Source organism: Arthrobacter sp. TmtSoilC48 (assembly GCF_059739425.1).
In genome coordinates this window covers 1,989,598-2,909,365 of the sequence record NZ_AP046049.1, presented here as the reverse complement: position 1 = coordinate 2,909,365, position 919,768 = coordinate 1,989,598, and the positions used below count along the sequence as shown (strand labels likewise).

Annotated in this window: 819 protein-coding genes, 16 tRNA genes, 2 other RNA genes, 5 pseudogenes and 4 riboswitches (2 of these 846 running past the window's edge); of the genes and pseudogenes, 339 read left to right on the top strand and 503 right to left on the bottom strand. The window is 61.8% G+C overall.

The window, feature by feature from the left end:
* From AC6I97_RS13640 to AC6I97_RS13605, 8 genes are all read right to left on the bottom strand, one after another.
* Window positions 1-1,742: the 5' portion of an HAD-IC family P-type ATPase gene (locus tag AC6I97_RS13640; protein WP_497945152.1), read on the bottom strand. It extends 970 nt beyond the left edge of the window; the window shows 1,742 of its 2,712 coding nt (coding positions 1-1,742); the start codon lies at window positions 1,740-1,742; its stop codon lies off the left edge, out of view.
* Between the two features lie 17 nt (window positions 1,743-1,759).
* Window positions 1,760-2,734: a polysaccharide deacetylase family protein gene (locus AC6I97_RS13635; RefSeq protein WP_497945151.1), complete on the bottom strand. Its 975-nt coding sequence runs from the start codon at window positions 2,732-2,734 to the stop codon at window positions 1,760-1,762.
* Window positions 2,731-4,182, bottom strand: a complete 1,452-nt coding sequence (locus AC6I97_RS13630; RefSeq protein WP_497945150.1) for a DUF4389 domain-containing protein — start codon at window positions 4,180-4,182, stop codon at window positions 2,731-2,733. Before AC6I97_RS13630 ends, AC6I97_RS13635 begins: the two co-directional genes overlap by 4 nt.
* 2 nt (window positions 4,183-4,184) lie before the next feature.
* Window positions 4,185-4,949, bottom strand: coding sequence for a DUF2705 family protein (locus AC6I97_RS13625; RefSeq protein WP_497945149.1), 765 nt, complete (start codon window positions 4,947-4,949; stop codon window positions 4,185-4,187).
* Entirely contained in the window at window positions 4,946-5,848 is a 903-nt protein-coding gene (locus AC6I97_RS13620; protein WP_497945148.1) for an ABC transporter ATP-binding protein, read from the bottom strand. The genes AC6I97_RS13625 and AC6I97_RS13620 overlap by 4 nt, the downstream gene beginning before the upstream one ends.
* 91 nt (window positions 5,849-5,939) lie before the next feature.
* Window positions 5,940-6,386 (bottom strand): universal stress protein, encoded by a 447-nt coding sequence (locus AC6I97_RS13615; protein ID WP_223932671.1) that lies wholly within the window; start codon window positions 6,384-6,386, stop codon window positions 5,940-5,942.
* Window positions 6,386-6,853 (bottom strand): flavodoxin family protein, encoded by a 468-nt coding sequence (locus AC6I97_RS13610; RefSeq protein WP_223932672.1) that lies wholly within the window; start codon window positions 6,851-6,853, stop codon window positions 6,386-6,388. Before AC6I97_RS13610 ends, AC6I97_RS13615 begins: the two co-directional genes overlap by 1 nt.
* Window positions 6,850-7,182, bottom strand: a complete 333-nt coding sequence (locus tag AC6I97_RS13605) for a DUF3040 domain-containing protein (protein WP_497945147.1) — start codon at window positions 7,180-7,182, stop codon at window positions 6,850-6,852. Before AC6I97_RS13605 ends, AC6I97_RS13610 begins: the two co-directional genes overlap by 4 nt.
* A gap of 127 nt (window positions 7,183-7,309) precedes the next feature.
* Here AC6I97_RS13605 and ppsA point away from each other — a divergent pair, with 127 nt between their 5' ends.
* The 3 genes from ppsA to AC6I97_RS13590 are packed head-to-tail and all read left to right on the top strand — an operon-like array spanning window position 7,310 to window position 13,925.
* Window positions 7,310-9,733 (top strand): phosphoenolpyruvate synthase, encoded by a 2,424-nt coding sequence (gene ppsA, locus AC6I97_RS13600; RefSeq protein WP_497945146.1) that lies wholly within the window; start codon window positions 7,310-7,312, stop codon window positions 9,731-9,733.
* The gene (locus AC6I97_RS13595; RefSeq protein WP_497945145.1) at window positions 9,730-12,903 is read left to right on the top strand and encodes an HAD-IA family hydrolase; all 3,174 of its coding nucleotides are present in this window, start codon (window positions 9,730-9,732) and stop codon (window positions 12,901-12,903) included. Before ppsA ends, AC6I97_RS13595 begins: the two co-directional genes overlap by 4 nt.
* On the top strand, window positions 12,900-13,925 hold the full coding sequence (locus AC6I97_RS13590; protein WP_497945144.1) for a 6-phosphofructokinase: 1,026 nt from the start codon (window positions 12,900-12,902) through the stop codon (window positions 13,923-13,925). The genes AC6I97_RS13595 and AC6I97_RS13590 overlap by 4 nt, the downstream gene beginning before the upstream one ends.
* A 75-nt stretch (window positions 13,926-14,000) precedes the next feature.
* Here the strand turns inward: AC6I97_RS13590 and AC6I97_RS13585 are convergent, their stop codons facing one another.
* From AC6I97_RS13585 to AC6I97_RS13575, 3 genes are all read right to left on the bottom strand, one after another.
* Window positions 14,001-14,423 carry an Hsp20/alpha crystallin family protein gene (locus AC6I97_RS13585; RefSeq protein ID WP_497945143.1) on the bottom strand — a complete coding sequence of 141 codons (423 nt, stop codon included), beginning with the start codon at window positions 14,421-14,423 and terminating at the stop codon, window positions 14,001-14,003.
* A gap of 158 nt (window positions 14,424-14,581) precedes the next feature.
* The gene (locus tag AC6I97_RS13580) at window positions 14,582-15,583 is read right to left on the bottom strand and encodes a zinc-dependent alcohol dehydrogenase family protein (RefSeq protein WP_497945142.1); all 1,002 of its coding nucleotides are present in this window, start codon (window positions 15,581-15,583) and stop codon (window positions 14,582-14,584) included.
* A 69-nt stretch (window positions 15,584-15,652) separates the two neighbouring features.
* Complete coding sequence (locus tag AC6I97_RS13575) at window positions 15,653-18,055, bottom strand: HAD-IC family P-type ATPase (RefSeq protein WP_497945141.1); 2,403 nt, start codon at window positions 18,053-18,055, stop codon at window positions 15,653-15,655.
* A gap of 318 nt (window positions 18,056-18,373) precedes the next feature.
* Here AC6I97_RS13575 and AC6I97_RS13570 point away from each other — a divergent pair, with 318 nt between their 5' ends.
* The 5 genes from AC6I97_RS13570 to AC6I97_RS13550 all read left to right on the top strand — a co-directional run bounded on the left by AC6I97_RS13570 (window position 18,374) and on the right by AC6I97_RS13550 (window position 22,152).
* Complete coding sequence (locus AC6I97_RS13570) at window positions 18,374-19,645, top strand: GAF domain-containing protein (RefSeq protein WP_497945140.1); 1,272 nt, start codon at window positions 18,374-18,376, stop codon at window positions 19,643-19,645.
* Window positions 19,646-19,732: 87 nt separating this feature from the next.
* The gene (locus AC6I97_RS13565) at window positions 19,733-20,203 is read left to right on the top strand and encodes a universal stress protein (RefSeq protein ID WP_497945139.1); all 471 of its coding nucleotides are present in this window, start codon (window positions 19,733-19,735) and stop codon (window positions 20,201-20,203) included.
* Window positions 20,203-20,733, top strand: a complete 531-nt coding sequence (locus AC6I97_RS13560; protein ID WP_497945138.1) for a flavodoxin family protein — start codon at window positions 20,203-20,205, stop codon at window positions 20,731-20,733. The genes AC6I97_RS13565 and AC6I97_RS13560 overlap by 1 nt, the downstream gene beginning before the upstream one ends.
* 94 nt (window positions 20,734-20,827) lie before the next feature.
* Complete coding sequence (locus AC6I97_RS13555) at window positions 20,828-21,271, top strand: pyridoxamine 5'-phosphate oxidase family protein (protein WP_497945137.1); 444 nt, start codon at window positions 20,828-20,830, stop codon at window positions 21,269-21,271.
* A gap of 41 nt (window positions 21,272-21,312) precedes the next feature.
* Window positions 21,313-22,152: a universal stress protein gene (locus tag AC6I97_RS13550; protein ID WP_497945136.1), complete on the top strand. Its 840-nt coding sequence runs from the start codon at window positions 21,313-21,315 to the stop codon at window positions 22,150-22,152.
* 145 nt (window positions 22,153-22,297) lie between these two features.
* Here the strand turns inward: AC6I97_RS13550 and AC6I97_RS13545 are convergent, their stop codons facing one another.
* The 3 genes from AC6I97_RS13545 to AC6I97_RS13535 all read right to left on the bottom strand — a co-directional run bounded on the left by AC6I97_RS13545 (window position 22,298) and on the right by AC6I97_RS13535 (window position 25,148).
* Complete coding sequence (locus tag AC6I97_RS13545) at window positions 22,298-23,161, bottom strand: universal stress protein (protein ID WP_497945135.1); 864 nt, start codon at window positions 23,159-23,161, stop codon at window positions 22,298-22,300.
* A 148-nt stretch (window positions 23,162-23,309) separates the two neighbouring features.
* Complete coding sequence (locus tag AC6I97_RS13540; protein WP_497945134.1) at window positions 23,310-24,695, bottom strand: MBL fold metallo-hydrolase RNA specificity domain-containing protein; 1,386 nt, start codon at window positions 24,693-24,695, stop codon at window positions 23,310-23,312.
* A gap of 90 nt (window positions 24,696-24,785) precedes the next feature.
* Complete coding sequence (locus AC6I97_RS13535) at window positions 24,786-25,148, bottom strand: SPW repeat protein (RefSeq protein WP_497945133.1); 363 nt, start codon at window positions 25,146-25,148, stop codon at window positions 24,786-24,788.
* A gap of 228 nt (window positions 25,149-25,376) precedes the next feature.
* Between AC6I97_RS13535 and AC6I97_RS13530 the strand changes: the two genes are divergently transcribed.
* The gene (locus tag AC6I97_RS13530; protein ID WP_497945132.1) at window positions 25,377-26,066 is read left to right on the top strand and encodes a response regulator; all 690 of its coding nucleotides are present in this window, start codon (window positions 25,377-25,379) and stop codon (window positions 26,064-26,066) included.
* A 17-nt stretch (window positions 26,067-26,083) separates the two neighbouring features.
* Here the strand turns inward: AC6I97_RS13530 and AC6I97_RS13525 are convergent, their stop codons facing one another.
* Window positions 26,084-27,793, bottom strand: coding sequence for a GAF domain-containing sensor histidine kinase (locus AC6I97_RS13525; protein ID WP_497945131.1), 1,710 nt, complete (start codon window positions 27,791-27,793; stop codon window positions 26,084-26,086).
* A 152-nt stretch (window positions 27,794-27,945) separates the two neighbouring features.
* Here AC6I97_RS13525 and AC6I97_RS13520 point away from each other — a divergent pair, with 152 nt between their 5' ends.
* The 4 genes from AC6I97_RS13520 to AC6I97_RS13505 all read left to right on the top strand — a co-directional run bounded on the left by AC6I97_RS13520 (window position 27,946) and on the right by AC6I97_RS13505 (window position 32,064).
* A complete protein-coding gene (locus AC6I97_RS13520) occupies window positions 27,946-28,416 on the top strand; it encodes a pyridoxamine 5'-phosphate oxidase family protein (RefSeq protein WP_497945130.1) in 471 nt (156 codons plus the stop codon).
* Between the two features lie 102 nt (window positions 28,417-28,518).
* A complete protein-coding gene (locus AC6I97_RS13515; protein WP_497945129.1) occupies window positions 28,519-28,983 on the top strand; it encodes a pyridoxamine 5'-phosphate oxidase family protein in 465 nt (154 codons plus the stop codon).
* Between the two features lie 72 nt (window positions 28,984-29,055).
* Window positions 29,056-30,123, top strand: coding sequence for a zinc-dependent alcohol dehydrogenase family protein (locus tag AC6I97_RS13510; RefSeq protein WP_497945128.1), 1,068 nt, complete (start codon window positions 29,056-29,058; stop codon window positions 30,121-30,123).
* Between the two features lie 72 nt (window positions 30,124-30,195).
* Window positions 30,196-32,064: a heavy metal translocating P-type ATPase gene (locus AC6I97_RS13505; protein ID WP_497947110.1), complete on the top strand. Its 1,869-nt coding sequence runs from the start codon at window positions 30,196-30,198 to the stop codon at window positions 32,062-32,064.
* Here AC6I97_RS13505 and AC6I97_RS13500 read toward each other — a convergent pair.
* The gene (locus AC6I97_RS13500; protein WP_224090113.1) at window positions 32,003-32,425 is read right to left on the bottom strand and encodes a pyridoxamine 5'-phosphate oxidase family protein; all 423 of its coding nucleotides are present in this window, start codon (window positions 32,423-32,425) and stop codon (window positions 32,003-32,005) included. The genes AC6I97_RS13505 and AC6I97_RS13500 overlap by 62 nt on opposite strands.
* Before the next feature lie 206 nt (window positions 32,426-32,631).
* On the opposite strand from AC6I97_RS13500, the gene pta reads away from it, so the two are divergent.
* Window positions 32,632-34,707, top strand: coding sequence for a phosphate acetyltransferase (gene pta / locus AC6I97_RS13495; protein ID WP_497945127.1), 2,076 nt, complete (start codon window positions 32,632-32,634; stop codon window positions 34,705-34,707).
* Here the strand turns inward: pta and AC6I97_RS13490 are convergent.
* Entirely contained in the window at window positions 34,704-35,162 is a 459-nt protein-coding gene (locus AC6I97_RS13490; protein ID WP_497945126.1) for a universal stress protein, read from the bottom strand. The genes pta and AC6I97_RS13490 overlap by 4 nt on opposite strands.
* Before the next feature lie 53 nt (window positions 35,163-35,215).
* A complete protein-coding gene (locus AC6I97_RS13485; protein ID WP_497945125.1) occupies window positions 35,216-37,825 on the bottom strand; it encodes a cation-translocating P-type ATPase in 2,610 nt (869 codons plus the stop codon).
* A gap of 134 nt (window positions 37,826-37,959) precedes the next feature.
* Between AC6I97_RS13485 and AC6I97_RS13480 the strand changes: the two genes are divergently transcribed.
* Window positions 37,960-38,457, top strand: a complete 498-nt coding sequence (locus AC6I97_RS13480) for a pyridoxamine 5'-phosphate oxidase family protein (protein ID WP_224090115.1) — start codon at window positions 37,960-37,962, stop codon at window positions 38,455-38,457.
* Between the two features lie 67 nt (window positions 38,458-38,524).
* On the opposite strand, the gene AC6I97_RS13475 is transcribed toward AC6I97_RS13480, so the two are convergent.
* Window positions 38,525-39,331 (bottom strand): universal stress protein, encoded by an 807-nt coding sequence (locus AC6I97_RS13475; protein ID WP_497945124.1) that lies wholly within the window; start codon window positions 39,329-39,331, stop codon window positions 38,525-38,527.
* A 167-nt stretch (window positions 39,332-39,498) separates the two neighbouring features.
* Here AC6I97_RS13475 and AC6I97_RS13470 point away from each other — a divergent pair, with 167 nt between their 5' ends.
* Complete coding sequence (locus tag AC6I97_RS13470) at window positions 39,499-40,647, top strand: acetate/propionate family kinase (protein WP_497945123.1); 1,149 nt, start codon at window positions 39,499-39,501, stop codon at window positions 40,645-40,647.
* A gap of 13 nt (window positions 40,648-40,660) precedes the next feature.
* On the top strand, window positions 40,661-43,087 hold the full coding sequence (locus AC6I97_RS13465) for a phosphoketolase family protein (protein ID WP_497945122.1): 2,427 nt from the start codon (window positions 40,661-40,663) through the stop codon (window positions 43,085-43,087).
* On the opposite strand, the gene AC6I97_RS13460 is transcribed toward AC6I97_RS13465, so the two are convergent.
* A complete protein-coding gene (locus tag AC6I97_RS13460; RefSeq protein ID WP_497945121.1) occupies window positions 43,084-44,541 on the bottom strand; it encodes a multicopper oxidase family protein in 1,458 nt (485 codons plus the stop codon). The genes AC6I97_RS13465 and AC6I97_RS13460 overlap by 4 nt on opposite strands.
* Window positions 44,542-44,880: 339 nt before the next feature.
* Window positions 44,881-45,651, bottom strand: coding sequence for an SDR family NAD(P)-dependent oxidoreductase (locus tag AC6I97_RS13455; RefSeq protein WP_497945120.1), 771 nt, complete (start codon window positions 45,649-45,651; stop codon window positions 44,881-44,883).
* Between the two features lie 226 nt (window positions 45,652-45,877).
* Between AC6I97_RS13455 and AC6I97_RS13450 the strand changes: the two genes are divergently transcribed.
* On the top strand, window positions 45,878-46,351 hold the full coding sequence (locus AC6I97_RS13450; RefSeq protein ID WP_497945119.1) for a DUF1003 domain-containing protein: 474 nt from the start codon (window positions 45,878-45,880) through the stop codon (window positions 46,349-46,351).
* A 79-nt stretch (window positions 46,352-46,430) separates the two neighbouring features.
* Window positions 46,431-46,949: a hemerythrin domain-containing protein gene (locus AC6I97_RS13445; protein WP_497945118.1), complete on the top strand. Its 519-nt coding sequence runs from the start codon at window positions 46,431-46,433 to the stop codon at window positions 46,947-46,949.
* An 82-nt stretch (window positions 46,950-47,031) separates the two neighbouring features.
* Here the strand turns inward: AC6I97_RS13445 and AC6I97_RS13440 are convergent, their stop codons facing one another.
* The 6 genes from AC6I97_RS13440 to AC6I97_RS13415 all read right to left on the bottom strand — a co-directional run bounded on the left by AC6I97_RS13440 (window position 47,032) and on the right by AC6I97_RS13415 (window position 52,852).
* Window positions 47,032-47,223, bottom strand: coding sequence for a hypothetical protein (locus AC6I97_RS13440; RefSeq protein WP_224090122.1), 192 nt, complete (start codon window positions 47,221-47,223; stop codon window positions 47,032-47,034).
* A gap of 150 nt (window positions 47,224-47,373) precedes the next feature.
* Window positions 47,374-48,348 carry a LysR substrate-binding domain-containing protein gene (locus AC6I97_RS13435; RefSeq protein ID WP_497945117.1) on the bottom strand — a complete coding sequence of 325 codons (975 nt, stop codon included), beginning with the start codon at window positions 48,346-48,348 and terminating at the stop codon, window positions 47,374-47,376.
* Window positions 48,349-48,407: 59 nt separating this feature from the next.
* Entirely contained in the window at window positions 48,408-50,024 is a 1,617-nt protein-coding gene (locus AC6I97_RS13430) for an ATP-dependent acyl-CoA ligase (RefSeq protein WP_497945116.1), read from the bottom strand.
* Window positions 50,021-50,338 carry a zinc ribbon domain-containing protein gene (locus AC6I97_RS13425; RefSeq protein ID WP_497945115.1) on the bottom strand — a complete coding sequence of 106 codons (318 nt, stop codon included), beginning with the start codon at window positions 50,336-50,338 and terminating at the stop codon, window positions 50,021-50,023. The genes AC6I97_RS13430 and AC6I97_RS13425 overlap by 4 nt, the downstream gene beginning before the upstream one ends.
* Window positions 50,335-51,474, bottom strand: a complete 1,140-nt coding sequence (locus tag AC6I97_RS13420; protein WP_497945114.1) for a thiolase family protein — start codon at window positions 51,472-51,474, stop codon at window positions 50,335-50,337. Before AC6I97_RS13420 ends, AC6I97_RS13425 begins: the two co-directional genes overlap by 4 nt.
* A gap of 49 nt (window positions 51,475-51,523) precedes the next feature.
* Window positions 51,524-52,852, bottom strand: a complete 1,329-nt coding sequence (locus AC6I97_RS13415; protein WP_497945113.1) for an MFS transporter — start codon at window positions 52,850-52,852, stop codon at window positions 51,524-51,526.
* A gap of 340 nt (window positions 52,853-53,192) precedes the next feature.
* Between AC6I97_RS13415 and AC6I97_RS13410 the strand changes: the two genes are divergently transcribed.
* Both AC6I97_RS13410 and AC6I97_RS13405 read left to right on the top strand, forming a co-directional pair.
* Window positions 53,193-54,005: a cyclase family protein gene (locus AC6I97_RS13410; RefSeq protein WP_309926325.1), complete on the top strand. Its 813-nt coding sequence runs from the start codon at window positions 53,193-53,195 to the stop codon at window positions 54,003-54,005.
* Window positions 54,002-55,717, top strand: coding sequence for a thiamine pyrophosphate-binding protein (locus AC6I97_RS13405; RefSeq protein WP_497945112.1), 1,716 nt, complete (start codon window positions 54,002-54,004; stop codon window positions 55,715-55,717). Before AC6I97_RS13410 ends, AC6I97_RS13405 begins: the two co-directional genes overlap by 4 nt.
* A 21-nt stretch (window positions 55,718-55,738) precedes the next feature.
* Here AC6I97_RS13405 and ligD (AC6I97_RS13400) read toward each other — a convergent pair whose 3' ends face one another.
* The gene (gene ligD, locus AC6I97_RS13400; protein WP_497945111.1) at window positions 55,739-56,983 is read right to left on the bottom strand and encodes a non-homologous end-joining DNA ligase; all 1,245 of its coding nucleotides are present in this window, start codon (window positions 56,981-56,983) and stop codon (window positions 55,739-55,741) included.
* A gap of 106 nt (window positions 56,984-57,089) precedes the next feature.
* On the opposite strand from ligD (AC6I97_RS13400), the gene AC6I97_RS13395 reads away from it, so the two are divergent.
* Complete coding sequence (locus AC6I97_RS13395; protein WP_497945110.1) at window positions 57,090-58,838, top strand: pyruvate dehydrogenase; 1,749 nt, start codon at window positions 57,090-57,092, stop codon at window positions 58,836-58,838.
* Window positions 58,839-58,889: 51 nt separating this feature from the next.
* On the opposite strand, the gene pdxR is transcribed toward AC6I97_RS13395, so the two are convergent.
* Window positions 58,890-60,287 (bottom strand): MocR-like pyridoxine biosynthesis transcription factor PdxR, encoded by a 1,398-nt coding sequence (gene pdxR / locus AC6I97_RS13390; protein ID WP_497945109.1) that lies wholly within the window; start codon window positions 60,285-60,287, stop codon window positions 58,890-58,892.
* Window positions 60,288-60,411: 124 nt separating this feature from the next.
* Between pdxR and AC6I97_RS13385 the strand changes: the two genes are divergently transcribed.
* From AC6I97_RS13385 to AC6I97_RS13375, 3 genes are all read left to right on the top strand, one after another.
* Complete coding sequence (locus AC6I97_RS13385; protein ID WP_497945108.1) at window positions 60,412-61,299, top strand: dihydrodipicolinate synthase family protein; 888 nt, start codon at window positions 60,412-60,414, stop codon at window positions 61,297-61,299.
* Window positions 61,300-61,375: 76 nt separating this feature from the next.
* Window positions 61,376-62,629: an MFS transporter gene (locus tag AC6I97_RS13380; protein WP_497945107.1), complete on the top strand. Its 1,254-nt coding sequence runs from the start codon at window positions 61,376-61,378 to the stop codon at window positions 62,627-62,629.
* A 292-nt stretch (window positions 62,630-62,921) separates the two neighbouring features.
* A complete protein-coding gene (locus AC6I97_RS13375) occupies window positions 62,922-63,377 on the top strand; it encodes an Lrp/AsnC family transcriptional regulator (protein ID WP_224090134.1) in 456 nt (151 codons plus the stop codon).
* 112 nt (window positions 63,378-63,489) lie between these two features.
* On the opposite strand, the gene AC6I97_RS13370 is transcribed toward AC6I97_RS13375, so the two are convergent.
* The 5 genes from AC6I97_RS13370 to AC6I97_RS13350 form a co-directional block, all read right to left on the bottom strand.
* Window positions 63,490-64,905, bottom strand: a complete 1,416-nt coding sequence (locus AC6I97_RS13370; RefSeq protein WP_497945106.1) for an aldehyde dehydrogenase family protein — start codon at window positions 64,903-64,905, stop codon at window positions 63,490-63,492.
* A complete protein-coding gene (locus tag AC6I97_RS13365) occupies window positions 64,898-65,944 on the bottom strand; it encodes a homoserine dehydrogenase (RefSeq protein ID WP_497945105.1) in 1,047 nt (348 codons plus the stop codon). The genes AC6I97_RS13370 and AC6I97_RS13365 overlap by 8 nt, the downstream gene beginning before the upstream one ends.
* Before the next feature lie 187 nt (window positions 65,945-66,131).
* Window positions 66,132-66,533 carry a RidA family protein gene (locus AC6I97_RS13360; protein ID WP_224090137.1) on the bottom strand — a complete coding sequence of 134 codons (402 nt, stop codon included), beginning with the start codon at window positions 66,531-66,533 and terminating at the stop codon, window positions 66,132-66,134.
* A gap of 116 nt (window positions 66,534-66,649) precedes the next feature.
* On the bottom strand, window positions 66,650-67,069 hold the full coding sequence (gene arfB / locus AC6I97_RS13355) for an alternative ribosome rescue aminoacyl-tRNA hydrolase ArfB (protein ID WP_497945104.1): 420 nt from the start codon (window positions 67,067-67,069) through the stop codon (window positions 66,650-66,652).
* 96 nt (window positions 67,070-67,165) lie between these two features.
* On the bottom strand, window positions 67,166-67,828 hold the full coding sequence (locus tag AC6I97_RS13350; RefSeq protein ID WP_497945103.1) for a TetR/AcrR family transcriptional regulator: 663 nt from the start codon (window positions 67,826-67,828) through the stop codon (window positions 67,166-67,168).
* 66 nt (window positions 67,829-67,894) lie between these two features.
* Between AC6I97_RS13350 and AC6I97_RS13345 the strand changes: the two genes are divergently transcribed.
* The 3 genes from AC6I97_RS13345 to AC6I97_RS13335 all read left to right on the top strand — a co-directional run bounded on the left by AC6I97_RS13345 (window position 67,895) and on the right by AC6I97_RS13335 (window position 69,947).
* Window positions 67,895-68,368 (top strand): nuclear transport factor 2 family protein, encoded by a 474-nt coding sequence (locus AC6I97_RS13345; RefSeq protein ID WP_497945102.1) that lies wholly within the window; start codon window positions 67,895-67,897, stop codon window positions 68,366-68,368.
* A complete protein-coding gene (locus AC6I97_RS13340; protein WP_497945101.1) occupies window positions 68,365-69,246 on the top strand; it encodes an NAD(P)H-binding protein in 882 nt (293 codons plus the stop codon). Before AC6I97_RS13345 ends, AC6I97_RS13340 begins: the two co-directional genes overlap by 4 nt.
* Window positions 69,247-69,353: 107 nt before the next feature.
* The gene (locus AC6I97_RS13335) at window positions 69,354-69,947 is read left to right on the top strand and encodes a dihydrofolate reductase family protein (RefSeq protein WP_224091001.1); all 594 of its coding nucleotides are present in this window, start codon (window positions 69,354-69,356) and stop codon (window positions 69,945-69,947) included.
* On the opposite strand, the gene AC6I97_RS13330 is transcribed toward AC6I97_RS13335, so the two are convergent.
* Together AC6I97_RS13330 and AC6I97_RS13325 are read right to left on the bottom strand one after the other, a co-directional pair.
* Entirely contained in the window at window positions 69,919-70,308 is a 390-nt protein-coding gene (locus AC6I97_RS13330; protein ID WP_497945100.1) for a hypothetical protein, read from the bottom strand. The genes AC6I97_RS13335 and AC6I97_RS13330 overlap by 29 nt on opposite strands.
* Before the next feature lie 126 nt (window positions 70,309-70,434).
* Window positions 70,435-70,854 carry a DUF1801 domain-containing protein gene (locus tag AC6I97_RS13325; RefSeq protein ID WP_497945099.1) on the bottom strand — a complete coding sequence of 140 codons (420 nt, stop codon included), beginning with the start codon at window positions 70,852-70,854 and terminating at the stop codon, window positions 70,435-70,437.
* Between the two features lie 86 nt (window positions 70,855-70,940).
* On the opposite strand from AC6I97_RS13325, the gene AC6I97_RS13320 reads away from it, so the two are divergent.
* Window positions 70,941-71,294, top strand: coding sequence for a TraR/DksA family transcriptional regulator (locus AC6I97_RS13320; protein WP_497945098.1), 354 nt, complete (start codon window positions 70,941-70,943; stop codon window positions 71,292-71,294).
* Window positions 71,295-71,361: 67 nt separating this feature from the next.
* Here AC6I97_RS13320 and AC6I97_RS13315 read toward each other — a convergent pair whose 3' ends face one another.
* From AC6I97_RS13315 to AC6I97_RS13305, 3 genes are all read right to left on the bottom strand, one after another.
* Window positions 71,362-71,580 carry a hypothetical protein gene (locus tag AC6I97_RS13315; RefSeq protein WP_497945097.1) on the bottom strand — a complete coding sequence of 73 codons (219 nt, stop codon included), beginning with the start codon at window positions 71,578-71,580 and terminating at the stop codon, window positions 71,362-71,364.
* 189 nt (window positions 71,581-71,769) lie between these two features.
* Window positions 71,770-73,026, bottom strand: coding sequence for an MFS transporter (locus AC6I97_RS13310; protein WP_497947104.1), 1,257 nt, complete (start codon window positions 73,024-73,026; stop codon window positions 71,770-71,772).
* Window positions 73,027-73,155: 129 nt separating this feature from the next.
* Window positions 73,156-75,090: an FAD-binding monooxygenase gene (locus AC6I97_RS13305; protein ID WP_497945096.1), complete on the bottom strand. Its 1,935-nt coding sequence runs from the start codon at window positions 75,088-75,090 to the stop codon at window positions 73,156-73,158.
* A 194-nt stretch (window positions 75,091-75,284) separates the two neighbouring features.
* On the opposite strand from AC6I97_RS13305, the gene AC6I97_RS13300 reads away from it, so the two are divergent.
* The 4 genes from AC6I97_RS13300 (at window position 75,285) to AC6I97_RS13285 (ending at window position 78,912) form a co-directional block, all read left to right on the top strand.
* Window positions 75,285-76,220 (top strand): 5'-3' exonuclease, encoded by a 936-nt coding sequence (locus tag AC6I97_RS13300; RefSeq protein WP_497947102.1) that lies wholly within the window; start codon window positions 75,285-75,287, stop codon window positions 76,218-76,220.
* A gap of 139 nt (window positions 76,221-76,359) precedes the next feature.
* Window positions 76,360-76,917, top strand: a complete 558-nt coding sequence (locus tag AC6I97_RS13295; protein ID WP_497945095.1) for a hypothetical protein — start codon at window positions 76,360-76,362, stop codon at window positions 76,915-76,917.
* Between the two features lie 215 nt (window positions 76,918-77,132).
* Window positions 77,133-77,552, top strand: coding sequence for a YciI family protein (locus AC6I97_RS13290; RefSeq protein WP_224090154.1), 420 nt, complete (start codon window positions 77,133-77,135; stop codon window positions 77,550-77,552).
* A 97-nt stretch (window positions 77,553-77,649) separates the two neighbouring features.
* On the top strand, window positions 77,650-78,912 hold the full coding sequence (locus tag AC6I97_RS13285; RefSeq protein ID WP_497945094.1) for an RNA polymerase sigma factor: 1,263 nt from the start codon (window positions 77,650-77,652) through the stop codon (window positions 78,910-78,912).
* Window positions 78,913-78,994: 82 nt separating this feature from the next.
* Here the strand turns inward: AC6I97_RS13285 and AC6I97_RS13280 are convergent, their stop codons facing one another.
* Genes AC6I97_RS13280 through AC6I97_RS13270 form a run of 3 tightly spaced genes read right to left on the bottom strand, consistent with a single transcriptional unit; the run spans window position 78,995 to window position 82,623 of the window.
* The gene (locus AC6I97_RS13280; RefSeq protein ID WP_497945093.1) at window positions 78,995-81,223 is read right to left on the bottom strand and encodes an HNH endonuclease signature motif containing protein; all 2,229 of its coding nucleotides are present in this window, start codon (window positions 81,221-81,223) and stop codon (window positions 78,995-78,997) included.
* Between the two features lie 53 nt (window positions 81,224-81,276).
* Window positions 81,277-81,681 (bottom strand): (R)-mandelonitrile lyase, encoded by a 405-nt coding sequence (locus tag AC6I97_RS13275; RefSeq protein ID WP_497945092.1) that lies wholly within the window; start codon window positions 81,679-81,681, stop codon window positions 81,277-81,279.
* Window positions 81,682-81,702: 21 nt separating this feature from the next.
* Window positions 81,703-82,623, bottom strand: coding sequence for a helix-turn-helix transcriptional regulator (locus AC6I97_RS13270; RefSeq protein ID WP_497945091.1), 921 nt, complete (start codon window positions 82,621-82,623; stop codon window positions 81,703-81,705).
* Window positions 82,624-82,753: 130 nt separating this feature from the next.
* Between AC6I97_RS13270 and AC6I97_RS13265 the strand changes: the two genes are divergently transcribed.
* Both AC6I97_RS13265 and hrpB read left to right on the top strand, forming a co-directional pair.
* Window positions 82,754-83,797 (top strand): NAD(P)-dependent alcohol dehydrogenase, encoded by a 1,044-nt coding sequence (locus AC6I97_RS13265; RefSeq protein ID WP_224164324.1) that lies wholly within the window; start codon window positions 82,754-82,756, stop codon window positions 83,795-83,797.
* A gap of 82 nt (window positions 83,798-83,879) precedes the next feature.
* Window positions 83,880-86,568: pseudogene (gene hrpB / locus AC6I97_RS13260) on the top strand (ATP-dependent helicase HrpB).
* A 20-nt stretch (window positions 86,569-86,588) separates the two neighbouring features.
* Here hrpB and AC6I97_RS13255 read toward each other — a convergent pair.
* Window positions 86,589-88,286, bottom strand: coding sequence for an amidohydrolase (locus tag AC6I97_RS13255; RefSeq protein WP_497945090.1), 1,698 nt, complete (start codon window positions 88,284-88,286; stop codon window positions 86,589-86,591).
* Window positions 88,276-89,733, bottom strand: coding sequence for an APC family permease (locus tag AC6I97_RS13250; protein ID WP_497945089.1), 1,458 nt, complete (start codon window positions 89,731-89,733; stop codon window positions 88,276-88,278). Before AC6I97_RS13250 ends, AC6I97_RS13255 begins: the two co-directional genes overlap by 11 nt.
* Before the next feature lie 155 nt (window positions 89,734-89,888).
* On the opposite strand from AC6I97_RS13250, the gene AC6I97_RS13245 reads away from it, so the two are divergent.
* From AC6I97_RS13245 to AC6I97_RS13235, 3 genes are all read left to right on the top strand, one after another.
* Entirely contained in the window at window positions 89,889-90,506 is a 618-nt protein-coding gene (locus AC6I97_RS13245) for a TetR/AcrR family transcriptional regulator C-terminal domain-containing protein (RefSeq protein ID WP_497945088.1), read from the top strand.
* Window positions 90,503-91,273 (top strand): M50 family metallopeptidase, encoded by a 771-nt coding sequence (locus AC6I97_RS13240; RefSeq protein ID WP_497945087.1) that lies wholly within the window; start codon window positions 90,503-90,505, stop codon window positions 91,271-91,273. The genes AC6I97_RS13245 and AC6I97_RS13240 overlap by 4 nt, the downstream gene beginning before the upstream one ends.
* 144 nt (window positions 91,274-91,417) lie before the next feature.
* Window positions 91,418-93,502 carry an elongation factor G-like protein EF-G2 gene (locus AC6I97_RS13235; RefSeq protein WP_497945086.1) on the top strand — a complete coding sequence of 695 codons (2,085 nt, stop codon included), beginning with the start codon at window positions 91,418-91,420 and terminating at the stop codon, window positions 93,500-93,502.
* Between the two features lie 4 nt (window positions 93,503-93,506).
* Here the strand turns inward: AC6I97_RS13235 and AC6I97_RS13230 are convergent, their stop codons facing one another.
* Window positions 93,507-94,172 carry an alpha/beta hydrolase family protein gene (locus AC6I97_RS13230; protein ID WP_497945085.1) on the bottom strand — a complete coding sequence of 222 codons (666 nt, stop codon included), beginning with the start codon at window positions 94,170-94,172 and terminating at the stop codon, window positions 93,507-93,509.
* Between the two features lie 112 nt (window positions 94,173-94,284).
* Between AC6I97_RS13230 and ligD (AC6I97_RS13225) the strand changes: the two genes are divergently transcribed.
* Window positions 94,285-95,310 (top strand): non-homologous end-joining DNA ligase, encoded by a 1,026-nt coding sequence (gene ligD, locus AC6I97_RS13225; protein ID WP_224164331.1) that lies wholly within the window; start codon window positions 94,285-94,287, stop codon window positions 95,308-95,310.
* 122 nt (window positions 95,311-95,432) lie between these two features.
* Entirely contained in the window at window positions 95,433-96,449 is a 1,017-nt protein-coding gene (locus AC6I97_RS13220) for a serine hydrolase domain-containing protein (RefSeq protein WP_497947100.1), read from the top strand.
* Window positions 96,450-96,475: 26 nt separating this feature from the next.
* Here the strand turns inward: AC6I97_RS13220 and AC6I97_RS13215 are convergent, their stop codons facing one another.
* The 7 genes from AC6I97_RS13215 to AC6I97_RS13185 all read right to left on the bottom strand — a co-directional run bounded on the left by AC6I97_RS13215 (window position 96,476) and on the right by AC6I97_RS13185 (window position 103,781).
* Window positions 96,476-97,096, bottom strand: coding sequence for an L-threonylcarbamoyladenylate synthase (locus AC6I97_RS13215; protein WP_216925826.1), 621 nt, complete (start codon window positions 97,094-97,096; stop codon window positions 96,476-96,478).
* A gap of 20 nt (window positions 97,097-97,116) precedes the next feature.
* Window positions 97,117-97,932 (bottom strand): ABC transporter permease, encoded by an 816-nt coding sequence (locus AC6I97_RS13210; RefSeq protein WP_497947096.1) that lies wholly within the window; start codon window positions 97,930-97,932, stop codon window positions 97,117-97,119.
* Between the two features lie 76 nt (window positions 97,933-98,008).
* Window positions 98,009-98,944 (bottom strand): ABC transporter ATP-binding protein, encoded by a 936-nt coding sequence (locus AC6I97_RS13205; protein WP_497947092.1) that lies wholly within the window; start codon window positions 98,942-98,944, stop codon window positions 98,009-98,011.
* A gap of 105 nt (window positions 98,945-99,049) precedes the next feature.
* Window positions 99,050-100,186, bottom strand: coding sequence for a LolA family protein (locus AC6I97_RS13200; RefSeq protein WP_497945084.1), 1,137 nt, complete (start codon window positions 100,184-100,186; stop codon window positions 99,050-99,052).
* A gap of 127 nt (window positions 100,187-100,313) precedes the next feature.
* The gene (locus AC6I97_RS13195) at window positions 100,314-101,393 is read right to left on the bottom strand and encodes an SIS domain-containing protein (protein WP_497945083.1); all 1,080 of its coding nucleotides are present in this window, start codon (window positions 101,391-101,393) and stop codon (window positions 100,314-100,316) included.
* 40 nt (window positions 101,394-101,433) lie between these two features.
* Window positions 101,434-102,339, bottom strand: coding sequence for an N-acetylglucosamine kinase (locus tag AC6I97_RS13190; RefSeq protein ID WP_497947089.1), 906 nt, complete (start codon window positions 102,337-102,339; stop codon window positions 101,434-101,436).
* An 8-nt stretch (window positions 102,340-102,347) separates the two neighbouring features.
* Window positions 102,348-103,781: a sugar porter family MFS transporter gene (locus tag AC6I97_RS13185; protein WP_497945082.1), complete on the bottom strand. Its 1,434-nt coding sequence runs from the start codon at window positions 103,779-103,781 to the stop codon at window positions 102,348-102,350.
* Between the two features lie 112 nt (window positions 103,782-103,893).
* Here AC6I97_RS13185 and AC6I97_RS13180 point away from each other — a divergent pair, with 112 nt between their 5' ends.
* The 6 genes from AC6I97_RS13180 to AC6I97_RS13155 all read left to right on the top strand — a co-directional run bounded on the left by AC6I97_RS13180 (window position 103,894) and on the right by AC6I97_RS13155 (window position 109,789).
* Window positions 103,894-104,625 carry a GntR family transcriptional regulator gene (locus tag AC6I97_RS13180; RefSeq protein WP_497947085.1) on the top strand — a complete coding sequence of 244 codons (732 nt, stop codon included), beginning with the start codon at window positions 103,894-103,896 and terminating at the stop codon, window positions 104,623-104,625.
* Between the two features lies 1 nt (window position 104,626).
* On the top strand, window positions 104,627-105,421 hold the full coding sequence (locus AC6I97_RS13175; RefSeq protein ID WP_497945081.1) for an IclR family transcriptional regulator: 795 nt from the start codon (window positions 104,627-104,629) through the stop codon (window positions 105,419-105,421).
* Between the two features lie 221 nt (window positions 105,422-105,642).
* Complete coding sequence (locus AC6I97_RS13170) at window positions 105,643-106,428, top strand: SDR family NAD(P)-dependent oxidoreductase (RefSeq protein ID WP_497945080.1); 786 nt, start codon at window positions 105,643-105,645, stop codon at window positions 106,426-106,428.
* A gap of 35 nt (window positions 106,429-106,463) precedes the next feature.
* A complete protein-coding gene (gene chcC1, locus AC6I97_RS13165; RefSeq protein WP_497945079.1) occupies window positions 106,464-108,122 on the top strand; it encodes a 4-oxocyclohexanecarboxylate 2-dehydrogenase in 1,659 nt (552 codons plus the stop codon).
* Complete coding sequence (locus AC6I97_RS13160; protein ID WP_497945078.1) at window positions 108,119-108,409, top strand: Dabb family protein; 291 nt, start codon at window positions 108,119-108,121, stop codon at window positions 108,407-108,409. The genes chcC1 and AC6I97_RS13160 overlap by 4 nt, the downstream gene beginning before the upstream one ends.
* Before the next feature lie 39 nt (window positions 108,410-108,448).
* Window positions 108,449-109,789, top strand: a complete 1,341-nt coding sequence (locus AC6I97_RS13155) for an MFS transporter (protein ID WP_497945077.1) — start codon at window positions 108,449-108,451, stop codon at window positions 109,787-109,789.
* On the opposite strand, the gene AC6I97_RS13150 is transcribed toward AC6I97_RS13155, so the two are convergent.
* Genes AC6I97_RS13150 through kynA form a run of 3 tightly spaced genes read right to left on the bottom strand, consistent with a single transcriptional unit; the run spans window position 109,776 to window position 112,774 of the window.
* Window positions 109,776-110,633, bottom strand: coding sequence for a PaaX family transcriptional regulator (locus AC6I97_RS13150; RefSeq protein WP_497945076.1), 858 nt, complete (start codon window positions 110,631-110,633; stop codon window positions 109,776-109,778). The two genes, AC6I97_RS13155 and AC6I97_RS13150, sit on opposite strands and share 14 nt — an antisense overlap.
* Entirely contained in the window at window positions 110,630-111,868 is a 1,239-nt protein-coding gene (gene kynU, locus AC6I97_RS13145) for a kynureninase (RefSeq protein WP_497945075.1), read from the bottom strand. The genes AC6I97_RS13150 and kynU overlap by 4 nt, the downstream gene beginning before the upstream one ends.
* A gap of 36 nt (window positions 111,869-111,904) precedes the next feature.
* Entirely contained in the window at window positions 111,905-112,774 is an 870-nt protein-coding gene (gene kynA, locus AC6I97_RS13140; RefSeq protein WP_497945074.1) for a tryptophan 2,3-dioxygenase, read from the bottom strand.
* A 132-nt stretch (window positions 112,775-112,906) separates the two neighbouring features.
* On the opposite strand from kynA, the gene AC6I97_RS13135 reads away from it, so the two are divergent.
* The 6 genes from AC6I97_RS13135 to AC6I97_RS13110 all read left to right on the top strand — a co-directional run bounded on the left by AC6I97_RS13135 (window position 112,907) and on the right by AC6I97_RS13110 (window position 117,592).
* Window positions 112,907-113,413, top strand: coding sequence for an HAD domain-containing protein (locus AC6I97_RS13135; RefSeq protein ID WP_224090180.1), 507 nt, complete (start codon window positions 112,907-112,909; stop codon window positions 113,411-113,413).
* A 179-nt stretch (window positions 113,414-113,592) separates the two neighbouring features.
* Window positions 113,593-114,798, top strand: a complete 1,206-nt coding sequence (locus AC6I97_RS13130) for an inorganic phosphate transporter (protein ID WP_224090181.1) — start codon at window positions 113,593-113,595, stop codon at window positions 114,796-114,798.
* Window positions 114,795-115,016, top strand: coding sequence for a hypothetical protein (locus AC6I97_RS13125; protein ID WP_216925815.1), 222 nt, complete (start codon window positions 114,795-114,797; stop codon window positions 115,014-115,016). Before AC6I97_RS13130 ends, AC6I97_RS13125 begins: the two co-directional genes overlap by 4 nt.
* A 92-nt stretch (window positions 115,017-115,108) precedes the next feature.
* Entirely contained in the window at window positions 115,109-116,107 is a 999-nt protein-coding gene (locus tag AC6I97_RS13120) for a hypothetical protein (RefSeq protein WP_224090182.1), read from the top strand.
* Window positions 116,104-117,033 carry a hypothetical protein gene (locus AC6I97_RS13115; protein ID WP_224090183.1) on the top strand — a complete coding sequence of 310 codons (930 nt, stop codon included), beginning with the start codon at window positions 116,104-116,106 and terminating at the stop codon, window positions 117,031-117,033. The genes AC6I97_RS13120 and AC6I97_RS13115 overlap by 4 nt, the downstream gene beginning before the upstream one ends.
* 13 nt (window positions 117,034-117,046) lie before the next feature.
* Window positions 117,047-117,592 carry a dihydrofolate reductase family protein gene (locus tag AC6I97_RS13110; RefSeq protein ID WP_224164342.1) on the top strand — a complete coding sequence of 182 codons (546 nt, stop codon included), beginning with the start codon at window positions 117,047-117,049 and terminating at the stop codon, window positions 117,590-117,592.
* A 22-nt stretch (window positions 117,593-117,614) separates the two neighbouring features.
* Here AC6I97_RS13110 and AC6I97_RS13105 read toward each other — a convergent pair whose 3' ends face one another.
* The gene (locus tag AC6I97_RS13105) at window positions 117,615-118,079 is read right to left on the bottom strand and encodes a hotdog fold thioesterase (RefSeq protein ID WP_223932901.1); all 465 of its coding nucleotides are present in this window, start codon (window positions 118,077-118,079) and stop codon (window positions 117,615-117,617) included.
* A 160-nt stretch (window positions 118,080-118,239) separates the two neighbouring features.
* Between AC6I97_RS13105 and polA the strand changes: the two genes are divergently transcribed.
* The 4 genes from polA to rpsA all read left to right on the top strand — a co-directional run bounded on the left by polA (window position 118,240) and on the right by rpsA (window position 125,067).
* Window positions 118,240-120,882, top strand: coding sequence for a DNA polymerase I (polA, locus tag AC6I97_RS13100; protein WP_497947083.1), 2,643 nt, complete (start codon window positions 118,240-118,242; stop codon window positions 120,880-120,882).
* 81 nt (window positions 120,883-120,963) lie between these two features.
* Window positions 120,964-122,304: a GNAT family N-acetyltransferase gene (locus AC6I97_RS13095; RefSeq protein WP_224090185.1), complete on the top strand. Its 1,341-nt coding sequence runs from the start codon at window positions 120,964-120,966 to the stop codon at window positions 122,302-122,304.
* A 48-nt stretch (window positions 122,305-122,352) separates the two neighbouring features.
* On the top strand, window positions 122,353-123,387 hold the full coding sequence (locus AC6I97_RS13090; RefSeq protein ID WP_497945073.1) for a polysaccharide deacetylase family protein: 1,035 nt from the start codon (window positions 122,353-122,355) through the stop codon (window positions 123,385-123,387).
* A gap of 204 nt (window positions 123,388-123,591) precedes the next feature.
* Window positions 123,592-125,067: a 30S ribosomal protein S1 gene (gene rpsA, locus AC6I97_RS13085; RefSeq protein WP_216925808.1), complete on the top strand. Its 1,476-nt coding sequence runs from the start codon at window positions 123,592-123,594 to the stop codon at window positions 125,065-125,067.
* A gap of 112 nt (window positions 125,068-125,179) precedes the next feature.
* On the opposite strand, the gene AC6I97_RS13080 is transcribed toward rpsA, so the two are convergent.
* Both AC6I97_RS13080 and AC6I97_RS13075 read right to left on the bottom strand, forming a co-directional pair.
* On the bottom strand, window positions 125,180-125,686 hold the full coding sequence (locus AC6I97_RS13080; protein ID WP_224090188.1) for a GNAT family N-acetyltransferase: 507 nt from the start codon (window positions 125,684-125,686) through the stop codon (window positions 125,180-125,182).
* A complete protein-coding gene (locus tag AC6I97_RS13075) occupies window positions 125,676-126,362 on the bottom strand; it encodes an IMPACT family protein (protein ID WP_224090190.1) in 687 nt (228 codons plus the stop codon). The genes AC6I97_RS13080 and AC6I97_RS13075 overlap by 11 nt, the downstream gene beginning before the upstream one ends.
* 22 nt (window positions 126,363-126,384) lie before the next feature.
* Between AC6I97_RS13075 and coaE the strand changes: the two genes are divergently transcribed.
* From coaE to AC6I97_RS13055, 4 genes are all read left to right on the top strand, one after another.
* Window positions 126,385-127,626: a dephospho-CoA kinase gene (gene coaE / locus AC6I97_RS13070; RefSeq protein WP_224090207.1), complete on the top strand. Its 1,242-nt coding sequence runs from the start codon at window positions 126,385-126,387 to the stop codon at window positions 127,624-127,626.
* Window positions 127,627-127,655: 29 nt separating this feature from the next.
* On the top strand, window positions 127,656-129,752 hold the full coding sequence (gene uvrB, locus AC6I97_RS13065; RefSeq protein ID WP_224090213.1) for an excinuclease ABC subunit UvrB: 2,097 nt from the start codon (window positions 127,656-127,658) through the stop codon (window positions 129,750-129,752).
* A 166-nt stretch (window positions 129,753-129,918) separates the two neighbouring features.
* Complete coding sequence (locus AC6I97_RS13060) at window positions 129,919-130,947, top strand: TerC family protein (RefSeq protein WP_224090214.1); 1,029 nt, start codon at window positions 129,919-129,921, stop codon at window positions 130,945-130,947.
* A gap of 29 nt (window positions 130,948-130,976) precedes the next feature.
* Window positions 130,977-132,293 (top strand): MFS transporter, encoded by a 1,317-nt coding sequence (locus AC6I97_RS13055; protein ID WP_497945072.1) that lies wholly within the window; start codon window positions 130,977-130,979, stop codon window positions 132,291-132,293.
* A gap of 46 nt (window positions 132,294-132,339) precedes the next feature.
* Here the strand turns inward: AC6I97_RS13055 and AC6I97_RS13050 are convergent, their stop codons facing one another.
* From AC6I97_RS13050 to AC6I97_RS13035, 4 genes are read right to left on the bottom strand one after another with little or no spacing between them, the layout of a single operon-like run.
* The gene (locus AC6I97_RS13050; RefSeq protein WP_497945071.1) at window positions 132,340-133,689 is read right to left on the bottom strand and encodes an alpha/beta fold hydrolase; all 1,350 of its coding nucleotides are present in this window, start codon (window positions 133,687-133,689) and stop codon (window positions 132,340-132,342) included.
* Entirely contained in the window at window positions 133,682-134,194 is a 513-nt protein-coding gene (locus tag AC6I97_RS13045) for a GNAT family N-acetyltransferase (protein ID WP_224090217.1), read from the bottom strand. The genes AC6I97_RS13050 and AC6I97_RS13045 overlap by 8 nt, the downstream gene beginning before the upstream one ends.
* A 29-nt stretch (window positions 134,195-134,223) precedes the next feature.
* Window positions 134,224-135,606, bottom strand: coding sequence for a CoA transferase (locus AC6I97_RS13040; protein WP_497945070.1), 1,383 nt, complete (start codon window positions 135,604-135,606; stop codon window positions 134,224-134,226).
* A 45-nt stretch (window positions 135,607-135,651) separates the two neighbouring features.
* Window positions 135,652-138,186, bottom strand: a complete 2,535-nt coding sequence (locus tag AC6I97_RS13035; RefSeq protein ID WP_497945069.1) for a DEAD/DEAH box helicase — start codon at window positions 138,184-138,186, stop codon at window positions 135,652-135,654.
* A 70-nt stretch (window positions 138,187-138,256) separates the two neighbouring features.
* Here AC6I97_RS13035 and AC6I97_RS13030 point away from each other — a divergent pair, with 70 nt between their 5' ends.
* From AC6I97_RS13030 to AC6I97_RS12960, 15 genes are all read left to right on the top strand, one after another.
* The gene (locus tag AC6I97_RS13030) at window positions 138,257-139,036 is read left to right on the top strand and encodes a trans-aconitate 2-methyltransferase (RefSeq protein ID WP_497945068.1); all 780 of its coding nucleotides are present in this window, start codon (window positions 138,257-138,259) and stop codon (window positions 139,034-139,036) included.
* A 157-nt stretch (window positions 139,037-139,193) separates the two neighbouring features.
* Window positions 139,194-139,574, top strand: coding sequence for a GntR family transcriptional regulator (locus AC6I97_RS13025; RefSeq protein WP_216925843.1), 381 nt, complete (start codon window positions 139,194-139,196; stop codon window positions 139,572-139,574).
* 65 nt (window positions 139,575-139,639) lie between these two features.
* Complete coding sequence (gene uvrA, locus AC6I97_RS13020; protein ID WP_224090221.1) at window positions 139,640-142,567, top strand: excinuclease ABC subunit UvrA; 2,928 nt, start codon at window positions 139,640-139,642, stop codon at window positions 142,565-142,567.
* A gap of 111 nt (window positions 142,568-142,678) precedes the next feature.
* Window positions 142,679-143,395 (top strand): HAD hydrolase-like protein, encoded by a 717-nt coding sequence (locus AC6I97_RS13015; protein WP_497945067.1) that lies wholly within the window; start codon window positions 142,679-142,681, stop codon window positions 143,393-143,395.
* Window positions 143,382-144,050 carry a lysophospholipid acyltransferase family protein gene (locus AC6I97_RS13010; RefSeq protein ID WP_224164356.1) on the top strand — a complete coding sequence of 223 codons (669 nt, stop codon included), beginning with the start codon at window positions 143,382-143,384 and terminating at the stop codon, window positions 144,048-144,050. Before AC6I97_RS13015 ends, AC6I97_RS13010 begins: the two co-directional genes overlap by 14 nt.
* A gap of 44 nt (window positions 144,051-144,094) precedes the next feature.
* Window positions 144,095-146,116 carry an excinuclease ABC subunit UvrC gene (gene uvrC / locus AC6I97_RS13005; RefSeq protein ID WP_497945066.1) on the top strand — a complete coding sequence of 674 codons (2,022 nt, stop codon included), beginning with the start codon at window positions 144,095-144,097 and terminating at the stop codon, window positions 146,114-146,116.
* A gap of 87 nt (window positions 146,117-146,203) precedes the next feature.
* Window positions 146,204-147,127, top strand: a complete 924-nt coding sequence (rapZ, locus tag AC6I97_RS13000) for an RNase adapter RapZ (RefSeq protein ID WP_224164358.1) — start codon at window positions 146,204-146,206, stop codon at window positions 147,125-147,127.
* Window positions 147,127-148,143: a gluconeogenesis factor YvcK family protein gene (locus AC6I97_RS12995; RefSeq protein WP_224090225.1), complete on the top strand. Its 1,017-nt coding sequence runs from the start codon at window positions 147,127-147,129 to the stop codon at window positions 148,141-148,143. The genes rapZ and AC6I97_RS12995 overlap by 1 nt, the downstream gene beginning before the upstream one ends.
* Before the next feature lie 13 nt (window positions 148,144-148,156).
* Entirely contained in the window at window positions 148,157-149,137 is a 981-nt protein-coding gene (gene whiA, locus AC6I97_RS12990) for a DNA-binding protein WhiA (protein ID WP_018777554.1), read from the top strand.
* A 175-nt stretch (window positions 149,138-149,312) separates the two neighbouring features.
* Window positions 149,313-149,936: a superoxide dismutase gene (locus AC6I97_RS12985; protein ID WP_216925790.1), complete on the top strand. Its 624-nt coding sequence runs from the start codon at window positions 149,313-149,315 to the stop codon at window positions 149,934-149,936.
* A 270-nt stretch (window positions 149,937-150,206) separates the two neighbouring features.
* Window positions 150,207-151,217, top strand: coding sequence for a type I glyceraldehyde-3-phosphate dehydrogenase (gene gap, locus AC6I97_RS12980; protein ID WP_224090226.1), 1,011 nt, complete (start codon window positions 150,207-150,209; stop codon window positions 151,215-151,217).
* 9 nt (window positions 151,218-151,226) lie between these two features.
* Window positions 151,227-152,453: a phosphoglycerate kinase gene (locus AC6I97_RS12975; RefSeq protein WP_497945065.1), complete on the top strand. Its 1,227-nt coding sequence runs from the start codon at window positions 151,227-151,229 to the stop codon at window positions 152,451-152,453.
* A 75-nt stretch (window positions 152,454-152,528) separates the two neighbouring features.
* Complete coding sequence (gene tpiA, locus AC6I97_RS12970) at window positions 152,529-153,344, top strand: triose-phosphate isomerase (RefSeq protein WP_497945064.1); 816 nt, start codon at window positions 152,529-152,531, stop codon at window positions 153,342-153,344.
* Window positions 153,345-153,380: 36 nt separating this feature from the next.
* The gene (secG, locus tag AC6I97_RS12965; protein WP_216925786.1) at window positions 153,381-153,638 is read left to right on the top strand and encodes a preprotein translocase subunit SecG; all 258 of its coding nucleotides are present in this window, start codon (window positions 153,381-153,383) and stop codon (window positions 153,636-153,638) included.
* Between the two features lie 165 nt (window positions 153,639-153,803).
* Window positions 153,804-154,199 (top strand): RNA polymerase-binding protein RbpA, encoded by a 396-nt coding sequence (locus AC6I97_RS12960; RefSeq protein WP_497945063.1) that lies wholly within the window; start codon window positions 153,804-153,806, stop codon window positions 154,197-154,199.
* Here AC6I97_RS12960 and pgl read toward each other — a convergent pair.
* From pgl to tkt, 6 genes are read right to left on the bottom strand one after another with little or no spacing between them, the layout of a single operon-like run.
* On the bottom strand, window positions 154,152-154,970 hold the full coding sequence (gene pgl, locus AC6I97_RS12955) for a 6-phosphogluconolactonase (protein WP_224090229.1): 819 nt from the start codon (window positions 154,968-154,970) through the stop codon (window positions 154,152-154,154). The genes AC6I97_RS12960 and pgl overlap by 48 nt on opposite strands.
* On the bottom strand, window positions 154,960-155,901 hold the full coding sequence (locus tag AC6I97_RS12950; protein ID WP_497945062.1) for a glucose-6-phosphate dehydrogenase assembly protein OpcA: 942 nt from the start codon (window positions 155,899-155,901) through the stop codon (window positions 154,960-154,962). The genes pgl and AC6I97_RS12950 overlap by 11 nt, the downstream gene beginning before the upstream one ends.
* Window positions 155,898-157,454 carry a glucose-6-phosphate dehydrogenase gene (zwf, locus tag AC6I97_RS12945; RefSeq protein WP_224090233.1) on the bottom strand — a complete coding sequence of 519 codons (1,557 nt, stop codon included), beginning with the start codon at window positions 157,452-157,454 and terminating at the stop codon, window positions 155,898-155,900. The genes AC6I97_RS12950 and zwf overlap by 4 nt, the downstream gene beginning before the upstream one ends.
* A 15-nt stretch (window positions 157,455-157,469) precedes the next feature.
* Window positions 157,470-159,101, bottom strand: coding sequence for a phosphoglucose isomerase-related protein (locus AC6I97_RS12940; RefSeq protein ID WP_497945061.1), 1,632 nt, complete (start codon window positions 159,099-159,101; stop codon window positions 157,470-157,472).
* Window positions 159,102-159,107: 6 nt separating this feature from the next.
* The gene (gene tal / locus AC6I97_RS12935) at window positions 159,108-160,226 is read right to left on the bottom strand and encodes a transaldolase (RefSeq protein ID WP_224164362.1); all 1,119 of its coding nucleotides are present in this window, start codon (window positions 160,224-160,226) and stop codon (window positions 159,108-159,110) included.
* A gap of 22 nt (window positions 160,227-160,248) precedes the next feature.
* Window positions 160,249-162,375: a transketolase gene (gene tkt / locus AC6I97_RS12930; RefSeq protein WP_497945060.1), complete on the bottom strand. Its 2,127-nt coding sequence runs from the start codon at window positions 162,373-162,375 to the stop codon at window positions 160,249-160,251.
* A 430-nt stretch (window positions 162,376-162,805) separates the two neighbouring features.
* Here tkt and AC6I97_RS12925 point away from each other — a divergent pair, with 430 nt between their 5' ends.
* Both AC6I97_RS12925 and AC6I97_RS12920 read left to right on the top strand, forming a co-directional pair.
* The gene (locus AC6I97_RS12925) at window positions 162,806-163,768 is read left to right on the top strand and encodes a heme o synthase (protein ID WP_224090238.1); all 963 of its coding nucleotides are present in this window, start codon (window positions 162,806-162,808) and stop codon (window positions 163,766-163,768) included.
* 332 nt (window positions 163,769-164,100) lie between these two features.
* Complete coding sequence (locus AC6I97_RS12920) at window positions 164,101-165,363, top strand: IS110 family RNA-guided transposase (RefSeq protein ID WP_497944496.1); 1,263 nt, start codon at window positions 164,101-164,103, stop codon at window positions 165,361-165,363.
* 472 nt (window positions 165,364-165,835) lie between these two features.
* On the opposite strand, the gene AC6I97_RS12915 is transcribed toward AC6I97_RS12920, so the two are convergent.
* The 3 genes from AC6I97_RS12915 to AC6I97_RS12905 are packed head-to-tail and all read right to left on the bottom strand — an operon-like array spanning window position 165,836 to window position 168,538.
* Complete coding sequence (locus tag AC6I97_RS12915) at window positions 165,836-166,780, bottom strand: COX15/CtaA family protein (RefSeq protein ID WP_497945059.1); 945 nt, start codon at window positions 166,778-166,780, stop codon at window positions 165,836-165,838.
* Between the two features lie 31 nt (window positions 166,781-166,811).
* Window positions 166,812-167,576, bottom strand: a complete 765-nt coding sequence (locus tag AC6I97_RS12910; RefSeq protein WP_309926173.1) for an ABC transporter permease — start codon at window positions 167,574-167,576, stop codon at window positions 166,812-166,814.
* Window positions 167,573-168,538: an ABC transporter ATP-binding protein gene (locus AC6I97_RS12905; protein WP_497945058.1), complete on the bottom strand. Its 966-nt coding sequence runs from the start codon at window positions 168,536-168,538 to the stop codon at window positions 167,573-167,575. The genes AC6I97_RS12910 and AC6I97_RS12905 overlap by 4 nt, the downstream gene beginning before the upstream one ends.
* 109 nt (window positions 168,539-168,647) lie before the next feature.
* Between AC6I97_RS12905 and AC6I97_RS12900 the strand changes: the two genes are divergently transcribed.
* From AC6I97_RS12900 to AC6I97_RS12875, 6 genes are read left to right on the top strand one after another with little or no spacing between them, the layout of a single operon-like run.
* Window positions 168,648-169,469, top strand: coding sequence for a helix-turn-helix transcriptional regulator (locus tag AC6I97_RS12900; protein ID WP_396133434.1), 822 nt, complete (start codon window positions 168,648-168,650; stop codon window positions 169,467-169,469).
* Entirely contained in the window at window positions 169,469-170,932 is a 1,464-nt protein-coding gene (gene sufB, locus AC6I97_RS12895; RefSeq protein ID WP_223932865.1) for a Fe-S cluster assembly protein SufB, read from the top strand. The genes AC6I97_RS12900 and sufB overlap by 1 nt, the downstream gene beginning before the upstream one ends.
* 2 nt (window positions 170,933-170,934) lie before the next feature.
* Entirely contained in the window at window positions 170,935-172,248 is a 1,314-nt protein-coding gene (gene sufD / locus AC6I97_RS12890) for a Fe-S cluster assembly protein SufD (protein WP_309926168.1), read from the top strand.
* A gap of 18 nt (window positions 172,249-172,266) precedes the next feature.
* On the top strand, window positions 172,267-172,623 hold the full coding sequence (locus tag AC6I97_RS12885; protein WP_497945057.1) for a non-heme iron oxygenase ferredoxin subunit: 357 nt from the start codon (window positions 172,267-172,269) through the stop codon (window positions 172,621-172,623).
* A gap of 44 nt (window positions 172,624-172,667) precedes the next feature.
* Entirely contained in the window at window positions 172,668-173,453 is a 786-nt protein-coding gene (sufC, locus tag AC6I97_RS12880; RefSeq protein ID WP_224090246.1) for a Fe-S cluster assembly ATPase SufC, read from the top strand.
* Between the two features lie 13 nt (window positions 173,454-173,466).
* Window positions 173,467-173,799 carry a metal-sulfur cluster assembly factor gene (locus tag AC6I97_RS12875; protein ID WP_021470428.1) on the top strand — a complete coding sequence of 111 codons (333 nt, stop codon included), beginning with the start codon at window positions 173,467-173,469 and terminating at the stop codon, window positions 173,797-173,799.
* 90 nt (window positions 173,800-173,889) lie between these two features.
* Here AC6I97_RS12875 and ypfJ read toward each other — a convergent pair whose 3' ends face one another.
* Window positions 173,890-174,789, bottom strand: a complete 900-nt coding sequence (gene ypfJ / locus AC6I97_RS12870; RefSeq protein ID WP_497945056.1) for a KPN_02809 family neutral zinc metallopeptidase — start codon at window positions 174,787-174,789, stop codon at window positions 173,890-173,892.
* Between the two features lie 61 nt (window positions 174,790-174,850).
* Here ypfJ and AC6I97_RS12865 point away from each other — a divergent pair, with 61 nt between their 5' ends.
* Together AC6I97_RS12865 and AC6I97_RS12860 are read left to right on the top strand one after the other, a co-directional pair.
* Window positions 174,851-176,242: a class I adenylate-forming enzyme family protein gene (locus AC6I97_RS12865; RefSeq protein ID WP_497945055.1), complete on the top strand. Its 1,392-nt coding sequence runs from the start codon at window positions 174,851-174,853 to the stop codon at window positions 176,240-176,242.
* Window positions 176,214-177,452 carry a thiolase family protein gene (locus AC6I97_RS12860; RefSeq protein ID WP_497945054.1) on the top strand — a complete coding sequence of 413 codons (1,239 nt, stop codon included), beginning with the start codon at window positions 176,214-176,216 and terminating at the stop codon, window positions 177,450-177,452. The genes AC6I97_RS12865 and AC6I97_RS12860 overlap by 29 nt, the downstream gene beginning before the upstream one ends.
* Window positions 177,453-177,509: 57 nt before the next feature.
* Here AC6I97_RS12860 and AC6I97_RS12855 read toward each other — a convergent pair whose 3' ends face one another.
* Genes AC6I97_RS12855 through AC6I97_RS12845 form a run of 3 tightly spaced genes read right to left on the bottom strand, consistent with a single transcriptional unit; the run spans window position 177,510 to window position 179,550 of the window.
* Entirely contained in the window at window positions 177,510-178,139 is a 630-nt protein-coding gene (locus AC6I97_RS12855) for an energy-coupling factor transporter transmembrane component T family protein (RefSeq protein WP_497945053.1), read from the bottom strand.
* 10 nt (window positions 178,140-178,149) lie between these two features.
* Window positions 178,150-178,902, bottom strand: coding sequence for an energy-coupling factor ABC transporter ATP-binding protein (locus AC6I97_RS12850; protein WP_497945052.1), 753 nt, complete (start codon window positions 178,900-178,902; stop codon window positions 178,150-178,152).
* Between the two features lie 33 nt (window positions 178,903-178,935).
* Entirely contained in the window at window positions 178,936-179,550 is a 615-nt protein-coding gene (locus tag AC6I97_RS12845; protein ID WP_223946046.1) for a biotin transporter BioY, read from the bottom strand.
* Window positions 179,551-179,827: 277 nt separating this feature from the next.
* Between AC6I97_RS12845 and AC6I97_RS12840 the strand changes: the two genes are divergently transcribed.
* A complete protein-coding gene (locus tag AC6I97_RS12840; RefSeq protein WP_224090256.1) occupies window positions 179,828-181,426 on the top strand; it encodes an ABC-F family ATP-binding cassette domain-containing protein in 1,599 nt (532 codons plus the stop codon).
* Between the two features lie 34 nt (window positions 181,427-181,460).
* Here the strand turns inward: AC6I97_RS12840 and AC6I97_RS12835 are convergent, their stop codons facing one another.
* From AC6I97_RS12835 to AC6I97_RS12820, 4 genes are read right to left on the bottom strand one after another with little or no spacing between them, the layout of a single operon-like run.
* The gene (locus AC6I97_RS12835) at window positions 181,461-181,946 is read right to left on the bottom strand and encodes a YbaK/EbsC family protein (protein WP_224090258.1); all 486 of its coding nucleotides are present in this window, start codon (window positions 181,944-181,946) and stop codon (window positions 181,461-181,463) included.
* Window positions 181,930-182,802, bottom strand: coding sequence for an SURF1 family cytochrome oxidase biogenesis protein (locus AC6I97_RS12830; protein WP_224090260.1), 873 nt, complete (start codon window positions 182,800-182,802; stop codon window positions 181,930-181,932). The genes AC6I97_RS12835 and AC6I97_RS12830 overlap by 17 nt, the downstream gene beginning before the upstream one ends.
* A complete protein-coding gene (locus AC6I97_RS12825; protein WP_224090264.1) occupies window positions 182,803-183,078 on the bottom strand; it encodes a hypothetical protein in 276 nt (91 codons plus the stop codon).
* A complete protein-coding gene (locus tag AC6I97_RS12820; RefSeq protein ID WP_497945051.1) occupies window positions 183,075-183,575 on the bottom strand; it encodes a DUF3099 domain-containing protein in 501 nt (166 codons plus the stop codon). The genes AC6I97_RS12825 and AC6I97_RS12820 overlap by 4 nt, the downstream gene beginning before the upstream one ends.
* A 153-nt stretch (window positions 183,576-183,728) precedes the next feature.
* Here AC6I97_RS12820 and AC6I97_RS12815 point away from each other — a divergent pair, with 153 nt between their 5' ends.
* The 3 genes from AC6I97_RS12815 to AC6I97_RS12805 all read left to right on the top strand — a co-directional run bounded on the left by AC6I97_RS12815 (window position 183,729) and on the right by AC6I97_RS12805 (window position 187,123).
* The gene (locus AC6I97_RS12815; protein WP_309926143.1) at window positions 183,729-184,454 is read left to right on the top strand and encodes a beta-ketoacyl-ACP reductase; all 726 of its coding nucleotides are present in this window, start codon (window positions 183,729-183,731) and stop codon (window positions 184,452-184,454) included.
* A gap of 125 nt (window positions 184,455-184,579) precedes the next feature.
* Window positions 184,580-185,332, top strand: a complete 753-nt coding sequence (locus AC6I97_RS12810) for an SDR family oxidoreductase (RefSeq protein WP_224164377.1) — start codon at window positions 184,580-184,582, stop codon at window positions 185,330-185,332.
* 288 nt (window positions 185,333-185,620) lie between these two features.
* Window positions 185,621-187,123, top strand: coding sequence for a sugar ABC transporter ATP-binding protein (locus tag AC6I97_RS12805; protein WP_497945050.1), 1,503 nt, complete (start codon window positions 185,621-185,623; stop codon window positions 187,121-187,123).
* A 77-nt stretch (window positions 187,124-187,200) separates the two neighbouring features.
* Here the strand turns inward: AC6I97_RS12805 and AC6I97_RS12800 are convergent, their stop codons facing one another.
* Window positions 187,201-187,569, bottom strand: coding sequence for a hypothetical protein (locus AC6I97_RS12800; RefSeq protein ID WP_497945049.1), 369 nt, complete (start codon window positions 187,567-187,569; stop codon window positions 187,201-187,203).
* A gap of 328 nt (window positions 187,570-187,897) precedes the next feature.
* Window positions 187,898-188,347, bottom strand: a complete 450-nt coding sequence (locus AC6I97_RS12795) for a hypothetical protein (protein ID WP_497945048.1) — start codon at window positions 188,345-188,347, stop codon at window positions 187,898-187,900.
* Window positions 188,348-188,538: 191 nt separating this feature from the next.
* Here AC6I97_RS12795 and AC6I97_RS12790 point away from each other — a divergent pair, with 191 nt between their 5' ends.
* Complete coding sequence (locus tag AC6I97_RS12790; protein WP_497945047.1) at window positions 188,539-190,077, top strand: SpaH/EbpB family LPXTG-anchored major pilin; 1,539 nt, start codon at window positions 188,539-188,541, stop codon at window positions 190,075-190,077.
* A gap of 5 nt (window positions 190,078-190,082) precedes the next feature.
* Here the strand turns inward: AC6I97_RS12790 and serB are convergent, their stop codons facing one another.
* Entirely contained in the window at window positions 190,083-190,976 is an 894-nt protein-coding gene (gene serB / locus AC6I97_RS12785; RefSeq protein ID WP_224164381.1) for a phosphoserine phosphatase SerB, read from the bottom strand.
* A 111-nt stretch (window positions 190,977-191,087) separates the two neighbouring features.
* Between serB and AC6I97_RS12780 the strand changes: the two genes are divergently transcribed.
* From AC6I97_RS12780 to AC6I97_RS12770, 3 genes are read left to right on the top strand one after another with little or no spacing between them, the layout of a single operon-like run.
* Complete coding sequence (locus tag AC6I97_RS12780) at window positions 191,088-191,885, top strand: ABC transporter ATP-binding protein (RefSeq protein WP_497945046.1); 798 nt, start codon at window positions 191,088-191,090, stop codon at window positions 191,883-191,885.
* A gap of 6 nt (window positions 191,886-191,891) precedes the next feature.
* The gene (locus tag AC6I97_RS12775) at window positions 191,892-192,677 is read left to right on the top strand and encodes a sulfite exporter TauE/SafE family protein (protein WP_224090293.1); all 786 of its coding nucleotides are present in this window, start codon (window positions 191,892-191,894) and stop codon (window positions 192,675-192,677) included.
* Between the two features lie 7 nt (window positions 192,678-192,684).
* Window positions 192,685-193,578 (top strand): TrmH family RNA methyltransferase, encoded by an 894-nt coding sequence (locus AC6I97_RS12770; protein ID WP_224090295.1) that lies wholly within the window; start codon window positions 192,685-192,687, stop codon window positions 193,576-193,578.
* 36 nt (window positions 193,579-193,614) lie between these two features.
* Here the strand turns inward: AC6I97_RS12770 and AC6I97_RS12765 are convergent, their stop codons facing one another.
* Window positions 193,615-195,000 carry an NAD(P)-binding protein gene (locus AC6I97_RS12765; RefSeq protein WP_497945045.1) on the bottom strand — a complete coding sequence of 462 codons (1,386 nt, stop codon included), beginning with the start codon at window positions 194,998-195,000 and terminating at the stop codon, window positions 193,615-193,617.
* A gap of 280 nt (window positions 195,001-195,280) precedes the next feature.
* On the opposite strand from AC6I97_RS12765, the gene AC6I97_RS12760 reads away from it, so the two are divergent.
* Window positions 195,281-195,538 carry a type B 50S ribosomal protein L31 gene (locus AC6I97_RS12760; protein ID WP_223932840.1) on the top strand — a complete coding sequence of 86 codons (258 nt, stop codon included), beginning with the start codon at window positions 195,281-195,283 and terminating at the stop codon, window positions 195,536-195,538.
* Window positions 195,539-195,625: 87 nt separating this feature from the next.
* Complete coding sequence (lplAB, locus tag AC6I97_RS12755; RefSeq protein WP_497945044.1) at window positions 195,626-196,744, top strand: lipoate-protein ligase LplAB; 1,119 nt, start codon at window positions 195,626-195,628, stop codon at window positions 196,742-196,744.
* Between the two features lie 24 nt (window positions 196,745-196,768).
* Here lplAB and pepN (AC6I97_RS12750) read toward each other — a convergent pair whose 3' ends face one another.
* Complete coding sequence (gene pepN, locus AC6I97_RS12750) at window positions 196,769-199,372, bottom strand: aminopeptidase N (RefSeq protein WP_497945043.1); 2,604 nt, start codon at window positions 199,370-199,372, stop codon at window positions 196,769-196,771.
* Window positions 199,373-199,376: 4 nt separating this feature from the next.
* On the bottom strand, window positions 199,377-200,441 hold the full coding sequence (locus AC6I97_RS12745) for a YeiH family protein (RefSeq protein ID WP_497945042.1): 1,065 nt from the start codon (window positions 200,439-200,441) through the stop codon (window positions 199,377-199,379).
* A gap of 110 nt (window positions 200,442-200,551) precedes the next feature.
* Here AC6I97_RS12745 and AC6I97_RS12740 point away from each other — a divergent pair, with 110 nt between their 5' ends.
* The 3 genes from AC6I97_RS12740 (at window position 200,552) to AC6I97_RS12730 (ending at window position 203,953) form a co-directional block, all read left to right on the top strand.
* The gene (locus AC6I97_RS12740; RefSeq protein ID WP_223946004.1) at window positions 200,552-202,108 is read left to right on the top strand and encodes a circularly permuted type 2 ATP-grasp protein; all 1,557 of its coding nucleotides are present in this window, start codon (window positions 200,552-200,554) and stop codon (window positions 202,106-202,108) included.
* A gap of 70 nt (window positions 202,109-202,178) precedes the next feature.
* Window positions 202,179-203,105, top strand: coding sequence for an alpha-E domain-containing protein (locus tag AC6I97_RS12735; protein ID WP_216925742.1), 927 nt, complete (start codon window positions 202,179-202,181; stop codon window positions 203,103-203,105).
* On the top strand, window positions 203,102-203,953 hold the full coding sequence (locus tag AC6I97_RS12730; protein WP_224164385.1) for a transglutaminase family protein: 852 nt from the start codon (window positions 203,102-203,104) through the stop codon (window positions 203,951-203,953). The genes AC6I97_RS12735 and AC6I97_RS12730 overlap by 4 nt, the downstream gene beginning before the upstream one ends.
* A gap of 75 nt (window positions 203,954-204,028) precedes the next feature.
* Here AC6I97_RS12730 and AC6I97_RS12725 read toward each other — a convergent pair whose 3' ends face one another.
* Together AC6I97_RS12725 and glgC are read right to left on the bottom strand one after the other, a co-directional pair.
* Window positions 204,029-205,480: an SDR family NAD(P)-dependent oxidoreductase gene (locus AC6I97_RS12725; RefSeq protein WP_224090299.1), complete on the bottom strand. Its 1,452-nt coding sequence runs from the start codon at window positions 205,478-205,480 to the stop codon at window positions 204,029-204,031.
* Between the two features lie 75 nt (window positions 205,481-205,555).
* Window positions 205,556-206,968, bottom strand: a complete 1,413-nt coding sequence (gene glgC, locus AC6I97_RS12720) for a glucose-1-phosphate adenylyltransferase (protein ID WP_224090301.1) — start codon at window positions 206,966-206,968, stop codon at window positions 205,556-205,558.
* Between the two features lie 93 nt (window positions 206,969-207,061).
* Between glgC and glgA the strand changes: the two genes are divergently transcribed.
* On the top strand, window positions 207,062-208,258 hold the full coding sequence (gene glgA, locus AC6I97_RS12715; RefSeq protein ID WP_224164388.1) for a glycogen synthase: 1,197 nt from the start codon (window positions 207,062-207,064) through the stop codon (window positions 208,256-208,258).
* 121 nt (window positions 208,259-208,379) lie between these two features.
* Here glgA and AC6I97_RS12710 read toward each other — a convergent pair whose 3' ends face one another.
* Together AC6I97_RS12710 and AC6I97_RS12705 are read right to left on the bottom strand one after the other, a co-directional pair.
* Complete coding sequence (locus AC6I97_RS12710) at window positions 208,380-210,503, bottom strand: acyl-CoA dehydrogenase family protein (RefSeq protein WP_497945041.1); 2,124 nt, start codon at window positions 210,501-210,503, stop codon at window positions 208,380-208,382.
* Between the two features lie 46 nt (window positions 210,504-210,549).
* A complete protein-coding gene (locus AC6I97_RS12705; protein WP_497945040.1) occupies window positions 210,550-211,341 on the bottom strand; it encodes a TetR family transcriptional regulator in 792 nt (263 codons plus the stop codon).
* Here AC6I97_RS12705 and AC6I97_RS12700 point away from each other — a divergent pair.
* From AC6I97_RS12700 to AC6I97_RS12675, 6 genes are all read left to right on the top strand, one after another.
* Entirely contained in the window at window positions 211,340-212,746 is a 1,407-nt protein-coding gene (locus AC6I97_RS12700) for an acetyl-CoA C-acetyltransferase (RefSeq protein ID WP_497945039.1), read from the top strand. The two genes, AC6I97_RS12705 and AC6I97_RS12700, sit on opposite strands and share 2 nt — an antisense overlap.
* A 9-nt stretch (window positions 212,747-212,755) precedes the next feature.
* Window positions 212,756-214,096: a 3-oxoacyl-ACP reductase gene (locus AC6I97_RS12695; protein WP_497945038.1), complete on the top strand. Its 1,341-nt coding sequence runs from the start codon at window positions 212,756-212,758 to the stop codon at window positions 214,094-214,096.
* Window positions 214,093-215,019, top strand: coding sequence for a MaoC/PaaZ C-terminal domain-containing protein (locus AC6I97_RS12690; RefSeq protein WP_497945037.1), 927 nt, complete (start codon window positions 214,093-214,095; stop codon window positions 215,017-215,019). Before AC6I97_RS12695 ends, AC6I97_RS12690 begins: the two co-directional genes overlap by 4 nt.
* A gap of 71 nt (window positions 215,020-215,090) precedes the next feature.
* A complete protein-coding gene (locus AC6I97_RS12685) occupies window positions 215,091-216,032 on the top strand; it encodes a glycosyltransferase family 2 protein (RefSeq protein ID WP_497945036.1) in 942 nt (313 codons plus the stop codon).
* Window positions 216,033-216,066: 34 nt separating this feature from the next.
* Complete coding sequence (locus AC6I97_RS12680) at window positions 216,067-216,519, top strand: SRPBCC family protein (protein WP_497945035.1); 453 nt, start codon at window positions 216,067-216,069, stop codon at window positions 216,517-216,519.
* A gap of 56 nt (window positions 216,520-216,575) precedes the next feature.
* Window positions 216,576-216,860 (top strand): hypothetical protein, encoded by a 285-nt coding sequence (locus AC6I97_RS12675; RefSeq protein WP_224090321.1) that lies wholly within the window; start codon window positions 216,576-216,578, stop codon window positions 216,858-216,860.
* A gap of 78 nt (window positions 216,861-216,938) precedes the next feature.
* On the opposite strand, the gene AC6I97_RS12670 is transcribed toward AC6I97_RS12675, so the two are convergent.
* Window positions 216,939-217,021 (bottom strand) — tRNA-Leu (locus AC6I97_RS12670).
* A gap of 268 nt (window positions 217,022-217,289) precedes the next feature.
* On the opposite strand from AC6I97_RS12670, the gene AC6I97_RS12665 reads away from it, so the two are divergent.
* Together AC6I97_RS12665 and AC6I97_RS12660 are read left to right on the top strand one after the other, a co-directional pair.
* Complete coding sequence (locus AC6I97_RS12665) at window positions 217,290-218,594, top strand: M20/M25/M40 family metallo-hydrolase (RefSeq protein WP_497945034.1); 1,305 nt, start codon at window positions 217,290-217,292, stop codon at window positions 218,592-218,594.
* Between the two features lie 28 nt (window positions 218,595-218,622).
* Window positions 218,623-219,783 carry an acyl-CoA dehydrogenase family protein gene (locus tag AC6I97_RS12660; protein WP_497945033.1) on the top strand — a complete coding sequence of 387 codons (1,161 nt, stop codon included), beginning with the start codon at window positions 218,623-218,625 and terminating at the stop codon, window positions 219,781-219,783.
* Window positions 219,784-219,832: 49 nt separating this feature from the next.
* Here the strand turns inward: AC6I97_RS12660 and AC6I97_RS12655 are convergent, their stop codons facing one another.
* On the bottom strand, window positions 219,833-220,066 hold the full coding sequence (locus tag AC6I97_RS12655; RefSeq protein WP_216925728.1) for a DUF5703 family protein: 234 nt from the start codon (window positions 220,064-220,066) through the stop codon (window positions 219,833-219,835).
* A 39-nt stretch (window positions 220,067-220,105) separates the two neighbouring features.
* On the opposite strand from AC6I97_RS12655, the gene AC6I97_RS12650 reads away from it, so the two are divergent.
* The 13 genes from AC6I97_RS12650 (at window position 220,106) to AC6I97_RS12590 (ending at window position 235,118) form a co-directional block, all read left to right on the top strand.
* Window positions 220,106-220,363, top strand: coding sequence for a hypothetical protein (locus AC6I97_RS12650; RefSeq protein WP_223932823.1), 258 nt, complete (start codon window positions 220,106-220,108; stop codon window positions 220,361-220,363).
* A gap of 275 nt (window positions 220,364-220,638) precedes the next feature.
* Window positions 220,639-222,318, top strand: a complete 1,680-nt coding sequence (locus AC6I97_RS12645) for a sugar transferase (protein ID WP_497945032.1) — start codon at window positions 220,639-220,641, stop codon at window positions 222,316-222,318.
* Between the two features lie 103 nt (window positions 222,319-222,421).
* Complete coding sequence (locus AC6I97_RS12640) at window positions 222,422-223,531, top strand: Gfo/Idh/MocA family protein (RefSeq protein ID WP_224164398.1); 1,110 nt, start codon at window positions 222,422-222,424, stop codon at window positions 223,529-223,531.
* Window positions 223,528-224,547 carry an NAD-dependent epimerase/dehydratase family protein gene (locus AC6I97_RS12635; RefSeq protein ID WP_497945031.1) on the top strand — a complete coding sequence of 340 codons (1,020 nt, stop codon included), beginning with the start codon at window positions 223,528-223,530 and terminating at the stop codon, window positions 224,545-224,547. The genes AC6I97_RS12640 and AC6I97_RS12635 overlap by 4 nt, the downstream gene beginning before the upstream one ends.
* Complete coding sequence (locus AC6I97_RS12630) at window positions 224,544-225,710, top strand: DegT/DnrJ/EryC1/StrS family aminotransferase (protein WP_497945030.1); 1,167 nt, start codon at window positions 224,544-224,546, stop codon at window positions 225,708-225,710. The genes AC6I97_RS12635 and AC6I97_RS12630 overlap by 4 nt, the downstream gene beginning before the upstream one ends.
* Window positions 225,707-226,369: an acetyltransferase gene (locus tag AC6I97_RS12625; RefSeq protein ID WP_224090344.1), complete on the top strand. Its 663-nt coding sequence runs from the start codon at window positions 225,707-225,709 to the stop codon at window positions 226,367-226,369. Before AC6I97_RS12630 ends, AC6I97_RS12625 begins: the two co-directional genes overlap by 4 nt.
* Entirely contained in the window at window positions 226,366-227,829 is a 1,464-nt protein-coding gene (locus AC6I97_RS12620) for an oligosaccharide flippase family protein (RefSeq protein ID WP_497945029.1), read from the top strand. The genes AC6I97_RS12625 and AC6I97_RS12620 overlap by 4 nt, the downstream gene beginning before the upstream one ends.
* Window positions 227,826-229,091 carry a glycosyltransferase family 4 protein gene (locus tag AC6I97_RS12615; RefSeq protein WP_497945028.1) on the top strand — a complete coding sequence of 422 codons (1,266 nt, stop codon included), beginning with the start codon at window positions 227,826-227,828 and terminating at the stop codon, window positions 229,089-229,091. Before AC6I97_RS12620 ends, AC6I97_RS12615 begins: the two co-directional genes overlap by 4 nt.
* Window positions 229,091-231,154 (top strand): glycosyltransferase, encoded by a 2,064-nt coding sequence (locus tag AC6I97_RS12610; protein WP_497945027.1) that lies wholly within the window; start codon window positions 229,091-229,093, stop codon window positions 231,152-231,154. Before AC6I97_RS12615 ends, AC6I97_RS12610 begins: the two co-directional genes overlap by 1 nt.
* Before the next feature lie 137 nt (window positions 231,155-231,291).
* Complete coding sequence (locus tag AC6I97_RS12605; protein ID WP_224090361.1) at window positions 231,292-231,882, top strand: hypothetical protein; 591 nt, start codon at window positions 231,292-231,294, stop codon at window positions 231,880-231,882.
* Between the two features lie 2 nt (window positions 231,883-231,884).
* Window positions 231,885-232,550, top strand: coding sequence for a YveK family protein (locus AC6I97_RS12600; protein ID WP_224090362.1), 666 nt, complete (start codon window positions 231,885-231,887; stop codon window positions 232,548-232,550).
* A gap of 2 nt (window positions 232,551-232,552) precedes the next feature.
* Window positions 232,553-233,977 carry an O-antigen ligase family protein gene (locus AC6I97_RS12595; protein WP_497945026.1) on the top strand — a complete coding sequence of 475 codons (1,425 nt, stop codon included), beginning with the start codon at window positions 232,553-232,555 and terminating at the stop codon, window positions 233,975-233,977.
* The gene (locus AC6I97_RS12590; RefSeq protein WP_497945025.1) at window positions 233,958-235,118 is read left to right on the top strand and encodes a glycosyltransferase family 4 protein; all 1,161 of its coding nucleotides are present in this window, start codon (window positions 233,958-233,960) and stop codon (window positions 235,116-235,118) included. Before AC6I97_RS12595 ends, AC6I97_RS12590 begins: the two co-directional genes overlap by 20 nt.
* 49 nt (window positions 235,119-235,167) lie before the next feature.
* On the opposite strand, the gene AC6I97_RS12585 is transcribed toward AC6I97_RS12590, so the two are convergent.
* Window positions 235,168-237,792: a WecB/TagA/CpsF family glycosyltransferase gene (locus tag AC6I97_RS12585; protein WP_497945024.1), complete on the bottom strand. Its 2,625-nt coding sequence runs from the start codon at window positions 237,790-237,792 to the stop codon at window positions 235,168-235,170.
* Between the two features lie 431 nt (window positions 237,793-238,223).
* Here AC6I97_RS12585 and AC6I97_RS12580 point away from each other — a divergent pair, with 431 nt between their 5' ends.
* Complete coding sequence (locus tag AC6I97_RS12580) at window positions 238,224-239,084, top strand: glycosyltransferase (RefSeq protein WP_497945023.1); 861 nt, start codon at window positions 238,224-238,226, stop codon at window positions 239,082-239,084.
* Here the strand turns inward: AC6I97_RS12580 and AC6I97_RS12575 are convergent.
* Together AC6I97_RS12575 and rfbB are read right to left on the bottom strand one after the other, a co-directional pair.
* Window positions 239,076-240,485, bottom strand: coding sequence for a sugar nucleotide-binding protein (locus AC6I97_RS12575; RefSeq protein WP_497945022.1), 1,410 nt, complete (start codon window positions 240,483-240,485; stop codon window positions 239,076-239,078). The genes AC6I97_RS12580 and AC6I97_RS12575 overlap by 9 nt on opposite strands.
* 2 nt (window positions 240,486-240,487) lie before the next feature.
* Window positions 240,488-241,486: a dTDP-glucose 4,6-dehydratase gene (gene rfbB, locus AC6I97_RS12570; protein WP_309926064.1), complete on the bottom strand. Its 999-nt coding sequence runs from the start codon at window positions 241,484-241,486 to the stop codon at window positions 240,488-240,490.
* Window positions 241,487-241,540: 54 nt separating this feature from the next.
* Between rfbB and rfbA the strand changes: the two genes are divergently transcribed.
* The gene (gene rfbA, locus AC6I97_RS12565) at window positions 241,541-242,407 is read left to right on the top strand and encodes a glucose-1-phosphate thymidylyltransferase RfbA (RefSeq protein ID WP_224164413.1); all 867 of its coding nucleotides are present in this window, start codon (window positions 241,541-241,543) and stop codon (window positions 242,405-242,407) included.
* Window positions 242,408-242,419: 12 nt separating this feature from the next.
* Here the strand turns inward: rfbA and AC6I97_RS12560 are convergent, their stop codons facing one another.
* Window positions 242,420-243,352, bottom strand: coding sequence for an aldo/keto reductase (locus tag AC6I97_RS12560; protein ID WP_309926061.1), 933 nt, complete (start codon window positions 243,350-243,352; stop codon window positions 242,420-242,422).
* Window positions 243,353-243,403: 51 nt separating this feature from the next.
* On the opposite strand from AC6I97_RS12560, the gene AC6I97_RS12555 reads away from it, so the two are divergent.
* Both AC6I97_RS12555 and mshC read left to right on the top strand, forming a co-directional pair.
* Window positions 243,404-244,237 (top strand): undecaprenyl-diphosphate phosphatase, encoded by an 834-nt coding sequence (locus AC6I97_RS12555; protein ID WP_224090379.1) that lies wholly within the window; start codon window positions 243,404-243,406, stop codon window positions 244,235-244,237.
* Between the two features lie 15 nt (window positions 244,238-244,252).
* On the top strand, window positions 244,253-245,530 hold the full coding sequence (gene mshC, locus AC6I97_RS12550) for a cysteine--1-D-myo-inosityl 2-amino-2-deoxy-alpha-D-glucopyranoside ligase (protein WP_497945021.1): 1,278 nt from the start codon (window positions 244,253-244,255) through the stop codon (window positions 245,528-245,530).
* A 30-nt stretch (window positions 245,531-245,560) separates the two neighbouring features.
* Here mshC and AC6I97_RS12545 read toward each other — a convergent pair whose 3' ends face one another.
* Window positions 245,561-246,466: a PAC2 family protein gene (locus AC6I97_RS12545; RefSeq protein ID WP_497945020.1), complete on the bottom strand. Its 906-nt coding sequence runs from the start codon at window positions 246,464-246,466 to the stop codon at window positions 245,561-245,563.
* A 122-nt stretch (window positions 246,467-246,588) separates the two neighbouring features.
* Between AC6I97_RS12545 and AC6I97_RS12540 the strand changes: the two genes are divergently transcribed.
* The 18 genes from AC6I97_RS12540 (at window position 246,589) to AC6I97_RS12455 (ending at window position 267,594) form a co-directional block, all read left to right on the top strand.
* Window positions 246,589-247,308 (top strand): HAD family hydrolase, encoded by a 720-nt coding sequence (locus AC6I97_RS12540; protein ID WP_497945019.1) that lies wholly within the window; start codon window positions 246,589-246,591, stop codon window positions 247,306-247,308.
* Entirely contained in the window at window positions 247,309-248,472 is a 1,164-nt protein-coding gene (locus AC6I97_RS12535; RefSeq protein ID WP_224090382.1) for a site-2 protease family protein, read from the top strand. It begins immediately after the preceding gene.
* 119 nt (window positions 248,473-248,591) lie between these two features.
* Complete coding sequence (locus tag AC6I97_RS12530; RefSeq protein ID WP_497945018.1) at window positions 248,592-249,680, top strand: tRNA (adenine-N1)-methyltransferase; 1,089 nt, start codon at window positions 248,592-248,594, stop codon at window positions 249,678-249,680.
* A gap of 96 nt (window positions 249,681-249,776) precedes the next feature.
* Window positions 249,777-251,588, top strand: a complete 1,812-nt coding sequence (gene arc, locus AC6I97_RS12525; RefSeq protein WP_497945017.1) for a proteasome ATPase — start codon at window positions 249,777-249,779, stop codon at window positions 251,586-251,588.
* A 50-nt stretch (window positions 251,589-251,638) separates the two neighbouring features.
* Window positions 251,639-253,258, top strand: coding sequence for a depupylase/deamidase Dop (gene dop / locus AC6I97_RS12520; RefSeq protein WP_497947081.1), 1,620 nt, complete (start codon window positions 251,639-251,641; stop codon window positions 253,256-253,258).
* Between the two features lie 117 nt (window positions 253,259-253,375).
* Window positions 253,376-253,579, top strand: coding sequence for a ubiquitin-like protein Pup (locus AC6I97_RS12515; protein WP_216925702.1), 204 nt, complete (start codon window positions 253,376-253,378; stop codon window positions 253,577-253,579).
* Between the two features lie 80 nt (window positions 253,580-253,659).
* On the top strand, window positions 253,660-254,469 hold the full coding sequence (gene prcB / locus AC6I97_RS12510; protein WP_224090384.1) for a proteasome subunit beta: 810 nt from the start codon (window positions 253,660-253,662) through the stop codon (window positions 254,467-254,469).
* A gap of 1 nt (window position 254,470) precedes the next feature.
* On the top strand, window positions 254,471-255,178 hold the full coding sequence (prcA, locus tag AC6I97_RS12505) for a proteasome subunit alpha (RefSeq protein WP_224164419.1): 708 nt from the start codon (window positions 254,471-254,473) through the stop codon (window positions 255,176-255,178).
* Window position 255,179: 1 nt separating this feature from the next.
* On the top strand, window positions 255,180-256,544 hold the full coding sequence (gene pafA / locus AC6I97_RS12500; RefSeq protein WP_224164420.1) for a Pup--protein ligase: 1,365 nt from the start codon (window positions 255,180-255,182) through the stop codon (window positions 256,542-256,544).
* Between the two features lie 129 nt (window positions 256,545-256,673).
* Window positions 256,674-257,603 (top strand): FKBP-type peptidyl-prolyl cis-trans isomerase, encoded by a 930-nt coding sequence (locus AC6I97_RS12495; protein WP_497945016.1) that lies wholly within the window; start codon window positions 256,674-256,676, stop codon window positions 257,601-257,603.
* Window positions 257,604-257,673: 70 nt separating this feature from the next.
* Window positions 257,674-258,069, top strand: a complete 396-nt coding sequence (locus AC6I97_RS12490) for an FKBP-type peptidyl-prolyl cis-trans isomerase (protein ID WP_216925697.1) — start codon at window positions 257,674-257,676, stop codon at window positions 258,067-258,069.
* A 97-nt stretch (window positions 258,070-258,166) separates the two neighbouring features.
* Window positions 258,167-260,206, top strand: a complete 2,040-nt coding sequence (locus tag AC6I97_RS12485) for a helix-turn-helix transcriptional regulator (RefSeq protein ID WP_497945015.1) — start codon at window positions 258,167-258,169, stop codon at window positions 260,204-260,206.
* A 9-nt stretch (window positions 260,207-260,215) separates the two neighbouring features.
* Window positions 260,216-260,566, top strand: coding sequence for a hypothetical protein (locus tag AC6I97_RS12480; RefSeq protein ID WP_497945014.1), 351 nt, complete (start codon window positions 260,216-260,218; stop codon window positions 260,564-260,566).
* 36 nt (window positions 260,567-260,602) lie between these two features.
* Window positions 260,603-260,872: a Sec-independent protein translocase subunit TatA gene (tatA, locus tag AC6I97_RS12475; protein ID WP_224090393.1), complete on the top strand. Its 270-nt coding sequence runs from the start codon at window positions 260,603-260,605 to the stop codon at window positions 260,870-260,872.
* 6 nt (window positions 260,873-260,878) lie between these two features.
* Window positions 260,879-261,715 (top strand): twin-arginine translocase subunit TatC, encoded by an 837-nt coding sequence (gene tatC / locus AC6I97_RS12470; RefSeq protein ID WP_497945013.1) that lies wholly within the window; start codon window positions 260,879-260,881, stop codon window positions 261,713-261,715.
* Between the two features lie 24 nt (window positions 261,716-261,739).
* Entirely contained in the window at window positions 261,740-264,709 is a 2,970-nt protein-coding gene (locus AC6I97_RS12465) for a DEAD/DEAH box helicase (protein ID WP_497945012.1), read from the top strand.
* A gap of 55 nt (window positions 264,710-264,764) precedes the next feature.
* Complete coding sequence (locus tag AC6I97_RS12460) at window positions 264,765-266,426, top strand: amidohydrolase (protein WP_497945011.1); 1,662 nt, start codon at window positions 264,765-264,767, stop codon at window positions 266,424-266,426.
* Between the two features lie 418 nt (window positions 266,427-266,844).
* Window positions 266,845-267,594, top strand: a complete 750-nt coding sequence (locus AC6I97_RS12455; protein ID WP_224164425.1) for a polyprenol monophosphomannose synthase — start codon at window positions 266,845-266,847, stop codon at window positions 267,592-267,594.
* Window positions 267,595-267,663: 69 nt separating this feature from the next.
* Here AC6I97_RS12455 and AC6I97_RS12450 read toward each other — a convergent pair whose 3' ends face one another.
* From AC6I97_RS12450 to AC6I97_RS12435, 4 genes are all read right to left on the bottom strand, one after another.
* Entirely contained in the window at window positions 267,664-268,011 is a 348-nt protein-coding gene (locus tag AC6I97_RS12450; RefSeq protein ID WP_021470504.1) for an RNA polymerase-binding protein RbpA, read from the bottom strand.
* A 255-nt stretch (window positions 268,012-268,266) separates the two neighbouring features.
* Window positions 268,267-269,262: an SPFH domain-containing protein gene (locus tag AC6I97_RS12445; RefSeq protein ID WP_309926023.1), complete on the bottom strand. Its 996-nt coding sequence runs from the start codon at window positions 269,260-269,262 to the stop codon at window positions 268,267-268,269.
* 93 nt (window positions 269,263-269,355) lie between these two features.
* Window positions 269,356-269,817 (bottom strand): NfeD family protein, encoded by a 462-nt coding sequence (locus AC6I97_RS12440; protein ID WP_497947079.1) that lies wholly within the window; start codon window positions 269,815-269,817, stop codon window positions 269,356-269,358.
* Between the two features lie 83 nt (window positions 269,818-269,900).
* Window positions 269,901-270,755, bottom strand: a complete 855-nt coding sequence (locus AC6I97_RS12435; RefSeq protein WP_497945010.1) for a methyltransferase domain-containing protein — start codon at window positions 270,753-270,755, stop codon at window positions 269,901-269,903.
* A gap of 69 nt (window positions 270,756-270,824) precedes the next feature.
* Here AC6I97_RS12435 and AC6I97_RS12430 point away from each other — a divergent pair, with 69 nt between their 5' ends.
* The gene (locus AC6I97_RS12430) at window positions 270,825-272,840 is read left to right on the top strand and encodes a S9 family peptidase (RefSeq protein ID WP_497945009.1); all 2,016 of its coding nucleotides are present in this window, start codon (window positions 270,825-270,827) and stop codon (window positions 272,838-272,840) included.
* Between the two features lie 17 nt (window positions 272,841-272,857).
* On the opposite strand, the gene AC6I97_RS12425 is transcribed toward AC6I97_RS12430, so the two are convergent.
* Entirely contained in the window at window positions 272,858-273,535 is a 678-nt protein-coding gene (locus tag AC6I97_RS12425) for a peptide deformylase (protein ID WP_497945008.1), read from the bottom strand.
* Between the two features lie 100 nt (window positions 273,536-273,635).
* On the opposite strand from AC6I97_RS12425, the gene AC6I97_RS12420 reads away from it, so the two are divergent.
* Window positions 273,636-274,055: a nuclear transport factor 2 family protein gene (locus AC6I97_RS12420; protein ID WP_497945006.1), complete on the top strand. Its 420-nt coding sequence runs from the start codon at window positions 273,636-273,638 to the stop codon at window positions 274,053-274,055.
* A gap of 15 nt (window positions 274,056-274,070) precedes the next feature.
* On the opposite strand, the gene AC6I97_RS12415 is transcribed toward AC6I97_RS12420, so the two are convergent.
* From AC6I97_RS12415 to AC6I97_RS12405, 3 genes are read right to left on the bottom strand one after another with little or no spacing between them, the layout of a single operon-like run.
* The gene (locus AC6I97_RS12415; protein ID WP_497945005.1) at window positions 274,071-275,201 is read right to left on the bottom strand and encodes an FAD-dependent oxidoreductase; all 1,131 of its coding nucleotides are present in this window, start codon (window positions 275,199-275,201) and stop codon (window positions 274,071-274,073) included.
* Window positions 275,194-275,895 (bottom strand): class I SAM-dependent methyltransferase, encoded by a 702-nt coding sequence (locus tag AC6I97_RS12410; protein ID WP_497945004.1) that lies wholly within the window; start codon window positions 275,893-275,895, stop codon window positions 275,194-275,196. Before AC6I97_RS12410 ends, AC6I97_RS12415 begins: the two co-directional genes overlap by 8 nt.
* The gene (locus AC6I97_RS12405; RefSeq protein WP_224090415.1) at window positions 275,892-277,028 is read right to left on the bottom strand and encodes a type III polyketide synthase; all 1,137 of its coding nucleotides are present in this window, start codon (window positions 277,026-277,028) and stop codon (window positions 275,892-275,894) included. Before AC6I97_RS12405 ends, AC6I97_RS12410 begins: the two co-directional genes overlap by 4 nt.
* 224 nt (window positions 277,029-277,252) lie before the next feature.
* On the opposite strand from AC6I97_RS12405, the gene AC6I97_RS12400 reads away from it, so the two are divergent.
* The 3 genes from AC6I97_RS12400 to AC6I97_RS12390 all read left to right on the top strand — a co-directional run bounded on the left by AC6I97_RS12400 (window position 277,253) and on the right by AC6I97_RS12390 (window position 281,808).
* Entirely contained in the window at window positions 277,253-279,646 is a 2,394-nt protein-coding gene (locus tag AC6I97_RS12400; RefSeq protein WP_224164430.1) for an ATP-binding cassette domain-containing protein, read from the top strand.
* A gap of 173 nt (window positions 279,647-279,819) precedes the next feature.
* Window positions 279,820-281,157: an HAD family hydrolase gene (locus AC6I97_RS12395; protein ID WP_497945003.1), complete on the top strand. Its 1,338-nt coding sequence runs from the start codon at window positions 279,820-279,822 to the stop codon at window positions 281,155-281,157.
* A gap of 96 nt (window positions 281,158-281,253) precedes the next feature.
* Window positions 281,254-281,808, top strand: a complete 555-nt coding sequence (locus AC6I97_RS12390; protein WP_497945002.1) for a hypothetical protein — start codon at window positions 281,254-281,256, stop codon at window positions 281,806-281,808.
* 28 nt (window positions 281,809-281,836) lie between these two features.
* On the opposite strand, the gene AC6I97_RS12385 is transcribed toward AC6I97_RS12390, so the two are convergent.
* Window positions 281,837-282,913 carry a site-specific integrase gene (locus AC6I97_RS12385; protein ID WP_497945001.1) on the bottom strand — a complete coding sequence of 359 codons (1,077 nt, stop codon included), beginning with the start codon at window positions 282,911-282,913 and terminating at the stop codon, window positions 281,837-281,839.
* Window positions 282,914-283,027: 114 nt separating this feature from the next.
* Here AC6I97_RS12385 and AC6I97_RS12380 point away from each other — a divergent pair, with 114 nt between their 5' ends.
* Window positions 283,028-283,237: a hypothetical protein gene (locus tag AC6I97_RS12380; protein WP_497945000.1), complete on the top strand. Its 210-nt coding sequence runs from the start codon at window positions 283,028-283,030 to the stop codon at window positions 283,235-283,237.
* 52 nt (window positions 283,238-283,289) lie between these two features.
* Here AC6I97_RS12380 and AC6I97_RS12375 read toward each other — a convergent pair whose 3' ends face one another.
* Both AC6I97_RS12375 and AC6I97_RS12370 read right to left on the bottom strand, forming a co-directional pair.
* Window positions 283,290-283,643, bottom strand: a complete 354-nt coding sequence (locus AC6I97_RS12375; protein ID WP_497944999.1) for a helix-turn-helix domain-containing protein — start codon at window positions 283,641-283,643, stop codon at window positions 283,290-283,292.
* Entirely contained in the window at window positions 283,636-284,769 is a 1,134-nt protein-coding gene (locus tag AC6I97_RS12370; protein WP_497944998.1) for a tyrosine-type recombinase/integrase, read from the bottom strand. Before AC6I97_RS12370 ends, AC6I97_RS12375 begins: the two co-directional genes overlap by 8 nt.
* A 443-nt stretch (window positions 284,770-285,212) precedes the next feature.
* Between AC6I97_RS12370 and AC6I97_RS12365 the strand changes: the two genes are divergently transcribed.
* Together AC6I97_RS12365 and AC6I97_RS12360 are read left to right on the top strand one after the other, a co-directional pair.
* Window positions 285,213-285,335: a hypothetical protein gene (locus tag AC6I97_RS12365; RefSeq protein WP_497944997.1), complete on the top strand. Its 123-nt coding sequence runs from the start codon at window positions 285,213-285,215 to the stop codon at window positions 285,333-285,335.
* A 40-nt stretch (window positions 285,336-285,375) separates the two neighbouring features.
* Window positions 285,376-285,609 carry a hypothetical protein gene (locus AC6I97_RS12360; protein ID WP_309930233.1) on the top strand — a complete coding sequence of 78 codons (234 nt, stop codon included), beginning with the start codon at window positions 285,376-285,378 and terminating at the stop codon, window positions 285,607-285,609.
* Between the two features lie 137 nt (window positions 285,610-285,746).
* Here the strand turns inward: AC6I97_RS12360 and AC6I97_RS12355 are convergent, their stop codons facing one another.
* On the bottom strand, window positions 285,747-286,529 hold the full coding sequence (locus AC6I97_RS12355) for an RNA polymerase sigma factor (RefSeq protein WP_497944996.1): 783 nt from the start codon (window positions 286,527-286,529) through the stop codon (window positions 285,747-285,749).
* 163 nt (window positions 286,530-286,692) lie between these two features.
* Here AC6I97_RS12355 and AC6I97_RS12350 point away from each other — a divergent pair, with 163 nt between their 5' ends.
* The gene (locus tag AC6I97_RS12350; RefSeq protein ID WP_497944995.1) at window positions 286,693-287,676 is read left to right on the top strand and encodes an Lrp/AsnC ligand binding domain-containing protein; all 984 of its coding nucleotides are present in this window, start codon (window positions 286,693-286,695) and stop codon (window positions 287,674-287,676) included.
* Window positions 287,677-287,751: 75 nt separating this feature from the next.
* Here the strand turns inward: AC6I97_RS12350 and AC6I97_RS12345 are convergent, their stop codons facing one another.
* The 3 genes from AC6I97_RS12345 to AC6I97_RS12335 all read right to left on the bottom strand — a co-directional run bounded on the left by AC6I97_RS12345 (window position 287,752) and on the right by AC6I97_RS12335 (window position 289,247).
* Entirely contained in the window at window positions 287,752-288,180 is a 429-nt protein-coding gene (locus AC6I97_RS12345) for a VOC family protein (protein WP_224090433.1), read from the bottom strand.
* 87 nt (window positions 288,181-288,267) lie between these two features.
* A complete protein-coding gene (locus AC6I97_RS12340; protein ID WP_497944994.1) occupies window positions 288,268-288,726 on the bottom strand; it encodes a VOC family protein in 459 nt (152 codons plus the stop codon).
* Between the two features lie 143 nt (window positions 288,727-288,869).
* Window positions 288,870-289,247, bottom strand: a complete 378-nt coding sequence (locus AC6I97_RS12335; RefSeq protein WP_497947074.1) for a VOC family protein — start codon at window positions 289,245-289,247, stop codon at window positions 288,870-288,872.
* Between the two features lie 131 nt (window positions 289,248-289,378).
* On the opposite strand from AC6I97_RS12335, the gene AC6I97_RS12330 reads away from it, so the two are divergent.
* Together AC6I97_RS12330 and AC6I97_RS12325 are read left to right on the top strand one after the other, a co-directional pair.
* The gene (locus tag AC6I97_RS12330; protein ID WP_497944993.1) at window positions 289,379-289,768 is read left to right on the top strand and encodes a DUF3054 domain-containing protein; all 390 of its coding nucleotides are present in this window, start codon (window positions 289,379-289,381) and stop codon (window positions 289,766-289,768) included.
* Window positions 289,769-289,841: 73 nt separating this feature from the next.
* Window positions 289,842-290,120, top strand: coding sequence for an Lrp/AsnC family transcriptional regulator (locus AC6I97_RS12325; RefSeq protein WP_223932953.1), 279 nt, complete (start codon window positions 289,842-289,844; stop codon window positions 290,118-290,120).
* A gap of 17 nt (window positions 290,121-290,137) precedes the next feature.
* Here AC6I97_RS12325 and trpD read toward each other — a convergent pair whose 3' ends face one another.
* Window positions 290,138-291,205 (bottom strand): anthranilate phosphoribosyltransferase, encoded by a 1,068-nt coding sequence (trpD, locus tag AC6I97_RS12320; protein ID WP_224164437.1) that lies wholly within the window; start codon window positions 291,203-291,205, stop codon window positions 290,138-290,140.
* 148 nt (window positions 291,206-291,353) lie between these two features.
* Here trpD and ctaE point away from each other — a divergent pair, with 148 nt between their 5' ends.
* The 4 genes from ctaE to qcrB all read left to right on the top strand — a co-directional run bounded on the left by ctaE (window position 291,354) and on the right by qcrB (window position 295,689).
* Window positions 291,354-291,992: an aa3-type cytochrome oxidase subunit III gene (ctaE, locus tag AC6I97_RS12315; protein WP_309929666.1), complete on the top strand. Its 639-nt coding sequence runs from the start codon at window positions 291,354-291,356 to the stop codon at window positions 291,990-291,992.
* 87 nt (window positions 291,993-292,079) lie between these two features.
* Complete coding sequence (qcrC, locus tag AC6I97_RS12310; RefSeq protein ID WP_224090444.1) at window positions 292,080-292,868, top strand: cytochrome bc1 complex diheme cytochrome c subunit; 789 nt, start codon at window positions 292,080-292,082, stop codon at window positions 292,866-292,868.
* Window positions 292,869-292,967: 99 nt separating this feature from the next.
* On the top strand, window positions 292,968-294,038 hold the full coding sequence (gene qcrA, locus AC6I97_RS12305) for a cytochrome bc1 complex Rieske iron-sulfur subunit (RefSeq protein ID WP_224090445.1): 1,071 nt from the start codon (window positions 292,968-292,970) through the stop codon (window positions 294,036-294,038).
* On the top strand, window positions 294,016-295,689 hold the full coding sequence (gene qcrB / locus AC6I97_RS12300; RefSeq protein WP_224164438.1) for a cytochrome bc1 complex cytochrome b subunit: 1,674 nt from the start codon (window positions 294,016-294,018) through the stop codon (window positions 295,687-295,689). Before qcrA ends, qcrB begins: the two co-directional genes overlap by 23 nt.
* A gap of 100 nt (window positions 295,690-295,789) precedes the next feature.
* Here qcrB and AC6I97_RS12295 read toward each other — a convergent pair whose 3' ends face one another.
* The gene (locus tag AC6I97_RS12295) at window positions 295,790-296,578 is read right to left on the bottom strand and encodes a GntR family transcriptional regulator (RefSeq protein WP_497944992.1); all 789 of its coding nucleotides are present in this window, start codon (window positions 296,576-296,578) and stop codon (window positions 295,790-295,792) included.
* A 164-nt stretch (window positions 296,579-296,742) separates the two neighbouring features.
* Between AC6I97_RS12295 and AC6I97_RS12290 the strand changes: the two genes are divergently transcribed.
* Window positions 296,743-297,036 (top strand): HPr family phosphocarrier protein, encoded by a 294-nt coding sequence (locus AC6I97_RS12290; protein ID WP_497944991.1) that lies wholly within the window; start codon window positions 296,743-296,745, stop codon window positions 297,034-297,036.
* Window positions 297,037-297,101: 65 nt separating this feature from the next.
* Here AC6I97_RS12290 and AC6I97_RS12285 read toward each other — a convergent pair whose 3' ends face one another.
* The 5 genes from AC6I97_RS12285 to AC6I97_RS12265 all read right to left on the bottom strand — a co-directional run bounded on the left by AC6I97_RS12285 (window position 297,102) and on the right by AC6I97_RS12265 (window position 302,348).
* Window positions 297,102-297,503 (bottom strand): cytochrome c oxidase subunit 4, encoded by a 402-nt coding sequence (locus AC6I97_RS12285; protein ID WP_497944990.1) that lies wholly within the window; start codon window positions 297,501-297,503, stop codon window positions 297,102-297,104.
* A complete protein-coding gene (gene ctaD / locus AC6I97_RS12280) occupies window positions 297,500-299,221 on the bottom strand; it encodes an aa3-type cytochrome oxidase subunit I (RefSeq protein ID WP_497944989.1) in 1,722 nt (573 codons plus the stop codon). Before ctaD ends, AC6I97_RS12285 begins: the two co-directional genes overlap by 4 nt.
* Before the next feature lie 10 nt (window positions 299,222-299,231).
* A complete protein-coding gene (gene ctaC, locus AC6I97_RS12275) occupies window positions 299,232-300,104 on the bottom strand; it encodes an aa3-type cytochrome oxidase subunit II (RefSeq protein ID WP_497944988.1) in 873 nt (290 codons plus the stop codon).
* A 183-nt stretch (window positions 300,105-300,287) separates the two neighbouring features.
* Entirely contained in the window at window positions 300,288-300,677 is a 390-nt protein-coding gene (locus AC6I97_RS12270; RefSeq protein ID WP_216925609.1) for a HesB/IscA family protein, read from the bottom strand.
* 198 nt (window positions 300,678-300,875) lie between these two features.
* Window positions 300,876-302,348, bottom strand: coding sequence for a dipeptidase (locus AC6I97_RS12265; RefSeq protein ID WP_497944987.1), 1,473 nt, complete (start codon window positions 302,346-302,348; stop codon window positions 300,876-300,878).
* Between the two features lie 118 nt (window positions 302,349-302,466).
* Here AC6I97_RS12265 and AC6I97_RS12260 point away from each other — a divergent pair, with 118 nt between their 5' ends.
* On the top strand, window positions 302,467-303,060 hold the full coding sequence (locus AC6I97_RS12260; protein WP_224090454.1) for a DUF3043 domain-containing protein: 594 nt from the start codon (window positions 302,467-302,469) through the stop codon (window positions 303,058-303,060).
* A 149-nt stretch (window positions 303,061-303,209) separates the two neighbouring features.
* Here AC6I97_RS12260 and AC6I97_RS12255 read toward each other — a convergent pair whose 3' ends face one another.
* Window positions 303,210-304,340 carry an IS1249 family transposase gene (locus AC6I97_RS12255; RefSeq protein WP_497944986.1) on the bottom strand — a complete coding sequence of 377 codons (1,131 nt, stop codon included), beginning with the start codon at window positions 304,338-304,340 and terminating at the stop codon, window positions 303,210-303,212.
* 131 nt (window positions 304,341-304,471) lie between these two features.
* On the bottom strand, window positions 304,472-305,551 hold the full coding sequence (locus AC6I97_RS12250) for a quinone-dependent dihydroorotate dehydrogenase (RefSeq protein WP_497944985.1): 1,080 nt from the start codon (window positions 305,549-305,551) through the stop codon (window positions 304,472-304,474).
* A gap of 68 nt (window positions 305,552-305,619) precedes the next feature.
* Between AC6I97_RS12250 and AC6I97_RS12245 the strand changes: the two genes are divergently transcribed.
* The 3 genes from AC6I97_RS12245 to AC6I97_RS12235 are packed head-to-tail and all read left to right on the top strand — an operon-like array spanning window position 305,620 to window position 309,386.
* Window positions 305,620-307,299: an FAD-binding dehydrogenase gene (locus AC6I97_RS12245; protein ID WP_497944984.1), complete on the top strand. Its 1,680-nt coding sequence runs from the start codon at window positions 305,620-305,622 to the stop codon at window positions 307,297-307,299.
* Window positions 307,300-307,308: 9 nt separating this feature from the next.
* The gene (locus tag AC6I97_RS12240) at window positions 307,309-308,316 is read left to right on the top strand and encodes an alpha/beta hydrolase (protein ID WP_497944983.1); all 1,008 of its coding nucleotides are present in this window, start codon (window positions 307,309-307,311) and stop codon (window positions 308,314-308,316) included.
* On the top strand, window positions 308,313-309,386 hold the full coding sequence (locus tag AC6I97_RS12235; protein WP_497944982.1) for an alpha/beta hydrolase: 1,074 nt from the start codon (window positions 308,313-308,315) through the stop codon (window positions 309,384-309,386). The genes AC6I97_RS12240 and AC6I97_RS12235 overlap by 4 nt, the downstream gene beginning before the upstream one ends.
* Window positions 309,387-309,420: 34 nt before the next feature.
* Here the strand turns inward: AC6I97_RS12235 and AC6I97_RS12230 are convergent, their stop codons facing one another.
* The 3 genes from AC6I97_RS12230 to leuA all read right to left on the bottom strand — a co-directional run bounded on the left by AC6I97_RS12230 (window position 309,421) and on the right by leuA (window position 312,829).
* Window positions 309,421-310,245 (bottom strand): isoprenyl transferase, encoded by an 825-nt coding sequence (locus tag AC6I97_RS12230; protein ID WP_224164445.1) that lies wholly within the window; start codon window positions 310,243-310,245, stop codon window positions 309,421-309,423.
* 2 nt (window positions 310,246-310,247) lie between these two features.
* Complete coding sequence (gene recO / locus AC6I97_RS12225; protein WP_224090460.1) at window positions 310,248-311,003, bottom strand: DNA repair protein RecO; 756 nt, start codon at window positions 311,001-311,003, stop codon at window positions 310,248-310,250.
* Window positions 311,004-311,089: 86 nt separating this feature from the next.
* Window positions 311,090-312,829 carry a 2-isopropylmalate synthase gene (gene leuA, locus AC6I97_RS12220; RefSeq protein WP_223932971.1) on the bottom strand — a complete coding sequence of 580 codons (1,740 nt, stop codon included), beginning with the start codon at window positions 312,827-312,829 and terminating at the stop codon, window positions 311,090-311,092.
* Between the two features lie 251 nt (window positions 312,830-313,080).
* Here leuA and AC6I97_RS12215 point away from each other — a divergent pair, with 251 nt between their 5' ends.
* Window positions 313,081-315,033, top strand: coding sequence for a M13 family metallopeptidase (locus tag AC6I97_RS12215; RefSeq protein WP_497944981.1), 1,953 nt, complete (start codon window positions 313,081-313,083; stop codon window positions 315,031-315,033).
* A 125-nt stretch (window positions 315,034-315,158) separates the two neighbouring features.
* On the opposite strand, the gene AC6I97_RS12210 is transcribed toward AC6I97_RS12215, so the two are convergent.
* The 5 genes from AC6I97_RS12210 to AC6I97_RS12190 all read right to left on the bottom strand — a co-directional run bounded on the left by AC6I97_RS12210 (window position 315,159) and on the right by AC6I97_RS12190 (window position 320,664).
* Complete coding sequence (locus AC6I97_RS12210; protein WP_497944980.1) at window positions 315,159-316,730, bottom strand: LCP family protein; 1,572 nt, start codon at window positions 316,728-316,730, stop codon at window positions 315,159-315,161.
* Between the two features lie 104 nt (window positions 316,731-316,834).
* Window positions 316,835-317,830 (bottom strand): GTPase Era, encoded by a 996-nt coding sequence (gene era / locus AC6I97_RS12205; protein WP_497944979.1) that lies wholly within the window; start codon window positions 317,828-317,830, stop codon window positions 316,835-316,837.
* Window positions 317,781-319,112: a hemolysin family protein gene (locus AC6I97_RS12200; RefSeq protein ID WP_224090471.1), complete on the bottom strand. Its 1,332-nt coding sequence runs from the start codon at window positions 319,110-319,112 to the stop codon at window positions 317,781-317,783. Before AC6I97_RS12200 ends, era begins: the two co-directional genes overlap by 50 nt.
* Window positions 319,109-319,582 (bottom strand): rRNA maturation RNase YbeY, encoded by a 474-nt coding sequence (ybeY, locus tag AC6I97_RS12195; RefSeq protein WP_224090475.1) that lies wholly within the window; start codon window positions 319,580-319,582, stop codon window positions 319,109-319,111. Before ybeY ends, AC6I97_RS12200 begins: the two co-directional genes overlap by 4 nt.
* Window positions 319,579-320,664, bottom strand: coding sequence for a PhoH family protein (locus AC6I97_RS12190; protein ID WP_224090480.1), 1,086 nt, complete (start codon window positions 320,662-320,664; stop codon window positions 319,579-319,581). Before AC6I97_RS12190 ends, ybeY begins: the two co-directional genes overlap by 4 nt.
* Window positions 320,665-321,086: 422 nt before the next feature.
* Between AC6I97_RS12190 and AC6I97_RS12185 the strand changes: the two genes are divergently transcribed.
* On the top strand, window positions 321,087-321,959 hold the full coding sequence (locus tag AC6I97_RS12185) for a GerMN domain-containing protein (RefSeq protein ID WP_224167532.1): 873 nt from the start codon (window positions 321,087-321,089) through the stop codon (window positions 321,957-321,959).
* Window positions 321,960-322,002: 43 nt separating this feature from the next.
* Here AC6I97_RS12185 and AC6I97_RS12180 read toward each other — a convergent pair whose 3' ends face one another.
* From AC6I97_RS12180 to hrcA, 3 genes are read right to left on the bottom strand one after another with little or no spacing between them, the layout of a single operon-like run.
* A complete protein-coding gene (locus AC6I97_RS12180) occupies window positions 322,003-322,776 on the bottom strand; it encodes a 16S rRNA (uracil(1498)-N(3))-methyltransferase (protein ID WP_497944978.1) in 774 nt (257 codons plus the stop codon).
* 2 nt (window positions 322,777-322,778) lie between these two features.
* Complete coding sequence (gene dnaJ / locus AC6I97_RS12175) at window positions 322,779-323,906, bottom strand: molecular chaperone DnaJ (protein WP_216925593.1); 1,128 nt, start codon at window positions 323,904-323,906, stop codon at window positions 322,779-322,781.
* A 50-nt stretch (window positions 323,907-323,956) separates the two neighbouring features.
* Window positions 323,957-324,964, bottom strand: coding sequence for a heat-inducible transcriptional repressor HrcA (hrcA, locus tag AC6I97_RS12170; protein ID WP_224164450.1), 1,008 nt, complete (start codon window positions 324,962-324,964; stop codon window positions 323,957-323,959).
* A 178-nt stretch (window positions 324,965-325,142) separates the two neighbouring features.
* Here hrcA and AC6I97_RS12165 point away from each other — a divergent pair, with 178 nt between their 5' ends.
* Together AC6I97_RS12165 and AC6I97_RS12160 are read left to right on the top strand one after the other, a co-directional pair.
* Entirely contained in the window at window positions 325,143-326,006 is an 864-nt protein-coding gene (locus tag AC6I97_RS12165) for a DUF3097 domain-containing protein (RefSeq protein WP_497947072.1), read from the top strand.
* Window positions 326,007-326,142: 136 nt separating this feature from the next.
* Window positions 326,143-326,556: a DUF4870 domain-containing protein gene (locus AC6I97_RS12160; RefSeq protein WP_497944977.1), complete on the top strand. Its 414-nt coding sequence runs from the start codon at window positions 326,143-326,145 to the stop codon at window positions 326,554-326,556.
* Window positions 326,557-326,586: 30 nt separating this feature from the next.
* Here AC6I97_RS12160 and hemW read toward each other — a convergent pair whose 3' ends face one another.
* Together hemW and lepA are read right to left on the bottom strand one after the other, a co-directional pair.
* The gene (gene hemW, locus AC6I97_RS12155) at window positions 326,587-327,816 is read right to left on the bottom strand and encodes a radical SAM family heme chaperone HemW (protein ID WP_497944976.1); all 1,230 of its coding nucleotides are present in this window, start codon (window positions 327,814-327,816) and stop codon (window positions 326,587-326,589) included.
* On the bottom strand, window positions 327,817-329,670 hold the full coding sequence (lepA, locus tag AC6I97_RS12150; RefSeq protein WP_224164452.1) for a translation elongation factor 4: 1,854 nt from the start codon (window positions 329,668-329,670) through the stop codon (window positions 327,817-327,819). It lies immediately after the preceding gene.
* Between the two features lie 183 nt (window positions 329,671-329,853).
* Here lepA and AC6I97_RS12145 point away from each other — a divergent pair, with 183 nt between their 5' ends.
* Window positions 329,854-330,408 (top strand): type II toxin-antitoxin system PemK/MazF family toxin, encoded by a 555-nt coding sequence (locus AC6I97_RS12145; RefSeq protein WP_497944975.1) that lies wholly within the window; start codon window positions 329,854-329,856, stop codon window positions 330,406-330,408.
* A gap of 168 nt (window positions 330,409-330,576) precedes the next feature.
* The gene (rpsT, locus tag AC6I97_RS12140) at window positions 330,577-330,837 is read left to right on the top strand and encodes a 30S ribosomal protein S20 (protein ID WP_223932984.1); all 261 of its coding nucleotides are present in this window, start codon (window positions 330,577-330,579) and stop codon (window positions 330,835-330,837) included.
* A gap of 94 nt (window positions 330,838-330,931) precedes the next feature.
* On the opposite strand, the gene holA is transcribed toward rpsT, so the two are convergent.
* From holA to AC6I97_RS12100, 8 genes are all read right to left on the bottom strand, one after another.
* Window positions 330,932-331,825 (bottom strand): DNA polymerase III subunit delta, encoded by an 894-nt coding sequence (holA, locus tag AC6I97_RS12135; RefSeq protein WP_497944974.1) that lies wholly within the window; start codon window positions 331,823-331,825, stop codon window positions 330,932-330,934.
* Complete coding sequence (locus AC6I97_RS12130) at window positions 331,785-333,665, bottom strand: ComEC/Rec2 family competence protein (protein ID WP_497944973.1); 1,881 nt, start codon at window positions 333,663-333,665, stop codon at window positions 331,785-331,787. The genes holA and AC6I97_RS12130 overlap by 41 nt, the downstream gene beginning before the upstream one ends.
* Window positions 333,658-334,521 (bottom strand): helix-hairpin-helix domain-containing protein, encoded by an 864-nt coding sequence (locus AC6I97_RS12125; RefSeq protein ID WP_309929712.1) that lies wholly within the window; start codon window positions 334,519-334,521, stop codon window positions 333,658-333,660. The genes AC6I97_RS12130 and AC6I97_RS12125 overlap by 8 nt, the downstream gene beginning before the upstream one ends.
* Before the next feature lie 62 nt (window positions 334,522-334,583).
* On the bottom strand, window positions 334,584-335,564 hold the full coding sequence (locus AC6I97_RS12120) for a DegV family protein (protein ID WP_224090513.1): 981 nt from the start codon (window positions 335,562-335,564) through the stop codon (window positions 334,584-334,586).
* A gap of 67 nt (window positions 335,565-335,631) precedes the next feature.
* On the bottom strand, window positions 335,632-338,160 hold the full coding sequence (leuS, locus tag AC6I97_RS12115; protein WP_309929715.1) for a leucine--tRNA ligase: 2,529 nt from the start codon (window positions 338,158-338,160) through the stop codon (window positions 335,632-335,634).
* Window positions 338,161-338,471: 311 nt separating this feature from the next.
* On the bottom strand, window positions 338,472-339,986 hold the full coding sequence (gene glpK, locus AC6I97_RS12110; RefSeq protein ID WP_497944972.1) for a glycerol kinase GlpK: 1,515 nt from the start codon (window positions 339,984-339,986) through the stop codon (window positions 338,472-338,474).
* Between the two features lie 70 nt (window positions 339,987-340,056).
* Window positions 340,057-340,809, bottom strand: coding sequence for an MIP/aquaporin family protein (locus AC6I97_RS12105; protein WP_224090521.1), 753 nt, complete (start codon window positions 340,807-340,809; stop codon window positions 340,057-340,059).
* Window positions 340,810-340,994: 185 nt separating this feature from the next.
* Complete coding sequence (locus AC6I97_RS12100; RefSeq protein ID WP_497944971.1) at window positions 340,995-342,776, bottom strand: glycerol-3-phosphate dehydrogenase/oxidase; 1,782 nt, start codon at window positions 342,774-342,776, stop codon at window positions 340,995-340,997.
* A gap of 121 nt (window positions 342,777-342,897) precedes the next feature.
* Between AC6I97_RS12100 and AC6I97_RS12095 the strand changes: the two genes are divergently transcribed.
* Genes AC6I97_RS12095 through AC6I97_RS12080 form a run of 4 tightly spaced genes read left to right on the top strand, consistent with a single transcriptional unit; the run spans window position 342,898 to window position 346,804 of the window.
* Window positions 342,898-343,860 (top strand): sugar-binding transcriptional regulator, encoded by a 963-nt coding sequence (locus AC6I97_RS12095; RefSeq protein WP_224090525.1) that lies wholly within the window; start codon window positions 342,898-342,900, stop codon window positions 343,858-343,860.
* 34 nt (window positions 343,861-343,894) lie between these two features.
* A complete protein-coding gene (locus tag AC6I97_RS12090) occupies window positions 343,895-344,776 on the top strand; it encodes an aldo/keto reductase (protein WP_497944970.1) in 882 nt (293 codons plus the stop codon).
* A 10-nt stretch (window positions 344,777-344,786) separates the two neighbouring features.
* Window positions 344,787-345,731 (top strand): alpha/beta fold hydrolase, encoded by a 945-nt coding sequence (locus AC6I97_RS12085; RefSeq protein WP_224164461.1) that lies wholly within the window; start codon window positions 344,787-344,789, stop codon window positions 345,729-345,731.
* The gene (locus tag AC6I97_RS12080) at window positions 345,728-346,804 is read left to right on the top strand and encodes a glycosyltransferase family 4 protein (protein WP_497944969.1); all 1,077 of its coding nucleotides are present in this window, start codon (window positions 345,728-345,730) and stop codon (window positions 346,802-346,804) included. The genes AC6I97_RS12085 and AC6I97_RS12080 overlap by 4 nt, the downstream gene beginning before the upstream one ends.
* 28 nt (window positions 346,805-346,832) lie before the next feature.
* Here AC6I97_RS12080 and AC6I97_RS12075 read toward each other — a convergent pair whose 3' ends face one another.
* From AC6I97_RS12075 to pyrR, 13 genes are all read right to left on the bottom strand, one after another.
* Window positions 346,833-348,890, bottom strand: a complete 2,058-nt coding sequence (locus AC6I97_RS12075; RefSeq protein ID WP_497944968.1) for a primosomal protein N' — start codon at window positions 348,888-348,890, stop codon at window positions 346,833-346,835.
* Between the two features lie 164 nt (window positions 348,891-349,054).
* Window positions 349,055-350,284, bottom strand: a complete 1,230-nt coding sequence (gene metK / locus AC6I97_RS12070) for a methionine adenosyltransferase (RefSeq protein ID WP_224090531.1) — start codon at window positions 350,282-350,284, stop codon at window positions 349,055-349,057.
* Between the two features lie 89 nt (window positions 350,285-350,373).
* On the bottom strand, window positions 350,374-351,633 hold the full coding sequence (coaBC, locus tag AC6I97_RS12065; protein ID WP_497944967.1) for a bifunctional phosphopantothenoylcysteine decarboxylase/phosphopantothenate--cysteine ligase CoaBC: 1,260 nt from the start codon (window positions 351,631-351,633) through the stop codon (window positions 350,374-350,376).
* Between the two features lie 27 nt (window positions 351,634-351,660).
* The gene (rpoZ, locus tag AC6I97_RS12060; RefSeq protein WP_017197559.1) at window positions 351,661-351,921 is read right to left on the bottom strand and encodes a DNA-directed RNA polymerase subunit omega; all 261 of its coding nucleotides are present in this window, start codon (window positions 351,919-351,921) and stop codon (window positions 351,661-351,663) included.
* Window positions 351,922-351,960: 39 nt separating this feature from the next.
* Window positions 351,961-352,533: a guanylate kinase gene (gene gmk, locus AC6I97_RS12055; protein WP_224090532.1), complete on the bottom strand. Its 573-nt coding sequence runs from the start codon at window positions 352,531-352,533 to the stop codon at window positions 351,961-351,963.
* A 21-nt stretch (window positions 352,534-352,554) separates the two neighbouring features.
* Complete coding sequence (gene mihF / locus AC6I97_RS12050; RefSeq protein ID WP_224164465.1) at window positions 352,555-352,881, bottom strand: integration host factor, actinobacterial type; 327 nt, start codon at window positions 352,879-352,881, stop codon at window positions 352,555-352,557.
* Window positions 352,882-352,980: 99 nt separating this feature from the next.
* A complete protein-coding gene (gene pyrF, locus AC6I97_RS12045) occupies window positions 352,981-353,865 on the bottom strand; it encodes an orotidine-5'-phosphate decarboxylase (protein WP_497944966.1) in 885 nt (294 codons plus the stop codon).
* Window positions 353,858-357,166, bottom strand: a complete 3,309-nt coding sequence (gene carB / locus AC6I97_RS12040) for a carbamoyl-phosphate synthase large subunit (RefSeq protein WP_224164467.1) — start codon at window positions 357,164-357,166, stop codon at window positions 353,858-353,860. The genes pyrF and carB overlap by 8 nt, the downstream gene beginning before the upstream one ends.
* The gene (carA, locus tag AC6I97_RS12035) at window positions 357,166-358,413 is read right to left on the bottom strand and encodes a glutamine-hydrolyzing carbamoyl-phosphate synthase small subunit (RefSeq protein ID WP_497944965.1); all 1,248 of its coding nucleotides are present in this window, start codon (window positions 358,411-358,413) and stop codon (window positions 357,166-357,168) included. Before carA ends, carB begins: the two co-directional genes overlap by 1 nt.
* Window positions 358,394-358,915: a PH-like domain-containing protein gene (locus tag AC6I97_RS12030; protein WP_497944964.1), complete on the bottom strand. Its 522-nt coding sequence runs from the start codon at window positions 358,913-358,915 to the stop codon at window positions 358,394-358,396. Before AC6I97_RS12030 ends, carA begins: the two co-directional genes overlap by 20 nt.
* Window positions 358,915-360,270 (bottom strand): dihydroorotase, encoded by a 1,356-nt coding sequence (locus tag AC6I97_RS12025; protein ID WP_497944963.1) that lies wholly within the window; start codon window positions 360,268-360,270, stop codon window positions 358,915-358,917. The genes AC6I97_RS12030 and AC6I97_RS12025 overlap by 1 nt, the downstream gene beginning before the upstream one ends.
* Entirely contained in the window at window positions 360,270-361,298 is a 1,029-nt protein-coding gene (locus tag AC6I97_RS12020; protein WP_497944962.1) for an aspartate carbamoyltransferase catalytic subunit, read from the bottom strand. Before AC6I97_RS12020 ends, AC6I97_RS12025 begins: the two co-directional genes overlap by 1 nt.
* A complete protein-coding gene (pyrR, locus tag AC6I97_RS12015; protein ID WP_224164472.1) occupies window positions 361,295-361,879 on the bottom strand; it encodes a bifunctional pyr operon transcriptional regulator/uracil phosphoribosyltransferase PyrR in 585 nt (194 codons plus the stop codon). The genes AC6I97_RS12020 and pyrR overlap by 4 nt, the downstream gene beginning before the upstream one ends.
* Window positions 361,880-362,034: 155 nt before the next feature.
* Here pyrR and AC6I97_RS12010 point away from each other — a divergent pair, with 155 nt between their 5' ends.
* A complete protein-coding gene (locus AC6I97_RS12010; RefSeq protein ID WP_497944961.1) occupies window positions 362,035-363,288 on the top strand; it encodes a PrsW family intramembrane metalloprotease in 1,254 nt (417 codons plus the stop codon).
* A gap of 110 nt (window positions 363,289-363,398) precedes the next feature.
* Here the strand turns inward: AC6I97_RS12010 and nusB are convergent, their stop codons facing one another.
* From nusB to AC6I97_RS11940, 14 genes are all read right to left on the bottom strand, one after another.
* The gene (nusB, locus tag AC6I97_RS12005; protein WP_216925562.1) at window positions 363,399-363,809 is read right to left on the bottom strand and encodes a transcription antitermination factor NusB; all 411 of its coding nucleotides are present in this window, start codon (window positions 363,807-363,809) and stop codon (window positions 363,399-363,401) included.
* Window positions 363,809-364,372 carry an elongation factor P gene (gene efp / locus AC6I97_RS12000; RefSeq protein ID WP_011774957.1) on the bottom strand — a complete coding sequence of 188 codons (564 nt, stop codon included), beginning with the start codon at window positions 364,370-364,372 and terminating at the stop codon, window positions 363,809-363,811. Before efp ends, nusB begins: the two co-directional genes overlap by 1 nt.
* 167 nt (window positions 364,373-364,539) lie before the next feature.
* Window positions 364,540-365,061, bottom strand: coding sequence for a tetratricopeptide repeat protein (locus AC6I97_RS11995; RefSeq protein WP_224090545.1), 522 nt, complete (start codon window positions 365,059-365,061; stop codon window positions 364,540-364,542).
* Window positions 365,058-366,149: a 3-dehydroquinate synthase gene (aroB, locus tag AC6I97_RS11990; protein ID WP_497944960.1), complete on the bottom strand. Its 1,092-nt coding sequence runs from the start codon at window positions 366,147-366,149 to the stop codon at window positions 365,058-365,060. The genes AC6I97_RS11995 and aroB overlap by 4 nt, the downstream gene beginning before the upstream one ends.
* Entirely contained in the window at window positions 366,146-366,712 is a 567-nt protein-coding gene (locus tag AC6I97_RS11985; RefSeq protein ID WP_224090547.1) for a shikimate kinase, read from the bottom strand. The genes aroB and AC6I97_RS11985 overlap by 4 nt, the downstream gene beginning before the upstream one ends.
* The gene (gene aroC, locus AC6I97_RS11980; RefSeq protein ID WP_224090548.1) at window positions 366,712-367,911 is read right to left on the bottom strand and encodes a chorismate synthase; all 1,200 of its coding nucleotides are present in this window, start codon (window positions 367,909-367,911) and stop codon (window positions 366,712-366,714) included. The genes AC6I97_RS11985 and aroC overlap by 1 nt, the downstream gene beginning before the upstream one ends.
* A 26-nt stretch (window positions 367,912-367,937) precedes the next feature.
* Window positions 367,938-368,792 carry a shikimate dehydrogenase family protein gene (locus AC6I97_RS11975; protein ID WP_497947070.1) on the bottom strand — a complete coding sequence of 285 codons (855 nt, stop codon included), beginning with the start codon at window positions 368,790-368,792 and terminating at the stop codon, window positions 367,938-367,940.
* Window positions 368,789-370,495, bottom strand: a complete 1,707-nt coding sequence (mltG, locus tag AC6I97_RS11970) for an endolytic transglycosylase MltG (RefSeq protein ID WP_497944959.1) — start codon at window positions 370,493-370,495, stop codon at window positions 368,789-368,791. The genes AC6I97_RS11975 and mltG overlap by 4 nt, the downstream gene beginning before the upstream one ends.
* The gene (ruvX, locus tag AC6I97_RS11965) at window positions 370,492-371,082 is read right to left on the bottom strand and encodes a Holliday junction resolvase RuvX (protein WP_224090564.1); all 591 of its coding nucleotides are present in this window, start codon (window positions 371,080-371,082) and stop codon (window positions 370,492-370,494) included. The genes mltG and ruvX overlap by 4 nt, the downstream gene beginning before the upstream one ends.
* A gap of 2 nt (window positions 371,083-371,084) precedes the next feature.
* Window positions 371,085-373,763, bottom strand: a complete 2,679-nt coding sequence (gene alaS / locus AC6I97_RS11960; protein WP_497944958.1) for an alanine--tRNA ligase — start codon at window positions 373,761-373,763, stop codon at window positions 371,085-371,087.
* 115 nt (window positions 373,764-373,878) lie between these two features.
* Complete coding sequence (locus AC6I97_RS11955) at window positions 373,879-374,121, bottom strand: DUF6167 family protein (protein ID WP_224090568.1); 243 nt, start codon at window positions 374,119-374,121, stop codon at window positions 373,879-373,881.
* A 22-nt stretch (window positions 374,122-374,143) separates the two neighbouring features.
* Window positions 374,144-374,518, bottom strand: coding sequence for a DUF948 domain-containing protein (locus AC6I97_RS11950; RefSeq protein ID WP_216925653.1), 375 nt, complete (start codon window positions 374,516-374,518; stop codon window positions 374,144-374,146).
* Window positions 374,519-374,675: 157 nt separating this feature from the next.
* Complete coding sequence (gene rpsD / locus AC6I97_RS11945) at window positions 374,676-375,296, bottom strand: 30S ribosomal protein S4 (RefSeq protein WP_216925553.1); 621 nt, start codon at window positions 375,294-375,296, stop codon at window positions 374,676-374,678.
* A gap of 167 nt (window positions 375,297-375,463) precedes the next feature.
* On the bottom strand, window positions 375,464-376,978 hold the full coding sequence (locus AC6I97_RS11940) for a replication-associated recombination protein A (RefSeq protein ID WP_497944957.1): 1,515 nt from the start codon (window positions 376,976-376,978) through the stop codon (window positions 375,464-375,466).
* A 41-nt stretch (window positions 376,979-377,019) separates the two neighbouring features.
* Between AC6I97_RS11940 and AC6I97_RS11935 the strand changes: the two genes are divergently transcribed.
* On the top strand, window positions 377,020-377,700 hold the full coding sequence (locus AC6I97_RS11935) for an acVLRF1 family peptidyl-tRNA hydrolase (RefSeq protein ID WP_309929758.1): 681 nt from the start codon (window positions 377,020-377,022) through the stop codon (window positions 377,698-377,700).
* A 7-nt stretch (window positions 377,701-377,707) separates the two neighbouring features.
* On the opposite strand, the gene AC6I97_RS11930 is transcribed toward AC6I97_RS11935, so the two are convergent.
* The 3 genes from AC6I97_RS11930 to hisS form a co-directional block, all read right to left on the bottom strand.
* On the bottom strand, window positions 377,708-378,508 hold the full coding sequence (locus AC6I97_RS11930; protein ID WP_497944956.1) for a GNAT family N-acetyltransferase: 801 nt from the start codon (window positions 378,506-378,508) through the stop codon (window positions 377,708-377,710).
* Between the two features lie 68 nt (window positions 378,509-378,576).
* Window positions 378,577-380,370 carry an aspartate--tRNA ligase gene (gene aspS / locus AC6I97_RS11925; protein ID WP_224090574.1) on the bottom strand — a complete coding sequence of 598 codons (1,794 nt, stop codon included), beginning with the start codon at window positions 380,368-380,370 and terminating at the stop codon, window positions 378,577-378,579.
* A 96-nt stretch (window positions 380,371-380,466) separates the two neighbouring features.
* Window positions 380,467-381,828, bottom strand: a complete 1,362-nt coding sequence (hisS, locus tag AC6I97_RS11920) for a histidine--tRNA ligase (protein ID WP_497944955.1) — start codon at window positions 381,826-381,828, stop codon at window positions 380,467-380,469.
* A gap of 207 nt (window positions 381,829-382,035) precedes the next feature.
* Between hisS and AC6I97_RS11915 the strand changes: the two genes are divergently transcribed.
* From AC6I97_RS11915 to AC6I97_RS11905, 3 genes are all read left to right on the top strand, one after another.
* Window positions 382,036-382,830 carry a peptidylprolyl isomerase gene (locus tag AC6I97_RS11915; protein ID WP_497944954.1) on the top strand — a complete coding sequence of 265 codons (795 nt, stop codon included), beginning with the start codon at window positions 382,036-382,038 and terminating at the stop codon, window positions 382,828-382,830.
* Window positions 382,831-382,896: 66 nt separating this feature from the next.
* A complete protein-coding gene (locus AC6I97_RS11910; protein WP_497944953.1) occupies window positions 382,897-384,516 on the top strand; it encodes a DUF349 domain-containing protein in 1,620 nt (539 codons plus the stop codon).
* Window positions 384,517-384,629: 113 nt separating this feature from the next.
* Window positions 384,630-385,232, top strand: a complete 603-nt coding sequence (locus tag AC6I97_RS11905; protein ID WP_224164484.1) for a hypothetical protein — start codon at window positions 384,630-384,632, stop codon at window positions 385,230-385,232.
* On the opposite strand, the gene AC6I97_RS11900 is transcribed toward AC6I97_RS11905, so the two are convergent.
* The 9 genes from AC6I97_RS11900 to pdxT form a co-directional block, all read right to left on the bottom strand.
* Window positions 385,229-387,622, bottom strand: coding sequence for a RelA/SpoT family protein (locus AC6I97_RS11900; protein ID WP_216925652.1), 2,394 nt, complete (start codon window positions 387,620-387,622; stop codon window positions 385,229-385,231). The genes AC6I97_RS11905 and AC6I97_RS11900 overlap by 4 nt on opposite strands.
* 162 nt (window positions 387,623-387,784) lie before the next feature.
* Window positions 387,785-388,774: a protein translocase subunit SecF gene (gene secF, locus AC6I97_RS11895; protein ID WP_224090588.1), complete on the bottom strand. Its 990-nt coding sequence runs from the start codon at window positions 388,772-388,774 to the stop codon at window positions 387,785-387,787.
* The gene (gene secD / locus AC6I97_RS11890) at window positions 388,774-390,525 is read right to left on the bottom strand and encodes a protein translocase subunit SecD (protein ID WP_497944952.1); all 1,752 of its coding nucleotides are present in this window, start codon (window positions 390,523-390,525) and stop codon (window positions 388,774-388,776) included. The genes secF and secD overlap by 1 nt, the downstream gene beginning before the upstream one ends.
* A gap of 114 nt (window positions 390,526-390,639) precedes the next feature.
* Window positions 390,640-391,020, bottom strand: a complete 381-nt coding sequence (yajC, locus tag AC6I97_RS11885) for a preprotein translocase subunit YajC (RefSeq protein WP_216925542.1) — start codon at window positions 391,018-391,020, stop codon at window positions 390,640-390,642.
* 186 nt (window positions 391,021-391,206) lie between these two features.
* Window positions 391,207-392,283, bottom strand: a complete 1,077-nt coding sequence (gene ruvB / locus AC6I97_RS11880; protein WP_223946210.1) for a Holliday junction branch migration DNA helicase RuvB — start codon at window positions 392,281-392,283, stop codon at window positions 391,207-391,209.
* The gene (gene ruvA, locus AC6I97_RS11875; protein ID WP_224164486.1) at window positions 392,276-392,920 is read right to left on the bottom strand and encodes a Holliday junction branch migration protein RuvA; all 645 of its coding nucleotides are present in this window, start codon (window positions 392,918-392,920) and stop codon (window positions 392,276-392,278) included. The genes ruvB and ruvA overlap by 8 nt, the downstream gene beginning before the upstream one ends.
* Before the next feature lie 69 nt (window positions 392,921-392,989).
* Window positions 392,990-393,565 (bottom strand): crossover junction endodeoxyribonuclease RuvC, encoded by a 576-nt coding sequence (ruvC, locus tag AC6I97_RS11870; protein ID WP_497944951.1) that lies wholly within the window; start codon window positions 393,563-393,565, stop codon window positions 392,990-392,992.
* Between the two features lie 44 nt (window positions 393,566-393,609).
* Window positions 393,610-394,365: a YebC/PmpR family DNA-binding transcriptional regulator gene (locus AC6I97_RS11865; protein WP_224090590.1), complete on the bottom strand. Its 756-nt coding sequence runs from the start codon at window positions 394,363-394,365 to the stop codon at window positions 393,610-393,612.
* 3 nt (window positions 394,366-394,368) lie between these two features.
* Window positions 394,369-395,070 carry a pyridoxal 5'-phosphate synthase glutaminase subunit PdxT gene (pdxT, locus tag AC6I97_RS11860; protein WP_216925537.1) on the bottom strand — a complete coding sequence of 234 codons (702 nt, stop codon included), beginning with the start codon at window positions 395,068-395,070 and terminating at the stop codon, window positions 394,369-394,371.
* A 114-nt stretch (window positions 395,071-395,184) separates the two neighbouring features.
* Between pdxT and AC6I97_RS11855 the strand changes: the two genes are divergently transcribed.
* Window positions 395,185-396,516 (top strand): Mur ligase family protein, encoded by a 1,332-nt coding sequence (locus tag AC6I97_RS11855; RefSeq protein ID WP_497944950.1) that lies wholly within the window; start codon window positions 395,185-395,187, stop codon window positions 396,514-396,516.
* On the top strand, window positions 396,513-397,253 hold the full coding sequence (locus tag AC6I97_RS11850) for a type 1 glutamine amidotransferase (RefSeq protein WP_497944949.1): 741 nt from the start codon (window positions 396,513-396,515) through the stop codon (window positions 397,251-397,253). Before AC6I97_RS11855 ends, AC6I97_RS11850 begins: the two co-directional genes overlap by 4 nt.
* Window positions 397,254-397,256: 3 nt before the next feature.
* Here AC6I97_RS11850 and AC6I97_RS11845 read toward each other — a convergent pair whose 3' ends face one another.
* Window positions 397,257-398,255: a CapA family protein gene (locus AC6I97_RS11845; protein ID WP_497944948.1), complete on the bottom strand. Its 999-nt coding sequence runs from the start codon at window positions 398,253-398,255 to the stop codon at window positions 397,257-397,259.
* Between AC6I97_RS11845 and AC6I97_RS11840 the strand changes: the two genes are divergently transcribed.
* Both AC6I97_RS11840 and AC6I97_RS11835 read left to right on the top strand, forming a co-directional pair.
* Window positions 398,254-398,481 (top strand): hypothetical protein, encoded by a 228-nt coding sequence (locus AC6I97_RS11840; protein WP_497944947.1) that lies wholly within the window; start codon window positions 398,254-398,256, stop codon window positions 398,479-398,481. The genes AC6I97_RS11845 and AC6I97_RS11840 overlap by 2 nt on opposite strands.
* 127 nt (window positions 398,482-398,608) lie before the next feature.
* The gene (locus AC6I97_RS11835) at window positions 398,609-400,621 is read left to right on the top strand and encodes a M3 family metallopeptidase (protein ID WP_497944946.1); all 2,013 of its coding nucleotides are present in this window, start codon (window positions 398,609-398,611) and stop codon (window positions 400,619-400,621) included.
* Between the two features lie 63 nt (window positions 400,622-400,684).
* Here AC6I97_RS11835 and pdxS read toward each other — a convergent pair whose 3' ends face one another.
* The 7 genes from pdxS to AC6I97_RS11800 form a co-directional block, all read right to left on the bottom strand.
* Entirely contained in the window at window positions 400,685-401,611 is a 927-nt protein-coding gene (gene pdxS, locus AC6I97_RS11830; protein WP_020608520.1) for a pyridoxal 5'-phosphate synthase lyase subunit PdxS, read from the bottom strand.
* A 230-nt stretch (window positions 401,612-401,841) separates the two neighbouring features.
* On the bottom strand, window positions 401,842-402,453 hold the full coding sequence (gene pgsA / locus AC6I97_RS11825; protein WP_497944945.1) for a phosphatidylinositol phosphate synthase: 612 nt from the start codon (window positions 402,451-402,453) through the stop codon (window positions 401,842-401,844).
* Entirely contained in the window at window positions 402,443-403,036 is a 594-nt protein-coding gene (locus AC6I97_RS11820) for an HIT family protein (protein WP_224090593.1), read from the bottom strand. Before AC6I97_RS11820 ends, pgsA begins: the two co-directional genes overlap by 11 nt.
* 17 nt (window positions 403,037-403,053) lie before the next feature.
* Window positions 403,054-405,063 (bottom strand): threonine--tRNA ligase, encoded by a 2,010-nt coding sequence (gene thrS / locus AC6I97_RS11815; RefSeq protein WP_224090594.1) that lies wholly within the window; start codon window positions 405,061-405,063, stop codon window positions 403,054-403,056.
* Between the two features lie 120 nt (window positions 405,064-405,183).
* Window positions 405,184-408,717 carry a DNA polymerase III subunit alpha gene (locus AC6I97_RS11810; RefSeq protein WP_497944944.1) on the bottom strand — a complete coding sequence of 1,178 codons (3,534 nt, stop codon included), beginning with the start codon at window positions 408,715-408,717 and terminating at the stop codon, window positions 405,184-405,186.
* 3 nt (window positions 408,718-408,720) lie between these two features.
* Entirely contained in the window at window positions 408,721-409,065 is a 345-nt protein-coding gene (locus tag AC6I97_RS11805; RefSeq protein WP_309929793.1) for a DUF6504 family protein, read from the bottom strand.
* An 82-nt stretch (window positions 409,066-409,147) separates the two neighbouring features.
* Complete coding sequence (locus AC6I97_RS11800; RefSeq protein WP_224164493.1) at window positions 409,148-410,203, bottom strand: FAD-dependent monooxygenase; 1,056 nt, start codon at window positions 410,201-410,203, stop codon at window positions 409,148-409,150.
* A 58-nt stretch (window positions 410,204-410,261) separates the two neighbouring features.
* On the opposite strand from AC6I97_RS11800, the gene AC6I97_RS11795 reads away from it, so the two are divergent.
* A complete protein-coding gene (locus tag AC6I97_RS11795; protein WP_224164494.1) occupies window positions 410,262-410,801 on the top strand; it encodes a TetR/AcrR family transcriptional regulator in 540 nt (179 codons plus the stop codon).
* A 45-nt stretch (window positions 410,802-410,846) separates the two neighbouring features.
* The gene (locus AC6I97_RS11790) at window positions 410,847-411,236 is read left to right on the top strand and encodes a hypothetical protein (protein WP_216925525.1); all 390 of its coding nucleotides are present in this window, start codon (window positions 410,847-410,849) and stop codon (window positions 411,234-411,236) included.
* A 35-nt stretch (window positions 411,237-411,271) separates the two neighbouring features.
* Here the strand turns inward: AC6I97_RS11790 and AC6I97_RS11785 are convergent, their stop codons facing one another.
* A complete protein-coding gene (locus tag AC6I97_RS11785) occupies window positions 411,272-412,018 on the bottom strand; it encodes an SOS response-associated peptidase (protein WP_263422249.1) in 747 nt (248 codons plus the stop codon).
* 166 nt (window positions 412,019-412,184) lie between these two features.
* Here AC6I97_RS11785 and AC6I97_RS11780 point away from each other — a divergent pair, with 166 nt between their 5' ends.
* Window positions 412,185-412,442, top strand: coding sequence for a mycoredoxin (locus AC6I97_RS11780; RefSeq protein WP_017197512.1), 258 nt, complete (start codon window positions 412,185-412,187; stop codon window positions 412,440-412,442).
* A gap of 5 nt (window positions 412,443-412,447) precedes the next feature.
* Here AC6I97_RS11780 and AC6I97_RS11775 read toward each other — a convergent pair whose 3' ends face one another.
* From AC6I97_RS11775 to AC6I97_RS11760, 4 genes are all read right to left on the bottom strand, one after another.
* Window positions 412,448-414,775 (bottom strand): FdhF/YdeP family oxidoreductase, encoded by a 2,328-nt coding sequence (locus AC6I97_RS11775; protein ID WP_224167536.1) that lies wholly within the window; start codon window positions 414,773-414,775, stop codon window positions 412,448-412,450.
* An 86-nt stretch (window positions 414,776-414,861) separates the two neighbouring features.
* On the bottom strand, window positions 414,862-415,632 hold the full coding sequence (locus AC6I97_RS11770) for a lipoate--protein ligase family protein (RefSeq protein ID WP_224164496.1): 771 nt from the start codon (window positions 415,630-415,632) through the stop codon (window positions 414,862-414,864).
* Window positions 415,632-416,435 carry a thioesterase family protein gene (locus AC6I97_RS11765; protein WP_224090622.1) on the bottom strand — a complete coding sequence of 268 codons (804 nt, stop codon included), beginning with the start codon at window positions 416,433-416,435 and terminating at the stop codon, window positions 415,632-415,634. Before AC6I97_RS11765 ends, AC6I97_RS11770 begins: the two co-directional genes overlap by 1 nt.
* 31 nt (window positions 416,436-416,466) lie before the next feature.
* The gene (locus AC6I97_RS11760) at window positions 416,467-416,970 is read right to left on the bottom strand and encodes a DedA family protein (protein ID WP_346347088.1); all 504 of its coding nucleotides are present in this window, start codon (window positions 416,968-416,970) and stop codon (window positions 416,467-416,469) included.
* Between the two features lie 105 nt (window positions 416,971-417,075).
* Here AC6I97_RS11760 and AC6I97_RS11755 point away from each other — a divergent pair, with 105 nt between their 5' ends.
* Complete coding sequence (locus AC6I97_RS11755; protein ID WP_224164498.1) at window positions 417,076-418,038, top strand: hypothetical protein; 963 nt, start codon at window positions 417,076-417,078, stop codon at window positions 418,036-418,038.
* Here the strand turns inward: AC6I97_RS11755 and AC6I97_RS11750 are convergent, their stop codons facing one another.
* Together AC6I97_RS11750 and AC6I97_RS11745 are read right to left on the bottom strand one after the other, a co-directional pair.
* Window positions 418,039-419,547: an FAD-dependent oxidoreductase gene (locus tag AC6I97_RS11750; protein ID WP_497944943.1), complete on the bottom strand. Its 1,509-nt coding sequence runs from the start codon at window positions 419,545-419,547 to the stop codon at window positions 418,039-418,041.
* Between the two features lie 79 nt (window positions 419,548-419,626).
* Complete coding sequence (locus tag AC6I97_RS11745) at window positions 419,627-420,115, bottom strand: DNA alkylation repair protein (RefSeq protein WP_224164500.1); 489 nt, start codon at window positions 420,113-420,115, stop codon at window positions 419,627-419,629.
* Between the two features lie 61 nt (window positions 420,116-420,176).
* On the opposite strand from AC6I97_RS11745, the gene AC6I97_RS11740 reads away from it, so the two are divergent.
* Window positions 420,177-421,271, top strand: coding sequence for a PDDEXK nuclease domain-containing protein (locus AC6I97_RS11740; protein WP_224090632.1), 1,095 nt, complete (start codon window positions 420,177-420,179; stop codon window positions 421,269-421,271).
* A 2-nt stretch (window positions 421,272-421,273) separates the two neighbouring features.
* On the opposite strand, the gene AC6I97_RS11735 is transcribed toward AC6I97_RS11740, so the two are convergent.
* Entirely contained in the window at window positions 421,274-422,236 is a 963-nt protein-coding gene (locus AC6I97_RS11735) for a dienelactone hydrolase family protein (protein ID WP_224164501.1), read from the bottom strand.
* Window positions 422,237-422,375: 139 nt separating this feature from the next.
* On the opposite strand from AC6I97_RS11735, the gene AC6I97_RS11730 reads away from it, so the two are divergent.
* The gene (locus AC6I97_RS11730; protein ID WP_224164502.1) at window positions 422,376-423,653 is read left to right on the top strand and encodes an HNH endonuclease; all 1,278 of its coding nucleotides are present in this window, start codon (window positions 422,376-422,378) and stop codon (window positions 423,651-423,653) included.
* 1,556 nt (window positions 423,654-425,209) lie between these two features.
* Here the strand turns inward: AC6I97_RS11730 and AC6I97_RS11725 are convergent.
* Window positions 425,210-426,436: a PD-(D/E)XK nuclease domain-containing protein gene (locus AC6I97_RS11725; RefSeq protein ID WP_224164503.1), complete on the bottom strand. Its 1,227-nt coding sequence runs from the start codon at window positions 426,434-426,436 to the stop codon at window positions 425,210-425,212.
* Window positions 426,423-426,923, bottom strand: coding sequence for a hypothetical protein (locus AC6I97_RS11720; RefSeq protein ID WP_224164504.1), 501 nt, complete (start codon window positions 426,921-426,923; stop codon window positions 426,423-426,425). Before AC6I97_RS11720 ends, AC6I97_RS11725 begins: the two co-directional genes overlap by 14 nt.
* A 12-nt stretch (window positions 426,924-426,935) precedes the next feature.
* Here AC6I97_RS11720 and AC6I97_RS11715 point away from each other — a divergent pair, with 12 nt between their 5' ends.
* The 5 genes and pseudogenes from AC6I97_RS11715 to AC6I97_RS11695 all read left to right on the top strand — a co-directional run bounded on the left by AC6I97_RS11715 (window position 426,936) and on the right by AC6I97_RS11695 (window position 430,449).
* Window positions 426,936-427,112 carry a hypothetical protein gene (locus AC6I97_RS11715; protein WP_224164505.1) on the top strand — a complete coding sequence of 59 codons (177 nt, stop codon included), beginning with the start codon at window positions 426,936-426,938 and terminating at the stop codon, window positions 427,110-427,112.
* A gap of 166 nt (window positions 427,113-427,278) precedes the next feature.
* Window positions 427,279-427,662: pseudogene (locus AC6I97_RS11710) on the top strand (aldehyde dehydrogenase family protein); the annotation flags it as partial.
* 10 nt (window positions 427,663-427,672) lie between these two features.
* Window positions 427,673-427,939: an aldehyde dehydrogenase family protein gene (locus AC6I97_RS11705; RefSeq protein ID WP_497947067.1), complete on the top strand. Its 267-nt coding sequence runs from the start codon at window positions 427,673-427,675 to the stop codon at window positions 427,937-427,939.
* Window positions 427,923-428,752, top strand: a pseudogene (locus AC6I97_RS11700) (aldehyde dehydrogenase family protein). The gene AC6I97_RS11705 and the pseudogene AC6I97_RS11700 overlap by 17 nt, the downstream one beginning before the upstream one ends.
* An 803-nt stretch (window positions 428,753-429,555) precedes the next feature.
* Window positions 429,556-430,449 (top strand): DNA-processing protein DprA, encoded by an 894-nt coding sequence (locus tag AC6I97_RS11695; RefSeq protein WP_224164506.1) that lies wholly within the window; start codon window positions 429,556-429,558, stop codon window positions 430,447-430,449.
* Window positions 430,450-432,221: 1,772 nt separating this feature from the next.
* Here the strand turns inward: AC6I97_RS11695 and AC6I97_RS11690 are convergent.
* From AC6I97_RS11690 to nrdH, 8 genes are all read right to left on the bottom strand, one after another.
* Window positions 432,222-432,692: a Pycsar system effector family protein gene (locus AC6I97_RS11690; protein WP_497944942.1), complete on the bottom strand. Its 471-nt coding sequence runs from the start codon at window positions 432,690-432,692 to the stop codon at window positions 432,222-432,224.
* Window positions 432,693-432,786: 94 nt separating this feature from the next.
* Window positions 432,787-433,407, bottom strand: coding sequence for a type II CBASS E2 protein (locus AC6I97_RS11685; RefSeq protein WP_224164509.1), 621 nt, complete (start codon window positions 433,405-433,407; stop codon window positions 432,787-432,789).
* A gap of 9 nt (window positions 433,408-433,416) precedes the next feature.
* The gene (locus tag AC6I97_RS11680) at window positions 433,417-434,154 is read right to left on the bottom strand and encodes an adenylate/guanylate cyclase domain-containing protein (protein WP_224164510.1); all 738 of its coding nucleotides are present in this window, start codon (window positions 434,152-434,154) and stop codon (window positions 433,417-433,419) included.
* A 240-nt stretch (window positions 434,155-434,394) separates the two neighbouring features.
* Window positions 434,395-435,369 carry a class 1b ribonucleoside-diphosphate reductase subunit beta gene (nrdF, locus tag AC6I97_RS11675; RefSeq protein ID WP_224164511.1) on the bottom strand — a complete coding sequence of 325 codons (975 nt, stop codon included), beginning with the start codon at window positions 435,367-435,369 and terminating at the stop codon, window positions 434,395-434,397.
* Window positions 435,362-436,159, bottom strand: coding sequence for an NUMOD3 domain-containing DNA-binding protein (locus tag AC6I97_RS11670; RefSeq protein WP_224164512.1), 798 nt, complete (start codon window positions 436,157-436,159; stop codon window positions 435,362-435,364). The genes nrdF and AC6I97_RS11670 overlap by 8 nt, the downstream gene beginning before the upstream one ends.
* 15 nt (window positions 436,160-436,174) lie before the next feature.
* Entirely contained in the window at window positions 436,175-438,316 is a 2,142-nt protein-coding gene (gene nrdE, locus AC6I97_RS11665) for a class 1b ribonucleoside-diphosphate reductase subunit alpha (protein WP_309929919.1), read from the bottom strand.
* An 11-nt stretch (window positions 438,317-438,327) separates the two neighbouring features.
* Window positions 438,328-438,798: a class Ib ribonucleoside-diphosphate reductase assembly flavoprotein NrdI gene (gene nrdI, locus AC6I97_RS11660; protein WP_224164513.1), complete on the bottom strand. Its 471-nt coding sequence runs from the start codon at window positions 438,796-438,798 to the stop codon at window positions 438,328-438,330.
* A gap of 62 nt (window positions 438,799-438,860) precedes the next feature.
* Window positions 438,861-439,103, bottom strand: coding sequence for a glutaredoxin-like protein NrdH (gene nrdH, locus AC6I97_RS11655; RefSeq protein WP_011775022.1), 243 nt, complete (start codon window positions 439,101-439,103; stop codon window positions 438,861-438,863).
* Between the two features lie 493 nt (window positions 439,104-439,596).
* Here nrdH and AC6I97_RS11650 point away from each other — a divergent pair, with 493 nt between their 5' ends.
* Both AC6I97_RS11650 and AC6I97_RS11645 read left to right on the top strand, forming a co-directional pair.
* Entirely contained in the window at window positions 439,597-440,562 is a 966-nt protein-coding gene (locus AC6I97_RS11650; RefSeq protein ID WP_224164514.1) for a LysR family transcriptional regulator, read from the top strand.
* 50 nt (window positions 440,563-440,612) lie between these two features.
* Window positions 440,613-441,119, top strand: a complete 507-nt coding sequence (locus tag AC6I97_RS11645) for a DUF2004 domain-containing protein (protein ID WP_223933081.1) — start codon at window positions 440,613-440,615, stop codon at window positions 441,117-441,119.
* A gap of 153 nt (window positions 441,120-441,272) precedes the next feature.
* Here the strand turns inward: AC6I97_RS11645 and AC6I97_RS11640 are convergent, their stop codons facing one another.
* From AC6I97_RS11640 to AC6I97_RS11610, 7 genes are all read right to left on the bottom strand, one after another.
* On the bottom strand, window positions 441,273-442,238 hold the full coding sequence (locus AC6I97_RS11640; RefSeq protein ID WP_497944941.1) for a methylenetetrahydrofolate reductase: 966 nt from the start codon (window positions 442,236-442,238) through the stop codon (window positions 441,273-441,275).
* Between the two features lie 356 nt (window positions 442,239-442,594).
* Window positions 442,595-443,305, bottom strand: a complete 711-nt coding sequence (locus AC6I97_RS11635; RefSeq protein ID WP_497944940.1) for a hypothetical protein — start codon at window positions 443,303-443,305, stop codon at window positions 442,595-442,597.
* Window positions 443,302-444,333, bottom strand: a complete 1,032-nt coding sequence (locus AC6I97_RS11630) for a vWA domain-containing protein (protein ID WP_497944939.1) — start codon at window positions 444,331-444,333, stop codon at window positions 443,302-443,304. Before AC6I97_RS11630 ends, AC6I97_RS11635 begins: the two co-directional genes overlap by 4 nt.
* Window positions 444,330-445,367 (bottom strand): vWA domain-containing protein, encoded by a 1,038-nt coding sequence (locus AC6I97_RS11625; protein ID WP_497944938.1) that lies wholly within the window; start codon window positions 445,365-445,367, stop codon window positions 444,330-444,332. The genes AC6I97_RS11630 and AC6I97_RS11625 overlap by 4 nt, the downstream gene beginning before the upstream one ends.
* Window positions 445,358-445,828 carry a hypothetical protein gene (locus AC6I97_RS11620; protein ID WP_497944937.1) on the bottom strand — a complete coding sequence of 157 codons (471 nt, stop codon included), beginning with the start codon at window positions 445,826-445,828 and terminating at the stop codon, window positions 445,358-445,360. The genes AC6I97_RS11625 and AC6I97_RS11620 overlap by 10 nt, the downstream gene beginning before the upstream one ends.
* Window positions 445,818-446,744 (bottom strand): DUF58 domain-containing protein, encoded by a 927-nt coding sequence (locus AC6I97_RS11615; RefSeq protein ID WP_497944936.1) that lies wholly within the window; start codon window positions 446,742-446,744, stop codon window positions 445,818-445,820. The genes AC6I97_RS11620 and AC6I97_RS11615 overlap by 11 nt, the downstream gene beginning before the upstream one ends.
* Window positions 446,745-446,754: 10 nt before the next feature.
* Window positions 446,755-447,780, bottom strand: coding sequence for an AAA family ATPase (locus AC6I97_RS11610; RefSeq protein ID WP_497944935.1), 1,026 nt, complete (start codon window positions 447,778-447,780; stop codon window positions 446,755-446,757).
* 106 nt (window positions 447,781-447,886) lie between these two features.
* On the opposite strand from AC6I97_RS11610, the gene AC6I97_RS11605 reads away from it, so the two are divergent.
* Window positions 447,887-448,090: a hypothetical protein gene (locus tag AC6I97_RS11605; protein ID WP_224164522.1), complete on the top strand. Its 204-nt coding sequence runs from the start codon at window positions 447,887-447,889 to the stop codon at window positions 448,088-448,090.
* On the opposite strand, the gene AC6I97_RS11600 is transcribed toward AC6I97_RS11605, so the two are convergent.
* From AC6I97_RS11600 to AC6I97_RS11580, 5 genes are all read right to left on the bottom strand, one after another.
* Window positions 448,087-448,902: a carbohydrate ABC transporter permease gene (locus AC6I97_RS11600; protein ID WP_497947065.1), complete on the bottom strand. Its 816-nt coding sequence runs from the start codon at window positions 448,900-448,902 to the stop codon at window positions 448,087-448,089. The two genes, AC6I97_RS11605 and AC6I97_RS11600, sit on opposite strands and share 4 nt — an antisense overlap.
* Window positions 448,902-449,771 (bottom strand): carbohydrate ABC transporter permease, encoded by an 870-nt coding sequence (locus AC6I97_RS11595; RefSeq protein WP_224090647.1) that lies wholly within the window; start codon window positions 449,769-449,771, stop codon window positions 448,902-448,904. Before AC6I97_RS11595 ends, AC6I97_RS11600 begins: the two co-directional genes overlap by 1 nt.
* Window positions 449,772-449,795: 24 nt before the next feature.
* Window positions 449,796-451,151, bottom strand: a complete 1,356-nt coding sequence (locus AC6I97_RS11590) for an extracellular solute-binding protein (protein ID WP_497944934.1) — start codon at window positions 451,149-451,151, stop codon at window positions 449,796-449,798.
* Window positions 451,152-451,183: 32 nt separating this feature from the next.
* Window positions 451,184-452,383 carry an ROK family transcriptional regulator gene (locus AC6I97_RS11585; protein WP_224164524.1) on the bottom strand — a complete coding sequence of 400 codons (1,200 nt, stop codon included), beginning with the start codon at window positions 452,381-452,383 and terminating at the stop codon, window positions 451,184-451,186.
* Window positions 452,384-452,590: 207 nt separating this feature from the next.
* Complete coding sequence (locus AC6I97_RS11580; protein WP_497947063.1) at window positions 452,591-453,721, bottom strand: class I SAM-dependent methyltransferase; 1,131 nt, start codon at window positions 453,719-453,721, stop codon at window positions 452,591-452,593.
* Window positions 453,722-453,933: 212 nt separating this feature from the next.
* Between AC6I97_RS11580 and AC6I97_RS11575 the strand changes: the two genes are divergently transcribed.
* Complete coding sequence (locus AC6I97_RS11575; protein WP_224090654.1) at window positions 453,934-454,311, top strand: cupin domain-containing protein; 378 nt, start codon at window positions 453,934-453,936, stop codon at window positions 454,309-454,311.
* Window positions 454,312-454,397: 86 nt separating this feature from the next.
* Here AC6I97_RS11575 and AC6I97_RS11570 read toward each other — a convergent pair.
* Window positions 454,398-454,470: transfer RNA gene (locus AC6I97_RS11570), tRNA-Ala, on the bottom strand.
* Window positions 454,471-454,852: 382 nt separating this feature from the next.
* Between AC6I97_RS11570 and AC6I97_RS11565 the strand changes: the two genes are divergently transcribed.
* Complete coding sequence (locus AC6I97_RS11565; protein WP_497944933.1) at window positions 454,853-455,359, top strand: ScbR family autoregulator-binding transcription factor; 507 nt, start codon at window positions 454,853-454,855, stop codon at window positions 455,357-455,359.
* A gap of 145 nt (window positions 455,360-455,504) precedes the next feature.
* On the opposite strand, the gene AC6I97_RS11560 is transcribed toward AC6I97_RS11565, so the two are convergent.
* The 12 genes from AC6I97_RS11560 to AC6I97_RS11505 form a co-directional block, all read right to left on the bottom strand.
* Window positions 455,505-455,577 (bottom strand) — tRNA-Ala (locus tag AC6I97_RS11560).
* A 116-nt stretch (window positions 455,578-455,693) separates the two neighbouring features.
* The gene (gene rsfS / locus AC6I97_RS11555) at window positions 455,694-456,098 is read right to left on the bottom strand and encodes a ribosome silencing factor (protein ID WP_497944932.1); all 405 of its coding nucleotides are present in this window, start codon (window positions 456,096-456,098) and stop codon (window positions 455,694-455,696) included.
* 58 nt (window positions 456,099-456,156) lie between these two features.
* A complete protein-coding gene (locus AC6I97_RS11550; protein WP_497944931.1) occupies window positions 456,157-457,320 on the bottom strand; it encodes a hypothetical protein in 1,164 nt (387 codons plus the stop codon).
* 7 nt (window positions 457,321-457,327) lie between these two features.
* Window positions 457,328-458,014 (bottom strand): nicotinate-nucleotide adenylyltransferase, encoded by a 687-nt coding sequence (gene nadD, locus AC6I97_RS11545; RefSeq protein WP_224091037.1) that lies wholly within the window; start codon window positions 458,012-458,014, stop codon window positions 457,328-457,330.
* Window positions 458,015-458,018: 4 nt separating this feature from the next.
* The gene (locus tag AC6I97_RS11540) at window positions 458,019-458,258 is read right to left on the bottom strand and encodes a hypothetical protein (protein ID WP_224090660.1); all 240 of its coding nucleotides are present in this window, start codon (window positions 458,256-458,258) and stop codon (window positions 458,019-458,021) included.
* Between the two features lie 82 nt (window positions 458,259-458,340).
* Window positions 458,341-459,705 (bottom strand): glutamate-5-semialdehyde dehydrogenase, encoded by a 1,365-nt coding sequence (locus tag AC6I97_RS11535; protein WP_497944930.1) that lies wholly within the window; start codon window positions 459,703-459,705, stop codon window positions 458,341-458,343.
* Between the two features lie 26 nt (window positions 459,706-459,731).
* Window positions 459,732-460,880 carry a glutamate 5-kinase gene (gene proB, locus AC6I97_RS11530; protein ID WP_497944929.1) on the bottom strand — a complete coding sequence of 383 codons (1,149 nt, stop codon included), beginning with the start codon at window positions 460,878-460,880 and terminating at the stop codon, window positions 459,732-459,734.
* A complete protein-coding gene (gene obgE, locus AC6I97_RS11525) occupies window positions 460,870-462,456 on the bottom strand; it encodes a GTPase ObgE (protein ID WP_497944928.1) in 1,587 nt (528 codons plus the stop codon). The genes proB and obgE overlap by 11 nt, the downstream gene beginning before the upstream one ends.
* Window positions 462,457-462,589: 133 nt before the next feature.
* Window positions 462,590-462,853, bottom strand: a complete 264-nt coding sequence (gene rpmA, locus AC6I97_RS11520) for a 50S ribosomal protein L27 (RefSeq protein WP_021470683.1) — start codon at window positions 462,851-462,853, stop codon at window positions 462,590-462,592.
* Between the two features lie 59 nt (window positions 462,854-462,912).
* Window positions 462,913-463,221, bottom strand: coding sequence for a 50S ribosomal protein L21 (gene rplU, locus AC6I97_RS11515; protein ID WP_207616561.1), 309 nt, complete (start codon window positions 463,219-463,221; stop codon window positions 462,913-462,915).
* A 376-nt stretch (window positions 463,222-463,597) separates the two neighbouring features.
* Window positions 463,598-465,154 carry a bifunctional hydroxymethylpyrimidine kinase/phosphomethylpyrimidine kinase gene (locus AC6I97_RS11510; protein WP_497944927.1) on the bottom strand — a complete coding sequence of 519 codons (1,557 nt, stop codon included), beginning with the start codon at window positions 465,152-465,154 and terminating at the stop codon, window positions 463,598-463,600.
* Window positions 465,146-465,244: riboswitch (TPP riboswitch) on the bottom strand. It overlaps the preceding gene by 9 nt.
* Before the next feature lie 144 nt (window positions 465,245-465,388).
* Window positions 465,389-468,631, bottom strand: coding sequence for an Rne/Rng family ribonuclease (locus tag AC6I97_RS11505; RefSeq protein ID WP_497944926.1), 3,243 nt, complete (start codon window positions 468,629-468,631; stop codon window positions 465,389-465,391).
* 528 nt (window positions 468,632-469,159) lie between these two features.
* Between AC6I97_RS11505 and AC6I97_RS11500 the strand changes: the two genes are divergently transcribed.
* Window positions 469,160-469,783: a vitamin K epoxide reductase family protein gene (locus tag AC6I97_RS11500; protein ID WP_497947057.1), complete on the top strand. Its 624-nt coding sequence runs from the start codon at window positions 469,160-469,162 to the stop codon at window positions 469,781-469,783.
* 76 nt (window positions 469,784-469,859) lie between these two features.
* Here the strand turns inward: AC6I97_RS11500 and ndk are convergent, their stop codons facing one another.
* Genes ndk through ileS form a run of 4 tightly spaced genes read right to left on the bottom strand, consistent with a single transcriptional unit; the run spans window position 469,860 to window position 475,429 of the window.
* A complete protein-coding gene (gene ndk, locus AC6I97_RS11495; RefSeq protein ID WP_224164534.1) occupies window positions 469,860-470,279 on the bottom strand; it encodes a nucleoside-diphosphate kinase in 420 nt (139 codons plus the stop codon).
* 51 nt (window positions 470,280-470,330) lie between these two features.
* Window positions 470,331-470,774 (bottom strand): DUF4233 domain-containing protein, encoded by a 444-nt coding sequence (locus tag AC6I97_RS11490; protein ID WP_497944925.1) that lies wholly within the window; start codon window positions 470,772-470,774, stop codon window positions 470,331-470,333.
* Between the two features lie 2 nt (window positions 470,775-470,776).
* Window positions 470,777-472,138, bottom strand: a complete 1,362-nt coding sequence (locus AC6I97_RS11485; RefSeq protein WP_224090686.1) for a bifunctional folylpolyglutamate synthase/dihydrofolate synthase — start codon at window positions 472,136-472,138, stop codon at window positions 470,777-470,779.
* A gap of 3 nt (window positions 472,139-472,141) precedes the next feature.
* A complete protein-coding gene (gene ileS, locus AC6I97_RS11480; RefSeq protein ID WP_497944924.1) occupies window positions 472,142-475,429 on the bottom strand; it encodes an isoleucine--tRNA ligase in 3,288 nt (1,095 codons plus the stop codon).
* A 354-nt stretch (window positions 475,430-475,783) separates the two neighbouring features.
* On the opposite strand from ileS, the gene AC6I97_RS11475 reads away from it, so the two are divergent.
* Window positions 475,784-476,842, top strand: a complete 1,059-nt coding sequence (locus tag AC6I97_RS11475; RefSeq protein WP_497944923.1) for an endonuclease/exonuclease/phosphatase family protein — start codon at window positions 475,784-475,786, stop codon at window positions 476,840-476,842.
* A gap of 23 nt (window positions 476,843-476,865) precedes the next feature.
* Here AC6I97_RS11475 and AC6I97_RS11470 read toward each other — a convergent pair whose 3' ends face one another.
* Both AC6I97_RS11470 and AC6I97_RS11465 read right to left on the bottom strand, forming a co-directional pair.
* Window positions 476,866-477,645, bottom strand: a complete 780-nt coding sequence (locus AC6I97_RS11470) for an SDR family oxidoreductase (RefSeq protein ID WP_497944922.1) — start codon at window positions 477,643-477,645, stop codon at window positions 476,866-476,868.
* Between the two features lie 22 nt (window positions 477,646-477,667).
* Window positions 477,668-478,039 (bottom strand): DUF488 domain-containing protein, encoded by a 372-nt coding sequence (locus AC6I97_RS11465; RefSeq protein WP_497944921.1) that lies wholly within the window; start codon window positions 478,037-478,039, stop codon window positions 477,668-477,670.
* Window positions 478,040-478,089: 50 nt separating this feature from the next.
* On the opposite strand from AC6I97_RS11465, the gene valS reads away from it, so the two are divergent.
* Window positions 478,090-480,711, top strand: a complete 2,622-nt coding sequence (valS, locus tag AC6I97_RS11460; protein WP_224164539.1) for a valine--tRNA ligase — start codon at window positions 478,090-478,092, stop codon at window positions 480,709-480,711.
* A gap of 366 nt (window positions 480,712-481,077) precedes the next feature.
* The gene (locus AC6I97_RS11455; RefSeq protein ID WP_224164540.1) at window positions 481,078-481,953 is read left to right on the top strand and encodes an Fpg/Nei family DNA glycosylase; all 876 of its coding nucleotides are present in this window, start codon (window positions 481,078-481,080) and stop codon (window positions 481,951-481,953) included.
* A 53-nt stretch (window positions 481,954-482,006) separates the two neighbouring features.
* Here the strand turns inward: AC6I97_RS11455 and AC6I97_RS11450 are convergent, their stop codons facing one another.
* The 6 genes from AC6I97_RS11450 to AC6I97_RS11425 all read right to left on the bottom strand — a co-directional run bounded on the left by AC6I97_RS11450 (window position 482,007) and on the right by AC6I97_RS11425 (window position 487,340).
* Window positions 482,007-482,651, bottom strand: a complete 645-nt coding sequence (locus AC6I97_RS11450; RefSeq protein WP_275965568.1) for a mycothiol-dependent nitroreductase Rv2466c family protein — start codon at window positions 482,649-482,651, stop codon at window positions 482,007-482,009.
* A gap of 113 nt (window positions 482,652-482,764) precedes the next feature.
* On the bottom strand, window positions 482,765-484,054 hold the full coding sequence (gene clpX, locus AC6I97_RS11445) for an ATP-dependent Clp protease ATP-binding subunit ClpX (RefSeq protein WP_223933150.1): 1,290 nt from the start codon (window positions 484,052-484,054) through the stop codon (window positions 482,765-482,767).
* 182 nt (window positions 484,055-484,236) lie between these two features.
* Window positions 484,237-484,896, bottom strand: a complete 660-nt coding sequence (locus tag AC6I97_RS11440) for an ATP-dependent Clp protease proteolytic subunit (protein WP_216925476.1) — start codon at window positions 484,894-484,896, stop codon at window positions 484,237-484,239.
* A 38-nt stretch (window positions 484,897-484,934) separates the two neighbouring features.
* On the bottom strand, window positions 484,935-485,558 hold the full coding sequence (locus tag AC6I97_RS11435) for an ATP-dependent Clp protease proteolytic subunit (RefSeq protein WP_275964122.1): 624 nt from the start codon (window positions 485,556-485,558) through the stop codon (window positions 484,935-484,937).
* 254 nt (window positions 485,559-485,812) lie between these two features.
* Window positions 485,813-487,195, bottom strand: coding sequence for a trigger factor (tig, locus tag AC6I97_RS11430; protein ID WP_224090703.1), 1,383 nt, complete (start codon window positions 487,193-487,195; stop codon window positions 485,813-485,815).
* 70 nt (window positions 487,196-487,265) lie between these two features.
* Window positions 487,266-487,340: transfer RNA gene (locus AC6I97_RS11425), tRNA-Pro, on the bottom strand.
* 150 nt (window positions 487,341-487,490) lie between these two features.
* On the opposite strand from AC6I97_RS11425, the gene AC6I97_RS11420 reads away from it, so the two are divergent.
* Window positions 487,491-487,564, top strand: a tRNA-Gly gene (locus AC6I97_RS11420).
* Between the two features lie 98 nt (window positions 487,565-487,662).
* On the opposite strand, the gene AC6I97_RS11415 is transcribed toward AC6I97_RS11420, so the two are convergent.
* The 3 genes from AC6I97_RS11415 to AC6I97_RS11405 all read right to left on the bottom strand — a co-directional run bounded on the left by AC6I97_RS11415 (window position 487,663) and on the right by AC6I97_RS11405 (window position 490,133).
* Window positions 487,663-488,568: an Fpg/Nei family DNA glycosylase gene (locus tag AC6I97_RS11415; RefSeq protein WP_497944920.1), complete on the bottom strand. Its 906-nt coding sequence runs from the start codon at window positions 488,566-488,568 to the stop codon at window positions 487,663-487,665.
* A complete protein-coding gene (locus tag AC6I97_RS11410) occupies window positions 488,568-489,050 on the bottom strand; it encodes a ribose-5-phosphate isomerase (protein ID WP_224164542.1) in 483 nt (160 codons plus the stop codon). The genes AC6I97_RS11415 and AC6I97_RS11410 overlap by 1 nt, the downstream gene beginning before the upstream one ends.
* A 72-nt stretch (window positions 489,051-489,122) precedes the next feature.
* Window positions 489,123-490,133: a hypothetical protein gene (locus AC6I97_RS11405; protein ID WP_224164543.1), complete on the bottom strand. Its 1,011-nt coding sequence runs from the start codon at window positions 490,131-490,133 to the stop codon at window positions 489,123-489,125.
* Between the two features lie 132 nt (window positions 490,134-490,265).
* Between AC6I97_RS11405 and pepN (AC6I97_RS11400) the strand changes: the two genes are divergently transcribed.
* On the top strand, window positions 490,266-492,845 hold the full coding sequence (gene pepN, locus AC6I97_RS11400) for an aminopeptidase N (protein ID WP_497944919.1): 2,580 nt from the start codon (window positions 490,266-490,268) through the stop codon (window positions 492,843-492,845).
* Window positions 492,846-492,899: 54 nt separating this feature from the next.
* Entirely contained in the window at window positions 492,900-493,379 is a 480-nt protein-coding gene (locus AC6I97_RS11395) for an OsmC family protein (protein ID WP_497944918.1), read from the top strand.
* A 14-nt stretch (window positions 493,380-493,393) separates the two neighbouring features.
* Here AC6I97_RS11395 and AC6I97_RS11390 read toward each other — a convergent pair whose 3' ends face one another.
* Window positions 493,394-494,425: an NAD-dependent epimerase/dehydratase family protein gene (locus AC6I97_RS11390; RefSeq protein WP_497944917.1), complete on the bottom strand. Its 1,032-nt coding sequence runs from the start codon at window positions 494,423-494,425 to the stop codon at window positions 493,394-493,396.
* Between the two features lie 87 nt (window positions 494,426-494,512).
* On the opposite strand from AC6I97_RS11390, the gene AC6I97_RS11385 reads away from it, so the two are divergent.
* Both AC6I97_RS11385 and AC6I97_RS11380 read left to right on the top strand, forming a co-directional pair.
* Complete coding sequence (locus tag AC6I97_RS11385) at window positions 494,513-495,175, top strand: mechanosensitive ion channel family protein (protein ID WP_224090714.1); 663 nt, start codon at window positions 494,513-494,515, stop codon at window positions 495,173-495,175.
* A 34-nt stretch (window positions 495,176-495,209) separates the two neighbouring features.
* On the top strand, window positions 495,210-495,623 hold the full coding sequence (locus AC6I97_RS11380; RefSeq protein ID WP_497947053.1) for a globin: 414 nt from the start codon (window positions 495,210-495,212) through the stop codon (window positions 495,621-495,623).
* A gap of 12 nt (window positions 495,624-495,635) precedes the next feature.
* Here the strand turns inward: AC6I97_RS11380 and AC6I97_RS11375 are convergent, their stop codons facing one another.
* Complete coding sequence (locus AC6I97_RS11375) at window positions 495,636-496,307, bottom strand: DUF8185 domain-containing protein (protein ID WP_497944916.1); 672 nt, start codon at window positions 496,305-496,307, stop codon at window positions 495,636-495,638.
* A gap of 63 nt (window positions 496,308-496,370) precedes the next feature.
* Between AC6I97_RS11375 and AC6I97_RS11370 the strand changes: the two genes are divergently transcribed.
* On the top strand, window positions 496,371-497,276 hold the full coding sequence (locus AC6I97_RS11370) for an acyl-CoA thioesterase (RefSeq protein WP_309929869.1): 906 nt from the start codon (window positions 496,371-496,373) through the stop codon (window positions 497,274-497,276).
* A 54-nt stretch (window positions 497,277-497,330) separates the two neighbouring features.
* On the opposite strand, the gene ettA is transcribed toward AC6I97_RS11370, so the two are convergent.
* A complete protein-coding gene (gene ettA / locus AC6I97_RS11365; protein WP_497944915.1) occupies window positions 497,331-499,013 on the bottom strand; it encodes an energy-dependent translational throttle protein EttA in 1,683 nt (560 codons plus the stop codon).
* Window positions 499,014-499,092: 79 nt separating this feature from the next.
* Window positions 499,093-499,590, bottom strand: a complete 498-nt coding sequence (locus AC6I97_RS11360) for a DUF6993 domain-containing protein (protein ID WP_497944914.1) — start codon at window positions 499,588-499,590, stop codon at window positions 499,093-499,095.
* Window positions 499,591-499,687: 97 nt separating this feature from the next.
* Here AC6I97_RS11360 and AC6I97_RS11355 point away from each other — a divergent pair, with 97 nt between their 5' ends.
* Window positions 499,688-500,140 carry an SRPBCC family protein gene (locus tag AC6I97_RS11355; protein ID WP_497944913.1) on the top strand — a complete coding sequence of 151 codons (453 nt, stop codon included), beginning with the start codon at window positions 499,688-499,690 and terminating at the stop codon, window positions 500,138-500,140.
* 44 nt (window positions 500,141-500,184) lie between these two features.
* Here AC6I97_RS11355 and AC6I97_RS11350 read toward each other — a convergent pair.
* Window positions 500,185-500,257 (bottom strand) — tRNA-Arg (locus tag AC6I97_RS11350).
* A 220-nt stretch (window positions 500,258-500,477) separates the two neighbouring features.
* On the opposite strand from AC6I97_RS11350, the gene AC6I97_RS11345 reads away from it, so the two are divergent.
* Window positions 500,478-501,035 carry a single-stranded DNA-binding protein gene (locus AC6I97_RS11345; RefSeq protein ID WP_497944912.1) on the top strand — a complete coding sequence of 186 codons (558 nt, stop codon included), beginning with the start codon at window positions 500,478-500,480 and terminating at the stop codon, window positions 501,033-501,035.
* A gap of 66 nt (window positions 501,036-501,101) precedes the next feature.
* Entirely contained in the window at window positions 501,102-501,701 is a 600-nt protein-coding gene (locus tag AC6I97_RS11340) for a GNAT family N-acetyltransferase (RefSeq protein ID WP_497944911.1), read from the top strand.
* 19 nt (window positions 501,702-501,720) lie between these two features.
* Here AC6I97_RS11340 and map read toward each other — a convergent pair whose 3' ends face one another.
* Window positions 501,721-502,488: a type I methionyl aminopeptidase gene (gene map, locus AC6I97_RS11335; protein ID WP_497944910.1), complete on the bottom strand. Its 768-nt coding sequence runs from the start codon at window positions 502,486-502,488 to the stop codon at window positions 501,721-501,723.
* 170 nt (window positions 502,489-502,658) lie between these two features.
* Between map and AC6I97_RS11330 the strand changes: the two genes are divergently transcribed.
* Window positions 502,659-503,345: a DNA alkylation repair protein gene (locus tag AC6I97_RS11330; RefSeq protein WP_224164555.1), complete on the top strand. Its 687-nt coding sequence runs from the start codon at window positions 502,659-502,661 to the stop codon at window positions 503,343-503,345.
* Window positions 503,346-503,358: 13 nt separating this feature from the next.
* On the opposite strand, the gene mptB is transcribed toward AC6I97_RS11330, so the two are convergent.
* Window positions 503,359-504,915: a polyprenol phosphomannose-dependent alpha 1,6 mannosyltransferase MptB gene (gene mptB / locus AC6I97_RS11325; RefSeq protein ID WP_497944909.1), complete on the bottom strand. Its 1,557-nt coding sequence runs from the start codon at window positions 504,913-504,915 to the stop codon at window positions 503,359-503,361.
* Window positions 504,916-505,064: 149 nt separating this feature from the next.
* On the opposite strand from mptB, the gene orn reads away from it, so the two are divergent.
* From orn to AC6I97_RS11305, 4 genes are all read left to right on the top strand, one after another.
* Complete coding sequence (orn, locus tag AC6I97_RS11320) at window positions 505,065-505,700, top strand: oligoribonuclease (protein WP_224090726.1); 636 nt, start codon at window positions 505,065-505,067, stop codon at window positions 505,698-505,700.
* Between the two features lie 132 nt (window positions 505,701-505,832).
* Window positions 505,833-505,905: transfer RNA gene (locus tag AC6I97_RS11315), tRNA-His, on the top strand.
* 137 nt (window positions 505,906-506,042) lie between these two features.
* Window positions 506,043-506,615 carry a peptide deformylase gene (gene def / locus AC6I97_RS11310; protein WP_309929882.1) on the top strand — a complete coding sequence of 191 codons (573 nt, stop codon included), beginning with the start codon at window positions 506,043-506,045 and terminating at the stop codon, window positions 506,613-506,615.
* A gap of 4 nt (window positions 506,616-506,619) precedes the next feature.
* Window positions 506,620-507,474 (top strand): acyltransferase domain-containing protein, encoded by an 855-nt coding sequence (locus tag AC6I97_RS11305; protein WP_497944908.1) that lies wholly within the window; start codon window positions 506,620-506,622, stop codon window positions 507,472-507,474.
* Here the strand turns inward: AC6I97_RS11305 and AC6I97_RS11300 are convergent.
* From AC6I97_RS11300 to rnpB, 4 genes are all read right to left on the bottom strand, one after another.
* The gene (locus AC6I97_RS11300) at window positions 507,459-508,259 is read right to left on the bottom strand and encodes an HNH endonuclease family protein (RefSeq protein ID WP_497944907.1); all 801 of its coding nucleotides are present in this window, start codon (window positions 508,257-508,259) and stop codon (window positions 507,459-507,461) included. The two genes, AC6I97_RS11305 and AC6I97_RS11300, sit on opposite strands and share 16 nt — an antisense overlap.
* A gap of 122 nt (window positions 508,260-508,381) precedes the next feature.
* Complete coding sequence (locus AC6I97_RS11295; protein ID WP_224090731.1) at window positions 508,382-508,591, bottom strand: hypothetical protein; 210 nt, start codon at window positions 508,589-508,591, stop codon at window positions 508,382-508,384.
* A gap of 71 nt (window positions 508,592-508,662) precedes the next feature.
* Window positions 508,663-510,150 carry a glyceraldehyde-3-phosphate dehydrogenase gene (locus AC6I97_RS11290; RefSeq protein WP_224090732.1) on the bottom strand — a complete coding sequence of 496 codons (1,488 nt, stop codon included), beginning with the start codon at window positions 510,148-510,150 and terminating at the stop codon, window positions 508,663-508,665.
* 286 nt (window positions 510,151-510,436) lie between these two features.
* Window positions 510,437-510,828, bottom strand: an RNA gene (rnpB, locus tag AC6I97_RS11285) — RNase P RNA component class A.
* Between the two features lie 57 nt (window positions 510,829-510,885).
* On the opposite strand from rnpB, the gene AC6I97_RS11280 reads away from it, so the two are divergent.
* A complete protein-coding gene (locus tag AC6I97_RS11280) occupies window positions 510,886-511,650 on the top strand; it encodes a YaaA family protein (RefSeq protein WP_224164560.1) in 765 nt (254 codons plus the stop codon).
* A gap of 20 nt (window positions 511,651-511,670) precedes the next feature.
* Here AC6I97_RS11280 and AC6I97_RS11275 read toward each other — a convergent pair whose 3' ends face one another.
* Window positions 511,671-512,408, bottom strand: coding sequence for a zinc ribbon domain-containing protein (locus tag AC6I97_RS11275; protein WP_224090736.1), 738 nt, complete (start codon window positions 512,406-512,408; stop codon window positions 511,671-511,673).
* An 89-nt stretch (window positions 512,409-512,497) separates the two neighbouring features.
* Window positions 512,498-513,409: a Nif3-like dinuclear metal center hexameric protein gene (locus AC6I97_RS11270; RefSeq protein WP_497944906.1), complete on the bottom strand. Its 912-nt coding sequence runs from the start codon at window positions 513,407-513,409 to the stop codon at window positions 512,498-512,500.
* 148 nt (window positions 513,410-513,557) lie between these two features.
* Here AC6I97_RS11270 and msrA point away from each other — a divergent pair, with 148 nt between their 5' ends.
* The 3 genes from msrA (at window position 513,558) to epsC (ending at window position 515,710) form a co-directional block, all read left to right on the top strand.
* Window positions 513,558-514,082 (top strand): peptide-methionine (S)-S-oxide reductase MsrA, encoded by a 525-nt coding sequence (gene msrA / locus AC6I97_RS11265; protein ID WP_224090740.1) that lies wholly within the window; start codon window positions 513,558-513,560, stop codon window positions 514,080-514,082.
* 66 nt (window positions 514,083-514,148) lie between these two features.
* Entirely contained in the window at window positions 514,149-515,084 is a 936-nt protein-coding gene (cysK, locus tag AC6I97_RS11260) for a cysteine synthase A (RefSeq protein ID WP_224090742.1), read from the top strand.
* Between the two features lie 41 nt (window positions 515,085-515,125).
* Window positions 515,126-515,710, top strand: coding sequence for a serine O-acetyltransferase EpsC (gene epsC / locus AC6I97_RS11255; protein WP_223933212.1), 585 nt, complete (start codon window positions 515,126-515,128; stop codon window positions 515,708-515,710).
* A 6-nt stretch (window positions 515,711-515,716) separates the two neighbouring features.
* Here the strand turns inward: epsC and AC6I97_RS11250 are convergent, their stop codons facing one another.
* On the bottom strand, window positions 515,717-516,550 hold the full coding sequence (locus AC6I97_RS11250; RefSeq protein ID WP_224090744.1) for an oxidoreductase: 834 nt from the start codon (window positions 516,548-516,550) through the stop codon (window positions 515,717-515,719).
* Window positions 516,551-516,664: 114 nt separating this feature from the next.
* A complete protein-coding gene (gnd, locus tag AC6I97_RS11245; RefSeq protein ID WP_224090745.1) occupies window positions 516,665-518,101 on the bottom strand; it encodes an NADP-dependent phosphogluconate dehydrogenase in 1,437 nt (478 codons plus the stop codon).
* 229 nt (window positions 518,102-518,330) lie between these two features.
* Here gnd and AC6I97_RS11240 point away from each other — a divergent pair, with 229 nt between their 5' ends.
* A complete protein-coding gene (locus AC6I97_RS11240) occupies window positions 518,331-519,059 on the top strand; it encodes a FadR/GntR family transcriptional regulator (RefSeq protein ID WP_224090746.1) in 729 nt (242 codons plus the stop codon).
* On the opposite strand, the gene AC6I97_RS11235 is transcribed toward AC6I97_RS11240, so the two are convergent.
* From AC6I97_RS11235 to AC6I97_RS11225, 3 genes are read right to left on the bottom strand one after another with little or no spacing between them, the layout of a single operon-like run.
* Window positions 519,056-520,105 (bottom strand): L-idonate 5-dehydrogenase, encoded by a 1,050-nt coding sequence (locus AC6I97_RS11235; protein WP_497944905.1) that lies wholly within the window; start codon window positions 520,103-520,105, stop codon window positions 519,056-519,058. The two genes, AC6I97_RS11240 and AC6I97_RS11235, sit on opposite strands and share 4 nt — an antisense overlap.
* A complete protein-coding gene (locus AC6I97_RS11230) occupies window positions 520,105-520,875 on the bottom strand; it encodes an SDR family oxidoreductase (RefSeq protein WP_224090748.1) in 771 nt (256 codons plus the stop codon). The genes AC6I97_RS11235 and AC6I97_RS11230 overlap by 1 nt, the downstream gene beginning before the upstream one ends.
* A gap of 53 nt (window positions 520,876-520,928) precedes the next feature.
* Entirely contained in the window at window positions 520,929-521,828 is a 900-nt protein-coding gene (locus tag AC6I97_RS11225; protein WP_497944904.1) for an NAD(P)-dependent oxidoreductase, read from the bottom strand.
* Window positions 521,829-521,898: 70 nt separating this feature from the next.
* Between AC6I97_RS11225 and AC6I97_RS11220 the strand changes: the two genes are divergently transcribed.
* A complete protein-coding gene (locus AC6I97_RS11220; protein ID WP_497944903.1) occupies window positions 521,899-522,966 on the top strand; it encodes a D-2-hydroxyacid dehydrogenase in 1,068 nt (355 codons plus the stop codon).
* An 83-nt stretch (window positions 522,967-523,049) separates the two neighbouring features.
* On the opposite strand, the gene AC6I97_RS11215 is transcribed toward AC6I97_RS11220, so the two are convergent.
* The 7 genes from AC6I97_RS11215 to AC6I97_RS11185 form a co-directional block, all read right to left on the bottom strand.
* The gene (locus AC6I97_RS11215; RefSeq protein ID WP_224090751.1) at window positions 523,050-524,408 is read right to left on the bottom strand and encodes an MFS transporter; all 1,359 of its coding nucleotides are present in this window, start codon (window positions 524,406-524,408) and stop codon (window positions 523,050-523,052) included.
* Window positions 524,409-524,566: 158 nt separating this feature from the next.
* Complete coding sequence (locus tag AC6I97_RS11210) at window positions 524,567-525,361, bottom strand: IclR family transcriptional regulator (protein ID WP_224164567.1); 795 nt, start codon at window positions 525,359-525,361, stop codon at window positions 524,567-524,569.
* Window positions 525,362-525,609: 248 nt separating this feature from the next.
* Window positions 525,610-525,900 carry a hypothetical protein gene (locus AC6I97_RS11205; protein WP_224090754.1) on the bottom strand — a complete coding sequence of 97 codons (291 nt, stop codon included), beginning with the start codon at window positions 525,898-525,900 and terminating at the stop codon, window positions 525,610-525,612.
* A gap of 104 nt (window positions 525,901-526,004) precedes the next feature.
* A tRNA-Val gene (locus tag AC6I97_RS11200) sits at window positions 526,005-526,080 on the bottom strand.
* 55 nt (window positions 526,081-526,135) lie between these two features.
* Window positions 526,136-527,065 (bottom strand): NAD-dependent protein deacetylase, encoded by a 930-nt coding sequence (locus AC6I97_RS11195; RefSeq protein WP_396133550.1) that lies wholly within the window; start codon window positions 527,063-527,065, stop codon window positions 526,136-526,138.
* Between the two features lie 23 nt (window positions 527,066-527,088).
* Entirely contained in the window at window positions 527,089-527,592 is a 504-nt protein-coding gene (locus AC6I97_RS11190) for a peroxiredoxin (protein WP_224090755.1), read from the bottom strand.
* Window positions 527,589-528,008, bottom strand: coding sequence for a DUF3052 domain-containing protein (locus AC6I97_RS11185; RefSeq protein WP_216925434.1), 420 nt, complete (start codon window positions 528,006-528,008; stop codon window positions 527,589-527,591). Before AC6I97_RS11185 ends, AC6I97_RS11190 begins: the two co-directional genes overlap by 4 nt.
* Before the next feature lie 381 nt (window positions 528,009-528,389).
* Here AC6I97_RS11185 and aceE point away from each other — a divergent pair, with 381 nt between their 5' ends.
* The 6 genes from aceE (at window position 528,390) to AC6I97_RS11155 (ending at window position 536,461) form a co-directional block, all read left to right on the top strand.
* Complete coding sequence (aceE, locus tag AC6I97_RS11180; RefSeq protein WP_497947049.1) at window positions 528,390-531,206, top strand: pyruvate dehydrogenase (acetyl-transferring), homodimeric type; 2,817 nt, start codon at window positions 528,390-528,392, stop codon at window positions 531,204-531,206.
* A gap of 205 nt (window positions 531,207-531,411) precedes the next feature.
* Window positions 531,412-532,656, top strand: a complete 1,245-nt coding sequence (locus AC6I97_RS11175) for a PucR family transcriptional regulator (protein WP_224090756.1) — start codon at window positions 531,412-531,414, stop codon at window positions 532,654-532,656.
* An 88-nt stretch (window positions 532,657-532,744) separates the two neighbouring features.
* The gene (locus tag AC6I97_RS11170) at window positions 532,745-533,674 is read left to right on the top strand and encodes an ACP S-malonyltransferase (protein WP_497944902.1); all 930 of its coding nucleotides are present in this window, start codon (window positions 532,745-532,747) and stop codon (window positions 533,672-533,674) included.
* Complete coding sequence (locus AC6I97_RS11165) at window positions 533,671-534,732, top strand: beta-ketoacyl-ACP synthase III (protein ID WP_497944901.1); 1,062 nt, start codon at window positions 533,671-533,673, stop codon at window positions 534,730-534,732. Before AC6I97_RS11170 ends, AC6I97_RS11165 begins: the two co-directional genes overlap by 4 nt.
* Before the next feature lie 114 nt (window positions 534,733-534,846).
* Window positions 534,847-535,092: an acyl carrier protein gene (locus AC6I97_RS11160; RefSeq protein WP_011692310.1), complete on the top strand. Its 246-nt coding sequence runs from the start codon at window positions 534,847-534,849 to the stop codon at window positions 535,090-535,092.
* 133 nt (window positions 535,093-535,225) lie between these two features.
* A complete protein-coding gene (locus AC6I97_RS11155; protein WP_224164572.1) occupies window positions 535,226-536,461 on the top strand; it encodes a beta-ketoacyl-[acyl-carrier-protein] synthase family protein in 1,236 nt (411 codons plus the stop codon).
* A 106-nt stretch (window positions 536,462-536,567) separates the two neighbouring features.
* Here AC6I97_RS11155 and AC6I97_RS11150 read toward each other — a convergent pair whose 3' ends face one another.
* From AC6I97_RS11150 to AC6I97_RS11070, 17 genes are all read right to left on the bottom strand, one after another.
* On the bottom strand, window positions 536,568-537,071 hold the full coding sequence (locus tag AC6I97_RS11150) for a DUF3145 domain-containing protein (protein ID WP_309931327.1): 504 nt from the start codon (window positions 537,069-537,071) through the stop codon (window positions 536,568-536,570).
* Between the two features lie 233 nt (window positions 537,072-537,304).
* Entirely contained in the window at window positions 537,305-538,231 is a 927-nt protein-coding gene (locus tag AC6I97_RS11145) for a tyrosine recombinase XerC (protein ID WP_497944900.1), read from the bottom strand.
* Window positions 538,232-538,296: 65 nt separating this feature from the next.
* A complete protein-coding gene (gene dprA / locus AC6I97_RS11140; protein WP_396133572.1) occupies window positions 538,297-539,544 on the bottom strand; it encodes a DNA-processing protein DprA in 1,248 nt (415 codons plus the stop codon).
* Window positions 539,541-541,082: a YifB family Mg chelatase-like AAA ATPase gene (locus tag AC6I97_RS11135; protein ID WP_224164576.1), complete on the bottom strand. Its 1,542-nt coding sequence runs from the start codon at window positions 541,080-541,082 to the stop codon at window positions 539,541-539,543. Before AC6I97_RS11135 ends, dprA begins: the two co-directional genes overlap by 4 nt.
* Complete coding sequence (locus tag AC6I97_RS11130) at window positions 541,082-541,447, bottom strand: YraN family protein (protein ID WP_224090765.1); 366 nt, start codon at window positions 541,445-541,447, stop codon at window positions 541,082-541,084. The genes AC6I97_RS11135 and AC6I97_RS11130 overlap by 1 nt, the downstream gene beginning before the upstream one ends.
* 113 nt (window positions 541,448-541,560) lie before the next feature.
* A complete protein-coding gene (locus AC6I97_RS11125) occupies window positions 541,561-541,905 on the bottom strand; it encodes a DUF2469 domain-containing protein (RefSeq protein ID WP_216923842.1) in 345 nt (114 codons plus the stop codon).
* 68 nt (window positions 541,906-541,973) lie between these two features.
* Window positions 541,974-542,684 (bottom strand): ribonuclease HII, encoded by a 711-nt coding sequence (rnhB, locus tag AC6I97_RS11120; protein WP_497944899.1) that lies wholly within the window; start codon window positions 542,682-542,684, stop codon window positions 541,974-541,976.
* Window positions 542,685-542,689: 5 nt separating this feature from the next.
* The gene (gene lepB / locus AC6I97_RS11115) at window positions 542,690-543,523 is read right to left on the bottom strand and encodes a signal peptidase I (protein ID WP_497944898.1); all 834 of its coding nucleotides are present in this window, start codon (window positions 543,521-543,523) and stop codon (window positions 542,690-542,692) included.
* On the bottom strand, window positions 543,524-544,198 hold the full coding sequence (gene lepB / locus AC6I97_RS11110) for a signal peptidase I (RefSeq protein ID WP_224090770.1): 675 nt from the start codon (window positions 544,196-544,198) through the stop codon (window positions 543,524-543,526).
* Between the two features lie 80 nt (window positions 544,199-544,278).
* Entirely contained in the window at window positions 544,279-544,632 is a 354-nt protein-coding gene (gene rplS / locus AC6I97_RS11105) for a 50S ribosomal protein L19 (protein WP_014922079.1), read from the bottom strand.
* 265 nt (window positions 544,633-544,897) lie between these two features.
* Window positions 544,898-545,695 (bottom strand): tRNA (guanosine(37)-N1)-methyltransferase TrmD, encoded by a 798-nt coding sequence (gene trmD / locus AC6I97_RS11100; protein WP_224090779.1) that lies wholly within the window; start codon window positions 545,693-545,695, stop codon window positions 544,898-544,900.
* Complete coding sequence (rimM, locus tag AC6I97_RS11095) at window positions 545,696-546,247, bottom strand: ribosome maturation factor RimM (protein ID WP_224090781.1); 552 nt, start codon at window positions 546,245-546,247, stop codon at window positions 545,696-545,698. It lies immediately after the preceding gene.
* 131 nt (window positions 546,248-546,378) lie between these two features.
* Window positions 546,379-546,621: an RNA-binding protein gene (locus AC6I97_RS11090; RefSeq protein WP_144659985.1), complete on the bottom strand. Its 243-nt coding sequence runs from the start codon at window positions 546,619-546,621 to the stop codon at window positions 546,379-546,381.
* Between the two features lies 1 nt (window position 546,622).
* A complete protein-coding gene (rpsP, locus tag AC6I97_RS11085; RefSeq protein ID WP_497944897.1) occupies window positions 546,623-547,042 on the bottom strand; it encodes a 30S ribosomal protein S16 in 420 nt (139 codons plus the stop codon).
* 188 nt (window positions 547,043-547,230) lie between these two features.
* On the bottom strand, window positions 547,231-547,683 hold the full coding sequence (locus tag AC6I97_RS11080; protein ID WP_309931313.1) for a hypothetical protein: 453 nt from the start codon (window positions 547,681-547,683) through the stop codon (window positions 547,231-547,233).
* A 106-nt stretch (window positions 547,684-547,789) separates the two neighbouring features.
* The gene (locus AC6I97_RS11075) at window positions 547,790-548,662 is read right to left on the bottom strand and encodes a VOC family protein (protein WP_497944896.1); all 873 of its coding nucleotides are present in this window, start codon (window positions 548,660-548,662) and stop codon (window positions 547,790-547,792) included.
* A 77-nt stretch (window positions 548,663-548,739) separates the two neighbouring features.
* Window positions 548,740-549,822: an amidohydrolase family protein gene (locus AC6I97_RS11070; protein WP_497944895.1), complete on the bottom strand. Its 1,083-nt coding sequence runs from the start codon at window positions 549,820-549,822 to the stop codon at window positions 548,740-548,742.
* A 96-nt stretch (window positions 549,823-549,918) separates the two neighbouring features.
* Window positions 549,919-550,026: riboswitch (TPP riboswitch) on the top strand.
* Between AC6I97_RS11070 and thiC the strand changes: the two genes are divergently transcribed.
* A complete protein-coding gene (thiC, locus tag AC6I97_RS11065) occupies window positions 550,022-551,869 on the top strand; it encodes a phosphomethylpyrimidine synthase ThiC (RefSeq protein ID WP_276573606.1) in 1,848 nt (615 codons plus the stop codon). (Overlaps the previous riboswitch by 5 nt.)
* Here thiC and AC6I97_RS11060 read toward each other — a convergent pair.
* Together AC6I97_RS11060 and ffh are read right to left on the bottom strand one after the other, a co-directional pair.
* Entirely contained in the window at window positions 551,852-552,574 is a 723-nt protein-coding gene (locus tag AC6I97_RS11060) for an alpha/beta fold hydrolase (RefSeq protein ID WP_497944894.1), read from the bottom strand. The two genes, thiC and AC6I97_RS11060, sit on opposite strands and share 18 nt — an antisense overlap.
* A 109-nt stretch (window positions 552,575-552,683) precedes the next feature.
* Window positions 552,684-554,261, bottom strand: a complete 1,578-nt coding sequence (gene ffh / locus AC6I97_RS11055; protein ID WP_224164583.1) for a signal recognition particle protein — start codon at window positions 554,259-554,261, stop codon at window positions 552,684-552,686.
* Between the two features lie 171 nt (window positions 554,262-554,432).
* Between ffh and AC6I97_RS11050 the strand changes: the two genes are divergently transcribed.
* Window positions 554,433-555,833, top strand: a complete 1,401-nt coding sequence (locus AC6I97_RS11050) for a glucose-6-phosphate dehydrogenase (RefSeq protein ID WP_497944893.1) — start codon at window positions 554,433-554,435, stop codon at window positions 555,831-555,833.
* Between the two features lie 150 nt (window positions 555,834-555,983).
* On the opposite strand, the gene AC6I97_RS11045 is transcribed toward AC6I97_RS11050, so the two are convergent.
* Together AC6I97_RS11045 and AC6I97_RS11040 are read right to left on the bottom strand one after the other, a co-directional pair.
* Window positions 555,984-556,322: a P-II family nitrogen regulator gene (locus AC6I97_RS11045; RefSeq protein ID WP_223933265.1), complete on the bottom strand. Its 339-nt coding sequence runs from the start codon at window positions 556,320-556,322 to the stop codon at window positions 555,984-555,986.
* A complete protein-coding gene (locus tag AC6I97_RS11040; protein WP_224164585.1) occupies window positions 556,319-557,638 on the bottom strand; it encodes an ammonium transporter in 1,320 nt (439 codons plus the stop codon). The genes AC6I97_RS11045 and AC6I97_RS11040 overlap by 4 nt, the downstream gene beginning before the upstream one ends.
* Before the next feature lie 227 nt (window positions 557,639-557,865).
* Here AC6I97_RS11040 and AC6I97_RS11035 point away from each other — a divergent pair, with 227 nt between their 5' ends.
* Window positions 557,866-559,086 carry an MFS transporter gene (locus AC6I97_RS11035; RefSeq protein ID WP_497944892.1) on the top strand — a complete coding sequence of 407 codons (1,221 nt, stop codon included), beginning with the start codon at window positions 557,866-557,868 and terminating at the stop codon, window positions 559,084-559,086.
* A gap of 76 nt (window positions 559,087-559,162) precedes the next feature.
* Here AC6I97_RS11035 and ftsY read toward each other — a convergent pair whose 3' ends face one another.
* Window positions 559,163-560,371 (bottom strand): signal recognition particle-docking protein FtsY, encoded by a 1,209-nt coding sequence (gene ftsY / locus AC6I97_RS11030; protein ID WP_224090795.1) that lies wholly within the window; start codon window positions 560,369-560,371, stop codon window positions 559,163-559,165.
* Window positions 560,372-560,391: 20 nt separating this feature from the next.
* A complete protein-coding gene (smc, locus tag AC6I97_RS11025; protein ID WP_497944891.1) occupies window positions 560,392-563,976 on the bottom strand; it encodes a chromosome segregation protein SMC in 3,585 nt (1,194 codons plus the stop codon).
* Window positions 563,977-564,343: 367 nt separating this feature from the next.
* On the opposite strand from smc, the gene AC6I97_RS11020 reads away from it, so the two are divergent.
* Entirely contained in the window at window positions 564,344-569,230 is a 4,887-nt protein-coding gene (locus AC6I97_RS11020) for a DUF4082 domain-containing protein (RefSeq protein ID WP_497944890.1), read from the top strand.
* Between the two features lie 158 nt (window positions 569,231-569,388).
* Here the strand turns inward: AC6I97_RS11020 and AC6I97_RS11015 are convergent, their stop codons facing one another.
* From AC6I97_RS11015 to coaD, 9 genes are all read right to left on the bottom strand, one after another.
* Window positions 569,389-570,426 (bottom strand): hypothetical protein, encoded by a 1,038-nt coding sequence (locus AC6I97_RS11015; protein ID WP_497944889.1) that lies wholly within the window; start codon window positions 570,424-570,426, stop codon window positions 569,389-569,391.
* On the bottom strand, window positions 570,423-571,742 hold the full coding sequence (locus AC6I97_RS11010; protein ID WP_497944888.1) for an MFS transporter: 1,320 nt from the start codon (window positions 571,740-571,742) through the stop codon (window positions 570,423-570,425). Before AC6I97_RS11010 ends, AC6I97_RS11015 begins: the two co-directional genes overlap by 4 nt.
* 8 nt (window positions 571,743-571,750) lie before the next feature.
* Entirely contained in the window at window positions 571,751-572,443 is a 693-nt protein-coding gene (locus AC6I97_RS11005) for a hypothetical protein (RefSeq protein WP_497944887.1), read from the bottom strand.
* Complete coding sequence (locus AC6I97_RS11000; protein ID WP_497944886.1) at window positions 572,440-572,874, bottom strand: hypothetical protein; 435 nt, start codon at window positions 572,872-572,874, stop codon at window positions 572,440-572,442. Before AC6I97_RS11000 ends, AC6I97_RS11005 begins: the two co-directional genes overlap by 4 nt.
* A gap of 46 nt (window positions 572,875-572,920) precedes the next feature.
* On the bottom strand, window positions 572,921-573,877 hold the full coding sequence (gene mutM, locus AC6I97_RS10995; RefSeq protein WP_497944885.1) for a bifunctional DNA-formamidopyrimidine glycosylase/DNA-(apurinic or apyrimidinic site) lyase: 957 nt from the start codon (window positions 573,875-573,877) through the stop codon (window positions 572,921-572,923).
* A gap of 19 nt (window positions 573,878-573,896) precedes the next feature.
* Entirely contained in the window at window positions 573,897-574,607 is a 711-nt protein-coding gene (rnc, locus tag AC6I97_RS10990) for a ribonuclease III (protein ID WP_216923862.1), read from the bottom strand.
* 23 nt (window positions 574,608-574,630) lie between these two features.
* Complete coding sequence (rpmF, locus tag AC6I97_RS10985) at window positions 574,631-574,834, bottom strand: 50S ribosomal protein L32 (RefSeq protein WP_011775139.1); 204 nt, start codon at window positions 574,832-574,834, stop codon at window positions 574,631-574,633.
* Window positions 574,835-574,867: 33 nt separating this feature from the next.
* On the bottom strand, window positions 574,868-575,395 hold the full coding sequence (locus tag AC6I97_RS10980; RefSeq protein WP_224090813.1) for a YceD family protein: 528 nt from the start codon (window positions 575,393-575,395) through the stop codon (window positions 574,868-574,870).
* Between the two features lie 183 nt (window positions 575,396-575,578).
* Complete coding sequence (gene coaD, locus AC6I97_RS10975) at window positions 575,579-576,061, bottom strand: pantetheine-phosphate adenylyltransferase (RefSeq protein WP_223933289.1); 483 nt, start codon at window positions 576,059-576,061, stop codon at window positions 575,579-575,581.
* A 35-nt stretch (window positions 576,062-576,096) separates the two neighbouring features.
* On the opposite strand from coaD, the gene AC6I97_RS10970 reads away from it, so the two are divergent.
* Both AC6I97_RS10970 and AC6I97_RS10965 read left to right on the top strand, forming a co-directional pair.
* Window positions 576,097-577,347 (top strand): aminotransferase class I/II-fold pyridoxal phosphate-dependent enzyme, encoded by a 1,251-nt coding sequence (locus AC6I97_RS10970; protein WP_497944884.1) that lies wholly within the window; start codon window positions 576,097-576,099, stop codon window positions 577,345-577,347.
* On the top strand, window positions 577,344-578,138 hold the full coding sequence (locus AC6I97_RS10965; RefSeq protein ID WP_497947046.1) for a spermidine synthase: 795 nt from the start codon (window positions 577,344-577,346) through the stop codon (window positions 578,136-578,138). The genes AC6I97_RS10970 and AC6I97_RS10965 overlap by 4 nt, the downstream gene beginning before the upstream one ends.
* Here AC6I97_RS10965 and rsmD read toward each other — a convergent pair.
* Genes rsmD through thiL form a run of 4 tightly spaced genes read right to left on the bottom strand, consistent with a single transcriptional unit; the run spans window position 578,135 to window position 583,140 of the window.
* Entirely contained in the window at window positions 578,135-578,701 is a 567-nt protein-coding gene (gene rsmD / locus AC6I97_RS10960; protein ID WP_224164595.1) for a 16S rRNA (guanine(966)-N(2))-methyltransferase RsmD, read from the bottom strand. The genes AC6I97_RS10965 and rsmD overlap by 4 nt on opposite strands.
* A 57-nt stretch (window positions 578,702-578,758) precedes the next feature.
* The gene (locus AC6I97_RS10955) at window positions 578,759-581,026 is read right to left on the bottom strand and encodes an ATP-dependent DNA helicase RecG (RefSeq protein WP_497944883.1); all 2,268 of its coding nucleotides are present in this window, start codon (window positions 581,024-581,026) and stop codon (window positions 578,759-578,761) included.
* On the bottom strand, window positions 581,016-582,074 hold the full coding sequence (locus AC6I97_RS10950) for a DAK2 domain-containing protein (protein ID WP_497944882.1): 1,059 nt from the start codon (window positions 582,072-582,074) through the stop codon (window positions 581,016-581,018). Before AC6I97_RS10950 ends, AC6I97_RS10955 begins: the two co-directional genes overlap by 11 nt.
* Window positions 582,075-582,096: 22 nt before the next feature.
* Window positions 582,097-583,140, bottom strand: coding sequence for a thiamine-phosphate kinase (gene thiL, locus AC6I97_RS10945; RefSeq protein ID WP_497944881.1), 1,044 nt, complete (start codon window positions 583,138-583,140; stop codon window positions 582,097-582,099).
* Window positions 583,141-583,274: 134 nt separating this feature from the next.
* On the opposite strand from thiL, the gene AC6I97_RS10940 reads away from it, so the two are divergent.
* Window positions 583,275-583,784: a DUF3515 domain-containing protein gene (locus AC6I97_RS10940; RefSeq protein WP_216923870.1), complete on the top strand. Its 510-nt coding sequence runs from the start codon at window positions 583,275-583,277 to the stop codon at window positions 583,782-583,784.
* Between the two features lie 71 nt (window positions 583,785-583,855).
* On the opposite strand, the gene AC6I97_RS10935 is transcribed toward AC6I97_RS10940, so the two are convergent.
* The 6 genes from AC6I97_RS10935 to leuC all read right to left on the bottom strand — a co-directional run bounded on the left by AC6I97_RS10935 (window position 583,856) and on the right by leuC (window position 590,481).
* Complete coding sequence (locus tag AC6I97_RS10935; RefSeq protein ID WP_224091052.1) at window positions 583,856-584,995, bottom strand: D-alanine--D-alanine ligase family protein; 1,140 nt, start codon at window positions 584,993-584,995, stop codon at window positions 583,856-583,858.
* Window positions 584,995-586,047 (bottom strand): NAD(P)H-dependent glycerol-3-phosphate dehydrogenase, encoded by a 1,053-nt coding sequence (locus tag AC6I97_RS10930; RefSeq protein ID WP_224164599.1) that lies wholly within the window; start codon window positions 586,045-586,047, stop codon window positions 584,995-584,997. Before AC6I97_RS10930 ends, AC6I97_RS10935 begins: the two co-directional genes overlap by 1 nt.
* On the bottom strand, window positions 586,044-586,877 hold the full coding sequence (locus AC6I97_RS10925; protein WP_497944880.1) for a lysophospholipid acyltransferase family protein: 834 nt from the start codon (window positions 586,875-586,877) through the stop codon (window positions 586,044-586,046). The genes AC6I97_RS10930 and AC6I97_RS10925 overlap by 4 nt, the downstream gene beginning before the upstream one ends.
* Before the next feature lie 11 nt (window positions 586,878-586,888).
* Window positions 586,889-588,214 carry a UDP-N-acetylglucosamine 1-carboxyvinyltransferase gene (gene murA, locus AC6I97_RS10920; protein WP_224090824.1) on the bottom strand — a complete coding sequence of 442 codons (1,326 nt, stop codon included), beginning with the start codon at window positions 588,212-588,214 and terminating at the stop codon, window positions 586,889-586,891.
* Between the two features lie 206 nt (window positions 588,215-588,420).
* A complete protein-coding gene (leuD, locus tag AC6I97_RS10915; protein ID WP_224164601.1) occupies window positions 588,421-589,020 on the bottom strand; it encodes a 3-isopropylmalate dehydratase small subunit in 600 nt (199 codons plus the stop codon).
* Between the two features lie 9 nt (window positions 589,021-589,029).
* Window positions 589,030-590,481 (bottom strand): 3-isopropylmalate dehydratase large subunit, encoded by a 1,452-nt coding sequence (gene leuC, locus AC6I97_RS10910; protein WP_309931265.1) that lies wholly within the window; start codon window positions 590,479-590,481, stop codon window positions 589,030-589,032.
* 151 nt (window positions 590,482-590,632) lie between these two features.
* On the opposite strand from leuC, the gene AC6I97_RS10905 reads away from it, so the two are divergent.
* A complete protein-coding gene (locus AC6I97_RS10905) occupies window positions 590,633-591,352 on the top strand; it encodes an IclR family transcriptional regulator (protein ID WP_497944879.1) in 720 nt (239 codons plus the stop codon).
* Between the two features lie 27 nt (window positions 591,353-591,379).
* Window positions 591,380-591,916 (top strand): DUF1697 domain-containing protein, encoded by a 537-nt coding sequence (locus AC6I97_RS10900; protein ID WP_497944878.1) that lies wholly within the window; start codon window positions 591,380-591,382, stop codon window positions 591,914-591,916.
* 8 nt (window positions 591,917-591,924) lie between these two features.
* On the opposite strand, the gene AC6I97_RS10895 is transcribed toward AC6I97_RS10900, so the two are convergent.
* From AC6I97_RS10895 to AC6I97_RS10850, 10 genes are all read right to left on the bottom strand, one after another.
* Complete coding sequence (locus AC6I97_RS10895) at window positions 591,925-593,544, bottom strand: GTPase (RefSeq protein ID WP_224164603.1); 1,620 nt, start codon at window positions 593,542-593,544, stop codon at window positions 591,925-591,927.
* Window positions 593,541-595,379 (bottom strand): dynamin family protein, encoded by a 1,839-nt coding sequence (locus AC6I97_RS10890; protein WP_497944877.1) that lies wholly within the window; start codon window positions 595,377-595,379, stop codon window positions 593,541-593,543. Before AC6I97_RS10890 ends, AC6I97_RS10895 begins: the two co-directional genes overlap by 4 nt.
* Window positions 595,380-595,486: 107 nt before the next feature.
* Window positions 595,487-595,559, bottom strand: a tRNA-Glu gene (locus AC6I97_RS10885).
* Between the two features lie 127 nt (window positions 595,560-595,686).
* Window positions 595,687-595,758, bottom strand: a tRNA-Gln gene (locus AC6I97_RS10880).
* A 137-nt stretch (window positions 595,759-595,895) separates the two neighbouring features.
* Complete coding sequence (locus tag AC6I97_RS10875; protein WP_224164605.1) at window positions 595,896-596,624, bottom strand: HAD family hydrolase; 729 nt, start codon at window positions 596,622-596,624, stop codon at window positions 595,896-595,898.
* Between the two features lie 12 nt (window positions 596,625-596,636).
* The gene (gltX, locus tag AC6I97_RS10870) at window positions 596,637-598,157 is read right to left on the bottom strand and encodes a glutamate--tRNA ligase (protein ID WP_224090829.1); all 1,521 of its coding nucleotides are present in this window, start codon (window positions 598,155-598,157) and stop codon (window positions 596,637-596,639) included.
* 121 nt (window positions 598,158-598,278) lie between these two features.
* On the bottom strand, window positions 598,279-599,055 hold the full coding sequence (locus AC6I97_RS10865; RefSeq protein WP_224090832.1) for a fumarylacetoacetate hydrolase family protein: 777 nt from the start codon (window positions 599,053-599,055) through the stop codon (window positions 598,279-598,281).
* Between the two features lie 39 nt (window positions 599,056-599,094).
* Complete coding sequence (locus tag AC6I97_RS10860) at window positions 599,095-599,913, bottom strand: MBL fold metallo-hydrolase (RefSeq protein ID WP_497947042.1); 819 nt, start codon at window positions 599,911-599,913, stop codon at window positions 599,095-599,097.
* 448 nt (window positions 599,914-600,361) lie between these two features.
* Window positions 600,362-601,474, bottom strand: coding sequence for a branched-chain amino acid aminotransferase (locus AC6I97_RS10855; RefSeq protein ID WP_224164606.1), 1,113 nt, complete (start codon window positions 601,472-601,474; stop codon window positions 600,362-600,364).
* 117 nt (window positions 601,475-601,591) lie between these two features.
* Complete coding sequence (locus AC6I97_RS10850) at window positions 601,592-602,644, bottom strand: 3-isopropylmalate dehydrogenase (RefSeq protein ID WP_224090841.1); 1,053 nt, start codon at window positions 602,642-602,644, stop codon at window positions 601,592-601,594.
* Between the two features lie 123 nt (window positions 602,645-602,767).
* Between AC6I97_RS10850 and AC6I97_RS10845 the strand changes: the two genes are divergently transcribed.
* From AC6I97_RS10845 to AC6I97_RS10830, 4 genes and pseudogenes are all read left to right on the top strand, one after another.
* Window positions 602,768-603,952, top strand: coding sequence for a sensor histidine kinase (locus tag AC6I97_RS10845; RefSeq protein ID WP_497944876.1), 1,185 nt, complete (start codon window positions 602,768-602,770; stop codon window positions 603,950-603,952).
* A 3-nt stretch (window positions 603,953-603,955) separates the two neighbouring features.
* A complete protein-coding gene (locus tag AC6I97_RS10840; RefSeq protein WP_224090843.1) occupies window positions 603,956-604,669 on the top strand; it encodes a response regulator in 714 nt (237 codons plus the stop codon).
* A 111-nt stretch (window positions 604,670-604,780) separates the two neighbouring features.
* A pseudogene (locus AC6I97_RS10835) lies at window positions 604,781-605,575 on the top strand (ABC transporter ATP-binding protein).
* A 3-nt stretch (window positions 605,576-605,578) separates the two neighbouring features.
* Entirely contained in the window at window positions 605,579-608,044 is a 2,466-nt protein-coding gene (locus AC6I97_RS10830) for an ABC transporter permease (RefSeq protein WP_497944875.1), read from the top strand.
* Between the two features lie 110 nt (window positions 608,045-608,154).
* On the opposite strand, the gene metG is transcribed toward AC6I97_RS10830, so the two are convergent.
* The 8 genes from metG to ilvD all read right to left on the bottom strand — a co-directional run bounded on the left by metG (window position 608,155) and on the right by ilvD (window position 621,014).
* The gene (gene metG / locus AC6I97_RS10825; RefSeq protein WP_497944874.1) at window positions 608,155-609,714 is read right to left on the bottom strand and encodes a methionine--tRNA ligase; all 1,560 of its coding nucleotides are present in this window, start codon (window positions 609,712-609,714) and stop codon (window positions 608,155-608,157) included.
* 103 nt (window positions 609,715-609,817) lie between these two features.
* Entirely contained in the window at window positions 609,818-610,573 is a 756-nt protein-coding gene (locus AC6I97_RS10820; protein ID WP_224090846.1) for an ABC transporter ATP-binding protein, read from the bottom strand.
* Window positions 610,570-613,380: an FtsX-like permease family protein gene (locus AC6I97_RS10815; RefSeq protein ID WP_224090847.1), complete on the bottom strand. Its 2,811-nt coding sequence runs from the start codon at window positions 613,378-613,380 to the stop codon at window positions 610,570-610,572. Before AC6I97_RS10815 ends, AC6I97_RS10820 begins: the two co-directional genes overlap by 4 nt.
* A 210-nt stretch (window positions 613,381-613,590) precedes the next feature.
* Complete coding sequence (gene serA, locus AC6I97_RS10810; RefSeq protein ID WP_216923891.1) at window positions 613,591-615,186, bottom strand: phosphoglycerate dehydrogenase; 1,596 nt, start codon at window positions 615,184-615,186, stop codon at window positions 613,591-613,593.
* A 270-nt stretch (window positions 615,187-615,456) separates the two neighbouring features.
* Window positions 615,457-616,482: a ketol-acid reductoisomerase gene (gene ilvC / locus AC6I97_RS10805; RefSeq protein WP_263422329.1), complete on the bottom strand. Its 1,026-nt coding sequence runs from the start codon at window positions 616,480-616,482 to the stop codon at window positions 615,457-615,459.
* 100 nt (window positions 616,483-616,582) lie between these two features.
* Window positions 616,583-617,095, bottom strand: a complete 513-nt coding sequence (ilvN, locus tag AC6I97_RS10800) for an acetolactate synthase small subunit (RefSeq protein ID WP_216923893.1) — start codon at window positions 617,093-617,095, stop codon at window positions 616,583-616,585.
* 2 nt (window positions 617,096-617,097) lie between these two features.
* Window positions 617,098-619,002 (bottom strand): acetolactate synthase large subunit, encoded by a 1,905-nt coding sequence (locus AC6I97_RS10795; RefSeq protein WP_224090848.1) that lies wholly within the window; start codon window positions 619,000-619,002, stop codon window positions 617,098-617,100.
* Window positions 619,003-619,292: 290 nt separating this feature from the next.
* Window positions 619,293-621,014, bottom strand: a complete 1,722-nt coding sequence (gene ilvD / locus AC6I97_RS10790; RefSeq protein ID WP_224090849.1) for a dihydroxy-acid dehydratase — start codon at window positions 621,012-621,014, stop codon at window positions 619,293-619,295.
* 229 nt (window positions 621,015-621,243) lie between these two features.
* Here ilvD and AC6I97_RS10785 point away from each other — a divergent pair, with 229 nt between their 5' ends.
* The 4 genes from AC6I97_RS10785 (at window position 621,244) to AC6I97_RS10770 (ending at window position 624,049) form a co-directional block, all read left to right on the top strand.
* On the top strand, window positions 621,244-622,317 hold the full coding sequence (locus AC6I97_RS10785; protein WP_497944873.1) for a sunset domain-containing protein: 1,074 nt from the start codon (window positions 621,244-621,246) through the stop codon (window positions 622,315-622,317).
* A 69-nt stretch (window positions 622,318-622,386) separates the two neighbouring features.
* Entirely contained in the window at window positions 622,387-623,589 is a 1,203-nt protein-coding gene (locus AC6I97_RS10780; protein WP_497944872.1) for a PQQ-dependent sugar dehydrogenase, read from the top strand.
* A 118-nt stretch (window positions 623,590-623,707) separates the two neighbouring features.
* Window positions 623,708-623,783 (top strand) — tRNA-Lys (locus tag AC6I97_RS10775).
* A 193-nt stretch (window positions 623,784-623,976) separates the two neighbouring features.
* Window positions 623,977-624,049 (top strand) — tRNA-Lys (locus AC6I97_RS10770).
* A 147-nt stretch (window positions 624,050-624,196) separates the two neighbouring features.
* Here AC6I97_RS10770 and AC6I97_RS10765 read toward each other — a convergent pair.
* Window positions 624,197-624,655, bottom strand: a complete 459-nt coding sequence (locus tag AC6I97_RS10765) for a MarR family winged helix-turn-helix transcriptional regulator (protein ID WP_224164613.1) — start codon at window positions 624,653-624,655, stop codon at window positions 624,197-624,199.
* A gap of 85 nt (window positions 624,656-624,740) precedes the next feature.
* Here AC6I97_RS10765 and bcp point away from each other — a divergent pair, with 85 nt between their 5' ends.
* The 7 genes from bcp to AC6I97_RS10730 all read left to right on the top strand — a co-directional run bounded on the left by bcp (window position 624,741) and on the right by AC6I97_RS10730 (window position 633,874).
* Window positions 624,741-625,214, top strand: coding sequence for a thioredoxin-dependent thiol peroxidase (gene bcp, locus AC6I97_RS10760; RefSeq protein ID WP_224164614.1), 474 nt, complete (start codon window positions 624,741-624,743; stop codon window positions 625,212-625,214).
* Window positions 625,215-625,277: 63 nt separating this feature from the next.
* Window positions 625,278-625,359 (top strand) — tRNA-Leu (locus AC6I97_RS10755).
* A 243-nt stretch (window positions 625,360-625,602) separates the two neighbouring features.
* On the top strand, window positions 625,603-627,270 hold the full coding sequence (locus tag AC6I97_RS10750; protein ID WP_497944871.1) for an ABC transporter substrate-binding protein: 1,668 nt from the start codon (window positions 625,603-625,605) through the stop codon (window positions 627,268-627,270).
* Window positions 627,271-627,349: 79 nt separating this feature from the next.
* Window positions 627,350-628,855, top strand: coding sequence for a malate:quinone oxidoreductase (locus tag AC6I97_RS10745; protein WP_309931227.1), 1,506 nt, complete (start codon window positions 627,350-627,352; stop codon window positions 628,853-628,855).
* Window positions 628,856-628,921: 66 nt separating this feature from the next.
* Window positions 628,922-632,137, top strand: coding sequence for an efflux RND transporter permease subunit (locus tag AC6I97_RS10740; RefSeq protein WP_497944870.1), 3,216 nt, complete (start codon window positions 628,922-628,924; stop codon window positions 632,135-632,137).
* A gap of 136 nt (window positions 632,138-632,273) precedes the next feature.
* The gene (locus tag AC6I97_RS10735) at window positions 632,274-633,398 is read left to right on the top strand and encodes an LLM class flavin-dependent oxidoreductase (protein WP_309931222.1); all 1,125 of its coding nucleotides are present in this window, start codon (window positions 632,274-632,276) and stop codon (window positions 633,396-633,398) included.
* Window positions 633,398-633,874 (top strand): MarR family winged helix-turn-helix transcriptional regulator, encoded by a 477-nt coding sequence (locus tag AC6I97_RS10730; RefSeq protein ID WP_309931219.1) that lies wholly within the window; start codon window positions 633,398-633,400, stop codon window positions 633,872-633,874. Before AC6I97_RS10735 ends, AC6I97_RS10730 begins: the two co-directional genes overlap by 1 nt.
* Window positions 633,875-633,914: 40 nt before the next feature.
* Here AC6I97_RS10730 and AC6I97_RS10725 read toward each other — a convergent pair whose 3' ends face one another.
* A complete protein-coding gene (locus AC6I97_RS10725; protein WP_224164620.1) occupies window positions 633,915-634,721 on the bottom strand; it encodes a transglutaminase-like domain-containing protein in 807 nt (268 codons plus the stop codon).
* A 70-nt stretch (window positions 634,722-634,791) separates the two neighbouring features.
* Window positions 634,792-635,658 (bottom strand): hypothetical protein, encoded by an 867-nt coding sequence (locus AC6I97_RS10720; RefSeq protein WP_497944869.1) that lies wholly within the window; start codon window positions 635,656-635,658, stop codon window positions 634,792-634,794.
* Between the two features lie 62 nt (window positions 635,659-635,720).
* On the opposite strand from AC6I97_RS10720, the gene AC6I97_RS10715 reads away from it, so the two are divergent.
* From AC6I97_RS10715 to AC6I97_RS10700, 4 genes are all read left to right on the top strand, one after another.
* A complete protein-coding gene (locus AC6I97_RS10715) occupies window positions 635,721-636,395 on the top strand; it encodes a DUF1684 domain-containing protein (protein ID WP_497944868.1) in 675 nt (224 codons plus the stop codon).
* A gap of 123 nt (window positions 636,396-636,518) precedes the next feature.
* Entirely contained in the window at window positions 636,519-637,136 is a 618-nt protein-coding gene (locus AC6I97_RS10710; protein ID WP_497944867.1) for a DM13 domain-containing protein, read from the top strand.
* 88 nt (window positions 637,137-637,224) lie between these two features.
* Complete coding sequence (locus tag AC6I97_RS10705; protein ID WP_497944866.1) at window positions 637,225-638,073, top strand: fumarylacetoacetate hydrolase family protein; 849 nt, start codon at window positions 637,225-637,227, stop codon at window positions 638,071-638,073.
* Between the two features lie 18 nt (window positions 638,074-638,091).
* On the top strand, window positions 638,092-638,577 hold the full coding sequence (locus AC6I97_RS10700; protein WP_497944865.1) for a GtrA family protein: 486 nt from the start codon (window positions 638,092-638,094) through the stop codon (window positions 638,575-638,577).
* On the opposite strand, the gene AC6I97_RS10695 is transcribed toward AC6I97_RS10700, so the two are convergent.
* The 6 genes from AC6I97_RS10695 to AC6I97_RS10670 form a co-directional block, all read right to left on the bottom strand.
* Window positions 638,578-639,744, bottom strand: a complete 1,167-nt coding sequence (locus AC6I97_RS10695) for a cysteine desulfurase family protein (RefSeq protein ID WP_497944864.1) — start codon at window positions 639,742-639,744, stop codon at window positions 638,578-638,580.
* Window positions 639,745-639,749: 5 nt separating this feature from the next.
* A complete protein-coding gene (gene nadC / locus AC6I97_RS10690; protein ID WP_497947038.1) occupies window positions 639,750-640,640 on the bottom strand; it encodes a carboxylating nicotinate-nucleotide diphosphorylase in 891 nt (296 codons plus the stop codon).
* A gap of 10 nt (window positions 640,641-640,650) precedes the next feature.
* A complete protein-coding gene (locus tag AC6I97_RS10685; protein WP_497944863.1) occupies window positions 640,651-642,420 on the bottom strand; it encodes an L-aspartate oxidase in 1,770 nt (589 codons plus the stop codon).
* A gap of 46 nt (window positions 642,421-642,466) precedes the next feature.
* Window positions 642,467-643,774: a quinolinate synthase NadA gene (gene nadA / locus AC6I97_RS10680; RefSeq protein ID WP_497944862.1), complete on the bottom strand. Its 1,308-nt coding sequence runs from the start codon at window positions 643,772-643,774 to the stop codon at window positions 642,467-642,469.
* Window positions 643,771-644,490, bottom strand: a complete 720-nt coding sequence (locus AC6I97_RS10675) for an NUDIX hydrolase (RefSeq protein WP_497944861.1) — start codon at window positions 644,488-644,490, stop codon at window positions 643,771-643,773. Before AC6I97_RS10675 ends, nadA begins: the two co-directional genes overlap by 4 nt.
* Before the next feature lie 112 nt (window positions 644,491-644,602).
* Window positions 644,603-645,076, bottom strand: a complete 474-nt coding sequence (locus tag AC6I97_RS10670; RefSeq protein ID WP_216923913.1) for an Lrp/AsnC family transcriptional regulator — start codon at window positions 645,074-645,076, stop codon at window positions 644,603-644,605.
* 176 nt (window positions 645,077-645,252) lie between these two features.
* On the opposite strand from AC6I97_RS10670, the gene AC6I97_RS10665 reads away from it, so the two are divergent.
* From AC6I97_RS10665 to AC6I97_RS10645, 5 genes are all read left to right on the top strand, one after another.
* Window positions 645,253-646,638, top strand: coding sequence for an amino acid permease (locus tag AC6I97_RS10665; RefSeq protein WP_497944860.1), 1,386 nt, complete (start codon window positions 645,253-645,255; stop codon window positions 646,636-646,638).
* A gap of 138 nt (window positions 646,639-646,776) precedes the next feature.
* Window positions 646,777-647,829, top strand: coding sequence for a thiamine pyrophosphate-dependent enzyme (locus AC6I97_RS10660; protein ID WP_309929097.1), 1,053 nt, complete (start codon window positions 646,777-646,779; stop codon window positions 647,827-647,829).
* Entirely contained in the window at window positions 647,822-648,883 is a 1,062-nt protein-coding gene (locus AC6I97_RS10655) for an alpha-ketoacid dehydrogenase subunit beta (RefSeq protein WP_497944859.1), read from the top strand. The genes AC6I97_RS10660 and AC6I97_RS10655 overlap by 8 nt, the downstream gene beginning before the upstream one ends.
* A complete protein-coding gene (locus tag AC6I97_RS10650; protein WP_224090878.1) occupies window positions 648,876-649,205 on the top strand; it encodes a biotin/lipoyl-containing protein in 330 nt (109 codons plus the stop codon). The genes AC6I97_RS10655 and AC6I97_RS10650 overlap by 8 nt, the downstream gene beginning before the upstream one ends.
* Before the next feature lies 1 nt (window position 649,206).
* Window positions 649,207-650,037 carry an alpha/beta fold hydrolase gene (locus AC6I97_RS10645; RefSeq protein ID WP_497944858.1) on the top strand — a complete coding sequence of 277 codons (831 nt, stop codon included), beginning with the start codon at window positions 649,207-649,209 and terminating at the stop codon, window positions 650,035-650,037.
* 18 nt (window positions 650,038-650,055) lie between these two features.
* On the opposite strand, the gene AC6I97_RS10640 is transcribed toward AC6I97_RS10645, so the two are convergent.
* Entirely contained in the window at window positions 650,056-650,469 is a 414-nt protein-coding gene (locus AC6I97_RS10640; RefSeq protein ID WP_497944857.1) for a winged helix DNA-binding protein, read from the bottom strand.
* A gap of 69 nt (window positions 650,470-650,538) precedes the next feature.
* Here AC6I97_RS10640 and AC6I97_RS10635 point away from each other — a divergent pair, with 69 nt between their 5' ends.
* A complete protein-coding gene (locus AC6I97_RS10635; protein ID WP_497944856.1) occupies window positions 650,539-651,222 on the top strand; it encodes a phosphoribosyltransferase in 684 nt (227 codons plus the stop codon).
* 86 nt (window positions 651,223-651,308) lie between these two features.
* On the opposite strand, the gene AC6I97_RS10630 is transcribed toward AC6I97_RS10635, so the two are convergent.
* A complete protein-coding gene (locus tag AC6I97_RS10630; protein WP_497944855.1) occupies window positions 651,309-652,643 on the bottom strand; it encodes an MFS transporter in 1,335 nt (444 codons plus the stop codon).
* Between the two features lie 248 nt (window positions 652,644-652,891).
* Here AC6I97_RS10630 and AC6I97_RS10625 point away from each other — a divergent pair, with 248 nt between their 5' ends.
* Both AC6I97_RS10625 and AC6I97_RS10620 read left to right on the top strand, forming a co-directional pair.
* Window positions 652,892-653,638, top strand: a complete 747-nt coding sequence (locus AC6I97_RS10625; RefSeq protein WP_224164634.1) for an IclR family transcriptional regulator — start codon at window positions 652,892-652,894, stop codon at window positions 653,636-653,638.
* Window positions 653,639-653,781: 143 nt separating this feature from the next.
* Window positions 653,782-654,576, top strand: a complete 795-nt coding sequence (locus tag AC6I97_RS10620) for a MoaF C-terminal domain-containing protein (RefSeq protein ID WP_224090889.1) — start codon at window positions 653,782-653,784, stop codon at window positions 654,574-654,576.
* Between the two features lie 135 nt (window positions 654,577-654,711).
* Here AC6I97_RS10620 and AC6I97_RS10615 read toward each other — a convergent pair whose 3' ends face one another.
* Entirely contained in the window at window positions 654,712-656,187 is a 1,476-nt protein-coding gene (locus AC6I97_RS10615; RefSeq protein ID WP_497944854.1) for an APC family permease, read from the bottom strand.
* Window positions 656,188-656,424: 237 nt separating this feature from the next.
* Between AC6I97_RS10615 and AC6I97_RS10610 the strand changes: the two genes are divergently transcribed.
* Complete coding sequence (locus AC6I97_RS10610) at window positions 656,425-657,393, top strand: AraC-like ligand-binding domain-containing protein (RefSeq protein ID WP_224090890.1); 969 nt, start codon at window positions 656,425-656,427, stop codon at window positions 657,391-657,393.
* Window positions 657,394-657,415: 22 nt separating this feature from the next.
* Here AC6I97_RS10610 and AC6I97_RS10605 read toward each other — a convergent pair whose 3' ends face one another.
* Genes AC6I97_RS10605 through AC6I97_RS10580 form a run of 6 tightly spaced genes read right to left on the bottom strand, consistent with a single transcriptional unit; the run spans window position 657,416 to window position 664,197 of the window.
* Entirely contained in the window at window positions 657,416-659,026 is a 1,611-nt protein-coding gene (locus tag AC6I97_RS10605; protein ID WP_224090892.1) for a sulfatase-like hydrolase/transferase, read from the bottom strand.
* Window positions 659,023-659,877: an ABC transporter ATP-binding protein gene (locus AC6I97_RS10600; RefSeq protein WP_224090894.1), complete on the bottom strand. Its 855-nt coding sequence runs from the start codon at window positions 659,875-659,877 to the stop codon at window positions 659,023-659,025. The genes AC6I97_RS10605 and AC6I97_RS10600 overlap by 4 nt, the downstream gene beginning before the upstream one ends.
* A complete protein-coding gene (locus tag AC6I97_RS10595) occupies window positions 659,874-660,653 on the bottom strand; it encodes an ABC transporter permease (protein WP_497944853.1) in 780 nt (259 codons plus the stop codon). The genes AC6I97_RS10600 and AC6I97_RS10595 overlap by 4 nt, the downstream gene beginning before the upstream one ends.
* Complete coding sequence (locus tag AC6I97_RS10590) at window positions 660,653-661,426, bottom strand: ABC transporter permease (RefSeq protein ID WP_497944852.1); 774 nt, start codon at window positions 661,424-661,426, stop codon at window positions 660,653-660,655. Before AC6I97_RS10590 ends, AC6I97_RS10595 begins: the two co-directional genes overlap by 1 nt.
* Before the next feature lie 27 nt (window positions 661,427-661,453).
* Window positions 661,454-662,446 (bottom strand): ABC transporter substrate-binding protein, encoded by a 993-nt coding sequence (locus tag AC6I97_RS10585; protein ID WP_224090899.1) that lies wholly within the window; start codon window positions 662,444-662,446, stop codon window positions 661,454-661,456.
* Between the two features lie 47 nt (window positions 662,447-662,493).
* Window positions 662,494-664,197 (bottom strand): amidohydrolase, encoded by a 1,704-nt coding sequence (locus tag AC6I97_RS10580; RefSeq protein WP_497944851.1) that lies wholly within the window; start codon window positions 664,195-664,197, stop codon window positions 662,494-662,496.
* A gap of 236 nt (window positions 664,198-664,433) precedes the next feature.
* Here AC6I97_RS10580 and AC6I97_RS10575 point away from each other — a divergent pair, with 236 nt between their 5' ends.
* Complete coding sequence (locus AC6I97_RS10575; RefSeq protein WP_224164643.1) at window positions 664,434-665,045, top strand: TetR/AcrR family transcriptional regulator; 612 nt, start codon at window positions 664,434-664,436, stop codon at window positions 665,043-665,045.
* On the opposite strand, the gene AC6I97_RS10570 is transcribed toward AC6I97_RS10575, so the two are convergent.
* The 6 genes from AC6I97_RS10570 to AC6I97_RS10545 all read right to left on the bottom strand — a co-directional run bounded on the left by AC6I97_RS10570 (window position 665,036) and on the right by AC6I97_RS10545 (window position 672,571).
* Window positions 665,036-666,451: an MFS transporter gene (locus tag AC6I97_RS10570; protein ID WP_497944850.1), complete on the bottom strand. Its 1,416-nt coding sequence runs from the start codon at window positions 666,449-666,451 to the stop codon at window positions 665,036-665,038. The two genes, AC6I97_RS10575 and AC6I97_RS10570, sit on opposite strands and share 10 nt — an antisense overlap.
* An 87-nt stretch (window positions 666,452-666,538) precedes the next feature.
* Window positions 666,539-669,547, bottom strand: coding sequence for an AAA family ATPase (locus AC6I97_RS10565; protein ID WP_497944849.1), 3,009 nt, complete (start codon window positions 669,545-669,547; stop codon window positions 666,539-666,541).
* Window positions 669,544-670,719 carry an exonuclease SbcCD subunit D gene (locus tag AC6I97_RS10560; RefSeq protein WP_497944848.1) on the bottom strand — a complete coding sequence of 392 codons (1,176 nt, stop codon included), beginning with the start codon at window positions 670,717-670,719 and terminating at the stop codon, window positions 669,544-669,546. Before AC6I97_RS10560 ends, AC6I97_RS10565 begins: the two co-directional genes overlap by 4 nt.
* A gap of 71 nt (window positions 670,720-670,790) precedes the next feature.
* Complete coding sequence (locus AC6I97_RS10555) at window positions 670,791-671,708, bottom strand: MIP/aquaporin family protein (RefSeq protein WP_497944847.1); 918 nt, start codon at window positions 671,706-671,708, stop codon at window positions 670,791-670,793.
* 108 nt (window positions 671,709-671,816) lie between these two features.
* Window positions 671,817-672,161 (bottom strand): DUF202 domain-containing protein, encoded by a 345-nt coding sequence (locus AC6I97_RS10550; RefSeq protein ID WP_224091073.1) that lies wholly within the window; start codon window positions 672,159-672,161, stop codon window positions 671,817-671,819.
* A 53-nt stretch (window positions 672,162-672,214) separates the two neighbouring features.
* Window positions 672,215-672,571 carry a YidH family protein gene (locus AC6I97_RS10545; protein ID WP_309929050.1) on the bottom strand — a complete coding sequence of 119 codons (357 nt, stop codon included), beginning with the start codon at window positions 672,569-672,571 and terminating at the stop codon, window positions 672,215-672,217.
* Window positions 672,572-672,681: 110 nt separating this feature from the next.
* Between AC6I97_RS10545 and AC6I97_RS10540 the strand changes: the two genes are divergently transcribed.
* Window positions 672,682-673,752 (top strand): ADP-ribosylglycohydrolase family protein, encoded by a 1,071-nt coding sequence (locus AC6I97_RS10540; RefSeq protein ID WP_497944846.1) that lies wholly within the window; start codon window positions 672,682-672,684, stop codon window positions 673,750-673,752.
* 24 nt (window positions 673,753-673,776) lie between these two features.
* Here AC6I97_RS10540 and AC6I97_RS10535 read toward each other — a convergent pair whose 3' ends face one another.
* Window positions 673,777-674,793, bottom strand: a complete 1,017-nt coding sequence (locus AC6I97_RS10535) for a 3'-5' exonuclease (protein ID WP_497944845.1) — start codon at window positions 674,791-674,793, stop codon at window positions 673,777-673,779.
* 130 nt (window positions 674,794-674,923) lie between these two features.
* Between AC6I97_RS10535 and AC6I97_RS10530 the strand changes: the two genes are divergently transcribed.
* Window positions 674,924-675,688: a DedA family protein gene (locus tag AC6I97_RS10530; RefSeq protein ID WP_224090919.1), complete on the top strand. Its 765-nt coding sequence runs from the start codon at window positions 674,924-674,926 to the stop codon at window positions 675,686-675,688.
* 118 nt (window positions 675,689-675,806) lie between these two features.
* Here the strand turns inward: AC6I97_RS10530 and rdgB are convergent, their stop codons facing one another.
* From rdgB to clpS, 6 genes are all read right to left on the bottom strand, one after another.
* The gene (rdgB, locus tag AC6I97_RS10525; RefSeq protein ID WP_309929040.1) at window positions 675,807-676,469 is read right to left on the bottom strand and encodes an RdgB/HAM1 family non-canonical purine NTP pyrophosphatase; all 663 of its coding nucleotides are present in this window, start codon (window positions 676,467-676,469) and stop codon (window positions 675,807-675,809) included.
* Complete coding sequence (rph, locus tag AC6I97_RS10520) at window positions 676,466-677,224, bottom strand: ribonuclease PH (protein ID WP_254186194.1); 759 nt, start codon at window positions 677,222-677,224, stop codon at window positions 676,466-676,468. Before rph ends, rdgB begins: the two co-directional genes overlap by 4 nt.
* Window positions 677,225-677,302: 78 nt before the next feature.
* Window positions 677,303-678,100 (bottom strand): MBL fold metallo-hydrolase, encoded by a 798-nt coding sequence (locus AC6I97_RS10515; protein WP_224164650.1) that lies wholly within the window; start codon window positions 678,098-678,100, stop codon window positions 677,303-677,305.
* The gene (gene murI, locus AC6I97_RS10510) at window positions 678,097-679,245 is read right to left on the bottom strand and encodes a glutamate racemase (RefSeq protein WP_309929032.1); all 1,149 of its coding nucleotides are present in this window, start codon (window positions 679,243-679,245) and stop codon (window positions 678,097-678,099) included. The genes AC6I97_RS10515 and murI overlap by 4 nt, the downstream gene beginning before the upstream one ends.
* Window positions 679,246-679,309: 64 nt before the next feature.
* Window positions 679,310-679,876 (bottom strand): DUF2017 domain-containing protein, encoded by a 567-nt coding sequence (locus tag AC6I97_RS10505; RefSeq protein ID WP_224090922.1) that lies wholly within the window; start codon window positions 679,874-679,876, stop codon window positions 679,310-679,312.
* On the bottom strand, window positions 679,869-680,231 hold the full coding sequence (gene clpS, locus AC6I97_RS10500; protein ID WP_216923934.1) for an ATP-dependent Clp protease adapter ClpS: 363 nt from the start codon (window positions 680,229-680,231) through the stop codon (window positions 679,869-679,871). Before clpS ends, AC6I97_RS10505 begins: the two co-directional genes overlap by 8 nt.
* Before the next feature lie 37 nt (window positions 680,232-680,268).
* On the opposite strand from clpS, the gene AC6I97_RS10495 reads away from it, so the two are divergent.
* Together AC6I97_RS10495 and AC6I97_RS10490 are read left to right on the top strand one after the other, a co-directional pair.
* The gene (locus tag AC6I97_RS10495; RefSeq protein WP_224090926.1) at window positions 680,269-681,597 is read left to right on the top strand and encodes a nicotinate phosphoribosyltransferase; all 1,329 of its coding nucleotides are present in this window, start codon (window positions 680,269-680,271) and stop codon (window positions 681,595-681,597) included.
* Complete coding sequence (locus tag AC6I97_RS10490; RefSeq protein WP_497944844.1) at window positions 681,597-682,229, top strand: isochorismatase family protein; 633 nt, start codon at window positions 681,597-681,599, stop codon at window positions 682,227-682,229. The genes AC6I97_RS10495 and AC6I97_RS10490 overlap by 1 nt, the downstream gene beginning before the upstream one ends.
* Before the next feature lie 30 nt (window positions 682,230-682,259).
* On the opposite strand, the gene AC6I97_RS10485 is transcribed toward AC6I97_RS10490, so the two are convergent.
* The 8 genes from AC6I97_RS10485 to AC6I97_RS10450 form a co-directional block, all read right to left on the bottom strand.
* On the bottom strand, window positions 682,260-684,035 hold the full coding sequence (locus AC6I97_RS10485; protein WP_224090930.1) for a DEAD/DEAH box helicase: 1,776 nt from the start codon (window positions 684,033-684,035) through the stop codon (window positions 682,260-682,262).
* Window positions 684,036-684,147: 112 nt separating this feature from the next.
* A complete protein-coding gene (locus tag AC6I97_RS10480; protein WP_216923938.1) occupies window positions 684,148-684,483 on the bottom strand; it encodes a DUF3039 domain-containing protein in 336 nt (111 codons plus the stop codon).
* A gap of 8 nt (window positions 684,484-684,491) precedes the next feature.
* Entirely contained in the window at window positions 684,492-685,274 is a 783-nt protein-coding gene (gene nagB, locus AC6I97_RS10475) for a glucosamine-6-phosphate deaminase (RefSeq protein WP_216923939.1), read from the bottom strand.
* A gap of 86 nt (window positions 685,275-685,360) precedes the next feature.
* Window positions 685,361-686,932: a transporter gene (locus AC6I97_RS10470; protein ID WP_497944843.1), complete on the bottom strand. Its 1,572-nt coding sequence runs from the start codon at window positions 686,930-686,932 to the stop codon at window positions 685,361-685,363.
* On the bottom strand, window positions 686,914-687,783 hold the full coding sequence (locus tag AC6I97_RS10465; protein ID WP_497944842.1) for an ABC transporter ATP-binding protein: 870 nt from the start codon (window positions 687,781-687,783) through the stop codon (window positions 686,914-686,916). Before AC6I97_RS10465 ends, AC6I97_RS10470 begins: the two co-directional genes overlap by 19 nt.
* A gap of 41 nt (window positions 687,784-687,824) precedes the next feature.
* Window positions 687,825-688,925: an NADH:flavin oxidoreductase/NADH oxidase gene (locus AC6I97_RS10460; RefSeq protein WP_497944841.1), complete on the bottom strand. Its 1,101-nt coding sequence runs from the start codon at window positions 688,923-688,925 to the stop codon at window positions 687,825-687,827.
* The gene (locus tag AC6I97_RS10455) at window positions 688,925-689,926 is read right to left on the bottom strand and encodes a tetratricopeptide repeat protein (RefSeq protein WP_309929018.1); all 1,002 of its coding nucleotides are present in this window, start codon (window positions 689,924-689,926) and stop codon (window positions 688,925-688,927) included. The genes AC6I97_RS10460 and AC6I97_RS10455 overlap by 1 nt, the downstream gene beginning before the upstream one ends.
* 38 nt (window positions 689,927-689,964) lie before the next feature.
* On the bottom strand, window positions 689,965-691,731 hold the full coding sequence (locus AC6I97_RS10450; protein ID WP_497944840.1) for a DUF8094 domain-containing protein: 1,767 nt from the start codon (window positions 691,729-691,731) through the stop codon (window positions 689,965-689,967).
* 240 nt (window positions 691,732-691,971) lie between these two features.
* Between AC6I97_RS10450 and AC6I97_RS10445 the strand changes: the two genes are divergently transcribed.
* Window positions 691,972-693,264 carry an AI-2E family transporter gene (locus tag AC6I97_RS10445; protein ID WP_309929014.1) on the top strand — a complete coding sequence of 431 codons (1,293 nt, stop codon included), beginning with the start codon at window positions 691,972-691,974 and terminating at the stop codon, window positions 693,262-693,264.
* 33 nt (window positions 693,265-693,297) lie between these two features.
* Here AC6I97_RS10445 and AC6I97_RS10440 read toward each other — a convergent pair whose 3' ends face one another.
* Together AC6I97_RS10440 and AC6I97_RS10435 are read right to left on the bottom strand one after the other, a co-directional pair.
* Window positions 693,298-694,095 (bottom strand): alpha/beta hydrolase, encoded by a 798-nt coding sequence (locus AC6I97_RS10440; RefSeq protein WP_497944839.1) that lies wholly within the window; start codon window positions 694,093-694,095, stop codon window positions 693,298-693,300.
* 33 nt (window positions 694,096-694,128) lie between these two features.
* Window positions 694,129-694,473 carry an Rv1322 family protein gene (locus AC6I97_RS10435; RefSeq protein ID WP_224090942.1) on the bottom strand — a complete coding sequence of 115 codons (345 nt, stop codon included), beginning with the start codon at window positions 694,471-694,473 and terminating at the stop codon, window positions 694,129-694,131.
* A 49-nt stretch (window positions 694,474-694,522) separates the two neighbouring features.
* Here AC6I97_RS10435 and nucS point away from each other — a divergent pair, with 49 nt between their 5' ends.
* From nucS to AC6I97_RS10420, 3 genes are all read left to right on the top strand, one after another.
* A complete protein-coding gene (nucS, locus tag AC6I97_RS10430; RefSeq protein WP_216923947.1) occupies window positions 694,523-695,218 on the top strand; it encodes an endonuclease NucS in 696 nt (231 codons plus the stop codon).
* Window positions 695,219-695,250: 32 nt separating this feature from the next.
* The gene (locus AC6I97_RS10425) at window positions 695,251-696,498 is read left to right on the top strand and encodes an N-acetylglucosamine-6-phosphate deacetylase (protein ID WP_497944838.1); all 1,248 of its coding nucleotides are present in this window, start codon (window positions 695,251-695,253) and stop codon (window positions 696,496-696,498) included.
* A 279-nt stretch (window positions 696,499-696,777) separates the two neighbouring features.
* Window positions 696,778-696,981: a cold-shock protein gene (locus tag AC6I97_RS10420; RefSeq protein ID WP_018776337.1), complete on the top strand. Its 204-nt coding sequence runs from the start codon at window positions 696,778-696,780 to the stop codon at window positions 696,979-696,981.
* A 176-nt stretch (window positions 696,982-697,157) separates the two neighbouring features.
* On the opposite strand, the gene AC6I97_RS10415 is transcribed toward AC6I97_RS10420, so the two are convergent.
* The 25 genes from AC6I97_RS10415 to argS all read right to left on the bottom strand — a co-directional run bounded on the left by AC6I97_RS10415 (window position 697,158) and on the right by argS (window position 724,722).
* Window positions 697,158-699,671, bottom strand: a complete 2,514-nt coding sequence (locus AC6I97_RS10415; RefSeq protein ID WP_497944837.1) for a phosphatidylglycerol lysyltransferase domain-containing protein — start codon at window positions 699,669-699,671, stop codon at window positions 697,158-697,160.
* A complete protein-coding gene (locus tag AC6I97_RS10410) occupies window positions 699,653-700,951 on the bottom strand; it encodes an alpha/beta hydrolase (RefSeq protein ID WP_497944836.1) in 1,299 nt (432 codons plus the stop codon). The genes AC6I97_RS10415 and AC6I97_RS10410 overlap by 19 nt, the downstream gene beginning before the upstream one ends.
* Before the next feature lie 5 nt (window positions 700,952-700,956).
* Window positions 700,957-701,388 carry a DUF2550 domain-containing protein gene (locus AC6I97_RS10405; protein ID WP_224091077.1) on the bottom strand — a complete coding sequence of 144 codons (432 nt, stop codon included), beginning with the start codon at window positions 701,386-701,388 and terminating at the stop codon, window positions 700,957-700,959.
* Between the two features lie 10 nt (window positions 701,389-701,398).
* A complete protein-coding gene (locus AC6I97_RS10400) occupies window positions 701,399-701,683 on the bottom strand; it encodes a F0F1 ATP synthase subunit epsilon (RefSeq protein WP_216923952.1) in 285 nt (94 codons plus the stop codon).
* A gap of 1 nt (window position 701,684) precedes the next feature.
* Window positions 701,685-703,136, bottom strand: a complete 1,452-nt coding sequence (atpD, locus tag AC6I97_RS10395) for a F0F1 ATP synthase subunit beta (RefSeq protein WP_144649785.1) — start codon at window positions 703,134-703,136, stop codon at window positions 701,685-701,687.
* An 84-nt stretch (window positions 703,137-703,220) separates the two neighbouring features.
* Complete coding sequence (locus AC6I97_RS10390) at window positions 703,221-704,111, bottom strand: F0F1 ATP synthase subunit gamma (protein WP_224087984.1); 891 nt, start codon at window positions 704,109-704,111, stop codon at window positions 703,221-703,223.
* 76 nt (window positions 704,112-704,187) lie between these two features.
* Window positions 704,188-705,825, bottom strand: a complete 1,638-nt coding sequence (atpA, locus tag AC6I97_RS10385) for a F0F1 ATP synthase subunit alpha (protein ID WP_216924164.1) — start codon at window positions 705,823-705,825, stop codon at window positions 704,188-704,190.
* Between the two features lie 85 nt (window positions 705,826-705,910).
* Window positions 705,911-706,738 carry a F0F1 ATP synthase subunit delta gene (locus AC6I97_RS10380; RefSeq protein ID WP_224087985.1) on the bottom strand — a complete coding sequence of 276 codons (828 nt, stop codon included), beginning with the start codon at window positions 706,736-706,738 and terminating at the stop codon, window positions 705,911-705,913.
* Window positions 706,738-707,295 (bottom strand): F0F1 ATP synthase subunit B, encoded by a 558-nt coding sequence (locus tag AC6I97_RS10375; protein ID WP_224087986.1) that lies wholly within the window; start codon window positions 707,293-707,295, stop codon window positions 706,738-706,740. The genes AC6I97_RS10380 and AC6I97_RS10375 overlap by 1 nt, the downstream gene beginning before the upstream one ends.
* 56 nt (window positions 707,296-707,351) lie before the next feature.
* A complete protein-coding gene (gene atpE / locus AC6I97_RS10370) occupies window positions 707,352-707,555 on the bottom strand; it encodes an ATP synthase F0 subunit C (protein WP_009356484.1) in 204 nt (67 codons plus the stop codon).
* Window positions 707,556-707,631: 76 nt separating this feature from the next.
* Window positions 707,632-708,432, bottom strand: coding sequence for a F0F1 ATP synthase subunit A (atpB, locus tag AC6I97_RS10365; RefSeq protein ID WP_224164674.1), 801 nt, complete (start codon window positions 708,430-708,432; stop codon window positions 707,632-707,634).
* A gap of 81 nt (window positions 708,433-708,513) precedes the next feature.
* The gene (locus AC6I97_RS10360) at window positions 708,514-708,846 is read right to left on the bottom strand and encodes a hypothetical protein (protein ID WP_224087987.1); all 333 of its coding nucleotides are present in this window, start codon (window positions 708,844-708,846) and stop codon (window positions 708,514-708,516) included.
* Window positions 708,833-709,324, bottom strand: a complete 492-nt coding sequence (locus AC6I97_RS10355) for a Cg1360 family ATP-synthase-associated protein (protein ID WP_224087988.1) — start codon at window positions 709,322-709,324, stop codon at window positions 708,833-708,835. Before AC6I97_RS10355 ends, AC6I97_RS10360 begins: the two co-directional genes overlap by 14 nt.
* 113 nt (window positions 709,325-709,437) lie before the next feature.
* Window positions 709,438-710,556: an MraY family glycosyltransferase gene (locus AC6I97_RS10350; RefSeq protein ID WP_224087989.1), complete on the bottom strand. Its 1,119-nt coding sequence runs from the start codon at window positions 710,554-710,556 to the stop codon at window positions 709,438-709,440.
* Between the two features lie 282 nt (window positions 710,557-710,838).
* Window positions 710,839-711,795: a glycosyltransferase gene (locus AC6I97_RS10345; RefSeq protein ID WP_497944835.1), complete on the bottom strand. Its 957-nt coding sequence runs from the start codon at window positions 711,793-711,795 to the stop codon at window positions 710,839-710,841.
* Window positions 711,796-712,581, bottom strand: a complete 786-nt coding sequence (locus AC6I97_RS10340) for a WecB/TagA/CpsF family glycosyltransferase (protein WP_224087993.1) — start codon at window positions 712,579-712,581, stop codon at window positions 711,796-711,798. It abuts the gene before it with no gap.
* The gene (locus AC6I97_RS10335; protein WP_309928975.1) at window positions 712,578-713,420 is read right to left on the bottom strand and encodes an L-threonylcarbamoyladenylate synthase; all 843 of its coding nucleotides are present in this window, start codon (window positions 713,418-713,420) and stop codon (window positions 712,578-712,580) included. Before AC6I97_RS10335 ends, AC6I97_RS10340 begins: the two co-directional genes overlap by 4 nt.
* A gap of 12 nt (window positions 713,421-713,432) precedes the next feature.
* Window positions 713,433-714,305, bottom strand: coding sequence for a peptide chain release factor N(5)-glutamine methyltransferase (prmC, locus tag AC6I97_RS10330; protein ID WP_224087994.1), 873 nt, complete (start codon window positions 714,303-714,305; stop codon window positions 713,433-713,435).
* Window positions 714,306-714,349: 44 nt separating this feature from the next.
* The gene (gene prfA / locus AC6I97_RS10325; RefSeq protein WP_224164684.1) at window positions 714,350-715,423 is read right to left on the bottom strand and encodes a peptide chain release factor 1; all 1,074 of its coding nucleotides are present in this window, start codon (window positions 715,421-715,423) and stop codon (window positions 714,350-714,352) included.
* Between the two features lie 303 nt (window positions 715,424-715,726).
* Window positions 715,727-717,886: a transcription termination factor Rho gene (rho, locus tag AC6I97_RS10320; RefSeq protein ID WP_497944834.1), complete on the bottom strand. Its 2,160-nt coding sequence runs from the start codon at window positions 717,884-717,886 to the stop codon at window positions 715,727-715,729.
* Window positions 717,887-718,193: 307 nt separating this feature from the next.
* Window positions 718,194-719,168 carry a homoserine kinase gene (thrB, locus tag AC6I97_RS10315; RefSeq protein WP_224164686.1) on the bottom strand — a complete coding sequence of 325 codons (975 nt, stop codon included), beginning with the start codon at window positions 719,166-719,168 and terminating at the stop codon, window positions 718,194-718,196.
* 2 nt (window positions 719,169-719,170) lie between these two features.
* Window positions 719,171-720,274: a threonine synthase gene (gene thrC / locus AC6I97_RS10310; protein ID WP_309928965.1), complete on the bottom strand. Its 1,104-nt coding sequence runs from the start codon at window positions 720,272-720,274 to the stop codon at window positions 719,171-719,173.
* Window positions 720,275-721,591, bottom strand: coding sequence for a homoserine dehydrogenase (locus AC6I97_RS10305; protein WP_224164690.1), 1,317 nt, complete (start codon window positions 721,589-721,591; stop codon window positions 720,275-720,277).
* Window positions 721,584-723,068 (bottom strand): diaminopimelate decarboxylase, encoded by a 1,485-nt coding sequence (gene lysA, locus AC6I97_RS10300; RefSeq protein WP_497944833.1) that lies wholly within the window; start codon window positions 723,066-723,068, stop codon window positions 721,584-721,586. The genes AC6I97_RS10305 and lysA overlap by 8 nt, the downstream gene beginning before the upstream one ends.
* A gap of 4 nt (window positions 723,069-723,072) precedes the next feature.
* Window positions 723,073-724,722, bottom strand: a complete 1,650-nt coding sequence (gene argS / locus AC6I97_RS10295; protein WP_224087998.1) for an arginine--tRNA ligase — start codon at window positions 724,720-724,722, stop codon at window positions 723,073-723,075.
* 245 nt (window positions 724,723-724,967) lie between these two features.
* On the opposite strand from argS, the gene AC6I97_RS10290 reads away from it, so the two are divergent.
* From AC6I97_RS10290 to AC6I97_RS10265, 6 genes are all read left to right on the top strand, one after another.
* Window positions 724,968-725,444: an FMN-binding protein gene (locus tag AC6I97_RS10290; protein WP_224087999.1), complete on the top strand. Its 477-nt coding sequence runs from the start codon at window positions 724,968-724,970 to the stop codon at window positions 725,442-725,444.
* A 5-nt stretch (window positions 725,445-725,449) separates the two neighbouring features.
* A complete protein-coding gene (locus AC6I97_RS10285; protein ID WP_497944832.1) occupies window positions 725,450-726,322 on the top strand; it encodes an FAD:protein FMN transferase in 873 nt (290 codons plus the stop codon).
* Entirely contained in the window at window positions 726,319-727,821 is a 1,503-nt protein-coding gene (locus AC6I97_RS10280) for an FAD-dependent oxidoreductase (RefSeq protein WP_497944831.1), read from the top strand. Before AC6I97_RS10285 ends, AC6I97_RS10280 begins: the two co-directional genes overlap by 4 nt.
* Window positions 727,822-727,942: 121 nt before the next feature.
* Window positions 727,943-728,015, top strand: a tRNA-Arg gene (locus AC6I97_RS10275).
* A 225-nt stretch (window positions 728,016-728,240) separates the two neighbouring features.
* On the top strand, window positions 728,241-729,257 hold the full coding sequence (locus AC6I97_RS10270) for a M4 family metallopeptidase (protein WP_224091084.1): 1,017 nt from the start codon (window positions 728,241-728,243) through the stop codon (window positions 729,255-729,257).
* An 84-nt stretch (window positions 729,258-729,341) separates the two neighbouring features.
* Entirely contained in the window at window positions 729,342-729,653 is a 312-nt protein-coding gene (locus AC6I97_RS10265) for a protealysin inhibitor emfourin (protein ID WP_224088002.1), read from the top strand.
* On the opposite strand, the gene AC6I97_RS10260 is transcribed toward AC6I97_RS10265, so the two are convergent.
* Complete coding sequence (locus tag AC6I97_RS10260) at window positions 729,650-730,618, bottom strand: GlxA family transcriptional regulator (RefSeq protein ID WP_309928946.1); 969 nt, start codon at window positions 730,616-730,618, stop codon at window positions 729,650-729,652. The genes AC6I97_RS10265 and AC6I97_RS10260 overlap by 4 nt on opposite strands.
* A gap of 81 nt (window positions 730,619-730,699) precedes the next feature.
* Between AC6I97_RS10260 and AC6I97_RS10255 the strand changes: the two genes are divergently transcribed.
* Window positions 730,700-730,870 carry a hypothetical protein gene (locus tag AC6I97_RS10255; protein WP_223946385.1) on the top strand — a complete coding sequence of 57 codons (171 nt, stop codon included), beginning with the start codon at window positions 730,700-730,702 and terminating at the stop codon, window positions 730,868-730,870.
* Window positions 730,871-731,082: 212 nt separating this feature from the next.
* Window positions 731,083-735,090 (top strand): ATP-dependent RNA helicase HrpA, encoded by a 4,008-nt coding sequence (gene hrpA, locus AC6I97_RS10250; protein WP_497944830.1) that lies wholly within the window; start codon window positions 731,083-731,085, stop codon window positions 735,088-735,090.
* A 63-nt stretch (window positions 735,091-735,153) separates the two neighbouring features.
* On the opposite strand, the gene AC6I97_RS10245 is transcribed toward hrpA, so the two are convergent.
* The 3 genes from AC6I97_RS10245 to AC6I97_RS10235 are packed head-to-tail and all read right to left on the bottom strand — an operon-like array spanning window position 735,154 to window position 737,725.
* Window positions 735,154-735,582, bottom strand: coding sequence for an HIT family protein (locus tag AC6I97_RS10245; RefSeq protein WP_224088005.1), 429 nt, complete (start codon window positions 735,580-735,582; stop codon window positions 735,154-735,156).
* Window positions 735,579-736,799, bottom strand: coding sequence for an NAD(P)-dependent alcohol dehydrogenase (locus AC6I97_RS10240; protein ID WP_497944829.1), 1,221 nt, complete (start codon window positions 736,797-736,799; stop codon window positions 735,579-735,581). Before AC6I97_RS10240 ends, AC6I97_RS10245 begins: the two co-directional genes overlap by 4 nt.
* Window positions 736,796-737,725, bottom strand: a complete 930-nt coding sequence (locus AC6I97_RS10235; protein WP_497944828.1) for a sulfurtransferase — start codon at window positions 737,723-737,725, stop codon at window positions 736,796-736,798. The genes AC6I97_RS10240 and AC6I97_RS10235 overlap by 4 nt, the downstream gene beginning before the upstream one ends.
* Before the next feature lie 97 nt (window positions 737,726-737,822).
* Here AC6I97_RS10235 and AC6I97_RS10230 point away from each other — a divergent pair, with 97 nt between their 5' ends.
* Window positions 737,823-738,905 carry a PLP-dependent cysteine synthase family protein gene (locus AC6I97_RS10230; RefSeq protein WP_497944827.1) on the top strand — a complete coding sequence of 361 codons (1,083 nt, stop codon included), beginning with the start codon at window positions 737,823-737,825 and terminating at the stop codon, window positions 738,903-738,905.
* On the opposite strand, the gene AC6I97_RS10225 is transcribed toward AC6I97_RS10230, so the two are convergent.
* Window positions 738,902-739,591, bottom strand: coding sequence for an MBL fold metallo-hydrolase (locus AC6I97_RS10225; RefSeq protein ID WP_497944826.1), 690 nt, complete (start codon window positions 739,589-739,591; stop codon window positions 738,902-738,904). The genes AC6I97_RS10230 and AC6I97_RS10225 overlap by 4 nt on opposite strands.
* 94 nt (window positions 739,592-739,685) lie before the next feature.
* On the opposite strand from AC6I97_RS10225, the gene AC6I97_RS10220 reads away from it, so the two are divergent.
* A complete protein-coding gene (locus AC6I97_RS10220) occupies window positions 739,686-740,153 on the top strand; it encodes a Fur family transcriptional regulator (protein WP_224164705.1) in 468 nt (155 codons plus the stop codon).
* On the opposite strand, the gene AC6I97_RS10215 is transcribed toward AC6I97_RS10220, so the two are convergent.
* From AC6I97_RS10215 to AC6I97_RS10195, 5 genes are all read right to left on the bottom strand, one after another.
* Window positions 740,150-741,040, bottom strand: a complete 891-nt coding sequence (locus AC6I97_RS10215; protein ID WP_497944825.1) for a metal ABC transporter permease — start codon at window positions 741,038-741,040, stop codon at window positions 740,150-740,152. The two genes, AC6I97_RS10220 and AC6I97_RS10215, sit on opposite strands and share 4 nt — an antisense overlap.
* Entirely contained in the window at window positions 741,041-741,874 is an 834-nt protein-coding gene (locus AC6I97_RS10210; RefSeq protein ID WP_497944824.1) for a metal ABC transporter ATP-binding protein, read from the bottom strand.
* Window positions 741,875-742,027: 153 nt separating this feature from the next.
* On the bottom strand, window positions 742,028-742,978 hold the full coding sequence (locus AC6I97_RS10205; RefSeq protein WP_497944823.1) for a metal ABC transporter solute-binding protein, Zn/Mn family: 951 nt from the start codon (window positions 742,976-742,978) through the stop codon (window positions 742,028-742,030).
* 155 nt (window positions 742,979-743,133) lie between these two features.
* Window positions 743,134-744,207, bottom strand: coding sequence for a hemolysin family protein (locus AC6I97_RS10200; protein WP_497944822.1), 1,074 nt, complete (start codon window positions 744,205-744,207; stop codon window positions 743,134-743,136).
* The gene (locus AC6I97_RS10195) at window positions 744,204-745,556 is read right to left on the bottom strand and encodes a hemolysin family protein (protein ID WP_224164710.1); all 1,353 of its coding nucleotides are present in this window, start codon (window positions 745,554-745,556) and stop codon (window positions 744,204-744,206) included. The genes AC6I97_RS10200 and AC6I97_RS10195 overlap by 4 nt, the downstream gene beginning before the upstream one ends.
* 487 nt (window positions 745,557-746,043) lie before the next feature.
* Between AC6I97_RS10195 and AC6I97_RS10190 the strand changes: the two genes are divergently transcribed.
* The 5 genes from AC6I97_RS10190 to AC6I97_RS10170 all read left to right on the top strand — a co-directional run bounded on the left by AC6I97_RS10190 (window position 746,044) and on the right by AC6I97_RS10170 (window position 752,314).
* The gene (locus AC6I97_RS10190; protein WP_309928917.1) at window positions 746,044-749,862 is read left to right on the top strand and encodes a multifunctional oxoglutarate decarboxylase/oxoglutarate dehydrogenase thiamine pyrophosphate-binding subunit/dihydrolipoyllysine-residue succinyltransferase subunit; all 3,819 of its coding nucleotides are present in this window, start codon (window positions 746,044-746,046) and stop codon (window positions 749,860-749,862) included.
* A gap of 141 nt (window positions 749,863-750,003) precedes the next feature.
* Window positions 750,004-750,603 (top strand): GDSL-type esterase/lipase family protein, encoded by a 600-nt coding sequence (locus AC6I97_RS10185; RefSeq protein ID WP_216923989.1) that lies wholly within the window; start codon window positions 750,004-750,006, stop codon window positions 750,601-750,603.
* Window positions 750,604-750,686: 83 nt separating this feature from the next.
* Window positions 750,687-751,535 (top strand): DUF4097 family beta strand repeat-containing protein, encoded by an 849-nt coding sequence (locus AC6I97_RS10180; protein ID WP_497944821.1) that lies wholly within the window; start codon window positions 750,687-750,689, stop codon window positions 751,533-751,535.
* A complete protein-coding gene (locus AC6I97_RS10175; protein ID WP_497944820.1) occupies window positions 751,535-752,149 on the top strand; it encodes a PadR family transcriptional regulator in 615 nt (204 codons plus the stop codon). The genes AC6I97_RS10180 and AC6I97_RS10175 overlap by 1 nt, the downstream gene beginning before the upstream one ends.
* Before the next feature lie 90 nt (window positions 752,150-752,239).
* Window positions 752,240-752,314, top strand: a complete 75-nt coding sequence (locus AC6I97_RS10170; RefSeq protein WP_369299106.1) for a 50S ribosomal protein bL37 — start codon at window positions 752,240-752,242, stop codon at window positions 752,312-752,314.
* A gap of 128 nt (window positions 752,315-752,442) precedes the next feature.
* Here AC6I97_RS10170 and rsrA read toward each other — a convergent pair whose 3' ends face one another.
* Window positions 752,443-752,703 carry a mycothiol system anti-sigma-R factor gene (gene rsrA / locus AC6I97_RS10165; protein ID WP_224088022.1) on the bottom strand — a complete coding sequence of 87 codons (261 nt, stop codon included), beginning with the start codon at window positions 752,701-752,703 and terminating at the stop codon, window positions 752,443-752,445.
* Window positions 752,700-753,512, bottom strand: a complete 813-nt coding sequence (locus AC6I97_RS10160; RefSeq protein ID WP_275964554.1) for a sigma-70 family RNA polymerase sigma factor — start codon at window positions 753,510-753,512, stop codon at window positions 752,700-752,702. Before AC6I97_RS10160 ends, rsrA begins: the two co-directional genes overlap by 4 nt.
* A 193-nt stretch (window positions 753,513-753,705) precedes the next feature.
* On the opposite strand from AC6I97_RS10160, the gene AC6I97_RS10155 reads away from it, so the two are divergent.
* The 7 genes from AC6I97_RS10155 (at window position 753,706) to AC6I97_RS10125 (ending at window position 760,982) form a co-directional block, all read left to right on the top strand.
* The gene (locus AC6I97_RS10155) at window positions 753,706-754,221 is read left to right on the top strand and encodes a DoxX family membrane protein (protein WP_224088024.1); all 516 of its coding nucleotides are present in this window, start codon (window positions 753,706-753,708) and stop codon (window positions 754,219-754,221) included.
* 6 nt (window positions 754,222-754,227) lie between these two features.
* The gene (gene aroA, locus AC6I97_RS10150) at window positions 754,228-755,613 is read left to right on the top strand and encodes a 3-phosphoshikimate 1-carboxyvinyltransferase (RefSeq protein WP_497944819.1); all 1,386 of its coding nucleotides are present in this window, start codon (window positions 754,228-754,230) and stop codon (window positions 755,611-755,613) included.
* Window positions 755,614-755,615: 2 nt separating this feature from the next.
* The gene (rsgA, locus tag AC6I97_RS10145; RefSeq protein WP_497944818.1) at window positions 755,616-756,731 is read left to right on the top strand and encodes a ribosome small subunit-dependent GTPase A; all 1,116 of its coding nucleotides are present in this window, start codon (window positions 755,616-755,618) and stop codon (window positions 756,729-756,731) included.
* Window positions 756,732-756,785: 54 nt separating this feature from the next.
* Window positions 756,786-757,598 carry a histidinol-phosphatase gene (gene hisN, locus AC6I97_RS10140; RefSeq protein ID WP_224088029.1) on the top strand — a complete coding sequence of 271 codons (813 nt, stop codon included), beginning with the start codon at window positions 756,786-756,788 and terminating at the stop codon, window positions 757,596-757,598.
* Window positions 757,599-757,779: 181 nt separating this feature from the next.
* A riboswitch (SAM riboswitch) is annotated at window positions 757,780-757,893 on the top strand.
* A 31-nt stretch (window positions 757,894-757,924) separates the two neighbouring features.
* Complete coding sequence (locus AC6I97_RS10135) at window positions 757,925-759,334, top strand: aminotransferase class V-fold PLP-dependent enzyme (protein ID WP_497944817.1); 1,410 nt, start codon at window positions 757,925-757,927, stop codon at window positions 759,332-759,334.
* Window positions 759,335-759,437: 103 nt separating this feature from the next.
* Entirely contained in the window at window positions 759,438-760,259 is an 822-nt protein-coding gene (locus AC6I97_RS10130) for a class I SAM-dependent methyltransferase (RefSeq protein ID WP_497947029.1), read from the top strand.
* Between the two features lie 9 nt (window positions 760,260-760,268).
* Window positions 760,269-760,982: a metal-dependent transcriptional regulator gene (locus tag AC6I97_RS10125; RefSeq protein ID WP_224088030.1), complete on the top strand. Its 714-nt coding sequence runs from the start codon at window positions 760,269-760,271 to the stop codon at window positions 760,980-760,982.
* 18 nt (window positions 760,983-761,000) lie between these two features.
* Here the strand turns inward: AC6I97_RS10125 and AC6I97_RS10120 are convergent, their stop codons facing one another.
* On the bottom strand, window positions 761,001-762,455 hold the full coding sequence (locus AC6I97_RS10120) for an MFS transporter (RefSeq protein WP_497944816.1): 1,455 nt from the start codon (window positions 762,453-762,455) through the stop codon (window positions 761,001-761,003).
* 88 nt (window positions 762,456-762,543) lie between these two features.
* Here AC6I97_RS10120 and AC6I97_RS10115 point away from each other — a divergent pair, with 88 nt between their 5' ends.
* Window positions 762,544-762,873, top strand: coding sequence for a hypothetical protein (locus AC6I97_RS10115; protein WP_309929137.1), 330 nt, complete (start codon window positions 762,544-762,546; stop codon window positions 762,871-762,873).
* 24 nt (window positions 762,874-762,897) lie between these two features.
* On the opposite strand, the gene AC6I97_RS10110 is transcribed toward AC6I97_RS10115, so the two are convergent.
* The 14 genes from AC6I97_RS10110 to AC6I97_RS10045 all read right to left on the bottom strand — a co-directional run bounded on the left by AC6I97_RS10110 (window position 762,898) and on the right by AC6I97_RS10045 (window position 774,439).
* A complete protein-coding gene (locus tag AC6I97_RS10110) occupies window positions 762,898-763,911 on the bottom strand; it encodes a S1C family serine protease (RefSeq protein WP_497944815.1) in 1,014 nt (337 codons plus the stop codon).
* Between the two features lie 146 nt (window positions 763,912-764,057).
* Window positions 764,058-764,426: a transfer-messenger RNA gene (ssrA, locus tag AC6I97_RS10105) on the bottom strand.
* 130 nt (window positions 764,427-764,556) lie between these two features.
* Window positions 764,557-765,027, bottom strand: coding sequence for an SsrA-binding protein SmpB (smpB, locus tag AC6I97_RS10100; RefSeq protein WP_026540087.1), 471 nt, complete (start codon window positions 765,025-765,027; stop codon window positions 764,557-764,559).
* 83 nt (window positions 765,028-765,110) lie between these two features.
* A complete protein-coding gene (locus tag AC6I97_RS10095; protein WP_497947024.1) occupies window positions 765,111-766,523 on the bottom strand; it encodes a peptidoglycan DD-metalloendopeptidase family protein in 1,413 nt (470 codons plus the stop codon).
* 55 nt (window positions 766,524-766,578) lie between these two features.
* Window positions 766,579-767,493 carry a permease-like cell division protein FtsX gene (ftsX, locus tag AC6I97_RS10090; RefSeq protein ID WP_224164730.1) on the bottom strand — a complete coding sequence of 305 codons (915 nt, stop codon included), beginning with the start codon at window positions 767,491-767,493 and terminating at the stop codon, window positions 766,579-766,581.
* Window positions 767,490-768,254: a cell division ATP-binding protein FtsE gene (ftsE, locus tag AC6I97_RS10085; RefSeq protein ID WP_216924001.1), complete on the bottom strand. Its 765-nt coding sequence runs from the start codon at window positions 768,252-768,254 to the stop codon at window positions 767,490-767,492. Before ftsE ends, ftsX begins: the two co-directional genes overlap by 4 nt.
* A gap of 179 nt (window positions 768,255-768,433) precedes the next feature.
* The gene (gene prfB, locus AC6I97_RS10080) at window positions 768,434-769,549 is read right to left on the bottom strand and encodes a peptide chain release factor 2 (RefSeq protein WP_224088033.1); all 1,116 of its coding nucleotides are present in this window, start codon (window positions 769,547-769,549) and stop codon (window positions 768,434-768,436) included.
* Window positions 769,550-769,627: 78 nt separating this feature from the next.
* Entirely contained in the window at window positions 769,628-770,038 is a 411-nt protein-coding gene (locus AC6I97_RS10075; RefSeq protein ID WP_497944814.1) for a pilus assembly protein TadG-related protein, read from the bottom strand.
* A 70-nt stretch (window positions 770,039-770,108) separates the two neighbouring features.
* Window positions 770,109-770,570 carry a hypothetical protein gene (locus AC6I97_RS10070; protein WP_497944813.1) on the bottom strand — a complete coding sequence of 154 codons (462 nt, stop codon included), beginning with the start codon at window positions 770,568-770,570 and terminating at the stop codon, window positions 770,109-770,111.
* Between the two features lie 73 nt (window positions 770,571-770,643).
* On the bottom strand, window positions 770,644-771,057 hold the full coding sequence (locus tag AC6I97_RS10065) for a TadE family protein (RefSeq protein ID WP_497944812.1): 414 nt from the start codon (window positions 771,055-771,057) through the stop codon (window positions 770,644-770,646).
* Window positions 771,058-771,093: 36 nt separating this feature from the next.
* Entirely contained in the window at window positions 771,094-771,336 is a 243-nt protein-coding gene (locus AC6I97_RS10060) for a hypothetical protein (protein ID WP_497947278.1), read from the bottom strand.
* An 84-nt stretch (window positions 771,337-771,420) separates the two neighbouring features.
* On the bottom strand, window positions 771,421-772,362 hold the full coding sequence (locus AC6I97_RS10055) for a type II secretion system F family protein (RefSeq protein ID WP_497944811.1): 942 nt from the start codon (window positions 772,360-772,362) through the stop codon (window positions 771,421-771,423).
* Window positions 772,359-773,216, bottom strand: coding sequence for a type II secretion system F family protein (locus AC6I97_RS10050; protein WP_497944810.1), 858 nt, complete (start codon window positions 773,214-773,216; stop codon window positions 772,359-772,361). Before AC6I97_RS10050 ends, AC6I97_RS10055 begins: the two co-directional genes overlap by 4 nt.
* Window positions 773,216-774,439 carry a TadA family conjugal transfer-associated ATPase gene (locus AC6I97_RS10045; protein ID WP_497944809.1) on the bottom strand — a complete coding sequence of 408 codons (1,224 nt, stop codon included), beginning with the start codon at window positions 774,437-774,439 and terminating at the stop codon, window positions 773,216-773,218. The genes AC6I97_RS10050 and AC6I97_RS10045 overlap by 1 nt, the downstream gene beginning before the upstream one ends.
* Before the next feature lie 285 nt (window positions 774,440-774,724).
* Between AC6I97_RS10045 and AC6I97_RS10040 the strand changes: the two genes are divergently transcribed.
* Window positions 774,725-777,454 (top strand): GH25 family lysozyme, encoded by a 2,730-nt coding sequence (locus AC6I97_RS10040; RefSeq protein ID WP_497944808.1) that lies wholly within the window; start codon window positions 774,725-774,727, stop codon window positions 777,452-777,454.
* Between the two features lie 246 nt (window positions 777,455-777,700).
* The gene (locus tag AC6I97_RS10035; RefSeq protein WP_497944807.1) at window positions 777,701-779,047 is read left to right on the top strand and encodes a hypothetical protein; all 1,347 of its coding nucleotides are present in this window, start codon (window positions 777,701-777,703) and stop codon (window positions 779,045-779,047) included.
* Between the two features lie 84 nt (window positions 779,048-779,131).
* On the opposite strand, the gene AC6I97_RS10030 is transcribed toward AC6I97_RS10035, so the two are convergent.
* Both AC6I97_RS10030 and AC6I97_RS10025 read right to left on the bottom strand, forming a co-directional pair.
* Window positions 779,132-779,668, bottom strand: coding sequence for a hypothetical protein (locus tag AC6I97_RS10030; RefSeq protein WP_497944806.1), 537 nt, complete (start codon window positions 779,666-779,668; stop codon window positions 779,132-779,134).
* An 86-nt stretch (window positions 779,669-779,754) separates the two neighbouring features.
* The gene (locus AC6I97_RS10025; RefSeq protein WP_497944805.1) at window positions 779,755-780,474 is read right to left on the bottom strand and encodes an Rv1352/Rv1906c domain-containing protein; all 720 of its coding nucleotides are present in this window, start codon (window positions 780,472-780,474) and stop codon (window positions 779,755-779,757) included.
* Window positions 780,475-780,791: 317 nt separating this feature from the next.
* On the opposite strand from AC6I97_RS10025, the gene AC6I97_RS10020 reads away from it, so the two are divergent.
* Window positions 780,792-784,238 carry a chitobiase/beta-hexosaminidase C-terminal domain-containing protein gene (locus AC6I97_RS10020; RefSeq protein ID WP_497944804.1) on the top strand — a complete coding sequence of 1,149 codons (3,447 nt, stop codon included), beginning with the start codon at window positions 780,792-780,794 and terminating at the stop codon, window positions 784,236-784,238.
* A gap of 87 nt (window positions 784,239-784,325) precedes the next feature.
* On the opposite strand, the gene AC6I97_RS10015 is transcribed toward AC6I97_RS10020, so the two are convergent.
* From AC6I97_RS10015 to AC6I97_RS09970, 10 genes are all read right to left on the bottom strand, one after another.
* Window positions 784,326-785,282: a glycosyltransferase family 2 protein gene (locus AC6I97_RS10015; RefSeq protein WP_216924011.1), complete on the bottom strand. Its 957-nt coding sequence runs from the start codon at window positions 785,280-785,282 to the stop codon at window positions 784,326-784,328.
* A 3-nt stretch (window positions 785,283-785,285) separates the two neighbouring features.
* Complete coding sequence (locus tag AC6I97_RS10010) at window positions 785,286-785,771, bottom strand: GtrA family protein (RefSeq protein ID WP_224088056.1); 486 nt, start codon at window positions 785,769-785,771, stop codon at window positions 785,286-785,288.
* Window positions 785,772-785,774: 3 nt separating this feature from the next.
* On the bottom strand, window positions 785,775-787,889 hold the full coding sequence (locus AC6I97_RS10005) for a DUF6541 family protein (protein WP_497944803.1): 2,115 nt from the start codon (window positions 787,887-787,889) through the stop codon (window positions 785,775-785,777).
* Window positions 787,890-787,963: 74 nt separating this feature from the next.
* Window positions 787,964-788,695 carry an ABC transporter ATP-binding protein gene (locus tag AC6I97_RS10000; protein ID WP_224164744.1) on the bottom strand — a complete coding sequence of 244 codons (732 nt, stop codon included), beginning with the start codon at window positions 788,693-788,695 and terminating at the stop codon, window positions 787,964-787,966.
* On the bottom strand, window positions 788,696-789,553 hold the full coding sequence (locus AC6I97_RS09995) for an ABC transporter permease (RefSeq protein ID WP_224088060.1): 858 nt from the start codon (window positions 789,551-789,553) through the stop codon (window positions 788,696-788,698). It abuts the gene before it with no gap.
* Between the two features lie 2 nt (window positions 789,554-789,555).
* A complete protein-coding gene (locus tag AC6I97_RS09990; RefSeq protein WP_497944802.1) occupies window positions 789,556-791,568 on the bottom strand; it encodes a glycosyltransferase in 2,013 nt (670 codons plus the stop codon).
* Window positions 791,565-792,749, bottom strand: coding sequence for a UDP-galactopyranose mutase (gene glf, locus AC6I97_RS09985; RefSeq protein WP_224088062.1), 1,185 nt, complete (start codon window positions 792,747-792,749; stop codon window positions 791,565-791,567). The genes AC6I97_RS09990 and glf overlap by 4 nt, the downstream gene beginning before the upstream one ends.
* Before the next feature lie 186 nt (window positions 792,750-792,935).
* Window positions 792,936-793,922 carry a Gfo/Idh/MocA family protein gene (locus tag AC6I97_RS09980; RefSeq protein ID WP_224088064.1) on the bottom strand — a complete coding sequence of 329 codons (987 nt, stop codon included), beginning with the start codon at window positions 793,920-793,922 and terminating at the stop codon, window positions 792,936-792,938.
* Window positions 793,922-795,013: a DegT/DnrJ/EryC1/StrS family aminotransferase gene (locus tag AC6I97_RS09975; RefSeq protein ID WP_224088066.1), complete on the bottom strand. Its 1,092-nt coding sequence runs from the start codon at window positions 795,011-795,013 to the stop codon at window positions 793,922-793,924. Before AC6I97_RS09975 ends, AC6I97_RS09980 begins: the two co-directional genes overlap by 1 nt.
* The gene (locus AC6I97_RS09970; protein ID WP_224088068.1) at window positions 795,010-795,627 is read right to left on the bottom strand and encodes an acyltransferase; all 618 of its coding nucleotides are present in this window, start codon (window positions 795,625-795,627) and stop codon (window positions 795,010-795,012) included. The genes AC6I97_RS09975 and AC6I97_RS09970 overlap by 4 nt, the downstream gene beginning before the upstream one ends.
* A gap of 174 nt (window positions 795,628-795,801) precedes the next feature.
* Here AC6I97_RS09970 and AC6I97_RS09965 point away from each other — a divergent pair, with 174 nt between their 5' ends.
* Window positions 795,802-799,989, top strand: a complete 4,188-nt coding sequence (locus AC6I97_RS09965) for a type VII secretion EssC family protein (RefSeq protein WP_497944801.1) — start codon at window positions 795,802-795,804, stop codon at window positions 799,987-799,989.
* Here AC6I97_RS09965 and AC6I97_RS09960 read toward each other — a convergent pair.
* Complete coding sequence (locus tag AC6I97_RS09960) at window positions 799,986-800,396, bottom strand: hypothetical protein (RefSeq protein WP_497947021.1); 411 nt, start codon at window positions 800,394-800,396, stop codon at window positions 799,986-799,988. The two genes, AC6I97_RS09965 and AC6I97_RS09960, sit on opposite strands and share 4 nt — an antisense overlap.
* 338 nt (window positions 800,397-800,734) lie before the next feature.
* On the opposite strand from AC6I97_RS09960, the gene AC6I97_RS09955 reads away from it, so the two are divergent.
* Window positions 800,735-800,983, top strand: a complete 249-nt coding sequence (locus tag AC6I97_RS09955; protein ID WP_003804966.1) for a WhiB family transcriptional regulator — start codon at window positions 800,735-800,737, stop codon at window positions 800,981-800,983.
* A gap of 117 nt (window positions 800,984-801,100) precedes the next feature.
* On the opposite strand, the gene AC6I97_RS09950 is transcribed toward AC6I97_RS09955, so the two are convergent.
* Genes AC6I97_RS09950 through AC6I97_RS09935 form a run of 4 tightly spaced genes read right to left on the bottom strand, consistent with a single transcriptional unit; the run spans window position 801,101 to window position 809,462 of the window.
* Window positions 801,101-802,570, bottom strand: a complete 1,470-nt coding sequence (locus tag AC6I97_RS09950; protein WP_224164751.1) for a sensor histidine kinase — start codon at window positions 802,568-802,570, stop codon at window positions 801,101-801,103.
* 32 nt (window positions 802,571-802,602) lie between these two features.
* Window positions 802,603-807,459, bottom strand: coding sequence for an NAD-glutamate dehydrogenase (locus AC6I97_RS09945; RefSeq protein WP_497944800.1), 4,857 nt, complete (start codon window positions 807,457-807,459; stop codon window positions 802,603-802,605).
* A gap of 57 nt (window positions 807,460-807,516) precedes the next feature.
* Window positions 807,517-808,821: a CpaE/TadZ family protein gene (locus AC6I97_RS09940; RefSeq protein WP_497944799.1), complete on the bottom strand. Its 1,305-nt coding sequence runs from the start codon at window positions 808,819-808,821 to the stop codon at window positions 807,517-807,519.
* On the bottom strand, window positions 808,818-809,462 hold the full coding sequence (locus AC6I97_RS09935) for an SAF domain-containing protein (RefSeq protein ID WP_224088074.1): 645 nt from the start codon (window positions 809,460-809,462) through the stop codon (window positions 808,818-808,820). The genes AC6I97_RS09940 and AC6I97_RS09935 overlap by 4 nt, the downstream gene beginning before the upstream one ends.
* A gap of 156 nt (window positions 809,463-809,618) precedes the next feature.
* On the opposite strand from AC6I97_RS09935, the gene AC6I97_RS09930 reads away from it, so the two are divergent.
* Window positions 809,619-809,834, top strand: coding sequence for a helix-turn-helix domain-containing protein (locus tag AC6I97_RS09930; RefSeq protein ID WP_216924027.1), 216 nt, complete (start codon window positions 809,619-809,621; stop codon window positions 809,832-809,834).
* A gap of 30 nt (window positions 809,835-809,864) precedes the next feature.
* Here AC6I97_RS09930 and AC6I97_RS09925 read toward each other — a convergent pair whose 3' ends face one another.
* The gene (locus AC6I97_RS09925; protein WP_497944798.1) at window positions 809,865-810,434 is read right to left on the bottom strand and encodes a hypothetical protein; all 570 of its coding nucleotides are present in this window, start codon (window positions 810,432-810,434) and stop codon (window positions 809,865-809,867) included.
* Between the two features lie 145 nt (window positions 810,435-810,579).
* Between AC6I97_RS09925 and AC6I97_RS09920 the strand changes: the two genes are divergently transcribed.
* On the top strand, window positions 810,580-811,368 hold the full coding sequence (locus AC6I97_RS09920; RefSeq protein WP_497944797.1) for a LysM peptidoglycan-binding domain-containing protein: 789 nt from the start codon (window positions 810,580-810,582) through the stop codon (window positions 811,366-811,368).
* Between the two features lie 162 nt (window positions 811,369-811,530).
* A complete protein-coding gene (locus tag AC6I97_RS09915) occupies window positions 811,531-811,953 on the top strand; it encodes an Rv3235 family protein (RefSeq protein ID WP_224088081.1) in 423 nt (140 codons plus the stop codon).
* 196 nt (window positions 811,954-812,149) lie between these two features.
* Here AC6I97_RS09915 and secA read toward each other — a convergent pair whose 3' ends face one another.
* The 7 genes from secA to mtrA form a co-directional block, all read right to left on the bottom strand.
* A complete protein-coding gene (secA, locus tag AC6I97_RS09910) occupies window positions 812,150-814,891 on the bottom strand; it encodes a preprotein translocase subunit SecA (RefSeq protein ID WP_497944796.1) in 2,742 nt (913 codons plus the stop codon).
* Between the two features lie 42 nt (window positions 814,892-814,933).
* Window positions 814,934-816,211, bottom strand: coding sequence for a winged helix-turn-helix domain-containing protein (locus AC6I97_RS09905; protein ID WP_224164758.1), 1,278 nt, complete (start codon window positions 816,209-816,211; stop codon window positions 814,934-814,936).
* 27 nt (window positions 816,212-816,238) lie between these two features.
* Window positions 816,239-816,967: a ribosome hibernation-promoting factor, HPF/YfiA family gene (gene hpf, locus AC6I97_RS09900; protein WP_224088085.1), complete on the bottom strand. Its 729-nt coding sequence runs from the start codon at window positions 816,965-816,967 to the stop codon at window positions 816,239-816,241.
* 143 nt (window positions 816,968-817,110) lie between these two features.
* Window positions 817,111-817,359, bottom strand: a complete 249-nt coding sequence (locus AC6I97_RS09895) for a phosphoribosyltransferase (RefSeq protein ID WP_224164759.1) — start codon at window positions 817,357-817,359, stop codon at window positions 817,111-817,113.
* Window positions 817,360-818,242: 883 nt separating this feature from the next.
* A complete protein-coding gene (locus AC6I97_RS09890; protein ID WP_224088087.1) occupies window positions 818,243-819,961 on the bottom strand; it encodes an LpqB family beta-propeller domain-containing protein in 1,719 nt (572 codons plus the stop codon).
* A complete protein-coding gene (gene mtrB, locus AC6I97_RS09885) occupies window positions 819,958-821,736 on the bottom strand; it encodes an MtrAB system histidine kinase MtrB (RefSeq protein ID WP_497947016.1) in 1,779 nt (592 codons plus the stop codon). Before mtrB ends, AC6I97_RS09890 begins: the two co-directional genes overlap by 4 nt.
* 199 nt (window positions 821,737-821,935) lie before the next feature.
* Complete coding sequence (gene mtrA / locus AC6I97_RS09880) at window positions 821,936-822,610, bottom strand: MtrAB system response regulator MtrA (RefSeq protein ID WP_144649950.1); 675 nt, start codon at window positions 822,608-822,610, stop codon at window positions 821,936-821,938.
* A gap of 446 nt (window positions 822,611-823,056) precedes the next feature.
* Here mtrA and AC6I97_RS09875 point away from each other — a divergent pair, with 446 nt between their 5' ends.
* The 6 genes from AC6I97_RS09875 to AC6I97_RS09850 are packed head-to-tail and all read left to right on the top strand — an operon-like array spanning window position 823,057 to window position 829,176.
* Window positions 823,057-824,127 (top strand): DUF7847 domain-containing protein, encoded by a 1,071-nt coding sequence (locus tag AC6I97_RS09875; RefSeq protein ID WP_497944795.1) that lies wholly within the window; start codon window positions 823,057-823,059, stop codon window positions 824,125-824,127.
* On the top strand, window positions 824,124-824,816 hold the full coding sequence (locus AC6I97_RS09870; protein ID WP_497944794.1) for a DUF4129 domain-containing protein: 693 nt from the start codon (window positions 824,124-824,126) through the stop codon (window positions 824,814-824,816). Before AC6I97_RS09875 ends, AC6I97_RS09870 begins: the two co-directional genes overlap by 4 nt.
* Window positions 824,813-826,006 (top strand): DUF4350 domain-containing protein, encoded by a 1,194-nt coding sequence (locus AC6I97_RS09865; RefSeq protein ID WP_497944793.1) that lies wholly within the window; start codon window positions 824,813-824,815, stop codon window positions 826,004-826,006. Before AC6I97_RS09870 ends, AC6I97_RS09865 begins: the two co-directional genes overlap by 4 nt.
* Complete coding sequence (locus tag AC6I97_RS09860) at window positions 826,003-827,103, top strand: AAA family ATPase (protein ID WP_497944792.1); 1,101 nt, start codon at window positions 826,003-826,005, stop codon at window positions 827,101-827,103. The genes AC6I97_RS09865 and AC6I97_RS09860 overlap by 4 nt, the downstream gene beginning before the upstream one ends.
* Window positions 827,104-827,146: 43 nt before the next feature.
* The gene (locus tag AC6I97_RS09855; protein ID WP_497947014.1) at window positions 827,147-828,439 is read left to right on the top strand and encodes a DUF58 domain-containing protein; all 1,293 of its coding nucleotides are present in this window, start codon (window positions 827,147-827,149) and stop codon (window positions 828,437-828,439) included.
* 11 nt (window positions 828,440-828,450) lie between these two features.
* Window positions 828,451-829,176 carry a DUF4166 domain-containing protein gene (locus tag AC6I97_RS09850; RefSeq protein WP_497944791.1) on the top strand — a complete coding sequence of 242 codons (726 nt, stop codon included), beginning with the start codon at window positions 828,451-828,453 and terminating at the stop codon, window positions 829,174-829,176.
* A gap of 30 nt (window positions 829,177-829,206) precedes the next feature.
* Here the strand turns inward: AC6I97_RS09850 and AC6I97_RS09845 are convergent, their stop codons facing one another.
* Complete coding sequence (locus AC6I97_RS09845) at window positions 829,207-830,238, bottom strand: uroporphyrinogen decarboxylase/cobalamine-independent methonine synthase family protein (RefSeq protein ID WP_497944790.1); 1,032 nt, start codon at window positions 830,236-830,238, stop codon at window positions 829,207-829,209.
* A 4-nt stretch (window positions 830,239-830,242) separates the two neighbouring features.
* Entirely contained in the window at window positions 830,243-830,632 is a 390-nt protein-coding gene (locus tag AC6I97_RS09840; RefSeq protein WP_224088095.1) for a chorismate mutase, read from the bottom strand.
* A gap of 128 nt (window positions 830,633-830,760) precedes the next feature.
* On the opposite strand from AC6I97_RS09840, the gene AC6I97_RS09835 reads away from it, so the two are divergent.
* Window positions 830,761-831,417, top strand: coding sequence for an NADPH-dependent F420 reductase (locus AC6I97_RS09835; RefSeq protein WP_497944789.1), 657 nt, complete (start codon window positions 830,761-830,763; stop codon window positions 831,415-831,417).
* An 86-nt stretch (window positions 831,418-831,503) separates the two neighbouring features.
* On the opposite strand, the gene AC6I97_RS09830 is transcribed toward AC6I97_RS09835, so the two are convergent.
* The 4 genes from AC6I97_RS09830 to AC6I97_RS09815 form a co-directional block, all read right to left on the bottom strand.
* Window positions 831,504-833,210 carry an ABC transporter ATP-binding protein gene (locus AC6I97_RS09830; RefSeq protein WP_497944788.1) on the bottom strand — a complete coding sequence of 569 codons (1,707 nt, stop codon included), beginning with the start codon at window positions 833,208-833,210 and terminating at the stop codon, window positions 831,504-831,506.
* Window positions 833,207-834,199 (bottom strand): ABC transporter permease, encoded by a 993-nt coding sequence (locus AC6I97_RS09825; protein ID WP_224088100.1) that lies wholly within the window; start codon window positions 834,197-834,199, stop codon window positions 833,207-833,209. Before AC6I97_RS09825 ends, AC6I97_RS09830 begins: the two co-directional genes overlap by 4 nt.
* A 2-nt stretch (window positions 834,200-834,201) precedes the next feature.
* Window positions 834,202-835,293, bottom strand: a complete 1,092-nt coding sequence (locus AC6I97_RS09820) for an ABC transporter permease (protein WP_497944787.1) — start codon at window positions 835,291-835,293, stop codon at window positions 834,202-834,204.
* A 127-nt stretch (window positions 835,294-835,420) separates the two neighbouring features.
* Window positions 835,421-837,049: an ABC transporter substrate-binding protein gene (locus AC6I97_RS09815; protein WP_224088104.1), complete on the bottom strand. Its 1,629-nt coding sequence runs from the start codon at window positions 837,047-837,049 to the stop codon at window positions 835,421-835,423.
* A 319-nt stretch (window positions 837,050-837,368) separates the two neighbouring features.
* Here AC6I97_RS09815 and AC6I97_RS09810 point away from each other — a divergent pair, with 319 nt between their 5' ends.
* Window positions 837,369-838,196: a caspase family protein gene (locus AC6I97_RS09810; protein WP_309928791.1), complete on the top strand. Its 828-nt coding sequence runs from the start codon at window positions 837,369-837,371 to the stop codon at window positions 838,194-838,196.
* A gap of 29 nt (window positions 838,197-838,225) precedes the next feature.
* Here AC6I97_RS09810 and AC6I97_RS09805 read toward each other — a convergent pair whose 3' ends face one another.
* Complete coding sequence (locus tag AC6I97_RS09805) at window positions 838,226-839,851, bottom strand: gluzincin family metallopeptidase (RefSeq protein ID WP_497944786.1); 1,626 nt, start codon at window positions 839,849-839,851, stop codon at window positions 838,226-838,228.
* Between the two features lie 103 nt (window positions 839,852-839,954).
* On the bottom strand, window positions 839,955-841,076 hold the full coding sequence (gene mnmA, locus AC6I97_RS09800) for a tRNA 2-thiouridine(34) synthase MnmA (RefSeq protein WP_263422309.1): 1,122 nt from the start codon (window positions 841,074-841,076) through the stop codon (window positions 839,955-839,957).
* Between the two features lie 195 nt (window positions 841,077-841,271).
* Here mnmA and AC6I97_RS09795 point away from each other — a divergent pair, with 195 nt between their 5' ends.
* A complete protein-coding gene (locus tag AC6I97_RS09795) occupies window positions 841,272-842,525 on the top strand; it encodes an NAD(P)/FAD-dependent oxidoreductase (RefSeq protein WP_497944785.1) in 1,254 nt (417 codons plus the stop codon).
* 40 nt (window positions 842,526-842,565) lie between these two features.
* Here AC6I97_RS09795 and AC6I97_RS09790 read toward each other — a convergent pair whose 3' ends face one another.
* Window positions 842,566-843,795 (bottom strand): cysteine desulfurase family protein, encoded by a 1,230-nt coding sequence (locus AC6I97_RS09790; protein ID WP_497944784.1) that lies wholly within the window; start codon window positions 843,793-843,795, stop codon window positions 842,566-842,568.
* Window positions 843,796-843,852: 57 nt separating this feature from the next.
* Window positions 843,853-844,536: a helix-turn-helix transcriptional regulator gene (locus AC6I97_RS09785; protein ID WP_497944783.1), complete on the bottom strand. Its 684-nt coding sequence runs from the start codon at window positions 844,534-844,536 to the stop codon at window positions 843,853-843,855.
* Window positions 844,537-844,627: 91 nt separating this feature from the next.
* Between AC6I97_RS09785 and AC6I97_RS09780 the strand changes: the two genes are divergently transcribed.
* Window positions 844,628-845,047 carry a hypothetical protein gene (locus tag AC6I97_RS09780; protein ID WP_497944782.1) on the top strand — a complete coding sequence of 140 codons (420 nt, stop codon included), beginning with the start codon at window positions 844,628-844,630 and terminating at the stop codon, window positions 845,045-845,047.
* A gap of 3 nt (window positions 845,048-845,050) precedes the next feature.
* Here the strand turns inward: AC6I97_RS09780 and AC6I97_RS09775 are convergent, their stop codons facing one another.
* A complete protein-coding gene (locus AC6I97_RS09775) occupies window positions 845,051-845,767 on the bottom strand; it encodes a hypothetical protein (protein WP_497944781.1) in 717 nt (238 codons plus the stop codon).
* Between the two features lie 129 nt (window positions 845,768-845,896).
* Window positions 845,897-846,823: a diacylglycerol/lipid kinase family protein gene (locus tag AC6I97_RS09770; RefSeq protein WP_497944780.1), complete on the bottom strand. Its 927-nt coding sequence runs from the start codon at window positions 846,821-846,823 to the stop codon at window positions 845,897-845,899.
* Between the two features lie 122 nt (window positions 846,824-846,945).
* Here AC6I97_RS09770 and AC6I97_RS09765 point away from each other — a divergent pair.
* The 4 genes and pseudogenes from AC6I97_RS09765 (at window position 846,946) to AC6I97_RS09750 (ending at window position 850,066) form a co-directional block, all read left to right on the top strand.
* Window positions 846,946-847,886 (top strand): annotated as a pseudogene (locus AC6I97_RS09765) (J domain-containing protein).
* Window positions 847,887-847,971: 85 nt separating this feature from the next.
* Complete coding sequence (locus AC6I97_RS09760; RefSeq protein ID WP_224088121.1) at window positions 847,972-848,439, top strand: tRNA (cytidine(34)-2'-O)-methyltransferase; 468 nt, start codon at window positions 847,972-847,974, stop codon at window positions 848,437-848,439.
* Between the two features lie 186 nt (window positions 848,440-848,625).
* Window positions 848,626-849,231, top strand: a complete 606-nt coding sequence (gene sigK, locus AC6I97_RS09755; RefSeq protein ID WP_497947011.1) for an ECF RNA polymerase sigma factor SigK — start codon at window positions 848,626-848,628, stop codon at window positions 849,229-849,231.
* A gap of 1 nt (window position 849,232) precedes the next feature.
* Window positions 849,233-850,066, top strand: coding sequence for an anti-sigma factor (locus AC6I97_RS09750; protein ID WP_497944779.1), 834 nt, complete (start codon window positions 849,233-849,235; stop codon window positions 850,064-850,066).
* Between the two features lie 97 nt (window positions 850,067-850,163).
* Here AC6I97_RS09750 and AC6I97_RS09745 read toward each other — a convergent pair whose 3' ends face one another.
* The 6 genes from AC6I97_RS09745 to AC6I97_RS09720 form a co-directional block, all read right to left on the bottom strand.
* Complete coding sequence (locus AC6I97_RS09745) at window positions 850,164-851,567, bottom strand: GntT/GntP/DsdX family permease (protein WP_497944778.1); 1,404 nt, start codon at window positions 851,565-851,567, stop codon at window positions 850,164-850,166.
* Window positions 851,564-852,109, bottom strand: a complete 546-nt coding sequence (locus AC6I97_RS09740; RefSeq protein WP_497944777.1) for a gluconokinase — start codon at window positions 852,107-852,109, stop codon at window positions 851,564-851,566. The genes AC6I97_RS09745 and AC6I97_RS09740 overlap by 4 nt, the downstream gene beginning before the upstream one ends.
* Window positions 852,110-852,183: 74 nt before the next feature.
* The gene (locus tag AC6I97_RS09735) at window positions 852,184-852,963 is read right to left on the bottom strand and encodes a PIG-L deacetylase family protein (RefSeq protein ID WP_224164788.1); all 780 of its coding nucleotides are present in this window, start codon (window positions 852,961-852,963) and stop codon (window positions 852,184-852,186) included.
* Between the two features lie 5 nt (window positions 852,964-852,968).
* Window positions 852,969-853,922, bottom strand: coding sequence for an electron transfer flavoprotein subunit alpha/FixB family protein (locus AC6I97_RS09730; RefSeq protein WP_224088130.1), 954 nt, complete (start codon window positions 853,920-853,922; stop codon window positions 852,969-852,971).
* A 12-nt stretch (window positions 853,923-853,934) separates the two neighbouring features.
* Complete coding sequence (locus AC6I97_RS09725) at window positions 853,935-854,738, bottom strand: electron transfer flavoprotein subunit beta/FixA family protein (RefSeq protein WP_216924063.1); 804 nt, start codon at window positions 854,736-854,738, stop codon at window positions 853,935-853,937.
* Between the two features lie 254 nt (window positions 854,739-854,992).
* Complete coding sequence (locus AC6I97_RS09720) at window positions 854,993-856,684, bottom strand: S1C family serine protease (protein WP_497944776.1); 1,692 nt, start codon at window positions 856,682-856,684, stop codon at window positions 854,993-854,995.
* 346 nt (window positions 856,685-857,030) lie between these two features.
* Here AC6I97_RS09720 and AC6I97_RS09715 point away from each other — a divergent pair, with 346 nt between their 5' ends.
* Together AC6I97_RS09715 and AC6I97_RS09710 are read left to right on the top strand one after the other, a co-directional pair.
* Entirely contained in the window at window positions 857,031-859,079 is a 2,049-nt protein-coding gene (locus tag AC6I97_RS09715) for a TPM domain-containing protein (protein WP_497944775.1), read from the top strand.
* 99 nt (window positions 859,080-859,178) lie between these two features.
* Window positions 859,179-859,967, top strand: a complete 789-nt coding sequence (locus AC6I97_RS09710; protein ID WP_216924066.1) for a PspA/IM30 family protein — start codon at window positions 859,179-859,181, stop codon at window positions 859,965-859,967.
* Window positions 859,968-860,066: 99 nt separating this feature from the next.
* Here AC6I97_RS09710 and AC6I97_RS09705 read toward each other — a convergent pair whose 3' ends face one another.
* The 5 genes from AC6I97_RS09705 to AC6I97_RS09685 all read right to left on the bottom strand — a co-directional run bounded on the left by AC6I97_RS09705 (window position 860,067) and on the right by AC6I97_RS09685 (window position 866,050).
* Window positions 860,067-860,864, bottom strand: coding sequence for a GntR family transcriptional regulator (locus AC6I97_RS09705; RefSeq protein WP_224088135.1), 798 nt, complete (start codon window positions 860,862-860,864; stop codon window positions 860,067-860,069).
* A gap of 150 nt (window positions 860,865-861,014) precedes the next feature.
* Window positions 861,015-861,088: transfer RNA gene (locus AC6I97_RS09700), tRNA-Met, on the bottom strand.
* A gap of 421 nt (window positions 861,089-861,509) precedes the next feature.
* Window positions 861,510-861,583, bottom strand: a tRNA-Met gene (locus AC6I97_RS09695).
* A gap of 203 nt (window positions 861,584-861,786) precedes the next feature.
* Window positions 861,787-864,783, bottom strand: coding sequence for a UPF0182 family membrane protein (locus AC6I97_RS09690; RefSeq protein WP_497944774.1), 2,997 nt, complete (start codon window positions 864,781-864,783; stop codon window positions 861,787-861,789).
* A gap of 130 nt (window positions 864,784-864,913) precedes the next feature.
* Window positions 864,914-866,050 (bottom strand): YlbL family protein, encoded by a 1,137-nt coding sequence (locus AC6I97_RS09685; RefSeq protein ID WP_224164800.1) that lies wholly within the window; start codon window positions 866,048-866,050, stop codon window positions 864,914-864,916.
* A 211-nt stretch (window positions 866,051-866,261) separates the two neighbouring features.
* Here AC6I97_RS09685 and AC6I97_RS09680 point away from each other — a divergent pair, with 211 nt between their 5' ends.
* Window positions 866,262-867,698 carry a zinc-dependent metalloprotease gene (locus AC6I97_RS09680; protein WP_497944773.1) on the top strand — a complete coding sequence of 479 codons (1,437 nt, stop codon included), beginning with the start codon at window positions 866,262-866,264 and terminating at the stop codon, window positions 867,696-867,698.
* 45 nt (window positions 867,699-867,743) lie between these two features.
* On the opposite strand, the gene AC6I97_RS09675 is transcribed toward AC6I97_RS09680, so the two are convergent.
* Genes AC6I97_RS09675 through nudC form a run of 3 tightly spaced genes read right to left on the bottom strand, consistent with a single transcriptional unit; the run spans window position 867,744 to window position 871,485 of the window.
* Window positions 867,744-868,367 carry a M48 metallopeptidase family protein gene (locus AC6I97_RS09675; RefSeq protein WP_497944772.1) on the bottom strand — a complete coding sequence of 208 codons (624 nt, stop codon included), beginning with the start codon at window positions 868,365-868,367 and terminating at the stop codon, window positions 867,744-867,746.
* Window positions 868,367-870,499: an ATP-dependent DNA helicase UvrD2 gene (locus tag AC6I97_RS09670; RefSeq protein ID WP_224164807.1), complete on the bottom strand. Its 2,133-nt coding sequence runs from the start codon at window positions 870,497-870,499 to the stop codon at window positions 868,367-868,369. Before AC6I97_RS09670 ends, AC6I97_RS09675 begins: the two co-directional genes overlap by 1 nt.
* Window positions 870,496-871,485 carry an NAD(+) diphosphatase gene (gene nudC / locus AC6I97_RS09665; RefSeq protein ID WP_224164809.1) on the bottom strand — a complete coding sequence of 330 codons (990 nt, stop codon included), beginning with the start codon at window positions 871,483-871,485 and terminating at the stop codon, window positions 870,496-870,498. The genes AC6I97_RS09670 and nudC overlap by 4 nt, the downstream gene beginning before the upstream one ends.
* 179 nt (window positions 871,486-871,664) lie before the next feature.
* Between nudC and AC6I97_RS09660 the strand changes: the two genes are divergently transcribed.
* Window positions 871,665-872,960, top strand: coding sequence for a macrolide 2'-phosphotransferase (locus AC6I97_RS09660; RefSeq protein WP_497944771.1), 1,296 nt, complete (start codon window positions 871,665-871,667; stop codon window positions 872,958-872,960).
* 24 nt (window positions 872,961-872,984) lie between these two features.
* On the opposite strand, the gene AC6I97_RS09655 is transcribed toward AC6I97_RS09660, so the two are convergent.
* From AC6I97_RS09655 to AC6I97_RS09645, 3 genes are read right to left on the bottom strand one after another with little or no spacing between them, the layout of a single operon-like run.
* Window positions 872,985-876,515, bottom strand: coding sequence for an ATP-dependent helicase (locus AC6I97_RS09655; protein WP_497944770.1), 3,531 nt, complete (start codon window positions 876,513-876,515; stop codon window positions 872,985-872,987).
* Complete coding sequence (locus tag AC6I97_RS09650; protein WP_497944769.1) at window positions 876,512-879,829, bottom strand: ATP-dependent helicase; 3,318 nt, start codon at window positions 879,827-879,829, stop codon at window positions 876,512-876,514. The genes AC6I97_RS09655 and AC6I97_RS09650 overlap by 4 nt, the downstream gene beginning before the upstream one ends.
* Window positions 879,826-880,242, bottom strand: a complete 417-nt coding sequence (locus tag AC6I97_RS09645) for an MGMT family protein (protein ID WP_497944768.1) — start codon at window positions 880,240-880,242, stop codon at window positions 879,826-879,828. Before AC6I97_RS09645 ends, AC6I97_RS09650 begins: the two co-directional genes overlap by 4 nt.
* Window positions 880,243-880,308: 66 nt before the next feature.
* On the opposite strand from AC6I97_RS09645, the gene AC6I97_RS09640 reads away from it, so the two are divergent.
* The 4 genes from AC6I97_RS09640 to AC6I97_RS09625 all read left to right on the top strand — a co-directional run bounded on the left by AC6I97_RS09640 (window position 880,309) and on the right by AC6I97_RS09625 (window position 883,804).
* Window positions 880,309-881,019, top strand: coding sequence for a 3'-5' exonuclease (locus AC6I97_RS09640; RefSeq protein ID WP_224164819.1), 711 nt, complete (start codon window positions 880,309-880,311; stop codon window positions 881,017-881,019).
* A 323-nt stretch (window positions 881,020-881,342) separates the two neighbouring features.
* Window positions 881,343-882,293, top strand: coding sequence for an ABC transporter substrate-binding protein (locus AC6I97_RS09635; protein ID WP_224088146.1), 951 nt, complete (start codon window positions 881,343-881,345; stop codon window positions 882,291-882,293).
* 12 nt (window positions 882,294-882,305) lie between these two features.
* Complete coding sequence (locus AC6I97_RS09630; RefSeq protein ID WP_224164821.1) at window positions 882,306-883,070, top strand: amino acid ABC transporter permease; 765 nt, start codon at window positions 882,306-882,308, stop codon at window positions 883,068-883,070.
* A complete protein-coding gene (locus AC6I97_RS09625) occupies window positions 883,067-883,804 on the top strand; it encodes an amino acid ABC transporter ATP-binding protein (RefSeq protein WP_224088148.1) in 738 nt (245 codons plus the stop codon). The genes AC6I97_RS09630 and AC6I97_RS09625 overlap by 4 nt, the downstream gene beginning before the upstream one ends.
* A gap of 134 nt (window positions 883,805-883,938) precedes the next feature.
* Here the strand turns inward: AC6I97_RS09625 and AC6I97_RS09620 are convergent, their stop codons facing one another.
* The 10 genes from AC6I97_RS09620 to hemE all read right to left on the bottom strand — a co-directional run bounded on the left by AC6I97_RS09620 (window position 883,939) and on the right by hemE (window position 895,325).
* Window positions 883,939-885,219, bottom strand: a complete 1,281-nt coding sequence (locus AC6I97_RS09620; RefSeq protein ID WP_497944767.1) for a glycoside hydrolase family 3 N-terminal domain-containing protein — start codon at window positions 885,217-885,219, stop codon at window positions 883,939-883,941.
* Window positions 885,220-885,345: 126 nt separating this feature from the next.
* Entirely contained in the window at window positions 885,346-886,665 is a 1,320-nt protein-coding gene (gene hemL, locus AC6I97_RS09615; RefSeq protein ID WP_497944766.1) for a glutamate-1-semialdehyde 2,1-aminomutase, read from the bottom strand.
* A gap of 54 nt (window positions 886,666-886,719) precedes the next feature.
* Window positions 886,720-887,835 (bottom strand): LLM class flavin-dependent oxidoreductase, encoded by a 1,116-nt coding sequence (locus tag AC6I97_RS09610; protein ID WP_497944765.1) that lies wholly within the window; start codon window positions 887,833-887,835, stop codon window positions 886,720-886,722.
* Window positions 887,835-888,815, bottom strand: a complete 981-nt coding sequence (hemB, locus tag AC6I97_RS09605) for a porphobilinogen synthase (protein WP_224088163.1) — start codon at window positions 888,813-888,815, stop codon at window positions 887,835-887,837. The genes AC6I97_RS09610 and hemB overlap by 1 nt, the downstream gene beginning before the upstream one ends.
* Window positions 888,812-889,720, bottom strand: a complete 909-nt coding sequence (locus AC6I97_RS09600; protein ID WP_497944764.1) for a uroporphyrinogen-III synthase — start codon at window positions 889,718-889,720, stop codon at window positions 888,812-888,814. The genes hemB and AC6I97_RS09600 overlap by 4 nt, the downstream gene beginning before the upstream one ends.
* A 1-nt stretch (window position 889,721) precedes the next feature.
* Window positions 889,722-890,708: a hydroxymethylbilane synthase gene (gene hemC / locus AC6I97_RS09595; protein WP_224164829.1), complete on the bottom strand. Its 987-nt coding sequence runs from the start codon at window positions 890,706-890,708 to the stop codon at window positions 889,722-889,724.
* On the bottom strand, window positions 890,705-891,928 hold the full coding sequence (locus AC6I97_RS09590; protein WP_224088166.1) for a ferrochelatase: 1,224 nt from the start codon (window positions 891,926-891,928) through the stop codon (window positions 890,705-890,707). The genes hemC and AC6I97_RS09590 overlap by 4 nt, the downstream gene beginning before the upstream one ends.
* Window positions 891,925-892,626, bottom strand: coding sequence for a hydrogen peroxide-dependent heme synthase (gene hemQ / locus AC6I97_RS09585; protein WP_216924089.1), 702 nt, complete (start codon window positions 892,624-892,626; stop codon window positions 891,925-891,927). The genes AC6I97_RS09590 and hemQ overlap by 4 nt, the downstream gene beginning before the upstream one ends.
* 72 nt (window positions 892,627-892,698) lie before the next feature.
* Window positions 892,699-894,192 carry a protoporphyrinogen oxidase gene (gene hemG / locus AC6I97_RS09580; RefSeq protein ID WP_224164833.1) on the bottom strand — a complete coding sequence of 498 codons (1,494 nt, stop codon included), beginning with the start codon at window positions 894,190-894,192 and terminating at the stop codon, window positions 892,699-892,701.
* 5 nt (window positions 894,193-894,197) lie between these two features.
* Window positions 894,198-895,325 (bottom strand): uroporphyrinogen decarboxylase, encoded by a 1,128-nt coding sequence (hemE, locus tag AC6I97_RS09575; RefSeq protein ID WP_224164835.1) that lies wholly within the window; start codon window positions 895,323-895,325, stop codon window positions 894,198-894,200.
* 159 nt (window positions 895,326-895,484) lie between these two features.
* Here hemE and AC6I97_RS09570 point away from each other — a divergent pair, with 159 nt between their 5' ends.
* Complete coding sequence (locus AC6I97_RS09570; protein WP_224164837.1) at window positions 895,485-896,804, top strand: glutamyl-tRNA reductase; 1,320 nt, start codon at window positions 895,485-895,487, stop codon at window positions 896,802-896,804.
* Between the two features lie 10 nt (window positions 896,805-896,814).
* Here the strand turns inward: AC6I97_RS09570 and AC6I97_RS09565 are convergent, their stop codons facing one another.
* Both AC6I97_RS09565 and moeB read right to left on the bottom strand, forming a co-directional pair.
* Window positions 896,815-897,804: an SDR family NAD(P)-dependent oxidoreductase gene (locus AC6I97_RS09565; RefSeq protein ID WP_224164839.1), complete on the bottom strand. Its 990-nt coding sequence runs from the start codon at window positions 897,802-897,804 to the stop codon at window positions 896,815-896,817.
* Between the two features lie 40 nt (window positions 897,805-897,844).
* Window positions 897,845-899,044 (bottom strand): molybdopterin-synthase adenylyltransferase MoeB, encoded by a 1,200-nt coding sequence (gene moeB, locus AC6I97_RS09560; protein WP_224088174.1) that lies wholly within the window; start codon window positions 899,042-899,044, stop codon window positions 897,845-897,847.
* Between the two features lie 6 nt (window positions 899,045-899,050).
* On the opposite strand from moeB, the gene AC6I97_RS09555 reads away from it, so the two are divergent.
* From AC6I97_RS09555 to AC6I97_RS09545, 3 genes are read left to right on the top strand one after another with little or no spacing between them, the layout of a single operon-like run.
* Entirely contained in the window at window positions 899,051-899,785 is a 735-nt protein-coding gene (locus AC6I97_RS09555; protein WP_223946458.1) for a TetR/AcrR family transcriptional regulator, read from the top strand.
* Between the two features lie 50 nt (window positions 899,786-899,835).
* Entirely contained in the window at window positions 899,836-900,060 is a 225-nt protein-coding gene (locus tag AC6I97_RS09550) for a DUF3107 domain-containing protein (RefSeq protein WP_224088175.1), read from the top strand.
* A gap of 35 nt (window positions 900,061-900,095) precedes the next feature.
* The gene (locus AC6I97_RS09545) at window positions 900,096-900,398 is read left to right on the top strand and encodes a hypothetical protein (RefSeq protein WP_224088176.1); all 303 of its coding nucleotides are present in this window, start codon (window positions 900,096-900,098) and stop codon (window positions 900,396-900,398) included.
* Between the two features lie 65 nt (window positions 900,399-900,463).
* Here the strand turns inward: AC6I97_RS09545 and AC6I97_RS09540 are convergent, their stop codons facing one another.
* The 4 genes from AC6I97_RS09540 to thiO all read right to left on the bottom strand — a co-directional run bounded on the left by AC6I97_RS09540 (window position 900,464) and on the right by thiO (window position 903,152).
* On the bottom strand, window positions 900,464-900,847 hold the full coding sequence (locus AC6I97_RS09540) for a 4a-hydroxytetrahydrobiopterin dehydratase (protein WP_224164841.1): 384 nt from the start codon (window positions 900,845-900,847) through the stop codon (window positions 900,464-900,466).
* A 14-nt stretch (window positions 900,848-900,861) separates the two neighbouring features.
* The gene (locus AC6I97_RS09535; RefSeq protein ID WP_224164843.1) at window positions 900,862-901,659 is read right to left on the bottom strand and encodes a thiazole synthase; all 798 of its coding nucleotides are present in this window, start codon (window positions 901,657-901,659) and stop codon (window positions 900,862-900,864) included.
* A 3-nt stretch (window positions 901,660-901,662) separates the two neighbouring features.
* Window positions 901,663-901,899 (bottom strand): sulfur carrier protein ThiS, encoded by a 237-nt coding sequence (gene thiS / locus AC6I97_RS09530; RefSeq protein ID WP_224088178.1) that lies wholly within the window; start codon window positions 901,897-901,899, stop codon window positions 901,663-901,665.
* Window positions 901,896-903,152, bottom strand: a complete 1,257-nt coding sequence (thiO, locus tag AC6I97_RS09525; protein WP_224164845.1) for a glycine oxidase ThiO — start codon at window positions 903,150-903,152, stop codon at window positions 901,896-901,898. Before thiO ends, thiS begins: the two co-directional genes overlap by 4 nt.
* Window positions 903,145-903,262: riboswitch (TPP riboswitch) on the bottom strand. It overlaps the preceding gene by 8 nt.
* Before the next feature lie 27 nt (window positions 903,263-903,289).
* On the opposite strand from thiO, the gene thiE reads away from it, so the two are divergent.
* Complete coding sequence (gene thiE, locus AC6I97_RS09520) at window positions 903,290-903,973, top strand: thiamine phosphate synthase (protein WP_224088180.1); 684 nt, start codon at window positions 903,290-903,292, stop codon at window positions 903,971-903,973.
* Window positions 903,974-904,017: 44 nt separating this feature from the next.
* On the opposite strand, the gene AC6I97_RS09515 is transcribed toward thiE, so the two are convergent.
* Window positions 904,018-904,686, bottom strand: coding sequence for a ferritin-like fold-containing protein (locus AC6I97_RS09515; protein WP_224164847.1), 669 nt, complete (start codon window positions 904,684-904,686; stop codon window positions 904,018-904,020).
* 41 nt (window positions 904,687-904,727) lie between these two features.
* Between AC6I97_RS09515 and AC6I97_RS09510 the strand changes: the two genes are divergently transcribed.
* From AC6I97_RS09510 to AC6I97_RS09500, 3 genes are all read left to right on the top strand, one after another.
* Window positions 904,728-906,212: an RNB domain-containing ribonuclease gene (locus AC6I97_RS09510; RefSeq protein WP_497944763.1), complete on the top strand. Its 1,485-nt coding sequence runs from the start codon at window positions 904,728-904,730 to the stop codon at window positions 906,210-906,212.
* A gap of 286 nt (window positions 906,213-906,498) precedes the next feature.
* Window positions 906,499-908,208 (top strand): DEAD/DEAH box helicase, encoded by a 1,710-nt coding sequence (locus AC6I97_RS09505; protein WP_224088184.1) that lies wholly within the window; start codon window positions 906,499-906,501, stop codon window positions 908,206-908,208.
* Between the two features lie 8 nt (window positions 908,209-908,216).
* Window positions 908,217-909,080, top strand: coding sequence for a DNA-methyltransferase (locus AC6I97_RS09500; RefSeq protein ID WP_224088186.1), 864 nt, complete (start codon window positions 908,217-908,219; stop codon window positions 909,078-909,080).
* Window positions 909,081-909,093: 13 nt separating this feature from the next.
* Here the strand turns inward: AC6I97_RS09500 and AC6I97_RS09495 are convergent, their stop codons facing one another.
* Window positions 909,094-909,456 carry a hypothetical protein gene (locus tag AC6I97_RS09495; RefSeq protein WP_224088188.1) on the bottom strand — a complete coding sequence of 121 codons (363 nt, stop codon included), beginning with the start codon at window positions 909,454-909,456 and terminating at the stop codon, window positions 909,094-909,096.
* A gap of 153 nt (window positions 909,457-909,609) precedes the next feature.
* Window positions 909,610-910,458: a PHP domain-containing protein gene (locus AC6I97_RS09490; RefSeq protein WP_224088190.1), complete on the bottom strand. Its 849-nt coding sequence runs from the start codon at window positions 910,456-910,458 to the stop codon at window positions 909,610-909,612.
* Between the two features lie 81 nt (window positions 910,459-910,539).
* Here AC6I97_RS09490 and AC6I97_RS09485 point away from each other — a divergent pair, with 81 nt between their 5' ends.
* Complete coding sequence (locus tag AC6I97_RS09485; RefSeq protein WP_497944762.1) at window positions 910,540-912,123, top strand: aminopeptidase P family protein; 1,584 nt, start codon at window positions 910,540-910,542, stop codon at window positions 912,121-912,123.
* A gap of 112 nt (window positions 912,124-912,235) precedes the next feature.
* Here the strand turns inward: AC6I97_RS09485 and AC6I97_RS09480 are convergent, their stop codons facing one another.
* Entirely contained in the window at window positions 912,236-913,072 is an 837-nt protein-coding gene (locus AC6I97_RS09480) for a YflT domain-containing protein (RefSeq protein WP_497944761.1), read from the bottom strand.
* A 76-nt stretch (window positions 913,073-913,148) separates the two neighbouring features.
* On the opposite strand from AC6I97_RS09480, the gene AC6I97_RS09475 reads away from it, so the two are divergent.
* From AC6I97_RS09475 to AC6I97_RS09465, 3 genes are read left to right on the top strand one after another with little or no spacing between them, the layout of a single operon-like run.
* Complete coding sequence (locus AC6I97_RS09475) at window positions 913,149-914,429, top strand: magnesium transporter MgtE N-terminal domain-containing protein (protein ID WP_224164857.1); 1,281 nt, start codon at window positions 913,149-913,151, stop codon at window positions 914,427-914,429.
* Entirely contained in the window at window positions 914,422-915,147 is a 726-nt protein-coding gene (locus AC6I97_RS09470; protein WP_224088193.1) for a DUF1003 domain-containing protein, read from the top strand. Before AC6I97_RS09475 ends, AC6I97_RS09470 begins: the two co-directional genes overlap by 8 nt.
* A gap of 3 nt (window positions 915,148-915,150) precedes the next feature.
* Entirely contained in the window at window positions 915,151-916,278 is a 1,128-nt protein-coding gene (locus AC6I97_RS09465; protein ID WP_497944760.1) for an Mrp/NBP35 family ATP-binding protein, read from the top strand.
* A 32-nt stretch (window positions 916,279-916,310) separates the two neighbouring features.
* Here AC6I97_RS09465 and AC6I97_RS09460 read toward each other — a convergent pair whose 3' ends face one another.
* The 3 genes from AC6I97_RS09460 to sigE are packed head-to-tail and all read right to left on the bottom strand — an operon-like array spanning window position 916,311 to window position 918,328.
* Window positions 916,311-916,709 carry a twin-arginine translocase TatA/TatE family subunit gene (locus AC6I97_RS09460; RefSeq protein ID WP_224088194.1) on the bottom strand — a complete coding sequence of 133 codons (399 nt, stop codon included), beginning with the start codon at window positions 916,707-916,709 and terminating at the stop codon, window positions 916,311-916,313.
* 31 nt (window positions 916,710-916,740) lie between these two features.
* The gene (locus AC6I97_RS09455; RefSeq protein ID WP_497944759.1) at window positions 916,741-917,697 is read right to left on the bottom strand and encodes a hypothetical protein; all 957 of its coding nucleotides are present in this window, start codon (window positions 917,695-917,697) and stop codon (window positions 916,741-916,743) included.
* Between the two features lie 7 nt (window positions 917,698-917,704).
* Window positions 917,705-918,328 carry an RNA polymerase sigma factor SigE gene (sigE, locus tag AC6I97_RS09450; protein ID WP_497944758.1) on the bottom strand — a complete coding sequence of 208 codons (624 nt, stop codon included), beginning with the start codon at window positions 918,326-918,328 and terminating at the stop codon, window positions 917,705-917,707.
* A 236-nt stretch (window positions 918,329-918,564) separates the two neighbouring features.
* Here sigE and AC6I97_RS09445 point away from each other — a divergent pair, with 236 nt between their 5' ends.
* Complete coding sequence (locus AC6I97_RS09445) at window positions 918,565-919,197, top strand: O-methyltransferase (protein WP_224088197.1); 633 nt, start codon at window positions 918,565-918,567, stop codon at window positions 919,195-919,197.
* Between the two features lie 123 nt (window positions 919,198-919,320).
* On the opposite strand, the gene AC6I97_RS09440 is transcribed toward AC6I97_RS09445, so the two are convergent.
* Together AC6I97_RS09440 and AC6I97_RS09435 are read right to left on the bottom strand one after the other, a co-directional pair.
* Window positions 919,321-919,488, bottom strand: coding sequence for a DUF3117 domain-containing protein (locus tag AC6I97_RS09440; RefSeq protein WP_064721643.1), 168 nt, complete (start codon window positions 919,486-919,488; stop codon window positions 919,321-919,323).
* A 229-nt stretch (window positions 919,489-919,717) separates the two neighbouring features.
* Window positions 919,718-919,768: the 3' portion of a putative hexosyltransferase gene (locus tag AC6I97_RS09435; protein ID WP_497947008.1), read on the bottom strand. The gene runs 1,140 nt beyond the window's last position; 51 of the gene's 1,191 nt are visible here — the last part of the coding sequence; the start codon falls outside the window, past its right edge; it ends in the stop codon at window positions 919,718-919,720.

Genomic DNA, 919,768 nt, shown 5'->3' with positions numbered 1-919,768 from the left:
GCTGCGGCGATCGCGGTGGCCGTTCCGAGGTGGTCCCCGGTGATCATTTTGACGGCGATGCCTGCGTCCAGGCAGGACCGTACAGCGCCTGCAACTGCCGCCCGCGGAGGATCGTACATCGCCTGAAAGCCAGTAAACACGAGTCCTTTAAGCGGCGGTGCAGCGTCGATTGCCGCGTTTTCGGGCAGGCGTTTCATGGCTGTTGCGAGTATTCGCAGGCCGCGCCCGGCAAGTTCCTCAGCAGCCTGGCCGATGGTCCGGACGTCGAGCGGCTGGGAGCAGCCGTCAGCGCCCATTTGGCTGGAGGAGAGTTCCAAAACACGTTCGAGGCTTCCTTTGACAAGGAGCAGGCCATGCGATTCCCCGCCAGCGTCCTTGTGGAAGCTTGCCATGTATTGGCGTTCGTGGGTGAACGGGATGATGCCCTGCCGGGGATTCCGGGAAACGAAGCGCGGGATGTCCACGCCGTCCTTGCCCGAAACCACGATCATGGCGGCTTCTGTAGGGTCACCCCGTACATGCCACTGGCCATCTTCCTGGAAGACGGTGGAATCGTTGCAGACGGCACCGGCTACAAGGCACCACTGCAGCGCAACGTCACCCGCGGTGGCAGTACCCGCGGTGTGCCCAGGGGAAACAGGCCCAATGGCACCTTCGGGACCGTATCCGGTTCCTGTGACCTCGTAGCAGCAGGCGGGGGTCCTGATCGCGGTCACAGTCATCTGGTTTTCAGTGAAGGTGCCCGTCTTGTCCGAGCAGATCACCGTGGTGCTCCCCAGGGTCTCCACGACAGGAAGCCGCCGGACCACGGCGCGTCTGCGTGCCATCCTCCTCACTCCAATGGCCAGCGTCACGGAAACGGCAGCCGGCAGGCCTTCAGGTATGGCACCGACCGCCAGGGCAACCGCGGCCGTAAACATTCCGGCCGGATGCTGGCCCCGGCCCACCCCAATGATGAAAGCAACTGCGGCCAACGCGAGGATTGCCACAGTGAGTGTCATGCTGAACGAGGCCAGTTTGTTGGTAAGGGGAGTGGAAGCCGGAGTGACTGCCCCCATGAGCCGCTGGATCTCCCCGAGTTCCGTCTCTGCGGCAATGGCGACGACGATTCCAGCGCCGGCGCCTACGGTGACCAGGGTGCCTCCGTAGAGCATGTTGCGGCGGTCGGCCACGGGAGTGGTGAGCGGCAGGACGATTTCATCCTTGCTCACAGCTTCGGATTCCCCTGTCAGGGCGGACTCGTCAACCCGTAGCCCGGAAGTACGTACAAGCCGGATGTCCGCGGGGACCTTGTCGCCTGCTTCCACCAATACGAGGTCTCCCGGTACCAGATATTCGGAGGGGACCTCTATCCGGTTACCCCCTCTGACTACGACGCTGCTAGTCGGAACAAGTGAGCGCAACGCCTCCAACGCGGCCTCTGCACGGACTTCCTGGATGAGTCCGATCACGACATTGACGATCACAACACCAACAATGACTCCGGTGTCCACATACTCACCGAGCACCATGGTCACGATGGCCGCAGCAATCAGTACATAGACCAGGGGATTGTTGAACTGGTGGCCCGCGGAACGCAGAAGCCCGCTCCGGGCAGCGCGCGGGAGCACGTTCAACCCATATGCCTGCCTCCGACCCGCAATTTCCTCCACCCTGAGGCCGTGAAACGCGTCGGCTTCCAGGAGCAGCACTACTTCATGGGCGGGCAGGCTATGGTGGGCCGTCTCGGTGCCGTTCTTCATCGGGAGGCATCCTTGGTCTAGCCGGCCATGAGCGCATCGAGAGTGACGAAACCGAATCCGGCGGACCTTGTCCCTTCAATAATGAGCGGCAAAGCATCTGCATCCAACGTGCTGCCATCGTCAGGATTCGAACCGACATGCATGAGGATGATGCCTCCTGGCTGAAGGCCTCCCAAGACGCGTTGGACTACGGATTCACGGGCCATGCCTCCGCTGGTTCCCTTCCATCCGAGAGTGTCGACGCTCCAGCGCACAGGCACATAGCCGAGGCCGTTGACGGTGTTGATGGTCCGGGAGTCGCGGTCTCCGAAAGGGAACCTGAAGAAGGGCCGGGGCGCACCGCCTGCCGCGACAATCGCTGATTCGGCGCGTCCGATTTCGTCAGCGATCATCGGGTCCGTCAGCTGGGTGAAGGCAGGGTGGGTCATCGAATGGTTGCCCAGCCGGTGCCCGGCCGCCACTATCCGGGCCACGCCGTCCGGATTCGCCGCTGCCCAGGTTCCTGTGAGGAAGAACGTCGCCCGGACATGTTCCCGGTCCAGCGTGGACAGAATGATTTGAAGTCCGGCCGCGTTGGCGCCGCCGTCGAAGGTCAAGGCAATCTGGTTTCCTGCTCCTGGAATCGACGTCAGGTCCTGTCCGCGAAGCCACTCTGGAAAAGGGAGGGCAGGCGGCGTGGCCGTGGTGGAGCCGGGCACGGTGGGCGCAGGTTCCGGTGGGGGAACTTCCGGTGGGGGAACCAGGGATGGTTCCGTGGTTGGTGTCGTGTTTGTGGCAGGAGGCGTGGGACTGGCGGGGGAACTTGCCGCACGTGTCTCCGGCGATGCACCCTGCGTCGCGGGGCCAGGTGATCCATTTGGCCACAAACTGATCATCAGCGTCAGGCCCGCCGCAAGCACCGCCAAGGCGGCCACAACCACGACGGCGACCATCCGCCGTCGTGCCTTGCTCCTGGACGGCAGGTCTTGTGACGGCAGGTCGTTCCCGGTCACGGGTAGCCGTCCTGTTGGTTTTGACCCGGAGGCCGCACCACGTACGGCTCATCAGGGCCTTGGTCAAGCCGGAACGGAGGGTATTCGTCACGCATGAGCGCGCCATACGCCAGGACCCGGTACACCCACCTGTTCAAGCCCATGATGAAAGCAAATAGTGCCTCGGGATACCTGCCGGTGAACAGCAGGATCACCAGGGCGATAAGCACCAGCAGGGCAAGCAAAGACAGTCCTCCGCCGCGGTCACCCACCACACCGGCGGCTCCGTCCTGGGTACGCCACGCCCACGTCGCTGTGCCGGTGATCGCCCCGACGATGAGCAAATGCGGGATAAGCAGGAACCAGGACTTAACAAGCACCAGGCCACGGGAAAGACGAGCCGGATAGTCGATGTCCAGGTCGGCAGGGTAGTTGGCGTGTGCAAGTGTGAAGGGCGGGTACTGATCCGTGCCGCCGGCGGCGTAGACGTAGAAAGCCACACGCCACGTCCACCGGAGGACGCCCACGTTGAACTGGAAGAGCGACTGCGGATATCGGGCGGTGAAGAGAATGGCAAACCACGCGATAAAGGTGGTCACCACGAATGCAAACCAGATGAAGAACAAGACGAAGAAATGTGGAATGGCAAGGAACCACTTGACCAGCCACATCCAACGTGTGAGGGCCGGATCCACAGACCCCCACAAGCGCACCGGATAGCCGATGGTTCCTGCGGCTGCCGGCTGTTGCCCGGCCACGAAGGGGGCTTGCTGGACCGACGGCACAGAGGCGGCGCCGTGCCTGCCCAGTCCTACGGCTCCAGCCACCAGCAGCGGCACTCCGAGGACCAGGGCAAGTGTGCCGGCGAGCAGCAGGCCCGTTGCCGCAGGCTTAATCAGCTCTGATCGGAATCCTGCCTGGAGGTCGGCGGAAACGCCCTCGCTTGCGTCGGCATTCATGACAACCACGGTCCAACTGCCCGCGGAAATGTTCCATGTGAGTTCCTGTCGTCCCGGTCCGGAAGCGGAGGCTGCCCACAAGGGTTGGCTGGTGGGTGGGGCCGGTGTGGAGGACCCGGGGATGTCCCGGTAAACGGGCCGGAAGGGCTGGAACTTAACTTCCTGCAGCTCCGTACGGTGGACGCCCTTCAGATAGGCATCAACTTCGGCTTGGGGCGCAATGCCGATGAAAATCCGGCCATCAGGTTTGTCCGGCGTTGCCCTGAGCCTCAGCGTGCCAACGTCAAAGGGGAGTCTTTCAGGAGTTCCCTCGCCGATGGCATCCAGCTGTGGAGAGACCAACGCATACGATGCCACGGTGTAGCGTTCCGTGCGCGAGCTGAAGTAGCCTTCGTCGCCCTGGCCCGAGGCCAGTAGAGCAGCCGCTGCCCCTCCCGTGGTGAGCGCGAATCCAAAGATTGACAGAATGATCCCGACGACGAGCATCGCTATCGAGGCTGGTTTTGGCATGTCTACAGTTCTTTCCTCGTGAATGCCCACGTGGCCAATAGGACAGCGGCCACCGCGGCAGCAAGCCCCGTGATCACAGGCCAGACCGGCGAAGGATGTGCTTGATTCGCTGTTATGGCGGCAGCCAGGCCGGGGACACCCGCGGGAGAATAGCTCGCCAACGGATCCCATGCTGCGCCCACTGCCAACAGCGCATACAAGCCAAGTCCGGCCCCGGCGGCGCCTGCCGGTGCTGGAATCAGGACCGAAAAGAGTTCCATGAAGGCGAGGATCAGGAGGGCGAAGAGGAGGAGCAAAAGCGCCGGACCCCAAAGCCGGCCGGCGGGTGCCTCGCCAAAGACGAACAGCGTGGCAAGCCACGTAGCCAGGGTGCCAAAACCAATGGCGATGGTGACGAAGAGCCCATGGACGGCTGCTTTGGCGGTGATGAACGTGCGTCTCCGCAAAGGCTTGGAGAGTACGAATGCCGCAGTGCCTTCGCGGACCTCGGTGGAGACCATTCCGCCGTACATGATGATGATGGCGAACAGGATGATCTGGGACAGATTCTTGACCCATTGCCCGTACGCGTCGGCAAACGTTGCCGGGGGCAGGCTGATCGACCCCGGCGACCCGGCGGTGAGTGATCCCAGGAGCTCAGGAGTTATCCGGGCAAGCGGCGGGCCGGTGACGGCAAAGAAGACGACCATCGCAGGAAGCACCCATATGCGCCACGTATGGACTATCTCCTGGGCTTCCTTGCGGGCGAGGACTGAAAAGCTGTTCACGGCACCGGGTCTCCAACGAGTTCGAGGAAGATGTCTTCCAGACTGATCTCGGTGCTTTCCAAACGCACCAGGCCCGTGCCCTGGTCACTGACCATGGTGGGAATCTCGTGCTGGGCAGCAGCCACATCCGATACCCGCGCAAGAATTTCGCCCCGGGGGCCGGGGTGCACCGATATGCTCCAGTTCCTTCCGGCGATTGCTTGGGCGAGCCTCTCGGCGCCCGTACTGACTTCCACTGCGATTGTCTGTTGTCCGTGCCTTGACCGGAGTTCTTCCATGGAGGACTGGGAGAGGACCCTGCCCTTGTCAAGGATGGCCACTGAGTCGCAAACACGCTCCACATCGCTGAGGATATGCGTTGAGAAGAACACGGTAGTCTGCCCTCGCAGTCCACCGATGAAATCCAGGAGTTCCCTCCGGCCGCCGGGATCCAGTGCGCTGGTGGGTTCGTCCAGCAAAAGTAGTTTGGGCGAATTGATGAGGGCCTGTGCCACGCCCAGGCGTTGACGCATTCCCCGGGAGTACTTCCCGATTGCCTGGTTGTTTCCGTCCAATCTCATGAAGCCCAACAACTCCTGGACCCGGTCGGCCAGCAGTCCGCCCTTGAGACCACATAGCCGGCCAGCGAGCTGAAGGGTTTGGGAAGCCGTCATCCAGCCGTAGAAGGCCGGAACATCAGGGAGATAGCCGACCTCGCGACGGACTTGGGGGGCTTCCGCGCCGACATCCATGCCCAGTACGCGGAGGCCGCCGAACGTAGCGTGGGACAGTCCCGTCATAATGCGGAGCAGAGTGGTCTTTCCTGCACCGTTGGGGCCCAGGAAGCCAAAGATCGACCCTTCGAGCACGCTCAGGTTTACCGCATCGAGGGCGATGTTGCGTCCGAACGCTTTAGTCAAGCCCGTGCATTCGATCACAGCACGTGGGCTTGCTGACTCCGGGAGAGGAGCTTTTTTGGCTGGAAGCCGCGTCTTCTGGTCCGGTTCCATCTCAGGTAGCGTTTTCGGGAGAATGCACGACGACGACGGGGCAGTGGGCGTGCGCGACGACTGCGGAACTCACTGACCCAAGAAGGAGGCCACCAAAGCCGCCGTGTCCGCGGCGGCCGACGACGACGAGTGCTGCATGCTTGCTGCCCTCCACCAAGGCGGCCCGGGCCGAGCCTTGGACAAGCCGCCGGCTGACGTTCTTTGGCAGGTCGGCCCCGAAAGCTTCGACGAGGGCGTCTTCCAAATGCTTCTCGGCTTCATGGGCGAACCCGTCGATGCCCATCGCCAGGTAGGCCTCGTATCCGAGGGGAAGTTCCCAACAGGCCCACGCTTCCATAGGCGCGTTGAGGGCCGTTGCCAAATGTTGGCCTTGGCGCAACGCTTCCACTGACGCTTGGGAGCCGTCGACGCCCACGATGATCTTGCTGGGATCCAAACGTCCAGCCATCAGGCACTCCTCTTGGTTGCTTTGGTCTTCATTAGCGTTAGGAGCTCCCCGCCCCAAGTACGCGCCCGCTCGGTCTCACCGGCCAGGAGTGGACCTTCCGTGCCCCCCACGTAGAAGGGCATGGGCTTGCTCACGAGAGTTGCACCTGCCTTTTTCAGTTGGTGGGAGATCTTCTTGGCCGCATCGCCGTGGATGAATAACTTGACCCGGGTGTCAAAGGCAGCGGCAAGGATTCCGGAAAGTCCCTGAGTCCCAACATCGGTTAAGGCTTGCATGGTCTTGGGTGTAGGCCGCCAGCCGTTGATGGGGCTACCCACTACCAACAAGTCGCCGGCCGACACATCCCCACGCCGGAACTGTGCTGCCGGCACTGTCCTGGCATTCGCTGATCCCAGTCCAGAGGCCACAGCCTCCGCGATTGCCTTGGTGTTTCCGTAAGCGGAGTCGTAAACAATAACTGCCTTCATGCTGCTTCCTCGTCTTTTCCATGGTGTTGGAGCCTGGTGGCCTCGGCCTTCCTGCGGGCGGGACGGGCATCCATGAACAGAGTTGCCCAGTATGTGCCGCCGCCCATCACCATGAAGCCCGTTATTCCGAGCACTGGTTCACCCAGCGCGACGCCAGCCAGCAGCAACCCCAGTCCTGACAGGCCAACCAGGATTCCCCTGACGGCATGCTTCCAGCGGATTCGTCCCAGGTCTTCCATGCTCATGAGGGCGGCCAGCCTTGGGTCCTCTTCTTCGAGGGCCCGTGCGATCTTGTCCAATTCCAGCCTCTCGAAGTTGGATAGTTCCATGGTTTTACCTCCTGCTCTCTTGTCCAGCATGGGCGGATGTCAGGTGGCGAAACAGGGCCAAAAGTCACCGCGGGCCAGAGGACCAAAGACCCTCCCCATGCTGCAGGCCTGCGTCCAGAATCAAGGCATGGATTCAGTACGTGAAGCTTCGTTGAACAGCGCCCATGTCTTGTGGTTTGAAGATTCAGGCATCCAGGACATCCCGTCCGTCGGGGGCAAGAATGCCTCACTGGGTGAGTTGACCAGGTCCCTCCGGTCCGCCGGAGTGAAGGTACCTGACGGATTTGCCACCACTGCTGATGCCTACCGTCATTTCCTTTTCGCGAACGGCCTGGAATCGGTGATCAGTGACGCTTTGGATGGTTACCGGTCCGGGCGTTCATCCTTGCGACAGGCGGGAAGCGCCATCAGGGAAGCATTCCTGTCAGCCGAATTCCCGCCGGACTTCGCCCGAAGCGTTGAGCAGAGTTACAGCATCCTGTGCCAGCGCGCAGGGCAGGAAAATCTCGCCGTGGCCGTTCGGAGCAGCGCGACGGCGGAGGACTTGCCCGACGCGAGCTTTGCCGGCCAGCAGGAAACCTATCTCAACATTTCCGGGGAGCGTGGCGTCCTTCAGGCATGCAGGCAGTGCTACGCCTCCCTGTTCACCGATCGGGCCATCAGCTACAGGGAGATCAAGGGCTTTGGGCACCTCGACGTAGCGCTTTCCGTAGGCGTGCAGCGAATGGTCCGCTCCGATGTCGGGGCGTCCGGAGTCATGTTCTCCATTGACACGGAGTCCGGTTTTCCACGGAGCGTCCTTATCAGCGCAGCCTGGGGTCTGGGGGAGACGGTTGTTCAAGGAACCATCAACCCTGATAAGTACCAAGTGTTTAAGCCGCTACTGGGCGACCCGGCGTTGACACCGGTGATCCAAAGGGACATCGGAGCCAAGGAACGGAAGATGGTCTACAGCCAGGGTGGTACCGCCCGGACCCGGCTCGTGGACACGAGCAAGCGGGAACAGCGCTCGTTGGTCCTGACGGATCCGGAAGTACTGCAGCTTGCGCGATGGGCTGTTGCCGTGGAAGAGCACTACGGCCGTCCCATGGATATGGAATGGGCCAAGGACGGCGTCACCGGCGAACTGTTCATGGTCCAGGCACGTCCGGAAACTGTGCAGGCCCAACGATCTGCCTCCAGTTTCCGAATGCACCACCTGCGGCGCCCTGGCAGGATACTGGCAACCGGTGCCGCGGTAGGCGAGTCGATTACCCGGGGCCCGGTCTGTGTCATCCGGGATGCGGGGGATATCGAATCGTTCGTGGACGGCTCCATTCTGGTCACACAGATGACGGATCCCGACTGGGTCCCTGTCATGAAGCGTGCTGCTGGCATTGTCACGGATCACGGTGGTCCCACAAGCCACGCTGCCATCGTCAGCAGGGAACTCGGAGTCCCGGCAATCGTTGGAACCGGTGACGCCACGGGAGTCCTCAAACCTGGCTCACAAGTGACGGTGTCGTGCGCTGAAGGTGAGCAAGGCCGGGTTTATGAGGGCTTGCTGGAGTTTGACGTCGAAGAAGTGGATGTGGGAACGCTTCCCGAGACCCGGACAGAAGTGATGATCAATGTCGCCAGCCCGTCTGCAGCGTTTCGGTGGTGGCGCCTGCCGGCGGCCGGCGTGGGCCTGGCCAGGATGGAATTCATCATTAACAATTTGATCCGGGTTCATCCGATGGCCTTGGTGCATCCGGAGCGGGTCATCGACGCCGCCGAGGCCGCGTCGATCCGTGACCTGACTGTCGATTATGAAAGTCCTGAGGAATATTTCGTTTCGGTGTTGGCCACTGGGATTGCGAAGATTGCGGCTCCGTTCCACCCCAAGCCAGTGGTAGTCCGCCTTAGCGATTTCAAGAGCAACGAGTATGCCCACCTCATGGGAGGCCAATACTTCGAGCGTCCCGAAGAGAACCCCATGTTGGGCTTCCGTGGCGCCTCAAGGTACTACAGCAACGAGTACAAAGAAGGTTTCGAGCTGGAGTGCAGGGCCTTGAAGCGCGTCCGTGACGATATTGGTTTTACCAATGTCATCGTCATGGTACCTTTCTGCCGCACAATCCACGAAGCGGAGACGGTCATCGCTGTCATGGCTGACAACGGACTGGTGCGGGGGAGAAACGGGCTCAGGATCTACATGATGTGCGAGGTGCCTTCGAACGTCGTCCTGGCAGAAAGGTTCGCGCAAAGGTTTGATGGCTTGTCAGTGGGTTCGAATGACCTTACCCAGTTGGTTCTGGGTGTGGACCGCGATTCGGAACAGTTGGCTGGCCTTTTCGATGAACGGGATCCCGCCGTCACCACGATGATTTCCCAAGTCATCAGGGCAGCGCACGATGCGGGCATCAAGATCGGCCTGTGCGGCCAGGGGCCGAGTAACCACCCGGACTTCGCAGGGTTCCTGGTCCAGGAGGGCATTGACTCAATCTCATTGAACCCGGATACCTTCCTACGCACTTTGCCGGTGATAGCGGCCGCCGAACAGCGCCCGGAGCAGGACAGGGCCACATGAAGGGATCACCCACCGCTGCTGCGGCCAGGCCTCCCTATGACGCCGTCATTCTTGATTTGGATGGAGTAGTGACCAGCACGGCAACTATCCATCAAGGGGCTTGGAAAGACGCCTACGATGCGATCATCCATGATGCCCGCTTTCCGTCGGACGCCGACCGCCGGGCCTTCACGCCGAACGACTACTTCACACTTGTGGACGGAAAGCCGCGGGAACGAGGCTTGATGGATCTCCTGGCATCCCGGGGTGTTCGCATCCCGCAGGGACTACCGAGCGACCCCACAGGTGAGTGGAGCGCCTTCGGGTTGGGTGCACTGAAAAACAAGGCCTATCTGGCGCGCCTAAGGAACGACGGCGTCCAAACCTATCCGGGAACAGTCCAGTTCCTGATGGGCTTGAGGGCAGCCGGGGTTCCAGCGGCGGTAGTGACCTCAAGCCGAAATGCCACTCCGGTACTCGCGGGGGCCGGCATGGAAGACACCTTCGCCGTAGTCCTTGACGGGACGGCGGCCGCCGCGATTGGCCTCCCCGGCAAGCCTGCGCCCGATGTGTTCCTGGAGGCAGCCCGGCGGTTGAACGTCCCGCCAAAGCGCGCGGTAGTCATAGAAGACTCTGTTGCAGGAGTGCAATCTGCCCATCGAGGCGGGTTCGGCCTGGTCGTGGGGATCGATCGCAGGGGAATCCGCAACCAGCTTGAGGCCGCCGGAGCAAGTGTAGTGCTCAATGACGTCAGCGAACTTGACCTGGGGTTGGTCATGGGTGATCCCTGGCAGCTGATTTTCGAAGGAACCGATCCGGACCACGAAGGCCATCGTGAGGCACTCACAACACTTGGCAATGGATATATGGGCGTCCGCGGCGCCGTGGCCGAATCCAACCGGAGCACGCGCTATGCCGGGATGTATCTTTCAGGGGTATTCAATCGTGTCTCCGCCGGACTGGGCCAGGAGACAGTCCTCGAAGAACACATGGTCAACGGTCCTGATTGCCTCCCGATGGACTTGCGGCTGGAAGGCAGTCCGTGGTGGTCCAGTGACGGGCTGCGGGTTGTCCACGAGCGGAGAACACTTCAAATGGACAAGGCAGTCCTCACGCGCCGACTCGTCCTGGAGGCACCCGACGGGCGGCGTTTGGAAGTCACTGAGACGAGACTCGTCTCCATGGCCGATCCTCACGTGCTCGCCATCAAGACCCGTATCGCTCCGGTGGGATGGAGTGGTTTGATCAGTATCCGTGTGGGTGTCAATGCCGGCGTACGCAACGCAAACCTTCCCGAACCACCACTGACGGGTCTCAAACACCTGATCGACCGGACAACCTTCGACGGCGCAGGCGGCGGTCAAGGAAACACCCTGTTGGTTGAAGCGGAAACCAGCCAAAGCCAGGTTCGGATTGGCGTCGGTCTTCGTGTGGAAGTCGCCGGTATCAAGGGAACTTCCGGGAGCAAAGGGGCGTTCCACTTCCGGACTTTCGAAGCCCATTGTCCTGACCGGGCAGCAGTGACGGTGACGAGGATCGTGGTCGTTGCGACGTCCCGGGACCGGGCCATTTCGTCGACTGGCACAGCGGCGGCCGCATGCTTGGCAAGGGCCGGCACCGATTTTGACGAACTCCTGCGGGCCCATGAGTCCGCATGGCAGCGGACCGTCCGTCCTTTCAAGGTGGAATTGGACGCCCCGGCGCAGGTACAGCTTGTCTTGAACCTGCACCTGTTCCACTTGCTGCAAACGCTGACGCAGCATACGGCTGAACTCGACGTTGGCGTACCCGCACGGGGATTGCACGGGGAAGGGTACCGTGGCCACGTTTTCTGGGATGAGCTGTTCGTACTTCCCGTTCTCACCTCAAGGACACCTGACGTGGCGCGGGCGTTGTTGGACTATCGTTGGCGTCGACTCCCTGCGGCACGGCAGGCCGCGGCCTGTGGCGGTCTTCCCGGTGCCAGGTTTCCGTGGCAGAGCGGGAGCGACGGAACTGAAGAAACTCCGCGGTGGCTATACAACGCGAGGTCGGGACGTTGGGTGCAGGACCACTCCCACCTGCAAAGGCATGTGGGGCTTGCTGTTGCCTTTAATGCATGGCAGTACTTTGAAGCCACCAACGACCTGCCATGGCTTTCGCAGAAGGGGGCGCAGTTGGTGGTGGAAGTAGCGCGCTATTTTGCCGCTGTCGCCGAATACGATCCCGGTGACCAGCGTTACCACATCCGCGGCGTAATGGGACCGGATGAGTATCACACGCAGTTGCCTGGGAACGGGAACCCCGGCCTCGATGACAACGCGTACACGAATGTGATGGCTGCCTGGGTCTGTGCCTGTGCTGCCATGATTCCCGAAACCTTCTCCGGTCACGAACTGGCCGACCTTTTGGAACGCCTGTGCATCACTGAACAGGAAGTTGACCGGTGGAGCCACCTGTCCAGCGCCATATTTGTGCCTTTCACAAACGACGGAATCATTAGCCAATTTGCCGGCTACGACCAATTGGAGGAACTGGACTGGGACAAGTACCGCCAGCGGTACGACAACATTGAGCGGCTGGACCTCATCCTCGAAGCAGAGGGCGATGACGTCAACAGATACAAGCTGGCCAAACAGGCAGACGTCCTCATGCTTCCTTATCTCTTGGGACGCCAAGGGCTTATTTCGTTTCTGAAGCGCCTTGGCTACGCTTTGCAGCAGGAACAATTGGATCGAACGATTGAGTACTATCTGGCCCGGACGGCCCATGGTTCCACCTTGAGCAGGGTCGCGCATGCTTCAGTATTGGCTGCGTTGGATCCGGAACGGGCATGGGACAGTTTCAGGGAAGCCCTTGATGCTGACCTTGATGACACCCAGCACGGCACCACAAAGGCGGGCATACATTTGGGAGCGATGGCGGGAACCATCGATGTTGTCCAAAGAAGCTTCGCTGGCCTGCGGCTGGACAGGAGCGGGTTGTCGTTTACGCCGAACATGCCCCACGGCCTTCGGTCGGTCTCCTTCCATGTGACCTACCGGGGACACTTGATGGACATCCAATTGAAAGATGGACGCATCCGAATATCCTCTGCCGCCGGCGGCGCCCCACCGGTCAGGGTCAAGGTCCACGGCCAAACCGTGATGCTGGCATGTGGAGACACACGAAGCTTCCGCATGCAACCAGCGCGCCAAAGCGAACATCGATGAAGCGACTGGGAATCCTGACAAGCGGTGGCGACTGCCCGGGCTTGAACGCTGTCATCCGAGGGGCAGTGCTGGGCGGAGCCCTGACCCACGGGTACGAATTCATTGGATTCCGCGACGGCTGGCGAGGCGTCCTGGACGATGACATCCTCCCTCTGCCCCGTCGTGCCGTTCGCGGAATCTCCCGGCTCGGTGGAACAATCCTGGGCACGTCACGGACTAATCCTTTGAAGGAGGACGGTCCCGTACCTGTATCCGACTCGTTGCGCCGGCACGGTCTGGATGGCTTGATTGCCATAGGGGGAGAGGGTACGCTCGCTGCCGCCAGGATCCTGTCGGATACTGGAATCAAGGTCATTGGGGTGCCGAAAACCATTGACAATGACTTGGGCGCCACCGACTTCACTTTTGGTTTCGATACCGCAGTACAGACGGCCACGGAAGCGATCGACCGGTTGCGGACCACGGGTGAGTCGCATCATCGGTGCATGATTGCTGAGGTGATGGGACGTAACGCCGGTTGGATCGCGCTGCATGCGGGAATGGCCACAGGCGCACACGCCATATTGATTCCCGAGCATCGAGCGGCTTTGAACCAAGTTGCGGCATGGGTCAATTCGGCCCATGACCGCGGCCGTGCGCCCTTGGTGGTTGTCGCGGAGGCGTTTGTGCTTGTCGGCCAGGAGGCTCCGTACTCGCCGCGTGGACTGGACACATTCGGCCGGCCGCGTCTCGGAGGTATCGCGATGCTCTTGGAACAGCAACTGCAGGATCTTACGGGAATCGAGACCAGGGCAACCGTTCTGGGCCATATTCAACGCGGAGGAGAGCCCACTGCTTTTGATCGGGTGCTGGCAACACGGTTGGGGATGGCTGCAGTCCGGGCAGCCGCAGCAGGCGAATGGGGGACCATGGTATCCCTGCGCGGAACGGACATTATTACCGTGGGCCTGGAAACCGCCTTGGGGACGATCAAAACTGTGCCGGTCTCCCGGTATTTGGAAGCCGAGGAGCTGTTCGGCTAGGACCCGGATGTCGCGACCGCCCGGGAGCGAGGTTCCCGGACAAAGGGTTTGACCCGGCGAGGCCGGGCCAAACGACTATTCTCTGGTGATGGGGATTCTTGAAGTGGAAGCCACCGACGCCTGCTCCGGGATGGGCGCCCTTACCTCGAGGACCCCGTCTTTGTACGACGCTTTCACGTCACTTTCCTGCACGCCATCCGGCAGGGGGACGCGCCGGAAGAAGGAGCCGTAGCGGAACTCAGAACGATAACTGTCCTTGTCCTTTTGCTCTTTCTTCTCCTGCCTCTCTGCCTTGATCGTCAATGCGCCATCTGAGACGGTGATTTCAGCATCCTTTTCGGGATCGATTCCGGGGAGCTCTGCCCGGACGACCAAGGTGTTGCCGTCAACGACTTCCTCCACCCTGATCGCGCCCGTGCCGGCATCTCCATCGAAGAGCCTCTCGATCAGCTCAATAGGCGAGCGACGTGAGTCAAACCATTTCATCAAGTCAGTCATGTTTTCCTCCTGGTCCAAACAATCCGGTCCAATCAACCTGATCCAATCAATGCAGGGAGTGGTTCCCCGCACCTATAGCCTTGTTCAGCCGGAAACAGGCATCCAGAGTCGAAAGTCCTCCGCAGGAACCCGCCATTGAAGCATGCCGGCCCAGGTGGTCAATGGACGCGGAGTACGGCTGCTCCGGTGATACGGTCGTTCGCCAGATCGTCCAGGGCCTGGTCTGCCCGCCCGAAGTCGTATGAGGTTGTGGTCGGTGTCAATGCCATGTCTGCAGCCAGGGCCAGGAGTTCCTCCCCGTCCGTGCGTGTGTTGGCAGTTACGCTCCGGACCTGACGTTCGTAGAACAGGTCGTCGGCGTACTTGAGTGAAGGGATGTCTGTGAGGTGTATGCCGGCAATTGCCAGCGTTCCGCCGCGGTCCAGCGACCTCAATGCGTAGGGCACCAGCTCTCCTGCCGGTGCGAAAAGAATCGCTGAATCGAGTTTGACCGGAGGAACATCCTTGGCACCGCCCACGTACTCGGCGCCCAGGGAGCGGGCAAGGGCCCGGGCTTCCGTTGAACGCGTCATGACGTAGACCGAGGCACCCTGATGCATCGCAATCTGCGCGGTGAGGTGGGCGGAACCCCCGAAACCGTAGATGCCCAGGCGCCCTCCTGGTGGTAGGGAGGACCTCTTCAGTGCGCGATAGCCGATGATTCCCGAGCAAAGGAGCGGGGCGGCCTGTTCGTCTGTGAAGCGGGCTGGGACAGCGTAGGCAAAATCCTCCTGGGCCGTCATTAGTTCCGCGAATCCGCCGTCGCGGTCCCATCCAGTGAAAGTTGGCGTCAAGCACAGGTTTTCCTTGCCCCGTCGGCAGAAGGTGCACGTTCCGCAGGTGCCACCGAGCCATGCCACGCCCACGCGGTCGCCCGCCGCGAATCTGCTGTCGTTCGAGCCGGTTTCGAGCACAGTTCCAACGGCTTCGTGGCCCGGAACCACATTAGCGCTGCGTGGCTGCAGATCACCTTCAGCCAAGTGCAGGTCTGTCCGGCATACACCGCAAACACTCACCCGGATCAACAATTCCCCGGCTTTCGGCCGGGGATCTTTCCGCTTCCCTTGCACCAAGGGCCGGGTCGGCATCGGTCCGGGATTTGCTACCCACCATGCATGCATTGCCAAATCCTTCCGCGATTCAATGCCACGAGGTTTGCAGGCTGCAGGGATATAAACCAGAGCCAAAGGTCACGGGGTCCGGCTATTGGCGCGGGACACCCTCCTGCGGAATCGCCCCGCGATCTCGACGGCGGCGCTGGACGCCACCGCGACTCCGATCGTCACCGGCAAGAGATCCCCCGGGGGCCAGTCGAGCCGGAAGAAGTCACTCAGCAGCGGGAAGGTGAAAACGGTGGCTGTGCCGAAATACATCGCGGCTATGACAGCCGTCTTCCGTGCATCGAGCGGACGCGCGATGACCGCCAGGATCCACGAGCCAATGAGTGCCAGCGCCATGGTTGACGCTGAGCGGGCTTGGTCGACGCTGAAGCTGCCCGTCGCCTGGATGTAGTAATTGAGCGCGGTTATCCCGACGGCGGTGGCCAACCCGGCGGGTATGGCGAAGGACAGCGAGCGGCGCAGGAATCCGCGGGCATAGCCTCTCGAATTGGGCAGTAGGGCCAGAAAGAACGCGGGCAACCCGATGGTCAGCCCATCCACCGCCGATAGTTGGCGTGGAAGGAAGGGAAAGGGTAGAAGCAGCGTCCCGCAGAACACGGAGATAACAACCGCATACGCCGTCTTGCTGAGAAACAGCATGGAAACCCGCTCCATATTGTTAATTACCCTCCGTCCCTCCGCCACCACGGCAGGAAGCCTGCTGAATTTGCCATCGAGCAGGACGATGCGCGCTACAGCCTTGGTGGCCGGAGCTGCGGAGTCCATGGCGATGCCCAGGTCTGCCACTTTGAGTGCCAAGGTGTCATTGACCCCGTCACCGGTCATCGCAATTGTGTGGCCCCGGCGCTGCAGTGCGAGCACCAGCTCCTTCTTTTGTTTGGGGGAGACGCGTCCGAACACTGAGTGGTCTTCCATCAGCCTTTCCAATGCGACGGGATCTTCAGGCAATGTGCCGGCATCGATTGCATTCGTATCTTCCAAGCCCAGCTTGCCGGCCAGCAGACCAACCGTGCGGGGATCATCGCCGGAAAGAATCTTTATGTCCACCCCCTCCTCACGGAAGTAGGCCAACGTGCGGGGCGCATCGAGCCTGATACTTTCACGGAATGTCAGCAGCAGTACCGGTTCACAATCCGGGGGCAAAGGATCTTCGGTCCCAACAATGGCCAGATTGGAGCGGGACAACGCCATGGTCCGGAAACCTGACTCAATCAACCGTTCCGCCCGCTCCCGTGCAGATTTGCATCCCGAAGAGCCACCCGCCAGGACCACTTCCGGGGCGCCGAGTACCCAAGTGCAGGAGCCGCCCCGGAGATTGCCAAGGGTCACAGAGCTCCACTTGCGCGCTGAATCGAATGGCACTGAAGCCAACGCGTGCAGCTCCTGTTTCTGGGGAAAGGCGTCCCCGACAGACCGCGAGGTGGCGTTGGCCGGTTGGTTGGCCCCGAACCATTCCAGTGCTGCGCTCCAGCCATCCTGGATGTCGTCCCGGAGGTGGTGAACGGCGTCGAAAGCCATCTGTCCGTCCGTGAGCGTTCCTGTCTTGTCCAAGCAGAGCACATCCACACGGGCGAGGACTTCGACAGCTGCCAGCTCCTGGACGAGGACTTTCTGCCGTGCCAGGCGAACGGCTCCGACGGCGAAAGCTACGCTGGTCAGGAGCACCAGGCCGAGGGGAATCATGGCTATCGTGCTAGCCACGGTGGAAACGGCGTTCTGTCTCCAAGCCCCGGAAGCCAGTGCTCCCGCCCAGCCGTCCTGCCGGACAAACTGCGAATTCAGCACCAGCAACGTCACGGGCAGGACAATCCAGGCCAGGACGCCCAGCACCTTGTCTATTCCCCTGCGTATCTCAGAGGTCACAAGGGAAAAACGCTTGGCATCCGCGGTCAGTCGGTTGGCAAATGTCTCCTGGCCAACCCTGATGACCTGGGCGGAGCCGGAACCGGCAAAAATCAAGGACCCAGCCAACAGCACGTCCCCGCGGTGCTTCGGCACAGGCGCCGACTCACCCGTCAGTAATGACTCGTCCACGTCAACGGAACCCTCCCCGGTGACAACCGCGTCCGCTGGCACTTGATCGCCGGCACCAAGCAGCAGCAAGTCATCCATCACCAGTCCCGTTGCGGGAATTTCGTGGTGATGTCCATCGCGGACCACGCGTGCCGTGGCCGCGTGGATGATGGTCAGGCGATCGAGGGATCGTTTGGCGCGGTATTCCTGGATGACGCCAATAAGGGCGTTCCCGATGGCCGCCAACCCGAACAGCGCGTCCTGCCACTGCCCGAGAAAGAGCAACAGCGAAAAGCCCGACAAGACGATGCCGTTGAAAAGCGTAAAGACGTTGGCACGGACGATAGCCAGCAAGCTGCGGCTGGTTGGTATGGGCGCGACGTTGACCAGCCCGTCGCGGATCCGCTGCGAGACGTCGTCAGCAGAGAGGCCCGCCAGCGGACCGTACTGCTTGGTCACTGGCGGCAAACCTCAGTTAAGAAGTTGGCATACCTCGCACGATTCAAGGTTCCTCCACGCTGTCCAGTGAAGTACAAGGGTTCCGGACGCGGGATGGCCGGTCTAGGGCCGAAAGTCACAAGACAGTTTTGGAACGAAAGCTTGCAACGTCGGGGGAAGAATGCCTTGTTGAACGGCTCACCCCGGAAGCTGCAGGGACGTGTGTCTGTATTCCACGATTTCCCCTAGACTCAAGCAAAAGACACTCCTGGACCGACGTAAGGAAGTTCGGTACCCATGGGCGAAGAACATACTTGGAGCTCCCCGGTGAAAGGGCGTGTGGATACGCTTCTGCGCGAATTCGTGGAGCGTGCAGACGAATTGTTGCATGCCCAGGAACAGATGAACGGCCTGCTCGCGGCAGTTGTCTCAATTGCCGAAGATCTCAGCCTGGAAGCCGTTCTTGATCGCGTCGTCAAATCGGCCTGCGCCCTCGTGGATGCAAAATATGGAGCGCTGGGGGTGATCGGGGAAGACCAGCGTCTGAGCCACTTCATCACAGTAGGTATCGACGATGACGGCATCAGGTCCATCGGCGATCTCCCGACCGGGCATGGGGTCCTGGGACATCTGATCCGGGAGCCGAAGCCTCTACGGCTCCATGACCTGCGCCATCATCCGATGGCCGTGGGTTTCCCCGAAAACCATCCGCCCATGAAGACTTTCCTTGGCGTTCCGATCAGGGTCAGAGACATCGTTTTCGGCAATTTATATCTCACGGAAAAGAGCAATGGCCAGGACTTCAACGCAGCCGACCAGGAATTTGCCATCGCTCTCGCAGCGGCGGCTGGTGTTGCCATCCAGAATGCCCGCCTTTTCGAGGAGAGTCGCCGGCGGCAGCGGTGGTTGGAAGCCGGAATGGAGCTGGGCGGACACCTGATTGCCAATCAGTCCGAGAGTGGCTCAGGCAACCTTGACCATGTTGCCGAAACTGCTTTGCGGGCCTCGGACTCTATTCTGGGCGTCGTAGCCGTCCCGACTCCTGCAGGAGTTCTACGCTGCCGCTCGGCCGTCGGTGTACAGGGGTTGTACGCGGGTCAGGAACTTCCAAGCGCTGACGTTGTCGCGTCGGTACTGGAAACGGGAGAATCCGAGTTGGTGCGCGACGCGGCGACGGTGTTCGGGGCTGGCATGTCGGAAAAGCTGGGTAGCGTACTGGTCTCCGCTCTGGGACACCGCGGGACCGGGAACGGCGTCCTGCTGCTGGCGCGAGCTGCAGGTGGCCCCCTTTACACGCGCTCCGACGTCGAATCGAGCGCCTTGTTTGGAAGCAGGGTGGGTCTGGCCTTGGACCTCGCGCGAGTCAGTGCGCTTCGCGAGCAAGCACTCCTGCTGACGGACCGCGAACGAATCGCCCGGGATCTGCACGACCTCGTGATCCAGCGCCTCTTTGCCGCTGGCCTGGGGATTCAGAACCTTCGGCGCTTCATGGAGGATCCTGCAGCCCTGGAACGTATGGGGGACGTAACATCGGATCTCGACCAAACCATCCGAACGCTCCGGGAGACCATCGAGCAACTCCGCTCCGACGAATCCAGGGACGTCCCATGAGTGGCGTTGTGACCTAAGACTCTGGTCGACGTCGGTCTTTCACGAGAATCTGGCAGCACAAATGCTTTGCTCGGTGGGAGGACGGTTATGAACAGTTCAGGTTCCGCAGGCACTATCATCGTAGGAGTCGACGGCTCGGAGGCATCAATTGCTGCCCTGCGGGAAGCCCAACGCCTGGCAGTGCCCTTGGGCGCTGAGGTGGTTGCCACGGCGTTCTGGGAGTATCCCCGTGTTTATGAGGGGTACGTAGCCATGGGAATCACCGGCTTCGAGGAAGCTGCGGGGGAGATTCTCAAGAAGTCCGTGGAAAAAGCATTCGGACCTGCCCTTCCGGACAACGTCGTTTCCCGCTTGGTCCGTAATCATCCTCGGCAAGGGCTGATCGAGGCAAGCCGCGACGCGGATCTGATTGTCGTTGGACGGCGCGGACATGGTGGGTTTGGTGGGCTGCTGGTGGGATCGGTCAGCTCCGCGTGTGTCGCACATGCCCACTGTCCGGTTCTCGTTGTGCATGAGCCTGAGGTGGATGCGACGTCGGACAACGGCAGGATCCAGTAATGCGTGTTCTTATTGTCTACGAAACCGTGTACGGGAATACCCGCAGCGTAGCTGAGGCAATTGCTGCGGGGTTCAGTGGCATGGGAGAAGCCCGGTTTGTCTCTGTCGCCGAACTCACTGGGGAAGAACCGGGTGCCTGCGATTTGCTGATCGTCGGAGGTCCGACCCATGTGCACGGCATGAGTCGATGGTCAACGAGACGGTCCGCCATCAACGTGGCGGCTGCAAGTGGTTCCGAGGTGCCGGATGGCAATCTGACAGTTGGCGTCCGGGAGTGGCTGTCGCAGCTCCGTCCGGCTTTCCAGGGCCAAAAGGCGGCATCCTTCGATACCCGCAACCACGGACCTGCATTCCTCACCGGAAGGGCATCCAAAGGCATCGCAACCGAACTACGCAAAGCTGGGTTCACGCTGATTGCTGAGCCCCGGAGTTTCGAGGTAGATGCCAGGCCCTCCGTCGGCCCGGACGAGCTCGAACACGCGACCCGTTGGGGCGGAAGCCTGGCTGCACTTCTTGCCACCGAAACGTAGGCGGGGTCTTTTGGCCCTACGTCCGGAAGCCTGGGCCTTCCTAGGCTCACAGTAGACGGCGGGTGAACGCACCCGCCCAATGGAGGAGATGAAGATGACACTGCCAAACACGGAGCCTGGCCGGATCGATGGAGCAAGGCATGTCAGCGAAGACCTCAGCAAAGACCAGTGTTGGGAATTGCTCCGTTCGCAGACTACCGGCAGGGTTGGATTCGTGCACCACGGAAGGGTGATGATCCTTCCCGTTAACCACGTGATCCACAGGAACAACCTCTACTTTCGCACAGCTCCTCAAGGGCTTATCGGTGAGCCATTTGCACGGATGCAGGTATCGTTCCAGGTTGACGACGTCCGGGTGGACAGGAGTGAGGGATGGTCCGTTCTAGCCAGTGGTCCGTCTTCCCATGTGGTAGAGCCTGGGCTGTTGACCGAGCTCTGGGGCAAGGCCATGGCCGAGCCTTGGGCAGGCGGTGGACGTGACCTCTTCGTCCGTATTCAGGTCGCCGAGATGACAGGCCGCCACGTCTATTTGGCCTGACAGGAGCCAAGGGCCATGCGTGGCGGAATGAGGCTTTGACCATGAATGACAAAGAGCCGATTGTCGTTGGCTACGACGGTTCGCACGAGGCAGACACGGCCGTGCAGTGGGCCGCCAGGCTGGCCAACAGGAGAAAATGCCCGCTGCAAATTGTGCATTGCTCGCTCTGGCCGGTCATAACCCACAACATGGAACCTGTGCCTGGAATCGCCGAAAGCGGCTTGCGCCACGCGGCCGAGTCGGTCGTTTCCGAAGGAGTAGCGCGCGCTCGCGAGGTGTCGGCTGACGTCGAGGTCACAACGAGCCTGGTGTACGGATGGCCGGCCGAGAACCTGCGCAAATTGGCTTCACATGCTTCCCTCCTGGTTGTCGGCACCCGCGGCATTGGCGGGTTCCTGGGCCTGCTGGTCGGATCGGTCAGCCTCGAACTGGCCGCCACGGCGGCCTGTCCCGTGGCCGTCATCGGGCCCGTGCAGCGTCCCGGCGGACCCGTCGTTGTCGGAATCGATGGGGAAGGCTGGGAAGCGACGCTCCGGTATGCAGCGACCTTCGCATCCCAAACCCAAGCGAGCCTAAGGATTGTGCACGTTCGCAGAAAGCACGACGGTCATGACACGGCTGAGGGCCCTGGCGCCCGGGAAATGCTTGACTCCGCAATACGTTCTGTACGCAACACGACGCCGGGGCTGGAGGTGGCGGATGTCCTGCTGAGTGGAACATCGGTCGCAGGAACACTCTTGAGCGCCACAAGCGATGCGCAGGTTGTCGTCGTGGGGAGCTCCGGCCTCGGCCTCGTTAAAGGCAGCATTGGTTCGACTGCCCATGCCGTGCTCCACCACGCCGGCTGCCCGGTGATTGTCGTCAGGCACCCCAGGCCGTAGTCAGGTACACGAAGCGCTCAGGTACACGAAGCCGTAAGAGAATGCCGGTCGTTGCAGCGAAGGACCGACGAACCTGAAGGGCCCTGGAACGTGTGGATCCAGGGCCCTTCAAACTACAGCGCTCAGGCAAACTGCAGCACTCAGGCTATTCGGAGTGCTTCACGGTATGGAGGCGGGTAATGATGGTCGGGCACGGCAGCTTGCTAAGTACTGAGTGTGCCGTTGATCCCAACAGAAGACGCTTGAAACCGCCACGCCCCTTGCTGCCGACAACCAGCAAGCGTGCAGTAGCGGCGGCTGCGATAAGTGCCTCTGCGGGTCCTGTGTGCGTCTCCAGAACCTGATGCACAATCAGGTCAGGGTAGGTGTCTGCCAACCCTGCAACCGTTTCGGCCAACACCACGCGTTCTTCCTCGGCAACGATTTCTGAGAAGTTTCCTGGCGGCATGCCGCGGGCCACCACCGGCTCGGGCAGCCGGAAGGCGTGGAGCACGGTAAGCTCCTGTCCTTCCCGATCCGCCTCGGCTGCGGCAAACGCCACGGCTTGCGTGGATTCTTCCGAACCGTCCACGCCCACCAGGACGCCGTGCCGGTTCGCCAGATCATGCTCCCCTATGACTGCCACGGGGCAGTGTGCCACGGCGGCAACCTGCAGTGCACGGTCAGTCAGGGAGCCCCCAACCCAGCTGTGCCCGGATCCTATAACAACCATTGAGGCCCTTTTTGACTTCTTGCGAAGCGCGTATCCGGCTCCTCCCGAGACCAGGTCTGTGGTGATTTCGACAGTCGGCTCAAGCTTGCTGGCACGGTCCTTGGCTGTGACCAGGAATTTGTCTCCGGATTCCCGGATCCATTCGTTATACCCAACGGCGTCATATGCCCAGCGGTCATCCACTGCGTGAACAAGCTGCACCGGCAATTTCAGGGCGGCCGCCCTCTGCATGGCCCACCGTGTTGCAGCGTCGCTACCGGGGGAATCGCTGACGCCAACGACAATTGCTTCCTTCATGGCTGGTCCCATTCTTCTTGGATGTTCCCCGGAAGGGTGAGGCCGGGGCTTTGTCAGTCCAGTTTCTGCCTTCCGTTTCCTTGGAGTTAGGGCCGGAAGTCCTACTAAGCGGATGCTGGGTCCGCTACTGTCCAGGGTTGGGGCCTGGCTACTCCGGCGCCTCGACTGAGACGGTCTCCAGATACTCCGGAACCCGTGCTTTCCACCCCAATTCACGCTTGATTCGGAGACGCAACGCATCTGAGGCTTCCGGTTCACCATGCGTGACATAGGTCATCCTTGGCGCCCGGGGAGCCGAACCCATCCACCGGATGATCGCGTCGGCGTCGGCATGTGCACTGAAACCCTCGAGTTGGATCACTTCGGCGCGTATGGGAACATCCTGTCCATAAATCCTGAGCTCGCGGACACCGGCCGCAAGCGCCGCACCACGGGTTCCGGCGGCCTGGTAGCCGCTCAGTACCAGGGCGTTCTTCGGATCGGACCCATACGCCTGTATATGGTGCAGGATCCTGCCGCCAGTCAACATTCCGCTGGCTGAAATGATGATCATCGGACCGCCACGCAGGTTGAGGAGCTTTGAGTCATCCGCACTTCTGGTCATGGTGGCGATCTGATACATGTTCTTGAATTCCCCAGGACGCAGGCGATGCTCTTCCGGATGCTGCTGGTACATGTATGAGGCATCGATGGCCATGGGACTGTTCAGGTAGACCGGTACGTCCGGAATGCGTCCATTGCGGCGAAGACGGGCCAATTGCAGCATCAAGGTTTCGGCGCGTCCCACCGCGAACGCCGCGATGAGGATTACCCCTCCCCGTTTGATGACACGGTTGACTACTTCTCCGAGTTCATTTTCAGAGCTGCCCAAGGGATGTGTCCGGTTGCCGTATGTGGACTCCGTGACCAGGATGTCGGCTTCGCCAAGTTCGCGTGGCGGGTACATGAAGGGATCGTCCGCCCTGCCCAGATCACCAGTGAAATGGACGGAGTGCCCGCCTATCCGGACATGGATTTGGGCCGCCCCCAGGATGTGGCCCGCCGGGACAAAAGTGGCCTCAACCCCGTGGCCGACTTCGATGGTGGCATCGAAATCCACGGGCCTGAAGCTGTTAAGTGATGTGACGGCGTCTGCGGCGGTGTAGAGCGGAAGGGCAGGTACGTGGACTGAGGAGCCCGTTTGGCCTGCATAGCGGGCTTCTTCTTCCTGCAGATGGCCGCTGTCGGGCAGCAGCAGTTTGCAAAGCTGGCTGGTTCCATGTGTTGCATACACGGGTCCGCGAAAACCATCCCGGACCAATGCAGGGACGTAACCGGTGTGGTCCAAATGGGCATGGGTCAGAAGTATGGCGTCGACGGAGGAAGGCGCAACCGGGAAGGGCCTGCGGTTGCGTTCCCGAAGCCGTTTATAGCCTTGGAAGAGGCCGCAGTCCACGAGTACCCGCGAGCCTTGGTACTCAAGGAGGTACCGCGAACCTGTGACCGTATCGGTTGCGCCGAGAAAGCGGAGTCTGGGGACGTGCTTGTTATGCATGGGGACCTATCCACCCTGGCGGCTGAAGCAGCGGGATTCGGGGAAGCATCTGGCGCCGGGCGATGCTCCGGCGCCAGGTATTTGTCCTCGCTAGGACGACGGTACGGCGTGGTGATGCCGGTATTCCTCAGTACTGGGCTTTATTGCCAACGCGGTTACTACCAACGCTATGGCGCCGGTAATCCACGCGCTCCAGGCTGCGCCTGTGGCAGAAGTGAAGCCGGCTACCCACGGCGCCAGCAGCAGGGCCACCGCAATGATGGCTTGTGCCCATTCCGCGGCAGGCATCCCTGGCGCGGCAAGGTTAACCACCCCGCCGATGACAAGGAGTATGCCCAGGGTGACCATTACGGCCGTCGAGGATCCCATTTGACTGGTCCACAACACTGATAGGGCCGCATAGGCGCCGGCTGCGACAACGGTCCAGTCCTGCCATCGCGTCCATTTCTTCATGGTTTTCTTGCTCCTTCATTGTCTGGAAACACCGCCTGCCTCTGCAGGGCGGCTTCCGGTCTCCCGTATTCCCAGATTCAGTTCAAACCTCGAAGCGCAACAGGGCCGAAAGTCACGAGCCTTCGGCAGGGTCCTTGGGCCCTTGTAACCCGGGGAGGACGTCGGCAACAATTTGGAGGTGCTGAAAGATCGGCATGTGCGCTGCGGCCCCCGCCGGAGAGGATAATCATGAATCGCGTAGAAGAATCCGCCCCGGATATCACGGTGCAGCCCATCCGTGTGTTCATACTCGACGACCACGAATTGGTACGCCGGGGTTTGCAGGAGCTTCTGGAAAGCGAGGGGTTCGAGGTGGTTGGGATGTCGGGGTCTGCAGAGGAGGCGACTCGGCGGATACCAGCCTTGCACCCCGACGTCGCGGTCTTGGATGCGCGGCTTCCGGACGGAACAGGAATCGAAGTCTGCCGGGATGTGCGTTCCGTTGACCCTCGCCTCAACTGTTTGATTTTGACCAGCTACGACGACGAGCAGGCATTGCGTGGCGCGGTGCTTGCCGGTGCGGCCGGTTACATTCTCAAGGAAATTGGCGGCACGGATCTCCTGGGGGCCCTGCGACGCGCAGCCCGCGGCGAATCATTGTTCGATGAGACTGTCAAGGCCCGGATTATCAAGGGACTGACGGAGCCCAAGAGGCTGGATCCGCGCGTAGCGTCCCTGACGCCGCAGGAGCGGCGTGTCCTGGAGTACGTCGGCCAAGGCATGACCAACCGCCAGATTGGCGAAGAGATGCTACTGGCAGAGAAGACTGTCAAGAACTATGTTTCGTCATTGTTGGCGAAACTGGGTTTTGAACGCCGGACCCAGGCGGCGGTCTTCATGGCCCACGCGCCGGGGGAGGACTCAGGACGAGGTCACTGACAGACAGGTTGGCCGGCTTACAGTACCGGAACTGTCCATGTCAGCAAGGTACCCTTGCCCGGGGCACTGGTGATAGTGCATGAACCATTGAGTAAAGCGGCCCTGCGGATCATGTTGCCGAGCCCATTGCCGGCACCGGGCTCCTTGAATCCGCAGCCATCATCGGCCAGCTCCATGATCAGGGCGCCGTCTTCCACGGCCACGGCCACTGTGATCATTTCTGCCCCCGAATGGCGTACTGCGTTGCTCAGGCTTTCCGTAATGACTGCCAACAGGTGCTCTACGACAACCTCGTCTTCCAAGGCATCCACGGCCCCTGTCAGTGTCAGGTGTGGTGCATGTGGCAGAGTCTTTGCCCCTGCCTGTATGGTCCGCAGGATTCGGCTGCTCAAGAGTTCAGGTTCACTGGTAGTGGCCCGCAGGGAGTAGATGGTATTCCGAAGATCCCGGATGCTGGTGTCGAGCTCGTCCGTTATGGCATCGATCCGCCCTGCAGCTGATCCTGTGGAGGTGAAGCGACGCAGGCTTTGGATGCTCAGTCCTGCGGCGAAGAGCCGTTGGATCACCAGATCATGAAGATCGCGCGCGATCCTGTCCCGGTCAGTGAAGACGACCAACTGTTCACGTAAGCGATGAATACGGTCAAGGGCCAAAGCCAGGGCCACGTGCGAGCCATAGACGGATGCCATATCAATATCGGTGGCGGAGAAGGCCCCGGTGCCGGGCGAACGGCCCAGTAGGAGGTATCCCTGATGGGCGCCTTGGGCGCTGAGGTCCACCATGAGCAGCTTGCCGGGCTGCCCATGGCCTGTCTCGTCAACTAGTCTCCAAGGATCGTCGAGGGCGGTCGCAGCTCCCTCGAAGGTATCGGCGCCGGTATCCGTGGAATCCACGGATAGCACCCGGCCCCTGAGTGCAACACTGTCTATTCCGGCGGAACCCTCCACGGTGTAGACCCCGGGCCGCTCGGCGGCAGGCAACAGGACCAAGGCCAGCTTCGCCCCGGATTCCAGTAAAGCCCTGCTTGCGATCAGGTCCAGGGATGCATTCTCGGGCTGGCCGTCCTCCAGCATCCTGCCGGTGACGTCCATGCAGGCTTCGAGCCACGATGTGCGGCGACGGGCGTCCTCGTAGAGGCGGGCGTTCTCAATGGCCACGCCGGCCGCGGCCGCCAAAGCAATTGCCAGGTCCTCGTCTTCCGGCGTGAAGTCCTCGCCGCCGGCCTTTTCGGTCAAGTAGAGGTTCCCAAAGACCGTATCCCGGACCCGCACCGGGACGCCCAGAAACGACTTCATGGGAGGATGATTCCGGGGGAAGCCATGGGCTTTGGGATGCTGGCTGAGATCATGGAGCCGCAGCGGTGCGGGCTCAGTGATCAGAAGACCGAGGACCCCGTGGCCGGTGGGAAGCGGGCCGATCCGGCTGGCCAGGTGGTCATCGATGCCGACGGTGATGAAGTGACTTAATACGTCGTCTTCGCCGATGACGCCCAGAGCGCCGTAGCGTGCTTGGAGGAGATCGCAGGCGGATCTGACAACCCGCTCCAGCACGGATTCGAGGCTCAGGTCCTCGGCTACGGCCACCACCGCTTCGAGCAGCCCCCGCGTTCTCTCCTGGGCCTGGAGCAGTTCTCCGGCCCGGGCCATGAATTCTTTCAGGAGGTCTTCCAACTGGACTCCCGGCGCGCCCGGCGCCTCGTTGCGTGCTTCCTCCGGAGAGTCGTTCATTGTCGCCTTTCGACCAGGACCGGCAACACCACGGGAGGTGCCTCACCCATCTTTGGTGCCAGCCTACTCCGGGGCCCCTCCGCCCGAAACCGTTGCCGGGTAGGGGGCTTTGGGCCCTGTCGCATTCCCGTGGGCCGCCTTAGTGTCATCGCATGACGAACAAACCAGCAATCCCCGAGGCAGAGAACCTGGACATCAAACAATGCTGGGAACTGCTCCGCAGTGTGTCGGTGGGGCGCTTGGCAGTCTGGGCAGGCGACCACCCCGACATCTTCCCCATCAATTACAAAGTTGATCACGGAACCCTGGTCTTCCGCACTGGCGAAGGCACAAAGCTCCATGCGGCACTGGGGGCAACGCCTGTAGCGCTGGAGGCGGACGGTGTGGACTCCGGATCCGGTATTGCCTGGAGCGTAGTAATCAAGGGGACCACGGAAAGCATCAAGTTGACACAGGATGTACTGGACACTGTTGGCCTTTTGCTCTTTCCCTGGCAGGCCGGCCGGAAGGACCATTTTGTCCGGATTGTCCCAACCTCCATGACCGGGCGGCGCTTCAAAGTGACGCCGCCCCTGACGTGGTGGAGCCCCTTGGACGATGCCACCCGCGCAGGTTTGGAATAGCGGGACGGTCCCACTGCGGCCGATCCCACGGCATCCAGGCCCGCGCTGCCCCGGGTCCAACGGCCCTAACGACGGCGACCTGCCGCCGCTAGCGTCGAGGGCATGAAGACAAAGCCTGATGCAGTCGTAGAACGGTTGGCCCCTGACGAATGTTGGGACTTGCTGGGTGAGAGCAACGTTGGCCGGCTGGCCGTCCTGGTTGAAGGGCACCCTGATGTCTTTCCGGTGAATTACGTCCTGGAAGGAGACAGCATCGTCTTCCGTACAGGTGCCGGTACGAAATTCTGGAGCACCATGACCACGTCCTGTGCCTTGGAAATCGACGGTTACCGGGCACTCAGCGGAAAGGCCTGGAGCGTGGTCGTTCGCGGCCGGACAGCCCTGATCCTGGACCGGCAGGAAAGGGCCAAGGTTGACGCGCTGGGGCTCGATCCCTGGCAACCTGGCAGCAAGAACTACTACCTGCGCCTCGTTCCGGACGCCGTCACCGGCCGCCGCTTCAAGACCAAGCGACCGGACCTCTGGGGAACCCCGTTGAACGACGCGCGTACCGAAACCTTCCACTAACCCACTCTCAAAGTGCCTTGCATGCCTGCTAAACGGTAGCCTGCAACGCCACGCACAGGACGGATCAGCACCATGAAAGCCCTTGTTTACGGTGGTCCAGCCACCAAGTCGTGGAAGGATGTTCCGGATCCGGGCATCACTGAGCCCACGGATGCAATTGTGCGCATCGACACGACCACCATTTGCGGCACCGATCTGCATATCCTCAAGGGCGACGTACCTGCGGTGGAACCTGGACGGATCCTCGGCCATGAAGGGGTGGGTACCGTCGTGGAGGTTGGTGGTTCAGTTGGCAACGTCAGGCCAGGAGACCGTGTGATCATCTCTTGCATCAAGTCCTGCGGACACTGCACCAATTGCCGAAAAGGGCTGTTTTCGCATTGCCTTGGAGACGAAGGGCAAGTGGGTACGGGCTGGATTTTCGGTCATCTCATTGACGGGACCCAGGCGGAGTTCGTTCGTGTTCCCTACGCGGACAACTCACTTCACAAGCTTCCGCACGGTGTCAACGATGATGAGGCCGTCATGTTGTCCGACATCCTTCCCACAGCCTTTGAGATCGGCGTGCTGGATGGCCGCGTTGCTCCCGGCGACATTATCGCCGTAGTGGGGGCCGGGCCCATTGGCTTGGCGGCCATGGCGACGGCGGGACTCTGCGGAGCGTCAACGATCATCGCCATCGACCCCAACGTAAGCCGCCTTTCAAGGGCCGCCGATTTCGGTGCAACGCACACCGTCAACCCTGAAAGCCAGGATTGGATCAGCGACGTCCTGGCCCTCACGGATGGTGCCGGCGTTGACGTTGCCATGGAAGCGGTGGGGATTCCGGAGACTTTCGAGATGGCCCTGCGGCTGGTACGTCCAGGAGGCAATGTGGCCAATATCGGCGTTCACGGAAAGCCTGTTCAACTGCCCTTGCAGGACTTGTGGATCCGCAATATCAATATCAGCATGGGGTTGGTCAACACGAACACCACTCCGATGCTCCTGCGCTTGGTTGCCCAGCACAAGCTGCCCGCAGAGAAGTTCGCCACCCATCACTTTTCCCTCGACCGGATCATGGACGCCTATGACACATTTTCCAGGGCCGCCGAAACGGAGGCGTTGAAAGTGGTGCTCAGCAGGACGCCCCGTGACTGAACATTCATCGTGAGACATCGTTTGGTGACGCTGGTAGCGCGCTTTCCGTTGGTGGCCGGCACTGTGCTGGCCATGCTCGTCGTTGCGGCACTGATTATCAGCGGGCACGATGCTGCAGCCCAGGGGACGGCAACCATTTACTCGCTCTCGGTAGCGGTCTACCGCGCAGGGAGCATGATCAAGGGCCTTTTTCAAGGACGGTGGGGCATTGACCTCCTGGCCGTTACGGCCATTTGTTCAACCGCAATTGTCGGGGAGTACATTGCGTCCTTGGTCATTGTTCTCATGCTGACCGGTGGCGAAGCGTTGGAGGACTTTGCCCACGGCCGCGCCACCAAGGAGCTCCGCGCACTATTGGAACGTACCCCGCGTATTGCCCACCGTGAGGAAAGCGGTGGATTAGTGGAAGACGTCGGCGTCGAGTCCGTTGCTCGTGGTGACATTCTGCTGGTGAAGCCGGCTGAAACTGTTCCCGTGGACGGCAGGCTGCTGTCCGACGTCGGGACCTTTGACGAGTCTGCGCTGACAGGCGAAAGCCTTCCGGCGGAGCGACTGGCGGGAGACTTGCTGCTCAGTGGCTCCGTGAACGGGGCCGACGCGATCCGGATGGTGGCCACGGCTTCCGCGGGCGATTCGCAGTACAGCCAGATTGTTGCGTTGGTGAGGGAAGCCGCGGCGAGTCGTGCACCTACGGTTCGCCTGGCTGACAGATATGCCGTGCCGTTCACCCTGGTAGCCTTTGTCCTTGCCGGGGCGGCCTGGTGGCTCAGCCACGATCCAGTCCGGTTTGTGGAGGTGCTCGTTGTTGCGACTCCGTGTCCCTTGCTGATTGCCGCGCCCGTCGCCTTCCTTGCCGGTACCAGCCGGGCCGCCAAAGCCGGCATCATCATCAAGAATGCAGGTACGTTGGAGCAGCTCAGCCGCGTGAAGACTGCTGTGTTCGACAAGACCGGTACTCTCACCCAAGGCAGGCCTGTCCTGACCGGGATTCGCCTTTCTGCCGCGGCAGGCCTGTCAAAAAACGAACTGTTGCAGCTGGCGGCATCGGCTGAGCAGTACTCGTCGCACATCTTTGCAGCCTCCGTCATCGCGGCGGCGCGCGAGCGGAGCTTACCGTTGCTGCCGGCGACGAACGCCAGCGAACACGCCACCAATGGCGTGGCTGCCGATGTCGGAACCCGGAGGGTGGTGGTGGGAAAGCCGGCGTTCGTCGAGGAAAATACGGCAGGCTTTGAAAGCGCGCCCCTGGAAGGAGGGCAACTCGCGGTCTACGTAGGTGTGGAGGGAAAGTTTGCCGGGACACTCATCATGAGTGATCCCTTGCGGGCAAATGCTGTGGAAACACTCACGGAGCTCCGCAGGCTCGGTGTCGCACAAACCATGCTGCTGACTGGCGATGCTTCGTCGACCGCCCATCACATCGCTGAAACCGCTGGGATCGGGAATGTCCAGGCGGAGTGTCTGCCTTCGGACAAGGTCGCCACCGTTGCAGCCCTCACTGTGCGGCCGGTCATGATGGTTGGTGACGGTGTCAACGACGCCCCTGTCCTGGCGGCGGCCGACGTCGGCATCGCCATGGGCGCCAAAGGTGCCACTGCGGCAAGCGAATCGGCGGACGTGGTCATTATGCTCGACGACCTCTCAAGAGCCGCCTTCGCGGTGGACATCGGCCAGCACACCATGCGGATCGCCCGTACGAGCATCTGGACAGGCATCCTCCTAAGCTTGGGCCTGATGGCGGTGGCAACGTTGGGTGTGATCCCCGCCGTGGCCGGAGCGCTGCTTCAGGAATTCGTGGATTTGGCGACTATCCTGAATGCGCTCAGGGCGCTTGGTCCACGGCTGGCCAGCGCACGTTCAAGGGCCGTTGGCCCCGCGTTCAGTAGCGCTCGGGCTCATCCCCAAGTTCAAAGTAGCGGCCCTGGACACGCGTCGGAGTGATCTCCACGTAGGTGTATTTGCGGGTCGGGATCCACGGTTTGAGGGGCAACTTGTCGGCCTCGTCGATTTCCGACTGCGACTCGATGACGCGCGCCGTCCCTTTGAGGACCACACTCCAGGCTTCGGCGTCAACGATCTCTTCCACTTCGAAGGCAACCTTCTCATTGACAGTCAACTCAGCTAGCTTTGTTCCCGGATTGGTCCTGAGGAGCAAACGCTTCCCGTGTGCGATGAAGTTCAAGGGGTAGATGTCCGGCTCGCCCAGGACGCTGACGGCCAAACGACCATGCTGGTTCCGTTCGAGGACCTTCCATGAGTCGGCTTCGGACAGGACAGTGCCTGGTCGCTCGTCATTTTCCACGGTCTTTCTCCTGCACCTGACGTAGGGGCTGCCCGGCTGGATGGCCTGCCGCAGCTGATGTCCGTGATCCTACGGCGGGCCACGTTGACCGCAACAGGGTCCAAGGTCCTGCGGGAAGGTGCGGCACCATGACCTTCGGCTCTGGCCTCCCGGGCCTGTCCGCGAGAAGCTGTGAAGCGGGCCCGTTCAGGTGTGGAGGGAGACATATGGTCCAGGGCGTTTACGTTGCTTCCGTTGCTCCGGGTTCCGGAAAGTCGCTGGTTGCTTTGGGTCTGGCCGATGCCCTGCATCGCAGGACGGGACGTCCGGGCTTCTTCCGGCCGCTGGTCGATAGTGCCCAGGCCCAGGAGGACCCCGTAATCGTCATGCTTCGCCGACTCTACGAACTGGGACAGTCCCGCTGCCGGAGCGGCATGTCCCTGGACTCAGCGAGGGCGGACGTCGCGGCGGGCCGTCAGGACGAAGTGTTCTCCTGGATCCTGGCGGAATACAGGGAGATTGCCCAAGAGTGCGATGTGGTGGTGGTGGACGGCTCGGACCTTCGCGGAAACGACGCAGGAAGGGAGTTGGACCTCAACACCAGGTTGGCGAACAACCTGGGGCTGCCGGTGCTGGCCGTCGTTGGCGCAAGAGGACTCTCGGTGGCACAGACAGCAGGCGCCGTGGACGCAGCCGTCAGGCAGTTCAAGGCGGGGCGCTGCCCACTCCTGGCATTGGTGGTGAATCGCGCCGATCCCAAGGCACTGGGGGACGTCCATCGGGCTGTAAAGGCATCTGCGGGGGAGGTCCCTTCATACGTCATACCCGAAGTGCCGCAGATTTCCACCCCAACTGTTGCAGACGTCGCCTCTTCCTTGGGCCTTACCCTTATGTCGGGCAGCACAGAGCTGGACCGTGATGTGCGCAGTATCAAGGTGGCGGGAATGAACGTGGACAACTTCCTTGAGACTCTCCATGCCGGAGATCTGGTCATCGTTGCCGGTGACCGCTCCGACGTCATGATGGCCTGCGTGGCCTCGGCCCTGTCGCCCGAACTTCCGACGCCTGCGGGCATTATCCTGTCGGATGGGCTGCTTCCCGGTGCACACGTGCTGCCGTTGTTGGAGCGTGCGCCCTTCCCTGTCTTCACGCACCCGACAGATACGTATGTCACGGCACAAAAGGTCGCGGGTGTGCGCAGTGAGATCCACACGGGGGAGAACCGTAAGCTGGCTGCGGCGCTGGGGGTTTGGTCCCGCTTCGTCAACGAAACCGAAATGCTCGATCGTTTGGCCCTTCCACATCCGGCCACTGTGACGCCCCTGCGCTTCCTCAACGAGCTGATCGAAAGGGCCCGGAATCAGGAACGAAGAATTGTTCTGGCCGAGGGCGAAGAATTGCGCGTCCTGCGGGCGGCCGAGATCCTTCGACGCCGGGATGTTTGCAGGATAACGGTCCTTGGCAACGTAGCTGCGATCCGGGAGCTCGCTGAAGCCCATGGCATCGATGTGAGCGGGCTCCAGATACTTGATCCTGCCAGTTCACCGCTCAGGGAGCGCTTTGCTGCCGAGTATTGCCGCTTGAGGGCCCGGAAAGGCATGATCATGGAACGCGCCCGGGAAATCATGCTTGATGGCGCGTACTTCGGCACCATGATGGTCCAGCTCGGTGAAGCAGACGGCATGGTTTCCGGCGCGGCCCACACTACGGCCAATACCATACGGCCGGCGTTGGAGTTCGTGAAGGGCCGGGAGGGGGAAGGCCTGGTCTCCTCTGTCTTCTTCATGTTGTTTCCGGACCGGGTGTTCGTTTATGGAGACTGCGCGGTGGTTCCCGAGCCGAACGCAGAACAACTCGCGGAAATCGCCATCGCTTCCGCTGACACTGCTTCCCGTTTCGGTGTAGAGCCGAGGGTGGCCATGCTTTCCTATTCGACGGGAGGCTCCGGATCCGGAACTGCCGTAGACAAGGTGCGCCGCGCCACGGAACTGGTCAGGGATGCACGTCCTGATCTTCCGGTGGATGGGCCAATTCAGTACGACGCCGCAGTGGATGCGACCATCGCGAGCTCCAAGTTGCCTTCATCGACCGTCGCAGGGAAGGCGACTGTCTTCATCTTTCCCGACCTCAACACTGGCAACAACACCTACAAGGCGGTGGAGCAGTCCTCGGGTGCTATCGCCGTCGGGCCTATCCTGCAGGGTCTGCGCAAGCCCATCAACGATCTATCCAGGGGTTCAACCGTGGATGACATCATCAACACGGTAGCCATCACCGCCGTCCAGGCCCAGCAAGCAGGCTAGGCGTCTTCCTCCGTAGCCACCAGAAGAACCGGGCAGTGGGCATGGGCTGCGCAGGCTTTGCTGACCGAACCAATGGGCTGATTCAGGAAGCCGCCGGCGCCGTGCCTGCCTACGACGAGCAACTGGGATCCACGGCTTTCCTCGACCAATACCTTCGCTGGATCGCCGAATTTGACAGTGACCGTCAGGTCCTCGGGGCGGGATTCTCCGAAAGCGCGCTCAAGTGCCTCCTCCACCAGGCGCCTCGCGGTGTCCTCAAGCTGTGAACTAAAACGGGTCAGCTCAGGTTCGAAGCGCGATGCCATGTAGAAATCGGACATGCCGATGCAGGTGACCACGTCCATGGGCCCGCCAAGGGTGGACGCCATCCGCCCTGCCATTTCGAGGGTCTTCGAGGAGTATTCCGAGCCATCGACGCCGACGACAATTCGATTCGGCCGTGATTGTGGGTTCATGGGACCAGCTTGCCCCTGCGCGCGGTGCCAGGATAGGGCCAAAGGACACGTTTTCAGGCCCGCGAAGGGGTTCCGCTTTGCCGGTGACGCAGCCGTTTGTAGAGCCAATCGACGCCAAGGACGCCGGGAATGGCAAGGACGGCTACGAGCCACCCCAAGGCAGTGGGCGGCGCCTGTCCAAGGATTCCGGCCAGGGGCGGAACGAACAGGAACAGGGCCAGTGCCGCCAATTCCGCGGATACAGCCCACAGCAGGAGCCGGTTGGTGAACCATCCCTGCTTCCAGGGGGGAGCCGTTGCGCTCCGGCATGCGAAAGCGGTGGCCAGTTGGCCCAGCACCACGGCGGCAAACGCAGCCCCGGACGCTGACATCAGTACACCCGGATCCCACATTTGGCCACGAACCCAGCCGCTGCCGAACAGCACTGTGGAGAATGCTGCCATGGCTATCAAAGCCTCGGTTGGTCCCATTACAGCGAACACCCTCAGCATGAGTTGACGGTCCAGGAGATGCCGCTTTTCGGGTGGTCTCTTCAGTACGCGCTGACCCGGCGGCTCGGCGCCGAGAGCCAGGGCAGGCAGCAGATCCGTTCCGATGTCGAGCGCCAGGATCTGGAGGACACCAAGCGCAAGCGGGAATTGGCCGCCTGACAACGCCCAGATGACGAAAGGTGCCAGCTCCGCCACGTTGTCCGTGAGGTGGTAAGTAAGGAAGCGGTGAATGTTCGAGTAGGTAGCGCGCCCCTGTTCGATTGCGGCCACGATCGTAGCGAAATGGTCGTCCAGGAGAACCAAATCCGCAGCTTCGCGGGCCACGTCCGTGCCGCTGAGTCCCATGGCTACCCCAATGTCGGCCTGGCGAAGCGCGGGACCGTCATTGACGCCGTCTCCCGTCATCGCCACCACATGGCCGCGGGCCTGCAATGCCTTCGCCACGCGTAGCTTTTGCTCCGGCGACACCCTGCTGACCACAACGCCGTCGCGGTCCAGGAGGGCCCCGAGGATCTGCTCATCCTCCGGGAGGTCGACGCCTTGGACGACGAGGTTGTCCGGCCCCATCAGCCCAATCTCCCTGGCGATTGCACCGGCCGTTGATGGGTGGTCGCCAGTGATCATTGCGATCCTGATCCCAGCCCCTCTGGCTGCCTTGATCACCTCACCGACATCCGGCCTGGGCGGGTCATGGAGCCCGATGAGGCCCAAGGGCACAAGGTTGCGTTCGGCCTCTACGGCCGATCGGTCCAGCCAGTCCTCTGCCCTTCCGGGCAACTCCCGGCTTGCCACTGCTATCACCCGCAATCCGCGCGAAGCCATTGATTCTACGGCGTCGGCCAAGATGCCGGAGGTGTCCCCGCACAAGGGCAAAACCGATTCAGGGGCCCCCTTGACGAAAAGCGTTGCGCCGACAATGACGGACTCCCGGCGTCTGGTGGCGTCAAAGGCAAAGCGCCGCATGGTGGTGACCGTGTCAGGCTCGCGCCCCAGCAGCCGCCGTGCCAGGGAATCAATGGCCGCTTCCATGGGGTCGCCACTGGCCGTCCATTCACCTGTGTGTTGCACCGCCCGTCCTTGCGACGCTGCCCGTGCACCCAAAGCGGCCAGCAGCGACGCGCTGCGTGCCTGTCCTTCGATCCGTGCAACGGGGCCGTAGCCCTCGCCCACGATCTTCACTGCACCGTCGGAAGTGATGACTTCGACGGCGTTCATCCGGTTTTGCGTCAAGGTTCCGGTTTTGTCCGTGCAGATGAAGGTGGTGGAACCGAGCGTCTCCACTGCCTCCAGGTTGCGGACGAGTGCTTGCCGTTCAGCCATACGCTGCGCCCCCATAGCCAATGACAGAGTGACGGTGGGCAGGAGGCCTTCCGGAATCAGCGCGACGGCAACACCGATCGCAAACAGAAACGAGTCGCGCCAGACTATCCCTACCAAGAGCGAAACGACGAAGAACGAGCCTGCAACGGTCAAAGCAACAATGGCTATGAGCCGGACTATCCTCCGGAGTTCCAGGGTCAGGGGAGTTGGTGGTGACTTGGTGCCACTCGTGAGGGCGGCAATTGCGGCCAGTTTGGTGTTCCCGCCCGTGGCGGTGACAAGGCCTTCTGCTTCTCCGTTGACCAGGAACGTTCCACCCCAGACAGGTTCATTGCTGCCTTTGGGCACTGCTGCACTTTCGCCGGTCAGCATGGATTCATCCACCGTGCAGCTTGAGGCCGCAACGAGCAGGATGTCCGCGGGAAGCCTGTCGCCGGCTGCCAGAATGACGACGTCCCGCGGGACGAGGTCGCTGGCATGCACGCTTTGGATCCTCCCGTCCCGCCGTACATTCACTTCGGCCGGGAGGAGGCCCTGCAGTCGTTCAGCTGCGTGCTGGGCACGTTCTTGTTGGATGTGGGCGAAGACCCCGTTGACGATGACAACAACGATGATTGCCACACACAGCTGCGGCATGCCACCGATGTAGGCCAACGCGGCGGCAACCCACAACATCAATGCGAAGAAGTGTGTCAACTCGCCCAACAGCTTTCGCCACTGCGGCAACTTTCTGGCTTGCGGCAGAACGTTTGGGCCCGTTTCTGCCAATAACTCCGCGGCCTCGCGGGAACTCAGGCCGTCGGTTCGGGTCGCTGCAGGCAGCGGCGCAGGGGGTTTGTTCCCAGAGGACATGGTTTCTCCAAAACGGGATGCCTGTTCCTGAAAGGCTCCATCAGCAGCCCTGACGTGTCTAGGGCCAAAGGGCACGGTTGGGAAAGGACCTTCTGCCCTACACGTGCCGCGTCTGAGGCGTTAGGCTCGGCGCCATGGAGAACACATCACCGGACCAGGAAACGAAAGAACTCAGCGTCCACGACTGCTGGAAGTATTTGCAGTCCACGTCTACGTGCAGGGTGGCACTCATCAATGGGGACGTTCCGGAGATCTTCCCGGTTAACTACATCCCTAATTTCGGGACGCTGCTGTTCAGGACCGGGCAGGGGACCAAACACAACGCCCTCCGCGAAGGGTCCGTGCTTGCTATGGAAGCTGACGGGTTCAACCGTTACGGGACCATTGCCTGGAGCGTCATCATTAAGGGACGCCCCGAGTTCGTGACCCATCCCGAAGAAATTCAGGAAGCGGTGGATGCAGGCTTGTCCCCGTGGCAGCCCGGTCCGAAGGACATTTTGGTGCGGGTGACGCCAACGGAAATCAGTGGACGGCGGTTTGTCATCACCCCACCCTCCAAGTGGTGGCCGCCGCTGGATCCTGCCGCATCTGACGACGGGGCCGCGGAAGGGAACGACGCCGGACACCAGTAGCGGGCGCGACGGCCCGGGTTGGCGGTCTGGTTTCAGGACGGCCTTGTCAGGTTTCAGGACGGCCTCGTCAGGATGACGGCCTCGTCAGGATTGTGGGGCACTGGACATTGAGGAGAACGTGCTGTGCCACGGATCCCAGCAGCACCCGTAGGCCACCCCGCCCGCGGCAGCCCATGACCAGCAGCCGGGCCTCCCTGGCAGCATCCACCAGCGCGTCCCCAGGTCCGAGGCTGTCCTCCAGCTTTTCCTGCACGGATACCCCGGGGTAGTTTTCGTTGACCCAGCGGACGGCCTCGGCCATGATGCCACCGTTCCGGGGAGATCGGGGATCCGGACCCGTCGCATGAACGATGATCAGTTCTTCATCCATACGCTGTGCCTCACTCGCCGCCAGATCCAGGGCAGTGAGCGAATCGGCGGAGCCGTCGACTCCGACCACCACGCCCGTGCGGACACCGGATGCCATGTCCGGAACCACCGCGACAGGGCAGTTGCTTGTGACTGCGATCTGGAAACTGACGGATCCGTATCCCTGCCCTTCCGTCCCTGGCCCGCGGTCGGTTCCTGCAACCAGCATGTTTGCTTCCGGGGACAGGCCGGCGAGGGTTTCTGCAGGTTCTCCGGTCAACTGTGTGGATGAGACCTCCAACGAAGGGTACGCCTGGGCGAGCCGCCCGGTTTCGCTGCCTAACAGGTCGCCAGCCCGTTCCAGGGCCAACTTTCGTTCATCCGCCCCGGGAAACGCCCAGTCCGGCGGAACGACATGAACGAGGTTGAGCCCCAGACCAAGGGCATCTGCATGTGCCGCCGCCCAGTCTGCGACGTTCCGGCCGGCCCTGGAACCATCAAGGGCTGCCACGATCTGGTTCTTCACGTAACGGCGTCCCCTCGCGTGTCCCAACAGTGATCGTTTCCACTATCTGCGGGTGAAGTCGCCGTCGCAAGGGCCAGAAGACCTTTCCGCCGCCTGCAGAAGTGCGTTAGGGTCCTCAGCAGAGGGCTGGAGGCTCCCACTGGACATCGGGCGGGAAGGATCACAATGTGCAAGTTCTTGTGCTGAACCCCGGTTCCTCATCGCTGAAATACCATTTGAGGGACACTTTGCACCCCGCTGGGAACAACAGCGTCCTGACTTCGGGACAGGTCAATTTGCCACCGGATGGCCGCCATGATCCATCTCTCCTGCTGGAGACTTTTGAAGAAATCGGTGCCGCAGTGGCCAAGAACGCGGGAACAGGATTTCCGGAGGCAATCGGACATCGCGTCGTTCACGGCGGTGACCGGTTCAGTACTCCGGTACGCGTTACGTCGGACGTTGTGGCGGCCATTGAACGGCTGAGTCCCTTGGCGCCGCTGCATAACCCCGCGAGCGCCGCCTGTATGAAGACTGCCGGAGAACGCTGGCCGGGGGTCCCCCAAGTGGCTGTGTTCGACACAGGGTTTCACCGTTCCATCCCCGAGTTCGCAGCCCGCTATGCGATTCCGGAAGACAGCTATACAGCGCACCCTGTCAGGCGCTATGGATTCCACGGCATTTCCGTTGAGATGGCATGCCGTGATGCGGCTGCGTTTCTTGATGTGGCCTGTCCTTCCCTTAACGCAATAGTGGCGCACGTGGGTAATGGCGCATCGGTGACGGCAGTCAGGGACGGCCGGAGCGTGGACACCTCCATGGGTATGACACCGCTGGAAGGGCTGGTCATGGGTACCCGATCGGGGGACCTGGACCCTTCCATCATCGTCTTGATGCAACGTGCGGGAGCCACTGCAGACGAAGTCGATGCTGTCCTCAATCATCGATCGGGCCTCCTGGCATTGGCAGGAACGGCGGACATGCGCCAAATTGGCGCTGCGGTAGAGAGGGCAGAGCCCAGGGCAGTTCTGGCCCTCGAGACTGCTGCCTACCGTCTGGCCAAGTACATCGCGGCATACTCGATGGTGGTTCATCGGCCCGACGTTTTAGTGTTCACGGGGGGCGTGGGCGAGAATTCCCATGTGTTCAGGGCCAAGGTCCTTTCCTGGCTTGGCCCTTTGGGACTACGCGTCGCCGCGGACGGGAACTCAGCTGATGTGAAAGGCATCCGCGGCGTCAGCACGGAGGATTCCACATTTCCTGTGCTTGTGGTGCCCAGCGACGAGGAGCGCGCAATCGCAGAAGCCACTGCTTCACTCCTCGCTGAACGTGAATAGGAAGGATTGCAAGATGAGGCCAAGCACGCCGGACACCCGCCAAGTCAATGGGCCGGAGTCCGAGGACTTTCAATTGCTCAACCGTTACTGGGCTGCCGCGAACTACCTCACCGTGGCTCAGATCTACCTTCAGGAAAATCCTCTTCTGCGCGAACCATTGCAAGCACGGCACATCAAACCCCGGCTTCTGGGCCATTGGGGAACCAGCCCCGGGTTGTCTCTCATTTATGCCCACCTGAACCGGCTTATCTGTCGCACGAAGGCGGAAGTCCTCTTGGTGACTGGCCCTGGCCATGGAGGCCCCGCCGTCGTTGCCAATACGTATCTTGAGGGCAGCTATTCAGAGGTCTATCCGGCTGTTGGCAGGGATCTTGAAGGGCTGAGGCGCCTTGTCAGGCAATTTTCGACGCCCGGCGGGATCGCCAGCCATGTCGGACCGGCCACGCCCGGTTCCATCCACGAAGGCGGTGAACTGGGCTACTCGCTGATGCATGCCACTGGAGCCGCCATGGACAATCCGGACCTCATTGTGGCCTGTGTGGTTGGGGATGGAGAGGCAGAAACAGGGCCTTTGGAGGGTTCATGGAAGGCGCCGGCATTTATCAACCCGCTCCGCGACGGCGCGGTCCTTCCTGTTCTCCACCTCAATGGATACAAGATCTCTGGTCCCACGGTCTTGGGCCGTCGCACGGACATGGACGTCGCGGCGTTGCTGGCGGCGCATGGCTGGGACCCTGTCACTGTTGCCGGAGACGATCCGGACCTTGTACACCCAGCCTTGGCCTCCGCGATGGATTCGGCGTACGCCTCCATCCGGGCCATACAATCGCATGCCCGCCAAGAAGGCGTTACGGGTCCGGCCCGATGGCCTGCCATTATCCTTCGCACTCCCAAAGGTTGGACGGGGCCGGTCGCAGTGGACGGAGTGCCGGTTGAAGGAACCAGCCGTTCACATCAGGTGCCGTTGGCTGGAGTAAGGGAAAAGCCCGGGCATCTGGCGCAACTGGAGACCTGGATGCGCTCCTACCGTCCGGAGGACCTCTTCGATGACCAAGGGCGCCTTATCCCTGAACTGGCGGCCTTGGCTCCCGACGGCGACCTTCGCATGGGAGCGCTGCCGGCGAGCCGCGGGGTGGGCGGTGGAGAACTCGTGATCCCCGACCTTGGCCGGTACGCCGTCGGGGCTGTTCCTCGCGGAGCGTTGATGCACGAGAGCACCAGACCACTCGGGGAGATGCTCAGGGACATCTATGTCGATACCGCCGATGATCCCAAATTCCGCCTTTTCTGCCCGGACGAAACCAATAGCAACCGGCTTGGTGCAGTCTTTGAAGCCACGGACAGGTGCCTGCTGGAGTCGCCCACTAACAGCGCCGCAGCCCTGGCTGAGGACCATGTATCGGCCAGCGGCCGGGTCATGGAGGTCCTCTCCGAACACCTGTGCCAAGGCTGGCTCGAAGGATACGTGCTAACAGGACGGCACGGCCTCTTCGCAAGCTACGAGGCATTTGCGATGGTGAGCGCCTCCATGACAGTCCAGCACGCCAAATGGTTGCAGCATTCCAGGGAGCTGGAATGGCGCCAGCCCGTCCCGAGCCTGAATATCCTGCTGACCTCCACCTGTTGGCGAAACGATCACAACGGATTCAGCCATCAGGGACCGGGGCTCATCGACACGGTCCTATCCCTGTCCGGAAGTGTCATCAGGGTCTACCTCCCGCCGGATGCCAATACCCTGTTAGTGGCGGCGGAGCACATGCTGGGGAGCAAGGACTACGTAAACCTCGTTGTCATCGACAAGCAGGACCACCCCCAGTATCTGACGCTTGCCGAGGCCAGGGAGCACGCTGCCGTTGGTGCGTCCATATGGGGGTGGGCCGGGAATGAACAGCGCGGCAGTTCACCCGTCGCTGCAGAACCTGACATCATCCTTGCCTGTGCCGGGGATGTTCCCACCCAGGAGACCTTGGCCGCTGCCTGGCTTCTCCAGCGTCACGTCCCCAGGCTGACCGTGCGGGTGGTCAACGTCATGGATGCTATGGTGCTCCCGCCTGCGGATGCGCATCCCCACGGGCTCTCAACTGAGAAGTTTGAGGAGATCTTTACTACTGATGTGGACGTGGTGATGGCGTGGCATGGATACGCGCGGGCTCTCCATCAACTCCTGCATGGCCGCCCACTTCCCGAGAGATTCCACGTCCGCGGTTACAACGAACAGGGGACCACCACCACACCCTTTGACATGGTGGTGCTGAACAGGGTCAGCCGCTACCACCTGGTCATGGAGGCGCTACGCCGGGCCCGTGGGCGCTTCGCAGGTTCGGAAGAACTTGTGAAGCACTGTCTGAGCCAGCTTGACGCCCACGCAACCTACATACGGGAGCATTTCGAAGACCTTCCGGAGATCAGGGACTGGACATGGTCGGAGCCGGATTCCTAACGAACTTCGATGACGCCCATCATTCCCAGGTCTTCGTGGTCAAGAATGTGGCAGTGGTAGACGGAGCGTCCGACGAAATCACTAAATGCCACGCGGACCGTGACCCTGCCATTCGCAGGAACGTTCACCACGTCTTGACGTCGAACGACATCCGATGCCTTGCCGTTTTCTTCGATGACCTGCATGGGCCACACGTGAAGATGGAAGGGATGGTCCATGGGGCTGCCGTTGATCAAGGTCCATTCCTCGACGCTCCCGACCGAAGCTGTAGTGTCCGTCCTGGTGGCGTCGAACTGCTTGCCATTGATTGTGAATCCCATCATCCCCATACCCATCCCGGCGCCGAATGTCAGGCGACGGTGGACCGCTACCGGGGACGACCTGAGGTCGAGGCCTTGGTTTCCCCCGGGCACCTCAGGCCACGGCCCTGCCTGTTTTCCCGCAACACGTAACGTGGCCAAAGGTGTGCTGTCGTTGTCCTCCGTACCTGACACCTTCGATCCTCCAGTGCCCGGGATTACCGGCAGGACGCCACGATTGTGTTGTGTGGCTCGCAGGACGGAATCGCCAGTGACTGTTGTGACCAACAGGTCGGCGCGGTTGCCCGGAGCGAGCAGCAGGTCCTCTGTGGCAAGTGGCCGTGGCAGTCGACCGGAGTCCACCGCCAGCAGCTGAAGGTGCTGGCCGTCAATGCTCAAACGGAGATAACGGGCAGCACAGGCATTGATGATCCGCCACCTTTCGCGTTCGCCGGGGCGGGCCTCCAACCGCGGATTGAGTTGCCCATTGACCAAGAGAAGCGTGCCCTCGCGGCCGGCTATCCTCTCCATTTGAGACGCCTGCTGGACGTTCCCGAAAGGGTCCAACGTGGTGTCGGAAACCACCAGGATCCGTTCGCGAACCGTGTTGATGGTCTCAGGGTCCTCAACGATGATCGCTCCGAAGAGGCCTCCAAAGATCTGGTCGGCAACATTGCCGTGATGATGGGGGTGGTACCAGTACACGCCCGGAGGATGGTCCTCACGTAGACGGTATTCGTAGTCGAAGGTCCTGCCGGGGCCAACAACGATAAAAGCATTGTCGCCGTCGCCTTGGGGTGAGACATGCAGTCCGTGCACATGAAGGTTCGTGGGTTCACGCAGGTTATTGGCGAGGTGGATTCTTACGACATCACCGGGTTGGATCCGAAGCGTTGGACCAGGTACTTCATTGTTGTAGGCAACGGCGGAGGCCTGCCGTCCCGCGAGCTCCACACGGCTGTGTCCGGCTTCAAGCTGGACGTTCAGTCTGCCTGCCGAACTCTTCACAACCGGCGGATAGGTCAAATCGGTTCCAACGCTGGCACCGGTGGGATGGGACGCCAGCGTCGTAACAAGGCCTGTCCCGCCCACGACAGTGCTCGCCAAACCCAGGCTTCCCAGGAGCAACGCCGAACGCCTGCTGAGGGGCTCCATCAGGGTCCTTCACCGAGAACCTTGATCCTGTCACGGTATTCGTCTGCGGTGAGTTCCCCCCTCGCAAATCGTTCATCGAGTATTTGCCGGGCCGGGCTTCGTCCGGGGGGCTGTAGGTCGGGGGTGTGGCGTGATCCGGTACCGTACCCCCCGCCGAACATCCGGACTGCAAGAAGCACAAGGATCGCAAGGCCGATGAGCGTGAGAAGCCCCCAGATCCACATCCAAACGTTGCCCATCCCATAGCCCCACATCATGACAAGAACCTTTCACCTGACGCACCACCGTTGTGTACCCGATCTGCGGACAGGTTCGCCCGCCTCTTTCGACTGGCCCCTCTCAGATAGCGGCCCATCCATTGTCGGAGGGGAGCACACTCCCGTTGATATTCGATCCGTCCCGGCTCAGCAGGAACGTTATACCGGCCGCTAGTTCCTCGGCTTCTGCGATAGGCGGCACATTGACCTGCATGAGTGGGCCGAGAACTTCAGCCGCGAGCTGGGACTGGAACTCGGCATGGATATTGGTCCTTGTTCCGCCGGGGCAAACCGCATTCACGCGAATGCCCTTGCGCCCGTACATGACCGCCGAATTGCGCGTGAGGCCGATGACTGCGTGCTTCGAAACGGTGTACGCTGCTCCTGCCGCCGAGCCTCGGAGTCCGGCTTCCGATGACACATTCACGATTGAGCCGTATCCGGCGTCGAGCATCAACGGCACCACGGCGCGCATGAGGCGCATCATCGATGTGAGGTTCACGTCGAGCACTCGCTCCCACGTCGTGTCGTCCACCTCATGGACGGGCTGAAAACTGTCCATGATGCCCGCGACATTCGCCAGGGCGTCAATCCTTCCGTTGGCTGCAGCGACGACACGCTGCACGGCGTCCTCAGCGCTGATATCACCTGCCGCGGGCACGAGGTCCAAGTCTGAATGATCGGCAACAAGCCGGTCCACGCCATCCTGGCTCACATCATTGGCGATGACATGCCCGCCTTCCCGGGCAACGCGCAGCGCGGTCGCACGACCGATGCCAGAAGCTGCCCCGGTGACGATGACGGTCTGACCGTCAAACCGGCCAGGTGTGACGACTTCGCGCCATGCGGGCATGGGAGGCTCCTTCTACGTTCAGGGACCGGTACGCCGAGCCGGCATTTTGAGGAATCGGGCTGCTGTGTTTGGTTGGCACTCTGCCAGCTGGGAGCCGGTGAAACGGGTAGTGTATTTTGTTCTTAATTCGTGTGGTCGTCCTTAAGCTCTAGCGTGCGGCGGAAACAAAGCCGCCAACAAGTGCTGAAAGTCCCTATGCTTCCGGGCAGGCCTTTACGCTGTGCTCATGAGTGAAACAGAGACAACGTGGCATGGGCAGCATAAGGCGGGTCTGAGCCGAGGTGAGCGCGCGGCAGACATACTTCGGAATGGCATGGGAAGCTGGACTTTCGTTGGGCTGTTCGTGGTATTCATGTCAGCCTGGGCCGTGGTGAATACGTATATTTTGGCCAATCAGGCATGGGACCCCTATCCGTTTATTCTCCTGAACCTCTTTTTGTCCATGCTGGCCGGTCTCCAAGGTGCCATATTGCTCATTGCTGCAAAGCGGCAGGACGCGATAGCCGCCGCCATGGCTCTGCACGACTATGAAACGGACATGCAGGCGAAGACAGAGATCGATCGACTGATGGCCATCAACAGCCAGCAGCTGGAACTTCTTGAGGAGCTTAGGGTCCTGCTGCGGGAGCCGCGAATGTCGGGGACCGACGGCGGAACACCCCCCGCGGACCCCGACGCTTGGAACCCGCGCTCGGTTTGAGGTTGCTGGAACGGTTCAGCGACGTAGAGTGGAAATGCTTGGTTTTGGCAACCCGCTCGCTCAAGTTGCAGGAGACGGTATGCATCACGACACGCACAAAGATCCGGCAGCAGAGCGGCGCGCGCTCCAGGCCGTCGAGCATCATCACGCAGAAATGCTTGGGAAGCTGCGCGAGCTCGTGTCCGCGCTCGTCCGGGCAGTTGAGGAGAGAGACTCCAACACCGGACATCACGCCCAGGAGGAGTTGCTTGCCTGGTGCGAGCATGAGCTGATTCCCCACGCTTTGGCAGAGGAGGAGCCTCTCTATGGAGGCGCCAGGAAAGCTTTGGAGGGCAGGCTTCTGGTTGAAGGCATGTTGGCCGAGCACAAAGCAATTGTCGGTCTCGTGGAGCAACTTCGTGTTTCCCGCGGTGTGAAGGCTGCGGTGACCGGCGGAGTCATAGAAGAACTCTTCGCCTTGCACTTGGACAAGGAGAACCAGCTCCTCATGCCGTTTATCGCTGATTCCGCTGAGCTTTCTCTGGCGTCCGCCGTCGAAGGGCTGCACGAATTGGTTGGTGAAGCTCATTCTCACACTCACCACCACAAACAAAGCTGAGAGGCCTGAGTCTGTGCACGGATTGTGATGCGCGTGGTCCGGTAAAAAAGCAGAGGGTTCCAGGTCTGTGGCTACAATTCCGTCACCCAAACGCGCCCAGCTGGATGTTGACGGCAAGCACCACGGACGCCAGCGCGAGGATTCCCGCGCCGAGCTGCAAGAGGAGGCCGTCCTTGGAGAGCCGCGATCCTCCTGGCGCGGAGCGCGGAATGAGGGACACCGCACTGAAACTGGTCACCAAAGCCGCGGCGATGATGAGGCTCAAGCTAAGCATGGCGCCAGAACCTTCGCCGGCTTGCAAAACTTCCAGGGCGATAGACGACGACGTTGTCGCATGGGGGGCTGCCTTTCGCAGACGGATGCAACAACAGTATCGTCAATTGTTGACGATTGACAAGAATTTCGACCTGCAGTCTGCCTTCGTTCAGCCCTCTCCGGGAACCTCGGACGAAGGCAGCGCCCGTAGAGCAAGTTCGCTTGCCATCTCGTCCCCGACTTCGCGGAGTTTTTCTGCCAGCAGTGCTGCGCTTGGGGCCAGGGGCCTATCGGGATGGAGCAGCAGCCCTACTTGTTGAGCCAGTCCGTTCAGATGAAGGTCGACGATCTTAACATCCGGTTCAGCCAAGGCCATGGACTCAGGCATGAGAGCCAGGAACCCCGCCTCCACCACGAGCGTACGCACGGTGGCCGGAGCGCCGGATTCGACCTGTTGTGCAGGTGGGGCAAGCCCGGCATTCCTGAAATTCTGTTCGAGCTCATCGCGAAGCGGAGTGTTGGCAAGTGGTACCACCCAGCGCTGATCTGCCAGGTCCTGCAGGGTTACGTTGGGCATGGCGTGGGCGGGGTGCCACGGAGCGGCGACGATGCGAAAGTCTTCACGGTACAGGGGGACGAGCCGCAGCCGTGCTGTACTGGGATGCTCAGTCACACGCCCTACAAGCAGGTCCAGGTCACCATTGCCCAGTTCCTGGATCAGTGTCTCAGGCGGCGCTTCGCGGAGACGGACTTCCACGCGGGGCTTTTCGGCGGTGAGGCGGGCGACAGCGCGCGGCAACAGGAGATTGGCGCCGGTGACATGGGCGCCCACCTTAATCAGGCCCGACGCAGGGTCGGCCAGTTCCTCTACCCGGCGCCGCAGGGTGCTGAGATGACCGACGATGGCCTTTGCATGCTCAAGGCATGCCTCCCCGGCCGGCGTAGGGACCATCCCACGCGCCGTTCGCTCGAAAAGGGGTGCTCCGATGGCGTGTTCGGCTTCCCGTAAAGCGCGGCTCAACGCCGGTTGGGTTAGATAGAGTTCTTCGGCCGCCCGGACCAAGCTGCCTTGCTCCGCCACAGTGAGCGCAATGACAAGGTGGCGGAGCTTTACGTGGGTGGTCAGCAGCGCCCGCAGGTCCATGCCTTCATCCTACGGGTCGATATCCTGCGGGCTGCTGCCAACCCCAGCGGGAGTGGCAATCAGCGGGTGCCTACAGCCGCGGCCCGGCGCGGCGAGGCAACGTCCCTGTCCCACTGTGCTGCCTCCCGGCCAGCGGCTTTGAGCACCTGTTTGCGCACTTTGCCGTTCTCGGTCTGGGGCAGTTCATCCACGACCCGCAGGAAGCGGGGGATGGCGAAGGAAGCGAGCCGGGGAACACAGAACTCGCACAACCCCTCAAAATCCACAGGTTCACGCAGGACAAGTGCGGCCATGACTTCATCTTCACCGAGTTCGGAATCCACCGCGTACACAGCAGCCTCCTGGACGGCGGGATGCTGCCGCAGAACCTGCTCAACCTCCACTGAAGAGATGTTTTCCCCGCGGCGCCGGATGACATCCTTGATCCGGTCGACAAACCGGACCCACCCGTCCTCTTCCAGAACCACCCTGTCCCCGGAATGGAACCAGAGATCCTGCCACGCCTTCGTTGTCGCCTCGGGCATGGCATGGTATCCGGTGGCCAGTGCATGGGGCTGCTCGCTGCGGATGAGCAGCTCACCCGGCTGCCCGTTGGGAACGGGCACTCCGTGCGCGTCCACAACGCGGATGGAGAACCCGGGCCGCACCTGGCCCATGTACCCTGGACGCCACTGATGGGGCGTGGAACCGATCACGGAGTTGGTCTCGGTGGATCCGTAGCCATCCAGGAGGAGCACCCCGAACCGTTCCTGGAAGGGCTCCACCAGGCGGGCAGGCGTCGCCGGGGAAAGGGCGAGGCGAATGGTGTGGTTCCGATCGCCGGGTGCAGGCTCCTTGCCGGCGAGTATTCCGACCATCGCGCCGAGAAGGTAGGTCACGGTTGCTCCCGCGGAGGACGCATCTGCCCAGAACCGCGAGGCCGAAAACCGTGGGCCGAGTACGTACTCACCGCCGCAAGCGACGGCCTGCATGAAGGCATTGAGGGCGTTCGTGTGGAACAGCGGCAAACAGGTGTAGAGCACGTCATCAGGCTTGAGACCCAGCTGGTCTGACATATTTTCGGCCCACCAATAGAACTGCCCTTGAGGGCACAGCACACCTTTGGATACCCCGGTGGTGCCGGAGGTGTAAAGGATCGCAGCCGTGTCTGCCGGTCCCGCTTCCACTGGTTCCACTCCGGAAACGGCCTCGGGAACAGGCATAACCTCAAATGCGGGGGTGGCCTCGAAAGCGGTGGTAACGTCCGTCATCGAACCATCAAGTACCCACACCTTCTGCAGGTCCGGTATTGGACCAACCGCGGAGATATGGCGCAGCAGTTCAGCTTCAGCAACCATCAGCGCCGGTCGGGAGTTGATCAGGACGTGCCGCAACTGCTCGCCCCTGCTTGCAGTGTTTACGGGGACAGCGACAGCGCCGATCCATGCGCAGCCCAGGATGAAGTCCAGCAGCTCTGTCCTGTTGGAGGACATCAGGGCTACTGTTTGGCCAGCCTCGATCCCGGCACTGCGCAGCAGCCCACCAGTGCGGGCAACTGCGTCTGCCATCGTCTGGCTGTCCCGACGAATTTCACCGCAGCGGAACAGAGGCGCCGTGGGTGCTTTCCGGGCTCGTTCAAGGAGCATTTCCGGGATGGTCAGGGGACGGCGGTTTGGGTCTGTTACCTGAGGGTTCATGGCTGATTCTCATTTACGTTTGAGTGGACAGGGATGAAGGCGTGGACGCCGGGGCCGGCGTTTGGGTTGTTGGTGAGCGGCAGGCTTTGACCGGGCTTTGTCGTGCCGCCGGTCACCCTGGCAATGACATGAGGCCCGTTCGGGATACTCAGAGTGGCCAGAAGCGTGCCGTCAGCCAGTTGCGTTGTCTGCTGGACGTCTGCTTGCCCGGCCTGGACCGTCGAAAAGTCATCCTGTCCGCAGCGGGGACAAATGAGACGTGCCGGAAAGAAGAGGCTCCCGCATCCAACGCAGGCTTGGATGGCGGCGCTCATTCGGCTGCCTCCAGCACCGACATCGTGGCGCAGGCCCCGTAACGGTAAAGGACCATCCCATAACCGCTGACGACTGCGTGGCGTGCCGTGACCTGACGGGCCCCGGCCCGTCCCATCAGCTGTGTGGCCGCTTCAACCAGTCCGTGCATTCCACCCGCTGCACCAGCTTGCCCGGCCGAAAGCTGGCCTCCGGAGCTGTTGACCGGCAACTGGCGCGTGGCAATTCGGTGTTCGATGAAGTAGGCCGGGTCGTCCTGCTCTGAAAGAATGCCCAGGTCCGCCAATTGCGCGACCACCATGGCCGGGTAGTCGTCATAGACGCAGGCGAGACCTACGTCGCTGGGACCGATCCCCGCCTGCTCCCAGCCGCTGGTTGCGCAGGCTTGCAGGCCCGTAGCGAGGCCGTCGCCGGACTGTTGGTCAGAGTTGTACGAGGCCCTTGCAGAAAGCACTTTGACGCGGGGAGTTCCCTTGCTCCGATCTGCCACCAGGACAACGGCGTCCGCCCCGGTGACGGGAGGTACGCAGTCGTACCGGCCCAAGGGGGTGGCAACCATTGGAGCGTTAAGGTATTCGTCCATGCTCAGGGATGTCCGGTAGACAGCAGCTGGGTTATCCATGGCCCATTGGCGCTGCGCCACGGCGATGCGGCCGTAATCTTCCCGGCAGAGTCCCAGGTGCTCCATCTGGCGGGAAGTAAGCATTGCAAAGAGCGCATTCGGTCCGTTCATCGGCAGGGGCGTCAGATGGTCTTCCGTCGCCTTGTTGTAACTGGCAACAAGGCGGGAGAACGCGGCCTGGTCCATGAGGTCGCCGGCGGCCAGGACGATAACGTTTGCGTCGCCTGCTTCAATGGCACGGATGGCATGCTGGAGCATTCCGCCTGCGCTGGCGCCGCCGTTGGTGTCCTGCATCAGCCAGGAGAGTCGAAGGCCCATGCGCCATGCCAGATCGATGGCGTGATCGGGTGCGAGCGTGAAGCTGGATACCGCAAACCCATCCACGTCACTGGTTTGGAGGCCGGCATCATGCAATGCCTTGCTCACGGCCCCGGCAATAAGCCGGGACGTGGTGGTACCTGGTGAAGGGTGCCTGGTGTAGGGGGACTGTCCCGTCCCGATGATGGAGACCGTCATGGCCATCCTTTCCAAAGAATGAAAGCAGTAGCAGAAGGACTTTGGGTGTCTACAAGAGAACCTGTGCCTGGTGGCCAGCCTTTTCCTTCTGTGCGGCTTTGATGCCATGGCGCGAGAAGACCAGTGCTACGAGCGTGACCAGGACCAGGCCAATCACATAAAGGGACACCGGTATGGAGGAACCGTATTGCAGCAGCAAGGCTGTGGCGATCAAAGGGGCGAATCCGCCGGCGAAGACCGCTGCCAGCTCGTGGGCGATCGCCATCGCGGAATAGCGGACCTCGGCGGAGAAGAGTTCGTGGAAGAATGCCGGCTGCGTTCCGATCATTGCTCCGTGGCAGAGGCCATTGCCCAGGAGGAAGGCCAGTATGACGATGGCGGGAGTGTTGGAATCAATCATGGAAAAGAACGGGAAAGCCATGGCGCCCATGCCAACTGCCCCGAGGGCGTAGACAGGACGCCGTCCAATCCTGTCCGAGAGATGGCCGAAGAAGATGTACGTGCCAAATGAGACAAGCATGGATACTGCCACTGCCATCAACAGCAGGCCCTTGTCCACGCCCACGTGAACTCCATAGGCAATGGAGAAGGAGAGGAAGATGTACGAGCCGCCGTTCTCTGCCACACGAAGTCCCATGGCGACGAGGATTTCGCGGGGGTGGGTCTTGATGGCCGCAAGCACGGGGAGTCGGTGTTGTTTGCTGTGGCTGACGGCGGTGAACTCCTTGCTTTCCGGTAGCCGGAAGCGAATGTACGCGCCCACTGCCAGCAGCACAACGCTCAGGAGGAACGGAACGCGCCAGCCCCACTCCAGGAACTGGGCGTCCGGCATCAACTGGACCAGGAAGAAGACCATGGACGACAGCACGAAACCGAGCGAAATTCCTCCCTGGCTGAAGGCAGAGAGCATGCCCCGGCGGGCATTGGAGGAGTTCTCGCTGATCAGCAGGACGCCTCCGCCCCACTCACCACCGGCCGCGATGCCCTGAATGACCCTGAGCAGGATCAACAAGGCAGGGGCCCACAGCCCTACTTGCGCATATGTCGGTAGCAAGCCCATGAGGGCTGTGCTGATTCCCATGATGGATAGCGTCATGACCAGGGCGCGCTTGCGGCCCAGCCTGTCGCCGATGTGTCCGAAAATGATTCCGCCCAGAGGACGGGCTGCAAACCCGACGGCGAAGCCGGCGAAGGCGGCCATGGTACCAACCAGGGGGTCGACGTCGGAGGGGAAAAACAACCGACCAAAGACGACTGCCGATGCAGTGGCGTAGAGGAAGAAGTCATACCACTCCAGCGCATTGCCCACGAGGGAGGCAACAACGTACCGACGGACTCCGGGACGTTGTCCGGGCAAGGTGTGCTGTGGATGGGACATTGTTGCTCCTTAGGGCGAAAGCTCCGGCAATCGTGCGGCCAATTGGACGTACCGTCCTGGCTGCAACTCTGCGGATCAGGTTGTCCGCTTCATGATCGAAACGGTCAATTGTGATGGGCGTTACAGCTGCTGATTTCAGTTTCCACCGAGCGCAGGGGAACGTCGAATGCCGGTTTTGCCAGGGGCTATGCCTTTCCGGGTAACCCTTGCAATTGGGATGAAAACGCTGTTCCGGTGCGTATGAATGTGCTGCTAATGTCGCAGCCACAAGTCCTGTTGCGCACCGCCACGGGACCCTCAACGCCCTCATCGACGGCGGACCCATCCCCAAGGAACTCTCATGGATACCAGCAGCAATATTGACGTGCGCCAAGGCAGCGTAGCCCAGGTGCTTGCCGGCCTCGCCGCGGGCCGGATCGATGTCATTGACCTGACCACCAGGCTCTCGAACAACACTCCAACCCTCGAACTACCCGAGCCCTTCGCAAACCTCATCGACTTCAGCCTCGAAGAGGTCTCCGCCTATAACAGCCCCGGGCCCTTCTGGAAGCATCACAATATCCACACCGGCGAACACATAGGCACCCATCTGGACGCGCCCGTGCACTGGATCACCGGGCGCAACGGCAAAGACGTCGCCCGGATAGAACCAAACCGGCTCGTGGGCCCGGCCATCGTCCTTGACGCGACCGGGGAAGCTACTGCGGACCCGGACTTCCTCCTGGACCTCCACCACATCCGCCGATGGGAGGAAACCTACGGACCACTGCCCGACGGCGGCTGGCTCCTCATTCGAACGGGATGGGACAAGCGCTCCCATGACCGACAGCTCTTCCTGAACAAGGACGAGTTTGGGCCACATTCTCCTGGGCTCACGGTCGAATGCGCCCGATGGATTGCCGAGGAGTCTGCGCTGTCCGGCATTGGCGTGGAAACCGTTGGTATCGATGCCGGGGCCGCCGGTGGACAGGAACCTCCCTTTCCGGCCCATCACTTCCTGCTGGGTAACGACAAGTACGGAATCACCTCACTGCAAAACCTCGACCAACTGCCCCCAATCGGAGCCGCGCTCATCGTTGCGCCCTTGCCAATCGTTGGCGGAACCGGAAGCCCGGCCCGCGTGTTCGCGCTCAAAGAAGGAGAAACACGATGACCGTCAGCACCAGCACCCCGGTTCTCAAAAAGGACTCCACCGCGCTGGCACCCGCATCCCGCTCCGTCAATGTTGCCGAACTCGTGGGGAACACCCTCGCCCGGCTTGGTATCGGCCACGTCTTCGGAGTAGTGGGCAGCGGAAACTTCGTCGTGACAAACGCACTGCGCAGGGCAGGAGTTCCCTATACCGCAGCAAGGCACGAAGGCGGCGCCGCCACCATGGCCGATGCCTACGGGAGGATGTCGGGCAAGGTCGGGGTCGTCACTACGCATCAGGGTTGCGGGCTGACCAATGCTGTAACTGGAATCGGGGAGGCAGCGAAGAGCCGAACTCCAATGATCGTCCTAACCGCGGACACGGCGGCATCCGCCGTCAGGTCCAACTTCACTATCGATCAGGATGCCCTTGCCCGAAGCGTCGGGGCAGTGGCTGAGCGGGTCCACTCGCCGCAAAGTGCAGTAGCAGACACCCTCCGCGCCTACCGGACGGCCGTAAATGAACGCCGCACGGTGGTCCTTTCACTGCCGACAGACATCCAAAGCGCAGAGGCGCCGGCAGGAACCGGCCACGTGGATCCTTTGGAACCCCGGCAGCGGATCAGGCCATCACGGGCGGCTGCCAGCAAACTGGCAGAACTCATCCAAGCTGCGAAGAAGCCCGTCTTTGTGGCTGGCCGTGGAGGCCGCGATGCAGGGCCGGACATCGCAGCGCTCGCCGAAACCGCGGGCGCGCTGCTGGCGACGTCCGCAGTCGCTCACGGACTCTTCAACGGCGATGCGTTCAATCTGGGAATTTCCGGTGGATTTTCCTCGCCATTCACTGCGGACACCGTGCGGGACGCAGACTTGATCGTCGGTTGGGGTTGTGCGCTGAACATGTGGACGATGCGCCATGGTTCGCTCATTGGCCCTGGAACAAAAGTAGTGCAAGTGGATCTTGATGACTCGGCCCTGGGGGCGAACCGGCACATTGATCTGGGGGTTCTGGGGGATTGCGGCGAGACGGCCGTTGCTGTGCTCCATGAACTGCGCTCTGCCGGACACCAGGCGGTTGGCCTGCGTACCAACCAGATGGCTGACCGGATAGCCGTGCATGCGCGCTGGAACTCGGTGGCCACGGAAGACCTGTCCACTGCGGGGACCATCGATCCCCGGGTGCTCAGCCGCGAGCTGGACCGGATCCTGCCCCACAATCGAATCGTTTCCGTTGATTCCGGCAATTTCATGGGGTACCCGAGCGCCTACCTGTCCGTTCCCGATGAGTATGGCTTTTGCTTCACCCAGGCTTTTCAGTCGATTGGGCTGGGGTTGTCCACTGCGATCGGCGCGGCGGTCGCCCAACCCCTGCGCGTACCTGTCCTGGGCACCGGCGACGGTGGCTTCCTCATGGCCATTTCCGAATTGGAGACGCTGGTCCGTGAGCGGATTCCGATGGTGGTGATTGTTTACAACGATTCCGCGTACGGCGCCGAGGTCCATCACTTTGATGCAGATGATGAAGACCTGGAAGTGGTTCGATTCCCCACGACAGATATCGCCTCCATCACCGCGGGCTACGGTGTTGCCACCGTGACGGTCCGAAGCGTCGCGGATTTGGCTCCAGTGGAGGAATGGGTTGCGGGTCCCCGGGATATGCCGCTCGTCATTGACGCCCGCATCGCTTCCGACGGTGGCGCGTGGTGGCTCGCCGAGGCCTTCAAAGGCCATTGAAGCCGACCGTCGCGCAGGGCATCACGATCCTGGACGCCCTGGCCATTCCTTGCCGGCCCAGGGATCGTAGTCCGCGATGAGCTCCTCCTGGGCCGGTCGCTTTGCTTCGGGGATGTGCTGCAGGTTCACCCGGACCCGGTACCAGAGCGAACTCGAACCGCGCATCCCGTCGATGAGTACATCGGCGGGGTGCAGGTCCGGGACAAGGTCCGCATGCCGGGCCTTCCATTCATCGAGGGCGGCCTGCGCTTCGGGCTTGGTCTTCGTTCGCGCCACCTCAATGAGTGGCATTGTTGAGACACGGCGGCCCGATCCATCGCCGGCGCGCGGTGCCTTCTCGGCGGGACCAAGTTCCTTGGCCAAGGCCAGCAGGCCCTCAAGGGAGCCAACAGCACCATCGATTCCAGCGTGGGGATCGCCCAGCTCCGCGAAGCGTTCTGGCACTGAGCGGACGGTGAATTGTTCGGGCCTGGTGGTAGTGACCTCGGCCCATGTCAGGGGAGTGGAAACGCGGGCATCGGGCCGGGGCCGGACAGAGTAGGCGGAGGCGACAGTCCGATCCTTCGCATTCTGGTTGAAGTCGACGAAGACGCTTTCGCCGCGTTCCTCCTTCCACCACCGCGCCGTGGCGAGCCCGGGGGCCCGGTTCTCGACCTCCCGGGCAAGGGTCTCCGCGGCGAGCCGCAGCTCGCTATAGGACCACTCCGGGGCGATTCGCACCAGAATGTGCAGTCCCCGGGACCCGCTTGTCTTGGGCCAACCAACCAGCCCGACGTCGTCAAGCACCTCGCGCGCCACATAGGCGACGTCGACGATCTGGGACCAATCCACACCGGGCATGGGATCAAGATCGATCCGGAGCTCATCGGGATGATCCAGATCCTCGGCACGTACGGGGTGGGGGTTGAGGTCCAGGCAGCCAAGATTCACCACCCACGCCAAACCAGCGGCGTCCCGGATTACAGTTTCTTCTGCTGAAGTCCCCGATGAGTAGTGCAACGTTGCCGTATCAATGTACTCCGGATGGTTTTCGGGAACGCGTTTCTGAAAGAACGGTTCGGCGTCGATGCCCTTGGGGAAGCGCTTGAGCACCATGGGGCGGCCGCCCGCGCCCCGCAGCGCACCCTCCGCAACTGAAAGGTAGTAGCGGACCAAATCCAGCTTCGTTAGCCCGGGTTCGGGGAAAACGACCTTGTCCGGATTCGAGACGCGAACCTCGGCGTCGCCAATGTCCAGAATCTCTGCCGGAGTCTTCGACGGGTTCATGCCGCCACGCTAGCAACGATCGGCGGTCCCAGCCAGACCAGGGGCGAGGGCGGCGACTATATTGACCATGTCAGTCCACCACCACAATCGCGGGAGTCTGCACACTATGGCCAAGGAACTTGCTACCCAGCTCATCGAACAACTCCAGGCTGCCGGTGTGCAGCGCATTTATGGAATCGTCGGTGACAGCCTCAATCCAATAGTGGATGCCGTACGTCAAACGGGAGGGTCGGCCAAAGGCGGTATCGATTGGATCCATGTCCGGCACGAAGAAGCGGCCGCTTTTGCTGCGGCCGCCGAGGCGCAACTGACTGGCAAGCTTGCAGTCTGTGCCGGCTCCTGTGGACCGGGCAACCTCCATCTGATCAACGGACTCTACGACGCCAACCGCACTGGCGCGCCCGTACTTGCCATCGCTTCGCACATCCCCAGCAAGCAGATCGGCAGCGGGTTCTTCCAGGAAACCCATCCTGACCGGCTCTTCACCGAATGCTCAGTGTATTCGGAACTGGTCAGCACGGCCGAGCAGGCTCCCCGCGTGATGCACAGCGCCATCCAGAACGCTGTAGCCCTTGGAGGAGTCGCCGTCGTGACTCTTCCCGGCGATATCGCCGGACTTGAGGCCACCGCGCCGACCCCGTTACCCGCTACGTTTCGGCCCGCCAGCCTGATCCCGGACCAGTCGAGCGTCCAGGAACTGGCTGACGCCATCAACGACGCCGGAAAAGTCGCCATTTTCGCGGGGGCGGGCGTCCAGGGAGCCCACGACAAACTCATTGCTTTGGCGGAACTGGTCAACGCCCCGATTGGCCACTCGCTGCGAGGCAAGGACTTCGTCCAGTACGACAACCCGTTCGACATCGGCATGACCGGGCTCCTGGGCTATGGTGCTGCTGCGGAGGGCATCGAGGACGCTGATCTGCTGATCCTTCTTGGTACCGATTTTCCCTACGACCAGTTCCTGCCGGACACCCGGACGGCACAGGTTGACCGGGCCGCACAGCGGCTGGGGAGGAGGACCGACGTCGACATTGCCGTCCATGGCGACGTCCTGCCTACCTTGGCCGCTCTTCTGCCCTTGGTCAATCCAAAGAAGAACCGCCGCTTCCTTGACCAGACGCTAAAGAAGCACGACCGCCTGATGAACAAGTCCGTGGGCGCGTACACGCGGAAGGTCGAAAAGAAGCAGCCCATTCATCCTGAGTATGCTGCTTCCCTGCTGGACCAGATAGCGGCGGATGACGCCATCTTCACCGCGGATACCGGAATGTGCAACGTCTGGACGGCTCGCTATATCAACCCCCTGGGCACGCGCCGGCTGATCGGTTCCTTCCTTCACGGGTCAATGGCCAACGCCCTTCCACACGCCATCGGTGCACAGATGGCCTATCCCGGGCGCCAGGTGGTTTCTGTCTCTGGCGATGGGGGCTTGTCCATGATGCTTGGTGAGCTCATTACCGTGGCTGCACATCAACTGCCGGTTAATGTAGTGGTCTTCAACAACTCAACACTGGGCATGGTCAAGCTCGAAATGTTGGTGGACGGGCTACCCGATTTCGGCGTCGACGTACCTGACGCAAACTATGCCGCCGTCGCGAAGGCCTTGGGCTTCCATGCTGTCCGGGTGACGGATCCTGCGGACATCGAGGAAGCGTACCGGGAGGCGTTCGCCCACCCGGGTCCTTCTCTGGTGGAGCTCATCACTGATCCGAATGCGCTGTCCATCCCGCCGAAGATTTCGGGGCAACAAGTCATCGGGTTCGCGACGGCCATGTCCAAAGTGGTCTTGAACCGCGGCGCCGGCGAAGCTGTGAGCATGGCCCGCAGCAATCTGCGCAACATTCCCCGGCGGTGACGGGAGTCTGTGCCGGCAGCAGTTTCAAACGGAACGCAGGAATTCCCTGGCTTACGGATGCTCGTCGAGAAGGGTGCCCAGGATAGCGAGGGCTTTTGACAGTTGGAGGTCGGACACTGCGCCATACCCGACGACCAAGCCGTTCACCGGTAGGCGCTCAGCGTAATATCCGGCCAGGGGGATGACCCGTACACCCCGTTCCAGCGCCTTCCCAGCCAGATCCGCCGCGTCAGGGTGTTCGAAGCGGATCACGGCATGCAACCCGCCGTCGAGTCCTGCAAGCTCCACATCGGTCCGCGGGCCCAAGCGCTCAATGAGCAAGGACCGGCGGTGCGAATATTCCCTCCGGGCCCGGGCAATGTGTCGGGAGAGTCCGCCGCCCTGAAGGTAATGGGCGAGGGCCGACTGCAGGACCCCGGCCACCGGAGTGTCCAAGGCTTCACGTACGGCCCTGAGGCGCTGGCCGGCATCGCCCCGGACCACCAGATATCCGCAGCGCAGCCAAGGACTAAGGTTCTTTGAGAACGTTCCAAGAAGTACGACGTCGGCAGCTGCTGGCAGGGAGGCGACGGCAGGCAGGGGCATTCTGCTGTGACGAAATTCGCTATCGTAGTCGTCCTCCAACACGAGCACGCCATGGCGGTCCGCCCACTTCAGCAGGCCGAGCCGTTCCTGGACTGCCATCCTGCCACCGAGAGGGTACTGGTGGCTGGGGGTGATGAGGACGGCGTCGGGAATGACGTTGAGTCCGGCGAGTTGGGAGCTCTTCAGGCCGTCCTCGTCCACGGGAAGCAGCTGAAGATGGGCACCGGCCGCGCTCATCACCCGCCGCGCCGTGGGGTAGCCCGGGTCTTCAACCAGGATGCGCGGATTGTTCCTCCTGCCGCGAAGCATGGACACCACCAGATGCAGTGCATCACTGGTGCCGGCAGTAATGATGACGTCCTCCGGGTCGACGGCCAAACCCCTGGACACCGCCAGATGACCGGCCACGGCTTCCCGAAGCTCCAGCGTTCCAAGGGGTGGTGGCAGATGCGTGTTTCCTTGCTCCGCCAAGGCCCTCTTCCACGCGTTGCGCCACTCCCTGTCTTGGAACGGCGATCCCGAGGGGCGGCCGGGGGTCAGGTCAATCACCTCGGCGTTGGCAGGGCTGCTGCGCTGCGCTTTCACTTCGTCCGGGCGCTTTTGAATGTCCGGCCGGACAGCCACTCTGGTCCCACCAGTACCGTTGCTTTCCAGGAAACCTTCCCCGGAGAGCTGCTCGAAGGCCCGCACCACCACGCCACGGGATATCCCCAAGTCCTTGGCCAGGCGTCGGGTTGCGGGGAGCGTGTGCTCAGGCTGGAGGAGTCCGCTGAGGATGGCGCTACGGAGCTGGCTTGCAACTTGGGCGGACAGGGAGGCCGGACTCTGCCTATCCAGCTCGATGGGTATTTCCGATTCGCTCATTGGACCTCCGGAGTTGTTCATTCTTGGATCTAGTGTAGGACCAAGCCCTTTGGCAGCATGAGACGCGTACTCACCCATTTGCTGTGCTCGCACCCGGCCACAGCCACAAGAAAGCAGGACTGTAGTGTTCAACGGCCTCAGCGCATTCCCCCTGACACCCATGAACGGTGAAAGTGTCGATCTGGACGCCGTTGCCCGGCTGGCGGCCCGCGCGGCACAGTCAGGGGCGGATTCACTCGGTGTCCTTGGCTCGACGGGGAACTACGCCTACCTCTCCCGTGAAGAACGACGCATGGTCCTTGAAGCGTCCGTTCAGGCTGCGGGGGGCGTGCCGGTTTTGGCCGGTGTGGGGGCAGTGCGTACCCGCGACGTCCTCACGCTTGCCGGCGATGCCCATGCCGCTGGCGCCTCGGCACTGCTCTTGGCCCCGGTGTCCTATCAACGCCTGTCGGAAGGGGAGGTTTTCGGGTTGTTTGAGGACCTTGCGTCGGAGTCAGACCTTCCGGTCGTCGTCTATGACAATCCCGGCACCACGGGCTTCACCTTCACGGACGAACTGCATGCCCGGATCGCACGTATCCCGGGAATAGCTTCCATCAAGATTCCGCCGCCGGCTGCCACTGACATTGAGAGCAAACTCGGCAAGCTCCGCGCAGCTTTGCCCGGGCAAACATTTGTGGGTATCAGCGGAGATTGGATTGCCGCCGAAGCACTGCTTGCTGGTTGCGATCTCTGGTACTCGGTGATTGGCGGGATCCTTCCCCGCCAGGCCCGGGAAATCGTTGATCACGCTTTGGCTGGCCGGCGCGATGATGCGATGGCAGCTTCCGCCGCGTTGGAACCCGTCTGGTCCCTGTTCCGAACCTATGGGAGCCTTCGGGTCACCGTCGCACTGGCTGAAGACCTGGGGCTCATTCCGTCGTCAGCCTTGCCGTTGCCGCTGCACGGCTTGGATACCGAAGGACGCACCAGAGTTACCGAAGCCATCCGCCAGTGTGGATTGGAGGCCTAGGTGGTTTGGAGGGCTGGCCACCTGGCTGGAAACAACGCAAATGAATGGGGTCGGGCCAAGAACGGGGGAGAGGGACATGAGCCTCATCGACGGGCGCACAACCAACCGTGCTGCCAGGGGTAAGGAGACGTCTCCGGGCGGATTGGCCCGCTATGTCGCTGCTGCCACGCTGGCCCGCAGCGCCGATGGGGGTGCGGTTGTCGCCATTGTCCTGCTGGTGACAACCAGTGGGGCGCCGGGTTGGCTGGCCGGAATCCTGGGTGCCTGCATCACGGCACCGCACCTTTTCGGTCCGTTCGTTGCCAGGACACTGGACACTGCCCGGGACGGCAGAACGGTGATCGCCTGGGCGTGCCTGATGCACGGCGTTACCCTGGCCGCTGCTGTCCTGCTGTACCCGCTGACTCCTCCAATCGTGCCGGGTCTTCTGCTCATTGCGTCCGGACTGGTCGGTCCATTATTGACGGGCGGCATTAGCAGCCGGCTCTCAGCGATCGCTGGGGGCAGCAGAATCAGTCAGCGACGCGCACATGGATGGGATGTAGCAACATATGGCATCAGCGGAACCATTGGTCCCTCTTTGGTCGCAGCTGTTTCGGGCTGGGCGAATCCGGCATTGGCGGCATTGATCCTAGCCGGACTAACGTTTGTCGCCGCTGCCCTGGTCAGGCTTTTGCCCTCTTCTCCTCAAACTTCAGTTCCCTCGGAGGTACCGCGCCCGGGTCCGACCTTGCTAATGATGCTGTCCAGCGGTCCTTTGCGTCGCACGCTCTACCTGACGGTCGTCGTCGCCTTGTCGGTCGCTTCGCTGCCTGTCACCGCAGTGGCTTCGACGACACAACTGGGGGTCGGGCCAGCCGCGGCAGGGGTCCTGACTGCCGCATATGGTCTTGGCGGGCTTCTAGGATCCGCTGGTGTCATGATCCGGCCGTTGCGAAGCGATGCGGACCACCTCATGACCTGGCTGGGAGCTGCTGTTGGCGTTGCGCTGTGTGGGGCGGTCTTCGCCGGGATCTTCCCCGTGGCAGCGGTGGTCTATTCCCTGGCCGGAGTGCTCAACTCCTGCTTTTTCGCCGCAACATTGGCCGCGCGCAGCGAATATGCACCAGCCGGGGCACGAGGTCAGGTCTTCGTGTGGATCGGAGCCTTAAAGATCACAGCGGGTTCTGCCGGCACAGCGTTGGCAGGGGCCATGGTTGTACCCATGACACACCTGCCCTTGCTTTTGGCGTCCGCCCTTATTGCGGTGGCCGTGAGCGCTTCCCTGTTTGACCGCCGTCGCGAACGGTCCCAAACAGCGGGATCGGCCCTGAGGCAGGCCAGGCCGTAAGACATAGCAGGGTTTTACTGGAGCAGAAAGCCGCTTGCCGCACTTTCCACAGCAGGGCACCTTCATCTTTTCGTGTCACCTTGACGCTCTTGGGTTCGGGGGACTGGACCAGGTCCGGCAGGTCCACACGAGCACCGAACAAGGTCCTGCCAACTATGCCCGAAGAAGCAATAGATCAATGGGATATGTTTGAACCGGCCAACTCGCCGGACACGGTAGCCGCAGCGGCATTCCTGCTTCGAAGGGCGTTGTCCCCAAACACATGTTCACAACCCCTCAGACAGGAGCGTCCGTGCCGAAGAGTCCACGTGATGAGATAGATGCGCAGATTCTGGCCGAGCTGCGGCGCAATGCCCGTATCAGCCTTGCCCAGTTGGGCGAGAAGGTGCTGCTCTCCCGAAACGCAGTGAGGCAACGGATTGAGCGACTTGAACGGGACGGGTATATCCACGGGTACACCATCAAGGAATCAGCCGGAGAAGGCTCGGCCACGGTCAATGCGGTGCTCCTGATCCAACGGCATGACAGGATGCGGGGCGGAGACGTGATTGCCGGACTCAAGGCCATTCCTGAGATCGCCACTTGTGATGTCGTCAGCGGCGAACTGGATATCGTGGTCAGGGTGGAGGCCCCCGACGCTGCACGGATCCAGGAGATCTGGAGGCAGGTCTCAGAGTTTCCTGGAGTCCGCGACATCACCACTGCCTTGTCCCTCTCCACGGTCATCGACAGGCAGTCACCCCGCTAAGGCGGCGCGAACCATACCGGGCTTAAATGGTTCCGGCGCTGCGGAACCGAGGAGGTTACGCAGCGCCGGAACAGGCACGGCCTGATTTATTGACGGTAACGCCAGGCGATCATCATGACGTGATCGCGATGACCTTGGGCTGCGTCATTTCTTCGTAGGCGAAGCGGACGCCTTCCCGGCCCATGCTGCCGTATTTCGAGCCGCCAAAAGGCATCGCATCGAGGCGGTAGTCCGAAGAATCGTTGATCATCACTCCGCCTGCGTCGATTGCCTTAGCGGTGGCCAGCGCCCGGGCCAGGTCCTTGGTGAATACCCCCGCCTGCAACGCGTATTCGCTGTCGTTGGCCAGTTCGATGGCTTCCTCGGCGGAGTCGAACGGTTCCACCAGGACCACGGGTGCGAACAGTTCCTCGCTCCATGCCTCGCAACTGCGCGGTACTTCGGTAAGGACAGCAGGTGTCAGGAGCGCGCCGTCCAACGTGCCGCCAGTGAGCAGTCGCGCACCGGCCGACACCGCTTCGTCGATCTTGCGCTTCGCTTCTGCGGCAGACGCGGCGCTGATCATGGGTCCGACGTCGGTCTGCTCCCTTCGGGGATCGCCTGTCGTGAGGGCGGCCGTTCGGGCGACAAAAGCGTGAAGGAAGGTGTCGAAGACCGGCCGCTGGACGAGGATCCGCTGGGCGCCGATGCAGTTCTGTCCAGCGGCCCAGAAGGAACCGGAAACACTGGCCTCGACGGCGGCAGGAATGTCCGCGTCGTCGAAGACGATGACGGGTGCGTTGCCGCCGAGTTCCATGGACAGGCGTTTTATACCGGCGTTGGCGGCGATGGCCCGGCCGGTGGAAAAGCCGCCCGTGAAGGAGACCATCCGAACCAGTTTGGACGAGATGATGGTTTGCGCGATGGTGCGATCGCCCAGGACAACGGTGACGAACTCCGTCGGCAGGCCTGCCTCGCGCAACAGGTCCACGAGGAGGATGGCCGTCAAAGGTGTCAGCTGGGACGGCTTGAGGATGACGGTGTTCCCTCCGGCAATCGCCGGCCCCAACTTGTGCGCCACCAGGTTCAGGGCATCGTTGTACGGGGTAATGGCAGCGATAAGACCCAACGGTTCACGGGTGAACCAGCCCTGGCGGTTTTCGGAGCCGGAGAAGGAGTCGAAGGGAACTACTTCGCCAACGTTACGGCGGGTTTCCGCTGCCGAGAGCTTCAGCGTATTCACTGCACGGGAGACCTCTTTGAGCGCCTGTGTGATGGTCTTCCCGGCCTCGGCGACGATTAGCCCGGCCACTTTCTGCGTCCGTTGCTGGAGAAGGTCTGCAGCCGTATCCAAAATCCGTCCACGTTCATGACGCGGCATAGCCGCCGCTGCCGGAGCGGAGGCTGCTGCACGGATGATCTCCACGCGCACATCTGCCTCGGTGCACTGTGGAAGGGTCGCCAGGATGGAACCGTCAAACTTGTCGTAGACCGCCAGGTCGGTGGTAGGGGCTGCGGTTGTGGCGTCGGCGATGGCTGACTCAGGCACGGACCGCTCCTTTGGCGAATTCGTTGACGGCGATGATGTCCGAGATGAGGGCGTAGGCAGTTTCCACGCGGCCGGCCCCAGGACCCGATACTGTGACGGCTCCCAGCAAATCCGTGCTGAAGGACACGGCATTGGTGGCGCCGGAAATACCAGCCAGCGGGTGTTCACCCGGAAGGGCGATGGGCTGGACGGTAGCTACGATGCCGCCGTCGTCTTGCCGCCGGGCTTCGCCAATCAGCTTCCAGCGGTAGCCGCTTGCCAGGGCCTGTGCCACGTCTTCGCTCTTGATGTCCTGAATACCGGTGGTTTCCACGTCATTGGGTTGAATGTTGGCGCCGAGCAGCTCGTTGGCCAGGATGGCGACCTTCAACCGGACGTCCGAGCCGCCGATGTCAGCAGTGGGGTCCGCTTCGGCGTATCCGCGGTCCTGGGCTTCGGCAATCGCTTCCTTCAGGCCCAGCCCGGCCTCCATCCGGCCCAGGACGTAGTTGCTGGTTCCGTTCAGAATGCCTTGAACGGAGTTCAATTCGAGGCCGCCCAGCATTTTGTGTGCTAGTCGAATGACGGGCGTGCCACTCATGACTGAACCCTCGTACTCGAAACGGACACCATTGTTTGCCGCAAGCCGGCCCAGTTCCATGCCATGCAAGGCCACCGGGCCCTTGTTGGTGGTCACCACATGCTTGCCGGACTCGATGGCCCACTTGACGTGCGAAACTGCGGGTTCGCCGTCGATCGGACTGGTGAATGTAGCCTCAACGACGATGTCGGCCGGACTGTTCTTGATGACGTCTTCATTGCGGGGATCCGGGCTGCCACCTGGCAGTCCCTCGAACGAGGACCCACGGGGCATCGCCAACACGGCGGCCAGATCGATGCCGTCTACCTGTACGAGTGAGCCGAAGGCAAGATCGGTGATGGCCACGACGCGAAGCTCGAATCCGAGTGAGGCAAATCGCCGGGGTTCATCACGGATGAGTTCGGCCAAAGCGCGATTGACGCCTCCGAAACCGATGAGGGCCAGGTTGTAGGTAGTCACGTGATCTCCTTGGTAGGGCGGTGGTGCTGTCCTATAAGCCTCGGTTCCAGCCGTGTCAGTTCCCTAGATGCGAATCGCCCGCCAAGGATGACGAAACGCCCAAAAAAGCCGCCAACCATGCCTAAACGCCCGCGGTGCTGCCCCCAGTTGGGATTGGATGGAGAATCTTCCAGAGCAATGGCCTTCTTTACCGCTCGACGGCGGCTACCGCACTGATCTCCACCAGCGCCCCGGGAACGCCCAAACGGGAGACAAACGCGGCTGTCACGAGCGGCGGCTCGTCGGCGGCGAGGTCCGATGCAATGGCGCCGTACCCTGCGGCGAGGTCGGCGCCGTCCACGAAGAGGACCGTCCACTGCACGACGTCGCGAAGGGTTGCCCCGGCAGCCGCGAGCGCGGTCTTTGCGTTCGCCAGGGCGCGGGCAGATTGCACTCCAACATCACCCTCGCCGACGAGCGAACCGCCGCTGTCGACGGAGTTCTGGCCGCCGACGTAGATGGTGGTGGCGTTTGGAGGGACGACGGCTACATGGCTGAATGCCGGGCTGGAGACAAGTCCCTCGGGCCGGATGCGCTGGATAGGTGACATGACTGTATGCTGCCATCCCCGGCCAATTGCCAAAAGGGGGTGCACCCCAATGCTCCGGTTGGCCCCGCCTCGTCAGTCGCGTATTCGCACTCAGGTGCTTGTGACTCAGGTGTTCGTCACTCAGGCGAGGGCCGCCGTCGTTGTTGTTTCGTTGCTGCCCTCTGTACTTTTGCGGCGCGGTGCCGCTGGGCGGAACCGCGTGTGGGTTTAGTTGCCCTGCGGAGAGTCCGTGGGGCAAGGCCCGCCACCACAATGCCAGCGAGCTTGGCCAGGGCGCTCTCGCGGTTGCGTAACTGCGAGCGCTGTTCGGAGGCTGTAACTGTGATGACTCCGTCGACGAGTCGCTTCTCCAGGCGACGCAGCAAGATCTCCCGCTGGCCTTCTGTTAATGCCTCAGACGTAGCTACGTTCCAGGAAAGCTCAGCCTTGCTGTCGGTCGTGTTGACGTGTTGACCGCCCGGTCCCGATGAACGCGAGAACCGCCAACCGAGTTCCGAGGCCGGAATCGTGAGGGAGGGCGAGATTTCCAGGTCCATTGAACAAGCGTTGCACGTCGGGGCGGGTCTTCCCAGCCGGGCGGTGCTTCGGCATGCGTGTCAGGGTAGGTCCGCGTGTCAGAGTAGGTCTGCGTGTCAGAGCAGGTTTGCGGCGAGAGCGGAGGCGACGAACCGGCCGTACCGCCCTGCGCTCCACCCTCGTTTCAGGACGAGGCTTTCGAACAGTTCGGGCGTGGTGCACGCGAACATGATGTCGGCGGCCTCTTCAGCGCCCAAGCCCGGACGGAGCAGGCCGCGGGCAATCAGTTGACGCGCGTTGTGCAGCATCCGGCGATGCCGGGCGTCGTCAATGTCCTTCAGGAGGCCGGCCATGTCGGCATCCCCTGTTGCGGCGGCGTCACGGATGAGCAGGCTGATCGGCGCCGCAAGGGGGCTGACTTCTGCAGTGAACCGGCCGAACTGTTCCATCAGTTCCCGTGGGTCGTCCGCCGCTACTTGTGCGAGGTCTGAGCGCTGCTCGGCTGGCGGCCCGCCCTTGCCGAGGAGGCTCTGCTCGTGGAGAGCCCGGACGAGGCCGGCCTTGCCGCCAAATTTCTTGTAGATGGACTCCGTCGATACTGCGGACGCAGCGGCAATATCGGAGATGGTGGTCGCGCCGAAGCCCTGCAGGAGGAATAGTTCGCGGGCGCGCGCGAGGATGGTGCGCCGCGACGCCTCGGCGGCTTGGCGGCGACGGCTGGCATCGTAGCTGCGTTGACCCCCGGATGTTTCACCGGGACTCTTGATTCCGGTTGCCATGACTCCTAGACTCCAATCAATACAGATAACTGTATTGAATTCAAGATACCGCACCAAGGAGTCACCATGGAAACCGTGGAGGGCCTGGAGCGCCTTCCGGAAGGGCCCGTTCGCCGGATGTTCGCTGCGTCCGGCCGCCACGACCTTGACGCCTTGGTCGCCGAATTCGCCGACGACTACGTCAACATCACCCCGATTCATCCCGAACGTAATTTCACGGGCCGCGCCCAGGTCCGTGCCAACTGGACCAGCCTATTTGCTGGTATTCCTGACCTCACACCAGCAATCGCCGACGCCGCTGAAGGCCGGGACGGAACCGTTTGGGTTGAATGGGGCGCCCGGGGCACAAGACGCGATGGGACGCCGGTGGAACTTGCCGGAGTGGCGATTTTTACTGTGCGCCAGGAGCGTATTGCCTCCGTCCATTTCTATCTCGAACCTGTGGAACATTCTTCGGGTGACATCAACGACGCCGTCCGCGCCACTGCGGGCACGGGCCTTCAGGATGGGGCCGTACTTCCGACATCGCAGGGGTCATGATCCTCGTAGTGGGCGGCACGGGCCGCCTGGGTTCGCGGCTTACGGGGGAACTGGTTCGGCGCGGTGCTTCCGTACGGGTCATGGCCAGGGGTGAATCCCAGCCCTTCCCCAGGAAGAACGTCGACGGCGTCGAGCTTGTCCGCGGGACGCTCGCCTCGGGCAAGGACTGCGGGCGGGCCGTTGCCGGATGCAGCCACGTGGTGTTCGCGGCGTCGGGCTTTGGGCTGAAAAGGGGCGGCAACCCACGCACTGTGGACCGCGACGGCGCACTTCGGGTCATCGATGCCGCGTCTCGGGCGGGCGTGGAACATGTAGTGATGATGTCGATGCATGGGGCGGCTCCCGATGCCCCTCTGGATTTCCTGCGCATGAAGTACACAGCGGAGGAGGCATTGAAGGCCTCGGGCATGGCATGGACAGTAATCCGGATGGGAGCGAACCTTGAGCAGTTCCTCGACTCAATGAGCCAGCCCCTCCACACGAAGGGCAGGGTGCTTGTCTTCGGTTCGGGACGGGCACCTGTGACATTTACGTCGACGCCGGACGCTGCTGCCGCTGTTCGGTTGGCTCTGTCCGGAGCTTCCTTGCGTGGAAGGACCGTTGAGTGGGGGTCCGAAACGCACCCCTTCAACACGCTCGCGGAAGCCATCCTCGCAGACGCTGGAATGGGCTCGATCCAGCGTATACCAGTAGCGGCGTTACGGGTGATGGCCGCAGTTGCAGGTCCGATTTCGCCGTTCATGGCCCGGATGGCCAGGGCTGCGCTGTGGATGGAATCAGGCGCTGCGGCCTTCGATCCGGCTGTGGAACGTGCCGCGTTCCCTGAAATTCCCGTGATCGGACTGCGTGAGAGTTTGGACCGGATCAGGAGCACATGAGTCGTGGTGCAAACCGGCCTTCGGGAGGACAATGCTAGGCACAACCTGAAATCCCGTGAGGAGCAGCCGTGGGCGAGCCAACTACAGAAGCGACATCAGCGCAGTTGATGGTGGATTTGATCATTTCCCTTGATGGGTATGCCTCAGCGGAGGGATGGCCCGGTTGGTGGGGACTTGAATCCCCGGAATACCTTGCCTGGCTTGAGGAAGAAGGGAAGAAGGATTTCACCACGCTGATGGGGGCCAACACCTATCGGGTGATGTCGAGCATGTCGGAACAGGCCGCGGGCGAAGACTCCGGGTTCTCCAAGGAAGAGGGAGAGGCCTTGACAGGGCTGGCGGCCCTGCCGAAGGTCGTCTTCTCGTCCACACTCCAGGAACCCCTGGCATGGCCGAATTCCGAGCTGGTAAGCGGGGATGCTGTGGAAGCTGTCAAAGAGCTGAAGCGGACCCGGACCGGCACCCTGACCACACTGGGAAGCCTCAGCCTTTGCCGCTCTTTGTTGAGTGCCGGACTTGTGGACCGATACAGGATCGTCGTTTTTCCGGTGATCACTGGCCGCACTGGCAGGGAACGGATCTATGACGGCTATCCTGATGTTTCGCTTCAAATGGTGAACAGCAGGACCTTCGATGGTCAGCTGCAGTTGCTGGAGTACATACCCACGCTGATCAGCGGTCCGCCTGTCCGGCAGCCGTGAAAAGAGGCTCCAGCGAATCCGAATAGCTGGACATTATTTCGGCAAACGTGAGCAGCTGGAATCCTTCAGCGGGGCAGAGGAGTGGTTCGCTGGTGGTTCCATTGGCGGTGAGCGTCGCGATTCCCCATGGATGCGATGGTTCGCCGACCGAGATGCCGGCTGCGTCGAAGGTGTCCCGGAGCACGTAACGCGTGACGGTCCGCCACGACTGCAGGAAGGGTGGCCGCAACTGCTCAACGAGTTCTTCATCGTTGGCCTGGTAGGCCGTCCACAGATTCACGGACAGTTCGTCCCACTCCTTGGCGTCACGGACCATGAGGTGGGCCGCCCGGAGCCGGGCAATCGTTTCGTTCAACGTCATGGTCAGTCCCCAAACTTCCTGTCGTTATGTGTACGGCGGAAACGGCCGTTGTAGAGATGGCCGTTGTAGACATAACGGGCCGTTGTTCCGCATGATTCCCGGCCGCCGCGCGATGAAGGCCGGCGCTCACGCTGGGCCGGAAGTCTCTTGCAAACCTGCTTTGATTTTCCGCCACCCGCCTGCGCGATTGTTGGCGGCGATCTGTCGCAGCATAGCGATGAGGGGTGCGGTAGGTACATCGTCGTTGATGTAAAAGCTGATCATTCGGCCGGTCTTGTTATCGTGCCCTGCTGTGATGATCCCGGCAGGGTCAGGAACGATAGCGCCATCATAGAGAAAGAGGTTCACGTGGTTCCTGGCCGCGAGCAATGCACAGACGTTTCCATCCAGGACAAAGTAGGGCTGAACCCGTCTTTTGATTGTCTCCACGATGTCCGGTTCGGCCTCGTGGATCACGTCACGCAGTTCCTCACAAAGTGTTTGTTGCCAGTCCGGGAGGGCGTCTATGTAACTATCGACTCCGGGATGGTGCGAGTAGTTCCCCATCACGTTATTAGGGCACTACGCCCCACAGCTTGTCCAGACTGGGTCTTGTCCAGACCGCGGGCGGGGCGATGGGTAGGCTTGCTCACATGGTCGACGTCGAGCGGTTCCGGGTTCTGCTGGAGGAGGAGCGGGGCCGGAAGCTTGCCCTGCTGAAGGCGCTGCGCAGTGACATCACATCGGTCAGCCTCGCCCGCCAGGACTCGAACGTCGACGACGAGCATGATCCTGAAGGCACCACCATCGCCTTCGAGCTCTCACAGGCCTCCGCGCTGCTTGACCAGAGCCGTGTGGGCCTTGAGCAGATTGAGGCCGCTTTGCAGCGGATTTCCGATGGAACTTACGGCATATGTACGGTTTGTGGTGTCGCCATTCCGGAGGGCCGGCTCGAAGCGAGGCCGTGGACGCCCTATTGCGTCAATCACGCCTCAGGCAAACATTAGAACCCGGACAAACAGGAAACCCAGGCAAACAGGAAAACCCGACGGGTAGAGACCAGCCAGGCACGCTTCACGCCATGTCAGGGCTGATGGGCACGAACTCGATGCCCTGCTGGACCTTCTTTTTTGGTCCGCGGTCGAAGCCCTTGGCGTCCAGGTTGTTTCCCGCCCGGAACGCGGCCAGGGCATCGTCGAAGATCTCGTTGAGCCGCTTGCCCGGGAAAACCTTCCGGGTGCCGTCGGCAAACGTGACGGACACAGAGGCGCTGGCGGGAAAATGCCTGCTCATCCGGATGAAGCCTTGGGAGTCCTGCCTTAGGGAAATCATTGCTTGTCCACGCTTTCAGTATCTGGTTTCACCACATTTTGCGTTTAAACACGTTCATGGAGTGAGTCCCACTGTGTCATGCCGACGGACTTGCCGCCTCATTCACCTTCCCCTGACCGGAAGATTGCCCATAAAGCCCTCGCTGCCGGCTCAAGGTGACTGAACGGCTTCGGTGTTGGCACGGTCTGCGGATGCCCCCTGCCTGCGGCTCGCCAGCAGGAACGGCACCGAAATGAGCTCAATAATGCCCGCGATGGCCAGCGACGCCGGGTAGCCGTAAAGGTCAGCGCCACGGCCAAGGAGTGGCTGTATCACCACACCGCCGCTGGATCCCATGAGCGAATCGAAGCTCAGCACTGTGGCGCGCTGCTTCGAGGGGATCATGTCATTGACGTACGCCTGCCGGACCGGAGTTGCCGCAGAGCCGACCACAGCCCACAGTGCCAGCAGCACCAGTGCCACCCAAAAGACACGGGTGAAACCGAGGACCAGCAAGATCACGAATCCCACCAGACCGGCCAGGATCATCACCGAGGTCCGTTTATGGAACAAGCGCCGGGCATGCGGCGCAAGCCAACCGCCCAGGATTTGCGAGCCAGCCACAATTGCAGCGGCGAGGCCCGCAATGGAATAGGCATGGGGGTCGCCAAACAGGTCCAGGAGGTATGGCTGCAGGGCGTAGAAAACATAGATCCCGACGCCGGCACTAAAGGGAGCGGCCAGCATGACGTACCGGACCGGCGGGTTTTTCAGACCGTTCTCGATCGAGGCCGAGAGCACTGCGCGGGTGGCGCGAAGTGGGTGGGTGGACCGCTCAGGTGAGAACCCGACGTCGTGCATTAGCCCAAACGCCACGGCGAACATGGCAACCAGAACGAAAACCCGTAAGAGGAACGGCACACCAAGGTTGGTGGCTTGAGCGATCACCCCACCTGCCACCGAACCCAGCAGCATAGCCACACCCTGCACCATCTGGCCGCGGCCCAGAACGGTTTCAAGACCGCCTTCGTAGCCTGAGAAGCGCAAGGCGTCCACAAGCCAGGCCTCCACAGCTCCGGAGAAGAACGTGAACCCGAGGCCAAGGAGCACCGAGACAACGGCCCACATCCAAAACGGTGCGGAGATCTGCCACAGCACAAAGTACAAGTATGTAGAGGCCGCCAACGTGATCGTGCCAAGCAGGAAAGAAGTACGGCGACCCCAGCCGTCCGCGATGACGCCGGTAGGTACCTCGAAAAGGACCATCCCCGCTGTGAAGAAAGCGTTGGCAGCGAAGGCCTCGAGGTTGCTCAAGCCTGCATCAAGCAGGAAAAGCGTGTTGATACCCCAGATGAAGGAAGCTGCCACCGTGTTGCCCAGCGTCAGCGTGAGATAGACACGTTGAATCTTTCTGGCGGCGTCGTTCAGGGTGTCGCCGCCAGCGCTGGCAGGTGTGACCACACGCTCATTCTCGTCCGCTTGCCCGGCCTCCGCCAGATCCCGGGGAAGGTTTCGCTGCCGGGAGCCTGGGCCGGCCCCCGGCAGCTGCATCCATCCCTACGCCTGGTGGCTGACCAGATCGGCGTCCGTTGTGTTCGACTTTTCCCGCTCCCCGGAATGCACGGTGGCAAAGAACACACCGAGTTCCTCCGTCGCGGTCAGGGGGAGTACGTTGGCGACGTATTGGTCCGGGCGGACGACTACCACCACGCCGTCGCGGCTGAGCCCGCGCAGCTCAAAGATGTCTGCTGCCGGGTCCGTGCCGAAGACCTTCTCGAGGTAGGTGAGCTTGAATGGTCCAACGGTGGGTTTGAACGCTGCGGGGACGGCGTTGATGTCTACGTTGGTGTGGTCCTGCTGGTAGATCACCTTCACATCGAACCAGGCGTCGCGGTCAGCGTCCGACGGCGTGGCCGCCAGCGGCGAGTCCGGCGAGTTCGCGATCCACTCGGCGAAGTCCGCGACAGGGCCCGGGGCGCCGGCCTGCGCGGCATCGGCGAAGATGTAGATGCGCCAGCGGCCGTCTGCCTTGGCGTGGTGGCCCAGGTGCATCGGGTTCGTGTCGCAGACCCGCAGGACCGGGGCCGACTTGAAGCGCTTGCCGATGGGGAAGCCCGTGGCGAGTTCCTGGTGCGTGGGCTCGGCAACAAGCATGGACGGAGCGTACTGGGTCATGAAACCGGCAGGGAACTCGGCCGTGCTTGTGTAGAAGTTTTCAAGCTCCGTGGGGTCTTCGAACTCTTCGGGTTTCTTGGCCATCAAGGTGGACCACTGCTTGTCGAAGTCGATCAGGTTCTTGGCCACCACCTGACGCTCAGCGGAGTACGTGTCCAGGAGGCTCTCAGGGCTTCGGCCTTCCAGGACATGCCCGAGTTTCCAGCCGATGTTGAAGCCGTCCTGCATGGAAACGTTCATTCCCTGGCCGGCCTTTGCGCTGTGCGTGTGGCAGGCATCGCCGGTGATGAACACCCTCGGCGTCCGCGTCCCGCGTTCCTCCGGCAGGACGTCGTCGAACCTATCCGTGAGCCGGTGCCCCACCTCATAAACACTGTGCCAGGCGACGTTGCGGACATCCAGCGTGTAGGGGTGCAGGATGTCGTTGGCCTTCTGGATGATCTGCTCGATGGTCGTCTTCCGCACAGCGCCGTGATCCTCAGGCTTAACCTCGCCAAGGTCCACATACATGCGGAACAAGTGCCCGCCCTCGCGGGGGATCAGCAGGATGCTGCCGCCCGCGCCGGACTGGATAGCGCATTTGGTGCGGATATCCGGGAAGTCGGTGACGGCCAGAACGTCCATGACACCCCAGGCATGGTTGGCCTGGTCACCTGCGAGATGGCACCCGATGGACTCGCGGACCTTGCTGCGGGCACCATCGGCACCAACGACGTACTTGGCCCGGATAGTGCGCTCCTGGCCTTCGTCCGGCCCCGCGGTGTGCCCAAGGGTGACGGTGACCGGGTAGTCACCGACACCAGTGACCTGGAGACTGCGGAACTCGTAGCCGTAGTCAGGCTTCATGCGGGTGGGGGAGTTGGCCATGAACTCCGCGAAGTAGTCCAGCACGCGGGCCTGGTTCACGATCAGGTGCGGGAATTCGCTGATGCCGGTGGGGTCATCCACTGTGCGGGCCGCGCGGACGATGCGCGAGTGGTCGGCGGGGTCCGGCTTCCAGAACGCCATTTCGGTGATGCGGTAGGCCTCAGCCGTGATGCGTTCGGCGAACCCGAACGCTTGGAAGGTCTCCACGCTGCGGGCCTGGATGCCGTCGGCTTGGCCGATGGCCAGACGACCGGGGCGCCGCTCGATGATACGCGTCGTGATATCCGGGAACTGAGCCAGTTGCGCGGCCGCCAGCATCCCTGCAGGGCCTGTACCGACGATGAGAACGTCGACTTCATCGGGAAGCTCGGCCGGGCGGTTGATTCCGACGCCGGCGGCTGGCTCGACCCGAGGGTCACCGGATACGTAACCGTGGTGGTGGAACTGCACGGGCTTTCCTCACTTCTTTGTGGGTTGAATTCTTATGGTGTTCTATAGTTGAACACCTTGTTCTATTATCGCTCACCCAATCGTAATGCGGCTCACAGTGAGGATCAAGTCTTTATGTAGCCGGCCGACGAGGCTTAGCGCAGGTTCACGGTGAATCCGGCCAGGACGTGTCAGGATCAGATATGCCTCGACTCATGCTCCTGGACACTGCTTCCTTGTACTTCCGCGCCTTTTACGGTGTTCCGGACTCCATCCGCCGTTCCGACGGCACACCCGTCAACGCCGTCCGCGGCCTGATGGACATGATTGCCCGCCTCACCACGGACTATGAAGCGACCCACGTGGTCGCCTGCTGGGACAATGACTGGCGCCCGAAATGGCGTGTTGAGCTCATCCCCAGCTACAAGGCCCACAGGGTGGCCGAAATCGTGCCGGTGGGCCCCGACGTCGAAATCGTCCCCGATCCTCTCGAAGCGCAGATCCCGCTGATCCGCCACGTGCTGGACCTTGCGGGTATTGCTGTGGTGGGCATCGATGACCATGAAGCCGACGATGTCGTAGGAACATACGCCAGCCAGGCGCAGCTGCCCACCGATGTGGTCACGGGTGATCGGGACCTTTTCCAACTCGTCGACGATGATCGGGACGTCCGCGTCATTTACACCGCTCGTGGCATGAAGAACCTGGAAGTGGTCACCGACGTCGTCGTCGTTGGCAAGTACCGCGTGCTGCCGCAACAATACGCGGACTACGCCACACTGCGCGGCGATTCATCCGATGGCCTGCCGGGCGTTGCCGGTATCGGCGAGAAAACGGCCGCGTCCCTGCTCGCGGAATACGGCTCCCTTGAGGGCCTCCTGGAGGCAGCAGAGGATCCCGACGGCGGACTCTCGAGTTCCGTACGCGCCAAGCTTTCCGCAGCGGCCGGATACCTTGAAGTAGCTCCCGCCGTCGTCAATGTGGTTCGCGACCTGAAGGTGCCCTCACTTGAGGAGGCAGGCGCCCAACTGCGTCCCGTGACCGGCGAGGCACGCGCTGAGCTTGAGCGCTTGGCCAACGAGTGGAACCTGGGTGGTTCAGTCAAACGATTGCTTGCGGCCTTGGACACCCAACCACACCTTCACAGCTGATTGACAGCTTCAGAACAGCGTGGGCTTGGGTGATCGCCTCACTGTAGTAACAGGACGATGTTTACAGATCGTCTGGAAGTTACCAGCCGTTCGGACGGCTCAGCACCGTTAAATTGACGGCGGATTGAGGAGAGGCACCATGTCAAAGACCAAGAGAATCACGCTGGGCATCACAGCCGGAGCGTTGGCGCTGGGCGCAGGGCTGGGTGTCACCAGTGTTGCTTCAGCCACCACGACGCCGACGCCTACACCGAGCGCAACGTCGTCAGCCGATGCCACAACGCCCGGGCAGGGCCACGGAAGGCCCGGAGGCCACGGTCGTGACCGCGGCCAGCTCGCAGCGGACCTTGCCGCCAAGTTGGGAGTGGACGAAGCCAAGGTCACCGACGCACTAAAGGCCTTCAGAGAAGCGAATAAGCCCACCACGCCACCAACCCAAGGCACCGAAGGAACGAAGCCGGACCGGGCGGCGCAGGAAGCAGCCTTGGCCAAGTCCCTGGCCGCAGCCCTGGGCATTGACGAATCCAAGGTCACTACCGCCTTGGAAGAAATTCGTGCTGCCGCCCAGCAGGAGCGAGCCGCTGCCCTCAAGACCCGGTTGGACAAGGCCGTGGCGGACGGCAAGCTCACACAGGCTGAAGCGGATGCCGTGACCAAAGCTGTTGAAGCTGGAGTCATCGGAGGCGGCGGCCACTAAGGCGCTGCCCCCGGGCAGGAGTAACCACCCCGCGATGCTCGGAAGCAATAAGGATCCCCTGGACAGCTCCAGGGGATCCTTATCGTTGAGGCCACACAGCTTCTGGAAGAACCGGGAAAATTCTTTTGAGAGGTTGTCGATTTTGCCTCGCACTGTTCGACCCATGGATGAGAAGGTCGAAGGGCGACCTTCCACAACACAGGAGATTGAGTGCAATGGCCAAGTACATGCTGATCATGCGGGCAACCGACGAATCGTTCGCCAAGTTCGAGAACATTGACTTCAACGAAATCCTCGAAGCCATGGGCAAGTTCAATGATGAACTGATTCGCGCCGGGGTGCTCCTGGCTGCAGAAGGACTGGACGATGCAAAGGAAAGCGTCGTGGTCGACTTCACCGGCGACACTCCGGTGGTCACTGATGGTCCGTACGGTGAAACCAAGGAACTGTTTGCCGGTTACTACATCCTCGATGTTGCGTCCAAGCAGGAAGCCGTCGAGTGGGCCAAGCGTGCGCCGATGACCGCGGGCACCAAGACGGAGATCCGACGGGTAACCAGCATCGACGAATTCCCCCAGGACAACGAATGGATCCAAAAGGAGCGGGCTTGGCGCGAACAGACCGGACAGCTCTAGACCGGACGGGCACTCCTTTGGGCAGTACTGGACATGAGCAGTAACTGACGTGAGAACCACCTGACGTGAGCAGTAACTGGCATGAGCAGTAGCTGGCATGAGCACTAACGAGGCAAGGGCCGCCGTCGAAGCGGTGTGGCGCAGCGAATCCGCCCGTATTGTCGGCGCCCTTGCCCGTTATACCGGAGACTTTCCACTGGCAGAGGACCTCGCACAGGAAGCACTCGCAGAGGCCCTCGTGTCATGGTCTGTCAACGGCGCACCTGCCAATCCCGTGGGATGGCTCCTCACAGCGGGTCGTCGTCGTGCCATCGATACTTTCCGGCGGCGGGCCGCTCTGGACGACAAATATGCGCTGCTGGCGCGCGACCTCACAGAGGAAGAAGCGGGCGTGGATGCGCTGTTCAACCCCCAAGCCATAGACGACGACGTCCTGGCCCTGATGTTCATTTCCTGCCACCCCGTGGTGTCCAGGGAAGCCCGGATAGCCATGACTCTTCGCGTTGTGGGCGGCATGACCACGGAAGAGATCGCCAAGGCATTCCTGGTCCCGGTGCCAACCATCCAGGCACGCATCACCCGGGCCAAGAAGACGCTCGCCGCTGCGCGCGTCCCCTTCGCAGTGCCCGAAGCCGAACAGGTCCCTGAGCGGCTTGGTTCGGTGCTGAATGTCGTCTATCTGATCTTCAACGAAGGAGCCTACGCTTCCGGAGGAGAAAACTGGATGCGGACCGAGCTGGCCAGTGAAGCACGTCGACTTGCCCGAGTGCTGGTCCGCGTGGCACCGGAGCCCGAAGCATTCGGGTTGCTTGCACTCATGGAACTCACAGCGGCGCGGTTCCCGGCAAGGCTCAACGCGGATGGCCAGCCGATCCTGCTGGAAAACCAGGATCGACGTCGATGGGATCAGTCAGCAATCCGTCGCGGACGCGCAGCACTTTCGACGGCGGCTGGTTCCGGCCGTGGGCTCGGCGCCTACGGGCTGCAGGCTTCCATCGCCGAATGCCACGCTGTGGCGCACTCAGTGGAGGAGACGGACTGGGATCGAATCGTGGTTCTGTACGAGGCGCTCGGGCGACTCACGCCGTCGCCCATCATCGATTTGAACCGTGCCGTCGCGGTGTCCATGGCTTCTGGCCCTGCCGCCGCACTGGACCTCGTTGACAAATTGGATCGCACGGGTGAACTTAAGGGCTCGCATCTCTTGCCGGCGGTAAGAGGCGAGCTGCTGTGGCGGCTTGGACGCGATGAAGAAGCGAGGGAAGCATTTCACCAAGCTCTTGAACTGTGCTCCAGCGGCGCCGAACGCTTGGTCCTTGAGCGAAAAATCAAGGACTTGCAACCCGGAGAACGCCAGTAAGCGCTCAAACGGGTGCACGCTAGCCCCTCGATGTGCGCCGGGCACTTTTATGGCCGGGCACTCTTCATGTTCGGAGGCTCTCTTATGTTCTGAGGGGTGTGTGGTGGTGGTTGCGTCGTGGTGTTTGGTGGGGGTCGATGTGTGGGGGTGGGGTGAACCAGGGTACGCCGGTGGTGGTGGTGATGGTCCATTGTTCTTTGTGGATGAGGTGGTGGTGGTGGCTGCAGAGCAGGGTGCCGTTGTCGGTTAACGTGGTGCCGCCGTGTGACCAGTAGGTGATGTGGTGGGCTTCGCACCAGGGGGAGGGCATGGTGCAGTCGGGGAACGCGCAGCCTTGGTCCCGGGCGGTGATGGCTTTGCGGATGTGGGGCGGGAAGATCCGGGTGGTGCGGCCGATGTCCAGAATGCGGGAGTCGGTTCCGAGCAGGACGGGGAGGATGTCGGCGTCGCAGGCTATTTTGCGGATGGTGTCGGGGTGGATCGGGCCGGCAAAGGTGGCGGAGCCGGAGCTGAGCCGGGGGTGTTGCGGGTCAGGTCCGGTCCCTGTGCCTGTGGTCCGGGTGGGGGCCGTGCGCGTGAGTCGTTGGAAGAGGTCGCGTTCGTCGATGGTGACGGCGAGCTGGGGTCGGAGCCCGCCGTTGGAGGGCAGTATCCCTGTGGTCATGGCGACGGCGCAGGCTCCGACGAGGCCGTCGAGGAGTTTCTGGGCCCGGGAACGCCGGTCCAGGTCCGGACCCGCTGGTTCGTTCCCGCCGTCTCCGTTCCCGCCCCCGTTCCCGTTAACGCTGTCGTTGCTTTCGCCGGTGGCGTTGCTTTCGTCGGTGGTGTTGCTGGTTTCGGGCTCATTAGTGTGTGCGGAGGTGAGTCGGGGGTTGGTGGCGGTGTTCATGGCGGTGGTGAGTGTTTCGTATTGTTCGGTAGTGGCGAAGATTTCCAGATGATGCAGTCCGTGGCGGGGCTTGCGGATGAAGGTGCCTTGGAGCTGGCGGAGGATTTCTTCGCTGGGTTCCGGGCCGTCCTGGTCGATCAGGTCGTTCCAGCGTTTGGTCATTTTCAGGACGAAGTCGGGGTCGGACCCGGCGGCGGTGCGGGTGAGGGCGTGTTCCATCCGGGTGAGGGTCTCCTCGTCGGTGAGGAGCCGTACTTTGTCCAGGGCGGCGCTGATGATGCTCGCGGACCGGGTGGGTATTTGCGTGGATTCGAGGGCTTGGGCCAGGATTTCGCGGCGGGCCGGGATGTGTTGCCCGGCGATCCCGGTCCCGGGGAGGACCTGGGAGGCCAGGGCGAGCCGGCGCCGGGCTTCGCTGATGCCGATCCGCAAACGGGCCCGCAGGAATTCCGCGGCGTTGCGGTAGCCATCATCGGCCACCGCAGCAGCGTCCGCCACCGCAGCAGCACCGAACCCAGCAGAAGTATCGAACCCGGTAGTAGCGGACCCAGTAGCAGTATTGAAGCCAGCAGCGGTGGCGGATCCAGCAGCAGTATTGAAGCCAGCAGCGGTGGCGGATCCGCCGGCAGTGGAGAAGCCAGCAGCAGCAGCAGTGTCGGATCCTGCAGCGGTGTCTGTGGCTGTGGCGGTGGCGGGGTTTGGTCCTGTGGGTGCGGGGTTGGTCCAGCCTGTCTGCCATCCCGTGCCCGCCGCGGAGGAGGGCCGTGCCTGCTGGGCCTGGGTGCGGGTCCGTTCCACGGCGTGCGCCGCGATGACCTGCAGATACTCCACGGTGCGGGCGATCTCCTCCACCCGCCCGGCGAACCCTGCGGCTTCGGCAAACCCGAACCCCGGGGCACCGGCCACGGTGACGGAACGCAGACTTTCCAAGGCCCCAACGCTATCAGCCAGCGCATCCCCAAGTCCGAGTGCATCCCCAAGCCCCGGCGCATCCCCAAGTCCGAGCGTATCCTCAAGCCCCGGCGCGCCTTGATGTCTTAGCGGACTCCCAAGTCCCAAGGAACCGCCCAGTCCCCGGGAAACAGAGCTGACTTCAGGATCGACCCTAATTCCTGAATCGACTTCAACTTCAGGATGGACCCCAAGGCCGGCGAAGGGCAGTGGTTCCAGGCCGTGAACAGGCTCGACTTCACGGTCCATTTCACTAAGGGTGGCGAAGGATTTCGGTTCAATGCCGCGAAGCAGCGCCATGGCCCTGAGCTTCTCCGAATCGCCGCCTGCCGCAGCCGACGCCGTCGGGCTTTCACAGCCGGCCTGGCCGCTGGCAGGACCGGTGTGGCCTCCTCGGGGAAGGCCCCGGGGGCGCACCGCCACGCCAGGCATCGCTGCCCGTCGCGCCATGATTTCCCCAATGCTTCCCATGAATAAACCCTCTCACCAGGGTCTGACATTTTTAGGAAGCACTTCCAAGGGCTTCAGCCGGGATAGCCGTACTCCTCGTCAGATACCAACTCGCCCCAGGTTGTTTCGGAACCGTCTGAGGCTCCGGTGGTTTCCCACATGGCAAGGTGGCTCATGAAATGGTCCGGAGCAGCACCGTGCCAGTGCCACTCGCCCGGCGGTGTGTAGATGGTGTCACCTTGACGGGCCACCTTGACCTCGCCTCCGCGCGCCTGCACCAGGCACACACCGTCGGTCACGTAGAGCGTCTGTCCAGCCGCGTGGGTGTGCCACGCCGTTCTCGCACACGGTGCGAAGCGGACGATGTTCACCCGCAGTCGGGAGGGCTCGTCTCCCTTGGCGATGACGTCGAAGTAGACGTCGCCGGTGAAGAGCCCTGATGGTCCCTTGGTGCTGGTGGTTTTGGGGGTAATCTCCATCGTTCCTTTTTCGTTGCGGAATTAGTTGCGGTTCGTCTTGCGTTTCGTCGCGGGGAGGTCGTGGCCGGGTTCGGGCGTGCCAGGTTCAGAGGCAAGCGTGGTGGCAGCCCAACTCGCAAGCAGTTGCAGGGCATCCTCAGTCCCGGTGCCGGGCTCCGGGTTGTAGATGGTCATGGTCAGGCCGTCGTCAGCGGACAACTCAAACGCCTCGTAGAGCATGTGCAGGTCCCCGACGATCGGATGACGGAATTGTTTCTTGCCGGTGTAATGCTGCCGGACGTTGTGCGAAGCCCAGCGCACACGGAATTCTTCGCTGCGGGTGGACAGCTCGCCTACGAGGTCTGTGAGTCCACGGTCGTATGGGTCCCGCCCGGCCTCGGTCCGCATAATGGCCACCGTGTCGTTGGCGGCCCGTTCCCAATCGGTGTAGAAGTCATGGCTGCGGGGATCGAGGAAGAGGAAGCGGGCAAGGTTGGGTGGTCCGGAAGGGTTGTCGTAGCTTTCCGAGTACAGTGCCCTGCCCAAGGCGTTGGTAGCGAGGATATCGAGCCGGCCATTGCGCACGAATGCCGGCGAATGGGTGATTGCGTCCAATGTGAGTTGGACGCCCTGCCGGATGGATTGTTTCCGTACCGGCCGACGCCGCAACCAGCCGCCGTCGTTGGCCGCACGGGCGAGGTCCAAGAGATGCGCCCGTTCGGCGTCGTCCAGTTGCAGGGCATTGGCGAGCGATTCGAGGACGCTATCCGAGACGCCTGAGAGGTTCCCCCGCTCCAAGCGGGTGTAGTACTCAACACTGACGCCGGCAAGCATGGCAACTTCGCCTCGGCGGAGCCCCAGGACGCGCCGGTTGCCGCCATAGGCGGCAAGCCCAGCTTGTTCGGGGGTGATCTTCGCTCTTCGTGTCGAGAGGAAATCGCGCGTCTCGGTACGGTTGTCCATGTTTCCAACGGTAGGGGTTTTGGTCTCCCAAGGGAGTCCCTGTCAGTACCCCTAACAGCAGTAACTCCTTGCATTGTGGAAAAGAGGGTTAGATGGAAACATCCACTGATCTTCATCACGCAGGAGAAACATGCCTTCCGCTAACGCTTATGCTTCACCCTCGGCCACGGGCGACCTCACCCTGACCACCATCGAACGTCGCGGGGTTGGACCTCACGATGTCCACATTGACATCAAATTCGCTGGCATCTGTCACTCGGACATCCACACTGTGCGCGGCGATTGGGGTCCCCAGCAGTACCCGCTGGTCCCTGGCCACGAGATTGCCGGCATCGTTACCGAAGTTGGCCCGAACGTCACCAAGCACAAAGTCGGCGACCGGGTTGGTGTTGGCTGCATGGTCAACTCGTGCAAGGAGTGCCGGAACTGCTTGGCGGGCGAGGAACAGTACTGCCTCAACGGCAACGTGGGCACTTACGGAGCAATTGACCGTGACGGTACCGTCACCCAGGGCGGTTACTCGAGCAGCGTGGTGGTGAACGAGGACTTTGTCGTCACCATCCCTGAAGCGCTGGATCTCGACGTTGCTGCACCGCTGCTGTGCGCAGGCATCACGACTTTCTCCCCGCTGCACCACTGGGAAGCCGGCCCTGGCAAGAAGGTCGCGATCGTGGGCCTTGGCGGCCTGGGCCACATGGGGGTCAAGATTGCCCACGCCATGGGTGCCGAGGTGACGGTTTTGTCTCAGTCCCTGAAGAAGATGGAAGATGGCCTCAATCTTGGCGCTGACCACTATTACGCCACCAGTGATCCTGCCACGTTCGAGCAACTGGCAGGTACCTTTGACCTCATCATCAACACGGTCAGTGCTTCCATCGATATCAGCGCCTACCTGCAACTGCTGAGCCTTGACGGCACGCTGGTGAACGTTGGCGCGCCGGCCGAGCCGCTGCCCGTGAATGCTTTCGCCCTCATCGGTGGACGCCGCAGGTTCGCCGGCTCCATGATTGGCGGAATCCGCGAAACCCAGGAAATGCTGGACTTCTGCGCCGAGCACGGGCTCGGTGCCGAGATCGAGGTCATCCCCGCCAGCAAGATCAACGATGCCTATGAGCGCGTACTCGCCTCCGATGTGCGTTATCGCTTCGTCATCGACGCGTCCACCATTGGCTAGCACGCCGACCCAACAGCAAGACCACTGAAGGGGCCACGCCTCCTCGCAGCCGTCAGGTTGATCGAGGGGCGTGGCCTTTTTAGTGCAGGCAAGCAGGGACAATGGTGTGGTGACTTTTAGACTGGAGACCATTGGCGCAGGGCTGGTCTTCGCTGATTCCCTGGGAAAGCTCACCGCTGCGCTCAAAAGCCAGGGCGTCGGCGGAACGGTGGTCGTCCAGGCCCCACCCGGGACGGGAAAGACAACATTGGTTCCTCCGCTGCTGGCCAACCTCGTGGAGGAGGGGCGCCCGGGCCCGCCCCGCGTCGTCGTCACCCAACCGCGCAGGGTGGCCGCGCGTTCAGCCGCCCGCCGCCTTGCCTCTCTCGACGGCAGCCGTCTGGGCAGCCGTAGGTTATACAGTCCGCGGCGAGAGCAAATCGGGCCCGGACACTGTGGTGGAATTCGTCACTCCCGGCATTCTCTTGCGGCGCCTCCTGGCTGATCCGGGACTTGAGGGCACGCAAGCGGTGATCCTGGATGAGGTCCACGAGCGGGGCCTCGAAACCGACCTGCTGGTGGGCATGCTCGCGGAAGTCCAGGAACTCCGGGGCGACCTCACGCTGGTGGCCATGTCGGCAACCGTTGACGCGAAGCGTTTCGCCAGCCTGCTGGGGCAAAACGGGCTGGAGCGAGGCGGCTTGGGGGAGGCCGACGGCGGCGTGCCGGCTCCCGTCGTCGACTGTCCTTCCGTGCTGCACGCCCTGGAGGTCCAGTGGGTTCCGGCCCCGGGCCAGCGCTTGGACGATCGCGGCGTGGCATACAGCTTCCTTAACCATGTTGCCGAGACAACGGTGGCCGCCCATGAGGAAGCGCTCATGGAAAACCCCGACGTTGACGCTTTGGTCTTCCTCCCAGGCGTCCGTGAAGTGTCCGACGTCGCCAGCCGCCTCCGCGGGCGGGTCCAGGGCGGTGTTGAGGTACTTGAGCTGCACGGCCAGATCGGTCCGGATGCCCAGGACCGGGCGGTTTCGGGCCGGGAACCCGGCGGCCCTCCTCGAATTATTGTGTCAACGGCGTTGGCCGAGTCGTCACTCACGGTGCCGGGCGTCCGGCTCGTTATTGATTCCGGCCTGTCACGTGAACCGCGTCGTGACGCGGGCAGAGGCATGTCCGGACTGGTGACGGTGTCCTGCTCGAAGGCTTCTGCGGAGCAGCGGGCCGGCCGCGCAGCGCGCCAAGGACCAGGCAGGGTTGTCCGGTGCTACGACCAACAGGCCTTCGCTGCTGCGCCAGCACATCAAACCCCGGAGATTTCGGTGGCCGACCTCACCAGCGCCGCTCTGGTTCTCGCTTGCTGGGGAGCACCCGGGGGTCGGGGGCTTGCACTGCCCGACGCACCACCGCGTGCCGCTATGGATGACGCCGTCGAGGTCCTTCGGGAACTCGGTGCAGTGACATTGGAAGGAACGGTCACGGACCTGGGCAGGACACTCGCGAAGATCCCGGCAGACCCGCGGCTGGCCCGCGCGTTGCTGGACGGTTCCGCGCTGGTTGGCCGCCGCCTTGCCGCTGAAACCGTGGCACTGGTGGCCGGTGATCAACGCGCACCTGGTGCCGATCTCACAAAACTCCTGGCGGCAGTCCGTTCCGGATCAGACCCGGCAGCCCGACGATTCGCCGAGGACGTCAAACGGATGGAATCGTTCGCGCGTCAGGAGACCTCCGACGCCGTGAAAGCGCCCCTGGACGTTTCAGCGAGGGAAGCTCCGGGGTTCGTGGTCGCGTTGGCCTTCCCGGACCGTATTGCCAGGCGGGTTCCCGGCCAAGGGGCACCCACGTATCTGCTGACATCGGGCACCAGGGCTGGTCTGCCCGCAGGTAGCTCCCTGGCCGGTCATGACTGGTTGGCCGTGGCGGAGGTTTCCCGCGCCCAAGGCAGGGATGCCGCGGGCACGGGAGCCGTGATCCGATCGGCGGCGCCCCTGTCCGCCGAACTGGCGGTGGCTGCGGCGCCGGAGCTGTCGGTGGAGGAAGTAACGGCACGTTTCGCCCAAGGCCGGGTGACCGCCAGGCTTGAGCGGAGGCTGGGAGCCCTTGTGCTGTCCTCGACGCCCGTGCGCCCCAGCGTCGAGCAGGGCCGTCATGCTGTTGCGATTGCGCTGGAAAAGGCAGGACTCTCGATGATCGGGTGGTCCGCTGCGGCAGATGCGCTGCGCCGGCGTCTGGCCTTGTTGCACCGGGAGCTGGGCGATCCGTGGCCGGATGTCAGCGAATCCGCCCTGTTGGCCAGGTTGGATGACTGGCTTGCCCCGGAGCTCGAATCCATGGCCACCGGTACCCCGGCCGCCACGATTGACCTCACCGATCCACTCCGGCGCCTGCTCCCGTGGCCCGAGGCTTCCACCTTGGACAGCCTGGTGCCCGAGCGCCTTCAGGTGCCCAGCGGCTCGCGGGTGAGGATCGACTACCCCGAGGTCGCTGACGGCTCCGGGGGCCCGGAGCGAAAGAATGCGGAGCACGACGGCGGTAGCCCGGTTGTAGCGGTCAAGCTGCAGGAATGCTTCGGCTGGGACCGCACGCCCCGCCTTATTGGCGGAAGGGTACCGGTGCTTTTCCACCTTTTGTCTCCCGCAGGCAGGCCGTTGGCAGTAACAGCCGATCTCGCTTCGTTCTGGTCCGGGCCCTACTCCCGGGTTCGGGCAGAGATGCGTGGGCGCTACCCCAGGCATCCCTGGCCCGAAGATCCGTGGACGGCACTGGCTACGGCCAAAACCAAGAACCGCATGTAGCCCAGCCGATGAAAGAACTGCTAGGCAAGCCTTTCCAACATGAACTGGATCTCGCCGTCCACGAACGTGCCTACTACGCTGCTTGCGGCGAACTCATCCGGCGCCGTGGTCAGTGGGTCCCGCTCAAACGCGGTGAAGTCGGCGCGTTTGCCCACCGTGATCGAGCCCGAAACGTCCCACAGTCCTGCAGCCCGCGCCGCGTGCGAGGTGTAGCCCTCAAGCGCTTGGAGTGCGGTGAGCGCCTGGGCTGGTGCGATGGGCTCCTGCTCCGGATGTCCGGAACGGCGCCGCAACTGGGCGTCTGCAATGATCGGCAAGGGTGCGTACGGAGCGATCGGCCAGTCGGAGCCGATGCCCACGGTGACTCCGGCCTCGCGGAGGTCCCTGCAACGCCATGCGCGGTCGGCACGGACCTTGCCTAGCCGGGTGGACCAATTGTCACTGTGGTCAGCCGCGGAATAATGTGTGCAGTGCGTCGGCTGCATACTCGCCACGACTCCGGCGTGCTGGAAGCGTTCCACCAGCTGGTCGGGCACCGTTTCGATATGTTCAATCCTGTGAACTGTCTGGCGGAGCACGTCCGAGGGCACAACACCGCGGAGCGACTCCAAGGCGTCCAGGACATGTTCCACGCCGGCATCGCCAATGGCGTGTGTCGCCGTCGGGATTCCCCGGGAGGCAAAGTAGCGTACCGCAGCTGTGTATTCTTCCGGCCGTGGCCAGAATGGCGCAGTGGATTGGCCGTACAGGTCCGGCTCGTAAAGCCACGCCGTCCCATTGTCCACGGTTCCATCAACGAACAGTTTGATGGCCTCGACCGACCAGCGGCGTCCGCCGGTGCCTACAGTGCGGGCAAGCTGCTTCCATTCGGCCACGCCAGTGCCCGGCATGCACCACGGCGCACTCCGCAACCGCAGCGGCAGCTCACCGTCGGCTTCCAAAGCCTGAAGTAGAGCCGTCGACTCCTCGTCATGGTCCATGACGTGCCCGCCGGTCAGGCCGGACCGGGCGAAGTCCCGGAGCAAGACACCCAGGCGGGTCTTGCGGTCCTCAAAGGATTCCTTGGGAATGTGACGCTGCACCAGGTCAATGGCCGCCGCTTCCAGGAGCATCCCTGTGGGGACGCCGTCGGCGTCGCAGACCACCTCGGCGGACTGGTCGAATTCAACGCGGCCACTGATCCCGGCCAATTCCAGTGCCCGGCTGTTTGCCAACGCCGAATGCCCGTCGAACAAACGGATCATCGCCGGCCGGTCTCCGGAGACTTCGTCGAGCACACTCCGGTGCAGGGGTACTGGGCCAAACGCGTTCGGATTCAGACCCCAGGCACGCAACCAGCCGCCGTCGTCCGATGGCACTGGGCCCGTCATTGATTCTGGGCCGGTCGTTGATTCTGCGCCGTTCATTGATTCTGACTGCAGCAGCGCGCGTACTTCAGCCAAAGTCGACGCGCCGGACAGATCACAGCCGATGGTCAGGTCCAGGCCAAACACCGGGTGGATGTGGCAATCCACCAGGCCTGGCGTAAGTGTCGCACCGCCAAGGTCCACTACCCGGGTACCGGGCCCACGCCACTGCCGGGCATCCTCCCGGGTTCCGACGGCGGCTACCAACCCGTCGCGGACGGCAACGGCCTGAATGGCCGGTCGGGAACCGTTATCCGGGTGGTCGTCGAGCGTGTGGATGGTGTCGGCAAGGACAATGAGGTCAGGAGTCATGGGTTTCGAAGCTTCCAATCCGGGCGAAGATGTGAGGGCGGGCACTGCGCAATCTGCGGGCTGTCAGCAGGCCTGCCACGAAAACAAGGGGGGTCACCAACAGGAGGATGGTGTTGGTAAGGGCATCGGCGAAAGTCAACAGTTCGATGTTGATGGCGATCAGGGCAACCACACCGAAGAGCAGGATGGCTGAAGCGATGCTCAAAGGAATGAGCAGCCGGTTGGTCACGGCTTCCGGGTTGCGCCGAAGGTAGATGAAAGCTGCCACGGACACCAGTCCCTGCAACGCGACAATGCCGAAGATGCCGGGGGTGTTGACCCAGATCAGCAGCTCCTTGTAAGGATCGGCGCCGGCGATGGCGCAAATAATGATGACGACGGCTGCGAGGGCTGTCTGGATCTGTCCGGCGCGGTGCGGGGACTTGTACTTCGGATGGGTCCTCCCGAGGAAAGCGGGAAGGACGCCGTCCTTTGCCAGCATGTAAACGTAGCGGTTGATGGCATTGTGGAAGGCAAGCTGGGAGGCATAGACACTGGTCACGATCAGCACGTACATGACAACCTCGGCCCACGGACCCACGTAGTGATTGATCGTGGCGAAGAACATGCCGTCGGCCAACTCACCTGCAGCTGCCATCACGTCACCATCGCCGTAGGCCTGGATGACCGTCCACACGATGAACGCATAGAACACGGACATGAAGCCGACCGCGATGTAGGTTGCCCGCGGGATGGACTTGTCTGGGTTTCGGGCCTCACGGCGGTACAGCACGGTGGATTCAAAGCCCATGAAAGCGGCGAAGCAGATGGCAAGGATGGCCAGGACGCCAGGGGTGAACGCATGCTCGGGGGAGAAGGAGGCAAGGCTGATGCCTTGGGCGCCCCCGTTCGCCAGGATGCCGGCGCCCATGACGGCAAGGATGGCGGTCTCGGCAATGAGCAGGACACCCAGGACCTTTGCCCCGACGTCGATGCCCCGATAGCCAAGGAACCAGACGGCGGCGACGGCCATCAAGGCGACTGCCGGCCATGGTACGTCCAGGCCGAAGAGTGTTCGGAGCATGGCCTGGGTCTGGACTGCGAAGAGCCCGTAGACGCCGATCTGCAGGCAGTTATAGGAGACGATGGCGAGGATGGCGGAGGCCAGACCTACCGTTTTTCCCATGGCAAGAGTGATGTAGGTGTAGAAGCCGCCGGCTGCTTTGACGTGCTTGGTCATGGCCATGAAAGCCACAGCGAAGATCAAGAGAACGGCGCCGGCGATGACGTAGCCCATGGGGGCGCCAATGCCCCCGATGCCAATGGCCACAGGTGCCACGCCGGCCATCACGGTCAAGGGAGCTGCTGCGGAGATGACCAGGAATGCAATGCCGCCTGTGCCGATGGCATTTTTCTTGAGCCCGTTTCCAGCATCCGCTGCAGGAGGGCGGGTTTCGATTTCAGACATGGTGTCCTCGGAGATCTAATGCGGGGAGATTTGGGGGGGAGTCGATCGATAAGCGAAAGGCTTTCGTTTATCGTAGGGCCTTGTGATTGGGCGCACAATACCTTTGCCCAAACTTCTGGCTAGAGTCGTAACAACACATTGATTGGAGAACCCGAATGCCACGCCCGCTGGTTCCGCTGATATCCATCGACGCACTCGTCACGGCCGCCTTGGAACTGGTGGACGAGGCCGGGGACTTCAGCCTGCCCAAACTGGCCAAGAGGATCGGCGTCAGTCAATCGTCCATTTACAACCATGTCAGCGGCCGCGAACAAATACTGGAGCTGATGCGGGGACGGATCATCGCCGAGAGCCCTTACACGCTCCATGAAGGGCAGGACTGGGAGGACGCCCTCAGGGTCATCGTCCGCGCCTACCGGGACGCCTTCGCCCGGCACCCCCGCCTGGCGCCCCTGCTGGTCTTGCAAACTGTGCAGGACGATCAGGTGCTGGCTCTCTATGAGAGTCTGGCGGTCGCCTTGGAAAATGCCGGTTTCCAGGGACAGGATGTGGTTTCGGCCATCTCCACGATCGACAGTTTTGCCTTGGGATTTGCGTTGGACCTGGCCGCTCCCGACGTCGTGTGGGCCCCTCCCGTTGACGGCTACCCGGCCCTTACCCAGGCGTTAACGCACGCGGGTCCGCCGGACAAGCGGGGTGAAGCAGCCTTCGATTTCGGTTTGGAGATCCTGGTAGCCGGGCTCCGTTCACGCCTCAACTCCCCGGTGCCGTGAACGTTGCTGTGAACGGCGCTGTGAATCCCGCTGTGAATCCTTTACAAACCTGGTGGGCGGCTGTGGTCCGTGGCTTCACCGACGTCCACACGACGGCCGTGCCCCTATCTGCGTTGGTGGCGATTCTTGCCGCAGCAACCATTTTGAGCATCCCTCGAGCCACGTGGCGATGGTTCGGTCTCTACGTCACCTTCGTCCATGAGCTGGGCCACGCCTATGCCGCCCTCATGACGGGGCGATTCGTCCACAGCCTCCGCATCGGACTGGATCATTCGGGCCGCCTCGTCAGCAGCGGCCGGAGCCCCTTTGGTGCGGCCTGGTCAGGGTTCTGGGGATATCCTGCGCCCGCGGTAGTGGGACTTGCCTTGATTGCTGCGTTCGCCGCCGGCCGATCAGGGGCCGCAATGTCCGTAGGCGCCCTCATCCTGCTGGTCTCCCTGATTTTCCTGCGCAACCTCACAGGGATCCTCGTGGCGGTGGTCAGCGCAGCTATCGCCCAGCTTTTGGTCTTCTTCGGATCTCCCACCATCGTTGACTACGCTGTGCTGGCCTTGGGGATCGCCCTGTCAGTGGGTGCCGTGCGCGACCTTTTCAAGCTTGCCGGTGTCCATACACGGCGCCGGAACCGGCTCGCAGCGTCGGACGCCTACATCCTGAGCCAAACCACGGGTGTCCCATCATTCCTGTGGCTGACAGGATTCTCCGTAGTCATCACAGGAAGCACTGTAACCTCAGCATGGTTGTTGTGGGGCATGGTGCCGGCCTAGTACACGTTGGCCGCTTGGCCGGCGGCTCTTCGTCCGCAACTGGGTCTTGCCCTGTGGTCGCCTCAGGGTGTCCAATCCTCTTACACGTTCGAACCTTTCGACGCGTTCGAACTCCGAGCTTGGATACGACACCAGGAGGTGCTCATGTCCGCGAAGGGCACACGGGAGACGGCCAAAGCGGCCGGACCCGGTACACCCGAGTCCCGGCGAAGCGAGAACGGTACGGCTCTGGCGGCAAGCGATCCTGCCAAGATACGCAACGTGGCACTCGTGGGGCATTCAGGTGCAGGGAAGTCGATGCTGGTGGAGGCCCTGTTGGCGGCGACCGGGGCCATCACCAGGATGGGCTCGATCACCGAGGGGACTACCGTCAGTGATTCAGACCCTTCAGCCATCCACCAGCAGAGGTCCGTCACCTTGTCTGTGGCCCCGATACTGGTGGGCGAGGTCAAGGTGAACCTGATCGACACTCCGGGGTACACGGATTTCACAGGGGAATTACGAGCAGGGTTGAGGGCCGCCGATGCGGCCCTCTTTGTCGTGTCCGCCGTGGACGGCATCGACGGCGCCACCATCGCCTTGTGGGGTGAATGCGAGAAGATCCGCATGCCGAGGGCTGTCGTAGTCAGCCGCCTGGACCACCCCCGCGCAGACTTCAGCGCCGCCGTCGTGCGTTGCCAGGAAGCCTTCGGCGAGTCCGTTCTCCCGCTGTACCTGCCTTCCGGGGGAGAACTGGCAGGCGTGCTCCACGGAAGCAGCAATGATCCTGCCGTGGAGGAAGCACGCGGTCCGTTGATTGAAGGGATCATTGCCGAGAGCGAAGACGAGACGTTGATGGACCGCTACCTGGGCGGTGAAGAGTTGCCGCTGGAGGACCTCATCAAGGACCTGGAGACCGCTGTGAGCAGAGGCTCCTTCTTCCCGGTGATGGCTACCTCGGCGGAAACGGGTTTGGGGCTTCCCGAGCTCATGGCGCTGATGATCGATGCGCTGCCGTCGCCGCTGGAACGAACCGCACCCCCGGTGATGAAGCTCGACGGTTCGTCCCTGAAACCGCTGGACTGCGACCCCGCAGGACGCCTGGCTGCCGAGGTGGTACGGACGACTGTGGACCCGTTCCTGGGTCGCGTGTGCCTGGTCCGTGTTTTTTCCGGAACCCTCCGTGAAGATACAGCCATCCACATCGGCGGCAGGGGATTGGCTGACAGGGGACACGAGGACCACGACAGCGATGAACGCGTCACGCATCTGTACTCACCCGTCGGATCAAGCCTGAAAGCTGTCTCCCAGTGCATCGCAGGTGACATTTGTGCCCTCAGCAAGCTGGCAAACGCGGAAACCGGGGACACGGTCTCTGACAAGGACGCCCCCCTGCTGATCGAAACCTGGAACATGCCTGAACCGCTGATGCCCATAGCGATCGAAGGAATGTCCCGTAGCGACGAGGACGCGTTGGCCAAGAGCATAGGAAAGGTAGTCGCGGCAGATCCGACGCTTCGGGTGGAACGCAACCAGGACACGCACCAGCTGATCCTGTGGTGCATGGGTGAAGCGCATGCCGAGGTGATCCTGGACAGGCTGCGCAACCAGGGCGTCAAACTTCAAACCGTGGAGGTCATCACACCGTTGCGGGAGACCTTCGCCAGCAAGGCAGCCGGGCACGGCCGGCACGTCAAGCAATCCGGCGGACATGGGCAGTTCGCTATCTGCGACATCGAGGTCGAGCCCCTGGCGCGCGGGGAGGGGTTTGAATTCGCTGACAAGACGGTGGGCGGTGTCATTCCCGGTACGTTCGTCACTTCCGTGGAAAAGGGCGTCCGCTCCCAGATGCTGAAGGGCGTTTCGGCCGGGTTCCCCGTGGTGGATATCAAAGTCACCTTGGTGGGCGGAAAAACCCACAGTGTGGATTCCTCGGACGCAGCCTTCCAGGCCGCCGGCGCCTTGGCCCTCCGCGAAGCCGCGGCAACGGCCAAAATCCAGTTGCTTGAGCCCGTGTCAGCCGTTGTGGTCAGTGTCCCGGACGAGCATGTCGGGGCAGTGATGAGTGATTTGTCCGGCCGAAGGGGACGGGTGACAGGCACGACGGCAGCCAACGGCGAAGGCACTGAGATCACCGCCGAGGTCCCTGACCAGGAACTTCGGCGCTACGCCGTGGAACTTCGCGCCCTGACAGCGGGCACCGGCCGCTTCCGGAGATCCTACCTGCGCCACGAGCCGGTGCCGAAGTAGTTCCTCAACTGTTTTCCCTCATGAATCCTGCCACCGCGGGTGCAAGCGAGGCACCTATCTCGGCGGCACTGCGCTTGAGGCCCTTGACCACGAACGAGTGGTCTGCATTTTCGCTCCACTGGAGAGTCGCCGTCGTGCCTATCCTGGCCACCACAGACTCCAGTAGTTCCGGTGTCGCGAAGGTATCGCGGGTGCCCTGAAGAAACAGCATGGGCACTGTTATCCCGTAGAGGTGTTCATCGCGGAGCTTCTCCGGTTTGCCCGGCGCGTGGAGTGGATAACCGAGATACACCAGGCCACTCGCGGGCATTCCCTCAGCCACGGCCATGGAGGCCATCCGTCCGCCAAAGGATTTTCCCCCCGCCCACAACGGTTCATTGCCTGCGAGTTCCGCGGCCTTTTCCATGACAGCGCGCCACGTGGCTATGGCTGCCGGCGGGCGGTCAGGGAATCGTCGCCCGGCTTCCCGGTACGGAAAATTGAAGCGCAGCGTACTGACGCCTTCCTCCGCCATCGCTTCGGCAAATCCCTGCAGGAAGGGGTGTTCCTTTCCTGCTCCGGCGCCGTGGGCAACTACGAGGGTGGCGAACGACTTCTCCGGACAGACGTGGATTCCCGATACCTTGGTGTCTCCCATGGCAACAGTCAGGGCGGTTTCAGTGTTTGGCATGTATCCATCATGAAGCAGTTTGGCCTTGGAGCTGTCAGGCATACTCCCCGCCGCCCGAAAAAAGGAACGCGGGATGCTGACGTGAACGCCCTTGACGGGGTAGCTTGTGGCCATGGCGAGCGAATCAGCAACAGTCTCCGTGCCCGGTCCCGAGGGCCCCCGAGAAGTTCGGATTTCAAGTCCAGGCCGCATCATGTGGCCTGAGGCCGGGCTGACGAAACTGGACCTGGCAAACTACCTGGTGGACGTGGGGGACGCTTTTGTGGCTGCCAACGGCAACCGGCCCGTCAGTCTCCAGCGGTACTCGGGCAACATCGAGGGCGAAATGTTCTTCTCCAAGAACCCTCCCAAGGGTGCGCCGGACTACGTCCGCTCGGTCATGGTGACTTATCCGAGCGCGCGGACCCATCCGCAGTTGGTGATCGATGAACCCGCGGCCGCGGTGTGGGCAGCGCAAATGAACACGGTCGTTTTCCACCCGTGGGCTTCCCGTGCCAACGATCCCGATAACCCCGACCAGCTGCGAATCGACCTCGATCCCCAGCCTGGAACCGACTTTGATGACGCCATACCGGCTGCGCAGGAACTCCGTGCGTTGTTGGACGAAGCGGGGCTGACGGCCTTCATCAAGACCTCGGGCAACAGGGGACTGCATGTGTATGCGCCCATCCACCCCAAGCATGAATTCCTGGAAGTGCGCCACGCGGTGATCGCTGCCGGCCGGGAGTTGGAGCGACGGATGCCCGAGAAGGTCACTACAGCATGGTGGAAAGAAGAACGCGGCACCAGGATCTTCGTGGACTTCAACCAGGCCAACCGCGACCGGACGATCGCCGGCGCATACAGCCCGCGTGCCGTGCCAAATGCACAGGTATCGTGCCCGTTGGCGTGGGAAGAGCTGGAGAATTCCGATCCGGCCAAATACACCATCACCACTGTCCCGGACCGGCTGAAGACAACAGGTGACCCGTGGGCAACGATGCATGACAAGCCCGGAGACATCGACGTCCTGCTGCAATGGTGGGAGCGTGACGTCAAGAACGGCCAAGGCGAAATGCCGTTCCCACCGGAATTTCCCAAGATGCCGGGGGAGCCAATGCGGGTGCAGCCCAGCCGGGCGCGCAAGCAGGAGGAGTAAACGCAGGAGCGGGTGTGCATCCAGGTTCACGCGGGGGCATTGTGACCGCAACGCTTGTATGCGGCCTGTTCCTCGCTGGCTGCACGGGCGAACCGCGGCCCAACCCGCTGCCGTCGACGCCAGTGACAAGCTCGACGGCGGCCCCTCCCACGGTCCCTGCGCCGCCGCCGACATCAACATCACAGTCACCACCGGTAACACCTGCCTTTCGCGAGCTGCAGGCAACTTTGGAACTCTTTAGTCGGGAGATGCTCCAGAACGGTGCGCCGGCGGTGCTGATGGAGGCCAGAGCCGGGCAACAAGTGTGGAGGCACGCGGCAGGTGTTAGGAGCCTTGACGGAGGTGCTCCCGTGCAGGCGGATGATCCGATCCGGGTGGGCGGGCTGACGCGGACCATGGTGGCAGTTTCCGTGTTGAAGCTGGTGGAAGAAGGCCGGCTGGTACTTGAGGATCCGATCGCCAAATACCTGCCGGGGATCGACGTCCTCCTGCAGCCGGGGCAAGAGCCAGTGACCGTCCGGCAATTGTTGGACCACACCTCCGGGACTCCCTATGCCAGCGGACTTTCGGATTATGCGGTCCTTGGCTTTTTGGTGGAGCGGCTGCGGGGGGCTCCACTGGGAACCGTGCTGCGAACGGACATCCTGGATCCCTTGAATTTGCATTCAACCAAGGTGTTGGACGAGGGCCCCCTTCCGGCCGCGTTGGTCCATGGTTATGCAGTGCTGCGGGGTAAAACCGTGGACGTCACGCATTCCGCGCAGGCTGGCGGCCCGGCTTCAGAGGGCGTGATCGCCAGCGTGGCAGACATCAATGCCTTCTACGCAGCGTTGCTCAAAGGGCGGCTGCTCTTACCGCAGAGCCTCGTGGAGATGAAGGGCCCGGTTTTCGCCGATTACGGACTGGGGCTGGACCACTGGCACGACACGTGTACCAACGGCCTCTATTACGGCCATTCAGGTGACATACCCGGCTATGGCACCATCTCGATCAGCAGTGCTGATGGCAACCGTCAGCTCACCATTTCCTTGGCGTACCCGCCGCTGCCCCTGTCCACGCAACCCTCGGCCATCGCCTTGGAACTGACAGGGCTGGCCCAGGTCGCTTTGAACGCGAGCTGCCGTTTCCAGTTCCGCTGACCCCGCTCCTGCGGAGGGCTGGGACCCTATTCGAACCGTGAAGGATCGCCCGTTCCGCGCCGCACTACCTCTGCCGTGCCGCTGGAGAAGTCGATCACTGTTGTGGGCTCTGAACCGGTATCGCCGGAATCGATCACTGCGTCCACTTCGTTGTCCAGCCGCTCCTTGATCTCCCAGCCCTGGGTCAGTGGCTCCTCCTGGTCAGGCAGCAGAAGCGTGCTGGACAGCAAGGGTTCACCGAGTTCCGCAAGGAGTGCCTGGACCACCTTGTGGTCCGGGATGCGTACGCCCACTGTCTTCTTTTTCGGGTGGAGCAGGCGCTTGGGAACCTCGCGGGTGGCCGGAAGGATGAAGGTGTAGCTGCCGGGCGTGACGGCCTTGATGCTGCGGAAAACATCGTTATCGATCATCACGAACTGCCCCATTTGGGCAAAGTCCTTGCAGACCAGGGTGAAGTGGTGTTTGTCGTCCAGTTGCCGGATGGTCCGGATGCGATCCAGGGCTTCCCTGTTGCCGATCTGGGCACCCAGGGCGTAGCAGGAGTCGGTTGGGTAGGCGATCAGCCCGCCGCTTTGCAGCATATTAACCACTTGGCCGATGGCGCGTGGTTGGGGATCTTCAGGGTGGACGTCAAAGAATCTGGCCATGGAGAGAGCCTACGTCAAAGCTAGGACAGGATGTCTTTGGTAGTGAACTTCCCGTAGGCCAGCGCGCCGCAGACGGCAATATAACCCGCTTGGAGAAGCGCGTTTTCGCCAAACGATGTCCAGACAACCGGCTGCCGCAGGAGGTCGGCGAAGCCCAGCCAGTGGTGGCTGAACAGGAAAGGATGCAGCCATTCCAGTTGTGGCAGGTTGTCCAGTACCTGCGATACCACCGAGAGGACGATCGTGGCGGCCATGGCGCCCACGGGTACGTCCGTGAAGGTCGAGATGAGCAGCCCGATCGCGGACAGGCCCAGCAGCGAGACCGTGATGTAGGCAGCGATCAGCAAGGAGCGCAGGACTGACTCGCCAACCCCGATCATGTCGCCGGAGAGCAGCGTGACAGGACCGATGGGGAAGAACACGACGCCGGCCAAGGTCCCAGCCGCTGCCACGGTAGCCGTCGCAGCACAGCAGAAAGCAGCGGCCCCGGTGTACTTGACCAGGAGCAGACGGATGCGCCCCGCCGGTGCCAGGAGCAGATACCGCAAAGTTCCCAGGTTGGCCTCTCCGGCGATGGTGTCTCCGGCCACCACGCCGACAGTGAGGGGGAGGAACAGCGGGACACACACCACGAGGGCTGTCACAGCAACAAAGAGGCCGTTCTGGGTGATGCGATCCAGGAACAGTGGCCCGCGGCCAGGTGTCGCCGGCCGGGACGAGAGCTTGACGGCAAGGGCAATCAGGATGGGAACGGCAGCGAGGGCCACCAGCATGGCCCAGGTGCGGAGGCGACGAAACAGCACGGATAACTCCGAGCCAAGCAACGCCCACCCCATCCCGGTATGGAGAGCCTTGTCATTGGAAGCCCTGGTTGTTCCAGCCCTTCCGACCCTCTCAAAGGTGTCACCAGTTTCAGCCGACAACGTCGAACCCCTCTCCGGTCAAGGACACGAACCGCTCTTCCAGGCTTGCGTTCTCCACAGAGAAGCCCCGGACCCGTACGCCGTCGGCTACCAAGGCTGCAACGATCTCTTCGGGCTCAACGCCGTCCAGCCCGTTTCCCTGGATCACCCCGCGGCCAGGTGCTTCGCCGGGCACCAGCCCCAGCCGGGCCAGGACACCGGCAGCACGTTCGACGTCGGGCGTTCGTACCAGAACGTGCGCTTGCCCGGCAGACCGCAGTTCATCCAGCGGTCCTTGGGCCACCAGCCGTCCGGCACTCATCACCCCCACATGGGTACACATTTGTTCCACCTCGGCCAGGAGGTGGCTGGAAACGAAGACGGTGGTCCCGCCGGCGGCAAGGGAGCGCACCAGGCTGCGAACCTCCCGGGTGCCTTGGGGGTCCAGCCCGTTCGTTGGTTCATCGAGCACCAGCAGTTCGCGCGGCCGGAGCATGGCGTTGGCCAGCCCGAGGCGCTGTTTCATGCCCAGTGAGTAGGCACGTACTTTCTTTCCGGCGGCGTGACCCAGCCCAACGCGGTCCAATGCTTCGTTGACGCGGTTGCGCCGGGTGGAAGACGATGCATGGCGGTCCGCTGAATCCAGCCGCAGCAGATTGGCCGCTCCGGAAAGAAACGGATAGAACCCCGGCCCCTCCACCAGCGCGCCTACATCGGGCAACACCGAGGCCCACTGCCGGGGCATGTCCTTGCCCAGAACCCGTATCTCGCCGCTGTTCGCTGAAGCCAGTCCAAGTAAAACGCGGATCGTGGTGGTCTTTCCCGACCCATTGGGCCCCAGGAAGCCGTAGACCGCGCCGCGGGGGACCGCAAGGTCAATGCCATCCACTGCGGAACGGTGCCCGAAGCGCTTCACGAGGCCATGGGTTTCTATCGCAAGGTCCATCGGTTGGGAGCCGGGAGCAGCTTCGCGGATCTCCGTCACAGGATGCCGATCATGGGGCGCTGTTCACAGGTTGCCCTAGGTTGTGCACCGATCATTGTGCACCGGTCATTGGGCATTCGCGGCTGATTCGAGCCGGTCCAAAGGCACCAAGCCGGCATACACGCGGCCGTCGTCGAGAATGAGGACGCTCACCAGGGCCGTGGTCAACGCCCGTCCGCCATTCACGGGTTGCAGGGCCTGGGCGAGTTGCGGGTTCGATGTGAGATCAGCGGGCGCCGTTCCAGCGGGCAACCCGATCACGGTGTCCCACCCTTCGCCGGTCACTGAAGGGCCGGGATTGGGGAGCACGGGAATGGATGATCCCCCCGGTGCCGGAACAGGCTCATCCGGTGCCGGGACGGCAGGATCTTCCATCTCCGGCGGCATTGGCTTCATGGGGACCGGCTTCTCCGTGACAGTTGCACCGGCCGGAGGAGTGAAGTTAAACAAGGCCGCGTCAGGTGTGGAGAAGTTCACCTCGGTATAGGCAAGTGAATAAGCAGGCTCCGGCTGGCCCTTCGCGCGAACCTCGACGCGCAGCGGCAATCCGGTTTCGGAGTCGACGTTGATCGACAAAGAATCAACCAGTGTCCCGTCACTGCGCGGCACCAGGCTCAACCGGTAAGCGCTTCGACCCGCAACGGTGGAAGCTTCGCCCACCGTTACCTCTGTGCTGGAATCGATGGCTGACAGGAAGTGACGTGCCATTGCCTCCGGAGTGGGAATGTCAGGACGCGTTGATTCAGTCGGAAGGGACTTTCCCCGGTCTGCCAATGAGGGCACAGGGACGCTCAAATGCGTAGCGCTGTTGTCAGCGGAATTGTAGAACCAGGCATCGCCGCCGTTGACCACAAAGTCACGCTCGGCCATCCTGTCCAGGATCTGCAGCTTGGCTTTGGAGGGTCCGTCCAGATAAACGCGGGCGGTGTGCGAACCTGTGAGCAGTTCAAGTGCCGAGGTGGCCCCAGGTACGATTCCCGGGCCGGCAGTGGGAACCTCAGGCAGACCCAACTCAGCGGTTTGCACCACAGTGCCGGATAAAGCGCGCACCTCGGTACGGGCGATCATGGCCAGGATCTCGTCCGCTGTTTTGGGCGGCAGGGAAACACTCGCGCCAGCCTGGACGGAGCCGATGAGCGCCGCCAACGCCAGTGCAAGGGGAACCAGGAGAGCTGGCAGCCACCGCTGCCTGGCCCGCGCCATGACTACCGACCACCACACGTGAGAGGCATGAATCCAGACTACTCCGGTTACCTGTGCGGATCATCGGTGCGCGGCTGGATGCGCGGCTGGATGCGGTGTGCACATCCAGCCGCGCACGCAACGGCCTCTACCAGGTCTCAGTCACCTTCATCAGGCCACGCGGAGCATCCGGATCGTTGCCGCGTTCCACCGACAACTGCAAGGCCAGCCGCTGGAGCGGCAGGATCTGCAGGATAGGAGAAAGCTCCTCCGGAACGCCCGCAGGCAAAGGAACAACCAAACTACCCGGAAGGGCGGCAGAGAGGTCACCCACCACGCACACGTGGGCACCCCGTTCTACGAGCCTCTCCAGGACCGGGCGCATGGCCGTTCCCCCGATTCCCTCCGGTACAACGGCAATCACAGGATGCTGGGAGTCGATCATCGCAAACGGTCCATGCAGGAGGTCCGCGCCAGAGAATGCCTGCGCGGGAAGGTAGGAAGTTTCCATGAGCTTCAAGGCACCCTCCCTCGCAGTGGGATAGGAATAGCCGCGACCCGTAGTGATGATGCGCTCGGCAAAGCGGTAACTGCCGGCCACGTCCAACACGGCATCGTCAGCCAGCACCGAAGCGGCCCAGTCAGGAATGCCCGCCGCGTTGGCGGACGTTCCACCACGCCACGCATCCACCAACAACCACAGAGCCAGAAGCTGTGCCGTGTAGCTCTTGGTAGCCGCCACCGCAGTTTCGCTCCCGGCCAGGATATCCACGTGATGTTCCGCAGCCCCGGCCAACGGGGACCCCGGAGAGTTGGTCACCGCCACGGTGAGGGCGCCAAGACGGCGGGCTGCCGCCGTCGACTCCACCAGGTCCGGTGAACCGCCGGACTGGCTTACCGCCAACCACAGCACACCTTCCAGTTGGGGCTTGGCTCCATACGCAGTAAGGGTCGACGGCGAGGCAAGGCCAACCGGCAACCCCAGACTGATTTCAATGAGGTACTTCGCATACAACGCCGCGTGGTCACTCGTGCCGCGGGCGGCAAGCAGGACAAACCGCGGGGACGTCCTCTTGATGATGTCCGCCATGGCAACGAACTGCTGGCGGCCCGAATCCAGGAGTCCGGCGAGTACCTGGGGCTGCTCGCTGATCTCATGGGCCATCTTGGCACCTGGAGTGGCCGGAACAGAGTGCGGGACGCCTGGGGAGGTAGGAGTGATGGTCATGGTTCCTGTCTGTTTTTCGAAGGGACAAAATCTCTGGGAGTCAGGGAGCGATCAATTGCCGGGCCAGCTTTACCGCGCCGTGCACCGGGGCTTGGCCCAGGATCCTGATCAGTGAGGGATCCTCCAAGGCAACCTTGCGGGCAACAGCGCCTGCCAGTTGTTCTTGATTGACCAGGAGACCACCAGCCATCACCAAAGGCAGGTCCAATCCAAGCTCGCCCAGTACTTGCCTGGCCAACGTGGCCAGGGAATGCGCGGCTTCGGCTTGAATCCTTAACGCAGCGGGATCACCCTCAACCGCAAGATCCAGGACCAACGGTGCAAGGCCAGCCCAATGGTCCGGCTCTGGCTTGGCATAGAAAAGATCCATGAGCTGCAGCGCGTCCGCGCTCGCCGTCGCAGCCAAAAGGGCGCTGACCATCGTGCCGGGTTCCAGCCCCGCGTAGTACTCACGCAGGGCCTCCCGGACCGCGTCACGAACCACGGAGTATCCTCCGCCTTCATCGCCGAGCAAATAGCCGTAGCCTCCGCTGCGCGCCTCCTGTCCCTCCCGGTTCCGGCCCCAGGCTACCGAGCCGGTGCCTGCGACCAGGACCGCTCCGGCGTCGAGGTCTGCTGCGGCGAGGACGATGCGGGTGTCATGGACCACCTCGACCCTGGCACCCGGAAAGCGCTCGGTCAGCAAAGCACTCAGGACTGCCCTGCTGGCAGGCGTATCAGCCCCCGCGGCACCGGCGCAAACCGCCTGGACACCGTCACCGACAGCCGCCGCGATCCGCCGCAGCACGGCGTCTGCTCCCTGGTGACCCACTGAGGACAGGTTGGCGCTCGCCTCGGTGATCTCAAGAGGTGCCTCATTGCTTGGTTCCGTGCCCTGGCCTGGGCCCGAATCCAGCTCCGAACGGACAGCATGTGTCTTGGAACCTCCAATATGAAGGCCCAACACCGCCGGCGTCACCGGACAACCGCCGGTTCGGTGTCTTCCTGTGCGGGGATGTGTCCGGCCGCTTCGGCCTCCGGCCACTTCCCACCGTTTTCCCAGTACTGCTGTATTTCCTCCAAGGGGCGGCCCTTCGTCTCGGGAGCGAACTTGCGGACAAACATAAAGCCGAGGATAGCCAGAACACCGAACACTGCGAAGGTGCCTGCACCACCCAACCGCTGGAGCATGGTCAGGAAGAACGCTGCCACCAGGACATTTGCCACCAGATCGGAGGTCAGCATCGCGCTTGCACCAAGCGAGCGGAGCCGGGAAGGGAAGCTCTCGCCGGCGTATACCCACACCAGTGCACCGAACCCGAACGTGAAGCCGACCGTGAAAAGAAGAACGCCAAGGAAGCCAAGGACGGTGAGCAGGCCGCCGAAGTCCTGGCCGGCCATGAAGACACCTACCAACAGGACATTGGCCACCACCATCATGCCTATGCCCGTCAACAACACCGGGCGGCGGCCCAGACGGTCCACCAATGACAGGGAAACAAAGACAGCGACGAGCGAGGCCACCTGCACTGCCGCGGGAAGCAACAGGAGCGCTGCATTGCCGCTGAAACCCATGGCTTCAAAGATCCTGGGGCTGTAGTAGACCACGGCATTGATGCCGGTGATTTGGATGAAGAAGCCCAGGCCAACCACGAACACCGTTGCGCGGAGGTAGGGAACGCGCAGCATTTCGCGCAGGCCGCCGCCGCGTTCTTCGCTGATAGCCCGCTGCATCTCTGCCAATTCGGCGTCGACGTCTGTCCCGGGCTCAATAGCGGACAGGGTCCGCCTGGCTTCCACCGTCCTGCCCCGCATCATGTACCACCGGGCAGTGTCCGGCAGCTTGACCACCATGGCGAGCACAATGATTGCCGGGATCGCTGCAAGGCCAAGCATCCACCGCCATGAGCCAGTGCCTGCCAGGGCGTAGGCCGCCAGGTAGCCAACGATGATGCCGAAAACGGTTGCCACCTGGTACGCAACCAGCAGGGCGCCGCGGACCTTCGCCGGCGCCGACTCCGCGACGAACACGGGAACCACCACCACGGAGATGCCGATGGTGAGGCCCAGCAGTAGTCGGGCAATGAGCAGTGTCGGCACATCGTTGGACATGGCGCTGAGCACTGCGAAGAGCGCGTATCCGATCGCCAGGCCCACCATGCACGCCTTGCGGCCCACGCGGTTGGATAGCCAGCCACCCACCAGGGCTCCCAGCACCTCTCCGGCAACCACTGCGGTGGTCACAAGTTCCTGCTGGGATGTTGTGAGGCTGAACTGCTTGGTGATGAACAGCAGGGCGCCGGCGATGTTGGACATGTCGTAGCCGTAAATCACGCCGATGGTGGCGGCGGCGCCGCCCACCAGGAGCCCGAGCTTGGGTGTTTGCCGTAGGTCTTGCAGGATCGACATCTTTGTCCCTTGGATCTGTGGAAAAGTAGGGGTTCAGCGGAGATTCTCCGAAATTGGTTTAGACCAACCTGCACTAGATTGGCATAGACCAATCACCTTGTCTACAAGTAGGATGTCCAATATGTCCACAGATGTCGCGGCGGCAATGCCCAAGTACTACGTCCTCAAGACCGAGCTGCTTGCCTCGATCGCCGGACTCCAGCCGGGCACCCTCATCCCCACGGAACGGGCTCTGGCGGAGAAGTACAAGACGTCCCGCACCACCGTTCGGCAAGCCATCAGCGAGCTCGTCGCGGAGGGGAAACTGGGCCGCATCCAGGGCCATGGCACCTTTGTGGCGCCGCCAAAGATGACCCACGTGCGGCAGCTCACGTCCTTCTCCGACGACGCAAGGAACCAAGGCCTGCGGCCTGACTCCAACCTCCTGTCCCTGGCTGCGGCCAAGGCGGACGTCGACGTCGCAGCGCATTTGGGAATCGATCCTGGCGATGGCGTCACACGCCTTGAGCGAATTCGCTTGATCGACGGCGAACCCCTGGCCCACGAGGTCGCTTACCTACCGGGCAAGCTGCCACGCTTCAAGGCAAACCTGGAAAAGGCCGGTTCTCTCTATGCAGCCCTGGCCGACATTTACGGCATCCATATCTCCGACGTCGAGGACACCGTGGAGACAGCACTGGCTGGACCGGAGGACGTCCGGCTGCTCGGGATCGAAATGGGGGCGCCGTTGCTGGTGGTCCACCGCCTGGCGCGGGATGCTGCAGGGGTCCCTGTCGAATGGACGCGCAGCACGTTCCGCGGCGACCGGTTCCGCTTCGTTTCCCGGGTGAAGTCGGGCGCCTGAGATGGCCAATTCGCCGTCGGGGGAGTCCGTTATCCGTCGGGTAGTCCGCTTGGTGGAAGCCTTCGACGACGGACACCGCACCATGAGCGTGGCCACCCTTGCCCGCCGTTCAAAGCTCCCCGTCACCACGACGTACCGCTTGGTCGATGAGCTGCTCGCGGAGGGGCTGCTGGAACGCGAAGCCAACAGCGAGGTTCGCATCGGCACCCGGTTATGGGAACTCGTCTCCAGGAGTTCCCGGATGGTGGGGCTGCGTGAAGCCGCCCTGCCGTTCATGGAGGACGTCCAGTCCGTGGTTCAGCATTCAACAACGCTGGGGATCCTGGATTCGGATGAAGTGCTCTACATCGAGCGGATCGGTTCCAGGGATTCCATGGTGGACATCACCAAGGTCGCTGGGCGCCTCCCCGTGCACGGGACTTCGTCCGGATTGGTGCTGCTTGCCCACTCTCCGGCTGCCTACCAGGACCTCTTCCTGTCCAGGCCCCTGGAAAAGTTCACGGACTCGACACTTACCGATCCGTCTGTACTGCGCCGCCATCTGGCGGGCATCCGCCAGCGTGGTTTCGCTTCCATGCCCGGAATCATCGTTCCCGAGTCGAGCGGCATCGCAGTTCCTGTCTTTGACCGCGCCAATAAGGTGGTGGCCGCGCTGAGTGTCGTCGTCCCGCGGAATGAAGAAAATGCCGCCACCCGGGTACCCGTTTTGATGACGGCGGCCCGCGGCATCTCGCGTGCTTTGGGGTGGCGCGGCGAACTCAAAGGCGCCTTGCGGCAGAGCAACGGCAACATCTGATTCCCGTTCATCGGTAACGCTGTGGTTCCTCTCACAGGCGCGCTGGCACAGTGGAACCCAAGCAGGGCAACTCGCCCGGTAACCACAAAACGAAGCCGCAACGGGCAATTCCGTGCTGCCCTGCGTCGAAACGGTATTGAGTCGAAACGATGTTGAGTCGAGACGATTTTGAGTCGAGACGATTTTGAGCAGCCGCAATGCTGCGGCAGGAGGAGCTGGTCATGGAGACAGCAACGCAGCCACTTCAAGGATTGACGGCACAACGCGTAGCCGGCAAGGTGGCCGTGGTCACGGGAGGCAGGGGAGACCTGGGCGGTGCAACGGCCCGCCTGTTGGCGGATCATGGAGCAGTGGTCGCCAGCCTTGACCGGGCAGGCACTGCCGGCGGGGCCAGCCACCCGGGCGTCAGGGAGTACGACGTCGATGTCACCGACGAATCGAGTGTCGCCGAGGTTGTCCGGCAACTCACCGCGGATCTCGGCACTGCGGACATTCTGGTCAACGCCGCAGGCATCATCGGACCAGCGGGAGCGAGCCACACCGCAAGCCTTGACGACTTCAACGTGATCTTTGACGTCAACGTCAAGGGCGTGTGGTTGATGACCAAGTACATCGTCCCGGGGATGATCGACAAGCAGTCGGGGAGCATCATCAACTTCTCATCCATCCACGGACTCACCGGTGGGCGTAATGTTCCGCTCTACCATGCGACCAAGGGTGCCGTCCGGCTCCTGAGCAAGTCCGATGCCGCAGCCTATGGCGTCCATGGCGTGCGGGTGAACTCTGTCCACCCGGGTTCCATGAACACCAGGATGAGCCGACGCTCGGCTGAGCAATCAGACATCGGACCGGAGGCCTACTACAAGCAGCTCGTGGGCGGCAACCCGCTCCCGCGCCAGGGTGAACCGGACGAAATTGCGTACGGAGTCCTCTACCTGGCTTCCGATGAATCCCGATTCACCACGGGCTCCGAGCTCGTCATCGATGGCGGTTACACAGCTGTCTGACCATCACCACCACAATTTTCCAGAAAGGCACCATCATGAAATTCCTGAACGGCACACGTTCCGATACCTACGACGTAGTAGTGGTTGGTTCCGGCGCGGGCGCTTTGACGGCAGCGGCGACTGCCGCGCGCGCCGGCAAGTCCGTCGTCGTGCTTGAAAAAACCCAGCTGCTGGGCGGTACGTCCGCCGTCTCGGGCGGCATGCTCTGGGTGGCCGACAATCACCATGCACGTGCGGCCGGACTGAACGATTCCAAGAGTGCGGCCGCCCGTTACGTCCGGGCTGTGGCCCGCGGCCGCGGCCGGGATGAACTGCTGGATGCAGCTTTGAATTACGGCGACACCATGCTCCGTTTCACAGAGGACGAGTGCGGCGTCAGGTTCATCTTCCTGGACAACTTTCCGGACTACCGCCAGGATCTCGCTGGCTCGGTGGAGGGCGGCAGGACGGTGGAGCCGGAGCTGTTCAACATCCGGGAGGCGCTCGGCGAACTCGCAGCCCACGTCCGTTCTGATGGCCGGGCACCGTTCACCATGCAGGAGTACGAGACGTGGGGCGCCTTCACCAAGTTCCCCTGGAAAGAACTCAACCAGCGGCAAGAGCGGGGCCTCGTGGCCAAGGGTCAGGCCTTGGTGGCGATGTTGCTGGCCAGCCTGGTCCGCGATGACGCTGCGCTCGTAGTCGGCGCACGCGGCCACCGGCTCCAGTACGACGGCGGCAGGGTAGCGGGCGTCGAACTCGAGTCGGGTGAAGTTTTCCACGCCAACGACGGCGTAGTCCTCGCCACCGGAGGTTTCGAATGGGACAAGGCTTTGGCGGACTCGCTCCTGGCTTCACGCTTGTACATCATGTGCTCGCCGCCCTCCAACACTGGAGACGGCCTAAAAATGGCACAACGGATCGGTGCCCAGACCAGGGCAACCCGTGAAGCGTGGTGGGCGCCCATGTCCATTACGGGCGACACCCGCGACGGAGCACCCATTGGCACATTGCTCCGGTTTGAACGTCAGGGACCGGGCTCGCTCATGGTCAATCGCCACGGCCGCCGCTTTGCCAACGAATCCCAGAACTACAACGATCTCGCCCGCTGCCTGCAGTCGTGGGATTCGCCGAACAACCAGACCCTGAATACTCCGGCCCACGTGGTCTTCGACTACAGCTACCTGGAACGATATGGGGTCCTCGCGCACAGGGCGGGCCAGCCCACGCCGAATTACCTGATCGAGGCGCCCACCCTGGAAGAACTGGCATTGAAGATCGGCGTCCCCGCAGGGAACCTGAAGGCGACGGTCGAACGCTTCAATGAGTTCGCAGTCAAGGGAGAGGACCCCGACTTTGGCCGGGGCGAAAGTGCCTACGACAAATACTGGGGAGACGACGATTGCCCCTGGCCAAACCCCTCGCTCGGTCCGCTGCAAACCGGCCCGTTCTACGCGATGGAGGTGGTCAATGGTGCGTTTGGCAGCAATGGTGGCGTGGCGACGGATGGCCTCGCGCGTGTACTGGACGTGGACGGACAACCAATTCCTGGATTGTTCGCCGCAGGAAACACTGCGGAAAATGCCTACGCTGCGGGCTATCCCGGAGCTGGCGCGACCCTGGGACCCATCATGACCATGGGGTACCTGGCAGGCCGGACCCTGGCAGGCCAATCCGCGGAGTATGAGGCTGTCCCGGCGGGGGTGGGCGCATGATCCGCCACACGGTCTTGTTCAAGTTCAAACCGGATTTCCCGCCGATGGACAAAGCAGCCTGGATCGAGGGCCTTGACCGGATGGAGGGCAACATTCCGGGGCTGCTGAAGCTCACCCACGGCCCGGACATCCTCCAGCAAGGGCGCTCTTTCGACTACGCCATTGTGGCCGATTTCAATGCGGTGGAAGACATCGAGGCCTACAACACCCATCCCCTGCATGAGCCCCTCAAGAAGTATTCGTTCCCCAACAGCGAACAGATCATCGCCGTCGACTTTCCGCTGTAGCCCTGGCCGCAGCACGTTGCCATTCAAAGGAGAATTGCCATGTTAAGCACCACCCGCCAGCCGCAAAAACTGCAAAAAACACCACGGAAAGCCGCACTTGCCTCGTTTCTGGGCAGCACCCTGGAGTACTACGATTTCTTCATTTACGGTTCCGCTGCCGCGCTGGTCTTCGGTCCGTTGTTCTTTCCGTCCGAGGACCCTGCGGTGGGACTCATAGGCGCGTTCGCCACCTTTGGAGTCGCTTATGTTGCCCGCCCGGTAGGCGGCCTGGTCATGGGCCACTTCGGCGACAAACTGGGCAGGAAGAAGATCCTCCTCATCACGCTGGGCGTCATGGGCACGGCGTCCCTTGGCATCGGGTTCCTGCCCAGTTACAGCCAGATTGGAGTTTGGGCTCCCATCCTGCTGGTGGTCGGCCGCCTGGCGCAAGGCTTCTCGGCGGGTGCAGAGTCCGCGGGCGCATCTACCCTCACCCTGGAGCACTCCCCGGAAGGCCGCCGTGGCTTCTTCACGAGCTTCGTCATGACCGGCTACGCCTCGGGGATGGTCCTCGCAACGCTTGTGTTCATCCCCGTAGCTGCGCTGCCTACCGAAGCACTCATGAGCTGGGGCTGGCGCGTCCCGTTCTGGCTGTCCATCGTGGTGCTGGCCATCGCCTACTGGGTCCGCACGCATTTGGACGAGACGCCGGAATTCGAGGAATCAAAGGCCAGTCAAGTGGTTGCGCCCATGCCACTCCGGGAGGTCCTGCGCTTCCAGTCAGCAGACGTGATCCGGGTGGTGGGCATGTCCATCATGTCCGTCATGCAGACTATTTTCACGGTCTTCGGCCTGTCCTACGCCACAGGAACTGCCGGTTTCGACAAAGCATCGATCCTCACGGTCAACGCCCTTGCGATTGGTTTGTCCATGTTCGTGATGCCCTTGACTGCAAAGCTCTCCGACAAGGTGGGGCGCAGGCCGCTTCTCCTCACGGCTGCCCTCGGCTGCTCGGTCACGATTTTCGCCTACTTCGGTGCGTTGTCCACGGGCAACATCCTGCTGGTCTTTGCTGCGGCCTTGGCGAACATGACGTTGTTGTATTCCTGCTTCAACGGCATCTGGCCAGCCTACTTTGCCGAGCTGTTTGCGGCTCCGGTCCGCTATTCCGGAATGGCTTTGGGCAACCAGCTGGGCCTGGTGGTGGCTGGATTTGGCCCACTGATCGCAGGCATTCTTTTGGGAAAGGGACACGATGGCTGGCTACCTGTAGCGGGCTTCGCGGTCCTCTGCATGGCGATCGCCGGCGTGGCCGCCTTCTACTCCCGCGAGACGGCACGAACGCCCATCAAGGAGCTCGGCGAGCCATACTGGCGCGGAGTGGCCGCTAGGAAACAGTAACCGCGGTACTTCCCTGCAAGGTGCGGCGCACGAAGTCCGCACTTGGCTGGGCGTAGGCGTCCATTATCTGCTTGAACAACGCAGTTCCTTGGGCCCCGGGCCAGTCTTCGGGCAGGAATGTCCCGGGCAGCCCGGGGTCGAGGTAGGGGATGATCCGCCAGCGGTCGATGCATTGGACATACCTGGCAAAGGCGCCGGCATCGATGCCGTCGCCGTCCTGGGCGGGCACGGCAGACCCGTGCTCGCGGATGAAATCCTTGTAGAGTTCCGCTACCGCGTCCAGATCCCACCACTTCGAGGCGGCATCCTCCAGGCTGCCGCCCACCAGCGGGGTTTGAGTCACGAAGAGGGTGGCCATTCCCCGGAGTTCGAGGTCGGCGAGGATTTCCTCCACCTCGCCGCGAAGGGTATCCGGGCAGATCCACAGGCCGGCGGCCACCGTCCCGCAGCCAATCCAGTGGAGCCTGCGCCGCAACTGGTGACGCTTCTCCCGCTCCGTCTCCGGAATCGAAAAGGAGACGAGGCACCACGGATCGGACGGTGACATGCTGGTGGGGTTGTAAATCCTGCGGTCGCCGCGGGCCAGCATGGATGCCGCTCCTTCGGTCAGCGTGAAACCAGGGATCCCGTCGCGCGTCTCCTGAAGGACAACGTCCTTCTTCCGCAGGCGGCCCAGGGCAGTCCGGGTCACTGTACCGGACGTGCCAAGGGCCTCCATGAGGACGACGATGTCCTTGGCCGACATCCAGCCGCCCGCTTCCCGCAGGTACAAGCCGATGACGGTTCGCAGCAACGACGTGGTACTCCCGGGACGGGAGTCCATATCGTCAAGAACGGCACTCACAGCAGTTCGGCGAGGGCGTCGCGGATAGCTGTCACTCCCAGCTCAACCTCGGCGTAGCTCGTGCTCAAGGGAGACAACCCGATGCGCAGGCCATGCGGGGGACGGAAATCTGGAATGACGCCCCGCTCCCACAGTTTCGCCGTCACATCGGCAAACAGTGGGTGGTCCACCGTGACATGCGAGCCACGCTCGGCAGCGTCGCGGGGGCTCACGATTTCTACTCCAAGTGGAACCAGGAGCTCGTCCGCGAGGGCGATCGCGTACTCCGTGAGTTTGACCGACTTCTCCCGGACCGAATCCATGCCCACAGAGGCGATCAGCTCCACCATGTCCTTGATCGGCTGCATGGCAAGAACAGGAGGAGTACCCGTGATGAACCGCCGGATTCCCGCGGCGGGACGGTATGAATCCGTCATGCCGAATGGATTGTCGGCACCCATCCACCCCCAGATGGGCTGCTGGAGAAGGTTCTGCCGCGAGGCGTTGACATACGCGAATGCGGGGGAGCCCGGACCACCGTTGAGGTACTTGTAGGTGCAGCCAACGGCCAGGTCGACGTCCCAGGCATCAAGGTCCAACGGCACGGAACCTACGGAATGGCACAGGTCCCAGAGCATGAGGGCACCTGCGGCATGCACCTTGCCGGTGATTGCCTTCGCGTCTGCAAGGAACCCGGAGCGGTAGGCCACATGGCTAAGAACCACGACGGCGGTCCGCTCGCCAAGGAGCCCGTCAAGGTCCGCCGCACGAACGCCGCTTGCGGGGTTGGTGGCGATCCATTTGATGCTTGCCCCGCGTTCCTTGGCGATCCCTTCGATGATGAAGCGGTCCGTGGGAAAGTTGTCCCTGTCAATGATGATCTCGTCACGGCCAGGCTGGGCATCTACCGCTGCCCGGATCAGCTTGTACAGCATGACCGAGGTGGAGTCGCCCACGGTGACCTGCCCGGGAGCGGCACCAAGAGTCACTTCGCCGATGCGGTCGCCCACGCGTGTAGGCTCATCCATCCACTGTTCGTCCCAGCCGCGGATCAGCCGGCTGCCCCAGGCATCATGGACGAAGGATTGGAGGTTCGCTGCGGTTGCCTTCAGCGGACGTCCGAGCGAGTTGCCGTCGAGATAAGCGGTGAGCTGGCCGGCGTCGGGCGTGTAGAAGGCCTCACGCTGGGCGGCGAGAGGATCTGCGGCGTCCAGCTCGGCCGACGTTGGCCGTTGGGTCTGCTGGGCAGTAGTCATGGTTCCCTCCTTGGGAAAGGCTTGGCGGGTGTTTGCTTAGTTGCCGATCTCAGTACGGACGGCGTACAGCTCGGGGAAGAAGGTGAGGTCAAGGGCGCGTTTGAGGAAGTCGACACCTGAGGAGCCGCCGGTGCCCACCTTGAACCCGATGGTCCGCTGGACGGTGCGCAGATGCCGGAACCGCCAGGCCTGGAAGTTGTCTTCGATGTCCACGAGGTCTTCGCAGGCCTCGTATAGGCCCCATTGGGTATCATCCGATTCGTAGATCTTCTGGAAGACCGGAACCAGATCCTTTCGGAACGTCCAAGGCTCGCTGGTGTCCCGCTCCAAAATGTCGGCCGGGATGTCGTATCCGGCCCGGGCGAGCACCGCCAGGAAGGCGTCGTACAGGGTGGGTTCATCCAGGAGCCGGCTGAGCAGCGCATGTGCTTCGGGGTCGCTTTCGAAAACGCGCAGCATGCCCCTGTTTTTGTTGCCCAGCAGGAATTCAACCCCGCGGTATTGATACGACTGGAAACCTGAGGAACTACCCAGGAATCCGCGGAACTGTGCATACTCGCGGGGCGTGAGCGTGCCCAGGACCGACCACTGTTCTGTCATGGTGCGCTGGATGGCCTTGACGCGGGCGATGCATTTGAGCGCCTTGCCAAGGTTGTCCTGGTCAAAAAGCCTGCGGGCTTCCAGGAGCTCATGCAGGACGAGTTTGAGCCACAGCTCACTGGTTTGGTGCTGGATGATGAACAGCAGTTCGTCGTGGTGCTCGGGCTGGCTGAGCGGATGCTGCGAGTTGAGCAGGTGGTCCAGGTCCAGATAACCGCCATAGGACATTGCATGCCGGAAATCGGTGCGCACTGAGTCTTCTATGTGGCGGACACTTTGGGAGGAATGGACTGGGGGCTTTTCCATACCTTCGAGATTATCACTTCCATGACGAACGTCAAGCGAATGATTTCGCCCCGCACGTTCTTTCCCCTGACGTTCGCCGCAGTGCCGTACGCTGGGCTTGGTAGACCGGAACGCGGGGAAGGGAGGACGACCATGGCCTCCAACATGCCGGTGTCCATATATTTGGACGTCGACGGCGTGGTGAACCCGTTCGGCCCCCAGGGCGTCACTGATTGGGGTGGTGAATGGAAAATCGCCGACGCCGGCATCCTTGACGTCGCGTTCGCGCCCGAGGCAGTGGCCGAACTCAACGAGCTGGCAGAGCATCCCTTCGCCCGCTTTGTATGGCTCACCACCTGGGAACGCCTTGCCCCGGAGTTTCTCTGTCCTGCCATTGGACTGAAGGGCGAGGATTGGCCTGTCCTTACCAGCCAGGGGTGGGACCAAAGCGCGGAATGGTGGAAACTCGGGGCGCTCCAGAAGGACCTGGCCGCGATGGGAGCCGAGCGCTTCGTGTGGCTTGACGACCAACTTGGCCAGGAGTCAGACGCCCGTTCCTGGGCTGAATACCACCAGGACCGTGTGCTTTGCATCTCACCGGATCCACGCAAGGGACTCTCCCGCCGCGATCTTGCCGCGGTCCGTACCTTCCTCGGTTGACCGAAGCGACGGTACCTGTTTGGCCGCTCGGTGGTTGGCACGTAGGATTCTTAAGGTTTCAAGCCCGCCGGATAGAGTGCGGCAAGTCCAGTCAGGTGAACAATGGCTGAACTATGCTGTGCATGGCAGGTATGGGGAAGTGGAACTGCTGAACGTCGACTCTGCAGATTGGGCAACAGGTGGAAATCACCTTCATGGTCGCGCTTGTCATAGCGTTGGCCCTATTCTTTGACTTCACCAACGGCTTTCACGACACAGCCAATGCGATGGCTACGCCTATCGCTACGGGGGCGATCAAGCCCAAGACGGCGGTTGCCCTGGCAGCCGTGCTCAACCTTGTTGGGGCGTTCCTTTCAACCGAAGTGGCAAAAACCATTTCCGGGGGACTCATCCGGGAAGGCTCGGACGGAATCCACATCACACCGGACATCATCTTCGCCGGTCTGATGGGTGCAATCCTCTGGAACATGGTCACGTGGCTCAAAGGCCTGCCCTCCAGTTCCTCGCACGCATTGTTCGGTGGCCTTATCGGCGCCGCGGTGGTGGGTATCGGACTGCACTCCATCAACTTTGAAACAGTGCTGCAGAAGGTGATCCTGCCAGCTGTCTTTGCACCCCTCATCGCCGGGGCCGTAGCGTACCTTTGCACCCGCCTGGCCTACGCGCTGACCTCCCGGCACGACCCCGAAACGGGTGACAAGCTCACGCAGAAGCGCGGTGGTTTCCGGACCGGCCAGATCTTCACGTCCAGCCTCGTAGCCCTCGCACACGGCACCAACGATGCCCAGAAGACCATGGGCATCATCACCCTGGTCCTCATTGCAGGAGGCACGCAGGCTCCGGGATCCGGTCCGCAGTTCTGGGTCGTGGCTGCTTGTGCTTTGGCCATCGCCATCGGCACTTATGCTGGCGGCTGGCGCATCATCCGCACCATGGGTTCAGGCCTGACCGAAGTAAAGCCGGCGCAAGGCTTCTCGGCCGAAACCAGCACGGCCTCAGCCATCCTGGCTTCTTCCCACCTGGGTTTCGCGCTCTCCACCACGCAGGTCGCCTCCGGTTCCGTCATTGGCTCAGGTCTGGGCCGAAAGGGCACCTCCGTTCGCTGGGGCACTGCCGGCAAGATCGCTTTGGGTTGGCTGTTCACCCTGCCGGCGTCGGCCATCGTGGGTGGGCTTACCGCGCTCCTGGTGAACATCGGCGTCGTGGGTGTCGTCATTGCCGCGGTCGTCGGTAGCGCCGCCGTCGTCTTCATGTTTGTTGCGTCGCGTAAATCGCATGTTGGCCACCACAACGCAGTGGAAGTTGAAGAGGCCGGCCACGCCGTGAAGTTCAGCAAGAAAAAGAAATCCCGAAAGTCCGTCAACAACAAGGATGTGCAGCGATGAAGTGGCTGGAATTGCTTCAGGTTGCCGGCGTCACGCTCGTTGCTGCTGTGACCCTGGTGGTTCTCTACTCCCTGGGAGTACGCCTCACCGCAATTGCCGGTGACGCCCAGCAGAAGTCGCCCGGACTCGTTCGCTCCCTGGCGGCCGTATGCTTTGGCATCTGCGGACTCGCCGTGCTGTTCGGCATCTACTTGATCGTGCCCTACTTCGGAAAGTAACCGCCTCTCTGGCAGCAAAGTCCATTCGGGAGAATAATCAGCAGTGAAGTTACATCACTGCGTGATCGTGATCCGGCAGATGTGGGGCTGTCATGAAGTGCCATTCCCGAAGACATCGCATCGGACTGGCGCTCGTTCCGGTCCTGATGCTGGCACTTTCTGCGTGCGTTCCCAACAACACCCCACAGGGCAGTCCATCTCCCAATCCGGCTCCGCCCGCCACCAACGCAACATCACCAGCGGTCCCCACCGCCCTCGCTCCCACCGCCGGGCAGCCCGCAGGTCCGGCCGGACCGGGAGCACCCCAGGCAGAAGCGCCGGTGGTGCGCTGGGTACCCATTGGGCCGGTAGGCCCCAACGATCCCACAGCCGGTCAACGCTATCTCCTGCTGCAGCAATTCCAATGCGATGCGCTGGCCAAGAGCCTGGAAGGCGCCGAAGATGTTGCCGTGTGGCAAGCCGCCGCCGCTGTCTGCAAGGCACTGCAAAGTGGTGTGCAGCAGGACTGGCAGCGCGCTTCGAATGCCGTTGCAGCTACACCGCGCATACCGCAGACCCAGTGTCTTGAGTTCACCGTCGCCGCAACGTCAGCTTCTGCGGTCGCCCAACACCGCAGCAACCCGGGAGTCCAACTAAAGCCTGAAACCGCCCCGGGTGAAGCTTGCCCGCGGCACCTGAGCGGCCTCACGGTAGTAGACAACGACCTGAAGCCAGTGGCAGGCACAGCGCGTGCCTCCGGCCCCCGGTCAGGCGGCACTGTGGTCAGGCTGGATGGCTATTACGTCAGGGTCGGGGACATCCTGTTCGACGGCGTCCCCGCAGCTCCCGAAATAGTTGCCGGAGGAGGGGACTACGAAACGCTGTATCTGAGGATGCCGCCGTCCGATGGCCGCGCCGCCGTCCGCATTTCCATTACGGACACCGTGGACATCAGCGGAACAGTGACGTTTTTCTATGATGATTCCGCACCCACCGGCACGGGCCCGGGTGGAACGCCCGAAACCAATGGAACCCAGCCAAGCGCTGAGCCCACGCGGAGCGCCCCGCCGGCCATCCCTTCTGTCGGTGCGTCCCCCACGGCAACTCCATGAGCGCCGCCCAGGAGCCCGCTGCCTCACAAGAATCCGCTGCCTCTCAAGAATCCGCTGAGCGGAGCCTGGTCAACAACCGCTGGCAGCGGACCCTGGACGTCCTCTCCGTCATAGGTCCGCCCCTGACCGTGGCCACGGCGTTGTTGGTCTACTTCGGCTGGGCGCGTACGGATGCCCAGGCGAAGGCCATGGGCCTGGACGTCAGCCTGTTTGGTTATACCGTGCAGGACTTTATTCTGCGGAGTATCCAGTCGCTCTTCCAGCCGCTGGCCTGGCTCGTGGTGATCGGGTTGTTGTGGCTCATGGTGGACCGGCTCGTTTCCCGGCTCCTGGGCGCCGCACGCCACCGGACGCTTCTGCGAAGGGCCGCCCTGGTGGTGTTGGTTGTTGGTTTCGCCTACGCGGCGGTGATGTGGGTGGCGATCGTGACCCAGCCGGGACGGATCCTGCTCTACGCACCCTTCCTCATCGCCGCCGGCTTGCTCGTGGGGGCATGGGGGCTGAGCGTGCGTCGGCGGGCCGCTGATCCTGCCCAGAGGATCCTCCGCGCCACCACTCCGAGATCGCTCGAAAGGTCCCTTGTGTTCGTCCTGGTCACCCTGCTCCTTTTCTGGGGTACCTCCGATTACGCGCAGGCCCTTGGGCGGGGCGCGGCCATCGATTACCAGGAAAGATCCAGCCTGCTGCCAACGGCCGTGGTCTACAGCAAGGAGCGGTTGGCCGTGACAGCGCCCAACGTCCATGAGGACTCGGCTGGTACGGACGCTGAGCCGTTGTACCGGTACACGGGTTTGCGGCTGCTGGTGGTCAGTGGAGGAAGGATCTTCCTGCTGAACGATGGATGGACGCTTGCCCAGGGCCGGGTGGTGGTACTGCGTGATGATGGCAGTGTGCGTGTGGAGTATGGGAACGCCAGCGCCAACTGACTAGTGTGGGGCCATGTCGATCTTCCAGTATTACGTGGCGTCCACCGTGGACGGTTTCATTGCTTCCGAGGATGACGATCTCGGCTGGCTCCTGCAATTCGACCAGGTTGAAGGCGTGAGCGGCAGCTATGAGTCCTTCTTCGCAGGTGTGGGTTGTGTCGCCATGGGCGGCGGGACCTACCGTTGGCTCATGGAGCACGAGCCCGGCAAGTGGCCGTACCCGGACATCCCCTGTTGGGTGTTCACGCATCATGAGTACTCAGCTCCGGCCGGTTCCAATGTCACGTTCGTCCGTGGGGACGTGCGCGAGTTCGCACCGGATCTCCTCGCCGACGCCGGAGACAAGAACGTCTGGCTGGTGGGCGGCGGCGACCTCGTGGCCCAGTTCGCCAACGCCGGCTTGCTCCACGAGATGATCGTCACCATCATCCCGGTTGTCCTTGGCGCCGGTAAGCGGCTGCTGCCGCTGAAGGGCCCGACGGCGCCACTTGAGTTGCTCTCCTCGCGCATCCTTGGCGGGGCCGCGGCTGAACTGCACTACCGTATGCCGCCACGGTAGCTGTTAGGCAGCAACTCCCGGATCAGTGGCGGTTGTTCCGGATCATGTTGGTAATCCGGGCGGTTGAAAGCCTGCGACCTTTTTCATCGGTGATAACGATCTCGTGGGTGGCCAACGTCCCGCCCAGGTGGATCGCCGTACATGTGCCGGTTACCGTGCCGCTTGCAATGGAGCGGTGGTGCGTTGCGCCAACTTCGATTCCTACGGCGTGCCGTCCCCTGCCGGCGTGAAGCGAGGCAGCAAATGAACCCAGGGTTTCGGCGAGGACCACGTGGGCTCCGCCGTGAAGGATGCCGGCTACCTGTGTGTTCCCTTCCACTGGCATGGTTGCCACAGTCCGCTCGGCACTGAGCTCGGTAAACCGGATCCCCATTTTCACCACAAGGGAGCCGACGCCGTGCCCCGAAAGCCAATCATGGAACTCTTCGGGCACACCTGCCTCGTTCAGTTCGTCGACAAACCGGTTCGGCGTGAAATTGTCCATCATGCCAACTAGGCTGGCACCTGTGAGTGAAACAACCAAACCGGACCAGGTTCCAACGGCCCAAGCTGCTGCCATTGCAACAGCACCCACCCCCTCTTCCACCGCTTCATCCAGCACCACGGGGGAGGGCCGGCCCAGGTTGCTGGTCCTGGATGGCCATTCCATGGCATTCCGGGCCTTCTACGCCCTTCCTGCTGAAAACTTCTCTACCGCCAGAGGCCAGCACACCAACGCCGTGCATGGATTCACCTCCATGCTCATCAACCTGATCAAGGACCAGAAGCCAACGCACGTCGCCGTGGCGTTCGACGTCTCTGACGACACCACCTTCCGCAAGGCCGAGTACAGCGAGTACAAGGGTGGCCGCAACGCGACGCCTGCGGAGTTCCAAGGCCAGATCGCCCTCATCGCCAGGGTCATGGAGGCCTGGGGTATCAAGACCATCGCACTGCCCGGCTACGAGGCTGATGACATCCTGGCCACTCTAGCTGCCCAGGCGGATGCCGCCGGCTTTGAGGTCCTCCTGGTCTCGGGGGACAGGGACTCCTTCCAGCTCATCAATGACAACGTGTTTGTGCTCTACCCCAAACAGGGCGTGAGCAACATCCCCAAGCTGGATGCCGCGGCCATTGAGGAGAAGTACTTCGTCAAGCCTGCCCTGTATTCGGACCTCGCCGCACTGGTGGGCGAATCCGCGGACAACCTTCCGGGCGTACCGGGCGTGGGGCCAAAGACCGCCGCCAAATGGATCAACCTCTACGGTGGCCTGGAGGGCATCCTGGAGAACCTGGACGCCATCGGCGGCAAGGTGGGCGGGGCACTCAAGGAGAACCTGGAGAACGTCAAACGTAACCGCAGGCTGAACCAGCTGCTGACGGACCTCGAACTGCCCGTCGGGCTGGAGGACCTCCACGAGCCGCGCCCCGACCGGCAGGCCATCGAGGAACTGTTCGAGGAACTGGAATTCCGCACCCTGCGCGCCCGGTTGTTCGATCTGTACGGTGACGACACCACCGGTGCCGCCCCGGACACCATCGAAGCCCCTGAGTTTGCCACGCTCAAGGACGCCGCTGAGTTGGAGGCCTTCTTCAGCGCCGGCTCCGGCACACGTTCCGCGATTGCCATCCAGCCCGTCCAAGGCCGCATAGGCGAGGATGCCAACGCGTTGGCAGTGGTCCGGAACAATGGCGCTGCCTATATCGACCTCACGGAGTTGGATTCAGCAGCCGAGCCGGTGCTGGCCAACTGGCTCCGGGATCCTGAAGAAGCCAAGGTGGTGCACGAGTTCAAGGCCGCCCTCAAGGCCCTGCACAACCGTGGCCTGGGACTGGAAGGCGTGGTTGATGACACCTCGGTTTCCGGATACCTGATCCAGCCTGACCGCCGCAGCTACGACCTCCCTGAACTCGCCCAGGTCCACCTCAAGATCTCCCTGGGCGTTGTAACCGCGTCGGCCGGGCAGTTGGAGCTGGACCTCATGGGAGGCAGCGACCAAGCCGCAGCCGCAGCGCTCGTCCAGCAGGCCGCCGTCGTGCATGCCCTCAGCAAGCACTTCGAGAAGGAACTCGCCGACCGCAAGGCCGACGCCCTGCTGACCACGCTGGAGCTCCCTGTGTCCCGCGTCCTGGCACAGATGGAACTGACTGGTATCTACGTCTCCATGGACCGCATGAACGAGCAGCTTGCGGACCTCACCAAGGTGATCGAGAACGCCCAGGAGCAGGCCTTCGCCGCGATCGGGCACGAGGTAAATCTGGGTTCGCCCAAGCAGCTGCAGACCGTCCTTTTCGAGGAACTCGGCCTCCCGAAGACCAAGAAAATCAAGTCCGGCTACACCACGGATGCGGCATCGTTGAAGGCCCTGCTGGAGAAGACCGGCCACGAGTTCCTGGTGCAGCTCATGGCGCACCGGGAATCGTCCAAGCTCGCCCAGATGGTGGAAACCCTTAAGAAGTCCGTGGCGGACGATGGGCGCATCCACACCACCTATGCGCAGAACATTGCTGCCACGGGCAGGATCTCCTCGAACAACCCCAACCTGCAAAATATCCCGGTCCGCAGCGAAGAAGGTCGCCGTGTCCGCGGGATCTTCGTGGTCAGCGAAGGGTATGAATGCCTTCTGTCCGCTGACTACTCACAGATCGAAATGCGCATCATGGCCCACCTATCCGGTGACGAAGCACTGATCCAGGCATACAGGGACGGGGAGGACCTGCACCGCTTCGTGGGCTCGCGGATCTTCAACGTCGCTCCTGCCGAGGTCACCAGCGCGATGCGATCCAAAGTGAAGGCCATGTCCTATGGACTGGCTTACGGGCTGACCTCATTCGGCCTCTCAAAGCAGCTGGAAATTTCCGTGGACGAGGCCCGGACGCTGATGAAGGACTACTTCGATCGCTTCGGCGGCGTGCGCGACTATCTCAGGGGCGTTGTGGACCAGGCGAGGGTGGACGGTTACACAGCCACCATTGAGGGTCGTCGCCGTTACCTCCCGGACCTCACCAGCACCAATCGCCAGGCCCGGGAAGCAGCCGAGCGAATTGCCCTTAATTCGCCCATCCAGGGTTCCGCCGCCGATATCATCAAGCGGGCAATGTTGGGTGTTTCGGCCGAACTTGCGGGCCAGGGCTTGAAATCGCGGATGCTCCTCCAGGTCCATGATGAACTCGTACTCGAGGTCGCACCGGGAGAGCGCGAGGCTGTCGAGAAACTCGTGGTGGAGCAAATGGGGGCTGCTGCTGAGCTGTCAGTCCCGTTGGACGTCCAGCTCGGCGTGGGCTCCAGCTGGTATGAGGCCGGCCACTAGCCGCGAGACCTTCCAAGGATCGTCGGAGGGCGCGCCGCCTGAATGGTGGCGCGCCCTCCGGCGTCTGGCTAGGCTCGGGGCGTGGCTGATCCCAATGAAAGATATTCCGAAACGAGTTCCGCCGAAAAATATGCCGGGAAATACAGGGTTCAACAATTCCCTGCCGTAGCTGATCGCGAGGACCCCGCCTACTCCCGCTGTGCCGCGTGGGTCCAGGCAGTCTCGCACGGCTTCCACCAGCACAGGCGCGACGACGACTACATCGCCAAGACGCTGGGGGCTTACCGCACGGACCGCCGCGAATTGACCGGGGTCTACATCAAAGGAGACGTTCCCCAGTACGCTCTGGGCGCGGAGGTTCCGGTGGCCACGTACGGCACCATGCGCAAATCCCTGAACATCGGGTTTGGCCGGCAACTGGAATCAAACCTGGTGACCAACGTGACTGTGCGTGGAACGCACCGGCGCAAAGGGCTGCTCCGGGGCATGATCACCGCTGACCTTGCCGGCGCAAAGGACGATGGCCTCGCCATGGCAGCGCTGACGGCCTCGGAGGGGTCCATCTACGGCCGCTTCGGTTTTGGCGTGGCTACTTTTGAGCGCAGCATCAAGGTCGATACCGGCCCTCGTTTCCGCCTCAAGGGGCAAGCGACAGGAACGGTAGAGGTGGCTGATCCGGCCGTTCTGCTGGACGTTGCGCCACAGGTCTTCGAACACGTCCAGCGGGTAACTCCTGGCTCAGTAGACCGTCAAGAGTACTATCGCTTGCTGGCTTCCGGAGCGATCGGCCATGACGGGAAGCCGGACACCGGGGTCAGAAGCGCCCTGCACTACGACTCCTCCGGGACACCGGACGGCTACGTTTCCTATCGCTTCAAGGGCTGGGACGCCAAGCCGTACACCATGGAAATCGTGGACCTCGTTGCTGGTACCAATGCGGCCTACCTCGATCTCTGGCGCTTCCTTGGGAGCATCGATCTCATTGACCAGGTGACGTGGGCCGAGGCCCCCGTGGATGATCCGTTGACGTGGGCCCTGGAAGATCCCAGATGCTTGGATTCCTCGGACGTGCGGGACATGTTGTGGTTACGGATCCTGGACGTTCCGGCAGCGCTGTCCGCCCGCCGGTACCCGGCTGCCGGAAAGCTGGTCATGGAAGTCTCGGATACGCTTGGCATGGCTGGTGGCACGTGGGCGTTGGAGTCCGACGGCGGTGCTGCCGCGACCGTCACCGAGGCATCCGGCCAGGAACCGGATCTCTGGATGGATGTCGCCGATCTCGCGTCCATCTATCTTGGTGCTGTGTCCCCGGTGACGCTCACTGCTGCAGGGCGGATGCGTGAAGGCAAGCCCGGTGCCGCATTCGCAGCCCAGCAGCTTTTTGCTGTGGAGCGGCCGGCACACTGCCTCACCCATTTCTAGAAATACACTTCTACAAAGAGCTCACAGACCCAATAGACAAGGACATCCATGGGGGATTCCAAGCGGCGGCCGCTGGCCGGCCGGCGATCAGTGCTGCTTGGAATGGCGGGACTGGCATCTGCCGCTCTGGCGGCTTGCGCGGACAATGGGAGGTCGGCATTCCCGGACGGCGCGGGAGCAGGGCCGGCGTCGCCTGTCACCCAGCCAAGCGCACCGGGTGCCGGCCCTGCGACGCCACCGCCTTCGATCGCTGCACTCTCAAGCGAGCAGGCCGCCGCGGCCATCGCCGCCAAACCCGGCGGCGGTGAAGGAGGCAGCGGTGAGGGAGGCGACAGCACTGTAGCTCCGCCGTCGAGCGTTCCTGCATCGCCAGCCACAATCCCAGGCAAGCCGCAGATCCTGGCGGAATTTGGTCCCCTGCGGCCCCAGGAGTGGGGCCTTCACGTTACGGGTGTGGTGAACAATTCTGCCTCGCAGCATGTGGCCCTGACCTTCGACGCCTGCGGCGGCCCCGGCGGAACCGGCTGTGACCACAAATTGCTGAAGTCGCTCCGCAGCCTCAACGTCCCGGCCACGCTTTTCATCAACAGCCGCTGGATTGCCGCCAACAGGTCACTTGCCTCGGAACTGGCCGCCGAGCCTCTCTTTGAGCTCGCGAACCACGGGACACTGCACCTGCCCTTGTCAGTTAACGGCAGGTCCGCCTACGGCATTGCCGGAACGGCAAACCCGGCCGCAGTGTACGAGGAACTAATGGGCAACCAAGCCCTGATGCTTGAGTTGACCGGTGTTTCGCCTCGCTTCTTCAGGCCGGGAACGGCGTTCTACGACGAAGTCGCAGCGAGCATGACCCGCAGGTTGGGGATGCTCCCGGTCAACTTCACCGTGAACGGCGACGGCGGTGCCACTTTCACGCCGGCAACCGTCGCCGGGGAAGTGGCCAAGGTTGCTGCGGGGGACATCGTGATTTCGCATTTCAACAGGCCGGCCTCGGGAACTGCCGAGGGTTATGCGAAGGCTTTGCCTCGCTTGCTGGACCGCGGGGTTACGTTCGCGCGGCTCGGAGACGTCCTGCCTGTGTGAAGGCCTTCGTAGTCCTGCCGGGGTCCTTTTGACCCTGCTTTGCAGATACGACTAGAATAAACGGGCGTGTACTACGTGCATGCGTCCATTTTGTATTAATCCACAAATCAGGATGACCCGGTATTTTGCCGTGTTCTGCCGTCCGGACCCGGGCGGCAGCGGTTTGCCTGACCGACACACTATCCACAACGGAGCCCCTACTACATGACCATCACCTCCACCGAGAAGCCCGGTACCCCCGTAGTCGCCATTAACGACATCGGTACCGCTGAGGACTTCCTCGCAGCTGTCGACGCCACCATCAAGTACTTCAACGACGGCGACCTCGTCGAAGGTACCGTCGTCAAGGTCGACCGCGACGAAGTCCTGCTCGACATCGGTTACAAGACCGAAGGTGTCATCCCTTCCCGCGAGCTTTCCATCAAGCACGACGTTGACCCCGGCGAAGTTGTTGCCGTTGGCGATCAGGTCGAAGCTTTGGTTCTCACCAAGGAAGACAAAGAAGGCCGTCTGATCCTCTCCAAGAAGCGTGCTCAGTACGAGCGCGCCTGGGGCGACATCGAGAAGGTCAAGGAAGAAGACGGCGTCGTTACCGGTACCGTCATCGAGGTTGTCAAGGGTGGCCTCATCCTGGACATCGGCCTGCGCGGCTTCCTGCCCGCATCCCTCGTCGAGATGCGTCGTGTCCGCGACCTCGCTCCGTACATCGGTCAGCAGATCGAAGCCAAGATCATCGAGCTGGACAAGAACCGCAACAACGTTGTGCTGTCCCGCCGTGCATGGCTCGAGCAGACCCAGTCCGAGGTCCGCTCCACGTTCCTCAACAAGCTGGAAAAGGGCCAGGTTCGTCCCGGCGTCGTTTCCTCCATCGTCAACTTCGGTGCATTCGTGGACCTTGGCGGCGTAGACGGCCTCGTTCACGTTTCCGAGCTCTCCTGGAAGCACATCGACCACCCGTCCGAGGTTGTCGAGGTTGGCCAGGAAGTCACCGTCGAGGTCCTCGAAGTGGATCTGGACCGCGAGCGTGTCTCCCTGTCGCTCAAGGCTACGCAGGAAGATCCGTGGCAGACCTTCGCCCGCACCCACGCCCTCGGCCAGGTTGTTCCGGGTAAGGTCACCAAGCTGGTTCCGTTCGGTGCGTTCGTTCGCGTCGAAGACGGCATCGAAGGCCTCGTTCACATCTCCGAGCTGGCTGTCCGCCACGTGGAGCTCGCCGAGCAGGTTGTCTCCGTTGGCGACGAACTGTTCGTCAAGGTCATCGACATCGACCTCGAGCGTCGTCGCATCTCCCTCTCCCTCAAGCAGGCTAACGAGGGCGTTGACGCTGACAGCACCGAGTTCGATCCCGCTCTGTACGGTATGGCCGCTGAGTACGACGAAGAGGGCAACTACAAGTACCCCGAGGGCTTCGACCCCGAGTCGAACGAATGGCTCGAAGGCTACGAGACCCAGCGCGCCGCTTGGGAGCAGCAGTACGCTGACGCCCAGACCCGTTGGGAAGCCCACAAGAAGCAGGTTGCACAGCACGCTGCTGACGACGCTGCCGCTGCAACGTCCGGTGAGAGCGATTCCGGCACCACCAGCTACTCCTCGGAGCCGGCTGCTGCTGAGTCCAACGCCGGTACCCTGGCGTCCGACGAAGCTCTCGCAGCACTGCGTGAGAAGCTGACCGGCAACTAATTCCGCCACCCCTCACGGGATGCGCTGAATAGCCAAAGAAGGACCCCTGCCTTGCGGCAGGGGTCCTTCTGCTTAAGTCAGGCGCGATGGGCACAAGTGAAAAGAGCACTGCCTATCGGAGCGCCAGCCGCGCTTCCACTGAAGCGGCCTCGACTATGAGTTCGGCACCGAGGGAAGACAGCAGGGCTTGTGCAGCCTTGTTTCCTGGCGTCGTAGAGGCTTGCAGGACGGCGAAGCCCCGAGTACGCGCTTCGTCTGCCACCAGGTGGAGGGCCAGCCGCCCAAGGCCTTGGCCGCGGAAACTCCGGCCCAACCAGATGCCGGTTTCTGCGGAACCGGGCGCCGTTCGTTTCAGCCTGATGGAGCCAACCACCGCTCCGTCTGCCACCACAGCCCAGGTCTTCTCACGCGCAGGTCCTTCAAGTCCGGCTGCAGCGGCCCGGTGATAGGTGTGGAACCAGGCGATCCGCTCAGGGTTCCAGAACGGCGTCGAGCCCAGAGGGGGAGTGACCTCATCAGCGCTGGCTTGTACGAGCGCCAACGCAAGCAATTCCTTGAGCATCTCCTCATCAACGTCGGCCAGTGCCACGCGGGGTGCCACAGTTGATTCAGGGCACATCGATCCATTCCGTTCCTTCCGGCTGGAGCACCGCAGACCCGGCGGTTAACGCCGCGAGCCGTGCACCGGCGTCGGCCATTGCTGCCGGCTCATCGGGGAGCGCCAATCGCAGGACCGTCTCGTTGGCTCCGTAGCCGGTCTCCGCCATTACGTACCCGGCCGAGCGGAGGTCATTTTCCAGTCGCCCGGCGGCGGCATGCGGAACGCTGACGGCGTGTAGCCGCAGCCTGCGGCGCTGCACCAGCGGGGCGGCATCAAGGGCAGCCGAGACCGACTCCGAATAGGCGCGGACCAGCCCGCCGGTGCCCAGGAGAATCCCACCAAAATAGCGCACGACGACGGCGCTCACGTCGCTCAGATTAGTCACCCCGGGTGCTGTCTCACGCTTGAGCAGTGCCTCCAGCATGGGGATACCAGCCGTGCCGGAAGGTTCGCCGTCGTCACTGGATCGTTGAACCATCCTGTCCGGACCTACAACGAAAGCCGAACAGTGGTGCCGTGCGTCATGGAACTCGCGCCGCAGCGCAGCCACAAGTGAGCGTGCCGTATCTTCGTCAGGAGAGCGGCGGAGGACGGTGATGAAGCGGGAGCGGCGGATCTCCAGCTCGTGACGGAAATCAGGACCCTCGGCCAGCGTTGTGTAGGCCGTCGCGCGGCTGTCATCCTCAATTTCCACCGCTTCAGTCTAGTGTGGAGGGGTGTTGAAGATCGGGCTGACGGGCGGCATCGCCTCGGGAAAATCGCTGGTGGCGGCCAGGCTGCAAGAGCTGGGGGCTGTGCTCATTGATGCTGACGTCATTGCCAGGCAAGTGGTGGAGCCGGGAACTCCGGGCCTGGCCCGTGTAGTAGAGGCTTTTGGGCCGGAGATCCTGGACCCTCAGGGGAGGCTGGACCGGCCCGCCCTTGGCGCCATAGTTTTCCAGGATCCCGCTCGGCGGGAAGTGCTCAATGGCATCATCCATCCGTTGGTCCGGGAGTCCGCAGCGGCAATCGTCGCCGAAGCTACGGATGAAGACATTCTGGTCCAGGACATTCCCTTGTTGGTTGAGACAGGGCAGGGGAGCGCTTTCCATCTGGTAATCGTGGTGGACGCCCCGGATGACGTGCGGATTCAACGGATGGTCGGCCTTCGCGGAATGACCCATGAGGACGCGCGTTCCCGAATGGCGGCCCAAGCCAGCCAGGAGGCAAGAATCGCCGCAGCGGACATCGTCCTGGAAAATTCCGGTAGCCGGGAGGAACTGCTCGCCAAAGTGGATGACCTGTGGTTCGGGCGGTTGGTGCCCTTCGCTGAGAATTGCAGGCGTGGGGTTCGTGCCCGGCGGACAAACGGTCCGGTCCTGTCCGCCCCGCGAACCGACTGGGGCCTGCAAGCGGCCCGGCTCTCCTCGCGCATCCAGGCGGCAGCACCGGATGACATCCTCGCCGTGGACCACATTGGGTCTACGTCCGTGCCCGGACTGGCCGCCAAGGATGTTATCGACCTTCAAGTGACCGTTGCGGACCTTGACACAGCGGATCGGATCGCGCCTCGCCTGGCCGCTGCTGGATACCCACGTGTTCCTGGCGTGACCGCGGACACCCCGAAGCCATCACACCCTGATCCGGGCCAATGGCAAAAGCGCTTCCATGCCAATGCTGATCCGGGACGCCCAACCAACCTTCATGTGCGCGTTGCCGGCACGCCGGGTTGGAGATACGCGCTGTTGTTCCGCGACTGGTTGACGGCGGAACCTTCTGCTCTTGCCGTGTACGAGGCGCACAAACGCGAAGTGGCTGCACAGCATGCCACCGACCCCGGCACCGCTGGATACGCCGACGCCAAAGAGCCCTGGTTCACGGAGGTGGCCTGGCCGCTGATGGATGAGTGGGCCAGCCGCACCGGCTGGCAACCGCCGTCGTATTCTTCCGTTGCAGCGGGACATAAAGCAGGACAGTAACTGTCGGGGTGCAGGGGTAGATTGGTGTCATGAGTCTTGCCCAAGAGATCAACCGTGTCGTCGCGCCCTTCGAAGTCGTCAGCGACTACAAACCCGCCGGAGACCAGCCGGCGGCAATTGCGGAACTGACGGAACGCATCAAGAACGGCGAGAAGGACGTCGTACTTCTTGGCGCAACGGGCACGGGCAAGAGCGCCACCACTGCGTGGCTCATTGAGCAGGTGCAGCGCCCCACGTTGGTCATGGTTCAAAACAAGACCCTGGCAGCCCAGCTCGCCAACGAGTTCAGGGAACTCCTGCCCAACAATGCGGTGGAGTATTTTGTTTCGTACTACGACTACTACCAACCGGAAGCCTACGTACCCCAGACGGATACGTTCATCGAAAAGGACTCCTCGGTCAATGAGGAAGTTGAGCGCCTTCGGCACTCGGCCACCAATGCACTGCTGACCCGGCGCGATGTCATCGTGGTGGCCACAGTCTCCTGCATTTACGGCTTGGGAACGCCCGAAGAATACATTGCGGGCATGGTGACGCTCACCAAGGGCGCTGAAATGAACCGCGACCACCTCCTTCGCAAGTTCGTTTCCATGCAATACACGCGAAACGACATGGACTTCCACCGCGGCACCTTCCGCGTCCGCGGAGACACCGTAGAGATCATTCCCATGTACGAGGAACTCGCACTCAGAATCGAATTTTTCGGCGATGAAATCGAGAACATCTACACACTGCATCCAGTCACCGGCGAGGTCATCCGCGAGGAAACCGAGATGTACGTCTTCCCGGCTTCCCACTACGTGGCAGGACCGGAACGAATGGGCCGGGCGATCACAGCCATCGAAGACGAACTCGCCGAACGCCTGAAGGTGCTGGAGAGCCAGAACAAGCTGGTGGAAGCCCAGCGCCTGCGGATGCGGACCACCTACGATCTCGAAATGATGCAGCAGATGGGTTTCTGCAACGGCATCGAGAATTACTCCCGGCACATTGATGGCCGCGCCGGCGGTACGGCACCGCACTGCCTGTTGGACTACTTCCCTGACGACTTCCTCCTGGTCATCGACGAGTCCCACGTCACCGTTCCGCAAATCGGCGCTATGTATGAAGGGGACATGTCCCGCAAGCGCACGCTGGTGGACCACGGCTTCCGGCTGCCGTCCGCCATGGACAACCGGCCCTTGAAGTGGGACGAGTTCCTTGAACGCATCGGGCAGACCGTGTACTTGTCGGCCACGCCCGGAAAGTACGAGCTCGGGAAGGCAGACGGCTATGTCCAGCAGATCATCCGGCCCACCGGCCTGATCGACCCCGAAGTGATCGTGAAGCCTACCAAGGGACAGATCGATGACCTCCTCGGCGAAATCCGCCAACGTACTGAACGCGATGAACGTGTCCTGGTCACCACGTTGACCAAGCGGATGGCCGAAGACCTCACGGACTACCTCCTGGGCCATGGCGTCAAGGTCCAGTACCTCCACTCCGACGTCGATACTCTTCGCCGGGTGGAGCTGCTGCGCGAGCTAAGGATGGGAGTCTTTGACGTCTTGGTCGGCATCAACCTCCTGCGTGAAGGCCTGGACCTGCCTGAAGTCTCACTCGTAAGCATCCTGGATGCGGACAAGGAAGGCTTCCTGCGTTCCTCCACCTCCCTGATCCAGACGATTGGCCGTGCCGCTCGAAATGTGTCCGGCCAGGTGCACATGTACGCGGACAGGATCACGGACTCCATGGCCCACGCCATCGAGGAAACCAACCGGCGCCGCGCCATCCAGGTCAAGTACAACACCGACAACGGGGTTGACCCCCAGCCGCTTCGCAAGAAGATCGCTGACATCACGGACCAGTTGGCACGCGAAGACGCCGATACCCAGGAGCTCCTGAACAACAACAGGCTGGCCAAGGGAGCCAAACGTACGTCCGGCGCCAAAGGTGCAGCCACCGTCCGGAAGGACGGGCTGGCCGCAGCTCCAGCGGAAGACCTGGTTGGCCTCATCGAACAACTCACGGAACAGATGCATGGCGCCGCTGCCGAACTGCAATTCGAGGTGGCGGCCCGAATCCGTGACGAAGTGGGGGAGTTGAAGCGGGAATTGCGTCAAATGCAGTCTGCAGGGCACGCCTAAGGTAAGGTTATGGTCACGTAGGGGAGTATCCCAAGCGCTACGTCCGTCAGCACGCAAGGCACAGATGCCTCGCCGGACTTAGTGGGCCGCTGAACGTGCATTCACCGCACTGGCAGGCCGGAGAGACTTACACCGCTTTCCCGTACCCTGCGAAAGGCCCGCATTAATGGAGCTTCCAATCTGGTTTGAGGTCGGCTCGTTTGTCGCCCTCGGAATTATCCTGCTCATCGACCTCCTTCTGGTCGTCAAGCGTCCCCACGAACCAACAATGAAGGAAGCCGGCCTTTGGGTCGCTTTCTACGTTGCCTTGGCCCTGGTCTTTGCCGGTGCCATGTTCTACTTCACTGGCCCCGAATACGGCAGCCAGTTCGTCGCTGGCTGGGTTACGGAATACAGCCTGAGCATCGACAACCTGTTCGTCTTCATCATCATCATGGCCCGCTTCTCGGTGCCGCGGAAATACCAGCAGGAAGTGCTGATGGTTGGCATCATCATCGCACTGGTCCTTCGCGGTATTTTCATCGCCTTGGGCGCGGTAGTCATCGAGCAATTCAGCTGGATCTTCTACATCTTCGGCGCGTTCCTGCTGTGGACTGCCTGGAAGCAGGCCACGGATTCCGGTGAAGACGAAGAAGAAGGTGCCGAAAACCCCCTGGTTGCCCGGCTGCGCAAGGTCCTGCCGATGTCTGAAAAGTTCGACGGCGGCAAGCTCCGGACCACGGTGGACGGCAAGAAGGTCTTCACCCCGATGCTGATCGTCTTCGTGACCATCGGCATGACCGACCTCCTGTTCGCGGTGGACTCCATTCCCGCGATCTTCGGCCTGACCCAGAGTGCCTTCATCGTCTTCACGGCCAACATCTTCGCGCTCATGGGCCTGCGCCAGCTGTACTTCCTGCTGGGCGGACTGATGAGCCGCTTGATCTACTTGAAGCACGCCCTGTCAGTCATTCTTGCCTTCATTGGCGTCAAGCTCGTCCTGCACGCAATGCACGTCAACGAGCTTCCCTTCATCAACAACGGCCACCACATCGAGTGGGCTCCAGAGATTCCCACCTTCGTTTCGTTGGCGGTCATTATCGGCACGATCGTCGTAGCCGTCGTGGCCAGCCTGCTTAGCCCTGCCGCCCGCCAGTCCAAGCTGGACGCGCGGTTGGAAGAAGACGCGAAGAAGAGCTTGAGCGAAGCAGAGTAACCGGACTGTGAAGGTTGTAGTCTCGTGAAGTGACTACCACTTCTACTACGGCGCTGGACCCCCAACGGGTTCAGCGCCGTACTGTTTTCCTGCTCAGCTCGGCCCAGCTCCTAAGTGGAATCGGTAACGGCGCCACGTTATCCATTGGATCGCTCCTGGCCGTGGACCTGTCCGGATCCGAGGCGTGGGCTGGATCGATCACTACTGTGCTGACCCTCGCTGCAGCCCTGACTGCCCTACCGCTGGCACGTCTCGCGGAAGCACGCGGACGCCGGGTTGGCCTCGTCTCCGGTTTGGTCGCTGCCATGATCGGGGCGCTCCTGGTGATGGCATCCGTGGTGGTCGGATCCTTCCCGCTGCTCCTGTTCGCTGCCGGTTTCCTCGGTCTTGGTACAGCCGCCAACCTCCAAGCGAGGTTCGCCGCCGTCGACCTCGCCCACGCTGAGCACCGCGGCAGGTCACTGTCCACTGTTGTTTGGGCCATCACGATTGGGGCTGTCGCGGGGCCGAACCTCATCCAGCCCGGCGCCGCAGTGGGGGCCACATTGGGCCTGCCGCCGATTGCCGGACCGTTTGTCTTCTCGGCCGCAGGGCTGTTCCTGGCGGCGGTGCTGCTGTTTGCCGGTTTGCGGCCCGACCCGCTGCTGCTGGCACGGCGCTTGGTCCAGCAATCCGCAGGCGCCGGGACCCTGCCTGTCAGGGGCACAATCCGTTCCGGCCTGCAGGCTGTTCGTTCCTCGCCCCGGGCCATCCTTGGGCTTGCGGCCGTGGTCGCAGCACACGGCGTCATGGTGGCGATCATGTCCATGACACCCTTGCACCTGCAGCAGCTGGTTGGCGGTTCACATGCCGGCCATCACGGCGGAACAACTGACAGCACGGATGCCCTGGTAGTTATTGGGCTGACCATTTCGCTGCATATCGCCGGCATGTTCGCCCTATCGCCACTCTGGGGTTGGCTGACGGACAAAGCCGGCCGCATCCAAACCATCGCCATGGGCCACGGGCTTCTGCTGGTCGCAGTGCTGATCGCAGGAATCGGCCAGCAAGAGCCGGTGTTGGTCACCACCGGGCTGATCATCCTTGGCCTTGGCTGGTCCGCCGCGACCATTGCCGGATCCACCCTGCTTGCGGAGAGCGTCGCCGAAGAACAGAGGGTAACCGTGCAGGGCGTTTCCGATACGCTCATGGGCGCGGCGGGTGCCACGGGCGGCGCGACATCCGGACTCGTCCTCGCCTGGCTCGGCTACGAAGGACTGAACATAGCCGCTGGCGTGCTGGCCGCCGTCATGCTGGCCTTAACGGCCGCCACCGCTGCCCGGGTGCGCCGTTCACTCCCCGCATAGGAAGAATCCCTGTGCGGGAACAATCCCTGCGCTGGAAACGGGTGGGTTAGCGGGAACCCCGCACAAGCCCGAAGAGCCGCCTGAAGATGCCTTCGCCGTCTTCCCCTATGCCGTCATGGTGGAAGTCGTCCGTGACCCAGGTTTGAAGCCCACGGACTGCCGCGGCGGTTTCCATTGAGAGGTCATGGTCCACGTAGATATCGTTTTTGTAGACGGCGGCTGCTACTGGAACCTTGTTGACCGCCAACTGCTGGTGGTCGTAGAGGGGACACCAATCCGACTTGGCTGCCAGCAAGTCGGCTACGTCGCGAAGCGGGATTAGTGCCGGATCCTGTTCGAAGTACCAGGGGTAGACCATTTCGCCCGTGAGCAGGGGGGCTTCTGCTTCGGGTTTGAACTCCGGGAATTCTTCCAGCACGCGCCATGCTGCCCAGTCCGTGGCCTGCCCCTGCCCGTAGATCGATTCATGGAGGACCGCGTACAGAGGGTTCCCGGCCCGGCTCACCAGGGTCCGGACTTGCTCAAGGAACACCTCCGACAGGCGTTCGCCCAAAGGCGTTTCGATGAAAGCGTCCTCCAGGAGGTAGTGCAGGGAGTCCACCCGGGTGTTGCCGCCGAGGAACGATCCCACCATCTGGAACCGCTCGGGCGTCAGCCGTTCTCCGCTGGCCAGGAATTCCTCATGCTGCCCGAGGTGGCGGACGATCCTGGTGACAGTTTCGCGGTCTTCCGGATACCAGGCGAAGTACTCCGCGTTCCGCTCCGCCACCCGGCGGAAAGTGGCGCGGTAAACGCGCTCGGCGGGGCCGTGCAGCGGGGCAAGTCCTCCCGTGATGAGAACCTCCCGCAGCCCTTTCGGGGCGAACGACAAATAGGTCAACGCACAGAATCCACCAAAGCTCTGGCCCAGCACCGACCATGGGCCGGAATCCAGGGCATGCCGGATGAACTCGGCGTCAGCCACGATCGAATCGGCCCGGAAGTGCGTCAGGTAGTCAGCCTGGGCTGCGGCGTCACCCCGTAGCTCCAATGACTGCCGCTCCACCGGAGTGGAAAGGCCTGTGCCGCGCTGGTCCAGCATCAGGATCCGAAAATCCTTGGCCGCTGCCTTCATCCAACCTGAGAGGGAAGTGACGCGGTTCCCGCGTCCGCCGGGTCCACCCTGGAGGAACAGCAGCCACGGAAGTTTGGCGGCCTCCTCCGCGGAGTACTCCGTGGAGGAATACTCCCGCGCGAATACAGTGATCGTTTCGCCGGTCGTCTGGCCGTCCACAGCAGATGTGGCCAAACCGTGGTCCAGGGGGACCGTGAAGTAGTGCTCAGCGGTTCGGAGGCCTCGGAATTCGTGCCGGGCGCGGATGCGGTGTGCGTCGGCCACGGCCTGCAGATCAGCCATGGGCAAGAGCCTTGCTTCCGTTGGTGGCACCTGCCCCGAACGTTTCCAGCGCCTCGCCGGTCAGCCTGAACGTCGACCATTCATCCATGGGGAGGGCGCCAAGGTTCTTATAGAACTTGATGGACGGTTCGTTCCAGTCCAGGACGCTCCATTCCACCCGGGCATAGCCGCGTTCGACGGCGGTCGCGGCCAGATGCTGCAGGAGCGCCTTGCCATGGCCCTCGCCACGCGCTTCCGGAATAACGTAAAGGTCCTCCAGGTAGATGCCGTGGACACCCTCCCACGTTGAGTAGTTCAGGAACCACAGGGCGAAACCTTGCACTGTCCCGGCGGCATTCGCGGCCATGGTGGCGTACACCCGGGGGTTCTCTCCGAAGAGCACCTCGGTCAGGAGCTCCGGGGTGTTCCTGACGGCGTCGGGTTCCTTTTCGTAGATCGCAAGATCGTGGATCATACGCAGGATGGCGGGAACGTCTTCAACGGTGGCAGGGCGGATTACACTCATGCTTCCGAGCTTACTAGGGCCCGGGTCGCCTACCGCCAGCGCAGGGCGGAGGACCCGTACGTGACAGGAGGTTCTTGATAACCAAGGGGAACACCATCCACCGTGATGGGTGGGCCAACGTACCGGAGACGGCCGTAGGGGCTGTCCATCTCGTGGAAATCGGGCTCTGGCAGCTCGACTTCAGTCGCCGTGCCCGTCGAAAGGAGAAGTAACTCTTCCGCTGTCCGGGCCAGCGAAAGCCGGGCCGCTCCGCCACGTCCCGTACCCAGTCGCTGGACCAGCAAAGCGAACACTGCCGCCGCAAGGCCATAACCCGTGGCGTGATCCAGTGCCTGCACCGGTAGCGCCCCAGGCCTCCACCCGCCGTCGCCGGACTGGCCATATCGATCAGCTATCCCGCATGCTGCCTGCACGAGGCTGTCAAAACCTCGTCGCGCCTGCCAGGGACCGCCGTGGCCCCATGCGCCCAAGGCAACTACGACGAGGTCGGCGCGGCGCCGCAGCAGCGCGTCGGGGGTCAATCCAAAACGATCCAGCCCGCCGCCGCGATACCCCACCACCACAACGTCTGCCGTCTCCAGGAGGTCCATGACCGCAGCCAGATCATCGGGATTCCGGAAGTCTGCTTCGGCGCTGTGCTTGTCAAAGCCGGAGTCAATGAAGGCATCTGTCAGCTCCGGAAGGTGCGGAGGGTCTATCCGGAGGACGTCCGCGCCCAAGGCTCCAAGGAGCCGGGTTGCCACGGGGCCGGCAATGACGCGGGTCAGGTCAAGGACTTTGAGACCTGCCAAAGGACGTTCCGGTTCCGCGGCAGGAACCCACGACGACGGGCGGCTTGCTTCAGCGGATTGTCCCGGTTGATCGAAAGTGATCCACGGCCCCTCACTGGCCGCTTCAAACATAGGGGCGGCTACCCACTCTTCCCTGGTACGGACAGCGGCCGCTACGCCGTCGTTTCCCGCAATAAGGTGTTCGGCTTCCAAAGCCGTCATTGCCAGTAGTGCGCGGTCCACGTCGGCAGGTTCGCTGGCCGAGACCGCTTCCATGAGCCGGGCGGCGTGGTGTGGATAGTTTGCGTGGAGGCGGATCCAGCCATCAGCGGTTTTTCGAAAACCGGACAAGGGAGCGAACCCTTCAGCTTTCCGGCCACCTACGCGCAGGTGCCCCAGGGAATCGAACGCAGCCGCAGTGGGCCCCGCTGCCACAGAATACCGGTGCGTCGTTCCCATCAAGGCATTCAGGGCCGTAGCTGCAGCCCGCACCGCGCCCAAAGCCAGCCCTTCCACGTCCAGTGCAGGAACGCCATCTGCGCAGGGCCACCATCGTCGCGATCCGGTCCAGGGAGCCGCAGGTTGTGCGCTCATTACCTCCAGCGCCCGCAAGCTGCTGCCGAGATCGGGGACGGATTCCATGGGACTTCCTTAAGCCGGTTGAGCTGGACCTGGGAGCCTGTTGGCTTAGAGCCGGTTGACGTTCGTCACGCGAACCACGGCTGTGCCCGTCTCATCGGAAGCCGCGAGATCCACATCGGCGGAGATGCCCCAGTCGTGGTTTCCGGCGGGGTCATCGAAGATCTGGCGGACCCGCCACGTGCCGGGTTCTTCGGTGATGATGAGCAATCCGGGTCCGCGGGCATCAGGTCCCGTGCCGATGTCATCGTGTTCATCGAAGTAGTCGTCCAGAACCTCTTCCCAGCGCTCGGCGTCCCAGCCGGCGTCGGCGTCCAGCTCACCCAGGGCGGCAGAGTCTTCGTCCGCAAACAGCTCCACCCTGCGGAACATTTCGTTCCGGACCATGACCCGGAAAGCCCTGATGTTCGTGGTCAATAGCGGCGGCGGAGGTGGGGGAGCGTCATGCGGTGTTGGCATGAGCCCTGAGGTTAGCTCCTCCCACTCGTCTAGGAGGCTGGAGTCCACTTGCCGGACAAGTTCACCCAGCCAGGCGATGAGGTCCTCGAGGTCCTCGCGCAGCAAGTCCTGGGGCACAGTCTGCCTGAGTGCACGGAATCCATCCGCCAAGTAGCGCAGGACGATGCCCTCGGAGCGGGCCAGGCCGTAGAACTGCACGAACTCTCCGAAGTTCATGGCACGTTCATACATGTCGCGGATAATTGACTTCGGCGCCAGCTCGAAGTCGCCCACCCATGGTGCAGCCTTTCGGTACACCTCGAAGGCTTGGCCAAGAATCTCCGCCAAGGGCATCGGGTACGTGACTTCATCGAGCATGGCCATCCGCTGCTCATATTCGATGCCGTCGGCCTTCATGGCGGCAACCGCCTCGCCACGGGCCTTCTTCTGCTGCGCAGAGAGAATCTGGCGCGGCTTCTCCAATGTGGCCTCGATAACCGAAACAACGTCCAGCGCATACGACGGCGACTCTGGATCCAGCAGTTCCAGCGCGGCAAGCGCAAACGGTGAAAGCGGTTGATTGAGGGCAAAGTTGGCCTGCAAGTGGACCGTCAAGCGGACAGAACGGCCTTCGGATTGTTGTTCATCTTCCGGAATGCGTTCAACCACACCCGCGGCCAGCAGTTCACGGTAGATGCCCAGCGCTTTCTTCATGAGTTTCAACTGCGCCGGGCGGTTCTCGTGGTTTTCAGTGAGCAAGCGCCGGGTTGCCTGGAACGGATCTCCTGGGCGTTCCATGAGGTTGAGGAGCATCGCGTGGGTGACCGTAAAGCTGGAACCCAAAGGCTCCGGAACCGACTCCACCAGCCGTTTGAACGTTGATTCACCCCAGGAAACGAAACCTTCCGGTGGCTTCTTCTTGACCACTTGGCGAAGCTTCTTCTGGTCGTCGCCGAACTTTGCCGTGGCCTTTGCCATGGCCTTGGCATTCTCCACTACGTGATCCGGTGCCTGGACCACCACGGTGCCGGCGGTGTCATACCCTGCGCGACCCGCGCGGCCGGCAATCTGGTGGAACTCGCGTGAGTTGAGCACCCGGGTGCGTACGCCGTCGTATTTGCTCAACGCCGTCAACAGAACCGTGCGGATGGGAACGTTGATGCCCACGCCCAGCGTGTCGGTCCCGCAGATAACCTTCAGGAGCCCGGCTTGTGCGAGTTGCTCCACCAGGCGGCGGTACTTGGGCAGCATGCCGGCGTGATGGACGCCGATGCCATGGCGGACCAGCCGGTTGAGTGTCTTTCCGAAGCCCGCGGCGAACCGGAAGCCTGCGATGAGCTCAGCGATGCGGTCCTTTTCCTCCCGGCTGCACATGTTGATGCTCATCAGGTTCTGGGCACGCTCGATCGCTTCTGCCTGGCTGAAGTGCACAACGTAGACCGGGACCTGCTTGGTGGAGAGCAGTTCTTCCAGTGTCTCGTGGACCGGAGTGAGGTGGTAGTAGTAATGCAGTGGAATCGGACGTTCGGCAGAGCTAACGGTAGTGGTGGGCCGCCCGGTGAGTTCGGTGAGGCCGGCTTCGAAACGGCTGACGTCACCCAGCGTCGCGGACATGAGCAGGAACTGGGCCTGCGGCAGTTCAAGCAGGGGAACCTGCCAGGCCCATCCGCGCTGGGGATCGGAGTAGAAGTGGAATTCATCCATGATCACGGTGCCAAGTTCCGCGGAAGCTCCCTCGCGGAGGGCAATATTGGCCAGGATCTCAGCGGTGCAGCAAATTATCGGCGCATCCTGGTTTACGCCGGAGTCACCCGTAATCATGCCAACGTTTTCGGCACCGAAGATGTCGCAGAGGGCGAAAAACTTCTCCGAGACCAAAGCCTTGATGGGAGCGGTGTAATAACTGCGCTGGCCACGGGCCATGGCCTCGAAGTGGGCCGCAATGGCGACCAGCGATTTACCCGACCCGGTGGGTGTAGCCAGGATGACGTTGGCTCCGGAGGCGAGCTCCATGATGGCTTCGTCCTGGGCAGCGTACAACTGCAAGCCGCGGCCTTCTGTCCACTCAACGAACCGTGTATAGATCTCGTCCGGACCCAACGGGTTGGAGGGGGTGGAACCAGGGAGCTGCTCAAGAAGTTTCATTGGTTTCCAGCTTAGTCCCCGGACGGTTTAGGCTCGCCCCAGCACTGTTGCCCAACGCCAGGAGGCTTATATGAGGTGGGATCCGTCCAAGTATGTGGAGTTCGGCAATCACAGGGACAGGCCGTTCCATGACTTGGTGGCCAGGATCCAGGCTGAATCGCCGCGGAAAGTGGTGGATCTTGGATGCGGCCCCGGCAACCTCACAGCCACACTGGCTGTCCGCTGGCCCGATGCGCGCGTGGTCGGCCTCGATTCCTCCGGCGACATGCTTGCGAAGGCAGATGGAGAGGCCCGGAAATTCGCCAACCTGGAATTCGAGCAGGCAGATATTGCTGGTTGGCAGCCTGACCAGGAGACAGACGTCGTAGTAACCAACGCCGCACTCCAGTGGGTTCCCGGGCACCAGGCCATGCTCGGTCACTGGCTGCGTGCACTTAAACCAGGCGCCTGGTTCGCGCTCCAGGTCCCGGGGAACTTCACATCCCCTTCGCACACTCTCATGAGGGAGCTTGCCGCGTCACCCAAATGGTCCTCCCGCCTTGGCGGCGTCCTTCGGCATGATGGCGTTGTGGGCAGTCCTGCGGACTACCTGGGTATCATGCTCGACGCCGGCTGCGCAGCTGACGCCTGGGAAACCACCTACCAGCAGCTGTTGCCGGGCAAGGACCCCGTCCTTGAGTGGGTGCGCGGCACAGGACTGCGGCCGGTACTGGCAGCGCTGTCTCCTGCAGATGCCGCCGAATTCGAGCAGGAATACTCCGCTTTGCTGCGCGAGGCATATCCGCCTACGGGCCACGGGACGGTGTTCCCGTTCCGTCGTATCTTCGCGGTGGCCCGGAAAGACAAATGAGCCGGCAGGACCTGTTGCCGGACGTAGCAATTAAGTTTCCTGCCGCCCGTGGCTTGTACCCTTTCCGCGTCGCTGGTCTAATTCTCGGCATGGACCATGGACGCTTCATTGAGCAGCAAACGCCCGGATGGCTTCCGGTACCCGGCCGGTTTTCGCGATGACTGCCATGGACGGCTTTCCCGGGAACTGGCGGCCCAACACCAGCAGCGGAGTTGCCCTTTTTGAGCAGCTGAGGCTGCGCATCATCGAACTCGCAGACTCCGGCGTCCTCGCAGTTGGAGCGAAGCTCCCGCCGGTGCGCAACCTGGCGGGTGTGTTGGATGTAGCCCCACATACAGTGGCCCGCGCCTATAAGGAACTGGAGGCTGCCGGCGTCGTCGCCACGAGGGGACGCAACGGCACCATCGTGTGTGCACGGGATGACCGCTGGGGCGCGCTTGCGGAAGTTGCCGCCCAGTATGCTGCTGCGGCAAAGGCCCAAGGAGCCTCATTCGCGGAGGCTGTACAGCTTCTTGCGGCCGCATATGACGCTGATTGATACCGATCGGTAGCATGTGAGGCACGACATGGAAATTCGAAGAAGTTTTCGATTAGCATTGGTAGGTGCCCAAAGCCTTAGCTGAAGATGCAGCCATCGATGCCCTGAAGAGTGTAGCCGTCGTCCCCGATACCAAGCCCACCAGGCCGGACCTGTCCCGGCTGGTAGTCAAGGGCGCGCGGGAACACAACCTGCGCAATGTAGACCTGGACCTCCCCAGGGATGCGATGATCGTGTTCACGGGCCTTTCAGGCTCAGGCAAGTCCTCCTTGGCATTCGATACGATCTTTGCCGAGGGGCAGCGTCGGTACGTGGAATCGTTGTCCGCCTACGCCCGCCAGTTCCTCGGCCAGGTGGACAAGCCGGACGTGGACTTCATCGAGGGCCTGTCGCCCGCGGTGTCGATCGACCAGAAATCCACCAGCAAGAACCCTCGCTCCACCGTGGGCACCATCACGGAAATTTACGACTACATGCGTCTGCTCTGGGCGCGTGTAGGCCGTCCGCACTGCCCGGTTTGTGGCGAGCCCATCGCCCGGCAAACCCCGCAGCAGATCGTTGACCAGCTGTTGGAACTGGAAAAGGGCACACGATTCCAGGTTCTCGCTCCTGTGGTTCGCGGGCGCAAGGGCGAGTTCGTGGACCTCTTCAAGGAACTCACGGCCAAAGGCTATTCGCGCGCACGGGTGGACGGCGAACTGGTACAGCTCAGCGAGCCGCCCAAGCTTGGCAAACAGTTCAAGCACACCATCGAGGTGGTGGTGGACCGCTTGGTGGTCAAGGAAGAGATCAGCCAGCGGCTCACCGATTCCATTGAAACTGCCTTGGGCTTGGCGGAAGGCCGGGTGCTGATTGAGTTCGTGGACCTTGACGCGGGGGACCCCGCACGTATCCGTGCTTTCTCCGAGAACCTCGCATGCCCCAACGAGCACCCCCTGGCCATCGATGAAATCGAGCCACGCTCTTTCTCGTTCAACAACCCCTTTGGCGCCTGCTCGGCCTGCAGTGGCATCGGAACCAGGCTTGAAGTGGACGAGGAACTGATTGTTCCCAATCCGGAGCTTTCCCTGGCACAAGGCGCCATCGCCCCCTGGTCCCTGGGCACCGCCACCACGGAGTACTGGAACCGCCTCCTGGAGGGCCTGGCCCATGAACTCGGCTTCTCCATGGACACCTCGTGGGAAAAACTCCCCAAGGATGTCCGGAACACCGTGCTGCACGGCAAGGACCACAAGGTTGTGGTCCAGTATCGCAACCGGTTCGGCCGGGAACGCAAGTACAGCACCGGCTTTGAGGGCGCCATCCAATATGTTCACCGCAAACACGGCGAAACTGACTCGGATTGGGCACGGGACAGGTACGAAGAGTACATGCGCCAGATTCCCTGCCCCGAGTGCAACGGTGCCCGGCTCAATCCTGCCTCGTTGTCGGTGTTGATCAATGGGAAGTCGATCGCTGAAGTCGCGGCCCTTCCCATGCGTGAATGTGCGTCGTTCCTGGGCAGCCTGACCCTGACCGACCGCGAGGCACAGATTGCCCACCAGGTCCTGAAGGAAATCCAGGCCCGGTTGACGTTCCTTTTGGACGTGGGACTTGAATACTTGAACCTGGAACGTCCTTCCGGGACCTTGTCCGGCGGTGAAGCCCAACGTATCCGCCTGGCTACGCAAATTGGTTCCGGCCTGGTGGGAGTCCTCTACGTCCTTGACGAACCTTCCATCGGTCTGCACCAGCGCGACAACCGCCGCTTGATCGAGACGCTGACCCGCCTGCGGGATCTCGGCAACACACTGATCGTGGTGGAGCATGACGAGGACACCATCCATGAAGCGGACTGGGTGGTTGACATTGGACCCGGCGCCGGGGAGCACGGCGGGCAAGTGGTCCATTCAGGTACCTACAAGGAGCTCTTGGAAAACAAGGACTCCCTCACTGGCGACTACCTGTCCGGCCGCCGCAAGATCGATGTCCCGGCCAAGCGCCGCAAGTACGACAAAAAACGTGAACTAAAGGTCATCGGTGCCAGGGAAAACAACCTGGACAATGTGGATGCCACGTTCCCCCTGGGGCTCTTCACGGCAGTGACGGGTGTCAGCGGTTCGGGCAAGTCCACGCTGGTGAACGAGATCCTTTACAAGGTCCTCGCCAACAAGCTCAATGGCGCCAAGCAGGTTGCCGGGCGGCACCGGAGCGTGAATGGATTGGAGCACCTGGATAAGGTGGTCCACGTCGATCAGAGCCCCATTGGGCGCACACCCCGCTCCAACCCGGCAACGTACACAGGCGTGTTCGACAACATCCGGAAACTGTTTGCCGAAACCACCGAAGCAAAGGTCCGCGGTTACCAGCCCGGCCGCTTCTCGTTCAACGTCAAGGGCGGCCGCTGCGAAGCGTGCTCCGGAGATGGCACATTGAAGATCGAAATGAACTTCCTGCCTGACGTCTACGTTCCGTGTGAGGTGTGCCATGGCGCCCGTTACAACCGGGAAACCCTTGAAGTGCATTACAAGGGAAAGACCATTGCCGATGTCCTTAACATGCCCATCGAGGAAGGCGCTGAATTCTTTGCTGCCTTCACCCCTATCGCGCGGCATCTGAACACCTTGGTGGACGTGGGACTGGGCTATGTCAGGCTGGGCCAGCCGGCCACAACCCTGTCCGGTGGCGAGGCGCAGCGCGTGAAGTTGGCTGCAGAACTCCAGAAGAGGTCCAACGGACGCAGCATCTACGTTCTGGACGAACCCACTACCGGTCTGCACTTCGAGGACATCCGGAAGCTGCTTATGGTCCTGCAAGGACTGGTGGACAAGGGCAACACCGTGATCACCATTGAGCACAACCTGGACGTCATCAAGTCCGCGGACTGGATTGTGGACCTCGGGCCGAACGGTGGTTCAGGTGGCGGCAAGATCGTCGCAACGGGCACGCCTGAGCAGGTAGCCAAGTCCACTGACAGCCACACCGCAACGTTCCTTGCGGAAATTCTGCGCTAACAGCCCGGATCGCCTTCCTGGACGCCTAAAGAATATCCTCAGCGGGGCAGAAGTATTCCGGTAGCGGCATGCGAGTTTCAGGCATGCCGCTACTCGTGAGAAACTAAGCCGGTGACTCAAACAACGGTGCCCGTAATTTTCGATCTGGACGGCACCCTTGTCGATCCAGCCGGCGGTATCACAGGAGGAATATCCGCGGCCCTGCGCGAAATGGACCTCCGGGTCCCGGAACAGGCCGTGCTGAACGCCATGGTTGGCCCCAAGCTCAGCGATGCACTTCTGCATCTGGCGAATGTTCCGACCGAATTGGTAGATGAAACCATTTCCCGCTACCGGCGGCATTACAGGGAAACCGGTATTGGCCAGAGCAAGTTGTATCCGGGAATATTCGACCTCCTTGAATTCTTTGCCGAAACGGGGCGGGCCGTCGCCGTTGCAACCCAGAAGCCTCAAGGTATTGCCCGGATTGTCCTTGAGCATCACGGTATTGCGGATTTCTTTGTCTCCATTAGGGGAGCTTCCGACGACGAATCGCTGGCAGCCAATTCCGCGTCCGGAAAGATCGGGATTGTTGGCGCGGCCTTGGCTGATCTCCACTCCCAGCCTGCTGTGATGGTGGGGGACCGGCACCAGGACGTGGCCGGAGCAATGGCCAATGGCCTTGACTGCATTGGTGTTGGCTGGGGTTTCGCTTCGGACGGCGAACTGGAGGAAGCCGGTGCGGTTGCCGTGGTCGGCAGCACCCTTGAGTTGCGAACCAAAATTGAAGAACTTGACGCTGTCCGCGCGGCGGCCCTGAGCGAGGTACAAAACGATGGCAGTCTTTGATGCGATCCGCTGGACAACGCGTGGACTGATCTCCACCACGTGCCGGCCCACGGTCATTGGACTGGAGAACGTGCCAACAGAAGGCCCGTTCATTGTGGCGCCAAACCATCTCTCTTTCCTGGACAGCGTCATTGTCCAGGCGCTCATGCCCCGTCCAGTAGCGTTCTTCGCCAAGGCGGAGTATTTCACCACCAAAGGCGTTAAGGGCGCCGTGATGAAGTCCTTCTTCGAAGCCGTCGGTTCCATCCCGGTGGAACGCGGTGAACAGGCTGCCAGCGTGCAGGCCCTGAAAACCCTCCTGGACATCCTGGAGTCCGGCAAGGGCATTGGAATTTACCCGGAGGGCACCCGCTCCCGTGACGGCATCCTTTATCGCGGCCGGACCGGCGTCGGTTGGTTGGCGCTCACCACGGGCGCACCTGTAATTCCCGTGGGCCTGATAGGCACGGAGAAACTGCAGCCAGCGGACAAGAACGCCGTCCGCCCCCAGCACTTCACCATGAAGGTTGGCGAGCCGCTCTACTTCGACAAGACGGGCCCGGACCATTCCCTTCCAGCACGACGCCAGGTGACGGACAAGATCATGGATGCCATAGCTGCCCTCAGCGGACAGGAACGGTCCTCAAGCTACAACCAAAGCAAGTCGGTGGACTGACCGGGCTGGCGTAGGCTGCCGATCCTGTTCACTAGACTGGAATCGTGGCAAATCCAGCAAGTTACCGGCCCCAAACGGGTGAAATTCCCACCACCCCGGGCGTCTACCGTTTCCGCGACCCCCACGGCCGGGTTATCTACGTGGGGAAGGCCAAGAACCTCCGTTCCAGGCTGAATTCCTACTTTGCAAACCCGTCCGGGCTTCTACCCAAGACGCATGCCATGGTCCATGCCGCGAGCAGCGTGGAGTGGACGGTTGTGGGTAGCGAATTGGAGTCGCTACAGCTGGAGTACACCTGGATCAAGGAATTCAAGCCGCGTTTCAACGTGGTCTTCAGGGACGACAAGACGTATCCCTACCTGGCCGTCACCATGGGGGAGAAGTACCCCAGGGTGCAGGTCATGCGTGGCGAACGCAAGAAGGGCACCAGGTATTTTGGCCCCTATACCGCGGGCGCTATCCGGGAAACCATGGACACCCTCCTTCGCGTGTTCCCGGTCCGCAGCTGCAGCGCGGGCGTTTTCAAGCGGGCACAAGCCAGTGGGCGCCCTTGCCTTCTTGGCTACATCGACAAATGCGCAGCACCCTGTGTTGGCCGCGTGACGCCGGAGGAGCACCGTGAACTTGCGGAGGACTTCTGCGCCTTCATGGGCGGGGAAGCCAAGCGCTTCATCAACCGGCTGGAAAAGGATATGGCGGCCGCCGTCGCAGAACTCGACTATGAGGGCGCCGCACGGCTCAGGGACGACATCATCGCTTTGCGCAAGGTCTTCGCACGCAACGCCGTAGTCCTCGCCGAGGATACGGACGCCGACGTCTTCGCGCTGCATGAAGACGAGCTCGAGGCGTCCGTGCAGGTGTTCCACGTCCGCGGCGGCCGGGTCCGTGGACAGCGTGGCTGGGTGGTGGAGAAAGTCGAAGACGCCACGACGCCGGAACTCATCGAGCACCTGCTGCAACAGGTTTACGGGGAAGACAGCGAGGTCCAGGGCCGCATTCCCCGGGAAGTACTCGTTCCGGAGAATCCGAGCAACCATGCCGAGCTGAGTGAATGGCTGGGCGGGCTCCGCGGGGCAAAAGTGGATATCCGCGTGCCCCAGCGTGGTGACAAGGCTGCGCTCATGTCAACGGTCCGCGAGAACGCTGAGCAGGCGCTGAAGCTGCACAAGACGCGCCGCGCCGGGGACATCACCGTTCGCTCGCTGGCCCTTCAGGAGCTTCAGGAGGCCCTTGAGCTTCCGGTTCCGCTGCTTCGGATCGAATGCTTCGATATCTCGCACGTCCAAGGAACCAACGTGGTGGCGTCCATGGTGGTGGTGGAAGACGGCCTGCCCAAGAAGTCCGATTACCGCAAGTTCTCCATCACGGGAGCGGCGGCAACCGACGACACCGCCGCCATGCACGATGTCTTAACGCGCCGCTTCCGCCACTACCTCACCGACAAGGCCGCCCAGGTGCCCGTCTCCGGTGAAATCATCAACCCAACCCGTGCGGGCACCGCCGCGGCTGCCCCTGGAACTGAAACGCCGCCGTCGGACCCCACCATGCCGGCCCCCAAAGCCAAGTTCGCGTACCCGCCCAACCTGGTGGTGGTGGACGGCGGGCAGCCGCAGGTCAACGCTGCAGCGCGTGCCTTGGCCGGGTTGGGCATCGACGACGTCTACGTGGTTGGCCTGGCAAAGCGCCTTGAAGAGGTCTGGCTCCCCGACAGCGACTTCCCCGTGATCCTTCCCCGGACGTCGCAGGGCCTGTACCTGCTCCAGCGCATCCGCGATGAAGCCCACCGCTTTGCCATCACGTACCACCGGCAAAAGCGCGGCAAGGCCATGACAGTGTCTGCCCTGGACGGCGTTCCGGGCCTGGGAGAAGCCAAACGCAAGGCCTTGGTGGCACATTTTGGGTCCCTCAAGAAGATCAGGGCGGCCAGTGTGGAGGAACTCACCTCCGCCAAGGGCATCGGTCCGGCGTTGGCAGCTGCAGTCGTGCAGCATCTGGGCTCCAGCGAAGACGCAGGTGAAACCGCTCCTGCCGTGAACATGACCACCGGCGAAATCCTCGAATCTTAGCTAGGGTAAGAACTTGACCGGTGGCCGCAACTGCGATGCCACCGGTCAGGCCGTAACAACCACTTGTCGAGGAAACGGGGACCACTGATGGATGAGGCAACGGCAGGAGCCGGCGCGGAGCAGGACGGACTAACGCCCGTCAAGCCGGCGGAGGCGGAACTGCTGGTGGTTACCGGCATGTCGGGGGCGGGCCGCAGCACCGCTTCGGACGCCTTGGAGGACCACGGTTGGTACGTTGTGGACAACCTTCCTCCCCAGATGCTTGGCACCCTGGCGGAAATTGTCTCGCACGCGCCCAAATCCATCCCGAAGCTGGCCGTAGTGGTGGATGTCCGAAGCAAGGACCTCTTTACCGACATCCAGACAGCTCTGGGGGCCTTGAGCGCCACCGGCATCACGTTCCGGGTGTTGTTCCTCGATGCCAGCGACGAAGTCCTGGTCCGCCGGTTCGAACAAGGCCGGCGGCCGCATCCGCTGCAGGGCGGGGGACGGATCCTTGACGGAATCGGCATAGAGCGTGAAGTCCTGCGCGAACTGAGGGAGCATGCCGACGTTGTCCTGGACACCAGTGAGTTCAACGTGCACGGCCTTGCAACAGCCATCACTGAATTGTTCAGCGATACCGGACCTGTGACGCTACGGCTGAATGTCATGAGTTTCGGGTTCAAGTACGGCTTGCCTGTTGACGCCAACTTCGTAGCCGACGCCCGTTTCATTCCCAACCCGCACTGGGTGCCGCAGCTACGTCCCCATACAGGACTGGATGAGGACGTCAGCGACTACGTGCTCTCTGCCGATGGGGTGCAGGATTTTGTCGACCGTTACGTCAAGGCCCTTGAGCCGGTCCTGGACGGTTACCGCCAGGAGAACAAGCACTACGCCACCCTGGCCGTGGGATGCACCGGTGGCAAGCACCGTTCGGTGGCAGTCGCCGTCGAGCTCTCCAAACGCCTGGCGCAATATCCGCGCGTCACCGTGACAACCACGCACCGCGACCTGGGGCGTGAGTAATGGGAGTCCTCACAGGTCCGTTGCCCCTCATCCCGCCAAAGGGCGTTCCGGGCAGCCAGCAAAACAAAAGTCCTTCCGTCGTGGCCCTCGGCGGCGGACACGGACTGGCCGCGTCGCTCTCCGCACTTCGTTTGTTGACGTCGGAACTGACGGCGATCGTCACGGTAGCTGACGACGGCGGCTCCTCCGGGCGTCTGAGGGACGAGTACGGCGTCCTCCCGCCCGGCGACCTGCGGATGGCACTGAGCGCGCTCTGCGACGACACCGACTGGGGGCGGACATGGCGGGACGTCATGCAGCACCGCTTCACTGCCGGCACCGCCAAGGGCGGTTCGCTTGACCACCACGCCATGGGCAACCTGCTCATCGTCACGCTCTGGGAGCTGCTGGGGGATACCGTGGCCGGCCTCAAATGGGCCGGGGCGCTGCTGGGCGCGCGGGGCCAGGTGCTGCCCATGTCCAGTGTTCCCCTGACCATTGAGGGCCAAGCCCGCGTGGAACTGCCCGGCGGTGGATATGAACTGCAGACCGTCAGCGGCCAGGCAAAGTGTGCCGTTGCGGGAAAACTGGACGAAGTGCGGCTGCTGCCCGAGGACGCCCGGGCCTGCACCGAGGCGCTCACCGCGATCGAGCTCGCCGATTGGGTCATCCTCGGACCAGGGTCCTGGTACACCTCGGTATTGCCCCATCTGCTGCTCCCCGAGCTTCGGCAGGCCTTGGGCGATACCGCTGCCAAGCGCTGCCTCACCATGAATCTTGACGTCGAAACCAAGGAAACGTCCGGCATGACGGCGGCCGACCACCTGGATGTCCTGCGACGCTATGCGCCGGAGTTCAGCGTCGACGTCGTACTCGCCGATCCCTCCGCGATCCAGGACCTGAAGGCCTTTGAGAAAGCAGCGGGGATGATCGGTGCGGAGGTGGTGTTGGGTAGAGTAGGGGCTTCGAGGCGCCGCCCTGTCCATGACCCACTGCTCCTGGCAGCGGCGTACCACGATATTTTCGGGAACAGTTAGGAATACACACGCGATGGCACTTACCGCGTCGGTCAAGGACGAACTGTCCCGGCTGGACATCAAGAAATCTTCAGTCCGCAAAGCTGAGGTTTCGGCGATGCTCCGCTTTGCGGGGGGCTTGCATATTATCTCGGGACGAATCGTTATCGAGGCTGAGGTGGACCTGGCTTCCACCGCGCGGCGGCTGCGTGCCGCGATAGCAGAGGTTTACGGGCACCAGAGCGAGATCATCGTGGTCTCAGGTGGCGGCCTGCGCCGGGGGAGCCGCTACGTGGTCAGGGTTGTCCGCGACGGCGAAGCCCTTGCCCGCCAGACAGGTCTGCTGGACGGTCGCGGCCGCCCGGTGCGCGGCCTGCCTTCCGTAGTTGTCAATGGATCCGCGGCCGATGCGGAAGCCGTCTGGCGCGGAGCTTTCCTTGCCCATGGATCCCTCACCGAACCGGGTCGTTCGTCGTCCCTGGAAGTAACCTGCCCAGGACCGGAGTCCGCGCTGGCACTGGTGGGTGCCGCCCGCCGGTTGGGCATACAGGCCAAGGCCCGCGAAGTCCGCGGCGTAGACCGCGTAGTAATCCGCGACGGTGACACTATTGCAGCGCTCCTTACCCGGATGGGCGCACATGACGCCTTGATGGTCTGGGAGGAGCGGCGCATGCGCAAGGAAGTCCGGGCTACTGCCAACAGGCTGGCCAACTTTGATGACGCCAATCTGCGCCGCTCGGCGCAGGCCGCCGTAGCGGCCGGCGCCAGGGTTGACCGGGCACTTGAAATCCTGGGCGATGATGTTCCGGACCACCTGAAGTACGCAGGCGAACTCCGGGTCGCCCACAAGCAGGCCAGCCTGGACGAACTGGGCCGCCTTGCCGATCCGCCCATGACCAAGGACGCCATTGCAGGCCGGATCCGTCGCTTGCTCGCGATGGCTGACAAACGCGCGCTTGATCTCGGAATTCCGGGTACGGAAGCAAATGTGACTCCGGAAATGATGGACGAATAGTTCCCGCCCATAGAATCGAGATCGTGTGGAGGAAATACTGCGAGGGCGCGGCGGGTTGTTCCCGTTGGTGGCAGGAGCAGGCTTCTTCCCCAGAGATTTCCGGCTGGCCTGCCGGCCGGATGAACACAACGAGAGTTACCAAACCGGACTTCGGTCCATTACATTGGAGGATTTCGTGACAGAGTACGTTCTGCCCGAGCTCGGCTACGACTACGCAGCTCTTGAGCCGCACATTTCGGCGAAGATCATGGAGCTGCACCACAGCAAGCACCACGCCGCCTACGTTGCAGGTGCCAACAACGCCCTCAAGCAGCTCGCTGAAGCCCGCGAATCGGGCGACTTCGCCAACATCAACCGCCTCTCCAAGGACCTCGCGTTCCACACCGGCGGCCACATCAACCACTCCGTGTTCTGGAACAACATCTCCCCGGACGGCGGCGACAAGCCTGAAGGCGAACTCGCAGCAGCCATCGAGGACGCTTTCGGTTCGTTTGACGCTTTCCGTGCCCAGTTCACCGCTGCCGCACTGGGCCTGCAGGGTTCCGGTTGGGCCTTCCTGGCCTACGAGCCCATCGGTGGCAACCTCGTCATCGAGCAGCTCTACGATCAGCAGGGCAACGTCGCCGTTGGCACCACCCCGCTGCTCATGCTGGACATGTGGGAGCACGCGTTCTACCTGGACTACGTCAACGTCAAGGCTGACTACGTCAAGGCATTCTGGAACATCGCGAACTGGGCAGACGTCGCCAAGCGCTTCGAAGCAGCCCGCGCCAACGCTACGGGCCTCATCGTTCTGTAGCTGGTGAGGCCCGGTTCACGCTGATGTAACAAAAGTCACATTAACGGTGAAATGGGACCAAATACTGGAAAGCCTGCCCCCGCAGTTGCGGGGGCAGGCTTAGTTAAACGTAAGATGGGTCACGGAAGGCGGTTAGCCTTCAGCAACGTGGCTGGTCGCCCTCCGATCTGATAATCACCTCTGCCCAATGACGTGCGGGGTCTGTTAGTTGGAAATATTGATCCGACTCACTAGGCGTGCTTGCAAGAGCACCAAGGAGATTGACACATAGTGACCACCCGTATTGGTATCAACGGCTTCGGCCGCATCGGCCGTAACTACTTCCGCGCAGCACTGGCCCAGGGCGCAGACCTTGAGATCGTCGCAGTCAACGACCTCACCAGCCCCGAGACCCTCGCCCACCTCCTGAAGTACGACTCCGTCGGTGGCCGTCTGACCCAGTCCGTGGAAGTCAAAGAGGGCAACCTCGTTGTTAATGGCGAGTCCATCACGGTTCTTGCTGAACGCGATCCCGCGAACCTTCCCTGGGGCGAGCTCGGTGTTGACATCGTCATCGAATCCACCGGGTTCTTCACCAAGGCAGCAGCTGCGCAGAAGCACATCGACGCCGGCGCCAAGAAGGTGCTCATCTCGGCACCTGCCAGCGATGAAGACATCACCATCGTCATGGGCGTGAACCACGAGCTCTACGATCCTGCGGCACACCACATCATTTCCAACGCATCCTGCACCACCAACTGCCTTGGGCCGCTGGCCAAGGTAGTCAACGACGCCTTCGGCATCGAGCGTGGCCTGATGACCACGGTCCACGCCTACACGGCCGACCAGAACCTGCAGGACGGCCCCCACGGAGACCTCCGCCGTGCGCGCGCTGCCGCCATCAACATGGTTCCTACCTCCACCGGTGCCGCAAAGGCCATCGGCTTGGTCCTGCCGGAACTCAAGGGCAAGCTGGATGGCTATGCGATCCGCGTCCCGGTCCCCACCGGTTCCGCCACGGACCTCACGGTCACTGTTTCCCGCGAAGTTACGGTCCAGGAAGTTAATGCCGCGGTCAAGGCCGCTGCTGAGTCCGATCAGTTCGCCGGGATCCTGAGCTACACGGATGCCCCTATCGTCTCCTCGGACATCGTCGGCGACCCCGCTTCCTCGATCTTCGACTCCGGCCTGACCAAGGTCATCGGCAACCAGGTCAAGGTTGTTTCCTGGTATGACAACGAGTGGGGCTACTCCAACCGCCTCGTCGACCTCACGGAGCTCGTCGCATCCAAGCTGGGCTAGGGTAGACACATGACATCTCACACCCTCAACGAACTCATCGCTGAAGGTGTCCGCGGGCGGTACATTCTGGTCAGAAGTGACCTTAATGTGCCGCTCGACGGCTCTACAGTGACCGACGACGGCCGCATCAAGGCCTCCCTCCCGGTCCTTAAGAAGCTCTCGGACGCCGGTGCCCGTGTGCTCGTAACCGCCCACCTCGGCCGCCCCAAAGGGGCCCCTGAGGAAAAGTACTCTTTGAAGCCCGCAGCAGCCCGCCTCGCGGAACTTGCGGACTTCAACGTCCGATTGGCTGCCGACACAGTTGGGGACTCCGCCAAGGAGTCTGCAGCTGCACTGCAGGATGGCGAAGTACTCATCCTGGAGAACGTCCGCTTTGACGCCCGCGAGACCAGCAAGGACGACGCCGAGCGCGGCGCATTCGCTGACGAGCTGGTTGCCCTTACGGGCGACAACGGCGCGTTCGTGGATGACGCCTTCGGCGCAGTCCACCGCAAGCACGCCAGCGTTTACGACGTCGCAACGCGGCTGCCGTCTTACCTCGGCGACCTCGTGCACACCGAGGTGGAAGTTCTCCGGAAGCTCACCGCGGACACCCAGAGGCCTTACGTCGTTGTCCTGGGCGGTTCCAAAGTCTCGGACAAGCTGGCAGTCATCGACAACCTTCTTGGCAAGGCAGATACCATCCTGGTTGGTGGCGGCATGCTGTTCACCTTCCTGGCCGCCGAAGGCCACAAGGTTGCCGGCAGCCTCCTGGAAGAAGACCAGATTCCGGTGGTCCAGGACTACCTCAAGCGCGCGGCTGATGCCGGTACTTCGTTCGTGATTCCCACGGACGTTGTGGTTGCAAGCCGTTTCGCGGCGGATGCCGAGCACGAAGTCGTCCGGGCGGATGCCATTGAGGAAAGCTCCTTTGGTGCCTCCGGCATCGGGCTGGACATTGGGCCCGAATCCGCGTCTGCATTTGCAGCGCAGATTGAAGGAGCCAAGACCGTCTTCTGGAACGGCCCCATGGGCGTCTTCGAATTTGAAGCATTCTCCAGCGGCACGCGGGCTATCGCGCAGGCACTCACCGACACTGTGGCCTTCACAGTGGTCGGTGGCGGCGACTCCGCCGCAGCAGTAAGGACCCTCGGCTTCGAGGATTCCCAGTTTGGCCACATCTCTACCGGTGGCGGGGCAAGCCTGGAATACCTTGAAGGCAAGGAACTTCCAGGCCTCAGCGTCCTGGACCGCTAAACAGCAATCCGGCCGGCAGGACGCCCTCGCGTCCTGCCGGCTGTTTCCATTTATCAACGCATTCTTGGAGTTCATGTGACTACCTCTGCCAACGGCAACTTTGTCCGAAAGCCCTTCATCGCAGGCAACTGGAAGATGAACATGGACCATGTCCAGGGCATCACCTTGCTACAGAAGCTCGCCTGGACCCTCTCTGACGCCAAGCATGACTACAACCGTGTAGAGGTTGCCGTCTTCCCTCCGTTCACTGATCTCCGCGGCGTGCAGACGCTTGTACAGGGCGACGAACTTGACGTTGTTTACGGCGGACAGGATCTGTCCCAGTTCGATTCCGGAGCCTATACCGGTGACATCTCCGGACAGTTCCTCAGCAAGCTGGGCTGCACCTACGTACTGGTAGGGCACAGTGAACGCCGGACCATCCACAACGAGTCCGACGACGTCCTGAACGCAAAGGTCAAAGCCGGGTTCCGCCACGGTGTCACACCGGTCCTTTGCGTCGGTGAAGGCCTCGAAATCCGTCAGGCAGGAACGCACGTGGAGCACACGCTGGCGCAGCTGCGCGCCGGTGTCGAAGGCCTCACTCCGGAACAGGCCGCTGAGCTTGTGGTCGCCTATGAACCTGTGTGGGCTATCGGAACAGGTGAAGTTGCAGGTCCGGACGACGCACAGGAAATGTGTGCAGCTATCCGCGCCGAACTTGCCAAGCTCTTCGACGAGGGCGTAGCTGAGAAGACGCGCCTTCTGTACGGAGGCTCCGTCAAGGCAAACAACGCTGCCGCCATCATGGCGGAAAACGATGTTGACGGCCTGCTTGTGGGTGGCGCCAGTTTGGACCCAGCTGAGTTTGCTAACATTGTCAGGTTCGAGAGCCACCTCGTCACGGACTAGTCCGGCTCCCGATTTCCGCTTCTTCGAAAGGCCGTCGTGGACGTTCTTCATGTCATTCTGCAGATCCTGCTGGGCGTAACCAGCCTTCTGCTGACGCTGCTCATTCTTCTCCACAAGGGACGTGGAGGCGGTTTGTCCGACATGTTCGGTGGGGGAATGAGCTCCGGATTGAGCTCCTCCGGTGTCGCTGAGCGGAACCTGAACCGCTTCACCATCATTCTTGGCGTTACCTGGGGAGTCGTCATCATCGGCCTTGGCCTGATCATGCGCTTCACTTCAGGTGGCGATTCTTAAAAGTTCGTGTGGGAAGGCTCCTGCAAGGGAGCCTTCCCGTCACTTCCGGATCATTCGGCACCAAACACCAGTGCCGCCGTCGTACCCCTCGCATTAGACTGGCCCTGTTGGCCGTAAGGCCTACGGGCCGTGACGGCCGACCACCGAGTCGCTAGGGGTTCGAAAATGGTTCATGGCACGCCTGGTTACCGGGGCACCCGTGTTGGTGTGGCACTGGGATCTGCCCCTCGACATCAAAGCGACCACGGCGATGGAGAACAACTGCCGCGTATTCGTGTCCCATATTGGTGCGCCAAGGGACACGAGACGCGGCTTGTTTTTCTTAAGCTGCCGGACGAACAAATACCCAAGACCTGGGACTGCCCCAAATGCGGCCTTGTGGCATCCAGAGACCCGGGCCAGGTTACGGAAGCCCGGCCGGAAGACGACCTCTTCAAGTCCCACCTGGATTACGTTAAAGAACGACGCTCCAGCCAGGACGCCGAAATCGTCCTGGCTGGAGCGTTGGAGCGGTTACGCGCCCGCGGGGTCCTTCCGGACCAACTGCTGGGGGACACGTGACGCAGCGTTCTCGTCAATGAGCCACAGGGTCCTGGAGCGCCCCACGGGGCCCGCTGCGGGGACCTGAACAGGATTGGCACCCGCCAAGGCAAGGCCCACAGCACCGGCCTTGTCTTCACCCGCTACGACCATCCAGATTTCCTGCGCCGTGTTGATGGCGGGCAAGGTCAGGGAAATGCGCGACGGCGGCGGCTTGGGTGAGTTTTCAACGCCCACCACTGTCCGGTTCTTCTCCCTGATGGCAGCCTGTTCCGGGAAGAGGGACGCGACATGGGCGTCCGGACCTACACCGAGCAGGAGTACGTCGAAACGCGGAAGGACGCCGGGCTCCTCCGGGCGGGTATCGGACATGTCAGCTGCGTGCTCTGCCTCAGCTGCTGCCTTCAGCCTGTCGGCATAGTCAGCCGCAGCGTCGTCAGCCGATACGAACTCGTCCGAGGAACCGGGCTCGTGGACCCGGGCAGGGTCAACCGGCAGGTGAGCGAGCAGGGCCTGGTGTGCCTGGCGGGTGTTGCGGTCATCGCTGTCTGCTGCGACAAAGCGCTCATCACCCCACCAGAAGTTCACCTTTGACCAGTCGACAGCTGGTGCCGCGGCCGAATCCGCCACCGCTTTCAGGGTGCCGATCCCGACAGTTCCTCCTGTCAGGACCACCGTGGCCTCACCGTGCTTGTCCTGGACATCCACAAGCTTGGTGATAAGGCGGGCCGCAATGGCCGCCATGAGCACCTTGGAATCGGGGTGGATGCTTACTCTGGGCTCAGCGTGCACTGGTCTGGACTCTCCTCTGACTGGTTAATGGCAGTCCCATCGTAATCACTTCTCCGAAGACTTCGTCGGGGTCCAGCCGGCGGAGTTCTTCGGCGAGGCAATCCTTCAGGCTGCGTCGGGGGAGGGTGATGCGCTGCGCGGGCTGACCCGGCTGCGTTAGCTCTGCCACGGACAATCCCGGGCGGAAAAGCTGAACGTCACCGCTGGCACGCGTCATGCGGACGCGGCGGATTCCCGTACCGGCCGGATCGGCAACGATCGTTACGGGCGCCTGCAGGGCAAGGCTCAACCAGGCTGCCAGTAGCAGGGTACTCGGAGAGTCCGAAGCACCTTCCACCGCAACGGCCGAGACAGGATCGCCGTCCACTTGGTCGAACACGGCAGCAAGCTGCATGCGCCAGTTCGTCAGGCGGGTCCATGCGAGATCGGTGTCGCCTGCCTTGTAAGTCCGCCGAATGTTCTCCAGCGCCTGGGCGGGGTCGGGCTCATTCGCGGAGTCCGTGATGCGACGGTGTGCAATACGACCTATGGACGTCTCGCAGGCACTTTCCGGTGCCCCGTGGGGCCACCACGCCACAATAGGTGCGTCCGGAAGCAGGAGGCCTGATACCAGGGACTCGCTTTCGTGGGCCATGTGGCCGAATCCCCGGAGAACGATGACTTCGGAAGCACCGGCGTCGCCGCCAACGCGGATCTGCGCGTCGAGGCGGTCCGGTGCTTCTACCCCGGCATCGGCAAGCACGATGATGCGGCAGGGGTGTTCGCGGCTGGCCTCATTGGCTGCCTCGATGGCGTCTTCTTCCTGTCCGGACTTCGTGACGACCACCAGGGTCAGGACCCGGCCCAGGGCGATCACGCCGCCCTGTTCCCGCAGGGACATGATCTTTTTGGAGATCTTGGAGGTGGTTGTGTCGGGAAGATCTACGATCATGGCCTTCTCCAGGTTCGTCCGTCCCGGGCCAGGAGCTCATCGGCTGAAGCCGGCCCCCAACTGCCCGGTGCATAGGGTTGCGGTTGTTCGTCCAGGCCCGCCCAGTACTCTTCGAACGGGTCCAGGATCTTCCAGGACAGCTCAACTTCCTGATGGCGCGGGAACAGCGGCGGTTCGCCCAGGAGTACGTCCAGGATGAGCCGTTCGTAGGCTTCGGGGCTGGACTCGGTAAACGAGTGGCCGTAGCCGAAGTCCATCGTGACGTCGCGGACCTCCATTTGCGTGCCCGGGACTTTGGAACCGAAACGGATCGTGGCGCCCTCATCAGGCTGGACACGGATCACCACGGCGTTCTGGCCGAAGTCGTCATCGTTGTGATCCCGGAACAGCAAGTTGGGCGCACGCTTGAAGACAACCGCAATTTCGGTCACGCGGCGGCCCAGGCGCTTCCCGGCACGCAGATAGAACGGCACCCCGGCCCAGCGGCGGGTGTTGATATCCACACGGATCGCGGCGTACGTTTCGGTTTTGGAATCAGCAGGAATGCCGTCCTCGTCCAGGTAGCCAAGGACTTCCTCGCCACCCTGCCAGCCGCCGGTGAACTGTCCGCGGGCGGAATGGGTGGAGAGGTCATCCGGCAGCTTGACGGCGGCCAGGACCTTTTCCTTCTCGGCCCGCAGGTCATCGGCGTTGAAGGAAATGGGCTCCTCCATTGCCGTAAGCGCCAGCAGTTGCAGCAAGTGGTTCTGGATGACGTCGCGGGCAGCACCCACGCCGTCGTAATAGCCTGCACGGCCACCCGTGCCGATATCCTCGGCCATGGTGATCTGGACGTGGTCAACGTAGTTGGCGTTCCAGAGGGGCTCGAACAGCTGGTTCGCGAAGCGCAGCGCCAGGATGTTCTGGACCGTCTCCTTGCCGAGGTAATGGTCGATCCGGAACACCGCATCCTGCGGGAACACAGACTCCACGATGTCGTTCAGCTGACGGGCAGACTCGAGGTCGTGGCCGAACGGCTTTTCGATAACTACACGCCGCCATTGCCCGGGCTTCGCTTGGGCCAGGCCATGCTTGGACAGCTGGCGACAGACCTGCTCGAACGCCTTGGGCGGGATGGAGAGGTAGAAACCGTGGTTGCCACGCGTGCCGCGGGTTTCATCCAGTTCCTCCAACACGTCGCCGAGGCGCTCAAAGGCGTCGTCGTCGTCGAATTCGCCCTGAACGAAGCGGATGCCCGAAGCCAACTGTTCCCAGACAGCTTCGTCAAACTTGGTCCGTGCATGGGCCTTGACGTTCTCCTTCACCTCTGCGGCGAAGTCGGCGTTATCCCACTCACGGCGTCCGAATCCAACCAAGGCAAAGCTGGGCGGAAGCAGGCCGCGGTTCGCGAGGTCATAGACCGCTGGCATGAGTTTCTTACGGGCGAGGTCCCCGGTGACTCCGAAGAACACCAACGACGACGGCCCAGCGATGCGGTTCAGGCGCCGGTCCCGCGGATCCCGCAATGGATTCCGCAAGCCGGCGTTCTTCCTGCCGTTTTCAGTTTCTGGCATGTTTGGTTTTGTGCCTTAGCTTTCGAGTGCGCTGGCCTGGCCGGCCAGCGCAGCGACGACTTCCTGGAGTTGGGCTACGCCGGCAGCACGCTCGGTGAGGTGCAAGCGCAACACAGGACGGCCATGGCCTTCCAGGACCTGGGCATCCCCGGAGGCCTGTGCAGCAATGAGCTCCCCGAATGTGAAGGGGCGGTCCGGGATTTCCAGATCCAGGGACGACGCTGCGGTGATCTGGAGGAACACACCAATAGCCGGACCGCCCTTGTGGAATTGTCCCGTGGAATGCAGGAACCGCGGACCCCATCCGAACGTCACCGGACGGCCGGAAACTGCGGCAAGGTCGTCACGGATGCCCTCAAGGGGTGCGTGGGAGATGCGGTCCAGGTAAGCCTGGACACTGAGGTAGCCATCCGTGCCGAGCTGGTCAAGAAGGGCCTGCACGGCTTCGGCTGTCGTGGACGCACTACCGAGCCAATCTCCGCCGCGAACCTCTACGACGCCGTCAGTGAAAGCCGCGGGCGTGGGCTCAGGGCGGGCATCCAGAAGGCCGCGCGCGGCCACCTTGGCAGCCTCGACGTCGGGCTGGTCAAACGGGTTAATGCCCAGGAGGCGTCCAGCTACGGCGGTCGCGAATTCCCAGAGGAACATCTGGGAAGCGAGACCACCTGCGATGGCTACTTCGTTTTCACGAAGTTCGACGTCGGCGTCCGCACTGACCAGCCGGACCACCAGGACATCCTCGGCCCCGTTGAGGGCCTCGGGGGAATCAGGTCCTGCAACAACAGGCAACACACCCGTGCCCAGCTTGCCCGTGGATTCAGCGATGAGCTGCTCGGCCCAGTCGGCGAAGCCGACGATGCCGGAACCATCCTCGGCAATGACGATCTTGTTGCGCAGAGGATTGGTACCGCCCAGGGCAATGCCCAAAGCAAGACCAATGTTGTCCTCCGAATCCTCATTGAGGATCTCGGCAGCCTCCTCAGCTTCGTCCAGGAAAGCCTGGATGTCCACGCCAGCCAGGCCACACGGGACAAGTCCGAACGCCGTGAGCGCAGAGAACCGGCCGCCGACGTTGGGATCGGCGTTGAAGACTGCACGGTAGCCGGCTTCGCGAGAAGCCTTGTCCAGCGGAGAACCCGGATCCGTGACGATGATGATCCGGCTCTTTGCATCGATACCGGCGTCCTTGAACGCCTTCTCGAACACCCTGCGCTGGGAGTCAGTCTCAACGGTTGAACCTGACTTGGAGGAAACCACAATCGCGGTCTGCGCCAACCGGTCCGTCAAAGCAGCGTTGACCTGCTCAGGATCTGTGCTGTCCAGCACAGTCAGCTCGACACCGGCGGTGCCGGCAATGACCTCGGGAGCCAAGGAGGAGCCGCCCATGCCACAGAGGACAATACGGGAGACGCCCTCGGCGCGGAGAGCATCGCGAAGTTCGAGAATGCTCTCCACCAAAGGTTGCGATACGGCGGCAGCCTCAACCCAGCCCAGGCGGATTGCCGACTCGGACTCCGCTTCAGGACCCCACAGCGTATGGTCTTTGGCGAAAATCCGTGTGGCGACCTTGTCGTCTACCAGGCTGGAGATGTTCTGGGCGATGGCCTGCTGCGCGGCACCGCTGGCGTCGTAGCTGATTGTGCTCATGGTTGGTTAGGAAGCCTTCCGTGCGGTGGCGAGGGCGCCTTCAACGTCGGCCAGGAGTTCCTTCCAGCTGGCCACGAACTTCTCGAGGCCTTCGGTCTCAAGGACGGCTACGACGTCGTTGTAGGAGACGCCGAGTGCTTCGAGTGCGTCGAGGGTCTGGTTCGCTTCTGCGTAAGTGCCGGTGATGGTGTCTCCGGTGACTACGCCGTGGTCGAACGTTGCATCGAGTGTCTTTTCCGGCATGGTGTTGACCACGCCGGCGGCGACGAGTTCGGTGACGTAGAGGGTGTCCGGGTAGGCCGGATCCTTGACGCCCGTCGAAGCCCAGAGCGGACGCTGGGGGAGCGCGCCGGCTTCTGCGAGCAAGGCCCAGCGTTCGGTGGAGAACAGCTCTTCGTAGACCTGGTAGGCGAGGCGTGCGTTGGCGACGCCTGCCTTGCCCTTGAGGGCCTTGGCTTCATCGGTGCCAATGGCGTCCAGGCGCTTGTCGATCTCGGTGTCCACGCGGGAAACGAAGAAGGATGCCACGGAGTGGATCTTGGAGAGGTCGTGCCCGTTGTCCTTGGCCTGCTCCAGGCCGGTCTGGAAGGCGTTGATGACGGCGCGGTAGCGCTCCAGGGAGAAGATCAGTGTCACATTGACGCTGATGCCCTCGGCCAGGGTAGCCGTGATGGCCTCCAGGCCTTCCAGGGTTGCCGGGATCTTGATGTGGACGTTGGCCTTGTTGACCTTGCCGTACAGGTGCTTGGCTTCGGCAATGGTGGCTTGGGTGTCCCAGGCCAGGCGGGGATCCACTTCGATGGATACGCGACCGTCCACGCCGTTGGTGGCGGCAGCGATCGGTGCGAAGAGATCGCAGGCGTCTGCGACGTCCGTGGTGGTGATCTCGAAGATGGTTTCTTCGACGCTTGCACCGGCCGCGGCCTGCGCGGCGATCGTGGCGTCATAGTCCGTGCCAGTGGTGATGGCGGCGTGGAAGATGGACGGGTTGGTGGTGACACCGACGACATTCTTTTCGTCGATGAGCTTCTGCAACGTACCCGTTTCGAGGCGGTTGCGGGAAAGGTCATCGAGCCAGATGGAAACGCCGGCGTCGGAGAGTTGCTGCGTGGGGGTGCTGGTCATTGTTTTCTCCTTGATAGAGGTATCAGGCGCTCAGGCCTGCGAGGGAGTCTTTTGCGGCGGCGGCAACGGCTTCGGCAGTGATGCCGAATTCCTGGAACAACCGCTTGTAGTCTGCCGAGGCGCCGAAGTGCTCCAGGGAGACCGAACGGCCGGCGTCACCGACGAATTCCTTCCAGCCCAGTGCGAGGCCGGCTTCAACGGAAACACGGGCCTTCACATCGGCCGGGAGCACGGACTCGCGGTAAGCCTCGTCCTGCTTGTTGAACCATTCCACGCACGGCATGGAGACAACGCGGGTGGCGATGCCTTCAGCCTGGAGCGCTTCGCGGGCTGCAACGGCGAGCTGGACTTCGGAGCCGGTGCCGATCAGGATGACCTGGGCGTCAACGGTTTCGCCGTCCTTGGAAGCCTCGGCCAGGACGTAACCGCCCTTTGCCACACCAGCGGTGGAACCAAAGGTGTCGCCTTCTGCAGTGCCTTCGCCGCGGGCGTAGGTGGGGATGTTCTGGCGGGTCAGGACAATACCGGCGGGGTTCTCGTGGTTCTCCAGCATGGCCTTCCATGCTGCGGAGACCTCGTTCGCATCACCAGGCCGGACAACGTCCAGGCCCGGGATGGCACGCAGGGAAGCGAGCTGCTCCACGGGCTGGTGGGTGGGACCGTCTTCGCCCAGGCCGATGGAGTCGTGCGTCCAGACGTACAGCGACGGGACACCCATCAGCGCACCGAGGCGGATGGCCGGGCGCTGGTAATCCGAGAAGATCAGGAACGTGCCGGAGAACGCGCGGGTACGTCCATGCAGGGAGATACCGTTCACGATCGAGGCAGCCGCGTGCTCACGGATACCGAAGTGCAGCACCCGGCCGTAGGGGTTGCCCTTCCAGGCTTCGGTGGAACGCGAGGCCGGAATGAACGACGGCGAGCCTTCGATCGTGGTGTTGTTGGACTCGGCGAGGTCGGCCGAGCCACCCCACAACTCCGGCAGGACAGGTCCGATGGCGTTCAAGACCTTGCCCGAGGCCGCACGGGTGGAGACGTCCTTGCCGGCTTCGAAGACCGGCAGTGCAGCGTCGATGCCGACGGGAAGCTTCTTGGCTTCGACACGCTCAAGCAGGGCAGCGGCGTCCGGGTTGGCGGACTGCCATGCCTCGAACGAGGACTGCCATGCGGCGCGGGACTCGGCGCCGCGGTCCAGGACCTTGCGGGCGTGTGCCAGGACCTCTTCGTCAACATCGAAGGACTTCGCGGGGTCGAAACCGAGCACGGTCTTCAGTGCTGCGACTTCCTCGGCGCCCAGGGCCGAACCGTGGATCTTGCCGGTGTTCTGCTTCTTCGGGGCCGGGTAGCCAATGATGGTCCGCAGCGAAATGATGGACGGCTTGTTCGTCTCAGCCTTCGCAGCCAACAGTGCCGAGTAGAGCTCCTGGACGTCCTCGACGTACTCCCCGGTCCTGGTCCAGTCCACACGCTGGGTGTGCCAGCCGTATGCTTCGTAGCGCTTCAGGACATCTTCAGTGAACGCGATGTCGGTGTCGTCTTCAATGGAAATGTGGTTCTCGTCGTAGATCACCACGAGGTTGCCCAGTTCCTGGTGGCCGGCAAGCGAGGACGCCTCTGAGGTCACACCCTCCTGCAGGTCGCCGTCGGAAGCGATAACCCAGATCGTGTGGTCGAACGGCGACTCGCCAGCGGGAGCATCGGCGTCGAACAGGCCACGCTGGCGGCGCTGGGAGTAAGCGAAGCCAACAGCAGAAGCCAGTCCCTGGCCCAACGGGCCAGTAGTGATTTCCACACCCGCGGTGTGCTTGTACTCGGGGTGTCCCGGAGTCAGCGAACCCCAGGTACGCAGTGCCTCGAGGTCCTTCAGCTCCAGGCCGTATCCGGAGAGGAACAGCTGGATGTAAAGCGTCAGTGACGTGTGGCCGGGGGACAGGACGAACCGGTCACGCCCAATCCAGTCAGGGTTCTTCGGGTCATGGCGCATCAGCTTCTGGAACAGCAAGTATGCTGCCGGAGCCAAGCTCATAGCCGTGCCAGGGTGGCCATTTCCGACCTTCTCCACGGCGTCAGCGGCCAACACGCGAACGGTGTCAACAGCCTTCTTATCCAGATCGGTCCATGACAGTTCTTGCTCTTCCAAATGTGGCACGAAAACCGAGCCCCTCTCTGTGCTGACGGCAGGTGTAAGGACACGGCACGCAGGAAGCACAGGATGGCGCCCGCTGCAATGTGTCTACCAGCCGTTCACCATTGAAACGTTGATCCTTCATCCAGACGCACGGCTCCTCCGAGAATACGGTTTCCCGGATTGTCAACGTGTGCTGATCTGCTCAACAGCTTAGCCCCAAACGTGTCCTGAGACTCAGGGAATCCCACTAACTGGACAGAATTTCCCTTATATGAATCACGATGGCGCCCCCGCAGAGTGAACTTTCCGAAACATTGGCGTATTTTGCGGACATGGACGCACTTCCAGCCACGGTATGATATCTGGAGGCCACCAGCGGTTCATGCGCCTGCGGTTCCACCTCGGAAACCCGGACTGCGACCGCTGCGAGAACCCCAGAGCATAGAACAGAGTGACTGCCGCCGTGAGCACAACTGATACGCCCCTCAACGCGTCCCCGGCCCGGGGAAGCATCGGAATCTCCCGTAAGTTAAAGGCGTATCTGGCTCTCACCAAGCCGCGTGTCATCGAGCTGCTCCTGGTCAGCACGCTCCCCACCATGATCTTCGCCCAGCGGGGCTTCCCGTCCATCGGACTGATTCTGGCCACTCTCGTTGGCGGCGCTTTCGCGGCGGGCAGCGCCGGCGTGTTCAACTGCTACATCGACCGCGACATCGACAAACTGATGCATCGCACCGAGAAGCGCCCGCTCGTAACCGGCGAAGTCTCCCCGCGGGAGGCTTTGGTATTCGCCTGGATTCTCGGCGCCGCGTCGATCGCAATCCTGTGGTTCGGTGCGAATCCCTTGTCCGCATGGCTTGGGTTGGGTGCCATCGTTTTCTACGTGGTCATCTACACCATGATCCTCAAGCGCCGCACCGCACAGAACATCGTTTGGGGCGGGGCTGCCGGCTGTTTCCCGGTACTTATCGCCTGGGCCGCGGTCACCAACACCGTTGAATGGCCTGCCATTGTGCTGTTCATGGTCATTTTCCTCTGGACGCCGCCGCACTACTGGCCGCTGTCCATGCGCTACGGCGAGGATTACCGCAACGCCAAGGTGCCCATGCTCGGCGCGATCGCCGGCGCCAAGGTTGTTTCCGTGCAGGTGGTCTTGTACGCCTGGGCCATGGTTGCCTGCTCCCTGCTCATGATTCCCGTTGGCGGCGCCGGCTGGGTCTATACAGTTGCCGCTGTCGCTGCTGGCGCCTGGTTCCTGTACGAAAGCCACGCCCTCTACAAGCGCGCACAGGGCGGCGATGTCTCCAACAAGGGCGCCATGAAGGTCTTCCACGGCTCCATCAGCTACCTGACGCTGCTCTTCATCGCGCTGGCCGTGGACCCGTTCATCGGATCACCAATCATCGGCGGCTAACCCCCGCGACCGCTTCAACAGAGAAGGCACGACGCCGGAACCCACCCGAGTTCCGGCGTCGTGCCTTCTCGTTTCCCCAGCGATGTTCTCTCACATCCTGCCCGTTTTCGGCCGGATCCTCTCGCACATCCCACCGTTTTTGGCCGGATCCTCGTTACCTTTTTCGTAGCCCGTTTCCTGGTGCAGGATGTGGGTGTGCTGGCCTGCTGATCCCGGCATGATTGTGATCCTCTGTTGTTGATGATCTTGAGAGTGTTGTCACCGGGGTTGGCAGGTGTCGGGGAGACCGCTTATAGGGGCAGGACAGTGTGGGAACGTCGTGCGTAACGTGGATGCCGGGCCCTGACACCGCGGACAGGCCAGCACGGGAGCTGACTACGACTGGAGGTGCCAACGTGATCGCAGAACACGAAACGGTTGAGGTGTTCATCGGACTGGATGTGGGCAAGGGCGAGCATCATGCCGTTGCCGTGGACCGGGCGGGAAAGAAGCTGCTGGACCGGGCGCTGCCTAACGACGAGGCCAGGATCCAAGACATTCTGGCCGAGTTGGAGCATCACGGCCGGATCCTGCTGGTAGTTGACCAGCCAGCGACCATTGGTGCGTTGCCGGTCGCGGTGGCCCAGGCCGCCGGTGTTCTGGTGGGGTATTTGCCTGGTTTGGCGATGCGCCGGATCGCGGACCTGCATCCCGGGGAGGCCAAGACCGATGCCCGCGACGCGTTCATCATCGCCGACGCGGCCCGGACCATGCCGCACACCCTGCGCTCGGTCCGGCTCGCTGACGAGCAGTTGGCCGAGTTGGGCATGCTGTGCGGGTTCGATGATGATCTGGCCAAGCAGGCCACGGCCACGTCCAACCGGATCCGTGGGCTGTTGACCCAGATCCACCCGGCGCTTGAGCGGGTGCTTGGTCCCAGGCTGGATCATCCCGCGGTCCAGGATCTGCTGCGGACCTGGCCCACCCCTGAAGCGCTGCGTCACGCCGGCAGGCGCCGGATCGCGAACCGGCTGACCAAGCTCGCCCCGCGCATGGGCGAACGCCTGGCAGATGAGATCATCGACGCCCTCGGCCGGCAAACAGTCACGGTTGTTGGGACGAACGCCGCAACGATCGTGCTCCCGGAACTGGCCGGAATGCTCGCCAGGCTCCATGAAGGACGCGCCATGGTTCACGCCCAGGTCGAGGCCCTTGTGGAGGCCCACCCTCTTTACCCGGTCCTGATGTCTCTGCCGGCAGTGGGCATCAGGACCGCAGCACGGATCCTTACCGAAGTCGCCGGGAAAGACTTCCCGACCGCGGGGCACTTGGCCTCTTACGCCGGCCTGGCCCCCGTGACCTGGCGTTCGGGGTCCTCCATCCGGGCAGACCGCGCCTCCCGCAAAGGCAACAAAGTCCTCAAACGCACCCTCTACCTCTCCGCCTTCGCAGCCCTCAAAGACCCGCAATCGCGCTCCTACTACGACCGCAAACGCGCCGAAGGCAAACACCACAGCCAAGCCCTTATCGCCCTCGCCCGACGCCGCTGCGACACCCTCTACGCCATGCTCAGAGACGGGACCCTATACCAACCCCAAACACCCGCAACCGCTTGACGAAAAACATAGGGGCACTCTCACATCCTGCCGGTCCAAAGCGGATCTTCTCTCACATCCTGCCGGTCCAAAGCGGATCTTCTCTCACATCCTGCCCGTTTTCGGCCGGATCCTCTCGCACATCCTGCCCGTTTTCGCCGGATGCTCTCGCACATCCTGCCCGTTTTCGGCCGGATCCTCTCGCACGTCCTGCCGGTCCAAAGCGGATGTTTTCATAGGGCACCTATGCATGCACGTCGTCCGCACCGGGACGTGGCGGTGTTGTAGATAGCGAACAGCCTCTACACGATCTGCGAGAGCATGCGGCCCCACACCCCACGATCTGATAGAGCACCCGGCCCAGGGCCCCACGATCTGATAGAGCACCCGGCCCAGGGCCCCACGATCTGATAGAGCACCCGGCCCAGGGCCGCACGATCTGAGAAAGCACCAGGCCCAGGGGCGCAGGATGTGAGCGAGCGTGTTTGGGGTGCTACTTGGAGGGGCTGTACTTGGCGATATCAGCCGCGTTGGTCGATGCACTCATCAGCAGGGCTGCCCCCAGCATGTGTGCGCCCACGAGAAGGGCGGGAATTCCGTTGTAGTACTGGGTGAACCCAATGACGGCTTGGAGCAACGTCACGGCGAGCAGCAGGAAAGAAGCGGTTCGGAACGGGCCGCCGATCCTATGCCGCACCACAAGGTACACAGCCAATAGTGTCCCGGCCGTAATCAGGTAAGCGGGCACGGCGTGAATGTGTGAGAAAAGGTCCCAGTCCAGATCATTGCGTGGCGCATCTGCATCCCCTGCATGCGGACCGGCGCCTGTGACTACCACGCCAAGCATGACCGCTATTGCAGAGAAGACGGCGACAGTCAGCATAACGGGGCGGGCAACCACAGGCAGGGCAGGCAGTACCTGCTTCATGAATCGGCCGGTGCGGCCGAAGGCGCGGTTCACGAGCAGGGTCGCGAAGACAACCAAGGCCATGGATACCAGGAAGTGCAGGCCCACGACCCAGGGGTTGAGGTTGGACAGGACGGTGATTCCGCCGATGATGGCCTGGGCAGGGATGCTCGCCAGGAGGCCAAGAGCGAGCATGAAGAGGTCCCGACGTTCCTTGCGGAGATTCCACAAGTAGACCAGCATGAGTGCTGCGACCGCCGCCAACGCGAACGTGAGCATACGGTTGCCGAACTCGATAAAACCGTGAATGCCCATTTCAGGCGTGTTGACGAGCGATTCGTTGGTGCATCGAGGCCACGTGGGGCAACCGAGGCCCGAAGCCGTAAGGCGAACTGCACCACCGGTCACCACGAGTACGGTCTGTCCGATCAGGGAAAGGACCGATAGCCGGCGGATAGTGCGGTTTACCTGCGTCGGCAGCTTGGTGGTGAATCGCTGGACGGATTTAGGGAGGCGCGATGCCGTGCTCACAGTTTGCTCAACTCTCAGTTCTGCTTTGTTGTCAGTTCCACTTGAACCAGCGAATGGCTGCGGCGCCGGCCAGCAATGTCCACACCAGGAGGACCAGGACGGCGGGGAAGGGCACAATGCCCAGCAGGAACGCGTCCCGCAATGCCTGGCCAAGGGCGCCGGAGGGCAGGAAGTGCACGATGCCCTGGGCAACCGCGGGAAGCCGTTCTGCCGGGACAACGATCCCGCCCAGCGCTCCGAGGAGGATCCATAGAAGATTTGTGATGGCCAGGGTGGCTTCCGGTCGCACGGTTCCCGCGACGAGGAGTCCCAGCGCAGTGAACGCAGCCGCACCAAGGACAAGGATGCCAAGGCCCGGAAGCCATGCCTCCGGCCGCGGCTGCCAGCCCAGGAGTCCAGCGACTACCCCGACTACCAGTACTTGAAGGAAGAGGACGACCAGCACGGCGAGTATCTTGCCGGCGATCAGGCCACCCCGCCCCAGAGGGGTGGTCGAGAGAAAGCGAAGAACGCCGTAGCGCCGGTCAAATCCCGTGGCAATGCCCTGGCCAGTGAACGCGGTGGACATGGCACATAGGGCGAGAATGCCCGGCGTGGCTACGTCGACACGAGAGCCTCCGAGCCCATCCAGCAGGGGAGTGACAGTCAGCCCGGCCAACGCAAGTAGCGGCAGGACAACGGCAAGAATCAGTTGCTCACCGTTCCGCAGCATCGTGATGGTCTCGTAGCGGCCTTGCTGCAGAATACGGCGTGGAAGGGAAGCTGGTCCGGCGTTGGGGGACAGTAACTTGCTCATCGGAGGTCCCTTCCGGAGATGTCCAGGAAAACGTCCTCGAGGCTCCGAGCCTCGAGTCTTAGTGACGCGGGCATAATGTTCCGTGCGGCCCACCAGGCGGTCAGGGCGGCAAGGTCGTCGGGCCCCAGGGCGCCGGTGATCGAGTAGCTGCCGGCCCGGGTTTCAAGCACTTGCAGGCCTGCTCCCAGGACGTCTTTGAACTCCAGCCCCGGCGGCGCATCGAAGAAGAGGGTCCGGTCAGTGATAGCGGTGTCGGTGGAATGATCGTGCCGCAGGAGGTCGGCGACCGTTCCCTCCGCGACGTTGTGTCCGCCGTCGATGATGTAAACGTAGTCAGCCAGGCGCTCGGCGTCATCCATCAGGTGGGTCGTGAGGATGATGCCCATGCCGGCGTCGCGCAGTTCCGCAATGAGGTCGAAAACCACTTGCCGCGAATGCGGATCCAATCCCGCGCTGGGTTCATCGAGGAAGAGGACCTCGGGGTTGCCAATCAATGCCGCAGCCAAAGCCACCCGCTGCTTCTGGCCACCTGAGAGGCGCCGCACGCTGGTGCGGCTGAACTGGGCAATGCCCAAGCGGTCCACGAGGGCATCGACGTCCATGGGGTTGCGGTACATACCGGCAACATGACGCAGCAGGGGGATGGGACGGGCCGACGGCGGGAGGCCGCCATCCTGGAGCATGACACCTACCCGGGACCTCAAGTCAGCGCCGGCAGCATCCGGGTCTTCCCCCAGCAGTGAAATGGTTCCAGCGGTCCGTCTCTGCAAACCCTGGGCACATTCAAGGGTGGTGGTCTTGCCGGCGCCGTTGGCTCCAAGGAGCGCGGTAATCCGGCCCCGCTCAGCCACCATGGACAGCCCACTGACAACCCGGAGCATTTTGCCGTCAAGGGAGGCCAGGGGCCCTACATCCTTAATGAGTCCGTCTATAGTGAGGACAGGGGAATCGGTGGATCGCACCAGAGTATTCTACGTGAAGTAGTACGGTCGCACCTGGCGGGTGACTAAGGTCAGTCTTGCCTTACTGGATGCATGAAACAAATTACGACATGATTGTGTTGTGTATTCCATGAGCAGTCCAATTTCCATGCCCTCACGGCGGCATGCTGCAGCGGCGGAGGCCTTCGCGCCTTCGTCTGCGCTGCCGGACGCGGAAGACCGCACAAGGGACCGCGTTCTGGGTGCCGTGTTGGAGCACGGCCCCGTTAGTGCTGCCGAGTTGGGTGACCTCCTTGGCTTCACGCCTGCAGCAGTCCGCCGGCATCTGGATCACTTGGAGCGCAATGGCGTTATCGAAGTCAAGCGCGTCGCCAAGGCTGGAGCCGGTGCGGGACGCCCTGCGCGCCGCTATGTCCTGAGTTCACAAGGGCAATCCAAACTTGGCGATGACTACTTGAACATCGCCAGCTCCGCGCTCCGGCGACTCCAGGAAATAGCCGGTGAGGATGCAGTCCGCGAATATGCGGAAGAGCGCTTCTCTGAAATGGAGCGCCGCTATGCCCCCGAAGTTGCGGCCGCCGGGCAGGACATCGCCGCCCGCGCCTTGGCCTTGTCCAAGGCCCTCAGCCGGGACGGCTACGTAGCCTCTGCCCATTCCATTGAGGCCAAAGCCCCTCTGCCGGCAGAATTTTCCAGTGTCCAGCTGTGCCAGGGACATTGCCCCATACAGCAGCTCGCAGCCGAATTCCCGGTTTTTTGTGACAGCGAAACCAAAGTCTTTTCCCGCTTGGTGGGCGTCGACGTCCGGCGTCTTTCAACCCTGGCGCAAGGCGGGCACGTCTGCACCACCCATATACCTACCGGGCGACCAGCTGCCACGGTGCCCCACAGCACCGCAGAGCAGTCCGGGAACCCGTACCAGGAATCAAACAACCAGCAAGAAAGGCCGTGATGACGGACCAACTAGCAGAGAAAGCGGTAGCTGACGGCACTGTGATCTCGGAGATTCTGGAGAAGAATCCCGAACTGCACGGTATCGGAAACTACGAGTACGGCTGGGCCGACAAGAACGACGTAGGCGCAAACGCCCGTCGTGGCCTCGACGAGGAGGTTGTCCGCGACATCTCCTCGAAGAAGAACGAGCCCGAATGGATGCTCGATCTGCGCCTCAAGGGCCTGAAGTACTTTGACCGCAAGCCCATGCCTACGTGGGGCGCAGACCTCTCGGGCATCGACTTCGACAACATCAAGTACTTCGTGCGTTCCACTGAGAAGCAGGCGGCAACGTGGGAAGATCTGCCGGAAGACATCCGGAACACCTACGAAAAGCTCGGCATCCCGGAAGCTGAGCGCAGCCGGCTCGTTTCCGGCGTCGCTGCCCAGTACGAATCCGAAGTTGTCTACCACCAGATCCGCGAGGACCTCGAGGCCCAGGGCGTTATCTTCCTGGACACGGACACCGCCCTGCGGGAACACCCGGAGATCTTCCAGGAGTACTTCGGCACCATCATCCCCGTGGGCGACAACAAGTTCGCTTCCCTGAACACGGCAGTATGGTCCGGTGGATCGTTCGTGTACGTGCCCAAGGGCGTGCACGTGGACATCCCGCTCCAGGCTTACTTCCGTATCAACACGGAGAACATGGGCCAGTTCGAGCGCACCCTGATCATCGCCGATGAGGACTCCTACGTTCACTACATCGAGGGTTGCACGGCTCCGATCTACACCTCGGATTCCCTGCACTCCGCCGTTGTGGAGATCATCGTGAAGAAGGGCGCCCGCGTCCGCTACACGACCATCCAGAACTGGTCCAACAACGTGTACAACCTCGTCACCAAGCGTGCCATCTGCGAAGAGGGCGCCACCATGGAGTGGATCGATGGCAACATCGGTTCCAAGGTGACCATGAAGTACCCGGCTGTTTACCTGGTAGGCGAGCACGCCAAGGGTGAAACCCTGTCCATCGCTTTTGCCGGCGAGGGCCAGCACCAGGACACCGGCTCCAAGATGGTGCACATCGCACCGAACACCAAGAGCTCCATCATTTCCAAGTCCGTGGCGCGCGGCGGTGGCCGTGCAGCTTACCGCGGCTTGGTCCAGGTCCGCGAAGGTGCAAAACACTCGGCCAACACGGTCCGTTGCGACGCCCTTCTGGTGGATACCATTTCCCGCTCGGACACGTACCCGTACATCGACATCCGTGAAGACGACGTCGTTATGGGTCACGAGGCCACCGTTTCCCGCGTCAGCGAAGAGCAGCTCTTCTATCTGATGTCCCGCGGTATGCCTGAGGACGAGGCCATGGCCATGATCGTGCGCGGCTTCATCGAGCCGATCGCCCGTGAACTGCCCATGGAATATGCCCTTGAGCTGAACCGCTTGATTGAACTGCAGATGGAAGGGTCCGTCGGTTAACAATGACTGATATCACTACTGAAAAGGCACGCATCGGCGCGCCCTCGGCCCAGCCGTTTATCGACGGCTTCACCGAGGAAGGCGAAAACCTTTCGCCCGTAAACACCGGAACAAACACCAGCACGACGTCGGAGCAGCCTGCTGCTGGTCCGCTCGGCGGCGCATCGGTAAAGAGCCACTCGCATGGCGGCGGCGTCGGTATTCCGGACAGCTCCCGCGCCGGACGCCTCACGTCCTACAAGCTGGAGGACTTCAAGCCCCTGACCGGTCTTGAAGAAGACTGGCGTTTCACACCGCTGAAGCGCCTGCGCGGCCTCCACACCGAGGTCCTTGACGGTGCAGCTCCCGCTGTCAGCGTGACTGCACCTTCCGGCGTCGTTGTCGAAACGGTTGGCCGCGAGGATCAGCGGATCGGCCAGGCAGCAATTCCCGAAGACCGCGTGTCCGCCAACGGTTGGGAGAACTTCACCGAGGCTACAGTTGTCACGGTTCCGGCTGAGCTCCAGGCCGAGGGCGAAGTTTCCGTCCTGATCACCGGATCCGGCGAGGCTCCGGCTGCCCAGCACATCGTGATTGTGGCAGAGCGTTTCTCCAAGGCTGTTGTTGTGTTGGACCACCAGGGCACCGCGGTCGTTTCCGAGAACGTTGAAATCATCGTCGAGGATGGCGCTGAACTGACTGTCGTGTCCTTGCAGGAATGGGACGACAAAGCAGTACATGCTTCATCGCAACAGGCCAAGATCGGCCGCGACGCGAAGTTCAAGCACATTGTGGTCAGCCTTGGCGGCGACGTTGTTCGCGTTACGCCGTCCACCCGTTTCACGGCCCCTGGTGCCGACGTCGAGATGTTCGGCCTGTACTTCGCCGATGCTGGTCAGCACCTTGAGCAGCGCCTGTTTGTTGACCACGCAGTGGCCAACTGCAAGTCGCGTGTGCTGTACAAGGGCGCGCTGCAGGGCCGCAACGCCCACACTGTGTGGGTAGGCGACGTCCTGATCCGTAAGGAAGCCGAAGGCACCGACACCTATGAGGCCAACCGCAACCTGGTCCTCACGGACGGTGCACGTGCGGACTCTGTGCCGAACCTGGAAATCGAGACGGGACTCATCGAGGGTGCCGGCCACGCCAGCGCCACCGGCCGTTTCGACGACGAGCACCTGTTCTACCTCATGGCACGCGGCATTCCGGAAAAGGTTGCCCGCCGCCTGGTGGTTCGAGGCTTCCTCAACGAGATCATCCAGCAGATCAACGTCCCGGCAATCGAAGAACGCCTGACCGCAGCTGTTGAGCGCGAACTCGCCGCGACCGACAACTAGCAGACCAGGCAGGCAACCATGAGTGAACAAACCAAGGGCGAACTGGTATGCAACGCCAATGACATCCAGGTCAAGCAGGCGCTGCGCGTCCTGATCGATGACTATCCCGTAGCCATCGTGAGGGACTCGATGGGTGAGATCCATGCCATCGGCGATACCTGCTCGCACGCGGACATCTCGTTGTCCGAAGGCGAGATTGACGGCTGTGCGATTGAGTGCTGGGGGCACGGTTCCCAGTTCGACCTCCGCAGCGGACAGCCTCTCCAGCTGCCTGCCTACGACCCCGTTCCCGTTTTCGCCGTCACCATCGATGGTGACGACGTCTACGTGGACGTGACCAACATTGTGAACGGTGCTTCGGTAGATAACTACTGAGCGCCCGGTATCACCAGACTTACGAACGGAAAAGAAAGAAGAGCATGTCTACTCTTGAGATCAAGGACCTGCACGTCAGCATCGAGACGGAGCAGGGCACCAAGGAGATCCTGAAGGGCGTCAGCCTCACCATCAAGACCGGTGAAACGCACGCCATCATGGGCCCCAACGGCTCGGGCAAGTCCACCCTCGCTTCCACCATTGCCGGCCACCCCCGTTACACGGTAACCAGCGGCACCATCACGCTCGATGGCGAAAACGTCCTCGAAATGAGCGTTGACGAGCGCGCCCGTGCAGGCGTCTTCCTCGCCATGCAGTACCCGGTTGAGGTTCCCGGCGTCACCATGACGAACTTCCTGCGGACCGCCAAGACGGCGATCGACGGCGAAGCACCCGCCCTTCGCACGTGGACCAAGGACGTCAAGGCTGCCATGCAGCAGCTGCGCATCGACGCCGACTTCGCACAGCGCAACGTCAACGAAGGCTTCTCCGGTGGAGAGAAGAAGCGCGTCGAGATCCTTCAGCTCGAGCTCTTCAAGCCGAAGTTCGCGGTTCTGGATGAGACCGACTCAGGCCTGGACGTCGACGCCCTCAAGGTAGTTTCCGAAGGCGTCAACCGCGCACACGCAGAGGGCAACATGGGCACGCTGCTCATCACCCACTACACCCGCATCCTGCGCTACATCAAGCCGGACTTCGTCCACGTCTTCGTTGACGGCAAGGTCGTTGAAGAGGGCGGCCCCGAGCTCGCTGACCGCCTTGAAGAAGAAGGCTACGACCGCTACGCCGCAGGCGCCGGCGTTGCCGTTGCTCCTGCCGTACAGGCCTAGTTAGGATCGTTCCATGACCGAAATCAACGCGGCGCGCACCAGCCTCGAGGACGTCGAGGAAGCGCTCAAGGACGTCATTGACCCGGAACTCGGTGTCAATGTCGTTGACTTGGGCCTCCTCTATGGCCTGAAGTACTCGGACGAGGACGGCGCACTCCTCATCGACATGACGCTGACCACTGCGGCCTGCCCGCTGACTGACGTCCTGGAGGAGCAGGTGGGCAAGTCCCTTGACGGAATCGTCGATGACTGGCGCCTCAACTGGGTATGGATGCCGCCATGGGGTCCTGAGCGGATCACCGACGACGGCAAGGACCAGATGCGGGCCCTCGGCTTCAACATCTGATCAGCAGTTTTCGCCTTTCAAGGGCAAATAGAAATGGTTCCGGGCCAATTGGCCCGGAACCATTTCTGCATTTAACCGATAGTCCAGCAGCTACGGTGCTGCAACACCAAAGGTGTCGCATTTGTTGATGTCGCCTGTGGCGTACCCCTGGTAGAACCACTTCTGCCGCTGTTCGCTTGAGCCATGGGTCCATGACTCCGGCGAGACCCGTCCGGTTGCGGCTTCCTGGATGCGGTCATCGCCGACGGCGGACGCGGCGGACAGCGCGTCCTGCAGGTCCTGCTCGGTGAGGGGGTCAAGGAACGGCTTGCCCGTTGCAGGGTCCTTCTGGGTGGTGGCGTGGCGAACCCATAGTCCGGCGTAGCAGTCCGCCTGCAGTTCGACACGGACTGCACCGGATTGTGGTCCTTGGGGATCCTGTTGTGCCCGGTCCAGGTTGCCCAGGATGTTTTGGATGTGGTGGCCGAATTCGTGGGCCACCACATACTCCTGCGCCAGTGGACCCCCTGATGAACCAAAACGGGTCACGAGCTCATCGAAGAACCCGGGGTCGAAGTATGCCTTGGTGTCCGCCGGGCAATAGAAGGGTCCTACAGCCGTGGTGGCAGGGCCACATCCCGTATTGGTTCCCTGGTCGAAGATGACCGTTCCGGGCCGGGAGTACTGCACGTTGTATTGGGCGAGGTATTCCGGCCAGAAGGCATTAAGGCTGTTGACCGTGCCTGTGATCCGGCAGTCGAGTCGTTTATCCGCGTCCGCGCCCGTCTGGCACTCCTGCACGCCGCCGCTCCCGCCTTGCACGGCGGGAGGCTGCGTTCCGCCGCCTGTAAGGTCACCAAGGATATTGGGGTTGATTCCGAAGAGGGCCAGAAGCAGCACGACGATGCCACCACCAATCCCGCCACCTATCTTCGTCCCACGGCCCATGCCTCCGCCGCGTCGGTCTTCTACCTGGGATGGGTCAAGCTGCGCACCGTCATTGAAACTCATACAGTCAGAATAGACGTCACCGTTGGTGCCGTAGGGAGAACACTGCCGTAAAATTGCGGGGATGCCTTTCCTGGACAAAATTCAGCTCTGGGCCGATGAGCGTCCCCACGACACCGCCGTCGTTGTGGGGCGCAGCCGGCTCAACTGGGCCGAGCTCCGCGACGCCGCGGCGGGCCTGCTTGGCCATGCGATGGCCACTACTGTGCTTGCCGAGCCCAACTCCACTGACTTCATCGCCAAGTTCGCGGCGGCGGTGGCGGGGGAGCGCCGCTGTGCCGTGCTGGACCCACAGTGGCCCGCAGCAATGGTGGATGAAGTGACGTCCCGGATCGTCGACTCTTCCGTCGCATCCGGCGTCGAACTCATTGACGGGGATCCCTCCACGACGTTCCTGATTGGGCTTACGTCCGGCACCACTTCGGTGCCGAAGGCGTTCACGCGGTCCCGCCGTTCCTGGCAGGTTTCCTTCGAGGCATCGGTCGAGTTCTTTGGGCTCTCGCAGGACGACCGGACCCTGGCAGCAGGTCCGCTCTCCTCCAGCTTGAACCTCTATGCCCTGTCCGAGTGCCTGTACGCGGGCTCCGCATTCCACACGCTGGAGTCCTTCGACGTGGGTGACGCCCACGCTTCGATCAGCCATGACAACATCACCAGGCTGGTTCTTACGCCCACTATGCTTCGTTTGCTGAGTGAACGGGGCCTGGCTGGAGACGTGGATGCTTCGGGCATCCGCAGCATTGTCTGCGCGGGTTCCAAGCTCGATGGCCGTACGATGGAAGCGGCGCGCCGCTGGGCCCCGCATGCTGCCATCTTTGAATACTACGGAGCCTCCGAATTGAGCTTCGTTTCCGGCACTCGGTTGGCTGCGGGGGAACCCCTTGACGTCGGGGGTACGGGGATTGGCCGGCCTTTTCCTGGTGTGGAATTGCGGATCCTGGACGACACCGGCCGGAACCTTCCGGACGGGGAGCACGGCAACATCAGCGTCCGCAGTGGGATGGTCAGCAACGGCTACCTCTGGGGTGACGACGGCCAGGCCCTCCGCTGCTTGGACGGCTGGTACACCGTGGGGGACCAAGGCTATCTCGCCGACGGGACCCTGCACATTCTGGGACGTCGTTCGGACATGATCATCACTGCGGGGAAGAACGTGTATCCGCACGAGGTGGAACTCGCCCTCGCCTCCGTTCCGGGCATCGAAGTTGCGGTAGCAGCCGGCGCTCCGGATGACGTCCGCGGTCAAAAGGTGATTGCCGGCGTCGTTCCCGCCTACGGTGCCGTCACGGCGACGCAGCTCCGCACCGGCCTTGATGGCCTTCTCGCTCGGGACAAGTGGCCGCTGCAGTACTACGTCCTGTCCGAGTTACCCATTACGGATCGCGGTAAGGTCAGCCGGATGGTGCTACTCGACTGGATCAAAAACCATGATGCCCGGGCGCGTCCCCTTGGGTAGCGGCGTCCCCTTGGGTAGCGGCCCTTCAATGCAGGAGGTGGACGAGTCCCGCCAGCCGGTCATCATAGCGGCGTTGCGGACTCCGATCTGCCGTGCAAACGGGCAGCTGAAGCGTTTCCGGGCGCCGGACCTCCTGGCACCGGTCATCCGTTCCCTCGTCGAGTCGGCAGGCATTGATCCGGCAGGGGTGAACGACGTCATCGTGGGCAATGCTGTTGGTGGTGGTGGAAACGTGGCGCGATTCGCTGCGCTGCAGGCCGGCCTGCCCATCACGGTGCCTGGGCTCACGGTTGATCGGCAGTGTGGTTCCGGCTTGGATGCTATTGCACTTGCTGCGCGTCTGGTTGGCGCCGGTGGAGATCCGCTGTATGTGGCCGGCGGGGTGGAAAGCATCAGTACCGCTCCAGCGCGGGCCAACAGGACCGACGACGGCGGCCTGGACTTTTATTCGCGGGCCACCTTTGTGCCGCCCGGGTTTGGTGACCCCGACATGGGTGTTGCTGCGGAAAATGTGGCGCGCACGTTTGGTATCAGTCGTGAGCGGCAGGATGAGTACGCACTCCGCAGCCATCGGCGGGCACTTGAGGCTGTTGCAGCGGGCAAGCTCGCACGCGAAATCGTGCCGCTGGAAAATGGCGGGACGCTCGTCGAGGCCGACGACGGCCCCAAGCGTTCGTTGCGCGCTTCGCTGATGTCACGGTTCCCGGCAGTTTTCGTCCCTGACGGAACGGTCACGGCAGCCAACTCGTGTTTCGATGCCGACGCGGCTGCCGCCGTCGTTATAACGTCCCTGAAGCGTGCCCGGGAGATGGGCGCGGTTGACGGCTTGCTGGTTTTGGGTTGTGAAACGACGGGGGTGCATCCGGAGTTGCTCGGCATCGGGGCCGCGCATGCTGCGGAACGGTTGTTGGCTCAGCAAGGCGTGGCTGCCAATGACGTTGACCTCATCGAATTCAATGAAGCTTTTGCCTCACAGGCCATCGCTTGCCTTGATCATCTGGGCATCGATCCCGGGAAGGCCAATGCAGAGGGCGGAGCGCTGGCGCTTGGCCACGGCTACGGCGCTTCGGGGGCAGTCCTGGTGACGCGCCTGTTCACCCAGGCGCGCAGCCTGTCCGAAAACTCCGGACCCGCACCGCTGGCCTTGGCGATGATCAGCATCGCGGGGGGCATGGGCACGGCAGCCCTCCTGCGTTACGCCCGGCTCTGACCCAACGGAGTCGCATTAGAGCGCGTTTAGAGCCGTCAAAACGCGCTCAGCTGCGACCTAGTTGGGCTCGTTCGGTTCCCCGAGTCCCCGGGCGGCCAAAGCGTCGCCGGTTTGCCGCGCATAAGCGACCGTCGAGATAAAGACGGGGAGTATAAGTGCCCTTGGATTGCGTTCAAGTCCGCGGGCGCGGGCCGCATCCCTGACGTCCGAAAAGGCTCCCGCGATGAACGGGATGCTCCTGAGCATCACGGCGATGGTCAGCGCGAAACGCTCGGGATCGGCACCGAAGCGCTGGAACGGTTTGGCGAGGGAGACAACGCCGTCCAAGAGGTCCTGCACGGGTGTGGTGGCAGTTAGAACCGAGGCTGCGACGACGCACACCAGGACGTTCAGGACAATGCGTGCAGCCGTGGGGGCACCCAATTGCCACCATTGGAACAAGCCGATCACCACAAGGATGGGCGTAACCGTCCATATGGCACGCATCAGTCGGCGCAAACCGGCCCCGCTGAGCAGGAACAAGCCGCACATCAGGGCGAAGACCACCAGCGACACCGCCCAGTCGACGATCAGGAAGGACGCCGTTCCGCAGGCAGCCACTACAAGGAACTTCAGCCACAACGGGATTTGGTGGATGAGCGAGTTTCCCGGCACATAGTTTGCAATCAGGAAGCCATGGCCCCTCATAACCGGCACCTCATGACTGGCCTCTCCCCGGACGTTCGCCAAAGCCCGGGACCTCGTCGAGGGCAGTTGCGCACAGCTCCCGGTACCGTGCGACGCCTTCGGACGGCCCGCCGTCGAAGATGATGCGCCCTGAGTCCACCACCAGGACGCGGTCCATATCCAGGGCGAGGTCGAGGTCGTGCGTGGACATCATCACTTGCTGGTCCAAGCCCGCCACCGTGCGGCGAAGGAGTTCGCGGTTACGAAGATCAAGCAAGGTGGAGGGCTCATCGAGGACCAGCACTTTGGGGTCGACGGCGAGGACCGCAGCCAGGGCCAGCAACTGACGCTCGCCACCGGAGAGCTCATAGATGCTCTGGTCTGCCAAGGGCAGCAGGCCAAACCGGTCAAGAACCGCCTCGGCGCGCGTGGCCCGTTCGCGCGCGTTTTTGATGGTGCGGCGGAGCGAGAGTTCGACGTCTTCCCGCCCGGTAGGCATCACCAATTGCGACAAGGGATCTGTGAAGACGAAGCCGACGTTCGCACGAACCCTGCGCACAGCTTTGACTGTGTCATCGCCGTGGACTTCAACAGTTCCGTCGCTGGGCTCCACCAGGCCGTTCACCAGCCGCAACAGTGTGGACTTTCCGGAACCGTTGGCCCCAATGACGCCGATGCGCCGCTCCGTAAGGCTCAAGGAAACATCCTCCAGCAGGGTCTTGGACGTGCTGGTGCCGTCAATGGCCACACGAACCGAGACCCTGCTGAAGCTGATGGAGTTCATAGAGGTATTGTTTCCGACTTTGCGTGTCGCAGGCTATTTGACCCTGCGGACCAGGACATCCGGGAAGGCTTTGTGAATAGCCACAGCAATGATCACTGCAAGGACATTCTTGAGGATGTCCCCGGGGTAGAACGCCAGATCGGCAATGAAGGCTTTGGTGAAGTCCAGTTTGCCGTTGACCATCATGCCCAGGACGCCCAGGCCGTGGATGAGGACGATGCTGCTGACCATAGCTGCAGCAAACAGGAGCAGGGAGCGGTTCCGCACCGTCTTACGGATAATCAGCGCGGCCAGATAGCCCGTGGCGGCCGCCGCGAGGGGGAAGGCAATGATGTAGCCTGCCGAAGCTGTAGCGAGGATGCCCAGTCCGCTGCGGCCTCCGCTGAAGATCGGCAGCCCGGCGAGCCCAAGGAGAACATAAAGCCCGACGGCGGCGAATCCCCGCCCGGGGCCAAGCACCAGGCCGCTCAGCATCACAGTGAGGGTCACCAGGGTGATCGGCACGCCAAGGGCGCCAACCGGAATGCCGGGAACGATCGCGGATGCGGCCACAAGGGCTGCGAAGACGGCAATGAGGCCGAGGTCTGTGGCGGTCCATCGCTTACGCGAAGAGTTGCGTTCCACAGAGGCGGAGGTGGTTTGGCTCATGACGGGTCCTATCAGGAAATGCTGTGGGTGCGAGGTTGACGTTTATTTCCCCCAACAGTGAGGATACGGAGCTTGGGAACGGCCTTTTTTGGAGCCTCTCCACAACCGTGGGTCTAAATTCTGTGGGTGATGGCACAACGCGCCGACCGGGCAATGTGAGGTCCGGGGGAGGGCATGGTGCCGGTAGACTTGAACAGGCTGTTCTCACAGCCGTCCCCGCCGCACTACCGGGCCAACCGGTCACGCAGGCGTTCCCCATTGAAAGGCATCACCCGAATTGATTACCGTCCAGGAACTCGAACTCCGCGCCGGCGCACGCCTGCTCATGGACAAGGTCAACTTCAGGGTGGACAAAGGCGACAAAATCGGCCTTGTTGGACGCAACGGCGCCGGCAAGACCACTTTGACCCGCGTCCTCGCGGGCGAAGGCCTCCCGGCGGGCGGCAAAGTGACCCGGAGCGGCGAGATCGGCTATCTGCCACAGGATCCCCGCACCCCGGACATGGAACAGCTCGCCCGTGATCGCATCCTTTCTGCACGTGGCTTGGACGTGGTGGTAGGGAAACTGAAGAAGGCGCAGGCTGAGATGGCCAGCGAGGATGACGCCATCCAGCGCAAGGCCATGAACCGCTACGATCGCTTGGAAGCTGAGTTCCTGGCTGGCGGCGGATACGCCGCTGAAGCTGAGGCAGCCGCGATCTCCTCCAACCTTGCGCTCCCGGAACGCATCCTTAACCAGCCGCTGAAGACCCTCTCCGGTGGTCAGCGCCGTCGCGTGGAACTCGCCCGTATTCTCTATTCCTCGGCAGAAACCCTGCTCCTTGACGAACCAACCAACCACCTCGACGCCGACTCCATCACCTGGCTGCGCGACTTCCTCAAGGACCACCAGGGTGGGTTGATCGTGATCAGCCACGATGTTGAATTGTTGGAGGCCACGGTCAACAAGGTCTACCACCTTGACGCGAACAGAGCCCAGATCGACTACTACAACATGGGCTGGAAGCGCTATCTCCAGCAGCGCGAAACGGATGAAAGGGCCCGAAAGCGCGAACGGGCCAATGCGGAAAAGAAGGCCCAGGTCCTCATCGACCAGGCCAACAAGATGCGCGCCAAGGCAACGAAAGCCGTCGCAGCACAGAACATGGCAAAGCGTGCTGAGCGTCTCCTTGGCGGTTTGGAAGCCGTTCGTGAAAACGATCGCGTCGCCGCCCTGCGCTTCCCGGATCCGTCACCCTGCGGCAAGACCCCGCTGACTGCCGAAGGTCTCAGCAAGTCCTACGGCTCCCTGGAGATTTTCACTGACGTGGACCTGGCGATCGATCGCGGTTCCAAAGTGGTGATCCTTGGCCTCAACGGCGCGGGCAAGACCACCCTCCTGCGAATGCTTGCAGGCGTGGACAAGCCGGATACCGGCGACATCATCCCGGGGCACGGATTGAAGGTGGGCTACTACGCCCAGGAACACGAAACCCTGGACCACGATCGCACCGTCCTCGAAAACATGCGTTCCTCCGCACCTGACATGAAGGACGCCGAAGTCCGCGGCATTCTGGGTTCGTTCCTGTTCTCGGGTGACGATGTCGAAAAGCCGGCGGGTGTTTTGTCAGGTGGCGAGAAGACCCGGCTAGCCCTTGCAACCATCGTGGCCTCCAGCGCCAACGTGCTGCTCCTCGACGAGCCCACCAACAACCTGGACCCCGCCAGCCGCGCGGAAATCCTTGGTGCACTGAAGAACTACAGTGGCGCTGTCGTCATGGTCAGCCACGATGAGGGCGCCGTATCGGCCCTGAACCCGGAGCGCGTGGTGCTGCTTCCGGACGGTGTCGAAGACCACTGGAACGAGGACTACCTGGACCTGATCACGCTGGCGTAGGGACCGTTCACTTCTGCGTCCGCTTCGCGGCGCGCTAGCGGACCTGCAACGCCTCGGCGTTCGTTATCCTTTGCAGCTGGTCGTAAGTGATGGAGAACATTGAATTGTGGTCTCCGGCGCCGGCCCATAGGACGGGGTGTTGCTTCAGCGAGACATCCAGGATGGTGCGGATGTGGTTGGGGTGACCTACCGGGGCGACACCTCCCACCTCCTGGCCGGTGTGTTTGAGCACGAAATCAGGCTTCGCCCGGCGGATCTTTCCGGTGCCGAGCAGGTTGGCCACCAGTGCTGTGTCTACTCTCGCGGCTCCGCTGGCGAGGATCAGCAGGGGTTTGCCGTCGAGGTCGAAAATCAGGCTGTTGGTGATGGCTGCAACCTCGCATCCAAGGACAGAGGCGGCCGCTGCGGCCGTGGGCACCTTGTCCGTGAAGATCCGGACGGTGTCCTCAACGCCGGCCGCCGTGAGGGCCGACTTCACGTTGAGCACCGGGTCCGGAATAGCTTCAGTAACCTTGGGCATCCAGGATTGCGTCTTCCTCTTCTTCTGACGTGGGGCGCTTGTTCTTTCGGTTTGCGGGCGCACGACGCTTGGGTGGGCTACTGACGGCAATGACTTCGTCCTCGCCTTCTTCTTCCTCTTCCGCGTCGATGGCAGCGTTACGGGCCTGCTGTCGGGCTGCGTAACCGAAGCCAATGAACATCAGGACGCCGAAGGCAAACCACTGCAGGGAGTAGGAGAGGTGCGTGCCCTCCTCCGTGGCTGGTTTGGGGAAGGGCGTTGGCATGGGCTGGACTGCGGGGTCCTCGCTGGCCAGCTGCCCATAGGCGCCCGTCGCGATGGGATAGGGGAGTTCGCTCGCGAAGCCGGCAAGGTCAATGGATGGCAGCTGTCCGTCCACCGCACCACGGTCCAGCTTCGGTTCCGTTGGCTTGAGGCGGGCAACCACGGTGACCTCACCCACGGGAGGGGCCGGAACGACGTCGGGACGGCCGGGAGTGTTGTTGCCAATTGGCAACCAGCCGCGGTCGATAACCACCGCTTCGCCGGTGCTGAGGCGGAAAGGAACCACGACGTCGTAACCTGGCTGCCCATTCAATGGACGGTTCCGTACAACGCGCTGGCCGTTTAGGTCATAGCTACCCCGCAGCTCTACCTGGGTCCATTCGCGCTCAGGGTCCAAGGTGTGGAACTGGTCTTTGATGTCAGCGAAGGGGACTGGCGTCGCGGAGTAATTGCTGACTACGCGGTTGATCTCAGCCAGCGTCTCCGCCCGCCGATCCATCTGCCAACGGCCGAGGAACACGCATGCTGTGGCGAAGATAACGGCCAGAACGAAGTAACCCAGCCACTTGCTGGAGAACAGGAACCGATACATTCAGCGGGCCTCGCCAACGGCAGCGTCATCTGCCTCGAAAGGGATGGTCTCTTTCCAGAGGCCCCGGGTTTGAAGGTAGTCCTCAAGCCAATCGCGGTGCTCGTCGCACGAAAGCCAAACCTTCCGCCGGTCAGGGGTGTGGATGCGCGGGTTGTTCCACAGGAGTTGCCAGGCTGCGCCCTCCCGGCACCCCTTGCGGGAGCAGAGGGCAGGGCCAGTGGCGCGATCGGACTCCTGGCTGCCCAAACCGGTGCCGCCAAGGTTGAAGATGTTCATGAAGCCGCCCGTTCGTTGCCGGCATCCCCGGTCTTGGGTGTCTGGGTCGCGTCAGGCTCTGTTCCCTGACCTGCTGGCTCGTCGTCTACCAGTTCGCCTTTGAGCACAGTGATGTTGTCTGTCGATTCGTCGTAGGTGGACTGGGGCGAGCCCTCGATTTCCGCTGCTGCCACATAATCCAGGAGGGAATCGCTGTGGTCCTCGGCTTTATCGCTACCGTTCGCGATGACAACGGCTATCCAGGGAAGGAACACGGCGCCGGCCACGGCGATGATCTTGAACCAGCCGTCCACCACGAAGATCAGGATGATGCAGACCATGCGAATACCCATGGCCACTGCGTACTTGATCATGCGTTCCCGCATGTCTTCCGAGTGGGCAGCAGCGGCATCAGTGATGCTGTGGACTTCGGGGTCGCCGGAGACAGCGTCCGGATCCCCGGGCACCTGCTGCAGGGGACTGTTTTCTCGTGTCACAGCTGTATCATCACGCTCCAAAGGCTTCACTCAATTCTCTCACCAAGGCGGTAGTCGCCCAAACCGCGGGACGGGCCGGTTACCCGCGGGTTGGAGCAGGTGCCCGATAAGATCGAGGCAGGAAATCCCCTCTTCACCGCAGCACACCCATGCCGCAGAATCTGGAGCGAAAGTATGTCTGAAGCAGTATCCACCGGCCGCAGCGTCCTCATTACCGGCGGCAACAGGGGCATCGGTCTGGCCATTGCCGAGTCCTTCCTCGCAAACGGTGACAAGGTGGCAGTGACTTATCGAAGCGAATCAGAACTGCCTGAAGGCATCCTGGGAGTCAAAGCCGACGTCACGGACGAAGCCTCGATTGATGCCGCCTTCAAGACAGTAGAGGAAGCGCACGGCCCCGTGGAGGTTTTGGTTGCCAATGCTGGCATCACCAAGGACACGCTGCTCCTGCGCATGAGTGAGGACGACTTCACCTCTGTGCTGGACACGAACCTCACCGGTGCGTTCCGCGTCATTAAGCGTGCTTCCAAGGGCATGATCCGGCTCCGCAAGGGCCGCGTAGTCCTCATCTCATCGGTGTCCGGCCTGTATGGAGCTCCGGGCCAGATCAACTACTCCGCATCGAAGGCGGGCATGGTGGGCATCGCACGCTCGCTGACCCGCGAACTGGGCAGCCGGGGCATCACGGCCAACGTGGTAGCTCCCGGATTCATCAATACGGACATGACGGCAGAACTACCCGAGGAAACCCAGAAGTCGTATCTGGCAAACGTGCCGGCGGGCCGTTTCGCCGAGGCTTCCGAGGTAGCCAACGTTGTGCGTTGGGTAGCCAGCGATGAGGCCGCCTACATTTCAGGCGCTGTGATTCCGGTTGACGGCGGCCTCGGGATGGGCCACTAAAGCGGCACGCTCTGAGGCCATCAGCCAGTTTTTGTCGCGACCCGACAAAAGGGTTTGAGCCCACCACTGGCATGATGGAACCCAGGCCCGCACATTTTTAGCTGAAGTGAACAAAAGGAGCACGAATGGGAATGCTGGATAACAAGACCGCGATCGTCACGGGATCTTCCCGTGGTATCGGTGCTGAAGTCGCCAAGATCCTCGCGGGTGAGGGTGCCGCCGTCGTCGTCAACTACCGTCAGAAGGCACCGCGCGCCAACAAGGTAGTTGCTGAAATCCAGGCAGCGGGCGGCCGCGCTGCGGCTGTCGGCGCAGACCTCACTACCGATGAAGGCGTACACGCGCTTGCCAGCACCGCCATGGAACAGTTCGGTTCGCTGGATGTCCTGGTCCTGAATGCTTCCGGAGGCATGGAGTCCGGAATGGAGGAGGGTTACGCCCTCAAACTCAACCGCGATGCCCAGATCAACATGCTCAATGCGGCTGTTCCCCTCATGCGCGAAGGTTCGCGCGTCGTCTTCGTGACCAGCCACCAGGCGCATTTCGTGGAGACCGTCCCCACCATGCCTGAATACGAGCCGGTGGCAAAGAGCAAGCGGGCCGGCGAGGACGCCCTGCGTGCACTCCTGCCCGACCTTGCCGCCAAAGGCATCTCGCTGGTGGTTGTTTCCGGTGACATGATCGAGGGCACCGTCACGGCCACCTTGCTTGACCGCTCCAACCCGGGCGCCATCGAAGCCCGCCGTGCAGAAGCCGGCAAGTTGTACTCGGTTGAAGAATTTGCGGCCGAGGTCGCCAAGATGGTGACGGCCGACGTCGAATCCGGCCACACTGAATACGTGGGTGGAGCAGACTACTTCGGCAAATCTGCCGAGTAGGTATCCTGCCAAAATTTGTTGTGGCCCGGACAAGCGTCCGGGCCACAACTGTTTAACCGTTCAAATGGCAACCAAAGGTGGTGGATGACAATTTCATAAATTATTCAGCTTTCTGCGACACGAAATTCGATTAGTTGTTTCAAGTTCGAGCTTTTGCATTTAAGGAATCGATCTGATTGAATCTCCAAGGCGTCATCGTCCCTAAGGTAAGCAAACTGTATTAGGCCAAGGCAGGAACTTTATGGCAGTGTCCAGGGTCGAACCCACTACTGTGAACTAGGAGCATCTTTGGACCTGTTACTGCATGCTGATGATATTCACGCGTCCTACGATCAAAGACGCATCCTCAAAGGTGTTGGACTTTCACTCCACCGCGGCGAGATCCTGGGATTAATCGGAACCAACGGCGCCGGCAAAACCACCCTCATGGGCGTATTGGCCGGATCCCATAAGCACGATGGCGGGCACATCACGCTGGCTGGCGAGAAATATGGACCGGATTCGATGGAGGAAGCCCAGGCTTGCGGCGTAGGCCTCATCCCGCAGAACTTCCGGCTCGACTCTGACCTGACCGTCGCCGAGGCAATTTTCCGGGGAACGTTTCAAGCCAATCGATCCCATGATGAACTCCGGGGTCAAGCAATCAAACTCATTCAGGACATCGGAATCACCTTGGATCCCGACGTGAAGGTGGGCACTTTGATTCGTGCCGAGCAGACCCTCGTGGAAGTTCTGAGAATGGTTGCCGAGGAAGCCCAACTCGTGATCATGGACGAGGTTGCTGCGTCGCTGCCGGATCATGACGTCGCCGTCCTGCATCAAGTCCTGCGGATGCTGGTCGGGCAGGGACGTGCCATCATCTACATCACCCACCGCCTTGATGAGGTCCGGTCCATAGCCCACCGCATCGCCGTCATGCGGGATGGCAGGGTCCACAAAATCCTGGAAGCCAGCCGGACCGACGTCGACGAGCTCGCCTTCCTCTTGCTTCAGCACGAGCTGGCCAACAACTCCAGGCCCACGGATCCGGCACCCGGAGATGAGGCCATTCGGGTGGTGGAACTCACTGTCGAAGACAGTATCCGCGATATTTCCTTCAGCGTGTCCAAGGGTGAGATTTTCGGCCTGGCCGGAACACATCGCTCAGGCATTTATCAATTGCTCGAAGCGCTGGTAGGTATCCACCCGAGTACCTCGGGCCAGATTTTCATACAAGGGAAACCTGTACAGATCCAGGGGCTGCAGGATGCACTGCGTTTGAAGATCGGTTACTTGTCAGACACCGCAGACACCCTGGAATCGGCAAGCGGAATCGTTGAAGGCCTCCAGCGTACTGACGATGCTGCCGGCGCGAATTTGCAGGATGAGATCACCCAGCTTCGTGGCGTGATCGAACTGGTTCGCCGCATGCGCATCAACACGACGAACATTCATGGCGCCATCACCACTCTTTCGGGCGGCGATCGCCAAAAGGTGCAGCTTGCCAAATGGATGACCAGTGACTGCGATGTGTTGATTCTTAGCCACCCCAGCCGCGGCATAGATGTTGGGGCCAAAGAAACGGTGTACAGGATGCTCCAGGAGCTCAGCCGCACGGGGGTTGCGATCATCCTCTTGTCGTCGGATTTGTCGGAACTGGTCAGCTGGTGCCATCGGATTGGCGTGATGCGCAACGGCGAAATGGTGGCCATCGAGGCCAATGCCAATACCAACGAAGACGCCCTGGTGCACCATATGCTGGGCGAGAAGTTCACTTCCGGCAGTGGGGAAGCCCGCCGGGTGAAGAGTTGACGGCCCTCTCTTCCTGACACGAACCGAAAGGGGCGACCGCGAATGCGCGGCCGCCCCTTTCACTGTTCCAGGGAAGATCAGACGGTAATTCCCTTGGCCAGGCTGCTGAGCTTGTGGCGCGCCAGCGCAAGGTTTGCGTACGTTCGATCCAGCACCAAGTAGACAAACAGGCCCTTGGAACCGCCTGCGTTCAGGACGTTGATCAGGTGGTACTGCGAACCGAGGGTGATGAGGATATCTTCGATATCACTGTCCACGTTGAGGTCAGCCATGGTGCGGAGTTTTGCGCTGACAACATTTGAGTTGCCGGCAGCTGCCACACCCAGGTCAAAGCCAGGGTTTCCTCCCTGGGCCAAAGCCATTCCGCTGGAGTAGTCCACGACGGCCGCGCCCGTTGCGCCCTCGATGGACAGCAACTGCTTTATGGATTCGTCAAGCGTGCTCATATTTTGTTCTTCCTTTTCTTTTTTATTATCACCGAAATGTGTGAAGTAGTCCGCCCGGATCTCTTGGTACACCGGCGCATTGGGAAGTGATTCATCCTCGTTGGCATGCAGTTCAGCAGATACGGACTTTTCCTGACGTTTCCACCATCTCCGTGCGTGCCTCGAACGATTCATTGTCTGCCCCTGCTGGTATTGATCCCCGGCTGCCTAATGCATCACGGCTCCGTCTTGGAGTTTCCAACTTTACACATTGGGAACACACTGGAATGCACTGTCTCAACAAGTGAACCAGTTAGTGACGATCGCATAAATTATTCCGAAGTTGGCGTCACGAAATACGTTCATGAGTTTCAGGGGCGTTTATGTTCATCGCCTTTCGATTAATGAAGGCAACGTTAATAATGTGGTCCCCACCGGCCTCCACCGTGTTTTGGAAGATCACTTGATAGGGCGTGTGCCCAATCAACAGGGCTATTCCGTCAGGTGCCCTGTCAGGCGTTCGCGACGCATGTGCGAGCATGCTCCGAAAACCCGGATGATTCTCCACGCGCCCGCGGATCCCCGAATGATCAAAGGATGCCAAGGTAGACAGCCAGACAGTTCCATCTGCCTCGACCACCCCATGGGCCGGGTACACGATGTGGCCGGTTTCGGTGGCGAAGCCGGATTCTGTTGGAAAGATCTTGAACCGCGCACACCAGGACGTGAAGTGCTTCCTCAGCACACCGTCAGGGTCAGCCGAAACAACAGACTTGCACAGGGTTTCATGCTCCAGCAACGCATCTCCTTCGGATCGGCAAGGCGACGTGCGCCAACCGGCAAGCGCCACATCTGATGAGTGTCCTGAAAGCGCAAATCGTTTCGCTGAAAGGTTGTGGAATCCGCAACATGAACACCGTGCCAGCGCTACTCGAATGGTGGAGGCCCTCGGCCAAGTGTCCTGGGCACCATCAATCGAAGGGGAAAAGTGTGATCAATCAACGCGCCTCACGACATTGGCGAGCCGCCACTGCCGCCTTGGCAGGGGCAGTGCTGTCTGTGTCACTCTCCGTCGCGCCAGCCTCGGCAGCCCCGGTGATCAATAGTGACCAGACCGGTTCCATCACCGTTCACAAGTTCGAGAAGCCCATCCCTGGTGGCAGTGGCGGCGGTGGCCACGGCGGGGGTGGCAATGGCAGCGGCCACGGCGGGGGAGGCAATAACTTTTCCCGCGCCGTTCCTGACACCACGGGCCTGACGCCCTTGCCGGGCATTGAGTTCACGATCCAGCAGGTCAATACGATTGACCTATCCAGCAATGCAGGCTGGGACGCGGCACACAACCTTAGCAATGTCTTTGTGCCGTCTGACCCCTCCGGTTCCATCACTGGCGCTGGATACACCCTGGGTGCCAGCCAGGCGCAGGTCACTGCTGCCGACGGCACTGCCGTCTTTGCCGACCTGCCCATTGGCCTGTATCTAGTGACCGAGACGAACTATCCGGCCGGTGTCACCCCATCGGCTCCGTTCCTTATCTCGGTGCCGACAACTGATCCGGATAACCTTGACAACTGGATCTACGACGTCGACGTGTACCCGAAGAACTCCGTTTCCGGTGCGGAGAAGACGGTCACTGATGCTCCCGACGTCAAGCTCGGCGATCAGGTCGATTGGACGATCACCGCTGATATCCCCAACGAGGCCGTGATCGACGGTTACAAAGTGGTGGATCAGCTCGACACCAAACTGACGTATGTTGGTGCCACCGCCTTGCTGGAGGATGGGACCGCACTTGCGGAAGGTGCCGATTATGTTGTGAGCTTCGATGCCACAACCAACACTGTCTCGGTGGTCTTCACCGATGACGGCCGTGCCTTCCTGGCCGCCCGCACCGATACCCGTGTGCAGATAGTTGTGAGCACCAAGGTCAACACCATAGGTGAGATTGAAAACGTCGCACTTGCCTACCCGAACGCTGCGAGCTTCACCATCACCCCCGGCCAGCCCGGCGGCCCGGTAGTAACGCCGCCCGTCGTTACCAAGTGGGGCGGGATGACGTTGCAGAAGGTAGACGAGAATGCTGCCGCCCTGGCTGGCGCTTCTTTCTCGGTCTACACCAATGAGGCCGATGCCAACGCAGGCACCAACCCTGTGGAGATTGACGGCCAGACTGTCTTCACCGTTGGCGGCGATGGAACCTTGACCATTTCAGGGTTGCGCTACTCGGATTGGGCCAACGGTGCGGCCGTTGCCCCTGGGGACCTGGACTACCGCACCTACTACCTGGTGGAGACCACGGCGCCGGCAGGCTACGAGCTGCTTGCCGAACCTTTGTCCTTCCTGATCAACTCCACAACCACAACCGTCGGCGTTGACCTGAGCGTGAAGAACATGCCGTCCAACGCCGGGTTCGAGCTGCCTCTGACGGGAGGAGTGGGAACCGGTCTGCTTTATGGAGCCGGCGCTTTCCTGGTCATTGGTGCCGGACTGCTGTTTGTCCGCAACCGCAGGGAAGATAGCAACAGTTAGGGGGTTCAGACGTTGGCGATGTGCCGCACCGCATCAAGGTAGGGCATGTTGATGACGGCGTCTGCCACTGCACGGACGGCCGGTTTGGCGTTAAAGGCAACGCCAATTCCGGCCGCTCCCAGCATGTCGAGGTCGTTGGCGCCGTCGCCCACTGCGATGGTGTGCTGAAGGTCGATTCCCTCGGCAGCTGCCCACTTGCGCAGGTACTTCTCCTTCGCTGCGCGGTCGATGACGTCGCCCAGCACCCTGCCCGTCAAAGCGCCATCGACGATTTCCAGCTCGTTGGCAATCCAGTAATCCAAGCCGAGTTCTTCGGCTATGGGCCCGAGGATCTGGTTAAAGCCACCGGAAACCACAGCCACCGCGTGGCCCGCTTCCTTGAAGGCAGCCACCAGTTCTGCTGCGCCAAGGCTGAGGCGCACCTCCGCACGTACAGAATCGACGACGGCGGCCGGCAGCCCTGCGAGGACCTCAACGCGGGCGTAGAGGCTCTGCGCGAAATCAAGTTCCCCACGCATGGCTGCTTCGGTTACGGCTGCAACTTCGTCGCGCTTGCCTGCATAAGCGGCAAGCAACTCAATGACTTCCTGTTGGATCAGCGTGGAATCCACATCCATGATGAGGAGCTTCCTTGGAGCCTGGCGAAGGTCCTCCGGAACGATCGCAGTATCTACTCCGGCATCCGCGGCCTCAGCCACCCGCCGTCGAATACTTGTCAGGGCTTCGGGCGTGATGGCATCAACGGCGAGACCGGCCGTGTGAACACCAAAGCGGTGGTCCCCGGATTGTGATTCCGATGACACTTCGGCGCCGGCATCAGCCAGCACTTTGCGCACGTTATCAAGCGATTCAGGGGACAAATTCACGCCATAGCTGACCGCAGCCAAGTTCGAAGTCATGGTCCCAATCCTACTGAGCGTGCTACCTCCACCCGAATTCGTTTCTCCGCAGCAGCCAGCACGTATGCCCGGTTATCAGTCATCTGTATTTTTGTCCTAGTGTCTACTGCTATGAGTGATGTTCTGGAATTGGCTTCCGTCAGCGTTGTCCGAGGCAAGAAGACCCTGCTGGACAAGGTTGACTGGCAGGTCAACGAAGGCGAACGCTGGGTCATTCTTGGCCCCAACGGCGCAGGCAAAACGACGCTTCTCCAGATTGCTGCAGCCCGCATGCACCCGACCAGCGGAAGGGCAGGGATCCTTGACGAAACCCTGGGCCGGGTTGACGTCTTTGAACTGCGCCCCCGCATCGGCCTTTCCTCGGCCGCACTGGCTACCCAGATCCCGGAACACGAGAACGTCCTCAACGTCGTAGTGACCGCGGCATACGGCGTCACCGGCCGCTGGCGTGAAGGATACGAGCGCGACGACGAGCGTCGTGCCTTTGGCCTCCTGAATGACTGGGGGATGGGCCCGCTGCTCAACCGCACGTTTGCCACGCTTTCCGAAGGTGAGCGGAAGCGGGTGCAGATCGCGCGGGCACTCATGACCGATCCCGAACTCCTGCTCCTGGATGAACCGGCCGCCGGACTCGATCTTGGGGGGCGCGAAGAGCTCGTGCACAAACTCGGTGAACTTGCCAAGGACGAGACGGCTCCGGCGATGGTCCTGGTGACCCACCACCTTGAGGAAGTTCCCCCGGGATTCACCCACGCCATGCTGCTGCGCGAAGGTGGAGTAGTGGCAGCCGGTGCCATTAAGGACGTACTCACGGACGAGCACCTGAGCAACACTTTCGGCCTGGCCCTGGACGTCACGGAAAACGCCGGGCGTTACACGGCAACCGCCCGCCGCCAGGCGGGCCAGTAGTCGACGGTGGAGATTCTTAGCAGCATCCTGATCTTTTTCGCGGGCTTGTGGGCCGGCACCATCAATGCGGTGGTCGGCTCCGGCACCCTCGTGACTTTTCCTGTGCTCATCGCGCTGGGCGTGACTCCGGTGGTTGCCTCCATGAGCAATGCCATGGGCCTGGTGGCTGGCACTGCCGCCGGAGCCTGGGGGTATCGCCGCGAACTCGCGGGCCGCGGCAGGCAGTTGATGAAGCTGCTTCCGGCCTCTCTGCTGGGCGGTATCACGGGGGCTTGGCTGCTGCTTCATCTGCCGGACAAAGTCTTCCACTTTGTGGCCCCCGTCCTGCTGGTACTGGCGCTGCTGATGGTGATGTTCCAGCCTCGTCTCCAAGCCTCGGTGCGAAACCGTGAACAAAATCCGGAACATGCCCTCAGGGACCGGAGCCACGGAGTCCTCCTCGTGGTCCTGGTTTACCTCGCCGGCGTTTACGGCGGCTACTTCGTAGCGGCTCAAGGGATTTTGCTTGTAGGAATACTGGGCGTTTTCCTTACAGGGACCATGCAGAACGCCAACGCCATGAAGAACATCCTGGTGCTCGGCGTCAACATGGTGGCTGCTGTGTCCTACCTGATCTTCGCCTTCGATCGAATCAACTGGCTCGTGGTCCTGCTGATCGGCGTGAGTTCAACCATTGGCGGCCTGGTCGGATCCAAGGTTGGCCGCAAGCTTTCGCCACGCGTCTTGAGGGCGGTCATCTTTACGCTTGGGATCGTGGCCCTTGGCTTTATGATCGCCAATCTGCTGAAATAATCGGCCGGTGACGTTTCACTATCTTGAGTCCGCCGATGATCCCCGCGTGACCGACTACACCACGCTGACGGATGTGCACCTTCGCAAGGTTCGCGAGCCGGAGGAAGGCATGTACATTGCCGAATCCTCCAAGGTCCTCCGCCGTGCATTGGCAGCAGGTCATCAGCCACGCTCGTTCTTCCTGGCGGAGAAGTGGCTGGAAGACCTCGACGACGTCTTCCAGGCTTATCCCGACGTCCCGGTGTTCGTTGGCAAAGCCAAGCTGCTGGAAGAAATCACGGGTTTCCATCTGCACCGCGGAGCGATGGCAGCCATGCACCGTCCGGCACCTGTGCCGCTCTCGCAGCTGCTGGCGGATGCGCGCCGGGTTGCCGTGCTGGAAGACAGCGTGGACCACCCCGACGTCGGTGGTTCCAAAGTGCAAGGGGACGAAACCGCTCCTCTTCGAGGACGATCGAGGATCGCGGTCCTTGAAAACCTTACCGACCATACGAACGTAGGGGCGATCTTCCGCAGCGCGGCAGCCATCGGTGTCGACGCTGTACTGGTCTCGCCCCAGTGCGCCGACCCGCTGTACCGACGCTCCATCCGGGTGTCGATGGGCACCGTGTTCCAGGTGCCGTGGACGCGGATCGAGTCGTGGCCTGGAGACCTTGGAGTCCTTAAGGATGCAGGTTACTTCGTTGCCGGCATGTCGCTTGGCGAAGGGGCCATAACACTCGATGAACTGGTCGCCCAGGACCATCCGAACCTCGCGCTGGTCTTCGGCACCGAGGGTGAGGGATTGAAGCCTGAGACCGACCAAGTGCTCGACGCGCGCGTAACAATTCCGATGATGAACGGCGTCGATTCGCTGAATGTTGCCGCGGCATCCGCTGTGGCGTTCTACGCGACGAAGTAGTGGCCCCCCAGCGATCGCGGCCCGACGATGGCCGGGTCACGCCGATGCGATGAGGCGGGGGAGGTTGGAGAGCGCTCCGGCGGCATGGGCCCGGCTGCGCTCCTGAGCCTCGGGGATGCGTGGGTCGTCGGCATAACGCTGCAGCTCGGCGAAAGGATACAGCCGGCTCGTGCGCGACCATGCGGACACGGCCGGATGCTGGCCGCGTGCCCGGGAGTTCGCCATCAGCGCGGCGTAGGCGATGAGGAAGTCGACATTCCGATCCCAGAGGTGCAGCGGGCGGCACAGCTTGTTCTTCTGGTCGTCGTCGTGGAGTTCGGCTTCGACGACGCCAAGCATCGCGTACTGGAACGAGACGGTGCCCCAGAACATCGGCTGAAGCGTGATGCGGCCAGGTTCGAAGATCGGACGAAGTGGAGGCCGGACGAGCCCCGTCGCCGCGCAGTGGACGTGCAGCGTTTCGCGTGTCGTAGGGATGACGCCGTCGTCGAGGATGATGCGGTCGCGCTCGACACTACGCACGTGGCCGAGTCGGACGACATCCTCGATTTGCCGGAGGAGGGCGATCTCGGCTTCTCCGACGATCGCGCCGTGGAACATCGTGGGTGGCACCGAGGGATCAACCCGTAGCAGGATTCCCTGTTCGTCGAGCCGTGCGAAGAGATCGTCAACCGTCGTTGCTTGGGCCATGGCCTCGATCTGTGCAGCGTTCGCGACGTACTGGTCGACGACCAGATCGTGCGGCTGCAGGTAGCGTCTATTCGGCCACCAGCCCTCGCGCGGCTTGATCCACGTGAGGTCGGCGGGATCCACACCCCGCTCAAGAAGCCACACGCATGTGTCGAGGGCGGTCTTTCCTGCGCCGATCACGGTGAAGCGTCCGGCCGGGTGGGCGAGTCGGGCGAGCCCACCGGTTGGGATGCAGCGGACTCCATCGGCAACGGCGAACGGCGGGGCGGAGGTGGCGGGGATGCGCCCCTCGAGATACCTGGCATCCACCACGCGGCGGCGCACGGTGACGGGCACGGTGCGGCCGTCCAGGCGGGAGACGATCCGATCCTCGTCAACGAACTCGCACTCGGGCAGGTACATTACACGGCCGCTCGGCAGGAAGACCCGCGTCATCGCCTCTTCGAAATGCGCACAGATCTCGCTCGGGCCGGCCAGTTCGTACATGCCTGCGTTCGTGCCACTGACGTCGCGCCTGCTGGCTCCGAATGGCACGGATTCCACGCCATAGAGGTTCGCGGGCTGGTGCAGCCGAACGAACGGATATGCGTCCTGCCAGTGTCCCCCGGGCGCGTGCCGACGATCTACGATCGCGACCGTTGCATCCGAATGCGCGAGGATCCGGTCGGTGAAGACCATCCCCGCTGTCCCGGCGCCGACCACCAGATAGTCGGCTTCGATGCGCCCGCGCATGCACTTACAGTAAACCCGGCCATCTGCGCAGGGGAAAGGGCTTCACTGTTGCCGCCATGGAATTGACCGAAGACGCCATTGATCGTGGCGAACACGCTGCCCGCAACATACCCAAACCCGGCTTCGCCCGCAGGACTGAGGCTGGTTCGTGCACCCGGCTGGTTTCGGCTATGATTGATTGTTGGCCCGGCCGCTGAAATTTCTACCTGCAGCAGGCGGACCACCTCCATTCATACCTGGCAGCTGGCAAAATCCAGTTGCGTGAACAAAAGGTCCCATTATGAAGTCTGATATCCACCCGAAGTACGAAGCTGTTGTTTTCAACGACCTAGCTTCCGGCACGAAGTTCCTGACCAAGTCGACCGTGTCTTCCTCGAAGACCATCGAATGGGAAGACGGAAACACCTACCCGGTTATCGACGTCGAAATCTCTTCGGAGTCCCACCCGTTCTACACGGGCAAGCAGCGCATCATGGACTCCGCTGGCCGCGTCGAGCGCTTCAACGCTCGCTTCAAGGGCTTCGGCGGCTCGAAGTAACCACTTCACCCCAAGGCTTTTCGAAGGCCCGCATCGCTGGAACTTCCGGCAGTGCGGGCCTTTTCGTTTTCCGGCAAGATGGAACGCATGACGTCCCAGCCCGCACCCGAAGAACACCCTAACGACATTCACGACAACAACGACGGCGTCGCCCGCCTTCACGGGGAGTATAAAGTTCCGGGGGGCAAACTCGTGGTGGTGGACCTGGATGTCCGGGATGGCCGGCTGGCCAACGTTTCACTGAGCGGGGACTTCTTCCTGGAGCCCGACGAAGCCCTGCAGGACATCAATGCCGCTCTGACTGGCCTGCCCGTGACGACCCCGGCTGCAGACATCGCTGCGGCTGTTTCACAAGGGTTGCCCCCAGAGTCTGTACTGTTTGGATTCTCTGCAGAGGCGGTTGCCGTGACTGTCCGCCGTGCGCTGTCCAAAGCCACGGGCTGGTCCGACCACCAATGGGAAGTTATACCGCCGTCGGTCCTGCCCACCCACGTCAACGTGGCACTGGACGAAGTACTCACCGAGGCGGTGGGAGCAGGCCGTAGAAATCCCACCCTGCGGTTCTGGGACTGGGAAGAACCTTCAGTGGTCATCGGGAGTTTCCAGTCCGTCCGGAACGAGGTCGATCCTGAGGGCGTGTCCAGGCATGGCATCACGGTGGTTCGCCGTATCAGTGGTGGCGGTGCAATGTTCATGGAAGCAGGCAACTGCATCACCTACTCCCTTTACGTACCGCAGACGTTGGTGGATGGCATCAGTTTCGCTGATTCCTACGCCTTCCTTGATGCATGGGTCATGGCGGCGCTGGAGAAGCTTGGCATCACGGCTTTCTACGTTCCCCTCAATGACATCGCCACCGAGCAGGGCAAGATCGGGGGTGCGGCCCAGAAACGGCTGGCCAACGGAGGGATGCTGCACCACGTGACCATGAGCTATGACATCGACGCCGACAAGATGGTGGAGGTCCTGCGCATCGGCAAGGAAAAGCTCTCAGACAAGGGCACGCGCAGCGCCAAAAAACGGGTGGACCCGTTGCGCCGTCAGACCGGCTTGGCCCGCGCCGCCATCATTGAGGCCATGCAGGAAGTTTTTGTGGAACGCTACGGCGCAGTTGAATCCCGCCTCTCAGACGATGAACTTTCGCAAGCCAGGAAGCGGGTGGAAACGAAGTTCGGCACGGAGGAGTGGTTGAACCGGGTTCCTTAAGCAGGGTTCCTTAGGCAGGTTTCCTTACCCGGCTGCCTGTGCGGTCAGCGCCCGCAGCAGGTGGCTGCGCTGTTCGATGATGATGCGGCGCAAAGCACGGGGTGCTTCGGTATGCTCATGCAGCCATCGGTCGGTCGTCACCAGCACTGGATGGGCGACCGGCTCCATTCCGGCCGCCAAATCCTGGGCGCCGGGGTAGAGGCCCCTGACGATCCTGCCTGCAATTTCGATACTGCGCTCAGCCCAGACACGTTCCAGGCATTCGAAGTAGGGCTCAATGTATGGCTGCAGGAGCTCTCCGGGCGCAATGGTGAAACCCGTGATTGTTGCGCTGAGGATCTCGTTGGACAGCCCGCTAGTGTTGACGGCTGCGTCCCATGCTGCCGCCTTTACGGAGACGTCAGGACGGGCCGAGGAGGCTACTGCATGGCCTTCCCGGCCGGAGGCCGTCTTGTCCGCCTCACGTTCGGCATCCAGCTCGCGCTGCGTCGCTTGTCCGTGGGCCGCAAGGGCCTGCCAGAAACTCCAGCGCAGTTCAGCGTCGACGGCCAGGCCGTCAATGACCGTGGCGCCTTCCAGGACGGCCCGCAGCAGGGGAAGTTCGCTGTCGCCGTGCCTGGAAACATCGGCCAGGGTTCTGGCCCAGGCAAGCTGCTGGTCGGATCCAGGGGCGGCGGACTGCAATTGGGCCGCGGCGACCGCCAGAAAGTCCTTACGCACGCCATCCCGCATGACAGCGGGGACATAACGTTCAATAGCCGTGGCTGCATTGCCCAGCACGTTCAGGAGGACGCCGATGCCGGTTTCGGTGGGTGCGAACTGTTCGACGGCGGTAACGTACCGCACCGCTGGCGTAGCGCCGTCCCGAGCCGAATCCCATAGTGCGGTCCAGCACAGCGCACGTGCCATGGGGTCCTGGATGGTGCCCAGGGAACTCCGGACTGTGTGCTCCGAAAGGGCGTCCAGACGCACCTTCGCGTAGCTGAGGTCCTCATCGTTGACCAGCAACAGGGCGGGCCGGGGCTTCCCTGCAAGTTCGGCCACCAACGTGCTCGGGCCAGAGACGTCCAGCTCGATGCTCTCGCTCCGGACGAGGTGGCCGGAGGAATCGGGGTCGTACAGGCCCAGCCGGAGTCGGTGGGGCCGCAACTCCTGCTTGCCCGTCAGGGGGTCGGTCGCATCCTGTTGGAGCGTCACGGCGCCCATGATCCCGTTGTCATCCACAATGTCTGCCGTGATGGTGGAAATGCCTGATGTCTGCAGCCACTGGCGCGCCCAGCCGGCAAGGTCCCTTCCCGACGCGACGGTGAGCGCGTGCAGAAGGTCCTGTAGCGAGGTGTTGCCGAACCCGTGGTCCCGGAAATACTGGCGGGACCCGGCGATAAAGTCGTCAAAGCCTACGTAGGACACCAGCTGCTTCAGAACAGCGGCCCCTTTGGCATACGTGATTCCATCAAAGTTCTGCTTGGCCGCTTCGAGGTCCGGAATGTCGGCAACAATGGGGTGTGTGGTAGGCAGCTGGTCCTGTACATAGGCCCAGGCTTTGCGTTTGCTGGCGAAGTTCACCCATGCCGTATCCCAGTCAGTGGCCCGGTCCACGCCAAGTGTCCCCATGTAGTCGGCAAAGGATTCCTTCAGCCAGAGGTCGTCCCACCAGGTCATGGTGACGAGGTCACCGAACCACATGTGGGCCATCTCGTGCATCAGTGTGTTGGCGCGCGCCTGGTACTGGGCGTCTGTTGCCCGGGAAGCGTAGACGTACTTCTCGGTGAACGTCACCAGCCCCGGGTTTTCCATGGCGCCGAGGTTGTACTCGGGCACGAAGGCCTGATCGTATTTGCCCCAAGGATAGGGGTAGTCGAAAAGTTCGTTGAAGAACGCCAGCCCGCTCTTGGTCAGCCGGAAGAGTTCATCGGCATCGAACGACTCTGCCAAAGACGCCCGGCAGTAGAGGGCCAGTGGGACGTCAAGGCGGCTGCCGTCGTCGAGCGTTGCTCCCCAACGGTCAGTGGCCTTGAAGTAGGGCCCGGCGAGGATTGTGGTGATGTAGGTGGACATCCGCTTGGTGGTGGCAAAATCCCAGTTCCAGGCTGCGGCATCATCCGCCAGGGGCGTTCGGGCGGTCTCTACGCCATTGGATGCAACTTCCCAGCCTGCCGGAGCGATCACGTGGAAAGTGAATTCGGCTTTGAGGTCGGGCTGCTCAAAGTTGGCGAAGACGCGGCGGCTGTCGGCCGGTTCGTACTGGGTGTAGAGATAGCACTGGCCATCGGCTGGGTCGACGAAACGGTGCATGCCCTCTCCGGAGCGGCTGTAGAGCGCGGTTCCTGTAACGGTGACCGTGTTTTCGGCGGCCAGGTCCTCCAGGATGATCCTGTCCCGGTCCACCACCCGGTCAACGTCCAGGACCTTGCCGTTCAGCATCACGGACTTCACTCCGCCGCTGATGAAATCCAGGAAAGTAGCTGAGCCGGGATTGGCAGAAAACCTGATGGTGCTGGTGCTCGGGTAGCCGGCGATTGCGGGATCTGCCGCGTCGCGGACATCGAGGGTGACGTCGTAGCTATGGGTGGTGATCAGGGCTGAACGTGTTGCGGCTTCGTCGCGCGAGAGATTGTGATTCGACACACAGCTATCTAATCATGATCCATACGGCGCCCAGGCCCAGCGTTGCGATCAGCAGCCACGATCCCAGCGCCACAGCAACGGCACGCCCCCCGGTATTAACGAGAGTGCGTACACGCACCGCGGAACCGAGCCCAAACAGGGCGGTCGCGAGCAGGATGTCCTGCACTCCGGCGGCGGCTTCCAGAACTGCCGGGGGCGCCCAACCCAAGGTGCGAACGCCCACCATCGCGATGAAGCCGAGGACAAACAGAGGGACAATCGGCGGAAACCGGCCATCGCCGTCGTGCTTTCCTGATTGGCCTGATTCAGTGTTCGCCCGCCGCCGTACGTGCATCACCCGCTGGTGCAGCCCTGCTGCCGCGGCGATCGGCGCCAAGAGGACCACGCGCGTCAATTTGACGACGACGGCGACAGCCAGCGCCGCTGTCCCCGCAGTCTGGGCCGTGGCAACCACTTGGCCGACATCATGCACGGACGCACCGGTCCACGCTCCGAATTGTTCCGGGTTCAAACCCAAGGGGTGCATGAGGAGGGGGAGCACCCCAATCGCCAGGGTGCCGCACAAGGTCACCAGCGCCACCGGAAGTACGGTGTCCTGGTGCTTGACCCGCCTTACCGCTGCCATGGCACCGATGGCCGACGCACCGCATATGGAGAATCCGGTGGCGATCAGGAGTGCCGCCTCGTCAGGAAGGCGGAGGATCTTGGCGAGTCCATAGGTCCCCGCGAAACTCAGCAACACCACGGCTGCAATCAGAAGCAGTGACAACCACCCCAACCCGAGGACATCGCCCATGCTGACCTTGAGTCCAAGCAGGACGATCCCTGCACGCATCAGGTGCTTCCCGGCGAAGTCCAGGCCCGGCCGGGCGCGCCCCGCCGCCCAGACAGCAGTGCCCGGTATATTTGCAGAGAGCAGGCCCAGTGCGACAGCGAGCGTCATGACGGGAATAACCCCCAATGCCGGAAACACCGCGTGGACGGTGAAGGCAACCCCCGTTGCGGCAATACTCAGGACCAGCCCCGGCCCCAGCCGGGACAGGTGGGGCGCAAGACTGTTCAAGGGCATGCCTCAACCCTGCCGGATGGGGCACCGAAAGGCGAACCGGGAGCCTCCGGAAACCGCGACACAATCAGTGCGAAATGCGCTTGACTCAAAAAGGTGATTGTCTAATTCCCATGTCTGACCTATTTCAGGATTATTCCGAGGCCGCTGCGCGCAGCGGCGCCTACGACGAGATGTTCGCCCCCGGCCACGTCGCCAGAAAATCCTACGGTCAGGTTGCCGGTGCACTGCGCGAGCTTTCCCTGGCCGATGTCACCGCCCGCGCCGACTCCATGGCACGCACGTTCCTGGACCGCGGCGTGACGTTCGACTACGCGGGGGAGGAGCGGCCGTTCCCGCTGGACATCGTCCCGCGCGTTATCCCCGCTGACGAGTGGGATGTCCTTGAGCGCGGCGTGGCACAGCGGGTCAAAGCCCTTGAAGCGTTCCTCAACGATGTATACGGCCGGATGGCCGTGGTGGCTGACGGCGTCATTCCCCGGCAACTTGTCACCACAAGCGCCCATTTCCACCGTGCCGTTCACGGCTTCGAACCGTCCGGCGGCGTCCGAGTCCACGTCTCCGGCATCGACGTCGTTCGTGATGCGGAAGGCACCTTCCGTGTCCTCGAGGACAATGTCCGCGTGCCCTCCGGCGTGAGCTATGTACTGGAGAACCGCCGCGCCATGGCCAAGGGCCTGCCCGAGGCATTCGGCCAGCAGCACATTCGGCCGGTGGAAGAGTACCCCCGCAGGCTCCTCTCAGCGCTGCGCAAGACCGCACCGGCCGGCGTCGACGATCCCACGGTTGTGGTCCTGACACCGGGCGTTTTCAACAGCGCATATTTTGAGCACACCCTCCTTGCCGGACTCATGGGCGTGGAACTGGTGGAAGGCCGGGACCTGATCTGCCGCGGTAACCGTGTGTATATGCGGACCACAGCCGGCGAACAGCGCGTGGATGTCATCTACAAGCGCATCGACGACGACTTCCTGGATCCCCTGCAGTTCCGTTCCGATTCCATGCTCGGTTGCCCTGGCCTGGTCAACGCCGCCCGTGCTGGAGGCGTAACCATCGCCAACGCGGTGGGCAACGGCGTAGCCGATGACAAGCTCGTGTACAGTTACGTGCCTGACCTGATCCGGTACTACCTTCACGAAGAGCCGATCATTGCCAACGTCGACACTTTCCGGCTCGAGGAAAAGGAAGCCAGGGAACATGTTCTGGACCGCTTGGAGGAACTGGTGGTCAAGCCGGTCGACGGTTCAGGCGGCAAGGGCCTGGTTATCGGTCCCGACGCCTCCAAGGATGAGCTTGACGCTTTGCGGAAGCGCGTGATTGCAGATCCTCGTGGCTGGATCGCACAGCCCGTCCTTCAACTCTCCACGGTGCCCACGCTCTCCGGAGACAAATTCGGCCCGCGGCACGTGGACCTCCGCCCCTTTGCAGTCAACGACGGCGACGACGTCTGGGTCCTTCCCGGCGGCCTGACCCGGGTAGCACTCAAGGAAGGTTCCCTGATTGTGAATTCCAGCCAGGGCGGCGGCTCCAAGGACACCTGGGTGTTGGCCAATTCGCCACAAATGCCTGCCGAGATCATTCCGCGCCAGTCCGTGACGGTCCGCGAGCAGGTTTCCGTGTGGCCCGTGGAAAGCAATTGGCGGGACCGCCAGACGGAGCAGCAGCAGTGAACCGGCTCTGGACCACCGTTGAATTGACCCCTGAACTTCGACAAGCACCACGCGAAGGAGGCGCAGTTTCATGCTGAGCCGTATTGCCGAGTCACTTTTCTGGATCGGACGCTATGTAGAGCGCGCCGACGGCACTGCCAGGATCCTGGACGTACACCTGGAGCGCTTGAACCACCTGCCCCTTGAAGAGCAACGCAGTGTGGCCCGCGAACTCCTCGCCGTCATGGGTGCGAAACCTCAAAGCGAAGACTTCGGCCTGCCCGAGCTGCTGCATGCACTTGCCTATGACAAGCAGAGCGCGTCCTCCATTGCCGGCTCGCTTGGCGCCGCCCGCGAGAACGCCCGCAGGGCCCGGGAGACCGTCTCGCAGTCACTCTGGGAAAGCCTCAACACCACCTATTACGGCCTGAGCCAGCATCGCAAGGACGTCGTGGGAACCTACCGTTTCTGCAATTGGGTCCTTGAGAGGACCGCCATGGTGCGCGGACTGGCGGATACCACCGTCAGCCATGATGAGAGCTGGCTGTTCATGGTTCTCGGGCGTTCGCTTGAACGTGCGGACATGACAGCACGCATGTTGTCCACGCGGGATGTGCAGTCCGCGGGAATGTCCTGGGTGAACATGCTGCGGTGTGCTGGCGCGTACGAGTCCTTCATCCGGACCCGTAGGGCCGCATTTGGCGACCAGCACGCGGCCGAGTTCCTGCTTCTGGACCGGTTGTTCCCCCGCTCGATCGTCTATGCCCTGCGCGACGCGGACGAGTGCCTGGCAAAGCTGGATCCTTCAGCACAGCGGGTCGGCTTCATCAACGATGCCCGTCGGATTGTTGGGCAGGCCAGAACGTTCCTTGAGTTCCACAGGACGGATGACCTGATGTCCGAATTGCCGGAGCATATGGAACGTGTGCAGAAGGCTGTAACCCAGGCTTCGGACGCGATTTCCCGTAAGTACTTCAATCAGGCTGATGAGCACGCCTGGGTGGGAGAAGTTTCATGACCCGGCTTAGCATCGTCCACAAGACGGCCTACAAATACAACCGACGCGTGACGTTGTCCTACAACGAGGCGCGGATGACTCCATTGACCGACGGCCAGCAGGTGGTCCTGGAATCCTCGCTGAAGGTTTCACCCAATCAGGCCTCGGTCAGCACCTACCGCGACTACTGGGGCACGCGCGTCACTGCCTTCGATATGCAGATGCCCCACGAGAGCCTTGAGGTCCTTGCCACGGCCACAGTGGAAGTGCACCGGACCGAACGTGTGGCGTCCGAGGACGACATCGTGGGCTGGGACGTTATCGCCTCGGAAAAGATCCAGGACGAATTCAGCGATTGGCTGCCCCAGTCCCGGTTGAGCGGCCCGGGTGAGGAAGTCCTCGGCATCATTCCAGGCGTGGTGGACGGCAAAAACCCCCATGAGGCGGCGTTGGCCATCTTTTCGTGGATGGCCGGCGAGATGACGTACATGAAGGGCACCACAGGTGTAACGACGAATGCCGAACAGGCGTGGACGCAACGCCAGGGTGTGTGCCAGGACCTTGCGCATTTGGCCATTGGCGCCTTGCGTAGCCGCGGCATACCAGCGCGCTACGTTTCGGGCTACATCCATCCGCGGTCATCCGCTGACATCGGCGAAACGGTTGCCGGGCAGTCCCACGCGTGGCTGGAGTGGTGGGACGGCGAATGGCGCAGCTGGGATCCCACCAACCATAAGCCTGCCGGTGACTACCACGTGACCGTGGCGAGGGGCCGGGACTACCGGGATGTTCCGCCGCTGAAAGGCATTCTTTCCGGTGGCGGAGGTTCGGGGCTATCCGTTTCCGTGGAGATCACCCGCCTAGCGTAAGTAGTCTGTGTACAGATATGGCCCCCAGGAAGGACTTGGGGGCCATATCTGTAAGCACACTCGACGACTTTGGATTTACCAGGGGGAGGGCTTGTAGTCCTTGAGGAATACCCCGTACTGGTCCTCGCCGTTCTCGCCCATCACGATGGGATCGTACACGCGGGCAGCACCGTCCACCAGGTCCAAGGGCGCGTGGAATCCTTCTTCCATGAGCCGCACCTTGGTGTAATGCGGGCGTTCATCCGTGATCCAGCCGGTGTCCACGGCGGTCATGAGGATGCCATCGGAATCCAACATCTCCTGGGCGCTGGTGCGCGTCATCATGTTCAGGGCAGCTTTGGCCATGTTGGTGTGAGGATGTCCCGGACCCTTGTAGGCACGGGAGAACTGCCCTTCCATGGCCGAAACGTTCACGATGTACTTTCGGCGTGCCGTTGAGCGTTTCATGGCATCGCGCAAGCGGCTGACCAGCAGGAAGGGAGCCGTTACGTTGCATAGCTGCACCTCGAGCATTTCGAGCGGATCCACTTCGTCCACTACCTGCGTCCAGCTGTTGATAGTGGCGAGGTCGGGGACCAGCCCGCCGGCATCGATAGCCGTTCCGGATTCGATCCGGGCCAAAGACGCCGAACCAGTTGAGAGCGCCAGGGAAGTGATGGCGTCTCCGGCAAGGACAGGATGTTCGGTGACGCTGCTGGCCAGGGCCAGTGGATGCTTGTCATGGGCGTGGCCGAACGTGACCAGTTCGGGGCCTCCGTTGGCAGCGTCCAATGCGGCCGGCAAGGGCTCGTCCTCGGCGTCAACCAAGGGTTTGTAGGCGTTGCCGGAGCGTCGCACCGTTTGCGCGGCATTGTTGATGATGATGTCCAGCGGGCCGGCCTTGTTCAGGGAGTCCGTCAGGGCCATCACCTGGGCGGGATCACGGAGGTCGATGCCAACGATCCTCAGGCGGTGCAGCCAATCCGCGCTGTCTTCCATCGCGGCAAACCGACGTGCCGCGTCTTTGGGGAAGCGTGTTGTGATGGTGGTGTGGGCGCCATCCCTGAGCAGCCGGAGCGCAATGTACATACCGATCTTGGCGCGGCCACCGGTCAACAGGGCATTGCGGCCGGTCAGGTCCGTGCGGGCATCGCGTTTGCTGTGGCTGAAGGCAGCGCACTCGGGGCATAGCTGGTGGTAGAACGCATCCACCTGGGTGTAGTGCTGCTTGCAGATGTAGCAGGGACGTGAGCGGATCAGATGGCCCGCGACCTCGCCGGTGGCTGAAGGAGCAAGCTTGTTGCCGCGGGTTTCATCATCGATGCGGTCCGGCGCAGCTGTTGCGGTGAGGGCAATGACTGCACGGTCGGCTTCCGCGATCAGGTCCCGCTTGGTGACGCGGCGGTGCCGCTTGACTGCTTTGAACATCTTGCCCGTTGCACGACGGACCGCGACGTAGTCCGGGTGCTCCTCGTCATAGACGTGGATTGTGGTCAGAACCTTGAGGCAGGCCTGGATCTCTTCAGGCGTCAGATCGGTGGAGCTCATTGACCTGATTTTACAGCCTTGGGAGCCTGGGGCCTGCCTCGGGTTCTACCAGCACAGCCGGTGATGGACGGAAGCCTAGCGGCCGGCGCCCTGTGATGCTGTGTCTACTACGCGGGCCTGGATGCCGGCAGCTACCTTTTCGGCAGAATCCCGGATATCGGGGTCATCCTGCGTGGCAGCCTTAACGGCTTCCGGCAGGCTCCGCCGGTACTCCGCGGACAACGCGAGCTCCTCTTCGCCGGGTTCAGGAACAAGCTGTCCCTTGGCAAGGACGGTGATCCCGGATTCGGTGACCTTGTAGCCACGGGCCTTGTCCAACGCCGGGTCCAGTCCGATCGCGGCGCCGGCAGGGACCTTGACGTTCTTGTCCAGGATGGCCCTCTTGATCACTGCACCTTCGCCGACGCGGACCTTATCCATCAGTACTGAGTCCTGGACACGGCTGCCAGCCTCCACGAAGACGTCGTTGGAGAGCACGGAACCTTCAACGATGCCGCCTGAGATGACCACACCACTGGCCACGATGGAGTCCAGGGCGGTACCCACCGTGCTGTTGCCGCCGCGGACAAACTTGGCGGGAGGCGAGATGCTCTGGCGGGTGTAGATGGGCCATTCGGAGTTGTAGAGGTTGAAGATGGGAACGGGGGAGATGAGGTCAACGTGGGCGTCGTAGAAGGAGTCGATGGTGCCAACGTCCCGCCAGTACGTACGGTCACGTTCGGTGGCACCAGGGATGTCATTCAGCGTGAAGTCATAGACCCCGGCCTCACCCTTGTCCACGAAGTAGGGAATGATGTCCCCGCCCATGTCGTGTTTTGTATCCAGTCGCTCGGCGTCAACGTGAAGCGCTTCAACGAGGGCGTCGGCGTTGAAGACGTAGTTGCCCATGGAGGCGAGGAACTGGGTGGGATCGGCCGCAAGCCCGGGCGTGCTGGCCGGCTTCTCCACGAATGCCGCGATCTTCTGGGGATCGTTCTGGTCAACTTCAATCACACCGAATTGGTTGGCCATGTTCAGCGGCTGCCGCACGGCTGCTACGGTAGCCTTCGCGCCGCTGGCAATGTGCTGTTCCACCATTTGTGAGAAGTCCATGCGGTAGACGTGGTCTGCGCCGACCACAACCACAATGTCCGGAGCGTCATCGTGAATAAGGTTCAGGGACTGGTAGATGGCGTTGGCGCTGCCAAGGAACCAGCTCTTGCCGACTCGCTGTTGCGCGGGTACGGAAGCTACGTAGCGGCCCAACTGTGTGGACATGCGCCAGGTCTCGGAGATATGTCGGTCAAGGCTGTGCGATTTGTACTGCGTCAGAACCACGATTTTCAAATATCCCGAATTGACCAGATTCGATAGTGCAAAGTCAATAAGCCTGTAGCCTCCCGCAAACGGAACCGCTGGCTTCGCCCTGTCCGCCGTCAAAGGCATGAGGCGATTGCCTTCGCCGCCAGCCAACACGATTGCCAATACTTTCTTCAACGCCATGGTCATAGCTCCCCGTACGTCTTCGTAGCCCCCAAAAGTCCGATTTTCCGGACCCTTTCACACTAGAACACATAAGCCGGAACGACTACGTTGGGTAACGTGCGAATAGACATTGTGACTAAAGAATTCCCTCCGGAAATTTATGGCGGTGCCGGTGTCCACGTTGCCGAGCTCAGCCGTGTGCTGGCGAAGCACGTGGATCTTCACGTCCGGGCGTTTGGCGCCCCACGTGAGGCCGACTACCACGGGGCCACCGTGGACTCCTACGCCACACCCCACGACCTTGGCGACGCCAATGCTGCCCTCCAGACGTTGGGCGTGGATCTTCGGATCGTTCCGGATATTGCGGGAGCGGATCTCGTCCACTCGCACACCTGGTACGCGAACATGGCAGGACACCTCGCTTCGCTGCTGCATGGCATTCCCCATGTACTGAGCGCCCACAGCCTGGAACCGCTGCGTCCGTGGAAGGCCGAACAGCTCGGCGGTGGCTACGCGTTGTCCTCATGGGTGGAGAAGACAGCCTACGAAGCTGCCGCGGCGATCATCGCCGTATCCGATGGAATGCGGCAGGACATCCTGCGCAGCTACCCTGACGTTGATCCCGACAAAGTCCGGGTGGTACATAACGGGATCGACGTTTCCCTGTGGGAACGGGACGAAGAGGACGACGCCATCCGCGCGTTGGGCATGGATCCCGCCAAGCCAAGTGTGGTGTTCGTTGGCCGGAACACGCGACAAAAGGGCGTCCCCTACCTGTTGCGCGCCGCTTCCAGCCTTCCCGCCGATGTTCAACTGGTCCTCTGCCTTGGTGCAGCTGACACTCCCGAATTGGCAGCTGAGACAGCGCGCCTCATTGAGGAGCTCCAAAGCAAGCGTGAGGGCGTGATCCTCATTGAGCGGATGCTGCCACGCCGGGAACTCATCCAGGTCCTCAGCCATGCAACAGCATTCGCCTGCCCCTCCATTTACGAACCGCTGGGCATCGTGAACCTTGAAGCCATGGCTTGCGGCGCCGCAGTGGTGGCAAGTGCTACGGGCGGCATTCCAGAGGTTGTCCAGCACGGCGAGACCGGCCTCCTGGTTCCCTTGGAGCAGGTCACTGACGGCACGGGAACACCGCTTGATCCTGAAAAATTCGTGGCCGATTTCGCTGCAGCCCTGAACGATGTAGTTGCGGATCCAGCGCGCGCCCGCAAGATGGGCATTGCTGGCCGGCGACGTGCCGAGGAACATTTCTCGTGGGAGTCCATCACTGAAACCACGCTTGAGGTGTACCGGTCCGTGCTCGGCTGAGCAGCTGACCGTCCTGGAAAGCAGGCAAAACGACGACCGCGCCGCCCCCTTGAGTGGGGACGGCGCCGTCGCGCTTTGGCGAAACTTCCAAAAAAGTTCACCATTCGGAAATCACATCCTGCTACCGGGACTTTGACCCTTTCAGGGCCAGTAACGACTTCTCGTCGGCCGGCGCGGAGCCGCTGGCGCGCTGCTTACGGAAGTGGGTGCTGGCCTCATCCTGGCGGCGTGCTTCGGCGCCGGTCGCGATTGACGCGCGCAAGTGCTCGGGTCCGTACCCAAAGGCGTCCACGAGGTCCAGCGCATGGGGGCGGATCTTGACCAGCAGCCGGTTGATGTACGTCCCTACGGTCCGGCCGCGTTGCATCGACAGCCGGCCGTTCATGAGATACCACGACAAGTGCTTCTCGATGAGCGAAAGCCCGAACAGATCCCGCAGCCAGGTGAGGACCCGCTTGGTTCCCTCATCGGAAACCTCCGCCAACGCCTCCGTGAAGGCTTCCCACTGGAGGAGCTCGGCATGGGCTTGAGCGGCTTCGATGAGTTCATGCTGGTGCTGGTTGAACAGGGCTGCCGCCTGGTGCTGCGGCAGCTTATTGGCACCCTTCAGCGCAGCACCTACTTCGGCCACCATGGACTGCACGCGGTCGGTCAGCAGGGTCCGCTGGCCTTCCTCGTCGCGCAAAGCCAGTGCTGCTTTCTGCACCGAGCCCGTGTCAGCTACGAACTGGGCAACTTGGCGCAGGCCCGTCCTGTGCAAGGCGACACCTGCGGCCTGGTCCACTACATAGCGCGCAAGCACGCCGAAGTCGGCACTGCGGAATTCCTTGGCGTAGTCAGCCAGTAGCCGCTTGGCCACCAACTGCAGCAGGACTGTGTTGTCGCCTTCAAAAGTCACGTAAACGTCAAGGTCCGCGCGCAGCGAGGCAAAGCGGTTCTCGATCAGGAAGCCCGCGCCACCACAGGCTTCGCGGCATTCCTGCAGGGTATCCAGAGCATGCCAGGTGCTGAGGGGCTTCAGCGCGGCCGCCAAGGTTTCCAGATCCTGGCGGTCGGCGTCGGTGTCGTGGGCACCGGAGAAGACGTCGTCGAACTTTTGCAGGAGTTGCTCGTGGGCAAAACCGGCGGCGTAGGTCGTAGCAAGCCGGGTGAAAAGGCGCCGCTGGTGACGCTGATAGTCCAGCAGGACTTCCTCGTCGGTGGGGGAGGAAGCGTTGAACTGACGGCGCTCGGTGGCGTACTGGATGGCTGTTTTGAGTGCTACCTTGCTGGCCGCCACGGCTGCCCCGTCCAGAGAGACCCGGCCCTGGACCAGGGTTCCGAGCATCGTGAAGAAGCGGCGGCCCGGGCTCTCGATGGTTGATGAATATGTGCCATCCACAGCTACGTCGCCGTAGCGGTTCAGGAGGTTGGTGCGGGGGATACGGACATCCGTGAAATGGAGCCTGCCGTTGTCGATGCCGTTCAGGCCACCCTTGATGCCGTCATCCTCCCCGCCGATGCCTGGCAGGAATTCTTTAGTGGTGGGGTCGCGAAGCTCGACATAGAAGGCGTGGACGCCGTGGTTAACGTTCTTGGTTACCAGCTGCGCAAACACGACGGCGGCCAGGCCATCATTTGCTGCGTTGCCGATGTAGTCCTTCCAGGCTGCCCTGAAGGGGGTGTTGATGACGAATTCCTGGTTCGCTTCGTCATAGGTGGCCGTCGTGGCGATGCTCGCGACGTCGGAGCCATGGCCCGTCTCAGTCATCGCGAAACAGCCCGGAATGGCCAGGCTCATGATGCCGGGGAGCCATTTGTCGTGGTGCTCCCGGGTCCCAAGGTGCATGACGGCAGAGCCAAAGAGGCCCCATTGAACACCTGCTTTGATCTGGAGGGAGGGATCGGCCGTGACGAGTTCTTCGAACCCGGCAATGTTTCCGCCGTGGTCATCGGAGCCCCCCAGGCGGGTAGGAAACGCCCGGTGCACGGCATTGTTATCCACCAGGAACTTCAACTGTTCAAACACGCGGGACCGGTGTTCGGTGTGATGGAGGCCTTCAATTTTCCGGACGTCAGGATGACCTGCTATTTGGCGGGCCTGGCGCCGGATGTGGGCCCACTTGCCCAAGAGCTGTTCACCCAGTGCCGCGACATCCACCACCGGGTCCCCACCCTGCTGGCTGGAGCCGCTGGTGTGCATGGCCGCATCCTCGCGGCCGGATGGTTGACGGGCTGATGGCGCCCGGTCCACTACTTCAGTCATGTTGATTCCTTCTTTGGTTCTTACAACTGATGGATCATTGCTCATGTCAGTTGGCTGCTTTGAGTTCAGGAGCGATGCCCAGGCATAGCCAGTCCGTGATGTGCCCGGCCATGGTGGCCTGGTTCGGTTTACTATCGGAGGCAGGGCTTCCCAGCCACATTTCACCCGCATTCCGAACGAGCCCAATGGCTGCAGTTGGCCAGTACTCGATCAATGCTTCTTTCTCTGCACCGAGGTACTGCCGCATGGGGGTGGCGATCATGTCGGTGATCTGTTCGAAGAAGTTTCCCAGCGCGCCCGACGCGGCAATGGCATCCTGCGAGGAAGCTTCCCCGGGCGTCAACCGGGTGATGAACGCATAAACGTTGGGGCTGGATTCCGCCATTTGCAGGTAGGCCGAAACCATGGCGTAGAGGCCTTCGCGTGGTGTCAGCGCCGATTGGGCCGCTTCTTTCATGCGGCGTTGCATTTGCCCCAGAACCACTTCACCCATGGCCTGTTGAAGGCCTGCCTTATCGCCGAAATAGCGGTAGTACACCGACTTTGACGTGCCCGCGGCACCGGCGATGTCTTCCATGGACGCCTCGCTGCCCAAGGCATGCACAGCCCTGCGTGCTGCCTTGATGAGCTCGCGCCGACGCTCCTCGCGATGGCTCTGCCATCTGGCGGCACGCCCATCTACCGCAGGGTCCGGGTTGGCGTTGCCGGACTCCGTGGCGGCATCAAAAGCACCAGCTTGGGGTGCGTTCGGAAAATCTGTACGGCGACGGTTCACGATACCCAGCGTATCAGGTACGCTGGGTATCAGTAACTGGTATTCATCGAAGGAGTCAAGCATGGCTGCAGCAGACGCACCCGCGGGCACGAACAAAGGTACAGCCGGGACTGGTACCGCGGGAACAGGTACAGGCGGCTTCGCAAGCGCAGAGCAGGGCAAGGGCATACAAGGCACGCGTTCTGCCGTGATCGTTGGGGGAAACCGCATCCCGTTTGCCCGCACAGGCGGCGCTTATGTGAAGTCCTCCAACCAGGACATGCTTACTGCTGCGCTGGATGGACTGATCGCGCGCTTCGGGTTGCAGGATGAACGGATCGGTGAAGTAGCGGCCGGAGCCGTGCTGAAGCATTCCCGCGACTTCAACCTCACCCGTGAGGCTGTACTGGGTTCGGCGTTATCTCCGGAGACACCCGCGTACGACCTTCAGCAGGCATGTGCCACGGGACTGGAAACCGTGCTTGGGCTTGCCAACAAGATCAAGCTGGGCCAGATCGAATCCGCGATCGCCGGTGGCGTTGACTCCGCGTCCGATGCCCCGATCGCCGTCAGCGAGGGGCTGCGGGAAATCCTGCTGGACCTCAACCGCGCAAAGACCTCCGTCCAGAAGCTGAAGGTCCTGGCGCGCATCCGGCCAAAGGACCTGGCCCCGGATGCTCCCAACACCGGCGAACCACGCACCGGCCTGTCCATGGGCGAACATCAAGCCCTCACTACGGCACAGTGGAAGATCAGCCGGGAGGCACAGGACGAACTGGCCTTTAACAGCCACCGCAACCTCGCCGACGCGTACGAGCGCGGCTTCTTCGAGGACCTCATTACTCCGTACCGCGGCCTCAACCGGGACTCGAATCTTCGCGCAGACACCACGTTGGAGAAGCTCTCCACACTGAAGCCTGTCTTTGGCAGGAACCTGGGATCCGAGGCCACCATGACCGCCGGCAATTCGACGCCGCTGACCGATGGTGCCGCAACGGTCTTGCTTGCCACCGAGGAGTGGGCGGACAGCCGGGGCCTGCCCAAGCTCGCCACCGTCCTGGACGGTGAGGCAGCCGCCGTCGACTTTGTCCACGGCAAGGACGGACTTCTGATGGCGCCGGTCTTTGCCGTACCGCGCCTCCTCGCCCGCCATGGGCTGTCCCTTGAGGACTTCGACTTCTTCGAAATCCATGAGGCCTTCGCCGGGACCGTCCTCAGCACCCTGGCCGCCTGGGAAGATGAGGACTTCGGACGAACGCGGTTGGGGCTGGACGGCGCGCTGGGGAAGGTGGACCGCACCAAGCTCAACGTCAACGGTTCTTCACTTGCTGCCGGGCACCCATTTGCAGCAACCGGTGGCAGGATCGTGGCCTCGCTGGCAAAGATGCTCCATGAAAAGGGAGCTGTGGATGGAAGGCCGGCACGTGGCCTGATTTCCGTGTGCGCCGCCGGCGGGCAGGGCGTTGTTGCCATTCTGGAAGCAGCCTAGGGGAGCGTGATGACAGACAAATACGCCAAAATCGTCAGCAAAGGACTGGGAAAGGACGTCGCCAAAAGGCTCGGCCTGCCGCAGCCGGTTGAACTCCGCCGACACCAGCCAGGCGCACCGCTTATCGCTGGGCCGGTGCTGGTAAACGGCGACAGCCTGGGCGCAGATGACCTTGCCACCACGCTTCTTGGTTGGGGCCTGGACATTCGCCGTCATGCATTGCCGAAGGAAAAGCTCGGGGCCATCATCGTTGTCCTCGACGCCGTGCAGCACCCGGAGGACCTGGGCAAGCCAATGCTGACACTTGGCGCTTCCTTGCGCGACCTCTCGCCCAACGGACGCGTCATTACGCTCTCAAGAACAGCCCAGTCGGCACCAGCTCCTGCTGCGGCGGCGGCCCGGCAGGGCATCGATGGCCTGCTGCGTTCACTGGCCAAGGAATTGCGCGCCGGTGCCACCGCCAATGGCATTCTCCTCGATGAGGATCTAGCCACCACAAGCCCGTCAGCCCTGGGAGCCCTCCGGTTCTTCCTTTCAGGCCGCTCCGCCTATGTGGATGGCCAGTTCCTGACGATCAGCTCCTCCGCCGGCAGCCTGCCCTTTGACGCCGGGAAGCCCCTCGCCGGAAAAGTAGCCGTCGTCACTGGTGCCGCGCGGGGCATTGGTGCCGCGATCGCCCGGACGCTCCACCGTGACGGGGCAAAGGTGGTGCTGGTGGATGTCCCTGCCGCGGGGGATCATTTGGCGGCAGTGGCCAACGAGGTCCGTGGGACTGCCCTCCAACTCGACATCACCCGTGACGACGCCGGTCACCGGATGATCGACCACGCAATGGAACGCCATGGCAGGCTCGACATCGTAGTCCATAACGCCGGCATCACGCGCGACCGGCTCCTGGCGAACATGGATGAGGGCCGCTGGCAGTCTGTCATCGCCGTCAACATCGCCGCGCAACTGAGGATCAATGAGGCCCTCCTGGCATCGGAGCACTTCAAGGAAAAGCCGCGCATCGTTGCGGTGGCATCCACCAGCGGCATTGCCGGCAACAGGGGCCAAACCAACTACGCCGCGTCCAAGGGTGGCGTGATTGGAATGGTGCGCTCAACTGCGCCGCTCATGGAGTCCTTCGGGGGGACGATCAACACTGTAGCACCAGGGTTTATTGAGACAGAGATGACTGCCCGGATGCCATTCGTCATACGTGAAGCAGCGCGAAGAGCCAATTCCCTGAGGCAGGGTGGCCAGCCACAGGACGTGGCGGAGGCCATCGCTTTCCTTGCGAGCGATGCCGCGGGAGGAATCTCGGGCGAAGTCCTTCGCGTGTGTGGACAGCAACTGGTGGGAGCATGAACAAACCGCAGCCGGTCATCCTTGGGGAGCTGCCGTCGCTGCCCAAGCTCTACATGAATGCAGCGGCAACTGCCGCCCGCCGCCGCGTTCTGGGGTCATCGGCGGGGCAGGCGACATTGCCGGCCGTTAGCCACGAGGTCATGGGAGTCCAGGCGGATGTCGCCAACCTGACCGCCTACCAGCACCTTTTGGGGGAGACCGCCAGTGACATCCTGCCAGCAGGATTCGTGCACGCACTGGCCTTTCCGGTGTCCATGAGCGTGATGAACCGGGATGATTTTCCGTTGCCGTTGCTCGGGATGATCCACCTCAGGAACCATGTAGAGCAGCAGGTTCCCATTCAGTTCACAGAAGCCCTGGACATCAGGTCCTGGTCAGAGAACCTTTCGGGTCATCGGGCGGGTACGCAAGTGGATGTCATCGCCGAAGTCCGCTCCAGCTCCTCAGGCGAACTGCTGTGGCGGGGAGTATCCACATACCTTGCGAAAGGGGTCTTCCTGCCTGGTATCGACAAGCCCGGAAACTCAAGCGGCTCCGGGGACAATGGCAATTTTTCCCCGCCGGACCCCACGGCCCTGTGGCAACTGGACCTGGACATCGGACGCAGTTATGCCGCCGTGTCGGGCGATTTCAATCCCATCCATCTGAGCGTCCTATCGGCCAAAGCATTGGGCCTGAGGGGATCCATTGCCCACGGCATGTACCTTGCCTCCCGGGCGTTGGCAGATGTCGGAGCGGTCAAGTCTGATGCCTTCGCCTGGGACGTGACGTTTGAAGCGCCGGTATTCCTGCCGGCCCGGGTGGCGCTGGACATCTCCACCATCCAGGCGGAATCCGGGGCTTGGCAGCATTCGGACTACGTGGCGTGGAACCCGCGCAGCGGCCGGCGTCACTTCAGGGGCAGCGTGGCTCCCTTGTCTTAGGCCCTCCTTAAATCCTTGGGGGCGGGATATTCTCTTCAGACGGACAGCCCGCAGGAGGAGAGTCTTGCCACATGAACCAGATAAGTTTGTGCGTCTCGACCTACAACCGAGTTGATGACCTGAAGAGGCTGCTCTCGAGCGCCCTCGCCCAGGAACCCGCAATTCCCATCATCGTCTATGACGATGCATCCTCGGACGGCACTTCAGAGGTGGTTCGAGAGCAGTTTCCCGCCGTCGACCTTATTACGGGTCAGGAGAATGTCGGTTTGATAGCTGCCCGGAACATCTGTATCCGGGCAGCATCAACTCCACTCGTCCTCATCCTCGATGATGACGCGTACTTCACATCTGCCTCCACGGCCCGGCAAACGGTGGCCGATTTCTCGTCGCCTGCGATTGCCGCAGTTGCAGTCCCCTTTGCCGAGAACGGCGCCCTCATGCAGGGCGACCAATCCAGCGGTACCGTTCAGCTTGCCCGTAGCTTTATCGGCGCGGCGCATGCTCTGCGCCGCGATGCTGTGCTTGCCTGCGGTGGTTTGCGTGAGTCCTATAGGTTCTATTGCGAAGAATCGGATTTATCGATTCGACTGTTGGCTTCGGGCCTCGTAGTCAGGCACGGAACTTCGGATCCGGTGCAGCACTGCCCGAATGCTGACCGCCAACCTCTGCGTAGGCGCCAACTGCGCTGGCGTAGCGAACTTCGCTTCAAGTGGTGCCACACGCCAGCTCTGTTTCTGGTGCCGGTGCTCGTAGGTCATGTGGGTCTTCTGCTGGTGAGGTCGGCGCAATTTGGTGGTCTTCGGGAATCCCTTCGACTGTGCTACTCATCCTGCAGGGACGTCTTCATGTCGCGGTTCGAACGCAACGGTGTGGATGTCCGGATCTACCTTCTGTGGAGAAGACTTGCCAAGCTTCCCCGTTTGACGCTGGACGCGGCCGACCCCGTTCTTGCAGTTCGACGTAGTCCGCAGGAGCGGCACGTTCAGGGGCGCGGCACATCGCTCAAGCGATGAGCCAGGCAATTTCCATTGGCGCGGAGTGATGATCATGAGGGAACGCCACCTGACCGTACGGCGACAAGCAGCTGCAACCAGTGACTCCATCTGGGCTGTTTTAGCGGATTTCGGCAACCTCGCTGACGTCTGGAACGGCCTAAGGGCATCACAAACCATCGGTAACAGGACCCAAGGGCTGGGTGCCCGCCGTCGGGTACATTTGTCGCCCGTCGGCTCGATGATCGAAACCGTCACCGAATGGGAGCAAGGCCGCGCCCTGGGCACGAGGAACGAGCCATCGGCGCTGGTGCCCTTCAAAGAAGCCGACTCCAGGCTCGTCCTCCAGCCAGATGGCGAAGGGACCGCGCTCACCTTTGACTACCGCTATGTGCCCAGAGGTGGGCCCGTCGGCCGCCTGACGGGTCCTTTGATTGACCGAATGCTGAGGGCGACCTTCGAAAGTATGCTGGCAGCGGTGGAGAAAGCTGCCAGCCAAGGCAATTGAGAGGGGCCCTGGGCAAACGGTCGGCCGCATTCGAACATATGTTCTATTCTTGGTTTATGAGACCCAAGCAAGACTCCAAAGCTTTCGCCCGCATGATGTTGCAGACCGAGGCGGAGGCCAACCACCCGAAGCCTGACGATGGCAAGATCATGGAGCTTGAGCCGGCCGCCCAACCGCTTGTCCGTGTTGGTGAGGTGTATGGACGGGCCATCAAGTACACACGGACCTACGGCCTTGTGGAATGGATGGATGATCGGCGGGACTATCATGTGGAATGGTTTCCGGCCGGACAGATCAAACGGGTGGCCTTGGAGTCATGGAGGGGCTGGCCGTTGGCTTAGTAAACGCCACCCATGACTGGAATGGACCCAGCATGGTTGAGGGAACAAAAAAACCCCGGTTTCCCGGGGCCTTCTTTGTGCGCGGAGGGGGACTTGAACCCCCACCCCCTTTCGAGGACTAGCACCTCAAGCTAGCGCGTCTGCCATTCCGCCACCCGCGCAGGTGGTGTTCAGAGAAGCCAATCTGCACCTTCCGGTGCTTCACTTTCCTCCGAAGCAGCGAGAAAAACTCTAACACGATTTGAAGCAACTAAAAAATCGGTGCTGGTCAGGACGGCCTAGAGGCTTTCAACGCGTGGCGGCGCCCGGAATTGCTCAACTGAAGGCGCTTGCGGTGAGTAGGCTGGTGAAACACGGGACGGTAGAGCTGCGGGGTCCGCAGTGCGCGTCGCCGGCACCTGCAGCCCAGCCAACGCAAGGAGAATTTCCATGTCTGTCATCCGCCCCGAAGACGAAGTTGTCCGGATCTGCCAGGAGCTCATCCGGATCGACTCCTCCAACTTCGGCGACGACACAGGACCGGGCGAACGTGCTGCTGCGGAGTACACGGCTGGCCTGATCACGGAAGTAGGTCTTGAGGCCGAGATTTTCGAGTCTGCACCGGGACGTGCCAACGTCGTCACGCGCATGGCGGGGGAGGACCCTTCAGCTGACGCGTTGGTGGTCCACGGACACTTGGACGTTGTACCGGCCCTGAAGGATCAGTGGAGCGTTGACCCCTTCAGCGGTGAGCTGAAGGACGGACTGATCTGGGGTCGCGGTGCCGTGGACATGAAGGACATGGATGCCATGATCCTTTCGGTAATGCGGGACTTCGCCAGGACTGGCCGCAGGCCCAAGCGGGACATCATTTTCGCCTTCTTCGCGGACGAGGAAGCCGGCGGCACCTATGGCGCCCGGTATGCCGTGGAGCACCGCCGCGAATTGTTCGATGGCGCCACCGAGGCCATCTCCGAAGTGGGTGGATTCTCCGCGACTATCGGTGGCCAGCGCACGTACCTGCTTCAAACTGCCGAAAAGGGCTTGTCCTGGTTGCGGCTGGTTGCCCATGGACGGGCCGGCCACGGCTCGCAAATCAATACGGACAACGCGATCACCCGGCTCGCGGCGGCCGTCACCAGAATCGGCGAATACAAGTGGCCTGTGGAACTGACTCCCACCACCAGGCAGTTCCTGGACGGCGTCACCGAACTCACTGGCGTGGAGTTTGACGCCGACAACCCGGACATCCTGCTCAAGGAGCTTGGCACCGTCGCCCGTTTCGTGGGAGCAACGCTGCAAAATACCTCCAACCCCACCCTGCTCCGCTCGGGCTACAAGCACAACGTCATCCCGGAATCGGCCGAGGCCTTCGTGGATTGCCGAACGCTGCCGGGCCAGCAGGAACTGGTGTTCGAAACCATCAAGGAGCTTGCCGGGGATGGCATCGAGATCAGCTACGTCAACAAGGATGTCTCCCTGGAGGTGCCGTTTGCCGGCAACCTCGTTGACTCCATGATCGACGCCTTGCACTCCGAGGACCCGGGCGCCAAGGTGTTTCCCTACACCCTCTCGGGAGGGACAGACAACAAGTCCTTGAGCAAGATCGGCATCACCGGCTACGGCTTCGCTCCACTGATGCTGCCCGACGAGCTTGATTTCACGGGCATGTTCCACGGGGTGGACGAGCGGGTTCCGGCAGAGTCCCTGCAGTTCGGCGCGCGGGTCCTCAACAAGCTGCTGAGCAACTACTAAACGCAATCTTCAGGAAAGACGGTGGGCTATGAATCCAGAGGAAATCCTTCCGGATGCGCTGTTGGAGCGGCTCCGCGGGCGGGCGGCTGGATATGACCACGACAATCTCTTCTTCCATGAAGACCTCGAAGAGCTGGCTGCCGCCGGTTACCTGAAACTGTTCGTGCCAGTCGCCGACGGCGGTCTGGGACTTGGTCTGGAAGCGGTAGCTGCGTTGCAGCAGCGCCTCGCCACGGCAGCCCCGGCCACAGCACTGGCAGTCAACATGCATCTGGTCTGGACCGGCGTCGCGCATGTCATGGCTGCAAGGGGGGACGACTCGCTGGACTTCGTGCTGAAGGAAGCCGGCAAGGGGGAAGTGTTCGCTTTCGGAATTTCGGAAGCGGGCAACGATTCAATGCTGTTCGATTCCACGACCCTTGCGGAGCCGTTGCCTGACGGTGGTTATCGATTCACCGGACGGAAGATCTTCACGAGCCTCTCCCGTGGTTGGACCCGTCTGGGAACGTTCGGCAAGGACGCAAACGCCAGAAACGGAGAGGGCGAGTTGGTTTTCGGATTCATCCATCGTGATGAACCCGGGCACGAAACCCTCAACGATTGGGACACCCTGGGCATGCGGGCCAGTGCCTCGAACACCACCCTGTTGAAGGGAGCGGCGGTTCCATCGGAGCGGATCTTCCGTAAACTGCCTGTCGGGCCTAACCAGGACTTACTGATATTCGCGATTTTTGCCTGCTTTGAGACCTTGTTGGCAGCGGTCTACACCGGGTTGGCGGAGCGTGCGTTCATGCTGGGCATTGAAAGCGTCAAGCGAAGGGTCTCGGCGAAACACGGCGGACGCAGTTTCGCCCAGGACCCGGACATCCGTTGGAAAGTTGCCGACGCGGCCCTGGCCATGGACGGCATTTATCCCCAGTTGTCGAGCGTTGCCCGCGACATCGACAACCTGGTGGACCATGGAGCCCAGTGGTTCCCCAAGCTTGTTGGACTCAAGTCGCGCGCCACGGAAAATGCCCGTTACGTGGTGGATTTGGCGATCAGGGTCACGGGAGGATCCAGCTACTTCCGCGGCTCGGAACTGGAACGCCTCTACCGGGACGTACTCGCTGGAATTTTCCACCCGTCCAATGACGAATCGGCGCACAACACGGTGGCGAGCGCCTGGCTTGGGCCCCTGGACAACTGAGAAACCTGACAACTGAGGAACCTGACAGCTGAGGAGACGGGACAGCTGACTAGACAGTGCGCTGCACGGAATAGACTTTTCGGCGCAACCAGAAGCGTCTGCCGCCGCCGAGGTATAGCCGGCTGCGTTCCAGCTCCCACTTCCCGTACTCCGAGTGCTCAGCGAGCCGACGCCGGGCTTCGGGCAGTGAATCGTCAGGTCCTACCGTCAGTACGAGGTACTCGTACTGACGTGCATAGTCACGTTGGCGCTCTTCGGAGCTGCCTCGAAATTGTTCCTTCATCCCTCTCCATTTTCGTCCTTTTCGGGCTAACGTGAAGTCATGAGCATCGATCCGCGTGTCGCGCTTCAGTCATTGACTGCTGCCCTGGAAGAGCACTTGGCCGCCGCTTCAGCCCGCCGGGGCGAGGGTGACCCCAACGTCGAGGCGGCGTTCTTCGCCGTCGCAGATGCCTTCGAGGTTTACGAAGACGCCCTGTACGAGGCATATTCCGAGGTTACTCCGCTCCAGGTGTTTGATGACGAGGAAGAGGACGATGATGAGGTCCTGGACGAAGACCTCGAAAGCCTGGAGGACTAGGAGCCTTCTGTAACAAGCAACAACCGGCCACCTGCGGTGGCCGGTTTTTTGTGTCGTTTCGCGCCCTGTTTGTCCTGCTTGCAGCCCGGAATGTAGCGGTTTTCGCTGGTTTCGTGACGCTTGGAGCACGTAGTCCTGCATCAGCCAGGTAGGTACTCGCACGTAGGAGCCATGGGTAAAGCTGCGCAAACTTGAGTACAGACTACTGGTGCGCCTCCTGACCGCCGCCGCTTCACTGGGTTGTAGGCAATGGCAGGTCTGCGAAGAAGGCTGACATGGTAAAGGTTCCAGTCTTGCGTTCGGGCAAGGTGGGGGCACCACAGGGTGCGCATCCCTTTTCCTTGGGCGCGGCGTTCACAGCCAAACCTGCCGTCGCCGATGTCAATCCGCCGGTGTCTCCCTGGATTGACAAGTCCGTTGCTGCACAACGGACTGAAAAGGCGGGACTGGCGGCATTGAGGGCAGATGTCACCCTGGACCTCAAGCCGCCAGTCACCCACCGCCGCTCCCGCAGCACCTCCGCCCTGGCCCGCCGGTATGGCTGGACACGGTTGCTCACCAACAGTCTTCGACTGGCCGACAGCGCCTTGGTAGCGGCAGCAGTCACGTCAGGTTTCCTTCTGAACACTGACGGCCTTGCCGTTGCGGCGGGCGGCGCGGGACACGAGCGCCAGCTTATGCTCGGCTTCATACTTGGCATTGCCTGGCTGGGAGCACTGGAGGTCTACCGGACAAGGGATCCGAAAGTACTCGGCGTTGGGCCCGAAGAATACAAGCGGGTCCTGTCCGCAAGCCTGCGCGTTTTCGGCTTTCTGGGGCTCGTGGCAGTCGTATTCCGGCTGGAGTCCGCAAGCTCCTTCGTTCTGGTGTCCCTGCCCGTGGGCTTGGTGTCCCTGACAGGCAGCCGGTGGATGTTCCGCCGCTGGCTAACGTTCGAAAAGTCGCGCGGCCGCTGCCTCTCCCGTGCCATTGTGGTGGGGGAGCCACAGGACGTCAGATACGTCATCAGGCAAATCAACCGGAAGTCCGGTGCCGCGTACAACATCCTGGGGGCGTGCCTTCCAGGTGCCCGGCGTGGCGCCGTCCTGGTGGTGGATAACGTGCGGGTCCCCGTCTTGTCGTCGATTTACGGCATTGCCCATACTGTGCGTCAGACGGGCGCCAACGCGGTGATCGTTGCCGGTCCGGTCCCTGGCGGCAACCAGTTCATCCAGGAGTTGGGCTGGCGCCTGGAAGAAGATGCCGCCGAACTCGTCCTGGCAGCAACGCTGACCAACGTGGCTGGCCCACGTATCCACTGGCGCCCCGTTGAGGGCCTGCCCCTGATGCACGTGGATATTCCGCACTACTCCGGTGGCAAACACACGCTCAAGCGCCTCATGGACATTGTGGTTTCGGCTACTGCTTTGCTTTGCCTGGCGCCCCTGCTGGCTGTTTTGGCGCTGATAGTCAGGTTGGACAGCCCGGGTCCAGTGCTTTTCCGGCAGGAACGGATCGGTAGGCGAGGCACCACCTTCCAGATGCTGAAGTTCCGTTCCATGGTGGTCGATGCCGAAGCGCGGCTGGAAGAACTCAGCGGAAAGGACCAGGGAGCCGGCGTCCTCTTCAAGATGCGGGAGGATCCCCGGGTCACCAAGTGCGGCCGTTGGATGCGCAAGTACTCCTTGGACGAGCTACCCCAGTTCTGGAATGTGCTGGCCGGGAACATGAGCTTGGTGGGCCCCCGTCCGCCGCTCCTTCGCGAAGTCAGTGGCTACGAACGGCATACCCATCGCCGGCTGCTAATCAAACCCGGAATTACCGGCTTGTGGCAGATCAATGGACGATCCGATCTTCCCTGGGATGAAGCCGTCCGGCTGGACCTGTACTACGTCGAAAACTGGTCGATAGCAGGCGACCTGATGATCATGTGGCGCACCTTCAGGGCCATGATCCAGCCCTCCGGCGCCTATTGAACGACCTGCTGGAACTTACTGACCGACACGAGACACGCCGAGCACCACAACAAGCATTACCTGAGAAAGAACCGAGCTATCCAACACAGAATCCGAGTGGAAAATGAGCATAGGAACTATTCCATCAGGCCACCTTAACGGCCACGGGATGACCCCGAAATTGCGGATCGCCGTGGTCGGAGCGGGATATTGGGGCCCGAACCTCGCCAGGAACCTTAAAGCCAGCCCGGACTGGGAACTCGTGGCAATTTGCGATCTTGACGTGGAGCGCGGACTTCGGCTGGCCGAAACAGTAGGCGGCGTCGCCGTCGTCGAGTCCTTGGACGAACTCCTGGACACCTACAACCTGGACGCCGTCGCCGTGGCAACACCAGCGCACACGCATCACGGAGTAGTGATGACTGCATTGCGGGCCGGCATGCACGTGCTCGTCGAGAAGCCACTCGCAGACAGTCGTGCCAAGGGCCTGGAAATGGTGGAGGAAGCCAAAGCCCGCGGCCTCGTCCTCATGGCAGACCATACCTATTGCTTTACTCCCGCGGTTTTGAAGATCCAGGAGCTCGTATCAAGTGGGGCATTGGGCGACATCCTGTACGTCGACTCCGTGCGCATCAACCTCGGACTTGTCCAACCGGACGTCAATGTGTTCTGGGATCTTGCACCCCACGATCTCTCGATCCTGGACTTCGTCCTGCCGGGAGGCCTGCACCCCACCGAGATCTCTGCCCACGGCGCGGATCCGCTGGGCACGGGCCGCGACTGTGTAGGCCACCTGACCTTCGGCCTGCCAAACGACGCCATGGTGCACATCCACGTGAACTGGCTCAGTCCCACCAAAATCCGCCAGATGATCATTGGCGGCTCAAAGAGGACGTTGGTCTGGGACGACCTGAACCCGCAACAACGCCTCAGCGTCTACGATCGCGGCGTCAGCCTGGAACAACAGCCACGGTCCGCGGCGGACAAAAAGAACTCGGCCATCTCGTATCGCCTGGGCGACACCTGGTCACCGGCATTGCAGGAACGCGAACCATTGGGCCAGGTCGTCGCCGAGCTGGCCGGCTCCATCAGGAACCACACCATACCGCGCACCAGTGGCGAATCCGGGCTCAGGGTCCTCTCAGTACTGGAAGCCGTCACCCAAAGCCTTGGAACAGACGGCCAGTCAACCATCGTTGCCGGCAACGGGGTCGCCCTCCAGGTCGCACAGTGAACAAGCTGCTCGGCGCCAACGTCCTGGTCACCGGAGGCGCCGGAACCATCGGATCCACCTTGGTAGACCAACTGCTCGACGCCGGTGCGGCGCACGTGGACGTCCTGGACAACCTCGTCAGGGGGCGCCGGGCAAACCTCAACGATGCCTTGGCCACCGGACTCGTGCAGTTGGTGGAAGGTGACCTGAGGGACCGGGACCTGGTCCACGACCTCACCAGGGGCAAAGACCTGGTTTTCCATCAGGCTGCGATCCGTATCACCCAATGCGCCGAGGAGCCACGTTTGGCGCTTGAAGTCCTGGTGGATGGAACCTTCAACGTGTTCGAAGCCGCCGTTGGGCACAAGGTGGACAAGGTCATCGCGGCCTCGAGTGCCTCCGTCTACGGAATGGCAGAGGAATTCCCCACCACCGAGAGACACCACCACCACAACAACGACACCTTTTATGGGGCCGCGAAATCCTTCAACGAAGGAATGGCGAGGAGCTTCCGAGCCATGTCCGGCCTGGATTACGTCCTCCTGAGGTACTTCAATGTGTACGGACCCCGCATGGACGTGCACGGACTCTATACAGAGGTACTTGTCCGTTGGATGGAGCGGATAGTCGACGGCCTTCCGCCCCTGATCTTCGGCAGCGGCCACCAGACAATGGACTTCATCCACACCGCCGACGTCGCAAGGGCCAACATCCTCGCAGCCGCCAGCCACGTCCGGGAGGGCGTCTACAACGTAGCCAGCGGCACGGAAACCAGCTTGGCCGAACTCGCGCAAACCCTGCTGCGGGTTATGCAGTCCCCACTGCACCTTGACCACGGACCTGAACGGGCAGTCAACGGAGTTGCCCGCCGGCTCGCAGACGTCACCGCCGCCAAGCGGGACCTCGGTTTTGAAGCCGCCATAGAACTTGAAGATGGACTCCGCTCACTCGTTACCTGGTGGCGTCCCCTCCGTGAAGAAATCGCAGCCTCCCGGCAGCTTGCCCGGCCCGAAGCACCCTCAGTAGGTGCACGATGACAACCTCCGAAACCTCCCTGGCACGAATCGACGTCATGAAACCGTGGCTAGGGGAAGAAGAAGCCCAAGCAGTCGCCGAGGTCATCGCTTCCGGCTGGGTGGCCCAAGGCCCCAAAGTCAAGCAATTCGAGGAAGCCTTCGCCCTGGAGCAACAAGCCGCTTTCGCAGTCGCGGTCTCCAGCTGCACCTCAGCCCTGCACCTGGCACTCGCCGTCGCCGGTATCGGCCCGGGAGACGACGTCGTCGTTCCCTCCTTCTCTTTCATCGCCACCGCAAACGCCCCCAGCTATGTGGGCGCCCGGGCGGTCTTCGCCGACGTCGACGTCCTAACGGGTTGTGTCACCGCCGAAACGATCGCCGCCGCCCTGACGCCGGCCACACGGGCCGTCATAGTCGTGGACCAAGGCGGAGTACCCGTGGATCTCAATCCCATCCGGGCCCTGTGCGACCCCCTCGGCATCACCGTGGTGGAAGACGCAGCCTGCGGCATCGGTGCACGCTACCGCGGCCGCCCGGTAGGAGCCGGCGCCGAACTGGTGGCGTGGTCCTTCCACCCCCGCAAAATCCTCACCACCGGCGAAGGCGGGATGCTCTCCACGCCAAGGCAGGACTTCGCAGACCGGTCCCGCCGCCTCCGCGAACACGCAATGAGCGTCTCAGCCGCGGACCGTCACGCCAGCGTTCTGGCCCCCGCCGAGGAATACCTCGAAGTCGGCTTCAACTACCGCATGACCGACCTCCAGGCCGCCGTCGGGATCGTCCAACTCGGCCGCCTGCACCAGGCGGTACAACGTAGACGCGAACTGGCCGCCAACTACGCACAGTCCTTCGCCGGTATCGAAGGCCTCCGCCTAGTAGACGACCCAGGCTACGGAACCGGAAACTTCCAGTCCTGCTGGCTGGAAGTAGGCACGGCTTTCCCCCTGGGAAGAGACGCCCTGATGAGCCGCCTGGCAGAGGACGGAATATCGGCACGACGCGGCATCATGGCCGCACACCGGCAACCTGCCTACGCCGGGGAAGCCAAGGCCGCGGTTTCACTGGCTGCCACTGAATGGCTGACGGACCACACGCTCATCCTGCCTCTCTACCACCAGCTCACCCTGGCTGACCAGGTCCGGGTCATCGACTCAGTACTTCGCGCGGCAGGACAGGGACAATGACCGAGCTCCTCCTCATCGCCGCCAGCGGACTCGCCCGCGAAGTCCTGGCCATGGTCCGCAACACCGGACAATACGACGTCATCGGAATCCTGGACGACGACGAAGACAAACTCGGACGCGTCGTGGACGGCGCCCACGTACTGGGCCCCATCCGCGATGCCCTGACCTTCCCACACGCCATGCTGCTTGTCTGTATTGGATCCGGCCGGGGACGCGAAAGCGTCGTCATGCGCTTACGCACCCTGGGCCTCGCAGAGGACCGCTATGCGACAGCGATCGACTCATCAGTACATCCACCGGAAGGATGCAGAATCGGCCTGGGCAGCATCCTCCTGGCCAACGTCACCATGACAGCCTCCGTCACAGTCGGAAGCCACGTAGTAGCCATGCCCGGCGTCACGCTCACACACGACGACGTCGTCAGCGACTTCGCCACCCTGGCCGCAGGCGTATCCCTCGGCGGGAACGTCCACATCGGCCGCGCAGCCTACATCGGCATGAACGCCAGCGTCCGCGAGCGCCGCACCGTCGGCGCCGGCGCAACCATCGGCATGGGAGCGGCAGTACTAACCGATGTTCCCGACGAAGAAACATGGGCCGGCGTGCCCGCACGCGTCATCCGCCGCGGCTATTCACCCGAACTGGAGGACGCCCTGTGACCCTCCGCAGCCGTGCTGCAAACCCGCGAACGCCCACTCCAACACGGGCGTTCGTCATCAGCGTCCTGAACGCAGTCGTGACACGCCTGGGAACAATCGCAATCGGCATAGCACTCGCGCGGTTACTGGGGCCCGAACAATTCGGAACATACGCAGTGGCCTTTGTGGCGCTGATGGCTGTACTGAGCTTCAACGAACTTGGGGTCAGCCTGGCGATCGTTCGATGGCCAGGGGATCCCAAGGAAATCGCCGCGACCGTGACTACGATCTCAACGGCATGCAGCATTGTTCTCTTCGCAGGCTCCTATGTGATGGCGCCATACTTCACAGCAGCCATGGGAAACGAAGCCGCCACCGACGTCGTCAGGGCGCTCGCCTTCTGCATCGTCCTCAATGGGCTGGTGGCTACGCCTGCGGCCGTTCTGCAGCGGAACTTCCGCCAGGGCCAACGCATGATCATTGACCAGGTCAACGTTTGGCTTGGGGCAGGCGTCTCCCTGGTTCTCGTCATCATGGGCATGGGTGCCATGAGTCTTGCCGTAGGACGTGTGCTGGCCAGCCTTGTTTCCGCTGTCCTTTTCCTGATCTACTCTCCGTTGCCCTATCGCTTTGGGTTCTCCAGGAAGCTGGCGAAACAGCTGCTGGGGTTCGGTTTGCCCTTGGCGGGTGCGAGCATGGTGGTCTTTGGTGTGGGTTACGTTGACCAACTGGTTGCTGGAAAGATGCTCGGTCCGGTGGTGTTGGGGTTTTATGTGATGGCCACGAATATGGCAGGTTGGCCAGCCAGCTTGTTGTCGCAGCCTCTGCGCAGCGTGGCACCTGCGACATTTGCCAGGCTGCAGGATGCTCCCGCGGAGATGCGTGCCGCCATGCTGTCAATTGTTGCCGTGGTTGCATCAGCCATGCTGCCGGTTTCGGCCGTCCTGACTGCCTGCGCTGTTCCGGTCGTGACGCTGTTGTATGGGGAGGCGTGGGCGCCGGCTGCCGTGGCCCTGGCCTGGCTGGCACCGGTTGCCGTCTTCAGGGTTTTCCACGAACTCGTTTATGACTACCTGGTGGTGATAAAGCAGTCGGTTCCCATTCTGAGGGTCCAGCTCTTGTCCCTCCTGGCCTTGATTCCGGCTCTTGTTTTGGGCGCACAACTGGGCGGCCTCCAAGGCTTGGCGGCAGTTCCACTGTTCATTGCACTGGCGGTAACTTCGCCACTCTATCTAGGCGCACTCTCCCGGGCAGGCGTTCCCTTAAGGAGCCTTGCGGTCAGCGTCAGCGCGTCCACCGGTATCTCGGTAGCTGCCGGAGTGGCCTGTTTCGTGCTGTCCTCTTCGATTCCTTCGCCCTTCGTGGCAGTGGGTGCGAGCCTGTTGGTTGGTCTGCTGGCCATTACGGTCTCGGTGTTCCTCCGGCTGGGAGACATTCAGCAGTTGCGTCGTATGGGTTGGGAAAAGGAGGTTGTCCGGTGAAGATTCTTATCTATCCGCATGACCTTCGAATTGGTGGCAGCCAGGTCAACGCCATTGAGCTGGGAGCCGCTGTCCGGGACCTGGGCCATAGCGTGGTTATTTTTGGGCAGCCCGGAACCCTTACCCGCAAGGTGCGGGAGCTTGATCTGGAGTTCATTCAGGCACCGGCTCCCCGGAAGCGGCCGTCCCCATCAGTGTGCGCGGCGTTGGGCAAGCTCGCCCGGGGACGCATGCTTGACGTACTCCATGGTTATGAATGGCCACCGGCCCTTGAGTGCTTGATTGCTTCAAGACTGGTACCCGGCTGCAGCAGCATGGCGACTGTCATGTCGATGGCAGTTGCTCCGTTTATCCCCAGGACGATGCCCCTTCTTGTAGGAACTGAACAGATTCTTAAGGCCGAGTCGGATTTTGGTCGCGAGCGCGTGGGGCTTCTGGAGCCCCCCGTAGATGTCGTCGCGAACAGTCCGTCAGCCGTTGCAGGGCAGGACAAGTTCCGGGAACGGTTTGGACTGATCGACCAGGCCCACGTAGTTGTTTGCGTTTCACGGCTTGCCCGGGAGTTGAAGCTTGAGGGCATCTTGTCCGCTATGGACGCCGTCGCTGAATTGGCACGGCTGAGAGACGTTCGACTGGTGATCGTTGGCGACGGTCCGGGCATGAGCGACGCGATGGCCAAGGCTTCCGTTATCAATGATGGGCTGGGACGATGCGTGGTCCTGCTAACGGGGGAACTTGAGGACCCCAGGCCAGCGTACGCGGCTGCCGATGTTGTCCTGGGGATGGGCGGCTCGGCCTTGCGGGGTCTTTCCTTTGGGAAGCCGCTGGTGGTTCAAGGGGAGCGGGGCTTCTGGGAATTGTTGACCCCCGAAACCCTGGACCGTTTCCTCTGGCAGGGATGGTACGGCGTAGGCCGCGGTACGGAGGCGGGACGGGAAGACTTGATGTCCGTCCTTGGATTCCTGCTGGACAACGAGCAGGAACGAGCCCGGCTGGGCTCCTTTGGACGCGAAATTGTTCAAGACAGGTTTTCGCTCACCAACGCAGCCCGGGTACAGGTGCAGTTCTACCGGCGTTCACTGGAACAAAGCACAGGAACTTTCTCTTCGTTGAGGGCCGAGGCGGCAGCTGGTGCCCAATATGCCGCCTACGTGGGGCGTCGGCGCTTTCAGCGCTATTTCGGACACAACGCAACTGATGACTTCAATGCCAAACCGGTAGCCTCGATGCCTTCGTTGGCCGTGCGCGGACGGGACAGCTGATGGAAACGATCGTCTACATGTCCGGGACCCGCTGGGACAGCCTTTCGGGTACGGACAAGATGCTGGCCACCTCGTTGGCCAGGACACACCACATCCTGTGGGTTGACCACCCGGTTCCGCTGACCAGCTACCAGGATGTCCGACGCCACCTCATCCGGAGCCTTCGTGGTGTTGGCGAAGATGTGGGGACGAATATCAGCCGCCTGCGGATTCCGGCGTTGCCCGGCGTGAGCAAACCAATGGTGCGTCGCTCTACGGATGTTCTTGTTCGCCGCTGTGTGAATGCAGCCCTGGATCGGGCTGCCGGGCGTATTGCCGGCATCGTCAATTCATCGCCGATCATGTTGTTTCCGTCCCGCCGGCCGGAAGGGACACGGCTCCTGCACGTAACCGATGACTGGTTGGCGGGGACGAACCTCATGGGCTTCACTTCGTCCCATTTGATCCGCGTGCTGGAAGAGAATATACGATGTGCCGACGCTCTTAGCGCTGTCTCTGAGGAACTGGCAGCCAAGATCTCCAGATTTTCCGGCCGGCCGGTCGAAGTCTTGCCCAATGGCTGCACTCCCGCGATCACTCCGCCAGGTTCCAGCCGCAGTCCGGTCGTGGCCCTGGTTGGTCAGCTCAACAACCGGTTGGATCTGGACGCGCTGGAAGCCGTAGCTGCAACGGAGGTCGCGCTGCTCATCATTGGGCCCCGGGCGGAGGGCGATCCAGTTGTCCGCTCCAGGTTAGATGCCCTGTTGTCCAGGCCAAACGTGGATTGGAGGGGACTGGTGGGCCAGGACGACGTTGCCCGGTTGCTGCAAACCGCGTCAGTCGGTATCACTCCTTATGCAGACACAGAGTTCAACCGATCAAGCTTTCCTTTGAAGACCCTTGAATACCTTGCTGCAGGGCTTCGGGTAGTAGCCACGGACCTGCCGTCCACCCGATGGATCGACTCGCCCGCCATTGCGGCAGCCAGGACACCGACCGAATTCTCGCAACTCGTTCTCAAGGCCCTGCGTGAGCCGATGACACAGGAACTCCGCAAAGATATGGACGCAACCGCCAGATCACATAGCTGGGACTCACGGGCCGCTAAAATCCGGGGACTCCTGGCCACGGGAAAGCAGGTCCGGAATGGCCATGCGGGGCAGCCACTACAACTGTCAGGTCCTGCCACGCAAGGGCTGCAGCATGACGGGCAGCCAACGGTAGACCACGCGCTCCTGACCAGGTTCAACCTTCCGTCGAAGGGCTTCGAGAGCCTTGTCAGGGCCAAAGACGGGTGGCTTCACAACCGCGTTGAACTCTTCGAGAGATATTGTCTTCCCTCGGTTCGTGCCCAAACACGCAAAGGTTTTCATTGGATTGTCTACTTCGATCCCGAGTCTCCTGAGTGGTTGTTGGAGAGGATTCAGGACCTGAGTGCCGACGGTCTGTTCACGCCGATTTTCCGGGCGGAAGTTTCTGCCGACGAGCTCCTCTCGGACATCCAGGAAGTCACGGGGCGGCGGACCCAAAATCTGCTGACCACCAACGTGGATAACGACGACGGTCTGGCAGCTGACTTTGTGGCCCAGGTACAGGACGTCCAGTGCTCGCAGCTGCCTTCGGCTATTTATCTCTCCGCCGGCCTGGTCAAAGGCGGTGCCTCGGTCTACTTGAGGCACGATGACCGGAACGCGTTTTGCTCGGTGCGGTCCACGTGGAGTGCTCCGGTGACATGCTGGTCGGCCTGGCATAACCAGCTGGGCGAAATCATGGCCACCGAGGAGGTCGGTGGGCCGCCGGCTTGGCTGCAGGTTGTGCACGGGGCAAATGTCAGTAACAGAATCCGCGGACGACTTGTGGCGGCTGATCCATTCGCAGACAGGTTCCCCGGGTTGCTCGACGACGTGGCGGCCGTCCAAACGCTGGCGTTGGTGCGCGACGCCTTGGTTGAGGGGCCAGTGCGCCTGCTCCGCGATGGCTTTCGCAGCGCCATCAAAACGGCAACGATCAGGCTCCTCGGCAGAAGTGGAATCGACAGGGTGAAAGTTTTTCTGGGACAGAACAGGCGGGAGATCGGATCATGAAAATTCGAACGATTCTAAGGAGCCTCGGACGAAGGTGGTACTTCCTCGTCCTCGGCCTGATCATGACGCTTGTGTTGTGCTTTCAGGTCCAACAGAACACTCCCGAGAAATTCAAAGCGCAAGCAAGCCTCGTGTTGATGCCATCCGCACACAGTGTTGGCGCAGACGGTAATCCGTACCTGAACCTCGGCGGGATGGGTGAGGCGCTGGACATCCTCACGCGCCGGCTCTCGGCTGAGGACATCCGCCACAAGATCGCGGAGGACTTTTCAAACGCAACATATACGGCTGAAACGGATCGAGGCACCAGCGGAGCCATCCTCCTCGTCACAGCCACGGCACCGAACCCGGAAGAATCCTTGGGCACCATGCGGGCCGTCATGGACCAAGCCCCGCTGTTGCTGGAAAACATGCAGGGCGCTTTGAACGTTCCGGAGGAGTCGCGGATCTCAACCATGACCCTTCTGGTCGACACCCGGGCCACACCGGAATCAAAGGCAAGAACCCAGATCCTCCTCGTGGCAGCAGCCGGGGGAGTAGGGCTGACCTTGGTGCTTACCGTCCTGTTGGACAGCCTGCTGAAATCACGCAAGGCCCGTCGCCACAGGGAAAAGGATTCCCGGATCCCGGAGGAGACCAAGCATAGTGTGCCGGCTACAGCGCCAGCACTCGAACCAGCGCACGACGACGTCCCGGTCACCTTGCCGGTCTCACACAGGCCCTCGTAGCCATGACGCCCAAGACACTGCTCCAGGTCCTGCGAAGGAGGTGGTACGCCGCCGTCGCTGTTCTACTGATTGGCTTCGCAGGGCTGGGGGCGATCCGGTCCCTGGATCCTGTCTATTGGACGCAGGCAGAGGTCTCGTTCGTTGCACCCACGGGCGAACCTGCCTACTGGGTTCCAGGAGGCGATGTGGCGGCGCTCGTGCCTTTTGCCGCTTTGGTGGAGAAACGCGTCAACGACGACTCCGGTTCAGTGAATTTGGTCCTGTCCCGGGGGACCCTCTACGGAGCAGGTGTGAAGCAAGGATATTCCGTAACGTTGCCCAATACCGGAGGCCAGTGGACCAAGAGCTTTTCCAGGCCGGTGCTGGCGGTTCAGGTGGTGGACTCGAGCGCGGAGCGGGTGAACGAAGTACTGTCCGTGGTCATTAAGAGGATCCAGGAGGAATCCACGTCGCTGCAGAAGGAAACCGACGTTCACGGCGCAGTGATAACCACGGTGACCACGCCGTCAAGTCCGGAGATCATCTTCGGCGGGGGTACGCCCACGGACCGCCTCAAGGGTGCCAGCGCCTGGCTCGCCCTCGCTTGCGCGGCCGCCATGGCCGCGGCCGCCACTGTTGAACGCCAGATTGCCCGGCGCCATGGGGTACGTCGAGGGGCAGGTCAGTAGATATGCGGAACACACCAGATAGTTGGGACCCGCGTGAAGTAAGCGTGGCCCGGATGGGGACGCAGCGCGAGCGCTCGGATGTCGCAACATTCGTCACCATATATCTGGTGGTCACGTGCGCCGTTCCTTCCAACCTGACGATATCGGCCTTGGGAACTGTAGGACGGTTGACTACCTTGTGGGCCCTTTTGGCACTCGTATGGTGGGTGCTCTACCAGGTGCACAGGACCAGGCCGGAGGCTGTGGGGCGCCGCCCCGTCCGTCTCGCCCTGGCCCTCTTTTTAGCTATTGCGGTAGCCAGTTACGCGGTGGCGATGCTCCACGGCCTGCCCGAAAAGGAATCCAGTCCTGCAGATGGTGGACTCATCCGTTTGCTTGCCTGGGCCGGGATTCTCCTCCTGATCCACGATGGCCTCAAGGATCGACGTGGACTGGTTACCATCATGCGAAGTGTCGTCATGATGGGAACATTCACCGCAGTCCTTGGACTTCTCCAGTTTGCTACCGGAGCGTCCCTCATCGACTGGATCACCATCCCGGGTATGTCATCGAGCCCGGACTTCTCCAACATTGACGTCAGGGGCGGATTTGTCCGGGCAGCCGCCATGGCGTCCCACCCGCTTGAGTACGGAGTTGTACTTTCGACCTCATTTCCCATCGCTTTGACCTTGGCACTGACACAGACCACCAGGAACTGGCTACTGCGGTGGTTACCGGTCATCGCTATCGCCGTTGCATCCGTGTTGTCCGTCTCCCGTTCCGCATTGATCGCGGTCGCCATCGCCTTCGTTATCCTCATCCCTGCATGGTCCAAGTCCATGCGGCGTCGGGCCTATCTGGCATCAATAGGCCTCGTCGGGGCCATCTATGTCGTCACTCCTGGACTGCTTGGCACGCTTCGGGGACTGTTCACGGTCGGGGGCGACGACACAAGCATTACTTCCAGGACCAACGGGTACTCCACGGCCTTGGGCATGTTGGAAAACAATCCCCTTATTGGGCGGGCGTTTGGAACGTTCCTGCCCGAGTACATCATCGTCGACAACCAGTATTTGGGACTGCTTGTGGAACTGGGAGTTCTTGGACTGGCCATGTTTCTGGCCCTCATCGTCAGTGGGCTAACGTGCGCTTGGCGCGCGCGGCACCTGGCAGTGGACAACGACATGCGTCAATTGAGCCAGGCAGTCCTTGCGTCCCTGGCAGCCGTAGCTGTCACTTTTGCTTTTTTCGACGGGCTCTCATTTCCCATGGCCGCCGCGATGTTGTTCCTCATGCTTGGACTCGCAGGGGCCTTGTGGCGCATCGTGCAGGACGAACGGGGAGGCCTGCTTGCGGGAAGGCTGCATGCGCTGCCCGCCGGAAAGACTGCTGTCTTTGGATTACTGCGCCCGCATCGAGACGGAGTTGATGATGGTTCGAACAGATGAGGTCTTCCGCGGAGATGCGCCGAGAATCCTCCTCGTCAAGACCAGGGGACGCTCGACCGTGGAGCGGGCGGAACGGCAGCGCCGGGAGTCCTCCGGCGCAGAGCCGCGCAGTCTCCTGTTTGAAAAAACCCTGAACTGCGACGTCCTCGATGAAAACACCGTTCAACACACAGCCGGCCTCCGGGCACACGTTTACAAGCGCCTGCCGGCCTTTGCCGCCCAAGCCTTCGAAGCCGCACGGCTCAGCAGCTCCTACGATGTCATTATTACGTGGTCTGAACGGCATTCAGTTGCCGTCGCGGCACTGTTCGCCATCCTCCGGATCAAGACTCCGCATTTAGCCATGATGTTCTGGCTTTCAAAACCGGCAGTTCGATGGCCTCTCAGGCTTTTCCGGACCGGTATAGACAGAATCGTGACATGGAGCTCCATCCAGCAGACCGTGGCGGTTGAAAGCATTGGGTTTAAGCCCGAGGACGTAGTCCTCGTTCGCCATCCCGTGGACTTGGAATTCTTCAAGCCAGTCGATACCGAGCGTGGGATCATCTTCTCGGCGGGCTCCACCCAACGGGACTTTCCAACCTTCGCAGACGCAGTCCGGGGATTGGACGTGCCCGTTCATATAGCCGCCTCCCTGGTGGTTGCCCTTGACGGATACAAGATCATCACGCGGGACGTTCGTGATGAACCGGGCTGGCCAGAGAACTGTCAGGTCCGGCCACTGACGTCCATTGAGCTGCGAGACGCGTATGCCGCCGCCAAGGTGGTGGTTGTTCCGCTGTTGCCCACCGACATTGACGCAGGCGTGAACGTCATCCTGGAGGGCATGGCCATGGGAAGACCTGTCATTGTCTCTGAAACCCAAGGCCAGGTGGACGTTATCCGTGACGGCGACACCGGAGTATTCGTGCCAGCAAAAGATTCCCAGGCCCTCAGGAGCCGCATAGAGTCTTTCCTGGCCGACCCGGAAGCTGCGGAGGAAATGGGGCGGCGTGGTCGCGCCTACGTGGAGCAAAACCACCGTTTGGAAGACTTCATAGATCATGTCAGGAGCAATGTGCTCGAGTTGTCGGCGCGGCCGAGCCGAAGAAGCTTTTGGTCCCGGAGAAGCGGCGTACCCCTAGGGTCCGCCCAGCACTAGCTGGGGCTGCAAGACAATCCCACCCGCCTGGACCCCGCCCACAGGGGTTCTACTGCCTGCTGCTCTCATCGCGTTCCCAGGACGCGCCCGCTCTCCCCGTCAAGAATGCTCCACACCGGCCAATAACAGCGAAAGCTGCATATACGAGTGCATCGAAGGCACTGACCGGCCCGCGTACTGAAACGGCCAGCTCCTGCAAAGTCCGCGCCGTCGAGGAGGCTGCGCCGGATGACATCGACAGAGGGCCCCGTGAGGGTGTTTGTTGGTGGTTACCGCGGTAGGTACGCCGAAGAATCGCAAGCAATGCCCTCGATGAGCGGGGCGTCCTCACGACAACCGGGTCTGTCGCCAGAACCGCCTTTTCGCCTGGCTGGAACAAGCAGTCCACGTAGTAGTCGTCGCCGGTCAGAGCTGGAAATTCTCCGAGCCGTTCATGTCCTTTCGCGTTCATTGCGTAGACTCCGGCCCCCCACAGTCCCTGCGCGTTTCCAGGAATCCGGTTCCGGGCCCTGTAATAAGCCCTGACCAATGCGGAGGCTCCGCTCGTGTCGTAGCGGAAGGCCGGCCGCGCAGCCAGAAGGGGCCCGGCCTCAAGGGCCTTGAAAACGGCGTGCAGGGCCTCGGAGTTGAGCTCCACATCAGCATCCAGGTACAGGCGCGGCCACAGTTCCGTAGCACCGTCCGCGGCGTTCAGTGCTGCTGTCTTGGACGCTTCGTTAACGTGCAGGACCTTAATGCCCCGATATTGCGAGGCAATGGATTCCGTCTCATCGGTGCAGCCATTGCACGCCACGATGACGTCTACAGTTCCGGCATTTATGACTTCCTTCAAAGAATCCAGTGTCCGGCCAATCACTTTTCCCTCATTGTGCGCCGGGATGATGACGGCGCCGGTTGGAAGGCCCTTCGAAAAATCAGGGAATCGGGTGGCATGAGGCAACGTCTGCCATAGCCGTTTCCTCAAAAGGGCCCGCGCTGCTTCCCGGTGGCCAGGTTTGTTTATTCGTGCCATCTCAGCGGCGCAAACAGCGGCCCGGAAGAGCGCAGCCCTGCTTCGCCCGAGATGTTTGGCTGCATAGCGAACACGATTCACGGACAGAAGCGCCGTCAGCTGGGGCGTCGTACCCGAACCGCCGCCTTCATGAAACATCCTTGCTGTCGGCTCGAACCAGATCGATTTCCCTGCTTCACGGATTCGGTGGCAATAATCTGTCTCTTCCGAGTACAGGAAGAATTGCTCGTCCCATTCACCAACGGCCTGGGCTGCGTCATCGCTTATCAGCAGAGCCGCGCCTGTGGCCCATTCGATGCGGTGAGCGTATTGGTAGCCCTCCACGTCGAAGTCCATTTCCGAGAGCCAGGCCGGCCGACGGCGCAGATGGCTGCCCAGTGCGGCATCGCCCAGGGCCCGCATCACGCTCGGCTCCCGGCGCAGCGAGGGGTAAACACTGCCATCGCTTTCCAGCAGGACCGGCACAACTGCCCCAGCGTGGGACTGCCTCATTCTTTTGCGCAACGCTGCTACTGCGCCCGGCTCCACCCGCAGATCCGGATTCAAGATGAGGTAGGCGTCGGCGGGGCCCGCCACGCGCATCGCCGCGTTGATGCCACCGGCGTAGCCGAGATTTCCGCCCGTCCGCAAAGAGATGATATCCGAATGCTTCGTCAGCTCTGTCATGGTGCGGTCATCAGGAGAATTGTCGGCCACCACTACTTTCATGGTTTGCTCGCCCGTCATGGCCCTCAGGCTCGAAACCAGGGGCCCGACGTCGTCGGCGTTGTTATAGGTAACAACTATGGCGGCCACCTCCGCCCTCGCCTCAGCCGGGAGGAAGGGCTGCGGGGCCTGGTTGCTGATCGGGGCAGGGGAGATTATCGGATCCTCCGGCTTCCGGCCCACGGGCAGTGCGGTGGGAGGGACGTCCACAGCGCTGACCTGACGCAATTTCAGGTAGGCCTCGGGTCCATCTATCAGGTACCGGCGGGCAAGCCTGCGCGGCTCCAGCATGAGTCGCCAAGCCCACTCAAACCCGTGGGAACTGATCCAGGATGGGGCGCGCCGGATTCGACCAGCCAGGAAATCGACAACAGCACCGAACGCCAGCAGAATCTTGGCTCCCGTGAGGCGACCATACTTGCTGACCCACAATTCCTGGCGAGGCTTGCCCATGCCCACCACCAGGATGTCCGGAGCCGTGTCCGCTATCTGCGCGGCGAGTTCCAACGAAGCCTGCTCATCGCTGATCACGGACCTGTCCGGGGCCCACCAGCCTGCGATCGCCAAATCCGGACGTTCCGCTGCGAACCTGCTGCGGATAAGCCCCTGGGCCTGCTCCGTGCCACCGAGGAATCCCACGCTCAGGCCGCGGCGTTCGGCTTCGTCCAGCAAGGGCTCCACAAGATCGCTTCCTGCCAGCCGCGGCCACGGCTGATCCGTGAGACGACGGGCTTCGGCAACCAGCGGGGCTCCATCCAACAGCGTCAACCACTCCACGGACGCGTGCTCAGCCATGGCGCCCATCCACCTGCTTCCGGCCCCAAAGTGCAGGATATGGTCCAGGTTCGCAGAACAAACGCCAAGAGGTGACGCGCCAACCGACGTTGCCCGGTCCATAATTTCCCGCAGGGCGCCGTCAAACTCCAAGAGCTTGACGGGAACTCCGCCCAGGCTCACCCACAGGCCCTGCCCGGCTGGGGAAACGGTTGGTGGTCGGGTACTGTGCCCTCTGGCTTCCCCCGGCCGGAGTCGCATCGAACTGTGGCGGGTGGCGACCCGGGAGGGCGCAGTCTCTTGGTGCAGCATTCTCGGCTCCAGGCTCGATGATCCAACTCACGGCACAAAAATGTGCCGGCGATCCAAGTCGCTGCACTTCCCGGATCGCCGATGCCGGACGGCGGGTGCCGCCCGAACTTACTTCCTTGAGTTGTCTCCCGGCCCTACTGTTTCGAGGCTGCCGTAGGGCTACTTTAGGACGATTTGCCTGCGTGCACCAGAGCGCGCATCTTGCGTTGTGCGGCATCAGGGTATTGCCTGCCGGCCTCTGTCGGGAGAGGATGCGTTGTGTCGACACCAAGGGACCAACCCTGACCACGTAGAGGACGGACATGGGCAGCGAGATCACAGACTGTTTGGGGGGCCTGGCAACGCATTTTGTTCTCACACGCTTCAATGTCCGCAGCTTTTATCACAAGGCAGAGCCCACGGACGCATGGCTTCGCGAGCGCCTTCAACTGTTTGAAATGTACTGCATCCCGTGCTTCCGAAATCAAACGGAAACCCGGTTTACCTGGCTGGTTTTCCTTGACTCCCTGTCGCCATTATGGTTGCGGCAGGAGATTGACAAATTATCCCAAGGCGTCTTTCGGGCTGTTTACGTTGAGGGTGCCTTCTCGCAGGAATTCCTGAGCCGGACAATTGGCCAACTTAGTGCCACGCCCTACGTCATTACCACACGGGTAGACAACGACGACGCAGTAGCAAACGACTTTATTGAGACAATTCAAAGTTGCTTCAGGGAACAGGACAAAACGTTCGTTAATCTGGTGAACGGTGCGCAGTATGCCGGGCGGAAAGTTTACGTCCGCCCGTACACGATGAATCCATTTTCGAGCTTGATAGAGCGGGTTGCGAACCACGCTCCGGCCACGGTGTTCGTTGAACACCATTACCGGATCGATGCCTATGCCCCCGTCCTGAATGCGCGGACTGCACACCCGATGTGGTTGCAGGTGATCCACGGCGGTAACGTCCTCAACGAGGTTGTGGGCCTGCGGACGAGTGCCCGACGCATTGCCCCGCACTTTTCTGTTTCCCTCGATGTGGATGATCGCTTCGTCAGCCGCAGCGTGGACAGGATCCTGGGCGCTTGGAGAATTCTCCTGCGGCTGCTCCGAAAGCCATCGCGGCTTAGGGACCTGGCCAAGACCCTCGTAGCGCGGAAAGCGGGAGGCTTCGTCTCAAAGTAGCGTTCCGGACCGCAGATATGCTTCCAACCGGGAATGCGACATGGACGGACTGAAGCCCGTTCCCTTTATTTTCGAAAGGTCCAGGACGCTGCTGCCTGGACGCGGCGCCATCCCGGGTTTTGCGTATTCGGACGTGCTGATGGTGCTAATTTTCCCAGGATCCACACCACAGAGGCGATAGACCTCCTGCGCAATTTCCGCCCAGGACTGCGGCTCGCCGTCGCTGGTGAGGTTGTACGTTCCGTAAGGTGCCTGTTGCGTGATCAGGTGCCTGATGCCTGCGGCAATATCAGAAGCAAACGTCAGCCGCCCCCATTGGTCACCCACCACTGCGGGTGCTACGCCTTTTGCGGCCAGCCCAGCCATGGTGCGGACGAAGTTGCGGCCCTCGCCCACTACCCAACTGCTCCGCACAATGTAGTGCCGCGGCACCGCAGCAACGGCAGCGTCTCCGGCCGCTTTACTTTGCCCGTAGACACCCAGGGGAGTGGGCGCCTCGTCCTCCCGATGCACAGCGGCGGTACCGTCGAACACATAGTCGCTGGATACATGGACAAGCGTCAGTGAATGTTCGACGGCGGTCCTGGCCAGGCGGGACACTGCGGCTGCGTTGATGCTCCAGGCGGCAGTGCGGCCTTCCGCTGTCTCCGCGGCATCGACTCCCGTGAAAGCTGCGGCGTTGATGACGGTGGAATACTTGCGCCAATCGGTGGCGAGATAGGAATTCTCTGCCGAGATATCGAACTCGGCCCGCCCTGCGAAGTCCACCGTCGGGTCGCCGTCGAACTCCTCTCTGAGCGCCTTCCCCAATTGGCCGTCCGCACCGAGTACCAACGTCCGCCTGGATTGCATGGGAGCCACATCGCCCAATCGTGGATGGGTCCGGTCCTGGTCAGACACCACGGCCTCCTCCAGCGGGATGGGCCATGGTAAACCGACGTCTTCGTCGGCAAGATTGAGGAACGTGTAGTCGGCCTGCGCTGCGGCACTCCAATGATCGTTGACCAGGTAGGTGTAGGCGGTGTTGTCCTCGAGTGTCTGGAAGGCGTTGCCCACGCCCCGGGGAACAAAAATGGCTTCCATGGGGGACATCTCTGCGTGGAAAACCCTGCCAAAAGTCGGGCCCTGACGCAGGTCCACCCACGCACCAAAGATCCGCCCTGAGGCGAGCGAGATGAACTTGTCCCACGGTTCGGCGTGGATACCCCGGGTAGTCCCGCGTTTGGCATTGAAGGAGATGTTGTTCTGCACCGGCCCAAAGTCGGGGAGGCCCAAAGCCATCATCTTGCGACGGTGCCAGTTCTCTTTGAACCATCCCCGGTGGTCCCCGTGGACCGGCAGCCCGAAAAGCACCAGCCCGGGGATCGGTGTACTACGGGATGTCAATTCAGCGGGTCCCATGGTTAGTGGCCTTGGCCTGCGTATTTGGTCTCGGTCGCAGCTTTTTGCGGCCGCCACCAAGCTTCGTTGTCCTGGTACCAGCGGACGGTGTCAGCCAGGCCGGCGTCGAAATCTGCAAACCGGGGGACCCAGCCAAGTTCCTTTCGAAGCTTGCTGGAATCGATCGCGTATCGAAGATCGTGACCGGGCCTGTCAGTCACCAGATCGTAGGCTTCTGAAGGCTGTCCCATTTGCCGAAGCAGCTTCTCCACGACGTCCCGGTTGGACTGCTCACCATCAGCGCCGATCAGGTACGTTTCTCCAATCCGCCCACGCTCCAGGATTGCCGCCACGGCCGCGGAGTGGTCCTCCACATGGATCCAGTCCCGTACATTGTGGCCGTTGCCGTAGAGGCGGGGACGGTTGCCATCCAGGATGTTGGTGATCTGTCGCGGAATGAATTTCTCCACGTGCTGATAGGGCCCATAGTTGTTGGAGCAGTTGCTGATGGTCGCCTTGAGGCCGAAGGAACGGACCCATGCCCTGACCAGCAGGTCTGAACCGGCTTTGGTTGCCGAGTAGGGGCTCGTGGGCCGATAGACCGAGGACTCGGTGAAACGCTCCGGATCTTCCAGGGCCAAATCCCCATACACCTCATCTGTGGATATGTGGTGGAAGCGGGTATTGTGCTTCCGCGCCGCTTCGATGAGCGTGAATGTACCTACGAGGTTCGTGTCCACGAACGGCCGGGGGTCCTGCAGTGAATTGTCGTTGTGTGATTCGGCAGCAAAATGGACCACGGCGTCAACGGCTGCCGTCATGCGGTCTACCAGCGGGGCATCGCAGATATCGCCCTGGACGAATTCGAAGCGTTCAGGAGGCAGCCCCGCGAGGGACTCGATGTTCCCCGCATAGGTGAGTTTGTCCAGGGCCGTGACATGGAGGCGTGAGTGCTCCATGATGTAGTGGATAAAGTTGCATCCAATGAATCCGGCCCCGCCGGTGACAAGGATTCTCTGCATGGCCATAGCGTAGCCGCCAATTGCGGCTATGTGCAGCGGGAAGGGACAGCTAATATGCGCGGCATCGTTCTTGCAGGCGGCACGGGCTCCCGGCTTCACCCAATAACGCTTGGAATCAGCAAGCAATTAGTCCCTGTATTCGACAAACCCATGATTTATTATCCGCTGTGCACGCTGATGCTTGCCGGCATTCGGGACATTCTGGTGATTACTACGCCCACGGATGCGCCACAGTTCGAGAACTTACTGGGCGACGGTTCCCAATTCGGCATAAACCTCACATATGCACAACAACCCACTCCTGATGGATTGGCCCAGGCATTCATCCTGGGGGAGCGGCATATTGGCAGCGGTAAAGTAGCGCTCATCCTGGGGGACAACATCTTCAACGGTCCCGGGATGGGTAACCAATTCCGCAAGTACGCGGACGTTGAAGGAGGCGCGATTTTCGGTTACTGGGTCAAGGATCCGAGTGCTTACGGCGTGGTGGAATTCGACGACGACGGGCTGGCCGTTTCCATCGAAGAAAAGCCAACGTCCCCAAAGAGCAACTACGCGGTCCCGGGCCTGTACTTCTACGACAACGACGTCGTCGCCATGGCAAAGGACCTCAAACCCTCGCCTCGAGGGGAACTGGAGATCACGGATATCAACCGGCAATACATGGAGCTCGGCAGGCTCCACGTGCAAAAATTTCCGCGCGGGACTGCCTGGCTGGATACGGGAACCTTCAGCGACCTCAACGACGCGTCAAACTATGTCCGCACCACCGAGAACCGGCAAGGCCTGAAGATTGGAGCGCCGGAGGAAGTGGCCTGGCGGATGGGATACCTGAACGACGACGAACTCCGCCAGCAGGCTTCCAAGCTCGCCAAGAGCGGCTACGGCAGTTACCTGCTGGATATCCTCGACCGCCAATAACGACCTTGAGGACTATACAGCCGAGACGTCTTCCAAAGCGCGCGAGATCTCGGCCGGGAGAACCGTCAACTGGGCATCCAGCAATTCCTTGAGCTGGACGGCGTTCCGGGCTCCCACGATCGCCGTGGCAACGCCGGGACGCGAAAGCAACCAACTCAGGGATACGTCCAGTGGTGATCGGCCCAAACCCCGCGCGGCCATGGCGACGGCCTCCACCACCCGTGATGCCTTCGGTTCAAGGTAGGTCTCAACGTACGCAGCAAGTCTGCTCTGCGCAGCCCGGGAATCAGCAGGAATCTGGCCCCGGTACTTTCCGCTCAAGACACCACGGCCCAGGGGAGCCCAGGCCATCAGGCCGAGCCCGGCATCCTCCACGGCGGGAATGAGCTCTTCCTCCGGCTTTCGCTGCACCAGGGAATATTCGGATTGGTTGGCTACCAGCGTGAAACCAGCGACCGCCGCCGCTTTGGCTGTCTGCCACCCGTTGTAGTTGGAAATTCCCACATAGCGGGCACGTCCCGTCCTCTGCGCGAGCTCCAACGCTGACAGAGTCTCGTCCAAGGGCACATTCGGGTCCCACTCGTGAACGAACCAGATATCGAGGTAATCGGTTCCAAGCCTTGCCAGGCTGGCGTCCAACGCCGACAACAGGGCACCCCGCGATGCATTGATGCTGCGCCTGGATTCCGACGACGAGACGCCGGCTTTGGTGGATATCACGACTTCGGAACGAGCCACGACATCGCCCAACATGGAGCCCAACATCGCCTCAGCCTGGCCTTGTGCATACGATGCAGCGGTGTCGATGACGGTGCCGCCTGCGTCCACGAAGGCGTGGAGCAACTCGGCAGCGTCCTGCTCATCCGTCTCCTGCGCCCAGGACATTGTTCCGAGGGACAAAGAGGAGACACGGAACCCGCTGTTCCCGACATAACGCTGCTGCATGCTGATAGCTTACGGGGAGTTCCCAGTCTTCATGACGTAGGGTCTATTCACGTGAACTGGATAGAAGCAGCCTTGCTGGGCCTGGTGCAGGGCCTCACCGAATTCCTCCCGATCTCCTCAAGCGCACACCTGCGGATCGTGGGCTCATTCCTTCCGAATGCGGCCGATCCCGGAGCCGCCTTCACGGCCATCACCCAACTGGGTACGGAGACGGCGGTCATCGTCTATTTCTGGCGCGACATCGTGCGGATCATTGGGGCCTGGTTCAGGTCCCTGAGTGGAAAAGTCCCACGGAATGATCCGGACGCCCGAATGGGATGGCTGGTGATCCTGGGCAGCCTTCCCATCATCGTGCTCGGGTTGTTGTTCCAGGACCAGATCGAGTCGGTCCTGCGGAGCATGTGGATAGTCGCCACCATGCTCATTGTCTTTGGCATGATCCTGGCGGTTGCCGACGCCGTTGGCCGGCAGGAACGGGATCTCACGGAGCTCAGCTACAAGCACGGCATCCTGTACGGTTTTGCCCAGGCAATGGCCCTTATTCCCGGCGTATCGCGGTCCGGCGGAACCATCACTGCCGGGTTGCTGATGGGGTACACGCGTGAAGCTGCGGCCCGCTACTCGTTCCTCCTCGCCATTCCAGCGGTTTTCGGCAGCGGCCTGTACCAGCTCTACAAAACGGTTTCCAAGGAGGGCCTGGCCGGTCCCTACGGCCTCCCGGAAACGGCGCTGGCCACAGTCATCGCTTTCGTGGTGGGCTACGTGATCATTGGTTGGTTCCTTAAGTTCGTCTCCACACGCAGTTACAGGCTCTTTGTCTGGTACCGCATTCTTTTGGGCCTGGCCTTGTATGTCCTGCTCGGTTTCAATGTGATCAGCGCCTAGCACTAAGGTTGAGTCGTGAAATCGTGGACTTCCCGCCCTGTTCCTGAGCTGCCCGGCAGTATGCCCCAACTACGCCTCTTCGACACCGCCCTCGGCCGCGTCGTGGAGATTGAGCCGCAGCCGGAACAATCGATGTACGTCTGCGGTATTACGCCCTACGACGCCACCCATATGGGACACGCCGCAAGCTACGTGGCCTTCGACCTCCTCAACCGGGCCTGGCGCGATGCCGGGATCCCGGTGGCCTACGTTCAGAACGTTACGGACATCGATGACCCGCTGCTTGAGCGCGCCACCGCCACCGGCGTGGACTGGCGTGAACTGGCGCAGAGCCAGATTGAACTGTTCCACACGGATATGGACGCCCTCAACGTCCTTGCTCCAAACCACTACATCGGCGCGGTCGAAGCCATTCCGGACATTGTGCCCGCCATCGAGCGGCTTATTGCCGACGGCGTCGCCTACCGCGTACAAGGCACAGACGGCGAACCCGACGGCGATGTCTACTACGACGTCGAAATGGCCGGCAAACGATCCGACGCCACGGATGCATGGAATCTGGGCGATGTTTCAGGCCTCGGCGAAGCGGAAATGCTTGCCCTCTTTGCAGAGCGTGGGGGCGATCCGGACAGGGCAGGCAAACGCCAGGCGCTCGATCCCTTGCTCTGGCGCGTAGCACGTGAAGGCGAACCCAGCTGGCCGGGGGCCACCCTGGGCGACGGCCGTCCCGGTTGGCACATCGAGTGTACGGTTATCGCGCAGAAATACCTGCCCGCACCATTCACCGTGCAGGGTGGCGGCTCGGATCTCATCTTCCCCCACCACGAAATGGGAGCCGGACACGCGTACTCGCTGGCAGGCGTTCCGCTCGCCAAGCATTATGCCCACGCCGGCATGGTGGGCCTTGACGGGGAAAAGATGAGCAAGTCCAAGGGCAACCTGGTGCTTGTCTCCAAGCTCCGCGCCGCTGGAGAAGAACCAGCCGCAATCCGCCTTGCAATCCTCGCCCACCACTACCGCTCGGACTGGTCGTGGACTGAGGCGGACTTTGCGGCAGCAAAGGATCGGCTGGCCCGATGGCGCAATGCCCGTGACGTTGCCCCCGCCGGTTCGGCCGCAACACTCGTTGAGGCCATGCGCCTGGAATTGGCCAATGACCTCAACGCTCCCGGAGCCATTGCCGCCGTCGATCGCTGGGCTGACGAGGCATTGCGGCAGAACGCACCAATGTCCGGGATCGACGCCGCCCTTATGGGCGATGCCGTAGACGCCCTGCTCGGGGTGGAGCTTTAAGGCTGGTCCTGCTTTAGGGCCGGTCCTGCGTTAGGGCCGGTCCTTTCCGCGTCGCTTGAGGTAGCGCTCGAATTCGCGTGCAATAGATTCGCCCGATGCTTCCGGGAGGTCCGCGGTGTCCTTGGCTTCCTCCAGCTGCCGCACGTAGGCGGCAATCTCAGGATCTTCAGTGGCGAGCTCATCGACGCCCCGTTCCCAAGCCTCTGACTCTTCTGCCAGTGCCTGGCTGTCCAAGGGAACCTGGAGCAGGTCTTCGATCTTGTGAAGGATGGCCAGCTGGGCTTTGGGCGATGGCGGCTGTGCGACATAGTGGGGGACGGCTGCCCACAGGGAAACGGTTGGCAGCCCCGCCAGCATGGCGAACTCGGCCAGGACGCCAACAATTCCCACGGGTCCCTCATATTGGGAAGCTTCCAGATTCAGCCGTTCCCGCAGCGAACTGTCTTCCGTGGTGGTGCTTACCGGAATTGGCCGGCTGTGGGGAACATCAGCCAGCAGCGCACCGACAAGAATGACCGAGTCCACCTTCAGTGCTTCCGCATGGACCAGGAGTTCTGTGGTGTATGCCCGCCAACGGTACGAAGGTTCGGTGCCAAGAACAAAAACCACGTCCACATTGCTGTCCGGAACCGACGCTTTGTAGATCCGCGTTGAGGGCCACTTGACCTTCCGCGCACCCGAGGACGTGCGGCGCACGGTGGGCCGGGTGAACTGGAAGTCGTAGTACTCCTCGGCGTCTACCGTGGCAACCTTCTTGCCGTCCCAGACTTTGTTCAAGTAGTGCAGCGCATCGCTGGCGGCCTCACCGGCGTCGTTCCAGCCTTCAAACGCGCCGATCATTACGGTGACGCGTTGGCCTTCCGCGGGTTCCTTAAGGAAACGCTCGGGCTCCGCGGTGATGTCCTGTCCTTCGGGGGTCCCGTCCACACTGTTCATCCACTCACCCTACGTCCAAGACCCTTGTGGATGCATGGCATTTCACCCCGGAGCGTGTCCTGTATTCGCCCACAGCGCAAGCCCGGCCGGAAGCGCCCCGCGTTCCACGTAGACTTGAAACCATGCCTTCGTCATCCGTTCAGCCCCTCCTCAAAGCCGTGCTCTGGGATATGGATGGCACCCTTGTGGACACTGAGCCTTACTGGATCGCCGCCGAGCGCGCACTCGTGGAGGCGCACGGCGGGACATGGTCGCACCGGCAGGCCATGCAGTTGGTGGGTCAGTCCCTGCTGCACTCTGCCGCGGTGCTGCAAGCCGCAGGAGTCCGCCTTGAAGCCCGGGAAATCGTGGATACCCTCAGCGCACAGGTGATCATGCACGTCCGCAATGAAGTTCCGTGGCGCCCGGGAGCACGCGAACTGCTGGACGAATTGCACCAGGCAGGCGTCCGTTGCGCCCTGGTCACCATGTCCGAGGGCCCACTGGCCGGCGTTATCGTCGAAAGCCTTGCCAAGCCCTACTTCGAATTCCTGGTAACGGGAGACACCGTCACCAACGGCAAACCCCATCCGGAGGCCTACCTCACGGCTGTGGAACGGCTCCGCCTCGATGACCCGTCGCTGACCATCGATCACTGTGTTGCGTTGGAAGATTCCATTCCGGGCGCTACGGCTGCCCTGGCATCGGGCGTACTGACAGTGGGCATTCCCCACCAGGTTCCGTTGCCCGAGTATCCGGGCATGGTCATGTGGGAGACCCTGGTGGGCCGGACCGCAGAGGACGTCAGCCAGCTGATTGCCGACCGCGTCGCACAGGGAAACCTGTTTGAAGGGGCAAACTAGGTGAGCAGCTCCTCCACGCCCCATCATGCTGCCATCAAAAAGGACGGCATTCCATTGGGGAAAATCGCGGGAATCCGCGTGTATCTCGCTTACTCGTGGTTCGTTATCGCCGGCTTCACGATCATCGTCTATGGGCCCGCCCTGCTGGTTCGCATGCCCAACCTGGGCATTTGGGCCTACTTTGTTGCCCTCGGTTATGCCTTGCTGCTCGCGCTCTCCGTCCTGGTCCACGAGCTTGCCCATGCGCTCAGTGCCAAAGCGTTCAACTGGCCAACGGAAAAGATTGTCCTGAACCTGTGGGGCGGGCACACCCAGTTCGAGAGCTTCACCGCGTCCCCTGGACGCTCTGTCATCGTCGCCCTTGCCGGACCGGTGTCGAACTTTATCCTGGCCGGCGGCATGTGGGCTGTCCTAAGTTCAGGCGTCCTCGGTGGCGTCGCGGAAATCCTGGCAAACATCCTGATGTGGGCCAACCTTCTTATTGGCATCTTCAACGTTCTTCCCGGTTTGCCATTGGATGGCGGCCGGTTGGTGGAGTCGGCGGTATGGAAGGCCACGGGCAGCCAGGACAAGGGGACCATAGCCGCAGGATGGTCAGGCCGCGTCATCGTCGCCGCACTTGTCATTTGGTTCATCGGGGTGCCGCTCCTCAGCGGAGCACCCCTGGACATCAGCCTCATGCTTATCACCGTCCTCGTCTGTGGCTTCCTGTGGATGGGCGCATCGAGCTCAATCAACCACGCAAAGCTCCGCAGCCGCCTTTACCTCGTGAGCGCGGCCGGGCTCGCGGAGCCGGCAGTGGGCCTGCCGAACGCGGCCAGTGTGGCAGACGTCCTGGCGGTGTCCCCGGCAGGGAGTCCCGCCGTCGTGATTTGCGGACCCGACGGAAAACCGCAGGGAGTGGTGGATCCGGGGGCAGCTGCCGCGGTCCCTCCCGAGGCGGTAGCGACGACGCCGGTCACCGCCGTAGCGCACGCCCTCGCTGCCGGCGCCTACGTCCCGGAATGGTCCAAGGGCCAGGAGCTGATCCAGTATCTGGCGCGGCTGGAAGGCGGCGAATACGCTGTGGTGGACCACAACGGAACCGTGACCGGGCTGCTCCGCCAGCAGGCAGTAGTGACAGCGATAACAGGTAAAGAAGCCCGGGGCAGCGGGCGCGCCTAACGCCCTTGCCGGTAGAGTTACGAGCCGGTCCATAAAACAAACAAAACAAACCATCCTTTTCGGCGCCCATACGGCAGCAACACATGGCGGCGCAACCGCCCAGGAGCGAGGAACACCACATGAGCAGCGAAACCGCCGCGGCTGAGACAAGCGCAGGCACTGTCACGGGCGCGGACACAGGCATCAACAAGCCAGCCACTGACTCGGCCACGCAACCAACCGGGGCAGCCCGCCGCCGTGGGCCGTTCCGCGTGGGCGAGCGGGTGCAGCTCACCGATGAGCGTGGCCGGATGAACACCATCACGCTTGAAGTGGGGGGAGCTTTTCATACCCACCGCGGTTTCCTGAACCACGATGAAATCATCGGCAAGGTTGATGGTTCGGTAGTCAGCAACAATATCGGGCAGCAGTACCAAACGCTGCGTCCCTTGCTTTCGGACTTCGTCCTGTCCATGCCTCGTGGCGCTGCGGTCGTCTATCCGAAGGACGCGGGCCAGATTGTCACGATGGCCGATATCTTCCCGGGTGCCCGGGTTGTTGAAGCCGGCGTGGGCTCCGGCGCGCTTTCCATTTCCCTGCTCCGTGCAGTCGGTGACGGCGGCTATCTCCATTCCTTTGAGCGCCGCGAAGAATTCGCCGATATCGCCCGGGGGAACGTCGAGACGATTTTCGGTGGCCCGCACCCCGCTTGGCAGATCTCCCTTGGTGACTTCCAGGAAGAAGTGGTCCGTGCCGAGGCGCCCGGCTCCGTAGATCGCGTAGTGCTGGACATGCTTGCTCCCTGGGAGTGCCTTGACGCCGTGGCAACGGTCCTGGCCCCAGGTGGCGTCTGGATCAATTACGTCGCAACGGTGACACAGCTTTCCCGCACCGCCGAGGCCATCAGGGCCGACGGACGTTTCACTGAACCTGATGCCTGGGAATCCATGGTGCGCGGCTGGCACCTTGAAGGACTCGCAGTACGCCCGGACCACCGCATGGTGGCCCATACGGGATTCCTCCTGGTCACCAGGCGGCTCGCCGACGGCGTCACTGGAATCTCCGTCAAGCGGCGCCCGTCCAAGACCGACTTCAGCGAGGAAGACCTGAACGCATGGACTCCGGGAGCGGTAGGGGAGCGTGCCGTTTCGGACAAGAAACTCCGCCGTGCCGCACGTGACGCCATCGCCGGAACCAATGTCCAGGACGACCCCCCGGTCACAAACTGAAAAGGTCACAATAGGGTCCGCATTCCGGATGTCACCAAGCACCCTGAGCTTTTCGGGACTAAGGTCTTGTTAAGCGCAGGAAGGGGCTGATGAATCGTGGATACGTCGAACAACAACGACATTGGACGGCCGACGCCGGAGGAAGCTAACGCCGCTGCTGAAGAGGCAGCAAACCGGAGGCTTGCCGCCATCCAGCCGGCCGACCCATCCAGTGAATTGACCGTGGCCGAACGCCAGATCAACATCCTTCGGGACAAGCTTCGCCACATCGACCGCCAGCTTGCCGCCGCCACCCAGAACAACAGCAAGCTCGTCAGCATGCTAGAAACGGCGAAGGGCGAGATCCTTCGTTTGAAGGGTGCCTTGGAGCAGGAAGGGCAGCCGCCTTACAGCTTCGGAACGGTGGTACAGATCAACCCCCGCAGGCAGCCGGGCCCGGGATCTTCCGGGCAGGCGGCAACGGAGGAATCCGTGGACATTTTCAATGCCGGCCGCAAGATGCGTGTTGGCATCAGCCCGCTGGTAAATGTCAACCAACTCGCAGTTGGCCAGGAAGTCCTTTTGAATGAGGCCCTGCTGGTGGTTGCCGGGCTCGGCTACGAACGGGCGGGTGAACTCGTTACGCTCAAGGAGATGCTGGGCAAGGACCGTGCGTTGGTAGTTGGCCGCGCCGACGAGGAACGCGTAGTCCGCCTTTCAGGAGCGTTGCAAAGCGTGCACCTGAAGGTAGGAGATGCGCTGTCGCTGGATTCGCGCACCGGCTATGCGCTGGAAAAAGTCCCGCGCGCTGAGGTGGAGAACCTTGTCCTGGAAGAAGTCCCGGACATCACCTACCAGGACATCGGCGGCCTTGGTCCCCAGATCGAACAGATCCGCGATGCTGTTGAACTCCCGTTCCTGCATCCGGACCTGTACCGGGAACACGGGCTCAAGGCGCCCAAGGGAATCCTTCTCTACGGTCCGCCGGGTTGCGGCAAGACCCTCATCGCCAAGGCCGTGGCCAATTCCCTGGCTGCCCGTGCCGCTGAGCGCGCAGGCAACACGGACCTCAAGAGCTACTTCCTCAACATCAAGGGTCCTGAGCTCCTGGATAAGTACGTTGGCGAGACCGAACGGCACATCCGGCTGATCTTCTCCCGTGCCCGCGAAAAAGCGTCCGATGGCAGCCCCGTGGTGGTTTTCTTCGACGAAATGGATTCGCTGTTCCGTACGCGTGGAACCGGCGTGTCTTCCGACGTCGAAACCACCATCGTCCCGCAGCTGCTCAGCGAGATTGATGGCGTGGAGCGTTTGGACAATGTGATCGTCATTGGTGCCTCAAACCGCGAGGACATGATCGATCCCGCGATCCTCCGGCCGGGCCGCCTTGACGTAAAGGTCAAGATCCAGCGACCCGATGCCGAAGCTGCTGCAGACATCTTTGGCAAGTACATCACCACTGACCTTCCCTTCCATGCACAGGATCTGGCGGAGTATGGCGGAGACGTCCAAGCTACTGTCGACGCCATGATCCAGCGCACCGTGGAGGCAATGTATTCCACCGAGAAGTCGAACGAATACCTTGAAGTCACGTACGCCAACGGTGATACGGAAATGCTCTACTTCAAGGATTTCAACTCAGGCGCCGTGGTTCAGAACGTCGTGGACAGGGCTAAGAAGTACGCGATCAAGGATCTGCTGACCAACCATCAGAAGGGTCTGAGGATCGATCACCTGCTGCGTGCAGTGGTGGACGAATTCCGGGAACACGAGGACATGCCGAACACCACGAACCCTGACGACTGGGCAAGAATCTCAGGGAAGAAGGGCGAACGGATCACGTACATCCGTACGATCGTGCAAGGCAAGGCAGGCCAGGAACCCGGCAAGTCGATCGAGACTACAGCCAACACGGGTCAGTACCTGTGACGGCCAAAACCGAGGGTGTGCCCGCGGAAAGGTTGCCTGTAGGCGGCGCCATGCGCGTCATGGGTTCCGAAACCGAGTACGGAATCCATGCGCCATCGGCGCCGGGGGCGAACGCCACCATGATGTCCGCCCGGATCATCCAGGCCTATGCGACGGTCACCCGCCAACGTGCCGCCGGGGGAGCGGAAACGCGGTGGGACTATACGGACGAAGAACCCTTGCACGATGCCCGCGGCTGGACGGTTGACCGGGCAAGTGCCGATCCCAGCCAGCTGACTGACCAGCCGCCAGTGCTCGACGCCGAGGCAGTCGCGTTGGCGTATGGCCGCCAGGAATTGGAACTGGATGGCCAGGACGAATCCGGTTCGCTCCTCATGAACATGGTCCTCGGGAACGGCGCCCGCCTTTACGTGGACCATGCACACCCGGAGTACTCAAGCCCTGAAGTCACCAACCCGCGGGATGCGGTGGCCTGGGACGCTGCCGGCGATCTCGTAGCACTTGCCACGGTGAGGAAAGTAGCGGCAGACACCAGCCTTCCGCCGATCAACCTCTACAAGAACAACACGGACAACAAATCGGTGTCCTACGGCTCGCACGAGAACTACCTCATGCCCCGTTCAGTTCCTTTTGGCGACATCATCCGAGGACTCACACCATTCTTCGTGTCCCGGCAGGTGATTTGTGGGGCCGGGCGTGTGGGGATCGGACAGGAAAGTTCCACGGCCGGCTACCAGATCAGCCAACGGGCAGACTTCTTCGAGGCTGAGGTGGGCCTGGAGACCACTATCCGACGCCCCATCATCAACACCCGGGACGAGCCTCACGCGACCGCGGATAAGTACCGGCGGCTTCACGTCATTATCGGCGATGCGAACCTCAGCCAGGTTTCCAACTATCTGAAGTTCGGCACCACGGCCATGGTTCTCAGCCTCATTGAAGCCGGCCAGGCGCCCCGCATCGAAGTCCATGAACCCGTTCAGGCACTGCAGGCCATCAGTCATGACACAACTTTGGCCACTACCGTAAGACTGCTGGATGGACGGCGGGTGACCGCCCTGGATATCCAGTGGATGTATTACGAAGCTGCCGCAAAGCTGGCGCAGGAGACCGGAGTTGCCGATTCCGTCACTGGCGACGGGCACACGCATGGCGTACTTGAACGCTGGGAATCGACCCTGTCACTGCTGGGCAGCGATCCCGCTGCTGCGGCGTCATCCGTGGAATGGATAGCCAAGAAGTCCCTGCTTGAGGGGTATCGGAACCGCGACGGCCTTGGTTGGGACGATGCCCGGCTAGGGTTGGTCGATCTCCAATGGTCCGATATCCGGCCGGAGAAGGGCCTTTACTACCGGATGCTGTCCAGGGACAGGATGATCCGGATCGTCGACGACGCCGACATCGCCAGGGCGGTGGGTGAACCGCCGTCGGACACACGGGCGTATTTCCGCGGACGGTGCGTTTCAAGCTTCGGCAAGGACGTCGTTGGCGCCAGTTGGGACTCGGTCATCTTCGATGTTCCGGGACTTGGGAAACTGCAGCGTGTTCCCACCCGCGAACCACTTCGGGGGACCCGGGCGCTCACAGGAGCCCTCTTTGACCGGCATCAGGAGGCGGGCTCGTTCCTGGCCGAATTGCTGGGCCAAAAACCGCCGCCGCCCAAGGACTGAGGCATTCAGCCACGGGCAAAAATGGTGCCTTGGCAAAGCCGGGCGCAGCAGCCCACGGCGTGGCAATATGGCAGTAGGAAGTCCCCACAACCGGGGGCTGACAGTAGGGAGATGGAAATGGCAGCTCAGGAGCAGCAGCAACCGCAGTCACGGGATACTGAGACTGAAGTAGACGTCCCGGAGGCACCACCGGCAGCACCCGAAGCCCAGGCCTCGGATGCCACCCAGGGCGTGGACGACCTCCTTGACGAAATCGATGGCGTCCTGGAATCCAACGCTGAAGAGTTCGTCAGGGCCTTCGTCCAAAAGGGCGGCCAGTAAGCGGACCCGGACAAACCATGTACTGCCCGGCTGGCGCGAGGCCACCGGGCATCGGAATGCAGAGTCGAAGGAGTGCAGCAATGCAGGACCCATCAACCGGCCCCCTGGCCACCCAGGCAACGTCTTCATTCACGGAGCACCTTCAACGCTCGCGTCCCGAACTCCTTCCGTTCAACCAAACGTTGCCGGCCGGTACCGTTCCGTCCTCGCCGCACGCGACCACCATCGTCGCCTTGACGTATGCCGGCGGCGTGCTGATGGCGGGGGACCGGCGGGCAACCATGGGAAACGTGATCGCCAGCCGGCACATTGAGAAGGTCTTTCCCGCGGACCAGTATTCGGTCCTGGGTATTGCCGGTACGGCGGGCCTGGCAATCGATATCACGCGGCTCTTCCAGGTGGAACTGGAACACTACGAGAAAATTGAGGGCACGCTTCTTAGCCTCGTGGGCAAGGCGAACCGTTTGGGTGCGATGATCCGCGGCAACTTGCCCATGGCAATGCAGGGAATGGCGGTGATTCCCTTGTTTGCCGGTTTCGACCACGTATCGGGCACCGGACGGCTTTTCTCCTACGACGTCACCGGTGGGCGCTATGAAGAACAGGAACACCACTCCGTGGGTTCCGGTTCAGTTTTTGCACGTGGAGCCCTGAAGAAACTTTGGAAGCCGAACCTTTCGGAAGAACAGGCTGTGGCCGTCGCGGTTGAGGCGCTCTACGACGCCGCGGACGACGACTCCGCAACGGGAGGCCCGGACCCCGTCCGCCAGCTGTGGCCAGTGGTTTACACGGTCAACCGTGCCGGTAATCGCCGGGTACCTGAACGGGACCTGGCGGCGATAGCCGGTGCCATCGTCGAATCCCGTGCCATCGCCGGACGGGAGGCCTGACATGACGCAGCAGTTCTATGTCTCACCCGAACAGCTGATGAAGGACCGTGCGGATTTCGCACGGAAGGGCATTGCCCGCGGACGCTCCGTAGTGGTGATCAGTTGTGCTGATGGCATCGCACTGATCGCTGAGAACCCGTCACCGTCGCTGCACAAAATCGGCGAGATTTACGACAAAATCGCTTTCGCAGCAGTGGGCAAGTACAACGAGTTCGAAAGCCTCAGGCAGGCCGGGGTGCGGTACGCGGATGTCCGTGGCTACTCGTACGACCGCGAAGACGTGACCGCCCGGGGATTGGCAAGCGTCTACGCGCAGAGCCTCGGCGCTGTGTTCACCGCCGAACAAAAGCCGTTCGAAGTGGAACTGGCCGTGGCTGAAGTCGGCCTGGCGCAGGAGCAGGACCACCTGTACCGGCTCACCTTTGATGGCTCGATTGCCGACGAGAACGGCTTCGTGGTGATGGGTGGACTTGCCGACCAGATTTCCGACGTCGTAAGCGGGGCTTGGGAGCCCGAGCTTGGTTTTGCCGGAGCCATGAGATTGGCTTTGCGCGCTTTGGCGACGGACAAGGAAGCCGACGCCCTCCCGGCGACCGCCGTCGAAGCTGCCGTTCTGGACCGCGCTTCGGAGAGTCACCGGGGTTCCCGCCGGGCTTTCCGGCGTCTGCTCCCCGAGGACATGACACAGCTGCTCACAGAGGAGGCTTGAGATGGACAAACGCATATTCGGCATCGAGACGGAGTTTGGGATTTCCTATTCCAGCCCCGACTCACGTCCTTTGGCCCCCGAAGAAGTGGCCCGCTATTTGTTCCGCAAGGTGGTGAGCTGGGGCAGGTCTTCCAACGTCTTCCTGACCAACGGTTCACGCCTGTACCTGGACGTTGGTTCGCACCCGGAATACGCCACCGCGGAATGCGACGACCTCGCGCAACTCATCGCGCACGACCGCGCCGGAGAGCTCATCCTGGACGACCTCGTTGATGAGGCCCAGGCCCGGCTCGCCGCGGAGGGTTTCAATGGCACGGTGTACCTCTTCAAGAACAACACCGACTCCGCCGGAAACTCCTACGGAAGCCACGAAAATTACCTCATACCGCGTCGGGGAGAGTTCTCAAGGTTGGCCGAGATCCTCATCCCGTTCCTGGTGACCCGTCAACTCATCGCGGGAGCGGGCAAAGTCCTGAAGACACCCCATGGTGCAACTTTCGCCTTCTCACAGCGGGCAGACCACATCTGGGAAGGTGTGTCTTCTGCCACCACCAGGTCACGCCCCATTATCAACACCCGTGACGAGCCGCATGCCGATGCCGAGTTCTATCGTCGGCTCCATGTGATCGTGGGTGATTCCAACATGTCCGAAACCTCCGCACTCCTCAAAGTGGGCACGGTTGACCTGATCCTGCGCATGATCGAGGCAGGGGTGATCATGCGGGACATGCGAATGGAGAACCCCATCCGGAGCATCCGGGAAATTTCGCATGACCTCACGGGCAGCGCTTTGGTCCGCCTGGCAAACGGCAGGCAGCTCTCGGCGCTCGATATCCAGCGCGAGTACCTTGCAAAGGTCACAGAGTTCGTGGCCGCGAACGGCGCACATAATGCCCACGTGCCGCTTATTCTCGACTTGTGGGAGCGGACCCTGGACGCCATCGAAAGTGGCGATACCAGCACTATTGACACCGAAGTGGACTGGGCCATCAAGAAGAAGCTGATGGACGGTTACATGCGCCGGCACGACCTCAGCCTGGACTCGCCACGCATTGCTCAACTGGATCTCACTTACCACGACATTTCACGCCAGCGCGGCCTCTTCTTCCTGCTGCAATCACGGGATGCCGCGCGGCGTTTGGTTCCCGAAACCGAAGTGAAGGACGCTGTTGACACTCCTCCACAGACAACCAGGGCCAAGCTGCGGGGAGACTTCGTCCGGAGGGCGCAGGAGCTCGGACGCGACTACACGGTGGACTGGGTGCACTTGAAGCTCAACGACCGCGCACACCAGACAATCCTCTGCAAGGACCCCTTCCGCAGCGTGGACGACCGCGTTGATGCGCTCTTGGACTCCATGGGCTAACAGCCTTTCTGAGCGTACTCCCAGCTTCACGGGCTATTCTGGACTGTGGCCTCTTTCCAAGAGGCCATTGCCTTGGATCTGCCATGCGCCTTTCCGAGTGTCCTTTGCCCCGACGAAAGTGTCTTTTTTGTGCGCCGACTCCTAGCAATTCTTCTTCCTGCCCTGCTGCTCATCACTGCGTGTGGGGGCGGGGGCACGCCAGCCGCCGAGCCCACCAGCCAGTCATCGGGCGATGTCTCCAAACTCGATTCCGTCAAGGTGACCGACAACGGAGATGACAAGGCCCCTGGCCTGGACTTCACCAAGCCTCTCACCGTCGCTGAACCTACTATCAAGGTAGTCAGCGAAGGCAACGGGGACCGTATCAAGGCCGGCCAGGTTGCCGAGCTCGCATACATCGCCGTGGATGGCAATGACGGCAAGACCGTTGAAGACGTCTACAAGAACGGCCCCCAGCCCATTGAGCTGAATGACGAGCTCAAGAAGGGCAACGAGCTGATCTACAACGCCATTGTTGGCGCCAAGATCGGTTCCCACATCGCGTTCGCCGCGCCGGGTTCGGCAGCCACGGGCGCTGCCGCCGGCTCTACGCAGTTGGTGGTTTTCAAGCTGCTTTCCGCCAAGGAAGCCGCTCCGGTCCTGTCAAAGCCGGAAGGCGAGACAGTCACTCCTCCGGCTGGGCTCCCCACCGTGAAGGAAGACGACAAGGGCATCCCGCAGATCTCCGTTGAAGGCGCAGCCGCTCCGAAGGAACTCATCGCACAGGACCTCATCAAGGGCTCCGGCGCTGCTGTTAAGGCTACTGACACCCTCACGGTGAATTACGTTGGCGTCAATCTTGTGGGCGGCCAGAAGTTCGATTCGAGCTTTGACCGGGGACAGACAGCAAGCTTCGCGCTTTCCGGCGTCATCAAGGGCTGGACCCAGGGCCTGGAAGGCAAGACCGTCGGCTCCCGCGTCCTTCTGGTCATCCCGCAGGACCTTGCTTATGGCGCTGCTGGACAGGGTGAAGCCAAGGGCGATCTCGTCTTCGTCGTTGACATCCTCGGCGTCAAGTAGGCAGCCACCTGATCCGGGACTGGCTAAGCTGGTTCCTGACACCATTCGTCCCTCACACCAAGGAGCAACCATGTCATTTGGTCAGCGTGACTTCGACCGCACCAAGCCCGAAATCGACTTCCCGGAAGGCGACGTTCCCACCGAGCTCGTCATCACGGACCTCATTGAGGGTTCCGGCGCCGAGGCCAAAGCCGGCGACACCGTTTCCACCCACTACGTTGGCGTCGCCTGGTCCACGGGCGAAGAGTTCGACGCTTCCTGGGGCCGTGGCGCTCCGCTGGACTTCCGTGTTGGTGTGGGCCAGGTCATCCAGGGCTGGGACCAGGGCCTGCTGGGTATGAAGGTTGGCGGCCGTCGCCGCCTTGAGATCCCTTCAGAACTGGCGTACGGATCCCGTGGCGCCGGCGGAGCAATCAAGCCCAACGAGGCCTTGATCTTCGTCGTTGACCTCGTAGCTGTCCGCTAGCGCGCAAGCTTCCTGCCAAGGCGCGTTGCCACCCGGCTTTGCCGGGCCGGTGACGCGCCTTGCTGCTTTCGCCCAGGACTTTAGTAACGTAGCAACCGTGTCCGCATCCCGCACTGAACGACTCCTGAACCTCCTGCTTGCCTTGCTCAATACCAGGGTGGGCCTTCCGCGCTCCGTCCTGCGGGAGAAGGTCTATCACGACACCGCCGAAAACGACGTCGCATTCGGACGGATGTTCGAGCGCGACAAAGTGGATCTGAAACAGTTCGGCTTTGAGATCGAGACCCTCACGGACCCCCGCAATTTCGGGTCCGAGGACCCCGCATCAACCCGCTACCGCATCGGCAAGGACTCCAACAGGCTCCCTGATGTCAGCCTGACTCCGGCTGAATCCACTGTCCTCCTCCTTGCCGCCCAGTTGTGGGAACGTGCTGCCCTCGGCAACGCCGCAGTCAATGCCGTCCGTAAGCTGCAGGCGGCAGGTGGGTTCACCGACGTCGACCTGCCTGCCGGCGTCCAGCCGCGGATCAAGCCAGCCGGACAAGCATTCGACGACGTCGTTGGAGCCATGCACGGCCGCCATGCGGTCCGCTTCGGCTACCTCGCCGGAAGCACCGGCCGTGAGGAAGTACGCGAGGTGGAGCCGTGGGGCCTGGGGAGCCGGTTCGGGCAGTGGTACCTCGTGGGATTCGACCGGGGGAGGGCCGCCAAGAGGATTTTCAGGTTGTCACGCATGACCACCGCCGTCTCCGTCATACCGGGCAGTTCCTTCGAGCCGCCAGCCGGTTTCAACGCCCGGGCGGAGCTGGATTCCCTCAACGAACTTCCCTTGCAGCAGGCTGTCCTGGACGTAGATGAGGGACGCCTCCTCGCCCTGCGCAAACGTGCTGTTTCCACCGGCTCCGAGGAAGAACGGGCTGGGAAGGGAACAGGCGGCCGGGACAGGCTGGTCGTGGACTTCCGGGACCCCGGGCAGTTCGCCGAGGAACTGGCCTCGTATGGTCCCCACGTCAAAGTGCTTGAACCGGCCGAGCTGCGTGCCGCCGTCGTACGCCGGCTCAAAAGCGCTGCGGACTTCAATGCGTCTCCAGCCATCCCCGTGGAATTTCCCGAGGCTGCGCGCGCGGAGCGATCGAGGAAACGCACATCCGAAGACCAGCTCACGCGCATGCTGCAGTTGGTGCCGTTCCTCGTCCACCATCAGGGCCTGCACGTGCAGGAGGTAGCGGACCGCTTTGGCATCAGCCGCAAAGCCCTCATTGACGACCTCAAGATACTGATCTGTTCCGGGCTGCCCGGGGGCTACCCGGACGACCTCCTGGACATCCAATGGGAAAACGACCATGTGTACATCACGGAGCACCTGGACCTGAACCGTCCTGTGCGCTTCAGCGAGGACGAAGCCGCCGCGCTGCTGACTGGATTGTCGATGCTTGGCGATCTACCTGCACTGGCAGGTTTGGCCGAGGACGAACCGGGCAGCGCCCTGGAGTCTGTGACCATCAAGTTGACGGGCGCTGCAGGACAGGCCGGACGCCTGGCCGGGGCAGTTGCGGGCCAGTCGGTGGCACCCGAGCAATCGGGGGCGTTCGCAACCATTACCCACGCCATCAGGGACGGCCAGCAACTGCGCCTTAGCTACCTTTCCCCGCAGCGGGACGAAGTAACCGAGCGCGACGTGGATCCCCTGCGGCTGTACTCCCTGGACAACACCTGGTACTTCGAGGCCTACTGCCATAGCAAGTCGGGACTGCGGAATTTCCGGCTGGACCGCGTGCAATCCCTGGAACCCAATGGCCGTCCCGTCTCCGGAACAGCAACTGCTGATGCAGACTTTCCGGCAAGGCTCTTCACGCCCAGTGACGACGACGTCCTGGTGGTGCTTGAATTGACCAGGCAGGGCGCTGGCCTGGCTGATGACTACTACGCCGAACGCACGGCTGAGTTGCCCGACGGCGGGCTGCTTGCCGAGGTGCGCTTTGGAAATGTGGAGTGGTTACCGATGTTTGTGTCCCAACATGGAGGGACAGTGCGGGTGCTGGACCCTGCGCAGTTGCGCCAGGAAGTCCAGGCTTGGCTCACGGCGGCGCTTGACCAATACGGTGCCGTTTCCTCTTCGGACATCGTGGCTGGCTAGACTACTCAGATGCCTTGGTGGTTTTGGATCCTGCTGTGGATCGCGCTCATAGCCCTGTCGTTGCTCCTCCATGTGACCCTGGGTTATCGGCTGTTCAGGAAATTCATGGCCACTGTTCATGAATTAGGGGACGCCGGCAAACGTTTCAGCCATCTTTCTCCTGCCGCAGAAACCTCCGATGTTGAGGCTCCGGAACACCACCCGGAGCCGGGATCTGCAATTTTTGCCTCGCCGGAGCAGATGCGTCATGATTACCTGACGGCCAAAGCCTTCCGCCAGGAAGTTCGTCGCCAGAAGCGCGTTCAGCGCAAAGCAGAGCGGGGTCAGCCCCAATCCCTGCACGACATTGAATTCAGATAGACGTAGGATGTATCCAAAAGGAAAGGACCTCCCCACATGAGGCTCGAAGGCTGGCATCTCATCATCATCATCGTTTTGGCTCTGGTGCTTTTCGCCGCACCGAAGCTGCCGTCCATGGCGCGCAGCATTGGACAGTCGATGCGTATCTTCAAGTCTGAAGTCCGGGAAATGAAAAAGGACGGTTCCTCCGAAAAGAAGGAAACGCAGGAACCCTCTGACGCCGTCGAAGGCAGGGTTGTAGACCACCCGGACGTAAAGGCCAAGAACAACGGCGAGACCGACGTTCCGCCCTCCAACCGCGTCTAAGAAGAAGTGGTAGAGACGAAGGGGCGCAAGGCCAACCCCGAAGCCCGGATGGCGCTCCTTGACCATCTTAAGGAGCTCAAGAACCGGCTCTTCAAGGCTGCCATCGGCGTTATTCTTGGGACGGTGCTGGGCTTCATCGTCTACCAACCCCTCTTGGAAGCCCTGATCAAGCCGATCAAAGACCTCAATGAAAAAGAGGGCCGCGCTGCCACCCTGAACTTTGATGGCGTAGCCAGCTCATTCGACCTCATGGTCCAGGTTTCCGTATTCCTTGGCTTGATCCTTTCCAGTCCTGTCTGGATCTACCAGCTGTGGGCATTCATAGTCCCGGGCCTGCACAAGAAAGAGCGCAGGTTGGCTCTGTCGTTTGTAGCAGCTGCCGTTCCGCTGTTTATCGGCGGCGTCCTGCTGGCATGGCTTGTGTTGCCCAACGCCGTGCGTGTCCTAACGGACTTCACACCGACCGGCGCTTCAAACTTCATTAGTGCCGAAATCTACCTTGCGTTTGTCCTCAGGCTTCTTCTGGCTTTTGGAATCGCCTTCCTGGTGCCGGTGGTGCTGGTTGGGCTGAACCTGGCCGGAATCATCAAGGGCAAGCAACTGGTCAAAAGCTGGCGGATCACCATCTTCCTGGTCTGCCTGTTTGCGGCCATGGCTGCCCCGGGTGCCGACGCCATGAGCATGTTCTACTTGGCGGCGCCCATGCTCCTTCTGTTCTTTGCTGCCATCGGTGTGTGTCTCTGGAATGACCGCCGGCGGGAACGTCGTGCCATCAAGCGTGCTGCTGAGACCGAAGCCACGGCAGATATTGCCACCCCGGCCTCGGATCTGGAGAATCTCTAGACCTCAGGCCATTAGGCTTGGTGCATGTCCTCCATTTCCGGGTCCCAATCACCATCAGACCGCTACCAGGCGGCCGCTCACCGGGCAGCTGAGGCCAAGACATATCTTGGTGCCTTTGCCCGTTCCCTGGACTTCGAATTGGACGACTTCCAACGTGAGGCGTGCCGCTCATTGCAGGAGGGCAGAGGCGTCCTCGTCGCGGCGCCTACCGGTGCCGGCAAGACGATCGTTGGCGAATTTGCCATCTACCTGGCTCTGGAACGTGGCCTCAAAGCGTTCTACACAACACCCATCAAGGCGCTGAGCAACCAGAAGTTCTCCGAGCTCGCCGCCAAGTATGGCTCTGCCAACGTTGGCCTGCTGACGGGCGATACAACCATCAACGGTGAGGCGCCCGTTGTGGTGATGACCACCGAAGTCCTCCGCAATATGCTCTATGCCGACTCGGAGACACTCGGCGACCTCGGCTTCGTCGTCATGGACGAGGTCCACTACCTCGCAGACCGCTTCCGCGGAGCCGTATGGGAGGAAGTCATTATTCACTTGCCCAGTGAAGTGCAGGTTGCTTCGCTGAGCGCCACTGTGTCCAATGCTGAAGAGTTTGGTGCGTGGCTGGATACCGTTCGGGGCGATACTGACGTCATCGTGTCCGAGCACCGGCCCGTGCCACTGTGGCAGCACGTCATGGTGGGCAGGGAGATCGTTGACCTCTTTGCCGGCGATACCACTTTCGATGAAATCGCCCCACAGATACCGGACACCGAGGTACCGGATCTCAGCGATGTTGAGGATGCCGTTGACGAGGCTGTCCTTCCGGCAGAAAGCCGAAAGTTCGCAGCCAAGAGTCTTGTGACCTCCACGGCCAGGCAGGCAGTTACCGGCCCTGAATTCGAAGTGAACCCGGATCTGCTGGCAATGGCCAGATCCGAGAGCCGGATGAACTTCAACGGCCGCTTCGGCCATGGTGGCCGGAGCCGCCGTCGGCAGGACCGCTACCGGGATGAGCGGCAGAGCCCTGAACAGCGCAGCCCGGTTCGGAAAGCAAGCCGTCCGCAGGTCATTGAGAGCCTTAACCGCCAGGGCCTGTTGCCTGCCATCACGTTCATCTTCTCCCGGGCAGGTTGTGATGCTGCGGTGGCCCAGTGCGCGGCGTCCGGCCTGTGGCTCACCACTGAGCGCGAACAGCAGATCATCGCCCAGCGCGTGGACGAAGCAAGCCACGAAATTCCTGCAGACGACCTTGATGTCCTGGGTTTCTGGGGCTGGCGCGACGGCCTCATCCGGGGCTTTGCGGCTCATCACGCGGGCATGCTGCCTACCTTCAAGGAGGTAGTGGAGAAACTGTTTGCAGATGGCCTGGTCAAGGCGGTGTTCGCTACTGAAACCTTGGCACTCGGAGTCAACATGCCTGCGCGCTGCGTGGTGCTGGAAAAGCTCGAAAAATTCAATGGGGAAGCCCACGTCAACATCACGGCGGGGGAGTACACGCAGCTGACCGGTCGGGCCGGACGCCGCGGCATCGACGTCGAGGGCCACGCCGTGGTCCTGTGGCAACCCGGAACAGACCCCGCGGCAGTGGCTGGCTTGGCGTCACGCCGCACGTATCCGCTGAACTCCAGCTTCACGCCCACCTACAACATGAGCATCAACCTGATTGCCCAATTCGGCCGGGTGCGGGCGCGCGAGATCCTTGAGTCGTCCTTCGCGCAGTTCCAAGCGGACCGTTCCGTGGTGGGCCTCGCCAGGCAAGTCCGTGGACGCGAAGAATCATTGGCCGGCTACGCCAAGTCCATGGAATGCCACCTCGGCGACTTCACGGAGTATGCCCGGCTCCGCCGCGAACTCAGCGACGCTGAGCAGTTCGCGGCGCGCGACCACCAACGCGCCCGGAAGTCCAGAGTGGCTGATTCCTTGACCCGGCTCATACCCGGGGACGTCATTACTGTCTCCAGTGGCAGGTTGGCCGGACACGCCGTCGTGCTTGATGTCGATCCCAATGCCCGCGAACCGCGGCCGTCTGTCCTCACCTCGGACAACCAGCTGCGTCGTATCGGCGTCCATGACCTCGACGGCCCCATTTCCCCGGTGACCCGCATTCGGATTCCCAAATCGTTCAACGCCAAGGTGCCCAAGTCGCGCCGTGATCTTGCAGCCTCCATGCGGAACGCGATCAGCGATGAAGCACCGCGCGCCAGGCGGAACAGCAGGCACGAGGACTTCGGTCTGGGCTCGCGTGCCCAGGACCAGGAGCAGAAGATCACTGAACTACGCAGGGCGCTCAGGGCGCATCCCTGCCATGGCTGCAGTGAGCGCGAGGACCACGCCCGCTGGGGGGAGCGTTGGTGGAAACTTCGCAAGGAGACCGACGGCCTGGTCCGCCAGATCCAAAGCAGGACCAACACGATTGCCAAGACGTTCGATCGCGTATGCGACGTCCTCTCCGCCTATGGCTACCTCGAAACCGACGACGCCGGGAAGGTCACCATCAGCACGGATGGGCAGCGGCTGCGCCGCATCTACGGTGAGAAGGACCTGCTTATTTCACAGTCCATCAGGCGTGGAGCCATCAACGATCTCGATGCTGCCGAACTGGCCTCCTTGGCCAGCACCCTGGTGTACCAGGCAAAGCGCGAAGACCGGGGCCTTCGCCCGAGGATGCCCTCGGTTGCACTGGAAACGGCGGTCGACATCGTCGTTCGGGAATGGTCGCAACTTGAGGACATTGAGGAACAGAACAGGCTTCCGCTGACCGGCGAACCGGAGCTGGGCCTCATGTGGCCCATGTATAAATGGGCCAAAGGCCGCCATCTTCAGGACGTGCTCAGCGGCACTGACCTTGCTGCGGGCGACTTCGTCCGTTGGGCAAAGCAAGTGGTTGACCTTCTGGACCAACTCGCCAAAATTCCACAACTGGATCCCCGCTTGGCGCGGATCTGCCGTGAATCCATCGACCTGGTCCGCCGGGGTGTCGTGGCTTACTCAACCGTCGCCTGACCCGGAACCGTTTTCGAGACCCAGACCTTCTTCAAACGCTCGAGGAGCACACCGCATGAACCAGCCAGGCCCGTCCGCCGGCGACCGTCCCGACGAAAACGTCCGTAAGGTCACCCTTTACCGGAACGGTTCGATCTATACCGCTGCCGATCCGTTCGCTACCGCCATGGTGGTGGATGGTGACACGGTCGCGTGGGTGGGATCCGAACAGGCAGCGACGTCCATCGAGGATTCCACCATGGACGTCATTGATCTTCGGGGGGCCCTCGTGGCACCGGGCTTTGTCGACTCCCATGCGCACCTGACGGAGACGGGCCTCGCTTTGGCTGGACTGTCCTTGACGGGTGTGCGGTCTGCCCGGGAACTGCTCGACGCCGTTGCTGCCGCCGGCGGTTCAGGCACTGTCATTGGCCACGGTTGGGATGAAACAACGTGGCAGGATGCCACGCTTCCAACGCTGGAAGAGCTGGAGCAGGCCTCCGGCGGCAGGCAGGTTTACCTTTCCCGCATTGACGTTCACTCCGCCCTGGTTTCATCCTCCCTGGCGGCCTCGGCCGGCCTTGCTGGCATGGACGGCTTCTCCGGGGATAGTGGTCGCGTCGTCAGGACAGCCCACACCGCCGCCCGTCTCGCGGCGCGGAGCTTCAGTGACGCCGAACGGAGTGGGCATCAGGAACGGGCCCTGCATTATGCGGCTTCCAGCGGCTACGTTGCCTTGGCTGAAATGTCGGCCCCGCACATTTGCGGTCCGGACGATCTTCGCATGGCCATGTCCTGGAACATGCAGACCGGAAAACCGCAGGTGCTGCCGTATTGGGGCGAGCTGGCGTCATCGGAGGATCACGCCCGCACGATCCTGGACGGCCTGGGCCCCGGGGTCCTGGGCCTGGCGGGTGACCTGAACATCGACGGTTCCATCGGGTCGCGGACAGCTGCCTTGAGACAGGATTATTCCGATGCGCCGGGCCAACGCGGCACTTTGTATCTTTCAGTGGATGAGGCCGCCAAGCACCTTGCTGCGTGCTCACTCCTGGGCGTCCAGGCCGGTTTCCACATCATTGGCGATGCCGGCCTTGATGTTGCGCTTGACGCATTGGACGCCGCAGCCGCCGAGGTGGGGGAGCAGCGGATCCGCGCAGCAGGCCACCGCTTTGAACATGTTGAGCTTGCCGATCAGGCTGCAGTCGAGAAGCTGGCCAAATACTCGGTGACAGTCAGCATGCAACCGGCATTCGATGCTATGTGGGGAGGGTCCGGAGGTCTCTACGAGCAACGGCTTGGCGGACGCAGCAAGGCCATGAACACCTTGGCTGCGTTCTACGCCAGCGGAGTTCCAATCACCTTTGGCAGCGATAGCCCCGTGACACCACTCAGCCCTTGGTCAAGCATCCGGGCCTGCCTGGAACACAGCAACCTGGACCAGCGCATTTCAGCCCGTGCGGCGTTCCTTGGCCACACACGGGCAGGCTGGCGGGCCACCAAGCACAGAAACCCTCTGATGGGCCAACTCGTGCCCGGTGCGCCGGCCAGCTTCGCGGTTTGGGAAGTTGAGGAACTCATGGTCCAGGTAGCGGATAGCCGTGTGCAGTCCTGGAGCACCGATCCCCGTGCCCGCACTCCCTTGCTCCCTGCCCTGGATACCGGCAGTGATCCTGTATGCCTGCAGACGGTGAGGGAAGGCCAGGAGCTCTTCGCTCACGAATCCCTCCGGGTCTGAGGGCACTATTTCCTTGCCTTCGAATGCTCCGCCTGAACTGGGACGATGCACGAACGCGCAGGTCAACCGCGGGTTGACAGCTTTTGTAAAGTCCGTAGCATTGAGGCTCAACGGATCGTTAAAGCTTGGGGTGATCCCGGGAGTAATGGTCTGGTCGCGGCCAGGACGTAGCCTGGTGGCGGTACGCGAGTGGGCAGGCCCATAGGGCCCCAGAAAACAGTTCGTCCGGAAATTTACCTGTCCGGACAACACTGGTCCTGGGTCTATGGACCTGCCCGCAGCGTTTAAGTTTGTGTGGCCGGGGCCACAGCTGCCCTTAGCAGTGCACAGGATCGTCCTATAATGGAGAGTTGCGCCAGAACGCCAGCCTTGAGGCTGGTCCGGCACACTGACCGCTCCATCAAGGAAAGGCCTCTTCTTGCGTGTCCTGACGATCATCCCTACCTACAACGAGCTGGAATCGCTCCCCAAGACATTGGGTCGGCTGCGGACCGCAGTGCCTGAGTCGGATGTCCTGGTGGTTGATGACAACAGCCCGGACGGCACGGGACAACTTGCTGACGGCATAGCCGCCGAGGACAAGCAAGTGCACGTACTGCACCGCAAAGGCAAGGAAGGCCTTGGCGCGGCCTACATAGCCGGCTTCAAGTGGGGCCTTGCCGCCGGGTATGACGTCCTCGTGGAGATGGACGCCGATGGTTCCCACAAGCCCGAGCAACTGCCCCTCCTCCTTGATGCGGTGAAAGAAGGCGCCGACCTCGCCATGGGCTCGCGCTGGGTACCGGGAGGCAGTGTTGTGAACTGGCCGCTCTACCGCCAGGCAATCTCGCGCATCGGCAGCACTTATGCCCGCATCATGCTTGGCTTGAAAATCAAGGACGTCACCGGCGGCTACCGGGCTTTCCGCCGCAGCACACTTGAAGCCCTCAAATTGGACGAAGTGGATTCAGTGGGTTACGGCTTCCAGGTTGACCTTGCGTGGCGTGTTGCCAAGCTCGGCCTGCGCATTGAGGAGCGCCCCATCACCTTCGTTGAGCGGGAACTCGGCGCATCGAAGATGAGCGGCAACATCGTGGTGGAAGCCATGATCAACGTCACTAAATGGGGCCTGGCAGCACGCTGGGCCAAGCTCACCGGCAAACAGCCGGCCCTCGCAAAGCAGAAGTAGCTTCCAGAAAGAAAAGGCCGGACCGGTTCCGCAAGGAACCGATCCGGCCTTTCCATTTGAGTCCGAAGACTAAGCTGAGCGACGCTCTCCGCGGCGCTCACGCAGGATGTTCAAACGATCCTCAAGGATCTGCTCCAGCTCCGGAAGGCTGCGGCGTTCCAGGAGCATGTCCCAGTGGGTACGGACGGCCTTCTCGTTGGCGTCCACGGGACGCTCGCCGTCTACGAGCAAGGCTTCCTTGCCAGTCTTGGAAACCCAAACAGGGGGGATCTCGGCTTCAGCAGAGAAGGTGACGAAGACCTGCTCGCCATCCTCGCAGCGGTATTCAACCCGCTGGCGCGGTGCCGGTTCAACGCCGGACTCGGTTTCCATGCTTTGGGCGCCAAGACGCATACCCCGCAGGCTGCGATCGCTCATGATTACTCCCTCTGTCTGTTCGCGGAGCCTGAACTCCGCGCTAGCCGTAAGCCGTTTTCGCGGTCTTTACGGACTACTTCTGCACACCTTGCATCACTAATTGCAACGCCTGGCCAAGCTTTAATGTTCCATCCACACTGAACCAGCCGGACAAATATCCCATTATACGCGGATCGATGGTCAGTACCCAAAAGCAATGCACAACGCGATGAGCGGCCAGCCGTTTGGCTGACCGCTCACCTGCCTAACACAGAGTTACTCTGTGGGCCTTGACTGTGATGCCGTAGTGGATTCCACGGGAGTTACTGGCTCCGAAGCAGCAACTTTGTTGCTGCCGCCAAAGAAGCCGGCAGCATCGGAGTCACCATTGGCGCCCCCGAGCGCACTGCCAATGCCCTTCAGGGCCTCACCAACTTCACTGGGGATGATCCAGAGCTTATTGGAACTGCCCTCAGCAAGCTTGGGTAGCGTCTGCAGGTACTGGTAAGCCAAGAGCTTCTGGTCCGGGTTGCCCTTGTGGATGGCGTCAAAGACTTTCTGGATGGCCTGGGCTTCACCGTCTGCCCGAAGGATAGCGGCCTTGGCATCACCTTCAGCTGCAAGGATGGCAGCTTGGCGCTGGCCTTCTGCTGTAAGGATTTGTGACTGCTTGGTTCCCTCAGCCGTCAGGATGGCTGCTCGACGGTCGCGCTCTGCACGCATCTGCTTTTCCATCGAGTCCTGGATGGAGTGGGGCGGATCAATAGCCTTCAGTTCCACACGCGAGACGCGGATGCCCCAGCGGCCTGTTGCTTCATCCAACACTCCACGCAGCTGGCCATTGATCTGGTCGCGGGAGGTCAGTGCCTCTTCGAGGTTGAGGCCACCTACAACGTTACGAAGAGTTGTCGTGGTCAGCTGCTCAACCGCCTGGATGTAATTGGCGATTTCGTACGTGGCTGCCCGTGGGTCCGTCACCTGGAAGTAGACCACGGTGTCGATCGAAACCACGAGGTTGTCCTCGGTGATGACTGGTTGCGGCGGGAAGGACACCACCTGCTCACGGAGGTCGAGCAACGGCAGGAGCCGATCGACGAATGGAATCAGGATGGTAAGGCCCGGGTTGAGCGTGCGCTGGTACTTGCCGAGGCGTTCAACGACGCCGGCACGCGCCTGCGGGATGATCCTTACCGAGCGGACCAACACGATGATGACAAAAATGACGAGAACAATCAGCACAACTGCTGCCGCTGTTCCTCCTAAACCGTCCATGCGTCTCCTTGATTCCCCAATTGCGTGGCTTGCTTTGGCCTTTTGCGGGCAGGCTGCCAACCTGTCCGCAGAATTCTGGTTTTCCGGTTCGAATCAGCGCGGGCTGTTTTCGGCAGGCGAGGCAACTACCGCCGTCGCGCCGTCAATCCTGGTGACCTGAACGGTAGCGCCGGCGTCCAGGACTCCAGCGGTGCTGCGCGCGCTCCAGACGTCGCCGCCGATCTTGACCAGACCGCTGGTGCCCGTGACCGCTTCAATGACCAGGGCGGGCTGACCGATGAGCCGGTCGATATTCGTCCGCTGTTCTGCTGGTCCTTTATGCAGGTGTTTCAGGGCAACCGGCCGGACGAAGGCGATCATCAAGAGGGAGACCACGCTGAAGATGACGATCTGGAGCCAGAAATCGGCCCCGGCGAAGTCGGCAATGAGCCCTGCCAGTGCGCCGCCGCCGAGCATGCTGAAGAAGAGGTCGAGGGTTAGCATCTCCACCACCGCGAACGCGAGGAAGACCGTGAGCCAGAGGGCCCACCAATTCTCGCCGAGCCATTCAAACATCATTTCCCCCTTGGTCCCGGACCCCGCCGCAGACGGGGTCACAGTCGCTGTTCCTCCATCCTAGCCCGACGCTGAGTTCCTCGTCAGGAAGCCGAAGCACCCACGGTGAAGAGGCTGATACGGAACTTCGCCGTGGTTGCCACGGGTCCATCCGCAGCGGCCAGCTGTGCGAGTTCTTCGGGCTTGATGTGGTGACCGGCCGGCCCCATGTAGGCGATGTCGGCCAACTCGGAGCCCTTGAGGGTGAGGGGCATGTCCAGGTTGTACGCTGAATTCGCGCGGAAATAGCCGCCCAGGGATTCAGCCAGGCGCTCAGCCTTGCCTTCCTCAATACTGAGCATTCCAGTGCGGGCAGCGATTTCAGCCAAATGTCCTGGCTGCGGCGTCACCACAATCAACTGTCCACCAGGCCGCAGCACCCGGGCGAACTCTGCCGGGTTCCTCGGAGCGAACACCACAAGGACCACATCCACGGCGTCGTCGGCGACGGGCAACCGGCGCCAAATGTCCCAGACAAGGTTGGCAGCATCCCCGTTGAGTCGTGCGGCCCGCCGTAGTGCGAATTTGGAAATGTCCAGCGCGATTGCAGAAGCCGGGGTGGTTTCCAGAACGCGGTGGAGGTAGTGCCCGGTGCCGGTTCCGGCGTCGAGAACCACGGACCCGGGCCGCTGCAGCGATGCGGCTGCCAGACCCGCGACGCGATCAGCCAAAGCAGCATAGTGTCCGCTGTCCAGGAATCGCTGCCGGGCGCCCACCATTTCCGCCGAATCAGCTTCGAAGACTGTGCCCTTACCTGTGAGCAGGTTGAAGTAACCCTGTTTCGCGGCATCGAAGACATGCCCGGAATCGCAAACAAGCCTCCGCTGTGCATCCCCGGCCAGCTGGAACCGCCCTTCGCAAACGGGACAGCGGAGGGCGGCAACGGCATCGGACAACATGGATTCAATCCTACGTTGGGCCGGAGTGTCTGGTGCCTGCGCCAGGGCTGCGGGGCTAGGCTCACCAAGGTGAAACCCGAGCAACTGCCTTTGTTGAACTCCGTCTCCGCCCCGGCCATCCATCCGGACGGTACCAAAGCCGTGGTATCCGTCGTCAGGCCTGATTTCGACGCCGATGCCTACGTCGGTCAATTGTGGAATGTACCGCTGGACACCAGCAAGCGCCCGCGACGTATCACCCGTGGGTTCAGGGACACTTCACCGGCTTTCTCCCCTGACGGCCTGGTTTTGGCCTTCCTGCGGAGCGACTTTGAGGGAAAAGCACAATTGTTCGTTGTGGAGTCGGCAGGGGGCGAACCACAGCAGGTCACGGATCAGCACGGCGGGGTCAACGGGTTTGCGTGGTCTCCCGATTCCCATCGCGTGGTGTTCACCAGCCGTGTTGCGGAACCGGGCCGATATGGAACGGTCGACGGCGTTGCTTCCGGAAGCGAAGACGCCCGGCTTATCGCCGTGAACCAGTACCAGATGAACGGTGTGGGGTACGTCCTGGACCAACGCCAGCAGCTGTTCGTGGTTGACGTGCTGGAATTGGGTGGCGAGCCTGTTGTCATTCCCCGTGGCAGAGCGGCCCACGAACAGCCTGGCGCCAAGGTAACCGGAGTCCCCACTGCCATGCAGATGACGTTCGGCGAATCGGACCACGAGGCGCCGTGCTTCTCGGCTGACGGCAGCTTCATATATTTCGTAGCGGCTCTCCACGACGGGCATGATGACGACCTCGTAACGTCCGTGTACCGGATTAAGGCAACAGGCGGCGAGCCAGAGCCCATCAAACCCAACAATCCAAAACTGCAGACCGTCACGGCCGTGCGGGCGTCCGCCGATGGCCGATCGCTCTTCTTCACCGCGCAGGACCTGGGCGATACAGGTCGGGATTTTGTGGCGCGCAACGGCGTTCTCTACTCAATGCCTGTCAGCGGGGGAGATGCGGTTGCCCTCACCGACGTCGAGCATTTGGACGTCTCAGGCCCGCTGGAACCGAGCGGACCTGACAGCGTCCTTGTACTGAACACGGCGCTGGGCAGCGTGGAGCTCCTCGATATCACCGCGGCAGGCAGCATTACTCCTCTGGTCCATGGAGCCCGGGTAGTCAATGGAGCCACCGTAGCCGCCAACGGCGAAATAGCCGTGAGCTTCCAGGACGCCTCCACCGCTGGCGACGTCGCCTCCCTGGAGCGAGGTGAACTGCGCCTGCTGACGGACTTCTCGGCGGAACTGCGGAATAGTTCCCGCGTCAGTGAGCCCATGGAATTCCAGGCGGATGCCAAGGACGGGTACCCGGTGCATGGTTGGTTGCTGCTACCTGACGGACCAGGGCCACACCCTGTCCTGCTCACTATCCACGGGGGTCCGTTCTCCCAATACACGGGAGCCTTCTTCGACGAAGCGCAAGTCTATGCAGCTGCGGGATACGCAGTAGCCATGTGCAACCCGCGGGGATCGTCAGGCTATGGACAATCCCATGGGCGCGCCATCAAGGAGCGCATGGGGACCCTGGACATGCAGGACGTGCTCGCCTTCCTGGACGCTGCCTTATCCACGCATACAACTTTGGATGCAGATCGTACGGGCATCATGGGCGGATCATATGGCGGCTATCTCACGGCCTGGACCATTGCACACGACCACCGTTTCAAAGGGGCAATTGTCGAACGCGGGTTCCTGGACCCGGTCAGCTTCGCGGGAACGTCCGACATCGGCTGGTTCTTTGGTGGCGAGTACGCCGGAGCGACACCCCGGCAGCTGGTCGCACAGAGCCCTTTGGCCGTAGCAGCCTCGGTGGAGACACCGACATTGGTAATCCACAGCGAAAACGATCTTCGGTGTCCTCTGGAACAGGGGCAGCGCTACTTCGCCGTGCTGAAGGAGAGAGGGATTGAGACCTCGTTGCTGGTCTTTCCCGGGGAGGACCATGAATTGTCCCGCTCCGGTACGCCGCATCACCGCAAGCAACGGTTCGAGCACATCCTTGCATGGTGGGCCGCGCACCTCGCTACGGCATCAAACCGCCTGCCGGACTGAGGCAGGCCACGCACCGGCTAGCTGTGCAGGAAACCCAGGGTCCGCCGCGCATCTCCAATGTCCGGATTGGACCACCGCAGGGAGTGTTCCGCGTTGCTGGAAAGCGAGCGCAGCTCCGCCTTGTCCAGATAGAGAATTCCCTGTAAGTGGTCCGTTTCGTGTTGCACTATGCGTGCCTGCCACCCTGAGAACCATTCCTCCACTGGGCGCCCCTCTGGAGTCAGATAGCTCAATTCCACATTGCGGTATCTGGTGACCACCGCTTGGTAGCCGCTAACGGACAGGCACCCCTCATAGAATGACGCTGTCTCGTTTCCCAGCGGCCGATATTGAGGGTTCAGGACAGCCATGAACTCCAGCTGCTCCCTGTGACGGACCGTTGCCGACTCGGGATCCACCTCGTACTTGTCTTCAAGTACCGCCAACTGCAGCGGAATGCCCAACTGCGGAGCCGCCAGCCCAACCCCCGGCGCGGCAAGCATGACCTCACGCATCCGCTCGATGAACGCCGCCAATTCAGTGCCATCAAGCTGCCCGTCATAGGGCGCCGCCTGTTGCCGGAGGACGGGGTGCCCGGCTTGAACGATCGGCGGAAGCTCCTCTGTTTCAAGTAACCGCAGGACTGCGTCCCTGATCTGGAGGGGATTAAAGTCAGTAGCCGGGCTGGGCGCCTCGGAGTGAGGTTGCTGCGTCATGACTTGAGCCTAACGCCAAGGCTGCTCTTCGTGCCTGTGTCCTGCACCCGGGGTGCGCCCTTGCCGGGCCTCGGTCTCCACGTTCAGCTAGGCTCGTCGGATGAGTATCAGCACCCCTCTGGACCATGTACTCGGGTTTATCAGGACGGTTGAATCCGGCGGCGGCGCCGCCGAGATCAGCCCGTACCTTGCCCACGACTTCACCCTTACGGAATGGCCGCACGCACTATCCAGGACCGGGTCCACCAGGTCCCTTCAGGAGACCCTCACAGGCGCGGACCACAGCAAGAACATCGTGGCGAACCAGAGCTTTGAGGTGGTTCGTACCACCTGCGAAGGCAACCGGGTAGTCCTGGAGATGAACTGGTCAGCCACATTGCTCCTGGACCTCCCGCACTGGGATGCGGGTGAGACCATACGTGCGCGGAGCACCGCTGTCTTTGAGCTGCGGGACGGTCTAATCGTCAGCCAAGACACCTACGACTGTTACTACACCCTTCCTGAACAGGCAACGTCATGAATGAACACGCGCCACCTAGCGCATGGTGAATCGCCGTTCGACCAGGGCGGAGACACCCGGCAGCTCCAAAGCATGGGCAAAAAACGCGTTTCGGGATGCCATGATTGCCGGATGCAGGGGCCTGCCAAGGGCCATATTCAACCCGGCCTGCTGCGAAGCCCGGGATGCCGCCCGGCGTCGTTCCTTCTCGAACAACTGAAGCTGCCGACCGACGTTATGTCCCCTGAGGGAGGCATCAACGAGAGGCGCCAAGGCAGCGGCGTCAAGCCATCCAAGGTTCATTCCCTGGCCTCCGATGGGGCTGATCTCATGGGCGGCATCGCCCAACAAAACCGTCCTGCCATGGACCATTCTCTTCACGAGCCGTGATTGGACCTCGAACCCGCTGAGCATGGTGTTGCTGCCGGGGTCCACGCCAACTCCCGTCCGGGCTTCCACCAACGCAGCCAGGCCTGCCGCCGTCGGGCTTCTTGCGGGGGCTCCAAGCCGTACCACCCACCGGCGAACATCCCCGGGCAAGGGGAACGACTCCACGATCCCATCGGGCTCCAGGTAAAGAACTGCGTCATCTCCGTGCCCTGTGGTGTCGATGAAGTCTCCCATCAGGTAGCAGTCCGGATAGGTCCGTACGGAAAGGCCCGGGAGAAGGCGCTGGCGAATCATCGAGTGGGCTCCGTCGGCGGCCACCAGCAGTCGGCTTGTGTAGGCGAGGCCACCGGACGGCGAGTCGGCCAGGACGCTCACCGTACCGCCGTCGTCGGCGAAATCCGTGACAGCGGCGCCGCGGATGATCGCGTCCGGATCCAAAGCCATGACCGCCTGTTCAAGCACCTGTTCCGTTTTGGGTTGCGGGACAGCAAGAATGAACGGAAAGTCCAGGTCCCCGTTGAAGGGCAACCCGGCCACCCTGGCTCCTTTGCTGTACGCAACGCCCCGCTCGATGCGGACGCCGGATGCCACCAAAGTCGCCGCGAGACCGGCATGGTCCAGTTCCTTTAGAGCCGGAGGGTGAATCCCAATTGCCCGTGAACGGTGGCTCCGGTTCGATCGGCGTTCCAGTATGCGTACACGGTGCCCCTGTTGGAGCAGGAGAACGCCCATGAACAACCCAACAGGCCCGGCCCCGACGATGACGACGTCAAGCATGTTGGTAGACGAGCAGGTTGTGCCATGGGCCGTTCCGTTCCACGCTCCAACCGGCCGGAGCCGCCCGTTGAAGCTCTGCGGCGGTAAAGCTTCTCTTGATGGAAACCAAACCGTCCCCGCAAATATAGGAGCCGATACCCAGCGGCCAGAAGCCGGCGGCGAAAAGGAGGTAAGCGGCGTTGCTGCGTTTGAGGTCGTTGTGGAGCACCAGACGCTTGGCCAGAGCCTCGGAGTCCCGCACGACGGCGGTGAATTGATCGGCGTCGAGGTGGTGGAGGATGTGGTTGGACAGCACAATATCGAACGCGCTGCCTTCCGCGACAAGTTCGGCACTATGGGCCTGCCGGAAACGGACACCCTCAACGGCTGGGGAGCGGCTGGCAAAGTCGTAGGCGCGCTGGTCCGGATCGATCGCCGTGACCAGCAAAGAGAACCCATCCCTCGCGGCCCATCCGGCCAGGCTTCGGGCAACGTCCCCACCACCGCATCCGATGTCCAGCACCGATGCCGTACCGGTAGAGGCCAGAATCGGCCGAAAGCGGTCACGGTAAATGCGGTGCCATCCCGAAAGGAGGCCGTTGACCACCGGGAAGCGGGCATAACTACGGTTGAGGCGCTGGAGGTCGCAGTCAGACCGGTCCATGTCCTCGATGGCATCCACGTCCCTGTCTTTCAGGGACCCCCACGGGCTCACAGAGTGGGAGAGACCAACGTAAAGAGGCCAGTCTCCACCGTGAGTCCGGGGCCAAAAGCCATGGAACAGATTGGTTCCTCGCGCTGGCTTGGCGTTTGTCCGAGCATGTATTTCAGGACAAAGAGCACCGTGGCGCTGCTCATGTTGCCGTATTCCCTCAGTGTTTCCCTTGCCGGGACCAGTTGCTCCTCGGTTAGTTCGAGCTTGGATTCGACCTTGTCCAAAATGCTTCGCCCACCAGGATGGATGGCCCAGTGCGTTATTTCGCGGTAGGGGAGTCCCGCCAGTTGTGGCTCTTTGGCGAGCAACGGCTCCAACGCGCCAGTGATGTGTTCCTCGATGATGTGGGGCACGTAGGAACCCAGCACCATTTCGAATCCTTCGTCGCCGATGTTCCAGGCCATGGCTTCTTCGCCCACGGGCGTGAGGACCGTTTCAAAGTGGTCCAGCCGGATCACGGGTTCGGGCCCTTGGGGTTCCTTGGCCGTTACGATGGCCGCCGCCGCGCCGTCGCCGAATATCGCTGAACCCATGATGGTGTCCGGGTCGTTGGAGGTCCGCACGTGCAGTGAACAAAGCTCCACACAGATAACCAGAACGACGGCGGCTGGATCAGCCAGGCAGAACTGCTTGGCTGCCTTCAGGGCTGGAAAAGCGGCATAACAGCCCATGAAGCCCAGGTGGTATCGCTGCACGGCGGGGTTGAGTCCAAGTGCCCGGACTACCTTGTAGTCGGGACCGGGGTTGAAGAATCCCGTGCAGGAAACGGTGATGACGTGGGTGATGTCATCGAGGTCAACGTCAGGGACCCGCGCCACCGCAGCCTTGCCGGCCTCGATGAAGAGTTTGGTGGCTTCCGTAGCAAAGATCTCGTTCCGGACTTTGGTGCTGGGGCTGAGCACTTGATTGCTCGAGGGGTCAAAGAACCGTGGATTTTCCGGATGTGCGTCGAGACTCAGCTCTTCCACCGCCGTATACCGGGTATCTATTGCTGCTGAGTCGAAGCACGTGGAGACCAACCGCGACCCGAGCCGCGTCAGTCCTGGTTGAGCTGCAAAGACGTCCCGTGCCTGCGACTGCACGAGGATGGTTGGCGGAACTGCGGTTTCAAGGGACCTCATGTATACCGGCATGCTTCATTCTTAGCGAGTCGGCGGCTGATGACAATGGTTGGAGCGGCTCAGGCTTCGCGTCCTCCCCGAGGCCCGTGGCGCAGGCCGCTAGTGTGGACACTGACCGTTGCCGCATTCGCGACGACGAACGAGAATTTTACGTACTGACCTCAGGCTGGTCAGACCTGGCCAGGCGACGCCGACGGGGGACTGTTGGGTGGCGCCGCCTAACAGATGGAGCGATCATGAGCATTGCCACGAGCACCGACACCCAGTCTCCTGCGTCGCATGTAGCAGACACCCACGACCTCATACGGGTGCAGGGTGCGCGCGAGAACAACCTCAAGGACATCAGTGTAGAGATCCCCAAACGTCGCCTGACGGTATTCACGGGTGTCTCCGGCTCGGGCAAGAGTTCGCTGGTCTTTGGGACCATCGCGGCCGAGTCCCAGCGCATGATCAATGAGACCTACAGCGCTTTTGTCCAGGGCTTCATGCCTTCACTGTCGCGGCCGGACGTGGACATGTTGGAAGGCCTGACGACGGCCATCATCGTTGACCAGGAGAGGATGGGATCGAACCCGCGCTCAACGGTGGGCACTGCGACAGACGCCAATGCCATGCTCCGTATTCTCTTCAGCCGGCTCGGGCAGCCCCACATCGGATCGCCGAACGCGTACTCGTTCAACGTGCCTACCGTCAAGGCCAGCGGGGCCATCACGGTGGACCGCGGTGAGGGCAAAACGAAGACGGAGAAGGCCAGCTTCAATCGCCTCGGCGGTATGTGCTCACGCTGCGAGGGAATGGGCTCCGTCAACGATTTCGATCTCACTGCACTGTACGACGACAGCAAGTCCTTGAACGAAGGCGCGCTCAGCATTCCCGGATACACGATGGATGGTTGGTATGGCCGGATCTTCAGTGGATCGGGCTTCTTCAACATGGACAAGCCAATCGCGAAGTTCACCAAGAAGGAGCTCCACGACCTCCTGTACCGGGAACCGACCAAAATCAAGGTTGAAGGCATCAATCTCACCTATGAAGGCGTCATCCCCAAAATCCAGAAATCGATGCTCTCCAAGGACGTCGACGCACTTCAACCCCACATCCGCGCCTTCGTGGAGCGGGCCATCACTTTTACAACCTGTCCGGAGTGTGAAGGCACCAGGTTGAGCCCGGAGGCACGTTCTTCCAAGATCAAAGACAAGAGCATTGCCGATGTCTGCAAGATGCAGATCAGCGACCTTGCCGCTTGGATCCGGGAAATCGATGAGCCCTCAGTGGCTCCGCTTCTCAAAGGACTGCAGCACCTCCTGGACTCCTTCGCCGAGATAGGTCTCGGATACCTGTCCCTCGATCGGCCTGCGGGAACCTTGTCCGGGGGAGAGGCGCAGCGAACCAAGATGATCCGGCATCTGGGCTCATCGCTGACTGACGTCACCTACGTCTTCGACGAGCCAACCATCGGCCTGCATCCACATGACATCGAGCGCATGAACCAGTTGCTTCTGCAGTTGCGGGATAAGGGCAATACTGTGCTGGTAGTCGAGCACAAGCCTGAAACGATTGCGATCGCTGACCACGTGGTGGATCTCGGACCTGGCGCAGGCACCGGCGGCGGAACAGTCTGCTTCGAAGGCGATCTGGATGGACTGCGGGGGAGTGACACCATCACTGGACGCCACCTGGACGATCGCGCATCCATCAAAGAGCAGGTACGGACAGCTTCCGGCACTCTTGAGGTACGTGGAGCTTCCACCAACAATCTTCAAAACGTGGACGTGGATATTCCACTGGGCGTGCTCTGTGTACTCACGGGTGTGGCCGGATCAGGCAAGAGCTCGCTCATTCACGGCTCGGTGGCCAAACGTGACGGGGTCCTCGTGATCGACCAAGGTGCCATCCGGGGTTCCCGCCGGAGCAATCCTGCAACTTACACTGGGCTGCTTGAGCCCATACGCAAGGCGTTCGCCAAGGCCAATAATGTGAAACCGGCTCTCTTCAGTTCCAACTCGGAGGGCGCGTGCCCCACCTGCAATGGCGCTGGCGTGATTTACACGGATCTTGGCGTCATGGCGACGGTGGAATCAACGTGTGAGGAATGCGAAGGCAAACGCTTCCAGGCCTCCGTATTGGAGTACAGGCTTGGCGGGCGCAATATTGCAGAAGTGCTTGCAATGTCTGTCGACGAGGCTGAGACGTTCTTCAGCGAAGGTGAAGCACGCACACCTGCCGCCCACAAGATCCTGGACCGCCTCGCCGACGTCGGACTCGGTTACCTGACGCTCGGACAGCCGCTCACCACACTTTCCGGCGGGGAACGCCAGCGGCTCAAGCTGGCTACGCAAATGTCCGAAAAGGGCGATATTTACGTCCTGGACGAGCCGACTACCGGCCTGCACCTGGCCGACGTCCAAAACCTACTGGGAATGCTGGACCGCTTGGTTCAGTCGGGAAAGTCAGTCATTGTGATCGAACATCACCAGGCCGTCATGGCACATGCCGACTGGATTATCGACCTCGGACCAGGTGCCGGACACGACGGCGGCAAGATCGTTTTCTCCGGTACGCCCGCTGATCTTGTGGCTGACCGCCCGACGCTGACCGGCAAGCACCTAGCGGCTTACGTCGGCGCTTGATACTTGACTGGCCTGAAAAAATGCCAATACGACTTGTTTTAGAGTGGCCAGCCCAAGCTTCCTAGTAGAAGTTTCCGCCCCATCTCTTGACTATCCCTTGTGACATGACACACACTTACTCAGGACTTTGGACTATTTACAGACCATTAAGGATCTTGAGAATCGGGGGAAGCATGTCCACATTTTCGTCAGCGTCAGTCAAGGATGACAAGAGCTACAGGAAGGAAACCCTCAGGAAGAACTATTTCCGGTTTGCGACCACCGCGGCCGTAGTGGCTGCCCTTATGTCAGCCACGTCGTGCGCAACACCTCCTGCCACCAACGCTCGGCCGGCAGCCGAATGCCGCCAACTCGACGCCCAACTGCCATGGCCAGGCGAGGTCCGCGAACAATTGCAAAAGACCATCGACGCCCACAGCAGCTGCACCGGAACAGCCCGCGGAGATAAAGCTCCAGTCGCAATCTTCGACTGGGACAACACCGTGGTGAAGAACGACATCGGCTACGGCACGAACTTTTGGATGCTGCGGAACGACAAAGTGCTGCAACCAGCCAATAAGGATTGGAAGAGCACAAACCGCTACCTTACTGATGCGGCAGCGAAGGCACTGGCGGTGGCATGCGGTACCGACACGCCCGCAGGCCAACCCCTGAAGACCAGCAGCAACACGGAGTGTGCCGATGAAATCCTCGCCATCCTTGAGGACAAGACGCGTTCCGGCGAACCGGCCTTTGAGGGCTTCAATGCCCGCCACCTCATAGGCGCCTACGCCTGGGGTACGGCCCTCTCTGCCGGATATACGGAGGAGCAACTTGGCGGGTTCGCACTCGCAATGAAGCAGGAGAACCTGTTAGCACCAGAAGGCAGCATGCAGACCGTTGGAAGCCAGCAGGTGGACGGCTATATCCGGATATACCCTCAAATGAAGGACCTCATTGGTGTCCTTCAGGCACACGGCATCGAAACCTGGGTGGTTTCCGCATCGCCGGAGCCGGTGGTCAAGGCGTGGGCCGGCGAGGTTGGCATCGACGCCGGACATGTCGTAGGCGTCCGAAGCGTATACGAGGACGGGATCCAAACCTCTCATCTGAAAGGCTGCGGCGGCATACCCGACGGCGAAGATTCCGTCATGACCTACATCGAGGGAAAACGATGCTGGGCCAATCAGGTGATCTTCGGCGTCGAGGGTCCCTCAGCCTTTGAGCAACTGCCTGCCGGACGACGCCAGATCCTGGCCGCCGGCGACTCCGGCACGGACGTAACCTTCGTTGCCGACGCCACCGAAGCCAGACTGGTGGTGAACCGGAACAACGCGGAAATCATGTGCCGCGCATACGACAACGAGGACGGAAAGTGGCTAATCACGCCAATGTTCATCGACCCCAAACCACAGCGCAGCGAGCCGTATCCATGCAGCACCAAGGGGTACACCAACCCGGACAGCAGCAAGGGTCCCGTGCTGCGCGAGGACGGCAGCCTTATCCCGGATCAGACAGACCGTGTCCACTGAGTCAGACTGGGTCAGGCACCCCTTCTACTCCCGTTGTTTGACTGGCAGCGGGACGTGTTGAAGTGGGACGAGTAGCACTACGGCTAGATTTATGGCGTGAGTTCCCTTGTTGAAGAAGCCATAGAGGTTCTTTATGCCGCGAAGGTTCCGTTGGCTCCGGGCCTATCACCTTGGCAAATCGATGGTGTTGAAGAGCAATTCTCGTTCGAGTTCAGTCCCGATCATGCGGGCTTGCTGAGTCTCGCGATGCCTATCGGCCCGAAATGGGTTGATTGGATGGGCGATCCGGCGGCGATTCAGAAGCGGCTCGACTGGCCTCACGATGGGGTGTTGTTTGATGTTCGGGAGAATGCTTTTTGGCCCGAGGAGTGGGGTGACAGGCCCACTGACGTTGAGGTGGCCCTTCAAACGGCACGTGGTCGCTTGCGGGCCGTCCCCGTCCTCATTCCGATCTATTCGCATCGTTTTATGCCAGCAGCTCCTGCGCCTGCCGGCAGCCCGGTCTTTTCCGTGCACCAAACAGACGTGATCTATTACGGCAGCGATCTCGTCTCGTACTTCCAAAGCGAGTTCTTTAACATTCCTGACCGAAAATCACCGAATTATCGTGTCGATTTCTGGTCTGAGCTGGCGGAGGGTCAGTGGATCTAAGGCATCATCGCCCGGGCTGGAGTGATAGCTAGACGTTTTGCGGGCCTATCGAGGCGATGTATTGGGCGTAGTTGGCTGATGAGTCGATGGCGTGGCGTTCGATGGTGATGGGGGAGTATCCGAGGGCTTCGGCGATGATGGCAACGGGGGCGACTTTGGTGAGTTCGTGGAGGGTCCCGAGCCTGGCTGCTCGGCTGCTGAAGGCTGTTCTGAGCCGTTCGGTGAGGCTGGCGGCTCGGAGGTGTTTTCCGGGTGAGCCGCCGCGGAAGACCCAGTTGCTGTTGGGGTGCGCGGCTGTCTGATCATGGGTCGGGGTGGCCGCCAACTCTCGCCAGGGTTCATCGAGAGGTCGTGCGAGGGCAATCTCGACGGTTCCGAGGGTGATGGTGACTTCCTCGTCGGTGACCTTGACGTGGTCCCAGGTGAGTTTGACGACATCGGAGATCTGCTGGCCGAAGACCACGACGAGGATCGCGGCCGCACGGTCTCGTGGGCTCATTTCGGTTGTGTGGGTGAGGCCTTGGACAAGGTCTTGTTGTGTGGCTGCATCGAGCCGGGGGCTGGTGCCGCGGCGGTGGGGTTGCAGCTTCAGGGCCGGGTCGATGAGGTTGGATTTGGTGGCCCAGTCGATGAAGCGTGATGCGATGCCTCTGGTGGTGGGGCCTTCTGCCTGCCAGCGGTCCAGGTGTGCCTGCGTCATGGTTGGCAGGTGGGTGTGGTGTTCGGTGAGCCAGTTGAGCAGTTCGATGGCGACCGTGACTGATTGTTTGGCCCTGAGGAAGGTGCCTTGGGTGACTTCTTCCATCTGGTTCATGCGGCGTTGGTGGTGCCAGCGGATGTAGCGGCGGATCACGTCGCGATGATTCTGGGTCGTGACCTTGTCGATCGCTTGCCCGGCCCAGCTGGTGAATCGTGTGCTGAGTTCGTCACGGCGGGGCAGAACGTTGTGTTCCACGAGCAGACCGCGGACGTATTCGCGGGTGGCGGAGGCGGGCAGCTGGTCGAGGCCGGCGTGGGTGATCTCGGGCGTTCCGGCCAGTTCCCGGAGGAAGGCCATGACGTGGGGCTGCTGGATCCAAGTGAGGCCGCTGTTGGCTTGTTTCATGGATTTCAGCGCTGTCGCGATAGCTTGCAGTTCAGGGGAAGGATCATGCTCGTCCGGCGTGAGGAGGCGGTCGACTGTTGCTGAGAGGACGCAGGCCCAGCAGCGGTTTCCTGAGTGGATCTCGTCTTCGTTGCCGCAGCCGATGCAGTCGATGTTGAGTTTGACGCCGGAGCATTTGCGGCAGGCCGGGAGCATATCTATCCGACCGGGCAGGACGCCTTCGTGGCCGCAGGCGCAGGTTCCCCGGGTTCGTTTGGCTTGCTGGTAGCAGTAGCCGCAGATTCCGCTGTCGGGCCAGCGAACGACGATCTGGTGGTGTTCTGAGCAGCGTCCGCAAGGTTCGGGCCATTTCGCAGGGTCGCTGGGTTTCCGGGGTCTAGGCATCTTCGTCCGGCGGCAGGACCCTGATCCGGCGCGCGACCGGGGCCCCTGGCTGGATTCCCAGGTCTTCTGGCCGCTTGGGGGCGTTGGCCGTCTTGGCGGCGCGCATCTGGACGTAGGGTTCGAACAGGTCGTTGGGGGTGCATTCCAGAATGTCGCAGAGAGCGGCGAAGGTCTGGGCGGGAATGCGTTCCGGTGTTCCGGTGACCAGGCGGTGGACCTGGGCGTTGGAGAGGCTGATGCCACGGGCTTTGAGCAGGGGGAGAAGCTCGGTGGTTTTCCAGAGGTTTCGTTGGGCCATCATCTGCCGAAGGTTCCAGCGGTATCCGATCCGTCGCTGTTCAGCCATGGCCGTTCCCTTCGTCAGTGCCGCTGCGGCGTAGGCGCTGCGCGATCATCGTCTGGATGGTCTTCTGTTTGAAGTCCGCCGACACGGAAGTATAGAGGGCGGTGGTTGAGGAGTAGCTGTGCCCGACCTGCTGCTGGATAAACAAGGGGTCGTAGCCGGCTTCGATCAGATGCGTGACGTAGGAATGCCTCAAGGTATGCAAGGACAATTCCTGCGGGAGCCCGGCGATCTCCCGGACGCGCTGAAAGGAACGGTCGAAGTTGCGGTGAACTGTGGAGCCTGAGCGTTCCGAGGGCCACAGGCTGGCCGAACGGTCCGCCGTAGGGAAACGTTTCCGACCGTCGGGGGAGAGCCAGTGCTCAAGCAGCCCAACGACCCAATCGAATTCCGGGACGGTCAGAACGGTCCGGCGTCTCGGTCCGGAGCCTTTGGTTCCTTTCGCCCAGCGCACCTGGAGCGCCCCGAATCGGCCGAACTGTTCAACGTGCGGGTTCGGTCCGAAATCGACGTACTCCAGCATAGTTAGCTCTCGCCGGCGGAGCCCGTAGGCGTAGGCGACCTTGAATGCCGTCGAATCCCTCAGGGCAGGGAGCCAGCGCTTTGAACCTTTGGCGAATTCGGCGTCGATCAAGTCGTCAGCGGCGTCGAAGAATGTCTGAAGTTCGGTCCTGGTGAAGGCCCGGCGACGCGGTGGCATGGCATCGTCCGTCGTGTGCCGGGGTGAGTTCCACTCGAATACGACCTGCACCGGAATGTCCGCAAAGACTCGTTCGCAGAAGTTTGACCACCCGTATCGCCCATCAGTGAGGTAGGAGCAGAACGCCCTGATGGCTCCGGAATTGGCCCTCAGGGTCGATAACGCCAAGCCCTTGTCGGAGTTGCGTCGGTCCGCCAGGAACTCATCCACATGATGCGCAGACCAGGTCCAGGGAAACTCATTCGAGTGTTCCTGAAACCGCTGAACCGTCCCGCACGAGCTCTTGATATAGGACGTCGACAGGCCACGGGCCAGCATTTGGGCACGCCAGCCATCCAACATCGCTTCAAAGACGCGATCCTCAGCACGCAGCAGCCCGACATTCTCGCTGGTCAAAAAGGCCGGAATCCGCCCAGGTTCGATGTTCACGGAACAAACTCTACGCAAGAATCTCTCATCTAATGAGAGAATACGCTGCCGAGGCGCAGAATCGCGGGCCGCAGGTCACAGCGATCACTTGTCTTCTTAGAGTTACAACCCGCACCTGACATGGGAAAACGCGCGGAAGCACACTGAGACGAGTTCTCTCATCTACTTCTACTCGTCCTACTTTAACGCCGATAATCTACATTATGTAAAGTAGAACAGTGATTAGTGATTATTGCATCTGATGCACGATCACCCCTCCTCCGCCCAGTGCCAACACCTGGCCTCACGCCCCAACTTACGCACAGGCAGCAGCTCGGGCAGCAAATGGCTGTTCCCCGGCTACCGGCCCGGGCACCACATCCACCCCAACACGCTCATGGAACGCCTCAGAGAAATCGGCATCGAACTCCTGGGCGCACGCAACGCATCCCTCCGCCACCCTCGTGAAGGAAGTGCCCGCCCCGCTCGTTGCCGAAATGCTCGGCTACAGCTACCAAGTCACCCAGAAACACGCCGCCGCAGCGGCAGAACCGTGGTCGCGTTACGCAGTCACTGAGATGGCATAGATAATGGCCGAACAGGATCCTCCGTTGTTAGGGAGAACGCATGGCGCCCGGAACAATATTCGGTCTGGTACTGGTTGGGGCAGGAATTATTCTCTTCGCTATTTCACCTGCCCTGACGGAGCGGGCGGCGAGGATCCGCGTCGAATGGTTTCAGCCAAACCTGGACCTGCCGGCATTCAAGCGTCGAAACGTCAGGATACTGCGAATCATGGCCGGGGCTTGGGTTGGAATCGGCGTCGCCATTGCGATCCTTGGGCTTGTCTCGGCTAGATAACCTCGGTGGCAGAGTTTCTCAACTAACCACCACCAGACTGCTGGGCGGCACTATCGGCTCCACCGTTTAAATGCGGGCTCAGTAGCCAGCTGAGAATAGTTCGAAAACGGATAATCCTCGTTACCAGTAAACGTTGATTACAGCACTCGCGCCCGCTTCATTCCTGCCTGAACTTCCAACAACTCGGCCAAAACCCCTGCGCAACGCAGGCAATCGTCCAGGTGCCGGCGAACTTTGTCCTGGGCGGCCTGGCGCACGGCATTTCGGACGTATTTACCTAGGTAGCGTGAAAAGTCCGTGCAGGGGTCCGTAGCTGATTCCTGCACGTGTTTTTGGAGGTACGCCTGCCGGAGACCCTCCCGTGCGCGGATGAGCAATGACGACACAGCGTTTGGAGTCAGGTCCATGGCTTGTGCCGCTGCAGCCGGCTTCGAGTCTTCAACGTCCACGTGCCAAAGTACGGTCTGCCAGCGGGCTGGAAGGGAACGGAAAGCCAGCATAAGGATCGTATTCTCGAAGTCTTTGAGAACAGGATCATCATCGATAACCACGACCTGACCCGCAACGCCTCTCACCGTCGTCGCTGCCCGTCCGACCTGCAGATTTCGGCGGTGCGACATTCGCCGAACGGTGGTCACCAGATAAGCCCTGAATGAGTCCACGGGTCCCCTGCCCGCCAGCAGGGATTCCAGGATCGATGCAAACGCCTCGGAGACCACGTCGTCGGCATCCATTGGATTATCCGATTCAGCCCGGGCAACATGGGTGGCAATGCCTTGGTACCGGCGGAAAAGTTCCTCGTAGGATCCAGAGTCGCCCCCACGCACGGAAGCGAGCAGGATTGTGTCACTCTCCCCCGCCGCCAACGGGTGTTGGCCCGCTCCCCTCCCCTGGTGACTTTGTGCAGGATTGGGAAGCATTTGTACTCGCTGAGCCGTCGAGGAAGATTGGACGCGGCCGAACGGCCGGACGGGAGCAAGCATGGCTGCCTTCCGAAGTGCTTGAGCAATGACGCCTAGAATCTAGGCAGCAAGTGATTGGTCACACTCAAAACGCAGGCAATTTGTTGGAAGTAGACGTTCCATGCAGGATTTCGACTTTGATGAACGGGACCTCAAACTCCTGCACGCCCTTCAAATCCGTCCCCGGGCACCATGGACGGCCTTGGCGCCTGGGGTTGGTGCCGATGCAGTCACCTTGGCCCGACGCTGGAATTTTCTTTCTGCGGAAGGGCTGGCATGGGTAGCGACCTACCGTGGCATCGGTTCCCATGTCGCTTTTGCCCTGGTGGAAATTGAGTGCGCACCTGCCCACATGTCAGGCGTGACCGAAGAGCTTGACGCCGATCCGGACGTGCTCTCGATCGATCACACCGCAGGTGGCAGGGACATGGTCATCACGGTCGTGAGCCGCGATGAAGCTTCCCTCGCACGATTCGTTTTGGACCGCTTGCCAGCCATCAAAGGAATCCGCAGTACAAGAACGCATCCAGTCGTCAATCTCCTGGCGGATGCGCGGAGTTGGCGGTTGCGCTCCCTGCAGGACCACGAGGTAAAACTCATAGAGCGCGAAGCACCTCAACCACGTGCGTCCGCGAAGGGCGCATCGGCAGATCTGGAAGAGCGGCTTTTTTGGATCCTTCGCGCGGATGGTCGAGCCTCGATAACTGAAATATCCCAAAAGTTGGGAATCAGCCCCCCGCGCGCGAAGAGCGCTTTGGATGCGGCCCTGGCCCAGGACCGGCTGGTGGTTCGTCTGGAAATCGCCCGTTCATTGTCCCCTTGGCCGGTCAACGTTTGGTATTTCCTCCGCGTACCAGCAACGCAGACGGAGGCAGTGGCGGGCCGGTTGGTGGGTCTCGGAGAAGTGCGTCTGGTAGCCACCACAGGCGGGCTGTATTCGATTGTGATGTCCGTCTGGCTGCGCCGTCTCGATGACATGACCATTCTCGAGCGGCAACTGGGTGAAAAGTTGCCCATGGTGGAAATCATGGACCGCTCGGTCGTACTGCGAACACCAAAGCATGTCGGCATCAGGCTGGATCCTTCCGGCCGCCGCATCATATAAGGCCTTAATGGGAATGCCTCGTCCAACGCGTGTCGGACGAGGCATTCGCTTGTATTTTGCTCCGGGCTTGGTCTGCTACTGCCCCTGTTGCTCTCCTGCAATATTGACCAACCAGGCGATGCCGAACTTGTCCACACACATCCCGAAGGTGTCGCCCCACGGTGCGCTTTCGAGCGGCATGGTGACGGTACCGCCGTCGGCGAGTTTGTCCCAGTAACCACGAAGTTCGGCTTCATCCTCGGACTGGCCGCTTAGTGACACCGAGATGTTGTTGCCCGGGTTGTAGTCCATGCTGTTCGGCGTGTCGGCAGCCATCAGCGTCAGGCCGTTGGGCGTTACCAGCATTGAGTGCATGACCTTCTCCGCTTCGGCGGGGTCTTCGCTTGCCTGATATTCGCCAAAAGTGCTGAGCGTCAGTTCGCCGCCGAAGACGGACTCGTAGAAGTTGATTGCGTCCCTGGCATTATCGCGGAACGAGATATATGGGTTGAGGCGGGTTGTCATTAGTCAGTTCTCCTCATGGTTGTAATAGGTGCGCACGTCACCGTGCGGTAATGCTAGCAGCGCCAAAGGCGCCTGTCCCCCGAACTTTCAGTCGCCGTCGTACGCCTTTTGCAGAACGTTGATGTCAAGCTTCCGCATCTTCAACATGGCTTCCATTGCCCGCTGGGAACCAGCCGGATCCGGACCATTCAACAGGCCCGGCATCCCAACAGGGACGATCTGCCACGACAAGCCAAACTTGTCCTTCAACCATCCGCATTGGCTTTCTTCTCCTCCTCCTTCCAAGAGCGCATTCCAGTAGCGGTCCACCTCGTCCTGCGAATCGCAGTTCACCACGAGGGAAACTGCCTCGTTGAAGGTGAAAGCTGGTCCCCCGTTCAGGGCCATGAACTGACGCCCTACAATCTCAAAGTCGACCGTAAGAACGTCTCCGCCTGGACCCGGCATCGATGTCAGGATGGATGAATCATCAAATGTCGACGTGTAGAACTCCGCCGCCTCCGCCGCCCGGCCGTCAAACCACAAACAGGTGGAAATCTTCTGCATTCTGCAAGTCCTCCAGGATCGTGAGGAACCCTTGTCCCCCGACTGAGGCTAGTCGCGTGGGTTCCACCACACAACGCCCGACGGCGGTTGTCGCCGGATGCGTGATGCGCACCAGCCGGCGCGGCCGGCAGATCAAGCACGAGTTAGTCTCCTGCCGTCCTGATCCGGCTGACCAGGCCTACGGTATTGGCCTCGCTGTCCTCGATGAAGGCCATCCACTCCTCTGAATCGGCCGGTCCGAGGAGGTCATCCTCATGGGTGAAGATGATGTGCGGCTCCAAAATGATCTTCACACCCCTGCTCCTCATTGCCGCCACCGTGCCATGCAGGTCTCCAACCTCGAAATAGAGCAGGGATGATGGCGCTCCCTTCTCCAGCAGAAGCCGCACGCCACCGACGTCAAAGAAGAGGAGCCCGGGAGGGTCGTACAAGGCCTTAGGATCGGCGCCCAGCAGTGCAGCGTAGAAGGCCGCCGCGCGCTTCAGGTCCTCGGCGTGCTGGGCTACTTGAACGAATCGCATGATCTCCTCCAGTAAGTGGGGTGCGTCCTTGTTCCTGTCAGTCATCGTGGACGCAGCAGAAACCAAGCGCAAGAGAGAACCTGCGGCCCGTCAACTTCGCGCCAGCACTTCCACCCGGATAATGTCAGAACATGCCATCATCGCCCAGATCCTGGATCCCTGCTGCCGCCGCCGACCTCGTATTGATTCTTGTCTTCGCCGCAATTGGCCGGGATGCCCACGCCCGGGGCGACATCGTCACGGGTGCCTTTGTCACAGCCTGGCCCTTCCTCGCCGGTGCCGGCGTTGCCTGGCTGGTCGCAAGGGTTTGGCGTGCGCCCTATGCCCTCTGGCCTTCCGGCGTTTCTGTCTGGATCGGTGCCGTAGTGATCGGCATGCTGCTCAGGGCGGTAACCGGCCAGACGGTGGTGTTGCCCTTTGTCATCGTGGCACTAATCAGCCTGGATGTTTTCCTGCTCGGCTACCGCGCCATTCTCGCGCTAATTCTGCGTGCGTCACGAAAGCGCCACTCCAAGGCCTGAAAAGGTTCCCCGGCTTCTCCCATGTACTAGGCTGAAGTGCGTCCGCAATGAAGCTTTTCCGGAAAGGCCCCACGTGATCACCGCTTTCGTCCTGATCAAGACCGACGCTTCGCGCATTCCGGAAACCGCCGAGCAGATTTCGGCCATCCAAGGCATCAGTGAGGTCTATTCCGTCACTGGAGAATGGGACCTGATCGCTGTAGCCAGAGTGTCCAAGCATGAAGACCTCGCGGACGTCATTGCTGACCGCCTGTCGAAGGTGGATTCAGTGGTCCACACCACTACGCACATAGCGTTCCGTGCGTACTCGCAGCACGATCTCGACGCCGCCTTTGCCTTGGGATTCGAATAGGGCCAAGAACCCCTGGACTAGCCCTTGGAGGCCTGGCTAAGGGCAATCCACTTGGTCAGGACACCGGCGGCCTTACCTGAATCAACGGAGTCGGCTGCCAGTGTGAAGGCAGCCCGCATCCGATCCAAAAGGTCACCGTCGGCGTTCAGATCAACGGACACCAAGCCAGCGGCGGCATTCAAGAGGACAGCATCACGCACAGGACCTGTCTTGCCGTCAAGGACCTCACGCACAACCACTGCATTTGCAGCGGCGTCCCCGCCCCGCAGATCCGCAACGGTGGACGGTTCGATACCGAGCTCAGCGGGTGAGAAGACCTGTTCAGTGACAGTTCCGTTCCTAATCTCCCAGACGGTCGATGGGCCTGTGGGCGTCAATTCGTCCAGCCCATCGTCACCGCGGAACACGAGGCCGCGGCTGCCGCGACGGGCAAGGACTCCCGCTACCAGAGGAGCCATCCGGGCGTTGGCGACGCCGACTGCCGAGGCCTGGACATGAGCAGGATTGGTCATGGGGCCGAGAAAATTGAAGGCCGTGGGCACTGCCAGCTCCCGCCGGGGTACCGCAGTATGACGGAACGAGGGATGGAAAACCTGCGCAAAGCAGAATGTGATTCCCGCCTCCTCCGCATTCCGGGCAACCTGCTCAATGGAAAGGTCCAGGCGGACACCCAGGGCTTCCAATACATCAGCAGAGCCGGACGTAGACGACGCCGCCCGGTTTCCGTGCTTGACGACTTTCGCGCCTGCACCGGCCGCAACAAGGGCTGCCATGGTTGAGATGTTGACGGTGTTGAGCCTGTCCCCGCCTGTGCCCACGATGTCCAGCTTTTCACCGGAGATCTGTATCGGGTTGGCATTCTGGAGCATCGCCTCCACAAGACCGGCCAGTTCTTCCACTGTTTCGCCCTTGGCGCGAAGGGCAACCAGGAAACCCGCGATCTGGGCAGGAGTTGCTTCGCCGGCCATGATCGTGTTCATGGCCCACTCAGTGTTGCCCACTGAAAGGTCGTCGCCGTTGATCAGTGCTGAGATGAGCCCTGGCCAGGTATTGCTGGCTGCAGGTGCCGATGCCGGAGAAGTCACCCCCTGATGCTATCGACCGGGCTACGCCGATGACCAATGTGAACCTGACCGGGAACTTTTCCGCGCGATTTCGCGTCTTTGTAGAAAAAGTCTCCCGAATCGGTGGTTTGCATTGGGAACTCTGGACTTTTACAGACATAATGTCCTTGTGACATCTGCGACCCATGCCCCCAGTACCCCGGCGCACCCGACGCTGAACCGCCCCAATCTGGTTTCTGTTGGAACCGTTGTTTGGCTGTCCAGTGAGTTGATGTTCTTCGCCGGTCTCTTTGCCATGTACTTCACCCTGCGTTCCACATCGGGACTGATGTGGGCCGAGGAGTCGGCCAAGCTCAACTTCCCGTTTGCGCTCGTCAACACGATCGTCCTCGTGGCCAGTTCCTTTACTTGCCAGATGGGCGTCTTCGCCGCTGAGCGGCTTGAACCGCGCCGCACCGGCGGACGCCTGCAGTTCACCCGCTGGGGCATGAGCGAATGGTTCGTTCTCACCTTCATCATGGGTGCCTTCTTCGTGGCCGGACAGACAACGGAGTACGCCATGCTCGTCTCCGAGCACGTTTCCCTGTCATCCAATGCCTACGGTTCCGCCTTCTACATGACCACAGGCTTCCACGGCCTGCACGTCATCGGCGGTTTGATCGCGTTCCTGTTCATTATTGGCCGCGCGTTTGCCGCCAAGAAGTTTGGGCACTTTGAAGCGACATCAGCGATCGTCACCTCGTACTACTGGCACTTCGTTGACGTCGTCTGGATTGGCCTCTTCCTGGTCATCTACGTCCTGAAGTAGCCCGGCTTTGACTCTTTTTCTACAAGAGGCAGAATTTCAAGAAGCGGCTCGCGGAGCCGACGCAGGATCGAATAAAGGAACCACCACGTGAAGGCACTCTCGCAGAAGCGACGTCACCCACTGGCAGCCATTGCGCTGCTGCTGATGGGCCTCCTCCTCACTGGTGGGCTGTACGCCGTTGCCACATCTGTCAACCAGGCCAAGGCCGACACCACCAGCTACAGCGCAAGTGACGTAGAACAAGGCGGCAAATTGTTTGCTGCCAACTGCGCCACCTGCCACGGCATGGGTGCAAGCGGAACCAAGGACGGCCCCTCGCTGGTCGGCGTGGGTGCCGCAGCAGTTGACTTCCAGGTTGGCACCGGCCGTATGCCCATGCAGATGAACGGCCCCCAGGCGCAGAAGAAGCCCGTCCAGTTCAACGAGGAGCAGACCAGCCAACTGGCCGCTTACGTTGCATCGCTCGGCGCAGGCCCTGCGATTCCGGAAGAGCACCTCCTTGACGAAAAGGGAGATGCAGCCAATGGTGGCGAGCTCTTCCGAGTCAACTGCGCCATGTGCCATAACGCTGCAGCAGCCGGTGGCGCCCTGACGCGCGGCAAGTTCGCTCCGGCGCTGGCCGATGTCACTGGAAAGCACATCTACGAAGCCATGGCCACAGGCCCGCAGAACATGCCTGTGTTCAACGACTCGAATGTCTCCCCCGAAGGTAAGCGCGACATCATCACCTTCCTCAAGACCATCGAAGCCAACGGCTCGCCGGGCGGTGCCGATCTCGGCTCCCTTGGCCCCGTATCAGAGGGTCTCTTCGTCTGGATTGCCGGCTTGGGCGTCATCATCGCCTTCACCATCTGGCTGACGTCACGCACGTCATAGTCCGGACGAGACAACAAACTTCTGCTGCATGGTCAGCAGTTTCGAACTGAAAATTAACTCGGCTCAGGCCGAGACAACGAGAGAAGGATGAGGCGAATTATGGGCAACCATAGTGACGGCAGTCCGAACCACTCGGGCACCGTAGCTACGGCTGGTCAGAATGAGGTGGAGAAGTTCCAGGATCCTGGACTTCCTCCGCATCGTTTGCGCCTGGCTGACACGGACCCGGTAGCCGCAAAGCGAGCCGAACGTCAGGTAGCCATTTTGTTTGGCACCTCCGTCATTGGCACGCTGATCTTCCTGGTGGCGTACTTCGCCATCGATCTGGGCGACGATTCGACGATTGCAAACATCCGTACCCAGAACCTGCTCCTGGGCCTGGGTACGGCGTTCGCAATGCTCGGCATCGGCACTGGTATCGTGCACTGGGCCAAGGCCCTGATGCCCGATCACGAAGTGTCGGAGGAGCGCCACGCTATCCGTCATGAGGAAGATCGCCAGGCTGCAGTGCGTATCGTCGACGACATCGTCGAGGAAACCGGCATTAAGCGCCGCCCGCTGATCCGCAACACCCTTCTTGGTGCCGTTGCCCTTGCTCCGCTCCCTGCCCTCGCCATTTTCGGCGACTTGGGACCGCGTCCGGATGACAAGCTCGCACACACCATGTGGGCTCCTGAAGGTGGCAAGCTCAAGCGACTTACCCGCGACCCCGATGGCACTCCCATCAAGGCTTCGGATGTCACCATCGGTTCGGCCTTCCACGTCATTCCCGAGGGCCTCAACGAACTTCACGAGGGCAAGCTGAACGAAAAGGCCAAGGCCGTCGTTCTGCTGATGCGTTTGGATCCGAACTCGCTGAACCCTTCCGAGGGCCGCGAGGACTGGAGCTACAACGGCATTGTTGCTTACTCCAAGATCTGCACGCACGTTGGTTGCCCCGTTGCTCTTTACGAGCAGCAGACCCACCACCTGCTGTGCCCGTGCCACCAGTCCACGTTCGACCTCACGCAGGAATGCAAGGTCATCTTTGGACCGGCCAGCCGTCCGCTCCCCCAGCTGCCCATCGCAGTTGACGCAGAAGGCTACCTCGTCGCTACCAGCGACTTCAAAGAACCTGTAGGACCGAGTTACTGGGAGCGTGACGAGCATGAGCGCCTCATCAACAGCTGAAGCCCCCTTCGTAGCGAAGACCAAAGTTGGCCGTTTCACTGACTTCGTAGACGAGCGTGTAGGCGGTTCCGGCATCCTGCGCGAGTTCGGCCGGAAGGTGTTTCCTGACCACTGGTCATTCATGTTCGGTGAGGTGGCGCTGTACTCCTTCGTCATCCTGCTGATGTCGGGTACGTTCCTGACCTTCTTCTTCGACCCCTCGATGGCTGAAACCCACTACCAGGGTTCCTACACGCCGTTGTACAACGTCGAAATGTCGGTGGCCTACAGCTCATCGCTGAACATCTCCTTCGATGTCCGCGGTGGCCTCTTCATGCGTCAGGTGCACCACTGGGCGGCACTGCTGTTCGTGGCATCCCTTGGTGTCCACATGCTGCGTGTGTTCTTCACTGGCGCGTTCCGCAAGCCCCGTGAAATGAACTGGGTAGTGGGCGGCGTCCTGCTGATTCTGGCCATGGCTGCCGGCTTCACTGGCTACTCCCTCCCCGATGACCTCCTTTCCGGCAACGGTCTGCGCATCATCGATGGCGTTATCAAGTCCATTCCGGTCATTGGTACCTACATCTCGTTCTTCCTCTTCGGTGGAGAATTCCCGGGCACAGCGATCATTGGTCGTCTGTATGTGCTTCACATCCTTCTGGTCCCGGCACTGATTCTGCTGATGATCGTGATTCACCTGTTCATGGTTGTCGTGCACAAGCACACTCAGTACCCCGGCCCTGGGCGCAATGACGGCAACGTCGTCGGCTACCCCCTCGGCCCGGTTTACGCTGCCAAGGCCGGCGGGTTCTTCTTCATCGTCTTCGGTGTGCTGGCCCTAATGGCAGCTGCCTTTACGATCAACCCGATCTGGAACTACGGTCCCTACGACCCCTCACCGGTTTCCGCAGGTACCCAGCCTGACTGGTACATCGGATTCGTTGACGGTGCACTTCGCCTCATGCCTGGTGTCGTCAACAACTTCCACTTTGAGTACATCGTCTTCGGACACACGCTGACCCTGAACGTCCTGCTCCCGGCACTCGTGCCTGCCGGCATCATCTTCACCGTGCTGTTCATGTACCCGTGGATTGAACGCTGGGTCACCAAGGACAACCGCGAGCACCACGTCCTTGATCGTCCCCGCAACGCACCTACCCGTACCGCGATCGGTGTTGCCGGTTTCACCTGGTACTGCGTCATGTGGGCTGCGGCAGGTTCGGACCTCATCGCCACGCATTTCCACGTATCCCTGAACGATGTCACGTACTGGCTGCGCACACTGTTCTTTATCGGCCCGGTTCTCGCTTTCATCGTGACCAAGCGAATCGCACTGGCACTGCAGCGCAAGGACCGCGAGATCGCCCTCCACGGGCGTGAGACCGGCCGCATCGTACGGCTCCCCCACGGTGAGTTCATCGAAGTACACGCTCCCCTGGACGAGTACAAGCGCTACAAGCTCGTTGGATTCGAATCTCCGGTTCCGTTGCCGGCGACGCCGAACGAGCACGGGGTGGTAACCCGCAAGGAAAAGCGCCGTGCAGCACTCTCCAAGTGGTTCTTCGAAGACCGTGTTGCTCCGGCAACTCCGGCGGAACTCGAAGCAGCCCACGCGCATGGCCACCACGAGGCCATCGAAGCTGGCGAGGACCAGAAGAGCCTCAGCCACTAGTTACGGCTTGAAAACAGGGAAGGGCACGATCCATAAGGATCGTGCCCTTCCCTGTTGTTTTTGCAGTGTGTGATGGACCCGATACGGACCGCTCCCGGCTCTATTGGGTTCGGTAACCGGAGGAGTAGTTGCGTGTGGGCCGGACCCCTGGCCGCTGCAGCGGAATCCAAAGCTTGTAGCGGTCGGCCCGGTAGTAGGAAACGGAGTAGTCCACCATTGCCCGGGCCACGAAGGCATGGCGCTGGATCTTTAACAGGGGTGAGCCCACGTCCACGTTCAACAACCTCGCCGTTGAAGGGGATGCCGCCGTGGCCTCAATCATGTCCTCGCCCCATTCCATGACGAGGCCGTAGCGTTCGCTGAGCACGTTGTAGAGCGAAGTGGGGGGCGCCTCATCCAACAGCCCCGGGACGCGGTGTGCCGGAATGAAGTTCTCGTCGACGCTCATGGGTTCGTTGTCGGCCAACAGCAACCGCCGGAAACGGACCAACGGCGTGCCTTCCTCAAGCTGAAGCTCCCGCGCCAGAAAAGCACTGGCGGCAATCTGTTCAAAGCTCAACACCTTTGCAGCCGGAACCATCCCTCGTCGTTGCATCTCCTCGCTGTATGAGGTCAGCTTCACCTGGAGATCGAGTTTGGGCTTCTTAACGAACGTACCGAGTCCCACCACCCGCTCAATGACTTCCTCACCCACCAAGGCATCAATGGCTTGCCGTACGGTCATCCTCGCAAGACCAAATCGTAGGGAAAGGTCCCGCTCAGACGGCAGCGACGAGCCTGGCGGACATGACTGGGCTATGAAACTCCTCAATATCTCCCGGAGCTGGATGTAAATAGGGGTGCTGCTGGTCCGGTCAATTTCACCGGCGATACTCGCGGCTTCAGGCATGACGAGCTCCCAACATCAAATAGGTCATGCCTTAAGGGTAGATCAGCCGGGGCACAGGTCTAGACCAGCCGCACTGCGCGATGTGGAGAGCGGGCCAGGCGGCGGCTACGCTTGTATGGATCAAATTTCCCGGACGGATATCCCGTCTTAGCAAAGGAGCTGGCTTGCCGGAGCAGAAATCCTTCGTCGCAGCAGAAATAGGGTTGCACGCGCGGGCGGCAGCGGTGTTTGTTCGTGCCGTGACCGACACTGGGCTGCCAGTTACGATCAGGAAGCCTGACCGGCCGCCTGTAGATGCACGCTCGCTCCTTGAAGTCATGACAGAAGACTTTGGCCATGGCTGCGAGGTACTCCTTGAGGTGGCCGTGGAGGCGCTCCAAGACGATCAAAGTGTCTCTGACGCCAACAATGCCCTCGTGGGCCTTTCTGCCGTTCTGGAGGGCACTCAGGCCCGTTGACGCCCCAACCACGAGAACGGGCCCCACCAAAAGGTGGGGCCCGTCGTCGTTATGTTGTTGTGCCGTTAGTGTGCGTGGTCGCCACGGCTGTATTCGAAGACCCAGCCAACCAGTGCCACCAGGGCAAGGCCACCCGCGATGTAGGTCACCCAGAAGCCAACGGCCAAGCCGAGGAATCCAGCGGCACATGACAGACCAAGGACCAGCGGCCACCAGCTCCAGGGGCTGAAGTGACCCTGCTCGCCGGCGCCCTCGTGGATTTCAGCATCGGGACGATCTTCCGGGCGCATACCGATGCGCCTTCCCGTGAAGCCCAGGTAGGCACCGATCATGCCGGCCAAGCCGCCCACGAGCAGGATGCCCAGGACGCCGACCCATTCGGACCACTGCGTCAGGAATCCGTACGCAATGGCGACGGGGACGAAGAAGAAAACTCCGGCTCCAAAGAGCCATGACTCGATTTTCACTTGCGGACGTCCTTCTGGTCGGCGTTACCGAGCAGCACTGCTGCCGGTTCCGGGGACTGTGCGGTGTGGACCTGGGCCAACTCCGGGTGGTGAAGGTCCAGTGCCGGGCGCTCAGAACGGATACGGGGCAGGGAGGTGAAGTTGTGGCGCGGCGGCGGGCACGAAGTTGCCCATTCCAGCGATGCACCGAAGCCCCAGGGGTCATCGACTTCTACCTTCTTGTTGCTGCGCCACGTGATGTAGACGTTCCAGAAGAACGGCAGCAGCGAGGCACCCAGGACGAAGGACGAGATCGTGGAGAACTGGTTCATCCAGGTGAAGTTGTCCTGCGGCATGTAGTCCGCATACCGGCGGGGCATACCCTCAACACCCAGCCAGTGCTGGATCAGGAAGGTGCCGTGGAAGCCAAGGAAGAGCAGCCAGAAGTGAATCTTGCCAAGGCGTTCGTTGAGCATCTTGCCAGTCCACTTCGGCCACCAGAAGTAGAAGCCGGCGAACATGGCGAACACAACCGTACCGAAGACGACGTAGTGGAAGTGGGCCACGACGAAGTACGAGTCCGAGACGTGGAAGTCCAGCGGCGGCGACGCCAGGATAATACCGGTGAGGCCACCGAAGAGGAAGGTCACCAGGAAGCCAATGCTCCAGAGCATCGGAGTCTCGAAGGTGATGGAGCCCTGCCAGAGGGTACCGATCCAGTTGAAGAACTTCACACCGGTAGGCACGGCGATCAGCATGGTCATGAAGGCGAAGAACGGAAGCAACACAGAACCAGTCACGTACATGTGGTGTGCCCACACAGTGACGGAGAGTGCAGCAATGGCGATGGTCGCGTAGACAAGGCCCTTGTAACCGAAGATCGGCTTGCGGCTGAACACCGGGAAGATCTCAGACACGATGCCGAAGAACGGCAGGGCGATGATGTACACCTCGGGGTGGCCGAAGAACCAGAACAGGTGCTGCCAGAGCACTGCGCCGCCGTTTTCGGGATCAAAGATGTGGGCACCAAAGCGACGGTCTGCACCGAGGGCAAACAGGGCTGCTGCCAGCGGCGGGAAAGCCATCAGGACCAGGATGGCCGTGACGAGGGTGTTCCAGGTGAAGATGGGCATGCGCCACATGGTCATGCCGGGGGCACGCATGCAGATGATGGTGGTGATGAAGTTCACCGCACCGAGGATCGTTCCAAAACCGGAAAGAGCAAGGCCGAAGACCCAAAGGTCGCCACCAACGCCCGGGCTGAACGTCGTGTTGGACAGGGGCGCGTAGGCGAACCAACCAAAGGATGCAGCACCCTGCGGGGTGATGAAGCCGGAGACCGCAATGGTGGAACCGAAGAGGAAGAACCAGAAGGCCAGTGCGTTCAAACGCGGGAAGGCGACGTCGGGAGCACCAATTTGAAGCGGCATGATGACGTTGGCAAAGCCGGCGAAGAGCGGCGTCGCGAACATCAGGAGCATCACGGTGCCGTGCATCGTGAACATCTGGTTGTACTGTTCCTTGGTCTGCAGGATCTGCATACCAGGTTCGAACAGCTCAGCACGGATCAACAGCGCCATGACGCCGCCGAGGCAGAAGAACACAAAGGACGCGATGAGGTACATGTACCCGATGGTCTTGTGGTCCGTGGAGGTGATCCAGTTGACGACTATGCGTCCCTTGGATTTAGGAACTACGGGAGCCTCTAGGGTCCCGGCGGATTGAGTGTAAGTAGCCACGTCGCTCCCCTTACTTGGTTTCGATCAGGTCCGGGTTGCGGTCGTATTCCGCACCGAGCAGGCCCGTGTTGCCGTCCTGGCGAAGCTTGTCCATGTGGGCCTGGAATTCAGACTCGGAGACAACCTTGACGCGGAACAGCATTTCGGAGTGGTATTCACCGCAGAGTTCGGCGCACTTGCCATCGAAAGTGCCCTCCTTGGTGGGAGTGAACCTGATGTAGTTGGTCTTGCCGGGGATCATGTCCCGCTTCTGCAGGAAGGCCGGAACCCAGAAAGAGTGGATGACATCGCGGGAGTTCAGCTCCAGGTCAACCGACTTGCCAACGGGCAAGTACAGCGTGGGGAGGAGTTCTTTGTTGACTTCGTTGCCGGTCAGGTGGGCCTGAACGCCGGCCTCGTGGAGGTCTTCGTTGATGACCTCGCCCTTTTTGTAGTTGAAGTCCCAGGCCCACTGCTTGCCGCGGACGTCAACGACGACGTCTGCCGGCTGTGAGCGGTCATCGATCGCACGCTGGTCCTGGTCGGTGAAGTAGAAGAACACCAGCACCATGAACAGCGGAATGGTCAAATAGAAGACCTCAAGCGGCAGGTTATAGCTGAGCTGCTTCGGGAATCCCGTGGTGCCCTTACGGCGGCGGTAAGCGATGATGCACCAGACCAGAAGGCCCCACGTGATGATACCGACTGCCAAGGCGGCGATCCATGAGTTGACCCAGAGGTCCATGATCCGGTCAGTGTGGTTGGTCGTGCCGCGCTCAGTTGGCAGCCAACCCTTCTCTACCTCTGGTGAACATCCGGTCAAAACCAACGCGCCGGCTAGTGCCAAGCCAGTGATCGAGGTGATCTTTATGCGTCGGCTGCCGGTTCGGTTCTGCGAACTCACAGACGGCCCTTCCTCTTGTTGCTGTCTCCCGGCAGGCCAAAGGCCACCGGGCACACTAAAAAGTTTTACTACCCGATGTAGAGCTTACCGCTATGAAGCGGTTTTCGCGCACATGTCGGCGCCGTGGCTCCGAATGCGTTGGAACGCATGCAGAGGGGCGCCGACATGCGGCGATAGCTCACGTCAGTGGAACGAGTCGCCGCAAGCGCAAGACCCGCCGGCGTTCGGGTTATCAATGGTGAAGCCCTGCTTCGAGATGGTGTCCTCGAAGTCAATGCTGGCCCCACTCAGGTAGGGCACGCTCATCTTGTCCACTACGACCTCGACGCCGTCGTAGTCGCGGACGGCATCGCCGTCGAGAAGGCGCTCGTCGAAGTAGAGCTGGTAGATCAAGCCCGAGCAGCCGCCCGGCTGGACTGCAACGCGCAGACGCAGATCGGTGCGCCCTTCCTGTTCGAGGAGGCTACGGACCTTGCCTGCTGCGACATCGGTCAGATTGACCTCGTGCGTGGGAAGCTCCTCGTCTGGGACGAGCTGTGCTCCGGTGCTGTTTTCGTTGGTTGCAGTGCTCATTGGCCTACCTTCTTATGACGCTCCTGGCGGCGGCGCCGGAACGCAGCCTGCCCTTACCCAATTACGTACGGGTTATAGCTCCATGCTACGTCGCGCAGACGCTGAGCTATAACTTCTGACGTAACCACGGACCGCATTTACTTGTTCCCGGCCTGCCCCGCCACCCATAAACGACACCTTGTAACGCCATTGCGCTGCTCAGCCATCAAGGCCTTCAGCGTTAAGCCGCGCCAGCATCAGCGACTCCGCCAGCACAGCATTACGGAAATCGCCTATGTGCAGCGATTCATTGGCACTGTGGGCGCGGGAATCCGGATCTTCTACGCCTGTCACCAGAATCTGGACATCGGGATACATCTCGGTCAGGTCGGCAATGAACGGGATGGAACCGCCGATTCCCATTTCCACTGGTTGGACTCCCCAGGCTTCCCCCAAGGCCCAGAGTGCCACCCTGGCAGCTGCCGACGAGGTATCGGTCGAAAAGGCATTGCCCCTCTCCCCCGGCGTAAATGTTACTTCGGCGCCAAATGGTGCGTGGGACTCAACATGGCTCTTCAAAGCCTCCATAGCGGCGTCGGGATCCTGTCCGGGAGCCAGGCGCATGCTGAATTTGGCGCGGGCTGAGGGAATGAGCGTATTGGAGGCAACGGCAACGGCAGGAACATCCATGCCGATGATGGACAACGCCGGCTTGGTCCACAAACGCGAACCGATCGTCCCGCCCCCGGCGAGTTTGACGCCGTCGAGCACTGAAGCGTCGGCGCGGTATTCGGCCTCCGTCAGGTCAACCGCAACGTTGTCATTTCCAACGAGCCCGGCCACAGCGACATTACCTTCGTGATCGTGGAGGGTCGCAATGAGGCGGGACAGCAGGGTCGGAGCGTCCAGCACCGGGCCACCGTACATTCCCGAATGCACCGCATGTTCCAGCACACGGACTTCGAACGTGCCATCCACGAGCCCACGCAGGCTGGTGGTCAAGGCAGGAATGCCGACCTTCCAGTTGCTGGAGTCCGCCACCACAATCACATCGGATCGGAGAAGCTCGCGATGTTCCTCAAGGAATGTCCTGAAGGTGGGCGACCCCGCTTCTTCCTCGCCTTCAAAGAAGAGCGTCACGCCGAGGCCAAACCCATCCCCCAGGACCTTTGTCGCAGCCGTGTAAGCAGCCAGATGGGCCATGATGCCGGCTTTATCGTCAGCCGCGCCGCGACCATAGAGCCGGCCTTCCCGTTCCTCCGCGATGAAAGGCTCGGAAGCCCAAAGCGCCCGATCGCCGGGCGGCTGGACGTCATGGTGCGCGTACAAGAGAATCGTGGGCTTGCCCTCGCCGGCCGGACGGCGGGCGACGACGGCGGGACCCCCGGGCGTCCCGTCCGGTTTGTCGCAGCGCAGAATTCGTACGTCATCCATTCCCGTTGCCCTTACCAAGGAGGCGACAGCTTCGGCGCTGCGATCCAGTTCGGCGGGTTCGAAGCTTGGCCACGCGATTCCCGGGATACCGACAAGGTCCTTCAGGGCGCCAAGAGTCGCGCTGAATGACTCATCGACTGCTTTGGCCAAAGCGGCCACGACTTCGGAGCGGATGGTCTCGTTCGACGACGGGCGCTCAGTGCTGTGGCCGGAGTTCCGTCGCTGATTCTGCGGGATCTCCGCATGTTCTGATGTCATGCCCAAACTTTACAGCTGACTTCGGGAAGGCAAAGGAAGGCGCGGTGGGCTGCCAGGCTGGAGGGAGACCACGGCCGTCCGTAATCTTCGCCACCTTCCTGCGGGGTATTCTGTATGGGTGTTCGGACGCAAAAAGGAAGAGCCCAGCGCTCAAGCAGTAGTAGACCAGGCCCAAGCCGCCGCCCAGGAGCCAGGTGCCGGAAAGGGCGCCCCTACCCCCAAGCGGAAGGACCAGGAGGCAGCCCGCAAGCGCCCACTGGTGCCCAACGACCGCAAAGCTTCCAAGGAGGCCGAACGCGTCGCGATTCAGGACCAGCGCCAGAAGATGCGGCAGGCGCTGGATACAGGTGACGAAAAGTACCTGCCCCTGAGGGACAAGGGTCCCCAGAAGCGCTTCGTTCGGGATTATGTGGACGCCCGGTTCAGCCTCGGCGAATACCTGATGTTCGGCGCCCTGCTTTTCGTGGTGATCTCGCTTATCGTCCCGGCCAACAGTGCACAGATTACTTATGTCCTGGTTGGATTCTGGATCATGTTCCTTGCCGTCTTCGTGGATGCTTTCATCCTTTCACGCAAGCTCCGCAAGCGCCTGGGCGAGAAGTTCGGCGAAGTCGAGCGTGGTGCAATCTGGTACGGATGCATGCGTGCCCTGCAGTTCCGCAAGCTCCGCCTCCCCAAGCCACAGGTCAAGCGAGGCCAGTACCCCGCGTAGCGGCACGCCAAAGAGGCCCCGACCCCACTACTCATACGAAGAACCCCGGACCATTGGTCCGGGGTTCTTCGTATGGGCCTTCGTTTCGATTCGTTCCCAGGTGGACGTTTTGGGGTTATAGGACAAAACGTGTGTAAATCCCGGGTGTGTCATGTGCGTCCGGCCCAGCCTTTGCGGTCCCAGAGGCCTTCCTCGGCGCTGAGTCCGGTGCTGTAGAGCTCGGGCCCGGGTTCCTGCTCGATCGGGGTCCTGGTTTCGGTCTTGGCCGGGTGGTGGTGCTGGGCTTTGATGAGTTTCGCCGGTGGCAGGGGCTGTTCGCTGTGGAGGTAGAGGTACCACTCGATCGCCCGTTTGCGGTGCTCTTCGCTCATGCCCCGGTGGGCCCGCAGCAGTAACCGGAGTTGGGCGTTGGTGCCGCCTTCAATGCGGTTGGTGGTCGAGGCGATCTGGAGGCCGGCGAACTCGGCGCGCAGGTAGGTGAAAAGTGTCCCGGCCTGGCTGAGCCGTTCCAACAGCCGGTAGGCCTTACGGAGCCTGTCGTGGGTGTACCACCAGGTTTGATTCGCCCTGACCCACCCGGGCACAACGGCGCTGCCGTTGCGATAGGTGCGGGCTTTGACCAGGTTCCCGTAGCTCTGGTGCCAGTCATGGAGCCCGCCCAGCCACGCGGCGGCTTCGGCCGCGGTGGTGATCCTCGTTAGGGCGCGCCCGAGCCGCAGCAACGCCTTGCCCGCCTCAGTCCTGGGCCGGCCGGTCAGGTAGGTGCGGACGTTGCGTTGGACGTGGACCAGGCACCGCTGAACCGCGGTCTCACTCCAGCACTCGGACAGGGCCGCTGCGATGCCGGAGCCACCATCGGTGACCACGACGGTGGGGGCGGGGAACCGTGCGAGCAGGGCAGCCCACGCGGCCTTCTTCTCGGTATCGCACCACTGCCAACCCAGCACGTAATCCCCGGCCACAGCGATCAAACAGCACCACGAGCCCACATAAATCCCGTCGACCTGGACCTGGTTATGGACCTCGCCCGTGGCCGGAATCTTCGGGGCGATGTTCCAGCACCACCCTGTTCGGCGCCGGAAGGAACGGGCGGTGCCGAACGAGGTTGCCGCGGACTGGTTTGACGTGCCCAGCAGCCAGCCCAGGAACGCATCCAATTCAGCCCGGCGGCTCACATCGGGACGTTCACCCGAGCGGCTCGCCCCGCACTCCAGGCACCGGTACCGCTGCTTCCCGGCAGCTGTTTTCCCGTTCCGAACCAGCCCGCGACCACAAATCAAACACTCCGGAGATATGCAAGCACCCCAGCCACCCTAAGCTTCAAAAGCTTAGCTAACCCGGATTTCCCCCGCGATCACTGGAATGCAAGCCCCTCCCATACACACGTTTTGTCCTATAACCCACGTTTTGACTAGCGGGAGTCCCGCTTCCGGATCTTCACGAGGCCCTTGTTGATGCGTGATGCCCAGAACGGGCCCTCGTAGAGGAACGCGGTGTAGCCCTGCACCAGGGTTGCCCCAGCATTCAAACGGTCCTGGACATCCTGGGCGGACTCCACGCCGCCCACGGCAATCAGTACCAGCTGGTCACCGACGGCGTCCTTGAGTCGTCGCAGGACCTCCAGTGACCGCTGCTTCAGCGGTGCACCTGAAAGCCCACCGGCTCCCAGCGATCCAACCTTCGCAGCATCAGTGACGAGGCCGTCCCGGGCGATGGTGGTGTTGGTTGCAATGATGCCGTCCAGCTTGAGGTCAAGCGCAAGCCGGGCGACGTCGTCGATGTCCTCGTTGCTCAGGTCAGGCGCTATCTTGACGAGCAGGGGAACATGGCGGCCAGCAGCTTCATCTGCGGCATCCCCCACGGCCCGGAGCAGCGGCCGAAGAGTTTCCACGTTCTGGAGCAGCCGCAGTCCCGGCGTGTTTGGCGAACTGACATTGACCACGAGGTAGTCGGCCGCAGGAGCGAGGCTCCGGGCGCTGACGAGGTAGTCTTCTGTGGCCTCATGCAGCTCAACAACTTTCGTCTTGCCGATGTTGACACCAATCACGGGACGTACATCGGCGTGAAGGCGCTGCAGTGCAGCTTTCGCCGACTTGAGTCGCGGAGCCACAGCTGCTGCGCCGTCGTTGTTGAAGCCCATCCGGTTGATGACGGCGCGGTCGTCAATCAATCGGAACAAACGCGGCTTTTCGTTGCCAGGCTGCGCCTGCCCGGTGATGGTTCCCACCTCTACGTGGCCAAATCCCAGATCGGCCAGCGCTTCGATTCCGTGTCCTTCCTTGTCAAAGCCGGCTGCCAAACCGAAGGGAGAGGGGAACGTCAACCCAAGCGCCTCGGTTCGAAGGGATGCATCCGGAGCTGTGATCCTGGCAAGAACCCTGCCTGCGCCGGTGCGGTGGGCCGCCCGGATCGCTTGAAAGCCGATCTTGTGGGCTTTCTCGGCATCCATCCAGGAGAAGGCGAGCTTGAAGAAGGTGGGGTAAACACGCATGGTCCTAGTTTTCCGGTTTACTGACAACACACCAAACCCGTGACCTTGCCTGCGGCTAGCATGTACGCATGCCGCTACAAGATCGTGATGCAGATCATGGGAATCCAATCCTCGCCGACGTCATCGTTGTAGGTGCAGGCTTGTCCGGACTGGTAGCGGCAGCAACCGCCTATGCGGCAGGCAAGCGCGTGGCGATCCTGGACCAGGAGCCAGCGGCATCCCTGGGTGGACAGGCGCATTGGTCCTTCGGGGGCCTGTTCATGGTCGACACGCCGGAGCAGCGCCGGCTCGGTGTCAGGGATAGCGCTGAATTGGCGCTCTCGGACTGGGTGGCCTCCGCGGGCTTTGACCGGCCACACGATGGGATGGCGCGGCAGTGGGCCGAAGCCTATGTCCACTTTGCCTCCGGTGAGAAGCGCGCCTGGTTGAAAAGCCTCGACGTCGGAATCTTCCCTTTGGTGCAATGGGCAGAACGCGGAGGTTATGGCCCACAGGGACACGGAAACACCGTTCCCCGGTTCCACGTCACGTGGGGAACGGGCCCCGCCCTCGTGGAACCGTTTTTGGCCAAGGTGCAGGAAGGTGTCCAAACGGGGAGGGTGTCGCTGCACTTCCGGCACAGGGCTACTGGGCTGTCGACGACGGCCGGCAGGGTGGCAGGTGTCACGGGCCAGATTCTGGAACCCTCGACGGCGGTGCGCGGCCAAGCGTCCTCGCGAACCGCCGTCGGGGGTTTCGAGGCCAGGGCGGGCGCTGTCGTAGTGACTACAGGCGGCATCGGCGGCAATCACGAGACCGTGCGCCGGCAATGGCCGGACAACGCTGCACCGGCTGACATGCTCAGCGGTGTTCCCGCTTCAGTGGATGGTAATTTCCTTCCTGTTGCGGAATCCCTCGGTGCATCGTTGGTGAACGGAGACCGCATGTGGCATTACCCCGAGGGCATCCATAACTACGATCCCGTGTGGCCCAAGCACGGCATCCGCATCCTTCCCGGTCCGTCATCACTGTGGTTGGATGCCGATGGGCAACAGCTGCCGGCGCCTCTGTTTCCAGGCTTCGATTCCCTTGGCGCGCTGCGCCACATCGTCGCCACCGGTCACAGTTATTCGTGGTTCGTCCTGAACCGCACCATTGCGCTCAAGGAACTCGCGCTTTCCGGATCCGAGCAGAACCCGGACCTGACCGGGAGGGACGTTTCACTGCTCGTTTCCCGACTGAAGCCAGGCAGCGATACCCCCATACAACGTTTCCTGGACAAAGGCATCGACTTCATTCAGGCATCCTCGCCCCATGACCTGGCCGGGAAAATGAACGCACTCACGGGCAATCAACTGATCAGCGCTGACCACCTGGACGCGCTGGTGCGCGCCCGCGACCTTCAAGTGGCAAGCGGACTGGGCAAGGACCCCCAATTGGCTGCTATCCGCGCGGCCCGCCGTTTTGCCACTGACAAACTGATGCGCGTGGCTCCCCCACACCGCCTGGCCGATCCTGCCCACGGACCGCTCATTGCCATCAGGCTGTCCATCCTCACAAGGAAAACCCTGGGAGGGCTGAAGACTGACCTCAGGTCCCGGGTCCTGGACCAGGAAGACCGGGTGATCCCGGGCCTTTATGCAGCCGGTGAAGCGGCGGGCTTCGGCGGAGGCGGCATCCATGGGTACAGGGCCCTGGAAGGAACCTTCCTGGGTGGATGTCTTTTCACAGGCAGGGCCGCGGGACGCGACGCAGCGGCGAGTGTCTAAGCTGAAGGCATGGATTGGTCGACCGACATACTGGGAATGGACTTCCAGTCATGCGCCTTGGACGTCGAAGGACCTGACGGCGTGGTGCGCCGTGCAACCCTGGTCCGTCACCGGCCGGAGTCGACCACCCAGGAGGGCCAGGCCACGCACGGCGCGTTGCTGTTCCTGCATGGCTGGAGCGACTACTTCTTCAATGTGGAACTTGCCAGGTTTTGGGCAGGGCACGGGTACGAATTCTATGCATTGGACATGCATAACCATGGAAGGAGCCTGACTTCAGGTTCGCCGGGCGGGTACGTGGCCAATCTTGGGGACTACGACGCCGAAATCAGCCGTGCCCTCGAGGTCATCCACAGCGACAGCACGGGACCTCTCAGAAATGGTGTTGCCCTGATGGGCCATTCCACCGGGGGCCTCATCGCAGCACTGTGGACGAGCAAGCACCCAGGCCGGGTGCAGCACCTGATCCTCAACAGCCCTTGGCTTGAAATGCATGGCAGCTCACTTGTCAGGCGCGCCGCCCAAGCAATGGTGGGACCCATTGCCAGGGTCCGGCCCGAGATGGTCTTAAGGCTGCCGGAGCGTGGATTCTACTTCCGCAGCATCAGCAATACCGCGGAAGGCGAATGGCCGCTGGATGAAAAGTACCGGCCACCCCTGGCCTTTCCCGTCAGGGCCGGTTGGCTGAGCGCCGTCCTGGCCGGCCACTCACAGGTTGCACGCGGCCTGGACCTGGACATCCCGGTGCTGGTTCTGACATCGACAGCCAGCGCCAACGGAATGGTGTGGCAGGAGTCCATGCGGCGTTCGGATGCTGTATTGGACGTCGGCATCATCGCACTGCGTGCCATGGCCTTGGGTCGCAGTGTGACTCTGGAAAGAGTGGATGGCGGGCTGCATGATGTCTTCCTGTCCGCACCAGACGTCCGGGCAGATGCCTACGCGAGGCTTTCACGATGGATTCGCGGGTACATGGAGAGTGACTTGCCGCAGGTACGGCAGGAGGGGGACGCATGACCACCACCGAAGAATCGGTACATCTTTGGCAACCGGACATCCTGGGCACCGGATACGAACGACTGGAACTCCCCCTGTCTCCTGACGAGGAGGGCCCCGTCAAAGCAACACTCGTCAGGCATGCCCCGCCCGTCACAGCCGTAGCCCCTCATGGCATCCTTGATTTCTTCTCCACCTTCACGCAACGCAGGCGTCGTGCGGCGTCCATGGATCCCACGGGGGCACCGCGGGTGGTCCTATACCTGCACGGCTGGGCTGACTACTTCCTCCAGACCGAACTCGCCGAGTACCTGACGGCGTCCGGCTTTCATTTCTACGCGCTGGACCTTCGGAAATTTGGGCGCAGCCTGCTGCCTGGTCAGACTCCCGGATACACAACCGATCTGGCTGTCTACGACGAAGACATCGAAGCAGCTTTGCTGGAGATCGAACGGGACGTTGTGGCCAGAACCAACAGTCCGGCGTCGCCAACCATCCATATGCTTGCGCACTCCCTGGGAGGTCTGATTGCTTCTCTGTGGGCGGACCGCCATCCAGGCAGGATCGGGACACTTGTCCTGAACTCGCCATGGCTGGAGCTCCAAGGCAGCAGCCTGATTCGCAGCATCGCCATGCATGTGGTGGAGCCGTTCGCGCGGACCGACCCCAAGCGTCCGTTCAGGTTCCCTGAAATGCCTGCGTACTGGGAGAGCGTCAGCAACCAGGCCCACGGCGAGTGGCCGCTGGATCCCGTCTGGCGTCCGCGCAGCTCATTCCCCATCCGCGCTGGCTGGACGAAGGCAGTGCTTGCCGGCCACAAAGCGGTAGAGCGCAAACTCAATATCGATGCCCCGGTGCTGGTCCTTTTATCGGGCCGGACCCGGATCCAGGCCGAATGGACGTCGGACCTCATGAGGGCCGACGCCGTGATCGACGTCGAGGAGACATCCCGGCGCGCGCTGGGCCTGGGCAGGCGAACAGCTGTGTTCCGCTACCCAGGGGCGCTGCACGACATCTTCTTGTCGCGGAGGACCATCCGCCAACAGGCGTACCGCGATGTGTCGGTCTGGCTTTCGTCCTACCCGTATTGAAGTAGCGGGCCCGCTACTTTCCGGCTGGGGCCGCTCACTTTCCGGCTGGGGCTGCGTCAACCGCCCCGCCGTAGCGGCGATCCCGCTTGGCATATATTTCGACGGCGTCCCAGAGCGTTCGCCTGTCTACGTCCGGCCACAACGTGTCCATAAAGACGAATTCGGCGTATGCGGACTGCCACAGCAGGAAGTTTGACAGCCTCTGCTCCCCGGAACTGCGCAGGAAGAGATCTACGTCGGGGAGGTCGGGCTCGTCCAGGTACTTCTGGATGGTCTTCTCCGTCACCGATCCTGGCTTAAGGCGCCCGGCAGCAACGTCCTCAGCTATGGCAGAGACGGCGTCGGCGATTTCTGCCCGGCCACCGTAATTAACACACATGGTCAACGTGCAGGTGTTATTGGCCTTGGTAAATTCCTCGGCCTCTTCAAGCTCACGGATCACCGAGCCCCAGAGCCTGGGGCGTCGACCGGCCCAGCGGATCCGGACTCCCCATTCATCGAGCTGATTGCGTTGGCGACGTAGCACATCCTTGTTAAATCCCATGAGGAAGCGGACTTCCTCCGGGGATCGCCGCCAATTCTCCGTGGAAAACGCGTACACGCTGACGTACTTGATGCCTAGCTCAATGGCGCCGGCCATAACGTCCAGCAGTGCCGGCTCGCCGGCCTTGTGCCCCTCGATTCGCGGCAGTCCCCGCTGGTTGGCCCAACGTCCATTGCCATCCATGACAATCGCTACATGCTGCGGAATAAGTTCACTTGGAATGTTGGGCGGAACGGCACCTGAAGGATGTCCGTAAGGGGCCACTACGGGCGAAGTCCGCGCCGGGGTTGTCTTGCTTTTCTTTCCAAGTGCCACAGTCAGCTTCGCTCCACGTGTTTGAGTGATTTCAAGGCGCGTTCCAAATGCCATTGCAGGTAACTGGCCACCAGTCCGGCTGCTTCGCGTCGATGCCTCGGGTCCGAGGCGTCAGCTACGCCCCAATCCCCGGTCAGGAGGGCTCCGAGCAACACCACGGTTTCCGGCGCCGGAGCCGGTGAGCCAGGCGGGCGGCAATCGCCACACACCATACCCCCGAGTGGCGCAGCAAAGGCCGTGTGCAGTCCGGGCTTGCCGCACCGGGCGCAATCAGTAAAGCTCGGCGCCCATCCGCCTGTGGCCAATGCGCGCAAGAGATAGGAGTCCAGAATAAGTTCGGGGGCATGGTCCGAGCGGCTGAGCGCCGCCAAGGCACCTACCAAGAGGTTGTACTGGGCCGTGCCGGATTCGGCGTCCGCGTCCGTAAGCTTCTCGGCCGTCTCTGTCATGGCAGCAGCTACAGTGAAGCGGCCATAGTCCGCCGCAATGCTGCTTCCATAGGCGCCTTTGGCAACAGCCTGGGTGACGATATCCAGGGTTCGGCCAGAGATGAGCTGCAAGTCGGCCACCATGAACGGCTCCAGCCGGGCGCCGAAACGGCTGGTGGTCCTCCGCACACCTTTTGCGACCGCACGTACTTGCCCGTGATGCTTGGTCAGCAGGGTAATAATCCGATCTGCCTCGCCCAACTTATGGGTGCGGAGCACAACGGCATCGTCCCGGTAGGACCGCGCTGCAAATGAGGAGGGATTGGCCACAACTAATCTTCGCACTAAGCCAGCGGCCTGGAAGGACCACAAGACCGTGTGGTGACGGTATTTCCCGTCACCACACGGTCTTGGCGTTAGGCCTGGGCGTCCCGAACTGCCCGGTTTACAGCCGAGATCAGCGCCTTCAGCGAGGACGTCGTGGTGCTGGGATCAATTCCCACGCCCCAGAGGACGCGTTCGCCCACCGCGCATTCAACATAAGCAGCCGCACTTGCGCTGCCGCCCTCTGACAATGCGTGTTCGCTGTAGTCGAGCACACGGACATCGACGCCGTCGTGGTGCAGGATGTCCAGGAGCGCGGCGATTGGACCATTACCGTGGCCGGTCCTGCGCACCTCTACGCCATCAATCCGCAGGTTTGCGTTCATGGTCATAGCGCCGGACTCATCCGTTTCCGTGCTTACGCTGCCCAGTGAGTACCGGCCCCACTGGGCTTGTTCCTCATCGGAGGGCAGGTATTCGTCCTGGAAGATCTGCCAGAGCTGCGCCCCGCTGACCTCGCCACCAACAGCATCTGTGCGGCGCTGGATGACGCCGGAGAATTCAATCTGGGCGCGCCGCGGCAGATCGAGATTGTGCTCGTTCTTCAGCAGGTAGGCGACGCCGCCCTTGCCGGACTGAGAGTTGACCCTGATGACAGCTTCATAGCTTCGGCCCAGGTCCTTGGGGTCGATAGGCAGGTACGGAACCTGCCAGGTGAAGTCGTCCACGGGCACCCCTGCCGCAGCCGCATCCTTCTCGAGTGCTTCGAAGCCCTTCTTGATGGCGTCCTGGTGCGAACCGGAAAAGGCTGTGAAGACGAGGTCGCCACCGTACGGCGAACGTTCGGGAACGGGCAACTGGTTGCAGTACTCAACCGTGCGGCGGATCTCGTCGATGTCGGAGAAATTGATCATGGGGTCCACGCCCTGGACAAACATGTTCAGGCCCAGGGTGACGAGGTCAACGTTTCCTGTGCGCTCACCATTGCCGAACAGGCAGCCCTCAATGCGGTCTGCTCCAGCCAGGTAGCCGAGTTCCGCGGCAGCAACGCCGGTACCGCGATCGTTGTGCGGGTGCAGTGAAATGATGATGCCGTCACGGGGATGCAGATTGCGGTGCATCCACTCAATGGAGTCGGCATAGACGTTGGGGGTTGCCATCTCCACCGTGGCCGGCAGGTTGATAATGACCTGCTTGTCCGCTGACGCTTCAAACACATCTGCGATTGCATTGCAGACCCGGGCTGCATACTCCAGCTCGGTTCCCGTGAACGACTCCGGAGAGTACTCGTAGGTGATGTGGGTATCGGTCAGCGTCTCTTCGTACTTTTTGCACAGCCGGGCACCCTGCAGGGCGATATCGAGGATGCCGTCCTCGTCCTGGTTGAAGACAACCCGGCGCTGCAGCACAGAAGTGGAGTTGTACAGGTGCACGATCGCCTGCTTGGCACCCACCAAGGACTCATAGGTCCGTTCAATCAGGTGTTCACGCGCCTGGGTGAGGACCTGGATAGTGACATCGTCCGGTATATGGCCGCCTTCGATCAGCTGCCGAACGAAATCAAAGTCGGTCTGGGAAGCGGAGGGGAACCCAACCTCGATCTCCTTGAATCCCATGTTGACCAGCAGCTGGAACATCTTCAGCTTGCGCGCCGGGCTCATGGGATCGATCAGTGCCTGGTTACCATCGCGCAGGTCCACTGCACACCAGCGCGGGGCCTTGGTGATGACTTTGTCCGGCCAGGTACGATCCGGAACTTCGACAGTGATCTGGTCCTGGAACGGCAGGTAACGGTGAATCGGCATACCGGAGGGCTTTTGTGCATTACGCATGTCGTGTGGCCTTTTCTCTAAGATCTAAATGAAAGCTTAGCCGGGCACAACGAAACTCCGCGGCGAGGGTGGCCCAGCTTTTCAGATAGCTTTCAGGCCTCGCCGCGGCAGCTAAGAAGAAGCATTCCCGCACGCACAAGTTCACAGTAACACGATGCGTATGATGACATTGCAACACCTCATGCAACGTCCACTATGCAGACGCAGCGACGGTGGCAACGCCGGCTGCAGCGTCCATTCAAGGAGCCACAGTGCCACAGTCGGGGATCACTCTTTCCAACATCGATCACAGCGTCCGGCCGCAGGACGACCTCTACCAGCACGTCAACGGTGCATGGCTGAACAGCACGACGATCCCTGACGACCGCCCGCTGGAAGGCACCTTCACGGCTTTGCGTGACGAGGCAGAACTGGCCGTCAAGGCGATCATCGAGGAAGCCGCCAACAAAGGAGCATCGGCCTCCGGCATCGAACAGAAGGTCGGCGGACTTTACGCGAGCTTCATGGATGAGGCCGCGGCAGAGGCGAAGGGACTCGAGCCCTTGCGGGAGCGACTGGAGGAAGTCCGGTCAGTGGGTTCCGCAGAGGAATTTGCGGCGTTGCTGGGCCGGCTGTTCCGGTGCGACGTTTCCGGCTTGTTTTCCATCTACCCGGCACCCGACGCCGGAAACCCGGAGCGGATTCTTCTGTACATCGGACAAGGCGGCCTCGGCCTCCCGGACGAGTCCTACTACCGCGATGAAAAGTTTGCCCCGATTGTGGCAGCCTACGGTGAATACGTCGCCAAGTTGCTCGGCCTCGCCGGCGTTGCTGACGCAGAAGGCGCTGCTGGTCGCATCGTTGCCTTGGAAAAGGCCCTCGCATCCCACCACTGGGACAACGTCACGCTTCGGGATCCCCAAAAGACATACAACCTGAAAACGGCCGAAGAAGCAGCGACGCTGTTCCCGCTATTGAATACCTGGTTTGAGGCCGGCCGCGTCGATGCCGGCAAACGCGGCGAAATCGTAGTCAGCACGCCGGACTTCTTTGCCGGCGCGGCCGCGCTTCTCGAATCGGAACCCCTTGCCGTCTGGAAGGAATGGCTGACCCTAAGGGTGCTCAACTCAGCGGCACCCTACCTGTCCTCGGAGTTCGTGGACACGAACTTCGACTTCTACGGGACCACCCTCAGTGGCACCCCACAGAACAAGGAGCGCTGGAAGCGCGGCGTTGCCGTCGTCGAAGCAGCACTTGGTGAGGCGGTGGGCCAAATCTACGTGGAGCGGCATTTCCCCGGCGGACACAAGGCCAGGATGCAAACCCTCGTCGCCAATCTGATCGAGGCCTACCGGGACAGCATTTCTTCCCTTGAGTGGATGGGTGAGGACACAAAGGCCGAAGCCCTGAAGAAGCTGGACGCTTTCCGCCCCAAGATCGGTTTCCCTGAAAAATGGATCGATTACTCCGCCGTTGAGATCGACGCCAACGACCTCTTGGGCAACGTTGAGCGGGCCCACGACGCCGACGTCGATCGACACCTGGACGAGATCGGCAAGCCGGTGGATCTGGACAAGTGGCTAATGACCCCTCAGACCGTGAACGCCTACTATCACCCGATGCTGAACGAAATCGTGTTCCCCGCCGCCATCCTGCAGCCGCCGTTCTTCACGGCAGAAGCAGACGACGCCGTGAACTACGGCGGGATTGGCGCGGTGATCGGACATGAGATCGGCCATGGATTCGATGACCAGGGATCCCAATTCGACGGAAGCGGAGCCCTCCGCAATTGGTGGACCGAAGAGGACAGGACGGCCTTCGAAGCCCGCACGGCAAAGTTGGTTGCCCAATTCGATGCGCTATCCCCCTACGCAGCACCTGAGCACAAGGTCAACGGCAAACTGACGCTGGGTGAGAACATCGGTGACCTGGGCGGCCTCACCATTGCTTACAAGGCCTACCTGATCAGCCTCGATGGTGCCGAGCCTGAGGTCCTGGATGGTTTCACAGGCCAGCAGCGGTTCTTCATGTCCTGGGCTGCCGGCTGGCGCCAGGTGATCCGTAGCGAGGAAGCGATCCGCAGGCTTGCTACCGATCCACACTCCCCCAACGAGTTCCGCACCAATGCCATTGCCCGGAACCTCGATGCCTTCCACGAAACTTTCCAGGTCAATGACCAAGACCGGATGTGGATGGCACCTGAGGACAGAGTCAGCATCTGGTAAAGCCACTACGACGAATGGCCGGCCCCTGGATGACCCGGGGTCCGGCCATTAGTCTTTGGCCCTGTCTATGCTGCGGAGTTACCCCGCTGCGGAGTGCCCTGCGCCGGATTGCCCTGCTGTGACGGCTATTGCGTGATGTAGAGCGGGTTCACCTGTTGGCAGACTGCTTCTTTGGCCGTCTGGTTGACAACATCGGGCGGGACCGAGGCCGCTCCATAGGCGGTCCCCGTTGCAAAGTCGGTGCCCACGTAGAGCTGCACGCCCGAGACTCCCCGGGCTTGCTGAACCTGTGCCGCAGGGATGCCGAACAGCGTGGCAACGTCCGTAGCAACGTCAGCGAAGTCCGGACCGTAGTAGACCACAGTCTTCTCCACTGGGTTTGCCAAATATGACACCGACTGTGTAAATCCATTGCCGGTCAACGTTGCCAGGATTTCCTGTGCTCTGGTCCCAACTCCGCTGCCGTTGGCGACTGCCACGGGCTGGATGGCTTTGTTGTACGCCGGGACTGTCGGGGCAGCAGTGGTTGGAGCCGCCGAAGGTGTTCCTCCCGCAGGCGCTGTTGGAGTCGGACTGGACGTCGCCCCGGGATTCGTCAGGTCCAGATCTGCGCGAAGGGCCGCGAAAAGCTGTGATGCCTGGGGCTCCACGAGCTCCAACCGGTTGGGGTCCAACGTGGCAGGCTGCGTGGGTACCGCGACAAATGCGACCTTGGAGACATCTATGTCCTTCAGCCTCCCACCGATCGTCAACAGCGATGGCACAGATGCCAACCCGTCATCAACGGTGAGGTTTTGCGTGACGACGTCAGCGATCTGCAGGAGCCTTTGCGGGTTGCCCAGCGTGCCGTCCGCCTTGAGCTTACGTGTCAGCGATGAAAGAAATGCCTGCTGGCCCTTGATTCGGCCCAGGTCGCCACCATCTCCAAAGGCATGCCGGGTTCGCAGGAACGCCAGCGCCTGCTCGCCTTCGACCTGGGAATTGCCCTTCGCCAAACGAAGACCTGAGTCCGGATCAAAGACGGGATCACTGACACAAACATCCACTCCGCCGACGGCTTTGGAGAGTTCCTTCACCGCGTTGAAGTCGGCCATCATGAAGTGGTCAATTTCCAGGCCGGTGAGCTTATTGATGGTGTCCACCGCGCAGCCGATCCCGGCTTCTGCCATGGCTTCGTTGATCATCACACCGCTCCGCGCGGGGAACGTCTGGTTGTTGGTGTGGTCCGTGCACTGGGGCACGTCAACCAGGAGGTCACGTGGGAAACTCATGACGCTGACCCGTTTATTGTCCGCGGAAATGTCCAGCAGCATCATGACATCCGAGTGGCCGTAGCCTGTGGAATCGTCTGCGTTGCCGTACTGGGAGTTTTTCCCATCGCGGGTATCCGAGCCGAGGATAAGAATCTGCAGGCGGTCCGATTTGTCATTGACCACGGCATCACTGCTATCGCGTGATTCGGCCGCCGATAGCGGGGCCTTGGTGATGTTGGTCTGTAGTCGGATAAACCAGAAGGCTGCAAAAGCAACGCCGGCAACGAGTGCCACCGACACGAGGCCGGTCACAATCTTCAGCCACAAAGGCAGCCCCTTGGGCGCGTTCATGTGGCGCGGAGTTCCCTCGGGGTCCTCCCCATGGCGCGCCGCATCGGGAGCAGCGGTGCCGGGGCCCAGCGGGCGGGCGTCACGACGTCGCACTATTCGGTTACCTTTCCTCAAACACGTGGATCCCCGCAATCATAGTGGCCGATTCTGGGAAGTTCCTTATCGAGCCCCAGCCACGCCGTTGCCGTGACGCCGGATCAGAAGCCGAGTTTTACCAATTGTTTGGGATCCCGCTGCCAGTCTTTGGCAACCTTGACATGCAAATCGAGGTAGATCCTGGTTCCCAGGAGCGTCTCGATTCCCTTGCGCGCGTTGGTTCCGACTTCCCGGAGCCTGCTGCCACCCTTACCGATGATGATGGCTTTTTGGGAGGGCCGCTCCACGTAAAGGTTCACCCGGACGTCCAGCAAGGGGTTGTCCTCCGTGCGTCCTTCACGGGGCACGATTTCCTCAACGACAACGGCAAGGGAGTGGGGAAGTTCATCCCGGACACCTTCGAGGGCGGCTTCCCGGATAAGTTCAGCGATCATGACGGCCTCGGGCTCGTCGGTCAGTTCACCATCCGGGTAAAGAGGGGGCGATGACGGCATGTGCCCGATAAGGACGTCGGCAACAGTGGATACCTGAAAACCGTCGGCGGCAGAAACGGGAACGATATCCGCCCAGCCCTGGTCTCCGAGGACTTCACGGCCCAAGGCAGCAACTGCGAGCAGCTGCTCCGTCAGGGCCTGACGGTCCACGAGGTCAGTCTTTGTCACAATGGCAACGATCGGCTTGCGGCCCACGGCAGCCAGCTGGGCGGCGATGTACTTATCGCCAGGACCGATTTTCTCATTTGCCGGCAAGCAGAACCCGATCGCGTCCACCTCGGACAACGTGTCAGCCACGAGGTCGTTGAGCCGCTTTCCCAGAAGCGTGCGGGGCCGGTGGAGGCCCGGGGTATCAACCAGGATCAGTTGTGCATCCTCGCGGTGGACGATGCCACGAATCGTGTGGCGCGTGGTCTGCGGTTTGGCCGATGTAATGGCCACCTTCTGCCCAACCAAGGCATTTGTCAGCGTGGACTTTCCCGCGTTGGGGCGGCCAACAAGGACCGAGAATCCGGCGTGGAAGCCACCGAAATCGTCATCGGCGTCGAATTTCTTATTTTGCTTGCTCACGTGGAACTCCCTGTTGCGTTGTGTCTGCCTCATCGAGAAGGTCTTCAAAGTCAGTGTCTTCCTTTGGCATGGCTGCCGCAATGATGTGGCTGACCCGGTTTCGGCGACCCTCAAGCCTATCTGCCTTTAGCGACACACCGTTCACTTCAACGGAGCTCCCGACGATCGGAACCTGGCCGAGGGCCTTGGCAAGGAGGCCGCCAACGGTGTCCACTTCGTCGTCGTCGAGGTCGATATCGAACAGCTCCCCGAGGTCATCAATGCTCATGCGGGCACTGACACGGTAGGTGCCATCGCCGAGATCCACCGCTTCTTCCGCCGCAGAATCGTACTCGTCAACGATCTCTCCTACGATTTCCTCGATGAGATCCTCCAAAGTCACCAGCCCCGCGGTGCCGCCGTACTCATCGATAACGATGGCAACGTGCGTGGATTCCTTCTGCAGTTCCTTCAAGAGGTCGCTCACGGGCTTGGATTCCGGGACGTACCGAACATCCCGGGCGAGGGAATCGACGTCGTGCGGTTGCAGTCCGGGTTCGCCGCGATGCATCGCCGCAGCAACGTCCTTGAGGTAGAGAATGCCGCGGATCTGGTCCGTGTTCTCGCCAATGACCGGTATCCGGGAGTAGCCGGAGCGGAGGAAAAGGGCCATGGCCGCTTCAAGGTCCGAACCGGTCCCAATGCTGACGATGTCCGTGCGCGGAACCATGACCGAGCGGACCAAGGTGTCGCCGAAGTCAAAGACCGAATGAATGAGCTCCGCCTCGTTGTCTTCGATCATGTCCGATTCTGCCGCGCGGTCCACGAACTCGCGGAATTCTTCCTCGCTGACAAACGCGTCATCACCGCCGGGGGCGCCGGGCGCGACCGCGCTCCCCAACGCGACAAGCCAGCCGGGAATCGGTCCGAGGATCCAGCAGAGGAACCTGATCAACGGTGCGGTAAACCGGACGATGGGGCCGGAATGCGCGCGTCCCAACTGCCGGGGCGAGACGCCCACCAGAACGAACCCGATGACGGCCATGATGCCAGTCGCCGCCAGGCCGGCAAGCCACACGTTGTCCAGCAAACTGTGCATAACGACAGCGACGGCGACCGCTGCTGCCATCTCGAACCACACCCGCCAGAACCGCAGGGCACGCATATGGGCGACGGGGTTCTTCAGGATGCTTGCCAAGGCCTTGCCCTTGCTGCGGACTACCGATTGTTCAGCTTCGTGCCGGGGCAGGAAATTGAACGCAGCCTCAGCTGCCGTCAGCAAGGCGACGAAACTGAGGAAAACCAGCGCCATGCCGACAAGGATGAGCGAGGTCACTGCATGGTCTCCATGGGGGCATCCTTGCCCAGGAACTCAGACAGCAACTCACGCTGCAGACCGAACATTTCTTCCTTTTCCTCCGGTTCGGCATGGTCGAAACCAAGAAGGTGGAGGATGCCATGCGTGGCGAGCAACAGCATTTCGTCCTGGGTGGTGTGTCCGGCGTTCCGCGCCTGCACCTCGGCCACCTGGGGACATATGGCAATGTCTCCAAGCATTCCCTGCGGCGTGGGCTTGTCGGGCGTGCCCGGCGTCAACTCATCCATGGGCACCGAGAGCACATCGGTGGCTCCTGGTTCGTCCATAAGCTCAATGTGCAGCTTCTCCATGGCGGGTTCATCCACCAGGAGGATGGACAGCTCAGCCTGCGGATGGATGTAGAGGCGCTCGAAGATGAACCGGGACAATGTCACCAGTTGGGCTTCGTCCACCTCCACGCCGGATTCGTTGTTGATTTCAATGCTCATTTTCGTTCTCCACGTTTGTGATGTGTGCCGGCAGCCCCATCCGTACGGTGCGCGTCATCCCACCTGCTGTAGGCGGAGACGATGTCTGCAACCAAACGGTGCCGGACGACGTCCGCAGCCTCCAGGATGGAGAAATTGACGTCATCGATCCCGGTGAGGATTTCCCGTACGATCCGTAGACCGGAAGTGGAGCCAAAAGGCAGGTCGATCTGCGTTACGTCGCCTGTAACAACCATCTTGGAACCGAATCCGAGACGGGTCAGGAACATTTTCATTTGTTCAGGAGTGGTGTTCTGGGCCTCGTCCAGGATGATGAAGGCGTCGTTGAGCGTCCGTCCACGCATGTAGGCCAACGGTGCGACTTCGATGGTGCCGGCAGCCATCAGCCGGGGAATGGATTCGGGATCCATCATGTCGTGCAGGGCGTCGTAAAGCGGCCGCAGGTAGGGGTCGATCTTGTCGCTCAGCGTTCCCGGCAGGAAGCCCAGCCGCTCCCCCGCCTCAACAGCGGGCCGGGTCAGGATGATCCGGCTTACTTCCTTGAGTTGCAGGGCCTGCACGGCCTTGGCCATGGCGAGGTAGGTCTTGCCAGTACCTGCCGGGCCAATACCGAAGATCACCGTGTTCGCATCGATGGCATCCACATAGTTCTTCTGGTTCAGGGTCTTGGGCCGGATGGTTTTGCCACGGCTCGAGAGAATGTTGTGGGTAAGGACATCCACGGGATTCTGGACTGACTGTGTCCTCAGGAGGGAAACGAGCTGCTGGAGGACGTCAGGGGTAACGACGGTTCCCCTGGCAACCAGTCCGCGGACCTCCTCAAGGAGGCGCATGATGCGCGGAATGACCGTGGAGGGACCGGACATGGACAATTCATTGCCGCGAACGTGGAAATTGACGTCCGGGAACTGCTCCTCGATGTAGCGCAAGGCTTCGTCATGGCTGCCCAATGAGTGAACCATCTGATCGGAGTTGTCGAACGTGACGATTTCCGTGCGCGTGCCCGGTAAGGTGTGCGGGAACTCGGTGGTGGCTGGGTTCCCGTTTCCGGTCCGCAACCGCCCATTCAGGGATTCACTCATAGTGGTGGCCGTGCGGCCTCTTCTCCTCCGGTCGGAATACAGTTGGTCCATCGTTTCGACAACGGGACTGGCTGAACCGCCAGGCCATATGCCGGAATGCCTTCAATCCTACGCCAGCCCGGAACGACAAGGGCGTACACGCGGGCTTCGTCCACCTTGCACGGGCCGCGGGGGGACGACTTTTTGTCTCAACTCGGCATCAAGCGGGTATCAATCCTGTTTCAGTTGCCGCCAGTGCCCGCAAACCCGGCCAGCCGCCGTCGACGATATGCCAAGCTGGCAGAGCGGGAAGTCAGACTACGCCCGTTCGACGCGTCGGCGACAACCACCGGCCGCAAAGGCAAGGAACCCCAATCGTGCAGTCAGTAAGCCATCAGCCCGGCGGGCGAAAGCGGAAAAAGTCCGCCGTCGCCGCGCCTGCGATGCTTGCTGTCCTTTTGCTGACCGGCTGTATCGCCAACGGTGGACCCACCCAAGCTACCTCCAGCGCGCCGCCCGTCAGCGTCCAGGAAGCTCCGGCCAGCAATGCTCCCCTGGAGACCACCCAGGCGTCCACCAAGATCCCGGTTTACTGGATTGGACGGAGCAAGGAAGACGTCTACCTGTACCGCGAATTCAGGGACATCTCCGGCGACGGAAACCCCGTCACCACAGCACTGCGGATCATGATGGCCGAAAAGCCGTTGGACCACGACTTCTTCACTCCCTGGCAGGACCCAGGCAGCCTGGCAACCTCCATTTCGGGCAAGAACGTGATCACGGTTGATATCTCGCGGGACGCCTTCAATTCCAACCTTGATGCAGGTATGGCGCAACGGGCTGTACAGCAGCTGGTCTACACGGCCACCGCAGCGGCGTCGTCGTCGGGCTTGATCAACTCAGGGCAGCAAATCCAGGTGGTCATTCTGGTCGACGGCCACACGGATTTCATGGCGTTTGGCCAGGTGCGGCTCGGTCAACCAATGGCCAGGGACGCTTCCTTGGTTGCGCCACTGTGGATTATCGACCCGCAGGAGGACACCTCGCTGCCCGCCGGCGCCGTTAAGTTCAATGGCCGCAGCACTGACAGCTCCAAGCCCGTCAGCTGGCAGATTCTCCGGGACAACGGCAGCGGTGAGAAAACCAGCCTGTTGACCGGCCAGACAAAGGCCACCGGCGAGCCGGGACAATTCGGTGTGTTCTCCTTCAGCGCAACCCTGAAACCGGGGAAATACGAATTACGTGTGACCCAGGTTCAGGACTCCGGGCAAGCAGACACATCCACCACGGATACGCGTCTTTTCAGCGTCGGCTAAAGCCAGGGTCCCCAGGGTAGTTTCGCCTGCCAGCCCACACCGCCTACCAGCGGCCCAGGACGTCGGAGGCGAGTACGACGGCGGCGGGTCCCGCCGTCGATGACCTCAGGACGTGGTGGCCCAAGAGAGCCGTGACCGCCCCGGCGTCGCTGAGGCGCGTCACCTCGCGCGGCGAGATGCCACCTTCCGGCCCCACGATCAAGAGGACTTCACGCGGCGACTCCAGCCCGCCGCCTTCAGCCACGAGCGGCGCTTCAAGGACGGTCCGCAAAGGGTTCTTGGCGTCCTCGTGAAGGATCACAGCCAGGTCTGCGGCAGCAACAGCCTTTGCCAGCGCCGCGGAATCCAGGATGGGACGTACCTCGGGTATCCATGCCCTGCGGGCCTGCTTGGCCGCGGCAGTGACCACAGACTGCCACTTGGCGTGGGCCTTTGCAGCGCGATCCCCCTTCCAGCGGACAATGGATCGCTCGGCCTGCCAAGGGATCACTGCATCAATGCCCAGTTCGGTGGCCGTTTCTATAGCCAACTCGTCACGGTCACCCTTGGCCAATGCCTGGACAAGCACCAAACGCACATCCGGCTGGTCCTCGAAAATCACACTGGATGCCATGACGGACAAACTTCCAGGGCCGGCCTCTGCCACCGTGCCTGTCAGGCGGGCTCCTGCGCCATCGGCAATGTCCACGGCCTCACCGACGGTGAGGCGCTTCACCGTCACGGCATGCCGGGCTTCCGCACCGTCGATGACGAACAACGCGCCCGGCTCAACACCGTCCAGGCTCCCGGCAGGCGTGAAGAAAACGGGGTTGCTCACCGCTACAGGTTACCGAGCTTGTCCCGCAGCTTGGCGAACATGCCGCCGCTGGCCACGAGTTTGCCTTCGCTGAACTGCTCGCCCCGCAACTTGGCAAGCTGCTGCAGAAGCTCTTCCTGTGCCGGATCCAGCTTGACCGGCGTCTCAACGTGCAGGTGCACCTTGAGATCGCCGCGACCGTAGCCCCTGAGGTGGGTAACACCCAAACCGCGAAGCGTGATGACCTCGCCGGACTGGGTGCCGGCCTTGACGTCGATCTCCTGGGGCCCGTCAAAGGTTTCCAGGCTCAGTTCCGTACCCAAAGCAGCGGCCGTCATCGGAACGCTCAGTGTTGCGTGCAGATCGTCGCCTTCACGGATATAGGTGGAGTCACTGTTGACGCGGATCTCTACGTAGAGGTCGCCGGCAGGTCCGCCTGCCGGTCCTGCTTCGCCTTGGCCGGAGAGCTGGATCCGCGTACCCGTGGCAACACCGGCAGGTACCTTGATGGTGAGGGACCGGCGGCTACGGATGCGGCCCTGGCCGTTGCACTCATTGCAGGGATCCTTGATGACGGTACCGAAGCCTTCGCAGGAACCACAGGGGGCCGTGGTCATGACCTGGCCCAGGATGGATCGAACGGCCCTCTGGACCTGGCCACTGCCGCCACAAATGTCACAACGCTCAGGGTGGGTGCCCGGCCGGCAGCAGCTGCCATCACACGTGGGGCAAACCACTGCCGTATCAACTTCGAGCTTCTTGTTGACACCGAACACGGCGTCTTTGAGGTCGATGCGGACGCTGATGAGTGCATCCTGGCCCCGACGCACACGGGAGGCTGGTCCCGCGTGTCCGCCGCCACCGCCGAAGAAGGTGTCGAAGATGTCCTGGAAGGCAAAGCCTTGGCCTGAGTAGCCGCCGCCAAAGCCGTTGTCAGTGCCATTCTCGTTGCCGGTGGCATCGTAGACGCGGCGCTTCTGGGGGTCGGACAGCACTTCGTAAGCATGCGTCACGGCTTTGAACTGCTCCGCGACATCCTCCCCGGGGTTGACGTCCGGGTGAAGCTTTCGCGCCAACTTGCGGTACGCCTTTTTGATCTCTTCCCCGGTGGCTTCCGGTGAGACTCCCAAAACGTCATAGTGGCTGCTCAAAGTCGGTATCTCTTCCTTGTTGTAAAACGGTTCTTACCTCGGGGCTGGCGTCAGCCGCCGAGAATGCGGGAAAGGTAGCGGGCCACGGCGCGCACGGCAGCCATGGTGGTGGGATAGTCCATCCGGGTTGGTCCAAGGATTCCGACCTTGGCTCCGGAGCCGTACCCCGTTGCCACGACCGAGGCCTCGGCCAGGCCATCGTAAGGATTCTCGCGTCCGATGCTGACTGTCACGCCGCGGGGATCATCCCCCATATCGGACAACAACCGGAGCATGACAACTTGTTCCTCAAGAGCTTCCAGCACTGGCCCGATACTCAACGGGAAATCCACATTGGAGCGGGCAAGGTTGGCTGTTCCGGCCATGACGATGCGCTCTTCACGGCTGGTGTCGCTCAAAGCCTGGAGACCATGGGCAAGATGCTGCGCGAGTGCGCGAAGGTCCGGCGGGCACAGCGCCACGACGGATGGCAGCACCTGCGGCAGCAGCGCCAGCTGGGTTCCCGCGATACTGCCAAGGAACCGGGAGCGCAGGGCCATCAAGGCCTCGTTGCTGACATCGGAGCCAGCCTCGATGACCTTCTGGCCAACGCTTCCTGTATCTGCGATGAGGACCACCAGAACCTGCTTGGGCGCCAGGAGGACAAATTCAACGTGACGGACAAGTGCGCGGTTGGAGTGCGGGTACTGTACGACGGCGACCTGGTTGGTCAGTTGCGACAGCAGCCTGACGGTGCGCTCAAGGATGTCATCGAGGTCGTCCGGCCCTTCCAGCAGCGAGTGGATGGCTCGACGCTCCGCGGCGGACAACGGCTTGACCTGCGAGATCCTGTCCACGAACAGCCGATAGCCCTTGTCCGTTGGGATCCGGCCGGCACTGGTGTGCGGCGCCGCGATCAGGCCCTCTTCTTCAAGTACGGCCATGTCGTTTCGGATGGTGGCGCTTGAAACGCCGAGATGGTGCCGCTCCACAAGTGCCTTGGATCCAACCGGCTCACGGGAATGCACATAATCCTCAACAATTGCGCGCAGTACTTCAAGCTTGCGTGGCTCACTCATTGCAACACCTCCTGACGACTGTCCCGGCCTGTGTAGGACCGATAGCTTTTCGGACCAATACTTAGCACTCAACATGCCCAAGTGCTAACAAGTCTAGTATGAGCCAGCACGTTGCTAGCATTGAAACCGCCCGCGGGAGTTATTCCCAGCACAACCAGCACAAAGGGGTATGAAGTCCTTGGCTTTCGATACGTGGGGCCCGCAGGATCTGTCCGCTCCTGCCCAACGCCAGCTCCCCGAGGTAGCCGTCCAGCGCGGGATGGTCCTTGAAGACGTCCAGTCCGGCTGGGTGGGCGAAGTCACCCGCGTGGAGAAATCGGGGGGAATGCACATCGTCTCCCTTGAGGACCGGCGTGGTAAAACCAAGTCCTTCCAGCTCGGATTCGGTTTCCTGCTTGAAGGACAGGCCATCCGCCTCATGCCACCGGCGGCAAAGGCTCCTGGTTCGACTCCTGGTTCATCTCTGCAGCCGGGTCGAACGGCATCCGGGTCCGTCAGGGTCCTGGGCCACCGTGCCCAGGTGGCCAAGGCGAGCCGTATTTGGGTGGAAGGCAAGCACGACGCCGAACTGGTGGAGAAAGTCTGGGGCGATGATCTCCGCATTGAGGGCATCGTCGTAGAGCCGCTGCACGGCGTGGACGACCTCAAGTCAGCGATCGCAGAGTTCTCACCCGGGCCCGGCCGCAGGCTTGGGATCCTGGTAGACCATCTGGTAGCGGGCTCAAAGGAATCACGCATCGCCGCAGAAGCCATGACGGTGCCCGGAGCCGCCGGAAACGTGCTGATCGTGGGCCATCCGTACGTAGACGTCTGGCAAGCGATCCGGCCAAAAGTGCTGGGTATTGAGCGGTGGCCGGACGTTCCACGCGGCACTGACTGGAAGACCGGAATATTGACCGCTTTCGGTTGGCCGCACGAAACCGCCGAAGACATTGGACTCGGCTGGCAGCGCCTGCTTGGTGCGGTCCGCACCTACGCCGATCTGGAAGCCTCGCTGCTGGGAAGGGTGGAGGAAGTCATCGATTTCCTCACCACTGCCTGACGGTCTTGTCCTGAATTTACGTTTCCTGAACGCACTTTTCCCGGGGACGTAACGGGGCGTTGGTCCCGGGATGACCCGGAACCCAGTATTCTGGGACAGCAACACTGCAGCATCTTTACAGCAAAGGGAAGACACCGTGGCAGAGAACGCTCCTGAAGAACCGGGCAGCGCCGCAGGCCAGCCCCACTACCATGGCGCGCCCGCAAACGCACTCCCACTGACGGCAAGCGAAGACCGCCAGTGGGCCACCCTTGCGCACTTCGGGGGAATTCTGGGATGCCTGCCCTCCCTGCTGATCTATCTGATCTTCCGTGATCGCGGGCCGTTTACGGCGCAGGAATCCAAGGAAGCCCTGAACTTCACGCTCCCTCCGACCATCGCAGCAGTCCTGGCGAATATCCTTGTTCTGCTTCCAGTGGTGGGAAATATCTTTGCAGTCATCGCCACGGGCATCTGGGTAGCACTTACGTGCTTCTCAGTCTCGGCTGGTATTCGTGTCAACCACGGGCAGCCCCACCGCTACAAGCTCAACCTGCGCTGGATTAAGTAGTCCCGGGCCTCCGCAGGATTCTTCCGACGGTTAGTCCGGCAGAATCCTGCGCACCACGGCGTCCGCCAGTAGCCGGCCTTTGAGCGTAAGAACCAGGCGACCCTTGAAGGCCGCAACCGGGTCCACCAGCTCTTCAGCGATAAGTCCCGCCATCGCATGGCGGCCGACTTTGTCCAACGCATCCACCGCTAGCCCTGTACCGAGCCGCGCCTCAAGCATGATGCGCTCGACTTCCCGGGTGTCGGCGTCGAGGGTTTCCCTGCCGGCTGCCGGCGAGTCTCCTGCAGCCAGCCTGTTGGCATAAGCCGTGGGGTGCTTAACGTTCCACCAGCGGACACCGCCCACGTGGGAGTGGGCGCCGGGACCAATACCCCACCAGTCATCGCCCCGCCAATAGGCAAGGTTGTGACGGCAGGCTTGTTCATGCGTTTTCGACCAATTGCTGACCTCATACCACGTCAGGCCGGCTTCGGAGATCAATTTGTCAGCGAGCTCATATTTGGCGGCGTGGTCGTCGTCGTCGATTCCGGGGACTTCGCCGCGGCGGATTTGGGCCGCCAGCTTTGTGCCGTCCTCCACGATCAGGGCATACGCGCTGATGTGATCGGGTTCGTAGGAGAGGGCAGTCTCAAGGGACAGTTGCCAATCCGCCATCGACTCTCCCGGCGTGCCGTAGATGAGGTCAAGGCTAACGGCCAGGCCAGCCTCGCGCGCCCACTGGACCACCAGCGGAACACGGCTGGGCGTATGCGTGCGATCCAGCACTTTGAGCACGTGCGGCACCGCGGACTGCATGCCGAAGGAGACGCGCGTAAAGCCGGCATCAGCGAGCACCTTGAGTGATTCCGGCGTCACGGAGTCGGGGTTGGCTTCGGTGGTCACCTCTGCGCCCGGCTCAAGTCCCCAATGCCCGACGGCGGCGCGCAGGATATGTGCCAAGTCCTCGGCAGGGAGCAACGTGGGTGTTCCCCCGCCGAAGAATACGGTGCTCAGGGGCCGCTCCGGCAAACCGGAGGCATTCAGGGCCGTTGCCGCGAAGTCCAGCTCGGTGACGGCCGTTTGGGCATAAGCATCCTGCGACGCCCCACCGCCGAGCTCCGTGGCCGTATAGGTATTGAAGTCGCAATAGCCGCACCGCACCGCGCAGAACGGGATATGCACATACAGCCCGAACTTGCGGTGCTCGACGCCGGTCAGCACCTGCGGAGGCAACAAGCCATCCGCAGGTGCCGGGTCGCCCAAAGGAAGGACGCTGGGCATCTACTTCTTGGCCTTGTCCTTGGACTCGTCGGTGGTCAGCGCGGCAATGAAAGCCTCCTGGGGCACTTCAACCCGGCCCACCATCTTCATGCGCTTCTTGCCTTCCTTCTGCTTCTCAAGCAGCTTGCGCTTACGGGTGATGTCACCGCCGTAGCACTTGGCAAGAACGTCCTTGCGGATGGCCCGAATGCTTTCCCGGGCAATGATGCGCGATCCGATGGCAGCCTGGATGGGCACCTCGAACTGCTGACGCGGGATGAGTTCGCGCAGCTTGCCGGTCATCATCACACCGTAGGCGTAGGCCTTGTCACGGTGGGTGATGGCACTGAAAGCATCCACTTGCTCGCCCTGGAGAAGGATGTCCACCTTCACAAGGTCCGCGACCTGTTCGCCGTCGGCCTTCCAGTCCAGTGATGCGTAACCGCGTGTCTTGGACTTCAGGAGGTCGAAGAAGTCGAAGACGATTTCGGCCAGCGGGATCCAGTAGCGCAGCTCCACGCGGTCTTCGGACAAGTAGTCCATGCCACGCATCTGGCCACGGCGGCTCTGGCAGAGCTCCATGATGGATCCCACGAACTCGTTGGGCGCCAGGATCGTAGCGGACACCATGGGCTCGCGGACTTCTGCGATCTTGCCTGTGGGATATTCGCTGGGGTTGGTCACATGGACCACCTTCTTGTCCTCCAGCGTGACCTCGTACTCAACGTTGGGAGCTGTGGAGATGAGGTCCAGGTTGTACTCGCGCTCGAGGCGCTCACGGGTGATTTCGAGGTGCAGCAAACCCAGGAAGCCAACGCGGAAGCCAAAGCCCAGGGCAGCAGACGTCTCGGGCTCGTAGACCAGGGCGGCGTCGTTCAGCATCAGTTTCTCGAGGGCATCGCGGAGAACGGGGTAGTCAGTTCCATCGAGCGGGTACAGACCCGAGAACACCATCGGCTTGGCGTCGGCGTAGCCGCTGAGCGACTCCGATGCCGGCTTGGCGAGGTTGGTTACGGTATCGCCCACCTTGGACTGGCGAACATCCTTCACACCGGTGATGAGGTAACCCACTTCACCGACTCCGAGGCCCTTGGACGGTGTGGGCTCCGGGGAACTCACACCGATCTCCAGGAGCTCGTGCGTGGCCCGTGTTGACATCATCTGGATGCGTTCCCGCGGATGCAGCATGCCATCCACAACGCGGACGTAGGTGACCACGCCACGGTAGGTGTCATAGACGGAGTCGAAGATCATGGCACGTGCCGGTGCGTCGGGATTGCCGACGGGGGCCGGGAGGTCGCGGACGATCTTGTCCAGCAGCGCTTCCACGCCTACACCGGTCTTACCCGAAACCTTGAGGACATCATCCGGGTCTCCGCCAATAAGGTTGGCCAGTTCTGCCGCATACTTTTCAGGCTGGGCAGCCGGAAGGTCGATCTTGTTCAGCACGGGGATGATGGTGAGGTTGTTCTCCATCGCCAGGTAAAGGTTGGCAAGCGTCTGGGCTTCGATGCCCTGCGCTGCATCAACCAGCAGCACGGCGCCTTCACAGGCTGCCAGGGAGCGCGACACCTCATAGGTGAAGTCGACGTGGCCAGGAGTATCGATCATGTTGAGGGCATAGCTGGTGCCATCGAGTTCCCATGGCATACGTACTGCCTGGGACTTGATGGTGATGCCGCGCTCACGTTCGATGTCCATACGGTCCAGATACTGGGCCTTCATGTCGCGCTGTTGAACGACGCCGGTGTACTGCAGCATGCGGTCGGCCAGGGTGGACTTACCGTGGTCGATGTGGGCAATGATGCAGAAGTTCCGGATGATGGCCGGATCTGTTGCGGCGGGCACCGGTGCGGTGCGGGCCATGGGAGACACGCAGGATCCTTACTGTCGACACTCACGCGGCAAATCCACCGGCTGGGCAAAGGCCAGCCGGGACACGCCGCGCATCTGATCCTCTAGTCTCCCACGAACCTGCGGTTCCCCGTACATTCCTGCCGGTCTCCATGAAGCGCTGCATACGTTCGCCCGGCAGACCATCGCGGTAGCGTTGTCCGCATGGCTTTGGACTTGCGCCCATTGGGCAAACTCATCCTTCGATCCCTCAAGACACTTGGCGGCAGCAGCACCAATAGCAGGAACAACGCTCCCGCTGGTTTCCCGAGGCAGAAGAGCCGGCAATCCGCCGTCGGGCCTCAACCGGCTGCCTACCCGGGCGACTACCCGGGCGACTTCGTGGGAGCAGCAAAACTGCACTACTCCCCCAAACCGGATGGGCGGCCCGATCCCGGAGAAATTGTGTGGACCTGGGTCCCGTTCGAAGAGGATTTCTCGCAGGGCAAGGATCGCCCGGTGCTGTTGGTTGGCAGGGATGGCGAGTGGCTGCTGGGCCTCATGCTGACGTCCAAGGACCACGACAACGGCAGGCGCGCCGGGGATTACGTTGACGTTGGAGTGGGCCAGTGGGACCGTCAAGGGCGCCCGAGTGAAGTCAAACTTGACCGTGTGATCCGGGTGAACCCAGAGGCGATCCGTCGTGAAGGTGCAGTCCTCGGCAAGCCGGCGTTCCTTGAGGTTTCCCGTGCCCTGAGGGAACTTCATGGCTGGAGCTGATCAATCGGTCCACACTGGGCCCCGCTTTCTGCTATCCTTTATAGCTGTGTGTCCGTGCAGGTCGACGGCCACTCATGGTTGGCTGCCATAGGCATCCCCACGCCGCTCAGTCGATGGCCAACCTGAAAACCCTCTAGACCATTTCCGCATTAAAAAGAGAGTTCATACGTGGCTAATATCAAGTCCCAGAAGAAGCGCATCCTCACCAACGAGAAGGCTCGTCTGCGTAACAACGCCGTCAAGTCCGAGCTGAAGACGGCCATCCGCGCCGTTGCCACCGCCGTTGAGTCTGCTGACAAGGATGCTGCTGCAACTGCACTTGTTGCTGCCAGCCGCAAGCTGGACAAGGCTGTCAGCAAGGGCGTTATTCACAAGAACAACGCTGCAAACCGCAAGTCGGCGATCTCCAAGAAGGTCAACGCACTCTAAGGTTTTTCCAGTTCGACTGAGCTGATCAAAAGGCCGGCACCCTCGGGTGCCGGCCTTTTGGGTTTAACCGAAAGCCGGCGCGAATGCGCCAGCTTCAGCGACGGCTGGCCGACGTGGCGATCACCGTGACCGCGTGCTCCACGGCGTAGACCGGATCACGCGACTCACCCTTCACCTGGGCATCCGCCTCGGCGATGACCTGGATGGAGCGGATCAGGCCTTCCGGGGTCCAACGTCGGACATCGCGCTGGGCCTGCTCCACAAGCCACGGCTGCATTCCCAGGTTCCTGGCGATGGTGGCCGGAGACCCGTTCGCCCCAGCCACCTTTGCCAGCGTCCGCAGTTTCGCCGCAAGCGCAGCCACCAAGGGGACTGGATCAACCCCGGTGGACAGGGCATGCCGCAAGGTGGACAAAGCCACTGGTCCGTTGCCGGCCATGGCAGCATCGGCCACCTTGAAAGCCGTAGCTTCCACCCGGCCACCGTAGTAGCGCTCCACGGTTTCGGCCGTGACAGCTGTGGTGGCGTCGGCAATCAGCTGGTTGCAGGCGGCCGCAAGCTCGGACAGATTGGCTCCCACCGCATTGACGAGGGCCTGGACGGCTTCGCCTTCAATCCGGCGACCACCGGCTTTGAACTCCGAGACAACAAACGCAGTTTTGTCCGCATCCTTCTTAAGAGGCTGGCAATCGATCACAGGCCATCCAGCGGATTTCACGGCGTCCAGCAATTTCTTCCCGCGGACACCGCCGGCATGGCGCAGCACCAAAACCACATCCTGCTCGGGATGGGACAAGTAGGACAAAGAGTCAGCCAGGAACGCATCATTCATGGCTTCCAAGCCCTCTACTTCGATCAGCTTTCCCTCGCCGAACAGAGATGGGGTTACGGTCATCGCCAGGGAACCGGCCTCGTAGGAACCAGCATTCAGCCTGCTGAGTTCAACATCAGGTGTTGCCGTCCGGACGAGGGATCTGATGCGGTCCATGGCCCTGATACCGAGGTATTCCTCCGGGCCCGTGATCAGCACTACCGCGGCCGGCGTCGCGTCCCGCCAACTGACGGTGTTGGCAGCGACGCTCTTGGCCCGGGTGTTTTGGGCAGCAGCCACAGTTGGTTCCTTCCGGAGGATTTATTGCAGACTTCAAGTCTGCCATGCCTTGGCGGTCGCGCGTGGCTCGTCCCACCCTGGGCGGATGCGCAGCAACCCGAACAGGCAGCCGCCTTGCGTTCTTGTCCAGCCTTTCCAACACAACCATCAGGCGGTGGTGAACGACCATGATCCTCCGGAGCACACCGCTTGGATGCAGGGCTGTCCAGACAACGAGTATGGTGACCACCGAGGAAACGGTCATGGCAACAATGCCCGCCGGACCTTCCGCCCACGGGAGTGCCGCGCCGGGTAGTCCGGCAAAGAACCGTGCTATGCCCGCCACACCGCTGGCGCTGGCACCCGCCAGGGCGATGGGGATTGCCGCCGCCCAGGGATGGATCGCGGAGAGCGGCACGGCCAGGGTCCCCAAAATCGTCACGGGAGCCACGAGCGGACCAGCCATCACGTTTGCAAGGAGTGCATACGGCGAGAACTGGGGTTGGAGTGCAACGATGACCGGCCCACAGAGCACCTGGGCGGACAGGGGCACGGACACCCCTACAGCCAACCACTTGGGAATGGTGTCAGGAAACCACGACGCTATCCGGCCCGCGAGCAGCACGATGCCAAGCGTAGCCAGGACGGAGAGGAGGAAGCCAAAGTTGCTGGCTAGGGTGGGATCCAGCAGGAGAAGAACAACCGTAGCCAAGCACAGGAAAGTCAGCGGCCTTCCCCGCAGCCCGCCCGTCAATGCAGCCATCCCGACCAGTCCCATGAGCGCCGCGCGCAGGACGCTGGGCTCCGGCCCTACCAGCACTACGAACGCAGCAAGCCCACACCCTGCGAAAGCGGCAGCGAACGGACGAGCCAGTCCCAGGCTTCTGGCAACCAGGATGAAGCCGCCCAAGATTAAACTGCAATTCGCCCCGCTTACAGCTGTTAAGTGGACCATCCCGGTTGTCTTCATGTCCGCTTCAAGGCTCTCCGGAAGCTCGCTGGTGTCGCCAGTCACCATACCTGGCAGCAGACCGGCAGCATCGGGAGGCAACCAACTTGCAGCTTCGCGTAAGTGCCCGCGCAGCTGGGCGGCCACGTCTTGCAGGTCGAAGGCAGAGCCCATCACAACCGGTCCGGTGGTGGCTGTCATTATCGCCGTTTCTGATTGTCCGGGCCGGATCTCCTTCAGCGTGCCGGTTGTTCGCACGTGCTGTCCCGGGCGTACGTCCCGCCACGCATCGTCGCCAATGACCACAAGGGAGGCAGAACCTCGAATGACATTCCCTCCGGAGGTAAGGTCGACCAGGCTGGCCGGAACCGACCATCGGGTGTCGCCGGAGTGCCCGGGTTGGGGCGCCTCTGCAGGACTGCCAGTGACCCGGACCTGGATGACCACGCCAGCGTGGGCGTCGACGGCTGCGGCGAGGGGGCCTTGGTCCCGCTTGCCGGCAGCCAAGGCACAATGACCAGCAGCCACAGCACCCAGCACACAGGCCAAGGCGAGAGTGGCCGGAACTGTCCTGGCGCGTGACGTCCCCGTTGCCCGCAGGCGCGAAGAGAGCAGCAAGGCGCTGGCAACACCGGCAAGGACTACGCCTATAGTCGCCGACCACGCAGCGGTGAGAACACCGCAGGCAAGTGCCGCGGCCCAGGTGACAAGAACGGCCGGGACCAGACGGAGATCCAGACGGAGATCCAGACGCCTCAGCAAGGGATTTCCGTGTGAATCCTCAGCCACCCTGCACCGTCACCAAATCCTGGAGCGACTCCATGAGCTTGGGTCCGATGCCATCAATGGCATCCAACTCTTCCACCGAGGCAAACGCTCCGTGCTCCTTGCGCCAATCTACGATGCGCTGGGCCATCACGGGACCAACCCTGGGCAGTGTCCCGAGCTCTTCCACGGAGGCAGTGTTGATGTTGACCTTGGCGCCTCCGGATCCCGGGCTGACCTGGGTCTCTGCCGGCCCACCTGCGCCGTTTCCGCTCCCTGTCTCCTGGGAAGTCTCCTGCTGGGACGCCTCCCCCACAGCCGGAACATGGATCTTTGCCCCGTCTGTGACTACTTCCGCGAGATTAAGGCCATTTAGGTCAGCAGTGGCGGTTGCCCCGCCTGCAGCATCGATCGCCTGAAAGACCCGGCTTCCTTCTGCAAGCGAAACGACACCGGGTTTCTGTACCGCACCGGCAACATGGACCAGCAGCATCTTCGTGTTTTGAGACGGCGGCGTCGGTCCAGTGGAATTCAGCCCGTCACCTTCAGTCACGCTTCCCTCGACCGGTACCGACTGACTCAGGGGCTCTGTAGTGGGTTGTCCGGTGGCCGCCTGGAGAAGGAACCACGCCGCGCAGGCGGCACCAACTACCGACACCGCAACCGCAACCCTCCAGGACGTTCGCCACCGAAACCGCGCCGCCATTGTCTCTTGGCCATGGAGGGGGTCCGAAGCCGAAGCCTCCGGCGCGGGCTCTTCGAGCGGAGGCATGGCAAGCAAGGGAGCCGGATCATCCGGAGGGTTCAGTCCCGCCGCGAGCCGCCGTCTGGCTGCCAGTGCTGCGGCGTCTGGGGACCCATCCCGATTCCAGCGTGGCATGGTTCGAGCCTACGAGGGACGCGAAAGGAGTGCACTGGGCCTCTTGGGCTATGTGGAAAAGCTCACGTGGGTGTGCTGCTCTCCCCCACGATAACCGCCAGTACACCCAAACCCGCGTGCGCCGCGAGGACTGCGGGGAGGGCACTGATCTGGGCGGGAGGACAGTCCGGGCATTTGTCCCGAAGGCGTGCGGCCAACGCTTCGGCCTCCAGCTGGTTACCAAAATGATGAACTGCCAGCCGTTGCTGACCGGCAGGCCTGGAAGCGACATCAGCTGCCACGATCTCCTCAAGCCGGGCTACAGCACGCACAGCGGAGCGGACCTTTTCCAACGGAACGATCCTGCCGCCGTCGACCGCAAGTATTGGCTTGATGGCCAGCACCGTCCCCAGCAGCGATGCCGCGGCTCCAATGCGTCCCCCACGCCTGAGCTGCTCCAGGCTCGGAACGTAGAAGTAGACCTTGGTACGTTCCATGCGCTTTTCCGCAAAAGCGCGGACTTCAGCTGCGGGCAGGCCAGCGGCCGCAGCAACCACGGCGCTCTGCACTCCCATGCCTTGCGCCATTCCGACGGTGCGTGAGTCCAGTACCTCCACCGGGATACCAACCCGTGCCGCAGCAAGACGCGCGGCATCGGCGGTTCCGGACAATTCAGCGGAAATATGGATGGACACCACGGCTTCGAACCCGCGGTTCTGCGCGGCACGATAAGCCTGTTCAAACTGGCCGGGCGAGGGCCGGGAAGTCTTCACGGATGCGCCCGACGCCAAGGCAACGGCCAACGTTTCGGTGATGTCGTCTTCGCCCTCACCGTAGATTTCGCTTCCCACCATGACGGGCATGGGAACGACGGCCAGGCGCCCGTCCGCGGCAAAGGCCGCCACCCAGTCCGCTGGCAGGGCGGCTGCCGAATCAGTTACCACGGCGGTCTTTACTACGGCGGGAAGCGCCTCATCGGCAATGGGAACCGGGAGCGCGGGCTGCCGGAGGCGGGACAGCCGTTCCTTGAGCCACATCCAGGCAGGTGGTTCTCGCTCGGGCACGCAACCTCCAACAATGGTGACCGGCCGCCGGCACAATGCCGGCGGCCGCAAAGTCCGTGATGCCTGGTTAGGCGGGGACGATGTTCACCAGTTTAGGCGCCCGCACGATTACGGTGCGGATGCCACGGCCGTCCATGGCGCGCTGGACATTTTCGGATGCGAGTGCCAGTTCGCGCAGATCGTCCTCGCTGATGTCCGGCGATACTTCGAGCCTGTCGCGGACCTTGCCCTGGACCTGCACAACGGCGGTGACGGTGTCCTGGACGAGCAGGGCGTCGTCGTGCTTCGGCCAGCCGGCATTGGCCACGGAGGCAGCGTGTCCCAGCGTGTTCCAGAGATCTTCTGCCGTGTACGGGGCAAAAAGGCTCAGGATCACAGCGACGGCCTCAACTGCCTCGCGCACGGCGGGGTCGGCTCCACCCGCTCCGGAGTCGATGGTCTTACGCGTCGCGTTGACCAACTCCATGAGCCGTGCCACTACGACGTTGAACTTGTTGTTGTCCAACAGTTCAGCGGCATCAGCGATGGTCTTGTGGGTCACCGTGCGCAAGGCGCGGTCACCGGCACTGGCATCGGTTCCGGGTTCGCTGGTGACGTCCTGGCCCAGGCGCCAGGCACGGGCCAGGAACTTGGCCGAACCGGACGGCGAGACGTCCGCCCAGTCAACATCGTCCTCAGGTGGCGAGGCGAAGACCATGGTCAGGCGAACGGCGTCAACGCCGAACTTGTCCAACTGCTCGCCAAGGTCCACACCATTGCCAAGGGACTTGCTCATGGCCTTGCCGCCATTGAGCACCTGGCCCTGGTTGAGCAGCGCGCTGAAGGGCTCGCTGGCGTCGATCAGGCCGATGTCCTTGATGACCTTGGTAAAGAACCGGGCGTAGAGCAGATGCAGGATGGCGTGCTCCACGCCGCCCACGTACTGCCCCACGGGCATCCAGTCATTGATCTTCGACGGATCAAACGGGCCCTCGGTGTAGTGGGGCGAGACGAACCGCAGGAAGTACCAGGAAGAGTCCACGAACGTATCCATGGTGTCCGTGTCGCGCTGTGCTGCCCTGCCGCAGTTGGGGCACTCGACGTTGACCCATTCGACGGCGGCGGCCAGCGGTGAGGTGCCCTTGGGCGCCAGCGCCTCTCCGCGCAGGTCTTCGGGCAGCTTCACGGGCAATTGGTCGTCGGGAACGGGCACTTCGCCGCATTCGGCGCAGTGAATGATCGGGATGGGCGTGCCCCAGAAACGCTGGCGGCTGAGCAGCCAGTCGCGGAGCCGGAAGTTGACGAACTTCTCGCCGGTTCCCAACTTCTCCAGAATCCCGATGGCGGCCGGGATGGCCTCCGACTTGGACAGGCCATCCAAGTCGCCGGAGTTCTTGAGCTGTCCTTCGCCCGCGGTGGCCACACCGGTCTCGGCGGGGTCTTCCTCGCCTGTATCAAGTACGGCGCGCACGGGCAGGCCAAACGCCTTGGCGAAATCGAGGTCGCGTTGGTCGTGCGCCGGAACAGCCATGATGGCTCCAGTGCCGTAGTCGGCCAGAACGTAGTCGGCTGCCCAAACGGGAAGCTTCTCACCGTTGAGCGGATTGATGGCGTAGCGTCCGGTAAAGACGCCGGTCTTCTCGCGCTCCGTGGACTGGCGCTCGATCTCGGAGAGGGCCTTGACCTTTTCCCGGTAGGCCATGAGTTCGTCATGCTGTTCAGGTGTAACGAGGTCCAGGGCCAAATGCGCATCCGCAGCAACCACGAAGAATGTTGCGCCGTAAAGGGTGTCCGGGCGGGTGGTGAAGACGGTGACTTCGCGCTCTGCCCGGTCCTGGGTGCCCTCGATGACAAAGCGGACGTGGGCGCCCTCGGAGCGGCCGATCCAGTTCCGCTGCATGGCCAGCACGCGCTCGGGCCAGTGGCCCTGGAGTTGGTCCATGTCCTCGAGCAGGCGGTCGGCGTACTCGGTGATCTTGAAGTACCACTGGTTCAGGGACTTCTTGGTGACTGCCGTGCCACAGCGCTCACAGGCACCGTTGACTACTTGCTCGTTCGCGAGGACGGTGAGGTCCTTGGGGCACCAGTTGACGGGCGAGTCCTTGCGGTACGCCAAGCCACGCTCATAGAAGCGCTTGAACAGCCACTGGGTCCACCGGTAGTACTCGGGGTCGGACGTATGCAGACGCCGGGACCAGTCGGCCGAAATGGCGTAGCGTTTGAACGAGGCAGCCTGCGTGTCGATGTTGGCGTAGGTCCACTCGCTGGGGTGGGCGTTGCGCTTAATTGCCGCGTTCTCAGCGGGGAGGCCGAACGAGTCCCAACCGATGGGGTGCAGGACGTCGTAGCCCTTCTGGCGCAGGTAGCGCGCTACGACGTCGCCCATGGCAAACGCCTCGGCGTGCCCCATGTGGAGGTCGCCTGAGGGGTAGGGGAACATGTCCAGCACGTAGCGGCGTTCCCGCGAACCATCGTCAAGTGGAGTGAACACTTTGAGGTCTTCCCAGACCTGCGGCCACTTGGCTTCCATCGCGGCGAAGCTGTAGACGCCTTCTTCAGGCGCTCCAGCTGCGGCTGTCTGTGCTGTTCCGGTCTCTGTCTCCGGCTGAACGCTCACTGCTGCCCTCTTCTGTTCTTCGATGGCGGTTTTGCCTCCTGCTGCGCTCCAGGTAAAGCCCCGGACACACAAAAGCCCCTCGACAATGGAGGGGCGGCCGCTCGGCTGTTGATTGCCGGGCGGCTAGCTAAGCAGAAGGATCGCACGCATACAAACACCTTACCGCACCAAACCCATGGGCTGGGTGCATGGAGCGGCTTACAGAAGGCCGGCTTGATGACGCCGTGCTGTTAAGGGGGCCCGGGAGCGGCTTCGGGCGTCCGCGTAGCGGGCGGGGCCCCCTTAACAGCTAAGGCGTCATGTCGCGGGCCTTACTTAACGTCCTCGTCGACCCAATCCATGGATTTGGTCACGGCCTTCTTCCAGAGCCGCAGCTGGCGCTCCTGCTCTTCGGCAGGCAGCTGCGGTTCCCAGCGCTTGTCCTCGCCCCAGTTGGCGCTGAGTTCGCCCAGGTCCTTCCAGAATCCGACGGCCAGGCCTGCAGCGTACGCGGCGCCCAAGGCCGTGGTTTCAACCACCTTCGGACGGACTACCGGTACGCCGAGGATGTCGGCCTGGAACTGCATGAGTGCCTCGTTGGCGACCATGCCGCCGTCGACCTTCAGTTCGGTGAGGGGCACACCCGAGTCGGCGTTGACGGCGTCGAGTACCTCGCGGGTCTGGAACGCAGTCGCTTCAAGGGCAGCACGCGCAATGTGGCCCTTGTTGGCGAAGCGGGTGAGGCCTACGATCGCGCCTCGCGCGTCAGCCCTCCAATACGGAGCGAACAAGCCGGAGAACGCGGGAACGATGTACACGCCACCGTTGTCTTCGACTGCGGCGGCGAGTTCTTCCACCTGGGGTGCGGAGCTGATCACGCCGAGGTTGTCACGCAGCCACTGAATCAGGGAACCGGTGACGGCGATGGAACCTTCCAGGGCGTAGTGGGGCTTGTCGTCGCCGAGCTTGTATCCCAGGGTGGTGAGCAGGCCGTTCTTGGAGTGGACGATTTCCTCGCCGGTGTTGAAGATCAGGAAGCAACCCGTGCCGTAGGTGTTTTTCGCTTCACCGGCTTGGAACGCGGCTTGACCAAATGTGGCGGCTTGCTGGTCGCCCAGGATGCCGGCCACAGGAACTTCGCGCAGCAACTGTGAGGTGTGGACGTGTCCGTAGACCTCGGAGGAGGATTTGATGGCGGGCATCATGGAGGCCGGGACGCCGAAGACGTCAAGAATTTCCTGGTCCCATTGCAGCGTTTCAAGGTCCATGAACATAGTGCGGGACGCGTTGGTCACGTCAGTGACGTGCACGCCGCCGTCGACTCCACCTGTCAGGTTCCAGAGAACCCAGGCGTCGGTGTTCCCAAACAAGAGGTCGCCGGCTTCTGCGCGTTCGCGGGCGCCGTCGACGTTGTCCAGGATCCATTTGATCTTGGTTCCGGAGAAGTAGGTAGCGAGCGGCAGTCCAACCTTCTGTTTGAACCGTTCAGGTCCACCGTCTCTGGCAAGCTCGTCCACAATGGGCTGGGTCCGTGTGTCCTGCCAGACGATGGCGTTGTAAACCGCCTCGCCCGTGTTCTTATCCCACACCACGGCGGTCTCACGCTGGTTGGTAATACCGACGGCGGCAATATCGTGCCGCGTCAGGTTCGCCTTGGACAGCGCGGAACCTATGACCTCCCGGGTGTTGTTCCAGATCTCGGCGGGGTTGTGCTCGACCCAACCTGCCTGCGGGAAGATCTGCTCATGTTCCATCTGTCCCGTTGACACAATGTTGCCGGAGTGGTCAAAGACGATGGCGCGGGAGCTGGTGGTGCCTTGGTCGATGGCGATGACGTATTGATTCATGGTGACGTCCTTGTCTCAGTGGTTATTGGCGGTTATTGATCGGGTAGGGCGTATTGCCGCGAAAGGGTGTCTAGCCGGCGACGGACGGCATGATCCCCGGAACGATGTTGGCCATGAGGCCTGCCAGCGTACCGCCGACAAGGGGCCCAACGACAGGGATCCAGGAGTAGGCCCAGTCGCTGGAACCCTTGCCCTTGATGGGGAGGATGGCGTGCGCGATGCGGGGTCCAAGGTCACGTGCCGGGTTGATGGCGTAACCGGTGGGGCCACCGATGGACACACCGATACCGACCACGAGCAGCGCTACCGCCAACGGGCCCAGGCCCGAGGGGGTGCCGCCGAAAGTCAGGATGACGAAAACCAGGACGAACGTGCCAATGATTTCGGTGATGAGGTTCCACGGGGTTGAACGGATGGCAGGCCCGGTGGAGAACGTTCCCAGCTTGTTGGCCGCCAGCGGCTCCTCATCGAAGTGCTGCTTGTAAGCGAGCCAGCAAACAACGGCGCCGAGGAATGCCCCGAGCAGTTCGCCGCCGAAGTACGTCAAGGTGGAAGCGAAGTCCACGCTGACATCGGGCGCGTATTCCTTGCTTCCCTTGACGAGCAGGCCCAAGGTGACAGCCGGGTTCAGGTGCGCACCGGACTTGGCGGCCACGAAAACGCCCGCGAAGACCGCAATACCCCAGCCCCAGGTCACCATCAAGAATCCACCGTTGTTGCCCTTGGTGCCTTTGAGCGCAACGTTGGCCACGACGCCACAACCCAGCAGGGTCAGCATCATGGTTCCGAATACTTCGGAAAGGAAAACTATTCCAAGAGACATCTTTGACTCCTCATTTTTCTGTTGTCAGCCTCCTCGCGGGTTGAAGAGGCTGTTGGGACAGTTCCGTTTTCCGCAACCATCCCGGTGTGGTGAGCCCCCAAGGGGCTCACCTACCCCGTTTGCCGTCCCTGTCGCCAGCTTCCTGGCCACACAGTGGGACGATCAAGCATCTTGTGTGACCGGCCTCATGCCACGAGACTGTGCACGTCGACCTTGTGGAACCGCCGCAGCACTTCCTGGGCATGCCGCACTTCTGCGTCACGGTCAGCGGCATCCCACCCAAGCGGTTCAGCCAATGCCGCAGCAATTTCGTTCAGCAACTCGCCGGTCACCAGGCCGCGGAACGCGAGGGACGTCCGCCGGATGAGGACATCCACCAGATGCCCGACCTGCTCGTTTTCGGCCATGAATGCCAACTCGCGAACACTGAGTTCCCGGGTTGAACGAAGCGGCGCGTCGTGTCCTGCGTTCAGGTAATCGATGACGGTCTCTGCCCGTGTTCCATACCGCGTCAGGAGTCCAGCCACGCGGTCCGCGTCCAGTCCGGGCCCCATGTGCTTCTTGATCCACTCCTGCTCACCTTGTTCCGTGGCAGGGAAGCCAGCGCCGCCGCCGATGGCGAGTTTCGCCGTCGAAATTTTCCGTTCCCGACCAAGTTCGCGAAGAACGTCGTTGGTCATGTGTTCGGCCAGTGCCCGGAAAGTAGTCCACTTGCCACCTACCAGGCTCAGTACGACGGCGGCCTTGCCGCCTGGCGTAGCCATGGCACCTTCGCCGGTGTGGACGCTGCGTTCGATCCTGTAGTCCCTTGAGACAAATCCCGGTTGGGTTGCGTCGTGGCGCGGCAGTGGACGGACTCCGGCGAAGCTGTAGACGATCTGGCCGCGGTCCACCTTGATGGTGGGGAAGACGTGGCCGATCAGGTCGAAGAAGTAGTCGATTTCGGATTCGGTACAGACCGCGTCTTCTGACATATCGGCGTCGACGTCCGTGGTGCCCACCAACACCCGGTCCCCCATCGGGTAAATAAGGACGATGCGGCCGTCCGTGTGTTCGAAGAAGATCTCCCGGCCATTGCAGGCGGCCAGCAGCCCAGGGTGGTCCAGCACAATGTGCGAGCCCTTGGTGCCGCCCATGAACTGGCTGGCGGCCCCCATGGCCTGGTTGGTGAGGTCCACCCATGCACCGGTGGTGTTGACGATGACGTCTGCCTGGAAATCGAACTCCTTGCCGCTCAATTCGTCGCGCAGCCGGACTCCGTCAGTACCCATGGAAACCAGTGAGACGTAGTTGCTGGCCCGGGCCGTCCCGCCAGGCAGGCCACCACCGCGCCCGGCCTTCTCGCCATCCTGAAGCACGTCCAGGGTGAGCCGCTCAGGGTTGTGGACGGACGCGTCAAAGTAGGTTGCCGTGTACTTGATTCCCGGGTGCAGCTTGGGCAGCTCCGCCAAAGCCTTGTCCTTGCCGCGGAACTGGTGCCGGGGGACGCTGCCGCCGTCACGGGAGAAGAAGTCGTACACGCTCAAGCCGAGCTTGATGAGGAAGGCGCCGCGTTCGTTCGGTTTGCCCTGTTTGTGGGTGAGGAAGCGAATGGGCGCGGACAGGATGCCGGAGAAGGTGCTGAAGATGGGAATGGTGGTCTGCAGCGGCTTGACGTAATGCGGGGCGATCCGCAGAAGGCGGTTGCGCTCCACCACTGATTCCTTGACAAGGCGGAACTCACCGTTCTCCAAGTAACGGATGCCGCCATGGATCATGTGCGACGATGCACCGCTTGCGCCCTGGCAGTAGTCACCACGCTCCACAAGCGCAACATCAATGCCCTGCAAGGCCAGGTCACGGAAGGTCCCTACGCCGTTGATACCCCCGCCGATAATCAGCACCTTCGCCGACGGCCGCTCCCGCAAGGCGGTTACAGACTCACGCCGATGCGCATCAGAGGAGGTAGAAATCCTGTTGTGTCCCAAAACTGCTCCCTTGGGCTTGGTTTGTGCGCGGCGTTACGTTCGCTGCACCTTTCACCACTAATCTGGCGAAGGTGGAAAATGGAGTCAAGCTATTTGCACAAACGTGCAGTAAGGAAATGAGATGGGACGCTCACGTCACTCGGATGCCCTCCGGGCCGCACAGATGTACTACCTGCAGGACCTGACCATGGACGCCATTGCGCGTGAGTTACGGACCTCGCGCTCCACTGTTTCAAGGCTCTTGTCTTCCGCCCGGGAAACAGGCTTGGTCCAGGTCCAGATCCGCAGCCCGTTTGATACCGCCCCCGAGCTCGAAAGCCAGATTCGCGAGAAGTTCAAGGTGGACGTCCACGTAGTGCCGGTGCTTGACACCTTGAACGAGGCTGAGACGCTGGACCGCGTGGCCATGCAGGCAGCTCGGACCATAGGACCCCTGGTGGATTCCAATGCCATCATCGGCATTGCCTGGGGTGCCACGCTCAGCGCTGTAAGCCGGCACCTGACCCGGAAAGTCACGCACGACACCATCGTTGTCCAACTCAACGGCGCCGGGAACATGCAGACAACGGGCATCACCTATGCGAGCGACATCATGCGGCGCTTCGGCAGCGCCTACGGAGCGCGGGTCGAACAATTTCCCGTGCCGGCTTTTTTCGATCACGCGGCCACCAAGACGGCCATGTGGAATGAACGCAGCGTTCAACGCATCCTGGATCTGCAGGCGCGCATGAGCATCGCCATTTTCGGTGTTGGATCCGTTGATTCGGACTATCCAAGCCATGTGTATGCCGGCGGCTACCTCGACGAACAAGACCTCAGCATGTTGGCCGCCGACGACGTGGTGGGCGACGTAGCCACGGTCTTCTTCCGCAGTGATGGATCATCTGACGGCATTACCCTGAACGAGCGGTCGACTGGTCCAAGCCATGAACAGCTACGGCAGGTGCGACGCCGGATTTGCGTCGTGTCCGGTGCCTCCAAAATCAACGGCCTGCAGGGCGCCCTGGCAGCCGGACTTGCCACTGACCTCATCCTCGACGAAGCCTCGGCGCGACGCCTGGTGAGTTTCAATGGCCAGTCCTGAGGCTTTCGGCCGGGGAATGGGTAGAGTCGTTGATATGAGATTCCCGGCCCGGCTGACATTGAACAACGGCGTGATGATGGATCGCCTGGGATTCGGACTCTATAAGGTGCCGCCCAAAGAAGCTGAAGCTTTGGTGAGCACTGCCCTCGGCGAAGGCTATCGGCGGTTCGATACCGCCGCCATGTATCGCAACGAAGTAGGCGTAGGCCGCGCGATCGGTGGTGCAATCGGCGATGCCAATGAGGCAAACCTCGGCACGGGTGGTTCCGGCGAATCCGTGCATGCCCTGACCCGGGAAGACGTCTTTGTCACCACCAAGGTCTGGAACGACGACCACGGTTACGACTCCACGCTCCGGGCTTTCGATTCATCCATGGCCAACCTCGGACTGGACTACGTGGATCTTTACCTCATCCACTGGCCGTGTGCCGGACGAGGCCTGTTCGTGGAGACCTACAAAGCCATGGAAACCCTGTACAGGGAAGGCAAAGTCCGGGCCATTGGGGTTTCGAACTTCCAGCCCGGGCACTTGGAAGAACTCATGCAGAAAGCCGAAGTGGTCCCGGCCGTTAATCAAATAGAGCTGCACCCCTGGCTTCAGCAGCCCAGGCTGCGGACACTGCATGAACAACTCGGGATCCGAACCGAAGCATGGAGTCCCCTCGGCCGTGGGCAGGTCCTTGCCGATCCTGCGATTGCGGATTTGGCTCACAAGTACGGCAGGACACCGGCCCAAATAATCCTCCGGTGGCATCTCCAGCTTGGGAACCTCGTCATTCCGAAAGCAAGTTCCGCGGGGCGGATCAAGGAGAACTTTGCCGTTTTCGACTTCGAACTCGAGGCAGCAGACATGGACGGCATGGCGGCGCTTGAACGCCACCACCGCACGGGCTCGCACCCGGACAACGTGAATTAGGAACGGCCGAATGGAAAAAGTGGACACCGCGCAAACCCCGGAAGGCGCAGATGCCCCGTTTGAATTCATCAGCAAATCCCTGCAGGGACGCACTATCGCCTCTGATGTGGACGTCGATGGCAGCAATGTGGCGTATTGGACGTACGAACCCGTCAAACCCACACAGGATGCCCGCACGATTTTGGTCATTCACGGTTTTCGGGGTGACCACCACGGATTGCTCCGTGTAGCGGACCTGCTTCCGGACATGCGGATCATCATGCCTGACCTCCCTGCGTTTGGCAGTTCGGATCCTTTCCTTGACGACGAACACACGGTTGAGCGTTACGGCCATTTCATCTCCGGTTTCATGGCCGCGCTGGGCCTGGGCCCCAAGACCGTGCTGCTGGGCCATTCCTTCGGCTCCATCGTCGCGAGCCATTTTGCGGCCCGGAATCCCGGCGCCATTTATCCATTGATCCTGATCAACCCCATCGCTGCACCCGCTTTGGAGGGTCCCAAGGGGATCATGACCAAGCTCGCGGTGTTTTACTATCAGGTGTCTGCCAGGCTTCCACGGCGCCTTGGCCTTGCCCTCCTGCGCAACCGCGCCATTGTCCGCGTCATGAGTATCACCATGGCCAAGACCAAAGACAAAAACCTGCGTCGCTTCATACACGGCCAGCACGATGCCTACTTCAGCGCATTCGCGGACCGGAGGAGCCTGCTCGAATCCTTCAAGGCATCCGTGTCGGGAACAGTGGCCGACGTCGCCGGGGAGTTGCGCCTCCCCGTGCTTCTGATCGCGGGCGAAAAGGACGAGATCGCCACTCTGCCCAACCAGCACAAACTGATGGAACGCCTTCCGGAGGCCACGCTGGAAGTGATTCCCGACGTCGGGCATTTGATCCACTACGAGACTCCGGCCCCGGCTGCCGCAGCCATCCGCACATTCCTGGAGGAACACCCCGCGTGAAAATTGTCATCGACGCCCGCTTCACCAGGACGGACCACCACGATGGCATCAGCCGGTACGGTTCAAGCCTCATTGCAGCAACATCCAAAATTGCGGATGTCACCATGCTCATCAATGACGAACGCCAGCTGGCTTTGCTTCCCGACGTGCCCTACGTGATGGTCAACAGCCCGCTGTCCCCGCTCGAGCTGTTCGTGGCCCGTAAAGTCAACCCGCTGAAGGCCGACGTCGTGGTGTGCCCGATGCAAACCATGGGAACCTTGGGGCGGAAGTATGGCCTGATCCTTACGCTTCACGATCTCATCTATTACGAACACCCCGCTCCCCCGGGGTTCCTTCCGGCTCCGGTGCGCCTGCTCTGGAGGCTGTACCACAAGGCATTCTGGCCGCAGCGCCTTTTGCTGAACCGGGCTGACGTGGTGGCAACCATCAGCAGGACCACAGAGGCTTTAATGGCCAAGTACACCTTGACCCGCCGTCCCGTACGGATCGTTGGCAACGCCCCGCAGCCCGGCCAGACTCCCCGCGATCCTTCGGCCGGAGCGGATAAGACCCTGCTGTACATGGGTTCGTTCATGCCTTACAAGAACGTGGAAACCATGATTCGGGGAATGGCAGGCCTGCAGGATTACACACTGCACTTGCTCAGCCGGATTACGCCCCAGCGTCGGGCCGAACTCGAGGCCATGGTGCCCCACGGGGCAAAGGTCCTGTTCCACAACGGTGTAACAGACGCCGAGTATGAAGAGCTTTTGACCAGGGCGACTGCACTCATCAGCTTGTCGCGGGCCGAGGGATATGGCTTGCCCCTGGTGGAGGCGATGTCCCTGGGTACGCCCGTTATCGCCAGCGACATTCCAATTTTCCGGGAAGTGGGCGCCGATGCGGTCAGCTATGTTGACCCCGGTTCACCCTCGGAGTTCGCTGCGGCTGTCACGGCGCTGGGTGATGACGCATTGTGGCAGGAACGTTCCCGCAGGTCCGTGGAACGTGCTGGAGACTTCAACTGGGACGAATCCGCCCGGCAGTTGCTGGCTGCGGCAGAAGAGGTCTTGGCGCTTCGTAAGCGCTAGCGTGCCCGCCGAAACCAGCAGCTGAAGGCTACAAAACATCCACGCCGTCGAGCCGCAGTTGGACTGGCCCGGCTGTGCGTTTCGCCGCGTTCGCTGCCTTGACGGCACGCATGGCACGGGTAACGTCTGCGGCGTCTGCGTAGGGAATGAAGTACAGGGTGCGAACGTCTGCCTGAAGTGGCGCCGGACCGGCGCTGCGGAGCTTCGAACCGGACTTCAGCTTGACGCTTGCCTCGAAGGTATCGGAAAAATGCGCGACGTCGGCACTTGGCCCGGTCACTGAAGCTACCCGCACTGCCGGGGGAAGCTGGAGTTCTTTGCGGAGTGCCAGTTCACGCGACGCGTAGCCCGGTGCGTCCCAGCGCAGCAGGGCTCCGGTAGCGGTTGTGTCATCTGCCGTGATGACTACCAGCCCGCCGTGGTTGGAGGGTCTCACCAGCGACGCCGCGTTGAACCACCGCCGAACAGTGTCCTCGCCGGCCCGCAGGTTTTCCCGGCGGAGCAATGAATTACCATCCAGAAGCAGCGCGGCCGCGTACCCCTGGGGAGCCACGGGTTCCGCGCCGACCGTGGCAATGACCAATGCCGGAGCATCAGGAACCGTGGCCTTGATGTTTTCCCCGGATGAGGTGATAACCGTCTGGCCAGGAAAAGCCCGGCCCAGTTCCTCCGCCGTTCTCACGGCTCCCGCCGCAACCCGGCGCAGCTGTGTGCCGTTGCAATGGTTGCAGTGCCACTGCGGTGCCGGAGTGGAACACCAGCGGCAAAGCGGCATGGCGGAACTGCTGGAGATAGCCAGCGGTCCTTGGCAGTTGTTGCAGCGGGCAAGCTCCCGGCACGTTTCGCAAGCCAAAGAGGGCGCATAGCCGGCACGGGCAACCTGCACCAGCACAGGGCCGTGCTCGAGGCCCTCCTTGGCTGCACGCCATGCCGCTCCGGGCAAACGTGCAATCCGGGCCAGGGGATCCCGTTCCTGTTCAAAGCTGTCCGCTGTGTTCAGGACGCGGGGAACAGTGGAACGAATGACCGTTCGCGGCGCCTCGATCGGCACAGCCCATTTCATTTCAACCAGGCGCTGGAGTTCGGTGCTGCGGCTATGGGATGCCATCAGGCAGGCTGCGTTCTCCTGCTCGGCCCGCAATAGCAGTACTTCCCGCGTGTGTGCGTAGGGAGCCCGCTGGTCGATATGGAGGTCATCGCCGTCGTCCCAACAGACCACAAGTCCCAACTCCCGCACCGGCGCATAGGCGGCGGATCTCGTACCAATGGCTACACGCGCCTCACCACGAAGGATTCGCAGGAAGCTCCGGTAGCGGGGAGTTTGGCCATCGTCGGCCGTCAACCGCGCGACGTCACCCGGTGGCAGGACTTTGGCCAGGGCTACCTCCAGCCGTTCAAGATCCCTGTAATCGGGAACGACCACCACTGCACCACGGCCCGATGCCCGGACTGCCCCAACAGCCGCGGCAACCAGCGAAGGCCAACCCCCCGGGCCGAATCCCTGCAGCGCCGTGAGGACAGCCTTGGGCGCTCCGCCACCGGCCAGGTGGTGGAGGTACGGGGCTCCGTTGGAGTAGGAAGCCCAGCCGGTGGCATCCGGCGCATTAGACGGAAGGTCCGGTTCCCGTGCTGCGTCCCCCGCGAGTAGCTCCTTCTCAACTTTGGCAACGCGAGGGGGAACAGCAGTGCGCAGGACATCGCTCAAGGTTCCGGCGTAGCGCGCGGCTACCGTTCCAGCCAACTCCGCGATGTGGGGCGTCAGGACGGACAGCGTGGAGACTACTTTGTGAAGTGGGGTCAGCGGGTGGCCGGCATCCGAAGCATCGATGCGTTCCAGCACGAAGCCGTTAAGCTCCTGGCCGTTGAACTTCACTTTCACCCGGACGCCGGGAACAGCAGAATCAGCGAGCTCAGCGGGCACGCTGTAATCGAACGGCCGGTCCAGGTGTGGCAGGGAAGATTCCAGCACCACACGTGCAACGGGATTCACCGCCGCCAACGGGGGTCCACTGACGGGAGGCTTGTCAGGGAACCCTTGAAGCAAAGAAGGTTGAAGCAGGGTGGGCTGGGCTTCATTTCCCGCCATGCTCTCTACCTCCAACTCTTTGTCACGATGGGTTTCCCGTGCAGACTAAACGACGGATGCCCGCAGTAGGGGAAACCCACTGCGGGCATCTCTCTGGCTCCAGCCAATCATGGACCACCGACAAAGCAGTAAACCCAGGCGGCACCGGCCGAACATCGAGGAGATCAGGCGTTGAAGAATTCCTTCAGGTCCGCCACGCGGTCCAGGCGCTCCCAAGTGAAGTCGGGCTCGTCGCGCCCGAAGTGTCCGTGAGCCGCCGTCTTGGTGTAAATGGGACGCTTGAGGTCCAAGGCGTCGATGATGGCCCGGGGACGGAGATCGAAAAGTTCGTTGATGGCCTCGCTAATGCGGGCCGGGTCAACAGTTTCCGTGCCGAAGGTCTCTACGTACGTGCCGACCGGACGGGCTTGGCCAATGGCGTAGGCAATCTGGATCTCCGCGCGCTTGGCCAGACCTGCGGCTACCACGTTCTTGGCAACCCAACGCATGGCGTAGGCGGCCGAACGGTCTACCTTGGACGGGTCCTTGCCGGAGAAGGCACCTCCACCGTGCCGGGAGAATCCGCCATAGGTATCGACAATGATCTTCCGACCGGTCAGTCCGGCATCGCCAACCGGGCCACCGATGACGAAGGCACCTGCGGGGTTCAGGATGTTGGCTACGTGGGAGATGTCAAGGTTGGATGCCGCCAGAACGGGATCGATGACATGGCTCGCGAGGTCGGCGCGCAGTTGCTCCAGGCTCGCGTCTTCGGCGTGTTGACTGGAAATAACAACCGTTTCAACCGAAACCGGGCGATCGCCGTCATACCCAACCGTGACCTGCGTCTTGCCATCCGGACGGAGGTATGCGAGTTCGCCGCTCTTGCGGACCTCGGTAAGGCGTTCGGACAAACGGTGGGCAAGCCAGATGGGCGTCGGCATGTAGGACGCAGTTTCATCGCTCGCATAGCCGAACATGATGCCCTGATCGCCCGCACCTTGGAGATCGTAGTCGTCCTCCTGGCGGCCTTCACGCGCCTCAAGCGAGTTGAAGACGCCACCGGCGATGTCGTTGGACTGCTGTCCGATCGACACTGAAACGCCACAGCGGGCCCCGTCGAAACCGTTGGCCGAAGAGTCGTAGCCGATGCCGAGAATGGTCTCACGGACAATCTGCGGAATCTCGACGTAAGCGTCAGTGGTTACTTCACCGGCCACATGGACCAGGCCGGTGGTGGCCATGGTCTCGACAGCCACCCGGGATTCAGGATCAGCAGCCAGCAGCCCATCCAGGATCGCGTCACTGATTTGGTCGCAGATCTTGTCCGGATGCCCTTCAGTGACCGACTCGGACGTGAAGAGCCGGAGCTTGGACGGGGTGCCATGATGTTCATGGTGCAGCGGTAAAGTCACTCGACCACCTTACTGTGTTGCGGGGCGGCGGCATCTGCCGTGTGTCCCTATGCTAAGAATTTCGGGGCGGGGGCTACCGCCCGTGGACATTACCTGGCCGGAAAAACCCTGACCAATTCGGCGCCCACCCGATCCACAACGGCCGCGGCGACATCAAACTTGGATCCGGACGCGGACTGCGGTTCGGCGCCGTGCCCGGAGAGGATCACCACCGAGTTATCGTCCTGGCCGAAGACACGGCCTACCCCGACATGGTTGACCACCAGGAGGTCGCAGCCCTTGCGCTTGAGTTTGGCGGTGGCATGCTCCAGGACATCACCTTGGGCATCGCCCGTTTCGGCCGCAAAGCCCACGATCAGCTGGCGGCCACCCTCAGCGTTGCGCCGTTCGACCAGCTCATGCAGGATGTCCGGGTTCCGAACCAGGCGCACCAACGGCGCGTCCTCGCCGTCGACCTTCTTGATCTTGGTGTCCGAAACCTCGGCCGGCCGGAAATCCGCCACAGCGGCAGCCATGATGACGACGTCGGAATCCACTGCCGCTTTCAGCGCTGCATCACGCAGTTCCAGGGCGGACTCAACGCGGACGAGCTCGACGCCGGCGGGCGGCTCGACGTCCATATGCGCGGCAAGGAAACGAACGGTGGCACCTGCAGCCAATGCAGCCGCGGCCAAGGCAGCACCCTGCTTCCCCGAGGACCGGTTACCCAGGAAACGCACCGGGTCCAGCGCTTCCCTGGTACCACCGGCCGAAATCGTCACTGTTCGGCCAGCAAGGGAAGCGTGTGCCGCGGGTACGGCCTTGGGCGCATCCACCTCCGTGGCGGCCTCGGCCAACGCCATGGCGGCCGTGAAAATTGCTTCGGGTTCGGGCAGGCGGCCGGGGCCCGAATCGGCGCCGGTCAGGCGGCCGCTGGCAGGTTCCAGGACTGTTACCCCTCGACTCCGCAAGGTTTCCACATTGGCCTGGGTTGCAGCATGCTGCCACATTTCCGTGTGCATTGCAGGAGCGAACAGCACCGGCCCGTGAGCCATGAGGAGCGTATTGGTCAGGAGGTCACCGGCCTGGCCTGTGGCTGCCTTGGCCAGGAGGTCCGCAGTGGCCGGTGCAACGACAATCAAGTCAGCCTCGTGGCCCAGACGGACATGGTTGACCTTCTCGACGTCGTCAAAGACGCTGTTGCTCACCGGGTTTCCGGAGAGCGCCTCCCACGTGGCAACACCGACGAAACGGGTGGCTGCTTCGGTTGGGATCACCGTCACCTGGTGTCCGGCTTCAGTAAAAAGCCGGAGGAGCGATGCAACCTTGTAGGCTGCGATCCCTCCCCCGACTCCGAGGACTATGCGCACGTGACCTCCGTCAACAGGCAGTCTGTTTTATTCTGCGGGCTCGATCGGCGTGGAAACCAGGAGGCCTTCGTTGATCTCGCGGAGGGCGATCGACAATGACTTCTCGTTCAGCTTGGTGTCTACCAAGGGACCGACGTACTCGAAGAGGCCCTCGTGCAGCTGGGCGTAGTAGGCGTTGATCTGACGGGCACGCTTGGCGCCGAAGATCACAAGGCCGTACTTGGAATCGGCAGCCTCAAGCAGCGAATCGATCGGCGGGTTGATGATGCCTTCAAGGTTCGTGGACACGAAATCTCCAAATTCTAGCGGGCCTACAAGTGCAAGCGCTTAGCGCTCGTGCGGGGTTAGCCCCATGAGTGAAACAAGCTCGTCCGCTGCCCGGCGAACGTCGTCATTAATGACGGTGTGGTCAAACTCCGGTTCAGCAGCAAGTTCCAGTTTAGCGGTTTCCAGCCTGCGCTGCTGTTCCTCGGCAGATTCAGTGCCGCGGCCCACAAGCCGCCGCACCATTTCTTCCCAACTGGGCGGTGCCAGGAAGACGAACTTGGCATCCGGTACAGCAGCCTTTACCTGCCGTGCACCTTGGAGGTCAATCTCGAGCAGCACCGATTTCCCCTCCGCAATGGCAGCATTCACGGTGCTCCGGAGCGTGCCGTACCGGTTCTGGCCGTGCACCACGGCCCACTCCAGGAGTTCGCCATCAGCCACGAGGGAGTCAAACTCTTCGGCGGACTTGAAGAAGTAGTGAACCCCGTCCTTCTCCCCTGGACGCGCGGCGCGGGTGGTGGCGGAGACGGAAAGCCAAACCTCTGGATAGTTGTCCCTGATGTAGGTGGATACGGTTCCCTTGCCAACAGCAGTTGGGCCTGCGAGGACAGTCAGTCCAGGTTTCTTGCTCACGGATTCCTTCGGGGAGATGCGTCAAACGCTTTGCTGTGTATCCATAAAATCTACCAGCGCCCGGGCCTGGTGAATGCCCAACCCCCTGATGCGCCGGGATGCGGCGATGCCTATGTCCGCCATGATCCCGGCCGCACGTACAGGTCCTATGCCTGGGAGGGCCTCCAGGAGCTCCACCACCCGCATCCGCGCAATGGCTTCATCCGTAGTGCCTGAAGAGATCAGCTCAGCAATGCTCACTTCACCACGTTTGAGCCGTTCTTTGGCTGCGGCCCGCACAGCGCGCGCCTTTGCAGCCTTATCCAAAGCATCGGAACGCTCCTGCGGTGTCAGCTCTTTCAGACCCACGGCCAAACCCCTGTCAGATCGGATTTGTGATTCACGTCACGCGAAACTGATCCTGAACCTACCGGCAGGCGGCGGGTTGCGCAATGAGGCGCCAGCGAATCATTCCGCCCGCAGGCCGTCCAGCGTTTCCTGGGTAGCCGCCCGCAACGCAGCGCTCGTTGGACCGGCGGCAAGGATGCCCCGGCTCGACGTAGCCAGCACTGTGGGATAGGCGGCGCCGAAGGTCGAGCGGAGATCCGCGGGTGTAGCACCCTGCGCCCCCAACCCGGGCGCCAGGATAGCTCCGCGGACCGGGCCGAGGTCGATGTCCAGATCCTCGAGTGCCGTACCTATGGTGGCGCCTACAACAAGTCCCACTGAGCCCAGGACACCCGCGTACCGCTGGTTCTCGGCTGCGGCCGCAGTGACGATACCGCGGGCGACGGAATTGCTTCCCCCCACGTGCTGGACAGACTTTCCCTCCGGATTGGATGTCAAGGCGAGCACAAAGACTCCCCTGCCGTTTTGCGCAGCAAGGTCCAACGCCGGGCGCAAGGATTCGAAGCCCAGGTAGGGACTCAGGGTCACTGAGTCCGCAGCCAGGGCCGAGCCGTCACGCAGCCAGGCATCTGCGTAGGCAGCCATGGTGGACCCGATATCACCGCGCTTGGCATCGGCGATGCTCAGCACATCCGCATCAGCAGCTGCGGCCAACGTCCGCTCCAGGACAGCCATGCCCGCAGAACCGTGGCGCTCATAAAGCGCCACTTGCGGCTTGACCGCGGCAGCGAGGGAAGCCACAGCCTCCACAACGCTGAGCGAAAAGCGCTCCAGCCCGGCGACGTCGTCGTTCAGTCCCCAGTCAGCCAACAGCTGGGGATGGGGATCGATTCCAACGCACAGCGGGCCACGGGTGGCCATTGCGGCAGCCAGCCGGGAGCCAAATGACTCCCGGACCGGCTGCTGTGCATCCTGGGCCTCGTGGGCACCAACAATGTCAGGCATTGACGGCGGCCTGGGATTCGCTGAGGTTGGCTGCGTGCTCCTGAAGGCTCGTGACCGACCATTCATAGGTGCGCAGTGCCTCGATTGCCTGTACGGCCGCGTTGAACTCAGCCACGGTGGTGATGCACGGAATGCCGATGGATGTAGCCGCTGCCCTGAGCTCGTATCCGTCACTGCGGGCTTCCCCGCCGGACGGGGTGTTGAAGACCATGTCGATCTCGCCGGCAATGACGAGGTCTGCGATGGTACCTTCACCCTCGGCGCTGCTGCCCTCGGCCACCTTGCGGACCGGAGTCGCCTGGATGCCGTTGCGGCGCAGGACGTCAGCCGTACCACCCGTGGAGACGATCTCGAAGCCGAGGTCCGAGAGGCGCTTGACGCCCATGATCACCGAACGCTTGTCGCGGTTGGCGACGGAAACGAAGATCTTGCCTTCGGTGGGCAGCGCGTTGTTTGCGGCAGCCTGGCTCTTGGCGAAGGCGGTATCGAAGTGCTTGTCAATGCCCATCACTTCACCCGTGGACCGCATTTCCGGGCCGAGCAGGGAGTCGACAACCTTGCCCTCGGGCGTACGGAAGCGGCTGAACGGCAGGACAGCTTCCTTGACAGCGACCGGTGCGTCCAGGGGCAACGTGGAACCGTCACCGGTTTCCGGCAGCATCTTGTAGGCACTGCGCAGTTGGTTGATGGTGACGCCAGTACCGATGAGGGCAGCAGCCTTGGCCATCTGCACCCCGGTTGCCTTGGAAACGAAGGGCACAGTCCGCGAAGCACGCGGGTTGGCTTCAAGGACGTACAGGACGTCCGAGGCCAGCGCGAACTGGATGTTGATGAGGCCACGGACGCCCACGCCCTCGGCAATGGCCCGCGTTGCGGTGCGAACGCGCTCGATCACGTTGTTGCCGAGCGTGATCGGAGGAAGGACACAAGCGGAGTCTCCGGAGTGGATACCCGCCTCTTCGATGTGCTCCATGATGCCGCCCAGGTACATGTCGGTGCCATCGAAGAGGGCGTCGACGTCGATTTCGACCGCGTCTTCCAGGAAGCGGTCAATCAGGACGGGGTGATCCGGCGTGATTTCCGTGGCATTGGCGATGTACCGGGAAAGGTTGGCTTCGTCGTAGACGATTTCCATGCCGCGACCGCCCAGGACATAGGACGGACGGACGAGCACGGGATAGCCGATCTCGTCGGCGATCTTCTTGGCATCCTCGAAGGAAACGGCGGTTCCGTTCTTCGGGGAGGTCAGGCCGGCCTCGTCCAGGACGCGGGCGAAGGCGCCCCGGTGCTCTGCGAGGTCAATTGCCTCAGGCGAGGTGCCCAGGATGGGCACGCCGGCGTCGGCAAGCTGCTGTGCGAGCTTCAGGGGTGTCTGGCCACCGAGCTGGACGAAGACACCCATGACGCCACCGGTGCGCTCCTCAGCGGCGATGACCTCGAGGACATCCTCAAGGGTCAGCGGCTCGAAATAAAGGCGCGTGGAGACGTCGTAGTCCGTGGAGACAGTCTCGGGGTTGCAGTTGACCATGACGGTCTCGTAGCCGGCCTTGCGCAGCGCCATGGAGGCGTGGACGCAGGAGTAGTCGAACTCAATGCCCTGGCCAATGCGGTTGGGCCCTGAGCCAAGGATGATGACGGAGGGCTTGGCGTGCAGGCCCACCTCATCTTCTTCGTCGTAGGACGAGTAGTGGTACGGGGTGTAAGCGGCAAACTCAGCGGCACAGGTGTCCACCGTCTTGTAGACCGGACGAATGCCCAAGGCCTGGCGGACGCCGCGGACCACTGCCTCATTGTTGTGCGTCAACGCACCGATCTGCTCATCGGAGAAGCCGTGGCGCTTGGCATTGCGCAGCATTTCCTCTGTAAGGACGCCGGCCTTGCGGATCTCCTGCGCGGTCTCGTTCAGGAGCTGCAGCTGGTCCAGGAACCAAGGATCGATCTTGGTGGCTTCGAAGAGGTCCTCCACCGTGGCGCCACCCAGCAGGGCGCGCTGCACCTGGTGCAGGCGGTCCGTCGTGGGTCGCTTGGCCTTCTCGATGAGCTCGGCAACCTCATACTCCGGTACGGAGCTGAAGTCCAGCTGCGAGCCCTTCTGCTCCAGCGAGCGAAGGGCCTTCTGCAGGGCTTCGGTGAAGTTGCGGCCCATGGCCATGGCTTCGCCAACAGACTTCATGGTGGTGGTCAGCGTGTTGTCGGCTGCCGGGAACTTCTCGAAAGCGAAACGCGGAACCTTGACCACAACGTAGTCCAAGGTGGGCTCGAACGACGCGGGCGTCTTCTGCGTGATGTCGTTAGGGATCTCATCCAGGGTGTAACCAAGGGAGAGCTTGGTGGCGATCTTGGCAATGGCAAAGCCGGTTGCCTTGGAAGCCAGCGCGGAGGAACGGGATACGCGCGGGTTCATCTCGATAACCACTACGCGGCCCGTGGCGGGGTCGATAGCGAACTGGATGTTGCAGCCACCGGTGTCAACGCCCACTTCGCGGATAACGGCGATGGAGACGTCGCGAAGCTTTTGGTACTCGCGGTCCGTGAGGGTCAGTGCCGGCGCAACCGTGATGGAGTCACCGGTGTGGACGCCCACGGGATCGAAGTTTTCGATGGAGCAAACAACAACGACGTTGTCGTTCTTGTCGCGCATCATCTCAAGCTCGTATTCCTTCCAACCGAGAATGCTCTCTTCGAGCAGGACCTCAGTGGTAGGGCTGTACTGGAGGCCCTGGCCGACGATGCGGCGGAGGTCGTCCTCGTTGTAAGCCAGGCCTGAGCCCAAGCCACCCATGGTGAAGGACGGCCGGACCACCATGGGGTAGCCGAGGTCCTCAGCAGCAGCGAAGGCCTCTTCCATGGTGTGGATGATGTGGCTGCGTGCGGACTCCGCGCCACAACGCTCAACAACGCCCTTGAACTTCTCGCGGTCTTCCCCGAGCTCAATGGCGGCAATGTTTGCGCCAATGAGTTCCACGTTGTACTTCTCCAGCACACCGTTCTTGTCCAACGCAATGGCAGTGTTCAGGGCCGTCTGGCCACCCAGGGTGGGCAGGATGGCGTCCGGACGCTCCTTGGCGATGATCTTCTCAACAACCTCGGGCGTGATGGGCTCGACGTAGGTGGCGTCGGCGAACTCGGGGTCCGTCATGATCGTGGCGGGGTTGGAGTTTACGAGGATGACCCGGAGGCCTTCCTCCTTGAGGACGCGCAGAGCCTGGGTCCCGGAGTAGTCGAACTCGGCTGCCTGGCCGATGACGATGGGGCCGGAACCGATGACAAGGACGCTCTTGAGATCTGTACGCTTTGGCATTACTTCTTGTCCTCAGTCTTGGATTCGGTGGAGTTGGCGTCTGTGGCCTTGGACTTGGTATCGGCCATGAGGTCGATAAAGCGGTCGAACAGGTAGGCAGCATCGTGCGGGCCAGCCGCGGCTTCAGGGTGGTACTGGACCGAGAACGCCGGGATGTCCAGGCAGGCAAGGCCTTCAACGACGTCGTCATTCAAGGAGACGTGGCTGACTTCGACGCGGCCGAAGCGCTCTTCCGGTGCCACAGTGGCACCGTTCAGCGGCGCGTCAACGGCGAAGCCGTGGTTCTGCGAGGTGATTTCAACCTTTCCGGTACGGCGGTCCATCACCGGCTGGTTGATGCCGCGGTGGCCGTACCGGAGCTTGTAGGTGCCGAAGCCCAGGGCGCGTCCCAGGATCTGGTTCCCAAAGCAGATGCCGAAGTACGGGAGTTTCTCGTCCAGCACCGAGCGCAGCAAGGAAACCTGGTGGTCCGCCGTAGCGGGGTCGCCAGGTCCGTTGGACATGAAGAAGCCGTCCGGGTTGACCGCGTTGACGTCTTCCAGGGTGGACTTCGCCGGAAGGACATGCACGCGCACGCCGCGTTCGGCGAAGCGGACCGGGGTCATGGCCTTGATGCCGAGGTCGACGGCGGCAATGGAGAACCTGGGCTCGCCTTCCCAGCCGTGGTCCTTGGGTTCCACGACGTAAGCCTCGTCAATGGAGACCTCTTCAGCCAGCGCTGCGCCTTCCATGGGGGCGCTTGCCAGCACGGCGTTCAGGAGCTCCTTGTCCGATGCCTGTGCGGCCTCACCCGAGAAGATGCCTGCGCGCATGGTCTTGTGCTCGCGGAGGTGGCGGGTGATGGCACGCGTATCGACGCCCTGGATGCCCACGATGCCTTGCTCTACCAATTCGGAGTCCAAAGAACGTTCCGAGCGCCAGTTGGAGGGGCGGCGGGCGGCATCGCGCACAATGTAGCCGGCCACCCAGATGCGGCGGGACTCAGCGTCTTCGCTGTTGACGCCCGTGTTGCCGATGTGGGGTGCAGTCTGCACCACGAGCTGGCGGGCGTAGGAGGGATCGGTGATGGTCTCCTGGTAGCCGGTCATTCCGGTGGCGAAGACGGCCTCACCGAGGGCCGTTCCCTGGGCGCCGTAGCTACGGCCGCGGAACATGCGGCCGTCTTCGAGCACCAGTACTGCTGCTGAGGGGGTGGGTGTGGTGGCTGCTTTACTGTCCGTCACTTTATTACTTTCCACTATCGGCATCTGCCTGAGGGGCTGCGGAGATCAATTCTTGGATGGCTTCGAGGAGGAGCTCTTTGTCGGCTGCATGCCTGGTCCGGAACCCGGTATCCAGTTCCTTGCCGCCCAGCTTCCAACTGATAACCAGGAGTCCGTCTTTTTCGACGAACTTCCCGGCCATGCCGGCGGCTTGGCGGCTGTCAGCCACTGCGGAGCGTGGGATGAATACCGGGGCGGCGCCTGGGCGGTCGAACAGGATGCCTTCAGCATGGATGCTCAGTTCCGCGTTGGTGCGGATGCCAAGGCCCTGCACTGCGATCCGGTCCAGCCAGTCACCTGCGGTGGTAGTGGCAACGTACTGGCCCTCCGCTACCGCCGTGGCCGGTGTCAGTTGCTGCGGCACCTCGGGGAGGCGTTCGACGTCGGCTTGCCGCCTGAGCCGGTTCCTCCACCCCAGCCAGATCATCACCAGGACGAGGATGATCAGCGGCACCGTGATGAGCACGGTGAGTGTCTGGTTGTTCATCAGCTACCGCTGACTGCCCCGGCGGCATCCGGGGTTGGGTAGTTTCCGGCGTACCTGTACGGAGTGTTGAGCTTGCCGTTGAGAACCGTGGGGTGGCCCTTGAAGAAGGTTGCGACCACGGATCCGGGCAGCTCTTTGCCCTTGAACGGTGAATTGCGGCCCATGGTGGCCATTTTATGGGGGTCAACCGTCCAGCGCGCAGCCGGGTCCACCAGGATGACGTTGGCGGGCTCGCCTTCCTCCAACGGCCGGCCCTGGTCCGCTACGCGGCCAATAACTGCCGGGGTGAAGGAGGTGACCCGGGCGAAGTCTGCCCACGTCATGAGTCCGGTTTCGATCATGGTTTCCTGAACCACGGACAGTGCCGTTTCCAGGCCGGTCATGCCCATGGCCGCCTGCGCCCACTCGCATTCCTTGTGCTCGCTGGGGTGCGGTGCGTGGTCCGTGCCCACAACGTCGATCGTGCCGTCGGCGAGGCCTTCGCGGAGCGCCTGGACGTCGGCATCCGTACGCAGCGGCGGGTTGACCTTATACACGGGGTCATAGCTGCGGACCAGTTCGTCAGTGAGGAGCAGGTGGTGGGGGGTGACCTCGGCTGTGACGTTGATCCCCCGGGCTTTGGCCCAGCGGACGATTTCAACGGATCCGGCGGTGGAGACGTGGCAGACGTGGAGGCGGGAACCCACATGCTGCGCGAGCAGGACGTCGCGGGCGATGATGCTTTCCTCTGCCACCGCCGGCCAACCGGCAAGACCCAGCACCGCCGAGACGGCGCCTTCGTTCATCTGTGCCCCGGCGGTAAGGCGGGGTTCCTGCGCGTGCTGGGCCACCACGCCGTCGAACGCTTTGACGTACTCCAGCGCGCGGCGCATCAGCACGGGATCGTGCACGCAGATGCCGTCGTCGGAGAACATCCGCACCTGGGCGCGGGAATCCGCCATGGCACCCAGTTCCGCAAGTTGTTCACCGGCCAGGCCCACCGTGACAGCGCCAACGGGTCGTACGTCCACCCAGCCCGACGCGCGGCCAAGGCTGTGGACCTGTTCGACGACACCTGCCGTGTCAGCAACGGGGTTGCTGTTGGCCATGGCGTGGACGGCCGTGAAGCCACCCAGGGCTGCGGCACGAGTGCCGGTCTCGACCGTTTCAGCATCTTCGCGGCCGGGTTCGCGCAAGTGCGTGTGGACGTCCACCATGCCAGGCAAGGCAATGAGGCCCTCGCCGTCGATCACTGTGGCGTCGTCGTCGTGGAGATCCTTGCCCCTGGCTGCGATGACGCCATCGCGGATCAGCAGGTCTTCAGCTTCGCCGCCGAGAATGGCAGCCCCGCGGATCAGGTACGTGTTCTCGGCCATCAGTTGCTCTCCTTGGTGGACTGGCTTACAGCGTGGGTGTTCGCTGCCGTTGCGGCAGTTGCTTCACGGGAATCCCCGGAGAGCAGCAGGTAGAGGGCGGCCATGCGCACTGAAACACCGTTCCGCACCTGTGCAAGCACTGTTGAGCGGGGCGAATCGGCGGCGGCCGAGGAAATTTCCAGGCCACGGTTCATGGGGCCGGGGTGCATGATGATGGTGTCTTTCATGCCAAGGTCATCCAGTGCCCGAAGCCGGGCATCGTCGAAGCCCCAGCGCCGTGAGTACTCACGGGTAGAGGGGAAGAACGAGGCATGCATGCGCTCACCCTGGACGCGCAGCATCATCATCGCGTCGACGCCCGCTTCGAGCGTTTCGTCCAGGTTGTAGCTGACCTTGCAGGGCCAGTGCTCGACGCCGATCGGCAGCAGTGTGGGTGGCGCAACCAACGTGACCTCGGCACCCAGGGTGCGCAACAACCAGACGTTCGACCGGGCCACGCGGGAATGCAGGACATCTCCGACGATCGCGACACGCATGCCTCGAAGGTCCGCCCCGGTGGATTTCGTCCCGTTGAGCCGGGACCAGTGCCGGCGCATGGTGAACGCGTCCAACAGCGCCTGCGTGGGGTGTTCGTGGGTGCCATCGCCTGCGTTGATCACTGCGGCGTCGATCCAGTCCGTTGCAGCAAGCCGGTGCGGAGCGCCGGAAGCCCAATGACGGATGACCACTGCATCCGCGCCCATGGCGGCCAGGGTCTGGGCTGTGTCTTTGAGGGACTCGCCCTTGGACACGGAGGAACCCTTGGCCGCGAAGTTGATGACATCGGCTGAAAGGCGCTTTGCTGCGGCTTCGAAGGAGATCCGGGTACGGGTGGAGTCCTCGAAGAAGAGGTTCACTACCGTGCGGCCACGGAGGGCAGGGAGCTTCTTGACCTCGCGGTCGCCCACGGCCGACATTTCTTCGGCGGTGTCCAGAACGCGGATGGCGTCCACGGCGCTGAGGTTCTCAGTGGAGAGGAGGTGCTTCACTTGCCCGCCTCGATTACTACTTCATTGACTGGAACGCCGTCCACCGAGTCGATTTCCTCGAGGTGGACGCGGACCTTTTCTGCGGAAGAAGTGGGCAGGTTCTTGCCTACATGGTCCGCGCGGATGGGAAGCTCACGATGGCCCCTGTCTACCAGGACTGCCAGGCGGACAATCCTGGGACGGCCAAGGTCCACCAGGGCATCAAGTGCTGCCCTGATGGTGCGGCCGGAATACAGGACATCGTCAATGAGGACAACAACTTTGTTGTCGATACCGGACAGCGGCAGGCGTGTGTGGTGGGGCGGCCTGGTGGGCTGGTGTGAAAGATCGTCACGGAACATGGTGACGTCCAGTTGCCCGACGATCGTTTCCGCGTTGACGCCGGGGTCAGCCGCAGCGATTTTGTTGGCGAGCCGCACGGCCAAGGGATAACCGCGGCTGGGAATGCCCAACAGAACCAGATCCTGGGAACCCTTGTTGGCTTCGAGGATCTCATGGGCGATACGAGTCAGCGCGCGATCAATGTCCGCTTGGTTGAGAACAACCCGCGACGGTACCTGCGCTGAAGTGACTTCAGTCATTCGCTCGTCTCCCCTTTCCCCGCCTCACGGGACGGAATTAAAAAAGGAATATTTGCCTTTCAAAACTACCACAGCGAAAACCGGCCGCCTCACCGGGCCGCAGACGAGGCGTGAGTTAAAGCTCACATCCGGTCCGTTGCAATAGGCTCTAAGCCATGAGCAGCGACCATCCTGGGCACCCCGGCGGGCATCAACCCTACCCGCGGCCCTGTCTGGAACCGGGAGCCAATCCCACATGGATCGGACACGTACAGCCCGGAAACTACCAACCAGCGCCCGGTAACCCCGGCAGCCTTCCCCAGCAGGCCTGGCCGGCTCCACCGGCACCCCGGGCCCGCCGGTCGCCGGGTACACTCCCCCTGCTCCTGGCGGGCGCCATATTGGTCTTCGGCAGCCTTCTCCTGGTGGTTCCCTTCCTTCTGGGCAATACAGGAATCGCAGGCTTCGTGATCGGGTTCATCGCCTCCCTGGTCCCGTTGTCGGTGGTACTGCTGACCGTACGGCTCATTGACCGTTGGGAGCCCGAACCAAACAGGCTGCTCTGGTTCGCTTTCACATGGGGAGCTGCAGTCTCAATCGCCGGAACATTGTTGATCCAGCCCCTCTTCGCCTTGGCAGCTCCCACCACCAGCGAAGAAGCATTCACTTATTTCATGGCCACGGTCCAGGCTCCCATCGTGGAGGAATTCACCAAATCGCTTGGCCTGTTGCTTCTGATCCTTGGAGCCCGGAAGTATTTCGATGGTCCCGTGGATGGTGTGGTCTTTGCTTTTACCATCGCGGCCGGCTTTGCCTTCACCGAGAACATCCTCTACTTCGGCCGTGAGATCGCCTCCTCATCGGAGCCCGGCACGGACCTTGTCCGGATCTTCATCCTTCGCGGGGTCATGTCACCCTTCGCCCACGCCATTTTCACGGGGACAACCGGCCTGATTATGGGATTCGCCGCCCGTCGATGGCATTCCGGCTATGCAGTGCTCGCCTTCGCCATCGGACTCCTGCCGGCCATGTTCCTGCATAACCGGTGGAACAGCATGGGCCAGGACTTCCTGCTGGACTACTTCGTGGTGCAGGTGCCGATCTTCCTGATCGCGGCCCTGGGCATCATTTTCCTGCGCATTGCCGAAGGCAAACTCACGCGCCAGCGGCTTCTCGAATATGCCAGGGCCGGATGGTTCACCCCGGCCGAAGTTGAAATGCTGGCGACCTCCCAAGGAAGGCGGCAGGCGGTTCGCTGGGCAGCCTCGCGTGGTCGTGCCGCGCAGATGCGGGCGTTCATCAAGGGCGCCACGGCCTTGGCATTCACGCGCCAACGCATCCTCAGCGGCCGTGACGTGCCCGTTCATCAGCGGGACGAACTTGACCATCTTCGCGGGATTCCGGCGCTCCGGGCGGCAGTGCTGACCTGACCCGCTCTAAGAACTGACCCGCTCTAAGAATTGACCCGCTCAAAGAAGAGGACCCGCCCCACAGTTTCCTGTGGACGCGGGTCCTCTTTCTGAACAAGCTGCAGCGACGCCTAGGCGAGCAGTGACGGCTTGAGCTTCTGGAGCCGGCCAAGCAAGCCGTTGATGAAGGCCGGTGATTCGTCCGTGGACATTGTCTTGGCGAGGGCCACAGCTTCGCTGACTGCCACTCCGTCCGGGACTTCGTCGTTGTAGAGGAGTTCCCAGGCACCAATGCGGAGGATGATGCGGTCTACCGAAGGCATCCGCTCAAGCGTCCAGCCCTGGGCATAGGTCTGCAGGAATTCGTCGATAGTCGGCTGCATGGAGACGACACCCTCAACGATTTCCATCGTGTAGGGGTTAATGACGAGATCCGTTTTCTCCCGACGCGCCTTGAGCGCGTCAAAAGCCGAAACGGAACGCTGCTCCGCCTCGAAAAGTACTTCTAGTGCCCTGCTACGGGCTTTACCGCGTGCGCTCACTAGTCGTTGACCCGGCCCAGGTAGCTGCCGTCGCGGGTGTCAACCTTGACTTTGGTGCCCTGCTCCACGAACAGCGGAACCTGGATTTCGTAGCCGGTTTCCACGGTTGCCGGCTTGGTGCCCGCCGAGGAGCGATCGCCCTGGAGGCCGGGCTCGGTGTAGGTGATTTCGAGAACGACGCTCGGCGGCAGCTCGATGTACAGCGGCGTGCCTTCGTGGATGGCGATGTTCACCATCTGGTTCTCGAGCATGAAGTTTGTGGCGTCGCCGACCGTAGCACCGGAAACGGTGATTTGGTCGTAGTCCTGGGTGTCCATGAAGACGAAGTCTTCGCCATCCTGGTACAGGTACTGGTAGTCACGGCGGTCAACCGTAGCGGTCTCGATCTTCAGGCCGGCGTTGAAGGTCTTGTCAACCACCTTGCCGGACATGACGTTGCGCATCTTGGTGCGAACGAAAGCGCCACCTTTGCCCGGCTTGACGTGCTGGAACTCAATGATGTTCCAGAGCTGGCCCTCGAGCTTCAGTACGGTTCCGTTCTTGATGTCGTTTGTGGTTGCCACTCGTATCCTCTGGTTTCTCTCACTGGTTCTAGCTACGGTTTCTAGCTTCCAGCCGGGTATGCCAGCCAGCATGCCAAAAGGCGTGCCAGCGCGTATTTATCAAAAATCCAAGAACCATTCTACCGGCAAATGGGAAGTGGCTTGGCTTCGGGTGGTTCCAGCCTGGATCAGGACGCGAGTTCCAGCACGTCCCTGGCCCGTTGGAGCGCTACCGCGGAGGAGTAAATCAGCGCGGCATCGGCAGCCTTGGCAACCCTCAGGTCCAGGGCCTTGGCGAACTCTTCGGACGCTGCCAGAGCATTTCCGCTGACGAAATAGGCCCTGCCCAAATACTGGTGGACGATCGCTTCCTTGGACGTGCCCTGGACTTCCTGCAGCAGCTGGCGGAACAGTTGGATGGCACGGTCCAGGCGGTTGGTGGCCCGGTGGACTTCAGCTTCAAAAATCCGCAACCGGAAGGATTCCGGGTCCTTGTAGCGGGCTTCGGCGAGCAATTCCGCCGCTTCCTTTGGCTGGTTTTCCAGCAGCAGCGCCATGATGCGGTCGGCAGGATCTTCCGAAGCGGCCAGCGCAGATTCCAGTGCGTCTTCGTTGACGATGACGGGCAGCAAGGTGTCCGGGTTCGTGCGGACGCCCGGGAATCCTGCGGTTGGCCAATCGCTGACGCCTTCCCTGAGGGTGGTCATCATGAAGCAATCTCCTGGTAGGCAGCAAACAACAGGGACGTATCGGGGACGTCCAGAATGCTGGGCTTGGCTACGCCATCCAGGACAACAAAGCGCAGGAGGTCGCCACGTGACTTCTTATCCCGGCGCATGCCATCCAGCAGGCCTTGCCAACGGTCCTTGCGGTAGGTGATGGGCAAACCAAGGCTCTCAAGGATGGTGCGGTGCCGGTCGGCGTCGGCGTCGGAGAGTCGTCCAACGCTTCGGGCCAGTTCAGCAGCGAACATCATGCCTACCGAAACGGCCGCACCATGGCGCCAGGAGTACCGTTCCACGAGTTCAATGGCATGGCCCAGCGTGTGTCCGTAGTTCAGGATTTCGCGCAGCCCGGATTCCTTGAGGTCCTGGGAGACGACGTTGGCTTTGACCGCAATGGCGCGTTCGATGAGTTCACGGACAACGTCCGACTCCGGATCCATCACGGCGTCCGTGTTCTTTTCCACGAGGTCAAGGATCGCGGGATCGGCGATAAAGCCGCACTTGATGACCTCTGCCATTCCGGAAATCAGCTCATTCCTGGGCAAAGTCTTGAGCGTATCCAGATCCGCCAGTACAGCCGCCGGAGGATGGAACGATCCCACCAGGTTCTTGCCTTCGGCAGTGTTGATACCTGTTTTCCCGCCAACTGAGGCATCCACCATGCCCAACAAGCTGGTGGGCATGTGGATGACTTTGACTCCGCGAAGCCAGGTGGCAGCAACGAATCCGGCGAGGTCGGTCACGGCCCCGCCACCGACGGCAACAATAGCGTCCGAGCGCGTGAAATCGTTCTGCCCCAGCACCTGCCAGCAGAAAGCGGCAACCTGTATGTGCTTGCCTTCTTCGGCATCCGGAATCTCGGCCGTCAGCGCGGTGAAGCCGGCAGCTTCGAGCTCATCGCGGACGGTGTCCCCGGTCAGGCGAAGGGCACGTGGGTGAATGACAAGCACGCGTCGAACCCGCTCGCCAAGTTTGGCGGGAAGGGATTGCAGGAGTCCACGGCCCACGATGACGTCGTAGTTCTCCGTGGTTGATTGGCCGGTCACCTTGATGACAGTTGCTTCGTTGCTCACTTTTCAACTTCCTCTTTCAAGGCTGCATGCTGGCGCAGCCGTTCCTCCAACCGGAGGCCGATTTCAGCCACGGATCCCGAACGGACGTCCAGGACAATGTCTGCGAGACGCTCATACACTGGACGCCTGGTGGCAAACAGAGCTTCCCAACGGGACATTGCGTCGCCCTGCAGCAAAGGCCGTCCGGTGTTTCGCGCGATCCGGTCAGCAACAGTCGAGGCGTCGCATTCCAGGTAAACCACGGTGCACTCCCCCAGCAATTGCTGGGTTCCCGAGTCCAGGACCGCTCCACCACCCAGCGAAATCACTGCTGGTTGTTCCTTGGCAGCCTCGATGGCCTTCGCCACTGCCCGGGCTTCGATTTCCCGGAACGCGTGTTCTCCCCGACCAGCGAAAATGTCAGCGATGCTGCCGTGCGCCGCGACCACCACGGCGTCGGTGTCCACGAAGGGAACGCCGAGTTGCTGCGCCAGTTGCTGGCCAATGGCAGACTTGCCAACTGCCATGGGACCCACCAGGACAACGGGACGGCCAGCGCAGCCGTCCTGGGTAGTGCGGCCCACTACCGGCCGACCGAGTCCAGGGTTGCCGGAATGTTGTCCAGGTAGCTCTGCAGGTTACGCGTGGTCTCGGCAACAGAGTCACCTCCGAATTTCTCGGCAATGGCTTCTGCGAGGACGAGGGCAACCATGGCCTCGGCCACAACGCCCGCTGCCGGAACTGCACAAACGTCCGAACGCTGGTGGTGCGCCTTGGCGGGTTCCCCGGTGCTGACATCAATGGTGCGCAACGCGCGGGGAACAGTGGCAATAGGCTTCATGGCGGCGCGGACGCGCAGAACTTCGCCGATGCTCATTCCACCCTCAATGCCGCCGGCACGGTTGGTCTGACGAATAATTCTGCCGTTCTCATCCTTGAGGATTTCGTCGTGCGCTGCAGAACCACGGCGGGCAGCGGTGAGGAACCCGTCACCGACCTCCACGCCCTTGATGGCCTGGATACCCATCAGCGCAGCGGCCAGGCGGGAATCAAGGCGGCGGTCCCAGTGGACGTAACTGCCCAATCCAGGGGGAAGTCCGTAGGCAAGGACCTCAACCACGCCGCCAAGGGTCTCGCCTTCCTTGTGGGCGGCATCCACCTCGGCGACCATTGCATCGGATGTTTCGCGGTCGAAGCAGCGCAGCGGATCTGCATCAAGGGCGATGACGTCCTTGGGCAGGGGCAACGCCTTGCCCTCGGGTACGGTGACGCTGGCGATGGAAACGGTGTGGCTTACCAATTCCACGCCCAGTTGCTTAAGGAACTGGGCGGCAACGGTACCAAGAGCAACACGGGTGGCGGTTTCACGCGCACTTGCGCGCTCAAGGACCGGACGGGCTTCATCAAAGCCGTACTTCTGCATCCCGGTGAAATCGGCGTGCCCCGGACGCGGGCGCGTCAGAGGTGCGTTGCGGGCTTGGTCGGCAAGTACTTCAGGGTCCACCGGATCAGCAGACATAATCTGCTCCCACTTTGGCCATTCGGTGTTGCCCACCTGAATGGCGACCGGACCACCCTGGGTGATGCCGTGGCGCACACCCCCGAGGATCGTGACTTCATCCTGCTCAAACTTCATGCGGGCGCCACGTCCATAGCCCAGGCGACGACGCGCCAAGGCATCACGGATTTGCCCGCTGGTGAGTTCAACACCGGCGGGCACGCCTTCAACAATTCCGATCAGAGCCGGACCATGGGATTCACCGGCAGTCAACCAACGCAACATATAACCAATCCTGCCATGTAAGGCCTCTAGAACACTCGCCGGGGAAGCCCAACTGAGTCGCACATCACATCTATGACGGAGGCGTCAACGTCACAGCCACTGAACTGCCGGATCTGCTCCGCCGCTTGGTACATCAGCATTTCAAGCCCGGGAACCACCGCTCCCCCATGGCCGTGCCAAACCTCGGCGAGGCGGCTGGGCCACGGGTCATAAGCGACGTCCAGCAAAACCCCTGCCCCTGTTCCTGGCAGGGCAGCAAGCTCTACCGCAAGCGCATCGGCCGCGCGCGGTGGAAAGGTGGAGATGACCAGCCCGGACCCGGCCACGGCAGTGGCCGCCTCACTGAGGGGGCGGAGCCGCAGGGAAATTCCGACGGCGGCCGCAGCGGCCTGGGCGTCGACGGCGCGCGTGGCATCCCGGACGAAAACGTCCACGTGCCCGGCCCCGAGCTCGTGTACGGCAGCAATGGCAGCCGCGGAGGTTCCTCCGCCGCCGAGGACAGCAGCATGTGGTGCCGAAGAGATTCCCGCGTAGCGTACTGCTTCCACGATGCCCGCGACATCGGTGTTGTAACCGATGCGGCGAGCCGAACCGCCGTCGTACTCAAAGGCCACAGTGTTGATAACGCCCAACTGGGCGCCAGCGCCCCGGACCTCGTCAACTTCCCTGACCATGGCCGACTTCAAGGGCATGGTTACCGACAGCCCGCACCATGATCGGTCCCCGCGGAGGGAATCCATGAAGGCCGGAAGCCCATCGACCGTCAGGTCGATTGCCGAGTATTCGATGTCCACGCCGAGCTTGGCATAGGCGGCAGTGTGCATCGCCGGGGACTTCGAATGTGAGATCGGGTGCCCGAGGACAGCGGCGCGACGACTCACACGCACCGTCCGGCGTTGGCCTGGCACCATGCGTTGTATTGCTCAACGTACCTGCTGTGTTCGGCCAGTGTCTTGGAGAACTTGGTCTCCTTGGTGTCCAGGTTGATGGTGACCCAGTACAGGTAATCGTTCTGCGTCGGCTTTGCTGCGGCGTCGATCGCCGTCTTGCCCGGAGAACCGATCGGGCCGGCGGGCAGCCCTGGGTTGGCGTACGTGTTGTAGGTGTTGGACTTATCGGCCTTCTCTTCGTCCGTGAGGTGGAAGGACTTCTTGCCCAGGCCATAAGTCACCGTGGCATCGGACTGGATAAGGCCGTTGGTCTCGGTGTTGTTCGGTTTGAGCCTGTTGTAGATCGCACCAGCGACGTTCCCATAGTCGGCCTGGCCGCCCTCCGCCTGGACGATGCTGGCGATGGTTACGGTGTCGTACTGCTTGGCCGGATCCGTAATTCCTTGGGCCTTGAGCTCATCAAGGGTGCTGGAGACCAACTTCTGGATGATGTCCTTACCCGATGTTCCCAGCGGGAAGCGATACTCTCCGGGAGCGAGGAAGCCCTCCAGGTTCTTGGCCTTCGCAGGCACCCCGAACTGTCCGGGCGCCTGGTTGAAGCCATTCAGCTGTGCCATGGGGATGCCGGAGCCCTTGGAGATAGCCTCCAGCGACTCGTTGATCCGCAGACCTGCGCTCAAGGCGAAGTAGATCACTTTGGAAGCGTCTTTGTTGACGAGGACAGCAACGGCGTCGGAGTTTTTCATCTCGGTACGGAAGGTGAATTCCCCCGGCGAGAGCTCGCCGCCCTCGGTCACGAACTCCTTGACGAAGGAATCGGCGTCCGCCACGACGTGGTTTTCCACCAGCGCGGTTGCCACAGCCTTGGGGCCGGCCCCTTCCGGGACCGTAATGCTGACGGAGCCCGTCCCGGGACCGGGGTAATCAGTGACTTTGTCCATGCCAAGGAGGGGCTTGAGGAATTGTGCCCCGATCGCGATGGCGGCAACAAAGACTCCCAGCGTGATCAGCAAGGCAAGGACCCGACGGCGACGCCGCGCCTTCTTGGCCGCGGCCTTGGACGCCGCCGTAACTTCTACCGGAGCGATGAGGTGGTGGTGCTCGTCATGAAGCTCGTCGTGAAGCTCCATGTGCCCTTCGTGGGCTTCGTAATGGTACTGGGGTGCATGCTCTTCAAACGCATGATCATCCACGTGGACCGAGCCTTCGTGGACGCCGTAGGTGTCGTGGGCCTCGTTGGCATGACCGGCATAGACATGTGCAACAGCCGGGACCGGAAGGGCATCGTCATGGTGCTCCTCTTCCGAAAGCACGGGCTCCACATGTTCGGCAGGAGCAACCGTCGGCAACGCATCCGGAACTGGCGGGACCTCCGGAGAAGCAGCCGCCCGCACAGGTTCCGGGGCCGGGGTTTCAGACTCAGCCGGTTGGGGCGCAACCTGTTCAGGCGCAACCGGTTCAGGCGCAGGGGCTTCAGGCGCAGCAGTTGGCTTGGGAACCGCGGGGATCGGGCGGGGCAGTTCAGGCTCGACATCAGCCGAAGGCGCTGCTTCCCCCGGCGTCGCTTCGGGAACGGGTACGACGTTCTGGTTCTGGGTGGCGAGGAATCGTTCCCGCGCCCGCAGTTCCTTGCGGGTCAGCGGCATGCCGCCGCTGGCGGTTCCGCTGGAGGGGTCGTTGTTGACCGGGCTCACAGTTGCAGTCCCCTCGTAGAAGAATCTGGTTCAGGGCCGGAGGAAGCCTGCAGCGTTGGGGCACTGCTGGATGTATCGGACGGCCCCGGTGCATTTACGCGGCGGCCAACGTCCGTTCCTCTGGCTTTTTGCATGTCGATCGCGTGCTGAAGTATTCCAGCAGCGGCAACCTGATCAACCACTTTACGGTGGTTCTTGCTGCTCATGCCAGCTTCGTGCAGGTTGCGGTGCGCCGTAACAGTGGAAAGACGCTCATCCACGAGGTTCACGGGAACGTCCAAACCGGTTCGGGCGAGCTCGCCCGCAAGCAGTTCGGCGTACTCCGTTGCCATCTGCGCGGAGCTTCGTTCCTCCCCTTTCATGGTCTTTGGAAGGCCCACGAAAATCTGTACGGCCCGCATTTCCATAGCCTGTTTAACCACCACGCGAACGTCGGAGTTCTTTTTGGCGTCGCGGCCCACTGTCTTGAAAGGCGTGGCCAGGATTTCGTCGGGGTCGCAAATGGCCAGCCCAACCCTGACGGTGCCGACGTCTACCCCCAGCTTGATGCCTTGGGGGTAGACGCCGCTGTTCGTACTGGAATTCACCGTTAGCGCTTGGCTATCGCATCCACCACCGCTGTGAGGGCCTCAGAGACCTTCCCAGCGTCGGTGCCGCCGCCTTGGGCGACATCGTCCTTGCCGCCGCCACCACCACCGAGGATGCCCGCGGCAAGGCGCACCAAAGCTCCGGCCTTCACGCCGGCTTCGCGGGCAGCCTCATTAGTGGCGATCAAAATGACGGGCCGGTCGTTGCTGACACCGGCAACGGCCACAGTAGCGGCTTCGGAGCCCAAGCGGCTGCGGAGGTCCAGGGCAAGGTTCCGGAGATCGTCTGCTCCACCCACCTGGCCGGCGTCGTGGGCTACAACCCGCACACCCGCGGCGTCCTTGGCGGTACCCACCAGGTTGGCGGCCGCTGCAGCCAGCTGCTCCTTGCGAAGGCGGTCGAGTTCCTTCTCTGTTGCCTTCAACTTGTTCAAGGTGCTGGAGATGCGGTCGGCGAGCTGGCCGGAGGGAACCTTCAACAGTTCTGTGAGTTCCGTAACGAGTGCCCGCTCGGCCGCCAGGTGGCGGAAAGCGTCCAAGCCCACGAAGGCCTCCACACGGCGGTTTCCGGAACCAACCGACTGCTCACCCAACAGGGAAAGGCTGCCAATAAGGGAAGTATTGGACACGTGCGTGCCACCACAAAGCTCGCGGGACCACGCGCCGTCGATCTCCACGACGCGTACTTCACTGCCGTAGTTCTCGCCGAACAGGGCCATGGCGCCCAGGGCCTTGGCCTCGGCCAAGCCCATGACCTTGGTGTCTACCCGGTAGTTGTTCCGGATGGCGATGTTGGAAACCTCTTCAATTTCCGAACGCGTGGCGGGGCTCAGGCCCTCACCCCAGGCGAAGTCGAAGCGGAGGTAGCCGGCTTTGTTGTAGGAACCACGCTGGGTAGCTTCCGGGCCCAGGATCTGGTGCAGCGCGGCATGCACAATGTGCGTGCCAGTGTGCGCCTGCTCGGCCGCGTGGCGCCGTTCACGGTCGACGGCGGCGCGCACCAGGGCATCGGTGGCGATCTCACCTTCCCGGACGATTGCCTTATGGACGCTCAGACCCTTTACCGGGCGCTGGACGTCCAGGACCTCGACGACGAATCCGTCGCCGGTGATCAGGCCGGTATCGGCCGACTGTCCACCGGCTTCTGCATAGAACGGCGTCTCATTGAGGACCACTTCGATTTCGTCGCCCGTGGAAGCGTGCGCCACGCGCCGACCGCCGCTGACGATGCCGCGGACCTTGGACTCGCCCTCAAGCTCGTCGTAACCGGTAAAGGTAGTCTCGCCCTGGCCAAGCATCTCCTGGTAGGCGGTAAGATCGGCGTGGCCGCCCTTCTTGCCCTTGGCATCTGCCTGTGCGCGCTGACGCTGTTCAAGCATGAGCGAGCGGAAGCCGGCTTCGTCAACCTTAAGGCCGGCTTCTTCAGCCATTTCCAAGGTGAGGTCAATGGGGAAACCGTAGGTGTCATGCAGCGCAAAAGCATCGGCGCCGGACAAGGGAACCCCTGCAGCCTTCGATTCGGCCACTGCATCCTCCAGGCGGGCTGTACCCGAGGCAATGGTGCGCAGGAACGCCTTTTCCTCGGCGTAAGCGATACGGCTGATGCGCGCAAAGTCCGTCTCCACTACCGGGTAGACACCCTTCATGGCGTCACGGGAAGCAGGAAGAAGGTCCGGCAGGCAAGCCTTCTCGACACCGAGCAGGCGCATCGCACGGACGGCCCGGCGGATCAGCCGGCGCAGGACATAGCCACGGCCTTCGTTCGAAGGTGCTACTCCGTCAGCAATAAGCATCAGGGCCGAGCGGATGTGGTCGGCAACAACACGCATCCGGACGTCGTCAGTATGGTGGGGGTCATCTGCTGACTCGGCAGAGGTGTATTCACGGCCGGACAGCTCTGCAGCCTTGTCAATGACAGGACGGACCTGGTCCGTCTCATACATGTTCTCGACGCCCTGGAGGATCATCGCGAGGCGTTCCATGCCCAGGCCGGTGTCAATGTTCTTGTTCGGCAGTTCGCCCACGATGTCGAAGTCCACCTTGGAACGCACGTTTTCGATCTGGTACTGCATGAACACGAGGTTCCAGATTTCGATGTAGCGCGTTTCGTCGGCAATCGGGCCGCCTTCAATACCGTACTCGGGACCGCGGTCGTAGTAGATCTCCGAGCAGGGCCCTGCGGGACCGGGCTGGCCCGTGTGCCAGTAATTATCCGACTTGCCCATGCGCTGGATGCGTTCTGCCGGAATGCCCGTGTTCTTGAGCCACAGTTCCTGGGCTTCGTCGTCTTCCTCGTAGACCGTCACCCAGAGGCGTTCGGCAGGAAGCCCATAGCCGCCGTCGTCAACGCTCTTGGTGAGCAGCTCGAAAGCGAACTTGATGGCATCTTCCTTGAAGTAGTCCCCGAAGGAGAAGTTGCCGCACATCTGGAAGAACGTGCCGTGCCGTGCCGTCTTGCCGACTTCCTCGATGTCGCCGGTGCGGATACACTTCTGGACGCTCGTGGCGCGTGTGTAGGGAGGCTCTTCGCGGGCCGTCAAGTAAGGAATGAACGGCACCATGCCTGCCACAGTAAAGAGAAGTGACGGGTCGCTGGAAACGAGCGACGCGGAGGGAACGGCGGTGTGGCCCTTGCTGACAAAAAAGTCCACCCAGCGTTTGGTGATCTCCTGCGACTTCATTAGCTGATTACTTACCCTTCTCAATTCACTGCACACGTTGTGCGCGGCACCGGCTGTTGCCGTTCCGCAGCTTTCCATTCTGCCTTGTTGTGGGCTCTGGGGCGAACCGTGTTCGCTAGCGCCGGGCGGGGCTGGTGTTGATATCCGCACTCTGAATGCCCAGCGCGGACCTCAAGTCCTCTTCGCGTTCATGCATGCCTGAGCGCACCGCATCCGCGAAATCGAACAAGCCGTCGGCAAGGCGCCCAACTGCACGGTTCAAGCCATCCGGGCCGATAGTGGCCTTGGCCTCGGTGACCTTGCGGAAGGCAATAATGCCAATCGCCACCCCAATGCCCATCCAAACGATTCTTTTCATGTGTTCCTGGTCTCCAATTGGTTCAGCGGCTGCGACGGCCGGAGGAAGGAGCGCGACGGCCCGCGAAGGCCGAACGGACACCATAGCTGAAGGCTGCAACCTTGATCAGCGGCGAACCAACAGTCGCAGCCACCAGCGAGGACAGGGCGGAAATGTTCGCCGATGCGTCGGACACGTTCGATGCGATGCCGTCGACTTTTTTCAGTTGCTGGTTGGTAGTGGAAACCGTTGCGGTTACTTCGTCCATGAGGGGCGTCGCCCCGTCGCTGATGGATCGGATGGTGGTGCGCACTTCGTCAAAGACGCCACCGAGCTTCAGGATAGGCACGGCCAACAGCAGGACCAGCAGTGCGAACACTCCTGCCGCAATCAGGCCGGCGATGTCGCCACCAGACATAGAATTCATCTCCTAGATTGTTGCGCTGCCCGGCACGGCCGGTATCCGGCTTCGACCAAGGCCTCCCCAGTACCCTATCGAAAAAACGTCAGTACCCTACCTACAAAGAAAGCCCGCGGCGTGTGCCACGGGCTTTCTTTGTAATCGCTGCTTGAATTTAGCGGGCGTAGAATTCGACGACGAGCTGCTCTTCGCAGATCACGGGGACCTCGGAGCGCTTCGGGCGGCGAACCAGGCGGGCCTGCAGGGCGTCCAGCTTGACGTCCAGGTATGCCGGCACGTTGTTCAGGGCGTGGGCACCAGCAGCTGCGACCTGGAACGGAGCCATGACCTCGGAGCGGCTGTGAACGTGGATGAGCTGGCCTTCGCCAACGCGGAAGGACGGGCGGTCCACGCGGATGCCGTCAACCATGATGTGGCGGTGCACAACGAGCTGGCGGGCCTGTGCGATGGTGCGGGCGAAGCCTGCACGCAGTACGAGGGCGTCCAAACGCATTTCGAGCAGCTCAACCAGGTTTTCACCGGTGAGGCCCTTGGTGCGGCGTGCTTCTTCGAAGGCACGGGTCATCTGGGCTTCGCGGATGCCGTACTGGGCGCGGAGACGCTGCTTTTCGCGCAGACGTACGGCGTAGTCGGAGTCCTGCTTCTTGCGGGCACGGCCGTGCTCACCGGGGCCGTACGGGCGGCGCTCCATGTACTTGGCGGCCTTGGGGGTCAGAGCAATGCCGAGTGCACGCGAAAGGCGTGCGGTACGGCGAGCACGAGTGTTGTTAGCCACTTGTGTCCTTCCAAATTACTGCGGTGTGTCAGTGTTACTGGCCTCCATCAGGGAGAGCATCGGCCAACCGCTGCCTTTTGCTACTGGCCCGCGGCACAGCTCCATTGAAGGAAACTTCAAAGGGATTGTGCGTCGGGTCATGCCAGACAAGCAACTATCCTACCACGCTACTGTCCCCGGATGATCTTCCGGAGCCGTTCCAGCCTGGCAGCTATATCGCGTTCGGCGCCGTTGTTGGTCGGCTCGTAGTAGTCCTTTCCCACGAGGTCATCCGGCGGGTACTGCTGGGTCGCCACCCCGTGCGGTTCATCATGCGCGTACTTGTAGCTCTTGCCATGTCCCAATTGCTTGGCACCTGGATAGTGCGCGTCCCGCAGATGCATGGGGATGCCGCCGCCGAAACCGGCACGGACGTCGGCAACCGCCTTGTTCAAGCCCATGTACGCCGCATTGGACTTGGGAGCGGTGGCAAGGTGGACAACAGCTTCGGCCAGGACAATCCGGCCTTCCGGCATCCCTATCAACTGGACCGCCTGTGCCGCTGCCACAGCTGTTTGCAAAGCGGTGGGATCGGCCATGCCGATGTCTTCCGCCGCGGAGATGATGATGCGCCGCGCCACGAACCTCGGGTCCTCCCCCGCCTCCAGCATCCGCGCCAGATAGTGAAGGGAGGCATCAACGTCCGAGCCCCTGATGGACTTGATGAACGCACTGGCGACGTCGTAGTGCTGGTCGCCGGCCCTGTCATAACGAACAGCAGCTGCGTCCAGGGCACGCTCGGTGTGCTTGAGTTCCACCAGCACCGGCGCGTCGGGGGCGCCGTCGCCGGCAAGCCCCGGTTCGCCGTCGTCGGTGACGTTGGTCCCGTCCGTGACGCTGGTCCCGTCGGTTCCGCCTTCCCCTTCGACGACGGTTGAAACGGCATTGCTGTCTCCGAACGCGACGCCGGCCGCAGCTTCCAAGGCGGTCAGGGCCCTTCGGGCGTCACCTCCGGAGAGCCGCACCAAGTGATCCAAAGCCTCGGGACTGAGTTCCACACGCCCGGCAAGGCCACGGGCATCAGCAACAGCCCGCTGCAACAGACCGGCAATGTCGTCATCCGTCAGTGGCTTCAGCGTCAGCAGAAGCGAGCGGGACAGCAGCGGTGATACCACCGAGAACGACGGGTTCTCCGTGGTGGCCGCCACCAGGACCACCCACCGGTTTTCAACGCCAGGCAACAGTGCGTCCTGCTGCGCCTTGTTGAACCGGTGGATTTCATCGAGGAACAGGACAGTGGTCTTCTTGTAAAGGTCCCGGGCGGTCAAAGCCTCATCCATTACCCGGCGAACATCCTTCACACCGGCAGTAATGGCAGACAATTCCACGAACTTCCGCCCCGGTCCGCGGGCGATGACATGTGCCAACGTCGTTTTCCCGGTTCCGGGAGGCCCCCAGAGAATGACTGAACTGGGCCCTGCCGGGCCGGCAGCTTCTGCGCCCGCGGCGAGCTGGCGAAGCGGGGAACCGTGTCCCAACAGGTGCTGTTGACCCACCACGTCATCCAAGGTCCGGGGGCGCATCCGAACTGCCAGCGGGCTCCGCTGGGACGCCATCCACGCGGCGTCGGAGGCTACCCCTGCGGCAGGCAGATCCTCCGACTCGTCGTCGTTGTTTGCACCGGCACCAAAGAGATCTTCCACATGGATAGGCTACTCATAGTTCCAACAAAGGAGACATCGACGTGGACCGCCGCGCATCCGCCCCGCAACAACGGCCGCCGAGGGCCTCCAGCCGCACGGCCCTCGTGCCGGCATCACGGCTGGTGGGTTGGGTGGATCGCTTTGCCGGAAGCCATGGCCCACTCACTGAAGAGACTGACGACGGCGGCCTCCTCCTCCGCGCCGCTGACGGGGCTTCTGCCCTTCTGAAGGCACCCTGGCCGGTCGATGGACGTCCAGGCCGTGGCGCCACTGACATCGAACGGCTTGCCGCTCTTGCAGGCCAGGAACGTGGTCTGGGTATCCTGCTGGTGCGTCGGGGCGGTTTCGCTGTGGCCGTGGCGAGCGGCAGCAAGGTCCTGGAATCCAAAAGCGGTAACCGCTATGTTCAGTCCAGAACGGCTGCAGGTGGCCAATCCCAACAACGTTATGCCCGGCGCCGCTCCAACCAGGCGGACGCATTGGTGGACTCCGCAGCGGAACAGGCCGCGCGCATTTTCGCCGGCCACCGTGTTGAGTACATTGTTCCCGGCGGGGACAGAGCCTTGGTGGACCTGGTCCTGGCGCAACCCTCCCTGCGGGCCCTGGCCAGCCGAAGCCAACTTGCCTTCCTGGATGTACAGGAACCCAAAACTGCTGCGCTTGCAAAAGCTGCTTCGGATGCTTGTTCCATCCGGATCCTGGTGACTGATCCAGCACCGTAACTGCGGCTCAGCAGCCTCCCGGCGCCCGCCTCAAAGGAGCCTGCCGATACAGATAGCTTCCTTGTTCCACGAACCCGGCCCGCGAATACAACGCCTGGGCACCGCGGTTGGATGCAGTGACCAACAGCCAAAAACCTTGGAGATTGCGGGCCGCCCCCTGCTCCAGCAGCGCTGTCAGGACCATGGTCCCGTATCCCCGCCTGCGGTGGGTGACCGAGGTCGCCATGCCGTAGAGGCCTCCCCAGCCGTCCACCAGGGCGAGGCGTCCGACGGCGGCCGGTACGCCGTCGTCGTCCCTCACCAGCGCGTACAGAGACTTGCATCCGGTAAGAATGGTGCGGGCAACCTCGAGTTCCACCTCGCCACCGCGACCATCCACGGACCACCACAAGCGAAGCCATTCATCGGTGGGAGTGTCCGAGACCTCTACGCCCTTGGGCCCGGCACTTAAGGTCTCCAAGGCGTCCATGCCCCGGACCATAATCAGGGTCTCGGACTGTCTGGTGAAGCGTTGCCCGTCCAGGACGGCGTTAAGGCCTGCACTACGGGAGTCATCGAATATCTGGAAAATGAGCGGGAGACGCCGCTGCCTGTACCAGGCTGATGCCGAACTGACTGACCGCGCTATGTCTTCAGTTCCGCCCAGACCTGCAGTTCCGGCCGCACCAGGCAGGTTCCTCGGCCACACGGAGTTCGCCCTCTGCGTGACCCCGGAGGACGCGCGAAGCACCCAATCCCCCGTGTCATTGCGCTCCACGGCCGGCCACGCCTTATCCATGAGGGTTTCCAAGAATGCTTGTTCCAACAACCCGGCGCCTTTCATCTGCAGGAACACCAAGGGCCCCCCACATGAGTGGGGAGCCCTTGGCTAGCGTCTTATTCGGACTTGGTCTCCGGCTTGGCCGCAGGCTTGGTTTCCGGCTTGAAGTCGACGCCGGCTTCCTTCCGCTGCTGTGCCGTAATCGGGGCAGGAGCGGCAGTCAGCGGGTCAAAGCCGTTGCCGGTCTTCGGGAAGGCGATGACGTCGCGGATGGACTCGACACCAGCGAGCAGAGCCACTACGCGGTCCCAACCCAGTGCGATGCCGCCGTGCGGTGGCGCGCCGTACTTGAAGCCCTCCAACAGGAAGCCGAACTTGGTCTGGGCGTCCTCCTTGTCCAGGCCCATGAGCTGGAAGACGCGTTCCTGGACTTCGCGCTCATGGATACGGATGGAGCCACCACCGATTTCGTTGCCGTTGCACACGATGTCGTAGGCGTAGGACAGAGCCGACTCAGGATCCTTGTCAAAGGTGTCAAGGAACTCCGGCTTGGGAGAGGTGAAGGCGTGGTGCACGGCTGTCCACTGCCCGGCACCCACAGCGACGTCACCGGAGGCAACGGCAGCGGCAGCGGGCTCGAACATCGGCGCGTCCACGATCCATACGAAGGCCCAGTCGTTGGGATCGATCAGGCCAGTGCGGTGGCCAATTTCAACACGTGCAGCGCCAAGGAGGGCCCGTGATGCGGACTTCTCGCCGGCGGCGAAGAAGATGCAGTCACCCGGCTTGGCACCAACGGCGTCGGCCAGGCCGGCCCGCTCTTCGTCGGTGAGGTTCTTGGCCACGGGGCCGGCGAGTTCGCCGTCTTCCTTGTAAAGAACGTAGGCCAGTCCCTTTGCGCCACGCTGCTTTGCCCATTCTTGCCAGGCATCCAAGGCACGGCGCGCCTGCGAAGCACCCCCTGGCATGACGACGGCGCCAACATAAGGTGCCTTGAAGACGCCGAAGTTGGTGTCCTTGAAGAACTCCGTCAACTCGGTCAGCTCCAGGCCGAAGCGCAGGTCCGGCTTGTCGGAACCGTACTTTGCCATGGCGTCCAGGTACGTCATGCGCCGGATGGGCGTGGGGACCTCGACGTCGATCAGCTGCCACAGGGCCTTCACAATTGCTTCACCGAGCTCGATGACATCGTCCTGGTCAACGAAGCTGGCCTCGATGTCCAACTGGGTGAATTCGGGCTGGCGGTCCGCGCGGAAGTCTTCGTCACGGTAGCAGCGGGCGATCTGGTAGTACTTTTCGAATCCGCCCACCTGGAGCAGCTGCTTGAAAAGCTGCGGCGACTGCGGCAGCGCGTACCAGGAACCCGGGGCAAGCCGGGCGGGGACGACGAAGTCGCGGGCGCCTTCCGGCGTCGAACGCGTCAACGTGGGTGTTTCAATCTCGACGTAGCCCCGCTGGTGCAGCAACTCGCGGGCAATGCGGTTTGCCTCTGAGCGGAGGCGGAGGTTCCGTGCGGGGCCAGGGCGGCGAAGGTCAAGGTAGCGGTGCTTAAGGCGCGCTTCTTCGCCCACTTCGACGTGCTCGTCGATCTGGAACGGCAGGGGGTCCGAGGTATTCAGGATGATGACCTTGTCCGCAATGACCTCGATCTCGCCGGTAGCCAGCGCAGGGTTTTCATTGCCTTCAGGACGCTTGTTGACGGTACCCGTCACCTGCAGGACGTATTCGTTCCGCAGGCCGTGGAAGACCTCTTCTTCACGGACAACCACCTGGGCGACACCGGAAGCGTCACGAAGGTCAACGAATGCAACGCCACCGTGATCACGGCGGCGGCCCACCCAGCCGGCCAGGGTAACGGTTTGTCCAATGTGCTCGGAGCGAAGTGATCCGAGGTCATGTGTGCGCAGCACAGCATTCCTTTCAGCATGAATTTTCAAGGGATCATTGCAAAGACGATCCCGTCCGAGTTTACCCGCCCCGGCCGCGGCTGAATCACCTGGCCTGGGTCAGGCGGTGATGACACGGACGTGCAGATCTTCCTCCGACGGCGACCAGCTGGCCGGGTCCGCGTCCACCTGCACGCCGGACCGGATGTCCTTGACCTGGTGCTTGCCGTCATCGTCAGTGAACCAAACAAACGGAATTCCGCGACGATCCGCGAACTTGATCTGCTTGCCGAACTTTTCAGCTTTCGCGGCAACTTCAGTAGCAATACCGCGGCCGCGAAGCTGTGCCGCGACGTCCTGTGCCGCGGACCAACTGTCGTCGTTGTTCAAAGCGACCAGGACAGCAGTGGGCACCGCACGGGTAGCCGTTGCAAGCTCCTGGCTCAGGATCCGCGAGACCAGGCGGGTGACGCCGATGGACAGGCCGACGCCCGGGAACTTCCGGTTTCCCTTGCTGGCCAGGGCGTCGTACCGGCCGCCCGAGCAAATGGAGCCAAGTTGTTCGTGTCCTACCAGGACGGTTTCGACGACGGTTCCCGTGTAATAGTCAAGTCCCCGGGCGATACTGAGGTCTGCGACCACCTTGCCGGGTGCGCGCTGGACGGCGGCCTCAATGACCTGCTGGAGTTCGCTCAAGCCTTCCTCGAGAAGGTCATCAGTCACCCCAAGGGCACGTACCTGCTCCACGAACGAGGTGTCCTCGGTGCGGATGGTGGCAAGCTTGAGCGCCAGTGCCGCCTGCTCATCCGAGGCGCCAAGCTCGCTCTTGAGCAGCTCAGCGACTTTGCCTTCGCCAATCTTTTCGAGTTTGTCGATGCTCCGCAGGACTCCGGCCGTATCAGTCAGGCCAATACCGCGGTAGAAGCCCTCAGCCAGCTTGCGGTTGTTGATCCGGAGGCGGAAGTCCGGAATCGGGAGGGCGCTCAGGGCCCCGGCGATGACCAGCGCAATTTCGACGTCGTAGCGGAACGGCAACTCGCCATCGCCCACCACATCAATATCTGCCTGGGTGAATTCGCGGGCACGGCCTTCCTGCGGACGCTCACCACGCCAGACCTTCTGGATCTGGTAGCGGCGGAAGGGGAAGGCCAGATAACCCGCGTTCTCCACGACGTAGCGTGCGAAGGGAACAGTGAGGTCAAAGTGCAGGGCAAGCGCATTCGGATCAGCTTTGTCTGCCTTGTCCGTAGTGGTTGACCGGGAATCTTCTTCGTCGTACTGCAGGCGACTCAGGCCATAGACCTCTTTGTCGATCTCGCCTTTCCGCAGCAACTGGCCGACCGTTTCAACGGCACGCGTTTCAATGGAGGAGAAACCGTGCAGTTCGAACGTTTTCCGGAGTGTGTCCAGCACGTGGAGCTCCACCAACCGCTCCTGGGGAAGCCACTCGGGGAATCCGGACAGGGAGGCGGTACGTGCCATGGTGGATAAATCTCCTCGATGAAAGCTGACTCAGGAATGAGCACCGCAGCTTTAAAGGCCTTTTCGGCGATTATGGGGCGGGCGTCCAGCCGGTCATGCATAAACTATGTGCGGCAGCCAGTTTATGCTTTCCGCGCGTGCACATCTAATGCAGCATGCCCGGTCCCTGCAGGCGGCCGGCGAACGTGGACACAATCAGGAGGACTCTTGGCAACAAGGTCGCGGGATGACCGCGAAGCGAGACGCCGTATCCGGCAGATGGAAGCCAAGCGTGCCCTGCGGCAGGAACAGGGCAAGCGGCGCAAACGCGACAACACTGTTGCCATCGGCGCGGGCGCTGCGGCTGTGATCCTCGCGGTGGTGCTGCAACTGACTGTTTTCAGTTCCAACCCCACTGAGGCAGAGTTCGCCGCCGCAGAGGCCGGACTGAACTCTCCGTCGGCCTCTCCTTCGGCCTCCAACAGCGCAGACATACCCAGCCCGGACACCGCAGCCGGTAAGACCTTCACCGGTGAGCTCGCACTGAACAGCGGCGTTGTGGGAGTGGAACTGAACGGAACTGCTGCACCCCAGGCGGCGGCCGTCATCAAGTCCCTCACCGATGCCGGCTACTACAACGGAGCCTTCTGCCACCGCCTGACAACGTCCGACACGTTCGGCCTCCTGCAATGCGGAGCCAAGTCCGAAGACGGCGCAGATGATCCCAATTACCGCTGGGGTCCCCTGGAGAACACACCAACGGACAACACATACCGGGCTGGAACAATCGCCGTCGCCCGTTCGGGAAACAACGCCTACGGCAACGGTCATCAGTTCTTCATTGTGTATAAGGACACGACAATTCCTGCGGACACGGCCGGTGGTTACACAGTGGTCGGCAAAGTCACCAGCGGTTTGGACGTGGTCACGAAAATCGCTGCGGCCGGCCTGAAACCGGGCGAAAACGCGACCGACGGCGCCCCTGTGGCACCTGTCACGATAGACTCGTTTTCTCTGAAGTAACCAGCCTTTGGCCCCGGTCCGGGGTGCAGTACCTTAGCAGTCCCTCCAAGCGAAAGACTTTTAGCGGTGACAGACAGTCAGAAATCCGACGAAACAGCAGTAGTGGCCAACCAAGACGCAGTCGAGGCAAACAGCCTGAACGGCACTGAAGCAGCACCTGCGACTGAACAAACTCCCGCAGTTGCGGCCGACGAAACACCGGCAGCAACCGAGGCCCCTGCCGCTGAAGAAACGCCTGCGACAGAAGAAACGCCTGCACCAGCGGCTGAGGTGGCACCCGCAGCGGAGGAAGCACCAGCGGCTGAGGCGGCACCCGCAGCGGAGGAAGCCAAGCCTGCCGATTCGCGTCCCACTCCTTCCCCTGCTGCCTTTGCGGCCCGCCCGAAGGCGCCTGCCGTCGTCGTTCCTGCTGCGCCTGCAGTGTCTGCCGCCTCGCTTGCAGAGGCAGCCAAGTGGGGACGCGCCGAAGGTGACGGCCACGTATTCCTCACTTTGGATGGCGAAGAGATTGCCGTTGGCCAGTATCCCGGTGTCAGCCCTGACGAAGCCCTGGGCTACTTCGCCCGGAAGTACGACGACGTCATTGCCCAGATAGTCCTGCTGGAACACCGCGTGGAATCCAAAGCCCCGGCAACGGACATGCAGAAGACGGTGACCCACCTCCGCGAGCAGCTCGCAGAGCGCAACATGGTGGGCGATATCCGTTCGGCCGAAGCACGCCTGGACACGCTGTCCGAACAGATCGCCGAGCTGGAAAAGTCCGAGAAAGCGGCCCATGAAGCCGTCCGCGCCAACGAGCTTGCTGCGCGCGAAGCCATCGTGGCAGAGGCGGAGTCCATCGCTGGCCAGGATCCTGCGCAAATCCAATGGAAGACGTCCAGTGCGCGAATGAACGAACTCTTCGAGACGTGGAAGGCTGCGCAGAAGAGCGGTGTCCGTCTTGGCCGGAGCAATGAAGACGCGCTTTGGAAGCGCTTCCGCTCGGCACGCACTGTATTCGATCGCCATCGCCGCGCGTACTTCTCGCAGCTGGACAGCAACAATTCTGCGGCCAAGGTGGCCAAGGAAGCGTTGATCGCAGAGGCCGAGGCGCTTTCCTCTTCCACTGACTGGGGTTACGCCGCCGGTGAATACCGCAGGCTCATGGATCAGTGGAAGGCCACCCCGCGCGCCAGCCGCAAGGATGACGACGCCCTCTGGGGCCGTTTCCGGGCCGCGCAGGATGTGTTCTTCAGCAACCGGCAGGCTGCGAACGACCAGATCGACCAGGAGTACACCGCCAACCTTGCAGTGAAGGAGCAGCTGGTAGCTGAGGCCCAGGCGCTGCTGCCGATCAACGATCTCAACGCAACCAAGAAGGCCCTGCAGTCCATTCGTGACCGCTGGGAAGATGCCGGCAAGGTCCCGAGGGCGGACATGGGCCGCATCGAGGCCGGCCTTCGCAAGGTGGAGGACGCAGTCCGCGAGGCTGAGGAGGAGAAGTGGCGCCGGAGCAATCCGGAGACCAAGGCCCGCACCAACAGCGCTTTGTCGCAGCTTGAGTCCGCGATTGCCGGGCTCAAGGAGGATCTGGAGAAAGCTGAAAAAGCCGGAGACCAGCGCCGCATCAAGGCTGCGCGGGAAGCTCTTGAAGCACGTCAGGCGTGGCTGGACCAGATCCAGCGCTCAGCGAGCGACCTCGCCTGACGCAGCCTTGGGTTCATGTTGAGCCCCTGTTTATCTGCAGGCCCTGTACCGGTTATCCACATGACCGGTGCAGGGCCTGTACTGTTGCGGCCAGGACACGGAATGATCAATGAATGGTCCCACCCGTCACAGCCCCGCAACTGCAGGAACCCGTGCTTGCCGAGCTCTACGCACCCAGCCGCATCTTCACCTGGCCTGAATTGCAGGGCATGGCACAGGATGGCATCCTGCTTCCCTTGTACGGCAGGAGCTACGCGTCGCCCGGCGTTGCAGTCACGCCCCGCCTCCGCGCCCGTGCAGCTGCCCTGACCGTCCCGGACCGGATGCGCACCAAGGTGGTGGCGGGCAGGCTTACCGCGGCCTGGATCTACGGGTGTGCGAGCCCTCCGGAGCGGTTATCACTCCTGGTGGATGCCAAGCATCGTATCTCCAGCGTGCGCAGCGCCCGGGGGTGCAACCTCCATGAGGTGCGGCTTGGCCAACTGGACGTTGTAAGCGTTGGTGGCATGCTGGTGAGCAGCCCCTTGAGAACAGCAGCGGACATTGCCCTGCACGTTGAGCCGGACCAGGCCGTGCCGGCACTGCGGCGACTCCTGGACGACCCCGATCTGGGCATCAGGCTCCGTTTGCTCACCCTTGCCGTGGAGGCAGCGCCACGGGTTCCCCACAAGAAGCGTGCGCTCGCTACGCTCGCGCGGCTCGTGTCCCCAAACTAGCTCCTGCGCCTGTTACCCGTGGTGCGGTACACATCGAAGACCCCGTCAATACGCCGCACCGCGCTGAGAACATGGTGCAAATACTTTGGGTCACCCATTTCGAAAGCAAATTTGGAGATCGCCACCCGGTCGCTTGAGGTGTGCACCGAAGCCGCAAGGATGTTCACATGGTTTTCAGACAGGACACGCGTGACATCGGACAGGAGTGACTTCCTGTCCAAGGCTTCCACCTGAATCTCCACCAGGAAGACGCTGGACTGTGTTGGTGCCCACTCGACCTCGACGATCCTGTCCGGCTGGTCACGCAACCCGGAGACGTTGGTGCAATCAGTCCTATGGACCGACACGCCGGAACCGCGGGTGACAAATCCAAGAATGGGGTCAGGGGGCACAGGAGTGCAGCATCGGGCCAGTTTGACCCACACGTCTCCCACGCCGCGAACAATGACACCGGAATCGGAAAACTTGGACTTGGCTACCTGCGTAGGAATGCTGACCTCGTCAAGGTCCTCATCCGGGGTCTCGTGTCCACCAAGATGCTCTACGAGCTTCTCCATGACGGACTGGGCAGACGTGTGCCCGTCACCCACTCCTGCGTACAGACCGGAGATGTCTACGTAGTGGAAGTCCTCGGCGACGGCAGACAGCGCATCATGCGTCATGAGTCGCTGCAGTGGGAGGTTCTGCTTTCGCATTGCCCGCGTCAGCATATCCTTGCCGCGGTCAATCGCTTCCTCACGGCGTTCCTTGGTGAACCACTGGCGGATCTTGTTCCGGGCCCGTGCCGACTTGACGAAGTGTTGCCAGTCCTGGCTCGGACCCGCCCCCTCGGCCTTGGAGGTGAAGATCTCCACCCAGTCGCCATGGTTCAGTTCACTGTTGAGCGGCACAAGCTTGCCGTTAACGCGGGCTCCGATGGTCCGGTGCCCCACTTCCGTGTGAACCGCGTACGCAAAGTCAACAGGGGTCGATCCAGCAGGCAAGGCCATGACTTCGCCCTTGGGCGTGAAGACGAAGACTTCCCGTGCGTTGATCTCGTACCTGAGTGAATCAAGAAATTCGCCCGGGTCCGAAGTTTCCTGCTGCCAGTCCACCAAGGACCGCAGCCAGCCCATATCGCCGTCGCGTGGGCTGCCCGGGCCCACCGCAGTACGGTTGGGTTGATCCTTGTACTTCCAGTGGGCTGCGACGCCGTACTCCGCCCGGCGGTGCATCTCATGGGTGCGGATCTGGATTTCCACGGGCTTTCCACCCGGGCCGATGACCGTGGTGTGAAGGGACTGGTACATGTTGAACTTCGGCATGGCGATGTAGTCCTTGAACCGCCCTGGGAGAGGGTTCCATCGCGAGTGCAGGGTACCAAGTGCCGCGTAACAATCCCGCACCGAATCAACCAGGACGCGAACGCCCATGAGGTCGTTGATGTCGTCAAAGTCCTTATCGCGGACGATCATCTTCTGGTAGATCGAGTAGTAGTGCTTGGGCCGGCCGGTAATGGTCGCCTTGATCCGCGCAGTCCGAAGATCATCGGCAATCTGGTTGCGGATGACGCTCAGGCTCTTCTCGCGTTCGGGTGTGCGGTCCCCCACCATGCGGACGATTTCTTCGTACACCTTGGGGTAGAGCGCCGCGAAGGACAGATCCTCCAGCTCCCACTTGATGGTGTTCATACCCAGGCGGTGTGCAAGGGGAGCGAAGATCTCCAGCGTTTCGCGGGCTTTACGGGACGAGGATTCTGCCGAAACGAACCGCCACGTACGGGCATTGTGGAGGCGATCGGCAAGTTTGATCATCAGGACACGGATGTCCTTGGCCATGGCCACGACCATCTTGCGGACCGTCTCCGACTGGGCCGCTTCGCCGAAGCTGACCTTGTCCAGTTTGGTCACGCCGTCCACAAGCATGGCAACTTCCGGGCCGAAGTCGCGGGTGAGGTCATTCAGTGTGTAGGGGGTGTCCTCCACGGTGTCGTGGAGCAACGCAGCGGCCAGGGTGGTCCCTGTCATCCCGAGCTCAGCAAGGATGGTGGCTACTGCCACCGGGTGGGTGATGTACGGATCACCACTCTTGCGCTTCTGCCCCTGGTGGCTGCGCTCTGCTACCGCGAATGCGCGCTGAATGAGGTCGAAGTCTTCTTTGGGGTTGTTGGCCCGCACCGTTCGCAGGAGCGGTTCCAGAATCGGCGAGTACGGCGCCATCCCCCGGCCGGTCAACCGCGCAAGCCTGGATCGCGTGCGCTCCCGCCGACCCGGAAAGGTTGGACGCACGCCGGGAGTATCGACTGGAACCGTACCAGCAGTCCGTCCAGCCACGCTTGTTGCCGGAACCGTCACACCGTGGTGACTGTCCTCCCCGCCCGTCGGTGGTGCCGACGTCGCACGTTCTTCCACAGAAGTACCCCTCACGACCTATTTAATTCTTCCAGTCTATTCCCGCAGGCGAATGCTTCCGCAACCGGACAGCACATGACGCGCGCCCCGGCAAGTCAACGAGAAAGGACCCCGCTGGAAAGCGGGGTCCTTTTCCAGCGCGTAATGCCTGATGGAAAGAGCCTAAACAGTGGCCTCGGCCCTGCGGTGGGCCACCTTCTTGGCCTGCTTCACGAGGTCCGGCTCGCCTTGGCGCAGCCAGGCGTAGAGCGGTGCCGCGATGAAGATGGTCGCTGCCGTTCCTATGAGGATTCCGACAAACAGCGCCAGGGAAAGGTCCCGCAGCGTTCCTGCGCCCAACAATCCGGCCCCGATGAAGAGGATCGCCGCAACCGGAAGGACGGCAACCATCATGGTGTTGATGGAGCGGACCAGGGTTTGGTTGACCGCGAGGTTGACCTCTTCACCGAAGGTCCGGCGCGTGGAAGTGGAAATGTCTGCTGTGTTCTCGCGGATCTTGTCGAAGACCACCACGGTGTCATACAGCGAATAGCTCAGGACTGTCAGGAATCCGATGATGGCCGATGGCGTCACCTCAAAATCACTCAGGGCGTAGACGCCCGCTGTGGTGAACATCGTGACCAGCATGCCCACCAAGGCAGAGAGTGACATCTTCCAGGTCCGGAAATACAGAGCCATGAGGACAGCTGCGAGGCCAACGAACACGACCAGCCCGATGAGTGCCTGACGTGTGACATCCTGGCCCCACGTGGGGCCAACGAAGTTTGATGTGACTTCGTTGTCCGTTACACCGTAAGCGGTGGTCAGGCCCTCTTTGATGCGGTTGGTCTCGTCATCGGTCAGCTGATCCGTCTGGATCCGCATGGTGTTGCCCGCCACGTTCGCGACACGGGGAACGGCACCGGATACGACGTCATGGACAGCCTTTTCCCCCAGGCCTGCATCGGTGGTCTTCACGTTGGAGACCGTGAACTCCGAGCCGCCGCGGAACTCGATGCCGAGGTTAAAGCCACCCTTCAAAACCGGGATCAGGATGGAGAGGGCCACAGCGACCGCAGCAATGATGAACCAGATCTTCTTGGAATCAACAAAGTTGTAGGAGCGCTTGCCCGTGTAAAGCTCGTTGCCGAAGGTTGCGAAGCTCGTGGTCATTACTTCTCCTCCTTGGTGCCGTTGGAAGGACCGGTCAGTTGGCCCTTCTCGGCGAGGCGCCGTTCGGCGATGGTCATGCGGCGTTCTGCTTCGGCCGCGGCACCTGTATTGCGTGCACGGACAACGGCCGGCTTCTCGGCAGGTGTGCGGAGGCGTCCGGCTCCCCGATACAACGGGACAGCCCCCAGACGGTCAGGTGAGAGTCCGGAGAACCTGTGGCCTTCGCCAAAGAACTTCGTGCGGGCAAGGACCTGCAGCATCGGATGCGTGAACAGGAACACCACGATGAGGTCAGCGACAGCCGTGAGGCCAAGGGTGAACGCGAAGCCACGGACATTGCCGACGGCCACGAAATAAAGGACCAACGCTGCCAGCAGGTTCACTGCCTTGGAAGCCAGCACAGTCCGCTTGGCGCGCTTCCAGCCATTCTCGACGGCGGACACGAGCCCGCGGCCTTCACGAAGTTCATCGCGGATTCGTTCGAAGTAAACGATGAACGAGTCGGCCGTCTGTCCGATGGCAACGATCAGGCCGGCAACACCTGCCAGGGAAAGGCGGTAGTTTTCAGTCCAACCCAAAATCGCGATGGCGAGGTAGGTCAAGCCACCGGCGACAACCAGGGAAGCGATTGTGACAAAGCCAAGGGCCCGGTACTGGAACAACGAGTACACAACCACCAGCAACAGGCCGATGAGGCCGGCCAGCAGGCCGAGCCGGAGCTGATCGCCACCGAGTGTGGCAGAGATCTGTTCCTGGGACTGGATCTCGAAGGAGATCGGCAAAGCGCCGTAGCGGAGTTGGTCGGACAGCGCCTTTGCAGAGGCCTGGGTGAAGTTACCCGTGATCTGCGGTTTTCCGTCAGTGATGACAGCAAGGGACCTCGGTGCTGAGATGACCTTGTCATCAAGGACAATGGCGAATTGTGCCTTGGGGTCGTTGCCGCCCTGGGCAAGGGACGCGGTGTAGAACTGGTTTAGCCGCTCCGTAACTTCCTTGAACTTGGCAGTTGCCTCGGCGTTGAACGTGATGTTCACGCCCCAGGAGTTTGTCACCGAGCCCTGTGCGCCCTGGACCTGCGAGAAGGACGAGGAGCTGATGTCCTGGCCTTTGACCTCCACCGGACCAAGGATGTACTTGATGGCGGGAGTCTTGTCCGTTGCCGGTTCACAAGTCACCAGCGGCTTCGCCGGATCGGAACGATCCCGCTTCTCGGTGGAAGGGTTGACGCAGTCAAGCGCCTCGAATTCCTTGTAGACCTCCGGAGTCACCCAGTTGGTGTCGCTCGCGTTGGTGGGTTCCGCGGTGGGCTTGGGCAGCTTGTCATCCGGCGTGCGGGATTCGACAGGGATGGCCGCAGGATCAGCCGCAGCGATCACCGGGCGGAAGTTCATGTCCGCCGACGCCTGGATAAGGTCACGTGTTTCCTTGGATGGAGTTCCCGGGAGGCTCACCACCACGTTCCGCCCCGACTGGGTGCTGATCTCGGCTTCGGCAACACCGGAGCCGTCTACACGCTGCCGGATGATGGCAACTGCCTGGTTGAGTTGTTCCTCGGTGATCTCGCTGGAACCCTCTACCCGCGGTGCCAGGATCATCTGGGTGCCGCCCTCAAGGTCCAAGGCAAGCTTGGGAGCCCAGCTTGCATGGCCGGAAATGACTCCGCCAGCCAGGACAGCGGTGAGTACAACGAATATTGCTCCAAGCCAAGTCAGCACCCTGCGGGCTGAGTTTTTGGGGCCGGTCCGTGCCATTATCGATCTTCCTTTTATCGCCGGACAGCCGCCGGCTGGCGCTGGTAAGCGTCTGCCGGCGGCTTTCGGCTGCCGTAGAAGTGTCCTTGCGCGGTGTTGCCGCGACTGACGGTGCTAGTTGTCCTTCTTGTCCTCTTTGTTGAGGCGCGCGATGGTTTCGTCCGGCGTCTCAGTCGCAGCCGGAGTCTCATCAGCAACGGTCAGCGAAGAAGCGTCGTCCGGAACGACGGGGGCTTCCTCTTCAGCCTTTTCGATCACCTTGGTGACGGCCTGGCGGTGAACCGTAGCTTCGTTTCCGGGAGACAGCTCGATAACAACCTTGTTCTCAGCTTCGTCGATGGACACGATGCGTCCGAAAAGACCGAAGCTGGTCATGACATCGACGCCCGGAGCGAACTTGGACTGCATCGCAGCCTGCTGCTGCTGGGTCTTCTTGTTGCGGCGGAACATCATGAAGACAAAGAGTCCAAGCATGACGAACAGCAATATGGTCATTGGATCCACAGGGAAGTTCCATTCTTTACTTACGTTTTGGTCCACGGCAACGTCCCCGGCAGATCCTGCGGCCCGGGAGTAAACCCCGCACAGCAACGCGCTTCACCGCGAAGCGGGCGCATGGATCAAGGACTCGAACGTGCCGAGCGTCATACCAGTCTAGTGGGAAAAGCTGAATACAGCGTGTTAACCGATGGTATCTACGCTTTCGGCGTGGTTTTCATCCTCGTCAAACAAGGCAAGTGTCTCCTGGCCGAATACGCCCGCCGGTACGGCATAACCAAGGTGTGTCCATGCGGATGCCATGGCGATACGGCCACGGGGTGTGCGCCCGAGCAGTCCTTCGCGCACCAAGTACGGTTCGGCAACGGTTTCGACAGTCTCCGGCTCCTCACCCACGGCGATCGCCAGCGTTGAAAGACCCACCGGTCCACCATTGAATTTGGTAATCAACGCCTCAAGGACGGCACGGTCAAGGCGATCCAATCCCCGTTCATCCACCTCGTACATATCCAGGGCCGCCGACGCCGAACGCGCGTCGATCTGTTCTATTCCGTGCACAAGGGCCCAGTCGCGGACACGGCGAAGCAAGCGGTTCGCAATACGTGGCGTGCCGCGGGAGCGTCCGGCAATCTCCGTGAATCCGGCGGAGTTGACCTTCAGGTCAAGCAATCCCGCCGAGCGGCGCAGCACGAGTTCGAGTTCTGCCACAGAGTAGAACTCCAGGTGGCCGGTAAATCCGAAGCGGTCCCGCAAAGGGCCGGGCAGAAGCCCGGCGCGCGTGGTTGCACCAACTAGCGTGAAGGGTGGAAGTTCAAGCGGAATGGCGGTGGCGCCGGCCCCCTTGCCGACCACGATGTCCACACGGAAGTCTTCCATGGCCATGTAGAGCATCTCTTCAGCCGGGCGGGACATGCGGTGGATTTCGTCAAGGAACAGCACCTCCCCTTCGGACAGCGAGGAAAGAATTGCTGCAAGATCTCCGGCATGCTGGATGGCTGGTCCGCTGCTGATACGCAGTGGGGCGTTCATCTCCGCGGCAATGATCATGGCAAGGGTGGTCTTGCCCAGGCCCGGAGGACCGGAGAGCAGTACGTGGTCAGCGCTGCGGCCCCGCATCCGCGAAGCTTCAAGCACCAGCGAAAGCTGCTTGCGAACACGGTGCTGGCCAACAAAATCATGCAGGTTTTTGGGCCGGAGGGCGGCTTCAATGACGCGCTCCTCCGGCTCCTCTCCCCCGGCAACGAGCGATTGCTCAGCCACGGGTACCTACACGGTTTCCGGCGCGCGCGCCGTCCTGCCCCAGCCAGCGCAATGTGGCCCGCAGGATTTGCGCCACGTTACCGTCATCGGCAAGCTCGGGGGAATCGGCCATTGCTTTGTCGATGCTTCCCGCGGCGTCCTTCTCGGACCACCCCAGACTGGTCATGGCAGCCACTACCTGGGGCTTCCATTCCACGGTATTGATCACTGCGGGTGCTGTTCCCGTGCCTGTGCCGTGCGGGACCAGCTTTCCGGCCAGTTCAAGGACTATCCGGCCTGCGACTTTGGGCCCAATGCCCGGGACTTTGGTGAACGCTTTGCCATCGCCAGTGTGCGCAGCTACGCGGATCGCTTCCGGCTCGTGCACCGCAAGTACGGCCAGAGCCAGCCGTGGCCCGACGCCGCTCACGCTCAGCAGGACATCGAAGACCTCGCGCTCATCATCATCGGCGAAGCCGAACAACGTTAGGGAGTCCTCACGGACGATCATGGAAGTGAAGAGCTTCGCCTCGGCGCCTACTTTTAGGTGGCTCAACGTCTGGGGCGTTGCGAAGACGCTCATTCCCGCACCGTTGAGGTCGATCACGGCGGTCGACAAGCCAACGTGGGCAACTGTTCCACGGAGAAAACTGATCAAGACCCGGCTCCTGAGGTTAGCGGACTATCCGAACATATCTACGAATACCCTAGCAAGGGCTACCGACAATCAGCGTGCGCGGCGCGCTTTCGCTTCTGCTTCAGCCCACGCACGTTGCGCGGGGGTGAGCGAATCCTTGCCGGAAGCATGAGGCGCACCCATTCCGCTGCCTGCCCGCCAGGCATGCGTCAGGGCAAGGGCAAGCGCGTCCGCGGCGTCAGCGGGCTTGGGCGGGGCATCGAGCCGGAGGATTTTAGTGACCAATTTAGTGACCGCGTCCTTGTTCGCAGTTCCACTTCCGGTCACGGCCGCTTTGACTTCGGAGGGCGTGTGCAAGGCGACGGGAATCCCGCGGCGCGCGGCCGCGGCGATAACAACGCCCGAGGCCTGGGCCACGCCCATCACAGTGCTGACGTTCATCTGCGAAAAAACGCGCTCGACGGCGACTACGTCCGGCTCATGCAGGTCCAGCCACTCGTCGATGGCCTGCGCGATGACCAAAAGCCGCTTGTCCAGCGTCAACTCAGCCGACGTCCCCACCACACCAACAGCCACCATGGTGGCCCGGCGGTTCCGCTCGATATCCACTACGCCGATGCCGCAACGGGTGAGGCCCGGATCGACTCCCAATACGCGAAGAGTCAAGTCCGGGCCTTCCTGGTTGTTGTCAAAAGAGGAGTACTGCCTGCCTAGTCGGCGTCGAGGGCAGCCTGCACTTCCTCACTGAAGTCCGCGTTGCTGTAGACGTTCTGGACGTCATCCAGGTCTTCGAGGGCATCCACGAGTTTCATGAATTTCCGGGCGCCATCAATATCGAGGTCCACCTGCATGGAGGGCACGAATTCGGCTTCATCGGATTCGTACTCGATGCCGGCTTCCTTCAAGGCGTCACGGATGGCCTGAAGATCAGAGGGCTCGGAATGCACTTCCCAGTTCTCGCCGCTGTCCTTGACTTCCTCTGCGCCGGCGTCCAGGACGGCCATCAGGATGTCGTCCTCGCTCAGGCCATTCTTTGGCAACACGACGACGCCCTTGCGGGTGAACAAGTAGCTGACCGAGCCGGGATCTGCAATGGTGCCACCGTTGCGGGAAATCGCGAGTCGAACCTCCGAAGCCGCACGGTTCTTGTTGTCGGTCAAGCACTCGATCAATAGAGCCGAGCCCTGAGGGCCGCGGGCTTCGTACATGATTTCCGTGTAGTCGACCACTTCGCCTGTGAGGCCGGCACCACGTTTGATGGCGCGGTCGATGTTGTCGTTCGGAACCGAGGTCTTCTTCGCCTTGGTAACCGCAAGTTCCAGGCCTGGGTTGCCGGCGAGGTCCGGGCCGCCCATGCGCGCAGCAACTTCGATGTTCTTGATCAGCTTTGCGAACGACTTTGCACGCCTGCTATCAATGATGGCTTTCTTGTGCTTGGTAGTCGCCCATTTGGAGTGGCCTGACATGCTTTACGCTTCTCCTCTGATCATTCGAATAAAGAGTTCATGCACGCGCTTCTCACCTGTGACTTCCGGGTGGAAAGAGGTGGCCAACAGCTGGCCGGAGCGCACTGCAACAATTCTAGCCAATCCGTGCAGAGTGGCGGTGTGGCTGGCATGCTCCGGATCAACCTGTGCCAGGACTTCGACTCCCGGGCCAACCCGTTCCACCCAGGGTCCACGGATGAAGACCGCGTGCACCGGATCCACGCCGGACTCGCCTGCGCTGAACTCGAGTCCTTTGAAATCGAGGTCGGTTTCAAAGGACTCGCGCTGCCGCCCAAAGGCATTGCGGCGCACTGTGATGTCCAGTCCACCGAAGGTCTGCTGGGGGTTTCCGTCCAGATCAGTAGCGGGATCGGCAATCTCGTCGGCAAGCAGAATCATGCCTGCACAAGAGCCGTACACGGGAAGGCCTTCGGCGATGCGCTTCCGTAGCGGGTCCGCGAGTTCAAAGATCCTTGAAAGTTTGTCGATCGTGGTGGATTCCCCACCCGGGATGATGAGGCCGTCAACGTCATCCAGCTCTGCGGGGCGACGGATGCCCACACCCGTGGCGCCCGCGGCTTCCACTGCGTGGATGTGCTCACGGAAGTCGCCTTGGAGGGCCAGTACGCCGATCCGGAGTCCTGCACCCACGCGTGATGAAGCGTCGGAAAGGGGGTTGGTCATTGGACCATCATAGTGGCCCGGCCCGGCAATCTCCTCCCGGAGGACAGGCGGGAGTGCCAGCAGGAGGGGCCTCAACGCCAAGTTCCATGCCTTAACTGGGATATATTACAGAGCATGTTTTCCTTCAGCGTTCCCCTCGGCAAGCTGGTCCGCACTCTGTCCCGGCTCCGGGGCGGCGGCTCTGCTTTCCCCGGCCTGGTGGTCGAAAAAATCGATCCCGGTTTCATGCAGAGAACGCTGTCCAGCCTTCCCCATGGCGTGGCTGTTGTCAGCGGCACGAACGGAAAAACGACGACCACCAAAATGGTGGTCGAACTGCTGGAAAGCCAGGGCCTGAAGGTCTTCACCAACCGCACAGGCAGTAACTTCACCCGGGGCGTGGCCGCCTCCCTTCTCGGCGAAGTTGACTGGCGTGGCCGCCTTGAAGCCGACGTCGCCATCCTCGAACTCGACGAAGCACATGCCGTGCACTTCGTGAACAAGGTGCCGCCGCGTTTCAGCCTCTTGCTGAACGTCCTTCGGGACCAACTTGACCGGTTCGGCGAGATCGACAAGACGGCCCGTTTGCTCGAACACATTGCACTGAAGACCACAGACACCGTGGTGCTGAACCGTGAAGACCCCCGGGTGGCCCGCATTGCCAACGTCCTTAACGTTCCGGGGGCTGTCCACAGTCCCAGCGTCCGCTACTTCGGGCTGGATGAGTCACTTCGCAGCACTTTCCCCAACGACGACGACATGCGCACCGCCACCACCGGACCGTCGTCCCCGAATACGCCGGCGCCCGGCACCGCGGGTGAGGTGGCTGACGGCCCCGCTGCCGACGTCGTACTCCGCCGCGTGGGTGCCCAGGACGCTGACTTTGAATTCGACGGCGAAAAAGTCACCACGAGCATGAAGCTGCGGGGTGTCTACAACATCTTCAACGCGGCGGCCGCGCTCTCCCTGGCCAGGGCGATCCTGGGTACGGGAGCCGTCGACACTCCCAAACTGGTCAAAGCACTTGGTGACGTGGCTCCTGCTTTCGGGCGCGGCGAAAGCCTCACCGTGGACGGCCAGCCGTTGGAGCTTGTGCTGGTCAAGAATCCCAGTGGCTTCCGGCTCGGCCTGAAGTCCTTCCCGGCCGGTGGATACGCCACCATGATCGCCATCAACGACAACTATGCAGATGGCAGGGATATGTCCTGGCTCTGGGACGTTGACTTCGAATCACTCAGGGAAGATGGCGTCGAGGTCCTTACCGGCGTCCGCGCCTACGACATGGCCCTGAGATTGCAATACGACGAGGTCCGCTTCGGTACAGTCGACACCGACATAACCTCGGCGCTCCATGCATTTATCGACGGCTCGCGAGGCAAGCCCAAGCGGATCTTCTGCACGTACACCGCCATGCTCGCGATCCGTCGCGAACTGGCCAAAATCACCATAGTTGAGGTGGTCTCATGACCTCGGAAGCACAGCCGACCAAAGGAACAATCCGCGTCCTCCAGCTGTACCCGCGGGACATGAATATTTACGGTGACTGGGGCAATGCCCTGGTCCTCCAGCAACGCATCAAGTGGCATGGCTACACGCCGGAGCTGCTTGAATACAACGTAGGCGACGACTTTCCCGAGGACGTTGACATCATCGTGGGCGGCGGCGGGCAGGACAGCGGCCAGCTGGTTATTCAGGATGATCTACAGGCACGTGCCGATCATTTGCGGGATCTCGCGGATGGCGGCGCACCGATGCTGGTCATTTGCGGGCTCTACCAGCTCTTCGGAAAGTTCTTTAAAACCAGCGCAGGACCTGTCATTCCCGGGATCGGTATCCTCGACGTCGAAACGCACGGCACGGATGAGCGGCTGATCGGCAATGTCACGCTCAAGTCTTCCGAATTCGGGGATGTCCTGGGCTACGAGAACCACAGTGGACAAACCACCCTGGGCCCCGGCGTCCAACCGTTGGGAACAGTCACCAAAGGTGCAGGGAACAACAGCAAGGACGGTCACGAGGGCGCCCGCTACCGCAACGTGGTGGCCAGCTACCTGCACGGTTCGCTGCTGCCCAAGAACCCGGCGATCGCCGACTTCCTGATCCGCACGGCGGCCGAACGGAAATATGGCACTTTCGTGCCCGGAACGCCCGACGACGACTACGCCCGCCTCGCGCGGGAGCATGCTGCCCGCCGACCACGCTAGAAGCTATTTTTCCTTGGTGATGAGCAACTCGTGGGCGCCGGCTGTCGCTGCGCCCATCGACTCGACCACGGCTTTGGTGCGCTGATGGGTCTCTGCATCGGCAGCCGGGGAAGCGCAGACTCCCTGGGGTGCGTCGCTGGCCACTGAGCACCAGCGGTAGGGGTCCCGGACAATCACCGACGGCGCCCACGCGAGATCCGAGGCAGCCCAAACACCCGCCGCGTTTTGGCTGAACTGCGCTCGGACCAGCAGTCCTTCGTTGTTGACTACATACCAGGGCGACAATTCCGTCACGCCATTACCCAGTCCATAGACAATCCACGTGCCCTTGTAGTTTTCAATCGGTAGCACCGAGTGCGTGTGGTGTCCATAAACCATGGTGAATTGCCCACTGTCCACCAATGCGTGGGCGACTTCCTGTTGCTGGGCGTTGGCCTCGCTGGCGTACTCGTCACCTGCGTGCATGACTCCGAGCACGATGTCGGCTCCAAGCGCACGGGCTTTGGTGGCTTTCGCAATCATGGTGGTGGGATCAAGTTCGTCCACAAGCCACGGGTATTCCGGAATCTGACCGTTGTGGCCGTAGGTGCCAGCGATGACTGCTACCGTTGCGGCGTCTGTCTTGAGCATCAGGATTTCCTGTGATGCAGCTTCAGTCCTGTAGGAACCTGTGTGCTTGAGCCCGGAAGCATCCATGGCATCCAATGTCCGGAGCAACCCTTCAGTCCCCCGGTCAATGGTGTGGTTGCTGGCCGTAGTGCAGGCCTGGTAGCCCACGTCCCTGGAGGCGGCAACGATCTGCGGCGGCACGTTGAAGGACGGGTACGCGGAGAACGGACCTTCGGCAGTGGCGACAGGAGTCTCCTGATGGCAAATGGCGAGATCGCTGTTGCGGATGTATCGGCGCTGGCCTTCAAGGAGCGGGATGAAGTTGTAGCCGGGCTGCCCTGCGGCGGCGGCGTCGGCCCGGGCCTGCTGCCACAACTGAGTATGGATCAGCATGTCGCCCGTGACCGTGATGGAGGTACAGCGCAGCTCTGGACAGGCGGGTCCCTTGCCAGGGGTGGGCGTAGGTGTCGGCGTTGGGGTGGATGTCGGAGCCACGGGAGCGGTAGCGGCGCTGCTCTTCTCCCGGGAATCGTTCTCGGCAATTACTCCACAGGCGTTCAAGCACAACGCAACTGCTGAGGCCACCAGGAGGGTGCCCGTTCGTCGTGAGGGCCTGTAACGCCGCCGGTCCGCGCGACGTCCGCCAGATGTGATGATCCCCATACGGGCAATCCTACGGCGCAAAACGCGCGGGATTCCGGCGAGCCACCCTTGAGGACACGATTCTTAAATGAAAGAGTCCCTTCATGACCAATCCGCTTTTGAGGCCCAGCCCCCTGCCGTTCGGCCTGCCACCTTTTGAAGCAATCACCACAGAGGACTATGCCGAAGCCATCGACGCGGGGCTGGAGGATCACCTCCGTGAAATCCAGCAGATCGCGGCCAACCCAAAACCAGCGACTTTCGAGAACACTGCTGTGGCCATGGAAAGGTCCGGGCGGTTGCTGGACCGGGCCGCGGCGGCGTTCTTTACGCTTGTCTCGGCAGATGCATCGGACGCCATCAGGGAGTTGGAGACGGCCTTCGCGCCCAGGTTTGCCGCGCATCAAGACGCCGTCTACATGAACCGTGGCTTGTATGAACGCTTCGCTGCCATTGACACCGCTGGCCTTGATGATGAGTCTGCGCGGTTGGTCCAGGAATACCTCAAAGAGTTTCGGAAGACCGGCATTGAACTCGACGACGACGGCCAGGCCCGCCTTCGGGAAATCAACGCCGAACTCTCACGTCAGGGCACCGAATTCGGCCAGCGCGTCAAGGAGGCTATAAAGGCTAGCGCTGTTCTCCTCGACGACGAAGCGGACCTGGCCGGCATGTCCCCCGAAGACGTCGCTGGCGCTGCCGGGGCCGCCAAGGCTGCGGGGCACGAAGGCAAGTACCTCCTGACCCTGATCCAGCCAAGCAACCAACCAGCCCTTGCCTCGCTCGAAAACCAGGCCATCCGGCGTCGGCTGTTTGAAGCCTCACTCGGGCGGGGCACGGACGGCGGAAGCCTGGACGTCCGCGATCTGGTGACGGCAACAGTCCGTTTACGTGCGGAGAAAGCCAGCCTGCTGGGCTTTCGAAACTTCGCGGAGCTCGTGGTGGACCAGCAAACGGCACCGGACTTCGAGGCAGTGCAGGCAATGCTGGGCCGCCTGGCACCTGCAGCGCTCCGCAACGCCCAAGCCGAAGCCCTCGCTTTGGCCGAATCCGCTGGCCATTCGCTGGAGCCCTGGGACTGGGCCTACTATTCCGCTCAGGTCCGGCGGGAAAAATACCAAGTGGATGAACAGGCCATCAGGCCCTACTTCAGGCTCGAAACGGTCTTGGCCGACGGCGTCTTCTTCGCAGCGACCCAACTCTATGGCATCACGTTCCATGAGAGGCCGGACCTCGCCGGGTACCACGAGGACGTCCGGGTATGGGAGGTGCAAAACGAGGACGGCAGCGCTCTGGGTCTTTTCCTCGGCGACTATTACACACGGGAATCCAAGCGCGGAGGAGCCTGGATGAACTCGCTCGTGGAACAGTCCCGTCTCCTTGGCACGCAGGCCGTGGTGATCAACACCCTCAACATCACCAAGCCGGCGCCGGGCGAACCTGCTCTCCTGTCCCCGGACGAGGTCCGGACGGTATTCCATGAATTCGGCCACGCGCTCCACGGACTGTTCTCCGACGTGACCTATCCCCGGTTCTCCGGAACGTCCGTGCCGCGGGACTTCGTGGAATACCCGTCGCAGGTCAACGAGATGTGGATCATGTGGCCGGAAGTCCTGAAGAACTACGCCCGCCACTACGCCACAGGCGATGCGCTCCCACAGGAGATCGTGGACAGAATCAACGAATCCCTGCTGTGGGGTGAGGGATTCGCGACCACGGAATACCTGGGAGCAGCGTTGCTGGATGTGGCATGGCATGTGCTCTCCACGGAAGAAGTCCCTGCGGATGTCCTTGCCTTTGAAGCCAAGGCCCTCGCCGACGCCGGTATCGCGCACCCGTTGATTCCGCCGCGGTACCGCACCGGCTACTTCCAGCACATCTTTGCCGGCGCCGGGTATGCTGCCGGCTACTACTCCTACATCTGGAGCGAAGTCCTGGACGCGGACACCGTTGAGTGGTTCAAGGAAAACGGCGGCCTGACCCGCGCAAACGGAGAGCGGTTCCGATCCGAGCTGTTATCGACGGGTAACAGCCGGGATCCGCTGGAATCCTTCCGCACGTTCCGTGGGCGCGATGCCGAGCTCGAACCCCTCCTGAAGCGCCGGGGACTGGAGTAATAACGACGCCGGGCCGGTCACCTCACTAAGGTGACCGACCCGGCGTCGTACTTCTTTTGCTGCTTACCAGCCGCGCTCTGCGAGGCGGTGGGGCTGCGGGATTTCGTCGACGTTGATGCCAACCATGGCTTCGCCCAGGCCGCGGGAGACCTTGGCAATGACATCGGGGTCGTCGTAGAACGTGGTGGCCTTCACGACGGCGGCGGCGCGCTCGGCGGGGTTGCCGGACTTGAAGATGCCGGAGCCAACGAACACGCCGTCGGCGCCGAGCTGCATCATCATGGCAGCATCGGCCGGGGTTGCAATGCCACCAGCGGTGAACAGGACAACGGGAAGCTTGCCCGTGGCAGCGATTTCCTTGACCAGTTCGTACGGGGCCTGCAGTTCCTTGGCCGCAACGTAGAGCTCGTCCTCGGGAAGGGCGGCAAGCTTGGCGATCTCGGAACGGATCTTGCGCATGTGCCCGGTGGCGTTGGAAACATCCCCGGTGCCGGCTTCGCCCTTGGAACGGATCATCGCCGCGCCCTCGTTGATGCGGCGCAGGGCCTCACCAAGGTTGGTGGCGCCACAGACGAAGGGAACGGTGAAGTTCCACTTGTCGATGTGGTTGATGTAGTCGGCCGGGGTCAGGACCTCGGACTCGTCGATGTAGTCCACGCCGAGGGACTGCAGGACCTGGGCTTCGACGAAGTGGCCGATGCGGGCCTTGGCCATGACCGGGATGGACACGGCGGCGATGATCTGATCGATCATGTCGGGATCGGACATGCGGGACACGCCACCCTGGGCGCGGATGTCGGCGGGTACGCGCTCGAGCGCCATGACGGCGACGGCACCGGCGTCCTCGGCGATACGGGCCTGCTCGACGTTAACGACGTCCATGATGACGCCGCCCTTGAGCATCTCCGCCATGCCCCGCTTGACGCGGCTGCTCCCCGTGACGCTGTTCGCGGACGAACCGGCTTCGTTGCTTACATCTGGTGTAGACACAAAAACCCCTATGGGTAGATAAACGACCTTTTCGCCGGTGGCTCACGCAGCCACACGACCGCAATCAGCGCACACCGGATTTTCAGGTCAAGGTGACCAAGTACTAGTAATAGTAGTCGCACGTTGCCGGGTGGCAGTACATTCATTACCGCATACGCGGCCAAGAAGAGGGCCTGCTTTAGGACACCTGCACAACTGCCACTGACGGACTCTGGTCAGATGCCAGTTTCCTATGCCTCGGCCATCGCTTGCTTGCGGACAGTCGCCATTCTTTGGACGATAGTGACCACACTGGCAAGCGCGAGAAGGATCAGGGTCGCGAAAAGCACCACTGCTGGAAGTCCAAGACCCGTAAGCCCGGTGATGAGAAGCACCGAAGCTAAACGCTCGGCACGCTCGGCAATGCCAACGCTTGCTTGATAGCCCAGTGATTCGGCCTTTGCCCGCGCATAGGACACCACCATGCCCAGTACCAGGCAAACGACGGCGGCAGTACCAATTGCCGGGTCCTCACCTTTGGTGAAGAACCAGATGGTCAGCCCCGCAAAGATGGCGCCGTCCGCCAACCGGTCCAAGGTGGAATCGAGGAAGTTTCCCCAAGCGCCGCTTCTGCCTTGCAAGCGGGCCATAATGCCATCCACGACGTCCGAGAACGCGAAGAATGCCACCACCACCGAGCCCCACCACAGGTATCCCAACGGATACAGAACCAGTCCGCCGAGAATGACCCCTGCTGTGCCAGCCACGGTCACTGCGTCGGGAGATACGCCAATCTTGAGTAGCCAACGCGCCAGGGGTGTGAAGAGGGAAGTAAAGAAACCACGCGCATGCCTATTGAGCATTCGACTCCCCCGGCCAGGCTTCGGCCACCAGTTTGCGGACCTCGTCGAGCGTCTGCGTAATGGCCTTGGTCTGGGCGATGATGGGGAAGAAGTTTCCGTCCCCACCCCAGCGCGGCACAACGTGCTGGTGCAGGTGCGCTGCGATTCCTGCTCCACCGGTGACACCCTGGTTCATGCCGAGGTTGAAGCCGCTGGGGTTGGAAACCTTCCGCAGCACCCGCATGGCCGTCTGGGTGAGTTCGGAGAATTCCGCCGTTTCTTCCACCGTGATGTCCGTGTAGTCCGGAACATGGCGGTAGGGGCAGATCAGCAGGTGGCCCGGGTTGTAGGGGAAAAGGTTGAGCACGACGTAGCAGGTCCTGCCGCGATAGACGATGAGGGACTCCTCATCGCTACGGGTGGGTCCCACACAGAACGGGCAATCGTCCTTGTTCTTGAACTGGTCCTGTCCGCCTTTGATGTAGGCCATGCGGTGGGGAGTCCACAGGCGCTGAAAAGCGTCCGGAACACCTGCCAAGCCGAAGTCATCGGTTACTTCGGCGTCGCCCGGAAGGTCAGCTGCCGCGCCTGTGTTCTCCTGCACCGTCTATTATCCGTCCGTCAGCTTTCGCGGTTCTTGACAGCGTCCACGATTCTGCGGACCGCCTCTGCCACGGGCACGCCGTTGTCCTGGCTGCCATCACGGAAGCGGAACGAGACAGCACCTGCCTCGGCGTCCTCACCGCCGGCGATCAGGACGAACGGGACCTTGTCTTTGCTGGCCGTGCGGATCTTCTTCGGGAAACGGTCTGAAGAGATGTCCACCTCGGCACGGATTCCTGCGGCTTTCAACTGGTCAACGACGTCGAACATGTAATCGTTGAATGCCTCGGCCACAGGGATGCCAACCACTTGGACGGGAGACAGCCATGCGGGGAAGGCGCCGGCGTAGTGCTCGGTAAGAACGCCCATGAACCGCTCCACCGAACCGAAGAGGGCGCGGTGAATCATGACGGGACGCTGACGTGTTCCATCGGCTGCCTGGTACTCCAGCTCGAAGCGTTCAGGCAGGTTGAAGTCCAACTGGATCGTGGACATCTGCCAGGTCCTGCCCAGGGCGTCCTTTGCCTGAACGGAAATCTTCGGCCCATAGAACGCTGCTCCACCAGGGTCCGGTACCAGGTTCAGCCCTGACGCTTCCGCAACCTCGGCGAGTGTGCGGGTGGCTTCCTCCCAGGCGGCGTCGTCACCTACGAACTTTTCCTCGTTCTTGGTGGAGAGTTCGAGGTAGAAATCATCCAGGCCGTAGTCCTTGAGGAGGCCAAGGACGAAGTTCAGTGTGGTGGTGAGTTCGTCCTTCATCTGCTCGCGGGTGCAGTAGATGTGGGCGTCGTCCTGTGTCATTCCACGGACGCGGGTCAGTCCGTGGACAACACCGGATTTCTCGTACCGGTACACCGAGCCGAATTCGAAGAGGCGCAACGGCAGCTCGCGGTAGGACCGGCCACGTGAGCGGAAGATGAGGTTGTGCATGGGGCAGTTCATCGGCTTCAGGTAGTAATCCTGGGCGGGCTTGCGCACAGTGCCGTCCGCGTTGAGCTCGGCATCCACCTGCATCGCGGGGAACATGCCGTCCTTGTACCAGTCAAGGTGGCCGGAGACCTCGTAAAGGTGTCCCTTGGTGATGTGCGGGGTGTAAACAAACTCATAGCCGGCGTCCACGTGGCGCTGACGGGAGTAGTCTTCCATGGCCTTGCGGATGATGCCGCCCTTGGGGTGGAACACAGGGAGGCCCGATCCGAGTTCGTCCGGGAACGAGAACAGATCCAGCTCCACACCCAGCTTCCGGTGGTCGCGGCGCTCTGCCTCTGCGATGCGCTCCTGGTAAGCCTTGAGGGCTTCCTTGGTGGGCCATGCGGTGCCGTAGATTCGCTGAAGCTGCTGGTTGTTCTGGTTGCCCAGCCAGTATGCGGAGGATGAGCGCGTCAGCGCGAACGCGTTGGAGATGATCTTGGTGTTGGGCAGGTGCGGTCCGCGGCAGAGGTCGCACCAGACGCTTTCGCCGCTCTTGCGGTCCACATTGTCGTAGATAGTGATGTCGCCCGCACCGACTTCAACGTTCACGCCTTCTCCGGCGTCGGCGGCGTCGTTCTTCTTACCCAACAGCTCCAGCTTGTAGGGTTCGCCGGCCATGGCTTCGCGGGCTTCTTCTTCGGTGACCACGCGGCGGACGAATTTCTGGTTCTGGTTGATGATCTTCTGCATCATCTTTTCCAGCTGGCGAAGGTCTTCCGGGGTGAACGGCTCGGCGACGTCGAAGTCGAAGTAGAAGCCGTCAGTAATGTACGGACCGATGCCAAGCTTGGCATCAGGCCGCAACTGCTGGACTGCCTGGGCCATTACGTGCGCGGTGGAGTGACGGAGAACGTTGAGTCCGTCAGGGGATTCAATGGTGACACCTTCGACGTCTGCACCCTCGGTGAGAACCTGGTCAAGATCCTTCAGTACACCATTGACGCGGGCAACAACGACGTCGCGGCGCTCGAAGAAGAGTTCCGCGCCGGTAGTCCCTTCCGTCACCTTGGTCTCTTCGCCATCGACGATGAGGGTGATCTGTTGGGCATCTGACACGGGTGTCTCCTATTCATAGTGAAGGCTTCGTAGCTTGTGGCGTACGGGGACCACAGCCAGCCATCGTCAATCGTATCTGTTTGGACGAAGGGGGCCAAAGCAGCGCGCCGACGCCACGGGTCAGCTCCCGAGGCCCGTGATGGCCAGGTTCCTGGAGATACCCTCAAGGGGCCCTGAATGAGTGAATTCAGGCGCAAGCCCGACGCCGGGTGGCAGGACTTCGGCGAACGGCAAAGTTTCGGGACGGCCAAGGTCCCAGGCTTTGCTGGCACTGAGGCTGATTCCCTTGGGTCCAGTTCTTCGCGTAGTTCCGCGGATCAGCAGAAGCCGGGTACCGAACAGGAGTGGACCCGATTCTTCCTGCGCTTCATGGAAGAAGACAGTATCCACGCAGCCTGTACCGTCGTCGATGCTGATGAACACCACGCGGCGCCCACCCCGCATGGGAGGTGTCTGCGTTGCGATCCGGACGCCGGCAACCAGTACCTCGGTGCCGTTGCGAAGACCCAGGAGCTTATCCGCCGTAGTGACGCCAAGCTTGTCCAGCAAAGGCCTATGGCTTTCCATCAGATGCTCACTCACATCCACTGCCATGAGATCAAGCTCTGCCCGCACGTTCTCCACCATGCTGGGCTCAGGTAGTCCAGCAGCAAGGTTCCGCAACTCCACATCACCAAGTGGTAGGGATAATTGCCCTTCAATGACCCCGCTGGTCTTCTTGGAGGGACTGCCCTGGAGTGCTTGCAAGTGCTGAACCAGATCGGCACGGTTTGCAGTTCCGCCGGCATCCCGGTGCAGGGCATCGAAGGCTCCGAGTTGGGCGAGCCTCTTGATATTCGGTTTGCTCACCCTGGCCCTGGCCCGGAGGTCCGCGAGGGAGTCATAGGGTTGGCCCGCTACGATCCTCTTCAGCTCCGCTCCCGACAGTCCATATATTCCGTTCAGGCTCAAGCGAATGCCGAGCTTGCCCGAATTTTGGCCCTCCAGGATTCTTTCCACCCTGTATTCAGCCTGGCTGCGATTAATATCCAAGGGCAGGATGGGAATACCCAAGCGGCGGGCCTCAGCAACCAGCAGCCGTTTGGGGTACATCCCGGGGTCGTGTTCCCACAGCCCTGCAAGGAACGCTTCAGGGTGGTGTGCCTTCAGCCATGCCGATTGATAGGTAGGCACAGCAAAGGCAGCTCCATGGGCTTTGCAGAAACCAAAGCTGCCGAAGGCTTTGAGGGTTCCCCACACTTTGTCCACGACCTCCGGGGAGTATCTCTTGATCGCTTCCCGACGGAAATACCTCTCTACTTCAGGTTCGTGGAGCTCGTCACCCAAGGCCCTTCGAAACTCGTCTGCCCGGTCCAAACCACACCCTGTCATGACATGGAAGGTCTTCAGGATCTGCTCATGGAAAACCGTAACGCCATGGGTTTCCTGCAAAACGGGCTTCAGGTCCGGATGCGGGTAGACCTCTGGTGCGAAACCGTGCCGGTGTTCAAGGAACGGGCGGACCATGTCCGACTTCATGGGACCGGGGCGGAACAAGGAAATATCGATAATGAGGTCGTTGAATTCCCGCGGTGCCATCTTTCCAATCAGCTCACGCTGGCCGGGGGATTCAATCTGGAAGCAGCCCAAAGTGTGGGTACTGCGGATCAACTCATAGGTGGGTTCGTCGTCGAAAGGCACCGCGTTGAGATCAATCCTGCCGTCCTGGGCAATATAGTCCGGACCGGAGCCTCCCGCTTCCACCGGATGGTGGCCAGCCGCCACCACCTCCGCTTTGGATGGGTGCAGGCGGATAACTTCCCGCACCGCAAACGCCATGGCGCTTTGCATCCGCACACCCAGGACATCAAGTTTGAGCATGCCCATGGGATCCATGTCGTGTTTGTCGAACTGGCTCATGGGCAGACCCAAACCGCTGGGCTGTACCGGGGTTCTGTCCAGGAGCGTGGCATCGCCCAGGATCACCCCGCACGGGTGCATGGAAATGTGCCGGGGAAGGCGGTCCAGCCTTTCAGTGAGATCCACCAACAGGTCCAACTGCTGGTTTTCCTCCATACCCCCAGGCCCTTCACGGCCGGCCTCCACCCGTCCGGCAAATTCCCGGAGTTCAGGCTTTTCAACCAATGCCTCCCTGAATTTGCGCGCGGAGAACCGCCACAACTGCTTGGCAATTTCGCCGATTTCACCATCATCCATGCCAAGAGCCATGCCGGCATCGCGGACAGCACCACGGGCCCTGTACCCGTTCTGCATACTCATCAGGGTCACCCGTTCGGCTCCGAAGCGCTCGAAGATCTTCCGGTAGACGTTGTGCCGTTCGGCGCTTTCGACGTCGATGTCAATATCGGGAAGGGTGGATCGGCGACCCGAGAGGAACCGTTCGAAAATGAGGTCATGCCGGATGGGATCCACTTGGCTGATGTCGATCAGATAGTTGACCAGGCTGGAGGCTCCGGAACCTCTGGCAGCTACCCGGACGCCCATCTCGATGATCATTCTGGATACTTCCGCAACAGTGAGGAAGTAGGAGGCAAAGCCGAGTTTGTCGATGATCCCCAGCTCATGCTGCAACCGCGAGCGCATCTGTATTTCCGCATTGCCGTTGATGCCGGGGAAACGCCGGGTGATTCCTGCCTCGCATCGTTGGGTGAGTTCCAGCATGGGGTCCTGGTCGATGCCGATGATGGAAGCTTCGGGAACAACGGGCTTTTTCCATCCCATGTCCGGGACGGGATCGATACGGCATTTGTCGGCGAGCGCTTCTGTGTTGGAGAGCAGCTTGTTCAGCCCTGCTGCTCCTTGGCCTGCGGCGCCCATGATTTCCTTGCCGAGTTGGAGCATTTGTTGGGCGTTTTTCAACCAACCCTGCCCGGTTGGTTGGAGCTGGCCTGTTGGTTGGAGCAGTGGGGCTGCGGAGAGTTCGGGGAGGGATTTTAGTGTGCGTGCAGAATCCAGGACGTCTGCGGTGGGGGCGCCGTCCTGGGCGCAGTAACGGACGGCGTTGCTGAGGATGGCGGGGATGTTGTATTCAAGGGCGAGTTTGAGCATGCGCACTGCGTGGGATGTGCTGAGGGGCTCTCCAGGGGCGCTGAGGTGGGATACGGCTTCGGCAACGATTGTCCCGGGCGGCATGGCGTCGATCCATTGTTTGAAGAGTGTCCGGGGCCGAAGATATTTCCGCCCTCCCATGGCCCGGCCAACATCGGAGTCCGGTCCTATGAGGACGGTTAGCACGGGTTTGAGGGTTTTTGGGTCCAGTGTGCGTGATGCGAGTTCTGCCCTCGTTACGGCGACGGGCACTACTCCCCCGGCTTTACCGGAGGTGCGGGCATGGGCATCTGAGACGAGTCGGCAGAGTGCCCGGTAGCCGGCGCCGTTGTTGTTGCCGTGGGCGAGTACGACGACGCGGCCCGCTACTTGGGTGCGGTGGTCGCCGTCGTCGTCGAATATGGCGAGGTCCACGCCGATGATGGGGTCGATACCGGCGTCCATGCATGCTTTGAGGTGTTTGATGGTGCCGTATAGGCCGTCCCGGTCAGTACAGGCGAGCGCTGTTGCGCCGTCTGCTGCGGCTGACTGGGCAAGTTCATCCGGCCAGGAGACGCCATAGTGGGCGCTGAAGGCTGTGGAGACGTGCAGGTGTGTAAAGCTCAAGGTTCAGGCGGCTTCGTCTGGTTCGACTGCCTGGGCAGGTGCGGCGTCGTGGATACGCAGGAGCCGCCAGCGGCCGCTGGCAAGATGGCGGACGAGGTCAAGGGTGATGGTTTTGCCGGTTTGCCTTTCGTCCTGCGGGCGCTGGAGTTGGACCCGCCAGATTTCGTGATCCACCAAGCCTGCGCCGCTTCCCAGCGGTGCCCGGCTTTCTTCTACCCACCATTGGCGTCGTTCATACCATCTGAGGGGTTCGTTGGTAACGACGTAGCGGGTTCCTTTCCACTGGATTTCCTGCGGCTGGCCTGTATCCGTGCAGATGACGTCCACGGACTCACTGAAAAGTCCCATATCCACACTCCTTGCCTGTGAGCAATTTCTGTTCGAATGTATGTTCGAATTTATCCAGTTTACGTTGCCCCTCCGACAAAACCTACTGGGAAGTTTTGCTCCTTCGGGGCGCTTTGGACTTTCGCTTGGCAGCAAGGTCGAGCATCTTGTCGCGCAGTGGTTGGGCACCTTCTGCGAGCGCCACGCGCATCATCAATGATGAACCGATGCGGTATTGCTGGGTCCGAAGAACGCGTTGACGGTTGTAGGCGGCGAGGGCCTGGTCCAGTGGCAGTGTGTTGACGAGCGTGCCCAAGGCGACGGCGTCTATCAGCGACTCACAAGCGCCCCGCCCGAGGTTGGGTGCCATGGCGTGGGCCGCGTCGCCGATGAGGACTACGTTGTCCCGGGAATAGCGCCTTAGCGGCGGGGTGGTCCATATGCGTTGTGCCAATGTTGTTTCGGGCATCGCTGCTTGCAGGACGTGCTGGATACTTTGCGAGTGTCCGGCGTAGCGGCGGCGCGCCACTGCCAGGGCTTCGCCGACGTCAATTCGCTCGGGTCCCATCCCGGAGCGGAAGGACGCATACCAGTTGGTTCCCCCGCTTGATGGGCCTATGCCGAAGAGGTCCCCGCGCCCCCAGTACTCACCGATGGTTTCGCTGCCGGGCTCTTCGGCGATGACGCCTCGAACGGCGAGGTAGGGGGTCAGCGTTGCTGCACACCCCTGGCCCCAGACGGAACGCCTTACCATGCTGTGCACTCCGTCTGCCGCCACTACGAGGTAGGCGTCGCCTGGAACCTCATCCACTTTTCCGTTGCGTTTCTGGACCGTCGGGGGCACGGCGGAGTCCAGGAGCCGCAGGAGCGTGTGGCGGGCGACTCCCACAAGGTTCTGCCCCTCCACACTCAGCCACGGCATCCCTGCGGCACTTCGGAGCGCGCCACCCGTGATGGTGGGGCTGTTTTCCCGGACGGCATCAAGGATCCCCAATGAGGCCAGGGCCTTCTGGGCTTCGGGCCACATGGCCAGGGTTGTTCCTACTGCCGGGAGGCCGGTCCGCTGTTCGTGCACAGTGACGTGAAACTGACTGGGATCAAGAGTTCCCGCAAGGGCGAGGCCTGCTATTCCACCACCGACGATTTCCACCTTTTTCATGGTGCCAATGTACTACTACATTTGTAGTAATTGTGAGGTTAAAGACTAGACTTTCGCCATGCCGGACAGACGAACCGATCTTGCCGACGCGGCCCTCGCCGTGGTGGCCGCCAAAGGTCTCAAGGGACTGACCCACCGCGCCGTTGACGCCGAAGCCGGCGTGGCCGTCGGAACGACCTCCAATTACTTCCGCAACCGTGCCGCGTTGGTAGCTGCCGCCGTCGACCGCGTTGAAGAACGGGATTCGCTCCTGCTGCAGCAGCAGGGTGGATCAGGGGTCCCGACGTCGGTAGCCGCCTTGGCGGAACTGCTCGCGGGAGCACTGCTCCGGCTCGCAAACAATCACGCTGACCTGACCCGCGCACGGTTCGCCTTTGCCCTGGACCAACCCGAGGTGGTGGCCGCCGGGCACGAGCGGATGCTTTCAGCTCTTGAACAGATGCTCGATTCCATGGGCATTACCGACCCAAGGGCCCGTGCAGAAGCCGTATCGGACTACGGCGACGGATTGGCCATGCATCTCCTGACAGCACGCCGCGGCCAGGCGATGGACCAAACCACAGTGGCAGCCAACGTCCGGCGACTCTTGGAGGGATGAAGCAAAGGGGTGGACGCGGGCGGGTCCACAGAGCAGGATTGTGGCATGAGCACCAATGACGCACTCCTGAAGCAGGTCAGTATCTCCGCCGCAGATGACAACCTCGTTGCGAGATTCGAAATCGAAGGCAACATACCGGGCTCCGGCGCTTATGTCGTGGGCCTTGTTGCTGCCAGCGAGGACTATTCCTCCCAACGAAGGCTGGGCATTGAGTTCATGAATGGAGAAGCGATCTCGTTCTACTCCTTCAACCACTCACTCAGTGCCGAGGAAAACTACGACATCAAGGGCGTGGAACACTCCGGGAACGTGATCACCGGAAACTTCCCGATGTCCGCCATCCATGGACTCAGTAAAGGCCACGTTATGACGGCCTTCAGCGAAGCGGACGGCCGCGAATTCCAGGCCGGCGTTCCGGTCACGGAAGCGCTGTAGGTAGGGAACAGCTCTAGCCAGGGCAATAGCTCCAGCTAGAAAAGGCCCTCCACCGGCTCAATGAGTTCCGGTCCGTTGTTGCGGACATTGCCGACGGCGGCACCCACCGCGTCGAGCGTCCAGCTGGCAGCGGCGTCGTGCGCCTTTGACCGCACCAGATCCACGAGGCCGGCCGCATCATCTTCGCGCGGATTCAACCAGGCTTCCATCGTGTCCTTGCTCATGGGAAGTGGAACGCGGTCATGCAGGGCAGTCAGCTCGTCGAACACCGAGGCACTCCGCCGGGTCACGGCCGACTCGGCCGTCGGGGTGTCGGCCGTGAGAATCGACATGGACAGCAGCCAACGGGCCGGATCATCATCAGAGGCTGACTGGTCCCGCCACCATTCATACAACCCGGCAAACACCACGCCCCCACCATCCGCCGGATGCACGTAGTACGGCTGCTTTGACTTCCCCTCGCCCTTCTTCCACTCGTAATAGCCATCGGCAGGAACAGCGCATCGCCTGGCCGCAGCAGCCTTTCGGAAGGACGGCTTCTCCAGGAGGGTCTCACTGCGGGCATTGATCAGGCGCGCCCCGCCTTTGGGATCTTTCGCCCACGAGGGCACCAATCCCCAGCGCGCAACATGCAACTGCCGCTTCAATCCATCGTCCATGAGCCTTTCCAGCACAATCGGAACAGCATCCGTTGGAGCGACATTCCACGATTTTTCCAGGGCGATCTCGTTTTCAAGTTCGGCATCAAAGTCAGCCAGCAGATCCCCCACGGCACGGGCCATTACATAACGTCCACACATGGGAACAGTCTGCCGTGTCGCCCAAGCACACACCAGCCCGGAATGTGACGTAACCCCGAATCCCGGCCTCAGGGGAATTATTGGGCTGCGGGTTACGGTTGATACCAACGAATCACCCGTGGAAACGACCAATACCGAGGAGAGCTCTGTGGACTTCACTCCCGACTCCGGCACCATCACCATGTTCTCGACCACCTGGTGCGGCTACTGCAACCGCCTGAAGAAGCAGCTCGACGCCAAGGGCATCGGCTACACCGAGATCAACATCGAAGAGGTAGATGGCACGGCCGAACTCGTCGAGCAGCTCAACGGAGGCAACCGCACCGTCCCCACCGTCCTCTTCCCGGACGGAACCGCAGCAACCAACCCTTCTGCCTCCGAAGTAGAAAACCGCCTCGCAGCCTAAGGCATTCACTTCCGCTGTCCGGCCGCCGCCTCGAAAATCGGGGCGGCAGCCGGTTCAAGACGAATAATCACAGACTTCGACGCCGGTGTATTGCTGCCTTCCGCTGTTGAATCCAGCGGCACCAACACATTCGCCTCCGGATAGTAGGCAGTCGCGCAGCCCCTGGCACTGGGGTACGCCACTAAACGCAACTGGCGCAGCACACGGTCAACGCCGTCGTCGGCTTCGCTGTGCACATCCACATAGTCGCCGTCCTGGAAACCCAACCCCGCCAGATCCCCAGGGTTCACCAACAAGACCATGCGGCCCTTCTTGATGCCACGGTAACGATCATTCATGGAGTACGTGGTCGTATTGAACTGGTCATGGGACCGCACAGTCTGAAGGAGCAGTCTCCCCGGCGGTACTTCAATGGTTTCCAGGTCATTGACGGAAAACATGGCTTTCCCCGTTGCCGTGGGGAACGTCCGCGAATCCCTGGGACCATGCGGAAGGACAAAACCGTCGCGCTCGCGGATGCGGGTATTGAAGTCATCAAATCCAGGCACCACATGGGAAATGTGGTCCCGGATGGTGTCGTAATTACGCCTGAGGTCCGCCCAATCCACAGGCACCTTGTGGTCAAGAACCGCCTCGGCCATGCGGGTGACAATCGCCACTTCGGACAGAACGTCCGGAGCAATGGGTTCCAGCGTCCCTGCGGAGCGGTGCACGGCACACACAGTGTCCTCTACGGTGACAAACTGCTCAATCCCGTCCTGCTTGTCGATTTCGGTGCGGCCAAGGGTCGGAAGGATCAGCGCCTGCTCGCCAACCACCACATGTGAGCGATTCAACTTGGTGGAAATCTGGACCGAAAGCCTGGTCCGACGCACAGCCTCCTCAGCGACCACGGTGTCCGAGATCGCATGCACCAGGTTCCCTCCCAGCGCGATGAGGACCTTGATCCTCCCATCACGCATTCCACGGATACTGTCCACCGAATCAACACCGGCCTTCCGCGGCGGGTCAAAGCCAAACTCATCCTGCACGGCGTCAAGAAACCGCGGCGGCATCTTCTCCCAAATGCCCATGGTCCGGTCACCCTGCACATTGCTGTGTCCACGGATTGGCGAAGGTCCGGCCCCCGGTTTGCCAATGTTGCCACGCAGTAGAAGAAGATTAATGATCTCCTTGATGGTGGGCACCGCCTTCTTATGCTGGGTCAGTCCCATCGCCCACGTAATGATCACCCTCTCCGCGTGGATGTACCGTTCAGCGAGTTCATCGATTTCTGCGCTGGTCAGGCCGGTGGCGGCAAGAACGTCCTGCTCCTGCAAAGTTGCGAGGTGGGCAGCGAACCCAACAAACCCCTGACAATGCTCATCGATGAACGTGCGGTCCAGCACCGAACCCGGCGCAGCCCGTTCAGCATCCAGGACGCGCTTGGAAACAGCCTGAAGCAGCGCCATATCCCCGGCGAGCCTGATCTGCAGGAACTGGTCAGCCAGGTCAGTTCCCTTCCCCACGAGGCCTCGAACGCGCTGTGGGTTCCGGAAGTTGATCAGGCCAGCCTCAGGCAAAGGATTAACAGCCACAATGGACGCACCCGCGAGTTTGGCCTCCTCCAGTGCCGTCAGCATCCGCGGATGGCAGGTCCCCGGGTTCTGCCCCATGATGATGATCAGGTCCGACTTCGCGAAGTCCGTATACGTGATGGCCGATTTGCCCACCCCAATGGTCTCGCCCATGGCAAGGCCCGTGGACTCGTGGCACATGTTTGAACAATCCGGAAGGTTATTGGTCCCGAAAGCCCTGACGAAAAGCTGGTACAGGAACGCTGCCTCATTACTGGTGCGTCCGCTGGTGTAAAAAGTGGCCTCATCCGGATCGTCGAGGGCGTTCAACTCGTTTGCAATGATGTCCAAGGCCCGCTCCCAGCTGACGGGCGCGTAGTGGTCCGAGCCTGCTGCCTTATACACCGGTTCCACCAGCCGGCCCTGTTGGCCCAGCCAATACTCGGAACGGGACTCCAGGGAACTCAGCGGGTTTCCGGCCCAAAACTCCGTGGGGATCCTCAGCGGCTCCGCCTCCCACCCGATAGCCTTGGCGCCGTTTTCACAGAATTCGGCAGCCTTGCGTTCCGGCGGATCAGGCCAAGCACAGCTCATGCAGTCGAAACCGTCTTTTTGGTTGACTGCTGTAAGTGTCTTCCATGCGCGGGAAGGGCCCATATAGGCCATCGCATGGGGAAGGGTTTCGCTGAGGCTGGGCAAGCCGGCGGCCGACCTCTTTGGTTCGCTGACGCTCAAGTCGACGTCGGTATCCTGAATTGGGTGCTTCTTGCGGCCCATCATTCCACCAGGTTTCGTGTGGTTGGGTTCCTGATTCCCTCAGCGTAAACCCGGCCCCCAGCGTGCTCAATGGCGGTGAAAGCCACCTACGCCAAGAGGCTCCTGAAGTCGCCGTCCACCACGTGTGCGTAGCTGCGGTAAGCGTCAACCACGGCGTCCTCCACCGTTTTGACGTCCAAGTGGGGCAGCAGGTCATTTGCAGCACCGGCGGTAGCCGGATCCCAATCGAGGCCAAGAGCAGCGTAGCTTGCCGTCAGTACGTCCCGGATCGGACCGGAGTTCTCCACCACAATCACGGAGCTGAACAACCAACCCCCGGAAACCACCCGCTGCGCAGTCCCTATCAGCTTGATCCGATGCGCGGGAAACTCCGCATCCTCCCCGTGAACGCTGAACTCTCCGGGGCAGTACTCCCCCGGGATCTCCCCGACGGCGGCCTGGACGCCAACGCTGCGAAGGGCACCTGCCAGCAACTCACCGAACTCCGCGAAACGGGCTTTCGCACGGACGATCGCGTCAGGGTGCGGCTCAATGTGATCAATCACCAGAGTGCCTTGGTGATAAGCCGCCGCACGTCCACCAGCTTTCCGCACGAGGGGCTCGAAGCCGAGCTCCCGGCACGCATCCTCGGCGGCGCTGAAGCCGGGCAGGTTCGCATCGCGCTGGCCAAAGGCAACCGTAGGCTGCGGGCGGTACAAGCGAAGGGAGGGACCCAGTTGCCCGCTCCGCGCCCGCTTCAGCAGCTCCAACGCAAAATCAAGATCCCCGGCAGCACCAAGGGATTCCTCTTGGCGGTAGACGGTCAGCTCGGAGCGCTCCGTGAGGCCGCCGTCGGCTTCGTTCCGTGCTTCGCTCATCAGCTTTTCCTCAGCGTCAGGATTTGCTCGGCCCTGCCGAAAGGTCCGTTGATGTCATGGAGCACGCTGGACGTCAGGCCGATGCCATCTGCCCCGAAGGAGACTTTGTTGTCCAGACCGAGCCACTCTCCCGAGGGCGCACGATACATGTGGATCTGGAGGTCCACGTTGGGGAAGATGTAGCTGTTCTCCCCTGGGGGGACCCGTGCGGCGATGCCATTGGCGGTGTCGACCAAGCCCATGAGACGGGCAAGATCGCTGCTGTCTTCCTCGTCAGTCAAAGGGTGCATGGTCCGGATCCACACCTTGCCCGAACCTGGCCGATGGCCTTCGGCGATACGCATTTCCAGGGACCGGATGTAGCCGCCGGGCCATACGCTGGCACCATCCCACAACTTGCATTCGTCCGGGGCGGGCATGGCCTCGTCCTCGAACGCCGCCACGGCGCTGGTATCGCTGGTGATCATGCGCCACGCTGCGGCACGGATGGCGACACGCCCGCCGGCGGAAAGCTCAGCCTGGATGAGTTCAATCGTTCGTCCCGGCCGCAAGGTTGAGGTGGTTACCTGGAACTCGCCGCCGGGGATCAGCCCGAGGATCTCGTAGCTGATCCGCGCCATACGGACGTCGTCCCGGGGCTCATGCCTCAGGAGGGCGTCAGCCATGATGCCGGAGGCAGGTGCCATGTGTTGTTCGTGCGGATTCCAGGCACCCTGGGCATGAATCGTGGAGCGGTAGCGGCCCCCACCCAACGATTCGTAGTAGAAGTTGCCCTCCGCCAGTTCCGGTAATGAGGTTGTCAACGCGAGCCTTTCGCCAATCCAGCAGTAGAACTCAGACCACTGTATCCGCTGATTTGGCAGCCGACCGACGCCGCCGGGCAACCACCACCCACACGATCACGGCGAGCACAGCCAGCACCGACAGCCCGGCACCAGCCGGCGACGTCGCAGCTACCGCAAGCCACGCCTCAAGGGCGGCCAGTCCGATGGTTGCGTACAGCAACGCCCAGATGATGGAACCCCCGATAGCAGCGGGGAGATAGCGGCGCAACGGCATCCGCGCTGCGCCGGCTGCCAGATTAACGGCGGTCTGCAGGCCGATGGTCAGGAAGGACAGCACGACGGCGTACGGACCCCAACGCTGTATGAAGGCTTGGGCCCGGGCTGCCTTGGACTGTTGGAGCGACGGCTGTTGGAGCGACGCCCCGAAGCGGGTGTGTGCGAAGCCGGCAACTGCTCCTCGACCCAGCCAGTACGTGACATTGACGCGGATCATGACAATCGCGAAGAGCGCCGCAACCGCGACGCCAAAGGGCAAGCTCATGATCTGGTCCACGTGACTTAGGCTACCCTAAGCGCCGCAGGCTCCATCACCAGGTCCCGCGGGCAAGTGCCCGGCGCCACGGGCCAGGGTCGGCACAAGCGCACCTAGGATGAAGTCATGGATCTTCGCGATGCCGCCCAACAGTTGTACGCCGTGCTTCCGCGTGAATTCACTGCGGAGCGGACAGCATTGGCACGGCAGGCAAAGGAAGCAGGTGGGAAGGAGCTCGCCAAGGAGATCGGGAGCTTGCCAAAGCCCACCGCCGGCGCCTGGGGCATCAACATGCTTGCCATCCACCAACCCGAGGTGATTGACGGCGTCGTGCGTTTTGGCGCTTCCCTCCGTGCAGCGCAAGAGGAGGGAGATGCTGAAGCCTTCCGTGAACTCGGCCAGCAGCGACAGGGTCAACTGAGCTTGGCCGTGCAGGCGGCAAAGGAGCTGGCGAGCCGGCTGGGAGCACCGCTCAGCGCGGCCGGCGCTGCCGACGTGGAGCAAACGCTTCGGGCCGCAATGGCCGACGCCGGCGCCGCAGCCGCGGTGGCGACCGGCCGGCTGGTGCGCGGGCTAAGCGGCAGCGGTTTCGAGTCCGTGGACCTGACAGATGCCGTCGCTGCAGCAAATCCCGACGAAATCGCGAGCGTGGGCGAAGCGCCAAAAGCGAAGCTGCCAGCCGGAACCAAGCCGGCACGGCAGAGCAAGAAGCATCAAGAGCCGCAGCCGAAAGAGAAAGCACCCGAGGAAGCCGCAACATCCCTGGCCGAACGCCGGGCCCAAAAGCGCCAGGCCGCGTTGGAAGAAGCCCGCACCGAGTTTGAGGCAGCCGAACAGGAAGCCCTGGAGGCCGAAAACGCTGCTTCGAAGGCTTGGGACGCTGTCAATGAATTCGAGGACAGGCGCTCGGACGTCGAGGCGCAGATCACCGACGCCAAAAAGCGTTTGGCTTCCCTCGAAGCCGAACTGATCGGCATCACCCGGGACGCCGAAGCCGCTGAGTCGCACAAAAAGCTGGCCGTCCGGGCCGCGGCACAGCAACGACGCGCCGCGGACCAGGCCCGGCGGCGCGTCGAACGGCTGGCTTGACTACTCCTTCTTCTTTAGTGGCGACTTCTGCAGGTTATGCGTCGCAGGGCCTTCCAAATACTTGCCGTCGGGAGCGAACCTTGAACCGTGCAAGGGACAATCCCACGATTTCTCGGCGTCGTTCCAGCTCAGCAGGCCTCCCAAGTGGGCGCAGCTCGCCGACACCATACAGACGTTGCCATCAACGGTGGACACAGCTGCCGGCTCACCCTTGTAAAGCCCGACGACGCCACTCCCCTCCGGGGGTCGGGTCTGGTCCGTGATTTCCGGATTGCTCCTGACCTTGGCTTTGTCCTCGACCAACCGTTTGGCGACGCTGGCATTGAGGCGAACGGCTTCCAACGCGCCCTGGGGCGACGTAACGCGGTGGTGTATGACCGTGGCCCAATCAGACTGGCCGCCCAGAATGTCCGAAGTAATGGACAACGCGGCAGCTACTCCGTTGCTCATGCCCCACTTGTTGTAGCCGGTTCCGAAGAAGATCCGGCCGTGACCCCGGGGCATCTTGCCGAAGAAGGGAACGAGGTTGGTTGGCCGGTAGTCCTGGGCAGACCACGTATGCGTGACCTCCGCGCCCGGATAATGCTGGTTGGCCCAGGCGAGAAGGTCATCCAGGTGCGCCTTGGGTGAGACCGCCCGGCCGCCGGTATGCCCGTAGCCACCTACCAACAACAACTCACCCTCCGGCGTCGGATGAGTGCGTTGGGAACGGGTGGGTGGATCGATACTCAGGTACATTCCGCTCGGTGGCGGGGTTTCACCTGGAAGCCGAAGAGCGGCAGCGTATGACCGGTTGGGTTCGAGCTTGGCGAAATAGAGTCCGCGGTCCAGGATCGGCGTGCCAGTAGCAATGACGACGGTGTCCGCGGTGAATGCCCCTTTTCGCGTGGATACTTCCACGGGAAGGTCGGAACCCACATTCTGCACCTGGACACCCTCAACAATTATTCCGCCGTGCTCCCGGATATCCCTTGCCAGGACCTCCATGACTTCCATGGGGTGGATCTGCGCCTGGTCATCGAGTTCCAGTGCCTCAACCACCGGGAATGGCAGCCCGGGGTCGCGGCTGAAGTGCACGTCCAAACCAGCGTCGCGGGAAACGGCAGCCTCCTTGCGCAGGCGCTGGCCGCCGTCGTCGGTGGTTGCGAAGGTGACTGCCGTCCGGCGCTGAAACGCGATGCCCTGCTCTTCCATATACCGCATCAGCCATGCCTGACCAGTGCGGTTCGCTTCCACATAGGCTTGCACTACTTTCAGTGAGTACTGGCCACGCAGCGCCGAGAGTGCCCCTCCCTGCAGGAGGCTTAGTTTGCCGGTGGTGTTGCCTGTGGTCACGGCGCCGAGGGTGCGCGCTTCCAGAACTGCCACACGCTGGCCCGATCTGGACAACAGCAGAGCCGTCACCATTCCTGTGAGCCCTGCGCCCGCCACTATTGTGTCGAAGTGCTTTTCATCGGGGATTGCATCGGACGTGAAGCTGGATTCCCTGTCCAACCACAGCGATTTCATCGAACAACCTGCCTCTCAATTCACGGAATTGGCGCCTGGCATGTGTTGATGAAAACGGTAGGCCGGTGGCCGGGCCTTATCAAGGGGTCGGGTTGTCCTTGGCGAGTTGCGCGGCACGGCGGAGCCACGGGTCCGTGTCACGCGACCAGCGTTCCAAAACTCGTTCAGCGCGTTCCTTTGCCTGTCCTTCGAGCCTGGCGAGCAGGGGTTTGACCACATCCACCGCCAAAGGATCAGCCAGTTCCTCCGTGCCGGCCTGCCGAATGAAGCCCTCTATGCGGGTCAGGTCCGTATTGACCAGGATCCCCACTTTGGTTTGCAACAGGACAACCGCAGCGAGCCTGCGTTCAAAGACCGGCTCCTCCCACAGTTCCGAACTCAGGGCCGTGATGTCGTCATGGCCCAGAGTCTTGTGCCGCTTCAGGACGTCCCGGACCGTTCCTCGCACTGCACCAACCGATGCCCCGTAGACCTTCATTCCGCCCAGGCGCTCCCGGGCTTCCATGGCCTTCTCCCACGACGATTCACGCTGCAGCGTGAAGTCCACAAGTTCACCAGCTTCACTCACGCGTCCATTCTGTCAGTGCCTCCTTCTAGGGTGGGGGCAACAGCAATCGACAGGAGAGATTATGCCTTCGCAAGAGCTCGCTACCGAGGCCACAGCGTCGTTCCCGGGAGTCCCCGCCGCGACGTCGATGCCCGACTGGTATCCCGCGCTGCTCAACACTGTCGCGCAAGAAGTCCGGACAGGCCGCACGCGCGCACTGGCGGCCGCGAACAGCGAACTGCTCAATTCGTACTGGAGCATCGGCAGGCAACTTGCCGAGCGCGAATCGCAGGAGGGCTGGGGCGCCAAAGTCGTCACCCGATTGTCCGCTGATATCCGAACGCGCTTCCCCGAAGCGAAGGGCTTCTCCCCCAGGAACCTGCGGTACATGAAGAGCTTTGCCCAGGCTTGGCCCGAGTTTCCAATGTTGCAAGCGCCGCTTGCAACATTGCCGTGGTACCACCAGATCGCGCTTTTGGAAAAGCTCGACGACGCCGCCACCCGCCTCTGGTACGCAGCGGCAGCTGCCCAGCATGGTTGGTCGCGCAACGTCCTGACGCATCAGATCGAGACCCGCTTGCACGAGCGCTCAGGGCAAGCCATCACCAATTTCAAGACCACCATGATTGCCGCCGATTCAGACCTCGCCCAGCAGGCCACCAAAGATCCTTACGTCTTTGATTTCCTGGCCATGACTGACCGGCACACGGAACGGGACCTGGAGGTGGAATTGGTGAAGCATGTGGAGAAATTCCTGCTCGAGCTGGGTCAAGGCTTCGCATTCGTTGGTGAACAGGTCCGATTGGAGATCGCCGGCGACGAATTCTTTGCGGACCTGCTCTTCTACCATTTGAAATTGCGCTGCTACATGGTCATCGAGCTAAAGGCCGTGAAATTCGAACCCGGGTTCCTGGGCCAGCTGGGCATGTACATGGCAGCCGTTGACGACCTCATGGCCCACCCTGACGACAAACCAACCATCGGCCTGCTGCTGTGCAAGGAGAAGAACAGCGTGGTGGCCGAGTACGCCCTGCGTGGATTCAGCGCTCCGGTGGGGATCGCGGAGTGGCGGACGTCCCTTGCCGAGTCATTGCCCGACGAATTTGTCGCCAGCCTGCCCAGTATCGAAACGTTGGAAGCCGAGCTGGCAAGCCAAGCCCGTATCCTGCCGGATTAGGCTCAGACGTTTTCCCTGAACCAGGCCAACGTGTCGTTCCACGCCGCCGTAGCCTGGGCCTCGTTGTAGCGGTCGCTTGTGTCGTTATGGAATGCATGGTCCACGCCCGGGTACACCTTGAGTTGGTGCTTGACCTGTGTCGCATCCAAGGCCGCCTTCAACTGCGGCATGGAACCGGTGATCCGCGCGTCTTTTTCAGCGTAGACACCAAAAACGGCGGGCTTGATGATGGGGACTTTCGCCAGGTCCGGGGCGGGACCGTAGAACGCGGAGGTGGCCTTCAGCCCCGGGATCTCGGTGGCCGCTTGCCAGGTGATGCCGCCGCCAAAACAGAAGCCGACCATGGCAACGCGGCCCTTTTCCACGAAGTCCTGGCCGTTCAGATATTCAAATGCTGCCTGGAAGTCCCCCACGTGCCGCTGGGCTCCTGCCTTGGTGAGGGCACCCGGGACAGCATCCGGATCCATCGATGCAGTGCCACCCTCCCTGCTGAGGAGGTCCAGCGCCAAAGCTGCGTAGCCTTCTTTGGCGAAGCGCCGGGCGACATCCTGGATGTGGGGCGTGAGGCCACGGTTTTCGTGACAGACCAGGACGGCCGGAGCCGGCTTGCTGCCCTCGGGCCGGGCCAGGTACCCGCTGATGTCGGTGCCGCCGGAATCGAACTTCACCGTTTCTGTTTGCAAGCCCCCGGCCCCTTCCGGCACCGTCAGCGGACTCTTGGCGTTGGGAACCGCTGTAGTGTTTCCCGAACTTGCTGAAGCCGTGGCTGTGGGCATCGGGTCCCCGGTCTTTGGCACCTCGTCCGGTGTACAGCCCACCAAGGTCATAGCCGCCGCAGCCGCGGTCATACTTCCCATGATGAACGCCACGCGCCTGGTGAAAGTCCCGTGGGACATGTCGCCCGAGCGGTAATCGTCGTAGAACTCTTCGATCAAGTACTTTTCAAACTTCTCAAGCTGAACCATGACGTCCTCCCGAAGTTGGGCAGTATCTTCCTCTGCTGGAAAGACGCGGGCAAGGGTGGAAGGGTTCAGGTACGGTTTGGATCTGCTGCCAAAGTTCCCGGCGCTAAAAAATGTCAGTGGCTACTGACATAGTAAAAATATGAGCCGGAGCCAGCAGATACAAGCCACCCAAGCGGTGGCCTCGCTGCCTGCACGTGCTCAAGCAGGCAGCGTCAGCGGTGACCTGATTAATCAGCTCCGTGCTCTTGAGGACATGAAGTCTGCGATTTCAAGTTTGCAAGCGAAGATAGCCGTGGCCTTTGACCTTGCCCAGCGTCAAGAACAGGCAGCAGCGGGGGTTCCCGCTGCTGAACGAGGCCAAGGTGTATCAGCCCAGGTTGCCCTTGCCCGGCGGGAGTCTCCGAATAAGGGGTCCCGGCTTCTGGGACTGGCCAAGGCGCTGGTGTCAGAGATGCCACGGACCATGGCCGCCTTGGAGTCGGGAAGACTAAATGAGTGGCGGGCCACACTCCTTGTGAAGGAAACGGCCTGCCTCAGTGCTGAAGATCGCTGCGCGGTGGACGAGGAACTCGCCCCCGACTCGGGCACGTTCGATGGTGCTGGCGACAAGACCATCATCGCCGCCGCAAAAGCAGCGGCCTATCGGCGTGATCCTCGCTCGGTGACGCAAAGGGCCGCCCACGCGGCGTCTGAACGGCGTGTGAGCCTCCGCCCGGCACCGGACACGATGACGATCCTCACGGCTCTACTTCCAGTCGCCCAAGGCGTGGCTGCATACGCGGCCCTCACCCGGCACGCAGACTCCGCCCGTTCCGACGGGGATGGCCGGTCCCGGGGACAGGTCATGGCGGACACGCTCGTCGAACGCATCACCGGTTCGCCTGCAGGGTTCTCTGGGATCGACCTTCAACTCGTTATGACCGACCGCACGTTGCTGCAAGGCGACAGCGAACCGGCAAGACTTACTGGCTACGGCATCGTTCCAGCTGAGTGGGCCAGGAAGCTCCTGACCAGCGGTGAGAGCAAGACAGATCAAGACTTCAGCATTTGGCTGCGACGACTCTTCACGGCACCAAGCACGGGCGAACTCCTTGCCACTGACTCGAGGGCACGCTTCTTCCCCATGGGCATGAGACGGTTCATCGAAACCCGCGACTGCACCTGCCGCACGCCATACTGCGACGCCCCCATCCGCCATTACGACCACATCCTGCCGTGGGCCGAAGGCGGTAAAACCACACTGAAGAACGCGGCCGGGCTCTGCGAACAATGCAATCACACCAAAGAAAACCCCGGGTGGAGCGTCAGACCAGAACCTGCACGGAGACACACGCTAAAAGTGACCACGCCCACTGGGCACAGCTACCGCTGCGCCGCGCCTCCATTGCCAGGTTATGAACGAACCCGAGTCGATTGAGGGAATTCGGGTCAACTGGCTGGGTCGTACTGGAACTACAACAAAGCCCCTCACGCCAGCACAGCGTAAGGGGCTTTGAAGATGCCGCCAAGTGTGAGATTCCGATCTAACTGGACCATTCCGCCAAGTTGAATCCACTGATTGCGGGAAGTTTTAGATCAGGAAATTAAGCCGCTGTCCCAAGCTAGTTGGCCCTTTCTCAAAACGGTCGACCAGCGTCTGGACCGAACTCAAGGGGACGTTGCTCCGTCTGGCCAACAAATTCCACCTCCCAAGGGGATCTGGCCCGGCTATCACAGGAGGGCTTTCCGATAGATAAGGAACTGAGCTTCCGCCGCGAACCCTTTGAGACACTTGAGCCATGAGCGAAAGCAGGAGCAAGAGGCAGCGCCAACAGAATCTCCATGCCACAGGGCCTCGGCGCACGACGGAATCATATGACGAGCTGATCGCCCTCGTACATGAATTGCCGCTGCCACCGAATGTGCCTCCCAGTGAGTGGAATGCACAGAAGCTAAAGGACCTCCATGCTCCTGCCATGGCATGGGGCTGGCTTGTGCGAATCACACGTTCAGGGCGGGCTGCTATCCACTTGGAGAACAAGGTTTCGGCGCCGAAACCCCACCGCTGAATCGAAGCGCCATCGAGCATGCCATCAGATTGCTTTGGGCAGCGGACTCGGGAACGGACTTCGTCGATGTTGCACGCCTGACGAAGGAGCAGGGCCTCACGAAGATCATCGACGTCCAATCGGACGTTTGGTCATTCGAAAAGGAGCTTGCTGATGCCATGGAGCGACACATACTGGAAGCCGGAGCCGCGGATAAATCTCTCGGCCATCTCGGCCACCTTCGCAAAATTGTTGATCTAAATCCAGAGGAGCGCGGTCCGCTCTATCTGGGCTGGCTCATCGACACGCAAGACAGCCACCCTTCATCGGCCAGCGCTCAACCCTACTACACCGTAACGGACGGGGCCAACGCAAGATTTCAGTTCGAATGGGAGCCCCGGTTCTCGACAGCCGTGCATATGAAGGCAACGCTTGCCCTAATAGCAGGGCTGCATGCATACGCGAAGATCGTCGGAGCTAGAGACCGCATGGAGCCTCGACTGGACGAACATAATTCGGATACTCAAAGGAAAACACTTACAAAAGGAGACCACGTAACCCAGGGCCTTTCGACTGGACAGATTCTTCCTGTATCGCCTGCAGGTATATGCCCAGATTCTCGGCAATGGTCAGCCCTAAGGACTCCAGTGCATCCAGCCAGCGCGGCCAGACTGCGGTTCGCGCCCTGCAGTGCCTATCTCCCCATTCATGAAGCGAATCGTGTCCACCATGAGGCACAGTATGTGCCAGCACTGACTTCGCCGTTTTCTTCGTCAAGTGTTTGGGTCTGGACAGAAGCGGCGGCTTGGGCGAGTAGCTCCGCAGAAGGTCAACTAACAGTTTCACAATACCGCTGGCTTCGGGTGTCAACACGGGCTTCGGCGCCTCGCTATCGTGAGCTGCCGGCAATGCAGCAGCTCCGGGCGACTCGACCTCAGGACAGGGTTCAGCTAGCCCCGTTTGAACTCTTGCGTGTAGCCGTCGTCGGGTTCTTAGGCCAATCCACTATCACAACATGAGTTTCTATGTCCTTTGTGCTCTCCAGGTGCCGCTTAAGCGCTCCTTCTTTGCTTAGGGCATGCTCCAAGTCGTAGATGGCCACTACAAGCACTTCGACATCTCGTTTCCCGCGGTATCTAGCCTGGTCTTGGGCAATCTCGTCTTGGATTTCCTTTTCTGCGTGCCCAATCTTGGCCACCTTCACTTCGACCATGATTTTTTCGGCCTCGAAATGAAAGTCTCCGCGCAGCGAACTCCTGCCACCTGTAATACCCGACGGTTGCTCTTGAACTACGGACTCGTCCCAAAAAAGTTCAAACGCGTTAGACACAAAGTCTTGGGCGTCATACTCGTCAAGGACGGGCAAAACTACTTTGGGCGACTTTAGTGTGCTCTGCTGGCGATGATAGGTAAGCGGCCTGGACGCTTCAGGAACCCGCTGCAGAACTCTGATTATCGTCGGCACTGAAACCTTGGTGACCTCGTCGGCTGAGCGTGAGTGAGAGAGGCGAGGCTGATTATCCACGGCAACCGGAGTCGACGGTGCAGCGGTTAAGCGGGCGGACAAGGTTCTGTGGCCTGGACTGAGACCGGCGGGAGGAGTGCTAATGGCGGCGAACGACGGGGGACTCGGCTTCAAAACTTCTTCGTGCCAATCAAGGAAACCACTGGCGTCCAACTCTGCGCCGCAGGCTAAGAATGCATCCTGCAACCGCTTGACGCTTTTCTCGTCGGTTTCCTCACCAGACACAAAGAGTCCTTCGGTCACAAGCAAGTCGAGCAGCTCTTCGACAAGTTTCTTGGCCTGCCATTCGTCCGCCTGGTTGAACGCGGCTGTGACCGTATCATTTTTGTTACGTTCCCCCACATTGAGTCCGGCAGACGCAATTCTGCTCACCACTTGCGACTTTCTGATCCGGGATTCAGTGCCCAGGACAATGCTGAATGCCCCACCCAGCGCCGTCCACATCGCCTTCGATTCTCCGGTCGGCACGTTCCGCATCAAACTCCTTTTTCCACTGTACTCAAGCCCAATTTCCTGCGTCGTTGGCCATTGTGCCACGACCGCTGCATAGGTTTGTGCCAAGCCACGCTTCGCATACTGAACGCTGAAGTGGGTTGGGGCGAATAGAGACGAGGCACCGTCATCATGCTCCGCCTCACTTTCGTTCACTAAGGGCTTCAGGCCTCAGGTGGCCGGGGCAGCGGCCCGGGTGATGGAAAGCACCGGCCGCACCATCGGCTGTGCATCCGACGCCTGTTGCGGACTGATGTAGATCTCCACCGGCCAGCTGGACACCGCTCATGGGCAAAGCGGTCGCGAAGCTTGACGACGGCACCGAGACCCCGATTGTCGTCATTAAACCAAGCTGCGCCGCAGCGTTGAAGAAGGACGCCCCCGAACTGCTCGGCACCGAAGCGGCCCAACGCGTCCCCACAAGATCCGCAGCTTCGCCGAAGCCGTGCAGGAATGGGTCGACGGCGGCTGGACTCCCCCTGCCGTGCCGACGGCCGCGACCGTGCAGACCCACTGTCGCGAATACTCCACCTTCGGTGCCACCGTGCAACGCAAGGCCTTGGCTGCTCTTGGTGTCGCCAACGTCAACGAAGCCACGGGCTGCTGCGGCGTCGCCGGGAACTTCGGCTTCGAAGCCAACCACTAGGACATCTCCATGAAGGTCGCTGAACAAGCTCTGGTACCGGCACTGGCCAAAACGGCTGCCGACGTTCCCGTCCTCGCCGACGGCTTCAGCTGCGCCATGCAGGTCAAGCAGCTCGAACCCGACCGCAATAGCCTGCACCTTGCAGCACTCCTCGACCCCCGGACCACCCAGAAGACTGAAGGATGACCATGGCCACAACCGCGCAGGCCCCCGTGGGGCTGAAGACCGACTTGTTCATCAACGGACGCTGGGAAGAGCTTCCCGACCGTCCCCGCATCCAGGTGCACAACCCCGCCGCCGGTGAGATCATCGCCGAAATCCCCGATGCCCGCCCCGAAGACGGACGCCCGCAGTGGATGCCGCCAACGCCGCGCAGGACGCTTTCGCAGCCCTCTCCTCCCGTGCCCGCGCCGACATCCTCCTCGCCGCACACAAACTGCTGCTGGAGTCCAAAGAGGAACTCGCCGCGATCATGACCGCGGAGATGGGCAAGCCGTTGGCTGAAGCCCGCGGCGAGATCGACTACCCTGCCGGCTACCTGCAGTGGCACGCCCAGGAAGGCACCGGGGTCCAGGGATCGCACGCAGAATCCCCCAGCGGCCGCGGACAAATGGTCCTCTCCCGCGAACCCATCGGCGTCCGCAAGGTCGCCCTCGCCATCGCGACCGGCTGCGCCGTCGTCGTCAAGCCGGCCGAGAAGACCCCGCTGACCATGCTGTTCCTGGCAAAGATCTTCGAAGAGGCCGGTGCCCCGGCCGGAACAATCAACGTGGTCACCACCTCCAGCTCCAGCGCCCTGGTCGCTCCCCTGCCCGCCGAAGGGCTCGTCCGTCACCTCTCCCTTCACCGGATCCACCTTCATCGGCTCCAAGCTGCACAGCCAGTGCCCGGACCACCTGATCCGCACCTCGCTCGAGCTCGGAGGCAACGCACCATTCATCGTCTTTCGAGGACGTCGACTTGGACGAGGCCGTCACCGAGATCACCGCAGGGAAGATGCGCAACATGGGTGAAGCCTGCACCGCAGCCAACCGCGTCCTCGTGCATGAACGCATCGCCGAGGAACTCAGGGGCAAACTGGCCGAACGGTTTGCCTCCTTCCGGGTCGGCAACGGCCTTGAAGAAGGCACGGAGATCGGGCCCATGATTGATCAGACCAGCGTCGAACGCATCCAATCCCTCGTCAAGGACGCCGTCACACGCGGCGCAGAATTCCGCGTCGGCGGGACCATCCCCGAAGGCCCCGGATCGTTCTACCCGCCACCGTGCTGGCGAACCTGACCCGCGCTGCCCGACTGACCCAGGAAGAGATCTTCGGGCCGGTCGCCCCGATCATCAACTTCACCGACGAAGACGACGCCATCGCCCTCGCCAACGACACCGTCTACGGACTGGCCGGATACCTGATGACCAATGACCTCAGCCGGGGCCCGCCGCGTGGCACGCCGTTTGGAAGTCGGCATGGTCGGTATCAACTCCGGCAGGTCCTTCCCAGAGGAGGGCGAGCCTTCGTTGAGGGCCTCACAGTGGGCGGCTTGGGCGGCGCCTTCAGCGTCGACCACGAGCACAGGACCGAGGGGAGGGACTGGTGGCCCAATGAAGAACCCACTCGCGAGGAAGCCGAGGCCCTCATCGCCGGCGGCCACCTGGACATCCTGATTGCCCACGATGCCCCTACAGGTGTTCCACTCAAGTGTGACTTTCAGCTCCGCACAGAACTAGCTGAGATAGCGAACAAAACCCGGCGCCCTCTGAGAGAAGTAGTCGATGCGCTGACCGTGCTTCATCTATCCTGCGGCCACTGGCACCGACGGCGCATCTGCTAGTTGGAACATTCGAGCGGGACGATCACAAGAGTCGACGTGCTCAATATGGAGAACTCGCGCCACGGGAATGGCGTCCTTGTTTGGCCAGTCAAGTGCCTCTACGGATAAACCCCCTCCACATCAGGAACGGATAGCGCAGCGGGTCCTTATACTCACTGGCTTAGACAAGAAAGCGCGGACGGGTCGAACGGGTTAACGAACTGGCCTACTCCCTGCCGTTGGGCCAGGAACACCGCCCTCGCTGACGGTCGCAACTGGTGCCCGCCACTAGCAGTGAAGGCATAATAACGGCCGGACGAATAGTCGGCGAAGCAGGATGGCGCGCGTTCATGAGCGGGTCGCCCGCGCGGTGCCCCTGATCCGTCAAGATGTGTGAGAACGGCTTCCTGAATCTTCGCAACGTTCGGCAACCACTGTCTCCCAGCCGTGCCAGTCCTCATCGGCGCACACCAACTGCTTCTCCGTCGAATCCCTTCCCCTCGGCCCCCTCGTCGTAGGGTCGCCCGCCGGAATCAAGGCCCTTCAAAAATCGCAGCCTAGGCGTTCCAAGCCGCGCCTGAACAGGTAAGGCGGAAGTGGCGTGAGCTAGCCTCGGTATAATCAAACTCTTTGCTTCCGCATTTCAGAAACAACATGTGACACCCGTTGCTTGTAGAGGTCTCAGCGACTCACCTGACTTAGATCGCAACCGTCGAGCCACGGCAACTTCGGTTAGGTGCACTGCTAGCCTTAGGTAAACCAAGAATCTACGGTCGCCGTCCTGTCGAACGTCGGTCGAATAGCTGAGAGTGGAGGCAACTCAGATGGACCAGAATGACATCGAGCGAGCCTCTCTGGTGGCGCTGCAATACGGTAGCGACGTGATCAAGCCAGCCACGCTACGACTCATGTACGAGGAAACCCGTTCTTTCGCCGCAATTCTGGATGCTGAGGCGGAAGGCACGGGCAACGCTGACGAGATGCGACAGAAAGCCTTCGCCCAAGTTGCTGAGTGGGAATCCGACGGGACGCGACTCCTCACGTGCATGGATGTGGGCTACCCCGCTCAACTGCTGGACGTTTACGATTATCCACTCATGATCTTCACCAGAGGAACTCTGCCGCCTCCAAATCATCGGGACTTGGGCATTAGCATTGTGGGCTCGCGGGATGCGGAGCCTTGGGCGATAGAATCAGCAAAATTCATGGCTAGCAGGCTCGTCAGCCAAGGTGTGACGGTTGTCTCAGGATTGGCCGCTGGCGTGGACGCTGCTGCGCAGAGAACAGCCCTTGACTTGGGGGGCCGCACGGTCGGCATTATTGGAACGGGCATCCGGCGGCAATATCCGGCGGCGAATGCCTCTCTGCAGCTTGAGGTCGAACAACGCGGTCTGGTTGTATCGCAGTTCTGGCCCGATGAACCTCCCCGGCAAAGGAACTTTCCGATGCGCAACGGTGTGATGTCGGCATACGGTTTGGCAACGATCGTCGTTCAGGCCAGTGAAAAGTCCGGAACTCGGCATCAGGTGGCACAAGCCGTAAAGCACGGGCGGCCGGTCATTCTGAGCCAGGCAGTAGCTGAGATGACTTCCTGGGGTCGAAAGTACGGAGAGGATCCCCTAAATAGGGTGTCCGTGGCTGGCAATGAGGATGAGGCCCTAGGACTGGCGTTTCAGGCAATTCACCCGCCTATGCCTCAAGTCCTTCAGAAAGCCTGATGAGTTGGACGGTCTAACCGAAGTTGATCGCCTCATGCTGGCAGAAGTTGCACCAATAGCAGCCAATCCCAATAGGTTCCTCCTACCCGCCCAAGCAGAGCTGATCAGCATTTTCGCCAGTACTCCCGACATGTGCGCGACTTGCTTGGCGCCAGTAATCGGCTACACGTACTGCATGCAGTGCAATGCACATCGGGCTCGGTACGCTGGTGGAGGACTCTCTGACCGTGTCATTCCGCTGACCTATGCCTTAGAGGGCCAGCAAATGTCCCACGACATGTACCGTTACAAAGACGCTCATGCTGCTCCCAACCCGTCGCTAGCCCGTGTCGTATACCTGGTCTACTTGGCACGTCAGTTCCACTGGGATTGCATACAAGCGCTCAGCGCGCTTCCCATATCAGCCGCCGCCGTCGTTCCCTCCACTCAAGGCAGGGAAAGTCATCCCATATATGACATGCTCAAGTTCCTCTGGGCAGGAGACCCAATTCACGTCCAATGCACGGCACCGCCCCAACCGCGCACCCAGCGACGACTTCACCCCGAGGACTTTGCTGTAAGTGGCGACGTCAGGGGCCGTCATATCCTACTCTTTGACGATACCTGGGTCACCGGGGCCAACGCCCAGTCCGTTGCCCATCAGTTAAAGGTGGCTGGCGCCACCGAGGTCACAACGATGGTGGTTGCCCGAATGCTGAAAGGTTCATTCGAGCCTACGTGGCGCTTCATTCAGGCCGGGGCCCTGCCTGCAGGCTACGACATAGACATTTGTCCGGCGACGCAGGCAGTCTGCCCTCCTAGATGAGTGACCCGGTAGGCGCAACTGTTGGCTCGAAAAGGGGAGCTTGCTTACTTGCATTCTTCGAAGGGTCGCCGCATTGACTAATCCTCGACCTACTATGCAGATGGGCGCTGTTTTGTCAGCCAGTCGTATCGACATTGTCGTCCACTGGTGAAACCGAGTGGTGGCAGATGGTCACCGCCCTCGGGCCACTCGATGTTCTCCTTTTCCGGGGATCACCTCGCTAATACTTCGACAGACAGCATTTGGCGACTACCCTCCCAGATGAAAATGCGACAACTGCAGGCAGCCAATTAGAATGGCGGTGACGGGCACGATTGGCGTTGGAAGTGGCAGTCGACGACAAACCCTCGCGGCAAATGGTTTGTCTCGCCCCTTGGAACTCCTCAACACAAGCAGTCTCTCCGGCGAGGAAAAGACCACGATCATTACAGAAGCCTGGGAGAGACCGCTTCAAGACAGCAGGACTATCAGGGATTCGCGGAAAAGAACGGGCTGCTGCGAGCGATTCACAGAGCGCATCAGCCGCGAGGAGCGCATAGTTGTTCGTGCCGCTCAACTGACAAGACAGCAAGACATAGAGAGCCCGGCGTGTGTGAATGGAATTGAACAGCGGCCCGTCTGACGCCTAAGCATCCTTCTTAAGGATCTAGAGCGGCGCTGGCAACGAGCCAAGCGTCCGGGAGTCCCGGCGTCTCCCTGTCCACGGACGAATTGCCGCGCGGACCATGACCCGAATCAGCAACAGAGGTCGACGACGGGGCCATCCCCGAGTTGATAGAGCTAGCGCGCGATGTTGCAGCCTCAGCACCACTTCGCTCCCCGAACTCAAACGAGCTGACCTTCTGAGACAGCCCATCCACTCATGAGTCTGCTGTGGCAGTGCAGAAGCGTATTGGAGACCGATCCATCCCTGTCATACCACTTCACGCGATCGGATCCAGCTCTGCACGGCATGCCATCGTTCACATTATGCGGTCAACCCCATACTCACAGCGACGCACGTCAGGGCGAAGACCGCCAGGAGAGCAAACCCCGTCACTGCCTTGGCACATGCATCGAACTTTCGCCCGGCGAGCTCAGACAACTCAAGCACTTGTTGCCAGGCATCCACGCGAACATCGACCCGATTCGCGTGCTCCGACACCTGCTCAGCGGTGGCCGTTTGAAGCGCCGGCCACGCAAATCGATTGAGCTGCGAGTATTTGGTAGAGGTTTGGGGTCTGACAGCCCTCACCAGCCAGAAAAGCGTCCACAAGAATGCCAAAAGTGCCCCAACAGCCAGAGTGCCTACGATCAAAGCCTGGAGACACCCTTGACCAACAGCGCTCGTCACCGTCTTAGCGTTGTTCATCAGCATCGTCAGAATGACGCCAAGTCCTGCGGTAAGGATCGTTGCTTTTGTGTCTGCGAACCGTACCCAGTTCGCCATCTGATCCATTGCCTGAAAGCCGCCGTCGGCCGGCTTCGCGTCCCACTTTTCGTCCGGCGCCCCAGGACCTACCTGCGTCGAGGGAGGGAAAGGTACAGGTTTCCTAGGCCACATCCGACTGAGCTCCCTCGGCCGGCCACCGTCGCGTCATCCGCCATTCCGTGTACGCCGCCAACCAGTGGGAAGCCCAAGCGGTCACTGTGGCGGCGGTGTGTTCCTCGGGCTTCCAGTCCCCGACATCCGCCACACACAAATTGCCGTTGTCATAAAGGTGAGGAGACTGTACCCATCGGCGGCCGACGGGTACGCCGAGGCGACCAACCCCAAGCACTGCGACACGCGGAAGCTGCTTGTCGTGGCGAAGGATCACAGCGACATTGAACTTACCCCGCCCTGTGTCAATAGCACCAACCCAACAAGGACCAAGGTCGTTCCCAGCTGGGACGTAGGTGAACTTTGGGAAGGACTTTTTCATTGCCTCGATATGACGGTTGATCTCCTCCTCGTCTGCCCACCATGCCGTCAAAGCATCCCCCTTAGCGTCAGATTCTTCATCGCCTCCGTGGAAGGTATGGCTGGCGACAGGAGTAACTGTGCCCAGCGTCGCATGATTATGTGCCCCGGGGCCGGTAGTCGTAACACCGTCGAAGACCACGCGTCCTTCAACGGTCACGTACCGGGGAACGTTGACGCCGTGGTGGCGCAGCAGCGCGGCAATGGTCATGTTTGCTCCTCAGAACAGGGCTATGCTTTCGGTGGGGTTGCCGTCGAGCTGCTGGACGGTTCCTGGTATGTGCCGAAGAGTGCTTCTCCATCGGTAGTCGTAAAACCTGTAAGTCCGGCGCTGATAGTCGCGCTGGTATGTCTTTGGGGAATCCTCGTGCTCGACGAACGCATCGGCGTGGGGCAGCAATTCAGCAAGGCCCTCGCCGGCAACGACTTCCCAAGAATTTGCCTTCTTTTCACACTTTGCTGCAAAGTTGGCTGCGAAGCCGAGGGGATTGATCTCACTGTGCTGCCCGCTGCCGCTCCGAACGAATGTGATCCGTCCGTAGTCGAGTCCTGCACGTGCCTGAACCCTAGCTATCCCGAGCCGTTCAAGGCGAGGGTTAACGACCGTCTCAACAGCGTCGAGTGCAAATGAACACGCGCTGAGCGCCATCACACCATCGACTTGAGGGTTGCCCGGTCCAAATCCTGCAAACAGCCCGTCGCCACGGAGTCCAAGTGGGAAACCGCCAAAGTTGACGACGGTCTCAACAAAGCCGGAAAGGACAGCATGTGCCAGGTCTACTACCTCGGTTTCGTCATCCCAAAAGCTTCGCCCGGTGAAGTCCGTCAAATCGATGAACGCCGCCACAATGGACGCGGTTCGACGCTCACCAACAGCCAGGCCCTCGAAGTCGGGATGTCCCAACACCTTCGGCTCGCGTGCGGCAGATGCCTGTAGCGCCTCCTTAAAGACACTCATGCCGCCCCGCCGAGCTTGGTAGTCCCCCAATACCGTTTCGCCGAAGTCACTAGTTGTGTAGTCGGGCATTAGCGTCATCTCCCAGTTACTGTCGCGGGTTGACTGTTCAAGAGCCTGTCGTCAGTCATAGAACCAAAAGGCCAACTAAGTTGGACTTTTGGCCAAGTGCTGTGAAACGTGGCCAACTAAGGTTGATTTTGGCCATGTAGCGTGGAACCTCACACCAAGAACTGAATCCGTTTAGAACTCCCAGTCCTCATCCTCAGTGTTGACAGCCTTGCCAATCACGTAGGAGGAGCCCGAGCCGGAGAAGAAGTCGTGGTTCTCGTCCGCATTCGGGGACAGCGCCGAAAGGATGGCCGGGTTCACGTCCGTAACGGAAGCCGGGAACATTGCCTCGTAGCCGAGGTTCATGAGGGCCTTGTTGGCGTTGTAGTGCAGGAACTTCTTGACGTCCTCGGCCAGGCCGACGCCGTCATAGAGGTCGTGCGTGTACTGGACTTCGTTTTCGTACAGCTCGAAGAGAAGCTCGAACGTGTAGTCCTTGATTTCCTGCTTGCGGGCTTCGGAAACCTTTTCCAGGCCCTTCTGGAACTTGTAGCCGATGTAGTAACCGTGCACGGCTTCGTCACGGATGATGAGGCGAATGAGGTCGGCCGTGTTCGTGAGCTTGGCACGCGAGGACCAGTACATGGGCAGGTAGAAGCCCGAGTAGAACAGGAAGCTCTCCAGCAGTGTGGAGGCCACCTTGCGCTTCAGGGGATCGTCGCCCTGGTAGTAGTCCATGACGATCTGCGCCTTCTTCTGAAGGTTCTCGTTTTCGACCGACCAGCGGAACGCGTCGTCAATCTCTTTGGTGGAGCACAGCGTGGAGAAGATGGACGAGTAGGACTTCGCGTGCACCGATTCCATGAAAGCGATGTTGGTGTACACGGCCTCTTCGTGCGGCGTCAGGGCATCCGGGATCAACGAAACTGCGCCCACGGTTCCCTGGATGGTGTCAAGCAGGGTGAGACCGGTGAAAACGCGCATGGTGAGCTGCTGCTCTTCCGGCGTCAGCGTGTGCCACGACTGGACGTCGTTGGACAGCGGCACCTTCTCCGGCAGCCAGAAGTTGTTGACCAGTCGGTTCCAGACTTCCACGTCCTTGTCGTCCTGGATCTTGTTCCAGTTGATTGCTTCGACGTGCGTCAGGAGCTTCACTTTCTCAGTCATTTGTCGTTTCACTTTCTCGCATGAGCTTCGCTTGCGCTGCATCGTCGATGCAATGCTGGCAGGTTGGGTTCACAACACCCTTGTTCGTGTGATGTCTGGTGTGCGCGTTTCGTCGGCTGGATGGCATCGGCCTGCCTTTCCTGACAGCAGACATTTTCGCACGAGTTTCGGCGCTGGCCTTCTTGCCAAAATTTGGATTGCCCTCGCCGGTGAAGGCCTCAGAAAGCGCCTTGCGTGACTCCAAAGGCATTGTGTGGCCAAATCCTGGATGGTCCGGCCCGAACTTGCCAAAGTTCGGATTGTCCGATCCGACAAACGTGCCCTTGCGCTCATCGGACCACTTTTCCCGCTGCTCCGATGAGTGTGAGTTGCCAAAGAAGGGATTCTCCTCACCGAATCGGCTCAGGCCCTTCCGCCCAGTAGATCGGAGCCGAGCAGCTTCCCGCATTTCATCTGTCCACACCACACCCGTCGGACCCAGCCCGCCCTCTGAGAGGTTCAGGAGACGATCCCCCTGACTCCTCAAATATGCGATCCAGTCCATCTCGGCTTGACCAAGTTGGTCCAATCCTTCAAGCCAATCAAGTTCGTCAGCAATGAGATCCGCAGGATCGTGCTTCCTCACCCAGTCATAGAACGGAGTCTTGCGTCCTTCGGCGGCGACTCTGAGATGTTGATGGAACCGACGGCTGGTGGTCTTGGTCGTAATGCCGACGTAGCGGTACTCAACCTCACGGCGCAGCCGGACGCCATAAACCAAGCCACCCGTCGCCGTCGTAATTCCATTCATCTCAAAGCACCACCGTCATAGGGCACATGAAACACAGCCCTCCACCTCAGTCCCTTCCAGGGCCATCTGGCGGAGACGGATGTAGTAGAGGGTCTTGATGCCCTTGCGCCATGCGTAGATCTGCGCCTTGTTGATATCACGCGTAGTGGCGGTGTCCTTGAAGAACAGCGTCAGGGACAGGCCCTGGTCCACGTGCTGGGTGGCCGCGGCGTAGGTGTCGATGATCTTTTCGTAGCCGATTTCGTAGGCATCCTGATAGTACTCCAGGTTGTCGTTGGTCAGGTACGGAGCCGGGTAGTAGACGCGGCCGATCTTGCCTTCCTTGCGGATTTCGATCTTTGCGGCCACCGGGTGGATCGAGGAGGTGGAGTTGTTGATGTAGCTGATGGAACCGGTGGGCGGCACGGCCTGGAGGTTCTGGTTGTAGATGCCGTGCTCCATGACGGAAGCCTTCAGCTCACGCCAGTCGTCCTGGGTGGGAATGTGGTGGCCTGCGAAGAGCTCGCGGACGCGCTCCGTTGCCGGAACCCATTCCTGCTCCGTGTACTTGTCGAAGAACTCGCCGGAAGCGTAGGTCGACTTCTCGAAGCCACCGAACTTCTGGCCGGTCTCGATGGCCAGCTTGTTGGACGCGCGGAGGGCGTGGAACAGCACCGTGTAGAAGTAGATGTTGGTGAAGTCCAGGCCCTCTTCGGAACCGTAGTGGACGTGCTCGCGGGCGAGGTAGCCGTGGAGGTTCATCTGGCCGAGGCCAATCGCGTGGCTCTGGGCATTACCCTGGGCAATCGACGGCACCGAGTTGATGTAGGACATGTCGGACACTGCGCTGAGGGCGCGGATGGACGTCTCGATCGAGAGACCGAAGTCCGGCGAATCCATGGTCTTGGCGATGTTCATGGAACCGAGGTTGCAGGAAATGTCCTTGCCCACGGTCTGGTAGCTCAGGTCTTCCGCGTAAATGGACGGCGAGGAAACCTGCAGGATCTCCGAGCACAGGTTGCTCATGGTGATCTTGCCGTCGATCGGGTTGGCCCGGTTCACGGTGTCCTCGAACATGATGTACGGGTAGCCGGACTCGAACTGGATCTCCGCGAGGGTTTGGAAGAACTCACGGGCACTGATCTTGGTCTTCTTGATCCGGGAATCGTCAACCATCTCGTAGTACTTCTCCGTGACGGAAATGTCGGAGAAGGGGACTCCGTAGACGCGCTCGACGTCGTACGGGGAGAAGAGGTACATGTCCTCGTTCTTCTTGGCGAGCTCGAACGTGATGTCCGGGATCACGACGCCAAGGGAGAGCGTCTTGATGCGGATCTTCTCGTCGGCGTTCTCGCGCTTGGTGTCCAGGAAGCGGTAGATGTCCGGGTGGTGTGCGTGCAGGTACACGGCACCTGCACCCTGGCGGGCACCAAGCTGGTTGGCGTAGGAGAAGCTGTCTTCGAGGAGCTTCATCACGGGGATGACGCCGGAGGACTGGTTTTCGATCTGCTTGATCGGGGCGCCGTGCTCACGGATGTTGGTGAGCGAAAGTGCCACACCGCCACCGCGCTTGGAGAGCTGCAGCGCGGAGTTGATGGCGCGGGCAATCGACTCCATGTTGTCTTCGATACGGAGCAGGAAGCAGGAGACAAGCTCGCCGCGCTGGGCCTTGCCTGCATTCAGGAAGGTGGGGGTTGCCGGCTGGAAACGGCCATCGATGATTTCGTCAACAAGGCGGCTGGCAAGTTCTTCGTTGCCGCGGGCAAGGTGCAGGGCAACCATGCAGACGCGGTCTTCGTAGCGCTCAAGGAAGCGCTTGCCGTCAAACGTCTTCAGTGTGTAGGACGTGTAGAACTTGAAGGCGCCAAGGAAGGTCTCGAAGCGGAACTTCTTTTTGTAGGCACGGTTGAAGAGTTCACGGATGAAGTTCATCGTGTACTGGTCCAGTGTTTCGCGCTCGTAGTACTGGTTCTTCACCAGGTAGTCGAGCTTCTCTTCCAGGTCGTGGAAGAACACGGTGTTGTTGTTCACGTGCTGCAGGAAGTACTGGTGCGCGGCTTCACGATCGGCTTCAAACTGGATCTCGCCGTTGGGGCCATACAGGTTCAGCATTGCGTTGAGCTCGTGATAGCCCAGGCCCTTATAGGCCTCCGGCAGTGGCTTCTTGGCCGTTTCCACAGCGCCCCCGGTTACTTCTGTTTCTGCGACAGTAGTGTCCAAAACTTTTCCAATCCTTGATTGACCCGATCGACGTCTTCCGGCGTCCCCATGAGTTCAAACCTGTAGAGATGCGGCACGTTGCACTTGGCGGCGATGATGTCTCCCGCTGCGCAATAGTTGTCCGCGAAGTTGGTGTTTCCTGCACCGATAACACCACGGATCAGTTCCCTGTTCCGTGGGTTGTTGAGAAACCTGATGACCTGCTTGGGCACTGAACCTTCGCCGTTTGTCCCGCCGTAAGTCGGCAGGACAAGGACAAAGGGTTCAAGTGCTTGAAGCGGGGCATCGTGCGCATAAAGCGGGATGCGCGCTGCATCCCTGCCCAATTTCCGGACAAAGCGCTTGGTGTTCTCAGATGTCGAGGAAAAGTAGATGAGGTGACTCCTCGTGGTCACAGTGTCCGTGTCACTGCGCACGGATGCCGTTGCCAGCGGTGCCATGGGAGTCACCTCGACTACATAGGAATTCTTGCTTGCTGTGGTGGCGAAGTCCGAAAGGAAACTTAGGCCACGGAGGAAACGGCCTGGGCCAGTTCCTCGATCTTGTCCGGGCGGAATCCAGACCAATGGTCCTGCTCGGTCACGACGACGGGAGCCTGCATGTAACCCAGCGCCTTGAGGCGTTCGAGCGCCTCGGCATCCTGGGAGATGTCGACACTCTGGTAGGCAATGCCCTTCTTGTCGAGTGCCCGGTAGGTTGCGTTGCACTGAACACAGGCCGGCTTCGTGTAAACCGTAACGGTCATGATCCCTGTCCCCTTAGTTGAAGTCTGTCGCTCTTCGTATCTGGCGGGCTCAACCGGAACTGAATACTGAATCCGATACCGGCCCGCAGGCTGCTGTGGCAGCCAACACGCTTATTTAGTCTTGTGCTGGTTTCCCGCTCAATCCGTAAACCGATACTACATGTAGTGCAAGCGCCTCGCCGGGACCCCAAGATGATGTATTACAAGTATGTCATTCAATCCACCGCTCGTCCACAGGGCAGGTGGCTCAAAATGTCCGTGATTCCGCCAAAGTGAGAGATGAAATCCACACCCTGTGGACTACTTAGCCACATTTAATCTCCAGCGTGTCGCCGGGTTCCGGCGTGTCGTGACACTTTGAAAATGTGGCGTGGCGAACACGGCTCGAACAGCCAGATTTGCTGATGGTCAAACGCAGAGTACGGTGTCCCTGATGCTTCAAGGGAGCCCACTCCCCTGTGTTGGCAGGAAGAAACGAGCAAAAGGACAGCTGATGGTCAACCTTCTCCATCTCCGGACCCTGTTGGAGGTCACCCGGCTGGGTTCCTTCGCGGCCGCAGCGGCGCAGCTTGGCTATACAGCCTCCGCCGTTTCCCAACAGATGGCCGCGCTGGAACGGGATACCGGCGTCGAACTGTTCCAGCGTTCGGCGAGGAGCGTGATTCCCACTGAGGCCGCCGTCACCATGACCCGGCACGCATCCAAGGTGCTCACGGACGTCGAAGCGCTCATGGCCGCCGCATCAAGGACCAGCGATGCACCGGCCCAGGAATTGCGGCTGGGCATCTTCCCCAGCCTTGCCACGTATGTGCTGCCGGACATCCTGCGGAATGAGCGGTGGAACGGGCTGGGGATAGAGCTGCGCGTATCAGTCGCTGAGCCGGCACAGACCATCCAGGGACTGCGCAGCGGCGGAGAATTGGACGTCGCCCTCGTGTACCAGGTGGGACAGTCAGGATTGGCCTGGCCACATTCCCTGGAGCGCCAATGGATCGGCGACGACGACTTCCGGGTGGTGCTGCCCGCTTCATGGAAAATCCGCGAGGATGCCGAGATTGAGGCCGCACACCTCTCGGACATGCCATGGATCGTCCATCACCCGGGCACCAGCGACGCCCTGGTGATCGAACGTTTGTTTGCCAGCTGCAACCTGCATCCCCGCGTCGTGGCTTACAGTGACGATTTCCATGCCAGCCTGGAGATGACCGCGGCCGGCCTGGGTGCTTCGCTGGTACCGGAACTGGCGCTGCGCAACCGGCCACCCGGCGTCGTGGTCCTTGACGTTCCGGACATCCGGCTGGCGCGAAACGTGTTCGCGCTGCTCATCAATGAAAAGCGAACAGCTCAAGTGCAACTGTTTACGCAGCTCCTGGCCGACACCCTCCGTGGCACCTCCGAAAAGAGCGGTTTGCATCCCCTGAAATCAGCGCCTGTCAAGGGTTCGCAGCGTCGGAGGTGAATTCTCCCCAATTGCTGGAACCGGCCCGATGTTGGGGTTAGATTGATCACATGGGCAAGGTAGCGAGCACACATTTTGGGGAGATCGAGCTCAATCACGGGCGTGAACATTGCTTCGTGACCAAACACGAGCTCGGCGGCAATCAGCTGGAGCTGGACCTGAACGTCACGGCGCATGACCATTTCGACGAGGCCGCCATGCACAAGGTGGACTACCGCTTGCGCTTCCTGCCGGAGCTGGTTGACCAGGTCCGGGAGATGATCGCCGATGAGCTGGACCAGGACGGCACCAATCCGCAGCAGTTCCTGCATTTCCATAGCTCCCAGCTCAAGGAAGAGCAGCTCGAATCGGTTTTCGGGGTCAGGGACAAGTCCCAGCTCACCAACGACGTCTTCCTCAAAGCCCTCAAACTGGGTCATGTGGCCATCTACCCTGGCCAGCCCGAGCGCTATTTTGTCCTGGACTTCACCCTCGGCTCGCACTTCACGGATGAGCTGCTGGTAGTGGCCGCCGATGAAGATGGCGTGGTGGATGACGAAATCCTTTGGGAGTCGTGAAGGCTGAAGCTTAAACGCCCGACGGCGGCCGGTCACCTTTCGCTGACCGGCCGCCGTCGTTTGTGGGGACCTACTTATGCAGTCCGGGTTGACCCAGAGCTGGCGGGACGGAACGTGCTTGACGGCGGTGGCCAGGAGGAGCGGCCAGGTGTTTTAGCTTGCGTATTCCTGGCGGAGTGCCATGGTGCTTACGCGGCCAGCCGGCCGGGATGGCCGCGGCAGCGCCAGCTTGTCCAGCACGTCAAGGGCGTCCGCGTGCTCATTGAAGGTGTACAAGTGAATGCCCGGTGCACCGGCATCCAGTGCTGCATTGGCCAGATCCACGGTGGCAGCGACGCCGATTCGCCGACGCTCTGCTTCAGTGTCCATGGCAGCGAGGCGCTCAATGAGTTCCACGGAAGGGTCGACGCCGGCCAGTTCGCCGAGGCGCTTCAGGCGCCGGATGCTGGTGAGCGGCATGACACCGGGGATGATCGGGATGGTGACCCCGGCCCGGCGTGCTCGCGCAACCAGGTCCGAGTATTCGTTCGCGTGGAAGAAGACCTGCGTGATCGCGAAGTCTGCGCCGGAACGCTGCTTGGCCAGGAGAACTTCGACGTCGTGCCCCACACTTGGCGATTCAGGATGCCTGAGGGGGTACGCGGCCACTCCGACAGCGATCTTGCCGGCACAAAGAAGTGCTGAACGACGCTGCTCCACGCGGCGGATCAGTTCGATCAGATCCTGGGCATACCGGAGTGAGCCGCTGGCAGCCTGGCTTCCGTCCTTGGGCAGATCCCCGCGCAGTGCGAGGATGCCACGGACGCCGCGGTCCAGTAGTTCACCAATGATCTCCGCCAATTCAACCGGCGTGTTGCCCACACACGTCAGGTGGGCCAAGGGCCGGAGCGTGGTCTCGAGCAGGAGGCGGTTGATGAGGTCAACGGCAGTATCCCGGTTGGATCCACTGGCACCGTACGTCACCGAGACGTAGTCCGGCTCGGTGGCTTCGAGTTCACGGATAGTGGTCCACAGGGTTTCTGCGGCCGCCGGGGAGCGAGGGGGAAACAGCTCGTAGGAAAGTGCCACGGGCGCCGTTCCGGCGAGGTTGGGATGTACGTCAATAAGTGGCGGCGACATTTGCGTCCTTGGCTGTTCGTCATCGAACGTCACCCAATGGATCCAAGGGAACCATTGATTGCATGGTCGATGAATTTAGTTTGGGATACACGAAGAAACTCCGGCAGGACGCAGCCGCGACCGGTACGCCTGGAATGAAGCTTTCCGTGTGCAAATGTCAGGCCCACATGGGGGCACCCACACCCTCCTCACCGCCCTTGCGGGGCGGATCCAACAGAGGATCGCTGACACGTTACCACGGTAACTTGTTTACGACTCTAGGTCGTGGGCAGCGAGCGGTTCAACTTTGCCACCGAATTAAGACGCAGTTTTACGATCCATGAAGAAGGATTTGTGAACTTTGTTCGCTGAATGGCTCACCAGGGCTTGTCTACGCCGGACTCATTCCCGGGGCCCCGCAGGTACTCCTCACGTTGCTGCCCTTCTGCCCGCTCCCGTTGGGCCTGTTGCGCGCTCCGTCCCAGCTTCTGCAGTTGCTCCTGCTGTTGGTCAGGCGGCGTATCCTTGGCTGGCTTCTCCACCCCGGCCCTTCCGTCGGAGTCCGCAGCTATCTTGGCTTTGAGACGATCGGCCGCTGAGTCCAGGGCCCTCCCCTCGCCGGACGAATTTCCAGGTCCCTCCTGCGCACACTGGCCAGGTGAGGAATCGATGAGGTCCAGGGCTTCACGAAACAACGTGGTCGCCGTCTGTATGCTACCTGCCGACAGCGCAGCATCGCCCAGTTTCTCGACACTCAACACCAGGTTGACCCGCACTTGGCATTCGTCCTCGCCGGCGCCGGCATCCAACGCCGCCTCGAAGTCCTTCCGTGCCGCCGTGAAGTCGCCGGCCAAAACGTGGGCGTCGCCGGATGCGAAGAAGGCGTTGTGCGGCTCCACCAGGTTCGCCACGTGCAGCCAGGACGCAGCTCTGGCCGCACCGTCCTGATCGGCCGTTTCGAAGGCATGTGCGGCGTCCCCGCCCAAGGCACCCACGCTGAGGAGCTTCACGGCCACGGCGAGCGCCAGCAGGGCCGGCGGGGCGGACCACAGCGCGAGGCGGCGTCTCCGGCGTCGAGCATTCTTCATGCCAGTGGCTCCTTGGCCCTCGAGGGCAAGCTCCGCACTTCCCGCAGCGCTATGAGATGACGAACGGGTTCGTGAAGGGCCAGCAGGAATCCGGCGAGCGCCAGGAGCCAGTAAAGTTCCACGCGGCCGGATCCATCGTCGTTGGTGGGAGTGAGGGCGCCGGGCTGGGCTTTGGCAAGCATGTCGGACGTGGGTTGGTTCCCGGTCCGGTGGACATATGGGACATTGAGTTGGCTTGCGATGTTTTTCAGTCGCCCTTCGTCGATCCTGGACACCGCGTCCTGGCCTGAGCCCTTGTCCTGCAGGTACCCGGCTTCAGTGTCCGAGGGGTCCTTCATCCGGCCACCCTGCCCCGTGCCGTAACCCAGCACGGCTCCCCCACTGACGCTGCCCGCATCCACCGGCAGCGGCACTGGCGCCTCGGCCGCCGTGTTCTCGCCGTCCCCGGCGTAGAAGACCAATGCCGGACGTCCTGGGTGCTGCTCCCGGGCGGCCGCGAGCCTTTCCTTGAGCAACGCTCCCGCGCCCGTAATGCTGCTGCCGTTGGCGTACCGCGGGTTTTGCGGCTGCAATATTGTCATGGCGGTTTGCAGCGCGGTGGCGTCCTGGCTCAACGGCATGCGAACGGTCGCCTTGTTGTCGAAAGTGATGAGGGAAAACCTGGCTCCCGCTAGTTCCCTGGCTATCGCCATCATGTCGCCCGTCGCCCCTGACAAGCGGGTTCCTGCGCCGTTGTAGTCCTCCGCTGCCATGCTGGTACTGGTATCGACAACGAAGAAGACGTCCACGTCCGCGACGGCGGTCCTCACTTCGCTGCCGGGCCAACCCGGTCGCAGTGCGGCAAGGACCAGAAGCACGACGGCGGCGCCCCGGACGGCGGCCGGCCGCACCGACCCTTTTGGTCCCGTGCTGCCGCGTACTGTGCTGCCGCGTCCCGGCCCGCGAATGATGGCCCACAGGGTGAGGGCGACGACGGCGACCCCCATGGCAGCGAGGAGCGCCCACGGAACGATTGGCAGAAGACTCACTGGTCCAGCCTCCATCCCACGATCACCATTCCGGCACCTGCCAGCAGCGCGACCCCAAGCGGCAGCGCCGGGCTATCGCTCACGGCAACCAGGGGCGCGGCCCGGTAGCTGCTGGCTTCGGTCTCCTGCACTTTCTGCACTATCCCGGGCACCGCGTCGGGACTGTCCAGGGCGAAGTAGCTGCCCCCGGTTCCTTCGGCAACCGCCTTGAGTTGGCCGCCTGGCTGATCTGCTTGATCTCCGTAGTCAAAGTCGCCGGGGTAGTCAAAGTCCGAGGGGTTCAGGGCATAAACCTTGACGTTCTTGCTCCGGGCCAGCTCCCCGGCCTGCTGCAGGGTGAAGATGGGGTCCCCGGAGAGGAAGTTGTCGGTGGCCAGCACAACAGACCGCGAGCGCTTGGCGTTGCCGGACGCGGATGTCGACCCCGGCTCTGACCCCGACCCTGACCCTGGTTCAACGTCCGGGAAGCTTTGCACGCAGGATGCCAGGCCATCGCCGATCAGGGAGGATCCTCCACCGTTCCATGTCCCATCGAAGAAGGATCCTGCCCCGCTGTCCAGTGCCTTCCGGGCTGCGGTGAGCTGTTCGGCGGCGTAGTCGTAGTCGTCTGTCAGCGGGAACAGTTGGACGCTGCTGCTATCGAAGATGACCATGCCGATGCGCTCGCCATCGAATTCCCGGGCGAGTTCCTGGAACACTTTGGCAATGGCAGCGTCCGTACTGGTCATGGATCCTGAAACATCCAGGCAGAGGACGATGTCCCGGTTCCGGATGTCGGGCTGCTCCGTGGTGCGCTGGGCAGGTCTTGCCGAGGCTGTGGCTGTGGCCGCCAGAAACAACGCACCCAAGGCCATGGCGAGGACCAACGTGGCCTTGTACCGCCGCAGCGCTCTTTGATATTCGGGAAGGTCCGTGAGGCGCTCGCCGTGTGCCACTGGCCTGCCCATTTGCCGCCGACGCCGGATCAACAGCCGGGCGGCTATCAGCAGTGCCAGGGCAGCGAGGGGAAGAATCCACCAGAAGGTCAGTTCCACGCCTGTACCACCTGGCGTGCGGTCCTGGCGGAGTCCCGAACGGATTGCAAGGCCACTGGCGCGAATTCGTTGGGATAGATCAGGGCGATACCCACGGCGACCTGATCCAGTCCGTTGCGGCGTAATTCTTCCAGTGTCATGGAAGTGGCCGGAAGGCCTGTGGCCGCACCCGCGAATTCGCGCACGAGGAGGCTGAGCCGCTGGTGGGCGTCCCGCCCGGGGAGGCGGCCGGCGTCGGCTTCTCTTTCGAGGGTATCTATTGCTGAGAGGCAGGTGGCCCGCAGCGTTTCCAGATCGTGAGGCGTCCTGTTCCCGCCTACAGGTGTTTTTGGTGTTGCCTTGTGGTCGGGCCACAGGATCCATCCGTACCAGCACGCCACGAGCAGCAGGAGTACCAAGCCCAGCCATAGCCACAGCTGCTGATATTGAAGGGGTGCATAGAAGCCGGCGTTATCCTCCACGGTTGCTGCCCTTGGCGGACTTCGCACCCGAGCGGTGCTTCTCCAGGAGCGCGAACACCGCCGGGAGGACATCGACGGTGGCGCCAACCGGCTGCTCAGCAATGCCGAGCCTGCGGAAGAATACGCGGCGCTCCTCCCTTCGTTTCCGCATTGCGCTGGCATAGGCGGCACGAACAACGCTGTTCCCCGCCACCGCCGCAGGGATCCGCAGGCCGTTCCCGACGTCGATGCTGGCCTCTTGCATAGACGCCGGTTGCCCCGGTTCCGCGGCCATGCGGGCGTCGAGGATAGTGAGCCAGAGGACTTCGTGCCGGGCCCTCAGGCGCCGGAGCAGTATTTCGGTGCGGGCGTCGGGCATAAACTCATCAGCGAGAACGGCAATGAGCAGGCGGCCCTTCAAGAACCTCAGCGCGTAGTCGAGTTGCTCTGTGATAGCGCTCGCCTGCCCATCCAGGGAAATGCCGGCATCCACTTCCCGGAGCAACCGCTCCAGGTGCTCTTCACCGTTTTGGGGCGGGAGGTAGCGGGAGGTGGCGGCCGAGCCGTGCAGGAGTCCGACGTCGTCCCCATGCCTGCAGGCGAGATAGCCCAGTACTCCGGCAGCGTCAATGGCAATGTCTTTTTTGGATTCACCCGAGGCTGCGTGGGCTGCCATGTTCCGTCCCGTGTCCACGAGCAACAGCACCGAATGACGGCGGACGGCCACATAGCGTTTCACCAGGGGTGATCCGTGGCGGGCAGTGGCTTTCCAATCGATGTCCCTGACTTCGTCGCCGGGTACGTATGAGCGCAATTCGTCGAAGTCCAGGCTGCGGCCCTTGAAGACAGAACCGTATTCGCCATCCAACATGGTGAGGGTCCTGCGATGGGCGAAGATGAACATCTTCGACTTCACGCGTCGGAGGAGGCTGGGCATTCGGTGTCCGTTACGGCGTCTGCACGGACATGAGCACTGCGTCAATGATGGTTTCCACCGGGGTCCCTTCAACCACGGCGTCGAACCCGAGCACTATTCTGTGGCGCAGGATCCTGTGGGCCAGTTTCTTGACGTCCTCGGGAATGACGTGATCGCGCCCGCTAAGGAGTGCCAATGCCCTCGCCGCCTGACTGAACGCAATGCTCGCCCGCGGACTTGCACCGAACTCGATGAGGTTTGCCAATCGGGGCTCCAGGTACTGGGAGGCATGACCGGTCACATAGGCCAGGCCAACGATGTACTGGATGATGGCAGGATCAACGTAAACCCTCCTGACGAGTTCCTGCACCTGGACAATGGCGTCAAGGGAAGCGGCTGCGGGTGGCTTCTGCGCTGCGCTGAACACCCCGGCATCGATGCGCCTGATGACTTCGGCTTCCTCCGCCGGGCTCGGATAGTCCAGGACGTCCTTGAGCATGAAGCGATCCATCTGTGCTTCCGGAAGGCGGTAGGTTCCCTCCTGCTCAATCGGGTTTTGAGTTGCCAGCACGAGGAAAGGCTCGGGCAGAGCATAGGACTCGCCACCGATGGACGTTTGCCGTTCCTGCATCGCCTCCAGCATGGCGCTCTGCGTTTTGGCGCTGGATCGGTTGATCTCGTCAAGCAGCACAATGTTCGCGTGAACGGGTCCCAGTTGGGTGACGAACGTGCCTTTGGCCGCATCAAATATCTGGGTGCCGGCGATGTCACTGGGCAACAGGTCCGGAGTGCATTGGATCCGGCGAAAATCCGCACTCACGGAGTCCGCAAGAGCTTGCGCCGCTGTGGTCTTGGCCAGGCCCGGAACGCTCTCCAAAAGGACATGTCCGCCGGTCAGGAGGCCGATCAGCAGCGTTTCCTGCAGCCTCGACTGGCCCACCACCTTGGTCTCAAAGCTGCGGATAATGCTGCCGACGAGCTGCTGTGCGCGGGCCAAATCTCGTGCATCGATCCCGTCCGGTGCATCGGTTCCGGTCGCGGCTGTGTTCTGAAGCACCTGTGGTCCCCTCGCTGGCGTGAATCCACTCTATCCAAGCCTTCCCTGAACAAGCCCACAATGGGGAGCCCTCCCCATGTGGACTTCTGGGGTCTATTCTTTTGCCATGCATCAGCTACCAGCCCGCTATGAGCAGTATCTCAACGGCCAAACCCAGCGTGTCATCGACGCCGTTCGTCCAGTTCTGCTGCAGTCCGCGGCAGACCAGAGGCACGGGGTCCGGATCACCTACAACACAGGGCCCACCGGACACCAGGCTCATCTGGACGAGTCGATACCCTACGGTGAAATAGTCGAAGACATCGACTAGCCCTTCACGGAGCCGGACAACGCGAAAGAGCTGCCCACGCTCCGGGATACCAGCACGTATAGCAACAGCACCGGCACTGAGTACAGGATGGAAAACGCCGCGAGCTGTCCATAAGCTATGGCACCGTGCTGGCCAAAGAAGCTGAAGATGGACACCGCGGCTGGTTGCTTCGCCGTGGAAAGCAACAGGATGAACGGGACGAAGAAGTTTCCCCATGCCTGTATGAAGACGAAGATGAACACTACGCCCAAGCCATGCCTCATGAGAGGCAGCACCACCGCGCGCAAGGCCGTCATGCTTGAGGCACCGTCCATCCACGCCGCCTCCTCCAGTTCCAAGGGAACGGAGTCCATGAAGTTCTTCATCATCCAGATGGCCATCGGCAGGGTGGTTGTAGCCATGAAGAATATGGTTGCCACCATGGAATCGAGCAACTGGAGCTGGACGAACAAACCATAGACGGGCACCATGATGGCCGTCACGGGCAAGGACGTCCCGAACAGCACCGAGTACATGAACGGCTTGTTGAACCTGGACTGGTAGCGGGACAACGGATATGCGGCAAGGACGGCTGCCACCAGGTTGACCGCTGCTGTTCCCGCTGAAAGAAGGAAACTGTTGGCCAGGGGCTGGTACAACAGTTCCGGTGTGAGCACCGCGCCGAAATTCTCCATCGACGGCGCTGACGGCAGCGCGGCCTGATAACCGGCCTGAGGATCGACGGCGGCCAGCAGCAACCACAACAATGGCGCCACAAAGCAGAAACCGATCACGGCCAGAGCGATATCTGCCGCAAACCGCGGCCTGGACATCACGGCTTCTGCTCCCTGAGCAGCCGGACGTAGACAGCGCCGAAGACCACTCCCAAAACAATCAAAACCGAAGCAACGGCCGTGCCATAGCCAATATCCCCGAATTTGAAGGCCTCTTGGTAGGCCAACACCGGCAGGGTAGTACTGGCATTGGCCGGGCCGCCGGCCGTCATCACCCAAATAAGAGTGAACACGGCCAACGTCTGCAGGGTAATCAGCATCAGGTTTGTGGCGATGCTGCTCCTGATCAGTGGCAACGTAATGAATGCCAGGCGCTGCCAGCCTTGCGCACCATCCATCAAGGCAGCTTCCGAGACGTCCTGTGGCACGTCCGCGAGGGCGGCCCTGTACACCAGCATGGAGAAGGCCGTTCCCCGCCACGTGTTCGCAAGGATAATCGCGACCAGCGGGAACGTGTACAGCCAGTCCGGCCCCTGCCCGCCAAAGAAGGCAAGCATCTGATTCAGTGTGCCGTCACGGTTGAAGTAGGCATAGGCCGCGAAGGCAGCCACGATCTCGGGGAGTACCCAGGCCGCTACCACCACTGTTCCCACCCACGAGGAAACTGCCCTGCGTGAGCGCGTCATGAGCAGCGCGATGAGCAGGCCGAGCACATTCTGGCCGAGCACGGCCGAGGCTGCGACGAAAACAACAGTCAGCCATGCCGCCAGTGGAAACGAGTCATCGCTGAACATCCGCACGTAGTTCTCAAGCCCCACCCACTGTGGATCCCGGGCCGCCCGGCCTGAAAGAGCGGCATTGGTGAACGACGCGTAGAAGGACCAAACCACCGGGGCAAGCAGGAACAGCAGGAGCAGGAGAACGGACGGAACAACCGGCAGCAGCCGCAGGTAGCGGCGAATCGTCATTTCGCTGCTGTCATTTCTTTGATGTCATCTCTCCAGGACCTTGTCATCACCAACGAGCTTGCGCACCGTGGCGTCATACTCTGCTGCGGCATCTTCGGGGCTTTGCTTTCCAGTGATGACAGACTCGGTGGCGACCTGGACCGCCGTCGAGATCCTCGGGTAATCTGCGGTTGCCGGGCGGTAATGCGTCACCTTCACCAACTCCGAGACATCCTTCACGAACGGATTCGCCGAAAGGTAGCTCGATTCCGATGCAACATCCGTGCGCACCGCTATCTGGGAGTTGTCAACGTCAAAGGCCAAGGCATTCTTCTTGTTCAGCGCGGTGGCGAGGAACTTGAACGCAAGCTCAGCGTTCTTGCTCTTGGCACCAACGGCAAGGGTCCACCCACCGGACATGCTGACGCCGCCCGGTTCCTGTCCGTTCCTCGTGGGGAACATGGCCACACCCATGTCCTGCTCATAGCCTGCCCACTCATAGGCCCCGCCCTTTTGCCAGAACGACGGCGTATACGAACCTTCCACGGTTGCAGCGAGTTTGCCCTGCGGGAACCACTCGCCAAAGACCTTCTTCCAGACATTGGCGTCGAGGGCTTCGGCCGGGCTCACTGCAAGTTTTTCGTCGTAGAGGGTCTTCAGGAAGGCCAGCGAGTCAGTAAAACCCTGGGAGCCCACCACCCATTTCTTTTCCTTTTCGTCGTACAGCGTGCTGTCTGTCCCGTAGAGGAGTTCGTAGAAGCTCTGCATGACAGTGCCCTCGCCGGTACCCTTGCCGGCGTACATGTTGAAGGGAATCACGGTTGGATCTGAGGCTTTGATGGCACGTGCCGTGGACAGGATGTCTTCCCACGTTTTGGGCTGCCAGGGAACTTGAATTCCGGCCTTCTGCAGCACCGCCTTGTTGTACCAGATGGCACGAGTGTCAGTGCCCAGGGGCACAGCGTAGATACTTCCGTCATCGGCCCGACCCGCTGCTTTGGCCGCTTCGTTGAACTTGGACCAGTCGTCCCACTTTTCAAGATAGCTGTCCAGCTTGAGGAGGTAACCGGCGTCGACGTCGGAACGCACCTTGAACGTGTCCTCATAGAAGACATCCGGCGCGGTGTCCGGGGAGCGCTGGGCGAGGGCGAGCTTGGTGCCGTAGTCGTCGTCGTTGGCTTGGATCGGTTCGAGATTGACCGTCACCGACGAATTGGCTGCCTCGAATTCCTTTTTGGCGTCCTGCATCACAGCATCCAGTGCCGTAAAGGAGTCAGATTTCTGGTAGACGATCTTCAAGGTCTTGTTCTCGGCAGTTGGCGGCGTCGAGGAACAAGCTGTTGCAGCGAGAAGAGCGGCTACGACGGGTAGGACGGTGGCAAACCTCATGGGGCGGCGCATTTTGCTCCAATCGAGTCAACGTGGCTGAGTAGTTAGCCCTCCAGCAGTAGCCGTTGGGCGCGTGGTGCCAGTGTGTGCTCCAGGACGAGGCACGCCGCACCAATAGCGCCGACATCCTCGCCTACCCCGGAACCCACAACTTCAATACCGTGGATCATGCGGGCCGCACTGTTTTCAGCGATGAGGGCCGGGACACGCTCCAGGAAGTACTTTGACATCCGCCCCCAGAAAGGACCGCCGAACACAACGCGTTCCACGTCAAGGGTGTTGGTCACCACCGAGACAGCACGGGCCACGAGGGTGGCTGACTTATCAAGGATGGCAATGGCTTTTTCATCGCCGGCGTCGGCTTTGTCGCACAACAAGGCGTAACGTTCCTGCACCTGCGGCCCATCTGCATCCTCGCCATGGCTGTCAAGCACACCGGCCGCCTCCGCCTCGGCCACGAGGACCTGCGGGATACACGAGGATTTCACACAACCACGGAGCCCGCAGTCACACTGGGGCCCCATCGGATCAACGATGATATGGCCGATCTCGCCCGCGTTACCGGACGTTCCACGGACCACTTCATCGTTCAGGACTATGCCGCAACCAATACCGGTGCCCATATACATGAAGACGAAACTGCCGGCACCGCTGGCACCGCCGGCCCAGGTTTCGGCCACTGCGGCGCTCGTTACGTCCTTGTCCACCAGCGTCTCCAGGCCGGTGGCCTCCGTGAGGGCCTCACGGATACGCACGCGGTTCCATCGAGTCAACAGCGGCGGCTCCACAACGGAACCTTCGTCGAGGTCGATCGGGCCCGGGACGGCAACGCCGAGCCCGGCAATCTTGGATGCATCCACGCCCGATTCCTCAATGAGGACCTTGATCTGCTGGGCGATGCTCGCGATCACTGCCGCCGGGTCACCACCGGGAGTGGCCATCCGCGAATGCCTGACGACATCGCCCAGGAGGTCCAGGACAACGAACGTGATGACTGCAGGGTCAAGGTGGACGCCCACCGCATACATTCCCGATGGGTTCAGCCGCAGGATGGTCCGTGGCTTGCCTGGGCCTGTCCCCTCCTTGCCTGCTTCCACAATCAGGTGCTGGTCAAGCAGGCGACGGGAAATATTGGAAATGGTCTGGGGGGACAGGCCAACAATCTGTGCCAGTTCAACACGGCTGAGGCCGCCCGGGGACCTCCGGATCGCCTCGAGAATGACCGTCAGATTGAAGTCACCCATGCGGGGTAGATTCGTTCCGCGCCTCGGTGTGGGCTGCCGGATCTCAGTCACTGATTCCCCTAAGTCATTTTTGAAAAAACATCATGGTACTTCGTCTTTGTCTGAATCGTACGATACCCACGCTCACAGGGGTATGCGCACACGCAGGCACCGGAGTCAGGGCTTGGTAACGATGACACTAAATTCTATGTGAGAGCGACGGTCCGCTCATCCACGACGACTCCGCGTCACCGTGAACTTCGGGTTCCGGCCTTCCTCCACAGTGGGACCTATGAGGCGCTCAAGGGCAGGTCGGTATTGCAGATGGCTGTTGTACACAGTCCACAGTTCACCGCCGGGCGCGAGAACGCGCGCGGCCGCTTGGAACATCTTCAGGGCAGCGCCGGCATGCACGCTTGCTCCCAGGTGGAACGGTGGATTCAGCAGGACAAGATCCGCACTGCCTGGATCAAACGTGGACATGGCGTCGTCGTGGATCACGGAAACCCGGTCACCCAGCCCATTGGCTGCTGCCGTGGCCATTGCTGATGCCACAGCCGCCGCGGATTGATCAGTGGCCACCACGCCCGCTGTGGGCTGGTGCCGTGCAAACATCGTGGCAAGAATGCCTGTCCCACACCCCAGATCCACCACGCGTCGAGCTTCCGGCATACGTTCCAGGAAGGTCAGGAGGTAGCGGGTTCCGATGTCAAGGCGCGCACCTGAAAAAGCAGCACCATGAGCGCAGACCGTGATCCCCAGTTCCGGTAGCTGTTCCACCACCGGGTAGGGAGGGTCGGTGGACACCGGTTTGGGATTGCTTGCCACCAGCACCCTGGATTTCCGGTGCGCAAGCTGCGGTTGTACGGAGGAGAAATAGCGCTCAAGCACCCCGTTCATACCCAGGGACATGTGCTTGACGCGGCCTCCTGCGAGCAATACGGCATCCGGCGCCGCATAGCGGGCAACGGCGTCGGCGTTTTCCTCCAGCTCCGCCAGAGATTTCGGCAACTGCATCAGCACCAGGTTCGCGCCCGCCAGGAGCTCCTTGCCCAATTCATGGGTGCTGAACAGACCCTGCAGGCCGGCTGCTTCCGCGTTGTGCTGGAGCGCCAGCCTTCCGGTGTAGAGGTCCTGGTTGACGCGGACATGCCCGACGCCGTTTCCCACCAAAGCGCCCAGTGTCAGGGCACCGTACCGGTCGCCAATGACAGCCATCCTTGTTTCCGGCCGGAGATAGTCCACGGCGGTTTCAAGGAGGAGGCGATCCGTGGCGTCGTATGCCTGGAGGTTGTCCGCCTCGACATCGGGGAACCTGCGCAGCCCGCCGAACAACGGCTCCAGTTCCAGTTCGGCCACCATCGCGTTCCCACTTTCCTAAAATTCGTTCGCTTTAGTGTCTCGACTTCATGGTGCGTTCGGAGGAATGTGGATGATGCAGCATGCCAAAGCACCTGTTGTCGCGACGGATTGCGAACCCAAACCCGTCCGACGGCAGGCACCGGTCCCGCCCAACCGACGAGCCAGGCCCCGGGACCACACTTAACCGGCTCCCTTCCTGAGAGCGAACCATGAGTGTCAATGTTGTCACGCAACTCCAAGTGAAATCACACAACTCCCCCGACGAAACGCGCACCCCGGACAAGACGAAGGTGGAAGTCGTCACCGTCGGAGAATACACAATCGGCCGGACCACCTTTGAACCCGGCTGGACTTGGGACGACTGCATCAAACCCGTAGTCGGAACCGAATCCTGCCAATTGAGCCATGTAGGTTTCTGCGTCTCCGGCTCCCTCGAGGTGGAAACCAACGATGGCGCCCAGGTTAGTATTTCCGGCGGTGACTCCTATTCGATCCCACCGGGACACCATGCCCGGGTGGTGGGCGATCAGCCCTTCCAAGGCATCGAATTCCTCAGTGCAGCCGAGTTCGGCGTCCGCCAGGAATAGGAATCCGTCCCGCCAACCCACGAATCCCGCCACGGGACCAGAAAGCAAAAGACCCCGCTCACCCGAGCGGGGTCTTTTATCCGAAGTGGAGCTGAGGGGACTCGAACCCCTGACCCCCTGCATGCCATGCAGGTGCGCTACCAGCTGCGCCACAGCCCCGGATCTTGTTGATTTCTTCAGGAAGATTTCCCTTCCCGCCGAAGCAACTCGTCAATACTAACCACAATCCCCCGAGAAGCGAAATCGCGGGAGCGTGATACGCCTCACGGCGATGAGCGGGCATTTCTGCCCTGCACTCCCCCGCAGCCGGGGTGCGCTGGATCGCTCCACCGCACCTCCCCCCCAAACGGCCACGCGGAGTCCCTTGGGCCAAGGCCCGGCGCGACTCCTCTTGAAGTCTAGAATCACCGAAAGAATAAACCAAACCGTTCAGTCGGTTTTACGGGCCCTAACTTATGGACGGTGGTAGCGTTGTGGGGTCCGGCGGCGCGTTCTACTGGCCGTCCCACAGTGAAACAAGTGAGAGGCTCCCCCACCGCCCATGCAGCAACGCGCGAAAGACACCCGCCTTTCCGTTATTGAAGGCGCCGCCCATGTCTTCGCGGAAGTCGGGTACGGCAATGCAAGCCTGAGCGACATCACCAAGCGTGCCGGAGTCACCAAAGGGGCGCTCTACTTCCACTTCACGTCCAAGCGGGAGCTGGCTTTGGCCGTCATCCAGGAGCAGCATGCATTGGTCCTCGCGGCGGGTGCGGGCATCGTGGGCTCAAACATGACTGCCCTGGACAAGATCATTGGACTGTGCCGGATGTTCGGCCGGCAGCTGCTTGACGAAGCGATTGTCCAAGGCGGGATCCGCCTGACGTTCGAAGCCTCCGCCTTTGATGCCGATATTTCGGGCCCCTACCAGGACTGGATAGAAACAGTGGAGCAACTGCTCCGCCAAGCCCAAACCGAAGGGGCTGTCCGGCCCACGCTGGAGCCCCCGCCTTTGCCCGCTATCTGGTTGCCTCCTTCACCGGAGTCCAGATGGTGTCCAACGTCCTGACTGCCCGCACGGACGTACTTCGCCGCATTGACGAGATGTGGGAATTCATGCTGCCGGCAATCGAAGCCGGCGCTGGCAGCTAGGCCGAACCACACAAAAAAGGCCCTGCCCTTCTTCATCACGAAGAAGGGCAGAACCTTAAGAGTGGAGCTGAGGGGACTCGAACCCCTGACCCCCTGCATGCCATGCAGGTGCGCTACCAGCTGCGCCACAGCCCCATATTCTTGCTGCTCCACGATCGACTTTCCAGCCATCCGCGCCGAAGCAACTCAAATATCTTAGAACAGCGTTTCCGAAAATTCCAAATCGGGCATATTCGGATGCCGGCCCATGTTTAGACCTCTGATTCCCCTGCTGGCGCAGCCTTTGCCGAGGCGTCATCCCCCAGTTCAAGGTCAACTACGGGGCAGTCCTTCCAAAGGCGCTCCAAGGCGTAGAAAACGCGGTCCTCTGCGTGCTGGACGTGGACGACGATGTCGGCGTAGTCCAAGAGCACCCAACGGCCTTCGGAACGGCCTTCACGCCGCACCGGGCGAAGGTCCTGCTTCATCAGCTCTTCCTCGATGCCGTCAACGATGGCATTGACCTGGCGCTCAGTGGGCGCAGAGGCAATCAGGAAGACATCAGTCAGGGCGAGCCGCTCGCTGACGTCAAGCGCAACGATGTCCTCAGCAAGCTTGTCAGCCGCCGCACGCGCGGCGTGACGGGCGAGGGTAATGGATTGTTCATGTGCAGACACGGGGACTCCTTGTTGTGGCCGTTGGCCTGTAAATGGCGTTAGCCGGGTTCTAGCGGAATTAGCCGCTGGTAATCATGATGATGCCGACGATGAGCGCGACAATACCCAACGCCAGGACGCCGAACTGCAGCAACCTGTTGCGCTGGGCCCGCGCCAGGCCGGCCGTATTGGCGTCCAGGGGGTCCAGTCCATAGGCCGCGCTGGCAGAAATCGGCGGACGCTGTGTTTCTTCAAGCTGTTCGTCGACGGCGACCGGCCGCTTCCGGGCGTTCCTTGCCACAGCTTCGGCACGGGCGAGAACACCCGAACGGCCACGCGTGCCCTTTCCGTTCGCCGGCGCTTTGCCGGCATCAAGAGTGGGACCCGACGAGGTCACGAGAGGCACGAAAGTGGTACTGGGGCGCTTCATGACCGGACGTTCAATGCCGGGCACCTTGACGAACTCCAGCGGCGTGACCATGGCGAGATTGTTTGCAGTGGAGGGGCCCACTGAGACTCCCGAAGACTTCTTCCCCTCGGACACGCCCGCTGCCGGGGCCTTGGCTTCAGCCTGGTTCTGTTCGGCAAGCCTCTGCTTGGCCGCTGCCCGCTTGTTCAGCACTGCAGCTCGTTCGGCGAGGGCAATCTGCTGGGCGAGGACCTCAGGATCGACAGCCAGGGGATCCTGCTCGGCAATGTGCTCAAGCTTGGCGGTTTGATTCTGGACCTGGGCAGCGATCAGTTCACGGACCGCAAGTGCCTGCTCTACAGACATTTCAGATTCGGCAGTACCAGCGCTGGGTGCCGGAACCCCATCGGAACCCTCAGCGGCGGCCTTGGTATCCACGGGATGGCCGGCTGGTTTGTCCGTTGGCTTCCCGCCCGGCATGGGGACGATGGGGTTGGCAGACGTGGCCACTTCTTGCTGGAGTTGCTGCAGGCGAAGCTGGCGACGTGTTGGCGGTCCACCGCCGGAGAGCTGCTCTTCCTTGTCCGCAAGCTCTTTGATGGTGCGCAAAGCTGCGCGGTCGCGGGCGCGGATCTGGGAGGACCGCTGCTGCGCGGTGGTACCCACTGCATCTACGGGAGCATCCGCCGCCCGACGATTCCGGCCAGTTACAGCATTCTCCGCGGTGTCTACTACCTTGTGTGGTGTAGCTTCCGCCTGCGGCTCTTGGTTCTCTTCGCGGGCGCGGCGAAGCTCACGCCTGCTGCGGATGGGTCGCTGTTCCTGGCTGCTCATTCAAAACTCATTCAGTACGTGCTTGGTCGTCTGATCCGGATAATGCGGGGGCCAGCTCCCCTGTCCCTGGCCGCGCGGTCCCGGAGTGCGGGGCGTACAGACCATACTTGGCGATGTACTGCACCACGCCATCGGGCACGAGGTACCAAACGGGGTTCCCGGCACCTACGCGTGTCCGGCAATCCGTTGAGGAAATCGCCATGGCTGGAACTTCCAGGAGGCTGACGTCTTCCCTGCCCATGCCGTCCAGTTCGTGGCCAGGGCGCGTTACACCAACGAAGTGCGCCAAAGACCAGAGTTCGTCAACGTCCTTCCAGGACAGAATCTGGGCCAAGGCGTCAGCGCCAGTGATGAAGAACAAATCAGCGTCGGGTCGCTGGGCCCTTAGATCGCGCAGGGTGTCGATGGTGTAAGTGGGTCCGGGACGGTCAACATCGACCCGGCTCACCGTGAACCTCGGGTTTGAGGCCGTGGCGATCACGGTCATCAAATAACGGTGCTCGGGTTTGCTGACCTGCTTGCTGGACTTCTGCCAAGGTTGGCCAGTAGGCACGAAAACGACTTCGTCGAGATCGAACTTGGCGGCAACCTCACTTGCAGCCACAAGGTGGCCGTGATGGATGGGATCAAAAGTTCCACCCATCACGCCCAGCCGGAGCCTGCGCTCCGACTCCCCGCGCGGAGTTGCGGCGATAATGTTAGTGGCCCTGCTTGTGGGTGTGCTTGTTCGGGTGCTGGCGGTGCGGATCCGAGTGCTCTTCCACAGCCTCGTGACGGTTGCCGAGGTTGGTGTAGGAGAGGGCAACGAACATCAAAACCAGCAGGAGGGCAAACATGCTGACTCCGAAGACCCACGGCTCGGCCCAGAGCGGGGCAGGCGCTTCGTGGCCGCCTTCTGTTTGGGCTGCTATGGACGTGGCGATCTGCTGAAACAGCATCTTCTCCCCTAGTTGGTTCTCAAGGATTTTCGACGGCGGGACTCCCCGCCGTTCCGGACTTCTGTTCTATGTTACCGCGTAGCTAACTGCGGATCTGGCCTTCGCCCTGCACGATCCACTTGGTGGTGGTGAGTTCGGTCAGGCCCATGGGCCCACGGGCGTGCAGCTTTTGGGTGGAAATACCCACTTCTGCTCCGAGGCCGAGCTCACCGCCGTCGGTGAAACGCGTGGAGGCGTTGACGATGACGGCAGCCGAGTCGATTTCAGCAATGAATCTCTCGGCGTTGGCCAGGTTGTTCGTCAGGATCGCTTCGGTGTGCCCGGTGGTCCACTTGCGGATGTGATTGACGGCATCATCGAGGTTGTCCACCATGGCAACGGCAAGGTCCAGGTCCATGTACTCGGTGGCCCAATCGTCGTCGTCGGCCGGAACGGTTTCAACGTCCTTGCCCAAAGCGGCAGCAATCCGCTCATCAACGTGGAGGGTGACTCCGGCAGAGCGAAGTGCAGCGGCAACGGCAGGCAGCACGGTGGAGCCCGAGTGTACAAGAAGGGTCTCTACGGTGTTGCAGACGCTGGGACGCTGTGTCTTGGCATTCAAAAGAATGTCAACCGCCATCTCTTCATTGGCCGATTCGTCGATGAAGATATGCACATTGCCTTCACCCGTTTCAATAACAGGCACGGCAGAGTTGGTCACGACGGTCTGGATAAGGTCCCGTCCACCGCGGGGAATCAGGACGTCAACGCGACCCCGGGCACGCATGAGCACGTTGGCGCCCTCGCGGCCGTACTGGTCCACGGTCTGCACAGCATCGGCAGGCAGGCCAACAGAGTCCAGGGCTTCCCGAAGGATCTGCACCAGGGCCTCGTTGGTGTTCGCTGCAGCGGAACCACCCCGCAGGATGACGGCATTGCCGCTCTTGAGCGCGAGTCCGGCAATATCCACCGTGACATTGGGGCGGGCTTCATAAATAGCAGCAACAACGCCCATGGGGACGTTGACCTGGCGCAGGCGCAAGCCGTTGGGCAGCGTCTGGCCACGGACCACGTTGCCAACGGGGTCCGGCAGGCCAGCCAGGTTCTCCAAAGCAGCAACCAGCCCATCGATGCGGGCAGATGTCAGTGTCAGCCGGTCAAGGAGAGCGGCAGATGTGCCATTGGCACGCCCTGCGGCAACATCCTTGGCGTTTGCTTCCAGCACGTGCTTCCGGCGCTCCTGAAGGGCAGCACCAATAGCGCGCAGGGCGCGGTCCTTCCACGCACGGTTGGCTTGACCCATGCGGCGGGCGGCGTTGCGGGAGCGGTCGGCAATGGCATGGACGGCAGCCTGGACATCTTCCGGCGACAACGGAGCGCCACCTGCCACAGGGTTCTCCGGCGTCTGGCCGGCGGCACCGGAAACGTCGGAAATCACAGGGGCGTCAGGGGTCAGCGCTTCAGTCATGCTCCAAGTTTAGATGAGGGCGCAGCCTAAAGGAGTACGAGGTCGTCAACATGAACAACTTCGCGGTCGTATCCGCGGCCCATTGCCTGGCCGAGTTCCTGGGTGGAGCGTCCCAGCATGCGGGGAAGCTCCTCCGAGGAATAGTTCACCAGGCCGCGGGCGACCACTGTTCCATCCAAAGCCACCATTTCAACGGGGTCCCCGGCTTCGAAGTCTCCGGATACGTCCGATATCCCTGCGGGCAGGAGTGACCTATGCCGGTCGCGCACTGCCTTCACCGCGCCGTCGTCGAGCATCAAGCGCCCGTGAACCGTTGCCAGGTGAGCCAGCCACAGGAGCCGGACGGGCTTGCGGCTGCCGTTGACGGCGAACCACGTTCCTACGTCCTCCCCTGCCAAAGCAGCTGCAGCATTGGGCGTCGAAGTCACCAGCGCGTGGATCCCTGACCCGGCAGCTATGGACGCCGCTTCCACTTTGGTCATCATGCCGCCGGTACCTACACCGGCTTTGCCTGCCTTGCCAATGGTCACGTCCTCGAGGTCCTGCGGACCACGAACCAAGGGGATGCGCTTCGCGCCATGGGAGGGTGGACCGTCGTACAGGGCATCGACGTCGGAGAGCAGCACGAGTGCGTCGGCGCGCACCAGGTGTGCCACCAGGGCTGCGAGGCGATCGTTGTCCCCAAAACGGATCTCATGGGTTGCCACGGTGTCGTTCTCATTGACGACGGGAACGACACCGAGGTTCAGCAGGCGGTCCAGGGCACGGAAAGCATTGGTGTGTTGCGTCCGGCGCATGAGGTCGTCAGCTGTCAGCAGGACCTGGCTGACCGTGACGCCGTGCGCGCTGAAAGCTTGCGTATAGCGCGCCATCAACAGGCCCTGACCCACGCTTGCCGCAGCCTGCTGGGTAGCGAGGTCCTTCGGGCGCTTGGCGAGCCCCAGCGGGGCAAGACCTGCCGCGATGGCGCCCGACGAAACCAGGATGATTTCAGTACCGGCATTCCGCTTGTCAGCCAGCGCATTAACCAGCGAAGTCAGCGATTTCTCGGAAATGCCGCCCTTGATACTGGTCAGCGAGGACGAGCCCACTTTGACAACAATCCTCTTGGCGGTGGCCAGGGCCTGGCGCTCAAGAACCTCTGCGTCCGGAATTTCGACAGTCCTAGTCGTCATCACCGGTATCCAGGTGGCCTTCCGTTACGGGCTGGGCACGACGACGGCTGACGGACTCAGTCCAGATGCCAGCCTTGCGCTCGGCTTCGAGTTCAGCACGGGCGGCAGCCTTCGCTTCCCGGCGCTCAAGCTGTTCATCGCGCTTTTGTGAACGTGTGGGACGGTCGCCGATGTCCGCGACGCGGATATCGGTACCACGGGGAGTCGCCAGGAGCTCGGCGCCTGCCATCATGGTGGGCTCCCAGTCGAAGACCACGCCATCTTCCTCGCCGATGACCACCGTATCGCCGGGCTTCGCTCCAACCTTGAAGAGCTCCGTCTCGACGCCCAGCTTGGCCAGGCGATCGGCCAGGTAGCCAATGGCTTCCTCGTTGGTGAAGTCGGTCTGCTTGACCCAGCGGACAGGCTTCTCGCCCAACACGCGGAACAGCGGCTCGAGGTTCTTTTCCTCGCGGCGGATCCGGAATCCGCTCTCGTTGACGGCGCGCGGACGAAGGACAGGTGGGGCAACCTTGGGAGGGGCAGTCTCTACGGCATCCCGCGCAGCCTTGACGATCTCCGCCATTGCGAAGCCAAGCTGGCGCAGGCCCTCATGGCTGGTTGCCGAGACTTCGAACACACGGTAGCCGCGTGCTTCGAGGTCCGGACGAACGAACTCCGCCATGTCCTTGCCATCCGGAAGATCCACTTTGTTCAGGACAACAAGCTTGGGACGCTCGTTCAACGGCACTACTTCGCCGTCTACGCCGGCGTAGCTCATGTCCACGGCGTACTTCTCCAGTTCCGCCTCAATGATGGCCAGATCGGAGAGTGGATCACGGTCCGATTCCAGGGTTCCGCAGTCCAGGACGTGAACCAGGGCCGCGCAGCGTTCAACGTGGCGCAGGAAGTTGTGGCCAAGGCCCTTGCCCTCGCTGGCGCCTTCGATCAGGCCGGGGACATCGGCGATGGTGAACCGGATGTCGCCGGCCTGGACGACGCCAAGGTTGGGAATGAGGGTGGTGAAGGGGTAGTCGGCAATCTTTGGCCGGGCAGCGGACATGGCCGCAATGAGGCTGGATTTTCCAGCGGAGGGGAATCCGACCAGCGCGATATCGGCGATGGACTTCAGTTCCAGGACGATGTCGCTGGATTCGCCTTCAATGCCCAGTAGCGCGAAGCCGGGCGCGCGCCGCTTCTGCGAGGACAGTGAGGCGTTTCCGAGACCGCCCTGGCCTCCTGCCGCGGCAACATACTCCGTGCCTTCGCCCACGAGGTCAGCGAGGACCTCGCCGTCCTTCGTCTTCACCACGGTGCCGTCCGGCACGGGGAGGATCAAGGTTTCGCCGTTCTTGCCGCCACGCCAATCACCCATGCCAGGGCCACCGTTGGTGGCGTGGCGGTGGGGGGCGTGGTGGTAGTCAAGCAAGGTGGTGGTCTGCGCCGACACCCTAAGGATGACGTCTCCGCCGTTGCCGCCATTGCCGCCGTCGGGTCCACCGAGAGGCTTGAACTTTTCCCGCTTGACAGAGACACAGCCGTGGCCGCCGGTTCCGCCGGATACGTGCAGGACTACCCGGTCTACAAAGCTCGCCACGTGAATCTCCTCTTGCTGTTGCCAGCGCTGTTGCATAAACCAGAGCGCCATGGGCGCCCTAATCGATTGTAATGCGGTTAAAAGAACGGTGGAGCGGGCCGTTTGGCCCGCTCCACCGGTTCAGAACTTGTTGTTACTCTGCAGCTGCAGCAGCAACGATGTTCACTACGCGACGTCCGCGGCGAGTACCAAACTCAACCGCACCGGCCTCGAGTGCGAACAGGGTGTCGTCGCCACCGCGGCCGACGCCTGCACCGGGGTGGAAGTGGGTTCCGCGCTGGCGAACGATGATCTCGCCTGCGGAAACTACCTGGCCACCGAAACGCTTGACGCCGAGGCGCTGTGCGTTGGAGTCACGACCGTTGCGAGTGGAGCTCGCGCCTTTTTTGTGTGCCATGTGAAATGCCTGCCTCTAAATTTCTGGGGAAACTGAAAATCTGAACAGAGTAACGAAAGTTACTTGATGCTCGTGATCTTGATCTTGGTCAGTTCCTGACGGTGACCCTGGCGCTTCTTGTAGCCGGTCTTGTTCTTGAACTTCTGGATGACGATCTTGGGACCGCGAAGGTCCTCAAGGATCTCAGCCGTGACCTTGACCTTGGCCAGGTCCGCAGCAGCGGACGTGACCTTGTCGCCGTCAACCAGGAGCAAGGCGGGCAGCTCAAGCGTGCTGCCGGCTCCACCGGGGACGCGGTTAAGCGTTACGTAGTCTCCAACGGAAACTTTTTCTTGGCGGCCGCCTGCGCGGACAATCGCGTACACCACTTGGGTACTCACTTCTCTCGACGTTTCTTACTAAATTTGCGTGCGGAACCTTGAACCGGAATCAGGCTTGGTTCGCGCTGTGCCTCAACGCCGTGGACTTCAGATCGAAGCCCGCGAGTCATCCCATGAACAATTCCAAGGGGCATAACCCAAGTGTTGGCGTAAGCACCGAAGATCAAGATTACGCTAGTTTGACCTTCAGCTGCAAATGAGGCCGGGTCCGGAGGCTATCGGGTGACTTGCATCACCAGTTGTAACGGACTCTCCCGGCACCGTGCCCATACAGCCTACAGGGTTTGGGCGGGAATGCTGCGATCTGGCTGGCGACGCGCGGGAGTTTCGTCGATCGGCTATGCAGAAACCACGGAAATCGAACTCAGGCGAAGAGCCTTGGCGCATCAAAGAAGGCCGTCTCGTAGCGGCAAGAGTGTGTAAAGGCCTCAACCATGGCCTCGCGTTCCTGCGCAGAGGCCTTGAGGGCGGCTGCGTCCGTAAGGTCGATCGCTTTGCGGGTTGCGGCAGCAAACTCCTCGTCGGCGTAGGTCTTCAACCAGTCGGCGTACGGGTGGTCGCCGGGTGCGCCTGCATCCACGTAGGCCGCGTGGAGTTGCCGGCCTACCTCCGCGTACAGCCAGTAACAGGGCAGGATTGCTGCGAGCAACACAGCGTAACTGCCGGACGCGGAAGTGGCCAGGAGGTGGTCCACGTACGACTTGGTCACGGGTCCGGTCTGCGTCGGAGCCGGGCGCGTGCTCAGCCAGTTCCGATGAAGCTCGGACTCGACCTCAAGGCAGGTCTGTGACGCCTTGGCCCAGAAGAGCTGCTCTTCCTCAGTGGGGGCAAGGGCACCGGCGCGGGCCAGAACCCGGGAATAGCCGTTGAGGTAGATGGCATCCTGGGCCAGGTAGTAGTTGAACTCGGGCTCAGGGAGCCTCCCTGACTGCAGGCCCTGGATGAAGGCCAGGCCGTAGATTGCGTCCAACTCCGGCGTGGCTTCCGCCCAAAGTCGCGCGGCAAAATCGCCGGACCGGCCAGCAGGATTCCGTGTCGGCTCCAGATGGTGAAAGTGCTGGATCGGCCCGCTGCCCCTGCCCACGTCGAGCCCGTCGGCCGCAGAAAGGGCCTGCAGCAGCCACGGCTTAACCTCCCGCAGTGACGCTTCCCAGTCACCTCTGCGGGCCTGCACCGTGGCCAATGCCGAGGAGAGCGAACAGCCCGTTCCGTGGCTGTTCCGGGTATCCACGCGGGGACCGGCCACCTCGATAACGTCCTGCCGCAGCAAGCCGCTCGTATTGACCAAGGCATCAGGACATTCCGCTCCTGCCAAATGGCCACCCTTCACCAGGACGGTCGTTCCACATTCGGCAGCCAGACGCTTGCCTTGGTCAAGAGCAGTGGCCCAGTCCGGGGCGTCAGGCTCCCCCAGCAACATAGCCAGTTCGGGAAGGTTGGGGGTAAGGAGATCCGCCAAAGGCAGGAGGCTGCGAAGCGCGGCTTCGGCGTTCCCACGCAGAAGCCGGTCGCCGCTGGTGGCCACCATCACCGGGTCAAGGACCACGACGGCGGGACGCACGTCTTCGAGCCACCTGCGGACTTCGTGGATGACGGACGCGTCACCCAACATCCCGATCTTGACGGCATCAATCTCAATATCGCTGCTGATGGCGTCCAGTTGCTGGCGCAGGAACTCCACGGGCGGAACATGGACTGCACTGACTCCAAGGGTGTTCTGTGCCGTGAGCGCCGTGATGGCAGCCATTCCGTAACCACCGTGCGCAGCAATGCTCTTCAGGTCTGCCTGGATCCCTGCGCCTCCGGACGGATCCGAACCGGCAATGCTAAGCACCCGCGGATGTTGCCGGGCAGCCACGGGTCCGCCAACGCTACCGGCGGGGTCAAGGGGGTAGACAGGGGAACTCGACAATGAAGCCATGATGGACATCCCTTCGCCGGTGCTAACCGGACAGGTTCAACGGGTCTGGATCTCAGCCAGGCCCAGCGCCCGGCACCCCGTGTCAGTTTCCTAGCGTAGCCGGGAAGTCCAGCGGTCCGGGAACCGGCCTGCTTGGGTGCATGGATGTGACTGCCGGCGACAAAAGAGTCCCGCAGTATCCGACGACATCGGATACTGCGGGACTCTTTCAATACGTCATCAGTGCTGACGTGCTTACAACTCCGAAGCTGGAACTCCTACGCCGAGGATGATGGGCTCGTCAGCTGCCTTCTTTTTGGCAGGCTCTTCCGCTGCCGGCGCTTTGGCCTCGTGGGCCGTTCCACCCGCGGCTGCGGCAGTTACCTCGTGGTGCTCCACGCTGGTTTCGTTTGCGGCACCCTGTGCCCTGCTCGCGCTACGGTTCCTTCGGCCTCGACTTCCACGCGAACGCGAAGAACGATCGTTCTGACCGTCGGTGGCCGCAGCACTGGCAGCGGAGGTAGTGGCAGCGGAGGCAGCGGAAGTTTCGGAAGCCGTGGCAGGTCCGGAAACCGTATCCACGGTCTTTTCCTCGGCAGCCGGTGCAGCACCGAGGTGCGAGAACGCCTCCGCCAGCAGGTCCAGGCTCATGGCCGGCTTGCCCGCAGATGGTTCCTCATGGTGCTCCACGAATGGAAGCGCCACTTCTTCGCCGCCGAAGCGCAAAACGGGCGTGGACCGTGCCTCCCGAACCGCTGCTTCATGGCTGGCGGCATCAGCTGCGGCCGCTCCCCCGGCATCGCCGGTTGCCGTATCAGACACGGATTCAGCTGTGTCGTGATGCTGACCGGCTGCGCGTGCCAGTTCCTCCGCGCGGTGAACTTCGTCGTCGTGCAAGTGCGCGGCATGCGCTGCAGCGGCGATGGTGGCAAGAGCCGCCCTGGTCGCCTCGGCCTTCGCCTGGCGAACGGGGTCAACCGACTCCTTGCCACTTGGCGCAGCTACCGGGGCGGCAGCGGTGCTGTGGGTGGAGACTGGTTCCTCGGCTACCGCTCCCCCACCTTTCCCACGGCGACGCTTGCGTTCATTCCGGGCAGCAGGCTGTTGCGGTTCTGTGTGTGGACGGTGGTGCTCGGCGGCAACTACGTTGGCGCGTCGGTGTTCCACGGGCTCATCATGGGTGACGACGCCGCGTCCGGCGCAGTGCTCGCACTGCTCACCGAACACTTCAAGCAAGCCTGTGCCCATGCGCTTGCGTGTCATCTGCACCAGACCAAGCGACGTCACTTCAGCCACTTGGTGCTTGGTGCGGTCACGGCCCAGGCATTCCACCAATCGGCGGAGTACCAGGTCACGGTTGGATTCAAGGACCATGTCGATGAAGTCGATGACAATGATGCCGCCGATATCGCGCAGGCGCAGCTGGCGAACTACTTCCTCGGCCGCTTCAAGGTTGTTCTTGGTGACGGTTTCTTCAAGGTTTCCACCGCTGCCGGTGAACTTACCTGTGTTGACGTCCACCACGGTCATGGCCTCGGTGCGGTCGATGACAAGGGAACCGCCTGACGGCAGGAAGACCTTGCGCTCCAGAGCTTTGTGGATCTGTTCGTCGATCCGCCAGGCCGCAAAAATGTCCTGGTCCTTGGTCCACTTTTCAAGGCGGCCCACCAAATCGGGAGCAACGTAGGTGACGTAAGCCTCAATGGTGTCCCACGCGTCGTCGCCGGACACAATCAGCTTGGAAAAGTCCTCGTTGAAGACATCCCGGACCACCTTGATGGTGAGGTCAGGTTCGCCGTAGAGCAGTTCGGGTGCCAGCACCTTGGTGGAGGACGCCTGGCCTTCAATGCCTTCCCATTGCGCGCGCAAACGGTTGATGTCGTGTGTCAGTTCTTCCTCGGAGGCACCTTCAGCGGCTGTGCGCACGATGACGCCGGCGTTCTCAGGCAAACGGTCCTTGAGGATGCGCTTGAGGCGGTTGCGTTCGACGTCGGGCAGTTTGCGCGAGATGCCGGTCATGGAACCGCCAGGCACGTACACAAGGTAGCGGCCCGGGAGGGAAATCTGGCTTGTGAGGCGCGCGCCCTTGTGGCCAACAGGATCCTTGGTCACCTGCACCAGGACAGAATCACCGGACTTGAGGGCATTCTCGATCCGGCGCGGCTGTCCCTCGAGATTGACGGCGTCCCAGTTGACTTCGCCGGCGTAAAGAACGGCGTTGCGCCCGCGTCCGATGTCCACGAAGGCAGCTTCCATGGACGGCAGAACATTCTGGACCTTGCCCAGGTACACGTTGCCGATCAGCGAATCCTGCTGGGTCTTGGACACAAAGTGCTCAGCAAGCACGCCGTCTTCAAGGACCGCAATCTGGATTCTATCGTCGCGCTGGCGGACGATCATCTGGCGATCCACGGACTCGCGGCGGGCAAGGAACTCAGCCTCTGTAATTACCTGGCGGCGGCGTCCGGTCTCGCGGGACTCGCGGCGGCGCTGCTTCTTGGCCTCAAGCCTGGTGGAACCCTTAACACTGGTAACCCGGTTTGACGGGGCCGTCTCAGTGATCGGGCGGGGCGCGCGGACACGGGTCACCGTGTTGGGCGGGTCATCGTCCGAGCCGCCAGTCAGTTCAAGATCCTGATCACCCCGGCGGCGACGCCGACGACGACGCGACGTGACGCCCTCTTCGAGCGCTTCCGCTACCGGAGCATCTTCTTCATCCTCAGCCTCAGCGCCGTCCTCGGAATCGGTCTCATCGCGTTCAGTCCCGCGGCGGCCACGCCGGCCACGGCTACGGCGACGACGACGGCTGCTGGAATCCTCCAGCTCGTCAGTTGACCCGGCTTCCGGAGCTTCTGCTTCAGACTCTTCGGCCTTTTCCTCTACGGCGGGGCGGGCAACGGTGCTCAGATCAGGGGCCTGGAAGATCATCGACGTAATGGAGACAGGTTCCAGGAACAACGACGTTGAACCGGGGGCGGACTCCTCGGCAGCTTCGGCCTCTTCCTCGGCGGGAACGTCGCCCTCCACGGGAAGGTCGCCCTGGGTAGCCGGCGCAGGCTGGGACCCCGCATCCGGCGTCGTGATTTCTTCAACGGCTTCCACGGCGGAAGACGCTTCGGGGGCTGGCGCCTCCGCGCTGACCGTTGCCTCAACGTCCTTGGGCTTGGTAGTCCGACGACGGCGGACCGGCTTTTCAGGGGCAGGTTCAGCATCGGTTTCCGGCTGGGACGCTACTCCGGCCTGATCGTCAAAACCGGGGAGGGGCTCGGCAGGCACCGTTGTCTTGCGCGCACGGGTACGGCGCGCCGGCGCCTTCACAGCTGCTTCGGTCGGTTCAGTGCCGGTGGCTTGTTCAGTGCCGGTGGCTTCCTCAGCGCTGGCTGTTTCCACTGCTTTGGGCGCAGCCTTGCGCCGTGTCCGGGTGGTCTTTTTGGGCGCTTCCGCAGTTTCCGCGGGAGCTGCCTCTTCATTAACGGCTACAACCTGGTCATTATCCATATGTGGCAACACTCCTGCCCCAGCGACGCCGCCACATCCGGCGCCCAGTGGGGCAAATATTTGTCAAAACCCTCAGGCGTTGACAGAAGTCGGTAGTATTCCTTCCGGTTCGCACCATCATTGGGGTGCGGCAGCCCTGGAAGGCCGGTGGCTTTGCTCTGAAACCCGTTGTTCTGCTGCCACAACCAGGTGCCGTCCATTGTCATGGCGGGCTTACCGAGGATCATGTGATCCGGGCAGGCCCTGCTCATACTGGCGGTCTTGGGAACAAGTCACCGGACCGGATTCCGAATGTGGATCGGCTTCCAGCCATGTTCATTCTCTCACACCCCCGCACATTCGAAGGGTAGGGGGCTGTGTCGCACAGTGTGGAAAGTGCTGGTGCTGGCTGGAGGCTGCATCCAGTCTCCGGCGTTACAATCCTGACAAGAACCGTTCCCGGCCCGACCGGGTCACTTGTTGAAAAGGATTGCGTCCGCGATGCCAAGCACCGCCAGGGAAAACCTGGCCAACCAAGCCTCCACCCCCATGGAGGATACGTCTACGAAGGCAGGTTTGCTGCCTAAAGCAGTCCGCGACAAGCCGTTCGCCTGGCTCCTGCTGATCACCGGCGTCATCGGCTGGCTGGCTTCCGGGGCGTTGGTCCTTGAGAAGCTGGAAGTACTCAAAGACCCCAACCACATCACGCTCTGCGATGTGAATCCCTGGGTTTCCTGTGGTGCGGTGATGCAAACACCGCAAAGTTCGGTCTTCGGGTTCCCCAACATGTTCATCGGCATCGTCGCCTTTGCGGTGATCATCACCACTGCCATGGGCCTCCTGGCCGGGGCGAAGTATTCACGCGGGTACTGGCTGGGCTTGCAGACCGGCGTAACCCTGGGGTTCGCCTTTGTGGTGTGGCTGTGGTCCCAGGCCCTGTACGTCATCAACGTGCTGTGCCCGTTCTGCATGGTGGTGTGGGCCGTGATGATCCCGATGTTCGTATGGGTGACCATCCGCAATATCGCCCATGGCGTCATCAAGGCCCCACCGGCACTGGCCAAGGTCTTGGGTGACTCCGGCTGGATCATCGTGGCGCTGCTTTATGTGGCAGTCATTGCCACGATCTTCTTCGCCTTCATCCACGTCTTCGCAGGCACGTCGGGTTACTAAACTCTTCGCGAGATGACACTTAAGGCCAATGTTCGTGATGAACATTGGCCTTAAGTGTCACTTCGGCGAGGCGTACCTAGCCGGCGAACCAGATCTTGATCTCGCGCTCGGCGGAGTCAACGGAGTCAGAGCCGTGAACCAGGTTCTGCTGGACTGCCAGGCCCCAGTCACGGCCGAAGTCGCCCCGGATGGTGCCCGGAGCAGCGGTGGTGGGGTCCGTGGTTCCTGCCAGGGAGCGGAAGCCTTCGATGACGCGGTGGCCTTCAAAGATAGCTGCGATGACCGGGCCGCTGAGCATGAACTCAACCAGGGGCTCGTAGAACGGCTTGCCCACGTGTTCCTCATAGTGCTGCTCCAGCAGCTCGCGGGTCGCGTTGACCTTCTTCAGCTCGGCCAAGGCGTAACCCTTGGCTTCGATCCGGGCGAGGATGCTTCCGCTGAGGTTGCGGGCGACGCCGTCGGGCTTGATCAGGACAAGGGTCCGTTCAATGCTCACAGTTGCTCCAATGTGGTTGGTGGGTGGGTTTCCCAGCCAGTTTACGGGGTTTTACGAACCAGCCTCGTCACGGTGCGTGGCGTCCCATTCGGCCTGCTCCCGGTCGCGTTGTGCCACTTCACGGTCGATCCTCATCCCCGTCCGGATTCCGTACCACCAGCAGATGGCGAAGAGGACGCCAATGATGAACATCATGGGCTCTGCAATCCCCGTCAGGATCAGGAGGAGCTGCAGCCCCCAGCCAAGGCCGATTCCCCAGGGCTTGGACAACACCGCACATGTGAGGACAAGCACTACGCTCAGCGCGATTCCCACACCCAGGATGATTCCAGGAGCAACTTCCCCGCGCCTCAGCCCGAAGACCACCAAGGTGCCGAAGAAGGCCACAAAGGCTTCAAGCAGCAGCACCGTGGAAGCGAACATTACCTTGGTGGATCGACGCTTCCTGGGCATGCCCGGCCGCCATTCACGCTGGGCCTTGGTCAGCCTTGCCACTGTCAGGCACCTTCCTTTCCAAGCAGGATGCGTGCCTCAGCCACCAGGGTGATGGAGCCGGTGACCAGCACGCCGCCGGCAAGGTCATCGTTGGACTCGGCCCGTTCAACGGCCCACTCCAGTGCGTCATCGAGCTTCTCAGCGATGTGGACGTTGTCCTCGCCAAAGCCAAGATCGACGGCGAGTTCGGCCAGTTCCGCTGCAGGGACAGCCCTCAGTGAGTTGGACTGGGTGAAGCAGAATTCATCGGCAAGATCGCCAAGTTGTTCCTTGAGTGTCTTCAGGATCTCCTCAGCGTCCTTCTCCCGCAGGACTCCAACGACGACCACCAGCTTGCTGAAGCTGAAGGCCTCGTGGATTGCCTCGGCCGAAACACGGATCCCTTCCGGGTTGTGGGCAGCATCCACCACGATCGTGGGGGCGGTCCGCACCACTTCCAGTCGGCCAGGTGACGTCACGTTGCCGAAGGCTTCCTTCAGGACGTCGATGTCCAGCTCTTTTTCTCCTCCACCGAAGAAAGCTTCCAATGCAGCAACCGCCACGGCGGCGTTCTCTGCCTGATGGGCACCATGCAAGGGAAGAAGGAGGTCTTCGTAGCGGCCTGCGAGGCCTTGGACCGTAAGGACCTGGCCACCCACGGCGACGCTGCGCGACTCGACGCCGAACTCGACGCCTTCAAAGCGGAACGGTACGTCTACTTCCCGGGCCTTTTCCAAGAGCACCTGCGCCGCATCCACGGGCTGGGCGGCGCTTACCAGGAAGCCGCCCGGCTTGATGATGCCGGCTTTCTCGTAGGCGATGTCCTCGGTCGTATCGCCCAGCAGGTCCGTGTGGTCCAGGGAAATCGGCGTGATGACGGAAACCTGGCCGTCTCCGACGTTGGTGGCGTCGGTGATACCGCCCAGTCCCACCTCAAAGACCGCCACATCCACGGGCTGGTCGGCGAAGATGGCGAACCCGAGGATCGTGACGCATTCGAAGTACGTCAGCCGCGGCTGGTTGTCGGCAAGGAGCTCGTTGTCAACGATTTCCAGGTAGGGACGGATTTCATCCCAGATCCGAACAAACGTCGCATCCGATACCGGCTCACCATCTATGCTGATGCGCTCGGTGACCTTGGAAAGGTGTGGGCTGGTGTAACGGCCTGTGCTGAGGCCGTGGGCACGGAGCCCGGCCTCGATCATGCGCGCAGTGGACGTCTTACCGTTGGTACCCGTGATGTGGATGATCGGGAAAGCCTTGTTGGGCTCACCCAGCACGTCCATGGCCCGGAACAGCGGCGCCAACCGCGGTTCCATTTTGTTCTCCGGCGCGCGGCCCAGGAGTTCGGCGTAGACGCTCTCTACCGAGAATTCGTCAGTCATTGGTCAGACCCCTGCCTTTGCTACGGTGACCTGCGGTTCCTCGGCGCTGGAAAGCAGAACTTCCAGTTCCAGGGTCAATGTTTCGGTCTTGACGAGCTCAGCATTGGCTTGGAGGGCATCAACGACGTCCTGCTGCGCTTCGACGGAAGTCCGGATGCGGTCGCTCACGTTCAGCCCAGCACCCTTACGTGCCTGCTGGATGGCGCGGACCATGTCGCGTGCCAGGCCCTCGGCCGCAAGTTCGGGCGTGACTTCGGTGTTCAGGACCACGAAGCCGCCACCGGGCAGTACGGCAGCTGCGGAAGACCCGCCGTCGGCCGCTTCTGCCACGACGGTCTCCAGGGTGTATTCCTGCGGCTCAAGCTCGAGTCCCCCGGCCACCACGACGCCGGAATCGGTCACGGACCAGTCGCCGGACTTGGATCCCTTGATGGCCTGCTGCACGTTTTTGCCAAGGCGCGGACCAGCAGCCCGGGCGTTCACCACCAGTTTCTGCTCGATGCCGAATTCCTCCGGTGAAGCCGAAGCAGCGTCCAGCAAGCGGACGGAGCGAAGGTTCAGTTCATCGGCGACGACGGCGGCGAAGCCTCCCAGCGCATCTGCCCCGGGTGCCACGACAGTCAGTTCCTGCAGCGGCAGGCGGACGCGCAGGTTCGCGGCCTTGCGCAGGCTCGATCCGGTGGAGCAAATCTGCTGCACGCGGTCCATGGCCTCCACGAGCCCTGGATTGGCCGGGAACAGTGAAGCGTCGGGCCAATCGGCGAGGTGCACGGAACGGCCCCCCGTCAGCCCGCGCCAGATCTCTTCCGTCACGAGCGGCAGCAAGGACGCTGACACACGGCATACGGCTTCCAAGGCGGTGTAGAGGGCGTCGAAGGCGTCCACGTTCTCGTCAAAGAAGCGCTGGCGGCTGCGGCGGACATACCAGTTGGTGAGCATGTCCAGGTAGCTGCGGAGTTCATCGCAGGCCCCGGAGATGTCGTAAGAATCCAGGCTTTCGGTCAGGCTGCGGACGAGGTCCCCGGTGTTGGCCATCAAATACTGGTCCAACGTGTCGGAATAACCGTCGTAGCGCAGCTTCGCTTCATAGCCGGAACCGGAGTTCGCGGCGTTGGTGTAGAGAGTGAAGAAGCTATACACGTTCCAGAGCGGCAGGATGACCTGGCGGACGCCGTCGCGGATGCCCTGCTCGGTGACCACCAGGTTGCCACCGCGAAGGATCGGGCTGGACATCAGGAACCACCGCATGGCATCCGAGCCGTCGCGGTCCAGGACCTCGGAAACGTCCGGGTAGTTGCGCAGGCTCTTGGACATTTTTTGGCCGTCGGAGCCCAACACGATGCCATGGCTGATGACGTTGCGGAAAGCGGGACGGTCGAACAGCGCCGTAGACAGGATGTGGAGCATGTAGAACCAGCCGCGGGTCTGGCCGATGTACTCCACGATGAAGTCCGCAGGGTTGTGGGTGTCGAACCATTCCTCGTTCTGGAACGGGTAGTGCACCTGGCCGTAGGGCATGGAACCGGAGTCGAACCAGACGTCCAGGACGTCTTCGACGCGGCGCATGGTGGACTTGCCTGTGGGGTCGTCAGGGTTGGGACGGGTCAATTCATCGATGAACGGGCGGTGCAGGTCCACTTGCCCTTCGTTGTTGACCGGCAGACGGCCGAAGTCCGCCTCGATGTCAGCCAGCGAGCCGTAAACGTCCGTACGCGGGTACTCGGGATCATCGGACTGCCACACGGGAATCGGCGAACCCCAGTAGCGGTTACGGCTGATGGACCAGTCGCGGGCGTTGTCCAGCCATTTGCCGAACTGGCCGTCCTTGACGTTGCCCGGGATCCAGTTGATCTCCTGGTTCAGCTCGGACATGCGGTCCTTGAACTTGGTGACCTCGACGTACCAGGAGGACACAGCACGGTAGATCAGCGGGTTCCGGCAGCGCCAGCAGTGCGGGTAGCTGTGCTCGTAGCTGGCCTGGCGGACCAGGCGGCCATCGGCGCGCAGCACCTGGGTGATGGGCTTGTTCGCGTCAAAGACCTGCAGTCCCACGATCGAGGCGAGCTCGCCATGGGCAAACAACGGCAGGAACTTCGCGCCCTCGTCAACGGACAGGACAACGGGGATGCCGGCATCCTCACAGACCTTCTGGTCATCCTCACCATAGGCCGGAGCCTGGTGCACGATTCCCGTACCGTCTGTGGTGGTGACGTAGTCCGCCACAAGGAAGCGCCACGCGTTCCGGGTGCCGTACTTCTCGGCATCGGCAAAGTCGTTCCACAGTGGCTCGTACTCAAGGCCCGCCAACTCGGCGCCTGTATGGGTTGAGACGACGGCGGCAGCTGCGGCAGCTGCGTCGTCGTACCCCAAATCCTTGGCGTAGGTCCCCACGAGGTCGGCGGCCAGCAGGAAGCTGCCCGTGACCGGGGCTTCCGCCGAAGCAGCCTTGACGCCGTTCGGACCGGCGGGCAGGACCGCATAGGGGATTTCAGGCCCGACGGCGAGCGCCAGGTTGGTGGGCAGCGTCCAGGGCGTTGTGGTCCAGGCGAGCGCCTGGACGCCTTCGAGGGCCTTGGAGAGTTCGGACTCCCCCGCCTTGATGGGGAACGTTACCGTGACGGTCTGGTCCTGGCGGTTCTTGTAGACGTCGTCGTCCATGCGGAGCTCGTGGTTGGACAGTGGCGTCTCGTCCTTCCAGCAGTACGGGAGGACGCGGTACCCGTTGTACGTCAGTCCTTTTTCGTGCAGTTGCTTGAAGGCCCACAGCACCGACTCCATGTACTCGACGTTGAGCGTCTTGTAGTCGTTGTCGAAGTCCACCCAACGGGCCTGGCGTGTGACGTAGGCCTTCCATTCGTTGGCGTACTTCATGACGGAGGCGCGGCAGGCGTCGTTGAATTTGTCGATGCCCATGGCTTCGATCTGGGTCTTGTCCGTCATGCCCAGTTGCTTCATGGCTTCGAGCTCGGCTGGAAGGCCGTGGGTGTCCCAGCCGAAGCGGCGCTCCACGCGCTTGCCGCGCTGGGTCTGGTAGCGGCCCACGAGGTCCTTGGCGTAGCCAGTGAGGAGGTGCCCGTAGTGAGGGAGGCCGTTGGCGAAGGGAGGGCCGTCGTAGAAGACGAACTCGTTGCTGCCGTCTTTGCCTGCTTCGCGCTGGTCGATGCTTGCCTGGAAGGTGCCGTCTTCATCCCAGTACTTGAGGATGCGCTCTTCGATTTCCGGGAACTTCACGGAAGCGGACACGCCCTGCGTGCCTGAAGGAGTCGCTGAGGCCTTGGGGTAGTGGGTCATCTCATATCCTGTGATAGCTGGTTGACTGTCAGGATGCGAGGACGGCTTCAGTGTTTGCTGTTGCCGCGGTACCACCTCACTTACCGGAACCATGGCGCCCCGGGTGGGGGCAACGGCCGGTCCCGGCCTCTCATTACTGCTGTGACGGGCTTACCCGTCCGGTTCTACTGGGCCCTGGCCGCCGCTTGGATTGCTCCACTTGGGCGTTCAGGGATGTTCTTCCGGAAGCTCACCGGTGATGGCCGGGTCAACGCTTGTCTCCCAAGTCTAGCGGCAGGAGAGCCCCGTGCTCCACTCGCACGATCATCCTTCGGGTGGACCAGCTGGATGCCGTCGGGTGCATAGACTCGACCCATGACCAACCCCGCCCTTGTCCTTCCGGCCGCGGGCCCGGTAAAACGCTGGCTGGGCCACCAGGCATCCCCCGCGTGGTCGGTCCTCGCTCTGCTCTTGGTGTTGCCTGTGGCGGGAATGTCGCTGTTCAGGGCGGTCCCCACGGAGTGGCCGCTGGTGGTGGTTCAACTGTTGTCGTTCACCCTGTGGATGGTGCTGCCATCGGCGTTGGCGATGGTCCTTGCAGTAGTTGGGCGCCGCCTGTGGGTCCTCATCACGACGGCAGCCCTGTTGGCTCTCCAATTGTTCTGGCTGTTTCCGCTGGACACCGGAAGGGCAGAAGCAGTTCCTGCGGGGACCGCCACTGTTTCCGTGAAGGTGATGAGCCTCAACACTGAATACGGTGAGGCTGACGCACGTGCCATCGTGAAGTTGGTCCGGGACAACGGTGTTCAACTCTTGACCCTCCAGGAGCATACGCAAGGGCTGGAAGACCGCTTACGCTCCGAAGGCCTGGAGTCAATACTGCCGAACCTCCTGAGTGAACCCAACGACGACGCTTCCGGTGGCGCCGTGTATTCCGTTTTCCCTCTGCAACCGGAGGGGCTGCTGCCCGATACGCCATTCCGGATGGACGTTACGCGGGTCCTCGTCACGGATGCGGGCAACGTTTCCAAGGCGACGTTGAACCTCACCAACGTTCATGCACTGCCCCCGGTTGACGAGCGGATCCAGCAGTGGCGCAGCGACCTTGTCAAGGTTGCCCGTCAGGCCTCCCATCCGGGACATCACCTGCTGATGGGTGACTACAACTCCACCTACGACCATGCCGAGTTCCGTGCCGTGCTTGACCCCGCCATGGGCGGCGGACAGGACGGGAAAAAGCTCGTCGACGTCGGAACAGCCTCAGGCGGACGGTTCTCCCCCACCTGGCCGATGGAGGGACCACCCCTACCTGGGATCGTGATCGATCACATGGTTACGTCGCCCCGAATCGGCAGCAATGGCTACGCGGTCCACCAGGTTTCCGGTTCTGACCATGCGGCCATGGTGGCAACCCTGGTTATCCCGGCCGGTTAGCCGGTTGGAAGGCGTGTCTCGCTTCAGCCTTCCTTGCGGATGAGCTTGTGGTTGGCCGCCTGCGCCACCGGGCGCACCACGATCTGGTCCAGGTTGATGTGGTGCGGCAGCGAGACTGCGTACTTGACGACGTCGGCCACGTCCTCTGCCGTTAGGGGCTTTTCGACTCCGGCGTAGACCTTGGCGGCAGCGTCCTTGTCACCCAGCCGGTTAAGGGCAAATTCCTCAGTGTGGACCAGGCCCGGCGCTACCTCGATGACACGGATGTTGTGACCCACTTCTTCCAGCCTTAGGGCGTTGGTCATGGCGTGCTGGGCAAACTTTGCGGCGTTGTATCCTGCGCCGCCTTCGTAAGCGGCCAGTCCGGCGGTGGATGTGAGGTTGAGTACAGTTCCTTCCCCGTCCTCCCTCAGCATCGGAAGGAATGCCCTGGTGATCTTCATGGTGCCCAGGACGTTGACCTGGTACATCCACTCCCAATCCTCAGTATCGGCATTCGCGATCGTGTCCGCGCCACGGGCACCGCCGGCGATGTTGATGAGGGTATCGGCTCCCCCGGCTTTGGAAACGGCCTGCAAAAGGGCTGCGACGTCGTCGTCGCTGGTGATATCGGCCGCAAATGGAATAGCGCCGGTTTCGGCGCCCAGCGCGCCCAAGCGGTCGGCCCTGCGGGCCACCGCAAAGACCTTCCAGCCTGTGGAGGCCAACGCCCGCACCGTTGCCTCGCCGATGCCCGTGCTCGCGCCGGTTACTACTGCTGTCTTGTTCTGAACTGGATGAACCGTGTGTGCTGCCAAAGTCATGGCACCACACTATCCGCAGGCTTCAAGCATCTGCCCGGCCGAGCAGGAATTCACGTAATACCACGGCATGGTTCACCTCTGGATCCCTGGCGGCATAGAGCAAGGTGACCCGAGGATGGGACCTCGCCAACTCCAGCAAAGTCTGAACTGCAGCATTGCTTTCCAGTTCAGCCTCGTACTGCCGCCGGAAATCGGTGAACCGCTCCTGCATGTGTGCGAATTCGGTCCGCAAGGGTGGCGATGGCGCGACTTCCTTCAGCCACAAATTCAAGTGGGCCTTCTCCTTGGACACCCCGCGCGGCCATAGCCTGTCAACCAAAACCCGGGCACCGTCGTCGTCAGCGGGGTCCTCATAGATGCGTTTGAGGACGAAAGCGTCCCGATGGCCGGCCATGACGGCATGCTACGGCAAGGCGCTGCGGCGGACCATGGAACAATTGACACATGGCTGAATCAACGCAGGGTACAGACACGCCCGCCACCGCCCCCATCAACGTTCCCGACAAGCCGGCCCTTGAAGGCCTTGAGGCTGCCCTGACGCAGCGCTGGCTGGACGAAGGAACCTACAAGTTCAACCCGGACACCACCCGGGAGCAGGTCTACTCGATCGACACTCCCCCGCCGACCGCCTCGGGTTCCCTCCACGTGGGCCACATGTTCTCCTTCACGCAGACGGACGTCCAGGCCCGCTACATGCGCATGACCGGAAAGAATGTCTTCTACCCCATGGGTTGGGACGACAACGGCCTGCCCACTGAGCGTCGCGTCCAGAACTACTACGGTGTGCGCTGCGATCCCGCCATCCCCTACAACGCCGACTACCGTCCTCCAGCACAGCCGGCCAAGAACCAGCGCGATTTCGACGTCGTTTCCCGGCAGAACTTCATCGAGCTGTGCGAGGAACTCGCTGTCGAGGACGAAAAAGTCTTCGAGAACCTCTTCCAGACCCTCGGCCTGTCCGTGGACTGGGACCTGACCTACCGCACCATCGACGACACCTCCCGTGCGGTATCCCAGCGTGCCTTCCTTGCCAACCTTGCAGCGGGCGACGCCTACATGGCCGAGGCCCCCACGTTGTGGGACGTCACGTTCCGTACCGCTGTAGCCCAGGCTGAGCTTGAGGACCGCGAAGTTGCGGGCGCCTACTACCGCTACCCCTTCTTCACCGAAGACGGCGAAAAGATCTTCATCGAGACCACCCGTCCGGAACTGCTCGCCGCTTGCGCCGCGCTGGTAGCAAACCCCGACGACGAACGGTACCAGCCGCTGTTCGGCAAGACCGTGAAGTCGCCGCTCTTCGACGTTGAGCTTGAGGTAAAGGCCCACCCGCTCGCCAAAGCGGACAAGGGCTCCGGCATCGCGATGGTCTGCACCTTTGGTGACCTGACAGACGTCACGTGGTGGCGCGAGCTGCAGCTGCCCACACGCGCCATCATGGGCCGCGATGGCCGCATCATTGCCGAAACCCCGGAATGGATCACTACCGACGCCGGCAAGGAAGCCTACGCCGCGATCGCCGGCAAGACGGCCTTCTCCGCCAAGGAAGCAGTTGTAGAGCTCCTCACGGCGGCAGGCCTGCTGGACGGCGAACCGAAGAAGATCACCCACCCCGTGAACTTCTTCGAAAAGGGCGACAAGCCCCTTGAGGTGGTGACCTCACGCCAGTGGTACATCCGCAACGGTGGACGAGATGAAGAACGCCGCGAACGGTTGATCGGCCGCGGCCAGGAAATCAACTTCCACCCCTCTTTCATGCGCTCGCGCTATGAGAACTGGATCGCGGGCCTGAACGGCGACTGGCTCGTATCACGCCAACGCTTCTTCGGCGTGCCCATTCCCGTCTGGTACCCCCTGGATGCCCAGGGCAACCCGGACTACGACCACCCCATCCTGCCATCGGATGACATGCTCCCCGTGGATCCCGCCGCAGATGCAGCCCCTGGCTTCGAGGAAGCGCAGCGTGACCAGGCCAACGGCTTCACAGGTGACGCCGACGTCCTGGACACCTGGGCCACGTCTTCCCTTACCCCGCAGATCGTGGGTGGCTGGAGCCGTGACGAGGAACTGTTCTCCAAGGTCTACCCGTTCGACCTCCGCCCCCAGGGTCACGACATCATTCGCACATGGCTGTTCTCCTCCGCTGTCCGCGCCGACGCCCTGCAGAAGAGCGCGCCGTGGAAGCACGCAGCTATTTCAGGGTGGATCCTTGACCCGGACCGCAAAAAGATGTCCAAGTCCAAGGGCAACGTGGTTGTCCCCACGGACGTCCTGAACGAGTTCGGCTCGGACGCCGTCCGCTACTGGGCAGCCTCGGCCAAGCTCGGTGCGGACACGGCCTACGAAATCGCGCAGATGAAGATCGGCCGTCGGTTGGCCATCAAGCTACTCAACGCCTCCAAGTTCGTGTTGAACCTTGGTGCCACCGAAAACTCCGTGGTGTCCAGCGATCTTTCCGTGCTGACCAATCCACTGGACCGGGCACTGCTCGCCCAGTTGTCGGACGTTGTTGCGCAGTCCACCAAGGCTTTCGAAAACTACGACTACGCGCGGGCACTGCAAATCACTGAGTCATTCTTCTGGCAGTTCACCGACGACTACGTCGAGCTGATCAAGGACCGCGCCTACGGTGCGGCCGGGGAGTCGGAGCAAGCATCCGTACTGGCTGCGCTGGCCACCACCCTGGACTCCTTGCTGCGCCTTTTCGCGCCGTTCCTGCCCTTCGCCACCGAAGAGGTGTGGAGCTGGTGGCGCACCGGCTCGGTTCACCGCGCCCAATGGCCTGCCGCACTGGAAATCGCCGATGGCGACACCACCATGCTTGGCACTGTTGGCGTAGCACTCAGTGGCATCCGCAAGGCCAAGTCCGAGGCAAAAGTGAAGCAGCGCACCGCAGTACTCTCGGCGTCCATCACGGCCAATGAAATGCTTGTTGCGCAGCTCAAGGCCGGACTCGGGGACCTGAAGGCAGCCGCGAACGCCCAGGAGATCGCACTTCAGTCCGGTGAGGGTGAGCTGACGGTCAGCGACGTCGTCCTCGCACCGGCAGAGGAAACGCCAGCGTCCTAAGAGCCTTCCGGCAAATTCCGGAAATTTGGGCAAAGGGGAAGCCCCATCAGCGTTTTGCCGTTGGTGGGGCTTCGACTTTTCGGCTGTCTGGTGACGGCTTGACAGTCTGGCGGAATCCTCGGAATTTCAGGTCTTACTACCTCGTCACTGGTAGCTTGCTTCCAACTTTGCCAAAGGCTGCGTTGGTTGCATATCACTGAATCTTTGGTTTCCGTGTCCCTCTTCTTTCGAAGTGGGTAAGAACCATTGTGGTCCCGCCAGTGACCATGCACAAGAGCCCTGGCAGAACTACAATCCTGTAGTTCTGCCAGGGCTTTTTCGTGCAGCTATCCTGCAGCCCGGGTAAAGCTATGGCAGAGTATGGACATGCCGGAACTTCCCGAAGTGCACGGCCTGTGCACGTATCTGGACACCCAGCTCCATGGAGCAGTGCTGACCAGCGTCCGCATCAACTCCATCGCCGCCTTGAAGACCGCTGATCCGCCCTACAGCACCCTCGAAGGCCGCACCATCCAGGGCACACAGCGCTTCGGCAAGTTCATCAGCCTCGATGCCGACGGCCTGTTTTTCGTCTTCCACCTCGCAAAGGCCGGGTGGGTCCGCTATACGGAGCATCCATCAGCAGCCGGGCTGCGCATGGGCAAGAGCAACATAGCGGCCAGGCTACTGCTGCACCGGCAGGCCGACGACGCCCACATAGGACTGGACCTCACTGAAGCCGGCACCAAAAAGAGCCTGGCCATCTACGTGGTAAGGGATCCCTTGGATGTTCCCGGGATCGCAACCCTGGGTCCGGAACCGCTCAGCCCCGACTTCGACGAAAATGCCCTGGCGGCAATCCTTAAGACAAGTTCCCAACAGATCAAGGGACTTCTCCGCAGCCAAAGCATCATCGCCGGGATTGGCAACGCCTACAGCGATGAGATTCTGCACGCCGCCAAAATCTCCCCCTTCGCCATCGCGAAGACGATCGACGGCGAAACAGTGCAGCGGCTCTACGATGCCATGCAGGAGGTTTTGGTGGGTGCCGTGAACGCGGCAGCTGGAAAGCCTTCCAGCGAGCTGAAGGACACCAAGCGAAGCAATTTCAGGGTCCATGCCAGGACCGGGCTGCCCTGCCCTGTTTGCGGCGACACTGTACGTGAAGTGTCGTTCGCAGACACGTCACTTCAGTACTGTGCTACCTGCCAAACCCACGGAAAGATCCTCGCGGACCGGCGTACGTCGCGCTTCCTGAAGTAGTGCCGCGGATTCGCCGGGCCGGACCTGGGCTTCCTGGTTGAACTCGGGCTTTCCTAGTTGAATTCAGGGCTTTCCGTGCGGCTGCGCTTGATTTCGAAGAAGTGCGGGTAGCCGGCAAGGGTTACCGTGGCATCCCAAAGTTGCCCCGCTTCTTCGCCCCTCGGAATCCGGGTGAGGACCGGGCCGAAGAAGGCCGTGCCATTTACAGCCACCACGGGCGTTCCCACATCCTGGCCCACCAGGGAGATGCCGGCCTCGTGGCTGGCCCGCAATTCGGTGTCGTACTCCCCTGAGTCCGCGAAGCGGGCCAGCTCAGCAGGAAGGCCTACTTCTGCCAGCGCTTTCTGGATCACGGAACTACGGTCCTTGTTGCCTTCGTGGTGGAACTGTTCCCCCATGGCGTCGTACAAGGGTTTGATGTACCTGCTGCCATGGAGCTCCTGGGCAGCAATGATCACGCGGACAGGACCCCAGCTGTCGTCCATCATCGCCCTGTAATCCCCGGGAAGGTCACGGCCCTCATTGAGGACGGACAAGCTCATGACGTGCCATTCGGTCTCAATTCCCCGCACTTGCTCCACCTCGCCGATCCAGCGCGATGTGATCCATGCGAAGGGGCAAACAGGATCGAACCAGAAATCGGCTTTATTGACGGGCTGCTCTGGCAGGTTCTGTTCGGGCAGGCTCTGTTCAGGCACAGTCAGTTCAGGCACATTCATTTCAGGCACAGGGAAACTCCTTGGAAGAGTAAAAAGCGGGCATCAAGCGACGCGGAATGAATGAAACCGCCGCTTACTAGGCCAACGGGTGGCTAGGCCGACTTATTCCGGCGCTTCGCTACGACGTCGTGGCCAATCATGGTGGGCTGGGCCTTGTTGTCCACCACATCAGCGGTGATGACGACAGTTGCGATGTCATCCCTGCTTGGCAGATCAAACATGACGGGCAGCAAGACTTCTTCCATGATGGCCCTCAGGCCACGGGCGCCGGTTCCACGCTCAAGAGCCTGGTCAGCGATGGCATCCAAAGCGTCGTCGTCGAATTGCAGGTCTACACCATCCAGCTGGAACATCTTCTGGTATTGCTTCACCAGGGCATTCTTGGGCGTGGAAAGGATCTGGATCAACGCAGGACGGTCCAGATTCGAGACGGTGGTGATCACTGGCAGGCGGCCAATGAACTCCGGAATGAGTCCGAACTTCAGCAGGTCTTCCGGCATGACTTCACCGTAAGTGTCCACGTTGTCCCGGACTTCGTTCAGTGGCGCTCCAAAACCGATGCCCTTGCGCCCTGACCGCGAACCAATGATGTCCTCAAGGCCGGCAAATGCACCTGCCACGATGAAGAGCACGTTGGTGGTGTCGATCTGGATGAATTCCTGGTGCGGATGCTTACGTCCACCCTGCGGCGGGACGGAGGCTACTGTGCCTTCGAGGATCTTCAGCAGGGCCTGCTGGACTCCCTCGCCCGACACGTCCCGGGTGATCGAGGGGTTCTCGCTCTTGCGGGAGATTTTGTCGATCTCGTCAATGTAAATGATGCCTTGTTCGGCTTTCTTGACGTCGTAATCAGCGGCCTGGATGAGCTTGAGCAGTATGTTTTCGACATCCTCGCCCACATAGCCAGCCTCCGTGAGTGCGGTTGCATCGGCCACGGCGAACGGGACATTGAGCCTGCGGGCGAGCGTTTGCGCCAGATACGTCTTGCCACAGCCAGTTGGACCGATCAGCAGGATGTTGGATTTGGCGATCTCCACATCCTCGTGATGCGGACCCTCACCAAGGCTCCCGGCCTTGGGAGCATGACCGGCCTGGATCCGCTTGTAGTGGTTGTAGACGGCAACTGCCAACGACCGTTTGGCAGGCTCCTGGCCGATGACGTATTCCTGCAGGAAATCGAAGATCTCCCGGGGCTTGGGGAGTTCAAAACTGCCAAGGTCCGAAACTTCCGCAAGTTCTTCTTCGATGATCTCGTTGCAAAGCTCGATGCACTCATCGCAGATGTACACACCGGGCCCGGCAATCAGCTTCCGTACCTGCTTCTGGCTCTTTCCGCAGAAAGAACACTTCAGCAGGTCCGTGCTCTCGCCAATCCGAGCCATGTGGGAATCCCTTCGTTACATGCGGGTGATGCGGCTCCGTGCCGTACTCAAGTGTGCAGCCTGGCCGGGGTTGGCACCACCGTGACAACATCCACTCTAGGTCACAATGGGCTGCTTGGGTGGAAACAGAACGCCGGTGCGGTCCATATTTCGCGAACCGCACCGGCGTCGTTTTCCGTATGCTACCTGGCGATTGCCTGGGGCTTGATCTTGCGGGAGTCCAGGACCTGGTCGATCAGACCGTAGCTCATGGCCTCGGCCGCGGTCAGGATCTTGTCGCGCTCGATGTCATTGTTGACCTGCTCGGAGGTACGGCCCGAGTGGTGTGCCAGCGTGTCTTCAAGCCATGTACGCATGCGCATGACTTCAGCAGCCTGGATCTCGAGGTCGGATGCCTGGCCGCCCTGGCCGCCGGACAACGCCGGCTGGTGGATCAGCACGCGTGCGTTCGGCAGTGCCAGCCGCTTGCCGGGTGTTCCCGCTGCAAGCAGGACAGCTGCCGCACTGGCTGCCTGGCCCAGGCATACGGTCTGGATCTCCGGACGAATGTACTGCATGGTGTCATAGATCGCCGTCATGGCCGTGAAGGAGCCGCCGGGCGAGTTGATGTACAACGTGATGTCGCGGTCCGGATCCGTCGATTCAAGGACCAGCAGCTGGGCCATGATGTCATCGGCAGAAGCGTCGTCAACCTGGACGCCGAGGAAGATGATGCGGTCCTCGAACAGCTTGGTGTACGGATCCTGGCGCTTGAAGCCGTACGGTGTGCGCTCTTCGAACTGGGGCAGGACGTAGCGGCTGGTTGGGAGATTACCGGCAGACCATCCGAAGTTGTAGTTCATGTCATTACTCCTGGGTTTCAGTGGTTCTTTGGTGCCGGTTAGTTTTCGGAGCCTGGCTCGGAGTTCGACTGGTTGGCCGTTCCACCGCCACCAGCTACCGAGCCTGCGTGAGCCGAGATCTTGTCGAAGAAGCCGTACTCCAGAGCCTCCGTGGCCGTGAACCACTTGTCGCGGTCGTTGTCCTTGAGGATGGTCTCCACAGTCTGGCCGGTCTGTTCTGCGGTGAGTTCCGCCATGACCTTCTTCATGTGCAGGATGAGCTCGGCCTGGATTTTGATATCCGAAGCAGTGCCGCCGATGCCACCGGACGGCTGGTGCATGAGAATACGGGCGTTGGGGGTGGCGTAACGCTTCCCCTTGGTTCCGGAGGAGAGCAGGAACTGCCCCATGGAGGCAGCCAGGCCGGTGGCAACAGTGACAACATCGTTGGGGATGAACTGCATGGTGTCGTAGATGGCCATGCCGGCGGTCACCGAGCCACCGGGTGAGTTGATGTAAAGGTAGATGTCCTTCTCGGGGTCTTCAGCCGAGAGGAGGAGCAGCTGGGAGCAGATGGCGTTGGCGTTCTCGTCACGGACTTCAGAGCCAAGCCAGATGATGCGCTCTTTCAGCAGGCGGTTGTAGATGTAGTTGTCCTGGGCTGCGGGATCGACAGTTGCCATCCGGGGAGCCTCTGATTGCTGTGACATAAGTACTTACCTCTCGCTGGTGCCAGTGACCTCACTGAACTTCACTACTTGGACACTAACCGTTTTCAGGGACGATTTGTTCGCCGGAATCGCGCTGTTCGCTGACGGCGCACGATTGGAGCGGGCCCGCAGATCCAGCACGCTGATTGTATGCGGGCTTGTCCGTTCAGGGCTTAAAACAAACCGACCCCGGATCACTGATCCGGGGTCGGTTGATGCGCTATTGACTAGAACTTCACGGCTGCGGGGTCATCGCTGGCGACAACATCCGCTTCCTCGCCGGCTTCGGCGGTTGCTGCCTCATCAGCAGCAACTTCGCCCGCAGGGCGGACAAAATCGCTCAGGTCAACCTTGTTGCCTTCGGAGTCAACGACCTCGGCCTGGCCCAGCACAACGGCCAGTGCCTTGCGGCGGCGTACTTCGGAAACCATCATGGGGACCTGGCCGCTCTGATCGATGATCTGGGCGAACTGGTTGGGATCCATACCGTACTGGCTTGCGGTGCTGACGATGTAGTCGATCAGCTCGTTCTGGCTGACGTCAACTTCTTCCTTGTCCGCAATGGCGTCAAGGATGACCTCGTTCTGGAAGGCGCGCTCAGTGTTTGCCTTGACCTCGGCGCGGTGCTCCTCGGTGTCGTGGTCACCTTCGCCGTGGGCGTTCTCCGGGTTGAAGTGAGCCTCAATCTGCTCTTCGACAACCGAAGCCGGAACGGGGACCTCGACGAGCTCTACGAGCTTGTCCAGGACCTTGTCGCGGGCCTCAACGCCCTGTCCGACAACCTTGGAATCGGCAGCCTGCTTGGCGAGGTCCTCGCGGAGCTCAGCAAGGGTGTCGAATTCCGAAGCCAGCTGTGCGAAGTCGTCGTTGGCTTCAGGAAGCTCGCGCTCCTTGACGGCCTTGACAACAACCTTCACCTGGGCTGCCTCGCCGGCGTGGTCGCCGCCAACGAGCGTGGTGTCGAAGATTGCTTCTTCGTCTGCGGACAGACCGGTCACGGCCTCGTCCAGGCCCTCAAGCATGGTGCCTGCACCAACCTGGTAGGACAAGCCGGACGCCGAGTCGATTTCTTCGCCATCGATCGTGGCGGTGATGTCGATCGTGAGGAAGTCCTCGTTCCGGGCGGGACGCTCCACGGACTTCAGCGTGCCGAAGCGGCCACGCAGTTCATCCAAGGCCTTGTCGACGTCTTCAGCGGAGGATTCAGCCGCAGCAACCTCAACCTTGATGCCTGCATAGTCCGGCAGCTCGATCTCGGGCCGAACATCAATCTCCACCTGGAACTTAAGCTCGCCATCGGTTGCGGACGGGTCCGGAACCTCGGTGATCTCAACTTCAGGACGGCTCAGGGGACGAACACCCGTTTCCTGGACAGCAGCCTGGTACCAGCCGTTGAGGCCATCGTTGATGGCGGTTTCCAGGACATAGCCACGGCCAACGCGCTGGTCGATCAGCTTGGAAGGAACCTTGCCCTTGCGGAATCCGGGGACCTGGATCTGCGAAGCAACAGTCTTGTAAGCGGCATCGATGCTCGGCTTCAGTTCCTCAAAGGGAACCTCAACGTTGAGCTTGACCCGCGTGGGGGTGAGGTTCTCGACAGCGCTCTTCACAGTCTAAGTACTCCTGAATTTGTGGGTATGGGGTTCTGCCGCATCCCTGAGGCGGACACGAAACACAGAGTCGGGGTGACAGGATTTGAACCTGCGACTTCCTGCTCCCAAAGCAGGCGCTCTAGCCAAGCTGAGCTACACCCCGAATGCACAGGACAGTCTACGGGCAAGCGGGCCCGGAATGCACATTTGACACCGCCGCCGGAATTAGGTTTAGTTGTACCCGGCTTCAACAGCCACCGGGAAGATGTCCTGAGCATGAGATCCATACAAGGATCCAGCAGGAGACCCACCCGGGGACGTAGCTTAATGGTAAAGCCTCAGTCTTCCAAACTGATTACGCGGGTTCGATTCCCGTCGTCCCCTCCAGTAAAAAAGCCCCAATCTTCGGATTGGGGCTTTTTTGTTGTTACGAACCCGCAACCGTTGTTACAACAGGCCAGCGCTGTTACAACTGGCAGGCGCTGTTACAACTGGCAGCCAGGGCACCAATACAGTTTGCGGGCGCCGATTTCGGCCATGCCTACCAGCGTCCCGCAAGCGCGGCAGGGCTGCCCTTCGCGCTTATAGACAAAGTGGGCATCGGCGTCGGGCGCTGAGGTGCCGTTACCACTCCATAGCGCCGGCGGCGTGGTGACAATCCGGCCGTCGCGTACGCCGTCGGACATGGCAAGGACGGCGTCATCCCACAACTTGCCGGCCGTCGCAGCATCAATCATGTTCCCAGGAGTCCATGGATCCACCGCCTGACGAAAGAGGACCTCGGCGCGGTAAATATTTCCGACCCCCGCCAGCACCGATTGGTCCATCAACAGCAAGGCCACGGCCGTCTTGCGGCGTCGCAACCGGCGGATGAACTCGTTCCGGTCCCCCGGCCGGTTACGCAGCGGATCGGGGCCCAGGCGGCCCAGTACAGCTTCTGCTTCATGGGACGTAACAGCGGCGCAAGTGGTGGCTCCACGAAGATCGGCCCAGCCGTTGTCCGACACCAGGCGGGCGCGGACGGCACCCACCGGGGCGGGAGGCCCTGCGTAGTCCACCCCGGCACCGGACTCCCCATCAATACCGGATGAGGCAGTCTCGCGCTCACCGATCCGGCGGGGCGCGCCAATGCTGGAGGCTCCCGAGAAGGAGCTATCGCCGCCAAAGCTCCAGGCACCATAAAGACCAAGGTGAACGTGGAGGAAAAGATCGTGGTCGAACCTCAGGAACAGCTGCTTTCCGTGCGCAACAGATTCAACCATCACATGTCCGCTCAGAAGCTCCGCACCGGCCGTGAATCGGCCCTGCGGACTCGAAACCTCCAAACGCCGGCCGCCAAACACGTCCTGGAATTGGCGGGCCAGCCTATGGACGGAGTGTCCCTCAGGCACTACTCGACGATCTCGCCGGTGGTCTCGTAAGCCGCAATCTTGCCGATACGGCGGATGTGGCGCTCGTCATTGCTGAAAGGTTCCTGGAGGAAGGCCTCAATGAGTTCGGTTGCTTCTTCCACCGTATGCTGGCGGCCACCCACGGCCACTACGTTGGCGTCGTTGTGCTCGCGGGCGAGCTTGGCCGTAGAGAGGTTCCAGGCCAGCGCGGCACGCACACCCTTGACCTTGTTGGCGGCAATTTGTTCACCATTGCCCGAACCACCCAGGACGATGCCCAGCGCATGCACGCCTGCTTGCTGGTCAGCCACCACTGCAACTCCTGCGTTGATGCAGAAGGACGGGTAGTCATCCAGAGCGTCATATTCCCTGGGTCCGTGGTCCACAACCTCATAACCCTTTGCGGTGAGGTGGCTGACCAGGTGGGCGCTGAGTTCCATGCCGGCGTGGTCGGTGGCGATGTGGACGCGGGGTGTAGTCACAGGAAGTCCATTCTTTCTGGCGCGCCGGTACGGCACTTGCCGGGCGCGGCGGTGTGGGATGCGCTACCTAGGTTACCGCGCCCCGGGTTGCTGGGGCTGCCCGCCGTGGTGGGCCCGCTCGGCAGCCCGGTTCAGGATGCCGGCGAGTTCGTCCGCTGTTGCCGGAGTCCCTGCACTGAGCGCAACCCTGCCTCCATTAAGTTTCCTTACGACGACGGCCGGTCCGCTGCTGACCAGCATCGCCGTTGCATCGTCATGATGCCGCCAACCCCATCCGCCAAAGTCTGCCGCTTTCACTTCAGCCGGAGCTGCTGCCGCGATGTCGACGGCGGGAACGGTCAGGACCGGCACGATGCCGCCTGCGAAGACCTGCAGCCCTCCCCTGTCCGCCCGGACGCGGGCGAAGAGGAAGCCGGCACCAACCAGCGCCGCCGCGGCCAACAAGGCTCCCAGCCATGGGACGGCTATCGCGATCAGCGCGGCTGGAAACAGCGTGGACACGATGATCATGATGAAAACTGAACTGCGGGCATGGACCCACATGCGCAGCGTATCCCGCGCGAGGTCCGGGTCTGTGACGTAAAGGCGTGCGGCTTCAAGGGCTTCGTCGTCCTCCCGCGTCCACCGGGGATCGGGTTTGAAGGCGAACATGAGGACGACTCCCAACGACACCGCCGCTCCACTGCCCATGGCGAGGACGATCGGATCAACGTGGGAAGCGCGGGCGTCCCCCAGCCCCGATTGCCCTACCAATCCGGCAGCCAGCACTGTTGTCACGAAGAGGCTCACCATGAGGCCAAGGCCCATCATGACCCTGCGCATGACCACCGGCCGGGACAGCGGCACGGCCTGGAGGAACGCGACCCAACCGAAAAAGGTGATCAGGGCTGCGCCGCCGGTTACATAGGCGCCGAAAGGAGCAAAGGCACTGCCGCCGTCGGCGTTCCACATCACTGCTACCGGATCGGGAAGATCGTTTCGCACCATCTGTGCGCACACAACGAAGCCTATGGCCAGCAGCAACGGAAAGGCGAGTGCAAACCTGAGTGCGCGGATATCAAGAGACTCCCTGAACGTTCCCATGCTCCAACGCTACTCCGTGCCGGCGACACTGTGGGGGCACCTCCTTGCCATCGGCGCTTGGAGTGAAAGAATGGCTTCACACCATCGACCGGACCTGCCCCGGCCGGACATCCCAACCTCTGGAGGCACCACTTGCCAGGCCTTAACCTGACGCGCGACGAAGCCGCGCAGCGCGCTGAAATACTCAATGTCGAGTCCTACAACGTCACCCTGGATCTGACCAAGGGCGCCACGGTGTTCGGATCCACCACCGTGGTGAAGTTTTCGGCAAAGGCTGGAGCCTCGACGTTTATCGACGCCGTGACCGAGAGCGTTTACAGCGTTACCCTGAACGGCACCGAACTGGATCCCGCCGAGGTATCCGATGGCGTCCGCATCCAACTTCCAAACCTTGCCGACGAGAATGAACTCATAGTCGTCGCCGATGCGCGCTACATGAACACAGGTGAGGGCCTCCATCGTTTCGTGGATCCGGTGGATGGGGAGGTCTACCTCTATACCCAGTTCGAGGTTCCGGATTCCCGGCGGATGTTCGCTGTCTTCGAGCAGCCGGACCTGAAGGCCAGCTTCACGTTCCGCGTCACTGCTCCCTCACACTGGGACGTCGTCTCCAACTCCCCCACCCCGGTACCGGTTGAAACTGATGCAGGCGAGGACGGTGGAGCCAGGTCCGTGTGGGAATTCGCTCCCACTCCGCGCCTGTCCTCGTATGTCACCGCCCTGATAGCCGGACCGTACCAGTCCGTCCGTTCCGAGGTGACAAGTTCGGACGGCAGGGTCATTCCGCTGGGCGTCTTCGCGCGCAAATCCTTGATGCAGTACCTGGATGCGGACAACATCTTCGAACTTACCCGCCAGGGCTTTGAATTCTTCGAGGCACAGTTTGGCTGCCCGTACCCGTTTGAAAAGTACGATCAGCTGTTCGTCCCCGAATTCAATGCCGGTGCAATGGAAAACGCCGGCGCGGTGACAATCCTGGAAGGCTACATCTTCCGCGGCAAGGTCGCCGGCGCACAGATCGAGCGCCGTGCCATCACGGTCCTGCACGAACTCGCGCACATGTGGTTCGGGGACCTGGTGACCATGCGCTGGTGGAACGACCTCTGGCTCAACGAGTCCTTCGCCGAGTACATGTCCCACCTGGCCGCTGTGGAAAACACGGCCTTCGACAGGGCATGGACAACCTTCGCCTCCGTTGAGAAATCGTGGGCATACCGCCAGGATCAACTGCCCACCACGCACCCGATCTTCGCGGAAATCAACAATCTGGAAGACGTAGAGGTCAATTTCGACGGCATCACCTACGCCAAGGGCGCCTCCGTGCTGCGGCAGTTGGTTGCCTGGGTTGGACCGGAACAGTTCATGTCAGGGGTGCGCACGTACTTCGCCAAGCACGCTTGGAAGAACACCGAACTGGCTGACCTCATGGTGGAACTCGAAGCCGCAAGCGGCCGTGACCTGGACGTATGGGGCAAGCTCTGGCTCGAAACCGCCGGCGTGAACACCCTGGCTCCCGAGGTGGACGTGGAGCAGGACGGCACCATCACCGCGTTCAACATCCTGCAATCCGCGATCGATGAACAACCAACGCTTCGTCCCCATCGCCTTGCGGTGGGCTTCTACAACCTCACCGAAGAGGGCAAGCTGGAGCGGACGCACCGCGAGGAGCTCGACGTCGAGGGTCCCCGGACCGAAGTCCCCGCCTTGGCAGGCCTCACACGCCCGGACCTCATCCTGCTCAATGATGATGATCTCGCCTATGCCAAAGTACGACTGGACGCCCACTCGCTGGCCACAGCGAAAGCGCATCTCAAGGATTTTGCCGCCAGCTTGCCCCGCACACTGGTCTGGGGCTCCGCATGGGATGCGGCACGGGACGGAGAAACTCCTGCGCGCGGCTACGTCGAACTGATACTGGCGAACATCGCAGAGGAAACAGACTCCTCTGTGATCCTCGTTCAGCTGCGGCAGCTTGCCACGACGCTGACCTACTATGTGGCGGCCGGGCACAAACTGGAGGCAACGATCGCTGCCGCCGATAAGCTGTGGGAGCTCGCGTCGGCGGTGGAAGCCGGCTCGGATGCGCAGTTGCAGTTCGTGAAGTCCTATGCGCAACTTGCACGCAGCGCAGATCAGCTGGACCGCATCCAGGCACTGCTGGACGGGACCGACACTCTTGAGGGCCTCACCGTTGACCAGGACATGCGCTGGGAACTGCTAACCGCTTTGGTGGCCGGCGGCAGGCAGGGCCAGGAGCGCATCGACCACGAACTCGCCCGCGACAACACCTCCACCGGCCAAAATGCAGCGGCACAGGCCAAGGCCGCTATTCCCACGGCGGAGGCCAAAGCTGCAGCGTGGGATTCCATCGTGGTCAAGGGCGAACTCTCCAACGCCCTGCAAGCCTCGGCAGTGGCCGGCTTCATGCGGGTGCCGGACACCACCCTGCTGGAGCCTTACGCTGAGAAGTACTTTGAAGCGGTCCCCGGGATTGTCAAAGAACGCACGCACGCGTTGGCCCAGCAGATCGTCGTGGGCCTGTACCCGGCGCAGCTAACAACCCAGGCCACGGTGGACCGGACGGACGAATTCCTTGCAGCTCTTCCAGAGGAGAGTGCTGCCCTGCGCCGCATGATGCTGGAAAACCGGGACGCCGTGGCGCGGGCGCTCCGTGCCCGGGCAGCGGACGTGGACGTGGACCTGGACGCCTAAGCAGTCCGTTGGGGCCTGTGCTGGCGCTGTTTGGCAGATGGCTAAACTGTCCGCATGGGCCTCAACGAACACCACTATGCATTGACCGTCCGCTGGACTGGAAATCTGGGCGCGGGTACAGAAAGCTACAGAGGGTACTCGCGGGATCATGACATAGAAATTCCCGGGCTGCCCATCCTCAAAGGTTCCGCAGATCCATCGTTCCACGGCGACCGCACGCGCTACAACCCCGAGCAACTCCTGCTTGCTGCCCTATCGCAATGCCACATGCTCTCCTTCCTGCACGTGGCGGTAAAACATGGGGTTGTTGTTACCGGCTACGAGGACAACGCCGAGGGCACCATGAAGCTAAATCGTGACGGCAGCGGTCAATTCGAGAGCGTGACTCTGAAGCCGCACGTCACTATCGCGGATCCGGCTCATTCGGCCTTGATGGCGCAACTTCACCACGAAGCCAATCAGGTCTGTTTCATAGCCCGCAGCGTCAACTTCCCGGTGTTGCACGAGCCAATCACGACGGCGGCAGCGGCCTGACGCTGTAAGCCCCCTTAGCTCTGTTGTTCCCGCAGGAGTCCTACCAGCCTGCGTTCGGTTTCACGGCTTAAGCCTGCCTTGCGCTCCCTTTCCAAGCCCAGGCTTCGCTCATAGTCCAGAGCGTCCCGGAGGGTCTCCTGCCACGGGCGCAACGTCATCCCGAGCGCCTTCGCTGCTTGATTGCTTCGCGATTGGAAACCGTCGTGGTCCGCTGGCAACCAGAGAGGAAGTGAGTCCGGCCCGGACCAGTACTCGACGCCTTGCCCGACCAGCCAGTCTTCGTTGGCCTGGACAATTTCGCTCGATGGCAGCCTCCGCTCCGTGCCGGGCTGACTCTCCTGGCCCAGCGCCGCGCGGCTGGATTCCGAAATGTACTCACTGAACGGAACTACATCACCCAACGCGTTGTACGTGCCCGTCAGGCCCATCCCTGCCCCTTGGATGATCCATCCGGCGAGGTCACGGACGTCGATGATCTGGGTGGCGTCATCGGGAATGTCCGGCACGAGAACCGGCTCCGTATTGGCTGCAAAGCGCGCAGGCCAATAACCGTAACGGTCGGAGCCGTCCCCTGGCCCTCCGATCAGCCCGGCCCGCACAATGTGGGCTTTGTGCCCAACCAAAGCCAGCGTCATCTGCTCAATCGCAGACTTCGATTCACCATAGGTTTCCGGAGTGCCTGATTGTCCTTCAGGCAACGGTTCAAGAAGCGCCGCGTTCTCGTCGGCGCCAGGAACCGAATGATCCGCATACACCGAGCAACTGGACACGAAGGTCCAATGGCCCGCATGCGGTCCCAACGCTTCAAGGGCATCCCGCGCCTGAACAGGATCCCTGGAAACCTCGACAACCGCATCCCAGCTGCTGTTCACGTCCCCATAGGCTGCACTACCCAAGGCGCGGTCGCCACGGACCCAGGCCACGCCGTCGGGCGGGTTCGCCTGGGTGCCACGGGCCAGACACGTGACGTCGTGCCCCAAGGCAAGCGCCTGCTTTGCGATTTCAGCTGACAGGAAGGCGGTACCGCCAAGGACCAGGATGCGCATACCGTCACGCTACGGCGATAGGGTTGGAAGTGGACAGAGTGTTCCGCGCCCGGCGAACACGGGCCGACGACAAGGAGTTATTCCACCTTGACCTCCATCCCCTTGGCGGAAACCATCACCATTGAACCGGAGAAAATAGACTTCGTGTCGATCCTCATCACTTTAGGCGTGGGCCTGCTGGTGTGGATCGTGGCGCGGTTCATCATCCTGCGCATCACACGGCGGGTATCCGCCGGCAGCTCCTTCTTCAAGAAGCCCCACTTCAAATGGGTGCAACCGGCAATCCGCGCCCTGGATCACGAACGCCGGTCACAGCGCGCCGAAACCATCGGCACTTTGCTGACAAGCCTCGTGAGCGTCGTGGTTGTGGTGATCGTGATCATCTACGTCCTCAAGTTCATGAACGTGGACGTCGCGCCCCTGCTGACAAGCGTGGGAATACTGGGTGTCGCCATCGGTTTCGGTGCACAGCAGCTGATCCGTGACTTCCTCGCCGGGATCTTCATCACCATCGAAGACCAGTACGGAATAGGCGATGTGATCGTTACCAGCGAAGTGATTGGTACCGTTGAATCAGTGGGCCTGCGCATTACGCGGGTCCGCGCTGAGGACGGAGCCATCTGGTATCTGCGAAACGGCGAAATCCTGCGCGTGGGCAACCGCTCGCAGGGAGACTACGTTCCGCTGGAGTCGCCGGAAACCGACGACAATGATGCTGCCCAGAAGGCTGAGGAGAAGGCCAGTGAGTGAAACGAACCCCCAGGCTGGTCAGCGACGCCAGCTGATGCAGAACGATCCCTTCAGCCAGCCTGCCTACACGGACAGCTTTTATGCAGCCGTGGGCGGGCACGATACTTTCGTGAAGCTGATCGACGTCTTCTACGACGGCGTTGCGCAGGATCCGCTCCTGCGGCCCATGTACCCCGAAGAGGACTTGGAACCGGCCAAACGGCGCTTCCTCATGTTCCTGGAGCAGTATTGGGGCGGTCCCACTACTTACAGCGACGAGCGCGGCCATCCGCGCCTGCGGATGCGCCACATGCCGTTCCGCGTCACGCCCGAAGCGAAGGACCGCTGGCTCTTCCACATGCGGACAGCAGTGGACTCGCTGGGGTTGTCGCCTCTTCACGAGGGAACCCTTTGGGACTACATGGAACGCGCTGCCCTGACCATGGTGAACAGCCCCTCGGCCGTCTGAGTTCGGCTGGGCCTAGAACCCCGGACCCAAGCCTGCGCCCGTACGAACCAGTACATGGCCACGAGGACCACTTAAGCGGAACCAGCGTCCGTTGCGGAACAACTGCTGCTCGCCCCCGCCCAGGAATCCCAAGGCGAAGGCAGCAAAGGCTGCACCCGCAGGCAGGTCACTGAGTCCGGGGAGTTCCCTTCCCCACACGGCGGCCCGGGCCGTATTCACAACGGCAGCGCCAGCGGCAGTGGGCACAACGCCAGCCACCTCGGCAATGCCGGCTTCCGCGGCTGACTTCAGATCGGCGTCGAGCACCGTCCCCAGGACTGCCCAACCGCTCCTGGGCGCGCCGACGCCGGCCCATGACTCCGAAACCGTCGACGGCGGAATGGGCAACTCGACGTCGTCGGCACCCGAGCGGGCAAGACGGTCCATGACGGAGGCGAGCGTCACAGTGACATCGGCCTGGGCAGGTTCTGCAAGCGCCATTGTCCGTAACCCAAGGATTGTGGGAGTTGATTCACCCAGAATGCGTGGCCTGAGCACACACACGTACGCGGCCAATACCTGGCCTGTGGCCTGCAGGCGGATGGCGCCGTCATCGACGCTCTTGGCACGCGTGACGTAGGTCCGCAGGTCAACGAGGTCGCGCGGATCGGCAAAGCGGAAGGACTGGGTCAAGAGGTCTGTCACAGCATCGACTCTACCGGCATGTCCGCGGTTGAGAGGGGTCCGGGCGCCGTCTAGAGTCGAACCATGACAGACACGAACGCCGGCCTCAAGGTTGAGGCACCCGCAGAAGATCCGACGGAAGTCCTCATTGGCCTGTTGGACCTTGGTGACTTCGACGGAGCCCGGACCAATGAGGACATTTTCCTTGGACCTTCCCAAAAACAGCCCCGGCATCGTGTCTTCGGCGGCCAGGTCCTGGCCCAATCCATGATGGCTGGCATGCGAACCGTGGAACCTGACCGGGTGGCGCACTCCATGCACGGCTATTTCCTGCGGCCCGGCGACGCCAATAAGCCCATCACGTTCGGTGTGGAACGGCTGCGTGACGGTCGGTCCTTCTCGGCACGGCGCGTTCATGCTTATCAGGACGGTGTGCCGATCCTTTCCATGATTGCCTCGTTCCAGGTTGAAGATGAAGGCCTGGATCATCAAGCGACAATGCCCGAAGGCATGCCGGACCCCGAGTCGTTGCCCAGTACGGCTGAGTTGCTGGCTCAATTCGACCACCCGTTGGCACGGCATATGTCCTCGGAGCGGCCGTTCGACGTCCGTCACATCGACCCCGCACTTTACGTGTCACCGCCAAGCGAGCACGTGGCCACCAACGCCGTCTGGATGAAGACGATGGGCCCCTTGCCCGACGACCCCAAACTGCACCTGGCCGCCCTGGCGTACGCCAGCGACTACACCCTGTTGGAACCCGTCCTCCGCAAACACGGCCTCGCCTGGATGACGCCAGGCATGAGCGTCGCCAGCCTCGATCACGCCATGTGGTGGCACCGGCCGGTCCGGGTGGACGAGTGGATGCTGTACGTTCAGGAGTCCCCCAGCGCGCAAGGGGCCCGCGGCTTGGCTACCGGGCGGATATTCAACCGCGAAGGCCTGCACGTTGCGACCGTGGCACAGGAGGGCATGGTCAGGATTCCATAGCAATGAGGCCGGTCCCTGTTGGGACCGGCCTCATTTTGTGCCTGTGACTACCCGTTAGTCGCGGGTCAGACGGCGGTGCGTCACACGGTGCGGCTTGGCCGCATCAGCGCCGAGGCGCTCCACCTTGTTCTCCTCATAGGAGTCGAAGTTACCTTCGAACCAATACCACTTGGACGGGTTCTCCTCGTCACCTTCATAGGCGAGGATGTGGGTTGCTACCCTGTCCAGGAACCAACGGTCGTGGGAGACCACCACGGCACAGCCCGGGAACTCGAGCAGGGCATTTTCCAGGCTGCTCAGGGTTTCGACGTCGAGGTCGTTGGTGGGCTCGTCGAGGAGCAAAAGGTTGCCACCCTGCTTAAGCGTCAACGCAAGGTTAAGACGGTTACGCTCACCACCGGAGAGGACGCCAGCCTTCTTTTGCTGGTCCGGGCCCTTGAAGCCGAAGGCCGAAACGTAGGCACGCGAAGGCATTTCCACCTGGCCGACCTGGATGTAGTCATGGCCTTCGGAAACAACTTCCCAGAGAGACTTATTGGGATCGATGCCGCCACGGGACTGGTCCACGTAGGAGATCTTTACGGACTCGCCGATCTTGAGCTCACCGTCATCCAGGGGCTCCATGCCGACGATGGTCTTGAACAAGGTGGACTTACCCACACCGTTGGGTCCAATGACGCCAACGATGCCGTTGCGGGGCAACGAGAAGGAGAGGTCTTCGATCAGGACGCGGTCGTCGAACCCCTTCTTCAGGTTCTTGGCCTCGATCACTACCGAGCCCAGGCGCGGACCCGGCGGAATCTGGATCTCTTCGAAGTCCAACTTGCGGGTGCGCTCGGCCTCCGCAGCCATTTCTTCATAGCGGGCCAAACGGGCCTTGGACTTGGTCTGGCGGCCCTTGGCATTGGAGCGCACCCATTCAAGTTCTTCGGTGAGGCGCTTGGACAGCTTTGCGTCCTTCTTGCCCTGGACCTCAAGGCGGGCCTTCTTCTTCTCCAGGTAGGTGGAGTAGTTACCCTCGTACGGGTAGAGGTGGCCGCGGTCGACTTCTGCGATCCACTCAGCCACGTGGTCCAGGAAGTAGCGGTCGTGGGTCACGGCAAGGACCGCACCGGGGTACTGGGAGAGGTGCTGCTCGAGCCAAAGGACGCTCTCGGCGTCCAGGTGGTTGGTGGGCTCGTCAAGGAGCAGGAGGTCCGGCTTCTGGAGGAGAAGCTTACACAGCGCTACGCGGCGGCGTTCACCACCAGAGAGGACCGTGACATCGGAATCAGCGGGCGGGCAGCGCAATGCGTCCATGGCCTGTTCGAGCTGGGAATCGATATCCCAGGCATCGGCAGCGTCAATGGCTTCCTGCAGCTTTCCCATCTCATCCAGGAGAGTGTCGTAGTCCGCATCCGGGTTCGCCATCTCTTCGGAGATCTCGTTGAAACGCTGGATCTTGCCGTAGATCTCGCCAACGCCTTCCTGGACGTTGCCAAGGACGGTCTTTTCCTCATTCAGCGGCGGTTCCTGCAAGAGGATGCCCACGGTGTAACCGGGGCTCAGGCGGGCCTCGCCGTTTGAAGGGGTGTCCAGCCCGGCCATGATCTTCAGGATGGTGGACTTGCCAGCACCATTCGGGCCCACGACGCCAATCTTTGCGCCAGGGTAGAACGACATGCTGACATCGTCCAAAATAAGTTTGTCGCCAACGGCCTTGCGAGCCTTGGTCATCGTGTAAATGAATTCCGCCATGCCCTTAAATCTAGTGGGTAGGCGGACAGATCTCACATTCGGTGTTGTCGAACACTGCCCTCAGCTCCAGGCAGTGCTGCTAGCGAACGCTGCCCACGAAGCATTTCCCCGTGGCAAGTACTGGCAGCACGCTCATCACGACGCCTCCGTCCCGGATCTGGCCCATGACACAACTATCGCCTGCCAGCGCCGCAGCTTCCAGCGCATCGACATCAAGACCTGTGGGCGTCCGGCTGACGGACACTTCCACGTTGGCTTTGGGAATGCCTGCCGAAACCAAGGCTGCCCGAACGGATTCCGTATCCGGCTTGGGGCTGGCGGCCACGATCTTTTTCAGCGTTGCCTCCACAGTCGTGCTCGTGGCCACTACAGCAGGGTCCATACTCGTTCCGCTGCCGGGCTGTTGCGCGGCGGGACTTGAAGAGGTGATGCCGGCCATGGGCCTTTCGGGCGACGGCGCGGTACATGCTGACAGTGCCAGCGCAGCAATAATGACCAGAAAGGTCCCGACAGCCTTACCGTTCAGCTGAACGTTGCTTTCATGGCCCGGCTGCTCCACCCTGGTTCCCCTGCTCATCACATAGCCATTCTGCCATTCCCATGGACGTCCCGCGGGCGTAGCGTGGGCCAGGTGGTGGCGCGCCGGAATCGGCGGCCGCGGGAAGGAGAAGCCCATGGAAGCAAATATCCCCAACGCCGAGGCGTCGATCACCGTAGCGGCCCCGCGCGAGCAGGTATGGGAGGCCCTGACGGATCCTGGCCTCATCAAGGAATACTTCCTCGGAACCAATGTCGAAACGACCTGGCGGGTAGAGGATCCCATCACCTACTCCGGCGAGTACAACGGGAAGGCATACGAGGACAAGGGCACCATCCTGGCTTTCGAACCCTTGCAGCTCCTGAAAACCACGCACTACAGTCCTTCATCGGGACTTCCCGATTCCCCCGAAAACTACCACACGGTCGAATATCGCCTGGCCGATGCAGACGAAGGAACATCCGTAACCATTACGCAAGGCAACAACAAGAGCGAAGAAGAAGTGGAGCATTCCGCAGCGACGTGGCACATGGTCCTTCAGAATCTCAAGGAATTTCTCGAGTCACAGCCCAACGAGCCACGCAGTTAAAGAATCAATCCCCCGGAACCCTGCAGGTTCCGGGGGATTTCTTGTGCCCCAGGAGGGAATCGAACCCCCGACCGGCGGATTAGAAGGCCGCTGCTCTATCCCCTGAGCTACTGGGGCGCACAAGCGCCAATACAAGCCTAAGCCGCTGGCGCCACAAAGAGTTTACAGTGCATTCGGACCGCGGCCTGCCAGCCCACGCCCACCGACACTTTTCCTCCACAACAACCTTACGAGCCGGACTTATTCACATAGGCCAAGACTGTACTCCCCTACCTGGTTTGCATGGATGAGGCTAAGAAGGCCGGACGGGCACTTTCCTATATCGAGAAGGACCACCATGAACGACACCATTAGTCTTCGCGGCTTTGTAGCCTCGGAAGTCAAGAGCTCCACCACTACACGCGGAACGTCCACTGCTTCATTTCGCCTTGGGACAACTGAACGGCGCTACGACCGCACCAGCAATACATGGGTGGACGGCAACACCAACTGGTACACGGTGCAATCCTTTCGCTACTTGGCCGGGCACGTCGGCTGCAGCGTGAAGAAGGGGCAACGCGTCATCGTCATCGGAAAGTTACGCCTGAGGCAGTGGGAACACGAGGGCAGGATCTACCACGTGGCAGAAATCGACGCAGAATCGGTCGGGCACGATCTCATGTGGGGTTCTGCGAACTTCACCCGGATGAACGGGACGTCGGCTTCCGCTGACTCAAACCCGTCCGGCGAGACAGCCGGGAAGCCTGAAGATCCGGGGATTGACTGGGAGGCCGGCGACAACGAACAAGCGCCCCCGGAGGACGAGACAGAAACCGTCGACGTCGATGGTCCTGACGGTGCCGGTCCGATGGTGGTAAACACCACTACAGGTGAGTTGGTGGGTGCCGGGGCTTGAACTCCGCATCGGGGACCGCGATGAAACTGGTGGGACCAGCCCCGCACTGGAGAATATTCTGGGTCCATGGCATTCGACGCAGCAGCTCCCCGATTGGAGACAGCTCCGGCATCCTGGGAGGCCGTGGAGGAATTGTTCGGGGTCAAGGGCGAGCCGTCCCGGTGCTGGTGCCGCTGGTTCGCCCTCCCCGGCAAGGAGTTCAGGTCTGCGGCACCCAGCGAACTCAAGGAACTCCTGCGGGCACGTTTCAACGAGGACCCTGGGCCGGGGGTGCTGGCATTCCGGGGTGGTCAGGCGGTGGGCTGGTGCGCTGTGGAACCGCGGGCAAACTATCCCCGCATAGAACGGTCGCAGCTTCTTCGGGCGGCAGACCTCCCGCCCGTTGACGTTGGGACCCTTTGGTCGGTGAGCTGCTTTGTGGTTTCACCGAGCCATCGGCGCTCAGGTGTTGCAGCGACGTTACTCCGGGCAGCCGTTGACCACGCATTCAATAACGGGGCTACGACCCTTGAGGCATACCCCGTCGATACCAGCCTTCGTCCAAAGGCCGGGCCGTCCGACTTGTATCACGGCACAGTTTCGCTGTTCATTGAAGGCGGGTTCTCGGTGGTTTCAACTCCCCTTCCCGGGCGCGCCGTGGTTCGCCTCCACGGCGAGCCCGCTTAGCCAGCCGTCATCGCGGCAGCTACGGCAGCGTGAGGATCATTGGTCCATCAGCTGTGACAGCGACGGTGTGCTCACAATGGGCGGCCTTGTTTCCGCTGGCTGAACGCAGAGTCCACTCGTCTTCATCGTGATAGTAGTCATCCTTGCCGCCCAGGATGAGCATTGGTTCGATGGCAATGACCAACCCCTCTTGAAGTTTGATACCCCTGCCCGGTCTGCCGATGTTGGGGACGGGCGGCTCGGCGTGCATTGTCCGGCCGATACCGTGGCCGCCATGATCGGCCAATAATCCGTATCCAGCACGCTTGGCCTCGCCGCCTATCGCATAGGCGAGGTCGCCCATCTTGTTGCCCACACGGGCAGCTTCGATACCCCGGGCGAGTGCAGCGTCCGTGGCATCGATCAGCGCCTGGTCCACCGGATCGGCCGTCCCCACGATGAAGCTGATGGCAGCATCTCCACACCAGCCTTCAAGGAAGGCACCGCAATCCACACTGAGGAGGTCCCCGTCCTGGAGGACGTAGCCATTTGGTATTCCATGCACCACCGCGTCATTGACACTGGCACAGATCACCCCGGGAAACGGGACGGCTGCCCAACGGGGGTGGTAATCAAGGAAGGCCGGCTTGGCCCCGGCGTCGGAAATCAGGCTGCTGGCAACCTCATCCAATTCCTTGAGGGAAACACCTACGTCAGCATGCTCCTTGACCGCCGCCAAGGCGTTGGCGACCACCCTCCCGGCCTCGCGCATCATCGAGACCTGATCCGGTGTCTTCACCATGGACATGGGTTTCCTCCACTAATGCCGGGCGGGATGGTTCACTGCTGGGGGGTCATCGTGGGGCCGGCTGGCTCTTGGTCCCACTCTACGTGGGGCAGCTCGTCTGCATAGGGTGGAGAGCAAAGTGGATTTCCGGGTTGGATACTTCCCGGAACGCGCGGTCATACAGTTGAGGAATGGAGAACAAGGACCTGCTTGAGGCCATCCGCTCAAAGCTTCGAACCGCCGGGGATGCTGAGCGTGCCCGCGGAGCCCAGGCGTATATGAAGTCGGACATGCCCTCGTGGGGTATCCGGGTGCCTGAGGTGCGCAGGATCGCCAAGGCTGCAGCCAAGCAGTTTCCCATCTCTTCACCCGTCAGCCTTCGCGAGGCCGTCCGTGATTTATGGCGGAATGCCCAAGCGCGCGAAGAACGGTATGCAGCCATTGAATTGACAGGCCTGCCGATGGTCAAGGAAGACCTTGCCATGCTTCCCGTCTATGAGGAAATAATCCGCACCGGCGCCTGGTGGGACCTTGTCGACGGAGTGGCCCACCGTCTCTGTGCCCTCCTCCTTGCCCACAGGTCCACCATGACGCCGCTTTTGCTGCAGTGGTCCACGGACGAGGATATGTGGATCCGGAGGGCGTCCATCACTGCTCAATTGGCGGCCAAGACGCGGACGGACCCTGGACTGCTGGCGGCTGTTATCAAACCCAACCTTGCCGACAAGGAGTTCTTCATCCGGAAGGCCATCGGCTGGGCCTTGCGGGAGTACAGCAAGACGAACCCCGAGTGGGTCAGGGCATTCGCCGCAGAGAATGCCCCGGCCCTCAGCCCGCTCTCCACACGCGAGGCAGTACGGCTTCTACCCTCTCCTTGAGCGCCGCGCAATCTTAAATGATCGGACGCAGGCCTGGTTCGTCGCGTTTGCGGAAAAGGCTCTTTGTCTTCGGATCCACGAAGATCAGGTAAACGGCAAACAGAAGAGCGATGATGGCCGCCGCGTTCCGCGCCAGGGTCAAGGCGAGGCCGAGATCCTCACTTTGAAGATAGGGGAACACATCCAGTTGGTCCGAGATGGCATAGACCATGAAGAACGACACCACGAAGTAGACAGCCTTCACCTGCCAGTCGTTGCGGATGCCGGTTACAGCAAACAGCGGAATCAGCCACACCACGTACCATGACTGGATCATGGGTGCCAGCAGGACAATCGCCGCAAAGGCCAACGTGAGCCGGCGCATCAGGCGGTCGTGCTCTCCCCGGAACACCTGCCAGGCGATGGCCCCCACCATCAGCACCTTGCCGGCGTCGTAGACCCACTTGGCCATGCCCCAGCCATCGAGGCCAAAAACGTTGAAGATCGAGGCGACAACCAGGCCGATCAAACCGATGGGTGCATACCAGATCCAGACGCTCCCGGGGGCGGAAAGGCCCTTCACCCATCCAAACCCAAACCCGTTGACCAGGCTCATGGCGTACAGGAGGCCAAAGGTCAGGGCGGCTGTCAGGAACCAGAAAAGGATCTTGCGCGGCCATGACGCACCCTTGCCCGCCCAGAGCAAGCCGATAAAGGGCAGGAAGACCACCGTGATTGGCTTGACCGAAATGGAGAGTGTCACCAGCACCAAGCCCAGCACCACCCGGCGGGTGGCGCAGTAGTACAGACCTGCCAGGGCCAGCCCAATCATGAGAGCGTCGTTGTGGACACTGGCAATGAAGTTGGTGAGAAAGAGGGGGTTGGCGGCTGTCAACCATAGTGCACGGTGCGGATTGACGCCGTGGAGCTCTGCCAGCTTGGGCACGTAGATGATGCAAAGTATGACGCCCGCAACTGCCACCAGCCTGAACAGCATGATGCAGGCCTCAGGTTGGACATTGGTCACCCAAACAACAAATTGTTCGATCCAAAGGAAGAACTGACCGTACGGAACGGGAGCTTCCGTCCACATCTTGTCCGCACCCAATTGGAAGTAGTTCGGGAGGGCGGAAATCCCATTCTCGTAGGGATTCATTCCCTCAACCATGAGTCTGCCTTGGCCGATGTAGGCGTAGACGTCCCTGCTGAACAGCGGGACAGTGAACATCATGGGCAGTCCCCAGGCCACCACGGCCTGCAGAGTGGCCTTGCGGGCTTGGAGTCCCCAGACCCGGACACGCTGCCCCAGGCGCAGCCAAGCCCGGACAAGCAGCATGCCACCGACAGCCAGCAGGACGATGGAAATCGCGACACCAACACCTTCGGTACGCATCCAGATGAAAAGCGGAAGCCGTCGAAGTTCAGACACTGGTGCGAGCCAGCCAACGCCCAGCGAGCCGAAGACAAGGAACATCGAACCAATGAAACCGGCTATCAGCGGGGACCTGGCGTTATCCACTTCGATGGCAGCAGCAACCGCAGGCGGCGCTTCTTTCCCTGCCTTCTGGGCGGCGGGTACAGGCACCGTCATGTGGTCTTCATCCAATCGTTTGCCCGTTGCGTTCCGGGACAGAAATCTGAATCTCTGGGGGCTGTCCACGACAGGAAGAAAGGACACTGCCGTGCTCAAAAATCCTACCATCGGAGCACTTGGAACCGCCTGAAGGATAGGCTAGGCGCGTGCCTATTACTAATGAACGCATCGTCTGGATTGACTGCGAAATGACCGGCCTGGACCTCAAGAACGACGCCCTGATCGAGGTTGCGGCGCTCGTGACGGACTCCGAGCTCAACATCCTGGGCGATGGCGTGGACGTCGTCATCAAGCCCGACGACGCAGCGCTGGAGCAAATGAACGACTTCGTTCGAGACATGCACACCCGCTCAAAGCTCCTTGACGAACTCCCCCACGGCAAGACGATGGCCGAGGCCGAGGCGCAGGTGCTTGAGTACATCGAGAAGTGGGTTCCAGACCCCCGCAAGGCCCCGCTGGGAGGCAACTCCGTAGGCACGGACAGGATGTTCCTGGCCAGGGACATGCCGAACATTGTGGAGCACCTCCACTATCGCGTCATCGATGTCAGCACCATCAAGGAACTCTCGCGCCGCTGGTTCCCGCGGGCATACTTCCAGTCGCCGGCCAAGCATGGCGGACATCGCGCACTGGGGGACATCAAGGATTCCATCGACGAGCTCCGTTACTACAGGCAGGCCGTTTTTGTGCCCGCCCCTGGGCCTGACACGGCTACCGCGCAGCGCATCTCCAAAGACATCACGGCTACTGCTGAGACTCTGGGCTCAACGGAAACTATGTGATCTGCGCCATTTTTGAAGGTTTTTTCGTCGAAACCGGCAAAAGTGGACTTTTCACCCCAAAACAGCAGGTAAGCTATTTGTCGTTGCCTTCACGGAATGCCGGTCATACGGACTTACCGAAAAAGGCACATGGTGGGCGTAGCTCAGTTGGCAGAGCGCCTGGTTGTGGTCCAGGAGGTCGCGGGTTCAACCCCCGTCGCTCACCCCGCCGAGATTGGCTCAAAAAGCCGGTTTCCACAAAGGCCGCACCGGTTATCCGGTGCGGCCTTTGTTTTGTTTTGGCCCGGCTGCAGTCGCATGGGTTGCTTCCGGAACACAGCGATCAACCAAGGAAGAGCTGAGATGACCGTCCTCCCTGTGACCATTTGGGGCGAACCCGTTTTGCATCGTCGGGCAAGTGAAGTCGAAGTATTCGATGACGATCTCCGGAAACTCATCGCGGACATGTTTGAAACCAATGAAGCCGCGAACGGAGTAGGCCTCGCCGCACCCCAGGTAGGAGTCGGGAAGCGCATCTTTGTGTATAAGTACGCGAACGACGACGACGCCCCTGATCAAGGCGTTCTGGTCAATCCCGTGTTGACCCTCTCAAAGGTCTCAGGCGCCCTCCCGGACCCGGAAGAGCACATTGAGGGCTGCCTGTCCTTCCCCGGAGAGCACTACCCTCTGCAGCGTGCCGAATGGGCCCGCGTCCAAGGCTTTGATGGTGACGGGAATCCTGTGGACTTCGAAGCCACGGGCTGGTTCGCTCGAGTCATGCAGCACGAGTACGACCATTTGGACGGCAAGCTTTACGTCAACCGCCTTGTGGACCGATATGCCAGGAAGGCAATGAAGCAGGCCAAGAAGAACGGTTGGGGCGTTCCCGGATTGACATGGATGCCTGGCGTCGACCCTGACCCGTTCGGACACTGATTCGATGAGCCAGGCACCCCATGCAGCATTGTTCGAGCTCTTGGACATTGCCGGCGAGGACGCCGTGGAATGCGCCGCGCTCCTGGACAGAGCCCCCAGTGGCCACGTCCTGGAAGCATTGGAGCTTCTGCAGGAGCGGCTTGGCACTTTTCCGGCCGACAGTATTTCTCCCGACCGGATTTGGCCCGGCCAGCCCGTCGAGAGCGTCTGGATCGAGGCACTGCTCCGCTTCGCACCCAGAGTCCACGCATACCATCTGGAACTGGGTATCAGCACTGACGTCTCAGCAGCCACGTTGGCCGACGTAGGGCTCCAGCTGCGCATCAACCGCCGCGTCCATGGACATTTCGGCCTGGACACCTGGAGCTGGCTGACGTTGCACATGGCAGGGAATCTGTTCCGCCTCGGCCGGTTGCAATTCCATTTGATCCGGAGCCGGCGTGACGACGGCCCAGGGGGCAACGTGGCGTACGCATCCGATTGGATCCTGGGTGTCCATATTCCCGAAGACGGCGGCCTCTCCCCTGCGCTGGTCGACGCCAGCTTTAACGAGGCTCGCTGGTTCTTTCCCCACTATTTCCCGGACAAACCGGCCACTGTGGCCACGTGCGAGTCCTGGATGCTGGATCCTTATCTGGTTGCGCGGCTTCCTGACAGCAACATCGCATCCTTCGCCCGCCGCTTCACCCTGGATCGGTGCACCGATGCCCCCACTGATGCCGTGTACTTCACGTTTAGGCAGCGGGGGCTCGGGAACCTGGACAAACTACCCCGGGAGACTTCGCTCCAGCGCATAGTCCTGGAGAGAATCGACGACGGCGGTACCTGGCAACTGGGGCACGGTCACCTGGCGCTGTAGATGGTCTGCTGATCCGGGCAAGAAGACAGGACGCGCATCATGGCATCCTTCTCCGACTGTGTGACCCACAGCTTGTACGCTGCCTTGACGGAGATCTGGCGCGCTACGTAGTGACACCGGAAGTTCTTGTTCGGAGGGAGCCACGTGGCCGCGTCGCCGGCGCCCTTCTTCACGTTCTCCGGCCCATCAGCCGCAATCAGGTTCAACGGATCATTTGCCAGCCTTTGGCGTTGCTGCACCGTTAACTGCTTGGCACCCTTCTGCCATGCGTCGGCCAGGGCGACAATGTGATCAATCTGAACTTCAGCGCTGGTGTCCTGGCCCCGACGGAAGGTTACGTGGGCGCCCGTGTAGGGTTCCTGAAACTCTCCGGTGGCAACCCTGCATGAGGAACCACTGGTGAACTCCACGGACGACAGGTCCCTGCGCAGGATGTCGTTCCTGGTATCGCATCCGTTTCGATCGGCGTCCAGCCACGCCTGGCCGAATGCGGTTCGCTCATAGTCTTCCTGGGATGCGCGTCCTTTAACTTCCAGCTGTGCGAGTGCCGCGCTTGCCTTCTCCGCGGGAACGGCCTCGATGCCGGTAATGGGTTTCATCCATGCGGGATTAAATACCGGCGCTTCACTGGGACCGGACACCCATGGCCCGGCTGCATCGAACTGGCCGGTGGTGAAGAACCAGGACAGTCCTGCCGCGAGGGTTACGGCTGCCAATCCTAGAATGGCCCACGCCTGGCGTGATCGTCTGCGCGCGCGTTTGTAGGCAGACCAGGTGATACTCAAGGGGCTCCGTCCAGTCGGGGTGGGTCGTGTCCTATGAGCGTAGGACACGGCACCGACAGTCAGAGCCGATATCCACAGTGTGTAGGAGAAGTCACACTGCAGTGATGGGGAACTTCCCCGGGTTACTGCTCACGCATAACGCGTTGGAGGTCTTCGGCAGCCACCTCCAGCAGCGTACGCAATTGCTGGACGCGTTCGTCGCTGACGTCCCCCGCCGCGTTTGCTGCGATGGCCTGGTCCAGCAGTTTCTGTGCCTGCTTGTGGTTGGCCCGCGCTACATCCAGCGCATGTTCCAGCGTTGTCTCGTGTTCCAAAGTCGATTCATTTTCCATGAACCCATTTTGGTCAGGTTTCCCGGCTGATACCAGTAACACAGCCGGGAAACCCGTGAATACTTCCCGGCTTAGGCGTTCGCTGCCTCAAGCACTGCAATAGGCGCCACGATGTCGCGGGCAGGGAAGGACGGCGGGTTGACGCCGGCCATTTCCTCCATGACACGGACAACCTGGCAGGAGTAGCCGAATTCGTTGTCGTACCAAACGTAGAGCACGAGGTTCTTGTCGTTGGAAATAGTGGCCAGACCATCAACGATGCCTGCGCGGCGGGACCCAACGAAGTCGGTGGAGACAACGTCCGGGGAATCGATGTAGTCGATCTGCTTGCGCAACGGTGAGTGCAGCGACATTTCGCGGAGGTAGTCGTTGACCTCATCGCGTGTGGTGCCCTTGGCGAGGTTGAGGTTCAGGATCGCCATGGAAACATCCGGGGTAGGTACGCGGATGGCGTTACCGGTGAGCTTGCCCTGAAGTTCCGGAAGCGCCTTGGCAACAGCCTTGGCTGCCCCTGTCTCCGTGATGACCATGTTCAGTGCTGCCGAGCGGCCGCGGCGATCTCCCTTGTGGAAGTTGTCGATCAGGTTTTGGTCGTTCGTGAACGAGTGCACCGTCTCAACGTGGCCGTGGATGATACCGAATTTGTCGTTGATGGCCTTCAGTACCGGGGTAATGGCGTTGGTCGTGCACGACGCGGCCGTGACGATCTTGTCGTCATCGGAAATGTCGGACTGGTTGATTCCGTGGACGATGTTCTTCAGGTCGCCCTTGCCCGGAGCCGTCAGCAGGACGCGCGAAACACCCTTGCTTTGCAGGTGTTGGGACAGGCCTTCCGCATCGCGCCAACGCCCGGTGTTATCCACTACGAGGGCATCCTTGATGCCGTAGGCGGTGTAGTCCACGGTTGCGGGGTTGTCGGAGTAGATGACCTGGACCTGAACGCCGTTGGCGGTGATGGTGTTTGCTTCTTCGTCCACGCGGATAGTTCCCTCAAAGGAACCATGTACGGAGTCGCGGCGCAGGAGGCTGGCACGCTTGACGAGGTCGTTCTCGGCGCCCTTGCGGACAACGATGGCACGCAGCCGCAGGCCATGCCCGCCACCGGCCTTTTCAATCAGGATGCGGGCCAGGAGGCGGCCGATGCGCCCAAAGCCGTACAGCACGACGTCGGTGCTGGTGCGGTCATCAGCGCCACGCTTTCCGACGATTTCCGCGAGCTCGGCCCGCAGGAAGTCATCCAACGAGGTGCCGTGGCCCTCGACGCGGAACTTCTCCGTGAGACGGGCAATGTCGATTGCAGCCGCACCGAGTTCCAGCTCGGCAAGAGCGTTCAACAGGGGTGCGGTTTCTTCGAGCAGGAGCTCGGTGTTGCTCATCCGGCGCGCAAAGCGGTGGGCCTTCAGGATGTTCATGGTCGACTTGTTGATCAGGCTCCGGCCGTGGATGCTCGTGACCACGTTGTTTTCCCGGTACAACCGGCCGATCACCGGAATCATGGCCTCGGCGAGAGCCTCCCGGCCCATCCACTTATCAAGACAAGAATCTGACGTCTGGCTCACAGAACTACCTTCCTTGGGTCAACCACATACGTCCTCGTATGCAGATGGCGGCCGCCCGGAGTAATCCTGCGGCACGAGCACTGGACGGGCTTCGGTCCACCCACAGCGCCTTGAACGATTGCAAAGAAAAGACCGCCGGCTGCGAACGCAGTCCCGGCGGCAGAACATCTACGTTCATAACAAGTCTAAGGCGGAAGGGCGCCCTCTTGGGCGCCCGGGGGCGTGAAATCACTCACATGGCAGTCACAATGGACATCACATGCCTGGGACCTCAGTGGCAAATATGTGGATGGGTTGACCGATACGCCGGGTTCTGTCATCCCTTGCCGTTGCCGGCAAAGGAGTGGCGGCCATCCATCTACGAACGCCGTTGCCGGCGCCCTCCAGCAGCCTACCCGGACACTCGGGCGAGCAGCCCTCAAACGTGCCCTGTCTGGCCTTGCTCCGGGTGGGGTTTACCTAGCCTCCCCGGTCACCCAGGGAGCTGGTGGTCTCTTACACCACCGTTTCACCCTTACCTGCCGCATGTTGATGCAAGCATCAGCACGCGCAGGCGGTCTGTTTTCTGTGGCACTGGCCTGCGGGTTACCCCGAGTGGGCGTTACCCACCACCCTGCTCTGCGGAGCCCGGACGTTCCTCGAGCCACTTGCGTGACGCGCGACCGCCTGGTCAACCCATCCGCCGTACAGTCTACCGGCGTCGAGGGTTGCCCCGGTCCCCGGTAATATCGTCTGGTGCTGATTCTGCTGCCGCCTTCCGAAGGCAAGACCCCCGCCGTCAAAGGTCCCGCCGTCGAATGGGAGTCGCTCAGCTTTCCGGAGCTGAACCCGTACCGCGCGAAGGTCCTGGAATCGTTGGGCACCGTCAGCGCCCACGAGGACGCGCTGGCACTGCTGGGCGTAGGTGCCTCGCTGAAGGACGACGTCGAACGTAATACCCGGCTGCACGCGGAACCGGCGGCCCCGGCCCATCAGGTCTACTCAGGAGTCCTGTATGACGCGCTCGGCTTCAAGTCCATGACGCCGGCCCAACGACGCAAGGCAACCGAAACGATTTTGGTGGTTTCGGCACTGTGGGGCGTTATCGGTTTTGGTGACCAGGTGCCGGCTTACCGGCTGTCCATGGGAACCGCACTGCCCGACGTCGGACGCCTCGCCTCCTTCTGGAAGCCGAACCTGAATGCGGCCCTCGCCAAACGGGCTGAAGGAGAGCTGCTGGTTGATTGCCGTTCCAGCACGTATGCAGCTGCGTGGGCTCCCCCGGCAGCGCAGACCGTCACGGTGAATGTATTCAACGAGGCAAACGGCAAGCGCACGGTGGTCAGCCACTTCGCCAAACACACCCGTGGCGAGTTTGCCAGGCATCTGCTGACCAGGCGCGGCAAGGCCGCTGCCACGCCCGATCAACTGCTGAAGGCCGCCAAGGAAGTCTGGGCAGCGGAACTTGTTCCCGGGACGGCCCGCAAGCCGCATGCCCTCAATATCATTCTGGGCAGTTAGGTCAGTTCCGCTCGGCTAGGTCAGTTCCACTCGGCCGAACGGACCAGGATGCATCCGGAATCAGGGCAAAAGACGATGTCGTCGTCAGCCGCAGCCTTGACTTCAGCGAGGTCGCCGGGGCTGAGCATCATCCCTGAACCTTCCGATTTACCGTGGAAGAGCCTGGCGGCACCGACGCCGCGCTTGGCTATGGTCTTCTCATAGACTGCAAGCATTCCGGCGTCGAGGGCCTCCGCGAAAGCGGCACGCTGCCCGCGGACCACGGTTTCCTCGGCCGCGATCTCAGCAATCGCCTCATCCAGTTCGGCGCGGATGCCGGCAAATGAACCCTGGATGTCATCCACGATGGTCTGTTGCGCGGCCTGGCGCTCCCGCAGGGTGTCCAAACGTTCCAGGATTTCAAGCTCAACATCTTCAAGGTCGGAGCGGCGCTTATTAAGGGACGCAATATCACTTTGGAGCGCTACGAGGTCCTTGGAGAGGCCGGTTCCGCTATTGAGCCTGGCTTCGTCCCGTTCGATGCGGGATGCGACCTGTTCCACGTCAGCTTCCGAACGACGCAGTTCGGCTTCGGCGTCGTGTACGGCCATCTTGGCCGCGCCCAACTCACCATTGGCAACGTTGAGTGCATCCTGCAGGTCAGCTATCCGGGGATCTGTTTCCAGCACCTTCCGGCGGCCTGCCAACGACTTGAGCCTGGCGTCCAGTCCCTGCAGTTCAAGCAATTTCAATTGTTCTGCCGGTGCTGCTTTCGCCACGCTTACCTCCGCTTGTTACTTCCGGGCCTGGGGATCAGTTCCGGATGGACGGGCCCCTTTTTATTGGGACTGTCCGTATCTTCTAGACTCTAGTCCCCGCCGGGAGTGAGTATGAAGTCCCAGGGATCGCTGTTGGTGCTGCTCACACGGATCTCGACGTCGTAGCCCTGATCAGCCAGTACGTTGCCGAGCGCTTCCGCGGCTACGGGCAGCCACAGCCATTCACTGGCAAAGTGCGATACGTCAATGAGGTACGGACGGCTGTTGACGGCACCTTCCCGCGCCTCCGACGCCGGATGGTGCCGCATGTCTGCTGTCACGTACACATCTGCGTTGCTGGCCCTGACGGCATCGAACAAGCTGTCCCCGGCGCCACCGCAGACGGCGACGCGCCGCAGCAGGCCGTCCTTGTCGCCGGCCACGCGGACCCCTCCGGCCACGGCGGGGAGCATCCCAAAGACGCGGGCAGCGAAATCACCCAGGGTCATGAGCTCAGGAAGATCTCCAACCCGGCCAATGCCTTCCTCGGGCAAGCCATTGGCGGCAGGGGTCAGTGGGGCAACATTTTCCAGGCCAAAGGCGTCCGCCAACACGTCCGATACGCCCCCGACGGCGGAGTCACCGTTCGTGTGGACGGTCAGGAGTCCGGTGCCCGCCTCGATAAGACGGTGCACGGCCAATCCCTTCGCGGACGTGGCCGCGACGGAGTTCACGCCTTTGAGCAACAACGGATGATGGGTAATGAGGAGTCCTGCACCCCACTCAATGGCCTCGTCGATGACGGCCAGGGTGGGATCCACGGCAAACAGGATTTTGGTGATCGGCGCGGTGGGGCGCCCCACCACGAGGCCTACCTCATCCCAATCCTCAGCCAAGGATTCCGGCCAGAGTTCCTCAACAGCAAGCAACACCTGGCCAAGGGTCGGGTCCCCGCTTGCTTCCACTGTCCCGGCTTCGTCGCCGGAATCCGCATCGGAAATGGCGGTGTCTACTGCTTCCATACTCTTATTCTTACCTACTGGGCCCGATAGGGCAGTCTTGGTTGCTGCCGCGCCTGCCCAGTGACGTACCCAGTGGCGTTCCCGGTGGCGTTATTGTCCCGTAAGGTATTGCGGGAATCATCAGCCCCTCCAATCCATTGAAGAGATCATGAAAACTTTTGTACTTGGTGGTGGATGCTTCTGGTGCCTTGATGCCGTATACCAGAAAACCCGCGGCGTCAGTTCCGTGGTCTCGGGCTATACGGGTGGCCATGTCCGAAATCCTGACTACTACGACGTCTGCTCGGGAATGACCGGTCATGCGGAGGTAGTTGCGGTGACATTCGACGAAACCGTGGTGCCGGAGGAGGTCATTCTTGACATGTTCTTCGCATTGCATGACCCCACCACGTTGAACCGGCAGGGCTACGACACAGGTACCCAATACCGTTCGTCGATGTTCTACACCACGACGGAGGAAAAGATCCTCTTCGAAGAAGCCATCGAGCGCGCGCAAGCACTTTGGGCCGATCCGATTGTGACGGAAGTGAGCCGGCTACCCGAGTTCTATGAGGCAGAGGAAGTCCATCAGAACTATTACGCCAAATTCCCGTACCAGGGTTACTGCCAGGTCATCATCAATCCAAAACTGGCCAAAGCGCGGAAATATTACTCTGCATGGCTAACTGCTTAGCAGGGTTTCGATCCTGCTGGTTAGGCTGACCTCAGCATTCCCTCTTCAGAGATAGGCATAATCTTCATGGCAAGGATCTACGACGACGTCACCCAGCTGGTCGGCCGCACTCCGCTGGTCCGTTTGAACCGGCTGACCGAAGGCCTTGAGGCCACCGTTGCGGTCAAGCTTGAGTTCTACAACCCGGCCAACAGCGTGAAGGACCGCATCGGTGTGGCCATCATTGACGCCGCCGAAAAGTCCGGTGCCCTGAAGCCGGGCGGAACAATTGTCGAGGGCACCTCCGGCAACACCGGAATCGCTCTGGCCCTTGTTGGTGCCGCACGCGGCTACAAGGTCATCCTGACCATGCCTGAGACCATGTCCACCGAACGTCGTGTCATGCTTCGCGCTTACGGTGCAGAGATCGTACTGACTCCCGGTTCCGAAGGCATGCGCGGCGCTGTTGAAAAGGCCCAGGAGATTGTTGCCAACACGGAGAACTCCATCTGGGCGCAGCAGTTCGCCAACCCGGCCAACCCGGAGATCCACCGCAACACCACTGCCGAGGAAATCTGGGCGGACACAGACGGCGAAGTAGACATCTTTGTTGGCGGCGTCGGTACCGGCGGTACCGTGACCGGCGTCGGACAGGTCCTCAAGGAGCGCAAGCCCGAAGTCCAGATCATTGCAGTCGAGCCCAAGGACTCCCCCATCCTTAATGGCGGCAGCCCGGGTCCCCACAAGATCCAGGGTCTGGGCGCCAACTTCGTCCCGGAGGTCCTGGACACCAACGTCTACGACGAAGTTCTCGATGCGACCCTTGAAGACTCCGTTGCCACCGCCCGCGCCCTTGGTTCCAAGGAAGGCGTCCTGGCCGGTATTTCCGGCGGTGCCGCGGTATGGGGTGCACTGGAAGTCGCCAAGCGTCCGGAGAACAAGGGCAAGCTGATCGTCGTGATCGTGCCGGACTTCGGGGAGCGTTACATCTCCACTGTCCTCTTTGACGACATCCGCGGCTAACACTTCGCCCGCAAGCATTCATTTCCTGTAGAAAGGTCTTTGTGAGCTTCTTCGCAAGGCTTAAGGAAGACCTCGACGCCGCCCGGTCGCATGACCCGGCGGCTCGAGGTTCTTTTGAGAACTTTTTCGCCTACTCCGGCCTGCATGCCATCTGGGCACACCGCGTGACCCACAAGCTCTGGCAAAACCCTGCCCTTCGCTTTCCTGCCCGCCTGATTTCACAGTTGGCGAGGTTCCTGACGGGCATCGAAATCCACCCCGGCGCAACCATCGGCCGGCGCTTCTTCATCGACCACGGCATGGGTGTCGTCATCGGCGAAACGGCCGAAATCGGCGAAGACGTGATGATCTATCACGGTGTGACGCTCGGTGGCCGATCCCTTGCCAAGGTCAAGCGCCACCCCACCATCGGGGATCGGGTGACCATCGGCGCCGGCGCCAAGGTCCTGGGACCCATCACCATCGGCGCAGACAGCGCAATTGGTGCGAACGCCGTCGTGGTGAAGAACGCTCCCCCGGAGTCGATCATCACCGGCATTCCAGCGACGTGGCGGCACCGCGACGCGAAATCCGAAACCAAACCGGCGGTTGACCCGGCCGAGTACTACATCGAATACCGGATCTAGTTTGAGCTAGCCGGTAAACCTCTTGTAGGAGTTCCACAGCACGGCATCAAACACGCGGTCGGGAAGAACCCTGCGTAAGGCCAGGACGCTCCAGGCTCCCCTACCCACCGGGTAGCGGGTCTTGGGGCGTTTTGCCGTTGACGCACGAACTATTGCCTTGGCCACTACCCTCGGAGGCGTGGATATCAGCTGTCCGGATGTTGAGGCCAAGGCTGCTGCCATGACGTGGGCCTGCCCCTTGTATGGACCCTTGCCGGATGCGGATAAGAGGCCTTCCCCGGCAATGGTGCCCCATTCGGTGTCCGTTCCGGCGGGCTCGATGAGTACGACGTCGATGCCGTGCGGTTTCAACTCGAGCCGCAAAGAATCACTCATCCCCTCCACTGCGAACTTGGTCCCGTGGTACCAAGCGCCCAGGGGCTCATAAATCTTTCCGCCGATGGACGAGACGTTGATGATCCGGCCAGAACCCGCATGCCGCATCCTGGGAATAACGAGTTGCGTCATCCTCGCCAAGCCCATCACGTTCACCTCGAACTGGCGTCTGCCTTCTGCCAGGGGAACCTCCTCGAGGGAGCCGTAGGAGCCGTACCCTGCGTTGTTCACCAGGACATCTATGTGCCCGTGTGCAGCTTCAACAAGCGCCACAGCTGAGGCCATGGACTCTTCTACTGTGACGTCCAGGTGCATGACGGTGATTCCCTGCGCCTGAAGGGGATGCATCTTCTCCACCCTGCGCGCACCGGCGTAGACAATGAACCCTTCGGACCTCAGGGCGCGCGCCGTCTCAAAACCAATGCCGGTAGATGCCCCTGTGACAAAAGCGATGCGCTCGGTCATGGCTCTGGCTCCTTGGCTCGTGGCACTCGCCACGATGGCCCAGTACCCCTTCCGGCACGGCAAAGGCCGGCTCCTCCCAGCGTATCGGGGAAGAACCGGCCTTGCTGCGGAACCTTAGTGGGTGTCGACGGCCGAGATTTCGGACTTGTCTTCGCCCCACAGGGTGTGGAACGTACCTTCGGCATCAACGCGGCCATAGGTGTGCGCACCGAAGAGGTCGCGCTGGCCCTGGATCAGGGCAGCAGCAACGCGCTTGCGGCGCAGGCCGTCGTAGTAGGCCAGCGAGGAGGAGAAGACCGGAACCGGGATGCCCAGCTGGACAGCGGTGGCTACAACGCGGCGCCAGGCCGGGAGGGCCTCAGCGATGGCCTTGGTGAAAGCCGGCGCGAACAGGAGGTTGGCAGGCTTCTCCTCGGCAGCGTAGGCCTTGGTGATGTCCTTGAGGAGTTCTGCGCGGATGATGCAGCCTGCGCGCCAGAGCGAGGCGATTTCGTCCAGCTTGAGGTCCCAGCCGTACTCCTTCGCAGCGGAGGTCAGCATGTCCAGGCCCTGGGCGTAGGAAACCAGCTTGGAGGCGTACAGCGCCTGGCGGACGTCCTCAACGAACGTCTCGGGGATCTCCACGGAAGCCTCTTCGCCGGCCAGCAGTTCCTGGCCAAGCTTGCGCTGCTCGGCCTGTGAGGACAATGCGCGGGCGAAAACGGACTCGGCAATGCCGGAGACCGGGGAGCCGAGTTCCAGTGCGGAGATGACCGTCCAGCGTCCGGTTCCCTTCTGGCCTGCAGCATCCACGACGACATCAACGAACGGCTTGCCGGTCTTGGCGTCGACGTGGCCCAGAACCTCGGCCGAGATTTCGATCAAGAAGGAGGACAGATCGCCCTTGTTCCAGTCAGCGAAGATCCTGGCCTGCTCGGCGGGCTCAATGCCGGCGCCGGAGCGGAGGAGATCGAATGCTTCACCGATAACCTGCATGTCGGCGTATTCGATGCCGTTGTGGACCATCTTGACGAAGTGGCCGGCACCGTCGGTGCCGATCCAAGCGCAGCACGGTTCGCCGTCGACCTTTGCGGCAATCTTCTCCAGCAGCGGGCCAAGGGCGTCATAGGACTCCCTGGAGCCACCGGGCATGATGGAGGGACCGTTCAATGCGCCCTCTTCGCCACCGGAAACACCGACGCCAACGAAGTGCAGGTCCTTCTTGGCCAGCGCGGCTTCGCGGCGGCGGGTGTCCTCGTAGTGCGAGTTACCGGCATCGATGATGATGTCGCCGGCCTCGAGCAGCGGTTCCAGCTGCTCGATGACGTTGTCCACGGGAGCGCCCGCCTTGACCATGATCAGGACACGGCGGGGCTTTTCGAGGGAGTCGACGAGTTCCTGCAGCGTTTCAGTGCGGATGAAGTCGCCGTCCGTGCCGTGCTTTTCCAGCAGGGCGTCGGTCTTTTCCACGGAGCGGTTGTGGAGAGCCACAGTGAAGCCGTTGCGGGCCAGGTTGCGGGCCAGGTTGGCGCCCATCACCGCGAGGCCGGTGACACCGATGTGTGCTGACATCAAAACTCCAATTCGATCGTGTACAAACAGTCCTGCGGACAGCAGGAAGCGATTTCATAACCAGGGGCTGTAATAAACCATACGTATTTAAGCCATGAGCAGGAAAGCGACGCCCACGTTTTGGAACGGCGCCGCGTCATAAACAGTCTATGATGTGCGGGACTTCCGAACGGCGCCAGGCGGCATCGGACGGCACGCGGAATGCGTTCGCCGCACTATGCTTACGTCTATGTCAACCAGCCTCCACCACCGCGCCGTAGAGCATCTGGGAACCCGGATTGTGGGCGGCGCCCTTCCCACTGGCCACGTCATGCTGGCCGAACATTTGGAAGACGAGCTCAACGTTTCGCGCTCGGTGGTCCGGGAGGCCGTCCGCGTCCTGCAGTCGCTGGGCCTGGTGGAAACCATCAAGCGTGTCGGAATCCGTGTCCTCCCGGCCCATCGCTGGAATCCCTTTGATCCGTTGGTCATTCGCTGGCGCTTGGCCGGCGAGGGCCGTGGCGCCCAACTGAGGTCGCTCGCTGAGCTGCGTTCCGCCGTCGAGCCTGTTGCTGCGGAACTCGCAGCCGGAAACGCTCCGGAAACCCTTCGCCGGGAACTCGTGGATATTTCGCTGGCCATGAAGGAAGCCGGCGACGCCGGAGACATGGCACGGTTCCTTGACCTCGATATCCGGTTCCATGCACTGGTCCTCTCCGGCTCGGGAAACGAGATGTTTGCCAACCTGATTGGCCAGGTGACAGAGACCCTAACGGGACGCACAGTGCACGGCCTCATGCCGGAACACCCCCAGAAGCAGGCGCTGCAGTGGCATATTGACGTCGCACACGCCATCGACGCCGGCGACGGACAGCAGGCCAGGGATGCGGCCGGAAAAATAATGCGCCAAACGATCGCGGAGCTGGCCCCCAGCTGGAACGACCAGCCCCGCGTCTTCGTACCCGTGGCGAAAAACTAATCCTGGAAGTTCAGCAGGACCTTGCCTGACCGGGCTGAGTTCCTGGCTACTTCGAATGCCTCAAGTCCGTGTGCGAGGTCGAACTCGTGCGTTATCACGGGGTCCACAAACAGCGAGCCGTCCGCCAACGCCGCAATGACGTCATCGATTTCGTTGTTGAAGCGGAAGGATCCCAGCAGTTCCAGTTCGCGGGTGATGGCCAGGGAGATGAAGACCGGTTGCGGGCCCGAGGGCAGCAGCCCCACCATGACCACTTTCCCGCCGCGGGTTGCTCCCTTGATGGCCGAGGCCAGGCCGTGGTGGCTGCCTGAGGACTCAATGACGACGTCGGCGTCCACCGCCGCGATGGCGTCCGCTTCGTCACCCCTCAGGACCGCATCGGCACCGACGGCTTTGGCGATCTCCAGCGGCTTGTCATGCATGTCGACGGCGACAATCCTGGCCGCGCCGGCCCGCTTCAGGACGGCGACCGTCAAGGCGCCGATGGGACCACTGCCGATCACGAGGGCCGTCTTCCCCGCGACGTCACCGGCACGGGCGACGGCATGCCAGGCCACGCTGGCAGGCTCCACCAACGCCGCGGTCCGCAGATCCAGGGTGTCCGGCAGGGCACGCAACATCCGCGAGGGAAGGGTGGCGTAGCGGCTGAAGGCCCCGTCGGTGTGCGGGTAGCGTGCCGCGCTACCCAGGTACGTGCAGCCCGGGGAAAGGTTGGGCCGGTCCTGCGGATAGCGGACCTCGCCCGGGGCCGGTGTTGCCGGATGCACCGCCACGGGCGTTCCTGGGCCAGGGCCGCTGCCATCGGCTGCCTGCTCGATGACGACGCCAACGATTTCATGGCCCAGGACCATCGGGGCCTTCAGAATCGATTCCCCCGCCGCGCCGTGGAGCCAGTAATGCAGGTCCGAACCGCAGATGCCGCCATACGCAATTTCGACGATCGATTCGTTGGCCGCGGGCCTGGCCAGCGGGATATCTTCGATCCGTAGGTCACCCTTGCCGTGGGCTACAACGGCAGGGCCGGAGGCCGGGAGTGTGCTGCCCATCAGACCACCACCGTCATTCCACCATCGACGAAGATCGTCTGGCCGTTAACAAAGTTGGACGCTTGCGACGCAAGCCACACAACAGGTCCGGCGAGGTCGGCCACGGTTCCCCACCGGTTGGCCGGTGTCCGGCCCAGGATCCAGGAATTAAACGCCTCATCATCCACCAGGTTCTGTGTCATCTCAGTGTGGATGTAGCCGGGGGCGATGCCGTTGATCTGCAGCCCCGAAGCGGCCCACTCAGCAGTCATCGCACGCGTCAGGTTACGCAGCCCGCCCTTGGCAGCGACGTAGGGGGCGATCGTGGGACGGGCAAGGTCTGTTTGAACTGAGCAGATATTGATGATCTTTCCTTGGCCCCGCGGGATCATGTGCCGCGCAGCCTCCCGGCCCACCAGGAAGGCGCTGGTCAGGTCCGTGGTGATGACCCGGTCCCAGTCCTTGACATCGAGGTCAAGCATGGGAACGCGGTGCTGGATGCCGGCGTTGTTCACCAGGATCTCCAACGGGCCAACATTGGCCTCGATCCATTGCACGCCTTCAGCGGCCGAGGCGGCATCTGTGACATCGAACGCCCGGCTGAAGACCCGTCCGTCGGGATAGTCGGCAGCCATGGCATCGTGCGCCTTGGCCAGCCGTTCCGGATTGATGCCGTTCAGCACCACCGTCGCACCAGCATCAGCCAGGCCGCGGGCAAGGGCATTGCCGATCCCCCGGCTGGATCCGGTGACCAAGGCGATTCGCCCGCTCAGGTCAAATAGTCCACTCATGTTTCTGTTGCATTCCTTCTTGTCTGGACAGGTTTCTTGTTTGGGGCCGGCATTTAGTTGGCAGCCGAAGACATGGCAAGATTCGCTATTGCTTGGCGAACAACGGCGAGGTCCTGATCGCCAAGTCCTTGGCGCTTGAGTTCCCCGTAGAGCTGGATTGCCGCAGAGGCCATGGGTACCGGGGAGCCCACACTCCCGGCGCTTTGGACCACGAAGGCCAAATCCTTGTGCATGAACTTGGCGGGTCCCGTGGGCGTGTAGTCCTTCGCCGCCAAACGTGGCCCGACGATCTCCAACACGCGGCTTGCCGCCAAGCCTCCCGCGAGGACCTCATACAGGGCAGCCACATCCATTCCGGAGCGCTCGGCAAGTTCAGCAGCCTCGGCAAGTGCCGCCGTCGTAGTCCCGACAATCAGCTGGTTGCAGGCCTTGGCGAGCGAGCCTGATCCCAGTGGACCCATCCGGCGGACTGTTGTCCCCATGGTTTCAAAGAGTGGCTGAAGCCGTTCAAAGTCTGTTTCGGACGCCCCTGCCATGATGGCCAGGGTTCCGTTCCCGGCGCCGGTAGTGCCGCCGCTGACAGGCGCGTCAACCACCACCGCGTTTCCCCCGCTGGCCTCGCGCACGGTTTCGCCGAATTCCTGGACCGCCGTCGGCGACACACTGCTCATCACGACGACGGCGGTGCCCGGCTGGGGCGCTTCGGTGCGCCATGCATCAAGCAAGCCTTCTGCCGCGGCCTCAATCAAAGGCAAATCGGGAAGCATGAAAATGATTGTTGGTTCGTCACGGAGTTCGGCAAGGGTGTCTACGCGGCTGATGCCCGCGAGGCCTTGGAAGACAGTGTCGGACCGGTTCCACGCCGTGACAGCCCATCCTGCCTTGGCGATGTTGGCGGCCATGGGAGCTCCCATGAGTCCCAAGCCCACGAAACCCACACGTTTGCTGGTCATGTCGTGAAGAACCTCACTTCTTTGTGTGCATCAAAACGCAATCTGTTCAATATCCTAGCCTCCATTCAGTATGATGAACACTATGACGACTGATGAACTTACCATCGCGATCGCTGTACCGCTCGAAGCTGAGCATGTGGAGCGTATCCGCGCAGTAGATCCTTCCGTAACCGTTCTGTACGAACCCGACCTCCTTCCACCCGAGCGCTACCCTGCCGACCACAGCGGAGACCCGGACTTCAAGCGGACGCCGGAGCAGGAAGAACGCTACTGGGCCATGCTCAACCGGGCCCAGGTCCTGTACGGCTTCCCCAACGAAAGCCCGGCCGGCCTTGCCCGGATTGCCCGAAGCAATCCCCACCTTCAATGGATTCACGCCATGGCCGCCGGGGCCGGTGGAGCCGTCAAGGCTTCCGGGCTGGATACCGAGACGCTTCGAAAATTCCGCGTCACTACTTCAGCCGGAGTCCACGCGTTGCCACTCGCGGAATTCTCCGCCTTTGGCATCCTCAACGGCTTCAAGCGCAGCGCCGAAATGGCCCAGGACCAAGCGGCCAAGGTTTGGCCCCAGTTGCGGACACCCACCAAGTTGGCCAACGGATCCAAGGTAGTCATTGCAGGGCTTGGCGAGATCGGCATGGAAACGGCACGTATCGCCCGAGCTCTGGGCATGAAGGTCAGCGGCACCAAACGCAACGTGGAGGCCATTGAGGGCATCGACGAAGTCACCAACAATGACGGCCTCGCGGGCCTCGTTGCCGACGCCGACGCCGTAGTGAACACACTTCCCGGCACTCCCTACACAGAGAAGCTGTTCAGCACTGACATCTTCTCCGCAATGAAGCCGGGCAGCGTGTTCGTCAACGTCGGCCGCGGCACAGTCGTGGACGAGGACGCCCTTCTTGAGGCCCTCAACAGTGGTCAGGTTGCCTACGCCTGCCTGGACGTCTTTGCCGTCGAGCCGCTACCGCAGGACAGCCCCCTGTGGAACCACCCCAAGGTGCTGGTATCACCGCACACGTCTGCACTGAGCTCTGCCGAAAACCGCCTTATCGCAGAGCGTTTTTGCAGCAACCTCCGTACATTCCTGGACGGTGGCGACCTTCCCCACCTGGTGGATCCGGTCCACTTCTACTAAACCCGGCAAGCTCTGACGCGAAAGGCTCCGACCCCAAGGGGTCGGAGCCTTTTTTGCGCCAATGCCTGGCAAGTGACGGTCCGCTACTTCGCGTCCTCAAGGGCAAGAAGGTCCCGTCCTGCTGTTTCAGGCGTAAAGAATGTCGTGATGAACGAAATCAGGGCCAAAACGAGCGAGTAGACCGCGAGAACAACCCAGGAGTTATGGGTGGCCGCCAGGAGAATGGCGCCGAGCAGGGGCACAAGGCCGCCTGCCAGCACTGCAGAAATTTCCCGGCTGAGCGCAACTCCGGTGAAGCGGTACTGGGAACCAAACAGTTCAGGTAGCAGCGGGCACTGCGGGCCCAGCATGGACTGGACACCCAGCGCTATACCAACCACCATGACTGCCCACACGAGGGTCACGTTTCCGAGAGTCACCAGATAGAAGGCCGGGATGGCAAATATCGCCTGGAACAACGCACCATAACGGTAAACCCGGACGCGGCCAAAGCGGTCAGACAGTGCTCCGAACGTCACCACCATGACGGCTGCGAATCCAGCGGCAATCAGAAGCCCCACAGGGCCAATGAATTTGTCCCCAGGGAAGACACCTTCCTTGACCGACATGAAGGAGATCAGCAGGGCCGAATAGATGGAAGAATTGCCGTTCTCCCCCATACGGAGGCCTATACCCACCAGCACGTTCCTTCTGGAATGCTTCCAAAGTTGACCCACAGGGTTCTTGACCACATTCTTGTGCTTCTCCAGTTCCTGAAATACCGGAGTTTCCTTCAACCTCAGGCGAATGAAGACAGCAACAATGATCAGGACAAAGCTGGCAAGGAATGGCACCCTCCAGAGCCACGACTCGAAAGCAGCCTTGTCCGCCAACTGCAACAGTGCGAAAGTTCCGGCGCCCAGGAGCGTGCCGAGCTGAATGCCAACGAACGGCAGCGACGCGAAGTACCCCCGGCGCTTCGGCGGCGCCACTTCCGATATCAGGGTTGTGGCTCCGGCCTGTTCCGCTCCGGCCCCCAAACCCTGGATGATTCGCAATGTCACCAGGAGTACAGCACCGAGCATTCCGGCCTGCTCGAAGGTGGGGAGCAGGCCGATGGCAAAGCTTGCGAGTCCCATCATGCCGATTGTCAGCAAGAGGACCATTTTGCGGCCAAACCTGTCTCCGATGAATCCGAAGAAAATACCGCCGAACGGTCTGGCCGCAAATCCCACGCCATAGGTGGCAAAGGATGCGATCAAAGCCCCGCTCTCACCCAAAGGCTTGAAGAACAAAGGCCCAAAGATCAAGGCCGAGGCCAGGCCATAAATGTAGAAATCGTAGTACTCCAGGGCAGAACCCACGGAGCTGGCCAGCGTCGCCCTGCGAAGCTGTTCCGGCTCAACCACTGCATCGTCAGCCTCAGCTGCGAGCTTTGCATCAGTACGAGTTGTCACAAGCACTCCCTCAAAATCACACCAGGCCCCCGTTGGCCCGACGAGATAGTGATGGCATCACCGCCAAGATCACTATGGTGAACAGCGTACAACTTGTTGAACTGTGTGCCAAGATTAAAATAAGATTTATTCAAAATCCGATGATTGTGACGTGCGGCATTGCATCAACCCATCGGATTCCCCAGGGAGCGGGCCAGCTCCTTGAGTTCCTTGACCATGAGCGCACCCTGCTCCTCTGAATAAGTAGCCTTCAGCGCAGTAACAGAAAGCCCCAGGCTGGGACCATGCGCCCCATGGGTGGGCACGGGAACGGCAAGGCACACCACGCCTACCGTGGATTCTTCGTCCTCGAAGGCAAAACCCTGCTTGCGGATCGTGGTGATTTGAGCCTTCAGTTCCTCGGCCGTGCGCAGCGAGTTCGGCGTCATGACCGGAAGTTCCATGCCATCCGGGAACATGGCATCGATGTCGTGATCATGCAATTGCGCCAGGAGCGCCTTTCCTACACTGCAAAGGGAGACCGGCATCTTGTCGCCGATGTTCGAGGTCAGCCGAACTGCAGGATGACCCTCATAGCGCGCCAGGTATATGACGTGGTCCCCGTCCAACATGGCGATGCGGACAGTTTCTCCAGACAGGGTGGGTGCTTGTTCACAGTACTTGTAGAACTCCTGCACTTCATCCAAACGGCTCAAGTACGCTGCGCCCAGCTCCACGAGCTTTCGCCCCAAGCCAAAGTCCGCGCCCTGCCTGGTAATAAGCCGTGCTTCTTCCAGTGCCAGCAGCAGATTGGACGTGGAAGATTTAGGGATTCCCAACTCCCTGGAGAGATCACTCAGGGTGAGGCGGCCCGAGGGCGATTCTGCCAATGCTTCCAGAACGGCCGCTGCGCGGGTCACCGCAGGAGCTGGCGATGATGCGCCCAGTCCTTCGGAGCGGGTAATGCGGGAATCGGCCATGATTCTCCTTCGTCATCTCAAACCGGACATCTCGTCCAACCGGGTGTTCAATCAGCTGAACACTACCCATCATAGTGTGATTGCTTGCGGTCCTGTCGGGAGCAATGGGGGCTTTATCGACACACAAGGCCTTAACGAAGGCTTTACTTTCCAAACGGAAAAGTTCGCTGTATATTCATTTTCGAGCTCTCCACCGCGGCATCCCCCAATAGTCGTGGTGGAGAGCTCATCCATTTCCCGGTGGGATCCTAGGCAGCCACGCGTTCTTCGCCACGCAGGTACCAGCCGCCACCACTTCCGTCCCGCACCAGTTCCCAGGTTGCCAGGCTGGACATCGCGTTGCTTCCCAGCCGCACTTGGACTTGCAACACCTCAACATCCACGCGGCCCTGCCCCCGGGGCATTCGCTTGGAGCTCTCCCACCACGGCACCCTCTCGAACCATCGGAATGGCTCTTCCGCGATCTGCCACTCCCGGCCGCCCCGGACTACCGTAGTTGCCTCGCCGCCCCCTGCACTGCGGATGTATACCTGTTCCATAAGCCAGACAGTAGGCGTGGGCACTGACTTTTTTCGTGAGCTGCTTTTGGGGAAAGAAAAACCCCGCCATCCCGACCGTTGCGGTCCAGGATGGCGGGGCTGTTTGGTGGGTCCTACCGGGATCGAACCGATGACATCCACGGTGTAAACGTGGCGCTCTACCAGCTGAGCTAAAGACCCAAAGTTCAGTTTCAGTGCCTTAGCGCTTCAACCAACGAACAATGACTCTACATGATCATTCGGGCGAAACACCAATCGAGTCCCTCGCTGCAGAAATGTCGGGCAAATTCCGCGCAAGATAATCCAATGCTCCGCTCACTCCTACCTCAAGTTTCAGGGCGGCAAATTCGTCACCTCGCGTGGATCCCCTGTTGATGATGACCACAGGTTTGCCTGCCTTCGCAGCATGGCGAACGAACCTCAACCCACTCATCACGGTGAGCGAGGAGCCGGCGACCAGGAGAGCTTCGCCGGCGTCCACCATGGAATACGCCCGTTCGACCCGGGTTTTGGGAACATTTTCGCCAAAGTAGACGAAGTCAGGCTTCAGCGTTCCGCCGCAGACAGGACAAACTGCCACCACGAATGACTTAATGAGCTCGGGATCTTCCACGGTGGCATCAGCGTCCGGGGCCATCTCCACCACGCCTGCCTCGAGCGCGGCTTCTACGAACCCCGGATTCAGCTCCTCAAGAATTGCGGCGAGCAGCTTTCTGGAAAAAACGTGTCCGTTCTCAAGGCAGATCACCTGATCGAACCGCCCATGCAGATCCACAACGTTGGTGCTTCCGGCGTCCTCGTGGAGCCGGTCGACATTTTGGGTGATGAGGCCGGTCAGCAGGCCCCGCCGTTCCATGAGGGCGACGGCGGCGTGGCCGGCATTTGGATCAGCATGCCGCAAGTGGGACCAGCCGATATGGTTCCGGGCCCAATACCGCCGTCGATTGGCAGCACTGCCGATGAATTCCTGATACGTCATGGGGCTCCGTGGCGCTGATCCAGGTCCCCGGTAGTCCGGAATACCCGAATCGGTGCTGAGTCCGGCGCCGGTGAGCATGGCCAGCCGCCTGCCCCCAAGAATGTCCAGGACCTCCTTCAACGCCGCCTCTTCCCCGGCCCCCAAGGTGGCAGCGGTAGCCGGTTCCATGCTGGCGAAGCCGGTCATACCAACACCGGGCCGCACGTGGTTCACCCCTGCTGCACTCTCAATTCAGAGAGCGCCTGGCGGTAGCCTGCGAGGTCCCTGGCCTGTCCCCGCGGATTGACCACCACGTACCGGATCAATCCTTCGGCATCAATGATGAACGTTCCCCTAAGGGCCATCCCGCTGCGGGTATCAAAGACACCGTAAGCCTGCGCAACAGCTCCATGTGGCCAGAAATCAGCCAAAAGATCGAACTCATAGCGTTCCTGCTCCGCATATGCGCGCAAAGCAAATTTGCTGTCTACGGAGATCGCAAGGACCGTGGCGTTCGAGTCTTCGAAAGCAGCGATATTGTCGCGAATCTCACACAGTTCTCCCGTGCAGATGCCAGAGAAAGCGAACGGATAGAACACCACCACAACGTTGCGACCCCTGAAATCCGACAAACGGACCGGCTCGCCATATTGATTCAGCAGTTCAAAGTCCGGCGCCACCTCTCCGATCCCGGGAACAAGTGCGGGGGCCGGCGCTTGCTGGACTTCCGTCACTTGTTCTTCTTCGGCACCAAACGGGTGGCGCTCCAGTCCTTGGATACCCCGGCAGAAGTGGTCAGGTGCAGCCCCGAAGTGGGCGCTGCGTCCTGGATGTCCGCGGGAGAGACGTAGTTGTCGCGGCCGGATTTGGGGGTCAGAACCCACACCACGCCGCCCTCTTTCAAGGTGGTGAGCGAATCCATCAGAGCATCGACCAGGTCACCATCGCCGTCCCGCCACCAGCAAATAACAGCGTCTACGACGTCATGATCATCTTCATCCAACAGCTCAGAGCCCGTGACATCTTCAATGTCGTCACGCAAGTCGAAATCGACGTCGTCGTCGTAGCCGCGTTCCTGAATCAGATCCCCGTCTTTGAAACCCAATCTTTCCGCCACATTTACCGATGTGGCGGCGTCGGCCTCGCTCACGTTTCCTCCTTTTGAAGTGACTTCCATTACTAACAGCCAACACCCTTTGGGCGTGTGCTTCAAGCCATTGTCCCTGCGATGACGCATATTCCGCACTACCTGGGGTGTTTCGAAGCTGTGACAATCACGTGGCATCCGTCACGGAGAGCACCAGGATGTGACATACAACGCCCCTGAGGCCCCACGGCTACGCATCCCAGCGCTGTCAAAGCTAGAGTGGCCATGAGCGCTTTGGCTGCAGGGCGATCGCCCCGAGGAATTCTACTGGGCAGCCATGCGCTCACAAGACCTGCCCGGCGCATCCGACCGGGCTGTTGAAACCGAGATGTCGCACACGACGCGTTCATGACGGGCAGTTACCCTGCCAGACCTGAGGCGCCGATGCATGCGCCTAAAGGAAGGTTGGACGTGGCTGCAGGAGAAGAGACCTCACACATCCTCAGCGGGTTGACTGCCCAGCTGCCTGATCGTGATCCGGAAGAGACCGCGGAGTGGATTGAGTCCCTTGATGCGTTGATCGCGGAGCAGGGCACGGAGCGTGCCCAGTACATTATGCGTTCGTTGTTGCAGCGTGCCGGTGCCCGGTCGGTGGGTGTGCCGATGGTGACGACCACTGATTATGTGAACACGATCCCGGTGGACCAGGAAGCAGAATTCCCGGGGAACGAGGAGTTCGAGCGCCGGTACCGTGCGTACATGCGGTGGAACGCCGCGGTCATGGTCCATCGTGCGCAGCGGGCCGATATCGGGGTGGGCGGGCATATTTCCACCTATGCCGGCGCGGCGACCCTGTACGAGGTCGGGTTCAACCATTTCTTCCGCGGCAAGGACCATCCCTCGGGCGGGGACCAGGTGTTCTTCCAGGGACACGCGTCCCCGGGCATGTACGCCCGGGCGTTCATGGAAGGCCGCCTCTCGGAGGAGGACCTGGACGGGTTCCGCCAGGAAAAGTCCCGGGAGGGCCATGCCCTGTCCTCGTACCCGCACCCGCGCCTGATGCCGGACTTCTGGGAATTCCCGACCGTGTCGATGGGCATCGGGCCGATGAACGCGATCTACCAGGCCCAGTCCAACCGGTACCTGCACAACCGCGGCATCAAGGACACCTCCGACCAGCAGGTCTGGGCGTTCCTGGGCGACGGGGAAATGGACGAGCCCGAATCCCGCGGCCTGCTCCAGCTCGCGGCGAACGAGAACCTGGACAACCTGAACTTCGTGATCAACTGCAACCTCCAGCGCCTGGACGGGCCCGTCCGGGGCAACGGGAAGATCATGCAGGAGTTGGAGGCGTTCTTCCGCGGTGCGGGCTGGAACGTGATCAAGGTCGTCTGGGGCCGGGAATGGGACTCGCTGCTGGAAGCGGACCAGGACGGGGCGTTGGTGAAAATCATGAACGAAACCCCCGATGGTGACTACCAGACCTACAAGGCCGAGTCCGGCGGGTTCGTCCGGGACCACTTCTTCGGCAAGTCCCCGCAGACCAAGGACCTGGTCGCTGACCTGACCGATGACCAGATCTGGGGCCTCAAACGCGGCGGGCACGATTACCGCAAGGTCTACGCCGCGTACAAGGCAGCGGTCGAGTTCAAGGGCAAACCCACCGTGATCCTGGCCAAAACCGTCAAGGGATACGGCCTGGGCCCGCACTTCGAGGGCCGCAACGCCACCCACCAGATGAAGAAGCTGACCATGGAGGACCTGAAGGCCTTCCGTGACCACCTGCGCATCCCCATCAGCGATGACCAGCTCGACGCGGACCTCTACCGGCCCCCGTACTACCACCCCGGCATGGACGCCCCGGAAATCAAATACCTCATGGAACGCCGGGCAGAACTGGGCGGGTTCGTCCCCGAACGCCGCCGCACCCACACCCCCGTGACCCTGCCCGAGGCCAAGTCCTACGAGGTCGCCAAACGCGGCTCCGGCAAACAACAAGCCGCGACCACCATGGCCTTCGTCCGGCTCCTGAAAGACCTCATGCGGGACAAGAACTTCGGGGCCCGGTTCGTGCCCGTCGTCCCGGACGAATCACGCACCTTCGGCATGGACGCGTTCTTCCCGACCGCGAAAATCTACAACCCCAAGGGCCAGAACTACCTCTCCGTGGACCGGGACCTCGTCCTGGCCTACAAGGAATCCCCCGCCGGGCAACTGATCCACCCCGGCATCAACGAAGCCGGCGCCGTCGCAGCATTCACCGCCGCCGGCACCGCGTACGCCACCCACGGCGAACCCCTGGTCCCGATCTACGTCTTCTACTCCATGTTCGGCTTCCAACGCACCGGAGATTCCTTCTGGGCCGCCGCGGACCAAATGACCCGCGGCTTCATCATCGGCGCCACCGCAGGACGAACCACCCTCACCGGCGAAGGACTCCAACACGCCGACGGGCACTCCCCCCTCCTGGCCTCCACCAACCCCGCCGTGAAAACCTACGACCCCGCCTACGGCTACGAAATCGGCCACATCATCCGCCACGGCCTCGAAGAAATGTACGGCCCCGACAACGACGGCACCGGCACCGCATCCGACAAAAACGTGATGTACTACCTCACCGTCTACAACGAACCCATCACCCAACCCGCCGAACCGGAAAACCTGGACATCAACGGCCTGATCAAGGGCATCTACCGCCTCGCCCCCGCCCCGGAAAACACCAATGGCGCCGCCAACACAGGTACCAACCGGCCCACCGCGAACATCCTCGCCTCCGGAGTCTCCGTACCCTGGGCCCTGGAAGCCGCCCGGATCCTCGCCCAGGACTGGGGCGTCGCCGCCGAAGTCTGGTCCGTGACGTCCTGGAACGAACTCCGACGCGACGGACTCGCCGCCGAAGAACACGCCTTCCTCAACCCCGGCCAACCCGCCCGCACCCCGTTCATCACCGAACAACTCGCCGGCACCACCGGACCCGTCATCGCCGTGTCCGACTACATGAAAGCCGTCCCCGACCAAATCCGCCAATTCATCCCCAACGACTTCGCCTCCCTCGGAGCAGACGGCTTCGGCTTCTCCGACACCCGCCAAGCCGCCCGCCGCTACTTCAAAAACGACACCCACTCCATCGTCGCCAAAACCCTCCAGTTGCTGGCGGCGAGGGGCGAAGTCGAAGAAGGTGCCCTGGAAAAGGCGATCGATAAGTACCGGCTCCTGGATGTGAACGCCGGCACCACCGGCGGAGCAGGCGGCGACGCCTAAGAAGGAACCCGGAAAACCAGGGCACCAGTCCAGGTTGTACGAACTCAGGCAGTAACCGCGACGGCGGCTTCCATCGGAAGGTGGGGGCCGCCGTCGGGCGTTTAACAAAGGCTTTTCAGCGCTCAACATGACGTGACCAGCGACAACATAAGTTGTAGCCTTCGCACAAATGGAGCTTGCCTGAGATGCACCGTATGCTCGTTCCATGGCAGAGCCCAGCAAAATCACTACAAAGCGCAAAGCAGCAACCCAGGCATTGTCGCCGGAAAAGGCGGAGACCCTGCGGCAGCTCCGTGCAAATGTGGGGCAATTGTCCACCAGCACCATGCGGCAACTTGAGAAATCGCTGCCTTGGTACAGTCGGCTGAGCTCTGATGAACGCTCCGCTTTGGGGCTCGTGGCCCAAAATGGCATTGCCGCTTTCGTGACCTGGTACGAGCGCCCCAGTTCGCCGTCATGGATCCTGACCGACGTCTTCGGCAATGCACCCACGGAACTGACCCGCTCCATCAGCCTGCAGAAGGCCCTGCAGTTGATCCGGATCGTAGTGGAGGTCGTCGAGGATCAGGTTCCTGTGATCGCTCCTGAATCGGACCAGCCTTCGCTCCGCGAGGCGGTGCTCCGCTACTCCCGGGAAGTGGCGTTCGCCGCCGCGGATGTCTACGCCCGCGCGGCGGAATCACGGGGATCCTGGGATACCCGGCTTGAGGCGCTGATTGTGGACGCAATCCTGCGGGGCGAGAACACAGATGCATTGCGGTCAAGGATCGCCGCCCTGGGTTGGAAGGCGCAGGAGCGCTTCACCGTCATGGTGGGCAACTCGCCATCGGAGCCCAGCGCCAGCTACGTCAGCGATTTACGCCGGACTGCCGGCCGTTTCGCAGAAGACGCGCTCGTAGGAATCCAGGGTGACCGCCTCATCCTCATCCTCGGCGGGGTCCAGGACCGCGATACGGCGTACTTGAAGCTCAGTGAACTGTTTGCGCCGGGCGCCGTCGTGTACGGGCCCGAGGCCGGCTCGTTGCTGGAGGCCAGTACGTCGGCCCAGGCCGCCTTCGCCGGCCTTACCGCAGCCCGCGCCTGGCCCTCGGCGCCTCGACCTGTCGCAGCGGACGATCTCCTCCCGGAACGCGTTGTTTCCGGGGATGATGCGGCCCGGCGGTCCCTCATCAAGAATATTTACCGCCCGCTGCTGGCAGCCTCGAACGGCTTGGTGGAAACCTTGGGAACCTACCTCGAGCTGGGACATTCATTGGAGGCCACAGCGCGTGAATTGTTCGTCCATGCCAACACTGTGCGCTACCGTTTGAAGCGTGTCTGCGATGTGACAGGCTGGGATCCGCTCCTCCCAAGGGAAGCTTTCGTACTTCAAACTGCCCTGGTGGTGGGCCGGCTTTCGGCCCAGCCCAAAGCCGCCCCCGAGCGTCACGCATCGCGTTCACAGAACTGAACCGTTGTAGACTTCCTACAAACTGACCCAGTGAGCTTGGTGTACGAAAACACCAGTGGATCACGTGGCAATTTGGAAAGCTGGATACGTGCTTGCAATCGTCTGCCCTGGACAGGGCTCCCAGACCCCTGGATTTTTGGCCCCTTGGCTGGAACTCCCCTCCGTCGAAGGCCAATTGGCCACCCTGAGCGAGATCGCAGGCATCGACCTCAAGGCCCACGGAACCACGTCCGATGAAGAAACCATCAAAGACACCGCAGTGGCCCAACCCCTGATCGTGGCCGCGGGCTTGGTGGCAGCCAGGTCTTTGTTCGACGTCGAACTCAACACACTTCCCGTTGTGCTTGCAGGGCACTCCGTCGGTGAAATCACGGCTTCAGCCCTTGCCGGCGTCCTCACTGAGAAGGAAGCCATGACTTTCGTCCGCGAGCGGGCCAACAGTATGGCTGCCGCAGCAGCGGTAACCCCCACGGGCATGAGTGCAGTGGTCGGTGGTGACCCCGCGGAGGTCCTCGCCGCCATCGAGGCGTCGGGCGCCACTCCCGCCAATGTGAACGGAGCCGGCCAGACAGTGGCCGCAGGAACGTTCGAGCAGCTCAAGGCTTTGGCTGACAACCCGCCGGCCAAGGCACGCGTCATTCCCCTGAAGGTTGCCGGCGCCTTCCACACCTCGCACATGGCTCCCGCCGTCAGCGCGCTGGAAGCCCTGAAGCCTTCCTTGTCCCCGCAGGATCCGACGGTCCCCCTTCTGTCCAACTACGACGGCAAGGAAGTAACGGCGGGTACTGCCGCCGTCGACAGCATGATTGCACAAGTGTCCCGGCCCGTCCGGTGGGACCAGTGCATGGATAACCTCTCCGCCCGCGGAGTCACCGGTGTGATCGAACTGGCTCCCGCCGGCACCCTTGCTGGTTTGGCCAAGCGTGGAATGCCCGGAGTCAAGACAGTTGCTGTCAAAACCCCGGACGATTTGTCTGCGGCGCTGGCACTTTTCGCTGAACTGGAGGGACAGGCGTGAGCACTCCCGTACTCAAGAAAGCTACGGTCAACGAGAACGCCCGCATCCTGGGCATCGGCGCATACCGTCCCGATGTCATCGTCACCAACGACGACGTCTGCCAGTGGATCGATTCCTCGGATGAATGGATCCGTCAGCGCACCGGCATCATCACCCGCCACCGCGCAGCTGCCGATGTCAGCGTCATCGACATGGCCGAAGGTGCCGCCCGCGAGGCCATCCAGCAGGCCGGGATCGAACCTTCCCAGCTGGGTGCAGTCATCGTCTCCACCGTGACGCACCCGTACGCAACACCGTCAGCCGCCGCTGCCCTTACGGAGCGTTTGGGCGCGACGCCGGCACCCGCCTTCGACATCTCCGCCGCCTGTGCAGGGTACTGCTACGGCGTTGCCCAGGCAGACGCGCTGGTGCGCTCCGGTTCTGCCGAATATGTTTTGGTGGTTGGCGCCGAGAAACTCTCGGACGTCATCGACAACCACGAACGCACCATCTCATTCCTGCTCGGCGACGGTGCCGGCGCAGTAGTGGTGGGCCCCTCCGACACTCCCGGCATCGGACCTTCAGTATGGGGCTCGGATGGCAGCAAGTGGGACGCGATCGGAATGACCCACTCTTTGGAAGACGTCAAGAAGCTGGGTGAATCCGCCCGCCACTCGGACGAAACAGATGACCTCGCAATCATCTCTGCAACGCAGGATGTTTGGCCTACGCTGCGTCAGGACGGCCAGACTGTTTTCCGGTGGGCCGTGTGGGAAATGGCCAAGGTGGCCCAGCAAGCGTTGGACGCTGCCGGGATCGAAGCCAGCGACCTCGCCGCGTTTGTTCCCCACCAGGCGAACATGCGCATCATCGATGAGATGGTGAAGAAGCTGAAGCTTCCCGAGACAGTCCTCATTGGCCGCGACATCGCCCAAGCCGGCAATACGTCAGCCGCTTCCATCCCGCTGGCCACGCACCGCCTGCTTCAGGAGAACCCTGGACTCAGCGGTGGATTGGCATTGCAGATCGGCTTCGGCGCTGGATTGGTATTCGGTGCCCAGGTAGTCGTCCTGCCATAGACCTGGACAGGCCCCGCGGCCTCCAGCCAACTGAATATGACTTACAAACCCAAACCGTAACCGCGGTTTGCCCCCTTTCCGGCATAGCCGGCACAACAAGAAAAGGAGCCAACAATGGCTAGCAACGAAGAAATCCTGGCCGGCCTGGCTGAAATCGTCAACGAAGAAACGGGCCTGGCTACCGAAGCCGTCGAGCTGGACAAGTCCTTCACCGAGGACCTGGACATCGACTCCATCTCCATGATGACCATCGTCGTGAACGCCGAAGAGAAGTTCGGCGTACGCATCCCGGACGAAGAGGTCAAGAACCTCAAGACCGTCGGCGACGCCGTCAGCTTCATCGCAAACGCCCAGGCCTAAGCCTGGTACCTGCTGTGCCGGGCCGGGGTGGTTGACCCTGTGCCCGGCACAGCCGCAGTAACGCCCAAAGTTTTTCCTGCCGTCCCCTGCAAAAACCGCAGACGGGATGGCTGATCCGACAGAGAGTGATCGCATGGCACGCAAAGTAGTCATAACCGGTCTGGGGGCCACCACTCCCATCGGCGGCGACGTCCCCACAATGTGGCAGAACGCGCTGAAAGGGGTCTCAGGTGCCCGCACGCTCGAAGACGAGTGGGTGGCCAAGTACGACCTCCCCGTCCACTTTGCTGCCCGGTGCTCGACGCCGGCCCTGGAAGTCCTGAGCCGGGTGGAAGCCAAGCGCATGGACCCATCCACGCAGTTTGGTGTCATCGCTGCCCGGGAGGCATGGGCTGACGCTGGCATCGAAGACATCGACCACGACCGCCTGGCGGTGGCCTTTGCCACGGGTATCGGCGGCGTATGGACGCTCCTTGATGCATGGGACACGCTCAGGGACAAGGGTCCCCGTAGGGTCCTGCCAATGACCGTTCCCATGCTTATGCCCAATGGCGTAGCCGCTGCCGTCAGCCTTGACCTCGGCGCCCGCGCCGGAGCCCACACTCCAGTTTCTGCTTGCGCATCCGGTACCGAGGCGCTGCACCTTGGCTTGGACCTGATCCGCTCGGGCAAGGCCGATGTGGTCATGTGCGGTGGGGCGGAAGCCGCGATTCACCCCATGCCCTTGGCGGCTTTCTCGTCCATGCAGGCACTCTCACGCCGCAATGACGATCCCGAGCGCGCCTCCCGTCCGTACGACGTCGACCGTGACGGCTTTGTCATGGGTGAGGGTGCCGGTGCCCTGGTACTTGAAGCTGAAGAGCACGCGATCGCCCGCGGCGCCCGCATCTATGCTGAGCTTGCCGGAACCTCGGTCACAGCTGACGCCTATCACATCACAGCTCCTGACCCCGAAGGTCTCGGCGCCACCCGCGCACTCAAGGCCGCAATGTTTGACGGCAGGATCCAGGCTGAAGACGTAGTCCACGTCAATGCCCACGCCACCTCCACACCGGTTGGCGACAAGCCCGAGTACACAGCCCTCCGTGCCGCCTTGGGGACCCACGTGGACAACGTGGCGGTCTCTGCCACCAAATCCCAGATGGGGCACCTCCTGGGCGCCTCCGGGGCTGTGGAGGCTGTCCTCACTGTGCTGGCCGTCTATGAGCGCAAGGCACCTGTCACCATCAACCTTGAGAACCAGGATCCCGAGATCCCCCTCGACGTCGTAACCTCCGCCCGTGACCTGCCTTCGGGCGACATCGTCGCGCTGAGCAACTCGTTCGGATTTGGCGGACACAACGCTGTCATCGCCGTCCGCAACGTCTAGGAGCTGCGTCCGCCGGATGCCGTGAGGTGAATGAACGAGAAGGGCCCACCATCAGGTGGGCCCTTCTCTGTTGCTATGGGAATGTTGTGGCGGTCAGGCGTTGCTGCTACCCGACCTGGTGCAGCCACCGGACCGGGGCGCCCTCAGCGGCGTGGCGGAAGGGCTCCAGTTCCTCGTCCCAGGCTTCGCCGAGGGCCAACGACAACTCATGGTAAACGGCCGACGGATCTCCCGCTCCTGACTCATAGGCATAGCGGATGCGATCCTCACTGACCATGATGTTGCCGTGCACATCCGTGACAGCATGGAAGATCCCCAATTCCGGAGTGTGCGACCAGCGGGCCCCGTCCACGCCTTGGCTGGGTTCTTCAGTCACCTCGTACCGCAGATGTGCCCAGCCCCGAAGAGCAGACGCCAACTGGGCACCCGTGCCGGGCGCACCTGTCCAGGACAGTTCGGCACGGAACATTCCGGGCGCAGCTGGCTGAGGGGTCCACTCAAGATCGGTCCGCTTGTCCACGACCGATCCGATGGCCCACTCAACGTGCGGGCACAACGCCGTAGGGGCCGAGTGCACGAAAAGGACACCGCGGGTTGTTGCAACAGACATTCCATCCTCCATAGCTGTAGGTACGTCTTCCCCAACGACCTCTGCAGCGGATGTCTTTCTGTTGCTGCCCGGCCCTGTCATTCTTATGGACCCTGCAGGCTATTCAATTAGCTAAGACTCTTAGATTGTGACACGAAACGAACCCTCAACCCTAAATTGAAGGTTCGGCGGTGGTGCTTTCATTTTGCCGTACCCTTCCCTTTTCCGCCAGTGCGACTCTTTGGGCGTTATGTTCAGGCCCGGGGATGTGCCTGCTGGTAGCTCTTCCGAAGCCTGTCCACGGAAACGTGGGTGTATATCTGGGTTGTGGCGAGGCTACTGTGACCAAGAATTTCCTGCACGGCGCGAAGATCCGCCCCACCATCCAGCAGATGGGTCGCGGCACTATGCCTCAAGGCGTGGGGCCCCGTTGCAGCCGTGTCGCCAAGTGCCTCCAGCAGGACGGCTACAACCGCACGGACTTGGCGTGGGTCAACGCGGTTTCCTCTCACGCCCAGGAACAGAGCCGGCCCGCTCGTGGCAGTCACCAGCGCCGGGCGTCCCCGGCGAAGCCAGTCGTCGATGGCAAGGGCAGCTGGAACTCCGAAAGGAACGGTACGCTCCTTGTTTCCCTTGCCAATGACGCGGAGGGTCCGTCTATCCGGATCCATGTCATCGATGTCCAGCCCGGCAAGCTCCCCAACCCGCACGCCGGTTGCGTACAGCAACTCCACCATCGCTCGATCCCGGATGGCCAGAGGACCTCCATCCGCCGCGGCAGCGTCAAGGCTATCCACGACCCTGAGAATTTGCTGCTGCTGCAGGACTCCAGGCAACGATTTCACGCGTTTAGGAGCCTGCAGCCGAATGGCTGGATCCGTGGCGATGAGTTCCTCCCTCAAAGCCCACTTCGTGAACGACCTGGCCGTGGCAGCCCGGCGGGCGAGGGTGGACCGGGCCATGCCGGCTTCGCTTTGTGCGCCCAACCATCGGCGCAGAGAACCCAACTCCAATTCATCGAGATCGCGTATTCCCTCCTGGACCGCGAATCCGAGAAGGCTGTGCACATCTGCCAGATAGGCGCGGACAGTATGTGCCGACCTCGCGCGTTCACCGCGTAGGTAGCGTTCGAATCCCTCCGCTGCGCTCTTGAGCGATGCCGGCAATAATTCTGCGTCCACCCTTCCAACTTTGCCAGCAACATGGACCGTCGCTGCGTATCAACATGCTTCGCTACTTGTCCGCCCTACGCATTCTTGGTGCGCTTCCAGGCCCCCCGTTCCGAGGACGCGAGTCCCAGCAGTCCCAATCGCCCCAAGCCCGCGCGAACAGTGTCCGGGCTGAGGCCGGCAACTATTGTGAGTTTCTCCACGGAACTTGCCGATCGAAGCGGTAAGGCGTCCAGGAGAATCAGGTCTTCCAAGGACAGGCCATCATGAGGCGCGGCAGGCGAATCCTTCTCGGAGCCGATCACCTCACCGTTCCGACCGGCCAATTCAGCGATTTCTCCAACGTCCGTCACACAGATCGCCCCGCCATCGCGGAGCAGCCTGTGGCACCCAGCCGAATTCGCGCTGTGAATGGATCCCGGGACAGTTGCCACTACCCGCCCTATGCTCTCGGCGTGATGGGCCGTGTTCAGTGCGCCTGAGCGCCATCGTGCTTCCACCACCACCGTGACAGCCGCCAGCGCAGCGATGAGGCGGTTTCGCTGCAGGAACCGGTACCTTGTAGGGGCAGATCCGGGTGGCACCTCGGAAATCACCGCTCCTTGGTTGGCCACAGCACGAAGCAGATCCTCGTTCCCGGAAGGATAGAAGCGGTCCACTCCCCCAGCCATGACTGCAATGGTCGGTACGTTTGCGACCCCGCCACGGAGGGCCCCACGGTGGGCGTGGGCGTCAATGCCATAGGCTCCACCGGAAACTACGCAGTATCCACGTTGGGCCAAGCCGTAGGCAAGGTCCCCCGTCACAGATGCTCCGTAGCTGGTGCTGTCCCTGGACCCCACCAGCGCGATGGTCTGCCGGGTTGAGGGAAGGGGTTGCTCGTGTCCGCGCCACCACAGGCACAAAGGCTCCTGAAGGCCGAGGTCCGACAATTGCCCTGGCCATAGCTCGTCGCCGGGAACGATCAGGCGGCCACCGAGCCTCTTCATCGTCTCCAGGTCACGGTCCGGTGCAAGGTCCGGAACACGTGGAGCCCACCGTCGCTTGCTGGCCGTGAGCCCCGGCCAGGAAGCCGGGCCTCCGCTTTCGGTCAGTAAGGTGGAAATTTCCTGTTCCAGGCGTGGGCCGACAGCGAGTTCGCCGGTCGCGATACCCAGCGCGTCAACAGCTCCAACAGCATGAACCAAGGCGAGCCCCACGGAATCCTGTGGTTCCATCAGACGCGCCAGTGCTGCCCGTGCAAGCCTTTCCTTTTCCTGTTTCCCCAACACGACTGCGCTTGTGCGTTCCGTTGCCAGTTCGTCCTTCGTCACGTTGTCCTTCATGTCGTCGCCGTTGCTTGCCGGAGGCCGAGAGCTTGTCCGATGTGGTCTGCAGTGGGAACCCTGCTATGGTCCAGGTCTGCCAGCGTCCACGCCAAGCGAAGGACGCGGTCGTATCCCCGGGCAGTGAGAATGCCTCGCTCCAAGGCCGTGTCCAGGATGCGGGTGGTGCCCTGTGCCAGCCTCAGTTCCCCACGAAGGGTGCGTCCCGGTACTTGGGAATTGGTCTCAATGCCGAACGCCCCCAGGCGCTCGGCCTGCCTCAGCCTCGCAGCCAGTACCCGTCCTGCAACGGCGTCCGTTCGCTCTTCGGTACCTGCTTGTCCAAAATCGGCAAGGGACACGCGTTCCACTTGGAGTTGTATGTCGACGCGGTCCAGGAGAGGACCAGATATTCGGCCGAAGTACCGCCGCCGCATTATTGCGGTGCAGGTACAGTCCATCCCCTTGCCCGAGGCTTTGCCGCAGGGGCAAGGATTGGCTGCCAGTACCAGTTGAAACCGAGCGGGGTAAGCTGCCGTTCCCGCCGAACGGTGAATGACCAGCTCGCCGCTCTCCAAGGGTTGCCGCAGGGCATCCAGGACGCGTCGTTCATACTCGGGAGCCTCGTCCAGGAAGAGGACCCCACGGTGTGCCCTCGAGGCAGCGCCCGGACGGGGAAGCCCCGAGCCTCCGCCGATGATGGCAGCTGAAGTAGCACTGTGGTGGGGATTCTCAAACGGCGGCCTCCGGAGCAATGTTCCGGTTGATGAGCGGACCGCCGCCAGGGAGTGGATGGCAGTAACCTCCATTGCCGCCTTGTCCGCCAGGTCCGGCAAGAGTCCTGGCAAACGCTCTGCGAGCATCGTCTTACCGGCACCCGGTGGACCGGTCAGGAGCATATGGTGGCTACCTGCCGCTGCGACTTCCAGGGCGCGCCGGGCCTCCGATTGCCCCGAAACGTCGGAAAGATCGGGCACGATGCCCTCCGCGTCATCATTTTCATCCCCGGGATCAGCACCGGGCGGGTCGTAGTCCAGGGCGAGTTCCTTGGGGTCCGCACCGAAGTCGTACGCCAGCCGGGCAAGAGTCCGGTATCCCCTGACGCGAGCCCCCGGCACCAAAGTTGCCTCCGCGACGTTTGCTTCTGCTACGACAATCTCCGGATACCCCGCCTGGACGGCAGCCATCACGGCCGGGAGGATGCCCCTCACCGGCCGAAGCCGGCCGTCCAAACCGAGCTCGGCAATGAAGACTGTTCCATCGATCGAACGAATGTCCTCCGCAGCACGGAGAACAGCCATGGTGATGGCGAGGTCAAAGCCCGAACCACGTTTGGGCAAGGATGCTGGAATGAGATTGGCGGTGATCTTCCTCCGGCTCAGAGGAATTCCCGAGTTCTGTGCCGCGGAGCGTATTCGTTCTTTGGCTTCGTTTAATGCGGCATCCGGGAGGCCCAGGATCACGAAAGCGGGAAGCGTCTGGCCGATGTCGGCTTCTACCTCGACGATGTAGCCGTTGAGGCCAACGAGGGCAATGCAGTAGCTGCGTCCGACCCCCATCAGCCAACACCCCTCAGGTGTTCCAGCTGGGGGTCTCCGATGCCGTCATGGATGACCGACACCACGTCCACACGTCTTTGCGGAGCATTCAGTTCATGCTCCCGGCACCACGATGACGCGAGCCGGTGCAGGCGTGCCAGCTTGGCTGGACCCACGGCTTCAAACGGATGTCCGTAATCCAGGCTGCTGCGGGTCTTTACCTCCGCGACCACCAGGGTGTCGCCCTCCAACGCCACGATGTCGATTTCACCGTCGGCGCACCGCCAATTTCGATCGACGATCCGCATGCCCTGGCCTTCCAGGAATCCTGCGGCCAAAGCCTCGCCGTTACGGCCAAGAATGTCTTTTGCCCTCATGAGCACCACCTCCGCTACCCAGCTTTCACGCTGGCAGCGGTCGGTGACAGACAGTCCCGGCGCTATGTGGGTAAACCCGTCACATCACCGTCTTGTGGAGGAAGAGTTATGCGGAAGCGGGGCTAATTCCCGAGATCGCCCAGATCTCCCAGGCCGCCATCCTTGGGCAACGCAAGGTCTTCATTGCGTGGAAGTTCCTCGACGTTGACGTCCTTGAACGTTATTACCCGGACATTTTTCACGAAGCGGGCTGAACGATAAACATCCCAAACCCACGCATCCTGCAGGGTTAGATCGAAATAGACTTCGCCGTCTGCGCTGCGGGCTTGCAAATCAACATGGTTGGCAAGGTAGAAACGCCGCTCAGTTTCGACAACGTAGCTGAACAAACCGACAACGTCCCGGTATTCACGGTAGAGCTGCAGCTCCATGTCGGTTTCATAGTTCTCAAGGTCCTCGGCGCTCATAGTTCCATCTTGCACCATCTGCCGCGCACCGGACGCCATCAGCAGGACACACGCTGCCAAGCAAGCAGTCAGACAACGTCCGGCCCGGTGAGGTTCCAGCTTGTCCGGTGATAGGCACTGGGACCCTGCAGCCTGATCACTTCGCGATGGGCTGCGGTGGCGTAACCCTTGTTTTCGTTCCAGCCGTACGCCGGTACTTCAGAGTGGAGATCAACCATGATCCGATCGCGAGCTACTTTTGCCAAAACACTGGCAGCAGCCACGCTGAGACAGCTCATGTCTGCCTTTACCTTCGTGTGGACCGGAGCTTCACACCAGGGTCCTGTGGGTGCGGTGTCGAACAGTGAAGCTTGAACTTCCGGAGAAAGCCAGTTGTGGCTGCCGTCCAACAACACGACGTCGGGCGTGATGCCACGGGCCAGAATCTCACACCACGCCCGCGTTCCCGCCAGGCGCAGGGCAGCTATGATACCCACCTCATCGATTTCGCGGGCGGACGCATGTCCAACTGCGGACGCTACAGCCCAGTCACGGACCAAAGGCTCCAACCTGTCGCGATCCTCGGGCTTGAGCAATTTGCTGTCCCTGACATCGGCCAGAAGGGCGTGGTCCTGAAGATTGACCACTGCGATTCCCACACTCACGGGGCCAGCCAGGGCTCCCCTGCCAACCTCGTCCACACCTGCCAGCAGTCGAACCCGGGGAGACAGGAAGGAACGCTCGACGTCCAGGGTTGGAACGTCGGTCGGTGTCTTGGTTTTCAGCCGGGTGCTTCCCATGGCCGTTACTTTCCTGACGTGGCCGCGGGAACGTTCTTGAAGACATCCGGGTAATTGTCCAGCACCGTCCACCGGTTGACGGGCCAGGCGATGACCGTGGCCTTGCCTTCAACGTCCTCGATATTAATGAAACCACCATTGACTTCCTGGTGCGCCCGGGAATCGGCCGAGTGGTTGCGGTTGTCTCCCATCACCCAGACTTTGCCCTCTGGAACGACGATGTCAAACGGGTTGGGCTGGGGCACTTCCGCGGGATTGATGTATGTTTCGTCCACTGGCTTGCCATTGATGCTGACCCGACCCTGCGCGTCACAGCAGGAAACATGATCGCCCGGAAGCCCAATCACGCGCTTGACCAGGTGCTGCTCATTGTCGTCGGCTGCCAACCCGACGAATTCCAAAGTGTCGCCTACCCAATCAAGGGGTCCCGCCGGTTTCTTCAGAACTGCGGGCAGCCAACCTTGCGAATCCTTGAAAACCACGACGTCGCCCCGTTCCAAGGCGAAGGGCTCCGGCACCAGCAGATTGATGAAGATGCGGTCATTCACGTCCAAGGTGCTTTCCATGGATTCAGAAGGAATGTAGAACGCACGGAAAAGGAAGGTCTTGATAAGGAAGGAGAGCACTACGGCAATGGCCACGACCGTGACGATTTCCTTCAGCCATCCAAGGACAGGGTTCCTGTGAGGCTTTTCGCCCTCTTCGGATTCGTTGCCGGTATCGTCAGCAGCGTCAGCGACCGGGCTGGGCTCAGCCACTCCGGCCACGCCAGCCGTTCCGTCCGAGAGCCGCGCGTCGTCGTCGTGCCGCTCGGGATTCTCGGGAACTTTGTCCGGCATTTATTGTCCGTTCTTTGATGGTTCGGCCTGCGCGGAGCGAGGCACCTCTGCAAATCTATCAAGGGGCCAGATAATCTGGACCGGTCTGCCGATCACCCGGTCAAGCGGGACCATTCCCCCACCGGGCGCTCCCAGCAGTCCGCGGGAATCAGCAGAGCGGGATCGGTGGTCGCCCATCAGCCAGAGCCGGCCCTCGGGGACTACGACGTCGAACTTCTGTTTGCTGGGTTCGTCTCCGGGATAAACATAGGGTTCCTCAAGTACCTGACCGTTCACTGTGAGGCGGCCGTCGGGGGAGCAGCACTGAACGTGGTCACCCGGAACCCCAATAACCCGCTTCACATATGTGGTGTCGCTTCCCGTGAGCCCGAACCACTGGCTTGCTGCAGCAGCCGCATCAACAAGGGGACCCTTACCGCTGCTGAGCGGGGCGAACGACCCACGCCCATCAAAGACAACCACGTCTCCACGCTGGATGGGCCCGGCGGTGAACGCCGTCCGCGAAACCAGGATCCTGTCCCCCGTGCCCAGCAACGGCTCCATGGACTCGGAAGGAATGTAGTAGACGTCGATCCACAAAGAGCGGACCAGGCCACTGATTGCGACGGCAAGGACCAATGCCAGCAAAACAAAACGCCAGCCCTGTTTCCGGGGCTGGCGTTCTGATGTGTCCATGACTCGTATCCCTGTTGCGTTGCGGATTGCTCCGGAACAAACCGGGCACGGATCCTGGACCCGTTGCGTAAGTCGTGGACTTACTTCGCGAAGTCGCGCTTTTCCTTGATCTTCGCAGCCTTACCGCGCAGTGCGCGCATGTAGTAAAGCTTGGCACGACGGACGTCACCCTTGGTGACGACCTCGATCTTGTCGATGATCGGGGAGTGTACCGGGAAGGTACGCTCTACGCCGACGCCGAAGGAAACCTTGCGCACGGTGAAGGTTTCACGAACGCCGTCACCCTGGCGGCCCAGGACGAAGCCCTGGAATACCTGGACACGGGAGTTCTTGCCTTCGATGATGTTGACGTGAACCTTGAGGGTGTCACCCGCGCGGAACTCGGGAACATCGTTACGCAGCGAGGCTGCATCTACGCTATCGAGGATATGCATTAATCCACTCCTGGTGAACGCCACAGGTCATCCACTTTGGGTTACGGCGGACAAGCCCGCGGCACAAAGCCACCGGAAATCTCCGCCGAAGTTTCTTAGTGTCCGATTCCGCCACTGATTGGCGGCACCGGGTTGTCCGGCTGTTGGCTTCGCTCCCCCTGTGGCAGGTGCTGGCCCAGCAGACACAAGGGTTAATTCTGCCACATGCCCCGGCATCGGGCCAACTATGCTGACTCGCAATGCCCGGGGGCAGGCAGCGGGTCCGCTATGTCGCACTGCTTTCCGTGCGGCGGCGCAGGCGACCATCCACGACGTCGTAACCCAGGTCCGCGAGTGCGTTGCGGTCCGCACGACTCAACTGACCGGCGTCGAAGTGGTCAAGGAGGTCCGGACGGCGCTCGGCAGTGCGACGGAACTGTTCGTGACGCCGCCACTGCGCGATTTTTCCGTGATTGCCGCTGAGCAGGACCGGAGGCACTTCGTGGTCCCGCCATGAGGACGGCTTGGTATACACCGGATACTCCAGCAGGCCGTCCGAGTGGGATTCCTCAACGAGCGATTCGGGATTGCCCACCACGCCTGGAAGCAAACGACCGATGGCTTCCACCATGGCCAGGACAGCAACTTCGCCGCCATTGAGTACGTAGTCGCCAAGGCTGACAGGCCGCACTGTGAAGTGCTCGTGGGCCCAGTCGATGACGCGCTCGTCAATTCCCTCGTACCGCCCGCAGGCAAAGACCAGCTGTTCCTCTTCGGCGAGCTCATAGGCAAGGGCCTGGGTGAACCTTTCCCCTGCCGGCGAAGGCACGATCAGCACAGGCTTGGTGCCCTCACGAACCGCGGCGACCGACTCGAGCGCCTGCGCCCACGGCTCGGGCTTCATCACCATGCCGGCGCCGCCCCCGTAAGGAGTGTCGTCCACGGTCCGGTGCTTGTCAGTGGTGAACGTCCGGAGGTCGTGGACGTTAAGTTCCAGGAGCCCATCCTGGCGTGCCTTGCCTATCAGCGAAAGTTCAAGCGGGGCAAGGTACTCCGGGAAGATGCTGACGACATCGATCCTCATTCAGGCATCATCCCCGGCGCCGTCCCTGGACTCCCCGGCCGTGTCATCGTTGATTTCGAAGAGACCAGCAGGCGGTGTGATGAGAATGAAGCCGTCCTCGATGTTGACCTCAGGCACGATCTCATCGACGAAGGGAACCAGGATTTCCTTCCCTTCCTCCGTCTTAATGGTCAACAGGTCCTGGACCGGCAGTGTGGTCAGAGCGGCAACTTTGCCCACAACCTGTGAGCCAACCCGCGCCTCCAACCCTACGAGTTCGTGCTCATACCAGCCTTCGTCGTCTTCGTCATCGAGTTCTTCGGTTTCGATGAAAAGCTTCGCACCACGGATGGCCTCGGCGGCGTTGCGATCTGCAATCTCTTCGAAGCCCAGCAGGAGGATGTCTTTGTTCCATCTGGCGCTTCGGATGGTCAGCGGGCCCGCAGAGGCCGGCTCGACGACGAATTCGGTTCCAGCGACGAAGCGCTCGGAGGGGGCGTCGGTGAGCACTTGCACCGTCACCTCGCCGCGTATGCCATGGGGTTTGCCGATCCGGGCCACCTGGAGCTGCATGGGTTCCTCTGAATTCTCGTTGTGCCCGCGCTGCCGGGCAGCAGCGGAAGTGAAATGATCGATAAAGCAATCCGGCCCCTCCACCATATTCGGTGAAGGGGCCGGATCTAAGACAAGTATTGCTGAGCGCGTTACCGGCGACGATCGGTGTCGACGACGTCGACCCTGACCTGCTCGCCACCTGCCAGGGCTGCAACCACAGTGCGCAATGCGCGTGCGGTACGTCCCTGACGGCCGATCACCCGTCCGAGGTCCTCCTGGTGAACACGCACCTCAAGGGATTCCCCGCGGCGGTTGTTCCTGGCACTGACCTTGACATCCTCAGGGCTGTCAACGATCCCACGGACCAAGTGCTCGAGCGCTTCTGCCAGCAATTTACTCAGCCTCGGTGGTCTCTGCTTCAGCCTCGGCCGGAGCTTCGGCTTCGTCCTTCTTGGCCTTCTTGGTGATGGCTTCCGGAATGATGACGGAACCCTTCTCCGGGGCTACGAAGGCTTCCTTCGGAGCTTTGGTCTTCAGGATGCCTTCCTGGCCCGGCAGGCCCTTGAACTTCTGCCAGTCACCGGTGATCTTAAGGATCGCGGCAACCTGCTCGGTCGGCTGGGCGCCAACGGAAAGCCAGTACTGGGCGCGCTCGGAAGCGACTTCGATGTACGACGGCTCTTCGGTGGGGTGGTACTTGCCGATTTCTTCAATGGCACGGCCATCGCGCTTGGCGCGGGCATCCATGACGACAATGCGGTAGTACGGTGCGCGCATCTTACCGAAGCGCTTAAGGCGAATCTTTACGGCCACTTTTGTGGTCACTCCTGTTTCTGAAACGGGGTTGAACCCGACGTTCTGCACCCGTGGGGCGGGCCATACTTGGGGGTTCGAAAGGACAAGATTTGGGCACGGAGAGAGGGGCCGCGCCAATCAAGTACCTGACCATTGTGCCAGATGCGGGAAGTAATTACGACTTTCGCCACTCCCGGCCCCAACGGTCAGACAGACCAGACGTAGAGCCCTGACCGCTCCGCTTTTTCCACGTCAGTAGCCAAGGAGGCCAACTGCTGCACGTACTGACGCGATTCGTCCGCGCCAAAAGGCATGTCTTCCTGCGCTGCCCACGCCGCAGCGACGTCGTCAAGAACGTTCCCGTCGCCTTCGCTTTCGTACGTCAGCAGCTCGGCAAGTGCCCTCACCATCGCCTCTGGAACACCAAGGAGTGCGTCGCTGGTGACGTCCACCAACGCCAGTTCGTAGTCTGCGCCGGCAGCATGAACGGCTTTGCCGGCAAGGTCACCCAGTTGCTCGACCTCAAAGTCGGTGATGCCATCAATCCTGACGGCGGGGCCGGTAACGTCGGCGCCCCGGTCCAGGGCAGCCGCCCTCTTGAGGGCTTCATCGTGGGTGGCTACAAAAATTTCGGCAAAGCCCATGGAGAGTGCTCTCATTCGTTCGTGCTGACGGGGCGGCGGCAAGGGCCCGGGGGCGAATACCGTCAAGACCCAGCCTAGTGCAGTCCCGGCCCCTGCCCTCGAAAAGGCAGTGGGAGGTTGCTTAGCGAACTGCCACGCGCAGCGTGTTGCGCCAGGGGTCTTCGAACTGCAACTCCAGGCCCGTATGGTGGTTCGCCACGGACGCAACTTTCAGCCGGTCAGCCAGTGCGGCGACATCCTCGGCAGATGGAACCTCGATCAGGACTTCGCCCAGGCCCAGCGTATCCCTGCGGGGCCCGGCCCCACGGCTGTTCCATACGTTCATCGCCATATGGTGGTGGTAGCCGCCCGCAGAAACAAACAATGCCTGCCCATGCCAGCCCGCTGTCCTCTCAAAACCCAGCGTGTCCACATAAAAATCCTGGGCGGTCTGCACGTCACCTACCTGAAGGTGCACGTGCCCGACGCCGGCAGCGGCTTCCCGCTGGCCAGTCACGGCAGCCTCGCTCAAGTGCTGCTGGAGGAAACGCTGCGGCGGCAAGGCAACATTGTCCATCACCACATTCCTGCCATCCCACTGCCAGACATCGCGCGGCTTGTCGTAGTAGAGCTCGATACCGTTACCCTCCGGATCGGTGAAGTAGAACGCTTCACTCACCAAATGGTCGGCGCTGCCCACAAAGGCGCGCGGTTCATACTGTGCCGCCGTGGCGATGGTGGCTGCCAGGGAAGGCTGGTCCTGGAACAGAATGGCGGTATGGAAAAGTCCCGCTTCCCCACGGCCTGGAATCTGCAGGCCGGCCGCGGGAGCGAGGTGGACTACAGGCTTGCCCAGTCGTCCCAGGTACAGCCCGCCATCCTGCTCGGCCACGATCTCCAAGCCCAAGGCCCGCTGATAGTAGTCACTCATGACCTTCATATCGCCGACCTTGAGCATGACCGTGCCCATCGTGAGTTCGGCAGGAAGGAGATCCTGGTTGGATGTCGTCGTCATGTGAAGCTCCCGGTTCATAGGTGGCCGCCCTTCGGCACGTTCTACCTATCTAAATCACTTGAAGCTTCAATTTATTCCTAGTAGACCACTTTCCCGCGAAGGACTACATGGTTCAGGCTTGCCACAGTTGCGAGGTTCTCCCTGGGATCATCCCGGCACAGCACGACGTCGGCACTTGCCCCTTCGCTGATGGCCTCGGCTCCCAGCCACTCCCGTGCGCCCCACGTGGCGGCGTCCAGTACGGCAGTGGCTGGCAGGCCGGCGTCGTAAAGCTCCTGCATTTCATCAGCGATCCTGCCGTGCTTGATCACGCTCCCTGCATCCGTTCCCGCGTAGATGCGAACACCGGCTTCAAAGGCCTCGAGCACCCGTTCACGGCGTCGCTCCCAGAGCCGGGTCATGTGCTCGGCGTAGACTGGAAACTTAGGTGCGGCCTGGACGGCGATATCCGGAAAAGTCGCGATGTTTACCAACGTAGGAACAATCGGGACAGACTGCTCCACCAGACGGGGAATGTGCCGGGGCAAAAGGCCGGTGGCGTGCTCAATGCAGTCAATCCCGGCGTCGAGCATGTCATCAATAGTGTCTTCAGCGAAGCAGTGGGCCGTCACGCTGGCCCCTTCGTCGTGGGCGGCAGAAATCGCATCCCGCACCACGTTCCGAGGGAAGGAAACCGCGAGGTCGCCGGCACCGCGATCGATCCAGTCGCCCACGAGTTTCACCCAACCGTCCCCATCCCGGGCTTCCTTGCGGACTGTCTCCACGAGTTCGCCGGGCTCCACTTCGTGACCCAATCCACGCAGGTAACGCCGGCTCCGGGCGATGTGGCGCCCGGCACGAAGCAGCCTCGGGAGATCCTCCCGCCGCTGAACCCAGCGTGTATCGCTTGGCGAGCCGGCGTCACGGATCAACAACGTGCCGGATTTCAGGTCGGCTTGGGCCTGGGCAAGGGTTGTCTGCTCATCAACTGCCCCGCCGACGCCAAGTCCAATGTGGCAATGGGCGTCCACAAACCCAGGGAGGACCCATCCCTCCAGTATGGAATCGGGTGCGGCAACGGGACGTTCGAACGTCAGGTTGCCATCAACGGACCACAGCCCGTGCCGTTGGTCGTCTCCTGCAACAAGCACAGGACCGGTGAATTCGATGATGTTGGCCATGGCAAAAGCCTAATCTGCCCTGCATGACACAGGTTTACCGACGGGTCTGCGTTTGGATCATGACTGGGCCCCGGATCGGAGCTGTGGTAGCTTCGTCTACGACCACACGGGGGCCCCTGCAGGGGCTGAGATCGGACTGAAGCAGTCTGCGACCGTTGAACCTGTCCGGGTAATGCCGGCGAAGGAAGTGAGTAATCCTTTGAGCACCACCGAAACACAGCACAGCCCTGCCGAAAACCAGGCCAACAGCAGCGAAAAGGCGGCTGAAACCGTCACGCAGTCGCTGAAGTCCCATTCGCTGGCCTGGCTGGAAGACCCCGCCAACGGCATTCGCGTCCCCGTCACGGAAATCGCGCTTGAACCGTCCCCCAACGGGGAGGCAAACGCTCCGCTGCAGGTGTACCGGACCGCGGGGCCCGGCAGTGATCCCGTAGTGGGCCTGGAGCCCTTCCGGGCCGCATGGATTGAGGGCCGGGGCGACACGGAAGCCTACTCCGGCCGCGAACGGAACCTGCTCGACGACGGCAAATCGGCCGTCCGCCGAGGCGCAGCGTCGGCAGAGTGGAAGGGCGCGCAGCCGGTGCCCCGCCGCGCCGTCGAAGGCAAGACCGTCACCCAGATGCACTACGCCAGGAAGGGCATCATCACGCCTGAAATGCAGTTCGTGGCGTTGCGTGAGAACTGCGATGTTGAACTCGTCAGGAGTGAAGTCGCCGCAGGCCGGGCCATCATTCCCAACAACATCAACCACCCGGAATCCGAGCCGATGATCATCGGCAAGGCATTCCTGGTCAAGATCAATGCCAACATCGGCAACTCCGCCGTCACGAGCTCCATTGCCGAAGAGGTAGACAAGCTGCAGTGGGCCACCCAATGGGGTGCCGACACCGTTATGGACCTGTCCACCGGCGATGACATCCACACCACGCGTGAGTGGATCATCCGCAACTCCCCCGTGCCCATCGGAACTGTCCCGATCTACCAGGCCCTGGAAAAGGTCAACGGCGAGGCCAATAAACTCACGTGGGAGATCTTCCGCGACACTGTGATCGAGCAGTGCGAGCAGGGTGTGGACTACATGACCATCCACGCCGGCGTGCTGCTTCGGTACGTGCCGCTGACAGCCAACCGCGTCACCGGCATCGTGTCCCGCGGCGGTTCGATCATGGCGGGTTGGTGCCTGGCGCACCACCAGGAAAACTTCCTCTACACGCACTTCGATGAGCTGTGCGAAATCTTCGCCAAGTACGATGTCGCCTTCTCCCTCGGTGACGGGCTGCGCCCGGGCGCCACGGCAGATGCCAATGACGCCGCACAGTTCGCCGAGTTGGACACGCTCGCCGAACTGACCCAGCGGGCATGGGAATTTGATGTCCAGGTAATGGTTGAAGGACCCGGGCATATTCCCTTCCACTTGGTCCGCGAGAATGTGGAGCGCCAACAGGAACTCTGCAAAGGTGCCCCCTTCTATACCTTGGGACCGCTTGTCACGGACGTTGCTCCCGGCTATGACCACATCACCTCGGCAATCGGTGCCACAGAAATCGCCCGCTACGGCACCGCCATGCTCTGCTACGTAACTCCCAAGGAGCACCTGGGGCTGCCAAACAAGGACGATGTCAAGACCGGTGTGATCACGTACAAGATCGCAGCGCACGCGGCGGACCTCGCCAAGGGACACCCGGGCGCCAACGAACGCGACGATGCTCTGTCCAAGGCCAGGTTCGAGTTCCGTTGGCGGGACCAGTTCGCACTGTCCCTGGACCCGGTCACCGCCGAGGCATTCCACGACGAAACACTGCCAGCGGAACCGGCGAAGACCGCGCACTTCTGCTCGATGTGCGGACCCAAATTCTGCTCGATGCGTATCAGCCAGGACATCAGGGACGAGTTCGGTTCGGCCGACGCGCAGGCAGCTATTGCGGGGATATACGACGGCATGCGGGAAAAGAGCGAAGAATTCCTGGCTTCAGGTGGCAAGGTGTACCTGCCTGAGCTGCAGCTTCCCTCTACCCACGCGGCCGGAGCGTCAGGAAACCTTAACTGACCTCGTCCGGACAACATCGGCCACAAATGAGCGGATAATCCGGTCTCCATCAACCGAGTCCTGGGGCCGGTGCCCTCCAGCTGCTACGCGGCGGAGGGCACCGGTGTCCTCCAGGTACCCGGCGATTTCTTCGTACAGGGGTTCCCACCCGCCCGTAAGGACGAGGGTAGGCACGCCGGGAACGATGTGAAGGGGCGCCTCCCAAGGAGGCGCCTGAAGCCGGAGGCGACGTGCGGAACGGCGGGCTTCGGGCGTGTCCAGCCCGCTGGCTTCGGCCGAAAATGCACGCCTGAAGTACTCGCGTTCGTAGTCGGCATCCTCAACCTGGTTCCGCACGTCAAACAACGGCTCCATGAGCGAACGATGGAATGTGGTGGCAGGCAGTTCGGCGGTCAAGGATAAACAGGCCGGTTCAACCAGTGTCAGGGAGTGCACCAGGTCCGGGCGTTCAACTGCTGCGAGCATGGCAGAGATTGCACCTTGCTCATGCGCCACGACGTGCCCGCCCCCGGCATCCTCCAGCGAAGCAACGACGATGCCGATATCCGCAGCGACGTCCGATTCCAGGGGTTCAGCGACTGGATCGAAGCCGTGCCGGCGGAGGAAAAGTGCGTCATATGACAGGGCCATGCCGTGCTGCCTGGGCCATGCCGAGGCGCCAAAGCTCCCCAGTCCGTGGACGAAGACTACGCGCTGCTTGTGCATGGATTCACCCTAGTCCAGAGCCCTGACATCGCCGCCCAAAAACAGTTGGCGCCGTTATGTGCATTCATAACGGCGCCAACTGTCACAGTGTTGAGTCGGAGGTTCCGGGTTACTTGCCCAGGAACTTCTCGAAGCCCTTGGGGAGGTTCAGCGTGGACGGATCGAAGTCCGCAGCGCCCTGACCGAACGCCGCTCCTGTAGGAGCTGCCGAGGCCGCGTTGGCACGTTTGGCTTCGGCCTCCCGGAGTTCCTGGGCTGCCTTTGCCGGGTTGCCGGAGCGCGCCTTCTTCTTGGGAGCGTTCTTGGCACCCTTGCGGCCGCCACCGGGGCCACCCATTCCAGGCATGCCCGGCATGCCCGGCATGCCGCCCTGGGCCATCTTCTTCATCATTTTCTGGGCCTGGGCGAAGCGCTCCAGGAGGCCGTTGACCTCGGAGACGTGCACACCTGAACCCTTTGCTATGCGGGCCCGGCGGGAGCCGTTGATGATTTTGGGAGCCACGCGCTCGTGCGGCGTCATGGACCTGACGATCGCTTCGACGCGATCGATTTCGCGTTCGTCGAAGTTCTCCAGTTGCTGGCGGATGTTTTGGGCACCCGGCATCATCATGAGCATCTTCTTCATGGAACCCATATTGCGGATCTGCTGCATCTGGGCCAGGAAATCGTCCAGGGTGAAGTCTTCCTGGTCGGCGAACTTCTTCGCCATCCGGGCAGCTTCGTCCTTGTCCCAGGCCTTTTCAGCCTGTTCGATCAAGGTCAGGACGTCACCCATGTCCAGGATGCGCGAAGCCATACGATCCGGGTGGAAGAGCTCGAAGTCGTCCAGACCTTCACCGGTGGACGCGAACATGACCGGCTTACCCGTGACGGACGCAACCGAAAGTGCGGCACCACCGCGGGCATCGCCGTCGAGCTTGGACAACACGATGCCGGTGAAGTTAACGCCGTTGTCGAACGCCATGGCCGTGTTGACGGCATCCTGGCCGATCATGGAGTCGATCACGAAGAGCACTTCGTTCGGGATGATCGCCTGGCGGATCCGGCGTGCCTGATCCATCATCTCGGCGTCGACGCCAAGGCGTCCGGCGGTGTCAACGATCACGACGTCGTGCAGCTTCTGGCGTGCTTCCGCCACACCGGCGCTGGCAACCGCCACCGGGTCACCGGCCGGGTGCTCCAACTCCGAGGTGGCTCCGGGGTGAGGCGCAAAGACAGGAACGCCTGCCCGCTGGCCGACAACCTGGAGCTGCGTCACGGCGTTGGGCCGTTGGAGGTCGCAAGCTACAAGGATGGGGCTGTGGCCTTGGGCCTTCAGCCACTTGGCGAGCTTGCCGGCAAGGGTGGTCTTACCGGCACCCTGGAGGCCGGCAAGCATGATGATCGTGGGGCCGGTCTTGGCCATCCGGATACGCCGGGTTTCACCGCCGAGGATCTCCACGAGTTCCTCGTTGACAATCTTGACGATCTGCTGGCTCGGGTTCAGCGCACCCGACACCTCAGCACCCAGAGCCCGCTCGCGGATCCGCGAGGTAAATTCGCGGACCACCGAAACGGCAACATCCGCGTCCAACAGGGCGCGGCGGATCTCCCGGACGGTGGCGTCGACATCAGCCTCGGAGAGGCGGCCCTTGCCACGGAGGTTCTTGAAGGTTGCTGTCAACCGGTCAGAGAGTGAATTGAACACGCGCCGTGCACTTCTTTCGATGGTCTGCGATTGGCGGCCAATGCGGCACGCCAGAGTCTTGACTTAATCCTGCCCCAACAAATTTGCCTCAACCCCAACAAATCTGCGCCAATCAGGGGACTCGACTATCTAGGGTACCAAGTCGCACCTGCAAGATGGCATGCTGGCACAGTGACCAGCAAAACAACTGTGAAAACGTTGCTCATCCTCGGTGCATCCGGGGACCTTACGGGAAGGCTGCTCCTCCCCGGACTTGCAGGGCTTATCGCCACGGGCAGGGCGCCCGGTTTGCGGCTGGTGGGCGCGGGGTCGGACCCCTGGTCGCCGGAACAATGGCAGGAGAGGGTCAATGGCGCATTTGCGGCTGCGTCAAAGGCAGCCGATGCGGGCGGGCGTAATGCCTTGGCAAACGTGGCCGAATCCACCGAGTACCACCAGTTGGACGTCACGGTCGACGGCCCGCTGGCAGACCTCCTGGCACGCTTGGAGGGACCCATCGCCATCTACTTCGCCCTGCCGCCCCACGTTAGCCAGAAGGCATGCGAGGTCCTGCGGCGCGGGCAATTGCCAGCCGGCACGCGCCTGGTGTTGGAAAAGCCCTTCGGCTCGGGCAGTGAATCTGCACGCGAACTCAACCAAACGCTGGCCACGCTGGTCCCGGAGGACCACATCCACCGCGTTGACCACTTCCTGGGCAAGGCCACAGTCCTGAACATTCTTGGCTTGCGCTTTGCCAACCGGTTCCTTGAGCCAGTGTGGAACCGCGACCACATTGAAAAGGTGGAAATCGTCTTCGACGAGGACCTGGCACTTGAAGGACGGGCCCGCTACTACGACGGCGCTGGTGCCTTGCGTGACATGATCCAAAGCCATTTGCTGCACATCATGGCGTTTATCGCGATCGATGCACCAGCCAGCATCGATGAACGTGATCTCCGTGATGCCGTGGCCACGGTCTTGAGGGCCAGCAGCGTCAAGGCCCCCTACCGCGAGTCAACCCGGCGGGCACGCTATGCGGCAGGAACCCTCGGCGAACGCACAGTGCCGGACTACACCGCCGAGGAAGGCGTTGATCCTGCCCGCAATACCGAGACGCTTGCCGAGGTGCGGGTGGACATCGATAACTGGCGCTGGAAGGGCGTTCCCTTCCTTTTGCGTTCCGGCAAAGCCATAGGGCGCCGGCGGAAGGAAGCGGTGATCACTTTCCGTCCCGTACCGCACCTGCCCACGGGGTTCTCCGGCGTGGACTCCCCCAACCAGCTGCGGATTGGATTCGGTCCGGATGTCCTCCAACTCGACGTCGATGTGAACGGCCCCGGGGACATCTTCACCTTGGACCGCGCCAGCCTCGTGACCGAGCTCAACGAGCCGGGCATGCTGCCATACGGCGAAGTCCTTGAGGGCATCGTCACCGGCGATCCCCTGCTTTCAGTCCGGGGCGACACCGCCGAGGATTGCTGGCGAATCATAGAGCCGGTCCTCCGGGCATGGGAGCGGGACACCGTCCCGTTGGATGAATACGACGCCGGTAGCGCCGGACCCGCGGACTGGCCTACCGCCGTCGCGCCTTAACGCAACGCGGGGTCACTTAGGGCCCATAAATGGCCTCACCACGGGCCGTAAGTGACCCCGCGTTGCTTCAGCAGGCCGGGGACGCAGAAGGCGGGCCGGGTACCTTTACTGGTACCCGGCCCGCCTTGTGTATGAACCTGGTTTCAGGACCTAGATGGCGGCTGAGCCGCGCTCACCGGTCCGAACCCGAACTGCTTCGTAAACATCCACGGTCCAGACCTTGCCGTCTCCGGCACGTCCTGTGTTGGAGCTGGCGATGAGGACATCCAGGATGTCATCTGCCTGCTCGTCCGTGGCAAGAACCTCGATGCGGATCTTGGGCAGCAGGTCCACGTTGTACTCGGCGCCGCGGTACACCTCGGTGTAGCCGCGCTGCCGGCCGTAGCCGCTTGCCGCGCTGACCGTCAAACCCTGGACCCCGTACGCTTCCAGGCCTTCCCGGACTGCTTCGAGCTTTTCCGGGCGGACGATCGCTGTAATGAGCTTCATGCCTGGACACTCTCCTTGCCTTCGGCGGCAGCTTTCTCTTCAGACTTGCCCGTAACGAGGTCGTGCAGCGGCTGGAAGCTTCCGCCGTGGCCACCGACGCCGAATTCGTAGGCAGTCTCGGCGTGGAGGCTGAGGTCGACACCCACGCTCTCCTGCTCGGTGGAGACCCGGAAGCCCATGGTCTTGTGGATTGCGAAGGCAATGATGGCCGTCATGATTGCCGAGAAGGCAATTGCGACGCCGGCAGCTGCGAGCTGTGCCCACATCTGCGTCATGCCGCCACCGTAGAAGAGGCCACCGCCAACGCCGTCGACAGGAAGGGCGATGAAACCAAGAGCCACGGTGCCGATGATGCCCGACACGAGGTGGACGCCGACAACATCCAGGGAGTCATCGAAGCCCCAGCGGAACTTCAGGCCGACTGCCAGGGCTGAAGCGACACCGGCTACAACACCGAGTCCAAGGGCACCCACCGGGCTGACATTGGCGCAAGCGGGAGTGATGGCAACCAGGCCGGCGACCACACCGGAAGCTGCACCCAATGAGGTCGGGTGGCCATCGCGGATGCGTTCGGTGACGAGCCAGGCGATCATGGCTGCGGCGGGGGCCGCCAGAGTGTTGATCCAGATCAGGCCGGCCTGCTCAGCAGTGGCTGCCGCACCGCCGTTGAAGCCGAACCAACCGAACCAGAGGATGGCTGCACCGAGCATGACGAACGGGATGTTGTGCGGGCGGTGGTTCGGGTCCTTGCCGAAGCCGCGGCGGTTACCGATGATCAGAACGAGGACGAGTGCTGCAACACCGGCGTTGATGTGCACCACGGTGCCGCCTGCGAAGTCGATGGCCGGGCCAAGGGCCTTGCCGATCGCGCCTTCGGGGCCGAACAGGCCGCCGCCCCAGACCATGTAGGCAAGCGGGCAGTAGACCAGGGTGACCCAAACGGGAACGAACAGGCTCCAGGCGCCGAACTTGGCGCGGTCTGCGATGGCGCCGCTGATAAGGGCTACCGTGATGATGGCGAAGGTGGCCGCGTAGCCGACCTTGATCAAACCATCGGGTGTGGTGATACCTTCAAGGCCGAAGGTGGCAAACGGATTGCCCACGATCTCCATGAAGCCTTCGCCTGAGCTCATCGATGCGCCCCACAGCACCCAGACCACACCCACGATGCCGATGGAGATGAAGCTCATCATCATCATGTTCAGGGCTGCCTTGGCGCGGGTCATGCCGCCGTAGAAGAATGCCAAACCGGGAGTCATGAACAGCACGAGTGCCGCCGCCACCATGACCCATACGTGACCTGCGGTAAGTTCCATGGTGCACGTTCCTCTCTTGCTAGATCTGCGGTTCAACCGCCGTCCTGACGCCGTTTTGCGTCCTGCTTAAGATTTTTGTGCCGCCGTGTTTCGCCTGCGCAGGTTTTACATTGCGGGCTCGTTACAACAACCTCCCCAACGTAAATGGTGCATATCACCGTTGTTACGGATATGTTTCATGCGTCACACTTCCCCGCAAATACCCAGAATTGAAGGACCCGCACCGCATGACTGAGTCGCCCAGATCCGTTGAAGATCCAAGGATCCGGCGGGAGAAGGAACCGCTGCCCCGCGACATCAAGGTGATGTTGGCGGCAGCGTTCCTAATTGCGCTGGGCTTCGGGCTTGTAGCGCCGGTGCTCCCCCAATTCGCCACCACCTTCGACGTTGGCGCCACCGCCGCCGCCGTCATTGTCAGCATCTTCGCTTTCATGCGATTGGTTTTCGCCCCGGCGGGGGGCTCACTCATCGGACGCTTCGGTGAGCGGAACGTGTACGTATCCGGCCTCTTGATCGTTGCCGTTTCCACTGCCGCCTGTGCGTTCGCCCAGAATTACTGGCAGCTGCTGATTTTCCGGGGCCTTGGGGGTGCGGGTTCCGTAATGTTCACAGTCGCCGCCATGGGGCTGCTCATCCGTCTGGCACCGCCGGAACGCAGGGGACGCGTATCAGGTGCGTACGCATCGGCCTTTCTGATAGGCAGCGTCCTGGGGCCGGTTGTCGGTGGCCTCCTGGCAGGCTTCGGGCTTCGGGTACCGTTCCTTGCCTATGCGGGAGCTTTGCTCCTTGCGGCGCTGGTTGTCCGCACCATGCTTAGCGGCGAGGGTAACCCCGGTCAGGATGCCACCCCCTCTCCGCCCATGACATTGAAGGAGGCGCTGGCCGACTCAGCGTACCGGGCGGCTGTCTTTTCCAGCTTCGGAAATGGTTGGGTCACCTTTGGCGTCCGGATGGCTACCATCCCGCTCTTTGCCGTCGCGGCGCTTCAGTCGCGGCCTGAGACGGCGGCGTGGGCATTGGCCGTCTTTGCCGTGGGCAACGCCACCGCTTTGACCTTCTCCGGGCGACTCGCCGATGCGTGGGGCAGGAAGCCCCTGCTCGTTCCGGGTCTTGTCATCACTGGCCTCGCCACCGGTGTCATCGGATTAACCACAGACCTTCCCGCATTTTTCGCGGCTTCCGCTGTGGCGGGCTTTGGTTCCGGCTTGCTGGGCCCGGCGCAGCAGGCTGCTGTCGCTGATGTCATTGGCCGGGGACGCTCCGGCGGCAAAGTACTGGCGGTCTTCCAGATGGCCGCAGACACCGGTGCCATCATCGGCCCCGTCGTAGCCGGGATCCTCGCCGACCGCTTCGGCTACGGGCTCGCCTTCGCTGTCACCGGCGGAGTTCTGCTGCTCACCGCCGCTGCGTGGCTGGTGGCGCGGGAACCCCTTAAAAGCAAAAACTGACCGGCAGGCAGCGATTGCCCTCACTGAGGACCACCGCTGCCGGCCAGCCAGCGTGGAGACTTTGGTTGAACGGGAACTAGTTAAGCAGGGCGTCCACAAAGCCCTCCGCTTCGAACGGCGCGAGGTCGTCCGGACCTTCGCCGAGACCGATGAGCTTGACAGGCACACCCAGCGACTTCTGGATGGCGACCACAATGCCGCCCTTGGCCGTGCCATCCAATTTGGTCAGCACAATACCTGTGATGTTGACCACCTCGGCAAAAACCCGTGCCTGGTTCAGGCCGTTCTGACCAGTGGTGGCGTCAAGGACCAGCAGGACCTCGTCCACTTCAGCCAGTTTCTCGATCACGCGCTTGACCTTGCCGAGTTCGTCCATGAGGCCGGTCTTGTTCTGCAGGCGGCCAGCTGTATCCACCATGACGACGTCCACCTCCTGGTCGATGCCCGCTTTGACGGCTTCGTAGGCAACCGAGGCGGGGTCGGCGCCGTCGATGTCGGACTTGACGGTGGGTACGCCTACACGCTGGCCCCACGTGGCCAATTGCTCAGCAGCTGCGGCGCGGAAAGTGTCCGCTGCACCAAGCAGCACGTCCTTGTCCTCGGCCACGAGCACGCGCGCCAGTTTGCCGACGGTAGTGGTCTTGCCCACGCCGTTGACACCAACAACAAGCACGACGGCGGGTCGGTCACCCTTGCGCTCGACGTTGAGGGAACGGTCCATCGTGGGATCCACGAGCTTGATGAGTTCTTCGCGGAGCATGGCTTTGACATCCTCCGGACTGCGGGTGCCCAGCACTTTAACGCGTTCCCGGAGGGCATCGACCAACTGCATGGTGGGCTCGGTGCCGAGGTCGGCCAAGAGCAGGGTCTCCTCAACCTCGTCCCACACGTTCTCGTCGATTTTGTCCCCGGACAGCAGAGCCAGCAGACCCTTGCCCAGAATATTGTTCGATTTCACCAAACGGGCGCGAAGGCGGGTCAGGCGGCCTTCCACAGGCGCCGGCGTCTCTACAGCGATGGTCTCCAACCCGGCTGCATCATCCGGTACATCAGCACCTTCGACTCTTTCGTCGAAGGTAGGGGCAGGGGGTGCTGTTACGGCATCCGGCCGATCCTCCACAAGGGTTCCGCTGCCTGCAGCCGATGACTTAACAGGGTCATTGGCGTCCCGCGTTCCAGGGTAGTTGGCACCGGACTTCCGGGCCTTCATCAGTACCGGCACCAGCCCGCCGACCACGACGAGCGCAGCGACAATGGACAGAATTATGGGTAGGAAATCGTTCACTCCCCTACCTTCTCATAAAGCTATGCCCCGGCACCGAGCCGTTGGCTGATGACGGTGGACACCCCGTCGCCACGCATCGTGACGCCGTAGAGGGCGTCGGCCACTTCCATGGTGCGCTTCTGGTGCGTGATGACGATCAACTGACTGGACTCCCGAAGCTCTTCGAAGATCGTGATAAGCCGGCCAAGGTTGGTGTCGTCCAAGGCCGCTTCCACTTCGTCCATGACGTAAAACGGCGACGGCCGGGCTTTAAAGATCGCCACCAGCAGTGCCACAGCGGTCAGTGACCGTTCGCCGCCGGAGAGCAGGGACAACCTCTTGATCTTCTTGCCTGCCGGCCTGGCTTCCACCTCGATGCCAGTGGTCAACATGTCGTTTGGATCCGTCAGGACCAGCCTGCCCTCGCCTCCTGGGAAGAGCCGTGCGAAGACGCGGTCAAACTGTGCAGAGGTATCGGCAAAGGCTTCGGTGAAGACCTGCTGTACGCGGTTATCCACTTCCTTGATGATGTCCAGCAAGTCCTTACGGCTGGACTTGAGGTCCTCCAGTTGCGAACTGAGGAACTGGTGGCGCTCCTCAAGCGCGGCAAACTCTTCCAGGGCCAGGGGGTTGACCTTCCCCAGTGCCGCCAGTTCCCGTTCAGCCTTTTTGAGCCTCTTCTCCTGCTCAGCCCGGTCGAAGGGAATTCCCTCCACGAGCGGTGCACCCGTTTCGTCCACCGGCGCACGGAGTTCCGCCCATTTGTCCGTGGTTGCGGCAGCCGGCTGTGGGACAGGTTGATCGGGTCCGTAATCTGCAACGAGCTGTTCAGCCGATAGTCCGAGTTCCTCGATGGAACGGGCCTCCAACGCCTCGATTCGAAGACGCTGTTGGGTCCTTGCCATCTCGTCCTTGTGCACAGAGTCGGTAAGTTCGGCGAGTTCCTTTGCCAGCGAATCGTTTCCGGAACGCACGCCCGAGAGTTCCTTCTCCAGTTGCTCGCGCGCTTGCTCGGCAAGGTCGCGTTCATGGCCGGCGAGATCCACTGATATATCGATGAAGCGAAGCGCCTGCTCAACGGCCGACACCACTGCACCAGCACGTTGGGCCTGGGCGCGCCGCCTTTGCGCCCGCCGGGCCGCCTCTTCACGGGCCCGCCGCTCCGTAGCCGCTGCGCGTTCCAGTGAGGCCGCCCGGCCAGCGACAGCGCCTACTTGTTCTTCTGCCGTACGGAGGGCAAGCCGGGCTTCCATTTCGTTGGAACGGGCCAAGCGCGCCTGTGCAGCGAGTTCGTCCCGCCGATCCGTGGAGGGTTCCTCGTCCGGAGCTTCCTGGGCGGCGGCGAGCCGCTCAGCCGCGACTTCAAGGTCCAACCGGGCTTCTGCAATGTTCGCTTCGGCACGCGCCAGTGATGCCTCCAGGCGTTCGCTTTCACCCACCGCGCTGCGAAGAAGGGAGTTCAAGTGGCCCAGGCGCTCTGCTACGGCAGCAAGGCGTGCATCGGATTCATGCAGCCTTTCCAAGGCCGCATCCGCCCGGTCCTGGGCTTCGGCGCGACGGGCTTCGGCCCCGGCCAGGGCGAACCGTCCACGCTCCAACCGTGCCGTAACCTCCTGGAGGCCGGCCACGGCGTCGTCCACTGCTGCCTGGATCTCCAGCAGGGAGGGCGCCGTGGCTGAACCGCCCTGGGCGGTCAGCGCGGTGAAGACGTCGCCCGTACGGGTGACCACCTTGAGTTCCGGGTGTTCACCAATCAGCCCTGCCGCCCCTGCCGGATCGTCGACGACGGCGGTCCCGGCCAGCAGGGCCAAGGTACCCTGGGCAGCTGGTTCGGTGACTTTGAGGACGTCCACTGCCCATCTGCTGCCAACCGGCAGCTCCACGGGGGATGCTGCTTCGCCAGCCCCACAGTCGGCGTTGGCCAAGAGCAACGCGGCCCTGCCGGCGTCGTCCTCTTTCAACAGTTGGATCGCGGCGACAGCGACAGTGGAGTCCCCTACCACGAGCGCGTCCGATGCCGAGCCCAACGCGGCTGCTATCGCGGCCTCATAACCGGGCTCAATGGCCAGCATCCCGGCCAGCGGCCCGAGAATCCCCTGGACATCGCCAGTGAGCAGACGCTCCGAGCCGTCCTTGCGGTTCAGTCCCAAAAGAAGTGCATCGCGGCGCGCGGTCAGGGCATCCCGCTGACGAAGTGCTTCCCGTTCCGCGGACTTCAGCTCTTCGATCTCCGCCAGCACGGAGTCCAGAGCCTCAGTGGCATTCTCGTACTCGGCGTCCAGGCTCTCTTCGCCATCTTCAACCCCTGCAACCTGCGATTCGAGTGCAGCGAATTCGCTCTGCGCGTGGCGGCGTCGCTCGTTGCCCGCAGCCAGTGATTCGCGGAGCCGGCCGCGCTCGGCCTCCGCCGCTTCTGCCCTGGAGCGTGCGGCCGCGACCTGGCCTGCGAGCCTGGCCAGACCTTCACGACGGTCGGCAGCTGCCCTTAGCATGGCCGTCAGCCGTTTGTCCTCTGCGGCTGCGAGCGCCTCAGCAGAGTCCTTCGCCACTGTTGCTTCCAGGAGGGCGGCCTGCTTGGCGAGGATGTCGTGTTCCAAGGCCGCTTGTTCCCCGCGGACCTTCGCCGCCTGGCGCTCCAGCTGTTCGGGGTCCCGGCCGGAGTCCGGTACAGCTTCCGAGGAGCCCAGCAGCCGGCGACGTTCGGCTGCCAGGGAACCCAGCGAGCGGAGCCGCTCACGGCCCGCCGACAGCTTGTACCAGTTGTCCCGCGCTGCGTTGAGCCGGGGGGTTGCTTCCGCTGCCTGCTGTTCCAATGCGGCTTGGCGTTGCCGGCCGTGGCCCAGTTCTGCCTCGACCACCTGGCGGCGTTCCTTGAGGGCGGCTTCGTCTGCGACGTCCTGCTCCAGGCTCGATGTCAGCGCTACGAGGTCGTCGGCGAGGAGCCGGGCGCGGGCGTCCCTGACATCGAACTGGACTGTTTGTGCACGCCGGGCGATTTCTGCCTGCTTGCCCAAGGGTGTCAGCTGGCGCCGGATCTCTGCGGTGAGGTCGCCAAGACGGGCCAGGTTGGCCTGCATGGCTTCGAGCTTACGGACGGTTTTTTCCTTGCGGCGCCGGTGCTTGAGGATACCTGAGGCTTCCTCGATGAAACCGCGGCGGTCTTCAGGTGTCGCGTGTAGTACGCGGTCCAACTGGCCTTGGCCGACTATCACGTGCATCTCGCGTCCCAGTCCGGAATCGGACAAAAGCTCCTGGATGTCCAGGAGCCGGCAGGGCGCACCGTTGATGGCGTATTCGGAGCCTCCGGTCCGGAAAAGTGTGCGGGAAATCGTGACTTCGCTGTATTCAATGGGAAGCGCGTTGTCCGCGTTGTCGATGGTCAGGGAAACGTGGGCGCGTCCCAAAGGAGGCCTGCCGGACGTGCCGGCAAAGATGACATCTTCCATCTTGCCGCCGCGCAGCGTCTTGGCGCCTTGCTCCCCCATGACCCAGGCCAAGGCATCCACGACGTTGGACTTGCCCGAACCGTTGGGACCGACGACTGCGGTGACGCCGGGCTCGAAGTCGAACGTCGTGGCCGACGCAAACGACTTGAATCCGCGGACAGTCAGACTTTTCAAATGCAAGGCGGTTCGGTTCTCCTGGATGGTCTGTTGTCAGCCCTCGGGGGCGGCTGTATCTCCCTAAATCTACTGCCGTTTGGCCGAAATCCATGGATCTGTAACGGGAAAGCCTTGCGGCAGGGGTGCCGCGCCCCTACACTCCTGCCAAGGGTTACTTGGCGGATTCGCTCCGGTGATCCGGCTTTGACCTGAAGGTCCCTCGGGTTAAGGCTGGATACGGTCCAGATATTCGGAAACGATCAGCCAAGTGCAGAACCCGTATTCCATAACTGAAGATCTTGGTTTGACCCTGGCTGGGGAGCGGCAAGCAGGGACCGTGCGCTAGACGCGGACCCATATTCGCAATTGGCGTACCACTCCAGGAGTTCTGATGACCGGTCCTTCAGCTACCCGACCACAGCAAGTCCTCAAAGGCTTCCTCTTGCCTTTGGTGATTGCCATGGTTGCAGCTTTGCTGCCTCTAACTGCACCGGCGGCCGTCGCAGCGGGCCCTTGCGACCCCGGGATGAATCCTGTGGTGTGTGAAAACTCCAAACCCGGAAGTCCCCCATCGGAGTGGGACATTGCCGGGGCGGGCGACGCCGGGATACAGGGATTTTCCACGGAGATCAGTGTCAACGCCGGGCAGCCAATCAAGTTCAAGATCGATACGAACGCCGCCAACTACACCATTGCCATCTATCGCACAGGTTGGTACGGGGGTGATGGAGCCCGGAAGATCGCCAACGTGACGCCGTCGGTACTGCGGCAGAACCAGCCCCAGTGCATCAGTGACCTGACTACCGAACTCTATGACTGTGGCAACTGGGCTGTTTCAGCGACCTGGCAGGTTCCCTCGACGGCTGTCTCGGGCATTTACATTGCTCTCCTGACGCGGCCTGACAACGGAGACCAGAGCCACATCACGTTCATTGTCCGAAACGATGGCAACCATTCCGACGTCGTCTTCCAGACCTCCGACACAACATGGCAGGCGTACAACGGTTACGGCGGCTCCAACTTCTACCAGGGCGCGGCCAACGGCAGGGCCTACAAACTCAGTTACAACCGTCCCATGGACACCCGTGGCGGGATTGGCGGACGGGACTTCTACTTCGCCAACGAGTATCCGATGGTTCGCTTCCTGGAACAGAATGGCTACGACGTCAGCTACATAAGTGGCTTGGATACGGACCGCAGCGGCGCCCAGTTGCTTAATCACAAGGTCTTCCTGTCGGTGGGCCATGATGAATACTGGTCCGGCCCGCAACGCGCTGCCGTCACCGCAGCCAGGGACGCGGGCGTAAACCTGCAGTTCCTCTCCGGCAATGAGATGTACTGGCACACGCGTTTCGAGGCGTCCACGGTTGATGGGGGCGCCGGCCGCACTTTGACCTGCTACAAGGAGACGTGGGCCAACACCAAGAGCGACCCCAGTACCCAGTGGACCGGCACGTGGCGTGACCCGCGGTTTGCTTCGCAAAGCGCTGGCGCGGGCTTACCGGAGAACGGGCTTACCGGAACTCTATACATGTCCAACTACACTGACCTGCCCGTGACCGTCTCGGCCGAGGAAGGGAAGACGAGGCTGTGGCGTAATACATCCCTGACGTCGCTGCCGGCAGGTTCCTCGGCGGCTTTGGCCCCCCACACCATCGGATATGAGTCCAACGAGGACCTGGACAATGGCTTCCGGCCAGCGGGCCTGATCCAGCTGTCCACCACGGTTGGGAACGTTGACCAGTACCTGCAGGACTTCGGCAATACCGTTAAGCCGGGCCGCACCACACATCATCTGACTCTCTACCGTGCCCCCAGCGGTGCCTTGGTGTTCTCTGCCGGCAGCGTCCAGTGGACCTGGGGCCTGGACCAGGAACACGACGGCGATGGCGCAGCGGCCGATCCCCGGATGCGGCAGGCCCAAGCGAACCTGCTGGCAGACATGGGTGCCCAACCCGCCACACGGGCAGCGGGCATCGTCGCCGCAACGGCCAGCACGGATCGAACCGGGCCAACCGTCTCCATTGCCGCACCCGCCAACGCTGCCTCCACTGCCCACGGAACAAGCGTTACCGTTTCCGGTACTGCCTCAGACAGCGGCGGCGTCGTGGCCGGCGTCGAGGTGTCAACGGACGGTGGCACTACGTGGCACCCGGCCCAAGGCAAGCAGAACTGGACCTACACCTACATCCAGAAAGGCCTCTCAGCGGCCACTGTCCAGGTCCGGGCCATCGATGACAGCGCCAACATTGGTGCCGCTTCCACCCGGAACCTCACCATTACCGGCCCCTACAGCGTCTTCGGCCAGACTGTCCCTGCCATCCAGGACTCCGGCGACGCCGGGGCCTATGAACTGGGACTGCGGTTCTCGCCAACTGTGGATGGTTTCGTCACGGGCGTGAGGTTCTACAAGAGCCAGGCCAATACAGGCACGCACATCGGCTCGCTCTGGAGCGGCTCAGGCGAGCGCCTGGCAACGGCCACTTTCAGCAATGAAACAACGTCCGGTTGGCAGCAGGTCCTCTTCAGCCAGGCCGTCCCTGTGGCAGCCGGGCAAACTTACACGGTTTCTTACTGGGCCCCGAACGGCCACTATGCCAGCAAGGAATACCAGTGGGCCTACAGTGGCTGGACGGATGCGCCGTTGACAGTTGCCGGCGGCTTCGGTGCCCAGCCTGCGGGCGTCTACAGCGGTTCGGGATTCCCGATCGCCAGCCACAACGGCGGCCACTACTTCGTTGACGCCCTTTTCAGCACGGTTGACACCACGCCGATGACGGTTTCCGGACAAACGCCTTACCCGTCCTCCTCCAGCGTTTCCGTCAATACCAAAGTCAGTGCCGTGTTCTCCAAACCGGTTACTGCATCCAGCGTCCAGCTGACGTTGAAGTCCTCCTCCGGCACCGTGGCGGGCACCACGGCGTACGACTCCGCCACGCGTAGGGCGACGTTCACGCCGTCATCTGCCTTGGCCTTCAGCACGACGTACACGGCAACCCTGACAGGGACCGATTCGATCGGCGGATCAGTAACTGCCGGTGGAACCTGGTCCTTCACGACGGCGGCAACCTTGCCGGTCGCCGGGGACTGCCCGTGCAGTCTCTTCGATGACAGCGTTACACCCGGCATTGCCGAGATCCGGGACGGAGTTCCACTAACTCTTGGCGTGCGTTTCTCCAGCATCAGGGCCGGCGAAGTCACGGGCGTCAGGTTCTACAAGTCGGCCGGCAACACCGGCACCCACAACGGGGCGCTGTACACCGCGTCCGGACAACAGCTGGCGACAGTCACTTTCGCCAATGAGAGTGCTTCCGGATGGCAAACAGCGATCTTCGGCCAGCCTGTCCAGATCGCTGCCAACACGGACTACATTGTGTCCTACACGTCCCTGACGGGCACGTACTCCGCAACCACCAACGGCTTCGGTTCAGGCATGAGTGTTGGACCTTTGCGCACAGACTCGGATGCTGGTGCCTACACGTACAGCGGAGGCTTCCCGGCTTCCCGTTCAACCGCCAGCTACCTGGTTGACGTCGTGGCCATGATTCCACCGCCTGCCTTCACGGCAAGCGCACAGTCGCCTTTGCCTGGCGCGTCCAGTGTCCCGCTGGACAGCAAGGTCAGCGCCGTACTTTCTGAAGCAGCCACACCGTCAAGCGTCACGCTCGGAGTGAAAACCGCCAGTGGCGCCGCCGTAGCTGGAACAACAAGCTATGACCAAACAACGCGCCAGGTGACGTTCACCCCCGCCTCGCCTCTCGCCGCTGGTACGTCATACACGGCCACTCTGGCTGCGACGGCGTCTGCCTCCGGGCAGCAATTGACCGGAGGTACCTGGACCTTCACCACAGTTCCAACTCCGCGCATACCGGGCTCGTGCCCCTGCACCCTGTACCAGGACAGCGTCACGCCGACGACTGCCGAGGTTGACGATGGTGCACCGCTGACGCTGGGCGTCCGCTTCTCCAGTGACACAACAGGACAGGTGACGGGCATCCGCTTCTACAAGTCCGCTGGAAACACCGGGACGCATACGGGTTCGCTCTACTCCGGTGCCGGACAGCTCCTTGCATCGGTCACGTTTACCAACGAGTCGAGCATGGGTTGGCAGACGGCAACCTTCAGCCAACCAGTCAATATTGCCGCTGACACTGAATATGTGGTGGCCTACAAGTCGCCGACCGGCAAGTACTCCTACACGGCCAACGGCTTCGGTGAAGGTCTCACCAGTGGACCCCTGCGAACCGCTTCAGACGCAGGAGCGTTCTCTTACAGCAGCGATTTCCCGAACGTGCCTTCCACAGCAAGTTATCTAGTGGACCTGGTGCTCACGGTGCCCGAACCCCCACTGACGGTCACGGCCCAGGTGCCGGCACCTGGCGCTACGGGCATCCCCACCGACGTCAAACCCTCGATAACGCTGTCCTCGGCTATCCGGTCCGGAGCGACGATGGCATTGACTGCCAATGGCGCATCCGTAGCGGGCACCACCGCGTTGTCCGCAGACAGCCGGACGGTGACGTTTACGCCGACCACGGCCCTGCCCAGCAGCGCGTCGGTATCCGTCAGCGTGACGAACGTGGTTTCGCAACAGGGTCAAACCCTGCCGCCGACCAGCTGGCAGTTCACTACAGCCAGCCCCACCGTGCAACAGTCCACCATCTTTGGGTCGCTGCTACCGCAAGTGGCCTCGGCTTCGGAAACGAAAGCGGTGGAACTGGGGACCGCATTCACCGTTTCCCAGGCAGGCAACGTGACAGGCATTCGTTTCTATAAAGGCACCGGGAATACCGGGACCCATGTTGGGTCGCTGTGGAACGCGTCCGGCACCCGCCTGGCACAAGTGACCTTCGTCAACGAGACGGCTACTGGATGGCAAACAGCCACACTGTCCACACCAGTTGCGCTGGTGACGGGTCAGAGATACGTGGTGTCCTACCGGGCACCCAATGGCAGATACTCCTACACCACCGGCTTCTTCAACCAAACGTGGACCAGTGGCGTCTTCACGGCTTCCGGACCTGACAACGGCCTGTACCGCTATGGTGCCTCTGGAGCAATGCCAAGCAGTTCCTGGAATGCCACGAACTACTTTGTGGACGTGGTCTACTCCACCGCTACCGCTCAAGCGCAAACCCAGGCGAGCGCTACAGCGACACCGACGCCGACCCCCACGGCCACCACGACAACAACGGCGACCCCAACAGCCGCTCCCAGTCCGACCCCAACCTCCACGCAATCAGGTGGTTTGGTCTGCGGCCTCCTTGGAATCTGCTGAGGATCTGCTGATGCGCTAAACCCGCCCCGATCTGCCGGCGTCCGGCCCCCCTTGAACTCCAAGGGCCGGACGTTGGCATTTAAGCATCAACCCAGCACAGCCCTTCAGCGGGCTACGTCTTTATCGAACTACGCTGGGTTTATCGAACTACGCTGGGTTTATCGAACTACGCTGGGCGACCACGCATGGGGGATAAACAGGCTGGGCTGTGACGCCGGATCCGTCCCCAGCTTCCAGATATTGCTGTCACCTGGGATATTTTCGTCGGCCAATCCGTAAAGCAGGTTTTGGTTGTCCAACCATTCGATTTGGTCATCCACGCTTCGCTTCTCCGAAAGAACAGTTTCCCGTCCCGTAGCCAAGTCAAGCAGTGCGACTTTCCAGTGCGCAGTCAACGACCCGGCGTCGTTCTTCTTGTAGGCAATCCGTGTGCCATCCGGTGAGATGGACGGGCACTCGACGTTATCGTGGACCGCAGTCAGGGTCTTGGCCGACAAACTGCCACGAACAAGCCAGATACGCCCGGAGGAAGCCGCAGTGGCGTAGAAGACGTCGCTTTGCCCAGGTGCAAAGGTAACCCCCCAAATGTTTCTGTCCGGGGCCTGCAAGCGCTCGCCGTTGACTATCAGTGCGAAGTCCTCCAGATTCCCCGAACCACCTGAACCACCCGCAGTGAAGTTGATTTCAGTAGCGGTGGAGAACCCTGCAGTCGCATATGAATGGCCTGTGACGAAGACAGTGGTTGCAATCATGGAGCCGTCCGCACTGATCCGCGTGCGGCTCGGTATCCCCGGAACAGGCCATGCCCGTTGCTGTTGCCAGTCACGATCCAGGACGGCGGCTTCGAACGCGGTCACGAGGCCACGGTTCGTTTTGAGGCAAATTACCGTGGACACGGTTCCGTAGACCCTGTCGCAGGCCTGTTCGCTCACCGCGCGCGTTCCGTCAGGAGAGGACAACGCTACGGTAGCGGCATTACCGTACCCCTGTCCGCCTGCCGTGTTCCGAAAAAGGACGAACGGAACATCCGGCAACGGCTGGCCTGCAGTGACCCCTACGGACGGCGCGGCAGTGCGGCTCTGCTCAAACCGCTGGTAGGCGCCAACCGCATAAATACCCGCCGCAGCGAGCACCACCGCCGTTACCGCAAGGAGGATGGCCCACCGCAGCCTCCCGCCAGTGAAGGTAGTGCTCATTCGCTGCCCAGCTTTGGCCTTGCCCCAGGGAGGATGAAGACGACCGCCACCACGGCGCATGCCAACAACGCTCCGGCCGCAACCATGGCTGTGGAGGCTCCTACTGCGTACCAGAGAACGCCAAAACCGGCCGAGGCTGTCATCCTGCTCAGCGCAACCACCGTCTGTGCAGAGGCGATGCCTGTGGCCAGCTTCCCCGATGGAGTCAACTGGCTGGCCAGTGCCGCCAGCACACCGTCAGTGGCTGCGTAGAACCCGCCAAGAAGGATCAGGCAGCCCACGGTGCTCCATAGGCCACCGAAAGGCGCCGCCGCCAGGAAGTAGCAGGCAAGCAGCGCGACGTGGCCTCCCACGAAGACCGGTACCCTGCCCACCCGGTCGGCCAGCCGCCCCAGCGGAATCGCAAACGCCAGGAACACAATGTTGGTGCCGACGAAAAGCAACGGAAACCACTGCACTGCAAAGGAATCCCGATCCTGCAAAACGAGGTAGATGAAACCGTCACCAATGGTCAGCAACCCAAGGAGACCCGCAGAGATCAATAGCTTGCCCAGTCCCGGCTCCCGCAAGTGGCTCCACGAGAACGCGAAGAGCCGGGGGCCTTTCTTCCGGGAGCCGGCTGTTTGTTCGGCACCGCTGTTCGCTTCAATCCCTTTTAGCCCATCCGCCCGAAGGTCCGGCACCACCAGCCCGAGAACTGCAACGCCGATGACCGCAAAGGCCAACGACACCACAAAAACCGTGCTGAACCCATTGGGGATCAACAGCAACACGAGGAAGGCAATCATTGGCCCTGCGGCAGCTCCAATGTTGTCCAACATCCTGTGCACGCCAAAGGAACGGGCCAAGTGTTCCGGTTGCGCTGAAACGGTGATCAGCGCATCACGTGGAGCCGTGCGAATGCCTTTGCCGATCCTGTCCCCGGTCACAATGGCTGCTATGGCCCAGAACCCTCCTGCGAACAGGAAACCTATCCTGGCGAGCATGGACAACCCGTAGCCGGCCAATGCGATCCGTTTCGGGTGTCCGCTGCGGTCCGATGCCCAGCCCGCCGCGATCCTGACAATTGCACTCGCGCCTTGGTTAATGCCGTCGATAAATCCGAAAGCGATGGTTGACAGGCCCAGAAATCCTGTCACATACAGCGGGAGGATTGCCGTCACGGACTCGGACGACACGTCCGTCACCATGCTGACAAGGCCTAGCCACAGGATGACCGGAGACAAACGAAACGGCACCTCGCTGGATAGTGCCGTCGTGGCTCCGCGGGGCTTTTCCCGTTTGCCACCGCTGCGATCCGAAAGTGAGATGTACATGCGTGCCCCTAGTCCGCCGTCGTGTGCAGGCTGCCCAAAAGCTGGAAGCGTGAAACGCCGGTTCCGGTCACCGAAACCGACACCGTCACCGTGTCCGTGCCGCGCACGAACCTCGCGGCGACAGCTCCGTCCGGCGCGGGCGCGTCCTCGGACCAGAAGCCTTGAGGGACCAAGGATTGGCGGAAGGCGGCCAGAACGTCCTGTTGCGAGGTGCCCACGATTCCGTCGGCAGTCAACTGCAGGACGTTGCCGGAGGTTGAGATGCTGGTGGAGCCCACTGTGGTCCCGGCCGGCATGGCCACAACGCTGCTCGGCCAGCCCTCCACCAGTGAGCCCTTCGCTGTGCCGGATTTCGTTAGCGGGCCAGTGATAAGTGGGGCCGGTGCAGACGGCTCCGGCAGCCCGGTGGGCGTGGATGTGACCGGGGGCAGGACCTCGAGTGGCTTGGCTGTTGTACCGCCGTCGCCTCCACCGTCCGCCGGGCCACTTGCGGAACTGCCCGACGTCGGACTGCCGGAGGGAGGTGCACTGGCGCTGCCGGAAGCCGTGCCGTTCGAGGGGTTCGCACCAGGGCTCGAAGATGCCGGACTTTGGGCCGTAACAGGTCCGGGTTTCGAAGCCATCTGGTCCAGCACGAGAGCTACGGCGGCAATCAGCACTGCGAGGCAGATGCCCGCAATCACCAGTCGCCGCGCCATCATGGCTTGCCCGGACTTGCCGCGCCGCCAAGGAGCTCATGGGCCTTGGCCTCAAGCCCGTCGTCGACGAAATCGTAAATGAACGATGCCAGCCAGATCACCACTGTCGCCGCGATCCAGCCGAAGATGCCATTGATGGTAAACCCATTGGAAAAGATGCTCGTCATCACAAGGATGGCGAAGGTGGCCAGCAGCCCGGCCAGCACCGTCAGGACCTTGGTGACCAGCCACGTACGCCGCTCGGCCCGCTGGACGTGGCGGTGATGGAAAAAGGCCAGGATCAACGGCTTGACCAAAAGCGTGGCCGCCGTGAACACCACGACGGCCCAAAGAAACCCGGCTCCCAAACGGACCCCGGGAAGAACTGACGCCACCCACAACGTGATGGCGTTGAAAACCAATGCGATGGCGATCCGAACCGCCAAGCTTTTCATGGGGACAGTCTGCCATTGCGATCCGGATTCCGGAACAGTTTTGGCCCTACCAACGCCCGTTTCGTGGCCGTGGCTGGCAAACCGGACACGTGCAGGAAGAGCGGTTCATGAATTGCTCACGTTTGATGATGTTGTGCAGGCCTGCTGCTTCGCAACGGCTGCACAACTCACCCGCGCGTCCGTAGGCATTGAGTGATCGGGCGAAGTATCCCGAATCGCCATTGACATTCACGTACAAGGAATCAAAACTCGTGCCTCCGGCCGCCAGTGCCGCGTTCATGACGTCTTCCACAGCCTGCACAAGCCGGGCAGCATCGCTGCGGCGCAACGTGTCGGTAGGCCGGGCGTAATGGAGGCGCGCGCGCCAGAGGGCCTCGTCCGCGTAGATGTTGCCAATCCCGGAAATGACCGACTGGTCCAGCAAGGCCCGCTTCAGGCCTGTCTTTCGGCTTTTGACTTTGCGGTAGAACGCCTCGAAGGAAAAGTAAGGGTCCAGCGGGTCCCGGGCAATGTGGGAGGCTTCATCAGCGATCTCAGGCAACGGCGTCTCGCCCAAGCCTCCAGGGCCGCCGTCGGGAGTTGGCACCAGGGACGTCACGAACAGGCCACCGAAAATGCGCTGGTCCACAAATCGCAGTTGCTCCGGCATGCCCTCCACCGGGCTGAGGGAGATTCTGACTTTGAGATGCTTCTCGTCAGGGACATGGGGGTCCTGCATGAGCAATTGTCCGCTCATCCCCAGATGAGCCATGAGCGCTACCTTGGGCAGGGTGCTGCCAACGGAACCCAGGCTGTCCATGGCGAGCGGCATCCAGAGAAACTTACCGCGGCGGACGACGTCCATCACCGTGGCGTGCTCAAGATTGCCGATGAAATCCTCTGTGCCAAGGGCATGCCTGCGGATGGAGCGGGAGTCAAGGACGTCAACCCCGGTGATCGTCCGGCCCCGGACCCAGCGGGCCAGGCCACGGCGAACCACTTCTACTTCGGGAAGTTCAGGCATTGGGTCTGTGGACTCGGCTTCAGGCGGAAGCGGGTCCGGCAGGAGCTTGGTCCAGGGCAGTCAGGGCACGCCAGGCATCGGCGGCAGCCTCCTGCTCGGCTTCCTTCTTTGAATGGCCCGCGCCGCGGCCATAAGGCGTCCCACCAATGTTCAGGACGGCCTCGAACGTACGCGCATGATCCGGGCCCGAGCCTTCCACGGCATAGTGGATTGCTCCGAGTTGGCGGCTGGCGGTCAGTTCCTGGATGCTCGTCTTCCAGTCGGTACCCGCTCCAAGGGCGCCGGCGTCCTTCAGGAGCGGGCCCACAAGGCGCATCACCAGCTGGCGTGCCGTTTCGATGTCGTTGGAGAGGTACGTCGCACCTATGAGCGCTTCCATCGTATCCGCGAGGATCGAGGCCTTGTTCTTGCCGTCGGTGAGCTTCTCGCCCTGCCCGAGGTAAATGAACTCGCCCACGCCAAGCTCGCGACCGATTCCAGCGAGGGCACGCGTGCTCACGACGGCGGATCGCCGCTTTGCGAGCTCGCCTTCAGGCAGCGCGGGGTTCTCGCGGTAGAGCGAATCGGTCACGGAGAACCCCAGAATGGAGTCGCCGAGGAACTCGAGACGCTCATTGGTGGGAATCCCACCGTTCTCATACGCGTATGAGCGATGTGTCAGAGCAAGACGAAGCGTCTCGGTGTCAATGGAGACACCGAGACGCTTCAGAAGCTCTTCAGTTGAAGACATCCTTTGTCAGCCTATGGGGCAGATTAGGCGTCTGCTACCTTGCGGCCCTTGTATTCAAGGAACAGCGCGGTGCCGGCAGAGTCAGTGACGACCTTTGCCTGGTGCGGCAGGCTGTAAGTAACCTGACCGTTTTCGATGGTCTTGACCAAGTTGGGGGCAGTTGCCTTCCACTGGGCACGGCGGGCGCGTGTGTTTGCGCGAGACATTTTCCGCTTGGGAACAGCCACGGCTATCTCATTTCTCTCTTAGTCCAACACTTACTAATCAGTTTGCCGGTCAGTCTTAGCCAGATCAGCTAGGGCAGCCCAGCGAGGGTCAATGACCTCGTGGTGGTGCCCCGGCTCGTCTTCCAGGCGTGCTCCACATTCGGAGCAAAGGCCCTGGCAGTCTTCCCGGCACACCGGCTGGAACGGCAGCATAGTGACAACTGCGTCCCGCAACACCGGCTCAAGATCGATCAGATCGTGCTCGACTCGACGTTGCTCTTCATCGTCTTCTTCGTCAGAAAGCTCGACGCCTTCATAGAAGAAAAGTTCTTGCACATTGACTTCAAGGTCATACGCAAGGGGATCCAGGCATCGACCGCATTCGCCGGTTACTTCGACGATTACGGATCCTGATACCAGAATTCCTTCGTGTACGGCCTCAAGGCGAAGATCCAATTCGACATCCGAGCCTTCCTTCACGCCAATGAGCGCCACACCAAGGTCACTTGGCGCCGGTACATGTTCGTTGAGTGTCCGCATGGTTCCTGGACTGCGTCCAAGGTCCTTGACTACCAGCGCCAAGGGCGAACTTGCATCTCGCTTAATGAGAACTCCTGTAGAACATATGACCGACGTACCATCTTAGCCTGATCAAGCCTGAGGACTCAAACCGGTGCCGGGCGCGCAAAGAACGCCACGGTTTCAGCTGGGATCCACCGCAAGAAGCTGCGAGGTACCTATCAAGACTACCCCCTTGCGGGAGGGTTACGTTCCAGACTCGCCAGCGAGGAGCCGCTTCAACACAGATTTCGGTACGAAATCCGAAATGTCACCGCCCAATACGTTGACCTCTTTGATCAAGGTGGACGAAAGGTGGACATAGTGCGCTTCTGCCGGCAGGAAGACGGTTTCGACGCCGGTCAGCTGACGGTTCATGGTGGCCATCGGCAATTCGTAGTCAAAGTCCGAGGACGAGCGCAGGCCTTTCACGATTGCCGAAACACCCCGATGGCGGCAGTACTCGGCCAACAGCCCCTCCCCCATCGGCTCAACGATAATGCCTCGCAAGGATGCCAGCGTCTCGCGGGCCATCTCCATCCGGTCTTCGAGGCTGAAGCGGTACTTCTTGGCGTAATTGGTGGACACGGCCACGATGACTTCGTCAAACAGGCCCGCTGCCCGCGCGATGACTTCGAGATGTCCGTTGTGGATAGGGTCAAAGGATCCAGGGCATACCGCACGTCTCATGACACGAACCTACCCCATAGCTTCGCCGGGATACCATGGCTGACATGTCATCAGCAGGCAGGACTTTACCGCTCCATACAACGGGCCAGGCCTCCGCGCCATGGCAGCGGGCCGCCACCGGCGCCAACCTGCTTTCGCCTGACGGAAACCTCGGAGTGACCATCTTCGAGGAGATGACCACCTTGGCAATATCCTCCGGCGCCATCAACCTCGGACAGGGCTTCCCCGACGAGGACGGGCCCACGGAGATCAAAGCCGCAGCGCAGGCAGCCATCGCCGCAGGAGCCAACCAATACGCACCCGGCAAGGGCACCACGGAGTTGCGCGAAGCTGTCGCGGAACACCAACTCCGGTTCTATGGACTCACTCCAGACCCGCAAACGGAAATCATCATCACTACCGGCGCCACCGAAGCCATAGCGGCGTCACTTTTGGCTTTCGTCCAGCCCGGTGACGAAGTCCTCACCTTCGAACCGTTCTATGACTCCTATGGAGCCATCATCGGATTGGCAGGGGCACAACATGTCACCGCTCCCCTGGCGGCCCCGGATTTCCTTCCGGACCCCGCCAGGCTGGAAGAGGCCTTCAGCAGCCGGACCAAGGTGGTGCTCCTGAACAACCCGCACAATCCCACCGGCGCCGTTTTCCCCCAAGAGGTCCTGGAAAAGGTGGTTGAGCTGGCCATCAAGTACGACGCCATCATTGTCAGCGACGAAGTCTACGAGCACCTCACCTTCGGCGTACCACATATTCCAGTCGCTTCCTTGCCTGGGGCTGCGGAACGGACCCTCACAATCTCCTCTGCAGGAAAGACCTTCTCCTTCACCGGGTGGAAAATCGGCTGGCTTAGCGGCCCCCAGGACCTGGTTGCCGCCGTCCGCACCGTCAAACAGTTCCTGACATACAGCTCGGGCACGCCGTTCCAAAGCGCCATCGCGGTGGGACTTGCCCTTCCTGACACGTTCTACACCGGGATAGCCGAAACGCTTCGCCACAAACGCGACATCCTCTCCGAGGGCCTTCGCGCTGCAGGATTCAACGTCTTCACGCCACGCGGTACGTACTTCGTCAACGTCGACACAGAACCACTGGGCATCAAGGACTCCGTGGACCTGGCACGCCGGTTGCCAGGCCTGGTAGGTGTCGCCGCGATCCCGGTTCCTGTTTTTTGCCACCCTGAAGGAGCGCAGCGAACCCGCAGCCTGTTGCGTTTCGCCTTCTGCAAGAAAACCAGCGTCCTGGAAGAAGCGGCCGAACGATTGTCCGCACTTAAGGACCTGCTCTGAATCGCAACGACTCCGGCCGCCATCACGCCACGCGTTTCCTGCGGACCACAGGGCAGCACGCCACTGTTGATGCCGATACGCTCATTGAAGGCAGTTACATCCTCAGCATCGGTGGTGCTGAACAATCCCACGTGAACGTGGCCAACCCCGCGGAGATCTTCTACGAATATCTTCGCCGGATCGCTCATGTGGTGGATCTGGCCGCAGAGCCTGGAGAGCCACTCTCTGTGCTCCACCTCGGCGCCGGCGCCCTGACTTTGGCCCGATACATCCAGGCAACGCGTCCAGGTTCAGACCAGTATGCAGTGGAACTCGAACGCGAATTGCTCGACTTCGTCCTGCAAAAGCTGCCCATGCCGGCGGGCACGCGGCTGTACACCCATATAGGCGACGCACGCGAGGCGCTGGCCGAACTTCCCGCCAACGTGGAGTTCGACGTCGTCATCCTTGATATCTTCTCCGGGCCGGAAGCACCAGCCCACATCGCGTGCAGGGAGTTCTACGAAGAGGCCGCTGCCCGCTTGAGGCCAGACGGCGTACTGATCGTGAACGTCGGCGACGAACCGGCGCTAACCCTGGTGCGAAGCCAGGTAAAAGCCCTCCGGCAAGCCATGGCGGACGTTATCGCATTTGCCGAGACGGGAATGTTCGCGGGGCGCTACCCCGGCAACATCATCCTGGTGGGCACCCGAACGCCATGGCCGGCAGCGTGGACCAGCGCGCTACTCTCGCGCGGCCCACACCCGGCAACAGTCCTCCATGGCGTGGACCTGGACAGAATTTCAGGCTAGGAGGGTTCAGCGAACCACAGCTTGGTCTCGCCGTACTTCTTGTCAGCGAAACATTCCAGCGCTTCAGGCCAGTCCGGTTCGGCACTCCTGGACGACCTCTCCACCACCACGACCGCCCCTTCATCCAAGTGGGGCGACAACTTGGCCAGCACGGCACTCAACGCTGGTTCGTCCAGCGGATATGGCGGATCCAGGAACACCAGGTCCCACACATCGCGTGCTGTGGCGCGCTCCAGGAAAGACTCCACCTTGGACCGATGGACTGAAACTTTCTTGCCGCCCAGGATTTGGTTGACCAAATCCGCGTTGCGTTGGCAGGCATCACTGGCCTTGGCATCGAATTCCACCAGGTCCACGCTGCGGGCGCCCCGGCTGGCGCTTTCCACACCCAGGGCTCCGGAACCGGCATAGAGATCCAACACCCGGGAATCATCGATGACAGCCAAAGACTCGAGCCGGGAAAACAGTGCTTCCTTAACACGGTCCGTAGTGGGCCGCGTTGCGGTCCCGGGCACGCTCGTAAGCGGATTCCCACCAGCAACTCCGGCAATGATCCGGCTCACAGCGCCTCTCCATTGCCGGTGCCCGACCGTTTAGCACTGCGCGTACCCGGGGATTCTCTAACCGCGTTCAAGGAACGCCTCCTTTTCAGGGTTCAAGTATTCATCAATGGTCGCGGCCAGGACCGGCTGGTGACGCAGGGCCGGGTCCTGGCCAACAAGGGCCTGTGCGTCCGAGCGTGCACGGGCAATCAGGTCTTCGTGCTCCAGGACACGCAGCAGCTTAAGCGTGGACCGCCCACCTGATTGCGAGGCGCCCAGGATATCGCCCTCACGGCGGAGTTTCAGGTCCTCCTGGGAGAGCTCGAACCCATCGGTGGTGGACGCCACGGCATCCAGTCTTCGACGGCTCGGGTGCCCCGGCTCCAAAGTAGTGACCAGCAGGCACGTCCCCGGCAGACCGCCACGGCCAACCCGGCCACGAAGCTGGTGGAGTTGGGAAATACCAAAACGATCGGCGTCCAGGATGACCATCAAGGTGGCATTGTGAACATCGACACCCACCTCGATAACCGTGGTGGAGACCAGCACCTTGGTCTGGTTTGCCGCGAACGAAGCCATGGTTTCGGTTTTTAGCAGCGGGTCCTGACGACCATGGAGGGGCGCCACGGGCACCCCGGCCAAAGACGGCTCCTGCACCAGGCTTTCGACGACGGCTGTCACCGAAGCGAGCTCGCGGGCCGGACCTTCGTCCGAGAGTTCGGCGTCGCTTGGTTCCGCTTCCCCCGGGCTGAAGTCCCCGTCGTCGTCCGAGCCGATCTTGGGACATACAACGTAGACCTGATGACCGGCGTCGACTTCTTCCCGTGACCGTTTCCAGATTCGATCCGCCCAGCCCGGGTTCTCGGCAAGCCCCACAACATGGGTGGAAATAGGCGCCCGCCCAGCGGGAAGTTCATCGAGGATGGAGGTTTCAAGATCGCCGAACACGGTCATCGCCACTGTGCGGGGAATAGGCGTGGCAGTCATAACCAGCAGATGCGGCGGACGTTGGGCCTTGGCACGCAATGCGTCACGTTGCTCCACGCCGAAGCGGTGCTGCTCGTCCACCACGATCAAGCCGAGGTCCTGAAAACTGGTTTTGTCGCTCAACAGAGCGTGGGTTCCGATCACGATGCTTGCGTTTCCTGAAGCGGCATCGAGCATGGCCTGTTTTCGCGCCGCCGTTGGCATGGACCCGGTCAGCAGGGTCACCTGGACACCAGCCCGCCCGGCCTCATCACCGATGCCGGCTCCGAGCATCCCGGTACCGCCAAAAAGGTGATCGCGGGCCAGCGGCCCCAGGGTCCTGCGGATGGACTCGAAATGCTGCGCAGCCAAAACTTCCGTGGGCGCCAGGAGCGCCGCCTGCCCTCCCGCGTCAACCACCTGCAGCATCGCCCGCAGCGCCACAATAGTCTTGCCCGAGCCGACCTCACCCTGCAGGAGTCGATTCATGGGGGTGTCCTGGCCAAGTTCTTCTGAAAGCGTCTTTCCCACCGCTGTCTGGCCGGCAGTGAGCGTGAAGGGCAGGTTCCGGTCGAACTCTTCCAGCAGGCCGCCGCTGACTGGACGCCGGGCAGTGGCTTCCTCTGCAGCAAGCTGGGCACGTCGTCGCGCCAAAGCCGCCTGCAGCACCAGCGCCTCCTGGTAGCGGAACCGTTCCTGCGCCCGCTGCCAGTCTTTGGCAGTCTCAGGCGAGTGGATCAGGCGATAAGCATCAGCCACGCTCAGCAGTCCGTCCCTGCTGACAATGGACTCCGGGAGGGGATCCGCCAAGGCATCGAGGTCAAGGGTTTGCAGCAACGCCGTAATCACCTTGTGAATGGACCAGCTTGTCAGCTTTGCCGTTGCGGGATAGACAGGGATAGGCATCGCTGCCAACTTTTCAGGGTCAATGGAGCCGTCAGCATCCGGATCCTCATCCAGCAACAGGAAGTCCGGGTTGGTCAGCCCCAAGGCGCCCCCATACCGGGTCACCTTCCCGGAAAACATTGCCCGGCGGCCCGGAAGGAGTTCCGCCTTGGCCCGGAACCCATTGAAAAAACTGACTTTCAAGGTGCCAGGAACGTGGCTTCCACCGGCTTCATCAGTCACCACGACGTCCGTAATGGAACCTCTTCGGGCACGCATCTGACGTGTGCTGTTGGACAGGACCCGCGCAATCAGCGTGACTTCCTCGTCCAGGGGAAGATTACTGATGGGAGTAAGTTCGCCCCTGCTCAAGTACCTGCGCGGAAAGTAGTTAAGCAGCGCGCCGGTCGTCTTGAGGCCAAGGTGCTTGTCAATGACGGACGCCGAGCGCTTGCCGATCCTGCGTTCCAGGGGCAGTTCCAGCTCAGTATTCATGCCGTGACTGGCCCGGGATGTTGTTGGGTTCTGCAGTTTGTGTTGCTTCAAAATCCCGCGACCCGTCTTCATATTCCCGGGGCAGGGCAAGCTGGCTGACGGCAATTTCCGTTGGCTCCCCCAGAGACCTGATGAGCGCTACGGCCGGTGCGGGATCAGGTACGTGGACATGCACACGCCAACGATAACTGGCTTCAGCAGTGGATTCGTCGTCGTCTGGATGGTGACCAGTAGTGCCAACCTGGCTCATGATGACGGAATCACCCATCTCGTCCAGGCGTTGGCGCAGCACGGCCGCGTCCAAGGGCGAAAGGCTGATGGTACACATGACTTCCACGCCGTCGTCGGCCGGCATCTGCTGGTGGATGTGCGGATCCTGCAGCTGGTAGCCGTGGAGGCCATCGAGGAGCTCATCCTGCAGTTCTTCGCCGAGCACTGCGGAGCGGAGACAGTCCAGCACCAGCAACATACCTACACCGCCGGCGTCCACCACGTGCGCCGCCTGCAGGGGTGGGAGTTCGTCCTCTGTGCGTACAACGGCTTGGAAGGCGGCTTCCACCACTGCATCCAAGGCAACGCCCAGCGCGTGGTTGCTGTCATCGCCGTTCTGGGAAGAATCCGCCGCCTGGGCTGCATGGGCCGCTGCTTCAAGGACGGACAGCATGGTTCCGGACACTGGTTCGCTCAAGGCCGACCAAGCCCGGATCTGGGCCCTGTTAAGGGCTGTGGCCAGCAGCGGCGCACTCAGGCGCGCTTTTCCGGAAAGCGGCTCCGCCGCAGCGCACAGAAAAACAGCAAAAAGGGTGCCGGAGTTACCCCTTGCCTGTTCCATGGCGGCCTGACCAGCGCGTGACAGCACAGCACCGACGTCGTTGCCGGTCTCTACAGCGTCCGAAGCGGTGCCAGCCACCGCGGCCACAGCTGCGCGCGCCGTCAGATAAAGGTTGGTCCCAGTATCGCCGTCTGCGACGGGAAAGATGTTGATCGCGTTCAGGCGGTCGCTATGGTTGCCCAGGACCACCTCTGTCTTGCCGAGCCAACGTTTCATGGCGTGCGCATTCGCGGCGATCTTAGTCTGCAAAATGATCCCATCCCACGGTGTCAGCAGCTTGTCCGGCAATCCGGACGCCGGTGCCTTGAGACTGGGCAACGGCCTGAACTGAGCCTATCGCAGTAAAGCCCTGCGGCAGCTGAATTCCGGCTGGGAAGGTAGCCAGCAGCCCGTGGTCTTCTCCCCCGCCCAGAACCCATGGCATGGCATCCACGCCCAGCAAGGCGGCAGCTGGTTCCAGTGGAACTGCATGGGCCTTCAACGAAACAGCGTCAAAGTCCAGGATGACGTTGCTTGCTGCGGCGAGCCGGCCGCCGTCGCGCAGCAGACCATCTGAAATGTCCATCATTGCTGTTACGCCCGAACGTGCGGCAAGCGGCCCGGCAGCCAACGGCGGCAAGGGGCGGCATTGGCTATCCAACAGGGCACGCTGCCCGGCCGAGAGGTCTGTTAGGGTGACATCGCTTTCCAACAGCGCCAGACCTGCGGCAGCACGCCCCAGGGTACCTGCCACTGCCACGACATCTCCCGGCTTTGCCCCGGAACGCAATACGGGATCCTCTCCAGCCAAAGTACCGACGACGGCGACAGTCACCGCAATCTCCCGGCCACGGCCGAGGTCTCCTCCTGCGACGGAGCAATCAGGAACTCCCAGCCCGATGATTCCAGCGGTGAGGCCGTCCGCGAAGTCCTTCACCCATTGAACTGGTGTGGCCGGCGGCATGGTCAGGCTCACCACCAGCGAGGTGGCCGTTCCGCCCATGGCGTTGATATCGCTAAGGTTCTGTGCCGCGGACTTCCATCCGACGTCGTATCCTGTGGTTCGATAGCCGTTGTTCCACTCCAGCCTGAAGTCCTGGTCCTGGGTCTGGGTATCGATGGAAATCAGTGCGCGGCCGTCTGTGGCGGCAACCAGGGCGGCGTCGTCGCCGGGACCCAGCAGGACGCTGGGGCTGCTGTTGAGTCGGGGGAAGATCAGGGCAAGGAGCTCGGACTCCGACAGATCTGCGACTGTTGGACATTCTTCGGATGGCTGAACTTCGGATGGCTGTTTTGGGGGCACGGCTCTACGCTATCGCGGGACACCGACAAAATATCGCCGGAGCCTGCGCCGGGCGCACCATCGGCAATGTGACCCTCGTAACGGGTGCACCAACCTCACGCCAGGCGGCTGCGTGGGCGGGATAGGCTTGAATGATGCACCGAAAGACCCTTCCGCGGACTGCCGTGGCCTTCAGCTTGGCCGCAGCGTCCGTGCTCGCAGTTTCAGCCTGCGCCCCCACTGTGGACGTCACGGCGGCAACCGACGCCGCCAATCCGGCCTGCGCCCCGATGATGGTGGCGCTCCCGGACAAAATCGGCGATGCCGCACTCCGCAAGACCAACAGCCAGGCCACTGCTGCGTGGGGCGATCCCTCCCAGATCATCCTGCGCTGCGGTGTCAACGTCCCTGGACCAACCACTGACCGTTGCGTCAGCGTAAATGACATCGACTGGGTGATCAAAGAAGGCGATGGCGTCTATACCCTGACCACCTTTGGACGCGAACCGGCAACGGAAATCCTCGTCGATCCGGTCAAATTGGAAGCCGCCAACATCAGCTCGGCCACAGTCCTCACCGAACTCGCAGCCGCTGCCGGGAAGATCAAAGCAACGCGCCATTGCGTGGGCCAGGAAGACCTGCAGAACCTCCCGACCGCCAAATAGCGGGGGCTCAACCGGCTAAAGGGCAGCTGGCGCCGGTCCTGCCTACCGACACCAGCCGCTGCCGGCTTGGGTTAACGCAGGCCCGTTTTGCGGGTCAGGGCCAGATGGATGAGTTCATCGATCAGCTCCGGATAAGGCAAACCTGAAGCCGCCCACATCTGCGGGTACATGCTCTTCGGAGTGAAGCCGGGCATGGTGTTGATTTCGTTAATAATGAGCTCACCCGCGGGCGTGTAGAAGAAGTCCACCCGGCTCAGTCCTTCCGCGCCCACGGCATCGAAGGCGGCAGCGGCCAATTCCCGGACGCGCGCAATGGCCTCGTCCGGCATATCGGCCGGGCAACTCAACGCGGCAGCACCATCTTCGACATATTTGGCAGCGAAGTCATAGAACTGGTGTTCGCCGGGAGCCACCGCAATTTCGCCGGGCATGGAGGTACGGGGCGCATCGGTGCCCCTGCCCTGCAGCACAGCGCACTCGATTTCACGCCCCGCAATGCCGGCTTCAATGACCAATTTCAGGTCGTGGCGGCGGGCTTCCTCGATGGCAGCGTCCAAGCCCTCCAAAGAATCCACCTTGGAAATTCCCATGGAGGAGCCGGCACGGGCAGGCTTGACGAAGACCGGGAAACCGAGCTTGTCCACGCGCTTGCGGACAGCCTCGGCGTCCGTGAGCCACTCGCGGTCCGTGACGGCGATATAAGGCCCCACCGTCAGTCCAGCGGCTTCGAAAACTACTTTCATGAAGTGCTTGTCCATGCCTACTGCCGAGGCAAGCACGCCGGCACCAACGTAACGTGTGTCGGATAGCTCCAGGAGGCCCTGGACGGTTCCGTCCTCGCCCCAAGGGCCATGGAGCAAAGGAAAGACGACGTCCACGGAGCCGAGTTCCTCGGGTATCGCATTTGGTGCGGTCACGATGAGCTGGTGCTCGCCGCCCACCTCTGCCAAGGTGACGGTCCGGTCCGACGGCGATACCTCAGGAAGTGCGGACGAGCTCAAGGACCACTGGCTGGTGTCCCCCGATGCAAGGACCCACTGTCCGGACTTGGCAATACCAATGGGCACGACGTCGTACTTGCTCTTATCAATGGCACCCATGACGCCTGCCGCAGTCACGCAACTAACAGCGTGTTCGCTGGAACGTCCGCCGAAAAGGACCGCCACACGGGGTCGACGGCCGGTCACGGGGGTGGATTCTTCAGTCACAATCAGTAGTCGCCTTCGGACTTCAGGGCCCGGGCCAGCAATCGCGGCCCCAGGTCATCAACGGACATTTTGCCTTCAAGCACCGCCACAACGGCGGCCGTAATGGGCATTTCGACATTCAGTTTGCCAGCCAATTCATGCACGGCAGGGCCGGACTTAATACCTTCAGCGGTTTGCGTCATCTGTTCAGCCACCTGCTCGAGGCTCAGCCCCTCGCCCAGTAGCCTTCCAGCTGTGTGATTCCTGGAGAGGGCAGAGGAGCACGTTGCAACGAGGTCACCGAGGCCCGCGAGACCCGCCATGGTGTGGGCCTCTCCACCCAGCGCCAAGGCAAGCCGGGACGTCTCAGCGAGGCCTCGCGTGATGACTGACGCTTTGGTGTTGTCACCCATTTGGCGCCCCTCGCAAATACCTACAGCAAGGGCAATCACATTCTTGACGATCCCGCCGATCTCCACGCCCACAACATCGGTGCTGGTATAGGGACGGAAGTACGGTGCGGTGCAGCAGAGCGCGATTGCGGCGGCGGTATCGGCGTCACTGCAGGCAACTACAGACGCAGTGGGTTGTTCCCTGGCAATCTCCATGGCGAGGTTGGGTCCGGAGACCACCACCACACGTGATTCCGGGATGCCTAGCTCCTGGGCGATGACCTCGCTCATGCGTGCGTCAGTCCCCAGTTCGAGGCCCTTCATCAGCGATACGACAATTGCGTCCGGGGCGAGCAGGCGCTTCCATTCCCCCAACTGGGGCCGCAGCGATTGGGCCGGCACGGCAAGGACCACGAGACCGGCATCCTGCAGGACCTCTGCAACATCCGTGGATGCGGTGACGGCGTGGGGAAGTTCGATGTCCTTCAAATACTGCTCATTGCGGTGCTCAGCATTGATCTGATCAACCACCCCTGCGCGCCGCCCCCAAATCCGGATCCTCCGCTCCACCCCGGTAGTGGCAGCAGCATCCGCGAGGATCTTGGCGAACGTAGTTCCCCACGAACCTGCGCCAAGTACAGCTACGGTATCCGGAGCAGGGACACGGCTTTCAATAACCGTCATTTGCTGCCCTCCGGTTCCGGGTTCTCAAGAGATGCATCGTTGCCAGCGGGCTCTACAGCCTTTTCAGGCGCTTCGCCGCGTGCAGCGTTTGAACCACGCTCCACGAACCGGCCATGTTTGGCCTGCTTATGAACGGCCGGATCCCAGCGTTCGGCCGGCGGCTCCTCGCCCCGCAGGGTTGCCAGGAGCTCGGTTACCGCCTCCATGATGACGTCTGTAGCTTCGGACAGCGTGGCACGGTCCATGGGCCGGTCCGCGAAAGCGCTCAGGTCCACGGGCTCACCTACGAGAACCCTGACGGTCTTTCGAGGGAAGACGTGGAAACGCTTGGCATATCGGGGGAAAACCTCATGGGCGCCCCAGTGGGCCATCGGAACAACCGGTGCACCTGTCTGCAATGCCAGGCGGGCAGCGCCAGTGTGGCCCTTCATCGGCCACAGGTCCGGGTCCCGGGTCAGGGTTCCCTCGGGGTAGATAATGATGGCACCTCCGGCGTCCACCACCTCTTTGGCGATTTGCAGCGAGCGGTTGGCTCCCGCCGTCGAGCGTTCAACCGGAATCTGGTTCGTCGCCCGCAGCAAGGCTCCCAGCACAGGTGCTTTGAAGAGGCCTGCCTTCGCGAGGAAATGCGGAGGACGCTTCTGGTTGTAGAGCATGTGCCCGATCACGACGGGATCAATTTCAGTGCAGTGGTTCGGTGCTGCGATGAAGCCGCCCGCGGGGAGCTTCCCGGTGCCCTCCCACTTCTTGCCCATCAGGAGGTTCATCAACGGACGCGCAATGCCCGCCAGGAGCATGAACGTAGCCCGGCTCTTGGCCGATTCCTTCAAAGGGTCCCCCGCTACTTGGTGGTGATGATGTCGAAATCGGCGCCCAGGCCAGCGAGCTTCTCGGTAAAGCGCTCGTATCCACGGTTGATGATATCGATGCCTGTGACCCTGGAGGTGCCGGTCGCGGCCAAAGCTGCAATGAGGTGGCTGAAGCCGCCACGAAGATCGGGGATGTCGATCTCGGTCCCCCGCAGCGGCGTAGGACCGGAGATCACTGCGGAATGCAGGAAGTTCCTCTGGCCGAAGCGGCAGGGAACACTGCCAAGGCACTCACGGTGGACCTGGATGTTTGCACCCATCCGGGCCAGGGCATCGGTGAAGCCGAAACGGTTCTCATAGACCGTCTCATGCACAATCGACACGCCCTCCGCCTGGGTCAAAGCCACCACCAGGGGCTGCTGCCAGTCAGTCATGAAGCCTGGGTGCACATCCGTCTCCAGGACCAGCGGGGAAAGCTTGCCTCCGGGGTGGTAAAAACGGATGCCGTCATCCCCAATGTCCATGCCGCCCCCCACCTTGCGGTAGGTGTTCAGGAAGGTCATCATGTCCCGCTGTGAAGCACCTTCAACAAAAATGTCGCCACGCGTAACCAACGCGGCCGAGGCCCAGGACGCAGTCTCGTTCCGGTCCGGAAGCGCCCGGTGGTTGTAGCCACCAAGGTCCTTGACACCCTCGATGCGGATGGTCCGGTCAGTCTGGACACTGATAATGGCGCCCATTTTCTGCAGCACGGCGATGAGATCTATGATCTCCGGTTCGGTCGCAGCCCCGCTGAGTTCCGTGATTCCTTCCGCGCGCGTAGCGCTCAGCAACACCTGCTCGGTTGCGCCCACTGATGGATAGGGAAGGGAGATCTTGGCGCCGTGGAGTCCGTTGGGTGCGGAGATGTGGATGCCGCCCGGGCGCTTTTCCACAACGGCGCCAAACTGGCGCAGGACGTTCAGATGGTAGTCGATGGGACGGTCGCCAATCTTGCAGCCGCCAAGGTCCGGAATGAAGGCCTCTCCGATCGCATGGATCAGGGGGCCGCACAGCAGGATCGGGATGCGTGAATCGCCGGCATGCGCGTCAATGGCGGTGCTGGATGCCGTTTTGGCATCCTTCGGATTCAGTGTCAGATCACCCGTATCGGGGTCCTTGACCACAGTCACACCGTGGAGCTTCAGCAGGCTGGTAACAACCTCCACGTCCTTGATTTCCGGCACGTTCCGAAGCACTGATGGTTCGCTGCCCAGCAACGCCGCCACCATGGCCTTGGGCACAAGGTTCTTGGCACCGCGAACGGTCACCCGCCCTGTCAACGGGACGCCACCGCGGATTGTCAGAACACTACTCATCTATACCGGTTTCCTCACGACTACTCGCCCCCCATACTTACAAAGGCTCCAGCTAAGCATAGAAGCTCGGGTTACCCAACCGAAATGGAGCTGCCCCGTGCCGGGCAGATCCTGTATCCACCAATCCTCCGAAAAAAAGACCGGTGAGCCCACCCTGGGGGGCCCACCGGTCCTGGTTCCTCAGCATTCAGCCGCCGGGGAATTCGTCAGCTTTTCGCCGGAAGTGTCTTCGGCTTGAACGAGGGCCTTGTGGCCTCGTAGGCGGTGATGTCTTCTTCGTGCTGGAGGGTGAGGCCGATGTCGTCGAGCCCTTCCAGGAGCCTCCAGCGCGTGTAGTCGTCGATCTCGAACGGAGCCACGACGTTGCCGCATTCCACCGTCTTGGAGACCAGGTCCACCTTGACCTCAGTGCCGGGAGCGTTCTCCAGGATCTTCCAGATGAGCTCGATGTCATCCTGTGCCACCTGGGCTGCCAGCAGTCCCTGCTTGCCTGAGTTGCCGCGGAAAATATCGGCGAAACGTGAGGACAGCACAGTTTTGAAGCCGTAGTCCTTCAACGCCCAGACAGCGTGCTCACGGGAGGAACCCGTCCCAAAGTCCGGGCCGGCCACCAGCACGGAGCCGGCCTTGAACGGGGCCTGGTTGAGGATGAACGACTCGTCCTTGCGCCAGGCGGCGAAGAGGGCGTCTTCGAAGCCGGTGCGCGTGATGCGCTTGAGGTAGACCGCCGGAATGATTTGGTCGGTATCCACATTGCTCTGGCGCAGCGGAACGCCGATGCCGGTGTGGGTAGTGAATGCTTCCATGGGATCCTCCTAGACTGCGGTTCCGGTCAATGTGCCTGCAGAAGCCGGCTCAAGGTCCGACGGCGAGCTCAGCGTTCCGCGGACGGCTGTCGCGGCAGCCACCACGGGAGAGACAAGGTGCGTACGGCCGCCCTTGCCCTGGCGGCCCTCAAAGTTGCGGTTGGACGTTGAAGCGCAGCGCTCCCCCGGCTCCAGTTGGTCCGGGTTCATGCCCAGGCACATCGAGCAACCGGCGAAGCGCCACTCGGCACCGAAATCCTTGAAGACTTTATCCAGGCCCTCGGCTTCGGCTTCGAGCCGGACACGGGCGGAACCCGGCACCACGAGCATGCGGATATCCGGGTCCTTCTCGCGGCCGCGGATGATGTCGGCGGCAGCACGAAGGTCCTCGATGCGGGAATTGGTGCAGGAGCCCAGGAAGACGGTATCCACGCGGATGTCTTTCATGGGGGTGCCCGCCTCAAGGCCCATGTACTGCAGCGCGCGCTCGGCGGCAGCCTTGGCGTTCTCGTCGCCGAAGTCCTCCGGGGACGGAACCTTGGCTGACAGCGAAACGCCCTGGCCGGGGTTGGTGCCCCAGGTGACGAACGGCTCGAGGGTGTTCGCATCGAGGTCCACTTCGACGTCGAACGTCGCGTCGGCGTCAGTGTGCAGCGTGTTCCAGTACTCGACGGCGGCGTCCCAGTCAGCGCCTTCGGGCGCATGCGGACGGCCCTGCATGTAGTCGTAGGTGATCTGGTCCGGAGCCACCATTCCGGCACGCGCGCCGGCTTCGATGGACATGTTGCAGATGGTCATCCGGGCATCCATCGACAGGGCCCGGATGGCAGAGCCGCGGTATTCCAGGACGTAGCCCTGGCCTCCGCCGGTACCGATCTTGGCGATGACGGCCAGGATGATGTCCTTGGCGGTAACTCCCGGGCGCAGCGTCCCCTCAACGTTGATCGCCATGGTTTTGAACGGCTTCAAGGACAGCGTCTGGGTTGCCATGACGTGTTCGACTTCAGAGGTTCCGATGCCCATGGCAAGTGCACCGAAGGCGCCGTGCGTGGAGGTGTGCGAGTCGCCACACACCACGGTCATGCCCGGCTGGGTCAGGCCCAGCTGCGGACCCACGACGTGCACGATGCCCTGCTCCTTATCGCCGAGCGAGTGCAGGCGGACGCCGAATTCCTTGCAGTTGGCGCGCAGCGTTTCAATCTGCGTGCGGCTGGTGAGGTCCGCGATGGGCTTGTCGATGTCCAGGGTGGGAGTGTTGTGATCCTCCGTGGCAATGGTGAGGTCGGTGCGTCGCAGCTTGCGGCCGGCAAGGCGCAGCCCCTCGAAAGCCTGCGGTGACGTCACCTCGTGGACCAGGTGCAAGTCAATGAAAAGAAGGTCGGGCTGGGCATTGGCTCCTTCGCCTTCACCCTTGCGCACTACGTGCGCGTCCCAGACTTTCTCGGCCAGTGTCTTTCCCACGGCCTTGCTCCCTTCACTGAAGTTGGATGTTCTTCATCCGCTGAACTGTTCTTCGAACCACTGAACTCTTCCAACCACTGAAGCAGCACGGTTGCAAAATAGGCCAGTGAAACAACTTGCATCTCAGATATTGAGACGGCAATATCATTACATGGACAATTCTAGTGGAGTCGGGGTCATTGATAAAGCGGCCCAAGTACTCGATGCCCTCGAGGCCGGGCCAACGACACTTGCGCAACTTGTAGCGGCCACGGGCCTCGCCCGGCCCACCGTTCACCGGCTCGCGCTGGCCTTGGTCCACCACCGGCTGGTCAGTCGCGACATCCAGGGACGCTTCGTTCTGGGCAGTCGCCTGGTGGAGCTCGCATCCGCGGCTGGCGAAGACCGGCTCATCGCCTCTGCCGGGCCCGTACTCATCCAACTGCGGGACGCTACCGGCGAGAGCGCCCAGATTTTCCGCAGGCAGGGCGATTGGCGCGTATGCGTTGCCTCAGCGGAGCGTCCGATCGGGCTGCGCGATACCATTCCGGTGGGAACCCAGCTGTCCATGAAAGCCGGCTCGGCCGCACAGGTCCTCCTCGCCTGGGAAGACCACGACCGCCTGCTGGAAGGATTGCAGAACGCCCGCTTTACGCCCACCGTCCTGGCAGGAGTACGACGCCGGGGCTGGGGTCAGAGCCTGGGCGAACGCGAGCCAGGGGTCGCCTCGGTTTCCGCTCCGGTCCGTGGACCCTCCGGAAGGGTCATAGCCGCGGTTTCCATTTCAGGTCCGATTGAGCGCCTCACGCGCCAGCCAGGACGATTGCACGCCGAGGTCGTCTGCAATGCCGCCCGGATACTGACAGAGGCTTTGCGCAAGAACAACGACTAGACCTGGCGTTATTGAAGGGGGACGTCCATGACCACCTACGCAGTATTCCTTAGGGGCATCAACGTCAGCGGGATCAACATCAAGATGGCCGAACTGAAATCAGCACTTAAGGGCTACCCATTCTCTGACGTCAAGACGCTGCTGGCGAGTGGAAACGTTGTCCTGAAGACTGATTTGAGCATCAAGGATGTCAAGGTCCAGTTCGAAAAGTGCCTGCGTGAATCCTTCGGCTACGACGCCTGGGTTGTTGTCCTCACTGCTTCGCGGGTAGCCGAACTCGTGGATGCCTGCCCGTACCCTGCCGACGACAAGGCCACGCACAGCTACATCACCCTCACGTCCGACAAAGCCATGCTGGACGAACTCTTTGAGGCCGGCGAGGCCCTTGGTGGCGTGGAACAGGTGCGGCTCGGACCGGAAGCTTCCGCATGGTTGGCACCCGCCGGAGGAACCTTGGCCAGTCCCTTCAGCAAACTCTCCGCCAAGCCGCGGTACAAGGCCAGCACCACAACCCGGAACCTTCGGACGTTGATCAAAGTCAAGGACGCTGCGGCCGATCTCTAGAGGTATCCCTATCCTTTACGCGCGGCTTTCAAGGCTGCATTGAAGGCACCCAAACGGGCAATCTCCACCTCCACCGGCTCCACGATGCGCCGCTCAGCTACGCCTGCTATTGCCGCTTTCAGTCTCTTGGCCACGCCTTTGGCGCGCACGCGCGCGGCCCAGCCGCCGATGATTCTGCCGAAGATGGCCAGAACGATCCCCAGAACCACACCACAGGCCACCATCAACGTGGGCCAAGGCCATCCTTCAGTCCTCGGCACCTCCGGAACGGGCATTTGGAAATAGCCGAGCGCAGCCAGGACCCCAAGCCAACCGAGGCCACCAACTGCCAGGAGAAGCGCGATCCATTGGAGTGAGTTGAACAACAACCACCAGAACGGACGTCTTGACGTTTTGAGGTCCGTCCCGGCGATGGCTTGGTCCAGGGCATCCGGCAGTTGCTCGCGGCCTTCCCTGGCCACGCCACGGATGGACGCCCGCCAGGGGCCAGGAGCGCCGTCAGAAGCCTCATCCACAAAATCACGCACGGCTGCATCTGTCCTCGCACGTTCGGGTGCGCCGGCTACCGGCAAGGAAGTCCGGTTGAGCTCGGGCCTGGTGTCCTGCCTGCCCAGATTCAGCCTCCTCAGGGGATCCGGCCGGAAGCGCAGCAACCATCGCGTCACGGGCCATCCCGTCCTCCGCGCCGATTCCCTCTTGAATGATCGCGCTACCGCATCAACCACCACAGGTACGTTGGCCGCCGTCGACAATTCAGTGGCGAGCTTGGCCTTGGTGCTTGCCTTGATGCCGCGGGCCTCGCCTGCACCCGAAGCCAGGGACAGTTCGTCTGCAGCCTTGGAGACATCGGCAGCCAGGCGTTTTGTGGTTGCCTCCCGCTGGATCACGACATCCCGGATGGCACCACGGACGGCGTCGATGCCTTCGCCGGACAGTGCCGAGGCGCCCAGGACGCGAACGTCCGCCAGACCGTCGCGCTCCAGGATTCCTTTCAGGGAATGAAGCACATCAGCGGTGTCCGCGTCATTGAGCTTGTCTATTTGGTTCAGGACAACAAGTGTGACCGCTCCATGGGAGGCCATCGGGCGCAGGAAGTCGTTGTGCACAGCGGCATCTGCATACTTCTGCGGGTCCAGTACCCAGACCAGGACATCCACCATCCCGACCATGCGCTGGACTACCTCCCGGTTCTCCACTTTCGTTGAGTCAAAGTCGGGAAGGTCCAGCAGGATCAGGCCGCTCTCCGCAGTGGCCAGGCCTGGGAGCCCAGGCAGGCTGTGGCGCTCCTGCACTCCGAGCCAGTCCAGCAGCGGCCCGCTTCCTTCCTCGCCCCAAATTCCCGCCAATGGCGCGGACGTCGTGGGTCGACGGGCTGCCGCGGTTGCCAGATTGCTGCTGGATACGGCATTGAACAAGGAAGACTTGCCACTTCCTGTGGCCCCGAAGAAACCCACCACCGTGTGTCCTGCCGACAACGAGCGCCTGGAAGTTGCCCGCTCAAGGACCTCATACACGGATTGCAGATCCTGCTCGGGCAGCACTCCCTCGGCCAGTTCCCGTGCTGTGTTGAGCGCTTCGAGCCGCCGCTGGAGTTGGGACGATTCCCGGATTTGGCTGTGCCGGCTCATGCCGCCCCTGCCAGGCGACGGAGTGCCTTGGCATGGCGGGCGAGGTCCATATCGCCATGAACGGTGCCAGCCTCCAAACCAGTGGCCTCCAGCCTGCTGAGGAACCTGTTCCGCTCTTCCTCGAGGAGGCGTTGGCAGGACGTGTGAAGATCGGCCCTGGCCTGCTGGGCAAGCCGACGGACGGCATCCTCACCGAAGACAGCTTCAAGGAGCTTCTGCCCCACCACGGCCGTTCCCCCGGCAATGCCTATCTCCAATCCGGTCAAACCGGCAGTCATGGAGAAAACCACCACCATCAGTGCTGCGCCAAGACCGTTCACGCCGAAGGAGAGCCAACGGGCCTGTGTGCGCTTTTCCTGACCTTGGGTGCGGATCAGTTCCATGAGTCCTTCCTGCCAGGCGCGGATGGCGGCAGCAGCCTTCGCGTCAAAGCCAGGACTGGTTCCTGAAAGATCTGCGGCACCCAGGAGTTGACGGCCTGCCGCATCCGAGCGCCAGCGCCTGTCGACGTTTTCTGCGGCATTGGCGGCCTCATCGAGAATCACCGCTTGCAAGCCCGTTTCGATCGCCGTTTCGACTTTTACGGCCGGCGCAGGTTCACCCCTGAAGAATGCTCCGATCCGGTCCCGCATGCGCCCGATGTTCTGCTCCAAAGCCCGGAAGAATTCACCCGTTCCCACAAAATCCTGCCATCGTGCCAGCACTTCGCCGCGGAGCAGCGCACCGTCCTTGGTGGCGTCCAGAATCCGCAGCAGGGCGTCGTCGTATTCGTGAACGCAGACGGAGCTCAGCTCATGGGCCGCAGCATCCTGGGCCGCAGCCGCAGCTGCAATAGCTTCAAACCGGGCGCTCACCGCTTTTATGGCTCCGTTGAGCGTACGCCTTGCAACGTCCGCTCGTCCGGCAGCGTCAGCGGCAAGGCCGGCAAGCCAAAGTCTCAGCCCACTGACAGTTTCGGGCGGCAGCATTCCCAAATCATCCAAACCACTTTCGTGCACCACAAAGAGTTCTGCAGCAGCCAGGCCCTGACGATCCAACATCGCCTTCAGGTCCGTCCGGACCTCTTCCTCCGCTGCCGGTGGCACGCGGTCCAGCACCACGGCGACCGTGATGTCCCGCGAAGCCGCATCCAGGAGCAGGCGCCACGGGACGGCGTCGGCGTATCTGTTTGCCGTGGTGACGAACACCCAAAGGTCCGCTGCGGCGAGGAGCTGACCTGCCAGCCTCCGATTGTTATCGGAAATGGAGTCAACGTCCGGCGCATCCAGAATCGCCACGCCCGGGGGCACATGATCGGAACCCACGAGCACCAGGGACGTGATTGCCTGGGCATCCGGTTCGACCCCGGCTTGATTTGACGGCAACGGTTGCGCAGGGACGCTACCCCTGATTCGCTCCAGGTTGGGAAGTATGCGCTGGCCCTCAAACCACTCGCCATCCTGCGGATGGTGGAGGAGGATCGGCTGGCGCGTTGTCGGTCTAATAGCTCCGGCACGTGTGACCGGGTAGCCTACCAGCGCATTAACCAGCGTCGATTTACCGGCGCCAGTGGAACCTCCGACGACGGCCAACAGCGGCGCGTCCAGGCTGCGGTACCGGGGAATCACGTAGTCGTCGAGCTGCGCGAGGGTCTCCCTGATCAAGCGCCGACCGGCTTCGGCGTCGGGCAGGGCGAGTGGCAAGGTGATGCCGGCCAGTTCGTTGCGGGCCGCTTCAAGGGTGTTGACAGCATCAGCCTGTGCTTTATTGGCGACAGGGCTGGTCGCTGCTCTTGGCGGCTCTTCATGTGCGGTCACAGCATCATCATGCCAGCCCAAAGACTGTCCGCGGGTCATAAGGAGCGCGGGAATGTCGGGGCGCCAACCCGGAATGCCGGCTCATGACCACAAATGCGCTTGAACCAAAAATTCCCCCGGAACCAAAGTTCCGGGGGAATTGTTTGTGACCCCAGCGGGATTCGAACCCGCGTTACCGCCGTGAGAGGGCGGCGTACTAGGCCGCTATACGATGGGGCCTTGCACTTTTTTGTCACCGTTTCCGGCGAACAAGCTGAATGAGTATTTCATACTTTCAGCTCTCTTCCAAATCGGCGAAGCGATGTGGAATTCTGATTTTCTGCTGCAATAGCGCGGAATTTCAGAGCTGGGATACCAGGACTCGAACCTAGAATGACGGTACCAGAAACCGTAGTGTTGCCAATTACACCATATCCCAAAGTGACTTTCGGACCGGAGTTCGCCGCCGTGGTTTCCCTTGGCTTTTCCCTCCGTGCCCCTCAGCACGAGTAATGACTCTACCGGAGTCTTGCCACCTGCACAAATCGCGAAGCCGTTACCTGCATCACACGGATGTCAGGCCGCGGAAGGTGCCCTCATCAGCAGTCTCGACAACGAATCCACCTGACGCCCGGCGAACTCTTCGACTTCTTCCCCGGTCCTGTTGAGCCACACGCCAATCAGGCCGGCCGCAGTTGCGCCGTCAGCATCAAGGAGCCGGTTGTCCCCAACGTAGAGAGTCTCGCCTGGTTCTGTCCCCAGCAGCCGCACGCCCTCCAGGTAGATGGCAGGATGCGGCTTCGGTACGCCCACCGTATCCGTTCCTACGAGGATCTTGATCCTGGACAGGCCCGCGCCATCCAACTTGGCCCGTTGGTAGTCATGAACGTTGTTGCTGACGGCACCGTAGGGAATGTCCGCAGCATCGAGCGCATCCAGCACACCAGCTACGTCGTCGAAAGCGCGCACGTACGCCGTCTGCCGCTGATGGTACTCAGCAACCCACGACTGCGATTCCTCACCGTCTCCGAGCTCCACCCCAAAGTGGCCCAGGGCCGCCCGGCCCCTCAAAAGGCGCTGCTCATTGAAGGTCAGTTCGCCAGCAAGGTAGCGGTCATAGAAATGCGTTGTTTCGTGCGTGAAGATGCGGCCGAACTTCACCCACCCGGCCTGGTCAAGGCCGGGCAGGAGATGCTCGCTAACATCACGCAGAGCCGTTGTCATGGCGTACTCAAGGTCCACCAAGGTGTCATCGATGTCGAACAGAACACCGCGGATAGTTCCGAAGGAGCTTTCAATAGCCATGACCGTTGCCGCTTAGCCCCGGAACGCGCGAACGCGGGCCAATGAAGAATCCTTACCCAGGATCACCATTGACTCGAAAAGCGGCGGAGAAATACGTCGGCCTGAAATAGCGGTGCGCACCGGCCCAAAGGCAGCTCGGGGCTTAATGCCCAGATCCTCGACCAAAGCCTGTTTAAGTGCCGTCTGAATGTTCTCAGCGGTCCAATCCTCTATGGGCTCCAACGCAGCAAGTGCCGCGTCAAGCACTTCCTGCAGGTTCTCCGGGAGCCCCTTGCGGGCGTCGTCGGCAACATCGATCGCGTCGTCCGCCTTGAAGAGGAAGGCCAACATTTCAGGGGCTTCGCCCAACAGGGTAATACGTTCCTGAACCAGCGGAGCCGCCTCAGCGAGGATCTCCTCCTGCCGGGCGGTAAGGATCTCCCCCACGAAACCTGCAGCCCGGAGGTACGGGACGAGCCGTTGCTTGAAATCCTCCGGCTCGAGCAGGCGCACATGGGTCCCGTTGATGGCCTCGGCTTTCTTAAGATCGAAGCGCGCAGGGTTACCCAGGACATCGTGGATGTCGAAGTTGGCCACAAGCTGCTCCACCGTGAAGATGTCCTCGTCCGCGCTCAGCGACCACCCCAGCAGGGAAAGGTAGTTGAGCAGGCCCTCAGGGATGAAGCCACGCTCGCGGTGCAGGAAGAGGCTGGATTCCGGATCCCGTTTGGAAAGCTTCTTGTTTCCCTGGCCCATGACGTAGGGCAGGTGACCGAATTCCGGCATGTACTCCGCCACGCCGATGGCGTAGAGAGCCCGGTACAGTGCGATCTGCCGGGGCGTGGAGCTCAGGAGGTCCTCCCCGCGAAGGACGTGCGTGATGCCCATGAGGGCATCGTCCACCGGGTTCACCAGCGTGTACAGCGGAGCACCATTGGCACGCACAACCGCGAAGTCAGGCACGGAACCGGCCTTGAACGTGATTTCCCCGCGGACGAGGTCCTTGAAGGTCAGATCCTCATCCGGCATGCGAAGACGCAGCACGGCTTCCCGGCCTTCGGCCTTGAACTGGGCAAGCTGTTCCTCAGTCAGGTGGCGGTCGAAGCCGTCATAGCCCAGTTTGGGGTCGCGGCCGGCCGCCCTGTGGCGGGCTTCGATCTCTTCCGGCGTGGAGTATGACTCGTAGACATGTCCCCCGGCCTTGAGCTTGGCGATGACGTCCTGGTAGATACCTCCACGCTGTGACTGGCGGTATGGCTCATGTGGGCCGCCAACCTCGACGCCCTCATCCCAGTCGATGCCGAGCCACTTCAGCGCATCCAGCAGCTGATGGTAGCTCTCCTCGCTGTCGCGGGCAGAGTCAGTGTCCTCAATGCGGAATATCAACTTGCCACCGGTATGGCGCGCATAAGCCCAGTTGAACAGGGCGGTGCGGATCAGGCCAACGTGCGGCGTTCCCGTAGGCGACGGGCAGAAGCGCACGCGGACTGGAGTCTCGGCGTTGACGGCAGGGATGGCGCTGGAGGCAGCGCTGGACGCAGAAGCAGTAGTCATAGTGCTTCAACTTTACCGCTTGATATCGGCCCGGTTCCCCGCCGGAAAGGCTCGACGACGGCACGCTGCTTTCGTGCGAAAGCCGCGTGCCGTCGTCGGGCCCTATGCTCTGGTGCGGCCGCTAGCGGCGAACCACGGGGTTGGACAAGCGCCCGATGCCTTCAATCTCCACTTCGAAGCGGTCGCCCTCATTGACCAGGCCCACGCCGGCAGGCGTCCCGGTCATGATGACATCGCCCGGAAGGAGCGTAAAGGCCTGGGAGACGATCGAGACGAGCTCGCGCACGCCGCGAATCATCTGGTTGGTGCTGCCGTCCTGCCGAAGTTCACCATTGAGCCGGCCCTGGATGGAGAGGTCGTCCGGATCAAGTTCAGTTTCGATCCACGGGCCGAGCGGAGCGGAGGTGTCAAAGCCCTTGGCGCGGGCCCACTGGAGGTCGGTCTTCTGCACGTCACGGGCCGTGAGGTCGTTTCCACAGGTGTAACCAAAAATGACGTCGTCGGCACGTTCCTCGGGGACGTCCTTGCAAATACGGCCGATGATGACGCAAAGCTCCGCTTCGAAGGAGACTTCATCAGAGAACTCCGGGAGGATGATCGGATCGTTTGGCCCGATGACGGAGGTGTTCGGCTTAAGGAAGAGCAATGGATGCTGCGGAACCTCGTTGCCCAGCTCAGCAGCATGCTCGGCAAAGTTACGCCCAACGCCGATCACCTTACTGCGCGGAATGATCGGGGCAAGGAGCCGCACATCCTCAAGCTTGTGCTTCACGTGGGTACGTTCGACGCCATTGAAGAAGGGGTCACCGTTGATGACAGTGATTTCCTCACTACCGGGCTCGCCTTCAACAACGCCATAAAGGGGATCAGAATCAACTACAAACCGGGCGATACGCATGGGCTCAAGCCTACCTTCCGGCGCATGGACGTTTGCCCGCTAACCGCGAAGGTAGTCCAATTGCGCTGCGACCGACGTCTCAGCTGCCCACCTGACTGAAGGGTCGACGTCGGGATACACCGCATCAGTGACTGCGGCAATCGGCGCATCCTGGCCGAGCTGTGCCAACGCAGCCCTGATCTGGTCGAGCCGCTGCTGGCGATGTTCGCGGTACTCGCGGCATTTCACATCCAGGGCTGCAAGCACCGGTCCGTGGGCGGGAAGGAGCGTAGCCGGGCCCAGGGATTCGAGCCTGTCCAGACTGGCAAGGTAATCGCCCAAGCGGCCATCGGGGTAGTCCAGCACAGTGGTGCCACGGCCCAGGATGGTGTCACCCGTTAGAACGGAGCCTGTGGGACCGTCCTCGGGGAGGTGGAAGCACAAGGAATCCGACGTGTGGCCCGGGGTTGCCAGGACACGGATCTCCACGCCGCCGGCATGGAGCACTTCGCCGTCCACGAGAGGCTCGCCACCGTGGCAGTACTCCGCGGCAGCCGCCCTGACGGGAGCGCCTGTCAGTTCATGGAACCTGGCGGACGCTGCAGTGTGGTCAGCGTGCCGGTGCGTAATAAGCACGACGTCCACCACCCCGGCCGCTGCCAGCTCAGCCAGGTGCCCCTCGTCTTCCGGACCGGGATCCACGACGGCAACATGGCCCGAATCCCCCGCGCTGATGACGTAGGAGTTGGTGCCATCCAGGCTCATCGGGCCCGGGTTTGGTGCCAGCCGGAAGCGGGTGAGGGTGCTGCTCTGCTGCAGCGCAGAGGTGTAATCGCCGGAAGGTGAGTCGCTGAAAGGTGAGTCGCTGGAAGTCCCCATGGATTCTGAAGTCACCGTCCCATCTTGCACCACTTCCGATGCTCGCTCACATCCTGTCCCGTTTCCACCGATCCTCGCTCACATCCTGCCCCGTTTCCACCGATCCTCGCTCACATCCTGTCCCGTTTCCACCGATCCTCGCTCACATCCTGTCCCGTTTCCACCGATCCTCGCTCATTTGGACTTCGACGGCGGGGCTCACCGTTGACGTCAACCAACCACTCCGCGTGTGAGAAATCATTCCCGCCAAACGGTCATGATGTGAGAGAACATTCCCGCCAAACGGTCAGGATGTGAGAGAACATTCCCGCCAAACGGTCAGGATGTGAGAGAACATTCCGCCCAAACGGTCAGGATGTGAGAGAACATCGGGGGCATGGCAACGGCGGCCCTTCCGTTTGTCACCAAACAGAAGGGCCGCCGTCGTTCGCTTCAGTTGCGTCCTGGACTAAACCAGGCGGGTCAGCCAGCCGTGGGTGTCCTCGACGGTACCGGTCTGGATTCCCAGGAGTTGCCGGCGGATGGCCATGGTGGTTTCGCCTGCCTTGGCGTCCTCGGATCCGATGAATTCCGTGGCGTCCTTGAGGACACCGATCGGGGTGATCACTGCCGCCGTACCGCAAGCGAAGACTTCAGCGATTTCGCCTGAAGCAACTCCCTCGCGCCATTCGTCGAGGGTGATCTTTCGCTCGGAAACCTCGCGGCCCATGTCCTTGGCAACCTGGATTACGGACGAACGGGTGACACCTTCCAGGATGGTCCCGGTCAGTGCGGGGGTAACGAGCGAGCCGTCCTTCATGACGAAGAAGACGTTCATGCCGCCGAGTTCTTCCACGGCGTCGTCGTTGAATTGGTCCAGGAAAAGTACCTGCTTGCAACCGTTCGCTTCGGCTTCCTGCTGCGCGATGAGGGAGGCGGCGTAGTTGCCACCGCACTTGGCTGCACCTGTTCCCCCGCGGCCCGCGCGTGCATATTCACGGGAAATCCAGATGGAAACGGGCTTCAGTTCGCCACCGAAGTAGTTACCGGCGGGAGAGGCAATGACGCGGAAGGATACCTCTCGGGCGGCCCGCACACCGAGGAAGGCCTCGGTGGCGATCATGAAGGGGCGCAAGTACAGAGCTTCACCGTCGCCGGAAGGCACCCATTCCTTATCCGCCTGCACGAGCTCGCGGATAGCACCCAGGAAGTATTCCTCGGGCAGTTCCGGGAGGGCCAGCCGGCGGGCCGATTTGTTCAGCCGCGCGGCGTTCGCTTCGGGGCGGAAGGTCCACACCGAACCGTCAGCATGGCGGTATGCCTTCAGGCCTTCAAAGATCTCCTGGCCGTAGTGCAGGACTGCGGCCGAAGGATCCAGCGAGATTGGTCCGTAGGGCTCGATCCGGGCGTTCTGCCAACCGCCATTTCCATCGGCGTCGACTTTGTAGTCAACGACGGCGGTGTGGTCGGTGAAGTAATCGCCAAAGCCTGGGTTCGCCAGGACGGCTGCACGCTCCTCAGCAGATTTCGGGGTTTCCGAAAGCTGCTGGCTGAATTCGACGCCGTGGGCAGTCTGAGTCATGTTTCCTCCACAGTCAGCTACCTGGTAGCGCGAAACGGGTCCCGGAGGAAGCGGTTCAGCGGTGGACCAAGGAAGCAGGTAAATAATTCAAGACAAGCTTACGCCTGAGAAATGGGCCTAAAGTGCCGCCGCAATGGCATCGCCGATCGCCGCAGTAGAGCGCGGCTCGCCGGTGCGGCTTTCGACGTCGGCGACCACTGCCGCCTCGATCTTGCGGGCCGCCGTGGTGTAGCCAAGGTGGTCCAGGAGGAGCACTGCGGAGAGGATGGCCGCGGTGGGATCGGCTTTCTGCTGTCCGGCGATATCCGGTGCTGAGCCGTGGACGGGTTCGAACATGGACGGTGCTGTGCGGTCCATGTTGATGTTGCCCGATGCCGCCAAGCCGATGCCGCCCGTAACGGCAGCTGCGAGGTCGGTCAGGATGTCGCCGAAAAGGTTGTCAGTGACGATGACATCGAAGCGTGAGGGGTCAGTGACCATGAAGATGGTTGCAGCATCGATGTGAAGGTAGTCGTGCGTGACCTCGGGGAATTCGCTGGCCACTGCTTCAACGGTGCGCTTCCACAAGTGTCCGGCGAAGACCAGGACGTTGTGCTTGTGGACGAGGGTGACGTGCTTGCGCGGACGTTCGCTGGCGCGGCGGAATGCATCCCGCACCACGCGCTCCACGCCATGGGCAGTGTTAAGGGAGACTTCGGTGGCAACTTCGTGCGGAGTTCCGCCGCGCAGCGTTCCACCGTTGCCCACATAGGGACCTTCCGTGCCTTCGCGCACCACAATGAAGTCGATGGTGCCGGGGTTGGCCAGCGGGCTGCCAACCGTTCCGTAGAGGCGTGACGGACGCAGGTTCACGTAGTGGTCCAGGCTGAAGCGGAGCTTGAGCAGCATCTCGCGTTCGATGATGCCCGAAGGAATACGGGTGTCGCCGGGTGCGGCGCCAACAGCACCGAAGAGGATGGCATCGCGGGTACGGAGGTCTGCAAGGACCTCGTCCGGAAGGGTCTCGCCCGTCTCAAGCCAGTGCTGCGCACCGAGCTTGTAGTGGGTCTGCTCAAGGGCAACGCCATCGGCGGCGACAGCCTTTTCCAGGACCTTGATGGCTTCGGCGATGACCTCGGGGCCAATGCCGTCACCGGGGATGACAGCGAGATTGATGGACGATGCACTCATAGGTCTATCTAGCCAAGCAATCCACATGTTGGTCAAAATCGTCTCACTCCTCGAACAGGCCACCAGCACGAATCAGACCAGGGCATGACGCCCGGGCCCAAACCCAGCACATAGAGTCGTATCGTGGATAGAAGGCACGCGATATACGAATGGTTCCGGATCAACCGCTTCAAGGTAGATATGGCGGCAACGTGCCTGCTGGTCCTCTTGTTCGGACCTGTCTATCTCATGGCCGACCGCCCCTTGCTGTTTTTCTTCTCCTGCGGCCTGCTGTTGCCCCTGGCATGGCGAAGGACACGTCCCGTGGTGGCTGCCGCCGTCGTGGTTTTGGTGTGCCTGATCCAGTGGGCCGTAGGCGCGGAACCGGTGGCTGGCCAAATTGCAGTTCCGCTGGTCATCTACGCTACGGCCGCCTACGGGCCGGCATGGGCAAGCCGGACGGTCCTCTTGCTTGGCTTGCTGGGCGGCGTCATGCTCACTACGCGCGAATACTCGAGCCCCGCTGAGTCCGGCATCATGGGCCTTACCATTGGGGCCCTCTACACAGTCCTTATCTGGATGCTGGTGCTGGTCAGTTGGACGCTCGGCGATCTTACCCGCGTTCGACGGCTCCAACTCCAGGCCCTTGAGGACCGGACCCGACGCCTTGAAATCGAACAGCAACAGGAGCGCCAGCTGGCCGCAGCTGATGAACGCTCCCACATCGCCCGGGAAATGCACGACATCGTGGCGCATTCTCTGTCCGTCATCATCACCCAGGCCGATGGTGCCCGGTACGCTGCCGCCGCCAAGCCGGAACTGGCCACCGAAGCGCTGGCCACCATCGCCGCCACGGGCCGGGACTCCCTCGGTGAGATGCGAAGGCTGCTCGGCGTGCTGCGCTCGGATGAGGCAGCACCGACAAGGCCCCAACCGGGGCTTTCCGATCTCGATGAACTTCTGCTGGGTTTCCGCGCAGCAAGGCTGCAGATCTCCTTCGAAGAGCTTGGCATGCCTCGCCGGGCGCTTCCTGCCGGAGCCGAACTCACTGCCTACCGGATCATCCAGGAAGCACTCACCAACATCATGAAGCACGCAGGACCCCACGCCGGAGCGAGCGTGACGCTCACGTGGCAGAGTCGCGGTCTAGAGCTGAACATCGTCGACGACGGTCGGGGCGCCGCAGCTGATCCGCCCGCCGCAGGTGGGGGAAACGGGCTGCGGGGCATGAACGAGCGCATCTCCCTCTACGATGGTTCCTTGACCGCAGGCCCCTTGCCAGGCGGCGGTTTCCGTGTGTCCGCTTTCATTCCCTATTCGGAGGCCTAAGCCATGCCTGCACTCGCCGCACCCATCCGGGTGGCGCTCGTCGATGACCAACAGTTGGTCCGCTCGGGGTTCGGCATGCTGATTAATTCCCAACCCGATCTTCAGGTGGTGGCAGAGGCAGGCAACGGAATCGAGGCAATCCAGGCTCTTAACGCAGTCACAGCAGATGTCGTCCTCATGGATGTCCGCATGCCAGGTATGGACGGCATCGAAGCCACGAGACGCATTTTGGAACAGGCGGCCACCCAGCCCTCGGGCTCCCAGCGGGCGGAGGTCAAAATCGTGGTCCTCACCACCTTCGACCTCGACGAATATGCCCTGGCTGCAATCCAGGCCGGCGCCAGCGGGTTCCTGCTCAAGGACGCTCCGCCAGAGGAACTGCTGGAGGCCATCCGAACGGTCTACCGTGGCGACGCCGTCATCGCCCCATCCACCACTCGGAGATTGCTGGAGCATGTGGCTCCCCTGCTCAGAAAGCAGACGCCGGAACAAAGCGGACACGCCGCCGCGGTCGAACGCCTCACTGCCCGTGAACGCGAGGTTTTCCAGCTGATCGCCCAGGGGCAGTCGAATCCGGAGATCGCCGCAGGACTGTTCCTTTCCGAGGCAACCGTGAAGACCCACGTGGGCCATATCCTGGCCAAGCTGGGAGCGCGGGACCGTGTGCAGGTGGTGGTCATCGCCTACGAGACAGGCGTGGTCGCCCCAGGAAGCTAGCTCCGCCCCACCACGTGATCACCTGCCTCAGACCACGGTATGAGCTGGACTTGCCCGGAATGGGTCCGTGGCCGGATCCAGCGGCGCATCCCCGGCACATACCGTGAAAATATGACAACTTTCACGCCTCTCCCCCACCCAGCAGGTAACGGTCGCCCCGCTGAAGCCGATGCAGCCAGGCCACGCACGGCCGTTGAAGCTTTCGCGCTGACAAAGGCCTATGGACGCGGCGATACCCGTGTCATGGCCCTGAACGAGGTATCGGTGGGCTTCGACGCAGGCAAATTCACGGCAATCATGGGACCTTCAGGATCGGGCAAATCCACGCTCATGCATTGCCTCGCCGGCCTTGATACGGCGGACTCCGGACGGATCGTCCTGGGCGGCACGGAGCTCACCGGGCTCAACGACCGCCAACTCACCACCCTTCGACGCGAGCGCATTGGCTTCGTGTTCCAGGCCTTCAATCTGGTGCCCACACTGACAGCGGAGCAGAACATCACGCTGCCGCTCGCTTTAGCGGGAACAACCGCCGACGCCGGGTGGCTGGATACCGTAGTCAACACCCTCGGGTTTTAGGACCGGTTGAAGCACAGACCCCACGAGTTGTCAGGCGGACAGCAGCAGCGTGTCGCCGTAGCCCGAGCCCTACTGACGCGTCCCGACGTCGTGTTTGGTGACGAGCCCACCGGCAACTTGGACTCCAAAGCCGGCGGCGAAGTGCTTGCGCTCCTGCGTCGCAGCAGCCAGGAGATGGGGCAGACCATCATCATGGTGACCCATGACCCCGTCGCCGCAAGCTTTGCCGACCGCGTGGTGCTGATGAGCGACGGCGGTCTGGTGGGCGAGATCCAGAAGCCCACAGCCGAATCAGTTTTGACGGCTCTCGGCAAGCTGGGGGCTTAAGGCATGCTGCGCGTAGCTCTCTCCCAATTGACGACGCACTTCAGACGATTCGTCGCAATCGGGCTCGCCGTGATGCTGTCCGTTGCGTTCCTCTCCGCCACGCTGATGGTGGGCGCGAGCACCAATGCTTCGCTTGGCGCGAGTATCGGCGAGGCCTACCGTAACGCGGATCTTATTGCTACATCCAAGAACGGCGAGGCCTTCAGCCAGGCAGCGGTGGATGCCGCGAGGTCCGCGCCCGCAGTCAAGGACCACTACGCCGAACGCTCCACTTACGTGACGTTCGTGGCCGGTGGCGGTGAGCAGGTAGGACGGCTCCGAAATACGGAGCCCTCACCCTTGGAGGGCGCGACCTTGTCCTCAGGTTCCATGCCGTCGCAACCCTTCGAAGCCGTGATCGACGTCAAGACAGCAGAGCATCTCGGGCTCACGGTTGGAAGTACGCTCGAGCTGCACGGTGGAGGATCCGTCAAGACTGCCAAGGTGACAGTTACCGGCCTGATTCAAGCTACGAACGATCCGTTCTCGTCCTCGGCGGCCCAGCTTGTCGCTTCGGAGTCTGTCCTGGACGCGGTGCAGGATGCCGGAGCAGGATATTCGGGACTGCAGTTCGTCCTGCAACCCGACGAAGACGTCCCCGCAGCGAAGGAGTACATCGCGCACCGCATGGAAGCCGCAGGTGCCGACGCGCCTGTCCTGGAAACGGCCCAGGAGAAGGTCACCTCCACGGTCGCCATGCTCAGCGCTGGTCAGGACCAACTGACCATCGTCCTGCTCGCCTTCGCAGGTGTCGCTATCCTCGTCTCCACTCTAGTGGTGGCCAATACCTTCTCCGTGCTGGTGGCACAGCGGACCCGCGAATTGGCGTTGCTACGTTGCCTGGGTGCAGGCCGCTCGCAGATCCGCGGCTCCGTCATGCTGGAGGCCCTCGTGGTTGGCTTCGTCTCATCGATTCTGGGTGTCCTGGCTGCGATGGGCCTGATGACCGGGCTGGTCGCCTGGGCCAAGTCACAACCAGAGCAAGCGTTCGCGACTCTGGCCATACCGCCGTCGGCAATCATCGCCGGGCTGGTCGCCGGAACCCTGCTGACCGTCGTCGCGGCCCTCGTCCCCGCCAGGGCGGCTACATCGGTCGCTCCACTGGCTGCGCTGAGGCCCGCCGACGACGCGACTGTTGGCAACCGTCGAGGAAAAGTGCGGCTGGCGCTGGGCCTGATTGCCCTGATCGGCGGCGTATCACTGTTGATTTTCGGCAGCACCACGGTCTCATTGCTGGTTGCTTTGCTTGGCGGCGCGGTTTCCTTCGTCGGGATTCTGCTCTGCTCCTCATTGTTCGTTCCCACAGTGGTGGCCCTCGCCGGCCGTTTGGCCGCCCCCGCAGGGGTGCCCGGCAAGCTCGCCGCCGTCAACGCGACGCGCAACCCGGCACGGACCTCGGCGACTGCCGCTGCCTTGCTGATCGGCGTAACGCTGGTTTCGCTGATGATGACCGGGGCCGCAACGTCACGGCAAGCGTTCAATGCAACGCTGGCCGAGAACTACCCTGTGGATCTCGCTGCCATGACCGCGGTAGACAGTTCAGCCGATCCAGCAGAAGCCATCTCGCGTATCAAGACACTCGACGGGGTCAGCAATGCGGTCCTCCTACCGGCCGTTGGGACCCTCGCCGAGTCCACGCCCGACGGAGGGAGGACCGTCTATTCGCTCTCGTCGGGCGATGCTGCCTCCATCCTCCGCGACAACAACCTGAAGCCGGGCCCAGGCACGGTCTACCTGCCCGAGGACTCCGCTGGAGGTCGCGCGACCATCACGACGGCGGCCGGCACAGCGTCTCTCGACGCGAAAGTCCTGCGGACCCGCCACGTCCCGGCCTTCGTGGAAAGCTCGAGCATCACAGCGGGTGCCCTCCCGGAAACGCCCGGCATGGTGTGGGTGAAGCTCGCCGACTCTGTGTCCAGCGAACAGGTTCAGGCCATTCAGAAGGAGATTGCCTCCGCCCTCGGCGTGCACGAGCGCACTGTTAGCGGCGCCGCCATCGAGCGCGTGACCTTCAACAGCATCATCGATGTCCTGTTGCTGGTGGTCACCGGCTTGCTGGGAGTGGCAGTGGTGATTGCCCTCATCGGCGTGGCGAACACGTTGTCGCTGTCCGTCCTTGAACGAACGCGGGAGAACTCCTTGCTGAGGGCACTGGGCCTGACGAAGGGCCAACTCCGGGGAATGCTCGCGATCGAGGCCGTCCTCATAGCTGGCGTGGCCGCAGTCCTCGGTGCGGGCATCGGCGTCGTCTACGGTTGGCTGGGCGCCCAGGCCGCCCTTGGCGGTGTGGCTGATGTTGTTCCGGCGGTTCCGTGGCTGCAACTGCTGGCCGTGTTCGGCGTCGCTGTGGTGGCTGGTTTGCTGGCCTCCGTGATTCCCGCCCATCGGGCAGCACGACTGTCGCCTGTGGAGGGTCTGGCCACGGCCTAATTCTTCTCTCACAACATCACGCGATACGAGAATTGCTCTCTCACTTCCCTCACCCGAGTGGGAGGAAGTGAGAGAGCAATTCTCGTTAATGGCTGTTATGTGAGAGAACGTTATGCCTCGGCTGGTTCCTCGTAGCGGGGGAAGATCGGCGTCGGAGCGGGAAGTTCAGTTCCCGCGACGATCGGCGTTGCGATGGCAGCAAACTGCCTGGCTTCGCCTTCGGGCTGTCCGAGCACCTCAAGAAGCTTCGCGGACGAGGAAGGCATCACCGGCTGGGCGAGGATCGCCACGATGCGGACAACTTCCAGGGTGACGTAAAGTACGGTATTCATCCGCTCGACGTCGGTCTTCCGCAGCACCCACGGGGCCTGCTCGGCGAAGTAGGCGTTGGTGTCGCCAAGCACTGTCCAGATAGCCTCCAGGGCCCGGCTGAACTCCTGCTTGTCAAAGGCGCCCCGGGCGGTAGCCAGCAATTCTCCGGCCTTGGCAAGCAAGGCATTGTCCTCAGCCGTGAACTCTCCGGGGACAGGAACCTTGCCCTCACAGTTCTTCGCGACCATGGACAACGAACGCTGGGCAAGATTGCCGAAGTTGTTGGCCAGGTCCGAATTCATGCGGCCCACGATAGCCTCGTGGTTGTAGCTGCCATCGGCACCAAACGGGACTTCCCGGAGGAAGAAGAAGCGGCACTGGTCCAGCCCGTACTGCGCCACGAAGTCCTGGGGGGCGACGACATTGCCCAGCGACTTGGACATCTTCACGCCGTTGTTGGTCAGGAAGCCGTGGATCATGACCCGCTTGGGCAATGCCAGGCCTGCGCTCATGAGGAAGGCCGGCCAGTAGATCGCATGGAAACGGGAAATGTCCTTGCCGATGACGTGGACATCGGCCGGCCAGAACTTCCTGAAGGACTCGGACTCCACGTCCGGGTATCCGGCACCGGTCAGGTAATTGGTCAAGGCATCCACCCAGACGTACATGACGTGCTTCTCATCGCCCGGAACAGGGACACCCCAGTCAAAGGTGGTGCGGCTGATGGAGAGATCCTCAAGCCCACGCTTCACAAAACTGATGACCTCGTTGAACCGGGACTGCGGCGCACCAAACTCAGGCTGGGCCTCATAGAGGGCCAGGAGTTTCTCCTGGTAAGCGGACAAGCGGAAGAAGTAGCTCTCCTCGGCAGTCCAGGTGACGAGGGTGTCCGTCTCCTTCGAGTACCGGAGGCCGTCTTCCTTCACAACGGTGTCGTCCTCGACGTAGTACGCTTCGTCGCGGACCGAGTACCAGCCCTCGTACTTGGACAAGTAGATGTCACCGTTCGCTTCCATCTTCTTCCAGATGGCTTGCGACGCCGTGTAATGGTCCGGGTCCGTGGTGCGGATGAAACGGTCATGGGAGATTCCCAGGTCCTGGCTCATCTGCTTGAACGCCGCCGAGTTGCGATCCGCGAGCTGCTTGGCAGTAATGCCTTCCTTCTCGGCCGACTGCTGCATCTTGAGCCCGTGCTCGTCCGTGCCGGTCATGAAGAACACCTCATGGCCGTCGAGGCGCTTGAACCGCGCCATGGCATCAGTCGCGATGACCTCGTAGGCGTGTCCGATATGAGGCACGCCATTGGGGTAGCTGATGGCCGTGGTGATGTAGAACGGGGATTTCTCTGCAGACGTCACTCTAAGAAGTTACCTTTTTTTCGGATGGAATGACTGAACCGGCCGCAAATGACGGCCGGTCCGGTCTGTGCCGGATATCCCGGCGAAGGAGCAGTCTTGCGGACTAGTTCAGTTCGGTCAGCGTATCGCTGAGCCGGACCAGTTCGTGGTCGTGTGAAGCCACGAGCACAGCGATGCCATCGTTGGTTGTGTCCTTCAGGATGCCGATGATGCGGTTGGCTGCAGCACGGTCCAAGCTGGCGGTGGGCTCATCCACCACCAGTACGCGGGTTCCCAGGATCAGGGCCCTCGCGATTGCCACACGCTGGCGCTCACCGCCGGACAGTTGGGCGGGACGGTGCCGCATGCGGCGTCCGAGGCCCACCAGGTCCAGGAGGTCCTTGGCCATCTCCGTGCGCTGTTCCACTTCTCCATCAGGCACGGCGGGCAGCAGCACGTTCTCGAGGGCACTCATGCCGTCGATCAAGGCGCCGCCCTGATCGACGTAGCCAATCAAGGCACGGCGCCTGTCGGCGATCTCGTCGTCGCCCATTGACGCCAGGGACTGGCCTTCCCAAAACACGGTGCCCGACGTCGGCAGGGTCAGTCCGGCGCTGACGGTCAGGATACTGGTCTTGCCCGAGCCGCTTCGGCCGGCGATGCAGTGCATCTCGCCTGCGTGCAGGGTCAGGTTGAAGTCATCCACGACGTCGACTTCCTCGGCGCCGCCCTTGTCTCCGCCGTAGTGGATGGTGACGCGGCTAAGCTCCAAGGGTGTCGCGTGGTCGGACGCCCGGACAATGGTGTTGGCGCGGGTCTGCAGCGACTCGTCCGTGGATTCCGGGGTCGCCGTCAGCTCGGGGTTGAGGTTGTCAGTCATTTGACTACTTTCGTTGCAATCGGAATCCAGCAAATTACGGCCAGCAGTCCGGCCAGCCCGGCCCAGAGTGCTGCGTACGGAGCAAGGAGCAGCCCCAGTCCAAGGGCACCAAGGACGCCCAAGGGAAGCGCCACGGTGCCGACAAGTGCATTTTCAAAGAAGCGGACCTGGCCCAGCATGTCCGGGTTCCAGCCCATGGCACGCAAAGTGCCCAGATACTCGCGCTTGGCGTGGAGCTCGAACCGCCCGGTCACGAGTGTGAGCAGCAGACCCACAACCACACCAAACACTGCGAGGATCACGCTTGGCAAAGCAATGCTCGCGGCCGCCAGCCCACTCAAAGCACTGGCACCTGCTGCCCGGGGGATGTCGATCAACAGTGCGATCAAGGCCCCCACTGCGGCACCGAAAACGCCCACAGCCACGGCCAGCGAGACAGAATTGAACCGGTTGGTGGTGAGCTGCCTGTTGGCGAACGTCAGGGGCGAATCAACAGTGACGAGGCGTTCATCATGCTGGGGTTCCTGGTCTACCACCACGCGGTGGCGCAACTGCTGGGCAGCCAGCAAGGCAGCGCCACTGTAGATGATGAGCATGGTCACCGAGACAATCACAGTGGCAAGGTTCCAACTGAGCAGGCTCAAAATGATCCCCGCGGCGGCCAGGGCAGCCGCGCCCACGGCAAACTCTTCCAGCACCCAGGACCTGACGCGCTTCTGCGTCCAACCCATTGCCCTCAGGATGCCTGCTTCGCTCCGGCGCTGCCGGATGTAGCTGACGGTCGAGGCACCAGTCAGCAGCGTGGCGCCAAGAAGTGTCAGGAAGAGAAGGGTGATGTTTGTGCCTGTCAGCGAACCCGAAACGGCGTCAGCCGCATCCTGTCGAACCCACGACTGCTGGACTGTGCCCAGCGGAGATTCCTTGCCGGCGTCGTCCTTGCTGTATCCGGGGACGAAGATATTGGCGTCTTCGCGGGCGGAACCTGCCACCACGGTCGCTTCCAGGCCCAGTTCACGGATCTGGGCGGCCAGCTTTTCGACCTCCGGCTGCGCCTGCTTCCACGTTCCAGTGGCGTTGGCGCGGACACGGATGGCGTCGATGACGTCGGCGTTGGTGTCATAGCCACGGGCTGCGGCCAGGCCGTAATAGTCAGTGATGGCGCCGGCCGACTGGCTGACCAGACCTGTGGCGCTCAGTGATGGCTTCAGGACAGTGTCATCGGCGTCTTTGCCCTCGGCATCCTTGCTCAGTGTCATCGGAGCTGGGTCATAGCCGCCCAATGGGAGCTTGTTAACGTCACCGGCTGCGGCCTGAACGTCTGCCGGGTTAAACGTGCCGTACACCATCGGCATGGGAGTGGCGGGCTTTTTTCCGGTTTCCAGGTCTTCCCTGTAGGAGCGCTCGTCCACAGGCTTGCGCTGGGTCTGGTCTACGGCTGCGCCAAAGGACGACTTTTCCGGGAGGCGGTTGACTGTCACCCAGTCCCCCGGCGTTGCTGTCTTGTCCGAAGCACCATTGGAGGCTTCGTCGCCCTCCTTGTACTTCGGGGCTGCAGCGAAAGCAGTACTCCAGGTGGCCGGGTTGTAAAGCCCTTGGCTGAAGGAGGCAGTACTGCCCAGGAGCTGGCTGTGGTCAGTTGAACCCGGCCATTCAAGGGCAAACGGGGCTTTGGAAACGAACGGCAGGTAGTCCTTGTCCAGGGACCGCGTTACAGTGCCGACTTCGTTGACCACTTTGCCGTTGTTGTCGATTTCCTCGATCTTGACCGAGTACTTCAGGTCCAGGGACGTCCCCGAGCGAACAATCAGCGGAATGGCCTGGGAATCGTCGGTCAGGAGTCCGTCGCGCTTTGCCTGCTGGTACTGCGTCATCAGGGGAGCCCAGTACTTCAGCTTCACACCAAGGAAATCAGGTCCTTCTTCAAGCTGGTCCATGCTGAGGCCGCTGGTGAAGAGACTTTCGAAATGGCGGCCAATAGCGCCTGCATTGCGCGCGTCCGCTGGCGGAGCCTTTTCCAAGGGTGCAAGGAAATCACCTGCGGAGCCCAACAACGCCCTCTCGGAGGCAGGGTCGACGGCGACGACGGACTCAGTCACCTCCGGCGCCAATGGAAGTGCCACCGAAAGATTGAAGAGGTTGTGCTCCGAGCCGAGTGCCGGAGCGGGGAACTTAATTCCGGTCTCGCCGTCCGGACCTGCGATCCGGACATTCGAACCACCGGCAGCCTGTTCCTGGATCAGACGGCCCTTGCCCAGGGTCCCTTCGGCGCTCGTCTTGAAAAGGGTTTGCTGGTTGACGCCATCGGAGCTGGTGGCGGAGGCCGTCAGCCGGTACTTCTTGGGCGTGTCGGACAAAACGGATTCAGCTGCTGGCCACTTGCTGGAATCCATGGCCGAGGGGTCCCCTGCAGTTATGCCACCGGCAAGGCCGGCGTTGTACCCAAGGTAGTCCATGGCATTGAGGCGCGGAGCCTCGAGGTTCTGCGAAACCCGCGAAACGAGGCTGATGGGAGCAGCGACAGCCGTCTGGCCCATGGTGCGGATTTTCTCGAGCTGCTCAAAGCTGATGCCGCCCTGCCCATTGGCGATTTCCGGCTGGATCAGTGCACCGCCGTCCCCGTCCTGTGAGGGGTCCGGCTTTGCCTGGACCAGGATGTCGTAGAGTCCCCGCGAGTTCTCATCCACAGTCCTGTTCAGAGCGGCCTGTGACTGGCTCTGGACTAGGACGGACAAGCACATCGCGACGATCAAAATGGCCGCGGTCAGCAGCAGCACACGGCTTCTGATGAACCTTTGGACGGCGTTCATTGGGCTCCCTGAGACCTTGATTGCGGGCGCGCACACATGCTCCGTGAATCTTTGAAAAACACAAAGGAATCCCGGGCTCTATGTGCAAAAAGTAGTGGCCGGCCTGCTGCCGGGTCCGAATCCCGGACCAAGCCATTGTAAGCAGACCGGCCACCGTTGCGTGTCAGTGGTGTGTCCCCGGCACGCGAAGTTGGCTGATGAGGAGCAGTCCTAGTCCTCCAGGTCCACCTCGCGGACCATATCGGCGCCGATGCCCGCCTTGATGGCTTCCAGGACCTGCTGCGGAACAGAACTGTCGATGGTCAGGAGCGCAAGCACCTGGCCTCCCTCGGTCTGGCGTGCAACCTGCATGCCGCCGATGTTGATGTTGTTCATGCCCAGGATGTGGCCGATGGTGCCAATGACACCGGGACGGTCCGCGTAGGCCACCACCACCAAGTGCTCACTGATGGGGATTTCGACGTCGTAGCCGTTGACGCCAACGAGCTTCTCAACTTGCTTGGGTCCCGTCAGCGTACCGGCAACGGAGATCTGGGAACCGTCGCTGAGCGCACCGCGGATCGTGAGGACGTTGCGGTAGTCCTCGGCGTCCGGGGTGGTGATCAGACGGGTATTGATTCCGCGCTGCTCTGCGATGACGGGGGCGTTGACGTAGGAGACCTGCTCCGTGACGACATCGGCGAAGACGCCCTTCAGGGCAGCCAGCTCAAGCACCTTGACGTCCAGCGCGGCAATCTCGCCGGCAACCTCGACGTCGATCTGGGTCAGCGACGCATGGGTCAGCGCCGTGAAGATCCGGCCGAGCTTTTCGATCAGCGGGATACCCGGACGGATGTCCGGAGCGATCACACCACCTGCGACGTTCACGGCATCGGGCACGAGCTCGCCGGCGAGGGCAAGGCGTACGGACTTGGCCACCGAGACGCCCGCCTTTTCCTGGGCTTCGTCAGTGGATGCGCCGAGGTGCGGGGTAACGACCACGTTGTCCAGTTCGAAGAAAGGCAGATCCGTGCTGGGTTCCTTGACGAAGACATCCACGCCGGCACCGGCAATCTGGCCTTCCTTCAGCGCGATGTAGAGTGCTTCCTCATCCACCAGGCCGCCACGGGCCACGTTGATGACGTAGGCCGTTTCCTTCATCTTGCGGAAGGCGTCGGCGCCGAGCATGCCCACCGTCTCGGGCGTCTTGGGCATGTGGATGGTGATGAAGTCGGAGTTTTCCAGGAGTTCATCAAGGGTGACCAGCTTGACCCCGAGCTGTGCGGCGCGAGCGGCGGTGATGTAGGGGTCGTACGCCAGGATCTCGGTTTCGAATCCCTGAAGGCGGGCTGCGACAAGGGCGCCGATACGGCCCAGGCCGATGATGCCGATCTTCTTCTCGAAGAGTTCGATGCCCGTGTACTTGGAACGCTTCCACTCACCGTTCTTCAGCGCGGAGCTCGCCTGGGGAATGTGACGGGCAAGGCTCAGGATGTGGCCGACCGTCAACTCGGCTGCTGAAACGATGTTGGACGTCGGTGCGTTGACGACCATGACACCGGCCTGCGTTGCGGACTTGATGTCCACGTTGTCCAGTCCCACGCCGGCCCGGGCGATGACCTTAAGGTTCTTCGCCGCGGCAATGGCTTCGGCATCAACCTGGGTAGCCGAGCGAACCAGGATTGCGTCGACGTCGGCGATGGCGGACAGCAGCTGGGAACGGTCGGCGCCGTCGGTTTGGCGGATTTCAAAGTCCGGACCCAATGCCTCGACGGTGGCGGGTGAAAGTTCCTCAGCGAGGAGGACGACGGGTTTGGTGGCTGACACGGGGTGGCACCTTACTTTGGACAACTTTGGGACAGTACTGGACAAGGAGCGGATGCGCCGGGCCCGGACACGACGCCGGGACCAGCCCAGAATATCGAACCTGGACAGGGATTCCGGTGCCGGTGAACGATGTTACGGCCCGGTTGAGGTTGTTGTGAAGAAATTCACAGGACGCTGTGTTGGGAGGAGCGGCTGCGAAACAGCGACGCCCGCCCGGCTTTGTTCGCCGGACGGGCGTCGCTTCCAGCGCCCAGGGCACTGGGCAAAGGATCAGCGGGCTGCGGAGCCTTCGACGTAGTCCTGGTCCTGCTGCTGCCAGGAGAACAGGGAACGCAGTTCGCGGCCAACCTCTTCGATCGGGTGCTGCTCTGCCTTGGCACGCAGTTCCTTGAACTCGACGGCACCGTTGTCCTGGTCCTCGATGAAGCGCTTGGCGAAGGCGCCGCTCTGGATGTCCGCAAGGACAGCCTTCATGTTTTCCTTCACCTCGGGAGTGATCACGCGGGGGCCGGACACGTAGTCGCCGTACTCTGCGGTATCGGAGACGCTCCAGCGCTGCTTGGCGATGCCACCTTCCCACATGAGGTCAACGATGAGCTTGAGCTCGTGAAGGACCTCGAAGTAGGCGATCTGCGGCTGGTAGCCGGCTTCGGTGAGGGTTTCGAAGCCGTACTGGACCAGCTGGGAAACGCCGCCACAAAGGACGGACTGCTCGCCGAAGAGGTCGGTTTCGGTCTCTTCGGTGAAGGTGGTCTTGATGACGCCGGCGCGGGTGCCACCGATGGCCTTGGCGTAGGACTTGGCCAGCTCCCAAGCGGAACCGGATGCGTCCTGCTCAACAGCGATGATGTCCGGGATGCCACGGCCGGCTTCGAACTCGCGGCGCACGGTGTGACCCGGAGCCTTCGGAGCGATCAGGATGACGTCAACGCCTGCAGGGGGCTCGATGTAGCCGAAGCGGATGTTGAAGCCGTGGGCGAAGGCGAGTGCCTTGCCTTCGGTCAGCTTGTCCTTGATGGAGTCGTTGTAGATCGAGCGCTGGTGCTGGTCCGGCGCGAGGATCATGATGACGTCTGCCCATTCAGCGGCGTCGGCAACGTTCTTGACAGTGAAGCCGGCGTCTTCTGCCTTGGCGGTCGACTTCGACCCTTCCTTCAGCGCGATAACAACCTCGACGCCGGAATCGCGCAGGTTCAGTGCGTGCGCGTGGCCCTGGGAACCGTAGCCGACGATGGCAACCTTGCGGCCCTGGATGATCGACAGGTCTGCGTCGTCGTCGTAGAACATTTCAGTCACTTGCGTAACTCCTCTTGAGTGGTTTCTGGATATTAATGTGGTGCTGCGGTACTGGACGCAACGCTCGGCATGGCATGCTAACGCGGCCTATGCCTGTTTCCTACGCGGAGCGGAGCGCCCTGTCACTCATGGAGCGGGATCCCCGTCCAACGGCCAGGGTGCCGGACTGCACGATTTCACGGATGCCGAACGGCTCGAGCACTGAGAGCAGTGCAGCGAGCTTCTCGGGGGTACCGGTTGCCTCGATCACCAACGAGTCTGTAGACACGTCGACGACGGCGGCACGGAACAGGTCTGCAGCTTGGGTTACCTGCAGGCGTGTCGCGGCATCCGCACGTACCTTGACCAGGATGTGGTCGCGTTGTACGGAAGATTCGGAAGTCAGCTCAACGATCTTAATCACGTTGATCAACTTGTTGAGCTGCTTGGTGACCTGCTCGATGAGGTCGCCGTCGGCATCGACGACGACCGTCATGCGGGACATGCCGGGAACCTCGGTGGGTCCCACAGCCAGTGAATTGATGTTGAACGCGCGCCGGGCGAAGAGGCTGGCTACGCGGGTCAGCACGCCGGGCTTGTCTTCGACCAGAACGGACAGTGTGTGGCGGCTCATGCCTAGTCCTCCTCTTCCCATTCCGGGGTCATATTGCGGGCAACCTGGATCTGGTCATTGCTGACACCTGCCGGCACCATCGGCCAGACCATCGAGTTGGGGCTGACGACAAAGTCGATCACGACCGGGCGGTCGTTGATTTCAAGTGCCTTCTGGATGGTGGCATCGATGTCTTCGTCCCGCTCACAACGCAGTGCGGCACAACCATAGGCGTCCGCCAGCTTGACGAAGTCCGGAATGCGGACGGTGTCGTGGCCGGTGTTCAGATCCGTGTTCGAGTAACGGCCTTCGTAGAACAGTGTCTGCCATTGGCGGACCATGCCCAGCGAGGAGTTGTTGATAATGGCGACCTTGATCGGGATGTTGTTGATGGCGCAGGTGGCCAGTTCCTGATTGGTCATCTGGAAGCAGCCGTCGCCGTCAATGGCCCAGACCACGCGGTCCGGCTCACCAACCTTGGCACCCATGGCTGCCGGAACCGAGTATCCCATGGTTCCGGCTCCACCGGAGTTCAGCCAGGCGTGGGGGCGCTCGTACTTGATGAACTGCGCAGCCCACATCTGGTGCTGGCCGACGCCGGCCACGTAGATACCCTCCGGACCTGTGAGCTCGCCGATGCGCTTGATCACGCGCTGCGGTGCCGTCAGTCCGTCCTCGGGTTCAGTCCAGCCCAGGGGGTAGGTGTCGCGCAGGTTGCCCAGGAACGCCCACCATGCATCCAGGTCCGGTGCACCGCTTTGCTCGAACTGCGTCTTCACGGCCTCGGTCAGTTCCGGAATGATCTCCTTCACCGAACCGACAATCGGGACATCGGCCGTCCGGTTCTTGGAGATTTCCGCGGGATCGATATCCGCGTGGATCACCTTGGCGAAGGGAGCGAACGTCTTCAGCACACCTGTAACGCGGTCATCGAACCGGGCACCGAGTGTAATGAGGAGGTCTGCCTGCTGGAGGGCGGTGACGGCAGATACGGAGCCATGCATGCCCGGCATTCCAACATGGAGTGGATGCGAGTCAGGGAAGGCGCCGCGGGCCATCAGCGTGGTGACTACCGGCGCTCCGGTTGCCAGCGCCAGCTCCATGAGTTCTGCAGAGGCGTGTCCCTTGACCACACCGCCACCCACGTAGAGAACAGGCTTACTGGAGGCAGCGATCAGCTTGGCAGCTTCGCGTACTTGCTTGCTGTGGCCGCGGACCACAGGGCGATAGCCCGGCAAGTCAACTTTCGGCGGCCAGGAGAAAGTCATCTGGCCTACCTGGGCGTCCTTGGCAATGTCAACCAGGACCGGTCCCGGGCGGCCCGTGGACGCGAGGTGGAAAGCTTCTGCCATGACATGCGGAATGTCGTTGGGGTCAGTCACCAGAAACGAGTGCTTGGTGATGGGCATGGTGATACCCACGATGTCCGCTTCCTGGAAGGCATCGGTGCCGATGACTCCGCTGGAAACCTGGCCGGTGATGGCCACCATCGGCACGGAATCCATGTGGGCGTCCATGATGGCGGTAACGAGGTTTGTGGCACCGGGTCCCGAGGTGGCGATGCAAACGCCAACCCGTCCGGTAACCATGGCGTAGCCTTGCGCGGCGTGGCCTGCTCCCTGTTCGTGACGGACCAGGATGTGATTCATGCTGGAGGCCATCAAGGGGTCGTAGGTGGGCAGGATCGCGCCACCGGGCAAACCGAAAATATCGTCCACGCCGAGTTCTTCGAGCGAACGGACAATTGCTTGCGAGCCGGTCATCACCGTTGGGGGTACAACGTTGTTCGGCCCAAGTACAGGAGAGAGAGGTGCAGCAGTGTCGACGACGACGGCCTCAGCCGTACGGTCGACCTTATCCGGAGCCTTTGGGGCTCCAGCGGACTTTGCAGCCATCAGCGAGGGGCTGATCGGCGATCCTTTGCTCATCGGACTCTTCCTTAGTGGATCTTCGATTGATGGGTCTTGCTTCGGGGAATAAAAAAACCCCTCAGCCTTCCGGCTTTTCGAGGGGTTGCGCGTGACAGTTCGTTACCAGTCGGGCTAAGCCACGCGCTTGGTAAGTACGACGACGCCGACGGTAACGAATGAGATCATGCGTTCAGTGTTCCCTCTAAGTGAGATACGTGTCAATTGACCACCATCGTATCTCACCATATGGACGGTGGTGTCCGCCTACCGGACTCCCCCGCCAAAGGCCCGGGAGTCCGGTACAGGCATCAGCCGCAGTAAGCTCCCGTGGACGCGCTGTGGACCAGCTTTGCATACTTGGCCAAAACGCCCTTCGTGAACTTCGCCGGCAGGGGCTCCCAGCCAACCTTGCGGGCTTCAAGCTCCGCCTCGTCCACCAGGAGGTCGAATGAACGTGCCGCGATGTCAACACGAATGCGGTCGCCGTCCTGGACGAAGGCGATGGGACCGCCGTCGACCGCTTCAGGCGCAACGTGGCCAATGCACAAACCGGTGGTACCGCCGGAGAAGCGGCCATCGGTCAACAGCAGCACATCCTTGCCCAGTCCGGCGCCCTTGATGGCGCCGGTGATCGCAAGCATTTCGCGCATGCCCGGACCACCCTTGGGGCCTTCATAGCGGATGACCACGACGTCGCCCTTGTGGATCTCACCGTTGTCCAGTGCGTTAAGGGCCCCTTGCTCGCGCTCGAAAACGCGTGCCGTGCCCTCAAAGACGTCGGCGTCGAAGCCGGCGCTCTTCACCACAGCCCCTTCCGGAGCCATGGTGCCGTGCAGGATGGTGATACCACCGGTCTTGTGGATGGGGTTGTCCAGTGCCCGAAGGATCTTGCCGTCAAGGTCCGGCGGGTTGATCGAGGCGAGGTTCTCGGCGAGCGTCTTGCCCGTAACCGTAAGGCAGTCACCGTGCAGCAGCCCGGCGTCGAGAAGCGCTTTCATGATGACCGGCACGCCGCCGATCTTGTCCACATCAGTCATGACATAGCGACCGAAAGGCTTTAGGTCCCCGAGGTGGGGGATCTTATCGCCGATGCGGTTGAAGTCATCCAGGGTCAGTTCCACTTCGGCTTCGCGGGCAATGGCGAGCAAGTGCAGGACTGCGTTGGTGGATCCGCCGAACGCCATGGTGACCGCGATGGCATTTTCGAACGCCTTCTTGGTCATGATGTCGCGTGCAGTGATTCCCAGGCGAAGCAGGTTCACCACGGCTTCGCCGGACTTGCGTGCAAAGTCATCGCGACGGCGGTCTGCCGATGGCGGGGCGGCCGAACCCGGGAGGGACATGCCCAGCGCCTCGCCAATGCATGCCATCGTATTGGCCGTGTACATACCGCCACAGGCGCCTTCGCCGGGACAAATGGCTTTTTCGATGCGGGTGAGGTCCTCCATGCTCATCTTGCCTGCTGCACAGGCGCCGACAGCCTCGAAGGCATCAATAAGCGTGACTTCCTTCTCCGAGCCGTCCTCGAGCTTGACCCATCCGGGCATGATCGATCCGGCATAGAGGAAGACGGAGGCGAGGTCCAGCCGGGCAGCAGCCATGAGCATGCCGGGAAGGGACTTGTCGCAACCAGCCAGGAGAACCGAGCCATCAATGCGCTCGGCCTGCATCACGGTTTCGACGGAGTCTGCAATGACCTCACGGGAAACGAGCGAGAAGTGCATGCCCTCGTGACCCATGGAAATACCGTCCGAGACGGAGATGGTGCCGAACTGCATAGGGAATCCACCACCGGCGTGGACGCCTTCCTTGGCGCCCTGCGCAAGACGGTTGAGGGAAAGGTTGCAGGGGGTTATTTCATTCCATGAGCTGGCGACACCAATTTGTGGTTTGGCGAAGTCGTCATCCCCCATCCCCACAGCACGGAACATGCCACGTGCGGGTGCGGCGTGAATTCCGTCGGTTACGACCCTGCTGCGGGGCTTGATGTCCGGTTTGGTATCTGTCGCAATTCGGGTGGCGTCGCTCATGGACCAAAGTCTATGTGTCAGCGGAAGCGGCCCACGACGTATTCGACCCGGATTAAGCACGAAGAGAAGAATATTTCCTCGCCACCGACGGAAAACCGGCCATTTCCGTGAAGTCGCCAACTGCATCACAACCGGGGCTGGAAGGCCCCTAAACGCTGGACACCCCATTTGCAGCCACGTAACGTCGGAAATACCACTAACTGCACCCTGTGAGCAGAAGGGCCTCACCATGGACTGGTTGATTTGGGTCATTGTTATTGTGCTGATCGTCGCGATTGTTTGGTGGCTCCTGAGCCGCAACAACGCCAGGAATTCCTCAACTGCACCATTGGGCACTGCCTCTGGAACCACTGCCTCTGGAACCACTGCCCCTGGAACCGCTGCCTCTGGAACCACTGCCCCTGGAACCGGGGCTCCCGGACGGCCGGGCACTGCCCCACCCGCCGCAATGGAACCCAGCGACACGATGTCGATGCCCGATACAGCAGCGGCGGTGGCTGGCGTCGCGGGCCTGGCTGGGGTCACGAATATGGGGAAGGCAGCGGCTGAGGGCAGCGGCCCCGTCGAGTCCAGTATGGAGTCGCGCGTCGAAACCGAAGCCCACGCCGGACAGACGGTGGACGAACCTGTCGTTGAAACGCCTGAGCTCGACGAGCCAGTAGTCGATGAACCAGTGGTGGACACGGATGCACAGGTCACTGCCGGGGATGTCGATGACTGGGAGGCTGCCGGAACGCCGGCATCTGTACCCAGGGCGGACGAGCCCGCAGTTTCTGTGCCTGCAGCCCCTGAGCCGGCAGTTTCCGAACCATCGGTTTCTGAATCCCCCGTTTCCGCATCCCCTGAGGGAGTAACCGCGGATGATGTGACGCGCGCCGACGACGCGCCCAAGGTGGACGGGTCAGCGGCCAACGCCGCAGACGCCAACGCAGCCGATAAGGCTGAGTGGGAATCCTCGTGGACGGATGCAAGCGGCGCAGTGGTCCACCATCACGAATACACGGATCAACACTCGGCCACGCTGGCGGGAGCGGAAACCGCGGCTGCTGAAACGGACGACGAGGATTCAACGGCAGCAACGGGCCATCTCGCCGCCGAGCATCCCTACGGGGTTGGCTCTGCAGGAGCCGCGGCAGACGGCACTGGCCCCGAGGGCTACCCGGTGAAGGCCAACGCTACAACGATGACCTATCACGATGAAGGTACCGCCGGCTACGCCGAAGCAACCGCGGATGTGTGGTTCGAATCCGCCGCGCATGCGGAAGCGGCCGGGTTCCGCCCTCCTCCGCGGAACAGGCACTGAGCGGAACAGGCACTGAGGGCTCCGCAAGTAACCGGACTCACTTCCGGGAATCGTTCGTGGGAGAGCGATATGGGCAGATATGCAGCAAATGCTGGCGACCAACCCGCCAACGGTTTCTGCCGGTTGGTGCCCACCCGGGCCGCACTGCTGTTTCCGGCCGCTTTTTTACTGGCGGCCCTGCTGGCGGCTTGCACGGGTAGTCCGTCGTCGCCAGGTTCCGCGGCCACCCCTGACGGCTCCATCCGCTCCAGTGTCCCCGTGTCGCCCGGGACGGGCTCCACCTCCGGGTTGGTGCCACCTGCTTTTCCACCAAAATTGGAGGTACAGCAAAAGCTCGACGCCGGCCTGCAGCTGCCGTGGTCCGTCGTCTTCCTGCCGGACGGCACAGCCATCGTGTCAGAACGCGATTCGGCCCAGGTCAAAAGCATTCGTGACGGCAGGACAACGACCATCGGTGAGGTTGCCGGCGTCGATCATGGTGGCGAAGGTGGGCTTCTAGGCCTTGCCCTGTCTCCCGCCTTCGCCAGTGACCGCTGGCTTTACGCCTATTTCACGTCAGCCACGGACAACCGGATCGCCAGAATGCGCTTGTCGGAAGAGCCGGGAGGCACTTTGAGGCTCGGCGACCCTGACGTGGTCTTTTCCGGCATATCAAAGGCTTCAACCCACAACGGCGGCCGGATCCGTTTTGGTCCTGACGGCTTCCTCTATGTGGGCACCGGCGATTCGCAGCGCCGGGAACAACCCCAGGATACAAACGCATTGGGCGGGAAGATCCTCCGGCTGACTGTTGACGGACGCCCTGCTCCGGGCAACCCGTTCGGAGACAACCCCGTCTATAGCTACGGACACCGGAACGTGCAGGGTTTGGCATGGGACAGTGAGGGGAGGTTATGGGCCAGTGAGTTTGGTCCGGACGTGGACGACGAACTGAACCTGATTACCGCTGGCGGCAACTATGGCTGGCCCACAGTGACGGGCGCCCCGGGCCGCAGCGGGTTCATTGATGCCAAGGTTGTTTGGCCTTCAACCGCTGACGCGTCACCCAGCGGATTGGAAATTGCCGACGGCGTGGCCTACACGGGCGCCCTTCGCGGCCAACGGCTTTGGGCCATCCCGCTCAACGGCGACAATGCGGGTTCACCTGTGGCTTACTTCACAGGCGAGTATGGTCGCCTAAGGGATGTCGCCAAGGCTCCCGACGGGACCCTGTGGGTCCTCAGCAACAACAGAAACCCTGATTTTGCGCTGATTTTGAGGGCGTCTTCGTGAACCTACAACGCCCGGCGCCGCCGATTTCCCTCATCCGCCGAAGTCGTGTAGAGTTACATGTCGTTGCGGAGATCGCTGAGGGAACAAAAGCCCCCGGGTATGGTCGAAATCAACAGCTGCACCTCTAGCTCAACTGGCAGAGCAATTGACTCTTAATCAATGGGTTCCGGGTTCGAGTCCCGGGGGGTGCACCAAGGGAAGGCCTTGGAGTGATATTCACTCCAAGGCCTTTTTTCGTTGCTTTGTTGCGCTGGAACACCACTCTTCGTGGAATGCATCACGCCGGGCTAATTCTGGTTAGCAGCCCTCAAAAAGTGGTGTAGAGTTATCTGTCGTTGCGGACGTCACGGAGAATATGACTCCTTCGTTTTGACCGAAACAATAGCTGCACCTCTAGCTCAACTGGCAGAGCAATTGACTCTTAATCAATGGGTTCCGGGTTCGAGTCCCGGGGGGTGCACAGAATAGGAAAGGCTCCGGATCGTTGCTACGATCCGGAGCCTTTCCTGCTTTGGCTTTTCCTGCTTTCCCATGCCGGGAAATTCCTTACCGGCGTGGCTCAGGGGAATGAGTCAGCTTGACCTGGTCACGTTCGGGCGGGTCGGGTTCAAACCGGCGGGTTGGCGTCCCCCACCGAACGGTCAAGCGCGGGTATTCCGGCGAGGCCACGGACGACGATCTTGAGTTCGTCGCGCAGCCTGGCGGTGTCGACCTCAACCAGGGCCAGCACGTCCTGCTCAAGCCGCACAGCTTCGGCCAAAGCTGCAGAACCGGCGTCCGTGAGCGTCACAACGTGGCTGCGGCGATCCGAGTCGCTGCGCTGGCGGCTGACATGCCCGTGCAGCTCAAGCCGTGCAAGAGTAGTGCCCATGGTCTGCGCCTTGACCCTGGCAACTTCAGCCAAAGCAGCCTGCGTAATGGGCCCTTTCGCAGCAAGGACTTCCATGGCGATCACGCCGGCATGCGTCAGTCCGATGTTCTTCAATTTTTCATTCCATGAGATTTCCACGAGTCGCGCAGCTGTTGAAAGCAATCGCGTGGTGGGCCATCTCTCCATATCTGGCATGCCGCCAGTATATGCGTGTGGAAGCTGTCGCCGTTGCTTCCGGCCACTAAGCTGGGGAGTCGCGAACGTTAGCAAGGAGCAAATTATGGCGGAACGTCTTATTCCCGGTGATGTAGCCCCGGACTTCACTCTTCAAGACCAAGATGGCAACAACGTCAGTCTTTCCGACTTCCGTGGACGGAAAGTCATTGTCTACTTTTATCCGGCAGCATCTACGCCCGGCTGCACCAAGGAGGCATGTGATTTCCGGGACAACCTCGCGTCCCTCCAGACTTCGGGTTATGAAGTAGTGGGAGTCTCTCCAGATCCGGTGAAAGCACTGGCCAAGTTTGCGGGGGAAGAACAGCTGACGTTCCGCATACTCTCGGACGCAGAGCATTCGGTGGCCGATGCCTACGGCGCCTGGGGCGAGAAAAAGAATTATGGCCGCACCTACATGGGCCTCATCCGTTCCACGATCGTGGTGGATCCGGACGGAAAGGTCCATTTGGCCCAGTACAACGTCAGAGCCACTGGGCACGTCGCCAAGCTTCGCCGCGACCTCAAACTCGACAAGTAGCGGGTACACTGGAGGCCGGAAGAAGGCTCCGGTCAGCCCACAGGGCAGTCCAGTGGCCAGCCAGCGCGAGTGGTGAAATTGGCAGACACGCAGGATTTAGGTTCCTGTGCCTTCGGGCGTGGGGGTTCAAGTCCCCCCTTGCGCACAGCAGAGGTAACAACACAGCAGTTGGAGCAACACGACAGCAACACAGTGGTGAAGAACCACGGATTCTGAAACGCCCCCGGTTCGCTGAACATTTCATTCGGACCGGGGGTGTTCTTTCCTCAAGCAGACGGGGACCATGCCCGCAACACGCCTGAACCGGCACCGGGGGCGTTCAACTAGACTGGAATGCGGTCTGGCCGAAGCCGGCCACAGCACTTCCGACCGGCTTGAGGGGACAAGAGTGGCAAGCAGCAAGATACGGCGGCTGGGAATACTGTTCACGGCAGTCCTCGTGATTTTGGGACTGGCATCATGTACCGGAACGCCTGAGCCTGCAGCGTCGTCATCGGCAAGCAGCACGGCAGCTGCGGAGCCGACGGCTACGTTTAATTTCGGTACGGCATCCATGCCGTTGGGCCTCGACCCGGCAATGACAGCAGATTCGGAGTCATACCGCGTGACCCGCCAGGTCCTTGAGGGACTTGTAGGCGTCGACGGCACCACGGGGCAGACTACTGCCCTCCTCGCCACGGAATGGAAAGACAGCAACAACGGGCTGAGCTACGACTTCAAGCTGCGTGAAAAAGTAACCTTCCATGATGGAACGCCGTTTGATGCCGCTGCCGTTTGCGCCAACTTCAACCGCTGGTTTACGTTTCCCGCCGACCTGAGGAAGCAAGCGCCCGGGATCTCATTCCAAGGCGTCTTCAAGGCCTATTCGGACGAGCCCGTGTTTTCGATCTTCAAGGACTGCAAGGTTGTTTCCGCCAGCAACGTCCAGATCAACCTCACCCGGCCCTTCACAGGTTTCCTGCAGGCCCTGACGCTTCCCGCCTTTGCCATATCCTCCCCCGCCGCTTTGGAAGGACAGAAGGCCAACGTCCTGGACAAGGCGCAAAATGGCCAGGCGGTGTCCGCCTACGCCAGCCATCCGGTGGGGACAGGCCCTTACGCATTCACTGCCTGGGACGAACACAAGATCACGTTGACCAGCTATAAGGGCTACTGGGGCAACAGGGGCCAAATCGCCGTCATCAACTTCATTCCTTACGACCACGCCGAAACGCGCCAGCAAGCGCTCCTGGACGGCAAGATCGACGCCTACGATCTGGTGACATCCGGAACCTTTGATCATCTGGTCAAAAAGGGTGTCCAGATCATCCAGCGTGACCCGTTCTCGGTGATGTACCTCGGCATGAACCAGGAGGTTGCACCCTTGGACAAGCTGGAAGTCCGCCAAGCCATCGAGATGGCTATTGACAAGGAATCGCTCATCCGCAGGTTCTTCATAGACAACACGGCACAAGCTTCTCAATTTGTTCCCCCGAAGCTCAGCGGTTTCAACAACAATGCCCCGTCGCTGGGATACAACCCGGAGAAGGCGAAGGAGCTGCTGGAGAAGGCCGGGTACAAAGGCGAGGAACTGAAGTTCTACTATCCGCTCAACGCCACACGGGCCTACATGCCCACCCCGGAGAAGATCTACGCCGAGATCAGCCGCCAGCTCGTTGCCGTAGGCATCAATATCAAGCCGGTTCCCGTGGACTGGGAGGATGGCTATCTCCAAAAGGTGCAGTCCCCTGGCGATCACGCCCTGCACCTCCTGGGCTGGAATGGCTCCTATGCGGACGCTGACAACTTCCTGGGCCCGCTTTTCGGAGAGGCCAGGGGTGAGTTCGGATATACGGATTCGGAAGTTTTCCACAAGATCGAGCGGGCCCGCGCCCTGCCCGATGGCGATGAGCGCAATACCCAGTACCAGTCCGTCAATGCCGAGATAGCGGCCTCCGTACCGGCCGTGCCCATAGCCTTCCCCATCTCGGCGCTTGCCCTGTCCGACAAGGTGGAAAGCTATCCCGCTTCACCTGTCCTCAACGAAGTTTTCACAAACGTCCGCTTAAAGCCTTGACGATTCCCTGTAATTTCAGTATTGCGTCTGCCCGGGGATATTCTGTGACAGCCAGTGCCGCCGCTAACGGAGATTGATCGTGACCTTCATTTCCAAGACTCAACATGCCGACGTCGTCCTTATTGGCGGCGGAATCATGAGTGCCACCCTTGGTGCGTTCATCAAGCAACTCGAACCCACCTGGACCATCTCCCTCTTTGAACGACTCGAAGAAGCGGGACTCGAAAGCTCCGGACCATGGAACAACGCCGGCACCGGACATGCTGCGCTGTGTGAGCTTAACTACTCCCCCGCGGCCAAAGACGGCTCTGTGGATCCTTCCAAGGCCATCCACATCAATGAGCAGTTCCAACTTTCGCGTCAGTTCTGGTCCCATCTGGTGGACAGCAATGTCATTGGCTCCCCCAAGGGCTTCATAAACACTGTTCCGCACATGAGCTTCGTCATCGGCGACGATCACGCGAACTTCCTGAAGACCCGGTACGAGGCCCTCAAGCCCAACACGCTGTTCCGCAGCATGGAATACACCGAGGACCAGGACAAGATCGCCAAGTGGGCACCCCTGATCGTCAAGGGCCGGGACCGCAAGCAGCGCGTTGCAGCCACCCGCGCGGCGGAAGGCACCGACGTCGATTTCGGCGCCCTGACCCGTGAACTGACCGGCTACCTGCGGGCCACCGGCGCCGAGGTCAACTTTGGCCACGACGTCACCAACATCCATCGTGCATCAGGTGGCGGTTGGGATCTTTCCCTCAAACACCCCAAATCAGGTGAGCACGGCCGCATCCACGCCAAGTTCGTCTTCGTGGGCGCCGGTGGTGGCGCACTGCACCTGCTTCAAGCCTCGGGCATCCCGGAAAGCAAAGGCTATGGCGGATTCCCCGTCTCCGGCCAGTTCTTCCGCTGCACGGACGAGTCCATCACCTCCCAGCACAGCGCCAAGGTATATGGCCAGGCGTCCGTTGGCGCCCCACCCATGTCCGTCCCCCACCTGGATACCCGGTTTGTTGAGGGCAAGCGTTCACTCCTCTTTGGGCCGTACGCTGGTTTCTCCACGAACTTCCTGAAGACCTCCAGCTACCTGGACCTTCCGCTGTCCATCCGCCCGGGGAATATCATTCCGATGCTGGCGGTGGCCAAGGACAATATGGACCTCACTGCTTACCTCATCAAAGAGGTAGCCAAGCGCCACGAGGCGAAGGTGGAGTCCTTGCGTGAGTACTATCCCGAGGCCGTTGGCGCTGATTGGGAGCTGATCACTGCAGGCCAGCGCGTCCAGATCATCAAGAAGCACCCGCAAAAGGGCGGCATACTGCAGTTCGGTACTGAGGTCATCGCGTCCCGTGATGGTTCAATCGGCGCCCTTTTGGGTGCGTCTCCGGGAGCTTCCACGGCTGTTCCGATCATGATTGAGCTGTTGCAGAAGACGTTCCCCAAGAACTTCAAGGGTTGGCAGTCCAAGCTCAAGGACATGATGCCGGGCTATGGCGTGAAGCTTAACGAGAACCCGGAGCTTGCCGCCGAGCTTGAGGCAAGCACTGCACGGTCGCTGCAATTGGAAGTGGCCAACGCCCTCCAGGGCTAGGCCGGCCGGGGCTGCGGCCGGGTTCCCGTCAGCCGAATTATTCCGTAGATCTCAGGAGACTATGCAATGTTCCGCCTGGCCACGTTGTCCCTGGGAAACCGTGCCCTGATCGCGCTGATCACCGTCTTTGCGGCGGTGTTCGGCGTGATCACCATGGGCTCGCTCAAGCAGGAACTTATTCCGTCGATCGAGTTCCCGCAGATCACCGTCATTACCTCCATGCCGGGCGCTTCTCCCGAAGTGGTGGACAAGCAGCTGAGCAGGCCCCTTGAGACGGCCCTGAACAGCGTCGAGGGACTTGAGTCCACTACCTCCACATCCCGCAATGGTGTTTCGCAGATCACCATGGTGTTCACGTACGGCTCCAACCTTGACCGTGCACGGAACCAGATCGACCGCGCGATATCCAACGCCAAACGCGTGCTTCCGGCCGACGTCGAACCTCAATCCATTGCCGGCAACATCAGTGACTTTCCGATCGTGTTCCTGGCTGTCTCCTCTGACAAACCGCTCAGCGAACTCAATGCCGACCTCCAGCGCTTGAGCGTTCCCCGACTGCAAAAAATCGACGGCGTACGCGGCGCCGATCTGACTGGCGGCTCCAAGCAGCACATCCTGATCCAGCCCCGCCCTGCCGATCTTGCGGCGAAGGGTGCGTCCATCCAGTCGATCAGCAGCGCACTGAAGAACAACGGTGCCCTGGTTCCTGTGGGCACCATAGAGGACCAGGGCAAAACCCTGTCCCTGCAACTGGGCAGCCCGGTTGATTCCCTTGACGTCATTAAGGGCTTGCCGATATCCGGCGCCAAGGATTCCGCCACCATCGGAACTGTGGCTGATGTCAGCATCGAGGACGATGCCGCCACGTCCATCACGCGCACGAATGGCAAGCCAACGCTGGCGCTGTCAGTCACCAAGAAGCCCGAAGGCGACACTGTGGCGATTTCGCACGCGGTGCGGGACGCACTTGCGCCGATGGAAGCAGAGTTGGGGAACAACGCTGCCTTCACGCCAGTCTTCGACCAGGCTCCCTTCATAGAGAAGTCCATCAAGGACCTCACCACCGAAGGGCTCCTTGGCCTGGGATTTGCCGTCGCTGTCATCCTTGTCTTCCTCATGTCCGTGCGGTCCACGCTGGTTACCGCAGTGTCGATCCCGCTTTCCCTCTTAATTACGTTCATCGGCATTTCCGCCACGGGCTACTCGTTGAACATCCTTACTCTCGGTGCGCTTACCATCGCCATTGGCCGTGTGGTTGATGATTCGATCGTGGTGATCGAGAACATCAAGCGGCACTTAAGTTATGGCGAGCACAAGCTGGCCGCCATCCTGACCTCCATCCGGGAAGTTGCCGGCGCTATCACTGCGTCCACCCTGACCACAGTGGCTGTCTTCCTGCCCATCGCCTTCGTTGGGGACCTCGCGGGCGAGTTGTTCCGGCCCTTTGCCCTGACGGTAACCATCGCCCTGTTGTCATCCCTGCTGGTTTCCCTCACGATCGTTCCAGTCCTGGCTTACTGGTTCCTTCCTTCGCCCCGCCAGGATGCCGAAGCATCAATCACGCGCAACGAGGCTGCTGCGAAGGCCCGGGAGGCCGAGCAGCGCAGCCGGCTCCAGCGGGGTTATTTGCCTATCCTCGCGAAGACCCAGAAGCACCCCGTCCTTACTTTGTCCGCGGCGGCCTTGGTGCTGGTGGCGACGGTCGCGGTATCGCCGCTGCTTGCCACGGACCTGCTGGGGAGATCCGGCGAGAACAGCATGACAGTGCGCCAGGTCCTTCCCGCAGGAACGAGCCTGGAGGCCACCAGCGCTGAAGCCACCAAGGTGGAGGATATGCTCCGGGGCATGGAGGGCATCAAGGACGTCCAGGTGACGTCCGGTAACGCCCAGTCCGGCTTCGCCGCGCTAACGTCAACTGGTTCCTCCAACTCGACCTTCACGATCGTTACGGACGAGAAAGCGAACCAGAAGAAGCTTCAGGATGATGTCCGCTCCAAGCTCCAGGGTGCAGCGGGCAAGATCAGTGTGGGTTCCCAGCAGGGCGGATTTGGCACATCATCGACGGTGGACATCACCATCAAGGCCGCCAATTCCGCTGATCTTCAACCTGCAAGTGACACCATGGTCAAGGCGATGCAGGACGTACCCGGCAGCACCGAGGTGTCTACCAACCTCGCCGCGAACCAGTCCGTGGTCCAAGTGCGCGTGGATCGTGCGAAGGCAGTGGCCGCCGGTCTGACGGAGGAGCAGGTGGGGGCTTTCCTGGCGTCGACCGTCAGCCCGGTTCCGGCAGGTACGGTACGCATCGAGACCAACGACTACCCCGTCCAGATTGGAAAGGGAACGCGCTTTACCAGCATCGTGGCGGTACGCGCACTGCCACTTCCGACGCCGCGTGGTCCTGTGTCGCTGGAGAGTATCGCGACCGTGGAACAAGTCGATACGCCGGTGTCCATCACCAGCAGCAACGGCCAGCGGACCGCGAAGGTGACGGTGACGCCGTCGGGGTCCAACCTTGGCAGCGTCAGCACGGAAGTTCAGAAGCGGTTGGCGTCCGTTGACTTGCCTGCCGGCGTCACTGCCGCGATCGGTGGTGCCACGACGCAGCAGGCGGAGTCCTTCCGGCAACTTGGCCTGGCTCTCCTGGCCGCGATCGCGATCGTCTACGTGATCATGGTGGCCGCCTTCAAATCGTTGGTGCAGCCGCTGATCCTCCTGGTTTCCGTCCCCTTCGCTGCCACGGGCGCTGTGGGCTTGCTGTTGGCTACGGGCGTTCCGCTGGGTTTGCCATCGCTGATTGGCATGCTGATGCTTGTTGGCATCGTGGTCACCAACGCAATCGTGCTGATCGACCTCATCAACCAGTACCGCAAACCCCACAACCGCACGCCGGGCATGAACGTGGCTGATGCCATTACCCACGGTGCCCGTCAGCGCCTGCGCCCCATCCTGATGACGGCGTTGGCCACGGTGTTCGCGCTGACTCCGATGGCCCTGGGCCTCACTGGTGGCGGTGGTTTCATTTCGCAGCCGCTGGCAATCGTCGTGATCGGTGGCCTGGTGTCCTCGACGGCGCTAACACTCATCCTGGTCCCCGTCCTTTACAAGCTGGTGGAGGGACGCCGGGAGAAAAAACAACTCCTGAAGCAATTGCAACACCGTCCCGAAGTCACACCCGGTCCGGGAAACGGCGGGAACGGCAAGGACGACTTCGCCGATTGGACCACTGGAATGGTGCCCCGCGTTACCGGACGCCGGGCGGCAAACAACCCCGCGGAGTAGCGCCGCATCACAGCCAACAGGGCCGGGAACAATTCCCGGCCCTGTCCTGTTACAGGCAGTGATACATGCAAATGCATCTAGTTTGGGATACACTGTTTACAGAGCCCGGCACCACGGGCAGGGAGAAAGGCACATCATGCAGATCGGCGTATTCAGCGTCAGTGACATCACCACTGACCCCACCACGGGCCGCACGCCCACGGAGAACGAACGCATCAAGGCCTCGGTTGCCATCGCCAAAAAGGTTGAAGAAATCGGCATGGATGTCTATGCCATTGGCGAGCACCACAACCGGCCCTTCTTCTCATCCTCCCCCACCACCACCCTGGCCTACATCGCAGCCCAGACCGAGCGCATCACCTTGTCCACGGCCACAACCCTGATCACCACGAATGACCCGGTCAAGATCGCCGAGGACTTCGCGATGCTGCAGCATCTCTCCGATGGCCGGGTAGATCTGGTGCTTGGGCGCGGGAACACAGCTCCTGTATACCCCTGGTTCGGCAAGAACATCCAGGACGGGATCGAGCTCGCGATCGAAAACTACAGCCTGCTCCGCAAGTTGTGGGATGAGGATACGGTCAATTGGTCGGGCAAGTTCCGCACACCACTGCAGAACTTCACGTCCACACCGCGCCCCTTGGACGGCGTTGCCCCCTTCGTGTGGCACGGATCAATCCGCACGCCGCAGATCGCCGAAGTAGCTGCCTACTATGGCGACGGCTTCTTCGCCAACAACATCTTCTGGCCCAAGGAGCACTACCAGCAGTTGATCGGCCTCTACCGCGAGCGCTACGAGCACTATGGGCACGGCACGGCCGACCAGGCAATCGTGGGATTGGGTGGCCAGTTCTTCATGAGGAAGAATTCCCAGGACGCCGTCAAGGAGTTCCGCCCCTACTTCGACAACGCGCCGGTGTACGGCCACGGCCCTTCCTTGGAGGACTTCACCTCACAGACTCCCCTGACCGTGGGCAGTCCGCAGGAAGTCATCGAGAAGACGCTCACCTTCCGTGAGTTCTTTGGCGACTACCAGCGGCAGTTGTTCCTGATCGATCACGCAGGTTTGCCCCTGAAGACCGTACTGGAGCAGCTTGACCTCTTCGGCGAGGAAGTCCTTCCCGTGCTCCGCAAGGAATATGCTGCCTTGAAGCCGGCCACCGTGCCGGACGCGCCGACGCATGCTTCCCGCGTTGCTGCCGCCATGGAGGCCAGCGTCAACGAGTCTGCTCCAGCTGGAGCCCCGGGTCAGGAGGCCTGATGTCCAGCCCTTCGGCGTCATCCGCCGTTCGCCTCGCGGCCGAGACCTGGGAGTCGCTGTTCCGCTCCCAGGTGGCGGTGATGCGGAAACTTCAATCAGGTCCTGCGTTCAAATCACTGCCCGTGAAGGAGTACGACGTCCTGTTCACGCTCTCGCGATGCCCTTCGGGCCAGCTGCGGTTGAACGAGATCAATGACAAAGTGCTGCTGAGCCAGTCCAGCCTGAGCCGTTTGGTGGACCGTCTGGAGAAGCGCGGTTTGGTGGAACGGACAACAGCGCCCGACGACGGCCGTGGAGTGCTGCTGTCCCTGACCGAATCAGGCAGCGAGCTGCAAAAAACAATTGGCCGGGAACACGTGCGTGATATTGCGCAACTCGTGGGGCCGGCGCTGACTGTGGAGGAGCAGCGCGAGCTGTTGCGGCTGACGGAGAAGCTGCGGGCCTCGGTGTCAGGACACCAGGGGACGCACGGGTAAGCCTGCCACCCTGCGCAGGTTAATTTCAGCGCAGGTTATCTCAGCGCAGGCGGACGAGCTGCCGTGGATCCTCCATTGGGAGCTCACCGTTGACTGATGCACTGACTTTGAGGGTCTTCAGCGACAGGCTGCCACCTACAGTGGACAAGAAGGCTGTGTCTGAAGAATCCCGTCCTGCCGTAATGCGAAGCATGGACCCGCGGGGCGCCAGCCCCGTGGGATCGATGATGTGCCATTCATTCTCGATGTAGGCCTCTGCCACAGCGTGGAAGTCCATGGGGCTCAGACCGGGTGCGTACACAGCCGCGAGGCGGGCGGGAACATCCTTGGACCGCAACAGGGCGATGGCCAGATGGGCGAAGTCACGGCATACACCCCGGCGGTGGAGAAGCGTCTCCACCGCCCCGTCGGTTCCTCGTGAGGACCCACTGACGTAACGAAGCTCTCCGTTGACCCAATCGCGGACAGCGTGGAGCAGTTCGGCCCCGCCAAGGCTGCCGAACTCGGCGTAAGAGGTGGGCAGCAACCGATCAGATTCGGCGTAGCGGCTCGGCCGGACGTACCGGATGAGTTCCATCGGAGAGGGTGTGTCGCATTCTGCGAAGCCATGGACCGTTGCCTGGTAGTCAACCGTCACTTCGCTGGGCTCCGCGAATTCCATATATTGGAAGCGGCCCCCGTGATGGTCGCTGAGTTCAGCGAAAGGAATCTCGTTCCCATCCAGAGTGATGGAGAGTGTTTCCGTCACTGACTCGTACCCCGGATTGTTGGCCACGGCAATGGCCATGGCCACTTTCGTGTTGGCTACAGTCTTGAAAACGAGCTTGGCAGCAACGTTGCGTTCCATTGATCTCCGGGGTGGGTTGCGGCGGGACAGCCCCCGATGTCGCCGTTGTGTGGATCAGCCAACCGCAGGACTACAGATTGACCTTCAGAGACAGTAGCATCCGTTGGACGTTCGCGAATTCAGAATCGTGGGCGACGTACTTCGCGGCCAGGTCCAAGGTGTCAAAAGTCTTTGCGGGGGCTACTTTTTCATCGGCGGCGAAGGCATGGACCGCCGTGACATCCCCGAAAGAGTAGTCGCCCTTGCCGGCAGGCCCCTGAACGCGGTTCCTCAGTTCGCAGGCATGCCCGTCGGCGCCAGCCACCATGTTGGTGATGCCATAGGATCCGAAGAATTTGTAGCCCTGGATCACGCGGAAAACGACGCGGGGATCAATGGTGTCCGGACCATCGGAGTGCGGAACATCCAGTGGCACACTGCTGATAACAACGTAGGGATGGCTTTGGCCCGCGGGGCAAGAGATTGGACCTGCAGGAGGCAGACCTGTCTGAAGGGTCGCGATGTATCGGCCCCCGCCATCTTTGACTTCGACCTTAAGGGCACCGGGCAATGAGCCGGCTTGAGCCGTGACCGACTGTGCAATCCAATCGCCGGGGAGTTCGAAGCTGATTTTTTTGGCGGGATCCGTGTAGGTCTTCCAGGTCAACGCCGTGGCTGCCGGGCTCGGGTCAGAGCTGGTTGCAGCACTTGAGCCGGGTGTCGCGGTCGGCGGGTCGGAGACGGCGTCTCCTGGCGGCGTCGTGCTTTTCGACCCGGAGCCTTGGGACGGGAGGCCGGACTCTGAACCATTGGGATGGGAGCCGGAGGTCTGGGAAACCTGTGGCCCCTTGTTTTCAGTGGAACAGGCCGCGGTAGTTGTCAGCAGGACAGCACCCAGTACCAATGCGCCGAACCGAAGCTTCGCCGTCATACCGTCCGGGTGGGGAGTGCCGTTCATGCGCACAGCTTATCGGCGGGGAAGGCCCGACACGGGATTTGACGGCGTACTAGGCTGAAGACATGGCTCCCGATCAGCACGAGGCATTCGAGGACAACATGCCCATCATGTCCGCCGTTGACGTTGCGGACTGGCGGCTTCGGACCTTCGCCCTCTATGACCAAGTACGGCAGCTGGCGGCTACGGATCCGTTCGATGCACACAACTATTGGCGCCAGGAGCGGGACCGGATGTTTGCTACCCATCCCGCATCCGCCCTGACAGCAGAGATGAAAGCATCCTTCTCCGGGCTGCGTACGGCCGACTACGATCCCGCCTTCCGGATGTACGTTCCGCTGTCGCCGGAGGGAACGGGACAGGAAATGAATGTTCAGACAGGGACCGACGGCGTAGTTCCGTTTGTGAGGATTGGAACCTTTGAGTTGCCGGGGCTCGGGTCCCTGGCCGTTTGGCGGCTGCGAAGCTACGGGGGCGGCATCTTCGTGCCTTTGCGCGACGCTACTGCCGGCAAAGAGGGTGGAAGCTACGGCGCCGGAAGATACCTTTTGGACACCGTGAAGGGCGCTTACCACGGTGTTCGCCGCATCGATGAACGGCAGGAGTTCATCGTGGACTTAAACTTCGCCTACAACCCGTCCTGCGCCTATAACGAAGCCTGGGCGTGCCCCCTTGCCGGACCGGCCAACCGGCTCGCAGCGGAGGTACCAGTGGGTGAACTGTATTTGGGAGAAGGCTAACGCCTCCCGAAGCCAGCCGCGGTGCGGACCGACACTGCGGCGCCTGGGAAGGACGGGGTCGGCGTCACGGAACCGTAAGTTTTGGGAACTGTGGGCCGGACCGTAAAAGCCTAGCCTTGGAGCATGAACAGAATTGGGCGGATGATCCGTGGCCACAGGGCCCTTGCCACCGTGGTGGGCGTGGCGGTCGTGGTCCTGGTCGTCGTTGGGGCCGCGCTGTTCCAGCCCTGGCGGCTGTTTACGAGCAGCAGCGTGAACGAGGCCCTGCCTTGGGATCCTCCTTCATCAACGTCGGCGTCTCCCTCTAATGCACAGTCGTCCGATGCACTGACTTCCGACGCACAGGGCAGTGGCTCCCCTGCCCCCAACACCTCTGCCTCCTCGCCAGCAGTCAAGACGGAACCTGTGGTGCTGGGCTTCGGCAATTTCCAATCCCAGGAGCATCAGACTTCCGGAACTGCACAGCTCCTGGAACTGCCCGATGGCTCCCGTGTGCTGAGGCTGGAAAACCTGGCCAGCAGCGACGGGCCGGACGTCAAGGTCTGGCTTAGCAGCCTTGAAGCAGGAGGCGATTGGTACAAGTACCGCTCGGGTCGGTATGTGGACCTCGGCCCCATCAAGGCCACGCACGGCAACCAGAACTACGTCATCCCATCCGGAGTGGACGTCTCAGGCCTGTCATCGGTGGTGCTCTGGTGTGACCGTTTCAGCGTCGCTTTCGGATCGGCGCAGCTCGCCTGACCCGTTGTGGGCCACGTCTGCGCCTTTACAAGGGGTCTTAGGGCGTAAAGCGGGCCCCACAACAGATTGCAGGACGTAGGATGTCATCATGACTTTCCGCCTTCCCCGTCGCATCGCCCGCGTCCGCCCCTTGGATTCACAGGATCCCAACGAGCAATTCTTCGTTGCCAACGACGCCCATGACTTCAAATCCGAAGCGGGGACGCACTGGATTGTTATCGATTCGCCCTTCGAGGCATCAAGGGCAAACGCGAGTAGCCCCACGCGCCTCGGTTGGGAACCGGGGACGGGGGTGAGCGAGGGTTCTTTCACTTTCCTCGCGCCCTCCGTGCCGGCCAACGTCTTTGGTATGGCCCACAACACCGGGCAAGCTGGCAGGGACCTTCAACCACAGGCATTTCACAAGGCCGCCTCCAGCGTGATCGGCCCCGGCGAAGCGATCCAGCTGAGTTCGAACGTTGGTCATGTTGACCCGGAAGCCGAACTGACGGTCGTCGTCGGACGTACAGCGCGGGGCCTGACGCTGGAAACGGCGGGGTCGGCAATCCTCGGCTACACCATCGGGAACGATGTCTCCGCACGCGACCTCCAAAAGACCGACGAACTCTGGATCAGCGCGAAGAGCCAGGACACCTTTACGCCTGCAGGTCCGTGGATCGTCACCGACCTCGACGCCGCAGATCTTTCCATCGGGATCGTCCACAACGGCACCGCGCTCAAAACCGCAAGCTCGGCGGACCTCGGCTGGAAAGTGGACGAGATCATGGTCTATCTGACCTCGTTCATGACCCTCCACCCCGGCGACCTGGTCCTGACTGGCTTCCCCGCCGAATGCGCGCGCATTCAGCCAGGTGACACCGTGGTGTGCCGGGTGGAAGGAATTGGGGAGCTCGCCAACCCCGTCACCACCGCTTCCTGGGAGGGCGTGCCCGCATAGTGTGTCAGGCTTAACCTCATGGAGACAGCCGCAGACGCCACCGAACTGCGCCCGCCTCCGTTACAAAGGCCCCCCAGGAAGAGGCATCGCGGCCTTCTCAAGTACCCCGTGGTGCGGCAATTGCTTCGCTTCACCGGCGTCGGAATTCTCTGCACAGCAAGTTCGCTTGCCCTCTACGCGTTGCTGCGTCCCTGGATTGACCCCCAGCTCGCCAACGCCGTGGCGCTGATCGTGACCTCGATCATGAACACAGCGCTCAACCGCAGGCTGACCTTCAAGATCAGCGGCAGCAGGAAACGCGGCCAGGACCACATTCACGGGTTGATCGTCATAGGCATTGCCCTGGTCATCACTGGAGGGAGCCTGGGCATCCTGCATCTCATCCATCCCGAGGCTACTGTCAGCGAAGAGCTCTGGACCACGACGCTTTCCGGCTTCGTTGCCACAGGCGTCCGGTTCACGCTCTTGAGGCATTGGATTTTCCGCCGCGCCCGCCACGTGTAACTAGCCCGGTTGCGGTGTTGCCAGGTTCCGGACACGCCCGACGGCGGTTTCCACGGCTCCAGCAGCTTGCTCGAGTTCGGCTTCGGTAACAGTTGAGGGGAAGCTGAAGCGCACGGCTGTTTGCGCTATCTCCGGGACCGTGCCCAACGCCAAGAGTACTGGCGACGGGGCGTCCGATCCCGCCGCGCAGGCGGAACCACTGGAGCAAACCACGCCAAGGCGTTCCAGCTCAAGCAGGACTGATTCGCCGCTGGTCCCAGGGAAGCAGAACGATGCGATTGATGGCAGCCTCCGGCTTCGATGCCCTGTCAGTATGGCGCCCGGGACGGTTTGGAGGACCTGCGCGACGAACCGCTCCCTCAGCTCTGAAACCCGGGCCGCCAACTCCGGCTGCTCGCGCAGGCTCAACGTCAGTGCCGTGGACAATGCCACGGCCCCGGCTACATTCTCCGTTCCGGATCTCTTTCCCCGCTCCTGGCCTCCCCCATGAACCAGCGGCTCCACGCGCATCCGACCCTTCGTGAACAGGACACCGGATCCCTTGGGCGCGCCCAGCTTGTGGCCGGAAAGGCTCAGCGCATCCACACCCAGGGCCTTGACGTCCACGCTCAGCCAGCCGGCCGCTTGGACGGCATCAGTGTGGAAGGGGATGCCCAACCCGTGGGCTGCGGCAGCGAGGTCCGCGACGGGCTGGACCGTACCGATCTCATTGTTCGCATACATGATGCTCACCAAGGCTGTCTCCGGCCGGAGGACGGCCCGGAGCGCGTCCACTGAGACGAGTCCGTCCGGGTCCACCGGCACCACGTCCACCGTGAAGCCATGCACGCGTTCGAGGTAGCGGGCGGACTCCTCCACGGCAGGATGCTCGATTGCGCTTATCACTACCCGTTTCAGCGAGGGATCGGCTGCATGCCGGGCCAGTGCGATTCCCTTGACAGCCAGGTTGTCAGCCTCCGTGCCGCCCGAGGTGAAGGTCACCTCGCCCGCGCGGCAATTAAGCACCTTCGCGACGGCGGACCTCGCCTCCGCGAGCGCAGTGGCGGCCGCTTCACCCAGGCTGTGATGGCTGGATGGGTTGCCAAACCCGCCACTGAGGTACGGCCACATGGCTTCGAGTACTTCGCGCCGGACCGGCGTGGTGGCTGCAGCGTCCAGGAAGATCATGGAAGTCAGACTGCTTTCGGCTCTGCATCAGTCCGCAGCTCAATATCCAGCCCGAGGTCCAGTGCCGAAACACTGTGCGTCAGCCCGCCGATCGAGATGACATCCACGCCTGTCGCGGCGATCTCTGCCACTGTGTTGAGGTTGACGTTTCCGCTGGCTTCCACGTTTGCCCGTCCGTCTACCTGTTTGACGCCTGCCCGGAGTTCATCGATGGAAAAGTTGTCCAGCATGATGGTGTCCACTCCCGCGGCCAGGACGGGTTCGATCTGGTCTGCCCGGTCAACTTCAACTTCAAAGTGAGTTGTGTGTCCCAGCTGGGCTTTGGCGGCTGCGAGCAGTTCAGTCAGTTTCGCGGAGTCTCCGCCGGTCATGACAGCCAAGTGGTTGTCCTTCGCCAGGACGGCATCCGAGAGGCTGTAGCGGTGGTTCGCTCCCCCGCCGCAGCGCACGGCATAGCGTTCCAGGACACGCAAACCGGGCGTGGTTTTACGGGTGTCCGTGATCCGGGCGCGCGTTCCTTCAACCAACCTGACGAATTCTGCGGTCTTGGTGGCAATGGCGCTCATCCGCTGCACCAGGTTGAGTCCGACGCGTTCTGCCAACAGTACCGATCGTGCACTGCCGGTGACCCGCGCGAGGTGGGTTCCGGCGTCGAACGCTTCACCGTCGCCGAGCAGCAATTCCACCTCGGTGTCCGGGTCAACGAGCTTCATGGCGTCGCGGAAGACCGTTCCACCGCTGAAGACGCCCGGGACGCGGGCGTTCAGGACCGCCGTGGCACGCGCGCCGGCGGGGATCAGCAGTTGCGAGGTGATGTCACCGCTGGGTGCGTCCTCCGCGAAGGCCCGCTCCAGGATGTCCCGTACAGGTGCTGCGGGGAGGGTCAGGTTGGTCATGGAGGTCAGGTCAGTCATTGACGAGGCTCGCTTTCCGGCTCATGGTGTAACGCTTGTCAAAATCCTCGACGGCGGCTGGTTCCTTGACGCCGTCACTGCGGTAGTGCGCCCCCAGCGACTCCCGCCGCTCCCGGGCCGCATGGACGAGCAACTGTGCCGCCAGGAGCAAGTTGGAGTCCTCATGCTCCCGGGGATCAAGGGAATCAGGCACCTCCAGGGGAACAACTTCGCCCTCCCAGGAACCCAAAACTTCAGCGGCCTCTGCCAGCAACCCACCGGTACGCAGCACGCCGGCCTTGGCAGTCATCAGCCGGCGAAGTGCCTGCCGCGAAAAAGCAACAGCCGGCGCCGGATCCATTTCGAAAACCGAAGTGACAGGCGAGGCCGGAGGCCCCGACAGCGCCGTTGTCGCGTGGGAGCCGGCGTCTTCTTGGTCGGCTGGCGGGGACCCGGCAGCGTGCGTAAAAGCGAGGCCGCCCGCGGCCGAGTTAGCACGCAGAGGGACTCCGTTAGTCGACCCCAAGAACGCTTCAACAGCACGCCGCCCGAACACGAGCCCTTCGAGCAAAGAGTTGCTGGCCAGCCTGTTGGCGCCTTGGACTCCGGTGCAGGCAACCTCGCCCGCGGCGAGCAAGCCCGGCACAGATGTGCGGCCGTAGAGGTCGGTCACCACACCACCCATCCAGTAGTGGGCCGCGGGTGCTACGGGGACAAGTTGCCGGGTCCAGTCGACACCGGCTTGGCGGGTCCGCTTGCTGAGGGTGGGGAAGCGCCTGGCCAGGAAGCCCTGGCCCCGCTGTTCTTCGATCACGGTGGCGTCGAGGAACACGTGGCCGTTGGGGTCGCCGAGTTTGGCCAGGTGAAGTGCGATGCTGCGGGAGACGACGTCCCTGGGCGCGAGTTCCGCATCAGGGTGATAGCCGGGCATGAACCGGTGTCCGCCGGCATCGACCAGGATGGCCCCTTCGCCCCGCACTGCTTCGGAGATCAGCAGGGGTTCGTTGTTCCCGTCTGCCTCCCTGGCCTCGGCCGGTATCACCATGCATGTTGGGTGGAACTGGAAGAACTCAAGGTCTGCAACGGCGGCTCCGGCACGCCATGCGAGCGCAAGGCCGTCGGCGGTGGCCACGGAGGGGTTTGTGGTCTGCGCAAACAGTTGGCCTGCTCCTCCGGTGGCCAGGAGTACGGCGTCTGCCTGGAGGCCGAGCTCTTGCCCGTCGTGGATGAAGCTGCACCCCATAACGCGGGCGCCATCCAGCGAAAGCGATGTGACCTGCGCGTGTCCGATCACCGTGATCCGTCCAGCCGCCTGTGCATCCAGCACGGCGCGGATCAGCGCTGCGGCCACCCCGGCACCGGTTGCGTCGCCGCCGGCGTGCAGGATGCGCGGAGCTGAGTGGGCGGCCTCGAGGCCCAAGGCGGGGTCGCCGTCGTCGTCGAGGTCGAACTGCACACCGAACCGTCCCAGTCCCGCGATGTCCAACCGCGCCTCGGTGCACAACACCCGCACCGCCTCTTCGTTGCAGTGGCCTGCCCCTGCCTTGAGGGTGTCAGCGATGTGCGCAGCCACCGTGTCACCGGGAGCTGGCTCGTCCAACACGGCGGAGATCCCGCCCTGGGCGTAGTAGGTGTTGCTGTCCGCGAGCGCACCCTTGGTCAGCAGCACCACTTCTACTCCGGCTTCGGCGGCCAGCAAGGCTGAATACAGCCCCGCGATGCCGCTTCCGACGACGATCAGCCGCTTGGGCGCGCGCCCTTCAGCAAGGCTTCCTGAGGTCATGTGAGGCTCGATTCGGATCGTCCGGTAGACCGGTGTGGGTAGCGGGTTAGGCAGGCTTGGCTGCCAGCATGCGCTCGAGCGCGATTTTGGCGTTTTCCTGCACGGCGTCATCCACGGTGATGCGGTTGACGATGCGTCCTTGGACGAGTTCCTCCAGCACCCATGCGAGGTAGCCGGGATGGATGCGGTACATGGTGGAGCAGGGGCAGATCACGGGGTCCAGGCAGAAGATCGTGTGCTGTGGGTTTTCCGCAGCGAGCCGGTTCACCATGTTGATTTCCGTACCGATGGCGAACGTGGTGGGTTCGGTGGCGGCAGCGATGGCCTTCTTGATGAAGTCGGTGGAACCGGCGGAGTCCGCGGCATCCACGACGTCCATGGGGCACTCGGGGTGCACGATTACGTTCACGCCGGGGAAATCGACGCGGGCCTTCTCGATCTGGCCTACGTTGAAGCGCTTGTGGACCGAGCAGAAACCGTGCCAGAGGATCACGCGGGCGTCCAGCAGCGTCTTTTCGTCGTTGCCACCCAATTCCTTGCGCGGGTTCCACATGGGCATCTGCTCGAGCGGGACGCCGAGGGCCTTTGCCGTGTTGCGGCCCAGGTGCTGGTCGGGGAAGAACAGGACGCGCTGCCCACGTTCGAAGGCCCATTCCAGGACAACCTTGGCGTTGGAGGACGTGCAGACAATTCCGCCGTTGCGGCCACAGAAGGCCTTCAGCGCAGCGGAGGAGTTCATGTAGGTGACGGGGATGACCGGAACGCGGCCCTGGGCATCAGTGTCCGTGCCGAAGATTTCTTCGAGCTGTTCCCAGCATTCCTCTACCGAGTCCTCATCAGCCATGTCCGCCATGGAGCAGCCAGCCGCGAGGTTCGGCAGGATGACGGCCTGTTCCGGCGTGGACAGGATGTCCGCAGTCTCTGCCATGAAGTGGACGCCGCAGAAGATGATGGCTTCGGCGTCGGGCTTTGTCAGCGCAGCGTTGGCCAGCTGGAAAGAGTCACCCACGAAGTCGGCGTACTGGATCACTTCGTCACGCTGGTAGAAGTGGCCCAGGATCACGGCGCGGTCCCCGAGCGTCTTTTTGGCAGCGCGGATCCGGGCATCCAGTTCGGCATCCGTTGCCCGTTTGTACTCGTCCGGGAGCTGTCCCTGGCGCGGCGTTTCCTTGGGAGCGACGTCGCTGCTGGAGGCTCCTGGTCCGTAGGCGGGGGCACCGGCAAGTGCCTCGGCAAGGTCATACTCCCAGGGGCCTTTGGCCAGGGCCGGGCTGCAGGTGGATCCGGCGGCGGAAAGCCCCTTCTCGGCTTCCTCCCGCGTGATCAGCTGGACGGCAGTGTTGACGCTGCTCATGGTGTACTCCTGTTATCTGGCCCGAGGCCGGGCGTGCCGGTGAAGCGGTAGAGGCGTGGCGGACGGTGTTTTCCGCCTTGCAGGTATTCACCGGTTTCTTCAATTTCCGGTGTGGCTTTGATGTGCCGGCGAAAGTTCGCCGGGTCCAGTTGACGGTCCAGGACGGCCTCGTAGACTTCGCGGACCTGCGCGAGCGTGAAGAACTCTCCCAGCAGGTGGTAGGCGATGGAACCGTAGGCCATTTTGTTGCGGAGCCGCCAGAGTGCGTAGTCCACGATCGCGTTGTGGTCGAAGGCGAGTTCGCCGAGCCTGTCTGCCCGGAACCACCTCACGTTTTCCGATTCGTCCGCGAGGGCGGCTTCGGTCGGCTGGACCAGGGCCCAGTAGACGATCGAGACGACCCGCTGGCTGGGTGATCGGTGCAGGCCGCCGAAAGCGTAGAGCTGCTCAAGATATTGCGGCGTCAGGCCCGTTGTCTCCCGGAGGTTGCGCGATGCCGCGTCCTGAAGGGACTCGTCGTGCGCCAAAGGACCGCCCGGCAGCGCCCACATGTCCTTGTAGGGCTCGCGGATCCTACGGACCAGCGGAAGCCACAGCGTGGGACGGCCGGACTTTTCGCTGGGACGGAGGGCGAAAATCACCGTCGAAATGGCCAACGACGGCGGCGCCAAGCGGCGTTCAGCAACGTTGGCTGATATCGGATTCACGGCGTTCACCTCGCTTTGTCGCCGCCTGGAGATCGTCCTCCACGCACTGGAACCTGAGTTAAAGTCACTATGACTAGAACTAATGGTACGACTCCGCAGCCTGTAGGCAAAATGCTTTGCGTCACACTGACTTGGCGGCGGCTTCCATCAGCGGCAGGGTCCGGCCCTGGATGTGGCTGTTGAGCACAATGACGGACGAACAACGGACCACGGATTTGGTGGCAATCATGGCGTCCAACACGCGTTGCATGTCCGGATTGGAACGGGCTGCGATACGCACCATGAGGTCCGAATTCCCCGTCACGGTGTGCACTTCGATGATCTCCGGGATGGCGCTCAGGCTCTGGATGATGGCGTCGTGACCGATCTCCTGGGTGATGGTGACCGAACAGAATGCCACCACGGGGAAGCCGAAGTTGGCAGGATCCGGCTGCGGAACCCAGGAGCCGATTACTCCGTTCTCGATCATTCGGTCAATCCGGGATTGCACCGTAGCCCTGGCAACCCTCAGCACACGGGAGGCCTCCAAGACGGAAGACCTCGGCGAATCAGTGAAGAAACGTACAATTTTTGCATCAAGCGCATCGACCAGCATCAAAGTTCCTGTCCCCGGGGATTCTTACCCATCACATCGCCACAGCAAAAAGTGATGTATCTTACAAACTGCGAGAATTATTCCACGGCTCTTGCTGCGTCGTCGACGCCCAGCTTGCTCAGCCCAAGAGGCCGGCTCGCTACACCAAGTATGAAATCCATAGAAGGTAGACACGTATGACAACGAAGTCCATCGCGGCTCCTGCGCCAACATCCGGCCTTGGCCATTCACTTAAGCCACGCCAACTCACCATGATGGGGCTCGGAAGCGCCATCGGAGCAGGCCTCTTCCTCGGCTCCGGCGCAGGCATCCAGGCCGCCGGACCGGCGGTCCTGATCTCCTACCTCGTAGCGGGTACCCTGATCATCCTGGTCATGTGGGCCCTGGGCGAGATGGCTGCCGCAAACCCCAACAGCGGAGCATTCTCCGTCTACGCCGAAAAAGCCATGGGCAAGACCGCCGGCGGCACCATTGGCTGGCTCTGGTGGCTGCAACTGGTGGTGGTCATCGCAGCCGAAGCCCTTGGCGCGGCAGGCCTGCTCTTTACCGTCTGGCCAGTGATTCCGGTGTGGGTGCTCGCACTGGTGTTCATGGTGGCGTTCACCGGCATCAACCTCGTGGGCGTACGCAATTTTGGCGAGTTCGAATTCTGGTTCGCGATCCTGAAAGTCGCGGCAATCGTCATCTTCCTCCTCATCGGCGCAGCCCTGCTCTTCGGCTGGTTGCCCAACGTTGCCTCGCCGGGCCTCTCGGCCTTCGGAGACTTCGCCCCCAACGGAATCGGCGGCATCGCAGCTGCTTTGTTCGTGGTGATCTTCGCCTTCGGCGGAACGGAAATCGTCAGCGTCGCCGCTGCCGAAACAGAGAACCCCGCGCACAGCGTCGGCAAGGCCATCCGGACAGTGGTTTGGCGCATCCTGGTCTTCTACATCGGCTCGGTTTTCGTCATCGCAGCGGCTCTTCCCGTTGGCTCCGACGGCCTGAAGTCCCCGTTCGCGGGCGTACTGGACCTCGCCGGTATCCCGGGAGCGGGCGCTGCGATCACGCTCGTAGCTGTCGTCGCACTGTTGTCAGCCCTGAACGCCAACCTCTACGGCGCTTCAAGGATGATCTTCTCCCTGTCAGAGCGCGGCGAGGCTCCTGGTTTCCTGTCCAAGCTGAGCGGCTCCAAGGTGCCGGTGGCCGCCGTCGGGATTTCCGTTGCATTCGGCTTCATCGCGACCGTGCTGGAACTGCTCTTCCCCGAGCACGTACTGCCTGCGCTCCTGAACCTCGTGGGGTCCACATGCCTGGTGGTGTGGGGCACTGCCCTGGTCTCCCAGTTCATCCTGCGCCGCAGGGCCGACCGCGAAGGAACCGAGCTGCCGCTGCGCATGAAGGGCTTCCCGGTGCTTACGGTCGTGGGGATCGTCCTGCTGGGCATCATCCTCGTGGTGGGTTTTGCCAACCCTGAGAGCGCCGGCCAGCTGATCGGTACGTTCATCCTGATCCTGGTTATCGCCGTCGGATGCTTCCTCAACGCCAAGGCGAAGGCCGGTAAGCAGCCCGTGCACATCAAGTAGCCACCTGCCTATTGAAACCAAGAGGTCCTGCGCAATTTGTTTTGCGCAGGACCTCTTTGCGTATCCAAATTGTACAAAGTGTTTCCTTGAAACTGAGCTGATTGCGCACACCCGCTAGCGGTGACTAGGGTCACAGCCATGACTACCAAACATCTGCTCGCCGCCGTCGATGAGGATGCGGCGCCGCTCACGCACGAACAGCTCCGTGAGCTCTACGCCCTGATGGCTTCTGTCCGCCACCTGGACACAGCAGCCGTCGCCTGGCAGCGCCAGGGCATCATCCCCGGCTATGCGCCCCAGCTGGGCCAGGAAGCCGCGCAGGTAGGCAGCGGATACGCCGTTGACCGGACCATGGACTTCGTGTTCCCCACATATCGCGAGATGGGCGTGGCGCGGGCAATGGGCCTGGACATGGTGGGCTACATGTCCACGCACAAAGCCACGTGGCATGGCGGAATGTACAACCCGCTGGAATCCCGCTTCGCTCCCATCCAGGCTGTAGTGGCGGGATCCGTATTGCATGCTGTCGGCTGGGCCCACGGCCAAACCCTTTCCGGAAAGCCCGACGGCGAACGCGGCGTTGCCATGACGTACTTCGGCGATGGAGCATCCTCCCAGGGCGATGTCCACGAGGCCATGAACTTTGCCGCTGTGATGAAGGCGCCAGTGGTCTTCTTCATCCAGAACAACGGCTGGGCGATCTCCGTCCCCACGGAGCGCCAGGTTGCCGGCGGCTCAGTCGCTGCGCGCGCGGCTGGATACGGGATTCCTTCGCTGCAGGTGGACGGCAACGACGTCGTCGCAGTCTTCGAGGCCACCCGTTCGGCTTTCGCCCATTGCCGCGCGGGTCACGGGCCGGTTGTCATTGAAGCGATGACCTACCGCCGCGGGCCCCACTCCACGGCGGACGACCCCGGACGTTACCGCACCCTGGATGAGGAACGGCTCGGCGCGGGCGAGGATCCCCTTGAGCGGTTCCGGCAGCGCCTGCTCGCCGACGGAGTAGCGGATGCAGCGTTTTTCGCCGAAGCACAACGGAGAGCCGAGGAGGAAGAGGAAGCCATTCGTTCGGGTATCGAGGCCCTTGGCCCACGACCGGGGGCCGAAATGTTCAGCCTGGTCTTCCAGGAGCCAACACCCACCCTTCAATCCCAGGCCACAGCGTGGCGCAAGGAGTCCGAACATGTCTGAGACGATCACAGAAACGCCGGGGGCCGCGACTGACACGGCTGCGCCCGTTCTGCAGATGTCCATGCAGCAGGCCCTCAACCGCGCACTGGACGAAATCCTGGCCGACTATCCCAAAACTGTCATCTTCGGTGAAGACTGCGGCCGCCTCGGCGGCGTCTTCCGCATCACCGATGGCCTGCAGGCCAAGCACGGCGAGGAGCGCGTCTTTGACACTCCACTGGCCGAGTCCGGCATCCTGGGCATGTCGGTGGGCCTGGCCATGGCGGGCTTTCACCCCATCCCGGAAGTCCAGTTCGACGGCTTCGCCTACCCGGCCATCAACCAGATCATCTGCCAGATCGCGCGCATGAACTACCGCAGCCGCGGCACGCTCCCGATGCCGATCACGCTCAGGGTTCCCAGCTTCGGCGGAATCCGGGCCCCCGAACACCACGGCGAAAGCCTTGAAGCACTCTTTGCGCACGCTCCCGGGCTGAAAGTGGTTTCGCCCTCCACCCCGCACGACGCCTATCACCTCCTCAAGTACGCAGCCACTCGGCCGGATCCTGTCATCTTCATGGAGCCCAAGTCCCGCTACTGGCAGAAAGGTCCGGTGGACGTCACCTCCGCGACTCCCGGCACGGAAGCGTCCGACGGCGGCAGCCCCACCGGAGCGCGCGTGGTTCGGGAAGGCCGACACCTGACCCTCGTCGCATGGGGTGCCATGGTTGCCCGATGCCTCCAGGTTGCCGAACTTGCTGCCGAGGACGGCATCGACGTCGAGGTCCTGGACCTGCGCTGGCTGAAGCCGATCGACGCCGAAGCCCTGGCGACGTCCGTCGGTAAGACGCGACGCGCCGTCGTCGTGCACGAAGCGCCCCTGACCTCAGGCCTTGGTGCCGAGGTCGCCCAACTCATCACGCAGCGTTGCTTCGACACGCTGAAGGCTCCGGTGGAGCGCGTGACCGGCTTCGACGTCCCCTACCCCTCCGGTGACCTCGAAGACGAATACATTCCCAACATCGACCGCATCCTCTTTGGGATCCAACGCGTACTGGAGTACCGCCGTGGCTGAAATTTCCTTCCCGCTCCCCGATCTGGGCGAAGGCCTCATCGAGGCAACCGTGCTGGACTGGCTGGTCTCACCGGGCCAACAGGTGGAACGCAACCAACCTCTCGTCGAGCTCGAAACAAGCAAGTCGGCACTCGAATTGCCCAGCCCCCAGGCAGGTAAAGTGGTGCGTATTCACGGGGCGCCCGGTGACACCATTAACGTCGGCGAACCGCTGATCGTGTTCGAGGTACCGGATGACACCGCCGGGATCGTGGGCACTGTTCCAAAGGACGAAGCACCCAAGCGCCGGGTCCGCCTGAGCGCCGTACTCGATGAGGACTGACATGATGACCGGCAGGCACACCGTGGAACAGCACAGGCACACAGTTGAGGGCACCGACCCCGAATTGTTCGTTGAAGTGCATGAACCAGCCACCGATGCCGGACTGCGACCCGTCCTGTTGATCCACGGTTTCTCCTCATCCAGCAAGCTCAACTGGGCGGACAGTGGCTGGATCACCACGCTGCAGGAAGCTGGCCGTCGGGTCATCACCGTGGATCTTCCCGGTCACGGCCAAAGCCATTCGCCCGAGGACCTGGATTCGTACACCCCCAGCCGGATCCGCGCCGACCTCCTGCAGATCGTGACCGACGCCGGCGCGCGGCCCCTGCGCGACGGCGATCCTTCCACGGGACTGGACATCGTGGGCTACTCGTTGGGATCCCGGCTGGCGTGGGAGTTCGCCGCGACACAGCCTGACCTGGTTCACCGGATCGTCCTGGGCGGACCGAGTTCAGCGGATCCCCTGGCAGCCTTCGACCTCGCGGCCGCCCAGCGGCACCTGGCCGATGGCACTCCTATTGAGGACCAGTCCACTGCAGGATTGCTGAAGATGGCACAGTTGCTGCCGAGCAATGACCTGTTCGCCATGCTTTCGCTGATCGAGGCGATCAAGGGTGAGCCCTTCGATCCTGCCGAAGCCGCCCCGCACGTGCCCATCCTGTTGGTTGCCGGCGAGAAAGACGATCGCGCGGCCACCATGCCTGAGCTTGCGTCCATTGCCGGCAAGCGCGGTGCCATGGTGGAGACCCTGGTGGTCCGGGGGCGCACGCACACCAACGTGATCACCAGCCGGGCTTTCAAGGACGCGGCAATCGAGTTCCTGGGTGTGTAGTGATCGCGCCGGCCGGCGCTAACGGCTCGACCGCTCCGCGTTAAGGCTCATTCGTTCCAGGACGCTCAACGCCATGGCATATTCATCGATTCCTATGCCCATGGAAAGGTCCTGGCGGGCGGCTTCCACATAGCGGAGGGCCTCGTGGTATTTTTCGCGGCCGAGCTCGCTGAGCGCCAAGCGGTCATCAATCATCGTGATCATGCCCCTGCCCACCAACGAGGCAAGCTCCCGCTCCCGCAGGCGCGCGTCATTGCCCCAGAACGGGCGCAGGATCTCATCAAGCTCATCAGGACGGACCGTTCCCTCTGCCAAAGTGCCCAGGGCCTGCCACTGCCGCCGGCTCAGCTTGACCCGGGCCAGAGTGGCATCAAGCTGGAGTTCCAGCGCGGCGTCGAGCCTTTTGATCCAATATCCAATGGGCTTGTTCACAAGCCCATGCTTCCAGCGGATGCCTCACCCGGCAAGCTTTGAACGGTAGGCTGGAAGCAGCCAAATTACGTGGAAGTGGGGCAAATGGGCATGCGTTTCAAGGACCGGGCGGAAGCCGGCCGGCGCCTGGCCGAAGGACTCCCCCAGTTCAGGGAACGGCCAGACACGATCGTCCTTGGCCTGGCCCGCGGAGGTGTCCCCCTGGCCGTGGCGGCCGCCTCCGCCTTGTACCTGCCCTTCGGTACCATCCTGGTCCGCAAACTTGGCATACCTGGACGCGAGGAGACTGCCTACGGCGCACTTGCATGGTGCCAGGGCGACGTCGTCCGCATCGTCAACAAGCCGCTGAAGGAACATGTCCTGGCCCATGGCATCAGCCAGGCGGCGTTGGATGCAGTAGAGGCACATGAACGCGCCGAACTACTTCGGCGCGCACGGCAATACCCTGGAATCGAAAACGACCTTCGAGATAAGACCGTCATTCTGGTGGACGATGGCCTGGCTACCGGCGCCACCATGCGTGCTGCCGTGGAGGCTGTGCGGGCATCAGGTGCCCGCACGGTGGTCGCCGCCGTTCCCGTGGCCTCGCTGGAAGCCGCAACATCCTTGGCACGGGTGTGCGACTTCGTGATGGCACTGCACACGCCGGGCAAATTCCATGCTGTTGGGGCATTTTATGAGCGTTTTGAACAGTTGACGGATCACGACGTCGTGGAGCAGCTGGAAGGTGCAGAGGCCCCAAGGGCGAAATAGCTGCTTAACGCCCGGGGCGGACCCGGTTTTACAACCGCGCCCGCCCGGAGAATCACTGTGTTGCTGGGATTGGATCTGTTGCTGGCCTAGTGATGAACACTGAAGCCGAGGGGACGGCCTTTGGTTTCCTTGGCAAGAATCACTCCCACGGCTGAGACGATGCACAGTCCCATGATGTACAGGCCCACTGATCCGGACCACTTGGTGGCGTCCAACAAAGCCTGGGCAATCAAAGGGGCGAAGGCCCCGCCGAGAATGGCGCCCAAGGCGTAGCCGATGGAGATTCCCGAGTAGCGGACGTGGGCAGGGAACATCTCGGCGTACATGGCTGACATCGGCCCATAGGACAAGCCAAGCCCGATGGTGAGGACGAACAAAGCTATTCCGTAGAGCAGGATGTCCTTGGAATCGATCAAAGCGAACATGGGGATCATCCATGCGAACACCAGGCCGTAACCGAGCAGGAACGTCTTTACGCGGCCAATTTTGTCCGAAAGCCAGCCTCCCACCATGGTGAAGATGAGCCACCCGAAGGAGGCAACCGTGGTGGCCAGGAGGACCTGGGGCGCCGGCATCTTCAGCGCCTTGGTGGCGTAGGAGATAAAGAAGGCGATCAACAGGTAGCCTGCGGCATTGTTGGCGATGAAGATCAGTGCCGCGAGGATGACCTCCTTCTTGTTATTCCGGAACAGCTCGCTCAGGGGCGCCTTGCTTTCGGCCTTGCGCTGCGCGATTTCCTTGAAGACCGGACTTTCGCCGACTGCGCGGCGAATGAGGTAGCCCACCACGATCAGAACCACGGAAAGCAGGAACGGCACGCGCCAACCCCAGGCTGCAAAGTCTTCCTTTGACATGCCCGACTGCAGGAAGAACAGGAGGCCGGTTGCCAGGATCATGCCGATGGGCACGCCGATCTGCGGGTAAGCACCGAAGAGTCCGCGCCTGCTGATCGGAGCATGCTCTACAGCCATCAGGGCGGCGCCGCCCCACTCACCACCGGCCGAGAAGCCCTGGACCACCCGAAGGGTGATCAGCAGAATCGGGGCCCAAAGCCCGATTGTTCCGTAGGTGGGCAGCACGCCGATCAGGGCCGTCGCCGCCCCCATCATGACAAGCGTCATGACCAGGACTGCCTTGCGTCCCAGCCTGTCGCCGAGGTGTCCGGCAACGAATGCCCCCAGTGGCCGGAAGAGAAAGCTGATGCCGATGGTGGCGAAGGACAGAATTTGCGCCACTCCGGGGTTCGATTTTTCCAGGGGAGTCAGGAACAGCGGCGACAACAGCGTTGCCGTGAGCTGGGCAAAGATGAAGAAGTCGTACCACTCAATGGTGGTGCCGACCAAAGTCCCTGCCAGGACCCGGCGCTCTTCGCGCTTACTGCTTGGGCCCGACGCAGAGTCGACAGTGGAAGTTGCGGTCATTGGAACTCCAGGGGTGAGAGTGACTGGTCGGTGCATGGCTGGCATTAACCGACAGAACGGTCAGTTAGGAAAGACTACTACATACCGTGACCCAGCGCACAGCATTTATCCCGCCACAACGGGAAAAATGCTGTTCAAGAACACAATTGTTCTATAGTTGAATAGTCAATTCGTATATGGAACGATATCTTGATGAGGTGTGCAAAACATAGAGTTGACCGCCGCATGCCGTCACCCGCCAACATAGGATGGTTTGCATGAGTCCCCGCAGCGACGTCAAAAGTCCGCAGGAAGCAGCAACCCAGGCGCCGCCGTCGCAAACCCTCTCACGGGGAATCCGTGCACTGGAGATCCTTGCCGAAGCCGAACGCCCGCTTAGCATTGCTGAACTCGCCGAAGCCCTGGGAGTGCACCGTTCTGTTGCCTACCGCATCCTCCGGACGTTGGAAGACCACTCGCTGTTGATCAGGGACGATTCAGGCCGCGTCCAGCCCGGCCCCGGACTGGCCGTCCTGGCACGTGGGGTCTCCAGCAACCTGCAAACAGCTGCCCTTCCAGAGCTCACCCAGCTGGCGAATACCCTGCACATGACCGCTTTCCTGGCCGTTTGGGACCACCAGGAATGCGTCACGCTGGTCACCGTGGAACCCCGGCATTCAGGCGCCGCACTCGCCCAGCATCCCGGAAGCCGCCACCCAATAGGTATTGGCGCACCCGGCATCGCCATCCAATCGACCATGACCGAGGACCGTTGGCGTCAGGTAGGAGCAGGTATCCCCTACCGCCCCGAGGCGCACGAAGCCCGACGCATCGGCTACGCCACCAGCCACGATGAAGTGATCGCCGGGTTGTCATCAATCGCCGCTCCCATCCACGTCCCGGGCGGACGACCGGCCGCAATCGCCGTCGTCTATATCCGCCTCGACCAGGACGCCGACGCCGTGGGTAAGGAGTTGGCTGCCAGCGCCATGCGCATCGAGAGCCAGTTGGCCTGAACCCCTCCTCCGCAGGCCAGGCATTCCTTCTGGGTCAAGTGCCCTGCCCCACAGCACAAGACCCACAGCCGCGGGAACCCAATACTCGAAGAAGGACAGGAATTTTCCTGTCCTTCGTATCGTCGAGCACTGAGAAGGAACCCATGAGCCTGAATCTTCTTGATACCTCCAACTGGCTGCCCCTGGACGGTTTGGCGCCCGGCTTCGATGCCAACAAAGCCCCCACCGTCCAGGACCTGGCGGGACGGGAATTTGCCGTCCGCAGCGATGGCGTGCCCATGACGTTCAGCTTTGATGACGAAGAAGTCCAATGGGCTGCGGCTGGAAACAGCGGGACGGCATCCTATGAGGCCTTCCTCGTAGCCGATGAGCTCTACTACGCCCAATGGCACAGTCCTGTGGAGGAAGGCCTCGCCGTTTCCTTGATCCTGGACCTCGCCAACGGACGCGCGCTCTACGTCGGCGCTCTTCTGGGACACGCATCCCCCGGCTCAACGGCAGTCCAGCACGATTTCCGCGCCGGGACCCTCGAAGGTTTCAGCGCCAATGGAACAGCCATCGCGGAGAGCACAGGCCTGATCGGGCGGCGCGTCGAATGGGTGTACAGCGATGCCCACGCCTACGAACACATCTACCTCAGCCCTACCTGGTACACCTGGCAGTGCCTCGCCGGACCGGAGCGGGGCCTCGCAGACACCGATTCCAATACCGTCTTCGAAATCCGGCCCGGAATTTTCGTCTTTACCTGGCGCGAAAAGGTCATCCCGTGCGGCTCCGTGACCATAGCCGATCATCGGAGCCCCAAAGCAATCCGCTCACATGGCAGCCTTTTCGGCTGGGATGAGGCTGGCACCAAGCCTGTGCATTTCACGTTCGGCGCCCACGGCCGGTTGATCAGCATCACCCACCACAGCCCGGAGCTTGACCCTTCGGTGTAGCTGGCCCGGCTCGAATCAATCGAACCAACAAGACACGAAAGAAAGCCCCGGCACCAGATTTGAACTGGTCACCCGCCGGGGCTTTCTTTCGTGCGGTGCTTCCGCGTACGGAACAGTCTCAGCCTTTAAACAGTCTCAGTCTTCGGAGCCGTGGCCGATCCGGGCATAGAGTCCGGGCTGCGAGCGCCGCAGGCGCAGCCCCCACGCGATTCCCACCAGGCCCGGCAGCAGCACTACCAGCGGCAGGACGAATGTTGCCGCCGTCGATTCCGTCTGACCGAGAAGGACGTTGAAGTTGGCAAGGATGAGCACAAACACTACCGCCAGGAAAACAAAGCCAAGGCCGGGCGCAACAACCCGCCCCCACAGGCTGGCACCATGCCGGTTCCGGCGGAAGAAGCCAATCACTGCGGCGGACACTACGGTCATGAGCAGGACCAGCCCCATGGCACCGCTGTTTGTCAGCCAGGTGAACATGGTCAGCACGGGATACAGTTCACCAAGTTCAGAACCTGATCCCGCGATGGCGAAGGCAACAGTCACGACGACGGCAATCACCGTTTGCGCCAGCGACCCCGCAAAGGGTGCGCCACTCTCTGTGCGGACAGCTGCGAAGAACGGTGGGATGACGCGCTCCCGGCCCAGCGAGAAGAAGTATCGCGCCACTGCGTTGTGGAAGCTGACCAAGGCGGCGAAAAGGCTGGTCACGAACAGGATCTGCGCGATATCACTCAACAGCACGCCTCCGTTGGTGCCCAGGAAGGCGAAGATCATGTCCGGGCCACTGTTGGTGGCTGTTTCAATGACTGCGGATGGGCCTGCACCGACGGTCATTGCCCAAGCGGAGGCGGCATAGAAGAGGGCGATGATGGCAACCGCTGCGAAGGTAGCACGGGCAACGGTGCGCTGGGGATCTTTTGACTCTTCGCCATAGATGGCCGCCGATTCAAAGCCCATGAAGGCGGCGATTCCGAAGGAAAGGACTGCGCCGATGCCGGGGACGAACAGGCTTTCGGGGCTGAACGAGCCTGCAGAGACTCCTTCAGGTGCCACAGCCAGGCTGATGACGTCATAGGCGATGACCACCAGGAATTCCAGGGCCACCAGGACGCCCAGCACCTTTGCCGAGAGATCCACCCGGTTGACTCCCAGCCAGCCCACAATTGCGATGCAGACCAGCACTGGGATCCACCAGGGAACGCTGATGCCGAGCCTTGCCGAGAGCAGTGAGGAGACTGTGAAGCCGAAGAGCCCATAGATGCCTACCTGCATAAGGTTGTAGGCCATCAAGGCGACCAGCGAGGCTCCCACACCGGCCGGCCTTGAAATGCCTTGGGCAATGTAGGCGTAGAAGGCGCCGGCGTTGGTGACATAACGGCTCATAGCCGCGTACCCTACTGCGAACAGTGCCAGGATCCCGCCGAGGATCAGGAACGAAAGCGGGACTCCTGTCACCCCGGTGACAGCGAAGGTGGTGGTCACCCCGCCCGCAAGGACGGTCAGCGGCGCGGAGGCCGCAATAATCATGAAGGTCACGGCCGGGACGCCCAGACGCCTCTTGGTGTCTGCGGGCCCTGCGATCTTGCGCTTAACGGGGTTATCCACGCTCATTGGTTGTGCTCCTGCCTCGGTGCCGGACGGAGATTGCGCGGCACGGTGTCGGTCATTCGCAATCTTCCTCCGCCAAGGCACCGCGTGACTTGTCTCACAAGGCAAGGTGTTTGTCAGTGCACGCAAGCACAGCCCGCGTAAAGTCCCCCGGTGTAGAATCGTGGGCAAGCTCACGTCCGCGCTGGTGGCATTCAGTACCGGCGCCATCAGGTACGGCGGGCATTGAAAGGGAATTTGATGACCGTCGCGGCTGAGACCGGCCCCGCAACCGTGCACACAGTGGTGGCGGATTCATTCCAGGAATGGAGCCGGGCCATCTCAGCATCCTTCGTGCCATTACTGGCCAAAGGCCCTGAACATCCCAAAGACAACCACTTCCACGGGACCATGCGGGCCAGGGTCCTGGGGCAAATTTCCGTGGTCGAAGTTACGGCTGGTCCCCATACGGTCCTGCGAACGCCTGAGCTGATCGCCAAGTCCACCGGACGGTTCTTCAAGCTCAGCATCCAGCTCTCCGGCTCTGGCCGCCTGGTTCAGGACGAACGCGAAGCCGTGCTCGGTCCCGGGGACCTCGCCATCTATGACACCTCCCGCCCTTACCAACTAACGTTCGACGACGACTTCCGCACTTTGGTGCTGATGTTCCCGCACGTCCTCCTTGACTTGCCGGCCGAAGCCATGGGCCACGTAACCGCCCTCCGGATACCCGGGAATGAAGGCCTCGGCGAGCTCATCAGCCCCTTCCTCGTCAGGCTTGCCGATAACCTCGAAGCCCTTTCAGGGGCCAATGGCCTCCGCCTGGTCCACAATGCACTGGATCTCGTCACTACCCTGTTCAACGGCGAACTGGACCAGCTCATCGAGACCGGCCGCGATCCCCACCTCCTCCTTCTGGGACGGATCCACGACTACATCGAGGCCAATCTGGGTGACCCCGAACTTTCCCCGGGAACCATAGCCGCCGCCCACTACATCTCCACCCGGCACTTGCACGATCTTTTCCAGGAGATCGGCACCACCGTGGCCTCATCCATCCGGCAGCGCAGGCTCGAACGCTGCAGGCGCGACCTCCTGGACCCTGTCCTGGCAGACCGACCGGTCACGGCCATTGCGGCGCGGTGGGGATTCACTGACGCAGCCCACTTCAGCCGGATCTTCCGGGCTGCGTTCGGCAACTCCCCCACCGGCTACCGCAACAGCCACTAACGGTGAAATGCCCGGCAAATGACTAGGCTGCCGCCGTCGGAGCTGTGCCTTCATCTGCCACGGCAGCCATCTCGTTCAGCATTGCCCGCAGCAGGCGCCCCTCCAACCCGGCGAAGGCAGGATCACCGGCCCGGTTGAGCAGTTCGCCTGGGTCTGTGCGGTGATCGTACAGTTCGGCGACGTCGGTACCGAAGTAAAGCGTCAGCCTGCCCTCTGCTGTGATGACCGTCCGCATCCTCACCGGCCCGGGGAGTCCATCGAGTCCGAATGGCTGCTCTTCCTCCACCAGCAAAGCATCCCGGTGCCTCTGCGCAGATCCTTGCAGCAGAGGAACCAGGGAACGGCCCTGGATACCCCGGTAGGGCGTCGAACCGGTGAGCTCGAGCAAGGTTGGTGCCAGGTCGGCACTGGAAACGAGGGCCTGGGTGCGGGCCGCCGGGATGCCCGGAACGTGCACGATCAAGGGAACATTCGTCACCGCACGGTAGTGGACAAAGTGTTTGAGCATGAGGCCGTGGTCCCCGAACAAGTCTCCGTGGTCACTGGTGAAAACGATGATGGTGTCCTCGGCCAGGCCTTGGCGATCAAGCTCATCCAGGATTCGGCCGATGTGCTCGTCCATCATGGTGATCAGGCCGTATTGTGCCGCCGCCGCATGCCTGTATTGTTCCTCCGTTGCTGCCCAGGTCATGGTGGGGTCCGGGTTCGGATGGCCCCGGTGTTCCATCATTGCCTGGATATGCGCCGGAGACGCCGAGTGATCCTGGTCGAATCCCAGCGGCAGGGGCAACGCACCAGGATCGTAGAGGTCCGAGTAGCCTGCCGGGGGTGAAAAGGGGTGGTGGGGATCAGGGAAGGAGACAAACATGAAGAAGGGCTGGTCCTGGCCCGCCGCGTCCTTCAGATGCTCGATTGCCTTCTCGCCCACATAGCTGGTGGGATGCACTTCAGGGGGAATGGCTGTCTGGTACACCTGGTCCCATCCGCCATACCGGCTGGCGGAGTTGCCTGCACCTCCCAGCGTTTCGGGGTCGACGCCACGTTCCCTGGCCCAATGGACATAGTGGCCTCCGGGCCGGTCCCCATGACCAATGACGAGGTCCACGTGTTGGTAGCCGTAGTAGTCGGCAGGGAGCCCGATGAAGCGTTTATCGTGCGCCTCCCGGTTCTCCCACTGATCCCAACCGGGAGCGTAGCCGGGCCGGCGGGCGTCACCAACTGTTGGATCCAGGAGCATCGGATCGGTACTCCGGATCTCCTTGGCCTGGTGCGGCTCAAACTCCCACCCCATGTTTTGGTGGTGCAGTTTTCCTACTCCCACAGTGCGGTAACCGCCGGCTGCCAAGGATCCGGGAACAGTCTGCGTCAACGGATCCAACGTGATTCCATTGCAGCGCGTCCCGTGCGCCGAAGGCCACCGGCCAGTCATCAAGCTGGCCCTGTTGGGCATGCAGGTAGGGTTCGCCACCGTCGCATTGTCGAATACCACGCTCCGGGCTGCGAGCGCATCAAGGTTGGGCGTCCGGACGACATGATTGCCACCGAAGCCCAAGTGGTCGGCCCGCAATTGGTCCGCGATGAAGAACAGGACGTTGGGCCTGCCCTTGGCGGCACTGCCGCGCTCCCGCGTCATACCGGCCTCTTGATGAGGGACAGCACTTCCGTGCGCTGGCGTGCGAACTCCGGAAGCGAGCGCGTGGTGATCTGGTCGCGCGGAGCCGGCAGGTCGACGTCGACGATCTTCAGGACGCGGGCCGGCTTGGAGCCCAGGACCACAACGCGGTCTGCCAGATAGACGGCCTCGTCGATGTCATGGGTCACCACCAGAATGGTCATGTTGAAGTCCTTCCTGATCTTCAGGCACAGGTCTTCGAGGTCGAAGCGTGTCTGTGCGTCCACCGAAGCGAAGGGCTCGTCCATGATAAGGATCTCCGGCCGGTATGCGAGGGCACGGGCAATCGCCACACGCTGCTGCATGCCGCCGGATAACTGCCACGGGTATTGGTTGTCGGCGTGGGAAAGCCCGACGGCGGCCAGTGCGCTGTCGCAGCGTTCTTTCAGTTCCGCTGCGGGCAACTTGAGGTGCCGCAAAGGAAGAACGAGGTTCTTCCTGACCGTCAGCCACGGCATGAGCGAACGGTTGTAGTCCTGGAAAACCAGCGCCATTTCCGGCGGTGGGCCACTGATGGTACGGCCATCGATGGCCGCCCGTCCGCTGCTGGCCGGATGAAGCCCGGCCAGGCATTTCAGGAGGGTCGTCTTTCCGACGCCGGAGGGACCGACGATGCAGACAACCTCGCCGGCATCCACGGTGAAAGTAAGGTCTTCGATGACTGCATGGGATTTTTCGCCACTCCCGTAGCTCTTGGCCAGGTGAGCCACGTCCAACCGTGGAGTGGTCGCGTTGATGCGGGTTTCTGGTTGCTGTGCCATGGCGGACTTTCTGTTTCGGGTGGAAAGGCTCGGGGCCTGTCGGATGCTCATGCTGCACGCGCCATGCGCCGGGAGCCGATGTACCAGGAGAGGACCTTGCGCCTGAGCAGGCTGAAGAGGACATTGACAAGGAATCCGATGACGCCCAGGAGCAGGATCCCGGCCCACATGTCCGCTGTCATGAAGCTCTGCTGCGCGAGCAGCGTCATGGCTCCAATGCCTTGGGAACTGCCCAGCATCTCGCTGGCGATCATCACGATGAAGGCAACCTGAAGGCTGACCTGCAAGCCGGAGAAGATTTGCGGCGCCGCCGCGGGAAGCAGGACGTTCAGGACGCGCTCCTTCCGGGTCAGCCTATAGACCCTCGCCACATCCATGAGGTCGTTGCCCACCCCACGGATACCGTCCACGGTGGCGATCATCGTTGGGAACAGCGCGGCCAGCGCGATGCTGGTCACGCGCATCTGGGTGCCGAATCCAATGAGGGAGATGAAGATCGGCACCAGGGCAACCGGCGGTATTCCCCGAAGGAAGTGGATCAACGGATCCACCATCCAGCGAACCGGGGGAACAAGAGCCGTCACGAACCCGATGGCAATCCCCGCAAAGGCTGCGATGGCAAATCCCAGGAACAGGTTTCCCAGGCTCAGCAGCACATCTGACTGGAAGTGCTCAAAGAGCCAGAGTTCCTGGAACCGGCCAACGATGGTGCGCAACGGCGGGAAGAAGGGGTCAAGGGAGCTCTCGGACAGGAACCACCAAGCCACCAACAACAGCACGGGCGCTCCGGCGCCGATCAACCAATTTCTCATTGTGGGGTTTCTCATCACGGCACCACTTCACGGTAGGACTCATGCCAGTGCAGGACACGGCGCTCGGCCAGCCGCGTGGCACCTTGGAACAGGAGGCCCAGAACGCCCAGGACGATCACCAGGCCGTAGAGCCTGGCGTAATCACCGGCCGCCTGGGCTTGGTAAATGCTTTGGCCCAGGCCCGGGCCACCGCCGAGCAGACCCGCTACCACAGTGACCACCAGGGCGGCCGGGGCAGCAACCCGCATGGCGGTTCCGATGTAAGGCATGGCGCTGGGCAGGACCACGCGGGCCAGGATTTCGGGCTCGCGCATGCCATAGGAGCGGGCAGTGTCCCTGGCAACGGGATCGGTGCTCTGGACTCCGTCGACAGTCTGCATGACGATCGGGAGGAGGCAGCCGAACACCACCAGGAACAAGGACATCTCCCCGGTTGGGCCCAGTACCAGCACCGCCAAGGGAAGAATGACGATGGGCGGAACGGGCTTCAGGAACTCCAGCACCGCCAAGGTAGCGAACCTGACGGTCTCAAAAGTCCCGACAAGCAGGCCCAGGATGACGCCTGCCACCGCGGACAAAGCCAGCGCGAGCAGGGCGATCCCGATCGTGGCTCCCAACGAGGACCAGAACGTAGCCGTCCCCAGGATGGTTGCCAGGGTGCTGAAAACAGTGGTAGCTGGCGGCAGGGCATTTCCTGCCACCTTTGCCTCGGCAAGGACCTGCCAGATGACCAGCGCTGCCGCAATGCCCAGCGCACTGAAGGTCAATGGGCGGATGGACCCTTTCATGATGAGCCTCCCATGTTCGGTTCGCGCCTACTTTCCGAAGACAAGATCGCCCGGCAGCTTCACGGGTGCACTCAGGAAACCGAGGTCCGCAAGGTTCTTGTTGGCCCTTTCAATGTCCTCGGTGCGGACGTCCTCAGGCCAGTAGTTCACTGCTCCTGATTTGACGACGTCCAGCGGGGTCTTGGTGATCTCGGCGCTGAGTTGCTGTGCCTCTTCGATGTGGCCATTGGCGTACGCATTGGCCTTATAGATAGCTGCCTTGAAACCCTGCAAGGCCTTCTCCTTGGATTTCACGGTGTTGGCACCCGAAACCCAGAGGCCGATTGCGCCCTGTTCAAAGAATTCGACGCCCGGCGATGCCAGCAGCCTGTTGCCCTCGGACATCGCCTTCGACGTGAAAGGTGCAACGAGCGACGCTGCATCGACGCGTCCCGAGTTCAGGGATTGAAGGGCCGATGAAGGGTCCAGGACCATCCAGTTCACCTTCGCGGGATCGCCGCCGTCGTCCTTGACGAGCTTGCTGACGGTGACTTCCAGTTGTGCCTTGCGGGCCGGGACGCTGACGCTCTTGCCTTCGAGGTCTTTTGGCCGGGAGATCGACGATGCCTTCTGGACCAGGAGCCCTGTGTCATCGACCCTGTTGAGGTCGCTGGATTTCCCTGCGCCGTCTTTATAGCCATCAGCAGCAGCGATGATCTTCAGTGGCACGTTCTGGCTCAGCGCATTCAGCAGCGGGATGGAGGGTGTATAGGTGAGATCGATCTGGCCGCTCTGGGCAGCTGCAATACCGGCGGGCGGGTTGGCAATAACGGAAGTCTCGACGTTGAGACCCTGTTCCTTGAAGTAGCCCTTGTTGATGGCGAGCTGGATCGCGGCATCGGATCCGATACCGATGGTACCCACCTTCAGTGTGGTGGTCCCGTCAGCGGCCGGGGTGGAAGCCGGGCCTGACCCGCCGCCGCAGGCAGCAAGTGCCATGGACAGGACTGCGGCCAGTGCCAAAGGAAAACTGCGTCGCATGTGGTGCTCCTTGAATCGCGAAATGGTTGGAACGGAGGGGTTTTGTTCTAGCTGTTGGATTGGTGGACTATGCGGCCACCGCTCAGGGTGAGCCTGACCTCGGCGTCGAGGAGCTTCTCGATCTCCTCGTCATCCGGCCAGGGGTTTGACAGCAGGCAAAGATCTGCGGCCATACCCGGTATCAGTGCTCCTTTGAAATGTTCTGCGTGGTCTTGCCAAGCTGCGCCTATGGTCATGGCGGCGAGCGCTTGGAGTCCGGTGATCCGTTCAGGATCGCCGGGGTTGCCTGGCGTGGAGCGGGTGGCACGACGAACAGCAGCCGCCACAGTCCGGCGCCAGTCGGGACTGGTGACGGGAGCGTCAGAGGCCAGGTTGAAGTGCACGCCGGCCTCCAGAGCGGAATGCAGTGGCTGGTGGCGGGAGAACCGTTCCTCGCCCAGTACCTGGCGCATCATGTCCCCGGCTTCCTCGCGGATCAGCGGGTTGGTGCTGTAGCCGATGTGGTGGGAAGCCATGGTGGCCAGGGTTTCGGTATCAGTGAAGGCGCCATGGATGATGTAGTGGCGATTTCCTGCCACTTTGGAGCCGGCTTCAGCGGTTCCATCGGCCGCTGCCACAATCGCTTCCACGGCCGCGGATGTGGCGGCGTCGCCCGTTGCATGGACTCCTGCCTGCAGTCCCGAGTCGTTGATAAGCCGAAGTATCCGGTGGAGTTCGGCAACCCTTTGGGCGTCATCGGCACCTTGGATCACCAGGTGGCCATGCGTGCAGGCGTTTCCATATGGTTCGCTCATCCACGCGGTACCACTGCGCGGAATGCCGTCGGCGAAAATCTTGACGCCGGCAATCCGCAGCTGCTCCGGATCGATGCCCCTGCTCACGTAGGTGTTGGCCAGTCCGCTTCGCAGGCCCTCGTCGATGGCCTTCGCATCGGCTCCCCCGGTCCCCGCGAACAGCATCAGGACATTGATCCTTAGTGTCAGTTCACCATCTGCGGCGAGGTCGCCGAGTAACTCAAGTGCCGCCGTCGAGCCCGCACCGTCCATCAGTCCGGCACTGGCAGGGCCCAGGCCCGGATCTGTCAGCGACGTAATGCCCAGCGAGTGCAACTGTTCCTGCAATTGCAGCAGCGCAGGGCGAAGCGTCGTGCTCGGCACCGGTGGCATCATCTTTGAAACCAGTTGCATGGCGCCGTCCTGAAGAAGGCCAGTTGGGCTGCCATCGCCGGCCCGCACCACCGTGCCACCGTCGATGTCTGCCGTAGCAGCAGTGATGCCCGCCCGACGCAGCGCTTCACTATTGGCGAGAAGTTGATGGCCTGTGCGGTCGAACGCAACCACCGGGGTACCGGGGCGGCAATCCAGCAAATATCCGCTTGCTGGTCCGAGCAGCACTTCGTCCCAACCATGCGCACGAACCCAGCCGTCCTCCCCTGCTGGCGCCCTGTTGATGATGTCCACCACAGCCGCCCAATCCGGTGCGATTGATGGATCCAGCCGCACGTAGCCAAATGCGGCCATTGCCGCCGAAACGAAATGCAGGTGGGCGTCATTGATTGCGGGAATGAGAGCGCCTCCGGCGGCATCCACAACCACGGTGCCGGGCCCAACCGCCCTCGCAGTGTCTGTACTTCCGAGTGCCAGAATGCGTCCATCCCTGATGGCCAGGGCGTCTGACATCCGGTGCGGTTTTGCCGGGTCCATCGTGTGGACCGAGGCATTGACGATCACCAGATCGGCAAGTTCTTGCATCGGTTCTCCTCAGGTCACTGCATCCCATGTGATGCAGGCAACAACGTTCTAGAAAGAAGTATGTCGCCTGACTGGGTCACTTGACTAGGTTTTCCGGTAAAATTCTTTTCAGGGGTCTTTCCAAAGGCTCCACGGCATTGCCAGGAGCCAGCCCGGGCGCAGAACGCCTAGGATCGATGAGACCGATGATCAGCGTGCCTGATCACGGATATGACTAAGGACAGGAAGGGGCGCGGATGGCCAGGGTTCCCGCCGAAGCAAGGCGGCTGCAGTTTGTTGAGGCTGCGGCACGGGTCATTGCCCAGGATGGGCTCGCCTCGGCTACAACGCGCCGGATCGCCAGTGAAGCCGACGCGCCGCTTGCGGCACTCCACTACTGTTTCCGTAGCAAGGACGAGCTTCTGGAAGAGGTCTACAACTTCCTCAGCCGCGATTATGCGAAGGCATTGGAACCAGTTGCTGACCCCGGATTGGGCCTGCGCCATATGATCGGAGCCCACGCCCGGCGAATCTGGACGCGCATGCTGGAGAATCCGCATGAGCAGGTGACCACCTTCGAGCTTTTGCTCCGGCGATTCCGCGTCGAGGCCGATGACCAGCCACAGGCCCTGCTGATGAACCGCTCCATGTACGACGGCTGGGTCAGTTCAACCCTGGAACTGTTCCGGGGCGCGGCAGATGCCGCCGGCGAGCCAGTCCCCCACAATCTTGAGGACGTCACCCGCCTCTTCATCTCCGGTATAGACGGCATCAGCATGCAGCATCTGGCCGACCCCGACGAAGAACGGTCAATGCGCCTTGTGGAGCTAATGGCCCGCTCCCTCGCCGGAGCACTGGACTATGACTGAGGCTGACGTTTCATGACCAGGTAAGTCAGAACTCCAAGCACGAACAAGCCCGCTGCGGCAGCCATGGACACGACGAAGGCTGCACCAGGCCCCTGCGCCTGCGCCAACTGCCCGGCAAGGTAGGAACCAAGCGCGGTACCGGCCACGATCCCACTGGCAAGGGCCGTCATCACCGTGGCCATCCGGCCGGCCGGGGCAACCACGCCACCGATGCTGAACACCGTGACCATGACTGGTCCCACCGGGATGCCCAGCAAAAGCAGCACGAACACCATGGGCCAAATGCCTGCAGGAACCAGCAACAACAGTGCGAACAAGGACATCGCCAAGGCAGCTGCTACCCATCGGGCGGCAAGGCTGAAGCGCTGCGGCCAGAACGCAACGGACAGCGCCGCCACGGCTGAGCTCAAGCCCATGACGGAGTACAGGAGGCCGGCAATTTCCGCCGTAGCGTACTGGGCAGAAAAGGCGCTCAGGGCGTTCTGCGTAGCACCAAAAAACGTGCCCATGCACACCATTGCCACAACCGGCACAGCCACAACCGCGCCCGCCCGGCCCCCTCGCTTTGCTGCACGTTCACGGGAATTACCCACGACGGCGGCAGCAGCCTTGCGGGGTGCCGGCACCACGGCATTTTGGCTGGGGTGGACGGCGAAGGCGGGTACAAGGGTGATGGTCATGAGCGCTGCCAACGCCAAAGGCAGCCAAGGAGCAATGAGGCTGGCCAGAATTCCCACCAGGGCAGGTCCGAGGACGAACGTAATCTCGTCAGCAGTGCCCTCGTAGGAAAGTGCCGTGTCCAGATCGGCACGGCTGGCCGCGACGCTCCTGCCTCCGTTCGCCGGCACTCCCGCTCCTGCTGCAGGAGCATCTTTCGTGGAAACAGTGGCCTTGCGGACCGATGACAGGTTCCGGGTGGTCAGCGCCATCCAGCGAACACGGGCCATGGGGCCGACCTGCGGGCAGCTCGACCCGGCCAGGAAACCTGCTACGAGCACGCCCGCAGCGTCCAGCACGGAGGCAGAAGTTGGGGTCATATAGGCGGCGGCAAGAAGGCCGAGGACGGCCAGAGTGTTAACAACTGCCGCAACGAGCAAAACGATGCGCTGGCCGGCACGATCGGCCAACGATCCGAGGACGGGAGCTCCCACTGCTGACCCGATACCCACTGCTCCGGCAGCCATGCCGCCAATTGCGTAGGAATGACTCACCGCTGTTACCAAGGTCAATGTACCCACGGTGAGCATTGCCAACGGAAGTCTTGCGAAGAGGCCGAGAGGCAGGAACCCTGGCCCTGCGAGTTCCGGCAGCCGCGCGAACCTTCCGGGCAGGCGCGACCGGTTGGTGGACGGCGTTGGGGTCTGATGTGAAGGCAGTGGCTTGGAAGCCAACGAAGATTTTTCCATTGTTCCGGGTTCGCTAAAGTCTGCGCATCGTCCCTCCTCCCGATGCGCGCAACCCGGTGTAACGGATCAAGTCTATAGGATCCGGGCTCAGGCAGGCATTTCTTCGGCAACAACCACCGAGGAACCATGCCTGCCCTTGATCACGTGCAGTTGACTGCTGATGCGTTGCTTCATTTCTGCGACATGGCTGACCAGCCCGACAACCCTGCCGCCGTCGCGCAGCCCCTCCAAGGCGTCCATGACCTGTTCCAACGCTTGCTCGTCCAGGCTTCCGAACCCTTCATCGACGAAGAGCGTCTCAATATCCACTCCCCCGGCCTCCTGCTGTACAACGTCAGCCAGGCCCAGGGCCAATGACAAGGAGGCCATGAAGGATTCTCCGCCTGAGAGCGTGGATGTGTCACGACGCTGGCCTGTCCATTCATCCACCACTTCCAGTCCGAGACCTGATTTCTGGTTGCGTGCCGCCCGGGCGTCGGTGTGTTGCAACGTGTAGCGGCCATCGCTCATGGCAACCAGCCTCTCCGAAGCTGCGATGGCCACCTGCTCCAGCCGGGCAGCCAGGACATAGCTGTTCAAGCTCATGCGGTAACTGTTATCCCCTGCGCCACGAAGGGTGTCTGCAAGCCCACCCAACAAGATGGCATGCTCGCGCGGTTCCCTCCCCGCCTCGGCCAGCTTTTGATACTCGGCGCGGATCCTCTGCACAGACTGGACTGCTTTATGTGCGAGCCCCGCGGAAAGGGCAAGTGCCTTTGCCGCGTCCATGGCATGGGCAGCCCCCGTCCTGGCGACGCTGAGCTCGTCCTCCGGCAGGGGAAGCTCGCCGATGCTGACTTCCTTCGCTGCCATGACGAGTTCCTCGGCGGCAAACAGCTCATCCAGCCGGGCAGCTTCGGCCTCGAAATCCGCGAGTGCGTTCTCCAATGCCACAACATCCGACGGTGGCATGAGCTGGCGACGCACATCCTCGACCGATGAAAAACCGGACCCGGGCAGTGCCCGTTCCAAGGCAGCAAGCGCCTCCAGGCGCGCAGCTGCGGCACGTTCGAGTTCGTTCGCGGCATCTACGGCAGCCTGGAGCAACAAACCCTGGGAGGTGAGAGCTTCTGCCCTCTCATGAAGGCTGGCGAAGCCCTGTCCCAGGCCGGCCAGCTCGTTTTCAAGCGCAAGATACTGTTCCTGGAGTAACTCGACGGCAGAGCTTGCTTGCACTGCGGCATTCGTTGAAGCGGCATGTTCCTCTTGCAGGAGGGTCATGCGTTTGATGAGACCCTCATGCTCTTTGCGGAGCTTCTCCAACGCGACAGAGGCCTTTCGGGCTTCGGTCGCCGCAGCTTCGGATGCGACCAAGCGGGCGGCTGATTCCTCTGGATCTGCGGAGCCACCCTGGGCAGCCAGGCCCGCCAGCAGCTGCGCGGCTCTTGATACCTCCTCCGCGATGCGTCCCAGAGCTTTCTCGCTGGCTTCAAATAGTTTGCTGGCTTCTTCCTCTTCCTGGGCGATGGAAAGTGCAGAACGAGCTGCGGCCGCGGGATTCGGATGCTCGTTGCTGCCACAAACGGCGCAAGGCTGTCCAGGCACAAGGGCTGCCGCGAGTTCACCGGCCGCATTGGCCAAGCGCGCCTCCCTCATGTCAAGCCATGCTTGCCTGAGGTCCTGCGTTTTGTTGCGGGCACGGGCGTGGCGCTCAGTGACGTCCTGCAACCCGGCGGCGGCAGCTTCATGACGGGACACAACCGACACCAGTTCGGCCGCAGCGGCCGCCTCCCGTTCCAGGTCTTCGATCCGTGCAGCCGAGGGTTCCAGTGCTTCCATCCCCGTCTTCACCGCCGCTTCCTCGGCTCGAAGGTCTTGCAGGGACTCTGCTGCTGCCTGGGCGGCCGCCAGGTGGCTTGAGTGTTCTTTTCGCTTGGCTGCGAGCCGCGTGGCCACCTCTTCCATTCGCCGTTCATCTGGAAGCCGGGCTTCGAGGACGGCGAGGGTGGTCTTTACTGTCTCAAGCGCAGCAACAGGATGTGCAGCATCCAAACCTTTGGATTCAAGCTGCTCCCGGGAGCTGTCCCTCTCCTCCAAGGCCGAACGGAACTTACGTTCCGTGGCCTCCACGGCGTCCAGTTGTCCCCCAAGGACGGCCGCACGACGATGTCCTCCCAGCTTTTCCTTGTTCTCCAGTGCCCGCGCTGCAGCTAATTCATGCAGAACACGCCGCTGCATTCCAGCAGCGAGCCTGGCATGCCGTTGGGCCTTCTCCTGGTCCTCCTGAAGTTGTTCCGCAAGCCGTACGGCCCGTGCATCAGCCGCAGTGGCCTCGTCTTTACGTCGCACAGCTTCTTCCAGCAGCTCCATCTCCAAGGCCGCGAACCATGCCTCTGGCGCCTCGACAGCCGTCTCCACATTTGCCGGCGCATCGGGAAGGCCAAGCTGTTCCCGTTCTGCGGCTGCCCTGTCAAGCAGCATCTTCAGTTCGGCCGCATTGTCCTGCACGGCGCGCGCAGCTTCGGCCGCCTGCCGCGCAATGTGCTTCTCCACGGACTCGAAGCGCTGCGTCCCAAAGAGCTTCTGGAGGAGCTCGAGCCGATCGTTGGCTTTGGAGCGCAGGAAAGCCGCAAAGTCACCTTGGGGAAGCATCACAACGCGCGTGAACTGGTCCCGGTCCATACCCAAAAGCTCGGAAAGCTCGGCGCCGACTTCGTCATTCCGCGAAGATTTTTCCTCCCAGACTCCGGAAACCCACTCCCGCAGCAGGGTCTTGGCTTGTTGGGTGGTGAAGCCGTTCCGGCCCCGCGCGCTGGGGCGTTCCCATGCCGGGGAACGGCTGACTTCGAAACGCCTGCCGCGCGCGGAGAACTCGCACACCACACGCGGTTCAGCACCCGGCGCTGCATGATCGCTGCGAAGGCGCTTACCTTCCTGGCGTGCACCCGGAACGGAACCATAGAGGGCGAAACAGATGGCGTCCAGGATGCTGGTCTTGCCGGCCCCGGTGGCGCCGTTGAGCAGAAACAAACCCTGGGCACTGAGTTGGTCGAAATCAATGTGTTGCGAAGTCGCAAAAGGCCCGAAAGCCTCAATTTCGAGTCGATGGATTCTCACAGTTCAGCCTCCTCCAGCCGCACGGCCTCAAGGGCGGCGCGCAGGGCAGCTTCTTCCGCACATCCAGGACTGCGTTCCCGAACGTGTTCCAGGAATCCGCAGCAGACCTCGAGGTCGTCCTGGGCTGCTGCCAACCTGCTGCTGTAGCTGGCTTTTTCTTTGGTCCCGGCACCCTCGGGGTCAAAGGACAGGACCAAGGTGTCAGGGAAGCGGGTTCGGAGCTGCTCCATTGCCTGGACGGGCCGTTCGGCATCCGTGAGCGTGATTTGGCAATACGCAGCTTCGGCCCAGGAGTGCTCGCTTGATTCAAGGAGATCGTTCAGCCTGCCCCTCAACACGGCCAGGCTCTTGCCAGCTTCCCAAAGTACTTCCTGGACAGCAACGCTTCCATCGGCATCGATGTCCACCAACCACGCGCCCTTGCAATGTTTTGCTTCGGAGAACGAATACGCCAGTGGGGAGCCGGAGTAGCGGACATTCGGGGCCAGTTCCTGCCTGCCGTGCAGGTGGCCGAGTGCCGCGTACGCAAAGTCCTGGAAGAGATCCAACGGCACGGCGCCCAGCCCTCCGATGCTCAAGTCCCGTTCACTGTCCGAAGTGATACCTCCGCTGGCGAAAGTGTGTGCAAGGACCACCGGATGCACTGCGCCCGATGCACGGCGGTTCTGGAGGTCGCGCCGAATCCGCTCGGTTGCTTCACGGGTGACCTCGAAATGACTCGCGGTCTCCACCTCCAGCCGCTCCGCGACGAGCCGCGGTTCCAAATAGGGAATCCCATAGACAGCAAGTGTCGCGCTGCTCTCCCCATCTTTTCCGAAGGGAACAAGCACGGGAACATCCAGGTCCTCGACCCTTGTCCTGAGATGGACGCCGCCGCGTTCAAGCAAGCGTGACGCGAATCCGAGCCGAATGGCGGAATCGTGGTTGCCACTGGTGAGCACTACGGTGGCCCCGGCTTGGGTAATACGCACCAAGGCGTCGTCGAGAAGTTTGACGACATCCAGTCCAGGCAGGGCGCGATCATAGACGTCACCCGCAATGAGGACAACGTCTACAGACTTCGCTTCCACGAAGGACACGAGCTGGTCCACAAATCCGCGCTGGGCTTCAAGCATGCCAACGCCGTGGAATGACCGGCCGAGATGCCAATCGGAGGTATGGAGTAACCGCATATTTTCAAGCTAACTGTGGGCACCGACAAAAAAGCGCAGACAGGCCGTCCGGCGTCGATCCTGTCAGTCTCCTAGCCCTTCTTGCCGTCAAAGAAGTCGCGCGCGTCATCTGCAGCAGCTTCTTTCCGGACGGTCCCGGTCTCCACTGCCGCTGCCTCTGCCTCTGCCTGGAAATCGTCAGTGTCATCGGCGTCCAGGTGCTCTCCCTCGATGGTTCCGGCCGTCGCTGACGCCGTGTCATCTTCAGGGGTGGTGGCGGAGGAGGCGTAGCCAAAGCCACGGAAAGCGAGTCCGGCCAGCGCGGCGCCCATCAGTGGGGCTACCCAGAAGAGCCACAATCCTTCGACGGCCCATGACGGGCTGAAGAAAGCCAGTGCAGTTGCGCGTGCGGGATTAAACGGAAGGTTGCCAAGGACCTGGCCAAACTGCAACAACACAGCGACGCAAAGGCCCACGGCAAAGGGGGCCACGGCAGGAAAGGCACGGCGTCCGGCAGTCGCTCCAAGGAACACCGCAACCAGCAAGGCGGAGCCAACAACTTCAACGATCAAAACCCCTGCCATCTGGGTTTGGGCAGCAGCATGCTCTCCATAACCGGCCGCCACAGAGCCGAAGGCAGCCCGCGCATCCGTCAGGACCGGAACCGTCAGAACCACAACGTAGGCCAAAGCGGCGCCGATCACGCTGCCGATGATCTGCGCCGCAAGGTAGGCAACAGCTGCCAGCGCCCGGACGCGGCCGGCGATCAGGTTGCCCAGAGTGATTATTGGATTGAAGTGACCGCCGGAAACGTGACCGAAGGCCAGCATGGCCACCGTCACCGTCAGGCCGGTCGCAAGTGCGGCGGGCAGGGGCGCTGATGAAGGATTCGAGAAGATCGACACGCCCACTGCCACGAGCACAACAAACATCGAACCGACGGCTTCAGCGGACAGCCGCGCGAACAGCCCCGGTTCGTGGTCGGTCGTGGCTTGCACAGGAGAGGTCATGTCGAGTGATTCCTTACGGTTGGTGGTGTGGACGCGGGGCAAAGCCCTTGAGCATCCTGCCAGTTGAGTCTGGACGGTGCTGGGTCCCGGCTGACTACCGATCCGAGCTTAGCCGCCCAAGGCAATGGCCGCGATCGCAGTTAGGCCGAGCCCTATCACGGCCAGGGTGCTGACAAAGATGAGTCGTGCCGAAGCTGCCTCGGTTCCAGCATGAAGCTGGCGTGATCGGACCCACACCACAGAAGCCAGGACAACGGTGGCGGCAGCAGCCATGAGGGCGCAGATACCTTGGTAATCCAGCCCGGGAAGGCCCGGAATGAGATGGCCCGTTGAGGGCTCGGAGGTAAGCCAACTGCGCCAGATGAACAGATCCACCACCACCAGCGAAATGAGGGTTCGCCGCCAGGCCAGCGTGGTCCGTTCCGGCTGTAGACCGGGATCACGGAGGTCCATGCTCAACGTGCGGGCCTCGTCATCATAGAAACCTCGTCATCGCGCAAACCCGGTCATCGCGCCACCAAAATCAACACGGCGAAAGCGAATGCCGCCACGGCCACCACGATCGTCATGAGCAGCATGACCCAGGAGAACGGCAAGGCTTCATCGTTGCGCATCGCAGCTTCCATTTGCCCCCACCTGCGGTATGACAGTGCGGCCAGGCCGGCGCCGATCAGGGACAGGAGCACACAGAGGACGATCCTGACTGGCTGGGGGGCAATGTTGGGAGCCAGTTGATCGATGGCAATGGCCCCGGCGAGCAACGCCAACGACGTCCGGATCCACGCAAGGAAGGTCCGTTCGTTCGCCAAGGAGAACCTGTAGTCAGGTGTCTTGCCTGTCCGTCGCCAAGCCGGTTCACGCACGTCATCTCTCCAAATTTTCCTAGTGCTGGGCAGCCTCCCAACCATATCAGCGGCCGTCCACATCAACTGCTTACCCCATCGGATACAGCAGGGCGCGGTAAGTTGATGGCATGAGTTTTGAAGCGTCCTCCCCCGCCGCCCCGTCGTTTGAATCCCGCGTCCACGGGACATTGCTGGGAGGGGCCCTGGGTGATTCCCTTGGCTACGCAGTGGAGTTCGACCGCCTTGATGCCATTCGTGCCCGTTACGGTTCCGCCGGGCTCACGTCGTTTGACCAGCTTGACGCCATGGGCGAGTTTTCGGACGACACGCAGATGACGCTGTACACCGTGGACGGTCTGGTCGACGCCCTCGAATGGGCCAATGATGGGGTGGCGGCAGATGAGATCGCCTGCCTTTGGCTGGCCTACCTTCGCTGGCTGGCAACCCAGAACGTTGCCGTTTCCCCTTCTGCCCCGGTTCCGCAACCCCGGTGGATAGACGGCCAGGAAGTACTTCGGCGTCGTCGGGCTCCGGGAAACACCTGCCTCAGCGGTTTGGCTTCAGGAGAAATGGGCACCGTGGCCAGGCCGGTTAACCCCGATTCCAAGGGGTGTGGCACAGTCATGCGTTCTGCACCGTTTGGACTCGTGCCCCATATCTCCCGTGAAGCCGTGTACAAACTCAGTTCAGATGCTGCCTCGTTGACGCACGGACACCCGTCAGCACGGCTGAGCGCGGCTGCCTTCAGCTTGATGATCCAGAATATTGTGGCCGGCAGTGACGTCCGCACCGCAGCTATTGGCGCGCTGGACTACGTGAACGGCGTGCCCACCAAAGCTCCCGAACTGCCCGGGCGTTTGGAAGCAGCTTTGAGGTTGTCCTCGGAGCCCTCTCCCCTCAGTCCTGAAAAGCTGGTTGCAGCGCTGGGTGAGGGCTGGGTCGCCGAGGAGGCACTCGCCGTCGGGCTTTATGCCGTTCTCTCCACGCAAGGCAGCGAGCCCACTGAGCACTTCCGCCAAGCCATCGCGGTGGCCATCAACCACAGTGGCGACAGCGATTCCACCGGTTCCATCGCCGGAAACATTTTGGGCGCCTACTACGGCGAAGCCTGCCTTCCTGCCGAATGGCTCGGGGCATTGGAAGGCACAGAGGTCATTCGTGGCATGGCGGACCGGCTGCTCGCCGTCACCACAGGCTGATTAGCTTCCCACCGGACGCAGGCGTTAGTTTCCGCCCACCATTTGCAGGAACTCGCCCTCCGAGACCACCTCGATCTGCTGGCCTTTCGCGTGGAGTTCCAAGACCCGCTTGGCCTTGCCCGTCAGCCGCCCGGCGCGGAGGTCCCCGGCCACGAACCCGTCGCCCACCACAAGCACGGTGGTGCGTGCGGTCACCCTGCTTTCGGGGCGTGCACCCATCTCTGCTGCCCGGGACTTGGCCTCGGGACGGGTCATGATGAGGTCGCCGGTGAAGACCACCGTCTGGCCGAACAGCGGATGTCCCGGTTCGGCTGCGGGGTTCGGCAACGGATTAGAGCCTTCCTCGGGCCATGCGGACCATGCACGTCCGGGACCGTTCAGGGCGCCGTCCAGGGTTTGCTCCGCGGGACTATTTGCCTTCCTGCCCGCGAGCGCGGCAAGGGTGGGCTTGGAGAGGCCATTCATGGGATCGAAGGCAGGTTGCCTGGGCAACGTGAGGCCCAGCGAAAGATAGAGTTCCGCGATGCTGTTGGCGTTGTTACGGCGGGCGATGTCCACCAGGATTCCTGCGCAGGCGCGTGCGTCCTCGGCGGCATCGTGGTGGTTGACCAGGGGTACTCCGGCTTCCTCCGCTGCGTACGGCAGCGAGTTGGACACCAACGAGTAGCAGCGGCGGGACAGCATCACGGTGCAAACGTACTCGTAGGCCGGGCCTGCAAGTCCGGAGACCTCCAAGCCGGATCGGATAACGCCCAGATCAAAGGCTGCGTTGTGTGCTGCAAGGACGTCGTTGCCGATGAAGGCACCGATTTCAGGGAAGAGGTCCCCGAATCTGGGACGGCCGGCAACGTCTTCGGCACGGATGCCGTGGATGCGGGTGTTGTGAAACTCGAAGTGGTCATGGTTCTCCGGCGGGCGCATGAGCCAGGAGGCTTCCTCCACCACCACACCGCCGCGGACTTTGCTGAGGCCGACCGAACACGGCGACCCCCTGAAGCCGTTGGCTGTTTCAAAGTCGATCGCCGTAAAGTCCAATGCCACTGGACAAGGTTACAGGCCGAAAGGGTGCGTTCTTGCCGGTTTCCGCGGCGGGGCGGCGTTTCCGGGCCGCATTGTGGTGAGGGTTACGACGACGGCCGTCCAGTAGGCTTGATAGGTGATCTTTACTGCGATGAACGACTTAGCCGTATCCACTTTCGGGGGCGCGGGACCAGTGCGTCCACCCATGGCCTCGTTCCTGCCGGACTGGCTTAACCCCCAGGTCTTCCTGGCTGATCCAGCCTTGGCCCCGTGGGTAGTACTGCTGGTATGCGGCATTGTCTTTGCCGAAACCGGCCTGCTGGTGGGCTTCTTCCTGCCCGGCGATTCCATGCTGTTCACCGCTGGCCTCCTTGTAGCCACAGACACCATCAAGTTCAATATCTGGGCCCTGGCCGCCCTCATCATCGTTTCCGCGATCATTGGCAACCAGACCGGCTACCTCATTGGTTCAAAGGCCGGCCCTGCAATCTTCAACCGCCCCGACTCAAGGCTTTTCAAAAAAGAAAACGTCGAAAGCGCCCACGCTTTCTTTGAGAAGCACGGCGGCAAAGCCCTGATTCTGGCCCGGTTCGTCCCCATCATCCGTACGTTCGTACCGGTGATCGTCGGCGTGGCCCAGATGGACAAACGCAAGTTCTTCCTCTTCAACGTCATTGGCGCCGCCCTCTGGGGCGGCGGTGTCACCTTGCTTGGGTACCTTTTGGGCGACCGGGTTCCGTGGGTCAGCAGCAACCTGGACATCATCTTCATCGTCATTGTCCTGATCTCGGTTATTCCCATCATCATCGAGGTAAGCCGCGGCGTCGTCGCCAAGCGCAAAGCTGCCGCGGAAGGCAGCAACCCCGTGGAGGAATTCATCGAGGAGCACGAAGGCGGAAAGCACCGCGAGAAGTAGGCCCCACCGCACTTTTTTAGCCATACAGGAGAAGGCACCGACGCACAAGCGGGGTGCCTTCTCCTGTATGGCTAAACCTGGACTTCCAAGAGCCGGTTCCCAGTGTTGGTTGGAACTGTTAGCTGGAATGAACACCCGAGAGCGCTGCAACGATCGCGGGGAGCAAAGCCCGGAACGCCTGGCCTCGATGGCTGATGGCGTTCTTTTCCTCGGATGTCAGCTCCGCACAGCTGCGGTCCATCCCCGCGGGCTGGAGCACGGGGTCATACCCGAACCCACCCTCACCACGTGGCTCGCGCAGCAGCGTGCCTTCGAGCTGCCCGTACTCAACGGTTTCGTGCGTAATTCCATCAGCTCCGGGCACTGCCAGGGCGGCCGCGCACACAAAAGCTGCCCCGCGGAAGGTGTCCGGCACATCGGAGAGCTGCGCGAGCAGCAAGCGCAGGTTCGCTGCGTCGTCCCCGTGCTTTCCCGACCACCGGGCGGAGAAGATGCCTGGCGCTCCGCCCAGGACATCAACGGCAAGCCCCGAGTCATCCGCGATGGCCACCAAACCCGTTGCCTCAGCCACGGCACGCGCCTTCAGGAGTGAGTTCTCAGCAAAGGTGACCCCGGTTTCCGCAACGTCCGGTGCACCAACGGCAGCTGCATCCACCACTTGGGTATCGACGTCGAGCCCTGGAACCTGTCCGCGAAGCAGCTCCCGGAGTTCCTTTAACTTGCCCTGGTTGTGCGTTGCCAGAACCAGCCGCGGAGCACCGGAGGCGGAGTCGCCGCTCACGGAGCTTCCGCCAGCGTCTCGCGCTGGATAGCCGCAAGCTGGCCCGTGCCGATCAGGGCGAGGTCCAACAGGGCGTTGAGCTCATCGCGGTCGAACGGAGCGCCCTCGGCCGTTCCCTGGACCTCCACGAACTTGCCGGATCCAGTGACCACCACGTTCATGTCCGTTTCGGCCCGGACATCCTCGACGTACGGCAGGTCCAGCATCGGCACGCCATCGATGATGCCCACGGAAACGGCAGCAATCGTGTCCACCAGCGGCTCGGCATTACGGGCGATGAGCTTGTTTTCGCGGGCAAACCGAATCGCTTCGGCAAGCGCCACATAGGCGCCGGTGATGGCCGCGGTGCGGGTACCGCCGTCGGCTTGCAGCACATCGCAGTCAAGGACGATCGTGTTCTCGCCCAGGGCTTTGGTATCGATGATGGAGCGCAGCGAACGGCCAATGAGGCGGGAGATCTCGTGCGTGCGTCCCCCGATCTTGCCCTTCACGGACTCGCGGTCGGATCGGGTGTTCGTTGCCCGGGGCAGCATGGCGTATTCGGCGGTAACCCAGCCGCGGCCCTCGCCCTTAAGCCAGCGTGGAACGCCTTCGGTCAGGGAAGCCGTGCACAGTACCCGGGTGTTTCCGAACTCGATGAGCGCCGAGCCCTCGGCCTGCTTGGACCAGCCGCGGGTAATGCTGATAGGACGCAGTTGATCGGGGGTCCGGCCGTCGGCGCGGATAACGGGTGTGGCTGTAGCTTCAGAAGTCATGCTTCAAGCTTAGCGACGATGGGACAACGCCCGACGCCGCCCAGCCGGCCAGGCGTACAGGGCACCATCCGGAGGGGCTTAGATCGTGTAGTGGACCCCGGCGACGGCAACAGCAACGTCCCCGGCAAACACCGGCTTGGCCTCGGACATTACCTTGGTCTGCGAAGTCCACACCGGAATATGGGTCAGAAGCAAACGTTTGGCGCCGGCGTTCATGGCGGCCTCCCCGGCACGCTTACCCGTTAGGTGCACATCCTTGATGCCGTCATCGCGGCCTTCCTCGAACGCGGCCTCGCACAGGAACAAATCAGCGCCACTGGCTGCCTCTTCCAGCCCCTGGCACGAATCGGTGTCCCCCGAATATGTCAGTACGCGGGTTACCGGCGTTCCGTCCTTGCCTGGTTCCGTTGCCGTCACACGCAATGCATAAGCCTCTTCCACGGGATGGTTGACGCCGTAGGGCGTCACCGTGAAAGGACCAACAGTGACGGGCTTCTGTTCGGCCCAATTGGTAAAGTCGAACTCCTCATGCATGCCGGGATCCAGGTCCAGCCCATAGGCAGTTGCCATCCTGTCCGCAGTTGCTGCCGGCCCCCACACGGGAATCCGGTCCCGCCCCCAACCGCCGGGCTTCCACCGGACCGCTACGTGGAGGCCACACAAGTCCATGCAATGGTCCGGGTGCAGGTGCGTGAGGAATATGGCGTCGATGTCCTCAAGATCCGTGTAACGCTGGATGGCACCCAACGCTCCGCTCCCAAGGTCCATCACGATCTTCCATTCCCGCTCACCGTCATGCGCAGTCACCAGATAGCACGACGCCGGCGAGCCGGGACCCGGAAATGAACCAGTACAGCCCACGATGGTCAGTTTCACAGGCCACGTCCCAAGGTTGCGCTGGAACCGGGGCTGGGTCCCCTTTCCGGTTGCACGAAGTAGGAGCGACGCGACAGTCCCGCGCCGCTCCTGGCCGCTTCCAGCATTTCCGGCGTGATGCGCGCCAGGCTTCCAGTGGGGTATTGCGCAGCCACGTGGTCGACGTGCTTGACGGACAAGACCTCGGGGCCGAGGAACCGTCGGGCCAACGTTTCAAATTGGACAGCATCCCCCGTTGCAATGAACTCATGGCTGGGGGCACTTGCATCGGTTCGCTGGATACCGTGGGTGGTCAAAGCGCGGTAGACGTCCTTTGCAGTTTCCTCCGCACTGGACACCAGGGTCACGTCCTCGCCCATGACGAAAGAGATCACCCCGGTCAAGAGGGGGTAGTGCGTGCATCCAAGCACCACGGTGTCCACACCAGCGTGTTTCAGCGGCTCCAGATACTCATTCGCCGCTGCCAGAAGGTCCGCTCCCGTGGTGACGCCGGCTTCAACGAAGCTCACGAAGGCCGGACACGCCACAGAGGTAATGGCAAGATCGGGGGCTGCCGCGAACGTGTCCTCATAGGCGCGCGAGCCTACCGTGGCGGAGGTCCCAATAACGCCGATCCTGCCGGAACGGGTGGCCGCGACCGCTCTACGCACAGCGGGTTGGATGACCTCGATAACAGGGATCCCATATCGCGCGGTATAGCGTTCACGCGCATCCCGGAGAACTGCGGCCGAAGCAGAGTTGCAGGCAATGGTCAGCAGCTTCACACCCGAATCCACGAGCTCGTCCATCACACCCAGTGCGTTGGCCCGGACCTCGGCGATGGGCAGTGGCCCATAGGGTCCATTTGCGGTATCCCCCACGTACAGGATGGATTCGTTGGGGAGTTGATCGATGATGGAGCGGGCTACCGTCAACCCACCCACGCCGGAATCAAAGACACCAATCGGACGGGACCCCATGAGCTCATTGGGGACCACCAGGTCAGCGGGCGAGGCAGCAACCGCGACCCCTGTGGCGTCTAATGATCCGGCGCCTGATGATCCGGCGCCTGTTGAATCGTCGCCCTTTGAACTGTCGCCCGTTGAACTGCCAGATGCTGAAGTCATGATTATTCGAGAATAAGGCTTCCCCTGTGTTGCGGCCATTACCTGTGGCCTCCGCCTCGTGTCTGGTGTGTCACATAGGCAGGCCCGGTGATGACCTCCCGGATCAGGATTTTGCCTGCCTGGCCGACATCATCGATTGCACCAGAGACTCCTGGAGCCAGGTGGTGAAGTTGTAGACCAACGCCAGGTAACTCTCCACGTCCTCCGCCTGGCTCCAGTCCTGCATGCTGTGGATATGCTCGGCGTCCGCCTCATCGCGAATGTCCAGGCGTTCGGCCAAAACCAGGCGAACATCATTCAAGGCCATGGACCAGCGCGTTGCGTCCTCCAGGGTCAGGACAAGATCATCCTTGTCCAGGCCCATCGCTGTGGCCTTCAACGCGCCAATCTTGTTTTCCCGCACGGAGCGTTCGGTCAATTGGCGGAACTCAAGCGAGCCGCCGTCGTCGTCCTTCATGACATTCGGCAAAAGCCGCAGCAAGGCGCGATCGCTCGGTTGCTTCACGTCCATGTCCAAGCCGATCAAGGCGGCCAGCGGGTCCTCGTTCTCCCGGGCATCGGACTCCAGCATCGAGATGACGTCGTCCAGCAGCCCGCGTAGTAGATCCCGTTCGGCAGGCTCAAGGTAGCCGGTGATTCCCTTGAGTCCGTATTTGAATGCCTTAGCCACGCTGGCGGCCGCCCTTCCCGGGTGCTTCGTTTCCGCTTGCCGCTTTCTCCACGGTGGCCCACAGTCCAAAGCCGTGCATGGCTACTGCGTGCTGCTCAACCTGTTCCTTGCTGCCATGCGCCACGATGGAGCGGCCCTTCCTGTGGACTTCCATCATGAGCTTGTGTGCTTTGGACTCGGAGTAGCCGAAGTAACTCTGGAACACATAGCTGACGTAACTCATGAGGTTGACGGGATCATTCCAGATCACCAAATTCCAAGGGATGTCCGGGGCAGTCAGGACATCGGTGGACGTCTGCTCTACGGCTTCCGTCCGCTCATCAATGTCCGTGCCAAATGCAACGCTAGGGGTCATCTGTCCATTCTATGGCGGCTCGCACTAGAGTGAATTCGTGAGTAGAGCCACGTCTTGGGACCATCCCGCCACTTCCTTGTACACCGACCACTACGAGTTGACGATGCTCCAGGCCGCCCTGCACTCGGGGGCTGCCCATCGCCGCTCAGTGTTTGAAGCGTTCGCCCGGCGCCTGCCCGACGGCCGCCGCTACGGCGTGGTAGGGGGAACCGGCCGCCTCCTGGAAGGAATTGCCGACTTCAGCTTCGGTGAAGCCGAGCTCGCATTCCTTGAGCGGAACAAGGTGGTCAACCAGGAGACACTGGACTACCTGGCCAACTACAAATTCACTGGAGACATCTGGGGCTACGCGGAAGGCGACGCCTACTTCCCCAACTCCCCCATCCTCATCGTTGAGTCCACGTTCGCCGAAGCCTGCATCCTGGAGACCTACATCCTCTCCGTCCTGAACCACGACAGCGCCATCGCCTCTGCCGCATCAAGGATGACGTCAGCGGCCGGCAGCCGGCCATGCATCGAAATGGGTTCCCGGCGCACCCAGGAAGAATCCGCGACGGCGGCTGCCCGCGCCGCAGTGATCGCCGGCTTCGCCAGCACCTCCAACCTTGAGGCCGGACGACGCTACGGCATCAAAACCGTTGGCACCGCGGCGCACTCCTTCACGCTGCTCCACGACACCGAACGCGAGGCCTTCGAAGCACAAATCGCCGCATTCGGCCCGGGAACCTCGCTGCTGGTGGACACGTACGACGTCGAAACAGCGGTGCGCACCGCCGTCGAACTGGCCGGGGACAAACTGGGCGCCGTCCGCTTGGACTCCGGCGACCTGATTGCCCAGGCGCAGTGGGTCCGGCAACTGCTGGATGACCTTGGAAACGTGAACACCCGGATAGTAGTTACCTCGGACCTGGACGAATTCGCCATAGCCGCCCTCCAGTCCGCCCCTGTGGACTCCTACGGGGTTGGCACGTCCTTGGTCACGGGCTCCGGCGCCCCCACCGCCAGCATGGTGTACAAGCTGGTGAGCAGGACAAACGACGCCGGCGAGTTCATCTCCGTTGCGAAAGCGGCCAAGAACAAGGCCAGCGTAGGTGGACGCAAGTACGCCCTGCGCAAACTCAACGAACACGGAAGGGCCACGCAGGAGATCGTTGGAATAGGTCGCCGGCCGGAAGACGACGGAAACGACCGTTCATTGTTGCACCAGTTCATCAAGAATGGTGAACTCCTGCCCGGCTGGACTGGCCCCGAAGGCGTGATCCGCGCCAAAGAACGGCACGCCGCCAGCATGGCCGAATTGCCCGCCGTAGTGAACCGCCTGCAGCGCGGCGAGGCCGCCATCCCCACCATCTACGAGGAGAATTGATGTCCAGGGCCCTGATCATCGTCGATGTCCAGAACGACTTCTGCGAAGGCGGTAGCCTCGCCGTCGAAGGGGGCGCCGCAGTTGCCGGCGCCATCACCGAGTACGTGGATGCGAACCAGCAGCATTTTGACCACATCGTGGCCACCCAGGATTGGCACATCGAACCGGGCAGCCATTTCTCCGATGAGCCGGACATGGTGGATTCCTGGCCGCCGCACTGCCGGGCCCGGACCAAAGGAGCTGAACTCCACGAGGACCTGGACCCGGAATACATCCAGGCTTACTTCCGTAAAGGACAGTACACAGCGGCCTACTCCGGCTTTGAAGGCGTCCTTGCCCCGGAAGACGACGTCCCTTCCGGGGATCTCAAGGCCGGGTCCGTCGTCTCCGAGGTCCTGGATGAAGATGCCATCGGCCTCGATGACTGGCTGCAAAGCCACGACGTCGAAGAGGTGGTAGTCGTAGGCATCGCCACGGACTACTGTGTCAAGGCAACGGCCCTTGACGCCGTACAGGCCGGATATGCCACTACGGTCATTGCGGACCTGACAGCGGGAATCGCAGGAGACCTCACCGAAACCTTCGACGAAATGGAAGCCGCCGGCGTCGAGGTTGAACGCAGCCAGATTTAACGCAGCTGGGTTTAACGCTGCCAGGTCCGGCTACTTTCGCCCGATGAACCAATCCTGCAACTTACGCAACCGTGCCTGAAGTTGTTCCTCGTTCGCCTGGGCTACAGCAGGTCCACCGCATAGTTCGCGCAGTTTCGTGTGAACTACTCCGTGCGGTGTACCTGTCCGGGCGGACCACGCGGCTACGTTCTTGGCCAGTTCGTTGCGCAAGTCCATGAGCATGCGGTGGTCGGGTACGGCCGGAGAAGCTGCGGCCGCCAAAGGCGACTGGCGCTTTTTGCGCGATTGCTGTTCGTGTTGCCGCTGACGCAGCAACGTCCCTACCTGCTCGGCGTCGAGAAGCCCCGGAATGCCGAGGAAGTCCAACTCCTCATCGGAGCCGATGTCCGCTCCCGTACCGAATTCACCGCCGTCGAAAAGGACGCGGTCAAAGGAAGCCTGCGAGTCGAGGGCTTCGAACTTGCCCTTGGTGAGCTCGTCCGAGGCCTTGTCCTCGCGGTTGGCCTCGGCCATGAGGTTCTCTTCAGGGCTGAAGAGTCCGTCCTCATCCTTTTCCGGGCGGTCAAGGGCGTGGTCGCGCTCGGCCTCCATGGTGTTTGCCAGCACCATCAGGGGTGGTACCGAGGGCAGGAAGACCGACGCCGTCTCGCCCCTTTTCCGGGCACGCACAAAACGGCCTACGGCCTGGGCAAAAAACAGCGGCGTCGAGGTGGACGTGGCGTAGACGCCCACCGAGAGACGGGGAACGTCCACGCCTTCGGACACCATCCGGACGGCGACCATCCATCGCTTGTCTCCCGCGGAGAATTCCTCGATCTTGCTGGAAGCCTTGGAGTCGTCAGAGAGAATTACCGTGGGCGACTGCCCGGTGATCTTCTTAAGCTGCCCTGCGTAGGCACGGGCGTCGTCGTGGTCCGTGGCGATAACCAGCCCACCGGCGTCCGGGACCGTCCGGCGAACCTCGCCAAGGCGTTTATCCGCGGCGGCAAGGACAGCCGGAATCCATTCGCCGGTCGGGTTCAACGCCGTCCGCCAGGCCTGTGACGTGATGTCCTTGGTGACAGCCGCTTCCCCAAGGGAGGCGGCCATTTCGTCACCCGCACTGGTCCGCCAGCGCATCTGGCCCGAGTAGGCCATGAAAAGCACGGGACGCACCACGTGGTCCCGGAGGGCATTGCCGTAGCCATACGTGTAATCGGCTTTGGAGCGGCGAATGCCGTCGCGGTCCTCGGCGTATTCCACGAACGGGATGGGTGAGGTATCGGAACGGAACGGCGTACCAGTCAGGGAAAGGCGCCTTGCCGCTGGATCAAAGGCCTCGCGCAAGCCGTCTCCCCAGGACAGGGCCTCTCCACCGTGGTGGATTTCGTCCAGGATGACCAGCGTCCGGGCGGCTTCTGTCTTGGCACGGTGCAGCATCGGCTTGCTCGCCACCTGGGCATACGTCACAGCGACGCCAACGAATCCACGGCCATGCTGGCCATCGGAATTCTTGAAGTTGGGGTCAATGGCAACGCCCACCCGGGCAGCGGCGTCAGCCCACTGCCGCTTCAGGTGATCCGTGGGAGCCACGATGGTGATCCTGTTAACTACGCCGCTATCCAGCAGCGTGGTGGCAATGCGCAAGGCGAAGGTAGTTTTACCGGCGCCAGGCGTAGCCACGGCCAGGAAATCCTTTGGATGCCTGGCCATGTAAAGATCCAGGGCTTCCTGCTGCCAGGCACGCAGCTTGGGCGCTGTACCCCATGCGGCGCGTTCCGGGTACGCCGGAGGCAGGGATGGACCACCAAATAATGTTTCTGTCATGCGGACTCCCCCGGCGTGATGGCAGCGAAAATTAGCCCCGGTTCTCCGGGCACGCGGCAACGGACCGCATTGCGGTCACTACGGGAAGGGGCCTGTGTTCTCTCCCTACCCACTACTTGGAGTTGCCCGGGCCGCTGTCTCCACCGTCATTGCCGGGACGGAGGCCCTCATAGATCTCCTTGCACTCCGGGCAGACCGGGAACTTCTGGGGATCGCGCCCCGGCGTCCAGACTTTGCCGCAGAGGGCAATGACGGGCTCGCCGGTCATTGCCGACTCCATGATCTTTTCCTTGCGCACATAGTGCGCGAACCGCTCGCGGTCGCCGGGCTCCACTTCCTGGCGCGTTTCCTCGCGCTCAATGGTGGATGTGGACGTTCCGGCTCCGGAAAGCTCGCGCATGGGGTCGTTTTCGAATGGATCCGGAGGAAGCGTAGTCATGGCATCCATCTTACCGTCTACAGACCCTGCCACTCCGGCTTGTTGTCATAGGTGTGGCGGTAGTAATCGGCCAGCTTCAGCGACGACGCCGCGGCCTCGTCCACCAATATTGTGGCGTGGGGATGCATCTGAAGGACGGATGCAGCGCAAATTGCGGCTACCGGACCTTCGACGAAATCCCGCACTGCCTGGGCTTTTTGCGCACCCGTAGCCACCAGGATGACGTGGCGGGCATCCATGATGGTGCCCAACCCCTGGGTGACCACGTGGTGCGGGACGTCGTCGATGCTGTTGAAAAAGCGTGCGTTGTCCTTGCGGGTCTGCTCGATCAGCGTTTTGATCCGGGTGCGGGATGCCAGCGATGAACCGGGTTCATTGAATCCGATGTGGCCGTCCGTGCCGACGCCCAGGATCTGGAGGTCCACGCCGCCGGCATCCTTAATTGCATCCTCGTAGGCCTGGCAGGCTGCTTCCAGGTCCTCGGCGGCACCATCGGGGCCATGCACATTCTCAGGCTTGATGTTTACCCGATTGGTGAACTCGCGCCGGATCACCTCGCGGTACGACTCAGGATGACCTGCTTCAAGTCCAACGTACTCATCAAGCGCGAATCCATGTGCCTCACTGAAGTCCACGCTCCCGGCTTCGTAGCGCCGGGCCAATTCGTCGTAGATAGGCAGCGGAGAGGAGCCCGTGGCCAAACCCAGGACCGCGTTCGGCTTGCGGCGCACAAGGGCTTCGATGGCATCTGCCGCCAGTGCGCCAATCTGTTTGGTGCCAGGGAGAATGACAACTTCCATCGTCACTGCCTTTCTTGTGTAGGAATTGCGCGGTATTGACACGAGGTTATCCCATGTCCCATGAGCTTGCCATGGTTGTTACGGCGTCAGCGGTTCACACTGACCTGGGCGAACATCTCCGGGCCCCGTGCATCCAACCATTTACCGCCCAGGCGCACTCCGACCACGAACAGGCCAATGCCCAAAAGTGGACCCACACCAAGGTTAATCCAGCCGGGGACGACGCTGCCGGTAAACAGTTGGGCCCCCACCAGCGCAAGCTGCGGCAGGAGCAAGAGAACCAGGACACCCATGCCTATCATCTGCACGGCCAGCGTCTGGGCAACGTTGCCAGGTGGCTTCTTGAACGGGCTGTCACCGGGCAAGGGCACAGCGATGTTGTATCGCGCAGAGATCACCGAGGATAAACCCAAGCCGGTGAACAACGTGCCCAGCGACAGTCCCACCACGTTCGGAGCCCACGCCCAGGAACCGGTGAAGAAGAACGGACCTATGGAAAAGAGAAGCACAAGAGGCAGGGCAATGGTCAAGCACGCAATGGCACGGCCCAGGCGGTCATCCACACCCCTGACACCTGCTGCCAGGTGAAGGGCAAAGGCGGTGTTGTCATAGGAAACATCAGCGCAGATGGACCACGCCATGACAAACGCCGTCAGCGGCCCAAGGAGCATGAGCATTCCGTAATCACCGCTTTGGCTCCCGCTGAAGAAGAAAATCACCGGAAACAGTGGAACGACCACCAGCGAGCCCGCGTATCGAGGGTCTTTCATCCAATAAATCAAGGCGCGGGCAGCAACCGCGCCAGCCGGTGTACCTGGCAGTACATCGAACAGCCCACGCTTGCCGCCCTTCTTGGCGGAACCTCCGGCGTACGGCGGCGTCACCAAAGCGTGTTGCAGCAGCAGGTGCCAGCACAGCAGCAATCCGAACAGGGTTGCAGCAGCAATGAAAAGCTTCAGTCCGGCGGAAGCAACGTCGCCAGCCTCGAGGTCACCGCCCATGGACCAGGCCGCGCCAAGAGGGGTCCAAGAGACTGTACGGGCAAGCCCAGGGAGATAATCCGCCGTGCCGCGAACTCCGTCGACGATACCCACGATGATGGGACCCATCAGCATGAGCGGGATGAAAAAGACGATGCTGCTGACGTCCTTGAAACGGCGGGACGATGCCAGGCCGGCAGTCGCAGTCGTCACCACTTTGGACAACACCACGCAGGTCAAGGCTCCCAAAATCGCGCCCAGCAACGCACCCGCCACGGATGGAAAACTCCGCCACCACGTGCCAACAGTGGCCAGCGCGACAAGGGCTGTGGCAAGGCCCGGAATCCCGATGAAACCCGCCAAAGCAAGGCCGGTGAGAAGCTGGCGGGGTGGGATCGCAGACGTGGTGAACCGCGCGGGGTCCAGCGTCATGTCGGCTGCGGATGCTAGAAGGGGAACCACTGCCCAGCCCAGCATTGCCGCAGCACCGCCCAAGACCACCACGGTCCGGGCGATTTCAGCGTCCGCCCAACGCAAGGCAATCAAGGCTCCAATCAACAGGGCCACAATTCCCAGCGCATACAACAGCCCGATGCCCATTCCGATGAGCTGCGCGGGGCTGCGCTTGACGCCGTTCAGGAGCAACCGCCATTTAAGGCTTAGAAGGTGCGCAACCACTCCAGTCCCTCCGTCCGGTGCCCGCCGCCTACCAACTGCACAAAACGTTCCTCCAGCGTGGAACCGTTCCGGACTTCATCCACGGACCCCGCCGCGAGGACACGTCCTGATGCCACAACTGCCACATGGCTGCACATGCGCTGCACGAGGTCCATGACGTGGCTGGAGACGATGACCGTACCTCCGGAAGATACGTAGCTCTCAAGGATGCCCCTGATGTTTGCCGCCGACACCGGATCCACCGACTCAAAGGGCTCGTCCAATACGAGCAGCCGCGGAGCATGGATCAGCGCCGAAGCCAACGCAATCTTCTTGGTCATACCTGCCGAGTAATCAACCACCAAAGATCCGGCATCGGCTTCAAGGTCCAAGGCGGCCAACAGTTCGGTCACCCGGGGACGAACCACGTCCCGGTCCATGCCACGGAGCAGGCCCGCGTAGGTGACCAGCTGTTCCCCGGTCAACCGGTCAAACAAACGGACACCGTCGGGCAACACACCCATGAGCTTCTTGGCCTCCAGGGGCCGGGCCCAAACGTCCACACCATGGACCAACGCCGTGCCAAAGTCCGGCCGCAGCAGCCCAGTGGCCATAGACAATGTGGTGGTCTTGCCGGCACCGTTCGGACCCACCATTCCATAGAAGGAACCCACTGGAACCTCCAGGCTCAGGCCATCGACAGCGATCTTTCCACCGAACCGCTTGGCCAGGCCGCGGATGGACAGAGCCGATACCGGCAGGTCCCTGTGCGGGTCTGCTGACAGTCCGGCTTCTTCAACCGCGGAATCCTGGGGTGCAGGCCGGCGAAGCCGGGATGGCTGGGAGAGTGGTTCATGGCGCGGTTCCGTCATGGCTCCAGCCTAGCCCCGGCTTACGGTGGTGTCGGGACGTGCTAGAAGCCGTGGCGGGGTATGGCTCTGCGGTACTGCGGAACCCAGGAAATTTCGTGTCCGAGCTCATAAGCGGCCCTGAGCCACCAGTGCGGATCGCGCAACGCTGCCCGCGCCATGAAGACCGCATCGGCACGCCCGTTTGCCACGATATCCTCGGCCTGGGTGGCACTTGTGAGCAGGCCCACTGCGCCGGTGGGTATACCGGCGTCGCGTTTTACCTGTTCGGCGAATCCAGCCTGGTAACCGGGAGCGGGCCGGATTTGTTGATGGGCGACCGCCCCGCCACTGGAGACGTCCACGAGGTCGACACCGCGCTCGGACGCGGCCTTGGCAAGGCGGACGGAGGCATCGATATCCACTCCCCCTTCCGCCCAATCAGTTGCGGAAATCCGCAACAACAATGGCATGGAATCCGGAATGACCTCTCGCACGGCGTCTACGACCGCGAGCATCAACCGGTTCCTCCCATTCTCAGTGCCACCCCATTTATCAGTACGGGTGTTGATAAGGGGGCTTTGGAACTGGTGAAGCAGATACCCGTGTGCGCCATGGATTTCCACGGTGTCAAAACCTACGGCCACAGCCCGGGCGGCCGCAGCTGCAAAGTCGGCAATAACTCCATGGATGTCTTCTTCGCTCATGGCTTCCGGCGCCGCATAACCGTCGTAGGGCTGTTGGGTAGGACCAAAAGTGACCCAGCCGCCGTCGGAAGCTGGAACGGAACCGGTCCGGTCTGAAAACGGCCAGTACGTCGACGCCTTACGCCCGGCGTGCGCGAGCTGGGCGCCGATCTTGCAGTCGACGGCGCCGTGCTGGTGAACGAAGTGGACAATCCGCTCCCAGCCGGCAGCCTGCTCATCGGAGTAGAGTCCAGCGTCCTTGGGGCTGATCCGGCCTGAGGCATTCACCGCAGCAGCTTCACTCAGGATCAACGCAGCACCACCGGCCGCAAAGGATCCCAGGTGCATCAAGTGCCAGTCGTTGGGTATGCCTTCACCCGTTTCCGGGGTGCAACTGTACTGGCACATAGGTGAAACCCACCCACGATGCGCAATGTGGAGCGAACGCAGCTGCAGGGGCGTAAACAGCGCCGAGGGCACTAGAACAGAACCCTCGCAAGTCCTTGACGGGCTTTGGCCACCCGCTCATCCGACGTGCCCACTACTTCGAAAAGTTCAAGCAGGCGTAGGCGGGCGGTCTCGCGCTCGGGACCGAAATTCCGGCCGATGAATGCAATGATGCGGTTGAATCCATCCTCGATGTGCCCACCGGAGATGTCGAGGTCGGCCACGCCCAGCTGGGCCTGCACATTGTCGGGCTCCTGTGCTGCCAGTTCCCGGAGGTTTTCAGCTTCGGCAGCTGAGATCTTCTCAAGCCGGGCCATCAGCTCCACCTGCGCCAAGCCTGCCTTGGCGTCTGCGTCGGCGGGCATTTCCAAGAGTGCTTGCTTATAGGCAGCCGCCGCTCCGGCGTAGTCTCCGGCCTCGATTGCATCGATGGCTGCTTGATGGAGGGGAGGCAGCGGTGCTGGTTCCGCTTCGCCCTCCGGCGCAGCATCACCGATGCTTCCCGTCACGCCGTTGGCGGCTGCAACCTTGAGCAGTTCATCAACGAGGCTGCGGATCTGCTCGTCATCGGCAGGACCCTGGAACAACGGCACGGGCTGCCCTTTGACGACGGCAACAGCCGTGGGCACTGCCTGGACCTGGAAGGCCTGTGCGAGTTGAGGGAACGCATCAACGTCAGCGGCAGCAAGAACCAAGCGTCCGCCATAGCTTTCGACGACGCGCTGGGCTGCGTCGAGGACAGCCGGAGATTCTGCGGCATAGCGCGACCAGAGAAGGAAGAGGACAGGTATCTGGGCGGACAACTGCACCAGATCCTGGAAATTGGTTTCGGTAGCGTCCACGCGAAGGGGTGCACGTCCCGATTCGGCTCCGCTGGGTGCCCCCGATTCCGGGCTGGCGGAATCGGTTGGCGCGCCTGCAGGCGGCGACTGGGGCGGGGCGGCGGGCCGGCGCAACGACGAGAGGTCGACGGCGCCGCGCAGGTTCAGCTGGCTGGCAGCGGCTGGAGTGGGTCGGTATCCGGGCGAACTCATACCGTCCACTCTAGCCGCTGCCTTGCCATGGGCATGTCCTACTTGAAGCTGGCTCCCACGAGTCCGCGGGTAGCGGCTACGAGCTTCATGGGATCAGCAGAACCTGCCGGCGGAATGTAAACGGCCACCGATTCGGCGAAGTTCAGGACCATGCCTGTGGTGGTTTCCTTGCCGCCGGCGAAAACAGCGGAGTCGTCCTCGAGAATCAGTTTGTCCCCTGCCGCCTTCGGTGTTCCTTCAAAGGCGAAGTCCAGGCGCCCGACCACCAGAGCGCCGCCATCTGCCGTGCGCAGCACCACGGTCTGGTTGTTCACCGGTGTATGGGAGAACTTGAAGTTGGCACTGGTTCCGTTCTTCACGGTGTCCGCCTGGTAGGCAAGGGCACCGGCGATGTACGGCGAGGACTGACCATCAGCGAGCTTGCTCCTGTTGGGTGAGTCAGGAGTTGTCAGCATCTCGCCAAGGATTCCCAAGGCTTCGTTGCCGCTGTAAGCCAGTCCGGTCTTGTCATCAGCTGCGGCAGGAGCGGTTCCGTCACGGGGAACGGGGAACGACGGGAAGTTGGTGCCCGGCTGCAACGGAGCGCTGCCCCAGAGCTTGTAGTTTTCCCGCGGTGAGAGCTGGACCAACGTCAGGACCTGGGGCACGACGTTGCCCTCACCCTGGGTCAGGGCAAAGACCGTACGCGGCCAGTCGCGCTTGGTACTGATGACGCTGCTCTGGAGCTTGGTGGCACGAACCGGCATCCGGGGCTCGTAAGCAGACACCGTGGAGCGGATCTTGTAGTTCTGGGTGCGGACCTGGAGTTCCATCTTGTCCACGCGCGGCGCGAGCTTGGCCGCATCCTTGGCGGCATCCGCTGCGTCCACAGTGCTGGCAACCTGCTCCAGGATGCGCTGCAGTTGGGATTCGAGCATTACAGGTGCCGCGTCTCCTTCCGTCGAAGCGGAAGAAGAGTTGGTGGGCTTGGGCGTGGACGTTGCCTGGGCAGCGATCGCCGAACTTCCCACAAGCGCGGTTGCGAGTGCAGCGGCAACGGCAGTAATGCGCAGGCTTGAGCCTTCTGCTCCAGCGCCGCGGCGACCGTCAGCCTTGCCGGGCGGCGCCTGGACGGGCAGGGTGGTGGTTTCCCCGCCACCACGCGGTCCACCGAAGTCATCACCCTTACGGTGCTCATCGCCCTTGCGGCGGTTACTGATGGCTTTGGAAACGAACGGGAGGGCTACTCCGGCAAGCATGATGATAATGCCAAGCACGATGAGCGGCACGGCCCAAGGCGTGGTTGCGTTGTTGGGGAAAGTCATCGAGATTGACGACGGCGCAGGCTTGGTTCCGTCGCTGGCTACCAGGAGGGACCACTCGCCTCCAGCAGGAGGATTCCAGGTGTAGTCCAGTTCTCCGCTGGCGTCTTCTGTGTTAACCCACAGATCCGAACCTACAGGAGAGGGAGCAGTTGCTTCCCCGTCAGTGGAGGCAACCTCAAGGGACTTCTGGTCCTGGGAGACTCCCGTCAGAGTGTTGTGGGCAGTTTTGCCCACCCAGGCTTCGACGTCGTCCGGGCGGCCCGTGGCAACGATGAAGTTGCCTTCACCCTGGATCTTGATCTTCACCGGCCCGTCATGGAGGGCGATCAACTTTTGGTCGATCACGGTCAGCGGGGCAGCTTTTGTGTCACTGGGAACCGAGGCCGTCACGGTCTCGGCGGGGGCCCAGAAGGTTAGCTGGCCAATGCCGGCCAGCATCGTCAGCAGGCCCAGCAGCACCAGCAAGGCTGCAGTCTTCAAACGCACAGGATCACCTATCATCAGCGGTCGTTGAACTTCAAGGGTAACCGTTTTGTTATCAAAGAGTCAGATCGGCCCATCCCGCCGGGGACGCCTGGTTCCGTGCAATGGCGCCGCCAAGGCCGGATTCCGGGCTCCTGATAGTGTGGCGATGATCATGATATCCAGGCGACCAGCGCCTGAAATCGCAGCGTCACCACCGCATTTGGCTAATAACGTAGACAAAAAGTGCAAACAACGTAGAAAAGGCAGCAGAACCGCGTGAAAGACCACTTGGAGCCCCGTCCCATCGATGAGTCAGGGTCAACTGTGGTGGATGCCCCCGCGGATGGGACCTCCGCTACTGTTCCGGTCCGCACCGGACGCCTGGCCGCGATAGCCCGCAAGCTGAGGCAACCCATCCCGGGAGCCCGCACCCGGGTCAGGTTCGAGATGCCTCCCGAGGACGAGGCCGTTGTTGCAGCGGAAGGCATCAAGGCCGACGAAGACAACGATTTCGGTGCTCCCGGGCCCCGCATGTCCTCCCAGCACCCGTTATATGTGGGCTTCATGGGCACAGCGGGGGTCGGCGTGGCCCTGCTGGTCTTTTACATCGCGAGCAATACCACCCAGCTGATCCTATGGATCGTTGCCGCGCTCTTCATCGCCCTCGGTCTGGATCCGGTAGTCCGATGGCTTGAGACCCGAAAGGTGCCGCGCCCTGGCGGCATCCTGATATCTGTCTCTGTCCTGGTCCTTGCGGTCGCCGGGTTCTTCGCAACGTTGATTCCCACCATCGTGGAACAGGTTTCCGAGATCGTCCGGCAAGCGCCCGAGTGGATACGGGGCTTCCTCGACTCTGATTTCTTCCGGACCGTGGACAGCCAGTTCGGCATTCGCGACCGCATCACTACCGAACTGGATAAGTTCGTCAAGGATCCCGAAGCCATGGGTGGCATCTTCGGCGGCGTGGTGGGCTTCGGTTCCACCGTGGCCAACGGATTGTTCGGCACGCTGATTGTCCTGGTGCTTAGCCTGTACTTCCTGGCTGCCCTGCCATCCATGAAGAAATGGGCCTACCGCCTGGCGCCGAGGTCGCGCCGCCCCCGTGTCGAGGCACTTTCGGAAGCGATTACCGATTCAGTGGGCAACTACGTGATTGGCCAGGCCTGCGTTGCCCTGCTGAACGCATTCTTTGCCTTCATCGTCATGAGCATCCTCGGCATTCCCTTCAGCGTCCTGCTTGCCTTCGTGGTGGCGCTGTTGGCCTTCATCCCGCTGGTTGGCGGCATGATCGCCGCAGTTGTGGTTATCCTCGTGGCGCTGACAGCCGGATGGCAAACGGCCGTTATCTATGCGATCGCCTACTTTGCCTACCTGCAGTTCGAGGCCTACTTCATTTCGCCGCGCATCATGCAGCGGGCTGTGGCCGTTCCGGGTGCAGTCGCCGTGATCTCAGTCATCGCCGGCGGAAGCCTGCTGGGTGTCCTGGGTGCGTTAATTGCCATTCCGACAGCGGCGGCCATCATGCTGCTGATCAAGGAAGTCTTCATCATGCGCCAGGACAGACACTGAATTTCCCCGTCCAGTCGTCCCGCGCTGGCCTGTTCATCCCGCGTTGGCGACCGGGCCCGCCCACTCACGTGGCAGACCGTTCACGCCGGCACCTGCCGGAGTGACGTCGTCGACGATTTCGTCCAGGACGCGCGCTGCGTACTTCTCCCCCACCCACAGGTGCTTGGCACCGTCGACGCCCACCAGCCGCGCCTGCGGTATCAGGCTGAAGCGCTGGGCTGCCTCCGCGGGTCGAAGGTAATCGTCGTGTTCCGGAACCAACACGGTCAGCGGCTTTCCGGAGGCTGCCCACTCCTTGAGGTGGACGTCCGTTGCCCGGTGGAGTGGCGGAGACAGGAGGACCGCGCCCTCGATCTGTGACGCCACAGGTTCCACTGCGCCGTACATCAGTGCCAGTTCCGTCCCGAACGACCAACCCACCAACCACCGGTTCGGCAGGCCACGCTCAACGGCGAAACGGACGGCGGCTTCGACGTCGTAACGCTCACCGATGCCCTCTTCAAACTGCCCCTGGCTGGTGCCGCGCGGCGAGTGTGTGCCACGCGTATTGAACCTCAGGACCGCCAACCCTGCCAGCGCCGGAAGCCGGTAGGAAGCCTTGCGGTAGACATGCGAGTCCATGAAGCCGCCATGGGTCGGCAGCGGATGAAGGGTGATCAACGTTGCGGTGATTTCCCCCGACTCCGGCACGGCGAGCTCCCCCAGCAGGAGTTTTCCGTCGTCGGTGGTGAATTCCACATTCTCCCGACGCGCGGGAAGGACGGTGGAGGCCCGGATCGCCGAGGGAGCATCCTGCGCAGTGAAAACGAACGAGGCGGGGTCGAAAGTCATGCTCCCAAGCCTAAGGGAATCGGCGGGACCTGGTCAGCGGTACCGGTAGGTTCGTGACGTCCAGCAGTTGGTGTGCCAATGCCTGCGCTCGGCCAACCCGGCGGCTTCGCCAAAAAGGTGGTTGTCAGACCACACCACCAAATGGGCGATACCGGGGAGGATGGCTGTCGAGCAGCCCGGGCAGATGTACTGCTTCTCCGCCTTCCGCGCCGTCATGGTGCGGACCATCCAGTCGCCATCGGGGGCGCTTTCCCTGCGCGCAATCCCCGCCCTTGCCCGTTCCAGGTCCAGTTCCGGGGCCTCGTCTGCCCACTTGCCGGCGGGTTTGTTCGAACGTGTGCTGGCGGCGTTGCGACGAGGGCGGTTGGAACGGGGCATGATTCCATTCTGCCCCAGCGACCGGCCGCCACCGGGTAAGGTAAGGCGGGTGCGACTCGTCATAGCCCGTTGTTCTGTTGATTATGTTGGCCGTCTCAAGGCCCACCTCCCACTCGCCACCAGGCTCCTGCTGGTCAAGGCCGACGGCTCGGTGCTGGTGCACTCCGACGGCGGCTCGTACAAGCCGTTGAACTGGATGAGCCCACCGGCCACGCTGCGCGTAACTTCCCCCGAGGAAACCGAAGTGGAAGAGGGCGTCGTTGAGCAGTGGACCGTGCAGTCGGCCAAGACCGATGACCGGCTCATCATCAACATCTACGAGCAACTGCATGACACCTCACATGATCTGGGTGTCGATCCCGGACTGATCAAGGACGGCGTGGAAGCTGACCTGCAACGCCTCCTGGCAGAACAGATCGAAACGCTCGGAACCGGTTACTCACTCATCCGGCGGGAATACTTCACCGCGATCGGACCCGTAGACATCCTTGCCCGGGACGCGACCGGCGCAACGGTGGCGATCGAGCTGAAGCGGCGCGGCGACATCGACGGCGTCGAGCAGCTTACCCGGTACCTGGAGCTGTTGAACCGGGATCCACTGCTGGCGCCCGTCCGTGGGATTTTTGCAGCCCAGCAGATCAAGCCCCAGGCCAAAGTCCTGGCCAACGACCGCGGAATCGACTGCATAACGCTGGACTATGACGCCATGCGCGGTGTGGACGACAGCGAATCCCGCCTCTTCTAGCGAGTGTGCCGCAGACCACTAGAATCAGAGTCATGACTGCCGCAGACCATTTCGTCCATTCTTCCGCGCCCAGCCACCAAATCCTCACGGGAACGCTCGTAAGTGACGGTGTGGTGGTGGAAGACGGCCTCCTGGCCATCGACGGCGACCGCATCGCCTACGCAGGGCCGGCGGACGGCTTTGACGCGGACGCGTTTGAAGGCTTCGGGCACGCCATACGCATTGGTGCGCCCAGCGGCCACTTCATCTTCCCTGGCTTGGTGGACGTCCACTGCCATGGCGGCAATGGTGGTGACTTTCCAGGCGGAGAGGAGGCCTCGGCCCGTAAAGCAGTAGAGTTCCTGCACCGCTCCGGCACCACAACTTTCCTCGCAAGCATGGTTACGGCGCCCCGGGAGGACCTCCTTCGCGGGATCGAACTCTACGTGAAGCTCGTTGACGAAGGTCTGGTGGCCGGCATCCATTTGGAGGGTCCTTTCCTCTCCCATGCACGATGCGGTGCCCAGAACCCGGATTACCTGCTGGAGCCGGACCTGGACCTCATGAACGAACTCGTGGGCGCTGCCGCCGGCAAACTTGCCACTATGACGTATGCCCCGGAATTGCCCGGGGCCGCTGCCCTGGTTGACTTAATGACCTTCCACGGCGTGACGCCGTCGTTGGGACACACGGATTGTGACGACGCCACTGCCGCTGCATCGTTGGCTGCGGCCCGCGAAGGACTGGAATCGGCAGGGTTCGACGGCGTCAGCTCGCTACCGACAGTGACGCACCTTTTCAACGGGATGCCACCCATCCATCACCGCGCGCCAGGCCCTGTTGCTGCCTGCTTGCGGGCCGCCCAGGCGGGAAAGGCGGTGGTGGAACTCATCGCCGACGACACCCATCTGGACCCCAGTACCGTGGCCACCGTTTTTCAGTTGGTGGGTGCCGCCAACATTCTCCTGGTGACTGATTCGATGGCCGCTGCTGGGCTTTCGGACGGAAACTACATGCTTGGACCATCGCCGGTGACCGTCAGCAATGGCGTGGCAACCCTGGATTCCACCGGCTCCATCGCAGGGGGCACGGCCACCCTCCTGGAAGTGGTCCGCAAGACGGTGGCCGCCGGCGTCGCCCTTCCGGACGCCATCTGCTCAGCGACTGCAGTGCCTGCAGCCATTCTTGGACTCTCTGACGAGGTGGGTGGATTGCGACGCGGCCTTCGCGCTGACGTTGTTACTACCGATCAGGAACTCGGCCTTACTGCGGTCATGCGTAACGGACAGTGGTTGGCTTAGGACAATCAGATCGCGGCGAATTGCGGTTGTCCGCGTTACCTTCTTTTTACCGAAAATTTTCCCGAATTGCCTTAAAGACCGTTGACCTCCGGCACGCCACATGAAAGTGTTGTAGCAGTCTTTGTGTAGGTGGTTTTCATGCTCGCAAGACGAGTTGCGAGCGTGAAGCTCCTGCGAAACCGGACAGGCCAAGCCTGGACGGAATCCGGATCTTCTCGCGGAGTAACAAGGGCCGGTACGAGGTGTATCGGACTGCTGTTCCATAATGAGGAGAAATACATGGCACTGGGAACCGTCAAGTGGTTCAACGCTGAAAAGGGCTTCGGCTTCATCACCCCGGATGACTCGGATGGGGATGTTTTCGTTCACTACTCCGAGATCCAGACCGGTGGCTTCAAGACCCTCGATGAGAACCAGCGCGTTCAGTTCGAGATCGGTCAGGGCGCCAAGGGCCCCCAGGCAACCGGCGTTACGGTCGTCTAGTCTTAGCTGTTGGTTTTGTTTGTTGGAATTTCAACAAACACGTTGGTCCCGGCTTTCCAGTCGGGATCAACGTGTTTAACAGCCGGAATGTCGGATGAAATGTCTGATATTTCGACAACCCTTGTTACAAAGCGTGAAGAAATGCTAAACGGCCTCCGAGAAAAGACGTCGTGAATTCAAGCAACCAGTGTCCGCAGCAGTCTGGCAGATTGCCGCACGGACAATCCCGGAAGGTATGCGCGGCTCAGCGCCCTTCCTATTGCGGGCAGGTGCAACGGCTCCTGGTAATACATATACAAAGTTCTGTAATCGGGTTGGAACCGTGACTTAAAGGAAGCAAGGGAACGGAACCCATAGACGGGTTCCAGGGCCTGGCCAACCAAGTCCAACATGCCGGCAAGTCCCTCGGCCTGCTGATCAATCTCGTCCTTCTCCCGCGCCAAGGGCGAACCGGAGAGTGAGATAACTTCCACCGACTCCCTGAGATGGAGGATGGCGGAGGCAATCAGGAATTCCATCACTCCCGGGAAGGCATCGCCGCGCCGACGCATGAAGTCCAGGGTCCAGCTGACAACACTGCCGTTCCGGTAGACAGGAAGCCAGCTGGTGACGCCATAAACGAAACCTTCAGCATCAGTGGCAACGCAGCACAACACGTCAGGGTCCTCAAGTTCATCCAGGCCGCCCAACGTAAATCCCATTTCAGGTACGCGTTTTTGTGCAGCCCACTCTTCGGACACCTCACCCACTTGTGCACGCAGAGCATGGGGCAATCCGTCATACCGGCCCCATGTGGCAGTGATCCCCATCTTTGCTGCCCGGTTGAGGGACGTCCTGACGTTCTGCCATTCCTTGCCGCGGAACTCCAAACCCCTGATCCTCAACCGGGTTTCCTGCGCGACAGCAACCCTTCTAAAGCCGCGGGCCTGAAGCATGGGCCACAACTCATCTGTACATGAGTAGAGGCAAGGTATCAGGGCATGCTGGGAACAGAAATCAAGGAATCCTCCAGCAGTCTCTACATGGCGCTCCCCCGCGCCCACGGGACCGGCCAAGGTCAGGGCGACATGGCCGTGCTGCTGGTACGCCACTGCCCCCGTACCGCCAGGATTGAACCAATATTTGTTCGGCTCCCAGAGCGCCATCCACGACAACGAATCACCACCGGCTTTCACCAGCTCGCGTGCACGGTCCCGCCCTTGATGGTCCAGGCCGGCGGCATGATGGCCTCGGATGAGGAGTATCCAGACTCCAATCAACGCCACAAGCCAGAAGACGGTCCCGGAGTAGGAGAACAGAAAGATCTCAAAAGCGTCGCGCTCAGCAAAGACCTTGCGGTAAACGCTGGGCAACGGAACCGGCAGGTACTGCCGGGCGAGCTCTGCACCCAAACCCAGCAAGCCGCCGTCGCGCGTCATGCCGCCCGAAGCCAGCCATACGGCAGTGTATGCAAGCGCCAGGGACGCACCTGTCAGGCCAACCAGCCAAAAGACGCGCCGCCGCAAACGGGCAGAGGATTCGACCCTGAAGTGTCCACGATAAGCAAACAAGAGGACCGCCAGCGTCAGCGGAACCAGGACCAAGGGGATCAGATGCACAACTGCCGGGTTCAACATCGCCGCTTGACGTCCCGGTGGCATTGGAATGCCCGCGAAAAGGCTTAAGTAGACAGTCGAAAGAGCCACTACGACCAACTGGACACCGATCGCTATCCCCAACGCCAGGCGCCGTCCACGTCGCATGCCGTCGGCACAAATCAGCAACAACACCACGGGCACAACCGCAAGTGCCAGGCCAAAGGGGCCCGTATAGCCCTGACGGCTCAGCTCGAGGCAAGCCACGTCAATGGTGCCGCCGCAATTGCTTTCCAGTTGGCTCAGAGTGGGGAGCGGGTTCAGGATGACATCCCGCAGCAAGGCCAGAGGTCCCGAAGGGCTCTTGGCTGCAGCGGTCAGTATGGGGCCGGCAGCGAAGATGGCCATGGTGAGGGCCAGCAGGTTCCGCACTTCACGGCCTGTTGAGCGGTGCAGGTGAAGGTGACCTTGGCTGCTCTGCGTCCACCACGCAGCCCCCAAGCCCAACAAAGCTCCCACAAGCCCCATCAAGGTCTCGGCGTGCCCGATGTACAGCACGAGCAGCAGGGACAGGGAGAGGACCACGGTCCTCAAGCGCCGTTGCCAAAGCGTTGGCAACATGGCGCTGGCGGCAAGCGCTGTGGCGATCAAGGCACCGTAGGGTCCTATCAGCCGGGTATCCACCATCCTGGAGATCCAACCATCATCCATGTACCGCGCCACCTGGGTGACCAGGAGGAATGCCGCAACGCATGCAAACTGGCTGCCCAGGAAGACCCCGGCCGTCCGGAAGAAGCCGAACCGCCGCTCTGCAAGCCCCAACAGGAACAGGATCATGAGCGCAGCAGTGACAAACGCCAGCAGGTTGGTCGTAAAGAACAATGACGTCCAGATAGACCACCACTCCCCCGACCGCAGCCCAGCCAGGGTCACGCCCGCCACAGGCAGCAACGATTCCGCAGGACCCCCAAGGATGCTGCCGGACACAACGGACACGGCCACGAACAGCGCAAGCACGAGCGTGGTGAAGGGAGTAGCACGGAGATGTTTGGCGGCTTGCCTCAAGACGGGCTGCACGACGCCTTTCAGGGCAAGGCTCACTGGACTATTCCCCAACGGGAAGACAAGAAATCCAGCGCATCAGGCATACCCCGGACCACAGCATCCCACGAGTGGCCGGCGTGCTGGATTGAGTGTGCTTGGACGCTAAATCCCGCTGCCGTTCCAGCGTCGGCAAGAACGTGCATATAGTCTGTGAACTCGGTGTCCGTGACGCCCGCTGCCAAGTACAGGCCGCTGCCCGCGTAATCCCGCTGTTGCATCAAAAACAAAGGGGTCCTTGACTCGAAAGCGGCCACGTCGCCGTCGAACGAGTCTGCGATGGTCTTGTTCCGGTCCTTCGCCAGCGATGGCTCCCGCTCAGCGGAAAAACCCACTACCGAAGTAAACAATTCCGGATGCTTTGTCCCCATCTGTACCGCGCACGTACCGCCATACGAAAAGCCACCCACTGCCCACAGCCGGTGATCGTTTGATACATCCAAGGTGGAGCTGATCCAGGCAGGTACGTCCTGGGAGAGATAGGTGTCAGCCTGCGCGATGCGGCTGTCCATACATAACGTGTTGGCGCTTGCCGAGCCGTTTGGGTCCACCACGACCGCGACGGGGGCGATCCCGCCATGGGCGTCAGCGAACCTGTCCAGTTGCGCACGGAGTTGGCCCCCTGTTAACCAGTCGGCGGGGCCCCCGGGTTGGCCTGAAAAAAGCACCAGCACCGGCAAGCTTGGCCGTGCTGCGGTTTGATAGGCCGGAGGCAGGTAGATGTAGGCTTCCCGTGCTGTGAAGCCCGATATGTTTCCCGGGATTTGGGCCTTTCGAAGGATGCCGCCCCGCGGCATTGACTCGGGAGCTCTCCAAACCGACGGCGCAGGTCCAGGCTTGCTGTCCGGAGCGCGTTGAAGGCTGCCCTCCAAGGGCTGGATACGGGCGACGGCAGTACCTAGAAGGTCAGCCACCGTGTTGTTCAGTCCGAAGTAGGCATTGACTTGGACAACACTCAAGAGAACCACGCCCAGCGTCGCTATCAGGCCGCGGGCACGACTTTTCCACGTGGCCTGGGGAAATCGCGTCGCAAACAGCAGAGCGGCCGCGACAGCCGGAACCGACCACGCCAATGTCTCAAAGGGGAGGTTTTCCGAGAAGATGGCCATCAGATCAACCAGGACCCAGTGGGCCAGCGCCACAACGGCGACGCCACCCGCAACGCAGGCCGCGACGGCCAGTGGCCAGGAACGCTGACGCCTCCATAGAAGGTACGCGGCTCCCACCACACCGCCGATAATGCTCAACCACAGGAATGGTCCATCAACAAGGCTGACGTCCAGAAGAAAATCCATGGGGCCTAACGCCAGGTTCCGACGCCGATGACAGGTCCGGCCTCGAGCCAGGAAGAAAGACCGGCATAGGCATCGAAGTTCATGGCAAGCATGAACTTCTTACCTTCATATTGGAGTTCAACCACGACGACGCCGGGCTGCACCTTGACGAGCTCATCCTCAGTGGGTTGACGCCGGCCAAGCAGCTCCAACGAACTGCGTTTATATCTGTGTTTTGGGATCACGCTCAGGGACATCAAGCGGAACCACTCAAGTTCATTGTCCTGATAACGACAAACCCCCATCTGCCAGCTGTTTCCAGCCGTGCAAATGGAGGCGTCGACCGTGCCCAGGGCGCGCCGCAGATTGAAGCGGCGCACCCCAAAAAGGCACAGTGAAAAAATCAGCAACGCAAACGCCGTTGCCAGGGCGATGAACGGAATAAGGGAATCGTCCATCAAGGTCGTGCTATCGGATCCCCGCTGTAGCCGCTTCGCCCAGTTGGGCGTTGTCAGCAACAATGACCACACGATCGTTGTCGACGGAGAAGAAACCACCGTCAACAACTACCGCAATACGGTCACCGGAAACCGGCTGGATTGCCAGCTCACCCTCGGCCAGGATGGCCAGGAGGGGCGAGTGGCCCGGCAGGATTCCGATTTCACCATCGCTGGTGCGGGCCTTCACCATCTTGGCCGCGCCGGACCACACAAAGTGGTCCGCTGCGACAATCTCAACCTCGAGCTCAGCCATACTACTTGGTCTGTTCCTGGATCTTGGCCCAGTTGCGCTCGACGTCATCCAGGCCACCGACGTTGAAGAACGCCTGCTCTGCGATGTGGTCCAGCTCGCCGTCGCAGATAGCGGTGAAGCCTTCCACGGTGTCCTTGATGGACACGGTGGAGCCTTCAACGCCGGTGAACTGCTTGGCGGTGTAGGTGTTCTGGGACAGGAACTGCTGGATACGGCGTGCACGCGACACGACGATCTTGTCTTCTTCAGACAGTTCGTCAACGCCGAGGATGGCGATGATGTCCTGGAGTTCCTTGTTCTTCTGCAGGATCTGCTTGACACGGACAGCCGTGTTGTAGTGGTCCTTGCCGATGTACTGGGGGTCCAGGATGCGGGAAGTCGACGTCAGCGGGTCAACGGCCGGGTACAGACCACGGGAGGCGATTTCACGGGAAAGTTCCGTGGTCGCGTCGAGGTGTGCGAAGGTCGTTGCCGGAGCCGGGTCGGTGTAGTCATCAGCAGGCACGTAAATAGCCTGCATCGACGTGATGGAGTGACCCTTGGTGGACGTGATGCGCTCCTGGAGGAGGCCCATCTCGTCAGCAAGGTTCGGCTGGTAACCCACAGCGGACGGCATACGGCCAAGCAGCGTGGAAACTTCCGAACCTGCCTGCGTGAAGCGGAAGATGTTGTCAATGAAGAGCAACACGTCCTGGTTCTGAACATCGCGGAAGTACTCCGCCATGGTCAGTGCGGACAGGGCCACGCGCAGACGCGTTCCCGGCGGCTCATCCATCTGGCCGAAGACAAGAGCGGTGTCCTTGAGAACGCCGGCCTCTTCCATTTCAACCCAGAGGTCGTTACCTTCACGGGTACGCTCGCCAACACCGGCGAATACGGAAGTACCACCGAAGTTGCGGGCAACACGGGTGATCATTTCCTGGATCAGAACGGTCTTGCCAACACCGGCGCCACCGAACAGGCCGATCTTTCCACCCTTGATGTACGGGGTGAGGAGGTCGATGACCTTGATGCCGGTCTCGAGCATCTCCGTGGAGCCCTCGAGGGAAGCGAAGGCCGGAGCCTTGCGGTGGATCGGCCAGTAGGCGTCAGCCTTGATCTCGGATTCTTCGACGTCCAGCGGCTTGCCGAGGACGTTGAAGATGTGGCCCTTGACGCCGTCGCCGACGGGCACGGAGATCGGAGCACCCGAGTCCTGCACGGTGGTTCCGCGGACGAGTCCGTCGGTAGCCTGCAGGGAGATGGCGCGGACGAGGTTGTCACCCAGGTGCTGGGAGGTCTCGAACGTGATGGTCTTGGTCTGGCCATTGAGTGTGATCTCAGTGGTCAGAGCGTTGTAAATCGAGGGGATTGCGTCAGCCGGGAATTCGACGTCGACAACCGGACCAATAACACGGGCAATGCGGCCGGTGGCACCGGCCGTTGCTACGTGTTCGGTAGCAGTGGCAGTCATCTCTCTCACTTCACTCAGTAGATGGCGTGGGGTTAAGTTTATCTGTTTGGTGCAGGTGCGGCTTCGAGCCGAATCCGTTACCGGCTAGGACGCGAGGGCGTCGGCGCCGGCCACGATTTCGGAAAGCTCCTGCGTAATCTCGGCCTGGCGGGCCGTGTTGCGAAGGCGCGTGTACTTCTTGATCAGTTCCGTAGCGTTGTCACCGGCCGACTTCATGGCACGCTGGCGGGCTGCGAGCTCGGAAGCTGCGGCCTGCAGCATGGCTGCAAAGATGCGGGATTCGATGTAACGCGGAAGCAGGGCATCAAGGACCTGCTCCGTTTCCGGTTCGAACTCGTACAACGGCAGCAGGTCGGACTCCGAAGCGGCTTCTTCTTCGACGACTTCCAGAGGAAGCAAACGAATAACCGTCGGCTCCTGCGTCACCATGGACTTGAAGCGGGTGTATACGACGTGGATTTCGTCCACGCCACCTTCTTCGTAGTCGGTGGCGAAGTCTTCGAGGAGTGCAGCTCCGACTTCCTGTGCGGTTTCGAATTCCGGTGCATCCGTGCCGCCAGTCCAATTGCGGGCGTAGTCACGGTTGCGGAAATCGAAGTACGCCTGCGCCTTGCGGCCCACCAGGTACGCCTTGACTTCCTTGCCTTCTGCGTGAAGAAGCTCGGTGAGACCTTCAGCCTGCTTCAGCACACTCGCGGAGTAGGATCCTGCAAGGCCACGGTCTGAAGTGATAATCAGGACTGCGGCACGGCGGATCTGCTCCGGCTCAGTGGTCAGCGGGTGGTCGATTTCGCTCTGACTTGCGACAGCAGAAACGGCACGGGTAATCGCGTTCGCGTAAGGCAGTGAAGCTGCTACGCGGGCGCGGGCCTTACCGATGCGCGAGGTAGCGATCAGTTCCATCGCCTTGAAGATCTTGCGCATCGACGTCGTCGAGCTGATCTTCTGACGGTAGACCCGAATCTGGGCTCCCATACTTATCCTTTCCTAAGTTCCCGACGTACTGCCCTGCCGGGGCCCTTGAGGACCCCGGCAGAACAGGTCATCGAAACTAGCGCTTCTGCTTGACGATCTTTTCCTGGTCGACGTCGCCGCCGGAAATCGCTTCGTGCTCTTCGTGGCCGGCGCCAACCAGACGGTCGTCGCCTTCACCGAAGAAGCCCTTCTTGAAGGAAACGATTGCTTCCTTCAAGGCTGCGGCGGTGTCGTCATCCAGGACGTTGGTCTGAGCCAGCGTGGTCAGGATGGAGGACTTGTGCTTCAGGTGCTCCAGGAACTCGGACTCGAAGCGGCTGATGTCTTCAACCGGGACGTCGTCCAGGTAGCCGTTGGTGCCGGCCCAGATGGAAACAACCTGGTCCTCAACCGGGAACGGTGAGTACTGGCCCTGCTTGAGCAGTTCCATCAGGCGTGCGCCACGGGTCAGCTGCTGGCGGGAAGCCGCATCCAGGTCAGAGGCGAACATGGCGAATGCCTGCATGTCGCGGTACTGGGCCAGGTCCAGCTTCAAGGTACCGGAGACCTTCTTCATGGACTTGACCTGGGCAGCGCCACCAACGCGGGAGACGGACACACCAACGTCAACAGCAGGGCGCTGGTTGGCGTTGAAGAGGTCCGACTGGAGGAAGATCTGACCATCCGTGATGGAGATCACGTTGGTGGGGATGTAGGCGGAAACGTCGTTTGCCTTGGTTTCGACGATCGGAAGACCGGTCATCGAACCTGCGCCGAGCTCGTCGGAGAGCTTTGCGCAACGCTCCAGCAAGCGGGAGTGCAAGTAGAAGACGTCACCGGGGTAAGCTTCGCGTCCCGGCGGACGACGCAGCAGCAGCGACACGGCGCGGTAGGCTTCAGCCTGCTTGGACAGGTCATCGAAGATCACCAGAACGTGCTTGCCACCGTACATCCAGTGCTGGCCGATGGCCGAGCCTGCATACGGTGCCAGGTACTTGAATCCGGCAGGGTCCGAGGCCGGGGAGGCCACGATGGTGGTGTACTCCAGCGCGCCGTGATCCTCAAGGGTCTGGCGTACTGCGGCAATGGTGGAAGCCTTCTGGCCAACACCAACGTAGACGCAACGTACCTGCTTGGTAACATCGCCGGAAGCCCAGTTGGCCTTCTGGTTGATGATGGTGTCCACAGCGATTGCGGTCTTGCCGGTCTGGCGGTCACCGATGATCAGCTGACGCTGGCCGCGGCCGATCGGAATCATGGCGTCGATAGCCTTGAGGCCGGTCTGCATCGGCTCGTGAACCGACTTGCGCTCGGTGACGCCCGGAGCCTGGAGTTCCAGTGCACGGGTGGTCTCGGCCTTGATCTCGCCGAGGTCGTCGATCGGCTGGCCCAGCGGGTCGACAACGCGACCGAGGAAGGCATCGCCAACCGGAACGGACAGGATCTCACCGGTGCGGTGAACTTCCTGGCCTTCTTCGATACCGGTGAAGTCACCGAGGATAATGACACCGATCTCGCGGACGTCAAGGTTCTGGGCGAGGCCCAGCGTGCCATCTTCGAAGCGAAGCAGCTCGTTCGCCATGACCGAGGGAAGACCCTCAACACGGGCGATGCCGTCACTTGCGGTGGTCACACGACCAACCTCTACGCGCTCTGCGTTTCCGGGTTCGTAGGACGCCGCGAACTCGTTCAACGCATTACGGACGTCGTCGGCGTTGATGGTCAATTCGGCCATCTGCAGTCCCTGCTCTCCTGTTTTCGTGATCATCGTTGCTCACGATGACCGGGTTTTATATCAGTTAAGTTGTGCTTTGTCTTCGCTAGACAGCGAGCTGACGGCGGAGGTCGGTCAGGCGGCCGATAACAGAAGCGTCAAGCACTTCATCACCCACCTGAACCCGGATTCCACCAATCAGGCGGGGGTCAACATTGACGTTGACCTTCAGCTCGCGGCCGTACAGGGCATTCAGCCCGGCCTGCAGACGGCTGGCCTGCGTTTCCGTCAACGGACGGGTAACGCTGACAGTTGCAATCCAGCGCTGCTGACGCTTGGCTGCAAGCTTGGCGAAGGACTCGACGAGCTTGCTCGGCTTGACACCGCGCGGCTGAGTTACGGCCTGGCCAATGAGAACCTTTGCTTCCTCGCTGCTGCCAGGAACAAGTTTCTCGGCCAGGACCACCTTGGCCGCGGCGGATGCCTGCGGCTCAGACAGAGCACGTTGTACTTCGTGGCTGGAAGCGACGGCCTGGTTGAAAGCAAACAGATCGTTTTCCAGCTCTTCCAGCCCCGTAATACCAGAGGCAGAAACGGCCGACTTGTTTTCAGCTACGGCAATGACAACCGTGGCGGCAAGAGTCTCGAGTGCATCGCCGATATCGCGTGCAGATGCCCAGCGCAAGCCAGCCAGTCCGCCCGCGATTTCAGCAGCATCAGCGGAGACTTTTCCGCTAACCAGCTGCTTGACCAGCGCCGACTTCTCGTCTCCACTACGGGACGGGTCAGTCAGGGCGCGGCGCAAGCCAGCCGAGCTGTCCACCGTTCCCAGGATTCCGAAGAGGTCCTTTGCCAACTGCAGCGAGGCAAAAGGAAGCTTGGCTTCCAACTGCGCCAGCGCCGTGGTCAGCGATTCGCTCGATATACCTGCCATTACTTAGCTGCACCTGCGTTCTGGGTCTCCAGATCTGCCAGGAAGCGGTCCACAACGCGTGCGGCACGCTCATCATCAGTGAGTGCTTCACCAACGATGCGGCCAGCCAACGTGGTAGCCAAAGTGCCAACCTCTGAGCGAAGCGAGACAACGGCTGCCTGGCGCTCGGACTCAATGGCAGCGTGTGCCTGCTCTGTGATGCGGGCAGACTCGGCAGCAGCCTTGGCCTTGAGGTCCGCGAGGATCTGGGCGCCTTCAGCGCGTGCTTCTTCGCGGATCCGGTTGGCTTCGGCGCGGGCGTCGGTGAGCTGCTGCTTGTACTCTTCAAGAGCTGCAGAAGCTTCGGCCTGTGCCTTTTCTGCCTTTGCGATGCCACCTTCAATCGCTTCGGCGCGCTCTGCGAAGGTCTTCTCGAACATCGGGACAATGAACTTGACCACGATGTACAGGAGGACAGCAAAGCCGACGAGGACGACGCCCATTTCCCAAACATTGGGAACGAGAGGGTTAGCGGCCTCTTCGCCTTCAGTGGCGGCTGAGATGATCAGCTGATTCATATTTCACCCGTCCTATCTACTCGGTTGCGGAATTCGCTTTGTTCGAAAGTCGAAGACTAGAGAACGAAAGCGAAGACGAGGCCGAGGATGGCAAGAGCTTCGGTCAGTGCCAGACCAAGGAATGCGATCGGCTGCAGCACGCGCTGAGCTTCCGGCTGACGAGCAACACCGTTGATGTAAGCCGCGAATACGAGACCCACACCGATACCACCGCCGATTGCGGACAGACCGTAACCTACGAGGTTGAGATTGCCTTCCATTTTTTTCCTTTCAAGATGCCACCCATGTGGCAGGTTGTTTGGTTTACTTCAATCCCCTCAAGGGGAAGTTTTGAGCCTAGTGGCTGTCGGCGTGCAGGGCGCCTTCAATGTAGATCGCGGTCAGCAGCGTGAACACGTAGGCCTGCAGGGCCATGATGAGGGCCTCGAGCATGTACATGGCAATAGCGCCAACAAGGACGAGAACCGACGTGCCCTTCAAAAGGACGTTCTCCTGCATGATCAGGAACTCAATACCGGAACCGGCGAGCATGACGATCAGGTGGCCGGCCAGCATGGTCGCGAACAGACGGAGGCTGTGCGTAACGGGGCGGACCAGGAAGTTGGAGATGATTTCGATCGGAACAACGATCGGCAGGATGTACCACGGCACACCAGACGGAACGGTTGCGAGCTTGAAATACTTCAGCCCGTTCTTCTTGATGCCGATGGCAATCCAGGTGAAGTACACGATGCCGGCCAGCACATAGGCGCCGCCAACGTGCGAGAAGCTCGGGAGCTGGATCAGCGGGATGGCGCCGTAGATGTTGTTCACCAGAATGAAGAAGAACAAGCTGAACAACAGCGGGACGTACTTGATGAAGTCCTTGCCGCCGATGATGTCCTTGGCGATGCTGTTGCGGACGAAGCCATAGGCCATTTCGCCTGCGAACTGCAGCTTGCCGGGAACCAGCTGCTGCTTACGTGCAGCGAGGATGAAGAATGTAGCGATAATGACGACCGAAAGGATCACCAGCAGCATCTGCTTGGAGAAGCCATCGTGCGCACCCCAAGGCAGGATTGCCGGCAGGTGCATTTCGTCGATTCCGGGTGGGGTGAATGACCCCGAATCCTGGGCGGGGAGCGCAAGCGCGATCAACGCGTTTCCTCTCTGCTGTGTCCATCATTGGGCATTGGTTGGAAGCCGGACGCGCTCGACGCATCCATATTCCGTGTGAAATTATTTGGCATTACTGTCCCCGTCCGTGGACGGACCGCTGTCTGCGTTGCTCTCGCCAGAAGAAGAGCTTTGCCTGGTGAGGCCGTGCATATGGGAAAGATAGAACCCTCCTGCGGCTCCCAGCAGAGCGCCAAGGAGCACAATCCAGCGGGTCCCCCACAGATTATCCAGACCCCAGCCTATCAAACTCCAGACAATGATCCCGCCAACGATGTAGCTGAAGACGGCGATGCCGGCGTTGTATCCACCATCGTTTCCGGCGTCGGCAGAATCGTTGGCCGAACCTTGCGACGGAGTGTGGCTTGACAGGGACTTGCGCTTACGCAGAGACATCCGTGCCACCCTTCCCATCCGCAGGATCGTTGTAGATCTGGAGGCGGGCTTTGCTGAAACCGTAAATCTCTGCAGACTGCCAAAGGATGACAGCCACAACTGCGCCGATCACGAACCATCGGCCGTGCAACCAGGCGGGAGTACCGATCACAAAGAGGATCACGGCAAAGCCGACGACTTTTACGAAGTACGTCGCCACGAACAGGCCGACGGCGCCGGAAGGATTATTGCGGCCAACGAAATGACCGATCAGAAGGCTGATCGCAAAGAAGAGCATGACCAGCGCGGCACCGAATGCTGCTGAAAGCGCACCTTGGCCACCATTCATGAACGCAGCGACGATACTCGTCACGAGCAATCCGGCCAGAGCAGCAGCGGAGCTCAAGAGCAGCAAGCGCAGCCACAGGTTGGAGGTTTCCCCGGAAACTCCAACAGCGCGTTTACCGGACGGGCGTCCGGAATCGGCGTTGGATGTCATGGGGATACCAATCCTCGTGGCACGGGTGCCATATTCTCAAAGTGGGGTTACGGGCGAGTGACTGTCCGCAGAAAGAATTCTACATGAGATAGAACTGTGACCATAACCGGAAGTCATGAGCGCTCCCCCGGGCCCGCGGTATTCCGCGTGAAGTACGGCCATGCGGTAACAGCGGCCATGACGAGAGCAGCAACAACCACCACGATCAACACAATCTGCCAAGGGAACACTGCGAACGCCACCCCGCCGAACGCCAGGATGCACGTCCAGACATAAAGCATGACGACGGCGGTGCGGTGCGAGTAGCCGAGGTCCACGAGCTTGTGGTGGAGGTGCCCACGGTCTGCGGACCAAGGAGACTGTCCCCGGGCGGTCCTGCGAACCACGGCCATTCCGAAATCCAGGAGCGGAAGGGACAGCACGGCGAACGGCAGGAGGATCGGGATGATCGTCGGGATGCCGTTGGCGCGGTCATAGAGCCCGGATCCGATTTGCCCCGTTGCCACTACGCCGGCTGAAGCCATGAGGAGACCGATGAGCATGGCACCGGAGTCCCCCATGAAGATCTTGGCTGGAAACCAGTTGTGCGGCAGGAATCCTATGCAGCCGCCCACCAGGATCGCCATCAGGAGTGTCGCAAGGTCTGAATTGTCAGTGGATGGGTTGTTCCGATGGACCCAGTACGCAGTGAGGAAGAAGGCACCGCCGCCTATGGTGGCTACACCTGCAGCCAATCCATCCAGCCCATCAATGAAGTTGACGGCGTTCATGGTGGTAACAATCAGCCCTGCTGTCAGGACAATCTGGACGAGCTCGGATTCAATCAGGATCGGTTCGGGGATGAACGGAACCACGGACATCCTCACACCCCAAATGGCGACGATGAAAGCCGCTGTTGCCTGCCCCAGGAGCTTGATCCACCAGCGGATATCGAGGATGTCGTCCGCGACCCCCACTGCGACGATCACGACTGCTCCGGCCAAGATGCCCCACGGAGCATCGTTATGCCTGAATATGTCCTTCACGAAGAACGAGTTGCTTGCCACCACAAGGGCAACAAAAAAGCCTGCAAAGATGCCAAGCCCGCCCAGTTTTGAGATGAGTGCGGAGTGCATGTCCCTGCTGCGGATGGGACGGTAAAGCCGTAATTTGTTACCGAGTACGCGGGCTCCCCACGTGCCGGCATAGGATACCAAGGCAGCCGTGAGCGCCATCAGCAGGTACATAATCATGACGCGGCTCCGGAAAGCAGCACAATGCCGGAATCAGCTGCACGGACCAACGTATGCAGCCGGTGCATCGCTGGAAAGCCGTGTAGTTCCGGGCAGGTCAAGGTGTGGATTTCTGTCTGTCGATAAATGGAACTACTCCGTCGCCATGCCTGCACCGGCTGTGCCAAATGATGCTGGGATTTCTGTGGACTCTAGTCACGATACTAATGCCAATGGTCGTGGCCACCGGCGTGACGCAGCCGCAAGACTACAGCTGATGTGCTGTAGCCACGCGGCCGGCTTCTACCTGGCAGGCTCCTGGACGTTACGCAGGGCGTAGATCCCCTTGAGCACTTCGGCGTTGGACCGGGGCGCCTTCAAACTATGGCGCAGGCCCTTGAACAAGCCATCAAGCAGTATTTTGCGGTTTGACGACGCAGCAATGGTCTTGGCCCAATTGCGTAGCGAAGCTCCCGTAAAGAGGACCTTTTCCCAAGGAGCCAGGGCGTTGGATCTCGTGTAGACCCAGAGCTTGTTACGAACTTCGTAGTAGAACCGGGGGCCGGGGTCCGCCCCTGCATCTCCAAACACTTTGGTGTGATGACTGGCAACCGACGCACTGGTAGCGAGGGCAGTTCCCCGGCGCGAAACCCTGGCCGTGTATTCGAGGTCATCGTTCCAGATGAAGTAATCGGCAATGGGCAGTCCGTGACGCCGGATCTCGTCAGCGCGAATCAGGACAGAGACGAAGGATGCGCTGCGGATCTGAACCGCTCCTAGCCGGGCAGCGGTGCTGCGCGCCGCCTCGCTGGCACCGATGCGTGGACGCATGCGGTTCATTGGGTGGTCGCGACCATCCGTCCACACCACCCGGCTCGCGATGAACGCGGGAGCTTCCCCGGTTTCCTGTTCATAAGCCTCGGACACATCCAGCGCCTCGCGAAGTGCGCCGGGCTGCGGTTCGGTGTCGTCGTCCATGATCCAGACGTGGTCAGCGCCGTGGTCCAGGACTGCGCGCTCCATGCCCACAACAAATCCCCCGGCGCCGCCCACGTTGGCGTTGAGCGTAACAACGTCCGTGGGCACAGCTCCCCGATAGGCCCTGAGGAACTCCGCAGTTTCGTCTGTGGAGGCGTTGTCCACGACGACGACGGCGTCCGGCACCTCGGTCCCGGCGGTGATGCCGGCCAAGGTGGTCTCAAGGAGTTCACGCCGGTTATAGGTCACCACAACGGCGACCACAACGGGTTTGGACGTCATTTACTTGCCTTTGGTCTGGGATGGCTGGAAGTGGCGCCGAATCAACAGGCCCGCCAACTTCCACGGTTCAACAAAAACTCTGTAGGCAACACGGCCCGGATGGAGAACCAGGCGCCACGCCCATTCGAGCCCAAGGCGCCCGAGCCAACGCGGCGCGAGCTTCTGGACGCCGGCCACCTGTTCAATGGCACCGCCAACGGCACAATACACAGCGGGCGGAAACTGAGTGAGTCGCCGATGCAGCACCGTCTCCTGGAGCGGCATGCCAAGGCCCAGCAGCACCAGTTGAGGACGGAAGCGGTCCAACCACTCCACGACAGCCATTTCCAAGGCCTCGTCCCATCCTTCGCCGGGCATTCCATCTACCGTCGCATCAGGAATGATGGTGCGCAGCCGGGCCACCGCCTGCGTATTTGCCGCCCGTCCGGCGCCGATCACGGCGACCCGTTCCAGCCCCTTCACTCCCCCAAGAGCCGGGATCCAGTCCATGGATCCAAGCCGGTAGGCCATGGGGCCTTGTCCCAGGGGCTTCAGTTGCCGTTTGTGGGCCAAGCCCCAAAGCATGGCTACCGGGGCGCCGTCGAGGAGGACGATCGAGCTTTGATCGTAAAGTGAACGGAAATCTGCGCACGAGTGGAACAGCGTAATGCTGTGAAGATTGTGTCCGAGCACAGTGCGGGTGGTTCCGGTGGAGATGAGTCCATCCAGTGCATCGATCAATTCATTGACGCGCAGCGGAGTCGCGTCTACGTCAAGGACGGGGACGCGCTGGCGTTCCGGAATCATTCGGGTTTGGCTTCACGTGGGGCGTCGGGTGCCGATGCTGATACAGCAGGCGCCGGATCCTCGACGGCGGGTGCTTCCGTTACTTCGACAGGTGCGTCCTGCGCCGTGGCCGCTTCGGAGACAGGTTTTTCCTGTGCTGCTGCCGCGGTTTCTGCCGCCGGAGCAACAGAAGGTACAGGCTCGTCAACGCCGAGGACGGAAGGAACAACTTCACGCAAGCGTTCCAGGGAGATGGCGCCCTGACGTACCACCCGGAAGGGTTCGGAGGTCGCATCCACGATGGTGGAAGGCAGTGCAGCAGTACCCTTCACGGGCCGGAAGCCGCCTTCAAGGTAAACTTCCACGGAATCTGCGAGCTGGAGCCGCGCCTCTGAGGCGGTCTGTGCTGCTTCCTGGCCCGTGCGGTTGGCCGATGACACAGCCAGCGGGCCTGTAAGGCCCAGGAGCTCCAGTGCGAGTTCGTCGTCGGGCATCCGCAGGGCCACCGTGCCCTTGGTATCACCCAGGTCCCAATCCAAAGACGGCTGGGCGTGGAGGATGAGCGTCAATCCACCGGGCCAGAACGCCTGCGCCAAGGCCCTGGCGTTGGCGGATACATCGCTCGCGAGTCCGTCCAGGGCATTGATGCGCGGAATCAGGACCGGAGGGGGCATTTGCCGGCTACGGCCCTTGGAAGCCAACAACATTGTCACGGCCAAGGGGGAAAAGGCGTCAGCTGCAATGCCGTACACGGTGTCCGTCGGCAGCACGATGCACTTCTTTTCGCTGATGGCACGCTGCGCGTGCTGAAGTCCTTCAGCCCGCTGGTCATCGGAAGTGCAATTGTAGGTTGTGGTCACAGCGCTATTCTTTCACTCATCAGGAGCCTTGTTTGCCAGCACCGCACTCGTGGCACGTTCCTTGCCGTTGAGGTCAAAGTGCGTCATGATGTCCTGCCAACGTCCCGCTCGACGCAACATGCCGCTGATCCAATCCGCCTGGACTTCTGCGTGTTCCATCACGAAGTAGCCGCCGGCTTTCAGGAGGCGGCCCGCGGTAGCCGCTGCCGCCGTCGGGAGTTCCATGCCATCCGCTCCCCCGCCGTACAGTGCTTCGGGCGGATCATGCAGCGCAACTTCCGGCTCGTTCGGGATGGCTTCGGCAGGGATGTACGGAGGATTGGACACCACAACGTCAAAGGAGCCGTTGTGTTCGGGCAAGGCATCCCTAAGATCACCCTGGACCAGGTGGACGCCCAGCGGTTCAAGGTTCCTGCTGGCCCAGGCATGGGCAAAAGTGCTGAACTCCACGGCATGGACTTCAGCCCCTGGAACCTCCTGGGCGATTGAACCGGCAATGGCTCCGGAACCGGTTCCGAGGTCCACGATCTTGGGGTGGGACATTCCGGCCACGTGGTCGATGACAAGCTGGACAACGGATTCCGTTTCGGGCCTGGGGATGAATACGCCAGGGCCCACCCGCAGCTCAAGGTGGCGGAAATACGCGACGCCGGTGATGTGCTGAAGCGGGACGCGCCCGGCACGCTCAGCCACCAGTTCGGCGTAGCCTTCAGGTGCGGGGGAATCACCCAGGAGCATTGCCCGCAACCGGCCCAGCCCCACGCCCAACAGGTGCTCCGCTAGAAGTTCGGCATCGACGCGCGGGGTGGGGACTCCGGCGTCGGATAAGACCGCAGTGGCCTCGCGAACGGCGTCCGCGAGGCTCTGGCCTGGGAAAATCGTCATATCTATGCCCTGACAGCTGGAAATCGGGAGCTGGCGGTGCTCTGCTATTCGCCCAGGGCGTCCAGGCGCGACTGCTCGTCGGCTTCAATCGCCGACTGGATGACCGGTTCCAGATCACCATTCATCACGGCGTCGAGGTTGTAGGCCTTATACCCGGTGCGGTGGTCCGCGATCCGGTTTTCCGGGAAGTTGTAGGTGCGGATGCGCTCCGAGCGGTCCATCGTACGGATCTGCGACTTGCGCTGTTCGGAGTTGGCGGCGTCGATCTGTTCCTGCTGGTGGGCCAGGAGCCGGGCACGAAGCACGCGCATACCGGCTTCACGGTTCTGCAACTGCGACTTTTCGTTCTGCATGGCCACCACGATGCCCGTAGGCAAGTGGGTGATGCGAACTGCGGAGTCGGTGGTGTTGACGGACTGGCCGCCGGGACCGGATGAGCGGTAGACGTCGATCTTGAGGTCGTTCTGGTTGATTTCCAGTTCTTCGGGTTCATCCACTTCCGGAAGCACCAGGACACCGGCTGCGGACGTGTGGATACGGCCCTGCGACTCTGTAACCGGAACGCGCTGTACCCGGTGCACGCCACCCTCGAACTTCAACCGCGCAAAGACGCCCTCCGCGGGGTCGTTCGAGTTGCCCTTGATAGCCACGGACACGTCCTTGTACCCACCCAGGTCAGACTCCGTGGCGGATATCATCTCGGTCTTCCAACCCCGGGACTCGGCGTAACGCATGTACATGCGCAGAAGGTCACCGGCGAACAACGCAGCTTCGTCGCCGCCTTCGCCACCCTTGACCTCAAGGATGACGTTGCGGGCATCGTCAGGATCACGGGGAATCAGCAAACGGCGCAACTTCTCCTGGGCAGCAGGAATCTGCTCCTGCAGCACCTCCACCTCTGCGGCGAAATCGGGATCCTCGGCAGCCATTTCCTTGGCCGCCTCGAGGTCGTCATTGAGTCCGCGCCACTTGTTGTACGCCTCCACAATGCCCTGGAGCTGGGCGGAACGCCGCCCCAGTTTCCGGGCCGCAGACTGATCGGCATAAACAGCAGGATCACTCAACTGCGCCTGGATAGCAGCATGTTCATCAAGCAATCCCTGAACGGACTCAAACATTTTCAAACCTCTTTCGACTTCAACAAGTCTAATAACTGCGATGAGGGGCTACGTACAGCCCTCGTCGGCTGTGCCAACACACGCCGCGCTGAGCACTGGTGGTGCCGAGCCAAGGATCTCCGTTTGAACAAAGACCGCTCAAAATATGCCGGCCAGGGAAGGTGGGCCGGGAACGGAACGAGCCGCCGATTCTGCTGCCCCGGGAGTAGCTTCGGGCCTGCCGGAGCGTGGTGGCCAAGTCCGTAAGGACGTGGCCACCACGCGTAGGGGCGGGGGCAGCAGAATCAGCGGCTCAGTAGGCAGCTATTTGTCGTTGTCCGACTTCGCTCCAAGCGTCGTCTTCTGAACCTGCATGAGGAACTCGACGTTGCTTTGCGTCTCCCGGATCTTGTTCGTCAGCAGCTCAAGGCTCTGCTGCTGCTCAAGGCCTGAAAGGACCCGGCGCAGCTTCCACATGATCTTGACTTCTTCCGGTGAGAGCAGGTTCTCTTCGCGACGCGTGCCGGACGCGTTGACGTCCACGGCCGGGAAGATTCGCTTGTCTGCCAGCTGGCGGGACAGGCGGAGCTCCATGTTGCCGGTGCCCTTGAACTCCTCGAAGATAACCTCGTCCATCTTGGAGCCGGTCTCGACCAGAGCCGTTGCCAGGATGGTCAGCGAGCCACCGTTTTCGATGTTGCGGGCAGCACCGAAGAAGCGCTTCGGCGGGTAGAGCGCTGCGGAGTCCACACCACCGGACAGGATACGGCCGGAGGCTGGTGCTGCCAGGTTGTAGGCGCGGCCCAGGCGGGTCATGGAGTCCAGGAGGACCACCACATCCATGCCCATTTCAACGAGGCGCTTGGCGCGTTCGATGGAGAGCTCGGCAACCGTGGTGTGGTCATCTGCGGGACGGTCGAAGGTGGAGGCAATGACCTCACCCTTGACGGTGCGCTGCATGTCCGTGACTTCTTCGGGACGTTCGTCAACCAACACCATCATGAGGTGGACCTCAGGATTGTTGGTGGTGATCGCGTTCGCAATGGACTGCAGGATGAGCGTCTTTCCGGCCTTGGGCGGGGAGACGATCAGGCCACGCTGGCCCTTGCCGATCGGAGCCACGAGGTCGATGACACGCGGACCGATCTTCTTGGGGTCGGTTTCCAGGCGCAGGCGCTCGGACGGGTACAGCGGCACGAGTTTGGCGAACTCGACGCGGTCCTTGAGCTCTTCAGGAGTCTTGCCGTTGACCGAAGTAACACGAACGAGGGCGTTGAATTTCTGGCGCGACGACTGCTGGTTGCGGTCTTCACCTTCGCGTGGCGCACGGATGGCGCCCACGACGGCGTCTCCCTTGCGGAGGTTGTACTTCTTGACCTGTGCCAGCGAAACGTAGACGTCGTTCGCGCCGGGGAGGTAGCCGGAAGTCCGGATGAATGCGTAGTTCTCCAGGACGTCCAGGATGCCTGCTACGGGGAGCAGGACGTCGTCTTCGGTAACCTCGATGTCATCAACATCCGGGCCCTGCGCACGGCCGCGACGGCGTTCGTTGCGGTCGCGGAAGCGGTCGCTGCGGGTGTTGCCGTCCCGGCTCTCCTGACCGCCACGACGGTCGCTGCGCTCGTTCTGATCGTTGCGATCACGGCGGTTCCTGCGGTTGCGGCGATTGCCCGTATCTTCGAGGTCGCTGGTGTCCTCGCGGCGGCCGCGGGAGTCACGACGTTCACGCGACTGATCGCCAGAGTCAGCCTGTTCGCGCTGTTCGCGCTGTTCCGTACGTTCGGCACGCTGTTCACGCTGGTCAGTACGCTCGGCGCGCTGTTCGGTCCGCTCGGCGCGCTGTTCGCGCTGTTCGGTCCGCTCGCCACGCTGGTCAGCACGCTGTTCCGTGCGCTCGGGACGCTGCTCGGCGGACGGGGCTTCTGCAGTTTCGTCCGGAGCTGCAGCAGTCTCGCTGCGACGACGGTTACGGGTGCGGGGCTGGCGACGCTCGGTGGCGGCTTCGCTGCCTTCCGGTGCTGCCTCGGGCTCTGACACCGGCGCGGCCGGCGCTTCAGCAGGTGCAGCGGCCTCTGCCGCGGCAACGACGCCATCGCTGGTGGCGCGGCGGCTACGGCCACGTCCACGTCCACGAGGGGCTTCCTGGGCCGGCGCTTCCGTGCCCACTTCAGCGGCAGGAGCGCTCTTCTCCGCAACCTTGGCCTCGGCAGCCGGGGCTGCCTTGGGCGCGGTGGCAGCCTTCGTCGACGCCTTGGCCGGGGCCTTGGCGGTAGAAGTCCCTGCACGATGGGCGGAAATGGCTGTAACCAAGTCCCCCTTACGCATACGGGACCCACCGGAAATCCCCAGCTGGCTGGCAAGAGCCTGGAGCTGGGCGAGCTTAAGGCCTGCAAGGCCGCTGCTCTTGGTGGTTGCTGCTGTTGACGACTCAGCAGCAGAAGTTGTTGTGTCCACAGCTGAAGCCAGCTCAGTGGTTTCTGTCACGAAGGATCCTTCCCCCTCGACGGCGTCCAGAGCGAGAGCTGGACGCGATGATTTGTTCTGGGCTGCAGTTCAGATCTGCAGCCGGTGATTTCGGCCGTGCCTGATGGATTGTGGCCAACAGGGCCGGATACTGATCGTCTTCACTGAACCCAGTTGCCCGGACAGCCGACTGAATATTCAGGGAACAGAGAGAGTTCTGCGGCACCTGAGACAGGCCGGAAGGAGACGGCACCGCCAGACGTTGGCACAGTTGACGAAAGGAACAGCGAAACCGCCGAAATCCAAAATCAGGGAACTGCCCGCGGCTTTACCGCCGGTGCACTTCCACTCTAGCACCTTCAACGTCCACAGCCAGCGTCATCACGCGCCAACCGACGTTGGGTGTGTTGGTGGCAGTAAACGCCTCGATGAATTCGACAACGGTTGCCGCTTCGCCGGGGCCGTTGGCCAGGACCATGACAGTAGGACCGGCACCGGAAACCACGGCAGCGTGACCGGCCGTCCGCAGTGCCGCAAGTAGGTCCGCGCTGGGCCGCATCGCTTCGGCACGGTAGCTCTGGTGCAGGTAGTCTTCGGTACCGGGCAGCAGGAATTCCGGCTGCGTGGTCAACGCGTGGATCAGCAACGCTGCACGTCCGGAGTTCATCGCCGCAGCATGGTGGCCCACCGACGCGGGCAAAAGTCCGCGGGCGGTTTCGGTGGAGAGTTCATAATCCGGAACCGCCACCACGGGAACCACGGATTGGGCCACTTCAGCACGCGTACTGCTGTACTGCTCGCTGTCCTGCCATGACAGCGCCAGCCCGCCGAAAATGGCGGGGGCGACGTTGTCCGGGTGGCCTTCCATTTCGCTGGTCAGCTGCAGGATCCAGTCAAGATCCTGCTGCGCCTCTTCTGGAACCAAGGAATTGGCGGCAGTAACGGCGGCTACAACTGCGGAAGCTGAGGAACCGAGCCCGCGTCCATGCGGATTGACGTTGTCAGCAGTGATCCTTAGCCCGGAGTGCCGGAAACCCAAACGTTCCAAGGCAAGGTCGATCGCACGCACCACCAAGTGGCTGGAGTCGCGCGGAAGGGTATCGGCGCCCTCACCGGAGAGCTCGAACTCGAGCTCTCCGGTGGTGAGCGTTTCCACCGTCAAGGTGTCATAAATTGAAAGGGCCAAGCCGAGGCTGTCGTAGCCGGGACCCAGGTTGGCACTCGTACCGGGGACCTTGACGGTCAGCCGCTGGCCTGCCGCGACGAGTCTACGATCGGTCGCGGTGGGCTGCGTTTGTTCCACTCTTATTTTTCTTCCAGTCCCAGTTCCGCGGCAACGGTTACGACGTCGTTGGACACCTTGACCGGCTGGACATCGCTACCGTCCTCCGTGCGGAGGGCCCACTGGGGGTCCTTCAGTCCGTGGCCGGTAACGGTGATGACGATGGTCTTGCCGGACGGAACCTCACCAGCAGCGTGTTTCTTGATCAGGCCTGCCACGCCGGCAGCCGAGCCGGGCTCGACGAAGACGCCTTCCTTGGAAGAGAGCCAACGGTGGGCGTCCAGGATTTCCTCATCCGTGACAGCTTCAATCAGGCCACCGGATTCGTCGCGGGCGGCGACAGCCGTGTCCCATGATGCCGGGTTGCCGATGCGGATGGCAGTGGCAATGGTGTCCGGTTCAGTGATCGGGTGCCCTGCAACGAACGGCGCAGCACCCGCAGCCTGGAAACCCCACATGATGGGTGTCTTGCTGGAGACGGCCGGCAGTGTGCCGTTGGCGGTCTCGAAGGGAGCGGCGTACTCCTTGTATCCCTTCCAGTAGGCAGTGATGTTGCCGGCATTGCCCACGGGCAGAACGTGGATATCCGGGGCATCGCCCAGGGAGTCCACAACTTCGAAGGCACCGGTCTTCTGGCCCTGGATACGGGCAGGGTTGACCGAGTTAACCAGGAAGACCGGGTAGGACTCGCCCAGCTTGCGGGCGATGTCCAGGCAGTTGTCGAAGTTGCCGTCCACCTGCAGCAGCGTGGCGCCGTGCGCGATTGCCTGGCTGAGCTTGCCCATGGAGATCTTGCCTTCGGGGACCAGCACAGCGCACTTGAGGCCTGCGGCCGTTGCGTAAGCCGCGGCCGAGGCCGAAGTGTTGCCGGTCGAAGCACATACAACAGCCTTGGCGCCGGCTTCGACGGCTGCCGTCATAGCCATGGTCATGCCCCGGTCCTTGAAGGAACCCGTGGGGTTCATGCCTTCGACCTTCAGGTACACCTGCGAGCCGGTCAGCTCGGAAAGCTTCTGTGCGTGGACGAGCGGGGTGCCGCCCTCGCCGAGGGTGATGACCTTCGTGGCTTCCGTTACAGGCAAACGATCAGCGTATTCGCGGATTACTCCGCGCCATTGGTGAGCCACTTAGACCCCTTCTACCCGCAGTACGGATGTCACAGAATTGATGACGTCAAGGCCCTTGACGGCCTCGACGGTTGCTGCGAGTGCAGCTTCGGATGCACGGTGCGTCACGATTTTCAGCTCAGCCGACTCAACATTCGAGGCGGCATCGCGGTGGATCGTTTGACGCATGATCTCGATGGATACGCCGTTCTCCGCAAAAATGTGGGCGATGCGAGCCAGCACACCTGCCTGGTCTGCTACATCCAGACCGATGTAGTAACTCGTAGTGGAGGCATCAATGGACAGTGCCGGAACATGACCAGTAGTTGTTTCCGTGCGGCCGGGGCCGCCAAGGACCAACCGCCGGGCAGCGGAGACGAGGTCGCCCAACACAGCAGAGGCAGTGGGAGTCCCCCCGGCACCCTGGCCGTAGAACATCAGTTCTCCAGCGTTTTCGGCTTCGATGAAGACTGCGTTGAATGCGCCACGGACTGCTGCCAACGGGTGTTCGCGCGGCAGGAGGGTGGGGTGCACGCGCACCGAAATTCCACTGCCGTTCCCTGAGGCTTCGATTTTCTCAGCGATGGCCAAAAGCTTGATGACGAAGCCGGCTTCCTTGGCCGAAGCGATGTCCGCAGCGCTGACCTTGGTGATCCCTTCGCAGTAGACGTCGTCCAGGGAGAACCTTGTATGGAAGGACAACGACGCCAGGATCGCAGCCTTGGCGGCTGCGTCATGGCCCTCGACGTCGGCAGTGGGATCTGCTTCGGCATAACCGAGCCGCTGGGCTTCGGCAAGGGCGTCCGCAAACTGTGCGCCAGTGCTGTCCATCTGGTCAAGGATGAAGTTGGTGGTCCCGTTCACGATCCCGAGAACCCTCGTAATGCGATCGCCGGAGAGGCTGTCGCGGATCGGGCGCAGGATGGGAATAGCACCGGCAACCGCAGCTTCGTAGGACAGCTGAACGCCGGCCTTGTCAGCCTCTTCGTAGAGAGTGGGGCCATCTTGCGCGAGCAGTGCCTTGTTGCCGGTGACAACGCAGGCGCCATTCTGGATGGCGGTGACGATGAGCGTACGCGCGGGTTCGATGCCGCCCATGAGCTCGATCACGAGGTCTGCGTCCTTGACGAGGGTCTCGGCGTCCGTGGTAAAGAGTTCACGCGGCAGTTCGACGTCACGCGGCGAGTCGAGGTTGCGCACGGCAATACCGGACAGCTCGAGGCGGGCGCCACTGCGGGCGGCCAGAGCCTCGGCGTCGTCAATAAGAATGCGCGCGACCTGGGCCCCTACATTGCCACAGCCCAGCAGGGCCACCTTCAGGGTTCGCACTTCAGACATTCGCCACTCCCATGTCGCGGTTCAAGAGATCTTCTTCGGTTTCCCCGCGGACAATGAGCCTGGCGGCTCCGTCGCGCACAGCGACAACGCCAGGCCGGGCCAGGTAGTTGTAGTTGCTGGAGAGGGCCCAGCAATAGGCGCCGGTACCCGGTACTGCGAGCAAATCACCGGCTGCCACATCCGCGGGCAGATATACATCTCTAACAACTATGTCGCCGCTCTCGCAATGTTTGCCCACTACGCGGGACAGTTGCGGAGCTGCATCGGAGTCGCGGGACGCCAAAATCGCCGAATAATCCGCGTCGTAAAGCACCGGACGGGCGTTGTCGCTCATTCCGCCGTCCACCGACACATACCGACGCGGATACGTAACGTTCCCAAGGCCTGTTTCGGTGCCCGGAACGTCCACGCGAACAGTTTTAAGCGTTCCTACCTCATACAAAGTGAATGTGGTGCTCCCGACGATCGCGCGTCCGGGTTCGATGGAAACGCGGGGCGCCTCGATACCGAGTTCCGCGCACTTTGAACGCACGACGGCGGCCATCGCCTGCGCGATTTCAGCTGCGGGGCGGGGAGTGTCCTCTGGCGTATAGGCGATACCGTAGCCGCCCCCGAGGTCCAGTTCCGGCAGGACGACGGAGTATTTGGCCTGCATCGCTGCCTGAAAGCCGAGGAGTTTTTCCGCAGCCAGCGCGAATCCGTCCGCCTCGAAGATCTGGGAACCGATGTGGCAGTGCAACCCCAGGAGCTCCACGCTCGGGTACGACGTCGCGGCGGCAACGGCTTCCTCAGCTGCGGACAGGCCGGCTTCCTCAGTGGAGTCCTCAGCCATGGAGAGGCCAAACTTCTGGTCTTCGTGCGCTGTGGCGATGAATTCGTGGGTGTGGGCGTGGACCCCTGGCGTGAGGCGCAGCATGACCTTGGCGGTTTCGCCGCGGCTGGAAGCAATCTTGGCTACGCGTTCCAATTCATCGAGGCTGTCCACCACGATGCGGCCCACCCTCATATCTAGCGCCCGGTTTATCTCGGCGTCGGATTTGTTGTTGCCGTGCAGGCCCAAATTGGCCCCCGGGATACCGGCGCGGGCGGCAACAGCCAGTTCGCCGCCGGAACAGGTGTCCAGGCGAAGACCTTCTTCAGCTACCCACTGTGCCACAGCCGTGCACAGGAAGGATTTTCCCGCGTAGTAGACATCCACTCCCCCGCAGATGTCAGCAAAAGCGTCGTCGAAGGCGTCCTTGAAAGCACGGGCACGCGCACGGAAGTCGGATTCGCTCATCACAAAGAGTGGCGTGCCAAATTGCGCCTTGAGGTCGCTGACTGAAATCCCGTCAATGGTGACCTCACCGGCGTCATTCTTCTCCACACCGGCTGCCCACATAGGTGCCTGGAGGACGTTAAGGTCCTCCGGGACAGCCAGCCATTCAGGAGCAAGCGGAGAGGCCTGGGGTGAATCTGGTGCGGTGTTTGTGGTCATGGCCTTACATCCGTTCCGGCGCGGAAACGCCTAGCAGTCCGAGTCCGTTGGCCAGCACCTGGCTGGTGGCGTCGTTCAGCCACAGACGGGTCCGATTCACGTCCAGCACCGGTTCCTCGCCCTGCGGGGAGACACGGCAGGCATCGTACCAGCGGTGGTAGGCACCGGCGATGACCTCAAGATGGCGGGCAACGCGGTGCGGTTCGCGGAGCTCGGCTGCTTTGGCCACGATTGACGGGTAGCTCCCCAAATAGGAGAGAAGCTCGTTCTCCGTGGCATGATCCAGCAGCGATGCGTCGAATACGGACCGGTCCACCCCGGCCTCGGCGGCGTTGCGCGCGGTTCCCCTGGAGCGGGCATGGGCGTACTGCACATAGAACACGGGGTTTTCGTTGCTGTTCTTCTTGAGCAGTTCCGGGTCCAGTGTCAGCGGCGAGTCGGCAGGGAACCGGGCAAGGGAGTAGCGGACTGCGTCCTTGCCCAACCAGGAAATGAGGTCCTTGAGCTCAATAATGTTGCCCGCGCGCTTGGACAACTTGGCGCCGTTGACGGACACCAACTGTCCAATGAGGACCTCAATGTTTACTTCGGGATCGTCACCGGCGCACGCTGCAATCGCCTTGAGGCGATTGATATAGCCGTGGTGGTCGGCTCCAAGAAGGTAAATCTTCTCGGTGAAACCGCGGTCCTTCTTGGAGAGGTAGTACGCGGCATCGGCGGCGAAATATGTCGGTTCGCCATTGGCGCGGATCATGACGCGGTCTTTGTCATCGCCGAAGTCGGTGGTGCGCAGCCAAACGGCGCCGCCGTCGTCGAAGACATGGCCCTGTTCGCGTAGCCGGGCAACGGCAGATTCAATGGCACCGGCGTCGTGCAGTTCCTTCTCGGAGAAGAAGACGTCGAATTCCACGCCGAAATCTGCAAGCGTTGCTTTGATATCCGCCATCTGCGCCTCGTAGGCAGCAGCACGAATGACCGGCAGGGCCGCCTCGTCTGTGAGTTCACGGATATCCGGGTGCGCCTTGAGTACTTCATCGCCGAGTTCGCGAATGTACTCACCGGGATAGCCGCCCTCGGGGACGCCCCGGCCGTGGAGCCGGGAAAGGACTGAGTTGGCGAAGACGTTCATCTGCGAACCGGCGTCATTGATGTAGTACTCGGCGGTGACGTCGGCTCCCGAGGCCCGCAGCACGCGTGCGATCGCGTCGCCCAGGGCGGCCCACCGGGTGTGGCCAATATGCAGAGGTCCCGTGGGGTTGGCCGAAACGAATTCCATGTTCACAACATGTCCTGCGAGCGCCTGGTTGGTCCCGTAGGTGGAACCCGCCTCAACGATTGCCTTGGCAAGCGCGCCTGCCGTAGCAGCATCAACGGTGATGTTCAGGAAGCCGGGACCTGCGATTTCGACTCCGGTCACGCCGGCGATTCCCTGGAGGCGATGGCTGAGGATTCCCGCGAACTCGCGCGGATTCGTGCCGGCCTGCTTAGCCAATTGGAGGGCAATGTTGGTGGCCCAGTCTCCGTGGTCCCTGTTCTTGGGTCGCTCCACCCGGACGTCTCCGGGGACAGCGGATTCCGCCAAGGCGATTTCGCCGGCAGCGACGGCGTCCTTAAGGCAGGTGGATATGGCAGCAGAGAGTTCTTCGGGAGTCACCCATCCAGCCTACCGGGGGCCCGCAAACTCGTGGAATTAAGGCTCGTTTATGTGGATATCTTGGACACAGCAATCTTGGACACAGCACCTATACATAAACTGCTGGCGGCCCTCACAGACTGAACCATTACGCTGATTTCAACGTTGTGAAGACGTAAGAGGTGGCTTTAAGGGTCATCCACAGACCGACACCATCCCGTTGACCGCATGTTGATCACATCTTGTCCAGTTGAAACGAGCAGAACATGACTACGCCACTCCGCAAGAGCCTCTACGTCGGGTTCGCCAGCGTATCCATTATCGGGACGGCAGCTGCCTGTGCCCCCACAACGGAAGCCCCGTCAACCCAGACTCCGGCTACCCAGAATGGCGGCCAGGCTTCCACCACCAGTCCTTCTTCCTCTGGTTCGGCTGGAAACGGTGACTCCACGTACAAGGACGGCACGTACAGCGCCGATGGAACATATACATCGCCGAACGGCCAGGAGACTGTTGGGGTTCAGCTCAAGCTGGCCGGGGACAAGGTAGAGGCAGTGAATATCACCGTCCACCCCTCCAACCCCAATACCAGGAAGTTCCAGGGCGAGTTCGCCAGCGGTATTGCGGCGCAGATCGTTGGCAAAGACATCGACGACCTCAACGTTTCCAAGGTTGCCGGTTCTTCTTTGACCTCAGGCGGCTTCAACGATGCCGTGGAGCAGATCAAGTCCCAGGCAAAGTAGCAGCCATGCCGCATCCGGGTTGGAGCCGCTTTAGCTTCGAGGGGATCGGTACACACTGGGAGATTTCGTCGTCGTCGATGCTTGAGCCGGAAGTGCAGCGCCAACTGCTTGCGACGGTAGCGGATTACGACCATACCTATTCACGGTTCAGGCAGGACTCCCTGGTGTCCGCTCTGCAGCGCGGTCCCGGCAGCATTTCCTTGCCCGGGCACTCCGTGGCCCTCCGCGACGTCTACGAGGCGCTGTACCGGATCAGTGGCGGCTCCATGACACCCCTGATCGGCAGTAGCTTGAACCGTCTTGGATATAGTGCCGGCTACACCTTGGTTCCTTCAGGCGCCCCTGAAGGTGCTGCCAGGTGGGAAGACGTCCTGGAATGGTCGGGAACCACGGTTTCGGGCAAGGTTCCGCTGGTATTGGATGTGGGCGCCGCAGGAAAGGGACAGCTCGTGGACCTGCTTGGCGAAGTCCTCCGTTCAGCTGGCTACCTGGACTTCCTGGTGGATGGCAGCGGCGACATGCTGCATTCCGGAAGCCTGCCCGTCACTGTGGCCTTGGAGCATCCTTATAACCCGAAGCAGGCGATCGGCACCGTGGAATTGGACAATTCCGCCCTCTGCGCCTCCGCGTCCAACCGCCGGGCATGGGGGGACGGGCTGCACCATGTATTGGACGGAATCACGGGGCAACCCATCCAAACGACAGTGGCCACCTGGACCATGGCCGCGAGCGCGATGGTGGCAGATGCCTTGGCCACGGCACTCTTCATGGTGGAACCCGCCGCGCTTGAGGCTGAGTTCGATTTTTCCTGGCTACGGGTGTTTTCGAATGGGAGTGCCACATTTTCGGCTGGTTTTGAGGGGAGACTGTTCACATGAATGCCATGAAGTCGCGTTTGGACACCTGGTTGGGCCGCTTCACCATGTACCGCCTGATTTTGTGGGTTCTCGGGGTCCTGGTGGCCTACAGCCTGCTCCTGAACGTCTTGGGGTGGCTGACGTTCGGCCTGCCGCAGATGCTGGTTCACCTGTACGTGTGCCTTGGGCTCACCTATGGATCGAACCGCCTGCTGGCCTTGCTTTTCCGGACCACGCCCCATTCGGAGTCTTCACTCATTACCGGCTTGCTCCTGTACTTCCTGTTCTGGCCCACGTTCGTCGCCACTGACATGCTGGGTGTCGCCCTGGCTTGTGTCCTGGCCAGCGCTTCGAAATATGCTTTGGCTTTCCGTGGGCGCCACATTTTCAACCCAGCGGCTGCGGGGGCTTTCATCACGGGCTTGACCGGACTGAACATAGCCACCTGGTGGGCCGCAACGCCTGCCATGTTGTGGCTCCTTGTTCCTGGTGTCCTGGCGGTCCTGTACCGCACACGGAAAATGCTGATGGCAACAGTTTTCCTGCTGGTGGCCACCAGCATCGTCTGTGTCGAATTGCTGGGCCGCGGCATGACCTTCGGCCAGGCCCTGTGGCAGCCGTTGGCCCAGCGCCCCTTGCTTTTTTTCGTCGGCTTCATGCTTACCGAGCCCCTCACTCTCCCCCCACGCCGTTGGCAGCAATTGGCACTTGCCGGCGTCGTCGGCGTTGTCTTTGCGGTTCCGTACAATCTGGGCTTCGTGGCCAATTCGCCTGAACTCGCGCTTCTGGTGGGGAACCTGATCGCCTTTTTCCTGGGCCAACGGGGCCGCGTGGAACTGACATTCAAGGGTTCCCGGGCCCTGACACCGGGGACCAGGGAGTTCCGCTTCGAGCCACGGCGCCCTGTCCGCTATGCGGCCGGGCAATTCATGGAGCTGAACCTTCCGCATTCGGGGTCCGACGGCAAGGGCCGACGCCGGGTCTTCAGCATCACCAGCCCCCCGGGTGCTCCGGAAGTGACCTTCGGCGTTGGAACTGCCGGGCCCCTGTCCACCGCGAAGAAGACGTTGCTGGCGCTAAAGCCCGGTGACATGATTTCCGCCACAGCGGTTGGCGGAGACTTCCTGCTCCCGCGCGACGCCGCCAAGCCGGTCCTGCTGATTGCCGCAGGTATTGGTATCACGCCTTTCCTTTCCCACCTTGCGTCCGACGCCGCAGCCCGCGACACGGTGGTCCTCTACCTTGCCCAAGGCCGCGATGAACTCGCCGCCTGTGAGCAATTGGAGGCGTCCGGGGCAAAGGTGATCGCCCGGCTCGCGGACGGCTCTACTCCCCCGGATTTCATGCACGACGCCGGAACCTCCAGGATCGACGCACAGCGCCTGAAGGAGCTGGTACCGGACATCGGGGCCCGCGAGGTATATGTCTCCGGTTCCCCGGCGAGCGTGGATTCCTTGCGTGCCGCTGCGCACGGTGCAGGGGCGCGGCGCGTACACGTTGACTCGTTTGCCGGGTACTGAACTGCGGGTACCGCAGCGCCGCAGCGTGCAGGGCGCTAAAGATCATGGCCGCGTTTTCTTTTGGGGCCAGGTGGCTGCTAAGCTCTAGGACGTCCCACCGGCAACGGAGGGAACCCCGGATGCCCTCGTAGCTCAGGGGATAGAGCGTCTGCCTCCGGAGCAGAAGGCCGTAGGTTCGAATCCTATCGAGGGCACATACAAATACCCCGCCAGTCCAACTGGCGGGGTATTTTTTGCGTTCCAGATCACGCCCCGGCCCAGCTCGCCCTCCGGGCCGCAACCCGGGTCGCCGCTATCAGTTCAGGGCTTGCCGGGCGAACTCGCCAAAATTGTCAGCCCCCGCTCCTAGGCTGATCACAGTTGCCAGTCGCCAAGAGCCAAAAGGGGTTGCTGTGATTTGTTCAATCGTTCCGCCTTACATGCTTCGAAGGATTGCCGCCCAGAGCGAGCCACGGCTTTGGGCTGTTGCCCGGGCCGCAAAGGAATCACTCCTGCACATCAAGGACCTCCAGGCTGTTCGTGCCGCCCCGGCACCCTCTACTCCGCCCAGTGCAGTGGCGGCACAGCCCGGCCCGCCAAAGCGCACCATCTACGATGCCGACACGTCGGAAAACCTGCCCGGCCGGGTAGTCCGCAAGGAGGGCGCTGCGCCTGTTGGGGACGCCGCTACCGATGAGGCCTATGACGGTTTGGGCAGCACCCACCGACTCTATGCAGAGATCTTCGGCCGGGATTCCGTCGATGGCGCCGGCCTGGCCCTGGACGCTACCGTTCACTACGGCAACCTGTACGACAATGCCTTTTGGGATGGCAATCAGATGGTCTTTGGGGATGGCGACGGGGAGATTTTCCAACGCTTCACCAAGTCAGTGAGCGTCATCGGCCACGAACTGGCCCACGGGGTCACGCAATTTACGGCAGGGCTCAATTACCGCAACCAGGCAGGTGCCCTGAACGAGTCCATGTCAGATGTCTTCGGTGTACTCGTGGAGCAGTACCTGAAGAAGGAAACCACGGAGCAAGCCAGCTGGCTGATCGGCGAGGGTCTTTTTACCGACAAAGTCCAAGGTGCGGCCTTGCGCTCGATGAAGGCCCCGGGCACCGCCTACGACGACGACATCCTGGGCAAGGACCCGCAGCCTGACTCGATGGACACATACGTTCGGACCAGTGCCGACAACGGTGGAGTACACATCAATTCGGGCATCCCCAACAGGGCTTTCTACCTTGTTGCCGCAGAGTTGGGCGGCAATGCATGGGGTGTGCCAGGGCAGATCTGGTACGGGACACTCACCAGCGGGTCCCTGCCGCCAGCCTGCACCTTTGGCAAGTTCGCCAAGGCGACTGCGGCTACTGCGGAAGAACTTTTTGGCGTCGGCTCAGTAGAGCATGACGCCGTCCTGAAGGCGTGGGAGACTGTGAAGGTCAAGGTTTAGACCAGCTGGCGGGACCGTCCGGCCCCGGGCAGTCCCGCCGTCGTTGGCTTTCCGCCAGTACGTCAAAACGAGAAGTAGCCGGTCATGAAAATCACCGTCCAGCGCAGCGGGGGCATAGCCGCGATGACGCGCGTCTGGAGCGTGGAGGCAGTGTCGGATGATGACAAAGAGCGCTGGATGCCGATCGTTGAGGCTTGCCCCTGGGACGAAGCCAAAAGCGAAGCCAGGACTCTGGACGAACCGGATCGATTCACGTACTCCATCAGGGCAGGCCAACGGCGGGCGACGCTACCGGAGCGCGCAGTCACTGGGCCTTGGCAGGAACTTGTGGAGTGTGCCAAGGCTGAAGGTTCCGAGTCCCGCGGCCCCCGCGGCCGCCTGGGGGTCCGCCGCTAAATCGCCTCGGCCAATTGCCCGCGGAAGGCCCTCCGGTAACTCTGCGGACTCGTATCCAGCACCTTGGTGAAGTGGTGGCGCAGCAAAACGGAATGCCCGAACCCTGCTTCGCGCGCGATCTCATCGATGTTGAGCTCCGTGGACTCCAGCAGTTCCTGGGCGCGGAGCACACGCTGGGAATTCAACCACGCCGCGGGTGTTGTCCCTGTTTCCGCCCTGAAGCGGCGTGCGAATGTTCTGGGCGACATGTGCAGCCGGGCGGCCAATTCGTTGACACTGTGTTCTTCGTCGAGGTGTTCAACCATCCACCGCAGGAGTTCCTCCATGGGTGCTGAACCACAGCGGGGCATGGGCCGGTCAATGAACTGGGCTTGGCCGCCGTCGCGATGGGGTGGGACCACCATGTCGCGCGCAATCGCGGCAGCTACGTTTGCTCCCAGCTCCACACGGACAAGGTGGAGGCACGCATCGATTCCGGCGGCGGTCCCTGCGCTGGTAATGATGGTTCCATCCTGTACATAGAGGACATTCTCATCCACTACCACTGCGGGGTATCGACTCGCCAGATCCTGCGAGTAGTGCCAATGGGTGGTGCATCGCCGGCCGTCAAGCAGGCCGGCCCGTGCCAAGGCGTATGCGCCGGAGCAGATGGACATCACCCACGCGCCGCGGGCGTGAGCCGCCCGCAGCGCATCCAGGACAGATTCGGGGACCTCCTGGTCCCTTCCGAAAGGCGCCATGATGACAAGGTCCGCATCAGCAGCAGCCTCCAGGCCAAGGTTGACGTGCAAGGAGAGGCCGGACTTCATTCGAATGTCCCCCGGTTCCGGCGCGCACACCCTGAAGTCGAAGGCAGGTACGCCCGCGCCACGGTCGGATCTATCGATTCCGAAGACCTCAAAGGCCGTACCGAATTCGAAGATCGAGAAGTTGGGGACAACGATCACGGCTACTGACTTCAACATATCTCCAGTGTGGCAGAAAATTGTCTAAATGGGGCATTTCTGCCACTGTTTCTTGGGTGCCGCCAGGAGAAGACTGAAGCCATGGAAATCTTCGGAATCATCCTCTTCATCGTCCTCATCACCGCCGTCGCAGCCACCGTTACCGCCCTCCTGAAGGACGGACGCGGCCACAACCCGCCCATCAACTCCAAGGAACCCTGGAGCGCCTTCGACGCTCCAAGTACTCCCTACTGGAACCCCCGCATCTACTAGCCGCCCACCAGCCCACTTGAATCATCGAGCCAAGATCTGTCCATCCGACGCCCGTCCTTCAGGGAATTCACCAGGATCCCGAACGACGGGCGTCTCTATGCGCCCCGCTTCCACCGCGGCCTTTAAGGACAGCGGCGCGGCAGCCGGGCCTGCCCGACATGTGACAGCGACAGCGGACGTTGACAGGAAGCCACAGTAGACTGGCAGCAGCCATGACACTTCATATTTCCTACCCCGCTGAGCTGCCGGTATCCGAGCGCCGCGAGGATCTGACGGCGGCGATCGCCGCAAACCAGGTGACCATCATTGCCGGCGAAACCGGCTCGGGCAAAACTACCCAGATCCCCAAGATGTGCTTGGAACTGGGCCTGGGCGACAAAGGCCTGATCGGCCACACGCAGCCGCGACGACTGGCGGCCAGGACAGTAGCAGAGCGCATCGCGTCCGAGCTGGACGTCGAGATCGGCCAGGAAGTTGGCTTCCAGGTCCGGTTCACTGGCGAGGTCAGTGCATCGACCAAGATCAAGCTCATGACCGATGGCATCCTCCTGGCAGAGATCCAACGGGACAAACTCCTGCGCAAGTACAGCACCATCATCATTGACGAGGCCCACGAACGCAGCCTCAACATCGACTTCATCCTGGGCTATCTGAAGCGTGTCCTCCCCCAGCGCCCCGACCTGAAAATTATCATCACCTCGGCCACTATCGATCCTGAACGCTTCGCCAAGCACTTCGGCACGGAGGAATCCCCCGCACCCATCATCGAGGTTTCCGGCCGCACCTACCCGGTGGAGATCCGGTACCGCCCCTTGTCACAGCCTGCCGGTGCGGACGAGGACAGCTCCGACGACGAGCTGGAAGAGGACCGGGACCCACTGGATGCCGTCTGTGACGCCGTGGATGAACTGGCCAAGGAAGCGCCGGGCGATATCCTTGTCTTCTTCTCCGGCGAGCGCGAAATCCGCGACGCCGCCGAGGCCATCAATGGCCGCATCCAGGGCAACCGGCGCCTGGCAGGTACGGAAGTCCTGCCCCTCTTTGCCAGGTTGAGCCTGCAGGAGCAGCATCGGGTCTTCAATCCCGGTGGAAAGCGGCGCATCATCCTCGCCACGAACGTGGCGGAAACCTCGCTGACTGTCCCCGGCATCAAATACGTGATCGATACCGGCACCGCCCGCATCTCGCGGTATTCGCACCGGACCAAGGTCCAGCGCCTCCCCATAGAACGTGTGTCCCAGGCCTCGGCCAACCAGCGATCCGGGCGTTGCGGGCGCGTCTCCGAGGGTATTGCCATCCGTCTCTACTCCGAAGAAGATTTTGAGTCCCGCCCGCAGTTCACGGACCCGGAAATCCTGCGGACCAACCTTGCCGCCGTCATTCTGCAGATGACGGCCATGGGCGTTGCCCGTGGTCCCAAGGATGTTGAGAACTTCCCGTTCGTCGAACCGCCTGATTCACGCGCGATTAACGACGGCGTTACCCTCCTTCGCGAGCTCGGCGCCCTCAGCCCGGCAACCTCGAGCACCCCAGGGCCCAAGGATCCCCGCGGCAACCGTCGAAGCGGGAGTGGCCTGACCGCCGTCGGGCAGAAACTGGCCCAGTTGCCGGTGGATCCGAGGCTCGGCCGCATGATTGTCGAAGCCGGCAAACGCGGTTGTGTCCGCGAAGTGATGATTCTGGCAGCAGCGCTTACCATCCAGGATCCCCGCGAACGGCCGACCGACAAGCAGCAACTCGCTGCCGAGAAGCATGCGCGGTTCCGCGATGAGAACTCGGACTTCACCGGTTTCCTTAACCTTTGGAACTACATTCAGGAAAAGCAACGCGAGCTGTCCTCAACGCAGTTTCGCCGGCTGTGCCGCAACGAATTCATCAACTATCTTCGCGTCCGTGAGTGGCAGGACCTTTTTACACAACTCCGCCAACTTGCCAAGCCGTTGGGCATCACGCTGGACAATAAGCGTGAAGCTGATCCTGTAGGCAACCACGAGGGAATCCACATCAGCCTGTTGTCAGGGTTGCTGAGCCACATCGGCCTCCTTGATGAGCGCAAGCGCGAATACGCCGGCGCCCGCGGCAGCCGCTTCGCGATTTTCCCCGGTTCTGCCCTGTTCAAGAAATCGCCTGCATTCGTCATGGCCGCCGAGTTGGTGGAAACGAGCCGCTTGTGGGCACGGGTAGCTGCCAGGTTCGATCCCTTGTGGGTGGAGCAAGTAGCCCCGGACCTCGTGAAGCGCTCCTACAGCGAGCCGCATTGGTCCTCCCGGCAAGGGGCCGTCATGGCCCACGAGAAGGTCACGCTGTACGGGGTGCCCATCATCCCGAACCGTCGGGTCAACTATGGCCGCATCGATCCGGAATTGTCCCGGGAACTCTTCATCCGTCACGCGCTGGTGGAAGGCGAGTGGAAGACCCATCACAAGTTCTTCCACCGCAACCGCGCGCTCCTGCAGGAGATCGAGGAGCTTGAAACCAGGATGCGCCGGCGGGACCTCCTGGTGGATGACCAAACCCTGTTCGAGTTCTATGACGCCCGCGTGGGCCAGGACGTCGTGTCCGAACGGCATTTCGATAAGTGGTGGAAGGAGGCACGCCAAGCAGATCCTGGGCTGCTGGACTTCGACCAGTCGCTGTTGATGAGCGAGGACGCCGAGGCCCTCGATGATTCCGCCTACCCCAAAACGTGGCTGCACAAGGGCTTCGAACTTCCACTTAGCTACGAGTTCCATCCTGTGGCTCCTGGGTCTGCTCCGAATCCTTCGGACGGTGTCACCGCCGAAGTTCCGGTGTTGTTCCTGAACCAACTCGACGACGCACCGTTCCGGTGGCAGATCCCGGGACAACGCGTAGAACTGATCACGGCGCTTATCAAATCCCTCCCCAAGCAGGTTCGGAAGAACTTTGTGCCTGCCCCTGACGTCGCCCGGCAGGCTACGGAGGCCTTGGAAAGAGACTTCGATCCCGCCACTGACGAGCTTGAGCCCTCCCTGGAACTGGTTCTTCGCCGGCTCCGCGGACACGTCATCCCACCGGGATCATGGAACTGGGAAGCAGTGCCTCCCCACCTTCGCGTGAGCTTTAAGGTGGTGGACAGCAAGGGCAAGGTCCTCGACGAAGGCAAGGACCTTGCCCAACTACAGGAAAGACTGGCCCCGGCGACACGTCGGGCAATCGCCGAATCGCTCGGTGCTACACCAGCGACGACGGCACCTGGCAAGGCTGGCACAAGAGCCGGAGCGCCAGGCGCCTCAAACGGCAAGACCGCCGGTTCCGCGGCCGGGACCGTCAGCAGTGCTGAGGCGCATCCTGGCACGCACCCAGGCCCCCAACCCGCCCAGGGAGCGGTGGCCGAACGCAGTGGCATCACTGAATGGGACTTCGGGACCGTGCAACGCCAAGTAACCCGAACGGTTAAGGGCCATGCCGTCACCGGCTTCCCTGCGATCGTGGATGAGGGTACCTCTGTAGCCTTCCGCGTCTTCCAAACCCGCCAGGAACAGGAAGCGGCCATGCGTGGCGGGGTGATCCGGCTCCTGGCTCTTCGAATCCCTGCCCCGGACCGGTACGTGCTGGAGCACCTCAGCAATACCGAGAAGCTGACCTTCAGCCAAAATCCGCACGGCTCCGTCACTGCCCTGATCGCTGACTGCGCCCTCGCTGCCATCGACAAGCTGACGCCGGAGGCTCTGCCGTGGGATAAGGAAGCCTTCGATGCGTTGTATGAAGTAGTCCGCGCTGAGCTGATCGATACCGTATTTACGGTGACGGCCGTCGTCGAACGCATCCTGGCGAGCACTCGCCGGATCCAGAAGCAGCTGAAGGCCAGTGCCAGCCTGCCGCTCATCAGCGCCCTCAATGACATAAAAAGCCAGCTTGAACAGTTGGTCTTTCCGGGCTTTGTGGCACAGACGGGCTACGCGCAGCTGAGCCAGCTTCCGCGGTACCTGCAGGCGATCGAGAAGCGGCTGGAGAAGCTTCCCGGCAACGTTCAGCGCGATGGACTGAATATGGCCATCGTCCAGGCACTGGAGGATGACTACGACGACGCCGTGTCCGCGTTGCTCCCCGGACGCAGGGCAGGCTCGGAATTAACCCGCGTGCGCTGGATGATCGAGGAGCTGCGCGTAAGCCTCTTCGCCGTCGAGTTGGGCACGGCTTACTCCGTCTCCGAGAAACGAATCCGAACGGCGCTTAACCAGGCCTTGGCGCCAGCCTAGGTCCGGCTTAAAAACAACCGGCGGTGCTGATTCAGCACCGCCGGTTTAACTTGTCTGGAAGGCTTAGTCCTCGGGAACGAAGCTCTCATGGCCGGCCGCCCGCAAGGCCGCACGGAGCTTCACAGCCGTGGCATCCATGACGGCAGGATCCGGATTGTGGTCCACGTTGTGTACCTCAAAGTCCGCCATCGAATAGGCGGGCCAGATGTGCACGTGCAAGTGGTCCACCTCGAAGCCTTCCATCAGGACACCCACCCGCTTGGCGCTGAAAAGATCTTCCTGGACCTTCCCGATCCTCTGGGCAACATCCATGACCTTGGCCAAAAGCTCCGGGCTGGCATGCGTCCACGAATCCACTTCCTCACGAGGTACCACCAGTGTGTGGCCCGGCGTGATCGGAGCGATTGTCAGGAAGGCCACAACGTCCTCGTCCTTCCACACGAAACGGCCCGGGATTTCCCCGTTGATGATCCTGGTGAACAGCGTGCTCATGCATCTGCCCTTTCTGACGGTTCCTGAAGTGTTGCGGTGTCCAATACAAATCGGTACTTCACGTCGCCGGCCACCATACGGTCATAGGCCTCATTGAGTTGTTCGGCCCCGACGACCTCAATCTCGCTGGCAACTCCATGCGCGGCGCAGAAATCAAGCATTTCCTGGGTTTCGCCGATCCCGCCAATCAGTGAACCTGCATAGGCCAGGCGTCGGCGTATGAGGAGCCCCGGGCTGACAGGCGGCATGTCATCGGCAGGGAGCCCAAGCTGGAAGAGCGCCCCATCAAGCCGCAGCGTGCGGAAGTAGGGGTTGAGATCGTGCGGTGCGGCAACGGTGTCAATGATGACATCGATGCTGCGGTTGGCACCCGCCATGGCCTCAGCGTCCTTGGATAACACCACGTGGTCCGCTCCCAAATCCCGGGCGGCGCCGAACTTCGCTTCAGAGGTGGTGAACACCGTGACCTCAGCGCCCATGGCCTTGGCGATCTTGACGGCCATGTGGCCCAAGCCGCCCAGCCCCACTACTCCCACCGAATCCCCCTCTTCAACCTCGAAATACCTCAACGGCGAATACGTGGTGATCCCGGCGCACAAGAGCGGGGCGGCAGCCGCTGCGTCCAGGGCTTCAGGGATACGCAGCACGAAGCGACGGTCAACCACAACCGACGTCGAATATCCTCCTTGGGTTATTGCTCCGCCATTGCGTGGGTCCGCAACTCCGTAGGTGCCAACATTGCCCCGCTCGCAATACTGCTCCAGTCCCTCCAAGCAGCTCCCGCACTCGCGGCAGGAATCCACCAGGCAGCCAACGCCGACGCGGTCACCAGGTGCGAAATTCTGCACGGCAGCACCCACCCGCGTTACCCGGCCGACGATTTCATGGCCTGGAACCAGCGGATAATGCGGCAAACGCCATTCCCCACGTGTTGCATGAACATCCGAGTGGCAAAGCCCGCAAAAATCGATCGCGATCTCCACATCGTCTTCCTTGGGCGCACGGCGCGCGACCGTCAGAGGTACCAACCCACTGTCCGGGGAAGTGGCGCCAAACGCGGCCGCAAGTGTGGATCCTGCCGATTCCGATGACTGCGAATAAGCAGGCTTCACTGTCTCCACGGGAATTGGCTTAGCTGTATCCAATGGACTTGGCTTCGCTGTATCCAATGGAATTGGCTTCGCCAGGGGCGGGGGCACGGGACGTCCAGGGGTCATGATCCGACGCTACTCCGGGCAGCGGTGCTCGTGCCACTTTGGCCGTGCGGGCCAGGCGAATCCCCTGCGTCCCCTACATATTCGTCCTCGAACGGTTCACTGCCAACGGCCACGGGATTTGCGGCATTGTTCGACCATTGCGAGAACGACCCAGGGAAGAGCGCCGCGGTGTATCCGGCAATTTCCAGGGCGGCAACCTGGTGCGCAGCCGTGACGCCGGAGCCGCAATAGACGGCGACGTTGCCCGGACCATCGGCTCCCAAGCCAGTGAAGCGCCTGCGCAGTTCCTCCGCTGGGAGGAACTTGCCTTCCGCGGTGAGGTTCTCGGTGGTCGGTGCGCTGACCGCGCCAGGAATATGTCCGGCGCGGGGGTCGATCGGCTCGATTTCGCCCCTGTAACGTTCCCCGGCGCGTGCATCAAGCAATACGCCCTGCTCATGCCAGTGCGCAGCATCCTCCTCGGTGATCGTGGGCATTCTGCCGTCGTTCAGAGTGATATTCCCGACGGCGGGCGTCACCTCGCCTGCCTCCAGAGGGTGACCTGCCGAGCGCCAGGCGGCCAGTCCGCCATCGAGCAGGTAGACGGTTTCCACGCCTGCATTCCTCAGCATCCACCAAGCGCGGGCAGCGGCCATACTGCCGCTGTTGTCGTAGGCAACCACGGTGTCGCCATCGTTGATCCCCCAGCGCCGCGCGGCAAGCTGGAAGCGATCAATAGAGGGAAGGGGATGCCGGCCCAGGGCAGGCTGTGCGTGGTCCGCAAGTTCACTGGGCAGGTCCACGAAAACCGCTCCTGGCAGGTGGCCTTCCAAGTATTGGCTGTGCCCATCCGTCCTGCCCAGGACCCAACGCACGTCCAGGAGCACGGTGTGCTCCCCCGCCGCGAGCCGCCGGTGTACTTCGGACGCGTCCATCAGAATGGTCATCTGCTCTCCTTCAGCTAAGCCTGCGTGGGTGCTCTGCTACCCATGCCACTCATCCAGCCTAGTCTTGCCTTCCATACCCCGCCGGTACGCTTGTCCGGTGAGCAATTCGTGCATTCAGGACAGGGCTTGGGCCAGCGAGGCCATCCGCAAGATCGAAGCTGAGAACAATCGTTCGGCAGATACGCACCTCTACGCAGTCCCACTGCCCGAATATTGGGGAGTCCAGCTCTACCTCAAGGATGAGTCGACACACCGATCAGGCAGCCTCAAACATCGCCTGGCCCGTTCTCTGTTCCTCTACGGCCTGGTTAATGGCTGGATCACGGAGGGCACCACTATCGTGGAAGCCTCCAGTGGCAGCACGGCGGTCTCCGAAGCGTACTTCGCCAGGCTCATTGGCCTGCCGTTCATCGCTGTCATGACCAAGACCACCAGCCCGGAAAAGATCGCCCTCATCGAGGAATTCGGGGGCGCCTGCCTCCTTGTGGACCACGCTTCAGAGGTATACGCCGTGGCGGAGGAGACAGCGAAAACGTCCGGCGGCTACTACATGGACCAATTCACCTTCGCCGAGCGCGCCACGGACTGGAGGGGCAACAACAACATCGCCGAATCAATCTTCCAGCAGCTCTCCCTCGAAGAGCATCCGGTTCCCGAGTGGATTGTGGTGGGCGCAGGAACCGGCGGCACAAGCGCAACCATAGGTCGATACCTGCGATACAACAGGCACAGCACCTGCCTTGCCGTGGTGGACCCGGAGAACTCTGCTTTTTACCCGGCCTGGCGGGATGGGAATGCTGCCGCCGCCACGGGATTGCCGTCCCGGATCGAAGGCATAGGCCGTCCCCGCGCGGAGCCGAGCTTCGTCCCGGCTGTCATCGATCACATGATCCAGGTCCCGGACGCAGCCTCTGTGGCAGCCATGCGGCACCTGCGTAAGCTCACTGGATTGCATGCAGGACCCTCCACGGGAACCAATCTTTGGGGCGTCTGGCAACTCGTGGCCCGGATGGTCTCGGAAGGGCGGAAGGGAAGCATCGTCTCGCTCATGTGCGACGGCGGCGATCGCTATGCGGGGAGCTATAACGACGCCGCTTGGCTGGCCAGCAAAGGGCTGGACCCCGCGCCGTACGAAGCGGTCCTTGACCACTTCCACGAAACCGGGACGTGGACCGGCTAAACCTCTACTGACTCCAGGGGTGCGAGTCGCGTGTAGGCGGTTCCGTAGCGGGCACCGATGCGGGTGACGTGGCCTTCCACGATCCCCCGGCCCAGCTCGTTAAGCAGGCCATCATGGACGGGGAACGCTTTGGGCGCGCGCACCGAGATAACAAAGTCCACCACTTCCCCCACTTTGGACCAGGGCGCATGGATGGGCACCAGGAGCGTCTGGACGTTGATTCCGTCCGGAACCACGAATGAGTCACCCGGGTGGAAGACGTTCCCATCCACCAGGTAACCGATGTTGGACACCACGGGAATCTGGGCATGGATGACGGCATGCTGGCCACCGAAGGTTCGCACCTGGAACCCCGCAGCCTCGAAACCGGATCCCGGTTCGACGATATGGATCCGCTTGGCCACGGTGTCCGATCCAGCGTCGGATCCAGTTGCGTCGCCCTCTGCGGCCTCAGTAAGGGACTTTGCAACACCTGCCGGCGCATAGACCTCAAGCGCAGAGTTGCTGCGCAGGGCCGCAAGCACGGCCGGCCGATCAATATGGTCGTTGTGCTCATGCGTTACAAGGACAGCGTGCGCACCTGCCAACGCTTCTTCGGACTCGGAGAACGTGCCGGGATCGATGACCAGGACCCGCCGGTCCTTCTCCAGCCGGATACAGGCATGCGTGAACTTGGTGAGCTTCATGGTGACAGCCTAGGGGCGGCCGCCGACAGTTTCCAAGCCTCCCCTACTGGTAAAATTGGGGTTTGCCAGCGTTTCCAGGGAAGTGAGTCTTTCAATGCCACAAGGCACCAATTCCGTCACGAGCGGCCCAGCCTCGCCGGTGGTGACAGGCGTCAAGGAGCAGCGCGTCACCAAGCAACGCCTGGCCGTTAGCGCGGCGCTGGATGAATTGGACGACTTCGTCAGCACCCAGGAACTGTACCGCCTCCTGCAGAACAAGGGCATCTCAGTCTCCCTTGCCACTGCCTACCGCATCCTGCAGTCACTTGCCGACGACGGACTCATTGATGTCCTGCGCAACGGGGAGGGCGAAGCCGTATACCGCCGCTGCACCGTCACTGGACACCATCACCATCTGCTCTGCAGGAACTGCGGCAAGGCTGTGGAAGTTGAAGCCCCGGCGGTTGAGACCTGGGCGGCCCGAACAGCCGCCGAGCATGGTTTCACCGAGGTGGCGCACACCGTGGAAATCTTTGGACTATGCCCTGAATGCACTGCCAGGAAGGCCGCCGGAAAGCTCTAAAGGGCGCCGGCAGGCTGCTCCCGTGAGACGCGGCCATTGAGGCCACGGTTGGCCCGCACCCGCCCGATCACGCGGCACACCACGTAAATAAGGAATGACAACGTGGTGACATAGGGGCTGATCGGTATCCGGCTGCCAAGGGCAAGCAGAATTCCACCGACAGTAGCGGCGGTCGCGAACACAACGCTCAAAAGCACCACCAGGCGTGGTGACGTGGTAACCCGCAGTGCGGCAGCGGCCGGTGTGATAAGCAGCGCCAAAACCAGCAGTGCGCCGACAATCTGGATGGACAAAGCCACACTGACCCCCAGCAGCACCATGAAGCCGATCGCCAGGCCCCGAACGGGAACACCGCGGGCTTCAGCCATTTCAGGGTCCACGCTGGCAAAACTGAGCGGGCGCCAGATTGCCCCGAGGGCAATCATCACCAGGACAGCCGTTCCCGCGAGTGCCTGGAGCTGGACAGTATCCACGGAAACGATCTGGCCGGTGAGCAGTCCGAATTTGTTTGCGGCGCGGCCCTCGTACAGGGCAAGGAACAAGATGCCCAGGCCAAGCCCGAACGGCATGATCACGCCGATGATCGAGTTCTTGTCCCGGGCCCTGACACCCATCAGTCCCAGCAGCAGTGCCGCAGCCACCGAGCCGATCAGCGAGCCGAAAATGATATCGGCACCGATCAGCAGGGCAAAAGCGGCACCCGCAAAGGACAGCTCAGAGATGCCATGGACGGCGAACGCCAAGTCCCGCTTCATCACGAACGTGCCGACGAGTCCGCCTAGAAGTCCCAGGACAGCCCCGGCCCAAATGGAGTTTTGAACCAGTGCCAACAATTCGCCATAGTTCTCGAAGTTGAAGATGGTCTGCAGGATTCCGTTGAGGTCCATTTAGAACTCCTGCCCAGCCGTGGCGTGCGCGTCGTCGTGGAAGTGCGTGGTCGCGTCCGGAAGCCCGACGACGACGATCCTTCCGTTGGTATGGATAACTTCCACGTGGCTGTTGTAAAGCTCGGACAAAACTTCGGTGGTCATGACTTCCTGTGGCGTCCCGACGCGGAAATGGCCGCCGGCCAGGTAGAGCACCCGATCAACGTAGTCGATCACAGGATTGATTTCGTGGGTTACGAAAACGACGGCACTGTTCCGGGCGTGGCATTGTTCGTTGATGAGTGAACTGACGCCCTGCTGATGATGCAGGTCCAAAGACAGCAACGGTTCATCGCATAGGAGTACCTGGGGTTCCGTGGCCAGGGCCTGGGCCACACGAAGCCGTTGTTGCTCTCCACCTGACAACTGCCCCACGGGCACTTTCGCATAGTCCGAGGCTCCCACCAGCTCCAGCAGTTCATCTACCCGCTGGTTTACTTTCCTTGAAGCCAGCCGCATACCCCACCGGTGGCCGTCAATGCCCAGCCCTACCAGGTCGCGTGCACGCAAAGGCGTATCCGGCGCAAAGGACTTTTGTTGGGGGATGTAACCGATCCGTTTGCTGCCCCGCTCCACCGGATGTCCGCCCAACGCAACCGTTCCTGACTTCAGTTCCTGAAGCCCCAGGAGGACCTTCAGGAAGCTGGTCTTGCCGCTTCCGTTGGGCCCGAGGACGGCAAAGAACTCCCCCGGATGAATATCGAGATCAAGATCGCGCCAGAGTGTCCTCTTGCCGAACTGAAGGCTCGCTCCGCGGAGGCTCACTACGGGTGTCAAAAGTTGTCCTCGATTCATGCGTTGCTGGGGAACGCAACTAGTGGTGGCACCTTGGAGTGGCGCCTGTGCTGGTGCAGGATTCTGTGCTGGTGAGAGACAGAGGGCCCCGCAGCCATCCTGAATATCTTAGGACGCCGACGGGGCCCCCACCGCAATGGGATGTCAGGAAATCTACTTCTTGAGCGCTGCCGTGATGGATTCCACGTTGTCGGTCATCCACTGCACGTAGTCCTTGCCTTCCGGCAAGGTTTCGGTGAAGTTCACTACGGGCACGCCCGCAGTCTCGGCAGCCCGCTTTACAGATTCGGTCTGAGGCCCTTCCGTCTGTTCGTTGTACGCCAGCAGCCGGACACCGCCGGAGCCCACCAGGTCCGTCGTTTCCTTCAGGACCGACGCCGGGACATCGGTTCCTTCTTCAATCGCTGCACTGTAAGCTTCCGGAGTCTTGTTCTCCAGCCCGGCCGCTGCAAGCAGGTACAAAGGAACGGGTTCAGTGATCGCCACAGGAGTGTGGTCGTTGCCTTCCTTCAGGGCTGCAAGCTTCCCGTTGAGCTCTGTCAGCTTCGCCTTGAACGTGTTGGCGTTGGCGGTGAAGGTCGAAGCAGATGCAGCGTCCAGGCTGCTGAGCTTGCTGGCCACAGCGTCAGCGAATTTGCCCATCGTGTCCAGGCTGTACCAGACGTGCTCGTTGAACTCACCGTGGTCATGGTTGTGGCCCTCTTCGGAGGACGCGGCTTCGCTGTGGCTTTCCTCTTCCGGAGCCAACCCCGAGACCTCAACGGCGCTGATCATATTTTCGTGGCCGACGTTGGTCTCATCGGCAATTTTGTGGAGGAATTCGTCATAGCCTCCGCCGTTCTCCACCACGAGCTTGGCTTTGGAGATGACCAGCTTGTCTTGCGCACTGGCTTCGTAGGAATGCGGGTCCTGGCTCGTCTTGGTGATGATCGCGTTCACGTTGACCTTGTCCCCGCCAATGGCCTTCACGACGGCTCCGTAAACATTCGTGGAGGTCACCACTTCAATGGCGCCTGACGACGAAGACGGGGCTCCTGCCCCGGCGCTGCCGGCACAGGATGAAAGCAACAGGGCGGCGAGGCCGACTGAAGCGGCCATTGACATGCGGGCGACAGAACGACGCACGGAAACCTCGGATCTACTCAAATGAGAATCAAAAACATTTACTAGGTGGTTTCAGTCTAGCCCTAAATGGGAATGATTCCTATTTAGAAGGGCTGGCACCGACCAACCGGGTCGGCGCCAGCCACAATTTCCCGCTATTGCTGGGTCTGCGGACCACCCAGACGGCGGATCCCCGTCGCTTGGGTAGCATCGCGGATCTCGCCCACCAACTGCTCGATCACGTCCTCAAGGAACAACACGCCCTGTGTAGCGCCACCCGGTCCCACAACACGGGCGAGATGCGAGCCGGTCCGCTGCATCACAGACATCGCCTGTTCAATCTCATCCTCCGGCGAGAGGTTCGCCAAAGAACGGATACGCCCCTCGGCAATCGGATGGCGGCGACCCTCCTCAGGTATGGAGAGGATGTCCTTGACGTGCAGGTATCCGGCGAGTTCGCCGTCGTCGTCCACCATGGGAAAACGCGAGAAGCCGGTACGGCTGACCGCCTTCTCCAACTCAACGGGAGTCGACGCTGTCCTCAGGACCACCAGCTTGTCCAACGGAACCATGATGTGCGAGGCCGTGTGTTCAGAGAACTCCAGGGCACCGCTGAGCAAGCCGGCGTCATCGTCCACCAGGCCATGCCGTGTGGATTCCTGCACAATCGACTGGACTTCCTCAAGGGTGAATGACGATGACACTTCGTCCTTGGGCTCGATCTTCATCAATCGGAGGATGTGGTTCGCAAGCCAGTTAAGGGTCCAGATCACCGGTTTGACCAGGCGGCTGATAAACACCAGCGGCGGCGCCAACAGCAGTGCCGCCTTGTCCGCTAAGGACACCGAGATGTTCTTGGGGACCATCTCTCCGAACGTCACATGCAGGAACGTGACAAAGAGGAGTGCAATGGCAAAGGCGATGACATCTGCCAGCTCCATCGGGACGCCAACCATTTCAAGCGGCTCCGCCAACAAGTGGTGGATAGCCGGCTCGGCAACCTGAAGAATCAAGAGCGAGCACACGGTGATGCCCAACTGCGCGCAGGCCAGCATCAAGGACACACTTTCCATGGCCTGCAACGTAGTTTGCGCGCGCTTTGACCCAGCTTGGGCCAGAGGCTCAATCTGGCTGCGGCGTGCGGACATGACCGCGAATTCCGCACCCACGAAGAAAGCATTGCCGATCAAAAGAAACACGAGCCAGGCAATTCCTGCCCAGTCACTCATACGGCACCTGCTTCGTGGCGGTCATTCTGCGTGTCCTCAAGCGTCGCTTCATCTTCTTCAATGTGGTGGAAGCAGATCCGGTCAATTCTCCGACCGTCCATGCGGGTCACGGTCAGCGTGCCGCCGCCGGCCTGCACCACATCACCCACCTTCGCAATACGCCCAAGCTTGCTCATCACATAACCGCCCACAGTTTCGTAGGCGGGCTCATCGGGAACACTCAGGTTGGGGATTTGTTCGGACACCTCATCCGGCCTCAGGAGGCCAGGGAAGTACCAGTCGCCGGATGCGCTTTGCAAAAGTCCGGGGCGGACCCTGTCGTGTTCGTCCGAGACCTCCCCAACGATCTCCTCAACCAGGTCCTCGAGGGTTGCAATCCCGGCGGTGCCACCATATTCATCAAGAACGACAGCCAGTTGGAGGTTTCCTTCGCGCAATTCGGAGAGGAGGGCATCCAGGTGGATGGTCTCAGGAACACGAAGTACGTCCGTCATGATCGCCCCGGCCTGAAGCTTCGCCCGACGATCTGCAGGCACGGCCACTGCTTTCTTGATATGAACCACGCCGCGGATGTCGTCGGCCGAATCACCAATCACCGGGAAACGGGAGTATCCGGTCCGCCGCGCGGCATCGAGGATGTCGCTCACCGGCTGGTCGGCATCAATCGTTTCCATCCGGATGCGCGGCGTCATGACGTCCGCTGCAGTGCGTCCCGAGAAATTCAGGGTTCGCGCCACGAAGTTTGCGGTGCCGGCATCGAGCGTGCCCAGCTCAGCAGAGCGCCGGACGAGGGAAGCCAGCTCGGCCGGAGTGCGGGCTCCCGAGATTTCCTCTTTCGCTTCCAGTCCAAACAGGTTCAGCACCTTATTGGAGAAGCCATTGAGCACCACGATCGCCGGCTTGAAGACGGCAGTGAAAATGAGCTGCGCACGGGCAAGCCTCTTGCCCAGCGGGAATGCCAGGGCGATGGCCATGTTCTTGGGCACCAGCTCGCCCAGGAGCATCGACAACAGGGTGGCGAACGCCATCGCTACAACCAGGGCTATGGAGTGTGCGACTTCCAGACTGAGGCCAAGCAGGCCCAGAGGAGCCACAAGCAGCTGTCCCACAGATGGCTCCATGACGAAACCTGTCAGGAGGGTGGTCATCGTAATGCCAAGTTGGCAGCTGGAAAGCTGGGTGGACAGGGACTTCAAGCATTTCAGGAGCGGAGCTGCGGCGTGGTCGCCGTTGTCGACTGCGCGCTGAACGCTTGCCTGGTCCAGGGCGACCAAGGAAAATTCAACTGCTACAAAGAAGCCGGTGCCAAGAATCAGGGCAAAGCCGGCAAGGAGAAGGACCCATTCCACTTAGCGCATCCCTCCAAGGGCAGGCGCTTGCAGTTTGGAAGTTCCGCTGAAGGGGGAGATTCGCCCCGGCGGAGGCTGATCGGGGGCCGCAGACGCATGGTCCGTGGCGCCACCGGCTCGGAAGGCCGGCGCGTGATGGGCATGTGAACGGGTGTTGCCGGCTCGAGGGGCGCGCTGTGCGGAGTTGCCTGATCGGCTCCCCCGACAGTTCCCAGGCCGGCACCTAGATTTACTGTCCATAAGGGTTTCAGTCTACAGGGCAGGTCCCGCGGGCCCATGCAGTGCCCACGCGCTTGAAGGAAAATGCAGTGCCTCGGCATTACGTCGGCTTCAACATGATTTAGGTCACCACTATTGGCAGTTAACCAACGATCCTAACTAGACTGACAAAGGTCTGAGTTCGCGGGACCCGGACCCTGGTGCATCGTTGCGGAAAAGCAACCTTGGCCAGCGGGAAATCAAAACTCATGGAAGAGGCGTATTTCAAGTGCCAGAGCAGCCCAGCCACCGTCTACCAGAGGAATTTGGCGGAAACGAGTGGCTCGTTGACGAACTGTACGAGCGGTACCAGCAGGACAAGAATTCGGTCGACGCCAAGTGGTGGCCGCTCTTCGAATCCTTCGATACCGGTGACGGCACTTCTTCCAACGGAACCTCCGCAGCCCCAGCCGCTGCCAATCCCCCCACCCAAGTACTTCCCGTCGTAGCTCCGGCTGAGGCTGCACCGGCACCGGCGCCGGCTGCTCCCGAAGCTGCCCCTGCGACCACCCCTGCCGCGGCTGCTTCCGGTGAAGCGGCGGTTGCGGCTCCGGCGAAGAAAGCCCCGGCTACGGTTGCCAAGGACGGAGCAAAGAAGCCCGTCGGCGGCAACGCCGCACAACCGATTCCTGCCCAGCTGCCCAAGAGCACCAAGGCGCCCACCGCTCCTGAAGAAGACGTCGTTTCCGTCCTCCGCGGACCGGCCAAGGCCATCGCTACCAACATGGTGACCAGCCTTGAAGTGCCTACCGCCACGAGCGTCCGCGCAGTTCCTGCCAAGCTGCTGATCGACAACCGCGTCGTCATCAACTCCAACCTTGCACGTGCCCGCGGCGGCAAGGTGTCCTTCACGCACCTCATCGGCTACGCAGTAGTCCGCGCGCTCTCCCAGTTCCCGTCGATGAACGTCTACTATGACGAAATTGATGGCAAGCCGAGCGCCGTCCAGCCTGCCCACGTCAACTTCGGCATCGCCATTGACATGCCCAAGCCCGATGGCACCCGCCTCCTGATGGTTCCCAACATCAAGAAGGCTGAGACCATGGACTTTGCAGAGTTCTGGCACACCTATGAGGACCTCATCAAGCGAGCCCGCAACGGCAAGCTCACGGCTGACGACCACGCCGGCACCACGGTCTCCCTGACCAACCCGGGCGGCATTGGCACCGTTCACTCAGTGCCGCGTCTGTCCAAGGGACAGGCGGCCATCATCGGCGTCGGTGCCCTTGACTACCCGGCTGAGTTCCAGGGTGCCAGCGAGAAGATCATCGCCCAGAACGCCATCAGCAAGATCCTCACGCTGACCTCCACCTACGACCACCGCGTGATCCAGGGCGCAGGCAGCGGGGAGTTCCTGAAGCTGGTCCACCAGCTCCTCCTTGGTGCGCAGAACTTCTACGACGAAATCTTTGAAGCCCTCCGCATCCCCTACGAGCCCGTCCGCTGGAGCCCTGACCTTCAGGTTGACCCCGCAGATGAGATCAACAAGGTTGCACGCATCCAGCAGCTCATCCACTCCTACCGTGTGCGTGGCCACCTCATGGCGGACACGGATCCCCTGGAATACGTACAGCGCAAGCACCCGGACCTTGACGTCCTGACCTACGGCCTGACGCTCTGGGACCTGGACCGCGAATGGCCTACGGGTGGCTTCGGCGGCAAGCCGCAGCTGAAGTTCCGCGACATCCTGGGTGTTCTCCGGGATGCCTACTGCCGCACCACGGGCATCGAATACATGCACATCCAGGAGCCGGCCGAGCGTAAGTGGTTCCAGGACCAGTTGGAGCACCCTTACTCCAAGCCGAGCCGCGAAGAGCAGCTGCGCATCGTTTCCAAGCTGAACGCAGCCGAGGCTTTCGAGACCTTCCTGCAGACCAAGTTCGTCGGGCAGAAGCGCTTCTCCCTCGAAGGCGGCGAGTCGCTTATTCCGCTCCTTGACGCTGTCATCTCGGACGCTGCCGACGACGGCCTGGACGAAGTCGCGATCGGCATGGCCCACCGTGGCCGCCTGAACGTGCTCACCAACATCGCAGGCAAGACCTACGCCCAGGTGTTCCGTGAATTCGAAGGCACGCAGGACCCGCGCTCCGTCCAGGGGTCCGGCGATGTGAAGTACCACCTCGGAACTGAAGGCACCTTTACCTCGGACAACGGCAAGCAGACAAAGGTCTACCTCGCTGCCAACCCGTCCCACCTCGAAGCAGTCGACTCCGTGCTCGAGGGCATCGTCCGCGCCAAGCAGGACCGCCTGGACCAAGGCGAGTCCTTCCCGGTCCTGCCCATCATGGTTCACGGTGACGCTGCATTCGCAGGCCAGGGTGTTGTTGCTGAAACCCTCAACCTTTCCCAGCTGCGCGGTTACCGCACGGGTGGCACCATCCACGTGATCGTGAACAACCAGGTTGGCTTCACCACGGCGCCGTCCTCTTCGCGCTCATCGACGTACTCCACGGATGTTGCCAAGATGATCCAGGCCCCCGTATTCCACGTGAATGGCGACGACCCCGAAGCCGTGGTGCGCGTTGCGCAGCTCGCCTACGAGTTCCGCCAGCGCTTCCACAAGGACGTTGTCATCGACATGGTGTGCTACCGCCGCCGTGGTCACAACGAGGGCGACGACCCCTCGATGACGCAGCCCCTGATGTACAACCTGATCGAGGCCAAGCGATCGGTACGCAAGCTGTACACGGAATCGCTGATCGGCCGTGGCGATATCACCGAGGAAGAAGCCGAGCAACTGCTCCGCGACTACCAGGAACGCCTTGAGCGGGTCTTTGCTGAGACGCATGCGGCGCAGACGTCACCCATCCCGATCATTACGGCTGACTCTGCTGCTGTCTCGGACATCGAGCGTCCAATTGCCCAGCAGGCCGACTTCGGAACCAACTCACCGGCTTCCACCGCCATCTCCCCCGAGACCCTTGCCCGCATCGGCAAGGCCCACCTGGAGATCCCTGAGGGCTTCACGGTTCACTCCAAGCTCAAGCAGCTGCTGGAGAAGCGTGAGCAAATGTCCCGTGAAGGTGGCATTGACTGGGGCTTTGGCGAGATCGCGGCCTTCGGCTCGCTGATCATGGAGGGCGTGCCCGTTCGTCTGGCCGGCCAGGACTCACGCCGCGGTACCTTCGTGCAGCGTCACGCAGTCTTCCACGACCGCGCCAATGGCAATGAATGGCTGCCCCTGGGCAACCTCTCGGACAACCAGGCCAAACTGTGGATCTATGACTCGCTGTTGTCCGAATATGCGGCCATGGGCTTTGAATATGGATACTCGGTGGAGCGTCCCGACGCCCTGGTGCTGTGGGAAGCCCAGTTCGGTGACTTCGTCAACGGCGCCCAGACCATCATTGATGAGTTCATTTCCTCCGCTGAGCAAAAGTGGGGCCAGCGTTCCTCGCTCGTCCTGATGCTGCCGCACGGCTACGAAGGCCAGGGGCCTGACCACTCATCCGCACGCATCGAGCGGTTCCTGCAGCTCTGTGCCGAGGACAACATGATCGTGGCCAACCCCACCACGGCAGCGTCGCACTTCCACCTGCTGCGCCGCCAGGCCTACAGCCGTCCCCGCAAGCCGTTGATTATCTTCACGCCGAAGCAGTTGCTGCGTCTCAAGGGCGCCGCGTCCGCCGTCGAAGACTTCACCACGGGCGGCTTCAGGCCGGTCATCAGTGATCCCGAAGTAGAGGCTGCCAACGTGGACCGGGTCATCCTGGTTTCCGGTCGCTTGTACTATGACCTCCTGTCCAACCGCCAGAAGTCCGGAGACACCTCGACTGCGATTATCCGCGTGGAACAGCTGTACCCGCTGCCGAAGGCAGAGATTGATGCAGAGCTCGCCAAGTACCCGAACGCTGATATCGTCTGGGCCCAGGACGAGCCGGCCAACCAGGGTCCGTGGCCTTTCATGGGCCTGAACCTGGCACCGGAGCTGGATCGCAAGCTCCGCCTCGTGTCGCGTCCGGCATCTGCGTCCACCGCCGCGGGCTCCATGAAGCGCCACGCTGCTGAGCAGGATGCCTTGATCAAGCAGGCGTTCGAACGCAAGTAGCCAGAAAACTGCCCGGCCGGAGGTGCTGTCAATGCACTTCCGGCCGGGCAGTTCTGTTTAATGGGACAGGTACCCGGTTCATCAAGCCGGCCCCGGATCCAAAAGCCGTGCAAGGACCGTAACGAGTGTGAAGAGGTAACCGTGGAAGACAGGAAGCTGCGTATCGCGGCTGTAGGAGATGAATTGCTCGCCGGCCTGGGTGACCCCCGCGCCTTGGGTTGGCTCGGAAGGGTGCTGGCCCGTACGCCCCAGGACACCGTCGTGGTGGAGAGCTTCTCACTCCCCTGCCCCATGGAAGGCACCGAAGGACTAGCGTCACGGTGGCAGGACGAGGCGGGCCGCCGTTTCAGCGACTCGCACGAGAACCGATTGGTCATAGGACTCTCCGGCCGTGACCTGGAGTTCGGGCTTTCCACGGCACGCAGCCGGTTGAACCTGGCCAACATTCTTGATGGTGCCTCGCACAGTGGCGTTGAAGTGTTCGTGGTGGGCCCTCCACCCACTCTTGACCCGGCGCGCAACAAACGCCTGGCCGATTTGAATACAGCATTTGCCGATGTCACCACCCGCCGCAACCACCACTACGTTGACACTTTCTCTCCCTTGCTGAACCACGAGCAGTGGAGGACGGACCTCGCAGCCAATGGCGGGACACCAGGACAGGCCGGCTACGGATTGATTGCGTGGCTCGTGCTTCACCGCGGCTGGTTCCAGTGGCTTAACATCGCCCAGCCGGAGTAGCCCTCCCGTCGGACCATTGCATTCCCCCCATTCGCGATATATCGTGTTTTCATCAACGCGATATATCGCAATTTGGAGGGATCATGTCTGACGAGCTTTGGACCGTGACGGGCCCACAAACCATCGATGTGGACGATGTCCACTCGCTCAAGCTTGGAATAGTCAAGGGAAGGTTCGACGTCGTCAGCCACGACGAACCTTTCGTCCGGATCGAGGTCAGCGAAATCAGCGGCGACCCCCTGACCATCACGCTGGTGAACGGTCGCCTGGAGGTACGCCACCAGCTCCAAGGACCACAAGGTTGGTTCCGAAACCTGATGGGTACCGTCAACAACACCAGCACCAACTCGGTAGTGGTTGGGATCGCGCTTCCGCGCGGAGTGGACGTCGAAGCGGGAACAGTCAACGGCGATGGCATGGTCTCCGGCATCGAGGGACGGATCCGGCTCAACACAGTTTCGGGCTCCGTCATGGCCGACGGGACCAGCGGTGAGTTGCACGTCAACACCGTCAGCGGCGAAGTCATCGCCAGAAACCACGACGGCGTCCTGACCGCCAAGAGCGTTTCAGGTGAAGTCACCGCCTCGGGCAGGTTCAAGAACGTCAGGGCAAGCACAGTGAGCGGTGACCTCAGCTTCGACCTCCACGACTACACCAACGACCTCGGAGCCAATTCGGTGTCAGGGGACCTAACCATCCGGCTGCCGCACGATGTTGGCCTGGACATCGTTGCCAAGTCCGCCAGCGGCACCGTCATCATTGATGACCAGATGTATGCCCAGCCGGGTAGCAAGGTGCAGACCATCGTCGGTCCGGATGAGAGGCTCATGCTGGTGCGGACCAATACTGTCTCCGGCAAGACCTACATCATGCACGGCACAGCGCCGGCATCGGGAAATGACCAGCCGGTGCCTGGGGAGGCGGGTCTCTGATGCCTCCTGTTTTTGCGCATGGCGCCCTTCGCTTATACCTCCTGGCATTGCTTGAGTCAGGACCCAAGCACGGATACGAGCTGATCAAGGCCCTGGGTGACCGGTTCGGCGGCACCTACTCCCCCAGCGCCGGGACGATCTATCCCCGTCTGGGGAAACTGGAGGAGGAAGGCCTTGTAGCTACGGAGACTGAGGGCCGCCGCACCAAGTACTTCGTCACGGAAGCAGGGCTGGCGGAACTGAACCGGCGGCGGCAGGAGCTTGCCGACGTCGAGGATAGTATCTCAGCCTCCGTGCGGCGGCTGGCCGACAACCTTCGGGAAGACATCAGATCCAACATGCGTGGGCTGAAGGCAGATCTCGCCGCTACTGCGGAGGCCGCGCGCAGCACTGCGACGACCGCCACCTTCCAAAGCAGGACGGCAGCCTTTTCCCCTGAAGGCCACAGAATACTCAAAGAGGCCGAGCTCCTGGTCCAATCATTCCGCGATGACATCCGCGTGGAGTTGCGTCAACACAGCGCCTCGCACCCACTCAATCCCGTAACCCTCGAGACAGTGCGTGCAGTGCTGGACCAAGCACGCATCTCAATCAGGAATTCGCTGCGGAGCTGACAAAGCTCCACCCGGTTCGCGAGCGAACGTCCGGATGTGCGAAACTGGAGGGCAGCTCTATTGAGTATCAATCATTGAAGGAGGCCAGCTATGAGCAAGCGTGCACGTAAGCGTCGTGACCGTAAGCGCGGCGGCGCGAACCACGGCAAGCGTCCCAACACCTAAGCCATCGGCTTAGCGTCAAGGCTTAACAGCAAGGGCCCCGGAAACCATACGGTTTCCGGGGCCCTTGGCGTTTGCGGGGCCTTGACCCGGCCCATTCTTGTCAGCGGCGACGGATCAGCGGCGCTGGATCAGGCCTCCACCGGCTTGATGGAGTGGATCCGGTCAAGTATTGAGTTCTTGAGGTTCTCTGGCGCGGACTCCGTGCACGAACGCTTGACCATGGTGCGGATAAGGCACTCAAGGTCATACTGCTCAGCACATTCCTCGCAGGTGTCCAAGTGCTGCTTGATGTCTGTGAGGTCCTCGCGGGTCAATGCGCCGTCGAGGTACTCATAGATCCTCTGCATCCGTGTGTCGTCGCAATCGCCCAATCCCTGGCAGTCGCTCATTGCTCTTTCTCCTGATTGTTGCTCCCGGCCGCGGCCTGGTCTTCGGTGTGGGCCTTGAAGCCCCGTTCTGCGGCGTAATCCGCCAGCATGTCCCGCAGCATCTTCCGGCCGCGGTGCAACCGCGACATGACTGTGCCGATCGGGGTGTTCATGATCTCGGAAATCTGCTTGTAGGCATATCCTTCGACGTCGGCGAAGTACACAGCCAACCGGAATTCCTCCGGGATGGCCTGCAACGCGCTCTTGACATCGGAATCCGGCAGGTGGTCCAAGGCTTCAGCCTCTGCCGAGCGCAACCCGGAAGAGGTGTGCGACTCGGCCTTTGCCAGCTGCCAATCCTCAATCGTGTCCGAGTTGGACTGCAGCGGTTCACGCTGCCGCTTCCGATAGAGGTTGATGTAGGTATTCGTCAGGATCCGGTACAGCCAGGCCTTGAGGTTGGTCCCCGGCTTGTACTGGTGAAAAGCCGAAAACGCCTTGGTGTAAGCCTCTTGGACGAGGTCCTCGGCATCGGAGGGATTCCTTGCCATCCTCATCGCCGCTGAATACAGCTGGTCCACGTACTGCATGGCGTCGCGCTCGAATCGCTCCCGCCGCTGTTCGGGAGTTTCCGTCGCGACATCGACGTCGGCCCGTGCCGATGCGTCTCCTGCGCCGTCCTCCGGGGACGGATCGGCTGCTTCGTACATGGCCGCTGCGGCCGGTTCAATGGTGCTCATCGTTGCCAAGTCTACTGTCAGCTTCCGGGAATCCCGCTGTGCAGGATAGCCAGCCTCCAGCAGACCCACGCGGTCCTTAACCAAGGTCAAAAAACCAACTCCGTTCAGCGAAGCGGCAACACCATGCCGCGGCCCGGCCTTCACCGTGCTTGTTGTTCACAACGGCAGCAGCTGGGTAAATATTCCGCAAAGATGCAAGACTAGAGCAGACTGCACCCCTTGAACACAGCACTTAGTGAATAACGTCATGAACCATCGTGACAAGCCATCCAGGAGGCAAGACATGTCTGTTATCCGTTTTCTCGCCCGGCCGATGCTCGCGTCCAGCTTCGTCATCGCAGGTCTGGACAAGCTCAAGAACGCGGACGACACTGCCAGGCAACTGTCACCGGTCCTGCGCCGCGCCGCGGAGTCGTTGCCCTTCCCAACCGACGAGAAGGTCCTGGCCCGGGTCATCGGTGGCGCGCAGCTGGGGGCCGGCGCACTGCTTGGACTTGGCAAATTCTCCCGCTTCGCGGCAACGGTTCTGGCGTTGACGTCCGCGCTGAACTCCTATGTGGAGTGGCGCTCAGCCGACATCAGCACCAAGGACGGCCGCAGCGCACGACGGGCCCAACTCCTGAAGAACATTTCCCTGACGGGCGGGGTTTTGCTGGCCTCTGTCGATACTGAAGGCCGCCCCAGCCTTGCATGGCGGGCCGAGCACCTGGCTGCCGACGCCAGGAAGGTCACGGGCAAGCAGCTCAAGCGGGCAGACAAAGCAGTACGCAAGGCCGTAGACAACGCAGTTGGAGCATAAGGAAGCATGACAGGTACCACCGCAGCAAACACGGGTTCAAACTCCGTCGACACCCTGCCCCTCTGGGCAGCTCCCTACGCCACCAGGCCAGTGGATGCCACAGTGACGGTGCCGGGCTCAAAATCGCTCACCAACCGTTTCCTGGTCCTCGCAGCATTGGCCGACGGCCCTTCCCGCCTGCGGGCCCCCCTTCACTCCCGCGATTCCGTCCTTATGATTCAGGCGCTCAGACAACTGGGTGCCACCGTCACCGAGGTACCCGGCGACGGTGATTATGGACCGGACCTTGAGATCACTCCCATGGATCCTTCGGCTTCGGGTGCGGAGACTGCCATCGATTGCGGCCTTGCCGGTACGGTTATGCGCTTCGTTCCACCTTTAGCTGCGCTACGCAATGGTCCAACCACGTTCGACGGCGATCCCCATGCCCGTAAGCGGCCCATGGGAACCATCATCGAAGCGCTGCTCGCCCTCGGAGTTCCTGTCGCCACCGAAGGCGGAAGGACGCCGTCGGCCCTTCCCTTCTCTGTGGATGGCACTGGCGAGGTTCGGGGCGGCCATCTGGTGATCGATGCCAGCGCATCGTCCCAGTTCGTTTCGGCCTTGCTGCTTGTAGGCGCCAGATTCACCGAAGGCCTTCACCTGGAACACGTTGGCAAGCCTGTCCCCAGCCTGGACCACATCAATATGACCGTTTCCGTCCTTCGCGGAGTGGGCGTCAAGGTGGACGATTCGGTACCCAACCACTGGCGGGTCGCACCTGGCCCCATCCACGCCTTCGACCAGCGGATCGAACAGGACCTTTCCAACGCCGGCCCGTTCCTTGCCGCAGCCCTGGCAACCCGCGGAACCGTCCGGATCCCCAACTGGCCCACCCAGACCACCCAGGTGGGTGATCTTTGGCGGTCCATCCTGGTTGAGATGGGTGCCACGGTGACACTCGAAAACGGCACGCTCACGGTTAAGGGCGGCCCGGAAATCAAAGGCGCCGACTTCGACGAAACCAGCGAGCTCGCGCCCACGGTCGCTGCGCTGTGCGCACTGGCCACAGGCCCTTCACGGCTGACCGGCATCGCGCACCTCCGTGGCCATGAAACCGATCGGCTCGCCGCGCTGGCCGCTGAAATCAATCGGCTCGGCGGAGACGCAGAAGAAACAGCTGACGGCCTGATCATCCGCCCGGCCACTCTGCATCCCGGCGTCGTACACAGCTACGCCGACCACCGCATGGCTACGGCCGGCGCTATTTTGGGGCTCGCCGTTGAGGGCGTCCAGGTGGAGGATATCGCTACCACCTCCAAGACGGTGCCCGAATTTCCGCAGATGTGGGAGGCCATGCTGCAGCAGGGCACGGGCGAGGACGAAACCGTCACCAGTGAGGCCAGCAACTGACCATGGGCCGCGACGCACGCTCCTGGGACGAATCCGACGTCCGGATCCGTCCGAACAAAAAAGGATCAAGGCCCCGCACCAAAGACCGCCCCAGTCATGATGACGCGGTCATTGGCCGGATCATCACGGTGGACCGCGGGCGCTACACCGCCATCGTTGGAGAAGACTCCTCCGATGAACGTATTATCATCGCTGCACGCGCGCGTGAACTGCGACGAAACCCCGTCGTCCCCGGCGATTTCGTCGCCTTGGTGGGGGATGTATCGGGAGAGCCGGATACCCTCGCGCGGCTGGTCCGCATAGAGGAGCGCAAGACGCTGCTGCGGCGCAGCGCTGATGATACCGACCCCATCGAAAGAGTGGTGGTGGCCAACGCAGACCAACTTGTGGTGGTGGTCGCCGCGGCCAATCCGGAGCCCCGGACGGGCTTTATTGACCGTGCTTTGGTTGCAGCCTACGACGCCGGGATCGAGCCGCTGCTGCTTGTCACCAAAGCAGATGTCAAGGATCCTGCGGAGCTGTTATCCAACTATCTCAGCCTGGACTTTCCGATCATCATCAGCCGTACGGCAGATGATGAAGCGTCCGGTATTGACGCCCGCTCCGACGACGGACTGTCCGCGAGGCTGGACAGCCGCGCCGTTGCCGAATTGCGGGCACACCTTGATGGAAAAGTGACTGTCATGCTGGGCCATTCGGGCGTCGGGAAGTCCACCATGGTCAATGCCCTGACGGGAGCCGAACGGGCTACCGGTGGTGTCAACGCCGTCACCGGGCGGGGCCGGCACACGTCGTCCTCGGCGTTGGCCCTGAAGCTGGCAGACGCCCCACCGGGTAGCTGGATCATCGATACCCCCGGTATCCGCTCCTTCGGACTGGCGCACGTGGACCCCGACCGCATCCTGCATTCCTTCCCCGACCTGGAACCGGGCACAGAAGCTTGTGAACGCGGTTGCAAGCACGATGCCGGCGCCATCAATTGCGGACTTGATGCCTGGGTGAACGAGGGACACGCGGGTCCTTCCGGAGTGGCCCGTTTGTCTTCGCTCCGGCGGCTGCTGGGCGCGGACCCGCGTATGGAAGCGAAAGAGACCAAGGAATTGGGTACGGTCAACTAAGTGTCGGCGCAAGGCGATCCAACTGCAGGGAACGTTTCACGATAGTTTGGTGGCATGACCCAACCCGTTTCCAGCTACAACGACGACCTGCGACTGGCCCACGTGCTGGCGGATTCCGTGGACGCCCAAACCATGGACCGCTTCAAGGCCTTGGATCTGCAGGTCGAGACCAAGCCTGACCTCACGCCCGTGACGGATGCCGACAAGGCTGCGGAAGAAGCCATCCGCGGCCAATTGTCACGCTCGCGCCCCCGTGACGCCGTCCTCGGCGAGGAGTTCGGCAGCAGCGGCCACGGCTCCCGGCGTTGGATCATCGACCCCATCGACGGCACCAAGAACTTTGTTCGGGGCGTTCCCGTGTGGGCTACCCTGATCGCGCTCGTTGACGAAGGCGAGCCCGTCGTTGGAGTTGTCAGCGCCCCGGCGCTGGGCAAGCGTTGGTGGGCAGCAAAGGACATGGGCGCCTACATGGGCCGCTCCCTGGCATCAGCCACCCGGCTCAGGGTGTCCAACGTTTCGCGGTTGGCCGATGCTTCAATGTCATATTCCAGCCTCTCCGGCTGGAAGGAACGCGGCAATCTGGACGAGTTCCTGGGGTTGACGGAAGACATCTGGCGCACGCGCGCCTATGGCGACTTTTGGTCCTATTGCCTGGTAGCCGAGGGGGCTGTTGACATCGCCTGCGAGCCAGAGCTGAATCTTTACGACATGGCAGCACTGGTTCCCATCGTGACGGAAGCCGGCGGCCGCTTCACCTCATTGGAAGGCGAGGACGGCCCCTTCGGCGGCAACGCCCTGGCCACCAACTCCATCCTCCATTCGGAGGTCCTCAAGCGGCTAAACCCCGCATTGGATGACCTCCTCTGACCCGGCGGACCAACAGGCCAACCGGCTGAGCATAGAATTTTCGACGGCGGAAGCCTCCTTTTCGGGGCATCCGCCGTCTTTTCTTCGCCCAAAACCGGGATTCCGGACCCTTCGTAACAATCTGCTTAACAAAGCGAAGCGACTTTGGAGCAGGCCAGATGCGTGGCCTAACCTCTTTACAGGTCACGAGTGCCAGCGCTAAACCCCGGTTTGCTGGCCGGCAACCCTCCATTCGCGGTGGGGTGCCCCGGGTGACGACCTGGCCGGTCCGGAACGGATACGGCAAGCGCGGATCCCCATAGGGGGTCCCTCTTGAGTGAGGTCCCATGAGCACTGCTACGTTCAACTCCACCGTTCTGCCGTCCCTTGCGGTCGAAGAAGCAGCGCACGAAGCCGCTGCGGGCAGGCCCCTGGCCGCCGTCACAGGCGCGGAGCTGCAAGCTCCCCTGATCCAGGGTGGCCACGTCCGCTACGCCAACCTCGACTACGGAGCATCCGCTCCCGCGTTGACCATCGTTTCTGCGTATCTCAACGAGATCCTCCCCTACTACGCCAGTGTCCACCGCGGCGCGGGCTACGCTTCCCAGATCAGCACCTCGGTCTACGAGAACTCCCGCGACATCGTCCGTGAATTCGTCGGCGGCCGTCCGGATGATTCCGTCATCTTCACCCGGAACACCACGGACTCGCTGAACCTGCTGGCGGGCTGCCTCCCGCAACTCGACGGAAAGCCAACGGGCGAGGTCCTTTACCTGGACATCGAGCACCATGCCAATCTCCTTCCCTGGCAGGGCGTCCCCCACCGCAGTGTCGTAGCTGCTTCGACACTGACCGCTACCTTGGCCAAGCTCCGCGAGGAACTCAGCCAAGGCGGCGTATCTCTGCTGGCGGTCACCGGTGCCTCGAACGTGACCGGTGAAATCCTGCCGATCGCCGAACTCGCATCACTTGCACACGAATACGGTGCCAGGATTGTGGTGGACGCCGCGCAGCTTGCCCCCCACCGCCGCATCAACATCGCCGCCGCAGACGTCGACTACATCGTGTTCTCCGGCCATAAGCTCTACGCTCCGTTCGGCGCCGGCGTCGTTGTGGGCCGTCCCGACTGGCTCGACGCCGGTACTCCCCACCTTGCTGGCGGAGGCGCTGTTCGTGAGGCGCGCCTGGACTCGGTCAGCTGGGCCTCAGGTCCCGCCCGCCACGAGGGCGGCTCCCCCAATGTCCTGGGTGCGGCAACGTTGGCCCGCGCGACGCAGGTGCTCGCCGGCTTGGATCAGGATGCCTGGCATGCCCATGAAGCTGGAATCCGCTCCTACCTCGTACAGGGACTTGAAGCAATCGACGGCGTGACGGTCCACCGGATCTTCAGCGACTCCGAGGACACCATCGGCGTGGTCAATTTCTCGGTGGAAGGATTCGACGCCGGACTGGTCGCCGCCTACCTCGCCGCCGAACACGGTGTAGGACTTCGTGACGGCCGCTTCTGCGCCCATCCCCTCCTCAAGCGGCTGGGCCTCCCATCCGGCTCACTGCGAGCCAGCTTCGGCGTGGGCTCCCGCCTGGAGGATGCCACGCGGCTGCTGGCTGGTATCGAGGAACTCAAGCGCACGGGTCTCGGCTGGGACTATGTAGTGGACGAAGGCCGCTGGGTGCCGGCAAACGACCACCGCAGCTACCCGGAATGGGCGCCAAACACGCCGGGCACCGCAGGGGCTGCACCCTGCACTATTGACTGACACAGCACTATTGACTGAAACAGCACGGTTGCTGATGTACACGTACTGTGCGGTAAATTCGTAGGGTAACCGGCGTTCGCGGTAAAGGAGTCTGTGCGTGGCCGTGCCTTCCCGTAGTGTTTCCGGCGGAAGTGTTTCCGGCAGCGCTGCCAGGCCAGGTGGTCCCAAGCTGCATGCCACGCGCCGCCACGAACTGGGCCAGAGCTTCCAGGACGGCGGCGAACACTACGATCGAGTTCGGCCCGGCTATCCCACAGACTCAGTGGTTTGGCTTCTTCCTCCTGGAGCGAAGTCCGCCGCGGATATTGGTGCAGGCACAGGAAAATTCACGGCACTGCTCGTGGAACGCGGCCTGCAGGTGGCCGCCGTCGATCCTTCCACAGACATGCTGGAGCAACTTCGAAAGTCCTATCCCTGCGTTCAGGCGTTGGAGGGTACGGCCGAGGCAACAGGGTTGGCGGACTCAGTATTCGACGTCGTCAGCGTTGCCCAGGCCTGGCACTGGTGTGACCCGCTCAAGGCCAGCACGGAGATCGCCCGCATCCTTCGCCCCCACGGAGTTCTTGGCCTGGTATGGAACCAACTGGACACCTCTGTGCCCTGGGTCCATCGGCTATCACGCATCATGCACGCCGGAGATGTGCACAAGCCCGGCTTCCGGCCAGTTATCGGACCGGAATTCACGGACTTGGAGAGCCATCTCACCAGCTGGGAGGACGCCGTGTCTCCGGAGGACATCATGGAGCTCACGAAATCGCGCAGCTACTACCTCCGCGCCAATGAAGCCACCCGCGCAAAGGTCATGGGCAACCTGGCGTGGTACCTCTACGATCATCTCGGCCATGCCCCTGGCCAACGACTGGGATTGCCGTACGTGACGACTACCTGGCGGGCCCGCAAGATCCACGGCGCCCCGCCACGGTAGGCTTGGTGTGTGAAGACCAGTACGCCCTCCTCCTCTATCGAGGACTACGTCAAGGTCATCTACTCCTATACGGAGTGGCAGGACAAACCAATTACGTCCTCGCAGCTTGCCCTGCGGCTTGGCGTTGCCAATTCCTCGGTGTCTGAAATGGTCCGCAAGCTCAAGGACCAGGGCTTGGTGGACCACCAACCCTACAGCGCCATCAGGCTGACTCCGGAGGGCATGCGGCTGGCGCTGTCCATGGTCCGGCGCCACCGCCTCATTGAGACATACCTCGTGGACGAACTCGGTTACAGCTGGGATGAAGTCCACGATGAAGCTGAGATGTTGGAACACGCGGTGTCCGATACGTTCATCGAGCGCATGGCCGCCAAGCTTGGCCACCCCCTGCGGGATCCTCACGGTGACCCCATTCCCTCGGCTGACGGATCCGTGGAGCTCCCTCATGCGTACCGCATGATCGAGTTGGACGAAGGCCACTCAGGCCGCATCACGCGGATCAGCGACGAAAATCCTGATCTTCTTCGGTATCTCGCGTCGGAAGAGATTACCTTGGACGCTCCTGTTGAGGTGGTGGGACGCAAACCATTCGGCGGAGCCTTGGTGGTTCGGATCGGCAGCGGAGCCCAACGGCGCGAATTCGATCTCGCGGATGAAGTTACAGCGGCACTTTGGGTCCAAAGCGCCGAAGTCCACGAAGGCTGCGTGCTTCCCGCGCGCTGACCCGATGCGCTGCCTGGGCTAGCTACGCTGGCTGGCCGAGCCGCCGTCGTCGGACGCAGTATCCGTGTCGCTGTCAACGGTAGCTGCCGCTTCGGGCTGTGGGTTGCGGATCCCGACGGCGGACGCCACCGCCCCGATGACGAACAATGCCGCCGTGACAATCAAGGCATTGTACAAACCTTGCCGTGTGAACACCGGACCAACGATCAGGCCGGCAAAGGCAATGCAGATGAGGCCTGCAATACGGGCCACGGCGTTGTTGACGGCCGAACCAATCCCGGCCTCTTCCTGGGGCACCGCGCCCAGAATCGCTGCGGTGAGTGGCGCGACGAGAGTGGTGAGTCCCACGCCAAAGACGATCTGCCCCGGAAGCACCTGGGTCCAGTAGTTCAGTGGCTCCTGGACGGAGAGGGACATCAGAAAGCCCACAGCGCATAGCAGCGGCCCCACGGTCATGAACCATCGCGGACCATATTTTCCTGCCAGCCCACCGAAGTAGGACGCCGTCAGCATCAGGATGACGGTCGCCGGGAGCAAAGCAATTCCCGCGATGGTAGCCCCCATCCCTCCAACCTGCTGGAGATAGATGCCCAGGACGAAGAATCCCAGCGATATCCCACCGTAAATCGCGAGCGTGGCAAGGTTGCCCCACCCAAAGTTCCTTATGGCAAAGAGCCTCAACGGCAACATGGGCTCCCTGGTCCTCGCCTCGTGGACCAGGAACAACACCATCGCCGCCACACCGGCCAGGAGCGGCAGCCACACCTGGACGCTCGTCCATCCCATCCGGCCCTGTTCTATGAAGGCGTAGACGGGACCACCTAGTCCGATCATGGCCAGGACAGCGCCGAGGTAGTCGATTCCCTTGCTCTTGTCCCTGGCCACGTCCGACGCCCGAAGCCCCGCGAGCAGAGGCCAAATCGCGACGGCGGGAATGACGTTGATGAAGAAGATCACACGCCATGACAACATGTCCACCGAGACGCCGCCAATGAGCGGACCGACGATTGCGGCAGCACTCGTCCAGCCCGACCATTGGCCAATCGCTTTGGACTGGGAAGGTCCTGAGAAGGACGTAATGATCATGGCCAACGAACTGGGCACGAGGAGCGCGCCGGCAATCCCTTGAAGTGCGCGGGACACCACCAGGACTTCCCCGTTCCAGGCCAGGCCGCACATCACCGACGTCAGGGCAAAGCCCGCCAGCCCCCATTCGAGGATCCGTGCCCGGCCAAAGTGGTCCGATAGTGAACCAGCCACGAGGATGAGCGCCCCGAGGGTCAATAGATAGGCATCCACCACCCATTGCTGGATGACCAAGCCACCGCCAAGTTCACGTCCAATGGCCGGGAGGGCCAAGTTGACCACGAAACCATCCAGGATGGCGATAAAAGAAGCCACAATTGCCACAATGAGCACCCGTTTTTGAAGCGGCGTTCTCGGCAGCAAAGCCACAGCATCCGTCATGTGCACAGCCTACGCGGCATTCCTCCAGGACGAAGTCCCGTATCGTTAAACAGTGATTAGTAGACGTGACGCAGCATTGGCCCTAGATATCTCCATGGAAATGGCCCAGCGCCACGGCATCCCTTCACGGCTCTCAGAAGCGGAACTACGGAGTCTCCAGGACAATCCTCCGGCCTGGCTGATCCAGTCACGTGCCAACCGCACGGGCAAACGGCCTGTTTGGGTCCACCTGACCTGCGCAGTGTGTGGGTATTCAGAAGCGGTGCGGCCCAAGAAGTGGTGGCCCGATTTCTCGTTCGTCTTTTGCGGGCACCATAAGAACAGTGAACTGCCGGAACTGTTCCTGGGTGACGTGCGCAGCGAATATGAAGGCGTCGGCAGCCGCTTTGTTGGCGTGGTGGACGTCCGCGAGGACCAGGCCTAGCATCGCCTCATTGTTGCTGGCTCGTCATTGCTGGCTCATCTCCGAGGGAACGGCTATCAGCTGTACCGTTTTGCCGTCCCGCAGCACGGTTAAGGGGAACGGTTCGCCTATGGCCTCGGCAAACAGCAACTTCTGCAGGCTCTCTGCACTGGAGACAGCCCTGCCCTGGGCCCGAAGCACCAGGTCCCCTGGCTGGAGCCCCGCTAACTCCGCAGGCGAGGCCGCGATGACCTCCACCACACGCAGGCCCTCCTTTTGGCCAGTCCGCACCACCGCACTGGCATCAAGCGGGATAGGCGTACTCACCAAACCCAGGTAGGCCCGGCGCACCCTCCCATCCTTGAGCAGGGAGGCGATAATCCGTTGGGTCGTCCTATTAATAGGTACGGCGAGTCCAAGGCCCAGTCCAGCAATGGCCGTGTTGATGCCCACGATGCGGCCCCGGGTGTCGGCCAGGGCGCCGCCCGAGTTGCCCGGGTTAAGGGCCGCGTCAGTCTGGATGACATCCTCGATCACCCGCCGGTGCTCACCTGCACGGACGGGGATGGATCGTCCCAGCCCGCTGACCACGCCGGCAGTCACTGATCCGGCAAGACCCAGCGGATTGCCCACCGCGATCACCAGCTGGCCAACCCTCAACGAATCGGCGTTACCCAAAATGGCAGGTGGCGGAGTGGGTTTGAGACCACGTACTACCGCCAGGTCAGACAACGGATCCGCCCCCACGAGCTCCACATCGGTCTGCTTGCCATTCGCAAACACCGCTCTTCCGGACTGGATGCCGGCCACGACATGGGCGTTGGTGAGCATGTACCCGTCACCGGTAAAGACCACGGCCGATCCGCTGCCCACACGCAGCTGCCCGTTCCGGCGCGCACTCGTCATCTCGATAGCGGCGACATGAGGCGTGACAGACTCCGCAACCTGGATGACGATCTGCGAGTACGCGTCCAGGGCCGCGTCGTCATCCTGCTCGGTAGGCGCTTCTGAATCCCGGCCGTCATCCGGAATTTCAAACTCTGGCTCAGTACTCATCACATGCCTCCTGCTACCGCGGTGCCTACCCTGTACAACGGCCAGGACAGGCCGGCTAGTCCTCGTTCCCCTACGCCGTGGGTGAACGGCCAGGGCATCTTGTCCGGACAGAGAAAAAGCCCCCGGATCACTAGGATCCGAGGGCTTTCCGGTGGAGATGGGGGGAATTGAACCCCCGTCCGATGTCGTTTTGTCAGGGCTTCTCCGGGCGCAGTTTGCGTCGGATTTTCTCGGCCCCAGCCATCCTGCAAACAGGTGGCTGATCCGGGCCCAGTCATCTAAAAGTCCCGTTTACCTCAATGACGAAGGCAAACAGCAGTGGCTATCTAAATGACGCCAGGAACCGGGGCGATAGCAACCCCGGGCTGACGGACTGTCTTACTGCTTAGGCAGCGAGAGCGAAGTCAGTGCGCTTAGATTCGGCACTTATTGGTTTGCAGACAGCGTTTACGAGATAATTCTGCATCCTCGGCCCGCTTCACCTGTCGCGACTAACATCGTCGAAACCGATCATCCCCGTATTTTGTTACCAAACCGGCAAGTCATTCATCAGGCGATCAAATCCCTACCGGACTATCCATCATAACGCATTCACGCGGAAGATCATTCCCGCGATTCCATCCCAGGGCGGAGCACCGACATCCGAACCTAGCGGCGGTTGCGCTCCCGCAGTTCGCGCAACGATTCACGCTTATCCTGCTGCTCACGAAGCGTTTGGCGCTTGTCGTAGTCCTTTTTACCTCGGGCTATGGCTATTTCAACCTTTGCCCGGCCGTCCAGGAAGTAAAGCTGCAACGGCACCACGGTGAAGCCGGATTCGCGGATCTTCTGGGAGATCTTGTCCAGTTCTTCACGGTGAAGCAAAAGCTTACGACGGCGGCGCGCGGCATGGTTGGTCCAACTCCCCTGGTGATACTCGGGGATGTGGATGCCCTCCATCCACAGTTCGTCATTGTAGAAGGTACAAAAGCCGTCCACCATGGAGGCGTGGCCTTCACGGAGGGATTTCACTTCGGTACCCATCAGCGCAATGCCGGCCTCATAGGTATCCAGGACATGGTAGTTATGCCGGGCCTTCCGATTGGTGGCCACTACCTTACGGCCACTTTCCTTGGGCACGGTAGAACTCCTTGTTAGATGCGGATTTCAACTAGTGTACGCCAGAGCCCGCAGGCCCTGGCTCCTGATGCATGGACCGGCTCCTAGAGGAGGGTCATCGGATCCACTGCGGCGCCGTTCAACCAGGTTTCGAAGTGTGCGTGGCACCCCGTCGAGTTACCTGTGCTGCCCGAGTACGCAATGAGTTGTCCCTGCGATACTTGCTGCCCATTGGCCACCACAATGCTGCTGTTGTGGTAATAAATGGTCGTCAGGGAGTTGCCCTGCACCACACCGTGGGACAGCTTCACGCGCCATCCACCGCCGTCCGCCGAGTTCCAACCAGAGTTGAAGACAGTACCGGCAGCTGCAGCATAAACAGGAGTGCCGCAGGCTGCGCCGAAGTCGATGCCGGTGTGCATGTAACCACCCGTGCCGTAGAAATCGATGGTTCCGGGCGGAGTTGCCCGCCAGCCGAATCCTGAGGTGATGGGTACGTAGCTGGCGAAGGGGTGCCGCAAACCAAAGGCGGAAGGCGAACCCACCGGCGGAACATACGGTTGCTCGGGGGGTGCAGGCCTTCCTTGCGCTGCTGCTGCGGCGGCCGCAGCAGCAGCAGCCTCCGCGGCAAGCCGACGCTGCTCGGCCTCCCACGCCTCCCGAAGCTTGCGGTCCCTCTCGACGATTTCGGCTGCAACAGAGTCCTGTTCGGCCTTCACCCGGGCAAGATCGGCTTCAATGCCAGGCTTGGCGGCCTGTAGTTGCCCATTCAGGCGGGTGGTGTCCTCGATAAGCTTGTCGACTTCGGCTTTCTTGCTGGCAGCCTCGTCGCGCGCAGCCTTCTCCCGCTCAAGCGCGGCGTCGGCTTTGGCCTTCAGGTCCTGGATCTCAGCCTCGACGGCGGCCAGCCGGGCCTGGGAGTTTACGTTGCTGGCATTCTGTTGCGTCAGCTTGGTCATTGCTGCGTTCTGGCTGCGCATTGCCTGATCAGCGAGGTCCATGGAGTCTGTCAGGCTGCCGGACTCGTTGGATCCGAAGAGCAGGGCGATGTTGGTGGGCACGCCGCCGGATTTATAAGCCTGTGAGGCGATTTGGCCGATCAGTTTCCTGGTATCGGTGATCTTCTGCTTGTCGCTCTCAAGCTGCTCAGTGATTTTGGCCTTGTTCTGCTGGGCGAGCTCCACCCGGGCCGCCAATGCCTCGACTTCCTTGACGGCACTGGCCACGCGGCCCTGCGCTTCGAGAAGTGCCTGCTGGGCGCCCGGGAGTCGACCTTGGTAGATGACCAGATCGCCCGCGGCCTTGGCGATCTTCGAGTCCACAAACTCCAGGGACGCCTGGACGCGCGCCGATTCGGCCTCGAGCGCAGCTTGCTGGTCGTCCAGGCTGTCCCCATGGGCCGTAGGTACACCGGACAGGAGGCTGACCGCGAGGCCCAGGGCGAGGACGCCACCAAGAATCCTGGCTTGGCCGGACGCAAGGCGCCGACGCAGCGAGTTCTGGTCCAACGTGGTCATCATGAGTCCTTTTCGCTTGTCAGCAGAGTTATTCGCAGCCGCCCGTCCTTCATCACTAAACCTTCAAGTAACGCCGGAGGGTCAACAAGGAGGATATCCCGGCCAGGCCGCCGCCGAGCGCAATCAGCACCGGTGCGATCACCAGGACCTGCGTCGATGAGATGAAGGGAGTGTTAAGGAATTGCCTGGACAGATCACCGTTGAGCCAGAAGTGTGCCATCAGCCACAGCGTCACGGAAGCCAGCAAGGCGCCCACAACAGCGGCGATCACGCCCTCCAGGATGAACGGCAACTGGATGACTGTCTTCGAGGCGCCCACCAAGCGCATGATCCCCGTTTCCCTGCGCCGGCTGAACGCCGAGAGGCGGATCGTAGTGGTTATCAGAAGCACAGCGCAGAAGATCATCACTGCGGCCACACCCATGGCGGCCACAGAAGCGCCGTTCATCCAGGAGAAAATCCGTTCCAGTACCTGGCGCTGGTCACTGACCGTCTCAACGCCGGGTTGCGAGGAAAATGTTTCGCTGATGATCTGGTACTTCTCGGGGTTCTTCATGTTGATACGGAACGAGGCCGGCAACTGGTCCTCAGATACGGAATCAACGATGGGCGAATTGGAGAACTGCTCCTTGAAGTGTTTGTAGGCCTCGGCTTGGGATTCGAATTGGAAGTCGTTGATGTACTGCTTGACTGCCGGAGACTCCAACATTGCCTGCAGATTGTCCTGCTGTTCCTTGGTGGCAGGCCCAGAGGCGCAACCAACCGCCGTCGAGCCATCGTTGCAGAGGAAGACAGCAACCTGGACTTTGTCGTACCAGTAGCCCTTCATCTGGTTGATCTGCATCTGGAGCATTCCCGCTGCGCCAACAAATGTCAGGGAAACAAAGGTCACCAAGACGACCGAGATCACCATGGACAGGTTGCGGCGCAGGCCGCTGCCGATTTCCCCGAGGATGAAAAGGAGCCTCACAGCTGTGCCCCCTGCGCGCGGTTGAGTTCCTCGCCACTGGCGTCCTTCAGCCGCCGCGATTCACCGACAACCGGAATCATGGACGTGTACAGTGCCTTCGCTTCGTCGCGGATGACCTTGCCATTCTTGAGTTCCACCACGCGGCGGCGCATTTCGTTAACGATGTCGTCGTCGTGGGTAGCCATGACCACAGTGGTGCCGTTCTGGTTGATTTTGTCCAGGACTCCCATGATTCCCATGGACGTAATGGGGTCAAGGTTTCCCGTGGGTTCGTCAGCAAGGAGAATGCCCGGGCGGTTGACGACGGCGCGGGCAATCGCAACGCGCTGCTGCTCGCCACCTGAAAGTTCGTGGGGCATCCGCTTTTCCTTGCCCTCAAGACCAACGGTCTTCAATACCTCAGGAACCGTCTCCCGGATGATGGAGCGGCTTTTGCCGATGACCTGCATGGCAAACGCAACGTTCGCGAAGACATTCTTCTGCGGGAGAAGACGGAAATCCTGGAAGACCACACCGATGCCCCGGCGAAGCTTGGGCACCCGCCAGCTCGAAATATTGGCCACGTTCTGGCCGGCAACGTAAACCGAACCTGAGGATGCTTTGTCTTCCTTGAGGATCAATCTCAGGAAGGTGGATTTTCCTGACCCTGAGGCGCCCACCAGGAAGGTGAATTCACCACGGTTGATCTCAAGGCTGACAGAATCGAGCGCCGGTCGGGCATTCTGCTCGTAGACCTTGGTGACATTCTCAAATCTGATCATGGCCCTTTAGAACCCCGCCGGACATGACGTACTCGCCCAGTCCAACAGCCGGAGCGCGGGCTTTCGATGGGGGAAGTGAGAGCACCGGCCACTCGACTATACGCACGCTGCAGCCGGGATTCCGGGGGTTTCGGGGGCGTGTCGTGGAATCGGACGTCCCCGGTACGCGGACTGAGGCCCTAGCTGGCAGCGTTACGGTTGCCGGTGCGCCAACGGATACCGGCGTCGATGAAGTCATCGATGTCGCCGTCCAGGACAGCCGAAGTGTTGCCTACTTCGTGTTCCGTGCGCAGATCCTTGACCATCTGGTACGGATTGAGAACATAGGAACGCATCTGGTCTCCCCAGGACGCCTTGACATCGCCGGCCAAGGCTTTCTTTTCGGCGTCCTGCTGTTCCTTCTTAACAAGCAGCAACCGCGACTGGAGCACACGCAAGGCAGCTGCCCGGTTTTGAAGCTGCGACTTCTCATTTTGCATTGACACCACGATGCCCGTGGGAATGTGCGTCAGGCGAACGGCGGAGTCGGTCGTATTGACGGACTGGCCTCCTGGCCCTGAAGACCTGAAGACGTCTACGCGGATCTCGTTGTCGGGAATCTCGATCGAATCGGTCTGTTCAATCAACGGGATGACCTCGACTGCGGCGAACGAAGTCTGCCGGCGGCCCTGGTTGTCAAAGGGGCTGATACGGACCAGTCTGTGTGTGCCCGCCTCGACACTCAGGGTGCCGAATGCGTACGGTGCCTTGACTTCGAACGTGGCGGACTTCAGGCCTGCTTCTTCAGCATAGGACGTGTCCATCACGGTAGTGGGGTAACCGTGACGCTCCGCCCACCGCAGGTACATACGCATCAGCATCTCGGCGAAGTCGGCAGCGTCAACGCCACCTGCTCCTGCCCTGATGGTCACTACGGCTTCCCGTTCGTCGTACTCGCCGGACAACAGCGTGACGATTTCGAGCTCGGCGAGGGCTTTGCGAATCGAATCAAGCTCTTTGGCGGCCTCGGCCATTGAGGCTTCGTCGCCCTCGTCCTGGCCGAGCTCCACCAGTACTTCGAGGTCGTCTATCCGGGAGGCCAGTTTGGACAGGCGCTCCACTTCGGCTTGCCGGTGGGACAAGCGCGACGTCACAACCTGCGCCGATGCGGGGTCATCCCAAAGGTCCGGCGCGCCAGCCTGCTCACTCAATTCGGCGATTTCTGCCTTCAAGGCATCAACATCGGTGACGTTCTCGATGGAACTGTAAGTGGCGCGAAGCGCGCGGATTTCTGCGGGAAAATCAATCTCAGCCATGGTCTTTCCAGCGTACGCTATCAGCCGCACTCCCCCGACTGGGTCCCGTCATTACGTCCCTATGATTGCGTCATGTCGCTATTGGGTCAGCCGGGATCTGGCACTTGATCTTGCTTCAACGGGGATTCCCTCAGGCAGCAGGAAGGTGACCAAGGGCGGATGGGCGATGGCTTTTAAGACCACCACCGCTGTACCACCGGGTGAACTGCCGGTTTCAGGAGAAACTTCCAAGTGATCGTGCAAGGAGAAGGCTTCGCTGTCTCCCAGGTACTTACTAACCGCGCCCAGCACCCGCTCGTCCACGAGCGGGGCCGAGGGCGCGATGCTTCCTTCGATGTCACCCACCACGTAGGAGTCTGCAGCAGCAAGTGCTGCGCCATCAGCCAAGGACAGAAGTTTTTTGTGCTCCAGGTAAATCGCCGAAGTAGCCATCACCACAGCGGCCAACAGGAGTGCCAGAAGTACGAACCCCACGATCAGCACGGTCATCTGGCCCTCTTCCTCTTTGCACGATATCCGCCCCATCGCCATCTTTATGGCCGCTCTTCGCGTTGACGATTCACTTAAAGCGGCCCACGACTTGCGTGGCAGAGGCATTGAGCACGGCAGCGTCCAGATGGAGCGAGTCGCCAAACGGAACCATGGGCAAAGGGACAGTCAGTCGAACCCAAACTGTCACTGCCGCACCTGCCGAAAGGCAGTCTGCCTGGTCGCACGTGATCTCCATTCTGGCGGCTTGCGCCGGGTAGCCGTAGTCCTTCAACGCCACGAGGACGCTCTGTTCTGCGCTGGCCCTCGCGAGGGCGGGTTCAGTTTGGGAAACAAAGACCTTGGCCGCCTGATCCGCCGCACCCACCACTGCGAAGGATCCGCCTTGGATCTGGCCCACGGTTACCAGGAAATAGACAACCGGGACCATGAGCAGCAGTGCAAGGAACGTAAACTCCACGATGGCACTGCCACGTTGCCTTTCGACGTCGGTACCCGCTGTAGATATGTCTTGATATGGTCCGGACGCCAACTGCCAAGCCTTGTTCAGCCGGTGCCTGCAACGATTCCCTTGAGAAGCAGTAAACGGAGCCGCAGCCGGGACATCAGTTTGAAAGGGCAGCATGTCCAGTAACCTCCATGACTCCACGCGGTCCGATAAGCCCCACTAGTGGCATAGGCGCCCTCACGGTCACTTCCAATGCCCGGATTCCATCCAGATTCCTTTCAGCGGTGGTCACATCAGCCGCGAAATCTCCATTAAGCGCCGTCTCGATCAGTTCGGACGTCCTCGCCTGGGCGTCCGTTGCCGTTCGATCCGCAAGGGTTGCATATCGCGCTCCGGACGCGGCGGCATCAATAATCGTGTTTCGGACGTGAAGGACGAGCGTGAGTTGAATGATCGCCATGAACAGCAACGTCAACAGGGCAGCAATCATCACGAAATCGATAACTGCGGAACCTCGTTCCGCACTTTTAGGTGCACAGGCACGTCGAAATGTGCAGGGCAGGCAGAGCATGTGAAGGTGCCTGTGGGAACACGCCTGCCCCATCTCCTAGCTGCCCACCTTGGCCATGGCCTGCGTGAAGAGGTCCGCCAATGCTGGCGATGCAATCGCCAGGAGCCCCGCGACCAATATTGCGGACATTAATGTGATCATCACCCACCCGGGAACGTCCCCGCGCTCACGGTGTTCCAGCCCTGACGCCGCATTACGCGCCATCACAGCGACGGTCCACGAGAAAAAGGGCCAACTCGTCGTGTTACCGGCAGAAAACGATCGTCCATACTTCTTCATGATTTTTCCTCAATGTTTGTTGGTATTGCTGGCAATGAGCGATAAGTGGATGGAACTAGCTGGTCAAGGCGCCGCGTTGTCCCGTCAAAGGCTCAACTGCAAGGCGGCAAGTGCTGGAAACGCTGCGAAAATGACCGTTAGTGGAAGGACTCCGAATACCAGGGGCACCATCATGCCGATTTCTTTTCGACCGGCTGATTCCATCAATTCCCGCTTCGCAGCGTCGCGGACATCGGCAGCTTGTGCCCGAAGTACATCGGCCAACGGAGTCCCCCGCTCCACGGCCACAACCAATCCGTCAACGAATCGGACGAGGGGCGGCAGTTCTGTTCGGGAAGAGAACGCCTCGAGTGCATGTACCAGTGACTTTCCTGATCTCGTATCGGCCAGAACCCCACTGAATTCCTTGGCGAGCTCGCCAGTGGAGGTACGGGAGATCCTGTCCATCGCACCCACTGCGCTCTCTCCGGCGGCGACTGCCAGTGCCATGAGTTCGGCAAGGCTGGGAAATTCCGCGAGGATCACCGATTCGCGGCGCTTGATCTTTTGGCCGAGCACGAAATCGCGGAGAACGTATCCACAAAAGGCAGCCCCGATTACCGACACCAATGAGGGAAGCGGGCTGAATCGTCCGGAGGCAGCACCCAGCCCTACGCCGATCACGGCAAGCAGGAAGCCACCTGAAGCCCACACCAGTTGCTCCGCCCGGAAATCCAACACGCTTTTCGCGGACCCGGCTCGAGCGAGTCTCTTTCGCAAAGCTGGGCCGCCACTGTTAAAGCGGGACAAGTAGCCAATTCCGTCCTGGATAACGGGGCGGAGAATGCGTTCCAATGGTCCAAAGGGTGTCAGATTATGCGTAGGCGCCCGAAGAAGGCGCGACTCCAGGTTCTGCAACTTAAGCTGCGGGTGGATGCGCTCTGCGAATGTCCGGCCACGCATGAATGGAAGCCGCACCAGGATCAACCATGTCCCTGCGCCCAGGAGTAATCCGAGGAGTGTGGCGGTGGCAGTGGAGATGCTCATCGCAGGACCCGCTCATCTTCGGGTAATGCCCCAATGCGCAGCATGACTGTGTAACACAGAACCGAGACAAGAAGACCGCCGAGCAGCACAACAGCCCCGATTCCGGAGTTGTAGGCAAGCATGGCTTCAGGTCTCCCGGCCATGACCACCAAGACTATCCAGGGCGCTGCGACAGCAAGCCTGGCACCATTGACCGTCCACGATTGCCTGGCCTCGAGTTCGCTGCGCGTCCGGGCGCTTTCCCGAAGAAATCCGGCCAACGTACCCAACAGGCGCCCGAGGTCGGAGCCGCCCACTTCCCGGGTCATGCGAAGTGCCTCGATGATCCGGTCAGCCACCGGATCTGCCAGGCGGTCCTTGAGTTTGTTTACCGCCGCATCGAACTGCCCGCCCGACCTATAGTCGGCACCAAAATCCAGGAACAGGCTCCGCAGTTCGTCCGGCCCGTTGTGTCCAAGCTGGATCAAGGCCTCCGGCAAAGCCAGTCCGGCGCGAATGGCGGATCGGAGATGGTCAACAACATCGGGCCACAGCTGGCGCAGGGTGGCACGGCGTTTCCGCGCCCGCCGACGCACGAGTCCAAAAGGGATCCATGCGCCAAAGATTCCGAAACAAAGGCAGACGGGCAATGACGCGGTCACAACGAAGAACAGGAGCATGGCGATGACTCCGCATCCAGCGCAACTGAGAAGGAGGCCGGCACTAGTGACCTTTTCTATGCCTGCCGAGAGCAAGAGAAGTTCCAGCCGTCGTGGACGGGGTTCCCTGGCCCGGGCCTCTGGCGGATGCTCCCAGGTGGACCACCAGATAAGTAAGGCTCCACCGCCGCAAAGGATCCCCAATAGCGGGGCCATCAGTTCAGCTCCAGCAGCGCGGCCACATCGAAACCAGCCACGGCAAACTTTTCGACCGCCGGCATGGAGTTGGCTTTGGGCTGTAACTGCCCTTCAAGCATGCGAAACACCACCGAGGATTCGATGACCCCGTTTTCCACACGGCGTCCCAACGACAGGATTTCGGTGACCTGCCTGCGCCCATTGGCCTGCCGGGCACAATGCACCACCAGGTCAATGCACGAGGCAACTGTGGGAAGGACGAACGCGCTGGAAATGTTCGCTCCTGCCAGTAGAGGCAGCGTGCAAATCTTGGTGACGGCGTCATGGGCCGAATTTGCATGGACCGTGCACATACCGGGAAGTCCGGAATTCAACGCGATCAGCATGTCCAGGCTTTCGGCTTCGCGGACTTCGCCAACCACCAGGCGGTCAGGCCTCATGCGCAGGGCTTCCTTAACGAGCCTTCGCAGTGGAATTTCTCCGTGACCTTCCAAGTTCGGTTGCCTGCATTGGAGACCCACGACGTCACGCAGAGGGAGCTGCAATTCAAAAATCTCTTCAACGGTTACAACGCGCTCACGTGAGCCAATGCTTGCTGAAAGGCAGTTCAACATGGTGGTCTTCCCTGCCTGGGTGGCACCGGAGACGAGGATGTTGAGTCCGCTTGCAACCGCTGCACCAAGGAACCTGGCAGATTGGGGTGTGAGGCTTCCCAACTCGACGAGATGTTCAAGCCGGTTCGCCCTGGCGATGAACTTTCTGATGTTGACAGCCCAGTGCTTCCTGGTCACGTCTGGAATGGCGACATGCAACCGTGACCCGTCCGGCAGGGCCGCATCCACGAACGGCGACGACAGGTCCAGCCGCCGCCCCGAACTCTTGAGCATCCGTTCGACGAGGTCCCGGACTTGCTGCCCGGTCAGGGTGATTCCCGTCAGCTCGGACTCTCCATTACGCGCGACATAGATTTCGTGCGGCGCGTTGATCCAGAGTTCCTCAATTCCAGGATCATCCAGGAAGGGCTGAAGCGGACCAAATCCCGCTACGGCGTCAAAGACGTGCCTGCGGGCGGTGTCCAGATGTCCCAATGGCGGAAGGGGTCCAAGGAGAGCCCTTTCGTCATAATCGTTGACCGCGTCCTCAACCAGGCGTCGGACTTCCGCGGTTTGTTCGAAGGGGTCCAAGCCGCGGCGTCTGATAAGTTCGCGGACCTCGCCCTCTACAATCCCAACGGCCTCCATATTTCCCCCAAAACCTTCGCGTCCGTATCCGAGAGGCGTATCTCGAATGACCTACGCTATGGGAGCCACTCCCAGGCGCCAAGTCCTGCTTAGGCGGTTGTGGATAACTATTGGAACAAGAGTCCCTTCAGTATCGTCTGTACCACTAGTCACTCCAGTTTCGGAATGTTAGGGTAAAGCCCGTTAGGAGCTGGCCTTTGGTCCCATGCGCAGGCGCCCGCCCCGGAGCTTGTCAGCAAGCCACACCATGCGCCGCTGAGCCGCGGCACAGGGCCGGAATTGGATATGACAAGAACCCCCGTAGAGTCGGTCCGCCGCATGCCGTATGCAAGGACTGGAATCGCCATTTGCCTGGTCGTCCTTGCGGGGACTTTTCCCGGCATTCCTGCATGGGCGGAGGACTCCGGCCCGCGCCCTGCTCCCGCGCCCATCGCTGCGCAGACGCCGCCCGCAGCGGGGTCGCTCGTTCCATCCGGTTCCGGGGGCCCCTCGAACAGCGCCCCGACGGACAGCGCCCCGACGGTGACCAACCAGCCGCAGACGCCCCCCGCCGTCGAACCTTCACCTGCTGTTGCTCCACAGCCGGCCGTGGGCCCCGCTGTGGACGATCCAGCTGCGCTGCCAACCGCCAAAGCAATGCCTGGCAACGCTCCGGACGCCGAGACCATGAAGGCTGCAATGCGCGCCGCAATTCCGGCTGGCGGGGCAGAAATGGGTCAGCGCTCGCCCAGGGTCATGGCGGCAAAGCAAGGCAGCGGAAATTCCGGGCCTGCCGGCGCACGCACAGTGGGACAGGTGGTGCCGATGGACGCCGATCCAGGTCACTGGAGGCCAACCATCGGCATCCAAGGACAGGACGTCAGCGCGCACCAGGGCAACGTCGACTGGCAGAGCCAATGGAACGAAGGATCCCGCTGGGCTTACGTAAAGGCCTCCGAGGGCAACTATTACCTGAACGAAAACTATGCACAGCAATACAACGGCTCCCGCAACGCCGGCATGGTTCGCGGCGCCTATCATTTCGCCATCCCCAACTGGTCTTCGGGTGCGGACCAAGCGAGATACTTCGTGGCAAATGGCGGCGGATGGACAGCGGACGGTTACACACTTCCTCCTGTCCTGGACATCGAATACAACCCCTACGCCGGACGGACCATCAATGGCTTCTACTTCGGCAACACGTGCTACAACATGTCCAAAGCACAGCTTGGGCAGTGGGCTGCCGATTTCGGCAATACAGTCAAAGCCCTCACGGGGCGCTTTCCCGTCATTTACAGCACCACTGACTGGTGGAATACGTGTGTAGGAAACTCTACGTTCGGGAGTTACCCGCTCTGGATCGCTTCGTACTGGAACAACCCCACGAACTCTCCTGGATCCTTGCCCGCCAGCTGGGGCAACTACACCATGTGGCAGTACAGCAGCACCGGGCCGTTCGAAGGTGATTCCAACATCTTCAACGGCAGCTACGATCAGCTGAGGACGTTCGCCCGAGGCGCCTCAGCACCCTCCAACCCATCCATCAAGTCCGGTGCCGATCTCCTGGCTACAAGCTCAACCGGCAGGCTCGATGTATTTCCGGCCGATGGAAGTGGCCGGATAACTGGTCCATTTGCCATCGGTTCGGGGTGGACCGGCGCAAAATCGCTGTACGTCGTCGACTGGAACCAGGACGGCGTCCAGGACATCCTTTCCCAGTGGTCCGACGGAACATTGAAGGTCTTCCGGGGTGCTCCCGGCGGCAGCTTCTATGCTCCCATCCAAGTCGGTTCCGGCTGGCAGGAGATGTCCCTGACAGTGGGCTGGTGGAACTCCAGAGATGCCTATCCGGGCGTTATAGGACAGGACTATCTGGGCAATCTCTACCGGTACCCCAACACAGGAGGTGGAGCGCTTGGGGGTGGCGCCTTAATTGGGACAGGCTTCAGCGGCCACCAGCTGAACCAGATCGACTTCGATGGCGACGGTAGTCAGGACGTCGTCACGCGCACTTCTGACGGCACCCTTCGCCTGTATCGTTCGAATGGCTTGGGCAGCTTCCTCAACCAGTCCGCCCAGGTGATCGGTTCCGGATGGAATGGCATGACGTCGGTCAGTTCAGCCATCGGCTTCAGCGGCGCCGGCTCCCAGGGACTGCATGCCCGCACCGCCAATGGTGACCTTTACTATTACCCGGCCGTCGCGGGTTCGTGGGGCGACCGGAGCCTCATCGGACTGGGCTGGGATGACGCGGTCCGGATCAGCGACGCTCCACTGGATGTTGAGACAACACTGGGCATCGACCAGGAGGATGTGGTCGCGGTCCGTACCGATGCCAACCTCTACCGCTATCCCGGCACTGGTACCACTGCGCTTCTGCCGGAGGACCTCATCGGAACAGGGTGGGCCGGCCTGAAGGCCGGGTTCGTCACGGATTGGAACGGAGACGGCGCCCTGGACATTGTGGCGCAGTGGGCAGACGGCCAGCTAAACGTCTACCCGGGCAGGTCAGGCAGCGGTTTTGGGGCTCCCATCGCCCTCGGCAGTAACTGGAAGGACTGGACGCTCAGCGTTGGGACATGGAAAAAGGCCGATGCACATCCCGGAATCGTAGGGTACGACTCCACGGGTCGCCTTTACTACTTCAGCAACCCCACCGGAAAGACGGTGTCCACCGGTATAGCCATCGGAGTCGGTTGGACTGGCTTGGACATAGTTCAAATGGACTTTGACAAAGACTCCAATGCCGATCTCCTGGCGAAAAACGCAGCGGGCGATCTGAAACTGTACCGTTCCAACGGCACCGGCAATTTCGTGCAGGAAGCTGCAGCGGTGGTCGGAACAGGCTGGAACGTCATCACTGGTTTCGGTGCCATCCGCGGATTTGCCGGAGCCGGCTCCAGCGGTGTCATCGCCCGGACCACCGTAGGCGAGCTGCGGTACTACCCTGTGGGTTCAAACAGTACGTGGGGAACACCAACACGGATCGGCACAGGCTGGAATTCCCTGACGATTCTGGCACCAGCGGCAAAATAGTACGCAGACAGTCCACTTCCGGGGGCCCTTTCGTGGAAATCTTCCACGAACGGGCCCTCCGTTGTTCCCGGCGGACTGCGGGGTTCCGACGGCGATAAATATCGGCCTGGAGCGGCCTAAATTGCTGGATCACATGGTCTAATGAAGGTGGTCTCACGTATTGGCTGTTCAGCGCTTTCGGGATATGGACTTTGTTTGGGGGCAGGCAAGGATCACCCATTGCGCACAATCAAGGAGTGATCTTTTATGGCGTTTCGAGTTGGAACTGCAAGCGCTGACATTACGCCGTCGCTGAGCACCAATCCGTATATGGCCGGATATGGCACCACCGATGGCGGACGCGAGGCCACCAGCAGTTCGCCGTTCGAGCCCCTCTATGCCCGGGCCATCCTCATCTGGGAAGACGCTCATCCCCACATCATCATCTCGTTGGACGTTCTGGCACTGCCCCGGGCCATGCATCAACGGATCCGCAACAGGATCATCCAACTCGCGGCTTGGTCCAGCAGCGACATCCTGATCCAAGCGACGCATACGCATAACGGTCCCGCACTGATCGACACCTTGCATCCCTTCATGGCCTACGGACTGGCAGATTTAGGTTTGATCCGCTCGTACAGTGACGACCTGGAAGACGTTGTCGTGAATCTTGCCCAGGAAGCCTTGGATGCCGATGAAATTGCAGTGACTTTCGACTACAAAGTCTCAACACAGAATTTTTCCGCGAATAGAGTGGGGCTTCCCTATACGGAAACGGCCGTTCCCATTCTCGTGGCCAGGCGCGGCAACGGCACACCTGCAGCTGTGATTTTCAGCTACGGATGCCACCCCATCAGTGCAGGTTTGCGCACGCTGTTTGACGGAGATTTCGCAGCAGGTGCCTGCAATTACATCGAGAACCGTAACCCGAATTGTTTCGCCATGTTTGTGCAGGGACCCGCTGGGGACCAGGACCCGGGCGGAGTCCGGAGTTGGGAGCTCAGGGACCAGCATGGAGACGCCCTCGGCGCGACCGTCAATTCAAGCATGCAGTCGGCCGGCCGGGCACTCAGCGGCCCGATGGTGACGCGGTACCAGGAGGTCCAGCTTCCGTTGGACATCACAGCGACGGCCAGCAACCTGGCTGCCGTGCGTGCCGCCTATGTGGCCCGATTGGGGAACCCGGATGGCCAGCCACAGTGGTACCAGCGTCACGCCCAGGTAATGATCGGACGCATCGACAGCAATAGCTACAAGACCGCGGTGCCCTCCCCGTTCCAAGTGTGGAAGTTCAACGGAAGCCCCCAGCTGAAGATCGCCATGATCGGCGGCGAACTCGTCAGTGGATATGGAGCGTATTTCCGGAATCGCAACGGCGGAACCAATGGCATCATCGTCGGCGGATATGCCAATGAATCCTGCTGCTACATACCAAGCAATGAATTTTTTCCACCCAACATGCCACTCGGCAGCTATGAGGGTGGCTGGGAGCCGGATTACCCGGGAATTGCTGGTGGTTCAATGACCGTCTATGGACACCTTGCCCATTTCAAGGCTGGTACGAATGGCGTGGAAACCACACTTATCAATGCGATGAATACTTTGCTTGCCTGAGGCGACTGACACTATAAAGGCGCGGCCCCCAAGGGGTCCGCGCCTTTTACTTTCCAGTTGATTGTGCACCAGGCACCCATGCTGCTATCCGGGCACTTCCGTCTTAAGCCACTTGGTGAGCACAGCCGCCTGCGGCGCCAGCGGCGCAAGTGTCAGGGCACCTTTCACAACAGGAACCCCATACGCTCCGAGCGAGCCTGCGAGTGTCCTGGGGTTGGTCCGGGTACAGGCTTTGATAATGCGCAGACAGAGAGCAGAGGCGTCGCCGGGAGCGGCACCCGCTGCAAGGGCGGCATTGACCGCGGCTGTCTCCTCTGCAGTCAGGATATGTGGCCCATTCCCGACATAGTCGACCTGGCAGTCAGTGACGTGCATATACCGGGTGGATGCCCAGACTTCGTCCAGGCTCGAGAACTTGCCTATGAGGCCGCCATCGGCCGCCGTACACGTGAATTGGTAGCGGGTCAGGGGTTCCGGACGTTCCCGGGGGATTTTGTCGTCGTTCGCGACCACAGGCGCCATATCAAGTGCCGCTGGTTGGGAAGTATCTACATTGGTTCCTGAGCAACCGGCCAAGGCAATAGCTGCCACGCCGAACTGAAGAACACTGCGCCTGCGCATGTCCACCGAGGGATCCCCACTTCATTCGGATGCTCCCCAGCTCCGCATGCATTGGTTATTCGCCCCAAGCCGTCTCCGGCTGCGTCTTAGTACATCTTCCCCCAAATTCCGCATTTGTCACTAGTAAAGTTTTGGCCGGCAGCAAGATCGACGCCTTCGCCCGCTGCTGGAGGTCCTCCCTCGGCGGCAATGGCACCGCGCGCGTCCGTTACGGACCACCTGCAATCTGCTGCGGACGGGCCTTGCTTGACGACTTGATATTTGCCGGGTTGCACCGAATCTCCAACAGCGTGGCTGCCATCAGCCATCCTTGTGCCATCGGCCCACGCTGCGATGATTTTGCCCTGCGGCGCGTCCGGGCAGAGTGAGGCCGCTGCAAGCAACGTCCCGTGCCCGGCTTCCTCAAAACCGCCCGGCCCGCTTTCATCACTGACCCGCGTACAGAGGCGGAGGACGTCCAACATCACTGCAAGTCCGTCATCGTCGCCCGCTCCCTGGGGTGCCGCCGTCGAAATTGCTTCTGCCTCCCGGGGAGTTGGCTCGAATGGCTGCGGTCCTGTGTAAGTAACTTCGCAGGAGCCCATCCGCGTGTAGTTGGTGGCGGCCCAGACCTCGGCGAGACTCGACAACTGGACTTCCGGGGAGGCGTCAAGGCTCGTGCATCGATAGGCGTAGCGGCCAGGTTCATCACCGTCGCCCAAGGGCTCGCCGTCACCTGTGGTGCCACTACTGGGAACCGTCGACGGCGACTGGCTGGGCTCCGCCGTCGCACTGGTGGTTGCGGTGGCTGTTGTTGTCGACGACATACCAGTTCCCGGGGGTAGTTGGGGCGATGGAGTACAGGCGACCAACAGCATCACCATCGGCACCACCATCGGAAACAGTCTGCGCATTCTGACCTCCACCTCAATCGTGCGGGGCAGCGCATGTGCGGTCAAGGTATGTGCGGTCAAGACGTCGGGAAAGGCGACGGTGAAGCAAAAAAGCGTCCCACATCAAAAGTACCTAGTGACAAATGTGAAAATTGGGGGAAGATGTACGTAGACGCAGCCGGAAACGGCGTGGGGCGAATAACCAATGCATGCGGAGCTGGGGAGCATCCGAATGAAGTGGGGATCCCTCGGTGGACACGCGCAATCGCAGTGTTCTTCAGCTTGGTTTGGCGTGTCTTGCGTTCGCCGGTAGCTCAAGAACATCTCATGGAAACTCCCATCCCTCCGCGCTCAGCGGTCTGGTTGGAGGACGGCATCGCAAGAAACTGACCGCACTGATCGCCTCGGCGAGCCTGGCTGCGGCAGCGCTTACAGGTGTGTTCACAGCAGGGGCTGCCAACGCCGACCAAGCCCGCCAAACCATCGCCGTGGGACTCACAAAGGCTGCTGGTTCGGTAGTGGACCCGGCCGGAAGGATCTGGGTCTCGGACGCGCGTGCCGGATTCTGCCGGGTGACCGAAGCCGCGGGCGCTACACCAGGCGGCCTCGAATCAACTACCTGCCTCGGGGGCACCCTGACTGGCCATAAAAAGGGGCCCGCCTTGGCCGGAACTCCTGCAATGATTGATCCGTCTCCCGCCAATCACGGCTCGGGCGACGAAATCGCGTTCATTCCGGATGCCGCCGTCGGAAGTTCCGAGGTAGTCCGCGCAGTTTGGAAGCCCGGCACGGGCATGTTCGACTATGACAGCCAATTGACCATTTTCGACGGCGACCTCCGTCCGAATGCCGTCAGTGACGGCCCCGATGGCAACATCTATTTGTCGTTTGGCAATGCCCGCTCGATTGTGAAGATCGTGGATCCGACGGTCCTGCATCCGAGCATAGAATCAATAGCTTCAGTCAGCTCAAGTTCCTTGAGCCTTGCTGCCACGCACCGCAACAGTGCCGGCAACGTAGTGGTCTATGTCGCTGAAACCTCGGGACTGACCGTGTTCACGGCGCCGGAGGACGGCGTACTGACCAACTTCGTGCCTAAGCCGCTTTATAACGTGGGCAAACCGACTGCCATCTACTACGACTGGGATTCGCCCCTTGTCCTGTACACGGGAACCGGCGGGGGAACCACCACAGCCGATGCCGGCAAGGACACTGTCTCGCGCATCGACTTGAGCACTGACACCATCGACAACCAATGGGCCCTCGGTTTCAGCAAAATTGGTGGTCTGTCAATGCGCAACGGCAAGCTCCTGCTCATGGAAGACCCGGGTCAGCTGGATCCTGCCAAGCCAACCCAGCAGGGACGATTGCTCACCCTCGGTGGCGTCGTACCTTCGATCGTGAGCGGCCCGACGGCGGCAGACGGAACCCAGGCAGCCAACCCGGCCTTCACCAACGACTCCACTCCTACTTTCACAGTGGCCTCAACGCCTCCGGGCGGCGCCCTTGAATGCAGTCTCCAATTGAGCACCGCAACACCGGTCTGGCAAGTGTGCACCGGTGGCACGTTTACGCCTGCCACCGCCCTGACCAACGGTGCCTACACATTCTCCGTTCGTGCGGCGCCGTCAGGGCTTCCCGTGTCCCGGGCATTCACGGTTGATCTGACCGCCCCCGCCGCTCCCGTGATCACCTCACCCGCGGCTGGAGCAACGGTCAATGGTGCGCCCGTCCTTGGCGTGACCTCGGAGACGGGCACTGTCCTGTCCTGCTCGGTCGATTCCACGACGACTTTCACAGCCTGCAGTAACGGGTACGTCTTCAACCTCAGCTCCGAGGGCCAGCACGTCCTTCGGGTTCGGGCGACAGACATGGCAGGCAATATCAGCACTGTGGCATCGGTGAGTGTCACCACGGATTTGACCGCACCACAGGTGTCCATCAGTTCTCCTGTAGAAGGCGCAACGGTCGGCACCTCGCCGTCGTTCGTCTTTGCCTCGACGTCCACGGATGTTGCCGGATTCAGGTGCAAGCTGGGCGCAAACGCCTTCACGGCGTGCACATCGCCAAAGTCATACACCAACGTACCCGGTGGCACTTTCACATTCGTGGTGGAAGCGCGGGACAATGCAGGAAACACTTCCACAGCAACCAGGAATGTCACTGTCTTCGCTGCGGACACCACGCCACCTGTGGTCTCTGTCGATCCCGTCGGAGGAACGTACGGGGCAAACAAGACCATCAGCCTCACGGCGAACGAAGCAGCCACCATCTACGTGACCACAGACGGCACGACGCCTACAACGTCCAGTCCTGTCTACTCCGCACCGATACCGTTGACGTCCTCAATGACGTTGAAGTACTTCGCACGCGACACAGCGGGCAACTCATCAACGGTAGCGACGCAGACGTACGTCCTTGACAACACTGCCCCGGTTCTGACGGTTACGCCCGCCGCCGGAGCATACGCTTCTGGCCAGCTTGTCACCATGACTTCCAGCGAACCTGGAAGCATCCTCTACACAACGGATGGCACGACGCCCGCTACCGCAGTTACAGGAAGCACGAAAGCATACTCGAGCCCCTTTGCGCTCACAGCAAACACCACCGTCAAGGCCCTTGCTGTGGACGCATATGGAAATTCTTCTGCAGTCACCACCAACGCCTACACGGTCTTGGACACCACCCCACCGGTGGTCACCGCGACTCCACCCGGCGGCAGTTACCCGGTGAACCAGCAGATCACCCTCACTGTGAATGAAGCGGGATCGAGCATATACTTCACAACCAACGGCACCACTCCGACTGCCACAACTGCCAACAAGTACTCCACAGCCATCACGCTGACAGCCGCGATGACCCTGAAGTACTTCGCAGTGGATCCGTCCAACAACAGTTCGGCAATCATCAGCCAGGCCTACACCGTGACGGCACCACCGGCCAACACATGGAAGGACTACACCGGTGACGCAAAGAACGATGTCGTGGCACGGGACAATGGCGGCACGCTATGGCTTTACCCGGGTAATGGCAGTGGTGGTTGGCTGGCGCAACGTTCGATGGGAACTGGTTGGAACACGCTGAACGCGATCGTTCCCACCAAGGACTTCAACGGTGATGGACGAAGCGACGTCCTGGCACGCGATACCAATGGCGTCCTCTGGCTCTATCCCGGAAACGGGACCGGCGGGCTCCAGCCCAGGGTACAGGCCGGCACGGCTTGGGCGGGCATGACGCTCATCCTCGCGCCAGGGGACTTCAGTGGCGATGGCAAGGCCGATGTGTTGGCGCGGGATTCGGCTGGTGTCCTATGGCTCTACCGCGGAACCGGTACTGGCGGCTTTGCATCCAGCGCCCAGATTGGCACCGGCTGGAACTCCATGACGGCCATCCTGAGTACCGGCGATTTCAACGGCGACACCAGGACTGATGTCCTGGCCAGGGACACGTCGGGAATCCTATGGCTCTATCCAGGCAACGGTGCAGGCGGTTGGCTGAGCAGGGTCCAGGTGGGAAGCGGCTGGGGCGGGATGACTGCGATCCTGGGCCCCGGCGACTTCAACGGAGACGGCAAGAACGATGTTCTTGCACGCGACTCCGGTGGCAACCTCTTCCTGTACCCCGGCAACGGAACATCAGGATGGCTCTCCCGGAGCCAGGTCGGATGGGGCTGGGGAGGGTTCACGTCGCTCCCCTAGCAGCACAGACGTGACCCCGGCAGGAAAGAGAAGGGAGGGCCAGGACGCCAAGCGTCCTGACCCTCCCCCTTTTGTTGCAGGAATTCCCTACGTACGTTCCTTCATGGGATGCATCGTTGGTCTGTTTGGACTTGCCTGTATGTCCAGCTGGAGGGATACCAGCAGCATCTGAACTCCCAGAACAAAGGGCACCACAGCCAACATCACCGATCCTGCGGTAGGAGATCCTACGCTTGCGGCGAGAACCCATATCCCAGCCACGAGGCCCATGACGATAAGTGCGATGCCTGCGATCAACAGAAGAGCCACGGCTGAGAAGGACCAAACCATGTACTTCCACCAAACACGGCGCCAGAAGCCGCCAAAGAGCATGGCCAGCAGCTCGGGGATCACCTTCCGGAGCTTGATGCTGGAAACCTCATTGCCGTAAACAGCAGGAATCGGGACATCCACAATCGGTACATCGAGGATATTCAGGTGAATCAGGAGATCGTTTTCAAAGCTGTAGCGTGCGGCCACCTTATTCATTGGCAGGCGGCGAAGAACTTCCGTCCGGATCGCCGTGTAGCCATTCTGGGGGTCGAAGATGTGCCAGTAACCCGAGGCTAGTTTGGTCATGAACGACAAAACGATGTTGCCAAAGATGCGGTAGCCAGGCATACCGGCAAAAGACTCACCTGAAAAGAAGCGGTTGGCCTTGGCAAAGCCGTAACCATCCACCACGGGATCGAGCAGCTGGGGCAGGTACTCCGGATCCATCTGGGCATCGCCGGCCATCACGACGTTGATGTCGGAGCCCAGCTCCATTGCCGCTTTATGCGCCGTCAGGACGGCGCCACCCACACCTTGGTTGACCTCATGCCGAATCAAGGTGACCCTGCCGTCATCCGCCCGAAGGGCAGCCCCGGACGTGTCGTCCGGGCTGCAGTCATCAACAATGACAATGTCATCGACGAAATCAGGCATCGTTTCGATCACCTGTGCGATGTGGTTCTCTTCTTTATAGGCCGGTACTACCGCGGCAATTCGAACGCCTCGATACATCGATTATCCTTCGCTGCTGTTAGGTGTGAATTTCTGTGCTGGCGCGTCAGTGCCGGACGCGCCATCTGTCTGTCCGCTGGCGCTCTTCGGTTGCTTCTTTTGCGGGAAGATCCAGTGCTTGTAGATGAAGTAGTTCCATCCCATGGTCACAATCGTCGCAACCACTTTACCGGCAACATATCCGGCACCCAGGAACTGGAAGAGCTCCACGATTCCCATGACCGCCACGGTGTTGAAGGCCAGGAGCCCGGAGTACCGCAGCACTCCACCCAGAGCCGTTCCGCCTCCCCCGAAGGCAAAGTGGCGCTGCAGGAAGTAGTTGAAGAAGAAACTACCCCAGAATCCTGCGCCCGTGGCCAACCAAAGGGGCCAACCAAACACTTGGAAGCAGAGCGCCAGCAGACCAAGATCCACAATGAAGCTCAGACCGCCCACCACGAGGAATCTGAACAAACTGGACGAGAGGAACTTTTTGATGAATGCCTTCATTGGTTAGCAGATCCTTCCAAGCGGGGCGATGCCATCGGGTTTCCGGTTCTCGAGGATTCCCGGGACTCCGTCAAGCTGCACGCGGTCCTTGGAAGCGGCGTCGAAGGCTTGTTTGCCACCCGGTAACTGGGACCAATCGATCTGGTACAGGGCTGCGTTTCCATCACGCACAACAAGCTTCAAGTAAGGGATGGAATCAGGATGGGTCAAACCCGCCTTGGGCTCATCCCAGGCCCGGATCCGGCCGTCGGCTATGTACACCCATTCGATGCCAAGCTCTGAGGCGGCTGCCCGTGCGTCGGGATCCGTCGCCAACTCAGGGAGCTTTTGAAGGACAAGCAGCTGGCGGTTCGTAGGAAGTATTTCGAAGTGCCGGATCATGGGCATTCGGTTCCCGAGTGCATACATCCATACGGAGCCATCGCAGGAGTCATTGAGCACTGTGGCGTCCTGGGGAACGTATTGGTCAATTTTGCTCAGCAGGTCCACTTCGGACGAACTGAGGGTGGGGCCATCAATCTTTGTATTGATGTTGATGCGTTGGGCATTTTGCTTGAAGTATGGGATCGCGCCAACCCCGCATACCAACAAAACGGCGACGGCGGCCGCGGCCGTGATGACGTGGTTCGGCCTGCGCCCGTCCTTGTTCCCGGATTCATGGGATCCTGCCCGTCGATTGCGGAACCGCCGGACAGCCCACTCGATTGCCTCGCCTGACTGGGCAACGCCCAAGCCCGCAAGCGGCACGAGCAGCATGACAAGGATGCCGAAAATGCGCCATTGATCGTCGTAGAAAGGTGCTGTCAGGTTCAGGAAACGGGGGCTCTCGCTGCCCATGGTGTATACCGACAGAAATGCAAAAGCCAGGACCGGACCGAAGTACCACCACATGCGGATCCTGAAGGCAACAGCAAGGCAGCCAAGGGCAACGAGCGTGGTCAGGATCGGCATTGCCATGGAGCCATGGTTCAGGAAAACAATGTTCTGAATGGCACCGTTGCGATCAGTATCCGGTGCCCACATCATCTTGGAAACGCGCTCGGATTCCTTGAGCATCTGGGCAATGATCGGCAGGCCGATGATCGCCGCCAGAACCCCTGACACCGCCAGATAGACAGTAATGGCCAGGATCCTGCCCCTGCGCCGTATCAGTGCGGAGAGCAGCCAGAAGAACAGGACCGGCAGTACTACGAATGCCAGGGAGGGGTGCACGGCAATAAGGCCCACTGCGCCGAAGGCAATGCCCAGGACCCAGAACTTTTGCCGCTCCAAGGCACCTTTGACTGCCAGGAAGACGAAGGGACCCACCAACAGCATGCCGGCGAAAAATGGAATCAACGGGCCACGCCACAGTAAGTCGTACGGGTAGACCGTGAACCATCCCGAGACTGCAGCCGCGGCGGCGACGGCAACCGGCCGGCGTGTAAGGATCATGGTCAAGGCCATGGCGCTCAGGGGCAACTGAACAGCCATCATCACCAGGACGAAAACATTCAGGAACACCGGGATGCTGACAGCACTCATTGGCCAGAACAGCGCGAGCACGGCGTGGAACGCAATCGGATAGCTCCTGATGGGGGCATCAGAAATAGTGGTGTCGTAGTAGGCGAAGTTGCCCGCTATGGCGGGATCCCATTCATGATTCACCGATATAAGCCGGATCATGTTTGCGTGCCACGGAATGTCCCAGTCCTGGTTAATGCCCAGGAGGCCCTCAGTACCGACAAACCATGACACCGCGGCGACCGCTCCGCCCGCAAGAAGGCCTACGAGCAGGATCCACCAGGAGCCGGCAAATCGGTGCTTACCGAAAATACTTGGCTGTGTTCGGAGACGGGCCTGGAACTTGTCAGGGAATCTGCGCCTCAACAGAAGGCGCAAACCCAACAGGACAGCTGCCAACACCAACAGAACGGCGGATACAGGAAGCAGCTGCCAGCTCAACCCCAGGGAATTCCCCATCACACCGATGACCGTCAGGGCACCCATGCCCAACAACGGTGCCACGACGGGCAGGAGGGTTCGGCGCACTCCCAGCGCTTCTCCGAGAAGCCAGCCTGGACCCCACCACAACACAACGATGAGGAGTACACACAACAGCAGCGGGCCGATACCCATTCCTACGATCGCCTTTCTTAGATGCTTCCACTAGCCATCCCTTGACAGACGACTCTTGCTATTGGATGCCGGACTTAGTTGCGTTCCCGCAGCCAGGCGACAGCCTGGTCAGCCGGACCTTCGAATTGGACAGTTCCGGAGGATAAGACGACTCCCCTGTCGCAGATCCGCGAAATCATATCCAGGTCATGGCTGACAACCACCAGGGTCCTGCCTTCGTCGGACAGCTGCTTGATTTTGGCCAGGCACTTCCGCTGGAAAGGTTCATCGCCAACAGCAAGGATCTCGTCCACAAGGAAGATGTCCGGCTGCGTGTGGACTGCCACTGCAAAAGCAAGGCGCAGGAACATTCCGGAAGAATAGAACTTCACTTCCGTGTCGATGAACTGCTCGATTTCCGAGAAAGCGACGATCTCGTCGAATTTCTCGTTGATCTCCTGCTCCGTCATTCCAAGGATCGCGGCGTTAAGGAAGACGTTCTCACGGCCGGACAAATCCGGGTGAAACCCGGCCCCAACCTCAATCAGGCCCGCGACCCGGCCTTTGGTCCGCACCGTGCCCTTATCAGGAAGGATGACGCCGGAAATCAACTTAAGCAACGTGGACTTGCCGGAGCCATTGAACCCCAGAAGGGCCACGGTCTCCCCGTCCTGTATCTCGAAGCTGACATCGTGCAGGGCATCGAACTTCTTGGTGAGGTCACCCTTGCGTCCCTTGACGAGCCACACAAGCGTCTCTTTAAGGGAGTGCGAGTGACGCAGATTAAAGGTCTTTTTCAAACCCTTGACTATGACGGCGGCGCCCACTCAGACCTCCTGCGCAAAATGGCCTTCGAGCCGGCGGAACACCAGCTGGCCGATGATAAGGAAAACTGCGGCCATGCCCAGTCCAGCCAACCCCGTCAACATCAGATGAGGCGGCAGTTCTACGGGCTTGGTGACCGTCGGGTACCAGAACGCCCAGTGGAACAATTCCACCGCCACGGTCACCGGGTTGAGCTGGTAGATCGTCAGGACCCAGTCCGGGGCAAGACGACGGATCATGGTCCAGTCATAGAGCACGGGTGAAGTCCAGGTGACGATCATCATCAACATGTCCACGATGTTCTCTGCATCGCGGAAAAACACGTTGATGGCACCTGCCAGGAGGCCCAGGCCAGTGGCTGTTACGGCCACAATGACGAAGCCCAGCGCTGCACCCACAAGCTGCATCACATCTGGTCGCCACCCGTTGAAAAGGGCAGCAGCCAGCAAGACCACCAGCTGGGGAAGGAAATGCACGGCAGCGACCCAGACCGACGCCACGGGAAAAAGTTCGCGAGGCAGGTAGATCTTTTTCACCAACGCGGCATTCCATACGATGGAGCGCGTTGCGTTCGAAAACGCTTCCGTGAAGAAATTGACCACGATGACGCCGGAGAACATGTACAGGGCGTAGTTGGGAATCTGGTCCCCCACGCGAAGCACGATGCCCAAGGCAAAGAACAGAACCAAGTACTGGACCAACGGCTTCACGTAGGACCAGGCCAGACCCAGCACGGAGCCCCGGTAGCGGACCCTGAGTTCCTTGCGAACGATCAGTTTCAGGAGGTACCGGCGCCGGAAGACATCCAGCAGACCGGCACCTACCCCTGGAACAGCATAAATATCAGTCGAGTTGGCCATCGCTACTTTTTGGGCTCCGAGGCGTCGAACGTCTCTCGCCAGGACTCCATCGATGTGATCTGGGGCAGCGCCGCACGGTACTGGGCGCGGAGCGTCTCCCAATTCGAGAAAAGCTGCGCGTGCAGCTGCGCTGTCTCAACCAAAAGCCGGCGTGCCAGCTTGGGGTCACGCTGGTACCACGACGCTCCTGTGCCATCTGCATTGGAGACCACTGCGCTGTCAAGATGCGCCAAACTCCACCATTTGCCGTCCTGATGCGCTACATGGGCTTCAGGGTTGGTCCTGGCAGAATCGCGGACCGGAGCAAGGGTCTGCTTAAGGACCGTCTTGACCGCCCAGGGCAGCAGGCCAAGTGCACCCGGCTGCTTGTAAGTCTGCGGCTTCTTCGGCGGACGCTTACGGAAGGACTCAGGGAATGCGCCGGGGTCGGTCTTGACCTGGGAGTCAACAAAGTCCTCGCGCATTGCACGGAGCTTGGGCATAGTGGTGGGCAGTTGCTCGTGAAGCTTGCCTGGCCCCTCCAGGACGTCCCGGAGAGCCATGACACGGGCTTGCTCGGGGTAGTACTGCATCGATACCAAATGCTTAATGTCCGTGTTCAGGCTTTCCCGGAAAATCCGGCCACCCTTGGGGAACGGCGAATGCAGAAGAGTCGCGATGAGCCTGTTGCGTTCGTGGTAGTAAGCCTGCCAGTCGACAGAGTCATCTTTATCAGCCCATGAGACATGCCACACCGCTGCGCCCGGTAGCGTAACGGTCGGGAAACCTGCCGCGCGGGCACGCAAGGAATACTCGGCGTCGTCCCATTTGATGAACACGGGAAGGGACAGTCCGATGTTTTCGACGACGGTCTTGGGGATGAGGCACATCCACCAACCGTTGTAGTCAGCATCCCAGCGGCGGTGCAGCAGTGGCGTTGAGCGAAGGCCTTCTGCGGAGAAGTCGTGATTTCCCAGGCCCTCCACGGGTCCCCAAAGGAAACGGTAAAAATTCACTACTTCGGCGTAGGCGTGCAAAACGGACTTGTTATACATGTCGAACATGTGTCCGCCGACGATGGTGGGCTTGCGGCATAGGTCGGCAAATGCGACCGCCCTGAGCACACCTTCGGTTTCAAGCTCAATGTCGTCGTCGAGAAGCATGACGTAGTCGCTCTTATCGGAGACGAGCATCTCGTACATGTTCCGGGCGAACCCACCCGAACCACCAAGGTTGCCCTGGTTGATGATGCGCAACTGCTCGCCCATGGAGGCAGCGACGGCGTCAAACCCGTCTTCGTCGGCCACCTTCTTGTTGCCTTGGTCCACGATGATCAGTTCCGCGAGGATTTCACGGAGACCGGAGTCGGCGTCGATCGACTTGATGGTTTCCAGGCAGTAGTCGGCACGGTTGAACGTTGTAACACCCAGCGTGACTTTCCCCTGGGGCCTGCCTTCATCAGGAACAGCCCAGTGGGCGCTCTTAAGTGTCATTCCATCGCCGCCGGCGATGAGGTCGAACCAGTACCAACCGCCATCGCCAAAGGGAGCGAGCGTAAGTTCGAAGTCGTTCGACGCAGTTCCCTCAACGAGGATCGAGTCGACGCGCTGCGACGCGCCGCGCGCGTTCGACCGGTAAACGATGACCGTTCCTTCGCCCTCGGTCTCGATGTGCAGAATCGTCTTTGTGGCGATGGTCCATTTGCGCCAGTAGCTCGCCGGGAAGGCGTTGAAGTAGGAACCAAAGGAAAGACGCTCGCCCCGGCGCACCTGCACCGATCCGCGGTCCAGGATGTCCTCCGGGTGGAGTTTGCGGGCCATGCCCACTGCCTGAACAACTGCTGTGCCGTTGTCGTCCTGCTTGCGGATCTTATTGGTGTCCGGATCGACATACAGCGGCAGGGTATCGAGGTCGCGGTTGGCCGGGAAAACCACACGCTGGACTACTCGAAGGTTCTGCTCAGTCGACGTCGGGCTGTCTGCGGCTGTTGTGGCCGTCATGGCAGTCTCCTGGCTTTCATTTGTTGTGGCGGTCATGCGTCCACTCCACCACTTTCCAGCTTGGCGCCGCCCGTAAAGTGCGGCTTGATCTTGTTGTCGAACATCGACAGGGCCGAACCGATGGCCATGTGCATGTCCAAGTACTTGTACGTTCCAAGACGCCCGCCAAACAGTACAGACTTCTCGCCACGCGCAAGATCACGGTAAGCAAGCAGCTTGCTGCGGTCTTCTGTTGTGTTGACAGGGTAGTAAGGCTCGTCGCCCTTCTCCGCGAAACGCGAGAATTCGCGCATGATGACCGTCGCGTCCTTCGTGTAGTCGCGCTCAGGGTGGAAGTGACGGAATTCGTGGATGCGGGTGAAAGCAGTCTCAGGGTCCGGGTAGTTCATCACCGGGCACCCCTGGAAATCCTCGATCGGCAGCACTTCTTCTTCGAGGTCGATCGTGCGCCAGGAGAGATCACCCTCGGCGTAGTCGAAGTAGCGGTCCACGGGGCCGGTGTAGATGACAGGAACCTGTCCAAGGACGGAAGAGCGGCCGAATTCGCCATCGTCAAAGAAATCCGTGTTCAGGACAACTTCGATGTTGGGGTTGTCCGCCATGCGCTCGATCCAGGCCGTATAGCCGTCAACCGGGAGCCCTTCATGGGTGTCATTGAAGTAACGGTTGTCATAGTTGTAGCGCACCGGGAGCCTGGAGATGATCTCCGCGGGAAGGTCCTTCGGGTCCGTCTGCCACTGCTTGCCGGTGTAGTGCTTGATGAATGCCTCGTACAGGGGCCGCCCGATCAGCTGGATACCCTTGTCATTGAGGTTCTGCGGATCAGTGCCGGCAAGCTCGCCCGCTTGCTCCGCAATGAGCTGACGCGCTTCGCTGGGGCTCATTGCTGCACGGAAGAACTGGTTGATGGTACCGAGGTTGATCGGCATGGGGTACACCTCGCCTTTGTGGCTGGTGTAAACCTTGTGCTGATAGCTCGTGAACTTGGTGAACCTGTTCACGTACTCCCAGACACGTTCATTGGACGTGTGGAAGAGATGCGCGCCGTAGCGGTGCACCTCGATTCCCGTCTTCTCTTCATTCTCGCTGTAGGCGTTTCCTCCAATATGGTGGCGGCGATCAAGAACCGCGACCTTTAGCCCCAACTCGGTAGCGGCGCGTTCTGCAATGGTCAGGCCAAAGAAACCCGAGCCGACGACGACGAGATCAGCGTTCACAAACTCTCCTGTGTATTGGCGTGCGGGCACAGAAGTGCCCACGTCTACTGGTCAAGGCTACCCGACTTGGCCTGCGTTCCCCGTATCCGGGCCCATGGCCAAGCAGGGGCGGCCGGGGTCCACAAACACCGAAGGGAGGCTGGCACATGGCCAGCCTCCCCCAAAGACGATGCTTGATTTGGCGTATCAGAGGCAGATGACAGAGCCCGACTTCGCCGAGTCCAACACGGCCTCAGCAACCCGCAGGGTCTCCAGGCCTTCCGCCATCGTGACGATATTCATGGACTTTCCGAGGATTGCGTCACGGAACGCCTCGTGTTCCATTTTCAGCGGCTCCCGCTTGGCAAGGGCGAACCGCGTAGAGGATCCCTCGGAGACTCCCCGGAAGGCAGCGACGGAATCCCAGTCCGTCTGGAACGTTCCGTTCTCCACGAAGGTCAGGTCTGCAGAAATGGTGTCGGCGATGAAAGCTCCACGTTCACCCAGAACCACCGTTGTACGTTCCTTCATGGGCGACAACCAATTGACGATGTGATTGGTTACAACACCGCTCTTGAGGTGGCCAATGGCTGTGACCATGTCTTCATGTTCGCGGCCACTACGGGAGGTTGTGTGCGCTACGACGTTCACGAAGTTGCTCTGTGCGAGCCAAGCGGTGAGGTCGATATCGTGCGTGGCAAGGTCCTTGACCACCCCGACGTCGGCGATGCGTGACGGGAAGGGCCCCTGGCGCCGCGTGCTGATCTGGTAGACCTCACCGAGGTCACCGTTCCCGAGCCGCTCGCGAAGGCTTTGCAGCGAAGGGTTAAAGCGCTCGATGTGGCCGACGGCGCCGATGAGGCCTTTGGCTTCGAAGGCCTGGGCAATGCGTCCACCCGACTCGGAATCGTTGGCAATCGGTTTCTCAACGAGGCAGTGGATACCCGCTTCAGCAAGCCGCAACGCCACTTCCTCATGCAGGATGGTCGGAACGGCAGCCACTGCCATATCGATTCCCTGCTCAATCAGTTCCTCGACTGTGTTGTAGACAGTCAGGCCATCAGCAACATTGTGCGGATCGCCAAACGAATCCGCGACAGCAACCAGGTCAACGCCGTCAAGCTCGCGGATAACGCGGGCGTGGTGGCGGCCCATCATACCCAGTCCGATGAGGCCTGCGCGGAGGTTTGCCACTAGCTTCCTGCCTTAGCGATGGCGTTGACAGCCGTCACGATGCGGTCCAGATCATCCTGGCTCAAAGACGGGTGCACCGGGAGGGACAGTACGCTGGCTGCGGATTCTTCAGTGACAGGCAGCTCATCCGATGTCTGGAAGGGCGCAAGCCGGTGGTTCGGGATGGGATAGTACACGCCACAGCCGACGTTGTATTCCTCACGCAATGCCTTGGCGAAACCATCACGGTCCTCGGTAATGCGGATGGTGTACTGATGGTAGACGTGCTCATAGCCCTCGGCTACCTTCGGGGTGATGACGCCTTCGATGTTTGCGTCAAAGAATGCTGCGTTTTCCTGCCGCGTCTTCGTCCAGCCTTCAACCTTTGTCAGCTGGACGCGCCCGATGGCTGCATGAATGTTGGTCATGCGGGCGTTAAAGCCAACCAACTCGTTCTCGTACTGGCGCTCCATGCCCTGGTTGCGCAAGAGGCGGAGGCGACGTTCGACGTCGGCCAGGCCCGTGCTGACCATTCCACCCTCGCCGGAGGTCATGTTCTTCGTGGGGTAAAGGCTGAACATGGCGAAGTCGCCGAAGGTCCCGACCTTCCGGCCGTTGACTGCGGCACCATGAGCCTGGGCTGCATCCTCGAACACTTTAACCCCGTGCTTCGCAGCCAGCGCGCCAATGGCATCAACATTGAAGGGGTGCCCATAGAGGTGGACAGGCATGATCGCTGCCGTGCGGTCGGTAATTTTCGACTCAACGGACGCAGGATCCAGCGTGTAGTAATCAGGGTCAACATCGGCAAAGACGGGCGTGGCTCCGGTCAGCGCCACCGAGTTGGCCGTGGCTGCGAACGTGAAGGAAGGAACAATGACTTCGTCGCCGGCGCCTATGCCGGCGGCCAGAAGGCCAAGGTGCAGTCCTGAGGTGCCGGAGTTGACGGCGACAGCTGCGCGGCCGTCAAGAAGTACTTGGGAAAATTCCTGCTCGAATGACGCAACCTCCGAGCCTTGGGCAAGCTGGCCGGAGGCCAGAACTGCCTCTACGGCCTTGCGCTCGTCGTCGCCAATGATGGGTTTGGCGGGGGGAATGAATTCGGGGCTCATGCCTCTACCTCTCGAAGTGTCTCGTTCTGTTCAACATATGTGGCGCCGGTTTCCGGGCATACCCAGTTCCCGCCAACGTTCTGCAGCGGGAAGCCCGCCTTACCGACCCAGCCCCGCCGCTTGGCCGGAACCCCGACCATCAGCGCGAAATCAGGGACATCTTTGGCGACAACCGCTCCGGCGGCTACGGTGGCCCAGCGTCCGATGGTCACGGGAGCGACGCATACGGCGCGGGCACCGATGGACGCACCTTCACGAATAGTGACGCCCACTGGCTCCCAGTCGTGTGCACTCTTCAGGCTTCCGTCCGGACCTACAGCACGGGGATAGGTATCATTCGTCAGCACGACTGCCGGACCGATAAATACGCCGGCCTCGAGTTCTGCGGGCTCGTAGACAAGTGCATAGTTCTGGACTTTGCAGTTGTCCCCCATCTTGACGCCGGTGCCGATGTAGGCACCGCGTCCGACAATGCAATTGACGCCCAATTCGGCTTTCTCGCGGACTTGGGCAAGATGCCAGATCTTGGATCCATCACCAATTACCGCCTCGTCTGAAACATCGGCGCTCTCTGCAACCACTATCACCGGTGAAGGTCCCTTCTGATTGAGCACACGCGACAACGAGTTTCATCTTAGCCGAGACGCCATGTCCTCGCGTCAAGCCAGCGCCTTGAGCTGGTATCGCCAACAGTTATCCACATAGCCCAGGAAGGGGGCAGCAGGCTGCCCGGGAATTCCATAGCCTCAGTTCTGGAGGGCTGCGGGAATCCAGGAAGGAATGGGCAAATGATCTTTGAGTGCACACTGGTTCGTGGCCCGAATGCCGCATCACCGGAACCACCGGAAGAACTGACAATCATCGCTTTCGGTGGAATGCCGGGCTTGGAACTCCAGCGGCAATTGCAGGAGGCGCGGGGGGTCGGTCCGCTCTCAGTCGCAGGGGAAGACCTGTCCGCCCTGACTGTCGGACACCCGCCACTCGTGGCCGGGGCCGTACTGGTGGACGGACACTGTCCCGTTGAAAAGTCAGACTCCCCGGCAACGCCGCTCCTGCTCCTGTCCCATACCGGGCCGGGGGCGGGCTCAGTCTTTGCACTCCAGCGCGGTCACCACCACATTGGCCGCGGCGATGTCGACATTCGCATCCCTGATCCAGGCATGTCCCGCGAGCACGCCGTGCTGGAGGTGTCCAGCACCGCATTGAGCGTCACGGACACGGGCAGCCGGAACTCGGTACTTGTTGATGGGGAGCGTGTCCGTGAAAAGACGGTGACGTCGTCTTCGGAAATTCGCTGCGGCAATACAACCTTCACTATCGTTACGCCAAACAGCTCCACTCCCGGGATTCACGCCGACGCCGGCCGTTCCGTTGAATTGCCCCTTGAAGTCCAGCGTCAGACGGGCTCCTTGAACCGATGGTCGGTTGCCGTTGCGGCGGGGCTCCCGTTGGTAGCAGGCGTTGGTCTTGCACTCGCAACGGGAATGTGGATGTTCCTTGGCTTTACGGCCGTTTCCGCGCTGGGCCTCCTTGTTCCGATAATCACCGGAAGGAAGGGACGCCGGGAGTTCAGGCTTGCCGTCGCAACGGCGGCGCTGCAGGACGCCGAACGCCGCCGCCGATGTTCGCCGTCTGCTGCAGAGATCATCGTTGCCACCATGGTCCCGGCGGCAGGCTTGGTCCTGACCCCTCCGGCACCGCCAACATTGCCCGGCCCCGTGGCGGGATCGCCCGATGCGTCACCACCACGTCCGGCCGCCGGCTCGGGAACGTGCGTCCGGCTAGGTACGGCGCCCACCCTGGCCAATGTGCGGCTCGTCCCCGCAGATCCTCATTTCTGTCCACCGGCAATCGGAGCCATGCCAGTAACGCTGGGCGTGCACCCCGCGACTGTTGCGTTGCACGGCCAGGCCGGGCACGTCGATGCCCTGATCCGCTTCATCATCATGCAACTGTCAAGTTTCCCAGGATCCTCGGCCACACCGATTATTCTTTTGGGACCGATAGGGCGCCTGCCTCTCAGCGCCCGGTTCCTCCCGCACCTGACGCTTGCCACAAATGATGCGGCCGCGACGGCAGCTCTACGAAGCTCGAAGGGAAACAACAATGGCAGGCTCATAGTTCTCGATGACTCGCCGGGCGGAGATGAGTGCAATACCAAACTCCTGGAAGCCGCCTTGGAGGCTTCATGGCAGGTGTTTCGGCATTCCGGCCACTACCCCGGACCCAACGGTCCGGTCATTGAGATAGGACAGTCTGGAACATCCGCCAATTTACAGGTCCCCGGTGGCCTGCAGGAGTTCATCCCGGACTTGGTTCCACTGAAGGCCTTCGAACAGTTCTGCCGCACAGTGGCGTCCATCCCGCACCTGGAAGGCCCTGCCGAGGACGCCATTCCAGAATCATGCTCTTTGAACGACCTGCTTCCAGGCGGACCTCGAGGCATACTCCGGCGATGGGTTGGCGGGAACGGGCCAAACGAGCTCCAGGCAATTCTGGGGCAGGGCCAAGACGGCCCCTTGACGTTTAACTTCCATATTGATGGACCCCATCTCCTGGTAGCCGGAACTACAGGCTCCGGGAAATCGGAACTCCTGCGGACGATAGTGGCATCCATGGCCCTGAATCACTCGCCAGACGAGGTGACATTCCTGTTTGTCGATTTCAAGGGAGGCTCCGGACTACGCCCTTTACGTGGGCTTCCGCACTGCGTGGGCCTTCTTACTGACCTTGGAAGTCATCATCTTGAACGCGTGCTTACTTCCCTGCGGGGCGAGATCCGCCGTCGCGAGGAGTTGTTCGCGGACGCTGGAACTTCAGACTTGGCTGCATACCAACGTTCAGCTGCAGCTACAGGGGCGGCGATCCCCCACTTGGTCCTTGTTGTAGATGAGTTCCGAATGTTGGTCGACGAAGCCCCCGGAGCCCTTCGTGAGCTGATGCGCGTTGCCGCCATTGGACGGTCCCTCGGCATTCACCTGGTCATGGCCACACAAAGGCCACAAGGTGCGCTGACCGCCGACATCCGCGCCAACGTCACTTCAAGCATCGCACTGCGTGTTCAGTCAGATGCAGAATCAATGGACATCATCAATTCCAAAGCCGCTGCATCCATCGGCGTCGGCGTTCCCGGGCGGGCGTATCTTGTAAGGGCCACCGGCAATCCAGAGGAATTCCAGACGGCGTCCCTTGCTGTGCCAGCCACCGTCAGCCGGGCCCCGGGGGCAGCAATCGTTCAGTCGGCCGTTGGGGCCTTGCACCCTCCGCAGGACAAACAGCCAATGATCGGGAAGTCCACGGCACAGTCGGAAACAAGGGCGGAAGCGGTGGTCTCGGCAACCCGAACCGCCTGGCGCTCCCTGGGGCGGGCTGACCCCCGTCAACCTGTAGCCCCACCTTTGCCGGTGTCCATTGAGTGGAATGAAGATCTGTCCGCTTTCGGTATGGCGGGCAAGGACGTTGAAGACGCACCGGACGGGTCCATGACCCCCGTAGGTCCGTTGGGGATCGTGGACAGACCGGAACAGCAGTCAGTGGAGGCCCTGCAATGGTCGCCTTCCGACCATGGTCATTTCGCCATGATCGGCAGCAGTTCCAGTGGCATGCACGAATGCTTCAAGGCTGCATCGGCGATGCTGGCAGCACATGGAATCCCACCGCATCTGTACATCCTGGATTCAGTTGGAATGCTGGGAAAGCTCCGTCCAGACGGCAGCTATGGCGCCACACTGGGCCTGCATCAGCTGGCATTGGCGGTACGGGTCCTTGAGCGGCTCGCTGAAGAAATGGCACGTCGACGCGGGGCGGGCGAGGACGTGTCCACACGGCCCCGTTTGGTCCTGGTGGTTACTGGCTTTTGCTCATGGGCCGCAGCGCTCCGATCAGGGCGTTTCGCGTGGGCCGAGGATCTTTTAAGGGACATCATCCGGGACGGGACGCCCCTTGGCATCACAGTCCTGATCTCCGGCGAACGCGAACTCGTCAGCTCACGATTTTTCGCCGCAATCCCAAACCGGGCATTTTTCCCAACGGGCGCCACGGAAGAATCGCGCTATCACTGGCCCCGCCTTCCCGAAGTCGAGTCTGTCCCAGGGCGCGCTGTTGCCATGGGTGGATTTGTTCAGGGCGCAACCGCGGTGGTTCATTTCCGCACTGCACCCATCCGCACTGAACCAAGCAGGAATGACTGGCCGTTCGTTGATCTTCAACCTTCATCGGAACCACCCTTCCGTGTCCGGCCCCTACCCGAATATCTCAGCACGTCTGCTTTCGTTGCCGCGATGGCAGCTGTCCCAGAACCATCGGGGCGATCCCCGGGATCGGCGCAGTCTGGCAGCAACCGCATTGCACGTGAAGACGAGGACTGCGGGACATCGCCGGACTCGCTTCCCTTGTGGATCGGCCTTGGCGGCGACGAATCGGTTCCCGTGTCATTTCCCCTTGGGCGGCGTGGTGTCAGCATTATTATTGGAGGTCATGGCTCCGGCAAGACTTCGGTGCTGACATCCCTGATGGCCCTTAATTCCCAGGTTCCGTGGATCTTCCCGGCAGCTGGAACTACCACGGGTGCTTTCTGGGCAAGCGTGGCCCGCTCTGCCACCACTGGGTCGCTGGATCCTGCGAGCATCCTCTGTGTCGATGACGCCGATCTCCTGGATCCGGAGGGGCGCGCAGCTCTCGCCGCCCTGGCTGGCCGGACACGAGGAATGATCATGACTGCCACGACAGGTCCAGCATTGCTTCAGCGCTTGCCACTGGCTGCAGAGGTCCAAGCCAATGGCAAGGGCCTGATTCTGGCTCCGAGGACTCCCCTGGACGGCGACATCCTCGGCGTGAGGCTGGAAATAGAAAACCCGCCGCGTGCCGGTCGGGGCGTGATCGTCCGGGGTAACCGCGCGGTCCAAGTGCAGGTGGCGTTCACCACCGACTCCATGACGCACATCAGGAGCATCGAAAGCCAGGGCGGCATTCGCTAGAGCGCGCCCTGCGTCCCTCCCGCTCGCGACGCATATGCGATGACACGCTTTTGGAAGAGAAACACGATCGCCGCCAGCGCAGGCAAAATCATGGCCAACCCCGGCAGAACCAAGCCGCCGGTCATGGTTGGGAAACCGATGGTAAGGACGAACAACTGAGCCACCAAGGCGGCCGCTCGGGTCCATCGGTAACCGCGGAACAGGAAATGGCCCACAGCGAACAGCCAGGCCGAGAAGGCCAATAGGAGGCCCAGCGTAAAGACCGCTCCCCAAAACGTCAGGACAGGGGCTCCGGTCAACAGCTCGAAGGCGTACCAAGCCGCAGCACCAAGGAGGGCCAGTGCTTCCAACACGACAACGATGGAAATAACCAGGATTCCAGGAGGCTTCTTGCCTCCGGATTCCAGTCCCTGAGTTATGGGTCCCTCAGGCACAGGTCTAACTGGACCGTTGCTTCCATCTGATCCAGAGTTTGGTTGGGCCGGGTTAACAGGAGGTCTTGACACACTGGCACCCTACCGGACATAGTCATCTAGCAGTGAGGGCACTGGCGGCTGATGTGATGCATCGCTCACGGATTCAGGGCATTTCAACGACTAATACCCCTTGTTTACAAGGCGTTAACATGAAACGCTTGACTCAGACGACCAAGGGGGCCCATGCGGGCCCCTTTCCTTTGGAGCCTCTCGTGAATGTTTTCACAAAAGGCTCAAACTAGTTCTCACGAATGGAGTGACTGATCAGCATGGATTGGCGTAATCGCGCAGCCTGCCTCGACAAGGACCCGGAGCTCTTTTTCCCAGTCGGCAACACGGGACCAGCACTTCTGCAGATTGAGGAAGCAAAAAGCGTTTGCCGCCGGTGCCCGGTCGTGGACACTTGCCTTCAATGGGCTCTGGAGTCCGGCCAGGATGCAGGCGTCTGGGGTGGCATGAGCGAGGACGAACGCCGTGCACTCAAGCGTCGCGCAGCACGGGCCCGGCGCGCTTCTTAGCAGCTCGCTTCCCAGCAGGCAGTACAAGCACCAACGCGGAAGGCCGCGGACCACCTGGTCCGCGGCCTTCCGCGTTTAAGACAGCTGCCTGCTAAACCCCTCCACCTCCGGAAGGCGCTAAGCGCGGGCGAGGTTCAGGACAATTTCGACGGCGGTCCCGCCGCCCTCCCTGGGGCTCCATTGAATGGATCCGCCAAGCTCACTTGTGACCAGAGTACGCACGATCTGCAAACCCAGGCCTTCCGTGTATTGCCCGTCCGGCAACCCAACACCATCATCGGCAATAGTTACTGTCAGGAACTCGTCATTTCCGTCTCCCGCTGCACGGTCAGCGAGCAACCAAACGGTTCCCGTGCGTCCCTCCAAACCGTGCTCAACAGCATTCGTGACCAGTTCGTTGATGACCAGGGCCAGGGGCGTTGCGAAATCGCTGGGGAGTTCACCGAACATCCCGGATCTTTCGGTGCGTACTTGCTGGGAAGGTGAAGCGACTTCGGCAGAAAGCCTGAACTGGCGGCCGATGAGTTCATCGAAGTCGACGCTTTGAGTCAGGCCCTGGGACAGGGTCTCGTGAACAAGCGCGATGGTGGCCACGCGACGCATGGCCTGTTCCAGTCCCTGTTTTGCTTCGTCGCTGACCATCCGTCGGGACTGCATACGCAGCAGGGCGGCAACGGTCTGGAGGTTGTTCTTGACTCGGTGGTGGATCTCGCGGATCGTCGCGTCCTTGGTGACCAGCTCCATTTCGCGGCGCCTCAACTCGGACACGTCGCGGCACAAAACAAGGGCGCCAAAGCGATGTTGCTCGTCGCGCAAAGGAATGGCACGCAGGGACAGGCTAACCCCCCTGGACTCAATTTCGCTGCGCCATGGCATTCGGCCAGTGACAACCAACGGCAGCGTCTCGTCCACCATGCGCCGATCCTTCAGCAATCCGGCCGTCACTTCAGCGAGGGAACGTCCTTCCAGGGACTCAACCTCGCCCAGCCGCCGGAAAGCAGATACGCCGTTGGGACTTGCATACTGCACAATGCCTTCAGCGTCGAGCCGGATGAGTCCGTCCCCCACACGCGGGGCACCTCTGCGTGATCCGGTTGGCGATGCGAAATCCGGCCACAACCCCAGAGTTCCCATGCGAAGGAGGTCGTAGGCGCATTGCCGGTACGTGAGTTCCAGCCTGGACGGCATACGGGAACTGGAAAGATCCATATGGGATGTGACAACAGCGAGAGTCCTGCCGTTGCGCACCATCGGCACGGCTTCGACACGCAGCGCCATTTCACTGCTCCAGCTCGTCTCACTGGAGCGCTCAATGGAGCGGCTGTTCCAGGCCTTTTCCACGAGTGGACGAAGATCCGAGCGGATGCCCTCACCCACGAAGTCCGCGTGAAACACCGTATGCGATGTTGACGGACGTACGTGGGCGAGGGCGATGTACCCAAACTCCGGATGTGGAAACCACAAGGCGAGGTCTGCAAACGCCAGGTCGGCGACCATTTGCCAATCGCCTACCAGGAGGTGCAGCCATTCAGCATCTCCAGGCCCGAAATCAGCGTGTTCCCTGATGGGGTCTGTAAAGATTGCCACTGCACCTCCATTTGCGACGCGGGGACCAGCCCCTAGCGTCGAACGATTGACCTCAAGAGCCTTAATGCTACCGATAGTGAAGCCATGTCATCGGCTTCGAGGGAATTGACCTCATCAAACATGGTCTTCGCCCGTCCAAGTTGTTCGGCATTCAGGCCTTCCCACGTCCTCAGGCGATCTTCGGCCGGGGTGCCGGGCGTGCTCGACTCAAGAACCGACGTCGTCATATCTGCGACGGTTGAGTAGAGATCGTCCCGGAGCGCGGCACGGGCAAGTGCCTGCCAGCGGTCGTCGCGGGGCAGGGCGCTGATCCGTTCCAGCAGCGAGTCCACATGGAAGCGGTTGAACACCGTGTAGTAGACATGCGCCACTTCCTCGACGCTGTTGGTCCCGGTCTGGGCAATCCTTGCGATGTCCAGCAAGGCATAGCTCTCGAACAGCTCCGCCCACCTGTGGGCCAGGTGATCCGGCAACTCCCAGCCACGGGCCTTCTCCAGCCAGCCGCTGATACGAACTTTGTCATCGCCACGCAGGTAGTCCAGCAATTTGGCCCGAAGCGGCACCATCATCGGCTTGAACGACTTCACGACGTCGGCAATCGGCCGGGACGCCATGCCCTGCCCGAGCACCCATCGGACGGCACGATCCAGGAGCCGGCGGACATCCAGATGGATTTCGCTCCAATGCTCGGTGGGGAACGACGCCGGAAGGGCGTTCAATTCCTCAACCATCGGATCGAGATCGTAGATTTCACGCAGTGCCACGAATGCTTTGGCTACCGCTACCTCGTTGGCAGAGGTTTCTTCGATCGCCCGGAAGGCGAAGGTGATGCCGCCGAGGTTGATGATGTCGTTGGCCACCACCGTAGCGATGATTTCGCGCCGCAGCGGGTGGGTGTCCAGTTCGGCGTCGAACCTCTCCCGCAACTGCTTCGGGAAGTAGGCGCGGATCGTGTCCTTGAACCAAGGGTCGTCGGCCAGGTTGCTGTCCCGGAGGGCAGCCGCCAACTCGATCTTCGCGTAGGCGGCCAGGACGGACAGCTCCGGAGACGTCAGTCCCTGTCCCTGTTCCAGGCGCTGACGCAGTGTCTCGGTGCTGGGCAGTGCCTCCAGGTCACGCTTGAGGTCGGCTGATTTTTCCAGCCAGTCCATCAGACGCTCGTAGCTGGGGCTCCAGTCCGCAACGCGGGTCCTGTCGTTGAGGAGCAGGATGTTTTGGTCGATGTTGTCCTGCAGGACCAGGCGGCCGACTTCCTCGGTCATGTCAGCCAGGAATGCTGCGCGTTCTGTGGACTCAAGCTTCCCGGCCGCCACCATGCGGTCAACGAAGATCTTGATATTGACCTCGTGGTCGGAGCAGTCAACGCCCGCCGAGTTATCAATCGCGTCTGTATTAAGGATGACACCCTGCAATGCGGCTTCAATACGTCCACGTTGCGTCAACCCGAGGTTGCCGCCTTCGCCGACCACCTTGACGCGCAGGTCCTTGCCGTCCACACGGATGGCGTCATTGGCTTTGTCACCTACAGCAGCATGTGTCTCGGTGCTGGCCTTGACGTAAGTGCCGATGCCACCGTTGTACAGAAGGTCCGCCGGGGCAAGCAGGATTGCCCGAAGCAATTCGGGAGGGCTCAGCTGGGTGGTCCCGTCCGGCAACCCCAGGGACTTTCGTACTTGGTCTGACACAGGGATCGTCTTGGCTTGGCGCGGGTAGACGCCGCCCCCTTCGCTGATGAGGGTCCGGTCATAGTCATCCCACGAAGACCGCGGGAGCTCAAAGAGCCTCTGCCTCTCCGCGTACGATGCGGCCGTGTCCGGGTTGGGGTCCAGGAAGATGTGACGGTGGTCAAATGCCGCCACAAGCCGGATATGACGCGAAAGCAACATGCCGTTGCCGAAAACGTCACCTGACATGTCGCCCACGCCGACGACGCTGAACTCTTCGGTCTGGGTATCGAGGTCGAGTTCGCTGAAGTGCCTCTTCACGGACTCCCAAGCGCCGCGGGCGGTGATACCCATGGCCTTGTGGTCATAGCCCACGGATCCGCCTGACGCGAAGGCATCGCCAAGCCAGAATCCATATTCGGCAGCCAATCCGTTGGCTGTGTCTGAGAACGTTGCGGTTCCCTTATCGGCTGCAACCACCAGATAGGAATCGTCGCCGTCGTGGCGGACAACGTCCGACGGCGGGACAAGCCGTTCGCCCTCGACTGTAGTTACGAGGTTGTCAGTGATGTCCAACAAGCCGCGGATGAAGGTCTTATAGCTTTCCACCCCTTCGGCCATCCAGGCGGCGCGGTCAACTGCGGGATTGGGCAGCTGCTTCGCGAAGAAGCCGCCCTTGGCGCCGGTCGGTACGATGACCGCGTTCTTCACGGTCTGCGCCTTCACCAGGCCCAGGATTTCAGTACGGAAATCCTCCCTGCGGTCGGACCAGCGAAGACCACCACGGGCCACCTTGCCAAAGCGGAGGTGGACGCCCTCCACCCGCGGAGAGTAAACCCAGATTTCGAACATGGGGCGCGGGAACGGCAGGCCTTCGATGGTGGTGGGATCCAGCTTGAAGCTCAGGTAGCCCTTGTTTTGGAAGAAGTTGGTGCGCAACGTCGACTCAATGAGGTTGACGAAGGTACGAAGCACGCGGTCCGCGTCCAAGGTAGCGACTTGCTCGATAGCTTCTGCCAGGGCAGCTCTTGCGGCACCTTGCTGCTGGGGACGCTTGCTTTCCTCGACGCTGGGATCAAAGCGGGCGGCAAACAAGACCGTCAGACCCCGCGCAACGTCCGGATTGGCCAAGAGCGTATCGGCGATGAACCCAAAGGAGTTGGTATTGCCCATCTGGCGCATGTACTTGGCGTAGGCCCGGAGGACCACTACCTGGCGCCAGTGCATGCCTTCACGAAGCACCAGGCGGTCAAAGTTGTCAGACTCGACTGCCCCTGTGACCGCAGCACCAAACGAGTCAGCCAGGAGATCTCCGGTGGCGAGCGGGTCTATGCCAGCCGGATACTTCAGCCCAAGGTCATACAGGAAAAAGTCGCGGTGATCCGCGGTTTCGATTTCGAAGGGCCGTTCGTCCAGGACTTCGAGGCCAAGGTTGTGGAAGTAAGGAAGGATCTGGCTCAGGCTCTTGGGCTCCATCAAGTAGAGCTTGACCCGCGCATCCTCCTCCAATGCATCACCGGCGCCTTCGGGAAGGTACACATGGACGCCGGGGCGCAGTTCCTTGCTCGCTTCCCCTGCCCGTTCGGCCTGGGCTCCATACTTTTCAAAGCGTTCGATGTCCTCCAGCGCATCTTCAACCTCGTAGTCCACGCGGTAACCGGGAGGGAATGCCTCAGCCCACAAGGCGGACAGTACTTCAGCGCTCTCCGCGGGACGGTTCTCACGAAGTACCTCGGCGATGCCTTCGCTCCAAGACCTTGAGGCACGCATCAGCCGGTGTTCGAGTTCTTCTACGTTGACATCGGCAAGTTCCGCCGTGCGTGGCAGCCTGATCCTGAAGAAGACGCGCGCAAGGGCCGACTCCGTGATCCTCGCTTCGTAGTCAATGCTCTCAGCTTGGAAGGTCTCGCGTAGTTCCTGCTCAATACGGAGCCTGACGCTCGTGGTGTACCGGTCACGCGGCAGGTAGACCACCGCGGACATGAAACGTCCGTAAATGTCGGGGCGCAGGAAAAGCTTGGTCCGGCGCCGTTCCTGGAGTCGCTGGATCCCAGTGGCCGTGGCCGCAAGGTCCGGGATTTCGATCTGGAACAGTTCGTCGCGGGGGTACGTTTCCAGGATGCCCAGGAGGTCCTTGCCCGAGTGTGAATCCATTGGGAAGCCTGCGTTGCGCAACACTGCATCGACTTTGTCCCGGACAATGGGAATGTTGCGGACCGAACCGGTGTAGGCACTTGTGGCGAAAAGCCCGATAAAGCGCCGCTCACCATTGACGTTTCCGGCAGCGTCGAAGCTCTTGACTCCGATGTAGTCCAGGTACGCAGGACGGTGGACGGTTGAGCGGGAGTTGGCCTTTGTGATCACCAGTGCCCGCTTTTCACGGGCACGCTTGCGGCCGGCGTCGGTGAGGTGCTGGATCTGTCGGGTGTTGTCGCCAGCACGGAGCAAGCCAAGTCCGCTGTCCTCACGAAGTTCCAGGACGTCCTCGCCGTCTTCGTTCACGAGGTCGTATTCGCGGTATCCGAGGAAGGTGAAGTTGCCGTCATCCAGCCAGCGCAAAAGGTCCTGCGCCTGCCTGAGTTCGGCAATTTGCTCGGGGTGGGAGACGCTTCCCAGCGCTTCTGCCAGTTCGAGTGCCTTGCTACGCATTTTCGGCCAGTCTTCAACGGCGGCGCGGACATCCCCGAGGACGCGTTGGAGGCCGGCAACCAATTCTGCGCGGGCTTCCTCGCTTACGCGGTCAATTTCGACGGCGATCCAAGACTCCATGTGCGACGAGTTGTCGTTGTCGCCGAGCAGGTGGGCGACGCTGGGCAGTGCCGCAGTGTCGCCACTGGAAATGCCGATATTTGACGGGACCCTGGAAACGCTGCTGAGTTCGCCCGTGACCCTGTCGCGGGTAACCACGAAAAGCGGGTGCATAACCAGCCGGATGGCGCAGTTTTGGCGAACGAGTTCGGCGTTGACGGAATCAACCAGGAACGGCATGTCGTCAGTAGCGATGTAGACAACGTTTCGGTCAGCCTCGACGCCGATTTCCACAATGGCATTTCCAGGTCGCCGGGACTGCGCAACTTTCCTGTGTGTGCTTGCCCGTGCAATCAGCAGCTCGGGCGCATACGCCCGTGAATCCTCCTCTGCGAGGTGCTCATAGTAGTCACCGAAGAAACCCTCACGGACAACTGCTGCATCGGACCGATCCTCCACGCTGGATCCTGACGACATCTACAAACGCCTCCATCACATGTTGATTGCTGCGACTCTGCAGCCCACATGGCGAGCCTAGCGCTTAAGCAGGCCGAAGGCTCTGGTAGATCGGCCAAGGGATTTGCGATTTTGCTGGATAGGTGCACAGACCAGCCCCGCAATGGCTTTTCGCAAGGGAGAGTCGGGCGATGATTCCAACAGGACAGACCCCGACAATAGGGCAGCATCGCACGCTTCCGCGTCTGCAGGTAAGTAGGCATCAATGCCATGCCCAGGGCCGAAGCGCTCCCATGCCTCGGATAATTGCTGCCTGGGCGAACGGCCCGCCGACGCCCGCTTAACTTTGTTGAGGAGCACGCGTGGTGTTGCGTGCGGAACCGCAGCTTCGAGCTCGGCCAGGCCACGGACCAACCGCGGAACGCCGATCGCGTCGGCAGCCCCCACGGCAAAAACCTCGTCCGCCAGCTCCAAACTGCGTAAGGTAGCGCCATTGCGGCGTGGCGCAATCGTGTCAAAGCTCAATTCCTCATCTGCCTCCAGGCAGAAGCCGGTGTCCACGACAACTACCTCGGCAACCTGCCTGGCCCTTTCAAGGACAAGCGAAAGTGCAGAGGCCCTCAGCTCAGTCCAGCGGTCCGCCCTTGTGGTTCCAGTGAGTACTCGAAATCCACCGCTCTTGGTGAAGACAGGCGTAGCAGCCCGGTCCAGTGCATCCGAATCCAGTAATCCTTGGTCAGCGAGCCTGCAGGCCTGGGCGAGTCCGGCCGACTCCTCCAACAGCCCCAGCATGGCCGACACGCTCGCACCGTAGCTGTCAGCATCCACAAGAATCACGGACTTGCCTTCGGCCGCCAACTCGGCAGCCATGTTTACTGCAACCAGGGTTCTTCCCGGGGCGCCAGTTGGGCCCCACACTGCTATTACCCTCCCCGATCCGGCCGCTTCGGTTTCGCGCGGTTCCGGCGCCAACTGGAATCCCGCAGATGAGTCTGCGAAGCCGGCGTCGGGAAATTTGCGGGCGCGGAGCGGCCCACCGTGGCGACCCACTGCATCGGAAATCCTCACGGCAAGGGCAGCGGGCTCAATATCGGTGGACGCAGTTACTACACCAATGGCAGTGAGCCTCGAGATCTCCACCGGGTCCACAGTCAAGGCGAGAATGGACACACCCACGGCAGCCAGCCGATCCACCAATGTAGCGGTTAGTTCTTCGCAGCCTTCCGCGACGACTGCCGCCAGGGCAAGGCCGCTTTGGCAGGCAGCCATCAACTCCGCAAGCTCTGAACACCGGCGGACCACCGTCACGGGGCCATGCAATCGCTCCAGCCCGCCAACCACCGCTTCCTGTGCCTGGCCAACAGTTATGACAGGGATGCTCATTGACTGACGCCCGCGGGGTTCCAAACTACAGATACCTTGGCGGCGTTTGCCTTTGCACCCAGCAGCTTCGGCATCTGTTTGTCCGTAACCAGCACGAGCACGACCGTTGTTTTTGAGGCTCCTAGGGCACCGGAACCCGCTGTTACCTCTGCGATTTCGGCACCAGGCAGCAATAGCTGTGGTTCTTCAAAAGCGTTTTGCGAGCCAGGCATGGCCACCCAGACGTCCACCTTCGCCCCGGGAACTGCCTGCGCTGGAAGTGACTCATCCATTGATATGGCAACAGGCTTGCGGTTCAGGCCGTCAGCCTGCCCGAGGCTCTTCTGTGGAACGAGTTGGCCCTTCTCAATTCTCTGCAGCGCCACCTTGCCCTGGGCAATTCCACCCTCCACGGTAACGTAGGCGGACTCGACGTCGTCCAAGCGAACCTGGACGATGGTTAGATCCCCCGGCCCCACGGTTTGGCCAACGGCAATGCCCTCCCGTGCTGCATAAACCTGTGTGGTCCGATCAGCGGTGCTAACAACCGAGATGACTCCGGCGACGGATACAAGCATGAGCAGCACTCCCACCAGCAGCCGTGGATCCTTCCAGGATGGCTTCTTCAACCTGTTGCCGGCCCCGCCTGTACTCGGATCCATTCTTTCTGCTCCCCCATTGAAGTTTCATGGCATGGTTGTCCGCGCCGCCTCTTCATTGTTGCCGTGACGCGTCGGAAGCCAAAGTCAAGAACGCCAAATCATGGGAAATTGTGGATAACTGTGCCAAACGGTGCCAACAGATGCCAAAATAGTCGCATGCCCCGATTCCTGACTCTGGCGGACGTCGCCGAACAGCTCCAGATAAATTCGCCGCAGGCCTACGCCCTGGTACGCAGCGGTGAGCTGAAAGCCATCCAGGTCGGAGGGCGCGGACAATGGCGCATCGAGGAAAAGATGTTGGAGCAATACATCGAGGAGCGGTATGCCGAGGCCAGCCGCATGATTGAAGAGGCCAAGTCCAAGTCGAGCTAGCGTGGAGGCGCCAAACACGCCTATGAACGGCTAGAGTCCTTGGTTCCCGCTTGAGCACAGGGCCGCAAGTGATGTGAAGGGAATAGTCCTCACGGCAGCCACAGCACCGCCCCGCCGTACCTCGCCCCGTGTATCGGCAAAATCGAAATGGTCCCGTCCGACCCTGTCGATGACACCATGGAGCCTGTGGTCTCCCGCCGGACCGGCGGCCAACACCACTGTCACCGGCGCCCTGTCTCGGGAGAGCCCCCGGAGGGCGCTGGCAAGACTAATCGAACTTTGGACCTGGGAGACGGGTTTTCTAGCCAATCTTCCGAGTCCGTAGTAATGACTTACCGATGCGCATGGAATGAGCCATTGCCGTCCGTTGTCGTTCAATACGAACCAGTCCCCACCGATGTGGCCCAGGGTTCCCCGGAGGGAAATGCCGCTGCCCAGCACCAATGCGAGCTCAGCTCCGGCGACTCCCCGAAGCCTGTCCGCAAGGTCCAAACCGGCGAGCTCGACCCGCACGCGCTCGGATATTTCCGATTCACGGGCCAAGGTGCGCTCAGCAGAAAACTGCGCTTCCAGATCTTCAAAGAGAGAGTCCCATCTCATATGGTCACAATAGGACCCGTAGCGCGTGGCTCCAACCGCAATCGGATTTTCCCGTCATGATTGGACAAAGTCCTTCGACTGTGCTGAGAATTGGCAAACAGCACTAAATGACATCAAACTGCACTAAAGAGCCGAAAGGGTAAGAATGAGCAGCGATCCACCAAGGATCCGCCACGACGCCGCAATGGCTAGCGTGCTCCTCGCGCTGGGACTTTTGCTGGTAATCGTTGGGCAAACCCTCTTGGGGCAGTGGCAGATGGATGTGGCCCACGGACAGAGAAGTACGTTCGAGCACCTCCTCGCCCTTGCATCCAGCGCCGCGGGAATTGCCATTGTGTCCTGGTGGATCCTCTCACTTGGGCTCGCAGCTTGGGCCGCGGTTTTGCATGGCACGGGAAGGAGCGGCAGCGCCAACGCCATCGCCAAGTTCAGTCCTGCCTTCATGCTGAGGCTGGCATGTGCCCTTCTAAGCCTGAATTTCCTAGGAGTTCAGGCGGCACAGGCAGCCGCAATGCCGGAACCTCAATGGCAAGCCACTTCCAGTGGCGGCACATCCATGGCAGCGTGGCATCCATCAGCTGGCACACAAGGACCCGTGCCCGCTGTGGAGGTTCCAGCGCGAAACACCGAAGAAAACCATGAGGCAAGGCCAGAGCCCGCCTGGCAGCCACGTCCACCCATAGTTGAACCCGGCCTCCTGTCGCGTCCGGGCTCTCGCGGGATGACGTTTGGACACCCCGCTGAGGCCGGCATTGTCGTCAAACCGGGTGACACGCTGTGGTCCATTGCCGCAGCCAGCCTTGGACCCTTGGCGACAGACGTTGACATCGCCCTGCATTGGCCCAGTTGGTATTCAGTCAACCGAAGGATCATTGGCGACGACCCTTCGACCCTGCGAGCAGGGCAAGTGCTGCAGCCCCCAACGCCAAGCTAAGGGTCTTCGCCGCCCATTAAGAATCCGACTGAACTGAACGGCACCCACTCAGGGGCATTCGTTCAAAAGGTAAGACCAGTCCCATTGTCATCCCAGACGTAGCAACCTGAGCCAAGCGATGCCCGCGCAACGGCTCACAGAGTGAACTCATGAGGATTGACCATGACTGCTGTAACTGCACGCCGCCACGCAGACCGCCAAAGAACCAAACGTTCCGCAACGAATGCAGGAGCCGACGCTTCTACCCTTGACGTAAGGCTAGTGGCACGAAGCATCGCCCAAGCCGCAGTAGAGGTACTTGCCGGGACAAGGTCGGCCCTCCAGCTGTCCAGATCCCTCGATGCGCCATGCTTCCTTTCGCTCCAGCATCGGGCCGCACTGACACGCCAACACGCTGCACGTACCCGCGGCTCGCTTCAAATACACAGAAGCCCAATGGTCCGCTCCGTCCGTGCTTGCGCCATTTCAGACTCCATCTACGAGGTCAGCATCGTTGTCTCTGAGGAGCAGCGCTCCCGCGCTATTGCCATGAGGTTGGAACAGTCCGAGGGGACATGGCAGGTCACCGCCCTGGAGATTGGCTAAGCACCTTATTGGCTAGGCACCCGATTGGCTAGGCACCCGATTGGCTAGGCACCCGATTGGCTGGGCACCCGCGTGGATCAGCGCACGTGACCAGGCACCCCTAAGCCAAGCTGGTTGCCTTAACCTGGAGGCAGCGTATCTACGAAAAAAGACCCCGGATTTGTGTCCGGGGTCCTTTCTCATAAGGGAGGCTGGATCAGCGCCGCTTCTTCTTGGCGGTCTTGCGCTGCTCCTGGGTGGCTGCTTTGGCAGGATTACCGGACCGGCCCGAGGAGCGACCCTCGATGCGGGTCTGGCTTGCCCCGTCCTCGCCTGGAGCTGTGTACTGCAATTGCGCCGGCTTTTCGGGTGTCTCCAGACCGGCAGCCCGGATCTGGGGATCGTGGTGCTCGGTGTGTGCACCTGCCGCAGTATCGTCGGCAACAACGACATCTTCGGCGGGGGTCACTTCAACTTCAAGGTTGTAGAGGAAACCAATGCTTTCCTCGCGGATAGCTTCCATCATGCTTTGGAACATCACGAAGCCTTCGCGCTGGTACTCTACCAGCGGATCGCGTTGAGCCATGGCCCGCAGCCCGATGCCCTCTTTGAGGTAGTCCATCTCGTACAGGTGTTCTTGCCATTTACGCCCAAGCACCGAGAGAACGACGCGGCGTTCCAGCTCCCGCATGCTTTCAGAGCCAATGGCTTCTTCACGGGCCTGGTACACAAGCCGCGCATCAGAGAGGATCTCTTCCTTGAGGAATTCGGCAGTGACCCTGGACTTGCCGCCGGCTTCATCAATGATTTCCTGAGCAGTTACGGTGGCTGGGTACAACGTCTTCAGGTTGGACCACAACTGGTTGAAGTCCCAGTCATCGCCGTTGCCTTCCGCTGTGGCGGAGTCGATAAGCGCGCTGATGGTGTCTTCCAGGAAGAACTGCACTTTTTCGTGGAGGTCATCGCCTTCGAGGATCCGACGACGGTCCCCGTAGATCGCTTCACGCTGGCGGTTCAAGACGTCGTCGTACTTGAGGACGTTCTTGCGCTGCTCCGCGTTACGCGCTTCCACCTGGCCCTGGGCCGAGGCAATGGCGCGGGAAACAAGCTTTGATTCCAGCGCGACGTCGTCGGGCACCGAACTGTTCATGAGCCGCTCGGCAGCACCGGAATTGAACAGCCTCATGAGGTCGTCGGTCAATGAAAGGTAGAAACGTGATTCCCCGGGGTCTCCCTGGCGTCCGGAGCGGCCCCGCAGCTGATTATCAATCCGGCGGGACTCGTGGCGTTCGGTGCCCAGCACGTAGAGGCCGCCAAGGTCCAGTACTTCCTCGTGCTCGTCCTTGACCGCCTGCTTGGCCGCTGCAAGTGCCTCCGGCCATGCTGCCTCGTACTCTTCCGAGTTCTCCTCCGGGTCCAGGCCCCTCTTGGCGAGGTCTGCGATCGCAGTGAATTCGGCGTTGCCACCAAGCATGATGTCGGTACCGCGGCCTGCCATGTTGGTTGCTACCGTGACGGCACCCTTACGTCCGGCCTGGGCAACGATGGAGGCTTCCCGTGCGTGGTTCTTTGCGTTGAGGACCTCGTGGCGGATACCTTCCTTTGCCAGCAGCTTGGAGAGATATTCGCTCTTCTCAACGCTGGTGGTGCCAACCAGTACGGGCTGGCCCTTTTCGTGGCGTTCCGCAATGTCCTTGACGACAGCGTCGAACTTGACGACCTCGTTCTTATAGACGAGGTCCGACTGGTCAATGCGCTGCATGTCCCGGTTGGTGGGAATGGGCACAACTCCGAGTTTGTACGTGCTCATGAACTCGGCTGCCTCGGTCTCGGCCGTACCCGTCATACCTGACAGCTTCGAATACATGCGGAAGTAGTTCTGCAGCGTTACCGTTGCCAGGGTCTGGTTTTCGGCCTTGATCTCGACGTTTTCCTTGGCCTCGATGGCCTGGTGCATGCCTTCGTTGTATCGTCGCCCGGCGAGGATACGGCCCGTGTGCTCGTCAACAATCAGGACCTCGCCGTCGAGGATGACGTAATCCTTGTCGCGCTTGAAGAGTTCCTTCGCCTTGATGGCGTTGTTCAGGAAACCAATGAGCGGGGTGTTGGCCGATTCGTACAGGTTCTGGATACCGAGGTAGTCCTCCACCTTTTCAATTCCGGCTTCCAGGACACCAACAGTCCGCTTCTTCTCATCGACTTCGTAGTCAACTTCCGGCTGTAGCCGGAGTACGACCTTTGCGAATTCGCTGTACCAGCGGTTCGTATCGCCTTGGGCCGGACCCGAAATGATGAGCGGGGTACGCGCTTCATCGATCAGAATCGAGTCAACTTCATCCACAATGGCGAAGTTGTGCCCCCGCTGAACGAGTTCACTGGCGTCCCAGGCCATGTTGTCGCGCAAATAGTCGAAGCCAAATTCGTTGTTTGTCCCGTAGGTGATGTCCGCGGCGTACTGCTGCCGACGCACTGACGGATCCTGGTTGGAGAGGATGCATCCGCTTGTCAGGCCAAGGAAGCGGTAGACGCGTCCCATGAGCTCGGACTGGTATTCGGCAAGGTAATCATTCACCGTGACGACGTGGACACCCTTGCCGGTGAGGGCATTGAGGTATGCCGGCGCAGTTGCCACGAGGGTCTTGCCTTCACCGGTTTTCATTTCGGCGATGTTGCCCAGATGGAGGGCGGCGCCACCCATCAGCTGGACGTCAAAATGCCGCATGCCCAACGTTCGGGATGAGGCCTCACGGACCGCAGCAAAGGCCTCAGGCAGGAGCGCGTCCAGTGTCTCGCCGTCCTGGTGCCGGGAGCGCAAACGGTCTGTTTCCTCCCGGAGTTCAGCATCAGAGAACGTCTTGAAAGAGTCTTCCAGGGCATTGATGGAATCGGCATAGTTCCGCAGTTGCCTGAGTGTTTTCTTGTCACCCGTGCGGAGAAGTTTTTCGATTAGTGATGCCACGTGAAATTGCTCCCAGTCTCATGCTGCCGAATTCTGGCTGTTTCAGTCTACGGGAGAGAGTATCGCCACGTTATCCGGTTCCCCTGTGAGCGGACTGCCTGGCCCGTCTGGTTCAGGGCCCCCGTTCACTGCCTCGGAGAGTGGAACCGCGAGATCCCCTACCGGCCACACGACAACTTCCTGAAGGCCGAGCCATTGGGCCATGAGCCACAATTCGGCGGAAAGCTCGACGGCGGTATCGGGCGGCGCTCCTGGCTCACCAAATGCGGACCGAACCAAGAGTTGGCCTGCGGCCCTGTCAGCCTTCAAATCGACACGGGCCACGATGCCTTCCCGAAGCAGGAAGGGCAGAACATAGTAGCCGAAACGGCGCTTGGCAGCGGGCGTGTAGATCTCAATCCGATAGTGGAACCCGAACAATTCTTCCAGGCGCCGCCGTTCGAAGACCAGCGAGTCAAAAGGGCTCAGGAGCGCCCGGCCTTCGGCCCTCCGTGGCAATCCGGCCTCGACGTGGCGGTAGGTTTCCCGTTCCCAGCCGCGAACCGAAACGCGCTCCAGCCGGCCTGCCTGGAGAAGGCGCTGCACCGACGCCTCCCCGGCCTTTAGCGGGGTCCGAAAATAATCGGCAAAACACCGGACCGTTCCAATGCCGTGTGCCATGGCGGCTGCATCCATGAGCCGGTCAAGGGCGGCATCCGCATCCATCCCGCTGTGTACCGAACCCGGCAGGACCCTGGAAGTAATGGTGTAGAGACGTTCGAATTGGGGTGTCCGCGACGCCGCCGAAACGCGGCCTTCTTCGAACAGATGCTCCAGAACGCGCTTCACGGCGTTCCAGTTCCAACCCCAATTTCCGCTTTCGGCGTCCTGGGTGTGCCCAAGTTGTGCAGTCAAGGCAGATGCCGTCATCGGCGGTCCAGCCTCCAGGGCCGCGAGGATTCGTTCCTCCATGGCGATCCGCACCGCGGGCTCCATATGATGGGCACCAACCCAAGCCCGCTTCTGCCAAAGAAGAAGGTCGGGAAAATGCTCCGGACGGATATAGCTGGCCTCGTGAGCCCAGTACTCCATCATTCTGCGGGGTTTTCGGCCTGCCATGGAGTGAAGGATTGCCGGATCATAGTTTCCCAGGCGGGAAAAGAATGGCAGATAGTGGCTCCGCGCCAGCACATTCACGGAGTCGATCTGGACAAGCTGGATCCGTGCAAAGGTCCGGCCCACCGCCCGTGGGGTCACGGGGCCGGCGGGCCGGACTTTCGCCAATCCTTGGGCTGCCAATGCGATCCGCCGTGCCTGTGACAGGCTCAGCGAAGCGGTCATTGAAGTCCTTTCACGTGCGATAAAGCCTTACTTGGCGGTGGCCGCCTGGTCATCCGAGCGGTACGCGTGGATCTTCTCCTCCACGGCTTCCTCGCCGGGCTCGCAGGTGGAGTCGAGGGTTATGACACCATAAGTCCAGCCACTGCGCCGGTACACAACCGAGGGTGCATTGGTTTCCTTATCCAGGAACAGGTAGAAGTTGTGCCCCACCAGTTCCATGTTGTCCACTGCATCATCGAGAGTGAGGGATGCGGCGGGGAAGACCTTCCGACGGATCAAAACGGGTGAATCACCTGCTGGAATATCGTTCTCGATGTCGTAGGGCGACCGCTCCTCGGCCTGCGGTTCAGGTTCCTGCTGGTTGCTGGCGCCTACGTAGATCGGCTCACTGGCACTAGCGGGCTCGAGGGACGCCGTTGCCTCCCGAACGGCCTTGGGCGTGTGACGCCCATGGTGCACCTTCTTCCTGTCCTTCGCGCGGCGCAACCGCTCAAGCAGCTTGTTGTACGCAAGATCGAAGGCAGCAAATTTGTCAGCGGCTGTGGCCTCGGCACGGATAACAGGGCCTCGGCCCAGGACTGTCACTTCAACGGTGAGCTGTCCCGGCGTTTGCCGGGGGTTGGTCTCCTTGGAAACCTTGGCGTCGACTCGCTGGACTTTGTCCCCCAACGATTCAATCTTTGAGATCTTCTCGCCGGCATATTCGCGAAAGCGGTCAGAAACTGTCAGATTTCGTCCGCTGATCATGAACTCCATGGTGCCCTCCAAATAACTCAGGTGACACGACAACGACGCTGTAGGGGGCTGGTCTGACGGACAGTCGAGCCCCTTTCCGAGCCGCTATCGACAGGTACATCTGTTCTTGGTACCCACAACCGACGTTAGTTCATCGGCACGAGTTATTCACCCTTTGGCCACTTATTTTTTGTTTGCGTCTTAACCCCATCCGAGGGCTCGTCTCCGGCGGTATTGGAGGCGTAGGCTGGTGGCCTCGTGGCCGCGAGAACAACGGCGCCGCAGACTATCCCTCCCGCCGCGGACACGGCCCGGGCAGCCTCCGCCAGGGTGGCTCCAGTGGTGAGAACATCGTCCACAATCAGGCATCTTTGCCCACGGATCTTTTCCCCGTAGCGGGGTCGTACCCTCATGGAACCCCGGACACGCCTGGCACGCTCACCCCTGCCGAGTCCTTTTTGGCCCGTGGAACCATCTTTCCCCTCCTTGCCAAGGAGGGTCCTGACGCCAATTCCGACCAGGTCTTTGCAAGATGCGGCCAGCCGCTGGTTTTCCAGGAGATTCCCGGTCTTCTCAAGCACATCAAGAGCCGGGCACCGGGACAACATCCCCCGTCTCTTCATGCAGCGGAGCAGAACGTGGACGGGGCTGAAACCCCGGCTTCGGAAGGCCCTGCCGCTGCTGGGAACGGCAACAACGCAAAACCCCGGCTGGTCACCAATGGCCAGCCGAACTGCGTTTCCGAGGCAAGGCGCCAACACCTCGGCCAGCCGCCACTGGCCTAACCGCTTGAACGACAACAGGGACTGCGAAAGTTCATCCCGATAGGGCCCTGCCGCCACCACGCCCAGCTTTACAGTGCCATCAACATCGACGAGCGCAGGCGACTCCTGTTCGGCCCTGAAGGGTTTCCTGCAAAGCTGACGCACCCGCTTGGCACAATGCCTGCACAGGACGGTGTCTTCCACACCGCAGCAGACGCAATCAACGGGAACCAGGAGTGCAACCAACTCCATCAATGCCGCTTGCAGGTTGGCAAACACGCGCCCAAGCAGGCGCCTGTCCTTTCCGCGTCGCCGGGGTCCTGACGTGTCAGGAGCACCAACATCCGGGTCAAGCCGGCGCTGGATGCGTTGGGCGGATCGAGGACCATTGACGGCATACGGGAGGTCGTTCAGGGAAACAATCATGCTGGTAGCCTTGGGCACTTTTTGTTCCGGTAACAGTCCCACAGCCCGCTATGTGAACAACCCCCGTCGTGTTGGGGCGGCGCCTCCGGGGTGCCCGGCTCCCGGATCAGCCCGGGAAGGCCGGCTCCGTTGGGCCCTTGAGCTGAAGTTCCCAACCATTTCCGACACGTTGAAAAATTCCCGCTGTGGACTGCCCGTAGATCTGTTCCGACCCGTTACCTGCGCTCAGGCTCATGAGGCCGTCCCACGGGGCCAGTTGCTGCGGCTCCCCCGAGGTAAGCGAGAGCAACTCCGGAACCACGGTAGCCGTAGCCGAACTGGACATGACGGCAACGGTGGATCCGTTGACCCACACTCCCTGGTCAGGCGAGGTGGAGGTAAAAAGAGTGATTGGAGTCGTAAGATCCTTGGGCGCGCCGTCTGCATTCCGGACGATGCCCGTCACTTGAACCACTGATTTACCGTTCGCCTCGGATATCACCAGCGCCCGGGTACCTTCGCGTGAGATCCGGAAATCCTTGACGGTCCGTCCGGACAGCCACGTGGGCGTTATGGTCGCCGTGGGCACAGCCATGCCAGGGGCAACGCCAGTGGGCTTGAATGCCACAACCTCCGTGTTCCCGCTGGCGCCTGGTCCCGCCGTCCAAACCCAATCATGAGGGCTGAACGAAGGCCCGCTCAACGTGCTTCGGGTAGTCAGTTGGCGGGCCGGCTGACCCGGCTCGATGGAGTACAACGTGGTTTTGTCGCCGTTGAGGAAGGCAACGGTTTGGGATACGGGCGACTCGGCGGGTGAATGGGGGCCGAGACCTGCAACCGACTGAATATCAGGCAATGGCGAAACCCGGTTGTTCTCATAGCGGACCAAGTCGCCGTTACTGACGGCAACCTGGCGGGCAGGCACATTCTTGTCCACAACCGGTGGCAGAACTGTCCCGTTGTCCTCGACGCGGACCAGGTCCTGGTCGGCGCGAAGCTGGACGTTAATGACGTCCGGTTGCCCCCTGAAGGTTAAGGCCAGCTGGTTCTGCATGCGTTGGCGGTCTTCTGCCGATGCGTCGAACAGTTCCTTGGCCGACAAATCCACCTGGGCTGCTCCTGAAACGACAGGGACAGATTCCCTGGCCAACTTCATCCCGGAGGGAAAAGCGCTCACCACTGCCCCACGCAAATACGGCGCAGGCCCGGCAAGCAGGGCACTGGTCATGGACTTAACAGTCTTCTTCTTGATGAACCACCGGTAGTCCGGCACCGCATACGTGAACGTCGGGTCGTAGAAGTAGATGGGGAAGGCGCCGTAGATAACTTTGAAGGTCTCTTCCGGAATCGCAGTACCATCCGGAACCTTGGAGATCCGCCACTCCCCCTCCACTTTCTCCAGCGAGACGGGGATGGTCTCCTTGGTTCCCGGCGGGAACTGCGTGGCTATTCCGTCCGCATCCACCGTGTAGGCAAGGTCGACCTCGTAGACGTATTCATTCTCCACAGCCGTCTTAACCACGCGGGCCCCGCGGAAAACGATGGCCCGCTTATCCGGCTTCCACGTTACGGCCTGGGCTTGGGTCAAATATTGCCGCGCTACGGGATAGTCGTCCTCATAGCCGCTGCCGGCCATATAGAAATCCTCAATGACGGCTTCAGGTGTGGAGCCTGCACGCGGTGCTGCGGGGAAGAAGACAGGGGCATTGGGGTTTCCCGCTCCCTCATCCTGGCTTTTTCCCACTGGACCGGACCGGGGAATCTGGGCGCACGAAGCCAGCAAGACCATGAGCGCCGCCAGCACAGCAACGAAAACCCGCCTGCGTGCGGTGCCAAGGACCCTCATGATCCATCGCCCTTTCCCGCGTCACCCGAAGGAGGCGTTCCGACGTCCGATTTGCCGTCTGTACTGCCAAAACCTGTGCCCAGGACAAGCATCTGGCGTTCGCTTCCGGCTCCGGGCAAGTCGATGTCGGCAGGTTCCAACTGAAGGGGCGACTTGAGGATGGTTCCGCCCTGCTTCAGCGGCAAGGTCAACCTGAAGTTTGAGCCCGCCCCTTTGCGGCCCCACGCCTGAAGCCAGCCGTTGTGGAGCTTGGTGTCTTCGGCTGCGATGGACAATCCCAGGCCGCTGCCACCAGTTGTTCGGGCGCGTGCCGGGTCAGCCCGCCAGAAACGGTCGAAAACCCTGGCAGCTTCCGCTGGGCTCATTCCAATACCGTGGTCCCGCACGGCCACGGCCACGGCGTCATGGTTTGCTGCCACAGAAATGTGGATCGGTTTTCCTTCGCCATGCTCAAGGGCGTTGAGCAGCAGGTTCCTCAGGATCCGGTCGATCCTGCGCGAGTCCATTTCGACAATGATGCTCTTCTGACGGGCGTTGAGGCGAACCTCGGACCCGTACTCGGAGGCTACGGGTGCTGCGCCCTCCATGACGTGCGAGATCACTTGGAAGATGTCCTGGGGTTCGGCGTCCAGGATGGCTGCACCGGCATCGAAGCGCGAAATCTCCAGCAGGTCCGACAACAAGGACTGGAAGCGCTCCACTTGGTGATAGAGGAGCTCGGCCGAGCGTTTGTTCATAGGGTCGAAGTCTTCACGGGCGTCGTAAAGGACCTCCGCGGCCATGCGAACGGTGGTCAAGGGCGTGCGAAGTTCGTGCGAGACATCCGAGACGAATCTTTGCTGCATTTGCGACAACGTGGCGAGCTGGGTGATCTGCTCCTGCAGGCTGGCCGCCATATGGTTGAACGAAGCACCAAGCCTGGCGACCTCATCCTCACCCTTGACCACCATGCGCTCTTGGAGTTGGCCCGCCGCCAGCTTTTCCGACACCACGGCAGCATGGCTCACAGGGCTGACGACATTGCGTGTGACGTACCACGCGATGGCACCAATCATCAGCACGAGCGCCGCACCACCGGCCCACAGCACGTTCTGGATTTCGTCCAGGGTCTTCTGGGCGGTGTTCAGGTCATAGATCAAATACAACTCATAGGCAGTGCCGTTAAAGGTCACTTTGTTTCCGACAGCAATACCGGGGCGGTCCTCGTTTCCCACCGGGAACTGCATGGAGGCCCAGAACTGTTGCTTCCCGCCTTCCTGGACGGCCTTTCGCAATTCCGGCGGGATGACACGGACGGTGAGTTGGTCAGAGGCGCGCGACTCTACCCAGCGGTTACGGGGTTTGGTCTGTTCCGGCACGGCTTCAAAAACGTAGCGCCGCTGGATCACCGAGCCCCGGCCCTCTACGGCGGTTAGCGTGTCATAGACCAGCGTGATGACGCTTGATTGATCAGTAACCTGTGCGCCGTCAAAGGTGTCCTGAACCTGTTTTACGTTGTATCGGGACTCCGACTCCGCCTGGGCGAGCCTTTCCTGGAACAGGTTATTGGCTATCTGGTTGGAAAGGTACGCTCCGACGATCGCAAAAGACGTTACGGCAAGCAGAAGCGTCGTCAGCACGGTCCTGAACTCCAGTGACCGCCGCCACCGCCTCAGCAAAGAACGCCAGAGGAAGCGAAGACCCGGCCGTATCTGCCGGACACCGATCGAGACGAGGCGGGAAACCCTGAGAACCAGAATCAGGCCACGCCGTGTCCATATCCGGGCGCGCCACATCAGCCAGGGAAGGTTCCTTCTTACTGGATCACTGGGAGCGGAGGCTGAATCCCCGGACGCCGAAGTTTGCGGGGTTTGCTCCAGGCCTGGGGCCTGTTCCTGGGCGGCCTGGTCCTGGGCGGGCTGGTCCTGGGCGGGCTGCTCCGGAGCGTTCGGGCTCTGGTCCTTGTCCGTGCTGCCGGTCTTGCCGGCGGGAGACTCAGGAACCTGCTTTATACCCGACACCACGCACCGTCAATACAACTTCGGGCGCTTCCGGATCCCGTTCAATCTTGGAGCGCAAACGCTGAACATGGACATTGACCAACCGGGTGTCCGCGGCATGGCGGTATCCCCATACCTGTTCAAGCAAAAGTTCGCGCGTAAAGACCTGCCACGGCTTCCGGGCCAATGCCACCAGGAGGTCGAACTCCAAGGGCGTAAGCGAGATGCGCTCTCCACCGCGGGTCACGAGGTGCCCGGCGACGTCGATGGTTACATCAGCAATCCGCAGCGTTTCCGGAGCCTTTTGTTCGCCCGGCCGAAGGCGCGCACGGACACGAGCCACGAGTTCAGCGGGTTTGAAAGGCTTGGGCACGTAGTCGTCAGCGCCGGATTCAAGACCTCGAACAACATCCGAGGTGTCCGATTTCGCCGTGAGCATGACAATGGGGACGTCCGATTCTCCACGAATCTGCCGGCAAACTTCGATGCCATCCGAACCCGGCAGCATGAGGTCCAGGAGCACCAAATCGGGTTTGGAGGAACGGAACACCTCAAGAGCCTGGCCGCCGTCTGCGCAGAATACGGGCTCGAAGCCATCATTGCGCAGGACAATACCAATCATCTCTGCGAGCGCTTCGTCGTCGTCAACTACCAGAATGCGTGCCTTCATAGTTATATATTCCCTTATCGCCAAGCCTTTGTCCTGTTGGGCGGGCGCACGGCATGGCGTCCCCCAAGGCACTTCCACCGTACTGCACGGCCGCGCTTGGCTCGATGTAGATCCGGTGTCCGGGCAGTATGGGCTCAGGCTATGAGGGAGGACACCGGGACTATAGGCTTGGGGCCAAGGTCCATGTGGGGGACGTCGGATGTCGGCGGGCCGGATCTCTTGGGGAGGAAATCGTGTCACAGCCAGAGCACGGCCAGCAGCCATATCCGGGCGGTCAGCCTGCGTGGGGCGGTCAGCCTGCGTGGGGCAACCAGCCCCAGTGGGGAGGTCCGTCCGCGTGGTCAGCCCCACAGGGCGGTAGCAACAACTGGCCGGGCTACCCTCCGGGAGGCCCGGCGGGTGGATGGCCTGCGGCTGCGCCCGGCGGTCCCCCCTATGGCCAACCAATGTACGTTGCCCCACCCAAGCCAGGTGTCATTCCCTTGAGGCCCCTGCAGTTCGGCGAGATACTCGATGGCTCCTTCCAGACCATACGCCGGAATGCAGCCTCGATGTTCGGTTCAGCCCTGATCGTCCAGGCCACAGCCGCTGCCCTCCTGGGTGTTGTCACCGTGGCCATGTACGAGCTTATGGATTCCTTGGAAACAACGGATTTCAGCGGGGATGCGGCGGGATTCTTTGGCCCGTTCCTGGCCGTCATGGCGGGTTCCGTGGGAGTCTCTGTGTTGATCGGCTTTCTGGGCGCCGTCCTCCAGGGCGTCATGGTCATTCCGGTTTCCCGTTCTGTCCTCAACCGACGGACAGGCTTCGGGCAAATGTGGAAGCTGGCTGTCGGTCGGATCCTTCCTCTGCTGGGGGTAGCAGCCGTGCTCACTTTCGGTGGACTGCTGGCCGCAGCAGCCGTCGTCGGGATTGCCGTGCTGTTGTTCACGGCCTTTGGTCCGGCGGCCTTGTTGATTGTCATCCCCTTGGGCTTCGGGGGAATCATCGTCTTTGTCTGGATTGGGCTGAAGCTCATGTTTGCTCCGGCCGCCATCGTCGTGGAGCGGATCGGCGTCTATGACGGACTCCTGCGATCCTGGCAGTTAACCAAGAGCAATTGGTGGCGCATCTTCGGCATAACGCTGCTGGTGAGCGTGATGGTGGGAATCATCGCCCAGATAGTGCAGATTCCAGCTTCGCTCGCCGCCACCGCGATTGGATCGGTCATCGCTCCCCACCCGGACGCCGGGACAGTGGCCTCCACCCTGATCCTGACGACCGTGATCTCGATGGTCATTGGGGCTTTGGTGGGGTCTGTGACATTCGCTTTCCAAACATCCGTGTCCGCGCTCATCTACATGGATCTTCGAATGCGTCGGGATGGGCTGGACGTGGAGTTGATGCGGCTGATGGAAAGCGGGGCGGATCCGGAGGGAATCCCGGGCGGTCCTCCCCTGCAGGTCCACGGCAACACATGGCCTCCTGGCGGCGGACAATGGCCAGGCTCTCCTCCCGGGCACCGGCCGCAGGCATGAGGGACACGCTTATCCCTGTGATTCCCGCTTTGGCCGGCACTGAACCGCCGGTGACCCCGGACCGTGACGAAGCACGCCGTTGGGCCGAGGAGGAACTATCCAAGGCGCAGTACGCCCAGGCCCGGCCCAGTTGGCTGGACCAGCTTTGGCGCGATTTCCTGGACTGGCTCAGCTCCCTGGAAGGGGACGGAACTTCGCCGGAAAGCAACCTGGCTGTCCCCCTCATTATCGCCCTGGCTGTCGTGCTCATCGTGGTGGCTGTCTTCGTTGTCCGTCCGAGGCTGAACGCCACGCGAAAAGCCTCCGTTACGGGCATTTACGGCAAGGACACGCCTGTGGATGCTGCAACATACCGGAAGCGTGCCCTTGCCGCGGCCGACGACGGCGACTGGCCTTCCGCCGTCATCGATCAGTTCCGGGCGTTGGTGCGTTCCGCGGAGGAGCGGGATGTCATTGAAGCGCGGGCCGGTCGGACGGCCGATGAGGCTGCAGGCCACTTGGGCCAGGCCTTCACCCCTGCTCAACTCCGGTTGGTCGATGCCGCCCGCCTGTTTGATGCGGTCCGCTATGGGGAACAGGCCGCAACACGCCCGGACTACGACGAATTGCGCAAGCTGGATACGGACCTCCTCGCCCTAACCCCTGACTTCACTGGCCAACGCCAGCAGGGATTCGCGGTGCCGCGATGACCCTCCAGGAACAGGTGCCGGAAGCTTTGCAGGGAGGAACTCTGCCTCGACGGCGGACCAGCGCATTGTGGAGTTGGTTCCGAAAGCACCTGGTGTGGATTGCGCTGGGGGCAGTGTTTGCCGCATTCGTGACGTTCCTCGTGGTGGAGCGGTTCTCGGCACCCAAAGACTCCGGGTCGCTATCTACCCGCAATCCCGCTCCCGACGGGGCCATGGCCTTGGCCGAAATACTGGGGCGCCACGGTGTGGGCATAACTCCAACCGATAACCTCGAAGACACCCTGGCAGCTCTTTCCGACGGCGACGCCACCTTGCTGCTGTATGACCCCCGCGGTTTCCTGGATAGATCGCAGTTGCAGGATGTGAGTGCTGTGGCCGGGCGGGTAGTGGTGGTCGCACCGCGCCTGCGCACGTTGAATGGCCTCGATCCGGAGTTCCGCCCCGGCGGTGTGGTCCCCGAAGCGACAAAAATCCTTGAACCGGGCTGCAGCCAGGAAGATGCAGAGCAGGCAGGACCCGTTGCCGCCCAAGGACCGGTGTACCTGGGGCCAGTTGTTTGCTACGCCACCCGCAGCGATGGACCTGGACTTTATGTGGCCTCGGCCGATGGGCACATCATTGTGCTGGGGAGCACCGAGTTGCTGGAAAACCAACACCTCGCGGCCGTTGGCAACGCCGCATTGGCGATGCGGACCCTGGGAAGCGGCCCCGACTTGGTCTGGTACACACCAGGCATCACGGACGTAGCGTCCGATAGATCCACCCCGACGCTCAACGAGCTCGCACCGCCGTGGCTGGCTTTTGCGGGCCCATGGCTGGCTGTCATAGCTATCCTTGCCATCCTCTGGCGCGGACGACGCTTGGGACCGTTGGTCTTTGAACCACTTCCCGTGGTGGTTAAGGCCGCAGAAACGGCCGAAGGACGTGCACGTCTTTATCAGGATTCACGTGCCGTGGAACGCGCCGCCGACAATCTGCGGGCAGGAACCCTCGCCCGGTTGGCCAGGCATTTCAACCTGGGGACGGACGCCACCGGGGAGGCCATTATCGACGCCGTGGCCCGGCGCCTTGGACGGCAAGTACCGGCAATCCGGTGGGCGTTAATTGATTCCAAACCCCAGACAGAAGGACAACTGGTGCAGTGGGCACAACAGATCGAACGAATCGAGCAGGAGGCAACGGCCCGATGAGCAACCAGCCGAACAACTATACGGACAGCAACAACCAATACTCCGGTGGCGCGGCCCACCAGGTAAACCATGCACACGCGGGCGAACCCCAGGTGAATGCACCTGGGGTGAATGGACCACAGCAGGGCCTACACAGCAGCGGCATGGAGGATCCTGCCCGACAATCCCTGCTGAACGTCCGGAACGAAGTTGGGAAGGCTGTGGTCGGCCAGGATCCAACAGTGACAGGCATGCTCATCGCCCTTCTCTGCGGCGGCCATGTCCTGCTGGAAGGTGTGCCCGGCGTCGCCAAGACGCTGTTGGTCCGGGCGTTGTCCACTGCCCTGAGCCTGGAAACCAAACGCGTACAGTTCACCCCGGACCTCATGCCCGGTGACGTCACGGGCTCCTTGGTGTACGACTCGCATTCATCGGAATTCACGTTCCGGGAAGGGCCCGTTTTCACCAACATCCTGCTGGCCGATGAAATAAACCGAACGCCACCCAAAACGCAGGCCTCGCTCCTGGAAGCCATGGAGGAACGCCAGGTTTCCGTGGATGGCGTATCGCGCCCACTGCCTATGCCCTTCATCGTGGCAGCCACCCAGAATCCCGTGGAATACGAAGGAACCTACCCCCTGCCCGAGGCCCAGCTGGACAGGTTCCTCCTCAAGTTGACCATGCCGTTGCCCGGCAGAGCCGAGGAAATCGAAGTAATCCGCCGGCACGCCGGTGGCTTCGACCCCCGAAACCTCGCCGCGGCCGGCGTCCGGGCGGTGGCTGGCGCCGTCGAGCTTTCCAACGCTCGTGCGGCTGTGGCGCAAGTGACCGTCGCACCGGAAATCCTGGCCTACATTGTGGATGTAGTCCGGGCAACCAGGTCAGCGCCGTCCTTCCAGCTGGGCGTCTCTCCTCGAGGCGCTACTGCCCTCCTGAACACGTCGAAGGCATGGGCCTGGTTGTCCGGGCGGCCCTTCGTGACGCCTGACGACGTCAAAGCGCTATCGTTGCCTTGCCTCAGGCACCGGGTAGGCCTTCGTCCCGAGGCCCAGATGGATGGCATCCACGTTGACGACGTCCTTGGCAGCATCCTGGCGTCTGTTCCGGTGCCTCGTTGATTCTGCCGGTGATGCAGATGACAGCAATGGCACGGGTACCCTGATGGCCATCACGGGTCGTTTCGTGTTGCTGGCAGTTGCCGGGCTGGTTCCGTTGCTGCTGTTTCCGGCGTGGATCACCGTGCTGTTCATCGCTATCGGACTGCTGCTGCTCCTGGCCCTTGACCTTATCCTGGCGGCTTCCCCGGCCAAGGTGGGCTTGGTGCGTCAGCAACCGGGCAACGTCACCTTGGAGAGTCAGGTTAATTCCGTCATCACGGTGACCAACCTGGGCCGCCGGAAGCTACGGGCGATGGTCCGGGACGGTTGGCAACCTTCCGCTGGAGCCCTGAACCCAACACAGCCGCTCGACGTTCCACCCGGCGAACGGCGCCGCCTGACGGTGTCCCTGCTCCCACGGCGCCGCGGCGATCTTGAAAGCCCGCACGTGACGGTCCGTTCGTACGGGCCCTTGCGGCTGGCCGCACGGCAGCGAACCAGGGCACTTCCCGGCCGGCTTCGAGTGCTGCCACCCTTCCATTCCAAACGGCATCTGCCATCGAAACTACGCAAGCTGCGCGAGCTTGATGGCAGGGCGGCCGTGCAGATCCGGGGCGCGGGAACGGAGTTCGATTCACTGCGTGACTACGTCCGTGGCGATGACGTCCGGTCCATCGACTGGCGTGCAACTGCCCGTCGCACATCTGTGGTGGTGCGTACCTGGCGTCCGGAACGGGACAGGCGTGTTGTGATCGTTCTGGACACATCGCGGACCGCGGCGGCCAGGATTGACGACGAGCCGAGGCTGGACACTTGGATTGAGGCGGCGCTGCTGCTCGCGGTTCTGGCGGAACGGGGCGGGGACCGGGTTGACTTCCTCGCCTACGACCGGATGCTCCGCGCGAGGGTCGAGTCTGCTTCGAAAGGCAATCTCCTGGCGCAACTCGTTCAGGCCATGGCGACATTGGAGGCCGAGCTCATAGAACTGGACTGGCAGCAGATCCCAGGCCAGGTGCGGGCCGTATCGGCACACCGCTCGCTTGTGGTGCTTTTGACAGCCCTCGACGGCGGCGCCCCCGAGGAAGGGCTTCTCCCCATGGTGGCCCAGCTGGTCCGCCAGCACGTGGTGGTGGTCGCGTCTGTCCGGGACCCCTTGCTGGCAGCCATGAAAGCCGGGCGTTCCACCGCCGGCCAGGTTTTCCGTGCCGCCGCCGCCGAACGCGCCCTGCTGGAACGGGCCGCCGTCACAGAACAATTGCGGCAACTCGGGGCTGAAGTGGTGGACGCCGAACCCTCCGAGGTCCCTCCCCTGCTTGCTGACACCTACATCCGGCTTAAAGCGGCCGGACGGCTCTAGGAAGGACTCCAATGAACGAACCCATCTACCGGCTCGCCCTGGGCAATGATTTCAACAAGCTGGCCCCCGAACTACAGGAGTACTTCTCCCTGGCGGCAGGCTCCGGATCGTATGGAATTGGCGAGGGGGTCTTTGACGTCGTAGGGTGCCCGCAAAAATGGTTGCGTCCTTTGCTGGCCCTGACGGGAAGCGAAGAGGCCTTCTTCCCTGAATACGGCGAAAGCATTCCGTTCCGCATTGAGAACCATGCCCACGTGGATCCTTTCGGCCGGCAAGCCCTCACGGCACGGCGTGAAATCTACTTCGCATCCGGGACGCGGTTGTTCCACGACACCACGAGCGCTATCACCGCGCCGCAGGCCAGCTCCGTCACCCCCGCACCGACCCGGTTGGTGGACCATGTCGGCCGCTACCGCCGCCTCGTCACGGACCTGGATGTAAGTGTCACGCCCAACGGCCGGCTGCGGGGTGTGTCGAAAGCCAGCCGGCTCTTCCTGGGTCCATTGCGCATTCCGTTGCCGACGGCCCTGGACGCAAAGGCCTTTGCGGAGCAGTGGTGGGACGGGGACGAGGGCAAGCACCGGATCCAGGTCAAGGTCATCCAACCCCAGATCGGCGTCGTGCTTGTCTATGCCGGCCGCTTCGATTACCGGTTGGCGCCCTACCTGCCCGGGGCAGCCCAAGGCACCTCACTCCCCCGCTATGCGGAACCGGATCGCTGGGAAAAGAGGATCTAGCCCTTGCCAATCATCCCTGGGACAGGCCGGTCAACCCTGCGACAGCTGGTCCAGGCCGTCGGCCACCTGTGTGAGTCGGGCAAGCACTTCCTTGGCTGTGGCGGGCTTCACGTGGGCGAGTCCCGTAGCCGGCGTCAGTCGCAGTGCCGGCAAGGCCGACGCCGGGAGACCCAGTTGGCTCCAAGGCCGCCAAATGCTTTCCACGATCTCGGCCGTCCGCGGAAGCCTGGCATCAGTGTCTGATGTGGGCATTGCACCGGCCCACACACGCTTGCCGGCTTCCACTGCTGCGGCAAGGTGCTCCCATTGGCGGGTTGTCAATGCCTTCAGCGGCACAGCAACACCATCGGCGCCCGCATCAAGTATGCGATCAATCGGCGCCTCTATCTCCGGTACGGCCACCGCAATTTCGACGGCGCCCGCAGCCCTGAGCGCATCGATCACCAACCGCCACGCTCCCGCAACCTCCTCGCCGGGGATGGACCGCAGCGTGCGGTAACCACTCGCCGTCGGGATCGTGCCGCCCATCACTGCGGCAATGTCCGGCTCGTCCAGCTGGACCACAATACCCGCTCCAGGGACCGCTTCCGAGATCCGCTGGAGGTGTTCTGCGACTCCGGCTGCCAGTGACTCTGCAATGTCGCGGCGCGCTCCAAAATCGAGGAGGGCCCGCTCTCCGTTGTGCAGGTACAAACCGGCTGCGAGGCTCAGGGGACCCATCAACTGGACCTTGATCCCGCTGGCTGAAACCTCTTCTGTTCCAGCGACGTCAGCCAGGATGTTGATGTCAGTGGCAAGCGCGGACCGTCCACGCTGCGCGTCTTTTCCCGGCCGGTCAACCAATCTCCAACCATGTGGTTGAACGTCCACGGCCAAGTCCACCAGCAACGATGCTGTCCTGCCTACGGCATCGGATCCGACACCACGGTCCGGCAGTTCAGGCAGGAACGGAACGTGGGGGTCCCCCAATTCGCCCCGGATGATCCGCAGGGATTCCGCAGGGTCGATCCCTGGCCATGGGCCAAGAGCCGTCGCGCTGACCCTTTGCACTTCTCCTGACATATGTTCAGGCCTGCTGGCTGGAGATCTGGTGATCCTCTGCGATGGCCTCATGATGGCGGATCACTTCACTGATGATGAAATTCAGGAACTTCTCGGCAAATGCGGGGTCAAGATGTGCGTCCTCGGCCAGGCGGCGAAGCCGGGCGATCTGGGCTGCTTCGCGTCCGGGGTCGCCCGCGGGAAGCTTGTGCGTGGCCTTGAGAATCCCTACTTTCTGGGTGGCCTTGAAGCGTTCCGCGAGCAGGAAAACGAGTGTGGCATCAATGTTGTCGATGCTGGACCGGATGGAGAGCAGCTCATCCATGACGCCGCGATCCACCTGGCCCGCGAGGGAACTCGCTGACGGGTTGAAGGAATCGTGGTCTTCGGGGAGGGCACTGTTCTGCTCGGTCATGGTCCCCAGTCTATGGGGTGCGGCGGTAGCGTTGCCGGTGTTACCTGACTGCGTCCCGCCAGCGGTGTTCCCATCGCGGGAATCGGTGCAGAATGGCAGCATCACTGCACTCGACCAAGGGAGATTCCATGAAAATCGCTGTCCTGGGAACTGGAATGGTGGGGCACGCCCTCGCTGGCAAGCTGGTGTCCTTGGGCCACGAGGTCATCATGGGTTCCCGTGAATCCGGAAATCCCAAGGGCGAGGAGTGGGCCCGGCAAGCTGGTCCGCGCGCCCGTGCGGGCTCTTTCGCGGAAGCGTGCGCACAGTCCGAGCTGATCGTGAATGCAACACCCGGTACTGTGAGCCTGGCCGTCCTCGCTGAAGCCGGCGACACCACCCTGAACGGCAAAATCCTCCTGGATGTGGCAAACGCCCTGGATGGATCAGGCGGTTTCCCTCCATCGCTCACCGTCTGCAACACCGACAGCATCGCCGAGACCATTCAACGGACCTACCCCGGGGTGCGGGTAGTGAAATCCCTGAACACGGTCAGCGCCCCCGTGATGGTGGATCCAGGGCGGCTTCCGGGCCCACATGACATGTTCATGGCGGGAAACGACGCGGATGCCAAGTCCACAGTGTCAGGCCTGCTTCAGGAGTTTGGTTGGGCGCCCGAGCACATCAGGGACCTCGGTGGACTCGACGCCGCCCGCGGTATGGAGATGTGGCTGCCTTTGTGGCTAAGGATCTTCATGCAGCAGCCGAAAGGAAAGATGTTCAACATCGCCATCGTGTCCGAATAGCGCGCCAAGGCCAGGAACGAATGAAGGCCCGCCAGAGTGAATTGCTCACAGTGGCGGGCCTTCGTTGCGTTCAGCCTGCGTGCGGGTTAGCCGCCCAACAGTGCGCGGTGCGCTTCCCGGCGTCGTGCTTGTTCATCAGGGTCCGGAACCGGCAAGGAGGCGATCAGCCGCTTGGTGTAGTCGTGCTGGGGCGAGCCCATCACATGGTTTCCGATGCCCTGCTCCACCAACTGTCCCTTGTACAGCACGCCAACCCAGTGCGACAACATGTCCACGACTGCGAGGTCATGGCTGATGAACAGGGCCGCGAAGCCGAACTGCTCCTGGATGTCCTTGAACAGGTCCAGAACCTTGGCCTGCACTGAGACGTCCAGGGCCGAGGTTGGTTCGTCGGCAATCAACAGGCGTGGGTTGAGCGCCAACGACCTCGCCAGAGAGGCGCGCTGCCGCTGTCCACCGGACAGCTCGTGCGGGTAGCGTTGCGCGTACGACGCCGGCAACTGGACTGACTCGAGCAGCTCACCTACCTTTTTCCGCGCCTCAGCCGCGCTCGGCTTGGTGTGGATAATCAACGGCTCAGCGACGCACTCACCGATGGTGAGGTGGGGGTTGAACGAGGCCGCCGGGTCCTGGAAAACGAAGCCGATCTCCTTCCGCAGCGGACGGAAGGTCCGCTCCTTGAAGTCCAGCATTTCGTAGCCGAGGACCTTCAGGCTTCCGCCGGTTGTCCTTGTCAGCCCTGCGATCGCCCGCCCGATGGTGGATTTGCCTGAGCCGGACTCCCCCACCAAACCGAAGACCTCATTCTCGGAGACAGTGAAGCTGACGTTGTCCACAGCTTTGAAGCCATGGCGCCCAAAGCGCCCTGGGTACTCGATGGTGAGGTTCTTCGCCTCAACTAGGACCTTGCCATCCTGATGCAACCGGCCACGGGCACCTTCCGAGGCTGAGTTGCGGCCAAGGTGCGGGACCGCCGCGAGGAGCTTTTTCGTGTAGTCCTGCTTTGGTTCCGCGAACAACACCCTTGAGGGCGCTTCTTCCACCACATCGCCCTGGTACATGACCACCACGCGGTCGGCGAGGTCGGCCACGACCCCCATGTTGTGGGTAATCAACACGATGGATGTGCCGTAGTTGTCCCGCAAGTCACGGAGCAGTTGCAGGATTTCCGCCTGTACTGTGACGTCAAGGGCTGTCGTTGGTTCATCGGCCACAATCAGACCAGGGTTCAGTGCCAATGCGGCGGCAATCACCACGCGCTGCTTTTGCCCACCCGAAAACTGGTGTGGGTAGTAGTTGACCCGGGTTTCAGGGTCCGGAATACCCACCTTGCGCAAGGCTTCCGTGGCCCGTTCCTTCGCTTCCTTGGACGATACGCGGTGGCCATCCTTGGCGTGGGCGCGGATCCCCTCGGCAATCTGCCATCCAACAGTGAACACGGGATTCAATGCTGTGGAGGGCTCCTGGAAAACCATGGCGACGTCGCGTCCACGGATCTTTCGAAGCGCGGATTTGCTGACACTGATCACGTTGTTGCCGTTGATCACCACCGCACCGGAGCTGATGGCTGTTTCAGGCAGCAAGCCCAGAATGGTCTTGGCTGTAACTGTCTTGCCGGAACCGGACTCCCCCACGATCGCCACGACTTCACCAGGCTTAACGTCCAGGCTGACGTCCTTCACCGCATGGACGTCACCGCTGTCGGTGGCAAAAGTTACCTTGAGCCGGTCAATGGTGAGGACGGGTTCACTGACGGCCCCGGCGTCGGAAATGTTTCCGAGGTTGGTGGTCATGGCTTACCTGCCTCTGTAGCTGTCGGGGTTGCAGGGGTTTTCGTGGTGCCTGCGCGCTTTCGGCCACGGATCCGGGGATCGTTGAGGTCGTTGATGCTTTCGCCAACCAGCGTCAGGCCCAGGACGGTCAGCACGATGGCGATGCCAGGGAAAACACCGGTCCACCAGATACCGGAGGAGGTATCGGCCAGTGCCTTGTTCAGGTCAAAGCCCCACTCTGCAGCCGATGTTGGCTCGATGCCGAAGCCCAGGAAGCCAAGGCCTGCAAGCGTAAGGATCGCTTCGGAGGCATTGAGCGTAAACATCAGGGGCAGGGTGCGCGTTGCGTTCTTGAAGATGTGCCGTCCGATGATACGCAGGCTGGATGCACCCAGTACCTTGGCCGACTCGACGAAGGGCTCGGCCTTGAGCCGGATGGTTTCGGCGCGGATGACCCGGAAATACTGGGGCACGAACACCACTGTGATGGAGAACGCACAGGAGAAAATACCGCCCCAGAAACTGGACTGGCCACGGCTGATGACGATCGAGATGACGATTGCCAAAAGCAGGGTGGGGAAGGCATAGATGGCGTCCGCCACTACTACAAGGATCCGGTCCAACCAGCCGCCAAAGTAGCCGCTGAGCAGGCCCAGGGCGACGCCAAGGAAAAGTGACATTGCCACGGACACGACGATGACGGTCACGGCCGTCTGGGATCCCCATAGGACACGGGACAGGACGTCATAGCCGCCCACAGTGGTGCCAAGCAGGTGTTTGGCACCCGGTGCCTGTTGGGTGGGGAAGGAACCGGACGCATCGCTGAGTTGGGAGTAGCCGTAAGGGGCCAGAAGCGGTGCGAGAATGCTTGTCAGCAGGAACAGCCCGCTGAGGACAACGCCCACTATCAGCATGCCCCGTTGGAGGCCAACGCTTTTCCTGAGGTGGGAAACCACTGGAAGCCGGGAGAAGAGGGGCTGCTTGGGAGCAGTCAGTGAAGGAGTGCTCATGGTCAGTACCTCACTCGGGGATCGATGAGCGCGGCAATGATGTCCACGATGAAGTTGGTCACGGCGACGATGATGGCCAGCAGCACCACAATGCCCTGGACAGCCACAAAGTCGCGGGCATTCAGGTATTGCACCAGTTGGTACCCCAGGCCCTTCCACTCGAAGGTTGTCTCGGTCAGGATGGCGCCGCCGAGCATGAGCGCAATTTGCAGGCCCATGACAGTGATGATGGGGATCAGTGCAGGCTTGTAAGCGTGTTTGGTAACCAGCCGGAACTCGCTAACGCCACGGGACCGGCCAGCCTCAATGTAGTCCTTTCCCAGCGTGCCAATGACGTTTGTGCGCACCAGCCGCAGGAAGACCCCTGCGGTCAGCAAACCCAGGGCCACGGCCGGCAGGACAGCGTGGGATGCAACGTCTCCAAGAGCCGCAAAGTTGCCGCTGCGGAGCGCGTCCAGCCAGTAGATGCCTGATGGAGCTCCGAGGCTGCTCATGGTCAGTTCCGTACGGGTGGAGGCACGTCCTGCCACGGGGAACCATCCGAGCCACACCGAAAAGGTCAGTTTGAGAAGCAGGCCTGAAAAAAACACCGGAGTGGCATAGCAGAGAATCGCGAAGAACCGCAGGACTGCGTCGGAGCTCTTGTCGCGGTGTTGGGCTGCGATGAGTCCGAACGGGATACCAACTGCGAGCGCCACGATCAATGCATTGATCGACAGCTCAAGTGTTGCGGCACCGAAGGTGGTGAGTACCTCCACGACGGGACGACGGTCAGTGATCGTTGTGCCAAAGTTTCCGGTGATGAGTTGGCCGAGGTATTCGAAGTACTGGATCAGAACCGGGCGGTCATAGCCGGCGTCATGGATTCGCTGTGCCAGTACATCCGGCGGGAGGCGTCCGCCCTGGGCGGCTGTGATGGGATCTCCAATGACCCGCATCAGGAAGAAGACCAACGTCACCAGAATGAAGACGGTGGGGATGATCAGGAAGAACCGGATCACGATGTATTTTCCTAGGCCTCCCCCGGCCTTGGACTTGCTTTTTGGAGCTACTATTCCGGGCTCGGCCTCGGGTACCTCTATAAGAGTTGTCATTGTTACCTGTATTTCCTGCCCGCGGATTGCGCGGGATTGGCTCGTGCATGCCGGCCACGAAAGTGGTCAGCAAAGGAGGCGGGACACCGGATCAGCGTCCCGCCTCCTTCCCACCACAGAGGCGTGGTTACTTGGAAATCGTTCCGAGGCGGAACTTGAAGGATGCGTCCAGCGTCTTCTCGACGCCGTTCACGCCGCTTCCGGCCACCGCAACCTGGGCGCCCTGCAGCAGGGGAAGGGTTGAGATGTCCTTGGCGAGTGCGTTCTGGACATCTTTGATGTCCGCCTCACGCTTGGTCTTGTCAGCCTCGGTCAGCTGCTTGGCGATCAAGTCGTTCACAGTGGGGTTGTTGTAGTGGTTCTTCAGGAAGCCGCCGTCCGGGAAGAACGGGGTCAGGTAGTTATCGGCGTCGCTGAAGTCGGGGAACCAGCCAAACTGGAACACAGGGTACTCGTCAGCGCGGCTCGCCTTGCTGTAGGTAACCCATTCAGTGGACTGCAGGTTGACCTTGAAGAGTCCGGACTTCTCCAGTTGTTCCTTGATCATGGCGTACTCGTCACCGGAGGAGCCGCCGTAGTGGTCCGGGTTGTACTGCAGGTTCAACGCAACGGGCTCCGTGATTCCGGCATCCGCCAGGACCTTCTTTGCCTTGTCCAGGCTCGGCTTTCCGTTGTCTCCATAGGCGTCCTTGAATGACTCGTTGGCGCCAAGGAATCCGCTGGGCACGTTGGAGTACAGCGGGAGGTAGGTGCCCTTGTAGACCTGGTCGGCAATGGCCTGCCGGTCCACGAGGTTGGCTACGGCTTGCCGGACGGCGAGCGCCTTGGCGGGATCAGCGCCGGCTGCCTTGGTGCCGAACGGCATGGTGTCGAAGTTGAAGGTGATGTAGCGGATCTCGCCGCCCGGTCCCGTCAACACCTTGACCTTGGAGTCTTTCCGAAGGTCATCAACGTCCGTGGCACTGAGGCTGCGGAAGGCGACGTCGATGTTGCCCTGCTGGATGTCCAGCTTGAGGTTGGTGGGGCTGGCGTAGTACTTGATGGTGGCTTCGTCGTTTGCCGGCTTGCCAAGAACACCTTTGTAGTCACCGAAGGCCTTGAAGCTGACAAGTTCGTTCTTCTTGTAGCTATCGATCGTGTATTGGCCGTAGAAGGCCTTGGCCTTGATGATCTCGTCGTCAGGAAGGATCTTGTCCGCGGGGAAAACTTCGTCGTCGACAATGGGCGCCGCAGGACTGCTGAGGATCTGGCTGAATGTCTGGTCGTTTGCCTTCTTCAGCTTGAAAACCACCGTGGTGGCGTCAGGAGTGCCCACACTCTCGATGTTGGTCAGCAGGGACGCCGGGCCGGCGGGGTCGTTGATGGCGACCTGCCGGTCAAAGGAGAACTTGACGTCTTTGGAATCCAACGTGTGTCCATTGGCCCATTTCAGGCCGGACTTGAGCTTGACGGTGTATTCGGTCGGTGCCGTAAATGAGGACGACTCCGCAAGGTCCGGGACCGGTTCTGCACCCCCAGGCTTGGAGTTCAACAGGAACGAGTAAATCTGGTTCATCACCATGAACGAACCATTGTCATAGGATCCTGCCGGGTCCAATGCGGTGACTTTGTCTGTGGTGCCGTAGGCGATCGGGCCGGCGGCGGCCGGGGCGGACGAGGAACCGCCGCCGGAGGGGCCCGTGCATGCAGTCAAAGCGAGGGCGGAAACGCCCGCCAGCGCGATAACGCCATGCAGGGCCTTCTTCTTCAGTGCCATCTGTGAACCTTCTGTTCGATGGATTAGGCGCACCGCCGTGGGATATTTGTGACGGAGCGCACTCTTGATTCCACGATTCAATCAGACTTCGGCGCCCCGGGGACCTTGATTTGGTGATTCGAGACACAATATTTACCTACGAGTAGGTTTGCCCGGGGACGCCAAAGCATTGCCCCCGGAGGGTCGCAGGAATATCTTTATTCCGAGTTGACAAGCGCTGATCACGGGCAGGCGGAACGCGGCCGTGGACAGCATCCAGGCGGCGGTTCAGGGGGCCGCCGAGGTAATGGGTGCAAGGACCAGTCCTAAGGACAGGAACATGAGCAAGGCAGCCCTCTGCGTGGGGATCAACAAGTTCAAGTATTTACCCGAATCGAGCTGGCTTCACGGTTGCGTTAATGACGCTGAAGACCTGGCCGCCCTCCTTGAGGCGCAGTATGGATTCGCGTCCTCCAGCATCAAGGTCTTGAGGGATGCCAAGGCCAACAAAAAGTCCGTAATGGCCGAACTCAACAAGCTGGTCGATAGCGCGGTGGACGGAAAATCCAACCACATCGTCTTCACCTTCTCCAGCCATGGCACGCAGATACCCGATGTCAGCGGCGATGAAGCCGACCGGCTGGACGAGGCCTTCGCCTGCTATGACATCAACAACTCCGGCGACTCATGGGACCCGGACACAGTGATCACGGACGATGAGCTGGCGACGCTCTTCGCGCGGCTGCCGGACGGTGTCCTTATGGATGTGGTGCTGGACACCTGCCACAGCGGTACTGGACTGAAGTCCCTGGACCTGTTGCCAGGCCGGCGTCCCCGCTTCCTGCCCGCTCCGACGCCCCGGGCCGTGATCGCGAACGAGTTCAGCGACACACGTACCCTGCGCGACCTGGTGAAATCAGCAAAAGGGGCCAAGCCCGTGCTGATGGCAGCCTGCCGATCGGACCAGACGGCTGCGGACGCCCTCATTGACGGACGCTACAACGGCGCCTTCACCTATCACTTCGTGAAGTCCCTCCAGGGCAATGGCACTGTAGTCCGGGCGGAAGTCCTGAAACTGGTGAGCAAGGGTCTCAAAGGCGGCGGTTTTGATCAAATCGCCCAATTGGAAGGCACGACGGCGGCACGCAAGGCTGCGTGGGGCAGCTAACCCTTGGCTGGCGCCCAAGGAGGCATCAGCTATTCCCCCGTGCCGTGGAACTTGTTCCTGACCCCGGAAGATGCGGCTTCCTCGGCGTCGTGCTGTTGATCTGAACCAAACAGCATGCCCTGCCGCTCCCTGTCCATTACCGGTTTGAGGGCGGCGTATACCAGGCGGCCACCGGCGTCGAACCTGAGGACTCCTCCTCCACGGACATCTACGAAATCCCGCCGTGTCTTCAGGCCAAGGCGGACGTAGGCCTCCTTACGGCTCATCCGCACCGTTTGAATGAATGATGCCCCGATTTCGGAGATGATGAAGCCGTCCGGTGACACGCGTTCGGACGTACGCACTCGCGTGGAGCTCAGTGGTGTGCGCCGCTCGAGGCGGGCCGCGTCCAGGAGCCTCGGGTTTTCCCACACGAAGCGTTGCACTTCCTGGGGGTCTGACCCCAGGGCCGACAGCCGGATGGGATAGCGAAGACCCTGGTAGTTATCCACCCCGCTGATGTTGTTCAGCGACACCCGGCGGATCCCGATGGCCGAGAATTCCGCTTGGAGGGCATCCCGGTAGCCGTAGGTGTCTTCGGGGACCATGTCCAGGTCCGCGGCAATGATGCCACGTAGGAGGTCCCGCCAAGTGACGTCCACAGGTGGCATGTAGGAAAGGCCCCTGATCACCATTCGCAGAACCCTCATGGCCACGATGGAACCGGATTCGGCTTTCTGCTGCAGGCTTTGGTTGTCCCCAAAACGGGCATTTCTTTCCGACCACAAACGCTGGACGGCCCGGAGTACTGCCCCGACCACCACAGCCCCGCGGGCGTGCGGATCCAGCATGGTTTGCCACCCCTCAGGAACGGCGCCAACAAATGGTTCCCTCAGGGGACCACGGGCGAAAAGGTCCCTCGCAAAGTCAAAGAGGGACCTTATCAGGATCGCGTCGTCCACGACCTGGCCTGCTTCGAAGCCTTCCCCGGCAGCTTCAAGTTCCCGGAAGACCACCTCACGCGATGAAAACACCGACAGTATGGCCACCAGGTCTGCCAGTGCCTCATGCATGGCAAGTTGCTCCATGGTGGCCAGCTGGTCCGCCCATGCCGGCCGGAAGCCGTCAAGGATCGCATGGGTGACTTCGTGGGCAACGATGTCCCTGTAGAGGGCAGTGGGTACTTTGTAGCCCATGCGGTCCACCGAGCCGAAGCGGATGGTGTTGGTACCGCGCTCATAGCCGGTATCGACGGCTGTGACACGATCCCTTGCCTTCAGGACCACCCGCCCCTCCGGATTCCAGGGCATCCGCCGGCCGAGGGTGGATTCGAAGATATCCAGGGTGCTCATGGCCACGCCGTAGACGTGCTGGGCGAGAAAGCGGGTATCGTCCAGGAGTTCGCGAAGGTCCGTGGGTGGAGGTTCTGAAACCAGTTGCCAGGGGTCGCCTTGGCTGGTCAGGGTAACCGGCGACACATTGGTTCCGCGCCACTTGCGGATGTGGATCGCGTAGCGGTGTCCAGTGGGGCCACGCCGGAGCCGCTCGACGGGTATCCGCACTTGGGCTGTCAGCGGTGGCGCCCCGCCAAAACCTATCGGCCCCTCTGCAAGGACCGTTACGGAGACCATCTGCCCGGCTTTGATGTCTCCCGGGCTCTTCTTTGGAAATGCCACAGCCATCGCCATCTTCGAATGCGGACCCCAACACACCGCAGCGGTTGTGCTGCTTAGGCCAGTATGGGGGCCCTCAAACCCGGAGGCAATAATCCGCTAACGGCTAGAGCACTGCCCTCTGCAGGGAACGCGCGGCGTCGATGGTTGCCTGTCCCAGTACCCGGGTGCCCTGATAGAGGACAATGGTCTGGCCAGGCGCCACTCCCCGCAGCGGCTCGGTCAGGGTGACCACGAGTTCCGCCCGCTCGACACCCTCTTCATCGGCAACCGGCTCAACGTGTGCACGGGCCGGAACGGGGTCGCCATGCGCCCGCACCTGGGCGTGGCATTCGAATTCCGCACCGGTCTCAACCTCGGAGATGGGCAAACCGGCCCAGGACACCTTGATTCCGCGGATTTCATCGATGGCAAGGAGCGCTTCCGGCCCCACGACAACCTTGTTTTCCTTTGGCCGGATTTCCAGGACGAACCGGGGCTTGCCATCGGAGGCCGGCGTGCCCAGCTTCAGTCCCCGGCGCTGGCCGACGGTGAAGGCGTTGGCACCGGGGTGCTCCCCTACCTTCGTGCCGGTTTCGTCCACGATGTCGCCGGTTGTCATTTCGATTTTCTCGGCCAGCCAGCCACGCGTATCTCCATCGGAGATGAAGCAGATATCGTGGCTATCGGGCTTGTTTGCCACCGACAAACCCCGCCTTTCGGCCTCGGCCCTTACCTCGGCCTTGGAGGGAGTGTCCGCAAGCGGGAACATGGAGTGCTTAAGCTGCTCGTGCGTCAGGACGCCCAGGACATAGCTTTGGTCCTTGGCCCAGTCCGCCGCACGATGCAGTTCGCGGTTGCCGTCGGCGTCTTCGATTACTTTGGCGTAGTGCCCGGTGCACACAGCGTCAAAGCCCAGGGCAATGGCCTTTTCCAGCAAGGCAGCAAACTTGATGCGCTCGTTGCAACGCATGCACGGATTCGGGGTGCGTCCGGCAGCATATTCGTCGATGAAGTCCTGGACGACATCTTCCTTGAAGCGTTCGGAGAAGTCCCACACGTAGTAGGGAATCCCCAGGACGTCACAGGCGCGCCACGCATCGCGGGAGTCTTCAATAGTGCAGCATCCCCGGCTTCCGGTGCGAAGGGTGCCGGGCATGCGAGACAACGCAAGGTGGACTCCGACGACGTCGTGTCCGGCCTCGACGGCGCGGGCGGCGGCCACGGCGGAGTCGACTCCGCCGCTCATTGCTGCAAGTACTCGCATGCTGGCTTTCCGTGATTCAGGGGGTTTTGGATGGTGATTCCGGCTGAGGCGAGCCGGCACGCCCAACTATTCTAGCGCCCGCACCAATGTGCGCGCTAAATCCCTTGACTGGGCATAGTACGAAATCTAAAGTCAAAGTAAGTTGTTTTAGAAGAGCCAAGACAAAGGTGGGCTGAAATGACGCATGAACGAATGGTCATCGCCGGAGGCGGCCTGGCCGGTGCAACCGCAGCAAAAACCCTTCGCTCAGAAGGCTTTGCCGGACCAGTTACCCTCCTGGCATCCGAGGAGCGGATCCCTTACCTTCGGCCACCCCTTTCCAAGGAGTTCCTTCTGGGCAAGGACGACGAGGATAGCGTCCCGGTGGTGCCGGCTGGCTGGTACGAAGAAAACGACGTCGAACTGCTGTTGGGCAATCCCGCATCGGGCATCGACGCGGGAAGCCGCACCGTCACGCTAAAGGACGGCCGAAGCCTGGACTACGCCAAGTTGCTGATAGCCACCGGGGCGCAACCCCGGCAGATTCCGCTGCCCGGCACGGACCTGGAGGGAGTCATGACATTCAGGACGTTCGGGGACAGCCTGCGCCTGCAGTCCCTGCTCCGGGACGGCGGCAGGCGTGTGGTCATGGTCGGTTCCGGATGGATCGGCATGGAATTGGCCGCAGCTGCCCGCACTTACGGCAATGATGTGGTCTTGCTTGGCTTGGAGGAAATCCCCCTCAGTGCCGCCATCGGCCCCGAATTGGGCAACTACTTCCGGGCACTCCATGAACAGAACGGTGTCAGCTTCAGGCTGCCCGCCAGCGCTGCCGGCATCGAAGGGAAGGATGGCCGCGCAACCGCAGTGCGGACCGACACCGGCGAGGTCCTGCCCGCAGATATCGTCATCATTGCCGTGGGGGTTGTGCCCGACACATCGTTGGCGGAAACAGCGGGGCTGACCCTGGACAACGGAATCCTGGTGGATTCCGCGCTTCGCACCAGCGCCCCGGACATCCTGGCAGCAGGTGACGTTGCCAACGCCATGCATCCCTTCACCGGCGAACACCACCGCAGTGAGCATTGGGCGAACGCACTTAATGGCGGCAAAGTGGCTGCCAAGACGATGCTGGACCAAAATGCCGCCTTGGATGTTGTCCCGTATTTCTATACGGATCAGTTCACCCTCAGCATGGAGTACTCGGGTTTCCCCTCGCTGGCCACCGGCGTAGAGCCTGTGATTCGCGGCTCGCTCGATGACGGCAGTTTCATCGCGTTCTGGATGCGCGATGGCCGGAAGGAGCAGGGCGAAGTGGTGGCCGGCATGAACGTGAACATGCGGCGCGTACAGAAGCCGATCAAGGCACTGATTTCAGGCCGGGTGCAGGTGAACATTGCACATCTCACGAGTCCCGACGTTCCCCTTGAGGACCTTTTGCCCGGCGACTGACTTTCGCGACCCGGCTTTTGCCGGGGGCCTCATTGCCGGGCTAAGACGCGGGGGCTCCCCGCCGCGCTACCGTTGCCGCTGTCTGGATGTTTGATTCATGACCGGCCATGCCTGCTTGACGGGCCCGGGCGCAAGCCTCGGGAAGCGCCTTGAGCAGGGCATCGACGTCGGCGTCCGTAGAGCTGTGCCCCAGCGTAAAGCGCTGGGCGCCACGGGCAGTGTCTTCGTCCAGGCCCATGGCCAGGAGGACGTGCGAAGGGCGGGGCACCCCGGCGGTGCAGGCCGAACCGGTAGATGATTCAACGCCGGCGAGGTCCAGAAGGAACAGGAGCGAATCTCCCTCGCAACCGGGAAAAGTAAAGTGGGCATTGCCGGGCAGTCGGCCTTCCCCGGGCGCCCCACGGAGCACAGCGTCCGGAACGGCCTGCCGAACCCCGGCGATCAGACGGTCGCGCAGCTTGCTGATGCGCTCGCCCTCGGCGGCAAGGTTACCGGTGACGGCCTCCGCAGCCGCCGCGAAGGCAGCAATGGCGGGCGTGTCCAGAGTCCCCGAGCGCACATCGCGCTCCTGCCCACCTCCGTGTTGAACCGGAGTCAACTTGATGGACCGTCCGAGGAACAACGCGCCCACGCCAACGGGCCCGCCGAGCTTATGTCCCGAGACGGACATTGCAGCGAGCCCGGAAGCCCGGAAATCGACCGGAATGGAGCCGAAGGCCTGGACCGCATCCGAGTGCACCGGAATCCCGTATCGGTTGGCCAGCTCCACTATTTCTGCGACGGGCTGAATGGTGCCCACTTCGTTATTGGCCCACATCACCGTGACAAGCGCGACAGAATCGGGGTCGCGCTGGAGTTCACGCTGCACGGCATCAAGCTGCACTGCACCCTCTGCATCCACCGGCAACCACACGGCCTCGGCTCCCTCATGACGCTCAAGCCACTCCACAGTGTCCAAGACCGCATGATGTTCGACGGCGGAACACAGGATGCGGGTCCGGCGGGGGTTTTCGTCATGGCGGGCCCAGAAAAGGCCCTTGACTGCCAGGTTGTCAGCCTCAGTCCCACCCGACGTGAAAATTACCTCGGACGGGTGGGCTCCAGCGGCCGCCGCCAACATTTCGCGCGCATCTTCCACCGCGCGCCTTGCCCGCCGCCCGGCTCCATGGAGGGAGGACGGGTTGCCGGTTCGCGCCAGCTCGCGCGTCATAACGGCAAGGGCTTGGGCCGACATGGGAGTGGTGGCGGCGTGGTCGAGGTATACAGGCACGTTGCAATTCTACCGGCGGCGTCATTTCATAGACCGCGAAAGCGTCAGGTCCTGGGGTCAGGTTTGGGGGTCCGGTTCCAGGCTACCAATCCGCGCACAGCAATGACCAGGGCCGGAATCCGGAAGGACGCTCTCACCACTGAGGCCGGATGCGGTGGCGGCGCCCTTGAGGAACGCGCCATTCATGGCGCATACCACCTGCTCATGGTCCTGCGAAAGCCGATGGAACGGACAGTTAAGCAGTCGGTACCCTCCCGCTCCATCAGCCACTGGTTCGTAGCCGAGGTCCGCCAAAGCACCCAGGAAATCGCCGGGCCTGCCCGCCTCCTGGCCCTTGCGGTCCGCAACATCCATCAACGCTTCCCGCACGGGCAGGTCCCCTTTCAGGGAACGCGTGATAGCTGTGGCCATCAAATCCCCGGCGAGATCGTACTGGCGCTCAGGGACGGAGGCAACAACCTCATCCATGGCTGGGCGGTAGAGCTTGGCAGGCCGGCCGGAACCGGGTCCGGCTTTGTCAGAGGACTTCCTGAACTCCACTTGCAGGACTCCATCCTTCACCAATCGATCCAAATGGAAGGAGGCCGTGCTTCGGGGAATACCGAGAACACGGGCCGCTTCGTCCCGTCCAACGGCGTCTGCAGCCCCGCGCACGTAGGCGAACAACACCCGGCGGTTGTCGTCGTCCAAGGAGGCGATCGCCGAAATCCTTTGGAGCCAAGAGTGGCGTGCAGTGGTCATACAGCCAGAATATCTCTAAAAACAAGATTCGTTGCTTAATCTTGGGATGAGATCTAAAATCAAGATACCTATTTTTAGAAAGGAATGCGTCATGGAAGCCGCAACGACCCATATGAGCAGGAAGTCCAGCCACGGCGAGCTCAGGGACCCTTCCCGGCAGGCCTTTATCCTCCTGAGGACGGTCTTCACGATTGCCCCGATCATTTTCGGGCTCGATAAATTCAGCAACCTCTTGACGGACTGGACTGTCTACCTGGCGCCCGCAGCCACCGCCGTCGTACCTGTTTCAGCCCAGACCTTCATGTACGGCGTGGGAGTCATCGAAATTATCGCCGGCATCGTCGTCGCCCTGCGGCCGCGCTGGGGATCCCTCGTTGTCACCGCCTGGCTGCTCGGCATCATCGTCAACCTGCTGGTGCTTGGCTCGTTCTTCGACGTCGCGCTGAGGGACTTCGGCCTGCTGGTGGGAGCACTCGCGCTGAACCGCCTGGCCACCGCGCTCAAGAAATAACACTCAGGCTGGTGGGACCACGGCCAACCCGGACTGGACCTCAGCCCTGGCCTTGGCCAGGGTCCCGCTATCCGGACAAGCAGTCGATATGTAGATAGAGGAAGCCGGGCTGCTGAAAAGCCTGGCGAGAACCAAAGCCGCGGTGCCACCGGAAGACGGAGCTGATTCCAAGGCCAAAAATTCCACTCTATGTTCCGGCTTGCCGGAATCCTGGCCCCACCGCAATGAGGCCGGCGTTAGCTTGTCCACATCGGCCCCGGGATCCAGGTAGCGGAACAGTTCCTTCGTGGACGCGGCGTCATCCCCGGGAACCACCAACGGTCCCTGGTTAACGCTGACCCTGACCACCACCACGCATCCATCAGTCTTCGCGAACCGGGTTTCACCTTGCAGGCCGGAGTGCACAACGGACCACCCCGGCGCTTCTTCCAGTTGGCTGGATACCAATACCGGATCTCCGGGCGCCAAGGTTTCTCCCGCGGCCAAGGGCAAGTCCTTCGCGGCGAGAGCCTCAGCATCGTGTCCGGGCGTAATGGTTGGAGTGGACAGCGTCGAGGCCGAAGGTGAAGGCTTTGGTGCTGCGGGATCAGGCACGTTCACACTGCATCCCGCAAGCAGCACAGCCGAAGCAGCCGCGGCACCCAAACCAGCCACGGCAGCAAACCCAGGCAGGGGGGCCACCATGCCCGGGACCTGCCGTCGTCCAACACCCCGTGCCATAGGCGGTCCTCTCTTTTGCCGACGAGCCACTTCTGCCGCCACCGAGTCTAACCTCCCGCCACAGCGGACCGTGGCCAGCGGACCAACGCGAAATGCCTCGCCCCTCCCAAAACCAAACTGCTCAAGCGACTAGGCAAGGACCCGCAGACCCCCGGGCACAACCTCGACCTCCACAGGCAATCTGCCCACGCGCTCGCCGTCGGCGTAGGCCACGACACCTTCTGCCTCCAGCCGCACTTTCCGAATCCGCCGGATCTCCACGGCCGGATGACCAAGGTGTTTGCCGGCGAACACCTTGGGAAACACCGCCAGGAAATTCAGCCGCGACAACGGCTTGACGATAAACAGATCCAGCCGCCCGTCGTCGGGCAACGCATTGGGCGTAATTCTCATGCCGCCGCCGATCGATTGGCCGTTCGCCACCGAAATCAGCAACGCCGGCTGCCGCCACTGCTCGCCGTCGGCCGTCACCGTGTATTCGATACGCCGGAAGGAACCGAGTTCCCGGAGCATCGCCAGGTTGTATCGGCTCTTTCCCTTGGGCCACCGCCACGAGTTCGCCCTCTCGTTAACGGCAGCGTCAAATCCGGCAGACAGGACCCCCGCAAAATAGCTGCTTCGCCCGGCGGCGGTGACGCGTCCGGCGTCGATCTTCCGCCCGCCCGATGCCATTGATGCCAGCAGGCGGTCGCACGCCGTCTTTGCGTCCCCGAGTGGCAAGCCCAGCAGCCTGGCAACATCGTTGCCAGTGCCGGCGGGAACAATTCCCAGCGGAAGATCCTTTCCGGCGAGCGCATTGACACCCAAATGGACCATGCCGTCCCCGCCCACCACAACCAGCGCACTGATGCCTGAAATTATGGCCTCATCAACCAGGGTCCGGAGGTCGTCGTAGCTTCCGGCTTCCAGTACGACGACGTCACAACCGGCGGCGCGAAGGCAGGCTGCGGCCTCGTCCCCGGCGAGGCCGTGGCGTCCGAACGATGCTGTTGGATTGATGGCAAGGGCGATCTTCTCCGGCGAGTGCTTGGGATTCTTGGGCGCCGGAGGATTCACCTGGTGAATTATGCCAGCCGGGAACCACCGCGCCCGCTGCCGACGTTCTCATAGTGGCTGGATAAACTGGCCGTACCGCCCCGACAGTGGAGCGGCCCACCATCCTAGAGAAGGGCCTGTGCTTGGCCGAGGGCAGCAGTTCCCACTATCAGGTTCTTCGTGTGTCCGTCACTGCGACGGACAAGGAGATCAAGGTGGCATACCGGAAGGCCGCCCGGAAGGCCCACCCCGATCACGGCGGCGAAGCCGAAATGTTCCGCCGTGTAACGCTCGCGTATGAAACCCTGATCGATCCGAAGCGTCGGGCCGAGTATGACCGGAGGTATGCCAGCGGCACCACCGGCCGCTCCCAACCGCGTCCGGGCGACTACACAGGCGCGCCTGCGCCGGGTCCGGCGACCAGCACGGGAGTCAGGCGTCCGCAGGCCCCGCGCAACACGGCAGGCGATCCGCCCGTCTACGTTCCCGCCTTTGATGACCCTCTTGAAGTTCCCCTTATTTCGATGGCAGAAGCTGCCCAACAGGTCCACGGCTTGCCGCGAAAGCGCGGCATTTTTGGAGCCGAAGCCCGCATCCAACGCGAGATGCGGACGGTACAGCTCATCAGCAGGCAGGTCCTGCCTGCCATCCCCGCCGCAAGGCTCATCAACGGGCTCCGCTCCCCCTCTGACAACAACCACATCGACCACGCAGTGCTTTCCGGCTACCGGCTGCACTGGTTGGTTCCATGCTGTTGCCCAAGGGCGCCTACGCGTGGGACGGCAATTCGTTGCGCCACGGCGGCCGGTCGGTGGCTCCGCCGCAGCTGGCCCACATCGTTCGCCATATGCAGGACATCTTCCCCGAGTTGAACGTCACCGGCTGGGTGGTCCTGCACAGTCCTGACGGCAACCTGCACGAACCAGTCATTGACCAGTACGGAAAAGGGCAAAGCCATAACGCGGTTGAGGTAGTCAACGGCGCAGGATTGGCCCGCGGCTTGAAGCAGTTCCTTGGTTCAGGACCAGCACCGAACACCGTGGTGGTTCCCGTTCTTGCCCGCTTGCTCCGCGGCATGCACTGACATCATGCTTTCGTGGACGCTGGCTGACTCATCATGAAGCCAGCTCGATGGAACCGGCTGGGGCGGGACTGGCTAGGATGGGACGGTGTTCCGCATCCTCTTCCACACTCCAGAAATCCCGGGCAATACGGGCAACGCCATTCGTTTGGCCGCCATCACCGGCGCCGAACTCCATCTGGTGGAGCCCCTGGGCTTTGACTTTTCCGATGCCAAGCTGCGACGGGCGGGCCTGGACTACCACGACCTCGCCGTCGTAACGGTCCATAAGGACATTAACGCAGCCTGGGCTGCCTTGCAGCCTGAGCGTGTGTTTGCTTTTACGTCCGACGGCGAAACGTCCTACACGGATATCAACTACCGCGAGGGCGACGTACTGATGTTCGGCCCTGAATCTGTCGGCCTCCCGGATTGGCTGAAGAAGGATCCGCACGTCACGGCCCGGGTGCGGCTCCCGATGCGGCCTTCCCTGCGTTCGTTGAACCTGGCAAACGCCGCGTCCATCGCCGTTTTCGAGGCGTGGCGGCAGAACGGATTTGCCGGCGCCAAGGTGTAGCCCATCCGCAGGGCCCGCAGCTGCGAATAACCTATGCAGGATCAATTCCTGCCTTGGACATTCGATGAGGGAGCCGATGTGAGCGCGCTGGAGGCCCTGGTGGTGGCAAACCGCTGCACGGCTGTGCGCACAACGACGCGCCCTCGTGCTGCGGGTTTCAAACCACACGACTTATGCTGGACAGTGATGGACATCCCCAACAATCCCGGTCCCCCGGTCGTCGAGACTTCGGGCACGGCGACAGACTTGAACTCGCAGCTCACGGGCCTGCTTGAATTGATTGCTGCAGGCGACCAGGTGGCCTTCGCCGAGTTTTACCGGCTGACCTCCAAACGGGTCTTTGGCATGGCCAGGCGCATCCTGATCGACTCCGAGCTGAGCGAAGACGCCACCCAGGAAGTCTTCATCCAGGTCTGGCAGGGCGCCGCCAGGTTCGATCGCGCGTCCGGCAGCCCCATGGCCTGGCTCATGACCATCGCTCATCGCCGTGCCATCGACCGCGTCCGTGCCGTGCAGGCAGCAACGGACCGCGAAGCCCGGTACGGCGCAGCGAGCCAGGACCTTGATCGCGACGTCGTATCCGAGGAAGCCGACACGAACTTTGAGGCCGAGGCCGTTAGCAGGTGCCTTGGCACATTGACGGATACCCAGCAGGAATCGGTCCGCCTCGCCTATTACGGTGGGCTCACTTACAGGGAGGTTGCGGAGCACCTTGGTGCCGCGGTCCCTACCATCAAGTCCCGCATCCGCGATGGACTCCTGCGCTTGAAGACCTGCTTGGGGGTGGGCTGAAATGAGCGAAAACAATGGTGGAGGATTTGTCCGCAGAATGTTCGCCAATGACATCGCAACCGACCTGGCCGAGGGCCGCGTCCTCGAACTCGCGGAAATCTATGCCTTGGATGCTGTCACCGAATCCGAACGGGCCCTGATTGACGATTACGTCAAGGACGCTCCGGAAGGCCCAGCGTTCCAGGAGCGGGTCCGGCAGGCCCGCGAGACCCTGGTGGCAGGTTTCGCTCCCGAGGAAGAGCCGCCCGCCGCCCTCTTCGGCAACATCATGGACCGGATCACGAAAGACGCTGCTGCACAGCCGGCTGCAGACGCGGCCCCTCCCGCGGCACCTGGGACCGTCGTCGATGAACTCGCCGCCGCCCGGACAAAGCGCGCAGAACGCCGAAGCTTCAGTGACGGACGCGCATGGCTGGTGGGTGCTGCGGCTGCTGCTGCCATAGCGTTGGGCGGCGTGGGTGTCGGTGCATACGTTGCCGCCCAGAACGACCCCGTGAACCAGGTCCTCCAGGCCCAGGATGTCCAGAAGAAAACTGCAGAGGTTCCTGGAGGGGGCACGGCAACGATTTCCGCTTCCTCCGCCAAGGACTCCTTTGTGGTGTTGATGGACGGCGTTGCCCCGGCCCCCGAGGGCAAGGTCTACCAGTTGTGGACATTGCCGAAGGATGGGTCAGCCCCCGTGCCGCAGGGCACTATGGACGCCCAGACATTGTCCAAGCCGGCAGTGGTGAAGGGGTTGTCTTCAGCTTCCTCAGTAGCTATTACGGTGGAGCCTGCTGGCGGGTCAAGCTCTCCCACGCAGCCACCTGTGTTGGTGGTTCCGCTGAGCGCCTGATCTCAGCCGGGAATGGCGTCAACCCTTAAGGCCCGACGGCGGCCGTCCCACCAAGGTGGGCCGGCCGCCGTCGTTCTTGCTTTCAGGTGAGTCGCAGCTACAAAACCAGCGACAAGAGCATCACGAACCCGAAGCCAACCACGGAGATCAGCGTCTCCATGACGGACCACGTCTTGAACGTCTGGCCCACCGTCAGCCCGAAGAGCTCCTTGACCAGCCAGAATCCCGCATCATTCACGTGCGAGAGGAACAATGAGCCTGCTCCGATTGCCAAGGCGAGCAGAGCCGCATGGGTGGGGGTCAAACTGCTGGCCAGCGGCGCGACGATGCCCGCAGCAGTCACGGTTGCAACGGTCGCCGAACCCGTGGCGAGGCGGAGCGCTACCGCCACGATGAAGCCCAGCACGAGGACAGACATGTTGGCGCCTTCTGCCCACTTCTTGACGGCGTCACCCACGCCGGCACCAATCAGCGTCTGCTTGAAGCCACCGCCAGCTCCGACGATCAAAAGGATTGCGGCGATGGGGCCCAGGCTGTCGCCCAGCTTGGCGGTGATCTTGCTGCCCGTGAATCCCACCGCGTATCCAAACGTCACAATGGCGGCCAGTACCGCCAACGTCATGGCGACCAGGGGCTGGCCCACGAAATCGAAGAAGATCCGGATCATCGGAGCGGTTGCTGCGTCCGGCCAGATGATGTCGCCCAATGCCTTGAGCAGCATGAGGACCACAGGGAAGATGATGGTCAGCAGCGTCACCAGGAACGAGGGCTGGCGCTTGACATCACTAAGGTCTGCGCGGTGCTTGGTGTCGATGCCACCCGCCACGGCGGGAGCCTCCACCGGAACCCAACGTGCGGCCAGCCGCGAGAAGAGCGGGCCACAAATAATGACCGTGGGAATGGCGACAAGGATACCCAGGCCCAGTGTTGTGCCCAATTCAGCCTTTACGGCGCTGATGGCGATCAGGGGTCCGGGGTGCGGGGGCACCAAGCCATGGAGAACGGAAAGCCCCGCCAAGGCCGGTATGGCTATCCGCATGAGCTTCATCCCGGATCTCTGCGTCACAAGGACAATCACCGGCAGCAGGAGCACCAGCCCGATTTCGAAGAACATCGGCAGCCCAATGATCACAGCCACAAGCGTGATCATCCAGACGATCTTGTTGCCGGTGGCCTTCGCCAACAAGGTGTCCACTACCCGGTTGGCCCCGCCCGAGTCGGCAAGCAATTTGCCAAGCATGGCGCCCAAGGCAATGAGGAGACCGACTTCCTTGAGGACTCCCCCAACCCCGTCTTCGAAGTTGGTAATGACTTTGCCCAGCTCCACACCCGAGGCAAGCCCAACAAACGCCGAGCCCAGCACCAGGGCCAGGAATGGGTGGAGTTTCAGCTTTGCGATCAGAACCACGATCAGCGCAATACCCAACGCTGCCACCACAAGAAGCTGGGTGTCGTGCCCGGACCATTCCTGCACCTGTGTGGCCGTTTCCAGCGCGATCATGAGGCTGCCGTTTCGGAACCGGCGCTCAGGGGACGCAAGCCGAGCCGTTCGATGACCTCGTCCGCCTCCTCAGCGGGCGAGGCCGAAACACACAGCGAGATGTAGTTCTCGTCTTCCGTGGGTTCCTCAAGTGCTTCGAACTGGGACTCCAGGAGCGAGGGCGGCATGAAGTGGCCGTGCCGCGACGCGAGCCGGTCCGAGATCCTGTCTTTGCTCCCTTGCAGGAAAACGAAGACAACCCCTTCGCCCCGGAGCACGTCGCGGTACTTCTTCTTCAATGCCGAGCACGTGATGATGGCCGGCGTACCGGCATCTGTGTGTTCCCGGATCCACTGGGCAATAATGCCAAGCCAAGGCCACCGGTCCTCATCGCTGAGGGCCTGGCCCGAGTGCATCTTGGCCACATTCGCTTCCGGATGGAGATCGTCGCCTTCGGCGAGATCCCATCCAAGCTTGCCGGCCAGTACGCCGGCTACAGTCGACTTGCCCGAACCGGAGACTCCCATAATCACCAGCACGGGTTGCTGTGCAGTCTTCGCCATCAAAGTCTGCCTTCCTCGAATAAATATGATTTAACCGAGGTCCAGCATATGACACGGGTTACATATCGGCAATGTCAAAAGCCGGCGATAGTACTGGATCCGTTGACGGACACTACGTGGAAACTCTCGGCGCTTGCCCCGGCAGGAAGCCCTGCACGGGCACCGTTGGCCATCAACATGCCACGGACCACGCGCTCCATCCCCTCGATGTCCGGGTGCTGGCTCGCGTGGATGCGGATCGCATCGAGCTTGGCATCAACATGCTTGGTGACGTCCACGAAATGGTTCTCACGGTCCTCTGGACTGGAGATAAACCAGAGCCAGGGAAGCTTGTAAGCCATAAGTCCGGCCTCAGCCAACTCAGGGTAGGCAAAGGGATTCTCCACGGCGGGATAAACCGCCCTGGTTACGGCCTCCCCGGCTGCGAGGTGATCGGGGTGACTCTTCTGAAGGCGGTCCCAGTTCCGTTCCGGGTGCATGGTCAACACGATGTCCGGGCGGATTTCCCGGATGAGCTTCACAACCTGCTTGATGACGTTGTGTGTCGGCTCAAGGTAGCCATCGTGTTCGTGCAGGTACCGGATGTCTTTGACTCCCACCAACTCTGCCGCCCGTTGCTGTTCCGTGGCACGGAGTTCGATAATGCGTTCCCGGTCAACGGGATCAAATCCGCCGGCGTCGCCATCAGTCATGATGCAGTAGGTGACCTGTACGCCGGCGGCAGTCCAGGCAGCTATGGTTCCTGCGGCTCCGAAGTCGATGTCGTCAGGATGGGCAGTAAAACAAAGCACCCGCTCAACACGCTCCGTGGAGGTGTTGAACGGGCTCTTTGCTGACGAAACGCCAGAAGTCAAAGGGATCAGCCTTTCCGCTTTTTGATCTCAGCTGTTGCCTGCGGCACAACTTTGAAAAGATCACCGATGATGCCGAAGTCCGCGATCTCAAAGACAGGAGACTCTGCATCCTTGTTGATCGCCACAATGACCTTGGACGTCTGCATTCCAGCCTTTTGCTGGATTGCTCCTGAGATGCCTGCCGAAATATACAGCTGCGGAGACACAGTCACACCGGTTTGGCCCACTTGGGCGTCGTGGCCAATCCACCCAGCATCGGTTGCTGCCCGCGAAGCGCCAACCGCAGCACCAAGGGCATCGGCGAGTTCTTCCAACGGGCCAAAGTCGCCATCGACCCCCCGCCCGCCGGCCACAACGATCCTGGCCTCGCTGAGGTCAGGCCGGCCACTGGCGGGCTTCACCGTGCGCGAGGAGATCCGGGCCGCATTCGCTGCAGCATCTGCAGGAACCTCAACCTTGGCTGTCGCGGGAGCTGCGGCTGCGCCTGCCGGCTCTGGTTCCACGATGTTCGCTTTTACGGAAAAGACCGACACCGGAGTAGTAGCCTTCGCCGTGGTGTTGTAGGAACCCGCGAGAACCGACTTGTGGGCGGTGCCATCCGCATCCACACCAACGACGTCGGTGATGACTCCGGCGTTCAGCTTAATGCCGAGTCGTCCCGCGATCTCTTTGCCCTCCGGCGAGTTTTCGACCAGGACAGCTGTTGCTCCTGAAGCCGCCACTGCCGCCGCGAGGTACCCGGCCTTAGCCGCAACCAGGTAGTCGTCCAGGTCATCCGCAGAGGGCTGGAAGATCGTCGCCACGCCATAGGCACCCAAGGTAGCTGCGACGTCGTCGGTTAATTCACCGTTGATCGCGACGGCGGTCTCCCCCAGCTTCCGCGCAAGGGTCAGGAGCTCCAAACTGCTCTTCTTGAGCGCAGCCCCGGGATTGTCAATGAAAACAAGTGCATTTGCCATGGTTGGAGTCCTTTAGAGCAGCTTCTGTGCGGCCAGGAAGTCGACGAGCTTGATGCCGGCGTCGCCCTCGTCGGTGATGATCGTACCTGCGGTCCTGGGCGGGCGGGCAGCTGCAGACTCCACAACCGTCCACGAGCCTGCCTGGCCTACCTCGGAAGGATCGACACCGATATCGGCAAGCGACAACGAGGCAATCTTCTTCTTCTTCGCTGCCAGGATTCCCTTGAAATTGGGGTATCTCGGTTCATTGATCTGATCTGTGACCGAGACCAGCGCCGGGAGCTGCGCTTCCACGGTTTCCGAGTGGGAGCCGGCATCCCGACGCGCCACCACGGTTCCGCCGTTAACCTCCAGGCTTGAGGCAAACGTAAGCTGCGGGAGCGACAACCGCTCGGCCAGCTGAGCCGGGATGAGAGAGGTCTCGCCGTCCGTGGAAGCCATGCCGGTCAGAACCAGGTCCACCGGGCGTCCATCTGCGGAGAGATGGCGGATGGTGGCTGCAAGCGCCAACGACGTGGCCGCGGCGTCCGAACCAGCCAGCGCGTCATCGCTGAGGTGGACCCCGGAATAGGCGCCAATCTGCAACGACTTCTTGACTGCGTTTACCGCACCGGAGGGCCCCATGCTGAGGGCAATGACCTCGTTGCCGGCTTTGGCCCCGCCACGCTCTTCAGCCAGCTGCAGTGCTGCCTCAAGTGCGTACTCGTCAAGTTCGGACAAGATGCTCTCATCACGGTCAGTTGTGTTGCCGGGTCCGGTGATGTGCCGGTCGAACTGCGCGTCCGGGACGTGCTTGACCAGAACGACAATCTTCAATGTCTCTTCCACTGTCTTCGAAGCAGCCTTCCATGCTTGTGGACGGCCAACCGCAGGAGCGTGGCCGTGAATTGCCCAGCGTGTGGGCTTCCCCTAGCTAAGCATATTGCCCGCAGAAACCCGCAGAAAAACGATTGTGCGTTAACGCCTGTTTCATCCGCTACGGCAACTGCGGGCACAGACCGACGGCGGGCCACACCGCTGAGGTGCCGCCCGCCGTCGTCTCCTTTGTGCAGGTTACTGCCGTTGGGTCGTTACTGCTGTGCAGCGTCCAAAGTGACTTCCACTTCCTGGGACTGGCCGTTGCGCTGGATAGTTACCTTGACCTTGGCGCCAGCGGGCTGTTCGCGGACCGCCGCGGTCAACTGGTTGGGGTCAGTCACCTGGTAGTCACCGAACTTGGTGACGACGTCGCCAACCTTGATGCCTGCCTTCGCCGCGGCCGAACCCGAGGTCACTGAAGCCACCTCCGCGCCAACCGAGAACCCTGAATCGCTGCCCGTGGACGACTTCGACCGCACAGAGACACCAAACTGGCCGTGGCTCGCCTTGCCGGTATCGATGATTTCCTGTGCAACGCGCTTGGCATGGTTGATCGGGATGCTGAAGCCCACACCGATGTTGCCGGTTGAGGAATCCGATGTGCCACTGCCCGCAGACGCGATGGCGACATTGACGCCGATGATCTCGCCCTTGCTGTTCACCAGCGCACCACCGGAGTTGCCCGGGTTGATCGCGGCGTCAGTCTGGATCACGTTGATCGAGATCGAGCCCTCATTCGCAGTCGGCTGGCCCTGGCCACCGCCCGGAGGGGCGAACTGGAAGCCCTGGTCGCCGCCCTGCGAATCGTCAGTGCCTTCCTTCGGCGCAGCAGAGGAGGCGACGCTGATAGTGCGGTTGAGCGTCGAGACAATACCGTCCGTCACCGTGCCAGTCAGGCCAAGCGGCGAACCGATCGCGACGGCGGTGTCCCCCACATTGATCTTCGAAGAGTCACCGAGCGTGGCAGGTACCAAGCCGGACGTGTCGTCGACTTTGATGACCGCAAGGTCCGATAGCGGATCGGTTCCAACGACCTTGGCTTTCAGGACTTTCCCATCACTGGTGCGGACCTCGATGGCGGCATTGGACGTTGCACCATCCAGGGTCACCACGTGCGTATTGGTCAGGATGTGGCCCTGGTCATCGATAATGATGCCGGAGCCCGTTCCGCCTTCGTTACCGGCCGTCGCTTTGATGGTGACGACGCTCGGCGACGCCTTGGCTGCCGCTGCTGTGATGACGTTAACGTCATCCTTGTTGTTGACGATCACCGTGCTCGACTGCCCGCCAGTTGAAGCCGCCGGTGCCGGGTTGTCCAAAAGCATGTTGCTGCCCGCCACCACGCCGCCACCTACCAGGCCGGCGGCGAGGATGCTGGCAAGCAGCGTCCCAATACCGAACGCCGGCTTGCGCTTGGTGCCTACCGGGGACTGCTGGCCAGGTGCGCTGTGGAAGCCCTGCCCGGGAGCGGGGTTTCCGGGCGCGTGGTTTCCGGGGTTGGTCCCCCCGCCGTAAAACGGCTGGTGCTGCGGGTAGTTGGGGCGGTGCCCGGATTCGTGGGGCTGAGGGCCGCCGTAGTACTGTGGCTGGCCTGTGTGTGGCTGGCCTGCGTTGGTCTGTGCCCCTGTGTTTGGCTGGCCTGTGTTGGCGTGTGCCCCTGTGTTGGCATTGCCTGGACTGCCATTGGTGTGAGGCGCCGATTGGGCAGGAGGCTGGAAGGCCGGCAGCGGAGTTGTTGCATGCGTACCGGTTTCCTGCCCGGAATTCCAGGCAGAGTGCTGGGTTGGCTGCTGATGGGTTGGCTGCTGCCGGGTTGGGGCGGCGTCAGAGCTTTCAGCGGGATCCCGGGGCTCGGACGGATCACGGTTCTCTGGTGCGGTGCCCTGCGCTGGGTTCTCCGTCATGGGACTTCCTTTCATCCTTGTCTCCCATAACTATGGCCCTTATTACTGGAACAAAATCGGACGTTCGCTGGGAGCTTCCTGAAAGCCCGTTTCAGTGCGGCACAGGACCCCGGGTAAAGGACAGCGAGGGCTGATACACAGAGCCTCAACGCGCGGGCATTGCGGGTTTCTCCTATGTTTCGCTGGTGGCATATTCAACGCTGTGGACGGGGTATGGGGTGCACCATAGAATCAAGTGGAATTGCCACAGCGACCTGCGGCTTTACAAACCATGCGTGGGGGCGCTGAGCATTCTGTGACGATTGGTTCGCCTTGTTCCAGTCGCAGACGTGCTGAAGGGTTGCACATGCGGTCAATAGTGAAACGTGTACTCGCCGTGGTTGGCGTGGCTGGAATCTTGGCCCTCCCGGCCGGCGCCGCCTGGGCTGCAGATCCGGTGACCATACCGTCCGGCCAAAACATCGTGGATGATGCCAATGTCCTGGGCAGCCGCAAGGGCGAAGTTCAGGAAGCCATCCAGAAAACACTCAAGGACCACAAATACAACCTGTACGTGGTTACGGTGAACTCCTTTGAGAACCCTGCTTCGGCCGCCGATTGGGTTAAGGCCGTAGCCACCAAGAAGGGCATGGGCAAGGCCGACGCCATTCTGGCAATCTCTACTGCAGGTCAGTACAACTTCGCCTTGAACTCCGGAAGTTCCATTTACTCCAAGCAGTCCAACATCGCGCAGAACGCCGTTGCCGCCAACCTGGGCGGCGGCAAGAAGGACTACGCCCAGGCAGCAATTGACACAGCCGCAGCAATTGGCGACGCCGCCGGTGGCGGCAGCGGTACCGTGCCGAGCGGTAATGGCAGTGTCGGAGTCCTCGTCGGTGTGGGCGTAGTGGCAGCAGGCGGCGCAGCCACCTACCTCTACCTGCGAAATCGCCGCAAGAAGGTCGGCCAGGCATCCAGCGCCAGCTACGGCCCCCAAGGAGAAGAGCTTGACCCACTGGCAGGGCTGAGCATTCCGGAGCTGCGCCAGAAGAGCGGCTCGCTGCTGATCGAAGCTGATGACGCCATCAAGTCCAGCGAACAGGAGCTCGGCTTCGCCCAGGCCCAATACGGTGACTCTGCGATTGGCAACTTCACCAAGGCCCTGCAGGAAGCCAAAGCCCATATGACCGAATCGTTCAAGTTGCAACAGCAGCTGGACGACCATATTCCGGACACCGAGGAACAACAGCGCACATGGCTCGGAGAGATTATTCGCCGTTCAGAAGCGGCCCTCGCATCACTGCGTGACCAGAAGGCAGACTTCGACTCCCTTCGCGAGCTCGAGAAGAAGGCCCCGCAGGCCCTGGCCACCGTCACGGCAGGTGCCCGGGAGGCCGACTCCAGGATCGCCACTGCAGAGCAATCCCTTGAAAGCCTTCGCAGCAAGTACGCCGAGTCTGCGTTGACGCAGGTCTCCGACAACATCCTGCAGGCGAAGGAACGCCTGGCGTTCGTTCAGAATGCAGCCACTACCGCCCAGGAAAAACTGGCTGCGGGAGAAAACAGCCTGGCCGCCGTAGCGGTTCGCGCTGCCGAAGAGAGCCTGCACCAGACGAACGTCCTGATCGACGCGATCTCCAAGACGGCGGGCAGCCTTGACGAGGCCCGTGCCTCCTTGGAAAGCGCTGTCGCCGAGACCAGCCAGGACCTCGCGCAGGCCAGGGCCATGATCCAGTCAGGTGAACATCCTGAACTAGCAGGGCCCGTAGCTGGCGTGGAAGCGGCGCTGGCCCAAGTCAAGACGGAGATCCAAGGTGGAAAGATCGACCCCATTGCCACCCTGACGCGCGTTGAAACAGCGCACCAAGCGCTGGATCAGTCCCTGTCCGGCATCCGGGACCAGCAGGAACAGGCCCGCCGCGCGCAAGCGTCCTTGCAGCAGACCATCATGGCGGCGCAGGCCCAGATCAGCGCGACCTCGGACTACATCACGGCACGTCGTGGCGGCGTTGGGACTGAGGCCCGCACCAGGCTCGCAGAAGCCCAGCGCAATCTCGACTACGCTTTGTCGATCTCGCGCAATGACCCTGTAACGGCGTTGACCTACGCCCAGCAGGCCCACTCACTCGCTGCACAGGCAGCCCAACTGGCGCAGGCCGACGTCGACCACTTCGGTTATGCCGATCAAGGCTACGGCCGCGGTGGAATGTTCGGAGGCGGCGGCGGAGGGGGCGGCCTTGGAGGCGCAATCCTCGGCGGTATCCTGATCAACTCCATCTTCAACAGCGGAGGCGGCGGTTGGGGCGGCGGCCACAGCGACGGCGGTGGCGGCGGATTCTTCGGTGGCGACTCCGGCGGCGGCGACTGGGGTGGCGGCGGAGGTGATTTCGGCGGCGGCGACTCCGGCAGTTTCTAGCCCCACACTTTAGCTGGGGTCCATGCCCCATCTAGGAGCGGTACAACAACTGATCACTGATTTCAGTGGGTTCCACTGAGCAGGACGAAAGGCAACACCATGGTTAAGCAGTCCATTTTCGGCCGGATCTCGCAGCTCGCCAAAGCAAACATCAACGCTTTGCTGGACCAGGCTGAAGACCCGCAGAAGATGCTGGACCAGATGGTCCGCGACTACACGAACAACATTGCTGAGGCCGAGTCGGCAGTGGCTCAGACCATCGGAAACCTCCGCATGCTGCAGGCCGACTACAACGAAGACGTCAAGAACGCCCAGGACTGGGGCAACAAAGCCCTTGCCGCGTCGCGCAAGGCCGACGAGTACCGGGCTGCCGGTGATACCGAGGATGCCACGAAGTTCGACAACCTGGCCAAGGTTGCCATCCAGCGTCAGATGACGGCAGAGTCGGAAGCCAGGGCCGCGGAGCCCAGCATTGCGTCCCAGACCGAGGTTGTGGACAAGCTCAAGAGTGGGCTTGACCAGATGAAGAACAAGCTCAACCAGCTCACGGCGAAGCGCAACGAACTCGTAGCCCGCTCCAAGACCGCAGCTGCGCAGTCGCAGGTACACGATGCTTTGAAGAGCATTGACATCATGGACCCAACCAGTGAAGTTGGCCGTTTCGAAGAGAAGATTCGCCGGGAGGAAGCCAAGGTCCTGGGCCAGCAGGAACTTGCCGCATCCAGCTTGGATGCCCAGTTCAATCAGCTGGAAGACCTCGGGGAGCAGACCGAAATTGAGGCCCGCCTGGCTGCTCTGAAGTCCGGAGGCAGCAAGCCTGCCATCGGGGCCGGGGCCCCGGCCTCCAGTGGTGCAACGATCGACGAAACCGACTTCGACAAGCTCTAGCGAGGTAGGGCCTTACGGCTCTCTGATGTGCACGTGAACCATGCAAATGGCCGGATCCCTTCCAGGGTCCGGCCATTCTGCTTCTGTCGCCAACCATGCCTAGAGCAGGGAAGACTCCAAAGGGTCCTGGCCAGGACCAACGTCCGTGGCCACTTCAGCACGGATTTCGAAACCCTTGGGGTGGAAATAAGTCACCGTGCATTCAAGGACTTCACCGTGCGGCCCCAAAGTGGTCCGCTCCAAGCGCGGGACCATGGGAAATTCACGGACATTCAAGGCATCGGCAAGGTGCTCCGGTGGGGCGTGCATCGTGACCGTGATTTCGGCCCGCTGGAGAGGCTTGGACGTCCTGTCCTGGATCACCTGGTAAATGGAATTGCGCTCAGCATCCGCGAGGCTGATGTGACGGCCGATGTGGGAAGGGATAAAGATTTCCGCAACGGCATAGGGCCATCCGCCGCTTGAATAGGAGCGACGGATCACCAGGACGAGATTGTCATCGGAAACCAGCTTGGCTGGCACGGACCTGTCCTTCTCCATCCATTTGTATTCAATCAGGCCTTTGACAGTCTTCATTCCTGCTGCTGTGAACGTCTCCATGAAGGGCGCCAGGCGGTTCAGCATCCGGACCGGACGCTGCGCCATGACAAAAGTGCCCTTGCCCTGCCGGCGAACAAGCAACCCCTTCACAACAAGGGTTTCTATTGCTTTGCGGACCGTAGTACGACTGATCCCGTACTCATCCATCAACGATTCCTCGGTCGGGATCCGTGCGCCCGGTTCCAACCGGCTGACTTGATCAGTCAGGACGTCTGCAACCTGCTGGTACACCGCTACGGGGCTGTTCCTTTGCAGGGCCTGTCGATCCAGGTCCTGGTTGAAGTCTTCCTTGACCATCCGGCCTTCCCATTCATTCCCCGCACGCAGCCATACCGGATTTGATGCTAGCACCGGCACTGGTCCCTAGCACCGGCACCGCGGGCGCCTGGCGCAGCATGAAAACAAAAAGGTCCGGATCAGTGAAAACTGATCCGGACCTTTCTCCAGTTGCGGGGACAGGATTTGAACCTGTGACCTCTGGGTTATGAGCCCAGCGAGCTACCGAACTGCTCCACCCCGCGTCGCAAGAACAACTCTACCGCACCAGGCAGGGTGCTTATGACCATCACGTGGTGAAGGTGGTGCAGATCACGGTCCGGAGGGTTGGTCGCCTAAGATCCGGGGTCATAGGAAAAACGTGTGTATGGGGGACACTGTTCAGCTACCTGGGCGCCGAGTTCGCCGGCCTCCAGATCGCCTCGACCACCAACCGCATGGAAGGCGGCACCAACGCCCAACTCCGGTTAGACGCCCAACTCCTGTTACTGGTGCGGGCCCATCGGGGCAAAAGCGAAGAGCACCGCAAAGGCTGGGCCGGACGCACATGACACACCCGGGATTTACACACGTTTTGTCCTATAACCCCGTTTTGTCCCATAACGCTAAGATCCGGGAAAACAAAAGATCCGGACCAGTGAATACTGATCCGGATCTTTTCTCCAGTTGCGGGGACAGGATTTGAACCTGTGACCTCTGGGTTATGAGCCCAGCGAGCTACCGAACTGCTCCACCCCGCGTCGCAAGAACAACATTACCGTCCGGTGAATGGCAGACCAAATCCTGACGACGTGATGTGCATCTCCCCCGGTCAATATCGCTCAATCGAATTTCCGGAAGAGCGCTTCCCCAACCATTTTGTAAACCAAAAGGGCCGTTGCCCGCTCCAGGAGGAGAGGACAACGGCCCTTCTAGTCACGCGGCGTCAACCTTTCACCGGCTACTAGCTGCTCGGCGACGGCGACGGCGTGGCGCTTGGTGTAGCACTCGGCGTCGCTGTCGGTTCCGGCGTTATGCCCAGGCGGGTCTCGGCGTCGATGGCCCTCTTGAGTGCCTCGGAAAGCCTGGTCTGCTGCTGGCCATAACCGGCAAAGTCTCCCTTTGCCAGAGCTGCCTGCCCATCCTGGATTGCCTTGTTGGCCTCGTCCAGAGCCGCCTTGAGATCAGCCTTGGCGTCCGTCGGGCCGGCAGGAGGCGCTGTGGTACCGGGCGGCGTTGCAGGCGTTTGGCCATTGTTCTCAGAGTCGCCAGCCTTGGCTCCGGAGTTACCGCCGAACAACTGGTCCAGAGCCTCATCCAAGGTAGCTGCAAAGCCGATCTTGTCGCCGAAGGCCACGAGGACCCGCTGCAAGGTTGGATACGAGGTCTCGCCTGTTGACTTCAGGTAGACGGGCTGGACGTAAAGTAGGCCGCCACCCACGGGCAGGGTCAGCAGGTTTCCGTTCAAGACGTCTGATGCGCCCTGACGCAGCAAGTTAAGCGCCTGGGACACGGTGGGATCCGAGTTGAACTTGTTCTGCGCCTGTCCTGGGCCAGGAACCTGGGTATCCGTAGGAAGTTGCAACAGTCTTAGCTTGCCGTAGCTGTCAGCCTTAACTCCCTTGACGTTCCCGGCATCCGAATCGGCGGCCAGGAATCCGTACAGGATGTTCCTTGCGTTGCCGTTGACTGTTTGCGGAATGAAGGATGACGTCAACTGGAAAGCAGGCTTGTCCTGGTCAGGCATCTGCAGGGACATGTAAAACGGCGGCTGCTTGACGGCTTCCGAGACTGTGGGGTCATTCGGAACACTCCACGCATCATTGTTTTGGTAGAAGCTGTCAGGGTTGGTGACGTGGTAGCGGCCAAGGAGTTCGCGCTGGACCTTGAAAAGGTCCTCGGGGTAGCGGACGTGGCTCATGAGGTCGCCGGACATCTCCGTGTAGGACTTGATCGTGGTGGGGAACACCTTCTGCCAAGCCTTCAGGAGAGGATCATGGTCGTCCCAGGCATAGAGCGTGACCGAGCCGTCGTATGCGTCGACAGTGGCCTTGACCGAGTTGCGGATGTAGTTCACGGAGCTGTTGGGCAGTGTCACCGTCCGGCCCGCACTGGTCTGCGAATCAACGGTCGCGTTCTGCAACTGCTGGGGCTGGGAGTACGGGAAGTATTGGCTGGTGGTGTAACCGTCAACGATCCACTTCACGCGACCATCGACGACGGCCGGATACGCGTTGCCATCCACGGTCAGGTAGGGAGCAAGCTTCTCAACCCGTTCGCGGGGATTGCGGTCGTAGAGAATCTGGGATTTCTCGTTCACGCCGTCCGAAAGCAACAAGTCCGAGGACTGGAACTTGATGGAGTACAGAATGCGGTTGAGCCAGTTGCCTACGATGGGTCCGCCGTTGCCGGTGAAGGTGTATTGGGTTTCTCCCCCGCCTTCGCGACCAGCCGGGCGGTCCTGCTCGCGGTGCTGGGCACCCTCGGGAGCGCCAACGATCGAATATTCAGGAGAGTTCTCACCAAAGTAGATGCGGGGTTCGTACGTGGTGTCGTTGCCGAGAACGCCGTTGGATGGAATGCCTGATTGCAGAAATTCCGGTTTGCCATCAACCGTGAACTTGTTGCCCTTCGCTGCGACAACACCGTAACCGTGCGTATAAACGATGTGTCGGTTGACCCAGGTCTGCTGGTTTGCGCTCAGGCCGTCCGGGTTCAGTTCGCGAACAGCGATGACGGTGTCCTGCACTTTGCCATCCACGGTGTAGCGGTCCACATTCAGTGTCTGGGGGAACTGGTAGTACGGACGGTACTGCTCAAGCTGGGCGAACGCCGAGGAGATGAGGTTCGGATCCAGCAGGCGGATGTTGGCCGCAGTCTGGGCGTCCTTTGCCAAAGCTCCGCTCGTAGCCGTTGTTGTGGCGTTATAGGCGGACACATCAATCTTGTCCAGGCCGTAGGCTGCCCGGGTCATCTTGATATTGCGGTCAATAAACTCCCTTTCCAGGGTGTTCTCCGAGGGACGCACCTGGAATTGCTGGATAACCCATGGGTAGACGCCACCCGCCAGGATGGCCGTGATGATCAACATCGCGGTACCGATTACCGGCAGGCGCCAGCGGCCAATAACCGCAGCGATGATAAAGAGAATCGCAACCAAGCCCGCGGCAACCGCCAGGATGGCCTTGGTGGGCACAACGGCATTGACGTCTGTATACAGTGCACCTGCCCACCGTCCGGATGAGCTCTGCACGGTGGAGTACCTGTCCAGCCAGAAATTCACGCCAAGCAGCAGCAGGAAGAATGCACCTGTTACGGCAATGTGGATCTGGGCGGCACGGCTGGTGAAAACACCACGCTCCATGAGCCGGATGCTTCCGTACAAGTAATGCGTGAGGATGCCGGCAATGCCAGCCACTACCGCAATGCTGATGAGGAATCCGGTAACAAAGCCAAGGAACGGGAGCGACATCAAGTAGAAGCTGATGTCGAGATTGAACAACGGATCCGCTTGGCCGAAGGGCTCCTGGTTGAAGAAGAGGAGAACCTTCTGCCACTGGCTTGCCGCTGCGCTGCCGGCAAAGAGCCCGAACAGGATCGGCAGGCCGACCATGACGACTCGGCGGACAGGCTCAAGCTGGGCCTGGTAGCGGTTGAGGTTGTCACGTGACTCAGCATCCGGAGCGTAGACCGGCCTGGCGTGGTACGCGATCCTGATGGCGAAGTAGACGGCAGCGAACATCATGGCGAAACCGACCAGGAACGTGACGATCCGGGCGAGGTTCTCGCGGACATAAACTTCGAAGAAGCCGAGCTGCTGGTACCAGAGGACGTCTGTCCACACATTGGCGAAGAAAATGAATCCAACGACGGCCACTGCCACGACGATGAGCGTCGGAGTCAGGGCACCTCGTCTCAGCGGCGATCTTCCGGGCGGGTTGGAGCTGGCGGGACGGGACAAACTCTGTACCTCATTGGTGGTCGTCAGTTAAAAGTCGGTGTGCGTGTGTTCAACGATCTCTGCCCCTGGGCGATGGCGGAGTCCGTCATATATGCCACGAGTGGCGGTGGAGCTAAGTTCCACCGCCAGTCTAGTTGTTGGTGCAGGTGGGAAGGCCCGCCGTGTCCTGTCCTGAACCGAGTCGTTCCACTGCTGCGGTGGCATCGGCCAAGGTTTCCACCTTAACCACCTGCAGGCCATCAGGAATGTGCCCTACGACGTCGGCGCAATTCGCGGCCGGCGCAAGGAACATGGTGGCTCCATGCTGCCGCGCTCCAATCATCTTCTGCGCAATGCCGCCGATGGCTCCCACTGTTCCATCAGCGGTGATGGTTCCGGTCCCTGCCACGTGCTTTCCTCCAGTGAGGTCCCCTGGCGTGAGATTGTCCACGATGCCCAGGGCAAACATCATTCCGGCGCTTGGACCCCCCACGTTGTCCAAGGAAATTTTCACTTCAAACGGGAACGTGAAGTCGCTACCCAGGAGGATGCCCAGGACGTAGCGGCCAGCGGGATTCCTGGTGGGCGTTATCGTTTCCGTGACTGCCGAACCGTTCCTGTCCACGACGAGGACCGCCGGGGCGCCGTTTCCGGCTGCCAGTTCAGCCTGGACCATGCTGAGGGAGGAGATCGGCTTTCCGTTGATGGAGGTCAGCCGGTCTCCTTCCTGAAGTTTCCCCACGGAAGGAGACGGATCCGAGAGGCCGGCCACCTTGAGCCTCTGTTCAAAGGGGATATCCAATTGCCGCAGCGCTGCGGCAACAGCGTTTTCCTGTGAAGTCTCCATGGCAATTTCGCCTTGCTGGACCGTCTCTTCAGCTGTGGTGCCTTTGGGGTAGATCAGTTCCTCGGGATAAACGGCTTTGGATTTGTCCAACCAGGCCCGGAAGACTTCGAAAATTGTTGCAGGAGTCTTCGGCCCGCCCGCCATCACCACCGTGGTCAGGTCCAGGTTTCCCTTGGCTGGGAAGGACTCATGTCCCGAAATGCTGATGACCGGTTTGTCCCCATCCTGCCCCAACGTGTTAAAGGTCGGTCCGGCAGACTCAACTACGTAGGGAACCGGCAAAGCAGCCGCCCCGATCCCAAGTCCCAGTGCCAGCAGGCCCGAAACCACCATGATCATGTACCGGCCGCTGCCGGCAGGTTCCGGAGATTCAGGGGAGGAATCGGCGTCGGGCGTTTGACGCGGATCGAGCGAGCCCTCGGGGCTGGGCGAAGTAAGCATTGAGGCCTCTCTTTACCGGCACTGTGCGACCGGCATTTTGGCTCCTGCCGCTGGCCGCGGCGACGGGCACATACCAAACATCCACATTACGCGGTCGGACGTTGTGGGGATGCTTTGCCTACAGCGAACGGCGCCGCACACAGGCAGACAGCCTTCCCACCGCGCGGTACGGTGAAAGTGATCACCAGCCAGTTCGACGATCGGCGGCACCATGACTTCCAATCCCAACAACCCGTCAGATGACGATGAGACGCCCAAGGACCCGCTGGCGGAAATGCTGCAGAACCTGATGGGCGGCCAGGGCATGGGCAACATCGATCCCGCCGAACTGGCCAAGGCTGCAGGGCTGCCCAACGATCCCCAGCTCCTGCAGCAAATGTTCGCACAAGTCCAGGCCATGATGAGCTCAACGTCCGAGGGTCCGGTGAACTGGCAACTGGCCCATGAGAACGCACGGCGCGTTGCGGCGTCCGGGAGCGATCCATCGGTAAACGCCCAGCAGGCCCGGGACATCGATGAAGCACTCCGGCTCGCGGAACTATGGCTGGATCCTGTGACGGACCTTTCCGCCACCGGACTTATCGGCCGTGCGTGGTCCCGTGCGGAATGGGTTGAAGCAACCCTTGGAACCTGGAAGCGGCTGACTGAGCCAGTTGCCAACAGCATCGCCAATGCATTGTCCAACGCCTTGACCCAGCAGATGCCCGAGGAAATGAAGTCCATGATGGGTGGTGCTTCGTCAATGCTCCAGAACATGGGCGGCGCCATTTTCGGGATGCAATTGGGCCAGGCGATTGGCGCACTCTCGGCCGAGGTAGTCAGCTCCACGGACATCGGTGTTCCCCTGGCTGACCTGGAGATGGCCCTGCTCCCGGCCAACGTCGCCAAGTTCGGCGAAGGTCTCAGCCTCCCCGAAAACGATGTCCGGCTCTTCCTCGCCGTCCGCGAGGCAGCCCACGCCCGGTTGTTCGTGCAGGTTCCGTGGCTGCGCGGCCACTTGCTCGGCGCCATTGAAGCCTATGCACGAGGCATCCACATTGACATGTCCCGAATCGAGGATCTCGCAAGGGAGCTGGACCCCGGCAAGCCTGAAGGAATCCAGGAAGCCTTGTCCCAGGGCGTCTTCACTCCGGAGCGGACGCCCGTGCAGACTGCCGCTCTTGAAAAGCTCGAAACGGCGCTTGCCCTCGTGGAGGGATGGGTGGATGAACTCACTGCTGAAGCCACCGACAAGGTACTCCCCTCGGCTACCGCCCTTCGCGAAACTGTCCGTCGTCGGCGTGCCACCGGCGGCCCTGCCGAACATGCCTTCTCATCGCTTGTGGGGCTGGAACTGCGCCCACGCAGGCTTCGGGAGGCCGCTACCCTCTGGGCAACACTGAAGGCAGAACGCGGTATTGCGGGCAGGGATGCCATTTGGCACCATCCTGACCTGCTGCCCACCGGGGAAGACCTGGACGATCCCAAGGGCTTCTCCGAACGCCGCAGGCTTGCCGAGGCCAGCGACACCGAGGTTGACGATGCTCTGCAGAAGCTCTTGAGCGGCGGCTACGATGAGCCCGGGGACGCCGAATCGGAAGGTGACGACTCCCAGGACGACAGCGGGCCCGACCCAGGCAGCGCAGATCCGAAGTCACCGTCCACCTAATCTCAGCAATGGTCGCCATGAATTTCATGGCGACCATTCTCGTCCCTACTCCGTTTCGTCCGCGCCCGTTCCAGCTGATTCATTGGCGTCACCGCTAATCCCACGGGAGGTGGCGAACGCGACCCCCTCCAAGAATGCTTTGGCGCGCTGTGTCTCCGGGTAGGCCGTCAGCAAGTGCCAAAACTGCGCATTGTGCCCCGCTACCAACAAATGCGCCAATTCGTGCAGGAGCACGTAGTCGATCACCCACTGTGGCATCGCCTGAAGCTTGTTCGAAAGCCGGATGGTTCCATCCGCTGGAGTAGCCGAGCCCCACCGTGAGTTCTGGTTCGTCACCCAGCGGACCGACGTCGGAACCGCCCGTCCTCCGAGGTAGGTCCGCGAAAGGTGAGCTGCATGCTGGGCAAGTGCCTCGTCCGTAGCAGGCCTGCGCCGATCTGGTTTACCCGCCCTGCGCTCACCCTGCCTCTGGAGCTTCGCAAGCATGCGCCGCACCCACTCGCGCTCCTGCGATTTGGTAAAGCTGGCGGGAATCGCGACAACGGCATTACCGTCTTCCCAAAACGCAGCTACCGTCCGCCGGCGCCGGGCTGAGCGCCTGACAACTACTGGAGCACCGTCGTCGGTGAGCATGGGAACGTCGGCCTGGCCGGCTGTTGAGCGCGGCATCAGAGGTTGGTGCTCTCTGCGAGGACGGCGAGGACGGCTTCTCCGTAGCGCTCCAGTTTGGAGGGCCCTACCCCCGCCAGTCCGGCCAATTCCTCCAGCGACGCCGGCCGGGCTTCGGCTATTGCGGTTAATGTGGCATCAGTGAAGACAACGTAGGCGGGAACATCGGCAGATTGCGCTTCATCGCGCCGCCACTGCCTCAGTGCGTCAAAGGTCTGTTCCTCATATGTCGGCGGGCACTGGTTGCACCGACCCACCTTCCTCTCGGCTCCGGAGGCAAGCATGCTTCCACACACCCTGCACGACGCCGGCGCGGCAGCCTTGCGGCGGGTGGAACCTGCCCGGCTCCTGGCGTTCGCGGACGCCACCGAATCCGGCCGGAGACCATCGAGAAAGCGCGAGGGCTTGCGGTTGGCGCGGCCACCCGGAGTACGCGCGGAGGACCATGACAGGTTCAAATGCTCACGCGCACGGGTGATCCCGACGTAGAGCAGCCGGCGTTCTTCGTCCACGTCCTCCGGTGTGTCCGCGAAGGAGATAGGCATGAGTCCTTCGCTGAGGCCCACCAGGAAAACGGCATCCCATTCGAGGCCCTTCGCCGCGTGAAGAGAGGCAAGGGTCACACCCTGAACTGTGGGAGCATGCTGGGCCACCGACCGTTCCTGGAGCTCGTTGACGAACTCAGCCAAGGTGAAAGACTCTCCACGGCTGACTGACAACTCATCAGCCAAGGCCACCAAAGCGGCCAGGGATTCCCAACGCTCGCGAAGTGCTCCCCCGCTGTGTGGCGCGGCTTCGCTGTAGCCAAGCGAGGCAACAATGTCACGGACAATCTGGCCCAGGGGCTCCGGGGCGCCTTCTGCCACAGCCCTGGTAGCCGCACGCAGCTGCAGGATGGCATCCCGGACCTCCTTGCGGGCGAAGAACCTCTCTCCGCCGCGAAGCTGGTAACCGATTCCCGCTGACGCCAACGCTTGCTCGTAAGCTTCCGATTGCCCGTTGGTGCGGAACAGTATGGCGATCTCGCTGGCTTTTACTCCCGTGTTGAGTAGCTCCTGGATTCTGCCGGCAACGACCGCCGCCTCCGCTTCGTCGTCCGGACATTCCATGAACCGCGGTTCCGGGCCTGCTGGCCTTTGGGCGACAAGCTTGAGCGGAGGCGCCCACGCCGCATCGGCAACCGGTCCACCACTTCGCCGGGACCCGAGAAGCTCATTGGCCAGCTTAACTACCTGCGGGGTGGACCTGTAGTCACGGATGAGCTTGACGACAGTGGCGCCTGGGTAGTGTGCCTTGAAATTCAAGAGATGTTTGGGTGAGGCCCCCGTAAAGGAGTAGATGGTCTGGCTCGCATCACCCACCACGCACAATTCATCACGACCACCCAACCAGAGATCCAGGAGCCGCTGCTGAAGCGGGGAAACATCCTGGTACTCGTCGACGACGAAGTGGCGGTATTGCTCCCTGACCGTCGCTGCAACCTTGGGATCCTCCTGGAGGATCCCAACCGTAATAAGCAGGACGTCTTCGAAGTCAATGACGTTGCGGTCAGTCTTAATATCCTCGTACGCCTGGAAGACCCTGGACACAGCCGTGAGGTCGAAGCCTCCCGGAGTCCCGCGTCCTTGTGCATTCTCCAGGTAGTTGGCAGGTGTGAGCATAGAGACTTTTGCCCACTCAATCTCTGCAGCCAAGTCCCTGATGGAAGCGCGATCAGTGCTGAGGCGAAGCCTGCGTGAGGCCTCAGCAATCATGTTCGCCTTGTGGTCCAGCAGGCTGGGCAGGGTACCGCCGATCGCCTGCGGCCAGAAGAACTGCAATTGCCTCAGGGCCGCAGCATGGAAAGTCCGTGCCTGGACATTGGCCACGCCAAGATCCCGAAGCCTGCTCCGCATTTCGGCCGCAGCCCTGGCTGTGAAGGTCACGGCCAGCAGTCTCTGTGGTGAATACACCCCCGAATGCACTCCATAAGCGATACGGTGCGTAATGGCGCGGGTTTTGCCCGTGCCTGCACCTGCGAGTACGCAAAGAGGGCCAGTGAGAGTGCTGGCCACTTCACGTTGCTCATCATCCAAGCCGCTGAGGATCCGCTCCTCCAGTGAGCCTCCGACGTCGAAAATTCCTCCTGTCACGGCTGGAGGTCTTCGATGACGCCGCCATACCAATGCTCAATCAAGGAGCGCGCAATGGACAGGCGCGTGGAGATGGTGATCTCGCCACTCAACACAGCCTCCTGCAACTCTTCACGGCTGAACCACCGCGCGCGGGTGACCTCTACGCCGTCGGGGCGGGCAACGGCGTCGTTCGTTATTGCCGTAAATCCCAACATGAGCGAGGCAGGGAAGGGCCACGACTGCGAACCGAGATACTGGCAGGCAGTAACGCGTACGCCTACTTCCTCGCCGATTTCGCGGACAACAGCCTGCTCAAGCGATTCCCCGGGTTCAACAAATCCGGCAAGGGTGGAGTAGTTCCTGGCGTCCGCAGGCCCGCCGCCACCCAGCAGGAGCCGGCCGTCGGGGCCAACGACGGTAACGATGATCGCCGGGTCTGTGCGCGGATAGTGCTCAGAGTTGTCCTTGGGACACCGCCGCACCCAGCCCCCGGTTTCAATATCAGTTGGCGTGCCGCACTGCGGGCAATGGGTATGGGTCGCGTGCCAGTTGGAGATGGCGCTGGCTTCGATGAACAAGGCAGTGTCAGTAGCATCGAGGCGTCCTGCAACTTCCCGGAACCCGGCCCACTGCGCAACGGAGGGGATCAGGGCTGTCCCGGGCACGGGCGGCTCAGCAACAGTAAACAGCAAAACGGGAGTACCCTCGGCCACGGACGAAGGCCTCAAGGTGGTACCCAGGTAGATAGCAGTCAGGGCGCCGGCTTTTGCTTCGCCGAGGGCAGCCCACAGTGGACCAGCATCCCCGAACCAAAGGCCATCCCTGCTCACCAGCGCCTTGCGTTGGGAAATGACCATGGCCTTGGCCCTGCCGGAGGCGATGAGGTCCTCAACCATGCCAGGCTTCATGCGCTCACTGGAGCCTCGGTCCACCAACGCCGGGCGCACTGGAAGAACAGTTTCCATCAAGTGGTTGGCCAGCGCCGGAGACTCCGCATAACTCATGTATCTACCGTACTGATTCGCACCGACAAAGAACATTTGGATCGGCCGCTTGTGCATATCGTGCCAATGCCGGCGGCTGAGGGGACCGATGATCCACTTCTGCCTTGTTTTCGTGCGGATCTGAAGACTCGCCGCACTGCATCATAGCCATAGGCGCCACTCAATCTACCGTGGAAGACGTGAGAAGAACACCGCTCGAACTGGCCGCTGTAGCAACCGCGGCGGTGCCCGGACTGGCACCGACGGCTACAGCCTATTCCCCCGATGACGACGCCGACTTCGATTCGGCGTTGTTGCTCGATGCGGAAGGCAAGCGTTGGCGCGTCCGTTCGCCGCGTCATCCCGAGGCCAGTACCCGCCTCGAAACGGAATTCATGGTCCTTCGGGCCTTCGCGCCCGCCATCCGTGCCGAGCTTCCTTTCCATGTGCCAACCATCGCCGGCACAGTCCGGCAGGGCGCCCTCACAACATTCGTGTATGCCCATCTGCAGGGTTCCACGCTGTCCATTGACGAGCTATCCGCCGGCAGTCCGGCTTTGGCCCGTGAAATTGGCAACGCCCTTGCCGCCATCCACGACCTCCCTCTGGCACTGGTCAACAATGCAGATCTGCCCAGTTACTCGGCCAACGAGTTTCGGCAGCGCAAGCTCAACGAATTGGACCAGGCGGCCACTACCGGCAAGATCCCCGCCACTTTGCTGCGCCGCTGGGAGCATGCCCTTGAGGACGTCGCACTGTGGCGGTTCAACCCTTCGGTGGTTCATGGCGACCTCCACGAAGACAACCTGATGGTTCAGGACGATACCGTGACGGCCTTGACGGGGTGGACCGACCTCCGCATTGGTGATCCCGCAGATGATTTCGCGTGGCTGGTGGCGTCCAACGAAGCCTCGTTCGTTGAAGCGGTCCTCGGCCGGTATACCGAGGCGCGCCGGGACACACCCGACGCCCATCTGCTTCGACGCGCCGCTTTGCTGGCTGAATTCGCGTTGGCCCAGTATTTGGTGAAGGCAATGGCCGTTGGGCACGACGACATGACGTCAGAGGCAGTATCAATGCTGCAGTCCCTTGCGGATGACATAGAAGAACAAGCCCGGCATGACGAGGCCGTTCTGGCCGCCGAGCAGGCGGCTGCAGCTGAGGCTGAAGGCGCGGCACTGCAGGAAGCCGCGAATCACTCGAATAACGTCCGGCAGCCTGCCGTTACTGTCGTGGCGATTCCCGACGCCGGGACTTCAGTCCCGGCGCCTTCCCAACCTCCCACATCGTCGAAGGAAGCCCCCCGCGCCGGAGTGCCTGACGCCGAAGCACCTGACAACGAGGAGCCTGACAAGGAAGCAGCATCCGATGCGGATGCTGAAACGGTGTCGAACAAGGTGGCGGATGAATCCTCCCCTCGGTCTCAGGATGACGCGTCGACTGCAGCTTTGCATGTTGTCAATGTGACACCGCTGCATGCCGGCGAGCGTTCCTAGACCAGCGCTTCTCCCGGATTCCTTCTACCCGGAAACCCCACGCGCGGGATCGTTCATGAGGGCCTCGTCGATAATCTGCTCGAGTTCCTCGGCATTGCCCAAGTCATGCGGACGCACGACAGCATCCTCCGCCACGTAATAGAACGCCGCGCTGACTTCCTCCAGGGGAACGCCCTTCAACCGCGCCCATGCAAGACGGTACACAGCCAACTGCACGGCTTTCGCTGCGAGCTGTTTGCCTGCAGGCCGGCGTCCTGTTTTCCAGTCGATGAGTTGCCATCGCCCGTCCGCGTCGCGGAAAACGGCGTCGATACGTCCGCGGACCACCACGTCACCGATCCTCGTTTCCACAGGCACTTCCACAAAGGCCGGGGCCCGATGCGCCCACTCGGACTGCTTGAACGCTTCAACCATTTGATCCAGGCCGTACGCTTCGTCGATATGGGCATCCGAGCCGGGTGCTTCGTCGATGTCCAACATGCCGGTTGTTCCGAAGTACTCCTCCACCCAGGCATGGAAAGCTGTGCCCTTTCGGGCCGAAATGCCCGGTTCCCGGGGTACGGGTCGGCGCAGTTGGGCCAGCACCGCTGCGGGATCTGCGCCAAGGTCAACGAACAGGGAGGCCGAGATGTGGCTGGGCAAGTGCACATCCTGCCGAAGCTTTCCCTGGAGCCGGCGATCCAGTAGCAGCTGGGCTTCGTGTGACCACCGCCCCGGGTTGCCTGTCAAAGCTTCCGGTGGTCCTTGAGAAGCGGACTCCTCCATGAATTCACGTACCCGGGCCGCAGCCCGGTCCATGGCGGCACGACGCCCGGGAACGAGCCTGATGCGGGCTCCCGTACGGGGATCGGACGGGCCTTCGAGTGGATCATACGGAAATTGAGCCACTTCCAACGTGGCGGTGAGCGGGCTGCTATCGGGCAGGGATTCTTCGGCTACCGACTCGGGGTGGACCACAACGCCCTGGACATTCGCGACAGCCAGGGCGTCCCCGGACGAGGAGGACACTCCCGCGAGCGGCGCCAGCTCGGAGAGGAACGACGACATCCCTGCCATACCGGATCTGGACCCATTCCATGCGGAGCTGGACACCATCAAAACAAACTTGGCCCGCGTGTAGGCGACGTACGCAAGCCGGCGTTCTTCGGCTTCGCCATGATGTTGAACTTCCGATTTGAAGTCCTTCTCAGCGTCCAGCCACCCCTTTTGGTCGTTGTGGTCAAGATCCCACTGCGGCAGATCAGCCCGGTCACCGCGCAACGGCCATGGCAGGGCAGCTGCGCCGCTGCTCCATCGTGAGTCCCTGTTGCTGGGGAAGGAACCTGCGTTGAGCCCGGGGACAAAGACGACGTCCCATTCCAGCCCTTTGGAGGCGTGGACTGTTAAGAGTTGGACTGCTTCCCGATTGGTTTCAAGAGGAGCAATGTCCAGGCCACCTTCCTCCGAGGCTGCGGCTTCCAGCCAGGAGAGGAAAGCCAGGAGGTCGATCCGCTGGGAGGTCTGCAGGAATCCGGCGGCCGCGTCCTGGAAGGCATCCAGGTTCCGGCGTGCTTGGTGGATGCTGACGCCAGGCTTTGCGGCCACCTCGATATCCAGCAACATGGCACGTTCAACCTCGCCGAGCAAGGTTGTCAGGTCATCCCCAATGTAGGTGCGAAGGGTGCGCAGCTCCTCCGACAACCTCGTCAATCGTTCCAGGGCTGGAAGGCTCAGCGACCTCCCATGTCCGGATGTCCAGCCCGGCCGCGGCAGGAAGTCCAAGGCTTCCACAAGGCTCGCGGCGTCAGTGATGTCGCTTTCCATCACGACAGCAGCCGGGTCTTCGTCCGCCACCTCAGGGGTGTTGCCGGGACCTGACCTCCGCTTGGCCAGGAAACGGGACCAATCATTAAAGGCCATGAGGTCCGCTGGCCCAATGCGCCATCGTGCTCCGGCTAGAAGCCGCATCAAAGCATCGGAACGGCCAGGATCAGCCAGAACCCGCAGCGTTGCCACCAGGTCCACTATCTCAGGCGTGTCCAACAGACCCCCGAGGCCAACGATCTCATAGGGAATTCCTTGAAGTTCGAATTCCCTCCGAAGGCATTCCATCTGCGCGCGTCGCCGGCACAGAACCGAAATTGTTGGCTTGACCGGAGTACCGTCTTTCTCTTCCTCGAAGACGGTCCTCTGGTACCGCCGGACGTCGCGGGCAATAGCGCCAGCCTCATCTTCGTCTGTGCTGAAGCGACCGATAACAACGCTGCCTTCGGCCGCGGCCGGACTCGGCGCCAGGGGTGGAACCGCCACGCCACTTGCAGTGTCCCTCTCCCCCGCGGGGCCGTCGGCTGCTGCGGCTTTGTTCAAGGGCGCGGCAATAGTGTTGGCTGCCTGGAGGATGTTCCTGCCGTTGCGCCAAGCCGTGGTCAGGTAAGACGTTGGCGCCACAGAATAGGAGTCTCCGCCAGATGCTTGATCGTTGTGCCTCACGGGGAACTCCTGCACAAAATGGAAGAGCTGTCCTGCGGAAGCGCCGCGGAAGCCGTAGATCGATTGGTTCGGGTCCCCTACCGCGGTGACGGCATGACCGCGGCCGAAAAGGCGCGAAAACAAGACAAGCTGGGCATGCGAAGTGTCTTGGAACTCGTCCAGCAGCACCACCTTGTAGCGTGCCCGCTCCGTGGCGGCGGCCAACGGTATTTCCCGCGAGATGCGGGCTGCAAGTGCCACGAGGTCCCCGAAATCCAGCACTCCCCTTTGACGTTTGGCATCCTGGTAGCGCAGAACCATATCTGCGACGCTGGCCCGGGTGCGCAGCATGGCAGCGAGCTCCCCTGCCGCCTGCGTGGGGCTCTTCTTTGCCCCGGCCGCATAAGGGAGTTGCTCGAAGGACTGAACGCGTTCCAGCACCCAGTCCCGGACGGTGGCGGGGTCCTGCAGGTGTTCCGCGCACTCGCCGGCCAGCTGGATGACGGCATTGACGAGCGTCGACTTTGCCGCGGTGAAATGCTCGTATTCGCCGTCGTAAGCCTCAACAACCTCGCTTGCCAACTGCCACGATTGGGCACCGCCGAGCAGGACGACGTCCCGCTCGATGCCCAACCTCAATCCATAGTCCGAAACAATTCCGCTCGCGTAAGAGTGGTAGGTGGACACTTTGGGCTCGAGGTCGTCGGCACCCAGAAGCCCTTCCGGGAAGCCGATGCTGCCATCGTCTTCGTTGGCTATGCGCTGGAGGGTGGCCAGTTTTGCCCGGATTCTGCTGGCCAACTCGCCGGCAGCTTTACGGGTAAATGTCACACCCAGGACTTCCTCGGGCCGGACCCAACCATTGGCCACGAGCCACACAACGCGGTCTGCCATGGTGGCGGTTTTTCCCGACCCCGCGCCGGCAATCACCAGCCGTGGCGTAAGGGAGGAAGCGATGATGCTTGCCTGCTCTGCGGTGGGGTGGTTCTTTTCGCCAAGAATGTCTGCCAGTTCCGACGGGGAGAACCTGGGAACGGGCAGCCCGGACTCCCCTTCCAGGATTCCGGCATCCCTGCTGCCGGATCCTTCAAGAAGTTCGGTAGTCATTCAGTGACCTGCTTTCCTCTGGCGCACAGTGGGCAAATATCGGGCAGACGGCAGCCATGTCCGCTGTGTCCCGCTTTGCTCGGATCATGCCGGGCTTCGAACGTTGCACCGGCCATGAGTTCCGCGGCCTCATGGACCAAAGCCTCTGCCCAGTTGTCGTCGGGCTCGAGTGGATCCTGCTGTTGAACCCCCGGGCTCTTGGTCTTGGTTCCCAGCTGTGCAAGGACGGCCCCACCTGGAACAGGGTAGCCGGACTCCCCAAGTGCGCCCGCATCCTCGAATGCACCTTTGAGCACCGCTGCCTGGTACGCCCCCAGCTGGGGGTGCCTGGCTACTTCGGCCTTGCCCGGCTGGCGTTTTCCGGTTTTGAGATCGACGATCACCAAACGGCCTGCGGCGTCGATTTCCAGGCGGTCAACCTGTCCGCGGAGCACAGCGTGCCGAGTGGCGGCCGAATCATCCGCATCCTCATTCAGACGTGCAGAACCCAGGTGGACGTCGGGAAGTTGGACTTCGAAGTCGTGCTCCACCGCCAGCAGGCTCCTGCCTTCGCTTCGCATGATGAGCACGTACTGGGCCAATTTGCGAACCATCTGTTCCGCACGCTGGTAATCGAGCTTTCCTTCCCAATTGTCTTTCATGCCAAGGGTGGGCCAGCGGCGAACGAGTTCCGCAACGTACTGCGTCCCTGAAGCGTCCGGCAGCTCCTGTGCAATGCTGTGCACCAGTGTGCCAAGGCTCCGTGCGAAGTCCGCGGCAGCTTCTCCCCCGGCCGCTTGCACAAACCAATCCAGTGGGGACTTGTAGACGGTCTCCACCTTGGATGGCGATACCGCAACAGTGCCTCCCGGTGGGACAACCGCTTCCTCGGAGCTCAAGGGCGCCAAGCCCCACCAGGTATCCGGATGGGCTCCGGCCACGGGTGGATCAACAGAAGCAAGACGAGCCAGCACGCGTGCTGCCTCGCGCGCCGTGGGCGTTTCGCCGTTGGCGTCGTGGTCTTCAGCCTGGGCATGCTGCCTCAACTCGGCCACCAGCGCACGAAGAGTCATGGGTCGATCCACCGGGGTGTAGTCGCGCCGGTACTCGCCGGAAGCCAACGGTGCGACATAATCCAGGAAGGCGGAAGGTTGTTCGTCCTCCGAAGAGACAGCCGTGCAGATGAGGACCTCCCTGGCGCGTGAGACCGCAGTGGAGAAACTCCTGAGTTCGTCGTAGCGGATGTCCCTGAGCCTGCTGAGGGGTCCGCGGCCCAACGCGTAGTCGACTCCATGCTCCACGGCGTCCGCAAACAGGGTGCTGCCCAGGAGTTCCCCGCGTAGACGGGTATTCGGCCAGACACCTTCCTGCAGGCCGGCCACGATCACCACAGGCCATTCGCGGCCAGCAGCACTGGCGGGAGTCATGATTTCCACGCATTCCTCAAGCTGGGCCCTCGCTGCAAGGGTGTCCATCGGAAGTTCCTGGTTCAACAAGTAATCGAGGAACTGTTCCGGGCCTGAGCCGGGCAGTTGATCCACAAAACGCTCCGCCGTGTGGAACAGCGCCATCATGGCGTCAAGGTCGCGGTCAGCGCGCGCCCCTGCACTCCCTCCTTCCAGCGCAGCGTCGGACCAGCGTGGCGCCAAGCCCGTGGCGTGCCATAGCGCCCAGAGGACGGATTCCGCGTTGGCCCCGGGTTCGGCTGCTGCGGCAGTGCCCGCAGCAATCATCCGTGCAAGTCGTCGGGCAGGGTTTCCTTCAATTCCCAACGAAGCCAGCGCTCCCGGTTCAAGCAACGCTTCCACCAGCAAAGCGTCACTGGAACGTCCGCCGCCGCCAAGCAGCTCCTCGCGCCGGAGAGATTGACGGAGGCGGCGGAGCTCAATGGCAGACGCTCCACCAATGCGCGAAGTCAGGAGGGAAACAGCGGTTTCGGGAGTGAGCTTGGCCGGATCAAGGATGACAGCGAAGACTTCCAGGAGGGGCCGGACGGCCACCTCATCCCGTACTGCGGAATCAGCCACAGGAACGCGCACGGGAATTCCCTGTCCATTGAGGTACCGCTGGAGTTGCGAGATCAATCCACCATTTCGGACAATGACGGCAATATCACTGAAGTCCCGGCCCTCACGCAACTGCGCTTCCAGAATCCGCTGTGCAACGTATCGGAGCTCATGGACAGGAGAAGGCAGCACGTGTCCTTCCACCCGCCCGCCGTTGCTTATTTCCCGGGCGCCTTCGATGGACTCCGGCTGTTCGAGTCGCCTCGCCTTTTGGCCCCCGGATCGTTGTGAGATACGTGCGGCAACCCTTGTCCAGGCCCGCGCCACCTCGGGGCGATGACGATGCGTGGTCCACAGTGGCCGCTCAAGAACCCCATGGCTTCCCTCGAGAAGCACGGGCAGCTCCGCGACAAGGTCCGGCCGCGCTCCACGAAAGCCCTGCACCACCGTGTCAGGCGAATACGTAACTATGGCGTCCTTGCCCTCGGCAATATCCGCCAGGAGTTCAAACACGGCAGGATTGGATTCCTGGGCATCGTCCACGAGAATCAGCTGCAGCCGGTCACGCTCAGCGGCCAGGAAAGCCGGCGAGTCCTGGAAAATCTGGCGCGCCGTGGTGATGATCCCTGCGGGATCAAAGGCCTCGGGCATGCGGAGGTCCAAAACATCCCGATACTCGCTGTAGAGCTGGGCGGCCGCCATCCAATCCGGACGCCCACATTCATAGGCGAGCCCCACCAGGTCCTCTGCAGTGCGGCCGGACTCGATAATGCGATCAAACAATTGGCGGATCTCGTGGCGGAAGCCGCGGGTGGGCAGTGCTGCGGAGAGGTCCTCCGGCCAAGGCAACTGATGCCCTGGGCGGGAATGGCCTTCCAGCAGCTCCTTGATGATCAGATCCTGTTCCGGTCCGGAAAGGAGCTTCGGCGGACGGGGCAACGGCAGGACGCCTTCCGCTTTGGCTCGCCGGATGACGTCGAAGGCGTACGACGCCCAGGTGCGTGCCGGCGTCGTACTGAGGCTTCTGTCCAGGCGACCGGTGAAGGTGTCCCGCAAGGCGGCCGCGGCGTGTCGGCCAGGAGCGAGAATAAGTATCCGTTCGGGATCCACGCCGTCTTCATTAACTCGGCGGACCGCCGACTCGACCAGCACCGTGGACTTTCCGGTGCCAGGGCCTCCAGGGACCAGGACAGGTCCGCCTCCTTGCCTGACTGACACAACCGCACGCTGGTCCGGAGACAGGTCAGGCGCCGCGTAGTGAATCTCGCGCGGCGGAAGCAGGCGGAGGGCTGCCGGGGCTTGGCGGGTTTTGGTAGCTGTTGCGGTCACACAGTCATTTCATCATCGGGCACCGACAAATTATGGAGCTGACGCTCCAACTGGTCCGAGATCACATCAATACGATCGAATTCAGCATCAGTTGGCGCCCATCGTGCAGCTCCAAGGTCCACGCGCCAGCGGCCCTCGCCTGTCCGTAGGAATTCCTCAAAGGCGCCGTGCAGGGGTGTGGACTCCTGCACATAATGGCGCAGGGCCTCTGGCTCGTGGCCGGGCGGGGCATCCCCGCTTGCCCGTAGGACACGCCACCAAGCTACGGAACTGCCGTAGTGGCTCATCACCGCGCCCACCTGCCTGGGTCCGCCGGCTCCAAGGAGTTCTGCGACGTCACCATATGACAGGGCCGTGCCGGGCGGAACAAGGTCCACGACAGCCAGCACCGCCGTCACATACTCCATCCGCATGTGCTCCAGCGTAGCCGCAGGAGTGTCGCGCCCAGTACTGTCAGTGCCAGCCGGTAGCGTGAAAACATGAGCTCCTGGAACACCCTCCCCCGCGCTGCCTTCGACCTCGAAACTACTGGGAAGAATTCCCGTTCCGCCCGCATCGTCACGGCTTCAATCACTGTGGTGGATGCGCACGGACAACTCATCAAAGAGCATGAATGGCTGGCGGACCCCGGGGTGGAAATTCCCCTGGAGGCCAGCGAGGTCCACGGAGTGACTACGGAGAAAGCCCGCGCGGAGGGCCGCCCGGCGGCCGAGGTCACGCGCGAGGTGGCAGCGGTTCTTCAGGAATTGTTCGACGACGACACCCCGGTCATTGCATTCAACGCCAGCTACGACTTCACGGTGCTCGCTGCAGAGTCGGCACGGCATGGTGTCCCGCAACTGACCCGTTTCCCAGTATTGGACCCCTACGTGATGAACAAGCAGGTGGACCGGTACCGCAAGGGCAAGCGGACCCTGACCGCTTTATGCGAGGAATATGGCGTGATCCTGGACAACGCCCACACCTCCGCTGCGGACGCCTTGGCCACCCTGCGCGTTTTGGATGCCATGGCTGGCAAATTCCCCAAGTTGCAAATGCCTGCCTCCAAGCTGCACCATTTGCAGGTGGACTGGGCCGCTTCCCAAGCGGCTGACTTCCAGCAGTATCTGCGACGAAGCAAGCCCACCGCTGTCATCGAAGGCGAGTGGCCCGTACTGCCACCCGAGGATGCCAGCCGAGGCGGCTTCTGAGGCAGGTTTCGGCCCGGACGGCCCGCAGTTGGGACGCAAGTCACAAGAATTTCGAAGGTCCTCCCGCACTAGCGTGGTGCGCAGGGATTTCATCACTCACGCCATCACCGGAACACTTCCGGGAAGACAGGGCTCAGGATAGGAACTTTCTTCGGAAAAAACGAGCCACGGCAATCACTTGTTCGATTCACCAGCCGTTCGGGGGCTGGTGACATAATTAAGTTTGGCGGGTTGAAGTCTGCTAGGGCAGCCATCCCCATACTTGCTGCCACGTTCCCCGCCCACCGCGAACGTCTCTGTGACCCGACGAAAGTGATTTCTTCATGAAATTCAAAGCCCTCAAGTGGCTGTCTGCTGCTCCCGTAGCAGCGGCCCTGGTGATCTCCTTGGCAGCATGCGGCGGAGGAACCTCCCAGCCCAGCGGCTCGCCCACCGATGCCCTCGCCGGCAGTGACCAGCAGACCCTGGACAAGTACACCACCGCGGACGTCACGGCGCTGGACAAAATCGACAAGTCGAAGCTCGGACTCATCACGGACGGCACCCTGCGCGTTGGAACCCTGTCCGATGCACCGCCGAACATCTTCATCGACCCTTCGGGCAAGTTCACGGGTTATGACAACGAACTCCTTCGCGCCATCGGCGACAAGCTTGGCCTGAAGGTGGAGTTTGCATCGACTGACTTCTCCGCCCTGCTGTCGCAGGTAGCAAACAAGCAGTTCGACGTCGGATCCTCCTCGATCTCCACCACGGATGCCCGTCGAAAGACCGTCGGCTTCACCAACGGCTACGACTTTGGCTACATGGCCGTTGTGACCAAGAACGACGCCAAGGTCACCGGCTTCGCCGACCTCAAGGAAGGCGTCCGGATCGGCGTCGTTCAGGGCACCGTTCAGGATGACTACGTCACGAACACCCTCAAGCTGGAGCCCGTTCGCTTCCCTGACTACAACACTGTTTATGGCAACGTGAAGAACGGTCAGATCGACGCTTGGGTTGCTCCGTCCCAGCAGGCTTCGGGCCAGGTCAAGGACGGCGACGGTACCAAGATCGCCGAAAAGGTTGTCAACACTCAGAACTTCACGGCCTACGCCGTGAACAAGGACAACCAGCCCCTCCTCGATGCACTGAACGCCGGCCTGGATGCCGTTATCGCTGACGGTACGTGGACCAAGCTCACCTCCCAGTGGTACACCGACCGCCCCACCGCGGCCGAGCAGACTCCCCAGGGCTGGAAGCCGGGCAGCAAGGCCGTCCAGATCCCGGCCAAGTAACCCGGGCGTTCCATGGATATCCTCAAGCAACTGGCTGACACCTTCCTTGACTGGGAGGCGATGGGCGAAGTCATTCCCAAGATGTTCGCCGTCGGCCTGCCGAACACACTGGTGCTCGCTGTCATTTCGGGCATTATCGGGACCCTGCTGGGCATGGCCCTGGCCCTGATGGGGATTTCCCGGAACGCCGCGGCCCGGTGGATTGCACGCATCTACACGGACGTCCTGCGCGGACTTCCGCCCGTGCTGACCATTCTGGTCATCGGATTCGGCTTTGGCCCCATCATCCGTGAACTGACCGGTTCCACGAGCCCCTACCCAATGGCCATCGCAGCACTGTCTTTGATGTCGGGCGCATACATCGGCGAGATCTTCCGCTCCGGCATCCAGAGCGTGGACAAGGGACAGCTCGAAGCGTCCCGCGCTTTGGGATTCGGCTACGGCGCTTCCATGCGCCTGGTGGTGGTTCCCCAAGGCATCCGCCGGGTGCTTCCTGCGTTGGTCAACCAGTTCATCGCCCTGATCAAGGAATCCTCCCTCGTCTTCCTCCTGGGCCTGCTGGCCACGGAACGCGAGATCTTCCAGATCGGCAAGGACGCGGCTGCGACCAGCGGCAACCTCTCGCCCTATGTAGCTGCGGCCGTCTTCTACCTGGTCCTCACGATTCCGCTCACGCACTTCGTGAACTGGATTGATGCCCGCTTCCGTTCAGGCAGGCCTGAAAAGAAAGAACCGGACGATGCTGCGGCGGTCGTCGGGAAGGGAGCCCACGCATGAGCGAATTCACATCCGGCACGTTGACGGCAAAGAACATCCATTTGTCGTTCGGCACCAACCACGTCCTGCGGGGAATTGACCTGCACGTTGAGAAGGGCACCACGGCTTCGGTCATCGGACCCTCGGGTTCAGGCAAGTCAACGCTGCTCCGCGTGATGAACCGGCTCATCGAACCGGACCAGGGCGACATCCTGTTGGATGGCCGTTCCGTCCTCAAGGACAACCCCGACGAGCTCCGGCGCCGGATCGGAATGGTGTTCCAGCAGTTCAATCTCTTCCCCCACAAGACGGTGGCCGAGAACATCTCCCTGGCGCTGCGTAAGATTCGCGGAATGTCCAAGGAACAGGCGCGTGAGGAGGCCTTGGCCCAACTGGACCTGGTTGGCCTCAAGCACAGGGCCGATGCCCGCCCTGCCAACCTTTCAGGTGGCCAGCAACAGCGCGTAGCCATTGCCCGTGCGCTGGCCATGAAGCCCGAGGTCATGTTCTTCGATGAGGCCACCTCCGCGCTGGACCCGGAACTCGTCAAGGGCGTCCTTGCCCTGATGACGGATCTCGCGCAGGGAGGCATGACCATGGTGGTGGTTACCCATGAGATGGGCTTCTCGCGCAACGTCTCAGACGTCGTGACGTTCATGGACGCTGGCGTGGTTGTGGAATCCGGTCCACCGGAGCAGCTTTTCAACAGCCCCCGGACAGAGCGGCTCCAGGGTTTCCTCTCGGACGTCCTCTAGTCCGCGTAGGGCAGCCAAACAGCAGACCCCGCCTCCGGACGATCGCCCTAGTGGTGAAAGTCAGGAAGCGGGGTTTCCTGCATTAAGCGCAACTGCGGTTGGGCACCAGCCAGTCCCTTGTCTTGTTTCCAGCATTACTTCCCGAGTTTCACAGACAACACTGTCAACGCCGCTGCGTCCACCTTGTTGCGGAAATCCGGCTCGGATTGCGCCTTCTGGAGTACGGCGTCATACATGGCGGGGATGCTTCCCGGGTCCGCGCAAACCAGCATCGTGCCGCCCGCTGCGAAGAAGTTGGTGGCGCGGTCCGCAGGGGTCCACGGCTTCAGCTGTGCTGCACTACAGACGTCATCCGAGAGGATAATGCCTTTGAAGCCAGCGTCCCCGCGAAGCATCTGCCCCATCACCACGGGCGAGAACGGCGCGATGTTGGCGGGGTCGATTTGGTCGTAGTAGGCATTGGACACCATGACCCATTGCACGCCGTTCGCAATGGCTGTGCGGAACGGTTCCAAGGCAGGATCATTCCGCGTGGTTTCAGTGTCCCTGACGTTCTGGCTGACATCGGTGTTGGGAACTACCCTGCCGAGGCCTGGGAAGTGCTTGACGACGGGTGCAACGCCCGCCTCCTTCATGCCTTGGGCAAAAGCGTTTCCGAGGTTGGACACCTGCCCTGGTACGTATCCGTACTCGCGTTGGAATTGTCCGATGGGTGCATTGGACGGCGCGAACCCAGGGCTCGTCACAGTATCCAGGACCGGAGCCAGATTGACGTTGACGCCGGCGCTGCGGAGTTCCTTCCCCCAAACTGTGGCGTCTGCCTTAAGCTTCGCGGGACCAGCTCCGGCTTGCACCAATGCGGCAGGGATGGTGGAGAAACCCGGACCGGCCAGGACCTGGACGTATCCACCTTCCTGGTCCGTGGCCACGAAGAGAGGGAGCCCACCGGTAGTTTCGGCGGAAACTGTCCCGGTGAGGGAGGCCACGACGGCAGCTGTGGCAGCAGTCCCGGCCTTGCTGCGACCACTCAAGTAGACGTTGCCAGCGTGGTATTTGGTGAGTGCTTCCATGGTGCCCGGCTCCGCACCCGTCGCCTTCGCGGCAATCATGAAGAGTTGCCCGACACGTTGCTCCAGGCTTAGCCCGGCAAGCTGTTGTTGCGCCGCGGACAGTGCTTCAGGGGTAGGTGGTGCGGAAGGTGGCTGGGAGACCTTGGGATCGGTTGAAGCCCCTGAAGTGGACTTGCCCGGAACAGGGGTGGTCGTCGGCGAAGGGGTAGTTACAGGCGGCGGAACCGGTGCAGTTGTTGGGCCAGCGGTTTCATTTCCACTTGAGCAACCAGGCACCATTGTGATCAGGATTCCGGCCGCCGCGGCCCTCACGCCAAGGGATGCAATTGACTGGATCTTGCGCATGGTAAACCGTGAATTCGTTGGGGTTGGGTTTCCCTTATGAGCCTACCCCGGGAAGTCGCAGTGCCCCAGACTGCTTCGACCAGCCGGCTGGGGCACTGCGTTGTCCTTGACCTCGGGATCGCAGACCTAGGCGATCGCGGCGGCCGCAGCCTTCGCAGCAGCCGGGAGTGCGTCAACGATCCTGTTCATGGCAGCGTCGTCATGCGCCGCGGACAGGAACCAGGCCTCGAAGACCGACGGCGGCAAGTAGACGCCGGAATCCAGCATCGAGTGGAAGAACGGTGCGTAGCGGTAAGCTTGCTGGCCCTGGGCGTCGTCGTAGTTGTGCACGCCGTGGGTGGAAGTACCGAACGCAACCGAGAACAGGTTGCCTGCACGCTGGATGGAGTGGTCCACGCCTTCGGCATCAAGCGCGGAGGAAAGAGCTGCGGACAGCTCCAGCGAACGGGCGTCCACATAGGCGTAAACGTCAGGCGTCGCATGGGTAAGCGTTGCGACGCCGGCAGCCATGGCCACAGGGTTTCCTGACAGCGTGCCTGCCTGGTACACCGGGCCAACGGGTGCGAGGTAATCCATGACGTCGGCGCGTCCGCCGAGGGCCGCCGTCGGCATTCCGCCGCCTATGACCTTGCCGAAGGTGAGCAGGTCCGGGGCCCATCCTTCCTGACGGCCTGTGAGCCCCCAGTAGCCGGCGTAACCGGTCCTGAAACCGGTGAGGACTTCGTCGAGGATGAGGAGCGCACCGTGGTCCTTGGTGATGCGGGACAGCCCGGCGTTAAAGCCCTCGCCCGGGGTGACGACACCCATGTTTGCGGGGGCAGCTTCGGTAATCACGGCCGCGATGTTGTTGCCGTGCTTGGCGAAGGCAGCTTCGACAGCTGCGAGGTCGTTGTAAGGCAAAACAAGTGTCTCAGCGGCGGTGGCAGCCGTGACGCCGGCCGAACCGGGGAGGGCCAACGTCGCGAGGCCGGAACCTGCGGCTGCCAGCAGGCCGTCCAGGTGACCGTGGTAGCAGCCGGCAAACTTGATGATCAGGTTGCGGCCGGTAAAGCCGCGGGCGAGGCGAACCGCCGTCATCGTGGCCTCGGTGCCCGTGGACACCATGCGCAGGCGTTCGACGGCGGACACGCGCTCCTTCACGATCTGGGCCAGGTTGGCCTCATCCGGGGTGGATGCTCCGAAGGACAGACCGCGGTCCACGGCAGCGTGCACGGCATCGAGCACGGCGGGGTGGGCATGGCCGAGCAGGGCCGGGCCCCACGAGCAGACAAGATCTACGTATTCCTTGCCATCAGCGTCAGTGAGGTAGGCGCCCTTGGCCGAAACCATGAATTTCGGTGTGCCGCCAACGGACCCGAACGCACGCACGGGCGAGTTCACTCCGCCGGGCATGAGGGACCGGGCTCGATCGAAAAGCTGGTCGGACACAGGGGTGTTTGAAGTCATGGTTCCTATTCTTTCAGTCATTCAGAAGCGTCTTTCGGTGATTCAGCATCGCAGCTATGAGGCGTCCGCCAGCAGCTCCGCGACCCGTGGGGCCACTTCAGTGCCGTACAACTCGATGCAACGCATCATGGATCCGTGCGGGAGGGTGCCGTTGCTGTATTTGAGGTCGAAGCGGTCCACGCCGAGGTTGCGCTTGAGCAGGACGATTTTGCGGGCCACCGTCTCGGGAGAACCCACATAGAGAGCGCCCTCCGGGCCGCACATTGCGTCGAATTCCCCGCGGTTTCCCGGACCCCAGCCGCGCTCTGCCCCGATTCTGTTGCGCTGCTCCAGCCAATGCGGAAACAGTTCTTCCCGGGCATGCTGGTCAGTGTCTGCAATGAAGCCGGGCGAGTGCGTTGCGATCTGTCGCATGGAGTGACCGTATTTGGCCATTGCGTCGCGATAAAGATTTACCAACGGAGCGAAACGGCGGGGCTCTCCCCCGATGATCGCGAAGATAATCGGATAGCCATATTCCGCGCACCGCAACACGGATTCAGGTGTACCGCCCACGCCTATCCATGCCGGCAGCAAATGGTGCTGCAAACGCGGGTAGACCTGGAGTCCGTTCACGTTGGGGCGGGTGCGCCCTTCCCAATGAACCGGCTTTTGGGCCCGCACTTTGTCAAACAGCTCAAGCTTTTCTTCGAACAGGACGTCGTAGTCCGCCAGGTCCAGTCCGAACAACGGGAAGGACTCAATGAATGAGCCCCTGCCCAACATGACCTCCGCCCGGCCATTGGAGATTGCGTCAACAGTGGCGAAACGTTGGAAGACCCGGATCGGATCATCCGAACTAAGTACCGTCACGGCCGATCCAAGCCGGATCCGGGATGTCACTGCGGCAGCTGCCGCGAGGAAGACCTCGGGAGCAGATACAGCAAAATCGCGGCGGTGATGCTCTCCCACGCCAAAAGCATGGATGCCCAGGGCGTCAGCCAGCTTTGCTTCCTCAAGCAACTCCCGCAGGACCTGGGCGTGCTCCTTGGGATTGCCGTCAGCGTCGAGGCCCGCGTCCCCGAACGTGTTCAGGCCCAGCAGGATTTCGGCGGCGCCCACCGGTGCGGTGGGGTCGGATTCAGCCCTGGATGCAGACGCAAATCCCGGTTCGGAAGGCACTGCGGTCATCAGGACTCCTTCAGCCAGCCTGCCAGTTCGGAGGCCCAGTAGGTCAGGACGGTATCGGCTCCGGCCCTTTTGATGCCCAGCACCGACTCGGTGATGGCGCCCCGCCGATCGATCCAGCCGTTGGCAGCGGCGGCTTCGATCATGGCGTACTCCCCGGAGATTTGGTAGGCCGAGACGGGTACGGGGCTCATGGCCGCAATATCCGCGAGGATGTCGAGGTAACTCATGGCCGGCTTGACCATGACCATGTCGGCGCCTTCTTCAAGGTCCAATTCAACTTCGAGAATGGCTTCGCGACGGTTGGCTGCATCCATTTGGTAGGTCCGCCGATCACCCTTCAGCTGGGAGTCCACGGCTTCACGGAACGGACCGTAGAAAGCTGAGGCGTACTTGGCGGCATAGGCCAGGACAACGGTGTTCTTGTGGCCCGAATCCTCCAACGCCTGGCGGATGACGGCGATTTGTCCGTCCATCATGCCCGAAGGTCCCAACACATGGGCGCCCGCCTCGGCCTGGGCAACCGCCATCTGGCCGTAGATCTCCAAAGTGGCATCGTTGTCCACGTATCCTTCGGCATCCAGAACGCCGCAGTGTCCGTGGTCAGTGAATTCGTCCAGGCATACATCGCCCATGATCACGAGGTCATCGCCCACCTCGGCCTTGACGTCCCGGATGGCCTTGTTCAGGACACCTTCCGGGTCCAAGGATGCGGTGCCCCGTGCGTCCCGGACCTCTGGTACGCCGAACAGCATCATGCCGCCCACGCCAAGTTCCACGGCTTCCGCAGCCGCGCGCTTGAGTGTGTCGGTGGTGTGCTGGACTACGCCGGGCATTGAACTGATCGGGCTGGGCTCGCTGAGGCCTTCACGGATGAAGGCCGGAAGAATGAGGTCTGCGGGGGCCAGACGTGTTTCTGCCGTGAGCCTGCGCATCGCCGGGGTGGTGCGCAAGCGGCGGGGACGGTGGTTCGGAAAGCTCATCTGGGGTTCCCTTCGTTGACGAATACTGTTTCCAAGGCGGCCGCGATGCCGTCCGGGGTAGGTTCTTTGGCGGTGGCCGCAACGGTGAGTCCGAGGTGGGTGGCCTCTTCCGCCGTCGGACGCCCAATGGCTATGAAGCGGCACCCGCCCAAGGGCAGAAGGGTCTCCGCAATACGTCGCGCGGCGCTCGGGGAAGCGGCCACAACGGCGTCGAGCATCCCGGAGTCAATGGCCGCGCGAGCTTCCGAGGGAGTCATTTCCTGCGGCTGTCCGGTACGGGAACCGGCAGTGCCGGAGGCAGCACTGCCGAACGCAGAACTGCCGGAACCCACGACGACGGCGGGTAGTTCCGCTTCCAGGCGCAGTCCCGTCCGGGCCGGGTAGTCCACCGTGTGATAGGCGGTCACCGATGTTACCTCTGCGCCCTTGGAGGCCAATCCGTCCCGCAGGCCGGGGCCCGCGATATCGGCTTGCGGGAGGAGAACCCGTGCAGGTTCCGGTTCCCATAGGGTGACGAGGCCTTCGGCAGATTGAAGGTCCGTGGGTGCCAGTGAGACGGTCAGGCCGATAGCTTCCAGGATCCGCTGTGACGATGGACCGATCGTTGCCACCCGCGTCCGTGATGGCACGAGGTTTGCCGGAAACGTGCCACGCTCGGCAGCCTTTTCGAGCAGGACGCGCACGGTGGTGATGCTGCTGACCACCATCCAGTCAAAATATCCAGCGGCGAGCTGATCCAGGGCGGCGTTGAGGGAAGCCTGGTCCTCCGCCCGTTCGAAATCGATGAGGGGAAGCACCAAGGGCTCCGCTCCGAGCGTGAGCAGGAGCGAAGCAAGTGGCCGGGCACGGTCGGCGCTCCTGGTAATCAGGACCCGCCGACCGGCCAAAGCCGATGTTTGAGTCACATCAGGACGCTGCAAGGTCCGCGATCTCCGCGGCACCGGCAGCGAGCAGGAGCTCCGCAACTTCGATGCCGAGCAACGTCGCCCCTACTTCGGTCAGCCCATCGGTGGCCTTCTTCTCGCGCACGGTCTTGGTGCCGTCAACGGCGCAGACAACGGCTTCAAGATGCAGCATGCTGCCCTTGCGGAAGGCGTAGGCGCCTACCGGCGCGGCGCAACCAGCTTCGAGCCGGGCCAGGACGGCACGTTCGGCTGTCACGGCAAGCCGGGTGTCGGCGTCGTTTAATGCGGCGAGAGCCTGGGCGAGCACGCCTTGGGAGCCTTCCAACTGCGGGGCGTCCTCCGTACGGCATTCGATGGCTAGCGCGCCTTGGCCCGGGGCAGGCAACATGACATCCGTCTCGAAGAACTCGCTCACAGTGTCCAGCCGGCCCATCCGTTCAAGCCCGGCCGCAGCGAGCACTACGGCGTCCAGGTCGCAGGACTTGCCGGGAACAACTTCGTCGGTGACGTTGCCGGGAAGCCCGGGGACGCGTCCCAGGCGCGTGTCCACGTTGCCACGGATATCCAGCACCTCAATGTCAGGCCGGGCCGCCCTTAGCTGTGCAGCACGACGAGGTGAACCCGTACCTACCTTGGCACCACCGGGCAATTCGGCAAGGGTTAGTCCATCCCGTGCACACAGGACATCCCTGACATCCACGCGCTTGGGGGTAGCGGCGATGCTCAGTCCAACTGCAGCCCCCGTGGGCAGATCCTTCAAAGAATGGACAGCGACATCGCAGGTTTCAGCAAGCAAGGCATCCCGCAGGGCCGCCACGAAGACACCCGTGCCACCCATCTGCGACAGCGAGCCGGTCTTGACGTCGCCCTCGGTCTTGATGTGCACCAGCTCCACCGGGAAGCCACCAACAGCCGCCAGCTGATCGGCCGTCTGCTGGGTCTGGGTCAGCGCGAGCTTGCTGGCCCGGGTGCCAATGCGAATGGTCACTTGCTGGCCTCCGTGGAGGAGTAAGCGTCATGGCCAACACCGATAGTGGAACCGACCTCGGCAATAGCCGGCTTTGCTCCCCGGAAGTTTTCGCAGCAATTGGGGCGGCAGACGTCGTACCAAGGACCAAGGTCCGTCACGTGGGGGCGATCGGCGATGTTGTTATCCACCGTGCGTTCACAGATCAGGTCAACCAGCCCGGAAACAAAGGCAGCGTGCGTTCCCGGGGTGGGGACGCGGGTGGCTTCCATCTCCAGGTTCCTGCAGGTCTCCAGGGCCTCGGTGTCCAGGTCCCAGGCAACCTCCATATGGTCACTGACAAAGCCAAGGGGAACGATCACGACGCCGCGTACGCCTTCGGGGGCGATTTCTTCGAGGTGATCGTTGATGTCCGGTTCCAGCCAAGGAATGTGCGGCGCGCCGGAGCGTGATTGGTACACGAGGTCCCAGGCCACGTTCGGGGCAACGGCATCCATGATGGCCTGGGCGTTTGCCAGATGCTGTGCTGCGTAGGCAGATCCCTCTGCGAATTCGCGCGGCTCGTCCTCGGACCGGCCGGCTGCTTCGGCGTCGCGCGTGGGGATGGAGTGGGTAGCAAACAAGACCCGGATTTTTGAATCGGGATCGGATTCACCGGCGGCTGCCAACTTGCCGCGGATCTCTTCCAGCCCGGCGGCGGTCCCCTCAAGGAAGGGCTGGACAACACCGGGGTGGTCGAAGTACTGGCGGATCTTGTCCACCTCGAGCTTGCCGTCCAGTCCTGTTTCGGTCAGGGCGATGCCAATGTCTTCACGGTACTGGCGGCAGCTGGAGTAGCAGGAGTAGATGCTGGTGGTGAGCATCAGGATGCGGCGGTGGCCGGCGTCGTAGGCGTCCTGCAGAACCGGAGCGATGTACGGGTCCCAGTTCCGGTTACCCCACAGGACCGGAAGCTCGATGCCGCGTTTGGCCAACTCGGCCTCGATTGCGGCCTTCAGTTCGCGGTTCTGCTGGTTGATGGGGCTGATGCCCCCAAACGCGCGGTAGTGGTGTGAGACCTCTTCAAGACGCTCATCCGGGATGCCACGGCCCCGGGTGACGTTGCGAAGGAAGGGAATGACATCTTCCTGGCCTTCAGGACCACCAAAGGATGCAAGAAGCACGGCATCGTACTGCTTTGCTTCCTGACGGCCACGCCCGGTGACTTCGTTGGGGGTGGTGGAGACGGCAAGGCCACTCATGCGAGGACCTCTGCAATCTCGGCAGCAGTCACGCGGCGGCCGGTGTAGAACGGAATTTCTTCGCGGACATGGTTGCGGGCGTCGGTTGCGCGCAGGTGGCGCATGAGGTCAACGAGGTCAACGAGTTCAGGTGCCTCCAGGCCCAGGATCCATTCCCAGTCACCCAGCGCGAACGAGGAAACAGTGTTGGAGATGACCTGCGGGAACTCCCGGCCCAGCATTCCATGGTCACGCAGCATCTTTCCGCGTTCTTCCGCGGGAAGCAGGTACCACTCGTAGGAGCGGACGAACGGGTAGACGCACAGCCAGGTGCTGGGCTCAACGCCCCGGGCGTAGGCCGGAACGTGGCTCTTGGCAAACTCGGCTTCCCTGTGGACGCCCATGGCGGACCAGACGATCTCAGTGCCGGCGAAGAGCTTGCTGCGGCGAATGGAACGGACGGCTGACTGGAGGTCTTCCGGCTTGGATCCGTGGAGCCACACCATGATGTCGGCATCCGAGCGCATGGCCGAAACGTCGTAACTGCCCCGCAGGGTCACGCCTTCTTCGGCGAGCTTCCCTTCAAGGGCTTCGAATTCCTGGGCAGCATCGCCGCTGCGCAGGACATCGGCCGAGCGTTTGAAGACGGTCCAGAGCGTAAAGAACTGCTCTTCGGTTCCAGCAGTTTTAGTGACAGATTCGGCAGAAGTGTGGCTCATGGTTCAAGTTTGCCCCGTGCCAGCCACTAAGTCGAAACGGATCACTTCTACAAGGCGTAGAAGTGACATAAATCACGAAATGGGGCGAATATCGCCGATGCCCTGGGCGAGCTGCGAGCGGGTATCCGCTACCACGGCGGCAAGGCCATTACCTGCCAACCAGCCACCAACGACCATTAGGCCATCGGCTGCGGCGCACAGTTCCCGCACCCGGGCTACGCGCTGTTTATGACCGACGGCGGCAAACGGCAGGGCGCCTGCCCAGCGCACCACATCCCAATCGACAATGTCTGCGCGCGTAACGGGCACCGTCAACAATGCGGAAGCATCATCAAGTGCTGCAGCCAGCAACTCTTCATCGTCCATGACAACATCCGGCACTCCTCCATCGGCGTCCTCACGGCGGCCATAGGAAAGGCGCAGGACGTGCGTTCCCGGCCCGGCCTCCTCTGCCAGCCAATCCCATTTGGCAGTGGCGTGCGTCAGTGCCTTCGCCCGGATACCCGGGGTCTGGGGGGCCACCAGGATTCCGGTGCCGCGGGGCCGTCCGTCCAGTTCGGGAAGATCAACAACCAGTGTCACCAAGCTCACCAAGGGTCCGGGCGCGGGGCGCAGGCCGGACAGTTCCGGTAAAGCCCTTTCCAGGAGCCCCACGGCAGCGGGACCGTCCAGCGCTACTACCAGCCGGCCGGCGTCGTACGTGGTTTCTCCGGCGGCGACCCGCCACCCCGTGGCGGTTTTCGAAACGGTGTCAGCGCTCTTTCCACTCAGCATGTCCACGCCCCGCCGGCGCAGGTCGTTAACCAGCGCCGTGACCAGTGTGTTCATGCCGCCCTTCAAACCCGCGACGGCGGAACCCGCCTTGGCGGACCCGGAACCTGGGCCGGGGGCTGCCTTGCGCTGCGCAGCAACAGCCGCAGCCAGGGACCCGTGTTTCTTCAGGCCGGAGCGGAGGCCCGGAGCCACCATATCGACGTCCAAGAGCCCGGGATCGGCGGAGTGCACACCGCCCACCACAGGAGCAACCAGCCGTTCCAGGACCTTCTTCCCCATGCGGGCGCGGACCAGTGAGGACACGCTTGTGACCTCGGATGTTGTGCCAATCGAAGCGGGCAGCCAGCGGTCCAGGGATGCACGCAGGGCGCCGGAGAGGCCAAGCGAGCGCCTGACCTCGGGGTCCCAAGGATTGGCCGGGATACCAAGAATTCCTGTCTTGGGCAGCTCCTGCGGTCCATTCGGTAGCTGCACCCAGGCGCCGCCAGGGTGCGGGGAAACGATCTGGCCCTCCAGCCCGAGTTCGCGCGCCAGATCGGCCACGGCCGTGGACCGCGTAGCAAAGGACTCGGCCCCGCTGTCCAATGACAGGCCGGCTACCTCGTGCCTTCCGACGCAACCACCCCAGGCTTCGCCCGCCTCAAGGATCGTCACCGAGGTACCCGCCATGGCCAGTTCCCTCGCAGCCAGAAGGCCGGAAATGCCGCCACCGATCACAACAGCGGTAGGCCCAGGCGATGGTTGCGTTGTGGCTGCTTCCTTCGCCTTGCCATGGACGTGTCCCCCGCGCATGCGTCCTACTCTGCCGGGATCGAGTGGATGAGCTCCACAACCCGCGTCAGGACAGCCGGGTCCGTCTCCGGGGGCACGCCGTGGCCCAGGTTCAGGACGTGGCCTGGAGCGTGCGAGCCCGCGGCTATGACTTCGCGGACATGCGCCTCCAGGACCTCCCACGGAGCCGGGAGGAGGGCGGGATCGATGTTGCCCTGGAGCGGCACCGTGCCACCCAGGCGGCGGTTGGCCTCATCCAGTGGCAGCCTGTAGTCCACCCCAACAACGTCCACGCCGACGTCGCGCATGGCGACAAGGAGCTCCGACGTGCCGGTACCGAAATGCACCAGCGGAGCACCCAGCCCGCGCACATGATCCAGCGCCCGCGCTGACGCAGGAGCGACGTACTTGGTGTAATCAGCCAGGCCCAAGGAGCCGGCCCAGGAGTCAAAGAGCTGTCCGGCTGACGCCCCGGCCTCAAGCTGTGCCTGAAGGAACATTCCGGAAGCATCCGCTGCCCAGCTGGCGAGGGCGGTCCAGGTTTCGGGGTCCGCGTGCATCATGGTCCGGGGGCCGAGGTGGTCCCGCGAAGGCTTCCCCTCGACCATGTACGCGGCGAGCGTGAACGGCGCACCGGCGAACCCGATGAGTGGAGTCTTGCCCAGTTCCGCAACCGTCAGGCGGACGGCTTCGCGGATGGGCTCAAGTGCTTCCCACGTCAGCTTGGGGAGGGCGGCGACATCGGCGGCCGTCCGGACCGGCTTGTCCAGGACCGGACCCACGCCCGGAACGATGTCCACGCCAACGCCTGCGAGCTTCAGAGGGATAACGATGTCGGAGAAGAAGATGGCTGCATCCACATCATGGCGGCGAACCGGCTGCAGGGTGATCTCCGCGGCCAGCTCGGGACGCAGGCACGAGTCCAGCATGGCAACGCCCTCGCGGACCTTCAGGTATTCCGGCAGGGAGCGGCCGGCCTGGCGCATGAACCACACCGGCCTGCGCGAGGGCTTGCCGCCCCGGTAGGCGGTGATGAGCGGGGAGTCCGACGTACGGCCGTCCATCAACGGGTGATCCGCGCCAAGTTTGCCGGCAGGTTCGCCTGCAGTGGCGTTGGTGGCCGTATTATTGGATGCTGCCGCGCTAGAAGTCATGCCTTTGATTGTGCCGAAAATCCCGGCCAAAAGATAACGACAGGCTGTCACGTCCCACCCCTCCAACCGGTGGCGTGGCGGGGATCACGTAACCGCGTGTGAATTCCCACTGCGCCGCATTGTTCTACCGGCCTGCGAAAAAGCTATGATTGGGGTGCTGTGGTTCTTTTCTCATTGGTGGCTACACACGCCGACATCGACCTCGAAACCGTTGCTCAGCTGAGCAACGGTTCCTCTGAGCTTGCCTCTTCGGCCCTCTCCGGATCCCCGCTGGTCTCCGGTGCCGTCGTCCTGGCAACCTGCAACCGCTATGAGATCTACGGCGAAACAGCCAACGGAGCAGGCCTCGAAGCTGCCCGATCGGCCCTTGTCTCCCAGATCAGCGAATTGAGTGGCCTCAGCGAACAACTCGTCTCCCGCTCCTTCAGCACGCACACGGGACCTGACGTCACCCGGCACCTCTTCGCTGTAAGCGCCGGCCTGGACTCTGCGGTGGTGGGCGAACGCGAAATAGCGGGCCAGGTCCGCCGGGCCCTGATCACCGCGCAGCAGGAAGGCACTGCAAGTTCCGGACTCGTCCGCCTCTTCCAGGCTGCATCCAAGACCGCAAAAGACGTTGGCGCCCAGACGGCCCTCGGCTCCCGCGGCCTTTCCATCGTCTCTGTAGCCCTGGATCTGGCAACGGACCTCTCTGACAGTGACGATTGGTCTGCCAAGAAGGTAGTCGTCTTCGGAACGGGCGCCTACGCCGGGGCCACCATGTCCCTGCTCCGCGAACGCGGATGCACCGATGTTTCCGTCTACTCCTCCTCCGGCCGCGCCGAGGGTTTCGTCGCTACCCGGGGTGGGACAGCGCTCGACGCCGACAGCCTTCCGGCGGCGGTTGCCGCCGCCGACGTCATGATCGGGTGCAGCGGTTCGGACACGCGCGTTGAAGCCGATGATCTTGCGCGGGTCAGGGCAAATTCAGGTAAGCCACTAATCGCGATCGATCTTGCGCTCACCCACGACTTCGACCCCGCAGTAGGCGAGCTCGACGGCGTCGAGCTCCTCACGCTTGAATCCGTACGTCTCGCTGCACCCCAGGAACAGGCAGAATCCCTGTCCCATGCCAGCGAGATCGTCAATGGGGCTGCGTCCGCCTTCGAAGCGGAACGCGAATCCCGCTCCGTCGACTCCGCGATCGTAGCCCTGCGCCGCCACACCATGAACGTACTGGATGCGGAGATGGAAAAAGTCCGCGCCCGCCACGGATGCACCGCTGCCGCCGAAGAAGTGGAATTTGCGCTCCGCCGGATGGTTAAGCAACTCCTCCACATTCCAACGGTGCGCGCCCGCGAACTTGCAGCCAACGGGCAGCAGGACGACTACGTGGCCGCACTGGAAGCCCTGTACGGCATCCAGGTGGAGCAGCCCCAGGCTCCTGCTGCTGCAGAATGCCCCGTGGACCACGAGCAACTCCGCTCCGAAAGCGCCTAGCCAACCGGAATCAGCTGAAGGCGTTCACGCCCGTCAGCTCGGCCGATAGTTCCCACAACTTCCGCGCATCTGCCCTGTCAATCGCGTGCGCATCGACTCCCCTGTACCTTGCCAGGGGCGAATCCTTGTCCGTGGGTTCGGCAATGTCACAATCCTCGCAGTAGACACCACCCATACCGGCCAAAGCCGGAGACGTTGCAGCCCAGACAGACGTCGCGGCGCCTTGCTCCGGCGTCTTGAAACCCTCACGGAGGTTTCCTTCGGCGTCCATCCATCCCGCAGCCACCATTTCTTCCTGAGGCAGGTGGCGTTGGAGTTCGGTCATGATTCCGCCGGGGTGGACCGCGAAAGCACGGACGCCCGATTCCCGGCCCAGGCGGTCCAGCTCCACGGCGAAGAGCGAATTCGCGGTTTTGGCCTGCCCATAGGCGCGCCATTTGTCATAGCCGGACGTGAAATTGATGTCGTCAAAGCGGATGGGTGAGAGCTTGTGGCCGGTGGAGGAAAGGGACACAACCCTCGCGTTCCCGGAGGCGGCAAGTGCAGGCCACAACAGGTTGACCAGCGTGTAATGCCCCAAGTGGTTCGTGGCGAACTGAGCCTCCCAGCCCGGCCCAACGCGATGCTCCGGGCTTGCCATAATCGCCGCGTTGTTGATCAGGATGTCCAGGGTGTCGTGCTGGTCCAGGTAGCGCGTTGAGAACGCCTTGACGGCCGCTTGGTCGGCGAGGTCCAGGGCGTCCGCTTCCACGGTGTCCGCCAAACCTGCCTCTGCCAGCACCTTCCGTGCGTGTTCGAGCCTGCGCGCCGGAACGGTAACCGCCGCCCCGGCCGAGGCCAAAGCCCGCACTGTCTCCAGTCCAAGCCCGGAGTAACCACCGGTGACAATTGCCGCCTTACCCGTCAGGTCAAGGCCTTCTACCACTTCCATGGCGGTTGAGCCGTGCCCAAAACCGGAGCCGATGGGGCGTTGGGGCGTTGCTGTGGATTCTTCGCTCATGCTTGAGCTTTGCACAGATCAGGACCGATGCAGGCAACGACTAGTAGACAGGCTTTTCGGGCTCGACGTCGCGGACCCAGGCGAGGATACCGCCGTCGAGATGGCTGACGCGCTTGTAGCCTGCCTTCTGCGCGGCCTCCAGGACCGCAGCAGAGCGCGTCCCGGCCTTGCAGTGGAACACGATGTCCTTGTCCTGCGGCAAGTCCACCCAGGCCTCGCCTGAAAGAATCCTGCCCTGCGGGATAAGGACCGATCCATCGATGTTCACGATGCTGTGCTCGCCGGACTCGCGGACATCCACCAGTTCAAAGTCGCGTTCACCCGCCTCCCGCTCGGCCAACATCCGCGCGAGGTCTTTGGCAGTGACCGTGTGCTCCTGGTCAGTGGCCGCAGCCGGAGTCACCCCACAGAATGCCTCATAATCCACGAGTTCAGTGATGGGCTCCGCTTCAGGATCCTTGGAGACCTTGATTTCGCGCCAGCTGCCGCCAAGCGCATCGAACAGCGCCACCCGGCCAAGCAAGGAACGGCCGACGCCGGTAATCAGCTTGACTGCCTCAGTCACCATGAGGGATCCAACGGCAGCACACAACATACCGAAGACTCCGCCCTCACCGCATGAAGGCACTGAGCCGGCAGGCGGGGCTTCAGGGTAGAGGTCGCGATAGGTGGGGCCGTGCTCGGCCCAGAAGACGCTGACTTGCCCGTCGAAGCGGAAGATGGAGCCCCAGACGTACGGCTTGCCGAGAATCGCGGCGGCGTCGTTGACCAGGTAACGGGTGGCAAAGTTGTCCGCACCGTCCAGGATGAGATCGTAATCCGCGAACAGCTCCAGGGCATTCGAGGAGTCAAGGCGGACGTTGTGGAGGACAACATCCACCAAAGGGTTGAGCTCCGCAATGGCCTTCCGCGCAGATTCGATTTTGGGCGTGCCCACATCGCTGACGCCGTGGATGACCTGCCGCTGCAAATTGCTGAGGTCTACGTCGTCGTCGTCGACGATTCCCAGGGTTCCAACGCCCGCCGCGGCGAGGTACAGCAATGCCGGAGATCCCAGCCCGCCGGCACCTATGACAAGAACTTTCGCATTCTTAAGCCTGCGTTGGCCCAGAGCGCCGATTTCCGGAATGATGAGATGCCGGGAGTACCGTTCCACCTCGGCCGACGTTAGTTCGGCGGCCGGTTCAACGAGGGGCGGCAGGACGGCGGGCGCGGGGCGGGCAGCAAGAATTGAGGCCATACCCCAATGTATGCCTGCCGATGCCGCCCGGTCATATTACCCACCGGTACAGTGGTCATAACTGCAAAGGAAAGGCGGCAGACTGTGGCTGACGGCACACGGGCAAACGATGGAGCACCAGCGAAGCAAGAACGGACTGGTTCGACGCGTTCAGCAAGGTTGCCCCGGGACGAGCGCCGCGCGCAGTTGCTGAACGCCGCCTTGGAAGTTTTCGTATCCAACGGCTTCCACGGTGCGGCCATGGACGAAATTGCCGAGACAGCACATGTGAGCAAGCCGGTCCTGTATCAGCACTTCCCTTCCAAGCGCGAGCTGTACATGGCACTGCTGGACAGCCACCTGGCCGCCCTGACCGATTTGATGCTCAATGCCCTGAACTCCACCACGGATAACAAAGAGCGCGTGAAGGCAGTCATGCGGGCCTACTACAGGTTCATCGCCGACGACGACCAAGCCCACCGCCTGGTTTTCGAGTCTGACCTCATCAATGACCCCGATGTCAGCTCGCGCTTGGAAACGTTCAACAAAACGTTCGCCGACGCAGTGGCCCACGTCATCGCCGAGGACACCAAGTTGCCCCCTCTGGAGGCGCAGCTCCTTGGCCGCGGACTGGCAGGAATGGCGCAGGTCAGCGCCCGCTACTGGCTCGAAACCGATGGAAACCTCGACCTCGATGTAGCCAGTGATCTGATCTATCGTTTAGCTTGGCGCGGAATCAGTCGATTCCCCAAAGAGTCCTAAGCTACAAATAGAGGACTGACTTAAAACTTGATTGGCTTGGAGGCCTTGCTGTGGAAGTAAAGATCGGCATTCAGAATGTTGGCCGTGAAATTGTGCTCGAATCCGCACTCGATGCTGATGCTGTCGCCAAGATTGTCGGAGAGGCCATCTCCAAGGGATCGGATCTGCGGCTCACGGATGAGAAGGGCCGCCAGATCATCGTTCCCGGCAATGTGCTGGGCTACGTTGAAATTGGTGCCGAGGAAGTGCGCCGCGTCGGTTTCGGCGCACTCTAGCGGTTCCCGGTTACAGCTGCCGCTAAGGAGTCTCCATGCTTTCACTCGTTGTGGTGGTTCTTGCCACGATCGCTACAGGATTCATCGTGTGGGCAAATGACAAGCGACACGGCAAGTACGGGATCGCATTGCCGGCGGGCGTTTCGGCAACCGTCGGCGTGCTCAGCTGGATAGCTTTCATCATGGCAGGCTTTGGTTACCAGCCCGGCCTGACCTGGATCCCCTGGGTCCTCCCCATCGTGTTGGGGACGGTCATCGCGATTGCCGTTGTGGTCTTTCTGGGCCGCAAGCGCACCCAGCATGACACCGCCGCCCTCACCAAAGCCCTGAGGCTCTAGGCACTGTTCACTCAATAAACTTCGCTGGCCATCGCCCATGGGTGATGGCCAGCGAAGTTTAACGTTCAATCCCGTTCAAGCCCCTGGGTAGCGACGCGGCTGCTGGGTAGCGATCCGGCTGCTGGGTAGCGATCCGGCTGCGCCTTGGCACCGGACGCCGCTGCCGCCTCGCTCACGGCGGTCGCAGCGGCGATGTCGCGTTGGGTCACCTGGCCCCCGGCGTCATGGGAAACGTAACGCAGGAACACCTTGTTGTAACGCCAGTCAAGATCCGGATGGTGGTTCTGTTCCTCGGCAATCCGGCCAATGGCGGCGATGAGCGCCAAGGCGTCGGCCGCCGTTGAGGTTTTGAACACGGTCACGAGGCCGTCCTGGAGCTTCCAGTCCGGGAGGTCCTTGAGGGCGGCCTCCATGGCGACCTGGGTCAATTGCTCTTTCCTGTCAGCCACCACGGCTCCTTCATTCAGAGGAACTCTGCCCGGCCTTCCATGGCCGATGACGCGAGGGCGTGCTCCCGGCGCGGAATACGGCCAGCCTGCTTGGCCAGCCTACCGGCGATCACCGCGTGTTTGAAGGCTTCGCCCATCTGCACCGGATTCTGCGCACGGGTCACGGCTGTTGCCAGCAGGACAGCATCGCAGCCCAGCTCCATCGCAAGCGCGGCATCGGAGGCGGTCCCGATGCCGGCGTCGAGCACTACCGGTACGGAGGCCCGGGACACGATCAGTTCGATGTTGTGCGGGTTCAGGATGCCCAGCCCCGTTCCAATAGGCGAACCGAGGGGCATGACAGCTGTGGCGCCCAGGTTTTCCAGGCGCAGCGCCAGAACGGGATCGTCATTGGTGTAAGCGAAAACCTTGAAGCCGCGGTTCACCAGCTGTTCCGTGGCCTCAACGAGTTCCACCGCGTCCGGAAGAAGCGTGTGTTCATCGGCAATGACTTCCAATTTCACCCAGTCCGTCTCCAGGGCCTCCCGGGCGAGCTCCGCGGTCATCACGGCGTCCTTGGCAGTAAAACAGCCAGCCGTGTTCGGCAGGACCCGGATGTTGTGGTCCACCAGGAGCTGGAACAATGAACCTGTCTCGGCCGGTGAGTATCGGCGCATCGCAACAGTGGTCAATTCCGTTCCTGAAGCCAGGAGGGCTGCTCCCAACCCGTCCAGGCTCGGCGCACCACCGGTACCCATGATCAGGCGGGAGCCGAATTCGACGCCGTCGATCACCAAAGCGTCAGTGCTCACGTCAGTTTTTGCTGCGGTCATTTTTCAGCCTCCCTGGACTGCGGTTACGAGTTCGAGTTCGTCTCCATCGGCGAGCGCAGTCGCTGCCCATTGGCTGCGCGGCACAACCTCCGAATTACGTGCGACGGCGACACCCAGCTTGCCGCCGTCGGCTGCCTGTCCCCGGTGGTCCAGCGCGCGGCCTGTGATGGCACTGACGAGTGTGCTCACGGACGCGTCGTCCGCCACGGCGTGTTCGGAGCCGTTGAGTTTGATGTTCATGGTGTGTCCTTGATTGCTGGTTGGAGGAGGTGATCCTGAGTTGCCGTAAATCGATCAGGCCGGAAAATGGACCATCGGGGGTCGGCTGGGCCGCTGATCAGTCCGCCTACGATTTTGGCGGCCACAGGCGTCAAGAGAACGCCGTGGCGGAAGAACCCGGTGGCGATCACGAGACCGTCGATGGTGCCCCCGGGCCCGGTAACTCGTCCAAGTAGGGGTGCGTTGTCCGGTGTGCCTGGCCGTGCACGGGCTGTCGCTTCCAACAGTTCCAGCTCCGCCACGGCAGGAACCAACACTTGGGCGTCACGCAGGAGTTGATAGACGCCCCCGGCGGACACTGCGTTGCTGGACGCAGACAACCCGTCCTCCCGCTGGGTGGCTCCAATCACCACCGTTCCGTCGTCGCGGGGGACGATGTAGACCGGCACCCCGCGGACCATGCCCCGGATGGTGGATGTGAGCAGCGGCTGGAGGTGTTGGGGAACGCGCAGCCTGAGAATGTCGCCGTAAACGGGCCGCAGGGGCAGGTTGAGACCCTCGGGGAGACCGCCGATCCTGGCTGCATCCAGCCCGCAGGCGAGCACAGTCTCTGAGGCCCAAACAACGCGCCCGGCGCCCGAATCGAGCTGGACCCCGCAGACGCGTTCCCCGTCCCAGAGCAAACGGGACGCTTGGAACGGCAGGGCGAAACCGTCCTCCGCTCCGGAAACCCAGGTTGCGTCACTTGGTCCGTGGGCTGATAACCCGTCCAGGAGGCATCGTGCAAGGCGCCGCGGATCCACTTGGTGATCGGCCGGTATGTCGAAGGCACAGGAAATCCCGGGGCTGAGCAAAGGCTCGCGCTCGCGCGCTTCACGCAAAGACAGTGGCTCCACGCGCAGCCCCGCGGCCTGCTGGACCGTGCGGAGGTCTGCCAGCGCACGGCGGTCGGCGGCGTCCGCACCAACGGCGATTGTCGACGTCGTGCGGTATCCGGCGGCTGATTCGCTGCCGTGGACGCTCCGGACGAAAGCCGGCCACAGTTGGGAGGATTCCAGCATGAGTTCCAGGAGGTCTTCCTCCTGGTAGTGGAGTTCACTGACCGGAGCCAGCATTCCGGCGGCAGCGAACGTCGCACCCGCTGCGGGAGTGGGATCAATGAGGACCACAGAGCGGCCCTGACGGCGGGCTTCGTGGGCGATGCCAAGGCCGATGACGCCACCACCAATGACTGCCACGTCTGCCTGCAAGGGGATTTGGCGGGATTCTGCCATATGTTTCCTTCCCTACGCCGGTATTAGCCGGATCAGGTCAAGCGGTCGGCGCTGAAGCCCTCTCAGCCGGACGGTCATATGACGCTGTCACGGCTCCCGCAGTACGTGCCCAGTTTAGAGGAACTACTCTGGTTTCCATGACCCAGCATGATGTCCACACCACTGCCCGCCTTTACTTGTGCACTGATGCCCGCAAACGCCAGGGCGATTTCGAAGACTTCGTCGACGCCGCGTTTGAGGGCGGCGTCGACATCATCCAGCTTCGCGACAAGACGCTCGAGGCCGCCGAGGAGCTTGAGGTCCTGGAGGTCCTGCACAACGTTGCCCAGCGGCACGGAAGGCTGTGGGCCGTCAACGACCGCGCCGATGTTGCCAGTATTTCCGGGGCTCCGGTGTTCCATATCGGCCAAAAAGACATCCCGTTACGCGCTGCACGGCACCTCCTCCACGACCGCACGGTCATCGGCCTGTCCACCCATACCCCGGACCAGGTTGACGCCGCGATAGCTGCCTCCCCCGGCAGGAGCGGACTGGATTATTTCTGTGTTGGCCCGGTGTGGGCAACGCCCACAAAGCCAGGCCGTGAAGCAGTTGGGCTGGACCTGGTCACATATGCCGCGGAAGCCGTAAAGCGCGCGGATGAGGAGACCGTAGGCGGCGTCCTCCTCCCCTGGTTCGCCATCGGCGGCATAGACCTCACCAATGTTGAACAGGTGGTTGCAGCCGGAGCCAGCCGGATCGTGGTGGTACGTGCCATCACTGAGGCGGAGGACCCGACGGCGGCGGCCAAGACCTTGCTGGAAGCGCTCGACGCCGGATAACCACCCCGGCGCCTTGGCTGCTGCGGAGGATATTCGAAAGTGTCCTAAGCCGTGAGCCCCAGCCCGGACATGCGTCGCCCATGCCGCTCCGCCAGCTCAGCGGTGAGGGCCTTGACTGCATTGCGTGCATCCCCGCCGCCCTTGAGCAGCGGTCCCAGCTGGGGATGTTCCATGCCTACGCGTTGTGCTTGCGTCAGGGCTTCACCGACCAGGCGGCGGCCCCACAAAGCCAGGCGCGACGCCAGGCGGGGGTCATCAGACAGGGCCCTTCGCAGGAGGATGCGTAAAACTTCCGTGGCTTGGTCGGCGGAGGCCACCTTCTGGACAAAGAGTTGCGTCCCGCCGTCAAGGAACGACGCGACCATGCGGTAGAAGTCCGATGACACGGTGTCGATCACATAGGCCTTCATGACGGATTCAAACCAGTCCGCTGGCTTTGTTCGCTCGTGGAAGTGGTCAAACGAGCGCTGGAACGGAAGCATGGCTTCTTCGGCATCGAGTCCCATCTCCGAGAGCCGGCTGCTGATCAAGGCGAAGTTTCCGTAAGCGCCGACGGCGATCTTTGCCAGTACTGCCCTGTCATGGAGGTTGGGAGCGTACCGCGAGTCGAAAGACAGCCGGCCAAACGCGGAGAGCTCGCCGTACGCCATGGCCCCCAGCAGCTCCGAAGAGAGTCGCTGGATGCGAGCATTATCGTCCAAGGAAGTGCTCATGGTCCAAGACTATCCAGCGATTTCGGGCTAACCTGATTTTCGTGTCACATCATCGGATTTCGCCCAACGTCGACGACTCGTCGGACCAGCTCGCGGCGGCATTTGCAGCCCTCCGGACCGAACTGGAGCTCCCGGGCGAGTATCCGGCCGAAGCCGTGGCGGAAGCCCGCAAAGCGGTGGAAAACCATACGCTGCCGGACCGTGACCTCAGGGACATTCCGTTTGTCACCATTGATCCAGCCACGTCCACCGATTTGGACCAAGCGGTGTTCATTGAACGTGCCGGCGACGGTTACAAAGTCCTCTACGCAATCGCGGACGTGCCATCCTTCGTTGCTCCCGGCGGGGCGCTCGATGCCGAAACCCGGCAACGGGGACAAACGTTTTACGCTCCTGACGGGAGGATCCCACTGCACCCGGAGGTCATCAGCGAAAACGCCGGAAGCCTGCTGGCCGGTCAGGACTGCAGCGCCTTCGTATGGGACTTCGAACTGGACCTCAATGCGGAGGTAACCGCCACGTCCGTAGCCCGTGGCACTGTCCGTAGCCGCACGAAGCTCAGTTACAAAGGTGCCCAGGAGCAGATCGATGCCGGCACAGCCCCGGAGGTCCTTGAGCTCCTCAAGGAGGTTGGCCTGAAGCGCGTGGAGCTGGAACGACTCCGCGGTGGCGCCAACCTGAACATGCCGGAGCAGGAAATCGTCCAGGCGACAGGTGGCGGAGGCTACAGGATTGTGGCCGCGCCGTCCTTGCCTGTGGAGGACTGGAATGCGCAGATATCCCTCATGACCGGGATGGCGGCCGCCCAACTGATGCTTGACGGAAAAGTGGGCATCCTGCGCACCATGCCGGCACCGGATGAGCGGTCACTGCTCCACTTCAAGCGCCAGACAAAGGCCCTCGGGAAACCCTGGGACGGCGAGATCACCTACGGTGAGTACCTTCGGACACTTGACGCTTCGGATCCCAAACAACTTGCGATCCTGCACTCCGCAGGCACACTCTTCCGCGGCGCTGGATACACGCCTTTCGATGGCGAACTTCCCCCCAACATCATCCAGTCAGCAATCGGCGCACCCTATGCCCACACCACTGCCCCTTTGCGTCGCCTCATCGACCGTTTTGTCCTGGTGATCTGCGAGGCCCTCAGCAACGGCCAGCAGATCCCCGCCTGGGCACGGGAAGCACTTCCATCCCTGCCTGAGATCATGGCCTCATCCGACCAACTGGCCGGCCGGCTTGAGCGTCTGGCCATGGACACAGTGGAAGCTGCACTCGTGGCCAACCACATCGGCGAGGAGTTCGACGCGGTCGTCATCTCCGGTTCCAAGCCGTCCAACGGCACGACCAATGGCAATGGAAGGGCAAACGGAAACGGCAATGGGCCGTTCGGCATCATCCAGATAGCCGAACCCGCGGTGACCGCCCGATGTGACGGCGAAATGGAATCGGGCACCAAGGTGCGGGTGCAACTCCTGAAGGCCGATATCGCCAGCCGCGAGATCCGCTTTACCCTGCTCCCCTAAGGCCCCGCAGGACCCGAACTGCCGCCGATCCGGGCTTTAGCGCTCCCAGAGGATAGACTGACCCTGTAGTAATGGATGCCCGGTCGTTGATTCAGTTAATTTTTGAACTCAACAAGCCCGCCCCTACGCGATCTTGAGATGTGCCCGCTGGTCACCAGTGCCAGTACTTAGATAGCCCGCGATCGGCTTCCACTGGATTAGCTTGCGCGCCCGTTCGTGCTCCGGTACGGCTCCGCCACCCGTTGAGCATGCAGCGCCAATGCCCAAATGAATAAGGAAACTCCCTGTGAGTGAATTGCACACCCATGAAGTCCTGACGGACGCCACCGGCACCGAATCCATCGAGCCCGAGGAAACGATCATCTCTGATGAGACGCCCCACGAGATCGAAGAGAAATCGTTCGCTGACTACAACGTCCGCGCCGACATCGTCGAATCCCTCGCCGATGCCGGTATCACCCATCCCTTCCCCATCCAGGCCATGACGCTGCCCGTAGCCCTTAGCGGCCACGACATCATCGGCCAGGCCAAGACCGGTACAGGCAAGACCCTCGGTTTCGGCATTCCGGCACTGCAGCGCGTGGAAGGCCGCGATGACCCCGGCTACGCCAAGCTGGCCGTCCCCGGTGCCCCGCAGGCCCTGGTCATCGTTCCTACCCGTGAGCTTGCGGTCCAGGTAGCCAACGATCTCCAGACAGCATCCCGCAAGCGCAACGCCCGCATCGCCACGATCTACGGCGGCCGTGCCTATGAACCGCAGATTGACGCCCTCCAGAAGGGCGTCGAGGTAGTGGTTGGCACCCCGGGCCGTTTGATCGACCTCTACAAGCAGAAGCACCTCAGCCTGAAGAACGTCAAAATGGTGATCCTGGACGAGGCCGACGAAATGCTGGACCTCGGCTTCCTGCCGGACGTGGAAACACTCATCGCTGGCACGCCGGCCGTTCGCCAGACCTTGCTCTTCTCCGCCACAATGCCCGGCCCGGTCATCGCGATGGCCCGCCGCTACATGACGCAGCCCACCCACATCCGCGCGGCCGACCCGAACGACGAAGGCCTCACCAAGCGCGACATCCGCCAGCTCATCTACCGTGCCCACAGCATGGACAAGACCGAGGTAGTGGCCCGCATCCTGCAGGCCCGCGGACGTGGACGCACCATTATCTTCACCAAAACCAAGCGCACCGCGGCCAAGGTCGCGGAGGAACTGGTGGACCGCGGATTTGCCGCTGCTGCGATCCACGGCGACCTCGGCCAGGGCGCGCGCGAGCAGGCTCTCCGCGCGTTCCGCAACAACAAGGTAGACGTCCTGGTTGCCACGGACGTTGCCGCCCGGGGCATCGACGTTGATGACGTTACGCACGTCATCAACTACCAGTGCGTGGAAGACGAAAAGATCTACCTGCACCGGGTGGGCCGTACCGGCCGCGCCGGCAACAAGGGAACAGCCGTAACCTTTGTCGACTGGGACGACATGCCCCGCTGGGGCCTGATCAACAAAGCACTGGGGCTCAGCGTTCCGGAGCCGGTTGAAACCTACTCTTCTTCCCCCCACCTCTACAGTGACCTCGACATTCCCGAGGGCACCAAGGGCCGCCTCCCGCGCAACAAGCGCACCCTTGCCGGCGTCGATGCCGAGGTCCTTGAGGACCTGGGCGAAACAGGCAAGAAGAACTCCCGTTCCGGCGGTTCATCCCGTGAAGGCGGACGCGATGGCGGCCGCGGCAGGGACGGCGGCCGTGGCCGTGGAAACGCAGCCAAGTCCACCGAAGCCAACTCGGAATCCAAGGGCGAGGGCGGACGCAACCGTACGCGCCGCCGTCGTACATCCGAAGCCGATGCGGCCCCTGCTGCCGGTTCCTCCGAAACCCGTACCGCTACCGGCGAAAATGCCGAGAAGCCGGCCCGCACGCGCCGTACGCGCACGCGCCGCCGTAACGGCGAAGTGGTTTCCGGCGGGACCGCTGGCGCCCAGTCCGGTACCTCCGAGGCCTAAAGTCCTCAATGACTGAAACTGTTTGGGCGCCGGACGGCGGCAATCTGGTGGTGCACGCGGACAACGCGGAATTCCTCCCGACGCTGCCGGACGGCGCCTTCACACTCATTTACGTGGACCCGCCCTTCAACACGGGCCGGGTCCAACGCCGCCAGGAAACGCGCATGGTCCGCAACGCGGACGGCGACGGCGACCGCGTCGGGTTCAAGGGCCGCTCCTACGACACCATCAAGGGTGCCCTTCACAGCTACGATGACGCCTTCAGCGACTACTGGTCCTTCCTGGAACCCAAGCTCGTAGAGGCCTGGCGGCTCCTTGCCGACGACGGCACGCTATACCTGCACCTGGACTACCGCGAAGTGCACTACGCCAAGGTGATGTTGGACGCCATCTTCGGCCGGGAATGTTTCCTCAACGAAATCATCTGGGCCTACGACTACGGCGCCCGGGCCAAAAACCGCTGGCCCACCAAGCACGACAACATCCTGGTGTACGTAAAAAACCCTGCGAAGTATCACTTCGACAACGCCGAAGTGGACCGCGAACCCTACATGGCCCCCGGCCTGGTCACACCTGCCAAACGCGAGCGGGGAAAGCTCCCCACGGACGTCTGGTGGCACACCATTGTTTCGCCCACCGGCAGGGAAAAGACCGGTTACCCCACCCAGAAACCCGAAGGCCTGGTGCGCAGGATCGTCTCTGCTTCGAGCCGCGAGGGCGACTGGTGCCTGGACTTCTTTGCCGGATCAGGAACCCTGGGCGCTGTTGCCGCCAAGCTCGGGCGCAACTTTGTCTGCGTGGACCAGAACGAGCAAGCCATTGAGGTCATGCGGAAGCGGCTGGGCGCCAAGGCGTCGTTCCACTGCAACTAGAGGCGTCTTCTGGTCAGCCGCACCCGTGCATCAATTGGATTCCGTGCTCGCCCTGCCTATTGTCCAGGGCTGCCCCATAGGAATCACACAATGCGTTGACCAGCAGTGCGAAGCCTTGGCCGTTCTGATAATTCCCTTCACCGCCGGGCACATCAGGCACCGTGCCTGGAGGAAGGAACACCCAGGCGCCCCAGGCTTCCACATAGCCCCAGTTTCCGCTGAAGTGGACGTTGCTGCTGATATCCGGCACAAATACCCACTCGGTGCCTGTGTAGGCCGGGCGGCTCACGTTATTGCAGTCCAGGGCATTTGCTGTGGCAGGGATGAACATTAAGGCTGCTGCAAGGGCTGTTGCAGCCAAGGATTTCTTGAACATGATTGCTCCATCGACGGGGTGAGTCATTGGTTGCGATGAGACCTTCAGTGGTGCGGCCCAGCCCGCCTCCCCCACGAGCGCCAGACTACTCTTCCCCCGCAGCACGTCAACCTATTTTCCGAACCCGTGGTACCGGGCAGCGGTGGTCCTCGTTTATGGCCGCACAACCGTGCTGCCGGTTGCCAGTTCCTCGATCCTTGCCAGGACGTCCGGGGATGTCAGGTTCTCTCCCAGCAGATTCGGTTTGCCGGCTCCGTGGTAGTCGGATGATCCGGTGATGAGCAGCCCATGCTCGGACGCCATGGTGCGAAGGAAGGCACGTCCTTCTTCAGGGTTGTCGCGGTGATCGATTTCCAGGCCCAGCAGTCCGGCGTCTATCATCTCCCGGTACGTCCGCTCCCCCACGATCCGTCCCCTCGCCGAAGCGACCGGGTGCGCGAAGACCGGCACGCCGCCGGCGGCACGGACAAGTTCGACGGCGGTAGCGGGGTCGGGTGCGTAGTGCTGCACAAAGTATCGCGAATGCGAGGTGAGTATGGACGTGAAGGCCTCGGAGCGGTCCGCGACCACGCCGGCAGCGACCAAGGCATCCGCGATATGCGGGCGCCCTACTGTGGCACCAGGAGCCACATGGTGGATGACGTCGTCCCACGTCAAGGGGTAATCCTCGGACAGCAGGGTGACCATGCGCTCAGCACGCGTGAGCCGGGCGTCCTTTGACTTGGTGATCTCTTCAAGAAGCCCGGGGTGGGAAGGATCATGCAGGTAGCTCAACAGGTGGACGCTGATTCCCTGCTCCGTCCGGCACGAGATCTCCATTCCCGGAACAAAAGTGACTCCATGTTCCTTGGCCGCGGCAGCAGCAAGCTCCCAGCCATCAGTGGAATCGTGGTCCGTCAACGCAATGACGTCCAGGCCTGCAGCTGCGGCCGAAATGATCACCCCGGCCGGAGTCTCGGTTCCGTCGGAAACATTCGAGTGCGTATGCAGGTCTATCCTCACTTTCCCAGCCTATGGGATGCGGACCGGCTTGGGGGTGTTGCGCCGTTGGCCTCCTCACGAAACTGGTGGGACGATGTAACGGTGAATGATGCCGAAAACACCCCGTACGCGGAATCCACAGATTCCCAGCCCCTGCAAGAACGCGTCAACAACCGTTCGCAGCGGCCCACATCCGATGCCTTCAAGGCATTCATGGCCAGCAACTGGGCGCCCGCACCGCAGGTAAACCCCGCTCGTGACGCCGTGGCAGACCACGCCGCCCGCCGCCGTCGCGCAATTTCCGAACTGTTCAAGGGTGAACGGCTCGTTATCCCGGCCGGTCCGCTCAAGGTCCGCTCAAACGACTGCGACTACCGCTTCCGCCCCCACTCCGGATTCGCCCACCTCACCGGGTTGGGCCTGGACCACGAGCCGGATGCCGTTTTGATCCTGGAACCGGCCGGTGAAGGAAAGGGCGACGACGGCGGCCACCACACTGCCACCCTGTACTTCCGTCCCCTGGCGGGCCGCGATACCGAACAGTTCTACGCCGACTCCCGGGCCGGTGAATTCTGGATTGGCGCACGGCCCACACTGGCAGAATTCAAAGCCCGCCTGGGTCTGCCCACGGCGCACATTTCCGAACTTGAGCTGGCCATCACGAAGAACGTGGGCGCGCAGGAAATCGGCGGCATCTCCATCCGTCTGGTCCGCAAGGTAGATGAGAACATCGATGCTTTGGTGGACACCGCCCGTTACAACACGGCCAAGGATCCTGAGAACCTTGATCTGGGCGAACTCGATGCTTTGGACGAAAAGCTCAGTGAAGCACTCTCCGAACTCCGCCTGATCAAGGACGAGTGGGAGATCGAGCAGATGAAGATCGCCGTTGCCGCCACCGTGGAAGGCTTCGCCGACGTCGTGCGCGCTCTCCCGCGTGCTTTGACGCACAAGCGCGGCGAACGCGTGGTTGAAGGCGCTTTCTTCGCCCGTGCCCGCGAGGAAGGCAACGAACTCGGCTACGACACCATTGCGGCTTCAGGCAACAACGCCACGGTGCTGCACTGGACCCGCAACTCGGGCCCCGTCAACGCTGGTGAACTCCTGCTGCTTGACGCAGGAGTCGAGGCTGATTCGCTGTACACAGCGGATGTCACCCGGACCCTGCCGGCAAACGGCGCTTTCACCGAGGTGCAGCGCAAGGTCTACGAAGCTGTCCTGGACGCCGCCGATGCGGGGTTTGCCGCCGCACAGCCCGGCGTGAAATTCCGGGACATCCACACTGCAGCCACCACGGTGCTTGCTGAGCGCCTTGCTGAATGGGGTCTGCTGCCTGTCTCTGTCGAGGAAGCCATCAGCCCCGAAGGCCAGCAGCACCGCCGCTGGATGCCACACGGAACCAGCCATCACCTCGGCCTGGACGTCCACGACTGTGCCCAGGCCAAGCGTGAGCTTTACCTGGATGGAATCCTCACTGAGGGCATGGTCTTCACGATCGAGCCCGGCCTGTACTTCAAGAACGAAGACCTCGCCATTCCCGCCGAATACCGTGGCATCGGTGTCCGCATCGAGGACGACATCCTCATGACCGCGGATGGCCCCGTGAACCTGAGCGCGGCATTGCCACGCAAAGCCGACGACGTCGAGTCCTGGATGGCCGGCATCTACCAGGAAGCTGCGGGCTAGCCTCCAGCAAGGGGACCCGGTCCGGCAGACAACAGCACAGCCGACATCAGAACAAAGGGAAGGCCACCGGATGTATGCATCCGGTGGCCTTCCCTTTGTACTTCTTATACAGCTATTGCTTGTGGGAATCGCCGTTCCCGGGCCGCTGTTCCTCTTGCCGGTGTTCCTCGGGCCGGTGTTCCTCGGGCCGGGGGGCATTCTGGCCCTCCGTGACCCGGACACCGTACTGGGGGCGGCCATCGGGCAGGTCCGGATAGCGCACGGGTGACGGCGTCGGGTTCTGTACTGGCTGTGCAGCAGGAGCCTGCGCGCCGGAAGCAGCGGATTCGGTGGGCTCCGGTCCGCGCTGGCCATAGGGATCGTTCCAGGTGGCAGGACGGTCAGGTGCCTGGCCGGGCTGCTGGAAGGGCGCGTTTGGCTGACCGTAATTTTGTGCTTGCCCGGTGGCAGCCTGTGCGGAATTCATGGGCAGTTGGTGGAGCAACCTGCGGGCTTCGTGGGCTGCCTCGATGGCAACAATGACATCGTAATTGGTGGCGACCACCTGGCTTGTGGACGTGAAGTCGCGCTTGCCGCGCTGGGTGGCGTACGTGGCGATGCCGAACAGCATGAAGAAAGCTGCACCCATAAGCACGGATGTGATGATGGAGAAGGTGCCGCCAGCGGGCGTGAAGAAGGAGAGCATGACGCCGACGAAGAGGCCGAACCACATGCCGCTCAAAGCACCGGACAAGGCAACGCGTGGGTAGCTCAGCCGCCCGGTGACCCGCTCCACCATCTTGAGGTCGTTGCCCACGATCGACACCAGGTGCACGGGGAACTGCTGGTCTGCGAGGTAGTCCACCGCCTTTTGGGCATCCAAATATGAGGTGTACGAGCCAACAGTGTCGCCTTGGGGTACGCTGCGGGACTCCTCAACGGCTTTAGGAGCACCAAAAATGTTTGACATAGCCCCATTGTGTCGCATGTAGATGTGAAGCGGCTGGAATTCAGCTAAAAGAGAGCAGACTCGGTAGCCTGTAAACATGAGCACACATCCCTCACGCGTCTTTGTCGCGCGTCTGCTCGGCTTGGACGTTTTCGACCCCCTGGGCGATCGTTTAGGCCGGTTGCGCGACGTCGTCGTGCTCTCCCGGGGGACCCGCGGCGCCCCGCATGTCGTAGGCATCGTGGTGGAAGTGCCCGGCAAGAAGCGCGTCTTCGTACCGATGACCCGGATCACCTCCATCGACCAGACCCAGATCATCTGCACTGGCTTGGTGAACCTGCGTCGTTTCGAACAACGGGGCGCGGAAACGCTCGTGGTCGCGGAAATGTTTGATCGCCGCGTCACCCTTGCCGATGGCAGCGATGCAACGATCGAGGACATCGCGATGGACCAGCACCGGTCCAAGGACTGGTTCGTCAGCAAACTCTTCGTCCGTCGCGGGCATTCCTTGTCCCCCCTGAGCAGGCTCCGCCGCAACGAGACCCTGATCATTGACTGGGCGGACGCGCAGACCGGCGGGCATAACGAACCCCAGGCCGCAACACAGTTCGTTGCCACGCACGAGGACCTCAAACCTGCCGACTTCGCCGAGGCCCTGCAGGAGATGAGCGACAAGCGCCGCTTTGAAGTGGCAAGCGAACTTCAGGACGAACGGTTGGCAGACGTCCTCCAGGAGCTTCCCGAGGACGACCAGGTGGAGATCCTGTCCGCCCTGGACGTGGAACGGGCCGCCGATGTCCTGGAAGAAATGGATCCCGACGACGCCGCCGACCTCCTCGCCGAACTCCCCTCCGCCCAAGCGGAAGAACTGTTGCAGCTCATGGAGCCTCAGGAAGCCGAAGATGTCCGGCGTCTCCTGGAGTACGACGAAGACACTGCAGGTGGCCTCATGACACCTGTGCCCGTCATCCTTCCTCCCGAAGCCACGGTCGCCGAAGCACTTGCCCACGTCCGCCGCGAGGAACTCTCCCCCGCCTTGGCGTCCTCCATCTTCATCACACGGCCTCCGCTGGAAACGCCCACCGGGCGCTTCCTGGGCGTTGTACATATACAACAACTCCTGCGCTTCCCTCCGCCGGAGCCGCTGGGAAACCTTGTTGACAAGAACCTGGAGCCGTTGTCGGACCAGGCGCACATCAGCGAAGTAGCCCGGACCCTGGCCACGTACAACCTGAACTCCCTGCCCGTCGTCGACGACGACGGCCGCCTTGTGGGGGCGGTGACTGTTGATGACGTGTTGGATCACCTGTTGCCCGATGACTGGCGCGCTCACGAGGACGACGCCCCTATAAGGAAACTCGGAGGCCGCATTGGCTGATAACAACGCCCCCCGATCCCCCAGGTCCACTGGACGTACGAACAGTCCCGGCAGCCTGGACACGCCGCTGAGCGGGCGTCAACGCATACTGCCCAAGTTCTCCCCCAACCCTGACGCATTCGGCAATGCCACGGAGGGCTTTGCGCGCTTCATGGGTACGCCGCAGTTCCTCGTGTACATGACGGTCTTCTGTCTCTTCTGGCTGGCATGGAATACGTTTGCGCCCACGGAGTGGCAGTTCGACCGCGTGGAACTCGGCTTCACGCTCTTGACGCTCATGCTGTCGCTGCAGGCTTCGTACGCGGCACCGCTCCTGCTGCTGGCCCAGAACCGTCAGGACGACCGGGACCGGGTGTCGCTGCAGCAGGACCGCCAGCGGGCCGAGCGGAACCTGTCAGACACTGAATACTTGACCCGTGAACTGGCTTCCCTGCGAATCGCACTCCGTGAAGTAGCCACCCGCGACTACGTCCGCGCCGAACTCCGCAGCCTGCTGGAAGACATCATCGATGCCCAGGAGGAACTGCGGGAGAGCGAAGCGGCAGCAGAGGGAAACGAGTCTTCGGCCGACAAGGTCAAAGAGAAGCTCAAGGAGAAACGGGACAAGTCGCGTGGACCACGCACGCAACAGATCCCCAAAGTACGCCCGCAACGTCCGGGGCCCCAGCACTCCAGCGCGAAGCCGGCCCCTACCGAAAATCCTGAAAGCCGAGCGTAACCCATGACCACCCCATCGGCCGAGGCACTTCACGCTGCCCTGGCAACCGTCATCGACCCCGAGTTGCGGCGTCCAATCACCGAACTTGGCATGGTGGAGTCGGTGTCAGCCACCGACGACGGCAACGTCCATGTAGCAGTACTGCTCACGATCGCCGGTTGCCCGCTCCGCGACACCATTACGGCGGATGCGACCACTGCGTTGTCAGGCATCGCAGGCGTCACCGGTGTTGACGTGGAGCTGAAGGTCATGACCCGCGCCCAGCGCGAGGCCCTGAAGGAACAACTGCGCGGTCCGGGTGGCCAGCGGGGCATCCCTTTCGCCAAGCCTGGCTCCTTGACGAAGGTCTACGCAGTGGCCAGCGGAAAAGGCGGCGTAGGTAAGTCTTCCGTCACCGTCAACCTCGCCTGCGCCCTGGCCGCCCAGGGCCTGCGGGTGGGTATCGTGGACGCCGACGTGCACGGCTTCTCCGTCCCGGGGCTCATGGGCATCACGCAGAAACCGACGCAGGTGGATGACATGATCCTGCCCCCTGTGGCCTACGGGGTGAAAGTCATATCAATTGGCATGTTCGTTGCGGGAAACCAGCCCGTGGCGTGGCGTGGTCCCATGCTGCACCGCGCTTTGGAGCAGTTCCTCACGGACGTCTACTTTGGTGACCTCGACGCCCTGTTCCTGGACCTGCCTCCCGGAACAGGCGATATCGCGATATCCGTGGCCCAGCTCCTCCCGAACGCCGAAATCCTCGTGGTAACCACCCCGCAGGCTGCCGCTGCGGACGTCGCCGAACGAGCCGGAACCATCGCAACCCAAACCGGCCAGAAGGTTGCCGGCGTCATCGAGAACATGTCCTTCCTGGAAATGCCCGACGGCGGTCGCATGGAATTGTTCGGAAGCGGCGGCGGTGCCGTCCTCGCTGAGCGTCTGAGTGCTGCTGTGGGCAGCGACGTGCCCCTGCTCGGCCAGATTCCCTTGGACATCCGCTTGCGTGAGGGCGGTGACGCCGGAAAGCCTGTAGTCCTTGCCGCGGGCGAAACTGCTGCTGCGAAGGCGTTGGAAGGCATTGCAGGGATGTTGGCAACGCGTCCGCGCGGATTGTCCGGCATGCCGCTGGGAATCCAGCCGCGCTGAAGCCACCGCGTTTCGAAAGAGACCCGGAAAGTTTACGTAGCTTCGGTATCGAAAGGCGCGGCCTCGCCTTCGGCGAGCCGCTCAATGATGCGGGCCGGAGCCTTGGGCTTCGTGTCCACTGCTGCGGCTGCAACTGTCGCCGCAGCAGCCGGCGCGCCTGCGTTGACGGGCTTGGAATCATCGTCAAGCAACGCATCCTTGATGATGCGTCGCGGATCGTATTGGCGGGGATCGTACTTCTTCCAGTCGACCTCATCGATGTCGATGCCGACTTCTTCCTTGATCTGCTCGCGTGCCCCGGAGGCCATCCGGCGGACTTCCTTCACCAGGTTTGCGAGCTTTTGAGTGTATTCGGGCAAACGGCTGGGACCGATGACGAGTACGCCGATAATCAGAAGGAGTATGAACTCCGGGCCGTTGATTCCAAGCACGCTACGAAGATTACCTTGTCTGTGGTGCCGGTCATAAACCAGCGGGACGGAGCAGTGTCCGGAGGCCGCGGATCATCCGTTCGGACCACGTCTCGGAGGCTTGCGGAGCTTTGTTGCTGAGCATGGAGTCCCCTGCACGAACCAACTCGGGAACGGCGTCGTCGGCTACATCAGCCGGGAGGTCCGACGAGTAGCTGAGGACTGCTGCGGAGGTCCGGTATACAGCCTCCCACGGCGTCCCCTGCGTGAGTGAGAGTTGCGCCGATGCCGGGCGTCCAGTAACGGCGATGTCCGAACCCTGCAGGTGCTCTTCCACGACAGTGGCGTAATGGCCGTTGCTTTCAAGCCGGAGTTCCACTGCCGGGTGACCGTAATGCATGGTGGCCTTGGCGGCTACGACGTGGAAGCCCATACCGCCAAGTTCAGGACATGCCCATCCCTGGTCCCGCAGGGCATCCAACTGTTCGGAACTCAAATTCACGGGCCCGGTGGGGCGGAAGTCCGGCGTCGCGACGGATTCCGACGTCATCATCAGTTCCGCGGGGCCGCCGGTAAATGCACTGGAAAGGGATGAAGCGCCGTTGCCTGCACCGATGGCTGCTTGCGGCGCGGTATCTCCTGCCACCGCATATGCGGCAAGGCCCAGCGCACCTGCACTTGCCGTGAGAGTGCCCGCGGCCACGCCGGCGATTCGAAGGGCCCGCCATGCACCACGCCTGGTCCGTGGATTTGCGACCGGCGCGGCCTGCTCATCCGCGAGTCGTTGTGTGTGCTGGAGCAAACGCGCGGTCAGGTCCTGGCTGGCTTCGGGCACCGCTGCTCCGCGAAGCCGTTCAAGATACTGCCGCTCCCTGTTCAGGGCAGCACGGCACTCCGGGCAATGCCGAAGGTGCTCCGGGTTCCGGGTGTGGCGCAGGGCAGCCAGTTTGTAACGTGCAGCCAGTTTGCGACGTGACAGGGCACCCGGACGGATGTGGCGTCGAGACATCGACTACCTAAAGAATGCTGGCGATGCGAGGCATCTTCAGGCGGGGCTTGAGGGCTTCAGCCGGACGTGGGTCACGGTGGGCGAGCTTCTCCCGCAGCATGGTGCGGCCACGATGGATACGGGACCTGACGGTGCCCAGCTTCACGCCCAGCGCCTCCGCCACTTCGTCATAGGACAATCCTTCAAGATCGCACAGAACAACGGCAGCCCTGAAATCCGGTGGCAGTTCTTCCAACGCACGCTGGACATCAAGGTCCAGGTTGTTGTGCTCGAAGCTCTGCTCGGGGCCTGGCTCACGGCCCGGCAGGCGTGACTCGGCGTCCTCGGCGAGGGCGTCAAAGCGGATCCGGCTCTTACGACGTGCCTGGTCCAGGAAAAGGTTGGTGGTGATCCGGTGCAGCCACCCGTCCAGGGTGCCCGGCTTGAAGTTTTCCAGCGAACGGAAAACCCTGACAAACACCTCCTGGGTGAGGTCCTCGGCGTCGAACTTATTTCCGGTCAGGCGGTAGGCAAGGCGGTACACCTTGGCGGAGTGGTTGGCGACCACGTCCTCCCAGCTGGGCGCAACCCAGTCCGTAACGGCCTCAAGGCTCTCCGATGTCTGGACTGGCGCAGCATGCGATGCCGGCATCGCCCACTCCCCTCAAACTGTGGTTCACCGGACTCCTCCGGTGCCGCCCACCACGTGGATGACCGGATCAATATCATCCCAAGTTTGTCTGGGAATTTCCTGACTAAGGCACATTTTCCACGCAAGGCGAAATCCTGCCGCAGACACAATCCCGGGACGGGTGCGAACAGGGGGTTTGGATCACCGGACACAGTAGGCTGGTACAGACACCCCTACGCGCGGAAAGCGAACCCTTCATGAGTGCCGACAAGTCAACCAGCTGGTCCTATGCAGAAGATCTGCCTGCTGAAGATGACGTGTTGTTGCGCGCCCGGGAGAGGTCCTTCGAGCTGGGAGTCAAGCCCATCAGCCCCGGCGTTGGCGCGGTGTTGACAGTCCTTGCCGCGGCTTCAAAGGCACAGACAGTAGTTGAGGTTGGCTCGGGCGCGGGGGTCTCAGGTGTTTGTCTGTTGCGGGGCCTGGGTCCACAAGCCGTCCTGACCACCATCGACGTCGATGTCGAACACCTCAAGGCCGCCCGCGAAGCCTTCCTGGAGTCGGGCAGCCCCGCCAACCGTACCCGGACCATCTCAGGAAGGGCCGCCGACGTCCTCCCACGCCTCACGGACTCCGCCTATGACCTTGTTTTCATCGACGCCGACAAGCCGAACTTTCCCCGCTACGTTGAACAGGCTGTCCGGTTGCTCAAGACCGGTGGCACCCTGGTGATCAACGACGCCTTGGATAAGGACCGCGTCTCAAATCCGGCAGCCCGCGACGCCACCACTGTGGTTCTTCGGCAAGTTGGCAAATCCATTCGCGACGACGACCGCCTGGCCTCTGCGATGCTTCCCACCGGCGACGGACTTCTGGTTGCTGTCAAAAAATAGGCAATTGCCATTTAGCGGACATTCTTAAAGAACGGCCCCCAAGAAACACGCTGCTGCTTAAACAAAAGCAGGGCTCCGGCTCCCGCCGGGCCCTGGTCTTTTGAATCCAGCCTGCCTATGAATCTATTCGGTAACGCCTACGAGGCATTCCTTGAGGTTCTCCGCCTCCGCGGCATTGAGCTCGACTACAAGCCGTCCTCCGCCTTCGAGCGGCACACGCATGATCAGGCTGCGTCCCTCTTTGGTTACTTCCATAGGGCCGTCGCCAGTACGTGGTTTCATAGCCGCCATTAGGAAAATCCCCTCCATTTGTCCCAAGTCACGCCCAACCCGGCCGGGCTGGATCCGCTTCGCAATTGCAGCCGGCGGCACCGCTTGGGAGGCCGCCTTGGCCGGGCACTTTTAGGTGCTTTTGTCCTTGCTCGTATTCCATTATCCCGTACTTACTGCTCCGTAGCGAATCAATGGACTAATTACCCCCACACGGAACAAACACACTTCCCGACGGCGGCCGGTCCGGTTATGGCGGATAGTCCCCGCCTCCAGGCAATGGCGCCCAGGCCCAAAGCCA

Excerpts from the sequence above, each read along its gene's own strand:
- AC6I97_RS13255 (WP_497945090.1), bottom strand. The coding sequence starts at position 88,286 with ATGACTCCTGACCTCATTGTCCTTGCCGACACCATCCACACGCTCGAC.
- mptB (WP_497944909.1), bottom strand. The coding sequence starts at position 504,915 with ATGACGGTGCCTGTACCCGCCGCCCAGAAGGCAGGGAAAGAAGCGCCG.
- AC6I97_RS13210 (WP_497947096.1), bottom strand. The coding sequence starts at position 97,932 with ATGGGGTGGGCGTTGCTTGGCTCGGAGTTATCCGTGCTGTTTCGTCGC.
- AC6I97_RS11035 (WP_497944892.1), top strand. The coding sequence starts at position 557,866 with ATGACTGAGTCGCCCAGATCCGTTGAAGATCCAAGGATCCGGCGGGAG.
- AC6I97_RS12185 (WP_224167532.1), top strand. The coding sequence starts at position 321,087 with ATGCTTGCTGTCCTTTTGCTGACCGGCTGTATCGCCAACGGTGGACCC.
- AC6I97_RS11175 (WP_224090756.1), top strand. The coding sequence starts at position 531,412 with ATGGCAGAGCCCAGCAAAATCACTACAAAGCGCAAAGCAGCAACCCAG.
- AC6I97_RS11465 (WP_497944921.1), bottom strand. The coding sequence starts at position 478,039 with ATGGCCGGCCATCGGGACGCTTTCGTCCTCAAACGCATCTATGAGGAC.
- AC6I97_RS11500 (WP_497947057.1), top strand. The coding sequence starts at position 469,160 with ATGGAGGATACGTCTACGAAGGCAGGTTTGCTGCCTAAAGCAGTCCGC.
- AC6I97_RS12095 (WP_224090525.1), top strand. The coding sequence starts at position 342,898 with ATGGGACGCTCACGTCACTCGGATGCCCTCCGGGCCGCACAGATGTAC.
- AC6I97_RS10480 (WP_216923938.1), bottom strand. The coding sequence starts at position 684,483 with ATGGATGCCATGACTACGCTTCCTCCGGATCCATTCGAAAACGACCCC.
- AC6I97_RS09865 (WP_497944793.1), top strand. The coding sequence starts at position 824,813 with ATGACCCTCCAGGAACAGGTGCCGGAAGCTTTGCAGGGAGGAACTCTG.
- AC6I97_RS13160 (WP_497945078.1), top strand. The coding sequence starts at position 108,119 with ATGATCCGCCACACGGTCTTGTTCAAGTTCAAACCGGATTTCCCGCCG.
- AC6I97_RS10595 (WP_497944853.1), bottom strand. The coding sequence starts at position 660,653 with ATGAGAAACCCCACAATGAGAAATTGGTTGATCGGCGCCGGAGCGCCC.
- AC6I97_RS13175 (WP_497945081.1), top strand. The coding sequence starts at position 104,627 with ATGGCCAATTCGCCGTCGGGGGAGTCCGTTATCCGTCGGGTAGTCCGC.
- AC6I97_RS11540 (WP_224090660.1), bottom strand. The coding sequence starts at position 458,258 with ATGCTGTTTCAGCAGATCGCCACGTCCATAGCAGCCCAAACAGAAGGC.
- AC6I97_RS09785 (WP_497944783.1), bottom strand. The coding sequence starts at position 844,536 with ATGACCACTGCACGCCACTCTTGGCTCCAAAGGATTTCGGCGATCGCC.
- AC6I97_RS12025 (WP_497944963.1), bottom strand. The coding sequence starts at position 360,270 with ATGGCCGAGAACACGTACCTGATCCGCGGGGCTGCCATTCTCGGCGGC.
- AC6I97_RS09635 (WP_224088146.1), top strand. The coding sequence starts at position 881,343 with ATGAAATTCAAAGCCCTCAAGTGGCTGTCTGCTGCTCCCGTAGCAGCG.
- AC6I97_RS10010 (WP_224088056.1), bottom strand. The coding sequence starts at position 785,771 with ATGAAGGCATTCATCAAAAAGTTCCTCTCGTCCAGTTTGTTCAGATTC.
- AC6I97_RS10830 (WP_497944875.1), top strand. The coding sequence starts at position 605,579 with ATGCTGCGCGTAGCTCTCTCCCAATTGACGACGCACTTCAGACGATTC.
- leuD (WP_224164601.1), bottom strand. The coding sequence starts at position 589,020 with ATGGAAGCATTCACTACCCACACCGGCATCGGCGTTCCGCTGCGCCAG.
- AC6I97_RS10865 (WP_224090832.1), bottom strand. The coding sequence starts at position 599,055 with ATGCGTATCGCCCGGTTTGTAGTTGATTCTGATCCCCTTTATGGCGTT.
- holA (WP_497944974.1), bottom strand. The coding sequence starts at position 331,825 with ATGGACCGCATCAGATCCCTCGTCCGGACGGCAACACCTGATGTTGAA.
- AC6I97_RS10850 (WP_224090841.1), bottom strand. The coding sequence starts at position 602,644 with ATGAGTGCATCGTCCATCAATCTCGCTGTCATCCCCGGTGACGGCATT.
- AC6I97_RS09935 (WP_224088074.1), bottom strand. The coding sequence starts at position 809,462 with ATGGATCCGAGTACAGGCGGGGCCGGCAACAGGTTGAAGAAGCCATCC.
- AC6I97_RS13440 (WP_224090122.1), bottom strand. The coding sequence starts at position 47,223 with ATGCTTAGCTTGAGCCTCATCATCGCCGCGGCTTTGGTGACCAGTTTC.
- AC6I97_RS13030 (WP_497945068.1), top strand. The coding sequence starts at position 138,257 with ATGAGGTGGGATCCGTCCAAGTATGTGGAGTTCGGCAATCACAGGGAC.
- AC6I97_RS10355 (WP_224087988.1), bottom strand. The coding sequence starts at position 709,324 with ATGACATCCAACGCCGATTCCGGACGCCCGTCCGGTAAACGCGCTGTT.
- AC6I97_RS13050 (WP_497945071.1), bottom strand. The coding sequence starts at position 133,689 with ATGGCTGATCTGCAGGCCGTGGCCGACGCACACCGCATCCGCGCCCGG.
- AC6I97_RS10540 (WP_497944846.1), top strand. The coding sequence starts at position 672,682 with ATGAGTTTTGAAGCGTCCTCCCCCGCCGCCCCGTCGTTTGAATCCCGC.
- AC6I97_RS12875 (WP_021470428.1), top strand. The coding sequence starts at position 173,467 with ATGACCGAAATCAACGCGGCGCGCACCAGCCTCGAGGACGTCGAGGAA.
- AC6I97_RS11770 (WP_224164496.1), bottom strand. The coding sequence starts at position 415,632 with ATGAGCGAAGCACGGAACGAAGCCGACGGCGGCCTCACGGAGCGCTCC.
- AC6I97_RS10255 (WP_223946385.1), top strand. The coding sequence starts at position 730,700 with ATGGAAATCTTCGGAATCATCCTCTTCATCGTCCTCATCACCGCCGTC.
- AC6I97_RS11670 (WP_224164512.1), bottom strand. The coding sequence starts at position 436,159 with ATGAATGGAATTACGACGGCGACGGGTGGCTTGGTTTATGGCGTCCGG.
- AC6I97_RS12465 (WP_497945012.1), top strand. The coding sequence starts at position 261,740 with ATGTCCTCCATTTCCGGGTCCCAATCACCATCAGACCGCTACCAGGCG.
- AC6I97_RS10795 (WP_224090848.1), bottom strand. The coding sequence starts at position 619,002 with ATGAGCAAAGGATCGCCGATCAGCCCCTCGCTGATGGCTGCAAAGTCC.
- AC6I97_RS12625 (WP_224090344.1), top strand. The coding sequence starts at position 225,707 with ATGACCGAGCTCCTCCTCATCGCCGCCAGCGGACTCGCCCGCGAAGTC.
- AC6I97_RS10725 (WP_224164620.1), bottom strand. The coding sequence starts at position 634,721 with ATGGAACGCAACGTTGCTGCCAAGCTCGTTTTCAAGACTGTAGCCAAC.
- nadC (WP_497947038.1), bottom strand. The coding sequence starts at position 640,640 with ATGACCAACCTGACCCTCCCCGCAGCACCTGTACGGGACATCCTGGAG.
- AC6I97_RS13185 (WP_497945082.1), bottom strand. The coding sequence starts at position 103,781 with ATGTCGATCCTGCAAGACCTACGGCAAACACCCAAGCTCGGGCTCCTG.
- AC6I97_RS09565 (WP_224164839.1), bottom strand. The coding sequence starts at position 897,804 with ATGAGCGAAGAATCCACAGCAACGCCCCAACGCCCCATCGGCTCCGGT.
- chcC1 (WP_497945079.1), top strand. The coding sequence starts at position 106,464 with ATGAAATTCCTGAACGGCACACGTTCCGATACCTACGACGTAGTAGTG.
- sigE (WP_497944758.1), bottom strand. The coding sequence starts at position 918,328 with ATGCCGGCATCGCATGCTGCGCCAGTCCAGACATCGGAGAGCCTTGAG.
- AC6I97_RS13205 (WP_497947092.1), bottom strand. The coding sequence starts at position 98,944 with ATGGACCTTGCGATAGAAACCCATGGCCTCGTGAAGCGCTTCGGGCAC.
- AC6I97_RS13315 (WP_497945097.1), bottom strand. The coding sequence starts at position 71,580 with ATGAGCAGGCATTTTCCCGCCAGCGCCTCTGTGTCCGTCACGTTTGCC.
- AC6I97_RS11045 (WP_223933265.1), bottom strand. The coding sequence starts at position 556,322 with ATGAAGCTCATTACAGCGATCGTCCGCCCGGAAAAGCTCGAAGCAGTC.
- AC6I97_RS12560 (WP_309926061.1), bottom strand. The coding sequence starts at position 243,352 with ATGCAGCAGCGTTATGTCGGGAACAGCGGGTTCCGTGTCTCCTCTTTG.
- sigK (WP_497947011.1), top strand. The coding sequence starts at position 848,626 with ATGGACATCCCCAACAATCCCGGTCCCCCGGTCGTCGAGACTTCGGGC.
- AC6I97_RS12590 (WP_497945025.1), top strand. The coding sequence starts at position 233,958 with ATGATGGTTCGAACAGATGAGGTCTTCCGCGGAGATGCGCCGAGAATC.
- AC6I97_RS09500 (WP_224088186.1), top strand. The coding sequence starts at position 908,217 with ATGACTGAAACTGTTTGGGCGCCGGACGGCGGCAATCTGGTGGTGCAC.
- AC6I97_RS09895 (WP_224164759.1), bottom strand. The coding sequence starts at position 817,359 with ATGAGGGTACGACCCCGCTACGGGGAAAAGATCCGTGGGCAAAGATGC.
- AC6I97_RS11075 (WP_497944896.1), bottom strand. The coding sequence starts at position 548,662 with ATGACGACGACATCCAACCAGGATCTCCTTCCTGCCGAACTCACGATG.
- AC6I97_RS13080 (WP_224090188.1), bottom strand. The coding sequence starts at position 125,686 with ATGTGCCCTGAATCAACTGTGGCACCCCGCGTGGCACTGGCCGACGTT.
- AC6I97_RS11000 (WP_497944886.1), bottom strand. The coding sequence starts at position 572,874 with ATGAAAAGCTTGGCGGTTCGGATCGCCATCGCATTGGTTTTCAACGCC.
- dprA (WP_396133572.1), bottom strand. The coding sequence starts at position 539,544 with ATGAAGGACAACGTGACGAAGGACGAACTGGCAACGGAACGCACAAGC.
- AC6I97_RS12595 (WP_497945026.1), top strand. The coding sequence starts at position 232,553 with ATGCGGAACACACCAGATAGTTGGGACCCGCGTGAAGTAAGCGTGGCC.
- ybeY (WP_224090475.1), bottom strand. The coding sequence starts at position 319,582 with ATGAGCATTGAAATCAACAACGAATCCGGCGTGGAGGTGGACGAAGCC.
- AC6I97_RS10820 (WP_224090846.1), bottom strand. The coding sequence starts at position 610,573 with ATGACTGACAACCTCAACCCCGAGCTGACGGCGACCCCGGAATCCACG.
- AC6I97_RS11790 (WP_216925525.1), top strand. The coding sequence starts at position 410,847 with ATGAGCACCAATGACGCACTCCTGAAGCAGGTCAGTATCTCCGCCGCA.
- AC6I97_RS13525 (WP_497945131.1), bottom strand. The coding sequence starts at position 27,793 with ATGAACGACTCTCCGGAGGAAGCACGCAACGAGGCGCCGGGCGCGCCG.
- AC6I97_RS12445 (WP_309926023.1), bottom strand. The coding sequence starts at position 269,262 with ATGGACGGTTTAGGAGGAACAGCGGCAGCAGTTGTGCTGATTGTTCTC.
- AC6I97_RS09830 (WP_497944788.1), bottom strand. The coding sequence starts at position 833,210 with ATGACCACCAACCTCGGAAACATTTCCGACGCCGGGGCCGTCAGTGAA.
- AC6I97_RS11435 (WP_275964122.1), bottom strand. The coding sequence starts at position 485,558 with ATGGCAACTGTCGATCCCGCAGCCCAGGACAACTACATCTACAACCGC.
- hemL (WP_497944766.1), bottom strand. The coding sequence starts at position 886,665 with ATGACTTCAAACACCCCTGTGTCCGACCAGCTTTTCGATCGAGCCCGG.
- ettA (WP_497944915.1), bottom strand. The coding sequence starts at position 499,013 with ATGGCGGAATTCATTTACACGATGACCAAGGCTCGCAAGGCCGTTGGC.
- AC6I97_RS11855 (WP_497944950.1), top strand. The coding sequence starts at position 395,185 with ATGTTTTCCTTCAGCGTTCCCCTCGGCAAGCTGGTCCGCACTCTGTCC.
- rplS (WP_014922079.1), bottom strand. The coding sequence starts at position 544,632 with ATGCATATCCTCGATAGCGTAGATGCAGCCTCGCTGCGTAACGATGTT.
- AC6I97_RS13545 (WP_497945135.1), bottom strand. The coding sequence starts at position 23,161 with ATGAAGGAAGCAATTGTCGTTGGCGTCAGCGATTCCCCCGGTAGCGAC.
- msrA (WP_224090740.1), top strand. The coding sequence starts at position 513,558 with ATGAAAACTTTTGTACTTGGTGGTGGATGCTTCTGGTGCCTTGATGCC.
- AC6I97_RS13465 (WP_497945122.1), top strand. The coding sequence starts at position 40,661 with ATGAGGCCAAGCACGCCGGACACCCGCCAAGTCAATGGGCCGGAGTCC.
- AC6I97_RS09715 (WP_497944775.1), top strand. The coding sequence starts at position 857,031 with ATGCGGTCAATAGTGAAACGTGTACTCGCCGTGGTTGGCGTGGCTGGA.
- AC6I97_RS11550 (WP_497944931.1), bottom strand. The coding sequence starts at position 457,320 with ATGAGCAGCCAGGAACAGCGACCCATCCGCAGCAGGCGTGAGCTTCGC.
- AC6I97_RS09685 (WP_224164800.1), bottom strand. The coding sequence starts at position 866,050 with ATGCTTACTTCGCCCAGCCCCGAGGGCTCGCTCGATCCGCGTCAAACG.
- AC6I97_RS11865 (WP_224090590.1), bottom strand. The coding sequence starts at position 394,365 with ATGTCAGGCCACTCCAAATGGGCGACTACCAAGCACAAGAAAGCCATC.
- AC6I97_RS10215 (WP_497944825.1), bottom strand. The coding sequence starts at position 741,040 with ATGGACCTCAACGGAATCCTGCAGACCATCTTCAACTTCGAGAACTAT.
- AC6I97_RS11060 (WP_497944894.1), bottom strand. The coding sequence starts at position 552,574 with ATGCACAAGCAGCGCGTAGTCTTCGTCCACGGACTGGGGAGCTTTGGC.
- AC6I97_RS12695 (WP_497945038.1), top strand. The coding sequence starts at position 212,756 with ATGACAGACAAATACGCCAAAATCGTCAGCAAAGGACTGGGAAAGGAC.
- AC6I97_RS13350 (WP_497945103.1), bottom strand. The coding sequence starts at position 67,828 with ATGGCAACCGGAATCAAGAGTCCCGGTGAAACATCCGGGGGTCAACGC.
- AC6I97_RS09820 (WP_497944787.1), bottom strand. The coding sequence starts at position 835,293 with ATGACAACTCTTATAGAGGTACCCGAGGCCGAGCCCGGAATAGTAGCT.
- prmC (WP_224087994.1), bottom strand. The coding sequence starts at position 714,305 with ATGACGATTTTCCCAGGCCAGAGCCTCGCGGACGCCGTTCGCGAGGCC.
- AC6I97_RS13045 (WP_224090217.1), bottom strand. The coding sequence starts at position 134,194 with ATGAGTGTAATCCGCCCTGCCACCGTTGAAGACGTTCCCGCCATCCTG.
- rsrA (WP_224088022.1), bottom strand. The coding sequence starts at position 752,703 with ATGAGCGACTGCCAGGGATTGGGCGATTGCGACGACACACGGATGCAG.
- AC6I97_RS10375 (WP_224087986.1), bottom strand. The coding sequence starts at position 707,295 with ATGAATCAGCTGATCATCTCAGCCGCCACTGAAGGCGAAGAGGCCGCT.
- glgC (WP_224090301.1), bottom strand. The coding sequence starts at position 206,968 with ATGACCATGGCGTTGAAGAAAGTATTGGCAATCGTGTTGGCTGGCGGC.
- AC6I97_RS10285 (WP_497944832.1), top strand. The coding sequence starts at position 725,450 with ATGCCGCATCCGGGTTGGAGCCGCTTTAGCTTCGAGGGGATCGGTACA.
- AC6I97_RS12375 (WP_497944999.1), bottom strand. The coding sequence starts at position 283,643 with ATGGCTGAACAGCGACGGATCGGATACCGCTGGAACCTTCGGCAGATG.
- AC6I97_RS12690 (WP_497945037.1), top strand. The coding sequence starts at position 214,093 with ATGAACAAACCGCAGCCGGTCATCCTTGGGGAGCTGCCGTCGCTGCCC.
- AC6I97_RS13530 (WP_497945132.1), top strand. The coding sequence starts at position 25,377 with ATGAATCGCGTAGAAGAATCCGCCCCGGATATCACGGTGCAGCCCATC.
- AC6I97_RS09745 (WP_497944778.1), bottom strand. The coding sequence starts at position 851,567 with ATGATCGCGCTGGAAACGGCCACACAGGTGCAGGAATGGTCCGGGCAC.
- AC6I97_RS11235 (WP_497944905.1), bottom strand. The coding sequence starts at position 520,105 with ATGGGCAGCACACTCCCGGCCTCCGGCCCTGCCGTTGTAGCCCACGGC.
- AC6I97_RS10065 (WP_497944812.1), bottom strand. The coding sequence starts at position 771,057 with ATGCTCTGCCTGCCCTGCACATTTCGACGTGCCTGTGCACCTAAAAGT.
- AC6I97_RS11475 (WP_497944923.1), top strand. The coding sequence starts at position 475,784 with ATGACCAACCCCGCCCTTGTCCTTCCGGCCGCGGGCCCGGTAAAACGC.
- AC6I97_RS12845 (WP_223946046.1), bottom strand. The coding sequence starts at position 179,550 with ATGAGCCAAACCACCTCCGCCTCTGTGGAACGCAACTCTTCGCGTAAG.
- AC6I97_RS09710 (WP_216924066.1), top strand. The coding sequence starts at position 859,179 with ATGGTTAAGCAGTCCATTTTCGGCCGGATCTCGCAGCTCGCCAAAGCA.
- AC6I97_RS12630 (WP_497945030.1), top strand. The coding sequence starts at position 224,544 with ATGACAACCTCCGAAACCTCCCTGGCACGAATCGACGTCATGAAACCG.
- AC6I97_RS10410 (WP_497944836.1), bottom strand. The coding sequence starts at position 700,951 with ATGGATTTTCTTCTGGACGTCAGCCTTGTTGATGGACCATTCCTGTGG.
- AC6I97_RS13430 (WP_497945116.1), bottom strand. The coding sequence starts at position 50,024 with ATGAACCCTCAGGTAACAGACCCAAACCGCCGTCCCCTGACCATCCCG.
- AC6I97_RS13455 (WP_497945120.1), bottom strand. The coding sequence starts at position 45,651 with ATGCCCGCATGGCGCGAAGTCGTCACACCTGGCCGGTTTGACGGTCAG.
- AC6I97_RS11010 (WP_497944888.1), bottom strand. The coding sequence starts at position 571,742 with ATGTACATCTCACTTTCGGATCGCAGCGGTGGCAAACGGGAAAAGCCC.
- AC6I97_RS13560 (WP_497945138.1), top strand. The coding sequence starts at position 20,203 with ATGCGTGTTCTTATTGTCTACGAAACCGTGTACGGGAATACCCGCAGC.
- AC6I97_RS11955 (WP_224090568.1), bottom strand. The coding sequence starts at position 374,121 with ATGAAAAGAATCGTTTGGATGGGCATTGGGGTGGCGATTGGCATTATT.
- AC6I97_RS13380 (WP_497945107.1), top strand. The coding sequence starts at position 61,376 with ATGAGCCTCATCGACGGGCGCACAACCAACCGTGCTGCCAGGGGTAAG.
- AC6I97_RS11640 (WP_497944941.1), bottom strand. The coding sequence starts at position 442,238 with ATGTCGCCGCCACTTATTGACGTACATCCCAACCTCGCCGGAACGGCG.
- AC6I97_RS13010 (WP_224164356.1), top strand. The coding sequence starts at position 143,382 with ATGGCAGTCTTTGATGCGATCCGCTGGACAACGCGTGGACTGATCTCC.
- AC6I97_RS10665 (WP_497944860.1), top strand. The coding sequence starts at position 645,253 with ATGACAACGAAGTCCATCGCGGCTCCTGCGCCAACATCCGGCCTTGGC.
- AC6I97_RS11600 (WP_497947065.1), bottom strand. The coding sequence starts at position 448,902 with ATGTCCAGGCCGCGGTTTGCGGCAGATATCGCTCTGGCCGTGATCGGT.
- AC6I97_RS13215 (WP_216925826.1), bottom strand. The coding sequence starts at position 97,096 with ATGGCCAGATTCTTTGACGTCCACCCTGAAGATCCCCAACCACGCGCC.
- AC6I97_RS12340 (WP_497944994.1), bottom strand. The coding sequence starts at position 288,726 with ATGCAGAAGATTTCCACCTGTTTGTGGTTTGACGGCCGGGCGGCGGAG.
- zwf (WP_224090233.1), bottom strand. The coding sequence starts at position 157,454 with ATGCCAGAAACTGAAAACGGCAGGAAGAACGCCGGCTTGCGGAATCCA.
- proB (WP_497944929.1), bottom strand. The coding sequence starts at position 460,880 with ATGACGACTAGGACTGTCGAAATTCCGGACGCAGAGGTTCTTGAGCGC.
- AC6I97_RS12865 (WP_497945055.1), top strand. The coding sequence starts at position 174,851 with ATGCCTTTCCTGGACAAAATTCAGCTCTGGGCCGATGAGCGTCCCCAC.
- AC6I97_RS10015 (WP_216924011.1), bottom strand. The coding sequence starts at position 785,282 with ATGTATCGAGGCGTTCGAATTGCCGCGGTAGTACCGGCCTATAAAGAA.
- AC6I97_RS09620 (WP_497944767.1), bottom strand. The coding sequence starts at position 885,219 with ATGCGCAAGATCCAGTCAATTGCATCCCTTGGCGTGAGGGCCGCGGCG.
- AC6I97_RS10390 (WP_224087984.1), bottom strand. The coding sequence starts at position 704,111 with ATGGGAGCCCAGATTCGGGTCTACCGTCAGAAGATCAGCTCGACGACG.
- AC6I97_RS12730 (WP_224164385.1), top strand. The coding sequence starts at position 203,102 with ATGACCCGGCTTAGCATCGTCCACAAGACGGCCTACAAATACAACCGA.
- AC6I97_RS11645 (WP_223933081.1), top strand. The coding sequence starts at position 440,613 with ATGGGCAAGGTAGCGAGCACACATTTTGGGGAGATCGAGCTCAATCAC.
- AC6I97_RS11205 (WP_224090754.1), bottom strand. The coding sequence starts at position 525,900 with ATGGAACAGGTATACATCCGCAGTGCAGGGGGCGGCGAGGCAACTACG.
- AC6I97_RS12345 (WP_224090433.1), bottom strand. The coding sequence starts at position 288,180 with ATGACAACCCGCCTCAACCCATATATCTCGTTCCGCGATAATGCCAGG.
- AC6I97_RS11740 (WP_224090632.1), top strand. The coding sequence starts at position 420,177 with ATGCCTTCGCAAGAGCTCGCTACCGAGGCCACAGCGTCGTTCCCGGGA.
- AC6I97_RS10260 (WP_309928946.1), bottom strand. The coding sequence starts at position 730,618 with ATGTTGAAGTCAGTAGCCGTGATCGTTGTCCCCAACTTCTCGATCTTC.
- AC6I97_RS10075 (WP_497944814.1), bottom strand. The coding sequence starts at position 770,038 with ATGACCGTGCTGATCGTGGGGTTCGTACTTCTGGCACTCCTGTTGGCC.
- rfbA (WP_224164413.1), top strand. The coding sequence starts at position 241,541 with ATGCGCGGCATCGTTCTTGCAGGCGGCACGGGCTCCCGGCTTCACCCA.
- AC6I97_RS13275 (WP_497945092.1), bottom strand. The coding sequence starts at position 81,681 with ATGGAGATTACCCCCAAAACCACCAGCACCAAGGGACCATCAGGGCTC.
- AC6I97_RS10435 (WP_224090942.1), bottom strand. The coding sequence starts at position 694,473 with ATGCCCCGTTCCAACCGCCCTCGTCGCAACGCCGCCAGCACACGTTCG.
- nadA (WP_497944862.1), bottom strand. The coding sequence starts at position 643,774 with ATGAGCAGCGTCAACACTGCCGTCCAGCTGATCACGCGGGAGGAAGCC.
- atpA (WP_216924164.1), bottom strand. The coding sequence starts at position 705,825 with ATGGCCGAATTGACCATCAACGCCGACGACGTCCGTAATGCGTTGAAC.
- aroA (WP_497944819.1), top strand. The coding sequence starts at position 754,228 with ATGACAGGTACCACCGCAGCAAACACGGGTTCAAACTCCGTCGACACC.
- AC6I97_RS13060 (WP_224090214.1), top strand. The coding sequence starts at position 129,919 with ATGGAGCTTCCAATCTGGTTTGAGGTCGGCTCGTTTGTCGCCCTCGGA.
- AC6I97_RS09630 (WP_224164821.1), top strand. The coding sequence starts at position 882,306 with ATGGATATCCTCAAGCAACTGGCTGACACCTTCCTTGACTGGGAGGCG.
- AC6I97_RS13300 (WP_497947102.1), top strand. The coding sequence starts at position 75,285 with ATGCTCCTGGACACTGCTTCCTTGTACTTCCGCGCCTTTTACGGTGTT.
- AC6I97_RS12435 (WP_497945010.1), bottom strand. The coding sequence starts at position 270,755 with ATGTTGTCCGATGCCGTTGCCGCCCTCCGCTGTCCCGTTTGCGAAGGG.
- AC6I97_RS10485 (WP_224090930.1), bottom strand. The coding sequence starts at position 684,035 with ATGACAGAAACATTATTTGGTGGTCCATCCCTGCCTCCGGCGTACCCG.
- AC6I97_RS12650 (WP_223932823.1), top strand. The coding sequence starts at position 220,106 with ATGAGCATCGATCCGCGTGTCGCGCTTCAGTCATTGACTGCTGCCCTG.
- AC6I97_RS11565 (WP_497944933.1), top strand. The coding sequence starts at position 454,853 with ATGCAGCAACGCGCGAAAGACACCCGCCTTTCCGTTATTGAAGGCGCC.
- AC6I97_RS10425 (WP_497944838.1), top strand. The coding sequence starts at position 695,251 with ATGACTGCCGCAGACCATTTCGTCCATTCTTCCGCGCCCAGCCACCAA.
- AC6I97_RS10550 (WP_224091073.1), bottom strand. The coding sequence starts at position 672,161 with ATGGACCTCCGTGATCCCGGTCTACAGCCGGAACGGACCACGCTGGCC.
- AC6I97_RS13320 (WP_497945098.1), top strand. The coding sequence starts at position 70,941 with ATGGTCGACGTCGAGCGGTTCCGGGTTCTGCTGGAGGAGGAGCGGGGC.
- AC6I97_RS10705 (WP_497944866.1), top strand. The coding sequence starts at position 637,225 with ATGACTTTCCGCCTTCCCCGTCGCATCGCCCGCGTCCGCCCCTTGGAT.
- AC6I97_RS13555 (WP_497945137.1), top strand. The coding sequence starts at position 20,828 with ATGACACTGCCAAACACGGAGCCTGGCCGGATCGATGGAGCAAGGCAT.
- AC6I97_RS11470 (WP_497944922.1), bottom strand. The coding sequence starts at position 477,645 with ATGACTTTGGCAGCACACACGGTTCATCCAGTTCAGAACAAGACAGCA.
- AC6I97_RS13295 (WP_497945095.1), top strand. The coding sequence starts at position 76,360 with ATGTCAAAGACCAAGAGAATCACGCTGGGCATCACAGCCGGAGCGTTG.
- AC6I97_RS09655 (WP_497944770.1), bottom strand. The coding sequence starts at position 876,515 with ATGACTACCGAACTTCTTGAAGGATCCGGCAGCAGGGATGCCGGAATC.
- AC6I97_RS10700 (WP_497944865.1), top strand. The coding sequence starts at position 638,092 with ATGGAGACAGCCGCAGACGCCACCGAACTGCGCCCGCCTCCGTTACAA.
- AC6I97_RS09465 (WP_497944760.1), top strand. The coding sequence starts at position 915,151 with ATGACCACCCCATCGGCCGAGGCACTTCACGCTGCCCTGGCAACCGTC.
- AC6I97_RS11805 (WP_309929793.1), bottom strand. The coding sequence starts at position 409,065 with ATGGGACTTTTCAGTGAGTCCGTGGACGTCATCTGCACGGATACAGGC.
- AC6I97_RS11785 (WP_263422249.1), bottom strand. The coding sequence starts at position 412,018 with ATGGCCCGTGCCGTGGGGGATCTGCTGGCTGACTTTGATGCCGAACTT.
- AC6I97_RS12125 (WP_309929712.1), bottom strand. The coding sequence starts at position 334,521 with ATGCCACGCTGGAATCGGGATGGGTCCCCAGACGCCGCAGCACTGGCA.
- AC6I97_RS11595 (WP_224090647.1), bottom strand. The coding sequence starts at position 449,771 with ATGACGATTCGCCGCTACCTGCGGCTGCTGCCGGTTGTTCCGTCCGTT.
- AC6I97_RS11775 (WP_224167536.1), bottom strand. The coding sequence starts at position 414,775 with ATGGGCCGCAAGAAGCACCCAATTCAGGATACCGACGTCGACTTGAGC.
- AC6I97_RS09625 (WP_224088148.1), top strand. The coding sequence starts at position 883,067 with ATGAGCGAATTCACATCCGGCACGTTGACGGCAAAGAACATCCATTTG.
- AC6I97_RS12665 (WP_497945034.1), top strand. The coding sequence starts at position 217,290 with ATGTCTGTCATCCGCCCCGAAGACGAAGTTGTCCGGATCTGCCAGGAG.
- AC6I97_RS09815 (WP_224088104.1), bottom strand. The coding sequence starts at position 837,049 with ATGGCACTGAAGAAGAAGGCCCTGCATGGCGTTATCGCGCTGGCGGGC.
- AC6I97_RS10305 (WP_224164690.1), bottom strand. The coding sequence starts at position 721,591 with ATGTCTGAAGTGCGAACCCTGAAGGTGGCCCTGCTGGGCTGTGGCAAT.
- AC6I97_RS10610 (WP_224090890.1), top strand. The coding sequence starts at position 656,425 with ATGACCGTCGCGGCTGAGACCGGCCCCGCAACCGTGCACACAGTGGTG.
- AC6I97_RS13325 (WP_497945099.1), bottom strand. The coding sequence starts at position 70,854 with ATGGGGAACTACTCGCACCATCCCGGAGTCGATAGTTACATAGACGCC.
- AC6I97_RS13230 (WP_497945085.1), bottom strand. The coding sequence starts at position 94,172 with ATGCCAAACACTGAAACCGCCCTGACTGTTGCCATGGGAGACACCAAG.
- AC6I97_RS13180 (WP_497947085.1), top strand. The coding sequence starts at position 103,894 with ATGTCCAATATGTCCACAGATGTCGCGGCGGCAATGCCCAAGTACTAC.
- AC6I97_RS10740 (WP_497944870.1), top strand. The coding sequence starts at position 628,922 with ATGTTCCGCCTGGCCACGTTGTCCCTGGGAAACCGTGCCCTGATCGCG.
- AC6I97_RS12350 (WP_497944995.1), top strand. The coding sequence starts at position 286,693 with ATGCAGGATTTCGACTTTGATGAACGGGACCTCAAACTCCTGCACGCC.
- AC6I97_RS11020 (WP_497944890.1), top strand. The coding sequence starts at position 564,344 with ATGACCGGTCCTTCAGCTACCCGACCACAGCAAGTCCTCAAAGGCTTC.
- AC6I97_RS10840 (WP_224090843.1), top strand. The coding sequence starts at position 603,956 with ATGCCTGCACTCGCCGCACCCATCCGGGTGGCGCTCGTCGATGACCAA.
- AC6I97_RS10630 (WP_497944855.1), bottom strand. The coding sequence starts at position 652,643 with ATGACCGCAACTTCCACTGTCGACTCTGCGTCGGGCCCAAGCAGTAAG.
- AC6I97_RS10240 (WP_497944829.1), bottom strand. The coding sequence starts at position 736,799 with ATGACCCCTGGACGTCCCGTGCCCCCGCCCCTGGCGAAGCCAATTCCA.
- AC6I97_RS09915 (WP_224088081.1), top strand. The coding sequence starts at position 811,531 with ATGACTGCTGTAACTGCACGCCGCCACGCAGACCGCCAAAGAACCAAA.
- hrcA (WP_224164450.1), bottom strand. The coding sequence starts at position 324,964 with ATGAGTGAGCCACGCAAGCTTGAAGTACTGCGCGCAATTGTTGAGGAT.
- AC6I97_RS10025 (WP_497944805.1), bottom strand. The coding sequence starts at position 780,474 with ATGTCGTCGACAACAACAGCCACCGCAACCACCAGTGCGACGGCGGAG.
- AC6I97_RS13515 (WP_497945129.1), top strand. The coding sequence starts at position 28,519 with ATGAAGACAAAGCCTGATGCAGTCGTAGAACGGTTGGCCCCTGACGAA.
- AC6I97_RS12885 (WP_497945057.1), top strand. The coding sequence starts at position 172,267 with ATGAGTGAACAAACCAAGGGCGAACTGGTATGCAACGCCAATGACATC.
- AC6I97_RS12270 (WP_216925609.1), bottom strand. The coding sequence starts at position 300,677 with ATGAGCACTGCAACCAACGAAAACAGCACCGGAGCACAGCTCGTCCCA.
- AC6I97_RS11835 (WP_497944946.1), top strand. The coding sequence starts at position 398,609 with ATGACCAATCCGCTTTTGAGGCCCAGCCCCCTGCCGTTCGGCCTGCCA.
- nrdI (WP_224164513.1), bottom strand. The coding sequence starts at position 438,798 with ATGGCACCGCTGGCAACGGCATCCGTGCGCAGTGACACGGACACTGTG.
- AC6I97_RS12740 (WP_223946004.1), top strand. The coding sequence starts at position 200,552 with ATGTCTGACCTATTTCAGGATTATTCCGAGGCCGCTGCGCGCAGCGGC.
- thiS (WP_224088178.1), bottom strand. The coding sequence starts at position 901,899 with ATGAACATCAAACTCAACGGCTCCGAACACGCCGTGGCGGACGACGCG.
- AC6I97_RS10660 (WP_309929097.1), top strand. The coding sequence starts at position 646,777 with ATGACTACCAAACATCTGCTCGCCGCCGTCGATGAGGATGCGGCGCCG.
- AC6I97_RS12835 (WP_224090258.1), bottom strand. The coding sequence starts at position 181,946 with ATGCCCAAGGTTACTGAAGCTATTCCGGACCCGGTGCTCAACGTGAAG.
- AC6I97_RS13290 (WP_224090154.1), top strand. The coding sequence starts at position 77,133 with ATGGCCAAGTACATGCTGATCATGCGGGCAACCGACGAATCGTTCGCC.
- AC6I97_RS10615 (WP_497944854.1), bottom strand. The coding sequence starts at position 656,187 with ATGAGCGTGGATAACCCCGTTAAGCGCAAGATCGCAGGGCCCGCAGAC.
- AC6I97_RS10720 (WP_497944869.1), bottom strand. The coding sequence starts at position 635,658 with ATGAACGGCACTCCCCACCCGGACGGTATGACGGCGAAGCTTCGGTTC.
- AC6I97_RS12900 (WP_396133434.1), top strand. The coding sequence starts at position 168,648 with ATGAGCAGTCCAATTTCCATGCCCTCACGGCGGCATGCTGCAGCGGCG.
- AC6I97_RS13135 (WP_224090180.1), top strand. The coding sequence starts at position 112,907 with ATGGCCTCCAACATGCCGGTGTCCATATATTTGGACGTCGACGGCGTG.
- moeB (WP_224088174.1), bottom strand. The coding sequence starts at position 899,044 with ATGGCCTCAATTCTTGCTGCCCGCCCCGCGCCCGCCGTCCTGCCGCCC.
- AC6I97_RS09845 (WP_497944790.1), bottom strand. The coding sequence starts at position 830,238 with ATGTCAGGAGAAGTGCAAAGGGTCAGCGCGACGGCTCTTGGCCCATGG.
- AC6I97_RS11505 (WP_497944926.1), bottom strand. The coding sequence starts at position 468,631 with ATGGATAATGACCAGGTTGTAGCCGTTAATGAAGAGGCAGCTCCCGCG.
- leuA (WP_223932971.1), bottom strand. The coding sequence starts at position 312,829 with ATGCGTAATGCACAAAAGCCCTCCGGTATGCCGATTCACCGTTACCTG.
- pdxR (WP_497945109.1), bottom strand. The coding sequence starts at position 60,287 with ATGAGCGAATCGGAAATACCCATCGAGCTGGATAGGCAGAGTCCGGCC.
- AC6I97_RS09870 (WP_497944794.1), top strand. The coding sequence starts at position 824,124 with ATGAGGGACACGCTTATCCCTGTGATTCCCGCTTTGGCCGGCACTGAA.
- AC6I97_RS11845 (WP_497944948.1), bottom strand. The coding sequence starts at position 398,255 with ATGCTGATCCATACTCAGTTGTGGCAGCAGGCCCGGGCCGACGCCGCC.
- AC6I97_RS12705 (WP_497945040.1), bottom strand. The coding sequence starts at position 211,341 with ATGCTTGACTCCTTCGATGAATACCAGTTACTGATACCCAGCGTACCT.
- prfB (WP_224088033.1), bottom strand. The coding sequence starts at position 769,549 with ATGGCTGAGATTGATTTTCCCGCAGAAATCCGCGCGCTTCGCGCCACT.
- AC6I97_RS13630 (WP_497945150.1), bottom strand. The coding sequence starts at position 4,182 with ATGCCAAAACCAGCCTCGATAGCGATGCTCGTCGTCGGGATCATTCTG.
- AC6I97_RS13235 (WP_497945086.1), top strand. The coding sequence starts at position 91,418 with ATGTCCGCGAAGGGCACACGGGAGACGGCCAAAGCGGCCGGACCCGGT.
- mtrA (WP_144649950.1), bottom strand. The coding sequence starts at position 822,610 with ATGAAGGCACGCATTCTGGTAGTTGACGACGACGAAGCGCTCGCAGAG.
- AC6I97_RS10095 (WP_497947024.1), bottom strand. The coding sequence starts at position 766,523 with ATGACCACGTTGGACCAGAACTCGCTGCGTCGGCGCCTTGCGTCCGGC.
- hpf (WP_224088085.1), bottom strand. The coding sequence starts at position 816,967 with ATGGAGTTCATGATCAGCGGACGAAATCTGACAGTTTCTGACCGCTTT.
- AC6I97_RS11015 (WP_497944889.1), bottom strand. The coding sequence starts at position 570,426 with ATGAGCACTACCTTCACTGGCGGGAGGCTGCGGTGGGCCATCCTCCTT.
- AC6I97_RS12610 (WP_497945027.1), top strand. The coding sequence starts at position 229,091 with ATGGAAACGATCGTCTACATGTCCGGGACCCGCTGGGACAGCCTTTCG.
- AC6I97_RS13335 (WP_224091001.1), top strand. The coding sequence starts at position 69,354 with ATGGTGGATTTGATCATTTCCCTTGATGGGTATGCCTCAGCGGAGGGA.
- pta (WP_497945127.1), top strand. The coding sequence starts at position 32,632 with ATGGTCCAGGGCGTTTACGTTGCTTCCGTTGCTCCGGGTTCCGGAAAG.
- AC6I97_RS10715 (WP_497944868.1), top strand. The coding sequence starts at position 635,721 with ATGGCTCCCGATCAGCACGAGGCATTCGAGGACAACATGCCCATCATG.
- secF (WP_224090588.1), bottom strand. The coding sequence starts at position 388,774 with ATGACCACGAGCTTCGCAACCTTCGGCAACGAGCTTTACACGGGCAAG.
- AC6I97_RS10735 (WP_309931222.1), top strand. The coding sequence starts at position 632,274 with ATGCAGATCGGCGTATTCAGCGTCAGTGACATCACCACTGACCCCACC.
- AC6I97_RS11840 (WP_497944947.1), top strand. The coding sequence starts at position 398,254 with ATGTCGCCCGTGACCGTGATGGAGGTACAGCGCAGCTCTGGACAGGCG.
- AC6I97_RS11210 (WP_224164567.1), bottom strand. The coding sequence starts at position 525,361 with ATGGCCGATTCCCGCATTACCCGCTCCGAAGGACTGGGCGCATCATCG.
- AC6I97_RS13510 (WP_497945128.1), top strand. The coding sequence starts at position 29,056 with ATGAAAGCCCTTGTTTACGGTGGTCCAGCCACCAAGTCGTGGAAGGAT.
- AC6I97_RS12600 (WP_224090362.1), top strand. The coding sequence starts at position 231,885 with ATGACGCCCAAGACACTGCTCCAGGTCCTGCGAAGGAGGTGGTACGCC.
- aroC (WP_224090548.1), bottom strand. The coding sequence starts at position 367,911 with ATGTTGCGTTGGTTGACTGCCGGTGAATCCCATGGTCCGGCTCTGATC.
- AC6I97_RS12685 (WP_497945036.1), top strand. The coding sequence starts at position 215,091 with ATGAACCAGATAAGTTTGTGCGTCTCGACCTACAACCGAGTTGATGAC.
- hrpA (WP_497944830.1), top strand. The coding sequence starts at position 731,083 with ATGACACTTCATATTTCCTACCCCGCTGAGCTGCCGGTATCCGAGCGC.
- AC6I97_RS11735 (WP_224164501.1), bottom strand. The coding sequence starts at position 422,236 with ATGGTTCAGCTTGAGAAGTTTGAAAAGTACTTGATCGAAGAGTTCTAC.
- AC6I97_RS10030 (WP_497944806.1), bottom strand. The coding sequence starts at position 779,668 with ATGCGCAGGCGCAGTGTTCTTCAGTTCGGCGTGGCAGCTATTGCCTTG.
- whiA (WP_018777554.1), top strand. The coding sequence starts at position 148,157 with ATGGCACTTACCGCGTCGGTCAAGGACGAACTGTCCCGGCTGGACATC.
- lplAB (WP_497945044.1), top strand. The coding sequence starts at position 195,626 with ATGACGTCCCAGCCCGCACCCGAAGAACACCCTAACGACATTCACGAC.
- alaS (WP_497944958.1), bottom strand. The coding sequence starts at position 373,763 with ATGAAGTCGCAGGAGATCACCAAACGCTGGGTGGACTTTTTTGTCAGC.
- AC6I97_RS11380 (WP_497947053.1), top strand. The coding sequence starts at position 495,210 with ATGCAGAACGATCCCTTCAGCCAGCCTGCCTACACGGACAGCTTTTAT.
- AC6I97_RS12575 (WP_497945022.1), bottom strand. The coding sequence starts at position 240,485 with ATGGGACCCGCTGAATTGACATCCCGTAGTACACCGATCCCCGGGCTG.
- AC6I97_RS12355 (WP_497944996.1), bottom strand. The coding sequence starts at position 286,529 with ATGCTTCCCAATCCTGCACAAAGTCACCAGGGGAGGGGAGCGGGCCAA.
- AC6I97_RS11535 (WP_497944930.1), bottom strand. The coding sequence starts at position 459,705 with ATGACTGAAGCGCTGACCCCTGACGCCCCTGTGATTTCCGACGTTTCC.
- AC6I97_RS12010 (WP_497944961.1), top strand. The coding sequence starts at position 362,035 with ATGAGCAGCGACCATCCTGGGCACCCCGGCGGGCATCAACCCTACCCG.
- ppsA (WP_497945146.1), top strand. The coding sequence starts at position 7,310 with ATGGATTCAGTACGTGAAGCTTCGTTGAACAGCGCCCATGTCTTGTGG.
- AC6I97_RS10290 (WP_224087999.1), top strand. The coding sequence starts at position 724,968 with ATGACTACGCCACTCCGCAAGAGCCTCTACGTCGGGTTCGCCAGCGTA.
- AC6I97_RS12330 (WP_497944993.1), top strand. The coding sequence starts at position 289,379 with ATGCCATCATCGCCCAGATCCTGGATCCCTGCTGCCGCCGCCGACCTC.
- AC6I97_RS09995 (WP_224088060.1), bottom strand. The coding sequence starts at position 789,553 with ATGGCCAACTCGACTGATATTTATGCTGTTCCAGGGGTAGGTGCCGGT.
- AC6I97_RS13580 (WP_497945142.1), bottom strand. The coding sequence starts at position 15,583 with ATGCATGCATGGTGGGTAGCAAATCCCGGACCGATGCCGACCCGGCCC.
- AC6I97_RS13340 (WP_497945101.1), top strand. The coding sequence starts at position 68,365 with ATGATCCTCGTAGTGGGCGGCACGGGCCGCCTGGGTTCGCGGCTTACG.
- AC6I97_RS13445 (WP_497945118.1), top strand. The coding sequence starts at position 46,431 with ATGCATCACGACACGCACAAAGATCCGGCAGCAGAGCGGCGCGCGCTC.
- AC6I97_RS11135 (WP_224164576.1), bottom strand. The coding sequence starts at position 541,082 with ATGGGGGTCGGACGCAGCTACTGCATTGCCCTCGTTGGCCTCAACGGC.
- AC6I97_RS09855 (WP_497947014.1), top strand. The coding sequence starts at position 827,147 with ATGGCCATCACGGGTCGTTTCGTGTTGCTGGCAGTTGCCGGGCTGGTT.
- AC6I97_RS12530 (WP_497945018.1), top strand. The coding sequence starts at position 248,592 with ATGAGCAGCGAAACCGCCGCGGCTGAGACAAGCGCAGGCACTGTCACG.
- AC6I97_RS11615 (WP_497944936.1), bottom strand. The coding sequence starts at position 446,744 with ATGCCCAGCCTCCTCCGACGCGTGAAGTCGAAGATGTTCATCTTCGCC.
- AC6I97_RS09825 (WP_224088100.1), bottom strand. The coding sequence starts at position 834,199 with ATGAGCACTCCTTCACTGACTGCTCCCAAGCAGCCCCTCTTCTCCCGG.
- AC6I97_RS10490 (WP_497944844.1), top strand. The coding sequence starts at position 681,597 with ATGTCCAGGGCCCTGATCATCGTCGATGTCCAGAACGACTTCTGCGAA.
- AC6I97_RS09545 (WP_224088176.1), top strand. The coding sequence starts at position 900,096 with ATGCTTTCACTCGTTGTGGTGGTTCTTGCCACGATCGCTACAGGATTC.
- AC6I97_RS09475 (WP_224164857.1), top strand. The coding sequence starts at position 913,149 with ATGAGCACACATCCCTCACGCGTCTTTGTCGCGCGTCTGCTCGGCTTG.
- AC6I97_RS09640 (WP_224164819.1), top strand. The coding sequence starts at position 880,309 with ATGAGCTCCTGGAACACCCTCCCCCGCGCTGCCTTCGACCTCGAAACT.
- ilvN (WP_216923893.1), bottom strand. The coding sequence starts at position 617,095 with ATGAGCCGCCACACACTGTCCGTTCTGGTCGAAGACAAGCCCGGCGTG.
- AC6I97_RS10450 (WP_497944840.1), bottom strand. The coding sequence starts at position 691,731 with ATGATAGGTGATCCTGTGCGTTTGAAGACTGCAGCCTTGCTGGTGCTG.
- AC6I97_RS12725 (WP_224090299.1), bottom strand. The coding sequence starts at position 205,480 with ATGAGCTCCACCGATCTGACGCCTGAAGAGATCCAGGCCTGCCTCAAG.
- AC6I97_RS13605 (WP_497945147.1), bottom strand. The coding sequence starts at position 7,182 with ATGGAACTATCCAACTTCGAGAGGCTGGAATTGGACAAGATCGCACGG.
- AC6I97_RS12950 (WP_497945062.1), bottom strand. The coding sequence starts at position 155,901 with ATGATCGTAGATCTTCCCGACACAACCACCTCCAAGATCTCCAAAAAG.
- AC6I97_RS13485 (WP_497945125.1), bottom strand. The coding sequence starts at position 37,825 with ATGTCCTCTGGGAACAAACCCCCTGCGCCGCTGCCTGCAGCGACCCGA.
- AC6I97_RS09555 (WP_223946458.1), top strand. The coding sequence starts at position 899,051 with ATGTATGCCTGCCGATGCCGCCCGGTCATATTACCCACCGGTACAGTG.
- AC6I97_RS11905 (WP_224164484.1), top strand. The coding sequence starts at position 384,630 with ATGGTCCCACCCGTCACAGCCCCGCAACTGCAGGAACCCGTGCTTGCC.
- AC6I97_RS12265 (WP_497944987.1), bottom strand. The coding sequence starts at position 302,348 with ATGACATCAGAACATGCGGAGATCCCGCAGAATCAGCGACGGAACTCC.
- AC6I97_RS09480 (WP_497944761.1), bottom strand. The coding sequence starts at position 913,072 with ATGTCAAACATTTTTGGTGCTCCTAAAGCCGTTGAGGAGTCCCGCAGC.
- AC6I97_RS12675 (WP_224090321.1), top strand. The coding sequence starts at position 216,576 with ATGAGACCCAAGCAAGACTCCAAAGCTTTCGCCCGCATGATGTTGCAG.
- AC6I97_RS10465 (WP_497944842.1), bottom strand. The coding sequence starts at position 687,783 with ATGACGGAACCGCGCCATGAACCACTCTCCCAGCCATCCCGGCTTCGC.
- AC6I97_RS11295 (WP_224090731.1), bottom strand. The coding sequence starts at position 508,591 with ATGGAAAATGAATCGACTTTGGAACACGAGACAACGCTGGAACATGCG.
- AC6I97_RS12700 (WP_497945039.1), top strand. The coding sequence starts at position 211,340 with ATGGCTGCAGCAGACGCACCCGCGGGCACGAACAAAGGTACAGCCGGG.
- AC6I97_RS13540 (WP_497945134.1), bottom strand. The coding sequence starts at position 24,695 with ATGCATAACAAGCACGTCCCCAGACTCCGCTTTCTCGGCGCAACCGAT.
- atpE (WP_009356484.1), bottom strand. The coding sequence starts at position 707,555 with ATGGAAGGCAATCTCAACCTCGTAGGTTACGGTCTGTCCGCAATCGGC.
- AC6I97_RS11080 (WP_309931313.1), bottom strand. The coding sequence starts at position 547,683 with ATGAGAGCACTCTCCATGGGCTTTGCCGAAATTTTTGTAGCCACCCAC.
- AC6I97_RS11330 (WP_224164555.1), top strand. The coding sequence starts at position 502,659 with ATGGAGAACAAGGACCTGCTTGAGGCCATCCGCTCAAAGCTTCGAACC.
- AC6I97_RS10050 (WP_497944810.1), bottom strand. The coding sequence starts at position 773,216 with ATGGCCCCGCTATTGGGGATCCTTTGCGGCGGTGGAGCCTTACTTATC.
- AC6I97_RS10780 (WP_497944872.1), top strand. The coding sequence starts at position 622,387 with ATGGGCAGATATGCAGCAAATGCTGGCGACCAACCCGCCAACGGTTTC.
- AC6I97_RS10405 (WP_224091077.1), bottom strand. The coding sequence starts at position 701,388 with ATGGACGATTCCCTTATTCCGTTCATCGCCCTGGCAACGGCGTTTGCG.
- AC6I97_RS13460 (WP_497945121.1), bottom strand. The coding sequence starts at position 44,541 with ATGGAGCCCCTCAGCAGGCGTTCGGCGTTGCTCCTGGGAAGCCTGGGT.
- def (WP_309929882.1), top strand. The coding sequence starts at position 506,043 with ATGACCGTCCTCCCTGTGACCATTTGGGGCGAACCCGTTTTGCATCGT.
- clpS (WP_216923934.1), bottom strand. The coding sequence starts at position 680,231 with ATGACCCCTAGCGTTGCATTTGGCACGGACATTGATGAGCGGACGGAA.
- rsgA (WP_497944818.1), top strand. The coding sequence starts at position 755,616 with ATGGGCCGCGACGCACGCTCCTGGGACGAATCCGACGTCCGGATCCGT.
- AC6I97_RS09705 (WP_224088135.1), bottom strand. The coding sequence starts at position 860,864 with ATGGTCAAGGAAGACTTCAACCAGGACCTGGATCGACAGGCCCTGCAA.
- AC6I97_RS12830 (WP_224090260.1), bottom strand. The coding sequence starts at position 182,802 with ATGTATCGGTTCCTGTTCTCCAGCAAGTGGCTGGGTTACTTCGTTCTG.
- AC6I97_RS11585 (WP_224164524.1), bottom strand. The coding sequence starts at position 452,383 with ATGGGTGACTTCAATCTGACGGTCATTCTCGAGGCGATCCGGAGGTCC.
- sufC (WP_224090246.1), top strand. The coding sequence starts at position 172,668 with ATGTCTACTCTTGAGATCAAGGACCTGCACGTCAGCATCGAGACGGAG.
- AC6I97_RS09535 (WP_224164843.1), bottom strand. The coding sequence starts at position 901,659 with ATGACCGCAGCAAAAACTGACGTGAGCACTGACGCTTTGGTGATCGAC.
- AC6I97_RS10200 (WP_497944822.1), bottom strand. The coding sequence starts at position 744,207 with ATGAGTGACTGGGCAGGAATTGCCTGGCTCGTGTTTCTTTTGATCGGC.
- AC6I97_RS13480 (WP_224090115.1), top strand. The coding sequence starts at position 37,960 with ATGGAGAACACATCACCGGACCAGGAAACGAAAGAACTCAGCGTCCAC.
- lepB (WP_224090770.1), bottom strand. The coding sequence starts at position 544,198 with ATGGACACATCAGAACGCCAGCCCCGGAAACAGGGCTGGCGTTTTGTT.
- AC6I97_RS10890 (WP_497944877.1), bottom strand. The coding sequence starts at position 595,379 with ATGACCCGCGGACAGTCTTTGGGCTGGCATGATGATGCTGTGACCGCA.
- AC6I97_RS09940 (WP_497944799.1), bottom strand. The coding sequence starts at position 808,821 with ATGAGCATCCCTGTCATAACTGTTGGCCAGGCACAGGAAGCGGTGGTT.
- AC6I97_RS10055 (WP_497944811.1), bottom strand. The coding sequence starts at position 772,362 with ATGAGCATCTCCACTGCCACCGCCACACTCCTCGGATTACTCCTGGGC.
- AC6I97_RS11270 (WP_497944906.1), bottom strand. The coding sequence starts at position 513,409 with ATGGAAGCAGTAGACACCGCCATTTCCGATGCGGATTCCGGCGACGAA.
- AC6I97_RS09680 (WP_497944773.1), top strand. The coding sequence starts at position 866,262 with ATGACTTCCAATCCCAACAACCCGTCAGATGACGATGAGACGCCCAAG.
- ftsE (WP_216924001.1), bottom strand. The coding sequence starts at position 768,254 with ATGATCAGATTTGAGAATGTCACCAAGGTCTACGAGCAGAATGCCCGA.
- AC6I97_RS09720 (WP_497944776.1), bottom strand. The coding sequence starts at position 856,684 with ATGACGGAGAACCCAGCGCAGGGCACCGCACCAGAGAACCGTGATCCG.
- AC6I97_RS09780 (WP_497944782.1), top strand. The coding sequence starts at position 844,628 with ATGGAAGCCGCAACGACCCATATGAGCAGGAAGTCCAGCCACGGCGAG.
- AC6I97_RS13595 (WP_497945145.1), top strand. The coding sequence starts at position 9,730 with ATGAAGGGATCACCCACCGCTGCTGCGGCCAGGCCTCCCTATGACGCC.
- mtrB (WP_497947016.1), bottom strand. The coding sequence starts at position 821,736 with ATGTGGCGCGCCCGGATATGGACACGGCGTGGCCTGATTCTGGTTCTC.
- AC6I97_RS10530 (WP_224090919.1), top strand. The coding sequence starts at position 674,924 with ATGAACGACTTAGCCGTATCCACTTTCGGGGGCGCGGGACCAGTGCGT.
- AC6I97_RS10580 (WP_497944851.1), bottom strand. The coding sequence starts at position 664,197 with ATGCAAGAACTTGCCGATCTGGTGATCGTCAATGCCTCGGTCCACACG.
- AC6I97_RS10035 (WP_497944807.1), top strand. The coding sequence starts at position 777,701 with ATGGCGTTTCGAGTTGGAACTGCAAGCGCTGACATTACGCCGTCGCTG.
- AC6I97_RS11730 (WP_224164502.1), top strand. The coding sequence starts at position 422,376 with ATGAGCCGGAGCCAGCAGATACAAGCCACCCAAGCGGTGGCCTCGCTG.
- AC6I97_RS12295 (WP_497944992.1), bottom strand. The coding sequence starts at position 296,578 with ATGCCTGAAGCCGCGAGTATCGCCGGTGAAATTGACCGGACCAGCAGC.
- AC6I97_RS13025 (WP_216925843.1), top strand. The coding sequence starts at position 139,194 with ATGACTGCCATGGACGGCTTTCCCGGGAACTGGCGGCCCAACACCAGC.
- AC6I97_RS12405 (WP_224090415.1), bottom strand. The coding sequence starts at position 277,028 with ATGCCGGTATACATGAGGTCCCTTGAAACCGCAGTTCCGCCAACCATC.
- AC6I97_RS12710 (WP_497945041.1), bottom strand. The coding sequence starts at position 210,503 with ATGACTGAAGTAGTGGACCGGGCGCCATCAGCCCGTCAACCATCCGGC.
- AC6I97_RS10175 (WP_497944820.1), top strand. The coding sequence starts at position 751,535 with ATGCCTCCTGTTTTTGCGCATGGCGCCCTTCGCTTATACCTCCTGGCA.
- AC6I97_RS10695 (WP_497944864.1), bottom strand. The coding sequence starts at position 639,744 with ATGATCTTCCTGGACGCTGCAGCCACCACGCCGGTCCGGCGCGAAGTA.
- AC6I97_RS13245 (WP_497945088.1), top strand. The coding sequence starts at position 89,889 with ATGCCACGCCCGCTGGTTCCGCTGATATCCATCGACGCACTCGTCACG.
- AC6I97_RS10905 (WP_497944879.1), top strand. The coding sequence starts at position 590,633 with ATGGACAATTCTAGTGGAGTCGGGGTCATTGATAAAGCGGCCCAAGTA.
- AC6I97_RS10575 (WP_224164643.1), top strand. The coding sequence starts at position 664,434 with ATGGCCAGGGTTCCCGCCGAAGCAAGGCGGCTGCAGTTTGTTGAGGCT.
- dop (WP_497947081.1), top strand. The coding sequence starts at position 251,639 with ATGCGCGTCATGGGTTCCGAAACCGAGTACGGAATCCATGCGCCATCG.
- AC6I97_RS11040 (WP_224164585.1), bottom strand. The coding sequence starts at position 557,638 with ATGGAACTTACCGCAGGTCACGTATGGGTCATGGTGGCGGCGGCACTC.
- AC6I97_RS10815 (WP_224090847.1), bottom strand. The coding sequence starts at position 613,380 with ATGAACGCCGTCCAAAGGTTCATCAGAAGCCGTGTGCTGCTGCTGACC.
- AC6I97_RS09930 (WP_216924027.1), top strand. The coding sequence starts at position 809,619 with ATGCCCCGATTCCTGACTCTGGCGGACGTCGCCGAACAGCTCCAGATA.
- AC6I97_RS10555 (WP_497944847.1), bottom strand. The coding sequence starts at position 671,708 with ATGACCTCTCCTGTGCAAGCCACGACCGACCACGAACCGGGGCTGTTC.
- AC6I97_RS09740 (WP_497944777.1), bottom strand. The coding sequence starts at position 852,109 with ATGGCGAAGACTGCACAGCAACCCGTGCTGGTGATTATGGGAGTCTCC.
- AC6I97_RS13195 (WP_497945083.1), bottom strand. The coding sequence starts at position 101,393 with ATGACCATCACTCCTACCTCCCCAGGCGTCCCGCACTCTGTTCCGGCC.
- AC6I97_RS10265 (WP_224088002.1), top strand. The coding sequence starts at position 729,342 with ATGAAAATCACCGTCCAGCGCAGCGGGGGCATAGCCGCGATGACGCGC.
- AC6I97_RS13285 (WP_497945094.1), top strand. The coding sequence starts at position 77,650 with ATGAGCACTAACGAGGCAAGGGCCGCCGTCGAAGCGGTGTGGCGCAGC.
- nrdH (WP_011775022.1), bottom strand. The coding sequence starts at position 439,103 with ATGACCGTTACGGTTTACACGAAGCCGGCCTGTGTTCAGTGCAACGCA.
- AC6I97_RS13425 (WP_497945115.1), bottom strand. The coding sequence starts at position 50,338 with ATGAGCGCCGCCATCCAAGCCTGCGTTGGATGCGGGAGCCTCTTCTTT.
- AC6I97_RS12480 (WP_497945014.1), top strand. The coding sequence starts at position 260,216 with ATGCCTTGGTGGTTTTGGATCCTGCTGTGGATCGCGCTCATAGCCCTG.
- AC6I97_RS11795 (WP_224164494.1), top strand. The coding sequence starts at position 410,262 with ATGCCGGACAGACGAACCGATCTTGCCGACGCGGCCCTCGCCGTGGTG.
- AC6I97_RS10855 (WP_224164606.1), bottom strand. The coding sequence starts at position 601,474 with ATGACTCAGACTGCCCACGGCGTCGAATTCAGCCAGCAGCTTTCGGAA.
- AC6I97_RS09920 (WP_497944797.1), top strand. The coding sequence starts at position 810,580 with ATGAGCAGCGATCCACCAAGGATCCGCCACGACGCCGCAATGGCTAGC.
- AC6I97_RS11605 (WP_224164522.1), top strand. The coding sequence starts at position 447,887 with ATGCATCAGCTACCAGCCCGCTATGAGCAGTATCTCAACGGCCAAACC.
- AC6I97_RS13535 (WP_497945133.1), bottom strand. The coding sequence starts at position 25,148 with ATGAAGAAATGGACGCGATGGCAGGACTGGACCGTTGTCGCAGCCGGC.
- AC6I97_RS10710 (WP_497944867.1), top strand. The coding sequence starts at position 636,519 with ATGAACAGAATTGGGCGGATGATCCGTGGCCACAGGGCCCTTGCCACC.
- AC6I97_RS12425 (WP_497945008.1), bottom strand. The coding sequence starts at position 273,535 with ATGACGCAGCAACCTCACTCCGAGGCGCCCAGCCCGGCTACTGACTTT.
- AC6I97_RS11750 (WP_497944943.1), bottom strand. The coding sequence starts at position 419,547 with ATGAAATCGCTGTGGTTGGACAGGGAATCCAGCTTCACGTCCGATGCA.
- AC6I97_RS10135 (WP_497944817.1), top strand. The coding sequence starts at position 757,925 with ATGAGCACTGCTACGTTCAACTCCACCGTTCTGCCGTCCCTTGCGGTC.
- AC6I97_RS10950 (WP_497944882.1), bottom strand. The coding sequence starts at position 582,074 with ATGAAACGTTGGCTCGGCAAGACAGAGGTGGTCCTGGGCAACCATAGC.
- AC6I97_RS09675 (WP_497944772.1), bottom strand. The coding sequence starts at position 868,367 with ATGCCGCGCTCAACAGCCGGCCAGGCCGACGTTCCCATGCTCACCGAC.
- bcp (WP_224164614.1), top strand. The coding sequence starts at position 624,741 with ATGGCGGAACGTCTTATTCCCGGTGATGTAGCCCCGGACTTCACTCTT.
- AC6I97_RS11340 (WP_497944911.1), top strand. The coding sequence starts at position 501,102 with ATGGCATTCGACGCAGCAGCTCCCCGATTGGAGACAGCTCCGGCATCC.
- AC6I97_RS09750 (WP_497944779.1), top strand. The coding sequence starts at position 849,233 with ATGAGCGAAAACAATGGTGGAGGATTTGTCCGCAGAATGTTCGCCAAT.
- AC6I97_RS12810 (WP_224164377.1), top strand. The coding sequence starts at position 184,580 with ATGGGAATGCTGGATAACAAGACCGCGATCGTCACGGGATCTTCCCGT.
- AC6I97_RS13110 (WP_224164342.1), top strand. The coding sequence starts at position 117,047 with ATGTCGATCTTCCAGTATTACGTGGCGTCCACCGTGGACGGTTTCATT.
- AC6I97_RS13155 (WP_497945077.1), top strand. The coding sequence starts at position 108,449 with ATGTTAAGCACCACCCGCCAGCCGCAAAAACTGCAAAAAACACCACGG.
- AC6I97_RS12815 (WP_309926143.1), top strand. The coding sequence starts at position 183,729 with ATGTCTGAAGCAGTATCCACCGGCCGCAGCGTCCTCATTACCGGCGGC.
- AC6I97_RS10655 (WP_497944859.1), top strand. The coding sequence starts at position 647,822 with ATGTCTGAGACGATCACAGAAACGCCGGGGGCCGCGACTGACACGGCT.
- AC6I97_RS13040 (WP_497945070.1), bottom strand. The coding sequence starts at position 135,606 with ATGGAATCCGTCCCCGATCTCGGCAGCAGCTTGCGGGCGCTGGAGGTA.
- serB (WP_224164381.1), bottom strand. The coding sequence starts at position 190,976 with ATGACTTCGAACTTGGCTGCGGTCAGCTATGGCGTGAATTTGTCCCCT.
- qcrB (WP_224164438.1), top strand. The coding sequence starts at position 294,016 with ATGAGCGCCTCATCAACAGCTGAAGCCCCCTTCGTAGCGAAGACCAAA.
- AC6I97_RS10155 (WP_224088024.1), top strand. The coding sequence starts at position 753,706 with ATGTCTGTTATCCGTTTTCTCGCCCGGCCGATGCTCGCGTCCAGCTTC.
- AC6I97_RS11715 (WP_224164505.1), top strand. The coding sequence starts at position 426,936 with ATGAAGGTCGCTGAACAAGCTCTGGTACCGGCACTGGCCAAAACGGCT.
- mnmA (WP_263422309.1), bottom strand. The coding sequence starts at position 841,076 with ATGAGCGGCGGAGTCGACTCCGCCGTGGCCGCCGCCCGCGCCGTCGAG.
- AC6I97_RS12825 (WP_224090264.1), bottom strand. The coding sequence starts at position 183,078 with ATGAACATCTTCAACCTTGGCGGCACCGGTTTGGGCAGCCAGGAGTCC.
- AC6I97_RS10570 (WP_497944850.1), bottom strand. The coding sequence starts at position 666,451 with ATGGAAAAATCTTCGTTGGCTTCCAAGCCACTGCCTTCACATCAGACC.
- AC6I97_RS13200 (WP_497945084.1), bottom strand. The coding sequence starts at position 100,186 with ATGGCGCGGGCCAGGCAGCGGTGGCTGCCAGCTCTCCTGGTTCCCCTT.
- AC6I97_RS09840 (WP_224088095.1), bottom strand. The coding sequence starts at position 830,632 with ATGACCGAGCAGAACAGTGCCCTCCCCGAAGACCACGATTCCTTCAAC.
- AC6I97_RS10765 (WP_224164613.1), bottom strand. The coding sequence starts at position 624,655 with ATGCCAGATATGGAGAGATGGCCCACCACGCGATTGCTTTCAACAGCT.
- AC6I97_RS10005 (WP_497944803.1), bottom strand. The coding sequence starts at position 787,889 with ATGGGTATCGGCCCGCTGCTGTTGTGTGTACTCCTCATCGTTGTGTTG.
- AC6I97_RS12395 (WP_497945003.1), top strand. The coding sequence starts at position 279,820 with ATGTCCACATTTTCGTCAGCGTCAGTCAAGGATGACAAGAGCTACAGG.
- AC6I97_RS13520 (WP_497945130.1), top strand. The coding sequence starts at position 27,946 with ATGACGAACAAACCAGCAATCCCCGAGGCAGAGAACCTGGACATCAAA.
- sufB (WP_223932865.1), top strand. The coding sequence starts at position 169,469 with ATGACGGACCAACTAGCAGAGAAAGCGGTAGCTGACGGCACTGTGATC.
- AC6I97_RS11150 (WP_309931327.1), bottom strand. The coding sequence starts at position 537,071 with ATGTCTGTTGCAACAACCCGCGGTGTCCTTTTCGTGCACTCGGCCCCT.
- AC6I97_RS11160 (WP_011692310.1), top strand. The coding sequence starts at position 534,847 with ATGGCTAGCAACGAAGAAATCCTGGCCGGCCTGGCTGAAATCGTCAAC.
- AC6I97_RS11800 (WP_224164493.1), bottom strand. The coding sequence starts at position 410,203 with ATGAAAAAGGTGGAAATCGTCGGTGGTGGAATAGCAGGCCTCGCCCTT.
- hemQ (WP_216924089.1), bottom strand. The coding sequence starts at position 892,626 with ATGAGCCACACTTCTGCCGAATCTGTCACTAAAACTGCTGGAACCGAA.
- clpX (WP_223933150.1), bottom strand. The coding sequence starts at position 484,054 with ATGGCTCGGATTGGCGAGAGCACGGACCTGCTGAAGTGTTCTTTCTGC.
- AC6I97_RS11220 (WP_497944903.1), top strand. The coding sequence starts at position 521,899 with ATGATGAACACTATGACGACTGATGAACTTACCATCGCGATCGCTGTA.
- hemE (WP_224164835.1), bottom strand. The coding sequence starts at position 895,325 with ATGACTTCTAGCGCGGCAGCATCCAATAATACGGCCACCAACGCCACT.
- rfbB (WP_309926064.1), bottom strand. The coding sequence starts at position 241,486 with ATGCAGAGAATCCTTGTCACCGGCGGGGCCGGATTCATTGGATGCAAC.
- AC6I97_RS10210 (WP_497944824.1), bottom strand. The coding sequence starts at position 741,874 with ATGAATCGAGGACAACTTTTGACACCCGTAGTGAGCCTCCGCGGAGCG.
- AC6I97_RS12090 (WP_497944970.1), top strand. The coding sequence starts at position 343,895 with ATGAGATTCCCGGCCCGGCTGACATTGAACAACGGCGTGATGATGGAT.
- AC6I97_RS12920 (WP_497944496.1), top strand. The coding sequence starts at position 164,101 with ATGCCGGGCCCTGACACCGCGGACAGGCCAGCACGGGAGCTGACTACG.
- AC6I97_RS12760 (WP_223932840.1), top strand. The coding sequence starts at position 195,281 with ATGAAGTCTGATATCCACCCGAAGTACGAAGCTGTTGTTTTCAACGAC.
- AC6I97_RS12660 (WP_497945033.1), top strand. The coding sequence starts at position 218,623 with ATGAATCCAGAGGAAATCCTTCCGGATGCGCTGTTGGAGCGGCTCCGC.
- AC6I97_RS10400 (WP_216923952.1), bottom strand. The coding sequence starts at position 701,683 with ATGGCTGAGCTCGAGGTTGAGATTGTCGCAGCGGACCACTTTGTGTGG.
- AC6I97_RS13270 (WP_497945091.1), bottom strand. The coding sequence starts at position 82,623 with ATGGACAACCGTACCGAGACGCGCGATTTCCTCTCGACACGAAGAGCG.
- AC6I97_RS09590 (WP_224088166.1), bottom strand. The coding sequence starts at position 891,928 with ATGAGTGGCCTTGCCGTCTCCACCACCCCCAACGAAGTCACCGGGCGT.
- AC6I97_RS10940 (WP_216923870.1), top strand. The coding sequence starts at position 583,275 with ATGCACCGAAAGACCCTTCCGCGGACTGCCGTGGCCTTCAGCTTGGCC.
- AC6I97_RS10180 (WP_497944821.1), top strand. The coding sequence starts at position 750,687 with ATGTCTGACGAGCTTTGGACCGTGACGGGCCCACAAACCATCGATGTG.
- AC6I97_RS13115 (WP_224090183.1), top strand. The coding sequence starts at position 116,104 with ATGAGCGCCGCCCAGGAGCCCGCTGCCTCACAAGAATCCGCTGCCTCT.
- AC6I97_RS10225 (WP_497944826.1), bottom strand. The coding sequence starts at position 739,591 with ATGAAGCTCACCAAGTTCACGCATGCCTGTATCCGGCTGGAGAAGGAC.
- AC6I97_RS13610 (WP_223932672.1), bottom strand. The coding sequence starts at position 6,853 with ATGAAGGCAGTTATTGTTTACGACTCCGCTTACGGAAACACCAAGGCA.
- AC6I97_RS12245 (WP_497944984.1), top strand. The coding sequence starts at position 305,620 with ATGCCGCTACAAGATCGTGATGCAGATCATGGGAATCCAATCCTCGCC.
- AC6I97_RS11685 (WP_224164509.1), bottom strand. The coding sequence starts at position 433,407 with ATGACCATTGCCGCGCTGCTGCGCCACCACGGCGTCAACGTTCCCCGG.
- nagB (WP_216923939.1), bottom strand. The coding sequence starts at position 685,274 with ATGGAAGTTGTCATTCTCCCTGGCACCAAACAGATTGGCGCACTGGCG.
- AC6I97_RS11240 (WP_224090746.1), top strand. The coding sequence starts at position 518,331 with ATGTCAACCAGCCTCCACCACCGCGCCGTAGAGCATCTGGGAACCCGG.
- yajC (WP_216925542.1), bottom strand. The coding sequence starts at position 391,020 with ATGACCATATTGCTGTTCGTCATGCTTGGACTCTTTGTCTTCATGATG.
- murA (WP_224090824.1), bottom strand. The coding sequence starts at position 588,214 with ATGAGTAGTGTTCTGACAATCCGCGGTGGCGTCCCGTTGACAGGGCGG.
- AC6I97_RS10245 (WP_224088005.1), bottom strand. The coding sequence starts at position 735,582 with ATGAGCACGCTGTTCACCAGGATCATCAACGGGGAAATCCCGGGCCGT.
- AC6I97_RS12490 (WP_216925697.1), top strand. The coding sequence starts at position 257,674 with ATGTCATTTGGTCAGCGTGACTTCGACCGCACCAAGCCCGAAATCGAC.
- AC6I97_RS10235 (WP_497944828.1), bottom strand. The coding sequence starts at position 737,725 with ATGACCATTCTGATGGACGCGTCCGAAGTACACCGGCGGCTCGCGGCG.
- AC6I97_RS11695 (WP_224164506.1), top strand. The coding sequence starts at position 429,556 with ATGGACCAGAATGACATCGAGCGAGCCTCTCTGGTGGCGCTGCAATAC.
- AC6I97_RS12235 (WP_497944982.1), top strand. The coding sequence starts at position 308,313 with ATGACCACCACCGAAGAATCGGTACATCTTTGGCAACCGGACATCCTG.
- pyrR (WP_224164472.1), bottom strand. The coding sequence starts at position 361,879 with ATGACTGAAGTCACTTCAGCGCAGGTACCGTCGCGGGTTGTTCTCAAC.
- AC6I97_RS09890 (WP_224088087.1), bottom strand. The coding sequence starts at position 819,961 with ATGAGGGTCCTTGGCACCGCACGCAGGCGGGTTTTCGTTGCTGTGCTG.
- AC6I97_RS09440 (WP_064721643.1), bottom strand. The coding sequence starts at position 919,488 with ATGGCGGCTATGAAACCACGTACTGGCGACGGCCCTATGGAAGTAACC.
- ligD (WP_497945111.1), bottom strand. The coding sequence starts at position 56,983 with ATGAACCCGTCGAAGACTCCGGCAGAGATTCTGGACATTGGCGACGCC.
- AC6I97_RS13405 (WP_497945112.1), top strand. The coding sequence starts at position 54,002 with ATGACCGTCAGCACCAGCACCCCGGTTCTCAAAAAGGACTCCACCGCG.
- AC6I97_RS10930 (WP_224164599.1), bottom strand. The coding sequence starts at position 586,047 with ATGACGGTTATTGAAAGCCGTGTCCCTGCTCCGGATACCGTAGCTGTA.
- AC6I97_RS12975 (WP_497945065.1), top strand. The coding sequence starts at position 151,227 with ATGACATCTCACACCCTCAACGAACTCATCGCTGAAGGTGTCCGCGGG.
- lysA (WP_497944833.1), bottom strand. The coding sequence starts at position 723,068 with ATGACCACAAACACCGCACCAGATTCACCCCAGGCCTCTCCGCTTGCT.
- AC6I97_RS10600 (WP_224090894.1), bottom strand. The coding sequence starts at position 659,877 with ATGAGCATCCGACAGGCCCCGAGCCTTTCCACCCGAAACAGAAAGTCC.
- ileS (WP_497944924.1), bottom strand. The coding sequence starts at position 475,429 with ATGACCCACTACCCCAAGGCCTCAGCGACTCCTTCAGGCACGCAGGGC.
- AC6I97_RS12765 (WP_497945045.1), bottom strand. The coding sequence starts at position 195,000 with ATGCGCGGGCGCATCGAAGCCGACTATCTGGTGGTCGGCGCCGGGACA.
- AC6I97_RS13280 (WP_497945093.1), bottom strand. The coding sequence starts at position 81,223 with ATGGGAAGCATTGGGGAAATCATGGCGCGACGGGCAGCGATGCCTGGC.
- AC6I97_RS13435 (WP_497945117.1), bottom strand. The coding sequence starts at position 48,348 with ATGGACCTGCGGGCGCTGCTGACCACCCACGTAAAGCTCCGCCACCTT.
- AC6I97_RS12545 (WP_497945020.1), bottom strand. The coding sequence starts at position 246,466 with ATGAACAGTGTGGACGGGACCCCCGAAGGACAGGACATCACCGCGGAG.
- AC6I97_RS12030 (WP_497944964.1), bottom strand. The coding sequence starts at position 358,915 with ATGAACAACCAGACACTCACCGTGCTCATCACGGTGCCGCTGATCATC.
- tal (WP_224164362.1), bottom strand. The coding sequence starts at position 160,226 with ATGACCAGCACCCCCACGCAGCAACTCTCCGACGCCGGCGTTTCCATC.
- AC6I97_RS12415 (WP_497945005.1), bottom strand. The coding sequence starts at position 275,201 with ATGCTTGACGTCGTCATCGTCGGGGCCGGGCCTGTTGGGTTGTTCATG.
- AC6I97_RS11405 (WP_224164543.1), bottom strand. The coding sequence starts at position 490,133 with ATGGGAACGTTCAGGGAGTCTCTTGATATCCGCGCACTCAGGTTTGCA.
- thiE (WP_224088180.1), top strand. The coding sequence starts at position 903,290 with ATGACCCAGCATGATGTCCACACCACTGCCCGCCTTTACTTGTGCACT.
- rpmA (WP_021470683.1), bottom strand. The coding sequence starts at position 462,853 with ATGGCACACAAAAAAGGCGCGAGCTCCACTCGCAACGGTCGTGACTCC.
- AC6I97_RS11250 (WP_224090744.1), bottom strand. The coding sequence starts at position 516,550 with ATGACCGAGCGCATCGCTTTTGTCACAGGGGCATCTACCGGCATTGGT.
- AC6I97_RS13490 (WP_497945126.1), bottom strand. The coding sequence starts at position 35,162 with ATGAACCCACAATCACGGCCGAATCGAATTGTCGTCGGCGTCGATGGC.
- AC6I97_RS09850 (WP_497944791.1), top strand. The coding sequence starts at position 828,451 with ATGAACGAACCCATCTACCGGCTCGCCCTGGGCAATGATTTCAACAAG.
- AC6I97_RS12145 (WP_497944975.1), top strand. The coding sequence starts at position 329,854 with ATGGCTTTGGACTTGCGCCCATTGGGCAAACTCATCCTTCGATCCCTC.
- AC6I97_RS09795 (WP_497944785.1), top strand. The coding sequence starts at position 841,272 with ATGACGCATGAACGAATGGTCATCGCCGGAGGCGGCCTGGCCGGTGCA.
- ilvD (WP_224090849.1), bottom strand. The coding sequence starts at position 621,014 with ATGAGCGACGCCACCCGAATTGCGACAGATACCAAACCGGACATCAAG.
- AC6I97_RS10860 (WP_497947042.1), bottom strand. The coding sequence starts at position 599,913 with ATGGGGACTTCCAGCGACTCACCTTTCAGCGACTCACCTTCCGGCGAT.
- AC6I97_RS09730 (WP_224088130.1), bottom strand. The coding sequence starts at position 853,922 with ATGGCAAATGCACTTGTTTTCATTGACAATCCCGGGGCTGCGCTCAAG.
- polA (WP_497947083.1), top strand. The coding sequence starts at position 118,240 with ATGGCATTCCGGGCCTTCTACGCCCTTCCTGCTGAAAACTTCTCTACC.
- rnhB (WP_497944899.1), bottom strand. The coding sequence starts at position 542,684 with ATGGGAAGCACCCGGCTGAAAACCAAGACACCGACCGACGTTCCAACC.
- AC6I97_RS11575 (WP_224090654.1), top strand. The coding sequence starts at position 453,934 with ATGAGTGTCAATGTTGTCACGCAACTCCAAGTGAAATCACACAACTCC.
- rph (WP_254186194.1), bottom strand. The coding sequence starts at position 677,224 with ATGACTTCTGAAGCTACAGCCACACCCGTTATCCGCGCCGACGGCCGG.
- AC6I97_RS13550 (WP_497945136.1), top strand. The coding sequence starts at position 21,313 with ATGAATGACAAAGAGCCGATTGTCGTTGGCTACGACGGTTCGCACGAG.
- AC6I97_RS11590 (WP_497944934.1), bottom strand. The coding sequence starts at position 451,151 with ATGCGCCGCCCCATGAGGTTTGCCACCGTCCTACCCGTCGTAGCCGCT.
- coaD (WP_223933289.1), bottom strand. The coding sequence starts at position 576,061 with ATGAGACGTGCGGTATGCCCTGGATCCTTTGACCCTATCCACAACGGA.
- AC6I97_RS12940 (WP_497945061.1), bottom strand. The coding sequence starts at position 159,101 with ATGAGCACAATCAGCTACGACGCCAGCGGTGCCGCGCAGCAGGCCATC.
- AC6I97_RS10585 (WP_224090899.1), bottom strand. The coding sequence starts at position 662,446 with ATGCGACGCAGTTTTCCTTTGGCACTGGCCGCAGTCCTGTCCATGGCA.
- AC6I97_RS12580 (WP_497945023.1), top strand. The coding sequence starts at position 238,224 with ATGGGCAGCGAGATCACAGACTGTTTGGGGGGCCTGGCAACGCATTTT.
- AC6I97_RS12440 (WP_497947079.1), bottom strand. The coding sequence starts at position 269,817 with ATGTTTGAATGGCTCGGCGAGAATTGGTGGGCCCTCTGGCTCACGGTC.
- AC6I97_RS13090 (WP_497945073.1), top strand. The coding sequence starts at position 122,353 with ATGGGGGATTCCAAGCGGCGGCCGCTGGCCGGCCGGCGATCAGTGCTG.
- AC6I97_RS11005 (WP_497944887.1), bottom strand. The coding sequence starts at position 572,443 with ATGATGGCGCGGCGACTGGTGATTGCGGGCATCTGCCTCGCAGTGCTG.
- AC6I97_RS12855 (WP_497945053.1), bottom strand. The coding sequence starts at position 178,139 with ATGAGGGGCCATGGCTTCCTGATTGCAAACTATGTGCCGGGAAACTCG.
- AC6I97_RS13250 (WP_497945089.1), bottom strand. The coding sequence starts at position 89,733 with ATGTCTGAAATCGAAACCCGCCCTCCTGCAGCGGATGCTGGAAACGGG.
- AC6I97_RS12745 (WP_497945042.1), bottom strand. The coding sequence starts at position 200,441 with ATGCCCTTGAACAGTCTTGCGCCCCACCTGTCCCGGCTGGGGCCGGGG.
- AC6I97_RS11850 (WP_497944949.1), top strand. The coding sequence starts at position 396,513 with ATGACCTCGGAAGCACAGCCGACCAAAGGAACAATCCGCGTCCTCCAG.
- AC6I97_RS13585 (WP_497945143.1), bottom strand. The coding sequence starts at position 14,423 with ATGACTGACTTGATGAAATGGTTTGACTCACGTCGCTCGCCTATTGAG.
- tatA (WP_224090393.1), top strand. The coding sequence starts at position 260,603 with ATGAGGCTCGAAGGCTGGCATCTCATCATCATCATCGTTTTGGCTCTG.
- AC6I97_RS09645 (WP_497944768.1), bottom strand. The coding sequence starts at position 880,242 with ATGCGGATGGAGTATGTGACGGCGGTGCTGGCTGTCGTGGACCTTGTT.
- AC6I97_RS12240 (WP_497944983.1), top strand. The coding sequence starts at position 307,309 with ATGGATTGGTCGACCGACATACTGGGAATGGACTTCCAGTCATGCGCC.
- hemB (WP_224088163.1), bottom strand. The coding sequence starts at position 888,815 with ATGAGCTTTCCGAACCACCGTCCCCGCCGCTTGCGCACCACCCCGGCG.
- AC6I97_RS10560 (WP_497944848.1), bottom strand. The coding sequence starts at position 670,719 with ATGCGGTTACTCCATACCTCCGATTGGCATCTCGGCCGGTCATTCCAC.
- carB (WP_224164467.1), bottom strand. The coding sequence starts at position 357,166 with ATGCCAAAGCGTACAGATCTCAAGAGCGTCCTTGTCATCGGTTCCGGC.
- AC6I97_RS11360 (WP_497944914.1), bottom strand. The coding sequence starts at position 499,590 with ATGAGCAGGGGAACCAGGGTGGAGCAGCCGGGCCATGAAAGCAACGTT.
- AC6I97_RS09945 (WP_497944800.1), bottom strand. The coding sequence starts at position 807,459 with ATGTCGTCAGGATCCAGCGTGGAGGATCGGTCCGATGCAGCAGTTGTC.
- AC6I97_RS10360 (WP_224087987.1), bottom strand. The coding sequence starts at position 708,846 with ATGTCTCTGCGTAAGCGCAAGTCCCTGTCAAGCCACACTCCGTCGCAA.
- hisS (WP_497944955.1), bottom strand. The coding sequence starts at position 381,828 with ATGGCACGTACCGCCTCCCTGTCCGGATTCCCCGAGTGGCTTCCCCAG.
- AC6I97_RS13565 (WP_497945139.1), top strand. The coding sequence starts at position 19,733 with ATGAACAGTTCAGGTTCCGCAGGCACTATCATCGTAGGAGTCGACGGC.
- glpK (WP_497944972.1), bottom strand. The coding sequence starts at position 339,986 with ATGAATCAATACGTCATCGCCATCGACCAAGGCACCACCAGCTCCCGC.
- AC6I97_RS10645 (WP_497944858.1), top strand. The coding sequence starts at position 649,207 with ATGATGACCGGCAGGCACACCGTGGAACAGCACAGGCACACAGTTGAG.
- murI (WP_309929032.1), bottom strand. The coding sequence starts at position 679,245 with ATGGCCGCAACACAGGGGAAGCCTTATTCTCGAATAATCATGACTTCA.
- AC6I97_RS09965 (WP_497944801.1), top strand. The coding sequence starts at position 795,802 with ATGATCTTTGAGTGCACACTGGTTCGTGGCCCGAATGCCGCATCACCG.
- AC6I97_RS10350 (WP_224087989.1), bottom strand. The coding sequence starts at position 710,556 with ATGATTATGTACCTGCTGATGGCGCTCACGGCTGCCTTGGTATCCTAT.
- AC6I97_RS11680 (WP_224164510.1), bottom strand. The coding sequence starts at position 434,154 with ATGAGTGTCTTTAAGGAGGCGCTACAGGCATCTGCCGCACGCGAGCCG.
- AC6I97_RS11995 (WP_224090545.1), bottom strand. The coding sequence starts at position 365,061 with ATGATGACCACCCTCAGGGAAGGCGTCAGCGATTGGCCAACCGCAGGA.
- AC6I97_RS12085 (WP_224164461.1), top strand. The coding sequence starts at position 344,787 with ATGGAAAAAGTGGACACCGCGCAAACCCCGGAAGGCGCAGATGCCCCG.
- valS (WP_224164539.1), top strand. The coding sequence starts at position 478,090 with ATGGCTGAATCAACGCAGGGTACAGACACGCCCGCCACCGCCCCCATC.
- AC6I97_RS11355 (WP_497944913.1), top strand. The coding sequence starts at position 499,688 with ATGGAAGCAAATATCCCCAACGCCGAGGCGTCGATCACCGTAGCGGCC.
- AC6I97_RS11690 (WP_497944942.1), bottom strand. The coding sequence starts at position 432,692 with ATGGATCAGATGGCGAACTGGGTACGGTTCGCAGACACAAAAGCAACG.
- AC6I97_RS13505 (WP_497947110.1), top strand. The coding sequence starts at position 30,196 with ATGCTCGTCGTTGCGGCACTGATTATCAGCGGGCACGATGCTGCAGCC.
- rnc (WP_216923862.1), bottom strand. The coding sequence starts at position 574,607 with ATGTCTTCAACTGAAGAGCTTCTGAAGCGTCTCGGTGTCTCCATTGAC.
- atpD (WP_144649785.1), bottom strand. The coding sequence starts at position 703,136 with ATGACTGCCACTGCTACCGAACACGTAGCAACGGCCGGTGCCACCGGC.
- sufD (WP_309926168.1), top strand. The coding sequence starts at position 170,935 with ATGACTGATATCACTACTGAAAAGGCACGCATCGGCGCGCCCTCGGCC.
- AC6I97_RS12250 (WP_497944985.1), bottom strand. The coding sequence starts at position 305,551 with ATGCGTGTTTACCCCACCTTCTTCAAGCTCGCCTTCTCCTGGATGGAT.
- trmD (WP_224090779.1), bottom strand. The coding sequence starts at position 545,695 with ATGAGGATCGATGTCGTCAGCATCTTCCCGGAGTACCTTGCCCCGCTT.
- AC6I97_RS09835 (WP_497944789.1), top strand. The coding sequence starts at position 830,761 with ATGAAAATCGCTGTCCTGGGAACTGGAATGGTGGGGCACGCCCTCGCT.
- rpsA (WP_216925808.1), top strand. The coding sequence starts at position 123,592 with ATGACCATCACCTCCACCGAGAAGCCCGGTACCCCCGTAGTCGCCATT.
- AC6I97_RS12385 (WP_497945001.1), bottom strand. The coding sequence starts at position 282,913 with ATGAAACAAGCCAACAGCGGCCTCACTTGGATCCAGCAGCCCCACGTC.
- AC6I97_RS09875 (WP_497944795.1), top strand. The coding sequence starts at position 823,057 with ATGTACGTTGCCCCACCCAAGCCAGGTGTCATTCCCTTGAGGCCCCTG.
- AC6I97_RS11950 (WP_216925653.1), bottom strand. The coding sequence starts at position 374,518 with ATGTCTGGTGGCGACATCGCCGGCCTGATTGCGGCAGGAGTGTTCGCA.
- AC6I97_RS12850 (WP_497945052.1), bottom strand. The coding sequence starts at position 178,902 with ATGAACTCCATCAGCTTCAGCAGGGTCTCGGTTCGTGTGGCCATTGAC.
- gltX (WP_224090829.1), bottom strand. The coding sequence starts at position 598,157 with ATGACTACTGCTTCTGCGTCCAGCGCTGCCTCCAGCGCCATCCCTGCC.
- AC6I97_RS10280 (WP_497944831.1), top strand. The coding sequence starts at position 726,319 with ATGAATGCCATGAAGTCGCGTTTGGACACCTGGTTGGGCCGCTTCACC.
- AC6I97_RS09495 (WP_224088188.1), bottom strand. The coding sequence starts at position 909,456 with ATGTTCAAGAAATCCTTGGCTGCAACAGCCCTTGCAGCAGCCTTAATG.
- AC6I97_RS12420 (WP_497945006.1), top strand. The coding sequence starts at position 273,636 with ATGAGTATCAGCACCCCTCTGGACCATGTACTCGGGTTTATCAGGACG.
- thiO (WP_224164845.1), bottom strand. The coding sequence starts at position 903,152 with ATGGCAGAATCCCGCCAAATCCCCTTGCAGGCAGACGTGGCAGTCATT.
- arfB (WP_497945104.1), bottom strand. The coding sequence starts at position 67,069 with ATGGACCTGGAAATCTCGCCCTCCCTCACGATTCCGGCCTCGGAACTC.
- AC6I97_RS10045 (WP_497944809.1), bottom strand. The coding sequence starts at position 774,439 with ATGGAGGCCGTTGGGATTGTAGAGGGCGAGGTCCGCGAACTTATCAGA.
- AC6I97_RS13105 (WP_223932901.1), bottom strand. The coding sequence starts at position 118,079 with ATGATGGACAATTTCACGCCGAACCGGTTTGTCGACGAACTGAACGAG.
- AC6I97_RS11390 (WP_497944917.1), bottom strand. The coding sequence starts at position 494,425 with ATGCGCATCCTGGTCCTTGGCGGTACCGCCTTCCTGTCAGCTGAAATC.
- qcrA (WP_224090445.1), top strand. The coding sequence starts at position 292,968 with ATGGGCAACCATAGTGACGGCAGTCCGAACCACTCGGGCACCGTAGCT.
- rimM (WP_224090781.1), bottom strand. The coding sequence starts at position 546,247 with ATGCAGCTCCAGGTGGCCCGGATCGGCAAACCCCATGGCATACGCGGC.
- AC6I97_RS12540 (WP_497945019.1), top strand. The coding sequence starts at position 246,589 with ATGCCTTCGTCATCCGTTCAGCCCCTCCTCAAAGCCGTGCTCTGGGAT.
- AC6I97_RS10340 (WP_224087993.1), bottom strand. The coding sequence starts at position 712,581 with ATGATTCCGGAACGCCAGCGCGTCCCCGTCCTTGACGTAGACGCGACT.
- AC6I97_RS13360 (WP_224090137.1), bottom strand. The coding sequence starts at position 66,533 with ATGTCACCTATCCAGCGCATCCGGCCCGAGGGACTTGTCTCCAGCCCG.
- AC6I97_RS12640 (WP_224164398.1), top strand. The coding sequence starts at position 222,422 with ATGAGCATAGGAACTATTCCATCAGGCCACCTTAACGGCCACGGGATG.
- AC6I97_RS12460 (WP_497945011.1), top strand. The coding sequence starts at position 264,765 with ATGAACCAGCCAGGCCCGTCCGCCGGCGACCGTCCCGACGAAAACGTC.
- AC6I97_RS13450 (WP_497945119.1), top strand. The coding sequence starts at position 45,878 with ATGAGTGAAACAGAGACAACGTGGCATGGGCAGCATAAGGCGGGTCTG.
- mutM (WP_497944885.1), bottom strand. The coding sequence starts at position 573,877 with ATGCCTGAACTTCCCGAAGTAGAAGTGGTTCGCCGTGGCCTGGCCCGC.
- ligD (WP_224164331.1), top strand. The coding sequence starts at position 94,285 with ATGGCGAGCGAATCAGCAACAGTCTCCGTGCCCGGTCCCGAGGGCCCC.
- AC6I97_RS10590 (WP_497944852.1), bottom strand. The coding sequence starts at position 661,426 with ATGAAAGGGTCCATCCGCCCATTGACCTTCAGTGCGCTGGGCATTGCG.
- hemW (WP_497944976.1), bottom strand. The coding sequence starts at position 327,816 with ATGCCCAGCGTCCTTCCTTTGGGCGACCCGGCACCTGCGGATGGCTTG.
- pafA (WP_224164420.1), top strand. The coding sequence starts at position 255,180 with ATGGACAAACGCATATTCGGCATCGAGACGGAGTTTGGGATTTCCTAT.
- AC6I97_RS09925 (WP_497944798.1), bottom strand. The coding sequence starts at position 810,434 with ATGAGATGGGACTCTCTCTTTGAAGATCTGGAAGCGCAGTTTTCTGCT.
- AC6I97_RS10440 (WP_497944839.1), bottom strand. The coding sequence starts at position 694,095 with ATGACTTTCGACCCCGCCTCGTTCGTTTTCACTGCGCAGGATGCTCCC.
- lepB (WP_497944898.1), bottom strand. The coding sequence starts at position 543,523 with ATGCCGGACAAAGTTCCCGAGAATCCCGAGCGGCACGACGACGACGCG.
- AC6I97_RS09610 (WP_497944765.1), bottom strand. The coding sequence starts at position 887,835 with ATGACCGCAGTGCCTTCCGAACCGGGATTTGCGTCTGCATCCAGGGCT.
- aceE (WP_497947049.1), top strand. The coding sequence starts at position 528,390 with ATGCATGCGCCTAAAGGAAGGTTGGACGTGGCTGCAGGAGAAGAGACC.
- AC6I97_RS13330 (WP_497945100.1), bottom strand. The coding sequence starts at position 70,308 with ATGACGTTGAACGAAACGATTGCCCGGCTCCGGGCGGCCCACCTCATG.
- AC6I97_RS12655 (WP_216925728.1), bottom strand. The coding sequence starts at position 220,066 with ATGAAGGAACAATTTCGAGGCAGCTCCGAAGAGCGCCAACGTGACTAT.
- AC6I97_RS10040 (WP_497944808.1), top strand. The coding sequence starts at position 774,725 with ATGACAAGAACCCCCGTAGAGTCGGTCCGCCGCATGCCGTATGCAAGG.
- AC6I97_RS11345 (WP_497944912.1), top strand. The coding sequence starts at position 500,478 with ATGAACGACACCATTAGTCTTCGCGGCTTTGTAGCCTCGGAAGTCAAG.
- AC6I97_RS12735 (WP_216925742.1), top strand. The coding sequence starts at position 202,179 with ATGCTGAGCCGTATTGCCGAGTCACTTTTCTGGATCGGACGCTATGTA.
- AC6I97_RS10895 (WP_224164603.1), bottom strand. The coding sequence starts at position 593,544 with ATGAGCCGGCACAGCCAAATCCGGGAATCGTCCCAACTCCAGCGGCGG.
- AC6I97_RS13410 (WP_309926325.1), top strand. The coding sequence starts at position 53,193 with ATGGATACCAGCAGCAATATTGACGTGCGCCAAGGCAGCGTAGCCCAG.
- AC6I97_RS09990 (WP_497944802.1), bottom strand. The coding sequence starts at position 791,568 with ATGACCGCCACAACAAATGAAAGCCAGGAGACTGCCATGACGGCCACA.
- prcB (WP_224090384.1), top strand. The coding sequence starts at position 253,660 with ATGCAGGACCCATCAACCGGCCCCCTGGCCACCCAGGCAACGTCTTCA.
- AC6I97_RS10270 (WP_224091084.1), top strand. The coding sequence starts at position 728,241 with ATGCTTCGAAGGATTGCCGCCCAGAGCGAGCCACGGCTTTGGGCTGTT.
- AC6I97_RS10420 (WP_018776337.1), top strand. The coding sequence starts at position 696,778 with ATGGCACTGGGAACCGTCAAGTGGTTCAACGCTGAAAAGGGCTTCGGC.
- AC6I97_RS12450 (WP_021470504.1), bottom strand. The coding sequence starts at position 268,011 with ATGAGCGATCGCAGCCTGCGGGGTATGCGTCTTGGCGCCCAAAGCATG.
- AC6I97_RS10060 (WP_497947278.1), bottom strand. The coding sequence starts at position 771,336 with ATGAAGAAGTATGGACGATCGTTTTCTGCCGGTAACACGACGAGTTGG.
- AC6I97_RS11370 (WP_309929869.1), top strand. The coding sequence starts at position 496,371 with ATGACAGACACGAACGCCGGCCTCAAGGTTGAGGCACCCGCAGAAGAT.
- AC6I97_RS13125 (WP_216925815.1), top strand. The coding sequence starts at position 114,795 with ATGAAGTGGCTGGAATTGCTTCAGGTTGCCGGCGTCACGCTCGTTGCT.
- AC6I97_RS10455 (WP_309929018.1), bottom strand. The coding sequence starts at position 689,926 with ATGAGTTCGCCCGGATACCGACCCACTCCAGCCGCTGCCAGCCAGCTG.
- AC6I97_RS12605 (WP_224090361.1), top strand. The coding sequence starts at position 231,292 with ATGCCATCCGCACACAGTGTTGGCGCAGACGGTAATCCGTACCTGAAC.
- AC6I97_RS09455 (WP_497944759.1), bottom strand. The coding sequence starts at position 917,697 with ATGTCTCGACGCCACATCCGTCCGGGTGCCCTGTCACGTCGCAAACTG.
- AC6I97_RS12960 (WP_497945063.1), top strand. The coding sequence starts at position 153,804 with ATGGTTCATGGCACGCCTGGTTACCGGGGCACCCGTGTTGGTGTGGCA.
- AC6I97_RS11195 (WP_396133550.1), bottom strand. The coding sequence starts at position 527,065 with ATGACCGGCTTCGCCAGCATGGAACCGGCTACCGCTGCCACCTTGGGG.
- nrdF (WP_224164511.1), bottom strand. The coding sequence starts at position 435,369 with ATGACTGAGAAAGTGAAGCTCCTGACGCACGTCGAAGCAATCAACTGG.
- AC6I97_RS10115 (WP_309929137.1), top strand. The coding sequence starts at position 762,544 with ATGGAAATGGCCCAGCGCCACGGCATCCCTTCACGGCTCTCAGAAGCG.
- AC6I97_RS13395 (WP_497945110.1), top strand. The coding sequence starts at position 57,090 with ATGGCCAAGGAACTTGCTACCCAGCTCATCGAACAACTCCAGGCTGCC.
- AC6I97_RS12105 (WP_224090521.1), bottom strand. The coding sequence starts at position 340,809 with ATGTCTCTTGGAATAGTTTTCCTTTCCGAAGTATTCGGAACCATGATG.
- hemG (WP_224164833.1), bottom strand. The coding sequence starts at position 894,192 with ATGCGCGGGGGACACGTCCATGGCAAGGCGAAGGAAGCAGCCACAACG.
- AC6I97_RS10605 (WP_224090892.1), bottom strand. The coding sequence starts at position 659,026 with ATGACGCGGGAGCGCGGCAGTGCCGCCAAGGGCAGGCCCAACGTCCTG.
- AC6I97_RS10955 (WP_497944883.1), bottom strand. The coding sequence starts at position 581,026 with ATGAATACTGAGCTGGAACTGCCCCTGGAACGCAGGATCGGCAAGCGC.
- AC6I97_RS10220 (WP_224164705.1), top strand. The coding sequence starts at position 739,686 with ATGCCACAAGGCACCAATTCCGTCACGAGCGGCCCAGCCTCGCCGGTG.
- rapZ (WP_224164358.1), top strand. The coding sequence starts at position 146,204 with ATGGATGAGGCAACGGCAGGAGCCGGCGCGGAGCAGGACGGACTAACG.
- AC6I97_RS11510 (WP_497944927.1), bottom strand. The coding sequence starts at position 465,154 with ATGGCTTCATTGTCGAGTTCCCCTGTCTACCCCCTTGACCCCGCCGGT.
- AC6I97_RS12995 (WP_224090225.1), top strand. The coding sequence starts at position 147,127 with ATGGGAGTCCTCACAGGTCCGTTGCCCCTCATCCCGCCAAAGGGCGTT.
- AC6I97_RS11440 (WP_216925476.1), bottom strand. The coding sequence starts at position 484,896 with ATGAACTACAACTTCGGATGGTCTGCCGGTAATCTCCCAACCAGCCGC.
- AC6I97_RS10875 (WP_224164605.1), bottom strand. The coding sequence starts at position 596,624 with ATGGCTATTGAAAGCTCCTTCGGAACTATCCGCGGTGTTCTGTTCGAC.
- AC6I97_RS12780 (WP_497945046.1), top strand. The coding sequence starts at position 191,088 with ATGAGTGATGTTCTGGAATTGGCTTCCGTCAGCGTTGTCCGAGGCAAG.
- map (WP_497944910.1), bottom strand. The coding sequence starts at position 502,488 with ATGTCCATGGTGAAGACACCGGATCAGGTCTCGATGATGCGCGAGGCC.
- AC6I97_RS11650 (WP_224164514.1), top strand. The coding sequence starts at position 439,597 with ATGGTCAACCTTCTCCATCTCCGGACCCTGTTGGAGGTCACCCGGCTG.
- AC6I97_RS09515 (WP_224164847.1), bottom strand. The coding sequence starts at position 904,686 with ATGAGCACTTCCTTGGACGATAATGCTCGCATCCAGCGACTCTCTTCG.
- AC6I97_RS12515 (WP_216925702.1), top strand. The coding sequence starts at position 253,376 with ATGGCAGCTCAGGAGCAGCAGCAACCGCAGTCACGGGATACTGAGACT.
- pdxT (WP_216925537.1), bottom strand. The coding sequence starts at position 395,070 with ATGACCAACCCCCTTTCCGACGCTTCATCACGCGTGGGTGCAGGACTC.
- AC6I97_RS11125 (WP_216923842.1), bottom strand. The coding sequence starts at position 541,905 with ATGAGCGCCGAGGACCTTGAGAACTATGAAACCGACATGGAGCTGCAG.
- AC6I97_RS10625 (WP_224164634.1), top strand. The coding sequence starts at position 652,892 with ATGGTTTGCATGAGTCCCCGCAGCGACGTCAAAAGTCCGCAGGAAGCA.
- hisN (WP_224088029.1), top strand. The coding sequence starts at position 756,786 with ATGACCCAACCCGTTTCCAGCTACAACGACGACCTGCGACTGGCCCAC.
- AC6I97_RS12680 (WP_497945035.1), top strand. The coding sequence starts at position 216,067 with ATGAGGGAACGCCACCTGACCGTACGGCGACAAGCAGCTGCAACCAGT.
- AC6I97_RS09445 (WP_224088197.1), top strand. The coding sequence starts at position 918,565 with ATGAGTGCCGACAAGTCAACCAGCTGGTCCTATGCAGAAGATCTGCCT.
- AC6I97_RS13265 (WP_224164324.1), top strand. The coding sequence starts at position 82,754 with ATGCCTTCCGCTAACGCTTATGCTTCACCCTCGGCCACGGGCGACCTC.
- AC6I97_RS09975 (WP_224088066.1), bottom strand. The coding sequence starts at position 795,013 with ATGAGCCCCGAATTCATTCCCCCCGCCAAACCCATCATTGGCGACGAC.
- AC6I97_RS13420 (WP_497945114.1), bottom strand. The coding sequence starts at position 51,474 with ATGACGGTCTCCATCATCGGGACGGGACAGTCCCCCTACACCAGGCAC.
- AC6I97_RS11485 (WP_224090686.1), bottom strand. The coding sequence starts at position 472,138 with ATGACTGACGAATTCTCGGTAGAGAGCGTCTACGCCGAACTCCTGGGC.
- AC6I97_RS13345 (WP_497945102.1), top strand. The coding sequence starts at position 67,895 with ATGGAAACCGTGGAGGGCCTGGAGCGCCTTCCGGAAGGGCCCGTTCGC.
- AC6I97_RS12400 (WP_224164430.1), top strand. The coding sequence starts at position 277,253 with ATGAGCATTGCCACGAGCACCGACACCCAGTCTCCTGCGTCGCATGTA.
- AC6I97_RS13035 (WP_497945069.1), bottom strand. The coding sequence starts at position 138,186 with ATGAAACTTCTTGAGCAGCTCCCTGGTTCCACCCCCTCCAACCCGTTG.
- AC6I97_RS10620 (WP_224090889.1), top strand. The coding sequence starts at position 653,782 with ATGAGCCTGAATCTTCTTGATACCTCCAACTGGCTGCCCCTGGACGGT.
- AC6I97_RS11225 (WP_497944904.1), bottom strand. The coding sequence starts at position 521,828 with ATGACCAGCAAACGTGTGGGTTTCGTGGGCTTGGGACTCATGGGAGCT.
- AC6I97_RS11155 (WP_224164572.1), top strand. The coding sequence starts at position 535,226 with ATGGCACGCAAAGTAGTCATAACCGGTCTGGGGGCCACCACTCCCATC.
- AC6I97_RS11305 (WP_497944908.1), top strand. The coding sequence starts at position 506,620 with ATGAGCCAGGCACCCCATGCAGCATTGTTCGAGCTCTTGGACATTGCC.
- AC6I97_RS12860 (WP_497945054.1), top strand. The coding sequence starts at position 176,214 with ATGATGCCCGGGCGCGTCCCCTTGGGTAGCGGCGTCCCCTTGGGTAGC.
- AC6I97_RS10345 (WP_497944835.1), bottom strand. The coding sequence starts at position 711,795 with ATGACGTCCAAACCCGTTGTGGTCGCCGTTGTGGTGACCTATAACCGG.
- AC6I97_RS11230 (WP_224090748.1), bottom strand. The coding sequence starts at position 520,875 with ATGAGTGGACTATTTGACCTGAGCGGGCGAATCGCCTTGGTCACCGGA.
- AC6I97_RS09810 (WP_309928791.1), top strand. The coding sequence starts at position 837,369 with ATGAGCAAGGCAGCCCTCTGCGTGGGGATCAACAAGTTCAAGTATTTA.
- kynA (WP_497945074.1), bottom strand. The coding sequence starts at position 112,774 with ATGGAAAAGCCCCCAGTCCATTCCTCCCAAAGTGTCCGCCACATAGAA.
- AC6I97_RS10900 (WP_497944878.1), top strand. The coding sequence starts at position 591,380 with ATGACCACCTACGCAGTATTCCTTAGGGGCATCAACGTCAGCGGGATC.
- prfA (WP_224164684.1), bottom strand. The coding sequence starts at position 715,423 with ATGTTTGAGTCCGTTCAGGGATTGCTTGATGAACATGCTGCTATCCAG.
- carA (WP_497944965.1), bottom strand. The coding sequence starts at position 358,413 with ATGCCGATAGTGGAAAGTAATAAAGTGACGGACAGTAAAGCAGCCACC.
- AC6I97_RS13170 (WP_497945080.1), top strand. The coding sequence starts at position 105,643 with ATGGAGACAGCAACGCAGCCACTTCAAGGATTGACGGCACAACGCGTA.
- ypfJ (WP_497945056.1), bottom strand. The coding sequence starts at position 174,789 with ATGAGTTTCAATGACGGTGCGCAGCTTGACCCATCCCAGGTAGAAGAC.
- AC6I97_RS12800 (WP_497945049.1), bottom strand. The coding sequence starts at position 187,569 with ATGAGCACGCTTGACGAATCCATAAAGCAGTTGCTGTCCATCGAGGGC.
- gnd (WP_224090745.1), bottom strand. The coding sequence starts at position 518,101 with ATGTCAGCACACATCGGTGTCACCGGCCTCGCGGTGATGGGCGCCAAC.
- era (WP_497944979.1), bottom strand. The coding sequence starts at position 317,830 with ATGAGGCAGACACAACGCAACAGGGAGTTCCACGTGAGCAAGCAAAAT.
- AC6I97_RS10785 (WP_497944873.1), top strand. The coding sequence starts at position 621,244 with ATGGACTGGTTGATTTGGGTCATTGTTATTGTGCTGATCGTCGCGATT.
- AC6I97_RS10205 (WP_497944823.1), bottom strand. The coding sequence starts at position 742,978 with ATGTCAATGGCCGCTTCAGTCGGCCTCGCCGCCCTGTTGCTTTCATCC.
- AC6I97_RS12335 (WP_497947074.1), bottom strand. The coding sequence starts at position 289,247 with ATGCGATTCGTTCAAGTAGCCCAGCACGCCGAGGACCTGAAGCGCGCG.
- kynU (WP_497945075.1), bottom strand. The coding sequence starts at position 111,868 with ATGACTACTGCCCAGCAGACCCAACGGCCAACGTCGGCCGAGCTGGAC.
- AC6I97_RS10380 (WP_224087985.1), bottom strand. The coding sequence starts at position 706,738 with ATGGCAGGTATATCGAGCGAATCGCTGACCACGGCGCTGGCGCAGTTG.
- AC6I97_RS12910 (WP_309926173.1), bottom strand. The coding sequence starts at position 167,576 with ATGAGCAAGTTACTGTCCCCCAACGCCGGACCAGCTTCCCTTCCACGC.
- prcA (WP_224164419.1), top strand. The coding sequence starts at position 254,471 with ATGACGCAGCAGTTCTATGTCTCACCCGAACAGCTGATGAAGGACCGT.
- pyrF (WP_497944966.1), bottom strand. The coding sequence starts at position 353,865 with ATGCCTGACATTGTTGGTGCCCACGAGGCCCAGGATGCACAGCAGCCG.
- AC6I97_RS12360 (WP_309930233.1), top strand. The coding sequence starts at position 285,376 with ATGGCGCCCGGAACAATATTCGGTCTGGTACTGGTTGGGGCAGGAATT.
- AC6I97_RS12190 (WP_224090480.1), bottom strand. The coding sequence starts at position 320,664 with ATGAGTGAATCCCTGAATGGGCGGTTGCGGACCGGAAACGGGAACCCA.
- AC6I97_RS13590 (WP_497945144.1), top strand. The coding sequence starts at position 12,900 with ATGAAGCGACTGGGAATCCTGACAAGCGGTGGCGACTGCCCGGGCTTG.
- AC6I97_RS10970 (WP_497944884.1), top strand. The coding sequence starts at position 576,097 with ATGGCTGACATGTCATCAGCAGGCAGGACTTTACCGCTCCATACAACG.
- secD (WP_497944952.1), bottom strand. The coding sequence starts at position 390,525 with ATGGCACGGACCGGCCCCAAAAACTCAGCCCGCAGGGTGCTGACTTGG.
- AC6I97_RS11755 (WP_224164498.1), top strand. The coding sequence starts at position 417,076 with ATGGATCTTCGCGATGCCGCCCAACAGTTGTACGCCGTGCTTCCGCGT.
- AC6I97_RS11395 (WP_497944918.1), top strand. The coding sequence starts at position 492,900 with ATGGGCCTCAACGAACACCACTATGCATTGACCGTCCGCTGGACTGGA.
- AC6I97_RS09775 (WP_497944781.1), bottom strand. The coding sequence starts at position 845,767 with ATGGCACGGGGTGTTGGACGACGGCAGGTCCCGGGCATGGTGGCCCCC.
- AC6I97_RS11455 (WP_224164540.1), top strand. The coding sequence starts at position 481,078 with ATGCCGGAACTTCCCGAAGTGCACGGCCTGTGCACGTATCTGGACACC.
- AC6I97_RS11635 (WP_497944940.1), bottom strand. The coding sequence starts at position 443,305 with ATGAAGAATGCTCGACGCCGGAGACGCCGCCTCGCGCTGTGGTCCGCC.
- nudC (WP_224164809.1), bottom strand. The coding sequence starts at position 871,485 with ATGAGTTATGCGGAGTCTCCGGCGCTGGCCAACCACTTGATGGAAACT.
- AC6I97_RS13120 (WP_224090182.1), top strand. The coding sequence starts at position 115,109 with ATGAAGTGCCATTCCCGAAGACATCGCATCGGACTGGCGCTCGTTCCG.
- AC6I97_RS13615 (WP_223932671.1), bottom strand. The coding sequence starts at position 6,386 with ATGGCTGGACGTTTGGATCCCAGCAAGATCATCGTGGGCGTCGACGGC.
- AC6I97_RS10685 (WP_497944863.1), bottom strand. The coding sequence starts at position 642,420 with ATGACCTCAGGAAGCCTTGCTGAAGGGCGCGCGCCCAAGCGGCTGATC.
- AC6I97_RS13415 (WP_497945113.1), bottom strand. The coding sequence starts at position 52,852 with ATGTCCCATCCACAGCACACCTTGCCCGGACAACGTCCCGGAGTCCGT.
- AC6I97_RS10670 (WP_216923913.1), bottom strand. The coding sequence starts at position 645,076 with ATGCTGGTCGATGCGCTTGATGCAAAAATTGTACGTTTCTTCACTGAT.
- pgsA (WP_497944945.1), bottom strand. The coding sequence starts at position 402,453 with ATGCTCAATAGGCATGCGCGTGGTTTCTTTACTTCCCTCTTCACACCC.
- AC6I97_RS11070 (WP_497944895.1), bottom strand. The coding sequence starts at position 549,822 with ATGGCCAACATCATCGAATTCACCGGTCCTGTGCTTGTTGCAGGAGAC.
- cysK (WP_224090742.1), top strand. The coding sequence starts at position 514,149 with ATGGCAAGGATCTACGACGACGTCACCCAGCTGGTCGGCCGCACTCCG.
- AC6I97_RS12075 (WP_497944968.1), bottom strand. The coding sequence starts at position 348,890 with ATGGCGGGAAATGAAGCCCAGCCCACCCTGCTTCAACCTTCTTTGCTT.
- AC6I97_RS09905 (WP_224164758.1), bottom strand. The coding sequence starts at position 816,211 with ATGACCGCTTCGCTGAGCCTGTCACAGGCACGGCGGATCGCATTGGCA.
- AC6I97_RS12645 (WP_497945032.1), top strand. The coding sequence starts at position 220,639 with ATGGTAAAGGTTCCAGTCTTGCGTTCGGGCAAGGTGGGGGCACCACAG.
- AC6I97_RS09860 (WP_497944792.1), top strand. The coding sequence starts at position 826,003 with ATGAGCAACCAGCCGAACAACTATACGGACAGCAACAACCAATACTCC.
- uvrB (WP_224090213.1), top strand. The coding sequence starts at position 127,656 with ATGAGTCTTGCCCAAGAGATCAACCGTGTCGTCGCGCCCTTCGAAGTC.
- AC6I97_RS09955 (WP_003804966.1), top strand. The coding sequence starts at position 800,735 with ATGGATTGGCGTAATCGCGCAGCCTGCCTCGACAAGGACCCGGAGCTC.
- AC6I97_RS10730 (WP_309931219.1), top strand. The coding sequence starts at position 633,398 with ATGTCCAGCCCTTCGGCGTCATCCGCCGTTCGCCTCGCGGCCGAGACC.